This window comes from Azotobacter vinelandii CA (genome assembly GCF_000380335.1).
Classification (GTDB): domain Bacteria; phylum Pseudomonadota; class Gammaproteobacteria; order Pseudomonadales; family Pseudomonadaceae; genus Azotobacter; species Azotobacter vinelandii.
In genome coordinates this window covers 2826408-3728934 of record NC_021149.1, presented here as the reverse complement: position 1 = coordinate 3728934, position 902527 = coordinate 2826408, and the positions used below count along the sequence as shown (strand labels likewise).

The following is a 902527-nucleotide window of genomic DNA, read 5'->3' as shown; positions in this document are numbered from 1 at the left end:
TGCCAGCCTGCGCTTTCATCAGCAGGTCCGACGCGCCGCGGATGATGCGTTGCTCTGCGAGGGGCGGGTTCTGGTGGCCTGTGTACGCGCCGATAGTTTGAAACCCCGGGCCATTCCCGAAGCGCTGCGGGTCGCCTTGGCGAACCCGGGTCTACCTTCAGCAGGAGAGTAAGCGTGGAAGCCAACGCCGTTGACCATATGTCCATGTGGAGCCTGATCAGCAACGCCAGCCTGGTGGTGCAACTGGTCATGCTCGTCCTGGTGGCCGCCTCGGTCACTTCGTGGATCATGATTTTCCAGCGCGGCAACATGCTGCGTGCCGCCAGGAGATCCCTGGACAGCTTCGAGGAACGCTTCTGGTCGGGTATCGACCTGGCCAAGCTCTATCGCCAGGCGGGCAGCGAGCCGGATCCGGACTCCGGACTGGAGCGGATCTTTCGTGCCGGCTTCAAGGAGTTCTCCCGCCTCTGCCAGCAGTCCGGGGTCGTGCCGGATGCGGTCATGGATGGGGTTGCCCGTTCCATGCGGGTGGCGATTTCCCGCGAGGAGGAAAAGCTCGAGCAGAGCCTGCCGTTCCTCGCCACCGTGGGCTCCACCAGCCCCTATATCGGCCTGTTCGGTACCGTGTGGGGGATCATGAACTCCTTCCGCGGCTTGGCCCAGGTGCAGCAGGCGACGCTCTCCACCGTGGCGCCGGGGATCGCCGAGGCGCTGATCGCCACCGCCATCGGCCTGTTCGCCGCGATTCCGGCGGTGATCGCCTACAACCGCTTCTCCGCGCGCGGCGAACTGCTGATCGCCCGCTACTACACCTTCGCCGACGAGTTCCAGGCAATCCTGCATCGCAAGGTGCACACTTCGGACGCATGAGGCCCCAGCTGATGGCGAGAATCCGCAACAGGCGCAAGCCGGTCGCCGAGATGAACGTGGTGCCCTACATCGATGTGATGCTGGTGCTGCTGGTGATCTTCATGGTGACCGCCCCGATGCTCAACCAGGGCGTCAAGGTCGATCTGCCCAAGGTGTCCAGCGATGTGCTGCCGCAGGACAACAACGCGCGGGTACTGACCATCTCCGTCAAGGCCGACAAAAGCTACTACTGGAACATGGGCAGCGAGGTGGACACCGAAACCGTTCAGGATACCGCCCTGAAACTGGACGAGTTGGTCGATTCGGTGAGCAAGATCATTGCCCAGGCCCGCAGCCAGGGTAAGCAGGTGCAGGTCTTCGTGCGCGGTGACAAGTCCGTCGACTACGGGGCGGTCATGGCCCTGATGGGAGGGCTGCAAGGGGCCGACGTAGGCAATGTCGGGCTGATCACCGAGGCTCCCTGATGCAACGGCGCGAGCGCTCTCCCTCGGAAAGTTATTTCTGGCCGGCCGTGCTGGCGGTCGGTCTGCACCTGCTCGTCTTCGCCATGCTGTTCGTCAGCTTCTCCATGGCGCCGGAAATGCCGCCGGCCAGACCGATCATCCAGGCCACGCTCTACCAGATGAAGTCGCAAAGCCAGGCGACTACCCAGACCAACCAGAAAATCGCCGGAGAGGCGAAGAAGACCGCTGCTCGCCAATATGAGGTCGAGCAGATGGAGCAGAAGAAGAACGAACAGCAGGTGGCCATGGCCAAGGCGGCGGAACAAAGGAAAGCCGAGGAGGCTCGAAGGGCGGAAGCGGATAAGCGGGCCGCCGAAGAGGCGTCCAGGCAGAAGGCCAGCGAAGAGGCGAAGAAGGCTGCCGAAGAAACGGCCAGGCAGAAGGCGGCCGAAGAGGCGAAGAAGGCAGTCGAGGCTGCCGCCAAGCAGAAGACCGCTGAAGACGCGAAGAAGGCCGCCGAGGAAGTCGCCAAGCAGAAGGCCGCCGAAGACGCGAAGAAAAAGGTCGCCGCGGAGGCGGCCAAGCAGAAGGCTGCCGAAGAGGCGAAGAAAAAGTCCACCGAGGAGGCAGCGAGGCAGAAGGCCGCCGAGGAAGCGAAGAAAAAGGCCGCCGAGGAAGCGGCCAAGCAGAAGGCTGCCGAAGAGGCGAAGAAGAAAGCTGCCGAGGCAGCGGCCAAGCAGAAGGCCGCCGAAGACGCGAAGAAGGCCGCCCAGGAGGCTGCCAAGCAGAAGGCTGCCGAGGAAGCGAAGAAAAAGGCCGCCGAGGAAGTGGCCAAGCAGAAGGCCGCCGAAGAGGCGAAGAAGAAAGCTGCCGAGGAGGCGGCCAAGCAGAAAGCGGCCGAAGAGGCGAAGAAGAAGGCCGCTGAAGACGCGAAGAAAAAGGCCGCCGAGGAGGCCAAGAAGAAAGCCGCCGCCGAAGCCGCGCGCAAGGCCGCCGAAGACAAGAAGGCCCAGGCTCTGGCCGAGCTGCTGTCCGACAACACGGAGCGGCAGCAGGCGCTGGCCGAGAGCCGGGGCAATCAGGTCGCCGGCAGCTTCGATGACCTGATCGTCAGTCTGGTCAGCCAGCAATGGCGCAGGCCGCCATCGGCCCGCAATGGAATGAGCGTGGAGGTGCTGATCCAGATGTTGCCGGATGGCACCATAACCAGCGCTCGGGTAACCCGTTCCAGTGGGGATGCGCCTTTCGACAACTCAGCCGTCGCCGCGGTACGCAACGTGGGCAGAATCCCTGAGTTGCAGCAATTGGATCGCGCCACTTTCGATCGGAACTATCGACAGCGGCGCATGATTTTCAAACCTGAGGATTTGGATCTGTGAATACCCTGATTCGTCTCGCCCTGTTCGGATTGGCCTTGTTGGCCGGCATTGCCCAGGCGGCCGATCCGTTGGTGGTGACCAGCGGTACCGCGCGTGCCACGCCTATCGCCGTGGTGCCCTTCGGTTGGCAGGGCGGTAGCGTGATGAGCGACGACATGGCCGAGATCGTCGGCAACGACCTGCGCAATTCGGGTGTCTTCGAGCCGATTCCCCGGCAGAACATGATCAGCCAGCCGACCGGCCCGGGCGAGATCATCTATCGCGACTGGAATGCATTGGGTGCCCAGTATGTGCTGGTCGGCAACATAGTTCCTGCCGGCGGGCGCCTGCAGGTGCAGTATGCGCTGATGAACGTGGCCACCGAGCAGCAGGTGCTGGCCGGCTCCGTCAGCGGCAGTGGCGACCAGGTACGCGACATGGCCCACTATATCGCCGACCAGGCGTTCGAGAAGCTCACCGGCATCAAGGGAGCCTTTTCCACCCGACTGCTCTATGTCACCGCCGAGCGCATGGGCGGCGGCACCCGCTATACCTTGCAACGAGCCGACTACGACGGTGCTCGGGCCGTGATCCTGTTGCAATCCCGCGAGCCGATCCTGTCGCCGCGCTTTGCGCCCGATGGCCGACGCATCGCCTATGTTTCCTTCGAGCAGAAGCGTCCGCGCATCTTCATTCAGCATATCGATACCGGTCGCCGCGAACAGATCACCAATTTCGAAGGACTCAACGGTGCGCCGGCCTTCTCGCCGGATGGTTCCCGCCTGGCCTTCGTGCTGTCCAAGGACGGCAATCCGGAAATCTACGTGATGAACCTGGCCAGCCGGCAGTTGCAGCGGGTCACCAACCACTTCGGCATAGATACCGAGCCTTTCTGGGGCGCCGATGGCCAGACGCTCTATTTCACCTCCGACCGGGCCGGCAAGCCGCAGATCTATCGGCAGACCATCGGTGGAGGGGCGGAGCGGGTGAGCTTCGTGGGTAACTACAATGCCAACCCGAAACTGTCGGCCGACGAGAAGACCCTGGTGATGATCCACCGGCAGGATGGCTACACCAACTTCAAGGTGGCGGCCCAGGACCTCCAACGTGGTACTCTGCGGGTATTGTCGGACACCAGTCTGGACGAGTCGCCCACTGTCGCGCCCAATGGCACCATGCTAATCTACGCCACCCGTCATCAGGGAAGGGGAGTCTTGATGCTCGCCTCGATCAACGGCAGGGTCAGGCTCCCGCTTCCTACCGCGCAAGGCGAGGTTCGCGAGCCGTCTTGGTCTCCCTACCTGAAGTGATAGCAAATTCCAAACCAACAACCTTACACAACACCTGAGCTTCCTTTAGGAGTTCCATCATGCAAATGCTGAAATTCGGTAAATTCGCTGCACTGGCTCTGGCCATGGCGGTTGCCGTTGGCTGTTCTTCCAAGGGCGGCGACGCTTCCGGGGAAGGCGCTGACGCCAATGGCGGCGTTGATCCGAATGCAGGCTACGGCGCCAATACCTCTGGCTACGGTTCCGGTTCCGGTTCTTCTTACGATAGTGGCATGGGTAGCGACGAAGCTGCGCTGCGCGCAATCACCACGTTCTACTTCGAATACGACAGTTCCGATCTGAAGCCGGAAGCCATGCGCGCCCTGGATGTGCATGCTCGCGATCTGAAGGGTAATGGTGCCCGCGTCGTGCTGGAAGGCCATACCGACGAGCGTGGCACCCGAGAGTACAACATGGCTCTGGGTGAGCGCCGCGCCAAGGCCGTCCAGCGCTATCTGGTACTGCAGGGCGTCTCTCCGGCCCAGTTGGAACTGGTTTCCTACGGTGAGGAGCGTCCCGTCGCCGGTGGTGCCGACGAGCAGTCCTGGGCTCAGAACCGTCGCGTCGAACTGCGCAAGTAATTCGCCATGAACCAGTACCGCCGCATCATCTCCCTGTTGGCGCTCGGCCTGCCGCTTGCGGCTTGGGCCGGGGTTCCCGTTGTGGATAATTCCGCCGGTTACGGTTATGCCAGTAACGGTTACCCACAGAAGATACAGGATGCGAGCGGTGCGTATGCCGGGGGGGCGATGACTACACCGACCTCGGCACAGGGCGAGCTGTTCCTGCAATTGCAGCAGTTGCAGGACGAAGTGTCGCGTCTGCGCGGCATGGTCGAGGAGCAGCAGTACGAGATCCGCCAGTTGAAGCAGGAAAGCCTGGATCGCTACAAGGAACTCGACGGCCGTTTGTCAGGGGGGGCAGGCTCTCCTTCCCCGCAGCAGGCTCCTGCTGGCGCTGTCGGGGCTGCCAGCGCAGCCTCTGTTCCGCCTGCGGCCGGCCAAGTTCCGGCGAGCAGTGGGCCGGCCGATCCGGAAAAGGAAAAGCTGTATTACGACGCAGCTTTCGACCTGATCAAGACCAAGGATTTCGAGAAGGCCAGCCAGGCGTTCACGGCCTTCCTGCACAAATATCCCAACAGTCAGTATGCTGGCAATGCGCAGTATTGGTTGGGTGAAGTGAATCTGGCCAAGGGCGATCTACAGGGAGCCGGCCAGGCTTTCGCACGGGTCAGCCAGAACTATCCGAAGCATTCCAAGGTGCCCGACTCTCTGTACAAGCTGGCGGACGTCGAACGCCGCCTGGGCAATACGGAGAAGGCGAAATCAGCCTTGCAGCAGGTCATCGCCCAGTATCCCGGCACTTCGGCAGCCCAGTTGGCTCAGCGCGATCTGCAGACCATGCGCTGAGTTCCTCCGCGAGACCCGCGCTTGGCGCGGTTTTTTTCGTTAGAATTCACACCCTGTTTCCCGCAACGGAGGCGGATGGCCTGTTTCGCCGTCACGCCCGTGGCTCATATGCAAGAAACCCTGCGAATTACCGAAATCTTCCACTCGTTGCAGGGGGAGACGCGTACTGCCGGCTTGCCGACGGTATTCGTGCGCCTCACTGGCTGTCCCCTGCGCTGTGGCTATTGCGACACGGCCTACGCTTTCAGTGGCGGGGCGGTCCTACCCCTGTCCGTGATTCTCGAACGCGTGGCCAGCTATGGCCCACGCTATGTATGCGTCACCGGCGGTGAACCCTTGGCTCAGCCGAATAGCATCGAACTTCTGCGTCTGCTGTGCGATGCCGGTTATGAAGTCTCCCTGGAGACCAGTGGGGCCTTCGACATTTCAGCTGTGGACTGCCGAGTGAGTCGGGTGCTCGATCTGAAAACCCCGGACTCGGGAGAGGTCGCCCGCAATCGCTATGCGAACATGACCCTGCTGACGCGCAACGACCAGATGAAATTCGTGCTGTGCTCCCGCCAGGACTATGAGTGGGCAGTTTCCAAGCTGATCGAATATCGACTGGACGAGCGTGTCGGGGAGGTACTGTTCTCGCCCAGTCACGGCCAACTGGAAGGACGGGAACTGGCGGACTGGATCGTCGCCGACAACCTGCCGGTTCGCCTGCAGCTGCAGTTGCACAAGATCCTCTGGAACGATGCCCGGGGGCGCTGAGCGATCCGTTTCGTCAGCCGATTTTTGCCGGTCCTGCAAGTCCTAGCGAGGCGATACGAATGAACGAGAAAAAAGCGGTCATCCTGCTGTCCGGCGGTCTCGATTCCGCTACCGTGGCTGCTCTGGCCAAGACCGAGGGCTATGCCTGCTACAGCATGAGCTTCGATTATGGCCAGCGTCACCGAGCCGAGTTGAGGGCCGCCGAACGGGTGGCCCGGCAACTCGGTATGGTGGAGCACAAGGTGATCGGGCTGGATCTGGGCGGAATCGGCGGGTCGGCACTGACCGATCCTGCCATTGCGGTACCGGAATCCCCTTGCGAGGGCATCCCGGTCACCTATGTGCCGGCGCGCAATACGGTGTTTCTCGCGCTGGCGCTGGGCTGGGCCGAGGTGTTGGGTGCACGAGACATCTTCATTGGCGTCAACGCGGTGGACTACTCCGGCTATCCGGATTGCCGCCCTGCATTCATCGAGGCGTTCGAGCGGATGGCCAATCTGGCGACCAAGGCTGGGGTGGAAGGGCAGGGCTTCCGTATCCGGGCTCCTTTGCAGAACCTTGGCAAAGACGAAATCATTCGCGCCGGTTTGCGCCATGGAGTCGATTATGGATTGACTGTGTCCTGCTATCAGGCCGACGAGGAGGGGCGTGCCTGTGGCCGATGCGATTCCTGTCGCTTGCGGGCGGCTGGCTTTGCTACAGCAGGCGTTACCGATCCCACGCGCTATGGGTGAGCTTTATCGGATTTAGGTGTTGAAATTCTGAGATAAATCAGTATCATGCGTTCCGCGTTGGGTCGTTAGCTCAGTCGGTAGAGCAGTTGGCTTTTAACCAATTGGTCGTAGGTTCGAATCCTACACGACCCACCATTTCTATTCGGCATGGTTATACGTGATCGGATTGGGAAGAGGGCTCACCGGCCAGTTTTCCAGTCTTGCAGCCGTCTGGGGCCGAACATTAGGCCCACCTTTGGAATGATGTCAATATGAAACAGCGTACCTATCTGGCTGTCCAGATGGGATTTTCCTGTTTCTATCGCCCCAGGGCCAGGCATCAGGCGTGCGAATTCCTCCCCGACGCAGCAGGGCTGCAGGGGATCTGATCCCTCCAGGAGCGCGCAGCCAGAGGCCCGGTATTCCACTTCGGGCCAGCCGGAGCCACCGTCCCCCCACTGCCTCGATGAGTTCGAAGCCGATATTCCCCGGCGGCTGTTTGCCGCCTGCTGGGCGGTAGGGGCTATGGAGAGGCTTTCGCCGTGAGCCGCGACGTTTGGCCGCGCCCAGGGACGGCTTTCCCGAGAGTGCTGGTACCGGGTCGATTGCTCATCAGGGTGAAGATCACGCTGGGCTCGAAGAGCTCCGCCGGGGGCGAGGGGACCATCTCTCCCGCCGGCGCGGCGAGAAGCCGCAGCGTCAGCTCGCACGGTGCCCCGCCGACACCTTCCACCTGCAGGACGATCCGCTGCTCGCGCTGTTCGAGGAGACGCGGCGCGCTCGCCCGGTCTCGCGGCGGGGCGCCGCTGGCATCCTCGCAGCGCACGAACGGCGCGGCGTTCCGTTGCAGACTACGCTCGTGCAGGACCTCGCGCATGTGGTCATAGTCCACCTCGATATAGCCCATCGTGGTGGCGATGTTCGAGTGGTTCAGCAGGCTCTTGGTCAGGTGGATGTTCCGCTCCGGCTGCCGCATGAGGTCGGAGGCCAGGGTGTGCCTGAAGCGGTGGGGCGTCATGCGCACGCCGATCTTCTCGATCAGCTTGCGGTACATCGCCTCGACTTGGTCGGTATTCATCTCCGAGCGCCGGTAGTGCCGGCTGAAGCGGTTGACATTGAATAGCTGGTCCGTCGGCACGAAGCCGGCACGCTTCGCCTCGTCCAGGAGCTCCCTGATATGCGGCGCCAGGCCCTCGACGATCGGCACCTGGTACTCCCGGTGGGTCTTTTCCGTATCGCCGCGGATCAGGATCAGTTGCCTGTCCCAGTCTACGTCCTGCACGCGCAGGCAGAGCAGGGCATTCAGGCGGATGCCCGTGTAGTAGAACATCTCGAAGGTGGCCAGCCAGAACCAGGCGGGGGTGATTTTGCTGCGCCTGCCGGTACAGCGCTCTTCGTCCACCAGGCTGTCGAGCCAGCGCCTGGCGCGATGGATCGCATCGCTGGCGACCGTCTTGCTCGCCCGCTTGGGTGGGCGAACGGCGGTTTTCTTGAACGGGTTGGGCTGCTGGGGGAGCAGGCCATACTCGATGGCATATCCCCAGATAGTCCTGAGGTGGGTGGAGTAGGTGTTCCAGCTACGTTTCGCCAGGCCCTTCGCGAGAACCTTGCTGCGCCAGGACAGGATGCTCCGCCGATCGATCGTCTGCACGTCGATCGTCGTGCCGAAGTGCCGGGTGAGCGCTTTCGTCGCCGCCCGATAGATCGTCTTGCTGGCGGGTCGCAGCTCGTGGTCGTCAATATACGCCTGGGCGAGTTCCTGGGGCGTCATTCCACTGCCTCCCCGGTCGCCAGCGACAGGCTGGGATTGTCGAACGGCACCTCGTTGAAGACGGTTCGCGGATCTCTCAGGAGGTAGCCGCGCAGTTGCGTCGATCTGCGCGGCCCGACGACCGTGCATGTCCAGATGTTCAAGCTCTTCGGCGTCTTGCGGTGCAGTTTCTGTTTCTCGAAGGCGCGTTGCACGAGCTGCCAGGCCTCGCTGTCCCGCGTCCTGGCTTGCTGTTCCAGTTCCGGGTGTTCCCTGACGTAGCGCTTGAAGATTTCCGGGGTGACCAGCATCGCCGTGCCGTCAACCGTATGAACCAGGGCCTTCGCGTCGTTGATGATCATGCGGCGGGATGTGATTCCTGCTTTCAGCCAGGCAATGAATCCCTGTCCCAGCGTGTCGCTACTGGTAGACATCGTGGTCGTGTATTCAGGTGCGGGAGACCCGACGGGGGTCTCGGAAGGATCTTGAGCCTGCTCCAGCGTGATCGCGGGAGGGGCCGCCGTGGGGCCGGGGCGAGTGTTTAACTCCTCTAGTGGCATAGTGATATTACTGTAAAGCGACAATAGCTCGTCCACCTCGGCGGTGCCGATCCTCGAGGCCTCGGCCGGCGCCGGCTGCACGGCCTTGCGGGGGGGCGGAGCCAGGGATTCGGGCGGGCAGGGCTGCTGCGCGCCGGCGGCGATGGGCTCATCCGGAACCGGGCAGACCGTTTCGGCCGCAGGGGCGGCGGCGCCCTCGTCCTGCTCCAGCGTGAGACTTCCGGCATAGGCATCGGGCCGGTCTTTCGGGTCTGGCCAGACCAGCGCCGGGGCGATCTTCAGCAGGGTGAAGGTATTCCGCCAGCCACGGCCGTTGTCGATCGTCGCCCGCCAGATCGCCTTGTCCTGGGCGTTGGTCTGGATGATTGCCTGGTCCTGCAGCATGTTGAAGAACGGGGCGTTCGAGCCGGGTACGCCCTCGATCCCCTGGGCCAGCAAATGTGCTCGCAACTGGTCGGACGCCGGCTTGCTCACCAGCCACAAGGCATCCTGGGCCAGCCAGCCATCGGCAGGGCCATCGGGCTGGTTCAGCTTGAACTTCTCCCGCACCAGGTAGCGCAGGCCTTCGGCCAGTTGACGCTGCAACGACTGCTTGGGCGCCGCCAGGGCCCGCTCGGGATTGCCGCCCAACGCTTGCGCGACGGAAGCCTGGTCGGCCTTGACCACGATCTCGCCGAGGATGCCGGCGTGCTCGTACTGCCCGGCCAGGGCGTAGATCAGCAGTCTCCAGGGCTCGGGAAAGCCACTGAGCCAGTCCAGGATGTTCCGGTCGAGGATCTGCGCGTAGAGCAGCGCCGAGGCCGCGCCGTGGAGTGGGTACTCGCGGCCTTTCACGTAGCGGAAGCGGTAGGGCCGGGTAATGGGGCCATGCCAGGGATGCCAGGCCGTACCGCCCTGCAGCTCGACCTGCACGTCGACGGCGACCTTGCCGAGGTCGTGCAGCAGTGCACCGTAGGCGGCGGCCGCGGACCAGGCCTCGGCCTGGGCGGACTGGGATTCCGGCGGCGCGCCGATCGGCAGGAGGTAGGTCTGCCGGATCTTCAGGGCATAGGCCACGATCTCCAGGCCGTGGTCCAGCAGACCGCCGAGATGGGCGTGGTGATGGTTCTCCGAGGCGGGGAGCAACTGGACCAGCTCGGCGAAGCGCTCCAGCGGCTGGCGGTAGAGTGCGTCGAACTGCTGGCGGGACAGCGAAGCGCGGCGCCCGATGTTCTCCAGCAGGTGCTGGCGGCGCGGGGTGTCGAAGAGGACGGCGGCGCGGGCCGGCGAGTGGAAGCCCTGCGAAGGCGCTTCTGACGTGGGTTCGGCCGACTTCCGGCCGAGCCAGGTGAGGAGGGACATGGGGCGCTCCATGGCGTGGTCATGGAGCGGGCTTTTCCTCGATCCGGCCAGGTGCCATCAAGGGAAAAGGCTAAGCCCGGGACGGGGGATTTCTGTATCAAAGTGCCATCATTTTGGCCGGGTGAAAATCCAGGCCTAGCCAGGGTGGATTTTCCATGGCTTTCGGGGCGGACGTCGGTGGATGCTGGTGGTGTGACCATTCGGAGGAGCGCACCACCATGAATCACGACGAAGTTCTTCAGAACCGTGCCGAGTTCCGTTCGGACGAGGTTCGGGAAGCCGATGGGCAATGCTGTGGCAACCACCTGATCTTCGCGCTCAGGGATCGGCACCATGATTTTTCCCTGGGCATCACCACCGTCCTGCAATGCCTTCGGTTCGCCGAGGAGCAGGGGGCAATACCCGAGCTGCCGGATGAGTGGTGGATTGCTGTGCGCGGTCGATATTGCCTATGAAGATCGTGCGCGCCCCTGCGGAGGAAGCATGAAACACAACGAACACGTCATGACCTGGCTGCGCTCGCTCCGGGACGAGGCCGTCGATCCTGCCTGCAGCATCGCCCGCATGATCGATGTCATGGCGATCCTGGCCCGGTATTCGTTCGGCAGAGGGACGGTCTGATGGCGGCATCGAATTCGAATCTGAAAAGCATGCTCATCCCGGTCGGGCTGGTGGCTTTCCTGGCGGGAGGCGCCGTCATCCTGCATGCCCATGGACGAGAAACGGCTCGAAAAAGATATCGCGGTTCGTCAAGCACTGGATCGACAACATCGACGGAGTGAATTTTCTGGACCACGATCGACGCCGTGTTCGCCCTGATGCGTAGCGACGGCCTGGACTGGGTGCCGGCCTGGGCGGAGGATGCGGTACGAGAGTGCATGGCACGGCCGGAGACCCTGGCGGCGCTTCAGGGACAGATCGAGTCCGCGCGCCAGGCCGGCATCACGGCCACGCTCACCAGCCTCCTGACCGACAACCGCACCGGAAAAACCGTGAAACTCGAAGGCGTCAGCGGTCCGGAGGCGCTGGATTCGGCGGTGGATTGGTTGGCCAGGGAGCATCGTACAGCACCGTAAGTCTCAGCAACTACATCGGCAAAGGCGCGGCATGATGTGCAGAGCTGCTGGGCACGACGACCAGTGCCGTGCATGCCCATGCTGCCAAGTTGGGCATCCAGAGAAAACATCCTGCAGGCCGGCGTGGAGAGGCCGGCGGACATTCGCGCTGGACACGGGAGCAGGATCAGGTCCTGGCACAGCTATACGCCGTAAGCAGTCTAGAAGACTTGGCTGTCACCCTTGATCGATCGCTATCAGCAGTAAAGAGCCGAGCGCGCAAACTCAAGTTGTCGCAATCTTTTCCCTAGCCTACAACGCCGGCCCAAGCCTTTGGTGCAGGTCAGGGAAAAGCTGCTGCGCGAACCATACCGGCAGAGTGGGAAAAATCTCCCTCGCTTTGGGCGTAGGGCTGTCGACCAGCCCCAGCTCGACGAGCTTCCTGAGCTGGTCGGTCGCCGTCCGCTCGCCAAGGCCGGTGAAAACCTTGAAGTCGGCTCGGCTCACCTTGCCTTGGGTGAGTAGGACATGCAGCGCACGGGCGACCTCCAGCTTGACTCCCGCTGAGCTGATCCGAGGTTCCCAAGCGAAAATCTTCTCCAAGCGTTCGCGCATCTGGCCGACTCGCATCGCGGCCTCGATGTAGCGCATCTGGTCGAGGCAGGTGTCCAGCATGAAACCTACGAACTCGAACAGGCCGGCCTGGGTGAGCTGGCCTCGTCCATCCAGATCGCCCCGGCGTGGCTGGTCAGCATTGGCGAGTCGGGCGTAATACTGCTCCTGCCGGCGGGCCAGGCCGCGGGAGAGCGACCATAGCGGCGAAGAGAGATTCAACTTGTGCAACTGAAGGTGTGTCAGGAGGCGCACCACGCGGCCGTTGCCATCGGCGAAGGGGTGAACCCATGCCAAGCGGTGGTGGTACGCCATGGCCGCCAGAAGGCGTGTACGAGCGTCTGGCGGGCTGCCATAGACCTGCTGCATCCGGTTGAGCATCGGCGTGACCGCCGCCCAGGACGGAGCCGCATGCTGGCCGACCATCACGTCCCGCTCGGCGGCATCGCGCAGTTGGCCGGGGGCAAGGTGACCACCATCGGCAAGGCGTAGCTGCTCCTCGGTGGCCGACTCGAACAGCCGGCGGTGTATTCGAGCCACGAAACTGGGGGAGAAAAACTCGCTCCACGGCACTGTGCTGTACCGCAAGATGGCGCGCTCGAATGCTTCCTGCGCGCCGATGTGCGCCACCGCCAGTTCCGTCAGCTCTTTGCGGCTGCGTTTCGGCACACGGGGCGCCAGGCTGACCGGCTCGGTAAATTGCCCTTCGATCAGATTGCTGTAGAAGCTGCTGGTCACCCGCAGCAGGCCACCCACGCAGGCAGTGGTCTCAGGCGGGAGCATCCCCGCCAGCTTGCCGGCCTGGTAGGGAAGCTGTTCGGCCATACTCAGGATCTCGGACGGGAAATCGGACGGCAGCAGCGGCTCAAGCCAATGTGTCCCGGTCACCAACTGCGCGGGCATTGCGCCTCCTTTTGCGGATATTTTTTCAAAAATTTATATCTATAAAATCCATGTAATTTAATCACTTATCTACGTATGGTGGGGCTTTAAATATCTGTTTTATGCGGGAATTTTTGCCGAAATTTTGGCCCTCTCGTTGGAGGAGATGCCGTCCAGGCAAGACAGACGGCTCCTGGCCGTCGCAGCGGGGGTCTGTTCACCTCCCACACCTTTTACGCCTGCCATGCCAAGGCCTGAACGAAGTTCCCGCGTATTCCCCTTCCGGGCGAACCGGCAGTACCGGCGTGATGGCGGACTCGATTTCCTGGCAGGAGAAAAACTCGTAGGCGAGGCCCACCAGTTCGTCTGCATCGGCGGACAGCGGGACACTGTCCCCGTCGAGAATGGGCGCGTCGGAGAAGATGCCTCCTCCGCTCAGGTGCGGGGCCTCGCGGCATATCCAGCCGTGCTCGACCTTCGATTGCCCTTCGGCCTCCCAGCGAATCCGCAGGGTGAATGTCCCTTCGGGAAGCACGAAAGCCGCATCGAGCGTGCCGTGGGCGAAGTCGCGGCAGGGGTCTCCCTCCGCACGGGCTCGCAGAATGCGCGCATTGAGCTCGACGTTCGGGTTCCCATAGAAGTTCGCGTTGGTGACAGCCTGGGCAAGCCGATCAACCGCGATGCCGATGGTCATGGAGTCCTCCCTCTGTCCAGCAAATAGCTCCCAGCCTATTCCCGTTTTCCTGCTGCAGCATTTTTCCTACCGATGTTCACTGCCACAGATTTCCTGACTCGGTAGCTCACCATGACCATCCCTCGCCTTTCATCCCTGATCCTCGCCTGCTCGTTCGTTCGTTCGTTCGTTCGTTCGTTCCGTTCCTGGTCCAGGCCGAAACCTGGGTCGTCACCGACAGCCAGCACCTGATGATCTGACGGCCCGCCGTCCGTATCCGAACTAGAACTACCTGGTGGCCTGTCGCAAGGTCGGCCGGAAAGCCATGGACGGCTTCCTGGTCGAAACGCCGCAGCCGCTGCGCGAATTCACCGTGGTCACCCGCTGGGCCGTCGCAGCCAGCCATACCGCCACGCATCGCCTGCGCTACATCGTCCTCGACGAGGAATTTGACGCCCTGCTGTGCTTTCGGGAGTTCGACACTCCCGTGCTGGAGCTGAGCAACGAGCGATTCATTCCGCATGTGCTCGTGTCTGTCGACTCTGAACGGCATTGGATAGAAGAGCGCTGTGACAGCAGTTTTCGATAGATGGAAACATCCCCAGCAGCATAGGGAAGACCATCTGTGCCCTTACCTCAGGCATTACCCGGTATATACTTGTTAAGTACCTGTCGCCAAGGGGATGTCCATGTCTACCAACAAAGCCATTTTCACGATGAAACTGGAGCTCGAACTGCGGGACTCCTTCATGGCTGCGGCCGCTGCCGCCGACCGGCCTGCTTCTCAAGTCGTGCGTGAACTGATGCGCGACTACATTGAGCGCCAACGGCAGGCCGATGAGTACCGAGAGTATCTGAGCCACAAGGTCCAGCGAGCGCGGGCACAGCGGGATGCCGGTGAATTCGCCACGAATGCAGACGTTGAAGCGCAGGCCGCGGCACGTCGTGAAACGCTGCTCAAACAGGCTAAAGAGGCTGGTGTGTGAAGGTTCTATGGGTGCAAGCAGCTCAGCAGGACCGGGCGGATATTGTCGAATACATCGCCATCGAAAACCCAAGGGCCGCCCTGAAAATGGACGATCTGTTTAGCGAAGCTGCCGCCCGGTTGGCTGATTTCCCGAAGATAGGCAAGATCGGACTGATCCCCGGTACCCGTGAGCTATTGCCCCATGAAAGCTATCGGCTGGTATACGAACTGGATGAGGTAGGAGAAACGGTGTGGATCATGGCAGTGGTTCACACGGCCCGACAGTGGCCTCCCGCCTTGCCACATCCTGATAGATAGCCCGTAATCCCTGGCGCGGTCCGTGGCGGTAATCGCAGCAGTGATCATTGGCGAGGCCAGCAACGACATCACGAAGGAGAGCTGGTCAATAGAAGCGGCTGTGGCAGCGGCGACCTTGGGCCAGCCCTTTGCTCGCCCCAGGGTTCGCGTAGGCGAACCCTGGGGCCTTTCCCCGAGTTCACGAGGCCCTTTCGGGTAGGGCTTTTACCCTTGTGGGCCATTCCATTGCCCCTTCCAGCCCATTTCCCTTTGGGCCATTTGTTCCGGGGGCGGGTGGTGATCTTGCCCAGCCTCAGTGGACACCCCGTTAAGCGATACACTGCAACGAGGTGATCCATGGCAAGGCAAGCAAGCCCGATGAAACCAACCCGTATCCGCCACTCCCAAGCCTACAAGGACGAAGCGCTGACCTTGGCCGAACGGATTGGCGTCAGCAAAGCGGCCGAACAGCTTGGGCTGCACCCCTCCCAGCTCTATGGCTGGCGGAGCAGGAAACAGCAGGCCCAGACCAGCAGCGAGCGCGAGCAGTTGTTGGCCGACGAAAACGCCCGCCTCAAACGGCTGTTGGCCGAACAGTCCGAGGAGTTGGCCATCGTAAAAAAGCCGCCGCGTACTTTGCCAAGAGCCTCAAGTGAAGTACGCCTTCATGCAAGCCCATACTCGGCAGTTTCCACTGAAGGTCATGTGCCGTGTGCTGGGCATTGCCCGCAGCGGCTACTACGCCTGGTGTTCGCGCACGCTCTCGAAGCGCCGCCAGCAACAGACCCAACTGGACCGCCTGGTAGCTCAGGCCTACCACGAGCGGAAGGGGCGCAGCGGGGCTCCGCGGTTATGCCTCGACCTGAAGGCCTCGGGCCTGCCCTGTTAGCGCCGATGTAAAACTGACCCACCCCAGCGAAGTAAAATTGACCCACCTGGGCTAACGTCGCGGCCTTTTCGAGGCCGCCCATGTTGACCCAGGAGCAAGCAGTGGAGATCAGAGTATTAGCCCGTCAAGGGCACAGCATTCGGCAGATCGCCAAGATGCTGGGCGTGTCCCGCAACACCGTCCGGCGCTACCTCAAGGAGCCCACCGTCCCGCGCTACTCGCCGCGAGACCCCAGGCCCACCAAGCTCGACCCCTTCCATGACTATCTGCGCGAGCGGGTGAAGCAGGCGCATCCGCTCTGGCTGCCGGCCACCGTGCTGCTGCGCGAGATCCGCGAGCAAGGCTACCAGGGCGGCGCTTCCCAGTTGCGCGCCTGGCTGGCCAGACTCAAGCTGAGCAGGCCGGACGATGGCCCGGCGGTGCGCTTCGAGACCGAGCCCGGCCAGCAGATGCAGGCTGACTTCGTGGTTTTCCGCCGCGCCAAATCACCGTTGTCGGCCTTCGTCGCCACCCTGGGCTACAGCCGGATGACTTACGTCCATTTCGTGCCGGACGAGTCGTTCGACTCGGTGCATGACGCGTTGCTGCTGGCCTTCGACTACTTCGGCGGTGTCCCGCAGCACGTGCTGTTCGACAACATGAAGACCGTCGTGCTGGAACGCGATGCCTATGGCGACGGCAGCCACCGCTTCCACCCCGGGCTGCTTCAACTGGCTGACGATCTGGGCTTCCACATCCGCCTGTGCCGCCCCTACCGGGCGCGTACCAAGGGCAAGGTCGAGCGCTTTAACCGCTACCTGCGCGAGAGCTTCTACAACCCGTTGCACAGCCGGGTGAAGGCCGCCGGTCTGCTGGTGGATTGCGGCACAGCCAATCGGCTGGTCGGCGACTGGCTGGCCGAGGTCGCCAACGTGCGCGTGCATGCCACGCTCGGTGAACGCCCGATCGATCGCTGGCGTCACGAGCAAGGCCAACTGACACCCCTGCCGCAGGCTCTGCGGCGGGCCTGGGGGCCGTTGCTGGGGGAGCGGCCAGGGCCCGTACCGCATGAGTCGTTGCAGCACCCGCTGTCGGTCTACGAGTCGATCCGGGAGGCCTGCGCATGAACCTGCAACACGCGCGCATCGCCGAACTGTGCCAGGCGCTCAAGCTCGAGCGCATCGTTGATCACTACCCACTGTTGGCCCAGCAGGCGGTCAAGGACGACCTGAGCTTCGGCGACTTCCTGGAGCAACTGCTGCGGCACGAGCACGGCTTTCGCCAGCAGCGCAGCCGCGAGTTGCTGACGCGGATGGCCTGCTTCCCGGCGATCAAGACGCTTGAGGAGTACGACTTCAGCTTCAGCCCCGGTGTGCCCAAGGCCCTGCTGCATGAGCTGGCGGGCTTGGCCTTCGTCGAGCGCACCGAAAACATCGTGCTGATCGGCCCCTCGGGCGTCGGCAAGACGCACCTGGCCATCGCCCTCGGCTACCGGGCAGCACAGAGCGGCCTCAAGACCCGCTTCATCACGGCGGCCGACCTGATGCTGCAACTGGGCGCGGCCCAGCGGCAGGGCCGGCTGAAGACCTACCTCAACCGCGCCATCCTGGCCCCCCGACTGCTAGTGATCGATGAGATCGGCTACCTGCCGTTCGGTCGCGAGGAGGCCAACCTGTTCTTCCAGGTCGTCGCCAAACGCTACGAGAAGGGTTCGATGATCCTGACCTCGAACCTGCCGTTCAGCCAGTGGGCCGAGGCCTTCAGCGGCGACGCCACGCTGACGGCGGCCATGCTGGATCGGCTGCTGCACCATGCCCATATCCTCACCCTGACCGGAGAAAGCTACCGACTCAAGGACAAACGCAAGGCGGGCGTCATCCGCCAGAACCGTAACCCCGAGTGATCCAGGTGGGTCATTATTACTTCGGCAAATAAGGGCCAAGGTGGGTCAGTTTTCAGTCGGCGTTGACACCCTGCAATCGCAAGACCGTGGCTGCTTCGATGCGACGCCAGGGACTGCGGGCCAGGGCTGCCAGGAAGTTCAAGGCCACCACGAATTCCAGGCACTCACTACCGGTGGCGGACAACCTGCTCCGGCAGGACTTCACGGCAGCGGCGCCCAACCGGAAGTGGGTGGGCGACATGACTTACCTGCGTACGGAAGAAGGCTGGTTGTATCTGGCCGTGATCATCGACCTGTACTCGCGCAGGGTGATCGGCTGGGCCATGAACGAGCGCATGACGGCCGAGCTGGCCTGCGATGCCCTGCGCATGGCCCTGTGGCGGCGCAAGCAGCCTCAAGGCGTGATCGTGCATACGGATCGAGGCAGCCAGTACTGTTCGGCGGCCTATCGGGAACTGCTTCGTGCCCATCGGCTGCGCGGCAGCATGAGCGCGAAGGGCAATTGCTACGACAACGCCTGTGCCGAAAGCTTCTTTCACAGTCTGAAGGTCGAGTGCATCCATGGGGAACGCTTCGGTACGCATGCCCAGATGCGTCAAACCGTGTTCGAATACATCGAAACCGACTACAACCGCCAGCGTCGTCATAGCACACTGGGATACATCAGTCCGGAAGCCTTCGAGGCCCGGATGCGTGCTTAAACCTGTGTCCACGAGGGCTGGGCAAGATCATAGTGTTTGATCCTGTAATACTAACCTGCTGAGTCAGGCAGCAAGCGGCCAATAGCAGCCGCTAGTGATAGGCTGTAGGGCACCTCTAAAAACCAGCCCGGCCGCTGGGTAAGATCATCCGCCTGTTGATCACCCGGAGCCTACTGATGTTCAGTCTTTTTGCCGACCAGGAGCGTGAAGCCAAGCTGGACAGCTTGGGCGACCCACTGGCCCTACTGAACAAGCATGTGGACTTTGCATCCTTGGCCGCCGAGATCGACCACTGGGCTCCCAGGCCCAGTAGGGCCAAGGGCGGCCGGCCGCCTTATCCAACGGAGCAGATGACGCGACTGCTGGTACTCCAGCAACTGTTCAACCTGTCCGACGAGCAGATGGAGTTTCAACTGCTCGACCGTATGAGTTTCCAGCGTTTTGCCGGGTTGAAAAACTCCGGCCGAGTGCCGGACCGCAACACGATTTGGGTCTTTCGCGAGCGCCTGGTACAGGCCAACGTCGAGCATCGGATCTTTGCCGAGGTGCAGCGTCAGTTGCAGGCACACGGCTTCCGGGCTCGCGAAGGGCAGATCATCGATGCCAGCATCGTTCGCGCGCCCATCCAGCACAACACGGCCGATGAGCAGGCCGTGGTGAAGGAGCAGGCTGTGCCGGTCGAATGGTCGCCCGCCAAGCGCCGGCAAAAGGATGTCGAGGCGCGCTGGACGAAGAAGCACGGCAAGTCGTACTTCGGCTACAAGCTGTCGGTCAGCGTGGATCGCCGGCACAAGCTGATCCGCTGCGTGAAGGTGAGCGATGCCAGCGAGGCCGACACCCTGCATCTGGTGGATGTGCTCGACCGGGGCAACAGCAGCCGGGACTTCTGGGCGGATCGCGGGTATCACGACAGACCCCGGGAGCGCTGGCTCCAACTGATCGGCTGGAGGCCATCTATCCAGCGCAAGGGCCAGGCCGGCAAGCCGATCGGTGAACGGGACAAGGCACGAAACAAACGCATAGCCAGTCCCCGAGCCCGGGTCGAACATGTCTTTGCCAGCCTGGCCCAGATGGGCGGCAAGATGGTCCGAAGCATTGGCTTGGTCCGGGCGGAGTTCGGTTTGGTGGTCAAATCGGCGGTCTACAACCTCAAGCGGATGTCGAGACTACTGGAAATGGCCTGAGTCAGGTCGCTGGTTGCATACCGCGACCGGCAGCAGGAACTTCTGCGAGACATCAACCCGGTCAACGGATGCCAAGCGCTGGGTTCGTCACTGCTCGACCCAGCTCAGGTGGGTGTTTTTAGAGGTGCCCTGTAGTCAGCTAAAAAATTGAGTCAGAATATGTTTACGAAATTGAAGATGACTAACTCAGTGCTAAATGGAGTTTTGCTGTGACCATTACGTACAAATATGTGATTGAGGCTCTAGTTGATGACTTCAGGTCGATGCATGAGGAGAGCCAGAGGCCCGACGTAAAGCTTAATTTCGACGGTGATCCTAAGCATTTAGCCCTGGTAACTCCCGAACCTGCAATGGAATTTTCGTACCGTTTTTCAGATAGTGAAATTATGAATCACCGCGATTTATTTTATTGCCTGATCATCGCAAGTCATGAGTTAGCCCACTGGACTAATGCTCACACCAAACACTCGGACAAGGACGATCTGGACAGCAAGGCTATTGAGACATGGGCTGATTTCTTTGGAACAAGGCTTCTGTTCACTGGAATAACATACGGCGCTAGACTTCAAGAGATAATCCTTAAGCTACGTACTCCGGTATTCGACATAAGCGCACAGCATGCGCTACTAGAAGCCTATGGTAATGCACTTAGATGCGTGTATGAAAATGTCTTCAAGCGTGCAGACGCCTCTTCTAAATATCCTTCCCCGAACGAAAGGGTGCGGATTTGCGGCGCAGGAGTCACATCGTTCTTCTATAGACTTTTTGGTAAAATGCATCAAGGGATGAGCATTTTTTCCTTAAAAAAAACAATTTTAGAGCCTTTTGGTGACTTGGATTTTTTCAAGGATGATATTGGTTGGGAGGAGGTTTCCGAGATTTCGCGGCGCACTATCGATATTCACCTCAAGCTCAAACAGGGTCGCCCTCTGATTACCCCTGGAATCCGCCAGGAATATAACCAGCTAATCGGGACGCACTATCTTGGTCACGAAGAAAATGCCATTCACCGCGAGAGGCTTCAAGATGCTATTCGGCAGTGGGGAATAGAAGTTTAGGGATGATGAATCGCATCGAATCTCCTTGACGCTTCCAGGATTTTTCTTGTGGCTGTCTCTGGCCTATTGTCAAAGGCTGGCTGAGTCGACGGCAACAGGTCACGATAGGCCGCTATTGACCCGATTCTGCCGATGAGCCCTACCGGGCTCAGTGCTCGGCTGGGCACTCAGGCGTATCCACGAAAACCAGGCGCAATTACGTAAACCATACTGCCGATACCCTACAGAACTATAATTTGCTTATGGAGCTGCTGTTCCTGCACGTCTTTTTTGAAAGCATCAAAAAGCAGCTCGTCTTTGATCAGTTGATCAATTCTCATCCTTCCCGCTACTAGATCATATACAAGCCAATAGTAGGAGACTAGTAAGTCATGGATTTCTGGTGAAATTGTATGGCCTCGTACGAAGTCAGTGCCGATTGCCACATTCATTTGAGCTGCATAAATTTTATTGGTTAAATTATGAAAATCATTTCCCAAGTCGAAGTAGACAAGTGGTACCTCATACCGCCTAGAAACGATATCGGACTGGTATAGGTACATGAGGCCATCGTGACTAACCTTTACTTGAATCCCGGCGGACACACCTGAGTTGTTACCGCGCACCAGTTGTAATAGTTCTTGGGTAGTATTTTCCTTATGAATCCAAATAATATCTCTTTGAGGGTTGGTTGCGTTATACTTTTGAGGGTGGTGCCTCTGTGTAGAATTGAGTCCAGTACCTATTGCCTTGAAGTCGTCTAGCGCTTGGTGCGGCCTTCGACCTTTGCGCGCAACCATGCCCCATTTTCGGTTTGCGAATATGTTGCGATTGCACTCCTGCACGATAACAGCTTCGGCAATCTTGCCAAGCACCCGCATTACAGATACGTGAGGATCAGCGGTCACCACAACTCGAAATTGCAATAGTTCCGTGGAATCTATATCAACAAGCCCCAACTCATTAGTGAGGATGTTTAGCAGGTCGTAGCCGTGCGCATGAGCCACCAAATTAGTGTTACGCTGCCCATTTTGCCACGAAGACAGAGCCTGCTCCTCCGCGTAACTCCCATTCGGTAATTTTGCGACAACGACCAATTGTGTTTGCGGTGTAAGTGGGTTTCCAAAGCGATCAATCAGCGTTGTCTTTTGCATGCAATAAAACTTTCCTTTTTATGCGCAATTTACTAAATTGATGCGTAAACGCTTAAAGTAAGCTGTCGAGCCGTGAATGACTGCTCAACCATTTTGGTGGCTTTGCGCTAAATACGCAATTACTAATCTTTTAAAAAGTAATGTCATGCTGCTGTATATCGGCAGTCCGGGTGACGGAAAAACGATTTCACCAACTCCGGCAACTTCTGGATTCTGCGCAGCGCGCCCAGGGCCAACCTCTTCATTTCCTCCCGGTTCTGCACAAGACGCCTGAAGACACTGCGCTTGACGTGCCCCCAGACCTGCTCGTCCGGTTCAGCTGTGGCGAGTACGGCGGCAGATGGAAGAGTTTCAGGCGCCCCGCCTGCTCCTCGACGAACGCCCTGACCAGCCGGGCCTTGTGCACCGGATGGCCATCGACGATCACGAAGACCGGCTGCTCGGCACCGATCAGCAGGCGCTTGAGAAACTCGCGGAACACGCTGGCCGTCACCGTCCCGTCGTGCAGCATGAAGCGGAACTCACCGCGCGTCCCGACCGCCGACAGCATGTTCACCGAGAAGCGTCGGCCGGTCACCTCGACCACCGGCGTTTCCCCCTGCAGTGCCCAGGTCGTGCCGGCATGGTAGTCGGAGCGCAGGCCCGACTCGTCTGCGAAGTAGATCCTTGCCCCCGCTGCACGGGCCTCGGCCCGAATCGCCGGGTAGGTCTCGCTTTCCCACTGGCGCACCAGCGCCGCATCCTGCTGCCAGGCGCGATACAAGGGTTTTTGCGCGGTGAAGCCGAGCAGCTTCATGATCCGGCTCACGGCGGACAGCGACAGCGTCTTGCCGAACTGACGGCGGATCAGTTCGGCAATCAGCGACAGGGTCCACAGGCCGAATTCGAAGCGGTATTGCAGCGGCGAGTGGTCCCGAACGGCCTGTGCCAGCCATCGCATTTCCTCGGCACTGATCCTGGGCGGACGTCCGGGAACCGGCTTGGCGAGCAGGGCGTTCTGTCCGCCATTGGCAAAGTCGGACAGCCAGCGAAAGACGCTGCGGATATTGACGCCGAAGGCGGCCGCCACGCTTTGGACGGTTTGCCCCTCGCGAACGGCCTTGATCGCCTGTTGACGCATGACCTGGAGGGAGTGGTGGTCGATTGCCCGACCATCGGAGTTTCGTTTGCATTTCATCGGGGTATTGTCTCTCAATATGACAATACTTTCGATAGGCTTAGTAAGCCAGTCTGATTTCTGGATGCCGTGACCGTCCGTTCTGGGGCGAATTGCCAGAGCCGGCCGTCCGCTTTGGGTCGACTCCGGCCTGTCCGGCAGAGGTCGATCCAAAGAAAGCCGCATACGGCCGTCCCGTTGGTAGTGGTGGCCTTCCAGCCCATTTCCCTTTTGAGTCGTTTACTCCCGCTGTAAGCCGTACAGGACGGTCTGCCCCTGCTGGCTTTGCGGATGCTTTCTGCCAAAATTGCGCCGCTGCTTGCATTTTGATAAGGCGCAAGAAATTGCGTCATTAAAGAGATTTTGAAAGATGCCATCCATTACTGTCCGAAACGTGCCTGATGAAGTACATCGCGCCATCCGTGTGCAGGCCGCTCAGCATGGCCGTAGCATCGAGGCCGAAATGCGCGACATCTTGGAAACTGCCGTGAGGCCGCAGGGCCGGGTCAAGCTGGGTTCGCTGCTGTCCGAAATCGGCCGCAAGGTCAAGCTGACCGAGGAAGCGTTCGCCATCTTCGAGAGTGCGCGCGACAGAACCCTAGCCCTTTGAATGATCCTGCTGATGCGAACGTGATTTCCGAGCCGCTGCGCCCATCGCCCAAGGCTTGCGTCAGTGAGTGGATCGACGCGCAGCCGCTGGAAACGCTCTACTTGTTCGTGTATTACAGATGCTTCTCGCCGATCCGGGTTCCACCGTTAGCCAGGGTGATCGTCATTTTAGTGACCTTTACCACCAAGGCCTTGGTGTGATTCCAGTCCAGATTGTCTTCTTTTGCTGCCACCGGGGTTCCTTCGAGTTCGATGCTGATACGCCGGCCTTTCTGTAGGGCAGATGAGAAGGTTCTGGCTTGCTCGGGGGGAATGTCGATGAAGCTCAGGTCTTCCGCATTTTCAAAGGTAGCGGCATAACTATTACCGAATGGGATATAGCTTCCTTTTCCGAAGCCAGTGGGAAATGCCTTGCGTTCGAAGTCATACTCCCCAAGGTTTCCAGTAATTTGAAAAGAAACCAGATTGTTCGCTTTTGCTTGATTGAGTTTTTCCTCGAGGACAGGTTTTATTTGCTCGAAAAGATCATGACGAGTAAATTCATCTCTCGCGGTTCGGTAGTCGACAGAAATCATTTCGGCAAGTTTGGTGTCTGGTGTCCTTATATCGGCGCGGGATTCATAATAATAGAATACATTGTTATCGTTGATCTGGGTTCCGCCTGCGATTGCACCTGTCGACAGGCTCAGCAAAACCATTCCAGCGAGTTTTTTCATTTATATTTTCCTTGGTCCTAAAAGGGCATGGTGGTCCAGAAACGGTCCAGCCGATATTTAACTGACTTTCGAGCGCCGGCTTCAGTGGCAAATTGCCGCTATGCAATGCTTCCCTGTGACGCTGCATTGCCCGTCTGGCCTCTTGCTGCTATCGTTACATGTAGCAAATATGCCGCAAGCAAGGGGAGGTCATATGCAGACCGTGCGTGAGCGGGTCAGGAAGCGGCGCGAGGCGCTGCGGGCTGCTGGGTTGCGCCCGGTGCAAATCTGGGTGCCGGACACCCGTGCTCCCGGCTTTGCGGAAGAGGCGAGGCGGCAGTGCCTTCTCGTACAGAATGATCCGCAAGAGAAAGAAAGTCTGGAGTGGCTGGAAAGCGCGGCTGACACAGAGGGGTGGGAATGAATCGAGGTGCCGTGGTGGTGGTCGCCTTGCAGGGCGCCTACGGAAAGCCTCGCCCGGCGTTGGTCATCCAGTCCGATCTGTTCTCGGCGTTGCCTTCCGTGACCATTCTTCCTATCACGAGCGATTTGCGGGAGGCGCCGCTTTATCGCATCGACATCGAGGCCGCGCCGAGAACCGGGTTGCACAAGCCATCACAGATCATGGTGGACAAGCCGCAAACGATCCCCCGCGAGAAAGTGGGCGAGGTGATCGGCTCGGTCAACGCAGAAACCATGCTGGCCGTGAGTCGGTCGCTAACCGTGTTTCTCGGTATTGCTTGAGGCGAAATGACAAAGAAACCTAAGCCGACTCCAGTCTTCCAGAGCGAGGCGGAAGAGCGGACCTTCTGGGAGGAGCACGATTCGACGGATTACGTCGACTGGAGCCATGCCGAGCGCGTGGTCATGCCCAATTTGAAGCCGACTGATGCCTTGTCAGTAGACAAAAATCGGCGTATATGATGGCGCTTTGATATTGCTGAAGTTCGTTTGAGAGGGCAGTGGAGGGACACTTATGAGCATCAAGGACAAAGATTCAAACGTATTCGTCTCCTTGGGCCTTGTTCTGGTCGATATCTACGCGGCCATTCCGCCTCGGAACGCCTCCAGTCTGTGGGGGCGTCTGCTTAAGGTCGCGATCGTACTTGGCCTGCTTTTTTGTTTGAAAGATTTGATCAAGGGCTTGTTGGTGCTGGCGGCGATTGGCGCTTTGGCTTACTTCTCGCCCTCGCGGTCATCAAAAGATATTGACGCGCCGTATGGTCGAGATGTATTTGGCCACCGTCTCGACCAATGGGGGCATCGAGACGATGGTCCGTAATAAAGGTTGATGGAGGTTTAGTCTCCTTTCTTTCCTTTGTTGAAGCCGCTTTTAGCTCCGCTGTACGTGTCGTTTACAACTCCAAAACCTTTAGTCCCGGCATTTTGAGCGGCTTTAGTTCCGTCTGACAGTCCTTCCAATACCTTGCCTGCCTGGATGCCGGCCCAGCCCAGCGCCCCAACCCAGAACATAGGAAGGATAATGAACATCGCGCCTATCACGTAGTTGAGCAGAATGCTCTGTGATTCGTTTTGCATGCCTATAAGCGGGTCGAAGGTCAAGCTCTGCAATCCCGAACCATATAGAGCATCGAGAATCGTGCTATCGACCCAGCGAGCCAGTTCGAACCAGAAGTCGACGAACATGATCGCGAAATAGATCACGCTCATCGTCATGGCCACTTGCAGTTGGTAGGCGCCGATGAGCAGCACCATGGGCAGGCAGATGACCATCGCCATCTTCAGGAACGCCAACACCATGGGCAGCCCTTGCCGAACGATGTCCACACCAGGGAAGTATTCGGTGGCGCCGGTGATGATACCGATGGTGCCGAGCGTTCTGGTCAGGGCATGCGAGATCGTTTGTCCCTCACCAGCCCGTCCGCCGTAATCCGAATAAACTGCTCCAGCGAGTTGCCGATTGGGCGAGACGAGTTCCCGAATCACCGCATCGGTGACTTCCTCCTGAGACAGCCAGTTCGCCCAGCCCTGGAACCGGGTCAGTAGATCCGGGGCGACCTGGGCCTGCAGGCGGGCCCGCAGGCCTTTCCCGCTGTCGGACCACCACTGCTTGCACGTCGGATAGCCGCCGCCTCCGGTGACCTGGGGCAGCCCGACGTCGCGCTTGGCGTCGTAGGGCCAGGCCGCCCTGGGTGTCTTGGAATAGTCGGTGTCGTAGTAGCCGGCGGTGTCCAGGAAGAAGCGGCTGCCGATCCAGTTCAGGTCCTGCAGGGCCTTCGCATCGTTGGCCATTGCGCCGAGGTCCGGCTGCCGCATGAAGAGCCTGGCCCGAGAGGGGCCGAAGCAGTCGTGGCTGAAGTCGGCCACTTCCTGGGCGAGCAGGGGGTTGGCGATCCGCGTCGCGTCGACCTCCATGCGCATCTGGCGAAGGTCCGTCCCGCAGGGGATCGCCGCTACCGCGCCGCTGGTGATGCCCTTGGACAGCGCGTGCATGAAGGCCCACCAGATCGGCACCTGGGCGCTCTTGCCGGCCAGGCTGCTGAAGGTCGTGCTCCAGCCGGTGTCGGCCGGCGCCGGCACGGTGGTCTGGCATTGCTGGGCGCGCTCCTGGTCGAACTGGAGGGTGTCGAGGCCGACGTGGACGGCCGGTATACCGGCGAGGGAGACGACCATGTAGCCGACATAGAGGTGCGTCTCGATCCGGGCGAGCGAGAGGACGCCCTTGTTGCCCTCGTCGGCGCCTTCCTGGCGGACCTTCAGCCATTCGCGGGCGACGATGACGATGAACGGCACGGCGAACAGGCCGGTGTCGGAAATCAGGTTCCAGATCCCGTTGTTGACCAGCCAGCCGACCAGCGTCAGGTAATACTCCAGGTAGTCGTTGGTGTAGAGCGTGACGGTCATAGAACCTCCATCCAGTTCACCGGCGCCTTGATGAGTTCGACGATCGCGGCCAGCAGCACGATCAGGCCCTCGATGCGGCGCAGGCGGTTGCGTGCGGGGCCGGGCTCGGGAAGGGGCAAGCGCCGCCTGAGCCCGATCCAGGCGGTGGCGATGCCGGCGTACAGGCAGAGCCTCCAGGCCAGCAGGCCCAGGTAGTTGTCGGCCCGCCAGGTCAGCCACTGCTCGACGCCGCCGAAGAGCTGGATGGCGAGGCTGCCGAGCAGCACGCCGGCGATCACCAGGCCGACCGTGAGAACCAGGGCGACGGCCAGCTCCCGGAGCAAATTGGGTTTTTTGCGGGGTTGCAGATCCATGGCGGATCACTCCTTGGCGGACGACTTCTGCAGTTGCTGCAGACGGTCGGTTTCAGGGGCGGCCGGCAGGACGGAACGGGAGTTCTCGGTCCGGCTCTGGCCGCGTTCGACGATCGCCAGCGGCGAGTTCTTGGAGAGTTCGCGGCGCAGGTCCAGCTCCATCTTCAGGTTGTCGATCTCCTTCTGCAGGACCGCGGTCTGCTGCCCCACCGCGCTCACGGCCAGCGCGTTCGCGGCCACGTTCGGCTCGCGTGCGCCGGAGTTCAGCAGGCGCGTCAGCAACAACGCTTGGCCGAGGACCTCGGACAAGGCGACTTCCGAGGCCAGGCGCTGGGCGAGTACCTTCTGGTCGCGTTCGTCGCGCAGGGCGGCGATCACCCCGCGGGTGACGGGCAGCGAGTCGCTGCTGGCCTGGCGCAGCTTCTCGTCGGTGATTTCGGTACCCGGCTTGAGAAGCTCTTCGATCGCCTTGATCTTCTCGTCGTAGGTTTCCTGGATGAGCAGCGTCAGGCCCACCCCCGGCGTCGATTCGCTGGCACAGCCCTCGCAGGTCCTGATCTGCTGCTCGCCGAGCACGCGGTTGCCGAACGCGGCGGCTTCCGCCGGCGACTCCCAGTAGCCGCAGACCAGTCCGTTGGCGCAGCTATCCGCCGGAATGCTCGAGGTGTTGGTGGGCGAGCGCCGGTTGAGCTGGTTGTAGCCGGCCCTGGTCACGTCGCCGACCACGCGGATCGGCTGCTGGCCGGCACCGCCGGCCTGGGTGCCGCCGACCCAGGTGACGCCGCCGCTGCCGGGCGCGCTCTCGGACTTGTCCACCACCTCGACCGCGTCGGCGCTGGTGGACAGGGCCTGGCCCATCTTCTGGGCCTGGGCGACGGTTCCCCAGCCCATCTGGTTGCCGGCGATGTCGGCCATGCGCTCGACGAGCGAGCGGCAGGCCCCCTTGGAGCGGTCGTAGTCCAGGCGCGCCTGCAGGATGCCGTTGGTGAGCAGGTTGTACAGGGCCGGGTTGGAACGCTGCAGGGCCAGCGCGGGCAGGGAGGAGACCGCTCCGGTGACGTTCTGGATCACCGTGCTCATGATGGTCTGGAAACCGTTGGTCGCGCCGTTGAGCTGGTTCTCCAGGGTGTTGCTCAGGCTCATGTTTCCGCAGATGAGGTTGTTCTGCCAGCCCATCCCCACGGTGATGCTTTCCATCTGCCCGGCGCTGCCCATCGTCACGGCACTCCCGCCGCCGATGTTGTAGAGCACGTCGTCGCCGATGACGCTGCCCTGGGCTTCGACCTTGATGGGATCGACCGCCAGGGCCGTCGCGCCGCTCAGGCTGAGCGCGAGGCCCGCCAGGCCCGCTGCTTGGGTGATGCGTTTCATGTACTGCTCCCGTCACCGAGGATCATTGGACGTCCGTGCTACCCAGAAAGCGCTGGCCGCGCCGCTGGCAGCAGGCGTAGGGGCGCCAGAGCGCCCAGGCATAGGCCCCGTCCGCGGCCTGGGCGTGGCTGCCGCCGTTGGGGAACACCGCGCAGCTCTGGCTGAGGCGCGGGGTCAGCTCCTGCCATTTCCCGGTGCGGGCATTGCCCTCGAGCAACTCGCCGGCGGGCCAATAGCCGTCCTGGGGATGGGCCAGCATCGGCAGGTAGACGTGCGGTTGCCCCTGGCGCGTGGTGATGTCGCCGGCACGCTGGGCGAAGACCGCCCCGGCCTTGTGGTCGTCGGTCTGGTGCAGGAAGCCGCTACGGGGATAGACGCTGCCCCACAGGTCGCCGGAGAGCGTGCCGCCCACCTCGCGCATCCCGGGGACCAGCGCCTCCGGGTAGACCGACTCGGGAACGCCATGGCGCCAGGCGAGGCTGTCCAGTGTGCTCAGCAGGTACGGGACGAGCGGGCTGGTCGCGCCCCGGCAGGCGTAGCCGGAGGCACTGGCGAAGCGGCTGAAGACCGCGCCGCCCGGATGGCCGATGACGTCGGCCTCCTTGAACTTGGCGAGGTTGTTCTCGTTGCCGTGGTTCGTGGTCCCGTCGTTGCCCGCTTGGGCTGCGACGTTCGGGGCGCCCAGGGCGCTGACCTCGCTCCAGGGGTTGTCGCCGGTGTTGGCGTAGGCGGACACCACGGCGTCGGGAATGTAGTGGCGCACCTTCGTCGAAGTGCGCACCCGGCAGCCGGCCGAGCAGTACAGCCAGTAGCAGATGCCGACCACCTTGTATTCCAGGCAGTCGGGCGACAGCGTCGAGGCGACGATGGCGGCGGTATCGAGCGCGACCGAGGTGCCGACCGGCAGGGTCGTGGCGATCGCCAGGGCCAGGGGACGCAGCGGTGAGCGTTTCATCGCGTCCTCCGGGCTTCGATCAGCCGCAGGGCCGCCGCGACGTCGGGCTGGCCGTAGACGACGTACCGGCGGTCGACGACCACAGCGGGGATCTTCGCCACCCCGACGCTCCAAGCGTCGGTGAGATCCTGCTGGGCCTTGGCCAGCTCCTGCTGCAGGCGCTGGCCTTGCGGGGAGTTCATGACGCGCTGCGCCGCACGGGCGGCCTGCTCGGGGTCGTCGGGGAGCGATCGGGAGAGAAGGTCCTCGAGGCGCTGCTGCTCATCCAACTGGATGAGGCGGACGCCGGCGGGGAGGGTAACGGGATGGGCCCGGTCGGTCACGACCCAGGTTTCGGCCTGGGCGCTGGCGATGGCCGCCATGGCCACGAAAACGCAGAAACCGGCGGTCTTGCGGCGTGGGGAGATTGCGGGAGGTCTGGGCATGATGCTGCACCTGGTGGTTGGTCAGGCACAGCAAATCGGAATGGCGTGCAGGACGCAGCAGGAAAACCTAAACGCGACGGGTTGGTATTTTTTCGGGCGGGTGGGGCGTCGCAGGGAAGAGGCGGGGAGTCGGGCTTGCAATCACGGAAATGGTGGTGGAGCGTCACTGTGTCGGAAAGCGTGACGTTGGTGTTTCCACGGAGGTGACAGTCGGGGGATCAGTCCGCTTTGGGCCGAATCACGCTTGGTCGTGACCGGAAGCAGTCGACCCGGAGCGATCATTCGGTAATGCCTTAATTACCCCTGTCCCCTTATTTACCTGCCATGCTGGCTTCCGCCTCACGCAGGAAGCCGATGATCTGTTCTTCGGAAAAGCGCTTCTTCACGTCCAATCTCCTTCAGATGGGGAGTTGGATTCCGAACTGCTGTGCTACTTAAACTGTGGGCGCCGCACTTTCAGAGTGATGTAAAGCCGCTTCAGAGAGTGGGAGTATTGTAGCGTAGGATGGAGTGCACAAAGGTGAGTCAGTGACTTGGAAAGGCATCAGAATAGGTCGAGTCCCTGATGTGGCTGAGGTAGCGGCAGAGCATGACCGAGATACAATCACCATGGGTCTATGAGCAGACGTGGAAGATGCGCTGGGAGAAGCTCGAGGAGTTGGATGGCGGCGGCCAAGGCGAAGCGTATCGCGCGCGACGCAAGTCCGACGGGAAGATCGGATTCCTCAAGATCATCAAATCGAAGAATGTTGCTGAGCGCCGGGCTCGCTTCTTCCGCGAGGCGACCGCCTATGACAGCTTCGGCGTTGACGGTATTCCTAAGCTCATAGAGAGCAACGCACATCGACACGCAGACGGCACTGTCGCTCCTTTCATCGTGACCGAATTCATCGCGGGAACCACGCTGCGGTCGTGGCGCGAATCGCAAGCGTCAGTGTTGATTGAAACGGCCGTGACGATCACATCGCGCCTGCTCGATATCCTTCAGGCCTGCCATGCGCAGGGGTGCGTCCATCGCGACGTAAAGCCCGACAACATCATCCTCGAAGGTGGCGTTTCGGAGCGCGTCTGGTTGCTCGATTTCGGGATCAGCCATCACGATCTTGCTGATATCGACTTCCAGACCGAGCATTGGCAGGAGGTCGGCAACCGGTTTTTACGGCTTCCGGAATTGTCGGCCGGCAGCCTATCGAAACAAGATCCTAGGTCGGACATCTGCTTTGCTGCAGGCATCCTCTTCTATCTACTCACCGGCGACCATCCCGATGTGCTTGAAGATGGCGAGGGCCGATTGCCACACCAGCGAACGAGCGCGCTGGCAAAGATCCAGCACGCCGCTTCGTCCCGGTTAACGCGGGTCCTTGCTCTCTTCGATGAGGCTTTTGCCACTCGCATGGTCAACCGCTTCGCCAGCGTGCAGGCGATGCGCGAACGAATGGACAGGATTATGCAAGATCAACCACCCAGTTCATCGGCGGACGAGAACTTGGCTGTGATTCGCGAACTACTCGACACCGACGCTAACCGCCGCCTGAGGGCAACGATCGCGAAGCTCAGCGACGCGCTAAGGATGGTGCAGCAGGTCTTCAATCAGGTGCAAAAATCCATCGGCGGCAATCTGTCGATCAGTCAGACCAACTGGGATGTTTCCGGCGAAAGGGGTCAAAACACGTTGTTCTGGTCACGCCAGGGATCGACCGATCGCATCTTATCGGTCACCTGTGAGTCCGTGCCCGCTGGCGAGGAGCTTCTCCTGCGTATGTCGGGCGAGACCGTGTATCGCACCGACCTTGCTCAGCCGGACTTTGGTGATGATTTTCAGGACGCGGTCCGGACTTGGCTGGCCGCCCGGCTCCTCGCCGTTCTCAGCGACCCCAATGCTCTTCCATCCGAGGCGGACATCTTCCAAGAGATTAGACCCTTCGGATCGCTTGAGGCAGCAGCAGTCGAAGCCGGCCGGCGTAATTGCTCGATTCTGGCCTTCGTCTATGATCCGACCCAGCCGGAACGCGGCAAGCTGCGATGGGCACTCGATTACTTCCTGCGGAACCGGCGCACGCGCGACATCATGAACGGAGCCTTCGTCACCGTGCTTGTGCCCCTCGCGGCCATCGCGGCTGTCTCCGAGATCCTGAAGCAGCAATCGATGGAGCAATCCCGTTGGGTCGTACTAAACCAGCAGCTTCGCCCGCTGGAGCAGCAGGTCATCTGCGCCAATGCGCAGGAGGCGGAGCGGATCGTCAGCGTGCTGGCTGAACGCTACGCGGCTGGCTTGGGATCGTTGGCATGATCTATCGATCAGAGACGGGCTCTTCAGCGCTGCCTTGATGAGCTTCGCGACGTGCTAGACGGTGGGGCGGTCGACAAACTGGCACCGGACCGGCAAGGATCGGGGCGCGGCTATGTGGGGGCGTGCTTCACGGCCTGTCGAAATGCGGCTCCCTCCAGAACGAGGTGACTCTAGCGTCCTTACGGAGGCCTGGCATCCTGTTCGAACAGGGCTCGCTGCGGCTGACCGCCGATGTGACGGCGGTTTTGGACGAAGGTCTCGACAAGGACAACCCCTATCACGAACTGAGTCAATTGGTCGAAGCCACCAAGAACAAGCCAAGCTACCCATCGGCGGTCTCGATCTGCGCGTTCGTGCTAAGCACGAGAGCACGAAGTGCGGAGCCCGCACGGTGCTGCTGCCACCTCGAGGGAGATTGCAGGAGTTCGTCTGTCAGATGATCGTGCCGTGTTGCGCGAGCAGATGACCGCCAGGACGTTCCCGCTGCGCATCGTGATCAACGATGATGTCGCTCTCGACATCACCATTGATCCGACCAAGTCACCTTATAGTTCAGGCAGCTTCCCGTTTATGAAATGAAGAAGCGCACTGAATGAGTAGGCCATGATGCTTCCTTGGTTTCCGGTACGCCTGCTGCAGGGCCAGCAGGCCAGATCAGGGATTCCCGCCATTCGCACCCGGCGGTTCGGAACCAACCGACGCCTGCCGATCGAGCCAGTCCATGGCCGACAGCAGGGTCGCCTCGTCGGCTGGTCCTTCCAGCGTCAGGGAGCGCCCGCTGCGGTTGTCGGTGATCTCCACGCTCGGGGTGGCCTGGATGCCGCGCTTTTTCGCCTCGATCCGCTGCTGCTCGACCAGCAGGGCGATGCCCGGATCGGTGTCCGCGCACAGCTCCAGGACATCGGGTTTGACGTTGGGCACGTCCAACGGGCCGGTGAAGCCGAGTCCGTTGCTGCCGGTCCTCGCGAGGACCTGGTCGATGGCCGTCCAGAAGGCCTCCCGGCCGCCATGGACGCCGGCGCACTGGACCAGCCGGGCTTCGTGAACGGCAGCCTGGCCATGCCCCGGCAGGGGAACGTGATGCCACTGCAGGTTCACCTGCGGATGCCGGCCTACCCAGCGCTTCAGGTCTGGCGTGTAGGTCTTGCAGTACGGGCATTCCAGGTCCGCGTATTCGGTGATCGTCCAGCGGGCGTCGGGCTCGCCCAGAGGCCACGGGCCTGTTTCGGAGCGCGTTGCCTCCTGGTGGAGGTAGGCGAGGATCGCCACCGTCCCCAGCAGCGCTACGACCAGGAGCAGGGGCACCAGGCAGTCCTCGACCCAGTTCCATTGGGGGCCCTTGACCCCGGTGTGCCGTTTCGAAAGCCTCTCTCCCTTCATTTGGGCGTTCCCGGTACTGCCAGAAGGGGGATGAGTGCCTGTCTGCGCAGGGCTTCCATCAACGCAGCCTCGGCCGTGTCCGGTTGGGGATGCTGTTGCAGCCATTCGTCCAGGGCGGCCTTGATCTGGGGGCCGATATCGCGGCGGTCGACCGCGCGCTCCTGGATCTGCTGCAGTTGCTCGATCAGGGCGGGGGCGCAGACCGCGAGGGTCTGCAAGGCGTCCTGGCCGGGTTGTTTCAGCAACTGGATCAGGCTTTCGATCAGGTTCTGGGTCAGGGAATTGAGTGCTCTCATGCCGGGCGCTCCGGTGCCGTCGATAGTGTGTGGAGGGGATGGGTCAGGAGGTGATGCCGCGTTTGCGGTCCAGGTCGGCGGCGACTTCCAGGGCGGCGCCGAGTTCGTCGCAGCCCTTGGCCATCATGATGTCGTAGCGCTGCTTTTTTTCTTCCGGCTCGGTCATCGCGAGCGCCAGGTACAGGCTGGGCGGAACCACCCGGAACAGCAGTTCGAGGCGCTTGGCGAGCACGACGCCTTCGGTGAACTTGCCGTTCTCCTTGCGGGCCGAGAGCATCATCGCCTTCTGCGCCGGCGTCAGTTCGCGGAACCTGGCGATCTTCTCCACCTCGTCCGGCGGCATGTTCAGGCAGATCCACCACTCGATCATGTTCAGCAGGGCGGAGGCCTCCGGGGGGACGTCGTCCACGTTCTGGGTGGCCATCCAGAACCAGGCGCCGAGCTTGCGCCACATCTTGGTGATCTTGACCGCGTAGGGAGAGAGCAGCGGCACCTTGAGCTGGATGTGGCCTTCGTCGGTGAAGAAGATCAGCGGCCGCCCCTTGAACTGGTCGCGCTCGGCGATGTTGTTCACCGTGTTGAGCAGCGAGATGTAGGCGATGGCCATCTGCGCTTCGTAGCCTTCGCGGGCGTAGGTCGCCAGGTCGACGATGGTGAGGTCCGCCTCGGGCCAGGGGCTGCCCGGCCGGTTGAACATTTCGCCTTCGGCGCCCATGCAGAACATGGACATGGCCTCGGCCATTTCCATCAGGCGATTGCGCCGGGGTTCAAGTATTTTCTCGTCGGCCGCCATGCGGCGCAGAGCATCGCGCACATCCTCCGGGAGGACGGTCTTTCCCTGCTCGGAGCAGGTCTTGGCCGCGTCCAGGATGCACTGGCGCAGGGCGCTGCGGTCGGCGCGCGTCAGTCGCGCGTCCTCTTTCGCCTCCCCGCCGGTGACCATCAGGCGGGCGGTGATTTCCATCTCGCCGAGGATGTCCCGCTGCTCGTCCTCGGTGTCGGCCAGGTGATCGTCGGAGGCCTCCATGTCCAGGACCTTCGTCTTGCCGGGGGCTTCGATGAGCTTGATCGCATCGGCGAAGGGCGCCAGGTTGACGCCCGAACCGGGAGCGAGACGCGCGCGGTTCACGCTGAGCCCCAGGTTTTTCGCGAACTCGCCCAGCAGGCCGAAGCTGTTGCCCGCCTCGACGATGAACAGGCGAGGCCGGTAGATCGCGATGACCTGGCTGAGGATGTTGGTCGCCGAAGCCGATTTGCCCGAGCCGGTCGGACCGAAGATGAACAGGTGGGCATTCATCTGGCGATCGAGGCGGTTCAGCGGGTCGAAGGTGACCGGCGCGCCACCGCGGTTGAACAGGGTGACACCGGGGTGGCCGGTGCCCGTCGAGCGTCCCCAGATCGGTGCCAGATTCGCGATGTGCTGGACGAACATGAACTGGACGTACCAGTCCAGGGCATGCCGCTCGTTGGGGTCGAAGTTGCAGGGCAGCCAGCGCAGGTAACTGTTCAGCGGGGCGACCTCGTCCTGCGGCTGGACCGGCGACATGCCGGCACCGAGCAGGGCGTTGCTGAGCTGGGTGGTCCGTTCGTCGAGCTGCCTGTGGTCTGTCCCCCGCAGATAGAAGGCGAGGTTCCCCCGATAGAGCTTGTGCTTGCGGCCGAGCAGTGTGCGGACGTGCTCCACATCGTCGCGCGTGTGGATCGAGGCCTGCGTATCGCCCACCGCTTTCTTCGAGAGCTGTTCCAGGTGGCCTTCCAGCAGGTCCTGGGGCGTGGCGACCATCGTGAGGCAGAGCACGGTGTCTTCCGGCAGGCGGTCGAACAGGGCGTTGTAGGCATCGCTCTTGCGGGTCTCGCCGGTCAGGTGGCCGGTCTTCGGCGCATCGCGCAGCCGGTCGACGACCACCACGCGATGCGGCATCGCATCGAAATACCAGAGCCCTTTGGGCGTGCTGGACTGCGGTTCCCGGTAGAAGAGGTTCTGGGCGAAGTCGGTGCCGCTGGCCAGCGGCAAGTCGTCTTCGGAGAGTCCCTCCGGGGCTTGGCAGACCAGTTCGAGGAAGCGGCGGATGTCGGCATCCGTCGCGCCCAGGTGGTCGGGGCGGGGATTGAACCAGTGGACGAGCCAGGTGCGCACGGCCTGGCCATCCATGCGTCTGGCGACCACGCCGGCGTTGGCCAGGGCACCGACCAGGCGATCGCAGATCACCGCGAGATAGGGGGCGGGCGCCTGGCCACGCACGACCATGTCCGATACCTGGACGCGGCGGTAGACCACCAGGCGGACCCGGCGCTGCTGGCCGCGCCAGGGCAACTGGCTGACGGCCGTGTCTTCGAACAATCCGCCGGGCTTGGCGATCGCCTCCAGATGCCGCTTGAACAACGCCAGGTAGACCTCGGTGAAGTCGCTCCCCGCGGCCCTGGGCTGGATGTAGTTGCGCAGGGACTGCAGGTAATCGTCGAAGTTGGTTTCGTCCTGGGCATACATCTGTACCACCCACGGCGAGCTGTCGAGTTCATCGAAACTGTCCTGCAGGGCGTTTTCCAGGGCGTCCCGAACCATCCGCAGCCAGGCCGGGTCGCGCCCTTCGGTGCCGATCGGCGTCAGTTCGAAGAAGGCTGCCCACGAATGGCCGTCCTCGAGGAGCATCGCCTGCTCGTCCGGCAGGTATTCCACCCAGGGCAACAGGTCGACGAAGGAGGGCGCCACCTCGTAGAGCCTGGCGACGTCCGCCTGGGTCGCCGGGCGTTTGCCGGGATCTCGCCAGTCCGTCGGATCGGGGATGCCGAGGCGGGTCAGCCGTTCGAGATGGCGCTCGGTGGCGGCTTCGATCCTCTCGATGTCGGGAGCCTCATGAGCCTCATGAGCCTCATGACTCTCTTGAGCGACGTCGGCGATCTGGACCTCGGGCTCGACTTTCTCCGCCATCCGGGCGCGGCCGCGGAATCGTTCGAAGAGGCCCATCAGTAGTCCTCCGTCCGCTCGCCGGGCATGGCGTACTGCACCCGCTGGTAGAGCGGGAATACGGTCGTGTAGCCCGGTACCGGCACCGGATCGGAGCCGGCCAGGTGCGGGAACACGTACATGACCAGGTCGGGATTGGGCAGACGCTTGAACTGGCTGTGGATCTCGTTCTCGGCTGTCCGGGTGAAGGCCGCATTGTCGTTGCGGGCTGCCGCTTGCCGTGGCTCCAGCGGCCGGCGCAGGGCCTGGCGGGCGTCGAGCAGCATCCGGCCGCTCGCGCTGCCGGCACTGCCGGTGGTCCCTTGTTGCCAGACGTCCAGCATGTCGGTGGCGCCGTGGGGCAGCAATTTGTCCTTGTTGGTGGAGCAACCGCCGATGCCGAGCAAGGCCAGCGTCAGCCAGGCACCTGCCAGGAAGCGGCGCTCAGTCGAGGTGTGCAGATACATGGGAGGCTCCCGCGTTGAAATCGACCTTGCAGCCCTTGAGTTCGTAGTCGATGGCCAACTGCTGCGTGAGGTGGACGGCGACCTTCGCTCTGGGCTGCACGTAGACGGCGGCGAAGGCCTCGCCGTACAACTTGCCCATCCAGGCGCGGATATCGCTCACGCCGCCGGACAGGATGGAGCCGATGGCCGAATTGCCGGAGGAGCCGGTCGTACCGAACGAGGCGCCGTTGCTGCTGAACACGGTCGAGCTGCTGTTCTCGTCGGCATCGAGCAGCTTGGCCATGCCGGCGCCGGCGGCGGTGATCAGTGACTGGGTGGTCAGGTACTCCTTGGCGTTCGAACGGCGTTCTCCGCTGATGCAGGGGATGCCGTAAGAATCGCTGATCCAGCCCAGGCCACCCTGGATGGATTGCGGGTCGCCGCTGCTGGCCTGGTTGTCGTTCTGGCTGTCGTTCGCCTCTTCGGCCGGGGCCGGAAACGTCCGTACCGTGCCGTCGTCGAAGACGAAGGTCAGGCTGCGGATCTGCCCGCGCACGCACGACAGCGTCCAGTCTCCGGAGGCGGTGCCGGTGGCCACGGCGCCGGCGACGTGGGGCAGCTCGATGCCGTTGGCGGCGAGGTTGTCCGCACCGATCAGGACCTTGAAGGGATACGGGTCGTTGACCGTGCCGTCGACCGGTACCCGGCCGATCAGCGCCGACAGGGCGACCGAGCCCAGGAGGGTGGAGTTCTGGGGCAGGGTGTAGGTCTTGCGAACCTGCTTGCGGGCGTCTTGCGGGGAGATCTCCCCGCCCACGCTGCGGGCGCTGGTGTCGAGGATGTTCTGGCCACGGTCGAGACCCTGGCCGAAGCTCGACGGGAAGCTGAAGCCGCTCGCCGTCTGGCTCGATCCGGCCGCGAGCGGCTGGCCATTGGCGTCCAGGGCGGTGGCGTCCTGCGGTTCGATCCAGACGAGATCCGGCTTCGCGGCGGGCTGGAACGCCTGGCCATCGCCCGGCTGAACCCCGAAGCCGACCGGCAGGTCGCTGCCGGCCGTGCCGCCGAGGTCGGCGCCTTGGCGCGTCAGGGTGTCCAACTGCTTTTGCAGGTTGTCGAGCACGCCCTGGCTTTGCTCGCGGGCTTGCTGCTGGGCGGCGCCCAGGCGTTGCTCGACGGTCTGATCGATGTTCTTCAGGCGGGTCATCAACTCGTCGTTCTGCTGTTTCAACTCGTTGTTCTGCTGCAGGGCCTGGGTGATCTGATCCTTCAGTTGCCGGCTTTCGGCCACGACGGTGCGCAGGGTATCGCCGGGGGTATCGCCGTCGACCCCCAGCGCTTCGGCTTGGCCGGCGCCGATCTTCGGGGTCGCTTCGCCCGACGCCGGGTCGTCGTTGCGTTTAGTGGCCGAGATCGCGATGACGACCGCGAGGATCACGAAGGGCGCCGCCAGCCACTTCAGCAGCGGATTACTGCTCAGCGTCGCCATGCCGGCCTCCTCGGGGATCTATCTGGCCGACGGCAGCCGGCAGCAGGGACTCGGCCAGGCTCTTGCCCCGGGTGACCAGGTAGAGCGTCGTCGTGTCGGTCGCGTTGCCGCGACCGTCGAGGTACGGGTGCTGGAAGGTCGCCGCGACGAAGTCGCCCATCAGCTCGCGAGGGTCCAGCGAAACCGGCTGTGCGCCGGCGTTGCGCAGTTTCACCGCCGTCACCCGGAAACCATCCAGCCGCCATGCCCCGAGAACGGTGGCTTCGACTGGCAGAACCGGCAGCAGGGTGCTCAGGTCCAGGCGCCGCTCGACGCGCGCCTGGGCTATTCCCTCGACCGGCTCCACGGTACGCAGTGGCGCATACAGCATCTGCGCCGCATAGCGGGTCAGAACCACCGGAATGGGCGTTTCCCGTTTGGGGGTGGCCGGCGCCTCTTGCTCCTGGTCGTCCTGCTCCGGTGACGTGTCCTGAGCCGCCGTGTTGCGGGATGCCGTGCTGCGGGATCTGGCAACGGTCTGCTGGCCGTAACGGGAAGGGGTGTTGTCGCCGGCGACGATTTTCACCGGCTCCAGGCCGGGCTGGTCGGCCTGGGCCGGCGTGGCGGCGATGTCCACCAGCATGATCTCGCCGTTGGCGACGTTCTGCAGTTGCAGCCGCGTGGGGAGGATCGCCTCCTGGGCCAGGAGGTAGAGGGCTCCGCCGGTGCTCTGGACGCGCAGTTTTCCGACCAGGTCGGGCGGCATGCCGACCCGGACGTTCTGGTCGACGAACACGATCCGCTCCTGGCCAACGAGCAGGGGGACGGCGAGGGGGAGGCGCTCCCAGCGCTGGATTTCCACCGCCTGGGCGGTCAGGGCGAACAGGGTGAGCAGGGCGCCTCCCCAGCGGCCTGGCTGTTTCATGGACGGCCTCCCGTGACGGCCGTATCCAGCTCGATCTCGATGCGCTGCGGGTTTCCGCCGTAGCAGTCCCACTGCAGGCCGAACGGGTTTTGCTCGGGATCGACATCGGCACGAACGATATGCAGCGGGTAGCGCGCGAGCGCGCGCTTCACGCGCTCGCCGCCGTAATGCTCGTCGGCGGCCATGTCGAGGTTGACCGTCCAGTCGTTGATGCTGTGCACGAGGGTGCGTTGTTCGCCCGCGTCGCCGATGCCCCGGCCGGGAATCTCGAATACGCCGCGTTCACGCTTGCGCAACTCCCCGGCGTTGCGCCGCAGTTCGTAGTCCTTCTGCAGGTAGGCCTTGCAGGCGGGGGTGAGGTAGGCATCCAGTCGATGGATGTTGTCCTGGTAGTCGACCTCGCCATCTTTCGGCCAGCGGTTCATCTGCTGGAAGATGTAGAGGGCGAAACTGTAGACGCTCTCCGGTGGAACCTCCCACCACTTGCGCGTGCTGCCCGAGCGCAGGTCCGGCGGGACGTGGATGGTCAGCTCCTGCGGGGCTTTCCACCAGCCGTAGGCGAGCGCCAGGCTCAGGAGGGTCATGAGCCCCAGGGCCAGGCGCAGGCTGAGAATGTGCGCCTGCTGGGCGTCGACCCGTTTCCGATAGCTCATGTGCGCTCCGTGCGACGACAGCTCCAGGCGCCGGAGCGCACGATGAGCCGGTGGCTGTTCAGGGCGGGCAGGCGCTGGGCGAGGGTGAGCTGGACCTGCCGGTAGAACCAGGTGTCCGGCCGGCCGCGCTTCATCCGGCGCAGGATGCGGCTGGCCACCGCCAGGCCGAAGACGCCGCCCAGCAGCCCGCCGGCCAGGACCAGGGCCAGGTTGCCGGCGAGGATCGCCACCGGCACGCCGAGGGCGAGCCCGGCACCCGCGCTGGCGACGAGGGTGGCCCACATCTCGTCGGCGGTGAGCCCACCGATCACCACGGGTTGGTTGTTCAGACGGATCGGCAGGAAGCGTAGCGTCCCGTCCGCGAGCAGGCTGTCATGCTCTTCGACCATGTCCGTGTCCCATCAGAGAATGTTGGTGGCCCGGGTTGCCAGGAAGATGCCGACCCCGATGATGCAGACGCCGACGGCCGCGGTCGCGCCGAGGTCGCGCCACTTCTTCTTGCCTTCGTGGATCTCGTGGTAGACCCCGTAGGCATGGGCCGCGACGCCCAGGAACATGGCCGCGAGCAACAGCAGCGCAAGCAGCATCGCCCCGTCGTAGCCGTAGTTCTGCAGCGTCTGGATGATGTTCGTCCCTTCGCCGCGAGACGGGGCCTGGGCTTGTGGCAGGGCCGCGAACGTCAACTGGGGAACAGCCAGGGCAACCGCGATAGCGATGTGGCGAAGGGTTTTCGTTTTCTTGGGCATGACGATGCTCCGGTTGGGTCAACTGAGGACGAAGGCGGTCAGGATCATGCAGAGCACCACGGCCCGGATGGCCGATGCCGCTGCGATGTTCCGGTCGAGGTTCTTGGTCGCCCAGCCCTTGTAGGCGCTGTAGATGGCCCAGCCGGCCCACAGGTAGGCGAGGGTGAGGGCGAAACCCACGAACAGGGTGGTGGTCGCGCTGGAGGTGAAGCCGCTGGCGGCCTGGAAGGCCGTGGATTGGGCGGAACTCATGCTCATGGCATCCGGCCTCCGTTGAGCGTGTAGCTGCCCGAGAGATCGGCCGGGTCCCTGGGCTGGGCACGGCTGGGGGTGAGATAGTCCTGGAGGCCCTGGCGGATACGCTGGATGTCGGTGGCCAGGCGCCGGTAGTCGAAGAAGTAGCGCTGGCCTGGCTCGTCGGCGATCCGGGCGCTGCGCCTGGCCGACTCCTCCAGGGCATTCAACTGGCGGATCATGACCTCGATGTGGGCCTGCTCGGACGCACTCGCGGCGTTCGCCTGGGGTGCGACCAGCACGCAGCCGGCGATGGCGAGCAGGCCGTGGCGGGCCAGTCGACAGGGAGAGGCAAGGAGGAGCGGATAGCGATTCACGGCTGGGCTCTGGCAAGTCGTTCATGCCAGCTTGCCGGCACCGGTCGACAGCCCGCAGCAAGAAATGCGTACTGGGCCTGCGCGGATTTTTTTCGGGCCGTCAGGCCGGCCGTGCACGCTTGAAAAACAGCAGGTAGCCGATCGGCTCAAACTATCCATGATGGTCCATGGCTAGGCTTGCGTCATAAATGGACTGCGTACATCCATGTGTTTACTTTCTGCTTGTCCTGGCCTAATGTACATCCTTCGTACACCTGCAACCGGAGCTTGCCATGTACACAACGAGGGTCTTCAAAAACGGCAACTCGCAAGCCGTCCGCATTCCTGCCGATCTGGCCTACGAACGCACAGACATGGAACTGGAGATCGAGCGCGAGGGCGATGAAATCCGTATTCGTCCAGCGCGTCGATCACTTGCCGGCGTGCTGAAGAAGTTCGCTCAATTCTCCTCGGACGTCATGGCTGCAGATAGAGGGGATCACGAGCAAACGGAGCGGGATGCCCTGTAATGCCGCGCTACATGCTCGACACCAATATGTGTATCTACTTGATGAAAAATCAGCCGGAGGAGGTCGTTCGACGTTTCGCGCAATGCTATGTCGGTGACGTGGTGATATCGGCCATCACGTATGCCGAGTTGGATTATGGCGTGGCCACATCGGCCAATCCGGAGCGGGAGCGCATCAACTTGGCCAGTCTTATCGAAGACATTCCTGTCGCACCGTTCGATGCCGCTGCCGGAATGGCTTATGGCCCAATCAGGTTGGCGACGCGCGACAGCAAGAAGGATCATCTCGACAAGTTGATCGCTGCGCATGCGGTGGCCCTGAATGTCATCCTGGTCACCAACAATGTGAGGGATTTCAAAAAGTATCCGGGTGTATCGATCGAAAACTGGCTGGAAGCTCAAGCCGAGTGATTCCACTGGAATCACCCCTTCGGAATGTCCACGCTGACATCGGTTGGGTAGGGTTTTCGGGTTGTCGTCTGCATGACTGCAAACGATAACTAAAGCAGTGGTTAATAACGGCCTCTAGAATGGCCTGTGTCGCCAGGGGCCGGGATCACCCGCTGCCTCGGCGCGCATCCAGCCGGTCTTGTGTCGCTCGGCACCCGACAAGCCATCCAGGAACAAGGCTGCAGAAGCGGCCACGCGCTCTGGCGTGAACAAGGGCCTGATGCGCTGCTTGACGTCCCGCAGCGACAAGGCCCATAGCTCCAGAGTGGTTTCGATGGAAGCATGAGTCATCTGAGATCTCCCTTGCCAGAAGGAAGATCATCAGGACAGATAAACTACAGATAGGCAACTGTAGTGCTAAATCACTATAACTTCGAGGGCCGGACAACCACCCGGCCCCTTCCCACAACCTATTATGTCGAAACTCAGGTACTCATCTGCTTGAGCATCGCCTAGGGTCTGTTAACTCTATTTACTAGAATGCAGCAAAACAGTGTTGAGACCGAGTGCCATGCAACTGACCGCCGAGCAATTCAAACAAATCGAAGGCTTGTTGCCGCGCCAACGCGGCAATGTACGCCTGGGCAACCTGCAAGTACTCAACGCCATCCTGTATGTGGCAGCCAACGGCTGCAAATGGCGCGCGCTGCCCGAACGCTATGGCAACTGGCACACCGTCTACACCCGCATGATGCGCTGGAGCAAAGCCGGCGTGCTCGATCGTGTTTTCGAACAGTTGCAGCGCCAGCGACTTATGCAGATACGCATCGAGGCCATCAGCCTCGACTCCAGTATCGTGAAGGTGCATCCGGATGGTACGGGCGCGCGAAAAAAAACGGTCCTCAAGCCCTCGGTCGCAGCCGCGGCGGCTGGAGCACCAAACTGCATCTGGTTGCCGCGGATGATCGCAATGTCGTGACCTGGAGCCTGACGGCGGGGCAGGCTGGCGATGCCCCCGAAGGCAGGCGCTTGATTCAGGCGTTGGGACCTCACCACGGGCTCGTGGCTCTGTTGATGGACAGTGCATACCAAGACAATGCCACGCGCGAGCTGGCTTGCGGCCTGGGTTTCGTGCCGGTGGTGCCACCCAACCCCCGGCGGCGCCAGCCGTGGGAGTATGACAAACCGCTCTATCGCCGACGCAACGGTATCGAGCGGCTGTTTCGACGACTCAAGGCCTGGCGCCGCGTGTTCACGCGCTACGACAAGCTTGACCTCATGTACGCCGCCTTCGTCACTGTGGCTCTTATCGCTGAGGCCCTACGGTAGTGTTAACAGGCCCTAACAGTACCCACACTGTACCAATGACAGTTGAGGAGCTTCAGATGCCCCGCATAACCCTGGCGCAACAGGTGGCCGACTCGGTGGAACGGCAGATACACGAAGGCGTACTGAAGGTCGGCGATCGCCTGCCATCCCTACGCGAATACATGCGCCTGCACGGGCATTCGAAGAACACCGTGATCACCGCCTATGAACTGCTGGCGTCCAAAGGCCTGGTGGAGGCCAGGCACGGACAGGGGTTCTTCGTTCGGGCTGCGCCCGTAAACACGGCGGAGCCGGATGAGGCGCTGCCTTATGCCCGGGCCATGGACACCATCTGGATGATGCGTCAGCAGTTCGTTCGCGAACCGGGCCAGGCGCCCCTGGGGGAAGGCTTTCCTCCGGTTTCCTGGCTGCAGGACATGCGCCTGGATAGGTTCACCAAGCAGGTGATGCGCAGCGGGGCGGGGTCACTGTTCCGCTACGGCAATCGCTTGGGTAATCCGGCCCTGCGGCAGAGTCTGGTACGCAAGCTGGCCAGCTACGCCATCAGCACGACGCCGAGGCAGATCGTCACCACCCACGGCGCCAACCATGCTCTGGACCTGATCATCCGCCGCTTCGTCGCCCCAGGTGACTCGGTACTGGTGGAGAATCCCGGCTACTATCCGCTGTTCGGAAAGCTCCAGCTGCAGGGCGCGCGCATGCTCAGCGTGCCACGCCTGCCGGACGGGCCGGACATGGTGGCCCTGGAGGCGCTGCTGCGCACGGAACGGCCGCGATTGTTCTTTATCCAGTCCATCGGACACAACCCGACCGGCTCCGATATCTCACCGGCAAAGGCCCACCAGCTCCTGCAGCTGGCCGAGCGGCATGACCTGATCCTGGTGGAGGACGACGCTCTGGCGGACTTCAAACCCAGTTCGTCCCTCAAGGTGTCCGCCCTAGATCAACTACGCCGCTCGCTGTACATCGGTAGCTTCTCCAAGTCCGTGTCCGCGGCATTGCGTGTTGGCTACATCGCGGGCAGCAAAGAGATGATCGACGAGTTGGCTGACCTGAAGATGCTGCTGCACACCAGCAGTTCCGAACTGTGCGAGCGAACGGTAGATGTGATCCTTAGTGAGGGACACTTCCTGCGCCATCTGACGCGGCTGCAGGACAGGGTGCGCGAAGCGACCCTGCACGGGCTGAACGTGCTGGATGAGCTGGGTGTCGAGGTGTTCTGCCGTCCGGAGCAGAGCCTTTACCTATGGGCCCGATTCCCGGGAGTCTGGGACTCGTCTCTGTTCACCCAGGAAGTTCAAGCCCAAGGGCTCACGTTGGCCCCTGGCGCGATCTTCAAGACCGATCAGAAAGCACCAACACCTTGGACCAGATTGAATGTTGCCTATGTCGGGGAGCCGTTGTTCGCGCAGTGTATTCGTAGCTATGGGGCACTGGCTGGCAGCACCGTTAGTCAGCTTTCCGGCGCTATTTAGGGCACCGCTGGAATGCGCTGCCGACGCCTTAGCACTACAGTTGCGTTTTTGCAGCTTATCTGTCCTGATGATCTTCCTTCTGGCGAGGAGATTTCAGATGACTCACGCTTCCATCGAAACCACTCTGGAGCTATGGGTCTCGTCGCTGCGGGACGTCAAGCAGCGCATCAGACCCCTGTTCACTCAGGAGCGCGTAGCCGCTTCTGCAGCCTTGTTTCTGGATGGCCTGTTGGGTGCCGAGCCACGCAAGACCGGTTGGATGCGTGCCGAGGCGGCGGGCGATCCCGGCCCCTGGCGACAACAGGCCATTCTGGGGCGCGGCCGCTGGGCGGCCGATGCCTTGCGCGATCTGGTTCGCGACTATGTGCTCGAGCAATTGGCCGACGACGAAGCTGTTCTGGTTCTGGACGAGACGGGCTTTCTCAAGCAAGGCCATACCTCTTGTGGCGTTGCTCGCCAGTACACCGGCTCGGCCGGCAAGATCACCAATTGCCAGATCGGTGTCTTTGCCGCTTATGTCTCGCGCCACGGACAGGCCTTCATCGACCGAGCGCTGTATCTCCCCAGGGACTGGACGGCAGACCCCGAACGCCTGGCAGCCGCCCATGTGCCGAAGGGCATCGGATTCTCGACCAAACCCCGGCTGGCTCAGGACATGATCGAGCGGGCCATCGCAGCGAATACGCCGTTCGCCTGGGTGGCCGCCGACAGCGTCTATGGAGTGGGTCATCTCGAGACCGCCCTGCGACGTGCCGGGAAGGGCTACGTGTTGGGTGTCAAGGGCACCCATGCGGTCAAGGCCTGGATTGACCGGCCCTGGCTCTCCGGCACGGCCGAACAGGCGGCTCGGGCGTTACCATCTTCGGCCTGGAGGCGCTGCTCGGCAGGCGAAGGCACTCAGGGGCCACGCCTGCACGAGTGGGCCTATCTGGAGCTGGCGGACCTGGAGGCCAGTGACTATGCCCCCTCCGCAACGGGCGTCTGGACACGGGGCCTGCTGATCCGTCGCCGTCTGGTTGACGGAGAACTGGCCTATTTCACCACCTGGGCACCGGCTGGAACCTCTCTGAAGAGGCTGGCCTGGGTGGAGGGCCATCGCTGGTCGATCGAGAGCGCCTTCGAAACGGCCAAGGGCGAGTTGGGCCTGGATCACAACGAGACCCGCTCCTGGCATGGCTGGCATCGCCATGTCTCGCTGGTCATGCTGGCCTTTGCCTTGTTGGCCCGGGTGCGCCATCAGGCCAACGCCCCGGCTCCCCCAAAAACCATCCAGCGGCTGATAGCCCTGACATATCCGGGTTGATCCGCTGGTCCATGCGGGAAATCCGGCGAATGGCTACCCGACTGGCACAACGGCAAATCGCACCGGATCACATCATGGCTTGGTCGCTCTGGCGCAGGAGACATCAGCACAGGGCCCAACAAGCACACATGAGAAGAAAAATACAACTGTAGTGCTAGAGCATTTTTACCTTATCCCAATTCATATCCGGCGGCCTCGAAGTAGTGCCTGCAGTCCTGCGCCGAGAACTGCGCAATCGCCTCGCCAATGCTCTGCCACAGCTGCGGCACGGTCCGCGCCGCCGCCTTTCTCAGCAGTGCCTTGAGCTTGGAGAAGGCCATCTCGATCGGGTTCAGGTCGGGGCTATAGGGTGGCAAGTAGCGCAGTGTGGCTCCTGCGCCTTCGATGGCCTGGCGTACCCCCACCACCTTGTGGGCCGGCAGGTTGTCCATCACCACGATATCGCCGGGCGTCAGCTCGGGTACCAGAACCTGCCCGACATAGGCCAGGAAGACCGGGCCGTTCATGGCGCCATCGAGCACCAGCGGCGCGCTCAGGCCATCCACCCGCAGGCCGGCGGTAAAGGTCGTGGTTTTCCAGTGGCCGTGGGGGATCGCGGCCCGGCAGCGCTCGCCGCGAGGGGCCCAGCCCCGCAGGCGGGCCAGGTTCGTCGAGGCGGCGGTTTCGTCGACGAAGATCAGCTTGCGCCAATCGAAACCGGACTGCTCCTCGATCCATCCCTGTCGGGCTGCCTGGACGTCCGGCCGTTGCTGCTCGGCTGCATGCGCCGTCTTTTTTTGTTTGACGATGACTCCAGCCCGGCATTTCGCTGGACTACGCCTAAGCCCGCTACAGCAGGTTTATCAAGGAATTAGGCGCGTCCATCATATGCCGGTGCTTTCCGAAACTTGACCCGGCTTCCGGTCGCGTGGCTCCCATGTGGCTCTTGGAAACCGAGGTTTCTGAGGAGTCATCATGGCAAGAATCAAACTCACCAAGTCCGCCGTCGATGCCGCCAAGCCCCAGGCGCGGGCCGTCGAACTCCGGGACACTGTGGTGCCCGGCTTCCTCTGCAAGATCACCCCGGCTGGCCGCAAGGTGTTCATGCTCCAGTACCGCACGAACGCCGGCGAGCGCCGCAAGCCCGCCCTGGGCCAGTACGGGGAACTGACCGTCGAGCAGGCCCGCGTCATGGCGCAGGAGTGGTTAGCCGAGGTTCGCCGGGGCGGCGACCCGAGTGCGGCCAAGGTCGCCGCCCGCAAGGCGCCGACCATGAAGGAGTATTGCACCACCTTCATGGAGGACTACTCCAAGCAGCGCAACAAGCCCAGCACGCAGCGCGGCTATCGGGGCGTCATCGACCGCAACATCATTCCCATCCTGGGCCGGATGAAGGTGCAGGACGTGAAGCGCCCGGACGTGGCCGCGCTGATGAAGAAGCTGGCCCACAAGCCGGCCGAGGCGAACCGCACCTTCGGCGTACTGCGCAAGATGTTCAACCTGGCCGAAGTATGGGGGCTGCGTCCTGACGGCACGAATCCTTGCCGGCACGTCCCGATGTTTCCGCCCGGCAAGGAAACCCGGCTCATCGTGGACGATGAACTGGTGCGGATCTTCCGTCACCTGGAGCACATGGAAGCCGAGGGACTGGAGAACTACGTCATCCCGCTGGCGATCCGCCTGCAATTCGAGTTTGCCGCCCGTCGCTCCGAAATCTGCCCGCTCGAATGGGACTGGGTTGATCTGGAAAAGCGCCGTGTCGTCTGGCCCGACAGCAAGACGGGCGGCATTTCCAAGCCCATGAGCGAGGAAGCCTATCGGTTGCTGTCCAGGGCGCCGCGCCGGGAAGGCTGCCCCTACGTCCTGCCGTCGCCCAACGACCCGACCCGGCACCTGACCTTTGGCGAGCACTATGGTGGCTGGAAGCGCGTGCTCCGTGCCGCCGGCGTGCCGCACGTCGGTACGCACGGCATCCGCCACCGCTCGACCACCGACATCGCCAATTCGGGCGTGCCCACCAAGGTCGGCATGGCGCTGACGGGGCACAAGACCGTGGCGATGTTCATGCACTACGTCCACACCGAGGACAAGCCGGTGCGCGATGCGGCCGAACTGGTGGCGAGTCGGCGGCAGGCCATCACGGGCGGATCGCCGCGCCCCGCTGCGGCCACGGCATGACCCCGCTGCCGCTTGCGGTGGCCCGGTCAATTCGCCAGATGGTGTCTGGCGAATCCTGGGCCACAGCCACTGCCTGCCCGAATTGTCGTGACAGCGTTGCGACAATTCGGGCATGGGTCGGCCGTTTTCTTACCTTGACTCCCATTCGTCTATAAACGAAAATGACCACGTACCAAATCGAGCACTACCTGACGGCCGACGGGCAGAAGGATCTTTACATCGAATGGCTGGGCCACCTGCGGGATGGCAAGGCCAAGGTGGCGATCATCCGGCGCGTGGCCCGCATCGAGCAAGGCAACTTCGGCGATCACAAGTTCTGTCGTGATGGCGTGTGGGAGCTGCGCATCGACATGGGGCCGGGCTACCGGGTCTATTACGCCCTGTCGGGGCAACGGCTGGTGTTGCTGTTGTGCGGTGGCGACAAGCGCACGCAGGACACCGACATCGACCGCGCGGTGGACTACTGGCAGGACTGGCAACGGAGAACCGACGAATGAGAAGCAGAACCCATGACGAAGCGATGGCCGAGCTGTACCGCAGCGATCCGGCGCTCGCGCTCGACGTTATCAACGGCATCCTCGAAGACGGCGACCAGGCCGAACTGCTGACTGTGCTGCGCCAGCTAGCGCAGGCGTTCGGCGGCGTGCAGGCGGTGGCCGAGCAGGCACACCTGAACCCGACGCAGCTCTACCGCACGCTTTCGCCGAAGGGCAACCCGGCCTTGAACAGCCTGACCGCCATCCTCAAGGCAATGGGCCTGCGGCTGGCAGTACAACCGCTATCCACTTCGGGGCCTCCTGCTCACGTCGCCTGACTGAACATTGGACATGCCCGAGTGAAATCAATCCCTGCGCCAGGACTGGAGGAAATCCGGAAGCGGAAAATAGCTCTCATGGGGGCCATAGAGAAGGGCCGTACACACAAGTGGATTCTCCGGTTGTGGAGTCAGTTCATCAGAGCCCGGGATCTGTATCGTTGCGTGTGCTGTGATTCGAGCGAAAGAATTCAGGCTCACCACGTCATCCGGAAGACGCTCTATCCGCTAGGAGCCTTTGAGACTGGCAACGGCGTCACTCTGTGCCACGAATGCCACTGTCGGGTGCATGCTGAGTTCAATGGCAGGCCCGACTTGTCTCTTCCCCTTGGCGCCGAGCAAGGGGACGATCAGGACGAATGGGCATTCCTCTTCGGGCTTCTCCGGGATGATGCTGTTAGGCGCGGCCTTGATGAGGATGAGTTCTACCATCTTGGCGACCATGTTCTTGAGTTCTCCATGCGTTATCAAGGTTACGAAGATCTCTATGAAATGGCTATGCGAGGTGAGATGAGTCGCATTCGATTTGCTCATGAGATCTGGAGGCCCATGCCACAAGCCTGGTACACGAACCTCGTCTCCGAGCTTGTCCGGTTGAACCTGTAAAGGTCGGACGACAGGGAGTGTGAGCAGTAGCAGGCTCAACTACAGTTTGTTAAGATCATGAAATCATGAAACATGGGGCGGAATTGATGTCTGCTGGTACTTCCAACAAAGTGGCCGATCGAGGCAGCAATGATGCCGAGTCCAAGGATGTTTCCCTTCAGGTCATGGTGCCTGCGCATATCAAGCGGGAGGTGAGTTTGAAGGCAGCACAAGAGGGAACGACACAGAGAACCATCATTCTGAGCGCTCTGAAAGCCGTCGGATTCATGGTGAAGGATGAAGAACTCTGCGACAAACGGAAGATGCGCTGATGGCAACTACCAGCAAACCCGCTGATGATTCGCTCAAGTTGCCATTCCGGCCGCGTGCGCGGCTGTTGCAGCTCCTGGGTGATCAACTCATCGGCACGCCCCGCTTGGCGGTCTTCGAACTTGTCAAGAATGCATACGATGCGGATGCTGAAACCGTCACTGTGACACTCAAGGGACTTCGCACAGCGAGCCCAACCATCGTCGTAGAAGACGATGGCGATGGCATGGCGCTTTCCACCATCAGGGATATCTGGCTCGTACCTGCGCATGATCATCGTGAACTGCAGCGCAAGGCATTGAAGAGAACCCGCTTGAATCGCCTGCCCCTCGGAGAAAAGGGGCTGGGTCGCTTTGCCGTGCATAAGCTGGGCGATCGCATTGAGCTGGTCACGCGAGCAAAGGGCCAGCCGGAGTGTGTTGTCCATATCGACTGGTCCGCACTTATCGAGAAGCAGTTCCTCTCCGAAGCTGTCGTCAACGTACAGACCAGATCTCCTGAGGTTTTTAAGGGAGCGAAGACCGGGACCAAGCTGACCATCAGCGAGTTGCGTGAAGCGACATGGACCAGAGGTGAAGTGCGGCGCCTGCTTCGACAGATCACATCCATCGCATCACCTTTCACTGACCGTTCGGATCGCTTTGAAACCGAATTGAAAGTCCCCGAGCACCCGGATTGGGTTGCGGGGGTACCGGATGTCGATGTGCTGCTCAAACGTGCGCCCTGGTACTTCCGATTTTCGTTTGAAGACGGGCAACTTGAGTGGTCATATGAGTTCAGAGGCGTTACCGGCATCAAGCTGGCACCCAGGAAGATTCCGGACAGGACGGGGGCATTGCTTATCGCGCAGGAGCGCGATACCGATGTTTACGGAACGGACCAAGGTACCAAGTCGGCAAAACCAAAAAGGATCACGGCTGACGCTTCCCTCTCCAATGGCATCGGGATGGTGAAGGGTGAGTTCTATGTCTTCGATCGCGATCACGACATCCTGACCAAGTTGGGAGACAGTCAACTTGTCCAGAATTTTCTTGATGAAAGTGGCGGTGTTCGCGTCTACAGAGACAGTATCCGTGTCTACAACTATGGAGAGCCCGGCGACGACTGGCTTGGGCTGGACCTTCGTCGCGTCAACACGCCCACGCGAAATATCAGCCGGAACATCGTGGTAGGTGCAATTGATCTTTCGCTTGAGAAAAGTCATCAACTCACCGAAAAGACGAATCGCGAGGGTTTTGTTGAAAACGATGCGTATCGGCGGCTCAGACAGATCGTTCTTGGCGCACTCGCGATCCTTGAGGTCGAGCGCAAGATAGACAAGGACAATATCCGCGCGTTGACCGGCAAAGGCCACGATCCCGAAGCAGCAAACATTGCCCAGCCTCTTCAGGCTTTGCGAGATGCTGCCAAAAAGCACCGTCTCTCCAAAGAGCTTGATCCGCTGATCAACAAGGCGGAGAAAAACTACAACGAGATGCGTGACACGATGCTTCGAGCTGGACTATCCGGCATGGGGCTGGCCATCGTTTTCCATGAAATCGAACAAGGTGTTCGCGTCCTTCATGACGCCATAGAGGGAGGGCGGAGCCGTGAAGCTGTACAGGTGCAGGCGCGAGAACTGGTCCGTATCCTTGATGGATTCAGTGAACTGTTGCGCAAGGGTGAGCAACGCCCAAACAGCATCAAGCATCTGATCAAGCGCGCGCGGGATATCAACCGTGTCAGGTTCCGTAATCATGAAGTCAAATTAGTGTGTCCGGCTTTGGAAGACGATGTTCCGGACATCGAAATGAACTTCGCTTTCGGCCTGCTCCTTGGGGCTTTGAACAATCTTCTCGATAACGCCTTCTACTGGCTGCAAGTGCGCTGGCCTGATGGCCAGGGAAAATCCCCTCGAAAGCTGTACATCAATGTCGAAAAGGATTTTGCCGAGGGACCCGCGATCATCGTTGCTGACAACGGGCCGGGGTTCCAGGATGATCCTGAGCGCTTGAGGCGTCCCTTCTTCAGTCGCCGACCCGATGGCATGGGAGTTGGTCTCTATTACACCAACATGGTCATGGAGCTGAATGGCGGCCGCCTAGCCTTCCCCGATGCTGACGAGGCCAATGTCCCGGAGGGTTTTGATGGGGCAGTGCTCGCACTTGTATTTGGGAAAGGGGGAAAGAATTGATCTTCTCGGCACCGCGTTTCGTCGTCGTGGACGACAGGGACCATCATCTTCTGGCCATCACCAGAACGTTCCAGCTTCTTGGCACTCCGTGCATGGGTATAAGGTACGACCCGGCAGAAGAGTTGAAACAGGATCATTTCAAAGGGGTCCGATGCCTGTTCATGGATCTTCATCTTGTTGATGGCCAAGCAAGCACTGACCAGCGGCGGCACTATGGCCTGATTGCATCAATTCTGGAAGACAACATCAGCAGGAATGGCGGCCCCTTCATTCTCGTTGTATGGACGGAGCATGAGCACCTCAGTGCAGAACTTCGGGATTATCTCGATCAGAACATAGACGCCGAGAAGCCCCATGCTAGGCCACTTGCCGTTCTCAGTCTTGCAAAAGAGAAGTTCATCAATGTCGGGGATGGAAGCATTGCCGATCCGGAAGAGTTGAAGCAGGCAGTTCATGATGCGGTTGTCGCGAATCCGCAGATTGCAGCACTTCTTGGATGGGAAGCGGATGTGCTGCTGGCTGCAGGAGACACACTCGCTGAACTGCTTAAGCTTGTCCCTGCTGCGGAGCGAGTCAGTGCTTCCTTCCCTGGTGCGCTCGATACCATTCTCAGTCGTCTTGCGCGTGAGGCAGTCGGACGCCCCAATGTCGAGGTCAATCATCGTACTGCCATCACAACCGCGCTGGCTCCCATTCTGGCCGACCGGGTGCTGAACCAGGAGGTGTCTGCGGAAACCGCAGAACTCTGGAAAAAAGCTGTCACACGACACAACGACGATTCGCTCAAGGACGCATCAAACCAGGAAGCCGGATGTGTCAATCGGATGCTGCATGTGGCAGTTCCGGGCTCAGAAACCATCCTGGCGACAGACTGGGGCGCTGTTGTCGAATTGAGCGAAGACATTTGGAATTCGGACGATCAATTGCGTCAAGTGTTCGATGGCACTCGTCTTGAACTTCTTGAAGAAGAGTTCAAGATAAAGGCCGCCGACCATGAAAGATGTAGACCCTATCTGGTGAGAGTTGGTGCTGCTTGTGATTATGCTCAGAAGCGGCGAGGCCCTCTGACCTATCTTCTAGGACTTGAAATTCCCGCAGATCTGAAGCGTAGTGCATCAGCACCGGCGGCGGAGTGGAAGTCTCCGGCCCTTGTGCTGGACGGAACGCAATCTCCGTTCCGCTTGCACGTGAATGTACGATTCTCCTTGAGCCGGCCTGCGGGTGCCTGCGAAGCGTGGAAGATCAGATACCGTCTTCGCGAGCAATTGCTGATGCTTCTTCTTTCGCACTCTAATGGATACACATCCCGACCGGGGATCGTGCAGTTGCCTTCTAAATGATAGCGCTGCCCATGGACATTCTCGCGCCAGATCAACGATCCAGATTGATGTCTCGCATCAGGGGTAAGGATACGAAGCCGGAAGTATCGGTCCGACGCGCCGCGCATGCTCTCGGTTTTCGCTTCCGATTGCATCGTCGCGACCTCCCTGGAAGCCCTGACTTGGTTTTTCCATCTCGACGCAAGGTCATCTTTGTTCATGGATGTTACTGGCATCGACATCCGGGCTGCCGATACGCCTACACGCCGAAATCGAATGTGGCGTTCTGGCAGTCGAAGTTCGCTGCCAACGTCACCAGGGATCGACTGGCCATCAGCACACTGGAATCTCTCGGATGGAGCGTCCTTGTGATCTGGGAGTGTAAAACCCAAGACGCAGAAGCCTTACGTGTTCGGCTGGTCGAGTTCTTGAAGGGTGATGAAGCATCGGAGGAGAACAGCCATGGAAAGCAATGAGAAATTGGCGAAGTGTAAGCTCGAAAGGCTGGCATCCGGAGCGATTCCGAAGGTACTCGAATTATGCTCGGGTTGCGGTGGGCTGTCGCTAGGTTTGAAAACTGCAGGCTTTGAGCTTGCAGCTCATGTAGAGAGCAACGATGAGGCCAATGCCACATACGCACTGAATTTCGCTCCGGAAAATCCTGCGCAGACGAAGCAGTGGGCTATCTCCCGTGACATGGTGGCTCAATCAATGAGTGATCTCATCACGGATTTCGGATTGGCCGGAGGCCCGCGCGAAGCTTTCGATGTCCTGGCTGCAGGGCTGCCATGTCAGGCATTTGCCCGTATAGGAAGATCCAAGCTTCGATCAGTGACGGGAGATGAGGATGCATTCAAGAACGATCCACGCGCATCCCTTTATCGCCGCTTTCTGGAAATTGTGGACGAAACTCGTCCTCTGGCCATTCTCGTTGAGAATGTTCCGGATATCATGAATTTTGGCGGCCACAATGTACCTGAGGAAATCGCAGAAGGGCTCAGGGTTCGTGGCTATGTTACTCGCTACACCCTGCTTAATGCAGCGTTCTATGGTGTGCCTCAACTTAGGGAAAGACTCTTTCTTGTTGCTGTTGACGCCACTCTTGATGTGATTCCGCAGTTCCCTTCGCCTACCCACTTCATGGAGTTACCGCGTGGCTATGAAAGTAGCCGTGCTGTAGCTCTCAAACACGTCAAGGATGTGGGTTCGCACTTCTCGCCCATCCCTTCCCCTGCAGGCGGGCTGCCTTCTTCGATAGGTACCGAATCGGCATTGGCTGACCTTCCCTTCATTTCTGACCATCTGAGGGATACGGCGATCATCAGGAAGCGGAAGGTTGCAGACAAGCTGCCGTATCGTGAAGGCATTACACCTTCCACGTATGCTCACCTGATGCGCGACTGGCCCGGATTTTCTGCTTCCGAAAATGTGAGCGGCAATGTCGTGCGCATTACCACGCGTGACTTTCCGATTTTTGGTCGCATGCCCCGTGGAGCAGACTATCCTGTTGCACTCCGCATTGCACAGCAACTCTTGGAAGAAAAACTACAGCGGGAAAATTTTCCGCCACGGCCAGGAACTATTCGTTACAAGGCTCTGGAGAAGGCGACGATTCCTCCTTACGACGCAAGCAAGTTTCCCAACAAGTGGTGGAAGCTTGATCCGGACGCTCCCTCTCGAACCCTGACGGCCCACCTTGGCAAGGACACGTATTCGCACATCCACTATGACGGACGCCAGAAGCGCATGATATCTGTCCGCGAAGCAGCACGACTTCAGTCATTTCCCGATGGATTCGAGTTTGCTGGAGCCATGAATGCGTCTTTCCGTCAAATTGGCAATGCGGTTCCTCCGATGCTTGCACTCGCCGTCAGCAAGGCACTTATGGAGACTATTGAGCAGGCGATTGCAGGACGGGATTCTGCCAATCGTCGAGTAGCCTGATTTCGCTCTGGTCGTGCCGCTGGCGCCACCGCGAAACATAGACGTGCAACTGTAGTACCCCATCGTGCCAAAGCTGCGTCCTGGCGTGCCGCCGTCAGGTTCGCGGGCTGCGCCCCGCGCTTCGTTCCGAATCGCGGCCTCCGGCGCTGACCCCTAACGCCTTCGGCCCGGCTCGTTGAGCTTGGCCTGCGCGCTCCGCTTGCTCAAGGCGGGCATTTGCAGTGGGCGGGTGTGGGCGGTCTTGCTGTCCCTTTCACCGTATCACGGCGTTCTCGCCGTGCAAGGACTGCGCGTGCTCGCACGCTTGCGGCCGTGGCCGGCTGCGCTCCTGTGACGGCTTGCGCTGCGCCGTGAGGCGCCGGTTCTGGGCAATTCCGCCCGAGCAACCGGAGCACGATCATGTCGCAACTGCCCCTCTCTCTCGATACGCCGCTGATGGTGCGCGATGGCCGTGGCCGTTACCGGCCGGCCGACGCCGACCAGATTTTGGAAGCTGCGCGCCAGGTCATCGAACAGAAGATGCAGCGCGGCGAGGCATTCGCTTCGCCGTCGGCGGTGAAGGACTACCTGCGCGCCAAGCTGGCCGGCTTCGAGCACGAAGTCTTCGCGGTACTGTTCCTCGATACGCGCCATCGCCTGATCGACTACGTGGAGATGTTCCACGGCACGATCGACGCCGCCGAGGTACATCCGCGCGAGGTGGTCAAACAGGCGCTGCGGGTCAACGCGGCGGCGGTCATCGTCAGCCACAACCATCCGAGCGGGAACCCGGAGCCGAGCGGCGCCGACCGGGCACTGACCCAGCAGCTCAAGCAAGTGCTGGCGCTGGTGGATGTGCGCGTGTTGGATCACGTCATCGTCGCAGGCGCTGTTGCTACGTCGTTCGCAGAGCGCGGTCTGCTCTGACTTCGGGGGCTTCGGCCCCCTTTTTGCTGCGATCGTCTGGCGCTCTTGCAAGGCCCGTCGAACCGGCTGCGCCGGCCCGGTTGCATTTCAGTCGTCACAGCCGGTCGTTCGGCACCGAAGATCCTCCGTTCCCGGCGACGGTCTATGCTCGCCTGATCGAGAACGAGGACGGCACGCACGACCTGATCTGGTCGCGCAGCAAGCCCAAGGCGGCCTGACGGCCGCCTGCGGCGGGTGGCTCAGCATCGTCACGCACGTGCCTACGGCGTGTCGCGTTCCTTCAACACCGCCTCAAGCTCCTGGCGCACCTGCGCCAGAAGCTGATCGGCCTTGCGCGTGCTGTCGCCGGCATAGGCCAGCGTCAGCAACGTGAGCGGATGCACCTCCATCACTTCGCACAGCTCGGCCAGCTTGCTGATGGTCGGGCTTTTCAGATCGCGTTCCAGCGTACTCATATAGGTGCGGCTGGACACGTCGGAGAACGCTTCCTGGCTCAAGCCACGCGCCTTCCTGACTGTCTTCAACGCCTGCGCCAATGAGTACCTCGCAGCCACCTATGGTTTCCTCGCAAAAACCAAGATGACAGCACATTGCGCCCTATAGGACTACAATCTATAGTGTTCATTTGGTATTGTTGGCCGCATCCGTGTCTTTACGGAAATCCGTATCCACGGATAGCCTCAAATCCAGGGAACCGTATCCGTGCCTTTGCAGACTCCCGCCGATGCGTGTTCGTGCCTTTACGCTTCTGCGAATGCGTGGGCTTGCGCCTTCGTGCCTGTACGCGAAGGCGCCGATGCGCTTTGGCGGCTCCGTGCATCCGAGGGGGAATGGCAGCCATGAACCCACTCATCACCGACGAGCAACGCGCGCGGCTGCTCGCCAATGGCGTGGCGCGCGCCGTCGGCCATTCCATCGACCCGCTGCCCGTGGTGCGCCTGTTCACCCCCGACGCGCATGTGACTTGGCTGCTGGTGTCGCTCGATCCCGCCGACGGCGACACCTGTTGGGGATTGATCGACCTCGGCATCGGGATGCCCGACCTGGGCACGGTGCAGCTATCGGCCTTGGCATCCATCGTCGGGCCGCGCAAGCAGCCAGTGATGCGGGATCGCTATTTCGAGCCGGCGCGCCCGCTGTCGGAGTATGTCCGGCTGGCGCAGGCCAACGGCTCGATCACGGACTGACCGGAACCTGTCGGCGGGACGGACGCATTGTGACTATTTCCGTCTCGTTCCAGACCGAGCCGGTCTGAACCCGCACTCTTGCGCCGAAGCAGCGTCACCCTGCTGCAAACAGTCATGGTCTTTGGCGCGGGCTGCGGCACGGTATCCGATGCTGTCCGTCGATGTCCGGCGGTGCAGCCGTCGCATTCAGACGATTTTCGCAATGCACCGGAGCCAATTCGTCTTGACATCCGCAGTTACAGCTTACCCCGATAACGATGGCGCTTTGATGGTGAGACGATAGCTCCCGCACGCGAAAACCGTGGCGACGTTCCTGCTGACCGTCAGGAGGCATCGTCATGGCCGAGCCGAGCGTTGAACACTGGTATCCGACCGCCGCGTATCTCTACGTCCTGCACCTGGACGGCACGGCGCTGGCCTGGGAATACCTGCGCCGAAATCCCGACTATCGCCGCGACTGGCTACGCCGTCGCCGCCGGCCGGACGCGGCGCAGGCGTGGGGCCTGCGCCTGCTGGAAGACCCGGCCCTGGATGCGCGCGACGCGCATCCGGCCTGGTTCCCCGATCACGACGCCGTGGTGCAGCTCTACCCGGACGCCGACCCGCCGCCCGAAGCCTACGCCTTCGAGTTCTGGCGCGTGCCTGGCCGCAAGCAACTGATCCACGACGGCAAGCGCCTGGTGCTGGTGTCGCGCTGGCCCGGCTGCTGCCTGCGGCTCGCCCTCGGGCCGGGCCTGGAAGACGGCATGGCCTACCTCTACGCCGTCCGTGCCTGCGCCACGCCCTGCGCACGTTATCGCGCGCTCGCGGCCGAACTGGATGCACTGGCCGCCGCCACGGATGCCGCGACCGTGGCGCCGCCTGTGGCAACAGCCCGTTCCCGGCCCACACCCGCCGCGCTGTTGGAACTGCATACGCTCCAGGCGCTCGACGCGGCCCTGGCAGGCGCGTCCTTGCGCGAAGTCGCCGAAGGGCTGTTCGGCGCGGATGCCGTCGCGGCCGACTGGCACAAGGACAGCGCCTTGCGTGCCCGCGTGCGGCGGCTGGTGCGCCGTGGCGAGGCGCTGATGCGCGGCGGCTATCGCAGTCTGGCGCAGCTTCCGCCAGTTGCATCGCAGTAAGGGGGACGAATCGCAGCTCCTGCAATTCGTCCCTTAGCAAGAAGCCTAGCTTTCTTGAAAGTGCCTCTATCCGGCCGCGTGGTGTGGCCGGGCTTGATGGAGGTACATCCCATGCGACCCGCTCCCTTGCGACCTGCCGCCGCCGCTGTCGCTGCGCCCGCGCAGCCCCAACGCTACCTGACCAACGACGAAGCCGCCGAATACCTGGGCCTGTCACCGCGCACGCTGGAGAAACAGCGCGTGATCGGTGGCGGCCCGAAGTTCCGCAAGTTCGGCCGCCGCGTCATGTACGCGGTGAGCGACCTCGATGCCTGGGCCGACCAGCGCAGCTACGAGGCCACGTCCGACCCGGAATACGCCGAGCGTCACGCGGGCGACTACCGTGATGGCCGCTGATCGTCGGCTCGCCGGTGGCCATCGTCATGTCCAGCCCATCGCTGCCGTCGGGGCAGCGATCGCAGCAGCGGGAACAGCTCGACCTGTTCCGCGCGCTGCCGGGCGACGGCATGGCACCGCGCGACAGCCAGGACTTGATGGCCTTTCCGTTTTTCTCGCTGGCGAAGTCGCGGCGCACGGCGCCGATCGACTTCCGCAGCGGGAACATCACCATCCGCGTGGAAGGCACGGCCGAGCACGGCATCGCCACGATATGGGATGCCGACGTTCTGATTTGGGCGGCCTCGCAGATCGTGGAAGCGCGCGACGCAGGCATTCGCCCGTCGCGCTGGATACACGCCACCCCCTACGAAATCCTGCGCTTCATCGGGCGCGGCACGTCCCTCAACGACTACCAGCGCCTGAAAGCCGCGCTCGACCGGCTGCAATCGACCAGCGTGGCGACTTCCATCCGCGAAACCACCGGGCGACGCCTGCACCGCTTTTCGTGGGTGAACGAATGGCGCGAGCTGGCCGACGCCAGCGGCACGCCGTTGGGCATCGAGCTGATCCTGCCGGACTGGTTCTATGCCGGCGTGCTCGACGCCGCCCTGGTGCTGACCATCGACCCGGCCTATTTCCGCTTGAAAGGCGGCATCGAACGCTGGCTGTACCGCTTGGTGCGCAAGCACGGCGGGCGGCAGGAACACGGCTGGCAATTCGACTTCCGGCACCTGTACCGCAAGTCCGGCAGCGCGGCGCGCTTCTCGGACTTCGCCTACGACCTGCGCGTGCTGGTCGCGCGTCAGTCGCTGCCCGGCTACGTCCTGGGCATCGAGCCGATGCCGGGCGAAAGGCTGGAACTGCTGACCTTCCGGCCCGTGCCGTCCACGGCACGGGGATAACTGCGGGAAAAGGTGTGGACGGCCTCGTGCTATCAGGAGTACCGGGTATCGTGCTATCGGGAGTACGCCTATCGTGCTATCAGGAGTACGAAAACGCCGCAAAGCCAGTAACGGCGCGGGTTTGTGCCCCCTCTAACTTACCTAACTATAAATCTCTAACTTTTGGTAGAAGCGCGCCGTTTCGGTGGACAACCACAAAACGGCACGGCCAGGCCGGCTTTCCAGCAGGGAGGGCCGCGCCATGATCTTCGCGTTTGTCAACCAGAAAGGCGGCGTCGGCAAGACCACGCTCGCTACCCACATCGCCGGCGAGCTGGCGATGCGCGGTCTGCACGTCATCCTGCTGGATGCCGACCCGCAGGGTTCATCGCTGGACTGGACGCAGCGCAGAAGCCAGCAGGGATTGCCCCGGCTGTTCAGCGCCGTGGGCCTCGCCCGCGAAACGCTGCATCAGGAAGCGCCGGAGCTGGCTCGCCGCGCCGATCACGTCATCATCGACGGCCCGCCGCGCATCGCTGCCCTGGCGCGTTCCGCGCTGCTGGCGGCCGAGCGCGTGCTGATTCCCGTGCAGCCCAGCCCCTACGACCTTTGGGCTAGCGCCGAGATGGTGGCGCTGATCCGCGAGGCACAGGTGTTCCGGCCTGCGCTGCGCGCGGCCTTCGTCATCAATCGGCGTGTCAGTACCACCATCATCGGCAGAGAAGCACGGCAATCGCTGGCCGAACAGCCGCTGCCGGCGCTGCGCAGCGAAGTACGCCAGCGCATCGTCTTCGCCGACAGCGTGGCCGCTGGCCGGCTCGCCCGCGAGACGGCGCCCGACAGCGCCGCCGCACGCGAGATCGCCGTGCTCACCGATGAACTGCTGCGGTGGCCGACATGAGCCAGCGCAACGGCAAGCGCATCGCCATCGGCGCGCGTCCTCCTGCGAATCCGCAAGCCGAGGCGTGGATTCGCCAGGGCGACGCCGATGCGCTCAATAAAGGCGACCTCTACACGGCTCGCCTCACGCTCGATATTACGCCCGCCATGCGGGCGCGCATCAAGGTGTCGGCCTTCACGCGAGGCATGACCGTGGCCGACCTGCTGCGCGGCCTGCTGGAGCGGGAGTTTCCGCCGGAGAGCACACCATGACCGCATCCGCTTTGCCTGCCGCGAACGCGGCACCGGCTACGCCGTTGCCTGCGCTTTCGACACTCGCGGGGCAGGCCTGCAACGTGCCGCTGACGCGCGTTTCGCTGGCATACCTCGAACACCGCTTCAAGCTCTACCTGCGCTTCGGCGAACCTGCGCGCACGCTGCGGCTCGACCACTGGCGGCGCTGCGCGGTATTCCTGCCGGGCGCGATGTTCTGCCGCATCCGCTGGCAGGCCAACGACTACGGCACCGTGCGCTGGCAGCTCATGGTAATGCAGGCCGGCACGCCGCTGGACGCCGTGCAGCGCATCCCCGGCGTGCGGCCAGGCGCACGCCTGCTGCTGCACGCCGAAGGCGAGAACGCGGTGCGTGCCGTGCTGGAACGCATCGACGGCATCGAGGCGCAGGGCATCGCCGCCATCGACGTGTCGCCCGCGTACTGGCGCACGCTGGGCAACCGTCTGGCGGCCCGCCTGGCGCTGCCCGAATACACCGCCGAGCGGCACGCCGCCTGGCTGGCCGGGAGGGCGCTGCCATGACCGCTGATTCCACCACCGCACGCACACCCGAAATCGCGCCGCGTCCTCGCTCGCGCCCGCGCGCTCGCATCGTGCTGGCGGGCTTCGCCGCCGTCGGCCTCGCTGCGCTGGCCTGGGCGGCTTTCGTGCAGCCGCTGCCGCGCCTGATCTACAACCCGTCCGACAGCGTTCCGGTCGGCTGGTATCGCGTGCAGCCGCTTGACCATCAGGCCGCCTCGCTGCCACGTCGGCTGGAAGTGGGCAGCATCGTCCTGACCCGATTGCCCGCCGACGCTGGCGTGCTTGCTGCGCAGCGCGGCTACCTGCCGACACACGTTCCGCTGCTCAAACGTGTGGGCGCGATCGCGCCGCAACACGTCTGCATCGTCGCCCGTCAGGTTCGCATCGACGGCGTGCCTGCCGCCGCCGCGCTGCCTGCCGACCGGCTGGGCCGGCCGCTGCCATCCTTGCAGCTTTGCCGCCACCTCGAACCGGCCGAGCTGTTCCTGTTGAGCATGACCAATCCGGCATCATTCGACAGCCGTTATTTCGGCCCGGTCAGCGCATCCGCCGTGATCGGCGTCGCGCATCCGGTCTGGCTGGAGACGCGCCCATGATGACCGCCGATTCGCTGCACGTTGCCGTGCCTCTCATCGTGCCATCGGGCATGCTGTTCCGGCTGCTGCCGCCGTGTCGTCGCGCGTGCAGCGCGGGCGCATCCGCGCCGCATTTCGCGCAACATCCGGCGCAGCCGTCCAACGTGCAGGCGTCTTGCCTCGAACGCGCCCGGCCTACGGCCATTGGCGCGTTCGCCGGCGGGCTGGCTGCAAGCAGCACAGCGCCGCCGGGCCGCCGACGCCCAGAGCGACAGCGAAGGGCAAAGGCGGAAGGCAAGACAAAAGGACGCGGCACCGGGCCGTGTCGAAAGCCTGTCTGCACATGGGGGTTGCGCGGCACGGAGCGGCTTTGCCGCCGTGCCGCGTTCGGCGCGAGGGTCGCGCCAATGCAGGCATGTCCGCGTGCTTTGCACGACAGGACACGCCAGAGCTTGCCGGGAGAACGGCGATGACCGGCCGCCGCGACGACGATTTCCGTGTGCGCCCCAGCGCCCCGAAGAACCGGGGCAAGGGCCAGGGGCAGAGCTTTGTTTCCAAGGTGCTCAAGCAGGCCGGCAAAGCCAGCAGCGGCAAGTCCACGGTGCGCCGCCCAGCGTCGGCGCGTGGCACCGGCCAGCGTCCCGGCTCGCGCGTGGGGCGCGGCCACACGGCGGCGCGCTTCGCGGGCGCGAAGCTGACGCCCATGTCGTGGCGCGTGACCATCAAGACGCTGCTGGTCAATCACCAGCGGGCCAGCCCGCAGTCGCTCGCCAAGCACCTGCGCTACGTCGAGCGCGACGGCGCGGGCCGCGATGGCGAACCGGGCCGGGCCTACGGGCCACAGGCCGACGAAGCCAACCTGGACGCCTTCAAGGAACGCTGCGCCGACGACCGGCACCATTTCCGCTTCATAGTCTCGCCCGAGGACGGGGCCGAGCTGGACGACCTGCGGACTTATACCCGGCATCTGTTGAACCGCATGGAAGCCGACCTGGCCACGCGGCTCGATTGGGTGGCGGTCGATCACTGGAACACCGACAACCCGCACACCCACCTGATCGTGCGCGGACGCGACGACACCGGCAAAGACCTCATCATCGCCGGCGACTACATCGCCCACGGCTTCCGTCACCGGGCCGCCGAACTGGCGACCGAATGGCTGGGGCCGCGCACCGAATTGGAGATTCAGCAGACCTTGGGGCGCGAGGTAGAGCAGGAGCGGTGGACGAGCCTGGATCGCACCTTGCAGCGCGAGGCCGGTGACGATGGCCGAGTGCGGATCGAACGCTTCAATGAGCCGAGCTTGCAAAGCCAGCGCCTGCTGCTGATCGGCCGCCTGCAGCGCTTGCAGCGCCTGGGCCTGACCGACGAGACGCAGCCGGGCTCCTGGGCCATCCATACCGATGCCGAGAAGACCTTGCGCGCCCTGGGCGAGCGTGGCGACATCATCCGCACCATGCAGCGGGCCATGAGCGGCCAGCCGCGCGAGCTAGCGGTATTCGAGCCGGGCGACGATGGCCGCAGCATCATCGGTCGCGTGGCCGCGAAGGGGCTGGCTGACGAACTGCACGACCGGGGCTACCTGGTCATCGACGGCACCGACGGAAAGGCCCACTACGTCGCGCTCAATGCTCGCGACGAGTTGGCGAACTATCCTACCGGTGCCGTGGTGGAGGTGAAGGGCTCGGCCGACGTGCGCGCGGCCGACAAGAACATCGCCGCGCTGGCGAGCGATGGCCTGTACCGCGCCGATCATCACCTGGCCATCGAACAGGGCCGGGGCACGCCCGGACGCGACCCGAAGGAGGTTGTCGCCGCCCACGTCCGCAGGCTGGAAGCCCTACGCCGGGCCGGCATCGTGGAACGAGTGGCCGAAGGGCTATGGAAGGTGCCGGACGACCTGGCCGAGCGTGGCCGCCAGTACGACGCGCAGCGCCTGGGCGGTGTGGCGGTGGAACTGAAATCCCATCTACCTATCGAGCGGCAGGCCCGCGTGATCGGGGCCACCTGGCTCGACCAGCAACTGATCGGCGGCGGCCGGGGGCTGGGCGACCTGGGCTTTGGCGGAGATGCCAAGCAGGCCATGCAGCAGCGCGCCGACTTCCTGGCCGAACAAGGACTGGCCGAGCGACGCGGGCAGCGCGTCATCCTTGCACGCAACCTGCTGGGCACGCTGCGTAATAGGGAACTGGTACAGGCCGCCAAGGACATTGCGGCGGAAACCGGCCTGGAGCATCGCCCTGTCACAGACGGCCAGCGCGTGGCCGGCATCTACCGGCGTTCCGTCATGCTCGCCAGCGGACGCTACGCGATGCTTGATGACGGCATGGGATTCAGCTTGGTGCCGTGGCGGCCGGTGATCGAACAGCGGCTGGGGCAGCAGATCGCCGCGACGGTGCGCGGCGGCGGGGTGTCGTGGGAGATTGGAAGGCAGCGCGGGCCAACCATCGGATAGCCGTTCTGCCGATGCTTCAGGCCAAATCCTGCGCAACCCGTTCGGCCAGGAAATCGAGCAGCACCCTGACCCTCGCCGGCACATGGCGGCCAGGGCCGACGAAGACCGCATGGATGTCCTCCACGGCGCCAGCATCGTAATTTTCCAGCAAGGCCAGCAGCCTGCCAGCGGCGAGATCGGCCCCGACGTGGTAACGCGCCAGCCGAGCCACACCGACCCCGGCCAGCGCCATCTGGCGCATGCTCTCGCCGTCGCCCAGCCGCAGGTCGCCCGACGGTGCGATGGCGATCCGCGCGCCGTCACCGTCGATGAAGGGCCAGGCATCGACATGCCGGGCGTAGTTGAAGCCCAGGCGCCGATGCTGGCGCAGGTCTTCGGGTCGTTCGGGGGTGTTTGCGCGCCGCAGGTAGTCGGGCGAAGCCACCACCACCAGGCCGCTGGCGCCAATTCGCCGTTGGGTCAGCCGCGAATCCGGCAGCGGCCCGGTGCGGATCGCCACGTCGCTGCGGTCGTCCAGAAGATCGACCACGATGTCGCTCAGCGTCACGTCTACCTGAACGTCCGGGTAGCAGCCCAGAAACTCCGGCAAACGCGGCAACAGGTAGTGGACGCCGAAGGCCACGTGGCTGTTGATCCGCACGCGTCCGCGCGGCGATCCCGCCTGCGCCGCTTCGTGCTCGGCGCAGCCGATGTCGTCGAGGATGCGCAGGCAGCGTTCATGGAACGCGCCGCCTTCGGGCGTGAGTTGCAGCTTGCGCGTGGTGCGATGCAGCAGCTTCGTGCCCAGGCGTGTTTCCAACCGATGGATGAGCTTGCTGACGGCCGAAGCCGTCATGCCCAGCGGCTCGGCCGCGGCGGTGAAGCCTTCGGCGGCTACCACCGCGATGAACACTTCCATCTCGAAGGCACGATTGATGTTCTGGCGCGACATTCAAAGAATCCATTTCAATGGTGAATTGAACTAGAGCATCTATTTCATCATAGTCGTTCCATCTACGCTCGGAAAGGTCGATCAATCAGACCTATTCGGAGCGTTCCATGCAGGCTGCTTCCACCCAGCGCGGCACCTTGCCCGCCTTGTTGTCCATGATGGTCGGAGGCTTCGCCATCGGCACAACCGAGTACGCGAGCGTCGGGGTGCTGCCGCAGATCGCCGATGACTTCGGGGTCAACCTGGCGCGCGCCGGGCTGGTCGTCAGCGGCTATGCGCTGGGCGTCAGCTTCGGATCGCCGATCCTCGCCGCCCTGACGGGAAGCCTGTCGCGCAAGACGTTGATGCTGGCGGTGATGGCCTTGTTCGTCCTCGCCAATGCGGCCGCTGCGGTGAGCGCAAGCTACGAATTCCTCATCGGCGCGCGCGTCGTCTCCGCCTTGCCACACGGCATCTTCTTCGGCGTCGGTGCTGCGATCGCCGCGAGCCTGGTGGGGGAAGACCGCCGAGCCTCGGCGGTGGCGATCGTGTTCGGTGGCTTGACCATCGCGGTCGCGGCAGGTGTGCCGATTGCGACCGTCATCGGCCAGCGCCTGGGCTGGCCGATGGCCTACTGGTTCGTCGCGGCCATCGGTCTGGTGTCACTGGTGGCGATGGCGGCCACCTTGCCCCGCAGGATCGACATCGCGCCGGCCGGCAGTCTCATCGAGCAGGTCAAGGTGCTGGGCAGCGGGCGCCTGCTGATCGCGTTCGGCATGAACTTCTGTGCCTGGGGCGGCACCTTCGTCGCCTTCGCCTATCTGCCCAGCATCCTGGCCGACATCACCGGCTTCGGCCCGAACGGCGTGGCGTGGATGCTGGCCCTCTACGGTGTCTCGGTGATCGTCGGCAATTTCCTCGGCGGGCGGGTGTCCGACAAGAAGGTCGTGCCCGCGCTGGCGCTGATGCTCAGCGCGCAGGCGGCGGTGTTGTTGATCTTCACCTTCACGGCCCTGTCGATGCTCGGCTCGATCCTGACGCTCGGTGTGCTGGGCGCGCTGATGTTCTGCAACGTGCCGGGCCTGGCGCTCTACGTCGTGCAGCTTGCCCAGCGCCATCGGCCGGGCAACGTGGACATCGCCTCGACCATCAATGTGTCGGCCGCTAATGCCGGCATCGCGCTCGGCGCCTTCATCGGCGGGCTGGTGGCGGATTCCCGGCTGGGGCTGGGGGCGACGCCTTGGGTTGGTGCGGTCATGGTCGGCATTGGCCTGCTGCTGACGATGTGGAGCGGCTGGCTCGACCGCAGAGAGCCAAGTGCAAGTTCAGTGCTCTCGAACGCTGTTCGAGAGCACTGAACTATGGAGGCGGCATGGGCCACGTCTCGTTATCGACTGCGCTGACCTCTGGGGCTCGTGGTCTTGCTCTTGGTGGCCGGAAACACCCTCGCGCTCAGGAAGTCCACCAGCGCCCGCACCTTCGGCGAGGGGTGCTTGCTCGCCGGCCAAAGCACGTGGAAGACGCCGGCGCGCTCCACATGGTCAGCGAGGATGGGTTGAAGCCGGCCGTCGGCCAACGGCTCGCGGATGGCGAAGTCCGGCAAATAGGCGATCCCCAGTCCTTGCAGCGCAAAGCACACGCGCGTCTCGATGTTGTTGCAGATCATCGAGGTGGGCAATTGCAGTTCGGGTGCGCCAGGTTCCTGTCGCAGCGCCCAGGTTTCCAGTTTGCCGCTGTTGGGGAAGCGGTAGTGCAGGCAGGTGTGCAACAGAAGATCGGCAGGTACTTGGGGTGTCCCCCGCAAATCCAGGTAGCCAGGCGAAGCGACCAGCACCGAGCGGAAGGTGCCCAACCTGCGCGCCGTGAGGCGAGAGTCGGTCGGCTCGCCCGTGCGTACCACCGCGTCGAAACCTTCCTCGATCACATCGACCATCCGGTCGGTGAAGTCCAGGTCCAACTCGATCTCGGGGTATTCGCGCATGAACTCGCCGAGGACCGGCAGCACCAGCGAGCTGACCAGCGGCAGGCTCACCCGCAGGCGCCCGCGCGGCGCTGCGGTGGCTTGCGACAACTCCAGTTCCGCCGCCTCGATCTCGGCCAGGATGCGGCGGCTGCGTTCCAGGAACAGCGTGCCCTCAGCGGTCAGCGTGACACTGCGCGTGCTGCGGTGGAACAGGCGCACCCCCAGCTTCTCCTCCAGGCGCGCCACGCTCTTGCCGACGGCCGAGGCGGACACACCCAGCAGCCGGCCGGCGGCGACGAAGCTGCGCGTCTCGGCCACCTGCACGAACACCACGAAGCCGTTCAGGCTGTCCATTCCACACCTCTATTGCGGACACATAGATCCGCACAAACAGGAACTGTAGCCTACTTTTTCTTTAATCGCAGGATTTCTATCGTCAAGGCTTCACCCATTGAGGCGAGCGAGTTGCCATGACGAATCCTCCACTTTTCCTGCGCCAAGGCGTTCCGCCGGCGCACCTCGGTACGCGCATTCACAGCACCGTTCAGCAAGCGCTCGACGACCAGCGGCTGGTCGGTGCCGTCATCCTCGTGGCGCGCGACGGCGAACTGATCCATCAGCAGGCCGCCGGCTTCGCCGACCGCGAAAGCGCGCGGCCGATGACCTTGGAGGCGGTGTTTCGGCTGGCCTCGGTGAGCAAGCCCATCGTCTCCACTGCGGCCCTGGCGCTGGTGGCGCAAGGCCGGCTCGACCTGGATGCGGGCATCGAGCACTGGCTGCCGGAATTCCAGCCCCGGCTGGCCGACCGCCGCTCGGCACGCATCACGGTGCGACAACTGCTCAGCCATACGGCCGGCCTCGGCTACCGCTTCTTCGAGGCCGACACAGCCGGCCCCTATGCACGGGCCGGCGTGTCGGACGGCATGGATGCGTCCGGCATCAGCCTGGAGGAGAACCTGCGCCGCCTCGCCAGCGTGCCGTTGTTGTACGAACCGGGCACGGCCTGGGGCTATTCATTGGCCACGGACGTGCTGGGCGCGCTGATCGCGCGCGCCCACGGCACGCCGCTGCACGAGGCTGTGCGCCAACTCGTGACCGGCCCGCTGGGCATGGTCGATACGGGCTTCGTCGCGCGCGATCCCCAGCGCGTGGCGACCGCCTATGTGAACGACGCGCCGCAGCCGCATCGGCTGGCCGAGGGTGAGACGGTCTCGGCCTTCGAGGGCGCCGTGGGCATCACCTACAGCCCATCCCGCATCTTCGATCCGCAGGCATTTCCTTCGGGCGGTGCAGGCATGGCGGGGACGGCGCAAGACCTGCTGCGCCTGCTGGAAGCCTTGCGCCAGGGCTGCGGTGCGTTCCTGCCCAACGAATGGATCGCGGAGATGGCGCGGGATCAAACGGACGGCCGGGAACTGCCCGATGCGCCGGGCTTCGGCTTCGGACTGGGATTCTCGGTCTTGCGCGACCCGGTGCTGGCCGCTTCCCCCGAATCGGCGGGCACCTGGCGCTGGGGCGGTGCCTACGGCCACTCGTGGTTCGTGGATCGAGCGCAGGGCCTGAGCGTCGTGGCCTTCACCAACACGCTGTACGAAGGCATGTCCGGCCGCTTCGTCACCGACCTGCGCGATGCCGTCTATGGCGCGCTGGAGGTGCGCTGATGACGATCCCATCTGCATCGATGAGCGCCGTTGCCGATGACCGCCTGCCGCTGGTGTCACTGCTGGCACTGGCGATGGCGGCCTTCATCACCATCCTGACCGAAGCGCTGCCGGCCGGTCTGCTGCCGCAGATGGCACAGGGCCTGATGGTGTCCGAGGCCTGGGTCGGCCAGACCGTCACCATCTATGCCATCGGTTCGCTGGTGGCGGCGATTCCGCTGACCGCCGCGACGCAGGGCGTGCGCCGCCGCCCGCTGCTGCTGGCGGCCATCGCCGGTTTCGTCGTCGCCAATACCGTTACGACGTTCTCCGGCAGCTATGTCCTGACGATGGTGGCGCGCTTCCTGGCGGGTGTGTCGGCCGGGCTGCTGTGGGCGCTGCTGGCGGGCTATGCCGCGCGCATGGTGCCCGAGCACAAGAAGGGCCGCGCCATCGCCATTGCGATGGTCGGCACGCCGCTGGCGCTGTCGCTGGGCGTGCCGGCCGGCACCTTCCTCGGCAACCTGGTCGGCTGGCGGACGTGCTTCGGCATCATGAGCGCGTTGGCGCTGGTGCTCATGGTGTGGGTGCGCGTCCAGGTGCCGGACTTCGCCGGGCAGGCAGCGGGCAAGCGGCTGCCGCTGGGCCGTGTTTTCACCATCGCCGGCGTGCGCCCGGTGCTGTTCGTGGTGCTGGCGTTCGTGCTGGCGCACAACATCCTCTACACCTACATCGCACCGTTCCTGGCGGCGGCGGGCATGGCCGAGCGGACGGACCTGGTGCTGCTGGTGTTCGGCGTCACCGCGCTGCTGGGCATCTGGATCGTCGGCGTGCTGATCGACCGCCATCTGCGTGCGCTGACGCTCGCCAGCACCGTCGTGTTCGGCCTGTCCGCGCTGGCGCTGGGCGTGGCGGGCGATGCGCCTGCCGTGGTCTATGCGGCGGTGGCCGCCTGGGGACTCGCCTTTGGTGGTGCGGCGACGCTGTTCCAGACGGCGCTGGCCAAGACGGCGGGCGAAGCGGCGGACGTCGCCCAGTCCATGCTGGTCACCGCCTGGAACACGGCGATTGCCGGGGGTGGCATCGTCGGCGGCGTGCTGCTCGAACGGCTGGGCGTCGGCGCGTTCGCACCGGCCTTGCTGGTGTTGCTGGCGGCGACGCTGGTGGTGGTGTGGGCGGCTAGGCGGCATGGCTTTCCCGCTCCGGCGGGTGCGGCCGGGTCATGCCCGGCAACCACGCCCGATCGACGGACAGAAGTGCAACCATGAACGGCGCGCGCGCACTGTTCTTCATCGCACTGGGGCTGTTCGGCCTGTATGCCGTCGAGTTCGGCGTGGTCGGCATCCTGCCGGCCATCGTCCAGCGTCACGGCATCAGCGTGGCCCAGGCCGGCTGGCTGGTCGCGCTGTTCGCCGGTGTGGTCGCGGCGTGCGGGCCGGCCATGGTGTTGTGGCTGTCGCGCTTCGACCGGCGCAAGGTGCTGGCCGGTTCGTTGCTGGTCTTCAGCCTGTGCAGCCTGCTGTCGGCCTGGGCGCCCAGCTTCGGGGTGCTGATGGCGTTGCGCGTGCCGTCGGCCCTGCTGCACCCGGTGTTCTTCTCGGTGGCCTTCGCCGCGGCCGTGTCGCTGTACCCGGCGGAACGTGCCGCGCACGCCACCTCGATGGCATTCCTTGGCACCACGCTGGGGCTGGTGCTGGGTGTGCCATTGGCGACCTGGATCGAGGCCAGGGTGTCCTACGAGGCGGCGTTCTACTTCTGCGCGGCGGTGAGCCTGGCCGCTGCCGCCGGGCTGTGGATCATGCTGCCCTCCAGGCCCGAGGCGCAGGCGGCCGCACAGAGTCGTCCACTCGCCGTCCTGCGTAGACCCACCGTCTGGCTGTCGATCGCGACGGCGGTGTGCGTGTTCGCCGCGATGTTCTCCGTCTACAGCTATGCCGCCGAATACCTGGCGCGGCAGGCGCGCATGGACGGAGAGGCGATCAGCGTGCTGCTGGCGGTCTTCGGCGTGGGCGGCGTGCTGGGCAACCTGCTGGCCGGGCGTGCGCTGGGACGCCGGCTCGCCTGGACTGTGCTGGGCTATCCCGTGGCGCTGGCGGCCGCCTACGGCGTGCTGCTGGTGTTCGCTTCGCCTTCTTTCGCGGCCATGCTGCCGGTCTGTCTGCTATGGGGCGCGGCGCACACCAGCGGTTTGATCGTGAGCCAGATGTGGATGACCTCGGCGGCGCCGGACGCACCCGAGTTCGCCACCAGCCTCTATGTCTCTGCGGCCAACCTCGGCGTGGTGCTGGGGGCGGCGGCCAGCGGCGGCTTCATCGAAGCAATAGGGATGCAGGGAACGGTTTGGAGTGGCTGGTTGTTTGCGGCGTTGGCGATGGCTGCCGTGCTGGCCAGAAAGCCCTGGCGGGCAAGCGAGGCCGCCGTACCCCGACTGGCGCATAGCGCCACCACATCACGGGGAACGAGGGAGGGATGACGCTTGGAGCTTCGTCACCTGCGCTGCTTCCTGGCCGTGGCCGAAGAACTGCACTTTGCCCGTGCTGCCGAGCGACTGCACATCGAACAGTCGCCGCTGTCGCGCGCCATCAAGGAACTGGAAGAAGAACTGGGCGTGGTGCTGTTCGCCCGCACCACGCGCAGCACGCGACTGACCCGCGCGGGCAAGCTGCTCTTCGACCATGTGCCGCGCGTCTTCGCCGCCTTGCAGCAAGCCCGCGATAGCGTGAAGGCGGCGGCCAATGGCTTCCACGGCCAGTTGCGCATCGCGCTGTCCGACGGCATCACGCCTTCGCGCTTGCCGGCCTTGCTGGCGCTGTGCCGGCAGGAAGAACCCGAAGTGGAAATCCGTCTGTTCGAGGTGCCGCTGTCGCAGCAGATCAAAGGGCTGAATGATGACCTGTACGACGTGGGTTTCGCCCGCGCCGATGAAGCCGGTGATGGCATCGTGGCTGTGCCTGTCTGGAGCGACCCGCTGATGGTAGCCGTGCCGTCGCGGCATCCCTTGCTGGCGCACAAGCGTATCCCGCTGGAAGATGTGCTGCGTTATCCGCTGGTGCTGTGCGACCCAGTGGCATGTGAAGGCCATGCACGGCAGGTGGATCGTGTGCTGCGCCGCGTGGACATGGAGCCGCTGGTGGCCGAACGGGTGACGTCCTGCGACCTGATGATGGCGCTGGTTTCGGCCGGCTTCGCTCTGGGGTTGACGGGTGCCGCGCACATCGCGGCCAGCCGCGAGCAGGGCGTGGTGGCTCGGCCGCTGGCTGCTCGATCGCCACTGCTCACAACCTATCTGCTGCGCCTGGATGCCGAGCCATCGGAAACACTGGCCCGCTTCATCGAGCGCGTGCAGGCCATCGACTCGCCCGAAGCCGACAAGCCGATGCCGGACGACGATCCCGATTCCCTGGAGGAACCCGAACCATGAAGAAGGCCATTGCGTTCGTGCTGGTTGCGGTGCTGACAGGCTGCGGCCCGAAGGATGCGCCAGAGAAGAAAGACGTGCCGAGCGTTGAAGAACTGGCATCCGATCCCGCGCGCCTCAAAGAGCTGCGCCAACAGTGCAAGACGGAACGCCCCAGGCTGGGCGACGTGTTTTGCAATCGAGTCGCCGAAGCCACGCGCAAGCGATTCTATGGCGACGGCAATACGCCTTACACGCCACCGGAGGAACCACCCAAGTTCTGAATCCAGCGCGATAGCCGGTGTTGGAAGACGCAATGCTTCTCTATGAAATTACGGCAATGGTCGCCGTTCATACCGAACGGGCAATGTGCTCGCGCAGCCACTGATGCGCAGCATCGCGGTGCACCCGCTCGGACCAGAGCATGAGCATCTCGAAGCCGGGGACTTCCAGGGGCGGTTCGACCACTTGCAGCGCCGCGTTGCCGCTCACCAGCCGCGACGGCACCATCGCCACCAGATCGGTGCTTGCCAGAACTGCGCTCAGAAACAGGAAATGCGGCACCGACAGCGCGACCCGGCGCGCCAGGCCCCGTTCGGCCAGCGCCGTATCCGTCACCCCATGGAAGCCGCCGCCGTCGGGTGAGACGATGGCATGGTCGAGCCGGCAGAACTGCGCCAGCGTGGGTCGGCGTTTCAATCGAGGGTGTCCTGCGCGGCCGGCGAGCATGTAGCGCTCCGTGAACAGCGTGCGGCGGCGCAGGTCCTGCGGCGCTTCGGCGCCGATCATGAAGGCCAGATCGATATCGCCTTGTTCCGCTTTCCTCGCAACGTGCGCAGGAGCGGTTTGCACGACAGCCAGACGTGTCGCCGGCGCCGCCGCACGTATCGCCGCCAGGGCGGGCAGCAGGATCGTGAACTCTCCATAGTCGAAGGCTGCTACGCGCCAAGTGTGGTTGGCCTGGGCAGGGTCGAAGACATCGGACGGCGCGACCGCCTGGTCCAGCGCGGCCAATGCCTGCCGCAGCGGCTCGCGCAGTTCGTCGGCGCGGGCGGTGGGCCGCATGCCCCGGGGACCGGGCAGCAGCAGCGGATCGCCGAAGAAGTCCCGGAGCCGGGCGAGCTGCACGCTCACCGTGGGCTGCGCCAGATGCAGGCGCTCGGCCGCGCGGGTCACGTTGTGCTCGACCAGCAGGGCGTCGAGCGTGACCAGCAGGTTCAGGTCGAGGCGTCTCAATGAATTGCTCATGGCAATACCAGTAATACTGGAAATTCATTTCTACTATATCTAGTGAAAGCCTATCGTGCCTCCATGATTGACGAGGCACCTGCCATGAACATTCTTCTTGTCCACGCCCACCCGGAGCGTACATCCGTCACCCATCAACTCGCCGGAATCTCGTCCGAGGTACTCAAGGGCCAGGGGCACGAGGTCGTGCAGTCCGACCTGTACGCCATGGGATGGAAGGCGGTGTTCGACGAACAGGACTTTCCCAGCCGCGCCAATCGGGATCGCCTGTCCTTCATCGAGGAATCAGGCCATGCGTTTGCCAACGGCGGCCAGACCGCCGACGTGGAGGAAGAACAACGCAAGCTGCTGGCCGCCGATGCGGTGATCCTGCATTTCCCGCTGTGGTGGTTCAGCATGCCGGCGATCATGAAGGGCTGGGTGGACCGGGTATGGGCCTACGGCCTGGCCTATGGCTACCGGGGTGCCGGCAACGCCCATCGCTACGGCGAAGGCGGCTTCGCCGGCAAGCGCGCGCTGCTCGCCGTCGCCGTTGGCGGGCCGGAGATCGACTATTCTCCGCGCGGCATCAATGGGCCGTTGGAGCAGCTGCTGTTTCCGATTACGCACGGCACGCTGTTCTTCCCAGGTATGCAGGTGCTGCCCACCTTCGCGGTCTACGGGGCTGCCGGCCTGGACGACCGAGGCATGGCCGAGGCCAGCGCGGCATGGCGCGGCCGGCTGGACAGGCTGTTCGAGGATGCACCCATCGCCTTTCGTCCCCAGAACGGCGGTGACTACCCGGACCGCCATGTGCTGGCCGATCATGTCGCGCCGGGTCGGACGGGCTTGGCGGCACATATCGCCGAAGCGGGGGAAAGCCGCCGCGTCCGTCCGGGGGACTGAGTTAAAGACGCTCGTGCTGGAGGAAGGGATGGATGCCTCGCCCTCGTCAAACCGGATTGCTCGTCGCCTCGAATGCCGCCATCGCCGTTTCGACGATACCGAGCAATGCCTGCCGCCCGGCGCCATCCTGAGCCTGGAAGGAGATGCCCTGAATGATGGTGGCGAAGTAAGTCGCCAGGCGTTCGGTATCGGTGCCGGCCGCCAGTTCGCCGTCGCCGACGCCGCGCTCCAGGCGCTGGCGAATCAACCTTGTGGTGCTGCGCCTCAGTTCGCACATGTGCTCGCGCAAGGGCGCGTTCTGCGCTTGGCAGTTGAACAGACCCAGGCTGACCATGCAGCCGCCGGAGGACGGGCTGGCCAGGGCGACCTCCAGGCTCGCCAGCAGCATCCGCTCGATGGCCTCGCGCACGCCTGGCGTCTCGGCCAGCACCTTCATGCTGCCGCCCCCCACCGTAGCGAGGTACAAATCGACCGACTCCCGGTACAGGGCGTCCTTGGAACCGAAGGCGGCGTAGAAGCTGGGCGGATTGAGGCCCATGGCGACCATCAGTTCGGTGAGTGAGGCCGCCTCGTAGCCTTTGGCCCAGAACACGTCCATCGCGCGCGCAAGCGCGGCGTCACGATCGAAGCTGCGGGGACGTCCGCGAGCCATGCTGCCTCCTTTTGTGTATCGGCGATGCAGCCATTCTTGACGGTGATTGCCTCTGTGCAAATAATGTAATCCATTTTACAGAAATTGAGCAAGCCCATGCCTGACTACCTTGACCCCCGCATCGAGACCGTCCGTGACTACTTCCGCAAGGTCGATGCGAAGGACCCTTCGCTGCTCGATCTGTTCACCGAGGATGTCGAGTTCTTCTTCCCCAAGTTCGGCGTGGCGCGCGGCAAGGCCGCATTGACACGGTTTGCCGAGCGCATCGCCAAGGATGCGGCGAAGCTGACCCATGACATCGACGGCCTGGTCTTCACCGTGGATGGCGACCGCATCGCCGTGGAAGGCCGGGAATGGGGCGTGACGGCAGATGGCAGATCGTGGCCGGACGGCGAGATTTCCCAGGGGCGCTTCGCCAATGTGTTCGAGTTCGAGGGGGCGCTGATCAAGCGGACTTTCATCTACGTCGATCCCGACGTGACCAGTGAAGATCGCCGGCGCGTGGCGCTGTACCGGGGAGTAGCACCTGCTGCGACGCTGCGCGAGATTGCCTTGCGCTATTTCGAACGGGTGGCCGCGTTCTGGGAGGCGCCGGACGAGCCGCAGACGCTGGCGGCCATCCTTGAATTGTTCGCCGAGGACGTGGATTGGGATGTCCCTGGCGACCTCTCCGCCGTGCCGTGGATCGGCCCGCGCCGCGACCGCGAGGCGGTGGGCGCGTTCTACCGCGAACTCGCCGCGCAGCTCGCGCCGGAGCGGTTCGAGGTGCAGCGCATCCTGGCCGACGACGAGCAAGCGGTGGCGCTGGGCGAACTGGCCTCGCGGGTCAGGGCCACCGGCCGGCTGATCGAGACGCCGTTCGCCTTCGTTCTATCGGTTCGTGATGGCAGGATCGTGCGCTATCGCATGCTGGAAGACAGCCATGCCGTGGCAGTCGCGGCGTCGGGACAAGGCGCCTAGCCGATAACTACAGCCTCGCCCGGCCGCAGCCTGCGCCGTCTTCGCGCCGCCCTCGATATGGGCATCGCCCCAAGCCTTCAACGCGTGGATGACGGGGGCCAGCGTCTGGCCGTAGTCCGTCATCATCCGTTCTTCTCGCCGGACATCCGCGTCGTCGAACTCGATGCCGATCGGCGCTCCGGGCGTCCCTTCCCGAACCTGGCGTGGAATACGCCGCACAAGGACAGCGACCACTACCTGGACTCGGTGCTGGGATTGCGCGGCGACGCGCAGGGCGTGGTCTGGGTGCTGGACATGGGCACGCGCGGCGGCATCACCCCCAAGCTCGTCGGCTGGAACACCCGCACGGAGAAGTTGGAGCGCATCTACCACATCCCCGCACCGGCTTCGCGGCCGGAATCGCAACTCAACGATTTCGCCATCGACCCAGTGCACGGCGCGTTCTACATCGCCGACGAGGGCATCGGCCCCGGCGGCGACGGCAGCCAGGCCGCACTGGTGGCCGTGGACGCGCGCACGGGTGCCTCGCGCCGGCTGCTGGAAGGCCACGCCAGCGTGCTGCCCGAAGATGTACCGATCAGCGTCGATGGCCGTGAGCTGCGCGTACCGGGCAGTGATGGGAAGCCGGCACGCCTGCGCGTCGGCGCCGACGGGATCGCGCTCGACAAGGACGCCACGTGGCTCTACTTCGGACCGCTCAACGGCGGCTGGCTCTACCGTGTACGCACCGCGGACCTGCTCGACACGTCGCTGGATGCCGGCACGCTGGGTCAGCGCGTGGAACGCCATGCGCGCAAGCCCAACAACGGCGGGCTGTCGATCGACGATGCAGGCAACCTGTACCTGACCGGAGTCGAACATCGCGCGGTCGGCGTGATCGGAGCGGACGATCGCCAGTACCGGCGGCTGGCCACACATCCTGACTTGATCTGGCCCGACGGTGTCAGCTTCTCGCCGGACGGGTGGATGTACGTGTCGGCCGCGCAGCTCTCGGAAGTTCCTGTGTTCAACGAGGGCAAGGCCTTGCAAAGACCGCCTTACTACATATTTCGGTTCCGGCCCATAGCGCCGGGACGGCTGGGAAATTGACGGAATGGGCCGCGCTGACAATATCCCTTCGGCTATCCGCCACGGTGCGGCCTCCTTCCTGCGGGAGATTCTTCGGCAAGGCCCCCTGGCGATCACGAAACTACTTGCTGCGCTTGACCATCGCCAGGATGGTCTCCATCAACTCGTCCCGCGCCTGTTCCTCATTGATGTCGCCGGCCACCGCCGCCTGCGACAGCGCATCGGCCGCACCGAGCATCGCCCACAGGCTCGCCAGCGATACGCCCTGCGGGCCTGCAAAGGGCGCGAGGATGGTCTGGCACTTTTCGATGAAGGCTTGCTGGTACTGCCGCTTCACTGCCGCCAGCTCCGGCGAACCGCCGAGCGCAGCCAACACACCCGGAATCTCGCGCCCCTGGGTCAGCACGCATTCGATGTAGCTGGCGGCGATGACGTGCGCCTTGTCTTTCAACGTCGGCTTGCTGGCGGCGATGGCGGCGTCGATCAATGCCGTCTGGCGTACGTCGAAATCCTGATAGAGCGCCGCCAACAACCCGTTGCGCGTGCCGAAGTGGTCATAGACCACCGGCTTGGTGACGCCTGCCGCATCGGCGAGCCGCCCCAAGGTCAGCGCGTCCGCGCCCTCATCGCGGATCAAGGTCCAGGAGACATCCAGCAACTGACGCAGGCGCTCGTCCCTGGGCAGGCGACGGCGTGGTGAATCCTGGGCGGCATCAGGGGTTCTGGTTTGGCTTGACATCGCTATATACCAATAGTAACTTACCACCCGTAAGTTACTTTCAGTATATAGGGGGCGCTTCCAAGACGCAATCGGAAAGCGCCCGCAGCGAGTCCATGACCATGACGACCACTACGCTATCGACTGCACAACCCGCCGGCCGCAAGGCATGGTTCGGCCTTTTCACCGTTCTTGCCCTCGTCCTGCTGGTGGCGATGGACGGCTCGGTGCTGTACCTCGCCATGCCGCGCGTCACCTCCTCGATCCTGCCGACGGCAGACCAGGCGCTCTGGATTCTCGACATTTACGGCTTCGTCGTGGGGTCGCTGCTGATCACCTTCGGCAGCGTCGGGGATCGCTACGGGCGATTGAGGCTGATGATGGCCGGCGCCATCATTTTTGGACTGGGGTCGCTGGGCGTGGCGTACTCGACCACGCCCGAAGCCATGATCGCGTTTCGTGCGCTGATGGGCTTGGGCGGTGCCACGCTGCTGCCCTCGGGGCTGGCCATCGTCAGCGCTTTGTTTCCCGATCCGCGCCAACGGGCGCAGGCCATCGGCATCTTCGCGGCGACGTTCGCGGCGGGCTTTGCCATCGGGCCAGTGATCGGCGGGCTGCTGCTGCAACGCTTCGATTGGGGTGTGGTGTTCCTGATCAACGTGCCGGTGGTGCTGGCCTTCCTGCTGGCTGCGCCAATTCTGCTGCGCGAAGTGCGCGCGGCCCGCTATGGCCGCATCGACCTTCCGAGCCTGTTGCTGTCCTTCGCCGGCATCCTGCTGTTCACCTATTCGATCAAAAGCGCGGCAGCAGTGGGATTCACGGCACCGCAGGTCGTGATGGGCATCGTCGGCATCGCCGCGCTGGCGCTGTTTATCCGCCGGCAGACGAAGATCGCGTTCCCGCTATTGGATCTGAGCCTGTTCAAAGACCGCATCTTCTCGATCGCCATCCTGACCGGCCTACTGTCGCTGGTGGTCTGGTCGGCCGCAGGGTACTTGTCGGGCATCTACCTGCAATCTGTGCTGGGCTTCGAGGTGTTCACCGCGGCGCTGCTGACCCTGCCGGGTGCCGTGGTGCTCACCGCCACCTGTGTCGGCACGAGCCGTATCGTCGAGCGCATCGGCCGCAAGGCCGCGCTGGTCGCCACGCATCTGTTGATCAGCGCGGGCGTGTTCCTGCTGCTGTTCACGACGACCGAGGCTGGCGCGATCGCATTTGTGGCCTCGACGGTGATTGCCGGGATCGGGTACGGCCTGTCCTTTAGTTTGGTGGCCGAGATCGCAGTGTCGGCGGTGCCGCCCGAGCGCGCAGGCGCAGCCGGCTCCATCGCGGAAACCAGCAACGAGATCGGCAATGCCTTGGGTATCACCCTGTTGGGATCGCTGGCGGCGCTGGTCTTCCGGCTGTCGGGCCCAGGCGTGGCCGGCACCTTGAATGAAACCCTCGACCACGCGGAGGTAGCGGCAGAGGCCGTGATGCAGGCCAAGGAGGCGTTCCTGTCGGGGCTGCACCTGGCCGTTGGCGTGGGTGGACTGCTCACGCTCCTGGTCGGAGTCGTGGCCTGGCTCTGGTTGCCGCGCAAGCTACCGGAATAAGGAATCGGCGATGGAGCTTCGACATCTGCGCTGCTTCCTGGCCGTCGCCGAAGAACTGCACTTTGCCCGCGCGGCCGAAAAGCTGCACATCGAACAGTCGCCGCTGTCGCGGGCCATCAAGGAGCTGGAGGAAGAACTGGGCGTGGTGCTGTTCGCTCGCACTACACGCAGCACGCGGCTGACCCGTGCCGGCAAGTTGTTCCTCGATCATGTGCCGCGCGTTTTCGCCGCCTTGCAGCAGGCGCGCGACAGCGTGAAGGCGGCCGCCAACGGCTTCCACGGCCAGTTGCGCATTGCCTTGTCCGACGGCATTACGCCGTCACGCCTGCCCACCTTGCTTGCGTTGTGCCGACAAGAGGAGCCAGAAGTCGAAATCCGCTTCTTCGAGGTGCCGTTGTCGCAACAGATCAAGGGGCTGCACGACGATTTGTATGACGTAGGCTTTGCCCGTGCCGACGAAGCTGGCGATGGAATCGTCGCCTTGCCCGTCTGGAACGATCCATTGATGGTGGCGGTGCCGGCACGGCACCCCTTGCTGGCCCACAAGCGCATCCCGCTGGAAGAACTGCTGCGCTACCCGCTGGTGCTCTGCGATCCGCAGGCGTGCGAAGGCCATGCACGGCAGGTCGATCGCGTGCTGCGCCGCGTGGACATGGAACCGCTGGTGGCCGAGCGGGTGGCATCCTGCGACCTGATGATGGCGCTGGTTTCCGCTGGCTTCGCCCTGGGCCTGACAGGTTGCGCACACATCTTGGCAAGCCGAGAACCTGGTGTGGTGGCACGACCACTGACGGGCCGCTCGCCGATGCTCACGACCTATCTGCTGCGTCCGGATGCCGAACCATCGGAAACGCTGGCTCGCTTCATCGAGCGCGTGCAGGCCATCGACTCGCCCGAGGCCGCCAGGCCGGCGCCAGGCGATGAACCCGATGTCCCGGAGGAATCCGAACCATGAAGAAGACCATCCCATTCCTGCTGGCTGCTGTGGTGCTAACGGCGTGCGGCCCCACTGACACGCCAGAGAAGACGGACGTGCCCAGCGTTGAAGAACTGGCATCCGATCCCGTGCGGCTGAAAGAACTGCGCCAGCAATGCAAGACGGATCGCCTAAAGCTGGGCGACGTGCTTTGCAATCGAGTCGCCGAAGCCACGCGCAAGCGGTTCTATGGCGACGGCAATACGCCCTACACGCCGCCGGAGAATCCGCCGAAGTTCTGACCGTAGGCGCTCCGCCACGAAAACTTCGTTTTCTCGCTCGATACGCCGCAATGCGCCTTCGCTTGCGGCGTTTTTCTTTGGCGCGATGCACCGCTAACTCTTTCCAATTACTCGACCTTTCTCCCGATAACGGTCTTTGACCGGCGCCGACCCGGCACTGATCCTCACTTCATGCGGCACGTCCTTGTGCCGCGCGTGAACGAGGAATCAGCGCAGGGGAAATCGGAGGCCAGTCATGCAAGGTCAGGGCGTGTTGTTCGGGCAGATCGCCGCCGTCTTCGGCATCGTGATCGCCGGTGTGTGGGGTGCCACACAATGGATAGCCGCCGCCCTGGGCTATCAACTACGCCTGGGCTCGCCCTGGTTCGATTTCTTCGGTACGCCGGTCTATCACCCCTGGCGGCTGTTCGAGTGGTGGTTCTTCTTCGATGCCTATGCGCCGCAGGTCTTCGACATCGGCGGGGCCATCGCGGGAGGCAGCGGCCTGCTGGCCGTGGTGGTGGCCATCGCCATGTCGGTGTGGCGCTCGCGGCAGGCCAAGCTGGTCACGACCTATGGTTCGGCGCGCTGGGCCGAAGCGGATGACATTCGCAAAGCCGGGCTGACGCAGCCGGCCGGCGTCTTCCTCGGCAAGTACCGCAACGAGTATCTGCGCCATGAAGGCCCGGAACACGTTCTGACCTTCGCGCCCACGCGCTCGGGCAAAGGCGTCGGCCTGGTCGTTCCCACGCTGCTGTCCTGGCCCGCATCCGCTGTCATCCACGACATCAAGGGCGAGAACTGGCAGATCACCGCAGGCTGGCGCTCGCGCTTCTCGCACTGCCTGCTGTTCAACCCCACGGATGCGAAGTCGGCGGCCTACAACCCGCTGTTGGAGGTTCGGCGCGGCGCGCATGAAGTGCGCGACGTGCAGAACATCGCCGACATCCTGGTCGATCCCGAAGGCGCGCTGGAGAAGCGCAACCACTGGGAGAAGACTTCGCACGCGCTGCTGGTCGGGGCCATCCTGCACGTGCTGTACGCGGGCGAGGACAAGACGCTGCGCGGGGTCGCCAACTTCCTGTCCGACCCGGCCAGCCCGTTCGAGCTGACCTTGCACCGGATGATGACGACCAAGCACCTGGGCGATACACCGCACCCGGTTGTCGCGTCCGCCGCGCGCGAAGTGCTCAACAAGTCGGACAACGAACGATCCGGCGTATTGAGCACCGCCATGTCGTTCCTCGGCCTCTACCGCGACCCCACGGTGGCCGAAGTCACGTCGCGCTGTGACTGGCGCATCGCCGACTTGATCGCATCCAAGCATCCCGTCTCGCTGTATCTCGTAGTGCCGCCTTCGGACATTTCGCGGACGAAACCGCTCATTCGCTTGATCCTCAACCAGATCGGCCGGCGGCTCACCGAATCTTTCGACGGCAGCGACGGCATCGAGCGCCGCCACAAGCTGCTGCTGATGCTCGACGAGTTTCCGGCGCTGGGTAGGCTCGATTTCTTCGAGACGGCGCTGGCCTTCATGGCCGGCTACGGCATCCGCAGTTTCCTCATCGCACAGAGCCTGAACCAGATCGACAAGGCTTACGGGCAGAACCATTCGATTCTGGACAACTGCCATGTGCGCGTGACGTTCGCCACCAACGACGAGCGCACTGCCAAGCGCATTTCCGAAACCTTGGGCACCGCGACCGAGTTGCGCGCACAGCGCAACTACGCGGGCCACCGGCTCGCGCCGTGGCTGGGGCACCTGATGGTGTCGCGCCAGGAGACGGCCCGCCCGCTGCTGACGCCCGGCGAAGTGATGCAGCTTCCGACCGACGAGGCCGTGGTGATGGTGTCCAGCGTGGCACCGATCAGGGCCACGAAGCTGCGCTACTACACCGACGCGAATTTCAAGTGCCGCGTATTGCAGCCGCCCGCACTTGCGGCCGGGCAGTACGCCGATGCGCCGTCTGCGCGCCCTGACGACTGGAGCGGCCTGGCAATCCCCGCTGTACCGGCCGCGCCGGTCAGTGCAGCCGCCGATGGCCTGGGCACCGCTGATGACGGCGGCCCGCGCCGCCAGCCGGAGCTAACCGAAGTCACCGAATACAACCCCGAACCCCTGACCGCAGGCAACGACCTGGGGCTGCTCGATGACGACGACGACCTGCCGCTGCCGCTTCCCGGCCAGCTCGACCCGGCCATGCAGCGCACGGCCCGGCTGGCATCGCTGAATCCCAACGACGGAATCGACTTATGAGCCAATACCGCCTCAACCTGTTCATCCAGCCCGAGCACGCCAAGCGCCTCGAAGAACTGGCCGCCAAGAAAGGCGTCTCGAAGTCCAGCATCGTTGCAGCCGCCCTGGTGTCCTGGCTATCGCCGGATGCCGGCGACCAGCGCGAGGCCGCCATCGCCAAGCGGTTGGATCGCCTGTCGCGGCAGGCCGAGCGCCTGGAGCGCAACCAGAACATCGAAATCGAAACGCTGGCGCTGTTCATCCGCTACTTCCTGACCGTCAGCACGCCGATTCCCGAGGCGCATCAGGACGCGGCCCGCGCACAGGGCAAGGCACGCTTCGAGCAGTTCGTTGAACAGTTGGGCCGCCACCTGCTGCGCGGTCGCAGCCTGGTGCGCGACGTGGTGGAAGAACTGCACCCTGACCCGGTGCGAATGGAGGACGCGGCGGCGCTGGCCGAGGCGCGGGAGCGTGCGTCATGAGCGCCGTACCGAAGTCATCCACCACCGCCGCTCTGGATCGCCGCATTCAGATGCTGCGCACGGCAATGGGGCCGCTGATCGCCGCCGCGCTGGAAGACCCGGACGTGGTGGAAATCATGCTCAACCCCGACCGCACCTTGTGGGTGGATCGGCTGTCGTCAGGCCGCGCGCCGCTGGGCGTCGAGCTGCCCGAAGCCGATGGTGAACGCATCATCCGTCTTGTCGCGGCCCACGTCGGCGCGGAAGTGCATCGCGGCCAGCCGCTGCTGACTGCCGAGCTGCCGGAGACGGGCGAACGCTTCGAGGGCATCTTGCCGCCGGCTGCACCGGGGCCGGCGTTCGCGCTGCGCAAGCGCGCCGTGAACATCATCGGCCTGGACCGCTATGTGGCCGACGGCATCCTGACCGCCGGCCAGGCGGACTTCCTGCGCCGCGCCGTGCGCGAGCGGCAGAACGTCCTGATCGCAGGCGGCACCAGCACCGGCAAGACCACGCTCGCCAACGCCTTGCTGGCCGAAATCGCCGCCACCGGCGACCGCGTGCTGGTGCTCGAAGACACCATCGAACTGCAATGCGCGGCCCGCGACCACGTTCCGCTGCGCACGCGCGCCGGCGTCGTGTCGATGCAGGAACTGGTGCGCGCCACGATGCGCCTGCGGCCGGATCGGGTGATCGTCGGCGAGGTGCGCGGCGGCGAAGCCCTGGACTTGGTGAAGGTGTGGGGCACCGGCCATCCAGGTGGCATCGCCACCATCCACGCCGGCTCCGCGCTGGGCGCGCTGCTGCGGCTGGAGCAACTGATCCTCGAAGTCGTGGTGAACCCGCCGCGTGCGCTGATCGCCGAGGCGGTCAACGTGGTGATCCACATCGCCGGGCGTGGCCGCAAGCGCCACGTCGAGAGCATTGCCCGCGTCGTCGGCTTCGACGCCGCCGGCTACCAACTGGCGGACGCGCTGGAAACGCCGTTTCCCGCGCTGCCGCCGGTTTCCCTCGCAGCCACCGCCGCTGCGCCTTTTCCGTCCCCCGACTCACTTGGAGAACTGCCATGACGCAGATGCACGTTCCTGCTTTCCGTACTTCCGTAAATCCGGTGCCCATCCTTGCACGGCTGCGGCACCTGGCCCGGCCTGCCCATCGGGGCCTGATGCTGGCCGCCATCATGTTGATGACGGCCGGCACGGCGCAGGCCGCCGGTTCCTCGATGCCCTGGGAAGGGCCGCTGCAATCCATCCTGGAGTCGATCCAGGGGCCGGTTGCACGCATCGTCGCCGTCATCATCATCATTGCCACGGGCCTGGCGCTCGCCTTCGGCGACACCAGCGGCGGCTTTCGCAAGCTGATCCAGATCGTCTTCGGCCTGTCCATCGCGTTCGCCGCGTCGTCGTTCTTCCTGTCCTTCTTCAGCTTCTCCGGCGGGGCGGTCGTATGAGTGCGGCCAACGAAGGCGCGCCAGGCTTCGCGCCCGGTTTCGAGATTCCGCTGCATCGCTCGCTGACCGAGCCGATCCTGCTGGGCGGTGCGCCGCGCACCGTGGCGATCGCCAACGGCACGCTGGCCGCCGCCGTCGGGCTGGGCCTGCAACTGTGGATTCCCGGCGTCGTGCTCTGGATCGTCGGCCATTCGCTGGCCGTGTGGGGCGCGCGTGTCGATCCGCAGTTCATGCAGGTCTTCGCCCGACACATCAAGCACCGCCCGCTGCTGGACGTGTGAGGGGACGCCGCCATGCTGAACCTTGCCGAATACCGCCAGCGGCCCGCGCTGCTGGCCGACTGGCTGCCCTGGGCCGGGCTGGTCGCGCCGGGTGTCGTCTTGAACAAGGATGGCAGTTTCCAGCGCACGGCGCGCTTTCGCGGGCCTGATCTGGACAGCGCCACGCAAGGCGAGCTGATCGCCACGTCGGCGCGGCTCAACAACGCGCTGCGCCGCCTGGGTTCGGGCTGGGCATTGTTCATCGAGGCCGAGCGCCGGCCGGCGGCGGACTATCCGCACTCCGACTTTCCTGAACCGCTTTCCTGGCTGGTCGATGAAGAACGCCGCGCGGCCTTCGAGGAATCGGGGCATCACTTCGAGAGCGCCTATCACCTGACGCTCGCGTACCTGCCGCCGGAGGAATCGCGCGCCCGCGCGGCCAAGCTGCTCTACGAGAACTCCCCCGGCGACGGCGTGGACTGGCGTGGCCGGCTCGATACCTTCGTGGCGGAAACCGATCGCGTGTTCGACCTGCTCGACGGCGTGATGCCGGAAATCGCCTGGCTCGATGATGCCGGCACGCTAACCGGCCTGCACGCGACGGTTTCGACGCGGCGCTGCCGGCTGGGCGTTCCCGAAGTTCCGTTCCATATCGACGCGCTGCTGGCCGACTGCGCCCTGGTCGGTGGCCTTGCGCCGATGCTGGGCGACCAACACCTGCGCGTGGTGTCGGTGCGAGGCTTTCCGACTTCGACGTGGCCCGGGATTCTGGACGACCTCAACCGCCTGGGCTTTGGCTACCGCTGGAGCACGCGCTTTCTCTGCATGGACAAGGCGGAAGCAGAAAAAGAACTTGGCCGCCTGCGCCGCCAGTGGTTTGCGAAACGGAAGAACGTCGTCGCGCTGCTACGCGAAACGATCTTCCAGCAGGAAAGCCCGCTGGTCGATACCGACGCCAGCAACAAGGCGGCCGACGCCGATGCCGCCTTGCAGGAGCTGGGCGGCGATCAGGTGGCCTTCGGCTACCTCACCGCCACGGTGACGGTGCTCGATGCCGACCCGGCCGCGGCGGACGAGAAGCTGCGCATGGTGGAGCGCGTCATCCAGGGCCGGGGTTTCGTGACCATTCCGGAAACCCTCAATGCCGTCGATGCGTGGCTGTCGTCCATTCCCGGCAATGCCTATGCGAACGTGCGCCAGCCCATCGTTTCGACGCTGAATCTGGCGCACATGATGCCGCTGTCGGCGGTATGGGCTGGGCCGGAGAAGAACGACCACCTCGACGGCCCGCCGCTGATCGTCACCCGCACCGATGGCGCGACGCCTTTTCGCTTGGTCACTCACATCGGCGACGTAGGCCACACACTAGTCGCCGGGCCGACCGGCATGGGCAAGTCGGTACTGCTTGCCATCCTGGCGATGCAGTTCCGGCGCTATCCCGGCTCGCGCATCTTCGCTTTCGACATGGGCCGCTCCATGCGGGCGACTGTGTTGGGCTTGGGCGGCGAGCACTACGACCTCGGCGCCGATGGTGGCATCGCGTTCCAGCCCTTGGCCCGTATCGAGCAGGAAGGCTATCGCACCTGGGCGGCCGAATGGGTGGAAGGCCGCCTGCTGCATGAAGGCGTGACCGTCGGCCCGGACGAGAAGGCGACCATCTGGTCGGCGCTGGGCAGCCTCGCGGGTGCCCCGGTGGAACAGCGCACGCTGACCGGGCTTTCAGTGCTGCTGCAATCGAACGCGCTGCGCCAGGCGCTGTCGCCGTATGTGCTCGGCGGCGCGCACGGGAAGCTGCTGGACGCCGACCGCGACCGGCTCGGCAGCGGCGACGTGCAGGGCTTCGAGATGGAAGAACTGATGCACAGCCCTGCCGCCGTGCAAGCGGTGCTGCGCTATCTGTTCGCCCGCTTCGACGAGCGTTTCGACGGTGCGCCCACGCTGCTGATCCTCGATGAAGCCTGGCTGTTTCTCGATGAGCCGTCCTTTGCCGCCCGCATCCGGCAATGGCTCAAGACACTGCGCAAGAAGAACGTGTCGGTCATCTTCGCCACACAGAGTCTGGCGGACATTAAGGATTCGACCATCGCGCCGGCCATCATCGAAAGCTGCGCCAGCCGGATTTTCTTGCCTAACCCGCAGGCCACCGAGCCGCAGATTCGCACGATCTACGAGGGCTTCGGCCTCAACAGCCGGCAAATCGAAATCGTCGCCACCGCGCAGCCCAAGCAGGACTACTACTACCAATCGCGCCTGGGAAACCGCCTGTTCGACCTCGACCTGGGGCCGGCCGCGCTCGCCTTCGCGGGCGCATCCACACCGCAAGACCAACGCGACATCGACCGCGTGCTGACGCAGGCCGGCGCCCCCGGCTTCGCCGGCGCGTGGCTGCGCCATCGCGGCCTCGATTGGGCCGCCGATCTGCTGCCGGCCTCGCCGGCGGCGGCTTCTTTCCTCGCTTCTCAACCGCTGGAGGTTTCGCCATGAAGACCCGTGTGCTTTCCGTTTCGCTCGCCGCCGCGCTGGCCAGCTCGCTGATGCTCGCCCAGCCCGCGGCGGCCATCACTGTGTTCGACCCCTCGAACTTCGTGCAGAACACGCTGACCGCCGTTCGCACGCTGGAGCAGATCAACAACCAGATCAACCAGCTCCAGAACGAGGCGCAGATGCTGATGAACCAAGCGCGCAACCTGGCGCATCTGGACTTCAACATCGTCAACCGCCTGCGCTCGACACTCGCCACCACCGAACGCCTGATCGCCGAGGCGCAGGGGCTGGCCTTTGATGTGACGAACATGGATCGGGAGTTCGCGCGCCTGTATCCCGAGCAATACGCCGCCACCGTCAGCGGCGACCGCATGGCCCAGGACGCCCGCGAACGCTGGCGGAACAGCTTGAACGGCCTGCATACCGCCATGCGGATGCAGGCGCAGGTGTCGCAGAACCTGACCCAAGACGAAAGCGCGCTGGCCGATCTGGTCAGCCAGAGCCAGTCCGCGACCGGCGCGCTGCAAGCGATGCAGGCGACGAACCAGCTCCTTGCCTTGCAGGCCAAGCAGTCCATCCAGGCGCAGCAACTCCAGATCACGCAAGACCGTGCGGCCTCGCTGGAACTGGCGCGACAGGCGGCGGCCACCGAGCGCGCCCGCGAAGTCCGGCGGCGCTTCCTCGGCACCGGCACACCGTACACGCCGCAGCGCGTGGACTTCTACGGCAACTGACGGGAGACAGCCATGCGATGCGTCCTCGCCCTGTCGGCTTCGCTGCTGGCCCTGCTGCTGACCGCGTGCGGCCAGCAGCAGGCCGAAGACCTGGCCGACACCTTGACCACCGATCCCGTGCGGCTCAAGGCACTGCGCGCGCAATGCGCGGCCGACCGGCAAGCCGTGGGCGAGGACGCCTGCCGCGCCGCAGCCGAAGCGTTCCGGCGGCGCTTCTTCGCCGGCCATACCGGGCCGGACGAGTACCGGACGCTGGCAGACCTGCCGCCGATTCCCCCCAGCTTCGATGAGCCAGCCGTGGAGGACGCGCCATGAACGACGTGACCATCATCGATCGCTTCCTCGACACGTTCTCGCGCTACATCGACTCGGGCTTCGGTCTGTTGCAGGGCGAAGTGGCGTTCCTGACCGCCACGCTCATCGTCATCGACATGACGATCGCCGGCCTGTACTGGGCCATGAGCCACGCGACCGGCCAGGGCGAAGACGTGATCGCCAAGCTGCTGCGCAAGGTGCTCTACGTCGGCGCCTTCGCCTACATCATCGGCAACTTCAACTGGCTGGCCGGCATCGTATTCCGCTCGTTCGCCGGCCTGGGCCTGACGGCCACCGGCTCGGCCATCACGATGGAGAACTTCCTGCAACCGGGACGGCTGGCGAAAACCGGCATCGACGCGGGTGCGCCGATTCTGGAGCAGATCGGCGACATGGCCGGGTTCCCCGAAGTGTTCACGAACATCGACCCGATCGTGGTGATGTTCCTCGCGTGGCTGGTCGTCACCCTCTGCTTCTTCGTGCTGGCGGTGCAGCTTTTCATCACGCTGATCGAGTTCAAGCTGACCACGCTCGCCGGCTTCGTGCTGGTGCCGTTCGCGCTCTGGAACAAGACGAGCTTCCTGGCGGAAAAGGTGCTCGGCAACGTGGTGTCGTCTGGCGTCAAGGTACTGGTGCTGGCCGTCATCGTCGGCATCGGTTCGGGCCTGTTCGCCGAGTTCCAGACCGTGCCGGATGAACCGTCCATCGACCATGCCCTGGTCGTGATGCTGGCTTCGCTCTCGCTGCTGGCCTTGGGCATCTTCGGGCCGGGTATCGCCACGGGCCTCGTGTCGGGTGCACCGCAGCTTGGCGCGGGCGCGATGGCCGGCGCCGCTGTCGGCGCTGTCGGCACGGGCGTTGCCATTGGCGCCGCCGCAACTGGCGTGGGCGGTGCGGTCATGGCCGGGGCGCGCATGGCGCCGGCGGCCGCCAAGCTGGCCGGCAGCGGCGCACGCGCCGCCACGTCGGCGGCCAGCAGCGCCAAGTCGGCATTCCAGGCCGGTTCCGCCGCTGCGGGCGACGGGGCCAAGGGGGCGACTGCCGGCCTCGGCAATGTCGCCAAGACCGGCGTACAGGCGGCAGGCCGCCGTGCCGCGTCCGGAGCTTCCGCTGCCGGGCAGAAGATGGCCGGTTCCTTCCGTGCCGGCTGGAACGGCGCGGATGCCGGCGCCGCCGGCTCCGGCCAGGCCGCCGCAGGCGAAGGTGCAAACAGCGCCGCCAGCGCACCGAAGCAGGAACAACCCGCCTGGGCCAAGCGGATGCACCGCCGCCAGCAAATCACCCATGCCGCGACTACTACCGCCCACACGCTGCGCGGTGGCGACGGCGGCGGCTCGGGGCAAGGCCCGAGCCTGCGCTCCGATGAATGACGCGATACCTGACCCTCAAGGAGAACACCCATGCGATTCAAACGCCCGCAGGTGCGCTATGCCGATACGCCGCAGCCTGCCACCCCGTACCAATCCGCCGCGCAGGTGTGGGACGACCGTATCGGTTCGGCCCGCGTCCAGGCGAAGAACTGGCGATTCATGGCCTTCGGCTGCCTCACGCTCGCGCTGCTGATGGCCGGCGGCCTGGTGTGGCGCTCGGCGCAGTCCATCGTCACGCCCTACGTCATCGAGGTCGATCAGGCCGGGCAGGTGCGCGCTGTCGGCGAAGCTGCCACGCCGTACCGACCCGCCGATGCGCAGATCGCCTACCACTTGGGCCGCTTCATCGGCCTGGTGCGCTCGCTGTCCATCGACCCCATCGTGGTGCGCCAGAACTGGCTCGACGCCTACGACTACACCACCGACCGCGGCGCGGCCGTGCTCAACGACTACGCGAGCAAGAACGATCCGTTCGCCCGTGTCGGCCGCGAGTCGGTGACGGTGCAGATCATCAGCGTTACGCGCGCCAGCGATGCCTCGTTCAACGTCCGTTGGACGGAACAGCGGTTCGTCAACGGCGCACCCGCTGGCACCGAACGCTGGAACGCCGTGCTTTCCACCATCGTGCAAACCCCGCGCACCGAACAGCGCCTGCGTAAGAACCCGCTGGGGATCTACGTCAACGGCTTGTCGTGGAGCCGCGAACTGGATTCTTCCGAAGGAGCCAAGCCATGAACCTGCCTCTCCGCTTTTACGCTTTGCCGTCGATCCTGCTTGCCCTTGCGGGCTGCGCGTCGCAGGGCAAGCCGCCGCCGTCTGTTTCGCTCGATGAGCCGGTGCAGGCGCAGCCGCTGCCCGAACCGCCCAAGCCGGTGGAAGTCGTCGCCGTGCCCGAGCCGCTGGCGCTGCCGGCGCAGTTGAAGCCGCTGCCGGAGGTGGACGAGGCCACACCCGTACCGGAGCCGGCCGACGAGAAGGTGCGTGTCTCGCGCGCCAACGCCGAGGCGCGCATCGCGCCGACCCGAGAGGGCTACGTCAATGCGATTCAGGTGTGGCCCTTCACCGATGGCGCGCTCTATCAGGTCTATGCGTCCGTGGGCCGCGTGACCGTGATCGCGCTCCAACCAGGTGAGGAACTGGTGACGGTGGCCGCAGGCGATACCGTGCGCTGGATCGTCGGCGACACATCCAGCGGCAGCGGCGATGCGCTGCGCGTGAACGTGCTGGTCAAGCCCATCCGCTCGGGCCTGAAAACCAATCTGGTCATCACCACCAGCCGCCGGACGTACCTGCTGGAGCTGACCTCAACGGAAAGGGCGTGGATGGCGTCGGTGTCCTGGGACTACCCGAAAGACCGGATGCTGGCCTTGCTGCGCCAGGCGCAGGCGGCCAGCGCCGCCGCGCCGGTCGATACCGGCCTGTCGCTGGAGAATATCCGCTTCCGCTACGCGGTGTCAGGCAGTAATCCGCCGTGGAAACCGCTGCGCGCCTTCGATGACGGCGAGAAGGTCTATATCCAGTTCCCGCCGGGTATCGCCCAAGGCGAGCTGCCACCGCTGTTCGTCATCGGCGCGCAGGGCGACGGGCAACTGGTGAACTACCGTTTCCGCTCGCCGTACTACATCGTGGATCGGCTGTTCGGCGCGGCCGAACTGCGCCTGGGCGGTGATGGTGGCGACGTGGTTCGGATCGAGCGCACGGATGGCGTCGTATCAAGGAGTGGGAGGAACTGACGATGAGCCAGGACGACACCCCCGACCTCGCCACGCCACAGGCGGGCAAGGTCGCGCCCGAGGCGGTGGCGCTGCGCGCGCAACCGCGCCCGGTCACGCGCCTAAACCGGCGCACGCTGGCCATCCTCGCCGGCACCCTGTCGGTCGCCGTGCTCGGCGCGCTGATGTGGTCGCTGCAACCGCAGCAGCGCGGTGCTGGCGAGCAGACCGAGCTTTACAACGTCGATCGCGTCTCGAAACCGGAAGGGCTGGATGCGCTGCCGGCGGACTACTCGAAGCTGCCGCCGGCTTTGGCGCCCACGGTGCCGGAGCTGGGGCCGCCGCTGCCGGGCGATCTCGGCCCGGCCATCGTGAAGTCGCAGCAGCCGGTGACGGCCGGCTACGCGGCTCCCGGCCACGACCCCAACGACGCGTTGCGCAAGGAAGCCGACGCGGCGGCGGCATCGTCGGTGTTCTTCCGCTCGGGCTCGCAGCAGGCCGCGCCGGTGGCACAGACGCAAGTGGCAGCCGCGCCGGGCTTCGCCGCCAATGCGGCCTTCGACCCGATGGCCGCCGGGCCGGCCTCGACGGCGGCTCAGCCCGCCGACCCGACGGCCGTGCAGAACAGGCAAGACCAGAAGGAAGCGTTCCAGCAAGCCGGAACCACGGAAACCCGTAATTCCGGCAGCCTGACCCTGCCGGCTTCGCCGTATCAGGTCATGGCCGGGACGGTGATCGCCGGGGCGCTGGTGACGGGTATCAAGTCGGACTTGCCGGGCGACGTGATCGCCACGGTGACGGAGCCGGTCTATGACACAGCCAGCGGACGCTTCATCCTCATCCCGCAGGGTTCGCGCATCCTCGGCCGCTACAACAGCCAGGTCAGCTACGGGCAGAGCCGCGTTCAAGTCGTCTGGAACCGGATCATCCTGCCCGACACGTCCTCGCTCACGCTCGACAACCTGGCCGGCACCGACCCGGCAGGCTATGCCGGCCTGGAGGATGGCGTTGATTGGCATTGGGATCGCATCTTCGCCGGTGCGGTGTTGACCACGCTGCTGGGCGTCGGTGCCGAGCTGGCCGCGCCGGAGAACCGCCAGAACGGTGATCGCGTCATCATCGCCGGGCGCGACGCGCGCAGGACAGCATCAATCAGGTCGGCCAGGAGATGACCCAGCGCAACCTCAACATCCAACCCACCTTGACCGAGCGACCGGGCCTGCCGGTTCGCATCATCGTCAATCGGGATCTGGTGCTGCGGCCGTACCAGCCGCTGTTCTTCAATCGGGGGACATCACGATGAGCACGACCAAGAAGCTGCGGCTGGGGCCGCTGCCCAAGACCGAGAGCATCAAGCTGACCTTTGCGTGCCCGGCCAGCCTGAAAGCCGACCTCGACCGCTACGCCGCGCTGCACGCGCAGGCATATGGCGAGACTGTCGGTGCCGTGACGCTGATCCCGCACATGCTGGAGGCGTTCATGGCTGGGGATCGGGGATTCAGGAAGGGAGGCGCGAGCAAGCCCGCACCGCCGAAGCCGGGCTGACAACGCACGAACGCATTGCCGACGGCCCGAACGCGCAGCCCAACGCTGCGCGTTCTCTGTTCTGGAGCGCCGAACCGATTGGGCTACGATGGTCGAGCAAGCCTGCCGTCTGCTGGCAATCGCCCCCGACGCAGTACGCTCCGGCTTTCTACCGCGACGCTCTTATGTGGCTCCTAGCCCACAAAGCCGCAGCCCCGCAAAGCGGCCCGAAGTAGAGCTAAACCCCTGTCCTGTATAAGCTTTTGAGCCCCCAACGATTTTCACCGGGGGCTTGACACAGGCACTTTTTTGAACGTCATGGCGTGCCGGTCGAGAAACGTCCACACCGTCGCCAGGCTGACACGGACGCCACGCTCCCGTTCGAGGGTCGCGGCGAGTTCGGCCAGCGTCAGGTCGGGGGTCTGCTCGAGCAGGCCGAGCAGATAGTCCGCATGGGGATCGAGCCGCAAGCCCCGGGGCTTGCCCTGTCGGCGGGCGACGAGTTCCCCGCCTTCCCGGAAGCGCCGCACCCAGACGATCGCTGTTGCCGTCCCGACGTCGAATCGCTCGGCGGCCTGCCGAGCCGATAGCCCACCCATGGCCGCGTCGACGACGCGCCGGCGAAGGTCAATGAAATGGACTCCCCCCTCCTACGGCGTCAATGCACCAGACTGAAGTTGCTGGAAACAGCAGTCACCAGAGGAGAGCGTCCCCATGAAACTCAAGCGGATAGGCGTCGATTTGGCAAAGCAGGTGTTCCAGATTCATGGCGTCGACAGCCACGAGCAGGCGGTCTGTCGCAAACAGCTCAAACGCTCGCAAATGCTGGACTTCTTTCGTCAACTCGAACCCTGCACGGTGGCGATGGAGGCCTGCGGCAGCTCCCATTACTGGGCGCGCGAGCTGAGAGTCCAGGGACATGAGGTGCGACTGATCGCACCGCAGTTCGTCAAACCCTACGTCAAGAGCGGCAAGAACGACGCCAATGACGCCGAAGCGATCTGCGAGGCGGCCAGTCGACCGAACATGCGTTACGTCGAGGTGAAGAGCGCCGAGCAGCAGGCCGGCCAGGCCCTGCACCGGATCAGGAGCCGCCTGATCCGGGCGCGGACGGCGCTGGTCAACGAGATTCGCGGGTTGCTGGGCGAGTTTGGCCTGGTCGAGAGCCGGCACGGCGTGGCGGCTACCCGCCGACTGGCACAGGCGGCCTTGGCGGATGCCGAGAACGGCCTGCCGGGCCAGATGCGCGGGTTACTGGTGGAGTTGCAAGGCGAATTGGTCGAGCATGAAGCGCGCTTGTCTCGTCTCGACGAAACGATCCAGCGCCAGGCTCGCGAGGACGAGCGGGTGGAACGCCTGATGCTGGTCGAGGGCATCGGTCCGATCACGGCCACCGCCCTGGTGTCGGCCGTGGGCGATGCTCGCCAGTTCCGCAGCGCCCGGCAGTTCGCTGCCTGGCTGGGGTTGGTTCCTCGCCAACACTCCAGCGGCGGCAAGGAGCAGCTGGGCCCGATCAACAAGCGAGGCGATACTTACTTGCGCACGCTGCTGGTTCACGGAGCCCGAGCGGTGCTCAGGCACTGCCAGGACAAGGCGGATCGACGCAGCCAGTGGCTCCAGCGCTTGCTGTGTCGACGCAACCCGAACATCGCCACGGTCGCTTTGGCGAACAAGAATGCCCGGATCGTCTGGGCGATCCTCAGTCGGGGAGATTGCTATCAACCTGGCTGAAAATAAAATCGCAGGCTGCACAGCCTGCAAAATGTTGAGCAGTAACCAGTAGATCCACCCCGATTGCACAGTGACATGCAGCGATGACGAACCGGTCGAACCGGCATGTGTAAAGCCTGCACAGTGCGTCGGCCCCCTGCAAGCAAGGCCGCTAGATCAATCAGGCACACATGAGCGGATTTTCATCATGGCTCGGGGCAGCCAATGCCTCATCGGAAGCCGGATATACGCAAGCAGTCGTACCTACGTTCGTCGGCAGGGCAAATCACTGGCAAACCGGGGGGAGTCCATATATGCACTGTATGCCCGAGCCATTCTGGTCTCCTTGTCCGAGCGGGAGAGGAGAACCGAAATGACCAGGAAGAGCAACCCCTGTATGTCGAATTCGTATTTTCTAAAAATGCTCTAGATTGCGCCGCAACCGGAGAACTTCAGGAGGCGCCATGCTGGTTCGGCTTTTCAGAGCGCGGTTACTACCGATAGCTGTGTCGATGGCATCCATGGCCACGATTTCGGCCGACGCAGGAACGGGCGGTGGCGCGGATCACCCTGACATTCGATTACCCGTCATTCGCCAGGAGAACACCATGCAGATCGGCATCGAGATAGAGGGAACCACAATCACCGCGACGCTCGAGGATAGCGAGACCGCCAGGGACTTCGCCTCTTTGCTGCCGCTTTCGCTGACGCTTGAAGACTATGCCTCCACCGAGAAGATCAGCGATCTGCCGAGGCGTTTGTCGACCAGCGGCGCTCCCGACGGTATTACCCCCAAAGTGGGCGATCTGGCCTATTACGCCCCTTGGGGAAACCTGGCCATCTTCCACAAGAACTTTCGCTACTCCAGCGGCCTGGTGAAGTTGGGCACGCTCGACTTGGGCATCGAACTCTTGCGCCGCCCAGGCCCCTGCAAGGTAACGATCCGTAGACTCGAGCGCTGACCCTGGTGTCCGAGGCTGCCCCGATTCAATTCAGGGGCGCATGATTCGCCTCGGCTTGGCGGCCGCGGGACGCCATTGCACCTGGCGCCGCCTCACGGGACGCTGCGCCAACATGATCGGGGAGCGCTGGCGAAAAGGCAGAGGCAGCGGCGCCGGCATCGCTGCCGGCGGGCATGTCGATCAGGTGCTCTTTCCAAGGCCCCTCATTGCGCGTACTGGTCGTTGCCGACCTGCTCCAGCCATTCGACGTTCTTGCCATCGACGGCCTCCTGAAGGGCGATATGGCGCATGCCGTTGGTATCGGTCGCGCCATGCCAGTGCTTCACGCCGGGAGCGATCCGAACCACGTCACCGGGATGGATTTCCTGCTTCTCCTTGCCCCATTCCTGCACCCAACCCTTGCCCGAGGTGACGATCAGCGTCTGTCCGCGTGGGTGGGTATGCCAGGCGGTGCGGGCACCCGGTGCGAAGGTGACGTGGGCGCCACTGACCTGGCTGTACTCCGTGGGGGTGAACAGCATGTCGGCCGTGACCGAGCCTGAAAAGTAGTCGGTTGGGCCGGCCATGCTGGCTTAGGCGCCATTGGCTATCACCTTGATGCCATCGGTATCGGCCAGTGCTGCGCCGGTACAGAGCAGGGCGAGAAGCAGTGTGGCTTGAAACGGGCGCTTCATGGTCATCGGTTTCCTTGCGTGTCGTGGCGATATGAAAGAGCGGGGCTGCGCATCACGCGCCGGCAAAGTGAGTCTTGGATAGGGGGAGGCTGCGCACGCGCTGCCCAGTGAGCGCCGCGACCGCGTTGATCACGGCCGGCGGCACGCCTGGAAGTCCGGGCTCGCCAACGCCGCCCATGGGGGTGCCGCTTTCGACGATGCGCACATGCACACGGGGCATCCGGCCGGGCGGCAGGATGGCGTAGGCGCCGAAGTTGCGCACACGGGGCATGCCGTTCTCGTACACGGCTTCCTCCAGCAGGGTGGACGAAAGCCCCAGTGCCACGGCGGACCTCACCTGGGCCTCGACGATGGCGGGATTGACGATGCTGCCGGGGTCGAAGGCCACCCAGACATCGTGGACCACTACCGATCCGTTCTCGATGGACACCTCGGCGATGGTGGCCACCTCGCTGCCGAACGGCGACGCCATGGCTACGCCCCGCGCTCGCTTGCTGCCATCGCTGGCGCTGAAGGGGCCGCGTTTCCAGCCACCCGAAAGCTCGGCGACCGCCTGCAGCAGCGCCTTGTGCCGCGGTTTGTCCGCCAGCAGGCGCAGGCGCAACTCGTACGGGTCCTGCTTGCCGGCATCGGCCACTTCATCGAAGAAGGACTCGTAGAGGAAGTCGTTCATCGAATGTCCGACCGAACGCCAGAAACCGATGGTGGGAGGGTGTTCCAGGTAAACCTGGGCGACCCGCCGGTCGGGGATGGCGTAGGGTTTCTCGGCGATGCCCTCGACCGCCGAGTCGTTGGCCTTGTCCGGCTGGCGGCCGAACCAGCGCTCGGTCGGACTCTCGCCGACGGCCTCGGCGTACAGCGCTTGCGGCAGGCCGTTCTCGTCGATTCCGGCGCGGAGGCGCGCCAGGCCCATCGGCCGCAGCGCATCGCGAAGGAACTCCTCTTCGCGGCTCCAGATCAGTTTCACCGGGCGTCCGACGGCCTTGGCCAACTGGATGGCCTGGGGGAAGGGGTTCGCCGTGCCGTAGAGGAAGTGCCGGCCGAAGAAACCGCCCAGTGGCGAGGAGTGGACGATGACCTTGTCGGGGGCGATGCCCGCGGCCCTGGCTGCGGCCTGCTGGAACATTTCCTGGGCCTGGTTGGGTAGCCATAGCTCGAGGGTCCCGTCTGTGTTCCAGCGGGCCAGTGCCGAAGGCGGTTCCAACTGGCCGTGGACCAGATAAGGGGCGTCATAGGTCGCCTCGATGACCTGGCTGGCGCTCTCCAACGCCTTGGCGGCGTCGCCGATGCTCTCGGCGGAAATCCCGGGACCGGGAGCGGCGGCAAGCGTGGCGCGCATGCCGGCGGAGGAGAAATTGGCGGGCATGGCGTGCGGGGTTCCCGGTGCGGCTTCCTTCCAGTCGACCTTGAGCGACTCCACGGCGCGCCGGGCCTGCCACCAGCGCCGAGCCACCACAGCGACCGCGCCGGGTAGGCGATGGATCGAATGCACGCCCGGCATCGCCCTGACTTCGGACTCATTGGCGATGGCCTCGGGCTCGCCACCCATGCGCGGTGCGTGCTGGACAGCCGCCAGGAGCATGCCTTCGACTTCGGCGTCGATGTTGTATTTCACCTTGCCGGTGGACTTGTCGTGGGCATCCAGGCGTGGCACGGACTTGCCGATCCAGCGGAAGTCCTTCCTGGCGCGCAGGGGTACCTGTTCAGGGGGCTGCAGCGCAGCGGCGAGGGCGGCCAGTTCGCTGTAGCTCAGGGTTCGGCCGGAGGCCGTGTGTACCACGACGCCGGGCTGTGTGGTCAGGCTCGCCAGCGGCACTTTCAGTCTGGTGGCGGCGGCCTGCAGCAGCATGTGGCGGGTGGAGGCTCCGAGGCGACGCATCACTTCGAAGCTGGAACGTACCGAGAAGCTGCCGCCCGTGAAGCGGGCGCCATTCACCAGCAGGTAGTCGGCTCCCGGCGGGGCGCATTCGACGGAAAAACGATCCGGCGCGATATCGAGTTTTTCGCCGACGATCTGGGCGAAGGCGGTGTAGATGCCTTGGCCGCCTTCGACGAAGGGGCTGCGCAGCAGCGCCGTACCGTCGGGACGGATTTCCAGGAAGGCCGGGACACGGGTACCGGGCTTGATTTCGGCGGCCTGGCTCTGCGCGGCTCTCACGACCTTGCCGGGCAGCAGGGCGCCCAGTACCAGTGCGCTCAACGAGGCCCCCACGAACCGGCGGCGGGACAGATTGAAGGGCTTGCCGTCCGTGGGCAGGGTGTCGGGAATCTGGGGCATGTGCATCGGCATCATTTCCTCAGCCCTTGGCCAGTTGTTGCATTGCATCGGCGATGGCGTTGTAGGTTCCGCAGCGGCAGAGATTAATCATGGCCGCGGCGATTTCGGCTTCGCTGGGTTTGGCGTTCTGTTTCAGCAGAGCGGTGGCGGTCAGAACCTGGCCGGATTGGCAGTAACCGCACTGGGGGACCTGGTGCTCGATCCAGGCCTCGACCACTCGCTTGCCCACCGGGTCCTCTTCAATGGACTCGATGGTTGTGATGGCTTGGTTGGCAACAGCGCTGACCGGCATCACGCAGGAGCGGATGGGATGCCCGTCCGCCAGCACGGTACAGGCCCCGCATTGCGCGGCGCCACAGCCATACTTGGTGCCTGTCAGACCCAGCTCCTCACGGATGACCCAGAGCAGCGGGGTATCGGCGGCAGCATCCACCTGGCGTTTGGTTCCATTGATCGTCAGTTCCATGGGTCTTCTCCTCGGATGGCTTAGCTATCGCTGGCCTCGTGCCAGACATCATGGTGTTCGTAATCGGGGCTGAGCGCTGTGTCGGGGACGGGCGGCTCGGCATCGGTGGTCATTCCGGGCCCGGGGGCCGGTGACCGACGGGCGAGGCTGCCTGGCCAGTTGGAAGGGCATCGGCGATGCAGCGGCGACCGTAGGTTTCGGATCGTTCCCGCTGCCCTGAAGGCCTGGTCCACTTGAACGCAGCGAGTATTAGCCCAGACGAAATGCCGGCTCAGGTAGACGGAAAGATTGCATGGACCTATGCGTGCGATTGATTAATGGAGGCGGAACGGCTTCAGGACGGTGAGGCCGGTACCGATGCACGCGGTTGCCGCACACGGCTGAAGTCGCGTCCGCCAACGGCGCAGCAGGAGAAGTGGGGATGCCATAGCCCGCGTGCAGAGCTCGAGGCCTGGGCGATTGGGGGGCCGAGCGGCGCCCCGCGCAGAGTGTTTCGGAGGGCATGAGCGGCCTGCCGCTGGGGCTGCGCTGGGGCGAGGGGCTGGAGCCAGTCGAAGGATTTATCAATAGGGTTCATGGGCTTATCCGCTCTCCACGCCTTATGAGGTGGGAGGCGCAGTGCTGGCGTCTTCGCCGATTGCTCAGTGTTTCGCGGCGGTTGTCCGGCAACAAGCCTATTCATTGAGCCAACGTTCATCGAGGTCGTTTGGTATGCAGCATCTGGACTTGCAGGTTATCGAGCAGGCGTTGGCGTGGTCGCGCGCAGGTGAGGAAGTGTGGCTGTGCACGGTGCTGGCCACGTTCGGTTCCTCGCCCCGCGAGCCCGGCTCCCTGCTGGCGGCGCGTCGCGATGGTGCGCATATCGGCTCGCTGTCCGGTGGTTGCGTGGAGGAGGACTTTCTCGAGAGGCTGCAGGATGGGGCGTTCGAGTGCACCGTCACGGCTCTGCGCTACGGTGATCCCTCGGGGCCGCAGGGTTCGCGGATCGCACTGCCGTGTGGCGGGATTCTCCAGGTGCTGATCGAGCGGTTGCCTGCGGACAGCACCACCTGGCGTCACCTGGAGAGCCTGCGGGCAACGCTGCAGGGGCAGCGTCATCTGCTGCGCTGTGCCGATCTGCGCAACGGCGAGCTGCGGTTGCACGAGGACGATGGCCTGGGACCGCGCGTGGTCGAGTCGGCGGATGGACATTCGGTCGGGATACGCGTCGGACCGGCCGCGCGGTTGATCATCGCGGGTATCTCGCCGGTGTCCGTGGTCTGCGCGCAGTTCGCACTGGCCCTGGGTTTCGAGGTCATTGTCTGCGATCCGCGCGAAGAGGCTCATGCCGGCTTCGACGTGCCCGGTATCGAGGTGCGCCAGGAACTGCCTTCGCTGTTCATCGCCGCCGATGGCTGCCACACGGCCACCGCCGTGGTAGCGCTGACCCACGACCCGCGAATCGATGATCTGGCGATGATCGAGGCCGTGCGCACGCCCGCGTTCTACATCGGTGTCATGGGCTCTCAACGTACCTCGGCGGCACGTGCCGAGCGCCTGCGTCGCTCCGGTGGCCTGAGCGAGGCAGAGATCGCCCGTCTGCGGATGCCCATCGGTCTGGCGCTGGGTAGCAAGACGCCGGCGGAAATCGCTCTGGCCGTCATGGCCGACGTCGTCCGTGTCTATCGCGGCAGGCCGCGCGATGCGCTCTGAGCCATCGCTCGACGATGATGAACGGGGCCGGATCATCGACGCGCAGGGACGGCGGCTGGGTAACCTGCGCGTGAGCCTGACCGGCGCTTGCAACTACGCCTGCGTCTACTGCGTGCCGGATGGCAAGCGCCTGCATGCCGATCGGAAAGCGTTGTCTTCGCCCAAGCTGCTCCTGGCCATCGAAATACCTCAAGGTCGTCAACGACCTGCGCACCTTGCGCATCACCGGTGGCGAACCCCTGATCAGTCCGTTGTTCGACGGCTTCATGGCCGAACTGGGGCGCTTGGGCTTCGCGGATGTCTCCCTGACCACTAATGGCCAGTTGCTGTCGCGCAAGCTCCCGGTGCTGCTGGCGGCTGGCATCGAACGCATCAACGTTTCGCTTGATACCCTGGACGCCGGGGCTTTACGCCGCATCGCCCGTGGCGGCGATCTGGCCGAGGTGCTGGAGGGTATCGATCAGGCCCTCGCGGCCGGTGTGCGGGTGAAGATCAACATGGTGCCCCTACGCGGGCACAATCGCGAGCAGGTCTTGCCGCTGCTCGAATACTGCCTGGCACGCGGTATGGAGCTGCGTTTCATCGAGTTGATGCGCATGGGGCACCTGGCCCTGGACCCTGTATCCTTCCAGCGCCAGTTCGTCGGAATGGCGGAAATCCTCGCGATCGTTTCCGAGCGCCACGGATTCGAGCATGTGCCCAGCGCTCCGGACACCACGGCACAACGCTTCGCGATACCGGGGCGCGGCTACTTCGGTGTCATCGCCAACGAGAGTGCGCCGTTCTGCAGCCAGTGCAGCCGCGCGCGGCTGAGCTCCACCGGATGGCTGCATGGCTGCCTGTCTTCCAGTCGGAATCACTACCTGGGGGACGTGCTCGAGCTGCCTCGCGACGGGGCGCTGGCGCGTATTCGCGAGCTGTCCGCGCGAGCGCTGGCGGACAAGCAGGCCGAGCGCTTCTCCGGCGATGCGATGAGCATGAAGCTGATCGGTGGTTGAGCCGCACCCCGTGTCGACATCGCGCGGCCGGCGCCAGCCCGGCGTGGCCTTGGTCTACGGCTCGTAGCGGAGGGCCGAAATCAGCAGGGACATGGCCCCCGACGGTTGCCGCCGGCTGGGGTAGTAGAGATGGTATCCCGACCAGTAGGGGCACCAGTCTTCCAGCACGGACACCAGATGGCCGGTGCGGATGTAGGGCAGCGCCATGTCTTCCGGCACGTACGCCACGCCGAGACCCTCCATCGCGGCGTCAAGGCAGTCATAGATGCTGTTGTAGGTGAGCTGGCCATTCACGCGGACGTTGAGCTGTCGTCCGGCCTTCTCGAACTCCCAGGCCCAGAGTCCTCCGTAGGTGGGCAGGCGCAGGTTGACGCAGTTGTGCTGCATGAGGTCATCCGGCTTCCCGGGGAGGGGATGATTGGCGAAGTATCCTTTGGTGGCCACCACGGCGAACCGGATGTCTGGGCCGATGCGTACCGCGATCATGTCCTGCGCGACGATCTCGCCCAGGCGAACGCCGGCATCGAACCGCTCGGCGGCAAGATCGACCAGGCCATTGTCGGCGAACAGTTCGACTTGGATGCCCGGATACTTCGGCAGGAATTTCTTCAGTCTGGCTGCCAGCACGCTACGGATCGCGTGATCCGAGGCGGTGACGCGTATCGTCCCCATGGGGCTGTCGCGCAGCGCCGACAAGGCGGACATCTCGGCATCGATCTCCTCCAGCTGCGGAGCGACCGACTGCAGCAGCCTTTCGCCAATTTCGGTGGGCGAGACCGTGCGTGAGTTGCGCGCCAGCAGACGAGCGCCGAGCTTCGTCTCCAGCGCCCGCACGGCATGGCTGACGGCCGATTGCGACAGGCCGAGGTGCGCAGCCGCCCGGGTAAAGCTCTTTTCGCGAGCCACGGCAACGAACGCCACCAGTCCGCCGAAGGATTCGCGCAGGATATTGTCTCTCATGCTCGGTCTGTCTTCTTCATACGAGCGGCGTAACCCTATCAATCATCGCCGTTCTTCGCCCAGCGCGCTTCATGCCAGGCTGGCATGCGGCTTTGGGCTCAGGCCCGTGCCGGTTTCCTGATGCGGGTGCCGTTGCCGATGACAAGAGCGGAAAGGACCAGCAGGATCGCGCCGCCCACCAGGGGAGCGGAAGCATTGGCACGGTCCAGGAGCTGGCCGCCCAGTGCGCCGCCCATCATGATCGCCAACTGGATCGAGGCGACCAGCAGTCCACCGCCGCTTTCCGGCTCGTCATCGATTTCCTTGGCCAGCCAGGTGGACCAGCACACCGGTATGGCAGCGTTCAGCGCTCCCCAGCCGACCATCATGGCCGCCACCGCCCAGAAGAGATGCCCGGCCTCCATTATTGCCAGGGTGACGACGGCGAGGGCCAGGGGGAGGTAGCGCAGGAGCGGGTAGAGGCGCTGCCGATGGAGCATGGCGCTGGCGAAGTGGGTTCCCGCGAATCCGGCCATGCCAAGGCCGAGCAGCAGGAGCGGCAACTGGCTCGGGCTCACGCCCGTTTCGGCCTCCAGGAAGGGGCGGAAATAGGTGAAGGCGCCGAACGCACCCGCGAACGTCAGCATGGTCGAGATCATGCCCAGGGCGACATGCCTGCGTTTGAGTAGCTCGAACAGGCGCATCGTCGGAATGGTCGCCTGCGGCGGCATCGCGGGAAGGCTCCTGGCCTGCCACAGCAGGTTGACGATCACCAGCGGAACGAGAGCGCCGAACACCACTCGCCATCCGAGGAGTCCTCCCACGTAGGCCCCGATCGGAGCGGCGAACGTCGTGGCGATGGCATTGCCCATGTAGATGGTGCCAAGCGCCTTCGGTACACGCTCGGCAGGCACCAGCCGGATGACGGTCGCCGTGGCCAGCGACCAGAAACCGCCGATCGCCAGTCCCAGCAGGGCGCGGGCCGTCATCAGCAGGGAAAAGTCGGGCGCCAGGGCGATCATGATCAGCGACAGCAGCATCAGCAGGGTCATGCCCATCAGGACGTGCCGGCGATCGAAGCGCCCGGCGACAGGTGCGATGAACAGGCTGGACAGCACCGCGAAGAGGCCGGACACCGAGATGGCCTGTCCCGCCAGGCCCTGGGTGGCCTGCAGGTCTTCGGCGATCGGTGTCAGCAGGCTGACCGGCATGAATTCGGAGGCGATCAGCAGTGCCACGCAAAGCGCCATGGAACCCACGGCGCTGCCTATCTGCCGTTGGGCAGATACGGATTCGAGAGTTGAAGTCGTCATCGGTCTACTCTGGCAATACGCAACCCGGCACCGCCTCGCGGAAGAGGGGCGCAACGTGGTCGAGGTCGGATGAAGGTGCGGCCGGGCGTGCATGTCGCGAGCGGGATGGTTCGCTTGCCGCCGCTGTTGGAGCCCCATGATAGGGATGCCGGACTATTCGAAAAACACAAAACTCTGAATAGCGCTATGAACCCGGCTGATTAATCCTGTCGCCTGTGCGGCATGGCTCGTCCACGAATGGGGCCTCCACCGCTGAAGGCCGTCCCGGGGCGGAAGCGTGCCTTCCTCGGGCGAGGCTATTTCCTGTAGCGCAGCGCCTCGATCAGGATCTGCATGGCTCGTGAGATTTCATGCTGGTTGGAGTAGTAGAGGTGATAGCCGGGAAACTTGCGCCACCAGCTTTTCATCACGGGCAGCAAGCGTCCCGATTCGAGATGCGGACGGGCCAGATCTTCAGGAACGTAGGCCAGTCCGAACCCCGACAACGCGGCGTTCAGGATCTGGTAGATACCGTTGAACACCAACTGGCCCTCCACCCGCACATTCGACTCGCTCTGGCTCTTCTTGAGTTCCCAGGCGTACAGGTTGCCCCGTGTCGGGAGCCGCAGATTGATGCACTCGTGGTTCGCCAGGTCCTGGGGTTTGTCGGGCATCGCGCGTGAAGCGAAATACGACGGCGCGCCGACGATGGCGAATTGCAGGTCGGGCGCGATGCGCACGGCCGAGCTGTCCCTGGTCAACCCATCGCCCAGGCGAACGCCGAAGTCGTACCGGCCCTGGACGATATCGGTGAGGGCGTAGTCGGAATTCAGCTCCACCTTGATCTTCGGGTAGGCGGGCAGGATCTCGGAGAGCTTCGGCCACAGCAGGGTGTCGATGGCATGTTCGGTGGCGGTGATGCGGATCGTGCCGGCCGCTGTTTCGCTCAGCTCGGCGACATGCCGCAGCTCCGACTCGATGTCCTTGAGCCGGGGGGCGACCACGCGCAACAGCCGTTCGCCGGCCTCCGTGACCGATACGCTGCGCGTGGTCCGCGTCAGCAGTCGCACCCCGAGACGGGCTTCCAGCCCACGGATCGTATGGCTGAGCATCGACTGGGAGATGCCGAGCTGGGCGGCTGCGCGGGTGAAGCTGCGTTCCCGTGCAACGGCTATCAAGGCGAGCAACTCGCTGTAGTGTTCCCGAGGCATCGATTCGTTCCAGGCATGGACGGCGAAATTGTACCAACCGGATACGCCCCGTTCCTCTTTCGGCGGCCAGGCGCGATGGCGCCCGCAGGCCGCCTGGTTATCAACCGTGACAGGAACTCAACGATGAAGTCGGGATTCTCGGCTGGGCCGCGTGGGTGGCACACAAAGACTGTCCCCGGCGGCTGACGGCACCTGCCGGGGTCGAAGGTGGCTACGAGGGCCTCGGTATGCGGTGGAACCGCCGTCGACGGCCAAGGCCTGGCCGGTGACGAAGGTGGAGCCGGGGCTGCACAGCCACAGCACCGCATCGGCGATTTCTTCCGGGCGTCCCAGGCGTGCCATCGGCAGTTCGCGCAGCAGGTCATCCATGACCAGCATGCCTCTGTCCAGCATGTTCGACACCATGGGCGTGTCGATCGTACCGGGACATACGGCGTTCACGCGGATGCCGCGCGCGGCATATTCGGGGGCGGCGCTGCGGGTCAGGGACCACGCCGTGCTTGGAGCCATGGTAGGCGGCAAGCAGTCCGCGGCCGACCAGTCCGCCAATCGACGAACAGTTGACGATCGCACCGCTGCCCTGATGCCGCGTCTGCACCAGTTCGTGTTTCATGCAGGCCCGGACGCCGCGCAGGTTGACGGCGGTGACACGGTCGAAATCCGCCAGCGGCTGATCGGCGATCTCGCTGGCGGGAACCTGTATGCCCGCATTGTTGAGAGCGGTGTCCAGTCGGCCGAAGGTCGAAACGGCCTGTCCGACCAGCGCCTCTACCTGTGCCTCGTCGGAAACGTCGCAGGCCACGCCGATAACGTCGCCACCAGCGTCCTCGAGGGATTCCGTCGCGTGCTGCAGGGCTGCCTCGTTCACATCCGACAGCACGACAGAGGCCCCGGCGGCGGCAAAGGCGCGGGTCGTGGCCAGTCCCATGCCCGAGGCGGCGCCGGTGACCAGTGCCACCTGTCCCTTGAAGTCATAGGTGATGCCCATGGGCCTTCTCTCGATCAACCCGCCAGGGTGGCGGAGTCGATCACGAAGCGGTACTTGATGTCGCCCCTGAGCATCCGTTCGTAGGCCTCGTTGATCTGCTCGGCCCTGATCAGCTCGATGTCCGCGACGATGCCGTGCTCGGCGCAGAAGTCGAGCATTTCCTGAGTTTCCGGGATGCCGCCGATCATCGAGCCGGCGATCGAGCGGCGCTTGAAGATCAGGTTGAACACGTCGGGGGAAGGGTGGGGCGAGGCCGGCGCGCCCACCAGCGTCAGGGTGCCGTCCCGCTTCAACAGGCTCAGGAAGGCATCGAGGTCGTGCGGCGCGGCAACGGTATTCAGGATCAGGTCGAAGCTCTTCGCATGGGCCGCCATTTCCCCGGGATTGCGCGATACCACGACCTCGTCGGCGCCGAGTGCCTTGGCGTCCTCGCGTTTGGACGCGGAGGTGGTGAACGCCACCACGTGCGCGCCCATCGCATGGGCGAGCTTGATGCCCATGTGGCCCAGGCCGCCGATGCCGACGATGCCGACCTTCTTGCCCGGGCCGGCCTGCCAGTGACGCAGCGGCGAGTAGGTCGTGATGCCCGCACACAGCAGCGGCGCCACGGCGGCGAGCTGATCTTCGGGGTGCCGGATGCGCAGCACGTAACCTTCGTGCACGACGATCCGCTGCGAGTAGCCGCCCAGCGTCCAGCCCGGCTCGTCCGGCGTCGGGAAGTTGTAGGTGCCGACCATGCCATCGCAGTAGTTTTCCAGGCCGGCGTCGCATTCTTCGCAGTGCCTGCAACTGTCGACGATGCAGCCGATGCCCACCAGGTCGCCCGCACGGAAGTCCGACACATGCGCACCGACGGCCGACACGCGGCCGACGATCTCATGGCCCGGAACGCAGGGGAACCGGGTGCCGGCCCACTCGGCGCGCACCTGATGCAGGTCGGAATGGCAGATACCGCAATAGGTGATGTCGATCTGGACATCATGCGGCCCCGGGGGGCGGCGGGTGATCTCCAGCGGTTCGAGGGGCTTGTCGCCGGCATAGGCTCCGTATGCTTTTACAACCATGGAAGGCTCCTTTCATCAACGTGCCGTGCGCTCGATATGACGCGCGGGCGAGATGGCCAATGTAGGCCGATACGGGCCGATCGAATAAGTCACCAGGGTCGCACGCACCTATGCAGCAGATTGATCAATCCGGGTTCGTCGTTCGCCTTCGGGCGCCCGGCAGGTACGGGTGGCGGGGTAATCCGCGTCGAGCGAAAAGGCCACGTTCAATGGCATGGCCTTTTTATCGAGCGACCGTGGCAACACGGATAGTCGGGCTACTTCAGGTTGTTACGGAAGAAGGCGGTCAGTTTGTCGAACGGGATCAGACTGACGCGATCATAAAGATCCACATGGCCGGCGCTTGGGGTCACCAGCAGTTCTGCAGCCATTACAGTGAGTGCGTTCAATAGAACGCCAAACAATAGAATCAACTTCCTCATTATTGGAACTTCCTTCTGTGACCGATGAGGTCGATTCTCCACTTTGGAGGCGACGATCGAATCGAGCCTGGCCAGTCACTCTATGTCGCGTCAGGTTGCCCGGTAGGCTGGAAAGACCACACGCACCTATGCACCAGATTGATCAATTCGTTTCGCAGGTCTGCCATTCATTCCACCAGTGGTCTGGATCAGCAGTTTGCGTGAGCGGATCGAAGAGGAGAAATCCTACTGAGAGGGCTATCTGCGCTGCAGGAGATTGCCATGGCTGATCCTTGTGCCATGCCAATCACTCCGTGCGGGCAGTGACTCTCGCTGCTGGGCCGGAAAAGCGTCGACCTGATCGGCATGCTGTCTGGCGACTGCACCCCGAGCTGGAAATTTCAGGTCGCTACGGTATTTCGGAGAACCTTGACGCTCGATCTTTCCGGGTTTTGCAGGCTTTTTTCGACGCCGCCACATTGACGAGGGCAAGGAGTATCGGTTCACCGTCTCGTGGGTGAACTCTCCGAGTGGTAAGCGGTGGGCCTTGAAGTTGAAACCACTGCTCCTCGACCGATGATTCTCCGAGCAGTGTTGGAATGTGGTGCACACAGGCGCCGGCAATTCAGATGGCGTGTATAGCCGGAGAATGTTGCGCGACTGAGGCTCTTTGAGTGCCCAATACTTATTCTCTGAACATATTCGCTTATAAATACTTCAATACGTAGTTTTTGCGGGGTTTCCTTGACATCGCCGTGATCGGCTCTGAGGGGGCAACCCGTAATTTAGCCAACGAGAACAACATATGCAGGAGTCGTTCATTACCCCGGGAGCAGCGTGCTTCTGGTGCATTGAAGCCGCGCATCGGCAGGTTCGTGGCGTTACCGGTGTCGAGGTGGGTTATGTCAGTGCTCGATCACCGGTTCCGGTATGAGGGGAGCCTTGGGCGACTGCGCGCTCGTCCCGCATAGCAGACTGGTCGTCGGAAGTAAGGTGACGTCGTGGGAAGGGCAGCCCAATCAAGTCGCTGGTGCCGCCGGGAGAGCAGGGAGGAAGTATCAGGCCATTGCGGGATCGGTGATGGTGGACAACCCGGGCGCTGTCCACCTCATACATTAGTTGCCGTTGTAAGCGAAGGCTTCGGCGGTCTCGGGAGTCCAGCCATACGGACGCGGACGGTTGCCGTGGCACCACCTTGTCGCCTTCGGCGAAGACGTAGTTCGGCGAGCGGTATTTCTTCAGTTCGCCGCTGTCGGTGCGTACCAGGTAGATACGCTCGCTGGCACCCAGGGCCTTCTGGCCTGAACCGCCGAACAGCGCGCCGAAGCCTGCGCCGATCACCGCACCGATCGGACCGCCGACGGAGCCGGCCATCATGCCGCTCATGCCACCCGTGGCCTGGCCCGAAGTCTCACTCGTCACTTCCCGGACGATTTCGGCGGCGTTGACGGTGCCGACGGTGAGCATGCCGATGGTCAGGGCCAGCATTCCGAATTTGTTCATGGTGGTTCCCCCAGAGCGAGACGAGCGGTCGTTACCAGTCGATTCAATCGGGACGGGATGTGGCGCTGTTATCGCCGCTGTTCCGTCTTCCTTGGTATGGAAGCTACCGATTTCGTTGACATGGATCAATAAAAAAATCGCTTTCTTATGCTTAAGGAGGGGCCGGGCTGGCAAGGCTGCTTCTTCGGCTGCGCGCTTTGCCGGGAGCGGGCAAATGCCTGTCGCTTTGCCGGAGGAGGGTGGTCACCTCCCTCCTTGCCTTCAGGCCATGCCTACGCCATGGAGCCGAAAGCGCTGCCTATTCTCAGGGCGATTCTTCCATCCTATCGGTCGATAAAGCGTTGCCGGAACCACAGGTCAAGCATGTATTTCTCGGCGTAGAGCGGATCTCTGATGCCATATCCGTGCCGTCCGGGGTGCTGCAGATACGAGGGGTCGGTGATCCTTGCCTTCTCGCTGGCGATCACCGTGCCGTTACGCCGTAGCTCATAGTTCAGGTTGATGCTCGGCCAGTCGATTTCACGCATCACACGCATGTCGTAACCCTGACTCCTCCACCAGGGCTCGTGACGTCCGGCCAAGTCGATGTCGGTCACCTCGACATGCAGGCTCAGGCCTGGAGCCAGATAGCGCTCGCCCAGGTATTCGAAGCTGGTGCGCAGTTCGTTCAGCACTCGTTCGTCGGCACCACGGTGGCGGCCGCTCAGGGTGGCGTCACGGAAGTTCTCGGGCTGTGTGAACTCGACCGTGACACGAGGCTCTGCCGCGATCGGCCTTGACCCGCCGACGGCCAGATCGAGCGTCGTCAGCGCGGCGAACAGGATGGAGCGCATCACCTGTCTCCTAGCGGCTCTTGATCCGGAGATTCCTCCAGAAGGTCCTGGCTGCCTGAATGACCTGAACGAGGAACACTGCTCTCATCAGGATAGGAGTTGAGAGTCGCACCATCGGCGACATTGTTCTAGCCCATGGCTCACGCCAAAAATCGGAGTGCGCGCCTGGTTCGATGAGCCGTGTCCGTATGCTCGGCCCCGCAGCTCGAGAGCGGTGCGGGGTGCCGGCGGGCCTGGGGGGAGGGCGCACAGGCGTTTCGTTGGCGACTCGTCCGGCTCGCTCTTCGAGCGCCGGCCGGGGCCCCATAACCGGGCAGGCTCGCAGCAGGGCGGCCTCGAGCCGGAAATGCCGGTCATGGAGGGGGCGAGACGGTTGATCCATCTCAACTTCAGTCATCGACGGAGAATTACAGTTCACTGTATCGATCGCCCTATTTTCGAGGAGATTTCTTTTGTCCGCCGTTACCGCAGCCCCGGTTGCCAACCCCCGATTCACCAGAGGACAGGCCATCGGCGCCATTCTGGCCGTCGCGGCCGCCGTCGGCATCGAGCTTCTGCCGCTGCAAGGCAGCTTGCCCGCCGCCGGCCAGCACATGCTGGCCATACTGGCTTTCGCCGTGATCATCTGGATTTCGGAGGCGATGGATTACACCGTCAGCTCCATCCTGATCGCAGCCCTGATCATTTTCCTGGTGGGCAGCGCCCCCTCGGTGGCCAATCCCGATGTGCCATACGGTACCCAGGGGGGACTCAAACTGGCGCTGGCGGGTTTTTCCAATTCGGGCCTGGCGCTCGTCGCCGCCGCTTTGTTCATCGCTGCCGCCATGACGGTGACGGGGCTCGACCAGCGTATTGCGCTATTCACCATGTCCCATATCGGGGCGGGTGGCAGAAGGGTGCTGATCGTTTCCATCATCGTCACTATCCTGCTCAGCTTCGTGGTACCCAGTGCCACCGCCCGCACGGCCTGCGTGGTCCCCATCATGCTGGGCGGTATCGCTTCTCTGAAACTGGATCGCAAGGGGCCGCTCGCCGCTTCGATCATGATCACCATCGCCCAGGCGACCAGCATCTGGAACATCGGCATCATGACCTCCGCCGCCCAGAACCTGTTGTCGCGGGGGTTCGTGGAAAAGCAGTTCGGCGCCGACCAGGCGCTGGCCTGGGTCGATTGGCTGATCGCCGGCGCGCCCTGGGCGGTCATCATGTCGGTCATCCTTTATTTCGTGGTGCGCAAGGTGTTGCCGCCAGAAATCGAGGAAATCCCCGGTGGCAAGCAGGCCATGGCCGAATCCTATAGGGCGCTGGGTTCCATGACGGCTCCCGAAAAGCGCCTGCTGGCGATCTCGCTCGTTCTCCTCGGACTCTGGGCGACGGAGAACAAGCTTCATTCGCTCGACACCGCCTCTACCACCATCGCCGGTGTCGCTCTGATGCTGCTTCCCGGTATCGGCGTGATGACCTGGAAACAGGCGCAGAAGCTGATTCCCTGGGGAACGGTGATCGTCTTCGCCGTTGGCATCAGCCTGGGCACCGCGCTGCTCGATACCAAGGCGGCACAGTGGCTTTCCAGTTCCGTGGTACAGGCTTTCCAGCTTGATACGCTGTCGCCCTTCGCCATTTTCGCCCTGCTGTCGGCTTTCCTGATTCTGATCCACCTGGGCTTTGCCAGTGCCACCGCGTTGACCGCCGCCCTGATGCCGATCCTGATCAATGTGCTGGCCAGCGTGCCGGATCTGAACGCACCGGGCATCGCCATGCTGTTGGCCTTCACTGTCAGCTTCGGTTTCATCCTGCCCGTGAACGCACCGCAGAACATGGTCTGTCTGGGTACGGAAACCTTCACTACGCGACAGTTCACCATGGTTGGCCTCTGGCTCACGGTGGCCGGCTATGCGCTGCTGCTCCTCTTCGCCCTCACCTGGTGGCCCCTGCTGGGGCTGATCTGAAGGCGCCGGCCGATGCGGGCGTCGGCCGTGTCATGGACCCTTCGGGGCAGCCAGGCGCGAGCCGGTGGTTTGGGGACTGAGCCAGGTCCGGGTGTCGGTCCGAAAATGGAGTGATCGGTTGGGCGGATTCCTGTGCTTCCTTCTGCTATTGTTCCTGGCAGTGGGCTTTGCGGTTGTTCATAACCTTGCCGCGCCGTTCATGGTGCGCTTCGTGGAGGACAGTATGGCTCGGGCTCGTCGTCGAACGAATCGTGCTTCCAAGCAGGTAGTCGAGCTGGCAATGGCTGTGCCGCTTGTCGTCGCGCAGCGCATGGCACGCATGGCCATGGCGGGGACGGCTCCGACCGCCAGGGACCGACGCGAGTTCCAACTGATGGGAGCGGAAAAGCTGGCCGCCTTCGGTGAGTCCTGGATGGCCATGTACCTGCAGATGTTCCATGCCAATCAGGAGCTGGTCTTCTCGCTGATGAGGACGTGGAACCCGATGCTGGTCGGCAAGGATGCATGGTTCAAGTCGGCGCAGGCGGTTCAGTCCGCCATGCTGGATGTGCTGGGCAAGGGGGTGGCTCCGCTGCATAGGCGGGCGGTGGGCAATGCCAAGCGCTTGAGCCGCTCCAGCCCTGGGCGATGATGGCGGTGGCTTCGGCTGGCCGTGGGTAACTTTTGCAGAGTTCTCGCGGTCCTCCGGAAACCTCTTCCGAACGATATACGTCTTTTCACTCGATCTTCCCCGCCGCGCTCCGCTCTCTGTTGCCGAGCCGCAGAATGATATACTCGCTTTCCGCGCCCGTGCCTGCAGGTCCCAGCGAATATGACCCACATTTCCGAACGCTTCCTCATCCAGGCCCATCTCGATGCCAAGCAGATCAGGCCGCTGAGCGCCGAGGAAGAAGCCCATTACCGTCGCGAGATCGCCGCTGAGTTGCGCAGGCAGAACGCCGTACTGGTCGCCCACTATTATTGCGACCCGGTGTTGCAGGCACTGGCTGAGGAAACCGGCGGTTGCGTCGCCGACTCCCTGGAGATGGCCCGCTTCGGCAGCCAGCATCCGGCCCGGACGCTGCTCGTCGCCGGTGTGCGCTTCATGGGCGAGACAGCGAAAATCCTCAATCCGGAAAAGCGCGTGCTGATGCCGACCCTGGAGGCGACCTGCTCGCTGGATCTGGGATGTCCGGTGGAGGAGTTCTCCGCCTTCTGCGACCAGCATCCCGAGCGCACGGTGGTGGTCTATGCCAATACTTCGGCGGCGGTCAAGGCACGGGCCGACTGGGTGGTCACATCCAGTTGCGCCCTGGAGATCGTGGAAAGCCTCATGGACAATGGCGAGAAGCTCATCTGGGCTCCGGATCGCCATCTCGGTCGCTACGTTCAGCGCGAAACTGGTGCCGACATGCTGCTCTGGGACGGCGCCTGTATCGTTCACGAGGAGTTCAAGGCCAGGCAGTTGCTCGACATGAAACAGCTTTATCCCGACGCTGCCGTGCTGGTCCATCCGGAGTCCCCGGAGGCGGTGATCGAACTGGCCGATGCGGTGGGCTCGACCAGCCAGTTGATCAAGGCGGCACAAACGCTGCCCAATTCGACCCTCATCGTGGCCACCGATCGCGGCATCTTCTACAAGATGCAACAGCTTTGCCCGGACAAGCACTTCGTGGAAGCACCCACGGCGGGGAATGGCGCAACCTGCCGTAGCTGCGCGCATTGCCCCTGGATGGCGATGAATACCCTGGAGCGTACCTTGGCGACGCTACGCGGTGGCATCAACGAAATTTTCGTCGATCCTGCTCTGATCCTGCGGGCAGTCAAGCCACTTGCGCGCATGCTTGACTTCACCCAGGCAGCTCGCCTGAGGCTCGCCGGCAATGCCTGATGGGAGGATTGCCCTCTGAGAAGTAGAGGTCCGGCCAGACCTTGCGGGGCTTTTTCAGGGATCAGCGCAGCATTTCCTCGATCATCTTCTTTTCTTCTTTCAGTTCCTGCTGCCGGGCATCCATGCGTGCGGCCAACTGGAAGTTGCTGCTGGCGCGACGCTTGGCAAAATTCAATTGTTCGATGGCCTGGTCATAATTGCCGACCAGAGCAAAGTACTCGGCGCGGGCCTGGTGTACCCCGATGATGTCGCCGGACAGGCCGCGAACTTCCGCGGCCATGTACCAGACATCCGGGTCCTGAGGGCGATTGGCGAGCAACTCGTTGAGTATTTTCTCCGCTGCTGCCGGCTGGTTCTGCTTGAGCAGCAGGTCTGCCTGGGCCTGGCGCAACGGGTAGTTGTCCTGATACAGGGCGAGCAGGCGCTTGATCCGAGCTTCGGCTTCCGCAAGGCGGTTGGCGGTGATGTCCAGGGCAGCCGCGGCAAGATTGTAGTCGATGTCGTTGGGCGACTTGTTGAGCAGGGGCTGCAGCGTTTCCCGGGCTTCGTTGAGCTGGCCGCTCTTGGTCAGGGCCAGCACCAGTCCGTAGCGTGCGGACGTGGATGCGGGTTGTTCGTCGAGCATGGCGCGGAAACGCTTCACGGCCATGCCGGGGGTCTGCTCGTAGATGAGTTGCACACGGGCGCGCATCAACTGGTAGCGGTGGTTGTCCTGACGGCCGCCCGGGCGATATTGCTCTGCGCGGTTACGGGTATCGGCGATGCGCGATTCGGTGACCGGGTGGGTCAGAAGGAACTCCGGCGGTTTGGCGTCGTAGCGGTACTGACGCATCAGGCGCTCGAACATGCTCGGCATGGCGCGCGGGTCATAACCAGCCCTTTCCAGATTGAGCAGGCCGATGCGGTCGGCTTCCTGTTCGTTCTGGCGGGAAAAGCGCCGCATTTCCTGCATTGCCGCCGCCTGGCTGGAGGCAATTGCCGCCATGCCGGCGTCTCCGGCACCTGCAGCGGCAGCGATGATGCCGGCAAGCATGGTGGCCATCATGGGAAGCTGGAGGCGTTGCTGGGCTTCGAGCCCACGCGCGAAATGGCGCTGCGAGAGGTGCGCCAGTTCGTGGGCCAGCACCGCGGCGTATTCGGCTTCGGTCTCTGCGTAGAGAAAAAGGCCGCCGTTCACGCCGATGATGCCGCCGGGGGCGGCAAAGGCGTTCAGTTGCGGGCTGTCGAGCAGGACGAACTCCAGGCGACGGTCCTGTACCTGGCTGGTTTCGCTCAGGCGATAGACACTGGTTTCCACATAGTCTTTCAGTTGTGCATCGGACAGGTGGGGAACCTGTCCGCGTAGCAGGCTGAGCCAGGCTCGGCCAAGCTGATGCTCCTGAGTGGGGGATACGATGGCCGAGCTGGCGTCCCCCAATGACGGCAGATCATTGGCTGCGCCAGGGAGTGCGAGCAGGCATGCGAGAGCGAGGAGGCCGGGGTGCAGGAAATTCATGCGGCAGGTTCTGACGTTCAAAGGCATTGCTGTATCCATTCAAGTCTAGGCGCCTCGGTGTCGGCAGGCACGCCCGGCAGGCGACTGGTCACTTCTCTACCGGCTTGGTTATCCTTGGGACCTTTTCTGGAGAGTCCTATGACTGATGCCGAGTGGCAGGCCGATACCTGCGATGCCGAACTGGATGCCAGTGGCCTGAGTTGTCCGCTGCCTTTGCTCAAGGCCAAGCTGGAGTTGAACCGTCTGCCTTCCGGAGCGGTGCTCAAGGTGACCGCGACGGATCCTGGTTCGCAACGGGACTTTCATGCCTTCGCCAGGTTGGCCGGTCATCGCCTGCTCCATGAGGAGATCGAAGGAGATCGTTTCCGCTATTGGCTACGCAAGGCCTGACGCAGGCTCGTTGGCCGCCGGGCTCAGCGGGACTGCTGCAGAGCCCTGGCTGCGGCCAGCACGGCGTCGACGTGGCCTGGGACCTTCACGCCACGCCACTCCTGGCGCAATACGCCATCCTCGTCGATCAGGAAAGTGCTGCGATCGATCCCCAGATATTCCTTGCCATAGAGTTTTTTCAGCTTGATCACATCGAACAGCCGGCAAAGCTGTTCTTCCTTGTCGGAGATCAGCTCGAACGGGAAGGCCTGCTTGCTCTTGAAGTTCTCGTGGGATTTCAAGCCGTCCCGGGAAACACCGAAGACCAGGGTGTTGGCCGCCTGGAACTCGTCGTGGCGATCACGGAAGCCCTGGCCTTCGGTGGTACAGCCCGGCGTGCTGTCCTTCGGATAGAAGTACAGGACCACCTGCCGGCCTCTGAGTGCGGCAAGCGAAACCGTCTGGCCGCCGGTGGCCTGGGCTTGGAAGTCGGGAACGGGCTGCTCGAGGACGACGGGCATGGAGACTCCTTAGGGATTCTGGGGGCGCCAGGGCTCGATCAGGGCATCGAGGTTCAGGGCATCGGCGAAGTCGAGGAACTGGTCACGCAGCCAACTGATCTGGGTGCCGGCCGGCAAGGTGACGGTCAGGGTTGCGTTGAGCATGGTGCCACCGGTTTGCGGTGCCTGGTAGGTATCGCAGGTGAGGTTTTCCAGTTCGACGCGGTGGTCGATGAAGAACTGGCAGAGCTCGGCGAGAATATCCGGCCGGTAGGCTGCGCTGACATAGGCAACGTAAGGCAATGCCTGCGGGCGATTGTCCAGGGGCTGGCTGCGGGTCAGGTTGTAGGTGAAGTCGTGCCGCTTGGCCAGCGCCGGCAGGCTGGCCTCCATGCGTGCCAGCCCGTCCCAACTGCCGGCCACCTGTACGACCAGGGCGCAAATTTCGCCATGGCGGGTCAGGCGGGTGCTGACAACCGAGCAGCGGCTTTCCTGGCTAGCACGGCACAGCACGTTGGTCAGCTCCATGGGGGCGCTGCCGAGAACGCTGATGACGAGGAACTGTTCGCGAACGGGAGGGGTGGACATGCAGCTTTCCTAAACGATGAGCCGTCGTCGCAAGAGGCGCCGAACAAAGCCGGAAGGGTAACGAAAAGCAGCGTCGAGGGGAATGCTTGGGCTTTGTGGTCAACTTGTACAAGCCAGAGGGCGACAGTACCATTACGACTCATTTTTCCGGCAGGAGTGGTTGCATGATTGCGGGCAGCATGGTGGCTCTGGTCACCCCCATGGATGCGCAGGGCGGTCTGGATTGGGACGGCCTGGGCAAGCTCGTGGACTTCCACCTGCAAGAAGGTACCAACGCCATCGTCGCGGTCGGTACCACGGGCGAGTCCGCGACCTTGGACGTCGCCGAGCATGTCGAAGTCATCCGTCGTGTGGTCGATCAGGTTAATGGCAGGATTCCGGTGATCGCCGGTACCGGTGCCAACTGTACGCGCGAGGCGATCGAACTGACGGCGAACGCCAAGAGCGTCGGTGCCGATGCCTGCCTGCTGGTGACTCCCTACTATAACAAGCCGACCCAGGAAGGCCTGTTCCAGCACTTCCGCGCCATTGCCGAGGCCGTGGCGATTCCGCAAATCCTCTATAACGTGCCTGGGCGCACGGTCTGCGACATGTTGCCGGAAACCGTCGAGCGCCTTTCTAGAGTGCCGAACATCATCGGCATCAAGGAGGCGACCGGTAACCTGGAGCGTGGTCGGGAGGTCTTGGCGCGCGTATCCAAGGACTTCCTGGTGTATTCGGGCGACGATCCCACCGCTGTCGAACTCATCCTGATGGGCGGCAAGGGCAATATTTCGGTGACTGCCAACGTCGTTCCGCGCGCCATGAGTGATCTGTGCGCTGCGGCCATGCGTGGCGAGGCGGCCATCGCTCGGGCTATGAACGAGCGTCTGATGCCGTTGCACAAGGCGTTGTTCCTCGAGTCCAATCCGATTCCCGTGAAGTGGGCGTTGTACGAGATGGGCTTGATTCCCGAGGGTATTCGTCTGCCCCTGACCCCGTTGAGCCCCGCTTGCCACGAGCCGTTGCGTCAGGCTCTCCGCCAGATCGGTGCGCTGGCTTGATCATCGGGAAGCATTGTGCATGAAGCGACTGGCCGGGCTCTCCGCCCTTGCCGCGATCCTTTCGAGTGCCAGCGGCTGTGGCTGGCTGTGGGGAGAGCATGGGTATTTCCGTGACCGCGGCAGCGATTATCTCGAGGCACGGCAGACCGCTCCGATGCGCTTGCCAGCGGATGTCGAGGTCAAGCGCATCGATCCGCTACTGCCGGTGCCTTTGAATGTCGCCGATTTGCAACACGGCTCTGACTTCGAGGTGCCGCGCCCCCAGGCGTTGCAGAGCGGGCAGGAGGTCAACGAGTTCAGCCTGCAGCAGAGTGGTGACTCTCGCTGGCTCGTGGCTCAGCGTGCGCCAGCGGAGGTCTGGCCGATGCTCCGGCAGTTTTTCGAGGATAACGGCTTCAGCCTCTCCGAGGAGCGCCTTTCCGCCGGTGAGTTCATCACCGCCTGGCAACCGCTCGACGCACTGTCCGTACCTTTGGCGCGCCGCCTGGGCGGTCGTGTCTCCGGGCAGACGGGCGGGGGCGAGGTCCGGGTGCATGTGCGTGTCGAACCCGGTGTTCAGCGCAACTCCAGCGAGATTTTCGTGAGCAGTGCGTTGCGTCCGTCCGGTAGCGGCTCCGGCGATGGAGCGGCCGGTCGTGCCGATGCCGGTCTGGATGCAGCGTTGCTCGACGAGATGAATGCCAGTCTGACGCGTAGCGCCGAGCGTGGCGGTTCGGTTTCCCTGCTGGCCGCCCGCGACTTCGATGCGCCGAGCCGTGTCACCCTTTCGCAAGATGGCAATGGCAACCCCTTCCTGAACCTGGATGCCGATTTCGACCGGGCCTGGTCGAGCATCGGTCGTGCCCTGGAAATGGGCAATGTACGGGTCGAGGACATCAACCGCAGCCTCGGGGTGTATTACATCAACCTCGCCGAAAAGGCCGACAGGAATGAGAAACCGGGGCTTCTCGGGCGCCTGTTTGGCGGGAAGGAGGACCCGAAGGAAGTGGAGGCTCGCGCCGAACGCTATCAGGTACGCCTGACCCGGATTGCGGAGGGCATCCAGGTCACGGTGGAAAAGGACATGAATACCTTCGCTCCGGAAGGGGTGGCGCGCCGGGTGCTGAACATGCTTCAGGAACATCTGGGTTAATGCTGCACGGCCTGGGTCGCATTCTGCGACCGTTTCGGCCATGGCACGAATCGATGATGGGCGAAACCTTTCCGGTTTCGCCTATTTTGTTTGATAAAGGCGAAAAGACGCGATGACTACACCTACCAGCCTCAGCCTGAAGAAAATCTATTCGGGCAAAGTCCGCGACCTCTATGAAGTCGACGCCAAGCGCATGCTGATGGTGGCCAGCGATCGGCTGTCGGCTTTCGATGTGATTCTCGCCGAGCCGATTCCGGACAAGGGCAAGATTCTCACTGCCATCTCCAATTTCTGGTTCGGCAAGCTGGCCGGCATAGTGCCGAACCATTTCACCGGAGATCGGGTCGAGGATGTGGTTCCAGCCGCCGAGTTGCCCTTGGTCGAAGGACGGGCGGTGGTCGTGAAGCGCCTCAAGCCTGTGGCGGTGGAAGCCATTGTGCGTGGCTATATTGCCGGTTCCGGTTGGAAGGAATATCAGAAGGGCGGTATTGTTTGCGGCATTCCGTTGCCGGCCGGGTTGAGGGAAGCCGCCAAGCTGCCGCAACCGATCTTCACACCCTCTACCAAGGCGGCACTGGGCGTTCATGATGAAAACATCACATATGCACGCTGCGAAGGGATCATCGGCAAGGAGCTGGCGGCAAAAGTACGCGATGCCTCCATTGCCCTGTACAGTACCGCCGTCGAATACGCTGCCACTCGGGGCATCATCATCGCCGATACCAAGTTCGAATTCGGTCTTGATGAGAATGGTACCCTGACGCTCATGGACGAAGTGCTGACTCCGGATTCCAGCCGTTTCTGGCCAGCCGATAGCTATATGGAAGGACGGAATCCGCCAAGTTTCGATAAACAGTTCGTGCGTGACTGGCTGGAGTCCACCGGTTGGAACAAGCAGCCGCCGGCACCGTCGCTGCCGCTCGAAGTCGCACAGAAGACGGCCGATAAATACCGTGAGGCACTGACCCGCCTGGCCTGCTGAGAAGTCGGGCCGTCGCTTTGCCGCAGTACTTGCCGGAGTTGGCCAATTACCTGAATGCACACAAAAAAATCCATGCGGGGGGGTTCGCCAAAGGCATTCGAGCTGGTATCATGCGCGCCGCCCAGGGGAGATGCCGGAGTGGTCGAACGGGACGGATTCGAAATCCGTTGTATCCGCAAGGGTACCTAGGGTTCGAATCCCTATCTCCCCGCCATATCCAGAGCCTTGCAGTTCTCGAGCTGCAAGGCTTTTTCATGCGATCAATTCTTTCGCCTTGTCTCGTGACGTTCGCACGACGATATACGTCGACCGATACCATTATGCCGACAGGCCTTGGTCCGAACAGTCAGCCGATCTTTTCACACTGTCGATGACAGGCCATCCGATGGCCTTCGGAAGGTCTCTTCTGCTTACTCGCTGACTTGACGGACATCAAGCACGGCCCAGACTTCAAGTCCTTTCTTGCGTACGGCCTTCTCCGCTTCGAGTTTCGCTTCCAGGGTGCTGAGCGAACGAGACTTGTATTCGAACCGGAATGCCGGGCCACCAGTCAGTTTGCGTACACTCAACTCCACCAGAATGTAGCTGAATGGGTGTTTGCGCTTCTCGGGAGCGGGCTTTGCTGGGGCAAGGCCCAATGCCTCGCGCATTTCGGCTTCGGTGATTTGTTGTGAGCTCAATGGGCTTACCTGTCAATTTTGAACATTGAACAAGGAAAAGTTGCCATATGAATTTAAATGCGCATCCTGATCCATCGGATGGAGCGTAAATCCATATTCATGAGGCAACGAACCTTCGACAGCGCACTTTCTCGTTATTCTAGACCGCTGTCAGGAAAGGAGCCCTTTCATCGTATGCCAGCCTGGCTGGATTTTATCAATCTGCTTCTTGCCAGACCGGGCAGTTATCGAAGAGGCTTCCATATTGTATACGAATCATGGCTGTCGGGTAGTTACCACAAGTCTCCTCTGCTTTCCAAGTAAAAATGTGCCACGGAAATGATGGCAGGCAATTGAGCGGGACAGGCTCAAGCGGTTTCCATCATTATTGTATAACCCCATCGAGGATGGCGGGGGAGTGGAGCGCTGGAAGTCCTGCATCGATGACCATTATAGAAAGCTTTTCAACCAGGATGACCAGCGACTGGTTGGAAGCTCCGAAGCGCGGGTTTCCATCGGCTCTCTGTCAATTTATCCTGGCCGGTCGGTCAGTCGGGCAAGAATGGTTGTGCGAACCAATGAAGGCCCCGTCTGTTAGCCATACTCTTGCATCAGAGTCCTGGCTTGCGCCACACGCTGGCGAGCCAGGGTTGTTGCTCGCATGGAAGATCGCTGGGGCGATAGTAGTGTTCGAGTTCGACGAAGCCGGCCGCGTTCAGATAACGTCGCCAGGCGTCGAGGTCGTGATAGCTGCCATAGCGGTTCCCATTCCAGCCCTCTTCGTTGTGCCCGCGTGGATTGGAGCTGAACAGCACGCCGCCAGGCTTGAGGGCTGCATACAGCTTGCCTAGCACCTGGGAGAGTTCCTGGGTGGGGACATGGAACAGCGAGGCGTTGGCGAAGATGCCGTCGAAACGTCCAGTCGGCAGATCGAGTCGCAGGAAGTCCTGCTGCCAGACCTCGCAGCCCGAGTCGGTGCGGGCCATTTCAGCGAAGCGGGGACAGCCGTCCAGGCCGATCGGCTGATGGCCGAGAGCTCGGAAGGCCTTGAGATCGCGCCCTGGACCGCAACCGAAGTCGAGAATAATGAAAGGCGATGGCCCTTCGATGTGGCGCAGCAGAGCGTCGATGTTCTGGCGGACATCGTGATCGCGGGTACCTTCGCGGAAGGCTTCGGCGGATGCAGTGTAGTGTTGCAGCGTGGTTGCGGTGATCTGCCGGAGGTCGTTCGCATCGAGTGCCGGTGATACTTCTTCGGATGGGATCATTTGCGTATCCACTTGCCGTTCAGTTGGATGTACTGGCCTTTCGAGGTCTTCTCCAGAGCCTTCTGTCCGGCGATGGCTTCCACATCGCCTTGTTTGATGCCGTTTTCCCGTGCAAGGCGCTGGTATTCGGTGCGTCGTGCCTGGTTGATCAGACGGGCGATTTCTTCGGCCTGATCGCCTGGACTGACCACACCCAGGTAGCCGTTGGGCATCTCGCCCAGTTGGCCGCGAGCCTTGGCGCCGGAGAGGGCTCCCATGGCTTCGTTGAGACTCATTGCCAGGGCTGGCAAGGCAAGGCCCAGCACGATCAGCAGGGTTGTCATGCGCGCGCGGATCTTCATGGGATCTCCTCAGAACAGGCCGCTGTCCTTGTCGATGATATCGTCCAGGGCCTCGTCCACCCTGACATAGACTTCGTGCTGGATCTTCACGTTGAGGTTGATGTTGATCGGCTCGTCGGGGACGGCCAGTTGCACTGTGGGCGTGCAGGCAGCGGCCAGCAGGCCAAGCAGCGGGACGGCGAACAGATGGCGCAGGCGCATGGGGTTCTCCAATCAGGGGGCGTCGGGGCTTTTTCGCAGTCGCTGCTGCACGCGTTGCCGAATCCTTTCGCTGACGCGGTCGGAGAGCTGCAGGCTGGTCAGCAAGGCCGGAATATCCTCTTCCAGGTTGATGTTGAAGTGGATGGGCCGGCCTTTTTCCAAGGCGGGATTGCGCCCTTCGAGACGCAGTCCCATGCGCAGCTTGCCCTGCTCATCATAACCGAGGTCGCTCGATAGCCGGCTGAAGTGGAAGTTTTCCAGTGCGTCGGCCACCAGTTTCATGGCTGGATTGCTGCGGGCGAAGGTGCGGATTCTTTCGGAGCGGAACTGCAGTATGCCGGGGCCGCGATTGTCCAGTCGACCTTGCTCGATACGCACGCCGGCCGGTCCGACGAGTAGCGGCAGGCGTCCATCCAGGGTCCCTCGGCCAGCCAGTCCTTCGGCCGGGTAGAGGCGGAACAGCTCACCGAGCTGCAGCCCTTCGAGCCGAAGCGGAAGGCTTGCCGAGCCTGTCGACAGATCCCGGCTCGACGGGGGCAGCCAGGCGCGCCCGTCCAGCAGGGCGAGTTCGGCCTGCTGCCAGGCGAGTCGACCGCGCAGTGGCTGCGCCAGGCTTGCCGAATACTGGCCTCGCAGACGCAGTGGGCCGAGCGGGAGACCGGGGTTGAGATGTGTCACCTCCAACTCGGTCAGTTGCAATTCCAGATGCGATCCGCGCAGTCGTGCCTGAATTCGCCCGCTCAGACCGTCCAGTTCGCTGCGCTCGTAGATTCCCGAGAGGCCCTGCGATTGCAGCTTCAACTCGGCCTGCCGTGGCTTACCGGGACTCAGGTACAGGTGGGCGCTGCCTTGCAGGCGCCCCTTGTCCAACTCGAGCCGTGCGGGCCAGTCGCTCAAGGTCGCCGCCAGCGGGTTGCCGGCCTGCAGGAGGATTTCCGTCAGCCGGGCTTCCATGGCCAATGCACCGCCTGAGCTACGCCGTAGCTGCAGGTTCATGCCCAGTCCCCGCTCGCCCTGCAGCATGCCGCCGAGCTGCTGGTGCCCGTCTCCGCCATCGAGACGACCTTGCCAGCGCCAGCCCTGGGCATGCAGGCGGGGATGCTGCAGATTCGCTGTCTGCAGGTGCAGCGGGCCTCCCAGTTGCGAAACGCGCAGCCCTTCGCCGACAGGTTCGGCTGTGAGGTGCAGGCCAGCCAGTTGACCCTGCAATTCTTCCAGGAGCAACTCGGCCAGTGCCAGCCGCCCGAGACTGAAACGCGATCCTTCACCCAGCGCCAATCGCAGGCGTTCGTGGTCGAGCTGACCGGCCATTCGCAGGCGAACTTTCAATCGCTCCAGGCGGTTGCCGGAAAACTGCAGGCGAGGTGCGTCGATCTCGAGCGTGCCGCCCTTCAGTTCGACGCGCCAGTCGGGCAACTGAGGGGCGATATTCAGCTCGCCTTGCAACAGCGCCCGCAGCGGACCTTGGCTGTGCAACCGCAGGCTCAGGGGGAGGTGCGGCGCTTTGCTCGAGGTATTGATGGGGTGGGGGGCGATCTGCAACTGCAGTGCTTCTGGCCGCAGGGGCTCGGGGACGCCCTCCAGCCAGGCGCCCTGTGGTCGAGTCAGGTGGAGATCGGCATGCAACTGGCGGGGTAGCCACTTTCCTGCACTACCGACCAGATTCAGGTCCAGGTCGCCTTTCAGCAGGCCTATCCCCGGTGCCGGCCAGGCTTCGGGCAGGCTGGCGCGGAGGTGGGCTTCTCCCTGTGCCATCTTGCGCAATCTGGATAGCTCCAGTGGACCCCGTGGCCACTGGAGCCGCCAGTCGGCTTCGAGTCCTACGGCCTGAAGGGCGGGACTGGCATCCGTTCGCCAGGGTTCCAGCCACTGTCCGAGCCAGTCCCGCAGCCAAGGGGCCTCGGGCAGGCCCGGCATGGCCAGTTCTCCCCGCCAAGTCTGTTCCGTGTCGTCGCTGCTCAAGATGCCCGATAGCCGGATGCGAGCCTGCCCGTTGAGCAGTATGCGTGCCTGCATCACCAGTTCCTGAAAGCCGGCCCGGCCGTCCAGGTTTGCATCCAGGCTCAGTTGCCGTCCTTCGTGCTGCAGTCGAAGGTCCAGACTGGCCGGCAGCAGGCGGGGGCCGGCATGCTGTGCCTGCAACGAGCCTTGCAGGAGGCAGCGGCCATTGGCGCAGGGAAGCCTGGCAGTGAAGGTATCGATCGCCAGATGTCGGGGAAGGGCGGCCAGGCTGTGCGGATCGGGCGAGCCGGCCGAGGACGGGGCTGCTCCGATGCTCGGGGCTTGCCAGGCCACGTCCAGTCGAGCAATGCGCAATTGTGGCAAGTGCCAGCCCTGGCCATCGTGCGTCGGCCAGTCGAGCCGCGAGTGCTCTGCGATGATTTGCAGACGGCCGCCGCTGGCCTGCCGCTGTTCCAGTTTCAGATATCGCAGGACTGGACCGCTGGAGGTGAAGCGCAGGCCCTGCCAGGAAAGTTGCTCGATGCCTCGGGCATGCAGAAATTGCTGCCAGCGATGATTGCCGTAGGCCAGGGTGACGATCAGGATAGCGCCGACCAGAACTATCCGCCTGGCGTTGCGCCATTTCGGATGGTGAGCCGCCACCGTGAGGTCCTTTGCACGAGCCCGGTTCCCGCGCAAGGGCGAGGCCGTGGGAACGGGATCAAGTCGCGGTTTTGTGTTTGATTGATGAAAAATGACAGCAAGATCAGTCCCAGAATGCGCCGGATTACCTTGCCGTCGGCTTCATGATGCATCTAAATAGATGAAAATCAAGAAGTTTTTTCTGGCCAAAAAAACACCAGTTCAAGCCGAGACCAGAAATCATCGACTCTTGGAAAGGTCGGAAGACTGTTGTCCACCGTGTTATCCACAGCTTCTGTGGATTTCCTTGTCGAGGCAGTGGAACCTCTTCGTCGCACTTTGGCAAGTCTTTACTCCTCGGGAAAAAGGAGTACAGTGCGCGCCTTCTCAAAATGAGCCCGCTGTTCGCTATGAGAATTCGTACCCAGTCCTCTTTGCCTGCCACTTCACAGACACGCCTGCCGGTAAAGGTGGCTTCCTGGTTGCTGGATAGCCCTGCCATCGGCAAGACCCACAGCGCCAAGCGTTTTGCCGGACATCTGCTCAAGCAGGCCGCGCGCCAAGGAGTGGTGGCGGCGCAGAGCCGCCTTGGTCAACTGCTCTGCCGCGACTGTCGAACCCCTCGCGATCGCCGCTTCGGTCTTGAACTGTTGCGTCAGGCTGCACGGGCTGGCGATATCCAGGCTCAGTTGGAACTCGGTCGCCACTGCTGCGAGGCGGGGCCGCTGGAACTGCAACAGGGCCGCTACTGGCTGGAGCAGGCGGCAGCCCAGGGCTCGGGCGAAGCGCTGCGACTGCTCGGCTGCCTTGCCGCGCATTCCTGAGGATCGGCAGTCGTTTCAGCGAAGCCAGAGCGTTGCCAGCCCGGCAAGCAGGCCGCTGGCCATTACTGGCAGGCTGAGCAGGGCCAGGCGGCTCCCGCCGATCACGGCGATCAGCCCACCCTTGACCAGGCTGTTGCTCATGGCGGCGAGAAAGATGCCTCGCACTGCCACCTCGCTATCCAACTCGCCCAGTGCATTGCGCGCCAGTGACAGGGTGATCGCATCGACGTCCGTCATTCCGGCCAGAAGCGCCACGAGATAGACCCCGGTATCGCCCAGCCAGTGGCGGCCAGCCTCCACCAGGAAGAGGATCAGTACCAGCAGGGCGGCAAAGCGCAGCGCCGGGCCCAGTTCGAAGGGGTTCTGCAGCGGCGGTTCGCTCTCGGCGGCTGGCTCCTGCCCGGAGCCGCGATAATGGAGGAGAGCGCCTCCGGCGTAGACCAGGGTGGCGACACCCATCGGCCAGAGCAGACTGGCCAGCAAGCCGGGGTTGATCAGCCCGACCTCCAGCAACACCCGCGGAAACATCAGCGCCGAGGTGGCCAGGAGAGCGCAGGCGAGCAGACGGTGCATTCGTAGCGTTCGCTGCAGACGGGACAGGGTAAGGGTCATCGCGGTGGAGGACACTATCCCGCCGAGCAGGGCTGTCAGCAGCAACCCATGGCGAGTGCCGACCAGGCGTATGGCCATATAGGCGGCAAAGCCGATGGCTGCTATCAGTACCACCATCCACCAGGTCTCGTAGGGATTGAATGCCTCCCAGGGACCATAGCCCCGGTTCGGCAGTACCGGCAGCAATACCACGGAAATGAACAGCAGCTTCAGCATGCCGGAGAGCTCCTGCGCCGTCAGTCGGCGCAGCGCGGCGTGCAAGGCTTCCTTGAGGCTTAGCAGCAGGGCCACCACCACTGCGCCGGCAGCGGCCAGCGCCTGGTGATCCGCGATCAATGCCAGACTGCCGAGCAGGAAGGTCAGCAGCATGGCGATCTCGCTGGTCATGCCCTGATCGCCGGTGTTGCGCAGGTCGCCGAGATAGCCGGCCACTACCAGCAGTCCGAATACCAGCAGCAGGGCGATCCAGGCCGCCAGGCCCAACTGCTGGCCGAGCAGCGCCGACAGGCCACCGAGTAGTCCGCTCAGTCCGAAGGTGCGGATACCGGCGACCAGGCGTGCATCATCGGTTTCGCGCGCGCTCCAGCCGCGTTCGGTGCCGATCAGCAGGCCGATGCCCAGGGCGATGGTCAGATCGAGAAGAAGCTCGGGATTGCTCGGCATGGCGATACCACGGAAGGGAGGGGGGCTGGACGTTCCTGCGCTTCGAAATGCAGCTGCGGGCGGAGCGCCCGCAGCCGAATCAGCGTAGGGCCAGATGGCGGTTGAGCAGGGCGCGCAGGGCTGCCGGCTTGACCGGTTTGCCCAGATAGTCGAGGCCGGTGGCGTGGATCTTGGCCACGGTTTCGGGACGTGCATCGGCGCTGATGACCACGCCCGGCAAAGGCTTGCCGAGGCGGGTGCGCAGCCAGGCCATCAGGTCGGTGCCGGTTTCGCCCTGATCGAGGTGATAATCCACCAGCGCCACCTGCGGACGCAGTTCGCCTTCCAGCAGTTGTTCGCATTCCAGGCGGTTACGTGCCGTCCATACCTGGCAACCCCAGCGTGAGAGCAGGCTGTGCATGGCCGTGAGGATGCTGTCCTCGTTGTCCACGCAGAGCACCTGGGCACCGGTCAGCGCATGGGTGTTGAGCGGCTGCGTACCGTCGGACTTGGCACTGACGACCGGCGCGACGGTGCGGGCCAGCGGGACGGTGACGCTGAAGACGCTGCCCTTGCCGAGCCAGGAGCGTACCTCCAGGCGGTGGTTCAGCACGCGGCAGAGACCGTCGGCGATCGCCAGGCCGAGGCCGAGCCCCTTTTCCGCACGGGTCTGGTGGCTGTCCAGGCGCTTGAATTCCTCGAAGATCTCCTGGCGCTTGTCTTCCGGAATGCCCGGGCCACGGTCCCAGACCTCCAGGCGCAGTTGATCGCCCTGGCGGCGCACACCCAGCAGCACATGGCCCTTGGCATAGCGGAAGGCGTTGGTGAGGAAGTTCTGCAGTACCCGGCGCAACAGTTTCATGTCGCTGTTGATGCGCAGTTTGCTGCTGCGCAGGTGGAAGTCGATGCCCTGTTCCCGGGCCAAGGCCTTGAACTCGGCGCCGAGGGTGTCGAACAGATCGGCGATCGGGAAATTGGTGCGCTCCGGCGTGATGCGGCCGCTTTCCAGGCGAGAGATATCCAGCAGATCGGTGATCAGGTCCTCGGCCGAGCGCAACGAGCAGTCCAGATGCTGCACCAGTCTCTGCGCCTCCGGCGGCAAGGGCGGTTCCTGATGGGCAAGGGACGCGGCGAACAGGCGCGCGGCATTGAGCGGCTGCATCAGGTCATGGCTGACCGCGGCGAGGAAGCGGGTTTTCGACTGGTTGGCCGATTCGGCGTGGGCCTTGGCCTCGACCAGCGCCTGGTTCAGCTTGGAAAGTTCCCGGGTCCGCTCGATCACTCGCTGCTCGAGGCCTTCGTTGGCCTCCTTGAGGGCGCGCTCGGCCTCACGGAACTCGGTGATATCGGTGAAGCTGGTGACGAAGCCACCGCCGGGCATGGGATTGCCGATCAGTTCGATGACCCGGCCGTTGGGGAACAGACGCTCGAAGGTGTGCGGAGTGCCGAGGCGCATCCAGTACAGCCGCTTGCTGACGTGTTCTTCGACATCGCCCAGGCCGAGCAGGCCACGTTCGGCGTTGTAGCGGATCAGGTCGGCAATCGGCCGGCCGACGTAGATCAGGCCCTCCGGGTAGTTGAACAGCTCCAGGTAACGGCGGTTCCAGGCCACCAGGCGCAGAGAGCCGTCGATCACGCTGATGCCCTGGGTGATGTTCTCGATGGCACCCTGCAACAGGGCGCGGTTGAACTGCAGTACTTCGGAGGCCTCGTCGACGATGCGCACGACATCCTCGACCTGCATCTCCCGTCCCTCGATGGCGGCCTTGACCACCGCCCGGGTCGAAGAGGCGCCGAGTACCCCGGCGAGCAGTCGCTCGGTGTGATCGATCCACTCGCTGGTCGCCGCCTGGTTGGGGTTGAACTCCTTGCCCTGGCGCTGGGCGAAGCGTTCGAAGCGCCGGCGCGCATGCTCTTCGCCGACGAAGCGTGCGGCGAGTTCAAGCAGGTCCTGTATCTGGACCGCGAGCAGGGAGCGGCCGCCGGAGCGGCGATTGATTTCCTGACCGACGAAGCGGCTGGCCTGCCAGTGCTCGGAAACACGGGTGCGCGAGAGCATCGACACGGCGGCGAAGACCGCCCAGTTGCCGGCCAGCGAGATCAGCATTCCCAGGGTGATCGAGGTGATCGGCAGACCCAGCGGGCGGCTGGCCAGCCACTCGAGGCCAGGGAACTGGCCAAGCGGCCAGCCCACGCGCTGGGCGATCAGCGGCAGCACCAGGGTGTAGCTCCACAGCAACGCGCCGACGGCGAGTCCGGCGAACACGCCGCGACGGTTGGCCTGCTTCCAGTAGAGCGCGCCGAGCATGGCAGGAGTCAGTTGGGATATCGCGGCGAAGGCGAGCTGACCGATGGTCGCCAGGCTGGTGGTCGGACCGAGCAGGCGATAGATGACATAGGCCATCAGCAGGATACCGATGATGCTGACCCGGCGTACGCTCAGCATCCAGTGGCGGAAGGCTTCGAAGGGCCGCTCGGCGTTTTTCCGGCGCAGCAGCCAGGGCAGCATGATGTCGTTGGAAACCATGGTGGAGAGCGCCACGCTGGCGACGATGACCATGCCGGTGGCGGCCGAGGCGCCGCCGATGAAGGCCAACAGTGCCAGTACGGGGCTGTGTTCGGCCAGGGGCAGGCTGATCACGAAGGTATCGGGAATGATTCCGGCCGGCAGGCGCAGTTGGCCGGCCAAGGCGATCGGCACCACGAACAGGGCCGCGAGGAATAGATATAGTGGAAACACCCAGCGTGCCAGACGCAGGTCCTGCGGTTCGATGTTCTCCACCACCGTGACATGGAATTGCCGTGGCAGACAGACTATCGCCATCATGGCCACGCCGGTCTGCACCAGCAATGCCGGCCAGTTCGTGTCCTTGCTCCAGAACTCCGCCAGTTGTGGAGCCGTCCTGGCCTCTTCGAGCAGATGGTCGAAGCCGTCATACAGACCATAGGTGATATAGGCGCCCACGGCGAGGAAGGCGAGCAGCTTGACCAGCGACTCGAAGGCGATGGCCAGCATCATGCCGCGGTGATGTTCGGTGACGTCGAGGGTGCGCGTGCCGAACAGGATGGTGAACAGGGCCAGGCAGAGGGTCACCACCATCGCGGTGTCCTGCGCGCGCGTGCCGGTGCTGTCCGGACCCGCGCCGATCAGCAGGTTGACGCCGAGCACTATGCCCTTCAGTTGCAGGGCAATATAAGGAAGCACGCCGACCAGGCAGATGAGGGTGACCACCACTGCCAGTGGCTGCGACTTGCCGTAGCGCGCGGCGATGAAGTCGGCGATGGAGGTGATGTTCTCCTGTTTGCTGATCATCACCATCTTTTGCAGCATCCAGGGGGCGAAGAGCAGCAGCAGGATCGGACCCAGGTAGATCGGCAGGAAGTCCCAGAGCTGTTCGGTAGCCTGGCCGACCGCGCCGAAGAACGTCCAACTGGTGCAGTAGACGGCCAGCGAGAGACTGTAGACCCAGGCGCGCATGCGTGGCGGCAAGGGCGCGCTACGGCGGTCTCCATAGAAGGCGATGGCGAAGAGTGTGGCCATGTAGGCCAGGGCGGCCAGGGCGATCACTCCGATGGACAGCGACATGTTGGCTCCAAACAAAACGGTAGCTCCCTGGACGGCTTGACTACACCAAGTGTTGGCTTGCCGAGCGTTTTCAGCAATGGTGAAAAATCATCCGGGAGTCGAGAGTCTTGCAGCAAAATACCCCGTGAACCGCGATTTGCGACCAAGGTAGCAAGCGACCTGCTGTCGCTTGCGGGGATCTGTCGCACCCCTTGGGTTTGCGCCTGCCAAGGCTTCTACATGGGCATTTTCGCGGCTTTCATGAGACTGCGCCGCCTGTGATTCATTTCAGGCGTTCGATGGAGCGAGCCCTTGTCCGATGGCTGTTCGCATGCGGTGCCGGGGGGGCGTTTCAGCCGCTCTTCCCGATCCGACCGTCAACTGCGTTCGATAACCTTTGCAAGTGCTCGCCATTGCTCGCGATCCTCCAGACGATCGGTCTGCAGAGGGGCGGAAATGTCATGGGGCGAGGGGCGGGCGACGCCTGGTGGGGATGGGGCTTCCTGGCCGTTCTTGACGGCGCCCTGTGGATGGGCCGGCGCACGGCTGGCGCCAGCCAACGGGGATCAGAGCCCCTGGGGGATTTCCTCCCCGCCCAGGGCCTCGAACAGGGCCGGCAGGTATTCGGCGAAGGTCAGCATCATCAGGGTGAAGCTGGCATCCATCTGGGCCAGGGCGTCATCGCCGCCATCCTGGGCGGCCTGTTCCTGCAACAGGTCCTCGAAACGCAGCCGCTTGATCGCCAGCTTGTCGTCGATCACGAAGGTCAGCTTGTCCTGCCAGGCGAGCGCCAGTTGAGTGACCTGCTTGCCGGTGCTCAGGTGCAACTGGATCTCTTCGCCGGTCAGGTCCTGGCGCTTGCAGCGAACCACGCCGCCGTCCTCGTGGGTATCGCGCAGTTCGCATTCGTCGAGCAGGTGGAAGTCCGCCGCGGCTTGCTGGGCCTTGACCCAGCCGGTGAGGGTGGCGCTGGGCGCGACCTTCACGCCCAGCGGGCGCACCGGCAGCGAGCCGATGGCCTCGCGCAGGGTGGAGAGCAGATCCTCGGCCTTCTTGGCGCTGGCGGTGTCGACCAGGATCAACCCTTGTCTGGGCATGATCGCCGCGAAAGTGCTGGAGCGGCGTATGAAGGCCCGCGGCAGGAAAGTCTGGACGATGTCCTCCTTGATGCGCTCGCGCTCCTTCTTGTAGACCTTGCGCATTTGTTCGGCCTCGATTTCCTCGACCTTCTCCTGAAGGGCGTCGCGCACCACGCTGCCAGGCAGGATGCGTTCTTCCTTGCGTGCCGCGATCAGCAGGAACTCCTGGCTGGCATGGACCAGGGGTGCATCCTCGCCCTTGCCGAACGGGGCGGCGAAGCCGTAGGTGGCCAGTTCCTGGCTGGCGCAGGGGCGGGCCGGTTTGGCTGCCAGCGTCGCCTCCAGTGTTTCGGCGTTGAAGGGGACATCCTGGGTGAGGCGATAGACGAGCAGGTTGCGGAACCACATGGGGCTGGCGATCTCCATTGCGCAAAACGAGCATTATTCTCTTCCTGATCCTGGGGGCCAACCCTAACCCTTTGGAACATCTGAAAATTTTTTCAGCGAAGACTTGCCAAGGCGAAATCGCCTCTCTAGAATGCGCCCCACTTCGAGAGCGAACGGGTGGTTAGCTCAGCCGGGAGAGCATCTGCCTTACAAGCAGAGGGTCGGCGGTTCGATCCCGTCACCACCCACCATCTTGGAGTCAAGCGCAGCGGTAGTTCAGTCGGTTAGAATACCGGCCTGTCACGCCGGGGGTCGCGGGTTCGAGTCCCGTCCGCTGCGCCATACGTAGGGTTGCCGAGCTGGACAGGGCAGGCAACCGGGGAGAAAGCGGCTTAGGCCGCTTTTTTCGTTTGCATATCGCCTGTCGGACGTGTCGTCGAACGGCTCCTGGCCTCCTTCCAGCTTTCCCTTGAAACCTGAACTTATTCACTGTCACCGGGCTCCTATCTCCGTAGCCAGTGGTCGCGACCGCCTGCTAAGCTCTCGCCTTCACTGATAGCCCTAGGGCGAACGAACAAGGAAACAGCATGAGACAACATCGGTTGGCCGCTGCGATGGCCTTGGTGGGTCTGGTTCTTTCGGGTTGCGATTCGCAAACCAACGCGGAACTCAAGACTCCCGCACAGAAGGCCTCCTACGGTATCGGCCTGAACATGGGTAAGAGTCTGGCCCAGGAGGGCATGGATGATCTGGACTCGAAAGCCGTGGCCCAGGGTATCGAGGATGCCATTGGCAAGAAGGAACAGCGCCTGAGCGACGAGGAACTGATCGAGGCTTTCGCCGCCCTGCAGAAGCGTGCCGAAGAGCGAATGGCGGCCCTTGGCGAGGAGAATGCCAAGGCCGGCAAGAAGTTCCTTGAGGAAAACGCCAAGCGCACCGGCGTGGTCACCACGGCATCCGGTCTGCAATATGAGGTGTTGAAAAAGGCCGATGGCGCCCAACCCAAGCCGAGCGATGTGGTGACCGTACATTATGAAGGCCGCCTGACCGATGGTTCGGTGTTCGATAGCTCCATCGAGCGGGGAAGCCCCATCGATCTGCCGGTCAGCGGGGTCATCCCCGGTTGGGTCGAGGGTCTGCAACTGATGCATGTCGGCGAGAAGTTCAAGCTGTACATTCCCAGTGATCTGGCCTACGGCGAGCAAAGCCCGAGCCCCTCCATCCCTGCCAATTCGGTGCTGGTCTTCGAACTGGAACTACTGGGGATCAAGGATCAGCCGGCCGAGCAGCCCGGCGGTTCCGCTCCTGATGTGGAGCAGGGCGAAGCCCAAGGCCAGTAAGGCCGGATCTTCCAGAAAACGCCCCACTCCGCGTGGGGCGTTTTCATTTGTGTGGATTGCTTCCGAGGTACGAAGTCATGTCCCCCCAGTTATTTGTCGCCCTTTCTTGAGACCACTTCAATCTATTGACTGTGGGCCTCAGGGTTTTGGTCCGGGTGTATTTTTACGAATCGCCGACACAAGGAACTGTTTCGGGCCGAGCGGTCATGGGCTTTGCCCGATGGCATGGTTATCTTCGGATTTCATCGATAAACCGGAAAACCGCACACAGCGGAGGACGATCATGAAAGCACCCTGGTTTTTCTTTCGATTTCTTCGCCTTGCCCGATCCCTGCTGGCTAATGGCCGGCTGAGGGAGCTCTTGCTGGATGTGGCGCGCAAGAAGGAGCGCCGAGGGCTGTGGCTGGGCGGTTTCCGGGAGGAGCTGCGCTTGCTGCAATTGCTCTGCCTGGCCTGGTGGCGTGGAGAATACCGGCAGGTCAGCCAGCAGGCGTTGCTCGCATCGATCGCCGGGCTGCTGTATTTCCTGTCTCCGCTGGATGCGCTTCCCGACTGGTTCCTGGGGCTGGGATACCTTGACGATATCGCTGTGCTGGCCTGGGTGGTGCGTAGTTGGCGCGGTGAGCTGGATGCCTTTCGTGCCTGGCTGGCTGCCCAGTCGCCACAGAGCTTGGCCGATCTGGAGCGCCTGCCGGCGCCGGAAGGGCGCTGAAGTCTGAACGCCCGTTGTCTGCAGGAAGTGACGGAGTGTGGGATGGGAGCTTTGGTGGCAGGTACGCTGTCGACATATGGATAGGACCGATGCACGAGAAAAGAAGTACGAACGTTCAAATGATCATGCGCGATGGGCAAGTGGAATATGCGGTGCTGCCCTGGGCGGACTACCAGGCCCTGCTACGAGCGGCAGGGTGGGAGGGTGGTGAGGTATCGGAGGCACCTGGGCGTCCCATGGCGGCTCCGAGTCTTGCGGAACTGGCCACCCTGCGCGAAGCTCAAAACATGTCGCAGGAGCAGTTGGCCAGGGCCGTGGGCATCAGTCCGTCCTATCTGGACATGATCGAGACGGGCGAGCGACAGCCGGATTCCGCGATCCAGCGTGCCTTGGCACGAGCCTTGGGCATTGTGGAGTGGGAGGTGGACTCTTGACCATTCGCATCAGTCGCCAGCATTGGCAGGCGTTGCTGGGCGAACTGGACGATGCGCGCCAAAGTCGGCACTTGTTGACCTATCGTGCGTTGATCGAGCGCCTGCAACTGCCGCCGCCAGCCATGCAGACGCTGACCGCCGCGCTGGAGCACCTGGCGGTCCTGGATGCGCGCGCCGAGCGACCATTGCGCAGCTCGCTGGTCATCAGCCAGGGGGCCAGTCGCCTGCCGCGGCCTGGTTTCTTCGATTGCGTGGCGCGGCTCGGGCGCTTTTCCGGGGCGCCCGATGGCGTCGCGGCGGCATCCTGGCATGCCGCGGAAGTGGTGCGGGTCTTCGAATTCAGTTATGAGGAACAGTAGGGGGATAGGTCGTGTTCGCGACCTCCTCGATCCTGTACGAGCGCGTAAGCATAAGAAAGGGGCCATACGGCCCCTTCTTCTTTCCTTGTTATCCCTGGCGGATCAGTGCTTGGCCACCGAGGCTCTCAGGCTCAAGTAATCGAGCAGGATACGCCCCGTTTCCGCCAGATAGGCATCGTCCTCGGGTTTCTTGTTCTTGTCGTCCGCCAACGGCAGGGTATTTTCGTCCTCTTCCTTCAGCTTGGTCAGGAGCTCTTCGCCCTTGGCCTTGCGCCGCTCGTTTTCGATAGCCAGCTGTTTGGACTCGATGGAGCTGTGCTGGGCGCGCCGCTTGCTCTCGTTGAGGCTGACAGTGGTTTCCTGCATCAACTGCCGGCTCAGATCGAGGCGGTTGCGGGTAAAGACGAAGTCGGGGTCCTGGGCCGTGCGCTGGTCATGACGGGCCTTGAGCTCGTTGAGGAGCGGTCTGAACGGGTCGATTTCCGGGCGAATCGCCGGGCGGATGCTGTCCCAGGGCATGGCTTCCGGTAGGGCGCTCTCGCCGATTTCCTGCGTGTCGACCTCATCGGGATAGCTGATGTCCGGAATCACGCCCTGATGCTGGGTGCTCTGTCCGGAAACCCGGTAGAACTTCGCCAGGGTCAGCTTCAGTTCGCCATGGTTGAGCGGCTGAATGGTCTGTACGGTCCCCTTGCCGAAGGTCTGGCCACCAATGATCAGGGCCCGGTGGTAGTCCTGCATGGCGCCGGCGAAGATTTCCGAAGCCGAGGCGGAGAGACGGTTGACCAGTACCGCCATCGGGCCGGTGTAATAAGTGCCGCCATTCTCGTCGGCGAGCACGTCGACCCGACCGTCGTTGTTGCGCACCAGCACGGTGGGCCCCTGGTCGATGAACAGACCGGTCAGTTCGGTGGCTTCCTGCAGCGAGCCGCCGCCGTTGTTGCGCAGATCGATGACCACGCCATCGACCTTCTCGGCCTTCAATTCGCTGAGCAGGCGCTTCACGTCGCGGGTAGTGCTCTTGTAGTCGGGGTCGCCGGCGCGGAATGCCTTGAAGTCCAGATAGAAGGCCGGGATTTCGATCACGCCGAGCTTGTAGGTGCGGCCTTCGTGGGGAAGTTCGAGTACGGACTTCTTGGCGGCCTGTTCTTCCAGCTTGACCGCTTCGCGGGTGATTGCGACCACCTTGCTGGTTTCGTCGTTGGGCGCGTTGCCGGCCGGAATAATTTCCAGGCGTACCACCGAGCCCTTCGGTCCGCGGATCAGCTTGACCACCTCGTCCAGGCGCCAGCCGATCACGTCGACCATTTCGCCGTTAGCCTGGGCGACGCCGACGATCTTGTCCGCGGGCGCGAGCTGCTTGCTCTTCTCCGCCGGGCCGGCGGGAACCAGACGGACCACCTTGACGTGCTCGTTGTCGCTTTGCAGAACGGCGCCGATGCCTTCCAGCGACAGACTCATGTTGATGTCGAAGTTTTCCGCGTTGTCCGGCGACAGATAATTGGTGTGCGGGTCGTAGGTCTGCGCGAAGGCGTTGATGTAGGTCTGGAAGATGTCTTCGCCGCGGGTCTGGTCCAGGCGCGCCAACTGGTTGCGGTAGCGCTTGATGAGCAGCTCCTGGATGGCCTTCGGCTCCTTGCCGGCGATCTTCATGCGCAGCACCTCGTCCTTCAGGCGCTTGCGCCAGAGGTCGTCGAGGGCGGCCTTGTCCGGTGCCCAGGGTGCCTTCTCGCGATCGACCAGCAGGCTCTCGTCGCGTTCGAAGTCGAAGCTGTCCACGCCTTTCTCGAGCAGGCCCAGGGTGAAGTCCAGACGCTCGGCCAGACGGGTCAGGTGGCGCTTGTAGATGGTGAAACCGGGTTGCAGATCGCCGCTTTTCAGAAAGTCGTCGAACTGGGTGCGCCAGCGGTCGAATTCGGCGATGTCTGCCGCGGTGAAGTAGCTGCGGGCCGGATCGAGCAACTTGAGGTAGCTCTCGTAGATCTTTTCCGAGCGCGCATCGTTGAGTGGTGGTTTGCTGTAATGATGGCGCTTGAGGAGCTCCACCACGTTCAGGCTGGCGATCACCTGGTCACGGTCCGGCTGCAGGGTGTCCCAGTTGCCGGCGTCGGCCGTCTGGGCCAGCAGCGAAGCACTGAGGCCGAGGGTGAAGGCGAAGAGGGTGCTGGGGAGAAGGCGCTTCATGTCATTCGACTAGTGGGGGAGTGATAACGCATATTAGGCCGTCAAGCAGGGTACCGGGTTCCTTTCTTGATGGAAGGAAACGGATCTGACGGTGAAATGGCTCAGGAACCTACTATGGAGGTAGCATGAAGGCATTGCAAGGCATCGAAGGCAGCGTGGAGTGGGTCGAGCGTCCTGCGCCTTCCTGTGACGTGGGACAAATCAGGATTCGTGTGGCGGCGGCCGGCCTGAATCGGGCCGATCTGTTGCAGCGTGCCGGGCTCTATCCGCCGCCGCCCGGCGCCAGCGACGTGCTCGGGCTGGAGTGCGCCGGCGTGATCAGCGAGGTCGGGGCGGGCAGTCACTGGCAGGTCGGCGACCGGGTCTGCGCCTTGCTGGCCGGTGGCGGCATGGCCGAGGAGGTGGTGGTCGACGGGCGACATGCCCTGCCGGCTCCGGAGGGTTTGTCGCTGGTCGAGGCGGCGGTGTTGCCGGAGGTCTACGCCACGGCCTGGCTCAACCTGTTCAAGCTGGGCGCCCTCAAGTCGGGCGAGAAGGCGCTGATCCACGCCGGGGCCAGCGGAGTCGGTTCGGCGGGCATCCAGCTGTGCAAGGCCTTCGGCAATCCCTGCTGGGTCAGTGTCGGTTCCGCAGAGCGCTTGGCCTACTGCGAATCGCTGGGGGCACAGGGTGGAGTGCTGCGCACCCAGGATCTCGAAGGGCTGCGCGATTTCGCGCCTTTCGACGTGATTCTCGACCCGATCGGCGCGCGTTACGCTGCACTGGATCTGGACCTGCTGGCCCGCGACGGCCGCTGGGTGATCATCGGCCTGATGGGCGGACGCGAAGCGCAATTGGATCTGGCCAAGCTGCTGGGCAAGCGGGTGCAGTTGATCGGCTCGACCCTGCGCAACCGGGACGACGCCTTCAAGGGCGAACTGATCGACGAACTGCGCCGGCATGTCTGGCCGCTGTTCGCCGAGGGGCGCCTCGAGCCACGTCTGGAGCACAGCTTCGCCGCCAAGGATGTCGACACGGCGTTCGAGACGCTGGCCAGCAATAACGTGTCCGGCAAGGTGGCGCTGGTGATCGACGACAACCTGGTTTGATCCGGGGATGGCCGGCCCTGTCGGGGTCGGCCGCCGGTCTCGCCCTCGGCCGTCCTGGCCGGGTCGGCCTCAGGGCAGTAGCGGACTCGAATAGAAGGCGGTCAGGACCTTCACCAGATGCGTGAGGTCATGGCTGCCGGCCAGTTCGCGGATGGAATGCATGGCGAAGGTCGGCAGGCCGATATCGACGGTGCGCATGCCGAGCCGGCTGGCGGTGATGGGGCCGATGGTCGAGCCGCAACCCATGTCGCTGCGCACCACGAAGCTCTGTACCGGCACCTCGACGTCGAAACACAGATGGCGGAAGAAACCGGCGGTCTCGCTGTTGGTCGCGTAGCGCTGGTTGCTGTTGACCTTGATCACCGGACCGGCGTTGAGCTTGGGGCCGTGGTTGGCGTCGTGGCGGTCGGCATAGTTGGGGTGCACGCCGTGGGCGTTGTCCGCGGAAACCAGCAGCGATTGCTGCATGATCCGCACGAAGGCGTCGCCATCCGGCAGCAGGCGGCCGAGCACCTGTTCGAGGAAGGGGCCGTCGGCGCCGCAGGTGGAGCAGGAGCCGATTTCCTCGTGGTCGGTGCAGACCAGCACGCAGCTTTCCCTGTCGCCGGCGGCGAGCAGGGCCTGCAGGCCGGCATGGCAGGACAGCAGGTTGTCGAGACGGGCACCGGCGATGAAGTCCTGGTTCAGGCCGATCAGCGCGGCGCTCTGGGTGTCGTAGAAACAGAGTTCGAAATCCAGCACCACATCGGCGTTGATTTCGTGCTCGCGCTGCAGTTGCTCGGCCAGCAGGGCACGAAAGTCGCCGCGCTCGTCGCCGGCGACCTGCGCGAGGATGGGCGGCAGTTCGTTCTGCGCGTTGATCGCCCAGCCCTGGTTGGCTTCGCGGTTGAGGTGGATCGCCAGGTTGGGAATGACGGCGATCGGCTGCTTGAAGTCGATCAGTTGGCTCTCGACGCGTCCGGCGCGGCGGAAGGTGACCCGTCCGGCCAGCGACAGGTCGCGGTCGAACCAGGGGGCGAGCAGGGCGCCGCCATAGACTTCCACGCCGAGTTGCCAGAAGCCCTGGCGATTCAGCTCGGGCTGTGGCTTGACGCGCAGACAGGGGCTGTCGGTGTGGGCGCCGACCAGCCGCAGGCCGCCCTCGAGCGGTGAGCGCCGGCCGAGCTGGATGGCGATGAGCGAGGAGTCGTTGCGGGTGACGTAATAGCGTCCGCCGGACTGGGTCGGCCAGGGTTCGCGTTCGTCGAGGCGCTGGTAGCCGGCCGATTCGAGACGCTGGGCCAGGCTGGCGCAGGCGTGGAAGGGGGTGGGGGAGGCCTTGAGGAAGTCGATCAGGCCCTGATTGAGTTCTGTACGCATAGTGGACTCCGGACAGCGTTGCAGCGGAGTGTATCGAAAAGGACGGCAGGCTGCAGTCGAGTGTCCGGCGCGGCGGATTCAGAACGGCGCGGGGCTCTCGAAGCGCAGGCGCTCGCCGCTTCGCGGGTGGCCGAGGACCAGCAGGCTGGCGTGCAGGCACAGGCGTTCGGCGGCGGCCAGGGCTTCGCCGTGGGCATAGAGACGGTCGCCCAGCAATGGGTGGCCGATGGCGAGCATGTGTACGCGCAGTTGGTGGGAGCGGCCGGTGATCGGGGTCAGTTCGATGCGGCTGAAACGGCCGCAGCGTTCCAGCACCCGCCAGAAGGTCAGGGCGTGGCGGCCCTGTTGCTGATCGACCACATGGCGTGGCTTGGTCGGTGGGTCATAGCGCAGCGGCAGCTCGATGCGTCCGCTGTCGGCTTCGGGTTCGCCCCAGCAAAGCGCGGTGTAGGCCTTCTCGGTTTCCCGGTCGTGGAACTGGCGGGACAGCTCGCGGTGGCTGTCGGCGTCGCGGGCCAGCACGATCAGGCCGGAGGTTTCCCAGTCGAGGCGATGCACGATGCGTGCTTCAGGATAGCCGTTCTCCTGCAGGCGGGTGACCAGGCAGTCCCGGTTGTCTTCGGCGCGGCCCGGCACCGAGAGCAGCAGGGTGGGTTTGTTGACTACCAGCAGGGCGTCGTCCCGATGGACGATTTCGATGTTCGACAGGGGCATGGAGATGTCCGGAAACGACGACGGCGACCGTCAGGCTTCGCGAAAGCGCTTGCGCTTCCACTCGGCCTGCCGGGCCGCCGTCGCTGCGGGGGCGAATCGCTCAGCGATCCGGCAGGGTGACGTTGAGCTCCAGGATCGAGCAGTTGCCCTGGTCTTCGAGGACCACCTGCACCTGGTCGTTATCGATGTTGACGTACTTGCGGATCACCTCGATCAGCTCCTTCTGCAGGTCCGGCAGATAGTCCGGGGCGCTGCGCTGGCCGCGCTCGTGGGCGACGATGATCTGCAGCCGCTCTTTCGCGATGGACGCCGAACTCTGTTTCTTGCGTTCGCGAAAGAAGTCGAAAAGGTTCATTCGCGGCCTCCGAACAAGCGTTGCAGGAATCCCTTCTTGTGCACATCGAGGAAGCGGTGCGGCGTCTCCTTGCCCAGCAGGCGCTCCACGGCGTCGCTGTAGGCCTGTCCGGCGTCGCTCTGTTCGTCGAGGATCACCGGGATGCCCTGGTTGGAGGCCTTGAGGACCGACTGGGATTCGGGAATGACCCCGAGCAGGCGGATGGCGAGGATCTCCTCGACGTCTTCCACGCCGAGCATCTCGCCCTTGTTCACGCGGTCGGGGCTGTAGCGGGTCAGCAGCAGGTGTTCCTTGATCGGCTCCTCGCCGTTCTCGGCGCGGCGCGATTTGCTGGCGAGCAGGCCGAGCATGCGGTCGGAGTCGCGTACCGAGGACACCTCGGGATTGGTCACCACGACCGCCTCGTCGGCGAAGTACATGGCCAGGTGCGCACCCTTTTCGATCCCCGCCGGCGAGTCGCAGATAATGTACTCGAAGGATTCGCGCAACTCGTCCATCACCCGGCCCACGCCCTCGGCGCTCAGGGCGTCCTTGTCGCGGGTCTGGCTGGCCGCCAGCACGTAGAGGTTTTCCAGGCGCTTGTCCTTGATCAGGGCCTGGCCGAGCGTGGCGTCGCCCTGGATGACGTTGACGAAGTCGTACACGACCCGGCGTTCGCAGCCCATGATCAGGTCGAGGTTGCGCAGACCTACGTCGAAATCGACGACGACGGTCTTGTGCCCGCGCAGGGCGAGGCCGGTACCGATGGCGGCGCTGGTAGTGGTTTTGCCGACGCCACCCTTGCCGGAAGTGACTACGAGGATCTTGGCCAAGGTTATTCACCCCAAGTGAAGAAGAATGGGAGCGTTGAGCCGTGCGGGTGGCTTTGGAGTCCAGTCCGTTAAAGCCCCTGAAAACGCGCGAGTATCCGTTAAAGACGTGTGATGTTCAACACATCGCCTGCCAGGTGGATGTGCACGGCCTCGCCCCAGTTCGGATCGCGCCGGAGGTCTTCGGCCACCTTGTAGCGGCCGGCGATGGAGATCAGCTCGGCGGCCAGCATGCGGCAGAAGATCCGGGCCTGGCTGTTGCCTTTGATACCGGCCAGGGCCCGGCCCCGCATCGGGGCGTACACATGGATGTTGCCATCGGCGAGCAGTTCCGCGCCGGCGCTGACCGGGGCCAGGACCAGCAGGTCGCCCCCCGGCGCGTAGATCTGCTGGCCGCCGCGTACCGGAACGCTGACCACCCGCGTCGGACGTACCGCCGGTTCGGCCGGCTTCTCGGGCTTTCTGGCCGGGGTCGGCGTGGCGGCCGTGGTGCTGGGCGCGATCGGCCGCTCCCGTGCGCTGGAGGGCGGCAGGACCGGCAGATCGAGCGCCTGGGCGGCGGCGATGTGTTCGGCCAGGCTGGCGCGGATCGCCAGGGTGCGCAGACCGTGGCGCCGGCAGATCGCCAGCAGGGCGCGCAGGTCGAGCCCTTGCGCGCCGGGCTGGAGCTTGTCCAGAGCGAGGACCAGCGGCGTGTTCTGGAAGAAGTTGGGGGCCTGCGCCACCTTTTCGCTCAGTTGGTGGTCGAGACGGGCCAGGTCGTTGTATGCCAGTTCCAGCACGGTGATGGCGAGCATGCTGCCCTTGAGCTGGAACACGGGGGCTGGGTCGAGGAGGTCGGCTTGGCTCATGATCTGCCCATTGCAATGAATGGCGGTCTTATAACGGGAAACGCCGCGTCAGGCTAGCCGGGTGGGGGAAAACCATTCCATGGGCCGACGATGCGCCGTCTGGCGCGTCCGCGGCGGGTTGCCGCAGGGGCTGGCGACGCGCGGAGAGCGATCCGCACGGTTCCCGCCGCGTCGCGCTCGTGACCGGCGTTTTCCCGCTAGAATGCCGGCTTTTGCCGTTTCCGGGGCAGTCAATGGATCGTCCGCACTTTCGTGCCCATTTTCTCCATCCGCGTTTCTGGGGGCTCTGGCTGGCGCTGGGGCTGTTCTGGCTGGTCGCTCAATTGCCTTATGCCTGGCTGCTGCGGCTCGGCCGCTGGCTGGGCGCGTTGACCTATCGCCTGGCCGGTTCGCGCCGGCGCATCGCCCGGCGCAATCTGGAGCTGTGTTTTCCCGAGTTGTCCGCCGACGAGCGCGAACGCCTGCTCAGGGAGAACTTCGCCTCGATGGGCATCGCCTTCTTCGAGATGGCCATCAGTTGGTGGTGGCCACGCCGGCGCCTGGCCCGGCTGGCGCACGTCGAGGGGCTCGAACACCTGCAGCGGGCCCAGGCCGAGGGCCGGGGCGTCATCCTCATGGCCCTGCATTTCACCACCCTGGAGATCGGCGCCGCCCTGCTCGGCCAGCGGCAGACCATCGACGGCATGTACCGGGAACACGACAACCCGGTCTTCGATTACGTCCAGCGATGTGGTCGCGAACGGCACAACGCCGATGCCACGGCCATCGAGCGCGAGGATATCCGCGCCATGCTCAAGGTGCTGCGCGCCGGACGCGCCATCTGGTACGCGCCGGACCAGGACTATGGGCGCAAGCAGAGCATCTTCGTGCCGTTGTTCGGCATCCCGGCGGCGACCGTGACGGCGACGACCAAGTTCGCCCGCCTGGGCAAGGCGCTGGTGATGCCCTTCATCCAGACCCGCCTGGCCGATGGTTCCGGCTACCGGCTGGCGGTCCACCCGCCGCTGGAGGATTTTCCCGGGGAGAGCGAGGAGGCCGACTGCCTGCGCATCAACCGCTGGGTCGAGCAGGCGGTGCGCCGGCAGCCCGAGCAATACCTGTGGGCGCACCGGCGCTTCAAGAGCCGCCCGGACGGCGAACCGGGCCTCTACTGACGAGGGGCGGTCGCTATTCCTCGATCTGCAGCTGGCGGGCCCGGGTGTAGACGTAGCGGATCTTGTTGTATTCGAACGGCGAGTTGAGCTGACCGTAGCGGAAGGGGATGCTGTCGCGCTTGTCGACGGCCTTCAGCGCGGAGATTTCCGGGTGGGCGTCGCTGGCCGTGGCGACGTTCAGGTAGTCGATTCGGTTGGCGGCCAGGAAATCCGTCAGTTGGCCGACCGCGTCGCGCAGGTTGGACGGCCCGAGGACCGGCAACATCAGGTAGGGGCCCGCGGGCACGCCGTAGACGCCGAGGGTCTGGCCGAAGTCCTCGCCCTGCCGGGGCAGGCCCATGCGGCTGGCCGGGTCCCACAGGCCGGCGACGCCCAGGGTGGTGTTGAGCAGCAGACGGGCGCCGGTATCGAGGGCGCGTCGGCCGCGCAGTTGCAGCAGGCTGTTGAGCAGGCCGGGGATTTCGGCGAGGTTGGCGAAGAAATTGCGCACGCCGCTGCGCACGACGCCCGGGGTGACGGCGCGATAGCCGCGCACCGCGGGCAGCAGCACCCATTCGTCGAGGCGGTAGTTGAAGTGATAGACCCGCCGGTTCCAGCGCTCCCAGGGATCGCGGACGTCGAGGATGGCGAGGCTGGCGCGCTCGAATTCGTGCTGTTCGTGGCCGCTGTTGAACTGCAGGCGCTCCAGCGGACGCTTGAAACCGTCTGCATCGGCCGCCGGTTCGGCGGCCTGGGCCAGACTGCCGAGAAGCAGCGCGGCGACGAGGAGCCAGGGCCGTTCAACCACGGAAGAACTCCAGCATGGCCTGGCTGTTGACCCGGTAATTGAGGTTGCCGCAGTGCCCGCCGAACGGGTAGAGCGTCAGGCGTTCGCCGAGGGTGCGGCGCAGGAAGGCGAGATCGCCGGGGCCGAGGATGAGATCGTCGGCGTTGTGCATCGCGGCGATCTTGCGGCTGCCGGCCAGGTATTCCCGCAGGGCCTGGAGGCCGATCTGCCCGACCAGTTGGGACAGGCTGCCGCCGTTGTGGCGTCGGCGCCACTGGGGGATCAACTGCTCGTTCAGGTAGCAGCCGAAATTGCACTGCAGGGCGCGGATGAAGAAGGGGGCGAGCGGGGTGTCCTCCTCGACCGGATAGTCCGGCGGGGTGATCAGCCCGCGACGGTTGATGAGGTCCGAGGTGTAGGCGATGTCGGCGGCGGCGAAACGGAACACCGAACCGATCAGCATGGCCATTTCCTCGTCCGTCAGGCGCTCCTTCGACTGCTGCAGGTCGTACAGCAGGGCTTCGTTGAGATCGATGTGGCCACGCTGCTGGAAGTAGCGGGTCAGCTTGCCGAGGATCAACTCGTAGAAGGTCAGGTTGCCGGTGATGCCCGGCACGTCGGTCTGCACCAGGCGGTCGAGGTTGCGGATCGAGTCGTAGGGGTTGACCGGCGGATTGAGCAGCAGCACGCGTTTGAAAGCGAAGCGCCGGCGGGTCTCGTCCAGTTGGCTGACGAAGGCCGCGTGGAGGGCGCCGAGGCTGTAGCCGATCAGGTGGTAGGCGGTGACCGGCAGGTCCGCCTGCTGCGCCTGCACCGCTTCCATGACCCGGTACAGGTCGTCGGCATCCTCGCGGCTGAGGCCGGGCGTGGCCGTGCGCGAGGCGGCGGCCATGAAGTCGTAGCTGGTCGGCGAGGACAGTTGCACCACATGGAAGCCGGCGCCGTAGAACAGCCGCTTCAGGTATTCGGTGTGGCTGCTGGCGTAGTGCGCGCCGGTGCCGGAGATAATGAAGATCAGCGGCGCGGCATGCGCCTGGCGGGCCAGGCGGTAGCGCAGGTCGCGCACCTGGCGCAGGCTGTCGGGTAGCGCGAACGGACGGGCGGGATGCAGCGACAGGCTGTAGTCGCGCTGATCGATCTCGCTGTCGGGCGGCAGGTCGGGGCGCAGTTCCGGCGGCGTGGTGGCGATGGTCGCCTCGAAGGGGTTGTGCAACGGAAAGCCGTAGCTCGCCGGATCGATGTCGGCCGCCGGCAGGCGACTGCAGAGCAGCAGGCCGCCGAGCAGAACGGCGATGGATGGCAGGCGGGGCATGCGGGATCCAACCTCTTGGGTGAGCGGGCCATAGGAGTGCTTGTAATGCAGGTACGGCCCCGATGGAACCCCCTTCGTACCGGGTACGGCACTTGCTTCCGGGGCATTGCTGGTTATGCTGGCGGGCATTTGCCCTCGGAGATCCCCCATGTCCTCGCGCCTGCCTTTGATGCTCCTGCTGCTGTTCCTGCCGCTCTGGCTGGCGGCCAGCTACGGGGTGCGCTTCGCCCTGATGGAGGACGGCCAGTGGGTCGGTCTGTGCGTCGAGCAGGCCCAGCGCTGGGAATGCCAGTTGCGCTCCGGTCTGGGGCTGATGATCCATTTCCGCCTGCTGGCCTGGGGCGCCCTGGCGGTGGCGGTGGCCGGTTTCCTGCTGCCCGGACGCGCCGGCTGGCGGCTGGCGCTCGCCGGACTGTGCCTGGGGGTTCCGGCCCTGGTGCTCTATACCGCCAGCCTGGCGGTATTCGCCGTGGTCATCGCCGGACTACGCCTGGTTCGCCGCTGAGGCGGTCTGCGCGGCCGAGGTCGTCGCGGCGCTCCCGCGCAGCAGCAGGCTGCGGCCGAGGGCGACCGCCAGCAGCAGGCTGACCAGGGCCCAGCCGAGCGCCTGCCGGTTGAGCAGCGTTTCCTGATACAACTGCGGGAGGATGCCGGCCCCGATCAGCGCCAGCAACAGGGCGATCTCCCGGCGCGGGCCGGGCACCGGGCGGCAGCCGTAGAGCAGCGCGGGCAGCAGCAGGGCGGCGCTGGGAAAGCTGCGGTAGCGGGCATCGAACACCAGTGCCAGCATCATCACCGCTCCGGCGAAACCGGCGGCGGCCAGCCACCAGCCGCCGCGCGCGTCCAGCCAGGCGAACAGCCGGGCCCGGAAGCCCTCGCGGGCCGACAGCAGCAGTACGCCGTGGAGCAGCACCACCAGGTTCAAGCCGATCAGCAGGGCGGCCCACAGCCACTCGCCGGGATAGCGGCTGGTGACCCGCGCCAGTTCGCCCCACAAGCCGATGCAGGCGCCGCCGAGCGCGGCCAGTGGCGGCAGCAGCAGAGCCGCGGCGGTGGAGGCCGGCCGGCCGGCGACGAGCAGCGCAGCGGCCATGATCAGCCCGCCGACGCCCAGCCAGATCGGCCAGTGCGGCAGGTTGGAGACCGGGCCGGCGAGGATGCGCTTGTCCTCGCGGTCGGCGTCCAGCAGTCCCCAGTAGCCGCCCATCGCACCTTCGCTCTGGCGCTTCCAGGGCTGGTCGAACGCCTCGATCAGGTTGTAGCGCCAGCCGTGCTGCTCGGCCATGGCGACGAAGCCGCGGATGAACAGGGCCTGGTTGACCCGGCTGGGCAGGGCGGTTTCCCGCTGGCGGCCCTCGCTGGGCCAGCCGGTCTCGCCGATCAGGATATCCTTGGGCGCGAAGCGCTGGCCGAATTCCTGGCGGACGCGGGCGACCTGGGCGAGCGCCTTGTCGATTCCGCTCGGGTCGTCTTCCCAGTAGGGCAGCAGGTGGATGGTCAGGAAGTCCACCGCCGGGGCGACTTCCGGGTGCTTCAGCCAGAACTCCCAGACGTCGGCGTAGGTGACCGGCTGCGGGATACTGCGCTTCACCCGTTCGATCTGCGTGGCCAGGTAAGTGGCGGTGACTTCCTTGCGCAGCAGGGTCTCGTTGCCGACGATCGCCGCCTCGACGATATCCGGGTTGGCCCTGGCCGCCTCGATCAACAGCGCGATTTCGGCCTCGGTCTCCAGCGGATCGGGGTTCACCCAGGCGCCCAGCATCAGCTTCAGGCCGTGCTTGCGGGCCAGGGCGGGAAGAGCCTCCATGCCGGTCATGGAGTAGGTGCGCACGCACTGGAAGCGTTCGGCGAGCAGCGCCAGATCGGCGTCCATGCGCGCCTCGCGCAGCACGAACGGCTTGTCGAAGGGCGACTGGTCCTTGTCGAACGGACTGTAGGACACGCACTGCAACTTGTGCGTGGGACCGACCACGTCGGTCAGCACGACCGGCTGGCCGATGCTGTACCAGAGGCCGCTCAGGGCCAGCAGGGCGAAAAGGGTGGCGAACAGATAGGGCAGTAGCGGAAAGCGCGGGGTGGCGGGCATGGTTCGAGATCATCTGACGGCCGAGCCGCCATCTTAACCGCTTCCGCCCGCGCGCCGCACGGTCTCAGGCATGGCGGTGCCGCCAGCTGTGCTGCGAGGCTTCGGCCGGCTCGCCGCGGGCCCTGTCCAGGCGCTGCCAGATCCTTTCGTGCACGTAGAAGCCCAGCGCATTGCACAGGGGCTCGATCACCGCCACCAGTCCACCCGTCGCGACGCTGCCGGTCAGCGCGTAGGCGACGCCGAAGGCGATGCAGAAGTGCATCAGCGTGAAGGTCAGGGTCTTGAGCATGGCACACCTCGCAGGGGGCTTTCCTCGGTGGGTTCAAGATAACGACCGGATGGATAGTGCGGAAATGATCGCTTTGCATGGTTTCGATAGGTGTCGTCAATCCCTGGCGCGACCCCCCGGCCGGTGGCGGCCGCCGGCCTCCGTCGAATGGCCCGTACGACTCTGGAAGCGGGCGCCGGGAAGTCTTTCCAGGCCGGTTTTCGGGCTGGGTGGCGACTGGCTAAGACTAAGGTCGTCTGTTGTCCGTTCGCGGGCGATCTAGAGTGTGCCTACCCCGCAATCCCGTGTGAGGACAATAAGAGAAATGAACGACGACGGTATCTACAAGCGGATCGAACAGAATCCGCGTTTCCGAGAGCTGGTGGCAAGGCGCGAGCGGTTCGCCTGGCTGCTTTCCGCCATCATACTGGGCCTGTACTTCGCCTACATCCTGATCATCGCTTTCGTGCCGCAAGTCCTGGGTACCAAGCTCAGTCCGGACTCCGTGATTACCCTGGGCATGCCCGTCGGTGTCGGCCTGATCCTTCTCGCCTTCGGACTCACCGGTATCTACACCTGGCGCGCCAACGGCGAGTTCGATCGCCTGAATCAGGAACTGCTCGACGAGGTGCAGAAATGATGAAGCGTTTTCTGACCGCTGCCGCCCTGCTGGCAGCTTCCCCGATGCTGCTGGCGGGCGAAGCCCTGACCGGCGAAGTGCAGAAACAGGCGACCAACTGGACCGCGATCATCATGTTCGTGGTGTTCATCATCGGCACCATGGGCATCACCAAGTGGGCCGCCAAGCGCAACACCTCCACCGCCGACTACTACACCGCCGGCGGTAGCATCACCGGCTTCCAGAACGGCCTGGCGATCGCCGGCGACTACATGTCCGCCGCGTCCTTCCTGGGGATTTCCGCCCTGGTGTTCACCTCCGGCTACGATGGCCTGATCTACTCGATCGGCTTCCTGGTCGGCTGGCCGGTGATCCTCTTCCTGATGGCCGAACGCCTGCGCAACCTCGGGAAGTTCACCTTCTCCGACGTGGCCTCGTATCGCCTCGGGCAGACGCCGATCCGCATCCTGTCGGCCTTCGGCTCGCTGATCGTGGTGGCCTTCTACCTGATCGCCCAGATGGTCGGCGCCGGCAAGCTGATCCAGTTGCTGTTCGGCCTCGACTACCTGGTCGCCGTGGTCCTGGTTGGCGTGCTGATGGTCTGCTACGTGCTGTTCGGCGGCATGCTGGCCACCACTTGGGTGCAGATCATCAAGGCGTGCCTGCTGCTCTCCGGCGCTTCCTTCATGGCCATCATGGTGATGAAGCACGTCGGCTTCGACTTCGGCACCCTGTTCACCGAGGCCGTGAAGATCCATGCCAAGGGCGATGCCATCATGAGCCCCGGCGGTCTGGTTTCCGACCCGATCTCCGCGATCTCCCTGGGCCTGGCCCTGATGTTCGGCACCGCCGGCCTGCCGCACATCCTGATGCGCTTCTTCACCGTGAGTGACGCCAAGGAAGCCCGCAAGAGCGTGTTCTACGCCACCGGCTTCATCGGCTACTTCTACATCCTGACCTTCATCATCGGCTTCGGCGCCATCCTGCTGGTCGGTACCGATGCGTCCTTCAAGGATGCCAGCGGCGCCATCATCGGCGGCACCAACATGGTGGCCATCCACCTGGCCAACGCCGTCGGCGGCAACCTGTTCCTCGGCTTCATCTCCGCCGTGGCCTTCGCCACCATCCTGGCGGTGGTCGCCGGCCTGACCCTCGCTGGCGCATCGGCCGTGTCCCACGACCTGTACGCCTGCGTGATCAAGCAGGGCAAGGCCAAGGAAGAGGAAGAGATGCGCGTGACCAAGATCACCACCCTCTCCCTCGGTGTGGTGGCGATCCTGCTCGGCATCATCTTCGAGAAGCAGAACATCGCCTTCATGGTGGGCCTGGCCTTCTCCGTCGCCGCGAGCTGCAACTTCCCGGTCCTGTTCCTCTCCATGTACTGGAAGGACCTGACCACTCGCGGCGCGCTGATCGGTGGTGCCCTGGGCCTGGGAACCGCGCTGGTGCTGACCATCCTCAGCCCGACCGTGTGGGTCGACGTGCTGCACAACAAAGCGGCGATCTTCCCCTACTCCTACCCGGCACTGTTCTCCATGATCGTGGCCTTCGTAGGTGTCTGGTTCTTCTCGATCACCGACAAGTCGAAGTCTGCCGCAGCGGAGCGCGAGCGCTTCCTGCCGCAGTTCGTTCGTTCGCAGACCGGCCTGGGAGCCAGTGGCGCAGTCGCCCACTGATCCTCTCCGGCAACATGAGAAAGGCAGCCTTCGGGCTGCCTTTTTCATTTCCGGAACAGGGCCGGACGGACCCGTGGTGCTAAGGTAGTCGTGACAACGGGCCATCCGGGCGAAGCGGTGGGGGAGGGAGAAGGATGGAGGCGGGCCTGCTCCTGCTGCTGATCGCGCTCAACGGCGTGTTCGCGATGGCGGAGATCGCCGTGGTTTCCTCGCGCAAGGCCCGCCTGCAGAGGCTGGCCGACGAGCGGCGGCACGGCGCGCTGGTCGCCCTGGCGCTACAAGATGATCCTTCGCGCTTTCTATCCACCATCCAGGTCGGCATCACTACCGTGGGCGTTCTCAGCGGCGCACTCGGCGAAACCCTGCTGGCCCGGCCGCTGACGCAGCGGATCGCCGAACTGCCGGCGCTAGCGCCCTATGCCGAGGCCATCGCCCTGATCCTCACCGTGGCGGCGATCACCTATCTGTCCGTGGTGGTCGGCGAACTGCTGCCCAAACGCCTGGCCCTGCTCGCGCCGGAAACCATCGCCAGCGCGCTCGCACCGGCGATGCGACGCCTGGCGCAGATTGCCGCGCCGCTGGTATGGCTGCTGTCGTATTCCTGCAATCTGTTGCTGCGCCTGATCGGCATCGGACGTCGCGACGAACCGCCGATCACCGACGAGGAGATCCAGGTGCTGATGGAGCAGGGGGCCGAGGCCGGGGTTTTCCACGAGAGCGAGCAAGCGTTCGTGGCCAATGTCCTGCACCTGGACGAGCAGCCGGTCGGCGCGATCATGTCGCCCCGCCAGCAGGTCTACGCCATCGATCTGGACGATCCGCGGGAGGAGCAGCTCAGGCGGCTCGCCGAGAGCCCCTATACCCGTGTCCTGGTATGCCGGGGCGGCCTGCATCGGCTGGTCGGTGTGCTGCATCGCGGCGATCTGCTCAAGCCGGCCCTGCAAGGGCAGCCGATCGATCTGCAGCGGAGCGCCCGGCCGCCGTTCTATGTGGAGGAAAGCGCGAGCAGTACCGGCCTGCTGGAGGATTTCCGCAGGACGCGCAACGAGTTCGCGGTGGTCGTCGACGAATTCGACGACCTGCAAGGCATCGTCACCCTCAGGGACGTGCTCACCGCGATCGTCGGCGAGATTCCCGATGCACTGCACGACGGCGAGCCGGCGATCGTGCGCCGCGAGGACGGTTCCTGGCTGGTCGACGGTGGCATGGGTATCGAGCAGTTGAAAACCGCGCTGGACATCGACGCGGCGTTTCCGGGCGAGGCGGACAACGCCTATCGCACGCTCGCCGGTCTGGTCATGCATTGCCTGCAGCGCGTGCCGAGCGTTTCCGATCACTTCGAACTCGACGGCTGGCGCTTCGAGGTGGTCGACATGGACCGGACGCGCATCGACAAGGTGCTGGTGATGCGCCCGAGCGCGCCGCCGGCCTGAGCGGGAGGCTCGCATGTCGTACCGGTTGGCTGCGGGCGCGCTGCTGGTGATGCACCTGCTGTTCATTTTCTTCGTGCTGTTCGGCGGCCTGCTGTCGCTGCGCCGGCGCGTCCTGGCCGTGCTGCATCTGCCGGCGCTGGCCTGGGGCGCGGCGACCGAGTTCTTCGGCTTGCCCTGTCCGCTGACCGATTGGGAGAACGCCCTGCTGCGGGCGGCCGGGGAGTCCGGCTACGGCGGCGGTTTCATCGAGCACTATCTGCTGCCGCTGATCTACCCGGCCGGACTGACGCCCGGCATTCAGCTCTGGCTGGGTGTCCTGGTGCTGCTGGCCAATGCGCCGGTCTACCTCTGGCTGCTATGGCGACGGCGCTGAGCGGTCGCTCAATCCAGCCATTCCTTCGGCACGTCCCGCTTCGCCACCAACTGGCACTGCTGGCTGTCCGGCTCGAAGAGGATCAGTGCCTCGCCGCGCTCCAGCGCCTGCCGGACGCGCAGCACGCGGCTCTCCAGCGGGGTTTCTTCGCCGTTGTCGGTGCCTTCGCGGGTCACGAAGTCCTCGATCAGCCGGGTGAGGGTTTCGGCCTCCAGCAAGTGGTGGGGAATGAGCATGGGGATTCTCCGGGCAGGGCGGGCGGGGCGCCCGCCTCAATTGTCTACCAGCGTCCGGGTCGACAGATAGCGCTCCACGGTGGCATGCAGCAACTGCTTGTCCACCGGCTTGCCGAGAAAATCGTTCATGCCCACTTCGAGCCCGTATTCCCGGTGCTCGTCGAGCGTATGCGCGGTGAGGGCGATGATCGGCACCGCCGGCCACTTGCGCAGGCGCTCCAGCAGGCGGATCTGCAGGGTGGCCTCGAAGCCGTCCATTTCCGGCATCTCGCAATCCATCAGGATCATCTGGATCGAACTGGGCGCGCGGTGGTATTCGGCTACCGCCTCGGCGCCGTTACCCGCCAGGCGCACGTTGTAGCCGCGCTTTTTCAGCAGTTCCTGGACCACCAACTGGTTCACCGGATTGTCCTCGGCGATGAGGATGCAGGGTATGTGGCTCTCGCCCGCGTGGTCTTCGATCGGCACCAGCGCATGGCTGGGCTCCATGTGCAGCTCCACCAGCTTCTTGCGCAGCGCCGCGACGCCGACCGGCTGGGGCAGGCCGAGCATGTGCAGGCTGCTGCGGCTGGCCGGCAACTGCCGGCACTGCTCCGGCGGGCAGATCAGCAGCAGCCGCTGGCCGGGCGCCAGGTGCGGATAGAGGGCGTCCAGCCAGTACTCGACGCTGCCCGGCCAGGGCGCGATCAGCAGCAGCAGCGGCGGCTCGTCGAAGCTGGCCAGTTGTTCGGGCAGTTTCTCCGGAATCCGGCAGCGCTCGGTATTCATGCCCCAGCGGCCGAGCAGGCGGCCGATGGCGTCCAGCGCGAAACCGTCCAGCGAGGCGAGCAGCGCGGTGCGCCCGGCCAGCAACTGGAACAGTTCGTCGCGCATCTCGCCGCCGCGCTGCAGGGGGAGATTGAACGTGAAGCGGCTGCCTAGACCCGGAGTGCTCTGCACCTCGATGTGGCCGCCCATCATTTCCACCAGTTCCTTGCTGATCGCCAGGCCCAGGCCGCTGCCGCCGTAGCGGCGGGTGGTGCTGGAATCGCCCTGGCTGAAGGATTCGAAGAGCCGCGCCTGGGCTTCCTGGCGGATGCCGATGCCGCTGTCGCTGACGCCGAAATACAGGTGCTCGGAGCCATCGCTCTTGCGCCGGCGGCTGACGTCGAGGCGTACCTGCCCCTCGGAGGTGAATTTCAGGGCGTTGCTCAACAGGTTGGTCAGCACCTGCTTGAGGCGGGTCGGGTCGCCCTGGATATGGCGCGGCACGCCCTCGTCGAGGCTCATGTGCAGACGCAGGCGTTTTTCCATGGCCTGGGCGGTGAACAGGTTGAGGGTGTCGGAGAGCATCTCCTCGAGATCGAACTCGATGTGTTCCAGGCTGAGCTTGCCGGATTCGATGCGCGCGTAGTCGAGGATGTCGTTGATCACTGCCATCAGGGTGCTTCCGGAGCTGGCGATGGTATCGACGTAGAAGCGCTGGCTGTGGTCCAGGCGGGTTTCCTTGAGCAATTGCAGCATGCCCAGCACGCCGTTGAGCGGGGTGCGGATCTCGTGGCTCATCTTGGCCAGGAAGCGGCTCTTGGCCTGGTTCTGCAGGAGCGCCTCCTCGGCGGCCCGATGCGAGTACAGCCCTTCCCGGCGCAACTGCTGGAAGCGGTCGGCCAGGCCGACGGCGAGGATCAGCAGGTTGCTGGCGATGCCTATCTTGGCCAGCATCGTCGCATGCTCGCCGAGCAGGTCCAGGCCCAGCTCGGCGAAGGCCTGGCCGCCCAGCGAAACCAGCAGCAGCGCCCAGGCGGTGAGGTGGTAGGCGCCGGCGCGCAGGTTTTTGCGCCACACGTGGGCGCCGCAACTGGGCAACAGCAGGGCGCCGATCAGGGTGGCGAAGTGGGCGAGGGTGGTCCAGGCCGACAGGCCGATCAGCGGGGCGGCGAGCAGCACGGCGCCGAGGCCCAGCATCCACAGGCGCAGGATGCGGTCGAGCAGGGGAAAGTACTGCGGGATGTTCAGGAAGTGCCGGGTGAGCTGGGTCGCGGTCAGCCAGAAGCTGAAGATCAGCAGCAGTACGGTGATGTGCTGCAGGCCGGGCGGCCACTGGAACAGATAGCCGTCGAAGCCGAGGGCGAGCAGGATGGAGTTGAGGCTGTAGACCAGATACCAGCCCTGGCTGGGTTCGCGCAGGAACAGGAAGAGGAACAACTGGCAGCAGAACAGGGCCAGCAATACGCCGTAGAAGACGCCGTTCAGGCCTTCCTGGCGCTCGTGAGCGGCCAGGCTGGCTCCGCTGGTGCCGAAGTACAGCGGTATGGTGATGGCGCTGCTGCTTTTCACCCGCACCAGAAGGGTGCTGGTGCCCGGCGGCAGTTCCAGGGGAAACCAGAGGTTGCGGATCGGTACCGGGCGCATCCCGGGGGGCCGGGTATCGCCGCTCTCCTGCTGCAGTTGCCGGCCGTCCGGGGTCAGTACGGTCAGCCGGACATCGTCGAGCAGCGGATAGTTGACCTCGAGAAAGCCGCCCAGGGACTGGTCGCGGGCGTTCTGCAGGTCGACCCGGAACCACCAGGCCGAGCGGCTCTGGCCGAGGTTGGCCTGGTCGCCCTCGACCGGCCGGAAAGCCGACTCGGGCATCGCCAGCACCTGGGCGGCGTCGAGGTCGGCGTCGCGGTCTTCGACGTAGAGGGTGTACGGTCCGAGGGACAGACGGACTTCCCGGTCGGCCAGTACGGCTGGCTGGACGGCCAGGGCCGACGCGCTACACGACAGTAGCAGCAACAGCGTCCAGACAATGCGCACCATACCCATTCCTCCGCCCGGGCGTGTCATCGATCGTTTCCCCGCTTGCGTTGTCGCCGGAAATGGGACAAGGCCGGACCGCGTTCGGCAAGGCGCGGCTTGCAGGCAACGGCTATTATCTTGCCAAGGCCGCCACGCCGCATGGCCTATCCCGGCCGGCCCTCATGCCCGGCGCAACCCGGACGGTCCCGTCGCAACGGGGGAAACGATCGATGACACGTCCTCTGACCTTGTCATCTCGTTGTCGTACCGGTCGCCTTGCCGCCTGCCGGCGGACCGGGTCATTTTCTGGACAAAGACGACAACGCGGCTCCACCTGTTCCCTTCCCGATCCGGCCCGAAGCATGGGCCGGGAAGGGCCATCGGGCACGGGGCCGCGTTGTCCGTCGCTCCCTGGGAATGACCAAACCGCTCTTCTCATACGATCCACGGGGAGATGTGGATGCAACAAGCCTGCCGGGAGTGGGTGCTGCTTATCCTGTGACGGACAGGAGCCCTGCGACACAGAAAACCTCGATGACGAGCCTGGCTGGCACGAGTTTCCCGGTTGGGAATTCCGTCTCAGGATGAGACTTTGCCCGGATGCGGCGAGCGCTTCAAGCATCCGGTTCGTGCTTGAGCAGGCTGTCCACGGCGGGAACCCGCGTTTCGCTTTCCATCTGGGCCGCATGTTCGAGCTGGCGGCTGAAGCGTTTCAGGGAGCCGCTCTGCGGTTTGGCATCGCTGGCGAACACCGGCGGGCTGAGCAGATAGGCGCCGATCAGGCGGCTCAGCGCGGCCAGCCCGTCGATATGGGTACGCTCGTAGCCATGGGTGGCGTCGCAGCCGAAAGCCAGCAGGGCGGTGCGGATGTCGTGGCCAGCGGTCACCGCCGACTGGGCGTCGCTGTGGTAGTAGCGGAACAGGTCGCGGCGTACGGGGATCGCGTGATGTTCCGCCAGGCGCAGCAGGTGGCGCGTCAGATGGTAGTCGTAGGGGCCGCCGGAGTCCTGCATGGCGACGGTCGCCGCCCGTTCGCAGGACTGCTGGCCGGGAGCGACCGGCGCGATGTCGATGCCGACGAATTCGCTGACGTCCCAGGGCAGTGCCGCCGCCGCGCCGGAGCCGGTTTCCTCGGTGATGGTGAACAGCGGATGGCAGTCGATCGGCGGCTCCTGGCCACTGTCGAGCACGCTCTTCAGCGCGGCGAGCAGGGCGGCGGCACCGGCCTTGTCGTCCAGGTGGCGGGCGCTGATGTGGCCGCTCTCGGTGAACTCCGGCAGCGGATCGAAGGCGACGAAATCGCCTACCGCCACCCCCAGGGCCTGGGTTTCGGCCAGGCTGGCGGTCATGGCGTCGAGGCGCAGCTCGACATGGTCCCAACTGATCGGCATCTGGTCGACCTGGGTGTTGAAGGTATGTCCCGAGGCCAGTAGCGGCAGCACGCTGCCGCGCAGCACGCCGCGGTCGCTGAACAGGCTGACCCGGCTGCCCTCGGCGAAGCGGCTCGACCAGCAGCCCACCGGCGCCAGACCGATGCGGCCGTTGGCGTGGATCTCGCGGACGATGGCGCCGATGGTGTCGAGGTGTACCGCGAGCGCCCGGTCCGGACTGTAGCGGCGTCCCTTGAGGGTTCCGCGGATGGTGCCGCGGCGGGTCAGTTCGAAGGGAATGCCGAGTTCCTCCAGTTGTTCGGCGACATAGCGCACGATGGTGTCGGTGAAGCCGGTCGGGCTGGGGATGGCGAGCATTTCCAGCAGCACGCGCTGCAGGTAGTCGAGATCGGGTTCTGGGAGTGGGCTGGACATGGGGACTCCAAGGGCATGTTCGCGCATGGCGGACGTTTGTTGCATGCAAGTCGCCCGGATACCGCCCGGTGTCGGAAGGTGCGAATCGCCGATGGATCCGTCCTGCTCCACGCCACCGGAGTCCGGCAGGGACTGGCGGCGTGCGGCGCCGGGCGCGGCGGGGCGTCAGGAGGGCGATTTGCTGAGCGGGAACAGCAGATCGACGAAGCGCTCGGCGGTGGGCTGCGGCTCGTGGTTGGCCAGGCCGGCCCGCTCGTTGGCCTCGATGATCACGTAGTCCGGGCGGTCGACCGCCTCCACCAGCAGATCGAGGCCGACCACCGGGATATCCAGGGCGCGGGCGGCGAGCACGGCGGCTTCCATCAGCGCCGGGTGCAGCCGGGCGGTCACGTCCTCCAGGCAGCCGCCGGTGTGCAGGTTGGCGGTGCGCCGTACCGCCAGGCGCCGGCCCTCGGGCAGCACGCTGTCGTAGTCGTGGCCGGCCTGGCGCAGGACGCGCTCGGTCTCGGCATCCAGCGGAATGCGGCTTTCGCCGCCGCTGGCGGCCTGGCGGCGCCGGCTCTGGGCCTCGATCAGCGCGCGGATGCTGGTGCGGCCGTCGCCGATCACCTCGGCGGGATGGCGCAGCGCGGCGGCGACCACCTCGAAGCCGATCACCAGGATGCGCAGGTCCTGCCCGCGATGGAAACTTTCCAGCAGCACCCGGCTGTCGAAGCGGCGGGCCGTCTCTATGGCATGCTCGACCTCCTCGAGCGTACCCAGGTCGACGGCCACGCCCTGACCCTGCTCGCCGTTCACCGGCTTGACCACCAGGCGCCAGTGCTCGGCGAGAAAGGCCGCGTTTTCCTCGCGGCTGCCGGCCAGGCGCTGGGCCGGCATGCGCAGCCCGGCGCGGCTCAGCCAGCGGTGGGTCAATTGCTTGTCCTGGCAGAGGGTCATGCTCACCGCGCTGGTCAGGTCGGACAGCGACTCGCGGCAGCGGATCCGCCGCCCGCCGTGGATCAGGGTGAACAGGCCGGCTTCGGCGTCGTCCACCTGCGCCTCGATGCCGCGGCGGTTGGCCTCGTCGACGATGATCCGCGCATAGGGGTTGAGTTCGGCGGCCGGGCCGGGACCGAGGAACAATGGCTGGTTGATGCTGTTCTTGCGTTTGACCGCGAAGGTCGGCAGTGGGCGGAAACCGAGCTTGGCGTAGAGATTCTTCGCCTGGTGGTTGTCGTGCAGCACCGACAGGTCGAGATAGGCCAGTCCGCGGGACATGAAGTGTTCGATCAGATGGCGCATCAGGGCTTCGCCGACCCCCGGCCGCGTGCAGGCCGGGTCCACGGCCAGGCACCAGAGGCTGCTGCCGTGCTCGGGATCGCCGTAGGCCTCGACGTGGTTGAGGCCCATGGCGCCGCCGACCAGCGCCTTGCTGTCGCTGTCCTCGGCCAGCCAGTAGACCGGGCCGCCGTCCTCGCGCGGGGTCAGCCGTCCGGGGTCCACCTGCAGCATGCCGCGGGTCTGGTAGAGGCGGTTGAGTCCGTCCCAGTCCGCCTGGCTCTGTACCCGGCGAATGGTGAAGCCGCGGAAGGTGCGCCGCGCCGGGCGATAGTCGGAAAACCACAGGCGCAAGGTGTCCGAGGGGTCGAGGAACAGTTGCTGCGGCGCTTGGGCCAGTACCTGGTGCGGCGCGGCCACGTAGAGCGCTATGTCGCGTTCGCCGGGCCGCTCCCCGAGCAGGTCGTCGGCCAGGCTGGCCGGATCGGGGTAGGTATGCCCGACCAGCAGGCGGCCCCAGCCGCAGTGCAGGGCCACCGGCAGGTGCCGTTCGCTCTGGCCTTCCTCGGCCAGCAATGCCTGCAGGCGCTCGTAGGAAGGGGTTTGGCCGCGCAGCAGGCGCTGGCCGTAGGCAGAAGTTTTCATGGCTAGAGTCCCTGTTCGTTGAGCCAGAGGTTGAGGGCCGCCAGTTGCCAGAGCTTGGAGCCGCGCAGCGGCGTCAACTGTCCCTGCGGATCGCTCAGCAGCCGGTCGACTTCGCCCGGATCGAACAGGCCGCGGTCCTGGCTGGGATCGAGCAGGAGTTCGCGCACCCAGTCCAGGGTCGCGCCCTGCAGGTGCTTGAGACCGGGCACCGGAAAGTAGCCCTTGGGCCGGTCGATGACCGCCGCCGGGATGACCAGGCGGGCGGCCTCCTTGAGCACGTGCTTGCCGCCGCCCGGCAGCTTGAAACGCGGCGGGATGCGCGCCGACAGCTCGACCAGGCGGTAGTCCAGGAACGGCGTGCGCGCCTCCAGGCCCCAGGCCATGGTCATGTTGTCGACCCGCTTGACCGGGTCCTCGACCAGCATCACGGTGCTGTCCAGGCGCAGCGCCTTGTCCACCGGGTCCTGCGCGCCGGGCCGGGCGAAATGTTCGCGCACGAAGGCTCCGGCGTGATCCTCGCCATGCCACTTCGGCTGCACGGTGGCCAGGTATTCGGCATGCGTGCGGTCGAAGAAGGCGGCGCGATAGGCGGCGTAGGGATCGCTGGCGCCTTCCAGCGCCGGATACCAGTGGTAACCGGCGAACAACTCGTCGGCGCCCTGGCCGCTCTGCACCACTTTGCAGTGCCGGGCGACCTCGCGCGAGAGCAGGTAGAAGGCGATGCAGTCGTGACTGACCATCGGCTCGCTCATGGCGCGGAAGGCTGCCGGCAACTGCTCGATGATCTCCCGCTCGTCGATGCGCAACTGGTGGTGACGGGTGGCGTAGTGGCGGGCGATCAGGTCGGAATACCGGAACTCGTCGCCGCGTTCGCCGCCGGCATCCTGAAAGCCGATGGAGAAGGTCGGCAGATTCTCCACGCCGGCCTCGCGCAGCAGCCCGACCAGCAGGCTGGAGTCGACTCCGCCGGAGAGCAGTACGCCGACGTCCACTGCCGCCCGCTGGCGGATCGCCACTGCCGCGCGCAGGCTCTCGAGCAGGGTGTCGCGCCATTCCGTCAGCCCGAAGCCGCGCTCGTCGTCCCGCGGGCCGTAGTCCAGTCGCCACCAGGTGCGCTGTTCGCGCTCGCCGTCGGCACCGACGCGCAGCCAGGTCGCCGGCGGCAGCTTCTCCACTTCGGCGAGCAGGGTGCGTGGCGCCGGCACCACGGCGTGAAAGTTCAGGTAATGGTCGAGCGCCACCGGATCGAGGGCCGCGCCGATGTCGCCGCCGGCCAGCAGGGCCGGCAGGCTCGAGGCGAAGCGCAGGCGGTGGCCGTTGCGCGTCAGGTACAGCGGCTTGACGCCGAGCCGGTCGCGGGCGAGGAACAGCCGCTGGCGGTCGCGCTCCCAGATGGCGAAGGCGAACATGCCGTTGAGCCTGGGCAACAGCGCCTCGCCCCAGGCGTGATAGCCCTTGAGCAGCACTTCGGTGTCGCCGTCGGAGAAGAACCGGTAGCCGAGGCTTTGCAACTCGTCGCGCAGTTCCGGGTAGTTGTAGATGGCGCCGTTGAACACCAGGTCGAGGCCGAGGTCGCTGTCGACCATCGGCTGACCCGAGGCCTCGGCCAGGTCCATGATTTTCAGCCGGCGATGGCCCAGGGCGATCGGCCCCCGGGCGTGCACGCCCCAGGCGTCGGGCCCGCGAGAGGTTAGCTGATGGGTGATACGCTCGACCGCCGCGAGGTCGGCCGGACGCTTGTCGAAACGCAGTTCTCCAGATATGCCGCACATGGGTCCTTACCGGTTTTGCCGTTGGGGAATCTGTCCGCGCCCCTTCGGGGCGAAGTCATTGCCGACGGATCGAAGAATCCGCGGGCTAGTTGCAGACTTTTACACCAAAACAAGAAAATGCTTTGATGTCAAAGATTGGTTACCCATGTTTACGACGCAATGACTGCAGAAAAAGTTTTATATCAAAGTGATATTTCGATCTTCGAAGTACCGTTGTTCCAGGCTATGCGGCGTCTGCAGCAGGCCGGGGAGGTGCACGCCAAGCGGGTGGCGCGCTACGGTGGGCTGACCCCGATGCAACTGCTGATCCTGCGGGCGCTGGCCGACGAGGCGCGGCTGACGGCGAGCGCGCTGAGCCGGCGGGTCAGCCTCACCGCGGCGACCCTGTCCGTCCTGCTCGACCGGCTGGAGGAGCGCGGCCTGCTGCAGCGCCAGCGCGACGAACGGGACCGCCGCCGGCAGTGGCTGGTGCTCGCCGAGGCCGGCCGCGCCCTGCTCGAGGAGGCGCCGCCGCTGCTGCCGCCGGAGTTCCGTCTGCGCTTCGCCGCACTGCCGGAGTGGGAGCGGCATGCGTTGACGGCGGCGTTGTTGCGGGTGGCGGAGTTGTGTGGTGGAGAGTAGGAGGGGGCTTTGGCCGTGGGCCGAGGAAAGCGCTGCGTCTTCATATCGAAAACGAGGCCCGTACCCGGCGCTCTACATCGCGACCAAGGCCGCTCCCACCGGTGCGAAGCAGTCTCCCTCACTTCCCCCGGATCAACCTCCGCAACCCGAACCGGTTGGGATGGCAGGCCTCCGCCACCGCCCTCGGCACCGGCAGCGGCTCGTCGTCCAGCCAGGCGGCCAGCAGTTCCCCGGCCAGCGGTGCGCTGAGCAGGCCGCGCGAGCCGTGGCCGCTGCTGACGTACAGGCCTTCCAGCCAGGGACAGGGACGCTGCGGCACCTGCCGGGCGTCCTTGCCGAGCACGGCGTAGGCTTCGGCGAAGGCTGCGGCGTCGGCCAGGGGGCCGACGATCGGCAGGTAGTCCGGGCTGGTGCAGCGAAAGCCCGCGCGTCCGTCGAGAGCCGCCGGATCGAGGCGCTCGAGTTGCAGCCGCCCGGCTAGGTCGGCGGAGATCTCCCGCAACAGTTGCAGGTTCTCCGCATGTTCCTCGACGGTCAGCGCCAGTTCGCTGGCCTCGAAACGGAAGCTGGCGCCCAAGGTGTGTTCGCCGTCGCGCGGCGGGGCGACGTAGCCCTCGGCGCAGAGCACGGTCTTCAGGTGGCTGCTGGCGGCGGTCGCCGGCAGGCGGCTGATCTGCCCGCGGATGCGCTTGAGCGGCAGTCCGGCGGTCTCGGGGAAGCGGGCGATGTCCGCCGCGCCGCAGAGCACCGCGACCGGCGCCCGGGCAAGCGATCGGTCGCCGCTCCGGGCGCACCATTGGCCGTTCTCGCGGCGCAACTCCAGGACTTCCCGGTGGCTCAGCAGGCGGATGTTCGGATGGTCGGCGAGCTGTGCGCAGAGCGCCGGCGGATGCACCCAGCCGGCCTCGGGGTAGAACAGCCCGCCGCTGTCCAGGGCGACCCCGGCCAGGGCCTCGGCTTGCGCGCGGCTCAGGTTGTGCAGCAGGTCGCCGGGGAAGGCCGCCGCCAGTTCGGCCTGGCGCGCCGCTTCCCTGGCGTCGAAGGCCAGTTGCAGCACGCCGCAGGGAGACCAGTCATGACCCGCTTCGAGGCGCTGCAGCAGCCGGCGGGTGAAGCCGAAGCCGGCGACGATCAGTCGCGAGAGCGCCGTGCCGTGGGCCGACAGCTTGAGGTAGAGCACGCCCTGCGGGTTGCCCGAGGTTTCCTCGGCGACCCCGTCGCGGCGCTCCAGCAGGGTCACCCGCCAGCCGCGCCGGGCGAGGCTCGCCGCCGCGGCGCAGCCGGCCAGGCCGGCGCCGATCACCAGCGCCTCGCGGGTGCCGGCGGGACGCGGCGGGCGGGCGAACCAGGGTTTGGCGGCATCCGGCACGGCTCCTTCGAAACGTCCGGCGAGCATCTCGCGCTTCTGGCCGAACCCCTTGACCCGCTGCATGGCGAAGCCCGCTCCGAGCAGCCCGCGGCGCACCAGGCCGGCGCTGGTGAAGGTGGCCAGGCTGGCGCCGGGAGCGGACAGCCGGGCCAGTTCGGCGAACAGTTCGGGCGTCCACATCTGCGGGTTCTTCGCCGGCGCGAAGCCGTCGAGGAACCAAGCGTCGATGCGCGCGTCCAGTTCCGGCAGACGCTCCAGCACGTCGCCGACCAGCAGGGTCAGCACCACCCGGCCGCCGGCGAAGACCAGGCGCTGGAAGCCCGGGTGTACGGCGACGTACTGCTCCAGCAGGGCCTCGGCCCAAGGCGCCAGCTCCGGCCAGAGGGCCAGGGCCCGCTGCAGGTCGGCGCGGGTCAGGGGGTATTTCTCGACGCTGACGAAGTGCAAGCGGGCGTCGGCCGGGGCCGTGCGCTCGAACAGTTGCCAGGCGCAGAGGAAGTTCAGCCCGGTGCCGAAGCCGGTTTCGCCGATGCTCAACCGCCCGCCGGCCGGCAGAGCGGCGAAGCGCAGCGGCAGTCCGTTGTGGCCGAGGAACACGTAGCGGGTCTCCTCCAGCCCCGAGGCACGGGAGAAATACACGTCGCCGAAACCGCGCGACAGCGGCTGGCCTTGCTCGTCCCAGTCGAGCTGGGCGTGGGGATGGTCGGTCATCGGATAGGACGGCTGGCGGAATGAGGGCGACATTCTAGCCGCCGTGTCGGGCGGCGTCAGGCCAGCGCCCCGGCCTGTTCCTGGCGATGGGCCGGCGGCGCCCAGACCTGCACGAAACGGGGGCGGAACAGGTAGCCCTGGACCAGACCGATGCCCAGCCGGCGGGCCAGTTGCAGGTGCTCGGCGGTTTCCACGCCCTCCAGGACCACCGCCTTGCCGCTCTGCCGGGCGAAGTCGAGGAGGCTGTGCAGCAGGGGCCGGTCGTGCGGGCCGGACAGGCGGTTCAGCCAGTCCCGGGCCAGCTTCAGGTAATCGACCCGGGCCAGCACGTCCAGGGATACCAGGCTGTCGCGGGCGCCGATATCGTCCAGGGCCATCGGGATGCCGGCGCTGCCGAAGCGGCCGAGCATGGCGATACTCACCTGGGCATCGGAAATCGAGCTGTTCTCGATGATCTCCACCACCGCGCGGGGATGCCCGGCGAGCAGTTCCACCAGGGGATGGCAAGCTTCGTCGAGGAAGGTGGCGAAGGCATCCTGGTCGATGTTGAGGAACAGCAGGCCACTCTCCGGCGCCTGGAGGATCTGCAACTTCTTGATCTTCAGCTCCAGCTGGAACAGGCTCAGCGGACTGTCGTGCAAGGCGCAGAAGACCCGCTCGGGCGGCAGGTTGCGGCCGTCGGCGCCGCGGAACCGGGCCAGGGCCTCGTGACCGATGATGTTACCGCTGGCGACCTCGACGATCGGCTGGTATTCCACGCCCAGTCCCTGGCCCTCGAGCAGGGCCAGCAAGAGGGCTGGCGACAGAGTGGGCATATGCGCTCCGATGCATTTGAGATTGTTTCTCAATAATACCCCTGCATTCCCTGCCGGGGGAATCTTCGCCGCGTTTCGCGAAGCTCTGTTCCGGGCTTTCGCCGGGCGCCGTGGAGGTCCCGCCGGGTTTGTTGTCCAATGATTTCCCGAGAGGCTACGCATGTTCGAATCCGCCGAGATCGGCCACCAGATCGACAAGGAAAGTTACGAAGCGGCCGTGCCGGCGCTGCGCGAGGCACTGCTCGAGGCCCAGTACGAACTCCGCCAGCAGGCACGTTTCCCGGTGTTGGTGCTGATCAGCGGTATCGAGGGCGCCGGCAAGGGCGAGACGGTCAAGCTGCTCAACGAGTGGATGGACCCGCGGCTGATCGAAGTCAGCACGTTCGACCAGCAGACCGACGAGGAACTGGCGCGCCCACCGGTCTGGCGCTACTGGCGTCAGTTGCCGCCGAAGGGGCGGATCGGCATCTTCTTCGGCAACTGGTACAGCCAGATGTTGCAGGCGCGGGTGCACGAGCGGATCGACGATGCCCGCCTCGACCAGGCCATCGACGGCGCCGAGCGCCTGGAGCGGATGCTCAGCGACGAAGGTGCGCTGATCTTCAAGTTCTGGTTCCACCTTTCCAAGAAGCGCATGAAGGAGCGCCTGGCGCTTCTCAAGGACGATCCCCTGCACAGTTGGCGGCTGAGTCCGCTGGACTGGCAGCAGTCGAAGACCTACGGCAAGTTCGTGCGCTACGGCGAGCGGGTGCTGCGGCGCAGCAGCCGGGACTTCGCGCCCTGGTACGTGATCGAGGGCTCCGATGCCAATTACCGCAGCCTGAGCGTCGGGCGCATTCTCCTCGACGGCCTGCAGGCGGCCCTCGGGCACCGGGGCCGGCCGGCCCACCGCCCGCACGCGGCGCCGCTGGTGTCCAGCGTGGACAACCGTGCCCTGCTGGACTCCCTGGACATGACCCAGGCCCTCGCCAAGCCGGATTACCAGCGCCTGCTGATCGCCGAGCAGGCGCGCCTGGCCCTGCTGATGCGCGACAAACGCATACGCCGGCATGCCCTGGTGGCGGTGTTCGAGGGCAACGACGCGGCCGGCAAGGGCAGCTCTATCCGCCGTGTCGCCGCCGCCCTGGACCCGCGCCAGTACCGGATAGCGCAGATCGCCGCGCCGACCGAGGAGGAGCGCGCCCAGCCCTACCTCTGGCGTTTCTGGCGGCATATTCCGCCGCGCGGCAAGTTCACCATCTTCGACCGCTCCTGGTACGGACGTGTGCTGGTGGAGCGGGTCGAGCGCCTGTGCAGCGAGGCCGACTGGCTGCGCGCCTACGGCGAAATCAACGATTTCGAGGAGCAGTTGAACGATGCCGGGGTGGTGCTGGTCAAGTTCTGGCTGGCCATCGACCGGGAGACCCAACTGGTGCGCTTCAAGGAGCGCGAAGCGACACCCTTCAAGCGCTTCAAGATCACCGAGGAAGACTGGCGCAACCGCGACAAGTGGGAGGACTACAGCGACGCGGTGGGCGACATGGTCGACCGCACCAGCAGCGAGATCGCCCCCTGGACCCTGGTCGAGGCCAACGACAAGCGCTTCGCCCGGGTGAAGATCCTGCGCACCCTCAACGACGCGCTGGAGAAGGCCTTGCGCGGCTGAGGCGCCGCCTTTTCCAGCGCCGTCCATCCGATATCCGTCCCCCCGTTCGCGTGCCGACGAACGGCCAGCCCGTCTACCTGCGATCGAGGCCGCTGGGCTGGCTCCGGCCTGCCAGTGGGACGTTCGTCCGGCAACTATGCTTACGCGGGTTGACTGACGCTGGACATGGCAAGGCGATATCGCCCCGCCAATGACTTGCCCACACGAGGTCGACGGACTGCCAGTCCGTGTCCGGGAGGATTTCCGGGAAGGGCCGGTGGGCTTGCCGCATCGCCCTGGCCAAGACCGCTCAGTCCGCACGGCTGGTACCCCCCTCAACAGTCGGATGGATGCGAGAGGTGGCTAGCCATGCCAACCCGTCAGGTTCTGTTCGGGCTCGCCCTGCTCGGTGCCGCTGGCACCGCTTGGGCGGATGATTCCAGATTCTCCGTCGCTGCCGGTCGCAGCGCTCCGGTCGCCTCCGGTTCCGGCGCGGCCGTTCCGCCGGCGGCCAATCCCGTCATGGCCGCCGGAATGGGAATGGCCGTGGCGAACGGCAGCGGGCAGGGTGCCGGCCGCCTGGTCGCCGAACCCGGACTGCGCGGACTGACCCTGCAGCCGACTTTCGCCTACCGGCTCAACGATGCGCTTTCCATCGGTATCGGCGCGCGCCTCGTCCAGGGCGCTGTGATCCGTCCCGGCGGCGCTCCGGCCGATGCGCCTCCGGCCTACCTGGATAGCGACACCGGCGCTGGCCTCAATCTGGGCCTGCTGTACCGGGTGAGCGACAGCACCTGGCTGGGGCTGGCCTACGCCAGCGGCTACGAACTGAATCTCGACGAGCGTGCCGGCGTCGCCGATCCCGTGGCGAACGTCGCCCGCGGACGTCCGGAAACCAACCGGACGATCGCCGAGGCGCGGGCGCCGGACAGCGTCACCGCGAGCATTTCCCACCGGCTGGACAGTGGCTGGATGCTGTCGGCCAGCCTCGGCTGGATGGGCTGGAGCGCCCTGCAACGGTCCGAGGGCGAGGCGCCGAGCCCGGCTGCCGCGAGCGTCGGTGGCGCACACCAGTACCGCGACACCTGGCGCCTCGCCCTGGGCGCGGAACAGCAACTCGGCGAGCATCTGCACTGGAGCATGGGGCTGAGCTACGACTCGTCGCCCTTGCCCGGCGACCAGCGCAATCTGGACGACCCGTTGCCGGAAAACCTGCGCCTGGCCGCCGGGCTGAGCTACCGGATGGATCAGGGGGTGGAGTTGCAGCTCGGCTACAGCCTGATCTGGCTGGGCGAAGCGGAGTCGCGGCAGAACGGCCGGACGCGCAACGACGGCATCCTGTCCGCCGAGCCGCCCAGCAGTACCCTGCACGTCATCGGCGGGGGCATGGTCTGGCGTTTCTGAAGCGCGGCCGGGACCGGCCGCCGGCGGCGCCTTCCGGCCACCGCGGCGAGACCGGCGCGGGCCGCCCGCGCCGGATCGGCAGCCCCTTTCGGCTCGCGATCAATACACCGCCGGCACGAAGATTTCCTTCGCCTGGGGGTTGCGCGCATAGTCCGGGTGGTAGACCCGTTCGGGCAGGATGATGGCCGGGCGCTCGATCTCGCTGTAAGGCACCTGGCCGAGCAGGTGGTGGATGCAGTTCAGACGCGCCCTTTTCTTGTCCACCGCCTCGACGATCCACCAGGGCGCCTCGGGGATGTGGGAGCGTTCCAGCATGACCTCCTTGGCGCGGGTGTAATGTTCCCAGCGGCGGCGCGACTCCAGGTCCATCGGACTCAGCTTCCACTGCTTGAGCGGATCGTGGATGCGCATCAGGAAGCGTTTCTGCTGCTCGTCGTCGGTGATCGAGAACCAGTATTTGACGAGGATGATGCCGGAGCGGACCAGCATTCTTTCGAATTCCGTGACGCTGCGGAAGAACTCCTCGTATTCCTCGTCGTTGCAGAAGCCCATCACCCGTTCCACGCCGGCGCGGTTGTACCAACTGCGGTCGAACAGCACGATCTCGCCGCCGGCCGGCAGATGCGACACGTAGCGCTGGAAATACCACTGGGTGCGCTCGCGCTCGCTCGGCGCGGGCAGCGCGGCGACGCGGCAGACGCGCGGGTTCAGGCGCTGGGTGATGCGCTTGATGACCCCGCCCTTGCCGGCGGCGTCGCGTCCTTCGAACAGCACCACGAGCTTGAGTTTCTTGTGCTGGACCCAGTCCTGGAGCTTGACCAGCTCGGCCTGGAGTCGCAGCAGTTCCCTGAAGTAGAGGCGCCGGTCGAGGTCGCGGTTCTCGTCGGTGCCGGCGACCAGCGCGTCCAGGCGCTGGTCGTCGAGTTCCATTTCCAGCTCTTCGTCGAGGGCGTCGAGCATCTCGGCATGGAGTTGCCGGGACAGGTCATCGGTCGGATCTATTTTTGCGTCGGTCATGGGAAGTCTTCCCGGTAGGGCATGCAATGGCTATGGGACTGGCCTGCCGGTCCGGCGACGCTCCTCGGCGCCGGGAAAGCCATGGCGCCGGGAAGGGCCGTGCCGGCAGGGGAACGGGGTTCAAGGGCGCCCGGCGGTTCCGGCGGTCGGGCGGGCCGGTCGCGCGCCGTCGGGCACGACGCCCGGGCCGCTGAGTGTCGGCGGGGCCGACGGGACATGATTGGACATGGCTGCTCCATGTGCCGCGATGGCGAATAGGCTCGGCTGCCGGCGCCGGACCACGGGGGGCGCGTGGCTGGCTTCCGGGCGTGTTAGGGAGACGTGGGGTAGCCTATGACGGAGTAGTGACGAAATGATGATCTGCGCTGGGAGGAACCGTGCCCCGCGGCGGCTGGAGCGTCCACGGAGCGCGGTCGCCGGGACGGCCTTCAGTCGTGCCGGCCGGCTTCCAGCATGTCCTGCGGACGCACCCAGGCGTCGAACTCCTCGCCGCTGAGGTGGCCGAGGGCCAGGGCGGCCTCGCGCAGGGTGGTGCCTTCGGCGTAGGCCTTCTTGGCGATTTCCGCGGCCTTGTCGTAGCCGATGTGCGGGTTCAGCGCGGTCACCAGCATCAGGCTGCGCTCGAGGTGCTCGCTCATCCGTCGCGGGTCCGGCTCCAGCCCCTCGATGCAGTGCTCGCGGAAGTTGCGGCAACCGTCGGCGAGCAGACGCACGGATTGCAGCAGGTTGTGGATGATCACCGGCTTGTAGACGTTGAGCTGCAGGTGCCCCTGGCTGGCGGCGAAGGCGATGGTGCTGTCGTTGCCCATGACCTGGCAGGCGAGCATGGCCAGGGCCTCGCACTGGGTCGGGTTGACCTTGCCGGGCATGATCGAGCTACCCGGCTCGTTGGCCGGCAGGCGCACCTCGGCGAGGCCGGCGCGCGGACCGGAGCCGAGCAGGCGCAGGTCGTTGGCGATCTTGGTCAGCGCCACCGCCAGGGTCTTCAGGGCGCCCGAAAGGTGCACCAGCGGCTCGTGGCCGGCGAGGGCGGCGAACTTGTTCGGCGCCGAGACGAAGGGCAGGCCGGAGAGGGCGGCCAGTTCCGCGGCGATCGCCTCGGCGAAGCCGTGCGGCGCGTTCAGCCCGGTGCCGACCGCGGTCCCGCCCTGGGCCAGCTCGCAGACCGCCGGCAGCGCGGCGCGGATGGCCCGCTCGGCCAGGCCGAGCTGGGCGACGAAGGCCGAGAGTTCCTGGCCGAAGGTCACCGGCGTGGCGTCCATCAGGTGGGTGCGCCCGGTCTTGACCAGATGCGCATGGCGCTTCGCCTGGCTGTCGAGAGCCGCGGCCAGTTCCTCGACCGCCGGCAGCAATTCCCGCTGCACGGCCTGCACGGTGGCGATGTGCATGGCGGTGGGAAAGCAGTCGTTGGAACTCTGCCCGTGGTTGACGTGGTCGTTGGGGTGCACCGGGCTCTTGCCCCCGCGCGGGCCGCCGGCCAGCTCGTTGGCGCGCCCGGCGATCACTTCGTTGACGTTCATGTTGCTCTGGGTGCCGCTGCCGGTCTGCCAGACCACCAGCGGGAACTGCCCGTCGTGCTGGCCGGCGAGTACCTCGTCGGCGGCCTGCTCGATCAGCCGGGCGATTTCCGGCGGCAGCTCGCCGATGCGGTCGTTGACTCGGGCGGCGGCCTTCTTGATCAGCGCCAGGGCGTGCAGCACGGCGAGCGGCATGCGCTCCTGGCCGATGGCGAAGTTGATCAGCGAGCGCTGTGTCTGGGCACCCCAGTAGGCTTCGTCGGGAACCTCGATCGGCCCCAAGCTGTCGGTTTCGGTGCGACTCATGCGACAGGTCTCCACGAACGTTGAAGTCCAACGAAGTGTAGACGCCGCTGGGGCTTCCCTTGAGCCCCCACCGGCTTGGGCGCAGAATGGGCCGGCCGAAGAGGCCCGGCCGCACGTCCCGGCCGACGGGCCCGTCGGGGGCCTTCCCCCCTTTTTTGCCTTGTCTAGAAGGATGTCCGAATGTCCCGTTTTCGAGTGCTCTGCGCCGCCAGCCTGCTGCTCTGCGCCAGCGGCCAGGCACTGGCCGACGCCGCCAGCCATGCCGCCGCTGCGGAAAAGTTCCTCCAGGTGGTGCGCGCCGACAAACTGACCGTGCCCGTCTACGCCCAGGTACAGCAGATGTTCGCCCAGCGCTTCGCCGAGGCCAAGGCGCCGCAGAGCAAGCAGTCGCTGCTCGAGCGCTACCAGGCCCGGGCCAACACCGCGCTGGACAAGGCGGTCAGCTGGGACAGGCTCAAGCCCGATATGGTCAGGCTCTACACCTCCACCTTCAACGAAAGCGAGATGAAGGAACTGCTCGTGTTCTATCAATCGTCGCTGGGCCAGAAGGTTCTGCAGAGCATGCCGGCGCTCACCGCGCAATCGGCGCAGATGACCCAGGCGGCGCTGGAGAAGGCGGTACCGGAGGTGAACCGGTTGCTCGACGAAATGCAGAAGGAACTGGGAGGAACCAAGAAATGACCGCCAAGATCGAGCGCATCGAGAGCGCCCTGGCCGCCCTGGAGCCCACCCATCTGCAGGTGCTCGACGAAAGCCACATGCACAGTCGCGGCCTGGAGACCCACTACAAGGCGGTGATCGTCAGTCCGCAGTTCGCCGGCCTGGGCGAGGTGAAGCGCCACCAGAAGGTCTACGCCGTCCTCGGCGAACTGATGGGGCAGATGCACGCCCTGGCGCTGCACACCTATACCCCCGAGGAGTGGGTGCTGCGCGGTGGCGCACCGGATTCGCCGCTCTGCGCCGGCGGCAGCAAGCACGACCGCTGAGGAAGCGAGAGGCGGCAGTTTGCCGCAGTCCGCCCGGCCGCCTCCGCTGCGGTACACTCCAGCCTGCGCCGGCGCCCGCCGGCGCAGCCGTTTTCAGTCATCGACAGCTTTTTCGCCGGCTGCGGGCCATGCCCCGGTCCGGCTGGCTACGATCAAACCCATCCTCCGAAGCGCTACGGAGTTCGTATGAGTGAGCGCCTGCTCTATGTAATGGATCCCATGTGTTCCTGGTGCTGGGGCTTCGCCCCGGTGGTCAAGGAACTGGCCAGCCGGGCGGCGCGGGCAGGCGTGCGGCTGGACTGGGTGGTCGGCGGCCTGCGCCGGGAGACTTCGCCGCTCGGCGAGCCGACCCGCGCGCGCATTCTCGCCCACTGGCAGGCCGTGCACGCCGGCACCGGCCAGCCCTTCAACTTCGACGCGGGGCTGCCCGAGGGCATGGTCTACGACACCGAGCCGGCCTGCCGCGCGCTGGTGGTGGCGCGTCATCTCGCGCCGCGGCGGGTGGCGCATCTCGCGCGGCTGATCCAGCGGGCCTTCTACCTGGAAGGCCGCGACGTGACCCATGCCCGCGTCCTGCTGGAGCTGGCCGAAGCCGCCGGCTTCGCCCGCTGCTGCTTCGCCGAGGCTTTCGACAGCGCCGAGCAGCGGGAGGCCACCTGCGCCGATTTCGCCTGGGTCGAGCGGCTCGGCATCGCCGGTTTTCCGACCCTGCTGGCCGAGCGTAACGGCATGCTCGCCCTGCTGACCAACGGCCACCAGCCGCTGGAGCGTCTGGCGCCCCTGCTGGAGCGCTGGCTGGAGCGGGCCGCCCATGCCTGAAGCCACCGATCGCCTGGGCTGGGCGGAGATCCGCCGGCTCGCCCTGCGCCACCGCAAGGCCCTGATGCTGGCCAACCTGGTCGCCGTGCTAGCGGCCCTGACCAGCGTGCCGATTCCGCTGCTGTTGCCGCTTTTGGTCGACGAAGTGCTGCTCCGGCAAGGGGATGCGGCGTTGCGCCTGATGGATCGGGTGTTGCCCGCCGCCTGGCAGAGTGCGGTCGGCTACATCGGCCTGATGCTGCTGGCGACCCTGCTGCTGCGCAGTGCCTCGCTGCTGTTCGGCGTGCTGCAGGCCCGGTTGTTCGCCCGGCTGTCGAAGGATGTCGTCTATCGCCTGCGCATGCGCCTGATCGAGCGACTCAAGCGCATCTCCCTGGGCGAATACGAAAGCCTCGGCAGCGGCACCGTGACCGCCCACCTGGTCACCGACCTGGACACCCTGGACTCCTTCGTCGGCGACACCCTGAGCCGTTTCCTGGTCGCCGTCCTGACCCTGGCCGGTACTTCGGCGATCCTGATCTGGATGCACTGGCAACTGGCCCTGCTGATCCTCCTGTTCAACCCCTTGGTGATCTACGCCACCGTGCTGCTCGGCAAGCGTGTCAAGCACCTGAAGAAGCTGGAAAACGACAGCACCGCGCGCTTCACCCAGGCGCTCGGCGAAACCCTGGAGGCGATCCAGGAGGTGCGCGCCGGCAACCGCCAGGGCTTCTTCCTCGGCCGCCTCGGCCTGCGCGCCCGGGAAGTGCGCGACCGCGCCGTCGCCTCGCAGTGGAAGACCGATGCCTCGACCCGCGCCAGCGGCCTGCTGTTCCAGTTCGGCATCGACGTGTTCCGCGCCGCGGCGATGCTCACCGTGTTGTTCTCCGACCTGTCGATCGGCCAGATGCTCGCGGTGTTCAGCTACCTGTGGTTCATGATCGCCCCGGTGGAGCAACTGCTCGGCCTGCAATACGCCTTCTACGCCGCCGGCGGCGCCCTGGCGCGGATCAACGAGCTGCTCGCCCGCGCCGACGAGCCGCAGTACTCCGGCAGCGTCGATCCGTTCAAGGGACGCGCCACGGTCGGCATCGAGGTGCGCGATCTGCATTTCGCCTACCGCGACGAACCGGTGCTGGACGGTCTCGACCTGTCCATCGCGCCGGGCGAGAAGGTCGCCGTGGTCGGCGCCTCGGGCGGCGGCAAGAGCACCCTGGTGCAACTGCTGCTCGGCCTCTACAGCCCGCAGTCGGGGAGCATCCGGTTCGGTGGTTCGACCCTGGAGGAGATCGGCCTGGAGCGGGTGCGCGAGCACGTCGCGGTGGTCCTCCAGCAGCCGGCGCTGTTCAACGACACGGTGCGCGCCAACCTGACCCTGGGCCGCGAGCGCAGCGACGAGGACTGCTGGCAGGCGCTGGAGATCGCCCAACTGGCGGCGACCGTGCGCGCCCTGCCGCAGGGGCTGGACAGCGTGGTCGGCCGCTCCGGCGTACGCCTCTCCGGCGGCCAGCGGCAACGCCTGGCGATCGCCCGCATGGTGCTCGCCGACCCGCAGGTGGTGATCCTCGACGAAGCCACCTCGGCCCTCGATGCGGCCACCGAATACGCCCTGCACCAGGCGCTGGCGCGCTTCCTCCACGGCCGCACCACGCTGATCATCGCCCACCGCCTGTCGGCGGTGAAGCAGGCCGACCGGGTGCTGGTGTTCGACGACGGGCGCATCGCCGAGGAGGGCGACCACCACCAACTGATCGCCGGGGGCGGCCTGTACGCCAAGCTCTACGGGCATTTGCAGCACTGACCGTTGCGGTCTTGCCGTTGCGGGCAAAGGCGCTCCGCGCCGCCGGCCTGGAGGCCCGTCGCTCGGTCGAGCGTCATTCGCGAAGAAGAGAAAGTCCCATGGGCCTGTATCACTGTCATGTTTATTTCGAAAAGGAAGACAGTGTCGGGGCTGCGGCGTTCAGGGACAGAGTGATCGGGGATGGACTACATCGTCGATATATCGCCGCTCATATTCGAGCGCGTAGGGCTCATACGATGCCGATGTTCGAAATCGATATCGAGTCGGCCTCGGTGGATGCGGCGGTGGCGTGGCTGGATGCCAACAGGGGGGATTTTCCGTCCTGGTACATCCGGTGCAGGAGGACGAATACGAGGCGCATACGAAACGGGCGATATGGCTGGGCGATCGACTGGCGCTGGATTTGCGGAGGTCGTAGCGGGATAGGGCGGGCGCGACCCGCCGACGCCGGTGTGGCTCGGGGCAATCGCATGAAATACCCGCCCGATACCGGACTGGAAAGATTGTGTGTCGGGCGTTTCGGCGTTGCCTTCGGCTCCGCTGCATGGGCTGCTTGCCGAGTAGCCGGAAAGCCCCTGTTTCGGCCCCCCGGCCGAGTCACTTTTTCTTGTCTGGCCAAGAAAAAGTAACCAAAAAGAAGGCCACCCCCTCATCCGGCCCTGCGCTTCGCTCCGGGTTCCCTCCCTGCGTCGTCGCTCCAGGGGCACGGCCCAAAGGGCCATCCATGGCCCTCGGGCCTTTCGCCGCATCCCTGCGGCTCATCCCCTTGCGCGACGACTCCGCTCGGCCTCCTGAAGGGGGCATCTGGCGCTGCCCGACAGGTCGTGCCGCAAGAGCGAAAGCGCTTTCAGGCAACCCGGAGCCCGATTCCCGTCAGGAGACCGAGCGCAGGTGTCGCGTAGAGGGGCGAACCGCAGGGACGTGGCGACGACTGCAGGGATGCAGGAGGTAGAGCGACGCAGGATGCCAAAGCCGAGAGTCGTACGAGGGTCGAGTAGCCCCCGGCCATTACTGGCCAGGGTTCACACAATCTTTCCAGTCCGGTATCGAGCGAGCGCTTCACGCGATTGCCCCGCGCTGTGGCTCCAGGCCCGGTCCGGCGGGTTTCGCTCCCCGATCGCTACCAGCCGCAGGCTTCCGGCGGGCGGACGAACCATTCCCCCGGTGCACCCTCGTGGAGCGTCACCGGAGTCAGCCCCTGGAAGACGGAGCCGATGTCGGTGCGGTCGCCGCTGGCCAGGGTGCGGCCGTACAGTGCGCCGCCCGGCAGCGCCCGTCCGCCGAACAGGTGCCCGAGGGGCGAGGCGGTGGCGGTCGCGCAGGTCGCCGCGGGTACGTCCGGGTCTTCCACCAGTACCGTGCGGATCGCCTCGCTGCGCTTGCCGCGGCGGTTGGTGGTGCTGTAGGTGCAGCGGTAGCGGCCGGCGCGGCGGGTGTCGACCGTGCAGTCGACGCCGACCGCCAACTCGCCGTCCCGGGCATCGCCGGCGCGGGCGCCGGGGTCGACGAAGGACTCGCCGAGCGGCAGGCGCAGCGGATTGGCGCCCTCGATGGTCACCCGCGGGCTGTCGTCCGGCTCCATGCCGTTGCGCGGATGGCGGGCGAAGAAATACCAGAGGATGTCCGGATGGCTGGGGCCCGGGCGCAGCGCGTAGGGGCCTTCGCGTCCATGTTCGCCGCCGATCCAGTAGTGGCCGCGGTCGATATCGTTCTCGGCCGGGGTCTCCAGCGGCCCCTGGTAGTAGAGGGTTTCCACCAGCGAGCGGCTGGCGCTGTTGCCGTCGGCGGTGTGGATCTCGTGGCGGCAGCCGTAGTCGTCGTCGCCGAACACCGGGATGCAGCGCCTCTGCACCGCCAGGGTACCGGCCGGGGTGTCGAAGGGTGCCGAGCCGAACGCCTTGAGGTGCGCGTCGCGCAGACGGCGCCCGGCACCCGCTACCACGGTGCAGTCGTTGTCGTTCTGGATGACCAGCAGCGGGATGGGGTAGGGATCGTCGAGTTCGGCGCGCATGTCGGCGACCACCCGCTCGACGCCGTGCAGGCTGGCATTGCTCAGCGGGCAGGCGGCCGAGGACACCGCTCGCGCCTCCTCGCCGTAGGGCAGGCCGGCCACGCTGGCCGCCGCCGCCCAGTATTCGTTGTGGGCGATCGCCGCCACCACGCTCATCGCTCCGCCCGAAGACAGCCCGGCGATGTAGCGGCGCGCCGGATCGGTGCGGTAGCGGGCCTCCACCGCCTGGGCGATGCGCAGCAGATCCTCCGCTTCGCCGCGCCCTTCGTGGCGCTGTCCGTCGATCCAGAAGCCCCAGCAGTTGGGCGCGCGCAGTTCGTCGTAGCCGCTGACGGAGGGCGCGACCAGGATGAAGCCGTGGCGGTCCGCGGCGACGGTGAGGCCCCAGTCGCGCAGCACGTCGTCGTTGTCCATGAGGCAGCCGTGCAGCGCCATCACCAGGGGCGGCGTTTCGGAGCGCACGTCCGGCAGGTAGACCTTGTACTGGCGCTCGCGCGAGCCGGGATGGCCGGCGGCGGGCAGGCTGAACGATTCGAGGCTGCCGCCCCAGGCGAGCGGGGCCGGCAACAGAAGCAGAGGGAGGACAAACAGGCGGAAGATCCATGTCCGGGGCATCGCGGCATTTCCTTGTCGAAGCAGAACGGCATCGCTCCGCTGCAGGGTAGATCGCCCCCGCAGCGCTGGCCAGTCGGCTCCGAAAGGACCGGCGGAACGGCCCGGGGTTCCTTCAGCGCCCGTTTCTGCCGTCCCTGTCGTAGCGTTCACGCCGCTCCTGGCGGTCACGATCGCCATCGTCGCGGCGCTCGTAGCCTTCGTGCCGGCCGTTGTCCCAGTGGGAGTCGGAACGGTGGCGATGGTGGTCGTGATCGTCGTCCCACCAGTGTGCGCAGCCACCGAGCAGAGTGGTCAGGGCCAGCAGGGCGAGCAGGGGGTAGCGGTGTTTCATCGCGTATCTCCGGAAAACGAAAACCGCGCACATGGTCGCACGGGACGGGGCGTTTCGCCCACCGCCGGGCCGATCGTCGCCCAGTGGGCGGGCGGCGGCCATTCCTGGTCGATACTTCGTCCATTGTCCGCGCTGGAGGTGACGGCCTTGAATGCCTGCGACCCCTGCCGCCCAGCCGCATCATGGTCGAACCGGTCCGGAGGTGAGGGCTAGTGGCCTGTGCGGTCGGTCGGTCGATTCGCGTTCGGATGAGCGGGGCTCCGAGACGAGGTGCCGCGACGAGCCATGGCGGGGGCATGGCGAAGGGCGGCAACGCGGTATCGGGGCTTCGGGGGCCGGAAGCGACCGAGCGAACCTGCCGGGCGGGCCACTGACCCGTGGCCGGGCTCATGCTGCTGCTCGCCCTGCTCGGAGGGCCCGGCGCGAGCGATCCTCTGGCCGAGGCACAGGAACGCTTCCAGGCGCTGACCAGCTACCGGGTCACGGTGCGCCTGAACGCCGAGGGCAGCGAGCAGCATGTGCTGCGCTACTTCTACCGCAAACCCGGCTGGGTACGTATCGAGTTCATCCGGCCGCATCCGGGACTGGTGCTGATCTACAATCCCGCCAGCCGCCGGGTGCGAATCTGGCCGTTCGGCCTGGACCACCTGCCGAGGCTCAATCTGGCGCCGGACAACCCCTTGATCCGTGGCCCGCACGGTATCCGGGTCGATCAGTCGGATATCGGCGTGCTGCTGGACAGTCTTCGCGAGCGGCAGGCCCGTGGCACGCTGGCCGCACTCGGCAGCGGGGAGGTCGCGGCGAGGCCGGTCGCCGGCTTCGAGATTCGCGAAGAGGGTCTGGGGAAGCCGTCCGGCGCGCATCACTACCGGATCTGGCTGGCGCGCGACAGCCTGCTCCCGCTACGGGTCGAGCGCTTCGGAACCGGAGGTCGCCTGCTCGAGAGCGTCGACATGGCCGATCTGGAGATCGACACGCCCTTCCCCGAGCGCTTCTTTTCTCCCTGAGCCGAAACGAGCCATGGCCGCGGCCAACTGCTTCCACCTGACCACCCTCTGGCAGCTCGACGCGCCGCTCGTCGCGGTATGGGACGCCATCGTCGAGCCTGAGACCTGGCCTGGCTGGTGGCGGGGTGTCGAACAAGTCGTCACCCTGGAGCGGGGGCGCGAGGAGGGCGGTCTGGGGACCCGCCAGCGATTCGTCTGGAAAGGGGTCTTGCCCTACCGGTTGTCCTTCGTTTCCCGCGTGACCCGCCTCGAGCCGTTGCATCTGCTCGAAGGGCGGGTCGAGGGCCAGCTCGAGGGCGTCGGCCGCTGGCGCTTCGATGAAGATGCCGGCCGGACCTGGGTGTGTTTCGACTGGCGGGTGCGTACCACCCCCGCCTGGATGAACCTGCTGGCCCCACTGGCGCGGCCGCTGTTCCGCTGGAATCACCGACTGTTGATGCATGCCGGCGGCGTCGGCCTGGCCCGGCGACTCGGTACGCGCCTGGCCTTCCAGGCGACCTGGTCGTCCTGAGAGGTGTCATCGGGGCACGCGGGCCGTCAGTGGCGATCTTCCGTCCGGCGCTGCTGCTCCTCGTAGGCCCGATAGTCGGCGCCTTCCTCGGCGCCGGGAGGCTCGGGCGTCAGCCGGACCGCCAGGTCGCGGCTGTCCACCCGGATCACGCCGTGCACCGCGCCGGCCAACTGGAGGGCCCGATTGCGCCGCTGGTAATCGTCGACCAGGCCACTGAGGAACACCTCGCCGGCGCGGGTCTTGACGTGGATGTCCTGGCCACGGGTTTCCCTGGCCAGGGCGAGGGAGGATTTCACGCCGGCGGTGAGCCAGACATCGCGAACGGCGGCGCCGAGGCGCTGGGGAGCATGGTTGGACAATGGGGTTTTCATGGCGGCGAACCTCTGGAATGGAACCGGCGCGGGCGTATTCGCCCGGCAGGCCTTCGTTGATCGTCTCCAGCCTGTGAACCATCGGTGACAAGCGGAAATTATAGTGTTCGCCGCCGTCGGTGGCGGCTCCCGGCTCCGGACGGTATTCGCCACTTGCCCGGCGGCGGCTCTTCGCCTGTGCTGAAGTGTCAGTGCACGCTTCGCGAGGTAGCCTCATGAATGCCATACCGGAAAGCCCAGCCTTCAACCCCATCGGCACCGACGGCTTCGAGTTCGTCGAATTCACCGCGCCGGACGCCGAGGGCATCGCCCGGCTGCGCGGGCTGTTCGTCGCCATGGGTTTCACCGAGACCGCCCGACACCGTTCCAAGGAAGTCTTCCTGTTCCAGCAGAACGACATCAATTTCGTCCTCAACGGCAGTCCCGACGGGCCGGTGCGGGCTTTCGCCGAGGAACACGGACCGAGCGCCTGCGCCATGGCCTTCCGGGTCGGCAACGCCGTCCAGGCCGCCGACTACGCGCAGCGCCAGGGGGCGAGGCTCCTGGGCAGCCACGCCAATTTCGGCGAACTGAACATCCCCTGCATCGAAGGCATCGGCGGTTCGTTGCTCTACCTGGTGGATCGCTACGGCGAACGCAGCATCTACGATGTCGACTTCGACTTCATCGCGGGGCGCACGGCGCGGGACAACGCGGTCGGCCTGAGCGTCATCGACCATCTGACCCATAACGTCGCACGTGGGCAGATGGATGTCTGGGCCGGTTTCTACGAGCGCATCGCCGGCTTCCGCGAGACGCGCTACTTCGATATCGAGGGCAGGCATACGGGCCTTCTGTCCCGCGCCATGACCGCGCCCTGCGGGAAGATCCGCATCCCGATCAACGAGTCGGCCGACGACCATTCGCAGATCGCCGAATTCATCCGCGATTACCATGGCGAGGGCATCCAGCACATCGCCCTGGCCACCGACGACATCTACGCCACGGTGCGCGCGCTGCGCGCCAGGGACGTGGCCTTCATGCAGACCCCGGATACCTACTACGAGAAGGTCGATACCCGGGTTCCCGGCCATGGCGAGCTACTGGAGTCGCTGCGCGAGCTGAACATCCTGATCGACGGCCGTGTCGGCCGCGAAGGGCTGTTGCTGCAGATCTTCACCCGCCCGCTGATCGGCCCGATCTTCTTCGAGATCATTCAGCGCAAGGGCAACCAGGGCTTCGGCGAAGGCAACTTCCGGGCTCTGTTCGAATCCATCGAGGAGGACCAGATCCGCCGTGGAGTGTTGAAGGGCTAGGAAGGCGGGGTGGGAAACGGCCGCAGGCCTTTCCCGCCATGACCGCGCTTCGGGCAGCGTGATCAGCCCTCGCCGAGGCGGAGAGGCGCGCCGGTCGCGGTGCCGGCGGCCGGGGAGGCTGGTGTCGCCGGGCTCGCGGTGAGCGGTGCCTGCCACTGCTGCAACTGGCGGGCCCAGTCCTCCAGGGGGATTCGCGCGTCCTGATGCCAGATGCGCCGCCACAGCAGCCCGAGGTGTTCGAGGCGGCCGCGGTTCATCGGCAACTGCTCCGGTTCGGGGAGGAGTTGCCAGCGGCCGTCGCGTTTCGCGGCCAGGGCGAAGCGGAACGGATGGGCGCCGGTCATACCCAGGCGCAGGTCGGTGACCACCAGCTTGCCGTCGATCTCGTCGTAGCGCAGCCAGTCGTCGGCGAACCAGCGCAGCCGCGCCAGTTGCGGCGAGGCGCCCAGTCCGGCGATCAGGGCGGTGCCGCGCGGCAGGCGGACCAGTTCCGGCGGCCGGCGGTCGAACCAGCCGACCAGCGCCTCGTGGTAGTCCTCGCCGTCGCGCGCCAGTACCCGCCAGAGCAGGCTGTTGAAGGGCGTCGGCGTGCTGAACAGGGCTTCGGCGCGAATCCCCTGGCGCGCCAGTTCCGCCGCCACGCGGTTCTCGGCCATCTGCTTGCCGGCCAGGGTCAGGCCCAGGTAGAGGCTCGACAAGCCGAGCGCCCAGTACTGCCAGCGCAGGGCCCGGCCGCGCAGACGGTACAGGACGCCACCCAGCACCGCGCCGAGCAGCGGCAGGGTGTACAGCGGATCGACGATGAACACGCTCGACCAGGCCACCGGCGGCGTGTCCAGCGGCCAGAGCAACTGGGTGCCGTAGCTGGTCAGGCTGTCCAGCAGCACATGGGTGGCCAGTACCAGCCAGAGGGCGAGGAACAGGCGCCCGCCGCCGTATCCCGGATGCGGCCTGAAGCGCCGCAGCAGCCAGGCCAGCAGCAGCGAGAAGCCGGTGAGGACGAACAGGGAATGGCTGAAGCCGCGGTGGCGGGTCATGTTGGCGACCGCGTCGCCGTAGTCGATCAGTACGTCGAGGTCGGGCAGGGTGCCGAGCAGGGCGCCGTAGAGCAGCGCCTTGCGTCCCTGCCAGCGCCCGAGCAGCGCGCCTTGCACGCTGGCGCCGAGCACGGCCTGGGTGAGCGAATCCATTGGAGCGTCCCGTAGAGCGGATGAGCGATTACGGTAGCCGAGGGTGCCGGGCGAATGGAAATGCCCGGCGGCGGGGCATCCGCCCGGACCAGGCCATCGACCGTCCCGTCCGGGGTTCTGTCGCTGCGCTTTCAGGGCCGCTGGCGGTTGTACGCGGGCATGTCCATCCGGGCGGGATGAGCGGGCCGGATCGCAGGCGCATCTTGCGCCGATCGGGGGCGCCGGCCGGGGAAAGGCCGGCGGTCTTGCCGGGAGCGCTCTACTGGCGCGGCTCCAGATCGGCGTCGAAAACCGTCCGGCCGTCCTCCGCCGGCACGGGAGAGATCGCCAGGGGAAGGCCGCTGTTCGAGATCTCCGCCGCGCCGGCTTCCAGGCAGACCTCGTTGGTTTTCTGCCGGATGATCACCTCGACCGCTTCCTGCATGATCCGCAGGGCGATCGCCGGACTCTCGTAGGCGAGCCGCAGGCTGTGCTTTTCCTTCTGTTCGACGATCGGCGCGAGGGCCGGATGCGAGGAGTAGCCGATCTCGATTCCTTGCGGAAGCGGCAGATAATCCTCCCGCTCGGCGGGCCAGAGGAGCTTGCCGCAATAGAGATAGGTGTCCACCGCTTCTTCCTCGACTGCGCTGCTGTGCCAGGAGGCGAGCAGCAGGCCGCAGGCGATCAGGTTTTTGCTGAGCGTATTGATGATCCGGCCCTCCCGTGGGTCTGGTTCGCTGGATCGGTATCGACAGGTGGATGGCCCGTGGCTCGAAAGTGACTGTCGTGACCGTACGTTTCCCCGACCGGCGCGCTTCGGCGGTTACCTGCGGCGCGCCGGCCACTGCCATTCAACGGTACGTTCCGGCGGGCGAGGGCCGCCGGCCCGCCCGTTCAAGCGCCGCTGTCCTTCCCCGCTGCCGGTTCCGCCGCCGATGCGGGAGGCGGCGAGGCGGCCGGCTGCGACGCGGCGGCGGGCGTGGGCTCCTCCACCGTTTCATGGCCCAGGTTTTCCAGGGTCCTCTGCAGCCAGACGTTGTAGGCCGAGCGGATCTGGCCGAGCGCGGAGGCGTGTTCGCTGGCGTCGGCCTGGTACTGCCTGGCGATGCTGAGGCCGGCCTCCAGGTAGGAGGCCAGGATCTGCTGCGGGGTGCTGGCCCCCTGCATGGCTTCGGCGACCTGCTTGCCGCTGCCCAGGGTGGTCGTCAGGAAACGGATGTAGCAGTCGCTTTCCTTTTCCTGGGCGGCCAACTGGATCTCGGTCAGCTCCTGGTAGGCGGAGAACAGGACCGAGGGCTTCACCCAGGGCATGCCGGTGGGGCTCCAACCGCCGTACTGCATGGACTCCATGACCTGCCGGACGATCTGCAGGCTGTCGTTGACCGGTGTCATGGCCTCGAAGATGAGCCGTGCGTTGCGGCCGCTTTCGCTGGCGTAGTCGTTCCAGTGTTTGAGTGCCTCGGACAGCTTCGGATCGATCGTGGCGTTCGCGGTGTCGGCATCCATGGTCTTTCTTCCTATGTGCGGTGGGTTGGCTCAGGATCGGGGCTCGGCAAGGCGGGCGATCATCTTGTGGATGGCGCGCAGTTGAGGAGCGTTGCGGGTGAAGTAGTCCGGGGTCGGACTGTCCGGCGAAGAATAGCCCCAGAAGTCCCAGCAGCCGTCGGGATTCAGCGGCGAGGCGCTGGATGGCCGCACCTGGGGGTAGAGCATGATGAGATCGTTGGCTTCCGCCAGCCGGTTGTAGCCGGTCCGGGCGTAGTACTGGTCGCCGATGAAATGCGAGCCCTGCCGGCAGCCGTGGAACACCACATGCACGGGGCAACTCTTGCCGCTCCGGCAGGCCGTCGGGACGTAGGCATAGGCCGTGTCGTCCATGCTGGTGTAGGGCGAGTCGATGAATTCCTCCTGGTCGAAGGCGATCAGGCTGTCGTCCCGGTGACGGGCGGGCGACTTCAGGCCCGGGTAGATCTGCTCGAGTATGGCGCCGGCCTGCGAGAAGTCGCAGTCGTTGATGTAGGGCGAGCGGGTCAGCGCGCAGGCGGTATCCGTGTCGTCGTCGGTCAGGAAGGCATGGCCGGCGGCGATGCTCCTGTCGTAGCGGATGGAGGCCTCCGGGACGCCGACGGCCTTGAAGAACTCCCGGGTCTGGTTCACGACGGTGGTCGTGACGATCTCGTCCCGTGTGCCGCTGAAGATGTAGATACGGTCGTCCTCGAGATTCTTCAGGGGCGCGATCTGGCCGTATTCGGCCAGCGTGGCCGCATACCTGGCCAGGAGCGGCGTATTCGGACCGCTCCCGGCCGTCAGGGGATGCATGCAGGTGGTCGTGGCGTTCACCAGCAGGGAATTGCCCGCCCAGGACTTGGCGCAGAGGTAGGGACCGCCGGCGACTATGCCGGCGCCCACCATGATCTCGGAAAACGCCACGTAAAGCTGGGATGTCATGAAGGCGCCGGACGACAGTCCCGACACCGAGGTCTTGCGGATCTCCGCGCCACAGGCGGGCAGTTTGACGGTCTGGGCTTCGGCGCTGGCGACGCTGAGCAGCATCGCCACGGCAAGTCCTGTGCTGATACGAGTTCCCGGTATCCGTTTCATCGTTCCATGCGAGAAATTCCCGCCGTTCCGGGGCGGGGAGGGATGGCCTGGCCGCCTGGGCACTCCCGTGCTCGCTGCCTCCTTTCTGGCTGGGTGCTGTCTGGCATTGGGGTTGCCTTCGGCACAGTTCGGCGAAGGCCATTCGAGTATGGACAAAAGGTTCGGCAGCGCAAGGCTGGCAGGATAAGGCCACTCCGCGCGGGAGCGGACGATTCGCGCCGGCGCCGGCGCCGGCGCCGGCGCCGCCGCCGTGCGGTTCGGATTCGTTCGGCCGGGCAGGCCGCGGGCTTCTGCCGTTTTTCTGTCTTCCGCGGGCGATTGACGGAATAATGCCGACACTATCGCCGCTTTTTTCGACCGGACGCACCATGCTGGAAATCTCCGACACCCTCCATCTGCCTGACGATGAGATCGAACTGAATGCGATCCGCGCTCAGGGGGCCGGCGGGCAGAACGTCAACAAGGTGTCCAGCGCCGTGCATCTGCGCTTCGACATCCGTGCCTCGTCCCTGCCGGATTTCTACAAGGAGCGTCTCCTGGCCCTGCGCGATCAGCGCATCGGCGGCGAAGGCGTCGTCGTGATCAAGGCGCAGCGCTATCGCACCCGCGAGCAGAACCGCGCCGATGCCCTGGAACGCCTGGTCGCGTTGATCCGCAGCGTGGCCGGGGCGGAGAAGACGCGCCGACCGACCCGGCCGACCCGCGGCTCGAAACAGCGCCGGCTGGAGGGAAAGGCGCGGCGCGGGGCGATCAAGGCCGGGCGGGGGCGGGTGGATTACTGATTGTCGGCACGCCGGCTGCGGCGGCGGGATCGGACCTTCAGCAATCCGCGCCTGCGCAAGCGCAGGGGCGGATTTACCGGTACGGTCAGGCGATGGCGCGGATGTCCGTCCGGGGCTCCTCCAGCGCGCCGAGGAACTCGTCGCCCCAGCGGCGGATGTCGTTGAAGGCGACGATGTCGAACAGCTCGCGCAGCCGCGCCCGGGCCTCGCTCTTGGGCAGGTTCAGCGCCAGATGGCAGTTCTGCACTAGATCGGCGATGTCGTGGGGATTGGTCAGCAGGGCGCCCTTGAGTTCGGCGGCGGCGCCGGCGAATTCGGAGAGCACCAGCACGCCGCTGCCGTCCAGCAGGCCCTGGGTGGCGACGAACTCCTTGGCCACCAGGTTGAGGCCGTCGCGCAGCGGGGTGATCCACATGACGTCGGCCATGGCGTACCAGGCCACCACTTCCTCGAACGGCAGGCTGCGGAAGAAGAACTGCACCGGCGTCCAGCCGACCCGGGCGAAGCGACCGTTGATGCGTCCCACGGCCTGTTCGATCTGCCCCTGCAACTCGTCGTAGACGGTCATCTCCCGCGCCGCCGGGACGCAGATGGTGGCCAGGGTGATTCTGCCCTGCAACTCGGGGTTGTCCGCCAGCAGCCGCTCGAAGGCCTTGAGCTTTTCCAGCACGCCCTTGGTGTAATCCAGGCGCTCCACGGCGAGGACCAGGCGCACGCCGTTCAACTCGCGACGCAACTGTTCCATCTGATTCTGCACGGAAGGGCTGGCCAGGGCGTTGCGCACCCGGTCGAGGTCGAGCCCGACCGGATGGGCACCGAGGCGGACCTGGCGCATGCCGGTATCGATGGCGGTGGTCACGCGCTCCAGGCCGACCGCGCAGCCGTAGGTGACGAAGCGCGGCGCGCAGTTCTGCCGGCCGAGCACCTTCAGCGGGGCCACGCCGCGGGCGACGTCGACGAAATTCTCCACCTGGCGCGGGATGTGGAAGCCGATGTAGTCGCATTGCAGCAGGCTGCCGACGATCTGCCGGCGCCAGGGCACCACGTTGAACACATCCGCCGAGGGGAAGTGGGTGTGGTGGAAGAAGGCCAGCTTCAGGTCCGGGCGCAGTTCGCGCAGATAGGCCGGAACCATCCACAGGTTGTAGTCGTGCAGCCAGACGGTGGCGCCCTCGGCGGCCTCCAGGGCGGTGCGCTCGGCGAAGGCGCGGTTGACCCGCAGGAACACCTGCCAGTCGTCCTCGTTGAAGACGGCGCGCTCCCAGAAGGTGTGCAAGGTCGGCCAGAAGGCCTCCTTGGAGAAACGCTTGTAGAAGGTATCGATGTCTTCCTTGCAGAGCGGCACGCGGGCGGCGGTCAGGCGCGGGTAGCGCTCGGCGTCCACCGTGGTGTGGCTCTCGAAGAGGCCTTGGCCTTCCTCGTGCTCGGCCCAGGCGACCCAGGAGCCCTTGCGCCCGTCGGCGAAGAAGCTGAGCAGGGTGGGGATGATGCCGTTGGGCGAGCTTGGCCGGCGGCGCTGCACCTGGCCGTGCTCGCGGTATTCCTCGTAGGGCAGGCGGTGGTAGACGATCACCAGCTCGGCGTGTCCCGGCTCGGTCGCCTTGCGGGTTTCGGCGGCGAAGCCGTGCACGCCGAGGAAGCCGAAGTGGGCGAAGGCCTGGATGATGCCGCCGCAGCCCGGGCTGTCGGCGTGCAGGACGCGGGTGCAGTGGCGCGTATGTTCGAGCAGGCTTTCCTCCGCCTGCCCGACGCAGACGCCCTTGAGGCCGCAGGTGAGCATGCTGAGGTCGTTCAGGGTGTCGCCGGCGACCAGCACCTGCTCGGGATCGAGACCGAGGTGCTCGACCAGGCGCAGCAGGCTGCTGCCCTTGTTCACCCCGCGCGGCAGGAAGTCCAGATAGCGTCCGGCCGAGTACAGCAGGTCGCAGCCGAGGCGTTCGGCGATGACCTCGAGGGCCGGGTCGGCGGCGCGTTCCGGGGTGCAGAAGTAGGAGCAGCGGCGCGCCTGGGGCACGTCCTGGCGCTGCAGGTCGGGAAGGCCGGCGAGAGCGCCGGCGATCTGGCTTTCGCCGGGCCAGCGGGCGTCGATGTCGTGCTGCAGGGGCTGGATCGGCTGCAGGGTTTCGCCGTGATAGAGGCTGGCGCCGACGTCGGCGACGATGTAGTCCGGCTGCGGCAGGGTGGGATCGGCCAGCAGCGGCAGAACGGCCTCCAGGCTGCGGCCGGTGACATAGGCCAACTGGATGTCGGGGTGGGCGGTGATGGTCTGATAGAGACTCAGGCGATCCTGCGGATCGCCGGCGAGAAAGGTTCCATCGAGATCGGTGGCAAGTAGCATGCGCTGTCTTCTCTCCAGTAGTGGGGCAAGTTGACGCGCCGACCTGGGCCGACGAGTGGTGTTGTCCGGAGCCTCCATGGCGCCGGAGTCAGATACAGGTTTCCTCCCTGGTGGTGCCCGGCTCCGCCACGGCGGCGTCGGGGCTGGAGTCGGCCGCGCTTTCCGGGGCCTCGGGCATCAGTTCGAGCACGGTATGGCTGGTGCGCAGCATGGGGGTGAACTGGGCGTGCGGCTCGCTGAGCAGATCGCTCACCCGGTGCAGGCGATGGAGGGTGTAGAGCGCCAGCAGGCCGAGCACCGCCGCGCAGTAGAGCGGCAGTCCGCGCGGACCGAGCAGGTGCATGGCCAGGCCGGCGAGCAGCGGGCCGCAGGCCGAGCCCAGGCCATTGACCAGCAGCAGGCCGCTGCAGCCGGAGAGGATCTCGTCCGGGTGCAACTGATCGACCATCCGCGCCATGGCGATGGAATAGATGGAGAAGGCCAGCCCGCCCCAGAGGAAGAAGGCGCCGAGCAGCAAGCCGCCGGTGGGCAGCAGGCTGATGGCCAGTGCCGTCAGCGCGGCCAGGGTCACCACGCAGAGCATCACCTTCGCGCGGTCGTGGCTGTCCGAGTAGCGGCCGATGGGCCACTGCAGCACGGCGCCACCGAGAATGGTCGCCCCCATCAGCAATCCCACGCCGGCGGCGTCGAAGCCGCTGTGGCTGGCGTATACCGGCGCAAGGCCCCAGAAGGCGCCGAGGGCGAGACCGGACAGCCCGGCGGCGGTCACCGACAGCGGCGCGATTCGCGCCAGTTGGCGCAGCTCGGTGGGCGGCGTGTCGGGCAGGGTCGGCTGTGCCTGGCGGGTGAGGGTGATGGGCAAGAGCGCGGCGCAGATGAGGATGCCGGCGATGGCGAAGAGCAGGAATTCCAGCGGACTGGCGAGGTTCAAGAGCTGCTGGGCGAGGGCCAGGGCACCGAGGTTGACCGCCATGTAGACGGCGAACACCCGGCCGCGGCTGTCGCCGCTGACCCGGGCGTTGAGCCAGCTCTCGATGACCATGTAGAGGGTGACCAGGACGATGCCGTAGACCACGCGCAGCACCATCCACACCCAGGGGTTGACCAGAATCAGGTGGAGCAGCGCGACGATGGCGCCCGAGGCGGCGCAACAGGCGAAGGCGCGGATATGCCCGATGCGGCGGATCAGCGGTACCGTCAGCCAGGTGCCGAGCAGGTAGCCGACGAAATAGCCGGACATCAGCAGGCCGAGCAGCCCGGTGGAGTAGCCTTCGGCGACGCCACGCAGGGTCAGCAGGGTGTTGAGCAGTCCGTTGCCGAGCAGGAGCAGTGCGACCCCGCCGAGCAGCGAACCGATGGGGGCAATGTTGGTCCACATGGCGACCCACCCTAGGGAAGTTGCCGACGAATGGCAACCCAAAATTCCCTCAAGGGAGCCGCCTGCTAGTACTAACCTATTGTTTTATAATCATATATTTTAACCGACGAGCGGTCTGCCGGTTTTTGCGCCGACGCGCTGGCTCAGGCGCGGTCTTCCGCTCCTTTCGCCAACTCGTCGGTGCGCGCCGCCATGATGAAGTCGTTGCGGTGCAGGCCGCGGATCTTGTGGGTCCACCAGGTCACGGTGACCCTGCCCCATTCGGTGAGCAGCGCCGGATGGTGCCCTTCGGCCTCGGCGAGCGCGCCGACCGCGTCGGTGAAGGCCAGGGCTCGGGCGAAGTTCCTGAAGGCGAAGACCTTTTCCAGTTGCAGGATGCCGTCGCGGTTTTCCACCCGCCAGTCGGGGATCTGCCGGATCAGGTCGGCGAGTTCCTGTTCCGAGACTTTCGGCGCGTCGGCGCGGCAGGCTTCGCAATGGGCTTGGGAGAGGACGGTCATGAGGGGCTCCGGTTCTGCTGGTTGCGGGGTCGAGTCCGGGGGCGACGGTGGGAAACCGCTGCGCGGGTTTTCCACGCTGTGTCCGGGATCGGCGTTCAGGCCGCCTTCGGCGGAAACTTCGGCGGATGCAGGCCGAGACGCATGGCCTGGCGCACCAGCGCCATGATGTCCTGGCGGGCCAGTTCGAACAGGTGGCGCAGGTCCGGCAGCACGAAGTAGAGCGGCTGCAGGATGTCGATGCGATACGGCGTACGCATTGCCTCGAGCGGATCGAAGGGCTGGTGTTCCGGCGTCCCGGACAGGCAGTAGAGGGTTTCCTTCGGCGAGGAGAGGATGCCGCCGCCGTAGATGCGCCGGCCCGCCGGAGTGTCGACCAGGCCGAACTCCACGGTCATCCAGTACAGCCGCGCCAGGTAGACGCGCTCCTCCTTGCTGGCCGCCAGGCCCAACCGGCCGTAGGTGTGGGTGAAGGCGGCGAACCAGGGGTTGGTCAGCATCGGGCAGTGGCCGAACAGTTCGTGGAAGATGTCCGGCTCCTGCAGATAGTCCAGCTCCTCCGGCCGTCGGATGAAGGTCGCCACCGGAAACCGGCGGTCGGCGAGAAGCTCGAAGAAGGTCTGGAAAGGGATCAGCGCCGGTACCCGCGCCACCCGCCAGCCGGTGGCGGATTCGAGCACGCGATTGATCTCGTCGAGCTGCGGGATGCGTTCCCGCGGCAGGCCGAGCCGCCGGATACCGTCCAGGTATTCCGCACAGGCGCGTCCTTCGATGAGTGCCGACTGGCGTTCGATCAGTGTCCGCCAGACGGCATGCTCGGCCTCGCTGTAGTGGATGAAGCCCCGCTCGTCCGGTTGCCGGGCCACATAGGGCGTCGCGGTCATTTCGGTGCCTCCTGCGCGGCTGCGCGCGGTTTCCTTCTTATAGTTAAGGCATAGCGCGGATGAAGCGGCTCTGCACGTCACGGCGGAGCCGTGCCGGTCGCCCGGCTGTCCGGCATGCCGTCCCGAGCCCGAGCCGGGGACGGTGACTACCGGGAGTCGGGCGCTGTTCTTCGCCCATACACACCAGCAGGAGAATGGATATGTCCAGCGTCGGTTATCACGAACCCGTCGAAGCGCTTTCCGCCGAAACCCGCGACATGCACCGGGCCATCGTTTCGCTGATGGAGGAACTCGAAGCCATCGACTGGTACAACCAGCGGGTCGACGTCTGCCGGGACCCGGAACTCAGAAGCATCCTCGCGCACAACCGCGACGAGGAGAAGGAACACGCGGCCATGGTGCTGGAGTGGATCCGCCGCAGGGACCCCAAGTTCTCCGACGAATTCAAGACGTATCTCTTCAGCGAGGGGCCCATCGACCACGAGGATGGGGACTGAGCAATCCGCCCGGCTGTCTCCGCGCGTTCGACGGCAGCCGGGCGGATCGCCGCATTTCCGCATGCCGGGGCGGACGGGCCCCTACCTAGTAGTAGTTCGACCTCCAATTGGTTTCGGCCTGAGCCGCCGCCTTCTCCAGTTCCAGCAACCGTCGTTCGTAGGCCGCGCATTCGTTGGGCAGTTCTTCGGCGGTGTATTCGGGACGCGCGCTCCGGATTTCCCTGTAGATCTCCTCGGCCAGCCGTGGATCGCTGTGAGTGAGCATGTGCACGTTGATGGCCAGTTCACGGGCCTTGAGGTCGATTTCGTCCGGCGTGCAGGCGAGGCCGGGCAGGGCGGTCAGCAAGGCACTGGCGGCGGCGAGTCCGAGCAGGGCTTTCATGGGCTACCCCCTTTATTCGACGGTTTCCCGGTGGATTGCGAAAACGCCGGAAAAGTTCAGGAGGCTGCGCCGATCGGCGGCGAGACGGGCGTTATCGTTTCGCTCGAACTCGGCTGGAAAGGGCCTGTCACCTAAAGGAGAGGAGGCGAATGAGAAGGCTGTTTTCCGACATTGCACCACCGCCAGCTCGTGAGCCGGTAGCCAGCAGAGAAATCGAGGTGGATACGACCATGCCCAGACCTACTGAACACTCGCCACGATCCGATGGCCGCAAAGGTTTTCCGGCAGGCAATGTTTTCCAGGAGCCACCGGAGGGGGCGATCGACCCGGTGGCCGCTGAAACCGAACGGCAGGGCGAGAGCAAGGATCCGCTGGAAAGCTACACCCGGAGTGCCGCGGATGAACTGGAAAAGATCGCCGAGGGCGCGCGTGCGGCAGCCTGCGAACTCGAGGAGCAGGACGAGCAGGGGCTGTCGGACTATGTGCTGAATGCCGCCGATCGCATGTTCAGGTTCGCCGACCAGTTGCGTGGCAGGAGTGCCGAGCAACTGTTCCACGATGCCGATCGCCTGGCCAGGGACAACCCTGGGCTGTTTCTCGCCGGCAGCATCGCCCTCGGTTTCGGTCTGACCCGTTTCGCCCGCGCTTCCGGGCGCCGATCCCGGCACGCGGAGGCCGGGCCGCTCCAGTCCGCTCCTGTCCGTACCGCCGAGCGGGAGGAAGCCGTTACGGGGCCGGCCGGTGTTTCTGGCAGTCCGGATGTCGCCGGGACCAGGGTCACCACCACGCCGGACGACACCACCGGCAGGGCCGTCGCCAGCGGCCTGCCGCCCGTCGATCCCGGCCGCAGCGGCCCGGGCACGACCGGCACCATCCAGGGCGGCACCACGGGGCCGGCCTGCCAAAACGATAAAGGCCCGAACGGAGGAACGAAGCGATGAGCGAATCGACTGGCAACCGGAATTATCCGCCGAACCAGGCCAACTCCGACACGAGCCGGCCGGACCTGGCCCGAGCGGATGCGGTCCGGCCCGATGTGGCCCGACCGGATCCGCTCCGGGACGAGACGGCGCAAGCCGCGACGCCACGCCCCGAAGCGGTACGCACGGAAACGGAGCGGCCCAGCGCGACCATTCACCGGCACACCGCTCGCGCCGGAGGCGAAGAGGGCGGCAACAGCATCATGGGTTTGCTCGGCCAACTGGGGCGGGAGCTGCCCTCGCTGGTTACCAAGGAGCTGGCCCTGGCCAAGGTCGAGATCGGCGAGTCGATCAACGCCACCAAGGCCGGCGTCATGTCCCTGGCCAGTGGTGGCGGAGTGCTGCTGGCCGGTTTCATCATTCTTCTGCAGGCCTTCGTCTACGCCCTGGCTCAGGCGATGGATGCCTGGCTGGCGGCGGCGATCGTCGGCGTGATCGTGATGGTGATCGGCTATGTCATGGTCAAGGGCGGCAGGAAGAAGTTCGCGCCGTCCGCATTCAAGCCATCGCGCACGCTGCATGCCCTGCAGAAAGATAAAGCCGCCATCCGGGAGAATGCCCCATGAGTACGCAGAGCAGAATCGATCTCGAAGCGCAGAAGGGTCCGGAAACCCTGGAACAGGAAATCGACCGGCAGCGCGCGGAAATCAGCAATATCGTCCATGCCTTGGAAAACAGGCTGTCCCCCGGCGAGTTGCTGGACAGGGCCCTGGGGTACACCAAGGGACATGGCGGCGAGTTCATGTCCAACCTGACCAACACGGTGGCCGCCAATCCCTTGCCGACCGTGCTGACATCGATCGGATTGCTGTGGCTGATGACCAGCCAGAACCGGGCTCCGGCGAGCCAGGCCCATGTCGATGAGGCTTCGATGCCGCAGGGTGGGCCGTCCCTGACCGAAAAGGCCAGGCAGCGGGCCGCCGGCATTCGCGAGAAGGCCGAGCACCTGGGCGAGGGGGTGAGCGACACCCTGGGTTCGGCACGGCAGCATGTGAGCGAAAGCGTGGGGTCGGCCAGGCAGTACTTGAGCGACTCCGGCCACCATGCCGCCGAATCCCTGCGCCAACGGGCCCATCAGGCGCGGGGCGGCTTCGACACCTTGATGCATGAGCAGCCGCTGGTGCTGGGAGCGCTCGGCATCGCGGTGGGGGCGTTGATCGCCGGCGTGTTGCCGACCACCCGACAGGAGGACGAACTGCTCGGCCAGGCCAGCGATACCCTGACCGACAAGCTCAGGGTGAAGGCCGAAGAGGGCCGCGAAGCGGCCACCGAGCTGGGCGTGGAGATGGCCGACCGGCTGCGCGAGCGGGTCGCCACGTCGCAACCGGCCGGCGCGGAAAACCGGACCGGCCTGGGCGGGGCGCTCTAGGCAGGTCCTTTTCGCCGCGGCGGAACGCCTGTTAGACCTTGGTTCAATGCCTGGTCCGGCGAGCCGTCGGGTATAAGGAAGCGGTCCTGGATCAGGAGATTCGATCCAAGTGTTTTGTTTGCATTCCTAGTGGAATGATGGGCGGGCGACCTCGGGTCGCCCTCTTTTTTTGGGGGTGATGCACTTTTTCGCCCTTCCTTTCCTTGATTTTCCCCGCGCTTTCCCGTTCCTTTTTCGTTTCCGCCTGCGGCATCCGCGATACGTCGAATGCGTTTCAGATCGTTCGATGCGTCGCCGGGTTCGGGCATCATGTCGTTTTCCCATAACGATAAAGAAGCGAGAGATCCATGCAGCCAGCCCCCATCCGTTCCGCCCTGTTCGTTCCGGCAAGCCGCCCCGAGCGGATACCCAAGGCCCTGGCCAGCGGTGCCGATGTCGTCATCGTCGATCTCGAGGACGCCGTCGAGGAGGCTCTCAAGGCCGAGGCCCGCGCCGCTCTGGACGCCTTTCTGGGCGACAATCCCCAGGTCCGGCTGCTGGTGCGCATCAATGGTCCGATCCATCCCCAGCAGGCGGCGGATCTGGAGTTGTGCCGCCGTCAGCCGGGCGTTCTCGGCGTGGTGCTGCCCAAGGTGGAGAGCGCGGTGCAGGTCAGTCTGGCGGCGGCGGCCGGCAAGCCGGTGTGGCCGGCCGTCGAGAGCGCCGTGGGGTTGCATGCCCTGCCGGCGATCGCCCGGGTTCCGGGCGTCGAGCGCCTGACCTACGGCGGCCTCGATCTGGGCCTGGATCTGGGATTGGCCGCCGGCAGCGAGAGCGGCGAACGGATCATGGACCAGGTTCGCTATGCGCTGCTGCTGCAGTCGCGTACCGCCCGCCTGGCCGCGCCGCTGGAAACCATCTTCCCCGCCATCCAGGACCCGAGCGGTCTGGCGCGGCGCGCCCGGCAGGCCTGCGACATGGGCTTCGGCGGTCTGTTGTGCATCCACCCGGCCCAGGTCGCCGTGGTCCACGAGGCCTTCATGCCGGACGCCGAGGAGCTGGCCTGGGCCCGGCGGGTCATGACCGCCGCGGCCTCCGGCGAAGGGGTTTTCGTGGTCGATGGACAGATGATCGACGCCCCGGTCGTGGGGCGGGCCCGCCGCTTGCTGGCGCGGGCCGGACAGGCGCCGGCCTGAGTCGCCGGGGCGCGCCGACGGCGGCTGCGACGGGCCCTTTCGGATAAAGGGCAGGCCATGCTCTTGCCACCTGCGACACCTCACCGCATCGACGGCTTGCGGTGCGCTACCGGCCGACAGCGATGGCTCTACGGCGAGGGTTCGAGCACCCTCGCCAGCGTTCCGGGCATTGATTCCCGGGAACCGATTCGACTAAAGCAGCACGGTAGGTCCCCACCCTGCGTGGCACGATGAAAACACCCTGATTCTCGCCCATGTTCCACAAGAACGCCGGGCAACCATCCAATTACAAAAATTTGTGTGGCCATCGAGCAATGATGCGCAGGGGCCATACACGACATGTTTCAGGAGTCCCAATGTCCGCCCGCAATATTCTGGTGATCAACTGCGGTAGTTCATCAATCAAGTTCGCCCTGGTCAACGAAGCGCAGACGACCTTTCCCCTGCAGGGGCTGGCCGAGCGTCTCGGCAGTCCGGAAGCGGTCATCCACTGGCAGTTCGGCGATGTCAAGGAAACCCTCAGCCTGCCGGGCGCCGACCATCAGGTGGCGCTGGGCGAGATCCTGCCGCTGGCCCAGGAGGCCGCCGGTGGCCGGCTCAGCGGCATCGGCCACCGCGTGGTCCATGGCGGCGAGCATTTCACCGATGCCCGCCTGATCGACGAGTCGGTGATCGAAGGCATACGCACCAGCGCCCAGTTGGCACCGCTGCACAACCCGGCCCATCTGATCGGCATCGCCGCGACCATGTCGCTGTTCCCCGACCTGCCGCAGGTCAGCGTGTTCGATACCGCCTTCCACCAGACCATGCCGCCCCATGCCTACCGCTATGCCGTGCCGGAATTCCTGTACAAGGAACATGGCGTGCGCCGCTACGGCTTTCATGGCACCAGCCACCGCTACGTCAGCAAGCGGGCCGCCGAGATGGCCGGCCTGCCGGTGGAAGACAGCGCCTGGCTGTCGGCCCATCTGGGCAACGGCTGCTCCACCTGCGCCATCGTCAACGGCGAGAGCCGCGACACCAGCATGGGCCTGACTCCCCTGGAGGGCCTGGTGATGGGGACCCGCAGCGGCGACGTCGACCCCAACCTGCACAGCTATCTGGAGCGCACCCTGGGCTGGACCATCGAGCAGGTCGACCGCATGCTCAACAACGACAGCGGCCTGAAGGGGCTGTCCGGCCTGTCCAACGACATGCGCACCCTGTCCGAGGCCTGCCTGAGCGGCCACCCCGGCGCCGTCCTGGCCTTCGAGGTGTTCTGCTACCGCCTGGCCAAGTCGCTGGCCGGCATGGCCTGCGCCCTGCCCAGGCTGAACGGTCTGATCTTCACCGGCGGCATCGGCGAGAACTCGGCCGCCGTGCGCGAGCGCACCGTGGAGCACCTGAAGCTGTTCGGCTTCCAGCTCGATGCCGAAGCCAACGCCCGTTGCACCCGTGGCTTGGCCGGCGAGATCCAGGCGGCCGGCAGCCCGCGCGTCATAGTGGTGCCGACCAACGAGGAGCGCCAGATCGCCCTGGACACCCTCGCCCTGCTCGACGCCTGACCGAATACCTGTACAGGCGGGACGCGGCGCTGTAACGAAACCCGACGACCATCGCGGCGTCGGGTTTCGTCATCCTGACCTCCCGCCGGCATCACGTTTTCTACAGTCTGAGCAAGAGACCCATGCACACTCTATTTCTCGCCCCCACCGGCTATGCCGTCGGCCTCAACTCCATCAGCCTCGGCCTGATCCGCGCCCTCGAACAGGCCGGCCTGAAGGTCGGCTTCTTCAAGCCGATCGCACAACCCTTCCCCATCGATCAGGGCCGCGAGCGCTCCTGTCTGCTGGTCGAGCGCACCCTGGGCCGGAGCACGCCCGAGCCGATACTGCTGGATCAGGTGGAGCGCCATCTGGCCAGCGGCGAAACCGACCTGCTGCTGGAGGAAGTGGTCAGCCGCTATCAGCAGGCCGCCGCCGGCAAGGACGTGGTGATCGTCGAAGGCATGCTGCCGACCCGCGACAGCGACTACTCCGCGTACCTCAATCCCCTGCTGAGCAAGAGCCTGAACGCCGAAGTCATCCTGATCGCCGTCCAGGGCGGCGATGGCCTCAAGCAACTGGCCGAGCGTATCGAGATCCAGGCCCAGTTGTTCGGCGGCATCAAGAGTCCGAAGGTGCTCGGCGCGATCATCAACAAGATCGACAGCGGGGACGGCATCCCGGCTTTCGTCGAGCGTCTCAAGGAATATCTGCCGTCGCTCGGCAGCACCGACTTCCAGCTCTTCGGCGCCATTCCCTTCGCCGAGGAACTGAATGCCCTGCGCACCCGCGACGTGGCCGAACTGATCGGCGCCCAGGTGCTCAGCGCCGGCGAAGCCGACCGGCGCCGGGTGAGCAAGATCGTGCTGTGCGCCCGTGCCGTGCCCAGCACCGTGCCGCTGCTGCAGCCGGGCGTGCTGGTGGTGACCCCCGGCGATCGCGACGACGTCATCCTCGCCGCCAGTCTGGCCTCGCTCAACGGCGTGAAGCTGGCCGGCCTGCTGCTGTGCAGCGACTTCATGCCGGACCCGCGGATCATGGAGCTGTGCAAGGCGGCCCTGGACGGTGGCCTGCCGGTGATGAGCGTGACCACCGGCTCCTACGACACGGCCACCAACCTGTTCGCCCTGAACAAGGAAACGCCGGCGGACGATATCGAGCGCGCCACCCGCGTCACCGATTTCATCGCCGGGCATCTGCATCCGGAGTACCTGCGTTCGCGCTGCAGCCTGCCGCGCGAGCTGCTCCTGTCGCCACCGGCGTTTCGCTACCAGTTGGTCAAGAGCGCCCAGGAAGCTGACAAGCGCATCGTCCTGCCGGAAGGCACCGAGCCGCGAACCATCCGCGCCGCCGCCATCTGCCAAGAGCGCGGCATCGCCCGCTGCGTGCTGCTGGCCCGCCCGGAAGAGGTCCGGGCCGTGGCGCGCGAGCAGGGCATCACTCTGCCGGACGGCCTGGAAATCCTCGATCCGGAGAGCATCCGCGCGCAGTACATCGCGCCGATGGTGAAGATGCGCCAGAGCAAGGGCCTCACCCCCGAGATGGCCGACGAGCAGCTCAGGGACACCGTGGTGCTCGGCACCATGATGCTGGCGCTGGACGAGGTGGACGGCCTGGTTTCCGGCGCCGTGCACACCACCGCCAACACCATTCGCCCGGCCCTGCAACTGATCAAGACCGCGCCGGGCTACAACCTGGTGTCCTCGGTGTTCTTCATGCTGCTGCCGGACCAGGTGCTGGTCTATGGCGACTGCGCGGTGAACCCCAACCCGAGCGCCGCCGAACTGGCCGAGATCGCCCTGCAGAGCGCCGAGTCCGCGGTGGCCCTCGGCGTGCACCCGCGCGTGGCGATGATCAGCTATTCCACCGGCGATTCCGGCAGCGGCGCCGAAGTGGACAAGGTTCGCGAGGCCACCCGCATCGCCCAGGAGCGGGCGCCCGGCCTGCCGATCGACGGCCCGCTGCAGTACGACGCCGCCTCCGTGGCCAGCGTCGGCAAGCAGAAGGCGCCGAACAGCCCGGTCGCCGGCCAGGCCACCGTGTTCGTGTTCCCCGACCTGAACACCGGCAACACCACCTACAAGGCAGTGCAACGCAACGCCAACTGCATCAGTGTCGGCCCGATGCTGCAGGGGCTGGCCAAGCCGGTGAACGACCTGTCGCGCGGCGCCCTGGTCGACGACATCGTCTTCACCATCGCCCTCACCGCGCTTCAGGCGGCCAGCATCGACAAGCAGGAGAAGCAGAAGGCGCTGGAGCAGGGGCAGCCGGTCGGAGCCTGACGGGACGGGCGGAAGCGGGCCCGAGGAGCGCTCCGCCGATGCTGTCGGCGGGCACGCCGTGGCGGTCCGCTTCGTGGCCGATGAAGGCGCGGCCATTCCTTCCCGTCGCCGCGTCGGACAGCGCCCCGTATCTGGGACCTGCGCCGGGAGCCTCGCCTCATCGAGTGCCTGTCCGGCGAGGTGGCGCTCGCTGTGCGATCCGGGAAGAGGATCTGTCGTTTCGAGGAGATGTCGACCTTCGCCGTCGCTTCGCCGCGCGTTCGACGGAATCCGCCAGAAGAGGCTCAAGCCCGCGATTTCCGGGCATTCGGCGGGGAATGCCGGTCGTACCGGGTAGCTTGTTTTGGTCGAATTTCGTTAAGACCATTGTCGAATTTTTAAGCAACTGTCAAGAGGCTAAACATGTCAGGCAATAAAAATAATTTTGCCCAGGCGAGGAAAACCTACTCATGTGCGCCGCTTCCCTCTACCCGGTACGTCCTGAAGTAGTTGCCCGATCCTTTACCGACGAGGCCGCCTACAAGGCCATGTATCAGCAGTCGGTCATCAATCCCGATGGTTTCTGGCGCGAACAGGCCAGGCGTCTGGACTGGATCAAGCCATTCACCAAGGTCAAGCAGACCTCCTTCGACGACCACCATGTCGATATCAAGTGGTTCGCCGATGGCACCCTGAACGCCTCCTACAACTGCCTGGACCGTCACCTCGAAGCGCGCGGCGAGCAGGTGGCCATCATCTGGGAGGGCGACGATCCGTCCGCGCAGCGCCTGATCACCTACCGCGAGCTGCACGAGGAAGTCTGTCGGTTCGCCAACGCCCTGCGCGGTCAGGACGTGCATCGCGGCGACGTGGTGACCATCTACATGCCGATGATTCCGGAGGCCGTGGTGGCCATGCTGGCCTGCGCCCGCATCGGCGCGATCCATTCGGTGGTGTTCGGCGGCTTTTCTCCCGACGCGCTGGCCGGGCGCATCGCCGACTGCAGGTCGAAGGTGGTGATCACCGCCGACGAAGGCCTGCGCGGCGGCAAGAGGGTTCCGCTGAAGGCCAACGTCGACGAGGCGTTGACCAATCCGGACACCTACAGCGTCAACAAGGTGATCGTCTGCAAGCGCACCGGTGGCGATATCAAGTGGCACTCGCATCGCGACATCTGGTACGAGGACCTGCTGAAAGTGGCCGGCAGCATCTGCGCACCCAAGGAAATGGGTGCCGAGGAGCCGCTGTTCCTCCTTTATACCTCTGGCTCGACCGGCAAGCCGAAGGGCGTGGTGCACACCACGGGCGGCTATCTGCTGTATGCCTCGCTGACCCACGAGCGGGTGTTCGACTACCGTCCGGGCGAGGTCTACTGGTGCACCGCCGACGTGGGCTGGGTCACCGGCCACAGCTACATCGTCTACGGTCCGCTGGCCAACGGCGCCACCACGCTGCTGTTCGAGGGCATCCCCAGCTACCCGGACATGACCCGGATTTCCAAGATCATCGACAAGCACGGGGTGAACATCCTCTATACCGCGCCGACCGCCATCCGCGCCATGATGGCCCAGGGCCGGGCGCCGGTGGAGGGCGCCGACGGTTCCAGCCTGCGCCTGCTCGGCTCGGTGGGCGAGCCGATCAATCCGGAAGCCTGGCACTGGTACTACGAGAACATCGGCCGGGAGCGCTGCCCGATCGTCGACACCTGGTGGCAGACCGAAACCGGCGGCATCCTGATCACCCCGCTGCCGGGCGCCACCTCGCTCAAGCCGGGTTCGGCGAGCCGTCCTTTCTTCGGCGTACAGCCGGCGCTGGTCGACAACCTGGGCAACCTGATCGAAGGGGCGGGCGAAGGCAACCTGGTGATCATCGATTCGTGGCCGGGGCAGGCGCGCAGCCTGCATGGCGATCACGACCGCTTCGTCGACACCTACTTCAAGACCTTCAAGGGCATGTACTTCACCGGTGACGGCGCCCGCCGCGACGAGGACGGCTATTACTGGATCACCGGCCGCGTCGACGACGTGCTGAACGTTTCCGGTCACCGTATGGGCACCGCCGAGATCGAGAGCGCCATGGTCGCCCACCCGCAGGTCGCCGAGGCGGCGGTGGTCGGCGTTCCGCACGACGTCAAGGGGCAAGGCATCTATGTCTACGTCACCCTGAACGACGGGGTGTCGGCTTCCGAGGCGCTGCGCCAGGAACTGAAGGCCTGGATTCGCCGGGAGATCGGTCCGATCGCTACGCCGGACGTGATCCAGTGGGCGCCCGGCTTGCCGAAGACCCGCTCAGGCAAGATCATGCGTCGTATCCTGCGCAAGATCTCCGTTGGCGAATACGACGGGCTGGGCGACATCTCCACCCTGGCCGATCCGTCGGTGGTGCAGAGTCTGATCAACATCCATCGCGGCATGCAGGCCGCCTGCGCCTGAGCTTCCGCCCCCATGGCCGGCTCCGGCCGGCGACGATGCCCCGCCCGGCTCCCGCCGTGGCGGGGTTCGTGTTTCGCGAGGGCACACTCGTTGCAGCCTACTCCAAAACCTCGACAGCCCCTAGAATGCCCCTTGTCTTTGCCGGAGCCCGCGCTGCCGGCGAAGCTCGTTCAACATCCGGCATCCGGAAGCTTCGTCGTCCGCCATGACTGTCCATCGAATCGGTTTTCTGCTCTGGCCCGGGACCAGGCCCCTGACCCCGGCCCTGGCCGAGGAAGCCCTGCAACTCGCCACCCACCTGCAGCCGCAGGCGCGCTACGAGTGGAGCTTCCTGCACGCCGAGGCGCCGCCGGAGGGAGGATGGTGTCCGCCGGGTGGGAGCTGGGAGGGACGGCTGGGGGACTTCGACAAGCTGTTGCTGCTGGCCGACACGCCGACCGTCGGCGTGTCGCCGCCGCTGGCCGCCGCGCTCAGGCAACTGGGGCGCGAGGGCTGTCAGCTCGGCGGGCTGTCCGCCGGGGTCTATCCGCTGGCCCGGCTCGGGCTGCTCGACGGCTACCGGGCGGCGGTGCACTGGCGTTGGCAGGAGGATTTCGCCGAGCGCTTTCCGCGGGTGGTCGCCACCGGGCATCTGTTCGACTGGGACCGCGACCGGCTCACCGCCTGCGGCGGCCTGGCGATACTCGACCTGCTGCTGGCGGTGCTGGCCCAGGATTACGGTTCCGAACTGGCCTGCGCGGTCAGCGAGGAACTGGTGGTCGAGCGCATCCGCGAGGGGGGCGAGCGCCAGCGGGTGCCGCTGCAGAACCGACTCGGCTCCAGCCATCCGAAGCTGACCCAGGCGGTGCTGCTGATGGAGGCCAACATCGAAGAGCCTTTGACCACCGACGAGATCGCCCAGCACGTCTGCGTCTCGCGCCGCCAGTTGGAGCGCATCTTCAAGCAGTATCTGAATCGGGTTCCGAGCCAGTACTACCTGGAGCTGCGCCTGAACAAGGCCCGCCAGTTGCTGCTGCAGACCGGCAAGTCGATCATCCAGATCGGCCTGTCTTGCGGCTTTTCCTCCGGGCCGCACTTTTCCAGCGCCTATCGCGGCTTTTTCGGCGTCACTCCGCGCGAGGACCGCAATCAGCGCCGTGCCGGCGGCCGCTTCGAGCCGACCCCGCCGGTCGAGCCGTGATCGGGCGCGATGTGACCCGTGGCCGGGGAATTTTTCGCCGAGCCGCTTTTCCCGCAACGTGCAGCGTTTAAACTGCGCCTTCCCGATGCCTTCCGTGCCGTACGCCGGAAAGCGGGGAACCCTGCGGACGGGTGCTGCGGCCTGTCTTCGTCCGGCGTGGATACCTGCCGCGGGGGCGTTTCCAGAATCCTTCTTCGCTAGCCTATCGTGGCAGGAGTTTCCCGATGTCCGTTGAGCATGCTCAGGTGCAACGCGCTGATTTCGACCAGTTCATGGTCCCCAACTATGCCCCTGCCGCCTTTATTCCGGTGCGTGGCCAGGGCTCGCGAGTCTGGGATCAGAACGGTCGAGAGCTGATCGACTTCACCGGCGGGATCGCCGTGAACTCCCTCGGCCACTGCCATCCGCGGCTGGTGGCGGCGTTGACCGAACAGGCCGGGAAGCTCTGGCACGTATCGAACATCTTCACCAACGAGCCGACCCTGCGTCTGGCGAAGAAACTGGAGGAGGCCACCTTCGCCGACCGGGCGTTCTTCTGCAACTCCGGCGCCGAGGCCAACGAGGCGGCCTTCAAGCTGGCCCGGCGTGTCGCCCACGATCGCTTCGGTCCGCAGAAGTGCGAGATCATCTCCGCGCTGGACAGCTTCCATGGCCGCACCTTCTTCACGGTCAGCGTCACCGGTCAGCCCAAGTATTCCGATGGCTTCGGGCCGAAGCCCGAGGGTATCACCCATGTACCCTACAACGACCTGGCGGCCCTGGAAGCGGCAATTTCCGAGCGTACCTGTGCGGTGGTGCTGGAGCCGATCCAGGGCGAGAGCGGCATCCTGCCGGCCCAGCAGGCCTATCTGGAGGGCGCGCGCCGGCTGTGCGACCAGTATGACGCGCTGCTGATCCTCGACGAGGTGCAGACCGGTGTCGGGCGTACCGGCGAGCTGTTCGCCTACATGCACTACGGTGTAGTCCCGGACATCCTGTCCACCGCCAAGGGGCTGGGCGGCGGTTTCCCGATCGGCGCCATGCTCACCCGCAGCGACCTGGCCAAGCACTTCTCGGCCGGCGTGCACGGCACCACCTTCGGCGGCAATCCACTGGCCTGCGCGGTGGCCGAGGCGGTGATCGATGTGGTCAACACGCCGGAGGTGTTGCAGGGGATCAAGGCCAAGCATCAGCGCTTCAAGACCCGGCTCGAAGCGATCGGCCGGCAGTACGGTATCTTCAGCCAGGTGCGCGGCATGGGCATGCTGATCGGCAGCGTGCTGAGCGAGCCCTGGAAGGGCAAGGCCCGCGATGTGCTGGTCGCCGCCGAGCAGGAGGCCCTGATGGTGCTCCAGGCCGGTGCCGACGTGGTGCGTTTCGCGCCGAGCCTGGTGATCGAGGATGCCGACATCGACGAAGGACTGGAGCGTTTCGAGCGGGCCATCGTCCGGCTGGTGCGCGGCTGATCGACAAAGGCTGCGGGGTGGAGCCGGTCCGGCCCGCCCCCGAGGAGTGACGCCCCATGCTGGTGATGCGCCCCGCGCAAATGGCCGATCTGGCCGAGGTTCAGCGTCTGGCCGCGGACAGTCCGGTCGGCGTCACTTCGTTGCCCGACGACCGCGAGCGCTTGGCCGAGAAGATCGCCGTTTCCGAGTCGTCGTTCGCCGCGGAGGTCAGTTTCAACGGCGAGGAGCGTTACTTCTTCGTCCTCGAGGAGCCGGGCAGCGGACGCCTGCTCGGCTGTTCCGGGATCGTCGCCTCGGCCGGCTATTCCGAGGCCTTCTACAGTTTTCGCAACGAGACGTTCGTGCATGCCTCACGCGAGCTGAAGATCCACAACAAGATCCATGTGCTGTCGATCTGCCATGATCTGACCGGCAACAGCCTGTTGAGCAGTTTCCATGTCGAGCCGGCGCTGGTGCACACGCCCTGGGCCGAGCTTATCTCCCGCGGCCGCCTGCTGTTCATGGCCAGCCATCCCGAGCGTTTCGCCGATGCCGTGGTGGTGGAGATCCTCGGGCCGAGCGACGAGCAGGGCGACTCGCCGTTCTGGGACGCGGTCGGACGGCACTTCTTCGACATGCGCTACGCGGCGGCCGAGCGTCTGTCCAGCCTGCGCAGCCGTACCTTCCTCGCCGAGCTGATGCCGCATTATCCGATCTACGTGCCGCTGCTGCCGGATGCCGCCCAGGAGGCCATGGGGCAGGTCCATCCGCGTGCGCAGATCAGCTTCGACATCATGACCCGCGAGGGCTTCGAGACGGAGCACTACATCGACATCTTCGACGGCGGGCCGATCCTGCACGCGCGTACCTCCGGCGTCCGTTCGATCGCCCGGAGCGCCGTGGCGCCGGCGACCATCGGCGCCGGCAGTCGCTCCGGGCGGCTCTACCTGCTCGGCAACGGCGGCCTGCAGGATTTCCGCGCCAGCCTGGTCGAACTGGACTGGACGCCCGGTCAGCCGCTGCGGCTGAGCGCCGAGACGGCCGCGCTGCTGGGCGTCGGCGAGGGCGACAGCCTGCGTCTGGTGGCCTTGTGAACGGACGTGGCAGCATGACTCCCGTGGAGGAAACATGATCGTTCGTCCCGTGCGCAGTGCCGATCTGCCGGCCCTGGTCGACCTTGCCCGCAATGCCGGCGTCGGCACCGGCCTGACGTCGCTGCCGTTCAACGAGGAGCGCCTGGCGCAGCGTGTCGCCATGGCGGAGCGCAGTTTCCGCGGCGAGGCCGAGAAGGCCGATGCCGACTACCTCTTCGTGCTGGAAACCGATCGGGAGCGGATCGTCGGCATCTCCGGGCTGACCGCGGCAGTCGGGTTGCGCGAGCCCTGGTACAACTATCGGGTCGGGCTGACCGTCACCGCTTCGCGGGAGCTGGATCTGTACCGGGAAATTCCCACGCTGTTCCTCGCCAACGACCTGACCGGCAATTCCGAACTCCGCTCGCTGTTCCTCCAGGCCGATCATCGCGGCGGCCTGAATGGCCGCCTGCTGGCCAGATCGCGTCTGCTGTTTCTCGCCGAGTTCCGTTCGCTGTTCGCCGACAAGGTGATCGCCGAACTGCGCGGCGTGTCCGATGCCAGGGCCCGTTCGCCATTCTGGGAAAGCCTCGGCCGGCATTTCTTCCGCATGGAGTTCCGCCGGGCCGACTATCTCACCGGTGTCGGCAACCGTGCCTTCATCGCCCAGTTGATGCCGAAGTTTCCGCTCTACAGCTGCTTTCTTTCCGAGGAGGCGCGCGCCGCGATCGGCCGCGTGCACCCGCATGGCGAGCCGGCGCTGGCGATGCTGCGGGCGGAAGGATTCAGCTATCAGGGCTACGTCGACATCTTCGACGCCGGCCCGGTGGTCGAGTGCGAAACGGCGAAGATCCGGGCCGTGCGCGACAGCCAGACCCTGGTGCTGGCGATCGGCACGCCGGGGGAGGAGGCCGAGCCCTATCTGGTTCACAACCGTCAGCGCCAGGACTGCCGTATCACCGCAGCCCCGGCGCGCGTGGCGGCCGGCACCCTGGTGGTCGATCCGCTGACGGCCAGGCGCCTGCAGCTCTGCGCCGGTGCGCAGGTGCGTGCGGTGCCGCTCGTCGCCCGGCCGCACGGGGCTGGGCGATGAGCGGGCGGCGAGCCCCGCCGGGCACGGACGGGCAGGGCCTGCCCGATTCCCGCTGGCACGCGACAGAGCCGGGCCGCTCGGCGATCGGCGTCGTCCATCCTTTTCAAGTCGACCGAACCTGCCGCCTGGAGCGGCCTACCCCTGGAGCTGAACCATGACCGATGCCCTGCAACTCGTTCTCGAAAACGCCGACGGCACCCAGTTGGAAACCGTCTGCACCCGTTTCGCGGTGATCTGGCAGGGCCGTGAGCTCTGGGTGCAGCAAGCCGATGGCCAACTGCTGATCGGTGTGGATGTGGAGGAGGGCGATAGCGAGTACGCCAACCTGCTGTTGCGTCCGATGGCCACCAACCTGGTCAGCCTGCAACTGGAGATGGAGCCGGCCGGGAGCGATGAGGATGGCCATGTGCATGGTCCCGAATGCGAGCATTGAGCGAACTCCGGGACCTGTTCCCGCCAGCGGGCACGGGGCGCTGCAAAGGCTCCCGGCCGGCGTTCCCGGTGCGTACCGCTTGAGGGGCTGATCCGCAGCCGCCGTTGTCCGGGCGCGCCGATCCAGACGAGTGGCGTGTCGGCTTCCGGTGTCGGCCGGTTTGCTCCGATGGCCAGCCGGGGCACGCTCCTCGCGATCCCCGGCGGTTTGTCCCGTTCCTTCTCCTATCCCGGCGCAAGACGCCGGAGTCCGCGACGGAAGAAAGCTCTACCGCGGTCGCACGGGGCCGATATAATGCGTCCCTTTGCCAATCTCGCCGTGGCCGCAGTTTTCCCTGGACCCATTCATTTATGAAAAGCGCAGAAATCCGTGAAGCCTTCCTCCGCTTCTTCGAAGAGAAGGGGCACACCCGTGTGGCCTCCAGTTCGCTGATTCCGGCGAACGATCCGACCCTGTTGTTCACCAACGCCGGTATGAACCAGTTCAAGGACTGCTTCCTCGGCCTGGAAAAGCGCGCCTATACCCGTGCCACCACCAGCCAGAAATGCGTGCGTGCCGGCGGCAAGCACAACGATCTGGAAAATGTCGGCTACACCGCCCGCCATCACACTTTCTTCGAAATGCTGGGCAATTTCAGCTTCGGCGATTATTTCAAGCGCGATGCCATCACCTACGCCTGGGAATTCCTGACTTCGCCCAAGTGGCTGAAGCTGCCCGCCGAGAAGCTCTGGGTCACGGTCTACGCCAGCGACGACGAAGCCTACGACATCTGGACCCGGACCGTCGGCGTGCCGGCCGAGCGCATGGTGCGTATCGGCGACAACAAGGGGGCCCCCTACGCCTCGGACAACTTCTGGGCGATGGGCGACACCGGTCCCTGCGGTCCGTGCACCGAGATCTTCTACGACCACGGCCCGGAAATCTGGGGCGGCCCGCCCGGTTCCGCGGAGGAAGACGGCGACCGCTACATCGAGATCTGGAACAACGTGTTCATGCAGTTCAACCGCACCGCCGACGGTGTGCTGCATCCGCTGCCGGCGCCCTCCGTGGATACCGGCATGGGCCTCGAGCGGATCAGCGCCGTGCTGCAGCATGTGCACTCGAACTACGAGATCGACCTGTTCCAGAACCTGCTGGCCGCTTCCGCCCAGGCCATCGGCTGCGCCAACGACGGCGCGCCCTCGCTCAAGGTGGTGGCCGACCACATCCGTTCCTGCAGCTTCCTGATCGCCGATGGCGTGACGCCGTCCAACGAGGGCCGCGGCTACGTGCTGCGCCGCATCATCCGCCGCGCCTGCCGCCATGGCAACAAGCTGGGCGCCAGGGGCACCTTCTTCCACAAGATCGTCGGCGCCCTGGCCGCCGAGATGGGCGATGCCTATCCGGAGCTGAGGCAGCAGCGGGCGCAGATCGAGCGCGTGCTGAAGAACGAGGAAGAGCAGTTCGCCAAGACCCTGGAGCAGGGCCTGAAGATTCTCGAGCAGGATCTGGCCGGACTGGCGGCCAAAGTCATTCCCGGCGATGTGGTGTTCAAGCTCTACGACACCTATGGTTTTCCGGCCGACCTGACCGCCGACATCGCCCGCGAACGCGATCTGACCATCGACGAGGAAGGTTTCGAGCGCGAGATGCAGGCCCAGCGCGAGCGCGCCCGCTCCGCCAGCGCCTTCGGCCTGGATTACAACAGCCTGGTCAAGGTCGATGCCGATACGCTGTTCACCGGCTACGAGGAAACTTTCGGCCAGGGGCAGGTGGTCGCCCTGTTCAAGGGCGGTGCCACCGTCGAGCGGCTCGGCGAGGGCGAGGAGGGCGTGGTGGTCCTCGACCGCACCCCGTTCTATGCCGAATCCGGCGGCCAGGTCGGCGACTGCGGCTACCTGAGCGACGCCAGCGGCGTGCGCTTCGATGTACGCGACACCACCAAGGTCGGCGGCGCCCACCTGCATCATGGCGTGGTCGCCAAAGGCGGACTGCACGTCGGTCAGGCCCTGGAGGCCCAGGTCGATGGCTCGGTGCGTGGCGCCACCGCACTCAATCACTCGGCCACCCACCTGCTGCATGCCGCCCTGCGTCGGGTGCTCGGCGAGCACGTGCAGCAGAAGGGCTCGTTGGTCAACAGCCAGCGCCTGCGCTTCGACTTCAGCCACTTCGAGGCGTTGACCACGGAACAGATCAAGGCCCTGGAAGCCCTGGTCAATACCGAGATCCGCAAGAACACGGCGGTGGAAACCGAAGTCATCGATATCGACTCGGCGAAGAAGAAGGGGGCAATGGCCCTGTTCGGCGAGAAGTACGGCGACAACGTGCGCGTCTTGAGCATGGGCGATTTCTCCATCGAGCTGTGCGGTGGCATCCATGCCAGGCGTACTGGCGATATCGGTTTGTTCAAGATCGTCGGCGAGGGCGGTGTGGCCGCCGGTGTGCGGCGGATCGAGGCGGTGACCGGCGCCGGAGCGCTGGACTACCTGAACGCCGCCGAAGAGCAGCTCAAGGAAGTGGCCGGACTGCTCAAGGGGAGCCGCGATAACCTGCTGGACAAGCTGGCCGGCCTGCTGGAGCGCAATCGCCAGTTGGAGAAGGAGCTGGAGCAGCTCAAGGCCAAGGCCGCCAGCGCCGCCGGCGACGATCTGGCCGGCTCCGCTATCGAGGTGGCGGGGGTCAAGGTGCTGTCCGCCCGCCTCGACGGACTGGACGGCAAGGCTCTGCTGGCGCTGGTCGATCAGTTGAAGAACAAGCTGGGCAGCGCGGTGATCCTGCTGGGTGGCGAGTTCGATGGCAAGGTGGTGCTGGTCGCCGGTGTGACCCAGGACATGATCGGCAAGCTCAAGGCTGGCGACCTGATGAAGCAGGCGGCGGCCGTGGTCGGCGGCAAGGGCGGCGGTCGCCCGGATATGGCCCAGGGCGGGGGGAGCGAGGCGGGCAAGCTGGATGAGGCGCTGGCGCTGGTCCGGCCGTTCGTCGAGCGGGCCCTGTAGTGGCAGTCTCCCGATCCCGGGCAGCGCCGGCCCTGGCAGTCGGCGCGCTTGAAATGTTTAATGGCGCCCTTCACGGGCTTAGGTGGCTTTTCAAATGGCGTTGATCGTACAGAAATTCGGGGGCACTTCTGTAGGCTCCATCGAGCGGATCGAGCAGGTAGCCGAGAAGGTCAAGAAGTTCCGCGACAACGGTGACGACATCGTGGTCGTGGTTTCCGCCATGAGCGGCGAAACCAATCGCCTGATCGGTCTGGCCAAGCAGATCAGCGAGCAGCCCGTGCCGCGCGAGCTGGATGTGATGGTGTCGACCGGCGAACAGGTGACCATTGCCCTGCTGGCCATGGCGCTGATCAAGCGCGGCGTGCCGGCGGTGTCCTACACCGGCAACCAGGTTCGCATCCTTACCGACAGTTCCTTCACCAAGGCCCGTATCCTGCAGATCGATGACCGGAAACTGCGTACCGATCTCAAGGCCGGCCGTGTGGTGGTGGTCGCCGGTTTCCAGGGGGTCGACGAGCACGGCAACATCACCACGCTCGGGCGCGGCGGTTCCGATACCACCGGGGTGGCTCTGGCCGCGGCCCTGAAGGCCGACGAATGTCAGATCTATACCGATGTCGACGGCGTCTATACCAGCGATCCGCGGGTGGTGCCCAAGGCCCAGCGCCTGGACAAGATCACCTTCGAGGAAATGCTGGAAATGGCCAGCCTGGGCTCCAAGGTACTGCAGATCCGTTCGGTGGAGTTCGCGGGCAAATACAATGTCCCGCTGCGCGTGCTGCATAGCTTCCAGGAGGGGCCGGGCACCCTCATTACCATTGATGAAGAGGAATCCATGGAACAGCCGATCATTTCCGGCATCGCCTTCAATCGCGACGAAGCCAAGCTGACCATTCGCGGCGTGCCGGACAATCCCGGCGTGGCGTTCAAGATCCTCGGCCCGATCAGCGAAGCCAATATCGAAGTGGACATGATCGTGCAGAACATTGCGCACGACAACACTACCGATTTCACTTTCACCGTACATCGCAACGATTATCTGAACGCCATGCGCGTGCTGGAAAATACCGCGCGCGAAATCGGCGCACGCGAAGTCATTGGCGACACCGATATTGCCAAGGTTTCCATCGTCGGAGTCGGCATGCGCTCCCATGCCGGAGTTGCCAGCCGCATGTTCGGAGCTCTGGCCAAGGAGGGGATCAATATCCAGATGATTTCGACTTCGGAAATCAAGGTTTCCGTGGTCATCGAGGAAAAATATCTGGAACTGGCGGTTCGTTCCCTGCACACCGCTTTCGAACTGGATGCTCCCGCCCGCCAGGGCGAGTGAGCGAGTGATCGATGAGGGCGCGGCCATGCCGCGTCTTCATCGTTTTGCCAGGGGGCGGCGGGCTTTCCTTTCGCCAGCCCTGGTCAATACTTGGGTGTATATTCCTCGAGGCAGGCTGGGAATAGTGCCATTTTCATTTTTGCAGACTGTTGTCCTGTTGACTTCCCTAAAAGGAGAAAGGAATGCTGATTCTGACTCGTCGGGTCGGAGAGACCCTCATGGTGGGTGATGATGTGACAGTCACCGTGCTGGGCGTGAAAGGTAATCAGGTTCGCATCGGCGTCAATGCACCAAAAGAGGTCGCCGTGCACCGCGAAGAAATCTACCAGCGCATTCAGAAAGAAAAAGATCAAGAGCCAAGCCACTAATTTTTCTCAATTTTTGGCTTTGCAAACGGGGCAAAGGTGGGTATGATTCGCCCCGTGTTGCGGAGGGGTGGCCGAGAGGCCGAAGGCGCTCCCCTGCTAAGGGAGTACACCTCAAAAGGGTGTCGGGGGTTCGAATCCCCCCTCCTCCGCCATTCAAGCGTTATAGAGGCAGGTCGTCTCGCGGTATTCGGTTGATCGCTGATCGGTCGGATTACGGCTTGAACATAAGTTCGATGACACTATAATGCGCACGCTCGACGCACTCATAGCTCAGCTGGATAGAGTACCCGGCTACGAACCGGGCGGTCGGAGGTTCGAATCCTCCTGAGTGCGCCATTACATGAGCCATGCCGAGAGGCGGGTTCAAACCAGGGGTGATCTGGTCAACGAAGCACGCTATGCACTCATAGCTCAGCTGGATAGAGTACCCGGCTACGAACCGGGCGGTCGGAGGTTCGAATCCTCCTGAGTGCACCATACTGGAAGGGCCTGCAGCGATGCAGGCCTTTTTTCATTTCCGGCCCTTGATGTTGACGCAGCCATATTCGTCGAAGTCGATCTGTCGCGTGTTGCCGTCGCTGTCACGGTAATGGTAACTGGTTCGGCCGTTACGGCTGGAAATCCTGTCCGGTTTTCCGAAGGCACTTTCTACGTCCGAACGGGGCATGCCCGAGTGCACCTGCTTTTTGAGCATCGCTTCGCGGCGTTCCCGTCCCGTGATGCGATTGCCGCAGCCGTCGTCTTGCTGGCCGACTATGGTTGGCTCCCGAGTGTTGTTCTGTCGCACCGTGCGAGGCGTACGTTCTGCAGATGGGATTGCGAGGGGCGTTGGACTGCCGCCGGGAATAGGGTTGGAGGCATTCTGCAGTTGTTGCTGCTGCTCCGCCGGACAGCCGTGGTGAGTGAAGGTGATGTGCCCGCCTGGAGCTGCGCAACGATAGATGGGCGAAGCGGCGAGTTGCAGCGAAGAGCAGAGTAGGAGTGCGGTTGTCGAAGCCCGTATCGGCGATCCGTGCATGGGTGTCCTCCTTGGTGCGGGGGTTCCAGGCTAGCGCCTGCCGATGGAGGCGGATGTGTCTCAGGTCTCTCTGTCGGGACCATGCGGTGAGGAGTGAGCGTAGGTTCGCATCGCAAGCACTTGTTCTGACCGGCATTCTGGCGAGTGCAAAGCTGTCGGTCAGTGTTATCATTGCGTTCGTCAGTCCCGCCGGGGCTCGTGGAAATCCACCATGGACTTACCCAGTAGTCACTTCAAAACCGATCCGTGCAATCGTGCATTGACTGATTGATGCCCTTGGCGTGTTCCGCTGCTGGGGGCGGAGCTTGCCATGACCCAAGTTGAAGCCAAGAAACAGCAGGAAAGCCTGCAGGAGCGTCTCGCTCAAGTTGTGGAACTGCTGCACCGGCACAAGCTGGTCGAGTACCTGACGCGTCGTCAGGAGGGGGCGCACCATGATCTGGTCGAGAATCTGGTGCACCGGCAGAATCTCGCAGAGTTGCAGCGCAAGCTCGACGAGCTTCATCCCGCAGACATCGCTTATATCCTCGAAGCTCTTCCCCTCGGCGACCGCCTGAGTGTCTGGCAGTTGGTCAAGGCCGAGCGCGACGGCGACATTCTCCTCGAAGTATCGGACGCTGTCCGCGAATCCCTGATCGCCGATATGGACGATCACGAGCTGATTGCCGCTGCCAAGGAATTGGGGGCCGACGAGCTTGCGGATCTCGCCCACGAACTGCCGCGGGATGTGGTCCACGAACTGATGGAGTCCCTCGATGCCCAGCAGCGTGAGAGGGTACGTTCAGCGCTCTCCTATGAGGAGGATCGGGTTGGCGCATTGATGGATTTCGAGATGGTCACCATCCGCGAAGACGTCAGCCTGGAAGTGGTATTGCGCTATCTGCGGCGCTTGAAGGAGCTGCCCGGACACACCGACAAGCTGTTCGTGGTGAATTACGATGGCGTGCTGAAAGGCGTACTGCCGCTCAAGCGTCTGCTGGTCAGCGATCCGGAGCGGCAGGTTTCCGAAGTCATGGCACTCGATCCCGTGCGCTTCCATCCTGACGAGGATGCTTATGATGCCGCCCAGGCTTTCGAACGCTACGATCTGGTTTCCGCGCCCGTGGTGGAGCGGAATGGCAAGCTGATCGGCCGCTTGACCATCGATGCCATGGTCGATCTGATCCGCGAGGAAGGCGAGAGCGAAGTGCTGAACATGGCTGGCTTGCGCGAGGAGGAGGACATCTTCGCCTCCGTGTGGAAGTCGGTCGGCAACCGCTGGGCGTGGCTTGCGGTGAATCTGGTGACTGCTTTCGTGGCCTCGCGCGTGATCGGCTTGTTCGAGGATTCCATCGAGAAACTGGTGGCCTTGGCGGCGCTGATGCCGATCGTCGCGGGCATCGGTGGCAATTCCGGCAATCAGACGATCACCATGATCGTCCGTGCCATGGCGCTGGGGCAGATCAATACGGCAAACACGGCTCGCCTGCTGGTCAAGGAGCTTGGTGTGGCGCTGATCAACGGCTTGGTCTGGGGCGGAGTGATCGGTGTGGTGGCGGGCGTTCTTTACGGAAGTTGGTCACTGGCCGCGGTGATGACGGGCGCAATGACCCTGAATCTGTTGATGGCCGCTTTGATGGGGGTGCTGATTCCCATGACGTTGGCCAAGCTCGGGCGCGATCCGGCCATGGGGGCCAGTGTGATGATCACGGCCATGACGGACAGCGGCGGTTTCTTCATTTTCCTGGGGCTGGCCACCCTGTTCCTGCTTTGAACGGGCACTCATGACGGTACGGGAGGAGGGGGCGGCATACATCCCGGCTGTCTGAACCCGGATGGGCGGACAATTTCGGAGATGACAGGCTTCGCGGGCTGGATGACGATGGAGAGGTATCGAGTCCGCTAATCGAGACGTTATACGGCGGGCACGCACAACCTCTGCTCGAGAAACAGGCCTACGGGCATAGGCCTGTTCTCCGCATCGGCTTTCGGCGCTTCAGTCAAAATCTCTGGCTGAAGGCAGTGCATGTCGCTCATGCGGTTACTGCTCGGTGGTCGCGCCTTCGGTCGCGAGCTCGCTATCCTGCGCAATGAGGGCAACCAGGGCGTTCTGCTGGCGTCGGGTCAGTTGCCGGAAACGCTGCAACAGTTCCCGTTCGTGCAGGGAGAGCTCGGGGCTGTCCAGGCGCAGGCTCAGGTCGTCGCCCAGGGCGTCTTCCTGAAGCAGGCTTTGCTCCAGACGTGCAATGATTTCCGAGTTCATGCTGCGGTGATGGCTGCGTGCTACATCCGCGATGCGTTCACGCATGCCATCGGGTAGACGAACGACGAATTTGTCAGCTGTACGGCTAGAGTAGATTGCCTGTTTCATAGGTTGCATAGTTTCGACCGGTGAGTTGTTATAGAGTGCTGGCAATTAGCTTGCAAGGGTGTTCTCGGTATGACCTCGTCTTGCTGAAGTGGTTCACTCTTTTCAATATCTGAATCGATTAATCGCATGCAGTTGATTTGCATGCTCCACTGACGCCGGGATTTCCGGTGAGACGAGCCCAAGAATCGACTGCGCGGACACCCTGTTGTTCCGTTGTCGCTTCCTGTTTTTGTAGGCATGACAAAGGGCTCTTTCATGGCTAGAATGCCGCCCCATCGCCATTGGTCGGTCGACTGATCGGAAGCTTGGCGAGAGTATCCCCGCGTAGGCGGGGTGTGAAAATCGATGGCTTTTTCGGCAAGTCCCCTTAGTTCAATGGATAGAACAAGCCCCTCCTAAGGGCTAGATGCTGGTTCGACTCCAGCAGGGGGCGCCACCACCTCCCGGTCGCCTGCCGTGGCGCCTGTCCCGACAGATGATCCCGTTCGCATTCCTGACGATGCCGACTGCCGCGATGGCTGAATGGAGCCGGGCATTTCAGAAGATGCCGCTGCCTTCATTTAATACGCAGCTTCGATGGCAGGCATGTCGCGCTGCGGTCTTCGTCGTAGTGCCTCGTGCATTCCTGAGCCTGTGCAGCTGCAGGGGAGTGGTTTGACTTTCGACGCGGTTTGGACTGCTTGAACTTCCCGCTGGCGGCTGCGTACTGTGTGCGGAGCGCCGTGGAAAGGAGAGGCACGCCATGCTCAAGCCTCAGCAACTGCTTGCCGACCGTCTGGCCGGCGTCGAGGAGGTCGAATGCATCACTCCCGACCTCAATGGGGTGCCTCGTGGCAAGGTAATGACTCTCAGGGGCTTTCTAGAGGGGCAGCGCCTGCAACTGGCGCGCGGGGTTCTGCTTCAGTGCATCATGGGCGGCTATCCGCCAACCCGTTTTTATGGCGGTGACGATGGCGATCTGCTCCTCGTTCCCGACCTGCGGCAGCTCCATCTTATTCCCTGGTGCGAACGGCCCCGGGCTCTGGCGGTCTGCGATGCCGAAGAGTTGAAGGGTGAAGGCTCGCCATTGTCGACCCGCGCGCTGCTCAAGCGCATAGTGGCCGCTTATGCCCGCCAAGGCTGGCAGCCGGTGGTGGCCACCGAGCTGGAGTTCTTCGTCTTCGCCCCGCATGGTGATCCACAGATGCCGTTTCAGCCGCCGATTGGGCTCGATGGTAGGCGCGAAGCGGGTTTTTCGGCCTTCAGCATGTCTTCCAGCAACGGCTTGCGGCCCTTCTTCGACGATGTCTATCGCTGCATGGCGGCGCTCGGGCTGCCGCGTGACACATTCATGCACGAAATGGGGATCAGCCAGTTCGAGATCAATCTGCTGCATGGCGACCCCCTGCAACTGGCCGACCAGACTTTTCTGTTCAAGCATCTGCTCAGAGAGGTGGCGCTCCGGCACGGGCTGACGGTGGTCTGCATGGCCAAGCCACTGGCCGGGGTTCCCGGTAGTTCCATGCATGTCCATCAGAGCGTGGTGGAGCAGGAAAGCGGCAGGAACCTGTTCAGCGATGGGGACGGCGAACCGACTCCGGCCTTCCGTCATTTCATCGGCGGTCAGCAACGGGCGCTGGCCGATCTCACCCTGTTGTTCGCTCCGCATGTCAACTCTTTCCAGCGGCTGTACCACCCCTATGCTTCGCCGAACAACGCCTGCTGGTCTTACGACAATCGGGCGGCGGGGCTGCGCATTCCGGCCAGCCCGGCGGTCGCGCGGCGGGTCGAGAACCGGCTGCCGGGCGCGGATGCCAATCCTTATCTGGCCATTGCCGCCAGTCTGGCCGCCGGTCTGTTCGGAATGCTGCAGCAGGTGGAGCCGAGCGCGCCGCTGCAGGGCGAATTCCAGGTACCGGAAAGCCTGATCCTGCCGAGCAGCATGCCGGTCGCGCTGGCTCGGCTCGAGCATAGCCGGCTGGCGCGGGAGTTGTTCGGCGAGGAATTCATCGAGGGCTATATCGCCAGCAAGCGACTGGAGCTGATGGATTTTCTCGACGAGATCAGCCCTTGGGAGCGGCGCATTCTGGCAGGCCAGGTCTGACTCCCGGACGGCTCTTCGCTTTGCCGCGCAAGGGCGCTGCCGTCGATCAGCAGCGGTGAATGTCACACTGTGAAGAGCGGGAAATCAGGCGTACTGTAATGAGCGATACAGCATTTGCGCTTGGCCTTGTGGCATGATGCGGCTGCCCGGTGGCCTATCGGGCGCACGAGGGGGAGCTTGGCATGAGCCTGTCGATTTCCTTGCATTTGCTGGCTCACGCCCCGGCTCCCGGCCAGGTGAAGCCTCGCCTGATTCCCGCGTTGGGTGAAGATGGTGCGTGCGATCTGCAACGACTGCTGGTGGAGCGCGCCTTGCACCTGCCGGTGGATGGCTTCCAGGATCGCTTTCTCTGGCTCGACGAGGGGCCCGACGAGGCCTTGGGCGCCATGGCGGAGGCCTGTGGCTGGGCCGTCGTCGAACAGCCGGCAGGCGATCTGGGCGAGCGGATGCGCCGCATCGCCACCCTCGGCCTCTGCGCCACGGACGCGGTAATCCTGATCGGCAATGACAGCCCGGCGTTGGACGGCGACTACCTGCAGGCCGCCTGCGAGGCGTTGCGCGAGCGGGATGTGGTGCTCGGGCCGGCCGAGCATGGCGATTATGCCTTGCTGGGGTTGCGGCGGCTCGACCCGTCGCTGTTCGAAGCCATTCCCTGGGGCTGCGAGGACGTGCTGCCCATCACCTGCGAGCGCCTGCGCCGGCTTGGCTGGAAGCATTGCCTGCTGCCCCGCTTATGGGGTGTGGAGGGGCCCGAGGATCTGTTGCGTCTGTCCGAGGTGGGCATCCGCCTGAGCTGAAGACTGCGGGTGAACGGCTGCGTCCCATGGGTAAAGCTATCGAGCGGCTGACATCCTTTGTAGAATATGGGCACTCGTTCAGGCGTATCCGGGAATGGGCTGGATTTTCCGGCCGTTCGTCCCGGATCCAGGGTTGCCTTCCTGGCGCTTCGCTATCCATTCTGTCGGAGTTCCGCCGTCGCGAGCGCAGGATGCGCTTTCCTCGATTCGATACCGTGGCAGTCCCGATAACGGTGGCACTGCACGCCGTGGTTTGCGACGACGCTTCCTGAAGCCCTTTCCAGCTCAGATATCCGGCATATGTGGCGTGACATAAAAATCCTCCTGATCGACGATGACTGCGGCCGACGCAGGGACATGTCGGTCATCCTCGATTTCCTCGACGAGCAATACCTGGCCTGTGCCAGTGCGGACTGGCGGGGGCAGGCCGAGTCCTTGGGCTCCAGCCGGGAGCTGTTGTGCGTGCTGCTGGGGACGGTCGAGACGCAAGGCGGGACGCTCAGGCTGATCAGGGCGCTCCGCGACTGGGACGAAACGCTTCCCGTGCTGCTGCTCGGTCGGCATCCCTCGCCGGACTGGCCGAAGGAGGCACGGCGCCAGGTGCTGGCCAGCCTGGAGGCACCACCCTCCTACAACAAGCTGCTCGATTCCCTGCATCGGGCCCAAGTCTACCGCACGATACCCGTCCAGGAGCGTGGCCTGTCGCGCGAGCCCAACCTGTTTCGCAGTCTGGTCGGCACCAGTCGGGCGATCCAGCAGGTTCGCCAATTGCTGCAGCAGGTGGCCGATACCGATGCCTGCGTGTTGCTGCAGGGCGAATCAGGAACCGGCAAGGAGGTGGTGGCGCGTAACCTGCACTACCATTCCAGACGTCGTGATGCTCCCTTCGTGCCCTTCAACTGCAGCGCCATCGCCACCGAGTTGCTGGAGAGCGAGTTGTTCGGGCATGAGAAGGGGGCTTTCAGCGGTGCCCTCGGCAGTCATGCCGGGCGTCTCGAACTGGCCCATGGCGGTGTCCTGTTTCTCGAGGAAATCGATGCCATGCCGTTGCCGGGCCAGGCTCGCCTGTTGCGTGTATTGAAGGAGGGCCTCTTCGAGCGCCTGGGCAGCACGCGCTCCCAGAGCGTCGATGTACGGATCATCGCGGCGAGTCACAAGAATCTCGAGGCGATGGTCGAAGAGGGCAGCTTCCGTGAGGATCTTTACTATCGGCTCAGTGTCTTTCCCATCGAGGTGCCGGCTCTGCGCGAGCGTGTGGAAGATCTTCCGCTGCTGTTGATCGAACTGATCGCGCGGCTGGAGCACGACAAGCTGGGCTCGATCCGCTTCAACTCGGCGGCGATCATGTCTCTCTGCCGGCACGACTGGCCGGGCAATCTGCGCGAGTTGGCCAACTTGGTGGAGCGGATGTCGATCATGCATCCCTATGGCGTCATCGGTGTGCAGGAGTTGCCGAAGAAATACCGCCACATCGAGGGAGAAGACGAGCAGGGCGACGAGGGTGGGGGGTTCGAGGCCAGCATGCCGGACCCGGCCAGCCTCGCCCTGCTGCCGCCGGAGGGGCTGGATCTGAAGGATTATCTGGCCGCCCTCGAACAGGCGCTCATCCAGCAGGCGCTGGACGACTCCGCCGGTGTGGTGGCACGTGCCGCCGAGCGCCTGCGCATCCGCCGTACCACACTGGTGGAGAAGATGCGCAAGTACGGCATGAGCCGGCGCGAGGACGGCTACGATCAAACGGCCCCGGAGCGCGCCGCAGGCTCCGTTCATTGCCCGGCGGTTGCCCTGCCGGGAGCCGAGTGTTAAACCTCGCTGCGGCGACGACACCTACCTAAGGAGCACCGTATGGCTATCACTTCGCAGCCTTCGGCAGATGGACAAGAGTTGACCATTTTCATCCAGGGGCGCTTCGATTTCGGTGCCCACCAGGAATTCCGGGATGCCTACGAACGGGTGAACGTCACTCCGAAGCGTTATGTCGTCGACCTGCAGGGGGCGACCTATCTGGACAGCTCGGCGCTCGGAATGCTCCTGCTGCTGCGCGACCATGCCGGCGGCGAGCGGGCGCAGATCCGCCTGATCCACTGCAGTCCGGACGTGCGCAAGATCCTGTCGATCTCCAACTTCGAACAGCTTTTCCACATCGCCTAGGGTTTTCCCCGTGCAGTCGACCCTGTGCATCCTGATCGCCGAGGACAGTCCCGCGGACCGGATGCTGCTGGCGACCATCGTCGGTCGCCAGGGCTATCGTGTGCTGACTGCCGGCAACGGCCTCGAGGCGATCATGATGTTCGCCCGCGAGCGTCCGCACATGGTCCTGATGGACGCACTGATGCCGGTGATGGACGGTTTCGAGGCCGCCCGGCGGATCAAGCAGATGGCCGGCGAGGAACTGGTGCCGATCATCTTCCTCACCTCGCTGACCGAGAACGAGGCTCTGGTCCAGTGCCTGGAGGTCGGCGGCGACGACTTCATCGCCAAGCCTTACAACAGTGTGATCCTGGATGCCAAGATCAAGGCCATGGACCGCCTGCGCCGGCTGCAGGCCACGGTGCTGGAGCAGCGCGACCTGATCGCCCGGCACAACGAGCACCTGCTCAACGAGCAGCGGGTGGCCAAGGCGGTGTTCGACAAGGTGGCCCACTCCGGCTGCCTCAATGCTCCGAACATCCGCTATATGCAGTCGCCCTATGCGCTGTTCAACGGCGACCTGATGCTGGCGGCCTTCAAGCCTTCCGGCGGCATGCACGTGCTGCTCGGCGACTTCACCGGACACGGCCTGCCGGCGGCGATCGGTGCCATGCCCCTGGCCGAGGTCTTCTACGGCATGACCGCCAAGGGCTATTCGCTGGCGGAAATCCTTCGCGAGATGAATGCCAAGCTCAAGCGCATCCTGCCGGTGGGCGTGTTCTGCTGTGCCGTGATGCTCAATCTGAGTTTTCAGCGACGGGTGGTCGAGGTCTGGAACGGCGGTCTTCCCGATGGCTATCTCCGGCGCGGCAGCAGCGGCGAGCGGATTCCCCTGCGTTCCCGTCACCTGCCGCTGGGCATCCTCGATGCCTCGTGCTTCGACGATCGCTACGAGATCTACCCCATGGAAACGGGGGATCGCATCTTCCTGCTTTCCGATGGCGTGCTGGAGGCATGCAACCTGGCCGGCGACTGTTTCGGCGAAGGACGGCTGCTCGAAGTGTTCGCCCTCAACCGTCAGCCGGACCTGCTGTTCAGTGAAATCCAGCAGGCGCTCAGCGCCTTCCGTGGCGAGGCGCAGGACGACGTCAGCCTGATGGAGGTCCATCTGATGGAGGAGGGACAGTTGCCGCATTCGCCGCTGATCTTCTCGGACTCCGGGCAGAATGCCTCGCTGGACTGGTCGGTCAGCTTCGAATTCCGTGCCGAAACCCTCAAACGCTTCAATCCGCTGCCCTATCTGCTGCAACTGCTGCTCGAGGTGGAGGAGCTGCGCATACAGGGCAGCGTGCTTTACACGGTGCTCGCCGAGCTGTACTCCAATGCCCTGGAGCATGGGGTGATGGGCCTGGATTCGTCGCTCAAGCGCGATGCCCAGGGGTTCGCCGAATACTATCGGGAGCGCCGTACGCGACTGGCGAACCTGTGCGATGGCTATGTGCGGTTCCATCTGGATCTGCGGCCCGAGGGCAAGGGGGGGCGCCTGAGCATTCGCGTCGAGGACAGCGGTCCGGGTTTCGACGTGCAGCGGATGCTGGAGCGGCACGCGTTGGCCGAGCACTTGAGCGGGCGTGGCCTGAAACTGGTGCGCCAACTGGCCGACCGTTGCAGTTGGGCGCCCGACGGTCGCGGCGTGTGCGTGGAGTTTTCCTGGCCCGCTCGGCATAATCCCGCGGATCGCCCCTCGGCCCAGGAGTGACTTGGTGTGTCCGAACATCTCGATCCCAGCGTTCAGGCGCTTCTGCGGGAGGTCATGGAGGACGAGTATCCGCTTCTGCTGGATACTTTCCTGAGCGACTCCGAGGCCCGCCTGCATGCCCTGCGCCAGGCCCATGACGCCCGGGATGCCGAAGCCCTGCGTCGAGCCGCGCACAGCTTCAAGGGCAGTTGCAGCAACATGGGTGCGCCGCGGCTGACCGAACTGTGCCGGCTGCTCGAGCATCAGGCCCGCACCGGCGAACTGACTCCGGTGTCCGTCCTGCTGGCGCAGGCGGAACAGGAGTTCGCCATCATCCGTACCTTGATCGAGTCCGAACGACAGCGTCATCCGTGACGCCCCTGCTGGAGAGAAAAACATGGTCATGACGATGGATGCGGTGCTGCAGCGTGCGCGTCCGGTGCTCCCGGTATTGGTGATCGAAGACGCCGAACTGGCGGTGGATCTGGCGCGGGCGCTGCACGCAGGCGGCATCCAGGTACTCGAGGTGACGTTGCGCACCTCGCGCGCACTGGATGCGCTGGCGGCGATCCGGCAGGCGCTGCCGGACCTGCTGGTCGGTGCCGGCACCCTGATCCATAGCGAGCAGTTCCTCGAGGCCCGCGATGCCGGTGCGCAATTCGTCGTCAGTCCCGGCTGTACCCAGCGCCTGGCGGCGGCCGCCGACGATTGCCGGCTGCCCTACCTGCCGGGCGTGATGACGCCCTCGGAAGTCCTGCAGGCCCTGGAGTTCGGCTATCGCTCGCTGAAGCTGTTCCCGGCCAACGGCACCACCAGCGTGAAGATGCTGAAGAGTTTCAAGGAGCCGTTCAGCGGCATCCGCTTCTGTCCCACCGGCGGGGTGACGCCGGACAATCTGCTGAGCTTCCTCGGTCTGCCCAACGTCGCCTGCGTGGGGGGGACCTGGGTCGCGCCCGCCAGCCTGATCCGCGCCCGCGCCTGGGACCAGATCACCCAACTCGCCCGCGAGGCCTGCGAACAGGCGGCCAGTTTGGAGCACCATTCTTGAGTTGGCGGTGGCCCGCGCCTTTCGTCATCGACATCGAAGTGCTGCCGGCGCACATCGACGGTCTCGGCCACGTCAACAACGTGGTCTACGTCGGCTGGCTGGAGGATTGCGCCTGGCGCCATTCGCAGAGCCTGGGCCTCGGGCTGGACGAGTACCGGCGCCTGGACAGGGCGATGGCGGTCCTGCGTCACGAGATCGACTATCTGGCCAGCGCCCGCCTGGGCGAGCGCCTGCAGATGGGAACCTGGATCGTCGATGCGTATCGCGGCCTGAAGATGACCCGCCGGTTTCAACTGCTGCGTCCGGCCGACGGTGTCACCCTGCTGAGCGCGCAGACCACCTTCGCCTGCATCGAACTCTCCAGCGGCAGGCCCCGGCGGATGCCGGAGGCTTTCGTGGAGCGCTACGGCAAAGCGCTGATCGACGCCTAGCTTTGCCTCCTTCCGTTCATCCTTGCCGGAAACCTCTCCCATGCGAATCGCCCTGGCCCCCATGGAGGGATTGGTCGACGAACTGCTTCGTGACTTGCTGACCCGCGTCGGCGGTATCGACTGGTGCGTGACCGAATTCGTCCGGGTCTGCGACCGTCTGCTGCCGGTCGCCCAGTTCGAGAAACTGGCTCCGGAGCTGCGGCATGGCTGGCGGACCCGGGCCGGCACGCCGATGCATCTGCAACTGCTCGGTTCCGATCCGGCATGCCTGGCCGAGAACGCGGCGCTGGCGGCCGAATTGGGCGCGCCGGCGATCGATCTCAACTTCGGTTGCCCGGCGAAGACGGTCAACCGCTCGCGGGGCGGAGCGGTGCTGCTCGACGAGCCGGAACTGCTGCATGCCATCGTCCGCGAGGTGCGCCGGGCCGTGCCGGCGCATGTGCCGGTGACCGCCAAGATGCGCCTGGGGTACGCCCGGCCCGAGGGCGCCCTGGAGTGCGCCCGCGCGCTGGTCGAGGGCGGCGTCGCACATCTGGTGGTGCACGCACGGACCAAGGTCGAGGGCTACCGGCCGCCGGCCCATTGGGAATGGCTGGCGCGGGTGCGGGAGGCGGTTGCCGTGCCGGTCTATGCCAACGGCGAAATCTGGACGCCGGCGGATTGGCTGCGCTGCCGGGAAATCAGCGGGGTGGAGGATGTCATGCTCGGCCGCGGCCTGGTTTCGCGCCCCGATCTGGCCCGGCAGATCGCCATGGCGTGCGCCGGACGCACGCTCGAGCCGCAGGGCTGGGGTGAGGTACAGCCGCTGGTGCGCGAGTTCTGGCGGCGCGCCCGGCAGCGGATCGCGCCGCGCTACGCGCCTGGCCGGCTCAAGCAGTGGCTGGGCATGCTGGCGCGCAGTTATCCGGAGGCGGCCGCGCTGTTCGCCGAACTGCGCCGGGAGAACGACTGCGGGCGGCTGGATGCCCTGCTGGGCGTAGAGTTGCGCGGTATTTTCCCGGATCTGTGTCCGGCGCTCTGAAAGGCGACGCCGGTCCGCTGCGGATCGGCCGGCGAGGTCAGGTCGTCAGGCCCGCAGCCCGCATGATCAGGCGCAGCCCATAGGCGAGTATGCCCAGGCAGAGCACGCTGGCGGTCCAGATCGTCACTAGCCAGAGGAGCCGGCGCGGCCAGCGCGCATCGTGGTGGTGGCTTCGGGATTTCATCGGGGATCGCTCCTCGTTCTTCGGGCCGCTTTCCGAAATACCCAGTATGGCCGGATCGGACATCGGAGAGGGCTGCTGCGGGTCAGGCGCGGAAATCCTCTTGGCGTATTTCCGTGCCTGGCTGGTTTTCCTTCGAGGGGCCGGTTCCGAAAGGGCGTTTCGCCCCTTGAAATTCGCCGGACGGACTCCATCTGGGAGCCTGCGGGATGCCGGAGCCGGGTCCCGCGACAGAATGCTCGCTGATCTATCGGGAGACTGACGATGTCCGCTTTTTCCATGGCCCCTCTGTTCCGCCAATCCATCGGTTTCGACCGCTTCAACGACCTGTTCGAGTCCGCCCTGCGCAACGAGGCCGGCAGCACCTATCCGCCCTATAACATCGAGAAGCACGGCGACGAGCGCTATCGCATCGTGATCGCGGCGGCCGGCTTCCAGGAGTCCGATCTGGACGTGCAGGTCGAACGCGGCGTACTGAGCGTCAGCGGCGGCAAGCGCGAGAATCGATCCGAAGGTGTCACCTATCTGCATCAGGGTATCGCCCAGCGCGCCTTCAAGCTGTCGTTCCGTCTGGTCGACCATATCGAGGTCAAGGGCGCCGAGCTGCGCAACGGTCTGCTGAGCATCGAACTGGTGCGCATCGTGCCGGAGGAGGCCAGCCCCAAGCGCATTCCGATCGGCAGCGGCCGGCCGGCCCTGGAGAGCTGACCGCTATCCCGGAGAGAGGGGCGCCGCTGGCGCCCCTTTTTCGTCGTTCAGGAGGCAGGCGCCTCGCGCGCACCGTCGAGCAGCGCCATGAAGGCCCGCGCCGCGTTGGACAGGGTCCGCTCGGTGTGCAGGATGTAGCCGAGCTGGCGCGACAGGTGGATGCCGGGCAGCGTCAGGGATTTCACCTGATCGTCCAGCATGGTGCGTGGCAGCACGCTCCAGGCGATGCCGATGGACACCATCATCTTGATCGTCTCCAGATAGTTGGTGCTCATGGCGATGCCGGGCGCCAATCCCTCGCGTTCGAACAGGCGCCGGACGATGTGATGGGTGAAGGTATTGCCGCCGGGGAACACCGCCGGATGCCGGGCCACGTCGGCCAGGCTCACTTGGGCGTTGCGCGCCAGCGGGTGCTCGGGAGCGGCGACGAAATCCAGCGGATCGTCCCAGACCTTCACCGCCCGCACCGGCGGCGCCGTCTCCGGTGCCAGGGTGATCACCGCCAGCTCGGCGCGGCCGTGCAGGATCTCCTCGTAGGCCACTTCCGAATCGAGGAAGCGGATGTCCAGCGCCACCTGCGGATAGGCGCGGGTGAAGGCGCGCAGCAGTGGCGGCAGTCGGTGCAGGCCGATGTGGTGGCTGGTCGCCAGAGTCAGCCGACCGCTGACATCGCCGTTGAGGTTGTTCAGTGCCCGCCGGGTGTCCTCCAGCACGCTGAGTATCCGGTAAGCTCGCGGCAGCAGCGCCCGGCCGGCCTCGGTCAGCCTCACCTCGCGGCCGAGGCGGTCGAACAGGCGCACCTGAAGCTGCTGCTCCAGTGCGGCGATACGCTTGCTCACCGCTGGCTGGGTCAGGTGCAGGCGTTCGCCGGCTTCGGAGAAGCTGCCGGTTTCGGCGACCGCGATGAAGGCATTGAGGCTGGCGAGATCCATCCGAGAGGTTTCCAGGTAGGAGAGGGTGGTTCGAGTGGGTGCCTTTGCATTCCTTATGGGAATGCAGCGGATAAAAAATATGAATTTGAGTTATTCCCTGCAAGTCCCTAGCATCCCCCATCGCGCATGGGGGCGGTCGCCCCCGCAGAACAAAACTGATGAGGAAAGTCCGATGGCCGGCAAAACGCTCTACGACAAACTCTGGGACATGCATGAGGTGAAGCGGCGCGACGATGGCTCGTCGCTGATCTACATCGATCGCCAGATTCTCCACGAAGTGACCTCGCCGCAGGCCTTCGAGGGGCTGCGCCTGGCCGGGCGCAAGCCGTGGCGCGTGGATGCCAACATCGCCACCCCGGACCACAACGTGCCGACCACCCAGGATCGCCAGTCGGGGGTCGCCGCCATCGCCGACGAAACCTCGCGCATCCAGGTGCAGACCCTGGACGAGAACTGCGACGAGTTCGGCATCGTCGAGTTCAAGATGAACGACCCGCGCCAGGGCATCGTCCATGTGGTCGGCCCGGAGCAGGGCGCCACCCTGCCGGGCATGACCGTGGTCTGCGGCGACTCGCACACGTCCACCCATGGCGCCTTCGGCGCGCTGGCCCACGGCATCGGTACCTCCGAGGTGGAGCATGTGCTCGCCACCCAATGCCTGGTGGCCAAGAAGATGAAGAACATGCAGGTGCGCGTGGAGGGCGAACTGCCCCTGGGCGTCAGCGCCAAGGACATAGTGCTCGCCGTGATCGGCCGGATCGGCACCGCCGGCGGTACCGGCCACGCCCTGGAGTTCGCCGGCAGCGCCATCCGCGGCTTGTCCATGGAGGGCCGCATGACCCTCTGCAACATGGCCATCGAAGCCGGGGCCCGGGTCGGCATGGTGGCGGTGGACGAGAAGACCATCGACTACGTCAAGGGCCGCCCCTATGCACCGCAGGGCGCCGACTGGGACAAGGCGGTCGCCCAGTGGCGGGAACTGGTGTCCGATGCCGATGCCGGGTTCGACACCGTCGTCGAACTGAAGGCCGAAGAAATCAGGCCGCAGGTCACCTGGGGGACCTCGCCGGAGATGGTCCTGCCGGTCGACGAGCGCGTGCCGGACCCGGCTTCCGAGAGCGATCCGGTCAAGCGCGATTCCATCGTTCGCGCGCTGAAGTACATGGGCCTCGCGGCCAATCAGCCGATCGGCGAGATCAAGGTCGACCGCGTGTTCATCGGTTCCTGCACCAACTCGCGGATCGAGGATCTGCGCGCCGCCGCCGAGGTGGCCAAGGGCCGCAAGGTCGCCGCGAGCGTCAAGCAGGCGCTGGTGGTGCCGGGCTCCGGGCTGGTCAAGGAGCAGGCGGAGAAGGAGGGGCTGGACAGGATCTTCATCGAGGCCGGTTTCGAGTGGCGCGAGCCGGGTTGCTCCATGTGCCTGGCGATGAACCCGGACCGCCTGGAGAGCGGCGAGCACTGCGCCTCCACGTCCAACCGCAACTTCGAGGGCCGTCAGGGCGCCGGCGGGCGTACCCACCTGGTCAGTCCGGCCATGGCCGCCGCCGCCGCGGTCGCCGGCCGTTTCGTCGATGTACGCCAATTGCTCCAGGCCTGAGGAGACAACGGATGAAAGCCTTTACCCAGCACACCGGTCTGGTCGCTCCCCTTGATCGCGCCAATGTCGATACCGATCAGATCATTCCCAAGCAGTTCCTCAAATCGATCAAGCGCACCGGCTTCGGTCCCAATCTGTTCGACGAGTGGCGTTATCTGGACGTCGGCCAGCCGGGCCAGGACTGCTCGGCGCGTCCGCTGAACACCGGGTTCGTGCTGAACCTGCCGCGCTACCAGGGCGCCAGCGTACTGCTGGCCCGCGAGAACTTCGGCTGCGGCTCGAGCCGCGAGCACGCACCTTGGGCGCTGGATGAGTACGGTTTCCGCACGGTCATCGCGCCGAGCTTCGCCGACATCTTCTTCAACAACAGCTTCAAGAACGGCCTCCTGCCGATCATCCTGCCGGAAGCCGAGGTGGACGAACTGTTCAGGCAGTGCGAATCGACCGAGGGCTACCGACTGACCGTCGACCTGGCCGCGCAGACCGTGACCCGCCCGGACGGCAAGGCGCTGTCCTTCGAGATCGATCCGTTCCGCAAGCATTGCCTGCTCAACGGCCTGGACGACATCGGCCTGACCCTGCGGGATGCCGACGCCATCCGCGTGTTCGAGGAAAAGCACCGGCAGGCCAGCCCCTGGCTGTTCGGCGCGATCAAGTAAGCGGGAGTAGGGTGGAAAACCGCGCAGCGTTTTCCACCATGGTTTCCGGTGGATAAGGCCATGGGCCGTTATCCACCCTACGGTATAGAGGAAACGCAATGAGCAAGCAGATTCTGGTTCTTCCGGGCGACGGCATCGGCCCGGAAATCATGGCCGAGGCGGTTAAGGTCCTGCAGTTGGCCAACGAGAAGTACCAACTGGGCTTCGTACTGGGCTACGACGAACTGGGCGGGGCGGCCGTCGACAAGTACGGCGTGCCGCTGGCCGACGAGACCCTGGAGCGCGCGCGCGCCGCCGATGCCATCCTGCTCGGCGCCGTCGGCGGTCCGAAATGGGACGCCATCGACCCGGCCATCCGCCCGGAGCGCGGCCTGCTGAAAATCCGTTCGCAACTGGGCCTGTTCGGCAACCTGCGCCCGGCGCTGCTCTATCCGCAACTGGCCGAGGCCTCCACCCTCAGGCCCGAAGTGGTCGCCGGCCTGGACATCCTCATCGTCCGCGAACTGACCGGCGGCATCTACTTCGGCGCCCCGCGCGAGAGCCGGTTGCTTGCGAACGGCGAGCGCATGGCCTACGACACCCTGCCGTACAGCGAAAGCGAGATCCGCCGCATCGCCAAGGTCGGTTTCGACATGGCGCGCGTGCGCGGCAAGAAGCTGTGCTCGGTGGACAAGGCCAACGTACTGGCCTCCAGCCAACTGTGGCGTGCGGTGGTCGAGGAGGTCGCCAAGGACTATCCGGACGTCGTGCTGTCGCACATGTACGTCGACAACGCGGCCATGCAACTGGTGCGTGCGCCCAAGCAATTCGACGTGATCGTCACCGACAACATGTTCGGCGACATCCTGTCGGACGAGGCTTCCATGCTCACCGGCTCGATCGGCATGCTGCCGTCGGCTTCGCTGGACGCCGACAACAAGGGCATGTACGAGCCGTGCCACGGCAGCGCGCCGGACATCGCCGGCAAGGGTATCGCCAATCCGCTGGCCACCATCCTCTCGGTATCGATGATGCTGCGTTACAGCTTCGGCCAGGTCGAGGCGGCCAACGCCATCGAGCAGGCGGTCAGCAAGGTGCTGGACCAGGGGCTGCGCACCGGCGACATCTGGTCGGAGGGCTGCCGGAAGGTCGGCACGGCCGAGATGGGCGATGCGGTAGTCGCAGCGCTTGCCACGTTGTAAGCTTCCGGTTCGCCTTTAATGCGGGCCATTTCCATACAGGTGCAGTTGCAATGAAACGTGTAGGTCTGATCGGTTGGCGCGGCATGGTCGGTTCCGTGCTCATGCAGCGAATGCTGGAAGAGCGGGACTTCGACCTGATCGAGCCGGTGTTCTTCACCACCTCCAGCGTGGGCGGCCAGGGGCCGGCGATCGGCAAGGAAACCGTGCCGCTGAAGGATGCCTACAGCATCGAGGAGCTGAAGAGCCTCGACGCGATCATCACCTGCCAGGGCGGCGACTACACCAGCGAAGTCTTCCCCAAACTGCGCGAGGCCGGCTGGCAGGGCTACTGGATCGATGCGGCCTCCAGCCTGCGCATGGCCGACGATGCGGTCATAGTCCTGGACCCGGTCAACCGCCGGGTGATCGACCAGTCCCTGGACGCCGGGGTCAAGAACTACATCGGCGGCAACTGCACCGTCAGCCTGATGCTCATGGCCCTGGGTGGCCTCTACGAGGCCGGCCTGGTCGACTGGATGAGCGCCATGACCTATCAGGCCGCTTCCGGCGCCGGCGCGCAGAATATGCGCGAACTGATCCGTCAGATGGGCACGATCAATGCAGCGGTGGCCGCCGAACTGGCCGATCCGGCCAGCGCCATTCTCGAGATCGACCGCAAGGTCGCCGAAACTCAGCGCAGCGCCGAGTTCCCGGTGGATCATTTCGGCGTACCGCTGGCTGGCAGCCTGATCCCCTACATCGACAAGGAGCTGCCCAACGGCCAGAGCCGCGAGGAGTGGAAAGGGCAGGCCGAGACCAACAAGATCCTCGGTCGCATCAAGAACCCGATCCCGGTCGACGGCATCTGCGTGCGTGTCGGTGCCATGCGCTGCCATAGCCAGGCTCTGACCATCAAGCTGAACAAGGATGTGCCGATCGCCGACATCGAGGGGCTGATCAGCCAGCACAACCCCTGGGTGAAGCTGGTGCCGAACCACCGCGAGGCCAGCATGCAGGAGCTGAGCCCGGCGGCGATCACCGGCACCCTGACGGTCCCGGTCGGACGTCTGCGCAAGCTCAACATGGGCTCGCAGTACCTCGGCGCCTTCACCGTCGGCGATCAGTTGCTGTGGGGGGCGGCCGAGCCGCTGCGGCGCATGCTGCGTATCCTGCTGGAGCGTTGACAGCCTTCCTGTCTTCACGACGGACGCAGAGCGCCGCGGCACTACCGCGGCGCTCTGCATTATGGCGCCCCGATTGCCTTGCCACGGGCCGTCATCCGCCTGTTTTCCTTCCCGACCCACTCCCGGGCGTGCTTTCGTTTCAGGAGACTCCTCACTCATGAGTCCAGCCATCGATATAGCCATAGTGGGTGCCACCGGTACCGTGGGTGCAGCGATCGTCGAGATACTCGAAGAGCGCGATTTCCCGGTCGGCCAGTTGCACCTGCTGGCCAGTCCGGCCTCCGCAGGCAAGTCGGTGTCCTTCAAGGGGCGCAACCTGCGGGTCAAGAGCATCGAGGCGTTCGATTTCGCTCAGGTGCGCCTGGTCTTCTTCGCCGCCGGCCAGGCCGTGACCCGGCAATATGCCTCGCAGGCCCGGGCCGCCGGCTGCATGCTGGTCGACCTGAGCGGCGCTCTGCCGCTGCAACAGGCGCCGCGGGTGGTGGCGGAGGTCAATCCTCAGGTGCTGGAGAAACTCGAGGCTCCCTGCCAGGTGACCAGTCCCGCCTCCCAGGTGGTCGCCCTGGCCCTGGCGCTGGCTCCGTTGCGTCCACTCGTGCGGTGGCGGCATCTGGGGGTGACGGCTTGTCTGCCGGTGTCCAGCCTGGGCCGTGAAGGGGTGGCGGAATTGGCCAGGCAGACGACCGAATTGCTCAACGGGCGTCCGCCCGAGCCCCGCTTCTTCGATCGGCAGATCGCCTTCAATCTGCTGGGACGGGTCGGGGAGAGCGACACGGCGGGACACACCGGACTGGAAAGACGTCTGGTCGAGGAGTCGAGGCAGGTCCTGGACGCTCCCGAATTGAAGATTTCCGTTACCTGCCTGATGGCCCCGGTATTCTTCGGCGACAGCCTGAGTCTTGCCGTTCAGGCGTCGCAGGCGATCGATCCATCGGCCGTGCGGGCTGCCCTGGAGCGGGCGCCGGGTCTTGAACTGATCGAGCCGGATGATTGTCCGACGGTGATCGGCGACGCAGTCGGGCAGGATGTGGCTTACGTCGGTCGAGTACGCACTGGCGTGGACGATGCGTGCGAGCTCGATTTGTGGATTGCGTCAGATAACGTGCGGAAAGGTTCCGCACTCAATGCCGTGCAACTGGCCGAGTTATTGATAAAACAGGGTCGCTAAAAGATACTGGCCGGAATTCAAAGACCTATGACTGCGTGGCTCGACCGGGGGCGGCTGGCGTGCCGCCGGGGGCGACCAGAGTGTGCGGGTATCAAGTTTCAGATTTCTTTCTCCGCTCGAGAAATCACTCAAGGGATGCGTTATGGTTCGGGTTCGCAAACTGGCACTGGCAATCGCGGCGGCCTCGGTGCTGTCTTCGGGCATGGCCCATGCACTGGGCCTTGGAGAGGTGACCCTGCGTTCCGCGCTGAATCAGCCTCTGGTTGCTGAAATCGAACTGCTGGAGGCGCGCGATGTCGGCGCGGAAGAAATCGCCCCGGCCCTTGCTTCTCCCGATGCGTTCGATAAGGCGGGCGTCGATCGACAGCACTTTCTGAACGACCTGAAATTCACGCCAATAATCGGACCCAACGGCAAGCGTGTCATTCGGGTGACCTCCACCAAGCCGGTGCGCGAGCCTTATCTGAATTTCCTAGTGGAAGTGCTTTGGCCCAATGGCCGGTTGTTGCGCGAATATACGCTGCTGCTCGATCCGCCGCTGTATTCGTCGCAGACGGCCATGTCCGCCGCGCAGAAAACCTTGCCCGAACAGCGCTCCGGTGCCGTCCCGCGTGCTCCGGCGGCTGCCGCGGCGTCCCGGCCGAACGCTTCGCGTCAGGAGGCCACCGGCGCGGCAGTCAGGAAATACAGGACCGTCGCCAACGACACCTTGTGGAAGGTCGCCGAGCGCGTGAGGACCTCGGGCACCATCCATCAGACCATGCTGGCGATCCAGGATCTGAATCCGCAGGCCTTTCTCGATGGCAACATCAATCGTCTGGCGAGGGGGCAGGTTTTGCGCCTGCCCGACGAGACGCAGATCCGCCGCCGCTCGGCAAGCGAGGCGCTGGCCGAGGTCGCCGCGCAGAACGCGGCTTGGCGCGAGCATCGTGCCCGCCCGGCCGTCGCTTCCGCCCGGCAGTTGGATGCGACCCATCGTACCGAGGCCGGCGCCGCGCCGGCGCGCGTGGAGACCGGCGATAGCCTGCGCCTGGTCGCCGCCGACGGCGGCAAGGCGACTGCCGGTAGCGACCAGGGAGCGGATGGCAAGGCGGCTGCCGACAAGCTGGCAGTGGCCAAGGAAAATCTCGATGCGACCCAGCGCGAGAATGCCGAGCTGAAGAGCCGCATGAATGACCTGCAGAGCCAGTTGGACAAGTTGCAGCGCCTGATCGCTCTCAAGGACGAGCAACTGGCCAGGCTGCAGGCGAACCTGGCGCAATCGGACGAGGCTGGTGGAGGCGCTTCCGCCGATCTGGCCGCCGGCAATCCGGTGCAGGCGCAATCCGCTGTCGTCGACGCACCGGCAGCCGGCCAAGCGGAGTCCGCGAGCGACGTTCCCGCGCGGATGGCGGTTGCATCCTCCGACGTAGAGGCATCTGCGCCCGCTGCACCGCCAGCCGTCGTCCCTGAGCAGTCCGAAGCCGTCTCCGCCGTTCCTGTCCCACCCTCCGCTGTCGTCGCGCCTTCCGTGCCGCCAGTGGCCGAACCGGCCGCCGATACCCCGCAGCAGCCCGCACCGACCGAGCCGGCGGCTCCCCGGCCGCCGCAGTCGACTGTCGCGTCGGGGCCGACCGCTCTGGTCGACTCCATCCTGAGCAATCCGCTGCTGCTTCCGTCACTGGGCGGCGGTGCCGCCGCCGCGCTGCTGTTGGGCTTGCTGGTAGCCCGTCGACGTGCGGCGAAGAAGACCGACTTCCAGGATGAAGATGACGAGGGTGGCATGACTGATACTCGGCTGGATGCCGGCTTGTCGCGGCTGCCCGTCGAGCCCACCCTGTTGAACGGGTTCTCCGGGGCAGGGCCGAAGCGGGATGCAGTGAGTGAAGCCGAAGAGCATATTGCCTGCGGCCGCTTCAAGGAGGCTGCCGAGTCGCTGGAAGCTGCCTGCGCCGCCGAGCCAGGGCGCAGCGAGCTGCGCCTGAAGCTGATGGAGGTTCGTGCCGAGCTTGGCGATCGTGAGGGTTTCGCCCGTCAGGAGCGGGCGCTGCGCGAAACCGCTGGCGCCCAGTCACAGGTCGATCACCTGAAGATGAAGTATCCGGCCATGGCCGGTTTCGCCACCATCGCTCTGGCAGGTTCCGCCCTGGCAAGCGGACCGGAGTCGTCCGAAGGGGCGCAGGAGCGGCCTTCGCTGGCGGAAGAGTCCGAGCCGCCCCAACTTCTTGCAGCCGATATCGGCCTGAGGTTGGATGATCTGGAGGCCGAGCTGGAAAGGGATCTTCAGCATTCCGCCCAGGACGATGCTACATCGACTCCGGGCGACCTGACGCAGGACGAAGCGCCGCGGTTGGCGTCGCCTGTGGAGGAGCCTTTGATCGAGGATTTCTCCTTCGACCTGGACCTTCCCGATGAGGCCATCGATTTCGAATTGGACGAAGATCCGGAGGGTATCTCCTTGGCTCCCCTACCGCTGACCGGACCAGCAACCGGGGACAAGGCATTCCCCGCGCTCGACCCGGGCGCCCCCGAGCTTCCCGTCGCTGCATTGGACGAGACGCTTTCCCCGGAGGAGGCGTTTCTTCTCGAGGAGGGGCTGTTCGACGGCTTCGAGCTGCCCGTAGACGACGATTTTTCCATCGCCCCCACTCCGGAGGCTTCGGGATTCGAGCTGCCATCAAGCGATGGTGCATCGGAGGGCCAGGGGGTGTCGGGCCTCGTGGCCCAACTGGATGAGCTGGATGTCGAGCTCAAGCGACTGGCCGCCGGGCTGGGCGAGGGCGATACGCAGCCGGCGGCTCGTTCGCAAGGTGATCCGGTGGAGAGCGAGGACTTCGATTTCCTGGCCGATGCGGACGAAACCGCCACCAAGCTGGATCTGGCTCGCGCCTATATCGACATGGGCGATACCGAAGGCGCCCGCGATATCCTTGAGGAAGTATTGAACGAAGGGAATGAAGTTCAGCGGCAGGAAGCGCGTGAAATGTCCTCCCGCTTGACCTGATCGATGAGCGAAGAAAACGTATCGACCGCGGCAGCCGAAGTGGCTGCCGCTGGCTTTTGCAGGGTAGCCCTGGGACTCGAGTATCGGGGCGCCCGTTACCATGGTTTCCAGCGCCAGAACCCCAGGGTGGCCTCGATCCAGGCGGCGCTCGAGTCGGCCCTGTCCAGGGTCGCCGGCGGCGTTCCATTGAACGTGGTGTGTGCGGGACGCACCGACGCCCTGGTGCATGCCAGCGGTCAGGTGGTGCATTTCGATACCCCGATCGAGCGCAGCATGCATGCCTGGACCATGGGGGCCAACATGAACCTGCCCGCGGACATCAGTGTGGCCTGGGCCCGGGAAATGCCGGCGCATTTCCATGCGCGCTTCAGTGCGACGGCCCGGCGTTACCGTTATGTCATCTACAACGACCCGATCCGCCCGGCACACATGGCCGAGGAGGTCACCTGGAACCACCGGCCGCTCGATATCGAGCGTATGCGCCAGGCTGCCCGGCCGCTGGTCGGCTGCCATGATTTCAGTGCCTTTCGCGCCAGCCAGTGCCAGGCCAGGTCGCCGATCAAGACGGTTCACCATCTTCAACTGATCCGGCACGGTCGTTTGATCGTGCTGGACATTCGGGCCAATGCCTTTCTGCATCACATGGTGCGCAACATCGCCGGTGTGCTGATGACCATAGGGGCGGGCGAGCGTCCCGTCGAATGGGCGCGGGAAGTGCTGGAGGGCCGTCAGCGTCACAAGGGCGGGGTGACGGCGCATCCCTATGGCTTGTATCTGGTGCAGGTCGATTATCCGCAAGAGTTCGAGCTGCCGCAGCGCTACCTGGGACCGCACTTTCTGTCGGGTCTGCCGGATTGCCGGCTAGGTTGACCCCCATCGCCGGAGGACGATCAGGCTTGCAGCGGATGCTTCTTTTGTTACCATTTGGAGCCTTTTCCGGGGTGTAGACAAATTGGCAGCCGTTCGCAGCAAAATCTGTGGGATTACCCGGGTCGAGGATGCTCTCGTGGCCGCCGAAGCGGGCGTCGACGCCATCGGCCTGGTGTTCTATCCGAAAAGCCCGCGGGCCGTGACGTTGCGGCAGGCGAAAGCGATCGTCGCCGCCTTGCCTCCGTTCGTGACCGCGGTCGGGCTTTTCGTCAATGCCACTCGTGGCGAAGTCGGCGGAATTCTTGACGAATTGCCACTGGATCTTCTGCAATTTCATGGCGATGAAACGCCTGCCGATTGCGAGGGGCATGGTCGCCCCTACATCAAGGCATTAAGAGTCCGTCCTGGAGAGGACATAGCCGCCCGCTGCCTGGAGTACTGCAACGCCAGTGGCATTCTTCTGGATGCCTATGTTCCCGGAGTGCCGGGAGGAACCGGCGAATCCTTCGACTGGTCGCTGGTGCCGCGGGGCCTGCCCAAGCCGGTGATTCTGGCCGGTGGACTGAGCGTACGGAACGTGCGTGTCGCGATCGCCCGGGTCTCTCCCTATGCGGTGGACGTCAGTGGCGGTGTCGAGGCGGAGAAAGGCGTGAAGGATGCGGAGAAGGTTCGCGCCTTCATCCGCGAGGTGCGCAACGCCTGAAGGGCAGAGACTGTGCTGCTCGGGTTGCGTGGAGAAGATGGCGTGCGCTGCCATGTGACGGTGGACGATTCGGCACCGTCCATTAGCAAGCTGCCGCTGCCGCGAAACTGCCTTTCGCTGCATATCGGCTCTGCTTGCTGTTCATGACGGCACCATCCGGTGCTCGTCGCTCAGGTAACCGCTGGCTGGTGCGGCAGTGGCGTTCGGCCGGGCGGAAGATCGCCAGGCTCCGGACCCCACCGGCAGGCGGATATATTCGTGAATTTGCTCAAAACGGGCGTGGGGCCATGGGGCGCCGTGCGTCGGGTCCCAAAGCTGCGGAGAACATAAAGCATGAGCAACTGGTTGGTAGACAAGCTGATCCCCTCGATCATGCGTTCCGAGGTGCGGAAAAGCTCGGTGCCGGAAGGCCTCTGGCACAAGTGTCCGTCCTGTGACGCGGTGCTGTACAAGCCCGAGCTGGAAAAGACCCTGGAGGTCTGCCCCAAGTGTGATCACCACATGCGCATCGGTGCGCGCACCCGGCTGAACATCTTTCTCGATGCCGAGGGGCGTGAGGAAATCGGCGCGGAACTGGAGCCGGTGGACCGCTTGAAGTTCCGCGACAGCAAGAAGTACAAGGATCGCCTTGCCGCGGCGCAGAAGCAGACCGGTGAGAAGGACGCGCTGATTTCCATGAGCGGTACCCTGCAGGGCATGCCGGTGGTTGCCTGTGCCTTCGAGTTCTCCTTCATGGGCGGCTCCATGGGGGCCGTTGTCGGCGAGCGCTTCGTGCAGGCGGCCAATGTGGCCCTCGAGCGGCGTTGTCCCTTCATCTGCTTCGCGGCGTCCGGCGGGGCGCGCATGCAGGAGGCGCTGATCTCCCTTATGCAGATGGCCAAGACGTCGGCAGTCCTGGCGCGTCTGCGCGAAGAGGGTATCCCGTTCGTCTCGGTGCTGACCGATCCCGTCTATGGTGGCGTTTCCGCCAGTCTGGCCATGCTCGGCGATGTCATAGTCGCGGAGCCCCAGGCGCTGATCGGCTTCGCCGGTCCGCGGGTGATCGAGCAGACCGTGCGCGAGAAGCTGCCCGAGGGCTTCCAGCGCAGCGAGTTCCTGCTGGAGCATGGCGCCATCGACCTGATCGTTCCACGCCAGCAGTTGCGTCCGCGCCTGGCTCGTCTGCTCGCCCAATTGACGCACTGGCGCGACCACGCGGCCACGACTCCCGAGACGGAAGAGGACTCCGCGACCGAGATCGACATGGTCATGGATAATGTCACAGTATGATCGAACGTAGCCTTGCCGACTGGCTCGCCTATCTCGAGCGCTTGCACCCCGTGTCCATCGACATGGGGCTGGAGCGCTCGCGCGAGGTGGCGCGCCGGTTGGGCCTGGGGCGACCGGCGCCATGGGTGGTGACTGTCACCGGGACCAACGGCAAGGGTTCCACCTGTGCGTTTCTCGCTGCGCTGATGGGGGCACAGGGGCTCAGGGTCGGCGTCTACAGTTCTCCCCATCTGCTGCGTTACAACGAGCGCGTGCGGATCGATGGCAGCGAGGTCGACGACGCCGCCTTGTGCCAGGCCTTTGCCGTGGTGGAGGCGGCGCGCGGCGGGATCACCCTGACCTATTTCGAGATGGGCACCCTTGCCGCTTTCTGGTTGTTCGAGCGGGCCGGGCTGGACGCCGCCGTGCTGGAGGTAGGCCTGGGAGGGCGGCTGGATGCGGTCAATCTGGTCGATGCCGACGTGGCCGTGGTTACCAGCATCGCCCTGGATCATGCCGAGTGGCTGGGCGATACTCGCGACTCGGTGGCTTTCGAGAAGGCTGGAATCTTCCGTGCCGGCCGGCCGGTCGTTTGCGGCGATCCCGATCCGCCGATGCCTCTGCTGGAGCGGGCCGCTTCTCTGGACGCGCCGCTTTACAGACGGGGGCCGGATTATGAGCTGATTCCCGGCGAGGGCGCCTGGAGCTGGCGCGGTTGCGGTGCCACCGGCGAGCGGCTCGAACTGGAGGGGCTGCCACTGCTCGACTTGCCGGTCGAGAGCGCGGCGCTGGCGCTGCAGGTCCATGCCCTGTCCGGTCTGCCCTGGGAGGCCGGGTCCATTGCGCAGGCCCTGGGCGCCACGCGCCTGGGCGGCCGTCTCGAACGGCGCCGGATTCGCTGGCAGGGCCGGCGTCTGTCGTTCCTGCTGGACGTCGGGCACAATCCCCATGCCGCAGCCTATCTGGCCCGGCGCCTTGCCGCCCGTCCGCCCGCAGGGCGGCGTCTGGCGGTTTTCGGCCTGCTCACCGACAAGGATCTGTCCGGTGTGCTGGAGCCCCTGCTGCCACAGGTCCGGCATTGGGCGGTGGCTCCGTTGCCGACGCCGCGAAGCCTTCCGGCCGAGGGGTTGGCAGCCGCCCTGCGGGAGCGCGGGGCGTCGGTTGCGGTGTGCGTTGATGTCGCCGAGGCGCTGCAGGCGCAGTGCCAGCGGGCCGTCGAGGGTGATGAAATTCTGGTGTTCGGTTCTTTTTACTGTGTGGCCGAGGCGCTCGAGTGGTTGAGCCGGCAAGAGGAGAAAGGGGATGGCCTGGCTGGATAAGAGGCTCAAGCAGCGGATGATCGGTGCCTTGGTGATGCTGGCACTGGCGGTGATCTTCCTGCCGATGCTGTTCACCCGCGAGGACGAGGTGCGGCAGGTGGTGGTCGAGGCGCCACCCATGCCGGAGGCCCCGCCTGCGCCGAAAGTCGAGCTGGAGCCGGTTGCGGTTCCGGAGCCGGTGGTTCTGCCGGAGGAGCCGCAGTCCGTTCCGGTGGTAGCCGGCGCACCGGCGGCAGCCGTACCGAGCGTTCCCCCTGCTGCCCCGGCCGTTTCCGCCAAGGCGCCAGCCAAGCCCACGCCGCCGCCGGCCAAGCCTCAGGCTGCCGCTCCCACGCCGACTCCGCCGCCGACGCAGGCCAAGGCAGCCGAGGCAAGCCGCCTGGATGCCAACAGCCTGCCCGTCGCTTGGTCGATCCAATTGGCCAGCCTGTCCAATACCGCCAATGCCCAGGCCTTGCAGAAGACCCTGCGCGGTCAGGGCTACAACGCCTATATCCGCCATGTGGATGGGATGAACCGGATCTACGTCGGGCCGGTCGCCGAGCGGAGCGAAGCCAACCGTCTGCGCGACCAACTCAAGCGGCAGCACAATCTCAGCGGCTTCGTCGTGCGTTTCCAGCCCGAGCGCGGCTGAGTCCATCTCCGTCGGTCGGGCTGCGGGCGTCTGGGCCAGGCCGGCCGATGGGGTCAGGTTCTTACTCGAATGGAGGGGGCTCTGCTAGAATGCAGGGCCTTTTCCATTCATGGGTTGAGCCGTGGCATTCACCTGGGTCGATTGGGCGATCATCGCGATCGTCGCCGTTTCCAGCCTGATCAGCTTGACACGGGGTTTCGTCAAGGAAGCCCTGTCGCTGGTCACCTGGATCGTCGCCGGCGTCATTGCCTGGATGTTCGGTGGAGCGCTTTCGCAGCATCTGGTCAGCTACGTTGCCACCCCCTCGCTGCAGGTCATGGCCGCTTGTGCGATTCTTTTCGTGGCGACCTTGCTGGTCGGTGCGCTGGTCAACTTCCTCATCGGCGAACTGGTGCGCGTCACCGGCCTGTCCGGTACGGATCGCGTGCTCGGCATGGTTTTCGGTGCCGCCCGGGGCGGGCTGCTGGTGATATTGCTGGTCGGCCTGCTCAGCCTGGCGCCCGTGCAGCAGGATGCCTGGTGGCAAAACTCGGTCCTGCTGCCGCACTTCCTGATAGTCGCCGACTGGTCGAAAAATCTCATTCTGGGATTTTCCAGCCAATGGTTCGCCAGCGGGATAAGCGTGCCGCGCTGAGCCTCCGAGAGACAGAGGGGCCGGCCTCGGGCGGGCGCCCGGAATTAGCCTGAACTATTAGCAGGGGTTGCGTCACATGTGTGGCATCGTCGGTATTGTCGGTAAGTCCAACGTCAATCAAGCGCTGTACGACGCGCTTACCGTCCTTCAGCATCGGGGCCAGGACGCTGCCGGTATCGTCACCTGCCATGAGGGACGGCTGTTCCTGCGCAAGGACAACGGCCTGGTGCGCGATGTGTTCCAGCAGCGGCACATGCAGCGCCTGGTCGGTCACATGGGCATCGGTCACGTGCGCTATCCCACGGCCGGCAGTTCCAGTTCGGCCGAGGCCCAGCCGTTCTATGTCAACTCGCCCTACGGGATCACCCTGGCGCACAACGGCAACCTGACCAACGTCGACCAGTTGTCCCGGGAGATCTACGAGTCCGACCTGCGCCATGTGAATACCAGCTCCGATTCGGAAGTGCTGCTCAACGTCTTCGCCCATGAGCTGGCGGTGCGCGGCAAGCTGCAGCCGACGGAGGAGGACGTGTTCGCCGCGGTTTCCGGCGTGCATCGCCGCTGCCGGGGCGGCTATGCCGTGGTGGCGATGATCACCGGCTACGGCATCGTCGGGTTCCGCGATCCCAATGCGATCCGTCCCATCGTCTTCGGCCAGCGCCAGACCGACGAAGGGGTGGAGTACATGATCGCCTCGGAAAGCGTCGCCCTCGACGTGCTCGGCTTCAGCCTGATCCGCGATCTGGCGCCGGGCGAGGCGGTTTACATCACCGAGCACGGCAAGCTGTTCACCCGCCAGTGCGCGGAAAGCCCGAAGTATTCGCCGTGCATCTTCGAGCATGTCTACCTGGCGCGTTCCGACTCCTTCATGGACGGCGTGTCGATCTACAAGGCACGGCTGCGCATGGGCGAGAAGCTGGCCGAGAAGATCCGCCGCGAACGGCCCGAGCACGACATCGACGTGATCATCCCGATTCCCGACACCAGTCGCACTTCGGCCCTGGAACTGGCCAACCATCTGGGCGTGAAGTTCCGCGAGGGCTTCGTCAAGAACCGCTATATCGGCCGTACCTTCATCATGCCGGGACAGGCGGCGCGCAAGAAGTCGGTGCGCCAGAAGCTCAATGCCATCGATCTCGAGTTCCGCGGCAAGAACGTCATGCTGGTGGACGACTCCATCGTGCGCGGCACCACCTGCAAGCAGATCATCCAGATGGCCCGCGAGGCCGGCGCCAAGAAGGTCTATTTCTGCTCGGCGGCGCCGGCGGTGCGTTATCCCAATGTCTATGGTATCGACATGCCCAGCGCCCATGAGCTGATCGCGCATGGCCGCAGCACCGAGGAGGTGGCCGAACTGATCGGCGCCGACTGGCTGGTCTATCAGGACCTGTCCGACCTGATCGATGCGGTGGGCGGCGGCAAGGTGAAGATCGACAATTTCGACTGCGCCGTCTTCGATGGCAAGTACGTCACCGGCGATATCGACGAGGCTTACCTGGATCGCATCGAGAAAGCCCGCAACGATGCCAGCAAGGCCCGCAGCACCGCGGTCAGCGCCATCATCGACCTGTACAACAACTAGCGGCAGGCGAGAAGGTTCGAGATTCCGGGCGGTATCGCCGCCCTCATGCGAAGGAAGGAAAGGCTATGACGATCGAGTGGGATGCCGGGCGGCTGGACAGCGACCTGGAGGGTGCCGGCTTCGACACCCTGGCGGTGCGGGCCGGTCAGCGGCGCACTCCCGAGGGCGAGCACGGCGAGGCCCTATTCATGACCTCCAGCTACGTGTTCCGCAGCGCTGCCGATGCCGCCGCCCGCTTTGCCGGCGAGCAGCCCGGCAACGTCTACTCCCGCTACACCAATCCCACGGTGCGTACCTTCGAGGAGCGCATCGCCGCCCTCGAAGGGGCCGAGCAGGCGGTTGCCGCGGCCTCCGGCATGGGCGCCATCCTGGCGATGGTGATGAGCCTGTGCAGCGCCGGCGACCATGTGCTGGTGTCGCGCAGCGTATTCGGTTCGACCATCAGCCTGTTCGACAAGTATTTCAAGCGTTTCGGCATCGAGGTCGACTATCCGCCCCTGGCGGATCTGGAAGCCTGGGCCGCCGCCTGCAAGCCGAACACCCGGCTGTTCGTCGTCGAGTCTCCATCCAACCCCCTGGCCGAGTTGGTGGACATCGCCGCGCTGGCCGACATCGCCCATGCCCGTGGCGCCCTGCTGGCGGTGGACAACTGCTTCTGCACGCCGGCGTTGCAGAAGCCGTTGGCGCTCGGCGCCGATATCGTCATCCATTCGGCGACCAAGTACATCGACGGCCAGGGGCGTTGCCTCGGCGGCGTGGTGGCCGGCAGCGCCAAGCTGATGCAGGAGGTGGTCGGCTTCCTGCGTACCGCCGGCCCGACGCTCAGCCCCTTCAATGCCTGGCTGTTCCTCAAGGGGCTGGAAACCCTCCGGGTGCGCATGCAGGCGCACTGTGCCAGCGCCCAGGCGCTGGCCGAGTGGCTGGAGCAGCAGCCCCAGGTGGTCAGGGTCCATTACGCCGGTCTGTCCAGCCATCCGCAGCACGAGTTGGCCAGGCGCCAGCAGAGCGGCTTCGGCGCGGTGGTCAGTTTCGAGGTCCGGGGCGACAAGGCGGCCGCCTGGCGGGTCATCGACAATACCCGGATGATCTCCATCACCACCAACCTGGGCGATACCAAAACCACCATCGCCCATCCGGCCACCACTTCCCACGGACGCCTGACCCCGGAGGCGCGGGCGGCGGCCGGGATCAGTGACAGCCTGATCCGTGTGGCGGTCGGCCTGGAGGACATCGAAGACATCAAGGCCGATCTTGCCCGAGGGTTGTCCGCACTGTGATCGACCTGACCCTCGAGCCCGGCAAACCGCAGACCAACGGCAAGGTCGCCCTGGTTACCGGAGCCGTGCGCGGCATCGGGCTCGGCATCGTTGCCTGGCTGATCGCCGAGGGCTGGCAGGTGGTGCTTGCCGATATCGACCGCAAGCGTGGCTCCAAGGTGGCCAAGGCCCTGGGCAGCAATGCCTGGTTCGTCGGAATGGATGTCGCTCAGGAAAATCAGGTGGCGATGGGCGTGGCCGAGGTACTCGGCCAATTCGGCCGCCTCGATGCCCTGGTCTGCAATGCCGCGCTGGCCGATCCCTACAACAGCCCGCTGGCCGAGCTGAAGCTCGGCCACTGGAACCAGGTGCTGGGCGTGAATCTGACGGGACCGCTGCTGCTGGCCAAGCACTGCTCGGCCTACCTGCAGGCGCATCGTGGCGCCATGGTCAACATCGCCTCGACCCGCGCGCATCAGTCCGAGCCGAATTCCGAGGCCTACGCGGCCAGCAAGGGTGGGCTGCTGGGACTCACGCATGCGCTGGCGATCAGTCTCGGGCCCGATGTCCGGGTGAATGCCGTCAGTCCCGGCTGGATCGACTCGCGCAGCCCCGGCGAGCGTCAGCAGGCACCGCTTTCCGCCCGGAGTCATGCCCAGCATCCGGCCGGTCGCGTGGGAATGGTCGAGGATGTAGCCGCTTTGGTCGCCTGGCTGTTGTCGGACCGTGCCGGCTTCGTGACCGGCCAGGAATTCATCGTCGATGGCGGCATGACGCGCAAGATGATTTATCTGGATTGATGCGCCGTTTCGGTGCCGCCTCGGGTCATGTTGCATCATTGCGTTTTGCCAAGGCGTCTGCTGGAGCCGACTCGCCTCATTCCGGCATTTTCCGCTTCGCTTCATCGAAGAAAAAATCAGGCTGGCTGTTGACTTAGCTTCGATTCGTGGGTAAATTGCGCGCCACCTCGCAAGGCGATGGCTGATTAGCTCAGCTGGGAGAGCACCTGCATCACACGCAGGGGGTCGGCGGTTCGATCCCGTCATCAGCCACCAGAGGTTTCAAGCAAGAATGGACGAAAGTCCGACCGACGCGCAGCGGTAGTTCAGTCGGTTAGAATACCGGCCTGTCACGCCGGGGGTCGCGGGTTCGAGTCCCGTCCGCTGCGCCATATATGAAAGCCTCCAGGCAGCGATGCCTGGAGGCTTTTTCGTTGGACCGCATTTTAATTTTATGGTCATCCGATTCGTCTAGGCTTCTTTGGCATGGACTTTGTCTGTCGTCTTTCCAAATAACCAGTCGATCAGGGGCTTTTCCATGGATGACTATCAAGAGGAACTTCTCGAATTCCACGCTACCGAGCAGGATCCTGCGGAGCCGGCGGAAGACGCCACGGAAATGTGAGTGTGCTGTCAGCGGTTCTCTGCCGGAAGCTCCGCGACGGAGGGTGATGATACGCGCTGGGTGCTCAGCAGATGGCTGCCGGACCCCGGGCTTTCCCGGCTGAAAGCCGATGCTCCGCAGCAGTCCGTCAGGTCCTCGAGCGGCCACAGGCGGCCCCGGAGGAAGAGTGCTATCCCGTTCCGCATGCCGGCCGACTTCACCAGACTGGGTGAGCGGCATCCCTCTCGGCTGACCAGCACCTGCATGTCTTTTGTGTGAATTTCCTGAACCGTGACCGGTCCGGCGCCCCTTGCCGCACAGGCCTGTATCTGAGGTATGCCGAGCAGGTTGCCATCCGGGCCGAAGACCGGCGCGACGTTATGGAGCTGCCCTTTGCCCGTGTGCAGTACGCCGTTCTCCATATGCGGTTCGGGCAGGAGCAGAGAGCCGGCCAGCAGGGTGATGCGGTATTCCCTGGCCAGGGAACCGAACAACTGCTGATAGTCACGGGCCATTTCGTTCGCCTTCATGCGCAGCAGGGTTTCTCCCAGTCCGGGGAAACCCTCGCTCCGCAGCCAGGCCCGGGCCAGGTGGCGCGGATTGTCCAGAAGCAGCCATGCCTGCGCTTCGGGAAGGCTCCGGGCACCGTAAAGCTCGTTTCGCTCGCCGCCGAGCAGCAACCAGGTGCCGATCTGGTCGGGCAGGGCGACCACGCTGCGTTCGTTGAGCAGGCCCTTGTCCCGCGCCCCGTCCAGAATGGCGGCGAGCTTCAGGCGCAGATGGCCGGGGCTCCGGTAGTCGCTGGGAAACAGCTCGGGGCGCACGATCAGCAGGTTGGCCCTGGTTTCTACCATTCCCTCTTCGTGGATGAGCGTGCTGCGCAGGTCGGCCAGATAATGTCCGCCCGAGCGTGGCGCGCACCAACTCGCATAGAGGCCGAGAAGAACGACGAGGATCAGCAGGAGCGGAACGAGCTGAAATTTGCGCATGATCGGAAGCGGGACGGAAAAATCCGTTCAGCGTAGGGGGGGATGCCGGGAATGCCAAGCCATCGATCGATGTCTGTGGAGGCGGGAAGGCGATACCATGCCGAAAGGCCGTTTCTGGCTCTTCTTTCCTGCAGCCATCGGGCGCGGGCGTCGAGTCGAGCGACCGTCGATCGTGTCATGTGGCGCCTGGCTTCTGTTACCTGGATTTGGCGTATCTTGTGAGCCGGCGGGGATACCCTATCCGCGAGCCGGAAAACACGGTAAGGGACCTGAGTCGTGCGGAAAACACCGAAAAGGATCGAGGCCGTGCCGTTCTTCGGCGAATGGGGCGTCTATCGGGAAATGCGCTTGCCGGAGTTCGAGGCCGTATTCGAAAGAGGTGCCGGTCTGTCGGCTCTGGCCGATGGACTGGAAACTGGCGCCCCCCTGTACCGCAAGGATGGGGAGGAACTGGCCGGCCTGGGGTTGACGTTCGTAACCTGCCGTTCCGAGGGACTTCCGGCCATTTCGCAGCAGGGCACCGCTCGCTATGGGAAAAATCTCGCCGCTTGTGCTGCGGCCAAAGGCTCGACTGGCGAAAAGCGCCATCGCCCCCGCTCGAGGCGCCCGCAACAACCGTTCCGCGGGTGCGAGCCGCCCGGCGGCAGGCGCTGTGCGCTGCCGATAGGCGGGGCTTGGCGCCCCCGGCGCTTCGTCGCGAGCGAATCCGACCGCTGTTCGCGGCACCGGTCGGGCAGCCGCCTGTGCGACGCCGGTTGATCCCTGTGCTGGACATCCACTGGGCGCCTCGGGCGCCGCTTCAGCCCCTGGCGCTCGGCTGGCTGGCCACGGCCGGTATCGAGGTCGGCGTACTACGGCTCGATCTGGTCGATACGCTGATTTCCGGCAACAAGTGGTTCAAGCTGGCACCCCATCTGGCGGCGGCCGCGCGTCAAGGGGCAAGGGGCAAGGGGGCTGATCAGTCTGGGCGGTCCCCGTTCCAATCACCTGCATGCACTGGCGGCGGCCGGGCGGCGCTTCTCCTTCCCCACGGTGGGACTGCTGCGCGGCGAGCCCAGAGAAACGCCCACCGTGCGCGATCTGCAGGACTTCGGCATGCGCCTGCACTGGCTCGGCTACGGCGGGTATCGGGCGCGTCACCGGCAGGGGTTCTGGGATGCGTGGCGCGACCGTTATGCCGATCTGCACCCGGTGGCGGAGGGCGGTGGTGGCCTGACCGGCGCGCAGGGCTGCAGGGTTCTGCGGGAAATGCTGTTGCCCCAGTTGCGGTCGCTCGGCTGGAGCGATTACCACGGCTGGTGGCTGGCTGCCGGCACCGGGACCACACTGGCCGGCCTGGTCCTCGCCGAAGCCGGGGCGCGTCCGGTACACGGCGCCCTGGCTGTGCCGGCGAGCCACGGCGTGGCGCCACAGGTCCGGGCGATCCTCGCCGAAGCCGGCGTGGCCGATGCGGGCTACCGTCTGCTGGACGCCAGCCGTGGCGGGTTTGCCCGGCTCGATGCGGAGCTGGCGCACTTCATCCTCGCCAGCGAGCGGGAAGGGGGCATTCCCCTGGACCCCGTCTATACCGGTAAGGCCCTGCTGGCTCTGCGCGAGCAGGTCGCGCATGGCGGCATTCCCCGTGACAGCCGGCTGGTTTTCGTGCACACCGGCGGGCTGCAGGGGCGGCGGACGCTGGCCGGGCGTCTGCAGGAGTTGGGGCACGCGCGGCTGATGCCAATACGTCGAGACAGGTCTTAAAGCGGGGCCGGCCAACCGTCATCGACCAGGAATACCCGTTCCGCCTCGACCCATTCGCCAGCCCCGTCGGCCTCCAGCCGGACCAGCAGATGCGCCGGTGTGGCGGGGCCCAGTCCCGCAGACCAGGCCTGCAGGGTTTCCCGAGGCCAGAGATCCACCCCTTCGAAACGGGCCGGCGCCAGCCAGGCGTGATGGGGCAGGGGCTGCCAGCGGCCGGCGGGAGCGCCGGCGAGAAACTCCAGCCAGTCGCGTCGTCTCACCCAGCGTCCACGCAGGTGCGCCGGATTGGCGCCGGCCGGAGCCGGACAGCCATCCGGCCAGGGATAGAACAGATAGCCTCCGAGCCAGCAGGCGGCCTGCGGGGCGGCGAAGCCGAGCCGCTCCAGGATCGTCCGCGCCGCCGGGGCGTTCGACAGGGGCAACTGATGTCGTTCCAGCCGCTCCAGCTTGCGGTCGAGCCGGTCATGCTGGCCGGGGCCGATCCAGCGGGCCGGAAGCCGTTCGGAATTGCCTGCCGAGCCGAGGTAGAGCTTGACCGCCAGCTCCAGATGATGCGTCCCTTCGGCATCCTGCAGCAGCAGGTCCAACTCGCCCAGGGTATCGCTGCCATGCCGGATCGGCAGGTTGGCGGCGAGCAGGCGGACGCCCGGCGCCTGCTCCAGGGCGAACTGCCAGAGCCGCTCGTAGTAGATACCCAGGCGGCGCGTCGGATGCCGTGCCAGCCAGGCATCCAGCGGGGCGCTGCAGGCATCCAGGGTCCGCAGCCAGTCGGCCAGGCGGGCCGGCTCGCCTGCCCAGTGGCTCGCTGCCAGCGGATGGCGCTGCGGCCAGGCGGTGACGGCGAGCAACGGCGGCGACAGCAGGGCCCAGGCCAGGTCGCGTACCCGTGGCCGGCGCAGGCGCGCGGGGAGGTCGGCGAGGCCGCCGAAAGGCCCCGCCCGCCCCCCTCGGGGGGTGGTTTGCCGCGTTGTCCGGCTTTCCCGCATAATCGCCCCTCGCCTGTAATCGCCGCCCCCGCAGGAGCCCCATGGAGCACTTTCGCAATATTGGCATCATCGGTCGTCTGGGTAGTACCCAGGTGGTGGATACCATCCGCCGGCTGAAGAGGTTTCTTCTCGATCGACACCTGCACGTGATTCTTGACGAGGGGATTGCCGAACTTCTGCCCGGGCATGGCCTGCAGGTGTCCTCGCGCAAGCAGTTGGGCGAGGTCTGCGACATGGTCGTCGTCGTCGGCGGCGACGGCAGCATGCTCGGCGCGGCGCGCGCCCTGGCCCGCTACAAGGTGCCGGTGCTCGGCATCAACCGCGGCAGCCTGGGCTTTCTCACCGATATCCGTCCCGACGAACTGGAAACCCGGGTCGCCGAGGTGCTCGACGGCCAGTACACCGTGGAGAGCCGCTTCCTGCTCGAAACCCAGGTGCGCCGCAAGCTGGAGCCGATCGGCCAGGGCGACGCGCTGAACGATGTGGTGCTGCATCCGGGCAAGTCGACGCGGATGATCGAATTCGAGCTGTACATCGACGGACAGTTCGTCTGCAGCCAGAAGTCAGACGGACTGATCGTCTCCACACCGACCGGTTCCACCGCCTACGCCCTGTCGGCCGGCGGACCGATCATGCATCCCAAGCTGGACGCCATCGTCATCGTGCCCATGTATCCGCACACCCTGTCGAGCCGGCCGATCGTGGTCGCCGGCAACAGCGAGCTGAAGATCGTGGTATCGCCGAAGATGGATATCTATCCCCAGGTTTCCTGCGACGGGCAGAACCATTTCACCTGCTCGCCCGGCGATATCGTCACCATCAGCAAGAAGCCGCAGCGGTTGCAGTTGATCCATCCGCTGGACCACAACTATTACGAGGTATGCCGCACCAAGCTGGGCTGGGGCAGTCGTCTGGGTGGTGGAAGTTGATGCTGATCGATCCGTTGCGCAGTTACGATCTGATCGGCGACGTGCATGGCTGCGGCCATAGCCTGGAGATCCTGCTCGAACGCCTCGGCTACCGGCGCCAGGGGGGCGTGTGGCGCCATCCGTGGCGCATGGCGCTGTTCGTCGGCGATATCGTCGATCGCGGCCCGCGCATTCGCGAGGCCCTGCATCTGGTGCACGACATGGTCGAGGCCGGTCAGGCGTTGTGCGCCATGGGCAACCACGAATACAACCTGCTGGGCTGGTCCACCGAGGCGCCGCCGGAAAGCGGCCAGCGCTACGTGCGCGAGCACACGGTGCGCAACGAGCGGCTGATCCACGAAACCCTGACCCAGTTCGCCGATCATCCGGGCGACTGGCGGGCCTTTCTCGACTGGTTCTACGAGCTGCCACTGTTCATCGACGCCGGCCGCTTCCGCGTCGTGCATGCCTGCTGGGATTCCAGCCTGATCGAGCCGCTGCGCCGGGAGTACCCGGATGGCGTGATCGACGAGCCCTTCCTGAAGGCTTCCGCCGTGCCCGATACCTTCGCCCACCAGGTCTTCGAACGGTTGCTGCGCGGCATCAACATGCGCCTGCCCCATGGCATGACGCTGACCGGCCGGGACGGCCTCGCCCGCGAGACCTTCCGCAGCAAGTTCTGGGCGGACGCACCGCAGACCTACGCCGACATCGTCTTCCAGCCGGATGCCTTGCCCGAACCCGTCGCGCAGATGCCGATCTCCTCCGTTCACCGGGCCGAGTTGCCTTTCTACGATGCCGATCAGCCACCGCTGTTCGTCGGTCACTATTGGCGCCAGGGGCAACCGTCGTTGATTCGTTCCAATCTGGTGTGTCTCGACTACAGTGCGGTGATGTTCGGCAAGCTGGTGGCTTACCGGCTGGACCAGGAGACCCGGCTCGATCCGGACAAGTTCGCCTGGGTCGAGGTGGAGCGTCCGGAGGCTCCTCATGAATACGGCAATTGAGGTCTTGCGCCTGCCGCTGGGGACCGATCTCAGCGGCTTCGTCGGCCTGTTGCGGCGCCTGGGCGTGCCTCACCGGGTCAGCGAGGAGGGCGGCGAGCAGGTGCTCTGGGTGCCCGATCCCCGTCTGGCCCGGGAGGTGAGTCTGCTCTATGCGCGCTTTCCCGAAGGCGACCCGCAGGGGCTCGTCCCGGACGCGCCGCGCCGCGCCTCCGGTGTTTTCCGGCAATTGCGCCACAGCCCGCTGACCTCCCTGATGCTGCTGGCGACCCTGCTGGTGGCGGCTCTGACCCTGCTCGGGGAAAACCTCGCCACCGTCGGCTGGCTGACCTTCCAGGAGTTCCACGTCCAGGGCGACTACCTGTATTTCGTGCCGTTGTCCGAGACCCTGGCCGCCGGCCAGTGGTGGCGTCTGCTGACGCCGATGCTGATCCACTTCGGCTGGCTGCACCTGGCGATGAACGGGCTCTGGTACTGGGAGCTGGGACGGCGCGTCGAGGCCCGCCAGGGCGGTTCGACGCTGCTTCTCCTGACCCTGCTGTTCGGCCTGGCATCCAACGTCGCGCAGTATCTGTTCGGCGGTCCGGCGTTGTTCGGCGGACTGTCCGGCGTGCTCTACGGCCTGCTCGGCCACTGCTGGATCTTCCAGCGCTTCGCGCCCGGCGCCGCCTATCGCCTGCCGCCGGGCGTGGTGACGATGATGCTGGTCTGGCTGCTGGTCTGCCTGTCCGGCCTGGTCACCGCCCTGGGGCTGGGCGCCATCGCCAACGCCGCGCACGTCGCCGGGCTGGTCGCCGGCTGCCTGACCGGCGTCATCGGCGGCGCCTGGGCCCGCAGCCGGGATCAGGGATAGTCGAGCGGGTAGTCGACGAACAGCCAGATCTCGTTCAGGTCCTGGTTCAGGTCGCGGCTGGCCCGATAGATCGAGCCGTACAGGCTGATCGACAGGTCCTTGGCCACGCCTTCCGGCACCACGTACTGGATCTGGTTGTAGAACTCCCGCTCGCTCGCCGTGCCGTCCCGGCCGGTGTCGATCTTGCTGCCATGGACATAGGCGGTTCTCCAGGTCAGGCCCGGCATGCCCAGATCGGCGAAGTCCAGTTCGTAGCCGATCTGCCAGGAGCGTTCGTCCTTGCGGTTGAAGTCGGAATAGAAGGCGTTGGCCAGGTAATTGGCGTCGCCGCCGTCGCCGAAATCGAAGTCGTAGCCGTGGGTGACCGGCTGGCCGTCCTCGTCGAGATTCTCGAAGCCGCCGATCGAGCGCTGCCAGGCGAGGATGAAGGCATGAGGCCCCCGGCGATAGGTGCCCATCAGGCTCCAGATGCTGTTGTCCTCGCCCTTGCCGGTCCGGGTGTAGTCCCGGTCGTAGCGGGTCCGGTAGAAATCGAAGTCGAACTCCAGGGTGTTTTCTTCGGCGAGCGGCAATTGCCAGACGATATTGGCGTAACGCTTTCTGGCCACCTTCTCGATATCGGAAAAATACAGGGCAACGCTCAGCCGCTCGTTGAAGGCATAGCTGGCGCCGACGAGTTCGATCGAATCCAGTTCCCGTCCCGGAACGTCCCTGCCGCTGTGGTTGTTGTCGTTCTGCGCCGTGAAGCGCCCGGCGTGCAGGGTCAGGCCGTCGATCTCCTCGCTGCTGAGCAGCACGCCGCGGAAGGTCTGCGGCAGCAGGCGGGAGCTGTCGTAGGACAGCACCGGCAGGGCGGGGAGCTGATCGCCGTATTGCAGCAGCGTATTGGAAATCCGCAGTTTGAAGGCGATCCCGAGTTCGCCCAGATCCTCTTCGGTGTCGCCGTCGCTGTCGGTGGGAAAGTAGGCGATATCGCCGTCGTCGCGACTCTTGCCGGTGTCGAGCCGGACGGCGAGGAGGCCGAAGGCATCCAGGCCGACGCCGACGGGACCGCGGCTGAAACCGGAGTCGAAACTGGCGATGAACGCCTGGGCCCAGCGCGACTGGTCGCGCACGCCGTCCTGGTTGTCGCGGTACACGTATCCATTGCGCAGCATCAGGTGGGCACCGGCCTCTTCGGCGAATCCCCGCGCCTCGGCCTGCGGAGCGGCCATGGTCGGCTGGATGGATGCCGTTGACAGAGTCAGGGCCAGCGCGCGCCAGCCGCACGGTGTATATGTCGACATGAGGGCTCCGGATTACCTGCGGTCGTCGTGGCCGGGCGGCGGACAGCAGGAGCCGGGACGCCAGGACCCCATCCTTGTGCCAGGTATCGTGTCCGAAGTGCGACTTCGAATCGGACGCATTCAGCTTAATACATCCCCGGCAGGCTCCAGTTTCCAGGTGCTGCCGACGGCATCGTCCGACGGGTGGTACACGAGATCGAAGGACGGGATTCCGAGGACCTGCTTCGCATCGGCGATGCCCACCTTCCTGCAGGAAGCGGAAGACGTCGTTCGGCAACTGCGCTTCGATACCGGGCATACGGTCGGTGGTGGGAAATCGGCTCCCGTCCACTTGCGCGGTTCCTGTAACACCTTCACGCCCAGCGGCTTGCTGTGCGAGGCCTTCGCCGTACCGGGGAGTCGTGGTAGCGGTTGCAAACCGATCGATACATGCCGGACCAACCAGAATCCGAAGCCTTTCAGGCGGGGTTCTTCCAGAATGGTGTTTCCGGCACGTTGTACCGGGTATTGCACTGGGGGTATCTGGATCTTCGACTCTTGTGCCGGCGAAGACGTGGCCCTGGATTTGTAATAATAACTGTCTTTACGCCTCATCATCGCCAATGAATTTAACGAATAATAAATCTTATTGCCATGGCATGGACGCTTATTGAAAACACTCTGTACGCGCCTGCTTCAAATACGGCAGGTAATGCACCCGACTGACCAAAATACAGGAGTAGAATTTATGGACGCGAACAAATACGAGAATTCCATCGAGCAGTTCGAGGTCGAGCTGGATACCGAAGAGATCCGTTGGGAGGATATCGCTGACGAGGATCTCGAGGCTCGTATCAGCAAGGATCAGGCTTCGTCCGCCGGCTACTACTGCTAATACCGGTAAGATAGCCGACGCCTGTGCGGCGGTTATCCAGATGAGCATGATATGGCATCGTTATCCAGCAATTGCCCATATGTGCCATTGAAATAGTGGCGCCAATTTCTCCTTCTTCACTCCTTACTAATGGCGGGATAGACAAGCTACTCTGCACGACGTGGAGTCACGTTCACATTACACCTCGCTATTGCGCATGGCATTACTTGGGACGACGCACGTTCCATACCTTCGCCGAGGCATGGCTTCGTAAGCCCGGAGGCATGCAGCGCATCGGGCCGTAGTGGCTTCACTCCCAACAACTGGGGTCGATATTCTGTACGCCTATTGCTTGAAAATAGTGATACGGCTTTTTTCGCAATCATGCCAATTCAATGAGCCGACCAGACTGCCGGCAAAGTACCTCCACTGTGTTCGCCGCTTCAGCCACATTATCTGTGATAGTCGAATTGTCGTCCTTACCAAGGGTACGCATATCAATCAACTGTATACCTTTGTTGTCGTGGCGAATTTAATGAAAAGTAAATATTGTCGCCATGGCGTGGACACTTACTGTAGTCATCTTGTGGTCGCCTGTTTCAAGCGCAACAGGCAGCCTTCTAAATACAGGAGTAAGTCTTATGGATGCGAGTAAACACGAGAATTCCATCGAGCAGTTCGAGGTCGAACTGGATGTCGAAGAGATCCGTTGGGAGGATATCTCCGACGAAGAACTCGAGTCGCGCATCAGCAAAGAAACTGGCGGCAGCGCTGGCGGCTCCCAGTGCTAATACCGGTAAGGTAGCCGTCGTCCACGCGGCGGATACTATCCGGAAGACCGTACGGCAATATGGCCGCACGGTCTTCTACGTAGCCACGACAGTCTCATCATCGAATGGGCAATCATGGGTAGCAAGCTGAACAGCCGTCTCGACCAAGTCTGTGCATCGTCCATGCGATGGCTCGATCTGGAGGTCATCCAGGTACGTCAGGCGGTACTGACGGCACTGCGGACCCATACCTGCTCCGAAGCGCACCGGCGCCTGCTGGAGATCCTCCTGCTGGATGCCGTCGACAGGCTGCAAGTGTGTCACCTGGCCTTGCGTGTGCCACTTCTGGTGGCCGATGGCGTGCGGAACGGGATCGCCGACGCAACGCGGCAACTGACCGCGGCCCTGACGATTCTGGAGGCGGGAATCTACACGCTCGATCACATCATGGATCGAGAGGTCGAGGGCCCCGTCGCGGAGCTTCCTCCCGGACAGATCCTGCTCGGCGCCACCAGCATGATCTCGCATGTGCCGTACCAGATCCTGTCCCACCTCCGCGGCGCCGAGGCGTCTTCGGTCGCCATGCTCGCCCGGTTCTCCGACGGGCTCGCCCGGATCGCCGCCGGCCAGCTCGCCGATATCGCCGCCACTACCGGGCAGGCCGTCGCTCGTGAAGGCATCGAGGAGGTGGTGCGAATGAAGACGGGCGAGCGCCGTGCGCTCTATGCGGCTCTGGCGGCGCAGCACGCCGGAGCGACCCCGGAGCAGGTCGAGGCCTATGCCGCCTATGGGCGAGCCCTGGGTATCGCGCGGCAGCTCCGATCGGATCTGCAGGATCTGTTCGGGCCTCGCCCCAGTCGTGATCTGAGCAGCGGCACCGCGACCCTGCCGATTGCCTTGCTCCTTGAAAGGACAGACGGTTCCGCCCGGGAGGAGATACAGGATCTCCTTCGCCAAGCGATGCATAACACCAGCGTGCACGCGAGCATACGGGCGCATCTGCGGTCCTTCGGCGTTCTGCGCGATGTCGTCAAGATGATCGAGGCGAATTGTCGGCGTGCCTTGGCGCAGATCGAAGCGTTATGTCCCTCTCAACGGTCTGCGATGCATCTGCGCGAATTCGTGCTGCGGACATCGGTGCTGGCACCATGAAGAAACCATCGCCGGTTCGCGAAGTCACCATCGTCGGTGCCGGGCAGGCAGGGTTGGTCCTCGCCATCGGGCTGCGCGGGCTGGGGCACCGGGTCCGTTTGATCCTCGATCGCCCGGCCGCGGTTATCGCCGCTGGCCGGATTCTGTCGGGGCAGTGCGTTTTCGCTCCGGCCCTGGCGGCGGAGCGAGAGCTTGGCCTGGATCTCTGGAGCGCTGCGAGTCCGCGAATCGGCGCCATTCATGTCGCAAGCCGTTCGATGCCGCCGGATCGCGTCACGCGGCAGAGCTTCGTCGGGACGCTCCGGGCGCCAGCGGAATCGGTCGACCAACGCATCAAGTTTCCGGCCCTGATAGATGTGTTCATCCGAATGGGGGGCTGCCTCGAGATCATGGAGGCCGACATGGCCTGTCTCGAGCGCTATGCCCTGGAAAGCGAGTTGCTCGTCGTGGCGGTCGGCAAGGGAAGGTTGGCCTCGCTCTTTCCCGTTGATCCCATGCGATCGCCGTTCAGCGCACCGGCGCGGACTCTGGCGATGGTCTATTTGCGCGGAGCGATGCCGCCGCACCATGTGGGCTGTGTTTCTTCCACTGCCGTCGCCGGCGCAGGCACCGTGATGCACTTTCCGGCTCTCACCCATGGCGGACCCTGTGAAGTGCTTCTGTTCGAGGCAATGACGGGAGGTCCGTTGGACATCGGATGCAAAGGCCTCGCCGCGCGGGAGCTGCTCGCAGCCATGCGGATTGCCCTGGCGAAGTGCTTGCCCGAGGAAGGCGAGCGGATAGCGGATGCGTATGTCACGGACCCTGGCGCGAGCTTGTCCGGCAGTATCGTTCCGACGGTAAGACATGGCGTGGCTCGTCTTCCATCCGGTCGCGCCGTGCTGGGGCTTGGCGACGCGGTGGTGCTGAACGACCCGCTCGTCGGCCAGGGGGCGAACAACGCCATCCGAATGGCGATGGTCTGCCTTCGGGCCATCGCGGAACACGAGGGGCCTTTCGACGACGTCTGGCTGGCGGCATGCGCCTCGCGCGCCTGGCAGGAGGTCAGTGCCGCGACGATCTGGACGAACATGGCCCTTCGTCCCCCGTCGGTACAGGCCGCCGCCCTGATGCGGCGCGCGACGCTGGAACAAGCGATAGCGGATCGTGTGGCGCAGGGCTTCGAGGACCCGGCCTCACTGCTGCCTCTCTTGCTCGGGCTCGAACGGGCATGACCGCCTCGAAGAACGACGACGGACTCCTCCTGGGGGTGCCGATCAGGGATCCCGACGCCGAACTGCACTGGCGCCAGGACGGAGACCGACGCAAGGCTATCGTCAAGCAGCGCAGGCATCGCAAGTATTTCGCGCTTTCCGCTGCGTACGCCAAGATTTGGACGCTCTGCGACGGCCGCAGAAGCGTGTCGGACATTGCCGAGCAAGTCGTGCACCTCGGCGGTCCGCGGGATGTCCAAGTCATCGCCGACATCATCCGGCACATGGCCGCAACGGGAATGCTACGGCTGTCCACGGCGGCGCCAGTGACAGACCGGGTCGAACCCGAGAGAGGCATCGCCGCGACCTGTCGCCGCATCCTGACCTATCGAGTCGATATCGAAGGTGTCGATTCGTTTGCGGACTCGCTGTACCGACTCGTTGGCCGCCGGGCCTTCCATGGCCCCGCGAAGTTCCTCCTGGCAGGCATTCTGTTCGCCGGCCTTGCCGTTTTTCTCCATGCTTGGTCATCGGGACGGAGCATGGCGGTTCCCACCAATGCCTCGCTCTGGCTTCTGCCTCCCTTCGTCCTGACCTGCATGATTCTGCATGAGGCCGCCCATGCGCTGGCGGTGAAGCATTTCGGGCGGGAGGTGATCGCGATCGGGCTGGGCTGGTTCTGGGTCGGACCGTTTTTCTTCGTCGATACGTCCGACATGTGGTTGGCGGGACGGCGGGAGCGAATCCTGGTCAGTCTCGCCGGGCCGATCGCCGACCTCGTCATCGCTGGGCTGCTGGCGCTCGCCTCACTGCTTCTGCCGCCCCAACTGGCATCCCTGGTTCTCTTCGGCGCCGCCATCCGGTATTTGACCGTCCTCCTCTGCCTGACGCCCTTCCTCGAATACGACGGCTACTACGCGCTTTGCGATCTGTTGAATCGCCCCAACCTGCGCCGCGATGCCTTCTCCTGGCTATTCGACGAGTTCCGTCCAACGCTCGTGGCCCTGGCGACAGCGGCCACGCATCGACGCACGGAACTCTTCTATGCGCTTGGATCGCTGCTCTACCTCGTCTTCCTGGTCACGATGAACGCCTTCGCCAACCACGCCTTTTTCGCTTCGCTCTTTCGCGAAGACCGGCAGGCCTGGTTCGTCGGACCTCTGGTGTGGGTCATCACGCTCTCGCTGCTCGCCTTCTTCCTCGCAGGCTTGATGAGCGATCTGTCACAGTTGCGCCGCCCGGCTCGACGGGCGTACTGAAGGAGTCCGCATGTCCGTCATGTTCTCATCGTCTCCGCCCGCCGCAGCCGAGCCCGGCGCTTCGGAGGCGCTCATCGCCTTCCTCGACCTGGCATCGGCGATCGATGCGGTTCGGTCCGCAAAGGCATGCGGCTTCGAGATGTTACGCATGCAGGCCGGCGAGCACCTCTTGGATATAGGCTGCGGACCCGGTACGGATGCGCTGGCGCTGGCGAAGCAGGCCGCTCTCCTCGGTGGCCGGGTAACGGGCGTCGATTTGAATCCGGCGATGATCGCGGCGGCGAACAGGCGCGCCGCTGGCCTGCGCCTGCCGCTGGTCTTTCTGCAGGCGGATATCCACGCCTTGCCATTCGGCGATGCGCACTTCGATGCCGTGCGCATCGACCGTGTGCTGCACTTCCTGAGCGACCCACGAAAGGCGCTGATGGAGGCAATGCGCGTGACGGTACCGGGCGGTCGCATCGTCGTCACGGAACCGGATTGGAGCACACTCGAAGTCAGCGGCGGCCTGTCCGACCTGACCGCAACGGTTCTCCGCGCGGGCATTTCGCGGGATGGCGCTGCATGCATTGGCGCAAGACTGGATCGGCTCCTCATGGAATGTGGGCTGCAGCTCATGGCCCATCGGCAGACGCAACTGAGCCTCGGCGACTTTCGGAGCGCCGTCGTGCTTTTCGGGCTCGAGGGGGTGGCCAGAACTGCCGTACAGGCGGGGGCTCTCGGGCCGCGCGACGCGGCGCGCTGGCTGCGCTCGCTGCAGCAGGCGGGAGAACGGGACGAGTTGAACGTGACTCTCAAAGGCGCCATTGCGAGTGGCCTTCGGCTGGCCGGGTGAGACGGATGCCGCAGGGCGGGATAAGCGACCGGCCCGACGACAAGCGCACGGCTTCGAACACGGGGCCGAACCGGAAAATCCGTATGCCCGATCCGAAAAGGGAAACCATGACGTAAACAAGCATACGGACCTTGCCGGGACTCATCTCTTGCGCCCGTCGCAGCGACGATCCTCGAGCGGCTCTGCGCCGCCCGGAACGTTTTTCCGGCATCGAGAGCGAGGCCTCGGGTGTAGCATCGGGCCGGCGCCGAACCCGGTTCGCGACGCCACTGGAGTGTGTCCCGTGACCCGCCGGCAGGCGGGGGAGGAGAGGGGGACGCGATGCCCGGCCGAGGGCGATGATGGCCCCGGGCTGCGATCGATCGGCACACTTATCGCATATTGACAGCATGTTCGAAGCTGTTGCACATGCCTCGACGAATCCTTATGGTAGCGCTGTCATCGCCATTCCAATCCATCCCTTTCCTCGTATCGCCGCCGTGACCTCGTCGACCAAGCCCCGCCGCACACGCGCCACCCCGGTACAAGGCAAGCGCGTGACCCTCAAGGAAGTAGCCGATGCCGCCGGGGTCGGCGAAATCACCGCCTCGCGCGCGCTGCGCACGCCGGACATGGTTTCGCCACGCCTGCGCAAGCGCGTGCTGGCCGCCGTCGAACGGCTGGGTTATGTCGCCAACCGGGTCGCCAGCGGATTGGCTTCCGGTTCCAGCCGGGTGGTGCCGGTGCTGATCCCGACCCTCGCCCACACGGTCTACGTACCTTTCCTGCGCGGCGTGCACGATGAGCTCGACCGGCACGGCCATGAAGTGCTGCTGGCCACTACCGAATACGACCAGGACAGCGAGGCGCGGCTGGTCTCGACCCTGCTCGGCTGGTTTCCGGCCGGACTGCTGCTGGCCGGTGTGGATCACCTGCCGGCCACGCGTCTGCGCCTGCAACAGGCGGCCGCGGCGGGAATGCCGGTGGTGGAGTTCATGGACCTGGCCGAGGAGCCGATCGACATGAACGTCGGCTTCTCGCACCGCGCCGTGGGCGCCGCCGTCGCGGCGCATTTCGCCGAGCGCGGCTACCGCCACATCGCCTACGCCGGCACCCTGGCCGCGCGCGACCGGCGCAGCGCGCGGCGTGCCGAAGGCTTCCGCGTCGAACTCGCCGCGCGCGGCCTGCCCGACCATTACGAACTATGCAGCGAGGAACCGTTCTCGATCGGCCTGGGCGGAAGCCTGCTGGCGCAGTTGCTGGAGCGCTACCCGCAGGTGCAGGCGGTGTTCTTCGCCAACGACGATCTGGCCGCCGGCGCGCTGTTCGAGGCCCAACGGCGAGGCCTGCGGGTGCCGGAGGAGATCGCGCTGATGGGCTTCAACGACACCGAGATCGCCGCCGCGGTGCGGCCGGCGATCTCCTCCGTGGCGGTGGACCGCCATGGCATGGGCCGGCGCGCCGCCGCGCTGTTACTGGAGCGGCTGGCCGGCCGGGAACCGCCGCAGCGGGTGATCGACACCGGATTCGAAATAGTCGCGCGTGCCAGCACCGGCACCTTGCCGCAGACGCCATGAGCTTCCGTCCTCGCCTCGTTCCAGCAGCCTGCCGGCCGGCCACCGGGGCCTTGACGCTTCGGCGTGCGGCCATCGGCCGGCCCGTCGGCATCCGCGTCAGCGCTTTACATCCGTACCCGATCCTCGAACGGCCGCCCGGCCTCCACGGCGACCGATACCCGTACCGAGCGGTGCGCGCGCCCAGCGTCGGCGCCCGGCTCCATGCCTCTGATTTCCCCCAAGGAGACTTTCCATGTCCAACGAACTGCGTGTCGTCGCCATCATCCAGGCCGCTCCCGGCAAGGAGCGGGCCGTGGCCGAGGCCATCGCCGCCTGCGTGGCGCCCAGCCGCGCCGAACCGGGCTGTCGCGAATACGTTCCTCACCGCGACCTGCAGCAGCCGGGCCGCTTCGTCTTCGTCGAGCGCTGGAGCGACCGCGCCGCGCTGGCGGCGCACGAACAGACCGCGCATTTCCAGACCCTGGCCAAGGCGCTGACACCGCTGATCGAAGGTGAATTGCAGGTCCTGCTGCTGGAAGAACTGGCCTGACCCGCCCCCGTCCTTGCACATTTTCACTGCGTCGCACCCTCCACCCAGACTCGAGGAGCCCACGATGAACACACGCCGCCATTTCCTTGCCAGCGCCGCCGTCGCGCTGGCTGCCGCGCCCCTGCTGGCACAGTCCGCCACCGGTCCGGGCAGCGTTCTGCCCACGCAAGGCAGAATCGATCCGCGTCCTCTACCGGGCAACGCCCCCCGCGTTGGCGGACGCTACCGTCCCCCCATCCGCCTGGGTCTGGGCGGCGTGGCGATCGGCAACGGCTTCGCCCCGAGCAGCGACCAGCAGAGCGAGCAGACCCTGGAGGCTGCCTGGGCCGCCGGCGTGCGCTACTTCGACACCTCGCCCTGGTACGGCCTGGGCCTGAGCGAACGCCGCTTCGGTCATTTCCTGCACAATCGCGCGCCGGACGAATACGTACTCTCCACCAAGGTCGGGCGCGTGCTCAGCGCCACCCGCACCCCGCCGAAGACGATGTGGCACGCGCCTTCGCCGTTCGCCTACCGTTACGACTACTCGGCCGCCGGCGTGCGCCGCTCGGTGGAGGACAGCCTGCAGCGGCTAGGCGTTTCGCAGCTCGACATCGTGTTCGTGCACGACCTGGCGCCGAGCAACGGCGATATCGGCGAGCGCTGGCCGGAATACTTCGAGCAGGCCGCCAAGGGGGCTTTCCCGGAACTGACCAGACTGCGCGAGGAGGGCCTGATCAAGGCCTGGGGCATGGGCGTGAACGATCCGGAGCCGGCGCTGCGCTGCGTGGCCGAGGCCGACCCGGACATCTTCCTGCTGGCTTGCCAGTATTCGCTGCTGGATCACCAGCGCGCCCTGCACGAGACCTTCCCGAAGCTGGCCGAGCGCGGCATCTCGGTGGTGGTCGGCTCGCCGCTGCTGGCCGGCTACCTCGCCGGACGCGACCGCTACCTCTACGCCAGCAGCGTGCCGGACTGGGCACCGGCCAAGCGCACCAGCGTGCAGGCGGTGTGCGACCGCCACGGCGTGGACCTGCGCACCGCCGCGCTGCAGTTCGCCAACGCGCCGGAGGTGGTGTCGGCGATCATCCCCGGCGCGCGCACGCCCGAGCAGGTGCGCGCCAATGCCGAATCGTTGTCGGTGAAGATTCCGGCCGACTTCTGGGCCGAACTCAAGCGACTCGGGCTCATCGATGAACAGGCGCCGCTGCCTGCGGCCTGAACCGGCTCCGCCGGGCGCGTGCCTCGCTCCACGCCCCGGCGGTTCCCGCCCGCATCCGGGAGACCTGCCATGCGACTCTCCTCCTTGGCTTCAGTCGTTCCGGGGCGTGGCATGAGTCCGCTCGTCCGTTCCATCCCGCCCCGTACCCTGTCCGGCATTTCCGCCATCGATCCCCGGTACCGGGCGAAACACAGGAGGCAACCATCATGAAGGTAGGTTTCATCGGCCTGGGCCGCATGGGCTCCGGCATGGCCGCCAACCTGCTCAAGGCCGGCCACACCGTCACCGTCCACAACCGGACGCTGGAGAGGGCCGAGGCGCTGGTACGGGCCGGGGCCGGGCTGGCGACCGACGTGGCTCACGCCTGTCGTGACGCCGACGCCGTGTTCTCCATGCTGGCCAACGACGAAGCCGTGCGCGAAGTGGTATTCGGCGAGGGCGGCGTCCTCGCGGCATTGCCCGAGGGAGCCGTCCATGTCTCGTCGAGCACCATCGGCGTGGCCCTGGCCGGAGAGCTGCAGGCCGCGCACGGCGAAGCTGGCCAGGGCTACGTCTCGGCGCCGGTGTTCGGCCGCCCGGACGCGGCCGCGGCCGGCAAGCTGTTCGTGGTCGCCGCCGGCGCCGACGACGCCGTCGCCAAGGTCGCTCCGCTGCTCGAGGCGATCGGCCAGAAGACTTTCGGCGTTTCCGCGACACCACAGGCCGCCAATCTGGTCAAGCTCAGCGGCAACTTCCTGATCGCCTCGGTGATCGAATCCCTCGGCGAGGCGATGGCGCTGGCCGAAAAGGGCGGTATCGATCGCCACCAGTACCTGGACATCCTCACTTCCACGCTGTTCGGCGCACCGATCTACAAGACCTACGGCGCGCTGATCGCCGAGCGGAAATTCCAGCCGGCGGGGTTTGCCGCGTCGTTGGGCCAGAAGGACATCCGGCTGGTGCTGGCCGCCGCCGAGGCGCTGCAGGTGCCGTTGCCACTGGCCAGTCTGCTGCGCGACCGCTTCCTGTCGCTGCTGGCCCACGGCGGCGAGGAGTTGGACTGGTCGGCCATCGGCGATCTGCCCGGACGCGACGCCGGTCTGGATACCGTCACCTCCGCCGGCTCGCCCGGCTTCCTGTCCACTACTCGGGAGAATGCCGGATGAGTCCCCTCGACAGACGACGCTTCAACGCCCTGCTCGCCGGCCTCGCCGCCACTGGAGCCCTGCCGCCCGCGCGCGGGACGACCCCGGCCGAGCCGGAGACGCTGCTGCTCGAGCGCAACGACTGGATGCCGAACAATCCGCGCCTGCCGGTGCTGCTCTATCGCGGCGCCATCCCGGCGTCCGGCCACGATCCGGCGGCGGCCTTCGAGGCCGCCTTCGACCGCAACGGCTGGCCCTCGGCCTGGCGCAACGGCGTCTATTCCTTCCACCACTACCATTCCACCGCCCACGAGGTGCTCGGCTTCGCCCGTGGCAGCGCGCGGCTCCTGCTCGGCGGGCCGGGCGGGCGCGAAGTCGTGGTCGGCGCCGGCGATGTCGCCCTGCTGCCGGTCGGCACCGGCCATTGCCGCCTGGAAGCGAGCGCGGATTTCCTGGTCGTGGGCGCCTATCCGCCGGGCCAGGGTCCCGACCTGTGCCGGGAAGCGCCCACGGCGCGAATGCTCGCGCATATGGAGAGCCTGCCGTTTCCCGGAACCGACCCGGTCTCCGGCGCGGCCACGCCGCTGGCCAGCCACTGGAAGGCCGGATGAGGACACAGCCCCGGGCGGACGGCGCATGGCGAAGCGATCCGCCGCCGCTTGGCCGCGATGCGGGCTCCGCCTTGGCGGCACGCCATGGTTTCATCCCTGCGCTTCGAGTGCCTGCCGGTTCCGACGGGCTTCGCGTCGTTCGACGAAAGCCCGTACCAGCACGAAGAATACCGGGGTCAACAGCAGGCCGAAGAGCGTCACGCCGATCATCCCGGAGAACACTGCCACCCCCATGGCATGGCGCATCTCGGCGCCGGCCCCGGAGGACAGCACCAGCGGCACCACGCCCATGATGAAGGCGATGGAGGTCATCAGGATCGGCCGCAGGCGCAGGCGGCAGGCCTCCAGCACGGCGGCGATGCGGTCCAGGCCCTCCGCCTGCCGATCCTTGGCGAACTCGACGATGAGGATGGCGTTCTTGCAGGCCAGCCCCACCAGCACGATCAGGCCGATCTGGGTGAAGACGTTGTTGTCTCCGCCCGCGATCCTGACGCCGACGATGGCCGACAGCAGGGTCATGGGCACGATCAGGATCACCGCCAGCGGCAGGCCCCAGCTCTCGTACTGGGCGGCCAGGACCAGGAACGCCAGCAGCACGCAGAGCGGGAACACGAAGATGGCGGTGTTGCCGGCGAGGATCTGCTGGTAGGTCAGCTCGGTCCACTCGAAGGTCATGCCGCCCGGCAGTTCCTCGCGCAGCAGCCGCTCCATCGCCGCCTCGGCCTGGCCGGAGCTGTAGCCGGGGGCGGCGGCGCCGTTGATCTCGGCGGTGAGGAAGCCGTTGTAGTGCATCACTCGATCGGGACCGGCGCTGCCTTCGATCCTGACGAAGGTCGACAGCGGCACCATCTCGCCACGGTTGTTGCGCACCTTGAGCTGGCCGATCTGTGCCGGTTCCAGGCGAAACCGCTGCTCGGCCTGGACATTGACTTGATAGGTACGGCCGAAGCGGTTGAAGTCGTTGGCGTACAGCGATCCCAGATACACCTGCAGGGTGTCGAAAATGTCGCTGATGGCCACGCCGTGGGTCTTGGCCTTTTCCCGGTCGATGTCGGCGTCGACCTGCGGCACGTTCACCTGGTAGCTGGTGAACAGGCCGGCCAGCTCCGGCACCGTGCGGCTCTTGGCGATGACGTTCTGCACCTGCCGATACAGCTCCTCGTAGCCGAGGCCGCCACGGTCCTGGACCTGCACGCGGAAGCCGCCGATGGTGCCGAGGCCCTGCACCGGCGGCGGCGGGAAGATGGCGATGTAGGCGTCCTGGATCTCGGCGAACCGGCGGTTCAGCTCGGCGGCGATGGCATCCGCCGACAGCGACGGGTCCTGGCGTTCCTCGAAGGACTTGAGGGGGGTGAAGACGATGCCGCTGTTCGGGCTGTTGGTGAAGCCGTTGATCGACAGGCCGGGGAAGGCCACGGTGTCGGCTACCCCCGGATGCCGGCCGGCGATCTCCGACATGCGCTGGATCACCGCATCGGTGCGGTCGAGGGTGGCGGCGTCCGGCAACTGGGCGAAGGCGACCAGGTACTGCTTGTCCTGCGGCGGTACGAAGCCTGTCGGGGTGCTGGAGAAGCCCAGCCAGGTCAGGCCCATCAGCCCGCCGTAGACCAGCAGGGCGATGGCACTGCCGCGCAGCACGTGGCGCACGGTAGCGACATAGCCGTGGCTGGCGCGCTCGAACAGGCGGTTGAAGGGCCCGAACAGCCAGCCGCCGAGCAGCCTGTCGAGCACCCGGGAGAAACGGTCCTTGGGCGCGTGGTGGTCCTTGAGCAGCACGGCGGCCAGGGCCGGCGACAGGGTCAGCGAATTGAATGCCGAGATCACCGTGGAGATGGCGATGGTCAGGGCGAACTGCTGGTAGAACTGTCCGGTCAGGCCGGAGATGAACGCCGTCGGCACGAACACCGCGCAAAGCACCAGGGCCGTGGCGACGATGGGGCCGGTCACCTCCTGCATGGCCTGGCGGGTCGCCTCCAGGGGCGGCTTGCCGAGGGCGATGTTGCGCTCGACGTTCTCCACCACCACGATCGCGTCGTCCACCACGATGCCGATGGCCAGCACCAGGCCGAACAGCGACAGGGCGTTGAGCGAGAAGCCGAACAGGTGCATCACCGCGAAGGTACCGATCAGCGACACCGGTACCGCCGCCAGGGGAATGATCGAGGCGCGCCAGGTCTGCAGGAACAGGATCACCACCAGCACCACCAGGACGATCGCCTCGAACAGGGTGTGCACCACCGCCTCGATGGAGCCGCGCACGAACACGGTCGGGTCGTAGACGATGGAGTAGTCGACGCCCTGCGGAAAGCTCTGCTTCAGCTCGGCCATGCGCGCGCGCACCGCGTCGGAGATATCGATGGCGTTGGAGCCGGGGCGCTGGAAGACCGGCATGGCCACGGCCGGCCGGTTGTTCAGTTGCGAGCGCAGGGCGTACTGGCTGGAGCCCAGTTCGATGCGGGCGATGTCCTTCAGGCGGGTGATCTCACCGTCCTCACCTGCACGGACGATGATGTTTTCGAACTCCTCCTCGCTGACCAGGCGGCCCTGGGTGTTGATCGACAGCTGGAAGCCGGTGTCGCCCGGTGCCGGCGGTGCGCCGAGGGAGCCGGCGGCGACCTGGCGGTTCTGCTCGCGGATGGCGTCGACCACGTCCATGGCGGTGAGGCCGCGCGAGGCCACCCGGTGCGGATCGAGCCAGACGCGCAGGGAGTAGTTGCCGAGGCCGAACAGTTGCACGTCGCCCACGCCGTCGAGACGCGCCAGCTCGTCCTTGACGTTGAGCGTGGCGTAGTTGGACAGGTAGAGCATGTCGTAGCGTTCGTCCGGCGAGGTCAGGTGAACCACCATGGTCAGGTCCGGCGAGGCCTTGTCGACGGTCACGCCGAGGCGCTGCACTTCGGTGGGCAGGGTCGGCATGGTGCGGGTCACGCGGTTCTGCACCTGCACCTGGGCGTTGTCCAGATCGGTGCCGAGGGCGAAGGTGATGGTCAGGGTCAACTTGCCGTCGGAGGTGGCCTGGGACGACATGTAGAGCATTCCCTCGACGCCGACGATGGCCTGTTCCAGCGGCGAGGCGACCGTTTCACCGATCACCTTGGGGTTGGCGCCCGGGAAGTTGGCGCGCACCACCACGGTGGGCGGCACCACTTCCGGGTATTCGCTGATCGGCAACTGGAACAGTGCGATGGCGCCGCCGATCAGGGTCAGCAGCGAGAGCACGGCGGCGAAGATCGGCCGGTGGATGAAGAATTGCGAGAAGTTCATGGGCGCCCGTCCTCGACCGCGCTCGCGCGACTCGCCACGCGGGATGCGGCATCGCCTTCCAGCGCCCGACGCTGGCGGGCCAGGGCGGCAAGGGTATCGGCATCGGCCATGGGCACGTCCTGCGCTTCCACGGCGCTGCCGGGCAGGGCGCGCTGCAGGCCGTTGACCACGATCCGCTCGCCCTTGGCCAGGCCCTGGCGGACGATGCGCAGGCTCTCCAGCTTCGGTCCCAGCTCGACGCTGCGGTAACTCAGGGTGTTGTCCGCGCCGAGGACCAGGACGAATTTCTTGCCCAGGTCGGTGCCGATCGCGGTGTCCTGGATCAGGGTGGCGGCGTAGGTGTCGCTACCGACCAGCCGGATGCGTGCATACAGACCGGGCGTGAAGCGGCCATCGGCATTGTCGAGCACCGCGCGGCCGCGGATGGTGCCGGTGCGCGGATTGACCTGGTTGTCGAGAAAGTCCAGTCGGCCCAGGTACGGATGGCCATTCTCGCCGGTCAGGCCGAGGTACACCGGTGCGGCGGCGCGGGTATCGCCGCCGTTGCGCCGGGCCCGCTCGGCGTATTTGAGGAAGATGCGCTCGTCGGCATCGAAATAGGCGTAGACACGATCGGTGGATACCACCGTGGTCAGCAGGGCCTGGCCGGCGTTGACCAGGTTGCCGGCGGTGATCTCGGCGCGGCCGACGCGGCCGTCGATGGGCGAGACGACACGGGTGAAGCCGAGGTCCAGGCGGGCATTGTCCAACTGTGCCTGGATCGCGGCGAGCGCCGCGCGAGCCTCCTGGGCGGCGCTGGCCCGGGCATCGGCCAGTTCGGTGGAGATGGCCTTGCTGGCACGCAGGCGCTCGCCGCGCTGGGCCTCCTTGGCGGCGCGGGCAAGGCCGGTGCGGGCCTGCTGCAGTTCGGCCTCCAGGCGCTTGACCTCGGCCTCGAAGGGGCGCGGGTCGATCTGGAACAGCAGTTCGCCTTTCTTCACCAGGCCGCCTTCGACGAAGGCCACCCGGTCGATGTAGCCGGACACCCGCGGGCGGACCTCCACCGACTCCGGCGCCTCGAGGCGTCCCGAGAGTTCGTCCCATTCGTTGATCGGCTGTTCGATGACTTCCGCGACGCTGACCTTGACTGGCGGCGCCGACGGGGCGGTTTCCGGGGCTTTGCGGCAAGCGTTCAGGGTCAAAAGGGCGGTGATGGCCAGAGCGAGATGCCGGGGCCGGGATAGGAACGGTTCCATGTATGACTCCGCCGGTCGTATGTATGAGTGCGCGGAGTCTGGGATGCGTGTCCGGCGGCGACGAATCGAATGTCGCGAAGTTGATTATCAGTCGGAGTGATGGGGCGGGTCTGTCCGGACCAGACTGTCGGGATCGCCGCAGAACATCTGGATGCGCGAGCGCAGCCAGCGCTCGGCCGGGTCGTTGTCCTGGGCGCCGCGCCAGACCATGTGCAACTCGAAGGCGGGCGTCGCCAGGGGCAGCGCCTCGGCGCGCAGGCCGCCGACGGCGGTCAGGGCCGCGGCGGTGTAGTCGGGCACGCTGGCGACGATGTCGGTGCCGGCGAGCAGAGTGCCCAGGCCGTTGAACTGGGGAACGGCCAGCACCACGCGGCGCGTGCGGCCCAGTTTGGCCAGTTCGTCGTCGATGAAACCGCAGAGGTCGCCGGCGAAGGACACCAGCGCATGGGGCCGTGCGCAGTAGTCGTCCAGGCTCAGCGCGCCGGGGATGGCATCGGCCCGCAGCAGGCGCGGCATGCTCCGGCGCAGCACCCGGCGCTTGGCATTGGCCGGCAGCGCCTCGGTGTAGCCGACACCCACCGAGATTTCGCCCGAGGCCAGTAACTGCGGCATCAGCAGATAGTTGGCGCGGCGCACGACCAGGGTGATGTCCGGTGCCTCGGCGCGCAGGCGGCGCAACAGTGGCGGCAGCAGGGCGAACTCCACGTCGTCGGAGAGACCGAGGCGGAACACCGCCGTGCTGGTCGCCGGGGCGAAGTCGGCCGCCCGGCTGACGGCAGTGGAGATCGAGTCGAGGGCGGGGGAGAGCAGGGCGAAGATTTCCAGCGCCCGGGTAGTCGGCTCCATGTTGCGGCCGGTGCGGACGAAGAGCGGATCGTCGAACAGGTTGCGCAGGCGGGCCAGGGCCGCGCTGATCGCCGGTTGGCCGAGAAAGAGCTTCTCCGCCGTGCGGGTCACGCTGCGCTCGTGCATCAGCGTCTCGAAGACGATCAACAGGTTCAGATCGAGGCGGCGCAGATCGTTACGGTTCATTCGTTTCGTCCGTTGGCTGGGGCAAAGGTGCAGGCCGGGCCGCTACACGTCAAGGGCAGGGCCCGTCGGCACGGGAGGGCCGCGAATCAGCGGCGTGCATGTCGACTATCGAAGGGGGTTAGGTGGAGTTGCCTGGCCAGCCCGGCTAGAGTCGGGGAGGATGACTTCGAGATGAGGTAGGCGATGTCCCGCATGATCCGTTTCCACGCGTTCGGCGATGCCGACGTGCTGCGTCTGGAGGAGCTGCCGACCCCGCGGCCGGGACCGGGCGAAGTGCTGGTGCAGGTGGAGGCGCTGGGTCTTGGCTGGCAGGACGTGCTGTGGCGGCAGAACCTCGCGCCGGAACGGGCGCGACTGCCGGCCGGCCTGGGTTACGAACTGGCCGGGCGCGTGGCGGCGATGGGCGAGGATGTCGCCGATCTGGCGCCGGGCATGCCGGTCGCCAGTTTCCCGGCACACTCGCCGAACCGCTATCCGGCCTGTGGCGACCTGGTACTGATGCCGCGTGCCAGCCTGGCGGTCTATCCCGAGGTACTCTCGGCGCGAGAGGCGGCGGTGCACTACACACCTTACCTCTATGCCTACTTCGCCCTGGTCGGCCTGGCCCGGCTGCGCCCCGGCCAAAGGCTGCTGGTCACCGAGGCCGGACACTGCCTGGCGCCGCAGGCAGTGCAACTGGCCAAGGCCCTGGGGGCCGAAGTGATCGCCGCCACCAGTCAGCCCGCGAGCCGGGAATTCATCCGCCGGATGGGGGCCGACAAGGTCATCGTCACCGAGGAGCAGGATCTGGTGCTGGAAGTGCAGCGCCATACCCGCGGCGCGGGTGTCGAGGTGGTGCTGGACCAGTGCGGCGGGCCGCAGATGAAGCTGCTCGGCGATCTGGCCGCGCTGCGCGGCAAGCTGATTCTCTATGGGCTCAATGGCGGCAACGATGCGAGCTTCCCGGCCTGCGCGGCTTTCCAGAAGCATCTGCAGTTCTTCCGCCACTGCATCCTGGATTTCACCGGCCATTCCGAACTGGGCATAGAGCCCGACCGCGAGGCCGTCCGGGCGGCACTGCAGCGGATCGACGAACTGACCATGCAGGGATTGCTGCGCCCGCCCATCGACCGGGTGTTCGCCTTCGAGGATTTCGTCGCGGCGAACCGCTATCTGGAAAGCGATCCCGATCGTGGGCGTGTGGTGCTCGAGTTGCCGGCCGGCTGATGCGTGCCCGCCAGGGCACATCCTGTCGGCGCGGATGGCCGTGGCACGACGGGACTGTCACGCTTCTACCTGCGCTTCGGCTTCGAGGTCGTGAACAGCGGTCGCCGAGGAGGTCCGGGAAGAGGGGTGGGAAAATACTGGCGCAAGGAGCGCCATATCTGGTGTGCTTGCAAGGGACGCCGCTGACTGTCTATCGATATGCATCTGGATTTTTTCACGCTCTACATCGTCATTGTCCTCGTCTCTTTTGCGCTCTCCGCCATCTGGGCGGCGATCGCCTGGCGCCATCGATCGTTTTTCGCCGCACGCATCTGGTTCGCCGCCTGTTCGCTGACCGCGTCGGGCGGCGTGATTCTTCCTTTTCAGCACCTGAGCGCAGTACTGAACCGCCCCGGGAATCCCGGGCGGTTCGGTTAATGACGGTCGTCGTCTTCCGGCCGGAAAACATCATTACGCTGTCACACGCGGCTGACACCCTTGGCGCGCATTTCGCCAACACTGCGCTGTCATCCGGTCCGGGAGAAAACATGAACCTGCAGTCCAAGGCCTTAACGGCCAGCATTGCCCTCGCTCTGTGCACCCCTCAGTCACACGCCGCCGACTCCAACGCCGTCCCGACCAGCGCCGAGGGATGGTTCGCCGCCGGCCGTGCCGCGGTGGAAGCCTCCAAGCGCGTCGTCCCCAACCACTCGCGCGCCAAGAACGTGATCCTTTTCGTCGGCGACGGCATGGGTATCTCCACCATCACCGCCGCCCGCATCCTGGAAGGCCAGATGCGCAACGTCGACGGCGAGTTCAACCGCCTGAGTTTCGAGACACTCGACCACATGGGCACCTCGGTCACCGCCAGCGCCAACCAGCAGACCTCCGACTCGGCGCCGACCGCTACCGCCATGGTCACCGGCATCAAGACCAACGATGGGGCGATCTCGGTCGACCAGACCATCGACCGCAACGAGCCGAACGCCGAGGTCACCCGCGCCAAGAGCGTCGAGACCATCCTCGAACAGGCCGAGGAGCGCGGCATGGCCACCGGTATCGTCACCACGGCCCGTCTCACCCACGCCACCCCGGCGGTGAACTACGCCCATATCGGCAACCGGGACTGGGAAGCCGACAGCAACCTGCCGGCCGGCGCCACCGTTGCCGACATCGCTCGCCAGTTGCTCGAATTCCCTTATGGCGACGGTCTCGAAGTAGCGCTCGGCGGCGGTCGCAGCTACTTCATGCCCGGCACCGTGGCCGACCCGGAGTACCCGAGCCAGAAGGGGCGCCGCCAGGACGGCCGCGACCTGACCGCGGAGTGGCTCGCCAAGTATCCGCAGTCCGCCTATGTCTGGAACAAGGCCGACTTCGACGCGGTGAACCCGCAGCAAACCAGGCACCTGCTCGGCCTCTTCGAGCGTTCGCACATGCGCTACGAAGCCGACCGCAAGGACGACACCGCGGGCGAACCCTCGCTCGCCGAGATGACCGAAAAGGCGATCAAGCTCCTGCAGCAGAACAAGTCGGGCTTCTACCTGATGGTCGAAGCCGGTCGCATCGACCATGCCCACCACGCCGGCAACGCCTATCGCGCGCTGACCGATACCGTGGCGCTGTCCGAGGCAGTGGAAGTGGCGAAGAGGCTGACCAACGACCAGGATACCCTGATCGTCGTCACCGCCGACCACAGCCATACCTTCACCATTGCCGGCTACCCCTCGCGCGGCAACCCCATCCTGGGCAAGACCGCGATCGACGGCGTGCCCACCACCGACGCCCTCGGCCTGACCTACACGACCCTGTCCTACGCCAACGGCCCGGGCTGGACCGGTGGCCTCCAGCGCAAGGAGTTCAACCCGGAAAACGAAACCGCGGTGGAGGCTCCCTACCAGGGCACGGCGCTGCGTCCCGATCTCGCATCGGTGGACACGAGCGCGCCCGGCTATATGCAGGAGGCTACCGTGCCGATGGGCTCGGAAACCCACGGTGGCGAGGATGTGGCGATCTACGCCAACGGCCCGAGCGCCTATCTCTTCCGTGGCCCGCAGGAGCAGAACGTGATCTACCACGTGATGGCGGACGCCCTCGGCCTGGATAAGAAGCGCGAGCACGGCGGCAGGCGCGGCCAGGACAGCGGGCACGACCAGGACAAAAACCACGGGCACAACGGCGGCCCCGGCCCCCGCTGAGCACCGCGTCCGAACGGGACGGCCGGCGTCTTCGCGACGACGGCCGTCATCGAACCGGGAGGCACGGGTATCGAGCCTCCCTTCAGCCTTTTCCGAACGCCTCGAGTCTCGCCACACACATGAAACCGAAATCCGCCTTTTTCCTCCTGTTCGCCGGCTCGCTGCTGCTGCCGCTCGCGGGGCACGCGCATGAGCCCGGCGGCGAATCGCAGACCCCGAGCCTCACGGCCGATACGGCGGCCGCCAGCGTCTGCGCCGACGACTGCAATGTGCCGGCGCTGGACCTGACCGAACCGCTGCCCGAACTGGCCGCCAGCTACGTCACCAGCCGCGCCGTCGAAGCCGACAGCCACAGCCACGACCATCCGCCAGCGGGCGAAGCCGAGTGGCGCTTCTTCCGCGAAAACGACCGCGTCGACCTCGAAAACCTCGGGGCGCGCACCGGAGAGCGCTGGCAGCGCGACGGCCGGACGCAGTTCTTTTTCAAGGTCTTCCATGAAGACCGCCGCAGCATCGAATACCGCATGGACGATCTGAAAATGATCGACGCGGCGCTGTCCTGGCAGCAGCATACGCTGCTGATCGATCCGCAGGTGCTGCAAGGCCTGGCGTTGCAGGAGGCCGGCTGGCGCGACGGTTATCCCTACCGCCGCTACAGTGGCATGGCCGGCGGCGAAAAGCTGGACGTGCTGTGGCGGGTGGACCTCAAGTTGCCGGTGGTCCTGGAGCGCGAACGCGCCGGCTACCGCGAGCGCACGGTGTTGAAGGCGGTGCATCCGCTGGCGGACTCGCCCTGGCCCCGCCCGGACCAGTCCGGCTACGAAGTCATCGATTTCGCGGACATCGGCGACCGCGAGCGCGACCCCTTCGTGATGCGGATACAGGCGCAACTGCCCGGCGTCAGCGCGCATCGCCACTGACGGTAATCACGGCTCCCCCATGGTTGTCCCGGCCTGGAACAGGCCTGTCGCAGACGCCCGCCGCCCATAGAGGGCGGCAAGGGGCGGACTCCTGGCGTATTCGGCCCGCCAGGGCCGACTCACCTTCTTCCCCGTCCTGAAAGGGGAGGCTTGCCGCGCACCGGGTCGACCGGGCTTTCGCGGCCCGGCACTGGCGGCAGGCCAGTAATTGGGCTGCAATCCAGAAATCGCTAACGTGAACGCTGGCGCCATCGTCCGGGGACATCCGCTCGGGGCTTCGGGCTGCCGCGTGCCGGTCGTGCCGCCATACGAAAACGAGAACAGGAGTTCCTCCATGAGCGCATCCCCCATCGTTATCCTCGGCGCTGGTCTGATGGGCATCGGCATCGCCACCCACCTGGCCCGCCACGGCCATGCCGTCCTGCTGCGCGATCCGGCGGCGGAGCGGCTCGCCGAGGTTCCCGTCATGGCCGGGAGCATCCTCGCGGAACTGGCCGACGCCGGGCGCTTCGAGCGCGCGCAAACGGACGCGACCCTGGCGCGGCTCGCCGTCAGCCCGCGGCTCGCGGACGTGGCCGATGCGCGGCTGCTGATCGAGGCGATTCCCGAGCGGCTCGAGCTCAAGCGGGCGCTGTATGCCGAACTGGAGGCGCTGGTCGGTACCGGGACGGTCATCGCCAGCAACACCAGCGGCCTGCCGCCGGACGCCCTGGCCGAGGGCATGCGCCATCCCGAGCGGCTGCTGATCGCGCATTTCTGGAATCCGCCACACCTGATTCCGCTGGTGGAGATCGTCCCGGGCAGCGCCACCCGCGCCGAGCACCTCGAAGCTGTCCGCACGCTGCTGGCGGGGATGGAGCTGGAGGCCGTGGTGCTCGACAAGGCCATCCCCGGGTTCATCGGCAACCGCCTGCAGTTCGCCGTGCTGCGCGAGGCGCTGCACATCGTGCGGAGCGGCGCCGCCAGCGCGGAAACCGTCGACCGGGTGATGCGCGCTTCGCTCGGCCGTCGCTACGCCATGGTCGGTCCGCTGGAGGCGGCCGACATGGGCGGTCTGGACACTTTCCTGGATATCTCCCGCCACCTCATGCCGACCCTGGCCGACGACGAGAGCGTGCTGGCCCTTCTCGAGGCGAGGGTCGGCGAGGGCCATACCGGCCTGCGCAGCGGCGAGGGCTTCTACCGCTGGGACGAGGCCCGCCGCGCGCGGGTTCTGCAGCGGCGCGCCCACCAGTTGCGCCATGCCCTGAAGCCCTGAGCGGCAACGCCGGGGGACGCTCCGCTGCCGGGACTGGCGCGGCAGCGGCGAATGTGAGAAACCTGGCGTGGCCAATGGGGAAAGCGGCCGGTGCCGGCTGCCGAAGAACAACAACGACCGACAAGGAAAAACGTCATGGCAACCTGTGCCGAAGACCGTCGCTACATCGAAGAAGACAGTCGCTATGCCCGTTTCGCAATCAATTGTTCGAACTGGGCCGAGCGCTGGTTTCCCGATTCCTGGGTATTCGCCGTGCTGGCGGTGGTCGTCGTCGCGCTGGCGGCGCTGGCCATGGGCGCGCGCCCGGCCGAGACCGCCAAGGCCTTCGGCGACGGTTTCTGGAGCCTGATCCCGTTCACCATGCAGATGGCCTTCGTGGTCATCGGCGGCTACGTGGTCGCCAGCTCGCCGCCGGCCTCCCGGCTGATCGGCCTGCTCGCGGCCGTGCCGAACAACGGTCGCTCGGCGGTCTGCTGGGTGGCCCTGATCTCGATGCTCGCCTCGCTGCTGAACTGGGGCCTGAGCCTGGTGTTCGGCGGCTTGCTGGTGCGCGCGCTGGCGCGCCGCGAGGAGTTGCGCATGGACTACCGGGCGGCCGGCGCCGCCGCCTACCTGGGCCTGGGCGCGGTGTGGGCGCTCGGCCTGTCGTCCTCGGCGGCGCAGTTGCAGGCGAATCCGGGCAGCCTGCCGCCTTCGATCCTGTCGATCACCGGCGTCATTCCCTTCACCGAGACCATCTTCCTCTGGCAGTCCGGCGTACTGCTGGTGGCGCTCGTGCTGGTGTCGCTGCTGGTCGCCTATGTCACCGCGCCGGGCGCCGCCAGCGCGCGCACCGCGCAGGCCTGCGGGGTCGACCCGGGCTTCGCGCCGCCGCCACCGGCGCAGCGCACGCGCCCCGGCGAGTGGCTGGAATACAGCCCGCTGCTGATCATCCTGCTGGTTCTGCTCGCCGCCGGCTGGCTGGCCCAGGAGTTCGCCAGCAAGCCGGCCATCGAGGCGATTTCCGGGCTCAACACCTACAACCTGCTGTTCCTGATGCTCGGCGCGCTGCTTCACTGGCGGCCGCGCAGCTTCCTCGATGCCGTGGCGCGCGCGGTGCCGGCCACCGCCGGGGTGCTGATCCAGTTTCCGCTGTACGGTTCCATCGCCGCGATCATGACCAAGGTCGCCGGTGGCGACGGCCAGACCCTTACCCATCACATTTCCACGCTCTTCGTGCAGGTCGCCTCGCACGACACCTACGCTCTGCTGATGGGGGTGTATTCGGCCGTGCTCGGGTTCTTCATTCCGTCGGGGGGCGGCAAGTGGATCATCGAGGCGCCCTACGTGATGCAGGTCGCCAACGAACTGCGCTACCACCTGGGCTGGGCGGTGCAGATCTACAATGCCGCCGAGGCGCTGCCCAACCTGATCAACCCGTTCTACATGCTGCCTCTGCTGGGTGTGCTGGGACTGAAGGCGCGCGACGTGATCGGCTTTTCCTTCGTCCAACTGGTGGTGCATGCGCCGTTGGTGCTGGTACTTCTCTGGGCGTTGGGAACGACATTGGAATACCGACCGCCGCTTGTGCCCTGATCGGCGCAGAGGGCCATGTCGACTCCGCGAGTCGATGGCCCTGGGCGATGTCGGTGGGTGCGGGTTGGCGCGAGGCTTGTGCCGGCCCGACGGAGTTTGAACTGCATATGCGAGCGCCAGCCCTTGACCACTTGTCCGCCGACTCCGGGACGGACCAGGGCTACAAGCGGATCTCGGCAGCCAGGGACCCGCATCGCCGCTTTCGATGCGAACGTCTTCCTATGCCTCCGGTGTCGCGTCGGCTCCGGTGGCGGGGCGGAAGACTTTCTTGAACGCCAGCAGCAGATCCAGCGCCAGGGCCAGACCGATGGCGCCCGCAGCGACGGAGAACAGCAGCGTGTAGTGGCCGTGGCTGGCGGAGAACAGCGCCGAATAGGCATAACCGGCCAGCGCCTGGAAGCTCGCGAAGGACACCGTGGCACGGCTCCAGGTGGCGCTCTGCTGGTGATGTCCGGCAACCAACTGCCGCACGCGGGCCAGTGCCAGCGGCACTATGCCGGGCGGAAACGAACCTATCGCCAGCGCCGCGACGGCCAGCAGGCGCAGGTCGACGACCGTCACCAGCAGCGCGAGAGCACCGGCCTGGACCAGCAGCACCAGGCGAATCGCCGAGCGCGCGCCCCAGTGGTCGGCCAGGAACCCATACACCACCGGCCCGACGATGGCGCCCACCCCGTACAGCGTCCAGATCAGCGCGCCGCTGTGGCTGCCGGCGCCGAGGCCGCGGCTGACGTAGTCGACCAGGAACATCATCGGCGCCACCAGCCCGGCGGCCATCAGCGCATATTGGGCGAACAGCACGTAGACGCCCGTCGAGCCGCGCACGGCGGATGCGCCGGAGATGAGCGGCGCAGGCGGGCTTTCCCGAGGCCAGCCGAACCAACTGGTGGCCGTCAGCAGCAGCGCTATCCCGCCCAGACCCAGCCAGGCCTGCGACAGGCCGAAGGAGAGCAGGAGCGGCACCAGGCTGCCCGAGGCGGCGATGCCCAGGCCGACGCCGAGGAAGATCGCGCCGCTGGCCAGGCCGCGCCGGTTCGGCGCGACATGCGGCAGGATGGTACTTGCCACGAGCACCATGATCACCCCGCCGGCGATGCCGGACAGCAGCCGCCAGCCGAAAAACCAGGTCATGGACAGCGGTACGGCACAGGCGAAGAACGACAGGGCCACCAGCACCATCATGGCGCGCAGTGCTCCGGTGTCCGACCAGCGGGCGGCGAGCGGCCGTCCTCCCAGCGCTCCGATGAGGTAGCCGGCGAGATTGGCCGCTCCCAGGTAGATCACCGCCGATGGGGAGAACCAGTGCGCTTCGATCAGCGCGGACACCAGGGAGGTATAGGCGAAGCGGGCAAGACCGATGCCGACCAGGCTGGCACACAGGCCGGCCCAGATCGGCAGCCATGGCGAAGCGCGCTCGACTGCGAGGTCGGCGTGTTCGGTATTCATGATGACCCCTTGCGCCTGTCACGAAGCGCAGTCGATGGCGATGCGAGGGATCATAGAGGTACCGATCGATGAAATAATGCAGCGATTTTCATTGCTATGAATGCAAATTTGCATCATTGGAGAGAGCGTATGAACTGGGACGATGCGCGGATCTTTCTCGCTCTGTGCCGCGAGCAGACCCTGCGGGGGGCGGCCCGGACGCTGGGCGTCGACCAGGCCACCGTCGGGCGCCGCCTGGCCTCCCTGGAACGTGCCTTGGGTGCCACCCTGTTCCTGCGCACTTCCAGCGGCTACAGCTTGACGGCCGCCGGCGAAGTGGCGATGGCCGCGGCGCTGAACATGGAGGATTCGGCCGCCGAGCTGCAGCGGCAGATCCTCGGCATGGACGGCCGCATGAGCGGCGTGGTGCGGGTCACCACCACCGACTCGTTCGCCACCGACTTCGTGATCCCGGCGATCGCCCGTCTGCGCCAGGCGCAGCCCGGCATCGAGGTGCAACTGCAGGCCTCGACCCAGTTGCTCAATCTGAGCAAGCGCGAGGCGGACATCGCGGTGCGCACCCTCAAGCCGGAGAATCCCGAACTGATCGTGCGTCGCGTCGCGCGCTGGAGCAGTGCCATCTTCGCCTCGGCGGACTACGTGCGGGCCCATGGTGTGCCCGAGCCCGGCACGGCGTTCGCCGGGCATGACCTGGTGCTCTACCAGCCGTATCTGGACAGTGGCAAGGAAGTGACGCTGGCTTGCGAACCAATCACCCACGGACGCATCGCCATGACCTGCACCTCCGGCCTGCTGGTGCGCCGCGCGGTGGCCAATGGCCTGGGCGTTGGCGAGATCCCGCTACCGCTCGGCGAGGCCGACGGTTTGCTGCGTCTGTGGCCCGCGCGCGCATGTCCGCCCTACGACATCTGGCTGGTGACCCATAAGGATGTACGCCACACCGCCAGGGTCCGGGTGGTCATCGACGCCATCGCCGAGGCGTTCGCCGCCGTGTCGAGTTCGACTTCGTGAGAAGGGGGCGTCAACCGGATAACGCATCGGCGACAGAATCCATGCTCTGTACCGCGTCGATCGCACTGGCTGTCTGTTTTGCCGGGGTATCCTGCAGCATGCATGGCCTTGTCCAGCGATCGGCTACAGGCCGCCGAATTTCGTCCGCCAGTTGTAGAAGGTGGCATCGCTGATACCCCTCTTGCGACACACCGCGGACAGGGGCGTGGCCGGTTCGGTCTGCTTGAGCGCGAAGGATCTGTTCGTCGGCGCACTGGCTCTTCTTCTTCGCGGCATGACCCGCCGGTCCGGTCGGGTTCATCATGTCGGAATTTCCAGTTTCAAATGGCCCAGGGTTTGGGATCAGCCTCACTACCGGGTCGAGGCCGACGGCCAACCGCTCTGCTGTGATCGGCCGAGGTACCGCCGCTTGCCCTGCTACATCCTTGGCAGGTGGCATACCCCTGGAAGACGCCCAGCGGTCAAGCGCCGATGACCTGTTGGACTATAGTCCAAGTGCTTTGACTTCTCGGAGGATTGTTTCATGCCTCGACCTACAGCCGTACATGCCTTCGCCGGGCTGCTACTGGCCGGTGTCTTGTTCGATGTCCGGGCGGCGACCGTGGTTCCACTGAAGGGCCAAAGCCCGCAACAGATCCAGGCGGACGTCGCGGCCTGTCAGTCGCAGGCCGGCGCTCAAGCCGATTCGTCCAGTCAGAGCAATGACTCCCGGGGCGGTGGGCGCGTGCGCGGCGCGGCGAGCGGGGCCGTGGCCGGTTCAGTGGCTGCCGAGGCACGCGGTCGACAGCATGAGAATGTCTATGATCGGGCCGGCGACGAGCTCAAGGAGGAATACCGACAGGAGCAGGCACGCCAGGCAGCCGCCGCCGGTGCTGCGGTCGGTGCGTCCCGGCAGCGTCAGGAGCGCCGCCAGGAGCGGCGTACGGAGCGGGACAGCGAGCAAAGTAGCGCAAGCGTCGAACAAGCCTATAGCAACTGTATGAGCGCCCGGGGCTATTCAATCAGCCCCTGACTCCGCTCGACTGCCGCACAACTGCCTGCTACGCGGTACGCGAAGATCCCAGGGAGGGCTGGATGCCGCGCATGATCGACGTCAGGCCCTTTGCGTTCGCGAAAGCGTGCGAACCGCACCGCGACCTCGAGCTCCTCGATGTGTTGAGCGGATCGCCGTGCGCAACGGTTTCCGGCCGCGCTGCGGGCCGGTCCTGCGCGAACAGGCGAGTACGACGCCGTGTCCGGGATATTCGCGACAGGCTGGGCCTGCATCCGGGCGATCCGCTCGACCTCGACCACCTGCGACCTTGACCAGCCACAGGCTTGGCTCAACGCCCGGCCCGCTGTTCGGCGCTCTCGCGATAGGCCCGGTCCAGGCGCTCGCGCACCTGCCGGGCCCAGTCGTCCAGGGCCTGGTAAGTGTCGCTGGCGCTAGCCTTGACGGAGGGCGAGATCTCGTTGCCGCTGGCAGCGCTGACCGACTGGGCAAGGAGTTCCCCTGTTCTGGCGTTGCGGATTTCGGTCTCGAAAAAGATTCGTACCTGCTGGTCACGCACACCGGTGAGCTGCATGCCGGCACCGACGAGAAAGCCGATGGGAATGTACTCGGTGGGCTTCAGGTCGCGGGCGTTGCGGATCAGGCCGGTGATCGCCGGGCGCAGGCGCAGGCTGCGCGTATCGCCGGATTTCACCAACTGGTAGCCGCCGGCCTGCAGCTCGCGGCGGATAGCCTGGTCGAGATGGGCCAGGACCTTGGCGGTTTCCTCGCCGCGCTCGGCGATCAACTTCTGGGTGGCGGGGTCGACGTAGTAGCGGGCGGGTTCGAGGACGATCCGCTTGTCGTAGTCCTGGCGCAGCTTCAGGTCCGGCTTGACCCAGTATTCACTGTTGTCCCAGTACGGGTCCTTGACCAGCCTGCTGTAGTCGCCGAGAAAGCCCGAATGTCGGCTCTCGGAGGAGGGGACGTTGCTGCAGGCGGCGCCGGCGAGTGCCAAGGCGACGATCATGAGTCTCCAGAAGCACATGCTCGATTTTCCTTGGGAGCTTTGAGAAATCGAGTCTAGACCGTCCCCTGGCGGTGTCGGGCAATTCCGACAGGCTGTGTCCCTTAGCACAGTTATATATCGCATAGCCGACCCCAATGCCTGGCCGGGCATATCGGATTGCCCAGGTGCGGCGCAGCGCCTCCGGTCGCCACGTGTGAGCCTCGGCTAGCCGCACGGGGCATAGGCCTGCTGGACCCGAGCGATTGCCGGGGGGCGGTGCGGTACAGGCCGTCGTCGTCCTCTTCGGCTTCCGATCGGTGGCCCGGATGTCCGCCGCCCCCCTTGATCTTCATCGCGGTACCGGTGCGGGTCCGATACCCGCACGCCGGCAAGCCGAGCCTCTGGAACATCTCGACAGTGGTCTTGAAACACTGAGCGCCATCGAATTGTCACTTGCCAAAATGTGAAAAAAGTGTGAAAAAAACGTAAATAACTCGTGAAAATGACATCATTTTGACATTAAGACAAGCCGCAGGCGGGAAATGACGCTTGCCTCCCATGGCGGTTCTGATTCCGGGTTGCGTTGTTTGGCGTGGGGGTATCGATCCGTAGTGGATGCTTTCAATCGTGTTGGATGGAGGCTATCCGACTGGAAACGGTCGGTCCGTGCACTGTTTGCTCACCCGCTGATGGCTGGGGCGAATTTACGCCGGGCGCGGGAAAGGATCGCCGCATGCAAAGCCGAGGACGGAAAAGCTGTTCGAGTAGTCGACTTTTCCTTCTCCTCTTTCCCGGACAGCTTGCTGGCTGCACATATCGATAAAAACAGGAAGCGATAATATGGATTACAACGTCAAAGATTTCGGGGCGCTGGGCGATGGCGTCAGCGACGATACGGCCGCCATCCAGGCGGCGATCGATGCCGCCTACGCGGCCGGCGGCGGCACCGTCTACCTGCCGGCCGGCGAATACCGGGTCAGCGGTGGCGAGGAGCCTTCCGACGGTTGCCTGACCATCAAGAGCAACGTCTACATCGTCGGCGCGGGGATGGGCGAGACGGTGATCAAGCTGGTCGACGGCTGGGATCAGGACGTCACCGGCATCGTCCGCTCGGCCTATGGCGAGGAGACCAGCAACTTCGGCATGAGCGACCTGACCCTCGACGGCAACCGCGACAACACCAGCGGCAAGGTCGACGGCTGGTTCAACGGCTACATTCCCGGCGAGGACGGCGCCGACCGCGACGTGACCCTGGAGCGGGTGGAAATCCGTGAAATGTCCGGTTACGGTTTCGATCCGCACGAGCAGACCATCAACCTGACGATCCGCGACAGCGTGGCCCACGACAACGGCCTCGACGGCTTCGTCGCCGATTTCCAGATCGGCGGGGTGTTCGAGAACAACGTCTCGTACAACAACGACCGCCACGGCTTCAACATCGTCACCAGCACCAACGACTTCGTCCTGAGCAACAACGTCGCCTACGGCAACGGCGGCGCCGGCCTGGTGATCCAGCGCGGCTCCTACGACGTGGCTCACCCCTACGGCATCCTGATCGACGGCGGCGCCTACTACGACAACGGCCTGGAAGGCGTGCAGATCAAGATGGCCCACGACGTCACCCTGCAGAACGCCGAGATCTACGGCAACGGCCTCTATGGGGTGCGCGTCTACGGCGCCGAGGACGTGCAGATCCTCGACAACTACATCCACGACAATTCGCAGAGCGGTTCCTACGCGGAAATCCTCCTGCAGTCCTACGACGATACCGCCGGGGTGTCCGGCAATTTCTACACCACCACCGGCACCTGGATCGAAGGCAACACCATCGTCGGCTCGGCCAACTCCACCTACGGCATCCAGGAGCGCGCCGACGGCACCGACTACAGCAGCCTCTACGCCAACAGCGTCAGCAATGTGCAGAGTGGCTCGGTGCGCCTCTACGGCACCAACTCCGTCGTCTCCGACCTGCCCGGCACCGGCCAGCAGGCGACCCTCGAAGGCACGACCGGCAACGACACGCTGACCGGCAGCGACGCCCACGAGACGCTGCTCGGCCTGGACGGCGATGACCGCCTGAACGGCGGCGCCGGCAACGACATCCTCGACGGCGGGGCGGGGCGCGACAACCTGACCGGCGGCGCGGGCGCCGACCTGTTCCGCGTCTCCGCGCGCACCGACAGCTACCGCACCGACAGCGCCAGCTTCAACGACCTGATCACCGACTTCGACGCCGACGAGGACAGCATCGACCTGTCGGCGTTGGGCTTCACCGGGCTGGGCGACGGCTACAACGGCACCCTCGCCGTGGTGCTCAACAGCGCCGGGACCCGCACCTACCTGAAGAGCTATGAGGCGGATGCCGAGGGCCGGCGTTTCGAGATCGCCCTGGACGGCAACTTCGCCGGCCTGCTCGACGACGGCAACCTGATCTTCGAGCGTCCCGTCATCGAAGGGGACGCCGGCAACAACGCCCTGCTCGGCACCTCGGCCGCCGAGACGCTGCTCGGCCATGCCGGCAACGATACGCTGGACGGCGCCGGCGGCGACGACATCCTGGTCGGCGGTGCCGGGCGCGACACCCTCACCGGTGGGGCCGGGGCCGACCTGTTCCGCTTCGACGCGCTGTCCGACAGCCAGCGCAACTACACCACCGGCGACAACCAGGGCGACCGCATCGTCGACTTCAGCGTGGGCGAAGACAAGCTCGACGTGTCGGCGCTGGGCTTCACCGGGCTGGGCGACGGCTACAACGGCACCCTCGCCGTGGTGGTCAACAGCGCCGGCGACCGCACCTACGTGAAAAGCTACGAGAACGGCGCCGACGGCTACCGCTTCGAGTTTTCCCTCGACGGCAACTATCTGGAGCTGCTCGGCAACGAGGATTTCATCTTCGCCACGCCCAGCGGCCAGCAACTCCTCGAAGGCAGCGCCGGCAACGACAGCCTGCAGGGCACGGCCGCCGACGAAATCGTCCACGGTGGGGCAGGGCGCGACACCCTGAGCGGCGGGGCCGGGGCCGACGTGTTCCGCTTCAGCGAACTGACCGACAGCTACCGCACCGCGAGTACCAGCTTCGCCGATCTGATTACCGACTTCGATCTGGCCGACGACCGCATCGACCTGTCCGGGCTCGGTTTCAGCGGCCTGGGCGACGGCTACGACGGCACCTTGGCCGTGGTGGTCAACAGCACCGGCACCCGCACCTACCTGAAGAGCTACGAGGCCAACGCCGCCGGCGAACGCTTCGAGATCGCCCTGGACGGCGACCTGTCCGCGTTCACCGGGGCCAACCTGATCCTCGACGAGCGCGTCGTGCTGGAAGGCAGCGACGGCAACGACACGCTCGACGGCGGCAGTGCGGCCGAGGAATTGCTCGGCGGGGCCGGCAACGACAGCCTGGACGGCGGCGCCGGCAACGATATCCTCGACGGCGGCGCCGGGCGCGACACTCTCACCGGCGGCAGCGGCGCCGACGTGTTCCGCTACGACGACGCACTCGACAGCTTCCGCAACTACGGCACCGGCGTGACCGGCACCGACACCATCACCGACTTCACCCCCGGCGAGGATCTGATCGACCTGTCCGCGCTCGGCTACACCGGGCTGGGCGACGGTTACAACGGCACCCTTGCCGTGGTGCTCAACGGCGACGGCACCAGAACCTACCTGAAGGACCGCGAGAGCGACGCCGAAGGCAACCAGTTCGAGATCGCCCTGGGCGGCGATCTCGTCGACCGGCTTGATGCGGGCGACTTCATCTTTGCCGAGGCAGCCGCGACCACCGCGATCGAGGTGGTCGGCGGTACGCCGACCGAGGAGCAGTTGGTTGCTTGAAACACGCGGGGCACCTTCTGGCGGAGGTGCTTTGCAACATTGATCGGCACCTTTCTCCTGCAGGAGTTCAGGCTGGTCATAACCACCCCAAGTCCTGGCCGCGTCTACTTTATGCATGGCGCGAGCCGGACACTGGGGCTTAGTCAGCAGAAAAGCCTTCCTTCTACGGTCTGGTCGAAATCGTCAAGGCCAATGAGCAGGAGCCTATGCTGGGCTGCGCCGTATCTTTGAGTGCATGCCGATGGCCAGGGGGACTACGAGGCGCTTTTTCGTGCGGGCAGGTAGTTTTGCCGTCGACGATGCACAGTGATGGCTCGACAGACGGAGTGTGCTGCGTTGTGGACTGGTGGATGGCGAAGGACTTCGGGTCCGGCCCTCGTTCGGAGCGCGGCAGGCACCACAAGGCATCGAACGCATGACGGAGAGGGTGCTCCAGATGCCCGCGATTCTTTTCCATCGTCTCGAAAAGCCTATGCAGGGTCTTCTCGGGTGAGGCTCGCGTAGAGAGCGAAGAAATCCCGGATGGCCCGGCCGGGGCTGGCCGATTGTCCCGGACCGCCAGGACATGACCCGTTCCGCTCCGTGCAGGCGGATCGCCCAGGCAATGCTGGCCGGCTGCCCACCATATCGATCTCGACGATACCGCCTTCAAGGCTGGTAGCCCATTTCCTCACTCTTTAAATGGAATTTTTTTTCCATAAAAAACTATATGGAATTTATTTTCTCCGTTGTGTAGATTTGTCGCATCGCGCTTGCACCCGGTTGCAAAACGAGGCGAGCATAGCTTGCGTTGGGTGCGAATGGGCTTTCAGGCCCGGCGATGAGTGAATGGTTTTCAAGCTGTTCAACCAGATCCAGAGTCAGGATAAAAACAATGAAACTCGCACTATGTACCGATGTTCTGGCGAATTTGCCCTTCGCCGAAATGCTCGACAGGGTGAAAAGTTACGGCATACAGGGCGTGGAAATGACCGCGGGCGGCTGGTCTCCTTGTCCGCACGTCAGGACCGACGAGCTGTTGGCATCGCCGGAGAAGCTCGCCCGCTTCCGGGCGGAACTGGAACGGCGCGACATGGAAATCGTGGCGCTGAACTGCTCGGGCAATCCCCTGGCCCCCGGTGAGCTTGGCGAAAGACATACCGCCAGCAGTTACCGGACGGTGGAGCTGGCCGGCAGGCTGGGGGTGAAAAAGATCGTCATGATGAGCGGTCTGCCCGGCGGCGGACCGGACGACAAGATCCCCAACTGGATCACCTCCACCATTTCCTGGCCGGACTACATGCCGGGCGTTATCGACTACCAGTGGAACGAGGTCGCCATTCCCTGGTGGAAAAGATTCACCGAGCACGCGAAGCGGCATGGCGTGGAAAAAATCGCCATCGAGGAGTTTCCCAGCCAACTGGTCTACAACCCTTCCACCCTGTTGCGGTTGCGGGAGGCGGTCGACGACATCATCGGAATAAACCTCGATCCATCGCACTTGATCGCGATAGGCGCCGAGCCCATTGCGGCGGCGCGCAAACTGGAGGGCGTGGTTTTCCATGTGCATGGAAAGGATGCCCGCATCGAGAAAGGCCTCGCCGACATCGACGGCTTGCTGGAGTACCGGCCGGTGACGGAAACGAAGTCCCGCACCTGGAACTATGTCGCGGTGGGTTGTGGACGCGATTTGCAGTGGTGGAGGGAGTTTTTCTCCGTTCTGCGGATGACCGGATACGACGATTGGGTCTCGCTGGAAATGGAAGACCTGACCATGTCCGTGGAAGCCGGCATCACGACCTCCATCTCCGCCTTGATGCAGTCGCTGTCTCGCTAGTTCGCCGGGGGTAAGTGATGTTGAGCAAAGAAAGGTACAAAGCCGCCTACGTCTACTGGCTCTGCTGTATCGCCACCCTGGGCGGAGTGATGTTCGGCTTTTCGACCGGCGTCATTTCCGGCTCGGTCGAATTGATACAGCAATACTTCCATCTGAGCCCGGCCGAAACAGGCTGGATCGTTTCCAGCATTTTCGTCGGTTGTGTCCTGGGGGCGCTGGCCGCCGGGAAACTGGCCGACCGGATAGGCCGCAAGTCCACGCTGCTGCTCTCGACGCTGGCCTTTGCGATTTCGGCATACGGCACGACGTTCGCGGACTCCTTTGCCATCTTCTCGTCGGCAAGGATCGTCGCCGGTATAGGCATCGGTCTGGCGAGCACGGTCGTCCCCCTGTACATGGGGGAAATAGCGCCAAGGGATATTCGTGGCAAGGCGTCCGGCATCTGGGACCTGTCGCTACTGGGTTCGCAAACCCTGGTTTTCCTGGTGAACTTCCTGATCGGCAAGGGGATGACGGAAGCCTGGCTGGTCGAGGTCGGCTGGCGCTGGATGATGGGTGCGCAATTCGTTCCGGTGGCGTTGATGCTGGTTTGCACGCTGATACTCCCGGAATCGCCGACCTGGTGCATCGATACACGGCGCGTCGAGAGAGCGATCAAGGTTCTGTCGAAGATATATCCGGACCTGAACCATGAAGAAGCCCGGCAGTTCTTTTCCGCACGCGAGACTGCCGGCGGCAGTCTGGGCTTGGGGGTCATCCTGCGCACGCCGGTATTGCGTTATGGCCTCATCGTCGGCTGCGCCATCGGGGTACTCCAGCAATTCACCGGCGCGGCGATCGTCATGTATTACGCTCCGGTTATTCTGCAGACCGGCGACATGTCCAAGGACGCGCTGCTTTTTCAAACCATTTTCATCGGTCTGTTCACGGGTATCGCCTCCTTCGTCGGCATGACGCTGTTCGACCGTTTCGGACGCCGTCCGGTGATGAAGTTCGGCACCATTGGCTCGATCGTGGGGCTGTTGCTGATTTCATACAGCATGTACACCCATCATTCCGGTTACCTGTCCATTTTCGCCGCACTGTTTTTCATGGCGATGTTCGGTATCAGTTGGAGTGCTGGTTGCTGGGTACTGCTTTCGGAAATATTTCCGCCGCGGATAAGAAGTCATGCCACCGGACTGGCCGTCACGCTCATGTGGGCCTTCAACTTCCTGGTGACCCAGTTCTTCCCGATGATCAACGAAATCCCCGTATTGCAGGAGTCGTTCAACGGGGCCTTCACCATGTGGATATTCGTGGCGTTCAATCTGTTCTGCCTGTTTTTCCTGATTCGCTATCTGCCGGAAACCAGGGGCGTCGCCCTGGACGACATGGAAGCGTTGATCGAAAGCCATCGCCGCAAGTTATCCAGAAAAACCGGCGAAACTCGTACGAGTATCGCTGTTTCCGATATATGAAGAGGTGAACAACAATGATGAAGGCACTGCACGGTCTTTCCACCTATCACTGCAATGTGGTTACCGAGGCGCGAATCGCCGCGGAAACCGGCTACGATGGACTGGAGTTTCTTTTCAACAAGCTGTTGCGCTATCTCGATAACGGCGGCACCACCGCCGCGCTGAAACGACGGGTGGATGGCTTCGGACTGAAAACGCTTTGCGTGAACGCATTGGTCGGTATCGAGCGTTATCAGGGAAAGGAAAAGGAACAGATGCTGGCCGAAGCGACCCGGTTGACCCAGGCCGCCGCCGAGCTGGAATGCCCGACTGTTCAAATGCAGGCCGTACATAGCATCGATCACTTGCCGCAAGAGCAGATCGAAAACATCGTGGCTGAAAATATCGCCCGGATTGCCGACATCGGCTTGAAATACGGCGTGCGCTACCAGATCGAAATCATCGCCCACACCAGATTCAACACCTTGCCGCAGGCCCTGGAAGCGATCGAGCGTGTCGGCAGGCCCAATGTCGGCCTGGTCATCGATTTCTGGCATCTCTACGCGACGGGCGCCAGCACTCCCGCGGATGTGGCGGCGCTGGACCCCGCGCTGATCTACGGCGTGCATTTTGGCGACGGACGCAAACCCGGGCCGGGCGAGGCCTGGGATGAAAGCGTGTTGCGCGCCTATCTTCCGGGAGAAGGCGATATCGATATCCAGGCATGGACGGATGCCGTCAAGGCGACCGGCTTCGACGGCGTGTGGTCGCCGGAATTGTACAGCCCGCTCTGCTGGGAAATGGACCATGGGGAACTGGCGAAGAAAGTCATCGAAACCATGACCAAGTACACCGGCTAGAGAAACCATCCGTGAAAACCCGCCAGCGCCGAGACCAGGATCGATGACACTGACGAAAGAAGACCGACCTCAGAAAGCGACCGCAGGCGATGTGGCGATGCTGGCCGGGGTTTCCAAATGGACGGTTTCACGCGCCTTCACGCCTGGCGCTTCCATTTCGGCCAAGGCGCGCGAGCGCGTATTGGCGGCGGCCAGGACGCTCGGCTATCGGCCCAATCTGCTGGCGCGCAGTTTGTCCAAGAAGCGCACGCATATCATCGGCGTCGCGATAGACCAGATGAAAAACCCGCATTCGATGCGCTGGCTGGAAGTGGTGACCAGGCAGTTGCAGGCCAGAGGCTACATGGCGCTGCTGCTCAATATCGACGAGGGGGAGAATTACCGCGCGGTGATGGCCATGGCCGATCAGTTGCAGGTCGATGGGATTCTGTTCCTGGGCACCGTATTGACCGATGAGTTGATCGCCATCGCGCAAGAGATGTACTGCATTCCCTTGGTTCAGGTCGGCCGGAACAGCGACCACCCCAGCATACAGGCGATCAACCTCGACGGCAGAAGGGCCGGCCGCGAGATCGCCGAATTGTTGCTGGCACAGGGGCACCGGCGCTTCGGTTACATGAAGGGCCCGGATACGGCCACCAGCCATTCGTTCCGCATGGATGGCTATCGGGACGGTCTGACCGAGGCGGGCAAGGATATTGAACTATTGCTGGTCACGGGCCGTTATGAGCGGGATGTGGCCTATCGGATCATGTCCGAATATCTGCTCTCGACGCCGGTCGATGAATGGCCGGATGCCTTGTTCTGCGAGAACGACATTCTCGCCGTCGGCGTGCTCGATGCGCTTCATGAACGTAAAGGCGAAAGGAATATCGCCGTTGTCGGTTTCGACGATATCGATGAGGCCAGTACATCCCGTTTGCAACTGACCAGCTATAACCAGCGGACCGACCGGCTGATCACCGAGGCGCTGAATCGGCTCATCGACGGTCGAGCCATTGAAGAGGGCGACTGGCGCCATGGCGAATTGAAGATAAGGCGCTCGCACTTGAAGCAATGAAAACAACGGGAGAACAGAACTCGAACTCCGGCCTTGATAATAAAACCAATTCAGCCAATCCCGCCGAGAACCGGGCGGTATCGACTCGTTCTGCATTGGGGGAGCCCAAGGCGCTGTCAGTGAAGCCTTGACTTCGTGATAGGGAAAACTCCGCTTTTGGCGGAGCGGGTAGGTATTGCCTGGAGTTCGTGGCTGGCGGGTATTCAACCTGTCTGACGGCGGAATTCGCCGTGTTGAGGAAAATAAAAATGAATCGAAGAAAAGCGATCTTTTCACTCGGTACCCTTGCCGCGTCATGGGTAGCCGTACCCGGGTTGCTCGCGAAAGAGTTGCACAAGGTGCCGTCGGAAACCCGGATGAACGAGGATCACTTGCCGAAGCCGGCCGGGCGGCAAGGGTATCGGGTACTGACCGACGAAATCGCCAGAAAGAATCTGGCGGCGGTCTTCGACCGGCTCATTCCCGCGGACGAATGGGGCCCTTCGGCCAGCGAGGCCGGCTGCATCGAGTTCATCGACAATGAGCTGGCCGGCGATTACGGCTCCGGCGCGGCACTCTATTTATCGGGCCCCTTCGATCCCGATAACGAAAAGAAAATGATGGGCGGCCCGCAATTCATCTCTTCGCCGCGCGAACGTTATCTGACCGGTCTGAAAGCCCTGGAAACCTGGGCGCGAAATACCTGGAACAGTTCTTTTCACACATTGAGCGACTCACGGATCGATGAGTTCCTGACGAACATGGAAGCCGGAAAGATCGATCTCGGCAAAGAGATCGACAGCCGGGCCTTGTTCGAGCTAATGCTGCAGAACGCCAGGGAAGGCTATCTGGCCGATCCGATTCATGGCGGCAATAAAAACATGGCCGGGTGGAAAATGATCGGTTTTCCCGGAGCCCGCTATGACTACCGGCTTTATATCGAGCGGCGTAACGAAAATCTGAATCTGGTTCCCGTCAGCCTGATTCCTGGCGATTGATTCCCGGAGCAAAACAAATGTCGCAGACAAGAAAAAAAGCCGACGTCGTCATCGTTGGCCTGGGCTGGGCCGGTTCGCTGATGGCCGAGGAGCTGACGCGCGCCGGATTGAACGTCGTGGCGATCGAGCGGGGCGCCTGGCGGGATACTTCCACCGATTTTCCGCCCGCCGTGGATACGGATGAGCTGCGCTGGCATACCCGCCGGCAACTCCTGCAGCCGATGAGCGTGGAAACCATGACCTTCCGTAACCGCGACGGCCAGGATGCCGCGCCGGTGCGTAACTGGTCGGCGTTCCAGTTCGGCTGGAACGTGGGCGGCGCGGGGACTCACTGGGCGGGCATGTCGTGGCGTTTCTCGCCATGGGATTTCCAGGTGGCCACGCAAACCCGCGAGCGCTACGGCGCTGCCAGAATGGCCGGACTCCAGTTGCAGGACTGGGGCGTGACCTATGAAGACATGGAACCTTTCTACGATCGTTTCGAGCGCATTGCCGGCACCTCGGGCGCGGCGGGCAATCTCGCCGGCCGGATCAAGGCTGAGGGGAATGTCTTCGAAGGCGCGCGGGTGCGGGATTATCCGACGCCGCCGCTGAAAGACACCCACTGGATGAGCAAGTACCGCCAGACGACGGCTGGCATGGGCTACCACCCCTTCACCGTGCCGTCGGCCAATATTTCGCAGGCGTATGTGAATCCGCTGGACGTCGCCATGGGGCCGTGCACCTACTGCGGTTTCTGCGATTTCCACGGTTGTGGCAACTTCTCCAAATCCTCCCCCCAAGCCTGCATCCTGCCGGTCCTGATGCGCCGTCCCAATTTCACGCTGCTGACGGAAACCGAAGTGCTGCATGCCGTCAAGCACCGGGACGGCAAAACCGTGACAGGGGTGAAATTCATCACGAAAGAAGGCGTTGAAGGTTTCCAGCCGGCGGACATCGTCTGCATCACCGCCTACCAGATGGACAACGTGCGGCTGATGCTGCTGTCGCAGGTCGGTCAAGCCTATGACCCGGGCACCGGCCGCGGCACGGTCGGGCGCAACTACAACTACCAGACCTGTTCCACCGTCACGGGATTCTTCGATGGCGAGCACATGAATCCCTTCATCGGCACTGGCGCGCTCGCCGTGCAAATCGACGACTTCAACGGCGACAACTTCGATCACGGTCATCTCGGTTTCATCGGCGGCGCCGGCATCATGGGGTTCTCCACCAACGGTCGGCCGATCCAGAACATGAACACCCTGCGTCCGGGCACGAAGCGCTGGGGCAGCGCGTGGAAAGCGGGCTATGCCCGGGATTATCAGACTGCGAGCACGATTTTCTGTCAGGGCACCTCGATGCCGGTGCGCGAGGCTTACCTGGATCTGGACCCGGCCTACAAGGATCGCCACGGCCAGCCGCTGCTGCGCATGACCTTCGACTGGAACCGCAACGACATCGACATGGCGAACTACGTCACCGAGCGCGCCATCGACATCATGAAAGCCACGGGCGCCAAGGATCTGCTGGTCGACAACCAGACAGAGCGCAGTTGGAACCCCTACATGCAGCACAGCTCGCACACGATCGGCGGGGCGGTGATGGGGGCGGACCCGACCACCTCGGCTGTCAACCCCTGGCTGCAGAGCTGGGATGCGCACAACCTGTTCGTGGTCGGCGCATCCGCCTTTCCCAACAACGGCGGCTACAACCCGACGCTGACCGTCGGCGCGCTGGCGATCCGCGCCGCGCAGGCGATCCATCGAACCTACGTCCGCAATCCCGGGCCACTGGTGAGGGGCTGAGTCATGACGAACTGGAAACATATCGCCGGTGGCGTCGTGGCCCTGGCCGTGCTCGGCGCAGGCGGCTGGGCCTACGCCAAACTCAACACCGCGCGCTCGGCCGTGGCCGACGACCGTGTGGCGCTGGCCGATGTGAAGAACCCGGAGCCGGCCGCAATCGCCCGCGGCGAATACGTCATGCGCACGGGCGATTGCGTGGCCTGCCATACCGCTGGCAAAGGCCCGTTCGCGGGCGGCCATGAGATCGCCACGCCATTCGGCACTCTGCTGTCCTCGAACATCACCCCCGACCGCAGGACCGGCATCGGCGCCATGACCGAGCGGGAGTTCTTCGACGCCATGCGCCACGGACAGGGCTCCAAGGGGTTCCTTTACCCGGCGATGCCCTACACCGCCTATGCCAAGCTGACCGACCAGGACATGCACGACCTCTGGGCCTACATGGCCACGGTCGAACCGGTCGAAAACCCGGTGAACGAGAACGGCGGAATGCGCTTCCCGTTCAACGTCCGCCTGGCGATGGCCGGCTGGAACCTGCTGTTCTTCGACAATTCGGGCTTCGAAGAGACGGCCGGGCAATCCCCGCAATGGCAGCGCGGCAAATATCTGGTCGATGGCGGCACGCACTGCTCGGTCTGCCACAGCCCGCGCAACCTCCTGGGCGCGGAGGTCGCCAGCCGGTACTTGCAAGGCGGCAATCTCGGCTTCTGGTATGCCCCCGACCTGACCGGCAATCCCCATGCGGGCCAGGGTAAAACCCCGGCGGAAAGCCTGGTCGAATACCTCAAGACCGGCGGTAAAACCTCCCTGGCCTCCGGCCCGATGGCCGAAGCCGTGGAACATTCCTTCCAGTACCTGACCGATGCCGACCTGCGGGCCATTGCGGTCTACCTGAAAACACTGCCCGCCTCCGGCGTTACACGACCCGCGCCGCTTCCGGCCGAAAGTCCGGCGATGCAGCGAGGTGCGTTGCGCTATGAGGTGAACTGCTCGGCCTGCCATGGCGTCGCGGGTGAAGGGATGGGCAACGTGGCCCCCGCCTTCGCGGGAAACCCCGCGCTGCAATCCGACGATGCGACCAACCCGATCCATCTGATGCTGGTGGGTGGGCGCGCAGCGGCCACGCACGACAAGCCGACCGGCGCGGGCATGCCGTCCTTCGCCTGGAAGATGGACGACCGGCAGATCGCCGAAACGCTGGACTACATCCGCAACACCTGGGGCAACGCCGCCAGACCGGTGGACCCGGCCGAGGTCGCGCGTCTGCGTGAGCGGCTCGGCGCCGGGAAGAATCTGCCGGCGAACTGATCGGAACGATAAAAAGCTGGATAAGTTTTTCCGAATGCACAAGTTCCCATTCACCCTGGAGCCAGACGGCTTTTCCCGAAACCTCGAAGTCATGCCGGTGTTATATGCCTGACGCATCCCTCATCAAGTTGTCGCATCCGCCCTGACAACAATTTCCCAGGCTGGGCCGAGCGCCTCGGCGCATTTCCATTTGCCATATATAACCTCAAGAAACCTGTCTCTTCTGGTTTGTATCGGCAAAAGATCGTATGCGCGTCCCTCCACATGCCATCGACATGCTGCCGATGGCAGTCGGCGCGTTCGCCCTGCCATTTGCCAGTCATTCATCGTCAGGGAGTGCGAAGCTTTTCCACACAAAAGAAAGTGCATGGGTAAAACATTGAGAAGCCATGCCAGGCCCGGTGATCGACCTGCAACTTTTCGCCTCTCGGCGTGAGTCGGCTTTTCAATATATTCCGGACTTTCATCCGAACTCACTGCAACTTCATGGGGGAAACCCCGAGTACTCCTGAACACGCCTGGCCCATCTGAGCGGGATTTTCGCGAGCAAGGCCGGAAGCATTGCCCGATCGGCAACTTCTCATATCGCCTTTATCGGCGAATGGGCGGGCTTTTGCTTCATGGAAAACTATAAGAATTGGAGTGCACATGAAAAAAACAAAAAAAGCGCTGCTGTTGACCAGCATTTGTATCATGTTTCCCCTGTCCGCTCAGGCATGGAATTACAGCGGCTATTATCGCCTCGGCTTCGCCGGCTCGGCCGATGGCCACACGCAATCCTGCTTCAAGCTTCCCGGTGCAGGTTCCAAATACCGGCTCGGCAACGAGTGCGAGGAGTATTTCGAACCGGTCCTGCAGCATGATCTTCTCTCGTTCGATGACGGCTCGACGCTGGGCTTTTACACGATGGGGCAAGTTTTCAACGACTACGGACATAAGTTGAGGTTCAGCGACGATTGGGGCTACACCCGTCTGGCCCAGTGGTATGCCGAGTGGAAGAACATGCCGGCCCTCAATGGCGGCAACTTCTGGATCGGACGGCGCTGGTACAACCGGAACAATGTCCATATCTCCGACTTCTGGTACTGGAACCAGAGCGGCACCGGTTTCGCTTTCGACAAAGTGGGCATCGGCGGCGACCTCACGCTCAGTTATGTGTTTTCGCGCAAGGACAATCAGGACCAGGACCCCTACGTCAACCGTCATGACCTCACCCTCGAGGGCATCGCAACCAACCCCGGCGGCGAGTTGCAATGGGGTGTCAGCTACCTGCAGAAACCGGACAGCCGCGATGCCCACAGCGGCTGGTCGACGACCCTTCAGCACAAGCAGGAGGATGTTCTCGGCGGATTCAATACCCTGGCCGTGCAATACGGACAGGCTTCGGGTACCAACATAAGCTATACCGGAGACACCACCCAGGGAACTGGCAGCAAGACCTGGCGGCTGGTCGAAATCCTCGACTGGCAGACGAGTCCGCGTTTCAGCGGCCAGTTCGACGTCGTCTACCAGAGGGATATTCGCCCGGAAGGCGGCGGTCAGCACTGGCTGTCCATCGGCGCCCGCCCGGTCTATGGCCTCGGCCACCAGTTCAAGCTGGCCGTCGAGGTGGGGCACGACCGGGTGAGGGCCAGCGACGGCACCCGCACGCTGACCAAGATCACCATCGCTCCGACCTGGTCACCGAAGGGGCCGGGGTTCCTGGACCGCCCGGAAGTTCGCTTCTACTACACCTATGCCTTCTGGAACAAGGAGGCGCAGCGGGCTGCCAACCAGATGTCCCCCGGATCGGCGCTCTCCGATACCGGCGTCTTCGGCAGCGACCGCAACGGTGCGAACTTCGGCATCCAGTTCGAGCATTGGTGGGATTGAGCAGCCGTCTTGGAACTCAAGCGCAATGAGACGCCCACAGCGCCTGGCCATGGCGTTGATGATGGCCGGCAGCTTGCGCATGGTCGCGACCAGGACGACTTTCCCGCGCTTGCCGGCGGCCAGCAGGCTTGGGTAGTCATCGCGCAGCACCGGGTTGTGTCGCTCGGCACAGCGCGTTGCCATATACAGGATACGGCGCACCTCGGCCCGTTCGTCCCAGATGGTTCGTTGGCCGCGCATCTGGCCAGGGTCGTGGTTCAGCAGGGAGCGCCGACCAGGACAGCGATACGCCGGCGGTCGGGCCTGTCCCGTTCGGTCCGCTCGGCCAGCAACACCGCGACGCTGGCTGTGCCGATGCCGGGCACGCTGCGCAGGGCCTGGCCAGTTGGGTATGGTGGCGCTCGACCTGTATGGCGACTCCGATGTCGCTGTCGCCGAGCTTGAGGAAGTCGATGACTCTTTCGATGCTCGGCCGGGTTGCCGCATACGACAAGCGCAGGCACTCACGGGTACTCATCTGCACGAAACTGGCGCCTGCGCAGCACCAGGGGTGGCAGGAGATCCACAGCAACTGGGACACGATCTCGAGCATGCCGCCACGCTATGGGACTGAACATCTAGACCGGAGATCCCACCGGGCAGGCATTTGCCGCTTGATGTATGGCGTGTCCAGGCGGAAAGCCAAGGCGCTCCCCAAAAAAATCGGGCACGGCGGTCCGCCGCCCGGTTTCAAGGTCCAAAGCAGAAAATTACCGCATTGCCGTCTTTGGCCTGGCGACGACGGGGGTGTGCAACTACCTTGCACGGGGATAGCACCCGGTATGTTTTCAGGTACTGTTCTTCAGGAGGTCAATGCTTGGATCACCACCTCCGTCAAGGACTTCAGCTTGCCCTCAATCTGTTCACCGCCAGACCGTGGCGGTAGTAGCAAGAAAGTTGCTTTGAACCTGTCTGGGCTTGGCTTCGGCGGCCTGGACAACAGCTACGGTGACATCTTGGCCGCGCAGATATAAATAGCGCTGGCACCGCACCTATCTGAAGAGTTACGAGGCGGACGCCAACAGCCGGCGCTTCAAGGTCACCCTGGAGGGCAACCACGCCGACCGAGGCGCATTGGTTGCTTGAAACACGCAGGACACTTTCTGACGGAGGTGCTTTGCAGCATTGACTGCACCTTTCTCCTGTAGGAGTTTGGTCGCGCCTACTGATGCGGAGGATTGAGACGAGTGTCCAGAGCAAAACGCTCTTGCAGGACTAACTCGTACAATCCTTCCGCCAGCGAGGGATTCATCACGATGTTCCAACTGTGGCGGGATACGGTGGAGGGGATAAGGATAAAAGGATGTCGAGCCAGCAACTCGTCGCCGAACCGCTGCTGATCAAGGCTCGGTGTGCCTGGGATCAGCCAGTTGGGATTAGGCAGCTCTTTGGAGTCTACGCTGTAGACTTGGACAGGGTCGAGTATACGAGCAGCCGTGAGCACATGAGGCACCGAGTCCAGTGCCCGGAAGCCTTTATGCACGGCCACCTCGAGGATTGCCGTCGAAGGATCGGCAGAAGCATACACTGCCTTGGAACCTTTCGAGTTCCAACGGCCACCTCCTAATTCTGCCCCTATACCGCTGTTCCAACTGCCCGCATGTTCTCGTCTATCCAGACGCCAAAAGTAAACCTTACCGTTCCACGGGCTCGTCACCATCAGGAGTAGACCCCATACTGCATCCGGGTCAGAAAATCATCGACCAGTTCAAAGCCCACTTGAGTGGTGAGTAGATCGATAGGCGCGCGCCCTTCAAGCCCCATGGCCGGCGTCAGCATCCACTTCGCCGCCTCCTGGCGATCTCCAAAGACCTCTTCCGCCTTGCTCAGCACCTCGGCAAAGCACCAGGCACGACTGCTTTGCTCAGCCGACAGCGGCTCAGGGTGCTTGATGCGCCGCTGGAGCGTTCGCTCCGACATACCAATCACCTTGGCAAATGCCTGCCGATCCTTGAGCGGGCCGATATTCTGCAGGAGGGTAAGCACTGTCTCCGAGGGAAAACCCTTCTCGATCAACTCATGAAGTTCGTATGCCGAGCGGGCCTGCGGAAGCTCCTTGCCGAACAATAACTGCAGCGGCTTCGTTGGGTCCTGGCCCTGGCGAGGTCGGATTGCTTCGGGGATAGCCATGATCAGATTGCCTTCGTGTTATGCCATTTGGCAAAAGTATACCGCCAAATGACATAGGGGCGCTCAAGCCTCTCGCCGCATCCAATTCTGAACCGCTGAATCACCCCGGCTTTCCCGGAAGGTATCCAACTCGGCCCGGACAAGCTTGGAGCAAGCCCTATACGCCCGCCAAGGCAGATAGCGTTCGCGCGCGGGCAGTACGTATCGATCCGCTATACCGAGCACCTGGCCGAGGCGGGGATTGTGCCATCGGTGGGCCCCGCGTGGGCGACAGCTACGACAACGCTCTGGCCGAGACGATCAACGGGCTGTACAAGCCCGAGGTCATCCACCGGCGTTCGTGGCGCAGCCGCGAGCAGGTGGAATTGGCCGCGCTCGACTGGGTGCACTGGTACAACCACAAGCGACTGCTGGGCCGATCGGCAGGGCAATCGCATGAAATGCCCGCCCGATACTGGACTGGAAAGATTGTGTGCTTGGTCGTTCCGGTGTGGTCTTCGGCTCCGCTGCACCGGCTGCTTGCCGAGTGGCCGGACGGTCCCTGTTTCGGCCCCCCGGCCGAGTCACTTTCTCTTTGCTCGCGCGAAAGAGAAAGTAACCAAAGAGAAAGCGCGCCCGATCATTCGGCCCCGGCTGCGCCGGGGTTCCCTCGCTCCGGCGCCGCTCCGGGGGCACGTCGCGAAGGGACGTCCCTGTCCCTTCGCGACTCGCTCGGCGTCCTGCCTCGCGTCCCCCTCCGCGACACCTGTGCTCGGCCTCCTGAACGGGAGTCGGTTCCGAGCTGCCTGAAAGCGCTTTTGCTCTTCTTGTGGCACGGCCTGTCAGGCAACGCCGGATGCCCCCTTCAGGAGGCCGAGCGGAGTCGTCGCGCAAGGGGATGAGCCGCAGGGATGCGGCGAAAGGCCCGAGGGCCATGGATGGCCCTGCGGGACGTGCCCCTGGAGCGACGACGCAGGGAGGGAACCCGGAGCGAAGCGCAGGGCCGGATGAGGGGGTGGCCTTCTTTTGGGTTACTTTTTCTTGGCCAGATGTACAGACCGGAGACCTAGAGCATTTTTAGAAAATACGAATTCGACATACAGGGGTTGCTCTTCCTGGTCATTTCGGTTCTCCTCTCCCGCTCGGACAAGGAGACCAGAATGGCTCGGGCATACAGTGCGGACCTTCGCCGGCGCGTCGTCGAGGCGGCCATGGGCGGGCTGTCGGCTCGGCGGGCCGCCGAGCGATTCGACGTCGGCACGGCGACGGCGATCGTCTGGGTACGGCGCTTCCGGGAAGGCGGGGAACTCGTCGCCCGCCGACAGGGCAAGCCCCGGGGCTTGCGGCTCGATCCCCATGCGGACTACCTGCTCGGCCTGCTCGAGCAGACCCCCGACCTGACGCTGGCCGAACTCGCCGCGACCCTCGAACGGGAGCGTGGCGTCCGTGTCAGCCTGGCGACGGTGTGGACGTTTCTCGACCGGCACGCCATGACGTTCAAAAAAAGACGGCGCATGCAGCCGAGCAGCAACGGCCGGACGTCCAGGCAGCCCGACAGGGATGGATCGAGGAGCAGTCCGGTTTCGATTGGCGCAAGCTGATCTTCGTCGACGAAACCGCCGCTTCGACGAACCTGGCCCGCCTGCGGGGCTGGGCCCCTCGCGGCGAGCGCTGCCGGGCCGCGATCCCCCACGGCCACTGGAAAACCACGACCTTTACCGCCGGCCTGCGCGTGGACGGGCTAACTGCTCCGCTGGTGCTCGATGGCGCCATGAACGGCCCGGTCTTCCTGGCCTATGTCGGGCAGGTTCTGGTACCCGAACTGACGCCCGGCGATATCGTGGTGATGGACAACCTGCCGGCCCACAAGGTGGCGGGGGTACGCCAGGCCATCGAAGGCGCAGGAGCCACACTGCGCTACTTGCCACCCTATAGCCCCGACCTGAACCCGATCGAGATGGCCTTCTCCAAGCTCAAGGCACTGCTGAGAAAGGCGGCGGCGCGGACCGTGCCGGAGCTGTGGCAGAGCATTGGCGAGGCGATTGCGCAGTTCTCTGCACAGGACTGCAGGCACTACTTCGAGGCCGCCGGATATGAATCAGGATAAGGTAAAAATGCTCTAGGTGACAGGTGTGCGGGGACATGGTTGACACTTTCGGCAGTGACCTGCCGAGCCAACGACCATGCCCTGGAACATTCAAGACACCATGAACCTACGAGAAGAATTTGTCCTGCTGGCCCAGCAGGAAGGCAGCAACCGCCGTGAGTTGTGCCGACGCTTCGGGATCAGCCCGCAGACTGCGTACAAGTGGCTGGTCCGATATGAACAGCAAGGGCGTGCCGGCCTGGCCGACCTTTCCAGGCGCCCCAAGACCAGCCCACACCTGACATCGCCCAGTCTGGAAGCCCGGGTGGTGGAGCTGCGCCAGGCCCATCCGTGCTGGGGTGGACGTAAGCTGAGTCGGCGCTTGCAAGACCTGGGGCATCCAGCCTTGGCGCCAAGCACCATCACCTCTATCCTGCACCGTCACGGACTGATCGATCCCCTGGCCTCAGAAGCGGCCGTGCCCTGGAAACGCTTCGAGCACGCGGCACCCAACGATCTGTGGCAAATGGATTTCAAAGGGTATTTCCAGACATCCGAAGGCCCCTGTCATCCACTGACCGTGCTGGACGACCACTCGCGTTTCAACCTGGGCCTGCGGGCCTGCGCCTGTCAGCGCCATGGCACCGTGCAGGGTGAACTGATCGGCATCTTCGAGCGCTATGGCTTGCCGGTACGGATCAACACGGACAACGGCGCCCCTTGGGGTGCCTCGCGCCAACCGGGGCAATTGACCGAACTTGCCATCTGGCTGATCCGGTTGGGCATCCGCCTGAGCTTCAGCCGTCCTCGTCACCCGCAAACCAACGGCAAGGATGAACGCTTTCACCGCTCACTCAAGGCCGAAGTCCTCAATGGCCGCAGCTTCCACACCCTGCACCAGGCCCAGGAAGCCTTCGACAACTGGCGTGTGGTCTACAACCACCAGCGACCCCACGAAGCCCTTCGGATGGTCACGCCTGTCACACGCTACCGAGTCAGCCCACGGACTTATCCTGTACAACTGCCCACCATTGAATACGGGCCGGACGATACCGTGGTGACAGTGAAGGCGCTTGGGGCGATCAGGTTCAAAGGACGCAGCTACAAACTCTCCAATCCACTGCGCGACCAGCCGGTGGCCATCCGCCCGAGCGGCGATACCGACGGCTTATACGACGTGTACTTCGTCCATCACAAGCTGATGCAGATTGACCTGCGGGAGTTAGCCAAAACTGACGCATAATCCGTCAACCATGTCCCCGCACATGTGTCCACCATGTCTCCGGTCCGTACAGCCAGACAAGAAAAAGTGACTCGGCCGGAGGGCCGAAACAGGGACTGTCCGGCCCCTCGGCAAGCAGCCATGCCAAGGTTCACACAACCTTTCCAGTCCGGTATCAGGCAAGCGCTTCATGCGATTGCCCTGGGCCGATCGGGTACATCCCGCCAGCGGAAGCCGAAGCGGCGTACTATCGGCAACAGGCGGGTCTGGCCATGGGGTGGTCTGACCCAAACCCAATGGCCTCCAAGAAACCCGGGACGGTTCACATCTGGGCGAAGCGTCTTTTCAGTGGTAGGCACAACGCACAGAAGCGGCGGCGTAAGGGCGGGTGGTCAAGCGATATCGGGGATGGTGGCGGCTACTCCGACGATACCTACTTCATGTTCAATGACGTTGGCGGTGTCGTTGGTGGCGAAGATCACACTGCCTTGGCTGAGTTCGCTTCGCAGATCGCCGTTGAACAGGATCTCGAAGCTGCGCCCTCCGGCATCGGCGTCCAGTGATTTGAGCGAAGTTTGGTCGCCCGCTGCATTGACGCTGAGTTTCAGGGTGCCATCATGGCCATCGCCCAAACCGGTGAAACCCAGTATTGAAAGGTCTACCAAATCGCCGTCGGCGGCATTGAAGTCTGTGATCAGGTCGCGGTTGCGCACATCGGTGGTGTCGATCCGGTAGCTGTCACGCACGGCGGCGAAGAAGAACGTATCGGCGCCGCTGCCTCCGGTGAGCCGGTCGCCATCCCGCCCACCGTCAAGGCGGTCATCGCCTCCCGCGCCATCGAGGGTGTCGCGGCCCAACTCACCGAACAGGGTTTCCTGGCCCTCGTCTGTACCGGTCAAACTGTCGTCGAAACGATCGCGCGCTTCCAGGTTCCAGAAGTTGTCGTTCGTCAGGGTCGTACGGTAGTCGCCCTGCAGGGCCACCTGGAAATATTTCAGATCGACACCTGGAATGTAGGCGTGCTCGTAGCTTCGCAGGTAGGTACGGTCCAGTGCTTCGTTGTATATCAGGTCAACCTTGCCCCCATAGCCGAAGCCGATTCCATCGAGGCCCAGGGTTGTGAGGTCCAACATGTCATGAGCAGGATCGAAACCCACGATCAGGTCGTTATGCCCACCGGTACTGTCGTAGTAACTATCGCTCTCGGCGGTATAGCGAAAGGTATCGCTCTGGCTCCCCGCCACCAGCCGGTCGCGCCCGTCACCACCGATCAGCACGCTGACGCCATCACCTTCGCCTGCCGTGAGAACGTCGTTACCGGCATTTCCATAGAGAATGTTATTGCCATCGCTGCCGTTGATCGCATCGCTTTTGGCAGTGCCGTACCAGTCGGTTCGTTGGGTGATTGACGGCATCCTATCTCTCCCTTGATCGATGATTTATTGAGGGGCAAGGATATCAGCGCCCCGGTGCCTACGCTCACTACAGGCCAACACCAGGCCTCAGTCAAGCCTGCCACGCCACGCCACGCCAGTCCGGGAGGCGAGGGGCAAGATGTTGTTGGCTGAGCTTCTTTCGGCCCTGCGCTACAGTGCGGATGCGGGTGCCTGTATTCCGAAAGCCTTGGCGCCTGGGATGTCCGCTTGGAAGTATTCAGTGCGATGTCCTGCAGATAAACACGAATCCAGCCGCGGGAAATTTCAGTTCATTTACGATATTTATATCTGGCTGTCAGCGCCGAAGTAAAAATCCCCCCTGACGCCGAAGCAATTTTGACCCCTTGGGGAAAATGGGCAGCTTTTGAGCCGCCAGGATGTCGACTCGGGAGCAGTCAGTGGAAATCAAGGTTCTGGCCCGTCAGGGCTACGATCAAGGCGATTGCCCGGGAGCTTGGGCTTTCGCGTAATACGGTGCGCAAGTACCTGCGCGGCGAGGGCACGTCGCCACGCTACCTGGCGCGTGCCCTTCGGCCCTGCAGGCTCGACCCCTTCAAGAGGTATCTGCAGGCCTGGATCGAGGCGGCTCGGCCGCAGTGGATTCCGGCGACCGTGCTGCTGCGCGAGATTCAGGAGCAGGGCCATGCCGGTAGCATCAGCCAATTGAAGGCCTATCTGGCGTCTTTCAGGCAGCCACGGCAGGACTCGGTCGTGCGCTTCGAGACGCCACCGGGCAAGCAGATGCAAGTCGATTTCACCACCATCCGGCGGGGCTACCAGCCGCTCAAGGCTTTTGTCGTCATGCCGGGCTACAGCCGGGCGACCTTCGTGCGCTTTATCCGCGTGCGAAGACGGAGAGGCCTGGCTGGCAGGCCTGCGCGAAGCTTTCGCCTACTTCGGCGGTGTGCCCGAGGAAGCGCTGTTCGATAACGCCTGCGCGATCATCACGCAGCGAGACGCCTACAGCGAAGGGCTGCACCGCTGGCATCCCGCTCTGCAGGCACTGGCCGAAGCATGCGGCTTTCGACCCAAGGTCTGCCGGCCATACCGGGTCAAGATCAAGGGCAAGCGCTTCAACGGCTACCTCAGGGGCAGCTTCGTCACGCCGCTGACCGCGACCTTCACCCGGTAAAAGCAGGACCATTTCGTCACCCCCATCCAGCGTTCCTCCATTGGAGAGAATTCCTCGGTTCAAGCCTTGACTTTGCTGTTATTTAGTTCAATCTACCATCTGTATGGATGGTAAGGAGATGGTGATGAGCATTCACGAACTTCGGCCGAAGGCCGGAGACACAACCGAAAAGATCACGATCAACCTAGGGGTCGTCGACTTGGGACAGATCGACCTGCTGGTTCAGGAAGGCTTTTATTCGAATCGAACCGATCTTATTCGTACGGCGATCCGAAATCAGCTGGCGACTCATGCTGAAGTGATTCGGGAAACGGTCGCTCGCAAAACCTTCGTCCTCGGCCTGCAGCACTACACCCGCCGCGACCTGGAGGCCGTGCAGGCAGCCGGACAAAGGCTCCAGATCCAGGTGCTGGGACTTGCCAGCATTGCAACGGATGTACCTCCCGAACTCGCGCTGGCGACGATCGATTCGATCGTCGTGCTCGGTGCGCTCCATGCCAGTGCCGCGGTGAAGGCAGTGCTGGCGGACCGAATTCGGTGACCGCAAGAGCGGCCCAGGGAGATTTGACACCATGAACGCACGACGCAATTCCGACCTGCTCGAAGCCACACGCCTGACGCGCTCCGGCCAGCTTCTCGAAGCAACCGCCCTCATTCAACGTGCGCTGGGGGCGCCAAGGCCCGCGGCCAACGCCTCCCCGAAGAGCCGTGCAGGGGAAACGGTGATTGAAGGCTGCTTCCGCGTCATCGATAGCGGCCCGTTTGCCGCGGACAGCACGGCGCAGGACATCGACCGGGATGTGGCAGGCACCCAAGACGGGCCCGAGCCCGTTACCGAACCGTTCTTCCCGTCGTCGCGCTTCGGTGCGGCCCTGCGCGAGAAACTGTTCAAGTTCCGGGGGCCAGCGCCGGTCTTCGACCCGATCCTCCCCCAGCAAGCGCCCAAGGCGATACCCGAGGGAGCCCAGTTCATTACGGGCTCGTACACTAACCCTGCGGGTACCCGCAGCTACAAGCTGTATGTCCCGAGTGGCTATGATGGGCAGCCGTTGCCCCTGGTCGTCATGCTGCATGGGTGCACGCAAAGTCCGGACGATTTTGCCGCTGGCACCCGCATGAACGAATTCGCCGAGAAGGAGCCCTGCCTGGTGCTCTATCCGGCCCAGTCGACTGCGGCAAATTGTTCGAAATGCTGGAACTGGTTCAATCCGTCTGACCAGTGCGCCGACCAGGGCGAACCGTCGCTGATCGCCGGCATGACGCGCGACGTCGCGGCATGCTACAAGGTTGATCCCCGGCGTATCTACGTCGCCGGTCTATCGGCTGGTGGCGCAATGGCAACGACGATGGCGATGACCTATCCCGACCTTTATGCCGCCGCCGGCATCCATTCCGGGTTGCCCCACGCGGCCGCGCACGACCTGCCTTCCGCGTTCGCTGCGATGCAGCAGGGAGCCAAGTGTGCTGGACGCCAGACGACGAGTGTAGGAAACAACAGAGCGCCCGCACGTCCCGTCCCAATCATCGTCTTCCATGGAGACCAAGATACGACTGTTCATCCCGGCAATGGCGATCAGGTGATCGCCCAGTTTTCGCCGACCGCTTCCCATCCCGCCGCCCAGCCGAAAACTGGCGCGAATCCGAGTGCGAAGGTGGAACGAGGCCAGGTGCCGAACGGGCATGCCTACACCCGTACCGTCTATCGTCACCCGAGCGGCTCGCCGCACGTGGAGCAATGGACGATTCACGGTGCAGGTCACGCCTGGTCCGGGGGTAGCACCCACGGCTCCTATACCGATCCTCGGGGCCCGGATGCGACGAAGGAAATGCTGCGCTTCTTCCTGGCGCACCCCTTCCAATGAGGCTCCAGCATGGAACGCAGAGTCGTCAAGGCAAGCGGGTGGCCAGGCGGCTCATGCGCAAGCTGCTCAGGAAGCACGGCTGCGCACCTCTCGCTTCCATTGCGCGTTCGTATGGTAACGGCAGTGCATGAACAGGTTGGCGACCTGAGCGTGGACCGAAGCAAATCGTTGCAACTGGCGCGCCGACTTGAAGCGGCGCATCACTTTCTCGCGTACCCGGGTCGGCTGATGCGAATTCTCCGCCCGGTTGTTCAACCCTTTATGCTGGCGGTGTTCGATATTCACCCCATTTCCCTGTTCGCCGCCGCGTAACTCCCGAGCTTGTCGGTGATCAGTACTCGCGGAGCGCACCCAAGCCTTCGCGGCTTGGGAAAGGATGATGTGCGTCCCGATGCCAGAACGACTCGCCGTGTGAGCTCTTCATCCTCGCGAATCACGCTTTCGCTCGGCCGCACATCAACAACGTGACAGTGCCTCGGAAAGCGCCTGGGTTCTGAGGAGGTATCGGCGTAACCACTGCAGAATAGCAGCGAAGCTTGTAGCGATCCGGCGACAGTACTTCAGCTTGCTGAATAGGCACCCGGCAACATTGCACTCTGTAAAGTTTGCTACTTGGTCGGGATTTGGATTGCCCAATAATGTTGTGGGTGTGACACTGAGTCCCTCTGGCAGCTGCCGCCGTCATGTCGGAGTCATTATTGACTGACTTTGGCAAGAGGATTGACTCATGAGCCTCCTACATGCCTTCCTGACGGCTGAATTTCTCGGCACTTCAGCTTGGTTTTGGCTGGCCTTCTTTACCATAGTCGGCGCGCTACTAATCTTCGATCTCGGTGTACTGCACCGCAAGAACCGGGAAATCGGCGTCAAGGAAAGTCTGCTGCTTTCGGCTGGCTACATTACAGTGGGGTTGCTGTTTGGACTATGGGTCTGGCAGCAGAAGGGAAGCGCCTCGGGCATGGAGTACTTCACCGGATTCCTGATCGAGAAATTATTGTCCATGGACAATGTGTTTCTTATGGCGACGATCTTCGGCTTCTTCTCTACTCCGCGTAAGTATCAGTATGAAGTACTCTTCTGGGGAGTCCTCGGCGTGATCGTATTGCGTGCGATCATGATCAGCCTTGGTGCGGCCTTGATCGCCCATTTCAGCTGGGTACTGTATGTGTTTGGCCTTTTTCTTTTGCTGACAGGCTTGAAAATGCTTTTCTCTAGGGCGAAAGAAGTGCCAAATCTGGATGAAAACCTGTTGGTCAGGTATCTGAGGCGCCATCTGCGCATAACTGACCATCTGCATGGTGGACGTTTCTTTGTCCGACAGCCGAGCGCCAGCGGCAAATCGGTGGTCTGGGTAACGCCATTATTGCTAACCTTGATTTTGATCGAGTGTGCCGATCTAGTATTCGCGGTTGACAGCGTACCGGCAATCTTCGCGATCACTCAGGATACTTTTGTTGTTTACACGTCGAACATATTTGCGATCTTGGGCCTGCGCGCCCTGTATTTCGCTTTGGCAGCACTCATCCATCGTTTCGCCTACCTCAAGTATGCGCTGGCACTGGTGTTGGTCTTTATCGGCTGTAAGATTTTTTTGGTGGGCATCATTGGCAAGATCCCCGCAGTAATTTCGTTGAGTATTACATTCTCTCTGTTACTGGGCGGCGTTTTCTTCTCGCTGTGGAAAACTCGTGGCGTCCGTTAGGGCGGTCATAGTGCGGTGGACCGAGACGCCGAATAAAGCCATTCCAGATTTTTTTATTGATCTTCATCTTGACTCAGTTTCTGATAAATACCCAGGCTTACAATCAACATAACAGCAGCAATGAGCAGGAAGGTGGGATAGACCAGCATGGTGATATCTTTTTTACCAGCATCAAAAATAAAGACCAAGGCTTCCAAGCTTACAGCAATAGAGATGATGACAAGAAACTTCAATAATGTTCTTCTTTCTGTTGTATGGGATTTTAATTCGCCGCCTCTGATGACTTCTTCTTCAAGTATAAATTTGGATACGTCAAACACAGCCATTCCTATCACGATCAAGCCAATTGCATCAAGCAAAGCCGATACCAGCAAAACCCGCTCGTGTAGTGACACCCATACATCGTGTATGGCGACATACATTATGGCCAGGCTAATAAGAGTTAGCAGTAAACTAATGAGGCAATATAAGGCGCGCATTATAAACTGTGATAATTTTGTTATGTGGTTCATATTTATCCTTGATGTAAGGTTGCTGTCGCTGCCCACAGTTAAAGCTGCTGGCCAAGCCCGCGCTTTAGTAACAGAAACCACTGTATAGCATTTATCAGGATTTAGAACGGATAATCTTACTGTGTCCTCGTAATGTCCCAGCCCTAGGTGTGTAGTCCCCACCATGTAGTGGTGCATCATCCCTGAGTCGTCAAGAGGAGGATGCTCTATGGGAAGTGTTTTTCATGGCTGCGCCCGTACGACGCCGCGTGTTCGAGCCGAGCTCCAAGCGTCGAAAGAGAGCACCCGAGCCCTTGCCACCCGCTACGGGCTGAATCCGGAGACCGTGGCCAAGTGGAGGAAGCGGACCACGACAACCGATGCTCCGATGGGCCCAGGTGTCGAAGAGCACGGTGCTGACGCCGGCCGAGGAGGCCATCGTGGTGGCATTCTGTCAGAAGACGCTGCTGCCGCTCGATGACCTGCTGGGTTGCTTGAAGGATACGATCCCCCCACCTCAGCCGCAGCGCCATGGCATCTCCCGGCTGCCGACCGAAGAGGCTCCAACGCAGCGCAAACGGTTCAAGACCTACGAGATCGGCTACGTCCACATCGACAGCTGCGAGCTACGTCACGCCGATTTGCCCAAGAACCGCCAAGGCCCCAGCAGCCGCCTTCTGGGGCCGGACATCTTCGACCGCGTCTGCATCGCCCATGACATCGAGCACCGGCTGGCTAAGCCCTATTACCCGTGGACCAACGGCCAAGCCGAACGGATGAACCGCACGATCAAGGACGCCACGATCAAGACGTACCACTACGACGGCCTGCAAAGCCTGAAAGCTCATGTTCTGGCTTTCGTCACCGCCTATAACTTCGCAAAGCATCTCAAAGCCTTGCGCTGGCGAACACCTTACCAAGTCGTTTGCGAAGCCTGAACCAAAGACCCATCGATCTTCAAAATCGACCCGCACCACCTCATTCCGGGACCAAACAGCACGCAGACCCGGGGTGTGGTGCTGTGCAACCAGATTCGGACCGTGGACCTGGATGCGCGAGGCGCCAAACGCATCGAATCGGTGTCAATGTCGTGATTGACGATGCCCTGGCACGTGTCCAGGCGTTGTTTGAATAATAAAGCTCATGCCGATCAGATTCAGTGCGTTGGCATAGGCCTACATAGGGTCCATACCCGATCTTGTGCGTCAGTTGTAATGACTTCGTAACCTCAGGAATTCAGATCCATCCGGCTCACCGAAACTCCTTGTGGTTCAGGTTGTGCCGGGCCATGCGCAGGCCGAGGACGCGCCGGGTCAGGCCCAGGTGGGCGGCGGACTCGGTCATGTTGCCCTTGTGCCGCTTGAGCGCCTCGGCGATCAGTTCACACTCGGCCTGTCCCAGCCGGACGTCGAGAATGCCGCCGGCGGACGGGCTCTCGGAAACCGCCGGGGTCTGCAGCGAAGGCGGCAGATGGTGCGGTTCGATGACTGCACCCTCGCAGAGAAGGACCGCCCGCTCGATGACGTTCTCCAGCTCGCGCACGTTGCCCGGCCAGTGGTAGCACATCAGCATGCCCATTGCCGGTGTGGAAATGCGCTTCGCCGGGATGCCCATCCTGCTGGAGAGGCGCGCGACGAAATGCTCCGCCAGGATGGCGATGTCGGAGTCGCGTTCGCGCAGCGGCGGCACGCTGATGGGGAAGACGTTGAGCCGGTAGTAGAGGTCCCCGCGGAAGCGGCTCTGCTCGACCATCGCCCGCAGGTCGCGACTGGTGGCGGCGAGGATGCGCAGGTCGACCTGGTGGGTGACGTTGCCGCCGACCCGTTCGAAGCTCTTCTCCTGCAGCACCCGCAGCAGCTTGGCCTGCATGGCCGGGGACAGCTCGCCCACCTCGTCGAGGAAGATGGTGCCGCCGTCGGCCGCCTCGAAGCGCCCGCGCCGCGGGGTCGCCGCTCCGGTGAAGGCGCCGTACTCATGGCCGAACAGCTCGCTCTCGATGACGCTCTCCGGCAGGGCGGCGCAGTTGAACTTGACGAAGGGCCCTTCGGCATTGCTGCCGTTGTAGTGGATGGCACTGGCTACCAGTTCCTTGCCCACGCCGCTCTCGCCGAGGATCAGCACCGTGGCCCGCGAGCGGGCGACCTTCTCGATCAGCCTATGGACTTCCTGCAGCGGCCGCGAGCTGCCGATGATGCTGCTGGGCTTGAAACGGCTCTGCAAGGCTGAATGCAGACGGTGGTTCTCGTCCTCCAGGGCGACCTTGCGCACGTGCTCCTGCAGGTGCAGCTCCACCGCCTGGGCGGTGAGGGCGGCGAGAATGGCGAGAATCTCCGCGTCCAGCTCGAGCATCCGGCGGTTGGCGTAATGGCGCTCGGCGACGATGGTGCCCAGCACCTTGCGGTCGCGGCGGATCGGCACGCAGAGGAGGGACTGGTTGCCCGCTTCGCCGGGCAGTACCACCGTCCGCCCGCTGTCCACCGCTTGGGCGACGATATCCTCGCCGAGAGCGAGGTAGCCCGAGGCCTCCTCCTCCTCGCTCAGGCCGCAGCCCTGCTGGACGAAGATCCGCCCCGACTCCGGATCGCGCAGGGTCACCATGCCACGCGCCATCTTCAAATGGCGCTGCATCAGCTCCAGCAGCACCCGCAGGATGCCGGCCAGGTCGCTGCCCTCGCTGGGGATGCGCCCCAGTTCGCCGAGCAGCGGCAACAGATCGGTATGGCATTCGCCCATGTCCCATTCGCAGGGTTTGTTCCGCACTGGAGGCTCTTGAACGGAAAGTGCGTCTGCGCCAATTATTGACGTCTCGGGAGGTGGGCTCATAACGTCCCGCCCCATTGGTGCGATGCTATTTTTCTGATGGCACTCATAGCCGGTAACGCCTTTGGACATTCATTGGCCGCGGATAGGGCCGTATCCAAGAGGTACCAGCAAGTTCCATTCCTGGCGGTGAAAGTCCGCAAATTCCGCCGCAATCGCTCCACGCTGAGGTATCGGATATGGCCAAGCCGATGACGTGTCTCGCCTCAATGCTCAATTTGATTGGTCTATATGAGAACGCTCTTGACGAATTTCGTACCGAAAAGAGCAAAGCACCATTCGAAAAGCGGTCGCTTTCCCTGCTCAGGTCAGGCAGTTACTAATTGCAGTCGATATCCAGCCGGAATCCCGGATAGGTCACATAGGTCACCAAGAGGGAGACGGTTTCGTCGTTGGTTTCGAGAAATTTGAAATCAGTGTTCGTGGATGAACGTCTTAGCCGATCGATTCGGCCCTGGCTGAAGTGGCAACCTCTTCAGCCGTAGGCGGCCAGAATCACGCTGGACGGGGAGAAAAAAGCACCGGCCTCCTGCCCGGGGACAAAGCTCATGGTCTTGCAACTCTCGGTACTGATTACACAGACCACAGGGTGTCCGGATGGCAGGGTCAGGGTCACCTCGCTAGTCAGGGGGCCTTGCTGGATTTTGGTGACCTCACCCCACAAGACATTACTCGCGGTGAGTTTGAAAGAGCGTTCGGTAATGAGCATCACCGAGGAGGACTTGATCCAGGCGAAGATTTCCTTGCCGATAGCCAACTCCAGGTTCTCCACACTGGCCTTGGTGATGATCGCGGCGATCTTGTTCTTGGCATCCAGACGGATGTGCACCTCGTAGTCGACGCCATCGGCACGCAGGTCGGTAACGATACCGGCGAACTGGTTGCACGCACTGCTCTTCAGGCTCATGGAGTGCATGAGGTGCTGGAAGGACTGGATATCGCTGCCGGTTATCTCGTCCAGGCGCTCGGAGAGGCGGTCGAGGGCGCTCTGACATTCGATCTCCAGGAGCCGGTATATGGCCACGATGCGCCGGCCATAGTCGGTGAGTCGGGTACCGCCGCCCTGCCGACCGTTGGCGACTCGCACCACCAGGGGCTCGGCGGCGAGGTTATTCATGGTGTCGATGGCATCCCAGGCCGACTTGTAAGAGAGCGGCACGGTCTTGGCCGCTCGGTTGATCGAGCCCTCTCGTTCGATCGCCTCGAGCAGGCGGATACGAGTATCGGAAAAAGCCGTGCCGACTTCGGTATCCAGGGATAGACGAGCCAGGAAGCGGGAGAAAGTCATGATTTTTCGGTATTTATCTATATTTCTATATGATTTTATAGGTCATAAGACGCCCACATTTTTAATTGTCTGGTCGTGGCACGTCGTCGGGATCAGGTAAGTCAGGCGATAGCGAAGTATGCGGAAGCCAGCCAGCAGGATTTGCTGTAATCGCTTTCAGGCACCTTCAACCTGCCAAGCACAGAGTCGTTTTGGGCAGAGATCATGCCAATACCCTTTCAGCCTGTTCACTTGCCATGCAGCATTAGCGTTGCCGCCTGGAATGCCGACGAAGCGGAGAACTTCGATGCGGTCATGAGGCGTGCGGACGAAGCGCTCTATTCGGCCAAGTCGGCCGGCCGCGGCAGGGTGTCCCGCGCCGCGCCGCATCCGGCGCCGAATCCGTCGAAGACCTGCCACTGAACCGCTCCGGGATTCCCGAGGCGGTTCAGTCAATCCTGGCGAAAGGCAGGGTTTGTCAACCGATCCACGGACCATGCGATAGGCCTATACATGGTCCACATCCGGCGCGATGCGGAAGCACACAGCCTGGAGGAACCGTTTGCCGGCCCCATGGGACCCCCTCCTTAAGCATAAGAAGGCGATCGTTTTATTGATTCATGTCAGTGAAAGCGGTAGTTTTTGTCCCAAGAGAGACGAAACAACGGCGATAACGGCGCCACACCTCGTCTCGATTGAATCGACTGGTAACGACCGCTCGTCTCGCTCTGGGGGAACCGCCATGAAAAAATTCGGAATGCTGGCTCTGACCATCGGCATGCTCACCGTCGGCACTGTCAACGCCGCGGAAATCATCCGGGAAGTGACGAGCGAGACTTCGGGCCAGGCCACGGGCGGCATGAGCGGCATGATGGCCGGCTCCGTCGGCGGTCCGATCGGTGCGGTGATCGGCGCGGGCCTCGGCGCGCTGTTCGGCGGTTCCGGCCAGAAGGCCCTGGGTGCCAGCGAGCGCATCTACCTGGTGCGCACCGACAGCGGCGAACTGAAGGAATACCGCTCGCCGAACTACGTCTTCGCCGAAGGCGACAAGGTGGTGATCCACGGCAACCGCCCGCGTCCCTACGGCTGGACCCCGGAAACCGCCGAAGCCTTTGCCTACAACGGCCGCTGATTCCCGCGACAGCCGCCAAGTCGAAACATCGAACCCCCGCCATACCGGCGGGGGTTCTTTTTTTGGTGCGCCCAGCATGGGCGCACTCCTGCGGGGGCGAATCCCGCCGTAAGTTGATCACAGCGAACGAAGTGAAGCGTAACTGCGTGAGGGCGACCGAGCGTGGAGCGTAAGCTGCGAGCCGATGGACAAGAACCGGATGGAAGGCGCTGCCGAGCAGGGCGAGCGGACCAAGGGCCGCGAGGCTCTCGTGATCAAGGCGAAGTGGCGTAAATCCGGTGGTTGTGCAGCGAAGGAGGGCGTTCTTACTTGGGGATATCTCGCCTTGTACCTGAAAGGGCGACGGTGTCGAACCGGAGCGAGAAGTCAGCAGAGGCCGTAGTCGCTGCCGATACGGGGCGAAGGGCCGAACGAGTAGGAGAGCCGAAGGGCGTGTCGCTCGGAGGTGCAGTGCATCAGAAGCCCGGCGAGCCGGGGGTGTATCGCGGGAGGGCGAGGTGGAGCCGAGCCTGAAGCGGTGTGCGATGAAGCCCGGACGGCGCGAGACGGGACTGGAAGCTCAGGGCGAGACGGCCTGCTTGCGCAGGCGCTCGCGAGCGCGAACATGGCGTTGGCGTGGAAGCACGTCAGGGCCAATCGCGGCAGAACCGGGGAGGATGGACGGTCGATTGCCGACACGGCGGATTACCTGAAAAAACACTGGCCGCGGATTCGGGAAAGCCTGCTGGATGGCAACCACCGGCCTGCGCCGGTGCGCCGTGTGCAGATTCCGAAACCCGGTGGCGGTATGCGCGAACTGGGGATTCGACGGTAACGGATCGGCTGATCCAGCAAGCCCTGCTGCAAGTTCTGCAACCTCTCATCGATCCGATGTTCTCCGCACACAGTTACGGCTTCCGACCCATGGCGCTGAATCGAGCGATGCCCATCGCCTACTTCGAACGGCTCGGTGTGCCTCGACTCTCATGACCTCAACTACTCGAACCGCCCGGCGCGGACCCGCATACCGGCTGGTGTGGGAGGGGATCGGTCGGTTGTCCTGACCGCCCCCTATCCCGATTTGGCGCCGTGAATAATCTCGTTGCGCCCATATCCCTATCCCGATCGAGACGACCGGCTCTTCATCGACATGGAGCCTGGAGACAAAGCTGTTTTTCACACTTTCATTTGCTTTTTTTCACTTCTGGATTCGTATCTTTCCAGGCAAGAGATGGTTTCAAGACCGATATGGCTTTCTGGGAAATCGAATTTCCTCGAAGTTATAAGGAGTGTCGCGAGACCGCCCGGGCAATCGTTGCGGATGCTGGATGGAAAATATCTTTCCAAGCGCTCGGAGTTGGCGCAGCGATCATCGCCTGTGCCGGCAGAGTAACGGTCCGCCAGGGGAAAGAGCTTCGGCAAACCCTCGACGGTTTGTCGAGGCCGGCGCGATAGCCCGTATTCAGTCACTACTGCTTTCGCCATCGAGAGACGAGAAACGGAAAATCAGTGATGGGAGGTTCCCTGAAATGAATATCGAACAATCCCTGCGTGACCCGAATGTCGCCCTGCCCATCATCGACGGGCCAGAAGCCGGCGGTATGAGGACCTGGCCGATGGATTCGTTCGTCGTCGTCACGGCCCCGATCTGGGCGCCGCTCTGCGGAGGCCAGTACACGAGGTACCGCGTGCGCCGGCACAGCCGGCTCGGCTTGGTGTGGGCGAGCCAGGATCATCCCGAGTTGCAGGGGTGATGCGTGGCGGCTTGCCGGACGGGAATGCTTGGCGCTGTCCGTCCGGATAACGCTGACGACTCCTTTCTTCTTTCTTCCGGTCCGAAGCGCGTAGGGTGGAAAACCTGCGAAGCAGTTTTCCACCGGGGGTGCGACGTAGGCGAGGGCGGGGATGGGATTCGCTGGGCTGGACAAGCCGGCTTGTCCGCCCTACAAAAGGCCGCATCGCGCAGGGCGAGCCTGCCTGCCGTGGAGTCGCTGCCGCCGGCTCGCGAGAGCCGCCGGTCGCCGCGCATTTTTGGTTTTATCGAGAGGCAGTGGATTTGTGAGAAAGAAGAAGCCGTTGGACCCCGTTCGCCAGGCTCAGAAGAATCGTGCCTATCGGATCGGCTATCTGATCGCCCTGGCCGGTATCGCTTGCGGGTTCATGTTGCTGGAACTGAAGTCCGTGTGACGGATCTTGCCGCCGTGGCGGAGCGAATATTTTCCTGGCCGTGAAACCCCGCGCAGCAGATTTTCTGCGGAGGAGGGCTTGGCTGGTCACTGGGCCACGTCGCCCAGCGCGGCGTACAATCCCGCCCTGTCATCCCTCTCCAGCACGGGAAGGGGGCTGCAGCGACCGGCTCCTGCCGTTCACGCCGGCTGCCGCAGATTGCCGATGCACGCATCAACCGCGAGAGAAATATCCATGCCGACCTACGATTACCGTTGCGAAGCCAACGGTCAGGTGTATGAAGTCCAGCATCCGATGGCGCTGAGCCCGAAAAACTGGGGCGAACTGCGCGCCGCCTGCACGCTGGCGGAAGACCCGTCGATCCCGGACGACGCGCCGGTGACCAAACTGATGAGCGCCGCCGGCGTGGTCAACAGCCGGGTGCTGAAGAACCCGGAGCCCCCGGCCTGCGCCCGGGGAAACTGCGCCGGCAACTGCCGCTGAACGGACAGCCGCACCTCGTAGGGTGGAAGACTCGCGCAGCGATCTTCCACCGCAGCGTTCCGGATTGCTCGTTGTGGTGGGCGTTGCCGTGAGCCCCTTCGTGTAGACAAGGCTGCGCCATTGTCTACACGGCGTTGCAGCACCTGGGATGGCGGGCGGATGACAATGTCCCCTGCTTTCACCATCTGTGGCCATGCCTCCCATGTCCGGGTTGGGCTATGATGCGCGCCCCCACGCTTCGCTTGGAACATCAGGCCATCATGTCCGGCAATGCCCTTTATAACGACTTGTCCGGTTATTACGACCTGATGTGCGCCGATATCGACTACCAGGCGCAAAGCCACTGCGTTCACCGGCTGCAGCAACTGTTTGGCAATGGCGGACGCCGGCATCTCGATCTGGCCTGTGGAACCGGGCCGCATGTCCGCCATTTCATCGATGCCGGCTATGCGGGCAGTGGCCTCGACATCAACCAGCCGATGCTGGACCGCGCCGCCATGCGTTGTCCGGAGGCGCGATTCTCCCGCCAGGACATGTGCGCCTTCGCGGTGGACGAGCCGCAGGACCTGATCACCTGCTTTCTGTATTCCATCCATTACAGCGGCGGAATCGACAGGCTGAAGGCATGCATCGCCAGCGCGCACCGCGCACTGGCCGCCAACGGGCTGTTCTGCTTCAACGCGGTCGACAAGCAGCGGATCGACAACGCTTCATTCGTGACGCACAGCGCACGGCATGAGGACGGCCTGTTCCGCTTCAGTTCCGGCTGGAACTACCCCGGCCAGGGCGAGCGACAGTCGCTCAAACTGCGTATCGAACGCAGCGTGGCGGGCGAAACCCAGGTGTGGCACGATGAACACCCCATGGTCGCGGTGAGCTTCGACGAGTTGCAGACGCTGCTGCAACCGTACTTCGAGGTCCATGTGTTCGAACATGATTACGAAAAGCTCATTCCTTGGAACGGAACCTCGGGGAATGCTCTGTTCGCCTGTGTGAAGCGGTGAGGGCCTTCCAGGCTGCTTTGCTTCCGGCTACCTCGCCTCGTCATGAGCCCGGCGCTGCTGGGGCGGGCAAGCTTGCGCAATCCTCCGCAGCCCCCTGGTTCCGACGGGTGTAGGGTGGAAAACCGCGCAGCGTTTTCCACCAGAGCGCTCATTCCCCGTAAGCGCCACGCTCATGCGCTGGCTCGACGCACCAGTCCGTGCGGTAGATACCTGTCGCCACGGCCCGATGAAAGCTCGAATAGGGCCAGTCCACCACCCGCGCCACATGCCCGTGTTTCACCGGGTTGTAGTGCAGATAGTCGAAGTGACGCTGGTAGTCGAGGTCGTCGCGGATCAGGTGTTCCCAGTAGCGCCGTTGCCAGATGCCGCGTTCGCCACGGGCGGCCTGTGCGGCCGTGCGCGTTTCGTCATCCGGCAGGCGTCTGGAGAAGGCGAACTTGATGACCTTCCAGCGCAGGGCGAAGTCGCTGTCGCCCGGCGGTAGCGTCCACATGCAGTGCATGTGTTCCGGCAACACCACCCAGGCATCGATGTGGAAGGGATGACGCGCCTTGGTCGCCCGTACCGTGGCGCGCAGCAGGTCCACCTCCCGCACCAGTAGGTCGCTGCGCCGATCGCGCAGGTTCACCGTGAAAAAGTAGGTCGCCCCCGGCACGCGGGCGCGGCGGTAGTTGGACATGGGCTGCCTCCCTGAGCCTCGTGCCTGCCATGGCCATGCTCGGTGGACAAGCGGAGCGTTGTCCACCTTACGGAATCGATCTTGTGGGCTGTTGCCTGCCTGATTGGTGGACAAGGCTGCGCCGTTGTCCAGTCTACGTGGCCGCAACTCCGCGTAGGGTGGAAAACTCGCGAAGCGATTTTCCACCAAGGATGTCCGGGCTACTCGCTTCCGGCCTCCTTGCCCTGTCATGAGCTGGCGCTGGTGGGGTACCAAGGTGGACAAGCCTGCGGCGTTGTCCACCCTACGGAGCCCGATACAGGTCGATTTCGCGGATCAGCAGATCGTTTGTGCGATCACGCAGGTTGACGGTGAAGAAGTAGGTGGCACCGGGGACGCGGGCGCGACGGTAGTTGGACATGATTCCTCCGTGAACCTGTAGCCGTTGCCTGAGGGCCCGCCCGGTGGACAAGGCTGCGCCGTTGTCCACCCTACGCCAGCCGCAAGCCTGTGCGCAGTTTCGGGGCAAGTATGTATGGAGCTTCCTGTCGCCGCTCAAACGTCGCCCAGCGTAGGGTGGAAAACTCGCGAAGCGATTTTCCACCAAGGATGTCCGGGCTACTCGCTGATGGCTCCCACGCTCCCGCGCTCGTCGTTATACATAAGTTCCGGCGAGCGCATCGCGTGCTTCCAGTGCAATGACAAACTCCCGCAATCGCTGCAATCCGATCCACATGGCCTTGGGGCCGGGTGGGCCATCGTGTTTGCGCCCCAGATAGCCGCCCAGACCGGCCACCCACTCAACCATCTCGCCCAGTCGAGGTGGCACCGGCGGCGGTGGGCAGCGCTTGATCACGAGGTAGGCGGCCCGCCACTCCCGGGCTTCGAAAATCAACTCGCAATTCAGCTCCGGGCAGGCACGTCCGAGCATCAGGCTGTACAGCACTCGCCAGGCAACCACCAGGTAAAGCCCGATGCAAGGCAGTAGCCGCTCCTCGGTTTCCAGTTGCAGGCAATTGATCTGACAGCCGTTTTTCAGGACATGAAAGTAAATCTCGATATACCAGCGCACGGCATACCAGGCGACAATCGTAGAGGCCTGTTCCAGGCTGCCCACCGGCAAGCTGGTCAGCAACAGCCACTCCAGCGGCTCGACGCCCTCCGGAGGATTCTCTTCGCGGGCCAGCACGGCATTGACGGAGACTTCCGGCAAGTGGCGACCGATTCGAGCGGGGGGACGCAGCACGACAGTGGCCGAACGCAACGTGACCCGGGCCTGCCGGGCCGGGCGCTTCGGGCGTGCCCGGACCTCGACGGCGAGCTGCCCCAGACCCGGCGCCATGGCCAGCGATGCCCATAGCTTGTCGGCATCGCCCGTCAGCACGCGTCGATCCTGTGCCGCACGCACGATCCACTGCGCCCGCGTGGACGGTGCGACTTCCGCATACTCGGTGAACCATTCATACAGATCCCCTTCCGCATCGGCGAGGTTCACCAATTGCGTTTTGGGGATCTGCCCCTGCAACGCGCAGCTAGCCTGGTAACTGTCGATCCAGCGCCGGCTCTCCTTCTCGTCCACACCCTTGCCACGACGCGCCTTGCGCGGACTCGGTTCGTCGCGGCTCCACCACAAGGCCTCCACGACCCCAAGGCAGATGCGTTCTGGGGTAAAGGCCACGGTCGGATGCAACCGACGCGGGTATTTCTGCTGCTCCTTGAGCGTGCCCACGCCCTTGGGGCCCAGGCTCACCCACTTGTCGAGCTCGGTGGTGTCCTGTACCAGCAACACCACCGGGCAACACTCCATGCGCTGCAGCGTGGCATCCCGATGCGGTGTCAGCACCGTCTCGAATGTTGCCTTCTCGTGGTCGAAGAACCGATAGGCCGCCATCGTTTCCGCCCAGCCCCGGCAGGCCGCGGGAATGCTGCTCCCCGGGTGCGCTCCCAACCGCTCCAGGACCTTGGCTACCCGTACATTCAGGCGCTCATCGCCCAGGTCGGCGGTCTGCATTTCTTCCTCTGCCCAGTTCATCGTCATTCTCCACGAATCCCTTTTGGGTATAGACCTGTGGGGACTGGAGTTGTGTATAACGACGAGCGCGAGGGGGCGTGGGAGCAGGACGGGTGACCCTTTGCATCACGGGGCGAGGTGGGAGCGATCAAATAACTCGCGAAGCGATTTTCCACCGGGGATGTCCGGGCTACTTGCTGGCCTTCCTTCCGATGATCAGTCGGAGACTATCGCCGACTGGCGGCGGCTAGGGCCTGTTAACACTACCGTAGGGCCTCAGCGATAAGAGCCACAGTGACGAAGGCGGCGTACATGAGGTCAAGCTTGTCGTAGCGCGTGAACACGCGGCGCCAGGCCTTGAGTCGTCGAAACAGCCGCTCGATACCGTTGCGTCGGCGATAGAGCGGTTTGTCATACTCCCACGGCTGGCGCCGCCGGGGGTTGGGTGGCACCACCGGCACGAAACCCAGGCCGCAAGCCAGCTCGCGCGTGGCATTGTCTTGGTATGCACTGTCCATCAACAGAGCCACGAGCCCGTGGTGAGGTCCCAACGCCTGAATCAAGCGCCTGCCTTCGGGGGCATCGCCAGCCTGCCCCGCCGTCAGGCTCCAGGTCACGACATTGCGATCATCCGCGGCAACCAGATGCAGTTTGGTGCTCCAGCCGCCGCGGCTGCGACCGAGGGCTTGAGGACCGTTTTTTTTCGCGCGCCCGTACCATCCGGATGCACCTTCACGATACTGGAGTCGAGGCTGATGGCCTCGATGCGTATCTGCATAAGTCGCTGGCGCTGCAACTGTTCGAAAACACGATCGAGCACGCCGGCTTTGCTCCAGCGCATCATGCGGGTGTAGACGGTGTGCCAGTTGCCATAGCGTTCGGGCAGCGCGCGCCATTTGCAGCCGTTGGCTGCCACATACAGGATGGCGTTGAGTACTTGCAGGTTGCCCAGGCGTACATTGCCGCGTTGGCGCGGCAACAAGCCTTCGATTTGTTTGAATTGCTCGGCGGTCAGTTGCATGGCACTCGGTCTCAACACTGTTTTGCTGCATTCTAGTAAATAGAGTTAACAGACCCTAGTCGACATACAAGGGCGGGTGACGCTTTGCATCACGGGGCGGGATAGGAGCGATCAATATAATGGGAGCGATCAAACGCCGTACTGCGCATTGAAAAACTGGACCGTATTTTCGTACTTGAACTGGATGGCGGTCGGAAGCGCTTGCCATGACCCAAACACGTTGGCCATCGGCTCGTAGAACGCTTCGACTGTCAACGGCACAGGGCCGCAATAGCTGTTTCGATGGGTTACCGCCCAATTCACCACATTGCGACTGATGGATACGCCATTCTTTAGAGGGACATCCCACTTGACGATGACATCTTCGTTTTGCGCCGACCGTAGAGGAATGCTTTTTGCGATTTCGGCTGTTCTCTCATCGACGACTATGCCCAGCCACTGGGTAGTTTCTCCAAGCTCGTACGCGTCTACCAGTGCGGGGCCGGAAAAGAGGTTTGCTGCGAAGTTGAAGCTGAAGCGCCCTTGGGAGATTCCACCTCGGAGAGGAATGCAGTAGTGAAGAGCTTGAGTAAAGACTTCTGTCGTGAGAAGAATGAGCGCAAGCGCATCGTTTTGAGTGTTACCTTTCGAAAAAGCAATCATGGTGTCCGAGAAGATGAACGAGTGAACCTGATCTGTCAGAATCTCATTTGTGTCTGAGCGCTCAATTTCAAGGTGCAGCCGCTCGTTCCGAGCACGGCTTAGATCACAAAGTTTCTGCCATGCGCTTTCTGGATCGCGCTTGGTCAATGTACTCATTCCAAGCATATCGAAGTGAGCTACAAATCGATCGTCACCGTGGTTGGGCATGTTTTCAGGCTCTAACGTTAAAGGGAATGGGTGCTCTGTTAGAGCATATAAATGCGAATTATGGAATGGGCGACCACACTGAGTCCCTTTGTGGTGTCTCTACTAACTGCCATGTGACTCCAGTATTTACGTTCATTAAGAATGTAAACTTCATCGCAAGCCCCGACGTGAACAGCTGGTAATTCACTCTTCCATCATGCCGCTTATCGAGTGGATGGCTATTTCGAGGCATCTCCTGCCAGGCGATGTTGTCATCTTTTGTCTTAACAATTTGGTAGATGGCCCCCGAATATTTGTCGAGTTTGAAGGTCCCTCGTGCTGCGAGAGGTGACTGGAGGAATTCAAAGCGCACTTCGGGTGGCACAGTTGTCTTTTGATGATTTGGGGTTGCATTATCTGCCCTCGAGGTAGAGGCAATGCAACATGCAAAAAAGATGAAGGATCGTTTCATGTTTAGTCTTAACCACTATTTGACACCAAATGGTGTGAACAAACACACTACTTGGTGCATAACATTCCCTCGCGAATCCCCTGTAGGCTGCAGCTTTTGGCATGAAGCCGGTGTTTTTTTAGGGCGTTATGCACCATGAATGGCAAGCCAAAGTTTATTAGTCCTGCCTCAATCCCAACTCAACGCCCCCCCGGTTTGATACTCGATCACCCGCGTCTCAAAGAAGTTCTTCTCCTTCTTCAGATCCATGATCTCGCTCATCCACGGGAAGGGGTTGGTGGTGCCGGGGTATTGTTCCGGCAGGCCGAGCTGGCTCAGGCGGCGGTTGGCGATGAATTTGAGGTAGTCCTCCATCATCGTCGCGTTCATGCCGAGCACGCCGCGGGGCATGGTGTCGCGGGCGTATTCGATTTCCAGTTGGGTGCCCTGGAGGATCATCTGGGTCGCTTCGTCCTTCATCTCGGCGTCCCACAGGTGCGGGTTCTCGATCTTGATCTGGTTGATCATGTCGATGCCGAAGTTCAGGTGCATGGACTCGTCGCGCAGGATGTACTGGAACTGCTCGGCGGTGCCGGTCATCTTGTTGCGGCGGCCCATGGAGAGGATCTGGGTGAAGCCGCAGTAGAAGAAGATGCCTTCCAGCACGCAGTAGTAGGCGATCAGGTTGCGCAGCAGCTGGCGGTCGGTTTCCGGGGTGCCGGTGTCGAAGGTCGGGTCGGAGATCGAGCGGGTGTACTTGAGGCCCCAGGAGGCCTTCTTCGCGACGCTCGGGATCTCATGGTACATGTTGAAGATCTCGCCCTCGTCCATGCCGAGCGACTCGATGCAGTACTGGTAGGCGTGGGTGTGGATCGCTTCCTCGAAGGCCTGGCGCAGGATGTACTGGCGGCACTCGGGGTTGGTGATCAGGCGGTAGATGGCCAGCGCCAGGTTGTTGGCGACCAGCGAATCGGCGGTGGAGAAGAAGCCGAGGTTGCGCTTGATGATGCGCCGCTCGTCCTCGGTGAGGCCGTCGGCGCTCTTCCACAGGGCGATGTCGGCGTTCATGTTGATTTCCTGCGGCATCCAGTGGTTGGCGCAGCCGTCGAGGTATTTCTGCCAGGCCCAGTCGTACTTGAAGGGGACGAGCTGGTTGAGGTCGGCGCGGCAGTTGATCATGCGCTTCTCGTCGACGCGCACGCGCGCCGCTGCGCCTTCGAGGTCTTCCAGGCCTTCGCGGATGTCCAGTTCGTTGAGCGCGGCCTTGGCGCGGGCCACCGCGTCGGAGTCGTCGGCGGCGATGGCGCGGGCCTCGTGGGCGGCGGCGTCGCCGACGCTGTCCAGGCGCTCCAGGGTCATGGCGGCCTGCGGTTGCGCGGTGGTGGCGGGCTTGGCGGCGGCGCCTTCTTCGGGTTGATCGAATTCGTCCCAGCTGAGCATGGCGGGTTCTCCTGGTCGGGACCGGCGGGCCGGTCGGTGCGAGTCGGTCGGCCTCCCGCGGCGCGGGAGGCGCGGAATCTGTGGGGAAGGGGAGCACGCCCCTCTCCCTGGCCTTCTCCCCAGAGGGGAGAGGGGATGCAGTGCCGGCCTGCGGGTCAGCCGGTCACTGACAGGCTTCGCAGTCCGGGTTGTCGATGCTGCACGCTTGCGGCACCGGCGCCGGCTTGGGTTCGGCGGCGGACAGGCTCTCGTCGATCACCGAGGACACGGCGTTGAGCTTGCCGGTGTTGATGGTCGACTTCTCGGCGCTGGTGGCGGCCAGGGCGCGGAGGTAGTAGGTGGTCTTCAGGCCGCGGAACCAGGCCATGCGGTAGGTCACGTCGAGCTTCTTGCCCGAGGCGCCGGCGATGTACAGGTTCAGCGACTGGGCCTGGTCGATCCACTTCTGCCGGCGGCTGGCGGCCTCGACGATCCACTTGGTCTCCACCTCGAAGGCGGTTGCGTAGAGGGCCTTGAGGTCGGTTGGGATGCGCTCGATCTGCTGCACCGAGCCGTCGTAGTACTTGAGGTCGTTGACCATCACCCCGTCCCACAGCTCGCGCGCCTTGAGGTCGTGGACCAGGTAGGGATTGATCACGGTGAACTCGCCGGAGAGGTTCGACTTCACGTAGAGGTTCTGGTAGGTCGGCTCGATGGACTGCGACACGCCGACGATGTTGGAGATGGTCGCGGTCGGCGCGATGGCCATGATGTTGGAGTTGCGCATGCCCTTCTTCACACGCTCGCGCAGCGGTGCCCAGTCCAGGGTGCTGGAGCGGTCCACCTCGATGTACTTGGTGCCGCGCTGCTCGGCGAGGATGTCCAGCGAGTCCAGCGGCAGGATGCCCCTGGACCACAGCGAACCTTCGAAGCTGGAGTAGGCGCCGCGCTCCTCGGCCAGGTCGCAGGAGGCCTGGATCGCGTAGTAGCTGATGGCTTCCATCGAGCGGTCGGCGAAGGCGATGGCCGCCTCCGAGCCGTAGGCGATGTGCTGCAGGTACAGCGCGTCCTGGAAGCCCATGATGCCGAGGCCGACCGGGCGGTGGCGGAAGTTGGCGTTACGCGCGGTGTCGACGCTGTAGTAGTTGATGTCGATGACGTTGTCGAGCATGCGCACGGCGGTCTTCACGGTGCGCGATAGCTTCTCGGTGTCCAGCCTGCCGTCATTGATGTGGTTGACCAGGTTGATCGAGCCCAGGTTGCACACGGCGATCTCGGAGTCCGAGGTGTTGAGGGTGATCTCGGTGCAGAGGTTGGAGCTGTGCACCACGCCCACGTGCTGCTGCGGGCTGCGCAGATTGCACGGGTCCTTGAAGGTCAGCCAGGGGTGGCCGGTCTCGAACAGCATCGAGAGCATCTTGCGCCACAGGTCCTTGGCGGCGATGGTCTTGAACAGCTTGATCTTGCCGTACTGGGTCAGCGCCTCGTAGTACTCGTAGCGCTCCTCGAAGGCGCGCCCGGTGAGGTCGTGCAGGTCGCGCACGTCGGACGGCGAGAACAGGGTCCACTGGCCGTCCTCGAACACCCGCTTCATGAACAGGTCCGGAATCCAGTTGGCGGTGTTCATGTCGTGGGTGCGGCGGCGGTCGTCGCCGGTGTTCTTGCGCAGTTCGAGGAATTCCTCGATGTCCAGGTGCCAGGTTTCCAGGTAGGCGCAGACCGCGCCCTTGCGCTTGCCGCCGTTGTGGGCGAGGCCGCTGGTGGTCATGTAGGACTCGTCGCCCTCCACCTTGAGGTCGAACACGAAGGGCTTGACGGCGATCGGCTGGACGTCGCGGATGCGTGAGTAGACGCAGCCCTGCCAAGTGATCCAGTTGCGCTTGGCGATGGGCTGGCAACCCACCAACTGCGCCACTTCCGGCACGGCGGGGATGCGCAGGTCGTAGGCCTTGCAGACGCCCTCGAAGCGGATCGGCGAACCGTCCGCGCGCTGGCCGACATGGTCCTGGCGGCGTTCGCGGTACTGTCCGGCGGTCGGCACGCCGAGGCGCAGCAACTGATAGCGCAGGCCCTCGATCAGCGGGCGCGAGGTGTTGGTGAAGTAGATTTCCTTGCCGCGCGAAACCCCGCCGTCGCTTTCCAGCAGGCTCCGGATCAGCGCGAGGCTCTGCTGGCGCGGTAGATGGCTGAAGCGCCGGGCGATGCGCTTGCGGCCCTGCTCGTCGTAGAGGTCGGCATGCTCGAACGGCAGGGTAGCCGCGCCGGCGCCGGTGATACGGCCGGTAGTGGCATCGCGCCGCACGCCGCGACCGGAGGCCCAGTGGATCTGGCCATAAGTCTCGTCGCGGGCGGTTTCCCAGAAGTGGATGCCGCGCGCCGACAGGTAGGCGCGCACGAAGTCCATGTGCCCGTCGCGCTGCGGATGGCCGGAAACACCCCACTGCAGGCCGTTCTTGGACAAGTGGCCATCGCCGAGCAGGATGCCGTACAGGCGGGCGTCGTCTTCGTCGAATCCGGCCACGGGCACGACTTCGCTCGGAATCACCTGGGCCATGTAGTCGCCGCGCTCGAGTTCGCCGGCGTCGATCCATTCGGGGCTGCGCTTGCCGCTTTCCAATTGGCGCAGGGTACGTTCGCCGGACTGTTCCAGCGGCACGCCGCGGATCGCGTAGAAGGGGTGGCCAGCGGTCACCTCGATCGGCTCGACGGCATGCTTGACCCGGATGGCGAGCATGGCGTCGGTCTGGTTGTAGACGAACTTGTGGGTGACTTCGCGGTAGCGGCCGCTGATCCCCAGCACCAGGTCGCCCTGCTGCAGGTCGCGGATCGGCCGCGGGCCGTCGGCGGTATGCACCAGGGTTTCGGGGGCGAAGCACTGGTTCACGGCCACCGCGGTGTCGTTGACCACCTTGAGGAAGGGCACCACGCCCTGGCTCTTGCCGTTGGTGCCCTTGATGTAGGAGCCGAGCGCGCGCACCGGGGTCCAGTCGTTGCCCAGGCCGCCGGCGAACTTGGACAGCATGGCGTTGTCGTGGATGGCGTTGTAGATGCCCGAGAGGTCGTCCGGCACCGTGGTCAGATAGCAGGAGGAGAGTTGCGGGCGCAGGGTGCCGGCGTTGAACAGGGTCGGCGTGGAGGCCATGTAGTCGAAGGACGACAGCAGGTTGTAGAACTCGATGGCGCGCTCTTCCTTCTGCGGCTCCTCGATGGCCAGGCCCATGGCGACGCGCATGAAGAACACCTGTGGCAGCTCGAAGCGGATGCCGTCCTTGTGCAGGAAGTAGCGGTCGTAGAGGGTCTGCAGGCCGAGGTAGGTGAACTGCTGGTCGCGCTCGTGATCGAGGGCGGCGCCCAGCCGGACGAGGTCGAACTCGCGCAGTTTCGGGTCGAGCAGTTCGAACTCGATGCCCTTCTCGACGTACACCGGCAGGGCCCTGGCGTAGAGGTCGGCCATCTCGTGGTGGGTGGCGGACTCGGCGACGCCCAGGAAACCGAGGGCTTCGGCGCGCAGGGTGTCCATCAGCAGGCGCGCGGTGACGTAGGAGTAGTTCGGCTCGCGCTCGACCAGGGTGCGCGCGGTCATCACCAGGGCGGTGTTGACGTCCTTCTCGGCCACGCCGTCGTAGAGGTTCTTCAGGGTTTCCTTCTGGATCAGCGCGGCATCGACCTCGGCCAGGCCCTCGCAGGCCTCGCCGATGATGGTGTCCAGGCGGCCCATGTCCAGCGGCACGAGGACTCCGTCGGCGCGGGCGACGCGAATGCTCGGGTGCGGCTGGGCGACTTCCTGGACGGCGGCGGCGCGCTTGCGTTCCTGGGCGCGGGCCTCGCGATAGATCACGTAGTCGCGGGCGACCTTGTGCTCGCCGGCGCGCATCAGCGCCAGTTCCACCTGGTCCTGGATTTCCTCGATGTGGATGGTGCCGCCGGAGGGCATGCGGCGCCTGAAGGTGGTGGTGACCTGCTCGGTCAGGCGGGCGACGGTTTCATGGATGCGCGACGAGGCGGCGGCGGTGCCGCCTTCCACTGCGAGGAACGCCTTGGTGATGGCCACGGTGATCTTGTCGTCGGTGTAGGCGACGACGGTGCCGTTGCGCTTGATCACGCGCAACTGGCCGGGTGCGGTGGCGGCCAGGTCCGGGGTCGAGTCGGCGGTCCGCGGTGCGCCGGGCGACTGGGTTTCGCGAGTGGCGTCGGTATGCATGAAGGTCCTCCATTGTGAAAGGTTTTTGCTCGGACGGCTGACGCAGCGATCCGTCCGCCGGGAGTCCGGTGCGGAAACGGCGGATGGACGGCTGCGACAGACGTCCTCATGGTGCTGTCGAATGCGGTTCCGGCCTCTGGGCCCGAACCACAACATCTAGTGGTATGCGCCGTCGGCGGCACACCCGCGAATTCGGCGACTAGCCTGCGCCGAAAGCAATGCCAGCCGCATCGGCGGCTGGCTGAATATCGTCTTTCACTATGGGGAACCGGCTGGACCAGTCCGTGGACTGGAATCTGCAGAGGACTTGCGAAGAGGGCCGGCTCCCGATCTATATCCCTATATGTAGGGGTCTGGCTGAATGGGGATACAAGATAATGCGTGCATGGGGCTTATGCAAGGCGAGACGGCCTGGATAGGCTGTGGATAAAATGTGAGTCTTCTGTGGGTGGCGGGAGGATGCTTCGATGCAGGCCGCGGTCTGCCTGGCCTGCACCGCCTGTCGTCGACAGGAGAAAATCGATGCCCCGGGCGCGGATTTCCGCTCCGTACAGAGAAACACAATATCTTGTGTTTTCCGGCGTGGCGGGAAAGCATGGGCGCATCGGCCGTTCCGCCCCGTCCGGGGTTCAGGCGGGGATGGCGACCAGGGTCAGCAGGCGCCCGTTCTCGCAGGCGAACTGGCCTTCGAGCAGGCTGCCGGCCGGCCAGTCCGGACCGAGGCCTTGGAGCAGGCGCAGGCGGGCCGTTCCGGCGGGAGTCCAGTCGAGCAGTTCGGCATGCTCGAAATAGAAACGCTGGCGGACCAGCGGATAGAGCGCCTTGAACAGGCTCTCCTTGAGAGAGAAGGTCAGGCTGGTCAGCCAGGCCTGCGCCTCGGGCGTGCCGCTCAGGCGCCCGAGTTCGGCGGGGGTGAGGATGTGTTCGGCCAGGTGCCGGGCGCGTTCGGCCGGCAGCAGGAGTTCGGTGTCCAGCCCCAGGCCGGACCAGGCGTCGGCCCGTCCGACCAGGGCGGCGGCCCAGCCGTCGCCGTGGGTGATGGAGCCGACCACCCCGGCCGGCCACTGCGGCGCGCGGTCCTCGCCGACCGCCGGTACGCCGGGCGTGCCGGTCAGTCGCTGCAGGGCCTGGCGCGCGCAGAGGCGGCCGGCCAGGTATTCGGCCTGGCGCTTGGCCACGCCGCGCACCGGCGCGATGCCGCAGGCGGTGAAGTCGGCGGCCTGCAACAGGGCCGGGTCGAAGCGGGCGCTATGGAGCGCGGTGGCGGGCAGCGCCAGAGGCAGCGGCCAGTGCGCGCTCGGCTCGCTCAGGCAGGGGGGCAGGGGGCTCTGGAAAGTCATCGCGACATTCTGCCGTGGGCTGCTCCGGGCGGATAGGGGATTTCGCGGACCGCGACGCCGCGGCGCACTTGCCACCGCCCGGGCGCGTTCTTATTCGAAGACTTCCCGGAGGAAAGCCTGCATGTCGGCCCAAGAGCGTTCGTCGGCTTCCTTCTGGTAGCCGATGTCCAGGCCGTGGCCGGCGTGGGCGTCGGCATCGGGGTTGGTGAAACTGTGCTTGGCGCCGGGATAGCTGTTGAAGCGGTAGTCGGCGCCGGCTTGCTCCATCTCGTGCTTGAAGTCGGCGATGTCCCGGTCGCTGACGAAGCTGTCGGCCTCGCCGTGGGCGACCAGTATCCGCGCCTTGACGCTGCCGGGGGTGGCGGGGGTCTGGGCGGACAGGTTGCCGTGGAAGCTGACCACCCCGGCCAGCGGTACGCCCTGGCGGGCCATGTCCAGCACCACCTTGCCGCCGAAGCAGTAGCCGATCGCGGCGATCTTCCGGCCGTCGGTCCGCGGTTGGGCCTTGAGCAGCTCCAGGCTGGCGAGGAAACGGTTCTTGGCGTTCTCGGCATTGGCCGTGGCGGCCTGCATGAAGGCCTGGGCGTCGGCCGGGTGCTCGGTGTTCCTGCCCTGGCCGTACATGTCGATGGCCAGGGCGCTGTAGCCGAGGCCGGCGAGGTCGCGGGCGCGGCGCTTGGCGTAGTCGTTCAGTCCCCACCATTCGTGCACGACCATCACGCCGGGGCGCGGCCCCTCGATGGCATCGTCGTAGGCGTAGTAGCCCACCAGCGGCGTGCCGTCGGCGCTCCGGTAGGTCAGCTCGCGGGTCTGGATCTCCGCCAGACTGGCGTTGCTGAAGGCCAGCAGAAGCAGGCCGGGCAAGTAGTGACGCATGCCGATTTCTCCCTTTCGTCGGTTTTGCCGATGGTAGCCCAGGTCGCTGGCGGAATCTCGCCTCCCGGGCGGCGGATATCCGCCCGATCGGGCGTTTTCGGCCGAATGTGTTTTTTTAAATGATTGATTTAAAAGGATATATTTTTCATGGGTACGGAATGGCATATGCCTTGCTCCTCGACCGTACAGCCCCGCTCGCGGGGATTACAAGAATCTCCCCGGAGGAGGGAGGTACCCAGTCCGGTGGCGCCGGTTTCCATGGAGGGAGTTCAGGTGTCGCTCGCGAGGACCTTGCCAAAATGTCCAATCAACAACAACCGTTCTACAAGAGCCTGTACGTCCAGGTGCTGATGGCCATCGCCATCGGTATCGCGCTGGGTCATTTCTATCCGGAAACCGGGGCGGCGATGAAGCCGCTGGGTGACGGCTTCGTCAAGCTGATCAAGATGGCCATCGCCCCCATCATCTTCTGTACCGTGGTCAGCGGCATCGCCGGCATGCAGGACATGAAGGCGGTCGGCAAGACCGGCGGCATCGCGCTGCTGTATTTCGAGATCGTTTCCACCGTGGCCTTGATCATCGGCCTGGTGGTGATCAACCTGGTGCAGCCGGGCGTTGGCATGCATGTCGACGTCTCGGCCCTGGATGCCGGCAGCGTCGCGGCCTATGCCAAGGCCGGCGGCGAGCAGAGCACCATCGGCTTCCTGCTCAACGTGATCCCCGGCACCGTGGTCGGCGCCTTCGCCAACGGCGACATCCTGCAGGTGCTGTTCTTTTCGGTGATCTTCGCCTTCGCCCTGCAACGCATGGGCGACTACGGCCGTCCGGTGCTGGAGTTCATCGACCGCATCGCTCATGTGATGTTCGGCATCATCAACATGATCATGAAGGTCGCGCCCATCGGGGCCTTCGGCGCCATGGCCTTCACCATCGGCAAGTACGGCGTCGGCTCGCTGCTGCAACTGGGCCAACTGATGCTGTGCTTCTACATCACCTGCATACTCTTCGTCCTGGTGGTGCTGGGCGGCATCGCCCGTGCCAACGGCTTCAACATCCTGCGCTTCATCCGCTACATCCGCGAGGAACTGCTGATCGTGCTCGGCACCTCGTCTTCCGAGTCGGTGCTGCCGCGCATGCTGAACAAGATGGAGAAGCTCGGCTGCCACAAGTCGGTAGTCGGCCTGGTGATCCCGACCGGCTATTCCTTCAACCTCGACGGCACCTCGATCTACCTGACCATGGCTGCGGTGTTCATCGCTCAGGCCACCGATACGCCGATGGACCTGACCCAGCAATTGACCCTGCTGGCGGTGTTGCTGGTCGCCTCCAAGGGCGCGGCGGGCGTCACCGGCAGCGGCTTCATCGTGCTGGCGGCCACCCTGTCGGCGGTCGGCCATGTGCCGGTGGCCGGTCTGGCGCTGATTCTCGGCATCGACCGCTTCATGTCCGAGGCCCGCGCTCTGACCAACCTGGTCGGCAACGGCGTGGCCAGCGTGGTGGTGGCTCGCTGGTGCGGCCAACTGGACAGCGAGCGCATGCAGCGCGAACTGGCCGGTCAGGGCAAGGAGGCCGACGTCGAGGCAGTCGCCGAGCCGGTGCTGGTCACTGAAGACGCTGCTCGCCGCTGAACTCCAGCACGCTCCGGCAACGGCGACAGAGATACCGACGACCGCGCAGCACCAGCGAATGGCGCTGCGCGCTGAAGGGGAACTCGCCGTCCGGGCACTGGCAGCGGTACAGGTAGTGGGTCACCCGGCGGCGCTGCACGACGTAGTCGTGGCAGCGCTTGGCCGGTAGCCCGTAGACCTCCCGCATGATCCGCTGCCACTCCTCCCCATGGGGCCTGATGCCCATTCCGAACATTTGAAAGGCGACCAGATGCGCCACCTCGTGGGCCACCGTCTGGCGCAGGAAGTCCTCGCGGTTCTCCGCATACAGCTGGGCATTGAAACGCAGCAGGTTTTCCCGCGGATGGGCCACGCCCGCCTTCTGGCCGCGCAGCCGCAGGCTGACCTGCGGGCGCGCGAAGTCGCGTTCGAAGAACGCCTCGGCCTGGCGGAAGCAGGCGTCGACGCGGGCAAGAATGAATTCGGGCATGGGGCGCTACCTCCTGTGCGCACCATTATGCCGAAGCCGGGCACCCGGTTGCCCGGCGCTTCGTCCGTCGGTCCCTTGCCGCAGGGCATGCCGGTCCGGCCGGATGGGCTTTTCCAGGCCCGGAAACACCGAGGCCGCCTCATGGGCGGCCTCGCGATCGGGTGATGGCTGCGTTCAACTGATATAGGTCGGGCCCAGGCCGAAGCCCCAGAGGATCACCGAGATGCCGATCATCGCCACCAGTACCACCAGGCCGACGGCGAGCACCGAACTGGAGAACAGGAAACCTTCCTCGCGAGGAATGTTCATGAAGGTCGGCAGGCCGACGTAGAGCAGGTAGGCCGTGTAGCAGACCGCCAGGGTGCCGACGACCATGGCCAGCCAGAGGCTGGGGTAGAGCGCCGCCAGACCGCCGATGAACAGCGGCGTCGCGTTGTAGGCGGCGAACACGATGCACTGCGTCAGGCTCGGGCTGGCGTCGTAGGTGCGCGCCATCCAGTGGATGAAGCCGCCCATCACCGCCACCCCGGCGAGCATCGCCAGGTAGGTCATGAGGCTCATCTGCAGCGCGCTTCCCGCCGTCAGCCGGACCGGCTCGCCGCCGGCCACGTTCCAGCCGACCTGGGTCGTACCGATGAAGGCCGAGACGGCGGGAATCGCCGCCAGGAACAGGACATGGGTGAGATACATGTGGTGGACGCTTTCCTCTTCGCCACGGATTTCCTGCCATTCCCGGTCGGGATGGGCGAACAGCCCCCAGACGTGGTTGATCATGCCGACTCTCCTCTTTTTTGTGTGGGCCGCTCCTGGGCGCCTCCGTGCCTGCGACAGACCCCGATCCGGGCCCGCGGCCTTGCAACCGAAGTATAGGTGTCGCCCGGAGGCCACGCAGATCGTGGCTTTAGAGTGATTCGCTCTCTTTCGGCGGGAGGTGATAACGCGGCACTATTACAGTCCGACGACAAGGGGGAGGCGGCGCCCCTTGCGGACGATTTGCGCGTAAAATGCCCGGCTTTTCGTACCTTCCGGATCCACAGCACCATGGGCACCCTTTCGGTCAATCAGAACAAGCTGCAGAAGCGTCTGCGCCGCCTGGCCGGCGAGGCGGTCACCGATTTCAACATGATCGAGGAGGGCGACAAGGTGATGGTCTGCCTGTCCGGTGGCAAGGACAGCTACACCATGCTCGACGTGCTGCTCTACCTGCAGAAGGTGGCGCCGATCGGCTTCGAGATCGTCGCGGTGAACATGGACCAGAAGCAGCCGGGCTTTCCCGAGGAGGTGCTGCCGACCTACCTGAAGTCCATCGGCGTCGACTACCACATCATCGAGAAGGACACCTACTCGGTGGTCAAAGAGAAGATTCCCGAGGGCAAGACCACCTGCTCGCTGTGCTCGCGCCTGCGCCGCGGCACCCTCTATACCTTCGCCGACCGGATCGGTGCGACCAAGATGGCGCTCGGCCATCATCGCGACGACATTCTCGAAACCTTCTTCCTCAACCTGTTCTACGGCGGCACCCTGAAGGCCATGCCGCCCAAGCTGCTTTCCGACGACGGGCGCAACGTGGTGATCCGCCCGCTGGCCTACTGCAGCGAGACGGACATCGAAGCCTACGCGAAGCTGAAGGAATTCCCGATCATCCCCTGCAACCTCTGCGGTTCCCAGGAAAACCTGCAGCGCCAGGTGGTCAAGGAAATGCTGCGCGAGTGGGAGCGCCAGTCGCCGGGACGCACCGAGATCATGTTCCGCGCCCTGCAGAACGTGCACCCTTCGCAACTGGCCGACCGCAAGCTGTTCGACTTCGCCGGCCTGCGCATCGACGACAGCGCCGCGCCGCGCTTCGTCGATGCGGTGAACCTGTGAGCCCCTGGCCGAACGCCCGGCTTGAAAGCCGCCGGGCCACTGGAGTAAGGTTCGGAAATCCCACGGAGAACATCATGCCGCTCAGCCTCGCTTCCCTGTCCCTCGTCCATGCCGGTGCAGCCCGTACCGCGCCTGTTCGTGCGTGGCGGATCGCGGTTGCCGGCTATTACTTCGGGTATTGGTGGTTTAGCCACAGGCGCGCCTGATACCCCGTACAGGCGCCCCAGCAAGCAGGGTCGCCACCAGAGCAGTTTTCGCAAACCCCCGGTCGGCAACCCGACCGGGGGTTTTGTTTTTTCCAGCCGTAACAAGGCCTTAGTACAACGAGGAGCCACCGATGAGCACTTATTCCTATTACTGCGCTTACCGTCATGGCTGGCGATTTAGCCGCTTCGCCGCCGCCCCGACCCCTCTCGAACGAACAATCGACTAGTACCGCCGCGGACTGCCCGCGCCGGTCAAGGACTTCCAGAACATGAATGCATCCGTTTCCGCCCAGCTCGCCACCGCCGAGTCCATTCCCGCCCGCCGCAGCGCCCAGCCGCTGCCCAGGCCCTCGGTGCTGCGCCAGCGCCTGCCGCTGACTCCCGCGCTCACCGAGCGCATCCGGGCCGACCGCGCCGCCATCCGCGCGGTGCTCGACGGCCGGGACCCGCGCCTTCTGGTGGTGGTCGGCCCCTGCTCGCTGCACGACCCCGACTCCGCCCTGGATTACACCGCGCGCTTGGCCGAGCTGGCGCCGCAGGTCGACGACCGGTTGTTGCTGGTGATGCGCGCCTATGTCGAGAAGCCGCGCACCACCGTCGGCTGGAAGGGGCTGGTCTACGATCCGCACCTGGACGGCAGCGGCGACATGGCCGAGGGCCTGCGGCTGTCGCGCCGACTGATGCTGGACATTCTGGAACTGGGCCTGCCGCTGGCCAGCGAACTGCTGCAGCCGCTGGCGGCCAGCTACTTCGACGACCTGCTGGGCTGGGCCGCCATCGGCGCGCGCACCAGCGAGTCGCAGATCCACCGCGAGATGGTCAGCGGCCTGGATCTGCCGGTGGGCTTCAAGAACGGCACCGACGGCAGCCTGGGCATCGCCTGCGACGCCATGCGCTCGGCCGCCCATGCCCATCGGCATTTCGGCATCGACGAACTGGGCCATCCGGCCCTGCTGCAGACCCGCGGCAACCCGGATACCCATCTGGTGCTGCGCGGCGGCCACGGCGGACCGAACCACGACGCGGCCAGCGTCGCCGGCGCCCGTCAGGCCCTGGAGCGCCAGGGCATCGCCGCGCGGATCATGGTCGACTGCAGCCACGCCAACAGCGGCAAGGACCCGTTGCGCCAGCCGGCCGTGCTGGACGACGTGCTCGCGCAGCGCCTGGCCGGCGATACCAGCCTGCGCGGGGTGATGCTGGAAAGCCATCTGTTCGACGGCTGCCAGCCGCTGTCCGGCGAGCTGCGCTACGGTGTCTCGATCACCGACGGCTGTCTCGGCTGGAGCGCCACCGAACGGATGCTGCTGGACGCCGCCCGGCGCCTGCGCGCTTGAGTCGCAGCTGAGACGCACTTGCAAGACGGTATCTCCTGCAGGCAACCTCTGTCGCTGCTTTTCCGGACCGGACCTTCAGGATGCGCGACTACAGATGGATGCACGAATACTGTCTCAACCGTTTCGGCTCGGCGGCCGCGCTGGAGGCGCGGCTGCCGCAGCCGAAGAGTGCCGACGAGCTGCGCGCGATTCCCGATGATCGTTACCTTTCGCTGATCAGCCTGCGGGTGTTCCACGCCGGCCTCAAGCACAGCGTGGTGGATGCCAAGTGGCCGGCCTTCGAGGAGGCCTTCTTCGGCTTCGATCCGCACAAGGCGGTGCTGATGGACGCCGGGCATCTGGAACGGCTGATGCACGACGAGCGGCTGATCCGCCACCTGGCCAAGCTCAGGAGCGTGCCGCTCAACGCCCGCCTCGTGCTGGACGTGGCGCGGGAGAAGGGCGGCTTCGGCGCGCTGATCGCCGACTGGCCGGTCGAGGATATCGTCGGCCTGTGGAAATACCTGTCCAAGCACGGCAACCAGCTCGGCGGACTGTCGGCGCCGCGTCTGCTGCGCATGGCCGGCAAGGACACCTTCGTTCCCACCGAGGACGTGGTCGCCGCGCTCAAGGCCCAGGGCATCGTCGACAAGGCGCCGAACAGCCGGAAGGACCTGGCCGCGGTGCAGGCCGCCTTCAATCGCTGGCGGGCGGAAAGCGGCCGGCCGCTGTGCCAGTTGTCGGTGATGCTCGCCCACACAGTGAACCATTGATGACGGCGCGTCGGCCGGCGGGGCGGCGGGCGACCGAAGGCCTTTTCCCTCCGGCGCTTTCCGGTCTTCACTGAGTCCGCATCGTTCGCCACGGGCAGGTCCCAAGGAGGCTGCATGGATACCATCGAGCGGATCGCCAGGGGCCTGTCGCGGGCCGAGCGGATCCTCGTCATCAGCGGCGCCGGGCTTTCCGCCGACTCCGGCCTGCCCACCTATCGCGGCCTCGGCGGCCTCTACAACGGCCGCACGGCGGAGGGCCTGCCGATCGAGGCGGCGCTGTCCGCCGACATGCTGCGCCGCGATCCGGCGCTGTGCTGGAAATATCTCGCCGAACTGGGCCGGGCCTGCCTCGCGGCCCGCCCCAACGCCGGCCACGAGGCCATCGCCGAGCTGCAGCGGCGCAAGCCCGGCTGCTGGGTGCTGACCCAGAACATCGACGGCTACCACCGCGCCGCCGGCTCGCCGCCGGAACGGCTGATCGAGATCCATGGCGAGCTGGCGCCGCTGTATTGCCAGACCTGCGGCAGGCGCAGCGAGGAGCTGTCCGAGTACCTGGAGCGGCCGCTGCCGCCGCGCTGCGCGTACTGCGGCGGCGTGCTCCGCCCGCCGGTGGTGCTGTTCGGCGAGGAGCTTTCCGCCCACGGTTGCCGGACCCTCGCCGAACAGCTCACCCGGGGCTTCGACGCGGTGCTGGCGGTGGGGACCACGGCGAGCTTTCCCTATATCGTCGAGCCGGTCCTGCGTACCTGGCAGACCGGCGGTTTCACCGCGGAAATCAATCCGCAGCGGACCGATCTCAGCGACATCGTCGATATCCATGCGCCGGAACGGGCATCCCGGCTCCTGCCGGCCCTGCTGGAGCGCCTTTCCCGCGGCTGAGTTCGCGCCTTTGGCGGAGTGCGCGAGGCAGTCCGCGCGAGGCGTTCATGGCGGCAAAGGGTTTGCGACTGGTTGTCGCAGGAGCGACAAGGGTCGGCAGCCGCGAAAGGCTTTTCGAGCGCGTTCGGTGATCAGGCTGAAACCCGCGCCATATCTGGCTTTCAGTGCTTTTTAAGGCAATTCGCGCCTATGTCGGAAAGGCGACAGCGCCTGCACGGAGGACGGGCGAAAACGCTTCCTTTGTCACAATCCGCACAGAGACTATTTGTAAATCACTCTCATCGCAGGCATATTCGCCCGCCATTGGACTTTTGGATAAGCCTTTGCCCATGCTGAATCGTCTCGCAACCCTCGTGCCCCTGGCGCTCGCCGTCTTCCTGACCGGCTGCGCGGGGCAGGCTCTGCAGCAGGAATTCGCCGCTCCCGAGCGGGTATCCCTGATCCAGGAGCCCAGCCAAAAGGATCTGGCCGCGTTGAACGACGGCTACCGTCTGCCGGCACTGGCCGACAGCATTCTGGTCCGCGGTTTCGGCCTGCTCGGCACGCCCTACCGCTACGGTGGCAGCTCGGCAGTCACCGGTTTCGACTGCAGCGGCTTCATCGGCTACCTGTTCCGCGAAGAGGCGGGCATCAAGCTGCCGCGTTCGACCCGCGAGATGATCACCCTCGATGCGCCCCGCGTGGCCCGCAACGAGCTGCAGGCCGGCGACCTGATCTTCTTCAACAACCGTGGCCGTGGCCAGGTCAACCATGTCGGCGTCTACATCGGCAACGGTCGTTTCCTGCATTCCGCCAGCCGTCGCAGCGGCGGCGTGCGAGTGGACAGCCTGCAGAACTCGTACTGGAGTTCCAGCTACCTGCAGGCCAAGCGCGCCCTGGTGCTGGCGTCCGAAAGCAAGCAGGCGCAGGCCGGCCGTTCCCTGGTGTTGGCCGCACAGCACGACTGAGGTCTTCCCGTTCCGCAAAGGCCCGATCGCCCCGAGGCGATCGGGCCTTTGCGTTTTCGCGGGGCCGGATGGCGGCTTGCGCGAGGTGCCGCCCGTCGGCAGAGTAGAGCGACCCGACAACCGGACTGTCGCCCATGCCCGCCCAGGCCCGCCTTCTCGTCCCTATCCTGCTCGCCGTGCTGCTCGCGGCCTGTTCCGCCCGTTCTCCCTCGCCCAAGGCTCCGTCCGCTGGCGCTCCTCCCGCTTCGCCACAGGCGGAGGACGTGCTGGTTCGCGCCCTCGGGCTGGTCGGCACGCCCTATCGCTGGGGCGGCAATACCCCGGATTCCGGATTCGACTGCAGCGGTCTGATCGGTTATGTCTACCGCGAGGCGGCGGGCATCCGCCTGCCGCGCTCGACCCGCGAGATGCTCGCCATGGGGGCGCCCAGCGTGCATTCCGGGGCCCTGCGCAGCGGCGACCTGGTGTTCTTCGCCACCGGCGGCGGTGGCCGGGTCAGTCATGCCGGCATCTACGTGGGCGAGGGGCGCTTCGTGCACGCTCCCTCCAGCGGCGGCACCGTGCGGCTGGATCGTCTGTCCGACGACTACTGGCGCGCCCGCTACCTGGGCGCCAGGCGCGTGCTGCGCGCCATGCCCGTGGCGCGCCAGCCCTGACGCGGACCGTCAGGCCTGTGCGGCGAGCCAGTCGCGCAGCACCTGCTGGCCGCGCCGGCGCAGCGCTTCTCCCACCTCTTTCGCCTGCCGGCGGATGACCACCGGGTCGATTCCGCTGGCGGACAGTTCCGCCGCATGGCCGATCAGCCATTGTTCGATCCGCGCCGGATCGGCTTCGAGGTGGAATTGCAGGCCGAGCACGGCCGTGCCGAGCGCGAAGGCCTGGTTCGGGCAGATGTCGGTGCGGGCAAGGAGGGTGGCGCCCGGCGGCAGCTCGAACATGTCGCCATGCCAGTGCAGCACGGTGCCACCGTCGCCCAGCGCGGCCAGGCAGCCGGCGGCGCCCTCCGCGGTCAGCCGCAGGCCGCCGAAGCCGATTTCCTTGACGCCCATCGGCGCGACCCCGGCCCCCAGGGCGCGGGCGATCAACTGGGCGCCCAGGCAGATGCCGAGCAGCGGCTTGCCGCTGCGCAGGCGCCGGGCGAGCAGTTCCAGCTCCGCCTGCAGGAAGGGGTAGGTGGCTTCGTCGTAGGCACCGATGGGGGCGCCGAGGACCGCCAGGAGGTCGGGCGACTCCGCCTCCAGCGCGGCCAGTTCGCCGGCGGCGAGGATGCCGGGGTCGGCATAGCGGATCTGGTAGCCCAGTTCTTCGAGTACGGGGGCGAAGACGCCGAGGTCCTCGAAGGCGACGTGGCGGATGGCTAGGACGGTTTTCATTCCTGTACCGGTTCGGGTTGTGGGTGTAAGAAGGCACCCTATGCGATGGACTCGATGGCTGTCGAGGCGCCATTCATTTCCTTACAACAGGAGCCCGAGCATGCACGCCGCCATTTCCGATCTCGCCCGCCGCCTGCGCGACTGTGACCGGCTGGTGCTTTTCACCGGCGCCGGGGTGTCCGCCGAAAGCGGCATCCCGACCTTCCGCGACGCCCAGACCGGGCTCTGGGCGCGCTACAGCCCGGAGCAACTGGCCAGCCCCGAGGGATTTCGCGCCGATCCGCGCACCGTCTGGGCGTGGTACGCCTGGCGCCGCGAAAAATGCTTGGCCGCCGCGCCGAACCCGGCGCACCTGGCCATCGCCGAATTGCAGCGGCGGTTGCCCGGGGTCACGCTGATCACCCAGAACGTCGACGGCCTGCATCAGCGCGCCGGCAGCGAAGCGCCGCTGGAACTGCACGGCAACCTCCACCGGTTGAAGTGCTTTCGCTGCGGGGCCGACGGCGGCGACTGGCCGGAAACGCTCGATCCCCTGCCGCGCTGCGTCTGCGGCGGCCTGCTGCGCCCGGCGGTGGTCTGGTTCGGCGAGAGCCTGCCCGGCGAGGTGCTGGCCCGGGCGAGCGAGGCCGGCCTGCAGGCCGGGCTGTTCTTCAGCATCGGTACTTCCAGCCTGGTCTATCCGGCCGCCGATCTGCCGTTCCAGGCCAAGCGCCGCGGCGCCTTCGTGGTCGAGATCAACCCGCAGCCGACCCCGCTCAGCCGGCACGCCGACCTCTGCCTGCACGGTGCGGCCGGCGGTGTCCTGCCGCGCCTGCTAGCCGCGCTGGAATGATGAATGCCCTGCATCGAGCGCATGAGCGACGCTCAGGATGGATGATCCGTCGCATTGTGCCCGGAGGGCGTTTCCACTACCCTGCGCGCCTCGCTTCAGGTGCCCCAAGGGTGAAACAGGGAAGCCGGTGCGTGCCGCGACCATTCGCGGCGCAAGGCCGGCGCTGCCCCCGCAACGGTAGACGAGTCGCGAAACCGCAATAGCCACTGTGTTGCTCGGACACGGGAAGGCGCGGTTTCGGAAGCCGCCGCATGGCGCTTCGCTCGTGAGCCCGGAGACCGGCCTGTGGCGATCCATGGCGGTGCGGAGGGCGGCGCGGGTTGCCCGTCCGTTTTTCCGTCCGCTTTCGCAGCCTTCAGGCCGTGCGGGTGGCGCGGCGGAGAACGACCTTGATTCGCAAGCCCTGTTTCGGGCCGGCGGCGTCCGCGCTGCTGGGCCTTTTTCCTTTTTCCCCGCTCCTGGCGGCCGACGAACCCCTCGCCCTCGACGATCTGGTGGTGACCGCCGCACGCAGTGCCCAGAGCCTGCGCGACAGTCTCGCCGCAGTGAGCCTGATCGAGCGCGACGACATCGAGCGCAGCCAGGCGCAGTCGGTGCCGGAGCTGCTCAAGAAGGTGCCGGGGGTGTCCATCGCCAACAATGGCGGGCCGGGCAAGTCCACTTCCGTCTACCTGCGCGGCACCGAATCCGACCACGTGCTGGTGCTGATCGATGGCGTACGGGTCGGTTCGGTGACCAGCGGCACCGCCGCCTGGCAGGACCTGCCGGTGGAGATGATCGAGCGCATCGAGGTGGTCCGCGGGCCGCGCTCCAGCCTGTACGGCTCGGAGGCCATCGGCGGGGTGATCCAGATCTTTACCCGCAAGGGTGGCGACGGCGCGCCCAGGCCGTTCTTCTCCGCCGGCTACGGCACCCACGACAGCTACACCGGCAGCCTCGGCGTCTCCGGCGGCAACGCCCACGGCTGGTACAGCCTGGCGCTGAGCAGCGCGGACAGCGACGGCATCAACGTCAAGCGTCCCGGCGCCAGCGGCTACGAGAGCGACGCCGACGGCTACCGCAACCACTCCGCCTCGCTGCGCGCCGGCTGGCGCTTCGACAACGGTCTGGAGCTGGAGGGCAGCTTCCTGCGCGCCAAGTCGCACAACGATTACGATCAGGTGAACAGCCGGCGCACGTCCGGCTTCTCCGCCAATGCCGACGGCGAGCAGAACGTGGTCAGCGGTCGCGCCCGTTTCAGCCCGCTGGCGTTCTGGCAGGTCACCCTGCAGGCGGGGCGCAACGAGGACAAGTCCGACACCTACCAGGACGGCCACTTCTATTCGCGTTTCGACAGCCGCCGCGACAGCGCCAGTTGGCAGAACGACCTGACCCTGGCCGAAGGCCACATCCTCACCCTGGGCGTCGACTACCAGCGCGAGGAAGTCAACGGCAGCACCGACTACGACGAGGATTCGCGGGAAAACAACGGCGCCTTCATCCAGTATCTCGGCGAATACGGTCGCCACGACTGGCAGGTGTCCCTGCGCCGCGACAACAACGAGCAGTTCGGCCAGCACGAGACCGGCAACATCGCCTACGGCTACGCCCTGACCGACGCCCTGCGCGCCACCATCAGCTACGGCAGCGCCTTCAAGGCACCGACCTTCAACGAGCTGTACTATCCCTTCTACGGCATCGCCGACCTCGAAGAAGAGACCTCGCACAGCCTGGAGGTCGGCCTGTCCGGCTCGCACGCCTGGGGACACTGGTCGCTGAACGCCTATCGCACCAAGGTGAACGACCTGATCGTCTACGATTCTTCCATCCAGGGGCCGGCGAACCTCGACGAGGCGCGTATCCGCGGCCTCGAGCTGGAGGTCGGCAGCCGTACCTTCGGCTGGGACTGGAGCGCCAACTACAGCCTGCTGGAGCCGGAAAACAGCGGCTCGGGCACCAACGACGGCAACGAGCTGCCGCGCCGCGCCGCGCAGATGTTCAACCTGGAGCTGGACAGGCGCTTCGGCGATTTCGCCGTCGGCGCCACGTTGCACGCCGAGGGCCGGCGCTACGACGACGTGGCCAACGACGACGAACTGTCCGGCTATGCCACCGTGGATCTGCGCGGCGAATACCGCATCAGCCCGGAGTGGCGCCTGCAGGCGCGTGTCGCCAACCTGCTGGACGCCGATTACCAAACCGCCCTGGACTACAACCAGCCGGGGCAGGCGGTGTACCTTACCGTCCGCTATCAGGCGCTGTGAGGCGCCGCCGGCCGGCGGGCCGGAACCCTACAAGGAGAAAGCGCATGCTCAATCTGTCCTCCCGCAGCCAACTGATCGTCGGTGCGCTGCTGGCCCTGCTGATGGCCGTGACCCGTGGTCATCACTTCGCCACTCTCGATCTGCCGAGCGCCTCCTGGGCGGTGTTCTTCCTCGCCGGCGTCCTGCTGCGCCCGCGCTGGGCGTTCCCGGCGCTGTTCCTGGAAGCCTCGCTGCTCGACTTCGTCGCCATCGGCTGGATGGGCGCGAGCGACTGGTGCCTGTCGCCGGCCTACTGGCTGCTGGTGCCGGCCTACGGCTCGCTGTGGCTGGGCGGACGCCTCTATGCCCGCCTGCAACGCGACAGCCTGGTCGCGCTCGGCCTGGCGGTGGTCTTCGGCGCTTTCGTCTGCTACCTGTTCTCCGGCGGCGGTTTCTACTTCTTCTCCGGCCGCTACGCGGAGCCGACCTTCGCCGGCTTCGTGCAGCGCCTGATCGCCTACTACCCGCGCAACCTGGCCGGCCTGGCCCTCTACGTGGGCCTCGCCGCGCTGCTCTACGCGGGCTTCGCCACCCGCCTGAAGACGCTGCGGGTGCAGGACGCGCGCGGATGAGCGAGTCGCCGGAGCGGGACGCCCGCCACAAGGCACGCATGCAGCGCAAGAAAGCGGTGGTCGACGCAAGGATCGCCCGCGCCGGCGACGAGCACGGCCTCTTGCTGGTGCACACCGGCAACGGCAAGGGCAAGAGCAGCGCCGCCTTCGGCATGGCCGCCCGCGCTCTGGGGCACGGCATGCGGGTCGGCGTGGTGCAGTTCGTCAAGGGCGCCGCCAGCACTGGCGAGGAAGCCTTCTTCCGGCGTTTTCCCGAGCAGGTGTGCTACCACGTGATGGGCGAGGGCTTCACCTGGGAAATCCAGGACCGCCAGCGCGACATCGACAGGGCCCGCGAGGCCTGGAAGGTGGCCCGCGAACTGCTCGGCGATCCGTCGATCGGCCTGGTGCTGCTCGATGAACTGAACATCGCGCTGAAATACGGCTATCTGGAGCTGGAGCCGGTGCTCGCCGACATCCGCGCCCGGCCGTGGCACCAGCACGTGGTGGCGACCGGCCGTGGCGCGCCGCCCGGACTGATCGAGGCGGCCGACACCGTGACCGAGATGAGCCCGGTCAAGCACGCCTTCCAGGCCGGGGTGAAAGCGCAGAAGGGGATCGAGTTCTGATGCGGCGGGCAGAAGCGCGTGGCTCGCGTAGGCCGGGTAACGGCGCGGCCTTGCCCAGCCTGGGACCCGGGCTGGAAAACGCTGCGCGGTTTTCCACGGGCCGGCCGTCCAGCCTGCGGCCGTCGCCTCCATTCGCGGTCCCGCTCCCCGGGAGACGCCGATGAGCGAACGCTGCTGTCCGGCCCTGCTGATCGCCGCGCCGGCCTCCGGCCAGGGCAAGACCACGGTCACCGCCGCCCTGGCCCGTCAGCATGTCCGCCGGGGAAGGCGCGTGCGGGTGTTCAAGTGCGGCCCGGATTTTCTCGATCCGATGATTCTCGCCCGCGCCTGCGGCGCGCCGGTCCATCAGCTCGACCTGTGGATGGTCGGCGAGGTCGAGGCGCGGCGCCTGCTGTGGGAGGCGGCGGGGCAGGCCGAACTGATCCTGATCGAAGGGGTGATGGGTCTGTTCGACGGTGTGCCGTCCGCCGCCGACCTGGCGCGGCGCTTCGGCGTGCCGGTGCTGGCGGTGATCGACGCCGCGGCCATGGCCCGGACCTTCGCCGCCGTCGCCCATGGCCTCGCCAGTTTCCAGCCCGACTTGCCGTTCGCCGGGGTGCTGGCCAACCGGGTCGGCAGCGCCCGCCACGCCGAAATCCTGCGCGACAGCCTGCCGGCGCACCTGCCCTGGTACGGCGCGCTGCCGCGCGGCGCCGACATCGAGCTGCCGAGCCGCCACCTGGGACTGGTCCAGGCCGGCGAGCTGGCCGATCTCGACGCCCGCCTGGACGCCGCCGCCGAAGCCCTGGCCGCCAGCGCCGGCGGCGACTTGCCGGCGCCGCTGGCCTTCGCCGCGCCCGCACCGGCGGAGCCGGAGCCGCTGCTCGCCGGGGTACGCATCGGCGTGGCGCGGGACGCCGCCTTCGCCTTCCTCTACCAGGCCAACCTGGATCTGCTCGAACGATTCGGCGCCGAGCTGGCGTTCTTCTCGCCCCTGGCCGACAGCGTGCTGCCGGTGGTCGACAGCCTCTACCTGCCGGGCGGCTATCCCGAACTGCATCTGCAGCGGCTGTCCGGCAACGCGCCGCTGCGCGAGGCGATCCGCGCCCATCATGAGGCCGGCAAGCCGATCCTCGCCGAATGCGGCGGCATGCTCTACCTGCTCGACGCCCTGACCGATCTGGACGGCCGGCGCGCGGCCATGCTCGGCCTGCTGCCCGGCGAGGCCTGGATGCAGCCGAAACTGGCCGCCCTGGCACTGCAGGAAGTCGAGCTGGATGGCGAACGCCTGCGCGGGCACAGCTATCACCATTCCACGCTGGCCTGCGCGCTGACGCCCATCGCCCACGGCGAATGCCCCAACTACCGGCGCACCGCCGAGGCGGTCTACCGTCGCGGCCGGCTGACCGCCAGCTACATCCATTTCTACCTGCCTTCGGCGCCGCGAGCGGCCGCCGCGCTGCTGCGCCCCTGAGGCGGGCGAACCCATGGGAATCGCGATGAATCCACACGCCTTCAGCGACGCCGAGCGCGCCGCGGTCTACCGCGCCATCGCCGAACGCCGCGATATGCGCCACTTCAACGGCGGCAGCGTGGCGCCGGAGCTTCTGGCGCGCCTGCTGGGCGCCGCACACCGGGCACCCAGCGTCGGCCTGATGCAGCCCTGGCGCTTCATCCGCATCGCCGATCCGCAACTGCGCCGGCAGATCCAGGCGCTGGTGGAGGCCGAGCGGGTGCGTACCGCCGAGGCCCTCGGCGAGCGTTCCGACGAGTTCATGCGCCTGAAGGTCGAGGGCATCGGCGACTGTGCCGAGCTTTTGGTCGCCGCGCTGGCGGATGGTCGCGAAGCGCACGTCTTCGGCCGCCGCACCCTGCCGCAGATGGACCTGGCCTCGCTGTCCTGCGCCATCCAGAACCTCTGGCTGGCCGCCCGCGCCGAGGGCCTGGGCATGGGCTGGGTGTCGCTGTTCGAGCCGCGGGCGCTCGGCGAACTGCTCGGCCTGCCGGAAGGCGCCGAGCCGGTGGCGCTGCTCTGCCTCGGTCCGGTGGAGGGCTTCTACCCGCGGCCGATGCTGGTGGAGCAGGGCTGGGCCGAGGAGAGGCCGCTGGCCGAGATGCTCTTCGAGAACCGCTGGGGCGTGCGTCCGTGAGTCCGGGACTGAGCCTGCTCGCCGGCGTGGCGCTGGATGCGGCCCTCGGCGAGTCGAAACGTTTCCATCCGCTGGTCGGCTTCGGCCGGCTGGCCGACTGGCTGGAGAGCCGCTTCAACGCGGCGGGACGCGGCCGCCGCCTCGACGGCCTGCTCGCCTGGAGCCTGGCGGTGCTGCCGCCGACCCTGCTCGCCGGCCTGCTGGCGCGCTTGCCGCTGCTCGGCGAACTGCTGGCGATCCTCGTCCTCTATGCCGCGCTCGGCCTGCGCAGCCTGGGCGAACACGCCCGGCCGGTGCTGGAGGCGCTGCAGCGCGGCGATCTGCAGGCGGCGCGCCGTGGCGTGGGTCGGCTGGTCAGTCGCGACACCTCGGCGCTGGACGCCGGCGGCGTGGCCCGCGCCACCAGCGAGTCGCTGCTGGAGAACGGCAGCGATGCGGTGTTCGCCTCGCTGTTCTGGTTCGTCGTGGCCGGCGCGCCGGGAGTGGTGCTGCACCGGCTGGCCAATACCCTGGATGCCATGTGGGGCTACCGCACGCCGCGCTTCGAGCGCTTCGGCTGGGCCGCGGCGCGGATCGACGACATCCTCAACTATGTCCCGGCGCGCCTCGCCGCGCTGACCTACGCGCTGCTCGGCAAGACCCGGCTCGCCCTGGCCTGCTGGCGCCGCCAGGCGCCGCTGTGGGACAGCCCCAACGCCGGTCCGGTGATGGCCGCCGGCGCCGGCGCCCTGGGCGTCGAGCTGGGCGGCGCGGCGGTCTACCACGGCGTGCGGCACGAGCGCCCGACCCTCGGCGCCGGCGGCCCGGCCGATGCCGGGACCATAGTCGCGGCCTGGAGCCTGCTGCAGCGCGGCGTGCTGCTCTGGCTGGCGCTGGTGCTGCTGGGGGACTGGCTGCATGCTTGAGCACGGCGGCCGTCTGCGCGTCGCGGCGCGGTATTACGGCATTCCCCAGGGCGACTGGCTCGACCTGTCCACCGGCATCGCCCCCGAGCCCTGGCCCGTGCCGTCCATGTCGTCCGATGCCTGGGCGCGCCTGCCGGAAGAGGACGACGGCCTGGCCGAGGCCGCCTGCGCCTGCTACGGCGCCGCCCAGGCCTTGCCGGTGGCTGGCAGCCAAGCGGCGATCCAGGCGCTGCCGGCGCTGTTCGCGGCGGGAAGGGTTGGCGTGCTGGCGCCGAGCTACGCCGAGCACGCCCAGGCCTGGCGACGCGCCGGTCACCGGCTGCTCCATCTGGCCGCCGGAGACATCGAGGCGCGCCTCGACGAGCTCGACATGCTGGTGCTGGCCAACCCCAACAACCCCACCGGCGAGCGCTTCGAGCCGTCCCGGCTGCTCGACTGGCAGGCGCGGCTGGCCCGGCACGGCGGCTGCCTGCTGGTCGACGAGGCGTTCATGGACTGCACGCCCGAATACAGCCTGGCGGCCCACAGCCAACGGCCGGGGCTGGTCGTGCTGCGCTCGTTCGGCAAGTTCTTCGGCCTGGCCGGCGTTCGCCTGGGCTTCGTGCTGGCCGAGACGGGACTGCTGGCGCGGCTGCACGAGCGCCTCGGTCCCTGGACGGTCAGCGGGCCGGCGCGGGCGCTCGGCCTGCAGGCGCTGGGGCCGGCCGGCGGCGCGGCGCGCGAACGACGCGCCGGGCAATTGCGGGCGGCGGGAAAGCGGCTGGCGGCCTTGCTGGACGCGCACGGGTTGGCGCCGGCCGGCAGCACCGCGCTGTTCCAGTGGGTGCGGATGCCCGATGCGGCGCGGTTGCACGACTTTCTCGCCCGCCAGGGCATTCTGGTGCGCCTGTTTGAGACGCCCGCCAGCCTGCGCTTCGGCCTGCCGGCGGACGAGCGCGGCTGGCAACGGCTGGCGCAGGCGCTGGCCGACCCGGCACGACCCCGTGGGCGCGGACTCGTTCGCGAGCGGGCGGGGACGATCGCCGACGAATCCGCAAGCAGGGAGTTTCCATGACCACTCTGATGGTGCAGGGCACCACCTCCGATGCCGGCAAGAGCACCCTGGTGACCGCGCTGTGCCGCTGGCTGGCGCGCCAGGGCGTGGCGGTGGCGCCGTTCAAGCCGCAGAACATGGCGCTGAACAGCGCGGTCACCGCCGACGGCGGCGAGATCGGCCGCGCCCAGGCGGTGCAGGCCCAGGCTTGCGGCCTCGCCCCGCACACCGACATGAACCCGGTGCTGCTCAAGCCCGACAGCGACACCGGCGCCCAGGTGATCGTCCACGGCCGCGCCGTCGCCTGCATGGACGCCGCCGCCTACCACGACTACAAGCGCGTGGCCCGCGAGGCGGTGCTCGCCTCGCACCGGCGCCTCGCCGAGCGTTACCGGGTGGTGATGGTCGAGGGCGCCGGTTCGCCGGCGGAGATCAACCTGCGCGCCAACGACATCGCCAACATGGGCTTCGCCGAGGCGGTCGACTGCCCGGTGATCCTCGTCGCCGACATCGACAAGGGCGGGGTGTTCGCCCATCTGGTCGGCACCCTGGCGCTGCTCTCGGCAAGCGAACAGGCGCGGGTCGAGGGGTTCGTGATCAACCGTTTTCGTGGCGATATCGCGTTGCTCGAGCCCGGCCTCGACTGGCTGGAGACGCATACCGGCAAACCGGTGCTGGGTGTATTGCCCTATCTGCACGATCTGCACCTGGAGGCCGAGGATGCCATCGACGATCGCCAGCCGGCCAAGACCGGCGAGCGCTTGAAGGTGGCGGTGGCGGTGCCGCCGCGGATCAGCAACCACACCGACTTCGACCCGCTGCGCCTGCACCCGCAGGTGGATCTGGTCTTCGTCGGCCCCGGCCAGCGCATTCCGCCGGCCGACCTGATCGTGCTGCCCGGCTCGAAGAGCGTGCGCAGCGACCTGGCCTTCCTGCGCGAGCAGGGCTGGGAAGCGGCGATCCGCCGCCACCTGCGCTACGGCGGCAAGCTGCTCGGCATCTGCGGCGGGCTGCAGATGCTGGGCGGGCGGATCGCCGATCCCCTCGGCTTGGAGGGTGCTCCCGGCGAGAGCCGGGGGCTCGGCCTGCTGGATATCGACACCGTGCTGGAAGCCGAGAAGCAACTGCGCAATGTGCGCGGACGGCTGGCGCTGGAGGGCGCGCCGGTCTCGGGCTACGAGATCCACGCCGGCGTCAGCCGCGGCGCCGGTCTCGATCGGCCGGCGCTCGGGCTCGACGACGGGCGCTGCGACGGCGCGTTGAGCGAGGACGGCCAGGTGCTCGGCACCTATCTGCACGGTTTGTTCGAGTCGCCCGCCGCCTGCGACGCGCTGCTGCGCTGGGCCGGCCTGCGCGAGGTGGCCAGTCCCGACTACCACGCCCTGCGCGAGCGCGACATCGAGCGCCTGGCCGATCTGGTCGAGGCGCACCTGGACGGGGCGCGGTTGCGCGCGCTGTGCGGGTTGTCCGGATGAACCCGGTGCTGCGTAGGGTGGAAAGCCGCGCCGCATTTTCCACCGCGTCGCGCCCAATGGTGGGAAATGCCTGCGGCAGTTTCCCACCCTACGGCCCTGTGCGGGCTGCCTCCGTAGGGTGGAAAACCCGCGAAGCGGTTTTCCGCCGCCGGCACCGGCTGCCATTCGATGGAAAAGACCTGCGGCCATTTTCCACCCTACGCAAGACTCATCGAATCGAGAGACATCACGATGCATGAACTCATCCTCGGCGGCGCCCGCTCCGGCAAGAGCCGCCTGGCCGAGCGCCTGGCCACGGAGTCCGGCCTGGCGGTGACCTATGTCGCCACCGCGCGGGCGCTGGACGGCGAGATGGCCGCGCGCATCGCCCATCACCGCCAGCGGCGTCCGGCCGGCTGGGCGCTGATCGAAGAGCCGCTGGCGCTGGCCCGGGTGCTGCGCGAGCAGGCCAGGCCAGATCGCTGCCTGCTGGTCGACTGCCTGACCCTGTGGCTGACCAACCTGCTGCTGGCCGACGATCCGGCGGTTCTGGCGCGCGAGCGCGACGCGCTGCTCGAGTGCCTGCCGCGACTGCCCGGACGGATCATTCTGGTCGGCAACGAAACCGGCCTCGGCGTGGTGCCGCTGGGCGAACTGAGCCGGCGCTACGTGGACGAGGCCGGCTGGCTGCACCAGGCCCTGGCCGAACGTTGCGATCGGGTGCTGTTCTGCGTCGCCGGCCTGCCCATGACCCTCAAGGGAGATCCCCCATGAAGCATGACTGGTGGCTGAGCGCCGCCCGCCCGCTGGACCAGACCGCCTGCGCCCTGGCCGCCGAGCGCCAGCGGCGATTGACCAAGCCGCGCGGCTCGCTGGGCCGCCTGGAACGGCTGGCGATCCACCTGGCCGCCCTGCAAGGCCGCGAGCGCCCGGTCGTCGAGCGCCCGTGGATCGCCATCTTCGCCGGCGACCACGGCGTGGCGGAGGAGGGCGTATCGCCCTATCCGCAGGCGGTGACCGGACAGATGCTGCGCAATTTCGCCACCGGCGGCGCGGCGATCAGCGTGCTGGCCCGCCAACTGGGCGCCGAGCTGGAACTGATCGACCTCGGCACCGCCGAGCCCCTGGAGCCGCCGCCGGCCGGCGTGCGCCGCCGGCACCTGGGACCCGGCACGGCGAATTTCCTGCGCGGGCCGGCGATGAGCGTCCGCCAGGGACTCGACGCCCTCGCCGCCGGGCGCGACAGCGTGCGGCGCGCGCAGGCGGCCGGCGCGCACTTGTACATCGGCGGCGAGATGGGCATCGCCAACACCAGTTCGGCCAGCGCCCTGGCCAGCGCCTTGCTGGAGCAGCCGGCGGCGGCGCTGGTCGGGCCGGGCACCGGGCTGGACGCCGCCGGGCTGGCGCGCAAGGTCGCGGTCGTCGAGCGTGCCCTGGCGCTGCACGGCGCGCATGCCGGCGAGCCGCTGGAGATACTCCGGCGCCTGGGCGGCTTCGAGATCGCCGCGCTGGCCGGCGCCTACCTGGCCTGCGCCCAGGAAGGGCTGCCGGCGCTGGTGGACGGCTTCATCTGCAGCGTGGCGGCGCTGCTCGCGGTGCGCCTGAATCCCGCCTGCCGCGACTGGCTGCTGTTCGCCCACCGCGGCGCCGAGCCGGGCCACCGGCGGGTGCTCGAAGCCCTGGCCGCCGAGCCGTTGCTGGATCTGGGCCTGCGCCTGGGCGAGGGCAGCGGCGCGGCGCTGGCGGTGCCCTTGTTGCAGTCGGCTTGCCGGCTGCACGGCGAGATGGCCACCTTCGCCGAGGCGGCCGTGGCGGATGCCGGCCGATGACGCTGCATCTCGATCTGCTGCGCCATGGCGAAACCGAATGCGGCGGCGGCTTCCGCGGCAGCCTGGACGACGCGCTGACCGCCTCCGGCTGGGCGCAGATGCGGGCGGCGACCGCCGAGGCCGGGCCCTGGGATCTGCTGGTCAGCTCGCCCTTGCGCCGCTGCGCCGACTTCGCCGCCGAACTGGCCGCTGCACAGGGCCTGCCGCTGTATCGCGAAGCGGACCTGCGCGAACTGCACTTCGGCGCCTGGGAGGGCCGCAACGCCAGCGAGCTGATGCGCAGCGACGCCGAGGGGTTGGGGCGTTTCTGGGACGATCCCTATGCCTTCACCCCGCCGGACGGCGAGCCGCTGGCGGACTTCGAGGCACGGGTGCTGCGCGCCGTCGAACGGCTGCGCCGCGACTGCGCCGGTCGCCGCCTGCTGCTGGTCACCCATGGCGGGGTGATGCGCCTGCTGCTGGCCCGCGCCCGAGGTCTGCCGCGCCGTGCGCTGCCGCAGGTGACGGTGGCCCACGGCGCGCTGCATCGCCTGCGCCTGGACGGGCCGGACTGGCGGGAGCTGTGAAGATGCCGCTGCCACTGCCACTGCCACTGCCACTGCCACTGCCGCTGCTGATTGCCCTGCAGTTCCTCAGCCGCCTGCCGGTCCGTCTGCCCGGCATGCCGACGCCGCAGCAAGTGGGACGTTCGCTGCTCTGGTATCCGCCGGTCGGATTGTTGTTCGGCGCGTTGCTGCTGATCCTCTCCGCGCTGCTCGGCGATGCGCCGGGAGCGCTGCGCGCGGCACTGCTGCTGGCCGTCTGGGTCGGCCTGAGCGGAGCGCTGCACCTGGATGGCCTGGCCGACAGCGCCGACGCCTGGGTCGGCGGCCTGGGCGATCGCGAACGCAGTCTGGCGATCATGAAGGACCCGCGCAGCGGCCCGATCGCCGTGGTGGTGCTGGTCCTCGTGCTGCTGCTGAAGTTCGCCGCGCTGCTGGCGCTGCCGGACTCGGCGGCGGCGCTGCTGCTGGCGCCGCTGCTCGGGCGCGGCGCGCTGCTGGCGCTGTTTCTCTCCACCCCCTACGTGCGTCCCGGCGGTCTGGGCCAGGCGCTGGCCGAGCACCTGCCGCGGCACGCGGCCCGATGGGTGTTGCTGGGCACGATGGCTGCCTGCCCGCTGCTGTTCGGCGGGGTCGGGCTGCTCGCGCTGCTGCTGGCGGCAGCGCTGTTCCTCTACCTGCGCCGATGCCTGCTGGCGCGTCTCGGCGGCACCACCGGCGACACCGCCGGGGCGCTGCTCGAACTGGTGGAGTGCGCGGTGCTGGTCGGCTTGGCGCTATAGGCCGGCCGCATGCTCTACGCCGCCTCGCACGCGTCGGCGCAGTGCTGGCAAGTCTGGGCGCATTCCTGGCACTGGGGCAGGCGGTGGATCGCGCATTCCTCGGCGCAGTCGCTGCAGAGGCGGGCGCACAGATGGCACAGGATTGCCGCCCATTCGCTCTCCCGCGCCAGCAGCAGGGCGGTCAGGCGGCAGAGGTCGGCGCAGTCGCGGTTGAGTTCGATGCAGCGGCGCAGGGCCTGCGGGTCGCTGGCCCGCCGGCAGGCTTCGGCGCAGCTGTCGCAGGCCACCGCACAGGCGTTGCAGGCCTGGATGGCGGTCACCTGATCGACGATGGTCATGATGTTCCTCCTGGCGCACGCGAACGCCATGGCCTCCTCAGGCCGCCTGGCTGAAGTCGTCGATGCAGCAATGCCAGGCGTTGACGAACTCCTGCGGCTTGCCTTCCGGCCGGAACACGCGGCACCAGATCCGCGCCAGGCCCGGCAGGTCGTCGGCACCGGGCAGCGGCAGGGGCTGCGACTCCACCAGCAGCCAGGCGATGGCGGTGGCGTAGCGCAGGTTGACGGTCAGTTCCAGGTGCGGCGCGATCAGGAAGGCCTGCTGGCTGGCCAGGCCGCGGACATGGCTGGCCAGGTCGGGGTTGCGGGCCAGGTAGCGGTCCCAGAGCTGCAGGTGGCTGGCGGCGCCGATGCCGTAGAGGCCGTATCCCTGTCGCTGGTGCAGGGCCTCGCCCAGGGCCGACTGGGTTGCCGCCGTGCCCAGCAGCAGGGCTTCGGCCGCCGCGGAGGGACGGCCGAGATAGAGCAGGGTCGGGCGGATCACGTATTTGCTCAGTTCGCTGGCTGCAATGCCCATGGTGGACCTCGCACGAAAAGAGGCGAACGGCGAGCCTTCACTGGCCTGCTGGATCGAGGTGGTCGGCCGCTTTCGCTCGATGCTGCGTTGTCGCTCCGTTCCGCGGGTTGTCCCACCGCGCCGCAGCGACATCGAGCGCGTATCGACCATTCAGGACGCCGGACTCGGCTGCCCGGGCGAACCGGCCTTGAGGGGGCATCGCGGCCTTTCGCCACGCGCGCGACAAGGTATGTTCGTCGAAAGCGCCAGCCCGGGCGCGACGGCCCGAATACCGGTCGCACAAGCCATGACGCTCATGGCCTTATTGTTGGATTCATCGACTACCTCATGATCGACCCGGAGCGGGACACGAGGTTCACCGACGGCTGACGGATGGGTGGGCGTTTCTGCTCGGGACTGCTGCCCTGGCCCGCTCCAGCCGGCCCGGATCGCGCTGCGACGCAGCGCCGCCAGGCGTCCAGGAATTCCTCCGGCCGCCCTTCGGGATGGAACACGCGGCACCAGATCCGCGCCAGGCCCGGCAGGTCGTCGGCAGCGGGCAGCGGCAGGGGCTGCGACTCCACCAGCAGCCAGGCGATGGCGGTGGCGTAGCGCAGGTTGACGGTCAGTTCCAGGTGCGGCGCGATCAGGAAGGCGTGCTGGCTGGCCAGGCCGCGGACATGGCTGGCGAGGTCGGGGTTGCGGGCCAGGTAACGGTCCCAGAGCTGCAGGTGGCTGGCCTCGCGGATGCCGTAGAGGCCGTGCCCCTGGCGCTGGTGCAGGGCCTCGCCCAGGGCCGACTGGGCCGCCGCGATGCCCAGCAGCAGGGCTTCGGCGACGGAGGAGGAGCGACCCAGGTAGAGCAGGGTCGGGCGGATCACATGCTTGCTCAGTTCGCTGGCTGCAATGCCCATGGTGCGCCTCGCAAGGATAAGGTGTCCGGCGGGATGTTCGGCCCGGGTGTGCGCCTCGCCGGGAGCGGGGGACGGAGTCTGTGGCGCTCCGCTGTCCGCTCGAGTTGAAGTGTAGTGCGATCTTTGGCTTGTAAACCCCTGTTTTGAAATTATTTTCGTTTGGTCGCTCGCAGCCATATAGCGGCCGATGCTTAGGCCGGCCGCCGACAGGCCCCGCGGGGTGGCTTCAATCCCCCGTGGCGACCGGTCTGGAGCGGTCGGTCAGCCACTCGCTCCAGGAACCGGCATAGAGCGGCGCCAGCGGGTAGCCGGCGAGGCTCAGGGCGAACAGGTTGTGGCAGGCGGTGACGCCCGAGCCGCAATAGGCCACCAGTCGCTCGACCGGGCGCTCGCCGAGCAGGCCGGCGAAACGCGCGCGCAACTCGTCGGCCGGCAGGAAGCGGCCATCGGCACCGAGGTTGTCGGTGAAGGGCGCGCAGCGGGCGCCGGGGATGTGCCCGGCGACCGGGTCGAGGGGCTCCACCTCGCCGCGGAAGCGGGGCAGGGCGCGGGCATCGAGCAGGGTCAGGCGCGCATCGCCGAGACGCGCCAGCAGGTCCTGCGCATCCACCAGCAGGCTGGCATCGGGCTGGCCCCGGAAGGTGCCGGCCGCCGGCGCGGGCGGTTCGCCGCTCAACGGCAGGCCGGCGGCGCGCCAGGCGTTCAGGCCGCCGTCGAGGAGGAACACGCCGTCGCGCTTGCCGAGCCAGGCGAGCAGCCACCAGGCGCGGGCGGCGAAGGCGCCGGGGCCGTCGTCGTAGAGCACCACCTGGCTGTCGTTGTCGATGCCCCAGGCACGCAGGCGCTCGGTCAGCAGGACCGGATCGGGCAGCGGGTGGCGGCCGGTCACGCCCTTGTGCACCGGGCCGGAGAGATCGCGCTCGAGGTCGGCGAAACGGGCGCCGGGGATGTGCGCTTCGGCGTAGCTGCGCGCGCCGTAGGCCGGGTCTTCGAGGGCGAAGCGGCAGTCGAGGATGCGCAGGTCCGGCTGGTCGAGGCGCTCCGCCAGTCGGGCGGGGTCGAGCAATTGCGCGTGGGACATCGGGAACTCCTTGTCGTTCGGTGGGGACTGGCTGCGAGTCTGCGGTGCGCCGCGACAAACGCCAAGTCCGGTGCGCCATGCCGTTTGGCCGGGGGGCGGGGTGCTGGATATACTGCATGCCCTCCGGCGGCCCTGTGCCGCATTTCGCAGTACGGATGCTGCCGCGCCAGCGCCGCCCCGGCGCGACGCTACTGCCGCGGCCAGTCAACAAGGAGCCTTCGTGGCCATCGACATTCACTGGATCCGCGACGATGCCAGCCTCGCCAGCCATTGCGCGCGCTGGCGGCAGTTGCCTTTCGTCGCCCTCGATACCGAATTCGTGCGGGTCGACACCTTCTATCCGCAGACCGGCCTGGTGCAGGTCGGCGACGGCCGCAGCGCCTATCTGATCGATCCGCTGGACATCGGCGACTGGCGGCCGCTGGCCGCTTTGCTGGAAGACCCGGCGGTGGTCAAGGTGCTGCACGCCTGCAGCGAGGACCTGGAGGTGCTGCTGCGCCTGACCGGCAGCCTGCCGTTGCCGCTGTTCGATACCCAGTTGGCCGCCGCCTACCTGAACCTCGGCTTTTCCATGGGCTATTCCCGGTTGGTGCAGGCGGTGCTGGGCATCGAGCTGCCCAAGGGCGAGACCCGCTCCGACTGGCTGCAGCGTCCGCTGAGCGAGCTGCAGATACGCTATGCCGCCGAGGATGCCGTGCACCTGGCGGAACTCTACGTCGCGCTCGGCGCGCGACTGGCGGAGGACAAGCGCGCCTGGACCCTGGAGGACGGCGCCGAACTGGTCGCCAACCTGCGCCGCGAGGTGCTGCCTGAGGAGCTCTACCGCGAGGGCCGCCTGGCCTGGAAGCTGAGCCGCCAGCAACTGGCCGTACTGCGCGAGCTGTACGCCTGGCGCGAGCGCGAGGCGCGCCGGCGCGACCAGCCGCGCAACCGCATCCTGCGCGAGAACAGCCTGTGGCCGCTGGCGCGCTACCAGCCGACCGACCTGGTCGGCCTCGGCCGCATCGAAGACATGCACCCGCGCACCGTGCGCCAGGACGGCGAGACCCTGCTCCGCTTGATCCGGGAAAGCGGTGCGACGCCGCCGGAGTGCTGGCCCGAGCCCTTGCCCGAGCCGCTGCCGATGGAGGCCTCGGGGCTGCTCAAGAGGCTGCGCGCGGTCGGCCAGGCCGAGGCCGCGCACCTGCAGATCGCCCCGGAACTGGCGCTGCGCAAGAAGACCCTCGAAGCCCTGCTGAAAAGCGGCTTTCCCAACGGCCCCTACCGGTTGCCCGACACGCTGCGCGGCTGGCGTCGCGAGCGGATGGGCCAGACCCTGCTCGATTGCCTCGGCGGAGAACGACCATGAAATGCATCTGTTCCATCTACAAGAGTCCGCGGCGCCGGGAGATGTATCTCTACGTGGCGAAGAAAGACGCCCTGTCGCGGGTGCCCGAGGGTCTGCTGGCGGCCTTCGGTACGCCGCAGCACGCCTTCGACCTGGTGCTCATGCCCGAGCGCAGGCTGGCCCGCGAGGATATCCACAAGGTGCTGGAGAACCTCGAGAAGCAGGGTTATCACCTGCAGATGCCGCCGCCGGAGGAGGAGTACGTCGAGCACCTGCCGGACGAACTGCTGCGGATGAACGACCCGGTCTGAGCCGGGCGGCCCTTCCAGGCGGCCGACCGCTTCCGACTTCTTCCTCTTCCGCGCCGGGCGGCCGTCGGCGCGGCATTCACTCGTCCGGCGCGAAGCGCTCGCGGCTGTTGCTCAGGTGGCTCCACATGGCGGCTCGCGCCGCGTCCGGGTCCTGGTGGCGGATGGCCTTCAGGATGGCCTCGTGCTCCAGGTTGGCCAGATAGCCGTGGCGGGCCAGTTCCTTGCCGTTCCGCTCGCCGGAGTCGATCCGGTTGCGGGGGATCGGGGCGTCGCCCGGATGGCGCATGATCTCGCCGAAATAGGGATTGCCGGTGGCTTCGGCGATCAGCAGGTGGAAGCGCCGGTCCGCCTCCACGCAGCTCCGTGCGCCGGCCAGCGCGTCCTGATAGTCGTCCAGCGCCTGGCGCATCGCCGCCAGTTGCTCTTCCGTGCGGCGCCGGGCGGCCAGGGCGACCGCCTGGCTCTCCAGGCCCAGGCGCAGCTCCAGGATTTCGCGCATGCTCGACATCGTTTCGAGGTTCGGGCGCAGGGACGCGAAGCCCTGTCTGGTGCGCTGATCGGCCGCTCCATCGCCATGGAGAAGGCTGCCACGGGCGCGGCGGCCTTCTCCGGATCACGACCGCCTGCCGCGCCGCTCTTGGCCGCAGATCCGGCACTGGCTAGACTTCCAGCCCTTTTTCGGCACAGGTGGCGGTGGTTCCCATGGCGGCGAAAGTCGAACCCTTCTGGAAGCGCAAGACCCTCGACCGGCTCGATGCCGAAGAGTGGGAGTCGCTGTGCGACGGCTGCGGCCTGTGCTGCCTGCAGAAGCTCGAGGACGAAGAGGACGGCAGCGTCTACTACACGCGCATCGCCTGTCGCCTGCTCGACCTGGAGACCTGCCGCTGCCGCGACTACGCCAACCGTCGCCGCTCGGTTCCGGACTGCATCCAGCTCACCCCGGCCCAGGCCGGCGAATTCCAGTGGCTGCCGCCGACCTGCGCCTACCGCCTGCTCGCCGAGGGCGAGGACCTGCCGCTCTGGCACCCGCTGGTCTGCGGCGATCCCCAGGCGGTACACCGCGAGCGGATCTCCCGGGCCGGACGCATGCTCAGCGAGAGCGCGGTGGCCGAGGACGACTGGGAAGAGCATCTGATCTTCCGCGCCGGCTGAGCCTCGTACGGGCGGGCACGCGGGTTTCGTTCGTATACTTCCCCTGGCGCCCGGCCAGCCGGCACACTTGCCCCGTCCGTCCCGCCGAGGAGTCTTGCCCATGTCCGCCTGTCCGCGTCTGCCGCTCTGCGCCGTCCTGCTGATCGCGTCCGTTCCGTCCTGGGCGGCGAACAAGGTCGATCTGGACTACCACGTGCGTTTCCTGCCGGAGCGCGACCAGGCCGAGGTGCGCCTGACCCTGGAGCAGGGCAGCGCGGTCCGCAGCCTGCGCTTCGATCTGGGCGACCAAGGCCGCTACAGCGATTTCCAGGCCGACGGGCAGTGGCAGCAGGAGGAGCCCGGCAGCGGCGTCTGGCGGCCGGCGGAGGGCAAGAGCAGCCTGAGCTACCGGGTACGGGTCAACCATGCGCGCGCCTCCTCCGGGCGTTTCGATGCGCGGATGACCGGGAACTGGGCGCTGCTGCGCGGCGACGATCTGGTGCCCAGCGCCCATCTGGACCAGCAGGACGGCGTGGAACTGGTGGCGCGCCTGGAGTTCGAGCTGCCCGAGGGCTGGACGGGCGTCGAGACCGGCTGGCCGCGCATCGGCAGGAACCGTTTCCGCATCGACAACCCGGCGCGCCGCTTCGACCGGCCGACCGGCTGGCTGCTCGCCGGCCAGCTCGGCACCCGGCGGGCGATCCTGGGCGGCAGCGAGGTCAGTGTGGCGGCGCCGCTCGGCGAGGGCGTGCGGCGGATGGACATCCTGACCCTGCTGACCTTCGTCTGGGACGAATACCGGACGGTGTTCCTGCGCGCGCCCGGCAAGCTGCTGGTGGTCGGCGCCGGCAACCCGATGTGGCGTGGCGGCCTGTCGGCCCCCAACTCCCTGTACCTGCACGCCGATCGTCCGCTGGTCAGCGAGAACGGTACCAGTCCCTTGCTGCACGAACTGGTGCACGTGTTCGCCCGGATTCGCGACACCGATGCGAGCGACTGGATCAGCGAGGGGCTGGCCGAGTACTACGCCATCGAACTGCTGCGCCGCGCCGGCGGTCTCGCCGAGGATCGCTACGAGCGGATCTATCGGCAACTGGAGCACTGGAGCCGCGAGGTCGGCAGCCTGCGCGGCGAACGGATCAGCGGTCCGGTCACCGCCCGCGCCGTGCTCCTGCTGCGGGCGCTCGACGCGGAGATCCGCGCGCGCAGTGAGAACCGCCATTCGCTGGACGATGTGGTGCACGGGCTGATTCGCATGGAGCGGGTCAATACCGACGACTTCGTCGCGCTCAGCGAGAACCTCATGGGCGGCGAGTCGCGGGTGCTGGATACGCCTCTGCTGGCGCCCGGGGCCGGGCGGTGAAGCGCGGGGCCATGCGTCTCCCGGCCCGCCGCCGGTCGGGCCGTGGGCACTGATGGGGGAGCGATTCGTCTATCTCCAGAGGGCTCGGCGGGAGGCGACGACATGCATCTGCTGGATTTGCGGGGTATGGGGCCGGTCGAGGTCCTCAAGTGCGCGGTGAAGGACTTCATGGATGACGAAATGCCGACCTATGCCTCGGCGCTGGCCTTCCAGATGCTCTTTTCCCTGTTTCCCTTCCTGCTGTTCCTGATCGCCCTGATCGGTTTTCTCGACCTGCAGAAGTTCTTCGACTGGCTGCAGCAGCAGGCGGCCCTGTTGCTGCCGGCGCAGGCGATGGATACGGTCAACTCGGTCATCGCCCAGTTCCAGCAGGAGCGCGCCGGGCTGTTCTCGCTGGGCATAGTGGCCGCCCTGTGGACCGCCTCGGCCGGCGTGCGCTCGACCATGCAGGCGATGAACAAGGCCTACGACGTCGCGGAGAGCCGTCCGGCCTGGAAGCGCATTCCCCTCTCGGTGCTCTATACCGTCGGCATCGCCCTGATGCTGCTGAGCGCCGCCGGCCTGATGCTCATCGGACCCGAGGTGATGACCTGGCTGGCCGGCTGGGTGGGGCTGGAGCAACTGATCGTCACCCTCTGGACCTGGCTGCGCTGGCCGGTGGCGATACTGCTGCTGATCCTGGTGGTGGCCGTGATCTACTACGTGGCGCCGGATGTGGAGCAGCGCTTCCGTTTCATCACCCCGGGCTCGGTGCTGGCGGTGCTGGTCTGGATCGCGACCTCGCTCGGCTTCGGTTTCTACGTGGGCAACTTCGGCAACTACGACGCCACCTACGGTAGCGTCGGCGCGATCATCGTCATGCTGCTGTATTTCTTCATCTCCGCGGCGGTACTGCTGTTCGGCGCGGAGCTGAACGCGGTGATCGAGCATCGCCACCCCGAGGGCAAGGACCCCGGAGAGAAGAAGCTCTGAACCTCGGCCTTTTCGGGGACAATCTTTCAAGGTCTTGCCCGGAGGAACGAGGCCGATGGCTCTGCGATGGGAGCGAATTCGTGCGGATGTTTTTGCCTGGCGCAACCCCAATCGCAGATGAGTCCGCTCCTCGCCGGCAAGCCGCCGGAGCCCTTGCCAAGGCTGGCTCCGGGTCTCAGACCCGGCCGAGCACCCTGAGCAGGAAGGCGTATTCCAGCGCCACGTCCCTGAGTGCCTGATAGCGTCCGCTCATGCCGCCGTGGCCGGCGCCGAACTCGGTCTTCAGCAGCAGCAGGTTGGCGTCGGTCTTGCTGGCGCGCAGCCTGGCCACCCACTTCGCCGCCTCCCAGTACTGCACCCGGCTGTCGTGGTAGCTGGCCACCGCGAGGATCGCCGGGTAGGCCTGGGCGCGCACGTTCTCGTAGGGGGCGTAGGCGGCGATCCGGGCATGGACCTCGGGATCGCGCGGATCGCCCCACTCGTCGTACTCGGTGACGGTCAGCGGCAGCTCGGGGTTGTGCATGGTGTTCAGCACGTCGACGAAGGGCACCTCGGCGATCGCCGCGGCGAACAGCTCCGGACGCCGGTTGAGCACGGCGCCGATCAGCAGGCCGCCGGCGCTGCCGCCGCTGATCGCCAGCCGGTCGGCGCAGGTGACGCCCTCGGCGATCAGGTGCTCGGCCACGGCGATGAAGTCGCCGAAGGTGTTTTCCTTGTGTTCCAGCTTGCCGGCGCGGTACCAGGCCTCGCCCAGTTCGCCGCCGCCGCGCACATGGGCGATGGCGAAGACGAAGCCGCGCTCCAGGAGGCTCAGCCGGGCGTGGGAGAACCAGGGGTCGAGGCTCTCGCCATAGGCGCCGTAGCCATAGAGATAGAGCGGAGCGGGGCGCTTTTGCCCCTCGCCTCGGAGGATGTCGCGGCGGGCGACCAGGCTGACCGGGATGCGCGCGCCGTCGGCCGCCTCGGCCCAGAGCCGCAGGCTGAGATAGTCGTCGGCGTCGAACGGTCCTTCCACCGGGGTTTCCTTGAGCACTCGCTGGGCGCCGCTGGCCAGGTCCAACTGGCGGATCTGCGCCGGGCGGTTGAGCGCCTCGTAGCGCAGGCGGATCACCGGGCTGTCGAATTCCAGGATGTCCTGCACGTCCAGGCTGTAGGCGGCGTCCGGCAGTTCAACGCGGTAGGGCGTGGCCTCGGCCGGGTGCACCTCGACGATCGGCAGACCCTTCTCGCGCAGGCTGAGGACGAAGCCCGCGGCGTTCAGGCTGAGGTCCTCGATCATCCGCGCCGCGTCGTGAGCGATCCGCGGCCGCCAGTGCTCGCGCCCCGGCGCACCCTCGGGGGCCTGGTAGACGGCGAATTCGATGCCGTCCTGGTTGCTGCGGATCAGCCAGCCCCAGTCGCCGTCGATGCGCCCGTGGTCGGGGTAGTACTCGTGGCCCTCCTGGCGCGGCGCCAGGCAGACGAAGGCTTCCTGCGGGCGTTCGGCATCCAGCGTCCAGGCCTCGCAGGTGGTCTTGCTGCTGCTCAGGAGGAGCAACTGGCGCTCGGAGCTGGCGCGGTAGCAATGAATGAAGAAGCGTCCGTCCGGCTCGTTGAACACCAGCTCGGTCTCGTCGTCGCCGAGCCGGTAGCGGTACAGCCTGTGCGGGCGCTGGGTGTCGTCCAGTTCGGCGAAGAACAGCGTCCGGCTGTCGTTGGCCCAGGTCATGTTGCCGTCGCAGTCCTCGAAGGGCAGTTCGTGCAGCACGCCGCTGTCCAGCTCCCTGACGAACAGCCGGTAGATCTCGTCGCCGCTGCTATCCAGGCTGTAGGCCAGGCAACGGTGGTCGGGGCTGATCTCGAAGGCGCCGAGCGACAGGTAGCCGCCGTCGGCCAGGGCATTTGGGTCGAGCAGCAGTTCCTCGCGGCTGGTGTCGGTCCGTAGCGAGCCGTCCGCCGGGCGCGGGCAGCGGTAGTGGCGCGGGTATTCGTCGCCGGCTGTGGTGCGCTGGTAGTAGAGCCAGGGTCCCCAGGGTACCGGCAGGGACAGGTCGGTTTCGCGGATGCGGCCCTTGACCTCCTGGAACAGGCTCTCGCGCAGCGCGCCGACATCCGCGAGCTCGGCCTCCAGGTAGGCGTTCTCCGCTTCCAGATAGGCGAGCACCTGTGGGTCGTCGCGCTGCTCCAGCCAGCGGTAGGGATCGGCACAATGGCTCTCGATTCGGGCGATGGGGGGTTGCGGCATGGCGGCTCCTGGCGGCTGGCAGCCGACGGCGCGAATTCCGGCAGTGGCGCCGCGGCGGGGAAATATCGTTATGATAAGCACCCTTCCGCCAGTCTCACACCGCCATGATCGATAACGACTATCTGCTTGCCTGGACTGTCTACGGCATCGCCGCGCTGGGTTGCCTGCTGGTCTGGTTCCGCCTGACCCGCTGGATGTGGCGCGGGCTGTACGAGCCGTTGCGGGTGCTCATGGCGGTGCTGCTGCTGGCTCCGACCATCGTCGATCCGGGCGAGGGGCTGTTCGCGCCGGCCATCGCCGTCACCGCTCTCGACCTGCTGTTCGGCGTCGACAGCAACGCCTGGCGCGCGGTGGCCGATCTGGCGCTGTACGGGATGATCGGTATGGCCTTGTATCTGTCGCTGATCGGGGCGCGCTGGCTGTTGCTGCGCCGGCGGGGCGTGCTCGGCCCTGCGCCGGCGGACGCTGGCGAGGAGCCGGCGGTGCGCGAGCCGGTGAAGCGTGGCGAAGCCGGCGGGACGCAGGGCCTGCGCGCCGACCGGCGTTTCTGAAACCGGTCCGGGTCGTCTGCGAGGAACCCCCGCGATGTGCGAACTGCTCGGCATGAGCGCCAACGTTCCGACCGATATCGTCTTCAGCTTCACCGGCCTGATGCAGCGCGGCGGGCGCACCGGACCGCACCGCGACGGCTGGGGCATCGTCTTCTACGAGGGGCGCGGCGTGCGGCTGTTCCAGGACCCGGCGGCGAGCGCCGATTCCGAAGTGGCCCGGCTGGTGCAGCGTTATCCGATCAAGAGCGAACTGGTCATCGGCCACATCCGCCAGGCCAACGTCGGGCGCATCTGCCTGGCCAATACCCATCCCTTCGTGCGCGAACTCTGGGGCCACAACTGGTGCTTCGCCCATAACGGCCAACTGGCGGATTTCCAGCCGCCGACGGGGTTCTACCGGCCGGTGGGCGACACCGACAGCGAGCGGGCTTTCTGCGACCTGCTCAACCGGGTGCGGCAGGCCTTTCCCGAGCCGGTGGCGGAGCGGGAACTGTTGCCGGTCCTGGTGAAAGCCTGCGACGAGTATCGTGCCAAGGGTGTGTTCAACTGCCTGCTGGGCAACGGCGACTGGCTGTTCAGCTTCTGCACCACCAAGCTGGCGGAGATCACCCGCCGTTCGCCCTTCGGCCCGGCGCGGCTGAAGGACGCCGACCTGACCGTGGACTTTCAGGCCGAGACGACGCCGAACGACGTAGTGACGGTACTGGCCACCGAGCCCTTGACCGCCAACGAAACCTGGATCGCCCATCGGCCGGGCGAGTGGACGCTGTGGCGGCTGGGCGAGTGCATCGCCCGCGGCAGGGTTTAGGGCGTGTCATCAATTGTTTCCCCGGTTGCGTTGCTGCCGGAAATGGGGCCAGGCCGGGCCGCGTTCGGCAAGGCGCAGCCTGCAGGCAATGGTCATTCCCTTGCCAAAGGCTGCAACGCCGCCTGGCCCCATTTCCGGCGCAGCCTAGGCGGCCCCACCCGCAGGGACGGGCCTGTTTTGGCACAGTGCGGCGTTGCTCGTCGTTCGTTTGGAATGACCAAACTTCTCTCCTCGCGCCTTGCCCTGTGCCAAAACAGGCTCCGTCGCAACGCGGGAAACAATTGATGACACGCCCAAGGCATCACTTGGCCAGATAGCGCATGCCTTCCTCCAGCCCGCTCAGGGTCAGGGGATACATGCGCTGCCCGACCAGGTCGCGGACGATCCGTATCGAGCTGCCGTGGTTCCAGGCATGTTCGGGGGACGGGTTGATCCAGATGAGCTTGCGGTAGATCTCCGTGAAACGCTGCATCCAGGCCAGGCCGGGCTCCTCGTTCCAGTGCTCGACGCTGCCGCCGGGCTGGAGGATCTCGTAGGGGGACATGGAGGCGTCGCCGACGAACACCACCTTGTAGTCCGGCCCGTACTTGTGCAGCAGGTCGTGGGTCGCGATGCGCTCGGAATGGCGCCGGCGGTTGTCCTTCCACAGGCTCTCGTAGATGAAGTTGTGGAAGTAGTAGTGCTCCAGGTGCTTGAACTCGCTGTGGCAGGCGGCGAACAGTTCCTCGCAGACCTTCACGTGGGCATCCATCGAGCCGCCGATGTCCAGCAGCAGGAGCAGCTTCACGCTGTTGTGCCGTTCCGGGCGCAACTGGATGTTGAGCAGACCGGCGTCGCGCGCGGTGTGGGCGATGGTGGCGTCGAGGTCGAGTTCCTCGGCGGCGCCCTGGCGGGCGAAGCTGCGCAGGCGGCGCAGCGCCATCTTCAGGTTGCGCGTGCCGAGTTCGACCTGGTCGTCGAGGTTGCGGTATTCGCGTTTTTCCCAGACCTTGACCGCCTTGCCCCGGCGCTCGCCGGCCTCGCCGATGCGGATACCCTCGGGGTTATAGCCGCCCGAGCCGAAGGGGCTGGTGCCGCCGGTGCCGATCCATTTGTTGCCGCCGGCGTGCCGTTCCTGCTGTTCCGCCAGTCGCTTCCTGAAGGTTTCCAGCAGCTTCTCGAGGCCGCCCAGGGACTGGATCTGCGCCTTCTCCGCGTCGCTCAGCTGGCGCTCGAATTCCTTGCGCAGCCACTCCTCGGGGATCAGCGCCTCGAGCAGGTCGTCGAGGTTTTCCAGGCCCCGGAAGTAGGCGGCGAAGGCCCGGTCGAACTTGTCGAAGTGCCGTTCGTCCTTGACCAGGACGGTGCGGGCGAGGAAGTAGAATTCGTCCATGTCGGCGAACACCAGCCGCCGTTCGAGCGCCTCGATCAGGTCGAGCAGTTCGCGCAGCGAGACCGGTACCCTGGCCGCGCGCATTTCGTTGAACAGGTTGAGCAGCATGGCGGCAGCCTCGTCTATCTGTCTATCGAGCCGTCGGATCGTTTGCTCGCGGATGGCGCGGTGCTCAGCGGGTCCCGCGGCGTGCCATGAACGCCAGGCGCTCCAGCAGTTGCGTGTCCTGCTCGTTCTTCACCAGGGCGCCGGCCAGCGGCGGGATGGCCTTGGCCGGGTCGCGCTCGCGCAGCGCGGCGAGGTCGATGTCGTCGGCCAGCAGCAGCTTCAGCCAGTCGACCAGCTCGGAGGTGGAGGGCTTCTTCTTCAGTCCGGGAATCCCCCGCACGTCGAAGAACACATCCAGCGCCTCGGCCACCAGTTCGCCCTTGATGCCGGGAAAGTGCACGTCGACGATCTTCTGCAGCGTCTCGCGGTCGGGGAAGGCGATGTAGTGGAAGAAGCAGCGGCGCAGGAAGGCGTCGGGCAGTTCCTTCTCGTTGTTCGAGGTGATGACCACGATCGGTCGCTGGCGGGCCTTGACCGTTTCGCCGGTCTCGTAGACGAAGAACTCCATGCGGTCGAGTTCCTGCAGCAGGTCGTTGGGGAACTCGATGTCGGCCTTGTCGATCTCGTCGATCAGCAGGACCACCCGCTCCTCGGCCTCGAAGGCTTCCCACAGCTTGCCCTTGCGCAGGTAGTTGCGCACGTCGTGGACCTTGTCCACGCCCAGTTGCGAGTCGCGCAGGCGGCTCACCGCGTCGTATTCGTAGAGGCCCTGCTGGGCCTTGGTGGTGGATTTGATGTGCCAGGCGATCAGCCGGGTGTCGAGCGATTGGGCCAGTTGCTCGGCGAGCAGGGTCTTGCCGGTGCCCGGCTCGCCCTTGACCAGCAGGGGACGCTGCAGGGTGATGGCAGCGTTGACGGCGAGCCTGAGACTGTCGCTGGCCACGTAGGTGGAAGTGCCCTGGAACTTCATCGTGAATCCTCGCATGGGATGGCGCCGGTGCGCGTCGGTCCGTGGTGACCGAACCAGGAGCCGACTATAACCAAGTGCGGGCGTCGCTGCAGGCGTGATGGGGTCTGGACGGCGCCAGCACGGCGACTTAGGCTTGCCCATCTTTCTGGCACTCAACAGGGAAAGCGCCATGAGCCGCATCTATGCCGACAACGCACAGTCCATCGGCAATACGCCGCTGGTCAAGATCAACCGCCTGGCCCCGCAGGGCGTGACCATCCTGGCCAAGATCGAGGGACGCAACCCGTCCTATTCGGTCAAGTGCCGGATCGGCGCCAATCTGGTCTGGGACGCTGAGGCCAGTGGACGTCTGAAGCCTGGCATGACCCTGGTCGAGCCGACCTCGGGCAATACCGGCATCGGCCTGGCCTTCGTCGCCGCGGCGCGCGGCTACAGGCTGATCCTCACCATGCCGGCGTCGATGAGCCTGGAGCGGCGCAAGGTGCTCAAGGCGCTGGGTGCCGAGCTGGTGCTCACCGAGGCGGCCAAGGGCATGAAGGGCGCCATCGAGAAGGCGACCGAGATCGCCGCCGCCGATTCCGGGCTGTACTTCATGCCGCAGCAGTTCGACAACCCGGCCAACCCGGCGATCCACGAGAAGACCACCGGTCCGGAGATCTGGAACGACACCGATGGCGCCGTGGACGTGCTGGTCGCCGGAGTCGGAACCGGTGGCACCATCACCGGGGTGTCCCGCTACATCAAGCAGACCTGCGGCAAACCGCTGCTCTCGGTGGCCGTCGAGCCGGCCGGCTCGCCGGTGATCAGCCAGACCCTGGCCGGCGAGGAAGTCAAGCCGGCGCCGCACAAGATCCAGGGCATCGGCGCCGGTTTCGTGCCGAAGAACCTGGATCTGACCCTGGTCGACCGGGTCGAGCGGATCACCGACGACGAGGCCAAGGACATGGCCCTGCGCCTGATGCGCGAGGAGGGCATTCTCTGCGGGATCTCCAGCGGCGCGGCCATGGCTGCCGCCGTGCGGCTGGCCGAGCACGAGCCCGCGCTGCAGGGCAAGACCCTCGTGGTGATCCTGCCCGACTCCGGCGAGCGTTACCTGTCGAGCATGCTGTTCGAGGGGCTGTTCAGCGAGCAGGAACTGACCCAGTAAGGCGTGGCGGGGGCCGCTTTCGTCGTATGTCCCGGCGAAGCGGCGCGGTTCCGCCGGTGCCTTTTTGATACGGGTCAGACCGTAAGGACGAAACAGCGGCTATCCTGAAGACAAGGATGGCATGGGTTGCCCATGCAACGGCCGTCCGAAAGCCCCACTTGGTCGTAACCGGAGGACTGGTCATGAACGCTTGGCTCAATCGTTTGCTCACCGATCTTGCTACCTTGTTCGGTCTGGATGCCGCCGGGCGCATGCAGCCCATTCCCCTGGAAAGCGACGAACGTCGTCGTCTGGCCGAGGAGCGGGCACGCCGCCGCTGATCGCTGATCCGACAGGGCGCCTGCGGGCGCCCTGTTCCGTTTTTCCGTCCCGTCCGGGTTGTGGCAGACTTCTCCGCCGAGGAGAATTTATGTCGCGTCCCCGTTGTTCCCGTTGCGCCCGCCCGCTGGGCCATTGTCTGTGCGCGCTCGTCCCCCGCCTGTCCAGCCGCACCCGGGTGCTGATCCTGCAGCATCCCGGCGAGGCTTCGCACGCTCTGAACACCGCCCGTCTGGCTGCCCTGGCCCTGGACAATGGCGAGTTGCGGGTCGGCGAAACCTTCCCTGAACTGGAGGCGGAGCTGGCGCATGGTCCCCGGCGCAGCTGCCTGCTGTTTCCCGGCGCGGGAGCCATGCCGCTGGCCGAGCTGGCGCGCGACGGGGCGCCCCTGCAACTGGTCGTGCCGGACGGCACCTGGCGCAAGGCCCGCCGGCTGCTTCATCTCAATCCGCAATTGGCGGCTCTGCCGCGGGTCGCCCTGCCGGAGGGCCTGTCGTCGCGCTACCGGTTGCGCAAGGCGCCGATGGCGGGAGCACTGTCGACCATCGAAGCGATCGTCTGCGCCCTGAACCTTCTCGAGGGGGCCGGGCGCTTCGATGCCATGCTGCGGCCTTTCGAGGCGCTGATCGAGGGACAGATAGCGGCCATGGGAGAGACGGTCTATCGACGCAATCACGAGGGCGATCCGGCGGCCCCGATCAGTCGTTCCGCACCGGCCGGGTCTTCTGCCTGAGGATATAGATCGTGACCAGGGTGGCACTGGCCAGCATGAAGAGGCGTGCCGGCAACAACGGAATCAGATAGCAGGACAGCAGAATACTCGTCCACATCAGGCCGACCGCGTAGACCTTGCCCTTGAGAGGAATGCCTTCGCCATCCAGGTAATCGCGGATCCAGGGACCCAGGCGGGGATGGCCGATCAGCCAGAAGTAGAAGCGCCGCGAGCTGCGCATGAAGCAGGCGGCGGCCAGCAGCAGGAAGGGCGTGGTCGGCAGCAGCGGCAGGAAGATACCGATCACTCCCAGCGCCAGGCTGAGCAGGCCCGCCGCCTGCAGGGCATGGCGCACCAGGCGGGACTGGCTCTCGCGGACGATCCGCGTCATTCCGCTCCCTCTCAGTTGGGACGCGGTTTGAGCAGCGCCGGTTTTTCCTCGGGAGCGTGGCAGAGCAGGAACAGCGCGGTGAGCAGGTCCGGGATTTGCTGGATCATTTCGTCCACCAGCTTGCGGTCATGGGCGATTTCCGCGAAGTCCGGCTGATCCTCGAACAGGCCCGAGCCGATCATGATCGGCAGCAGCAGTTCGCTGACTTCTTCCTCGGCTTCCTCGAACCAGGCTTCCTCGCGCAGGAACACCCCTTCCATGAAACCGATGCACCAGCCGCGCAGGTCGGAGTCGTCGGGATCGTCGCCCAGGTCGAGTTCGCAAGGCAACTCGGGCTCCTCGTCGCTGGCCAACTGACGGGCGATATGAGCCTTGAGCAGGACTAGCGTGGATTCGACCTCTTCCTGCTCGAGGTCGCTGCGGTAGTGCGGCGGTTCGGCGAACAGGGCGTCGATCCATTCGTGCTCGGGCACGGGGTTCGGACAGATCGACAGTGCTGTCAGATAGCCGTGGGCGGCGACGTAGTCCAACGCCTCTTCATGCAGATCGTCGGCGTCGAGAAAGGCTTGCAGGCGGGACAATTGCTCGGCGAAGGACATGGCGCGACTACCTTGAGGGTTCGGGAGGCTGGATTTTAGCCCGGATAGCGCCCGGCGGCTTGCCGTTGCGCGGTTTTTTTCGTGGTCAGCCGCACGGGACGGGCATTCGGCTGATGTCCAAATGGGGGCGACGGCCGGGCAGTCACGTATAATACGGCGCTTCATGACGGCCCCGCCCGGAGCCGTGCGGTCGATTCAACCCGACGGGCCATCCGGCCTCGTTGCTCCGTCTGGAGTGTCCATGCTCGAACAGGCCCAGCGCATTCTCAAGGAAGTCTTCGGCTACGATGCGTTTCGTGGCAACCAGGCGGCGATCATCGAACGCGTCGCTCGTGGCGGCGATGCCCTGGTGCTGATGCCGACCGGTGGTGGCAAGTCGCTTTGCTACCAGGTGCCGGCACTGTTGCGCGAGGGGTTGGCGGTGGTGGTTTCGCCGCTGATCGCGCTGATGGAGGACCAGGTCGCCACCCTCGACGAACTGGGCGTGCCGGCGGTGGCGCTGAATTCCACGCTGAGCCTCGACGAGCAGCGCGAGATCGCCGAGCGGATCCGTCAGGGCGGGATCAAGCTGCTCTATCTGGCCCCGGAGCGTCTGGTGCAGCCGCGCATGCTGGCCTTCCTGCAGCGCCTGCCGATCGGCCTGTTCGCCATCGACGAGGCGCACTGCGTGTCCCAGTGGGGGCACGATTTCCGTCCCGAATACCTGCAACTCGGCCAACTCGCCGAACTCTTCCCGCAGGTGCCGCGCATCGCCCTGACCGCCACGGCGGACAAGCGCACGCGCGAGGAAATCGTCCAGCGCCTGCATCTGGAAAACGCCGAGCGCTTTCTTTCCAGTTTCGACCGGCCGAATATCTTCTACCGCATCGTCGCCAAGGATCAGCCGCGCAAGCAGTTGCTCGGCTTTCTCGCCGAGCGCCGCGGCGACGCCGGGATCGTCTACTGCATGTCGCGCAAGAAGGTGGAGGAACTGGCCGCCTTCCTCTCCGAGCAGGGTTTTCCGGCCCTGCCGTACCACGCCGGACTGTCCAACGAGCTGCGCACCCTGCATCAGAAGCGCTTCCTCAACGAGGAAGGGCTGATCATGGTGGCGACCATCGCCTTCGGCATGGGCATCGACAAGCCCAACGTGCGCTTCGTCGCCCATCTCGACCTGCCCAAATCGCTGGAGGCCTATTACCAGGAAACCGGCCGGGCCGGGCGCGACGGCCTGCCGGCGGATGCCTGGATGGCCTATGGCCTGCAGGACGTCATCTTCCTCAAGCAGATGCTCAACAATTCCGAAGGCGACGAGCGGCACAAGCGCATCGAGCAGCACAAGCTCGACGCCATGCTGGCGTTGTGCGAGGAAACCCGCTGCCGCCGCCAGGCGCTGCTGGCCTATTTCGACGAGGAACTGGCCAAGCCCTGCGGCCACTGCGACAACTGCGTCGACGGCGTGCAGACCTGGGATGCCACGGAGGCCGCCCGTCAGGCATTGTCGGCCATCTACCGCAGCGGCCAGCGCTATGGCGTCGGCCATCTGGTGGATATCCTGCTCGGCCGCGACAACGACAAGGTGCGCGGCCTGGGCCACCAGCATCTATCGGTGTTCGGTGTCGGCAAGGCGCATGGCGAGGGGGAATGGCGCACCTTGTTTCGCCAGTTGGTCGCCCGCGGACTGGCCGATGTGGATCTGGATGGCTATGGCGGCCTGCGTCTGAACCAGGGCTGCCGGGCGCTGCTGCGTGGCGAAGTGCGCCTGGAGCTGCGCCGCGACCTCAAGCCGCAGGCGCCACGGCCGACGGCCAGCGCCGCCAGCCAGTTGGTCCGGCACGACGAGCGCGAACAGTGGGAGGCGCTGCGTACACTGCGCCGCAGGCTGGCGGAAGAGCACTCGGTGCCGCCTTACGTGATCTTTCCCGATGCCACGCTGCTGGAAATGCTGCGCAGCCGGCCGCGCTCACTGTCCGAGATGGCGCGGGTCAATGGCGTCGGTGCACGCAAGCTGGAGCGCTATGGCGAGGCCTTCCTCGAGGTACTGAACAGGTCCGCCGGGGCGCCGAAACCGGTGACCGATCTGCGTCACGAATTGGTCAGTCTGGCGCGTGCCGGCATGACGCCGGCGCAGATCGCCCGTCAACTGGACTGCACCGAAAAAAATGTCTATAGCCTGCTGGCCGAGGCCATCGTTCGTCGCCAGCTCACGCTCGAACAGGCGCTCGACCTGCCCGAGGAACTGCTGGGCGAGATCCATGACGCCTTTCTCGACGGCGATGGCGAGCTGCCGCCGGTCGCGGCGCTGGCCGAGCAGTTCGGCGAACGGGTGCCGCAGGGCGTGCTGCATTGCGTGCGTGCGGCCCTGCAGACCGAACTCGATCCTTGATCGGCGACTCGTGAGCGGGCCGCTGTCGACATTCCCTGACTAAAAGTCGCGTGGCATATTATTCGACTTGCGGTTACGGTTAGCACACTAATAATTAGTCCAGGTACTAGTGCGAGCTTTCCCATGTCCTACTTGAATCAGCATCGTTTTGCGATGCAACTTGCCCAATTGTCGCGTGCCTGGCGTGCCGAACTGGACCGCCGGTTGTCCGGGATGGGCTTATCGCAGGCGCGCTGGCTGGTGTTGCTGCACCTTGCCCGTTTCGAAACGCGTGCCGGGAAATGGCCGACGCAGCGCGAGCTGGCCGAAAGCGTGGCCGTCGAGGGGCCGACCCTGGCTCGGTTGCTGGACACCCTGGAGGCGCAGGGACTGGTCAGTCGCCAGGCGGTGGCCGAGGACCGCCGGGCCAAGCGGATCGTGCTGAATCCGGTGGCGGTGCCGTTGATCGAACAGATCGAGGCGATTTCCTCCCAATTGCGCCAGGAACTCTTCGATGGGATCGACCCGGAAGAGCTGCGTCTCTGCCAGCAGGTGCATGCGCGGATTCTCGCCAATCTGGAGAAGCGCTGAAGTGCCTTGACCGGCTGCGGCGGTGTCCGGACAGCGGCGCTATCCTGATAGTTGAGCTGTCACGGTTTCCCGGAGGCGCCATGACCGCGACCAAGCCGGAAATCCTCATCACCTACTGCACCCAGTGCCAGTGGCTGCTGCGTGCCGCCTGGCTGGCCCAGGAGCTGCTCAGCACCTTCGGCGAGGATCTCGCCAAGGTCAGCCTGGAGCCCGGCAGCGGCGGAGTGTTTCGCATCACCTGCGATGGCGTGCAGATCTGGGAGCGCAAGGCCGATGGCGGCTTTCCCGAAGCCAAGGCGCTCAAGCAGCGAGTGCGCGATCTGATCGCGCCGGACCGCGATCTCGGCCACAGCGATCGTCCCCGGGGTTCCCGATAGCGACTGGGGCGTTGTCATCGAATCGACCCGGCCTCGTCACGGCCTCTTCATTCCCGGTGTGGAAGATCGGTTAAACCCCGCCGGAGATTGCCGATGAGTAGCGCCCACCTCTTTCAGCAGACCGACAAGCAATCTGTCCGCACCCTCTGGATTTCCGATGTGCACCTCGGTACGCGGGACTGCAAGGCCGAGTACCTGGCGAGTTTTCTCAAACGCTATCACGCCGATACCCTGTACCTGGTCGGCGACATCATCGACGGCTGGCGGTTGCGCAGTGGCATCTATTGGCCGCAGGCCCATACCAACGTCATCCGTCGCCTGCTGACCATGAGCAAGCGCGGCACCACGGTGATCTATGTCACTGGCAATCATGACGAGTTCCTGCGGCGCTATTCGGCGCTGATGCTGGGCAATATCCATCTGGTCGACGAGGCCGAGCACGTCACGGCCGATGGCCGGCGGTTGCTGGTGATCCACGGCGACCAGTTCGATGTGGTTACCCGCTGCCACAGGTGGCTGGCCTTCCTCGGCGACTCGGCCTACGGTTTCACCCTGATTCTCAATCGTTGGCTCAATCACTGGCGCGAGCGCTGGGGCTACGGTTACTGGTCGCTGTCGGCCTTTCTCAAGTACAAGGTGAAGACGGCGGTGAACTTCATCAGCGACTTCGAAGAGGCCATCTCCCGCGAGTGTCTGCGCCGTGGTTTCAATGGCGTGGTCTGCGGGCATATCCATCATGCGGAGATCCGCCGCATGGGGGAGGTGGAATATCTCAATTGCGGTGACTGGGTGGAGTCCTGCACGGCCCTGATCGAGCACTGGGATGGCACCATCGAGCTCTATCGTCTGGCCGAGGAGCAGGCGTTTCCGATGCGTCAGGGAGCCGAGCTGGCGAATGTCATCGAGACGGCCGCATGAGAGTCCTGATCGTCAGCGATGCCTGGTTGCCGCAAGTCAACGGTGTGGTCACCAGCCTGCAGTACCTGATCGGCGAGTTGCGCGAGTTGGGGCATGAAGTACGGCTGCTGTCACCGGGCGATTTTCGCTCCCGGCCCTGTCCTACCTATCCGGAGATCCCGCTGGTCTGGGATCTCTGGCGAGTGGGGCCGGCAATCCGGGCGTTTCGGCCGGATTGTGCACACTTGGCCACCGAAGGGCCTCTTGGCTGGGCGGCACGGCGCTGGCTGCTGAAACACGGGATGGCGTTTTCCACGGCCATCCACACGCGCTTCCCTGAGTATGTGCATACCCGTTGGCCATGGTTGCCGCTGAGCTGGGGCTATGCCTTGCTGCGCGCCTTTCATCGGCCGAGTCGTGCGGTGTTGGTGAGCACCGCGCGACTGCGCGATGAGTTCAGCCATTGGCGGCTGTCGCGGTTGGTCATCTGGCGCAAGGGGGTCGATACCCGTCTGTTTTCTCCCCAGCCGGAGCGGAATGTGGCGGCGGAGCGGCCGGTCTTTCTCTATGTCGGGCGGATCGCTCTGGAAAAGAATCTGGAGGCCTTCCTGGCCCTCGATCTGCCGGGCGAAAAGCGAGTGGTCGGCGACGGGCCGCAGCGTGCGGAACTGGAGGCGCGTTATCCCGAGGCCCGCTTCCTCGGCTACCGTCATGGTCGTGAGCTGGCCGCAGCCTATGCCGAGGCCAGCGTGCTGGTATTCCCTTCGCGTACCGACACCTACGGTCTGGTGATGCTGGAGGCGCTGGCCTGCGGCACACCGGTAGCGGCGTTTCCGGTGCCGGGTCCGTTGGATGTGGTGGAGGCGGATGTGAGCGGTGTGCTCGACGAGGACCTCGGCAGAGCCTGTCTGGCCGCGTTGGTGCTGGACCGCGAGCGGTGTGCCGAATTGGCCGGGCGGCAGTCCTGGCGCGCCTCGGCACTCGAATTCCTGGCTCACCAGGTACTGCTGGATGGCGAGCCATACCCCCTGGCGCAGGTATGCACGGGGTTCCAGCAGGCGGATGCCTTGGCCGACTAAGCGCGTGCTCGCGAGCCCGGCTCCCCATGCTACTGCGAGGTTGGAGCAGGGCGGGGAAAATCGGCCGCCCCGATAGGCCTTCAGGGAGGGCTCGTTACGGTGGCTGGCGTGCTTTGCATGAGGCTGCCACGTCCCCCACCCAGGCCATTCTGGCGGCGGGGTTCGTCGCTTTGCAGAGTCCGCTAGACGATCACTTTGTCCCTGAGCTTTTCCGCAGCCTGGCGCAAGGCCAGAATGACCCGCTCCTTGTCGAAATTCTGGATATCGTTGGTATCCAGATACATGGAGAAACCTGGCATCTCGTGTTCGATGAAGCTGGAAACGGCACCCAGGTCGCGCCGGAAATCGACGATTTGATAGATTTGTACCGGCCGGCTGAAGCCCTTCACCGTGATCTGGCCCTTGTCGCGGCACATGATCACATCCTTCACCAGGGAATAGGTTTCGTGGGAAACGAGAATCTCACCGGCCTCCGAGGCATTTTCCAGACGACTGGCTAGATTCACCTCGCGGCCGATGATGGTGTAGTCCATGCGGGTGTCGGCACCGAAGTTGCCGACCGTGCAATAGCCGGTGTTGATGCCCATGCGGATCTCCAGGGGCTTGGTGATGCCCTGGGCGCGCCACTGCTGGCGCAGCACCTTCATGTGCTTGCGCATGGCGATGGCCATGGATACCGCAGCGACCGCGTCGTTCTTCGCACCTTCGGTGGTGGGATCGCCGAAGAACACCATCACCGAGTCGCCAACGAACTTATCGATGGTGCCGCCATATTTCAGGGCGATCTTCGACATTTCGTTCAAATAATTATTGAGCAGGTCGGTCAGGGCCTCGGCTTCGAGCTCTTCCGACAGCTCGGTGAAACCCTTGATATCGGAGAAGAACACGGTGAGCTTCTTGCGCTGGGTTTCCAGGCATACGCTCTTTTTTCCGGTGAAGATCGATTCCCAGACCTGGGGCGACAGGTATTTGGCCAGGCTGCTGGCCAGTTGGGCGGACTTCTCCTGCTCCTGTTTGATCTCGGCGCGAATCTGAATCAGCCGTTGGCTCTGCCGATGGACGAAGCAGGCGGTGATACAGACGTACAGCATGGTGAGGGCAATACTCACCAAGGAGACGATATCGGTCGTGGGACCCAGGTAGGCGGGCGCCAGCAGCATGTTGGCCAGTAGTGCCGTGCTCAGGGCTACCAGCATGGCAAGTGTCAGATTGCGTGTGCCGCCTGTCATGAGGGCGCCGAAGCAAAGCGTCAACAGGAGCATCAGGCTGGGTACTATGGAGAAGCCCAGAAGCGCTGCTGCCGATCCGACATGGATCGCATCGAAGAACAGCAGAACCTGGTTGGTCTGTTGCGGATGGTCGAGTCGGTAACCCTGACTGAGGTGGTGGGCAAGAGGGGGATAGAGCAGGGCATAGGGGATCAGCCAGAGAATGTCGTAGCTGAAATACTGTACGTAGATGCCTGTGGCGATGCTTGCGGCAGCTGAGATGTAGGCCAGCATGCGCGAGTAGTATTGGCGCAGCGAGTAAGAAGGAAAGGTGGGCAGTCCGTCTGGGCAACTACTACTTACGTCTTTCATGAGGGGGAAGCCTTCCTTGCCGCTACTGCTGGAGCTTATGCTTATTATGGGTGCAGGAGCTTATGCTTTAGCCGTAATGGTTACAATCAGGCGTTGAAAGATAGCGTATGCGACTTTCAGGTATGATCGGACCGGGGTTTTCTGCTCACCGATGGTCGCCGCAGGCGCTCAGATGCCCATGTTGGCCAGGCTTTGCAGGATATTGCGCAGAGTCACGGCGAGCGCCGGGTGCTGGGCCTCGAAACGTTCCACGGCCAGGTTGAGGCCATCCACCAGGCTGTCGCTCGGTGCGCCACCCGCGTCACGGGCCAGCTGTAGTTCGATTTCTTGAATGAGGGAGGACATCCTGGCGCGCTCATCGGCGCTCATCGACGGATTCTGCGCCAGTTGATCGCGTAGCTCCTGTAAATGTCGCTGCAGATTTTCGGGCATGATAAATCTCCTTATGAAATTTCCTTGTAAAGAGAATAGTTCAGGCCGTTAGTGCCTGCTTGATCCTGATCAACGGGGGAAAGGTTTTGCCATTTTCGTCGATATGGAGCTGGCCAATTGGAGCTCCGGCCTCCGGGATGCATGGTTCTTTCCCCCCTGATCGGGCAGGATTTGCGTCGAGCCGGTTTCTTCCCAGTAGCCAGGCGGTGGGGCCTGGCTTCAGCGCAGCAAAAATAGTGGTGATATGTGACACATGGATGACTGACGTCGCTCCGGCGTCGGCTTGGTCGCTTCGGCGTTAGCCTGATTGCAAGAGCCTGTGACCGAGTATGACTTTGGTTTTATCCACAATCGCGGTTCTGCTGCTGCCTGAATGCATAGCAGACTATATACTCGGCCACCATATGAATAATTCTTCGCGGAGGAGGTACCTGCAATGCGTGTGATTGCCGCCGACCGGACCAAACGATTGGGCCGTTCACTAGTCTGTGCCGGGCTGGCCCTGTTGCCCGTAGTGGCAGCGGTTGCTGAGGAAGACCCTTGGGAAGGGGTCAATAGGGCAATATTCCGTTTCAACGACACCCTGGATACCTATTTTCTGAAGCCGGTTGCCAAAGGCTATCAGGCGATTACCCCGCAATTTCTCGAGGACGGCATTCATAACGTCTATCGCAACATCGGCGATGTTGGCAATCTGGCCAATGACCTGATGCAGGCCAAGTTCCACGATGCGAGTGTCGACAGCAGCAGGTTTCTGTTCAACAGCACCGTGGGCGTGCTGGGCTTTTTCGACGTAGCTACCAAGATGGGACTTGATCGTAATGACGAGGACTTCGGGCAGACCCTGGGCGCCTGGGGGGTCCCGAGTGGTCCCTATGTGGTATTGCCGTTTTTCGGGTCGAGCACGGTGCGTGATGGCGGTGGATTGCTCGTAGACGCTTATACGAAACCCTATCCATACATGGATGACGATGTCCGGAGCCGCAACATCATGTTCGGCATCGAGGTCGTGGATACGCGTGCCAGTCTGCTGTCGGCGGAAAAGCTCATCACTGGTGACAAATACATCTTCATTCGCAACGCCTACCTGCAGAATCGGGAATTCAAGGTGCAGGACGGCAAAGTGGAAGACGACTTCTGAGGCATCTGTCCCGGTGCCCTACATGCCAGTCTTTCTGACTGGCATTCCCCCTGTCGTGGTTCCTGCCTTCGGGTGCCGAGCAGAGTGCGGCGGTCGTGCCTTTATAGCGACACATCATGCATTTTGCGCTCGCAAATATGGTTACCAGCGCATGCTTGAATCACCAGGCAGATGGGAGTACCGTCTGCGCCGTGATGCGAACTCACCACTAGTGCTTTGGCCAGGGGCAGGCTGTATATCCTCTCCCTGCGCAGTCAGCCCGGATACCTCATGCACAATTCCAGTGCCAAGCTGCTGATAATCGATGACGACGAAGTCGTCCGTGCCAGCCTTGCGGCCTACCTGGAGGACAGCGGTTTCCAGGTGTTGCAGGCAGGTAACGCCCTGCTAGGGCTCGAGGTCTTCGAGAACGAGGAGCCTGACTTGGTCATTTGCGACCTGCGCATGCCGCAGATCGATGGCCTGGAGCTGATCCGGCGGATGAGCGAGCAGCAGGGCGAAACCCCTGTCATCGTCATGTCCGGTGCGGGAGTCATGAGCGATGTGGTCGAGGCGCTTCGCCTCGGTGCGGCCGACTACCTGATCAAGCCGCTGGAAGACCTTGCCGTGCTCGAGCATTCGGTTCGTCGGGCACTGGACCGAGCGCGTCTGCGTGTGGAGAACCGCCGCTATCGGGAAAAGCTGGAGGTCGCCAACCGGGAGTTGCAGGCCAGCCTGAGCCTGTTGCAAGAGGACCAGAATGCCGGGCGCCAAGTGCAGTTGAACATGCTGCCGGAAACGCCTTGGGAAGTGGATGGATTGTGTTTCGCCCACAAGATCATCCCCTCCCTCTACTTGTCGGGCGATTTCGTCGACTATTTTCGGATCGATGAGCGCCGCTTGGGCTTCTACTTGGCCGATGTTTCCGGCCATGGCGCTTCTTCCGCATTCGTCACCGTGCTACTCAAGTTCATGACCACGCGCCTGCTGTACGAGTTTCGGCGCAATGGCGCTTTTCCCGACTTCAAGCCCTCCGATGTGCTTGCCCACATCAACCGTGGCTTGATCAATTGCAAGCTGGGCAAGCATGTGACCATGCTTGGTGGCCTGATCGACTTGGCTGCCGATCGGCTAACCTACTGTGTAGGGGGGCATCTGCCGTTGCCAGTGTTTTATAGCGATGGCGAGGCTTCCTACCTGAAGGGGAGCGGCCTGCCGGTCGGCCTGTTTCAGGATGCCCACTACGAAAATTACGAGTTGCAGTTGCCAGCATCCTTCAGCCTGACCTTGGTATCGGATGGAGTACTGGATCTTTTGCCGGGGGAGACGCTCAAAGAGAGAGAGGCCGTTCTGCCGGACCGCGTAAGGGCTGCAGGAGGTACTCTGGATGGATTGCGCCAGGTATTGGGATTGGCCCAGCTGGGCGAAATGCCGGATGATATCGCCTTGCTGGTGTTGAACAGGAACCTTGCATGAGTATTGGGAAAATCCAGTTCGCCGAGCAAAGCGGCACCTTCGTCCTCAAGTTCGTCGGAGAAATCCGGCTGACCTTGTGTTCGGCTCTGGATGACACTATCGAGCGGATCTTCGCTGCCCTCAACTTCTCCGCTATTGTCATCGACCTGACCGAAACTCAGAGCATCGACAGTACTACCCTGGGGCTTCTGGCCAAGCTTTCGATTCTCTCCCGGCAAAAGGTCGGCATGTTGCCGACAGTGGTGACGACCCATCCGGACATCACCCGCCTGCTGCAGTCGATGGGCTTCGATCAGGTATTCAACATCGTCGATCGCCCGGTTCCCTGTCCCGAATGTCTTTCCGAACTACCTTCCCAGGACCAGTCGGAAGAGGTGGTCAAGGCCAAGGTGCTGGAAGCGCACCGCATCCTCATGGGGCTGAACGAGTCCAACCGGGAGGCTTTCCACGATCTGGTCAGCGCTCTCGAGCGCCAGTAACCGGATTCCGGGGGGCGGAGCGGTCCTCGGGACGCCCCGCCTCCTGCATCAGATCTTCTCGCTCAGCAGTGCCTCCAGCTTGATCTGGTCGCGGGCGAACAGGCGGATGCCCTCGGCCAGCTTTTCCGTAGCCATGGCATCTTCATTGAGCGCCCAACGGAAGGTTGGCTCATCCAGCGTCTGACGGGGTTCTCCGCTACTGCCGGGAGCCAGCTTGCGCTCCAGGGAACCCTGTTCTCCGGCCAGTTGCTGCAGCAGTTCGGGGCTGATGGTCAGGCGATCACAGCCGGCCAGTTGTTCGATCTGCCCCAGGTTGCGGAAGCTCGCGCCCATCACCACAGTGTCATAGCCATTGGCTTTGTAATAGTTGTAGATGCGCGTGACCGACTGTACGCCAGGGTCTTCCACGCTGGCGAAGTCGCGTCCCTCGGCCTTCTTGTACCAGTCGTAGATGCGTCCGACGAAAGGAGAAATCAGGAACACTCCCGCATCGGCACAGGCCGCGGCTTGGGCGAAAGAGAACAGCAAGGTCAGGTTGGTCTGGATACCGGCCTTCTCCAGGCGTTCCGCCGCGCGGATACCTTCCCAGGTGGCGGCGATCTTGATCAGTACGCGCTCGCGGGTGATGCCGGCCTGCTCGTAGAGGCCGATCAGGCGCTCGGCCCGACCGATGGTGGCTTGGCTGTCGAAGGACAGGCGAGCGTCCACCTCGGTGGAGATGCGCCCTGGAATGACCCCGAGAATTTCCTGGCCCACGGCGACGGCGAAGCGATCGCAGGCCAATCCTAGGTCGCCGCTGCAGCCTGTTATCGCATGCTCCAGAAGTCCGGCGTAGCGGGGTAGGCTGGCGGCCTTGAGCAGCAGCGAGGGGTTGGTGGTGGCATCGACCGGCTGCAGGCGGGCGATGGCATCCAGATCGCCGGTATCGGCGACTACCGTGGTGTGTTGCTTGAGTTGCTCCAGCTTGGATGTCATGAACTCTGTCCTTTTTGCGATTGCCTGACCTTACCCGAGCACCGGGGTGCACTCAACGGGCAACTCGGGGGCCTGTTCGGAAAACCGTGGAGCGGCCAGCGCTTCGATACCTGGCATGGCACAACGTTCCCTAAGCGACTCCTCAGCGTCCTTCGAGCAGCGTCACCGCTCGGTCGAACAACGCCAGAGGATCGTCGGCCTTGTGAATGTCCACCGACAGCAACTGGCGGAAGCGGCGTGCCCCGGGAAAGCCCTGTCCCAGGCCCAGCACGTGGCGAGTGATATGGTGCAGGGCGCCACCTTCGTTCAGATATTGCTGGATGTAGGGGCGAAGACGCTTCAGGGCCTCGTGCCGACTGAGCGCCGGCAGAGGGCTGTCGAACAGCTCGCGGTCGACCTGGGCGAGCAGATAGGGATTGTGATAGGCCTCGCGACCGATCATCACTCCGTCGAAGGAACGCAGGTGCAGGCGACATTCTTCCAGGGTTTTGATTCCGCCATTCAAGACGATTTCCAGATCGGGAAAGTCCTGCTTGAGCTGCGCGACTATCTCATAGCGCAGCGGCGGGATCTCGCGGTTCTCCTTGGGCGATAGCCCGGCGAGGATGGCGATGCGAGCGTGCACGATGAAGCTCCGGCAACCGGCTTCGCATACTTGACCGACGAAGTCGCGGAGTTCGCCATAAGAGTCCCGACCATCGATACCAATGCGATGTTTGACCGTGACCGGAATGGTCACCGCATCGCGCATCGCCTTCACGCAATCGGCCACCCGTGCCGGATCGCCCATCAGGCAGGCTCCGATCAGGTTGTTCTGCACTCGGTCGCTCGGACAGCCGACATTCAGGTTGATCTCATCGTAGCCGGCCTCCTCGGCCAGCCTCGCACAGGCGGCCAATTCGCCAGGAACACTGCCACCCAGTTGCAGGGCGAGGGGATGCTCCATCCGCTCATGGCGCAGAAAACGCCGGGCATCACCATGCAGCAGCGCGCCAGTGGTGACCATCTCGGTATAAAGGAGGGCATGGTACGACAACTGCCGGAGAAAGAAGCGGCAATGTCGATCGGTCCAGTCGAGCATCGGCGCCACGCAGAAGCGGCGGGACGGCTCGGGGCGCGTGGTTGCTTGGGTTGAGCTTGATTTCTCGAGCATTTCTTCCTGCGCGTTTCGGTCGTGTTTTGGGGTGTTTCCGGGTTTTTCGATGCTCAGTGGTACGATGTACCACCGCGCTAACCTCGCATATCACCGCTCATGGCAGCCATTCGAGCCCGAAAACTCAGAGACGGATCGGTGAGTTATACCGCTCAGACCCGCATCAAGAAAAATGGCGTTCAAGTTTATCAAGAGAGCCAGACCTTCGCCCGAAAGCAGGCGGCGCAGGCATGGGCGAAGCGGCGATAGACCGAGCTTGCCGAGCCGGGCGCGATAGAACGGGCGGGCCGCGGCGGTTCCATGCTCAGGGATATCATTGCCAGGTACCTCGATGAGGTCGAACGGATCGGCCCGCTCGGCAAAACGAAGCGGGCCACGCTGGAGGCCATCGGCGAAACCTGGATCGGTACGCCGACCGACCTCGAAATCACGAGTCAGGCACTGGTCCGGTATGCCCCCAGTGGCGAATGGGCGACGATGGCGGGCGCGTGCTCGGGCAGACGGTGGGCAATGATCTGGCCCACCTGGGGCGGTGCTGTCCGTGGCCAGGCCGGCGTGGGGATACGGAGATCGACCAGCACGCGATGGCCGGCGCCCGCAGGACGCTGAAGAAGCTCGGGGTGAACCTGAGAAGCGAGGAACGCGACCGACGGCCTGTGCTGGATGAGCTGGACAGGCTGCTGTGCCACTTCGAAGACATTCTGCGCCGCCGGCCCGTCGTCGGCCAACATGCTGAAGATCGTGGGATTCGCGCTTTTCAGCACGCGACGCCAGGACGAGATCACCCGCATCCGCTGGGCGGACGTCGACGAAAAGCGACGCGCCGTGCTGGTCCGCGACATGAAAAACCCTGGGCAGAAGATCGGCAACGACGTCTGGTGTCATCTGCCCGACGAGGCCTGGGCGATCCTGCAGAGCATGCCGCGGGAGCGGGAGGAGATCTTTCCCTACAACGGCAAGTCCATCGGCTCGGCTCGGCCTGGACGCGGGCGTGCCACCTGCTCGGGATCGAGGACCTGCATTTCCACGACCTGCGCCACAAATTCTCCCAACATTGCAAGCGCTGCTCAAAACAAAACCCTCTCTACGCAATGTATCAGCCTGAACGCATCGACTTAATGCGTTGCGCATAGCACCTCCCGTCCCGATGATCATTGCTTGCAGCAGGTTCTTGCGCGTCCGCCTGTGCGGCCGTGGCGCCCGCTGTCATCCATTTCTTCGTTCCGCAGACCCGGCTAGGGGATACCATGACAACAAGTATAAGAAGCACGACCAGTGCAGAGCACCTTGCCCATATCGACAGCACCATTGCCAAGTGCCGCTGGCGCCTCCTGCCGTTCCTCGCGCTGGCTATGATCGACCGTGCCAACGTGGGCTTCGCCAAGCCGCCCTGCAGGCCGACCTCAGTCTGGGCAACGCCGCCTTCGCTCTGGCGGGGATCTTCTTCATCGGCTACGCGTTGTTCGAGGTGCCGAGCAACCTCATGCTGCACCAGGTTGGCGCCCGGGTCTGGCTGAGCCGGATTATGATCACCTGGGGCTTCGTCTCGGCCGCCATGATGTTCAGCCGCGACGAGACCACCTTCTACGTCCTGCGCTTTCTGCTTGGTGTCGCCGAGGCGGGCTTCTCGCCGAGGGTGATCCTCTATCTGACCTACTGGTTCCCGGCGGCGCGCCGTGGCCAGGCGATCGGCATCTACTATTTCGGCCTGCCGTGCGCCCTGTTGCTAGGCAGTCCGCTGTCCGGCTGGCTGCTGGACATGCACGGCATGTTCGGTCTGACCAGCTGGCAGTGGATGTTCCTGGTCGAGGGGCTGGCCGCCGTGGTGGTGGGTTGCGTGGTGCTGTTCTACCTCGACAGCAAGCTGCACGAGGCGAAATGACTGACCGCTGATGAAAAGAGTGCGCTCAGCCATGAGTTGCAGGTCGAGGACCAGCACAAGCTCGACCACGGCCCGTGCAACCTGCGGGGACTGTTGAGCAACCGCCGCAACCGCCGCGTGCTGGGCTTCATACTGATCTACTTCAGCATCCAGATGAGCGTCTACGAGGGATCATCTACCTGCCGACCCGCATCGCCGAACTGCTCAGCACCACGGTCGGCCTTGAGGTCGGGCTGTTAGTCGCCATTCCCTGGCTGTGCGCGGCGGTGGTCATGTACTTGGTGACTCATTTCGCCGACCGGCACGCCGCCCACCTGCCTATGGCCATGTACATGCTGGACATGGCCTCGCTGGGTATCGCCGCCCCGGTGCTGCTGGCTTTCTGCTTCGCCGCCTCCGGGCTTCGTCACCATGCAACCGCTGTTCTGGACCCTGCCGACCGGCTACCTGGGCGGTGTGGCGGCGGCCGGCGGCATAGCCCTGATCGGCTCGCTGAGCACTTTCGCAATTGCCCCCGGCTCAACCATGGCCCCATTGAACGCCCGGAGCGGGCAGGCCATAGAGACCGTTACCTTGAAGAAAGTTGCCGGCAGGGAAGTCGGTGGGAAGTAAGAGCATCAGCTCCGGGCCGGCAGCGGCCCGGAGCTGATGCTCTTACTTCGAGCTGGCAAGTTCGACGGCAGGCTCTGCTACTTCGACTGACCTGCGGCTGCCGTGAAGCTTCCAGAGCAGGCCGACGCCCACCAGCCCGGTCAGCGATAGGCTGAGCATGCCGACCTGGAGACTGGCGAACCAGGCCTCCATATGGGCCTTGAGCATCGGCGCGAGGAAGCCGCCCAGGTTGCTGGGTCGCCGAGAAGATCGATCTCGGCGCCAGGCTGATGCCCTATCTTGGATCTCCTATGAGGTAGTGTTCGAGTCGAGTTTTCCGCTCGTAGGGAAGGGTTTGCGTGTGTCTCGGTATCTCTGCCAGGCGGAATGAGGAAAATCTCCTGCGTTCCGGATTGGACCTCTGCGCCAGCGCCAACCCTGCTGAAGGAAGGGTCGCACAAGTGCCCCTCCTGTTCCGCTTCCACCTCCTCGCGACGGACCTGGATCTCCTCGATGGAGATGGAGGCGCTATCGAGCCGCTGGGAACCGAGGTAGAAAAGATCCTCCTCGTTGGCTCATCACAGGGCAATCGTCTCGATCAAATCGTCCAGCGAGAAGGCGGCAGTATGTAGCCCGACATCGCCGGCCTTCGAGGTCACGGTGAGCCACAGACGATTGCGCCCTGAGCAGACCAGTTCCATGTGCTCTTCTGGGAGTCGGCAGTTGTTCGTGTCCCACGGGCGGATCTCACTGGTGAGCAATGTCCAAGCCTTCGGAAGCCGCATCCGTGCTTCGCTCAAGTACCTCGTCTCGCAGGCGTCGATCAGCATTTTGGTGCGCTGGCGCAAGATCCAGAGAGAGGCCCCGGCGAAGCACAGGTAGCAGGGGCCGTCCTCGATGAGGCGCGGGCGGGCCAGGTTCGTCGCGGCGGCGGTTTCGTCGACGAAGATCAGCTTGCGCCAGTCAAAACCGGGTTCGAACCACTCCTGTCGGGCTGCCTGAACGTCCGGCCGCTGCTGCTCGGCCGCCTGCGCGGTCTTTTTTTGAACGTCATGTCGTGCCGGTCGAGAAACGTCCATACCATCGCCAGGCTGACCCGAATACCGCGCTCCCGCTCGAGGGTTGCGGCGAGCTCGGCCAGCGTCAGGTCGGGGGGTTGCTCGAGCAGGCCGAGCAGATAGTCCGCATGGGGATCGAGCCGCAAGCCCCGGGGCTTGCCCTGTCGGCGGGCGACGAGTTCTCCACCTTCCCGAAAGCGCCGCACCCAGACGATCGCCGTCGCCGTGCCGACGTCGAATCGCTCGGCGGCCTGCCGAGCCGACAGCCCACCCATGGCCGCGTCGACGACGCGCTGGCGAAGATCCGTACTGTATGCCCGAGCCATTCCGATCCCCTTGTCCGAGCGGGAGAGGAGAACCGAAATGACCAGGAAGAGCAACCCCTGTATGTCGAATTCGTATTTTCTAAAAATGCTCTAGGGCCTGTTAACACTACTCTCCGCGAGCCGCGTTGCTGCGGCAAATGGCGCCAGGCGAGGCGCGGGACGCAGGGAATGGCATTCCCTTGCCAAGTCCCGCAACGACGCATGGCGCCATTTGCCGCGCAACCCGCAGGGACGGGCCCGTTTTTGCGCGGAGCGTCGTTACTCGTCGTTCGTTTGGAATGACCAAACTTCTCTCCTCGCGCCTAACCCCGCGCAAAAACAGGCTCCGTCGCGGCCGCGCGGAGTAGTGTTAACAGGCCCTAGTCGACCATTTTCTTCATGAGCTTGAAGAAATCAGGAAGACGCGAATTGCCACCAACCGGCAAGGGGCCAAACGCTTTGCACTCGCTACTGGCGTCCACAGCTTATCGGGTGAAGCGATTGCAGCAGTCACACTGGTTGGTCCATCGATCGACGTCGAATCTCGCATTGATGAACTGAGTGCATTACTTACTCAATATGTCGATGCTTGGTCAAAACGATCGGTATCCGCGCGGGAAGCGATTTGAGTCATATACCAAGGCCTTTTTAGAAGTTCTTCGCGCAATCTTGGGGAACGCGAGGATTGGCAGACAGGGAAGCAGGTAAATTGGCAGTCGCCAAACAAACCAACCCTGCCCCCTGCCGTCACAGTGAATCCTATTGATCCTGCCGCTTTCTGGCTTGGCTATGGCGTCGTAGCCGGCACTCACTCTACCGAAAATACCCTCACGCTCAGTCTCGAACCCAAGGCTTCCCAACTGCCACGCTGTGGTCGCTGCCAGCAGCTCAGCCCGCTGGTGCATGACCGGCGTATCCGCCTCATCCGGGACCGGGATCTGTTCGACCAGCGCGTCCGGTTGCGCCTGCCTGTCCGCCGCGTCGACTGCCTGTACTGCGGGTGTGTCACCGAGCACATCGACTGGCTGCTCCCGGCCAGCCGCCTGACCTGCCGACTGGGCGCCTGGATCGAGGCCCTGCTGCAGTTGCTGCCGATCAGCCATGTCAGCCGACTCACCGGACTGCATTGGCATATCCTCAAGAGGATTGACAAGCGCCGCTTGCAAGCTTCGGTCGGCGCCTTCGATCCCGACGACGTACGTCGCTTGGTGATGGACGAGTTCGCCCTGCACAAGGGGCATCGCCATGCCACAGTGATCATGGATGCTGAGTGAACGCGTGTCCTCCAGGTGGGGCAGGGCAACAGCCGCCAGGCCATACACCCATTCTTCGAGCGGTTCGGCGAGCGCTGACGGTAGATCGAGGCGGTGGCGATGGACGTGAACACCGCCTTCGACCTGGAGTTCAGGCGGCATTGCCCTCAGGCGGAGGTCGTGTACGATCTGTTTCATGTGGCGGCTCGCTACGGGCGGGAGGTGATCGAGCGCGTCCGGGGCGACCAAGCCAAATACCCTGCGCCATGAGAAGCCGGCCCGCCGGGTGGTCAAGCAGAGCCGCTGGCTGCTGCTGCGCAACCGGGACAACCTCAAGGAGGCGCAGAGAGAGTGGTTTAGTTCCCGTGCAGCGCTTTGCCCGTCTATGCCCGAAGCATCCTGGCCCGTGTCCGTTTCCCCATGCACACCAGCCTGCTCGGGGGGAGCACCGGATCAAGGTGATCAAGCGCATGGGCTATGGCTTCAGGGACACGGACTACTTCCTCCCGAAAATCAAGGCCGCCTTCTCCGGAAAAAGGCGATGAACCAAAAACTCGAGGTGTGGGGCGCAACTACGGCGTCGAGTTGGATGCAGAAGAAGACAGGTACTGCTCGTCGGAGACCTTCTCCAGCCAGTCCACCGATTTGCCATCCAGCGCTTCGGCGATCGCGATATGGCTCATGCCCACAGTGGGGCTGGCGCCGTGCCAGTGCTTGACGCCCGGCGGAATCCAGACCGTGTCGCCTGGACGGATTTCCTGGCGAGGGCCGTCCCAGGACTGGACCCAACCGACGCCCGCGGTGACGATTAGCGTTTGCCCCAGCGGATGCGTGTGCCAGGCGGTGCGCGCACCGGGCTCGAAGGTGACGGTGCCGCCGCCGATGCGAGCAGGCGCAGGGGCGCGGAACAGCGAATCGACGCGGACCGAGCCGGTGAAGTTGCTTTCCGGCCCGGCCGCGGATGGCTGCGAGCCCACGCGCGTGACGCTGATCGTGGGTGCTTCCTGGGCATATGCCGTTGAAGACAGGACCGTCATTGCGAGAGTCATTGCAGCAAGTGGCTTCATTGCGTTGCCTTCATTTCGTTTTTCTTCATGGAGCAGAGCCTTCCAAGGGATGTCGAGTGGCCACTGCCACGCGCTGGCTGGCGGCTTGAATGCGTTCCTTCCATCGGTGTATATGCACAGCGGTTGTCCATCGCGATCGAAGCTGCATGCATTGGAGGCTGACGCGCCATCTTCGTGCTCAGCGCTTCGGCGGCGCTTCCACGCCGGACAACTGCATGACCCCCGGAGGCAGTCGGTCGCCCTGGATCGGGACGGCGGCCACGGTGGCATTGAGTTCGCGCAGTTCCTCGCCGCTGAAGGTGATCGCGGCGGCGCCGAGGTTCTCCTTCAGGTGGGCGATCTTGGTCGTGCCCGGAATCGGCACGATCCACGGCTTCTGCGCCAGCAGCCAGGCCAGCGCGAGCTGGGCCGGCGTCGCGTTCTTGCGCTGCGCCCAGGTCTTGACCACCTCCACCAGCGCCATGTTCGCGCGCAGGTTGTCGGGGGCGAAGCGCGGCACGGCGACACGGAATTCACGGTCGCCATCGGGGACGAAGCGCGTCTCGGCCGTGATCGTGCCGCTGAGGAAACCCATGCCCATCGGGCTCCACGGCACAAAGCCGATGCCCAGTTCCTCGCACACCGGCAGTACCTCCGCTTCCGGCCCGCGCCAGAGCATGGAGTATTCGTTCTGGATCGCCGCCAGCGGATGTTCGGCATGGGCACGGCGGATGGTCTGGATGCCCGGCTCGGAAAGACCGTAGTTCAGCACCTTGCCCTCGGCGATCAGGTCCTTGATCGCCCCGGCCACGTCCTCGATCGGCACCTGCGGATCGACGCGGTGCTGGTACAGCAGGTCGATGCGGTCGGTGCGCAGGCGCTTGAGCATGCCCTCGACCACCTGCTTGATGTGTTCGGGCCGGCTGTCGCGGCCGCCGCGCGCCGCCGCGACCTTCGGGTCGAAGCTGAAGCCGTACTTGGTCTCGATGACCACCTGATCGCGCACGCCCTGCAAGGCTTCGCCGACGACTTCCTCGGACAGGTACGGGCCATAGGCTTCGGCGGTGTCGAACAGGGTCACGCCGGAATCGACGGCCGTGCGAATCAGGTTGATCGCGGTTTTCCGGTCGATGGTGCTGCCATAACGGTCGGAGACCGACCCCTCGACCGCGGCGGGCACCCACTGGCACCCCAGGCCGATGGAGGAAACCTCCAGCGCGCCCAGCTTGCGGCGCTGGCTGGTCGGCAAGATGCCGGTGGTGGTGGCGCTGCCGGTGCCGGCGGGTTGTGCCGGCGCGGCGGTATTGGCCGTGGAAGCCGACGGCGCGGTGCAGGCCGACAGCAGCCACGGCGCGACGCCGAGGATAGCCGCAGTCGCCAGCAACTGGCGGCGTTGCGGGTCGGCCGGCCCGTGGCCGTGGGGGTCGTGTTTGTCGTTCCGGGTCATGGGTCAGGTTCCTTGGTGTTTGGAGTGGAGGGGGCAGGCCCTGTCCATGGCCTCGATCAGTCGTGCCACGCGACGCTTTGCTCGATCGGGATGCGGCTCTCTCGATAGCCGGAGGCGGCCAGGGCGAGCAGGAAGGTTTGCGCATACATGCCGACATCGGCCGCGACGCGGACGTTGTCGCCTACCCCGGGATCGCACGACATCCTGGAACGCGGGAGAAGGAGAACACATCGCTGATCGCTCCCCGACATCAAAGGCCGGTCATCTTGAGAACGGCTTCCGGCAGGCGTTCGCCCTGGACCTGCACCTTGGAGACTTCGGCGGCGATCTCGGCAAGGTCCTCGGCGGACAGGTCGAGCGTGACCGCGCCCAGGTTTTCCTCCAGGCGATGTAGCTTGGTGGTGCCCGGAATCGGCACGATCCACGGCTTCTGCGCCAGCAGCCAGGCCAGCGCGACCTGGGCCGGCGTGGCATTTTTGTGCGTGGCCACGGCCTTGACGACCTCGACCAACGCCAGGTTGGCCTTGCGTGCCTCCGGCGAGAAGCGCGGGACGTAGTTGCGGAAATCGCTCGAGTCGAACTGCGTGCTTTCGTCGATCTTGCCGGTCAGGAAGCCGGCGCCCAACGGGCTGAACGGCACGAAGCCGATGCCCAGTTCTTCCAGCACCGGCAGCAGTTCCGCTTCCGGCCCGCGCCAGAACAGCGAGTATTCGCTCTGCACCGCCGTCACCGGCTGCACCGCATGGGCGCGGCGGATGGTCTGTACGCCCGCCTCGGACAGGCCGAAGTGCTTGACCTTGCCTTCGGCGATCAGGTCTTTCACCGCGCCGGCCACGTCCTCGATCGGCACGGCCGGATCGACGCGGTGCTGGTACAGCAGGTCGATCACGTCGGTGCGCAGGCGTCGCAGCATGTTCTCGACCACACGCTTGATGTGTTCCGGCCGGCTGTTGGTGCCGGCGCCGCGTGCGCTGGTATCGGGGTCGATGTCGAAGCCGAACTTGGTGGCGATCACCACCTGGTCGCGGATTGGTTGCAGGGCCTCGCCGACCAGTTCTTCATTGGCGAAGGGGCCATAGGCTTCGGCGGTGTCGAACAGGGTGATGCCGCGATCGTGCGCGTCGCGGATGAGCTTGATCATCTCCTGCTTGTCGGCGGCGGGGCCGTACACGGCGGTCATGCCCATGCAGCCCAGGCCGAGGGCGGAGACTTCCAGTTGGTTGCCGAGTTTGCGGGTTTTCATGGTGCTGCTCCATCGAGTAATTGAGGAATGGGGGTCTTAGTGCTGTTCCGGGAAATCCGTGCTTGCACTCAGCCGCTTCCAGTCTTCGATTTCCCGGAGCTGGGCCTGGAGTTCGTCGGTCACGATCTGGATCGCGTCGCTGCCCAGCAGGAGGCGGAACGGAAGGCGATCGCCCGTCACGGCTTCGATGACGGCCAGCGCCGCACGCGCCGGGTCGCCGGGCTGGGTGCCGTGGGTGTGGTCGTTCTCTTTGCGCCTCGGGCCGGCGGTGGCGGCGTAGTCGGCGATGTTCGCCTTGGCCTGTTGCAGCGACCTGCCGGCGAAATCGGTGCGGAAGGCGCCGGGATCGACGACCATCACCTTGATGCCGAGTGGCTCGACCTCTTTGCGCAGCGCATCGGACAAGCCTTCCAAGGCGAACTTGGTCGCCGAGTAGTAGGCCGAACCCGGCATCGCCAGCCGTCCGGCGATCGAGGAGACATTGACGATGGTGCCGGCGCGGCGAGCCCGCATGCCGGGAAGCACGGCCTTGATCGTGGACACCGCACCGAAGAAGTTGCTGGCGAACAGCGCCGCGACTTCTTGTTCGTCGGCTTCCTCGACGGCGGCGCGATACCCATGCCCGGCGTTGTTGACCAGCACATCCACGCCGCCGAAGCGCGTGTGCGCGAGTTCGACCGCCGCATCGACCTGGGCGCGATCCGTCACGTCCAGCGCGGCGGCAACTGCCGTGTCCGGGTAGGCGGCGACGATATCCTGCACCGTCGCGGCGTTGCGTGCCGTGACCACGGCGTTGAATCCCGCTTGCAATACGGCATGCGCGAGATGGCAGCCAAGTCCGCTCGAACATCCGGTAATCAACCATGTCGTCATTGAATTCATGCTCCGATATTCAGTTGGGTCAGCCGCCGACCTTGATGCCGCCCAGCCAATCGTTTACCTGGTTCATAGTTCGGCGTTCTTGATCGGCCTCCATCACGAAACCGTCGCGCAGCCGCGCCTTCGGTGCATGGCTGGCAAGCACCGAGCGGCTGTTACCGAGGCCGTAGCCGCCGTGGGTGACGAAGGGGATCAGGGTCTTGCCGGACAGGTCGTGCGCAGAGAGAAAGGCGCGGATCACCGGCGGCGCGGTCTCGCCCCAGATGGGGAAACCGAGGAACACCGTGTCGTAGTCCGCCATGTTGGAGACCTTGGCCTCCAAGGCACGCTCCCGGCCACTGTCGCGTTCCTGCCGCGCCAGTTCGACCGTCTCCAGGTAGTCCTCGGGGTAAGGCGTGGCGGGACGGATCTCGAACAGGTCGGTGCGCAGCGAGCGATGGATCAGGCCGGCGACCACCCGCGTATTTCCCGAGCGGGAAAAGTAAGCCACCAGTGTGCGCGACCCCGTTTGCCGCTGTTCGCCGCCGACACCGGATGCCGCGGCGAGGCGGCCCAGGGGCAATGTCGCAAGCGCGGCCATGATAGCTCGGCGAATGGGATTGGAAGGCGATGACATCGTGACCATTCCAGGCCTAGCGCCCCACACGCGCCTGCAGCGCTGCGGGATAGCGGTCGCCCTGAATCTTGACCTGCTCCAGGGCGTTGGCGATCTGGCGCAGGTCGCCATCGGACAGCACGACCGATGCGCCGCCGAGGTTTTCTTCCAAGCGGTGCAGCTTGGTGGTGCCGGGAATCGGCACGATCCACGGCTTCTGTGCCAGCAGCCAGGCCAGTGCGATCTGTGCGGGCGTCACGCCCTTGTCTTGGGCGATCTGACCGAGCAGGTCCACCAGCGCCTGGTTGGCCTGCAACGCTTCGGGCGAGAAGCGCGGCACGATGCTGCGGAAGTCGTCGCTGCCGAAGGTTGTGCCTTGCTTGATGGCGCCGGTCAGGAACCCCTTGCCCAACGGGCTGAACGGCACGAAGCCGATCCCGAGTGCTTCCAGCGTCGGCAGGATTTCCTGCTCAGGCTCGCGCCACCACAACGAGTATTCGCTTTGCAGGGCGGTGACGGGCTGCACCGCATGGGCGCGGCGGATGGTCTCGACGCCGGCCTCGGACAAGCCGAAGTGCTTGACCTTGCCCTCGGCGATCAGGTCCTTGACGGTGCCGGCCACGTCCTCAATCGGCACTTCGGGATCGACGCGATGCTGATACAGCAGGTCGATGCAGTCGGTGCGCAGGCGCTTGAGCGAGCCTTCGACGGCCCAGCGGATGTGCTCGGGCTGGCTGTTGAGGATCTGCTGCTTGTTGTCCTCGCCGAAGGTGAGGCCGAACTTGGTGGCGATCACCACCTGATCGCGCATCGGGGCGAGCGCTTCGCCGACCACTTCCTCGTTGAGATAGGGGCCATACACCTCGGCGGTGTCGAAGAAGGTCACGCCACGCTCGACCGCAGCGCGAATGAGGGCAATCGCCTCCGAGCGGTCGGTGGCCGGGCCATAGCCGTGGCTCAGGCCCATGCAACCCAGACCGAGCGACGAGACTTCGAGGTTGCTGTTTCCGAGTTTGCGCTTTTGCATGTGTTTTCACCTGTGGAGCAGCGCCATGGCATGGGGGCCTGGTATCTGCCTGATGGCAACGGAGCCGGCGGCAAGCCGGGTCGCCAAGTACATCGCCGCAACGGCAGCAAGGTGCGAACAAGTGAAGGACTTTGACGACATCGCGGGCTCGGTTGCGGAACCTTTTCTACCCAACAAGCAATGTAGCGATCACCTTCCGGTGCGACTAGGCGGTAGAATCGGCAAAGACTTGTGAGGTGTTTTTATAAATGCCGAGAGGAAGCTACAACGACTTGTTGGCCTTCATCGCCGTGGCGCGCGAACGCAGCTTCACGCGTGCGGCGGCGCAGCTCGGCGTGTCTCAGGCAGCGTTGAGCTACACCATCCGCACGATGGAGACCCGGATGGGGGTTCGGTTGCTGACCCGGACCACGCGCAGCGTTTCACCGACAGAAGCGGGCGAGCGGCTGCTGCAGAGCATCGTCCCGCACTTTCAGGAGATCGAGGCCGAGCTGATGGCCGTGGGAGAACTGCGGGACAAGCCGGCGGGCACCCTACGGATCACCGCGTCGGAGAACGCGGCAGAAACCGTCCTCTGGCCCCGACTTGCCAAGCTGCTTCCGAAGCATCCCTTGATCAACGTCGAGGTGACCGTCGAATCCCGGTTCGTCGATATCGTGGCGGAGCGGTACGACATGGGCATCCGCCTGGGCGACGAATTGGCTCGGGACATGACGGCCGTGCGCATCAGCCCCGACATGCGGGTGGCGATCGTCGGCTCACCGGGCTATTTGGCGAAGCATCCCGCGCCCAGGAAGCCGCAGGACCTGGCCGATCATGTGTGCATCAACCTGCGCTTGATGAGCCACGGCGATCTGTACGCCTGGGAACTCAAGAAGGGCAAGCAGCAGGTCAATGTGCGGGTCGAAGGGCGTCTGGTCTTCAACGGGACGCGGCCGATCCTGCATGCGGCCCTGGCCGGCTTCGGCCTCGGCTACTTGCCGGAGGACATGGCGCAGCCGTACATCGCCAAGGGCCGGCTGGAACGGGTGCTGGAGGACTGGTCTCCGGCTTTCCCCGGCTACCACCTCTACTACCCGAGCCGCCGGTATCCCTCACGCGCGATGGCCGTGCTGATCGAAGCGCTGCGCTATCCGGCCAAGAGGAGGTGAATCATGGCCCGCGAGTCGTTCAATGACATTCTTGCCTTCGTCCACGTCGTGCGCGAAGGCAGCTTTACCCGTGCCGCCGCATTGCTCGGGGTGACGCCATCCGCGTTGAGCCACGCCGTTCGGGCGCTTGAAGCCCGGCTCGGGGTGCGGTTGTTGACGCACACCACGCGCCGGCTTTCCACCACCGAGGAAGGCGAACGCCTGTTCGTCAATGTGCTGCCGCACTTCGAGGGGATCGACGCCGAACTGGCGGCGGTGGAAGAGTTGCGCGACAAGCCAGCCGGGACGATCCGCATCACTTCGGCCGAGCATGCCGCCAACAGCGTGCTGTGGCCCAAGCTGTCCAAGGTCCTTCACGAGTATCCCGACATCAACGTCGAAGTTTCGGTCGACTACGCGCTGTCGGACATTGTTTCCCAACGCTACGACGCCGGCGTCCGCCTGGGCAACCAGGTGGCCAAGGACATGATTGCGGTGCGTATCGGCCCGGACCTGCGCATCGCCGTGGTCGGCTCGCCTGGGTACTTCGCCCAGCGGCCGGTGCCTGCGACGCCACACGACCTGGCCGGACACAACTGCATCAACCTTCGGCTCCCGACCCATGGCGGGCTATTGCCCTGGGACTTCGCCAAGGACGGGCAGGAGGTCAAATTCCGGGTCGGTGGACAATGGACCTTCAACAACAGTTCGTCCATCGTCAAAGCCGCGCTGGCCGGCTACGGACTGGCCTTCGTTCCCGAGGACATGGTGCTGGAACACATCGACGCGGGGCGGTTGATCCGGGTGCTGGACGACTGGTGCGATCCCTATCCGGGATACCATCTCTACTATCCGAACCGGCGGCAATCCTCGCGTGCGCTGGGTGTCATCGTCGAGGCGTTGCGCCATCGGGATTGAGCGGAAACCCGAACGCAGATGCTGCAGGGGAGGGCTTCCAGCTCGCAACGATGCGTGCCGTATCCTTTGCCGGAGGCAGGCCGAATTCCCGTGCATATTCGCGGCTGAATTGCGTGGGGCTTTCGTAGCCCACTTCATGAGCGGCAGCGGTGACGCCATAGCCCGATGCCGTGAGCAGCGTGCGTGCTTGAAGCAGCCGAATCTGCTTTTGGTATTGCAGCGGGCTGAGCGCGGTCACGGCCTTGAAGTGGCGATGGAAGGCCGACACGCTCATGGCCACGGACTCGGCCAATCCCTCCACACGCAAAGGCTTTGCGTAGTCGCAGCGGATGATCTGGATGGCTTGGTTGATCTTTGCCAACGCGCTTCCAGGCGTGGCGATGTCTCTCAGCATCCAGCCCATCGGGCCTTGCAGTACCCGGTACAGGATCTCTCGCTCATAGGCGGGTGCGAGCGCGGGAATGTCGGTTGGGGTCTTCATCAAGCGCAGCATGCGCACCCAGGCATCCAGCAGTTCGGGCGTCACCGCCGCGACGGAGAAGCCTGTCTCCTGCCTGGATTGGCCGGCAATATTAGGCAAGTCCGACAGCAGGCTGACCAGCATCGGCGGCTCCAAGGTCAGGGCCACCGCAAGATAGGGCTCTCCGGCTGTGGACGGATGGACGGTGCCTGCCGCGGGCAGGCCGATGGACATGACGAAATAGGTGGCGGGGTCGTAGTGCAGCGTTTGCCCGCCCACGGTCATGGACTTGCTGCCTTGCAGAATCATGTTGACCATCGGGTCGTACACGGCCGCGAGTTGGTGTTCCGGGATTGCGCCCTGAACCATCGCCACGCGAGGGATGCCGGTCTCAGTGCGGCGATTTTGCGCATGGGCGGCCAAGGCCCGGAGTTCTCGCAGTTGTTCTTCCATGGTGTGATTTGACTTCGGCTGCTGGAAGGAACGCAAGCAAAAAGCAGAAATAGGCAGGATTGAGGCAGGAATGGATGCGCAGGAATTCGCACGATTGCCGACCATGTAGGCATTGCACGGATCGGAGTTACATCAATGCGCACCATCGTCGTTACAGGCGGCAGCCGGGGCATCAGCGCCAGTACCGCGTTGGAATGCGCCCGTCGCGGACTGGGCGTCATCCTGACTTACAAGAACAATCCCGAGGCGGCCAGGGAAGTCGTGCAACGCATCCAGGCCGAAGGCGGTAAAGCACTGGTGCTGCCGTTGGACGTCGGCAAGGTCGGCACCTTCACGGCATTCCAGGTCGCGGTGAAGCAGGCGCTCGACAGCGTGTGGGACGCCACTCATTTGGATGGCCTGGTGAATAACGCCGGCTATGGACTATTCGAGCCCATCGAGACGGTCTCCGAAGCCCAGTTCGACGGACTGATGAACGTCCATCTCAAAGGGCCTTTCTTCCTGACCCAGGCGCTGCTGCCGCTGTTGAAGGAGGGTTCCAGCGTCGTGAACCTGACCAGTGCGACAACGCGGGTGGCGACGGCCGGAGTCGCGCCCTACGCGGCGTTCAAGGGCGGGCTGGAGGTGTTGACTCGCTACATGGCCAAGGAATTCGGGGAGCGTCGCATCCGGGTCAATGCCGTGTCGCCAGGTGCCATCCGTACCGAGCTTGGCGGCGGCTTGAATGCCGAGTTCGAGGCGCTGTTGGCCGCGCAGACTGCCCTTGGCCGTATCGGCGAGCCGGAGGACGTCGCCCGCGTGATTGCCTCGCTGCTGACGGAGGACGGGGGTTGGATCAACGCCCAGACCATCGAGGTCGCGGGCGGCTACATCATCTGAAGCTGGAGAATGCCATGCTGGATCACGTCTTCCTTTCGGTGAGCGATCTTGATCGCTCCATCGCCTTCTACACCGCCGCGCTGACACCGCTGGGCATCGTCAATCGCCTGGACTACGACGGCAAGGACGGCCCGCCGGGACATCCCGACCTCAAGGGATTTGGCGCCAACGGCCGGATGTTCTTCTGGCTGCGCCAGGGAGCGGTCGATGCGTGCGCAGCGCATGTCGGCTTCGTCGCCGACAGCCAGGAGGCGGTCGATGCCGCCTATGTGGCGGCGATGGCGGCTGGCGCTACCGACAATGGAGCGCCAGGGGCGCGGTTGCACTACGACCCGGGCTATTATGCGGCCAATGTATTCGATCCAGACGGGTACAGCCTGGAGTTCGTCTACAAAAGCTGGCAGCACTGAACCATGAGCATCCTCGATCATGTCGAATTCGTGGTGCGTGACGCCGAGGTGTCCCGGCGATTTTATGAGCAGGCTCTAGCTCCGCTTGGATTCAGCCGGATCATCAGCGTCGGATCAGACCGGACACGCAGCGGCGGCACGCGGCATGGTTTCGGCAAGGAGGGCTATCCTCGCCTCTGGATACACGACAACGAGCTTCCCGGAACGGGAACGCACATCGCCTTTGCGGTGGAGGATCGCTCTCTCGTCGATGCTTTCCATCAGGCGGCATTGAACGCCGGTGGCAGTGACAACGGAGAGCCTGGCGTGCGGGCTCGCTATCACGAGCACTACTACGCGGCCTACGTGCTGGACCCTGATGGCATCAATGTAGAAGTGGTCTGCCAGAGGCCTGTCTAGGGGACAGAACTCAGTGGCCGGTTGGCGGCGCGATCTTCTGTAATGCCCCGTCCGGGTCGTACACGCGCAGTTGGGCCGCAGGCCGGGCCGAACTCCGATAGACCACCAGGTTGGTTCCGCCGGGGCGGGCCTGCGAGGGGAACAGAATGCCGTCCAGCCCCTCGGCAACCACATCGTCGGCCATGTACCAGGTCGGTGGTTCGACGGATTTGCCGAACCACTCGGCACGCCAGTCCACCGCGAAATCGGCCCACAGCGACGGCCATCGTTCCGGGTCGAACCCGGCGCTGAAATCGGCCACCCGCAACTCGCGCACAAAGAACGTGCAGATCGTACCCGGACGCAGCCAGGGGTTGTCCTGCTTGTACTCCGCCAGTGCGGTGGATTCGTCCAGCGCTAGGTAGAGCGCTTCCTGGCCGGGCCGGTTGAAACGACCCCCCTGGCGTGCCGCCCCCATGCCGGACAGCGGCATACTGGCATAGACGGGCGTGATGACGCGGTAGCAGGCCTCGTCCTTGTCCTCGCCCCGGGTGACGCTCGGGATCATCCAGCAGCACCGCCCGCAAGCGATTCCAGGTAGGCGATGACGTCATCGGTCCGTCCATCCTGAACCAGAGCCTCGGCCGTCTTGTAGCCGAAGGCACGCAGCGGTTCGTTGCGCAGCAGGAAAGCCGCACGCTTCTTGTCGCCGGTCATCTCGGTGGCCACCGCCAGCAAGCGCACCATGTCCTGCAGGTACTTCTGCAACTGCGGCGCCTGCGGGCGGGCCGTCGGCGTATTGCGATGCACGTGCGCACGCTCGGCCAGTTCCTGGACCTGGAAGCCGAAGAGCTCCCCGATCCGGGCCGGCGACAGGTAGGGTGTGTTCGGCTCGCGGAACTGCTCAACAAAGGGCTGTTGCAATACGGTGCTCATGGCGCATGACTCCATGCAGTTTGAATGCACTAATTTTGCACTTAAATCGCTCTCGGCGCAACTGGACACACCATCTGACCTGATCCGCGAGGATCGAAGGGGGGCAGGGCAGGGGGTGTGACAACGGAGCAATTGGCGTCCGGGCTCGTTATCGCGAGTACTACTGTGCGGCTTACGTGCTCCCGATGGCATCAATGTAGAAGCGGTCTGCCAGAGGCCCGTCTAAGCGGCTAGGATCGAAATGGAATCTTTACCGGCCCAGTCCCGACATCCGCACCCGTGCAAGACAGCGAGCCACGGTCGCTCATCACAAGACCGATTCATAAAACCAGCTCAAAAGTCCATGCGGATTGGTGGTCTTAATCAAAGTCCACTACCTCCGTAGCATGTCATTTCTCTAGAAGGCACGGCCAGACTCTCTGGCGCTTTGTCGCATGCAAAGCGTTTGGTCACGCTCGCCTCCAAGAACAGCCGGGTGGTAGCTCGAAGTCGTATCCGTGTCGCCAACGGCCCCTCTTTCTTTGCGCAGGAGTTCAGGCATGAATACGTTTGGTTATGCGGCATACAGCACCGATTCTCCGTTGGCTCCCTACACGTTCGAGCGGCGCGAACTGCGTCCCGACGATGTTGCCCTGGAGATTCTCTACTGCGGCGTGTGCCACTCCGACCTGCACACCGCCCGCAACGACTGGGGCATGAGCTACTACCCGATCGTGCCGGGCCACGAGATCGTCGGCCGGGTGATCGAGACCGGCACGCAGGTGACCGGCTTCAAGGCCGGCGACTATGTGGCGGTCGGCTGCATGGTCGATAGCTGCCGTGAATGCGACCAGTGCCGCAAGGGCGACGAGCAGCTCTGCCGCCAAGGCCCCATCTACACCTACAGCGGCCACGACCGCATCAGCGGCGAGCCGACCCAGGGCGGCTACGCCAAGCACCTGGTGGTGAGCGAGGCGTTCTGCCTGCACATGCCCGAGGGGCTGGATCTGGCCAAGGCCGCGCCGCTGCTGTGCGCCGGGATTACCACCTACTCGCCGCTGCGCACCTGGAATGTCGGCTCCGGCAGCCGGGTCGGCGTGATCGGCCTGGGTGGCCTGGGCCACATGGCGGTGAAGCTGGCCGTGGGCCTGGGCGCCGAAGTGACCGTGCTCAGCCGCAGCGCCGACAAGCGGGCCGATGCGTTGGCGCTGGGCGCCGCCCGCCTGCTGGTGTCTGCGGACGAAGGCGCAATGGCCGAGGCCGCGGGCAGCTTCGATCTGATCATCGACACGGTGCCCGCCAAGCATGACCTCGATCCCTATCTGCCGCTGCTGGACGTGGATGGCACCCTGGTCATCGTCGGCCAGCTCGGCCCGATGAGCGATTTCAGCACCGTCCCGTTGCTGTCCGGCCGCCGCCGCGTCGCCGGCTCACCGATCGGCGGCATCCGCGAGACGCAGGAACTGCTCGACTTCTGCGCGAAGAAGAACATCCTGCCGGACTGCGAAATGATCCGCATGGACCAGATCAACGAGGCCTTCGAGCGTATGGAGAAGGCCGACGTGCGCTACCGCTTCGTGATCGACATGGCCTCACTGTCCGCCGCAGCGGCTTGACCCGCACGCGACCCATGAAGGCTTCCGTCGCCATGACTGCACCTCGTCCGGCCTCCGTCCATGCCAGCGCCCCAGGCCAAACGGGCGCTGGCGACGCCGCGGGCGGACCTGGCAATGAACTGCGCCTGCTGCTCATCCTCAGCGCGTTGATGTCGTTCGCGTCGGTCTCCACGGACATGTACCTGCCGGCGCTGCCGACGATCAGCCGCGCCCTGCATACGACTTCGGCCAGCATCGAACTGACCTTCTCGGCTTTCCTGGTCGGGTTCAGCCTGGGCCAGTTGCTGTGGGGGCCCATCAGCGACCGCTACGGCCGCCGCCTGCCCATCGCTATCGGCCTGGTGTTGTTCACCATCGGCTCGGTGGGCTGCGCCCTGTCGACGACGGTGACGCAGATGATGGTCTGGCGCGTCGTGCAGGCGCTGGGCGCTTGCGTGGGGCCGGTGCTGTCGCGGGCCATGGTGCGCGATCTCTATGGCCGGGAGCAGTCGGCGCGGATGTTGTCGACGCTGATCCTGATCATGGGTGTCGCGCCCTTGGTCGGGCCGCTTCTCGGTGGGCAGGTACTCGCGTTCTGGTCCTGGCAGGGCATCTTCTGGACGTTGGCCGGTATCGGCGTGTTGACCCTGGCCTCGCTGGCGGCGTTGCCCGAAAGCCTGCCGCCAGCGCGTCGCTCGGCCACGCCGCTGCGGCACACGCTCGGCAGCTATTGGGAACTCCTGGGGGATGTCCGGCTGATGGGCTACGCGCTCTCCGGCGGCTTCTTCTACGGCGGGGCCTATGCCTTCATCGTCGGCACCCCGTTCGCGTACATCGACTACTACCACGTCTCGCCGCAGGCCTACGGCTGGCTGTTCGGCCTGAACATCGTCGGCATGATGGTGGCCAACTTCGTCAACCGCCGTCTGCTGGAGCGCTTCGGCAGCGAACGGCTGTTCCACATCGGCACCTGGATACTGGCGCTGACCGGCATCGTCTTGGCGATCAACGCCCGGTTCGGCTGGGGCGGATTGCCCGGCCTTGTCGTGCCGATCTTCTTCTACATGTCGATGAATGGCCTCATCGTGGCCAACTCGGTGGCCGGTGCGCTGTCCGCCTTTGCGCACAAGGCGGGATCGGCATCCTCGCTGCTGGGGGCGATGCACTACGGCAGCGGCATCCTCAGCGCGGCAATGCTGGGGTGGTTCTCCGATGGCACCCCCTGGACGATGGCCTGGATCATGGCGCTGGCCGGTATCGGCAGCCTGGCGACTTCCGCGATTTCCACCCGTATCCGCGCCGCACGCGGGCTCGCAACCGAAGCATCGGGGTGAGGACGCCTCGCTCTTGAACGGAGATACGACACCGATGAAACCCTTTCCCTCCCTGATTCCCGCCTTGTTGTTCGCCACCTCCTTGCAGGCGAACGCGCAGAGCGCGGTGCCGGATACCCCGGCCGCGCGTCAGGCCCGCGAGACCGCGCCGCAACTCTTCGCCTATACGCAGGATGTCCTGTTCGGCGACGTGTGGAAACGCAAGGAACTCGCACCGCGCGATCGCAGCCTGGTCACGCTGTCCTCCCTGCTGGCAAACGGCCAGGGTGCGCAGATGACCTCGCACATCAACCTGGCGCTGGACAACGGCGTGAAGCCCAGCGAGATCATCGGGCTCATCACCCATCTGGCCTTCTACACCGGCTGGCCGAACGGCATGAGCGCGGTCGGCGTGGCGAGGGACGTCTTCGCCAAGCGCGGGATTGATCCCAGCCAATACCGCTCCCCATCGGCGGAACTGCTGCCGGTCGATGACGCCGCCGAGGCCAAGCGTGCGGCGACGGTCAAGGCCAACGTCGAGCCGGTTGCACCGGCGCTGGCACGCTACACCGACGACGTGCTGTTCGCAGACCTCTGGCGACGGCCGGACCTGACGCCGCGCGATCGCAGCCTGATCACGGTGGCGGCGCTCATCGCCCGCGGCCAGCTCGACCAGGTTGCCTATCACCTGAACCGGGCCATGGACAGCGGCTTGACGCAGACGCAGGCCACCGAAGTCGTCACGCACCTGGCTTTCTATGCCGGTTGGCCGCGCGCCATGTCGGCCCTGCCGATCCTGCAATCGGTGTTCGCGGAGAGGAAATGACCATGAAGAGAAGCACGAGTACCTATCCACGATCGCTGAAGCGATTCCTGTCCGTCGCGGTTGGCGTTGCCGCGCTGGTCGCCGGGGTTGCCGCATCGGCGGCGGATGCTGGCAAGCCGACGCCGCTGGTCATCCAGGAACAGGGCAGCTTCGCGGCCGGCGGCCAGGTCGCCACCGCGCCGGGAACATTCGACCCGCGCAAGCCGATGGAATCCGCCGGCCAGACCTACCACGGCGACCATGCCTACGCCTTCTACCAGATCCCGGTGAAGGCGCGGAAGCTCCCGATCGTCATGTGGCACGGCGCCGGACAGTTCTCCAAGACCTGGGAGACCACGGCCGATGGCCGCGAGGGTTTCCAGAACATTTTTCTGCGCCGCCGCTTCGGCGTGTACCTGGTCGACCAGCCGCGCCGCGGCGATGCCGGGCGCAGCATGGTCGAGGCGACGTTGAAGCCGACGCCGGACGAGCAGCTCTGGTTCAACCAGTTCCGCGTCGGCCTGTGGCCGAACTACTTCGACGGCGTGCAGTTCGCCCGCGACCCGGAAACGCTCAACCAGTTCTTCCGCGCGATGACGCCGAACACCGGGCCGTTCGACATGAACGTGGTGTCCGATGGCGTCTCGGCGGTGTTCGACCGGATCGGCCCCGGCATCCTGTTCACCCACTCGCAAGGCGGCGGGCCGGGCTGGCTGACCGTCATCAAGAACGACAAGGTGAAGGCCGTCGTCTCGTTCGAGCCGGGCAGCAGCTTCGTCTTCCCGGAAGGCGAGGCGCCGGAGCCGATTCCGAGCGCCTTCGACACCGTGCAGGGCGCGACCGTCCCCCTGGCGCAGTTCATGGCCCTGACGCGGATTCCGATCCTGGTCTTCTACGGCGACAACATCCCCGACCAGCCGGTCGATCTGCCGGCCCAGGACAGTTGGCGGGCGCGGTTGAAGATGGCCCGGCTGTGGCGGGATACGGTCAATCGGCATGGCGGCGACGTGACCGTGGTGCATCTGCCGGAGATCGGTATCAAGGGCAACACGCACTTCCCCATGTCGGATTTGAACAACGTCCAGATCGCGGATCAGGTCTCGCGGTTCCTCGCGGAGAAGAAGCTGGATTGACCCCGTCTGCGCAGACGCTCGGCGTGGAGCAGACACTGATCTTGTTAGGAGTTCGAAATGAGCAATGAAGTCATCAATGAAAAAAGACGTGAGTTTCTCGGGGCCGCCGCGCTCGCCATTCCCGCGGCATTAATTGGAGTTCCTGCCATGACCACTACCACTACTGCACGTGCGGCCGATTACCGGAAGAACCCGTTCACCCTGGTGTACGACGGTGCGATCACCAAGAACGAGCCGGGCAAGGTCAATATCCACCCGGTCAACTACGACCTCAACGGGCTGAATATCGTTGCCAACGTTTACACGCCGGCAAACTACGATCCGAGCAAGAAGTATGCGGCGATCGTCGTCGCGCACCCCAACGGTGGAGTGAAGGAGCAGACCGCGGGCCTCTATGCCCAGCATCTGGCCGAACGGGGCCATATCACCATCGCGATGGATGCCGCCTATCAGGGCGGGAGCGGCGGCAAGCCTGCCAGCGTGGACAAACCACAATTCCGCACCGAGGACATCCACGGCGCGGCAGACTTCATCACCCGCTATCCGGGCGTCGATCCCGAGCGTCTGGGATTGTTCGGCATCTGCGGCGGCGGCGGGTATTCCTTGAACGCCGCCAAAGCCGACAAGCGTTTCAAGTCGATTGCGACATTGAGCATGTTCAACTCGGGTCGGGTCCGCCGCAACGGCTTCAAGGATTCGCAGTTGGACACCATCCAGCATCGCCTGCGGCAGGCTTCGGCCGCCCGCGCCCAGGAAAAGGCAGGCGGGGAGATCCTCTATGCCGGCGACGCCAACCTGACGGACGCGCAGATCGACGCGCTGCCGTTCGATCTGTACCGGGAGGGTTACCACTATTACTGGCGGACCCATGCGCACCCTGGCTCAACGTTCAAGTACACCATGAGCAGCTTGCTGGACCTGATGCGCTGGGATGCCACCGACCAGATCGAACTGATCGACGTTCCGCTGCTGATGCTGGCGGGCAGCAAGGCCGATACCTTGTACATGACCGAGGATGCCTTCCCCAAGGCCACCGGCACGAAGGACAAGGAACTGTTCCTCATCGAAGGCGCTACGCACATCCAGACTTACTGGGTGCCCGAGTACGTCGAAGTCGCGTTGAGCAAGCTGACTCCGTTCTACGCGCGGACGCTATAACCAATCGGTCGGAAGTACGCAACGCGACGGGTCTCGCGCATCAGGGCCGTCCAAGCCTACCTGCAATCCCCAGGAAACCAGGAAACAGATCCATGAACCCAATCGACAACCTGGCCGCGTGCCGGCCGCTGTTCGTGGCAATGCTTGCCATGGCGGCGCTGGCGAGCATGCTCGGTCCGAGCCTAGAGCATTTTTACCTTATCCCGATTCATATCCGGCGGCCTCGAAGTAGTGCCTGCAGTCCTGCGCTGAGAACTGCCCGATTGCTTCGCCAATGCTCTGCCACAGCTGCGGCACGGTCCGCGCCGCCGCTTTTCGCAGCAGCGCCTTGAGCTTGGAGAAGGCCATCTCGATCGGGTTCAGGTCGGGGCTATAGGGAGGCAGGTAGCGCAGTGTGGCTCCTGCGCCTTCGATGGCCTGGCGTACCCCCGCCACCTTGTGGGCCGGCAGGTTGTCCATCACCACGATATCGCCGGGCGTCAGCGGGTACCAGAACCTGCCCGACATAGGCCAGGAAGACCGGGCCGTTCATGGCGCCATCGAGCACCAGCGGCGCGCTCAGGCCATCCAGCCGCAGGCCGGCGGTAAAGGTCGTGGTTTTCCAGTGGCCGTGGGGGATCGCGGCCCGGCAGCGCTCGCCGCGAGGGGCCCAGCCCCGCAGGCGGGCCAGGTTCGTCGCGGCGGCGGTTTCGTCGACGAAGATCAGCTTGCGCCAATCGAAACCGGACTGCTCCTCGATCCATCCCTGTCGGGCGGCCTGGACGTCCGGCCGTTGCTGCTCGGCTGCATGCGCGGTCTTTTTTTGAACGTCATGGCGTGCCGGTCGAGAAACGTCCACACCGTCGCCAGGCTGACACGGACGCCACGCTCCCGTTCGAGGGTCGCGGCGAGTTCGGCCAGCGTCAGGTCGGGGGTTTGCTCGAGCAGGCCGAGCAGATAGTCCGCATGGGGATCGAGCCGCAAGCCCCGGGGCTTGCCCTGTCGGCGGGCGACGAGTTCTCCACCTTCCCGAAAGCGCCGCACCCAGACGATCGCCGTCGCCGTGCCGACGTCGAATCGCTCGGCGGCCTGCCGAGCCGACAGCCCGCCCATGGCCGCGTCGACGACGCGCCGGCGAAGGTCCGCACTGTATGCCCGAGCCATTCTGGTCTCCTTGTCCGAGCAGGAGAGGAGAACCGAAATGACCAGGAAGAGCAACCCCTGTATGTCGAATTCGTGTTTTCAAAAAATGCTCTAGCCGCCGCGCAGGCGCTGCACGACATCCGCCCCGCCGCAAGCCGCTGGTGCTCAAGGCGTGCGGCAGCTTCTTCGTCGGCGGCGAGCAGGCCGAGAAGACCGCGGTCGAGCTCGGCAGCCTTGGCCCGGACGACCGGATCACCACCGGCCAGATGTACGTCGAGTACATGGTGCCCGACGGTGTGGGCAAGGTGCCGGTGGTGATGGTCCACGGCGCTACACTCAGCGGCAAGACCTACGACACCACGCCCGACGGCCGCATGGGCTGGTACGAGTACTTCGTGCGCAAGCGCCATCCGGTCTACGTTGTCGACCAGATCGGGCGGGCGCGTTCGGGCTTCGACCAATCCGCATTCAACAATGTCCGCGCGGGGCGGCTGCCGAACCTGCTCCGGCTTGCCGATCGCTTCGGTGCGTGGACCAATTTCCGTATCGGGCCGGAGCCCGGCACACCGTTTGCGGACACGCGGTTCCCGGTCCAGGCGATGGACGAGCTGTCCAAGCAGAGTGTGCCCGATCTGCTCGGCACCTCGCGCGCGCAGGAGCAGGTCGCGACCGGCGACCTGGAGCAGTTCCAGCAGCATCCACGTTTCTAGTTCCAATAGTCCAGCACCGATGCACGCGGTGGTAGCGTGCCGCCGAGCAGGCGCTGCAAGGGACTGGGCGGTGGCGGGACAGCATGCCGGTGAAGTTGCGCTTCACCTGCTCGGGCGTGGCCTGCTGCAAGGCGCACAACAGGTGTAGAACCGGCACCCGATCCTCCTTGAACGCGACGTTCTGCGCGTAGATGGCCTCGATGTAGGTCATGCGATGGCGTTCGGGCAGTACCGGGAACGACATGCACTTGATCAGATTGAGCGGCAGGCTGCCTTCGCCACGCCATCTGTCCTGCTCGATGCGTCGAAGGTGGCTGGGAGTGGGCTCCGTTGCATACCAGCTCGATGCCAAGACTCTCGGCGATCAGTGCATGGGAGTGGCGCCTGGCATCCTGGTCGGGAAAGATGCTTTGCAGCATGAGTTCGGTGGCACCACTGTGTTCGATCATCTGGAGTAGCTGGCTGCGCAGCGTGTCGGGACTGCCTGCCAGTTGCATCCCGCTGTGCTGGTGTCAGGATGCGCTCGGCTTCCTCGATCGTCGGAACCGCGACCCGGCCGCCACGTTGCCCGAACTGCGCAAAGATGGCCCGTGTCGGCCATGTCATCCGGTGCGCCTCGGCATCCGTGTCCGCCGCAAACACGCACATTCCCAGCATCGCCTGCGGTGTCGGTGCGCCGTACTGCGTCGGCCTGAAAGACTTGCGGTAGTGCTGGAGCGCCGCGGCGGTGATGAAGCCCGCGAAGGAGTACCCAACCCCGAGAGCGGCGGCAAGGCCGACGCTGTTGCCCGAGGAGCCGAGGAGCCGAGGAGCCGAGGAGTCGAGGACCCACGGTTCCGGCCTTGCCTTGACGGTCGGCATCAGCCGGATTCTGGAGAACGGGTGTTCCGGGGGAAAATCGGCATGCAGGAACGCCAGAACTTCCTGGACCTGTTGATCGAAGTCGTCGACGTGCGGCGATCGCGCTTCAATGCCGTATCGATCAACGGCCCCGATGTCGCCCGCCCAAGCCCCATGTCGAAACGGCCGAGCGCGAGGACTTCCAACTGCAGGAAGAGTTCGGTGACCTTCAGCGACGAATAGTTGTTGAGCAGAATCGCGCCGGACCCGATCCGTATCCGTTGGGTCTGGCGTGCAACCAGGCCCATCAGCACTTCGGGCGCATGCGAGGCCACGGCGTCGATGCCATGGTGTTTGGCGAACCACATGCGATGGAAGCCGAGCGCCTCGGCATGCCCGACGGTAACGAGCGCATCCTCGACGGCTTCATAGGCCGTCCTGCCGGACGGCACCGTGATCTGCTCTACAAGGGATAACTTGACCATCGCTTACCCAGTGGGCTCCGTGTCGCGGCTCCATGTCGATGCTGGAAGCTGAGGCTGGAGGGGGCCGTGAACCGGCCGCAGGCCGTCCATCCCGATCCGCAGCAATCGAACCCAGGCCGATGTGTACTCGGCGGCATGGGCCGCCACGCCTTGCTCCTCGTCGCCGCTGGTTTCGCCATCGACCGAGCCGTCAGGTGCAGGCCTCGCCAGCGTTGCCAGGCAGATGACGAGTCGAACGATGTCTTCTCCCGTCACGCCTTCCCGCAACAGCCCGGCTTGGTGGTTTCGTTCCACGAGGGCATCGGCGACCCCGATGACCCGGTTGGAGCACTCGTCGAACTGTCGTTCGGTTATTCCTTCGGCAAATGAGGGCCAAGGTGGGTCAGTTTTCAATCGGCGTTGACACGGACGATCTTGCCGCCCATCTAGGGCTGGTTGGCGAACACATATTCCACCCGCGCCGGGGCTAACTATTCGGCAGTTGCGCGCCTTGTCCCGCTCGCCGATAAACTGACTGGCCTGGATATGCGGTCGCCAGCCCAGTTGTTTGAGCCAGCGTTCACGGCGTTTATTGTGATAGCTGCAGTTGGTCCAGAAGTCCCGACTGCTGTTTTCCTGATCCAGCACTCCCACGAGATACAGGGTACAGGCCTCGTTGGCGTCACCGACCTTCACTTTGAGGATCAGTTTGTGCCGACGATCCACGCTGACCGACAACTTGCAGCTGAAGTAGGATTTGCCGCGCCTCTTCGTTCAGCGCGCTTGGACGTCCTTTTGCCTGTGTTTGGTCGGTGTTCAGTGCCATAATGGTGGCATGCTCAATATTCTCCATCACAGGGAATTGTTATGGGGCAGATGTTTCATGGCTGCGTCACGACCACTCACTCTATCCGAACGGCAATACAGCGATCGAACGCTTCGATCCAAGCGCTGAGCAAACGCTATGGTGTGAATCCGAAGATAGTGATGGAGTGGAAAAGATAGTGAGGTTAATCTCCGATATAATGCATTGAATATTTTTCCTTGGTTGCGGTCGTGTCGGCGGCCAATCCGGAATCAGAATGGCAGTGGCAATGCGATTTTCAGCCAGAAAGCGCTACCTTCTGTTCGATTGCGAACACGGAAGTCTTTTTGCCACTTAGCACTGAAAAACCATCCATTTCCGTCATATTTAACTGATGGGCCGATACTGAAGGCTCTGGCCTTGTTGTCATGTACTTTTTTACCGTGAATATGATCGTCTGTGGTTTGCCAGTAAGCGTATCCACCAGCTCCCACAACCCAGCGTTTGGCAAATCCCCAACCAAAATCATAGTCAACGAGAAGCTCCTGGCCAGACTTATAATCCGTTTCAGAGTTTTCAAAGTTAAAGTTGTACATAATTTTCATATCGCCATTAAAGCCCTCTGGCTGCGCGTAAGTGATTGCCGCCAGCGGTTGCGCCACCCAGTAGTTACGCCCTACGTTGGCAAGTTTATCGCTGTCGTAGCGGCCAGTCGGAGCTGTGATATCAATGACATAGGCCGCATGAAGTTTTGATGAGTAATCATAACCCAAGCCGAAACCGAAAACCATGTCTCCAATTCCTTTATCTGAATCAGTCTGACCATTCATTCGGACATCTAAGCTCACGAAGGGCAAGACGACATGTCCTGCCACACGCCCACCTAGTAATTGCTTGTCTGAGACATAAACCAAGCGAGTGACAATAGCCTCTGCACGCAAGTCAAAGTCATCCGCGGCTTTGGAGCCGTCGTTATTGCGAAGACGGTTGGCTGTATAGTGCTGAGCGTAGTTAAGATTATAGAAGCCGGACTCCACTGGAACAGCTCCTAGCATGTGTTGCTCAAGTCCAAGAGGATAGCTTGTTCCCGCGCCCTCCATGGCTTGTAGCGTAGTAGTCTGAAGAGAAAGATTCAATATTGTGAACATGGGGAGTCCCATGCCATGCGGGAGTTTATGATGCATAGATCTATCTACCTATTATTTTTCTTGTTTGTAAAAAAATAAATCCAATATCACGGATTACATAGAGCAAGCAGCTTTTAACTCATGGTGGTTGTTAGGCATTGTTCTAAATCATGAGGCTGGCGCAATGCATAAAAAGTATTAGCCATCAGCCAATTGTCATGTCAGCCAGGTGTGCCGCGCTCACCGAAAGATCGCTTGAGCAGATTTGCCACCAGTCATTATTTGATATCAGTCAGGCTCGTGCTGTATTCTCTAAGTGGAGAACTACACACTGCATAAATAATGTACCACTCTCCTAAAGCATATGTGGCTATCATCAAGGGGATACAGAAAGTCCCTCTCGCTCACTATTTGAATGCTTTCTTTGCTTCACAGGTGCAGTTTCGCTCAAAAATATTGATAACATCAATGCAATTAAAGAGCCGCCTGAGGCGATCCATATTGCGATTTCCAGGCCATAGATATCCGCCAAGAAGCCCGCAACGATAGGCGTGACAAAACCGCCGAATAATTCACCTATGCCCATGATTAGCCCTAAAGCAGTGGCTACCTGAGAAGGGGATACAGTTTCAGCTGGAATAGTCGCCATAAATAGGGTAAAGCACCCCAAGCCGGTATATGTCAGGAACACCATTGGAAACATGACATCAGCATCGGCATATAGAATTACCATAGGGCAGGCAGTAGCGATCAAGGTGAACAGAATCATCATTGGTTTGCGGCCAAAATGATCGGAGGCTGCAGGAATCACGAACCCCCAAATCATCCAAGCGAAGCCTAAAGATCCCATAATCTCTCCCATGACTTCAGGTGTGAAGCCCCGACCCTGCATAAGGAAAGTTGGAGTAAAAGTAATTAGAGTGATAAACCAAGATATGTAAAAGCAGGAGATCAGTATACATAGTAAAATATTGCGTTTTTTGATCAGTGCTTTGATATTCTCCATGCCTCCTAAGTGAGGCTGATGGCTTGTGGCCATGGACTCATGTGTGTGTTGGTTTTTCACAAGTAGCATGATTAAAACAGAAATCAGCAGGCCAGGTATTACTGTAGCGTAAAAAGCAGAACGCCACCCATACTCAGTAGCGATCCAGATTAAAACTGGTGGGGCAAGCACCGTACCAATCAAGCCCGGAGCACAAGCATTTACCAGCCCCATATTCAGACCACGACGCTTAGGGGTAGAGGCTGCTGCCAATAGCGATTGGGAAATCGGTAATACCGGGCCTTCTGCTACGCCCATAAAAGCACGGAAAATCAGCAGGCTAATAAAGGTAGTCACCATGCCAGACAGTGCTGAGCATAAGGTAAAGGTAATTACTGAGATCACCAAGATAAACTTCTTGGATTCTTTCTTGTCAGCGACATGCCCCAGTGTCATGCCGGACAATGCCCACATCAAAGCCAATATCGATGACAGCATTCCGAGATGACTATTATTCAGGCCAAGATCTTTAGCGATAAAGGGAAATAAAAAAGATAAGGCCAGTCGGTCGAAAAATACAAACCCAAAGCACAAAAATAGAACTAGTAATAATCGATTTTCATAGGTGTTAGTTTTCATAAGTATGCCTTTTCGTTGTTTTTATCTGAGCAGAAAGCCCTGCCCAAGTTAAGGCAGGGCAACACCCGACAGATGTTCGAGCTATACCATCTCAAGTCTTTGATTGGCACAAGCATCCAGGCCAAGAATAAACTCTGCACAACGCTCAGCAATCATAATGGTCGGTGCATTGGTATTGCCGGATACTAAAGTTGGCATCACTGAGGCATCACATATGCGAACTCCATCCACACCTTTAACCTTCAACATTGGGTCAACCACTGCGTCTGTATCGCTCCCCATGCGGCAAGTGCCAGCGGGGTGATAGACGGTTTTTGCATAGTTACGTACGTAAGCTTCTAATTCAGTATCCAAAATGTCTTCATTGCGAGCTGGCAACAGCTCATGCTCAACCAATTTCGCCAATGCAGGTGCACGCAAGATTTTGCGAGCAAGCTTGACACCTCGCACCAAACTGTCGACATCCTCTTGTTCTTTTAGGGCCCCGCTTTCAAAAACCATCGAGTCTAATGGGTTAGGGCTGCGTAGTTTAGCAAAGCCACGAGACTTCGGACGTAGAAAACAGGGATTGATCGAGACTCCATGACCGTCAACTGGCTCACGATCCACGTCACCCACTAGGGTGGGGAGCACATGGAACTGGATATCCGGACGACCACAATTAGAAGAATCCACAAAGCCACCAGACTCAACCACATTGGAAGTCAATAACCCGGTTTTCCAGAGAGTCCATTGTATGCCATGCTTTAGAGCTCTCAGTCCCGTATCATTGCCAAGCAGGCTAATAGGGTCCTTGGTTCGACCATAAACAGATACTTCCAAGTGATCTTGATAGTTTTTACCGACTTGTGGGGCATCATGTAGAACGGGAATACCGTGCTCTTGTAAGTGATCTTTTGGACCAATGCCGGACAACATTAGTATCTTTGGTGTCGATAAAGCCCCAGCACTCAAAATGACTTCTTCACACACAGAAATTTGGCTAAGAGCACCTGTTTTCCTATCAATCAACTCTACTCCTGTACCAGGTGGAAAGCCTCAAGGGGCTGGAGAACCTCGATGCCATCGCCGCCGTGGACGGCGTCGACGGCGTGTTCATCGGCCCGGCGGACCTGTCGGCGGCCATGGGACACCGTGGCAACCCCGGCCACCCGGAGGTGCAGGCCGCCATCGAAGACGCCATTGCCCGCATCCGCGCGGCTGGCAAGGCCGCCGGCATCCTCAGCGCCGACGAGAAGCTGGCCCGCCGCTACCTGGCGCTGGGCTGCGCCTTCGTCGCCGTGGGCGTCGATACCAGTCTGCTGATGCGTTCGCTGAAGAGCCTCGCCGCCAACTTCAAGGGCGCCGCCCCGGTGGCGGCCGGTGGCAGCGTCTACTGATTTCCTTTCGAGAGATTCGCCATGCAACTGACCGATAGCACTCTGCTGCGCACCAGGGCCTTCATCGCTGGCCAATGGGTCGATGCCGACGACGGCGCCACCTTCGTAGTGACCGATCCGGCCGATCTGTCGCCGATCGGCACGGTCGCTTCCCTCGGCGCTGCCGAAACCGCCCGTGCCATCGCCGCCGCCGAGGCCGCCTTGCCGGCCTGGCGCGCGAAGACCGCCAAGGAGCGTTCGGTACTGCTACGCAAGTGGTTCGAACTGATAATGGCCAACCGGGAAGATCTCGCCCGCCTGCTCAGTCGGGAGCAGGGCAAGCCGCTGGCCGAGAGCCGCGGCGAGATCGCCTACGGCGCCAGCTTCATCGAATGGTTCGCCGAGGAAGCCAAGCGCACCTATGGCGACGTGATTCCACACGATAAGCAAGGCCGCCGTCTGGTGGTCATCAGGCAGCCGATCGGCGTGGTCGCCGCCATCACCCCGTGGAACTTTCCCAACGCGATGATCACCCGCAAGGCCGGCCCGGCGCTCGCCGCCGGATGCACCATCGTCATCAAACCAGCCTCGGAAACCCCGCTGTCGGCCCTCGCCCTGGCCGAGCTGGCGGTGCGCGCCGGCATCCCGGCCGGCGTGATCAATGTGGTGACCGGCGACCCCCGAGTGATCGGTGGCGAACTGACGCGCAACCCGGCGGTGCGCAAGCTGTCCTTCACCGGTTCCACCGGTATCGGCAAGCTGCTAATGGCGCAATGCGCCGACACCATGAAGAAAGTCAGCATGGAACTGGGCGGCAACGCGCCCTTCATCGTCTTCGACGACGCCGACCTGGATGCCGCCGTGGCCGGCGCCCTGGCCTCCAAGTACCGCAACAGCGGCCAGACCTGCGTGTGCACCAACCGCCTGCTGGTACAGGAGGGCGTGTACGACGCGTTTGCCCGTCGCCTGGTCGCTGCGGTCAAGGCGCTCAAGGTTGGCCCGGCGTGTGAGGAGGGCGCCCAATTGGGCCCGCTGATCAACGCCAAGGCGGTGCTCAAGGTGCAGGAACACATCGAGGACGCCCTGACCAAGGGCGCCAGGCTACTCGCTGGCGGCAAGCCGCACTCTTTGGGCGGCAGCTTCTTCGAACCGACCGTTCTCGGCGAGGCGACCCCGGAGATGCTGGTGGCGCGCGAGGAAACCTTCGGCCCGTTGGCGCCGATCTTCCGCTTCCGGAGCGAGGCCGAGGCTATCCAGATGGCCAACGACACCGAATTCGGCCTGGCCTCCTACCTGTACACCCGCGACCTGAGCCGCGCCTGGCGCGTGAGCGAGGCGCTGGAATACGGCATGGTCGGTGTCAACGAGGGCGTCATTTCCACCGAGATCGCTCCGTTCGGCGGCATCAAGGAGTCGGGTACTGGCCGCGAAGGTTCGAAATTCGGCATCGATGATTATGTCGAGCTGAAATACCTGTGCTTTGGTATCGATGCCTGACACAACCCGTTCCAGGCGTGCCGCGGTCAATGGGACGGGCATGCCCGGAGCGGGTGGCGTGGCCTTGTGGGAACTGACGGAGGCATCTTTACGAAGAAGAGGAGGCGTTGCGTTCGATTTCGTAACCGGCGAGTTTCTCCGAGGGTTTCCAAAAAAGCCTCTCGTGTTCTGCAGAACTGCTTGAAACGTTTATGGCTTGATCTTTTTCAGGTCGGCGAGCAGTTCGAAGAGTAGCTGCATCTTTTCCTCTCCATATTTCTCCTGGATCTTGCGGTAGTTGTTTTCCATCTCGTCGGCCATGGACACGAAGCACTGCTGCCCCTTTTCTGTAAGGGCGACGTACATGCGGCGCTGATCGTGGGCCGGCTTGCTGCGACGGACGATCCCGTCACGCTCCAGGCGGTTGAGAACCCCTGTCATGCTCGGCTTGAGAATGCAGGCCAGTTCCGCGAGCTGATAGCTTTCCATTTCTGTTGCCGGAGGATTCGGATTATCCGCCACTGCTGTTCCGTCAGACCATGTTGATTCAGCAAGGGGCGGAAGTAGCACATGACTGCTTCGCGGGCCTGAAGCAGTGAAAGAGTGAGCGAGGGTCTTGGGTTCGACATGGCTTTATGGCTTTTCGTGCTCGAATTTATGAATAGATTAACAATTTATTGCGCTGTGTCGATAGAGCTAGCAACGAGGAAGCCGGATCTGCTCGAAGGCTGTGTCGTGTCGTCGGCGCGAGGTCGACCGAAAGCGTTGCGCGCGAGGATACGGACTCATACGGCGAGATTATCCAGGCACCGGTTGCACGCCACCTTTTCCTTGGCTGCGAAGACTCATCGGCTTCCGTTGTGCGGGCCGCAAAGCATACCCGATCGTGAAATGAAGCGAATGCTCGCAACCGACGAGCCGATCCGATATCGGTCGTTGATGGTTCAGGTGGAAAACCGTGTGAGTCGGGATCGGCCTGCATCCAGCCGCCGGCTCGGACACCGGTTTCCATAACCTTCGTCGTTTGCATACCCCGGCAACCCGGTAGCCGTTCCCCCCGCTCCTAAGGAAACCCTGAAGAAGCCTTCCCGAATCTGGTGAAATACGCCGATCCCGTTGCCCGAGTTTCCCGATGAAACAGATGACCTTCACCGACGCCGAGTACGCCGGCAAGCGCAAGCAGACCCGCAAGGAGTTGTTCCTGATCGAGATGGATCAGGTGGTGCCGTGGAAGGGCTTGGTTGCCTTGATCGAGCCGCACTACCCCAAGGGTGAAGGCGGTCGTCCGGCGTATCCTTTGATGGCGATGCTGCGCGTACATCTGATGCAGAACTGGTTCGGCTACAGCGATCCGGCGATGGAGGAGGCGCTGTACGAGACCACGATCCTGCGCCAGTTTGCCGGGCTGAGCCTAGAGCGCATTCCCGACGAAACCACCATCCTCAACTTTCGGTGTCTGCTGGAGAAACACGAGTTGGCGGCTGGGATTCTGGCGGTGATCAATGGCTATCTGGGCGACCGGGGCCTGTCGCTGCGCCAGGGTACCATCGTCGATGCCACGCTGATTCATGCGCCGAGTTCGACCAAGAACCAGGACGGCAAGCGTGACCCGGAGATGCATCAAACCAAGAAAGGGAACCAGTATTACTTCGGCGCGAAAGCCCACATTGGTGCCGATGAGGACTCGGGCCTGGTGCACAGCGTCGTGGTCACGGCGGCCAATGTCGCGGACATCACCCAGGTCGACAAACTGCTGCACGGCGAGGAAAACGTGGTGTGCGCGGACGCCGGTTACACCGGAGTCGAAAAGCGCCCTGAACATGAAGGTCGCCAAGTCATCTGGCAGATCGCGGCCCGGCGCAGCAACTACAAGAAACATGGCAAGCGCAGTGCCTTGTACAAAGCGATCCGCAAGATCGAGAAAGCCAAGGCCCAGGTGCGGGCGAAGGTCGAGCATCCGTTCCGAGTGGTCAAGCGCCAGTTCGGATACACCAAGGTGCGCTTCCGTGGATTGGCCAAGAATGCCGCGCAAATGGTGACGCTGTTTGCCCTGTCGAATCTGTGGATGGCCCGCCGACATTTGCTGGCCAGCGCAGGAGAGGTGCGCCTGTAATGCGGAAAATGGCTGCTGCGAGGTGCTCGCGGTAGCGAAAAAGAGAGGGAAGCGTGACTGATCTGAGTGTTATAGATCGATTGGTCGCTTTCAAAATCGGCAGGCGCTGAAGTCAGCCAGAAATGCATGGCTACTTCAGACCATCCCTAAGGGCCTTCGCAAGGTTCGCCTCTCGCCACATCTTCGTGCGATGGGGCTCGTTTTCCGGCCGACATTGTCGGCATGTCCCTGCCAGCCTGCCAATGCTGAAGTACTGGCCGGGTGCGGATATGGAGTTGCCTCCATCCGGGTACCGGCGCTCTTGTCCATTGAATTCCACGGGCATCCTCTACGGTCGATTTCAGGGGGCGTCCGTCTTTCGCCGAGGTCGTTCGACGAAAAGTACAATAACGACTTTGGAAGTTGCATTGTTTGTGACTTGTTCCGGTACCCATAATATTTTCGAGCCTTGAAGTGGTTCTCTTGCGTTTCAATGCGCCCAGGCATGTGCCTGTGTGGGTTAGTGGATCAATCTGTATAAAAACAACTAACTAAGGTCTGTTCATGAAAAAGCTGAATCCTCTTCTCGAAAATCTGAATATCATTCTCCCGCAAATTGCCAGCAATGCCGTTCGAGCCGAAAAGGAGCGGATGGTTCCCGAAGAAAACATCTCGTTGCTCAAGAGTATCGGCATGCATCGCGCCTTTCAGCCAAAGGCTTACGGCGGAATGGAGATTTCTCTGCCGGAGTTTGCCGATTGCGTTGCCATGCTTGCTGGAGCCTGCGGTGGAACCGCCTGGGCTTTCAGTCTGTTGTGTACCCATAGCCACCAGTTGGCGATGTTCTCGAAACAATTGCAGGACGAGATTTGGGGCGAGAATCCGGACGCAACGGCCAGCAGCAGTATCGCGCCCTTCGGTCGTATCGAGGAAACCGAGGGTGGGGTTATTCTCAACGGGGAAATGGGCTGGAGCAGTGGTTGCGATCATGCCGAGTGGGCGATCGTCGGATTTCGCCGCAAGAACGCCGAAGGCGAACTGATCTATAGCTTTGGCGTGATACCGCGCCGTGACTACGAAATTCGTGATGACTGGTTTTCCGTCGGGATGCGGAGCAGTGGTTCCAAGACCTTGGTCATCAAGGACGCTTTTGTCCCCAATCATCGGATAGAGGCGGCCAAAGATATGATGGAGGGCCGCTCCAAAGGGTACGGCCTGTATCCGGACAGCAAGATTTTTTACACGCCCTATCGTCCTTATTTCGCCAGTGGGTTCGCCGCAATCAGTCTGGGTGTGGCCGAACGCATGCTGGCTGCTTTCCAGGAGAAGACCAAGAATCGTGTCCGCGCCTATACCGGTGCCAATGTCGGTACTGCCACGCCGGCATTGATGCGGTTGGCAGAGTCGACCCACCAAGTTGCCGCAGCGCGCGCCTTTCTCGAAAAAACTTGGCAAGAGCACGCCGAATATGGGGAACGCCATCAGTATCCGAGTCGTGAGACGCTCGCCTTCTGGCGAACCAATCAGGCTTATGCGGTGAAAATGTGCATTCAGGCGGTCGATCGCCTGTTCGGGGCCGCCGGTGCGACGAGTTGGTTCGAAGATAACGAAATGCAGCGCCTTTTCCGCGACTCGCACATGACCGGTGCTCATGCTTATACCGACTACGATGTTTGCGCCCAGATCCTAGGCAGGGAACTCATGGGTCTTGAGCCCGACCCGACCATGGTCTGAGTCTCCGAGCATTCGGCCCATCTGGAACCTGGGGTTGCATATGTCCCACCCGAAGTTTTGATGGTTCGGTCTTTTGCATGAATAACGGGATGCAGATTTCAATATCCTGCCATAGTGCCGATTCGGCACTATAGGAGATCGTATGAATACTATGAATGAGCAGGGGTTCGACTCGCGCGCCTTTCGCCGTGCCTTGGGTAATTTCGCTACCGGTATCACCGTAGTGTCGGCCGCAACCGACTCCGGAAGATTGGCTGGGGTAACGGCGAATAGTTTTAATTCGGTATCTCTTGATCCACCGTTAGTACTCTGGAGTATCGACAAGCGTTCTTCCAGTTTTTCGGTATTCGAAGAGGCCACGCACTTCGCTGTGAATATCCTCGCAGCAGATCAGATCGATCTTTCCAACCATTTTGCCCGACCTCAGGGCGATAAGTTTTCCAGTGTCGTCTACGAGCCGGGATTGAGCGGGGCGCCTCTTTTCTCCGATTGTTCCGCTCGCTTTCAATGTGAAAAGTATCAGATCGTCGAGGGCGGGGATCATTGGGTTCTGATTGGCAAGGTCGTCGCTTTCGATGATTTTGGCCGTGCTCCGCTGCTCTACCATCAAGGGGCTTACTCTTCCGTGCTGCCGCATCCGCAGCTCGACAAGGCAAAAGAAGAAACCGGCAGGACTGCCGCTTTCCATGAGCGCCTTGGCAATAATATTTATTATCTGATGAATCAGGCGGTGCGTTGTTACCAGTCCCGGTACCAGCCCAGACAGTTGTCCAGCGGTCTGCGGGTCAATGAGGCACGGATGTTAATGGTGCTGGAATACGAAGAGGCGATGGGGCTGACGGCGTTGCAACGCGAGGTCGCCATGCCCTTGCAAGAGGTCGAACAGGCATTGGAAACCCTCATGCGCAAGAAGCTGATAGTCGAAGCCGATTCCGGGTATGCCATTACCCAAGAGGGCGTTTCCCAGGCGGAAATCCTGTGGAAGATTGCATTGGATCAGCAGAATGAAGTGTTTTCCTGCTTTGCCGAAGAGCAGGTGAAGACCTTTAAAGACATGCTGAAATTTTTGACGAAGTTGGTTTGAGTAAACGAGGCGAAAGTACCTTTCTCAAAGCTTGATCGCAGGTCCGAAAACCCTACGCTCGATTGGCCGCTTTGCCCGAGAGTCAGGGCTTCCCTGATTCTCGGAGAGTGTCTGGCTCGATCTCTCCCCTGAATTGCTGGTGGCACCCGGCTCCCGGTGCGGATGATGCCGATCGGAGGCGGGTGGCTGTCGGCAATCATCCCTTCACCCATCAACGCCGCCGTGAAACTGCGCTCCTACAACAGCCGCATGTCCACCGGCCGGTCGATCACCTCAGCGGCGAGGAAGGTGTCGGCTACGTCCCGCTGGCACTGATGGAGGGCTGGCGGACCGCTTAACACTACAGTTGTATTTTTACTTTCATATGTGCTTGCTGGGCCCGGAGCTGGTGCCTCCTACGCCAGAGCGACCAAGCCATGATGTGAGTCGGCGCGATTTGTCGTTGTGCCAGCTGGATAGCCGTTCGCTGGATTTCCCGTATGGACCAGCGGATCAGTTCGGGTATATCAGGGCTATCAGCCGCCGGATGGTTTTTGGGGGAGTCAGGGGGTGCACCCTGGCCAACAGGGCAAAGGCCAGCACGATGCGGCGCATGTTTGAGGACGCACCATGAGCATCCTGATCGAGACCCTGGCCATGGCCGCCACTGTTGCCGCCGGCGCCCAGGCCGTCACGACCGGGCTGGGCGATGCCACCGACCGGCTGAGCACGGTCGTCGGGCGCTTGGCGACCGAGTCGCTGGATACCGCTGGCGCCGCGGCGATCGGCCGGAGCCGGCGTGCCTGTCCATGGCCGAGGCAGCCCAGATCGACGAGGAGCAGGGCAGCCTGATGCCCGACGGCGCCCCACGCAAACAGACTTTCACTCTGGAGTTCCGCCGCTATGGCGATGACTATGCGAACGACTGACGGGGACATCCTCGACACCCTTTGTCACCGCCACTACGGCCACCTCAACGGCACGCTCGAGGCCGTGCTGGAGGCCAATCCTGGCCTGGCAGACATCCCGCAGCCGTACTCGAGCGGCGTGCTGATCCTGCTGCCGGACCTGCAGGTAGCGAACGCTGAAACCGTCCGCCTGTGGTCGTGAGGAGGCCCCATGCAAGCTGATTTCGAACTGTTCGCCGACGGGCAGGACATCACCGCGTTGCTGCGCGACCGCTTGCTGGAACTGCGTATCGTCGATAAGGCCGGCCTGGAGTCGGACGAACTGGAGATCAGCCTGGACGACCGCGACGGCCGGATGGCGTTTCCGCCCAAGGGGGCGCGCTTGCGCGTGTCCCTGGGCTGGAAGGGGCGGTCGCTGTCGCCGATGGGCACGTACACGGTCGACGAGATCGAACTGTCCGGGCCGCCGGCGACGATGACGATCCGGGCCAAGCCTGCGGACATGCGCCAGGAGGCGCGCAGCACCCGCAGTGTGGCCTACGAGGACACCAGCCTGGCGGCCATCGTCGAGAAGGTGGCCGGGCGCAACGGCTGGACGCCGGCCTGCCGGGTCGAGGCGAGTGTGCCGCGCGCCGACCAGCAACGCGAGTCGGACCTGCACTTCATCACCCGGCTGGCCCGCCACCACGGGGCCTCGGCCACGGTGAAGGGAGGCACGCTGCTGGTGGTGCCGCGCGACGGCGGCAAGACGGCGAGCGGCAAGAGCCTGCCCGTGGTCACGCTGACCGCGCAGGACTTGAGCCGCTACAGCCTGACCTTCCCGGACCGGGCCAGCTTCGCCAAGGTGAAGACCAAGACGCACGACACCAAGACCGGCCAGCCGGTGGTGATCGAGCTGCCCAACCCGGACAGCACGGCGGCGCAGACCGGCGGCGAGCATGTCGGCCGGCACAGCTACCGACTCCAGAAGCGGCCAGAGCCGCCGCCCAGGCGTGACTCGATGGACTCAACCGGGCCACCGCCTCCGGCTCGCTGACATCGATAGGGCGGGCCGAAATCGCCGCCGAGACGACGGTGCGCCTGAGTAGCTTCAAGGCCGGTGCCGACGGCGACTACCTGGTGGAGTCTGTCACCCGGAACTACTCAGGCGGTGGTGGGGGGACAGCTACGAGATTTTCGCCAGCAACGCCGGCAAGGCCAAGGTCGGCAAGAGTAAGAGCAAGAAGAAAGACGGGCCACTCCAGGCCATCGATCTGCCCAGCGTGTGATGCGCCCTTATATAAGGGAGTCTTCGCGTCGCTCTGACTCTCGATCCGGCCAAATCCGGCGTGCCGGTATCGGCATATCCTGAAGGAGCTGCGAAGCGCAGGTGGAGAACGGAACACCTCGAAAAGCATCCCCCGGAGGTTCGTCGTGCGCCGGGGGTAACTGGTTTAATGCAGCCAGCCAGCGGCCTTGTCCTGGTGCTGTTTTCCTGCTCTGGTGAGAAACCGCAAGCACTGCTGCTCGCGGTCGTACCCCAGTAAGGTGCCAAGAATGAAATCCTGCTCCGGCGTCAGCTCGTGCAAGGGTTTGGTCACGATGGTGCGCACAGTCTCGACGCAAGGTCCGCGACCAAAGAACACATTGACTTTCGTCATGCCGACATCTTGCACGTAACAGTCGATGGACTCTTTTTCCAGCCTCTTTTGGAGTGCCATCGCCTCGTGCGGGGCCATGGTAAGCAGGAAAAGCTGACGCACTCCCTTGCGATATTCATAGATGTACTGGCCGAAGCAGGCCCCTACATGAGCTGAGCAAGCCATGCCGTGATCCGAGCGTTCGTTTGGGAGGACTGGTTGTCTTCGTCTAGGGCCAGCCCGACGAAGCGGCCATCGCGCACAGCGGTCGAACCGGTGAAATCGTAACCCTCGACATCCGTGAGCCCGACCACGTTGGCGCCTTTTTCTACCACGATATCGTATAGAGTGCCGATCGCGTCCACGAAGGAGCCGGGATAGTTTTCCTGATCGCCGGTGCCGAACAGTGCTATCGTTTTGCCATCCAAATCCGCTTCTTCGAGCAACTCGAGCTGCTCATCCCAGTCCGTCTGCAAATCGCCATCGCCATAAGTCGGGCAGCCCAGGATCAGCAGGGAACAGTCTTCGAAATCAGAAACTTGAGCCTTTTTGATATCCAGGGCACGGCCGTTGACCTTGCTGGCGATCCGTGAAGCGATCTTCTTGGTGCACCCGCCGTCGGACCCATAAACAATGGTTACGCTCATATTGCAACTCACTCGAGATCGGTTGGAATTCTGTAGCGGACCCAGGATGGGCCATCACCAGTTCCGCTGTGCCTGGACACCATATGATAAATAGAATTATTTGCAATAGCTTGTTGTTTCTGTCTCCGCGGAAGTCTGAGCCATGACAGAACGCCTTGCCAGGCCGCCACCCGGAACATTCCTGTTGAATGGGTCGCCAGTGCGCTCAATCTCTCTGCACAAGCCACCATACGGCGTCGCCGCCTGCCGAGCGATCAGGTACTTTGGTTGGTGCTGGGCATGGCCTTGTTCCGCGATGAGCCTGTGCATGAGGTGGCCAGATGCCTGAATATCTGTGCTCAAGGCCTGGCCTCCGATCAACTGCTGGCGCGCAGCGGCGTGACTGAAGCGCATAAGCGACTAGGAGCCGATCCAGTCGAATCCTTGTTCCGCCAGACAGGTAAACAATGGGGTGGCGAGCGATACGAAGGCGATGATTGGAACGGTTTGCAAGTGTTTGCGGTGGATGGCGCATTGCTGCGAACCCCTGATTCACCTGAGCTGCGAGAGCATTTTGGCTCTGGTAACACGGGGACCGAGCGCCAGACGCCTTTTCCAATGCTGCGTCTCGTTGCCCTGATGAATGTGCGTTCTCACGTGATCCTCGATGCCCAGCTCAGCCCCTATCGCGGCAGCGAGATGCGCTTGGCCGAAACCTTCCTCGGCCAGATCCCGGACAATTCGATCACGTTGTTCGACAAAGGCTTTTGGGGCGCTGATCTGCTGTCAAGCGTCGCCGAAGGTGGGAGCAGTCGTCACGGGTTGACGCCGGCTCGCAAGAATCTGGTCATAGAGGAAATCGAGCGTTGTGGCGAGCACGATCGCCGTGTTCGGATGAAGGTCTCGCCCCAGGCACGCAAACGAAACCCGAATCTGCCCACGCATTGGGATGTGCGTGAGGTCAGTTATGAAAGCCAAGGGCACGCCAGATCGCTGCTCACTTCAGTCCCCGTAGAAAGCTACAGCGCAGGCGCTGTCGCCGCGTTGTACCTGGAGCGCTGGGAGATTGAGTTGGGCTTCCGGGACATCAAAAGCTCGATGCAACAGAACGCAGTGACGCTGCGTAGCAAGAAGGTCGAGCTGATTTATCAGGAAGTCTGGGGGCTCTTGCTGGCTTACAACATCATTCGCCGCGAGGCCAGCCAAGCCGCTGTGGCCTTTGGGCGAGCGCCCTCGGACATACGCTTCAAACCCGCCTGTCAGTACATCGCCGTGCTATTGATCGTCATGGCGGCGGCCAATCCGGTATCGGCAACGGGTAGGAGGTTGGCTGAGCTGCGAGGAGGTATCGGGGGACTGTTTCTGGATCACCGTCCAAGGCCAGGAAGGCCAAGGACGGTGAAGATTTCCAAAACCCGATATCCAGTGGATCGTAAGGCCGCTCCGCTTAAGTGAACAGCATTAGCCACCCGTGCGCGGCTTTTTCCCTGTTTCCGAGCCCCGGCAACCGTCGGGGCTTTTTTATACCAGGAGGAAATCTTCCATGACGCTATCCGAGATCCACGCCACGGCCATCGCTCCGGCGCTCGCGCTGCTGCCTGCGTGCATGAACAGCCCCCAGGCCGAGGCCATGCTGTTGGCCATCGGCTTGTAGGAGTCCGCGTTCCGCCACTGCCACCAGATCGGCGGGCTTGCCCATGGCTACTGGATGTTCGAGCGTGCTCGGCGTGCTGGTGCATCCGCAGAGTCGTCCGCATGCCCTGACAGTCTGCAAGGCGCGTGGCGTCGAGGCGTCGGTCGGCGCCGTCCATGCCGCCCTGGAGCGCGACGACGTGCTGGCCGCCGGCATTGCCCGCCTGCTGCTGTGGACCGATCCGGCGCCGCTGCCGGCGGTGGGCGAGGTGGCCAGAAGCTGGGACCTGTATGTCCGGGCGTGGCGGCCCGGCAAGCCGCACCGGAACCGCTGGGATGCCTGCTATGCGCAGGCCATGGATGCATTGGTCGGGGAACTGTCGACATGAGCCTGCTGCCCGCCGCCACGGCGCTGCTGCCGACGATTTCGGGGCTGCTCGATCGCGTCATCCCCGACCCGCAAGACAAGGCCCAGGCGCAGGCGGAACTGCTCCGGCTGCAGCAGGACGGGGTATTCAGGGAGCTGGACGCGGCACTGCAGAGCGGACTGGCTCAGGCGAAGATCAACGAGATCGAGGCGCAGAGCCAGTCTGCGTTCAAGTCGGGCTGGCGGCCGCTGGCCGGCTATGTCTGCGTGGGCGGGCTGGCCTACGAGTTCCTGCTGCGCCCGTTGCTGCCCTGGGTGCTGACCGTGTCTGGCGTGCAGGGCGTGCCGCCGCTGCCGTCGCTCGACGATGTGCTCTTCGAGCTGCTGTTCGGGGTGCTCGGTCTCGGGACGCTGCGAACGCTGGAACGACGGCAGCGGATGACTGCGATCACGTCCAATACTCGGCAAGGAGGATGAACAACCAGGGGAATAGGAGGATTCGAGGCGGTGGCCTGGAGGGTGGGGAGCGGCGGGGAGCCTCGTCTTGTTTCGTGTCGGGAAGGGGAGTGGAAAGGATTCCCCGCTCTCGCTCGTCTTGTGGCAAGGCGGACTGACGGTCGTTCGAGTCGTCTTCAGGTTCGGGATGGGCCCGGCTCTGCAAGGTATGGGATATCAGCTTTATGAGCAGGAACATCACCAGGGCGGACAGGAACAGATAGACCAGAGCGACAATCGCGAGTATCAGGACTCTATTCATCGGGTATGCCTCCGAGCTGGCTTGGTGGGGGGCATTACGAGCAAGAGGGGCGGCTGATACTTCTCGTTGCGCTACTACGGACCAGCAAGGGTCTAGACACTCAGGACGGCCGCTCTAGCCGAAACCCTAGGGGAGGGAGGCGTCGGAATTCTTGACCTGAGCCAATGCCGCGCACGGTGCGCGATAAGACGCGACGGAAGGCACCGTGCAGGATGAATTACTGAAAATGGGTAATGGATGGCCGGTTACGCCGGCCGGGCGGGCACTCTGTCGCCACTGGCGTGCCTGCCAGTTAAGGTGAGGGGAATAGACCCTGGCTTGCAGATTACTCGAACCGAATGCGCGCTTTACCGAGGCCGTCAGGCCCGGATAGCCAACTTCTTCGTATGGCCAGCTAACGCTCTCGGCATGCCGATCTGCCGACGGCCTGTCGAATGGTATCAAATAGCCATTACAAAGTATGTCTATGTGGGGGCATCCGGCTTCGGAATGCTGCGAACACTGGAGTAGTGGCTGCGATCGCGCCGAAGCGAGCATGTTTAGTCGAAACATCAGGAATGGGACGAAAGTTCCAGTCTGGTCGGTTTTTCCTTTTAGATCAGTCGCTTGTCCGTCCTCTTTGAAGAGCACGGCGGGAGGTGCTGTCTCGCCGGTTGCCGAGACACCCCCTCCTTAAGCATAAGAAGGCAATTATTTTATTGACCTATGTCAATGAGATTGTTAGTTTTTGTTTCAGGGAAGACGGAACAAACGGCGATAACGGCGCCACGACCCGTCTCGATTCAATCGACTGGTAACGACCGCTCGTTTCGCTCTGGGGGAACCGCCATGAAAAAATTCGGAATTCTGGCTCTGGCCATCGGCATGCTCACCGTCGGCACCGTCAACGCCGCCGAAATCGTTCGGGAAGTGACGGACGAAACCTCCGGCCAGGCTGCGGGCAGCATGAACGGCATGATGGCCGGCGCTGTCGGCGGTCCGATCGGCGCGGTGCTCGGTGCGGGCTTTGGCGCACTGTTCGGCGGTTCCGGCCAGAAAGCCGTGGGTGCCAGCGAGCGCATCTACCTGGTGCGTACCGACAGCGGTGAACTCAAGGAATACCGTTCCCCGAACTACGTCTTCTCCGCAGGCGACAAGGTCGTGATCCACGGCAACCGCCCGCGCCCGTACGGCTGGACCCCCGAAACCGCCGAAGACTTCGCCTACAACAGCCACTGATCCCCACAGTGGCCGACACGTTGAAACACCGAGCCCCCGCCACACCGGCGGGGGCTCTTTTCTTATGCCCGAAATTCAGCGGTGGGAGCTGGAAAGACGTTCGCCGATGGCTTGCAGCATGACTGGCAGGAAGTCGCGGTGGGCGCCGAAGGGGTTGCGGATCCAGTTCAGCAGCGATTCGGGGGTGAAGACGTCGGCACCGCTGGGGATGGCTCGGAGCTGCGGTTCGCCCCTGTCGTCGAAGGTCAGCACCCAGCGTTTGTCGCGGATCAGCAGGGCGGCCATATTGTCGGAGATGCGCTGGTCGGCCTCGCGGTCCCATTCCGGCAGGGTGCCGCCGGCATCGCGCACGGCCTGACGGCAGCGGTCCAGGTAGTCGAAGGTGAAGTCGCGTGCTTCCTGGCTCAGGCTGGCCACGGGCGGGCGCTCGGGTTCGGGCGCGGCAGTGGTGGTGGGCAGCAGGTTCAGCGCCTCGGCCAGCCAGGCGCGAAAGGGTGCCACCCGCTCCGGGTGCGCGTGCAGCAGAGCGAGTTCCAGCCCGGCCCGGCTGATGACGTTGAGCGTCTGCCGGCCGACCGGCAGGGCGGCCTTGTGTTCGGGCCGCAGGTGGCGGGTGGCGACGTAGGAGTCGCGCAGGCCGACGGCGCTGGCCACGTCGGCGGCCACGAACCAGACCTCGGTGCCGACGGGCACGATGCGGAAGTGGCGGTCGTTGTAGGTCAGGCGCAGGGGCGCGGCGGTGCCGCCGGCCGGCAGAGTCGTGCGCGGCCGAACGGCCTCGCCCTGCTGCCAGTAGGCGGCGAGGGCGGCGAAGCATTCGCGCTGGTACTGCACCAGCCGCTCGCGGATCTCGGGTTTGACGCGGGAGGCATCCATGCCGAACAGCCAGCCGTTGAGGTAGTCGAGGGGGAGGCAGGTGGTTTCCTGATCGCCGCCGGCGGAAGGGGTGGTCATGATGGACATACCTTGTGAAAGGACGGGGTGGCGCTTGATGCGTTTGAGCTGGGCCTCCCACTGGAGGCCGATGGCTTCGCAGATGGGCTTCATGGCGACAAGGCGTTCGCCGGCCGGTCCGGTAATTACGGCCAGAGTTTGGCCGTGAAAATCGACTGTTCCGAGCTGGAGGTTTGTGTCCGACATGGTGAGTTTCCCGTTTTAGCTTGTCTGCCGCGCCCATCCGCCAAGATGGGTGAGCGGAACCGTGCGGGTTGGCGGACCGGAAACGGGAACCGGCGGGCCGTAAGGCCCCCACACACGGCCCGCCCATAACGGGTGCAGCCATGCCGCGGGCACAAAAAAACCGCTTTTTTACAGCGGTTTTGTGACCGCCCGTTTTATCCGGGCCGCCAAGCCCAGGCTGCCGATTTGGCGGCAGCGGGCGGAACATTAGCGGGGGAAGCTGGCTGGAGTCAACCGGGAGGCTGTGAGCGGTTCGGAGGGCTGCCGGGAGCGAGGCTACGTGGTGTATAAAGCCGACGAACGGCTGTCATGGTTGTGACGAGCGAAGGGGAGGCGTCATAGACGCTCTAAACCATGGGTGCTCTGTTTAGAGCATGCGTACTCTTAATCCGACCAATCATAATCTTACTGTGTCATAACCGTGGGTACCCCAGACCTCCGTACAGGTCCCGGCAATACTCAAGCATCAGGTAGACACCCAGTTGATGACGCAGCGTCGTGATCGACTCCGCCACATGCCGCTGCGCGCGCTGGCCGACCGCGGGGGCGGTAATCCGCGGGAAGCGCAGGTACCGTGCAGGCCATGAGGTTTTTTTTTCCTTGGCCATCCGGTCCGGACAGGGCCTCACGGCGCAGGCGCTGCCCGAGCAGAAAACCATAGGCGGCGATGCTCAGGCTGGCATGGTGGTGGAACCCCCGCCAACCACGCCCCTCGTAATGCCCCAGCCCCAAGTCCTGCTTGAGATCCTGGTAGTCGCGCTCGATACGCCAGCGCAGATGGGCGATGCGTACCAGTTCCGGCAGCGGCGTGTCCTCCACGAGCGTGGACAGCCAGTAGCGGGTCGGCTCGTCCTGCGCGGAGGGCCATTCGATCAGTAGCCACTGCTGCGGGTGCAGCCGCTGTTTTGCCGAAACGCTGCCGGCCAGGCGTACCCGTACTGCAGCGAAACGCCCGCTCAGCGGTTCGTTGGTTCCCTGGCGCCAGGTGAGTTCCGTAAAGACCTCCGGCGGCAGCGCCAAGGCCAGCTTCTTTACCGACAGCGGTCGATGCTCTGGCGAGCGCCGCGTGGCTACCGGCGGGCGCCCCTTGCCCGTCCAGGGCTTGGGCGGTAGCGGCTGCTGGCCGGGTGGCCATACCCGCACGGCCGAGGTGATCCCAACCACATAGGACAGCCCCATGGCCGTCAGGCCTTGGCGAAAGGCGCTGTCCACGCCGTAACCAGCATCGGCCACCACACAATGGCGCGACTCCCCGGCTTCGAGCAGCGCCTGCAACTGCGAAAGCGCTATCTGGGGCTTAGTGGCAAAGCGGACGTCCTCGGGCACGCCGGCTTTGCGGCGCCGCCCAGCATCTTCGGCCCAGTCCCGGGGCAGGTACAAGCGCCAGGCTACCGGCAGGCTGGCCTGTTCGCACGCCAGCGAAATACTGACCGCCACCTGGCAGTTGTCCTGTTTGCCCAGCACCCCGCAGTACTGGCGCGCCACGCCCACCGAGTGCCGCCCCTTCTTCGGGAAACCGGTGTCGTCCACAAGCCAGTAGCCGCCCGCGGACAGATCCATGGTCGGCAGGACCCAGCGGGCCACACGGCGCAGCAGTTCGGTATCCGACCAGTCGGCCTTGGCCACGAAATGATGCAACGCCTGGTGCCGGGCACTGGCATGCAAGGGGTCGAGGTGTGCCGCCATAGGTTCCACGCTCTTGCGCGCCAGGGGCAGCATCAGGCCGGAGCAATAGCCGCGCAGCCCGGCTTCCCGGTCGGCATGCCCAAGACCTGCCGCCAGATGCGCCAGGTACTCGTCGAATCTGATCATGGAGTCCATCGTCGATCTTCCTCAAAGTGCAGAAGATCTACTCACAGTAGCTCAATTTAATGACACAGTAAGAATAACAGCTCAGATTATATCGACACATGAAAGTAAAGAGAATTTATGTCACTGAACCTCGACGTTATTATAGACACCCCAGAACAATCGGTGGACATGAAGGCTGGTCTTGATACATTACAGGGAACATCTGATGCAATACGCACTATAGGCGAAACAGTTCTCTCCGAGAAAATTTCAGAGCGATTATCACACAAAGGAAAAGTTAGAACAACGCTAAAGAAAAGCTTCAAAGGATCCTACGGGCACACATTTAGCCTAGACATCCATGACGAAGAACTCAAGAGAAAGTTCAACTCAATTGGAAAGACAGTTTTCTCCGAACTAATCTCTTACTTTATCAGCGAGTCACTTTACAAGGAGAGCGAGCAATTATCAGCCAAGGCCCAAAAAATAGTAGACAACCTTGGCGACACAATTGAAGGCCTAGTCAAGCAACTGCGAAAATCGCCTCTCAACAACGTTCACGAAGTTTCTACAAAATTTAATTATGACGTTAAGCTAAGATTCAGAAAAAGCGCTAGCGAGCAAGTTGTAATCAGCCACTTTGACAAACACGCCGCAGAAGTTCTACAAGCAAAAGAGGACAAGCAAAAAATAGACATCATTGCCAGCATTGCCAGGCTTAACATCAACACTGGCAATGGGCGCTTGCTACTGAAAGATGCCGATGAGACGGTAGCTTTCGGATTCGGCGTTGGCTATCGCGATGTAAACATGGAGGCAAAAAATTATTTTCAGAAAACCTAAACTACAATAATGGAATGAGCAGTGAGAAGTGGAAATTCTTGAAGATATCAGTTAGCCCAATTAAACTGATGGACGGTCGAGTAATCAAATACATCGTCAAGGGATTCTACAATGATCAATAGATATGTAGCAGCGGCGGCGGCCATGTTCATCGTGGTCTTCACGTCGTACATTGCTCAATTCTATTTTCTACTAGATTACTCCTTTTCTGAAGACACCGCCGTATGGGGGCAGCTTGGCGATTATGTTGGCGGACTGTTAAATCCGATCCTTAGCTTCATCGCTCTCGTCTTGCTAATAAAGTCATTATCATTGCAAAACGAAGCCAATGAAGGCCTAAGGTCTGAACTGAAGAGAAATGAAAAATCCGAAAAGCTTCGTTCTTTTGAGGCGCTTTTTTTGGCATGATCAACTCCCAAAAAGAGCTTTTCGATGCTTTGAAGGTTGAGTTCGGTCAGCATGACACTGAATTTACAAAGTGCAGCATTGAAGCCGTCATGGAGATTGAGGATGAGATAGAAAGAGTCAGGGATACGAATGGCTCCAATGAGGATGTGCGTAAATTTTTAGAGAAAATTGACTCGAAGGAAAAAATATTTGGTCTCACTCGAAGCTTCTACATCATAGTAAAAATGATCTCTGACAAGCTGAGCGATAGCCATGGATTTGACTACGAGGATAGAAGATCGCACATCCTTACCCTAGTAAACTTCACAGATTTCTCCCTACTCCGACTAATAATGATCAGCTTGCAGTTCATGGAATACCATTCAACAGAATACTTACGAGAAAACAAGGATTTTAACGAAGTATTAAAAGAGGTTGGGATTGACTACAACCTTTACTAGTACGCAGCCTAGACAACGGAGTAGAAAGTAGGGTAGACAACGGCGCAGCCTTGTCTGCCGATGCCAATGGTGGGTAATTGCTCCGCGAGCTCCCACCCGGCTAGACATATTCATCAATAAGCACCACACTCAAAAATATTATTTAAAGTTTCAAAGAAATCAATCGGGTCAGTATGATCTCTTTCAGAATCAAAAAAACCATACGCATTAGAACCACCATAAGTTATCCCCCGCACAAACCGCCCAAACTCACCCCATGAATTACACCTCAAAGCATAGGAATCCCACCCCACAACAGATCTTTCAAACATATCATAACTTGCATATGTCTCGCGAGAAACATTATAAAACTTACCCAAAAAATCCTCGCACTCTTCCACTATTTCCCCAAAGTGATTCTGCAAATGATCGCTCTCCTCCAAATACATTTCATACAGTCTCTTTGCCAGAGGGGTAGTGCGTGCGCCGAGCATAAGCTCATCAAGCAGCTTAAATGGATTTATTATCGCAATTGTTATATAAAACCTAGCAACGCAACCATCCCAATCATCCGAAAGACTATTTCGATACAAAACAAGGAACCCATTTGACCCAAGTTGATTAGCCCTCTCAAGAGGCATGCCCTCCGCAACATTGAAAACCTTCATGATATCTTGATTTGCTCTTCTACTGCGTTGCCCCGAATGGTAAAGTACCAGAGAGCACGTTGAGAAAGACTCCTTGCTTAACGGAACTTCATTATCCGTAATGACCTCGGAAGGATTGTACAATTCAAGAATCAACTCTTGATGCCTTCTAGCCCTCAAACAAATCACCTTAACCCCATAAAAACCTATCAACTGCATTACCGCATGCGATAGCAGAACACCAAAGCTTTCGGAAATTATTATTATCGAGATCTCCCCAATATTCAGACCTGGCAAATGATTCCTAACTTCGAATATGTACACAAAAATCTCAGTTATCGCCTCGCGCTCTGTTTTACTACCAACCTTTAATTCAAATAAGAAAAAATTCCTTTCCTCATTATGAGCCAGTATATCTGGATAAAGCCTTTCCACCCCATTTAAAGAAATATTTGATGTATTCTCCCCGCCTATAATAGACATAATTTCTTCGCTCAGCTTTCTGTAGATCCAGAGAGCAGATTTCGCATACCTATCACGCAAAATCTTGATCATCGAAAACTCGTACGACTCAGTTCTGGCTGCTTTAATAAAGCCTTTTAAAGATCTCACACCTCTACTACTTATGTGCTCCGCAAGCTTCCCATCTCGCACCAGAGCGTAAATCTCTCGCTGCAATTCGTTTTCTTTCATTGGTTTTCCTACTCAGCATCCAAGAAGCGCAGCGCGCAGGGTAACCGACGGACCAGCTTTGTCTACCGATGCCACTGCGGGCAATCGCTCTACGAGCTACCCACCCTTGTATGTCGACTAGCCGCCGCCAGTCGGCGATAGTCTCCGACTGATCATCGGAAGGAGGGCCAGGAAGACGGATCCACCCTGAGGCCTCGAGCCTGCTCCGTAGATAGTTCTCCGGCTCTCCGCACTCGCTCGGTGAATCCGAACGGTATCTTGAGCCTGTATTGCGCAAGAGCTCGCATAAGCAAGGTTGGATCGAGTGCAGTGATGATCACCGTGACATCCGTGAGGAGAACAGCAAGTAGGGTAGACAACGGCGCAGCCTTGTCTACCGATGCAGGTGGTGGGCAATTGCTGCGCGAATTGCCCATCCTACGTTCGCGGGAGGCTGACAGGTAGGGCGCCACTGGTACAGTGATATTGTACGGTGTGCGCCAATGGCGTATATTGCTCGCATGATATTCATCGAAACCCCCATATTCACCAGATGCCTGCGCGAGTTGCTGGATGACGACAGCTATGCAGCCTTCCAGAAGACGCTGGCCGAGCGCCTCGATGCCGGCGATGTCATCGAGGGCACTGGAGGCATTCGGAAGGTGCGTGTCGCCTCGAAGGGGCATGGAAAACGGGGTGGCTCCCGGGTTATCTACTATCACTTCGTCTCGGAATCGCAGATCGCCCTGCTGCTGATCTATCCGAAGAACGAGAAGGATGACCTGACTGCCGACGAGCGCAAAGCGCTCAAACGCATCATCGAGACGTGGAGGTAACCATCATGAGTAAGTTTTTCGACGACCTCATGGAAAGCGTCGTGCAAATGGACGAAATCGTTCGCGGCGAACGCCAGCCGTCCCGCGAGTTCACCGTGGATGCCTTGCAGGTGAAGCAGATCCGCAAGGCCACCGGTCTTTCGCAGGCCAAGTTTGCCGCGATGATCGATGTGCAGGTGGGCACTCTGCGCAACTGGGAGCAAGGCCGCCGCGAGCCGACCGGCCCGGCCAAGGCTCTGCTGCGCGCCATCCACAATGACCCGGAGCACGTCATTCGAGCGCTGGCGGGCTAAGGGTCACAATCATGCTCTTGACCGAGCAAGTAGGGCAGACAACGGCGCAGCCTTGTTTACCAATGCCAATGGCGGGTAACCGCTACGCGAGTTACCCACCCTACGGCTGACCACCGCGCGGCTGCGCTGCCGGACCGAACGTCCGACAAGACGCGACTCCGACTTGCCCGATATTTTTTTGTCTATACGATAAGACCATGATTGTCTACGACGAAGCCAAGCGCGCAAGCAATCTGGCCAAGCACGGCCTCGATCTGGCCGACGCGGGGCTGGTGTACGACGCGCCGAACAAGATCACCCTGAGTTCGCCGCGTCGGGACGAGGAACGCCTGATGGATGTCGCGATGGTCGAGGTAATGGGTGTGGTTCTGGTACTGGTATACGTCGAGCGTGGCGAGGATATCCGCGCTATCTCGCTGCGCCGTGCCTCGAAACAGGAGAGGAAACGCTATGCAGCACTCCAGTAAGACTGACTGGCAGCGCGTCAAGGCCGAAGCAGCCGCCGACGAGCCGGTGGCGCGCGATGCCGACGATCTCTATGACCCGAACGACCCTACGGCCGTGGATGCCTTCTGGGATGCCGCCACCGTTCGCCGCCGCGGCGAGCGCGGCCCGCAGAAGGCGCCGACCAAGCAGCAGGTTTCCCTGCGCCTGTCTCCCGAGGTGCTGGCCTACTTCAAGGCCGGCGGCAGCGGCTGGCAGACCCGTCTCGACCAGGCGCTCAAGGAGTACGTACGGGAGCACAGCCACGACTAGTTGGCCGGGTGGCTTATCGCTTCGGCGCCATTTATATCAAGTTCATCGGCACGCACCGACAATACGATGCCATCGATGCCGATACCGTTGAAATGGAGTGAATGCCATGAACGTTCGTCCGATTCGTAACGATCAGGACTACCGCGCGGCGCTTAAGGCACTTTCGCCGCTTTTCGACAATGAGCCTGAGCCGGGCACCCCGGAAGGTGACCGCTTCGAGGTCATGCTGACGCTGGTGGAAGCCTACGAAGCCAAGCACTTCCCGGTGGATCTTCCCAACCCTGTCGATGCCATCAAATTCCGCATGGAGCAGTTGGGGCTGACCGCCAGCGATCTGAGTCCGGCAATCGGCCGCACCAACCGGGTCTATGAGGTGCTGAACGGCACCCGCTCGCTGACCTTGCCGATGATCTGGAAGCTGCACAGCCTGTTCGGTATCCCGGCAGAAAGCCTCATCAAGCCGACTCCCCGCGCCCGGGCATAACCTCCGGGCGCACAGGGTGGGCACTCGCTGCGCGAGCTGCCCACCCTACGACCTGCCCGCCTATCACGCCGCCCCCACCAACACCCGCCAAGCAAGTAGGGTGGACAACGGCGCAGCCTTGTCCGCCGATGCCAACGGTGGGTAATCGCTGCGCGAGTTACTTACCCTACGGCAAGCGGGGCCGAAGCCCTCACGCACGGCCCGCCCATGCCGTGTTCCCCAGCCTGGATAATTTCAAATACAAAGACAAATGGTGGGTTATCGATATCGGTGGTAACAACCTGCGCATGATTGCCTTCATCGAGTTCAGGGACAATCGCCTGTATGTCAAGCACATCGTGACCCATGCTGAGTACGACAAGCTCTGTCGCAAATATGCCAAGGAGTCTGACTGATGAATTTCGCCAACCTCAAAGACCAAGCCCGCTCCCTGTTCGCCGAGGCCCGCTTTCTGGTCGAAATCCGCAGCGGGCAGGAATACGAACAGGCCCTGGCTTTGATGGATGAGCTGATTGAAGTCGGGTAGGGACAGGCCATTGCTGGCCCATCCCCCCCCTAAGAACCGTACGTGAGAATTTCCCCTCATACGGCTCAAGCCTTTCAAAGCCCGCTTTCGCGAACCAGCTTCACCACCTTGAGACCATTGACGTGAATCTGGTTATGACAGTTCGGATGCACCATGACCAGGTTGGAGTTGATGTCCGGCCCGCCGTCTACCCGCCTGACCAGATGATGGACATGCCATCCGCTGATTTCGGTAATGGGTTGATTGCCCGGGCACCTACCACCCTGTTCCATCCAAAGCCGAATGAGCTTCTTCCGCCCTTGCAGCAATAGACCTGCTTTCGGCCTCCATCGAACGCTGGGAAGACGAGTCGCCCGAGTTCACCGAGTTCAACCGCAAGCTCGCCACCCTGGACAGTGGAGCTGCCGTACTACGCACCCTGATGGATCAATACCAATCGAAAACCGATGATTTCAAAAATGAAATCGGTGGCAAGAGCATGGTGTCCATGGTGCTGGGCGGGACTCGCAAGCTGTCCAAAGACCATATTCATGCGCTGTGCGATCGCTTTGATCTCAGCCCCGCCGTGTTTTTCGATCGACCGGCCCCGAAGGGCGCGACGGGAAAGCATGCCATGTCCGTGTAATGGTCATCGTGCCGTGTGGCAGCCGGTAGGGTAGACAACGGCGCAGCCTTGTCTACCGATGCAAACGGTGGTAATCGCTGCGCGAGTTCGCCTCGGAACTTCCCCAGGCTGCCGGCTTGGCGGCAGCGGGGGAAGGTAGCTCTGGCAGGAACAGGTTTCCGTCAGTTGTACCCTACGTCGCGCCGGGCGGAGGAAATGGTGACGGTGAATCCAGCCAGCACGTCGATGAAGGACATGAGGGTCATGAGGAAGAACGTCGTAGTCCCCGCCGCGCTATAGCCTATGAACTCCACCAGGAAGGCCACGAACAGCAGCATGGACAGGGCATGGTCTATGACCGAAGCATTGCCGGAGCGGGTGGACTTGACTACTTCGCCGCCCAAGGCGACCAGGGCCAGCGTCAACAGCAAGTCCGAAGTGGTGAAAAGCCATTGTGCGCCGGACAGCAAAGTCCCTTGAAACAGCACGCCATCGAGGTTGCCGGTGCCGGTCATCATGACCGCGTTGTAAGCCAGGAAAACGAACAACAGCAGGGGAATGCTTCTGATCAATTGCATGGGTATGTCTTCGTCGAGTGTAAGAGGGCGGCCACTATTCACCACCGGTCGCCGGTGTATCAAGAGAGCGAGCGCGTAGGGTAGACAACGATGCAGCCTTGTCTACCGATACAAACGATAGGTAATCGCTGTGCGAGTTACCCACCCTATGGCTACGTAGCTCTGCTCGATACCGCCGATCTGTGCCCCGAATTCGAATCGGCCTTCGCCAATCGTTGCACAAGCAACAGAGCCTTGCGAACCACCTGCTGACTTCCTATGATATTTGGCTAAATCTAGCCAAATCTATGGGGCATGATGGAAACCATCTCGCTGGCCGATGCCAAAAACAACCTATCCCGCCTTGTGGATGCCGCCAGCGATGGGCGAGAAATCATCATTGCCAAGCACGGTCGCCCTATGGCCCGTCTTGTGGCCGCTGGCAAGCCTGTCCGGCTGCGCTACGGCACCCTGAAAGGCCAGATTCGCGTAGCCGACGACTTTGATGCCGAACTGCCCGGCGAAGCCTTGGCCGGTTTCGAAGGCAAGGGTTCGGCATGAGGCTGTTAATCGACACCCATATCCTGCTCTGGATATTGATCGACGACCCCAGGCTGACCCCCAAAGCCCGTAAGCTACTGGGCAAGGCCAGCGAGATTTACATCAGCACCGCCTCCTTCTGGGAGATGGCCATCAAGCAGAATCTCGGCAAACTGGATCTTCAGCTCGAACAGGTCATTGAAGAATGCCAAAACCTGGGCATTCAGGAGTTACCCGTGAGCGCAGAACACATCCTTGCCTTACTGGGCCTTGAACCTCTGCACAAAGACCCTTTTGATCGGCTGTTGGTAGCCGTGGCCAAGGCCGAACCCATGAAGCTACTCACGGCGGACAGCAAGGTGGCGGCTTATACGGAGTTGGCGGTGTTGATTTAACGAGGGAAAAGGGATGCTCAAGAAATCGCCACTTCATGCCGTGCACCGGGCTCTTGGTGCCCGCTTCGTCTCTCACGGCGGCTGGGAAGTGCCGGTCAACTTTGGCTCGGTGACTGCGGAACATCATGCCGTTCGCCGTGATTGCGGCATGTTCGACGTATCCTGGCTGACCCATCTGGACATTCAAGGTCCTGACACTCGGAAGTTCTTGCTTCGCCTGCTTGCCAACGACATCGACCGACTCGATCGTCCCGGTAAATCGCTTTACACCACGATGCTCAATGATGACGGCGGGGTAATGGACGACCTGATCGTTCATCGTCTGGATTACGACCGTTATCGTCTGATCATCGATGCCGACCGGAGCGATCGGGATCTCGCCTGGATAAAAACCTGTCAGCACACCTGGAAGCTGGATGTCACCCTATCGCTGCTCGGCTCTGATTCGGAAACCTTTGCAACGATAGCCATCCAAGGCCCCTCTGCCCGATCGAAGGTGTGGGATGTATTGCCGGAAATCAGACCGACAACCATCGGCCTCACCGCGTATTCCAGCGCCCAGGTCGAATCGATCTTCGTTGCGACGACGGGTTATACCGGTGAAGACGGTTTCGAGATCACACTTCCAGCCAATCGAGCCGAGGCATTGTGGTATGCCTTGATGGCTGTGGGTGTAAAACCCTGCGGCTTTTGCGCGAGAGACACGCTACGTACGGAAGCGGGTTTGCGACTGTATGGACGGGACATGGACGAAATGCTTTCCCCCTTCGAGGCGGGCCTGGCCTGGTCGGTGGAAACGACATCGGAGCGAGATTTCATAGGCCGAAATGCCCTGTTCGCACGCGCACAGCGATGGCAGTTCCTTGGCCTGAAACTTGTCGACAAGGGGCTGCTGCGGGATCGGCAAACGGTATTTACGGAGCATGGTGAGGGAAAAATCACTAGCGCAACCTATTCCCCAACGCTGGAAGCCTATATTGCCTTGGTGCTCCTGCCGAGAGAGATTGCTATTGGCGATATCGTCCACGCAAGCCTGCGGGGCCATCCGCTTCCGGCACAGGTCACACCACCCCGCTTCGTTCGCCATGGAAAGGTGCTGCTAAGCAAGTAGGGTAGACAACGGCGCAGCCTTGTCTACCGATACAAACGGTGGGCAGTCACTGCGCGAGTTGTCCACCCTACCTCGCCGATCTCATGGCATACAAGCAGCGCAGGGATGCGGAACGCCGCCAGGCAATGGATGAGCTTGCGGCTCAGGCCCAGGAACTGGGGATGGGGTACGAATAGGGTGGGGCAACGCTCCGCTTGTGTACGCAGCAAGGAGTTGATGCGTCATAAATCCAGGCTATATTGATACGTCATTAGAACCTGACGCGATAATAAAAGGAGATTTGCGCATGATGGGTTTTCAAAAGGCGATGATGGCCGGGGCTGCCTGCTTGCTGATCGGCACACTGACCGCTTGCGGTGGCGGTGCGGGGCTGTCCGGCCCGTATGGCAAGACCGAGTCCGGCCAGTGGTTCACCATTCTCGATTTCAAATCCGGCGACCAAGTCGTGCTGACCATGATCGGCAGCGAGGATAAGATCAACGGCACCTACAAGCGCAGCGGCGACAATGTGGATGTGACGGCCGCCGGCGAGACTCGTACGCTGAAGATCGACAGCAAGGGATGCCTCGACGGCGGCGCGGGCAATTCCTTTTTCTCCGGCGTCATCTGCAAGAAGTGAGTGGGGAGTCCATGATTCCTTCCTTGGCACTGCGCGCCGGTCTTTGCGGCGCGGCCGTCGTGTTGCTGCCTGCCGCCACGCTGGCCGAGACGCTCGGCGAGCTGCCGCTGGAGCGCGGCTATTATGTCCGCAGCGACGAGACCTGCCGTACCGCGAGCAATGCCGGTACGGCCGTGTTGAGCCGCCAGGGGCTGCAATGGGTGACTTCCTATTGCATCTTCGACAAGATCGAGCGGATCGGCCCGGCCACCTTTCGCGTGAAGCAATCCTGCGGCGATACCTCCGGCACCGAGCCGGCGACCGCCACCTACGAAATCAAGAGCCGTACCGCGTTCTCCTTCAAGGACAGCAACGGTTGGGAACATGCCGCGCGCCTCTGTGCGCAGAAGGACATGCCCCAGCCGTGGCGAGGCTCGGATATCTCGGACCTGATCGACTGAGCCGGACCCGGCAGCGAGTAGAGGTGGAGGGCGATCCTGCGGTCGCGGCAAGCGAGCAGGAACGCTCTGAACCCCACCTTCGAATAAGTCAAGTGTGACGAATTTGGTACGCGACGTCGCGCGCTAGCCTGCAGGCTGCTATTGGCGCGGCTTCTAGTGCCCGTATGTCCAATCGAGCATCGGCGTCACACAGAAGCGGTGGGACGGCTCGGAGCACCTGGAGTTGCTGGGGGCGAGCTTGATTTATCGGGCATTTGGGAGCCCGGTCTTCTGCCGTTTTTGGCGCATTTTCGCCAATTCTGCTGCGCGTAACCGCTCTGCTACGTTCGAAACATCGTTGAGCACCAAGTCCGAGATGAGGGGGGATTACGCGCGGCCACGCACGGAGGCATCGGATATGGCATGCGAATGGGCATCGGCGTGCAAAGCCGACCAGTCTACGGGAGCCGTGCCTCCGACCGGAGGCAGATAGTCCGTTTGGACGATCGATCGGAATGAAAACGCTCCATGTCTCGTGGTGGGTCTGGGGGCTGGGTTCCTGGCCAGGCCATCGCCGTCAGGTCTGGTGACTCTGTCCGGCGCCATGAAACTCCGCTCTACCATCGCTCGGTGCACGGCTGTGTGAACTGCTGATCGGCTTCATTACTTCATGGATGGATAGTGGCTAATTGATGGCTTTTTAGTATAAAAATGCCATCATGAAAACCTGTCGTACTCAGGAGTCGTGAAGTGATCGATCTTTCACAGTGGAATCTCACTATACCCGTTGGGGCCATGATCATTCAGACCAGACAACTTCAAACATATGAGTCGAAGTGGTTTGTTCGCAACGCCGATGGGTCCATCACTTTCTATGCACCTTCTTCTGGCGCAGGTATCAGAAGCACTGCGAATAGTATTTACCCACGCTCCGAACTCAGGGAAACACTGCTCAACGGTGCCGATAAGGAGGCCAACTGGCACCTCGGCAGCGCCAAGATCCACCGTTTGAGTGCAACGCTCACGGTCGACTCCTTAGCAGCCAGCAAAAAGGCGATCATCGGCCAGTTTCATGGCACCAGCACGAAGCCGCCGTTCAAGTTGCAGATCAGTGGCGGCACAATCTATGTGCAATACCGACCGCAATATAACGGCGAGGAAAAGAAAGATCCCATTTTCGAAGGCTACAGGCTTGGCAACAGACTGGCCTATTCGGCGACTGTGACCCACGACGGGGAACTTACCGTCACGGTCAACGGCAAAGTCGGGAAATACCGGTTCGACGTGGCTTCGTACAGAAGCGACAGGTGGTATGCCAAAGCCGGCATGTACAGCCAGGAGGAGATAGGCGGAAGGGGGGCCGGAAAGGCCACCTTTCATGCGTTGAGCATGACACACAGCGATGGACTGGGCGCAGCGCCTGGCGCGCTGTGGCAAGCGGAAAGCGGGGTAGGCTATCGGTAAAGTTTGGGAGAGCCTGTCTCAAGGCCCGCGGGATGACTTGGGGCCACTCCCTGTACCGATCCGGCCGAGTTTCGGCTTATGGTGAGCGTTTGCCGTCGCCGGGTAGCCATCGATTGCCCGCAAGCCTGGACTTGACGTGCAATCGATGGCTTTAGGGCGAAGACGAATGCCCCTTCCATGGGGCGCTTTCGGAGCCTGGTATTCAGTGGGCTTCTTCGGCCTCGACGGGATTGCTGCCATACAATGACTTCACCAGCGGTCCGATAGTCAGTCCCTGCACCAGAATCGAGACCAGTACCACGATGTAGGTGAGGGTCAGCAGCAGGTCGCGCTCCGGGCCCAGGGGCAGCGCCAGGGCCAGTGCCACCGAAACCCCGCCACGCAGGCCACCCCAGGACAGGATGCGGACGGTTCCCGGAGCCACCTGGAGTTGCACGGACTTCAGTTGGCGGATCAGGATGATCCCGGGGCCGACGGTTAGCACCCGGGCTAACAGGACGGCTCCGCCAAGCAGGATCGCTGCGACCACATGTAGCCAGGTGAAAGGAAGCACCAGCAGTTCGAGGCCGATCAGGGCGAACAGCAGGGCGTTGAGAATTTCATCGATCAGGACCCAGAAGCCATCGACATAGCGGCGCGACTCCTCGGACATGGCATGATGGCGGCCATGGTTGCCGATGATCAGACCGGCGACCACCATCACGATCGGTGCCGAAACATGCAGTTTCGCCGCTAGCGATGCACCGCCGAAGACCAGGGCCAGTGTCAGCATGACCGATGGCTGGAATTCGTTGACCTTGGACAGCAACAGATAGACGACATAGCCCAGCAGCAGGCCGAAGACGATCCCGCCGATGGCCTCCTTGAGGAACAACAGGCTCACTTCGCCTATCGTCGGGGTGTGGCCGATCATGAGGACGCCCAGCAGGATGCTGAACATCACCACGGCGGTTCCGTCGTTGAACAGCGATTCGCCAACGATGGTGGTCTGCAGCGGTTTGGGAGCGCCGCTGCTTTTGAGAATGCCCATTACCGCGATGGGATCGGTCGGCGAGATGAGTGCGCCGAACAGCAGGCAGTAAATGAAACTGACCTGCCAGCCGAATAGGGCAAAGGTGTAATGGGCCAGGCCGGCAACCACGAATGTGGCGATCAGTACGCCGCCCGTGGCGAGAAAGGTGATCGGCCACTTGTAGCTGCGCAAATCGTCCAGATTGACGTGCAGGGCACCGGCGAACAGCAGCGCGGGCAGGAACCAGGTCATCAGAATGTCGGAGAAATCGATCCGGCGGATCATTTCCTGGATTTCCAGCTCGAGTACCGGATAACCCAGCGCCGACAGGCCATAAGCGAGCAGCGAGAGGAGAAGGGCCCCGATCATGACTCCGATTGCCGGAGGGAGACGGATCAGGCGGTAGTTGAGATAAGTGAAAAGCGTCGTCAGCGCGATGAACGCCGCCGCAAGGTCCAGCATTGAGCATCTCCTCTTAGATAGTTCGCTACAGATTATCTTATGTATTCATGATTTTCTCATATAAGGCCGTCGGGTAATCAGATAAAGGAATGGCCCGGAACGGGCAGGCAGGATCGCCGGAGGTTGGAAGCGGGTGACTGCGATCACGCCGAGAACGTAGTCGGAAAGTGGAAATAGCCAGGCGGATACCGGGATTGAATCCGGGGGGCCGGACGCTGGGGGAAGACAGGGACTATCGTCCAGTCGCGTATCGGGCGCGTGCTCGGGGAGGGTTTTTGGCCTCCGCTCATCTTGTTGCGGCGTGATCGGCCGGGGCTCGTTCGCATTGTCTTCCGGATCGGGACCGGTCTTGCCTTGCAGAACATGGGCTATCAGTTCCATGAGCAGATCCATCACCATGGCGGACAGGATCAGGTAGACCAGAATGGAAATCACGAGCATCAGGGGGCCATTCATCCGTGTGCCTCCAGGCCTGGTTTGATGGGGGAGTGGGCGAGCAAGGGCGGCGGTCAACGTCGTTGTGCTGCGCAGGTTCAGGCGCATAGGACAGGGCCGTCCGAGCCGGCACCCTACGGTACCCGAGGTACGGAATTTTTGACTTGAGCCAATATTCGACCGATGTGCGCAAGCGATGTGATTGAAGGCAATGCGCGGTAGAGGCCGGGCGAGAGTGGTGCGTGGGTGGGCGAGGCCATCATCGGTACCGAGCACTTCGCAGGCAGATACCGGATGGGATACGAAGCCGACATCATTATTTCCTACCGAAAACCGGTCGCTGTCGGCGTGCCGTTCGGCAGTTCCGGTCAGGAGGGGCCGGGTGGTAGCGACCGTGCCTGCATCGTGCGCACCGACGACGGCGAACCGGAGAAGCACCGCTTGCCGGGTCACGTCTTCGCTATCGGCGATCAGCCCGAGATCCAAGGCAATCGTCCGCGCTCGCTGGATTTGATGTCGTCCGGCTCGCTCCCGACGGGCAGGCCATGGCTGATCCCGCTCTTGCTGCGTGCTTGCCACACAACCTTGGTTAGGGCAGGATTTTTCGTGCTGTGAGTGCCTATCTGCCTGTTTCGACAGGCCAACATCACTATCACGGAGAGAATATGAATAATAAAGGTGCCGATGTTGCTGTTTACGTGCAGAAGTACAAAGGATTCGATATGGCTGTCGAGCCATACCGCGGGCTGGGACGGAAGTGGACCATCCGAGCCAGCGTGCGCCGGGACAAGGAAATGTTCACCTCCCGAAAAACCGATATCGATTGTTCCTGGGATTGCATCGAGGCGGCCTGCGAAGCCGGGTTCCGGCATTGCCGCGCGCTCATCGACAGGCTGGCCCGGCATTGACGGCAGGTATTTCCTGCCGCCGTCTCCCGCCATCGCGGCTTTGGCCCGGGGCATAGCTGCATAGCGATGACCAGCAGGGCCGGGGCGCTGGCGCCTTCCTGCCGTCCGGGGTCTGGTTCGATATCGCCAAAGCGGGCGATGACCGGGCCCCGTCACCACGAATGTGCACCTGCGAAGTTCCTGCCTTCAGTCCACGAGTGTCATGCGGAGATGGCTTGCTCCGGGCATTGCACCGGAATATGCGAAGTTCTCGATCCAGCATCCGCCCGCATTCCATTATTCCTGCTCGGAGCGGCCGGCATTACTCCCTTCGAACTGATCATTGGAACTTGGAAGGTTTGTCGCCGTCTAGGCGAGGAGTGGTTTTCGTCGATGGCGAATATGGATGAGGACGAATTCCAGAATCCACAAGACATGTATCGTTCATCGAGCGATATTATCTGGCGCCAATGAGATAAATATCGGTCACGATGGGTCGCACATCGCCGGTTCGAGTGGCTGCCTTGGTTGCCGATGCCGAACCTTTTCCTACCTGTTTCGATGGGATGGAACCGGAGTGGCATCCAGCCTGCCATTTCGAGGTCTTGAACCTTTTGGCGCAAACCAGGCAATGTGTTACGCGGCCAAGATTGTTTGCAGATGTTTCCGCCGGGGGTGGTGTCGCTCATTCTCTGGTCATAGAGTCCAGCAGGAGCATGCCGTTGGCTGGTTGCGCTTGCGATACGAAATTCGTTGACGAAAGCCAGGGTCGCCTTGGGTTTGGCTGGTTGCGTACGAATTCTCGGGAAGTACTGCTTCGAAGCCGGAGAATGTGTTGGCTCACCGGCTGGCATGGGTTGAGAATTGTGGATTGAGGCATAAGTCGTAGGTAACATCCTTGACGTGCATCAATTCATTAATCATTAATAGCGTCACCTGTCGGCAAGAATCATGGGGTTGCAGTGATATCGAGCTACCGTTCGATGGTCGAATCCCCATTGTTCTTCTTAATCGAGATGCACCCGTGTCGAACGCCTTTACCCGGAAAAGCCAATACCTGATTAAAACACTCACCTATGTTGGCTGGTCGCTGTTCTGGCTGTTGCTCTGGGATATCTTCATCACCGTGGATTACATGCTCCTGCTGAGTCCGCGCATGGATCTCCCCTCGATGCCACTGACACTACTCGGCTCGGCACTGGTGGTGTTGACCAGTTTTCGCAACTCCAGTGCCTACAACCGCTGGTGGGAGGCGCGAACCCTGTGGGGCACCATGACCAACAACTCGCGCAGCTTCGCGCGCCAGGTGCTCACCCTGATCGACGACGCCTATGGTATGAACCCGGTCAAGGCTGTGCTGCTGCGTCGCCACGTGGCCTACGTGAAGGCCCTCTCGGCGCACCTGAAGGGTGAGCCGAGCGGCGAGGATGTCCAGGCGCTGATCCCGGCCGAGGAATTCGACCGGCGCCACCACACCAACAACTTCCCCAACGACATCCTGAACGGTTCTGCGGCCCTGCTGGCCAAGGAGTACAAGGCCGGGCGGCTGGACAGCATGCGCCTGTCCCGCCTGGAGTCGACCATGGTGGTGCTGTCCGACTGTCAGGGCGGCATGGAGCGGATCGCCAATACGCCGCTGCCGTATCCCTACGTGTACTTCCCGCGGCTGTTCATCTCCCTGTTCTGCCTGATAATGCCGATCGGCCTGGTGGAAACCCTCGGCTGGTATACGCCGTTGGTCTCGACGGTGGCGGGCTTCATGCTGTTGGCCATCGAAAGGGTCGGCAGCGACCTGCAGAGTCCCTTCCGCAACAGCGAACACCGCATCCAGACCGAGGCCCTGTGCCAGAACATCGAGCGCAACCTGGAGTCGATGCTGCGCGATGCCACTGCGGAGCGCTCGCCCGAACTGGTTCCGGTGGGCGGCGAGCTGAAGCGCCTCTGACGGGCGGTTGCCGCGGCATGAAAAAACGGGCGGGATCTACCCCGCCCGTCGTGTTTCCAGGGGAATTTCCCGCCCGGACCATGCCATCCGGGCCGGGCGGGGGCTTCAGGCGCTCGCCTTGGGCTTGATGAACAGCCGCTCCCCGCGCTCCAGACCGACCAGAGTGTCGTGATCCTTGACCACTTCCGCCTCGATCAGCTCGTTCTGGCCATCGACCTTGAGGGTCACCCGGGTGATGGCGCCGAGCGGGCGGATGTCGCGCACTTCGGCGCCATGGTATTCGGCCACCGCCTCGCGGGACAGCAAAACCTCGTGAGGGCGGAACAGGATGTGCCCGCCCTCCAGGTGCAAGCGGTTGGAGTCGCCGAGGAAGTGGTAGACGAAATCGCTCGCCGGATGCTCGTAGACCTCGCCCGGTGCGCCGATCTGCTCGATCACCCCCTTGTTCATCACCACGATGCGGTCGGCCACCTCCATGGCTTCCTCCTGGTCGTGGGTGACGAACACCGAGGTCAGGTTGATCTCCTCGTGCAGGCGCGCCAGCCAGCGGCGCAGCTCCTTGCGCACCTTGGCATCCAGCGCCCCGAAGGGTTCGTCGAGCAGCAGGATCTTCGGCTCCACCGCCAGCGCCCGGGCCAGGGCGATGCGCTGGCGCTGGCCGCCGGACAACTGTTCGGGATAGCGGTCGGCCAGCCAGTCGAGTTGCACCATGGCCAGCAGCTCATGGACCTTGTCGGCGATGATCTGCTCGCTCGGCCGCTCGCGCCTGGGCTTCATGCGCAGGCCGAAGGCGACGTTGTCGAACACCGTCATGTGGCGGAACAGCGCATAGTGCTGGAACACGAAGCCGACGTTGCGATCGCGTACGTCATGGCCGGAAACGTCCTCGCCGTGGAAGGCGATGTTGCCGCTGTCCGGGGTTTCCAGGCCGGCGATGATCCGCAGCAGGGTGGTCTTGCCGCAGCCGGAGGGACCGAGCAGGGCGACCAGTTCGCCGCTGTGGATGTCCAGGTTGATGTCGTTGAGGGCCTGGAAGGCGCCGAAGTGTTTGCTGACGTTGCGGATTTCGATGGACATGGCTTACTCCTCGGCAGCATCGGACTTGAGGCGGGACAGACGGGCTTCGCTCCACTGCTTGAGCAGCAGGATGATCAGCGCCAGGACCAGCAGCAGGCTGGCGACGCTGAAGGCGGCGACGTGGTTGTACTCGTTGTAGAGAATCTCGACGTGCAGCGGCAGGGTGTTGGTGAAACCGCGGATGTGGCCGGAAACCACCGACACCGCACCGAATTCGCCGAGCGCGCGGGCGGTGCAGAGCACCACGCCGTAGATCAGGCCCCATTTGATGTTCGGCAGGGTGACGTGCCAGAACATCTGCCAGCCGTTGGCGCCGAGCAGGCGCGCGGCTTCCTCTTCCTGGGTGCCCTGTTCCTGCATCAGCGGGATCAGTTCGCGGGCGACGAAGGGCAGGGTGACGAAGATGGTCGCCAGGACGATGCCGGGCAGGGCGAAGATGATCTGGATGTCGTGCTCGCTCAGCCAGTCGCCGAACAGCCCCTGGGCGCCGAACAGCAGCACGTAGATCAGGCCGGCGATCACCGGCGAAACCGAGAACGGCAGATCGATCAGGGTCACCAGCAGGCTCTTGCCGGGAAACTCGTACTTGCTCACGCACCAGGCGGCGGCCAGGCCGAACACCAGGTTGAGCGGTACCGAGATGCCCACGGCGAGCAGGGTCAGCTCGAGGGCGGAGATGGCGTCCGGCTCCAGCAGGGCGTCGAAGAAGGTCCCGAAGCCGAGCTTGAGCGCCTCGCTCAGCACGACGTAGAGCGGCAGCAGCAGGAACACGGCGAACACCAGCCAGGCGGCGGCGATCAGCAGGCGGCGGCCGAGGACGTTGCCGCGGCGGGCGGCATTGGCGGAAGCGGCCGCGTTCAGGGTTATGGATGACATGGCGGCCTCCTCAGCGGATTGCGATGCGGCGCTGCAGCAGGTTGAGCGGCAACAGCAGGACGAAGGCCACCACCAGCATCAGCACGCCGATGCTGGTGGCGCCGGTGTAATCGTACTGGTCGAGCTTGACCATGATCAGCAGCGGCAGGATCTCGGTCTTGCCCGGCATGTTGCCGGCGATGAAGATCACCGAGCCGTACTCGCCGATGCCGCGCGCGAAGGCCAGCCCGAAACCGGTCAGCCAGGCCGGCAGCAGCGCCGGCAGCAGCACGTGCCGGAAGGCCTGCCAGGGGCTGGCGCCGAGGCAGGCGGCCGCCTCCTCGACTTCGCGCGGAATGTCCGCCAGCACCGGTTGCAGGGTGCGCACCACGAAGGGCAGGGTGATGAAGGTCAGCGCCAGGGCGATGCCCAGCGGGGTATAGGCGATCTTCAGGCCGAACTCGCCGGCGAGCTGGCCGACCGACCCGGCCGGCGCGTAGAGCGCGGTCAGGGCGATGCCGGCCACCGCGGTGGGCAGGGCGAACGGCAGGTCGATCATGGCATCGATGATCTTGCGGCCGGGGAACGGATAGCGCACCAGCACCCAGGCCAGCAGGGTGCCGATCACGCCGTTGAGCAGCGCGGCAACGAGGGCGGTGCCGAAGCTGAGCTTGAGCGCGGCCAGCACCCGTGGCGCGGAGATGACCTCCCAGAACTGCGCCCAGGTGAGCTGGGACGCGTGGACGAACATGGCACCCAGGGGAATCAGCACCAACAGACTGAGATACACCAAGGTGTAGCCCAGCGTCAGCCCGAAGCCGGGTATGACGGGGGATATGCGGAGGGACATGGACATCTCTCGAATGACTGACAAAGCATCGAGCCACAAGCCGGATACCTCCGGCTTGTGGCTGGGCCTGCCTGGTTATGGGTTCAGTGCGCCTTGTAGATCTGATCGAACACCCCGCCATCGTTGAAGAACTTCGGCTGGGCGGTTTTCCAGCCACCGAAATCCTTGTCGATGGTCACCAGCTTGAGGTTGGGGAACTGCTTGGCGAATTCGGTGGCGACCTTCTCGTTGCGCGGACGGTAGAAATTCTTCGCGGCGATGCGCTGGCCTTCCTCGCTGTACAGATAGTTCAGGTAGGCGGTGGCCAGTTCGCGGGTACCCTTGCGGTCGACGTTCTTGTCCACCACCGCCACCGGCGGTTCGGCGAGGATCGACAGCGAAGGCACGACGATCTCGAGGTTTTCCCCACCCTGTTCCTTCAGGGCCAGGAAGGCCTCGTTTTCCCAGGCCAGCAGGACGTCGCCGATTTTATTGTTGACGAAGGTGATGGTCGAGCCGCGCGCTCCGGTATCCAGCACCGGAACCTGCTTGAAGAGCTGTTCGACGTAGGCGCGGGCCTTGTCCTCGCTACCGTACTGCTGCTGTGCCCAGGCCCAGGCGGCGAGGAAGTTCCAGCGTGCGCCGCCGGAGGTCTTCGGATTCGGGGTGATCACTTCCACGCCCGGCTTGACCAGGTCGCCCCAGTCCTTGATGCCTTTCGGATTGCCCTTGCGCACCAGGAATACGATGGTCGAGGTGTAGGGTGTGCTGGCCTGCGGCAGGCGGCTCTGCCAGTCCTCGGGAATCAGCTTGCCGAGCTTGTGCAATTCATCTATATCGCCGGCCAGGGCCAGGGTCACCACGTCGGCCTTGAGTCCGTCGATCACCGCGCGCGCCTGCTTGCCCGAGCCGCCATGGGACTGCTGGATGGTCACGGGCTCATGGCCCTCGGCCTGCCAGTGCTTGTTGAAGGCGGCGTTGTATTCCCGGTACAACTCGCGGGTCGGGTCGTAGGACACGTTGAGCAGCAGGGTCTGCGCCTGGGCGGCAGCGCTCAGGCTCAGGCCGGCCAGGGCGGCGAGGGCGAAACGACGGATGGACATGGATACAGCTCCTGAAGGTATCGGGAATGTGTTTTCGTGGGGGGACGATCGGCGTTGGCATGCGCTGGTGCAGGTGGCTCGGGTCCTGTCTGCACAGAGGGGTTCGGTGCCCGGCTTGTTCTTCTTCATTCAGGTACCCTCCGGTTGTCCAGTCGGGTCGTTCACGCTGGGGAATCAGGGGGTCTTGTTGGTGTTCTGGGCCTGCAGGCGGAATTTTTCCTTGCGTTCGATCTGTACGACCTGGCCGTTGTGCACGGTGATCTCCACCGCGCCGAAACGCAGGCCCTTCAGGGCGCTGTGGATTTCGCGCAGGATGTTGGTTTCGTCCTGCCCTTCGAGGCTTCTGAGGGGGGCGCTCATGGCTGTGCTCTCCTTGGATGAGTAGGTTGCCGGGCTGATTGTTCGATAACGTGGGGCGGATATTAGGGGGCAAGCAATTATTCTTAAAAATACTATTTGGTGATTTTTATATATCGAATCATTATTTGTGGCTTGATCACTGATTGGAATTTTTTGAATAAATAAATAATTTTTTATTCTTTTTTAGAATTTAAGGCCTGGCCTAGACTGGTCTCCATTGCCACACGAGGAGGCCCGCAATGCCTAACCAGAGACTTCGCTACCTGATCCTGCCGGGTTGGCACGGTTCGCCCGAGGAGCATTGGCAGAGCCATTGGCAGCGCACGCTGCCGAACGCCGTGCGGGTCGAGCAGGCCGACTGGGACAATCCCGATCCGTTCAGTTGGATCGCCGCGCTCGAGCATGCGGTCGCCGCCGAACACACGCCGGCGATTCTCATCGCCCACAGCCTCGGTTGCGTCGCCGTGGCGCGCTGGGCCGCCCAGGCTCCGGCAGCCTCGCTGCGACGGGTGCGCGGGGCGTTGCTGGTGGCGCCGGCGGACGTCGAGCGCCCCGGTTGTCGCGAGCCCCTGCGATGTTTCGCCCCCATCGTCCGCGAACGCCTGCCGTTTCCCAGTCAACTGGTCGGCTCGGACAACGATCCGACCGCGACACCGGCCCGTGCCTTGGAACTGGCACGCGACTGGGGTTCGCAGCCGACCATCCTGCCGGGGGCCGGTCATATAAATGTCGATTCCGGGCACCAGCGCTGGGAACAGGGATTCGCCCACCTCTACCGCCTGCAGCAGCAGATCGAACGACTGGAGCGGCGCTGCGTATGAGGCGCCCCGGCGCCAGAGAGAGCCGGCGAATGCCGGGGCGCAGCCGTTTCCCACCCGACAATCGCCGATAGCCCCGGGCCTGACCGGCCCGACGGCCAGGTCAGGAGAATTCCATGACTCTTCATCTTCCAGCCGGCCAGCCGCTGCTGACTTTCCCCGATGCCGACAAGAGCCCGCTGAGCATTCGCGCCAAGGCGCTGGTATTCGTCGATCCCCGTTCGCGCAAGTTGCGCGACGAAGTGGAGCGCCTCGCGCCGACCGGCCTGCCAGTGTTGATCCGCGGCGAAAGCGGCACCGGCAAGGAGTTGCTGGCCCGGCAGATCCATCGCGAAAGCGGACGCGGCGGCCTGTTCGTCGCGGTCAACTGCGGCGCGCTCAGCCCGACCTGGGCCGAGGCCGAGCTGTTCGGCCACGCCGCCGGGGCTTATGCCGGTTCGGCCTGCAGCCGTGCCGGGTGGTTCGGCTCGGCCAACGGCGGCACTCTCTACCTGGACGAGATCGGCGACCTGCCGCTGGGCCTGCAGGGCAAGCTGCTTGCCGCCCTGGAGACCCGCGAGGTGCTGCGTGTCGGCACGCAGCAGCCGACGCCGGTGGACGTGCGCCTGGTGGCGGCCAGCAGCGTGGATCTGGCCCAGGCGGTGGCCGCCGGCAAGTTCAACGAGCGGCTCCACCGCTATCTCGATGAAGGGCGTCTGGAACTGCCGGCGCTGCGCGAGCGGCCGGGGGATATCCTGCCGCTCGCCGAATACTTTCTCGGGGTTTACGCCCAGCGCCTGGGGCTGCCCCTTCCACAGCTCGGCACGGCGGCCCAGTTCGCCCTGGAGCGCTATTCCTGGCCGGGCAACACCCGCGAACTGGAGAGCGTCATCCACTTCGCCCTGCTGGTCTGCAGCGACGACGAGATCCTCCCGGACCACCTCAATCTGCCGGGCGCCGGGGCGCCGTTGCACACGCCGCTGACCATCATCGAGGAACAACTGGCTCGGCTCGACGCCCATGAGCGAGCGCATCTGCGGGCCCTGCTGGCCCGGCCGGATATCTGACGGCTGCTTTGCGGCGGGAATCCCCGGCGTGCCGAAGGCGGCCGGGGATGGGGAGAGGAACTCAGCGGGCGGCCGTCTGCGGTTGCCAGATGGACACGTCGCGGGCGTCGACCTGCTTCGGCAGCAGCCCTTCGGCGAAAAAGGCGTCGGCGATCTTCTGCTGCTCGGCCAGGCTCTCCAGCTGTACCGGACGTACCCGGTAGCTGCGTCGGGCGTTGGCCTGTTCGACGATCGCCGGGTCCAGGTTGCCCCATAGCGGCGCGAGAATCCGTGCGGCTTCCCGGGGATTGGCGCGCAGCCAGTCGCCGGCCTTGACCAGCTCGGCGAACACCGCCTCCAGCACCTGCGGGTGCTCCTTGGCGAAGCGCTGGCTGGTCAGGTAGTAGCGCTGGTAGGCGGCCAGCTTCTCGCCGTCGGCCAGGGTGCGGGTCGGCAACTGGCGCTGGGCGCCGCTGAGGAAGGGTTCCCAGGTCACCCAGGCGTCCACCTTGGCATTCTCGAAAGCGGCGCGGCCGTCGGCCGGGGTCAGGTAGGCCGGCTCGATGTCGGAGAACTTCAGACCGGCCTCGGCCAGTGCGGCGAGCAGCAGGTAGTGGCTGCCGGCGGCCTTGGTCACCGCCACCCTTTTGCCCTTGAGATCGGCCAGACCGCGCAGCGGCGAGTCGGCGCGCACCAGGATCGCCTGGGCGGCCGGCGATGGCGCCTCCTGGGCGAAATAGGCGAGATGGGCGCCGGCGGCCTGGGCGAACACCGGCACGGTATCGGCGACATCGGCGGTCAGGTCCAGGTTGCCGACGTTGAGCGCCTCCAGCAGCGGCTGGCCACTGGTGAACTCGTGCCAACTGAGGCGGATACCCTGGGCGGACAAGGTCTTTTCCAGGGTGCCGCGGGCCTTCAGCAGGACGATCAGGGTGGAGGATTTCTGGTAGCCGATGCGCAGCTCGGTTTCCGCCTGGGCGGGCAGGGCGGCGCACAGCCCCAGGGCGAGGCCGAGACCGAGCAGAGCGCGGCGGCTGAGAGAGACGAACGGGGGCATGAAAGACCTCGTGGATAGGGTCCCGGCCACTGCGAGGGACCGGAACGACAGAGCTTGGTGAGAAATGCGGGAAGTCCGGTGGTCCGGTCGTTGCAAACTAGATTATCTAAAAATAGGCATGCCAATAATTTCATGGCATATGGATATGTCCAGCCGTGCCAGGGAAGAAAGGATGGTGTGGATAAGAGGTTTGATATTTCAGATATAAGAAAGTAAAAAATAATTCTTTTTAGGGATAAAGGATTTCTTTTAGATTGCACCCCCAGCCGACAGCGGATCACCGCACCGAGCCCGATCATGGGGCTCTTTTCCCACCAGCAACCTCCTCGCAGCGTTCGCCGGCCCGAGAGCCCCAGCCATGCATTCCGAGAATTTCGAACAGGCATTTGGAGCATCGAGCATGAACAAGTCTTACCTGGCCCTGGCGGTCGTCCTCGGCGGGGCTGCGCAGCAAGCGGGCGCTGCCGGGTTCTTCGAGGACAGCAAGGCCACCCTGGGGCTGCGTAACCTCTATTTCAACCAGGACAACCGCGACGGCGCCGCCGATCCGTCCAAGCAGGAGGAATGGGGCCAGGGCTTCATCCTCGACTACAAGTCCGGCTACACCCAGGGGCCGGTCGGTTTCGGCGTCGATGCCCTCGGCCTGTTGGGCATCCGCCTCGACTCCGGCAAGGGCACCCACTACAACCCGACCAGCGCCAACAACAGCGGCCAGTTGTTCCCCACCGAAAGCAACGGCCGCGCCGTGCACGAATACGGCAGCGTGGGGCTGACCGCCAAGGTGCGTTTCTCCAAGACCGAGGCGCGCCTGGGCACCTTCCTGCCCAAGCTGCCGGTGGTGACCCACAACGACGGCCGCCTGCTGCCGCAGACCTTCGAGGGCGCGCAGTTGAGCAGCAACGAGATCGACAACCTGACGCTGATCGGCGGCAAGTTCGAGCGCGCCAAGGGCCGCAGCTCGACCGACAGCGGCCCGCTGTCGATCGCCGGCGCCAACAACGCGCAGACCGGCAAGTTCAGCAACCAGTTCTACTTCGCCGGCGGCGACTACAAGGTCGGCAAGAACCTCCTGCTGCAGTACTACTACGGCAACCTGGAGGACTTCTACGTGCAGCACTTCCTCGGCCTGCAGCACGACTGGAAACTGCCGGTGGGTCTCCTGAAGACCGACCTGCGCTACTTCAACAGCGACTCCGACGGCAAGAACGCCAGCGTCTCCGGGCGTGCCGAAGGGTATCGCAGCAGCGGCTACTGGTCGGCCGGCGATTCGGAGCGGGGCGAAGTCGACAACCGCGCCTGGAGCGCCAAGTTCACCTACCTGCTGGACGCCCACGAGCTGAGCTTCGGCGTGCAGCGGCTGTCCGGCAACAGCGACTTCCCGGTGCTCAACCAGGGCGACGGCTACACCGCCTATCTGATCACCGACAGCCAGATCAACAAGTTCCTGCGCGCCGGCGAGCGTACCTGGCGGGCCAGCTATGCCTACGATTTCGCCAAGCTCGGCGTGCCGGGCCTGAAGGCCTCGGCGGTCTACCTGTACGGCGACAACATCGACACCGACGGCAGCGACGCCAGCGAGTGGGAACGCAACCTGCGCCTGGACTACGTCCTGCAGGGCGGCCTGTTCAAGGGCGTCGGTTTCTCCTACCGGCACGCCACGCTGCGCAGCGACGTGGCCTCGCAGCGCAGCATCGACGAGAACCGCCTGTACATCACCTACAGCCTGCCGCTGCTCTGAACGCGGCGCGCATGCTGCGGGCGTAAACCCGAATACCAAAAGGCTGGGTCATATCGACCTCTTGGCCGGCCCCCGAGGCCGGTTTTTTTTGCGCCCACCGTACCCCGCCTGCCGCCTCCGACCGCTTCGTAGAGCGGGGCGACCCGCCGATATGGGCGCGGATCTTTGCAGGCTGGCGGCGTTCAGTCGCCCAGCAAAGCTGCGCCAAGCGATCGCCATGGCGTCGGACTTTCGCCGCCCTCCTGGAGCGAATTCATTCGCGACCGGGCGCGCGGAACCTCGGTGCAGCCCCGGTCATGCCGATCTCCATCCCGATGTTGCGCCAAAGTACGAAATAAAATTCATTATTCAATGTTTTTCGGTATCCAAGAAAAACTTTTAAATTTATTCCAGTTTTTGACAGTGGTCGTGCAGTTTCATATCGGTCGTATTTCTTTGTGTCGACAGGAGCGGGTCTGGCGTTCGTTCGCCAGGGATTCCCGTTCGAGCCGTCGTATCGAGTTCCGACGGGCTGGTCGCCGAAGTGCGCATCTTTCCCCAGGTGCTACCGATGATGCGTGCCCAGTACCCCGGCTTGGAACTGAGCTTCCACAGCCTCACCACCGCCAAGCAGATCCAGGCGCTGCTCGACAGGAGCATCGACGTTGCCTTCCTTCGTCCACCGCTCGTCCACCCGCAACTGAGCGGCGAGGCGGTCGTGACCGAGCGGCTGGTCCTCCCGGCCGACCATCCGCTGGCGGCGCAGGAGCGCATCGCCCCATCCGAGTTGGCCGACGCCCGGTTCATCCACATCAATCGCCAACAGGCGGGCCAGACACTCCACGAGCGGATTCAGGACTGGCTGCAGCGGCACCAACTGGCCGGGCAGGTGTGCCAGGAGGTCCACAATGTGCTGACCCTGCTGAGCCTGGCCGGCATGGGCAACGGCTTGGCCCTGTTGCCGGATTACGCGGAACACCTGCGCTTTCGCAACGTCGTCACCCGCCGGCTCGCGGCGGACGAGCCGGAAATCGAATTGCTGATGGCCTGGCGCAGTGCCGACGGCTCGTCCGTCGGCCAGTTCTTCCGCAGCCTGGTGTGGGAGTGGGCGCAGGCCAACGCCCCGGCCGGCCGCCGTCAGTAGATACCGTTATTCCAGTCAGAATTCGCATGCCAGTGTGGGAGCGGCAGTCGGGTGGATGGTCGAAATATCTAAGTTCAGGACACTCTGAACAAGTCACTCTCTGACAAAACAGCCCCAGCAGTTACGCGGCTTCCAGGGGGTTCCATGATGAAAAAAGGGACTTGTTCGGAAGATCCTCAATGACTCAGTAAGAGTCACATTGACCGCCTCGGTGCCACTGGACAGACACTGATAGATAGCATTGGGAGGAAAAGCATTGTCCATACCACAGTTTTTTGCGCACTCCGGCGCCAACCCGGACAAAAGTGACTGGCAACCTTTAGCCGAACATTTGAAGTCGGTGGGCCATCTGGCTGCCGAAAAGGCCGGTATTTTCGGTGGCCAGCAACTGGCGGGGATTGCCGGTCTGCTGCATGACCTTGGCAAGTACACCGACGAGTTTCAGCGCAGGATCAGTGGCGATCTGATCCGAGTCGATCATGCCACGCGCGGGGCTATGCTGGCGGTCGAGCGCTATGGGGCGCTGGGGCGGCTTTTGGCCTACGGGATTGCCGGGCATCACTCCGGGCTGGCCAATGGCCGCGATCCGGGCGAGTGCAGCACGCTGGAGGAGCGGCTCAAGGGGCAGAGCCTTCCAGCGCTACTGGATCAGTGGCAGAACGAAATCCAGTTGCCTGCGATGTCAGAACTGGGGCCGCTGCCGATCAAACCGGTCAGGGAACGTCAGGTGTTTCAGCTGGCCTTTCTGGCCCGCATGCTGTTCTCCTGCCTGGTCGATGCCGACTTTCTCGATACCGAGGCTTATTACGACAGAATCGAGCAACGCCCGTCGCGCCGATCTGCACGACCTTCATTGCCGCACCTGCAGCAGGCACTGAATGTCCATCTGGCGGGCTTTCGCGCCGACTCGCCAGTCAACCGCATCCGTGCCGACATCCTCGGCCATGTGCGCCAGCAGGCAGTACAGGAGCCGGGACTGTTCTCGCTGACCGTGCCCACCGGTGGCGGCAAGACGCTGGCCTCGCTGGCCTTCGCGCTGGATCACGCCATCCGCCATGGCCTGCGTCGCATCATCTATGTGATTCCTTTCACCAGCATCGTCGAACAGAACGCCGCCGTGTTCCGCAAGGCGCTGGGCGAGTTCGGCGAGCAGGCGGTGCTGGAGCATCACAGCGCCTTCAGCGATAACCGCGCGCAAGATCGGCAGGCCCGCGACAAGCTGCGCTTGGCGATGGAGAACTGGGATGCACCGATCATCGTTACCACGGCCGTGCAGTTCTTCGAGAGTCTGTATGCCGACCGGCCCTCGCGTTGTCGCAAGCTGCACAACATCGCCGGCAGCGTGATCATCCTCGACGAGGCGCAGACTTTGCCGCTGCGCCTGTTGCGCCCCTGTGTGACCGCCATCGACGAGTTGGCGCTCAACTACCGCTGCAGCCCGGTGCTTTGTACCGCCACCCAGCCGGCGCTGCAGGCCCCGGAATTCCGGGGCGGGCTGCAGGGTGTGCGCGAGCTGGCTCCGCAGCCAGAGCAACTGTTCCAGCGACTGGTGCGGGTACAGGTCCGCCAAGTGGGTATTCTCAGCGATGCCGCACTGCAACGGCAGATGGCCGAGCGTGAGCAGGTGCTGTGCATCGTCAATAATCGCCGGCATGCCCGCGCCCTGTATGAGTCGATAGCCGGCAGTGACGGGGCGCGGCATCTGACCACCCTGATGTGCGCCCGCCACCGCAGTCAGGTGCTGGCCGAGGTGCGCCAGCGCCTGCACGATGGCCAGCCTTGCCGGCTGGTGGCCACCTCGCTGATCGAGGCGGGCGTGGATGTGGATTTCCCGACGGTGCTGCGCGCCGAAGCCGGACTGGATTCGATTGCCCAGGCGGCCGGGCGCTGCAACCGAGAGGGGCTGCGGGCTCTGGAGGCCAGTGAGGTGCTGGTGTTCCAGGCGGAAAATCCGGACTGGAAGGCTCCGCAAGACCTGCAGCAGTTCGCTCAGGCGGCGCGCGAGGTGCTGCGCAATACCACTGGTGATCCGTTGGCACCGGGAGTCATTACCCGTTACTTCCAGCATTTGTACTGGCAGAAGGGTGACAGGGAGCTGGATGCCAAGGACCTGCTGGCGCAGATCGAAAGCAAGCGGTTGGAAGGGATTCCATTCGAGATGCTGGCCCGCGAGTTCCGCATGATCGACAGCATGCAGTGCCCGGTCATCATTCCCTTCGATGACGAGGCGCAGGAGTCGCTGCGGGCGCTGGAGTTTGCCGACGGCTGCGGTGAGCTGGCGCGTCAGTTGCAGCCCTATATCGTGCAACTGCCCCGACAGGGCTACGACGCCTTGCTGAAGGCCGGAGCCATCCAGCCGGTGGCCCCGGAGCGTTATGCCGAGCAGTTCATGCAGTTGGTCAACCCTGACCTATATCATGCGCAGTACGGGTTGCACTGGGATAATCCGACGTTTATGGATGTTACTAACCTCGTTATATAAAAATCATTTGAAGGTTATTTTGGGGGCGCTATGATGATGCCACCCTCACTAGAGCTTCCTCTGATGTCTAAGCCGGATTTGCAGTCGAAATGGACATTCCTGTGCAGGCTGCAGAATGGTCGTTTGGACTTTGATCTGCGCGGAAGAGCTGTTCCGGTGTCTGGCGTGGTCATGCGCCTCGGTCTCGTAGCCATGTTTGTGCTGGGCGGGTATGCGGCTTTGGGGCGTATTGCGGGTTGAAACAAGTGGTTTTTTTAGAGTGTGCTGACCCCGGGAGACCGGGGTCTATCTCTAGCCGGGCTCAAGGAGAGAACTTTTGGCCTACGGGATTCGCTTGCTGGTCTGGGGGGAGCGTGCCTGTTTCACCCGGCCGGAAATGAAGGTGGAGCGCGTCTCCTACGATGTCATCACGCCCTCGGCAGCGCGGGGCATTCTCGAAGCTATCCACTGGAAGCCGGCGATCTGCTGGGTGGTGGATCGCATCCATGTGCTGAAGCCGATCCGCTTCGAGTCGATCCGCCGCAACGAGGTGGGCGGCAAGCTGTCGGCGGCCAGCGTCGGCAAGGCCATGAAGGCCGGTCGCACGGATGGATTGATTGCTCTGGCCGATGAGGATCGTCAGCAGCGCGCCGCTACCGTGTTGCGCGATGTGTCCTATGTGATCGAAGCGCACTTCGAGCTGACTGCCCGTGCTGATGCGAGCGACTCGGAAGGCAAACACCTGGACATCTTCAATCGCCGGGCGCGCAAGGGGCAGTATTTTCACGCCCCCTGCCTGGGCGTGCGGGAGTTTCCCGCCAGCTTCGAGCTGATCGAGCCTGACGACGTGCTGCCGGCGGTGCCTGCTGATCTGCGGGGCGAGCGCGAGCTGGGCTGGATGCTGCATGACATCGACTTTGCTAACGATATGACACCGCATTTCTTCCGCGCAGTCATGCGCGATGGCGTGATCGAGGTGCCGGCGCTGCGTAGCGAGGGGGTCAAGGCATGATCCTCTCGGCGCTCAATGACTATTACCAGCGGCTGCTGACACAGGATGTCGGTATCGCGTTGCCGGGGTATAGCCAAGAAAAGATCAGCTATGTGCTGGTGCTGTCGCCGGGAGGCGAACTGGTCGATGTGCAGGATATTCGGGTACAGGCTGGCAAGAAGCTGCAGCCCGGACTACTCAGTGTGCCACAGCCGGAAAAGCGTACCTCCGGGGTGAAGTCCAATTTTCTCTGGGACAAGACTAGCTATGTGCTGGGTGTCAGTGCCAAAGAGGGTGGGCGCATGGCTCAGGAGCATCAGGCATTCAAGGAGCTGCAATGCAGTTTTCTTGGCGACAGCTCCGATCCAGGCCTGCAGGCCCTGCTCAAGTTTCTCGCTCAGTGGACGCCCGAGCAGTTCCTGCCACCGCTGTTCAATGTGGAGATGCTCGACAGCAATCTGGTGTTCCGTCTCGATGGCCAGTTGCACTATCTGCACGACACGCCAGCGGCTCAGTCCATCTGGAGCCGGCTGCAGGCAGGGACTGACTGCAAGCAGGGCCTGTGTCTGGTCACGGGCGAGTATCAGCCGCTGGCGCGCCTGCATCCGGCGATCAAGGGGGTGAACGGGGCACAAAGCTCCGGAGCCTCCATCGTCTCGTTCAACCTTGAATCTTTCAGCTCCTACGGTAAGAGCCAGGGCGACAACGCCCCGGTGTCCGAGCGGGCGGCCTTCGCCTACACCACGGTACTCAACCACCTGCTGCGCCGCGATGACAGCAATCACCAGCGTCTGCAGATCGGCGATGCCAGCGTGGTGTTCTGGGCCGAGGCGGCCAGTGCGGCCCAGGCGGATGCGGCGGAAACCCTGTTCTGGGAAATGCTCGATCCGCCCGCCGACGATGCCTCCGAAACCGAACGCTTGCGGCAGGCACTGGAAGCGGTTGCCAGCGGGCTGGCGCTGCGCGAGCTGAACCCTGAGCTGGAGGATGACACCCGGCTGCATGTGCTGGGGTTGTCGCCCAATGCCTCGCGTCTGTCGATCCGCTTCTGGGAAAGTGGCAGCCTGCACAGCTTTGCCAAGCGACTGGCCGAGCATTTTCAGGATCTGGCGCTGCAGCCGCAGCCATGGAAGACCGAGCCGGCCATGTGGCGGCTGCTGCATGCCACAGCCCCCAGCCGCGATGGCAAGAGCAAGGCCGAGGATATTCCGCCGCAACTGGCCGGCGAACTGACCCGCGCCATCCTGACCGGCAGCCGTTACCCGCGCAGCCTGCTCAACACCATCATCATGCGCCTGCGTGCCGACGGCGATATCTCCGGCGTGCGGGTCGCACTGTGCAAGGCCGTTCTGGCGCGTGATCTGCGCCTCGGCGTCAAGGGCATCAACGAGGAAATCCCCATGAGTCTCGACAAGGAAGCCAGCAATCCCGGCTACCGGCTGGGTCGGCTGTTTGCGGTATTGGAGAGCGTGCAGCGTGGCGCGCTGGGCAAGCACGTCAATGCCACCATTCGAGACCGCTACTATGGTGCAGCCTCGGCCACGCCGGCCACGGTATTCCCGATGCTGCTGCGCAATACGCAGAATCATCTGGCCAAGCTGCGCAAGGAAAAACCTGGACTGGCGGTCACGCTGGAAAAGGAAATCGGCGAAATCATCGACGGCCTGCCACCGCAGTTTCCGCGCAGCCTGCGCCTGGAAGACCAGGGTCGTTTTGCCATCGGCTACTACCACCAGTCCCAGGTACGCTCTACCCACGGCAAGGACGAAGACGCCGACGTCACCGAATCCACCGAGCAAGGAACACAGGAATGAGCGCCATCGCCAACCGTTACGAATTTGTCTATCTGTTCGAAGTCACCAACGGCAACCCGAATGGCGATCCGGACGCCGGCAACCTGCCGCGCCTCGACCCGGAAACCAATCAGGGGCTGGTCACGGATGTCTGCCTCAAGCGCAAAATCCGTAACTATGTGGCACTGGAAAAGTCCGATGCCGAAGGCAAGCCCGAGCAGAGTTATGTCATCTACATGCAGGAAAAGGCTGTGCTGAACCAGCAGCATGAGCAAGCCTGGAAAGCATGCGAAATTCCGCCGGATGCCAAAAATGGCTACAAGAAGTTGCCTGCCGATACGGCCAAGGCCAAAAGCTTGACGGACTGGATGTGCAGTAACTTCTTTGATGTACGCGCCTTTGGCGCGGTGATGACGACGGGTGTCAACTGCGGTCAGGTACGCGGGCCGATCCAACTGGCCTTTGCCACCTCGATTGATCCAATCATCCCGCTGGAAGTCTCCATTACTCGTATGGCCGTGACCACCGAGAAGGAGGCAGAAGAGCAGAGCGGTGACAACCGCACCATGGGCCGCAAGCACATCATCCCCTATGGCCTGTACCGCGCCCACGGCTTCATCTCCGCCAAGCTGGCCGAGCGTACCGGCTTCTCCGAGGATGACCTTGCACTGTTGTGGCGGGCGCTGGAAAACATGTTCGAGCACGACCGCTCGGCCGCACGCGGTGAAATGGCGGCGCGCAAGCTGATCGTGTTCAAGCATGAGCATCCGATGGGCAATGCGCCGGCACACAAGTTGTTCGATCTGGTCAAGGTGGCGCGCACGGAGGGCGAGGCCGACACCCCGGCCCGCAGCTTTGCCGACTATCAGATCAGCATCGACCGTGACGGGCTGCCAGCCGGAGTCAGCGTGCAGGAATACCTGTAAGGTGGGGGCGGGCATGGACGACGATGACCTGATACCGCTGTCCGCTCTCCAGCACTACCTATACTGCCCGCGTCAGTGCGCGCTGATTCACGTCGAACAGCAGTGGGCGGAAAACCGGCAGACCGCCGAGGGCCGCCTGCTGCACCAGCGCGCCGATCAGCCGCAGACCGAGCAGCGTCATGGTGTGCGCACTGTCACTGCCATGCCGCTGGCCTGTCCGGAGCTGGGCATCAGCGGGATTGCCGATGTGGTCGAGTTTCATGGTGAGCAGCCTTTTCCGGTCGAGTACAAGCGCGGCCGGCCGAAGGCGCATCGCGCCGATGAGGTCCAACTGTGCGCTCAGGCGCTGTGTTTGGAGGCCATGCTGGGCCGGCCGGTACCCGAGGGCGCGCTGTTCTATGGCAAAACCCGCCGGCGCAAGGCGGTGGTATTCGATGTCACTCTGCGCAGCCTGACCCTCGACACCATCGCTGAGACCCGCAACCTGCTGAACGGGTGGCGTACTCCTATGGCGGAATACCAGCCCAGACGCTGCGATGCCTGCTCGCTGATCGAGTTGTGCCAGCCGCGCCTGCTGAGGCGTCAGCAGTCCGTCGGCCAGTGGCTGCGGCAACAGATCAAGGATTGAGCCATGCGCCGGCAACTCAACACCCTGTATGTCACCTCGGAAGGTGCCTGGCTGCGTAAGGATGGCGCAAACATCGTCATGGAAATCGCCGGTGAAATTCGCGGCCGGATTCCGGTACACATGCTGGAAAGCCTGGTCTGCATCGGCCGGGTGCTAGTTTCCCCACCTTTGCTGGGCTATTGCGCCGAGCAGGGCATCCGCATCAGTTACCTGACCCCCAATGGCAAATTCCTAGCCCGCGTCGAAGGGCCGGTATCCGGTAATGTGTTGCTGCGTCGCGAGCAGTACCGGCGCAGTGACGATCCGGCAGGCAGTGCCGCCATCGTCGCCAATCTGCTGGTCGGCAAGGTGTACAACCAGCGCGCCGTGATCGGCCGCGCCCTGCGTGATCATGGCGACAAGCTGGCAGAGGAGGCGCGGATTGCCCTGAACATCACCCACAAGCGGTTGATGCGGATTGCCGACCGCTTGTTGCTGGAGCAGGACGTGGATGTGCTGCGTGGGTTGGAAGGGGAGGCAGCCCAGGCCTATTTCGGCGTGTTCGATCACCTGATCCGTGTGCCGGATGCCTCCTTGCGCTTCAGTGGCCGCAGCCGCCGGCCACCGCTGGATGCGGTCAATGCCCTGCTGTCGTTTCTCTACACCCTGCTGACCCACGACTGCCGTTCGGCACTGGAAACGGTCGGCCTCGATCCGGCGGTCGGCTACCTGCACCGCGACCGGCCAGGCCGGCCGAGTCTGGCGCTGGATCTGGTCGAGGAGTTCCGTCCGGTACTGGCCGACCGGCTGGCGCTGTCGCTGCTCAACCGGAGGCAACTGTCCGCTGCCGACTTCCAGACGCTGGATAACGGTGCCGTGCTGCTGCGCGACGAAGCGCGCAAGCAGGTACTGACAGCGTATCAGGAGCGCAAACGCGAAGAGCTGCGGCATGCCTTTCTGGAAGAGCAGGCTCCGCTCGGTTTGTTCATGTTCATCCAGGCGCAACTGCTGGCCCGCCACCTGCGCGGCGATCTGGATGCCTACCCACCCTTCATCTGGAAGTGAGCCCCGACCATGATGGTTCTGGTGAGCTATGACGTGAGCACCGAAGGCGACGGTGCCCGCCGCCTGCGTCGCGTCGCCCGCGCTTGCCTCGACTATGGCCAGCGCGTCCAGTATTCGGTGTTCGAGATCGAGGTCGACCCGGCTCAGTGGGTGTTGCTCAAGAGCCGGCTGTGCGAATTGATCGACCCGGAAGTCGACAGCCTGCGCTTCTACTACCTGGGCCGGAACTGGCAGAACCGGGTCGAGCACGTCGGTGCCAAACCTGTACTCGACCTGAATGGCCCGCTGATCCTCTGAACCGCGAACCCCAAGCGACCGGCAAAACTCCGGCAGGTTCGCGCGCTACTTCACAACCCGGATTTCCTGCCTGTCTGCCCTGGCTTCGCCCTCGACTGGACAGAGAAAGGCCGCTGCATCCGCTGGTTCGCATAGAGTCGGCAATTCCACTTTGCAGATCAACAGGTTATACATACGGGGTCACGCCCCATGCGGGCGTGTGGATTGAAACTTGATCGCGGTCAGCGGGATGCGCCCCAGGGACGGTCACGCCCCATGCGGGCGTGTGGATTGAAACACGATATTGAGCGTCGAAGTGCTGGTCACGTTCGTGTCACGCCCCATGCGGGCGTGTGGATTGAAACAACACCATCCCGGGGCCGGGAACGCTGCGTAAGCGTCACGCCCCATGCGGGCGTGTGGATTGAAACCTCGGCGTACAGAACGCCCTGCCCTCGCCGGACAGTCACGCCCCATGCGGGCGTGTGGATTGAAACAGCGACTGGGCGATCCCTGCTCGCGACCAGCAGGAGTCACGCCCCATGCGGGCGTGTGGATTGAAACATCTCATTTCGTCTCGCAAGCCGAATCACTGGCGGGTCACGCCCCATGCGGGCGTGTGGATTGAAACAACAAGGGATACGTTTGGATCAACAATTAAAGCAACGTCACGCCCCATGCGGGCGTGTGGATTGAAACTTCACGTCTCTGCGCGTTCCGGCATGATGCGAATTGTCACGCCCCATGCGGGCGTGTGGATTGAAACCCTGTATGCCGCTGTGCACGCTTCGCACCGGCAGGTCACGCCCCATGCGGGCGTGTGGATTGAAACTTCCCATGGCTTTCAGGGACCCTATGGGTGGAGCGTCACGCCCCATGCGGGCGTGTGGATTGAAACAACGAAGCCCCGCAAGAGGCGGAAGCGCCCTCCGAGTCACGCCCCATGCGGGCGTGTGGATTGAAACGCCGCCATCGAGATCAAGCGCTCTGGGTGGGGCTATGTCACGCCCCATGCGGGCGTGTGGATTGAAACACGATCAGCGCACCGTCATCGACGTACGCAGTCAGTCACGCCCCATGCGGGCGTGTGGATTGAAACGGGCCATCAGCGATCCACTCCGCTTGAGAACTCCGGTCACGCCCCATGCGGGCGTGTGGATTGAAACTTTGCTCAGGGACTGAGCCGCATCGGCCAAGCGTAGGTCACGCCCCATGCGGGCGTGTGGATTGAAACAGGAAGGCCAGGCTAGCTCCGGCATAGGTCTGCACGTCACGCCCCATGCGGGCGTGTGGATTGAAACGGCAGCGGGTCTATCCCCTCGCTCTGCCCACCCTGGTCACGCCCCATGCGGGCGTGTGGATTGAAACACTGCCCTGTCCAACCGCCGGGCGCGCAAATACAAGTCACGCCCCATGCGGGCGTGTGGATTGAAACCGCCAGGCGCAACTCGGCCATGCGGGCCACGCTCTGGTCACGCCCCATGCGGGCGTGTGGATTGAAACATGCCGCGCACGGACTGGCGGCTGAATTTCGATTGTCACGCCCCTGTTAGCGCCGATGTAAAACTGACCCACCCCAGCGAAGTAAAATTGACCCACCTGGGCTAACGTCGCGGCCTTTTCGAGGCCGCCCATGTTGACCCAGGAGCAAGCAGTGGAGATCAGAGTATTAGCCCGTCAAGGGCACAGCATTCGGCAGATCGCCAAGATGCTGGGCGTGTCCCGCAACACCGTCCGGCGCTACCTCAAGGAGCCCACCGTCCCGCGCTACTCGCCGCGAGACCCCAGGCCCACCAAGCTCGACCCCTTCCATGACTATCTGCGCGAGCGGGTGAAGCAGGCGCATCCGCTCTGGCTGCCGGCCACCGTGCTGCTGCGCGAGATCCGCGAGCAAGGCTACCAGGGCGGCGCTTCCCAGTTGCGCGCCTGGCTGGCCAGACTCAAGCCGAGCAGGCCGGACGATGGCCCGGCGGTGCGCTTCGAGACCGAGCCCGGCCAGCAGATGCAGGCTGACTTCGTGGTTTTCCGCCGCGCCAAATCACCGTTGTCGGCCTTCGTCGCCACCCTGGGCTACAGCCGGATGACTTACGTCCATTTCGTGCCGGACGAGTCGTTCGACTCGGTGCATGACGCGTTGCTGCTGGCCTTCGACTACTTCGGCGGTGTCCCGCAGCACGTGCTGTTCGACAACATGAAGACCGTCGTGCTGGAACGCGATGCCTATGGCGACGGCAGCCACCGCTTCCACCCCGGGCTGCTTCAACTGGCTGACGATCTGGGCTTCCACATCCGCCTGTGCCGCCCCTACCGGGCGCGTACCAAGGGCAAGGTCGAGCGCTTTAACCGCTACCTGCGCGAGAGCTTCTACAACCCGTTGCACAGCCGGGTGAAGGCCGCCGGTCTGCTGGTGGATTGCGGCACAGCCAATCGGCTGGTCGGCGACTGGCTGGCCGAGGTCGCCAACGTGCGCGTGCATGCCACGCTCGGTGAACGCCCGATCGATCGCTGGCGTCACGAGCAAGGCCAACTGACACCCCTGCCGCAGGCTCTGCGGCGGGCCTGGGGGCCGTTGCTGGGGGAGCGGCCAGGGCCCGTACCGCATGAGTCGTTGCAGCACCCGCTGTCGGTCTACGAGTCGATCCGGGAGGCCTGCGCATGAACCTGCAACACGCGCGCATCGCCGAACTGTGCCAGGCGCTCAAGCTCGAGCGCATCGTTGATCACTACCCACTGTTGGCCCAGCAGGCGGTCAAGGACGACCTGAGCTTCGGCGACTTCCTGGAGCAACTGCTGCGGCACGAGCACGGCTTTCGCCAGCAGCGCAGCCGCGAGTTGCTGACGCGGATGGCCTGCTTCCCGGCGATCAAGACGCTTGAGGAGTACGACTTCAGCTTCAGCCCCGGTGTGCCCAAGGCCCTGCTGCATGAGCTGGCGGGCTTGGCCTTCGTCGAGCGCACCGAAAACATCGTGCTGATCGGCCCCTCGGGCGTCGGCAAGACGCACCTGGCCATCGCCCTCGGCTACCGGGCAGCACAGAGCGGCCTCAAGACCCGCTTCATCACGGCGGCCGACCTGATGCTGCAACTGGGCGCGGCCCAGCGGCAGGGCCGGCTGAAGACCTACCTCAACCGCGCCATCCTGGCCCCCCGACTGCTAGTGATCGATGAGATCGGCTACCTGCCGTTCGGTCGCGAGGAGGCCAACCTGTTCTTCCAGGTCGTCGCCAAACGCTACGAGAAGGGTTCGATGATCCTGACCTCGAACCTGCCGTTCAGCCAGTGGGCCGAGGCCTTCAGCGGCGACGCCACGCTGACGGCGGCCATGCTGGATCGGCTGCTGCACCATGCCCATATCCTCACCCTGACCGGAGAAAGCTACCGACTCAAGGACAAACGCAAGGCGGGCGTCATCCGCCAGAACCGTAACCCCGAGTGATCCAGGTGGGTCATTATTACTTCGGCAAATAAGGGCCAAGGTGGGTCAGTTTTCAGTCGGCGTTGACACCATGCGGGCGTGTGGATTGAAACATATATTTGGAGCTGCTGGGCTGGCATTTCTAATGTCACGCCCCATGCGGGCGTGTGGATTGAAACTGGCTAAACGTAACCGCCAGCTCGGCCAGTCTGGTCACGCCCCATGCGGGCGTGTGGATTGAAACGTGTTGTCGCGCAGGGTCAGGAAGGCAATGCCGGGTCACGCCCCATGCGGGCGTGTGGATTGAAACGCCGGTACGCGCACGCATCACCGCATGTGCACGCGCGTCACGCCCCATGCGGGCGTGTGGATTGAAACCTCTCGTTTCGTCGGGATCACCGCCCCAGAGCAGGTCACGCCCCATGCGGGCGTGTGGATTGAAACTCGCTGTAGCAAGGCCGGCCTGGGGATATGAAATCGTCACGCCCCATGCGGGCGTGTGGATTGAAACGGCATAGCCCGTACTGGTTGCATCCCAGTCGCGAGTCACGCCCCATGCGGGCGTGTGGATTGAAACGTCGGCGAACTCCTCCAGGTAGGTGGTCATCTGCTGGTCACGCCCCATGCGGGCGTGTGGATTGAAACTGGAGATGGGCCTCGACTGGAAGCCGATCAGCCTGTCACGCCCCATGCGGGCGTGTGGATTGAAACGTCCAGGCCTCAAACGCGGAGAAAGCCGCGTCGGTAGTCACGCCCCATGCGGGCGTGTGGATTGAAACGTCACGGTGAAGAAGGTCGCCGAGCGTCGCTTGCGTCACGCCCCATGCGGGCGTGTGGATTGAAACACCTACGCCTCGGCGAGCGAGAAAACCCGCTACAGTCACGCCCCATGCGGGCGTGTGGATTGAAACGCCCCGAGCGTGGGCAAGTTCATCAAGTGGTGCCAGTCACGCCCCATGCGGGCGTGTGGATTGAAACATGCCGACGATGGCCATGGCGATCAGGCCTCGCGGGTCACGCCCCATGCGGGCGTGTGGATTGAAACAACACATAGTTGCCGGTGATGGCTTCGTTGCCGAGTCACGCCCCATGCGGGCGTGTGGATTGAAACCATGCGTGGGCGGCCCAAGCCTACGTCGAAATTCGCGTCACGCCCCATGCGGGCGTGTGGATTGAAACAGCGATGACGAAATCTCGTGCATGGACTCTCACGCTCGTCACGCCCCATGCGGGCGTGTGGATTGAAACGCAGATCCAGCAAGGGAAGGCTGGCGTCAAGGCCGTCACGCCCCATGCGGGCGTGTGGATTGAAACAACCAGTTGTGCGGCAACACCGCTGTGGCTGATACGTCACGCCCCATGCGGGCGTGTGGATTGAAACAGTTCCAGCATTCGGAGAGTACGCGCAGTTGTGGCTGTCACGCCCCATGCGGGCGTGTGGATTGAAACTTTGTCGCCGCCGGAGGATTCAGGGCCATCAGCGGTCACGCCCCATGCGGGCGTGTGGATTGAAACGGCATGACCGAGCACTACGCTCGCGAGGAAGCCAGGTCACGCCCCATGCGGGCGTGTGGATTGAAACACGCCTGACGAGCTGGCCCGCACGCTCGCGAGGCGTCACGCCCCATGCGGGCGTGTGGATTGAAACTCGCCTGGGCGAGGCTCGTCTGCAGCGCCGCGTCCGTCACGCCCCATGCGGGCGTGTGGATTGAAACATGAACACGTCGCCGCCGGCGGCGATATACGCCTGTCACGCCCCATGCGGGCGTGTGGATTGAAACACCACCTGACCGGCGCCTGATGCCGGCCCTGCCCATGTCACGCCCCATGCGGGCGTGTGGATTGAAACTGCTGGAGCAGTGCCTGGCCGATGGCCCGCCAGTGTCACGCCCCATGCGGGCGTGTGGATTGAAACGGCCTGATGCGCCAAGCCACTCACAGCCATACCGATGTCACGCCCCATGCGGGCGTGTGGATTGAAACATCTTCCCGCCATCAAAGAATGCCGAGCACGTCAGTCACGCCCCATGCGGGCGTGTGGATTGAAACCCGCGCAGTACGCCGGCAACACCGGAGTCATTCACGGTCACGCCCCATGCGGGCGTGTGGATTGAAACAGGTAGTAGCGCCGCCGGAACAGGTCAGACCGTGACGGGGTAAACCTGGTAGGTCCAATGAGTGATGGGCGCAGCCCTCAGCTCGCTCAACAGATGAGGACCTCGTCAGCGGATTCCATCAGGGCCAGCAGGCTCGCCGGCCTGCACAACAGGCCGGATATAAGACTGCTCCTACCTGCACGCCAGCATGATTACCCATTGAGCTCCGGGAGGCGTCCATATAAGGGCCTAGCGCCGGTTCAGGCCCCGTGCCAGGCGGTCGCCGCCGTACTGCAGCAGGCAGACCAGGGCGACCAGCACGACGATCACGGTGATCATGGTCTGGCTGTCGAAGCGCTGGTAGCCGTAGCGGTAGGCCAGGTCGCCCAGGCCACCGGCACCGATGGCGCCGGCCATCGCCGAGGCGTTGATCAGGGTCACCAGGGTGATGGTGAAGCCGCCGACCAGCCCCGGGCGGGCCTCCGCCAGCAGCACGTGCCAGACGATGTGCCGGCGTTGGCAGCCCATCGCCTGGGCGGCCTCGATCAGGCCGGGGTCGACCTCGCGCAGGCTGACCTCGGCGATCCGCGCGAAGAACGGCGTGGCGGCGATGGTCAGCGGCACCACCGCGGCCCAGACGCCGTAGCTGGTGCCGACCAGCAGGCGGGTGAAGGGAATCAGCGCGACCATCAGGATCAGGAAGGGCACCGAGCGGAACAGGTTGACCAGCCAGCCGACCACCCGGTTCAGGTGCGGCGCCTCGAACAGGCCGCCGCGCGAGGTGGTGACCAGCAGCACCGCCAGCGGGATGCCGAGGACCAGGGCCAGAAAGGCCGAGGCCCCGACCATCAGCAGGGTGTCGAGCAGGGCCTGCCAGAGGCGCTCAAGCAGCGGCGACATAGCCCAGTACCTCCACGCTGTCGGCCAGTTCCAGCGCCTGCCGGCGCAGCGCTTCCGCGGCCAGGGGCGTGTCCGCCACGGCCAGCAGCAGTTGTCCCAGGGTGCGTCCCTGGATGCGTTCGACGCCGCCCTGCAGCAGGGTCACCCGGCCGCCGAGGTGCGCGCCGAGCCCGGCCAGGTCCGGCTCGCGGTCGCTCGCCCCGGTGTAGCGCAGCTCCAGCAGCAGGCGGTCGTTCGGCTGCCGGCGGCCGTTCTGCAACTGCCCCAGCAGGTCCTCGGGCAGTTTCTGCTGCAGCGGCGCCAGCAGCGTGCGGGTGGCCGGATGGCGGGGCGCGCCGAACACCTGCCAGATCGGCCCCTGTTCCACCAGTTCGCCGTGCTCCAGCACCGCCACGCGGTCGCAGATCTCGCGGATCACCTCCATTTCGTGGGTGATCAGCACTATGGTCAGCCGCAGCCGCCGGTTGATCTCGCGCAGCAGGGCGAGGATCGATTGGGTGGTTTCCGGGTCGAGCGCCGAGGTCGCCTCGTCGCAGAGCAGGATCTGCGGATCGTGGACCAGCGCGCGGGCGATGCCCACGCGCTGCTTCTGGCCGCCGGAAAGCTGCGCCGGGTAGGCGTCGCGCTTGCTTTCCAGGCCGACCAGGCGCAGCACTTCCTCGACCTTGCGCTGGCGCCGCTCGCGCGGCACTCCGGCGACCCGCAGGGGCAGCTCGACGTTCTCGCCGACGGTCTTCGCCGACAGCAGGTTGAAGTGCTGGAAGATCATGCCGATGCGCCGGCGCAGGGCGACCAGGCGCTCGCTGTCGTAGCTGCCGATGTCCTCGCCGTCGATCAGCACCTGGCCTTCGCTGGGCTGTTCCAGGCGGTTGATGGTGCGCAAGAGGGACGACTTGCCGGCGCCGCTGCGACCGATGATGCCGAAGATCTCGCCGCGGCGGACCGCCAGGTCGATGCCGCGCAGGGCCTGCACCGCGCCCTGGGCGCCCTCGTAGCGCTTGCCCAGACCGGAAAAGCGCAGGTGGACGCTCTGCGGCTCGACGCCGGCGCTGGCCCGCGCGGCGGAGGGCGCCGGGGCGTCCCGTTCCGGTGGGGCTTCGTCGAAGTAACGGAAGTCGGAGGTCAGGCTGTTCATGCTCATTTCTTCTCCCAGCCGGGCACGTAGAGGCCGCCCAGGCTCTGGTCGAGCGCGGCGCGCACCGCGCTCGAGTGCTGGTAGATGTCGATGAAGCGGCGCAGGCGCGGATCGTCCTTGCCCTGCGGGCGGGCGACGAACTGGATCACGTATTCCGGGTGGTCCAGGCCGTCGAACAGCAGCGCCGAGTGCGGATCGACGGCGTTGGACAGGCGGATGTAGAGGGGATAGCCCTGGGCCAGGTCGACGTCGTCCAGGGCGCGCACCAGTTGCACCGCCTCCAGTTCGATGATGTCGAGCTTCTTCGGATTGGCGGTGATGTCGTCCAGGGTGGCCTTGTAGCCGATGCCCGGCTTGAGGCTGATCAGCCCGGCCTTTTCCAGCAGCAGCAGGCCGCGTCCGCCGTTCACCGGATCGTTGGCGATGGCCACCTTGGCGCCCTCGGGCAGCTCGGCGAAGCTCTTGTACTTCTTCGAATAGAGGCCGACGTTGTTCAGCACGCCGGGGGCCACCGGCACCAGGTCGTAGCCGCCTTCCTTCCTGGCGTTCTCCAGGAACGGAATGTGCTGGAAGTAGTTGGCGTCGATGTCGCCGTGGGCCAGGGTGGTGTTCGGCGAGATCCAGTCGCTGAACTCGACCAGATCGACCTCGATGCCTTCCTTGGCGGCTTCGGCGACCGCCACTTCGAGAGGCGGGGCGAAGGCCGCGGTGGTGCCGATCTTCAGAGGGGCATCGCTGGCCATGCCCAGGGTGGAGAAGCCGAGCAGGGCGCCGCAGGCGAGGGTCTTGAGCCAGTGGCGGCGGGAGAGGGACGGGAACGACATGAAGGGTTTCCTTGTGCTGGGGAAGTCGGATCGGGATCGGGGTCAGGCGCGTCTGGCGCGCGCGTCGGTACGGCTCAGGTTGCGCCAGGCCGCGCCGGGATGGCTGGCGGGCAGGCGCGCTCCGGCGGCGAAGAGCTTCTCGCGCAGGCTGCCCTCGGCGTAGGCGGTCTTGTACAGGCCGCGGTCCTGCAGCTCGGGCACCACCAGGTCGATGAAATCGGCGTAGCTTTCCGGGGTCACCGTGCGGGTCAGGTTGAAGCCGTCCAGGTCGGTCCGCTCGACCCACTCGGCGATGGCGTCGGCGACCTGCTGCGGCGAGCCGACGATGGCCGGGTAGCGACCGCCCAGGGCGTGCTGTTCCAGCAGCTTGCGCTTGGTCCAGCCGCTGCCGGGGGCGGTGAAGGTCTTGGCCACCGACTCGATGGCGTTGGTCTTGCGGTAGCGGATCGGCTCGTCGAGGCCATAGGCATCCAGATCGATGCCGATCGAGCTGGACAGGTGCGCCAGGCCGGCTTCCGGGTTGGCGTGACGCAGGTATTCGGCGTACTTGTCGCGGGCCTCGGCCTCGCTCGGCGCGACGATCACGGTCAGCCCCATGAACAGCTTGACGGCATCCGCCGGCCGGCCGGCGGCGACTGCCTCGGCGCGTACCTGGAGAACCTGCTCGGCGACCGCCTGGGGCTGCTGGCCGTTGATGAACACACCCTCGGCGTGGCGCCCGGCGAAGCGCCGGCCGCGCTCCGAGGTGCCGGCCTGGAACAGCAGCGGCGTGCGTTGCGGCGAGGGTGTGCACAGGTGGTAGCCCTCGACCCGGTAGAACTCGCCGTGGTGCTCGACCTTGTGCACCCGCGCCGGGTCGGCGTAGCGGCGGCCGGCGCGGTCTTCGAGCACGGCGCCGTCCTCCCAACTGCCTTCCCAGAGCTTGTAGAGCACTTCCAGGTACTCGTCGGCCTGGTCGTAGCGGCGGTCGTGTTCCACCTGCCGCTCCAGGCCCAGGGCGCGCGCGGCGCTTTCCAGGTAGCCGGTGACGATGTTCCAGCCGACCCGCCCGCGGCTCAGGTGGTCGAGGGTCGACAGGCGCCGGGCGAGCAGGTAGGGCGGCTCGTAGCTGAGGCTGGCGGTGACGCCGAAGCCCAGGTGGCGGGTCGCCCCGGCCATCGCCGAGACCAGCATCAGCGGGTCGTTGACCGGCAACTGGATGGCCTCGCGCAGGGTCAGCTCGACCGACTGGCGGTAGACGTCGTAGACCCCGGCGATGTCGGCGATGAACAGCCCGTCGAACAGCCCGCGTTCGAGCAGGCGGGCCAGGTCGGTCCAGTATTCCAGGCTGTTGAACTCGGTCGAGCGGTCGCGCGGGTGGGTCCACAGGCCATGGTTGATGTGGCCCACGCAATTCATGTTGAAGGCGTTGAAGAGGATCTGCTTGCGGCTCATCAGATGGTCCCCCGGCGCGGCGGCAGGGCGTCGTTCAGGTAGTAGTTGCCCACCGCGTGATACTTCCAGCGCACCGGGTCGTGCAGGGTGTGGGTGCGGGCGTTGCGCCAGTGGCGGTCGAGGTTGTACTCGGCCAGGGTGGCGCGGCTGCCGCCCAGTTCGAGCAGGCGGTTGGCGGCGTCCAGGGCGACCTCGGTGGTGATTGCGCGGGCTTCGGCGACGGCGATCGAGGCGGCCGCCACGCTTTCCGCGTCGGGCGCGGCCTGGGCGCGGTCGACGAACTCGCCGGCGCGTTCGAGCAACGCCTCGGCGCCCTGCAGGCGGCTGCTCAGGCGGCCGAGGGTCTGCAGGGTCAGCGGGTCCTCGGCGGCGCTGCCCGCTCCCGAGTCGATCCAGGGACGGGCACGGCGGCCGACGAAGGCCAGGGTGTCTTCCCAGGCGGCGCGGGCGATGCCGGCGTCGATGGCGGCGTGCAGCAACTGGGCGAGCGGACCGACGGTGGTCGGCCGGGCGAAGGCGCTCTGGAAGGGCACCACGTCCTCGGCGGCGACCGGCACCTCGTTGAAGTTCACCGTGCCGCTGGCCGAGGTGCGCTGGCCGAAGCCGTCCCAGTCGTCGACGATCTCCAGCCCCGGCGCGCGGCGTTCGACGAAGGCCAGTTGCTGGACGCCGTCGTCGTCGATCGCCAGGGTCGGCACGCGCTGGGCGTAGAGCGCGCCGGTGGCGTAGAACTTGCGCCCCTGGATGCGGTAGCCGCCGCCTTCGCGGCGCAGCCGCGTGCTGCGCTCCTGGGCGGTGCGCGTGCCGATCTCGGCCAGCGCGTTGCCGAAGCGCGCCCCGGCCAGCACCTCGGCGTAGAGGCGGCGGCGCTGCTCGGGGCTGCCGTTCACCCGCAGCACTTCCAGGGCATAGAAATGGTTCTGCGGGATATGCCCGAGGGACGCGTCGGCACGGGCGATGCGGGCGATCACCTGGGCCAGGGTGACGCTGGACACCCCGGCGCCGCCATAGGCGCGCGGCACCGTGATGCCGCCGAGGCCGGCGCGCGAGAAGAGTTCCAGCTCGGCATGCGGCAGGCGCCGTTCGCGGTCGCGCACGGAGGCGTCGCGGACGAATTCCGCGGCCAGTTCGTCGGCGACCTGCAGGGCCTGGATGTCGTTTTCGATCAGTGCGGCCTGGCCGCGCGGAAAGCCTTGGGGGACGGACATGGCGACCTCAGATCCAGGAGTGGCGCGCCGGCCGGGCGCCGTTCAGGTGGTAGTTGCCGATCGCGTGGCATTTCCAGCGCACCGGATCGTGCAGGGTGTGGGTGCGGGCGTTGCGCCAGTGGCGGTCGAGGTCGAACTCGGCCAGGGTGGCGCGGCTGCCGGCCAGCTCCAGCAGCTTCTCGCCGGCCAGCACGGCGACCTCGGTGGTCAGCACCTTGGCCTCGGCCACGGCGATCGAGGCGCGGGCGGCGGAGTCGGCGTCGACGGGCACCGCGGCGACCTCGTCGAGCACCCGGCCGGCCCGGCGCAGCAGCGCCTCGGCGGCATGCAGGTCGATCTGCAGGCGGCCGACCTCGGCGATCACGTAGGGGTCGTCCGAGGCGCGCTCGACGTTGGCGTCGATCCACGGCCGGGCGCGCTGGCGCACGAAGGCGATGGCGTCGTCCAGCGCGGCGCGGGCGATGCCGGCGTCGATGGCGGCCTGGATCAGTTGCGAAGCGGCACCCTGGATGTTCGGTTTTTCCGCGAGGCGCCAGACTTCCACCAGGTTCTCCGCGGCCACCGGCACCCGGTCGAGCAGCACGCTGCCGCTGGCGGTGGTGCGCTGGCCGAAGCCCGACCAGTCGTTGAGGATGCGCAGCCCCGGCGTACCGCGCGGAATCAGCGCCATCACCAGGCGGCCTTCGTCGTCGATGGCCTTGGCGGTGATCCAGTGGGCGAACAGCGCGCCGGTGGAATAGAACTTCTCGCCGCTCAGGCGATAGCCGTCGCCGTCGCGTTCGAGGCGGGCCTGGACATCCAGGGTGTGGCGGGTGCCGCGCTCGGGGCCCGAGTTGGCGATGCGCTCGCCGCGCAGCACGGCCTTGTAGAAACGTTCTTTCTGCTCCTCGCTGGCGCTGCCTTCGAGCAGGCCGAGGATGCCGAACTGGTTCTGCGGGATCTGCCCGAGCGAAGGATCGGCGGTGGAGATCAGGCGGAACACCTCGGCGATGGTGACGAAGGACAGGCCCGGCCCGCCGTAGGCGCGGGGAATGCCGATACCGCCCAGGCCGCCGGCGCTGAACAGCTCGACCTCGTCCCACGGCAACTGGCGCAGCCGGTCGCGCTGCGCGGCGCCGGCCAGCGCCTGGCGCGCCACGGCGCGGGCCGCCTCGAGGGCTTCGCCGTCGCTGTGCAGCAGCCGGGCGGGGGTGAGAGGGGGAGGGCTGTCCAGATCGCTGGACGTAGCCTCGGGTGCCGGACGTTGGGCGTCCAGGGCTTTGGAAAGTGACGGACTGGTCATGCCTTACCTCGTCTTCAGGGGGGCGCCGTGCGGGGCCCCGGAAGAAGAGGCACTGGAGATCGGCGCGGGAAAGCGATGCTCCGGTGGTCCGGTTTTTATATCTTGATTCGGGAAATTGAAAAAATTAAATAGCGTTTTGGAATATATAAATAGATATCCGGCAGGAGCCGGGGCAAGGCTTCGGGACAGCCGTCTCATTGGCCGTTTCGGCTGCGTGGGCATCGACGCGCGCGGCGAACCGCCGTTCCGCCGTAGACGCATTTTTCATGTGGTTTTGACCGGAAGCTCACATGGGCCCGAGCAGACTGCGCCGGACCCTGCCGCATCGGACCCGATGGCGAGGCAAGGCGCACGTTTCCCCCACAATCTCGCAAAGGATGAATACCGATCATGCCCGGCCGACCTCGTCTGACTTCATGCTGTGCGGCTCTGGTCGCCGGCCTGCTCGGCGTTGGCGTTCTCGTCGGTGCGCGCGGAACGCCGCACCATTCGCCCGGCGCGGCCTATGCCGCCACGGGCCTGCCCGACCGTATCGTGCTCACCCCCGGCGCCGATCCGGCCCGCGAACTGGCGGTGGCCTACCGCACGGACAGCCGCCAGGCCGTCGCCGAGGTGCAACTGGCCCCCGCGCTGGACGGCCCCGACCCGGAGGCGCGCGCCCGCCCGCTGGGCGGCAGCAGCCGGCTGTTCGCCACGGAGAACGGCGACGCCTACTACCACCGGGTGCGCTTCACCGGCCTGCAACCGGATACCGCCTATCTCTACCGGGCGAAGGGCGCGGACGGCTGGAGCGAATGGCTGCAGTTCCATACCGCCGCCGCCGGTTTCAAACCCTTTCGCTTCATCTATCTGGGCGATGTCCAGGACGACATCCTCACCCTCGGCTCGCGCACCATCCGCCAGGCTTTCCTTTCCACCGCCAGCCCTGCCCTGGTGGTTCACGCGGGCGACATGGTTTCGCAGGACAAAACGTTGATCCACGACGACGAATGGGGCGAGTGGAACCAGGCGGGCGGCTTTTACTATGCGCAGGTGCCGCAGTTGCCCGCCATCGGCAACCACGAATACCTCAAGACGTGGAATCCGCTCGAGGGCAAGGGACGCCGGCGTAGCCCGCACTGGCCGCTGCAGTTCGTGCTGCCGGACAATGGCGCGCACGGCGTCGAAGGCACCAGCTATTACGTGGATTTCCAGGGCGTGCGCTTCATCGTCCTGGACGGCACGGCCGCCCTGCACCTAGGCGCGCTGGAGAGCCAGAAACAGTGGCTCGAGGCGAGTCTGCGGGACAGTTCGGCGCGCTGGAACGTGGTGATCGATCACCAGCCGATCTTCACCTGCGCCCGACCGAAGGACAGCGAAGTCCTCAAGGCGGCATGGAAACCGGTCCTCGAAAAATACAACGTCGATCTCGTGCTGCAGGGACACGACCATTGCTACAGCCGCCTCAGCGCCGAGGCGGGGCACGAGGCGGCGCTCGCCGCGCGGGCGGCCGGCGCCGTGCAGGGGCCGGTCTACCTGGTGTCCGTCGCCGGTTCGAAGATGTACCGGCTGAACGACAGGGCCCGCCGCCAGCCCGACCGGGTCGCCGAAGACACCCAGTTCTACGAGACCGTCGAAGTCGAGTCACAGCGCCTGGCCGTTCGCACCTATACGGCCAGCGGCCGGCTCTACGATGCCTTCGATCTGCTGCGCGACGCTCAGGGCGGCAAGCACCTGATCGAACCCGTCGCGAACCTGCCGGCCGAGCGCACCTGCGACGGCGAGCAGGGCCCCGATGGCCTGCCCTGTACGGCATTGGGCAACGCTCGCGGTTAGAAGGCCTTCGATGCGGGGCCAGGCCTCCGATACGTCCACCTTGTCCGGGCAGGCAGGGTGGACTGTGTCGCGATTGCATGCCGGGCGTCCGCTCGGGCGCTTCGACGGAAATGTCGATGCCTGCTTCGACGCTCAGGGTCAGTCTTCCATCTCCCGAGCATGCGTACCACGGAGCAGAACTCGCGCCGCCATTGCAGGTCATGGCCACCTCCCGGCGACACGTAATTCCAGGCATGGAGGCCATCGATGCGTCGAACCGGTCGGGAACGCGGGTTCATTTCGGAAAGACCATGCTGCCCCGCGGGCTATGCTCGATGGGGGTGCCATGGACCGATGTTCGGGATATCCGTCGCGGGCCGGTCCTGGCCGCATCCATGCCCATCCACCCGAGAGGAATCGCCATGGCTCGCCAATACAACCGACTGGACAAGGACAAGGCCGCAGTGCTGCTCGTGGACCATCAGGCCGGGCTGTTGTCGCTGGTGCGCGACTTCACGCCCGACGAATTCAAGAACAATGTGCTGGCGCTCGCCGCTATCGCCAAGTTCTTCAAGCTGCCGACCATTCTCACCACCAGTTTCGAGAGCGGCCCCAACGGCCCGCTGGTGCCCGAACTCAAGGCCCTGTTCCCGGATGCGCCGTACATCCCCCGGCCGGGCCAGATCAACGCCTGGGACAACGCCGACTTCGTCAACGCGGTCAAGGCCACCGGGCGCCGGCAACTGATCATCGCCGGAGTGGTGACCGACGTGTGCGTGGCCTTCCCGACCCTGTCGGCGCTGGAGGAGGGCTTCGAGGTGTTCGTGGTGACCGACGCTTCCGGCACCTTCAACCCGGTGGTGCGCGATACCGCGCTGAACCGCATGAGCCAGGCCGGCGCGCAATTGCTGAACTGGTTCGCCGTGGGCTGCGAACTGCACCGCGACTGGCGCAACGATATCGAGGGGTTCGGCGGGCTGCTCGGCGGTCACCTGCCGGCCTACGCCAACCTGATGCAGAGCTACGCCGCCAACAAGAGCTGATCCGGCCGGCTGCCGGTCCGGCGGGATCGCGCGGCGGGAAGGCGTCCGTATCCCGGCGGATACGGACGCCTTCGCTTCACGCGAAGGAGAAGGCCTCCCGGAAGCGCCGCAGGGCTGTTTCGGAATCGCCCGAGGCCCAGCCCTCCAGGCCGACGACGCCGCCGTAGCCCATCTCGCGCAGGGCCTTGGCGATGGCGGGATAGTTTATCTCGCCGGTGCCGGGCTCCATGCGGCCCGGAACGTCGGCGACCTGGATCTCGCCGATGGCGGGGCCGGCGCGGCGGATCAGTTCGATCAGGTTTCCCTCGCCGATCTGCGCGTGGTAAAGGTCCAGGTTCATCTTCAGGTACGGGCTGTCCAGTGCCTCGACCAGCGCCAGGGTGTCCGCGGCCCTGGCGAAGGGCGTGCCCGGATGGTCGACCGGGAGATTCAGGTTTTCCAGCAGGAACACCTTGCCGGCCGTTTCGCCCAGGCGGGCGATCTTCTCCAGGGTCTTGCAGGCCGTCAGCCACATGCGTCCGCTGACCGTCTCGACCGGCCTGACCGGCAGCCCCTTGCCGTCCAGCCCGGTGCCGTGCAGGTTCAGGCTCGGACAGTTCAGCCGCTCGGCGATGGCGATGGACTCGCGCGCGCTGTCGAGCAGCGCCCCGATCCCGTCGGGCTCGGTCAGGTTGCCCGAGATGTAGCCGGTCATGGACGTGAAGTCCGCGCCGGTGGCCACCAGGGCCGAGATGTCCTTTTGCGTCCAGTCCCAGATTTCGACGCTGAAGCCCAGCTCGCGGATGCGCTCGACGCGCTCCACGAAGGGCAGGTCCAGAAAGACCATTTCGGCGCTGATCGCCAGTTTGAAAGGCGTGCTGCTCATGTCGCGTTCCTCAGAGTTGGATGGCCTTGCCCTGTTCGACGGACTCGATGCAGGTACAGGCGATGGCCAGGGCCGCGCGGGCGTCCTCGCCGGTCGCCCGCGGGGTTTCGCCGCTGCGCAGGCAGTGGGCGAAGTGGTTCAACTCGGCGATGTAGGCGTCGCGCAGCAGGTCGGTGTCCATGCGCTGGGTGTCGGCCCGAATGCCGTCGCTGCCGTAGCTCAGCAGGTCGCTTTGGGCGATGCTGCCCATGCTCAGCATGCCGGCGCTGCCGAACACCTCGGCGCGCACGTCGTAGCCGTAGACCGCCTGGAAACTGGCCTCGGCGACGGCGATCGCGCCGTTGTCGTAGCGGATGCTGACCACGGCGGTATCCAGCAGCCCCCTGTCCTTGTATCGCGGGGCGATCAGGGCGTCGGCCATGACGTGGACTTCGGTCGCCCTGGCGCCCGGATTCAGGTAGTTCAGGGTGTCGAAATCGTGGATCAGGGTTTCCAGGAAGATGCCCCACTTGCGAAAGCCCGCCGGATTGCCGAAGGCCGGATCGCGGGTCAGCGAGCGCAGCGACTGCGGCGTGCCGATGCGGCCGGCCGCGACCGCTTCGTGGGCGGCGCGGAAGCTTTTGGCGAAACGGCGGTTGAAGCCGCACTGGAGGATCACGCCGGCTGCTTTCGCCGCGGCGATGGCCCGGTCGATCTCTTCCATGCTCCAGGACATGGGCTTCTCGCAGAAGATGCCCTTGCCGGCGCGGGCGGCGCCGACGACCAGTTCGCAGTGCAGGGCGGAGGGCGCGCCGATCAGCACGCCGTCGATGTCCGGATCGTCCAGCAATTGCTGCGGATCGCTGTAGACCTTCGCTACCTCCAGTTCCTGCGCCAGGCGGGCCGCCTGGCCCGGCGTCGGGTCGGCGATGGCCGCCAGGCAGGCGCCGGGAACGTGGAGGGCCGCGGTCCGGCCATGGAAGCTGCCCATGCGGCCGGCGCCGATGAGGCCGAGTCGGAGGGGTTTGGTCGCGTTCATTGGATGATTCCTTGTTCTTGTCGTTTCTCGAATCGCGGACGGAGCCGATGGCGCCGCCCTCGGATGCCTGGTAGCAATCCCTGCGCCAAAAACATAATTCATTGATATTCAAGTGATTTCATGAAAGGCTTGATCGATGAGTGTCCAGTCTGATGACATGTTCTGGAGTACATGTAAAAAATATGGACACCAACGAGGAAGCGCTCCATGCCGGTCACACGACTAGAAACGGCCTGCCCCCGGGAAGACCTCGACTACATCGCCTCCATCGGTTCGGTTGATCTGAGCGAGGGGCCTGTTCCCGAGGTCGAGCAGGCCTGGCGGGCCTGCCTGGACGGGCGGCACGAGCGGCCGGCCGGGGTCAGGCCGGTCATCTGGGACTCCTGGCGGCGCTGCGTGCGGGCCGGGCTCGAGCCCGACGGCTTCGAGTACCGTTTCGTCGACGCCGCCGTATTGGCCGAGAAGCTGAAAAGCAACCGCCTGCTGATCGAGACCGCCGCGGAAGTCATGCAGGGGCTGCTCGCTTACAACCCCAGGGGACACATAAACCTGACCGACGCCGAGGGCGTCACGCTGCACTTCTGCGGTCTGGACATCACCCCGGTGGGCAGCGTGCTCCTGGAATCGCTGCAGGGAACCAACTGCACCGGGCTGGCCATCGCGGAAAACCGCCTGGTGTACGTGCTGTCGGAGGAGAATTTCGGGACCTGGCTGCGCCAGCGCCGCATGCACTGCGCCGCCGCGCCGATCCGCGATCTCGGCGGACGCACCCTGGCGATCCTGACCCTCACGGCGGAACCCGGCCGGTTCCACTTTCACACCCTGGGGACCGTCCAGGCGGCGGCCGAGGCGGTTTCCCGGCAGATGGCCCTGCAAGCTTTGCTGGAAGAGCAGCGGACGCTGCTCGAAGTGCTCAACGAAGGTCTCGTCGTGCTCGACGAGCGGGGCTGCATCAAGGCCCTCAACCGCTATGCCCGGCAACTGTTCCGGGTGGAGCGCGACCTGCTCGGCGCGCCGTTCCACCGCCTGGGCCGCGGCGAACGGGTGGACAGCCTGCTGCTGCGGGCGGACGAGGGCCTGCACGACCTGGACATCACCCTCCAGCTCCATGACGGCACGCACCTGTCATGCCTGGCTTCCGTCTGCCCCACGGAGCGGGGCGGGCGGATCGTCTCCCTGCGGGAAAACCGGCGCATCCGCGAAATCACCCGGCGCATCATCGGCACCCAGGCCAGCTACACCTTCGAGACCATCCTGGGCGGCTCGCGGGCCATGCAGGACACCCTGCGGCTGGCGCGGATCGCCAGCCGGGGCGACTCGACCACCCTGATCCTGGGAGAAAGCGGCACCGGCAAGGAGCTGTTCGCCCAGGCCATCCACAACGCCAGCGAGCGTTGCGGCGGCCCCTTCGTGGCGGTCAACTGCGGGGCCATCCCGCGCGACCTGGTGCAGAGCGAACTGTTCGGCTACATCGAGGGCGCCTTCACCGGCTCGGCGCGAGGCGGTTCGGCCGGGAAGTTCGAGCTGGCCGACGGCGGCACCATCTTCCTGGACGAGATCGGCGACATGCCCTTCGACGCCCAGGCCAGCCTGCTGCGGGTCTTGCAGGAGGGCGAGGTCACCCGGGTCGGGGCGAAGCGCTCGCAGCCGGTGGATGTGCGCATCGTCGCGGCGACCAACCGCAACCTGAGCCGGGCCGTCGCCGACGGCAGCTTCCGGGAGGACCTCTATTACCGGCTCAACGTGCTCAGCCTCAGCGTCCCGCCGCTGCGGATGCGCCGGGAGGATATTCCGACCCTGGCGCAGCACTTCCTCGAACGCTGCGCCCGGTCGCTGCGCAAGCCCGTGCGGGGCATCGTCCGGGAGGCGCTGGACATCCTCATGGCCCATGCCTGGCCGGGCAATGTCCGCGAACTGGAAAACACCATCGAGCGGGCCGCCAACCTGGCCGGCGGCGAACTGATCGAGGCGGAGGACCTGCCCCTCGAACTTGCCCAGGTCGCACGCCGGGCGGCGGAGCCGGCGGTGCGCTGCGGGGCGGCCATGGACCTGGGCAGCCATGAAATGAACGCCATAGCCGCGGCCCTGCGGGAGTGCCGGGGCAACGTTCGCCTGGCCGCGAAGCGGCTCGGCGTCTCGCGGGGCGGGCTGTACAACAAGATGAACCGTTACGGCCTGAGCGCCGACGCCTTCCGCTCGGGACGGGGCTGACCGCTTGCCCCGCCCGAGGTGGCGGCGGAGGGCGTTGAAGGTCCCGGCGGACGGACGTTCCCGCATTCGCGCCGGGGACGACTCAGGGTTGCAGCGTTCGGGCGAAGGAGGAATCGATCACCGTGTCGACCTTGAAGGCCTTGGGCAGGGCGCCGGTTTCCCGCAGGAAGTCGGCGGTTTCCTGATAGTCGCGGGCGGCCTGGTCGTCCACCGGGCCCACGGTCATGTCGGCCTGGCCGATCCAGTGGCGGGATACCTCCGGGTCGAGGTTGGCCTTCTTCGCCCAGAGCTCGGCGTACTCGCTCTTGTGTGTCTCGACCCAGGCGCGCGCCTGCTTGAGGCGGCCGAGGAAATCGGCGATGGCGGCGCGCTTGGGCTCGACGGACGCGGCGTTGGCGGCGATGCTGGAAAGTCCCGGCATCAGGCCCTTGGAGGTGAGCAGCGGGCGCGCGCCGGAGAAGAGGATCTGCTGGGAAATGTACGGCTCCCACACCGGGAAGGCGTCGATGCTGCCCCGCGGCAGCGCGGCGGCGGCGTCGATCGGCATCAGTTTGACGAACTCGACGTAATCGCCGGGCAGGCCGGCCTTCTGCAGGGCACGCAGGGTCAGTTGCTGGCTCCAGGCGCCCGGCCAGTAGGCGACCTTCTTGCCCTTGAGATCCTCGATGCCCTTGGCCGGCGAGTCCTTGGGCACCAGCAGGGCGATGGTGTCCGGGTTCTGCCGGGAGATGCCGATCAGCTTGACCGGCGCACCCTTGGCGGCGAGGAAGATGAATCCCGAGTCGCCGAGAAAGCCGAGGTCCAGCGCCCCGGCGTCCAGTCCCTCGGCCAGCGGCGCGGCGGACTGGAAGTGCTTCCATTCGACCTGGTAGGGGGCGCCCTCCAGCGCGCCGGAGGCCTCCAGCGAGGCGCGCACGTTGTAGTAGTTCTGGTCGCCGATGCGCAGCACGGCGTCGGCGGCCTGGCTCAGGGGCGCGACCAGCAGCAGGCCGGCCAGGCCGTTGCGCAGAAAACGCGGAAACTTCATGGATATTCCTCTTCAGGGCTTGGCCGGCTGTCGGGCCAGGCTCGCCGGTTGTGCGGCCGGATCGATCCGGAAGCTGTGGTCGAAGGTCGGCGCCACGTCCAGGCGCTTGGGCAGCAGGGCATGGGCCTGGTAGAAATCGGCGGTCTCCTGCTGCTGGGCGATGGTCGCCTCGTCCAGCGTCTGCCAGCGCAGCTCGCGGCGGGCGAAGGACAGCCGGGCCGCGTCCTCGGGGAAGCCGATGATGCGTGCCAGGGTCTTGGCGTAGTCGTCGAGGTGCGCGTAGGCCCATCGCTGGGCGCCGCTCAGACGCTGCAGGTAATCCTGCAGGGCCTCGCGGCGGGCCGGGTCGGCCAGTGCCTTGTCGGTGGCGGCGAGGTAGCTGTTGCCGGCCCACAGGCCGCGGCCGTCGACCAGTACCCGGCCCTGGCCGCTGGTTTCCATCTGCGCGGTGTAGGGCTCCCAGGTCGACCAGACGTCCACCGCGCCGTTGGCCAGGGCGATCTTCGCGTCCACCGGGCCGAGAAAGCGGAATTCCACGTCCTGTTCGGTCAGGCCGGCCTTTTCCAGTGCCTTGAGGGCGACGAAGTGGCCGATCGAGCCGCGTCCGGTGGCGATGCGCTTGCCCTTGAGATCGGCGCCGCCGCGCAGCGGGCTGTCCTCGAGCACCAGCAGCGCGGTGCCGTAGGGGTTGGATTTGTTCACCGCGATGGCCTTGACCTGGGCGCCGGCGGCCAGGGCGAACAGCAGCGGCGCGTCGCCGATGATCCCGGCGTCCACCGCGCCGGCGTTGAGGGCTTCGGCCAGCGGCGCGGCGGCGGGGAACTCCGCCCACTGGATGACGTAGGGCAGATCCTTCAATGCATCGGCCGCTTCCAGTTGGGCGCGCATGTTGCCCTTCTGGTCGGCGATGCGCAGGGTCAGCGGCTCGGCGGCCTGGGCGCCGTGCAGGAACAGGGCCGCCAGTGCGGCGAACAGGATGGGGCGTTTCATGGGCGATCCTCGGTGAACAGACTGGAATCGGCGAGAGCCCGGACATCGACGGGCTTCGGCAGGATCTTCTCCTCGTGGAACAGGTCGGCCACCTTCTGCACGCTGTCGAGATCCGCGGCGCTGACCGGACGCAGGCCCTTCGAGCCGCGGCCGGCGATCAGGGCGGCGGTTTCCGGGGGCAGGTGGGTGAGTTCGGCGTAGACCCTGGCGTATTCCTGCGGATGGTCGATGGCCCACTGCCGGGCCTTGGCGAAGCGCCGTACCACGTCCGCGATCGCCGCGCGCTTGGCCGGATCGGCGAGGGACGACTCGGTGGCGGTGACGAACGACAGCGCCGTGGTCAGGCCCTCGCCGTTGCGCAGCAGGCGGGCGCCATTGCGCTCGGCGGTGCCCAGGTAGGGGTCGAAGACCGCCCAGGACTCGATCTGCCCGCTGTTGAAGGCCGCGCTGGCGTCGGTCGGCAGCACGAACTTGACGGTCACCTCGTCGCGCCGCAGGCCGGCTTCCTCCAGTGCCGCATAGAGCAGGTGCTGGGAGATGCTGCCCCGCGCCGAAGACACCACCACGCTGCGGCCCTTCAGGTCGGCCACGCGCCGCAGCGGCGAATCGGCCTGGACCAGCAGGCCGTTGGAACTGCCGAAGCCGATGTTGGTGGCGATGATCTTCAGGGGCACGCCGCCGGCCGCCGCGGCCAGCACCGGCAGGTCGCCGGCGTAGGAGGTATCGACCGCGCCGGCGCGCTGGGCTTCGAACAGCGGCGCGGCGCCCTGGAAGTTGGCCCAGCGGTAGGCATAGGGGGCATCCTCGAGCACGCCGGCGGCCTCGACCAGGGAGCGCAGGTTACGCACCTGGTCGCCGAGCACCAGGGTCACCTTGCCGAGGTCCACGGGCTCGGCGGCCTGCGCGGCATGGCCGAGGAGCAGCAGGGCCGCCATGGCCAGCGCCTGGCGGAAAGGCTTTTTCGATGGCATCGTTTCGCTTTCCCCGTTACAGCCGGAAGCCCGGATCGTCGCGCTCCAACTGGCGCAGGTAGGCGTCCCAGTGGGATTGCGGACGGCCCTGGGCGATGGCGAGGTCGAAACCCCGCGCGGCCTTTTCCGCCACTGCCTCGGAGGGGAAGCGCAGCGCCGCGCCGCCGGACTGCGCGGCCAGTTGGGCGGCGCAGGCGCGCTCCAGGAAGTAGAGGTTGTAGAAGGCTTCCTCGATGGTCCGGCCGCTGGTGAGCAGGCCGTGGTTGCGCAGGATCAGCGCATCGTGCTCGCCGATGTCGGCGATCAGCCGTTGCTGTTCGTCCAGGTCCAGGGCGATGCCCTCGTAGTCGTGGTAGGCCAGGCGCTTGTAGAAGCGCATGGCGTGCTGGGAAATCATCAGCAGGCCGTCCTGCTGCGCCGACACGCCGATGCCGGCCGTGGTGTGGGTGTGCAGCACCGCGTGGGTGTGTTCGCGGGCGCGGTGGATGGCGCTGTGGATGACGTAGCCGGCGCGGTTGATGCCGAGGCCCGTGGGGTCGTCGAGCAGGGTGCCGTCGATGTCCACCTTGACCAGGCTGGAAGCGGTGATTTCGTCGAAGGCCAGGCCATAGGGGTTGATCAGGAAGTGCCGGTCCGGCCCCGGCACCCGTATCGAGAAGTGGGTATAGATGTGGTCGGTCCAGCGCAGCCGGGCGGCCAGGCGATAGGCGGCGGCCAGCTTGACGCGGGCCTCCCACTCGGCGGCGCTGACGCGCCCCCTGACGGAGGCGATTCGGGTGATGGCGTTCATGCGGTGTTCTCCTACCGGGCCGCCTGCGCGGCCGGTGACTGCAGATAAGCGTTGAAAGAGGCGTCGAACAGGCTGGCGGCCGGATAGCCCTTGATCAGGCCGATCCGGCTGAAGAAATCCACGGTCTTCTGGGCCTCGGCGATGGCCGCCTCGTCCACCGGGCGCACCCGGATGGCGGCGCGGGCGAACCAGCGGCGCGCCACTTCGCGGTCGGCGCGGGTCAGTTCGGCCCAGGTGTCGGCGTAGCGTTCGCTGTTGGCCGGGTCGCTCAGTACCCAGTCGCGAGCCTGGCGCAGGCGGCGCAGGAAGTCGCCGAGCAGCTCGCGCTTGGCGGCGATGGCCTTGTCGGTGGCGACCACGAAGGTCTGCGCCGGGATCAGCTCCTCGGCGGTGGCCAGCACGCGGGCGCCCTGGAGCTCCTGCTGGGTGACATAGGGCTCCCAGGTGGCGATCACGTCCACCGAGCCGCCTTCCAGGGCATGCGAGGCATCCAGCGCGCCGAGGTAGCGCAGTTGCACCTGTTCGGGCGAAACCCCGGCCCGTTCCAGGGCGGTGAACAGCAATTGCTGGCTCCAGGAGCCTTTCCAGATCGCCGCGCTATGGCCGCGGATGTCTTCCAGGCGACGGATGGGCGAGTCCTTGCGCACCAGGATTGCGACCCCCTCGCGGTTCTGCTGGCTGATCCCGATCACCTTGATCGGCGCTCCCAGCGCGCCGAGGAACAGCGGCGGGGCGTCGCCCAGCAGGCCCACGTCCAGGCTGCCCACGTTGAGCGCCTCGGCCACCGGCGAGCCGGCGGTGAACTGCTTCCATTCCAGTTCGTAGGGCAGGTCGGCGAGCACCCCGGCGGCCTCCATGACCGTGCGCGCATTGAAACTCTGGTCGCCGACCACCAGGCTGGCGGCGAACGCCTGGACGCCGGCGAGCAGGGAACCGCCGAGCAGCGCGGCGCCGAGCAGGCGCTTGAAGCCTTTTCCAGTCATGTTCCGTTCCTCAGGTGTAGGCCCGCACCGGCGGGTACTGGCCGTTCAGGGCGTATTCGCCGACTTCCAGCAGCTTGTGGGCGAGCGGGTCGTGCAGGCTGTGGGTGCGCGTGTCGCGCCAGAAGCGGTCGAAGGCGTAGCGGTTGTGGGTGGCGCGCGCGCCCATCACCTCGAACACCCGGCTGGTGACATCGAGCGCGGTGCGCGCGGCGAGCACCTTGGCGCTGGCCACCTCGACGGCGGCCTCGCCGCGCAGTTCCGGGGTGAAGGCCTCGTCCGCGGCGAGCAACTCGTCGACCTTGAGCGCGGCGCGGTCGGCCAGGGCGATGGCGCCCTGCAGGGCGATCCACAGCTCGCCGAACTGGCTGACCAGCAGCGGGTCCCGATGGGCCTCGTCGACCCCCGCGTGCAGCCAGGCGCGGCCTTCGCGGTGCACGTAGGCGCGCGCCGCGCGCAGCGCGCCGAGGGCGTTGCCGAGGTAGAACTGGGTGAAGGCGGACTGGTTGACCGGGGTGCGGATCACCGCGGAGAAATCGCTGCCGTCCTCCAGGTCGTTGGCGATGACTTCGCCGGGTTCGGCGCGCACCTCGCTCAGGACGAAGCTGCCGCTGTCGCTGCGCTCCACGCCGAAATGGTCCCAATCCTCGGCGTAGTGCAGGCCGGGACGGTCGGAAGGGATCAGCGCCATCAGCCGCTGGCCGTCGTGGGCATGGCGCGCGCTGACGCTGAGCAGATCGGCGAAGGCCGCGCCGCTGCAGAAGCCCTTGCGGCCGTTGAGGCGGAAACCCTCGCCGTCCGGCGTGGCGAGGATGTCGTCGTCGCGCGGATTGACCACCCCGGCCAGCCACAGCCGGCGTTCGGCGATCTCCGCCAGAAGGCGGTCGCGGCGCGGCTGCGGCTCGCGGCGCAGGTTGACCAGGTTGAGCTGGTGGTAGCCATAGAGCATGCCGACCGAGCCGTCGCCGGCGGCCAGTTCGCGGATGGTGCGCACGATCAGCGACCAGCGCTGGCCGGCGCCGCCCAGCTCGCGGGGGATCGCCAGATTGGTCAGGCCGCTGTCCTTGAGGCGCCGCAACTGGGTGTCGGGACGTTCGCGGGTGCGGGTGCGGCGGGCGATGTCGCGGGCGAATTCCTCGCCGATCCCATGGGCCAGCGCCAGCCAGTCTTCGGGGGTGGATGGGCTGCCCATTCAGGCCTCCAGGGGGCCGAGGCCCAGGTGTTCGCGCAGGGTCGCGCCCTCGTAGGCGCGGCGGTAGAGGCCCAGGCGCTGCAGGTGCGGCACCACGCTCTCGGCGAATTCGGCGAAGGAGCCCGGCAGGTAGCCGGGGGAAATCACGAAGCCGTCGCAGCCGCCGGCGTTGAAGATCTCCGCCAGTTGCTCGGCGATCTGCACGCCGGTGCCCACCAGTTGCGGCACGCGCACGCTGCTGGCGAAGGTCTGCGCCAGTTCGCCGAGGCTCAGCGAGGCGCCCAGCGAGCGCAGTTTCTCGGCGACCGCCGGCGGCGTTTCGGGGTGCGCGGCGATGCTTTCCAGGCGGCTGTCCGGGGCGAAGGCGGAGAAGTCGAAGTTGAGCTGTGCCGACAGCGTCGCCAGGCCGATCTGCGGGTGCGCCAGGGCGTTGTGGCGGTCGCGCTTGGCGCGCGCCTCGGCCTCGCTGCCGCCGATGAAGGGCATCACCGCGGTGAGGATCTTGCACTGCTCCGCCGCGCGGCCCTGGGCGACCACCTGCTGGCGCACGTCGTCGCGGAAGGCGCGCATCGCCGGCAGGTTGCCGTGGATGCTGAAGATGGCCTCGGCCCAGCGCGCGCCGAAGCGCCGGCCGCGACCGCTGGAGCCGGCCTGGATCAGCACCGGGCGGCCCTGCGGGGTGCGCGGGATGTTCAGCGGCCCCTCGACGCGGAACCACTCGCCCCGGTGGGCGACGTCGCGCACCCCGGCCGGGTCGGCGAGGATGCCTTGCTCGCGGTCGAGCTTGAGCGCGCCCGGCGCCCAACTGCTCCACAGCTTCAGGGCGACCTCGACGAACTCGTCGGCGCGGTCGTAGCGCAGGTCGTGCTCCAGGTGGCGGTCCTTGCCGAACAGCCGGCCTTCGCTGTCGTTCATCGAGGTGACGATGTTCCAGGCGGCGCGCCCGCGCGACAGATGGTCGAGGGTGGCCAGCGAGCGGGCCACGTGGACCGGCTCGTAATAGGTGGTGGAGCGGGTGACGCCGAGGCCGAGCCGGCTGGTCTGGCCGACCAGGTAGGAGAGGATCGGCAGCGGGTCGAGGCGGGTGGCGTCCTGGGCGCCGTGGCGCAGCGCCAGCTCTCGGGAGCCGCCCAACTGGTCGCCGATGGCGAAGCGGTCGGCGAAGAACAGCAGGTCGAACAGACCTTCTTCCAGTACCTTCGCGCTGCGCGCGTAGTACTCGGGTTCGAGGAAGTTGCCCTGGGTTTCCGGGTGCCGCCAGGCGGCATGGCTGTGGACGACGGGGCCGGCGAGCAGGAAGCCGGCCAGGTGGATCTGGCGGCTCATCGGTCGGTCTCGCGGCGGGATCGGGGCAGTGGGCTCGCCGGGGCGAGCAGCGGATCGGTCATGAAGCGGTCTCCACGAAAGGGTGTGGAGCGCTCCGCTGGTGCGGTCGCGCCGGATGCTGCGGCGGGGAAGGGGTCAGGCGCGGCGGGCGCTGTTTCGCAGGTCGCGTTCGGCCGCCTTGGCGCGGATCAGCGGGATCAGCTCGCGGCCGTAGTCGACGGCGTCGTTGAGCGGGTCGAAGCCGCGGATCAGGATGTTGCGGATGCCCAGGTCGTAGTAGTCGATCAGGGCGTCGGCGACCTGTTCCGGGGTGCCGACCAGCGCGGTGGAGTTGTGGCCGCCGCCGACCAGCCCGGCGATACCGGTCCACAGGCGCTTGTCGACCCGCTCGCCCTGGGCCACGGTGGCGCGCAGGCGCTGGGCGCCGATGCTTTCCGGCTTGAGGGAGAGTTCCGGTCGGGCCACTTCGTGACGCGCGCGGGCGCGGCTCAGGATGACCTCGGCCTTGGCCCAGGCGGCGTCCTCGGTGGCGGCGACGATCGGCCGGAAGGACACGCTGAACTCGATGTCGCGGCCGTGCCCGGCCGCCTCGGCGCGCACGCGCTCGACCAGCTCGCGGGTCTGCTGCAGGGATTCGCCCCACAGCATGTAGACGTCGGCGTGCTTGCCGGCGACGCGGATGGCGGCGTCCGAGGCGCCGCTGAAATACACCGGCAGGTGCGGCTTCTGCTCGCTCTTGACCGCCGAGAAGGCCTGCTCGACCCGATAGAACTCGCCCTTGTGGTCGAACGGCTGTTCCGAGGTCCAGGTCTTCCTCAGCACCTCGAGGAACTCGTCGGTGCGCGCATAGCGCTGGTCGTGGTCGAGGAAGTCGCCGTCCTTGCGCTGCTCGCTGTCGCTGCCGCCGCTGATCACGTTCAGCGCCAGGCGGCCGTCGAGCAACTGGTCGAGGGTCGCCAGCTTGCGCGCGGCCAGGGTCGGCGCGACGAAGCCCGGCCGGTGCGCCAGCAGCAGGCCGATGCGGCTGGTGGACAGGCCGGCCAGGGCGGTGACCAGGAAGCCGTCGGGCTGATCGGACCAGTAGCCGACCAGGATGCGGTCGAAACCGGCGTTCTCGTGCGCCTGGGCGAAGTTGCGGATGTAGTTCTTGTCGAATACCGGCCCTACCGGGGCTATGGTTTCCGAGGAAAGTCGATGGCCGATCATGCCGAGAATCTGAACGCTCATGTGCCGGGCTCCTGCCTGTGTGAGGGTTGGAAAGGACAAGACCCGGTTCTTCTCTTATAAGAAAAGGATCTTGTCCGGCTGGTTGCTTAGAAGGCTACAGAGCATCATTAGATGATGGAAATTCATTTTTTGCATATTCTAATATGCTTGAAGTGAATGTGTTGCGGCGCCGGAGCGCCCGGCCCCGGGCTCCCACGCAGGAGCGTGGGAGCCATCAACGGCGAGGATGATCGTGCCCAGGCCCCTGCGCTCGTCGTTATACACAACTCCAGTCCCCACAGGTCTATACCCAAAAGGGATTCGTGGAGAATGACGATGAACTGGGCAGAGGAAGAAATGCAGACCGCCGACCTGGGCGATGAGCGCCTGAATGTACGGGTAGCCAAGGTCCTGGAGCGGTTGGGAGCGCACCCGGGGAGCAGCATTCCCGCGGCCTGCCGGGGCTGGGCGGAAACGATGGCGGCCTATCGGTTCTTCGACCACGAGAAGGCAACATTCGAGACGGTGCTGACACCGCATCGGGATGCCACGCTGCAGCGCATGGAGTGTTGCCCGGTGGTGTTGCTGGTACAGGACACCACCGAGCTCGACAAGTGGGTGAGCCTGGGCCCCAAGGGCGTGGGCACGCTCAAGGAGCAGCAGAAATACCCGCGTCGGTTGCATCCGACCGTGGCCTTTACCCCAGAACGCATCTGCCTTGGGGTCGTGGAGGCCTTGTGGTGGAGCCGCGACGAACCGAGTCCGCGCAAGGCGCGTCGTGGCAAGGGCGTGGACGAGAAGGAGAGCCGGCGCGGGATCGACAGTTACCAGGCTAGCTGCGCGTTGCAGGGGCAGATCCCCAAAACGCAATTGGTGAACCTCGCCGATGCGGAAGGGGATCTGTATGAATGGTTCACCGAGTATGCGGAAGTCGCACCGTCCACGCGGGCGCAGTGGATCGTGCGTGCGGCACAGGATCGACGCGTGCTGACGGGCGATGCCGACAAGCTATGGGCATCGCTGGCCATGGCGCCGGGTCTGGGGCAGCTCGCCGTCGAGGTCCGGGCACGCCCGAAGCGCCCGGCCCGGCAGGCCCGGGTCACGTTGCGTTCGGCCACTGTCGTGCTGCGTCCCCCCGCTCGAATCGGTCGCCACTTGCCGGAAGTCTCCGTCAATGCCGTGCTGGCCCGCGAAGAGAATCCTCCGGAGGGCGTCGAGCCGCTGGAGTGGCTGTTGCTGACCAGCTTGCCGGTGGGCAGCCTGGAACAGGCCTCTACGATTGTCGCCTGGTATGCCGTGCGCTGGTATATCGAGATTTACTTTCATGTCCTGAAAAACGGCTGTCAGATCAATTGCCTGCAACTGGAAACCGAGGAGCGGCTACTGCCTTGCATCGGGCTTTACCTGGTGGTTGCCTGGCGAGTGCTGTACAGCCTGATGCTCGGACGTGCCTGCCCGGAGCTGAATTGCGAGTTGATTTTCGAAGCCCGGGAGTGGCGGGCCGCCTACCTCGTGATCAAGCGCTGCCCACCGCTGCCGGTGCCACCTCGACTGGGCGAGATGGTTGAGTGGGTGGCCGGTCTGGGCGGCTATCTGGGGCGCAAACACGATGGCCCACCCGGCCCCAAGGCCATGTGGATCGGATTGCAGCGATTGCGGGAGTTTGTCATTGCACTGGAAGCACGCGATGCGCTCGCCGGAACTTATGTATAACGACGAGCGCGAGGGCGTGGGCACGTTGCATCTGCTCCTGCACCCCTAGCCGGCAAGCAGCCGGCCGAAAACCTTGAAAGGATCGGGTTTGCAAGGTGCTTTCCCCGGCCTTTGCGACAGGAGACAGAGGTTTCAGAACAGCGACAGCGGGTACTGGACGATCAGGCGTTGCTCGTTGAACTGGTTGTCGCTGCCGTAGTCGCGGCGCATGGTGGTGTTGCGCCAGCGCAGCGTCAGGTTCTTCGCTGCGCCGCTCTGCACCACGTAGGCCACTTCGCTCTCGCGGCCCCATTCCTCGCCGTCGTCGACGGCGCCGACGTGGATGTTCTTGCCGCTGATGTAGCGGGTCATGAAGGTCAGCCCCGGCATGCCCAGGGCGGCGAAGTTGTAGTCGTAGCGTAGCTGCCAGGAGCGTTCGCGGGCGTTGTCGTAGCTGGAGTTGTAGCTGTCGTTGGCCAAGGTGCCGCCGCTGGTGCCGTTGACCCGCAGCCACTTGCTGTCGCCGCTGATCCGCTGCAGGCCCAGGTAGAAGGTGTGCGCACCGGTCCGGAGCGAGAACAGCCCGGACAGCGCCTTGTTGTCCAGATGGCCTTCGAGCGCCTCGCCGTCGTCCTCGCCGTCGAAGTAGCCGATGTTGGCGCCCAGGGTCCAGTCGCCGCCCAGCGGCTGGCTGTGCTGGAGCTGGATGTAGCGCTGCTTGTAGATGTCCTTCAGGCGCGCGTACCAGACGCCGACCAGGGTGCGCTTGCCGTTGAAGCTGTATTCGAGGCCGCCGAAGTCGAAATCGTCGGAGGTGCGGTCGCTGGTGTAGGGACTGGTGCCGAACAGGGTCATCTCCTCCATGCTGCCGTCGTCGCGCGGGCTGTTGCCGGTGATGTGGCCGGCGTAGAGGGTGAGGTTCTCGATTTCCTTCGAGGTGAGCATGGAGCCGCGGAAGGTCTGCGGCAGCGAGCGGCCGTCGTCGGAGCGCAGGATCGGCAGTACCAGCGCCCATTCGCCGGCGCGCAGTTCGGTTTCCGAGAGCTTCAGCTTGCCGGCCACCGCCAGGCGGCCGAAGCGGTCGGCGGGCTTGCCGTCGTGGTCGAGCGGCAACAACTGGGTGCCGCCGGTGCCCTTGCCGCCGTCGAGCTTGACGGAGTAGAGGCCGAGCACGTCGAGGCCGAGGCCGAGTGGGCCCTCGGTGTAGCCGGACTTGAGGTCGAGGAGGAAGTTCTGGGTCCACTCCTCGGCCTTGCTGCGGGTGGCGTTGTCGCCCTTGAAGTCGCGGTTGATGAAGAAGTTGCGCAGGGTCAGGGTGCCCTTGGCGTCTTCGACGAAGCCTGCGGCCTGGGCGCCGCCGGCGGCGATGGCCAGGGCGAAGGCGAGGGTGGCGGAAGAATGCGACGGAAAGCCTGGAGGCGTGTTTTTCATTGTTGTTGTCATCGGCGAAGCTTCACTGGAAAAGGTGCAAAAGATCCCCTCCGCGATCGCGGATGCATCGGGCGAAGGGAAAGGCCCGTTTGTGCGCTGACGGGCCGGGATGATCAGGACATGAAAATTCATCCATCCGGTGGGACGGCGGACGGGCGAGAGCGCCGCCATGGGCGGCTGCCGGGCGGAATGTGCATGCTGTCTTCCTTGTTTATTGTTGTATGACGCGTGACAGTCGGCGGCGATGCGCGGAACTCAGGTGTGGCCGGGCCAGAGGGTTTCGGGGATGCATACCGCGCCGTCGAACAGCAGCCGTGCCGTGCGCAGCAGCCCGCAGCCGGCCGGTTCGCTGCCCCGTTTGCGCAACTCGACGGTGAACTCGCCGGTGGGGTGCTCGACGGACAGGCGTATGCGCTCGCGCTGCTCGACCCTGGCCAGGCCGTCGGCCACCGAGCCTTCGATCAGGCAGGCCGAGGCGACGCTGACCGCGCCGAACACGCCGATGGAGGTGTGGCAGCGATGCGGAATGAAGGTCCGGCTGCTGATGGCTCCGCCTTTTTGCGGCGGCGCGATCAGACACATCTTGGGAACCGTGCGCCGGATCACGTCGCCCAGGTTCATGCGCGGTCCGGCCTGCAGGCGGATCGATTCGAGCACGGCCTTGAGTGCGTCGTCGGCATCCAGCTCTTCGCTGCTCTCGTAGCCGCTACGCCCGACCCTGGCCGCCGGGACGAGGACCACGGGCATGCCGTTGTCGATGCAGGTCACCTCGACGCCGTCGAAGGCATCGCGGGCATTGCCCGTGGGCAGCAGCGCGCCGCAACTGGAGCCGGCGATATCCTCGAATTCGACAATGATCGGCGCGGCGCTGCCGGGCACGCCATCGATGCGCGCCTCGCCGGCGTATTGAACCCTCGCGCTCGGCGTGGGTACCTGGGCGATGGCGATCTGTCCGGTGTTTTCCATGAAGATGCGCACCGGGGTGGTATCGCCCCGGACGGGCACCAGGCCGCGCTCGATGGCGAAGGGGCCGACGCCGGCCAGGATGTTGCCGCAGTTCTGGCCGAAGTCCACGCGCGGCTCCTCGACCGCGACCTGGGCGAACAGATAGTCCACGTCGGCGTTCGCCCGCTCGGAAGGCTTGACGATGGCGACCTTGCTGGTCAGCGAGTTGGCGCCGCCGATACCGTCGATCTGCCGTTTGTCCGGCGAGCCCATGCAGGCCAGCAGGACCCGGTCGCGCAGGGCGGCATCAGCCGGCAGATCCCGGGCCAGGAAGAAGGCGCCCTTGGAGGTGCCGCCGCGAATCAACATGCAGGGAATGCGAGTCTGGCTCATATCGTGTTCCTGGTCTGGCCTGGTCCGGGAGCCCGCCCGTTGCCGGGCGGCGCCTCCCGTACCCAGGCGCTTCAGCGTTCCAGTTCGTCCGGACTGTCGACGTAGCGCAGGCCCTTTTCGGCCAGCCGGGCGCGCATGTCGTAGATGTCCAGGCCCAGTTCGCCTTCGGCCAGGCGCACGCGCTTCTGCTCTTCGACATCCGCCCGCTTGCGGCTGGCCTCGACGACCTGGGGCACTTCGCCGCGGCGGACCACTACCACGCCATCGTCGTCGGCGAGAATCACGTCCCCCGGGTTGACCAACTGTCCGGCGCAGACCACGGGAAGGTTCACCGAGCCGAGGGTTTCCTTGATGGTCCCCTGGGCATTGATCGCGCGCGACCAGACGAAGAAGCCCATCTCGCGCAGCGTGCGGGTATCCCGGACGCCGGCATCGATCACCAGCCCGCGTACGCCGCGGGCTTTGAGCGAGGTGGCGAGCAGATCGCCGAAATAACCGTCGCTGCAGGCCGAACTGGGTGCGACGACCAGGACGTCGCCCGGCCGGCACTGCTCCACCGCGACGTGGAACATCCAGTTGTCCCCCGGCGCCACCAGCACGGTGACCGCCGAGCCGCTGATCGCGACATCCTGCTGGATCGGGCGGACGGCCGGATCGAGCAGCCCCTTGCGGCCCTGCGCCTCGTGTACCGTGGCCACCCCGTAGAGCGTCAATTCGTCGATCAGGTCCGCCTCGGCGCGGGGGATGTTGCGCACGACGATGCCGGTCTTGCCGATCAGACTGCTCATGCCAGATTCTCCGTGACGCGCGGGAAGACGCTCTGATAGCCCTCGGCGTAGACGATGTTCTTGCTCGAGGCGATGCCGACGTTGCGCTTGGCCTGCACGCCCCGCTGCAGGGCCACGCGGGTGTAGTACTCCCAGAGGTGTTCCTGACCGGCCATGCACTGGATGGCCGCGTACTTCCTGTCCCATACCTCGGTGATGTCCAGCAGCACGTCCGGACACCATTCGCACTGCTCGGGCTGGTGCGGCTCGAAGCTGTAGACCGGCGGGGCGGCGACGATCTTCTCGCCCGGCTTGTAGCCTTCGGCCTGGGCGATGATGCGGGCTTCCTGGGTCAGGTGCATGGCCAGCGGGTGATCGTAGTTGTAAGGGTCCTTCGGCGAGTGGCTGAGTACGAACTCGGGCTGCACGCGACGCATGACGTCCGCCAGGCGGAACAGGCTGTCCTTGTCGGCGCGCATCGGATAGTCGCCGAGATCGAAGAACTCGACGCTGGCGCCCAGCAGGTCGGCTGCCGCCTGGGCTTCTTCCCGGCGCGCGGCCTTGACCTTCTCTTCCGTCATGCCGCCTTTGCGCCAGAGTTTGGCGGACTCGCCACGCTCGCCGAAGGACAGACAGACGATCTGCACGGCGTACCCCTGCAGGGCGTGCAGCGCGATGGCGCCGCCGGCCCGCCAGACGAAATCGGCGGAATGCGCGCTGACCACCAAGGCTGTTTTCTTGCTCGAATCGTTCATATCGGGCTCCTCGTGTTTTGAAAAAGGGTGGCATGCCCGAAACGCGCCGAATAATGCGTTCAATTGGATGAGGTATGCGTTTTACTTATGAGGCTTGCGAGCGCATAGTGCGCTTTCCTTCCCGCCCCGCGAGTGGAACGCTGCATGTCGTTCGCCGAATATCCCAACCTGATGCAGATTCGCGCCTTCGTGCGAGTGGCCGAGCTGGGCAGCGTGTCCAGGGCTTCCAGGGTGCTCTACCGGGCGCAATCGGTGGTCACCCGGGCGATCGCGGATCTCGAGAAACGTCTCGGCGTCGTGCTGTTCGAACGCCACGCCAACGGCATGCGGCTGACCGACCACGGCAGGCACGTCCTGCCCAGGGCGCAGCAGACGCTCGCCGAGATAGCGATGGTCCCCCAGGTGCTGGGAAACACCGCCGAGCCGCTCTATCTGCTGCACGCCGGCCGGCTGGAGCTGTTCGTGAAGCTCTGCGAGACCCGCCACATGCAAACCGTGGCCAACGCTTTCGGTCTGACCCAGCCGGCGGTGAGCGCGGCGCTCAAGGTCCTGGAGAGCGGCTGCGGGCATCTTCTGTTCGAGCGCACGCCCCACGGCCTGCAGCCGACCCGGAGCAGCGAAGAAATCCTGCTCCATATCCGCCGGGCGCTGAACGAGCTGCGCCATATCGATGCGGACATCGCCGCCCTGTGCGGCACGCTGCAGGGCAGGGTCAGCGTGGGGGCCCTGCCGCTCGGGCGAACCCGCATCCTGCCCGAGGCCATCGTCCGCCTGACCACAGCCCATCCGGGGGTGCGCGTGGCGACCATCGAAAGCCCCTTCGATCTGCTGGCCACCGAACTGCGCGCCGGCGACATCGACTTCGTGCTCGGCGCCCTGCGGCCTTCCGAATACGCCAGCGATCTGCACGGCGAGCGGCTGCTGAGCGAGGATCTGGTGGTGCTGGCGCGGCGGGACCATCCGCTGTTGCGCCGGGATATCGCGCCGAGCGATCTCGGCCGGGCCCGCTGGGTGCTGCCGCGAGCCGGCGCGCCCGCCCGGCAGCAGCTCGACGCCTGCCTCGCCGAACTCGGCGTCGGCGCTCCCCGGCCCATCGTGGAGACGGGGGATCTGGCGATCATCCGTGGCCTGCTCCTGCAGTCCGACATGATCGCCGCCGTTTCGGCGCATCAACTGGAATACGAAATCGCCGCCGGCGAGCTGTGGCCCTTGCCCCTGCAACTGCGTGGCACGAACCGCGCCATCGGCCTGATCTACCGCACCGGCTGCCGGCATTCGCCGCCGGCCGAGGCCCTGATGCGACAGGTGCGCGAAGTCGCCGGAGAGCTGGGGGCCTGAAGCCGGCGGCCCCCGCCGTAGCGGCGCGGGGAGTCCGTCCGGCCGTCGATCAGCGTTTGCCGGCCACCGAGTAGAGGACCTGCCGGTTGCGGGTCTTCTGGAACTCCTCGAGCGACTGGCCGCGCATGGCCGAATAGATGTGCAGGTTGGAGACGCCGACGACCGCGCCGAGCTTTTCCAGCACGAAGAAGCTCGCCCCGTACTGGATCAGGGCGCGCCAGTCGAGGCGGCGGAGCATGTCGCGCTCCTGCTCGCTGAGCCGGTGTTCTTCGAACAGGGTTTCCGGCTCTTCCTTGAAGCGCTCGCGGAAGGCGGGCGAGATCAGCCCGTGCAGGAACTTGTTCAGCCGGTAGCCCTTGGCGCTGCGCGCCAGGTCGAACGGGTAGGTGCCTTCGAGCCGGTCCGCTCCGGCCAGTTGATGGTCCATGTGCCGACGGTGGCGCTCATGCAGGTCCACCGGCACTTCGCGGTCCCGATTCTCCAGGATCAGGGTGGCGATCCCGGTCATCGACGGCAGGTAGTAATCCTGGTGCACCTTCTTCACCGTGGCGGACAGGGCGCCGCGCATGATCAGCCACATGATCACCTCGGCACCTTCCACGCCGCCGAGGGCTGCGTATTCGGCGACGGTCAGCTCGGTCAGGCGCACCGGATCGTTGACCAGCAGATCGACGAACTGGGCGTCCCATTGCGGGTCGTTGAAGCCGCACCGCTCGCCGTGGACCTGATGCGAGAGGCCGCCGGTCGACACGATCGCCACCTTCAGATCCTCGGGGTAGCTCTCGATGGCCCGGCGCAGTGCCTGGCCCAGCTTGTAGCAGCGGGCGGCGCTGGGAATCGGGAACTGCAGCACGCCGACCTGCAGCGGAACGATCTTCACCGGCCATCCGGAGCGGGCATCGGGCGGCAGGATCGCCGACATCGGCGAGAACAGCCCGTGGTCCAGGGGCTTGTCGCGGAAGAACGCCATGTCGAACTCGTCGGCCATCAGGCTTGCGCCGATGTGCCGGGCCAGCTCGGCATGGCCTTCGACGGCCGGCAGGGCGCGCGGGCCGCCCCCTTCGTCGGCGGGTTCGTAGCGCTCGTCCACGCCCAGGTTGAAGGCCGCGTAGTGATTGAAGAAGAACGAGGTCACATGGTCGTTGAAGATGTAGAACAGGACGTCCGGCCGCTTTTCCCGCAGCCATGCCGAGACCGGCTCGAAACTCTTGAAGATCGGCGCCCAGGCTTCGTCGTGTTGCTTGTCGTTGTCGACGGCGAAGCCGATGGTCGGTGTGTGGGAGACGGCGAGGCCGCCAATGATTCGTGCCATGAGGATTTCCTTTTTCGTGAATCGAAGGTGGTTGGATCGAGGGGGTCAGAGCGCCAGCGCGGTCCGCGGCAGGCGGCGGCTGGCGTAGCCGTTCAGCAGGATCGCCAGCGCCGCGATGAAGGCGGGGATCGCCAGGGCGCCGAAGATCAGGCCGAAGCCCAGGCCCAGACTCAGGATCAGGCCGCCGATCATGGCGCCGAAGATGGCGCCGAAGCGGCCGATGCCCAGCATCCAGCTCACCCCGGTGGCGCGGGATTCGGTGGGGTAATAGCCGGGGGCGAAGGCGTTGAGCCCGGTTTGCGCGCCGCTGATGCAGAACCCGGCGGCGAGCACGCCGACGGTCAGCAGTTCCGATTCCAGTCCCAGGACGCCGAGCAGCAGGATGAACGCGCCGCCCAGGGCATAGGCCGTCGCGATGACGCGGTTGGGGCTGTGGCGGTCCATGATCCAGCCGACCGCGATCGCCCCGACGGTCCCGCCGATCTGGAACAGGCCGGTGACGGTGGCCGCGCGCTCGATGGAGATGCCGCTCTCGCGGATCAGCGTCGGCAGCCAGCCCATCGTCAGGTAGATCACCAGCAGGCCCATGAAGTAGGTGACCCACAGGGCGAAGGTGCCCAGGCGGTATTGTTCCGAAAACAGCCGGCGTACCGGGGCCTTGTGCCGGACGGGTTGCTCGGCGGTGACGAAGCGGGTCGCCGGGCCGAATTGTCCGCCGAGCTTGTTGAGCAATTTCGCGATGCGCTCGGCCGGTGCGTTGTTCGCGACCAGAAAGCGTGCCGATTCCGGCAGGAATAGCCAGAGCAGCGGCAGCAGGGCGAGGGGCAGCAGTCCCCCGACCAGCAGCACGCCATGCCAGCCGTACTGGGGAATCACCCAGGCCGCGACGAAGCCGGCGCCGCCCGAGCCCAGGTTGAAGCCGGTGAACATGACCGTGATCAGCAGCGAACGGTAGCGCTCGGGCAGGTACTCGGAAAGCAGCGTCGTGGTGTTGGGCATGGCTGCGCCCAGGCCGACACCGGTCAGGAAGCGCAGGATCGCCAGTTCGTAGGGATTTCGCGCGAAGGCGGAGGCCAGGCTGAGTATGCCGAAGACCGTCACGGCGCCCAGCAGGACCTTCCTGCGTCCGAAACGGTCGGCGTAGGGGCCGGCCACCAGCGCGCCCAGCGCCAGGCCGACCATGGTGGCGCTCATGACCGGGCCGAAGGCCGCCTTGGACAATTGCCAGTCCTGCATCAGCGCCGGCGCGATGAAGCCCATCACGGCCACATCCATGCCGTCGAACAGGACGATGAAGAAGCACAGGGCCAGAATCAGCCACTGGCGTCGGCACAGGGGCTGGCCGTCTATCCAGTGTTTGACTTCTACGGGCGAGTCGGTGTGCATACGGCTACCTCACATTGTTGTTATCTGTCGGCACCCCGTCGCGAGGGGATGCGAGCCGCGGAAGTGGTGTACTTCACGTGGCTGGGAACGCTAAAGCGAATTGGCCCGCGCGTCGCTTGGGAAGTGCTTAAGCAGGTATCGATTTTTTTTATGAGGAGTTCGGAGAGGGGCGGCGGAAAAATTCAGGCGGGCATTCGGACAGGGGACTCGGCATCGGCAGCCGGTCGTCGGTTCGCCGTACCCATGAGGCGCTCGATGGAAGCGCTTTGGCTTCTGACGGAGACGTTTGCGTCGATTGCGGAAGATCCGCGTCGCGAAGCCGGCAGCCCTTGTTTCCGGACCGGCGCGAGGAGGACCGGTGGCGGGCGTGTCGGCGGGGGAGTGGGGAAAACGCCTCGGCCGGCCGCGAAAGGCGGCGGCGTCCGGGGCAAGGAGTGTGCGGGCCGCCGGGCTATCGCCCGGCGCTCACGCCGGGAGCGAGGGCCCGCCGGCGGGGGGCAGACCGGAAGTGGCCTCCGGCGTCCCGTTCCTGGCCGGAGGAGCCGGTGGCGGCGGCACCAGGCTGCCGGCGAGGATCATGGCCACGAGCACGGCGATGCAGCCCCACACCAGCAGGGACAGGCGCTTGGGGGCCTCGCCGGTCTTGCGATTGCGGAACAGCGACGGGGCGATCACGCCCACCACGGTGGCCAGCGCCAGCAGCAGCGCGAGCACGCTGAGAATCTCAGCCAGTAAGGGCATCTGCTTTCTCCCGGTTCGAAGGGTCGAGCGTCCGTCCGGCTCGCCAGGCGGACGGCGCGTTCCGGGGGGACTGTAGCCGATTTCATCGTTTCCCGTCCCCGCTGGCCGAACGAGCCGCCGTTCATCGCCAGGGCGAGCGGCTGTCGCTCTGCCCGTCGACGCTGCGCTGGAAGAAGTCGCGCAGGTGATCGACGAAAAAGGACACCTTGGCGGACAGGTTGAGGCGTTCGAGATAGACGGCGTAGATGTCCGCCGGCGGGGTTTCGTATTCCTCCAGCACTTCCTCCAGCCGCCCGCTGCGCAGGTATTTGGCGAGGTCCCATTCGGCCCGCATGAGGATACCGTGGCCGTCCAGCGCCCAGTTCAGCGCGACTTCCCCTTCGTTGGTGCTGAGGCTGCCGCGCACCTTGATCGATTCGCTCTGCTTGCCCCGGCTCAGCCGCCAGACACCGAAGGCCGCATCGTTCTGGCGCAGCACGATGCAGTTGTGACGCATCAGGTCCTTGGGAGTCTCCGGGCGTCCGCAGGCCTGCAGGTAGGCGGGAGCGGCGCACAGCAGGCGGCGGTTCGAGGCGATCCTGCGGGCGATCAGGCGCGAGTCCGGCAGCTCGCCGAAGCGGATGCCGACGTCGATCGCATCGTTCGGCAGGTTGATCGGGCGATCCGTCAGTTGCAGTTGCACCTCCACATCCGGGTAGCGCTTGACGAACGAGGAGATCGCCGGGCCGACGTAGGTGCGGCCGAAGCCGAGCGGGGCATTGACGCGCAGCAGGCCCTTGGGCGCGGCCCGGCTGCTCGACACCTGGCGTTCCATCTCCTCGATCTCGCCGAGGATGCGCTGGGCGTTGAGCAGATAGAGCTCGCCTTCGCCGGTGAGGCTGATGCTGCGCGTGGTCCTGTTGAGCAGGCGCACACCGAGGCGCCGTTCCAGTTGCGCCAGCCGCTTCGAGACCGCCGGCGGCGTCAGGTTCAGCTCGCGCGCGGTGGCCGCGAGGCTGCCCAGGCGCACCAGCAGGGTGAAGAAGGTCAGCTCGGAGACCGGATTCATAATTAACTTGAAGAAAATAATGAATTAACTTTCGGTCGATTATATCACTCCAGAAAACCAGTACCATTTCTCCGTCGGTTGCCTCGCATGACTTCGAGGCAATTCATCGACCGTTCGATTCCTCGCTGGCGAGAACAATCGGAACGGTCTTCCGATCCCCATAAAAATTCGACCTACAACAATAATTCGGAGGAGAAATGATCAAGCGACTTATAGGCAAGCTATATGTTCAAGTCTTGATCGGCGTAACTATCGGGATAGTGCTCGGTATTTATTCGCCGAACTTCGGTGCCGACCTGAAGCCGCTCGGCGACGCCTTCATCAAACTGATCAAGATGGTCTTCGCGCCCATCATCTTCGCCACCGTGGTGCTCGGCATCGCCAAGATGGAAAACATGAAGGAGCTCGGCCGGGTCGGTGCGCGCGCGCTGATCTACTTCGAGATCCTGTCGACCTTCGCGCTGGTCCTGGGCCTGGTGGTGGTCAACCTCGTCCAGCCCGGCCAGGGCATGAACGTCGATCCGGCCACGCTCGACACCAAGAGCATCGCCGCCTACACGGCCGGCGCGGCGAGCGGCTCGGGCGGCTTCACCGACTTCCTGCTGCACATCATTCCCGCCAGCGTCACCGACGCCTTCGCCAAGAACGAGATCCTGCAGATCCTGCTGTTCTCGACCCTGTTCGGCATCGCGCTGTCGCACATGGGGCCGCGCGCCAGGCCGGTGGTCGACGTGCTGGAGGCGTTCTCCCACGGCATGTTCCACATCGTCGGCATGATCATGCGCGTGGCGCCGCTCGCCGCCTGCGGGGCGATGGCCTTCACGGTCGGCAAGTACGGCCTGGGCTCGATCGTCTCGCTCGGCAAGCTGATGGGCACCATGTACCTGACCTGCTTCCTGTTCGTGACGATCGTCCTCGGCAGCATCGCCCGACTGTCCGGCTTCAGCCTGTGGAAATTCCTCAAGTACCTCAAGGACGAGCTGTTCACCGTGCTGGGCACCAGTTCCTCGGAGTCGGTGGTGCCGCAACTGATGAACAAGCTGGAGAACGTCGGCGTCTCCAAACCCGTGGTCGGGCTGGTGATCCCCTCCGGGCTGACCTTCAACCCCGATGGCCAGTGCATCTACTACACCATGGCCGCCGTCTTCATCGCCCAGGCGACCAACACGCCGCTGACGCTGACCGACCAACTGATCGTGCTCGGCGTGCTGCTGCTGACCTCGAAGGGGTCGGCCGGCGTCACCGGCTCCGGCTTCATCACCCTGGCCGCCACCCTGGCCTCGCTGGGCAACATTCCGGTCGCCGGCATGGTGCTGCTGCTCGGCGTCGACCGCTTCATGTCCGAGGCGCGCTCAATCACCAACACCATCGGCAACGCGGTCGGCACCATGGCGATCGCCAAGTGGGTGGGAGCGCTCGACAAGGAGCGGATGGACCAGGTGCTCGACGGGCGGGCGGACGCGCCGGAGGCGCTTCGGCCGGTAAAGGCGGAAAAACCGGAAGTTCAAGTCAAGTTCACCTGATGTAACGAGCCGAATATTCCGGGCCAATTGAAAACGGCCTCGGAAGTTGGGTACGCATCGACCTGCTGAGGATAAACAACGTGGATAAAGAATTAGCCGTACAGTCGCTCACCGATGTCATGGCCAAGTTCACCGCCTATATCGGCAAGCGTTTGCCGACCGACGTCAAGAGCAAGATGGAAAAGTTGCGCGCCGCGGAAACCAATCCGCTGGCCATCGCCATCTACGACTCGATGGCGGAAAACCAGGATGCCGCGGACAAGCTGGACCGGCCCAGTTGCCAGGACACCGGGGTCATCCAGTACTTCATCTCCGCCGGCGCCAGGTTCCCGCTCCTGGGCGAACTGGAAGACATCCTGCAGAACGCCACCCTGGAGGCGACCCGGAAGGGCCCGCTGCGGCACAACGCCGTGGAAACCTTCGAGGAGAAGAACACCGGCACCAACACCGGCTCGAAGATCCCCTGGCTGGACTGGGAAATCATTCCCGACGCGGACTATGCGCTGATCGACGTCTACATGGCCGGCGGCGGCTGCACGCTGCCCGGTTCGGCCAAGGTGCTGATGCCGGGGCAGGGCTACGAAGGCGTCACCGAGTTTGTTTTCGACGTGATCACCTCCCGCGGCGTGAACGCCTGTCCGCCGCTGTTGGTCGGGGTCGGCGTGTCGACCTCGGTGGAAACGGCGGCGCGCCTCTCCAAGCGGGCGATCCTGCGCCCGGTGGACTCCTGCCACCCCAACGAGAACGCCGCGAAGATGGAAAAGCTCCTCGAAGCGGGACTCAACGAGATCGGCATCGGTCCGCAGGGGCTGACCGGCAACAGCAGCGTGATGGGCGTCAACATCGAGTCCTCGGCGCGCCACCCTTCCACCATCGGCGTGGCGGTCTCCACCGGCTGCTGGGCCCACCGTCGCGGCAAGATCCGCATCAACGCCGACCTGTCCTACGACATCCTCTCCCATGAAGGAGTAGTACTGTGAAAAAGATCCTCACGACCCCGATCAAGGACGAAGATCTCGCGGCCCTGAACGTCGGCGACGTGGTCTACCTGACCGGCCGGCTGGTGACCTGCCGCGACGTGGCGCACCGCCGGCTGATCGAGCTGAAGCGGGAATTGCCGGTCGATCTGCGTGGCGGGGCGATCTTCCACGCCGGCCCGATCGTGCGCAAGAAGGACGACGGCAGCTTCGAGATGGTTTCCATCGGCCCGACCACCAGCATGCGCATGGAGAAGTTCGAGAAGCAGTTCATCGAAGAAACCGGCGTCAAACTGATCGTCGGCAAGGGTGGCATGGGGCCGGAAACCACCGCCGGCTGCCTGGAGAACAAGGCGGTCCATGCGGTCTTCCCCGGCGGCTGCGCGGTGCTCGCCGCGACCAAGGTAGAAGAGATCGAGCGGGCCGAATGGCAGGATCTCGGCATGCCGGAAACCCTGTGGGTGAACCGGGTCCGCGAGTTCGGCCCGCTGATCATCTCCATCGATACCAAGGGCAACAACCTGTTCGAGCAGAACAAGGCCCGCTTCAACGACAAGAAGGGCCCGGTGATCGAGAAGATCTGCAGCCAGGTCCGCTTCATCAAGTAACCGGCCGACGCCCGCCGCGGCAGGGACGCCGCCCGGACGCCGGCGCGCCGCCGACCACGGCCAGGCGGGCATCGTCCGCGTTCTCTCGCGCCTCGCGACACACCCACACAACAACAAGAAGGTGCTTCTCCATGAGCGAACGCCGGCGCGGCGGTTTGACGCTTTCCTGCCTGGGCCTTTTGCCCTTCGGCCAGGCCGGTGCCGCCGGCTTCATCGAGGACAGCAAGGCCACGCTGAGCCTCAAGAACTTCTACATCAACCAGGACGTCCGCAACCAGGACGCGCCGCGCTCCGAGGAGTGGGGCCAGGCGTTCTTCCTCGACTACAAGTCCGGCTTCACCGAGGGTCCGGTCGGCTTCGGCCTCGACGTGCTGGCCATGCACGCCATCCGCCTCGACGGCGGCGGCCGCTCCGGCAAGGCGGACATCGAACGCACCCCGGGCGGCATGTTCCCGCTGGAAAGCAACGGCAAGGGCAAGACCGACTTCGGCCGCGTTGGCGTGACCGGCAAACTGCGCTTCTCCAAGACCGAGGCGCGCCTCGGCACCCTGCTGCCGAAGATGCCGGTGCTGGTCTACAACGACGGCCGCCTGCTGCCGCAACTGTTCCATGGCGCGCAGATCACTTCCAACGAGATCGACAACCTGAGCCTGACCGCCGGCAAGATCGAACACTCGACCGAGCGTAACTCCGGCGACAGCCACGGCCTGTCCATCGGCGGCGCCAACAGCGGCAGCAGGGCGCAGTTCAGCAACGAGTTCTACTTCGCCGGCGCCGACTACAAGGCCACCAAGGACCTCCTGCTGCAGTACTACTACGGCAACCTGCGCGACTTCTACAAACAGCACTTCTTCGGCCTGGTGCACGACTGGAAGCTGCCGGTGGGTTCGCTGAAGACCGACCTGCGCTACTTCTACAGCGACTCCGACGGCAAGAACGAGAGCGCCTCCGGACGTGCCGAGGGCTATGTCAGCAGCGGCGCCGACGGCAGCAGCGGCGAGGTCGACAACAACCTGTGGAGTGCGATGTTCACCTACAGCCTGGCCGGTCACGCGCTGAGCCTCGGCTACCAGAAGGTCAGTGGCGACAGCGACTTCCCGCACATCAACCTGGGGAGCGGGCGCACCCTGCATCTGATCACCAACGGCCAGATCGGCAAGTTCGCCAGCGCCGGCGAGAACACCTGGGTGGCCGGCTACGCCTACGACTTCGCGGCGATCGGCGTGCCGGGGTTGAAGACCAAGCTGATCTACTTCAGCGGCGACGACATCGACGCCGCCGGCAGCGACAACAAGGAGTGGGAACGCAACTTCCGCATCGACTACGCGGTGCAGAGCGGCCCGCTCAAGGGCGTCGGCCTCGCCTGGCTCAATGCCGCGACCCGTGGCAACGATGGCCGCGACCTGGACGAGAATCGCCTGATGCTCACCTACAGTCTGCCGTTGCTTTGACGGTGGCAGGGGCTCTTCCAGGCTGTGACCGGCCGGGAGCGGCTCGGCCCGTTTTGCATGGCGCCGGAGGCGGCGAGTCGGGTTTGCCGGCGACTCGTCGACCCGCGCACCGAGCGGCGGCGATACGGCGTGCACGGTCTCGCCGGGGCCGTGGGCTCAGCGCAGCGAACTGCCGACCACCCATTCGGGCGTGGCGTTGTCCGGAGAGATGCGCACCCAGCCGTTGCGGGTTTCGTAGGCCTGCACGCGCTCGCCCTGCTTGAGTTTCCTGAGCACCTTGCCGCCGCTGGAGCCGGCGCTGCGCACGTTCAGCGTCGAAGCGGACACATAGCGTTCCCGCTCGTTCTGCCGGGTTTTCTGCGTGCCCGATTCGCTGGCGCCGTGGGTTTGTCCCTTCGCCGCCGCGCTGTTCGAGGCGAGCATTTCCGCGTGCGGGTGTCGAGGCTGGGCGGCCTGCAGGTCGACGGCCATCGCGGCGGCCACCAGAAGGGTCAGGAGAGAACTCGTTTGCATGCTATTTCCTCGGGTAGACAGATTGGGGGGCCGTCTGCGCTCCCGTTCCGGCGCGGGGCGGTCGCCGTGCACGGGGCGCGGCGACTTTCAGCCGGGCAGGTTCTGTCCGGCCTGCGCCGCCTCGATGTGCGGGCGGCCGAGCGTGGCCTGGGGTTCGGCGGCGGGAGCCGGCAGCATCGGCAGTCGGCTCAGTACGATCAGGGCCAGCGTGCCGAGAATGGCGGCGACGGTCAGGGCATAACGCAGCGGAGAGTTCACGACTTGCCTCCATCCGGCGCTTCGGCCGGGGTCATGGCGTGCATCGGCGGTCGGTTCGTCGGCCGTCGCCGATGGCCTCAGCGGATCGGACGCCGACAAGCTTAAAAAGCGCCCGTGTTGGCTGCGGTTAACCGGGCGTTAAGTTGGGTAAAGTTCGCCCGCCAGGCGATGACGCCCCCGATCGTGGCGGCGATACTCTGGGGCCTGCCGCATTGCCTGAACGTTGCCATGACGAACGTACTGCTGGTCGACGACGACCACGAACTGACCGCCCTGCTGACCGAATACCTGGCCCGCGAAGGCTTCGTCGCCACCGCCGTGCACGATGGCGAGCTGGGCGAGCTGGAGGCGCTGTCCGGACGCTATGCCATCGTGGTGCTGGACGTGATGCTGCCGCGCCTGTCCGGCATCGAGGTGCTGCGCCGCATCCGCAGCCACAGCCAGATCCCGGTGCTGCTGCTGACCGCTCGCGGCGACAATATCGACCGCATCGCCGGGCTGGACCTGGGCGCCGACGACTACGTGCCCAAGCCCAGCTCGCCGGGCGAACTGGTCGCCAGGCTGCGCGCCATCCTGCGTCGCACCGGTGTCCAGGCCCAGCCGGAGCAGGCCGCCGATGCGGTGCGCGCCGGCGCGCTGACGCTCTGGCCGGCGCGCCGCAAGGCCGAATGGCAGGGCGCGCCGCTGGAGCTGACCGGCACCGAGTTCCAGTTGCTGGAGGAACTGGCCCGCCACGTCGGGCAACTGGTCAGCAAGCAGGATCTGTCGATCAACGCCCTGGGCCGGCCGCTGACCCGCTTCGACCGGCGCATCGACGTGCACATCAGCAGCATCCGCCAGAAACTCGGTCAGCGCGGCGATGGCGAGCCCTGGATACAGAGCGTGCGTGGCCAGGGTTACCAATTGGTGAGCGAATGAAGCCCAGTCGCCTGTTCCTCAAGCTGTTCCTCGCCTTCTGGGGCGCGACCAGTCTGTCCTTCTTCATCGCCGTCGGTCTCATGCGTCTGAACGACGACCATCGGGACCCCTCCACGGAAAGGCGCGCGGAGGAGTCCTTTCCCGGGGCCATGGCGTCGGCTATCCGCGAGGAGGGCGCGGCGCTTCCTCCTCCGCGCGACTGCGGGCCGTTTCCCGGTTGCGGGCATGCCGTCGGGCCGCCGCCGGGACCGGGGCTGGGCGCTCCCCCCGGCCCCGGTGGTGAGCACCGCGGCGCGGCCCCGGACCCCAGGCGTCCACCCGGCGCCGAGGGCCCGCCGCCCGTTCCGATCACGCCCCTGGTCATCGGCACCCTGGTCAGCCTGCTGTTCAGCACCTTTCTCGCCTGGTACCTGTCGCGTCCGCTGCTGCACCTCGGCCGGGCCCTGCGCTCCGTGGCCGAGGGCCACCTGGATACCCGGGTGAAGCCGCTGATGGGCCGGCGACGCGACGAGATCGTCGATCTGGCCGGCGATTTCGACCGCATGGTCCTGCAGTTGCAGCAACTGATGGATGCCCGGCAGCGCCTGCTGCACGACATTTCCCACGAGCTGCGTTCGCCGCTGACCCGCCTGCAGGCCGCCATCGGCCTGCTGCGCCAGCGCCCCGAGCAGGGCGCCAGCATGCTCGAGCGCATCCAGCGCGAATCCGAGCGGCTCGACGGGCTGATCGAGGAGTTGCTCACCCTGGCCCGGCTGGAAGCCGGCTCGGACAACATCGCCCGCGAACGGGTCGACCTGATCGAGCTGCTCGGCGCCATCGCCGAGGACGCCGGCTTCGAGGCCGAAACCAAGGGCTGTACGCTGAATTTCCGGGCCGAGGGCCAATTCGTCAGCCTGGTCAGCGGCGAAATGCTCTATCGGGCCTTCGAGAACGTCGTGCGCAACGCGGTGAAGTTCACCGATCCCGGCAGCGCGGTCACGCTCGAGGCCCATATCGAGGACGAAGGCCGGCGCCTGCACATCCGCGTCCGGGACCGTGGGCCGGGCGTTGCGCCGCAAATGCTGGAAGCCATCTTCGAGCCCTTCAAGCGTGCCGAGAGCGACACGCCGGTGGTCGGTTTCGGCCTGGGCCTGGCCATCGCCCGGCGGGCGGTGGAAATGCACGGCGGCAGCATCCGGGCGAGCCTGGGCGAGGGCGGCGGACTGGTGGTGGATATCCGCTTGCCGAAACTGTAGGAGTGGCTTGTCCAGCCGAAACCGCCGTAGGCGCGGATTCGTCCGCGACCTCTAACCGGCCACGCCGAAGCCGCCTGTCACCCTCCCGTCGCGAACGGATTCGCTCCTACGAACGCGGCGATTCTCGAGGGGCGGGTGGATGGCCGGAACCATCCACCATGGTCACCAACTGCTGCCCAGCCCGAGCAGCTCCAGCGCCTGCTGGCGCAGCTCGACCAGGTGCGGATCGTCGCGGTGGCGCGGGTAGGGGCGTTCGACCTTGAGTTCGGCGAGGATGCGCGCCGGGCGGTTGCTGAACACCAGCACCCGTTCGCAGAGCAGCAGGGCCTCTTCCACGTCGTGGGTGACCAGCAGCGAGCTGTAGCGCTGCTGCTGCCACAGGCGGATCAGTTCGCCCTGCATGGCGATGCGGGTCAGCGAGTCGAGCTTGCCCAGCGGCTCGTCGAGCAGCAGCAGGCGCGGCTCGTTGACCAGCGCGCGGGCCAGCGCGGCGCGCTGGGCCATGCCGCCGGAAAGCTGGCGCGGATAGGCGTCGCGGAATTCGCTGAGGCCGACCTTGGCCAGCGCCGCGTCGACCCGTTCGCGCTGGGTCTTGATCAGGCCGCGGGCCTGCAGGCCGAGGGCGACGTTGTCCCACACCGTGCGCCAGGGGTAGAGGGTCGGGTCCTGGAACACCAGGATGCGCGACGGATCGGGCGTGCCGACCGGCTGGCCGTCGACCAGGATCTGTCCCGACAACGGCGCTTCCAGCCCGGCGACCAGGCGCAACAGGGTCGACTTGCCGCAGCCCGAGGGACCGAGCAGGGCGACGCTTTCGCCCGGCTGCAGGGTCAGATCGACCTGGTTCAGCACCGGCAGGCTGGTCTTGCCCAGGTCGAAGGCGTGGCTGAGGTTCTTCACTTCCAGCTGCAGGCCGTTGGCCTGGGCATGGGCCTGTGGATGGACGGGGCTCACCATTTCACGGCTCCCTTCTGCCAGGACAGGACACGGTCGCGGACCAGGAACAGCGCGGTGATCAGCCCCGAGCAGAGCAGCGCCATCACCAGCAGCGCGGCGTACATGTTGGCGTAGGCCGCCCAGCCCTGGGCCCACTGCAGGTACCAGCCGAGGCCGGCCTTGACGCCCATCATCTCGGCCACCACCAGCACCGAGAAAGACGCGCCGAAGCCCATGAACAGGCCGACGAAGACATGCGGCAGGGCCGCCGGGATGGCCACCCGGAAGATCAGGAAGCGTTCGCTGGCGCCCAGGGTGCGCGCCACGTCGTAGTAGGCGCGGTCGACGCTGGCCACCCCCGACCAGGTCAGCACCGTGACCGGGAACCAGGTCGCCAGGGCGATCAGGAACACGCTGGCGCCCCAACTGCTGGGGAAGATGAAGAAGCAGATCGGCAGCAGCGCGGTGGACGGCACCGGACCGAGGATGCGCAGCACCGGGTGCAGCCAGTAGCCGATGCGCTGCGACCAGCCGATCGACACCCCGGCGAGGAAACCGCACAGCGAGCCCAGCAGCACGCCGTTGAACAGCAGCCAGAAGGAATGCAGCAGGCTCTCGGCGAGGCGCGGCCAATCCTCGGCGTAGACCTCCAGCAGCGCCTGCGGCGGAGCGAAGAAGGGCACCGGCAGCATCGCCAGCTTGGCGGTCGCCAGTTGCCAGAGGCCGAGCAGCAGCGGCAGGGCGACCAGCCACTGGCCGGCCGGGCGCAGACGGTCGGCGAGGCGCGCGACGGGGCCGGGGAGCAGGGCGATCAGCGCCAGCAGCCCGGCGATGGCCAGCGAGAGGTTGGCCAGTTCGCGGGTGTAGGGCCAGTCGCGGATGGCGTTGGGCGCCTCGCTGCTGTAGAGGGCGAAGGCCAGCCAGCCGGCCGCCGCCGCCAGGCCGGTCTTCCACACGGCGAAGGGGCGGGCGCTGGTCCGCTCCGGCAGGTCAACCGAATACGTCGGCATGGATGCTCTCCGCGAATTTCCGGGGATCGGTGCTGGCGCGCAGCACTTCCACGGCCTTCAGGTCGCGGGCGTAGACGGCGATCTCGTCGACGAAGGCCTTGCCCACCGAGTAGTGCGCGTGGGTGTGCTCGTTGAGGATGGCGTTGATTTCCTCGGAATTGGTGTTGACCGCGAACTTGAGGAAGTCCTGGGCCACGGTTTCCGGGTGCTGCGCCGCCCAGGCGTGGGCCTGCAGGATGGCGTGGGTGACGGCGGCGGCGACCGGCCGCTCCTTACGCACCAGGTTGCCGCCGACGCCGACCACGCAGCAGCTCAGGTTGGCGTACTCCTCGACCAGGTTGTTGGACAGCTCGCGCTTGCCCGGCTGGTTGCGCAGGCGGTACATCATCGGGTCGGAGCCGCTGGCCGCCTGGACCTCGCCCTTCTCCAGGGCGGTGCCGAGCAGGTCGATCGGATAGACCCGCCAGGTCACGTCGCGGACCGGGTCGACGCCGTGGCGCTTGAGCATCAGCGAGAAGAAGTTCTTGTCCGGGCTGGCCATGTCGGTGACGCCGATGGTCTTGCCCTTGAGTTCCTCGAAACTGCGCGGGCCGCCTTCCTGGGCGATCAGGCGCAGGCAGCCGCCGTGAGTGCCGGCGGTCAGCTTGACGTCGAAGCCCTGTTCCAGCGCCTTCAGCCAGCGCAGCGCCATGCCGGTGGCGGCATCCGCCTTGCCGGTGGCTAGGGATTCGAGCAGCACCTCGGTGGAATTGCCGAAGTTGACGAACTCGACCTCCAGGTTGTGGTTGCGGAAGAAGCCCTGGCTGTCGGCCACCGCCACCGGGGCCAGGCAGATGGCGTTGAGGTTGGTCGCCAGCTTGAGCTTGCGCGGCGCCGGCAGTGCCCAGCTCTTGGCGTCGCGCAGGAAATTCTGTGCGTCGTCGCCATGGGCGCCATGGGCGGCATGGGCGGCATGGGCGTGCGGATCGGCGGCCCAGGCGAAGCGGCCGACGGCGGCGGCCGCGGCGGCGGTGCCGGCCAGGCCGAGCAGGCGACGGCGGGAGAGGTTGGAGTCGAAGGTCATGCGGGTCGCTTCCGTGAGGGTCGAATGGGGGCGGTGAAATACTTCCGGGCTTCCTCTCGCCATGGGGAAGAGGGGGAGAGGGGCTGTCGGCCCGTTTCCCCCTTCCCCGGCCGAGCCTAGAGTCCCAGGGCTGCCTGGCCGGCCTTGACCAGCACGACGTCGCTCTGCGGCGTGTGGATGCGCCCGCACAGCACGTCGCGGTAGTGCCGCTCCAGGGAGTTGTTCTTGCTCAGGCCGTGGTTGCCGGAGGCCTGCAGGGCCAGCTCCACGACGCGGATGGCGTTGTCGGTGACCAGATGCTTGAGCTGGCCGCTGGCTCCGATCGGCAGGCGCCGGTCGACGGCGGCGTCCAGCAGGCTGCGGTTGACCAGCAGCAGGCTGTCGATTTCGCCGACCAGTTGCTGCAGGCGCGGCAGGCTGGCGAGCGGCGCGCCGAGCGCGCTCGGCGTGCGCTGCTTCAGCCAGTCGACCAGCCAGTCGCGGGCGGCGCGGGCGACGCCGTCGTAGAGAGCGCCGAGCAGCGCGCCCATCCACAACAGACCCTCGGGATCGAGTTCGGTCTCGGTGCTCTTGCGGCTGGCCGGCGCCACGTTGACTGCGTGCTCCAGCGGCACCAGCACGTCGTCGAAATCGATGCGGTGGCTGCAGGTGGCGCGCATGCCCAGATGGTCCCAGTCCTCGACGATACGGATACCGGGGCTGTCCTTGCGGATCAGCCAGACGCCGACCAACGGGTCGGCGTCGTCGCTGCGGGCGAACACGTTGCACCAGGTCAGCCCGTGGCTGCCGGTGGAGTAGAGCTTGCTGCCGCTGATCCGCCAGCCCTCCGGCGTGCGCCGGGCGACGGTGGCCGGCAGGCCGCCGCGCGAGGGCGAGCCGAGCGCCGGCTCGACGCGCAGCGCGTTGATCAGCGCGCCGTCCTCGACGGCTTCGCGCACCACCCGCTGGCGCAGCGCTTCCGGCCATTGCGGGTTGTCCTGCAGGCGGTTGTGGTGCAGGTACTGCATCGCCAGGATCAGCGCGGTGGACGGATCGCCCTTGGCCACCGCGCCGATGGCCTCGACGGCCTCGGCCAGCCCGCCGCCCAGGCCGCCCTGGGAGAGGGGAATGGTCAGGGCCAGCAGGCCCTCCTGATGCAGGCGCTGGAAGTTTTCCCGGGGAAACTCGCCGCTGCGGTCGTAGTGGGCGGCGCGCCCGGCGAATTCCTCGCCGAGGCGGTTCAGCAGCGCGGAAAAGGCCGGGCTGCCGGGGCGGACAGGCGAGCCGGAAGCTGCCTGGGAAGCGTTGCGAAGTGGAGTGATGCTCATCGGAATGCACCTGGGGCGACTGTCACGATGCCGAGTCGTCCGGTGGTCCGGTTGGCCAGCCATCTGTAGCGCCGGTTCATGGGCCTGCAGGAAGTGGTGGCCTAATACTGCATGCATAAAAGAGCAATCTGAAATTCGATTTTCTTATAAATTAATATTCCTGAGTTTTAAATTTCATAATCAATAATTTGCTTTATTTGCATTTTATGGGTGGTTTTCATGCGTGCCGCGCGGGGTCGGAGGGGTAGGGTGGATGGCCGAAGCCATCCACCTTCGTTCGGCTTCGCCATCGGTCCGCTGCTGTCAGGGCGGCGCCCGGATCGGGGTGAATGCGCTTGCATCATGGGGAGGCAATAGATTGCCTGTTTCGGACGAGTGAGACGCTAAAATAGGTATTTAAATACCTTTTTTGTGCTTGGAGAGGGCATAAATAGGCACTATGATGCCTGTCTGGATCGGTTCACACGGGGAAGGCGATAGTCGTATGCCGGACATGCCATGGAAACGATAACCCTGCAGGTTTACCTGGACGGCCAATGGCACGATGCGATGCGGGTGAGCTTCGATGCTCCCGAAGACGGGTTGCGCAGTCGTTGCAGCGCTCGCTACGAGGCCGACTATCTCGTCGCCCACCTCGACGAACTGGGCACGCCGAAGGCAGCGGCCGTGAGCGCAGTTTTTTCCCTCGGCTGGGAAGACTATCGCGGCATCGCTCCGGCCTTCCTGCACGACATCGTTCCCGCCGGCGCCGCGCGCCGGCACATCCTGGCACGGATGGCCGTGCCGCTCGGCGCACCGGAGGAGTTCTTCCTGCTGCAGCACTGCACCATGGCGCCCGTCGGTAACCTGCGCGTCAAGGAGTCCGTCGCCGCCCCGCGCGAGCCGGTCGGCTTCCCTCGCGAGGAGGTGATCCGCCGCGATATCCGTTTTCTCGACCATGCCTACGAGCGCGGTGCAGCCATCGGCGGCGCCACCGGGGCCGGCGGCGAGGCGCCCAAGCTGCTGCTCGCCGAAGACGCCGCCGGCAACCTCCATCCGGACGCCGGCCTGCCCGATGCCGAGGTGTGCCGGCACTGGTTCGTCAAGTTCCCGTGCAATTCGGGGACGGAAACCGACCGGGTCATCCTGCGCAGCGAATACTGCTATTACCGCGCGCTGAACCGGCTGGGAATCGAGACGATCTCCGCCGAAGGGCTGGCCTACGAGGAAGCGGAAAAGCCCAGCCTGTGGATGCGGCGCTTCGACCGCCGGATCGGCCCGAACGGCGTCGAGCGCATCGCCGTCGAGTCCGCCTATTCCCTGTGCGGCGTGACCCGGCCGGGCAGCCGCATGGAGCATGTCGAGGTCGTCGCCCGCCTGGCGGAAACCTGGGACGCCGCCGGGCAGGCTGCGGAAATTCCCGCCATGGTCGCCGAGTATCTGCGCCGCGACCTGCTCAACCAGATCCTCGGCAACACCGACAACCACGGGCGTAACCTTTCCATCCTGCGCACGCGCGAGCGCATCGACCTGGCGCCGATCTACGACCTCGCACCGATGGCGATGGACCCCGAAGGCGTGGTGCGCACGACTCGCTGGCCCGAGGGCATCGAGCGGTTCGACGGCACCGACTGGCGGGCCGCCTGCAACGCCCTGTCGCGCTGGAGCGACCCCGAACTCCTGTTCGAGCGCTTGCGCGACGACGCCCGCCAACTGCTGGCGCTGCCGGACCTGCTGGCCGAACTGAGCCTGCCCGAACAGACCTGGAAGGCACCGACCATCCCGCTGGGCCGCCTGGAGGTCACCTTGCGCCTCTGGGGACTGCTGTGAAAAAGCCGGAAGAAGACCGCGGCGCGGTACTCGACGAAATCCGCCGGCAACTGGCCGACGGCACCCTGAGCTTCGGCGCCGCCATCCGCCAACTGCGCCTGCGCGTCACCGGCCTGAACCAGACCGACTTCGCCCGCATGTGCAAACTCTCCCTGCGCACCCTGCGCCAACTCGAACAGGACGCGGGAAACCCCACGGTGGCGACGCTGGACAGCGTGTTCAGGTTGTTCGGGATGAGGGTGGGGGTTGTGGGGGTGAGGAGGAGAGGGGATGGGGAGATGAAGTGAGAGGGAGCTATGGTCGGCTACCGACCCGGAGCAGCCAGCCAATTCTCTGGGATTTCAGCGGCAGGTTCCGGAGTCGAGCACTCACAGGTGATCCCCCATAGACGCCTCCTCAGCCAGAGCTGACAATGGACTACTGTCTACAACAGCGCGGTAATCAGAAAGTAAGATGTTATTCTTCTGTTGGTAGTAAACAATAGCCCCATTTATTATGCGGCAGTAGTACTGCTCGCGATACAAAACTGGAGAAGAAAAATTCAAAATAATTTCTAACGTATCTGGGTTTTTGGACGTTTTACTGGAAGCAAAAACCTCTAAAATCCCGATCACCGCGAAGCACCATTAAACTCAGAGGCAATGCCACTGGCAGCATCGCTCACAATAACAGGTGTAATCAATTGCAAGCATTGGTACTTCGGACCAGTTGCATTCCAAAACAAAATCACGTTGTCCGGTGTTACCGGTAGCTTTGGCTTGGCATGAGACAAAAGTCTCAGGAGCTTAGCGCGATCAATCCTAAGCAAACTCTTTGCCACTTTATTATCAGCATCTAGTGCATCCATTATGGGCTGACTAATCACTCCCTTAAGCCTCATTCTTAATATGTTTGGCAGCATCCCATTCCAATTCTGCGACTTGTAATGCCGATAGGCGAGCTCTTCAAAAACCTTTCCCATGTTCCATTCAGACGTCTCAAGAGTAGCAACAATTCCATTCAATATTCTGCTGAGATCATCATGGTCACTCCAATTCTCTTTGGCTTTGTACCTCAAATCATGCTCGACTTCGTGCCATCCTTCTGAAAGAATGCTACGCAATTGAACTTCGAAAGTTGCATCGAGTGGCTCGTTGCCTCTAATCCTAGAAAAATTATCAGCAGATTCACTAGGGAGACGAAATACTAAGTTATAACGCGTTACGGAAAACTGATCTCGTTCCGGTCGATCAATAGTCGAAGCACTACTATCAATCTGAAATCTGGATTTAAGGATTGATTTAACGATTGGGATATCATCTGGAAAATAAAGTGCGACCCTAATACCAATGGAGTCTTGAATCAATTTACCACCAATCGAATACTTTCCAGGCTCCCGTGCAAGCTTCGATTTGAGAGATGACTCATCTTTTCCTCGGGCAAAGACGCGGAAAAGAATACCGACAGCAGACAATAAGTCTTCAATCTCACGCCGCATTTCAGCTGCAATGTATTCATATTTGCTTCTCATTGCGTCCTTCCCAAAATATGACGAATTTCCGGAAGTCGATCAAAATTTAGCTCGACAAATGCAGCGCTATTGGGCTGAAGCAGAAGACCTTTTTTCTTTAGCTGGTGAATGGTTCTGTATATTTCATCAGGTCGAAATCCGCCGTATCCACTGCAAATCCCTGATATTGGACGATGTTTGTGCATGAGCTTCTCGCGTCCAACGGGCCAGAATTTTTCAAGAACATGCCTTTCAAGCAAAAGCTCCTGGGTTGGCAATGTAGAAAAATCAATGCTTTCAGAGCCCCCTAGTGCATTTCTGAGGAACCCACTGTCACCTATTTCACCGAGAACATATATCGGTCCTGCGGGTATCCCGTTTGCATTGTTTCTACCATAAAATTTGCAGTTCAGAAATGTAACGCCAGACATCTTTTCAAGCAAAAATTCGCAACTCCTGAATATGCAATCGTTGAACTGAAAATTTTCTATTTCTTCCAAGCCAAAATTTACCGAATCAAACTCAAGACTTTCGGCCTCATCTGATTGAAGAGGAAAGTCTATGGCACCGATTAGTCGTGCCGTAAAGTCGGTTTTATACGAAATTGCTGTGAAGTCTAGCGATTGGCGAATGCGCTCAAGAAGTTCTCGCCGCTCGGGCATCGGTCGTGGGCGATAAGAGATTACGGCCGGCTCAAGAAAGCGTATATCGTCGTTCAACCACTCATTGTCTTTTAGGATATTTGCGGCTACAAAATACCCCAAGACGAATTCATTAATAAATCCTATTTTGTTCTCTTCCTTGCTACTTCGGTCTAGAAGAGCGTGACTGGCAATTTTATTGGCAATGAATTCCTTGTCTGGGCGTTCTGAAGATGGATAAAGTGCTAAGGCATCTTCGATCTCTTGAATGCAATTTCTTAGTATCAGGTCAACAATGTAGTCTCTCTGCTCTGAAGTGTACCCGCCTGCAATCATATCGGCGGCAACGCTAGTAAGAATCGACTTTTGTTTGTCGACACTCATTTGTAAATCTTGTCTTACCCTCTCGCGCTCAAGAAGAAAGTTGAAATAGCGCTCCACCAATTCTTGAGGCGACTCGATCACCGCTTCGAATTTGTCCTCTGGAATACATCGTAAGTAAGACAGGAGGACCGGGTTGGCAAGACTGTTTTTTATATCCAATGATGTGGCCTGAATGGCCTTGAATCGCTTCTCTGGCAGCCAGTCGACAAGGGAGGGCTCACCAATACGAATCCTTATTAGGTCAAATTCGTCTGAATGTGTGGCCGCCCAATTATGAAACGCATCGCCTTCAAATAAAACTGTGCGGCGTGTAGTAAGAATGATTTTGGCGTTGCCCGTCAGAAACTGCCCTATGGTTTCCAGCATTGGCTCCTGGTTCTCGAAGTCGTCGTCTTCATCAGACTTTCGCAGTAACTCATCGAATCCGTCGAGAATAGCAATCACCCGTCCATTTGTGATTTCACTTTGAACGAGTCGGGAGCTTAGGGTCGGAAATTTTCGATCAATTTCATCAAGAAGTACGTAGCGAAAGATCGGGGCTTTTCTGTTTCGTGATAACTCGGAGAAAAGTGGCAAATGATTTTTCTCCTGTATTAGTTGGTGAACTATTTCGTAGGCGGTGCACGTCTTCCCAAACCCCGCGGCAGCCTCAATTAGGAAGAGAATTGGGCGAGTAGTATTTAATCGAGCGACGACTTCGGCAGCCGGAGACTTGCTTCCATCCTTCCCATTCACGCTATATGGCGCATTGATATACTCGTAGCGAGCATCATCGGCAAATGGTTTTACAATGCTATTAGTAAATTGCTCATAGTCTTTCTCAAGCCTATCGAGGATTGAGGCAACAGAAAAAAAACCTTTGAAAAGTTCGGTCTCTGTCTGCTTTGGAGAAAGGAATTTTCTCACAGTGCATGCGTAGCCACTGGCCGAAAAATCATCGAAAGGCTTCTTTGTGCCGGCACTTTCGCTCAACGGGACAATGTCGGCGTTGTCGAAGTACCCCGTTTTAAGGGTGAAGACAATTACCTCTTCAGCTTCGTACACTTTTGCAGTTTCGAATCCGTACCGTCGGTATATCTCTTCTAATCCGCGCTTGAGTTGATTATCCATATTCCATTTCCCTACAGATGATGCCTATTATGCATTAATACTTCTGACTAATCATCGCTATCAAGTAAGGATGCTGGCGGTATTCAGAGACTGCTTCCCGGCCGATTACCGGCGTAGCTCACCACAGTGCTCAATGAATGCTGCACACGTAAGCCGTCGGGCAGCGCTCGGAGTGGAGCCGACATTTAACCGGATGCTATGCCGGATGAGCGACCGTCCGCTTTTGGCCGAACTCCGCTTATCACGCGACTTACAGGCATGCTGGTCATCTGAGCAGCTTTCTCATTTCTGCTCTGTACACACTCAGCCCGAAAGTACTTCCCGGAACACGTCTGGACGCTGGGCGGCGATATGCAGCAGTGAGCGCGCAGCGCCAGATGGCGAGCGGCGACCTTGTTCCCACTCCTGTAGGGTGCGCACCGACACTCCCAGCAACTCAGCGAATTTCGGCTGCGACAGCCCAGTTTTGCTGCGCGCCTCGGCGGCCTCGGTCAATTCCACGCGATGCACGGCGCCGTGGCGTCCTGCCTTGACATCGACAATGGCGGCCAACAACTCCTCGCCGATGTTGCGCTTGGCGTCTCGCTCAAGCAGTTCTTTCTCAGTCAGGGGCATGATTCATCTCCTTGGCGATCTTGCGCAGGATATGCGCCGGAATGTTGTCGGTAGCACCCTTGCCGTAAATCAACAAGGCCACCAGGGCTCCGCTGGCCAACTGCGCAGTGTAGATGACGCGCACGGAACCGCTCTTGCCGCGTCCTTCCATCCCCCAGCGCACCTTGCGGCAACCACCAGTGCCGGGAATGACAGCGCCGGCCTCGGGGTTGCTGGCGAGGAAAGTCATGAAGGCACCACGCTCATCCTCCGTCCAGTAATCGGGCCAGAGCTTGGTGAACAGCGGGGATTCGATGATAGTCAATATGAGCAGAGCATACGTCAATGACGTATTTGAGACAATCAATAGCTCAGCCGCCTAGTTTTCGGCAACTTTTACCATCTCCCACCTTTCCATCCTATACCGTTTCCTCTGGGTCGACTTCTGCCGAGCATGACGTGCCTGAGTCTGAGTCGCCCCAAACCTGCCGGTCATGTTAGGTAACAAGCGGCCAAAGCAGCCAGTCAATGAAGCAGTAGCCTGCGACTGAGATCAATCACAGGTCAATGCGGCTGAGATAACTCAAAAGCCTGCTCAAGGAGCACCAAAGCGGGCGAGCGCAGCATCGATAAATCGTCGGAGTTTGGCTGTTTTCTGACGATTGGCCGTGTAGAGCAAATGCATTTGTCGGCTCGGTGCTTCGTAATCAGCTAACAGTCGAACTAACTCGCCGCTGCGCAACGCGGGCTCAAGAAAGTCCTCGGGTCCAAGGACAATCCCGAACCCGTCCAGCGCTGCCGACAGCAGTGCTTTGCTCTCGTTGACCTGCAATCGACCGACGACTTGTACCCGTTCAACTGCGGAGCCTTTGCAGAATACCCATTCGCGGTCGGCCGGCCGGGACCAATAGGCATACCCCAGACACTCATGGTTCTTCAGATCACCCGGTATTTGCGGTACTCCGCGGTCGGTCAGATAGCTCGGTGCCGCACAGGCTACCAATCGATAAGGCGCCAACGGCTTGGCGGTCAAACTGGACGCGGCCAATGGGCCAATCCTGAAAGTCACTTCATAACCCTCCTCCACCAGATCGACGAAGCGATCGGTCAAATGCAGATCGATTTCGACCTCCGGGTGTTGGCGCAAAAACTCCGTCACAAAGGGCATGAGGCTATAGGAGCCGAACGTTACGGGAGCGCTGATTTTCAGTTTGCCGCGCGGGGTGTCATTCATGATCTGCGCAAGGGAGTCGGCAGCCTGAGCCTCGCTCAAAATGTGCTTACAGCGTTCGTAGTAAGCGCTGCCCAACTCAGTCAGGCTCTGACGTCGGGTGGTACGGTTCAGTAGCCGCGCGCCTAGCCGCCGCTCAAGCGCGGCAACATGCTTGGCCACCATCTGCGGCGACAGGCCCAATCGCTCGGCGGCGCTGGCATAGGAGCCGGATTCCGCCGCCATCACAAACGCCCCCATGCTCGTCAGGCGATCCATTATTCAACACTCCTGGTAACGAGACTAAGTATCCGATGATTATTTATCTGTCCTTGGTTGGCAATCATCATGGTTTCTTCTTACCAACCAGCGGAGCAAGGACATGCGTATCGGCATTATTGGGGCAGGCTTCATCGGACGTGCAGTGGCGCAATTGGTCATCGCGGCGGGACACGAGGCGATGCTCAGCAATTCACGTGGGCCACAGACCATGAGCAGCGTGCTCAGTGGCATTCCTGGCAGTCAGGTCGGCACTGTCGAGGACGCAGCACAATTTGGTGAAGTTGTACTCGTGGCAATTCCTCTTGGGCATTACCGAAGCGTGCCGGCCAAGTGGCTGGAGGGCAAAACCGTGCTGGATGCCAACAATTACTACCCGAAACGCGACGGTCATATTGCCGCTCTCGACCGATTCGAAACCACCACCAGCCGCCTGCTCGCCGAGCATCTGCCCCACTCCAGCGTGGTCAAGGTATTCAATGCAATCCTTGCCCAGGACCTGGTGCAGGACTCGCGCCCGAAAGCGGCGCCCGACCGACGCGCACTGCCGATCGCTGCGGATGATCCGGCGGCGAAAGCGCTGGTGATCAAGTTGCTGGACGAAATTGGATTCGACGCGGTAGATGCGGGCAGCCTTGATGAAAGCTGGCGATTCGAACGGGCTAAACCCGCCTACTGCATACCGCTGGATAAAGAGGGACTGAAGGTTGCCTTGGCTGCGGCCCATCGGCAGGTTGAATTGCCCGAGGGATCGTGGCGCCGCTGAATAGCCCATAACCCACTGGATCGAGAGAAGACTTGGAGCTGGCTGAGAACAATATCAACTTTGGGTCGCTCTGTGCCAGTGATGTCCGGCTCAGTCCGACCCTTAGCGGCCATCCGTACTAAAATCACCCCTCGTTGGATCAATCGAACTTCGCCAAGTTCAGCGCCGGCAACGGACCGCCTGGAAACTGGACCAGCCGGCCACCGACTGCCAGCGCGCCAAGATCGATGCCGAAGAACCCCAACCGTTCGATGAGGCCGCCCACTTCGGACTTGGCGCGAGCGTCATCGCCGGAATAGAACAGCACGCGCTGGCCGCCTTCGGCCTGCGGATCGCCGGACAGCAAGTGCGGCTGCAGGTGGTTGAATGCCTTCACCACGCGGGCACCAGGCACCAGGTCGGTGAACACCTCGCTGGAGACGCGTCCACCCAGGTCGGTGGGCTGGAACAGCGGGGCCTCGATCGGGTTGTTCGCGTCGATCACGATGCGGCCATTCCAGTCTGGCAAGCCTGCCAGCGCCGCTGGCAGCTTGGACCAGTTCACCGCGACCAGCACGATGTCCTGCGCCGCGACTTCTTCCCGCGTACCCGCGCGGATCGACGGGCCGAGTTCCCGCACCAGCGGTTCCAGCGATTCGGGGCCGCGGCGATTGGCGATCACTGCCGGGATGTCGTGCCTGGCCATGGCGCGGGCGAATGCCGATCCGATGTTGCCTGCCCCCAGGATGCCGATGCTGCTCATGGTCGTGTCCTCTGCGTCAGGTCAAGGGATCAGGAGGTGAAGCCGCCATCGGCCACCACGTCGGCGCCGGTCACGAACGAGGCACCCGGGCTTGCAAGGAAGGCGACCACGCTGGCGATCTCCGCCGGCTGGCCGTAACGGCCGACGGCCATGCCAGGCCCCACCAGCTTGGCCACTTCGCCATCGGCGGGATTCATGTCGGTGTCGGTCGGTCCGGGATGCACGGTGTTCACCGTGATGCCGCGCGGGCCCAGGTCGCGCGCCAGACTGCGGTTGAAGCCGGTCACCGCACCCTTGGTGAGCGTGTACAGCGACGCGCCCGGGAAGGACGCGTAGCGCGTCATCGAACTGCCGATGTGGACGATGCGGCCGCCTTCGCGCATGTGGCGTACGGCTTCCTGGGTGGCGACGAACACGCCGGTGACGTTGACTGCAATCATGCGCTGATAATCGTCGAAGCTGATCTGCTCGATCGGACCACCACCGACGGCGATGCCGGCGTTGTTGACCAGGATATCGAGGCCACCATAGGTCTCGACGACCTGGGCGATGGCGGCGCGCACGGCCTCCGGATTGCCGGAGTCAGCCAGGATCGGCTGCGCGGTACCGCCAGCGGCCTCGATGGCGCTGGCCGTCTCTTCGGCCAGCTGTTGCGAGCCGAAGTAGGTGAAGGCGACCTTGGCGCCATCGGCGGCCAGGCGCTTGGCAACTGCAGCGCCGATGGAGCGCGAGCCGCCGGTGACCAGCGCGACCTTGCCGGTCAGGGGAAGGGAGGTGCTGTTGGCTTGGGTGTTCATGGTGATGCTCCAGTGCGTGAGAGGGATGGGGACTGCGTGGTGCGAACAATGCGCCCCACACTTCCCTCTCAGTAGCCGGTAATGGTTAGAATCAGTTTCAAGTCTGATTTGAAGGTCTGCTCTCTTGGAAACCCTGGCCAATCTGGAGTCCTTCGTCCGCAGCGCCGAGTCGGGTAGCTTCTCTGCCGCGGCCCGCCAGTTGGGGCTGACGCCGGCCGCGGTCAGCCGCAACGTGGCGTTGCTGGAGAAGAACCTGGGCACGCGCCTGTTCCATCGCAGCACGCGCAAACTCACCCTCACCGAGTCGGGCGAACGCTTTCTGTTGGGTGTCCGTGGGCATCTGGATGGCCTGCAGGCAGCCATCTCGGAGGTGGCCAGCGATCGGGGCGAACCCGCGGGCGTGCTGAAGGTCAGCGTGGCCTTGGCGTTCGGCATGGAATACCTGCTGCCCCTGCTGCCCGATTTCCTGCAGCGTTACCCGCACGTCCGCATCGACTGGCAGTTCGACAACCGCCAGGTGGACCTGATCGCCGAAGGATTCGATGCAGCCATCGGCGGCGGCTTCGAACTGGCGCAGGGCATGGTGGCACGCACGTTGGCGCCGGCGCACATCATTGCCGTGGCCTCCCCCACCTACATGAAGGGCCGGCGCAACCCCTTCAGCCCCGAGGAACTGGCCGAACTGGATGGCATCGTCATGCGCCCGGCCCGCACTGGCCGCATCCGCCAGTGGACCCTGCGTAATGCCTCGGGTGCTGTTCAAGCGGCCGAACTCAGGCAATCGTTTGTCTTCAACGATCCCGCCGCGATGACACGCGCGGCCGTGCTTGGCCTGGGCGTGACGATGACCGCCGTGCCCGACGCGCTGCCGTATCTCGATCGCGGCGAACTGGTGCGTCTGGTCCCCCAGTGGTACGCGGATGCCGGTCCGATCTCCCTGTACTACGCCAGCCGCACACTGCTGCCTGCGAAGACTCGCGTATTCGTAGACTACGTGCTGGAAACGTTCCGGACGCGGAGGCTTGCCGAGCGCTTTGCTGGGAGTATCGGGTGAGATTTCGAGGTGCACAATGACGGCTTCTGGTCGACTGCTGCCCCCACCACGCTTTCCAACATGCTAGGTAGCTACCACACAGGCTAGAAAACCGCACAGCGTTTTCCCCCAATCCGCACCCCTCTCGCAATACCCGGTGGAAAAGACCTGCGGTCGTTTTCCACCCTACAGGAGCATCACCCTCCGCGAATGACTCCACCCCCGTTCAGACGCCACCCACCGCCGGCGGTGAGGCCAGGTGGCGGGCTACCAGGTTGCCGAACAGTTCGATGGCGCCGTGCAGGTTGCCGACGAAGCGCGGTTGCAGCAGCCAGAGGTCGACCGTCGGCTTGAAGTCGGCGAGGGTGACGACTTCCAACTGCTCGCGGTAGCGGCTGGCCAGCAGCAGCGGCTCGGGGACCAGGCCGAGGCCGAGGTTTTTCGCCACCAGGCCGAGTTGCAGTTCGCTGCCGAAGGTTTCCAGGTTGATCCGCAGTTTCAGGCCCTGTTCGGCCAGGGCGTGCTGCAGGCCGGCGCGGAAGCCGCAGCCGTCCGGGTTGAGCACCCAGCCGCGCTCGCAGCAGTCGGCGAGCCTGCCGCCGCGTTTGTTCCCGCTGCCGCGGGCGGCCACCACCAGAAGTCGCAGGCGTCCGAGGGAGGTGGCGGCGATGCCCTCGGGAAAGCTCTTGCTGGTGGGAAACAGCGCCGCCACGGCGTCCAGTTCGAGGTTTTCCAGGCGCTCCAGCAGGGTGCTGCCCCAGCCGCCGGAGACCTGGGTCTGCAGTTCGGGATAGGTGTTCTTCAACTGTTCCAGGGTGTCGAGCAGCACCACGTCGCCGATGGTCTGCGGCACGCCCAGGCGCAGGGTGCCGCTGGGCGGGGCGTCGCGGGCGACGATCTCGCGCAGCGCGTCCATGCTGCGCAGCACCTCGCGGCACTGTTCGTAGACCCGCAGGCCCATGGCCGTGGGCTTGAGGGGCTTGGTGTTGCGGTCGAGCAGCAGGCTGCCGAGGTCTTCCTCGAAATTCTGCACGCGGCGGGTGATCGCCGACTGGGTCAGTTGCAGGCTGTCGGCGGCCAGGCTCAGCGACTGGCAGCGGACGACGGCGACGAAGGCTTCGATGTCATCTGTTTTCATGCGTTGCTAGCATATTAGCTTATGAATAAAGTGCATTTTGATAATGATAGGGCGCTTGGTAACGTGACGCCATCTTGTCACACAATGGATAAGCGACGATGAGTGAATCCCCCCTGCGCCTGGACCGTCTGCGCGATTTCGTCAGCGCCCTGGGCGAACTGCTCGACCGTCACCCCGACGAGGAGAGCGTACTGCGCGAAGGCCGGTCGCTACTGGGCGAACTGGTCCGCCACGACGACTGGCTGCCGGAGGAGTTCGCCCAGCCCGATCCGGAACGTTACCAGCAGTACCTGCTGCATGCCGACTCCCGCCAGCGCTTTTCGGTGGTCAGCTTCGTCTGGGGGCCGGGGCAGACCACGCCGGTGCACGATCACCGGGTCTGGGGCCTGATCGGCATGCTGCGCGGCGCCGAGGACGCGCAGAGTTTCGAACTGGGCGCCGAGGGTCTGCGTCCGATCGGCGATCCGGTGCGCCTCTCGCCCGGCCAGGTCGAGGCGGTGTCGCCGCGGATCGGCGACATCCACCGGGTGTTCAACGCCAGTCCCGACCAGCCGTCGATCAGCATCCATGTCTATGGCGCCAACATCGGTGCCGTGCGGCGCGCCGTCTATCTGCCGGACGGCAGCGAGAAGCCGTTCATTTCCGGCTATTCCAACCAATTCCTGCCCAATATCTGGGACCAGTCCAAAGAGAGTGCCCGCCCATGAGCCGCATCGCCATCCGCTCCTTCGCCGACATCCGCGCCGCCCTGCTGGCGCGCGAGGAAGTGGCCCTGCTGGACGTGCGCGAAGAGGCCCCGTTCGCCGAGGGCCACCCGCTGTTCGCCGCCAACATCCCGCTGTCGCGCCTGGACATCGAAGTCTATGCGCGGGTGCCGCGGCGTACCGCGCCGGTCACCGTCTACGACGACGGCGAGGGCCTGGCCGAGCGGGCCGCCGAGCGCCTGCTGGCGCTGGGCTACAGCGATGTCGCCCTGCTGGAGGGTGGACTCGCCGGCTGGCGCGCCGCCGGCGGCGAGCTGTTCATCGACGTCAACGTGCCGAGCAAGTCCTTCGGCGAACTGGTCGAGGCCGAGCGCCACACCCCGTCGCTGGCCGCCGAAGAGGTCAAGGCGCTGCTCGACGAAAAGGCCGATGTGGTAGTGCTGGATGCCCGGCGTTTCGACGAATACCAGACCATGAGCATCCCCGGCGGCACCAGCGTGCCCGGCGCCGAGCTGGTGCTGCGCGTGCGCGAGCTGGCGCCGAACCCCCGGACCCGGGTGATCGTCAACTGCGCCGGACGCACCCGCAGCATCATCGGCACCCAGTCGCTGGTCAACGCCGGAATTCCCAACCCGGTGGCGGCGCTGCGCAACGGCACCATCGGCTGGACCCTGGCCGGCCAGCGGCTCGAACAAGGCCAGAGCCGCAGATTTCCCGAAGTCTCCGCCGAGAACCGCGCCATCGCCGCGCAGTCCGCCCGCGCGGTGGCCGACAAGGCCGGCGTCGGTCGCGCCGCTCTGGCCGACCTGGCGCGCTGGCGGGAGGAGGCCGGCCGCACCACCTACCTGTTCGACGTGCGCACCCCGGAGGAGTACGAGGCCGGCCACCTGCCGGGCGCGCGCTCCACGCCGGGCGGCCAACTGGTCCAGGAAACCGATCATTTCGCCAGCGTGCGCGGCGCGCGCATCGTGCTGGCCGACGACGACGGCGTGCGCGCCAACATGAGCGCTTCCTGGCTGGCGCAGATGGGTTGGGAGGTGCACGTACTGGACGGCCTGGACGCCGCGGACTTCACCGAACGGGGCGGCTGGTCGGCGCCGGTGCCGCCGGCGCCGCAGGCCGAGGAGATCGCGCCCGAGACCCTGCAGGCCTGGCTGGCCGAGGGCGACACCCTGGTGCTGGACTTCACCACCAGCGCCAACTACGTCAAGCGACATATCCCCGGCGCCTGGTGGGCGCTGCGCGCGCAACTGCCGCAGGCCCTGGAGAAGCTGCCGCCGGCCGCTCGCTACGTGGTCACCTGCGGCAGCAGCCTGCTGGCGCGCTACGCGGTGGACGAACTGCACGCGCTGAGCGGCAAGCCGGTGTTCGTCCTGGCCGGCGGCAGCGCGACCTGGATCGCCGCCGGCCTGCCGCTGGAGGAGGGCGAGACCGCCCTGGCGGTGCCGCGCAGCGACCGTTACCGGCGTCCCTACGAGGGCACCGACAATCCGCGCGAAGCCATGCAGGCTTATCTGGACTGGGAGTTCGGTCTGGTCGAGCAACTGGGCCGCGACGGTACCCACGGCTTCTTCGTGATCTGAGCGGCTGTGAAAAAACTCCCGCCTACTGCGACCGCCTCCGAACGCCCGCTGCCGCGTTGCGCTACGAACGCTTGGAGACGGTCTCGCGACGGCGTTCGATTTTTTCACAAACCTCTGACGGATCGCCTGGGCTCGTGCCGCGCGGGGGACTGTATCGAAAGCGTAAAGAATCAGCGCTCGACGGGTAGCTATGTTTTGATGGGCGTTTCGCACGAAGCCCAGAGAGGTGAAACATGCTGTACATCCGTCACATCGCGCTGCTGGCCTGCCTGGCCTCGCCCCTGGCGATGGCCGCCGAGGAGGAGCATGCCGGTCATCCGCCTGGCGGGCACGGGCACATGGAGCCGCCGGCCGCCGCCTTCACCGCCTGCGAGGGCAAGAAGGCGGGCGATACGGCATCCTTCAGCGGCCCCGGCGGCCGGAGCATGACCGGTACCTGCCGTGACCTGAACGGCAAGCTCGCGGCGATGCCCGAGCATGGCGGACGCAAGGGCCCGCCGCCATCGGCTGCGGGTTCCGCCAAGGCCTGCGAAGGCAAGAAGGCCGGCGACACCGGTTCCTTCTCCGCCCCGGACGGCAAGACCCGCTCCGGCGTCTGCCGCGACATGAACGGCAAGCTGATGCTCGTTCCCGAGCCCATGGGCGAGCGGATCGAGAAAGACTGATCCCTCGTCCCGGCCGTCTCCCCTTGGGAGACGGCTGCGGGGCTTTCGCCTGCGTCCGGGCGGGTACCCGTGCACCGGAAAGAGCAGTCATTAACTTAGGCTTAAAAGTTATTTAAATAAAAATTCATATTCCATTAAAGTGCGCCTGTCGCGTACTTGTCGGTCAACCGCCGAGCCGCATGAAGAGAAATGGATGCGCCATTCGTGTCCACGCCAGCTTTTTCCTTCGGGCCATGCCCGATCATGCGTTTTGGAGATCCCCATGTCAGCGGTTGAATCCTTGTTGTCTGCTCCTGCCCAGTCGTTCGAAGTCCGTCCCCTCGGTGGGGTGCTGGGTGCCGAAATCCTCGGCTTGGACCTGTCCCTTCCGGTCAATTCGGCGGATTTCGCCCGTATTCACCAAGCCTTCCTGGACCACCGGGTGCTGGTGTTTCGCGAGCAGCGCATCACCCCCGAGCAACAGATCGCTTTCAGCCGCCGCTTCGGCGAACTGCAGATCCATGTCCTCAAGCAGTTCCTGCTCGCCGGCCATCCGGAAATCTTCATCATTTCCAACATCGTCGAGAACGGCAGGCCGATCGGCCTGGGCGACGCCGGCAAACTCTGGCATTCGGACCTCTCCTACAAGGAAATTCCGAGCATGGGCGCCATGCTGTATGCGCGGATTCTGCCGGAAGAGGGTGGCGATACCCTGTTCGCCGACCAGCAGCTCGCCTACGAAAGCCTGCCGGAGGCGTTGCGCAAGGCCGTCGAGGGACGCCGGGCGGTGCATTCCTACACCGCGCACTACGAGGACGAAGTCTTCAAGGGCATCCGCCGGCCGACGCTGACCACGGCGCAACTGGAAGAGGTGAAGGAGGTCGTCCATCCGGTGGTGCGCACCCACCCGGAAACCGGACGCAAGGGCCTGTTCGTCAACGAGAACTTCACCACCCGCATCCTCGATATTCCCGAGGACGAGAGCCGCCGGCTGCTCGCGGAACTCTACGCCCATAGCATCCGCCCGGAGTTCACCTATCGCCACCGCTGGCAGGAGAACGACCTGCTGTTCTGGGACAACCGCGCGCTGATCCATCTGGCCACCGGCTGCCCGAACCACCTGCCGCGCCGGATGCACCGTACCACCATCCAGGGCGACGCACCGTTCTGAGCCGTGCGCGGGCACGCGTGCGCCGACCGGCCGCGCGTGTCCGCGCCTTCCCGGTCGCATCGCCGGCCGAACGACTTTCGGCGACCCATTTCACGCATCTTCCATGGAGCTTCCCATGTTTCCAGGCAAACGCATTCCCGCGATTCGCCGTCTGGCCGGCGCCATCGCTCTGGGGCTCGGTCTCGCCGGCAGTCTGCTGACCCCGGCGGCGGCCCACGCCGAAGGCCAGGTCCGCATCGCCGAACAGTTCGGTATCGTCTATCTGCTGCTCAACGTGGTGCGCGACCAGCAACTGATCGAGAAACACGGCAAGGAGCAGGGCCTCGACATCAAGGTCGACTGGACCCAACTGTCCGGCGGGGCGGCGGTCAACGACGCGCTGTTGGCCGGGACCATCGACATCGCCGGGGCCGGCATCGGCCCGCTGTTGACCGTCTGGGACCGCACCCACGGCCGGCAGAACGTCAAGGGCGTGGCCTCGCTGGGCAACTTCCCGTACTACCTGCTGAGCAACAACCCCAAGGTCAAGACCATCGCCGACTTCGGCGACAAGGACCGCATCGCCGTGCCGGCGGTGGGCGTCTCCATCCAGTCGCGCTTTTTGCAGTACGCCGCCGCCAAGCAGTGGGGCGACAAGTATTACAACCGGCTGGACAAGTACACGGTCGCGCTGCCGCACCCGGAGGCCACCTCGGCCCTGACCAGCGGCAGCACCGAGCTGACCGGGCACTTCTCCAACCCGCCGTTCCAGAACCAGGCGCTGGAAAGCCCCAACGTGCACGTGGTGCTCGACACCTACGAGCTGCTCGGGCCGAACTCGCCGACCGTGCTGTACGCCACCGAGAAATTCCGCAAGGAAAATCCGAAGACCTACCGGGCCTTCGTCGACGCGCTGGCCGAGGCGGCCGATTTCGCGCAGAAGGACAAAGGCGCCGCGGCGGAGACCTACATCCGCGTGACCGGGGCGAAGATCGGCAAGGACGCGCTGCTGAAGATCATCGACAACGACAAGTTCGAGTTCAGCGTGACGCCGAAGAACACCTATCCGCTGGCCGAGTTCCTGCACCGGGTCGGCGCGCTGAAGAACAAGCCGGCCTCCTGGCAGGACTACTTCTTCCCCGATCCCAGGCTGGCCGAGGGGAGTTGAGACGATGAACGCCTTTCTCCAGGATTCCGTACCCGGCGTGGCGACGGCCTTCCGGCCGCTGCTGCAGGTCGAGGGCGTCAGCCTCGAATACCGCACCGCGGAGCGGGTGGTGCGCGCCACCCACGAAGTCAGCTTCGAAGTCGATCCGGGCGACCGCTTCGTCCTGCTCGGCCCCTCCGGCTGCGGCAAGTCGACCCTGCTCAAGGCGGTGGCCGGCTTCATCCGTCCGCGCGACGGCGCGATCCGCCTGGACGGCCGGGAAGTCCGCGAGCCGGGGCCCGACCGCATCGCCGTGTTCCAGGAGTTCGACCAGTTGCCGCCATGGAAGACGGTCAAGCAGAACGTGATGTTCCCGTTGCTGGCCACGCGCACCCTGAACCGCCGCGAGGCCGAGGAGCGCGCCCTGCATTACCTGGCCAAGGTCGGCCTGGCCAACTTCGCCGACGCCTATCCGCACACCCTCTCCGGCGGCATGAAGGCGCGCGTGGCTATCGCCCGCGCCCTGGCCATGCAGCCGAAGATCCTGCTGATGGACGAGCCCTTCGCCGCGCTGGACGCGCTGACCCGGCGGCGGATGCAGGAAGAACTGCTCGAACTGTGGCAGGAGGTGAAGTTCACCCTGCTGTTCGTCACCCATTCGATCGAGGAAGCGCTGGTCGTCGGCAACCGCATCCTGCTGCTCTCGCCGCATCCGGGACGGGTCCGCGCCGAAGTCGCCAGCCACGCCTTCGACCTGCAGAGCAGCGGCAGCGCCGATTTCCAGCACGCCGCCCGGCGCATCCACCGGCTGCTGTTCGAGGAAGGGGAAACCCCCGCCGCCGTGCATGCCGCGTAGGCACCGGCCTGCTGGCGATAGCCGGGTAGGGTGGGCAACTCGCGCAGCGATTGCCCACCATGGCCATGCCGCTGGTGGGAAAGGCCTGCGGCCGTTTCCCACCCTGTGCGGTCGGCCCCCGCACCTTCCCGTTTTTACCCACGACTCTACGGAAAACACACCATGAGCCAGACCCCGCCGCTGCGACCGGAATACGAAATCGCCCTGCAACCTTTGACCGATCTGCCGCTCGAGCGCGAGCTGTCGCTGGCGCAGCGCCTGTGGCAGCAGGCCTGGCTGCGCAAGTCGCTGATCCTCATGACGCTGGCGCTGCTCTGGGAAGTGGCTGCCCGCCTGCAGGGCAACGACCTGCTGTTGCCGAGCTTCCTGCAGGTCGCCCGCGCCCTGGTCGAGGACCTGGCCAGCGGCGAGTTGCTGGAGAAGGTGGCGATCTCCCTGTCGGTGCTGGTCAAGGGCTATCTGATCGGCATCCTGCTGGCCTTCGTCCTGACCAGCCTGGCGGTTTCCAGTCAGCTCGGCCGCGACCTGCTGTCGACCCTGACGGCGATGTTCAACCCGCTGCCGGCCATCGCCCTGCTGCCGGTGGCGCTGCTCTGGTTCGGCCTGGGCGAGGGCAGCCTGATCTTCGTGCTGGTGCATTCGGTGCTCTGGTCGCTGGCGCTGAACACCTACGCCGGCTTTCTCGGCGTCCCGGAAACCCAGCGCATGGTCGGGCGCAACTACGGCCTGCGCGGGCTGCGCTTCGTCGCCCTGATCCTGGTGCCCGCCGCGCTGCCGTCGATTCTCTCCGGCCTGAAGATCGGCTGGGCCTTCGCCTGGCGCACCCTGGTCGCCGCCGAATTGGTGTTCGGCGCCTCGTCCGGGCAGGGCGGGCTCGGCTGGTACATCTTCCAGAACCGCAACGAGCTGTACACCGACAAGGTGTTCGCCGGGCTCGCGGTGGTGATCCTCATCGGCCTGCTGGTGGAAAGCCTGGTCTTCGCCCTGCTGGAACGCTACACCGTCAGGCGCTGGGGCATGCAGCGCTGATGCAGGCCGTGTGAAAACCACTGCGCTCGGCCGGGCTGCGTTGAAATCGAGCCGAGACACGGCGTCTCGGACTGCTCGTAAACTCCGCGTCTTCGCTTGATTTCGCCTTGCCTGACCTTCGCTCGCTACGTTTTCACACAGCCTGGAAACCTTCCGTTTTTCCCTTTCATGTAGTCGCAACGAGAGATTTGCAGATGGGCAACATCGTCTTCATCACCGGCGCCACCTCCGGTTTCGGCCGCGCCGCGGCGCGCCGCTTCGCCGCCGCGGGCTGGTCCCTGGTTCTCAGCGGTCGTCGTCTGGAACGCTTGCAGGCGTTGCAGGAAGAACTCCAGGGCAAGGTGCCGGTGCACATCGCCGCGCTCGACGTGCGCGACGCCGAGGCCGTGCGCCAGGTGGTCGCGGCGCTGCCCGAGGGCTTCCGCCAGGTCCGGGCGCTGATCAACAACGCCGGCCTGGCCCTGGCCCCGCAGCCGGCGCAGCAGGTGGCGCTGGAGGATTGGCACACCATGATCGACACCAACGTCACCGGCCTGGTCAACGTCACCCACGCGCTGCTGCCGACCCTGATCGCCAGCGGCCAGGGCGCCAGCATCGTCAACCTCGGCTCGGTCGCCGGCCACTGGCCCTATCCGGGCGGCCACGTCTACGGCGCGACCAAGGCCTTCGTCGAGCAGTTCGGCTACAACCTGCGCTGCGACCTGCTGGGTACCGGCGTGCGGGTCACCGACATCGCGCCGGGCATGGCCGAGACCGAATTCACCCTGGTGCGCACCAAGGGCGACCAGGCCGCGTCCGACCGGCTGTATCGCGGGACGACGCCGCTGACCGCCGAGGACATCGCCGAGCAGATCTTCTACGTGGCGAGCCTGCCGGCGCACATCAACATCAATCGCCTGGAGGTCATGCCGACCCGCCAGGCCTGGCAGCCGTTCGCCGTGGACCGCGACTGAATCCCCCATCCGCCATCCCGCGCGCGTAACGCGCGGGCGCTCACCGAGATTTCCCATGCAGAAGAAAACCCATTTCCGTCCCGCCCGACTGGCTGCCGGCGTGCTCGCCGGGCTTCTGGGCAGCGTCTCCCTGCTGGCCCGGGCCGAGGGCGAGATCAGCATCGCCCAGCAGTTCGGCATCGGCTATCTGCTGCTCGATGTGGTCCGCGACCAGAAGCTGATCGAGAAGCACGGCAAGGAGCAGGGCATCGACATCCAGGTGGAGTGGCGCAGCATCTCCGGCGCCACCGCGATGAACGAGGCGCTGCTGGCCGGCGCCCTCGACGTGGTGTCGGCCGGCGTGCCGCCGATGCTGACCATGTGGGACCGCACCCGCGGCCGGCAGAACGTCAAGGCCATCGCCGCGCTGGGTTCGCTGCCCAACTACCTGCTGAGCAACAATCCGGCGGTGAAGTCGCTGGACGACCTGGGCGAGAAGGACCGCATCGCGGTGCCCGCCGCCGGTGTCGGTTTCCAGTCGCGCACCCTGCAGATCGAGGCGGCCAAGCGTTACGGCAAGGAGCGCTTCAAGCGCTTCGACGACATCAGCGTCAGCCTGCCGCATCCCGACGCCACCGCGGCGCTGACTTCGGGCGGCTCGGAGGTCACCGCGCATTTCTCCAGCGCGCCTTTCTACTACCAGGCCCTGGAGAGCCCGAAAGTGCGCAAGCTGATCAGCTCCTACGACATCCTCGGCGGGCCGGCGACCTTCAACGTGCTCTACACCACCGAGAAGTTCCACAAGGACAATCCCAAGACCTACCGCGCCTTCTACGCCGCCCTGGCCGAGGCCGAACGCATCGTCAAGGCCGACAAGCCCGCCGCGGCGCAGACCTATATCCGCGTGGAGAACTCCAAGCTGGCGCCGGAGCTGGTAGAGAAGATCGTCGAGGATGAGGAAAACGACTTCACCATAGTGCCGCAGCGCACCTTCATCTACGCCGAGAAGCTCCACGAACTGGGCGTGCTGAAGAACAAGGCGGCCTCCTGGAAGGACTATTTCTTCGAGGAAGCCCACGACGCCGAGGGGAGCTGAGGCTCCCCCGGCGGCTCCTTCACGGCCGGGGCGGCGGATCGGCGCCCTGCAGGATCAGGCCGACTTCCTCGTCGCTCAATTCGTACTGGTAGAAGCGTCGGTAGAAGTCGCGGGTTTCCGCGGCCATGTCCACGTCGGCGAAGCGCTGCGGATGCAGTTGGCGGGCCGCCCAGAGCACCTGCAGGGCGGTTTCCGCCGCGCGCGTGCACCAGGCGTTGATGCCCTTGGGATTGAGCAGCACCCGGCCGTCGCGCACCGCCGGCAGGGACTGCCAGCGCGGGTCGGCGAGAATGGCCCGGCGGGTGCTTTCCTCCAGGACGACGATGAACTGCGGCTGCCAGACCAGCAGTTGTTCCAGGGAAACCTGCGCGTCAGCCGGCAGGCCGGCGCGGGCGGCCACGTTGATGCCGCCGGCCCGCTCGATCCAGGCGTCGACCATGGAGTCCTGCCCTTCGGTGCTCAGCGGCGACAGGCCGGCGTAGTACAGGCGCGGCTTCTCCGCGTCGTCCAGGCCGGACAGCCCGGCGCTCACCCGTTGCAGGACGTTCCGGTAGTAGTCGACGAAGGCTTCCGCCCGCGCCCGCTGCGCCGGGCCCAGCGCCTGGCCGAGCAGGCGGGCGGCGCCGATCATGTCCTCGGGCGAGTCGTAGCCCAGGTAGAGCACGGCCATCCCGAGGCGCTCCAGGCGCGTGCCGAGCGCCTGGTGGGTGGTCCACAGGGTGACCAGATCGGGCTTGCCGGCCAGCAACTGTTCCAGGTGCACGCCGGCCGGCCGGACGAATGGCGTCGGCAGGCGGCCGATTTCCGGCATCAGGCGCAGCAGCCAGGGGTTGCCCTGCACTTCCGGGGTGATGGCGGACAACTGCGCCCGGCCGCCGAGGGCGAGGATCAGCGAGGCCATGGAAATCCCCGGCGTGCCGACCCGCTCGACCCGCGCCGGCAGGTGCAGGACGTGGCCGGCCTGGTCGGTCAGGCTGCGCTGTTCCTGCGTCCAGGCCGGCGCCGCGCCCTGCAGCGCCAGCCCCACCAGCAGCAGCCAGCCGATGGGGCGCAGCCGTTCGCCGCGCATCAGAAGGCCACCGTGCTGGACAGCGAGACGGTGCGCGGCGCGCCCAGGTAGAGGATGCCGGAGCGGGTCGTCCAGTAGTCCTTGTCGGTCAGGTTGGAGACGCTCAGGCGCCAGGTGGTGTCCTTGTCCCGGATGCGGGCGCGGTAGCGCAGGCCGGCGTCCCACAGGGTGACCGAGTGGACGTAGAGCGTGTTGGAGGCGTCCCAGGGCACTTCCTCGGTGTAGGTGACGCCGCCGGTCAGGGTCAGCCCGGAATGGCTGGTGGAGCCGGGCAGGTCGTATTCGGCGTACAGCTTGGCCATGCTTTCCGGCACGCCCTGCGGGGTCTTGCCCTCGTTGGCGGAGGCGCGGTCGATGCGCGCATCCAGCTTGGTGTAGCCGCCGGTCAGGGTCAGCCGCTCGGTCAGGCGGCCGGTGGCGGAGAATTCCCAGCCCTTGTGAATGGCCTTGCCATCCTGGGTGGCCACGTTGGTGGCGGTGTCGACGTTCTGGTTGGCGTCCTCGATGTGGAACCAGGCCAGGCTCAGGTCCATGTTGCCGAGCGTGGCTTTCAGGCCGACTTCCTTCTGCTTGCTGACGTAGGGCGAGAAGACCTCGCCGGCGTTGGCCTGGGTCGCGCCGGCCACCATGCCCTGCTGCAGGGATTCCACGTAGGAGGCGTAGGCGGTGACCGCCGGGATGGGCTTGAAGGCGATGGAGTAGGCCGGGGAGAACTCCTGTTCGTCGTAGCGGGTGGTGGTTTCGACGCCGGTGGCGCTGCGTGAGGTGGAGCGGTCGTCCACCCGCGCGCGGGTGCCGCCGATCATGATCGTCCATTTGTCGCCGATGGATATCCGCTCGGCGAAGATCAGCGTGGTGTAGTGGGTTTCCTGGGAGGTGCTGGTGCCCCTGGGCGGTTCCGTCCAGGCCGGATAGCCGGTGTTGCCGTGCAGGTTGCCCGGATAGACGGTGGCGTAGGTGGTGCCGCGATAGCCGGTGTCGGCCGAGTCGTAGGAGTCGCGGGTCAGGCCGACGGTGAACAGGTGCTGCAGCGGGCCGGTGCTGAAGTTGGCGTCGAGGAACAGGTTGTACTGCTTGACGAGGGTGTCGAACTCTTCCTGCGAGTCGACCCGCCAGCGGTAGTCCAGGTCCTTGTTCACGAAGCTCAGGCGGTTGAGGAAATAGGAACGTTCGATGCGGCTGTAGCGGGCCTTGGCGCGCAGGCTGAAGACGTCGTTCAGGCGGGTTTCCAGGCCTATCCCGAAGCGGTTGGTGGCGTCCATGGCCCCGGTGTAGGGCGCGCCCCAGTTCTTCGCCATGTTCGGGGCGCTGGGGATGCCGATGGCGGCGCTGGTCATGAACAGCGCCTGGGCGTGCTCCAGGTCGCGGCGGGAACGGCTGGCGTCCAGCATCAGCAGGGTGTCGGGAGACACCTGCCAGTCCAGCGCCCCGGAATACAGGTGGCGCTCCTGGCTCTGGTCGTCGATGCCGTTGGTGTCGCCTTCGTCGGACTGCAGCAGGTTCAGCCGGTAGCGCAGGTCGTCGGTCAGCGAGCCGCCCAGATCCAGATGGCCGTAGACCTGCTGGTCGTAGGTGCCGAGGGTGAATTCCCGCAGGGTCCGTTTCGTGGGGCGCTTCAGCGTGTAGTTGATTATCCCGGCCGGCGAGGTGATGCCGTACAGGAAGCCGTTGGCGCCGTTCAGCACCTCGATGCGTTCCTTGTCTTCCATCGGCTGGTACACGTCGAAGTTGCGCATGCCGTCCACCGCCATGTTGTACGTCCAGGTCGAAGCGGTGAAGCCGCGCAGCGTGAAGTAGGGGGTGATCTGGCTGGCGCCGGTGTTGCTGTAGACCGTCGGTACGTACTTGAGCGCCTCGGTGGTGTTGGTCGCCTGGGTGTTGCGGATCAGTTCCCCGGACACCGTGTTGATGGAAAACGGTGTGTCCTGCAGTTTGCCGTTGCCCAGCGGGCCGAGCTGGATGCTCTCCACCCGGTAGCCCAGCTCGGCGCTGCCGTCCGCGAGCTGATCGTCGACGATCCGGGTTTCGCCGAGCTCCAGAGGATCGGAAGCGGCTTCTTCGGCCATGCTGTTGCATGAGGTGCCCAGCAGCAATCCCAGGTAGGCGACGACAGCCTGTCGATAGAGAGACATTCTTGCTCCTTGTAAACGCAATTTATTGCGCCATGGGGCAAGGGGTGTGCCAGTCCGCGAAAGTCGTTTTCCGCGTACTTCGCCGAACGATAGCGGTCGAATGTTCCGGGAAGTACTCGAATACTGCTGCGAAATCGATGGAGTGTGTTCGGAAGTGTCAGCGGGGAACAGGTGGTTGTACTTTCGTGTCGCGATTCGGCGAGCGATCCGTAGGCCTGTCGATCACCCGGATTGGAAACCGCAGGTAGCACATGGGACGGTATTTCCTTCGCCGGGGGCGGCGCTGCCGGGCCGGCGCGGAAGTAGCGTGTCGCATGGAAATTTTCATGGATATCGCTTCCCAGGGCTTTCCCTGAAATTTCTGATTTCGTTCAGGAAAGCCGCTAGAAGCGGCGATCCGTCATCCGCCCGGAATATGCAGCTCAAATCGATATGGGCGTTCTCGGGGAGATGGGCGAGGGGACGATAGACGACGCCGGGAAACGCCAGAACGGATGTGGTTTCGGATACGAGACAGATGCCGAACCCACTGGCAACCAGGCTGATGGCCGTGACGACATCCTCCACCTCCTGGGAGACTTGCGGTGTGAATCCGGCCTGTTGGCAAAGCCCTACCGTCTTGTCGATGAAACTGGGGCGGCTACCCGTTGGGAATAATATGAAAGGGTGGTCGGCGAGCGACTGCAAGGATACTTCGGACGCCTTGGACAAGGGGTCGTTTTTGTTTATCGCCAGAAGTAGCGACTCGTTGGTCACCAGTTCGGAAGCTATACCGGGTGTCGGTGTGAGCAATCGGTTGAATCCCAGACTGATGCGCCGCTGGAGCAGGGCTTCGATCTGCTCGTTCTTGTTCATGGTATGCAATACGACCTTGACATCCGGATAGTTCTTTCTGAAAGCCAGGAGCAGCTTGGGGATGGTGTCGAGTATCCCGGAACCGAAGGTCGCTATATCGAGTCTTCCGAGCTTGCCCCGTCCTGCCAGTTGAGTGCGCTCGGTCGCCTGTTCGATTAGGGAGTGAATATTGCGCGCCTCTTCGAGAAACAACTCGCCGGTCGAGGTGAGTTCAACTCCTCGTGGCGTACGGATGAAGAGTCGTACGCCCAACTCGTCTTCCAATTGCTGGATCTGGCGCGTCAGGGGCGGTTGCGATATATGCAAGCGAACTGCGGCCCGCCCGATGTTTTTTTCTTCGGCGACGGCTATGAAGTACTTGAGATGACGTAGATCCATGTGGCGTTACCCGGGGCGCGTTGTGATCGAATCCGGCGGCCGATGCGTGCGATGACGGCGCATTCCTGAAGAGCGGAACGCAGGCTGCGATGTCCTTTTTCCGAACTGTGTCGGAGTCGCAATCTCCGATTGCCTCGACCTTCCGATCGACTGCCGGGCGAGTTTACGCAAAGAGCCCGATACTTTCCAGGTATCGGGATCGCTGTCCAATGGTATTGGACAGCGAGGATGGGGTGGCAATAAGTTGGTGATAATTTCAGGGCGATCGATCCGGGCGAATGGATATCTTTTGCCATCGGTTTCTTGCCGGCCCTGTTCGAAGCACCATGGCCAGTCTTCGGTTTTCTTCGCATGGCTTAGCCATGAAGGCGGAAGGCGCCGCGTTAAATAAAGCCGATTATAAAAATAAAATCAGGTATGGATGTGTCATGATATTTTCCAGAATAAGAATAAGTTTGCTCTTCGGTTTTATCTGTACATACCCGGTCATGACGTTGGCCACGGAAAATGGCGCGGACTCCTATCCTTCGGGGGCGGAAGGCGTATTGGCGGGCGCCTTGCCGCCCCCTGGATTCTACGGCCAGACGTTCTATGTGAATTATCATGCGTCGCGCTTCGTCGACAAGCACGGGGATTCGATGATTCCCGGCTTCGGGCTGAATCTGAATGGCGTGGTGGAGCGTCTCATATATATGACGGAAACGACCGTCATGAATGGACAACTGGGTTTTTACGTCGCTCAGCCATTCTTCGATCTGCGGATCGCCCAGGGCGGCCAGCGCGGCGACAGGAAGGGGATCAGCGACACGCTGGCCGCGGTCATGGTGGGCTGGCACAACGGCGAACATCATTGGGCCGCGGCCATCGAAGGCGTTTTCCCGACCGGTGAATACGATCGCGACCGCATGGTCAACCTGGGCAAGAATTATTACACCTTGCGGCCAATAGTCGTCTACAGCTATTCCCAGCCGGACGGCTGGGATCTGTCCACCAAGTTGTCCTACAGTTTCAACACTGAAAATCAGGATACCGATTATCTTTCCGGACAATATTTCGCCGGCGATTTCAGCCTGGGTTACCGATTCGCGCCGGGCTGGATTCTGGCCCTGCAGGGTTATGCCTTCAAACAACTGACTTCGGACGAGTCACACGGCCATAAAGTCGGCTTTCGCGGGCAATCCCTGGCATTGGGGCCAGGTATCCAATACCAGGGCAAGGGATGGTCGCTGGAGGGCAAATATACGACCGAAACGGCCGTGGAAAACCGCCCGCAAGGGAATTACACCTGGCTGAAGCTCACTCTGGCCTTCTGAGTTTTCTTATGGCCGAGCGGAGAGAGGTTCGCCGTTCAATGCCGAATGTTCGGACATGAGTCAATCCGGCCACTTTCAAAAGGATTCGCGAACGATGAACGAAGCCTGCGACTTGTCCTTGCGGCGGCTGAATACCATCACCTTGCCCCTGGCCATGCGCGCCATGCGGGCGGCGCTGGACGAGGCCGGCGGGCTTTCCGTGCGCGTCAGCGTCGCCATCGTCGACGCGGCGGGCGGGCTGATCCATCTGGCGCACATGGACGGCGCGCCCCTGCAGTGCCGCGACATCGCCGTGAACAAGGCCCTGACGGCCGTGGGTTTCGCCGTTTCCACCGGGAGCTGGGAAATCCGCCTGAAGGAGATGTCCGACGCCGTGCGCCAGGGTCTGCCGTTCCAGCCGCGCATGGCCCTGTTCGGCGGCGGGGAGCCCATGTTGTACGAGGGGGTGGCGGTGGGGGCGATCGGCGTTTCCGGCGCCTCCGAGCAGGACGACATCCGCTGCGCGCTGGCGGCAGTACAAGCCATCCGCGACGCGCTGGAGGCCGCGGCGGGCGAGGGCGGCTGAGCCGCGCCGGCCGGTCGTTCGGCGAATGGCGCGCAGACGGGCGAATGACGTAAGTTGACGGCCGCCTGTCCCGGCGCCTTTGCCGGGGCCATGACGATAAAACCGGCCAAGAGCCGGGCAGGGGGTCGCCACCCGCATGCCTTGCCCGATGGCTCGCGAGCCGGTCGGGAGAGATGAATATGGCAGTACAACGGCTGATCGAGCGTTTCAACCTGCGTTCGAGGCTGCGTTTCGACATCGACGCCGGGCAGATCTGGCTGGACGAGAGCCGCATGCTCCTGTTCCACGCCAAGGCCGTCGGCGCCCTGCGCCGCGAGCTGTTCGACTCGCTCGGCGCCAAGCGGGCCCAGGGCTTGCTGTTCCGCATGGGCTTCGCCGCCGGCCAGCAGGATGCCGACCTGGCTTCCAAGCTGCTGGGCGAGGGCGACAACTACGACGTGTTCCAGATCGGCCCCGAACTGCACGCCTTCGAAGGGCTGGTCAAGACGGTGCTCATGGATGCGCACATCGACTGGGAGCAGGGCTGTTTCTTCGGCGAGGCGAAGTGCGAGAACTCCTGGGAGGCCGAATCCCATCTCCAGCAATTCGGCATAGGCGAAGACACCGCCTGCTGGACCCTGGCCGGCTACGCCTCCGGTTACGTCACCCGTTTCTTCCGGCGCTTCATCGTCTTCCGCGAAACCCAGTGCACCTGCCGGGGCGATCCCCATTGCGTCCTGGTCGGCAAGCCGGTCGAGGCCTGGGGCGACGACGCCTATCTGGAATATTGCCGCCCGCAGGACCTGGAGCCCTCGCTCCGGGAACTGCAGCGAGAGCTGTGGCAACTGCGCGGCGGCCAGCGCGAACAGCACGCCCCCGGCCGGCTGGTCGGCGCCTCGCCGGGGTTTCGCACGGCCTTCGATCTGCTCGGCAAGGCGGCCAGGACGCCGATCACGGTGCTGCTGCTGGGCGAAACCGGCGTCGGCAAGGAGGTCTTCGCCCGCTGGCTGCACGAGAACAGCGAGCGCGCCGAGCAACCGTTCGTGGCGGTCAATTGCGCAGCCATCCCCAACGACCTGATCGAGTCGGAACTCTTCGGCGTGCAGAAAGGCGCCTTCACCGGCGCGCAGCAGTCGCGTCCCGGCCGCTTCGAGCGCGCCGATGGCGGCACCCTGTTCCTCGACGAGCTGGGCGATCTCTCGTCCTCCGCCCAAGTGAAGCTGCTGCGCGTGCTGCAGACCGGCGAAGTCGAGCGGCTGGGCGACGACAAGGCGCGCAAGGTCGATGTGCGTCTGGTGGCGGCGACCAACGTCGACCTGCAACGGGCGATGGCCGAGGGGCGTTTTCGCGCCGACCTGTACTACCGGCTGGCCACCTATCCGGTGACCATTCCGCCGCTGCGCGAGCGCAAGTCGGACATCCCGCTGCTGGTCGCGGCGCTGCTGGAGAAGTACGCGCCCATCTACCACAAGAAGCTGCCGGGCCTGACCGACCGCGCCATGCAGGCATTGATGGCCCACCGATGGCCGGGCAACGTGCGCGAGCTGGAAAACCTGATCGAACGGGCCGTGCTGCTGGTGCCCTCGGGGACGCGGATCGAGGTCGAGCACCTGTTCGCCGGCTGCCTGCCGGCGCCGCCCTGCGGTGCCGCCGTCGACCGCCAGGGCCTGGTGGGCAATGCCGACGAGGCCCGTCGCGAACTGCTCTACGACAGCCTGCTCGACGACGGCTTCGACCTGCAGGCGCACGAAGCCCGCCTGCTCGAGCTGGCGGTGCGCCGCGCCAAGGGCAACCTGACTCACGCCGCGCGCCTGCTCGGCATCACCCGCCGGCAACTGGCCTATCGCCTGAAGCAGGCCAGCGGCGAAAACCGGCCGAGCCCGGAGCGGACCTGACGAAAGCGAACGACGGCCGGCGGGCGCTCGTCCCGCCGGACCGACGATCCTATCTGTTATCCTTCGCGACAGATTTTGCTGTCTTTTTCTCTGCTTTCTTTCTTGGATTGTCTACGAACGAATAGTGTCAGGTTGGAATGACTGCCCCGTGTCTCCATCACCAATGCTGGCAAAGCGGAGAAAATAGTACGAAAACCGGAGTTGGAAAAATTCCTTTCGGGAGGTTTGTTTTCTCCATTACAATCGAGCGGTTTTTTCTTCTGATTCTGATGCCTATTATGACAAACAAAATCATGGATGTGCCACGGATATTGCGAGTGCCTAGTATCTCAACACACTTCAATCTGCGGATATAGGCTGCGTAGCTTGACCCTCGCATCCTGGGTGGTGAACTGCCAGTTGATCTTGGCATCGAGCTGGTTGCGGCATTGCTGCCATGCGGCGACCTCCTTGCGCATCCGCTCGAGGGAGTCGATGCGCCTGTCCAGGCACTGGCCGGCGAGTACGTTGATCTCGATTTCGGCCATGTTCAGCCAACTGCCATGCTTGGGGGTGTAGACGAACTCGAAGCGATCTCTCAGGGCCTTGGCCTGCTCGGGCATAAAGGTCTCGTACAACGAGGCGGCACTGTGGGTGTTGAGGTTGTCCATCACCAGCGTGATGCGCTCGGCCCCGGACCAGGCTTGGGCGATGTCCTGCAGGAACAGCGCCCAGTCCTGCCTTTTCTTGTACTCGGTGACCTTGGCGATGCGCCGCCCGGCCAGCGGCTCACAGGCTACGAAGACGTTGCAGGTGCCAGCGCGCTCGTACTCGTATCGCGCCCGGGATGCCCCGGTACCGCCTCGAGGGGCTCGCGCACCTGGCGGATCAGTTGCCGCGGCGTTTCGTCCATGCAGACCACCGGATGGCCTTCGTCATAGGGTCGACTGTAGACATCCAGCACCTGCTCCATGGCCGCCACGAATTCCCCGCTGGCCTTCGGCGGGATCACCCAGCCAACCTTGCGCCACGGCTTGAGTTCGTTTTTTTTAGGGCACGTCGCACCGTCTCCGACGACAGCGAGTCTACATATTCCAACTCCACCGCACGCTCGGCCAGCAGTTTGAGCGTCCAGCGCGCATGACCTTCGGGAGCAGGTCCGCAGCTCAGGGCGATCAGGCGTGCCTCGAGTTCGCCGTCGATCTTGCGGGCGTATTCGCGCCGGGGTTTCTTTCTCACCAGCACCGACTCCAGACCTTCCTGCACGCAACGCCGCTTGAGGTTGTCGATCTTGCGTTGGCTCACGCCCAGCATCTGGGCGATCTGTGCACTGGTCTTGCGCGGCCCCTGGTCTTGCGAGCGGTCGCAGGCCAGCAGGATCAGGGCGTTGATGACTTGGCTTGCCGCGGTCCTGCCTTTGCTTGTCAGCTCTTGCAACCGCGCTCTTTCTTGAGGACTGAGGATGATTCTGTAATGTTCCATGCCGACATTATGCATGACGCAGATTTAGCTGTGTCATAACACTAGTATGGTTGTGCAGCGTAAGCAAATGCTTGGGGAAAAGCATATCGCGCCGCTTGCTCAGTATGTAGATAGTTTACGGGCGAAGCATCCAGATTGGGAGTTTCAGGATTTCGACCCGCTTGATGGTGGGATAGGTGCGGATATGCTCTTCCTGCTTGAAAAGCCTGGTCCAATGACTTCCTCAACCGGAAAGCGTAAGGGGTCGGGATTTATCTCACGGAACAATGATGATCCAACCGCAGAGGCACTGTTCAACTTTATGGTGCAAGCGGAAATACCTCGCAAGCGAACCGTGCTTTGGAATGTCATTCCGGGATGGAATAAAACCATCAAGACGACCCGTGAAGAAGTGCGTCGAGGGATTGATGAGTTGATGGACCTGCTGCCGTTACTACCTAAAGTCCAAACTGTAGTATTGGTGGGTGGTAAAGCGAAAATGGCACTTCCATTGATTCAGGTGATAGGTTTGCACGTCTTTACGTCCGCCCATCCGAGCCCCAAGGTTCGCAGCGTCTACCCTGATTTATGGAGGGCGATACCAGAGCAATGGAGGCAGGCGAGTCAAGTATAGTGCTTGGGGTCATCGTCTAAGTAGGTATGAATAAAAACTAAGTAATCTCCGGTAGGTCCGGAGACTTATTTTTTTATTGATCTGTCAACTGGCAGTGTTAGCAACTGAGCCTCGGCTAGTCACATCCGAACTTTGCTCAGTTTTGGCAATTTCAAATAGTACTTGAACCAGTTTTCTAGGAGAAACATTATCCCAACGAATATAAGAGTCAGATGTGCCGGGTCGCTCTTCTTCTCCAAGAACCTTCCGGCATATCTGCTGATGATCGCAAGATGCCATTACAGAAACTTGCTCATTAGGTTGCTCCCAAAAATATGTCAGACCTCTAAGATTGCTTTTTTCGATTTTCTTCTTTTCATCGTTTTTATTTTGACAAGAAATATTTACAAGCATGATATTTCCTTTTTGATTTAAGTGCTCGGTCATCTTATGGGTTGCTAGCGTGCCAAAAAGGTATTCTTGCTTTTTGGTGTTTTCAATAATTTTCGATTGTCTTCAATTGGCTTGTTGGATATACCTGAATGAGCTAAAGCCATTTTATGGCCCAGATGCGTTTTGCCGATGCGAAGAGTGGGCCGGTAAACGCCAACATATCTGGTGTGAGAGCAAATGAGGTAGGTGGAGCTATAGGTCGGATTATTGGCGTTGATTGAGTTATTCTACTCCGAGGCTGAGAATGATTGTAAGCCGTACCAGCTAGAAATCCTGCCGCGTATCAACTTTTTTAAAAAAATGGTTATTTTTTCAATAGTCTGAAACGATTTTGGATGGGTCGGCTGACTGCGGTTGAACGGAGAACGGTTTGAGTAGGTATAGCTCCGTTTTCCCAAAAACGACTTGCGAATTAAGTAGCAGGAGGCGATCTCAAGTTTCGCTCTAATTTGCGTGCTTTCCTTCATTACAGGAGCGCGCCCTGTATTAGCCAGCAAAGACCGTCACGCCACTCATAAATTTGACAAGACGAACACTTAGATTTTTTCCCTGTCCGCCATCCGCCATCCGCCATCCGCCATCCGCCATCCGCCATCCGCCATCCGCCATCCGCCTGCGTCGCCGTGTTGCCGCGTCCTGTCGTCGCATTTGTGCGCCGCACCATGACGTTTTTGTCAGGCCAGCGGGCGACCCGACGAAAACGTCAGGCCGGGCCTTTCCGCCGATGCCTGAAAATTTCAATAAATTCCTTTTGAATCAATCGATTATGAGATGTGGCACCGTCCCTGCAATGTCACTGGCGTAGTTCGCAAGACCCGTCTGCCGGAGCCGTTCCAGGGCGCCGCGCGGACGTCACGACCACACAAGGCCAGATAACGGAGACAACAAATGGCGTTGACAGGTGTGTTGCGGCCGGGCCATGCCCAGGTTCGCGTGCTGAATCTCGAAGAAAGCATCCGTTTCTATCGCGACGTGCTGGGCCTGGTGGAGACCGGGCGCGATGCCCAGGGACGGGTGTACTTCAAATGCTGGGACGAGCGTGACCACCACAGCTACGTGATCCGCGAGGCGGACAGCGCGGGGCTCGACTTCCTCGGCTTCAAGGTGCTGGATAAGGCCACCCTCGAACGACTGGAGGCCGACCTGCGCGCCTACGGTCTGCAGACCACCCGCCTGCCGGCCGGGGACCTGCTGGAAACCGGCGAGCGGGTGCGTTTCGAGTTGCCGTCGGGGCACCTGATCGAGCTGTATGCGGAGAAGACCATCGTCGGCAACGGGGTCGGCCTCATCAACCCGGCACCCTGGGACGGCGCGCGCGAACACGGCATAGCGCCGGTGCGCCTGGATCATGCGCTGCTCTACGGGCCGAACATCGCCGAGGTGCAGAAAATCTTCACCGAGGTGCTGGGCTTCTACCTGGTCGAGCGCGTGCTGACTCCCGATGGCCAGGACAATGCGGCGATCTGGCTGTCCTGCTCGCACAAGGTCCACGACATCGCCTTCGCCGAATACCCGGAGAAGGGCAAGCTGCACCACTGCTCGTTCCTGCTCGACACTTGGGAGCAGGTGCTGCGCGCCGGGGACATCATGTCGATGAACCAGGTCGCCGTGGACATCGGCCCGACCCGCCACGGCGTCACCCGCGGCTGCACCATCTACGCCTGGGACCCCTCCGGCAACCGCTTCGAAACCTTCATGGGCGGCTACCAGCCGTATCCCGACTACGAGCCCCTGACCTGGACCTTCGACAATTTCGGCCAGGGCCTCGATTTCCCGCAGCGCAAGCTGCACGAAACCTTCCTCAGCGTCGTGACCTGAGGAGGCCGGCCATGGCTTCTTCCGAGCCGACAGAGGAGATGGTGCCGGCCGCGCTCGACACCCGCCGGCGCTTCGTGCGGGTGACCGGAGAGCGAGGTAACGGCTTCGTCGAGTTCGACTTCGCCATCGGTGAGCCGGAACTGTGCGTCGAGATGATCCTCGGCCGCGAGGCCTTCGCCGAGTTCTGCGCGGCCAACCGGGTGGAGCTGCTGCCAGCCGCCGGTCCGGCCGCGCAGGGCGAGGTGAGCGACTGGGACTGGCGCCTCTCCGATGCCACGCGAACCCGCTTCAAGCAACAGCCATAACGAAAACAACGACAAGAAAGGCGCCGCGCCCAGGGCAAGGCGCCAGCAGGAGACGTTCATGCAAATCGACCTTCGCACGGTCAGTATCCAGCCGTTGCGCAACACCTTCGACCATCTGGTCCGCCGTTTCGGCGACAAGCCGGCCTCGCGCTACCAGGAAGGCAGTTATGATATCCAGGCCGCCGAGAACCTGCACTACCGCCCGACCTGGGACCCGGAGCAGGAACTCTACGACACCGGCATCACCCGGATCGTCATGCAGGACTGGTACGCCCTGAAGGACCCGCGCCAGTTCTACTACAGCACCTACACCCTGACCCGCGCCCGCCAGCAAGACAGCGCCGAGGCCAGCTTCGCCTTCGTCGAGAGCCGTGGCCTGGCCGAGGCGCTGTCCGACGAGCTGCGCCGGACCGCCCTTGATCTGCTGGTGCCGCTGCGCCATGCCGCCTGGGGCGCCAACCAGAACAACACCTTCATCTGCGGCTACGGCTACGGCACCGCTTTCACCCAGCCGTGCATCTACCAAGCGATGGATAACCTGGGCATCGCCCAGTACCTGTCCCGCCTCGGCCTGCTGCTCGGCGGCACGGAGGCGCTGGAGGCCGGCAAGGCCGCCTGGACGAGCGGCGACGCCTGGCAGCCGCTGCGCCGCTACGTGGAGGATTGCCTGGTGCTGCGCGACCCGTTCGAGCTGTTCGTCGCACAGAACGTCGCCCTCGACGGGCTGCTCTATCCGCTGGTCTACGAGGCGCTGGTCGACGACCACCTGGCCGGTCGCGGCGGCTCGGCGGTGGCCATGCTCACCCAGTTCATGAGCGACTGGTTCGCGGAAACCGGCAAGTGGGTGGACGCCGTGCTCAAGGTCGCCGCCGCCGAGTCGGAGCACAACCGCGCGCAACTGCAAACCTGGATCGGCGCCTGGAGCGAGCGCGCCGCCGCGGCGCTGCTGCCGGTGGTCGGGCAGGTGCCCGGCGCCGAGGCCGACGAACTGGTCGGCGAACGGGTGGCGGCCTTCAAGGCGCGCCTCGAAAAAACCGGCATCGCGCTCTGAGAGGTTTCCATGTCCACCGTATTCATCGCCCTGCAAGCCAACGAAGAAACCCGCCCGATCATCGAGGCGATCGCGTCCGACAATCCCCTCGCCCTGGTCCATCGCGAGCCGGCGATGGTCAAGATCGACGCGCCCAACCGCCTGGTCATCCGCAAGGAGAGCATCGAGGAGCGGATCGGTCGCCGCTACGACCTGCAGGAACTGCAGATCAACCTGATCACGCTTTCCGGCAACGTCGACGAAGACGACGACAGCCTGACCCTGACCTGGAACGACTGAGGACCCCGCCATGGACATGAAATCCGCCAACAGGAAGCTGAGCCTCAAGGACAAATACCGGCTGTTCACCCGCGATCTGGGCTGGGAGCCCAGCTATCGCACCAGGGAAGAAATCTTTCCCTACGTGCAGTACGAGGGCATCAAGGTCCACGACTGGGACAAGTGGGAAGACCCCTTCCGCCTGACCATGGATGCCTACTGGAAATACCAGGCCGAGAAGGAGCGCAAGTTCTACGCGATCATCGACGCCCACGCGCAGAACAACGGCCACCTGCACATCACCGACGCGCGCTACCTGTCGGCGCTGAAGATCTTCCTGCAGGCGATCAGCCCCGGCGAGTTCTGCGCGCACAAAGGCTTCGCCCGCGTCGGCCGCGAGTTCCCCGGCGTCGGCACCCAGGTGGCCTGCCAGATGCAGGCGATCGACGAGATCCGCCACGCGCAGACGCAGATCCACGCGCTGTCCAACTACAACAGGTTCTACAACGGCTTCCACGCCTTCGCCGAGCAGCGCGACCGCATCTGGTACACCTCGGTGGCCCGCTCGTTCTTCGACGACGCCATGAGCGCCGGACCGTTCGAGTTCATGATCGCCATCGGCTTCAGCTTCGAATACGTGCTGACCAACCTGCTGTTCGTGCCCTTCATGTCCGGCGCCGCCTACAACGGCGACATGGCCACCGTGACCTTCGGCTTCTCGGCGCAGTCCGACGAGGCGCGGCACATGACCCTGGGCCTGGAGTGCATCAAGTTCATGCTCGAGCAGGACCCGGACAACCTGCCGATCGTCCAGCGCTGGATCGACAAGTGGTTCTGGCGCGGCTTCCGCGTGCTCGGGCTGGTCAGCACCATGATGGATTACATGCTGCCCAAGCGCGTGATGTCCTGGCGCGAGGCCTGGAACATCTACGGCGTGGAGAACGGCGGCGCGCTGTTCAAGGACCTGGCGCGCTACGGCATCCGCCCGCCCAAGGGTTGGAACGACGCCGAGGAAGCCGTGGACCACATGTCCCACCAGCTCATGCTGGGCCTCTACCAGTGGAGCTTCGGCACCGCCTTCCACGCCTGGATTCCCTCCGACGAGGACATGGACTGGCTGGCGAAGAAATACCCGGAAACCTTCGACCGCTACTACCGTCCGCGCTGGATGCACATCAGGAAGCTCGCCGCCGCCGGCACGCCGTTCAAGAACTACGGCCTGGCCAAGCTGTGCCAGTGCTGCCAGTTGCCGGTGGTGTTCACCGAGCCGGGCGACCCGACCCTGAGCTGCCACCGCGAGCGGGTTCACCAGGGCGAGAAGTACCACTTCTGCTCCGACCACTGCCAGGCGCTGTTCGAGAACGAGCCGGAGAAATACGTACAGGCCTGGCTGCCGATGCCGCAGTTGTTCCAGGACCTGCAGGGCGACCTGACGGCCTGGATGGACTGGGTGTTCCTGCGCGACGGCGAGGACAACGGCGACTACGCCGACTCCCTGGACCGCCGGAACTTCGAAGCCTGGCGCGCCATGGCCACCTCCAACCAGTAAGTGCCGGGCAGCAGTGGGGCGTCGCGTAGTCAGTCGGTAGGGTGGAAAACCGCGTAGCGTTTTCCACCACCCGCTGCCCGCCACGGCGGATGGCTTCGGCCATCCACCCTACGGCCGCGGGAGCGGATTCATCCGCGACCGGACGATTCGCCGGCGTCGCGAACGGGCCCGCTCCCGCAGGCGCCCATCGCTGCCACGCGCAACACAACAAGAAGGAGCACGAACATGCCCGTAACCGCACGCAAGACTTACCTCGGCGTACCCCGCGACCGCGTCGAGAATTTCCACGGCAAGCAACTGGTCTACGTCAGTTGGGACCATCACCTGCTGTTCGCCGCGCCCTTCCTGCTCTGCCTGTCGCCGCAGACTCCCTTTGGCGATCTGGTCCAGAAGGCGCTGTTGCCGCTGCTGCAGGCCGATCCCGACGCCGCCGCCATCGACTGGCGCCAGGTCGAATGGCTCAAGGACAACCGCCCCTGGACCCCGGACTTCGGGCGCAGCCTGGCCGACAACGGCATTGGCCACAAGGACCAGTTGCGCCTGCGTACCCCCGGCCTCGACAGCCTGTACCGAGTGCACTAGGGAGGACAGGGCATGAGCTACCAACTGACCATCGAACCGCTCGGCCAGACCGTCGATATCGCGGAGGGCCAGAGCATCCTCGACGCTGCGCTGCGCGCCGGCATCTACCTGCCGCACGCCTGCGGCCATGGCCTGTGCGCCACCTGCAAGGTGCAGGTGCTGGACGGCGAGGTCGAGCACGGCGAGGCTTCCAGCTTCGCCCTGATGGACTTCGAACGCGAGGAGGGCAAGTGCCTGGCCTGCTGCGCCAGCGCACAGGGCGATGTCGTCATCGAGGCCGAGATCGAGGAGGACCCGGACGCCGAGAACCTGCCGGTGCGCGACTATCCCGCCAGCGTCAGCCGCATCGAGCGCCTGACGCCGACCATCAAGGCCGTCTGGCTGAGGCTCGACGCCCCCGAGGGCATGTGCTTCCAAGCCGGCCAGTACGTCAACCTGGCATTGCCCGAGGGCATCGGCAGCCGCGCCTTCTCCATCGCCAGCGCGCCGCAGGCGGGCGGCGAGATCGAGCTGAACATCCGCATCGTCCCCGGCGGACGCGGCACCGGCTACGTCCACGAACGGCTCGCGGTCGGCGACCGCCTGAGCGTCAGCGGTCCCTACGGACGCTTCTTCGTGAAAAAGTCCGCCGACCTGCCGGTAATCTTCATGGCCGGCGGCTCCGGGCTGTCCAGCCCGCGCGCGATGATCCTCGACCTGCTGGCCGAAGGTTTCGCCAAACCGATCACCCTGGTCTACGGCCAGCGCAACCGCGAGGAACTCTACTACCACGACGAATTCCTCGCCCTGGAGCAACGGCACGCCAACTTCCGCTACGTCCCGGCGCTCTCCCACGAGCCGGAAGGCAGCGACTGGCGGGGTTTCCGCGGCTTCGTCCACGAGGCGGCCAGGGAATGCTTCGGCAACGACTTCCGCGGCCACAAGGCCTACCTGTGCGGCCCGCCGCTGATGATCGACTCCTGCATCGACACCCTGATGCAGGGCCGCCTGTTCGAGCGTGACATCTACACCGAGAAATTCATCTCGGCGGCCGATGCCCAGCAGGTGAGGAGTCCGTTGTTCAAGGCGATCTGAGAGCTTGTTCACGATCGCGCGGGCCGCCGGTGGGCGGCCCGTGTTTTTTCGAAGCCCGCGAATCCGACGGTGAAACGCCGGGACGCCATGCCACCGAGAGAGCATTTCCCTTTTCAATGATTCAATGAATGTTGTATCTTCGAACCATGAACGAAGATCAAGCTGTTTCCGCCCTGAGCGCCCTGGCCCACACCCAGCGGCTGCGTGTATTCCGCGCCCTGGTCGTCGCCGGCCCGGAAGGACTGACGCCCAGCGTCCTGGCCGACCGGCTCGGCGTGGCCCGCAACACCCTGTCCTTCCATCTGAAGGAGCTGGCCCATGCCGGCCTTGTCACGGTCGAACAGCAAGGCCGCAATCTGATCTACCGCGCCGAGTACGGCCACATGAACGGCCTGATCGGTTACCTGACCGAGCATTGCTGCGAAGGCGGCGTCTGCGAGGTTTCCGCTTCCCCTTACTGCGACTGCTGACGCCATGGCCGACACCACCTACAACGCACTGTTCATCTGCACGGGCAATTCGGCCCGTTCCATCCTCGCCGAAGGCATCTTCAACGGGTTGGGCAAAGGCCGCTTTCGCGCCTGGTCGGCCGGCAGCCACCCAAAGGGCGAAGTACACCCGCTGGCGCTCGCCACGCTGGAACGGCTGCACCTGCCGACCACCGGCTACCGCAGCAAGAGCTGGGATGAGTTCACAAGGCCCGACGCGCCGGTGTTCGATTTCATCTTCAGCGTCTGCGACAACGCCGCCGGCGAAGTCTGCCCGATTTGGCCGGGCAAGCCGGTATCGGCCCACTGGGGCGTGCCCGATCCGGCCGCCGTCGAGGGCACCGAGGAACAGCGACGCAAGGCATTCCACGATGCGGCCATCGCGCTGCGCCGGCGCATCGAACTGTTCCTGTCGCTGCCGCTCGAGCGGCTCGATGCCCTGTCGTTGCAGCGCGAGCTGCGTAGCATCGGCCAGCAGTGAGGAGGTCGCTCGATGTCCATGCAGAACGAAGCCAGTGCCACGCCTCTACCTTCCATGAGCATCTTCGAACGCTACCTGACCGTCTGGGTATTGCTGTGCATCGTCGCTGGCATCGGTCTGGGCCGGTTCGCGCCGGGCCTCTTCCAGGCTATCGGCCGCATGGAAGTCGCACAGGTCAACCTGCCGGTCGGCCTGCTGATCTGGATCATGGTGATCCCGATGCTGCTGAAGGTGGATTTCGGCGCACTGGGGCAGGTGCGCCAGCACTGGCGCGGCATCGGCGTGACGCTGTTCGTCAACTGGGCGGTCAAGCCGTTCTCGATGGCACTGCTGGCCTGGTTGTTCGTTCGCCATGTTTTCGTCGCCTGGCTGCCGACCGACCAGCTCGACAGCTATGTGGCCGGCCTGATCCTGCTGGCCGCTGCGCCCTGCACGGCAATGGTGTTCGTCTGGAGCCGGCTGACCGGCGGCGATCCGCTCTTCACGCTGTCGCAGGTGGCCCTGAACGACACCATCATGGTGTTCGCCTTCGCGCCGATCGTCGGCCTGCTGCTGGGCCTGTCGTCGATCAGCGTGCCGTGGGCCACTCTGCTGATCTCGGTGCTGCTCTACATCGTCATCCCCGTGGTCATCGCGCAGCTCTGGCGCCGCGCGTTGCTGCGCCGGGGCCCGACCGCATTCGACGCCGCGTTGGCGCGCATCGGCCCGTTGTCCATCGCCGCGCTGCTGCTGACGCTGGTGCTGCTGTTCGCCTTCCAGGGCCAGGCCATCCTGCGACAGCCGCTGGTGATTGCCATGCTGGCCGTGCCCATCCTGATCCAGGTGTTCTTCAATGCCGGGCTGGCCTACTGGCTCAACCGCCAGGTGGGTGAGCGGCACGACATCGCCTGCCCTTCGGCGCTGATCGGTGCGAGCAACTTCTTCGAACTGGCCGTGGCTGCGGCCATCGGCCTGTTCGGCTTCCATTCCGGCGCGGCGCTGGCCACCGTGGTCGGCGTGCTGATCGAGGTGCCGGTGATGCTGCTGGTCGTACGCCTGGTCAACCGCTCGCGCGGCTGGTACGAGTGCCGCGCAACCACTCCATAACCCCAGGATCGCCCCATGAGCACCATCACGATCTACCACAACCCCGACTGCGGCACCTCGCGCAACGTGCTCGGCCTGATCCGCAACAGCGGCGAGGAACCGACGATCATCGAGTACCTGAAAACGCCGCCCGACCGCGAAACGCTGGTTGCGCTGATCCGGGCGATGGGGATTTCGCCGCGCGCCCTGCTGCGCGAAAAGGGCACGCCCTATGCGGAGCTGGGCCTGGACGATTCGAAATGGAGCGACGGGCAACTGGTCGACTTCATGCTCCAGCATCCCATCCTCATCGAGCGGCCCATAGTCGTCACGCCGCTGGGTACGCGCTTGTGCCGGCCTTCGGAAACCGTGCTGGACATCTTGCCCCGGCTACAGCGCGGCGCTTTCGACAAGGAAGATGGCGAGCCGGTGGTGGATGCGCAGGGTCGTCGTGTCTGAATCGCGTTTCGATCGCCGAATAGTGGCCCGCGGGTTGCGGAAACACTGATCGAGGGCCTTTTCCCCGCGCTCGAAGGCGTTCGGCCGCTCGGGCCTTTATCGCGTTGCCTGGTCATGGCGAGCCTTTGCTCAGGCATGTGCTTCCCGACTCAACACCTCGGACACCCACTGGTTGATGCTCTGGTTGGCCAGTTGGGCCTTGACCGCCACGCTGGCGTGCAGTTCCGGGGTGAGGCGCAGGCTGAGCTTGCCGGAGTAGGGCTTTTGCGCCGGGCGGTTCAGCCGGGCACAGGTTTCCAGGTAGTCGTCCAGCGCCTCGGCGAAGGCGCTGCGCAGTTCCTTGACGGTCTCGCCGTGAAAGCCGACCACATCGCGGATACCGGCGATATGGCCGACGAACAGGCCGTCTTCGTCGCTGTACTCGATGCGGGCGGCGTAGCCCTTGCAGGTCATGGTGTTCATGGTGTGACTCCGGCGCGCTCGGGAAAGGCGCGTCCCGTCGGGCGCGGGCGCTACCCGGATTGTCCGGAGGCCATTTCTCTACCGCAACCGCTCCAGCTCCGCGGCCCGTTCGGTGGTTTCCCGCAGCACGCATTCGTTGGCGGCGACCCTGGCCAGGCTGCCGCCGTCCGGGTCGGCGTAGAAGTCACAGTTGGCGTCGCGGTATTGCAGCCACAGGCGCTGGGTCCGTTGCAGCCGCTGGCGGCGTTCGGGCGTCAGGTTCTGCCCGAGCGTCCGGTAGGCCGCGTTGAGGCGGCGGTCCTGGGTGGCCAGTTCGGTGCCGATGCAGTCGATCATCCCGGCGGTGACGCCGCCGGCCTTGTCCATGCAGGCGGCGTAGGCGGGGTTGTAGGTGGGCTCCTGGGCCTGCGCCAGGGTGGCGATGGCCAGCAGGGCGAGGGCGGGCGGTAGGGATTTCATGGAGTTTCCTCGTTCGTCGCGTGTCGGCGGCGTGGCTCCTGGCCGGCATATCCGGGCCGGAATGGCAGCCGCTGCTGCCGCTGCCGCGTGGCCGAACGGCTTGGCGTCAGCCCAGGCGCGCCACCTGTTCCGCGATCACCACATGGATGATCGCCCGCAGGCAACGCATCTCGCCAGCGAAAGTCGCCGCCAGTTCCGGGCGACGGGCGATCAGCGCGGCATTTTCCCGCTCGACCTGCGCATGGAGCGCCCGTGCCTCGTCGGCGATCCTGCTCCTCAGGCGATCCATCAGGCGCGTGGCCGTGGCCGGCTTGATCCGCATGGTCTCGCCTGCCTCCAGCAGGCAGCGGCGGTCGACCTCGGCGATACGCGCGCGGCCTTCCAGCGGCCAGGCCAGGGTCGTGGCGGCCGGCCAGCGGCCATTGTCGAAAGCCGACGTGTCGTACACGGCGGTGCAGATCAGGTCGTAGAAAGGCGCCGGTCGGATGCCGCCATGGGACACCAGGAAGCCGAGGTTCTTCAGGTGCGCATCGGTGTTGCCGACCAGCAGGTTGAACACCAGCCACTGGAACAGCGCCGTGCGTGCCACTGCGGGGCTGCGGCAGGCGCCGGCCAGTTCGGTCAGCCGGGCCACGCTACCTTCGAGATATTTGTAGGCTGCGCTCAAGCCCAGCATCTGGCAGGCGTCGATGCTGTGTAGGCGGCGCCAGCCCCCGGTTTCCTGCTGGCGGTCGAAACGCTCGATCAGGTACACCGGCTGGGGCACGTAGCGGCGCTCCACACGCGGCACCGCGAGACCGAGGCGCCGGGCCAGCGCCATCGTGAACCATTCGTTGACGACCGAGTGCGCGTAGGAGTCGTGCGGATGGTCGGGCTTGAGGATATGCGTCGAAGGCATCCGCCCGGACGGCTCGAACAGTTCGCCATCCTGCAGCACCACCGCCAGCTTGTGCTGGGCACCGGCCAGCGACATGCGTTTGGGCGCGCCCTCGACCAGCGGGACGCCCGGCATGGCGGCGATGCGCGCGCTCAGGTCGGCATTGCTCAGCGGCCGCAGGCCGCCTTCCCGTTGTTCGCCGTCCGCTGGGAGCAGGGTCAGCGAGCCGGCGGATTCGGCGCCGTAGTGGCCGAGCAGGCCGAACGCATCGCTGCCATCCACTCTGGCGGTGCCGGCCAGCAGCAACCGTTGGCCTTCCTCGGGCAGCAGGTTGTCGAAGTACCACTGCACCGGCCGTCGCGAACCGCCATCCCGGTGTTCTCCGGCTTGCAGGGGCAGGCCGGGGCACAGGGCGAAGTTGTCGGCTGCTTCCAGCCATGCTGGCGCGTACTGGAAGGACCAGACGCCGTCGCGGTCGCGTAGGGTGCCGACCGGCTGGCGGTCGATCCAGGCCAGCAGCCTGCGCTCCATCAGCGATCCTCCGGCCCGGCCGCTTTCGGTCGGCGGGCGGCCTTGGCGCTCTGCCGGCGGGCGTGTAGTTGCCGCGCTGCCGCCAACTGGCCCGCCACCTCGTCGGGAACGTCGAGGATCACTCGCACGCCCAGCCCTTCCAGCACCTGGAACAGCTTGCCCCATTGCAGGGTTTCGCCGCCGCTCTCGACCTTGCCCATGAAGGACTCGCTGACCCCGATGCTGCCGGCCGCATCGTCCTGGCGAATGGACTGGGCCTTGCGGCTGGCCCGCACCACGGGGCCGATGTCGTCGGCGGAATCAAGCTCGATGCGCATGATGGAATCCTTGTGTTCGAAAGGATTTCGGCAAATGCGCTGGCAGTTCACGGGAAATCCTTGTGATCGAAAGGATTTCACGGCGGGCGTGGCAAGACAAGGGAAAATCCATGCGAGCACACGGATTTAGTCCATTCACTCATGAGGACTGAAAGGGCGTTCGGGAACCAGCGCCTTGGGCGCTGCTCGACCGCCGTGCCGGCACGGGCTGGCCGGTGTGCGCTCGCCGCCCGTTGTGGTTCGTGCGGGCGCAGGCCATCGGGCGGCCGGTCTTGCCCGCTGTGGGCCTGCCTGCATATTCATACCTTTCAGGTATCTGTTGTGAAGAAACAAAGTATTGGATGGTATTGAAAGCCCTTCCCTATGCTCACTCCCAAGGGTCGCCCCGGCGACCGGAAACGGAACGACAACGCGGAGTGAGCATGCGCAAGATCGAGAACTTCATTGCCGGCGAGTACGTCGCCGCCGCCAGCGGCAGGCGTTTCGACAAGCGTTCGCCGCTCGACAACCGGGTGATCGCCTCGATCGCCGAGGCCGGGCGCGCCGAGGTGGATGCGGCGGTCGGGGCCGCGCGCGGCGCGCTCGCCGGCGACTGGGGCAGGCTGAGTACCGAACAGCGCGTCGAGCTGCTGTACGGCGTGGCCAACGAGATCACCCGCCGCTTCGATGATTTCGTCGAGGCGGAGATGGCCGACACCGGCCAGCCGGCGCACGTGATGAAGCAGGTGTTCATCCCGCGCGGCGCGGCCAACTTCAAGGTGTTCGCCGACGTGGTGAAGAACGTCGCCAGCGAATCCTTCCAGACGGCCACCCCGGACGGGCGCGGCGCGCTCAATTACGCGCTGCGCGTGCCCAAGGGGGTGATCGGGGTGATCTGCCCGTGGAACGCGCCCTTCATGCTGATGACCTGGAAGGTCGGCCCGGCGCTGGCCTGCGGCAACGCGGTGGTGGTCAAGCCGTCCGAGGAGTCGCCGCAGACCGCCGCGCTGCTCGGCGAGGTGATGAACGCGGTGGGCATTCCCAAGGGCGTCTACAACGTGGTGCAGGGGTTCGGCCCGGATTCGGCGGGCGAATTCGTCACCCAGCACCCGGGCGTCGACGCCATCACCTTCACCGGCGAAACGCGCACCGGCGCGGCGATCATGAAGGCCGCCTCGGAAGGCATGCGCGACGTATCCTTCGAGCTGGGCGGCAAGAACGCCGGCATCGTCTTCGCCGATTGCGACTTCGAGGCGGCGGTGGAGGGCATCTTCCGCTCCGCTTTCCTCAATTCCGGGCAGGTGTGCCTGGGCACCGAACGGGTGTACGTCGAGCGGCCGATCTTCGAGCGCTTCGTGCAGGCGCTCAAGGTCAAAGCGGAAAGCGTCCGCTTCGGCCGCCCGGACGATCACGACGCCAATTATGGTCCGCTGATCAGCCAGGAGCACCGCCAGAAGGTGCTGTCCTACTACCGCAAGGCGCTGGAAGAGGGCGCCACGCTGGTCACCGGCGGCGGCGTGCCGGAGATGCCGGGCGAACTGGCCGAGGGCGCCTGGGTGCAGCCGACCATCTGGACCGGCCTGCCGGAAAGCGCCGCGGTGGTGCGCGAGGAGATCTTCGGACCCTGCTGCCACATCCGCCCGTTCGACGCCGAGGACGAGGTGGTGCAACTCGCCAACGCCACCGACTACGGCCTGTCCACCACGCTCTGGACCAACGACCTGGCCCGCGCCCACCGCCTGGCGGCGCGCGTCGAGGTGGGCATCACCTGGATCAACAGTTGGTTCCTGCGCGACCTGCGCACCGCCTTCGGCGGCGCCAAGCAGTCCGGCATCGGCCGCGAGGGCGGCGTGCATTCGCTGGAGTTCTACACCGAGACGCGCAACGTCTGCGTGAAGCTCTGAGCCTGACAGCCCTCTCCCCAACCCTCTCCCGCGAGCGGGAGAGGGGGTATCCCGCCGAAACCTTGTGAGAACGAACATGGACAATGACAAGATCGAACGATATGGCGACGAGCTGTTCGAGGCTTTCGTCGCCCGCCGGAGTGTGCCGCCGCTATTGGGCCGCGAGCCGGAGATGAGCATCGCCGACGCCTACCGCATCCAGCAGCGTTACGTCGCGCGCCGCCTGGAAAGCGGGGAACGGGTGGTCGGCAAGAAGATCGGCGTGACCAGCAAGGCGGTGCAGGAGCTGCTCGGCGTCTACCAGCCGGACTTCGGCATCCTCACCTCCGGCATGCTCTGCCAGGAGGGCGACAGCATCGACCTCGGCGCCCTGATCCAGCCGAAGGCCGAGGCGGAGCTGGCCTTCGTGCTCAAGCACGACCTCCGGGGGCCGGGCGTCACCGCGATGGATGTGATCCATGCCACCGACTACGTGTCGCCCTGCTTCGAGATCGTCGATTCTCGCATCGACGGCTGGCGGATCAAGATCCAGGACACCGTGGCGGACAACGCCTCCTGCGGGGTGTACGTGCTGGGCAGCGCCAAGGGCGACCCGCGCCGGCTCGACCTGAGCCTGGCCGGCATGCTGCTGGAGAAGAACGGCGAGCTGTTCTCCACCGGCGTCGGCGCCGCGGTGCAGGGCTCGCCGGCCAACGCGGTGGCCTGGCTGGCCAACACCCTGGGCGAACTGGGCATTCCCTTCGAGGCCGGCGAGGTGATCCTTTCCGGCTCGCAATCGGCGCTGGTGCCGGTCGCCGACGGCGACGAACTGGTCTGCACGGTCGGCGGCCTCGGCCGTTGCCGGGTGAAATTCTCCGGGAGGAGCGCGGTATGAGCGACGAACTGACCCTGTCCCGCGAGGACGTGGTGCGCCTGTGCGAGCGCGTCGAAGGGGCGCAGAGCCGCGCCCAGGCGATTCCCAAACTGACCGACGAATACCCGCGGATGACCGTCGCCGACGGTTATGCCGTGCAGAACGAACTGCGCCGGCGCTTCGTCGCCCAGGGCCAGCGGCTGGTCGGCTGGAAGGCCGGGCTGACCTCGAAGGCGAAGATGCGGCAGATGGGCGTCGACGTGCCTTCCATCGGCTTTCTCACCGACCGCATGGCGTGTCCGGAAAGTTCGGCGATTTCCGTGTCCGGGCTGATCCACCCGCGCGTCGAGTGCGAGGTGGCCTTCGTGACGCGGGAAACCCTGCGCGGGCCGGGTTGCACCGCGCAGGACGTGCTGGCCGCCACCGACCATGTGCTGCCGGCGGCGGAAATCATCGATTCGCGCTTCGCCGGCTTCAAGTTCGACCTGCCCAGCGTGATCGCCGACAACTCTTCCTCGGCGCGCTTCGTCGGCGGCGGTCGCGCCCGCTACGTCGAGGATCTCGACCTGCGCACCCTCGGCGTGGTGCTGGAGAAGAACGGCGAGATCCTCGGCCTGGGCGCCAGCGCCGCGGTGCTCGGCCATCCCGCCGAGGCCGTGGCGATGCTGGTGAACATCCTCGCCGGGCTGGGCGAAAGCCTGCCGGCCGGCAGCTTCGTGATGAGCGGCGGGATCACCGAGGCCATCCCGGTCGGACCGGGCGACAGCGTGGTCGCGCGGTTCCAGGAGCTGGGCTCGGTCTCGATGCGTTTCACGGAATGACAAAACTCAGGAAAACAGCCATGCCCATCATCGAAATGCACATGCTCGAAGGCCGCACCGACGAGCAGAAGCGCCGCGTCGCCGCCGCGGTGACCAAGGCCGTCAGCGAAGCCCTGGATTGCGGCGCGGAAACCGTGCGCATCCTGATCACCGAACACCGCGAGGAAGAGTTCTACGTCGCCGGGCTGAACAAGGCGCAGCGCGCCGAACTGCGGGAGCGCCAGTCATGAAGAAGATCCGTTGCGCCTTGATCGGCTCGGGCAACATCGGCACCGACCTGATCTACAAGATCCGCCGCAGCGCGCTGCTGGAGCCGGTGTGGATGGTCGGCATCGACCCCGCCTCCGAGGGGCTGGCGCGCGCCCGCGAGCTGGGTCTGAAGACCACCGCCGAGGGTGTCGACGGCCTGCTCCCGCATGTGCAGGAGGACGACATCCAGATCGCCTTCGACGCCACCAGCGCCTACGTGCACGCCGAGAACAGCCGCAAGCTCAACGCCCTGGGCGTGCTGGTGATCGACCTGACCCCGGCAGCCATCGGCCCGTTGTGCGTGCCGCCGGTGAACCTGCGCGAGCACGCCGCCAGACTGGAAATGAACGTCAATATGATTTCCTGCGCCGGGCAGGCGACCATTCCGGTCGTCCACGCGGTGTCGCGCATCCAGAGCGTGGCCTATGCCGAGATCGTCGCCAGCCTGGCGTCGAAATCCATCGGGCCGGGCACCCGCGCCAACCTCGACGAGTTCACCTACACCACCTCCGGCGCGCTGGAGAAGGTTGGCGGCGCGCGCCGGGGCAAGGCGCTGGCGATCATCAATCCGGCCGAGCCGCCGATGATCATGCGCAACACCATCTCCTGCCTGACCGACGCGGAACCGGACCAGGAACGCCTCAGCGCCTCGATCCTGCAGATGGTCGGCGAGGTGCAGAAGTACGTGCCGGGCTACCGGCTGGTCAACGGGCCGCTCTACGACGGCAACGGGGTGTCGGTGTTCATGGAAGTGGCCGGCCTCGGCGACTACCTGCCGACCTACGCCGGCAACCTCGACATCATGACCGCGGCGGCGACCCGCACCGCCGAGATGTTCGCCGAGGAAATCCTCGCCGGAAAAATCCGCCTGCCCACCCCGGAGGTCGCATGATGAGCCAGTCCGACAGCCTGAAAGGCCGCAAGGTCGTTTTCCATGACATGTGCCTGCGCGACGGCATGCACGCCAAGCGCGAGCAGATCGGCGTCGAGCAGATGATCGCGGTCGCCACCGCCCTCGACGCCGCCGGCGTGCCCTACATCCAGGTCACCCATGGCGCCGGCCTCGGCGGCAACTCGCTGCAGCACGGCTTTGCCCCGCACAGCAACGAGGAATACATCGGCGCGGTGGCCGCGAAGATGAAACAGGCCAAGGTTTCGGTGCTGCTGATTCCGGGGCTCGGCACCATGAAGGAGCTGCAGTCGGCCTTCGACTGCGGCGCGCGCAGCGTGCACGTCGCCACCCACTGCACTGAGGCGGACACCTCGCCGCAGCACATCGCCTTCGCCCGCAAGCTGGGCATGGACACCTCCGGCTTCCTGATGATGTCACACCTCAACGACCCGGCCGGCATCGCCCGGCAGGGCAAGCTGATGGAGTCCTACGGCGCGCAGACCGTCTACGTCACCGACTCGGCCGGCTACATGTTGCCTGAGGACGTGAAGGCGCGCGTCGGCGCGCTGCGCGAGGTGCTGGCGCCGGAAACCGGGATCGGTTTCCACGGCCACCACAACCTGGGCATGGGCATCGCCAACTCCATCGCCGCCATCGAGGCCGGCGCCAGCCGCATCGACGGTTCGGTGGCGGGCCTCGGCGCCGGCGCCGGCAACACGCCGCTGGAGGTGTTCGCCGCGGTGTGCGAGCGCATGGGCATCGACACCGGCGTCGATCTGTTCAGGCTGATGGACGTGGCCGAGGACATCATCGTGCCGATGATGGAGCATGTGGTGCGCGTCGACCGCGAGTCGCTGACCCTGGGCTACGCCGGCGTCTACTCGACCTTCCTGCTGCATTCCAAACGCGCCGCCGAGCGCTTCGGCGTGCCGGCGCGCGACATCCTGGTCGAGCTGGGCCGCAAGAAGATGATCGGCGGCCAGGAGGACATGATCCTCGACACCGCGATGAGCATGGCCAAGGCGCGCGGGCTGCTGAAGAGCGCCTGAGAAACCCCGCGCCGGCGAGGGCGCGGTGAGCGAATCCGCTCGCGATCGGGGCAGTTCCGCAGGGTGGAAAACCGCGCAGCGTTTTCCACCAGGGCTGGATGGCTTCGGCCATTCACCCTGCTGCCGGGATCGTCCGCGCGGTCTCGTCGGGCCGGGTGCGGCGAATGGAAGGAGGCACGCCGATGAAGCACGAGGTGCTGATCGAGGACAGCGGCGAGCGTTATGCCTGCGACGAGGACGAGACGGTGCTCGCCGGTATGGCCCGCCTGGGCCGCAAGGGTATTCCGCTCGGTTGCCGGGGCGGCGGCTGCGGGGTCTGCAAGGTGCGGGTCACCGGCGGCGTCTACCGGCAGTCGCGGCCGATGAGCCGCCAGCACGTCAGCGCCGCCGAGCAGGCTCACGGCACGGTGCTGGCCTGCTGCATCCTGGCGCAGGGCGACCTGAGCCTGAAGGTGGTAGGCAAGCTGCACAAGGCGCTGTGCCGAAGTCGGGCGGTCACGCCTGGCGACGGGCCCAGACCTGCGGGTTGACGATGTCCCGCGGGGTGCCGCCGAGCAGGGCGCGTTCGAGGTTGTCGATGGCCCGCTCGGCCATGGCCCGGCGGGTTTCGTGGGTCGCCGAGCCGATGTGCGGCAGGGTGACCGCGTTGGGCAGGGCGAACAGCGGCGAGTCCTTGAGGGGTTCCTTTTCATAGACGTCCAGTCCGGCGGCCTGGATGCGCCTGTCCCGCAGGGCTTCGATCAGGGCCGCTTCGTCGAGCACCGGACCGCGGGCGATGTTGATCAGGATCGCCGAGGGTTTCATCAGCGCCAGTTCGCGGCGGCCGATCAGGTGGCGGGTGCGTTCGCTCAGGGGGACCACCACGCAGACGAAATCCGCCTCGCCGAGCAGTTCGTCGAGGCTGCGGTAGCCGGCGCCGAGTTCCGCTTCCAGTTCGGGCTTGCGGCCGTTGCCGTGGTAGATCACCGGCATGCCGAAGCCGAAGCGTCCGCGCCGGGCGATGGCCGCGCCGATCTTGCCGAGGCCGAGGATGCCGAGGGTCTTGCCGTGCACGTCGCCGCCGAACAGCGCCGGGCCGACCGCTGCCTGCCAGTGGCCGGCCTTGACCCAGGCGTCGAGTTCGGCGACGCGGCGGGCGGCGCTCATCAGCAGGGCGAAGCCCAGATCCGCGGTGGTTTCGGTGAGCACGTCCGGGGTATTGGTGAGGAGGATGTCACGCTCGTCGAGGTAGGTCAGGTCGTAGTTGTCATAGCCCACCGAGATGCTGGCGATCGCTTCCAGTCGCCGGGCCGGCTCCAACTGGGCGCGGCCGAAGGGCCGGCCCACGCCGAGCAGGCCGTGGGCCTCGGGCAGCGCCGCGGCGTACTGGGCGGCGATGTCGCCGTCCGGGTCGAGGAGGCTGACGTTGAAGTGCTGCCGCAGGCGCGCCTGATGCTCGGGAGCGAGGCGGCTGAAGACGAAGACGTTCTTTTTCATGGGCTTCCGTTGTGGGCAGGAACGGGGGCTGCATGGGGTGGACGAGGCTTCCCTCGTCCACCGGGGCGGGCGACCGCGCTCAGCGTCCGCCGTAGACCTGGTCGAACACGCCGCCGTCGTTGAAGTGGGTCTTCTGGATGGTCGGCCAGTCGCCGAAGGTCTTCACCACGTCGAGCAATTCGACCTTGGGGAAGCGGTCGGAGAATTCGGCGAGGATCTTCGGATTGCGCGGGCGCAGGTAGTTGTTGGCGGCGATGCGCTGGCCCTCGTCGGACCATAGGTATTTCAGGTAGGCCTCGGCCTCCTTGCGGGTGCCCTTCTTGTCGACCACCTTGTCGACCACCGCCACCGGCGGTTCGGCCTGGGCGGAGATGCTGGGATAGACCACCTCGAAGCCGCCGCGGCCGAATTCGCGGGCGATCATTTCCGCCTCGTTCTCGAAGGTCACCAGCACGTCGCCGATCTGGTTCTGCATGAAGGTAGTGGTAGCGGCGCGACCGCCGGTGTCGAGCACCGGCGCCTGCTTGAACAGCTTGCCGACGAAGTCGCGCGCGGCCTTGTCGTCGCCACCGTTCTTCAGTGCGTAGCTCCAGGCCGACAGGTAGGTGTAGCGGCCGTTGCCCGAGGTCTTGGGATTGGGCACCACCACCTGCACGCCCTCCTTGAGCAGGTCGGGCCAGTCCTTGAGCTGTTTCGGGTTGCCTTTGCGGACGATGAACACGGTCGCCGAGGTGAAGGGGGCGCTGTTGTCCGGCAGGCGCTCGGCCCAGTTCTGCGGAATCAGCTTGCCGTGGTCGTACAGGGCATTGATGTCGGTGGCCATGTTCATGGTGATGACGTCGGCCGGCAGGCCGTCGATCACCGCGCGCGCCTGCTTGCTGGAGCCGCCGTGGGACATCTGGATCTGTACCGGTGGGTTGCCCTCGGCCTGCCAGTGTTTCTGGAAGGCCGGGTTGTACTCCTTGTAGAAGTCGCGCATCACGTCGTAGGAGACGTTCAGTAACGGGGCCGCCTGGCTGGCGACGGAGGCCAGGGCCACGCCGGCCGCCAGCAGGGAAGAGGTCAGCAATCGCTTCATGAAGACGATCCAAGCAATAGTAGTACGGATGAGAGATGTAAGAACTATAGAATAAGCTTTTTATTCCATAAAAGAATATTTGGTTACTTGAATATTCCGCTGTCGGCGTTGTCCTTTTATGTCTATCGGTAATTAACAAATCAAAATTTATTCTTTTTATTTTCTAGTCGTCCTGCGCATAGTGGCCGGCAGTTCAGGACCACACTGCAGGAGCAGACCATGAGCATCCGTCTCGGCGACATCGCGCCCGACTTCGAACAGGATTCCAGCACCGGCCGTATCCGCTTCCACGAATGGCTGGGCGACGGCTGGGGAATCCTCTTCTCCCATCCGGCCGATTTCACCCCGGTGTGCACCACCGAGCTGGGCTTCACCGCCAAGCTCAAGGACGAGTTCGCCAAGCGCAACGTCAAGGCCATCGCCCTGTCGGTGGACCCGGTGGACTCCCACCTGAAATGGATCGGCGACATCGAGGAGACCCAGGGCGTCCAGGTCGGCTTTCCGATCATCGCCGATGCCGACCGCAAGGTATCCGACCTCTACGATCTGATCCATCCGAACGCCAACGATACCCTGACCGTGCGTTCGCTGTTCATCATCGACCCGAACAAGAAGGTGCGGCTGATCATCACCTATCCGGCGAGCACCGGGCGCAACTTCCACGAGATCCTGCGGGTGATCGACTCGCTGCAACTGACCGACAACTACAAGGTCGCCACCCCGGCCAACTGGAAGGAAGGCGACGAAGTGGTGATCGTGCCCTCGCTGCAGGACCCGGAAGAGCTCAAGCAGCGCTTCCCGAAAGGTTTCCGCGCGGTGAAGCCCTACCTGCGCCTGACTCCGCAGCCGAACCGATAAGGAGATCGCCATGCACGTCGTTCTGCTTTCCGGCAGCCCCTCGCAACGCTCGCGCGGCGAACTGCTGCTGGAGTACGCCCGCACCTATTTGGAGAGCCGCGGGATCGCAGTGTCGCTGATCCGGGTACGCGATTTCGTCGCCGAGGAACTGCTCCATGCCCGTTTCGACAGCGCCGCGGTGCGCGATCTGCAGGCCACGGTGGGGCTGGCCGACGGCCTGATCGTCGCGACGCCGGTGTACAAGGCGTCCTTCTCCGGCGCCCTGAAGGTGCTGCTCGACTTGCTGCCCGAGCGGGTGCTGACCGACAAGGTGGTGCTGCCGCTGGTCACCGGCGGCAGCCCGGCTCACCTGCTGGCGGTGGATTACGCCCTCAAGCCGGTGCTTTCGGCGCTCAAGGCCCAGGAAGTGCTGACCGGCGTGTTCGCCGTGGATGCGCACATCGCCTATCCCGAAGGCGATCAGCCGGCCCGCTTCGACGATGAATTGCTTCTGCGGGTCGACGAGTCCCTCGAGGATCTGGTCGCCGCCCTGATCCGCCGGAGCGGAACTCCGGATGCCCAGCTTTCCGACGACCGGCCGGAACCCATCCGCCGGAGTCTCTGATCTTCCAGGCCGCTCACGCCGAGCGCGCCCCTGCCTTACTGGCCCGTCAACGGGCGAGCAGGTTACACCCAGTCAATGCGAAGGAGAGGCCGCCCATGCGCGCCATCGTCTCGCGTCGAAGCCTGGTTGCCCTGTTCGCGGCAACCGTTTCCTTCGGCGCCATCACCCAGGCTCAGGCCGAGACCCTGCGGATCGGCTATCAGAAATACGGCACCCTGGTGCTGCTCAAGGCCAAGGGCTCGCTCGAGAAGCGCCTGGCGGAGCAGGGCGTGGAGGTGCAGTGGACCGAGTTCCCCGGCGGCCCGCAACTGCTGGAGGGCCTGAACGTCGGCTCCATCGATTTCGGCGTGACCGGCGAGACGCCGCCGGTGTTCGCCCAGGCCGCCGGCGCCGATTTGCGCTATGTCGCCTACGAGCCGCCGGCCCCGCTGGGCGAGGCGATCCTGGTGCCCAAGGATTCGCCGATCAAGAGCGTCGCTGAGCTCAAGGGCAAGAAGGTCGCCCTGAACAAGGGCTCCAACGTCCATTACCTGCTGGTTCGCGCCCTGGAGGAGGCGGGCCTGGGTATCCAGGACATCACGCCCGTGTACCTGCCGCCGGCCGACGGCCGCGCCGCCTTCGAGAGCGGCCGGGTGGATGCCTGGGTGATCTGGGACCCCTTCCAGGCCGCTGCCGAGAAGCAACTCGCGGCACGCACCCTGCGCAACGGCCAGGGGATCGTCGACAACCATCAGTTCTATCTGGCCACGGGCGCCTACGTCGGCAAGCACCCGCAGGTGATCGAGGCGCTGATCGAGGAAGTTCGCGGCATCGGCGAGGATTCCAAGGCCGATCCGCAGAAAGTCACCCGGCAGGTCGCTCCGCTGATCGGTCTTCCCCCGGAAATCACCCACGAAGCGGTGGTGCGCCAGGGCTATGGCGCGCAGCCGCTCAGCCCGGAGGTGGTCGCGGCGCAGCAGAAGATCGCCGACACCTTCGCCGAACTGAAGCTGATTCCCAAGCGCCTGAGCATCAAGGAGGTGGTGTGGACCCCTCCGGCCAAGGTGGTTCGTCAGTAGTCCGGCTGTCCTCGTCCGCGCAGTTCCAAGCCCCCGATCGAAAGGAGACCACTCCATGAGTCTGAATGTTTTCTGGTTCCTGCCCACCCACGGCGACGGCCACTACCTGGGCACCGCCGAGGGCGCCCGCGCCGTCGACCACGCCTACTTGCAGCAGATCGCCCAGGCCGCCGACCGACTCGGCTTCGGCGGCGTGCTGATTCCGACCGGGCGTTCCTGCGAGGATTCCTGGCTGGTCGCCGCCTCGCTGATCCCGGTCACCCGGCGTTTGAAATTCCTCGTCGCCCTGCGTCCAGGGATCATTTCGCCGACCGTGGCGGCACGCCAGGCGGCGACGCTCGACCGGCTGTCCGGCGGTCGCGCGTTGTTCAACCTGGTGACCGGTGGCGACCCGGAAGAACTGGCCGGCGAAGGCCTGCACCTGTCCCATGCCGAGCGCTACGAGGCGGCCACCGAGTTCACCCGCATCTGGCGGGGCGTGCTGTCCGGCGAAACCGTCGACCTGCAGGGCAAGCACATCCAGGTCGAGGGTGCCAGGCTGCTCTTCCCGCCGCTGCAGCAGCCCCATCCACCACTGTATTTCGGCGGCTCCTCGGAGGCCGCCCACGAACTGGCCGCCGAACAGGTCGACCTCTACCTGACCTGGGGCGAGCCGCCGGCCGCGGTGGCCGAGAAGATCGCCGACGTGCGCGCCCGCGCCGCCCGCCATGGCCGCACGGTGCGTTTCGGCATCCGCCTGCACGTGATCGTTCGCGAAACCACCGAGGAGGCCTGGGAGGCCGCCGACCGGCTGATCGGCCACCTGGACGACGAAACCATCGCCAAGGCCCAGGCCTCGCTGGCGCGTTTCGACTCGGTCGGCCAGCAGCGCATGGCCGCCCTGCATGGTGGCAGCAAGGAGAATCTGGAGGTGTCGCCGAACCTCTGGGCCGGCGTCGGCCTGGTGCGCGGCGGGGCCGGCACCGCACTGGTCGGCGACGGTCCGACCGTGGCGGCGCGGATGAAGGAGTATGCCGCGCTCGGCATCGACACCTTCGTACTCTCCGGTTATCCGCACCTGGAAGAATCCTACCGGGTCGCCGAACTGCTCTTCCCGCACCTGGATCTGGCCCGGCCGGCCGGAGTGGAAGGTCGCGGCCAGGTCAGTCCGTTCGGCGAGGTGCTGGCCAACGACATCCTGCCCAAGGCCGCGGCGCAGAGTTGAACCGTCTCCCCGACCCGGCCCGTTCCCGTCGGGGGCGGGCCGGGAGGCAGTTTCCGAGTTCAGGCAAGACGAGAAGAGGTTTCCATCCATGACCACACGCAACATCGACAAACTGGCCCTGCGCCTGTCGCCCTGGGTGCTGCCGCTGGCGTTGCTCGGGTTCTGGCAGGGGGCGGTGGCCAGCGGACTGCTCTCCACCCGCATCCTGCCGGCGCCGAGCGCGGTGCTGGAAGCCGGCTGGGCGCTGCTCTCCAGCGGCGAGATCTGGACGCACCTGGCCATCAGCGGCTGGCGCGCCGGCATCGGCTTCGCCATCGGCGGCGGCCTGGGCCTGCTGCTCGGCTTCATCACCGGCCTGTCGAAGTGGGGCGAGCGCCTGCTGGACAGTTCGGTGCAGATGGTGCGCAACGTGCCGCACCTGGCGCTGATTCCGCTGGTGATCCTCTGGTTCGGCATCGACGAGTCGGCGAAGATCTTCCTGGTCGCCCTCGGCACCCTGTTCCCCATTTACCTGAACACCTACCACGGCATCCGCAACGTCGATGCCGGCCTGGTGGAGATGGCGCGCAGCTACGGGCTGTCCGGATTCTCTCTGTTCCGTCAGGTGATCCTGCCCGGTGCGCTGCCGTCGATCTTGGTCGGCGTGCGCTTCGCCCTCGGTTTCATGTGGCTGACGCTGATCGTCGCGGAAACCATTTCCGCCAGTTCCGGCATCGGTTACCTGGCGATGAACGCCCGCGAGTTCCTGCAGACCGACGTGGTGGTACTAGCGATCCTGCTCTACGCCGTGCTCGGCAAGCTGGCCGACGTGGCGGCGCGTACCCTGGAGCGCCTGTGGCTGCGCTGGCATCCGGCCTATCAGGTCAAGGCGGGTGCCCAATGAGCGCCCTGCACAATCTGAAGAACGGCATTCCGCTGGGGATCGAAGGCATCCACAAGTCTTTCGGCGAACGGCAGGTGCTGAAGGCGATCGATCTGCATATTCCGGCCGGGCAGTTCGTCGCCGTGGTCGGTCGCAGCGGCTGCGGCAAGAGCACGCTGCTGCGCCTGCTGGCGGGGCTGGATGCGCCCAGCGGCGGCGCGCTGCTGGCCGGCCAGGTACCCCTGGCGCAGGCGCGCGAGGATACCCGGCTGATGTTCCAGGATGCGCGCCTGCTGCCCTGGAAGCGGGTGATCGACAATGTCGGTCTCGGTCTGTCCGGCGACTGGCGTCCCCGTGCCGAGGAGGCTCTGGCCGAGGTAGGACTGGCCGAGCGCGCCGGGGAGTGGCCGGCGGCGCTCTCCGGCGGCCAGAAGCAGCGCGTGGCGCTGGCCCGGGCATTGATCCACCGTCCGCGCCTGCTGCTGCTCGACGAGCCACTGGGGGCGCTGGATGCGCTGACCCGCATCGAAATGCAGCAACTGATCGAACGGCTCTGGCAGCAGCATGGCTTCACCGTGCTGCTGGTCACCCACGACGTCAGCGAGGCGGTCGCCGTCGCCGACCGGGTGATCCTGATCGAGGAGGGGCGCATCGGCCTGGATCTGCCGGTCGACCTGCCGCGCCTGCGCAGCCGTGGGTCTGCTCGTCTCGCCGCGCTGGAGGCGGAAGTCCTCGAGCGGGTGCTCGCGCCGGCGGCCGCCCCGCCGAACGAGAGCGAGCCCCGCTCGGAGCGTAGCGCGGGAGGCGCTGCGTCCTGAACGGTGTGTCCGGTAAGTAATTGTTCTAGTGGCAAAAAAAATCGAGAAATCTGTTGACAGGGTCAGGGATGGCCCCTAATATGCGCCCCGTCCTTGAGACGGGGCTATAGCTCAGCTGGGAGAGCGCTTGCATGGCATGCAAGAGGTCGACGGTTCGATCCCGTCTAGCTCCACCAATTTCACGCAAGAGCGGTTGAATTTCGCTCTTGTCATCGAAGGTTCCGTCCCCTTCGTCTAGTGGCCTAGGACACCGCCCTTTCACGGCGGTAACAGGGGTTCGAGTCCCCTAGGGGACGCCAGTTTTCAACAGTGGCGACGGAGTCGTTGCTGTCGGTATCGGAATATGCCGGATTCGGGGCTATAGCTCAGCTGGGAGAGCGCTTGCATGGCATGCAAGAGGTCGACGGTTCGATCCCGTCTAGCTCCACCAATTTCACGCAAGAGCGGTTGAGTTTCGCTCTTGTCATCGAAGGTTCCGTCCCCTTCGTCTAGTGGCCTAGGACACCGCCCTTTCACGGCGGTAACAGGGGTTCGAGTCCCCTAGGGGACGCCAGTTCTACCCTCCAATGGGTTAAAAGGGTCGCTCGCATGGGTGACCCTTTTTGTTTGCTGCCCATATTCTTTCGCCAGGCGCTTCTGCTCGGATCCTGCCGCGTGGCATAGGTTGGCCACTCGGCAGGGGGCGAGGGCGGCGGTGCCCGCTATGCGATCGACGACCGCTTACTTGATGACTCCGCAGGCCACCCGGGCTCCGCCACCGCCCAGCGGGGCAGGGCTGTCGGCATGATTGTCGCCGCCGGCATGCACCATCAGGGCTCGTCCCTTGATCGCTTCCAGGTCCTTCAGTCGCGGGGCCAGTACCGGCTGCGTGGCCTTGCCGTTGGCGTCCACGTAGAGGGCCGGCAGATCGCCCAGATGGCCTTCTCCCCAGGGCTGGCCGTGCCTGGTGGCGTTCTGCGGGTCCCAGTGGCCGCCTGCGGCGCCTGCGGCGACCTTCTGGCCTTCCTTCTCCGTGGTGCCGCAGTCGCCCGAGGCATGAATGTGGAAGCCATGGATGCCGGGCTGCAGGCCGGAGAGGTTGGGGGTGAAGACCAGGCCGTATTCGCTCTGCTCGATGCTGACGGTGCCGAGCGCTGCGCCTATGCCGTCGGCGCCCACCGCGTTGAGGGCGACGCTGAGCGGCGCGGCCTGCAGGGGTAGTGCGCAACTGGCGATCATTGCTGCAATCAGCCGTTTTTTCATGGGCATCTCCTTGTTGTACATGCAGAAGGGGGCGTTCTCGTTCCCCGGTTCGGGCAGGATGGCCAGGCTGGCGTTGGCCTGCTGGCGCTGTGGTTATGCTGGACCCCGGCGGATCGGACGGTCAATGGTGGCGAGCAGGCAGGATGGATGATGAGCGACATGGCGAGCATATCTCCCGTGCAGGTCATTGCGGTGACCAGTGGCAAGGGCGGGGTGGGCAAGACTGTGGTGGCGGTGAACCTGGCACTGGCGCTGGCCGGGCTGGGGCGGCGGGTGATGCTGCTCGACGGCGATCTGGCGATGGCCAATATTGACGTGATGCTCGGTCTCGGCGCTGAACGCACCCTGGCCGATGTCCTTGCCGGAAACTGCGGGCTGGATGACGTAGTGCTGCAGGGGCCGGGCGGCGTCCGTGTCGTGCCCGCCGCTTCCGGGGCGCGCGGCATGGTGCGGCTCTCGGCCCAGCAGCAGGCCGGTCTGGTGCATATCTTCGACCGGCACGCCGACCAGCTCGACGTGCTGCTGGTGGATACCGCCAGCGGCATCGACGATGCGACGATCGGCCTCGTGCGGGCGGCCAGGGAGGTGCTCGTGGTGCTGTGCGACGAGCCGACCTCGATCGCCGACGCCTACGCGCTGATCCGCTTGCTCAACAGCGACTATGGGGTGAGTCGTTTCCGGATTCTCGCCAACATGGTGGTGGGGCCGCGCGAAGGCCGAGAGCTGTTCGCCAAGCTGCTCCGGCTGACCGAGCAGTCGCTCGCCGCCACCCTGCAGTACGTCGGTGCCGTACCCTGGGACGACAGCCTGCGCAGGGCCGTGCAGCGACAGGCGGCGGTCTGCGAGGCCTTTCCCCGCTCGAAGAGCGCGACGGCCTTCCGGGCGATCGCGGAGAGGGTCGATGGCTGGCCGCTGCCCGCCAATCCGCGGGGAAACGTGGAGTTCTTCGTCGAGCATCTGATCCGTGCGGCGCAGGCGAAATCGGCCTGAGACGTCATTCGCCCGGCGCCGTGTCCGCGGCCTGGCGGTCTCGGGCGGATTCGCCGGGATGGTGCGCCGACCGGGTGAAAATAGCCTCTCCAGCCGGCGAGGCCGACATGTATAATGCGGGCCCGCCCGGATCGGCGCATGCCGCGCCCAGGCCGGTACTGCCGTGTTGAGGTCGATGGTAAGCCTATTGTGACCAGTCCCTTTCTCGAAGCCATGGCGCTCGCTTGCGAGCGGGACTGGCGCGTGCTGTTCGAGCGGCTCGACCTGGCGCTGGCTCCCGGCGACATGTTGCAGGTGGTGGGTCCCAACGGCAGCGGCAAGACCAGCCTGCTGCGCCTGCTGGCCGGCCTGATGCAGCCCACGGCCGGCGAGGTGCGCCTGCGGGGGCGAGGCCTGCGCGGCCAGCGCGCCGAGCTGGCGCGCAATCTGCTCTGGATCGGCCATGCCCCCGGTATCAAGGGACTGCTGAGCGCCGAAGAGAATCTCGCCTGGCTTTGCGCCCTGCACCGTCCGCTCGGCCGCGAGGCGATCTGGGCGGCGCTGGCGGCGGTCGGCCTGCGCGGTTTCGAGGACGTGCCCTGCCATAGCCTGTCGGCCGGCCAGCAGCGCCGCGTGGCGCTGGCCCGCCTGCATCTGGAGGCGCCGCCGCTGTGGATTCTCGACGAGCCCTTCACCGCGCTCGACCGGCAGGGGGTGGCCCAACTGGAGCGGCATCTCCGTGCCCACTGCGAGCGCGGCGGCATGGTGGTGCTGACCACCCATCACAGCCTGGAGGTCCGGCCCGCGACCTACCGCGAACTTGACCTGGAGCGGCACGCCGCATGAGCAGTGTGTTTACCCTGCTGCTCGCCCGCGAGTCGCGGCTGCTGTTCCGCCGGCCGGCCGAACTGGTCAATCCGCTGGTGTTCTTCGCCATCGTCATCGCCCTGTTCCCGCTCGCCGTGGGGCCCGAGTCGCAGCTCCTGCAGACGCTCTCGCCAGGCTTGATCTGGGTGGCGGCGCTGCTCGCCGTGCTGCTCTCGCTGGACGGCCTGTTCCGCAGCGATTTCGAGGACGGATCGCTGGAGCAATGGGTGGTCGCGCCGCATCCGCTGCCGCTGCTGGTGCTGGCCAAGGTGCTGGCGCACTGGTTGTTCTCCGGATTGGCGCTGGTGCTGCTGGCGCCGCTGCTGGCCCTGATGCTAGGGCTTCCGGCGCGCTGCCTGCCGGTGCTGCTGCTCTCGCTGCTGCTCGGCACTCCGGTACTGAGCCTGCTCGGCGCCGTCGGCGCGGCGCTGATCGTGGGCCTCAAGCGCGGTGGCCTGCTGCTGCCGTTGCTGATCCTGCCGCTGTACATCCCCGTGCTGATTCTCGGCAGCGGGGCCCTGCAGGCAGCGTTGCAGGGATTGCCGGCGACCGGCCATCTGCTCTGGCTGGCCAGCCTGGCCGTGCTGGCTGCGACCCTGCTGCCCTTCGCGATCGCCTCCGCCCTGGCCATCAGCGTCGGCGAGTGAAAGGCTCGTCCGGGGAGCGCGATTGCGAAACGACCGAAACGGGCCGGCCGCGACCGGCCGCGTGACAATGTGAGTGGTCTCGATGAATTGGACGTGGTTTCACAAGCTGGGCTCGCCCAAGTGGTTCTATGAAATCAGCGGCCGCTGGCTGCCCTGGTTCGCCGTGGCCGCCGTGCTGCTGCTCGGCGTCGGCCTGGTCTGGGGACTGGCCTTCGCGCCGCCGGACTATCAGCAGGGCAACAGCTTCCGCATCATTTATATCCATGTGCCGGTGGCCTTCCTCGCCCAGTCCTGTTACGTGCTGCTGGCGGTGGCCGGAGCGATCGGGCTGGTCTGGCGCATGAAGCTGGCCGACATCGCCCTGCAGTGCGCCGCGCCGATCGGTGCCTGGATGACCTTCGTCGCCCTGGTCACCGGCGCCATCTGGGGCAAGCCGACCTGGGGCACCTGGTGGGTCTGGGATGCCCGGCTGACCTCGATGCTGATCCTGCTGTTCCTCTACTTCGGCATCATCGCCCTCGGCCAGGCGATCGCCAACCGCGACAGCGCGGCCAAGGCCTGCGCGGTGCTGGCGATCGTCGGGGTGGTCAACATCCCGATCATCAAGTACTCGGTCGAGTGGTGGAATTCCCTGCACCAGCCGGCCACCTTCACCCTGACCGAGAAGCCGGCGATGCCCATGGAAATGTGGCTGCCGATGCTGGTCATGGTGCTCGGCATCTACTGTTTCTTCGCTGCCGTGCTGCTGTTGCGCATGCGCCTCGAGGTACTCAGGCGCGAGGCGCGCAGCAACTGGGCCAAATCCGAGATCAAGGCTCTCCTGGGGGCGCCATGAGTTTTTCCTCGTTCGCCGAATTCGTCGCCATGGGCAACCATGGCCTCTACGTGTGGTCGGCCTATGGCATCGGCCTGGCGGTGCTGGTCATCAATGTCGCCGGGCCGCTGCTGGCGCGCCGGCGCTACCTGCGGGAAGAGGCGCGTCGTCTGCGCCGGGAGGAGTCGAAATGAACCCTGTGCGCAAGAGGCGGCTGTTCATCGTGCTGGCGATCCTCGCCGGCGTGGGCGCCGCCGTGGCACTGGCCCTGTCCGCCCTGCAGCAGAACATCAACCTGTTCTACACCCCCAGCCAGATCGCCGCGGGCGAGGCGCCCGAAGGTGCGCGGATTCGCGCCGGCGGGCTGGTCGAGAAGGGCTCGCTGCAACGCGACGCGACTTCGCTGGCGGCGACCTTCCGGGTCACCGACGGCGTGGCGACGGTGACCGTCCGTTACCAGGGCATCCTCCCCGACCTGTTCCGCGAGGGGCAGGGGATAGTCGCGCTGGGCCGGGTCGACGCCGGAGGCATGCTGCAGGCCGACGAGGTGCTGGCCAAGCACGACGAGAACTACATGCCGCCGGAGGTCAGCCAGGCGCTGGAGAAGAGCGGCATGCTCAAGCACTACGAGAACGGCAAGCCGGGAGGCGCGCAATGATTCCCGAACTCGGCCACCTGGGGATGATCCTCGCCCTGTGCCTGGCGCTGGTGCAGGGCACCTTGCCGCTGATCGGCGCCTGGCGTGGCGACCGCCTGTGGATGGGCCTGGCCGTGCCGGCCGCCTGGGGGCAGTTCGCTTTCCTGTCGTTCGCCTTCGTCTGTCTGACCCAGGCTTTCCTGGTCGACGACTTCTCGGTCGCCTACGTGGCCGGCAACTCCAACAGCGCCTTGCCCTGGTACTACAAGCTGAGCGCCGTGTGGGGCGCCCACGAAGGATCGCTGCTGCTCTGGGCGCTGATCCTCTCCGGCTGGACCTTCGCGGTGTCGGTCTTTTCCCGGCAACTGCCCGAGGAGATGCTGGCCCGCGTGCTGGGCGTGATGGGGCTGATCAGCGTCGGCTTCCTGCTGTTTCTGATCGTCACCTCCAACCCCTTCGCCCGCCTGTTGCCGCAGACGCCGGTCGATGGCCGCGACCTCAACCCGCTGTTGCAGGACTTCGGCCTGATCGTCCATCCGCCGATGCTCTACATGGGTTACGTCGGCTTCTCAGTGGCCTTCGCCTTCGCCATCGCCGCGCTGCTCGGCGGGCGCCTCGATGCCGCCTGGGCGCGCTGGTCGCGGCCCTGGACGCTGGTCGCCTGGGCCTTTCTCGGTATCGGCATCGTGCTCGGCTCCTGGTGGGCCTATTACGAGCTGGGCTGGGGCGGCTGGTGGTTCTGGGACCCGGTGGAGAACGCTTCCTTCATGCCCTGGCTGCTGGGCACCGCACTGTTGCACTCGCTGGCGGTGACGGAGAAGCGCGGGGTGTTCAAGAGCTGGACGGTGCTTCTGGCCATCGCCGCCTTCTCGCTGAGCCTGCTCGGCACCTTCCTGGTGCGTTCCGGGGTGCTGACTTCGGTGCATGCCTTCGCCAACGATCCGGAGCGCGGCGTGTTCATCCTGATCTTCCTGCTGGTGGTGGTCGGCAGTTCGCTGACCCTGTTCGCCATCCGCGCGCCGGTGGTCAGGAGCCAGGTGGGCTTCGCCCTCCGCTCGCGGGAAACCCTGCTGCTGGTGAACAACCTGCTGCTGGTGGTGGCGACCTCGACCATCCTGCTCGGCACGCTCTATCCGCTACTGCTGGATGCGCTGTCCGGCGCCAAGCTGTCGGTCGGGCCGCCGTACTTCAATGCGCTGTTCCTGCCGCTGATGGGGCTGCTGATGCTGACGCTGGCGGTCGGCGTGCTGGTGCGCTGGAAGGACACGCCGCTGCGCTGGCTGTCCGGCATGCTCGCGCCGGTACTGCTGGCCAGCGTGGCGCTGGCCCTGCTGGCCGCCTTCGTGCTCGGCGATTTCGCCTGGGCGGTGCTGGCGACCGCTTTCCTGGCGGCCTGGGTGGTTCTCGCCGGGGCGCGCGACCTGCTCGACAAGACCCGCCACAAGGGACTGCTCAAGGGCCTGCACGCGCTTTCGCCGAGCTACTGGGGCATGCAACTGTCCCACCTGGGGATCGCCGTCTGCGCCCTGGGCATCGTCCTGAGCAGCCAGGAAAGCGCCGAGCGCGACCTGCGCATGGCGCCGGGCGATGCCGTGGAACTGGGCGGCTACCGCTTCGTCTTCGAGGGCACCCGCCACCATGAGGGGCCCAACTTCGTCGCCGACCGGGCCAGCGTCCGCGTCTTCGACGGCGACGACGAGGTGGCCGTGCTGCACCCGGAGAAGCGTCTCTATACCGTGCAGCGGATGCCGATGACCGAGGCCGGCATCGACGCAGGTTTCACCCGCGACTTCTACGTCGCCCTGGGCGAGCCGCTGGAAAACGGCGCCTGGGCGGTCCGCCTGCATATCAAGCCGTTCGTCCGCTGGATCTGGCTGGGGGGCCTGATGATGGCTTTCGGCGCGGCGCTGGCGGCCTGCGACCGGCGTTATCGGGTCAAGGTCAGGGCCCGCGTGCGCGAGGCTCTGGGCCTGGCCGGACAAGGAGCCTGAAGATGAAACGAGCGATTTTCCTGCTGCCGCTGGCGCTCTTCCTGGGCGTCGCGGCCTTTCTCTACCGTGGCCTGTTCCTCGATCCCGCCGAACTGCCCTCGGCGCTGATCGGCAAACCCTTCCCGGCGTTCTCCCTGCCGGCCGTGCAGGAGCCGGAGCGCACTCTCACGGTCGAGGACCTCAAGGGCAAGCCGGCGCTGGTCAACGTCTGGGCGACCTGGTGCGTGTCGTGCAAGGTCGAGCACCCGGTGCTCAACGAGCTGGCCGGGCGCGGCGTGAACATCGTCGGCGTCAACTACAAGGACGACAACGCCAGTGCGCTGAAGTGGCTGAAGGAGTTCCACGATCCCTACCGGCTCAACATCCGCGACGAGCAGGGCAGCCTGGGGCTCGACCTCGGCGTCTACGGCGCGCCGGAAACCTTCCTCGTCGACAGGCACGGCATCATCCGCCACAAGTTCGTCGGGGTGATCGACGAGCGGGTCTGGCGCGAGCAACTGGCCGCGCGTTACCAGGAGCTGCTGGACGAATGAAAACCGCGATCCGCGCCCTGTCGCTGGGGCTCGTGCTGAGCACGACGGCGCATGCCGCCATCGATACCTACGAATTCAAGAGCGATGCCGAGCGCGAACGCTACCGCGGCCTGATCGAGGAGCTGCGCTGCCCCAAGTGCCAGAACCAGAACATCGCCGATTCCGACGCACCCATCGCCATGGACCTGCGCCGCGAGATCTATCGCATGCTCGGCGAAGGACAGAGCGACGAGCAGATCGTCGACTACCTGGTGGCCCGCTACGGTGACTTCGTCCGCTACAAGCCACCGCTCGACGGGCGGACCCTGCTGCTCTGGTATGGCCCGGCGGGGCTTCTGGCGCTCGGTTTCGGCGTGCTGGCGACGATCCTCGTCCGGCGCCGGCGCAATACCGCCGGCCCGGCGGCGACCTCCCTATCCCCGGACGAGCGCGAGCGTCTCGCCACCCTGCTGGACAAAAAAGACCCATGATCGATTTCTGGATCGCCGCCGGCCTGCTGCTGCTGCTGGCCCTGGCCTTTCTGCTGCTCCCCGTGCTGCGCACTCGTCGCGCCCAGGCCGAGGAGGACCGTACCGCGCTCAATGTGGCGCTCTACGAAGAGCGTCTGGCCGAGCTGGACGCCCAACGCGCGGCCGGCACCCTGAGCGCCGGGCAACTGGAGGCCGGCCGCGCCGAGGCGGCCCGCGAGCTGCTGGCCGACACCGAAGCCGGCGAGGCGCCGCGCCGCTCCTCCTTGGGCAGGGCGGTGCCGCTGGCGGTGGCGCTGCTGGTGCCGCTGCTCGGCTACGGCCTCTACCTGCACTGGGGCGCCAGCGACAAACTCGAACTGGCCCGCCGGTTCGCCGAACAGCCGAAGAGCATCGAAGAGATGACCGCGCGCCTGGAGCAGGCGGTCAAGGTCCAGCCGGATTCCGCCGAGGGCTGGTATTTCCTGGGGCGCACCTACATGGCCGAGGAGCGTCCGGCCGACGCCGTAGCGGCCTTCGAGCAGGCCGCCCGGCTGGCCCAGCGGCCGCCGGAGATCCTCGGCCAGTGGGCCCAGGCGCTGTATTTCGCCGAGGGCAAGCGCTGGAGCCCGCGGATGCAGGCGCTGACCGACGAGGCGCTGGCCGGCGAGCCGGCCGAGGTCACCAGCCTCGGCCTGCTCGGCATCGTCGCCTTCGAGGAGCGCCGCTTCGCCGATGCCGCCGGTTACTGGGAGCGCCTGGTGGAAATCCTGCCCGAGGGCGATCCGTCGCGGGCGGCCATCGCCGGCGGCATCGCCCGGGCGCGCGAGCAGGCCGGCGCGTCGCAGGGCGCGGCGCCGGCCGCCGCCCAGGTGGAGCTGAAGGTCAGCGTCGCCCTGGCGCCGGAGCTGGCCGGCAAGGTGCGGCCGGACGACAGCGTGTTCGTCTTCGCCCGCGCCGTTTCCGGTCCGCCGATGCCGCTGGCGGTCGAGCGTCTGCGCGTGGCCGATCTGCCGGCGCAGGTCGCCCTGAGCGATGCCGATGCGATGATGCCCCAGCTCAAGCTGTCCAACTTCGCCGAGGTGCAACTGGTGGCCCGGATCTCGCGGGCCGGCGATCCCACTGCGGGCGACTGGGTCGGCCAGCTCGAGCGGGTGAGCGCCAGGGCATCGGGCGAATACGTCCTGACCATCGATCGAGCCGACGCGCCCCGGGGGCGCCCTGGAGAGGACCGATGAAGATCCGTTTCCCGTTCCCGGCCGGAGCCGCCGGGGCGTTGCGCCGCCTGCGTCCCTTCGGCGTGCTCGGCCTGGGTCTGCTGCTGGCCGCCTGCGCCCACCAGGACTACCAACCCCCCGCCGCCGAGCGCCCGGCGCCGCCGCGGCCTTCCGTGCAGACGCCGCCGGCGAAGCAGCCGAGCCAGACGATCAAGGCCCTGCCTTCCGCGCCCAAGGCCGCCGGTGCGCAGCGCAGCCGAAGCGGCAACCATCCGCGCTACGCGCCGCCGCCGGATGCCGATGCCTACTGGGACAACGGCCTCGGGGTGTACGTGGTGAAAGGACAGCGGCTGTACTACCGGGAACGGCTGTACTACCGCTGGAACGACGGCTGGTACAGCTCCGGGCGGCCGGACGGCCCCTGGGAGTCGGTCGAGGGGCCGGGCGTGCCGCCGGGCCTGCGCAACCTCTATTCGCCGCGTTGAGCCGGCGGCGTCAGCCGTGCAGTCTTTTCCCCCTCGGCCCGCGGGATGGGTTCCGGGACGCGAGGGAACAGGGCATCGCCGCAGCGGCTGCGGAAGGCGGCGTCCGGTTCGTGCTGCTCCTTCCGGCAGTTCGGGCACGTCCGCTGCAGGCGTTCCGGCCGCATCGCGCTGGCCAGTTCGGCGGTGAAGATGCCGGTGGGCACGGCGATCACCGAGTAGCCGGTGATCATCACCAGGGTCGCCAGGCCCTGGCCCAGCGGGGTCTTCGGCGTCATGTCGCCGTAGCCGACGGTGGTCAGGGTCACACGGCCCAGTAGATACTGGCGGGAATGCTGCTGAATCCATGTCGCGGTCCTTCGATCACGTACAGCAGGGTGCCGAAGATGATGACCAGGGTGCTCACGCTCAGCAGGAACACGATGATCTTCTGCCGGCTGCCGCGCAGCGCGACGAGCAGGAAATTCGCCTGGCTCAGGTAGGGCTTCAGCACGCGGAACACCCGCAGCATGCGCACGATGCGGATGATCAGCAGGTACTGGGCCGGCGGGAACAGCAGGGCGAGGAATGCCGGCAGTACGGCCAAGAGGTCGATGGTTCCGTAGAAGCTGAAGATGTAGCGCGATGGCTGCGGATGGACGAGGATGCGCAGCAGGTATTCGCTGGCGAAGAGCGCCGTGAGGCCCCATTCCAGGGCATGGAACAGATCGCCGTAACGCGCGAAGCCTTGCAGGCTGTCGAGCATCACCACCACCAGACTGGTGAGGATGGCCACCAGCAGCGCGATATCGAAATACCGGCCGGCCACTGTGTCGCTGAAGAAGACGACGATGTAGAGGCGTTCGCGCCAGCTCTTCTGGTCCATGTGTCCCCCGATCCTGTGCCGGTGGCCGGTTGGCGTACATCCTGCTTTCCTTATGCGAAGGATCGCTGATACCGATATTCCGAAACCCGCAATCATAATCCGCTCGCGGAGGCGAGCGACCCGGCCCGGTTCCGAGGAGCGGTTCGCCGCGGGCAGGGCGGAGTGAAACCAGATATGTCCGACACCGAACTGATCGATCCCTTCGGGCGCCGCATCACCTACCTGCGTCTGTCGGTGACCGACCGCTGCGATTTCCGCTGCACCTACTGCATGAGCGAGAACATGGTGTTCGTGCCGCGCGAGCAGATCCTCAGCCTGGAGGAGCTCTACGACGTGGCGGACGCCTTCATCGACCTCGGCGTCAAACGCATCCGCATCACCGGCGGCGAGCCGCTGGTACGCAGGGGGCTGCTCGGCCTGCTGGAACGCCTGGGTGCGCGCACGGAGCTGGAGGACCTGGCCATGACCACCAACGGCTCGCAACTGCCGTTCATGGCCGGCGACCTGCGCGCTGCCGGGGTCCGGCGCCTCAACATCAGCCTCGATTCGCTGCGTCCCGAGCGTTTCGCCGCCTTCACCCGGCGCGACAGGCTCGACCGGGTTCTGGCCGGCATCGAGGCGGCGCGTGCCGCCGGATTCGCGCGGATCAAGCTGAACAGCGTGGTGCAGAGGGGCCGCAACGACGACGAGGTGCTCGATCTGGTCGAGTTCGCCGTGGCGCGCGGTCTCGATATCAGTTTCATCGAGGAGATGCCGCTCGGCGGCATCTCCAGCCACAGGCGCAGCGAAACCCTCTGCTCCAGCGACGAGGTGCGCCGGCGTATCGAGGAGCGCTTCGAGCTGGTGCGCAGCAGCCACGTCAGCGGCGGTCCCTCGCGTTACTGGCAGGTGGTCGGCAGCCGGACCCAGGTCGGCTTCATCTCACCGCACAGCCATAACTTCTGCGCCGCCTGCAACCGTGTGCGGGTCACCGCCGAGGGCAAGCTGGTGCTCTGTCTCGGCCATGAAGGGGCGCTCGACCTGAAGAGCCTGATGCGCGCCCATCCCGGCGATTCGGCACGGCTGCGCCAGGCCTTGGTCGATGCCTTGCGGCTCAAGCCCGAACGCCATCATTTCGAGGCGGACGCCCAGGTCCAGGTGGTGCGTTTCATGAGCATGACCGGCGGCTGAGCGAAGCGGGTGCATGTCCGTTTCGCCCGCACCGTACCGGTGCCTCCGGCCCGGATGGGGCCCTGTGCTAGACTTCGCGCCCTGCACGCGGTCGAAGAGCCCCAAACCCGATCATGACCTTTCCGGTTCCCGACAGCCCCTTCTCCACGTCACCTCGCACCGATCACGGCCTGCCCGGGACCCGTCATGCGCCTTAAGAGCATCAAGCTGGCCGGTTTCAAGTCTTTCGTCGATCCCACCACGGTGAGCTTCCCGAGCAACATGGCGGCGGTGGTGGGTCCCAACGGCTGCGGCAAGTCCAACATCATCGACGCCGTTCGCTGGGTGATGGGCGAGAGTTCGGCGAAGAATCTCCGTGGCGAGTCGATGACCGACGTCATCTTCAACGGCTCGAACAGCCGCAAGCCGGTGACCCAGGCCTCCATCGAGCTGATCTTCGACAATGCCGACGGCACGCTCACCGGCGAATACGCCGGCTACGCGGAAATCTCCATCCGCCGCCGGGTGACCCGCGACGGGCAGAACAGCTACTTCCTCAACGGAGTGAAGTGCCGGCGCCGCGATATCACCGACATCTTCCTCGGCACCGGCCTGGGGCCGCGTAGCTACTCGATCATCGAGCAGGGCATGATTTCCCGGCTGATCGAGGCCCGTCCCGAGGATCTGCGCAATTTCATCGAGGAAGCCGCCGGCATCTCCAAGTACAAGGAGCGCCGCCGCGAGACCGAGAACCGCATCCGCCGCACCCAGGAGAACCTGGCGCGCCTCTCCGACCTGCGCGAGGAACTGGAGCGCCAGCTCGAACGCCTGCAGCGCCAGGCCCAGGCCGCCGAAAAGTATCAGGAGTGCAAGGCCGAGGAGCGCCGCCTCAAGGCCCAGCTCGCCGCCCTGCGCTGGCGGGCGCTGAACGAGCAGGTCGGCCAGCGCGAGCAGGTCATCGGCGACCAGGAGGTCGCCCTCGAAGCGCTGATCGCTGAACAGCGCAACGCCGATGCCGGCATCGAGCGCCTGCGCGACGAGCACCACGACCTCGCCGAGCGCTTCCACCAGGTGCAGGGCCGCTTCTATTCGCTGGGCGCCGACATCGGCCGGGTCGAACAGAGCATCCAACACGGCCAGCAGCGTCTGCGCCAGTTGCAGAACGACCTGCAGGAAGCGGAGAAGAATCGCCAGGAAACCGCCGCCCACCTCGATCAGGACCGCCTTGCGCTGGCCGAGGTCGACGAGGAACTGGCCCGGCTCGAGCCCGAGCGGGAAGTCGCCGCGGCCGCCGCCGAGGAGAGCGCCGCCCGTCTGGAGGAGGCGGAGTCCGCCATGCACGCCTGGCAGGAACAGTGGGACGCTTTCAACCAGCACTCCGCGCAGGCGCGGCGCAGCGCCGAGGTGCAGCAGGCGCATATCCAGCAACTGGAGCAGAGCCTCGGGCGGCTGCTGGAGCGCGAGCGCCGCCTCGGCGACGAGCGTGCCCGACTGGAAGCCGATCCGCAGGAGTCCGGCATCGCCGAACTGGCCGAGCGGCTGGCCCTCGGCGAACTGACCCAGGAAGAGCTGGGCGCCGCCGAGGCCGCCCTGAGCGAAACGCTCGAACGGCTGCGCGGCGAGCTGCAGCAGGCGACCCGGGAGCAACGGCAGGCGCAGGACGAACTGCAGCGCCTGAACGGCCGGATCGCTTCCCTGGAGGCGCTGCAGCAGGCGGCGCTGGACCCCGGTCAGGGCGTCGCCGAGTGGCTGCGCGAGCAGCATCTGGAGGCGCGCCCGCGACTGGCCGAGGGGCTCAGGGTGGAGCCCGGCTGGGAGCTGGCGGTGGAAACCGTACTCGGCGCCGATCTGCAGGCACCGCTCGTGGAGGATTTCGCCGCTCTTGCGCTGGATGCCTTCGCCCAGGGCGAACTGCGCCTGCTCGGTGCGGCGCCGGGCGCCACGCGGCTGGCCGGCAGTCTGCTCGACAAGGTCGAGAGCGGCATCGACCTGGCGCCCTGGCTGGGGCGCGTCATGGCGGTCGAGAGCCTCGCCGAAGCGCTGGAGCGGCGCTCCGCGCTGGGAGAGGGCGAGAGCCTGATCAGCCGCGACGGCTATTGGGTCGGCCGGCATTTCCTGCGCGTGCGCCGGGCCGGCGACGCCGATTCCGGCCTGCTCGCCCGCGCCCAGGAGCTGGAGCGCCTGCAGGCTGGACGCGACGAACTGGAGGCGCGTCTGGCCGAACTGGAGACGCGCCTGTCCGCGCTGGACGAGGCGCGCCGCCGGCAGGAGGAGGGCCGCGAGGAACTGCGCCGGCGTTTGCAGGAGGAAACCCGCCAGCAGGGCGAGCTGAAGGCCAGGCTCTCGGCCCTCCAGGCGCGGGCCGAGCAGATGCTGCTGCGTCGTCGCCGCTTCGACGAGGAACTGGCCGAACTGGACGAGCAGCGTGCCCTGGAGGTCGAGCGCCTGGGCGAATGCCGCCTGCAACTGCAGGATGCGCTGGACGCCATGGCCGTCGACAACGAGCGCCGCGAGCAACTGCTGGCCGGACGCGACGCCCTGCGCGAGAGCCTGGAGCGCTTGCGCCGGGAGGCCGGCGCGCACAAGGAGCGGGCCCACCAGTTGGCCGTGCGGCTCGGCTCGCTGCAGGCCCGGCGCGACTCCACCCGGCAGTCCCTGGAGCGTCTCGAACGGCAGTTCGAGCGCACCCGGGAACGCCGCGAGCAGCTCAGCCTCGATCTGGAGGAGGGCGCGGCGCCGCTGGAGGAACTGCGCATGAAGCTCGAGGAACTGCTCGAGCGGCGCCTGGCCGTCGAGGAGGAACTGCGCCAGGCCGGGCTGTCCCTGGAGGATGCCGAGCGCGGGCTGCGCGAGGTGGAGAAGCGCCGTGGCCAGGCCGAGCAGCAGGCCCAGTCGCTGCGCGGTCAGTTGGAACAGCAGCGCCTCGACTGGCAGGCTCTCAGCGTACGGCGCAAGGCCTTGCAGGACCGGTTGCAGGAGGAGGGCCAGGCTCTGCACGAGGTGCTCGGCACGCTTCCCGCCGAGGCTCGCGAAGTCGACTGGGAAACGGAGCTCGAGCGCGTCGCCTTGCGCATCCAGCGTCTCGGTGCGATCAACCTGGCGGCCATCGACGAATATCGCCAGCAATCCGAGCGCAAGCGCTATCTGGATGCGCAGAACGCCGACCTGGCGGAGGCCCTGGAAACCCTGGAAAACGTCATCCGCAAGATCGACCGGGAAACCCGCAACCGTTTCAAGGATACCTTCGAGCGGATCAACGCCGGCCTGCAGGCCCTGTTCCCGAAAGTTTTCGGTGGAGGCCATGCCTATCTGGAACTTACCGGCGAGGATCTACTCGATACCGGTGTGGCCATCATGGCGCGCCCGCCGGGCAAGAAGAACAGCACCATCCATCTGCTGTCCGGCGGCGAGAAGGCGTTGACCGCGCTGGCCCTGGTATTCGCCATCTTCCAGCTCAATCCGGCGCCGTTCTGCATGCTCGACGAGGTGGACGCGCCGCTGGACGATGCCAACGTCGGACGTTACGCCAGGCTGGTCAAGGAAATGTCGGAAAAGGTCCAGTTCATCTACATCACCCACAACAAGATCGCTATGGAGATGGCCGATCAGTTGATGGGGGTGACCATGCACGAGCCGGGCTGCTCGCGCCTGGTGGCGGTGGACGTGGAGGAGGCGGTGGCGCTGGCGGATGCCTGAGGCCGCGGCCGGTGGCGGGATACTCCCGCTCACCGGAATGGGCTGGCCGGCGGTACAATCCGCGAAAAGGGCATGTTAGCTTAATGGGAATTTTCGTATGCATGGAAAACGTTGCGGGAACATGTAGTTGCCGTGTTTATGAGAGGGCCGGACGCCTTTTTTGTATGGGATGGGAAGCCTTTTTTTCAAATCAGTTCAGGGGTTGTGGATTTCATGGAAATCGGTCTGCGTGAGTGGCTGATCGTCATCGGCATCGTCGTCATCGGCGGCATCCTGTTCGACGGATGGCGGCGCATGCGGGGCAGCAAGGGCAAGCTCAAGTTCAAGCTCGAGCGCAAAATCGCCGATGCGCCCGAAGCGGTCAGCGAAAACAGCGAATTGCTGGGGCCCTCGCGGTCGGTCGATTTCCCGCAAGGAGCCGGCTTCGAGCCGGACGAGGAGAACCTGCCCTCGCTGAGCGTTCGCGGGCCGAGCCGGCGGCGCCTCGACGACGAACTGGACGACCTCGGGCTGGAACTCGACGAGCCGGTCCATACTGCCGTTGCCGAGCCCGTCTCCAGGCTGCGCGCGGCGGAGCCGAAGTTCGAGTCGCGCCGGATCGAGCAGCCCGAGCACAGCGAGCCGCGGGAGCTGCCGCCGATCGAGGAATACCTGGTCATCATCGTGGTATCGCGGGACGGGGCGGGGTTCAAGGGGCCGGCGCTGCTGCAGAGCATCCTCGAAAGCGGCCTGCGTTTCGGCGAGAAGGACATCTTCCATCGCCACGAGAGCCTGGCCGGCAACGGCGAGGTGCTGTTCTCCATGGCCAACGCCCTCAAGCCCGGCACCTTCGACCTCGACGACATCGACCACTTCTCCACCCGGGCGGTCAGTTTCTTCCTGGTCCTGCCCGGCCCGCGCCATCCGAAGCAGGCCTTCGAGCTCATGGTGGCCGCCGCCCGCAAGCTGGCCCAGGAGCTGAACGGCGAGCTGAAGGACGACCAGCGCAGCGTGATGACCGCACAGACCATCGAGCACTATCGCCAGCGGATCGCCGATTTCGAGCGCCGCCAACTGACCCACAAGCGCTGAGCCCGGGCATTCCGCCGGCTTCGGGAAGCGGCGCCCAGGTGGCGAGGTTTCCCCGGGCCGCGAGACCGCCTTCGGCGGCTTTCAGTGCCCCCCTCGAGCAGCTACGGCTGCTCTTTTCGTTTTCCGGAAACCATCGCCATGACCGACGCCCAGACCGCCGCCGAACGCATCGCCCGGCTGCGCAGCGAGATCGACGAACACAACTACCGCTATTATGTGCTCGATGCGCCGAGCGTGCCGGACGCCGAGTACGATCGTCTGTTCAACGAGCTCAAGGCCCTTGAGGCCGAACATCCCGAACTGGTCACCCCGGAGTCGCCGACCCAGCGCGTCGGTGGCGAGGCGCTGGCGGCCTTCGGCCAGGTGCGCCACGAGCTGCCCATGCTCAGCCTGGGCAATGCCTTCGCCGAGGAGGATCTGCTCGATTTCGACCGTAACGTGTGCAAGGGCCTGGACCGCGGCATCGAGGTGGTGGAGTACAGTTGCGAGCCCAAGCTGGACGGCCTGGCCGTCAGCCTGCTCTACGAGGACGGCCAACTGGTGCGCGGCGCCACCCGCGGCGACGGCAGCACCGGCGAGGACATCACCGCCAATGTGCGTACCGTGCGCAACATTCCGCTCAGGCTGCACGGCCAGGGCTGGCCGGCCGTGCTGGAGGTGCGCGGCGAAATCTACATGCCGCGCGCCGGCTTCGAGGCGCTCAACGCCCGTGCCATCGAGAACGGCGGCAAGACCTTCGCCAACCCGCGCAACGCCGCCGCCGGCAGCCTGCGCCAGCTCGACCCGAAGATCACCGCCGGCCGGCCGCTGGAGTTCTGCGGCTACGGGATCGGTCGCTTCGAGGGGGCCGAGGTGCCGCAAACCCATACCAGCCTCCTCGAGACCCTGAGGCGCTGGGGCCTGCCGATCAGTCGCGAACTGCAACTGGCGCGAAGCGTTCAGGATTGCCTGGCCTACTACCGTGCCATCGGCGAGCGCCGCCAGGGCCTGGCCTACGACATCGATGGCGTGGTGTTCAAGGTCAATCGCCTGGACTGGCAGCGCGAGCTGGGTTTCCGCGCCCGTACCCCGCATTGGGCCATCGCTTACAAGTTCCCGGCCCAGGAGGAACTCACCGAACTGCTCGGCGTCGAGTTCCAGGTCGGCCGGACCGGCGCCATCACCCCGGTGGCGCGCCTGAAACCGGTGCAGGTGGCCGGTGTCACCGTGTCCAACGCCAGCCTGCACAACATGGACGAGGTGGCGCGCCTCGGCGTGATGATCGGCGACACGGTGATCGTTCGCCGCGCCGGCGACGTGATTCCGCAGATCATGCAGGTGGTCGGCGAGCGCCGGCCGGCCGATGCCCGTCCGGTCGAGGTGCCGCGGCAGTGTCCGGTGTGCGGCTCGGCGGTGGAGCGCACCCAGTTGGTCAAGCGCGGCAAGGGCAGGGCCTCGCTCAGCGAAGGAGCGATCTACCGCTGTGTCGGTCGCCTGGCCTGCCAGGCCCAGCTCAAGCAGGCGATCGTCCACTTCGTCTCGCGACGCGCCATGGACATCGACGGCCTCGGCGAGCGGATCGTCGAGCAACTGGTGGACACCGGCCTGGTGAAGTCGCCGGCCGATCTCTACATCCTGACCTTCGAACAACTGGTGGTGCTGGACGGCTTCGCCGAGGTCTCCAGCAACAATCTGCTGGCGGCCATCGCCGCCAGCCGCCGGCCGAGCCTGGCGCGCTTCATCTACGCGCTGGGCATTCCCGATGTCGGCGAGGAGACCGCCAAGCGGCTGGCCCGCGCGCTCGGCTCGCTCACGCGCATCGAGAAGGCCCTGCCCGAGGTGCTCATCTGGCTGCCGGACGTCGGCCTGGAAGTCGCCCACGAGATCCACAGCTTCTTCCGGGACGAGCACAACCTCACGGTGATCGGGCAGTTGCTGGCGCGTGGCGTCGAACTGCAGGAGGAAGGCGAATTGCACGCGGAGTTCGCCGCCTGCGCCAGCCTGGGCGAACTGCTCGACAAACTGGACATTCCGGGGATCGCCGCCACCGGCGCGAAAAAGCTCGCCGAGGCGGCGGGCAGCCTGGAGGCGGTGATCGGCCTCAGCCAGGACTGGCTGACCCTGAACACGACCAAAGGGCTGTCGGAAAAGGCCAGGCAGGCGCTGCGCGAGTTCTTCGCCGTCCCCGCCAACGTCGAGCACGCCCGTGCCATCGAGGGGCAATTGCGCGAATTCGGCATGCACTGGGAAAGCGAGCGCCGCTGCGCCGAGGGCCTGCCCCTGGCCGGGCAGACCTGGGTGCTGACCGGCACCCTGGAGTCCATGAGCCGCGAGCAGGGCAAGGCGAGGCTGGAAAGCCTCGGCGCCAAGGTGGCCGGCTCGGTCTCGGCGAAGACCGCTTGCGTGGTCGCCGGTCCCGGAGCCGGCTCGAAGCTGGCCAAGGCCGGCGAACTGGGGGTGAAGGTGCTCGACGAGGAGGCTTTCCTCGCGCTGCTGCGGCAGTTGGAGAGCTGAGCGCTTTCGGAGGCGGGGAGGAGGCCGCGTAGCGTCCTCCGCCAGGTGGGAAAGGCCTGCGGCCGTTTCCCACCCTACGGAGTCGCTCGGAGCTGGCTGGAAAACCGCGTAGCGTTTTCCACGGGGTGGCCGTCCACGGGGTGGCCATCCGCCATGGACGTGCCGACGCTGGGCGAGGTCAGCCCGCGACCATCACACGGATCGCCTCCAGGCGCAGAGCCGCCTTGTCGAGCATGGCCAGGCCATCTTCGCGCTGCCGGCGCAGGGCTTCCAGTTCGCTGTCGCGCACACTCGGGTTGACCGCCCGGAGCGCGGTCAGGCGGGCCAACTCCTCGTCGAGGCTGGCCGCGAGGCGCTGCCTGGCCTCGGCGACGCGCTCGGCATGGCGCGGCGCGACCTTGGCTTCGGCGGCGTTGATCTGCTTGGCCAGCACGTCGCGCTGGGCCTGCACGAACTTGTTGGCGCTGCCGCGCGGCACGCTTTCCAACTGGTCGTTGAGGGTGTCGAAGGCGACCTTCGGCGCCAGGTCGTTGCCGTTGGCGTCGAGCAGGCAGCGCAGCGCCAGCGGTGGCAGGAAGCGGCCGAGCTGCAGGGCGCGCGGCGCCACCACTTCGCTGACGTAGAGCAGTTCGAGCAGCACGGTGCCGGGCTTGAGCGCCTTGTTCTTGATCAGCGCCACTGCGGTGTTGCCCATCGAGCCGGACAGCACCAGATCCATGCCGCCCTGCACCATGGGATGCTCCCAGGTGAGGAACTGCATGTCCTCACGGGCCAGCGCCTGGGCGCGGTCGTAGGTGACGGTCACCGCCTCGTCGCTGCCCAGTGGGAAGCTGGCGTCGAGCATCTTTTCGCTGGGGCGCAGGATCAGCGCGTTCTCCGAATGGTCCTCGCTGTCGATGCCGAAGGCGTTGAACAGCTCTTCCATATAGATCGGCAGGGCGTACCGGTCGTCCTGTTCGTCGATGGCCTCGACCAGCGCATCGCCTTCGCCGCCGCCGCGGGAGTTGAGTTCCAGCAGGCGGTCGCGGCCGGCGTGCAGTTCGCTCTCCAGGCGTTCGCGTTCGGCGCGGGCGGTATCCAGCAGTTCCTGCCATTGGTCGTCGTCGCCACCTTCCAGCAGCGGCAGCAGGCGCGGGCCGAACCGGTGCTGCAGGGCATTGCCGGTGGGGCAGGTGGCGAGGAAGGCGTTCAGCGCCTGGTGATACCAGTGGAACAGGCGTTCCTGGGCGCTGTTCTCCAGATAGGGCACGTGCAACTGGATGACGTGTTTCTGGCCGATGCGATCGAGGCGGCCGATGCGCTGTTCGAGCAGGTCCGGATGGGCCGGCAGGTCGAACATCACCAGATGGTGGGCGAACTGGAAGTTGCGGCCCTCGCTGCCGATTTCCGAGCAGATCAGCACCTGGGCGCCGAACTCCTCGTCGGCGAACCAGGCCGCCGCGCGGTCGCGTTCGAGGATGCTCATGCCCTCGTGGAACACCGTGGCCGGGATGCCGGAGCGCACCCGCAGGGCGTCTTCCAGGTCCTGCGCGGTCTCGGCGTGGGCGCAGATCACCAGCACCTTGACCTTCTTGAGCATCTTCAGGGTGTCGATCAGCCATTCGACGCGCGGGTCGAAGCGCCACCAGCGGTTCTCTTCGCTGTCGTCCTCCTGGCGGGCCTGGAAGCTGACCTCCGGATACAGGTCGGCATGCTCGCCGATCGGCAGCTCCAGATACTCGGCCGGGCTCGGTAGCGGGTAGGGGTGCAACTGGCGCTCGGGGAAGCCCTGCACCGCGGCGCGGGTGTTGCGGAACAGCACCCGGCCGGTGCCGTGGCGGTCGAGCAGTTCGCGGGTCAGGCGCGCGCCGGCCTGGATGTCGCCATCGCTGAGCGCGGCGAGCAACGCTTCGCCCTCGGCGCCGAGAAAGCCGCGGATGACCGCGTGGGCGCGCTCGGAGAGGCGGCCTTCGTCGAGCAGTTCCTGCACCGCCTCGGCGACCGGACGGTAGTTGGCGCTTTCGGCGCGGAAGGCTTCGAGGTCGTGGAAGCGGTCGGGGTCGAGCAGGCGCAGGCGGGCGAAGTGGCTCTCCTGGCCGAGCTGTTCGGGAGTGGCGGTGAGCAGCAGCACGCCGGGGATGACCTGGGCGAGCTGCTCGACCAGCGTGTATTCGGCGCTCGGCTGCTCGGGGTGCCAGACCAGATGATGCGCCTCGTCCACTACCAGGAGATCCCAGCCGGCGGCGAAGGCGGCGTCCTGGGCGTGCTCGGCGACGGTCAGCCACTCCAGGGAGACCAGCGCCAGTTGGGTGTCCTCGAAGGGATTGCTGGCATCGCTCTCGGTGAAGCGTTCGGCGTCGTACAGCGCCACTTCCAGATTGAAGCGCCGGCGCATCTCCACCAGCCACTGGTGCTGGAGGTTTTCCGGCACCAGGATCAGCACCCGGCCGGCGCGGCCGGAAAGCAACTGGCGATGGATGATGAGGCCGGCCTCGATGGTCTTGCCCAGGCCCACCTCGTCGGCCAGCAGCACGCGCGGATTGACGCGGTCGGCGACCTCGCGGGCGATGTGCAACTGGTGGGCGATCGGCTGGGCGCGGGCGCCGGCCAGACCCCAGAGCGGGGACTGCAGCAGGCTGCTGCGGTGTTCCAGGGTGTGATAGCGCAGGCCGAACCAGGGCAACGGGTCGATCTGCCCGGCGAACAGGCGGTCGCTGGCCAGGCGGAACTGAATGAAGTTGGACAACTGGGTTTCCGGCAGGCTGCACCCCTGGTTCTGGGCGTCGAGGCCGTGGTAGATGAGCAGGCCGCCCTGGTCCTCGACCTCGCGGACGATCATCTTCCAGCCGTCGAAGTGGGTGATCTCGTCGCCGGGGGCGAAGCGCACGCGGGTCAGGGGCGCGTTGCGCTGGGCATATTGGCGGGTTTCGCCGGTGGCCGGATAGAGCACTGTGAGCAACCGGCCATCCGCGGTGAGAATGGTTCCGAGCCCGAGTTCCGCCTCGCTGTCGCTGATCCAGCGCTGCCCCGGTTGATATTGCTGCACCATGCCTGTCTCCGCTGTAAAAAGGCCGGCTATGGTAACGGAATGCCCTGGGTAGATCGACGTCGACTGCCGGCGCATTTATATGAGAAAGCGTAGTCCTCCACCGGTGTAGGATGAACGCCCTGCGATCCGCTGTCTTCGCCATGCCATTGTTCGACGCCCCGTTCGATCTGCCCGACGCCGAGCTGCGCTACCTGCCCGCTTGGCTGGACGGCGCCACAGCCGACCGCTGGCTCGCCCGCCTGCTGGCGGAAACGCCCTGGGAACGGCCGCAGGTGCGGCTGTACGGACGCCTTCATCCTGTGCCGCGCCAGGTCGCCTGGTATGGCGATGCCGCCTATCGCTATTCCGGGTTGACCCATCCGCCGCAGCCCTGGACACCGCTCCTGGCGGAGATCCGCGCGGCCCTGGAGGCGCTCGTCGGCCGGCCGTTGAACGGCGTGCTGCTCAACCATTACCGCGACGGCCGGGATTCCATGGGCTGGCACAGCGATGACGAGGCCGAGCTGGGGCGTGATCCGCTGATCGTTTCGCTCAGCCTGGGCGGCACCCGGCGCTTCGACTTGCGCCGCGTCGGACAGACGCGCATCGAGCGTTCGCTGCTGCTCGAACACGGTTCCGTGCTGGTCATGGCCGGCGCGACGCAGCATCATTGGCAGCATCAGGTGGCGAAGACGCGCAAGCCCTGCGCGCCGCGCCTGAATCTGACCTTCCGCCAGGTGCATCCGCAGCCATGAGTTCCGACGATAACCTGATCGATTTCAGCAGCGAGCGCAGCAAGCGCATCCACGACCTGCACGAAAAGCGCCTGAACGATGTGCGCCAGGCTTTCGCACAGGCCCTGCCGCTACCGCCGGGGAAAAAGAAGAAGCCCGCCGGCAAGCCGAAGAAGAAGCGCTGATCCGGCGCGGCCCCAGGCGTTCGATCCTCACTCCCAGGCGGTGGCCCCGGCGATGTGCCGGCCGGCGATATAGCCGAAGGTCACCGCCGGGCCGAGGTTGATGCCGCCGGCCGGGTAGTGGCCGCCCATGATGCTGGCCATGTCGGTGCCGGCGGCGTACAGGCCGTCGATCGGTCGGCCGGCGCCGTCCAGCACTTGGGCGTGGGCGTTGGTCCGCAGGCCGGCGAAGGTGCCGAAGCAGCCCGGTTGCACCTTCACCGCGTAGAAGGGCGCGTGCTCGATGGGCGCGACGCAGGGGTTGGGCTGGTGGCCGGGGTCGCCCTGCTTGCGGTTGTAGGGAGTCGAACCGCGGCCGAAGGCCGGGTCCTCGCCGTTGCGCGCGTGGCGGTTGTATTCGGCGACCGTTTCGGCCAGACCCGCCGGGTCGATGCCGCAGGCTCGTGCCAGTTCGTCGAGGGTGGCGCCGCTCTTCAGGTAGCCGTTGCGCACCCAGGGGCCGACCGGTAGCGGTGTCGGCCGCGAGATGCCGAGGCCGTAGCGGCGCTGGAAGCGGTGGTCGCAGATCAGCCAGGAGGCGACTTCCTGTTCCGGCGGTACCGCGGCGACCATCGCCGCCACGTAGTCGTAGTAGCCGTGGGCCTCGTTGACGAAGCGCCTGCCGTCGGCCAGCACGCCGATGATGCCGGGCTTGCCACGCTCGATGATGTGCGGGAAGTGACCGGCGCTGCCGTCCTTGTAGCGCACCAGCGACACCGGCGCCCAGGCCACCGGCGACACCAGGTCGGTCGCCACCTGTCCGCCGGCCGATTCACCCAGGCGCAGGCCGTCGCCCGAGGCGCCCGGCGGCGGCAGGGCCAGATGCTCATGGCCGGTCGGTGTGCGCGGGAACATCGCCTTGCGCCGCCCGATATCGTTGGGGAAGCCGCCGGCGGCCAGTACCACCGCCTTGCGCGCGCGGATCTCGATCTCACCGCCGGCGGTCTCCACCAGCGCGCCGCGTACCGCGCCATCCTCGATTATCAGGCGCCTGGCCGGCGATGATTCGCAGAGCCGTACGCCGAGCGCCTCGGCCGACTTGGCCAGCCGCGCCACCAGCGCTACGCCGTTGACCAGTTGCATCGCGCGGCCGTGGCGAGCCAGGTCGATCAGATGGCGGCCGAAGCGCCGGGCGGCGTGGAGGAAAGCGGGCGCCGAGCGGGTCATGTTCATGAACGCGGCGAGGTCCTTGCCGGCCATGATCGGCATGCCCATGAACGAGGTCTCGCGCATGGTCTTGCGCAGGCGGTGGATCAGCGCGCCGAGCTCGCGGCCGTCGCAGGGCGCGGCGATCACCGAGCGCCCGCCGGTGCCGGCGCCGGGGCTGTCGCCGTGGATGTCGGCGATCAGGTTGCCGTCGGAAAACTGCAGGGCGGTGTGCCGCTCGAAGAATTCGACCATGTGCGGCCCTGCTTCGAGAAAGGCGTCGATGCGCGCGGCGTCGTAGCGCTCGCCCAGTTCGTGCTTCAGGTAGGTGCGCGGCAGCTCCGGGTCCTCGACGATGCCGGCGCGGCGTGCCAGGGGGTTGCACGGCACCCACATCCAGCCACCCGACCAGGCGGTGGCGCCGCCGAACACCGGGTCCTTCTCCACCAGTATCACCTCCTGCCCGTGCCAGGCGGCGGTCACCGCGGCCGACAGGCCCGCGGCCCCCGAGCCGACAACCAGTACATCGCATTCGAGCGGGTGGGTCAGAGGACTTGCAGGCATGGCATTTCTCCAGACAGGAACGACGGGGCGACGCAGGGTGGTCGCACGTCCGTTTTTTGTTTTTGGAACTTGGTTCCGATAATAGGGGTGGAACTGTCGTTCGCCAAGCCCGGAGAATGGCCGGAAGGAGAGGGGGCGGTCGTCCGTTGCGGGTGACAGCCAGCGGCCACGGTTCCCGGCGGTCAGCCGGCTCTTTTAGAATCGCGGTATTTTCCGCGTGGGTGTTGAACATGGCTGGCAGTCAAATCGAACGAGCGCTGAGTCTTCTGGAAAGCCTGACCGCCGACCCCGGCGGGATTCCCCTGCAGAGCCTGGCCGATCAGTTGCGCATCCCCAAGAGCGCCACGCATCGCATGCTCGCCGACCTGATCCGCCTCGGCTACGTGCGCCAGGACCCGCACACCAGCCGTTACCGGTTGTCCACCAAGCTGGTGGCGCTGGGCTTTCGCTACCTGGCCAACAGCGGCGCGGACGTGGTCCAGCCGATCCTCGACCGTCTGGCCGAGGAAACCGGCGAACTGGTGCGGCTGGGCGTGATCGACGGCGAGCGCCTGACCTGGATCGCCAAGTCCCAGGGCGCTCGCGGCGGGTTGCGCTACGACCCGGACATGGGCCGCGATGCACCGCTGTCTTCCACCGCTTCCGGGCATGCCTGGCTGGCCAGCATGAGCGACGAGGAGGCCCTGCTCCGGGTCGATCGGCAGACGCCGGTCGAGCCGGGCGAACTGGGTCCCAACGCTCCGCGCGACAGCGTCGAGTTGCTCGAACGATTGCGCCTGGCCCGCGAGCACGGTTACGCCTGGGTGGTGGAAAGTTCGGCCGTCGGTACCGCGGCCATGGCCGCCGTGGTCCGCGATCCGCGCAGCCGCCGGCCCATCGGTGTGCTCAGCCTCGCCGGTCCCAGCGCGCGTCTCGGCGAGGCGCGCATGCACCAGTTGGCGCCGCTGCTGCTGGCGGCCGGTGAAGAGCTGTCCGAGGCCAGCCAGGCTTCCGAGCTGTTCCCCTGATACCTGCTCTCCGTTTTCCGGCGGCCAAGGGCCGCTCGCGCCGTCGACTCGGGGCCCGCCTCTTGCCCTGCCGCCGCTAGAGCATTTTTAGAAAATACGAATTCGACATACAGGGGTTGCTCTTCCTGGTCATTTCGGTTCTCCTCTCCCGCTCGGACAAGGAGACCAGAATGGCTCGGGCATACAGTGCGTATATGGACTCCCCCCGGTTTGCCAGTGATTTGCCCTGCCGACGAACGTAGGTACGACTGCTTGCGTATATCCGGCTTCCGATGAGGCATTGGCTGCCCCGAGCCATGATGAAAATCCGCTCATGTGTGCCTGATTGATCTAGCGGCCTTGCTTGCAGGGGGCCGACGCACTGTGCAGGCTTTACACATGCCGGTTCGACCGGTTCGTCATCGCTGCATGTCACTGTGCAATCGGGGTGGATCTACTGGTTACTGCTCAACATTTTGCAGGCTGTGCAGCCTGCGATTTTATTTTCAGCCAGGTTGATAGCAATCTCCCCGACTGAGGATCGCCCAGACGATCCGGGCATTCTTGTTCGCCAAAGCGACCGTGGCGATGTTCGGGTTGCGTCGACACAGCAAGCGCTGGAGCCACTGGCTGCGTCGATCCGCCTTGTCCTGGCAGTGCCTGAGCACCGCTCGGGCTCCGTGAACCAGCAGCGTGCGCAAGTAAGTATCGCCTCGCTTGTTGATCGGGCCCAGCTGCTCCTTGCCGCCGCTGGAGTGTTGGCGAGGAACCAACCCCAGCCAGGCAGCGAACTGCCGGGCGCTGCGGAACTGGCGAGCATCGCCCACGGCCGACACCAGGGCGGTGGCCGTGATCGGACCGATGCCCTCGACCAGCATCAGGCGTTCCACCCGCTCGTCCTCGCGAGCCTGGCGCTGGATCGTTTCGTCGAGACGAGACAAGCGCGCTTCATGCTCGACCAATTCGCCTTGCAACTCCACCAGTAACCCGCGCATCTGGCCCGGCAGGCCGTTCTCGGCATCCGCCAAGGCCGCCTGTGCCAGTCGGCGGGTAGCCGCCACGCCGTGCCGGCTCTCGACCAGGCCAAACTCGCCCAGCAACCCGCGAATCTCGTTGACCAGCGCCGTCCGCGCCCGGATCAGGCGGCTCCTGATCCGGTGCAGGGCCTGGCCGGCCTGCTGCTCGGCGCTCTTCACCTCGACGTAACGCATGTTCGGTCGACTGGCCGCCTCGCAGATCGCTTCGGCGTCATTGGCGTCGTTCTTGCCGCTCTTGACGTAGGGTTTGACGAACTGCGGTGCGATCAGTCGCACCTCATGTCCCAGGACTCTCAGCTCGCGCGCCCAGTAATGGGAGCTGCCGCAGGCCTCCATCGCCACCGTGCAGGGTTCGAGTTGACGAAAGAAGTCCAGCATTTGCGAGCGTTTGAGCTGTTTGCGACAGACCGCCTGCTCGTGGCTGTCGACGCCATGAATCTGGAACACCTGCTTTGCCAAATCGACGCCTATCCGCTTGAGTTTCATGGGGACGCTCTCCTCTGGTGACTGCTGTTTCCAGCAACTTCAGTCTGGTGCATTGACGCCGTAGGAGGGGGGAGTCCATTTCATTGACCTTCGCCGGCGCGTCGTCGACGCGGCCATGGGTGGGCTGTCGGCTCGGCAGGCCGCCGAGCGATTCGACGTCGGGACGGCAACAGCGATCGTCTGGGTGCGGCGCTTCCGGGAAGGCGGGGAACTCGTCGCCCGCCGACAGGGCAAGCCCCGGGGCTTGCGGCTCGATCCCCATGCGGACTACCTGCTCGGCCTGCTCGAGCAGACCCCCGACCTGACGCTGGCCGAACTCGCCGCGACCCTCGAACGGGAGCGTGGCGTCCGTGTCAGCCTGGCGACGGTGTGGACGTTTCTCGACCGGCACGCCATGACGTTCAAAAAAAGACCGCGCAGGCGGCCGAGCAGCAACGGCCGGACGTCCAGGCAGCCCGACAGGGATGGATCGAGGAGCAGTCCGGTTTCGATTGGCGCAAGCTGATCTTCGTCGACGAAACCGCCGCTTCGACGAACCTGGCCCGCCTGCGGGGCTGGGCCCCTCGCGGCGAGCGCTGCCGGGCCGCGATCCCCCACGGCCACTGGAAAACCACGACCTTTACCGCCGGCCTGCGGCTGGATGGCCTGAGCGCGCCGCTGGTGCTCGATGGCGCCATGAACGGCCCGGTCTTCCTGGCCTATGTCGGGCAGGTTCTGGTACCCGAGCTGACGCCCGGCGATATCGTGGTGATGGACAACCTGCCGGCCCACAAGGTGGCGGGGGTACGCCAGGCCATCGAAGGCGCAGGAGCCACACTGCGCTACCTGCCACCCTATAGCCCCGACCTGAACCCGATCGAGATGGCCTTCTCCAAGCTCAAGGCACTGCTGAGAAAGGCGGCGGCGCGGACCGTGCCGGAGCTGTGGCAGAGCATTGGCGAGGCGATTGCGCAGTTCTCTGCACAGGACTGCAGGCACTACTTCGAGGCAGCCGGATATGAATCGGGATAAGGTAAAAATGCTCTAGTGAGCGTGCGCTGAGCGCACGGCTTCGTGCATTCTGTCTTGTGTAAAAATAGAACTTAGTTCTATTTTGTCTGCGCTTGCGGATTCCCGCCCAACCCCGGGGACCCGCTTTCCACTCATAACAACAAGAGGACGCAGCCTTGACCGAGCCGCTTCGTGTCGCCCTGATCGGCGCCGGCGCCATGGGCCGCCAGCATCACCAGCATCTCCGCGATCTGCCCGAGGGCCGGCTCTGTGCCGTGGCCGACCCCGGCCCGCAGGCCGAGGCCTTCGCCGCCGAATGCGCGGTCGCGCATTTCGCCGATCACCGGCGGATGCTCGACGCGATCCGCCCGCAGGCGGTGATCGTCGCCAACCCCAATAACCTGCACGTCGGCACCGCGCTGGATTGCATTGCCGCCGGCGTGCCGGTGCTGCTGGAGAAGCCGGTCGGCGTGCACCTGGACGAGGTACGCGAACTGGTCGCCGCTTCGGCGAAGGCCGGTGTGCCGGTGCTGGTCGGCCATCACCGCCGGCACAACCCCCTGATCGTCCGTGCCCGCGAACTGATCCGCAGCGGCGGCCTCGGCCGGCTGACCACGGTCACCGCGCTGTGGCAGTTGCAGAAGCCGGACAGCTATTTCGACGTCCCCTGGCGCCGCGAGCCGGGCGCCGGGATGCTGCTGACCAACCTGATCCACGACCTCGACCTGCTGCGCCACCTGTGCGGCGAGGTCGACGAGGTCCAGGCGATCACCGGCAACGGTGTGCGCGGCCTGGTCAACGAGGACAGCGCGGCGGTGCTGCTGCGCTTCGCCAACGGCGCCCTCGGCACCCTGACCGGTTCGGACGCCGTGGCCGCCCCCTGGAGCTGGGAGCTGGATTCCGGCGAGAACCCGGTCTATCCGCGCCAGGCCGAGCAGAGCTGCTACCTGCTGGCCGGCACCCGTGGTGCGCTGAGCATTCCGCAGCTCAAGCGCTGGCACTACGCCGAACCCGGCGCCGGCTGGCACCAACCCCTGTTGCAGAGCCTGGAATCCTGCCGGGCGGGCGAGGCCCTGCGCCTGCAACTGCAGCATTTCGTCAGGGTGGCCCGCGGCGAAGAGGCGCCGCTGGTCGACGCCGCCGATGCCGGCAACACCCTGGCGCTGGTCGAGGCCATCCGCGAGGCGGCCGGAAGCGGCCGCGCCTGCTCGCCCCAGGTCATTTCCACCTTCTGAAGAGATCCGCCATGAGCGAACGCATTCTGTCCCTGGCCGCCCTGACCGTGCTCGAACTGTCCCCGCCCGACATGGTGGAGGTGGCCGCCCGTGCCGGCTACAGCCATGTCGGCCTGCGCCTGGTGCCGGCCACCGCCGAGGAACACCATTTCCCCCTGGTCGCCGATGCCGGGTTGCGCCGGCAGACCCTGGCGCGCCTGCGCGATACCGGAATCGGGGTGTTCGACGTGGAAATCCTGCGCTTGAAGCCGGATACCCGCGTCGCCGATTTCGAAGTGATTCTCGCCGCCGGCGCCGAGCTGGGCGCAAGCGCGGTGCTGGTGGCCGGCAACGATCCCGACGAGGCGCGGCAGACCGACAACTTCGCCGCCCTGTGCGATCTGGCGGCCGGTTTCGGCCTCGATCCGCACCTGGAGTTCATGCCTTGGACCGACGCCCGCGACCTGACCCAGGCCATGCGCATCGTCGACAACGCCGGACGCGCCAACGGCTGCGTGCTGGTCGACGCCTTCCATTTCGACCGCTCCGCTTCGCACCTGGAGGATCTGGCCCGGCTCGACCCGGCACGCATCCATTACGCGCAGTTGTGCGACGTGGCCGGGCCGCGCCCGGACGACATGGACGAGATCCTGCGCCAGGCGCGCAACGAGCGGCGCTTCCCCGGCGACGGCGATTGCGATCTGCCCGGCCTGTTGCGCGCCTTGCCGGCGAACCTGCCGCTCAGCCTGGAAATCCCCACCCGGCAGTTGCTCGAGCGGGGTGTCGGAGCCCTCGAACGCGCCCGGACCGCCATCGACAAGGCCCGCGTCCTGCTGGCGCAGCTCTGAAGGACCGCCCCCGCCGCAAAGGCGGGGGCACGGCCCCGAGCCGCAGGAGCATTGCCACGATCGTCCTGCAACGGCTTGCGCAGCCGTTCGCTTCATATGAGAAAGTTTCTTTCATATATGTCTATCGCCGAAAGGCATAATCCGTCGAGTCGTGTCATTTTCGTGTAATTGGCTTTTCCTGAACTATTTCGCCTCGATAATGGCCAATCAGTGGCGAAGTTGTGTATGGATAGTATGTCGATGAAGATTTCATCACTCCGGAGATGCTTGAAATAAATCCATGCGGATATCGCGGATTTGTTCCCGGAAACTTCGAACAGGCTGGAGGCCGCGCCAGCCGCGACTTCCCGCCGCACCTGAATTGATCCATGTCAGCTCTTTTCCATGCCGTTTGCCAACTATCGAGCGATATTGACTCCGATCAATTTTTCCAGACGTTGTTACAGTTACCTTGAGTCCATCGAAGAGAGCAACGGTGAAGAGTGCCAGCCATGTTGGTCGATGAAGTGGTAGTGGCGGGGACGGCAGTCGCGGGATTGATATTCGTTTTCACCGGTGGGATCGGTTATTTCATCTGGAAGGACGCACGGAAATACAAATAACGAAGTCCTTCGGATTCCAGAGCACGCAAGGCACTTTCGGGCGACGTTAGTCGCCCTTTTTTTTTGTTCGATTTTTCCTCTTTCCGCCAGTGGGGCAGGCGTGTCGGCGATCCTGTCCCTGGGCGCCGTCCGCGCGCTCGCCGGTTCGCCGGCCGCGGGAAGGGCGCCGTGGCGATTCAGCGATGGCGTTCGATCCGCGCCGGCGTGCGGCGCATCAGGATCTCCCCGTGGCGGATCGATACCAGCGCGTGGCCCTGGCTGCGCAACATCTCGTAGTCGTTGGCCGCCGAGAGGATCAGCAGGTTGGCCGGCCGCCCGACTTCCAGGCCGTAGCGCTCGCCCAGGTGCAGGGCCTTGGCGCTGTGCTCGGTGATCAGATCGAGGGCGCGTTGCAGGTCGGCGTAGCCGAGCATGTGGCAGATGTGCAGGCCGGCTTCGAGGATGCGCAGGATGTTGCCGTTGCCCAGTGGATACCAGGGATCGACGATGGAGTCCTGGCCGAAGCAGACGTTCAGCCCGGCGCGGTCCAGTTCGGCGACCCGGGTCAGGCCGCGGCGCTTGGGAAAGGTGTCGAAGCGCCCCTGCAGGTGGATGCTCTCGGTGGGACAGGAGACGAAGTTGATCCGCGACAGCTTCAGCAGGCGGAACAGCTTGGAGCAGTAGGCGTTGTCCCATGAGCCCATGGCCGTGGTGTGACTGGCGGTGACCCGCTCGCCCATGTCGCGCACCCGTGCCTCCTCGGCGAGCACCTCGAGAAATCGCGACTGTGGATCGTCGGTTTCGTCGCAGTGCACGTCGACCAGGCAGCCGGTGCGCTCGGCCAGGTCCATGAGGAATTTGATCGAGCCGACGCCCTGCTCGCGGGTGTTCTCGAAATGCGGGATGCCGCCGACCACGTCGGCGCCCAGGGCGATGGCCTCGGTCATCAGCTCGCGGCCGCCCTGGTAGGACTCGATGCCTTCCTGGGGAAAGGCGACGATCTGCAGGTCGATCAGGTGACGGGTTTCCTCGCGCACCTCGAGCATCGCCTTGAGCGCGGCCAGCGTCGGGTCGGTGACGTCGACGTGGGTGCGCACGTGCTGGATGCCGTGCTCGACCAGCATGTCGATGGCCTTCTTCGCCCGGGTCTTGATGTCCTCGTGGGTGACCAGCGCCTTGCGCTCGGCCCAGCGCTCGATGCCTTCGAACAGGGTGCCGCTCATGTTCCAGGCCGGCTCGCCGGCGGTGAGGGTGGCGTCCAGGTGGATGTGCGGTTCGACGAAGGGCGGTACCACCAGGTTGCCGGCGGCGTCCAACTCGTCGCCGCCGGCCTCGGCGGGCGCCGGTTGCGCGGCTATGGCGGCGATGCGCGCGCCGTCCAGTTCGATGCGCTGGAGGCCTTCGCGGCCGCGCAGGCGGGCGTTGACGATCTTCATGGCGTATTTCCTTCTGCTGTGCGGGGCCCCGCCGCTGCGGCGGGCCGGGTCATTCAAGCAGGTGGCAGCGCATCTGGCGAGGGGATGGGGCGCGGCCCCGCGCGGGCGGCGGGGCCGGGGCGCTCAGCCGATGCTGATCGTTGGCAGGCGGGTCAATTCGACGCTCTGCTGGCGGCGCGGGGCGAGGATTTCCGCCTCGCCGTCGACCACCAGTTCGTCGCGCTGGTTGTAGACGCGGGTGGCGATGCGCACGCGGAACTTCGGCAGTTTCTCGAGGATTTCCAGACGCACGGTGAGAGTGTCGCCGAGCTTCACCGCACGGGTGAACTGCATGGTCTGGCCCAGGTAGATGGTGCCCGGGCCGGGCATGGTGCAGGCCACCGCGGCGCTGATCAGCGCGCCGCTGAACATGCCGTGGGCGATGCGCTCCTTGTACGGGCTGCGGGCGGCGAACTCGGGGTCCAGGTGTACCGGGTTGTGGTCGCCGGAGAGGGCGGCGAACAGTTGGATGTCCTTTTCCTCCACGGTCTTGCTATAGCTGGCCTTCTGGCCGACTTCGAGATCGCCATAGGGGACGTTGGTAACCTGGCTCATGCAGTTTCCTTGGAATTCATCTATAGGAGGAAAGGAGTCCCCATCGGGGCGATGGGCGCGGGAAGATTCGGATCGGTTGCACAAAGCCCGCATTGTAGTGCCGGGCGCCGGGGTTTTCACGGAAAGAGCACCGATTCGTACGCGACTCGGCCCGGTACGCAGGAAATGCCCGTCCGGCGGGCGAGAGGCACGGTTTGCGGGCCTTCCGGGGGAGCGGCCGTGCCTGTTACCCTCGGCCCGCCTGTCTGCCAGCGGACAATAAGAACTCAACCTGCGCCAAAGTACGGAGTAGTAGCTGCATGATCGAGAATTTCTGGAAGGACAAGTATTCCGCCGGCCCGGTCGGCGAAATCGATCCCGATCCGTACCCCAACATTCCCGCCGTGCTGAAAGCCTCCTGCCAGCGCTTCGCCGATCGGCCGGCCTTCAGCAACCTCGGCCGGACCCTGAGCTACGGCGAGCTATACGAACTGTCCGGCACCTTCGCCGCCTTCCTGCAGGGACTGGAGGGCGTGCAGGAGGGCGACCGCATCGCCGTGCAACTGCCCAACCTCCTGCAGTATCCGGTGGCGGTGTTCGGTGCCCTGCGCGCCGGGCTGGTCGTGGTCAATACCAATCCGCTGTACACCGCCCGGGAGATGCTGCACCAGTTCAACGATTCCGGGGCCAAGGTGCTCGTCTGCCTGGCCAACAAGGCGCATCTGGTCGAGGAGGTCCTGCCGCGGACCGGCATCCGCCATGTGCTGGTCACCGAGGTCGGCGACCTGCTGCCGCCGTTCAGGCGCGTGCTGGTCAACGCCGTGGTGCGCCACCTCAAGCGCATGGTGCCGGCTTACCACCTGCCGCAGGCGCTGAAGTTCACCGAGGCCTTGAGCCGGGGCCGCGAACGGACGCTGCGCGAGGTCGCGGCGGCGCCCGACGATATCGCCGTGCTGCAGTACACCGGCGGCACTACCGGCACGCCCAAGGGAGCCATGCTCACCCAGCGCAATCTGGTGGCCAACATGCTGCAATGCCGGGCGCTGGTCGCCGGCGTCCTGGGCGAGGGCTGCGAGACCCTGGTCGCACCGCTGCCGCTCTACCACATCTACGCCTTCACCCTGCACTGCATGGCGATGATGCTGATCGGCAACCACAACCTGTTGATCACCGATCCGCGCGACCTGCCGGGCATGGTCCGCGTGTTGAGGAAGTGGAGGTTCAGCGGCTTCGTCGGCCTCAACACCCTGTTCGCCGCGCTGTGTCACGACGAGGGTTTCCGCTGCCTGGACTTCTCCGCGCTGAAGCTGACCCTGTCCGGCGGCATGGCTCTGCAGCAGGCCACCGCCGAGTGCTGGAAAGGCCTCACCGGCTGCGAGGTCCTCGAAGGCTATGGCCTCACCGAGGCCAGCCCGGTGGTTTCCGGCAACCCCTATGGCCACATCCGCCCCGGCACCATCGGCATGCCGCTGGCCTCGACCCTGTGCAAGGTGGTCGACGAACAGGGCAGGGAAGTGCCGTCCGGCAGCAGCGGCGAACTCTGGGTGAAGGGGCCGCAGGTGATGAAGGGCTACTGGCAGAACCCCGGGGCCACCGCCGAAGTGCTCGATGCCGACGGCTGGCTGCGCACCGGCGACATCGCGGTGATCGAACCCGACGGCTACCTGCGCATCGTCGACCGCAAGAAGGACATGATTCTGGTGTCCGGTTTCAACGTCTATCCGAACGAGCTGGAAGAAGTGCTCGCCGCCCTGCCGGGAGTGCTGCAGTGCGCCGCCATCGGCGTGCCCGACGAGCGCACCGGCGAGGCGATCAAGCTCTTCGTGGTGCCCAGGCCCGGTTCGGGCCTGACCGAGGAGCGGGTGCTGCGCCACATGCACGACAACCTCACCGGCTACAAGCGGCCGAAACACGTCGAATTCCGCGACCGCCTGCCGACCAGCAACGTCGGCAAGATCCTGCGCCGCGAACTGCGCGACGGCGCGCCGGGGCAGGCGGCCGGCGTGGAGCATGCCGGCTCCTGAGGCGCGCGTCGTCCGCTATCGGTTCAGGTCGTCCTCCAGATTGATGCCTGTCCTGAGGAAGGTACCCGAAGGCAGCAACTGGCTGATGAAGCGGTTCCAGCGGGTGATGCCGGCGGCGCCGACGTACACCACGTCCTGGGGCTCGACGTGGAAATGCGCGGCCAGCACCAGGGCGGCCGGCGACTCGGCGTCCAACTGGAAGACTTGGGCGGTTTCCCGTTCGAGATCGCCCACCCCGCGTATCACGTAGACGGCCTGCGGATCGGAGGTTTCCTGGCGCAGGCCCCTGACCAGGCCGATCACTTCGGTCAGGGTCATGCTGCGGCTTCTGAAGGACAGCGGGCCGGGCGAGATGACCTCGCCCAGGACGAAGATCCGCCGGCTGTCGTTGCTGGGCAGGTGCAACTGGTCGCCGTCCTTCAGGTAGATGCGGTCGAGTTCCGCGCCGCCGCGGTTCAGGGTGTCGAGGTCGAGACGGTATTCCCGGCCGTTGCGCTTGAGGATCAGCCTGGCGATGTCGGCTCCCGCGGCCACGCCGGCCTGGCCGATGGCTTCCGGCAGCGACAGGGGGATGGTGGTCAGGGGTTGCGGGCCGGTCTTGCCGAAGGCTCCGGTGAGAATCACCCGGCGGCCGCCGAAACGGTTCACGCCGACATCCACCTGCGGATTCTCGATATAGCGGGCCAGGCGCCCGGCGATGTCGTTGCGCAATTGCTCGATGGTCAGGCCGGCGGCCTGGATCTCGCCGATATAGGGGTAGAACAGGCGGCCGTCGGGGCGCACTGGGCGGCCGCTGGCTTCGGACGACTGCTGCACGCCGGCCGGGTTGGTCAGTTCCGGATGATCCCAGACGGTGATATTGAGCACGTCGCCGACGCCGATCAGATAGGGGCCGGGGGTGTAGCCGGTCAGCTCGGGCGGCAGTTTCTCGACGACGCGGGTGGCTTCCTGGGTCGCCACCAGTCGGGTGGTGATGGGCACCAGCTCGAAGCGCGGGCTTTCCGGCGGGCCCTTGCCGCGGAGTTCGGAGGTGTCGAGGTAGGGGCCGGGGGAGAACATGCAGCCCTGGAGGAGGGCGGCTACCAGAGCGAGGATGCGTGTACGGCGCGCTGCCGCGCTGCCGCTGTGCGGGACGGACAAGGCGAATCCCTCCATGGGCCTTTGGGGCGCTGGAATGACGATCCGTTTTCAGGCGATCGACGGGGAGCCGGAAGCGTTTACCGATGGCCAGGGCGCTAATGGGGATTCCCGCTGCCGGAGGGGGCGGGGTTCCCGTGGCTGACGGCGTGGGCCGGAGGGCTGGGGGCTGGTGCTAGTGTCTCGTCAGCGCTGGTCCGGCCGGGCTTGCTCGGCGACGGGAGCGGAGGGAATGCTTTCATGCTTCAGGCTCCATCTCGGGAAAAGGAGAGCCCTTCACACAACATGGGCTATCAAAGGCTAGGTTGTGTCGCTGCCGGCAGCCAAGCGGCGGGACGATTTTCTCCTGGCGGCCGGACAGGCGTGCGCCTGCGAAGTGGCCGATCCGGCAGCCGGACCATCCGGAGCGGCGCCATGTCGGCTCCGAGGTGTGCGTGATGGTCGGTCGCGGCGACAGCGCAGGACATGGCTCGGTAGGCCATCGATCCCCGCTACATGTGCAGACTTTTCCTGAGGGAGTTTCTCAGGGCGAGCAGTTCGGGAAAGACGGAGAACAGGATGCGTTTGACTTTCCGGCGTTCGATTTTCGTCCTTGCGAACAGCATCACCAGTCTGCCCCTCACGTGCAGGGGGAGTCTGCCCGCGTAGGTCAGCTTGCAGGTTTCCAGGGCGCGGAGGAGGTTGAGCTGGACGAACTGGTTCAAGGCCGCTCCTGCTTCGCTGTTTTCCGGGGGCAGCTTGATCTTCAGGAGTTCCTGCGCGACGACGAGATAGCCGTTTATATGCCTTTTCTGCTTCTTCTGCGTCATGATCGACTCGGGTCGGACACGCCGGTTGTAAAGCCTGTCCGGAATGCAGGCGATCCTGGCATGTTCCTTTTCGAGGAGAAGTCTGGTCGTGAACAGATTGTCCTCGTGGACTATCTCCGGATAGAACCTCAGGCCTTCGAATTCCTTTCTCCGGTACATGTAGAGATAGGGCATCATCAGATAGCTCTTGAGCCGGATCGACTGAATGAAGAAGGTATGTGCCGGAATGTAGGCGCCGTGCAGGTCTGGGACTCTTTCGCCTCTGAAGTTTTCTCTCAGGCTCTCGTCCACTCCATCGAAGAAGACAGTCGATGCAAAGAAGACCATGTCCACCTGCTGGCGCCCGAGAATTTCCACGCAGGTGGATATGGCCTGTCTTTCCAGAAAGTCATCGCTGTCGACGAACAGAATGTATTCGCCTGTGGCCAATTCGAGGCCGGTGTTTCTGGCGATCGATACGCCCTGGTTTTTTGTGCTCCTGACCAGCAGGTTGCCGTGCCTGGCACGGAATGCCTCGAGTATTTCCAGGCTGGTATCCGTGGAGCCGTCATCGACGGCGATGATCTCCAGGTTGTCGTAGTCCTGGTTGACGGCCGAATCCAGGCATTGCGCAAGATAAGGTGCCACGTTGTAGACGGGAATGATGACGCTGACCTTTTCCGGAGCCATGGTGGTTTCCTTGTGCCAAGAATGAAGTGGGATATCAGGGTGCGCCTGCCTGGTTGATTCAGGCATTGAAGAACGGCACCGGTATCGACGGCGGCAGGCTGACAACATGAACTTCACGAGGGCACTTCCAAATACTCGCCTCCGAGCGTGCCCGGAACAGGCCGCGCAGGCTTTCGGTGCCATGATCGGAACGAAGGGTTTTGGAAGTTCCCTTACAGGGATATCCATGGAGGCGGACAGGATAATGCATTGGAAAGCCGTAAATGAAATCAGGCTCGGATGTTTTGCCGAGACGATCTTTGCTTTTCCATGGCCAATCAACTTCGAGAGTCGTGGAGGTCTATCTGGGAGTTTTCAGGATCTCCATGGATTGCAATGTTCTAATAAGCTTTCTGGTGATTTTCTTCATGATGGGCTGTTCGACGGGAGGCTTGCGCTCGGGGCGTGCGGCAAGCAGGGCAAGCCCATGTGGGTAGTGTCGGTATAGCATGTTCGTGGCCTGTTGGAGTTCCTCCCTGTATTCGGAAAGCTCTTCAAGGTTGTTGATGTTGTAATTCCCCCATCTCAGTTGGGTTCTGTACATTTCGGTAATATTTTCCAGCGCACCGGCGCCCAGCTCGGAAAATCTGCTGACGGCGACGGCATAGGCTCTATAGGTCTCCACATATGCCTTGGGGCGACCAGTGATCGACGTGGCGCTGGTTCGGTTGTGGGTATAGTCGTGAAGAATATCTTTCATGAGGTAAATCGTGGACGCCCGTGAAAAGCAGCCTATGTTCAGCAGCAGGTCTTCATTGAGATTCTGTCGCCAGGGAAAGTCCATTTCCTTGAACGGTAGGATGATTTCCCTTCGATAGAGCTTGTTCCACAGCATTCCGGTTCCGAATTCGAAGCGGCAAAACCTGCCAAATACATCTGTACTTATTTCGGTGTTCTCAACGAAACTGATTTTCGTGCCCAGGCGTTCTCCAGACTCGGCTACGCGATATGAGCCACACACGACTATATCGGACAGGTGCTCGCTGGCCACCTCATGCATCGAACCGAACATGTCGGGATGAGCCACGTCATCGGCGTCGAGAAAGCCTATCCATGCCCCGCGGGCATGTTGCAAGCCTTGCAGGCGTGCATTATGGGCACCCTGATTCACAGTCTGGCGAAAATAAACGAGATTGAGGCTTTTTTCCTTCGAGCGGATAATTTGCGATGATTTATCCGTGGACGCATCATCCACTACGATGACCTCGATATTTTCGAGCGACTGGCTGGCCAGACTGTCGAGCGTGCGCTCGATATGGCGTTCGGCATTGTAGACGGGCACTATGACCGAGACGGCTATCGCGTTCTTCACTGCGTTGCTCCATGCTCAGGCTATATCGGGGTGGAAGTTTTCTCGCAGCTTCTTGGCAGGATGCTTATCGACGTCGCGCCGGTCCATCCTTTCGGAAATCGCTTGGCGGCTGTATGAAACACATTTGCCAGGGCACTCGTGTGTTGTGCCCGGTTTTGGCGATTGCCATGTTCAGGATACCTGTTTGTCCACCCGTACAGTTCCCAAAGCGGTTTTTTCGATCTCGTTGAAATAGCTCTTGACTCGCTTGAAGGATACGTCGTTGTTGCACGTCGGAATTCCAAGTCGCCCGAAGGTGTTTATCTTGACTTTGTTCAGGGCCTGGCGTGCAAGGCTGTGCGAAGTCAGGGTGTTTTGGTTTTCCAGACCATGCTCATGGTTGATGGTGAGAATTTCGCGCATGGCCTCCGGGCAGGACAGGACAGGGGTTTTGGAGCGGGCGATTATCTCGCTTATCCATAGGTCGTCGCATTTCGGACAGACTGTCAGGTAATCCTGGTTTTTCCGGAATTCTTCCTTTATATGATTTTTTTTGAGGATTGCCCCGCCCACCCCCGTGATCAGGTAGTCGCTGTCGAGTTCGACTTCCTTTTTGGCTATGGGCCAGAGCATGTAGGTCTTGTGGTGGCCGAACAGGTTTCGCTTCCTGATGCGAATGCGCGAGGCCACGATCTTTTCTTCATTGTGCTCCCGGAATTTGCTGATCAGCAGGCTGAGCCAGTTTTCCCTGTATATCGCGTCGTCGTCGGCATAGACGATGATCTGATCGTCGGTTGCCGCATCCAGGGCAGGGAACAGCTTTCTGTAGGGACCGGTATTCGCCGTCCATCTGAACTCTATGATGTTTCTCAACTTGTTCAGGTCCCTGACCCATCTCGGCTCCCTGTCTATTCCCTGGTCTATCAGGTATGCCTCCTTGGAAACCCAGATGACGATCTTGGGGGGGAGGATCGACTGGTTCAGCAGCGACCATGCGGTTTGTGAACACAAATCCAACCGATTGTAAGTGGTTGTGATGTTTACGGTAATGTTGCTCATCTGTTCTGTCGCTCTTTTCCGGTCAATATGTTTGTGGCGGCTGGATCGGTCTCGGCCTGGCGGGCGAGGGTTTCGGCCAGGAGAAAAGAGCGGTCCGCCGAACGAGGGCAGGGCAGATCGAGTCGTCTCCATGTCGCCTCGTCCGTGATTCGCGGGAGAGTTTTGTCGAGGCCGGGTCGACTCGCAGCGGCCATTACGGCAGGACAGGCCCCGTCAGGGGTTTTCGCCGTTCGGCCTGGCATCCTGTGGAACCACCAGGTGCATCCAGGCGGAACGGGCTGACAACTGGCCGGATGTTCCTGCAGGGGCCGGCCGAGGATTTCCCTGCTCGGCCGGTAGCCGCTGACGGTGCGTTGCAGCAACTCGCGGATGCGCGGGAAATCGTCGGCTTCGAGCGCCCCGGCCAAGGCTTCGAGGCGCGGCTTCAGCTCCCGCCAGGGCAGGTGCTCCTCGTGGGCGCGCATGATCCGGCTGTGGCTGGTCGGCGTCGCGCCGTCGCCGATCAGCAGTTCCTCGTAGAGCTTCTCGCCGGGACGCAGGCCGACGAAGCGGATCTCGATGTCGCCGTCCGGGCTGGTCTTGGTGCGCAGCGACAGGCCGGACAGGCGCACCATCTTCTCCGCCAGGTCGAGGATCTTCACCGGCTCGCCCATGTCCAGCACGAAGACGTCGCCGCCTTCGCCCATGGCGCCGGCCTGGATCACCAGTTGCGCCGCCTCGGGGATGGTCATGAAGTAGCGGGTGATCTCCGGGTGGGTGACGGTGATCGGCCCGCCGTTGCGGATCTGTTCGCGGAACAGCGGGATCACCGAGCCGGACGAACCCAGCACGTTGCCGAAGCGGACCATGGTGAAACGGGTGCGGTTGGGTTGCGGCGACAGGCCGGGCTCATCGAACAGCTCCACCTCGCGCTCCCCGGAGAAGGCCTGCAGCACCATCTCGGCCAGGCGCTTGCTGCCGCCCATCACATTGGTGGGGCGTACCGCCTTGTCGGTCGAGATCAGCACGAAGCTGCGTACTCCGGCGCGTATCGCTGCCTGGGCGGCGCGCAGGGTGCCGAAGGTGTTGTTGAGCACGCCTTCGCCGATGTTCACTTCGACCAGCGGCACGTGCTTGTAGGCCGCGGCGTGGTAGAGCGTGTCGACCCGCCAGTGGCGCAGCGTGTCGAGCAGGCGGCTGCCGTGGCGGACCGAGCCGAGGACGGGGACCAGGCGCAGGCCCGGGGCTTCCCGGTGGATTCTCCGTTCCAGTTCGCCGTGGATGCTGTACAGGTTGTACTCCGAGTGCTCGAAGAGGATCAGCGTGGCCGGTCCGTTGGCGAGGATTTGCCGGCACAGTTCCGCGCCGATCGAGCCGCCGGCACCGGTCACCATCACCACCTGGCCGCGGATGCAGCGTTCCTGCAATTCGGGCCGCAGGGGCAGCGCATCGCGGCCGAGCAGGTCGGCGATGTCCACTTCCTGCAGGTCGTTCACCGTGAGGCGGCCGCAGGCCAGCTTGGCGATGCTGGGCATCGAGCGCACCGGCAGCGGGTGGGCCTGCAGCATCTCGAGGATCCTGCGCCGGCGGCTGCGGCTGGCCGAGGGGATCGCCAGGACGATCTCCGTGGCGCCGGTTTCCCCGAGCATCCGCTCCAGCCGGTCGGGGGCGTAGACCGGCAGGCCGGCGATCGTGCGGCCGGCCAGGTGCGCATCGTCGTCGATGAAGGCCACCGGACGCAGCGCGTGGCCCATGAGCAGGGCGTGGGCGAGCTGGTTGCCGGCCGAGCCCGCGCCGTAGATGGCCACCCGTGGCGGGCCGTTCTCCGGGCGCCGGAAGGACAGCTCGCGCAGGTTGAACCAGTCGCCGGTGAAATACTGGCGCATGGCGATGCGCAGGCCGCCGATCGACAGCAGGCTCAGCCCCCAGTAGTTGAAGATCACCGAGCGCGGGATCGGCGGACTCGTCTTGCCGTGGAGGAGGATGACCAGGGCCAGCAGCAGCGCCGACAGGGTGACCGCCCGGGCGATGCTCAGCAAAGCCTCGTTGCCCAGGTAACGCATGACCGCCCGGTACATGCCCAGGCGCACGAAGATCGGCAGGGCGACGGCCGGGGCGGCGGTGAACAGCCAGGCGTGGTCGCCGAGGGGTTCGATCGGGGTCATGTCTTCGAGGCGGATGTAGAACGCCAGCCAGAGCGCCAGCCAGACGAGCAGGAGGTCGACGCCGACCTGGATGAGCCGCTTCTGGGCATGGGAAAGGTCCAGCAGGCGCTGGCGGATGGGTTGCGAAGATTCCTTGTGTGGCGATTTCATCGGACGATGAACCTCCTCTGCGACATGGCATCCGCCGTCGAGGTCGGAATGCGGAGGTGGTATTCGGTCCCTGAGTGCGTGAAACCGTCCTGGATGGGCGAAAACGGCGACGATCATGGTGGGTGGGCGAAAGCCTCCGGATGGCTGGCGCCGAAAGAGCGCCGGAAGGTATCGGCATGGGGGCGATATCGCGCTCCGGCCGTCCCGCGCAGCGATGGCTGCGGGGCGGACGCCCGGGCGCGTACGACGAACGCCGGTGTCGGGAAAACGGGGAAGATCATCGGCAAGGTCTCCGGAGGTGGGAACGAAGGGGCGCCGGCCGCTTCAGTGCGCCGCCTCGTCCATCACCGCGCCCAGCGCGGCGCAGGTGCGCTCGATCTCGCGGACGCCCAGGGTGGGGTGGACGAGGAACATCAGGCTGGTCTCGCCCAGCTCGCGGGCCACCGGCAGGCGCTCGGCGGGACGCCAGGGCGTGCCCTCGAAGGCCCGTTCCAGGTACAGCTCGGCGCAACTGCCCGAGAAGCAGGGCACGCCGCGCGCGGCGATCGCCTCGAGGATGCGTTCGCGGCTCCAGCCGCTCTTCAGACGGGAAGGCTCGACGAACAGGTAGCATTTGTAGGCGGCGTGTTCGATGTCCGCCGGCGGGCGCGGCACGCGCAGCCCCGGCAGATGCCGCGCGCAGCGCCAGATGCGCCCGGCGTTGGCCAGCCGCCTGGCGTGCCAGTCGGGCAGCCGGCGCAACTGGATGCGCCCGAGCGCCGCCTGCATTTCGGTCATCCGCGCGTTGCCGCCGAAGCTCTCGTGCAGCCAGCGAAATCCCGGCGGATGGCGGCGCGCATGGACCGCCTCCCAGCTCTTGCCGTGGTCCTTGAGCGACCACATCCGCGACCACAGCGCCCGGTCGTCGGTGGTGAGCATGCCGCCCTCGCCGCCGGTGCTGACGATCTTGTCCTGGCAGAACGACCAGGCACCGACATGCCCGATGCCGCCGACCGAGCGACCCCGGTAGCGCGCGCCATGGGCCTGGGCGCAGTCCTCGATCACCTTGAGGCCGCGCGCTTCGGCCAGTGCCATGATCGGCTCCATGTCGCAGGGCCAGCCGGCCAGGTGCACGCAGAGCAACGCCCGGGTACGCGGCGTCAGCACCGCGCGGATGGTCTCGGCGGTGACGTTCTGCGAGTCGCGGTCGATGTCGGCGAACACCGGCGTGGCGCCGGCGTTGACGATGCAGGCGGCCGAGGCGAAGAAGCTGCGCGGCGTCACCACCACCTCGTCGCCGGGGCCGATCCCCAGGGCCCTGAGCGCCAGATCCAGGGCCACGCTGCCGTTGGCCAGGGCGATGGCGTGGGTGCAGCCGCTCCAGGCGGCGAACTCCTCCTCGAAGGCGTGGCACTCCTGGCCGGTCCAGTAGTTGACCCGATTGGAGAGGAGCACCCGGCGCACGGCGTCGGCTTCTTCCTCGGTGAAACAGGGCCAGGGGGGGAAGGGGCTGTCCAGCATCCGGGTAAGCCTCCGGGACATTGACGGTGGTGGTTCGATGGGTACGTTGGCGTGTCGCGCGGGTGGGGCGCCGTGACGGCTCCGTGGCGGAGCGTTGTTGCGGAATCCTCGGACTATCTTTCTGCGAACGCTTCATGGGGGCGTGGCGAGCGTTCGTCTGTCGTCGGGAGCGAGTTCGTGTCGCTACCCACGCCTTCCGGTGGCAGGAGCGAATTCATCCGCGATGTTCCGGCTCGGTCGCCCCGGCCGGTTCGGAGCGGCCGGGCCCGGGATGGCGGTCCTGTGAAACGCCTGTCGGGTACCGGACTGGAAAGATTGTGTGTCTGGGCGTTCCGGCATTGTCTTCAGATCCAGTGCATCGGCTGCTTGTCGAGGGGCCGGATAGTCCCTGTTTCGGGCCCCCGCCCGAGTCACTTTCTCTTTGCTCGCGCGAAAGAGAAAGTAACCAAAGAGAAAGCGCGCCCGATCATTCGGCCCCGGCTGCGCCGGGGTTCCCTCGCTCCGGCGCCGCTCCGGGGGCACGTCGCGAAGGGACATCCCTGTCCCTTCGCGACTCGCTCGGCGTCCTGCCTCGCGTCCCCCTCCGCGACACCTGCGCTCGGCCTCCTGAACGGGAGTCGGTTCCGAGCTGCCTGAAAGCGCTTTTGCTCTTCTTGTGGCACGGCCTGTCAGGCCGCGCCGGATGCCCCCTTCAGGAGGCCGAGCGGAGTCGTCGCGCAAGGGGATGAGCCGCAGGGATGCGGCGAAAGGCCCGAGGGCCATGGATGGCCTTTCGGGACGTGCCCCTGGAGCGACGACGCAGGGAGGGAACCCGGAGCGAAGCGCAGGGCCGGATGAGGGGGTGGCCTTCTTTTGGGTTACTTTTTCTTGGCCAGACAAGAAAAAGTGACTCGGCCGGGGGGCCGAAACAGGGACTGTCCGGCCCCTCGGCAAGCAGCCATGCCAAGGCTCACACAATCTTTCCAGTCCAGTTTCACCGGCCCCGTCGCCCTCAGCGGTTCAGACAGAGCGGCCGGGCCGGGACGCCGATCACCGTGGTGCCGTCCGGCACGTCGCTCACCACCGCCGCTCCGGCGCCGACCATCACCCGCCGGCCGAGGCGCAGCGACTGGCGCACGCTGGCGCCGATGCCGATCCAGCTCAGATCGCCGACCTGCACGCCGCCGGCCAGGTGTGCGCCGGGGCTGACGTGCACCGCCTCGCCCAGCCGGCAATCGTGATCGACGCTGCAGCCGGTGTTGAGAATGGTGCCCGGACCGATCCGGGCGTCGACGTTCAGCACCGCGCCGGCGAACACCACCGAGCCTTCGCCGAGCCGGGCATAGGTGCTGACCGTGGCCGCCGGATGGACCAGGGTCGCCAACCGCGCCCCGGCGTCGCGCAGGCGGCGCAGCCGGTCCTGGCGGATGCGGTTGTCGCCGATCGCCACCAGCACCCCGTCGAAACCGGAGAGGGCGTCGAACAGCATCGCGCCATTGCCGATCACCACCCAGGGACCGTTGTGCTGGCGCTTGGGCCAGGCATCGTCGAAGAACACCAGCGAGCGCCAGCCGCAGCGTTCGGCGGTATCCGCCACCACCTTGCCGTGACCGCTGGCACCGAGGATGGCCAGTCTTCTCATGGTTCGCTCCCGGTGAAACGGGCCATGGTCGCCTCGCCCTCGGCACTGATGCCCTCGCGCGCCAGCACCCGCTTCAGGGTCAGCAGGAGAATGCGCAGGTCGAGACGAAACGTGCGGTGTTCCACGTACCAGACATCCAGGCGGAATTTCTCTTCCCAGCTTAGAGCGTTGCGGCCGTTGACCTGGGCCCAGCCGGTGATGCCGGGTCGGACCGCGTGGCGGCGGGCCTGTTCCGGGCTGTAGAGCGGCAGGTAGTCCATCAGCAGCGGGCGCGGGCCGACCAGGCTCATGTCGCCCTTGAGCACGTTCCACAGCTCCGGCAGCTCGTCCAGGCTGCTGGCGCGCAGGAAGCGGCCGAACGGCGTCAGGCGTTCGGCATCGGGCAGCGGCGCGCCCCGTTCGTCCCGCGCCTCGCGCATGCTGCGGAACTTGAGCAGCTCGAACGGCCGGCCGTACAGGCCGGGGCGCATCTGGCGGAACAGCACCGGTGTGCCGATCCGCCGGCGCACCAGCCAGGCCAGCGCCAGCAGCAGCGGGGCGAGCAGCAGCAGGGCGACGGCGGCGACGAAAAGATCGAAGGAGCGTTTGAGCATCAGAGACCCATCTCCTGCAGCAGGCGGGCGTTGATCCGCTGCACATCATATTTCTCCTCGGCCAGTTGCCGCGAGCGGGCGCCCATGCGCACGGCCAGCGCCGGTTCCTCGACGAAGCGCTGCATGGCCCGGGCCAACTCGTCCACCGCCTTCACCGGCACGCGAAAGCCGTTGTCGCCGTCCACCACCGTCTCGCGGCAGCCGGGGGCGTCGGTGGTGATCACCGCGCGGCCCATGGCCATGGCTTCCAGTACCGTGCGCGGCGTGCCTTCGCGGTAGGAGGGCAGGACGTACACGCTGCAGGCGGCGATCGCCGGGCGCACGTCGTCCAGGCGGCCGAGGTAGTGCAGCGTGCCGTCGGCCAGCCAGCCGTCCAGTTCCGCCTGGCCGATGGCGTCGGGGTTGTCGTCGATCCAGCCGACCAGGCTGAACAGCGCCGCCGGGCAGCGGTTCTTCACCTGGCGCGCCGCCGCAGCGTATTCGCGCACGCCCTTGTCGCCCAGCAACCGGGCGATCAGCAGGAAGTGCGGTCGCGCCGGTACGGGCGCGACGGGGTATTCGAGCAGGTCCACGCCGGAACCGTTGATGACGCAGGAGGGCGTCGCCGGGCCGAGGATGCCCTGGCCGCGGAACAGGGCCTGGTCGTCCGGGTTCTGGAAGAACACCTTGTGGGTTCGCCGCAGCGCCAGCGCGTAGAGGCGCGGCAGCAGGGCGTGCAGCAGGCCGCGGGCGCCGCCGTCCCCCGCCTCGCCGAGGAAGGCGTAGCCCAGCCCGGTGATCAGCGCGAAGCGTCGCGGCACCCCGGCCCAGGCGGCGGCCAGCGAACCGTAGATCACCGGCTTGGCGGTGTAGCCGAGGACATGGGTCGGGCGGATGCGCCGCTTCAGCCGCCACAGGTGCAGCAGGGTGGCGCAGTCCTGCAGCGGATTCATGCCGGTGCGCCGCAGGGGAATGTCGTGCACCCGCAGACCGCGTGCCTCCAGGCGCTGGCGCAGGAGGCAGCCGGGCGCCAGGTGCGGCGCCGCCACGTGCACCTCCAGGCCGCGGGCGAGCAGGGCTTCGAGCAGCGGGCCGCGAAACGACAGGAGCGAGTCGGGGAAGCCGGCGACGAGCAGGAAGATCATGGTTCGCGCCTCTGTCCGGGCTGGATGCCGTAGCGCTGTTGGATCCGCATGACCGGCGTCGGCGACGGGCTGGCCGGGCGTACCTGCCGGCGCAGCGTGCCGAGCGCCGAGAGGAACAGGAGGATCAGCATGGGGGTGAACATCCATTTCTGGCGCAGGGCGATCCCCAGGTTGGCCGTGGTCATGGCCAGCATCGGCCAGGCGACCAGGGCGTAGCTCCAGAGGAACAGGCGATTCTCCGCGTAGCGCCGGCCGGGCGGGCGGCGCAGCATGGCGTGTCCGCCCATGACGAACAGGTAGAGCAGGATCAGGTTATCGAGGGCGGCGGCCATGGCGAAGATGCTGAACGCCTCGAACGGCAGCGGGCGGAACAGGTAGGTGAACAGTTGCATCGGCAGGCTCATGGAGGAGATATCCACCGCGCCGCCGCCCTTCATGTTGTGCTCCTGGCGGCCTTCCACGTAGTCCATCAGAGCGCCGGTATCGGTACCCTTCACCCCGGCGTACTCCAGCCCGAAGGGCACCAGGGCGGCGGCCGTGGCGATGGCGACGCCGCCCAGCAGCACCCGCCGGGCCAGGGAGGTGTCCGGGTGCAGCAGCAGGGACAGGCTCAGGCCCATGACCAGCATGCCGGCCATGTGCGGGCGGACCAGCAACAGGATGGCGACGGCGATCCCGACCAGCGGGGTGCGCCGCTGCAGATCCAGCGCCGCCCACAGGGCGAGGCCGGTGGCGAGGAAGGACGGGGCGTCCTTGCCGATGCCCGAGGTCCAGAAACTCACCGAGGGCAGGAACACGATGAGAGTGGCCAGGCTGCGGTAGAAGCGCCTCTTGCCGTGGGTGACGGTGCGCAGGCTGGCGTCGAAGGCCAGCAGGCCGAGACTGCCGAACAGGTTGTAGACCAGGAAGGTGCCGAGCAGGGACAGTCCCAGGTGCTCGATCAGCAGGCGGGTCAGGTAGACGATGCCGTAGGTGCCGACCTGGAACTCGCTCTCGGCGTGGTTCACCGCCATGCGGTAGTAACCGATGGCGTCGCCGCCGTAGGTCAGGGTGTACCAGGCATAGACCAGGCAGAACAGCGTGTGCCAGGCGTAGAGCGCCAGGCCGCGACCGCTGCCGGTGCGAAAATGGCGGCCGGCCCAGACGACCAGGAGCATGCCGGCGAGAAACACCAGGATGGCATCGACGAGCTGCCAGGTGGAGGAAACCAGGGGCATGGGTCGTCTCCCGTCAATTGACCAGGGCCTTGCCGGCGCTCGGCAGTGCCGCGCCCAGGGCTTCCAGCAGCACCGGGAACTGGCGCTGCAGCGAGTAGCGGTTCTCCACGGCCTGGCGCCCGGCCCGGCCCAGCCGTTCCCGTTCGGAGGCCGAACTGAGCAGTCGGGACAGGGCGTCGTGCCAGGCGTCGGCGGAGTCGGCCAGCAGGCCCGCCCCGCCGTGCTCCACGATCTCCCGGTTGGCGCCGGTCGGCGAGGCCACCAGCGGCACGCCGCAGGCCATGTACTGGATCAGCTTGTAGCCGCACTTGCCGCGTTCCCAGGGGCCGTCGGGCAGCGGCATGATGCCGATGTCCATGCGCCGGATCAGCGCCGCCTCGCGCTCTTCGCTCCAGGGTTCGAGCTGTACCTCGATGCCGGGCAGGCCGGCGCGGATTTCCGGCGTCGCGCCCACCAGCAGCAGGCGTGCGCCATGGCCGCGGCAGGCCTGCTGCAGGGGCGCGCGGATGTCGAGCAGGTACTTCTGGGTGGAGGGCGAGCCGATCCAGCCGATCACCGGGTGCGCGGCCGGCGCCGTTATGCGCGGCCGGTAGCGGCCGAGGTCGACCACGGTGGGAATGAGCGTCACCCGGGCCGCGCCGGCGGCACGGGCGCGCTCGGCCAGATAGCGGTTGCCGGCGATCACGCCGCTGGCGCCGCGCATGACGGCGTCGATCTTGTCGCCCAGCAGCCGGCGCACCAGGGGGCTGCGCGCCAGGTCGTAGTTGTGGAACACCGCATCGTCGTAGTCGACGATCCAGGGCGTGCCCAACTGGCGTTCGATCCAGGCGGGCAGGTAGGGGAAGAGTTCCTTCTCGATCCACAGCAGGTCATGGTCGGCGGCCCTGGCGAGCGCCGCCAGGCGGCTCAGATAGAGCGCGGCGGTCCGTCCCGGCGGGCGCCGGCCGTGCCGGTAGAGGCCTTCCAGCCAGGCTTCGTCGAACAGGCTCTGCACCCGGACCTCGTGGCCGGCGGCCCGCAGGTGGGGCAGGTACTGCAGGGTGCGCAGCCGGCTGCTGGCGCCCGTGCGCGGATAGCGGGTGAGCAGGAGGATCTTCATCGCGGCTCTCCGTGTGGGGGATTGGCGCGCAGGGGGAGCACCGTTGCGGACGCCCGCAGGGGCGCCAGGGCCGCCGCATAGGTGTCGACGCAGGCTTCCAGGGAAAAGTGGCGGATACCGATGGCCCGGCAGCGCACGCGCCAGGCGTCGCGCCGCGTCAACACCTGGTCGCGGAACCAGCGGGCCGCCCGCTCCAGCTCGGCGTCCGCCAGCCCGGCGAGCAGCAGGCCGCCGTCGGCGGCGATGGCGTCGGTGTCGCCGATGCCGGGACTGGCCAGCACCGGCAGGCCGCAGAGCAGATACTCGCCGAGCTTGATCGGCGCCACGCCGCGCATGGAAAAGCTGCCGCGGCGCAGCGCCAGGCCCAGGTCGGCGCAGGCCAGGTAGGCGGGCACCGCCTCGCCCGGCACGCTCAGGCAGGACACCGCCGGCGCCAGCCTGGCGAAGCGCTCCGGGCGCAGCAACTCCGGCGTGCCGCTCAGGACGAGCAGGCGGGCGTCGGCGCGCAGCCGGCGGACGAATCCGAACAGGCGGAGCATTTCCTCCGCGCAGTATTGCGGGCCGAGCGAGCCGGCGTAGACCAGAAGCGGCGCATCGGCGGCCACTCCCAGGCGCTCGCGCATGCGCCGGCGCGAGGCCTCGTCGCCCGGACCGAAGCGTTCGGTGTCGCGACCGTTGCCGACCACCTGGAACTTGCCGGGCGCGGTGCCCGGTCCGCCCCGCGCGAGGAGGATCTCCACCGCCTGGTGCGAACGGGTCAGCACCCGATCGGCCCGGCGCACCGCCCGGGCCTCGACCTCGCGCAGCAGGCGCTGGACCGGATCGCTCGGCGACTGGCCGGCGAATTCGACGCGCTCGTCCAGGGGCAGGCCGTCGGCGTCGAAGATCATCGGCAAGCCGTGCCCGCGCAGCGCCAGCAGGCTGGCCAGGGCCGGCAGCGTGCTGCGCGGCATCAGCGCGTCGATGCGCTGCTCGGCGATCATCCGGCGGATCGGCCGGACGCCTTCGAGCACGCTCAGCAGGCCGCCGAGGGCGCGCGGCCGGCGCCGCACCGGCTGCGCCCGGTAGGCGAGCCCGGCGCGCCGGCAGGCCTGGCGGCGGCACTCGATGAGCGACTCGTCGGCCCAGGTGAACTGCAGGACGTGGAACTGCAGTCCCGCCCCGGACAGCCGCTGGAAGATCGGCAGGAACAGGCTTTCCAGGTAGGTGACCTGCGGGCCGTCCCAGGTGACGAAGAGGATGTTCATGAGGCGATGCGCTGCGCGGCGAGACGCCGGTAGAGCCAGTCGACTTCGCGGACGTAGCGTTCCGCGCCGAAGTTGGTGCTGGCCAGGAGCTGTCCGACCCGGCCCATGGCCCGGCGCCGGAGCGGGTCGCGGCGCAGCTCCAGGATGGCTTCGGCGAGCGCCTGCGGCCGGGCGGGCGGCACCAGCAGGCCGCTCTTGCCCTCGTCGACCACGTCGGGGATGCCGCCCACCCGGGTCGCCACCACCGGCAGGCCGGCCTGCATCGCCTCGACCAGCACCAGGCCGAAGGCCTCCATGGCCGAAGCCAGGGCGAAGACGTCCATGAGCGCGTAGCAAGGCTGCGGATCGGCCTGGTAGCCGGCGAAGCGCACCTGGGCGGCGACCCCGAGGCGGCCGGCCAGTTCGCGCAGCATGCCTTCGTCCGGCCCGCGACCGACGATCAGCAGGCGCGCCTCCGGGCAGGCCGGAAGCAGCGCGGCCAGCGCGCGGAGCAGGTCGCTGACGCGCTTGTGGCGGTCCAGCAGCCGGCCGACGGTGCCGATCACGAAGTGCTCCGGGGCCAGCCCGAAGCGCTCGCGCAGCGCGTTCACCTGCCGCTCGTCGGGCGGCGCCGGCTCGGCCACGCCGTTGTTGATCAGGGTGACCTTGCTGCGCGGCAGGTGCAGGCGCTCGAGCAGGTAGCGCTCGACGGCGGGGGACACCGCCACCATCTGGTGGCTCAGCGTGCCGAGCAGACGGAAGAGCAAGTGAGCGCGCCAGTGGCGGCCGACCGGGTCGGAGGTTTCTTCGCCGATGATCACCGGCACCCCGGAGAGCCGTCCGAGAATCGTGGCCATGGACACGCCCTCGAACACCGCGCCGTGGATGATGTGCGGACGGTACTCGCGCACCACGCGCAGGGCCCGCCGGTACGGCTCGCGGTCCAGCACGCCGCGGAACACCCCGACCGCGTGCAGCGGACAGCCGGCCTCGGCGAAGCGCGCCGGCAGGGCGCCCACGGCCTTGGTGCAGACCAGCGACTGCTGGTAGCGCGAGCCGTCGAGCCGGCGGGCCAGGGTCAGGCGGCGCTGTTCGACGCCGCCGGAGCCGATGGTCTCAAGACAGTGCAGAATCCGAATCTTTTCCATGCTCGCCTTTGGCCTTTCGCGGGGTGAATCGTCGGTACAGGGTTTCCAGCCGGGCCTTGTAGCGGGCTGGTTCGAAACGTCCCTCGACGGCGCCGCGGGCCCGTTCGCCCATGCTTTCCAGCCGTCGCGGGCCGAGCCGCCAGGCCGCTTCGAGGACATCGGCGAGGGCGGCCGGCGTCGCTTCCGGCAGCAGCCAGCCGGTGACGCCGGACTCGACGATCTCCGGCGCGCCGCCCACCGCCGTGGCGACGACCGGAAGGCCGCAGCCCATGGCCTCGACCAGCGCCAGGCCGAAGCCTTCGGAGCGCGAGGGCTGGACATAGAGGTGGCAGCGGCGCACGTACGCCTCGGGATGCGCCCGGTAGCCCGGCAGATGCACGCGCCTGTCCAGTCCCCGGGCGCGGACCATGGCTTCCAGGCGCTGCCGCTCGCGGCCCTCGCCGATCAGCCAGAGTTCCACGGGAATCCCGCGGGCCAGCAGCAGGGCGGCGGCCTCGACCAGCGCCAGGGGGTTCTTGACCGCTTCGAGACGGCCGACGAAGGCGATGCGCAGCCCGTCCTCCGGCGCTGCCTGCCGGTCGTGCCGGTCCGGCAGCTTGACCGGGTTGTAGATGCGGATCGCCTTGTCCGGCGGCACTTCGCCGCTGTCGACCAGCCAGCCGGTCACCGCGTCGGAGATGCCGACGACGCAGTGGGCGCTGCGGTAGAGCTGGCGGAACACCCGGCGGGCCCGCGCGCTGTGCGTCGGGATGCCGATCTCCTCGGCGATCCGCACCGGCACCCCGGCCAGCCGGGCGGCGATCAGACCGTGGAAGTTAGCCTCGGCGCCGTGGGCGTGCAGCACCGTCGGGCGCAGCCGGCGGAGCAGGCGGACGAGCGCGAGGATCGCGGCCGGACTGGGGATCGCCGTCGGCTGGTGCAGGCAGCGGACCGGAGCGCCGAGGCTCTGCAGGCGGCGTTCGGCATTGCCGCCGCCGCCGATGGCGCAGAACAGATGCCGTATGTCGCCGGCGGGCTGCTCGGCCAGCAGTTCCATGCGCCGTTCCACGCCGCCGAAGTCCAGCGAGGCGAGCAGGTGGACGACCGATCGGGGCGAGGCGCTCATGGCCGGACCATGTCCTTGAGCGCGCTTTTCCAGCCGGCGAAGGTCCGGTAGCCGCCCGCCAGCCAGAAGCGCAGCAGTTCCGGGGAACGGCGCCAGCGCGGGCGCGCGACGATCGCCAGGCGTCGTTCGAACGCCGGAATCCTGGCCCGCAGGCGGGCCAGCGCCGGTTCCAGGCGCCGGTCGGCGCCCAGCGCCGCGAGGCGCGCCCGGCTCGTTTCGAGCCGTTCGAGGTACAGGTTCGCGTGGACGATCTGGGTCGCCCAGCCCTCGCGGGCGTCCTGCAGGCCATGGCTGGCCAGCACCCGCAGCCGGGACGGCCGGCCGGTGGCGCTGGAGACGCTGTGCGAGGCGTTGTTGCCGTGCCGGCGGTAGAACTGCAGCGGACGCTCGACGATCAGGCGCAGGTCGAGGAAGTCGGCGAGCTTGTTGATCCAGATGTCGTGCGGGATGTGGTGATGGCCGACCACCTCGGGAATCGGCAGGGCGATCCCGAGCCAGGCGCTGCGGATCGCCGTGCAGCAGCCGGTGATGAAATAGGTGTCGGCGAAGCCCAGGGCGCGGGTGTTGCCCAGTTTGCTGCGGCCGGTGGGCTCCAGGTTCTCCGTGGTGATTATCTGGTCGTTGAGCACGACCATCTTTTCGGGATGGGCGAGGAACGCCTGCTCGACGATCTCCAGCCGCTCGTCGAACCAGACGTCGTCCTGGTCGCTGAGGAACAGGAGGTCGCCCCGGCACAGGGACAGCGCCTTCTCGAAGTTCCTGACGTAGCCCAGGTTTCTCTGGTTGCGCTGGAGGCGCACGGGAAAGGGCGCCTGTCGCTGGAAGTTCTCCAGGATGTCGAGGGTCGCGTCGGTCGAGCCGTCGTCGCAGACCACCAGTTCGTCGGGCCGGCGGGTCTGGCGGACGAAGCTGTCCAGTTGTTCCCGGAGGTAGCGGCCGCCATTGTAGGTGGCCATGGCGATGGAGATGTTCATGGCGGTTCCTCGGCGAGGACAATCGAATGAAGCTGCGAATGGGTCGGGAGCGGACTGGCGAGAGTCGTCGCAATCTCTCCAGTCCCATACCGGGGGCGCCTCATGCCAGCCCTGGCCCCGGCTCGCCCTCGGACGCGGGAAGCCCGGACGGATTCCGCTCATTTGGGGCCGGGCCGCAGGGCGGGATCGAGCTTGCGCAGGTGCTGGCGGAGGTAGATGCGCAGAGGGCCGCTGTTCCTCCGGTGCAGTGTGTTCAGCCAGAGATCCCCCAGGGAAAACTCGCCCCGCAGTTCCCTGGCGTGGGAGAGCAGGAGCCGGCGGGATCTGGCGTCGTAGAGGTCCCGGTTACGCTCGCACAGCTCTTCGAGGGCGACATCCAGGGCGATGCTCCGGGAGACGCGCTGCGCCTCCGCCTCGTGGTCGTGGTGCATGACGTAGAGCGGCGTCCGCGCCCGGTGGAAGCGTCCGCCGTAGCCGCTGCAGAGGCGTAGCCAGGTATCCCAGTCCTGCAGGCGCCTGACGCCTTCCCGGAAGCCGCCGATGTCCTGCAGGCGCCCGGTCCGGGTCAGCACCTGGTTGGTCGCCAGGTTCTTGAGCAGCAACTGGCGCAGCGTGAAGGTCTGCGCTTGCAGCGGGTAGTAGGCCCGGAGCCGCTGGCCGGGCCGCTGGCTCCAGAAGTTGCTGCAAACGAAGGCGTAGCCGTCGTCCCAGGCGTCGAGCAGGGTCTCGAGCCGGTCGGGGGTGAATTCGTCGTCGTCGTCCAGCCCGGTGATGAACTCGCCCCGCGCGGCGAAGATCCCCAGGTTGCGCGCGCTGCAGGCGCCACGCGGGGCGGGGTTGCGCAGGTAGCGTATCTTCCGCTCGCTGCGCGCCAGCCGCGAGATCCGCTCGAAGGTTCCGTCCGTGGAGGCGTCGTCGCAGACCAGTATTTCGTGGTTGGCGTAGGTCTGGCCGAGTACCGAGCGCAGGGCGCGTTCGAGCTTTTCGAGCCGGTTGCGGGTGGGGATGTAGACGCTGACCAGCGGAGCCGGGCGCATGTCGCGTGCCTCGTCGGGGGAGTTCGCCGCTCAGCGGCCGATCGAGTGATAGACGATGCCTTTTTGCTGCATGCGCGTCGGCTCGAACAGGTTGCGGCCGTCGAAGATCAGCGGCTGGCGGAGCTGCTGCTTGATGAACTCGAAGTCCGGGGCCTTGAAGGCCTGCCAGTCGGTGACGATCACCAGGGCGTCGGCATCCTTCAGCGCCGCTTCCTTGGTGCCGCAGAGGGTCAGGTCGGTGCGGTTGCCGTACAGGCGCTGGGCTTCCACCATGGCTTCCGGGTCGTAGGCCTGCACCCGCGCCCCGGCTCTCCACAGCGCCTCCATCAGGGTGCGGCTGGGCGCTTCGCGCATGTCGTCGGTCCTGGGCTTGAAGCTCAGCCCCCAGATCGCGAAGGTCTTGCTCTGCAGGGTGCCTTCGAAGTGCTGGCTGATCTTCTTGTACAGGCTGGTCTTCTGTTCCCTGTTGCGCTGGGCCACCGCTTTCAGCAGCTTGGCGTCGAAGTCGATGTTCTCGGCGGTGCGGATCAGCGCCTGCACGTCCTTGGGGAAACAGGAGCCGCCGTAGCCGGCGCCGGCGTAGATGAAGTCGTAGCCGATGCGCGGGTCGGAGCCGATGCCGCGGCGGACCATCTCGATATCGGCACCGAGTATTTCCGCCAGGCTGGCGATTTCGTTCATGAAGCTGATCTTGGTCGCCAGCATGCAGTTGGCGGCGTACTTGGTCAGCTCGGCGCTGTGCGTGTCCATGACAATGATCTTTTCGTGGTTGCGGTTGAAGGGCGCGTACAGCTCGCGCATCACTTCCTCGGCATCGCGGCTGCCGGTGCCGATGACGATGCGGTCGGGGCGCATGCAGTCGGCGACGGCCGAACCTTCCTTGAGGAATTCGGGGTTGGAGACCACCTCGAAGGTCAGGTCGTCGCGTCCCCGGCGGACGAGGGTCTCGGCGACGCGGGCGGCGACCCGCTCGGCGGTGCCCACCGGGACGGTGGACTTGTCGACGATGACCTGGTGGCGTTCCATGTGCTCGGCGATGGTTTCCGCCACGGCCAGCACGTAGCGCAGGTCGGCGGAGCCGTCCTCGTCGGCGGGCGTACCCACGGCGATGAACTGCACCTCGCCGCGCTTCACGCCTTCGGCGGCGTCGCTGGTGAAGTTGAGGCGGCCGGCGGCGTGGTTTTCCCTGACCAGCGTCTCCAGCCCCGGCTCGTAGAGGGGAATATGGCCCTGGCGCAGGCGTTCGATCTTCTCTTCGTCGATATCGACGCACAGTACGTCGTGGCCGACTTCCGCCAGGACGGCGCTTTGCACCAGTCCGACGTAACCTATTCCGAATACGGTGACTTTCATGGTTGATCCTCGGCTTTTTCGGCTTCAGGTTTACGGCAGATCGAGAGTTTTCCGGATGGCCAGGCCGGCGGCGGTTTCTCGGGCCAGCCGAACTTGCTGCCCAGGATCAGATCCCATTCGGGCGGCAGGAAGCGGTAGGCGCCGGCGGCGGGGGTGATGGTCAGTTCGCCGACATAGATCTTTCCGTCGTGCCGGTAGCAGTCCACCCGCAGGTAACCGAAGGGGGCCGACAGCCTTTTCGCGATGTCGAGCATTTCCGGCAGTTCCGCTGGGCTGGCCGATAGTCGCGGGTCGTCGCTGGGGTCCTTCTGGGTCCGACTGAAGGGGGCGATCGACCAGTCTTCGAGAAACAGGTTTTGCGTCAGTTTTTTTTCGAAACGGCCCTGCATGACCTGTATGAACACGTAGGGCCGGTTGCCGGGCCCGCCGTTGAAGATGTTGAACTTGTAGTCGTCCGGAGGCTTGCCGTTGCAGAGCAGGGCCTTCTCGAAAATGATCTTCGGCTGGATGTCGCTGTAATGTTTTTCCCGGGCCTGCCGGGAAAAATCCTTTCTCAGCCAGTCGTTGGCGATGCGGGCCAGGACTTCCGGGTCCTCATGGGATTTGTCGGTGACGATCCGGGTCTGCCGCGAGCTGTGGTTGGCCTTCATCACGAAGCTGTCGGGCAGGCCTTCCAGGGTTTGCGTCGTCACCCGGTCGCAGACCAGATAGCAGGGCACCAGATATTCGGCGCCGATCGTTCTCTCTATGTATTCCCTGGCGCGGACCTTGTCCGCCAGGAGGGAGAACACCGGCGCGGGATAGCGCATCCGGTGGAATATCTTTTCGGAAAAGCGCCGGGGTTTCCTGAAGTTGCAGAATCTTTTGTGCAGCAGGAAATAGCGTCGTTGATAGAAGAGCGGTTCGGGCAATGTCCGATCCAGCAGCTTCTGGATCTTCCTGTAAAGGGCGGAAACCTTGAGAGGGAGCATTATTCCTGACCGACTGATGATGGTGGAAAGAAGGGCGTTGCTCCATGTGGCGTCTTGTTCCATCGGGAAATTTGTCTAACCCGGCTTCTGCGGCCGTCTTTTCAGGGCACTCGGCATCGATTGGTTGAGTTTCTTGAGGCTGCTGCGCAGGAGCCAGCGCGGGTTCCTGAAAAGGGCTCGCCAGGGGCCGGCCTGATAGATCCTGTTGTTGCCGACGCAGAACACCGGCTTGCCCGTCGCCCTGGCGATATCGAGCGCCTGGTCGGGGTCGCCCTCCAGGAAAAGGTCCAGCCCGGCCTCTGCCCGGTAATAGGCGGCCTTGCCGGGACCGCATGGGGCGGCGAAGCCGTCCTCGTGTTCCGCCGGGCCGAGCAGGATCAGCCGCTCGCAGCGGATGCCGTGTTTTTCCAGCCAGGCTTCGGTTTCCTGGCGGTACGCCTCCGGCCGGCCGCTGACGATGGAGTGGACCCTGCCGGAGGGCAGGATCAGCGGCCTGGCGTTGCGCAGGCAATCCAGGTAGCGCTCGCGGTCCCGGCTCTGCTCCGGCGTCGGGCTCACGCACAGCACGCCGTCGATGTCGATGCAGGTGCGGACCAGGATGCCGTGGTGGTAGATGTTCCATTCGAAGAGGCGCGGCCAGCCCAGGTGCCTGAAATGGAGATCGACCTCGGCGGGCGCCATCGAGGACGAGTAGACGGCCATGCGGATCACCTTGCCGGCGAACGCCTCGGGCAGCCGTTCGACGGCCGCGCGCATGGATTTGCCCGAGGCGATGCTGTCGTCCACCAGCAATACGGTCCGCGCGTCCCAGGCCCGGGCCAGGGGCTTGCCGGGGCTGCGCGTGCCACCGTTGGCGGGGCTTTCGTTGCGGCAGAACGATTCCAGGTCGAGGCAGCCCAGGTTCAGGTACAGGGCGATCATGTAGGCGGGGATCATGCCGCTGCGCGGAATGCCCACCACCAGGTCGATCCGCCTGTCGTGCAGCCGGTGCAGGTTGCTGCGGATGTCGTCGCTGAGTTCGGCGTAGGAAATGAAATTCATGGGGATCGCTCGCCCTGCATCGAATGCGTCTTGCCGGTCGCGGCCGGTTCCGCCTGCGGCGCGGGGGGCGCGCGGCGGACCCGGGGATGGCTTGCGCCGTGCAGCAGGCGGCCGCCGGCGAGTTCGTAGATGCAGTCGCAATCGCTCAGGGTCGAGGTGCGGTGGGCGATGATCAGTACGGTCAGCTCCGGCCCGAGGTCGCGGATGGCCTCCATCACGGCGCTTTCGGTGACGCTGTCCAGGGCGCTGGTGGCTTCGTCGAAGATCAGCACGTCGGCCCGCTTGTAGAGCGCCCGGGCGATGCCGATGCGCTGGCGCTGGCCGCCGGACAGGCGCACGCCGCGTTCGCCGATCCGGGTGTCGTACTGTTCCGCCAGACCCTCGATGAACTCGGCGATGTGCGCCTTGCGCGCGGCCTCGCGCAGGCGCTCCCGGTCCAGGTGGCGCCGCTCGACGCCGAAGGCGATGTTCTCGGCGATCGAGGCGTCGGCCAGGTAGATGCTCTGCGGCACGTGGGCGATGTGCGCCTGCCAGTCGCGCCGATTGGCCGGGGTCAGGGCGACGCCGTCGATGAGGATGTCGCCGCCGACCGGCTCCAGCAGGCCCATGAGCAGGTCCAGGGTGGTGCTCTTGCCGCTGCCGGTCTTGCCGACGAAGCCGACGCGGCTGCCCTTGGCGATTTCCAGGTTCAGGTGGTGGAGCACTTCCGGCCCGTCGCTGGCGTAGCGGAAGCCGATGTCGCGCAGCTCGATGCTCCGTTCGAAGGCCATCGGCCGCGCCGGGAGGGGGTTCCGGTACTCGGGCGGAATCGGCTGTTCGAGCAGTTCCAGGACGTCTTCGATGTTGCCCCGGTTGCCCATGATGGTCGACCAGCCGTGGTAGATCTGCTGCATCTGCGGCAGCAGGCGCTGCGCGCCGATGGCCAGGGCGCCGAGCACCGGCAGGGCGGCGCTCAGGCCGCCTTCGCGGCGGCTCAGCGTGTAGGCCAGCACGGCGATGGAAAGCATGCCGATGGCTTCGATCAGGTAGCGCGGCGCCGTGCCGAGAAAGGAGTTGACGACCTGCGCCTTGCGCAGGTCGGCGTCGACCTTGCGGAAGCGTTTGACGTAAAGCTCCTGGGTGCCGTCGATCAGGATGTCGCGGATGCCGCCGAGTCCTTCCTGGATGGCCTGGACCCGCACGTTGTGCGCCTGGGCGATGATCCGGCCGTTCTGGCGCAGCTTGCGCCGGGTGCCCAGGCTGATCAGCAGGTACAGCAGGCTGAACAGGACGCCGGCGGCGCAGGCGACCAGCGGATCGATCAGGACCAGGGCGACGAAGATCGCCGAGGTCATCAGGATGGCGATCAGGGTGTTGAGCAGCGGCATCAGCAGGCCGCTGACCACGCTCTGGACCTTGCCCATGCCGGCGATGATCTGGCTGGTGTTGCGCGCCACGTGGTAGCGGTAGGGCTGCAGCAGGGTGCGCCGGTAGACCTCGACGCCCAGATCGTAGCCGATGCCGTAGCTGGTCTTGTTGCCGGCCCAGATCAGTAGCATGCGGACGCAGGCGGCGAGTACCGCCGTCACGCCGAACAGCGCCGTGGCGGGCAGGAGGATGTTCTCGTTCCGCCAGCCGAACAGGTTGAACAGTTGCTGCAGCAACGGATAGTCGAGCGCCTTCTGCGGATTGGCCAGGAGCGTGAGCAGGGGGATGATGGCGCCGAAGGTCGCCAGCTCGGCCACGATACCCGCCAGCATGAGCAGGATCAGGGCGAGCACCTGCACGCGCCGGCGTCTGGACAGATGGGCATGGAGGCTGCCGAGGATGCGGCTCAGCGAAGGAGTGGTATCGCGCATGGGCAAGGGCTCGTTCGGATGGTCGGTGGCTGATGGAAAGGATCGGGAGAGTCGTGTGGAATGCCCGCCTGATATCGGACTGGAAAAGTTGTGTGCCTGGTCCGTTTCGGCGTGGTCTCCAGATCCGGTGCATCGGCTGCTTGCCGAGGGGCCGGACACTCCCTGTTTCGGCCCCCCGGCCGAGTCACTTTCTCTTTGCTCGCGCGAAAGAGAAAGTAACCAAAGAGAAAGCGCGCCCGATCATTCGGCCCCGGCTGCGCCGGGGTTCCCTCGCTCCGGTGCCGCTCCGGGGGCACGTCGCGAAGGGACGTCCCTGTCCCTTCGCGACTCGCTCGGCGTCCTGCCTCGCGTCCCCCTCCGCGACACCTGCGCTCGGCCTCCTGAACGGGAGTCGGTTCCGAGCTGCCTGAAGGCACTTTTGCCCTTCTTGCGGCACGGCCTGCCAGGCCGCGCCGGATGCCCCCTTCAGGAGGCCGAGCGGAATCGTCGTGGAAGGGGTCGAGCGGCAAGGATGCCGCGAGAGCCGCGATGGGCCATGGATGGCCCTTCGCGGCGGGCCCCTGGAACGGCGATGTAGGGAGGGAACCCGGAGCGAAGCGCAGGGCCGGATGAGGGGGTGGCCTTCTTTTGGGTTACTTTTTCTTGGCCAGACAAGAAAAAGTGACTCGGCCGGGGGGCCGAAACAGAAGGTATCCGGCCACTCGGCAAACAGCTATGCCGAGGCTCACACAACTTTCACCGTTGCGCAGCGAATTGCGCCGGCGCGGACGACGAAGACACCGACGTCGGGTTCCGGGCGATGTACCAGGGCATCGCCTGGGCGATGCCGGTCCGCAGGTCGTATTGCGGGAGGTAGCCCAGCAGGCGCCGCGCCTTGCCGATGTCCGCCAGGGAATGGCGTACGTCTCCCGGACGGAAATCTCGATGGAGCGGCGCCCGGCCGTAGCGCACGCCGTTTTTCGCCAGGCTCTGGCGCAACGCCTGGAACAACTGCTGGAGCGTGCTGCGTTCGCCGACGGCGATGTTGTAGACCTGATTGCGCGCGCGGGCTTCGGCGCAGGCGGCGAGCAGGTTGGCCTGCACGGCGTTGTCGACGTGGCAGAAGTCGCGGCTGGTGCTGCCATCGCCGTCGATGAACACCTCCTCGTCGCGCAGCATTGCCGCGATCCATTTCGGGATCACCGCGGCATAGGCGCCCTCCGGGTCCTGGTGCTTGCCGAAGACGTTGAAGTAACGCAGACCGATGCTGTGCAGCCCGTAGTTGCGGGCGAAAGCGTCGGCGTACAGTTCGTTGACGTACTTGCTCACCGCATAGGGGGAGAGCGGCCGACCGACGATGTCCTCGATCTTCGGCAGACCGGGGTGGTCGCCGTAGGCGGCGCTGCTGGCGGCGTAGGTGAAGCTCTTGACCCCGGCATCGCGGGCGGCCACCAGGATGTTGAGGAAGCCGTCGACATTGCTGGCGTTGGTGGCGATGGGGTCTTCCAGCGAGCGCGGCACCGAGCCGAGGGCCGCCTGGTGGAGGACGTGCTCGACCGGCCGGGGCCGGCAGCCCGGCACGACCGCCGCGAAGGTCATCGCCTGGCGGCAGTCGTGCAACTCGCGGATATCGCCGCGGATGAGCTGGAACCTGGCCCAGCGCGGCGCGGAAGTCCTTTGGCGGACCTCTTCCAGATTGTGCGGGTGGCCAGTGGAGAAGTTGTCCAGGCCCACCACCCACTGGTCGAGTCCGAGCAGGGTTTCCAGCAGGTTTGAGCCGATGAACCCGGCCACCCCGGTGATCAGCCAGGTGGCGGGCGTTTGCGGCAGGTCGTGGAGCAGGCGTTGGTAGCGTGTCATAGGCGCAGATCCGCTTCGTCGGGCTTGAGCAGGTACTTGAGGTCGTAGAGGACGTGGCCGGGCTTGCCGAAACGGCGGATGCCCGGTGCGCCCATGCTGCGGAACTGGTGGTGGGCGACGGCGAGGATGATGCCGTCGTAGGCGCTGGCCGGCGGTGAGTCCAGCGGCCTGATGTCGTAGGCCCGCCGGGCTTCCTCGGCGTCGACCCAGGGGTCGTAGACATCGACCGAGATGTTGTACTGGCGCAGTTCCTGGATGATGTCGACGACGCGCGTGTTGCGCAGGTCCGGGCAGTTTTCCTTGAAGGTCAGGCCCATGACCAGGGCGCGGGCGCCGTCGATCTGGATGCGCCGCCTGAGCATGGCCTTGATCAGTTGAGAGACCACGTAGCCGCCCATGCCGTCGTTCAGGCGCCGGCCGGCGAGGATGATTTCCGGGTGGTAGCCGATGGCCTCGGCCTTGTGGGTCAGGTAGTAGGGATCGACGCCGATGCAGTGGCCGCCGACCAGGCCGGGGCGGAACGGCAGGAAGTTCCATTTGGTGCCGGCCGCCTGCAGCACCGCTTCGGTGTCGATGCCCATGCGGTTGAAGATCACCGCCAGTTCGTTGACCAGGGCGATGTTGAGGTCGCGCTGGGTGTTCTCGATCACCTTGGCCGCCTCGGCGATGCGGATGCTGTCCGCCTTGTAGGTGCCGGCGGCGATGATTTCCCGGTACAGCGCGTCGACCAGTTCGGCCACCTCGGGGGTGGAGCCGGAGGTGATCTTGCGGATGCCGGTGATACGGTGCTCGCGGTCGCCGGGGTTGATCCGTTCCGGGCTGTAGCCGGCGTAGAAGTCGCGGTTGAACGCCAGGCCGGAAACCCGTTCGAGCACGGGAACGCAGCCTTCCTCGGTGGCGCCGGGATAGACGGTGGACTCGTAGACGACGATGTCGCCGCGCTTCAGCACCTGGCCGATGGTTTCCGAGGCGCGGATCAGGGGAAGCAAGTCGGGTTTCTTGTGCGAGTCGATCGGCGTCGGCACCGTGACGATGTAGAAGTTGCAGTCGGCCAGGCTGGCGATATCGGCGCTGTAGCGGAGCTGGCGCGCTTCCCGCAGTTCGTGGTCGTCGACTTCCAGGGTCCGGTCGTGCCCGGCCTCGAGGGCAGCGATGCGCGCATGGTCGATGTCGAAGCCGACGACCGGCCGGCGCTTGCCGAATTCGACCGCGAGCGGCAGGCCGACGTAACCGAGTCCGATGATGGCGAGTTTCAGGTCTTCCAGAGTATGCATGGCGATGCCCGTAACGATCGGCTGGGTGGAAGGGACTCCCGGTCCGGCAACGGCTCAGGCGTTGTCCGACTTGTACTCGTAGTGGTGGTAGGCGGCGTGGCCGTAGCCGTAGGTGGCGGCGCGCTTTTCCAGGCCATTGAGGATGGCGCCCTTGATTTCGATGCCGCTCTGCGCGAAGCGCCTGACGGTCATCTCGATTTCGTGGGCGGAGCTCACGCCGAAGCGGGTCACGATCAGCGTGGTGGCCGCTTGCCGGCCGACGATGGCGGCGTCGGTGACGGCCAGCAGCGGCGGGGTGTCGAGGATGACCAGGTCGTGGCTCGCGCTGGCCTGTTCGAGGGTGGCCGCGAACTCGGGGCGCATCAGCAGCTCCGAGGGATTCGGCGGGAGCTGGCCCCGTGGCAGCAGGAACAGGCCTTCGAGCGGGGTCGGGTGGAGCGCGTCGGCGAGCGTGCAGTGCCCGCCGAGCAGCTCCGCCAGCCCCGGGCTCGCCGGCATGCCGAGCAGCTTGTGCAGGTGGCCCTTGCGCATGTCCACGTCGATCAGCAGCACGCGCTTGCCGGCCTGGGCGACGACGGCGGCCAGGTTGGCGCAGATGAAGCTCTTGCCCGCCTGCGGGCCGGGACCGGAAATCACCAGGCGGTTGTCCTGGGCGCCCAGCGTGATGAAGTGCAGGCTGGTCCGCAGGCTGCGCAGGGCTTCCACCGCCGGATCGTTCGGGTGGCCGAGAGCGAGCAGCGGCGAGATGGCGGGATCGCCGGCCGGCAGGCGGCGGCGGATTTTGGCATGGACCTGGTGGGCGCTGAAGGGTACCGCCGCGTACACCGGCAGGCCCAGTTGTTCGATGGCTTCCGGGGTTTCCAGGCCCGGATCGAGCAAGCGGCGCAGCAGCACGAAGCCGATCGCCAGCAGCGCTCCGGCCAGGGTGGCGAGCACCTGGATGAGGCTCTTGTTCGGGGCGACCGGGCCGCCGTCGATGACCGCCGGATCGACGATGCGCACGTTGCCGATGGTGCCGGCGCGGACCAGATCCAGTTCCTGGGCCTTGTTCAGCAATTGGGTGTAGATAGTGGTGCCGACCTGCACGTCGCGCGACAGGCGCAGGAGTTCCTGCTGAGTTTCCGGCAAGCTCTGCACCCTTCTGGCGATTTCGTTCTTGCGCTGGGTCAGGCCCTGGATCTGTAGCAGCAGGGTCTTGTAGGCCGGGTGCTCGGGGGTGAAGCGGCGGTCGAGTTCGGCCTGCTGCATCCTCAGTTCCGAGATCCGCGTTTCCAGGTCGACGGCCTGGCTGAGCACGGTGCCGGTTTCCATGGCGATATCGACGGAGCCGTGTCGCTTGCGGTAGTCGTTCAGGGCGCCTTCGGCCTGGTCCAGTTCGCGTCGCACTTCCGGCAACTGGCTGCGGACGAACTCCAGGCTGCCGTTGGCCTCGGCGGACATGCGTTCGATATTCTGGCGGACGAACAGGCGGCCGATCTCGTCCACCACTCGGCTGGCGTGCTCGGGGTCGGGGTGTTCCATGGCCACGGTGATCAGGCCGGTGTCGGTGCCCAGTTCGGTGAGCTGCAAGGCGTTCCGGTAACTGCGCACGGTGCTCGAACGGCTCGCCTTCTTCAGGGTGAAGCGGGTACCCGGCCGGGCCTGCAGTTCGCGGATCTGCAGGCGGATGCCGTTCCGTTCGATGGCTTCGCCGACCCGTCCCCGCAGCAGCGGCTCGCCCTCGCTTTCCTGCAGGGTGAAGGCGCCGTCTTCCCCGGCGATGAGCAGGAAAGCCTTGCCGATCCGGCTCGGCTCGACCTCGAAGCGCAGGATGTCGATCTTCTCGCCCCCCCAGGCGTATTCCTGCAGACCGAGCAAGGGCGGCGCGGGCTCCGGGCCCCGGTGGCGGCGGGCGAGGTAGTCGCCGAGCAGCGGAAAGCGCTGGGGCGTGGCCCGGACGTCGAGGTGCAGGTTGTCGACCGCCTGGCCGATCAGGCTGCGCGAGCGGATCAGTTCGATTTCCGTCCTGGCGCTGGAGGCCTGGGTGAAGTCCCCCATCTCCAGTCCCGGAACGGTGCCGCTTTTCTTCTCGATCTGAACCAGGGCGCTGGTGCGGTGGATCGGTGTGGCGAACAGGCCGTAGAGGGTGCCGCCCAGGAAGAACAGGAGGGTCAGGCCGAGGATCGGCCACTTGTGGTCGAGCAGGGCGCCGAGCAACTTGCGCAGGTCGATGCCGGCTTCCTCGCGGTCTTGCCGGCTGGATATGGAAGTGGGGTGCATGGGGAGGTTCCCTGGAGGAGGCGCTCCGGCAGTCAATGGCTCAGGCGCACGGTCCATGCCTCGACGGCCGTGCGAATCTGTCGGTAGGCCTGTTCGAAGGCCGTCCGATCCCGGCGGAAGGGGTCCTGGATTTCCGCTTCGTCCTGCCATTTGCCCAGCAGGAAGGTCTTGCCGCGCGCCTCGGGGGCGATCCGGTAGATGCTGTCGAGGTGTTGGCGCTCCATGACCAGCACCAGATCGGCCTGTTGCAGCATGCTGCGCTCCAGTTGGCAGGCCCGGTGTGTGGGTGGACGGTGCCGGTGTTCGAGCAGTACCGCGCGGGCGGTGGGTTCCATCGGCAGGCCGACCCGTGCCGCCAGACCGGCGGAATCGATTCTCACGGTTCGCTTGTCGTGGGATAGCGCTTCGCTCATCAATGCCTGGGCACTGGGACTTCGACATATGTTGCCGATGCAGACGATCAATATCCGTTCGAGCACTTTGTATGCTTCCGGAGTTGGGGCGGCAGAGTATGGAAAGATCGGTGTCGACAATTGCAGATGCTTCAGTTGAAGTCCGTGGCGGACTTTCCATTGTCAGTCATCGAAACTTTCCGGGACGAGCGAGACGATGTTTTCGTGGTTTCGCGATATGTATGCTGGCGTTCTTTCCCGTTCGGGTACGCTACCGCCCCAGGATTTGGCGTCGGCCTCCTGAAGACGAGCAAACAGCCATTCCGGGACGCGCGAACCGCCTGTACACCGCCTCGTACGGGCTGGCGTCCGGTCTTTCGGTCATGTTCATCGCCGGAATGCTTGCTCGGCACTCGATCCACCGTGCGAACAACAGCAGGGTACTTCGTGGATTTCCATGTTTTTATATTTATATATTTATGGCTTCGCTATGGTCATTCCCGTTCGATTGCTGCTAGCGAGTTAATGTTACTTTGCCGAACCGCAACGAAGTAATCCATGCAGAAGTGGCAAAGTGTAGTTCAGGGTTTTTTACAGGATTGTCATGTTCATCCGTCAACCGATAGGCGGTCGCTTTTCGGAGATAAGATGAAGTTTCCCGTTGTTACGCTGCCGTCCGCTCAAGTCGCCGGTTGGTTTTCCATGGTTATTTAAATTAAGTGCACTTTCGTCGGCGAAAAGCTTTGTCCGCTTCGGCCGTGAACGAAACGTTTTACTGACATCTTGAACGAGGTCGCCGACGACTGGCGTCAGCGCGATGAGCGGGTGATGCCGATACGGGCGGTGGAGCGTGCAGGAGGCCGGTTCAAGCCGCGGCGGGTCCGTGAATGTGCCGGCGTGCGCTGCGGATCAGGCGTGCGCCCAGCAGGAGGGCGGCGCAGCTCAGGCCGATCACCATGCCCTGCCAGAGCCCGCGCGGGCCGCTGGACTCATCGAGCCATCCGCCCAGGCCGAGGCCGTAACCGATCGGCAGGCCGACTCCCCAGTAGGCGAGCAGGGTGATCGACATGATCGCGCGGGTGTCCTGGTAACCGCGCAGGGCGCCGGCGGCGGTCACCTGGATGGCGTCGGAGAACTGGAAGAGCGCGGAATAGAGGAGCAGGCTGCTGGCGATGGCGATCACCGCCGGGTCGCTGCTGTAGATGTGGGGAATCCGCTCGCGCAGCAGCAGCATGAGGCCGGCGGCGAGGGTGGCGAAGCCGAGCGCTGCGATTATCCCCGTGCCGGCGCTGAAGCGGGCGTCGCGGGGACTGCCGCGGCCCAGGGCATGGCCGACGCGAACGGTGACCGCCATGCCCAGGGAGTAGGGGACCATGAACACCAGGCCGGAGAAATTCAGGGCGATCTGGTGCCCGGCGACCACCTGGGCGCCCAGGCCACCGATCAGCAGGGCGATCACCGAGAAGATGCTCGCTTCGGCGAACACCGCCACGCCGATCGGCAGGCCGACGGCCAGCAGGCGGCGCAGTTCCGGCCAGCAGGGACGATCGAAGCGCTCGAACAGCCGGCTGGGCCGGTAGTGGGGGGCATGCCTCACCCAGAACAGCATGGCCAGCAGCATGAAGACCATCACCAGGGCGGTCGCCCAGCCGCAGCCGACTCCGCCCATGGCCGGCAGGCCGAGCTTGCCGTGGATGAAAACGTAGTTGGCCGGGATGTTCAGCAGCAGTCCGGCGATGCCGATCAGCATGCTCGGCCGGGTATGCCCGAGTCCGTCGCTGAAGCAGCGCAGCACGTAGTACAGGGCCACGGCCGGTATGCCGCAGGCGACCGCGCGCAGATAGCCCATGGTCGGTTCGATCAGGCTGGCTTCGACCCGCATTAGGTGCAGGGCCGGCTCGACGTTCCACAACAGCAGCGCGGCGGCGCTGCCGGCCGCCAGGGCCAGCCAGAGCGCCTGGCGGACCAGCGGGCCGATTTCCGGCTGCCGGCCGGCGCCGCGCAGGTGCGCCACCCTGGGCGTGGTGGCCAGCAGGATGCCGGTGCTCAGCAGATAGGCGGGTACCCAGAACGAGTTGCCGAGGGCGACCGCGGCGAGGGCTTCGGGCCCGACCCGGCCGGCCATCAGGGTATCGACGAAACCCATGGCGATCTGCGCCAGTTGCGCGACGACGATCGGCAGGGCGAGGTCGGCGAGCGCGCGCAGTTCACGGCGCAACCGCCGCAGGCGCGGTTCGGGTGGCATGTAGGTATCGCCGGGCGGAACGGAGGGGCGGGTAGTCTAAGTCCTGCGGATTGCCTGTCAAACACCGCATGGCGGCATTCGGCTGTTCGATGCGACTCACGCCGGAGCCCGGAGGGACTCTAGAATGGATACCCCTGAAAGGAGTCCGCCATGCGTATCCTCGCCGACGAAAACATTCCTCTGGTCCACGCCTTCTTTTCCGCCTTCGGCGAGATCCGCCAACTGCCCGGTCGCGCCATCGTATCCGGTTCGCTGGGGGATGCCGACGTGCTGCTGGTGCGCTCGGTGACCCGGGTCGATGCCGCTCTGCTGGAAGGCAGCCGGGTTCGCTTCGTCGGCACTTGCACCATAGGCACGGATCATCTGGATCTGGACTATCTGCGCCGACGCGGGATCGCCTGGGCCAGTGCACCGGGCTGCAACGCCCGCGGCGTGGTCGATTACGTGCTGGGCAGCCTGTTGAGCCTGGCCGAGCGGCAGGGTGTCGACCTCGCCTCCCGCTGCTATGGGGTGGTCGGGGCCGGTCAGGTCGGCGGGCGGCTGGTCGAGGTGCTGCGCGGGCTCGGCTGGCGCGTGCTGGTCTGCGATCCGCCGCGCCAGGCGCTGGAGCGGGGCGATTTCGTCGATCTGCCCACCCTGTTGCGCGAGTGCGACGTGCTGAGCGTGCATACGCCGCTGACCCACGAAGGCGCGCATCCGACCCGGCACCTGTTCGGTCGCGAGCAATTGGCGCGGCTGCGGCCGGGTACCTGGCTGATCAACGCCAGTCGCGGCGCGGTGGTGGACAACCGGGCGCTGCGCGAGGCGCTCGCCGGCCGTACCGACCTGCAGGCGGTACTGGACGTCTGGGAGGGCGAGCCGCTGGTGGATGTCGCCCTGGCCGGGCTCTGTCATATCGCCACGCCGCATATCGCCGGCTATAGCCTGGATGGCAAGCTGCGCGGTACGGCGCAGGTCTATCGGGCCTTCTGCGAACAACAGGGCGTGCCGCCCGGCGTGCTGCTGGACGAACTGCTACCACCGCCCTGGCTGGGCGAATTGGGACTCGACGGCAGAGCCGATCCGGCCTGGGCGCTGGCGACCCTGTGCCGGGCCGTATACGACCCGCGCCGGGACGATGCCGATTTCCGCCGGTCCCTGGAAGGCGACGAGCAGGCCAGGCGCAGCGCTTTCGACGCCCTGCGCAAGCACTATCCGCCGCGCCGGGAGATCGACGGCCTGCGCGTGCGGCTGAGCGGCGAGGCGCCGCGCCTGCGGCAACTGGTGCGGGCGCTGGGGGCCGAGCCGGTCTAGTCCGACCTGTGGCCGTCGACGGGAGCTTGGCGCGGAGCCGCTGCCCAAGTCTTGTCGAGAAGCCGGCAGGCCTTCTGGATCATGCCCTCGGTAATGGGAATTTCCCGCCCTTGTTCATCGATGACGGCTCCGCCGCTGGGCTGGCGGGAACGCAGGAGGGCGGTAAGGCGCTGGGGACTGTGTTTGCACGGACACATGATGATCGGCTTCCCTCGGCTGATGGGCTGCGCTCTGCAGTCTAGTCGCCCGGGACGGTGCGGGGAGGGGCTGGTCGGCCTGTCGTGCATACAGGCGGATGAGTCGCGGAGGGAGGATGGAGGAGCGATGGGGCATCGTCGCGGTTTCGCCCGGTCCCCGGATCGCCGGCAGGTGCTCCAGGGACCGCTCCGGTCAGCGGTACTCGCAGAGGTAGGCGGTATCCGTGGCGACTTTCAACTGGAACTTGCTGTTGGCGGGAACGGTGAACTGGCTGCCGGCTTCGAAGGTTTCCCACTGCTCGCTGCCCGGCAGCTTCACGGTCAGGGCGCCGGCGATCACGTGCATGATTTCCAGCTGGCTGGTGCCGAATTCGTATTCGCCCGACGCCATCACGCCAATGGTGGCCGGCCCCTGGCTGGTGCCGAAGGCGATGGATTTGACGGTACCGTCGAAGTATTCGTTGACCTTGAACATGCTGAGTCCTCGGGAAGGCTGAAAAAAGGCCCGCAAGTATGCATAAGGCATTCTACCGCGTCATCCGTTTTGAGCGTCGGGCATGGCCGTCAGCGGCAGCAGGCGGGCGGTGTTGCGCGCATCCTCCAGCGCCCGATGCTGTTGTCCCTGAAAGCTCATGCCGGCGAGTTGCAGGGCAGTCCGCAGACCGACCGGGCGCTTCAACTGGCGAGTATCGGCGAAACGCTGTTTCAGGTTGACGTGGGAAAGGGGGATCAGGCTGCTGGCAAGGCCGTGGCGGCGCCATTCCTGCTCCAGTTGCCGGCGATCGTAGTCGCCCCAACTGGTCCAGCCCGCCAGGCGTGGACGATAGGGAGCGAGCCAGTGCTCGAACTGCTCCCAGACCATGGGCAGCGGGGTGGCGGAGTCGATGTCGGACTGGGCTATGTGGGTGAGTTCCTGGCAGAAGAGGGTCAGGAGAGGACGACGCAAGGGACGCACGAAGCGCTTGAAGTGATCCAGTTCGTGACCGTTCCTATTCACCAGGCTGGCGCCGATTTCGATGATTTCCATGTCCGCCACCGGCCAGCCACCTTCGTCCGTCGTGGCTTCCAGATCGATCACCAACCACTTGTCCATGGGCAGCTCCAGGGCTCCGTGCAGGGGGATGCCAGACTCGCTGGCGGACAGTGGTATCAGTGTAAACCCTCTCCGGGTCCATACCCGCCGATGGGATGTGGTCGGGAGCTGGGTGTCGCGAAGGCGCTCAGCCGCGGAAGATGAAATACACCGCGCCCAGCAGGCAGAGTCCGGCCCACAGGTAGTCGAGCTTGAGGGGCTGGTGCATGAACAGCACGCTGAAGGGAACGAAGACCATCAGGGTGATCACTTCCTGCATGATCTTCAACTGGCCCACGTTGAGTTCGGTGTAGCCGATGCGGTTGGCCGGAACCATGATCAGGTATTCGAACAGTGCGATTCCCCAACTGAGGAGGGCGGCAACGGCCCAGGGCTTGCTGTTGAGGGTGCGAAGGTGGCCGTACCAAGCGAAGGTCATGAAGATGTTCGAAAGGCTGAGCAGCAGTGCGGTTTGCACCCAGATTGGCATGGAATATGGCTCCGGACTGGCGTGGGCGGGCGACCGATCGGTGGTGGGGAGGAGGCGCGGGGCGGGGGATGGCTTAGCGGCTCGTCGAGTTCGGCACTAAGATACTCGACCTTCCCTGGAGGTTGTTCGTCTTGCGAGGTCCGCTCATGAAGTGTCGCGCGGGTTGTGGTGCCTGCTGCATTGCTCCTTCCATCAGTTCGCCGCTCCCGGGCATGCCGTTCGGCAAGCCGGCAGGCGAGCATTGCCTGCATCTGTCCGTGGAGAGTTTGTGCGCCTTGTTCGACAAGCCCGGGCGGCCGGCGGTCTGTTCGGCCTTCGGGGCGGATGCGGCTGTCTGCGGCGACAGTCGGGAGGAGGCGTTGCGGCTGCTCGCCTGGCTGGAACAGGAAACGCGTTGAGACGAGGTCTCGGCAGCGATATGTGTCCGTACGGAGCGAGCCGATACGCGAATGGACGACCAATAAAAAAGGCTGCGTGAAAACGCAGCCTTTTTCCGTCGGACGGAAAACGCTATCAGCGTTTTTCCACCGAGATATAGTCGCGCTTCTCGTAGCCGGTGTACAGCTGGCGCGGACGGCCGATCTTGTACGGGCCGGAGAGCATTTCCTTCCAGTGCGAGATCCAGCCCACGGTACGAGCCAGGGCGAAGATCACGGTGAACATGCTGGTCGGAATGCCGATCGCCTTGAGAATGATACCGGAGTAGAAGTCGACGTTCGGGTAGAGATTGCGCTCCTTGAAGTAAGGATCGTTGCGCGCGATTTCTTCCAGCTTCATGGCCAGTTCCAACTGGGGATCGTTGATGCCCAGTTCGGACAGCACTTCGTCGCAGGTCTGCTTCATGACCTTGGCGCGCGGGTCGAAGTTCTTGTAGACGCGATGGCCGAAGCCCATCAGCTTGAACGGATCGTTCTTGTCCTTGGCCTTGGCCACGAACTTCTCGATGTTGGAAACATCGCCGATCTCGTCGAGCATGGTCAGCACGGCTTCGTTGGCGCCGCCGTGTGCCGGACCCCAGAGGGCCGCGATGCCGGCAGCGATACAGGCGAACGGGTTGGCGCCCGAGGAGCCGGCCAGACGCACGGTGGAGGTCGAGGCGTTCTGCTCGTGATCGGCGTGCAGGACGAAGATGCGGTCCATGGCCTTCGCCAGAACCGGGCTGATCGGCTTCACTTCGCACGGGGTGTTGAACATCATGTGCAGGAAGTTTTCCGCGTAGTCCAGATCGTTGCGCGGATACATCAGCGGCTGGCCGAGGGAGTATTTGTAGACCATGGCGGCCAGGGTCGGCATCTTGGCTACCAGACGGATCGCGGAAATCTCGCGATGCTGCGGGTCATTGATATCCAGCGAATCGTGATAGAAGGCGGAAAGGGCACCGACGACACCGCACATCACGGCCATCGGGTGGGCATCGCGACGGAATCCATTGAGGAAGTTCTTCAACTGCTCATGAACCATAGTGTGGTTCTTGATATTGTTGACGAACTTGGCTTTCTGATCGGCATTAGGCAGTTCGCCGTTCAGCAGCAGATAACAAGTTTCTAGATAGTCGGATTTTTCCGCGAGTTGTTCGATCGGATAACCGCGGTGCAGCAGGATGCCCTTGTCGCCATCGATATAGGTAATCTTCGATTCGCAGGAAGCAGTGGACATAAAGCCAGGATCGAAGGTGAAATGGCCCGTTGAGGTCAGACCGCGTACATCAATCACATCAGGACCGACAGTACCGGTCAACATGGGCAGTTCAACGGGAGCGTTGCCCTCGATGATCAACTGCGCTTTTTTGTCAGCCATGAGTGGCCTCCTTTTTGAGCTTTCTGCTAGGTATCGTCGGCGAACCCCACGCGGAGTCGCCTCTATCTATAGAGTGTCACTATAGGGGTGACGAGTCTGAAAGCAATCTGCACCAAAGTAGTAGTGGGGCGTTCGTTTCAGAATGGTTTGCACGCAAAAAAGAAGCTATTTACGTGATTAATAGCCTTAGTGCAATCACTACTTTGTTGAGGGTGCTTGCGTTGTCATTAGTACCCTAACTGTCTATACTCGGCAACCGACCGCCAGGGGCTTTGGAGCCGCGTATTCTGGAGGTTGCCGCTCTCTGGGTGGTGGGTACCTGACCAGTGCACATCCCAACAACTTCGCCCTGCTCGCCAGGGCTCTCACAGTGAATGAAAGCCGTGAAAAGCCAACGACCTGTAAACCTAGACCTTAGGACAATCAAACTTCCTGTCACTGCTTACACGTCCATTCTTCACCGTATCTCTGGTGTCATCCTCTTCTTGGGAATTGTCGTGCTGCTGTCCTGGCTCGACAAGTCTCTGTCGTCGGAGGAAGGCTTCGAGCAGGTGAAGGGGTATCTGGCCAGCCCGCTGGTCAAGCTGGTGGCGTGGGGCCTGGTGTCCGCATTGCTGTACCACCTGGTGGCCGGCGTGCGCCATCTGATCATGGATACGGGCATCGGTGAAACGCTGGAAGGCGGCACCAAGGGCTCGAAAATCGTTATCGGCGTTTCGGTAGCGCTGATCCTGCTGTCGGGGGTTTGGATATGGTAACCAATGTCACGAATTTCTCGCGCTCGGGCCTCTACGACTGGATGGCCCAGCGTGTCTCCGCGGTCATTCTCGCGGCATACACCCTCTTCCTGCTGGGTTACCTGTTCTTCAGCTCGGATCTGAGCTACGCCGAATGGCATGGTCTGTTCTCCAGCACCGGTATGCGGATCTTCAGTCTGCTGGCTCTCGTCGCCCTGAGCGTACACGCCTGGGTCGGCATGTGGACCATCTCGACCGACTACCTGACTCCGATGGCGCTGGGCAAGCTGGCGACCGTCGTGCGTTTCCTTTTCCAGGCCGCGTGTGGCATCGCCATGTTCGCGTTTTTCGTCTGGGGTGTGCAGATTCTTTGGGGTATCTGATCCATGGCTAACATTCGTACGCTTTCCTTCGACGCAATCATCGTCGGCGGCGGTGGTGCTGGCATGCGTGCTGCTCTGCAACTGGCTCAGGGCGGCCACAAGACTGCAGTGGTCACCAAGGTGTTTCCGACTCGCTCGCACACTGTCTCCGCGCAGGGCGGCATCACCTGCGCCATCGCTTCGGCGGACCCGAACGACGATTGGCGCTGGCACATGTACGACACCGTCAAGGGTTCGGACTACATCGGTGACCAGGACGCCATCGAGTACATGTGTTCGGTTGGCCCGGAAGCCGTCTTCGAGCTCGAGCACATGGGGCTGCCGTTCTCCCGTACCGAAACCGGCCGGATCTATCAGCGTCCGTTCGGTGGTCAGTCCAAAGGGCCGGATAACCCGACCCAGGCAGCTCGTACCTGTGCCGCTGCCGACCGTACCGGTCACGCGCTGCTGCACACCCTGTACCAGGGTAACCTGAAGGCTGGTACCTCGTTCCTCAACGAGTGGTATGCCGTCGATCTGGTGAAGAACCAGGACGGTGCTGTGGTTGGTGTCATCGCTCTCTGCATCGAAACCGGCGAAACCGTTTACATCCGCTGCAAGGCTGTGGTCCTGGCCACGGGTGGTGCCGGGCGTATCTACGCTTCGACCACCAACGCGCTGATCAACACCGGTGACGGCGTAGGCATGGCTCTGCGTGCCGGTGTTCCGGTTCAGGACATCGAGATGTGGCAGTTCCACCCGACCGGTATTGCTGGTGCCGGTGTACTGGTGACCGAAGGCTGCCGCGGCGAAGGCGGCTACCTGATCAATGCCCATGGCGAGCGTTTCATGGAGCGTTATGCGCCGAACGCGAAGGATCTCGCCGGTCGCGACGTGGTGGCTCGTTCGATGGTCAAGGAAGTGATCGCCGGCAATGGCGTCGGTCCGAACAAGGACCACGTGCTGCTGAAGCTCGACCACCTTGGCGAGGAAGTCCTGCACAGCCGCCTGCCCGGCATCTGCGAGCTGTCCAAGACTTTTGCCCATGTTGACCCTGTGGTTGCGCCGATCCCGGTCATCCCGACCTGCCACTACATGATGGGTGGTGTGGCCACCAACATCCATGGCCAGGCCATCACCCAGGATGCCAACGGCAACGACAAGATCATCGAAGGCCTGTTCGCCGTGGGCGAAGTGGCCTGCGTATCTGTCCATGGCGCCAACCGTCTGGGCGGCAACTCGCTGCTTGACCTGGTGGTGTTCGGTCGCGCTGCTGGCCTGCACCTGGAGAAAGCCCTCAAGGAAGGTATCGATACCCGCGGAGCCAGCGAGTCCGACATCGAGAGCTCCCTCAAGCGTCTGGCTGGCGTGAACGAACGTACCAGTGGCGAGGAAGTCGCTCCGCTCAAGCAGGAACTGCAGCAGTGCATGCAGAACTACTTCGGCGTATTCCGCACCGGCGAATACATGCAGAAGGGCATCGCCCAACTGGCCGAGCTGCGTGGTCGTATTGCCGAAGTCAAGATCAACGACAAGAGCCAGGCGTTCAACACCGCTCGCGTCGAGGCTCTCGAACTGCAGAACCTGCTCGAAGTGGCCGAGGCCACCGCGATCGCCGCGGAAACCCGCAAGGAATCCCGTGGCGCCCACGCCCGCGAGGACTTCGAAGGCCGCGACGACGAGAACTGGCTGTGCCACACCCTGTACTTCCCGGGTGAGAAGCGCGTGGCTCAGCGTGCCGTCAACTTCGCGCCGAAGACCGTTCCGGCGTTTGAACCCAAAGTACGTACTTATTAAGGGTTATCGATATGTCGCTGCCCAAGACATTGCAAGTTAGCGTTTATCGCTACAACCCGGAGCAGGACTCTGCTCCCTACATGCAGAATCTGAACATTGACATCGACGGCAAGGATCTCATGGTCCTCGACGTCCTGGCCCTGATCAAGGAGCGTGACGGCAGCTTTTCCTACCGTCGCTCCTGCCGCGAAGGCGTGTGCGGTTCCGACGGCATGAACCTGAACGGCAAGAATGGCCTGGCCTGCATCACTCCGCTGTCCAGCGTAGTGAAGGAGGGCAAACTGATCATTCGCCCGCTGCCCGGACTGCCGATCATCCGCGACCTGGTCGTGGACATGAGCACCTTCTACAAGCAGTACGAGAAGGTGCAGCCCTACCTGCAAAACAATACTCCCGCCCCGGCCATCGAGCGTCTGCAAAGCCCGGAAGAGCGCGAGAAGCTGGACGGTCTCTACGAGTGCATCCTGTGCGCTTGCTGTTCGACCTCCTGTCCGTCCTTCTGGTGGAACCCGGACAAGTTCCTCGGTCCCGCCGCACTGCTGCAGGCCTATCGTTTCCTGGCCGACAGTCGCGACACCAAGACCCAGGAACGTCTGGCTGCCATGGATGACCCGTTCAGCGTATTCCGTTGCCGCGGCATCATGAACTGCGTGTATGTCTGCCCGAAAGGCCTGAACCCGACCAAGGCCATCGGTCACGTGCGCGACATGTTGCTGCGTAGCGGTACCTAAGCGGTTCCTGGCGATAGCGCGTATCTGCGGCGTCGGAAGCGATTCCGGCGTCGTAGCCAAAGATGGATCCGCAGCTCATGAAGCCGCGCTCCTATGAAGAATTTGACTAGCAGGGGCATCCGGGCAACGCTCGGACTATCTGTGGGATCCGTAGTGGCTTTACCAAAGTCGCTGCTCCATGACTTTGGAACGACCATGTGCGGCTCGCGCCGATGGTATCCCCTCAAGAGGGTGACCAAGCATGCAAGATAGCGTTATGCAGCGCATGTGGAACAGTGCCCACCTTTCCGGTGGAAATGCTGCTTATGTGGAAGAGCTCTATGAGCTTTACCTGCACGACCCCAACGCTGTGCCCGAAGAGTGGCGCACCTATTTCGAGAAGCTGCCCGCCGAAGCCGGTACCTCCACCGATGTTCCGCACGCTCCCGTCCGCGACCAGTTCGTTCTGCTGGCCAAGAACCAGCGGCGTGCACAGCCGGTCGCAACCTCCAGCGTAAGCACCGAACACGAGAAGAAGCAGGTCGAAGTCCTGCGTCTGATCCAGGCTTACCGCACGCGCGGCCATCAGGCCTCGCAACTGGATCCGCTCGGTCTGTGGCAGCGCACTGCGCCTTCCGACCTGTCGATCACCCATTACGGGCTGACCAACGCCGATCTGGATACCCCCTTCCGTACCGGAGAGCTCTACATCGGTAAGGAAGAGGCGACCCTACGCGAAATCCTGCAGGCATTGCAGGAGACATATTGCCGCACTATCGGCGCCGAATTCACCCATATCGTCGATTCCGAGCAGCGCAACTGGTTCGCCCAGCGCCTGGAAAGCGTACGCGGTCGTCCGGTGTACTCCAAGGAGGCGAAAAGCCACCTGCTCGAGCGCCTGAGCGCTGCCGAAGGCCTGGAAAAATACCTGGGCACCAAATATCCGGGCACCAAGCGCTTCGGTTTGGAAGGCGGCGAGAGCCTGGTGCCGGTCGTCGACGAGATCATCCAGCGCTCAGGCTCCTACGGCACCAAGGAAGTCGTCATCGGCATGGCTCACCGCGGCCGTCTGAACCTGCTGGTCAACGCGCTGGGCAAGAATCCACGCGACCTGTTCGACGAGTTCGAAGGCAAGCATCTGGTCGAACTGGGCTCCGGTGACGTGAAGTACCACCAGGGCTTCTCCTCCAACGTGATGACCTCGGGTGGCGAAGTGCACCTGGCCATGGCGTTCAACCCCTCGCACCTGGAAATCGTCTCCCCGGTGGTCGAGGGCTCCGTGCGTGCCCGCCAGGACCGTCGCGTCGACGCTACCGGCGAGAAGGTGGTACCGATCTCCATCCACGGCGACTCGGCCTTTGCCGGTCAGGGCGTGGTGATGGAAACCTTCCAGATGTCGCAGATCCGCGGCTACAAGACGGGCGGTACCATTCACATCGTGGTCAACAACCAGGTCGGCTTCACCACCAGTAACCCGGTCGACACCCGTTCGACCGAGTACTGCACCGATCCGGCGAAGATGATTCAGGCGCCGGTACTGCACGTCAACGGCGACGATCCGGAAGCCGTGCTGTTCGTGACCCAACTGGCCGTCGACTATCGCATGCAGTTCAAGCGCGACGTAGTCATCGATCTGGTCTGCTACCGCCGTCGCGGTCACAACGAGGCCGACGAGCCGAGCGGCACCCAGCCGCTGATGTACCAGAAGATCGCCAAGCAGCCCACCACCCGCGAGCTGTATGCCGACGCGCTGGTCAAGGAGGGCAGCCTGAGCCAGGAAGAAGTCCAGGCCAAGGTCGACGAATACCGTACCGCGCTGGATAACGGTCAGCACGTGCTCAAGAGCCTGGTCAAGGAGCCGAACACCGAGCTGTTCGTCGACTGGACCCCCTATCTGGGCCATGCCTGGACCGCTCGTCACGACACCAGCTTCGAGCTGAAGACCCTGCAGGAACTGAACGCCAAGCTGCTGCAGATCCCGGAAGGTTTCGTGGTCCAGCGCCAGGTTGCCAAGATCCTCGAGGATCGCGGCCGCATGGGCGTCGGCGCCATGCCGATCAACTGGGGCTGCGCCGAGACCCTGGCCTACGCCACTCTGCTGAAGGAAGGCCATCCGGTACGCATCACCGGTCAGGACGTCGGCCGTGGCACCTTCTCGCACCGCCATGCCGCGCTGCACAACCAGAAGGATGCCAGCCGCTACATCCCGCTGCAGAACCTCTACGAGGGACAGCCGAAGTTCGAGCTGTATGATTCCTTCCTCTCGGAAGAGGCCGTGCTGGCCTTCGAATACGGCTATGCCACCACCACGCCGAACGCGCTGGTGATCTGGGAAGCCCAGTTCGGCGACTTCGCCAACGGTGCCCAGGTGGTGATCGACCAGTTCATCAGCAGCGGCGAGACCAAGTGGGGACGCCTGTGCGGCCTGACCATGCTGCTGCCGCACGGCTACGAGGGCCAGGGTCCGGAGCACTCTTCCGCACGTCTGGAGCGCTACCTGCAACTGTGCGCCGAGCAGAACATCCAGGTCTGCGTGCCGACCACCCCGGCGCAGGTCTACCACATGCTGCGTCGCCAGGTGATCCGCCCGCTGCGCAAGCCGCTGGTGGCCTTGACGCCGAAGTCGCTGCTGCGTCACAAATCGGCGATCTCCACCCTGGAAGATCTGGCTCTCGGCTCCTTCCATCCGGTCCTGCCGGAGGTCGATAGCCTCGATCCGAAGAAGGTCGAGCGTCTGGTCCTGTGCAGCGGCAAGGTCTACTACGACCTGCTGGACAAGCGCCATGCCGAAGGTCGCGAGGACATCGCCATCGTCCGTATCGAGCAGCTCTATCCGTTCCCGGAAGAGGAACTGGCCGAGGTCATGGCGCCGTACACCAACCTCAAGCATGTGGTCTGGTGTCAGGAAGAGCCGATGAACCAGGGCGCCTGGTACTGCAGTCAGCATCACATGCGTCGCGTCGCCAGCGCGCACAAGAAGGAGCTGTTCCTCCAGTATGCTGGTCGCGAGGCGTCGGCCGCTCCGGCTTGCGGTTACGCGTCGATGCATGCCGAGCAGCAGGAAAAACTGCTGCAGGACGCTTTCACTGTTTAACGCCTTCTCGCAGAAGCAACGAATCAATAGGAACTCTAGATAATGGCTATCGATATCAAAGCCCCGACTTTCCCGGAATCGATCGCGGACGGCACCGTCGCCACCTGGCACAAAAAGCCCGGCGAAGCCGTCAAGCGTGACGAGCTGATCGTCGACATCGAAACCGACAAGGTCGTGATGGAAGTGCTTGCTGAAGCGGACGGCGTGATCGCCGAGATCGTCAAGAACGAAGGCGACACCGTGCTCAGCGGCGAACTGCTCGGCAAGCTGACCGAAGGTGGTGCGGCCACCGCCGCTCCGGCTGCTGCCCCGGCTCCGGCTGCCGCCGCTCCGGCCGCTGCCGAAGCGCCGATCCTGTCCCCGGCCGCCCGCAAGATCGCCGAGGAAAACGCCATCGCTGCCGACAGCATCACCGGTACCGGCAAGGGCGGTCGCGTGACCAAGGAAGACGCGGTCGCCGCCGCGGAAGCCAAGAAGTCCGCTCCTGCCGGCCAGCCGGCGCCCGCCGCCACCGCCGCTCCGCTGTTCGCGGCCGGCGATCGCGTCGAGAAGCGCGTGCCGATGACCCGCCTGCGCGCCAAGGTCGCCGAGCGCCTGGTCGAGGCCCAGTCCTCCATGGCCATGCTGACGACCTTCAACGAAGTCAACATGAAGCCGGTCATGGAGCTGCGCGCCAAGTACAAGGATCTGTTCGAGAAGACCCACAACGGCGTGCGCCTGGGCTTCATGTCCTTCTTCGTCAAGGCCGCTGTCGAAGCCCTGAAGCGCCAGCCGGGCGTCAACGCCTCCATCGACGGTAACGACATCGTCTACCACGGCTACCAGGACATCGGCGTGGCCGTTTCCAGCGATCGTGGTCTGGTGGTGCCGGTGCTGCGCAACGCCGAGTTCATGAGCCTGGCCGAGATCGAAGGTGGCATCAACGAGTTCGGCAAGAAGGCCAAGGCCGGCAAGCTGACCATCGAGGAAATGACCGGCGGCACCTTCACCATCTCCAACGGTGGCGTGTTCGGTTCCCTGCTCTCGACTCCGATCGTCAACCCGCCGCAGACCGCCATCCTCGGCATGCACAAGATCCAGGAGCGTCCGATGGCCGTCAATGGTCAGGTCGTCATCCTGCCGATGATGTATCTTGCCCTGTCCTACGATCACCGTTTGATCGATGGCAAGGAGGCCGTTACCTTCCTGGTGACCATGAAGGATCTCCTGGAAGACCCGGCTCGCCTGCTGCTGGACGTCTGATCTGAGATCGCAAGCTGCCCGCACAGGCTTTTCCAGGAAAGCCCGTGCCGGCGGCTTTACGCCGTTTTAAAGAAGAGGATTCGCTATGAGCCAGAAGTTCGACGTGATTGTGATTGGTGCAGGCCCCGGCGGCTACGTGGCTGCCATCAAGTCTGCCCAGCTTGGCCTCAAGACCGCCCTGATCGAGAAGTACAAGGGCAAGGAAGGCAAGACCGCGCTTGGCGGTACCTGCCTGAACGTGGGCTGCATTCCCTCCAAGGCGCTGCTGGACAGCTCCTACAAGTTCCACGAGGCACACGAGAGCTTCAAGCTCCACGGCATCAGCACCGGCGAAGTCGCCATCGACGTGCCGACCATGATCGCCCGCAAGGACCAGATCGTCAGAAACCTCACCGGCGGGGTCGCCTCGCTGATCAAGGCCAATGGCGTCACCCTGTTCGAAGGTCATGGCAAGCTGCTGGCCGGCAAGAAGGTCGAAGTCACCGCTGCCGACGGCAGCAGCCAGGTACTCGACACCGAGAACGTCATCCTCGCTTCCGGTTCCAAGCCGGTGGAAATTCCGCCGGCTCCGGTCGATCAGGATGTCATCGTCGACTCCACCGGCGCCCTGGACTTCCAGAACGTTCCGGGCAAACTCGGCGTGATCGGCGCCGGCGTGATCGGCCTGGAGCTGGGTTCGGTCTGGGCTCGCCTGGGTGCCGAGGTCACCGTGCTCGAGGCCATGGACAAGTTCCTGCCGGCCGTCGATGAACAGGTCGCCAAGGAAGCCCAGAAGATTCTCACCAAGCAAGGCCTGAAGATCCTGCTGGGTGCCCGCGTCACCGGCACCGAGGTCAAGAACAAGCAGGTCACCGTCAAGTTCGTCGATGCCGAAGGCGAGAAGTCGCAGGCCTTCGACAAGCTGATCGTCGCGGTCGGCCGCCGCCCGGTGACTACCGACCTGCTGGCCGCCGACAGCGGCGTGACCCTGGACGAGCGTGGCTTCATCTATGTCGACGACTACTGCGCCACCAGCGTGCCGGGCGTCTATGCCATCGGTGACGTGGTCCGCGGTGCCATGCTGGCCCACAAGGCCTCGGAAGAAGGTGTGGTGGTCGCCGAGCGCATCGCCGGTCACAAGGCCCAGATGAACTATGACCTGATCCCGGCCGTCATCTACACCCACCCGGAAATCGCCGGCGTGGGCAAGACCGAGCAGGCTCTGAAGGCCGAAGGCGTGGCCATCAACGTCGGCGTCTTCCCCTTCGCTGCCAGCGGCCGCGCCATGGCCGCCAACGATACCGCAGGCTTCGTCAAGGTCATCGCCGATGCCAAGACCGACCGCGTGCTGGGCGTCCATGTGATCGGCCCGAGCGCCGCCGAACTGGTCCAGCAGGGCGCTATCGCCATGGAGTTCGGCACCAGCGCCGAAGACCTGGGCATGATGGTTTTTGCCCACCCGGCGCTGTCCGAAGCGCTGCACGAGGCCGCCCTGGCGGTCAGCGGCCACGCGATTCACGTTGCCAACCGCAAGAAGTAAGCGAGCAACAAGGCAATACCCGGCGGCAGACAATCCGCTGTAGCTCCTCGCAGCTACAGCGGAGCGTCTGCCGCGCTGCTTTCGCTGGTATGGTATGGTCGTGGTGTCGGCATGGTCCGGCACCATGCCGCGCAAGGACAGCCATAAAAACCAGAACGGTACCCAGACATGAATCTCCATGAATATCAGGGCAAGCAGCTTTTCGCCGAATATGGTTTACCCGTGTCCCGAGGCGTTGCCATCGATACCCCGGAGGCCGCGGCGGAGGCCTGCGACAGGATTGGCGGCGACTGCTGGGTCGCGAAGGTCCAGGTGCATGCCGGCGGTCGTGGCAAGGCCGGTGGCGTCAAGCTGGTCAAGAGCCGGGAGGAGGCGAAGGTCTTCGCCGTCAACTGGCTGGGCAAGCGACTGGTGACCTACCAGACCGACGCTTCGGGGCAGCCGGTCGGCAAGATCCTGGTCGAGGCCTGCACCGAGATCGAGCGGGAGCTTTACCTGGGAGCGGTGGTCGATCGCTCGAGCCGCCGCATCGTCTTCATGGCCTCGACCGAGGGCGGGGTGAACATCGAGCAGGTCGCCCATGAAACGCCCGAGAAGATCCTCAAGGCCAGCATCGACCCCCTGGTCGGCGCCCAGCCGTTCCAGGCCCGCGACCTGGCCTTCCGGCTGGGTCTCGAAGGCGATCAGCTCAAGCAGTTCACCCATATCTTCATCGGTCTGGCCAAGCTGTTCCAGGAGCACGATCTGGCCCTGGTGGAGGTGAATCCGCTGGTGGTCCAGAAGGACGGCAATCTGCTCTGCCTGGACGCCAAGATCAATCTCGATACCAACGCCCTGTTCCGCCAACCCAGACTGCGCGCCATGCACGACCCTTCCCAGGACGATCCCCGCGAAGTGCATGCGGCGAAGTGGGAGCTGAACTACGTGGCCCTCGAGGGCAACATCGGCTGCATGGTCAACGGCGCCGGACTGGCCATGGGCACCATGGACATCGTCAATCTCCATGGGGGCCGGCCGGCCAACTTCCTCGACGTCGGCGGCGGCGCGACCAAGGAGCGGGTGACCGAGGCCTTCAAGATCATTCTCTCCGATGCCAAGGTAAAAGCCGTGCTGGTCAACATCTTCGGCGGCATCGTGCGCTGCGACATGATCGCCGAAGGCATCATCGGCGCGGTCCGGGAGGTAGGCGTCAAGGTTCCGGTGGTGGTCCGCCTGGAGGGCAACAACGCGGAACTGGGCGCCGAGATGCTGGCCCGGAGCGGCCTGAACATCATTCCGGCCAGCACCCTGACCGATGCGGCGGTGCAGGTGGTCAAGGCAGCGGAGGACAACCCATGAGTATTTTGGTCAACAAGGACACCAAGGTCATCTGCCAGGGATTCACCGGTAGCCAGGGGACCTTCCACAGCGAACAGGCCATTGCCTATGGCACCCGGATGGTCGGAGGCGTGACGCCGGGCAAGGGAGGACTCGTCCATCTCGACCTGCCGGTATTCGACACGGTCCGCGAGGCCGTGGAGGCCACCGGCGCCGACGCCTCGGTCATCTACGTACCCGCGCCCTTCTGCAAGGATTCCATTCTCGAGGCGGCTTTCGCCGGTGTCCGGCTGATCGTCTGCATCACCGAGGGCGTACCGACCCTCGACATGCTGCAGGTCAAGCTCAAGTGCGACGAGCTGGGCGTGCGCCTGATCGGCCCCAACTGTCCGGGCGTGATCACTCCCGGCGAGTGCAAGATCGGCATCCAGCCGGGCAATATCCACATGCCGGGCAGGGTCGGCATCGTTTCCCGGTCGGGCACCCTGACTTACGAGGCGGTGAAGCAGACCACCGACGCGGGCTTCGGCCAGTCCACCTGCGTGGGTATCGGTGGCGACCCGATTCCGGGGTCCAGTTTCATCGATATCCTCGGTCTGTTCCAGGACGATCCGCAGACCGAAGCCATCGTGATGATCGGCGAAATCGGCGGCAGTGCCGAGGAGGAGGCGGCGGCCTACATCAAGGCCAAGGTCGACAAGCCGGTGGTTTCCTACATCGCCGGCGTCACCGCGCCCTCGGGCAAGCGCATGGGGCATGCCGGTGCGATCATCTCCGGCGGCAAGGGCACTGCGGACGAGAAGTTCGCCGCCCTGCAGGATGCCGGCGTGCAGACCGTGCGTTCCCTGGCGGATATCGGCAAGGCCCTGGCCGAACTGACCGGCTGGGAGAGGAAGCAGTCCTGAGCCCGGCGATTTCCCGACAAGGAAATGCCGGCCGCTCCTTCGACTGGCATTTTCTCGTCGTCTGGGTAAAGTGACGGGCTTCTCGCGTTGCCGTGGCCAGGAGTACCGATGTTCAGCGCCGAAAGCTATCTGCCTCATCTGCTCGCCATCATCTGGTTCGTGCTCTGCTGGGCAGGCTATACCCGCTATGCCATCTGGAAGGGGCGCGACACACCCTGCCTGGCCAGCATCATGCACCTCTATCGGGAGGACTGGATGCGCCGCCTGCTGCAGCGCGACAGCCGCATCGCCGACGCCAGCGTGATCGGCAGCCTGGAGCGCAGCGCCTCCTTCTTCGCTTCCAGCACCCTGATCATTCTCGCCGGCATTCTCACCTTGCTGGGTTCGTCCGAACGGGCGATTTCCCTGCTGGCCGAGCTGCCCCTCGTTCAGGTGACCACCCGCGAGCTGTCGGAAATCAAGCTGCTTTGCCTGTGCGTGGTGTTCGTCTATGCCTTCTTCACCTTCAGTTGGTGCATGCGCCAGTACAATTTCGCCGCAGTGCTGGTCGGCGCCGCGCCGATGGTAGGAGAGCGGCACGTCACCGAGCAGGAGCGCGAGGCTTTCGCCGAGCGCGTCGCACGGGTGATCTCGCTGGCCGCCAACCAGTTCAACTTCGGTCTGCGCGCCTATTATTTCGGCCTGGCCATGCTGGCCTGGTTCATCAACCCCTGGGTGTTCATGCTGGTCACGGCCGGCGTAGTCATAGTGCTCTACCACCGGGAGTTCCATTCCGAGGTGCTGGAGGTCATGGTCTATACGCCGACCCCGCCCCTGGTGCCCCTGAGGGAAGAGAAGTAGCCTTTCTGTCTGCGCTGGATGTCCCGATGAAGCGATTGCTGACCAATCCCTATCTGCTGCTCACCCTGGCATCGCTGTTCTGGTCGGGAAACATGGTCATGGGCCGTGGCTTGCGTGGCGACCTGCCGCCGGTGGGGCTGGCCTTCTGGCGCTGGACCATCGCCTTCCTGCTGGTGCTGCCGCTCGCCCTGCCGCATCTGCGCAAGCAATGGCCGGCTCTGCGCGCGGGCTGGCGGCCCTTGCTCCTGCTCGGCGTGCTGGGCGTCGGCTGTTACAACACCTTTTCCTACATCGCCCTGCAGTACACCACGGCGACCAGCGCCATCCTGCTCAACTCCTTCATTCCCGTGGCGACCATCGCCCTGGCTTTCCTGCTCTTCGGCAAGCGTCTCAGCCGCCAGGAGGCCCTTGGCGTGATCGTTTCGCTGGCCGGAGCGCTGACCCTGGTGGTCCAGGGCAGCCTCGACAGGCTCCTGGCCCTCAGCCTGAACGTCGGCGATCTGTGGATGCTCGCGGCGGTGCTGTCCTGGGGACTCTACACCGTGGGCCTGCAGTGGCGCCCGCAGGGCGTGCACCCGATGCTGCTCCTGGCGGCGTGCATCGCGGTCGGCCTGGTGGCCCAGGTTCCGGCCTACGCCTGGGAGGTCGCTGAGGGACGTTCGATCGTGCTCAATGTCCAGTCCGTCGGCGGCATCCTCTACGCGGGCGTGGTGGCGGCCTTCCTGGGGTTTCTCTGCTACAACGCCGGCGTCGCCGCCATCGGGCCGGCGCGGGGCTCGCTGTTCATCCACCTGATGCCGGTGTTCGGCACCATTCTCTCGGCGCTGCTGCTGGGCGAGCGGCCGCATCTTTATCACCTGGCCGGCATCGCCCTGGTCTTCGCCGGAATCGCGCTGACCATGCGCCGTCCGGCCGTGCCCGGCGGCGTGCCGCTGCCGGCCGGCGAATCGCGGCCCTGACCGGATTCCGGCTTCAGGGCCGGACGCTTTCCTCGCGTGGCAGCGACAGGTCGAGGAGGATCGCCGTCAGGCCGCCGCTGGTGATCGCCTAATCGAACAGGTTGCGCACGAGTTCGGGCATCTGCTGCAAGAGTTGCGGCTGTGCGGCGACGCCGAGGCCGATGCCGAGGGAGGCGGCGACGATCAGTGTGTCGCGACGGTCCAGGGTGGTTCGGGCGAGGATGCGGATGCCGGCCGCGGCGACGCTGCCGAACATGATCAGGGTGGCACCGCCCAGCACCGGCTTGGGGATCTGCTGCAGCAGCGCGCCGAGTGCCGGGATCAGGCCGAAGGCGGCGAGGATGATGCCGATGTAGAGGCCGACATGGCGGCTGGCCACGCCGGTCATCTGGATCACGCCGTTGTTCTGCGCGAAGGTGGTGTTGGGAAAGGCACCGAGGCTGGCGGCGATCAGGCAACTGATGCCATCGCCGAGCACACCGCCTTTGAGTCTGTCCAGATAGGGCGGACCGGAGATCGGCTGGCGCGACAGCAGGCAGTTCGCGGTGAGGTCGCCGACCGTCTCGATAGTGCTGATCAGATAGACCAGCGCCACCGGCACGAAAGCCGCCCAGGCGAAATCGAAACCGTAGCGGAAGGGCTGCGGTACGCTGAGCGCCGGCAGTTCCGGCAAGGCCTGGGGGACCAGCCGGCCGGACAGCCAGGCCACCAGGCTGCCGAAGGCCAGGGCGACGACGATCGCCGAAAGGCGCAGCAGGGGCCGGCGGGAGCGGTTGAGCAGGACGATGGTCAGCAGCACCAGCGCACCCAGCGCGAGATTGCCCGGGGCACCGAAATCCGCGGCGCCGAAGCCGCCGCCGATATCGGTGATGCCGACCTTGATCAGGCTGGTGCCGATCAGGGTGATGACGATGCCGGTGGTCAGCGGGCTGATCACCCGACGCAACTGGCCGATGAAGCGACTGAGAACGATCTGCACGAAGGCACCGAGAAAGCACACACCGAAAATCAGCGCGAGAATCTCTTCGGGGCCGCCGCCGCGGCTCTTGGCCAGCAGGCCGGCGGCGAGCACCGCGCCGAGGAAGGTGAAGCTGGTGCCCTGCAGGCAGATCATCCCGGCACCGATGCCCAGCGGCCGCCAGGCCTGGAGAAAGGTGCCGACACCGGAAACCAGCAACGCCATGCTGATCAGATAGGGCAACTGCTCGCCCAGACCGAGCACCGTGCCGATCACCAGTGGCGGGGTGATGATGCCGACGAAGCTGGCGAGGATGTGCTGCAGTGCGGCGAAGAGGGAGGGGAGCGGGGCAGGGCGGTCGTCCAGACCGTAGATCAGTTCGGCGGGGGATTGCTCGTGCATGGTGGCATCGACCTCGGACGGAAAGGGACGCATCGAGATGGGCACGGAAACGACAATGCCCGCATCCTGCGATGCGGGCATTGTCGTCGGCGACCGTCCGGACCGCCAGCCTGCTAGGGCGGACGGGTCAGTCTTCCAGCGGCCCCATGGCGGTGGTGTTGAAGCCACCGTCGACATAGAGGATTTCGCCGCTGATGCCCGAGGCCAGGTCGGAACAGAGGAAGGCGCCGGCGTTGCCGACTTCCTCGATGGTCACGTTGCGGCGCAGGGGCGTCTGGCGCTCGTTGGCGGCCAGCATCTTGCGGAAGCTGGCGATGCCGGAGGCGGCCAGGGTGCGGATCGGGCCGGCGGAGATGCAGTTGACGCGGGTGCCCTCCGGGCCGAGGCTGGCGGCCAGGTAGCGCACGCCGGCCTCCAGGCTGGCCTTGGCCATGCCCATCACGTTGTAGTTGGGCATGGTGCGCTCGGCACCCAGGTAGGACAGGGTCAGCAGGCTGCCGTTGCGGCCTTTCATCAGCTCGCGGCCGGCCTTGGCCAGGGCGACGAAGCTGTAGGCGCTGATGTCGTGGGCGATCTTGAAGCCGTCGCGGCTGGTGACCTCGGTGAAGTCGCCGTTGAGCTGGTCGCCGGGCGCGAAGCCGACCGAGTGGACGATGCAGTCCAGGCCGTCCCACTTCTTGCCCAGTTCCTCGAAAACCCTGGCGATGTCCTCGTCGCTGGCCACGTCGCAGGGGAAGCACAGCTCGGGGCTGGAGCCCCAGCCGGCGGCGAACTCCTCGACCCGACCCTTGAGCTTGTCGTTCTGATAGGTGAAGGCCAGTTCGGCACCTTCGCGGTGCATCGCGGCGGCGATACCGGAGGCGATGGACAGTTTGCTGGCGACGCCGACGATCAGTACGCGCTTACCGGCGAGAAATCCCATGGATCAGTTCCTCTTCTAGTTAATCGGCGCTGCCGGGAGCCAGGAAGGCGGCTTCCAGCAACTGCCGTGTATAAGTATGTCGCGGAGCGGCGAAGATATCCCGCGCCGCCCCCTGTTCGACCACCTGTCCCTGCCTGACCACCATCAACTGGTGGCTGAGCGCCTTGACCACCGCCAGGTCGTGGCTGATGAACAGGTAGGTCAGGTCGTACTTGCGCTGCAGCGAGCGCAGCAGCTCGACGACCTGGCGCTGTACCGTGCGGTCGAGCGCGGAAGTGGGCTCGTCCAGCAGGATCAGCGCCGGCTTCAGCACCAGCGCCCGGGCGATGGCGATCCGCTGCCGCTGTCCGCCGGAAAACTCGTGCGGGTAGCGGTGGCGGGTTTCCGGGTCCAGGCCGACCTCGCGCAGCGCCTCGACGATCGCCTGCTCCTGTTCGGCCAGCGTGCCGAGGCGGTGGATGCGCAGGCCCTCGCCGACGATCTGGCCCACCGACATGCGCGGGCTGAGGCTGCCGAAGGGATCCTGGAAGACCACCTGCATCTCCCGTCGCAGGGGGCGGATCTCGCCTTGCGACAGACCGTCCAGCGTCTGGCCGCGGAAGCGGATCGAGCCCTGGCTGGCGAGCAGGCGCAGGATCGCCAGGCCGAGGGTGGACTTGCCGGAACCGCTTTCCCCGACGATGCCCAGGGTCTGCCCGCGGCGCAGGCTGAAGCCGATGCCGTCCACCGCCTTGACGTGATCGACGGTACGGCGCAGCAGGCCCTTCTTGATCGGGAACCAGACGCGCAGGTCCTCGACCTCCAGCAGCGGCTCGCCGACCGGGTTGTCCGCCGGCGCCCCGCTGGGTTCGGCACCGAGCAATTCCTGAGTATAGGGATGCTTCGGCGCGTGGAAGATTTCCTCGCAGCCGGCCTGTTCGACGATGCGCCCGCCGCGCATGACACAGATCCGATGGGCGGTGCGCCGCACCAGGTTGAGGTCGTGGGTGATCAGCAGCAAGGCCATGCCCAGGCGGGCCTGCAGGTCCTTGAGCAGCTCGAGGATCTTCAACTGCACGGTGACGTCCAGCGCCGTGGTCGGCTCGTCGGCGATCAGCAGTTCGGGTTCGTTGGCCAGCGCCATGGCGATCATCACCCGTTGCCGCTGGCCGCCGGAAAGCTCGTGGGGATAAGCCTTGAGGCGCTTGTGCGGCTCGGGAATGCCGACCAGTTCGAGCAGCTCCAGGGTGCGCGCGGTGGCTGCCGCGCCGCGCAGGCCCTTGTGTAGGGCGAGAACCTCGTTGATCTGCTTCTCGATGCTGTGCAGCGGGTTCAGCGAGGTCATCGGCTCCTGGAAGACCATGGCGATGCGGTTGCCGCGGATGCCGCGCAGCCTGCGCTCGTCGAGCTGGAGCAGGTCCTGGCCGGCATAGCGGATGCTGCCGGACGGATGGCGGGCGAGCGGATAGGGCAGCAGACGCAGGATCGAGTGAGCAGTGACCGACTTGCCCGAACCGCTTTCGCCGACTAGGGCCAGGGTCTCGCCCCGCCGGATGTCGAAGCTGACGCCTTCCACCACGCGCTCCAGGCGATCGCCGCCGACGAACTCGACCGCGAGGTCGCGGATCTCGATGAGGTTCTGCGAATCGTTCATTTCACTTCCTCGGGTCGAAGGCATCGCGCGCCGCCTCGCCGATGAACACCAGCAGGCTGAGCATCAGCGCCAGCACCACGAAGGCGGTGATCCCCAGCCAGGGCGACTGCAGGTTGGCCTTGCCCTGGGCGACCAGTTCGCCGAGGGACGGCGCGCCGGGCGGCAGGCCGAAGCCGAGGAAGTCCAGGGCGGTGAGGGTGCCGATGGCGCCGGTGAGGATGAAGGGCATGAAGGTCATGGTCGAGACCATGGCGTTGGGCAGGATGTGCCGGTACATGATGGCGCCGTTGCTCATGCCCAGGGCACGGGCCGCGCGTACGTACTCCAGGTTGCGGCCGCGCAGGAACTCGGCGCGCACCACGTCGACCAGGCTCATCCAGGAGAACAGCAGCATGATGCCCAGCAGCCACCAGAAGTTGGGCTGGACGAAGCTGGCCAGGATGATCAGCAGGTAGAGCACCGGCAGGCCGGACCAGATCTCCAGGAAACGCTGGCCGAGCAGATCGACCCAGCCGCCGTGGAAGCCCTGCAAGGCGCCGACGACGACGCCGACGAGCGAACTGAGCAGGGTCAGGGTGATGGCGAACAGCACCGAGATGCGGAAGCCGTAGATGACCCGGGCGAGCACGTCGCGGCCCTGGTCGTCGGTACCCAGCCAGTTGACCTGCGACGGTGGCGCCGGTGTCGGGACGGTCAGTTCGTAGTTGATGCTCGAATAGCTGAAAGGGATCGGCGGCCAGAGCATCCAGCCATCCTTCTCTTCGATCAGGTCCCGGATGTAGGGGGTCTTGTAGTTGGTGGTCAGCGGGAACTCGCCGCCGAAGGTGGTCTCCGGATAGCGCTTGAACACCGGGAAATACCAGTCGCCGTCGTAGCGCACCAGCAGCGGCTTGTCGTTGGCGATCAGTTCGGCGCCGAGGCTTGCGGCGAACAGCGCGAGGAACAGCCAGAGCGACCACCAGCCGCGCCGGTGCGCCTTGAAGAGTTCCAGCCGGCGCCGGTTGAGGGGAGTCAGTTTCATGCTCAGCTCTCCCGGCTTTCGAAGTCGATGCGTGGATCGACCAGGGTGTAGGTGAGATCGCCGATCAGTTTCACGACCAGTCCCAGCAGGGTGAAGATGAAGAGGGTGCCGAACACCACCGGATAGTCGCGGTTGATCGCCGCCTCGAAGCTCAAGAGGCCCAGGCCGTCGAGGGAGAAGATCACCTCGATCAGCAGCGAGCCGGTGAAGAACAGGCCGATGAAGGCCGAGGGGAAGCCGGCGATGACGATCAGCATGGCGTTGCGGAACACGTGCCCGTAGAGCACGCGGTTCTTCGACAGGCCCTTGGCGCGCGCGGTGACCACGTACTGCTTGTTGATCTCGTCGAGGAAGCTGTTCTTGGTCAGCAGGGTGAGGGTGGCGAAGTTGCCGATCACCAGGGCGGTCACCGGCAGGGTCAGGTGCCAGAAGTAGTCGAGGATCTTGCCGCCCAAGCTGAGTTCGTCGAAGTTGTTCGAGGTCAGCCCGCGCAGCGGGAACCAGTCGAAATAGCTGCCGCCGGCGAACAGTACGATGAGCAGGATGGCGAACAGGAAGGCCGGGATCGCATAGCCGACGATGATCGCCGAACTGGTCCAGACGTCGAAGGCGCTGCCGTGGCGCACCGCCTTGGCGATCCCCAGGGGAATGGACACCAGGTACATGATCAGGGTGCTCCACAGCCCCAGGGAGATCGACACCGGCATCTTCTCGAGGATCAGGTCGGTGACCCTGGCGTCGCGGAAGAAGCTCTCGCCGAAGTCCAGCTTCAGGTAGTTGGTCAGCATCAGCCAGAAACGCTCGTGGGCCGGCTTGTCGAAGCCGTACATGCGCTCGATCTCGGCGATCAGATCGGGGTCCAGGCCCTGGGCGCCGCGGTAGCGGGAGCTGCCCCCGGAAACTTCGCCGCCGCCGCCGGAAATGCGGCCGGTGGCGCCGCCGGATGCGGCCTCGAAGCCTTCCAGTCTGGCGATGGTCTGCTCCACCGGGCCGCCGGGAGCGGCCTGGATGATGACGAAGTTGAGCAGCAGGATGCCGAACAGGGTCGGTACGATCAGCAGCAGGCGGCGCAGGATGTAGGCCAGCATCTATCGACCTTCCTCCTTGTGCGCCACCGCTTCGTCCCGGGGCTGCGGCTTGTCGCTGTCCTGCCACCAGGTCATCAGGCCGTAGTCGTACAGCGGCGTCTTCTGCGGCTGGCCGAACCTGTTCCAGTAGGCGATGCGCCAAGTGTTCACATGGTAGTTGGGCACCACGTAGAAGCCCCACTGCAGGGCACGGTCGAGGGCGCGGGCGTGGGCGACCAGGCCTTTCCGCGAGTCGGCGCGGATCAGCCCGTCGACCAGCCGGTCGACGGCCGGGTCGCGCAGGCCGATGAAGTTGCGGCTGCCGGGGTTGTCGGCGCTGCTGGAGTGCCAGAACTCGCGCTGCTCGTTGCCCGGCGAGTTGGACTGCGGCCAGGTGGCGCTGGTCATGTCGAAGTCGCGGTTGCGCATGCGGTTGATGTACTGGGGAACGTCGACGCGGCGGATCTGCATGTCGATGCCGAGTTCGCCGAGGTTGCGCTTGTAGGGCAGCAGGATGCGTTCCAGGTTGGTCTGGTGGAGCATGAATTCGAAGGCCAGCGGCTTGCCGTCGGGGCCGACCATGCGGTCGTTCTCGATGCGGTAGCCGGCTTCCTGGAGCAACTGGTAGGCACGGCGCTTCTGGTCGCGGATGATGCCGTCGCCGTTGGTCACCGGCGGCCGGTAGACCTCGCTGAACACCTCCGGCGGCAACTGTTCGCGCAAGGGTTCGAGAATCTTCAGCTCTTCCTTGTCGGGCAACTGGTGGGCGGCCATTTCCGAGTTCTCGAAGTAGCTGCTGGTGCGCTTGTAGGAACTGAAGAACAGTTGCTTGTTCGACCATTCGAAGTCGAACAGCAGGCCGAGCGCCTCGCGCACGCGGCGGTCCTGGAAGAGGGGCCGGCGGATGTTGAAGGCGAAGGCCTGCATGCCGACCGGGTTGTGGTTGGGGACGGCCTTCTTGATCATCCGGCCGTCATTGAGGGCGGCGGATTCGTAGCCGGTGGCCCAATCCTTGGCGGAGTATTCGAGGTTGAGGTCGAACTGCCCGCCCTTGAAGGCTTCCAGGGCGACCGACATGTCGCGGTAGTAGTCGACGACGATGGCGTCGAAGTTGTACTGGCCGCGGGAGACCGGCAGGTCCTTGGCCCACCAGTCCGCGACCCGCTCGTAGCGGATGGAGCGACCGGACTCCAGCTTGGCGACACGGTACGGCCCGCTGCCGAGCGGCGCTTCCAGGCTGGTCTTGGCGAAGTCGCGGCTTTCCCACCAGTGCTTGGGCAGGATCTGCAACTGGCCGAGGATCAGCGGCAGCTCGCGGTTGTCGCGGTGCTTGAAGTCGAAGCGTACCTTCAGCGGCTCCTCGACCACCACCTGGGCGACGTCCGCGTAGTAGTGGCGGTACATCGGGTCGCCGTGCTCGATCAGGGTCTCGAAGGTGAATTTCACATCCTCGGCGGTGATCGGCCGGCCGTCGTGGAAGCGCGCCTTGGGATTGATGTAGAAGCGCACGAAGCCGTTGTCCGGGGCCTTCTCGATCTTCTCGGCGATGAGGCCGTATTCGGTGAAGGGCTCGTCCTGCGCATGATAGGTCAGGCTGTCGTAGACCATGCCGATGCGGCGTTCCACGTTGCCCTTGGGAATGAAGGGGTTGAGGCTGTCGAAGCCACCGTAGTCGGCCAGGCGCAGCGTGCCTCCCTTCGGTGCGTCCGGATTGACGTACTCGAAGTGCCGGTAGTCGGCCGGGTACTTGGGCGGCTCGTCGTACAGGGTGATGGCGTGCTGCGGGTCTGCCTGGACCAGGCCGGCGAAACCGAGCAACAACAGGCCGGCGCCGTGGAGCAGGGTGCGCAGGGAATGGGTCATCGGTCGTTCTCCTTGGTCTTCAGCCACCAGGCGCGCAGGCCCAGCGTGTAGGGGGGCGTGGCGACGAAGGCGAACCGGTTGCGGTACGCCAGGCGGTGATGATTGATGTACCAGTTGGGGATGCTGTAGTGCTGCCAGAGCAGGACGCGATCCAGGGCGCGGACGGCGGCGACCTGCTGTTCCCGGGTCTGTGCCGCCAGCAGGCTCTCCAGCAGGCCGTCGACCACCGGGTTGGCGATGCCCGCGTAGTTCTTGCCGCCCTTCACGCCAATCTGGCTGGAGTGGAAGTAGAACCACTGCTCGAGGCCGGGGCTGAGGGTCTGCGGCAGGGTCAGCAGGATCATGTCGTAGTCGAAATGGTCCAGCCGCTGCTTGTACTGGGCGCGATCCACGGTACGCAACTGCGCCTCGATGCCGATGCCGGCGAGGTTTTCGCTGTAGGGCTGGAGAATGCGCTCCAGGCTGGGATTGACCAGCAGGATCTCGAAGCGCAGCGGCTGGCCGCGGGCATCGACCAGTCGCTGGCCGGAGAGCTTCCAGCCGGCCGCGCCGAGCAGGGCCAGGGCGCGGCGCAGGGTTTCGCGCGGGATGCCGTGGCCGTCGGTCTTCGGCATCGGGAAAGGCTCGCGGAACAGGCGCTCGGGCAATTGCTGGCGATACCTGGAAAGTAGCAGCCACTCTTCCCCCTCCGGCTTGCCGGCGGCGGAAAACTCGCTGTTCGGGTAGTAGCTCTCGGCGCGCCGGTAGGCGCCGTAGAACAGGGCGCGATTGGTCCATTCGAAATCGAACATCAGCCCCAGGGCCTCGCGCACCCTGGCATCGGCGAAGGTGCTGCGGCGGGTGTTCATGAACAGCGCCTGGGTCTGGGTCGGAATCCGGTGCGGGATCTCGGCGTGGATCACCTGGCCCGCCTGTACGGCCGGAAAATGGTAGCCCCCGGCCCAGTTCTTCGCCTGGTGCTCGATATAGAAGTCGAACTGCCCGGCCTTGAACGCCTCGAAGGCGACGCCGCTGTCGCGGTAGAAGTCCACATCCACCCGGTCGAAGTTGTACTTGCCGCGGTTGATCGGCAGCTTGGCGCCCCACCAGTTCTTCACCCGCTCGAACACCAGGCGGCGCCCCGGCTGCACCTGAACGATGCGGTAGGGGCCGCTGCCCAGGGGCGGCTCGAAGGTGGTGGCCTTGAAGTCGCGGTTCTTCCAGTAGTGCTGGGGGAGCACCGGCAACTCGCCGAGGCGCAGGATCAGCAGCGGATTGCCCGAGCGCTTGAAGACGAAGCGGATGCGCTGGCGGCCGAGGACGTCGACCCGCTGCACCTCGCGCAGCTCGGCGCGGTACTGGGGATGGCCCTCCTGGCTGAGCAGGCGGTAGGAGAAGGCCACGTCCTGGGCCGTGATCGGCTTGCCGTCATGGAAGCGGGCCGCCTGGCGCAGGTTGAACACCACCCAACTGCGGCTTTCGTTGTATTCGACGGATTCGGCGATCAGGCCATAGCTGGAGGCGGGCTCGTCCCCGGAGGGATCGTAGACCCCGGAGCCGGCCATCAGCGGCTCGTTCAGCTCGTTGATGCCGTACTGCAGGAAGTCGGCCGTTGCCGACGGGCTGGTTCCCTTGAAGCTGTAGGGGTTCAGCGTATCGAAGGTGCCGAGGGCCATCAGGCGCAGCGTGCCCCCCTTGGGGGCCTCGGGGTTGACCCAGTCGAGATGCTGGAAACCGACGGGATACTTGAGCACGCCGAACTGGGCGTAGCCATGGCTTTCGGTGATGCGCGCGATCGCCGGCCCGCTCGCGAGCAGACTGAGCAACAGCAGACAGAGGGGACGCATCGGTAGGAGGGTCCGATCCATGGCGACTTCTGGACATTCGGGCCGCTACAGTAACAGCTTGTCAGCCTTGGAAAAAGCTCGCGCTCCCGGCCCCTCCTCGTGTCGGACGGGGGCGGGAGACGGCGAACTTCCGCGGAACTCGAGATCGGACATCGCCGGCCGCTGTCAGTTCGCCAGGAAGAGGGTCAGGGTCTGCCCCGGGCGGATGGTCCGGCCGCTCAGGGAATTCCAGCGCTGCAATGTCTTGGTGTCCACCTGGAAGCGCTGGGCGATGCGGTGGAGCGAATCCCCCTTGCGCACCTTGTAGTAGGTCACCGCCTTGCGCTTCTTGCCGGCGACGGACGTCCGCCGCGGCGGCCGCTCTTCCTCCAGGGCCAGCAGCCGTGCGGCGCTGGGCGGCGTGGTGGCCTGCTGCAGGCTGAAGGTCCGATGCAGTTCCGGCCTTCTCGGGCGGACGCCGCCGTGGCTGGCGGCCAGGCGCTGTTTCCGCCATTCGGCCAGTTGCTCGGGCGTGCGTCCCAGGCTGAGCTGCAGCCGTTCGGCGCTTTCGGTCGGCACCAGCAGGTACTGGGGCCCGTCCAGGGTGATGCCGCGCTTGTAGGCCGGGTTCAGCCGCAACAGTTCGCCCTTGTCTATGCCGGCCATCTCGGCGAGGCGCGACAGCTCCATGCTGCCGCCGATCTCCACCCGATCGAAATAGGGCTCGTTGGCGATCGGGCTCAGGCTGATGCCATAGGCTTCGGGAGTCATGATCACCTGGGACAGGGCCAGCAGCTTGGGCACGTAGTCCTGGGTTTCCTTGGGCAGCGGCAGGTTCCAGTAGTCGGTGGGCAGGCCGAGCCGGCGGTTGCGCTCGATGGCCCGGCTGACCGTGCCCTCGCCGGCGTTGTAGGAGGCCAGGGCGAGCAGCCAGTCGCCGTTGAACATGTCGTGAAGCTTGGAGAGGTACTCGATCGCCGCCTGGGTGGAGGCGGTGATGTCGCGGCGGCCGTCGTACCACTGGGTCTGGTGCAGGTTGTAGTCGCGACCGGTGGAGGGAATGAACTGCCAGAGGCCCACCGCATGGGCGCGGGAATAGGCGAGCGGGTTGTAGGCGCTCTCGATGACCGGCAGCAGGGCCAGCTCCAGCGGCATGCCACGTTCTTCCAGGCGCTCGACGATGTAATGCATGTAGAGGGCGCCGCGCTCGCTGACCTTGTCGATGTGCAACGGGTTGCTGACGAACCACAGGCGCTGGCGCTCGATGCGCGGGTTGACGTCTATCTCGTCCTGCAGCGAGAAACCTTCGCGCATGCGTACCCAGATGTCCTGAGGCTGCGCGCTGGCGGCCTGTTCCAGCCACAGTGTTTCGCGCTTGGGCTTCGCGACCAGGCGCGAATATTCGTCATCGGGTCGCTGATTGGTACTTTGGCAGCCTGCCAGTGCGGTGGCCAGGAGGGCGACGAGGAGCGGGCTACGCCTCGCCAGAACACCTGGGACAACGCCTCCTAAAAGTGACTTTGACATGGGCGAGTGGACAGTCCGGGCAAAAAAGTGGGCCGATTCTAGGAAGCGTCCCGAAGCAGGGTCAACCCGTCGGGAGTCCGTAAACTGTTGGTAGTTGTCTAGAAATTGTCCTTCCATGCCCGCAACTCCGTGAAAACTTGATCTGGGTCAAGCATTGGCTGGCCACAGCGGCGGGCCACTCTTTCTTTAACGGATGTTTCGCCGGTACGCAGGAAGGGGTTGGTTTCCCGTTCCAGGGCCAGTTCCGACGGCAGGCTGCCGCTTCCTGCGTTTCGCCAAGCGGTCACCTCGGCCAGGCGCCGGGCGATGGCGGGATTGTCCGGTTCCACCGCCTGGGCGAAACGCAGGTTGCTCAGGGTGTATTCGTGGCTGCAGTAGACCAGGGTCGCCTCGGGCAACCCGGCCAGCCGCTCCAGCGATCGGCGCATCTGGCCCGGCGTGCCTTCGAAGAGACGCCCGCAGCCGGCGGCGAACAGGGTGTCGCCACAGAACAGCCAGGGTTGTGCGGCGGCGTGGAAATAGGCGATGTGGCTGCGGGTGTGGCCGGGCACTTCGAGAATCCTGAAGGCGTAGCCGAGGACCTCGACGCTTTCGCCGTCGTGCAGCGTCAGATCCCGCGCCGGGATGCGCTCGTCGTCGGGGCCCAGCACCCGGGCCCCGGTCGTTCGCTTGAGGATTTCCGCGCCGCCGATGTGGTCGGCGTGATGGTGGGTGATGAGGATATCGGCGAGCTGCCAGCCGGGATTCGCCTCCAGCCAGGCGAGCACCGGCGTCGCATCGCCGGGGTCGACCACGGCGATGCGCCGGGTGGTGGGATCTTGCAGCAGCCAGATGTAGTTGTCCTGGAAGGCGGGGAGAGCATCTATCCGTACCATGCCGTCTTCGCGGGCGCCCCGGCATCGCGGTCTTGCCGGGCGGTTCCGCATTCTCCTGTCGGGTCTGTCCATCGGGGTTGAAGGGATCGCGGCACCGGGGTGTGTTGACGCTGGCGACCGCTAAACTTAAAAGGATTCGTTCCATCTTAGACCGAGCGTTCGCACGCAGGGAGTTTTCATGACCGACCGACCCTTCGCCAACGCCGATCCCCGCTGGCTGTCACTGGTGCGTGACGCCCGGGAATGGTTCGCCACGCCCCTGGGGCAGCAGATGCTGCAGGAGGAGCGACGCCTGCTCAAGGAGGAGTTGGCGCGCTTCTTCGGCGGTTACCTGGTGCATTACGGTCCGCCGGGCGACTTCGAGGGGACGGCGCAGATCCGTTGCTGCGTGCGCCTGGGCGCGCCCCTGCCGGGAGTGCAGATCGTCTGCGAGGAGCAGGCCTGGCCGCTGGCCGAACATGCCGCCGACGTGGTGGTGCTGCAGCACGCCCTGGACTTCAGCCTGTCGCCCCACGCGCTGCTGCGCGAGGCGGCGCGCAGTGTCCGCCCCGGCGGCCATCTCCTGGTGGTCGGCATCAATCCGCGCAGCCTCTGGGGCCTGCGCCGCCTTTTCGCCAGCGATGCGCTGCGCCAGGCCCGCTGCATCGGTTCCAGCCGGGTCGGCGACTGGCTGTCGTTGCTCGGTTTCGCGCTGGAGAAACGTCGCTTCGGATGCTATCGTCCGCCGCTTTCATCCCGCGCCTGGCAATCCCGCACCGCGCGCCTGGAGTCCTGGGGCGAGTCCTGGCAGATGCCGGGCGGCGGTTTCTACCTGCTGGTGGTGCGCAAGCTGGTGGTCGGCCTGCGGCCATTGCCGCAGACTCGCCGGGAGCCCATCGGCAAGCTGCTGCCGCTGCCGGTGGTCAAGGTCAGTGGGCGCGCGTCGTCGAAACATGAGGCTTGAGTGAGCGACAAGGTCGAGATCTATACCGATGGAGCCTGCAAGGGCAACCCCGGTCCCGGGGGCTGGGGCGCGCTGCTGGTCTGCCAGGGCGTCGAGCGCGAGCTCTGGGGCGGCGAGGCGGAAACCACCAACAACCGCATGGAGCTGACCGCGGCCATCCGCGCGCTGGCCGAACTCAAGCGGCCTTGCGAGGTGCACCTGACCACCGACTCCGAATACGTGATGCGCGGAATCCTGGAGTGGCTGCCGAACTGGAAGAAGCGCGGCTGGAAGACCGCCGCGCGCCAGCCGGTGAAGAACGCCGATCTCTGGCAGCAGCTCGACGAGCAGGTCGGCCGCCATCGGGTCACCTGGGGCTGGGTGCGCGGGCATACCGGCCATCCCGGCAACGAACGCGCCGATCTGCTGGCCAACCGCGGCGTCGCCGCCGCCCGCGCGCAGAAGAAACACGGCGTCTAGGAGGAGAGCGACAGAACATGCGCAGCGTCGTACTGGATACCGAAACCACCGGCATGCCGGTGACCGAAGGCCACCGGATCATCGAGATCGGCTGTGTCGAGCTGCAGGGGCGGCGTCTCACCGGGCGGCATTTCCACGTCTATCTGCAGCCGGACCGCACGGTGGACGAGGGCGCCGTCGCGGTGCACGGCATCACCGACGATTTCCTCGCCGACAAGCCGCGGTTCGCCGACATCGCCGAGGAGTTCTTCGAGTTCATCAAGGGCGCCCAACTGATCATCCACAACGCGGCGTTCGATATCGGCTTCATCGAGGACGAGTTCTCCCGGCTGGGACAGACCGAGCGCGCCGACGTCAATGCCCATTGCACGGTGCTCGACACCCTGCTGATGGCCCGCGAGCGCCACCCCGGCCAGCGCAACAGCCTCGACGCCCTGTGCAAGCGCTACGACGTCGACAACTCCAACCGCGACCTGCACGGCGCGCTGCTCGACGCCGAGATCCTCGCCGACGTCTGGCTGGCCATGACCGGTGGGCAGACGCACCTGTCGCTGTCCGGCGAGGGGAGCGAGAACGGGGGCCGCGCCCAGGCTTCGGCGATCCGCCGGCTGTCGCCGGAGCGTCAGCGCACCCGGGTGATCCGCGCCGGCGAGCAGGAGCTGGCCGCGCATGCCGAGCGGCTGGCGGCGATCGAGAAGGCCGCCGGCGCTCCGCCGCTGTGGCTGCAGATGGAGCAGGCGCAGCAGCAGTAGCCGGAAGGCCGTCGCCCTGGCTTATCCTGAGGCAAATCCTCCTCGGGACATGGTTCGTGTACAAAGACCTCGATTTTCCGATTCTCATCGTCCATCGCGACATCAAGGCCGACAGCGTCGCCGGCGAGCGCGTGCGGGCGATCGCCCGGGAACTGGAGCAGAACGGCTTCAGTATCCTTTCCAGCGCCAGTTCCAGCGAAGGGCGCATCGTCGCTTCGACCCACCACGGCCTGGCCTGCGTCCTGGTCGCCGCCGAGGGGGCAGGGGAAAACCCGCGCCTGCTGCAGGACATGTTCGAGCTGATCCGCCTCGCCCGTGCCCGTGCTCCGCAATTGCCGATCTTCGCCCTCGGCGAGCGGATCACCATCGAGAACGCTCCGGCCGAGGCGATGGCCAACCTCCACCAGTTGCGCGGCATCCTCTATCTGTTCGAGGACACCGTGCCCTTCCTGGCCCGCCAGGTCGCCCGCGCCGCCCGCGGCTACCTGGCCGGGCTGCTGCCGCCTTTTTTCAGCGCACTGGTCGAGCACACCCTGCAGTCCAACTACTCCTGGCACACGCCCGGTCACGGCGGCGGCGTGGCCTACCGCAAGAGCCCGGTGGGCCAGGCGTTCCACCAGTTCTTCGGCGAGAACACCCTGCGCTCCGATCTCTCGGTGTCGGTGCCGGAACTCGGCTCGCTGCTCGACCACACCGGCCCGCTGGCCGCGGCGGAACTCAGGGCGGCCCGCAATTTTGGCGCCGATCACACCTTTTTCGTGATCAATGGCACTTCGACCGCCAACAAGATCGTCTGGCATTCCATGGTCGCCCGCGACGACCTGGTGCTGGTCGACCGCAACTGCCACAAGTCGATCGTCCATGCCATCGTCATGACCGGAGCGATTCCCCTCTATCTGGTGCCGGAGCGCAACGAGCTGGGCATCATCGGGCCGATTCCGCTCAGCGAATTCAGCCGCGAATCGATCGCCGCGAAGATCGCCGCCAACCCCCTGGCTCGCGGCCGCGAGCCGCGGGTGAAGCTCGCCGTGGTGACCAACTCCACCTACGACGGCCTCTGCTACAACGCCGAGCTGATCAAGCGGACCCTGGGCGATAGCGTCGAGGTGCTGCACTTCGACGAGGCCTGGTTCGCCTACGCCGCCTTCCATGAGTTCTATGCCGGGCGCTACGGCATGGGCACCACGCGCTCGCCGGACGCTCCGCTGGTGTTCAGCACCCACTCCACCCACAAGCTGCTGGCGGCCTTCAGCCAGGCCTCGATGATCCACGTGCAGGACGGTGGACGCCGGCAACTGGACCGCGACCGCTTCAACGAAGCCTTCATGATGCACATCTCCACGTCCCCGCAGTACGGCATCCTCGCTTCGCTGGATGTCGCCTCGGCGATGATGGAGGGGCCGGCCGGCCGTTCGCTGATCCAGGAGACCTTCGACGAGGCGCTCAGTTTCCGTCATGCCCTGGCCAACCTGCGCCAGGGCCTGGCGGCGGACGACTGGTGGTTCGATATCTGGCAGCCGCCGCTCGGCGCGACCGGAGGGCAGGGGAACGCCGCCGACTGGCTGTTGACCCCGGCGGCCGACTGGCATGGTTTCGATGCCTTGCCGGAGGATTACGTGCTGCTCGATCCGATCAAGGTCACCCTGGTGACACCGGGGCTGGGGGGCGCCGGGCAGGGCATTCCGGCGGCGGTGGTCGGCCGCTTCCTGTGGGAGCGTGGCCTGGTGGTGGAAAAGACCGGCCTGTATTCCTTCCTGGTGCTGTTCTCCATGGGTATCACCAAGGGCAAGTGGAGCACCCTGCTGACCGAGTTGCTGGAGTTCAAGCGTTGCTACGACGCCAACCTGCCGCTGGAGCAGGTGCTGCCGTCCATCGCCGGGGCCGGCGGCGCCTGCTATGCCGGCATGGGGCTGCGCGATTTGTGCGACCAGTTGCACGACTTCAACCGGCAAAGCGCCCGGGCCAAGGCGCTCAAGCACTTGTACAGCCTGTTGCCGGAGATCGCCCTCAAGCCGGCGGATGCCTACGACAAGCTGGTGCGCGGCGAGGTCGAGGCGGTGCCCATCGAGCATCTCGAGGGACGCATCGCGGCGGTGATGCTGGTACCCTATCCACCGGGCATTCCCTTGATCATGCCGGGCGAGCGCTTCACCCGGACCACCAGGGCGATCGTCGAGTACCTGCATTCCACCCGCGCCTTCGATGCGCGCTTTCCGGGATTCGGCCTGGACGTACACGGCCTGCAGCATGAGGAGGGCCCGCAAGGGCGGGTCTACACGGTCGACTGTCTGTGCTGATCCATTGATCAACGCGGATGGGCCTGGCGCAGGCTTTTGCGCCAAGTTTGCGCCCCTGGCATCGACGATGCGCTTCGATAATCCACATCCATATATACGTATACAGCCATCATCCGAAATATTCCGAGACTTCACGGCGGCCAGACGACTGTCGGTCTGTCGATCGCCGTTTCGAATATCCCGGTCTCGCGGCCCTTCATGGAGGGCGCGGGGTTCATTGCACAACTGTTTCCCGGCTTTTCGAAAAAATGCTTGAAAAACAAGCGCGATGGCATTTCGATATTTTTCCGTCGGGAAACTCCGCGCGTTGTTCGAGCAGATTTCCATGGCAACTTTTCGATTTTCGAGATGGTTTTACAGGATTGTCTTAGTTGTTCTGTCGATAGATATGCGTGGCAATCTCTGTTTCGGTCGGTGGCTAGCCGGATATCGCGCTTCGATTTGTTGGCATTGTAATCCTCATGAAGGATGGCGATGAGCTTTTTTCAGTTATATTTTGCACTGCATAAATTTGCTTTTTGCTATTGAAAGGGGCCGTATTAACGAAGATTGCATACTTTTCATAGTTGCGGGTGGATTGTATGAGAGCGCGTTCGCTGGCATGTTCATCGTGCCAAAGCAAATCTAAAGGATTCTTTTTTGGCGGTGTTATTTTTTTGTTAAAATTTTTCAAATCAATAGCTTGTGTTTTTATTCGGGAAAAATTCCCGTCCGGCTGTGGTCTATCACGGAGATTCCCATTTTCGAGACGGTCTGGCCTCCTGAGTTGCCTGTTGGCGATGATCGCTTGTGTGCTTGATGGTTTTATCGTGATTGCCGTTTCGCTCGCTGTTTTTTGTGCTGCGTAAAAGGTGTTTTTCCTGTCTTGTGACGCTAGTGCAGTATCGATGCCATATTGCCCTCATGGATTTGTGCAAATTCGATTTGGATTCGGGATTCACTTTCCCAGTGACATCGGAATGAATTATCGGCAATTCCGAGTACGCTTTGTTTCGCCGGTAGTGTGAAAACCAAGCATGTCGATATCGCATGTCCGATGGGGGCGAGGTCATTTCCCCGGACAAGAGGCGAAGACCCTCTTCGCGGTCCGTTCGTCGATCCTCGGGCGATATCAATTGAATGGCATTTCCCGCTTTCCAGCGGTAGTCGGGGCCATGCCAGTCGAACGCGAGCAGTGTGTGTAGCGGCTCGAACAAGGAACAAAAGCTTGCGCCGAAAGCGCATCTTTTTGAGAGCAGGATGATCAAATGGCTAGTCATATTGCGATAACACCCGCCGGGTATCTCGACTCCAGGATTGCGATTGCCGCCTGCCGTGCCGGAGAAATCGGCATCCTCGACCTGGGTTGTCACAACGCTCCGCAAACCACCAGGGCGGCCATCGATGGCCTGGCCGCCAATGCCGGGCCGAATGCCCAGTGGGGTATCCGCTGGGATACCCTCGGCTCCGCCGGGCGCGGCCTCGAGCAACTGGCCGAATTCATTCCGCAGCGCGTGCCGATCCTGGTGCTCGCCGGTCTCAGGCCGGACGATCTGGTGTTCACCGGGATGCAGCCCAAGGAGCTGGCCGCGCTGAAGAAGAAGATCAAGCGCCTGGCTCGCAAGATCTTCGTCGAGGTCTGGGATTTGCCCTCGGCGCTGGCCGCCGAGGCTTCCGGCTGCGACGGGCTGATCCTCAAGGGACACGAGTCCGGCGGCTGGGTCAGCTGCCATTCGAGCTTCATCCTGCTCCAGGAACTGCACGGCCGGGTCAACGTCCCCTACTGGGTACAGGGCGGCATGGGGGCCCATGCCGCCGCCGCCGCGGTGCTCGCCGGCGCCTCCGGCGCGGTGCTCTGCGAGCAGCTCTGGCTGGCCGACGAAAGCCCCTTCGTCGGCACCCCGCAGGCCCGCGCCTGGGCGGCCCTGGATGGCAGCGAAAGCGTGCTAGTCGGTCCCGAACAACGCTCCTTCCGCCTGTTCGGCCGAGCCGCCCGCGAGCGGCTCGAGGCGCTCGAACAGGCGGTGATCAGGAGCGAGGACTGGGAAGCCCTGCTGCTCGAATCGCTCGCCCGGGCGGACGGCCCGTTGCTGCCGATGGGCGAGGACATCGCTCTGGCCGCCGCCCTGGCGCGCCGCCACGGTACCGTCGGGCGCATCCTCGCCGCGCTTTCCCGCAGCACCGAACAGGCCTTGCGCGCCGCCCGCGCACAGCATGCGCTGGGCCCGGACTCGCCGCTGGCGCGACTGCACGGCACCCGCTATCCGATCGTCCAGGGCCCAATGACCAGGGTCAGCGACGTGGAGGGTTTCGCCAAGGCGGTGGCCGATGGCGGCGGGCTGCCGTTCATCGCCCTGTCGGTGATGCGCCAGGAGCAGGTGCAGGGCCTGCTGGCCAAGACCGCCGAACTGCTCGGCGACAAGCCCTGGGGGGTCGGCATCCTCGGTTTCATGCCGCTGGAACTGCGCCAGGCCCAGCTCGAAGTGGTCCGCCAGATCAAGCCGCGCTTCGCGCTGATCGCCGGCGGACGTCCCGGCCAAGCCCGCGAGCTGGAAGCCATCGGCATCAGCACCTACCTGCATGTGCCTTCGCCCGGACTGCTCAAGGGCTTCGTCAAGGACGGCGCCCGCAAGTTCATCTTCGAGGGCGGCGAGTGCGGCGGCCATACCGGCCCGCTGAGCAGCTTCATCCTCTGGGAATCGGCCATCGAGACCTTGACCTCGATCGAGATCGACGATCCCGCGTCGGTTCAGCTCCTGTTCGCCGGCGGCATCCACGACGAACTGTCGGCGGCGATGGTGTCCGCCCTGGCCGCGCCGCTGGTCGAGCGCGGCATGAAGATCGGCGTGATCATGGGCACCGCCTATCTGTTCACCCACGAAATCGTCGACAGCGGCGCGATCCTGCCGGAGTTCCAGTCCCAGGCCATCGCCTGCAAGGAAACCACCCTGCTGCAATCCGGCAAGGGCATGTACACCCGCTGCGCGGTGACGCCTTTCTGCGACGAGTTCAACCGCACCCGGCGCGACATGCTGCTGGCCCTGGAGAGCCCGGAGAAGGTGCTCAAGGTGCTGGAGCTGTTCAACATCGGCCGTTTGCGCATGGCCTCCAAGGGCGTCAGCCAGAACCCGGACCGCTCGGCAGGCGCTTCCCGATACGTGCGGATTCCCATCGAGGACCAGCGCCGCGAGGGCATGTACATGCTCGGCGAGGTCGCCCGCCTGCGCTCCCGCGTGCTGAGCATCGCGGAATTGCACGACGCGGTGTCGGAGGGCAGCGGCGGGGTGCTGGCCCAGGCCGAGCAGCGTCTGCCGCGCAAGCGCGCGGCCAGGCGCGTGGCCGCGGAGAGCGACATCGCCATCGTCGGCATGGCCAGCCTGCTGCCCGGCGCCAGCGATCTGCGCACCTACTGGCAGAACATCATCCACCGGGTCAACGCGATCCGCGAGGTGAGCGCGGAGCGCTGGCGCCCCGAGGACTTCTTCGACCCCCGGCGCGGTACGCCGGACAAGTCCTACTCGAAGTGGGGCGGCTTCATGGACGACATCCAGTTCGATCCGTCGCTCTACGGCATCCCGCCGGCCAGCCTGAAATCGATCGAGCCGGTGCAGTTGCTCGCCCTCGACGTGGTGCGCCAGGCGCTGGCCGACGCCGGTTTCGACCGCCGTTCGTTCGCCAGGGAGCGCACCGCGACCATCTTCGCCGCCGGCGGGATGAACGAGCTGGGCTGCGACTATATCTTCCGTGGTCTGCTTTCCCGTTACCTGCCGCGGATTGACGGGTTGCCCGAGGAGGCCGCCAGGCAACTGACGGAGGCGCTCTACGAGCACGACCTGCCCAAGTGGACCGAGGACTCCTTCCCCGGCATCCTGGAGAACGTCATCGCCGGTCGGATCGCCAACCGTTTCGACCTGCGCGGCACCAACTTCATCGTCGACGCGGCCTGCGCCTCGTCGCTGGCGGCCCTCGACGCGGGCATCCGCCAGTTGCGCAGCCACGACGCCGACGTCGCCGTGGTCGGTTCGGTGGACGCCACCAACAATCCGGTCGGCTTCCTCTGCTTCGCCCAGACCCACGCCCTGTCGCCGCGCGGCCGCAGCCGGCCGTTCGACGACAGCGCCGACGGCATCGCCCTGGGCGAGGGCGTGGTGGCCCTGGTGCTCAAGCGCCTGGGCGACGCCGAGCGCGACGGCGACCGCATCTACGCGGTGCTCAAGGGCATCGGCGCCTCCAGCGACGGCCGCAACCGCAGCCTCACCGCGCCCCATCCGCAGGGACAGGTCACCGCCTTGCAGCGCGCCTACGAGGATGCCGCGGTCGATCCGACCAGCATCGGCCTGATCGAGGCCCATGGTACCGGCACCGCGCTCGGCGACAAGTCGGAGATCGAGTCGCTCAACCTCGCCTTCGGCAAGACCGGCATGGCCGCCCAGTCCTGCGCCGTGGGCTCGGTCAAGTCGATGATCGGCCACACCAAGGTCAGCGCCGGCCTGGCGGCGCTGGCGAAGACCGCGCTGGCGCTCAAGCAGCGCGTGCTGCCACCGACCATCGGCGTCGATACGCCGAACTCGAAGATCGACTTCGGCCGTTCGCCGTTCTACATCAACACCGAAACCCGGCCCTGGCTGAACGCCACGAACCATCCGCGCCGCGCCGGGGTCAGCGCCTTCGGCTTCGGCGGCACCAACTTCCACGTGGTGATGGAAGAGTACGGCGGCGCCTACCGCGACAGCGACATCGTCGACCTGCATCCGCGCGATGCCGAGCCCTTCGTCTTCCGTGGCCAGGATCGTGCCCAGGTGCGCGAACGGGTGCAGCGCCTGCTCGATGCCCTGGAGCACCCCGAGCAGCTCGATGTCGCCCAACTCGCCTACTCGCTGCACCTGGAGCAGGCGACGGCCGGCGACAGCGACTGCCGGCTGGCCCTGCTCGCCGCTTCCGGTGGCGATCTCAAGGGCAAGCTGGAGCTGGCCCTGAAGGCATTGCAGGGGCGGGCAAGCGAAGCGAAGTACCCGCAGGGGGTGTTCTTCCGCGAAGGGCCGGCGACCGGCGGCGTCTGCTTCCTGTTCCCCGGCCAGGGATCGCAACGGATCGGCATGCTGGCCGACCTGACCAGTTCCCTGCCCGAACTGCACGATCTGTTCGAGCGTGCCGACAGACTGCTCGCCGAGCGCCTGGAGCAGCCCCTGTCGCGTTACATCTATCCGCTGCCGGTGTTCAGCGACGAGGAGCGTGCCCGCCAGCAGAGCGCGCTGAACGCGACCCAGGTCGCCCAGCCGGCGCTCGGGGTGGTCGACAGCGCCGCGCTCCGGGTGCTCGGCGACTACGGGCTGAAGCCGGATTTCGTCGCCGGGCACAGCTATGGCGAGTACGTCGCCCTGCATGCCGCCGGGGTGATCGGCCTGGACGACTTCATCCATCTGTCGGAGGTCCGTGGCCGTCTCGCCGCCGAGGCCGGGCGGAGCAATCCGGGGGCCATGGCGGCGATCGACGCCGACGAGGTCCGCGTCCGCGCGCTGATCGAGCAGCACGGACTGAACGTCAGCCTGGCCAACCTGAATGCCGCCGACCAGACCATAGTCGCCGGCTCGCCGGAGGCCATCGAGGTCGCGGCCAGGGTGCTGGGCAAGGAGTCGCTGCGCGTCAAGGTGCTGCCGGTCAGCGCCGCCTTCCACTCGCCGGCGATGGCCGGCGCGCGCGAGGGCCTGGCCGCCGAGCTGGCGAAGATCGAGTTCGCCCCGGCCCGGCTGCCGGTGTTCAGCAATACCAGCGGTGATGCCTATCCGGCGGAGCCCGAAGCCATGCGCGCCCTGCTGGTCGAGCACATGACCGAGCCGGTGCACTTCGTCAAGGAGATCGAGCGGTTATACGAGGCCGGTGCGCGGGTGTTCATCGAGTCCGGTCCGGGCCTGGTGCTGACCGGCCTGGTCGACCGCATCCTCGCCGAGCGTCCGCACAGCGCGCTGGGCATCGAGGCACCCGGACGCGGCGGCTGGGTGCAACTCGCCCATCTGCTCGGCCAGGCGTTCGTGCTCGGCCTGCCGCTGGACTTCGGCCGCTGGTTCAGGGGGCGCGGCTACGAGGCGCTGGCGGTCGCGGAGGTGTTCGCCCGGGCCAAGGCCAGGGCCGTACCCGGCCCGCTGATCTGGCGGGTCAACGGTGCCCGCGCGCTGCCCTGGAACGCGCCGGCCAGGGCACGCCCGGCGCTCGCCCAGGCTTTCGCGGCCACTGCGTCGAAGGCGCCGGCCGCGGTGCCCGGCTCGCAGCCGGCGGCGCCGAAACCCCAGGCACAGCCGCTCGCGGGCGCCTCGACCGTCGCCCACGTCAGTTTCGCCCGACCGGCGGCAACTCCGGTCAACGTAAACCGCCACGCGCCACAACGGAGGTTCAGCATGGCAAACGACAACACGCTGCGTACGGGAGAGCTCCCGGCAGCGATGGAGACCCCATCGCTGTTGAACGTCGCACATGTTCAGGAAGTCATCGCGCAATTCATCGCGCTACAACGCGACCAGCAGGAAACGCTGCGCCGCTTCCTCGATTTCCAGAGCAGCCTCGCCGGGGCCGAGCTGGCGGGCGGCGGCGAGTCGCGTCCCAACCTGCAGGTGGTCTCCCAGGCCGGGCTGGCGCCGGCGCCGGTACTGCCGGCCCAGGTGCTGTCGCTGCACGCCGCCGGCCTGCCGGTCGGCCGCGAATCCCAGGCCGCCACCACCATCGAGGGTTCGGCCCAGCGCAGCGAGGAGCGCGCCGAGGCGCCCAGGCTGTCGGTCGCCGCATCCGCTCCGGCGGCCAAGGCCGCGCCCGCCGACCTGGCTTCCAGCGAGGCGTTCAAGGCCGACCTGCTGCAGGCGGTCGCCGAGCGCACCGGCTATCCGGAAGAGATGCTCGATCTGGACGCGCACATGGAGGCCGATCTGGGCATCGACTCGATCAAGCGCATCGAGGTCCTGAGCCAGCTCAAGGATCGCCATAACCTGATGCACGGGCGCGACGAGGAGGCGGTGTTCGAGGAGCTCGCCGGCTTCAAGACTCTCGGCGAGATCATCGCCTGGTACGACCGGCTCCACGACTCCCTGGCCGCGGGAGAAGGAGAGCAAGCCGCAAAAAAAGCACTGACTCCGCCGTCGGCATCGCTGGCTGAGACGGCGGAGTCCGCAATCGAAATCGCGCCGGAACAGGTCGTGCGCTGCTACATCCCCAGGCCCGTCGCCGTGCCGTTGGGCGAGGTCGGCGGAGCGCACCCCTCGGCCGGCCTGCCGGTCCTGCTGGTGGGGGACGACTCGGAACTGGCCAGCGCCTTCCGCGTCGCCTTCGGTCAGGCCGGGCACCAGGTGAAGCAGATCGTTCCCGGCAAGGAAAACCGCACGCTGGGCGGTGGTCGCTTCGAATTCGACCCCGGCTCGCTGGAGTCGCTGCAGGCCCTGCGCGAACTGCTCGGCGAGGCGCGGATCGGCACCCTCGTCAATCTGCTCGGCGTGCCGGGCGGGGAAGGGGCGGCCATTATCCCGGCCAAGGTCCTGTTTCTGCTGTGCAAGGTCTTCGACCAGGATCTCAAGGATGCCGCCCGCGTCGGAGCCGGCTGGCTGCTCAACGTCACCGCGCTGGACGGCCGCTTCGGCCTCGGGCGTTCGCGCGAGCTGCCCTTCGAGTCGGCCGGCACCCTGGGCGTCGCCAAGTCGGCGGCGCGGGAGTGGGGCGACGAGGTGCACGTCAAGTGCATCGACCTGGCGCCGGCCCTCAAGGTCGGCGAGCGGGTCGAGCGGGTGCTGGGCGAATGGGCCGCGCAGGCGCCCGCGCTGGAAGTCGGTCACGACGCCGAAGGGCGCTTCGAGCTGGAACTGGGGCCGCAGCCGGCCGACGTCGAGGCGCGGCCGCCGGTCCTGGAGGAGGACGCCGTGGTGCTGGTCACCGGCGGCGCCGGCGGCATCACCGCGGAAATCGCCGCCGCCCTGGGCCGCGAGTACCGTCCGCAACTGGTGCTGGTGGGGCGCAGTCCGCTGCCGGAGGAGGAGGCCGAGGATACCCGCGCCATCGCCGACCCGGCACGCCTCAAGCAGGTGCTGATCGGCAAGCTGCGCGGCGAGGGCGGGGCGAAGCTGAAGCCGGCCGAGGTGGACCGGGTCTTCAAGCGTCTGCTCAAGGACCGCGAGATCCGCGACAACCTCGCGCGCCTGGAGGCGACCGGCGCCAGGGTCGAGTATCACGCCGTGGATGTGCGCGACGGCGAGGCCTTCGGCCGGCTGATCGACGGGATCTATGCGCGCTGGGGACGTATCGACGGCGTGCTGCACGGCGCCGGCGTCATCGACGACAAGCTGATCCGCGACAAGACCCTGGAGTCCTTCTCCGCGGTGTACGACACCAAGGTCGCCGGCGCCCGGGTGCTCGCCGCCCGCTTGCGTCCGCAGGGCCTGAAGTTCGTGCTGTTCTTCTCCTCCATCGCCGGGCGTTTCGGCAATGCCGGACAGAGCGACTACGGCGCGGCCAACGAGGTGCTCAACAAGCTGGCCGACAGCCTCGGCCATATCTGGCCCGGCGTGCAGGCGCTGGCCATCGACTGGGGCCCCTGGAAGTCCGGCATGGTGGGGGAGCAGATGCTCAGGTTCTACGCGGAACGCAATATCCACCCGATCCCACTGGAGGTCGGCACCCGTCATTGTCTGGAGCAGATTCGGCGGGGCGATGGCGGCGCATCGGAACTGGTGATCACCGCGAGTCTCGAGCAGATCGTCGAACAGATGCAATCGCGCAACAGGCGCGAATCGGGGCGCCAATCCTAGGAACGGCCCACGGTTGAGGTTTTTCCCGCGCCGGTGCGCGCGGGATCGCTGTAGAGGCAACCGCTCATCAAGGAGGAAACATCATGAGCAGTCCCCACAACGCAGTTCTCACCGGCTTCACACCCGTGCAACTGGCCAAACCCGTTCCCCAGGCGCTGACCCTGGAGCTGTCCGCCTATGCCTTCGCCCGCGCCTACTGCATCAAGAACGGCGTCGGGACGGACGACGAGGCGGGCTTCGCCAAGGTCTACCAGTCGGTCAAGGAGAAGTTCGACAAGTACGCCCTGTCGTCCGCGCAGATCAAGCGGCGTCAACTGATCTTCTTTCCGAAGGTCTCCGACATCCATTTCGCCAACGGTCACGTCGATATCGCGGCGCCCGAGCATGCCTACCTGAAGCTGTACGACATGGCCACCGACCCGCGCGGCTCCGACCTCAAGGTCCGCCACGAAAGCTACGCCAAGGTCGTCGACCAGGGGCTGGAGCGGATGTTTCAGGACAGTGCCGAAGCCCCCGACGATCTGATCCACGTGACCTGCTCGGGCTACCTGTCGCCGAGTCCGGTCGAGCGCATGGCGGCCGATCGCGGCTGGTTCGAGACCACGGTGACCCACAGCTATCACATGGGCTGCTACGGCGCCTTCCCGGCGATCAAGATGGCCCACGGCATGCTTTCCTCGTCGCGCTTCGGCGTCACCCCGGTCAAGCACCGGGTGGATATCGTGCATACCGAGCTGCTCTCGGCGCACAACAACATCGTCGATGCGCGGGCGGAAAACATCATCACCATGACCCTGTTCGCCGACGGCCTGATCAAGTACTCGGTGCTCTCCGAGGAGGAACTGCACCGCCAGGGCGGACACGGCCTCCGGGTCCTGGCGATGAACGAGCACCTGCTGCCCGACTCGGCCGACGAGATGACCTGGGTGCCGGGCTCGCACCAGTTCCTGATGACCCTCACGCCCATGGTGCCGGTGGTCATCAAGCGCCATGTCCGCGACTTCGTGGTGAAGCTGCTCGAACGCGCCGGCATCGACTACGAGCGGGAGAGGCTCGAACTGACCTTCGCCATCCATCCCGGCGGACCGAAGATCGTCGAGCACATCCAGGAGGATCTGGGGCTCAGCGACGAGCAGGTGGCGATCAGCAAGAGCGTCTTCCTGGAGAACGGCAACATGTCCTCCGCCACGATTCCCCACATCCTCAAGCAGGTCCTCGAGGAGGTGGACGTGGGCACGCGCGTCCTGTGCCTGGGGTTCGGTCCCGGACTGACTGTCACCGGAATGGTGCTGGAGAAAATATGAACGACATGGCCCACCCCAACAGCGCGGTCCTGGCCGATTTCATCCCGGTCCAACTGGCCAAGCCGGTGCCCCAGCGCATCACCCTCGAACTGACCGCCTATGGTTTCGCCAGGGCCCACTGCCTGAGCAACGGCATCACCGACGAGGAGGGCTTCGTCCAGGTCTACAAGACGGTGAAGGAGAAATTCGACAAGTACGCCGTGTCGCCCGCGCAGATCAAGCAGCGGCAACTGGTCTATTTCCCGAAGCTGACCGACATCCGCTTCGGCGACGGCAACTTCGACATCGCCGACCCGGAGCCGGACCAGGCCCACCTCAGGCTGTTCGACATCAAGAAGGACCCGCGCGGAGCCGATCTGAAGACCCGTCACGAGAGTTACGCCAAGGTCGTCGGCAAGGGGCTGGAGCAGATGTTCGAAGGCACCCTCGAGGCGCCCGACGATCTGATCCACGTGACCTGTTCGGGTTATCTGGCGCCGAGTCCGGCCGAGCGCATGGTGGCCGACCGCGGCTGGTTCGAGACCACGGTGACCCACAGCTACAACATGGGCTGCTACGGCGCCTTTCCGGCGATCAAGATGGCCCACGGCATGCTCGCCTCGGCGCAGTGGGGGGCCACTCCGCCGAAGACCCGGGTGGACATCGCGCATACCGAGCTGATGTCCGCGCACAACAATATCGCCGAGTCGCGGGTGGACAACATCATTTCGGCGACCCTGTTCTCCGACGGGCTGATCAAGTACTCGGTCTACCCCGAGGACGAACTGCGCCGCCAGGGGCTGCGCGGCCTGCGCATCCTGGCGATGAGCGAGCACCTGCTGCCGGACTCGGCCGACACCATGACCGGGGTGCCGGGCTCGCACCAGTTCGTCATGACCCTCTCACCCCTGGTGCCGGCGATCATCAAGCGCCATGTGCGGGCCTTCGCGGTGGACCTGCTGCGGCGCGCCGGCATGGACTTCGAGCGCGACAAGGACGCCCTGAGCTTCGCCATCCACCCCGGCGGACCGAAGATCGTCGACCACGTCCAGGAGGAACTCGGCCTGGCCGAGGACCAGGTGGCGATCAGCAAGAGCGTATTCCTGGAGAACGGCAACATGTCCTCTTCCACGATTCCGCACATCCTCAAGGCGTATCTGGAAGAGGCCACCGTCGGCACCCGTATCGCATGTCTCGGCTTCGGGCCGGGGCTGACCGCGGCCGGACTGGTTCTGGAGAAGATATGAGCAGCGCAAGCCTTTCCCATCTGGTATTCGATACCAACAGCGAAATGCCCCTGATCGCCCGCGTCTACGAGGTGGAGTCCGCCGAGGAATTGCGTGGCGAGGAACCGGTCGGGGAAACCGTGGCGGTGGTTGCCGCCGTGGAGCGCGAAGCCGGGTCGACGCGCGACCGGGAAGCCGTCCGCCCGGCCACGCAGGCACAGTGCGCCGAGTCCGGTCCCGCCGCCGAGCCGCTGGAGGAGGGCGCTCTGCCCTTCGTCGGCGAGGTGCTGGCCTATGTCCCCGGCGAGGCGCTGACGATCCGGCGCCGCCTGCACCTGGACGAGGACCTGTTCCTCGCCGACCACGCCTTCGTCCATGCCCCCGGGGTCAAGCCGCTGTCCGCCTGCATGCCGGTGCTGCCGCTGACCATGAGCCTGGAGGTGATGGCCGAGGTGGCGGCCTGCCTGGTTCCCGGCCTGGGGCTGATCGGCTTCGAGGAGGTCAAGGCGAGCCGCTGGATCGAGGTCTCCGACCGCGACAGCGAGATGCTGGAGGTCAGCGCCCGGGTGCAGGAGGTCGATGCCGACGCCTGCCTCTGGCGGATCGCCGTGGCGATCCGCGGCGAGGGGCAGGAGCAGCCCTCGACCACCGCCAGCGTGTTGTTCTCCACGGCCTACCGGGTCGATCTCGACCTGGCCTTCGGCGCCTTCAGCAATCCCTATCGCCTGCCGCTGAGCGGCGAGGATGTCTACCGGGAACGCCACATGTTCCACGGGCCGTGCTTCCACTGCCTGACCGGCGAGATCATCCTCGCCGACGAAGGCGGGGTTACGGACCTGCTGACCCGGCCGCCGACCGGGCTGTTCCGCTCGATCGAGCGGCCCCAGTTGCTGATCGATCCGGCCTTGCTCGACGGCATCGGTCAGTTCCTCGGCGTGTGGGCCATGCAGCATGACCGCTATGTGCTGCCGATCGGTTTCGGCAAGCTCGAACTGTATCGCTCGACGCCGCCGGCCGGCACCCGGGTGCCGATCCGCATCGAGATCGTCCGCGACGAGGCCATGACCCTGTACGCCAACGTGGAGATCCAGGACGGTTCCGGCGGGGTCTGGCTGCGCGTCCGCGAGTGGGGCGGCATCAAGTTCCGCCATCCGGCCCGGGGGCTCGATTTCCGCCGCCAGCCGACCCGCCACCTGCTGAGCCGTCCCCTCGAACTGCCGTCGCTGGCCAGGGGCGTGAAGGCTTTCCAGATCGCCAAGGCCGATACCCAGGGGTTCGATCCGCTGCTGCTCGCTCGTCACTACCTGCATTCGGACGAGATGCCGGCCTTCACCGCCAAGGCCGCCGTCCCGCCGCGCCAGCAGCAATGGCAGCTCGGCCGGGTGGTGGTGAAGGACGCGGTGCGCGCCTGGCTCGCCGAACGCAGCGAGCAGGCGGACATGCTGCACCCGGCGGCCTTCGCCATCGACAGCGCGGCGGCCGGCCAGCCGCTGGTGGCGGCGCTGGAGGGGCATGCGCGGACGCCGAGGATCAGCATCGCGCACTGCGAGGACCGGGCGGTGGCGCTGGCCGCGGAATTGCCGGTGGGTATCGACATCGAGCAGATCCGTCCGCGCGCCGCCGGTTTCCTGGAAAGCTTCAGCACGGCCGGCGAGCGCGAACTGCTGGACGAACTGGTGGCGGAGGGCGCGGCGCGGGACGAGTGGATCACCCGCCTGTGGTCCGCCAAGGAGGCCGCCGGCAAGTTGCTGGGCAGCGGCCTGGATGGGGCTTTGCAGCGCTTCGAGGCGATCGCCGTCGATGGTGCCGGCAACTTCATCATCCAGGTCCGCGACGGCGACCGGCTGATCGGCGTGCACAGCGTGCGCGACGGGAATTTCGTCATCGCCTACGCGACGACCGAAACCGCCGGCGCATCCGGCCGCTGACCGGCGCGGCGTCCGGGCCCGCGGCCCGGACGCACCCGGATTTCGCCGGCCACCGGGGATTTCAGGCATTGGACGCATCAGGAAACCCGACATGAATACCATCACTTCGATAGGCATGGCCCCGCTCGTCGAGCTGCGCCGGGCCACCAAGCACTACCAGATCGGCGAAAAGCCGGTGATCGCCCTCAAGGGCATCGACATCAGCATCCAGGAGCGCGAGTTCGTCGCTATCTGGGGACCCTCGGGGTCCGGCAAGTCGACCCTGTGCAACCTCATCGGCATGCTCGACTCGCCCACCTCGGGCAGCGTGCTGATCGACGGCCGGGAGGTCGACGACCTGTCGGACAACGCCCGCAGCGAGCTGCGCAACCGGACCATCGGCTTCGTCTTCCAGAACTTCAACCTGATACCGGTGCTCTCGGCGCTGGAGAACGTCATGCTGCCGCTGCAGATCGCCGGCGCTTCCTCCGTCGTCGCCCGGGAGCGGGCGCTGGAGCGGCTGACCGAGGTGGGCCTCGAGAAGCACGTCGCCCACCGTCCGGCCAAGCTTTCCGGCGGCCAGCAGCAGCGGGTCGCCATCGCCCGGGCGCTGGTCACCGACCCGGCCCTGGTGATCGCCGACGAACCCACCGCCAACCTCGACTCCGGCAACGCCCGACGGATCATCGAGCTGATGCTCGACATCAACGCCAGCCACGGCACCGCCTTCGTCTTCTCGACCCATGACCAGCGCCTGCTGGAGAGCGTCAAGCGCCGGGTCCTGATGCAGGACGGCGAGATCGGCAGCGACAGCCAGCCGGCGCGTCCGGGAGCGCAGACCCGCATCGCAGGGAGCCGCCCATGATCACCTGGTTCAAGCTCGCCACCCGCAACCTGTTCCGCAACGGCCGCCGCTCGCTGTTCACCGTGATGGCGATCGGCCTAGGTTTCGCCGCGGTCAACGCCCTGGGCGGTTTCACCGCCTACATCTTCACCAGCCTGGAGGACTCCTACATCCACATCCAGGGCAATGGTCACATGTCGATCTTCAAGAAGGGCTTTCTCGACGAGGGCAAGCTCGACCCGACGCGCTACCTGCTCAACGAGCAGGAGGTCGCCACGATCGACGAAGTGCTGGCCGCCCACCCGGAAATCCTCGTCTCGACGCCCGAGCTGAACATTTCCGGCCTGGTCAGCAACGGCGAGGTGTCGACCATCTTCCTCGCCAGCGGCCGGGTGTCGTCCAAGGTCGATGTCATCCGCAGCCGTTCGCGGACCAAGGTGGGCAACATGCAGTTGTTCGACGGCCAGCCGATGACCGACGAGCAGTCCAACGGCGTGGGCATGAGCCAGGGGCTGGCCGACCAGCTCAGGTTCAAGCAGGGCGACACCGTGGTGGTCATGGCGCCGACCGTGAGCGGGCAGATCAACGCCCTCGACGGCCAGATGCTGCAGACCTTCAACTCGCCGGTCGAGGCGCTGGAGGACAAGCTGATGCTGGTCAACCTGGAGTTCGCCCAGAACCTCTACGACACCACCAGCGTCGACCGGATCAACGTCCTGCTCGGTGACGGCATGCTCACCGAGCCGATGCGCGCGACCCTGCGGAACGAGCTGGCCGCCCGTGGCCTGGAGGTGGAAATCAAGACCTGGAACGAGCTTTCGACCTTCTACACCAAGGTCAAGAACATGTTCGACGTGATCTTCCTGTTCGCCTTCCTGATCGTCTTCACCATCGTGGTGATGAGCGTGATCAACACCGTGGGCATGGCGATCATGGAGCGCACCCGGGAGATCGGCACGCTGCGCGCCCTGGGCGTGAAGCGGCGCGGGATCGTCGGGCTGTTCGCCCTGGAAAGCATGCTGCTCGGGCTGATCGGCTCGCTGGTCGGGGTGCTGCTGACCCTCGCCGTGTGGTCGAGCATCGCCACCCTGGAGCCGACCTGGATTCCGCCGCAGATCACCCGGCGCATCCCGCTGGAGGTCTACCTGGTGCCCCGGGAAATGCTCTGGAGCCTGCTGGCGCTGATGGTGCTGTCCCTGCTCGCGGCGAGCCTGCCGGCGCGCAAGGCGGCGCGGATGGAGATCGTCGGCGCGCTGGGACACGTATGAGCCGCTGGAACAGATTTTCGAACCGACGGAGATTTGAGAGATGAACGGACTTTCCCGCATTTCCGCATTCGGTCTGGCACTGCTGATCAGTACCCTGGCCGTCGCGCAGAACGCCGAGCCGACCGCGAAGGCAGTCCAGGAGGAGCGAGGCTTCTTCAGCCGGCTGTTCGGCGGCGGCGATAGCAAGCCCGCCGAGCGCGCCGAGACTTCCCGGCCAGCGGCCGAGTCGAGCAGCCCGGCGGCCGTCCCGGCCGCCAGCCAGTCCTCCGGGCCGAGCGCGCCGGCGCGCGCCGAGCCAGAGGCCAAGGCGGTTCCACAGGTGGCCAAGGCCAGCGTGCCGGTGTCGCTCGCCGGCTCCGCCGGGGACCCTTACCAGATCCTCAAGCGGGCGGACGAGTCGCGCGGCAACCTGCAGGGCATCGCCTGGAACGTGGAGATCGAAGCCAACGAGAGGGGCCGCACCGACACCATGCTCTACGACATCAAGGCGCGCGGTTTCAACATTTCGGGCATCAACATCGCGCCACCGAAGTCCAAGGGGCAGAAGCTGCTCATGCTCGACAGCAACATGTGGTTCCACAAGCCGGGCCTGAGCAAGCCGATCCCCATCTCGCTGCGCCAGAAGCTGATGGGCCAGGCCTCCTACGGCGACGTCGCCTCGACCAACTACGCCGAGGACTACGATGCGACCCTGCTGCCCGACGAAACCGTGGAGGGCGTGGACTGCTACGTCTTCGACCTGAAGGCGCGCAACTCCAAGACCACCTACGACCGGATCGTCTACTGGGTGGACAAGGAGCGCCTGGTGGGGGTGAAGGCGGACTACTACACGCTGTCGGGCAAGCGCTTCAAGTCGGCGAACATGCAGTACGGCAGCACGGTGAGTATCAATGGCGAAGCCCGTCCCTTCATTTCCGAGATCGCCATCTACGAGGAATTGATGAGCGGCGACGTCACCACCCTGAGCATGAGCAAGCCGAAGCTCGCGCCACTGCCGGACTTCATCTTCAATATCAACCTGTTCATGAAGTGAGCCCGCCGGTATGGAGCGCTCCGGCATGCGGGGATGGTCACGGACGACGAGCCCGGCATTGCCTCCGCGATACGGAGCGTTCCATACTTGCCCACTTGGGCTCGATGCCCCAGGGATATTCAACGAAGTATGGACGAATTCGGATATGGCACGGATGGCAGAGATGGCAAGGATGGCGCATCGTTTGGGACTGGCATTGCCTCTGGCGGGCATGGCGATCCAGGCGGGAATGGCGGGTGCGGACGAGCTTCCCGAGCTGGGCGGGGAGCAGCCGAGCCTGGCCGATGAGCTGGCGAGCGGTTTCTATTCGCGTGTCAACCTCATGGCCTACACCCTGGTCCAGGAAACGGAGGAGTCGACCCTCAACCCCGACAACGCCGCCGAGATACCGCGCTACCAGTGGGTGCTCAACCCGCGGGCGGACCTGAACCTCAGCTTCCGCAACTGGGAGTTCGCCCTCAAGCCGCGCGCCGAGGCGATCTGGGAGAAATGGGAGGACGGCCCGCGCGACGGCGACGACCAGGACAGTTCGGAGCTGTTCCTCACCGAAGGCTGGGTGCGCTACCGGCCCTTCGACGAACTGACCCTGTCCTACGGGCGGGAGAACCTGCAGTGGGGACCGTCGGTGATCCTTTCGCTGTCCAACCCCTTCACCCGCGACAACGGCCGCAACAACCCGCGCGTCGAGGTGCCCGGCCTGGATTACTACCGGGCGATCTGGATCCCCAACGAAACCTGGACGCTCTCGACGATCTACAACTACGGTCCGGGACGTTCCGACGACGTCGAAAGCTACATGTCGGGACAGCCCACGCTGGGCGGCGGCCAGGTGGCGGAGGACGAGTTCGAGAAGATCTACGCGGTCAAGCTCGACTACACCGGCTCCTCGGGCTATGCCTCGATCATCCACTCCTACCGGGAGAGCGACCAGCACCAGACCGGCTTCTTCGCCGGCTGGAACGCCTCGGACGCCCTGCTGCTGTACACCGAGGGCAACATCAAGCACGAGGGCAAGACCGGCTACCAGTTCGGCGCTTCCTACACCCTGGAGATCGGCCCGACCGTCAACGTCGAGTACCTGCGCGACAACAACGGCTGCGACGACGGGCCGATGATCGGCTGCTACCTGGACGGCAAGATCAACACCCGGAGCGTTCTCTACCGGCAGAGCTACGCGATGATCCAGGTCACCGACAACACCTCGATCCCGGATCTCGAATACAACATCCGCTACCTGAGGAACCTCGACGACGAGTCCCAGCGTTTCACCGGCATTCTCGAATACGACGTGACCGATCACGTCCAGGCCTATTTCACTGGAAACATTTTCACCGGCGGCGACGACGACGAGTTCGGGACGTTGCTGCGCTATTCGGTGTTCACCGGCGTTAGCTACACCTTCTGAGCGTTCACTGAACGAGGAAGGACGCGGCAGGACCCGCGTCCTTTCCCATGGACCGGAGGCAGCATGAACAAGCCGACTTTCGCATTCGTCACCATTGGTAGTGGTTCTTATCTTGGCTCCACCGTTCGCGACCTGACCCTCGCCAATATCCTCCACCGACGCGGCTACAAGGTGGTGGTCTACTGGATGATGGAGTGGAATCCCGAACTGGCCGATCCCGGTATCGAGCACCGGCTGCTCTGTCACGGCACGCGCTACCAGTTCCGACGACCCTCGGCGTTCATGGATCAGGTGGTCGGTTCAGCCGCCTTCCTGCTCCCGCTGCGCTTGCGGGTGCAGGTCACCCAGGGCATCAACGGCTTCGTCGACCGCATGCTCACCCACCTCATCCGCTCGCTGCATGCGACGCCGGATTCCGACGCCGGCCTGGTCCGGCGCCTGCGCCATTTCATCGCCAGGGACGAAGTCAGTCACCTGATGATGAGTTTCGCCTCCCTCGGTACGCTCGCCCTGGCGGCCAAGCGCCAGGGCGGGCTCGATTTCGACTACGTGCTGACCTTCCAGGGCGACGAGCAGTTCGCCGACTACGCGCGGCGGAGCGACCTGTTCGAGGCCTACCGCAAGCGCCTCAACGAGGCCGTCGCCGGCTCGCGCTGGCCGGCCCTGCTAGTCAGCAGCGACTACCTCGAACGGATCGCCGACGAGCTGGAAGTGCCGCGGGAACGCATGAGCGTCCTCTACAACGGCATCGAGCTGTCCCCGCCATCGGCCAGGCCGCCACGCGCGCGGCTCAGGCAACTCTTCCCGGGACTGCGCGAGGACCTCCCCATCGTCACCTACTTCGGCCGCCAGGAAGCCGAGAAGGGGATCGACCTGCTGCTCTACGCCGCCCGCCTGCTGAAGGCGCGTGGCGTCGAGCTGCAACTGGTGGTCTGCGGCGCCACCGCCAAGGGCGAATCCTGCAAGAGGGTCGTCGCCGATCTCGCCGCCCACCTCGGCCTGCCGATCCATCAGGCGGGAGCCGTATCCGGGGAGATCCGCGACACCCTGCTCGCCCACAGCCACTGCGTGGTCTATCCCTCGGTGAACCGCGAGGCTTTCGGCCTGGTGGTGGCCGAGGCGATGGGCCATGGCACGCCGGTGCTGGTGCCCGACTACGGCGGCATCACCGAAGTGATGCGCGACGGCGAGCGAGCCGGCGGCCTGACCTTCAAGGCCTGGGACAGCGGCGATCTGGCCCGGCAACTGGAGGTACTGCTGGCGAATGCGTCGCTCCACCGCGAACTGGCGGGAAATGCCCGCCCGCTGGCGGAGCGCTTCACGGCCGAGCGCATGACCGACCGCGTTCTGCAACATCTGGGCGTCATAGACCGGCAGGGGCATTCGCCGGCGGACGGCGGCATGTCCAGGGTGGCATGAAGGGCCGGGCGGCGCTGCCCGGTGCTCGATCCATTACAGGGAGAGTTTTTCCATGAGCCAGGTTTCCAGTCCCAACATCATGTTCGTCTTTCCCGGACAGGGCTCGCAGTACGTGGGCATGGGCAGCGACATCCATCGCCGTTTTTCCTGCGTGCGCGACCTGTACGAGCGAGCGAGCCAGGCAATGGGCTTCGACGTGGCGGAACTGTCCTTCCAGGGGCCGGAAGAGCGGCTCAATGGCACCGAGTTCACCCAGATCGCGCTGCTCACCCATTCCATCGCCTGCCTGGCGGCATTCCGCGAACTCACCGGCGAGGCCTGGACGCCGAATGTGCTGGCCGGGCACAGCCTGGGCGAATACTCCGCGCTGGTGGCCGCCGGCGTCCTGGCCTTCGAGGACGCGCTGCGGCTGATCCGCATGCGCGGCCGGCTGATGTCGGAGTTCGGGCGCGGGCGGATGGCCGCCTTCCGCCTCGATCTCGACTCGATCAGGCCGCTCGCCGAGGCGCGCTACTGCGGCATCGGCGGCTGCAACCTGCCCGACCAGACCGTGGTCTGCGGTTTCGAGCGCGATCTGGAGGCGCTCATGGAGGACGTGGCCGCGCGTTTCGGCCGCTCCAGGGCTGGGCGCTACCTGAAGACCGAAGGGGCCTTCCACACCTACCTGATGATCGGCGCCGCGGAGCGCTACCGTCCGCATCTCGACGCCGCCGCCCTGGCGGCTCCGCGGGCGAGGGTCCTCTCCAACTACACCGGCGACTATCACGCCGACGATCCCGAGCAGATGCGCGCCGCCCTGTTCTTCCAGATGTTCCATCCGGTCAAGTGGATGGGGGGTCTGCGCCGGGCGATCGACGACGGAGTGAACCTGGTCGTCGAATTCGGCGGTGGCATCGGCCGCGACCAGCCGGGCCGCGTGCATGCTCCGGAGAGCCGCAAGCCCAACCTGGAGGGCATCATGCGCAAGGCCTATGCCGCCTCCGGCCGCCGCGGCCTGTACCTGCCGGCCATCAACCGGGCGACCCTGGAGCGGGCGGCGCGTACCCTGGAGCTGCTGCGCAGCGCCTCGCCGATGGAGCCGGTATGGGTGGACGAGCGGCATTTCTCCCTGCACCTGCCCCTGCACCAGGGCACCGTCGACGAGGACAGCCTGGGATTGGGCAGGCTGGTCCAGGAACTGGGGCTCAGGCGGGTCGTGGAAACCGAGATCGAGGAGGACGACGACAGCCTGCTGACCCTCAAGACCTATTGCGACGAGGGGATAGCGAGCGCCGAGCCCTATCTCGAAGTCGTGGTCGGCGGGGAAACCGGCGCCTTCCTGCACTATCGCGGCGACGCCATCCGCCATGAGCTGGCCGCCCTGCACGCACGCCTGGAGCGCCCGGCCCCGGCCATCCGGGCCGCCGTCGGCGGAGGCCTCGCCGGATGAGCGTGCGATGGCTGTGCCTCTGCTGCGCCCTGGCGGTCTTGCCGGCCGCCAGCGCCGCATCCGGCGATCCGCTGAGCGGACTGTGGATGATCCGCGACCAGCGGACCGGCGAGCCGCGCGCGCTGGTCCGCATCGACCGGCAGGGCGACGAGTACCGGGGCACCATCGAGAAGGGCCTGCGCGGGCCGAACGCCGAATCGCCCTACTGCGACAACTGCGAGGGCGAACGTCGCGGCAAGCCGCTGCTCGGCATGACCATCCTCAGCGGTGTGAAGCGGCGGGGCGAGGTCTACGAAGACGGGGAAATCCTCGACCCGGACAGCGGCAAGGTATACGACTGCCGCCTGAGCCTGCGGGAAGGCGGGCGGCAACTGCAGGTGCGCGGCTTCATCGGTACTCCCCTGATCGGCGAGACGCGCACCTGGTACCGGGTCGAGCGGCCCTGAAGTCCGCCACTGTCCTGGCGTCAGAAATAGGGATTGGACGGTCGTTTCAGGCCATAGCGATCGCGCAGCGTCGTGCCTTCGTAGTGGGTGCGGAACAGCCCGCGCTTCTGCAGCAGCGGGACGACCTCTTCGACGAAGGTCTCCAGCAGGGCCGGCAGGATGGGCGGCATCAGGTTGAAGCCGTCCGCGGCGCCTTCTTCGAACCAGGTCTGGATGGTGTCGGCGATCCGCTCCGGGCTGCCGGCCAGGGTGAAATGGCCGCGGGCGCCGGCCAACCGGTGCAGCAGCTCGCGCAGCGTCGGCCGCTGTTGCCGGACCAGATCGGTGATGACCACGGCACGGCTTTGCGCCGCCTGCACCCCGTGCGGATCGGGAAAGTCGTCGACGCTGAGCGGCCGGTCCAGCGGCAGATGGCTGAAGTCGTGGCCGCCGAAACGATTCGACAGGCGGGCCAGTCCGGTTTCCACGGCCGTCAGCTCGTTCAGCTCTCGCCACAGGGCATCGGCCTCGCGGTCGCTGGCGGCGATGACCGGGCTGATTCCCGGCAGGATGGCGATGTCTTCCTTGCGCCGGCCGGCGGCGACCGTCTGCTCCTTGAGGCTTCGGTAGAAGGCTTGCGCGGAGGCAAGATCCGGCTGCGCGGTGAATACCGCCTCGGCGTAGCGGGCGGCGAAACGCTGGCCCCCGGCGGAAGAGCCGGCCTGGAACAGCACCGGGTAGCCCTGGGGCGAGCGCGGCACGTTCAGCGGGCCTTTGACGCGGAAGTGGGCGCCCTGGTGATCGATGGCGCGGATGAGCGAGGGTTCGAGGAACAGGCCGCTGGCTGGATCGTCGACGATGGCGTTGTCGGACCAACTGTTCCAGAGGCCGGTGACCACTTCGAGGAATTCGAAGGCTCGTGCATAGCGTTCGGCGTGCGGCGGCTGCTGTTCGAAGCCGAAGTTCGCTTCCGCGCCCTGTGTCCACGAAGTGACGATGTTCCAGCCGATGCGGCCATTGGAAATATGGTCCAGGGAAGCGAACTGACGGGCCAGGTTGAAGGGTTCGGTGTAGGTGGTCGAGGCCGTGGCGACCAGACCGATGTTCGAGGTCGCGCCGGCCAGGGCCGCTACCAGGGTGATGGGTTCGAGTCCGCCGGTCGCCACATGGCGGATGCTGCCATCCATCGACAGGGCGTCGGCCAGGAACAGCGAGTCGAGCAGCCCCTTCTCCGCAACGCTCGCCAGATGCTTGTAGTAGTCGAGGTCGGTCAGCCGTTGCCGTGTACCGAGCGGATGGCGCCAGGAGGCTTCGTGATGGCCGCGACCGTGAACGAAAAGATTCAGGTGCAAATGTCTGCTCATTGCGGATTTCCTTGTCGTGTTCAGGCGCTCTCGGTGACGCCGAGCGTGATGAGTAGCCGTTGTCGATAACCCACCAGGCGCGGGTCGTCGGAATGTCGCGGGTGGTCGAGGTCGAGTCTGAAGTCGTCGGCGATCCTGCCGTTGCCGAGCACCAGGACGCGGCTGGCCAGTGCCAGCGCCTCGTCGACGTCGTGGGTGACGAGGATCACCGTGGGACGCAGGCGGCCGACCAGCGCGCGCAGCAAGGCGTGCATCTTCAGCCGGGTCAGGGCGTCCAGCGCGCCGAAGGGTTCGTCGGCGAGCAGCAGTTGCGGTCTGCGCACCAGCGAGCGGGCCAGGGCGACCCGCTGCTGCTCGCCGCCGGAAAGCTGGCCGGGCCAGGCGCTTTCGCGCCCGGCCAGCCCCACGCTGGCCAGCGCCTGGCGGCCCGCCTGGGCCGGATCGGGGCCGTCCAGCCCCAGGGTGATGTTGTCGAGCACGCTTTCCCAGGGCAGCAGGCGCGAATCCTGGAACAGCACCGAACGCGCGGTCGGGACACGGATGAGCCCCTCGCCCTCGACTTCCTCGTCCAGCCCGGCGAGCGCGCGCAGCAGGGTGCTCTTGCCGGAACCGCTCATGCCGAGCAGGGCGACGAACTCCCCGGCGGCGATGTGCAGCGAGATTTCGTTCAGCACCCTGCGGCCCTGGAAGGCGCGGGTCACACGTTCCAGCACGACCGAGCCCTCGGCGGCGTCGGTGGCGAGTCCACTGTCGGACACGGAAGGCATGGTCATGAGCCGATCACCTTCCGATAGCGCAGTGTCGAGCGTTCGATAGCCCTGACCGCCGCGTCCGATGCCAGGCCGAGAACCATGTAGATCACCAGGCCGACGACGATGATTTCGGTCTGCCCGTAATCGCGGGCGCGGTTCATCAGGTAGCCGATGCCCTGGGTGGTGTTGATCTGTTCCAGCACCACCAGCGAAGCCCAGCAACTGGTGACCGACAGGCGCAGCCCGGTGAAGAAGCCGGGCAGGGCGCCGGGCAGGACGATCCGGCGAATGAACACCGCCTTGCCCAGCCCCAGCGTGCGGGCCAGTTCCACATGGCGGATGTCGATGCCTTTGATCGCCGCGTGGGTGTTGATGTAGACGGGCACGAACACGCTGCCGGCGATCAGGGCGATCTTCATTGTCTCGCCGATACCGAGCCAGAGGATCGCCAGCGGAATCAGCGCCAGCGTGGGGATGGCCCGCTTGATCTGCACCAGCGAGTCGATCGAGGCTTCTCCGATGCGCGTCAGGCCGGAGGCCAGCGCCAGCAGCACGGCGGCGGCCACGCCGATGCCCAGGCCCCACCAGGCGCGCCAGGCCGAGGCCAGCCAGTGCGGCAGCAGGGTCCCGTTGGCCAGCATGTCGTACCCGGTTATCAGCGCGGTGGAGGGGGCGGCCAGCAGTTTCGGCGAAAGCAGGCCGGTCTGCGCTGCCAGTTCCCACAGGGCCAGCAGGACGAGCGGTCCCAGCAGCCGGCCCAGCGGCGTGAGCCGCCGCGGCACCAGCCGCGTGCCGCCCGGACGGGACGAAGCCTGGGCGGTGCGCGGTGTGGAGGAGGTTATCCGCCCGCCCAGCGTCGATCCTTCAGCGGACATCGGCGGTTTCCTCGGCTTTCAGGCTGCGGGCGATCACCGGGTCGAAGCGCAGATCGAATTCGTCGCGCGCATCCAGCCGGGAGGGGATGTCTCCCACTTCATGAAGCAGATCGATATCGGCCTGCTGCCCGGCGATCAGATCCTCGAGCGCGGGAAAGCGAACCTTGCCCTGAGCGGCGATGATGCGCAGCGCCTCCTGCGGGCTCAGGCCGTGCCGGTCGACGTAGAAGGCCTTGGCCCAGTCTTCCGGATGCGCCTCGGCCCACTGGTTGGCCGCGATCCAGTGCTTGACCAGCGAGACGATGGCAGCGGCCTTGGCTTCGTCTTTCAGCGACTTGGCGCTGGCGTAGAGAAACGTCAGCTCCCTGGGCAATACCGCGTGTTCGCCGAACGGGATGTGCCGCTCCTGTCGGTCGGGTCCTTCGCCGATATAGCGGGAGAAGTGCGGCTCGGTGAGTGCGGCGACGTCGACCTGTCCAGTGCGCAGCGCATCGACGAAATCGTCCACGCGCAATGGAACCAGCGTGACATCCTTTCTGCCCAGCCCGCCCTCGCGCAGCGCCTTGAGGACGAACGGTTGGCGGGCGGTGCCTTCGGCGTAGGCGATTTTCGTGCCTTTCAGCGCCTTGAGCGAGGTCACCTTCGCGCCGGGGCTGACGGCCAGTCCGTAGGCCGGCTCGCTGCTTTGCGCGGCGGCGACGATGGGCAGGTCCTCGCCCGCCACCTGGGCCTGGATCGGCGGCGTGCTGCCGACCGTGGCGATGTCCAGGGCGCCGGCCCGGAAGGCTTCCAGAATCGCCGGCCCGCCCCTGAAGTTGGCGTATTCGATTTCGAACCCGAGTTTCTCCTCATGGCCCGAGGCTTTCAGCAGCGTCTGCACCTTCTCGTTCTGGTCGCCGAAGACCAACCGCGTACCTTCGGGGATGCTTTCCGGCAGCCGGGACGCATCCACGTCCGCGGCGTGGGCGAACAGGGGCGTGAAACACAACAGGACAAGCGCGCTGCGCAAAACGGAAGGAAGCAGAGCCTTTCTTGTATGGGCGGATCGATGATTGTTCATGGGCATGGCTTCGCAAGAGGAAGTAATTAGCGGATGGGGATTCGGGAAATCGCGGACCCGCATCGTCGACAGCCACAGGGCATCGTGAACGCACGAAGTCCGGCCGCGAAAAGGCGTGGTCTCGTGCGATGTCCGAGTCCGGGATAGCTAGAGCATTTTTTGAAAACACGAATTCGACAAGCAGGGGTTGCTCTTCCTGGTCATTTCGGTTCTCCTCTCCCGCTCGGACAAGGGGATCGGAATGGCTCGGGCATACAGTGCGGATCTTCGCCGGCGCGTCGTCGACGCGGCCATGGGTGGGCTGTCGGCTCGGCAGGCCGCCGAGCGATTCGACGTCGGGACGGCAACAGCGATCGTCTGGGTACGGCGCTTCCGGGAAGGCGGGGAACTCGTCGCCCGCCGACAGGGCAAGCCCCGGGGCTTGCGGCTCGATCCCCATGCGGACTACCTGCTCGGCCTGCTCGAGCAGACCCCCGACCTGACGCTGGCCGAACTCGCCGCGACCCTCGAACGGGAGCGTGGCGTCCGTGTCAGCCTGGCGACGGTGTGGACGTTTCTCGACCGGCACGCCATGACGTTCAAAAAAAGACCGCGCATGCAGCCGAGCAGCAACGGCCGGACGTCCAGGCCGCCCGACAGGGATGGATCGAGGAGCAGTCCGGTTTCGATTGGCGCAAGCTGATCTTCGTCGACGAAACCGCCGCCGCGACGAACCTGGCCCGCCTGCGGGGCTGGGCCCCTCGCGGCGAGCGCTGCCGGGCCGCGATCCCCCACGGCCACTGGAAAACCACGACCTTTACCGCCGGCCTGCGGCTGGATGGCCTGAGCGCGCCGCTGGTGCTCGATGGCGCCATGAACGGCCCGGTCTTCCTGGCCTATGTCGGGCAGGTTCTGGTACCCGCTGACGCCCGGCGATATCGTGGTGATGGACAACCTGCCGGCCCACAAGGTGGCGGGGGTACGCCAGGCCATCGAAGGCGCAGGAGCCACACTGCGCTACTTGCCACCCTATAGCCCCGACCTGAACCCGATCGAGATGGCCTTCTCCAAGCTCAAGGCACTGCTGAGAAAGGCGGCGGCGCGGACCGTGCCGCAGCTGTGGCAGAGCATTGGCGAGGCGATTGCGCAGTTCTCTGCACAGGACTGCAGGCACTACTTCGAGGCCGCCGGATATGAATCGGGATAAGGTAAAAATGCTCTAGCTGGCAAGCAAAGGGTTGCGGTCGGGGCGAGGACTGCCCCGTTCCGGCCGGACCCACCGGCGGCTATCGGCCTCAAGGGAGGCGGCGTGCGCTCTCCGCGTCCGGGCGGGTCCGCTGGCCCGGGCGCTGGTCGCCCGACCGCAGGTGGGCGAGGCGGATGGAAAAGCCTGCACACAAGTCGACATGTGCATCCACATCTCCTGTCGAAAACGGTCTTTCGAACATGTTCAGGAGTTGATCCTTGGCAGGGTACGGCTCCGTTGGTTCGCCATGCGGACGAACCAGCTTCAGACATTCGAGAACCATGGGGGCAAGCGAGCGTCTGTCCGGGGAGAGTAAATTGGCTAATTACCGCAAGAGAAATTATAAAAAATAATATTATTATTTGTTTTAGTTATTTTCGACGTACGGGATCGGGTCTGCTTCCGCCGGTCCCGTGCCGGGGCGCGTTGCTCGCCATGGGGGTCAGGTCAGCGCCGGTCCCTTGAGTTCGACGAGCGTACCTTCCGGGTCGGTGATGTAGAGGGAAGGGCCGCTGCCTTCGGCGCCGTAGCGCGATTCCACGGCAGCGGCCTCGATACCGTGCTCGGCCAGGCGCCGGCGGATCCGTGTCTCGTCGAACGGCTCGATGCGCAGACAGAAATGGTCGAGGTTGCGTCCTTCCCTGCCGGGCGCGGCGCCGCCGGCGCTGCCCAGCCTGCCGGTGACGGGAACCAGGTCGATCAGGGCGCTTCCGGCGCGCAACTGGACCAGGCCGAGTTCGTCCTGGCGGCGTTCGACGCTGCAACCCAGGACTTCGCAGTAGAAGCGCAGCATCTTCTCCAGGTCGACGACGCGCAGCACCAGGTGGTCGATTCCGAGAATGCGGAACATGACGGACTCCGGAACGATGGCCGATCTCGTCGACAGTATCGACGGCCCGGCGCGGCTGTCCAGGCACGGCGGGGATGGCGGGTCGTGGCGCTTCAGCGCATGCGCGACGGCCGGCTCCTGGCCGGTTGCATGGCTCGCGCGCGCAATTGTCCGCAGCCGCCGTCGATGTCCTGGCCCGCCGAATTGCGCACCTTGGTCAGCACGCCGCGTCCGTGCAGGTAGCGCACCAGCCCGACGATCCGTTCGCCGTCGGGGCGCCGGTAATCGTCGGCTTCCAGGCTGTTGTAGGGGATCAGGTTCATCACCGCGTACTTGCCCCTGAGCAGGCGCAGGATGCCGTCCATTTCCTCCAGGCTGTCGTTGATGCCTTCGAGCAGTGTCCACTGGTACTGGATCGGGTAGCCGGTCCGTCGTGCGTAGGCCTCGGCCAGTTCGACCAGTTCCTGCGGATCGAGGCGCGGGGCGTGCGGCAGCAGCCGCCGGCGCAGGCCGGCGTCGCTGCTGTGCAGGGACAGGGCCAGCGCCGGCTTGACCCGCCCTTGCGGCAGGCGCTCGAAGACCCGCGGATCGCCCACCGTGGAGAACACCAGGTTCTTGTGGCCGATGCCGCCGGCGGTGCCGAGCAGATCGATGGCTTCCAGTACATTGTCGAGGTTGTGCGCCGGCTCGCCCATGCCCATGAACACTACTTTCTTCACCGGGCGGAAGCGGCGGGCCAGCGCCACCTGGGCGACGATCTCGGCGCTGCCGAGCTGGCGCAGCAGGCCGCTCCTGCCGGTCATGCAGAACACGCAGCCCACGGCGCAGCCGACCTGGCTCGACACGCAGAGTCCGTCGCGCGGCAGCAGCACGCTCTCGACCATCTGCCCGTCGCCCAGCTCGACCAGCAGGCGCGCCGAGCCGTCGGCCGCCGGGTGCTCGGAGCGCAGCCGCGCGAGGCCGGCGACCGTCGCGTGCAGTTCGGGCATGGCCTCGCGCACGCCGAGCGGCAGGAAGTCCCGGGCCTGCTGCTGGCGTGTGCCGGTATCCAGCGGCCAGCCGTGCAGCCAGGCACGGTCGATCCGTCCGATATGCGGGGATTTGGCGCCGAGGTCGGCGAGGCGCTGGTGGAAGTCGGCGATTTTCATGGGGCGCGGATGCTACCACCTGGCGCCGCCGAGCGGCAGCCGGAGCGACAGGGAGGAGAGCACGGGTTATGTTCTTCGAGATGCATTGCAGCCGCGGGGGCGGAAAAGGGCACGACTGTCCGTTTCCCGCGGTCGAAAGGAGCGGGTAGCGGAAAATCCTCTTCCCGGTCGCCAATCCGCGGAGTCATGACCATGAGCGACGGTATGAGCAGCACTCCCCAGGTCACCTCGGCCCCGAGCTTCCGTGCCGCCCTGCTGGCCCAGGCCGAAGCCAGCCCGGCGGTCACCACCGGCCTGGCGCTTTCCCTGCTGGCCGTGCTGGCGCTGCTCGTCAGCAGCCTGTACAACGCCTTCACCGACACCCAGCCGGACAACCTGCGCCATGCGCTGTACGGCGGCGGGGCCGGTTTCGCCGCTACCGCTCTCGGCGCCCTGGCGGCCGTCGCCCTGCGGCGGATCAGCGTGCGCATCCAGGACATCATGCTCGGCTTCGGCGCCGGCATGATGCTCGCCGCCAGTTCCTTCTCGCTGATCCTGCCCGGCCTGGAGGCAGCCAGGACGATCACCGGTAGCGGCCCGCAGGCCGCCGCCTGCGTGGTCTTCGGACTGATGCTGGGGGTACTGCTGATGCTCGGGCTCGACCGTTTCACCCCGCATTCGCATGCCACCACCGGCCCCTGCGGGCCGGACAGCGAGCGCATCGGCCGGATCTGGCTGTTCGTGCTGGCCATCACCCTGCACAACCTGCCGGAGGGCATGGCCATCGGCGTCGGCTTCGCCGGCGGCGACCTCGGCGTGGGCATTCCGCTGGCCAGCGCCATCGCCATCCAGGACATCCCGGAAGGCCTGGCCGTGGCCATGGCCCTGCGCGCCATCGGGATGCCCATGAGCGGTTCGCTGCTGATGGCCATGGCCAGCGGCCTCATGGAGCCGCTCGGCGCGCTGGTCGGCGTCGGCATCTCCAGCGGCTTCGCCCTGGCCTATCCGATAGGCATGGGCCTGGCCGCCGGCGCCATGGTCTTCGTGGTCTCCCACGAGATCATTCCGGAGAGCCATCGCAACGGCCACCAGACACCGGCGACGCTGGGCCTGATGGCCGGTTTCGCGGTGATGATGTTTCTCGACACGGCGCTCGGCTGAAATCGCCTGCCGGGACGGGCGGCAGCACGGCTTTCTTTCCTCTTCCCTTGGCGAGAGGGCGCCGATTCGCCGGCCGGCAGCTTCGATCCTGCTGACCGGGCGGACGGCCTTGGTTAAGATCCCGCAATCAACCCGTTGATCGCCAAAAGGATCGCCATGACTGCCCAAGCTGCCGTGAAAACCGTCATCTTCTACGAAAAACCCGGCTGTGGCGGAAACCGCCGCCAGAAGACCCTGCTCCAGGAGCACGGTATCGAGCTGCAGGTCAGGGACCTGCTGAGCACGCCTTGGACGCGCGAGCGCCTGGAGCCTTTCTTCGCCGGACTGGAGAAGGACGCCATGGTCAATGCCGCCGCGCCGAAGATCAAATCCGGCGAGGTGGACGTCGCCGCCCTGAGCCGGGACGAACTGATCGAGAAGATGCTCGCCGAGCCGCTGCTGATCAAGCGCCCGCTGCTGGAGGTGGGCGAGACCCGTATCTGCGGTTTCGACATCCCGCGCCTGAACGCGCTGCTGGAGGTGGGCATGCCGGTACCCGAGACCATCAACAGTTGCCTCAAGACGGACAAGTGCTCCTCGCACTGATCGCGAATTCCGCGGAGCGGGTTTATAGCCCCGCTTTCGGGAGTGCCCGGCCCCGGGGCCGGGCGCGTTCGGAGGCGCGCTGTCAGGCCAGATTGTCGAGCGCCAGTTCTTCGAGCCGTTCCTCCAGCATTCCGGCCAGCGCTTCCACGATCAGTTCGTGATCGTCGCGCTGCGGCAGCCCCGACACCGCGACGGTCCCGATGCAGCCGGTTCCGCGCAGCAGGATCGGGAAACAGCCGCCGTGCGCAGCGTAGTCGCGAAGTTCCAGCCCGGCCTGCTCGATCAGACTCGTGCCGTCCTTTTGTAACTGCAGGCCGACGGCGTACGAACTGCGCCGCATGAGCGTGACCACATTCTTCTTGCGCCGGGCCCAGTCGAGGTTGTTCGGCGCCGTGCCCGGCATGGCGCTGAGGAACAGCGGGTTTCCATTGACCTGAATTTCGATGGTGATGGCCAGATTCCGTTGCTCGGCGAGGGCGCGCAGGCGCGAGCCGAGGACCCAGGCGCTATGGGCATCGAAGCTGCGGAACTGGAGACGGGCTTCCTGCAGGGCGATGCGTTCGAGGTCTTTGTCCAGATTCATGGATAATTTTTTCCATTATTTTTATGGATAGAAATTATTTTCCATTTAGCCATAAGCCGTGCCCCAAAGCAAAGCCCTTCGGTCAATGCCTGTCCGGGGAACCCCGCTTGCCATGTCCGCCTTACCGTTCGGGCGCTTCCCCATGGCGTCGTCTCGCCCGTCCCGCTATAAAGCGCGGCATGCTGCCGACCAAACGCCCCCTTCGCCCCGCCGAACTCTACGAATACCCCGAGCATCTCCGGGAACGGATCGCGTCCATGCCGAAAGCGCCCGGCGTCTATCTGTTCTATGGCGATAGCGACAGCCTGCCGCTCTATATCGGCAAGAGCGTGGACATTCGCGCCCGCCTGCTCGCCCACCTGCGCACGCCCGAGGAGGCCCGCCTGCTGCGCCAGACGCGCCGCATCGAGCATATCCGCACGGCCGGCGAGATCGGTGCCCTGCTGTTGGAGTCGCGCCTGATCAAGGAGCTGCAGCCGCTCTACAACAAGCGTCTGCGCTGCCAGCGCCGGCTGTATTCGATCCGCCTGGCGGACGGCAGGCCCGAGGTCGTCGAGGCCGTTCCGCCCGACCGGGAACAAGCCCTGTACGGCCTGTTCAGGAGCCGGCGCGTGGCCGGCGAGCGGCTCCTGGAGATGGCCGACCGGCATCGGCTGTGCCTCGGCCTGCTGGGGCTCGAACGGCATGAACCGGGCCGCGCCTGTTTCCGCACGCAGATCGGCAGATGCGCCGGGGCCTGCGCCGGCCGCGAAAGCCATGAGGCGCACGCCGCCCGGCTGCTCGCCGCACTGACCGAGTGGCAACTCTTCTGCTGGCCGTACCCGGGGCCGGTCGCCCTGCACGAGCATGGCGAAGGGCTGCGCGACTACCATGTGGTCGACCGCTGGCATTTTCTCGGCACCTACGCCAGCCTGAAGGCGGCCCGCAAGGCTCCCGCCGGGCCGCTCCCGCGTTTCGATGCCGACAGCTACCAGATCCTGCTGCGCCCGATCCTGCAGGGCGGGGCCGGGGTCGTTCCGCTGCTCTGAAGCCCTTCAGGGCACATCTAAAAACTACCTGCGTGGTCATCGCTGCGTTAAAAACAGGCTCAAAATGCTCATTTACAGCGCGTAAACTCCGCTTTTCGCCTGTTTTTGCCTTGCGCTGACTGCCTCGCCTACGTTTTTAGAGGTGCCCTTCAGGTACGTATGACGACCCGGTCACGTCCCGCGCGCTTGGCGGCATAAAGCGCCTCGTCGGCCATTTCGAGCAGCGCGCCGGCATCCAGTCCGGGCCCCGGAATCGCCGTCGCGCCACCGATGCTGAGCGTCACCCGCGGCGCCGTGCTGGAGGCCGGGTGCGGGATGCGCAGGGCCTCGACGGCCTCGCGCATGCGTTCCCCGACATGCAGGGCGGCGCCGGCGTCGATGTCGGGCAGGACACAGGCGAACTCCTCTCCGCCGAAGCGGGCCACCAGGCCGGGACCGCGCAGGCGTGCGTCGGCGACGGCGCGCGCGATCTGCCGCAGGCAACGATCGCCGTTCAGGTGGCCCAGGGCGTCGTTGTAGGCCTTGAAGTGATCGACATCCATCATCAGCACGGCCAGCGGACGCCGGAGTCTTTCCTGGTGCCGCCACTGGCGTTCCAGGAAGGCGTCGAAGGCGCGCCAGTTGGCGATGCCGGTCAGGCCGTCGCACTGCGCCATCCGTTCCAGAAGCTCGTGCTGGCGCGCCAGCCTGAGGTGGTTGCGCACGCGGGCGCGCAGTACCGGAGCGTTGAAGGGCTTGACGATGTAATCGATCGCACCGATTTCCAGGCCCTCCGCTTCGTCGTCGGGGTCCGACAGCGAGGTCAGGAAAATCACCGGGATGGGCGCGGTCAGCGCGCTGGCTTTCAAGCGCCGGCAGACCTCGAAGCCGCCGATGCCGGGCATCCGGACATCGAGCAGGATCAGGTCGGGCAGCGCCTCGGCGGCCAGCCTCAGCGCGCTCGTCCCGTCGCTGGCGGCGATGACCTCGCATTCGGCTTCCAGCACCCCGGCGACGAAGGCCAGGTTGACGGGCAGGTCGTCCACGATCAGCACCGTCTGGCGCGTGGCGGGTCCGCAGGAAGGATCGACGATATCGCTCATCGTTCGGCGTCCGCGGGCCGGGGCGGGGGAAAGGTGGCGCGCAGCGCCCGCAGGCCCTCGCCGGTGGCGCGCTCGATGCGCGCCGCGACGTGGCGGGTCGCCCGCATGTCATGGGCCTGCGCGGCGCGGCGCAGTTCGAGGCCGAGCGCGAGGAGGGCGAGCAGACCGAAACTGCCGGCGGTGCTGACCAGATCGTGGGCTTCCTGCCGCAAGGCATCGACATGGCCGGCCCAGGCCGCTTCGCCGATCCGCAGGCAGCGGGCCCGGCAGTCTTCCTCGAACATCGCCAGCAGGGCCTCGAAACGCGCCGGAGCGAGGCGTTGCCGCAACTCCCGCAGCGGGGCGGGAGTGAATATCTCCATGGGCGGCGCATCGTCCGTTTCCGCGGCGGTGGGAGCCGGGATGTTCCGCTCGGAACCGGCCTCCACGGCCTCGCGGGAAATCCAGTGCAGCAGGATGTCCCACAAGGCGCCCTCATCGATCGGCTTGGCGATGTGCGCATTCATGCCGGCCTGCACGGTGGCCGCGATGTCCTCCCGGGTGGCGTTGGCGGTCATGGCGAGAATGGGCAACCCGGCGAAACGGGGCTCAGTGCGCAGCAGGCGGGTAGCGGTCAGTCCATCCATGACCGGCATCTGCATGTCCATCAGCACCGCGGCATAGCGGCCGTCCGGCGCAGCGCGCAGGGTATCGAGCGCGGCCTGGCCGTCGTCGACCGCATCGACCAGCAGCCCGCCGGACTCCAGCAGTCCGGTCGCCACGGTCCGGTTCAGGGCATTGTCGTCGACCAGCAGTACCCGACGTCCGTGCAGCGCGCGGGCGTCCTGTCCGGGCGCGCAGGACGGGGCGGCCGGAGCCGGGCCGTCCGGCCCCGCGTTCTCCTCGGGCCGGACCATAGACAGCGGCGCCGGTTCGCTCAGCGCCGAACGGCCGAGGCGCGCGCTGAACCAGAAGGTACTGCCGGCGCCCGGCGTGCTGCTGGCGCCGGTGCTGCCATCCATGGATTCGGCCAGGCGCCGGCAGATCGCCAGACCGAGCCCGGTGCCGCCGAAACGGCGGGTGATGGAGGCATCGGCCTGGCGAAAGGCCTGGAACAGGTTGGCGACCTGCTGCGCATCCATGCCGATGCCGGTGTCGCGTACGCTGCCGGTCAGCAGCCAGTATTCCGTGCCGTCGGGGCGGACCTCGATCTCCAGCGCGATCTCTCCCCGCTGGGTGAACTTGATGGCGTTGTCCAGGTAGTTGAGCAGGATCTGGCTGATCCGCATCGGGTCACCCACCAGCATCCGGGGCGCGCCGTCGGCCACCCGTACGTGCAGCGGCAGCCCCTTGTCCGCCGCCTTGTCGGCCAGCATGCCGACGACATCGGCCAACAGGTGCTCCAGCTCGAAGTCGGTCTTCTCCAGAACCAGCTTGCCGCTGTCGATCTTGGACAGGTCGAGGATGTCGTTGATGATCGACAGCAGGTGCCGGCCCGCGCGCAGGATGGTTTCGATACGCATGCGCTGCGGTGGCGACAGCTCGGACTTCAGCGCGAGTTGCGTCATGCCGAGCATCGCATTCAAGGGCGTGCGGATCTCGTGGCTCATCAGCGCCAGGAAAGCGGTCTTCTCCCTGGCGATCTGCTCGGACAGCAGGCGCGCCTGCTCGCTCTTCGCCACTTCGATCGAAAGCCGGTCGGCCCGTTGCATGGAGTCCTTGAACACCTGCAGCGCCTGGGCCATGGTGCCGACCTCGTCGCGCCGTCCGGTGCCGGGGATGGCATCGTCGTAACGACGGTCGGTCAGGCGCTCCATGATCCGCGTCAGCGCGGCGATCGGCCGCGAGATCTGGGTGATGCTCAGGTAGCCGGACAGCGCCAGCACCAGCAGCAGGCCGCCGACGACGGCGATGGCCGCCGCGACTATGGTGCGGTTGGTGGTCCGGTTCAGTTCGACCGAGGCATGGCCGAACTCGGCGATCGAGGCGCCGCGCAAAGCTTCCATGTCCGCCTGCAGCGCCCGCAGGGCCGGCTCGAAGCCTTCGTGGATGATCCGCAGCGCCCGGTCGCCCCGCCAGCGCGCCGCCGCCTCGACGATGGCGCGCGCATGCTCGAACACGGCGGGCGCTTGCGCCGCGATGGCGTCCAGGGCTGCGGCCCGCCCGGGGATCAAGGGCCGTATCCGCGCGAGAGTGGCGTCGAACTCCTTCTGCAAGCCGCTCACGACGCCGTTCACGGCGCGCATCTTGTGCTCTTCCTGTTCGGTCAGCACGGCGTAGACCAGTTTGCTGGAGTCGCTCAGCAACAGCGCCGCATCGCTGAGCAGCAGGGCACTTTGCGCCTGCCGTTCGATCAGGCCGCGATAACCGCGGTCGACACTGCGCATGTTGGCCATTGAGTAGATCGAGATGGCCAGCGCGATGCTGCCGAGCAGGCCGACCAGCAGCAGGATCTTGGTGGTCAGGCGCAGGTTGGCGAAGGGCGTCAGGACCGACATCAGGGTTCTCCGGAAAGCGCCCGCAGCAGCGCTTCGGCCGCCCGGACGTCGTCGAGTTCGCCTTCGAGATGGCGGCTCACCACGCTGTAGATGGCGGTCTTGACGGCGGGCAGGTTGGCGTTGCCCATGGCGATCGAACCCATCATGGTGCGTCTCATGTTGGCGCCGCGCATGTCGTCGATGGCCCGCTGGCCGCAGGCGTCGAAGCCGTCCTTGGGCACGTCGACGCGTGCCGGGATGGCGCCGGAGCGGCGATTGACCGCGGCCTGGAAGTCGGGGTCCATCAGGGTGTCGAGCAGAATCCGCCGGGCCGCCTGGCTGCCCGGCCCGTTCTTCAACAGCACGTACTGATCGCTGTTGAACAGCACCACGCCCTGGGTGTCGGGAAACCGGAAACACTGGAAGTCCCTGCCCGGCTGCATGCCGTGCAGGGCGAATTCCCCGTCGACCCAGGTGCCCTGCACCTGCAGCAGGGCCTCGCCCTTGCGCACCAGGTCCGTGGCCTGGTCCCAGCGGCGCCGGCGAAAACCCGGATCGACGAAGCGCGACAGCACCCGCATCCGCTCGAAGATGCGGATCGCCAGCGGCAGGGGCAGCGCCTCGGCATCGAGTTCCACGAAGGCGCGCCGATAGAATTCGGCGCCGCCGGTCGACACCGCGACCGATTCGAACAGCAAGGTGTGTTCCCAGGCTTCCCGCCCGACCGCCAGCGGGAGCATGCCGGCGGTCCTGGCGCGTTCGAGCAGCAGGACCAGGTCGTCCCAGGTATCCGGGGCGGGCGGCGAGCCGAGTTTCTCCAGCAGGCGCTGATTCATCCACAGCCAGTTGGTCGAGTGCGTGTTGATCGGCGCGGCGTACCAGTGCCCCTGGTATTTCGAGAGCGCCTGGATGCCGAAGGGCACGACCTCGTCCCATTCGTTGCGCGCCGCCGCTTCGTCGAGCGACTCCAGGTGGCCGGCCCTGGCCCATTCCTGGATGTCGAAGCCGATCATCTGCGAAGCACTGGGCGGCCGGCCGCCGGCGACGCGCTTGCGCAACTCGTTGATATAGCGGGCGGTGCCGCTGCCGGCGACGGCCTGCTCGCGCCACTCCAGGCCCTGGGCGCGGATTCGCTCGCGCAGCACCTCGATGCTGGCCCGCTCGCCGCTGGAAACCCACCAGTGCATGATGTCCAGCCGCTCGGCGGCGTTCGCGGGCAGCGACGAGAGTCCATAGAAAAGTCCTCCGAGCGCTATGTACGCGGCAGCCAAGCGGTGGGAAGGTTTGCGCCTGGGTATTTTCACAGGATTCTTCCGAAATCCGGATTGAAAGGCGGTGGTCGGGAAATGGGGCTGGTCCTGGACGGACGGGCCTGCCCCGGCTTTCCGTTATGGCGTCATGCTATTGGCTGTGGTGGTTCATGGCCAGATGGCGGTTGGTACGGGGAAGCCGTCGTCATCGGTCGGGCATCGTTGCCGGCGAGGGACGTATTCTCCGGCGTTCGTGATCGTTCCGATCGCGAATGGATTTGTTCCTGCAGGGGAGCGGTGCCTGAGGGATGGGCGCTTGGGGTGGGGGCGGATTTATCCGCGACCCGTGCAACACCGATACCCCGCCCGCTCAGGTCGCGGATGAACTCGTTCCTGCAGGAGGAGCGGTCAGCGGACAAGCCCGCGGCGTTGTCCACCGAGGCCGTGGCACTTCGTGGCCAGACAGCGGGAGGTATGGGTACGGGCCGTCATGGTCGGTCGGGCATTGCGGTCGGCAGCGGGTTCCGGTTGCCCGGTCTTTCGAAGACGTCAATGGACTTCAGTCCGGCTCCACTTCGTGCCAGCAATCCTTGAGCGGACCTATGTCGGCCTTCAGGCACCAGGGGTGCCGGTCGAGCCATTCCCTGACGAGTTCCCGGTCGGCCTCGGTCATGCTGCCCCTGTCCGACAGGCAGAGCAGGCCGTCGCATGCGCCGCTCTCGGGCGAGCCTCCGCCCGCAAAGCTCCACTTGTGCGCCTCGACGAAATCGATCCACAGGTCGAGAAGGGTATCCAGATCGATCTGCGTGCGCTCGTATTGCAGGGTTACCCGGAAGTAGAACTCCTGAAATTCGCTCAAGCGCAGTTTCTTGCGAAGCCTGCGCTTGCGCGGTTTGAGCATCTCGGCAGGGGACAGGGTTTTCATGTTCAGCAGTCCTTTGGATATACGGATGACACGCCATCGTTGGTCGAGCATCGTCGTCAGTGAGGGGGGCTGCGAAGTTCGTGCTCGTATTTCGGTCGCGAATGGATTCGCTCCTACAGGAGGCAGTGCTGCTTGGCGTAGGGTGGATGGCCGAAGCCATCCACCGCGCCGGACAAGCCTGCGGCGTCGTCCACCTTACGGGGTTGTCGCCTCATATCCCAAGTTCGGCATCAGCCACCGCTCGCTCTCCTCGACGCTCTGTCCCTTGCGTTGCGAGTAGCTTTCCACCTGATCCCGGTCGATCTTGCCGACGGCGAAGTATTTCGCCTCGGGGTGGGCGAAGTACCAGCCGCTGACGGCGGCGGCGGGGAACATGGCGTAGTGTTCGGTGAGGGTCACGCCGCTAGTGCCCTGCGGGTCGAGCAGGCGGAACAGGGTGCCTTTTTCCGTGTGGTCGGGGCAGGCCGGGTAACCGGGGGCGGGGCGGATGCCCTTGTATTGCTCCTTGATCAGTTCCTCGTTGGAAAGCCGCTCGTTCGGCGCATAGCCCCAGTATTCCTTGCGCACCCGTTCGTGCAGCCATTCGGCGCAGGCTTCGGCAAGGCGGTCGGCCAGGGCCTTGACCATGATCGAACTGTAGTCGTCGCCCTGGTCCTGGTAGGCCTTGGCCAGTTCCTCGGCGCCGATGCCGGCGGTGACGATGAAGCCGCCCACATAGTCGGTGACGCCCGAGTCCTTCGGCGCGACGAAGTCCGCCAGGGACTGGTTGGGCTTGCCGTCGGGCTTGGCGGCCTGCTGGCGCAGGTGGTGCAGGGTGGCCAGCGGTCGGCCGTCGTCGCCGTAGACTTCCAGGTCGTCGTCGCGCACCTGGTTGGCCGGCCAGAAGCCGAAGACGGCCTTGGCACGGATGAGCTTTTCGTCGATCAGCTTCTTCAGCATCCCCTGGGCGTCCTTGAACAGCGCGCTGGCGGCTTCGCCGACCACTGCGTCCTCGAGGATGCGCGGGTACTTGCCGGCCAGGTCCCAGGACATGAAGAAGGGCGTCCAGTCGATGTAGCCGGCGAGCACCGCGAGGTCGATGTCCTCCAGCACCTTGACGCCGGTGAAGGCGGGCTGCGGCGGCCGGTAGCCGGTCCAGTCGAGCTGCGGCTTGTTGGCCACGGCCTGGGCGTAGCTCAGGCGCTCGGCGCGGGCGCCGCGGTTGGCGGTGCGTTCGCGCACTTCGGCGTAGTCGGTGCGGATCTTCGCCACGTAGTCGGGCTTCAGCTCCTTCGACAGCAGCGAGGTGGCCACGCCCACCGCGCGCGAGGCGTCGGTGACGTAGACCACCGCGTCGTTGGCGTACTGCGGCTCGATCTTCACCGCGGTGTGCGCCTTGGAGGTGGTGGCGCCGCCGATCATCAGCGGCAGGGCGAAGCCCTGGCGCTGCATTTCTCGGGCGACGTGGACCATCTCGTCGAGCGACGGGGTGATCAGGCCGGAGAGGCCGATGATGTCGCACTTTTCCTCGCGGGCGGTCTGCAGGATCTTCTCAGCCGGCACCATCACGCCGAGGTCGACCACGTCGTAGCCGTTGCAGCCGAGCACCACGCCGACGATGTTCTTGCCGATGTCGTGCACGTCGCCCTTCACCGTGGCCATGAGGATCTTGCCCTTGGCTTCCGGCTTGTCGCCCTTCTCGGCCTCGATGAAGGGGATCAGGTGGGCCACCGCCTGTTTCATCACCCGCGCGGACTTGACTACCTGGGGCAGGAACATCTTGCCGGCGCCGAACAGGTCGCCGACCACGTTCATGCCGCTCATCAACGGGCCTTCGATGACCTCGATGGGCCGCGCGCACTGCCGGCGGCATTCCTCGGTGTCCTCGACGATCCAGGTGGTGATGCCCTTGACCAGCGCGTGCTCCAGGCGCTTGCCCACCGGATAGCCGCGCCACTCCTCGGTTTCGGCCTCCTTGACCGTGCCGTCGCCCTTGTACCGGTCGGCGATGGCCAGCAGCGCCTCGGTGGCGCCGGGGTGGCGGTTGAGCACCACGTCCTCGACCTTGTCGCGCAGCTCCTCGGGGATCTCGTCGTAGATCTCCAGTTGCCCGGCATTGACGATGCCCATGGTCAGGCCGTTGCGGATGGCGTGGTAGAGGAACACCGAGTGGATCGCCTCGCGCACCGGGTTGTTGCCGCGGAACGAGAAGGACACGTTGGACACACCGCCGGACGACAAGGCGTAGGGCAGGTTGTCGCGGATGTAGGCGCAGGCCTCGATGAAGTCCACCGCGTAGTTGTTGTGTTCTTCGATGCCGGTGGCGACGGCGAAGATGTTCGGGTCGAAGATGATGTCTTCCGGCGGGAAGCCCACCTCGTCGACCAGGATGTCGTAGGAGCGCTGGCAGATTTCCCGCTTGCGCGCGGCGGTGTCGGCCTGGCCTGCTTCGTCGAAGGCCATCACCACCACGGCGGCGCCGTAGCGCTTGCACAGGTGGGCGTGGTGCTTGAAGGGCTCGACGCCTTCCTTCATGGAGATCGAGTTGACGATGCCCTTGCCCTGGATGCACTTGAGGCCCGCCTCGATCACCTCCCACTTGGAGGAGTCGATCATGATCGGCACGCGGGAGATGTCCGGCTCGGAGGCGATCAGGTTGAGGAAGGTGACCATCGCCGCCTTCGAATCCAGCATGCCCTCGTCCATGTTGATGTCGATCACCTGGGCGCCGGCTTCTACCTGCTGGCGCGCCACGTCCAGCGCCTCGGCGTAGTTCTCCTCGCGGATCAGCCGGGCGAAGCGGGCGGAGCCGGTGATGTTGGTGCGCTCGCCGACGTTCACGAACAGCGAGTCGCGGTCGATGGTGAAGGGCTCCAGGCCCGACAGGCGGCAGGCGCGCGGGATCTCGGGGATGGCGCGCGGTGGGTATTTGGCCACCGCCTCGGCGATGGCCCGGATGTGCGCCGGGGTGGTGCCGCAGCAGCCGCCGACGATGTTGAGAAAGCCCGCGGCGGCGAATTCCTCGATCACCTCGGCCATCTGCGCGGGCGTCTCGTCGTATTCGCCGAAGGCGTTGGGCAGGCCGGCGTTGGGGTGGGCGGAGACGTGGGTGTCGGCCTTGGTCGCCAACTCTTCCAGATAGGGGCGCAGGTCCTTGGCGCCGAGGGCGCAGTTCAGGCCCACGGAAATGGGCTCGGCGTGGCGCACCGAGTTCCAGAAGGCCTCGGTGGTCTGCCCGGACAGGGTGCGGCCGGAGGCGTCGGTGATGGTGCCGGAGATCATGATCGGCAGTGAAACGCCGTCCTCCTCGAACACCTGCTGCACGGCGTAGATCGCCGCCTTGGCATTCAGGGTGTCGAAGATGGTCTCGATGAGGATCAGGTCGGCGCCGCCCTCGATCAGGCCACGGGTGGCCTCGGTGTAGTTGTCCACCAGTTCGTCGAAGGTGACGTTGCGATAGCCGGGGTTGTTGACGTCCGGGGAGATCGAGCAGGTGCGGCTGGTCGGGCCGATCACCCCGGCGACGAAGCGCGGCCTGGCCGGGTTCTCGGCGCTCTTGGCGTCGGCCACCTGGCGGGCCAGGCGCGCGCCTTCCACGTTCAGTTCGTAGACCAGCTCTTCCATGCCGTAGTCGGCCTGGGACACCCGGGTGGCGTTGAAGGTGTTGGTTTCGAGGATATCGGCGCCGGCGTCCAGGTAGGCCTGCTCGATGGCCTGGATCACGTCCGGGCGGGTCAACAGCAGCAGGTCGTTGTTGCCTTTGACGTCCTGCGGCCAGTCGGCGAAGCGTGTACCGCGATAGTCGGACTCCTCCAGTTTGTAGCTCTGGATCATGGTGCCCATGCCGCCGTCGAGGATCAGGATGCGTTCCTTGAGGGCTTGCTGGAGGGCCTGGAGGCGGGCGGCGCGGTCGGACATGAAGGAAATACCTGGGTAAAGCCGGGGGAAAGGGTGCAGATAATAGCAAAGCTGCACGGCTTTCGAGGTGGGGCCGCTTTTGCATGAGGCACGTTCATGTTGCACGGCGGCAGCTTCGCTGTCGCCGCCTGGCATGGAGGCTCTCCCGGAAAATGTTATATAGTTTCATCCTCGTGCGCAGAGAATGATTTCAATGAGCGACCGGGAGGGCGGAGCCATGGCGAACACTGTCCGTTTGCTGCCGTCGCTGTTTCTGAGCCTGTCGCTGAGCGGCATCGCGCCTGCGGGAGCCGAGATACCGGTGCTGTCCGGAGTCGCCGTCCGCTGTACGCGCAGCGCCACGCTGCTGCATTGCGACGACGGTCGTGGCGGCCACTACGGCATGGCACGGCGGGGAAACGATCTGTTTCTGCGTGGCTACGACGCCGCCAGCGGCCTTTTCTGGGCGCAGACCAGCACGCGCTTCGGGCGCGTCCAGTTCTTCAGCGGCGTGAGCAGCGATGGCAACCTGTGGATCGGCATGAGCCGCCAGCTCGGCTGGAACGTCATCAGCCGCTTTTCCACCTCCGCCGGCGATCGCGGGCGGGTATCCTGCAACCGCCTGAAGGGATGCGACTAGATGCGCTCCGCGACGGCGTGGCGCTGCTCCGGCAGCGCGCGCCGCCCGCTCCCTGCCGGCGGTTTCAGGCGTCCTGGCTTTCTTTCATCTTCGCCAGGAGCGTGCCCTGCGGCGGTCTGGCCTGGAAGTGCTGGAACAGGCCGTCGAAGATGGCGTTCGCCACCTTCCGCTGGTGGCGCGGGTCGACCAGTTTGCGACAGTCGACGGTGTTGGACATGAAGCCGGTTTCCACCAGTACCGACGGAATGTCCGGCGACTTGAGCACCGCGAAACCGGCCTGCTCGACGCGCTTCTGGTGAGCGCCGGCAACGCCTTGCAGGCTGTCGAGAATGTTCTTGCCGAGGTCGAGACTGGTGGTGATGGTCGCCGTCATGGACATGTCCAGGATGACGCCGGCGAGCATCGGGTCCCTGTCTTTCAGGGAAAGTGAGCGCTGCGCACCGAGCAGGTCGACGCGATTTTCCCGTTCGGCGAGCCAGCGCGCCATGGTGGATGTGGCGCCTCCCTGCGACAGGGCGAAGACCGATGCGCCGGACGCGGTACGACGCGGGGCGGCATCGGCATGTATGGAGATGAACATGTCGGCGTTGTAGCGGCGGGCCACCTCGACACGTTTGCGCAGCGGTATGAAAACGTCTTCGTTGCGTACCAGGCGGGCCTTGAAGCCGCTCCGGCCATCGACCTTTTTCGCCAGCAGGCGGGCGATGGCCAGTGCTACCGCTTTTTCCTGCTCGCCCTTGGGGCCCACCGCGCCGGGGTCCTTGCCGCCATGACCGGCGTCGATCACCACGACGATGTTTCGTTGTCCGTCGCCGATGGCCGCCGGGCGCGCGATGACTGCGGCCTGGACCGGCGGCGTGCGCAGCTGGAAGTCCAGCACCAGCCGATGTCCTCTCCCTTCGCCAGGCGCCAGCAGGAAACTGTTCACCAGGACCGGCTCGTTCAAGTCGAACACCAGCCGTGTACCGGCGCCCTGCAGGCCGCTGCGCAGCGAGCGGATCGGTCCTTGGGCGAGCGGCAGTCCGGCGAGGCTGGTGTTCAGGCGGGTGTCGTCCAGGTCGACGATCAGCCGCCGTGGCGCGGCCAGTTCGAAGGTCCGGTGCTCGACGGGGCCGCTGAGATCCAGCACCACGCGCAGCTTGCCCGAACTGCGCCAGCTACGGATGCCGACGAGTTGCCGGGCCGGGTGAGCGGTGGCGGGAAAGGGGAGGGCGAGACCGGCGAGCAAGAGTTTCAGTAAACGGCGTCTGTGCATATGGCGAGTCCACAGAGTGTTGCTTTGCCTGTTCATAGGGCGATGCTTTTGTTATGTTATAACACATACTTTGTGGGGAATCCCCACTAGAACCGAAGGCTGCCGGCAGTCGCATGATGCTCGAGCCCTGAGCCTTGCCAGACCCAACGAGACCAGTACAGCCATGAGTATCCCGCTGCCCGATGTCGCCCTGACGGAGCTGTCCGCTACCCGTGCCCCCCTGGACTGGGTGGGCATGGACGGCATCGATGTGCCGATCCTGCTGGACGAGCCGGAGTTCGCGTATCCCGTCCATGCGCGGGCGGAGGTTCAGGTCGATCTGCCCGACCCCGCCATCAAGGGCATTCACATGTCCCGCCTGTACCGGCTTCTGGACGGCTTCGCCGGGCGCGACAGGCTGAATCCCGCGTCGCTGGCGGTGCTGCTGCGGGAAATGGTGTTCAGCCACGCGGACTGCAATTCGACCCGGGCCCGCTTGACGCTGGCGTTTTCCCTGCTGTGCCGGCGTCCGGCCTTGCTGACCCAAGGCCTGAGCGGCTGGAAATCCTATCCCGTCCGGCTGGAGGCCGTCTGGGAGGCGGGCCGGCTGTCGCTGGATGCCACGCTACAGATCGGCTATTCGTCCACCTGTCCCTGTTCCGCTGCCTTGACTCGACAGCTCATCGAGCAGGCATTCGTCGAGCGGTTCAGTGCCGCTGGGCAGGTCGAGCCTGCGGCGGTTGCCGCCTGGCTGCAGCGCAATGCGACCCTGGCGACGCCTCACAGCCAACGCAGCGTGGCGGAGGTGCGTGTGCGCATTCCCGAGGGCGCCACCCGCCTTGGCCTGCTCGCGCTGATCGAGCGGATCGAAACCTGCCTGGGGACTCCCGTGCAGACAGCGGTCAAGCGCGCCGACGAGCAGGCCTTCGCCCGTCTGAACGGCCAGAACCTGATGTATGTCGAGGATGCCGCGCGCAAGATCCGCCAGGCCGTCGCGGAGGGATTTTCGCAGTTCAGCGTGAGCGTTCGGCATGTCGAGAGCCTGCATCCGCACGATGCGGTGGCGAGCAGTTCGAGTTGAGCGGTCCCTTGCCTGGCCGTGCCGCCGTTTCCATCCCGGTCGTTCCCGCCATATTCCGGGCAGCAGGGCGCGCCGCGTGGCGGCCTCCCGGCGCCATGCCGGCCGCCGTGCTGTTCCGTTCGATCCCGGCGGCACGGCCCCGTGTCGTCGCTACCCCGAAGCGCCATCCACTCCCCAAGGAGCCCCAGCATGATCCGCAAGAATCCTTCCGGCCATCTGCCGGTGATCGCCGAATCGGCCTATGTCGACAAGACCGCGATCGTCTGTGGCAAGGTCCTGATCCAGGACAACGTATTCGTCGGTCCCTACGCGGTGATCCGTGCCGACGAGGTCGATGACAACGGTGAGATGGAGGCGATAGTCATCGGTGCCAATTCCAATATCCAGGACGGCGTGGTGATCCACTCCAAATCCGGTGCGGCCGTCATCATCGGCGAGTACAGCTCGATCGCCCATCGCTCCATCGTGCATGGCCCCTGTGTGGTCGGGGATCGGGTGTTCATCGGTTTCAACAGCGTGCTGTTCAACTGCCGCATCGGCGACGGAAGCGTGGTGCGGCACAACTCGGTGGTCGATGGTCGCGACCTGCCGGACAACTTCTACGTACCGCCTACCGAGCATATCGGCCCGCATACCGACCTCGACCGCTATCCGCCAGTCAGCGCTTCCGCCTCGGAATTCTCCGAGGACGTCGCGCGCACCAACATCGACCTGGTAAGTGGCTACAAGGCTTTGCAGAACGAGTTCTGAAAGGTCCCCGTTGACAACGCTCGCCGCGAGTTCGACGGGCGGTCCGTCGGTCGCCCGTGGCCGCACCGGGAAGAAGTTTCAATTCCGGATTGCATGGAACATCCGATGATTCGTATCTCTCTCCCCCGACGGGACCGTATGCAAATATGCGCGATCGCTCTCCGTTTCATTCCTTACGATCTGGATGTCATCGAGCAGCGTATGCGCGAACTGACCGACAAGGGCTGTGAGTTCATCGAGACGATCAGGAGGCGGGGCGAGGACTACAGGCTGCGCCCGAGCGATGGGATGCGCCGGTGCCCGCCGATATTGCACCGGGTGCTGTTCGGCTCGCTGGAGCGCTGCATCGGCATCCTCATCGAGCACGGCGGCGGTGCGTTTTCGTTGGCGCTACCGCAGGCCGTGGCGCTGAACATCGGCGAGGCGCGAACGCCCGGCCTCGCGGGCGAGGCCATCTTGTGCTGATTCGCAAGCTGTTCAAGTTCGAGAGTGCCCACATCGTGCGCCATTGCACGACGCGGCGCTGTTCCCGGTCGTTGCACGGCCATTCCTACCGGGTGGAGGTGCTGATCGAGGCGGATGCCCTGGATCGTGGCCAGATGGTCTACGACTTCGCCCTGCTCAAGGGAGCGGTCGCCGATTTCATCGATGCCTTCGACCATGCGGTGGTTTTCTGGAGCGGCGACGACCCGGCCTACATCGAACAGTGCAAGCGCTTCTCCGAACGCTGGGTGATGCTGCCGGTATCGCCCAGCGCGGAACAGCTCTCGCGGGTGTTTTTCCGCCTGATCGATGCGGTGCTGGCGAACACGGAAATGGTCAACGGAGAGTCGGGCGTGCGGCTGTACTCGGTGATCGTGCATGAAACCGACACAGGCTATGCCCAGTGTTTTCGCGAGGATGCCGGCAATCCGAGAATGGGCATCATCAGGCTCGAAGAGATCGGTTTTTCCGCGAGGGTCGAGGAAGACTGGGCAAATCCCCGGATGTTCGCCGAATTGCTGGCCAGGGAGCCGTTCGTCAATCGTTCGCCGGGCTCCTGACGGCAGTGCTTCGACAGGAGCGGGTTAGGGTGTGTCATCGCTCCGCCCATCGATTTCCCTGGCGGCCCGTTCGAACCAGGACAGCACGGCGCGCAGGTGCTCGGCGCCATAGGCTGCGGCGAAGCGCCGGGTCTCGTGTTCGTCGGGGTTGCCGAGTATCGCCAGGCGTTTCCGGATGAATTCCTCGGTCAGCGGGATGCCGCATTCGACGGTGATGCAGTGACGCCAGGCGGCATAGCTGTCGGGGATCGCTGGGGTGTTTTTCATGGCGGCTCCGGTTGCATGTACGGGAACGAGGCCGGCGCGCCGGCCCGCGCAAGCTAACGAATGGCCTGGCGAGCAGCGGGGGTACCGGCGCTGACTGAATCCAGCGTCGGTTGGTGGAGAGGGCCCGTGGGAAGGCTTTCCCGGCGTCTGATTCGTTATAGAGTAACGTCGTGATTTTTCAATCGTGCGGTAGTCCGGGGCCCGATCCTTCCTGTCTTCCGTCCGCGTCGATCCGCTCGCTCGCCGTCGTCCTTTCCTGACGCCATGGCGTGAATCGGCCCACGCCGGGCAAGCCTATCGAACGCTCGCCCCGGCGAATGCCGACAAACCGCGACGCCTGCCGCCGGTGCCTGATCCGGGGCCCCGGCCGGGGGCCGTCCGCGGAGAGGCTGGGCGGCCAGCGGCTCCCGGATTGGGGAAACGGTGGTGTTTCCCCGCATTCGGGGTTTCGGTGGGGCAGAAAAATTTCTGCAAAATCAAAATGATATAGATGCACTCAAGACTGGCGCGGGCTGTGCAAGGGGCGAGCCGGTGCGCGTTTACGCGTTTCGGCAATGGGCACGGTTTGTAGAACGGGAGTCAGTCGTCGTGGCGATCAGGAAAGTCTTGCTTGTCGAGGACGAGCCGGTCCTGGCGGAAAACCTCAGGGTTTATCTCGAAACGCGCTGCTGCGAGGTATGCGTCGCCCACGACGGGGCCGGCGCTCTCGCCCTGGCGGCGAGTTTCGGGCCGGACATTCTGGTGCTCGACTACCGCCTGCCGGACATGGACGCCTTCCAGTTGCTCGATACCCTGCACGGCCGCTACCTCGGCGAACGGGTGCTGATGACCGGCCATCCGGGCGGGGCGATCTGCGACGAGGCGGCGCGCCGCGGCATCGTCAACATCCTGCTCAAGCCCTTTCCGCTGGCGGATCTGGGCCGGGTGGTGTGCAAGCCGCAGGTGGCGCGTCGGCTGGGTGGCGAGTAGCGGCGCCGGGCGATGGAAGTCGAATGAGGAGCGTCTTGAAAATGGACAATCTTTCTCCGGAACATGCGGCCGACGGGGCGCCGCGGGATGAGGGCCGTTTCGCGGCGGAGCTGCTGTGCGAGGCCCGCGAGCGCGCGGCGCGCGACGGTGGGCGGGCGCTGGAGGCGCTGGAGACGCTGGCCGGGCTGGCGCCGGAGGCGTTCGTCCGCCGTCTGGGGGCGACCCTGCATTATCCGGTGCTGGTCGGCGAGACCCTGTTCGCCTGCCGTCCGGCATTCGAGCGGCTGGCGCTGGCCCAGGCGCTCAAGCGCGAATTCGCCGTGGTGCGCCTGGACGAGCGCGAGGTCGGGGTGTTCGCCGATCCCTTCGACGACGACCGCCTGGCCTGGATCGACGCCTGCCTGGAGGGCGCGCCGCTGTATCTGGTGCATCCGGCCGACCTGGCCGGCTACCTGGCGCGCCACGAGGAGGCCTTCCAGGCCGTCGAGTCGCTGGGCGCCGACGCCGCCGGGACGGTCGAGGCCGAGGCGGTGGAGAATCTGTCGCTGGCGCGGATCAGCGAGGACTCCAGCGTGGTGGTCAAGCTGGTCAACTCGACCCTCTACGACGCGCTGAAGTTGCACGCCAGCGACATCCACCTGGGCATGACCGGCAACGGCCTGGTGATCAAGTACCGCATCGACGGGGTGCTCAACTCCATCGGCCGGGTGCAGGGCAGCGAGACCGCCGACCAGGTGATCTCGCGGATCAAGGTGATGGCCGAGCTGGACATCGGCGAGAAGCGGGTGCCCCAGGACGGTCGCTTCAAGGTGGGTATCCACGGCCGGCAGATCGACTTCCGGGTGTCGATCATGCCGAGCATCTTCGGCGAGGACGCGGTACTGCGGGTGCTCGACAAGCAGGACCTGGCCGACCGCGTCAGCGGCGTCAGCCTGGAGGCGCTGGGCTTCGAGGAAGCGACCCTGCGCAATCTGCGCCGGCTGGCCGCCGAACCCTACGGCATGGTGCTGGTGACCGGCCCCACCGGCAGCGGCAAGACCACCACCCTGTACGCGATGATCACCGAGATCAATCACGGGGTGGACAAGATCATCACCATCGAGGACCCGGTGGAATACCAGTTGCCGGGGGTGCTGCAGATCCCGGTCAACGAGAAGAAGGGCCTGACCTTCGCCCGCGGCCTGCGCTCGATCCTGCGCCACGACCCGGACAAGATCATGGTCGGTGAGATCCGCGACCCGGAAACCGCGCAGATCGCCGTGCAGTCGGCGCTCACCGGCCACCTGGTGTTCACCACCATCCACGCCAACAACGTGTTCGACGTGATCGGCCGCTTCGTGCAGATGGAGGTCGATCCCTACAGCTTCGTCTCCGCGCTCAACGCGGTGCTCGCCCAGCGCCTGGTGCGCCTGGTCTGCCCGGACTGCGCCGCGCCGGTCGAGCCGGGCGAGGAGGAACTGCTGACTTCCGGGCTGGACCCGGCCGGAGTCGGCGATTTCGGTTTCGTCCACGGCAGCGGCTGCGGGCGCTGCCGTGGCTCGGGCTATCGCGGGCGCAAGGCGATCGCCGAGTTGCTGCTGCTCGACGACGAGATCCGCCAGATGATCGTCGAACGCCAGCCGATCACCCGGGTCAAGGAACTGGCCCGCCGCCGTGGTCTGCGCCTGCTGCGCGATTCGGCGCTGGAACTGGTGCGCAGCGGGCGAACCAGCCTGGAGGAGATCAACCGTGTCACTTTCGCGGGCTGAACGGCGCATCGCCGTGCTCGGCGCCACGCGCCTGGCGCTGTTTCGCCGGCGGCGCGGCGGGCTGGAACTGCTCGGCGGCGCCGAGTACGGCCAGGCCGAGGGACCGGCCTGGAGCGGGGCGGCAGAAGCGCTGGAGCGTCTGCTCGGCGAGCAGGAATGCGGGCGCGGCAGCCTGAGCCTGGTGCTGTCGAGCCGCTTCGTGCGTTTCGCGCTGATTCCCTGGAGCGAAGCGCTTGGCGCACCGGAGGAGCTCGAAGCCTACGCGCGCTTCCGTTTCCAGGAGATCTACGGCGCGCTCGCCGACGACTGGCTGCTGCGTCTGTCACCGGCACCGGCCGGCCAGCCGCGGTTGGCGGCGGCCATCGAACGGGGACTGCTGGAGCGCCTGCGACTCGCCTTGCAGGACGCCGGGCTGCGCCTGCGCTCGGTGCAGCCTTACCTGATGGCGGCCTTCAATCGCTTCGCCGGACAACTGCCGGCGGACGACTTTCTCTTCGTGCTCGCCGAGCCGGGGCGCAGCAGCCTGCTGTTGGCCAGGGCGGGCGAGTGGCTCTGCATGCGTTCACTGAGCGGCAGCGCGGACGATGCGGCGCTGCTCGCGCTGGTCGAGCGGGAATGCGAACTGCAGGGACTGCGGGACACCGCGCGCTATCTGCATGCGCCGGGCCGCACGGCGCCGCCGCCGGCCGGTCTGCAGGCCCTGGAGCTGCCGTGCGCGTCGCCGGATACCTTGCAGGCCATGGCCATGACGGTGAGCTGAGATGCGCCTCCTCGAACTCGATTTCCAGCGCCGCTCCGTCGCCAGCCCGCTCGGCTGGGCGCTGCTGGCCGCCGGGCTGCTGCTGGCCGGCGCGCTCTGGGCGCTGCAACAGCGCGTCGATGCGGAGCGGGCACGGGCCGCGCAGGAGCTGGCCCGGCTGCAGCCGGAGCGGCACGACGAACTCCGCCAGGCGCCGCTGTCGAAGGCCGACGCCCTGGCCCAGCAGGCCAGCCTGGCGGAAATGCGCCGGGTCTCGGCGGCGCTGAACCTGCCGTGGAACGGGCTGTTCGCCACCCTGGAAGGCTTGCCGCTCAAGGATGTCGCCCTGCTTTCCCTGGCCCCGGACGCGCGCAAGCGGCTGCTGCGGATCAGCGCCGAGGCACGCGACCTGGAGGCCATGCTGGCGTTCCACCAGCGCCTGGAGGACAGCGACGGGCTGAGCGATGTGTCGCTGCTCGACCATGAGGTGCTGGTCCAGGTGGCGGAGCGGCCGATCCGTTTCAACCTGCTGGCGACCTGGGAGGTGCCGGATGGGCGTCCATAGGCTGATCCTTCGCGAGCGGCTGCGCCGGCTGGGCTGGCCGGGCGCCGCCGGCGCCGCGCTGCTGGCGCTGGCTGCGGCTCACGGGCTGCTGGTCCTGTGGCCGGCCTGGCAGGAGCGCGAGGCACTGGCCGGGCGTATCGTCGAGACCCGCGAGCGCCAGGCGCGCATCGCGCAGGGGATGGAGGCGCCGCCCCTGGGGCCCGGCCAGCAACTGGTCGACTTCCACCGCCAACTGCCGGCGCAGCCGGCGGCGACTGCCGCCATCGATCGCATCTACGCAGTGGCGCGGGCGGAGAAGCTGTCGCTGGCCCGTGGCGAATATTCCCTCGGCATCGACCCGAAAACCCGTCTGGCGCGCTATCGCATCCTCCTGCCGGTGCGCGCCGGTTATCCGCAGTTGCGCCGCTTCCTGCACAGCGTGATGGCCGAGGTGCCGGCGCTGGTGCTGGAGGATGTCGAGTTCAAGCGCAAGGAAATCCATGAAACCGAACTCGATGGCCGCATCCGCATGACGCTCTATCTGTCGAGGTGGTGATGGAAAGGCGACGACTGCTGGGCTGGCTGGCGTTTCTCGGTGGCGCGGGACTGCTGGCGCTGTTGCCCGAGTTCTTCCCGCAGGAGGAAGAACTCCTGGCGCTGGAGGCGCGTCCCGGCGGGGCGGTCGCCAAGCCCGAGACGCGCTCCGGGGAAGTCCGTCCCGAAGCGCACGGGGTACGCGGCGGGCCGGCGAGCGGGACGCCGGTGCCGCAGGCGGATCTGTTCGCCGCACGCAGTTGGCGCGCGTCACGTCCGGCGTCCGGGAGCGCATCACCGTCGGCGCTCGTGGCGAGGCCGCCGGCCGCGCCGGTGGCGCCGCCGTTGCCCTTCGAATTCGTCGGGAGGCTGGACGACAGTGTTCGCCTCAGGGTCTTTCTGCTGCAGGGGGATCGCCTGCACACGGTGGAGGCCGGCGAGGTGATCGACGGCACCTACCGGCTGGAGAGAATCGCCGACGACGAACTGACCCTCGTCTACCTGCCGCTGAACCAGACCCAGTCGCTGTCCGTGGGAGACAATCCATGACCATCGCAATGCGCAAGGCCGCAGCTGCCTTCTGGTTGCCCGTGCTGCTGGGCGGCGTGCTGCTGTCCGGCTGCGCCGGGCAGCCCGCCAAGGAAGGCATCGCCCTGATCGACCAGGGCCGCTATGAGGAAGGGCTGGTGCAACTGGCCGAGGCCGCGCATCGGGCGCCGGACGACACCGGCGTGCAGATCGCCCTGGCCACCCAGCGCGCGCTGGCGGTCTCCAGGTTGCTGGGCCAGGCCGAAAAGGCGCGCGTCGCGCGCGACAACGAGGCCGCACAGGTCGCCTTCCAGCGAGTGCTGGCCATCGAGCCGGGCAATGCCCGGGCCGCCGAAGGCATGCGCCAGATCGTTCAGTTGCGCAACGTCGCCGAGCATTACCGCCAGGCCGGGCTGGCCCTGAGCCGCGGCGACCTCGCCGGGGCCGAGCGGCTGGTGCGCTCGATCCTCGCCCTGGAGCCGCAGCACGAGGGCGCGCTGGCCCTGCAGGCGGGCATCGAGGGCACCCGCGCGCAGACCGCCGTCGCCTATCCGCAGCTGCGCTCCAGGCTGCAGCAGCCGGTGAGCCTGGAGTTCCGCGAGGCCAACCTGAAGCTGGTGTTCGAGGTGCTGGCGCAGACCGCGGGAATGAACTTCATCTTCGACCAGGATGTGAGCCCGGACCTCAAGGCGACCATCTACGTGCGCCAGGTGCCCATCGAGGAGGCGGTGGACCTGCTGCTGCAGCAGGGCCAGTTGAAGCACAAGGTGGTCAACGAAAACACCGTGCTGATCTATCCGAACACCCCGCAGAAGCTCAAGGACTACCAGGAACTGGTGCTGAAGACCTTCTACCTGACCAACATCGACGCCAATACCGCGCTGAACATGGTCAAGACCCTGCTCAAGACCCGCGACGTGTTCGTCGACGAGCGCCTCAACACCCTGACCATGCGCGACACACCGGACGCGGTGCACCTGGCCGAGCGGCTGTTCCTGGCCCAGGACCAGGCCAATCCCGAGGTGGTGCTGGAACTGGAGGTGATGGAGGTGTCGCGCAAGCGCATCCTCGACCTCGGCCTGCAGTGGCCGAACACCTTCGGCATCCTCGCCGAGGATGGCACCAGCGCGGTGAGCATTCTCGGCCAGTTGCGCGGCATCGATTCCGACCGCATCAACTTCTCGCCGTCGCCGACGCTGAAAATCAACGCCAACGACAGCGACGTCAACACCCTCGCCAGCCCGGTGCTGCGGGTGAGCAACCGCGAGCAGGCGCGCATCCACATCGGCGAACGGGTGCCGGTGGTCAGCGCCACCTCGACGCCCTCGACCCAGGGGCCGGTGATCACCGAGAACATCACCTACCTGGACGTGGGCCTGAAACTGGAAGTCGAGCCGACCATCCACCTGAACGACGAGGTGGCCATCAAGGTGGGGCTGGAAGTGAGCAACGCCACCCAGTTGACGCGCACGGAGGCGGGGACCATCCCGATCCAGGTCGATACCCGCAACGCGGTCACCACCCTGCGCCTGCGCAACGGCGAAACCCAGGTGCTGGCCGGCCTGATGCGCAACGATCAGGGCAAGTCGGGCGACCGCATCCCCGGACTGGGCGATATCCCCGGCATCGGCCGGCTGTTCGGCAGCAACAAGGACACCCTGAGCAAGTCCGAGCTGGTGCTCTCGATCACCCCGCGCATCGTGCGCAACCTGCCGTACCAGAATCCCTACGACATGGAATTCGAGTCCGGCACCGAGAGCAGTCTGCGCCTGCGTCCGGCCGCACTGCCGCGCAAGGCCGGGGCCGCTCTGCGCGGTCAGGCTTCCGAGCCGCTGGCCGCCGCCGGGCTGGAGCGGCCATGAACGACTGGCCGCGGCGCGCGCGCGGCTTCTCGCTGCTGGAGCTGGTGGTCGCCCTGGCGATCCTCGGGCTGCTGGTCGGCATGGCCGCGCCGCTGACCGAAACGGTGATCCGCCGTGGCAAGGAGCAGGAATTGAAGAACGCGCTGTACCGTATCCGCGATGCGATCGACGCCTACAAGGAGGCGGCCGACGCCGGCTTCATCGAGAAGTCCGCCCTCGGCAGCGGCTATCCGCCCTCGCTCGAGGTGCTGGTGGAGGGGGTGCGCGACCAGCGCAACCCCTCGGGCAGCAAGCTGTATTTCCTGCGGCGGATTCCCCGCGATCCCTTCGCCGAGCCGGGCATGAAGGCGCCGGAAAGCTGGGGGCTGCGCAGCTACGACAGCTCCGCGGAGAACCCCCAGGAGGGCGAGGACGTCTACGACGTTCATTCCCTGTCCGGAGGGCGCGGGCTCAACGGCATTCCGTACCGGGAGTGGTGAGCATGAAACGACGGAGCGGATTCACCCTGATCGAACTGCTGGTGGTCATGGCGATCATCGCCAGCCTGCTGACCATCGCCGTGCCGCGCTATTTCTCCAGTCTCGAACAGTCGCGGGAAACCACCCTCAGGCAGAGCCTGGCGGTGATGCGCGATGCCCTGGACCAGTACTACGGCGACACCGGGAGCTATCCGGAGAACCTGGAGACGCTGGTGGAGCAGCGCTACCTGCGTGCCCTGCCGGTGGACCCGATCACCGAGCGCAGCGATCAGTGGCTGCTGTTGCCGCCGGCGGAGGGCATTCCCGGCGGCGTCGCCGACATCAGGAGCGGCGCGGACGGGCGGGCCAGGGACGGCAGCCTGTATGCCGAGTGGTGATCCGGTGCGCGGCCAGCGGGGCTTCACCTACCTGGGCGTGCTGTTCCTCGTCGCGCTGATGGGCGGCGCGCTGGCCGCGGCCGGCCAGCTCTGGTCGACCGCCAGCCGGCGCGACAAGGAGCGCGATCTGCTGTGGATCGGCGACCAGTACGCCAAGGCGCTACGCAGCTACTACCGCAGCGCGTCGGGCGTCGCCCAGTATCCGCAGAGCCTCGAGGAGCTGCTGGAGGACCGCCGGCAGATCAAGCGGCAGCGCCATCTGCGCCGGCTCTACGCCGACCCCGTCACCGGCAGCCGCGAGTGGGGGCTGATCCGCTCGACCGACGGGCGCATCGCCGGCGTCTACAGCCTGTCCGAACGGCGTCCGTTGAAGAGCGCGAACTTTCCGCCGGAATGGGAGCATTTCGAGGGAATGACCCGCTATGCCGACTGGCAATTCGTCGCCGATCCGTCCTTTCGCCAGGAGTAGGGCGCGAAAAGCAGGACGCCCCGGCATAGCGGGGCGTCTGCATGGCGAGTGGGGTGGGCTCAGCCCTGCCAGCGCTTGAACACCAGGGTGGCATTGGTGCCGCCGAAGCCGAAGCTGTTGCTCATCACGGTGTTCAGGACGACGTTCTCGCGGGTCTGGCGGACGATCGGCAGGTCGGCCACTTCCGGGTCCAGTTCCTCGATGTTGGCCGAGCCGGCGATGAAGTCGCCTTCCATCATCAGCAGGCTGTAGATCGCTTCCTGCACGCCGGCGGCGCCCAGCGAGTGGCCGGACAGGCTCTTGGTCGAGCTGATCGCCGGGGCCTTGTCGCCGAACACGTTGCGCACGGCCTTGGCTTCGGCCAGGTCGCCGACCGGGGTCGAGGTGCCGTGGGTGTTCAGGTAGTCGATCGGGCCGTCGACCGTGGCCAGCGCCAGTTGCATGCAACGCACCGCGCCTTCGCCGCTCGGGGCGACCATGTCGTAGCCGTCGGAGGTGGCGCCGTAGCCGACGATTTCGGCGTAGATCTTCGCGCCGCGCTTGAGGGCGTGCTCCAGTTCCTCGACCACCACCATGCCGCCGCCGCCGGCGATGACGAAGCCGTCGCGCTTGGCGTCATAGGCGCGCGAGGCTTTCTCCGGGGTGGCGTTGTACTGGGTGGAGAGGGCGCCCATGGCGTCGAACAGGAAGCTCTGGCTCCAGTGCTCCTCTTCGCCGCCGCCGGCGAAGACCATGTCCTGCTTGCCCATCAGGATCTGCTCCATGGCGCTGCCGATGCAGTGGGCGCTGGTGGCGCAGGCCGAGGAGATCGAGTAGTTCACGCCCTTGATCTTGAAGGGCGTGGCCAGGCAGGCGGAGACGGTGCTGCCCATGGTGCGCGGCACGCGATAGGGACCGACGCGCTTGACGCCCTTGTCGCGCAGGATGTCCATGGCTTCCATCTGGTTGAAGGTGGAAGCGCCGCCGCTGCCCGCGATCAGGCCGACACGCGGATCGGAGATCTGTTCGGCGGTCAGGCCGGCGTCCTTGATCGCCTGTTCCATGGACAGGTAGGCGAAGGCGGCGGCGTCACCCATGAAGCGGTAGACCTTGCGGTCGATCAGCGCTTCCAGGTCCAGGTCGACGGAACCGGATACCTGGCTGCGCAGGCCCATTTCGGCATAGGAGGGGTTGTAGCGAATCCCTGGCCGGCCGGCACGCAGATTGGCGGATACGGTGTCCTTGTCATTGCCCAGGCAGGATACGATGCCGAGGCCAGTGATCACGACGCGACGCATGTGGGTGTCCTTCAGAAGCTGTCGGTAGAGGTGAACAGGCCGACGCGCAGGCCTTCGGCGCTGTAGATCTCGCGGCCATCGACGCTGACCGTGCCGTCGGCGATGCCGAGGATCAGCGAGCGGCTGATGGTGCGCTTGATGTGGATGTTGTAGGTGAGTTTCTTCGCCGTCGGCAGCACCTGGCCGAAGAATTTGACTTCGCCCGAGCCCAGCGCCCGGCCGCGGCCCGGATTGCCCTGCCAGCCCAGGTAGAAGCCGACCAGTTGCCACATGGCGTCGAGGCCGAGGCAGCCGGGCATGACCGGATCTCCTTCGAAGTGGCAGGCGAAGAACCACAGGTCGGGATTGATGTCCAGTTCGGCGACCATTTCGCCCTTGCCGTACTTGCCGCCGACATCGCTGATATGCGTGATGCGATCGACCATCAACATATTGGGGGCGGGCAGTTGCGCATTACCCGGACCGAACAGCTCGCCGCGAGCGCAGCGCAGCAGGTCTTCCCGGGTATAGGCGTGTTGTTTGGTCATGCAGATTCCTCAATGGTCCGTTCGTGAAGGCGGACGAAACGTCTGGTGGCCGCAGGCAACGGGGGTACGATTTCGGCAGCCTAGTCATAGACTGTTGCCTGGCGTTGAAAGTCACAATGCCGAGCACGGTCACCCCTGCCATGGCGTCGTGGTTGGCAGTACTAAGGCATGGAGGCGGAGTGACGGAGGTCGGCCGTAATTGCCTAGTCTACCACTTGTTGAGGAGAGGAAGAGCCGTCGACGGCCCTGGGGGAGTTCGCCTGCGTTTCGAAATGCTTACGCCGGTGCCGCCGCCCGCGCAAGGGCTGGCCGATGATCGGTCGCGACGACCCCGTCCTGTCCGTATAATGCCGCTCCATTGCCGTACTGGAGGAACGAGATGATTGCAAGACAACCCATCGCGGTGCTCGGCGGCGGCAGCTTCGGCACGGCGCTTGCCAATCTGTTGGCGGAGAACGGGCACGTCGTGCGGCTGTGGATGCGCGATCCGGAGCAGGCCGAGGCGATCCGCACCCGGCGGGAGAATCCGCGCTACCTGAAGGGGGTCCGGGTGCTGCCCGGCATCGAGCCGGTCACCGATCTCGCCGCGACGGTATCGGCCAGCGAGCTGATCTTCGTCGTGCTGCCTTCCAGCGCCCTGCGCCAGGTGCTGCAGCCGGTGTCCGCGCTGCTGGACGGGAAGATGCTGGTCAGCACCACCAAGGGGATCGAGGCGCAGAGCTTCAAGCTGATGAGCCAGATCATCGAGGAGATCGCGCCTCGAGCGCGCATCGGCGTGCTTTCCGGGCCGAACCTGGCGCGGGAGATCGCCGAGCACGCGCTGACCGCCTCGGTCATCGCCAGCGAGGACGAGGCGCTGTGCCAGGCGGTGCAGGCCGTGTTGCACGGGCGCACCTTCCGCGTCTACGCCAGCGGCGACCGCTTCGGCGTCGAACTCGGCGGGGCGCTGAAGAACGTCTACGCGATCATGGCCGGCATGGCCGCTTCGCTGGGCATGGGCGAGAACACCAAGAGCATGCTGATCACCCGCGCCCTCGCCGAGATGACACGCTTCGCCGCGCGGCTCGGCGCCAATCCCATGACCTTCCTCGGCCTGGCCGGGGTCGGCGACCTGATCGTCACCTGCACCTCGCCGAAGAGCCGCAACTATCAGGTGGGTCATGCCCTCGGCCAGGGGCTCGCCCTGGAGGAGGCGGTGGCGCGCCTCGGCGAGGTGGCCGAAGGGGTCAACACCCTGCGCGTGCTCAAGGCCAAGGCCGAGGAGCTCGGCGTCTACATGCCGCTGGTCGCCGGTCTGCACGCCATCCTCTTCGAGGGGCGCACCCTGGCTCAGGTCATCGAGGCGCTGATGACCGGCGAGCCGAAGACGGACGTGGATTTCATTTCCACCAGCGGCTTCTGAGCTTCGGCTGCGAGGAGACATCCATGAAACTCTGGCTGCTGCGACATGGCGAGGCCGAGCCGCACGCCCGCACCGACGCCGAGCGCGAGCTGACCCGGCACGGCCGCAAGGAGGCTCGCCAGGCCGCCCTGCACCTGATCGGCCGGCCATTGCCGACGATGCTCTGCAGCCCCTATGCGCGCGCCCGGCAGACCGCCGGGCTGGTGAAGGATCTGCTCGACGGCGCGCCGCGCCTGCGGGTGGTCGACTGGCTGACGCCGGACGTCGATCCGCGCCAGGTCCTCGACCGGCTGGCCGAATGCGGCGAGGCGGAGCTCCTGCTGGTCGGTCACCAGCCCCTCGTCGGCGCGCTGGCCGGCCTGCTGATCCATGGCCACCTGCAGGACCCGGTGCCGATGCAGACCGCCAGCCTGGCCGAACTGGAGGGCGAACTGCCGCTGGCCGGCGCCATGTACCTGCGCGCGCTCCACCATCCGGGCCACGGGCGCCATTAGGGCCTGTTGACGTTTGGGCGTGAGCCGCGTTGCCGCGTCAAATGCCGCCAGGCCGGGCCGCGTTCGGCAAGGCGCGGGTCGCCGGCAATGGTCATTCCCTTGCCAAGACCCGCAACGCCGCATGGCGGCATTTGACGCGCAGCCTGGGCGGCCCCACCCGCAGGGACGGGGCCCGTTTGGCGCAGCACAGCGTCGCTCGTCGTTCATTTGGAATGACCAAACTTCTCTCCTCGTTCCTTGTTCTGCGCCAAACGGGCCTCCGTCGCGGCCTACGCCCAAACGTCAACAGGCCCTAGGTAGGCGCGGGAGCGACGATCGCGAGGGCGCCCGCCTGTCGCGTTTCCATGCTTCGTCCGTTTCCGCCCCGCCGAACGAGGGGGGGGGAATCGGCGTGCCTGACCCGAAGTTGACACATGCGGCCGCTAGGCTGGCGATTTTCGCATGAGCCCCGACGTTCCGGTCGCCGACCGGATTTGGCGGACCCTGGCGATGGGCTCGGGAATCGCGCCATGACCAAGGGGATGAGCCAGTCGGGTTCCAGAAGCATCCTTCTCGCTGGGAGGCGAGCACCTTGGGCGCGGAAATCCCGGAGCGGTTCAACCTGAGCGGATGGTTTTCCCTGGCTGGCCTCGCCGCGATCGCGGCGGTCGCCATCTCGCTGGCCATTTTCGCCGGCCGTTGCCTGCTGATCGAGGACGCCCGGCGCGACGGTCTGCTCATGGCCCAGGCGATCCGCTCGGTCGCCGCGCTGGAGCAGCGCCGTGTCGGAGCGGAGGGTGCCGCCTCCGCGGGATTCCTCGAACCTCTGGCCGGCCTGCCCGGCGTACAGCGGGTCAGCCTGTACGGCCCCGAGCGGATCGTCCGCTGGTCGAGCGAGCCGCGTCTGGTCGGCAGCGGAGCCGCCGATCCGGATCTCGAAGAGGCTTTCGAAGGTGGCGAGACCATCACCACCGGCCGTTTCGGCACGGGCCTGCTTTTCCGGGTCGTGCACTACATCCCGCTCAAGGACGAGGCATCTCTGCTGGAGGTCCGCAAGGCGCCGATCGACTCGATCGCCCGCTTGCGGGAAAGCCACCTGGGCTCCTGGCTGGCCATGGTGCTCGGCGGCCTGCCGATCCAGCTCGGGCTGTTCTGGATGCTCCGGCGGCTCGCGGGGCGACGGTCGCGGGCGGACGCCGGCGAGGCGATGGCGGCCCTGGGCGAGATGTCCGCCGCCGTGGCCCACAGCCTGCGCAACCCGCTCGCCGCCATTCGTTCCAGCGCGGAGCTGGCGTTGGACGTGGAGGACTCGCCGGCGCGCAGGAATATCGAGGACATCGTCGGCCAGGTCGACCGCCTGTCCAAATACGTCAACGAACTGTTGATCGTTTCCCGTCCGCTCTGCGGCGAACGCGAGGCGGTGGACCCGGTCGCCCTGCTGGACGACGTGCTACAGGCCTTCGAGCGGCAACTGCGCGCCGCCGACATCCGCGTCGACTGGCCGGCGCAAGCGGTGCCGGCGGTGCTCAGTCACCGGCTGCTGCTCGTCCAGGCGCTCAACAGCGTGATCGCCAATGCCATCGAGGCCATGCCGCGGGGCGGTTCGCTGCGCATCCGCGTCGCGGTCGATGCACTGGAGCGGCGCCTGCGCCTGACCGTCGGCGACAGCGGCGACGGCATGACGCCGGAACAGATGGCGATGGCCTTCAAGGCCTTCCACACCACCAAGCGCGGCGGGCTGGGCGTGGGGCTAGTGCTGGTGAAGCGGATCATGGAGCGTTTCGGTGGTGCCATCCGGCTGGACAGCCGGGAAAGGCAGGGGACCGACGTGTGTCTGGTCTTCAGGATTGCAGAGGAGAGATGACCGGGTGGAGCACAGCATTCTGATCGTCGAGGATGATGCGACGCTGGCGGGCAACATTCGCACCTATCTGGAGCGCAGGCGCTACGAGGCGCGGGTCTGCGCTTCGGCCGAGGAGGCCCTGGCCGTGCTGGAGGAGCAACGGCCCGATGTGCTGCTGACCGACCATTCGCTGCCGGGAATGAGCGGGCTGGAGCTGGTCGCCCGGGTGCGCGCCAGCGACCCGCGGATCAAGCCGATCGTGATGACCGGCTACGGCAACGTGGAAGACGCGGTGGCGGCGATGAAGGCCGGTTCCTACCACTACCTGACCAAGCCGGTGGTACTGGCCGAACTCAAGCTGCTGATCGACAAGGCGCTCGAAGCCCAACGGCTGGAGCACGCGCTGTCCTTCTACCAGGCGCGCGAGGCCAGGGCGGCCGGGCTCGAGGCGCTGATCGGCGACTCGCCGGTGATGCACGCACTGAAGACGAAGGTGCGCCAGTTGCTGGAGGCGGAACGCCGGATGACCGACGCCGACCTGCCGGTGGTGCTGATCGAGGGCGAGACCGGTACCGGCAAGGAGCTGGTCGCCCGTGCCCTGCATTTCGACGGCGCCCGGCGCCACGGCCCCTTCGTCGAAGTCAACTGCGCCTCGATCCCGGCGCATCTCCTGGAGGCGGAGCTGTTCGGCCACGAGCGGGGCGCCTTCACCGATGCCAAGGAGCGGCGGGTCGGCCTGGTCGAGGCGGCGGACGGCGGTACCCTGTTCCTCGACGAGATCGGCGAGATCGAGCTGTCGCTGCAGGCCAAGTTGCTCAAGCTGCTGGAGGACCGCAGCATCCGTCGGCTGGGGGCGGTCAAGGCGCGCAAGGTGGACCTGCGCATCGTCGCTGCCACCAACTGCAACCTGGAGCGGATGGTGCGGCAGGGCAAGTTCCGCCGCGACCTGTTCTTCCGCCTGCGCATCATCGAACTCAAGGTGCCGCCGCTGCGCGAGCGCGGCGAGGACGTGATCGCCCTGGCCGAGCACTACCTGGCCCTGCACGGCAGGCGCTACGGCAAGCCGGAATTGGCCTTCAGCGCCCGGGCGCGGGCGCTGCTGAAGAATTACGACTGGCCGGGCAACGTGCGCGAGTTGCGCAACATGCTGGAACAGACCGCGCTGCTGGCGACGGGCAGGCTGGTCGAGCCGGCGCAACTGGCGCTCTGCCCGGAGCTGATGGAGAGAGGCGAGCCATGCCCGGCGCCGTTGCGGGAGCCGGGGGCGGCACTGGCGGGAGAGGGGCTCAAGCTGCCGGAGCTGGAGCGCGATCTAGTGCTGCGCATGCTGGACAGGACCGACTGGAACGTGACCAAGTCGGCGCGCCTGCTGGGTCTGACGCGGGACATGCTGCGCTACCGCATCGAGAAGCTCGGGCTGTCGCGACCGGACCGGCGGCACTGATGCCGACGCTACTCCAGCTCGGCCGTCGCCGCTGCCTCCTCGGCTTCGGCGGGCTGGCGGAAGCTGCGCTGCTGCAGGGCCAGGGTCAGGCCGAGGCCGCAGAAGGAAGCCAGCGCGCAGACCAGAAAGATCGGGCGAAAGCCATGGCTGCCGATGAGCAGGCCGATCAGCGGCCCGGCGACGCCCAGGGCCAGATCGAGAAACAGCGAATAGGCGCCGATCGCCGCACCACGGTTCGAGGCCGGCGCGCTCTTCACCGCTTCCACGCCCAGGGCCGGAAACACCAGCGAGAAGCCGAATCCGCTCAGTCCCGCGCCGAGCATCGCCAGCAGCGGGCCGGGCGCCGCCCAGATCAGCAGCAGGCCGCAGGCCTCGACCAGCAGCGAGGCGATGCCCACCCGGTAGCCGCCGAGCCGGTCGATCGCCTGGGCGAACAGCAGGCGGGCGGCGATGAAGCTTAGGCCGAAGGCGGTCATCGCGTATTCCGCCCAGGCCCAGCCGCGGCTGCCGTAGTAGAGGGTGATGAAGGCGGCGATGGTGCCGTAGCCGAGGGTGCCGAGGGCCATGGCCAGGCCGTGCGGAGAGACCCGCCCGAGCACCTCCAGGAAGCCCAGGCGCTCGCCGGCGACCACTGGCACGCCGGCCTTGCGCCAGGCCATGGCGAGCCCGAAGAGGGCGATCAGCAGTACGCTGGCGCCCATGCCGGGCAGGCCGAAGCGTTCCACCAGCCAGACACCGAAGGGCGCTCCCAGACCGATCGCGCCATAGCTGGCGATGCCGTTCCAGGAAATCACCCGGGCGGTACCGGCGATGCCGACCTGGCCGATTCCCCAGGCGATCGCCGAGGAGCCGAGCACGCTATGGGCCATGCCCAGCACCAGGCGGCTGAGCACCAGGATGAGCAGGCTGAGCGCCGGCAGGGCCAGCCAGAGCGTGGCCAGCAGCATCAGCAGGCCGCCCAGGGCGCAACCGGCCAGTCCGTAGACGACGCCCTGCCTGGGACCCGCGCTGTCGATCACCCGGCAGGAAAAGGGACGCACCAGCAGCGTGACCAGATACTGCAGGCCGATCACCAGGCCGGCGACCAGGGTGCTGAAGCCCAGTTCGTGGTGGATCAGCCCGGGCATGACCGCCATGGGGATGCCGATGCTCATGAAGCCGAGAAAGGAGAAGCAGACGATGGAGAGGATCTGCAGGGTTTCGCTCCGTACGGGGGCTGTGGCGTGCGTGCGGGACATGACAGGTTCCGGTCAGGGGAGGTACGTCATCAGATAACTATTTTCGCGAGGGTGCAACCCGCACATGATGCGCTCCCGGGGGCGGCGCCGGAAGCGGCGACGCTGCGTTGCAGAGGGAAATCCTGTGCGCCCGTCGCTCGACGGGCGGGAGCCGGGCTTCAGTCGCGGTAGAACACCTGCACCAGGTGATAGCCGAACTGCGACTTCACCGGGCCATGGATCTCGCGCAGGGCCTTCCGGAAGATCACCTGGTCGATCGGGCGCACCAACTGCCCCGGACGGATCTCGCCGAGATCGCCGCCACGCTTGCCGGAGGGGCAGAGCGAATGGCGGCGCGCAAGCCGGGCGAAGTCCTCGCCGCCGGCCAGGCGTTGCTTCAGCCGCGCGGCCTCGGCTTCGCTGGCGAGCAGAATGTGACGTGCCATCGCCTTGGCCATGGAAGGATTCCTCGACTTGGAAGTATGCGCATTGTGCCAGATCGCAAGGGGACTGGAGTGCTTTGGAGCGGTTCGGCAACTGATTGATTTACAAGGGGTTACTATTCGGCTGGCGCATCTACACGGAGATTCGTTCGACGCTGTGGGCCTGGCCGGCCGGAACGGTTCGGACCTTTGCCCGTCCACCGGTGCGCCTCCCCGGCGAAATTCGACGGCGCGCCCGACGCGCTCCCGGAGGTGCCGCAGCCGGGCGATGTGGCTCGCCGAGAAGCGCGACGCGATGCTTCCGGTTTAGTGCTCCATCACGGATAAATCCGCTCCTTGCCGGCAAGCGGCAAATACCTTGAAAGTATCTTTTGTCAAGCGGTTTCTTGCATCCGCTGATGGGCTGGAAAGCCCGGCAAGGACGTGAAGCCTGTGTGATACAGCCGAACGTCCAATCGCCTGTATGGCATGCACCAAGAACCAAATGAGAAGCGGCTCAGTGGCCGGCATCTACCAGCGTAGCGTCATGCTCGCCTGTGGGCGCCACGTGATGCTCGATGACAGCATAGGGTTCAGTTTGGTGCCGTGGAAGCCGGTCGTAGAAGAGCGGCTTGGGAGAGTGCTTACAGCGAACGTGAACGGTAGCAGCGCTCCTTGGGTCATCGGGCGACATCAATCCAGGGCCATGGACTGGATTATTCTGACCGTGCGTACCGGCTCGGTGGTTGCCCGACATGCCTGCTAAATGCAACGCTGAATGTGCTTGTCGAACCGTAGCCCACACGCTCAGCGACCTCGGAAACTGCCAGACCGTTGTCGCGAAGCAGATCCTTTGCGATCTCCATGCGCCACGCGAGCAGATACTCCATCGGCGCCACCCCTACCATGCGTGTGAAACGCTCATAGAACGCGGAACGGGAAAGGGCCGAAATCTTCGCCAACTGGTCAACGGTCCAAGGATGATCGATACGAGCATGCATTTGCTTCAGCGCACGCGCCATTCGCTCATCCCCCAAGCCTCGCAACAACCCCGGAGGGGCGTTTCCGGCCGCCGCCGAGCGCATTGCTTCCACGAGCAGCAATTCCACCAACCGGGACAGCATGAACTCGCTGCCCGGCTTTTGGCCAGTGGATTCTTCGCTCACCATCTGCACCAACTGCGACAAGCGAACCGAATTCTGCACGTGAACCACTTTGGGCAACAGGGAAACCAGCAGCCCGGGATCAGAACAATCGAACAGGAATGAACCTCCCAGCGACCGCATGTCTGGGGAGCCTTCTTGTTCGCCATAGCGCAGCTCGCTACCGCGAACAACTTTATTGGGGTCCAAATAGACCGGAGGCACTGGCGCGAAGCTCGATATGGTGAAGGCCGGTGTTGTGGGCAGCAGGATGAAATCACCCGCGCTGATGGTGATTTGCTCATGCCTGTCAACCGTCAATAGGCAGCTTCCTTTCAATACGATGCAGAAACTGGGCAGGCCAAATTCGGAATAGCGCACAGCCCAGTTTCCTTTGCCGCTAATGATGTTGGCAAAAGCCGCACGTGGGTGCAGAAGTCGAACTACCTCGGAAAGTGGGTCGCTCATGTATGGACGATCACTAAATAAACATGGATGATATATCATCGATCATCCTGAAGTGATCGTCTATCGTTCGCTCCGAATCGACTCGCACATCGGAGCTATAAATGAAAACTGTACTGATCACTGGCTGTTCTTCCGGCTATGGCCTGGAAACCGCTCGCTACTTCCTCGCGCAGGGCTGGAACGTAATTGCCACGATGCGCACACCGCGGGAGGAACTGCTCCCCGCGTCCAAGAACCTGCGTGTCTTGGCGCTGGATGTGACCCAACCTGACAGCATCGCGCGTGCCTTGGACACCGCTGGCCCCATCGACGTGCTGGTGAACAACGCCGGGGTCGGCTTGTTTGGTGCGTTTGAGGTCACGCCCATGTCCACCGTGCGCGACCTCTTCGAGACCAACACGTTTGGCGTCATGGCCATGTGTCAAGCGATCATCCCGCAGTTCCGGGCGCGTCGAGCCGGCACCATCGTAAACGTTACTTCGAGCGCCACGTTGGCCCCGTTCCCGTTGGTTGCTTGCTACACGGCCAGTAAGACGGCCATCGAAGGGTTTAGCGCTTCATTGGAACTCGAACTCAAGGACTTCGACGTGCGAGTCAAAGTTGTGGAGCCTGGCTACGGTCCTACGACCAGCTTCACCTCCAATTCCCAGCAACGCATGCAGGGCCTGATTCCCGAAGCCTACGAACCGTTCGCCCACAGCGTGTTCGCCGGGTTCACCGAGGTCACTGCTGTGACCAAGGAAGCCGACGTGGCCGAAACCGTATGGAAGGCCGCTAACGACGTTTCCGGTCAACTCCACTTCCCGGCGGGTGCAGACGCTCTGGCACTCGTGTAGTTGGCGCAATCGGAAACGGAAGAGAAGAGCGCGCCTGCCCCTCATGCGGGACTACCAGACCCGGCGAGTCCCGTGGCCATGGCCCGAAGCAGGTAGCGGAGACGCGGGCCGAAATCGAGCGCCACGTGCGCCCATTCCGGCACTTCCTCGTAGAGCCGGGCGAGCGTTGGTGTCGGATGGGATACCTGCCAGAAGCCCGCTGCCAACATAAGGGTCGTGGCTAGCAGGTTTTGGATCTGTTCGGTGGTCATCCGGCTGGCCTGAACCAGCGCGACAACGATGTTGTCGTGGATGGCGAAGGCGTTGGTTTTGTAACGGCGTGCCCGTTCCATCTCCACGTCGCCTTCCAAACTCAGGGTTACATGGGTCAGAAGATCGCAGAAAACCGGAAGGGAGATGATGGTTTCAGCGACGACCTCGGCCACTTCAACTGGCTCCAACCCTTCCCGAGTGCCAAGCGTGCTTTTGATCGCGTCGCGCCATCGCCCCCAGCCGCGTTCGGCCAATTCGAGAAGTAGTTCTTCCTTGTTGGCGTAGTAGCGCCGGACGCCCGTCCGATGCAGGCCCGCACGCTCGGTAACGGCCGCCACGGTCACGAACCGCACGCCGCCGAGTTCTAGCGCAAGGGACTCGGCTGCGTCGAGCAAATCCTCGGAACGTTGCTGCTTGTCTTCGGGGGAACGGGCTCTCTCTTTCATTCCTCAATTTTAACGCATCTCGGTGTGCGTTACATCGGGGCTTTGCTATGCTCCACTTAACGCATCATTAGGTGCGTAAAGCTGGGGCACGTTCCCTAAGGCCGTATTGCAAAGGAAATTCCTATGAAGGCTGTCCAAGCCGCCCAGTTCGGAGACCCAACCGTCCTCGTTGTTACGGAGTTACCTGATCCAACACCGGGCCCGGGTGAAATCGCAATCGATGTCACCCATGCTGTGGTCGGGCTTGTCGATGTCTTCTTCCGCCGAAGACTATTCAAAGACGTGCCAAGCATGGCCCAGCCGCCCTTCGTCCCTGGCCTCGAAGTAGCAGGTACGGTGCGTGCACTCGGCGAGGGCGTAGTCGGGTTCACGGTCGGCGAAAAGGTCGTATCGATGTCGGCCGGTGCCGGCACCGGCGGCTATGCCTCCATGTACATCGCCCCCGTGCATGGCGTCGTGTCGATCGAAGGCTCCGGCATCGACCCGGCACTCGCTGTCGCGGTCATACCAAACGCGGCGATGGCGCATGTCGCCCTGACTCAAGTTGCACACCTGGCGCAAGGCGAGAGTGTCCTCGTTCATGATGCACTTGGCGGCTTTGCCGCTGCATTCCCAGGCATTGCCAAACAAATCGGTGCATCGCGAGTGGTCGGTACGGTGCGCACGGACAAGCTGAGTGTCGCGGCGAAAACGAAGCTGCCGTATGACCGGATCGTCGATTCCGATGCATTGCTAGGAACTCTTGGCGACGAGAGGTTCGACGTAGTCATCGACCCAGTTGGTGGTGCTGTCCGCAGCCATAGCTTCGCGCTGATGAAGCCAGGCAGCCGGCTCATCGTCGCTGGCAATGCCAGCGGTGACTGGGGGCACCAAGTGAAGACCAACGACCTGTGGCTGGGCAGTGCCACCGTGTCCGGCTTCAATGCTGGCGCCTATCTTCCGTCTCATCCGCAGGTGCTGCGTCCCGCGCTTGAAGCAGCGCTGAAGGCTGTCGCTTCTGGGCTCGGCCAAACCGAAATCGACGTACTCCCATTCAGTGACGCTGCTATTGCGCACCAGCGAATGGAGAGTCGCGCTCTCAATGGTCGCATCGTCCTTACTCCCTGATAGTGACCGAGGAAAAATAGACATGACAACGAAGAAAAAGCCTGTCGTCCTGATTACGGGCGCGTCCTCCGGTATGGGCAAGGATTTCGCCTTGAGGCTGCTTTCGGCTGGGTATGCCGTATATGGAGCAGCTCGCCGTATTGACCGGATGCGGGACATCGAAGGCGGTGGTGGTGTCGCGCTGGAGGTGGACGTTACCGAAGATGCCACGATGACGGCCGCAGTCGATCGAATAATTCGAGAACAAGGGCAGATCGACGTGCTGATTAATTGTGCGGGCTATGGACAGATGGGAGCGTTGGAGGACGTGCCTGTTGAGGTGGCTCGCCGCCAACTGGAGGTAAATCTCATTGGAGTAGCCCGACTCACACAACTCTGTCTCCCACACATGCGCGCGAGGCAATTCGGAAAGATCATCAATATCTCCTCGATAGGGGGGAAATGCGCGTTCCCTCTGGCCGGCTGGTATCACGCATCGAAATTCGCTCTGGAGGGGTACTCGGACTCACTCAGGATGGAGGTCCGGCCTTTCGGCGTGGACGTAATCGTGATCGAGCCGGGAGGAACGGACAGCGAGTGGTTTCCGGTGGCGATGGCAGAGCTCGAAAAGCACTCCAAGGATGGCGCCTATTCCAGACTGGTGGAAGCCATGCAGAAGTCTCCCTCGATGAAGAGGAAGATGCCTCCGCCGGGAGTTATCACGGATCTTGTCGTCAAGGCGCTTAACGCTAAAGCGCCTCGCCCCCGCTATCACGGAGCATCGGGATCAGGAGTGATCCTGTTCCTTCGGCATATCCTGTCTGATCGCATGTATGACCGTCTCGTAATGTCGCAGTTTAGGTAGATCGCAAACTAGCTAAGTGCGAACATGGAACTTCGGCATCTTCGCTGCTTCCAGGCCGTGGCCGAAGAACTTCACTTCGCCCGTGCTGCCGAGCGGCTGCATATCGAGCAATCGCCGCTGTCACGCGCTATCAAGGAACTGGAAGAAGACCTCGGCACGCGCCTGTTCATCCGCACCACGCGCAGCACCCGCCTGTCGCGCGCCGGGCAGATGTTCCTGGAGCACGTCCCGCGCATCTTCACCGCCTTGCAACAGGCCCGCGAGAGCGTCAAGGCCGTCGCGGCCGGCTACGACGGCCAACTGCGCGTGGCACTGTCCGATGGCATCACGCCGCCGCGCCTGAGCACCTTCCTGATGCAGTGCCGCGAGGAAGACCCCGAAGTCGATATCCATCTGGTCGAAGTGCCGCTGTCGCAACAACAGATCAAGGGGCTGCACGACGACCTGTACGACGTGGGTTTCGCGCAGTCCGATGAAGTCGGCGACGGCCTGCTGGCCGAACTGGCCTGGAGCGATCCGCTGGTGGTGGCCGTTCCAGTACGGCATCCCCTACTGACCCACAAGCGCATCCCGCTGGAGGAAGTGCTGCGCTATCCGCTGGTGATGTGTGACCCGCACATCTGCGATGGGCTACTGCCGCCAAATCGCGCGCGTCCTTCGCGCCGTGGACATTGAGCCCCCTGGTGGCCGAGGAAGTCGCCTCGCTCGACCTGATGCTGACCTGGTATCGGCCGGCTATGCCCTGGCGCTGGTCGGGGCGTCCCAGGTCGCCGCCTGCCGTACCTCCGACGTGACTAGCCGCCCGCTGGCTGGGCTGTCGCCCCGGTTGAATACCTATCTGCCGCGGCCTGATGCCGCCCCGACCGAGCCACTGGCCCGGTTCATCGCGCGCCCCGTTGCCGCGCCATCTTCCCCGCGCTCCTGACGCCTCTTTCAGCCGTTGGACGCCATGCAGCCCTGGCGCTGTGTGGCGTGCTGTCGCGTAGCCGGCACGCGACCGCGCCAGCATGCATGCGGCCTGTCGCCGTTGGACGGCACGGTGCCGCGATCCTGCGCGTGCCGCGCCAATCCCATGTGCAGACCGGCTTTGCGCACACCGGGGTGCCGCGTCCTTTTATCTCGCCTTCCGCGCCTTTCCCCCTCGGCGGCACGCGCTTTGGGCCTTTGTCGTCTGCGTGCAAGCCACCCGCTGGACATGGCGAACGACCGGCCGAGTACATGACATGGTGCCTGTGCTTTCCCACTCCAGCCGCCTTGTTTTATGCACGGCCACGTGCGTAAAACAAGGTGGAACCTGCGCGGTTTGGAGGCACGCGCGATGCCGCGTCGGATGCAGTCGCGCTGCACGCGCACGTCATGACGATGGCGTGGGTCGGCGCACTCGCATGGCTGGCGGACGACCATGCCTGTGCTGCTACCGCTTCGCCTTCGGTGACCCAGCCGCACCAGCAGTTCGGCATTCTGTGCGTCGGCCTGGGCGAGCTTGCCGGCCAGTTCCGCTGCGTGTCCGCGCGCTTGTGCGGCGTCGGCCTGGGCCATGTCCAGCTCCTGCCGTAGTGCATCGGCTTGGCTGGCCCTGGCGGTCTGCATGGCCAGTTCGGCGCGCAGGGCGACGAGCGCTTCGGCTGCCTGTTGGGCGGCCTGCTGGTGCACTTGTTCGGCGTTCGCCGCTGCCGCCTTGATCTGTTCCAGTTCCTGAGACTGCGCATCGCACAGGGTCGCCGCCCCAGCGAATCTCGGCCAGCCAGTCCTGCGCCAAGGAGCGCGCCTGTTCGACGGTCAACTCCCCGAACAGGCCCAGCGCGGGCTTGCGGCGTTCGCCCGCGTTGGTGCGGTACTGGAGCATGAACACCTTGCGCCCGGTCGGTGTGATCTTGCAGAGGAAACCGGGCACCTGGGTATCCCGCAACTCGACGGCCTGCGCCTGGGGTTGCGCGGCGTCCACGACGGACTTGGTGAGCTTGAGCCTGGCCATGACGACTCCTTGGGAACGGCCCGGTTTCCAAGTGCCAAGCAAGAGCCCAGCGAGCGGAAAGCGGTGCCAGTCAAAGTAAGCACCGGCTCCATGCTGAACTCGCTCATCCCTGCTGAAAACTCGCTGGGGTGGGTCTCAGCACAGACCAGACAGGGCCGGGGTTGAAGTCATCATGAAATTGAAAGGGGCGGGTTTCAATGCACCCAGACCTCGACCCGGCGGTTCTTGAGCCGGCCTTCCTCGCTGCCGTTGTCCGCCACCGGCAGGGCGTCGCCGAGTCCGATGATCTCACGGAAGGTCGCGCCGCCCCTGGCCAGTTCGCGGCGCACCGCCAGCGCTCGCAACTTCGACAGCAGGGTGCTGCGCTCCGGGTCCTGCTTGGGATCGCCGAAGCCGACCAGCGCCAGCGAATTCTCCAGCTTACCGTGCTCGCGCAGGTAGGCGAGTACGCGCTCGACATCGCGGAGCGCCTTGTTGTCGAGCAGGGCGCTGCCTTCCTGGAAGCGGAAGTTCACCGACAGGCGCCGCGCGTGGCGGGCCAGTTGCTGGTAGGCCGGCGGCATGTCGGCGTGGGGGGCGATGCGCACCGCCTGCACTTTCTGCGCGACGAAGCCGTTCCGCTCGACCAGTTCCTGCCCGCGCGGGCTCTGGGCGAATTCGATCAGGGCACGGCTCCAGGTGTCGGGTTGCCGCGGCCGCTCATAGAGGAACAGGCGGCGCGACAGGGGGTAGTCCTCGGTGGCGACCAGCGCGGGCTCGGGCGGCATCGGCCGGGATTCGCCGGCGGAGATCGCCAGGGCCCTGGCCTCGCGCACGTAGGGCAGGCCGATGAAGCCGATGCCGGCAGGGTCCCGGCTGACCGAGGCGGACAACTCGGCGCTCGATTCGAAGCGCCGGGCGTCGGCATCGAGCGTCTTGCCCCAGGGCTCGAGCACCAGTTCGTGGAAGGTGTCGAAGGTGCCCGAGCGGGCGTCGCGGGCGTACAGCCGAATGGGGCCGCCGCGTCCGCCGAGCTTTTCCCAGGTCTTCACTTCGCCGGCGAACACCCGGGCCACCTGTTCGAGGCCGAGGACGCGCAGCGGGTTGTCCGGGTGGAGGATGACCGCCAGGCCGTCGATGGCGATCACCTGTTCGGCTTGCGGACCGCGCATGTCGCCCAGGGCCGCCAGCGCGGCGGCCTCGCTGTCCTTGATCGGCCGCGAGGAGGCGGCGATGTCGGCGCTGCCATCGCGCAGGGCGGCGAAGCCGGTGCCGGAACCATGGGCGCTGATCCGTGCCTGCAGGAGCCGGCCCTGGGCATCCAGGCCCAGCACGCGCCGTTCGTTCGGCGATTCGCCATCCTCGATGCGCACTTCGCGCAGGCCTTGCTGCTCGAACAGGCCGGCCACCAGGGCCGGGACGAGTTCGGCGCCGATGGTGTTGGAGCCCTGGATGCGCAGCACGGGAGCCTGCCCGGCAGGTACCGGCTGTGCCGCCGCCATGCCCCACGGCAGGCAACAGAGCAGGACGAGCAGCGGGGAGAGGAGCGGGATTCGCGAAAGGCGGGCAGGCGGAGGCAGGGCACGCAACATGGGGTGGGCACCTCCTTGCTACTTCCGGTGGGCGGATCGCGCGAGAATAAGTCCGTTCGGTTGCACTTGTATGACGATTGGCGGACGACGCGGGCCGGCATGCCCGGCTGCGAGGCCGTTCGCGGCCGCGGTCGTCAGTCGAGCTCCAGCCAGACCGGCGCGTGGTCGGAGGGCTTGTCCATGGCGCGCAGTTCGTAGTCCACGTCGGCCGCGCGCAGGCGCGGGCGCAGGGCGCGGGAGGTCAGGATCAGGTCGATGCGCAGGCCGCGCCGGGGATCGTCCTCGAAACCGCGGCTGCGGTAGTCGAACCAACTGAAGCGGTCGCAGGCCTGCGGGTGCAATTCGCGGAAGCTGTCCTGCAGGCCCCAGTCCTTGAGCCGGGCCATCCATTCGCGTTCTTCCGGCAGGAAGCTGCATTTGCCGGTGCGCAGCCAGCGCCTGGCGTTCTCCGCGCCGATGCCGATGTCGCTGTCCTCGGGGGCGATGTTGAAGTCGCCCATCAGCGCCAGGGGCTGGCCTGGATCGAAGCGGCTTTCCAGCAGGGCCTGCAGGTCGGCATAGAAGCGTGTCTTGGCGGGAAACTTCAGCGGATGGGCACGGCTTTCGCCCTGCGGGAAATAGCCGTTCATCACGGTGACCGGCTGCCCGGCGGCATCGGCGTAGACGCCCCAGATGAAGCGCTTCTGCGAGTCCTCGCCGTCGTCGGGAAAGCCCTTTTGCACCTCCAGCGGCGGCTGCCGGGAGAGCAGGGCGACCCCGTAGTGGCCCTTCTGCCCGTGGTAGTGCACGTGGTAGCCCAGTTCCCCGATCTGCTCGAGCGGGAATTGCTCGTCGGCGACCTTGGTCTCCTGCAGGCCGATCACATCCGGCCGATGCTTGTCGATGAGCGCCGAGAGCTGATGCGGACGGGCGCGCAGGCCGTTGATATTGAAGGAGACGATCTTCATGGGGGCTGCCGGTTCGAAGCGGGGGGAGCCATGCTAGCCGATCGATGCCGCGGCAGGCCAGCCGCCTGGCGGCCGGCGGGGGCCGGTGCTAACGTGCACGGAAGTGGAAACGAACCGCTGCCAGGAGGCCCTGCCCATGACCGCGCCTGCCGAAGTCCGCCTCATCGACGGGGGCTATCTGCGCGAGTCCTGCTCGCTGCTTTACCAGGCCTATCGCCATACGCCGACTTTCGCCTACCTCTTCGAGTCCGACCGCCCCGGCTACGAACAGCGGGTGCGGGCCACCGTGCGCGAACTGCTCGGCCGGCATTTCGCCGACGATCTGCCGGCGCTCGGCCTGCTGCTCGGCGAGCGGCTGATCGGCGTGGCGCTGATCTCCCCGCCGCAACGCCGTCTGGAAATCACCGAAAGCTGGAGCTGGCGGATGCGCATGCTGCTCACCGCCGGCTTCCGTTGTACCCGCCGCTACCTGGATTATCACGAGGCGGTGATCGCCTGCCTGCCACCGGGTGCCTACCACATCCTGCCCCTGATCGGCGTGCGCCCGGAGTTCCAGGGCCGGCACTACGGCGAGCAACTGCTCGGAGCCCTGCACCGCTGGTGCGCCGGGGACAGCAACTCCCGCGGCATAGTGCTCGACACCGGCGACCCGCACTATCTGGATTTCCTGCATCGCCAGGGCTACCAGGAGGTCGGCCAGGTCGAACTGGGCCCGGTGCGCGAGCACATCCTGATCCATCCCAATCCGCAGCCGCTGAGGGAAGCGGGCATCTGACCGTCATGCGCATCGTGTAAACCTTCGGTAAGCGCGGTCGGAGCATTCGGACAGTCGTGCTAGCATTCGCGGCCATGAGAGCTTCAATCCATACAGGGACGTTCCTGGGGCTTCTGTTCTGGGGCTCCGCAGTGTTCGCCCAGGCCAAACTGGAAGTGCGGGTCGAGCCGGCCGAAGCCAGCTTGAAAGAGAACATCGAAGGCTATATCGGCGACCTCGGCGAACGCGACGAGCAAACCCTGCGCCGCCTCGCCCCGGCCCTCGAGGAACAGGCCCGCAGCGCTGCCGAGGCGCTGGGCTTCTACCATGCGAGGATTTCCAGCGAAGTCCGTCCCGGTGCTTCGCCGACCCTCGTCCTGCGGGTGGTTCCCGGCGAACCGGTGCGCCTGCGCCGCGTGGAGATCCGCGTCGAGGGACCGGCGGCGCGGCTCGAAGCCTTCCGCGTGCCGCAAAGCTCCCGCCTCAGGCCCGGCGCCCAGCTCAACCATGGGCGCTACGAGAGCGTCAAGAGCAGCATCAAGAGCCAGGCGTCGCGCCTGGGGTTCTTTTCCGGCCACTTCACCCGCCAGCACCTGTTCATCGATCCGGTCGCCAATGTCGCCGATATCGAACTGGTCTACGCCAGTGGGCCGCGCTACCGGCTGGGAGATGTGACCTTCCAGGGCGAGACGCCGTTCGACGAGGCGTTCATGCGGCGCGTGGTGCCTTTCCAGGCCGGTGACCCCTACGATTCCGGGCAGATCGCCAAGCTGCAGGACAATCTCCAGACGCTCGGTTATTTCGAAGGTGTGCGGGTCGACGCCGATCCCGCCGGCGTCAGCGGCGAGATGGTACCGGTGCTGGTCCATCTGCAGATGCGCAAGCCGCGCAGCTTCGGCATCGGCGTCGGCTTCTCCACCGACGTCGGCCCGCGCGGCCGGGCCAACTGGACGCGCCACTGGGCCAACCCCCAGGGGCACAGCTACGGCGTGGAGATGGAGCTGTCGCAGCCGAAACAGAACGTCGGCCTCTGGTACGACATCCCGCTCGATCCGCCGATGACCGACAAGCTGCGCTTCGTCGGCGGCTACCAGTACGAGGAACTGGCCGATACCGATACCCTCAGCCGTCTGCTCAAGGTCGGCCCGGAGTGGCACCGGCGGCTGGACAATGGCTGGCAGCAGATCTTCTCGCTGAAATGGCAGCGCGAAGAGTTCCGCTACGGCGACGACAACGGCCTGAGCAACCTGCTGTTGCCGGGCGTGGCCTATTCCTACCTGGAGAGCGACCATCCCCTCGACCCGAGCCGCGGCTACCGCCTGCAGGTGGAGATGGCCGCGGCCAGCGAGGCCCTGCTGTCGGACGCCAACCTGATCTACAGCTCGGTCATGCTCAAGGGCCTGACCACCCTGGCGGGGCGGCACCGTCTGCTCGGTCGGCTGCAGTTCGGCGGCAACTTCACCGATGAGTACACCACGGTACCGCCATCGCTGCGTTTCTTCGCCGGCGGCGATCAGAGCGTGCGCGGCTACGAGTATCAGACGCTGTCGCCGACCAACTCCGATGGCGACCACATCGGCGGTCGTTACATGATCGCCGGCAGCCTGGAATACCAGTACGAACTACGCGACAAGTGGCGGGTCGCCACCTTCGTCGACCAGGGCAACGCCTTCAACTCCAAGAGTTCGCCCAGTCTCAAGACCAGTGCGGGCTTCGGCGTGCGCTGGGTGTCGCCGGTCGGCCCGCTGCGGGTCGACCTGGCCCACGGGATCGACGACGGCAGCTTCCGTCTGCACTTCTCCATGGGACCGGAACTATGAGAAGCCTGAGACTGGCACTGTACGGCCTGCTGGCGGGACTGGCACTGCTGCTGGCCGCGCTGGCCCTGCTGCTCGGCACGGGCGCCGGCAGCCGCTGGCTGCTGGCGCGGGTGCCGGGACTGCAGGTGGAAGCGTTTTCCGGGCGTCTCGCCGGTACCTGGCGGGCCGAACGGCTGGACTGGCGGCTGGACGGGCGGAGCGTGGCGCTGAACGCCGTCGAATTCGCCTGGCGCCCGAGTTGCCTGCTGGGGCTGAGCCTGTGCGTGGACCGCCTGGCCGCCGGACAGGTGAGCCTGGAACTGCCGCCGGGCGAGGAGACGACGGCGGGCGACGGCCCGCTGCGGCTGCCGGAACTGAAGCTGCCGCTGCGAGTCCGCCTCGGCGAGGCGCGGGTCGGCCGGCTGCTGCTGAACGGTGGCGAACAGGCGCAGGACCTGCGGCTCGCCGCGCAGTGGGACGCCGAGGGCATCCGCATCGATGCGCTCGAAGCCCGCCGCGACGACCTGGGCGTGAACCTGCAGGGCCGCCTCGTCCCCACGGGGGCCTGGCCGCTGAGCGCCGGCGGCGATCTGCGCCTGCCGGCGCCGGAGGGCCAGTCCTGGACGCTGGGCCTGCAGGTGGAGGGCGATCTGCAGGGCAGCCTGCATTTGCAGGCCGATAGCCAGGGCTATCTGAGCGGCCGGCTGAGCGGCGAACTGCAGCCGCTCGCCGAGCGGCTCCCGGCCAGCCTGAAGTTGAGCGCCGAAGGCCTCCAGGCGATCGCCGGACTGCCGGACACCCTGCGTCTGGAGCGGATCGAGCTCGGTATCGATGGCGACCTGCACGACGGCTACGTGGTACAGGGCGACGCCAGCCTGCCGGGCGAGGGCGGCGCCGTGGCGCTGGCCCTGCGCGGCCGGGTGACGGCCGAGGGCGCGGAGCTTTCCAGACTTCGCCTGGACGCCGGCGGCCAGCAGCGCGTCGATCTGTCCGGCCGTCTGGCCTGGAGCCAGGGGCTGGCCGGCGAGTTGCGCGTCGCCTGGCGGGACTTCCCCTGGCGGCGGCTCTACCCGGCCATCGAGGAGCCGGCGGTGAAGCTCAAGCGCTTCGATGGCGAACTGTCCTACCGGGACGGTGGCTACCTCGGCAATTTCGCGGCCAACTTCGAAGGGCCGGCCGGTCCCTTCAGCCTGACCAGCCCGCTGAGCGGCGACCTCGCCCAACTGCATCTGCCGCAGCTCAAGCTGGTCGCCGGCCAGGGCCGGGCAGAGGGCTCGCTCGGCCTGGGTTTCGCCGACGGCGTCGACTGGAACGCCGATCTGCGCCTGAGCGGATTCGATCCCGCCTACTGGCTGGCCGAGCTGAACGGCCGTCTCGGCGGGCCGCTGAAGAGCCGGGGCCGGTTCCGCGACGGCCGCCTGCAACTGGACGCCAGTATCGATCTTTCCGGGCAGTTGCGCGGCCAGCGGACGCGCTTGCTGCTCGAGGCGAAGGGCGAGGACGCCGCCTGGGAGCTGGCCAGGCTCGACCTGGCGCTCGGCGCCAACCGCATCCAGGGCAGCGGGCGGCTCGACGAGCGCCTGCGCGGCCGTCTGGAACTGGCCATGCCGCAACTGGGCCAGCTCTGGCCGGGCCTGCAGGGTAGCGCCGAGGGCCGTCTCGACCTTGCCGGCAGCCTGAAGTCGCCGCAGGGCGAGCTGGCGCTGAACGCCCGCCGGCTGCGCCTGGGCGACCAGCGCTTGGACAAGCTGACCCTGGCTGGCAGCCTCGACGCCGCCCAGCGCGGTCGCCTGAGCCTGGACGCCGAAGGCATCCAGGCGGGGACGACCAGCCTGGGCCGGCTGCAGGCGCAGGGGCAGGGCGATCGGCGCGCGCAGAACCTGAGCCTGGAGCTTTCCGGCCCGCAACTGGAACTGGCGCTGGCCCTCGACGGCCGCCTGGAGGAGCTGGCCAAGGGCTGGAACTGGCGCGGCCGGCTGAGCCGCGGCCAGTTGCGCAGCGGCGCCCAGGACTGGCGCCTGCAGGCGCCGGCGCGTCTCGAACGCCTGGCCGACGGCCGGCTGAACCTGGGTGCGCATTGCTGGCGTTCCGGCGCGGCGAGCCTCTGCGGCGAGGAGCAGCGCCTGTTGCCGGAGCCCCGGCTGAACTACCGGCTGCGCGACTTCCCCCTGGACAGCCTGGCCGCCTTCCTGCCCGAGGATTTCGCCTGGCAGGGCAGCCTGAACGGCGAGTTGCAGCTCGACCTGCCGGCCGCCGGGCCGCGCGGGCAGATCCGCCTGGACGCCGGCAACGGCGTGCTGCGCCTGCGTAAGCAGGGCCGCTGGCAGGATTTCCCCTACCGCGAACTGCTCCTCGACAGCCGTCTGCAGCCACGGCGCGTCGATGTCCGCCTGGCCTTCGCCGGGCCGCAACTGGGCGAACTGGAGGTCCGCGCGCAGATCGATCCGCGCGGCAAGGACAAGCCGATTTCCGGTCAGTTCGCCCTGAACGGGCTGAAGCTGGGAGTGCTGCAACCTTTCGCCGATCCGGTCGAGGAACTGGAGGGCACGCTGGACGGCAGTGGCAGGCTGCGCGGCAGCCTGTTGCAGCCGCAGGTCGAGGGTCGCCTGGATCTGCGCGGCGGACTGGTCGCCGGCAGCGAGTTGCCGATCCGCATCGAGGATCTCGCGCTGCAGGCGCAGATCGCCGGCGACAGTCTGCGCTTGAGCGGCGGCTGGCGCAGCGGCGGGCAGGGGCGCGGCAGTCTCGACGGCACGCTCGACTGGGGCCGGGCGCTGGAGCTGGATTTGCGCATCCGCGGCAATCGTCTGCCGGTGAGCGTGCAACCCTATGCCGAACTGGAGGTGGAGCCGGACCTGCAGGTGCGCCTGGCCGGCGCCGCGGACGAGCGGCAACTGGCCCTGAGCGGCACGCTGGGCGTGCCGCGCGGGGCGATCACCCTGCGCGAACTGCCGGCTTCCACCGTCCGGGTTTCCGGGGACGCGGTGGTGGCCGGCCGCGAGGTCAAGCCGCGCCAGCAACTGGCCATGCGCATGGATGTCCAGGTCGAGGTCGGTCGGGACAAGCTGACCTTCAGCGGTTTCGGCCTGAGCGCCGACCTGGCCGGACACCTGCACATCGGCGACAACCTCGACACCCGCGGCGGGCTGAGCCTGAACAACGGCCGCTACCGCGCCTACGGCCAGCGCCTGGACATCCGCCGGGCGCGCCTGCTGTTCATCGGTCCGATCGACCAGCCCTACCTGGACATCGAGGCGATCCGCAAGGTCGACGACGTGGTGGCCGGCCTGCGGGTCGGCGGCAACGTCCTGGAACCGCGTACCGATGTGTTCAGCGAGCCGGCGATGAGTCAGGAGCAGGCTCTCTCCTACCTGCTGCTGGGCCGTGCGCCGGGCAGCGGCGACAGTGGCGACAGCAATCTGCTGGCCAGCGCCGCGCTCGGTCTCGGCCTGGCCGGCAGTTCCTCGCTCACCGGCGGCCTGGCGGAAAGTCTCGGCATCGAGCAGTTCGAGCTGGGCACCCAGGGCAGCGGCACGGACACCAGCGTGGTGGCCAGCGGCAAGCTGTCCGAGCGGCTAAGTCTGGTCTATGGGGTCGGCGTGTTCGAGCCGATGAACAGCATCGCCCTGCGCTATCAGTTGACCCGCCGCCTGTATCTGGAAGCGGCCAGCGGCCTGGCCAGCTCGCTGGACATCTTCTACAAGCGGGATTTCTGATCCCTTTGGCTCGGGAGCGGACCGGAGCAATCGCATGAAGCGGCGCGAGGGGCGGAGTCGGACTGGCGCTTCAGGCAATTGCTCTGAATCGCGGGCCGGTATCGTGCGTGCCGGTCCGCTTCGTGCTTCCATGGTCGGCCCGTTCCGCCGCACAACAACCAAGGAGCCTTTCGATGGAGTCCATCCACACGCTGGTCGACGCACTCAACGGCATCGTCTGGGGGCCGCCGATGCTGGTGCTGATCCTCGGCACCGGTCTGTTCCTGCTGCTGAGGCTCGGTTTCATGCCCTGGCGGCGGCTGGCGACCGGCTTCGCCCTGCTCTGGCAGGGGCGGGTCGCGGGAGCGGGCGCCACCGGCGAGATCAGCCCGTTCCAGGCACTGATGACCTGTCTGGCGGCCACCGTCGGCACCGGTAACATCGCCGGGGTGGCCACCGCGATCTTCCTCGGCGGCCCCGGTGCGCTGTTCTGGATGTGGTGCACCGCGCTGGTCGGCATGGCCACCAAGTACTGCGAGGTGGTGTTGGCCGTGCACTACCGCGAGCGCGACGAGCGTGGCGAGCACGTCGGCGGTCCGATGTTCGCCATCAGGAACGGCCTGGGGCCGAAGTGGGCCTGGCTGGGCGGCGCCTTCGCCCTGTTCGGCGGGCTGGCCGGCTTCGGCATCGGCAACATGGTGCAGGTCAACAGCATGGCCCACGCCCTGGAGGACAGCTTCGGCGTGCCGATGTGGAGCACCGGCCTGGCGACCATGCTGGTCACCGCGCTGGTGATCCTCGGCGGCATCAGGCGCATCGGCAAGGTGGCCGAGGCCCTGGTGCCCTTCATGTGCCTGGCCTACGTGATCGCCGCCCTGGTGGTGCTGGTGGCGAACGCCGAGGCGATTCCGGCCACCTTCGCTTTGATCTTCGGGCATGCCTTCAGCCCGGCGGCGGCCAGCGGCGGCTTCGCCGGCGCGGCGGTGATGGCGGCGATCCGCTACGGCGTGGCTCGCGGCATCTTCTCCAACGAGGCCGGGCTGGGTACCGCCGGCATCGCCCAGGCCGCCGGCACCACCACCAGTTCGGTGCGCTCGGGGCTGATCGGCATGCTCGGCACCTTCATCGATACCATCGTGGTCTGCAGCATGACCGGCCTGGCGATCCTCAGCTCCGGTGTCTGGACCGGCGGCAAGAGCGGTGCGGCGCTCTCCGCGGCGGCCTTCGAGTCGGCGATGCCGGGCTTCGGTGCGGCGCTGCTCAGTCTGGCCCTGGTGGTTTTCGCCTACACTACGGTGCTCGGCTGGAGTTTCTACGGCGAGAAATGCTGGGAGTTCCTCTGCGGCACCCGGGCGATCCTGCCGTTCCGGGTGGTCTGGGTCGCGGCGATTCCCTTCGGCGCCATCGCCCAACTGGATTTCGCCTGGCTGGTGGCCGACACCCTCAACGGCCTGATGGCGATCCCCAACCTGATCGCGTTGCTGCTGTTGAGTCCGGTAGTGCTCGGACTGACCCGGGAATACTTCGCCGGGCGATGAGCCGGCGTCACTCGCTGCGGCGAATCTCCAGAATGCGGTCGCGTCCGCCTTCCGCCAGGAGATAGGTGTCCGTGCCGGTCGGCAGGAGGACCTGGGGAGCCCGCAGATGGGTGAGCACGGTTTCCAGCCGGCCTTGCGGATTCAGCAGGAGCAGTCGGGCCCGATGGGTGGCGTCCTCGCTGATCCAGAGTCCGCGTGCGTCGCATCTCAGGAAGCTGGGCTCGTTCAGCCGTTCGAGATGGATGGGGTCGGCGCCGTCGTCGGAAAGTCGTCTGACGATTCCCTTGGCCTTTTCCGTGTAGAACTTGCTGCCGTCCGGACAGATGGCGATGGATTCGGCCTCTTCGAGGTCGCTGCGCAGGACCCTGGTTTCCCCCGTGCTGGCGTCGTATCGAAGGAGCCGGCCATCCTGCTTGCGGTCCTCGATGGCGTACAGGTAGTGGCCGTCGGCTTCGAGCCCTTGCACGTTGGTACCCTCGAACAGGGCGTGGACCCGGCCCTGGAACAGCCAGTTGACCGGATGGGTCCCACCTTCCTGGCTGTAGGCGATTCCTCCCTGGAAATGCACCAGCCCGTCGGGTTTGTGCAGGCCGGAAACCAGTACCTCGCGTTTGCCCGCGACGTCGATCTTCAGGATTCTGCCCTGGCCGTCCTTGAGCTCCTCGGCCGCCAGCAGATTGCCTTGCCCGTCCTGGAGCAGGGCGCTGGCCCGGGTAACTTGCGAGTGGGCGATTTCGTATTCCCAGCGGGCGGCCGCACTGACTGGATAGAAATGCTGCCAGGCCATGAAGCCGAGCAGCACGAGCAGGAGTGTCGGGATCGCCGCCAGAAGTAACGTGGCGGGTCGCGTCAGGCGGGTTCCGCACCTGGGTATCACGAGGAAACGATTGGGCATGAATGTCAGTTCTGTGTATGTGGCGAAGCGCTCGTTCGAAGGCATCCTATCCGGCGGCGGCAGGGGGCGATATCGGACGGGTTTTCGGCAATTGTGTCATTTTGCTTCCTCGTGGGCGAAGGAATGCGCCGCGCGGCGCGGGGGCAGGCGCCATGCGGGCCTGCGACCTTCTGTCCCAGGCCGGCCGCCGTCAGCGGAGGACGACGCGAAACAATGTAAAAGAGCCGTAAAAACCCTTTGCTTGACCGGGGTGACTACTTATCGTTCAGCCTCCCTTGATAGTGGTTGTCCGTCATGTCCGAGCCGAACCTGAATCCTTCTCCTCCTGCTTATCGCCGCCGCTGGTTGTACTGGACGCTGGCGTTGCTCGCCGTCGGTGCTTCCGTCGCCTGGTGGCAGTGGCCGGCCTTGTCCGCTCTCTGGACCCAGTCCTCTCCGGCGGCAGGCGGACCCGAGGCGGGGGCTCCGGCGATGGGGCGCAGGCCTGGCAGGCCGGGAGCTCCCGGCGGTCCGGCGGGCGCGGGCAGCCCCTTCGGCGGGTCGGTGCCGGTGCGCGTCGGCGAGGTGCGCCTGGGCGACTTCCCGGTCGACCTCAAGGCGCTCGGTACGGTCACCGCCTACAACACGGTGAACGTGCGTTCGCGGGTCGACGGCGAACTGATCAAGGTGCTGTTCCGCGAGGGCCAGCAGGTCAAGGCCGGCGACCTGCTGGCGGTGATCGACCCACGCCTTTACCAGGCGGCGCTGAAGCAGGCCGAGGGCACCCTGCAGCAGAACCGTGCGCAACTGCGCAACGCCGAGATCGATCTGGCCCGCTACAAGACCCTGTACGCCGAGGACTCCGTCGCCAAGCAGACTCTCGACACCCAGGAAGCGCTGGTCGCCCAGTACCAGGGCACGGTCCGTTCCAACCTGGCGGCGGTCGAGGAGGCCAAGGTCAACCTGGAGTACACCCAGGTGCGCTCGCCCATCGCCGGGCGTCTCGGTCTGCGCCAGGTGGACGTCGGCAACCTGGTCACCAGCGGCGACACCACGCCGCTGGTGACCATCACCCAGACCCTGCCGATCTCGGTCAGCTTCACTTTGCCCGAGGGCGAGCTGCCGCAGGTCCTCGAGCAGGTGCAGGCCGACCAGCACCTGGCCGTGGAGGCCTGGGACCGCAGCGAGCGCAACCGCCTGGCGGTGGGCGAACTGGAGAGCCTGGACAACCAGATCGACCTGACCACCGGCACCGTGCGCCTCAAGGCGCGCTTCGAGAACGCCGAGCAGCGCCTGTTTCCCAACCAGTTCGTCAACGTCCGGCTGCGCGTGACCACCCGCGAGCAGTCCATGCTGGTGCCGGCGGCGGCGCTGCAGTTCGGCTCCAAAGGCACCTTCGTCTACGTGGTCGGCGACGACAGCAAGGTGCAGTTGCGCTACGTGACGGCCGGTCCCGGCGACGGCACCACGACGCTGATCGAGCAGGGGCTGAGCGCCGGCGAGCGGCTGGTGCTGGAGGGCACCGATCGCCTGCGCGACGGTGCCAGGGTCGAAGTGATCGACGACAACCGCCCTGCCGTCGGCGAGGCGTCCGGAGCCGCGCCGGCCGGCCGGCGCCAGGTAGCGAAGCCTGACGCATGAATATTTCGCGCCCCTTCATTCTCCGCCCGGTCGCCACGACGCTGATCATGGTGGCGATCTTCCTCTGCGGGCTGATCGCCTACCGCCTGCTGCCGGTTTCCGCGCTGCCCGAGGTGGACTATCCGACCATCCGCGTGCTGACGCTCTATCCCGGCGCCAGTCCGGAAGTGATGACCAGCGCGGTGACCGCCCCGCTGGAGCGCCAGTTCGGCCAGATGCCGGGCCTGAATCAGATGACCTCGACCAGTTCCGGCGGCGCCTCGGTGATCACCTTGCGCTTCAGCCTGGACGTGAACCTGGAGGTCGCCGAGCAGTCGGTGCAGGCGGCGATCAACGCGGCCAGCAATCTGTTGCCCGACGACCTGCCGACGCCGCCGGTATACAACAAGGTCAATCCGGCCGACACACCGGTGATGACCCTGGCGGTCACCTCGGCGACCATGCCGCTGCCGGAGATCAACGATCTGGTCGATACCCGCATGGCGCAGAAGCTGGCGCAGATCAGCGGGGTCGGCATGGTCAGCCTGGCCGGCGGCCAGCGCCCGGCGGTGCGCATCAAGGTCGATCCGCAGGCGCTGGCCAACTACGGCCTGAACCTGTCCGACGTGCGCTCGTTGATCACCGCCTCCAACGTCAACCAGCCCAAGGGTAACTTCGACGGTCCGACCCGGGTGTCCCAGCTCGACGCCAACGACCAGCTCAAGTCCGCCGACGAATACCGCAACCTGATCCTCGCCCACCTGAACGGCGCCACCCTGCGCCTGAAGGATGTGGCGCAGATCGCCGACGGCGCCGAGAACGAGCGCCTGGCCGCCTGGGCCAACCGCAACGCGGCGGTGCTGGTGAACATCCAGCGCCAGCCGGGGGCCAACGTCATCGAAGTGGTCGAGCGTGTCCAGGCGCTGCTGCCGCAGATCACCGCGACCCTGCCGGCCAGCCTCGAGGTGATTCCCCTCACCGACCGCACCCAGACCATCCGCGCCGCGGTGCGCGACGTGCAGTTCGAGCTGCTGCTGGCGGTGGGGCTGGTGGTGCTGGTGACCTTCGTCTTCCTGCGCCGGCTGTCGGCCACGGTGATCCCCTCGATCGCCGTCCCCTTGTCCTTGATCGGCACCTTCGGGGTCATGTACCTGGCCGGCTTCTCGATCAACAACCTGACGCTGATGGCGCTGACAGTGGCCGCCGGTTTCGTGGTGGACGACGCCATTGTCATGCTGGAGAACATCGCCCGCCACCTGGAAGAAGGCGCGACGCCGCTGGAGGCCGCGCTCAAGGGGGCGCAGCAGATCGGCTTCACGCTGATCTCGCTGACCTTCTCGCTGATCGCCGTGCTGATCCCATTGTTGTTCATGGCCGATGTGGTCGGCCGGCTGTTCCGCGAATTCGCCATCACCCTCTCGGTGTCGATCCTGATTTCCCTGCTGGTCTCGTTGACCCTGACACCGATGATGTGCGCGTTGTTCCTCAAGCAGGAAGGACCGCCGGAGCATCAGGGCCGTTTCTACCGCGCCAGCGGCGTCTGGATCGAGGTTTTGATCGCCCGCTACGACGCCGCCCTGCATTGGGTGCTGCGCCACCAGGTGCTGACCCTGCTGATCGCCGTGGCTACTCTAGGCCTCACCGTGGTGCTCTACCTGGCGGTGCCCAAGGGCTTCTTCCCGGTCCAGGACACCGGGGTGATCCAGGGCATTTCCGAGGCGCCGCAGAGCATTTCCTTCCGCGCCATGAGCGAACGCCAGCAGCGCCTGGCCGAGGTCATCCTGCAGGACCCGGCGGTGGCCAGCCTGTCTTCCTACATCGGCGTGGACGGCGACAACGTCACCCTGAACAGCGGGCGCCTGCTGATCAACCTCAAGCCGCATGCCGAGCGCGAGGTCACCGCCAGCCAGGTGATCGAGCGGCTGCGCCCGCGACTGGCCGCGGTGCCGGACATCCAACTGTTCCTCCAGCCGGTGCAGGATCTGACCATCGAGGACCGGATCAGCCGCACCCAGTTCCAGTTCAGCCTGGAGTCGCCGGACGGTGCCTTGCTGGAGGAGTGGACGCCGAAGCTGGTCGAGGCGCTGAGCGTGCTGCCGGAGCTGACCGACGTGGCCAGCGATCTGCAGAGCCGCAGCCTGCAGGTCTACCTGAGCATCGACCGCGACACCGCCTCGCGCCTCGGCGTGACCGTCGCCGACATCGACGATGCACTCTACGACGCCTTCGGCCAGCGGCAGATCTCCACTATCTATACCCAGGCCAGCCAGTACCGGGTGGTGCTGGAGAGCCGGGCCGCCGATACCCTCGGTCCGGCGGCGCTGGACGAGGTGCACGTGGCCAGCGCCGAGGGCGGCCAGGTGCGCCTGTCGTCCCTGGCGCGCATCGAGGAGCGGGCGGCGTCGCTGCTGATCAACCACATCGGCCAGTTCCCGGCGGTGACCCTGTCGTTCAACCTGGCGCCGGGCGTCTCCCTCGGCCAGGCGGTGGCGGCGATCGAGCGGGTGCAGCAGGAGATCGGCCTGCCGGGCGGCATCGAGAGCCGCTTCCAGGGCGCCGCCGAGGCCTTCCGCGCCTCGCTGTCGAGCACCCTGCTGCTGATCCTCGCGGCGGTGGTCACCATGTACATCGTGCTCGGCGTGCTCTACGAGAGCTACATCCACCCGATCACCATCCTTTCCACGCTGCCCTCGGCCGCGGTGGGCGCCCTGCTGGCGCTGCTGTTTTCCGGCAACGACCTGGGGCTGATCGCGATCATCGGCATCATCCTCCTGATCGGCATCGTCAAGAAGAACGCGATCATGATGATCGACTTCGCGCTGGAGGCCGAGCGTCACCAGGGCATGGACCCGCAGGCGGCGATCCATCGCGCGGCACTGTTGCGTTTCCGGCCGATCCTGATGACCACCCTGGCCGCGCTGTTCGGCGCCATCCCGCTGATGTTCGCCTCGGGCTCGGGCGCCGAACTGCGCCAGCCGCTGGGCCTGGTGCTGGTCGGCGGCCTGCTGCTCAGCCAGCTCCTGACGCTGTTCACCACGCCGGTGATCTACCTCGCCTTCGACCGCCTGTCGCGGCGCTTCGCGGGCCGCAGCGCGGCGGGGGTGGCGGCATGAGATTCGAGCCGTTTCATGCGGGAGCGGATGCATCCGCGCTTCCCGTCGCGCCTGCCGCGAATGAATTCGCGTCTACGGGGTGGCCGGCATGAACCTTTCCGCTCCCTTCATCCTGCGTCCGGTGGCGACCCTGCTGCTGAGCGTGGCGATCCTGCTGGTCGGCGCGCTGAGCTTCGGTCTGCTGCCGGTGTCGCCGCTGCCGAAGATGGACTTCCCGGCGATCACCGTGGAGGCCAGCCTGGCCGGGGCCAGTCCGCAGATCATGGCTTCCAGCGTGGCGACGCCCCTGGAGCGGGCCCTCGGCGGCATCGCCGGGATCAGCGAAATGACCAGCCGCAGCAGCCAGGGCAGCACGCGGATCAACATCCTCTTCGACATCGGCCGCGATATCGACGCCGCCGCCCGCGAGGTGCAGGCGGCGATCAACGCGGCGCGCACCCTGTTGCCCAGCGGCATGCGCAGCATGCCCACCTACCGCAAGATCAATCCCTCCCAGGCGCCGATCATGGTGCTCTCGCTGACCTCGCCGGTGCTCGACAAGGGCCAGCTCTACGACGTCGCCTCGAGCATAGTGGCGCAGAAGCTTTCGCAGGTGAGCGGGGTGGGCCAGGTTCAGGTCGGCGGCAGCTCGCTGCCGGCGGTGCGGATCGAACTGGAGCCGCGCCTGCTCGACCAGTACAACATCGCCCTCGACGAGGTGCGCCAGGCGATCGCCGCGGCCAACGTGCGGCGGCCCAAGGGCGCGGTGGAGGACGGCGAGCGCCACTGGCAGGTGCAGGCCAGCGACCAACTGGAGCGCGCCGCCGACTACCGGCCGCTGGTGATTCGCTACCAGAACGACGGGCCGGTGCGCCTGAGCGATGTGGCCAGGGTCCACGACGGCCTGGAGGACCGCTACAACAGCGGCTTCTACAACGACGAGGACGCGGTGCTGGTGATCGTCTACCGACAGGCCGACGCCAACATCCTCGAAACCATCACCGAGATCCGCGACCGGCTGCCGATGCTGCGCGCGGTGATCCCGGCCAGCGTCGAGCTGGAAGTGGCGATGGACCGCTCGCCGGTGATCCGCGCCACCCTGCACGAGGCCGAGCGTACCCTGCTGATCGCCGTGGCCCTGGTGATCCTGGTGGTGCTGGCCTTCCTCGGCCACTGGCGCGCCGCGCTGATCCCCGCGCTGGCGGTGCCGGTGTCGCTGGTCGGCAGCTTCGCGGTGATGTACCTGTGGGGCTTCTCCCTGAACAACCTGTCGCTGATGGCGCTGATCATCGCCACCGGCCTGGTGGTGGACGACGCCATCGTGGTGCTGGAGAACATCGCCCGGCACATCGAGGAGGGCGAGAAGCCGCTGGCGGCGGCGCTCAAGGGCTCGCGCGAGGTGGGCTTCACCCTGCTGTCGATGAACCTGTCGCTGGTGGTGGTGTTCCTCTCCATCCTGTTCATGGGCGGTATCATCGAGCGGCTGTTCCGTGAGTTCTCCATCACCCTGGCGGTGGCCATCCTGATTTCCCTGCTGGTCTCGCTGACCCTGACGCCGATGCTCTGCGCGCGCTGGCTGAAGTCCGGGCAGGAGGCCCGCGCGCCCGGTCGCCTGGGACGCTTCGCCGGCCGCCTGCAGGCGCGGGTGCTGGCCGGCTACGCGCGCAGCCTGGACTGGGCGCTGCGCCATTCGACGCTGATGCTGGTCGGCCTGCTGGCGACCATGGCCCTGAACGTCTACCTCTATGTCGAGGTGCCCAAGACCTTCATGCCGCAGCAGGATGCCGGCCAGTTGTCGGGCTTCGTGCGCGGCGACGACGGACTGTCCTTCCAGGTCATGCAGCCGAAGCTGGAGGAGTTCCGCAAGGCGCTGCTGGCCGATCCGGCGGTGCAGAGCGTGGCCGGTTTCAGCGGCGGCTCGGGCGGGGTCAGCAATGCCATGCTGATGATCCGCCTGAAGCCGATCGCCGAGCGCGGTCTGTCCGCCCAGCAGGTGATCGACCGCCTGCGCAAGAACATGCCCAAGGTGCCGGGCGGGCAGATGTACCTGATGGCCGACCAGGACCTGCAGTTCGGCGGACGCCAGGGGCGCACTTCGGAAAACGAATTCGTGCTGCTGTCCAGCGATCTCGACCTGCTCAACGTCTGGCTGCCCAAGGTGCGCGAGGCTCTGGCCGCCCTGCCGCAGCTCACCGACATCGAGGCCAAGCAGGGCGACGGTGCCCAGCAGATCCGCCTGGTGGTGGATCGCGAGAGCGCCAAGCGCCTGGGCGTGGACATGGACATGATCACTGCGGTGCTGAACAACGCCTTCAGCCAGCGGCAGATCTCCACCATCTATAACGATCTGAACCAGTACAAGGTGGTGATGGAGATCGATCCGAAGTACGCCCAGTCTCCTCAGGCGCTGGACATGGTCCAGGTGATCACCGACGACGGGCTGCGCGTGCCGCTGTCGGCCTTCGCCCGCTGGGAGCTCGGCCTGGAGGAAGACCGGGTGCAGCATCAGGGCCAGTTCGCCGCGGAGAACATCAGTTATTCGGTCGCGCCCGGCTACAGCGCGCTGGAGGCCAACCAGGCGATCGAGCAGGCGGTGGCGCGGGTCGGTCTGCCCACCGAGGTGCAGGGGATACTCGGCGGCACCAGCGGCGCCCTGCAGCAGGCGCAGAAGGCGCAGCCGCTGATGATCCTCGGTGCCCTGATGGTGGTGTACATAGTGCTCGGCATCCTTTACGAGAGCTACGTCCACCCGCTGACCATCCTCTCCACGCTGCCTTCGGCGGGCGTCGGCGCGTTGCTGGCGATCGAGCTGGTCGGCGACGAATTCAGCCTGATCTCGCTGCTCGGCCTGTTCCTGCTGATCGGCGTGGTGAAGAAAAACGCCATCCTGATGATCGACCTGGCGCTGCACCTGGAACGCCAGGAGCGGCTGAGTCCCGAGGAGTCGATCCGGCGCGCCTGCCTGCTGCGCTTCCGGCCGATCCTGATGACCACTTTGTCGGCCATCCTCGGTGCCGTGCCGTTGCTGCTGGATACCGCCGAAGGCGCGGAGATGCGCCGGCCGCTGGGGATCGCCATCGTCGGCGGTCTGGTGCTCAGCCAGTTGCTCACCCTCTACAGCACGCCGGCGGTCTACCTGTTCTTCGACCGTCTGCGTCACCGCTTCAACCGCTGGCGCGGCGTGCGCAGCGATGCCGCTCTGGATACCTCGTTATGACCGCATCCGTTTTATCTTTCCGTCCCAACCGACTGGCCTGGTCGATGACGCTTGCCCTGGGCCTGGCCCTCGGTGGCTGCACCCTCGGGCCGGACTACCAGCGACCGCAATTGTCCGCCCCGGACAGCTTCAGGGAGGGCGAGGGCTGGAAGCTGGCCACGCCGGCCGACGAGGCCGAACGCGGTCCCTGGTGGGAAATGTACGGCGATCCCATCCTCGACGATCTGATGCGCCGGCTGGATGAGTCCAACCAGACCGTCGCCCAGTCGATCGCCCAGTACCTGCAGGCGAAGGCGACGGTACGCACGGCGAAGGCGGACTTCTTCCCGACCGGGCGGGTCACCGTCGACGAAACCCGCTCGGCGACGGCCAGCGGCAGCGGCGGTACCTCGCGCCTGCCCGACGGCTCGACGGTGAGCTCCGGCGGCGGTGGCGGGACCATTTCCAACAGCTACAACGCGGTCAGCAACATCAGTTGGGAACTGGACTTCTGGGGCAAGATGCGCCGCCAGTTGGAGTCGGATCGCGCCGGCCTGCAGGCCAGCGCCGCCGATCTCGCCGCGGTGCGCCTCAGCCAGCAGTCGACCCTGGCCCAGAGCTACCTGCAACTGCGCGTGCTGGATGGCCAGCGGCGCCTGCTCAAGGCCACGGTGGAGGCCTACGCACGCACCTTGCGGCTGACCGAGAACCAGTATCGCGCCGGCATGGTCACCAAGGCCGATGTGACCCAGGCGCAGACCCAACTGAAGAGCACCGAGGCCCAGGCCATCGACCTCGATTACCAGCGCGCGCAACTGGAGCATGCCATCGCCGTGCTGATCGGCGTGCCGCCGTCCGAGCTCGAGCTGGCCGAGCTGGACAGCCTGCCGGACCTGCCGGAAATCCCCACGCTGCTGCCGTCGCAACTGATCGAGCGCCGCCCCGACGTGGCCGCGGCCGAGCGCGAGGTGATGTCCGCCAACGCGCTGATCGGCGTGGCCAAGGCGGCGCGTTTCCCGACCTTCAGCCTGAGCGCGGCGGGCGGTTATCGTGCCACCCATACAGACTACTGGTTCGAGAAGGACAACCGCTTCTGGAACATCAGCCCGGAAATGGCCCTGACCCTGTTCGACGGCGGCCTGCTGCGTGCCCAGGTGGACCAGGCGCGGGCCACCCACCAGCAGGCGGTGGCGACCTACCGGCAGACGGTGCTGGACAGCTTCCGCGAGGTGGAGGACTACCTGGTGCAACTGAGCGTGCTGGAGCGCGAGACCCGGGCCCAGCAGGAGGCGGTGGAGGCGGCCCAGGAGTCCCGCCGGCTGATGGAGAACCAGTACAAGGCCGGTACCGTCGACTACTCCAGCGTGGTCGATGTGCAGACCGCGGCCTTGTCCAACGAGCGCACCGTCCTGACCCTCCTGAGCAACCGGCTGACCGCCAGCGTGCAACTGATCGCCGCTCTCGGCGGTGGCTGGGACAGCGCCGAGCTGGACAATCTCGAGAAGCTGGACGAGCGGCTGGAACAGGCGCGGCTGGAAGATCCGCAAGAGGATTGACGGCAACGGCCGAGGCGGGGGCGCTTGCGGTTAGAATGCCGTCCCGCTTCCAGGAGCAGCCCCATGCCGCTTCGCCTTTTCCTCCTCGTGCTGCTGGCGCTCGGCGTCGTGGCGCGGGCCGAAGAATTGTCGTACCGCCGCGACATCCAGCCGATCTTCACCGCCAAATGCGTGGCTTGCCATGCCTGCTACGACTCGCCCTGCCAGCTCAACCTGGGCAGCGGCGAAGGGGCACAGCGCGGCGCCCACAAGTTGCCGGTGTACGACGGGCTGCGCACCGAGGCCCAGGAAACCACCCGGCTGTTCCTCGATGCCGAAGGTGAGGCGGCCTGGCGGCGCAAGGGCTTTCATTCGGTGCTCGACGGCGGCGGCCAGGCGGCGCTGATGGCGCGCATGCTGGAGCTCGGTCGCGGCCGTCCGCTGGTGCACAACGCCCCTTTGCCGAAGGATCTGGAGATCGGCATCGAACGGCGCAACAGTTGTCCGCTGCCCGGCGAATTCGAGGCCTTCGCCCGCGCCAATCCTCTGGCCGGCATGCCTTTCGCCGTCACCGGCCTGACCGACGGCGAGTACGCGACCCTGAGGAAATGGCTGGAACAGGGGGCTCCGATCGACGCGGCGCCGCTCGAACCGTCGCCGGCCGAGGTGGCGCAGATCGCCGCCTGGGAACGGCTGCTGAACGCGCGTGATCCGCGTTCCCGGCTGGTCGCCCGCTGGCTGTACGAGCACCTGTTCCTCGCCCACCTGCATTTCGAGGGTGGCGCGCCGGGGCACTTCTTCCAACTGGTGCGTTCGCGCACGCCTTCCGGCCAGCCGGTCGAGCCGATCGCCACGCGGCGCCCCAACGACGACCCCGGCGGCGATTTCCATTACCGGCTGCGACCGGTTGCCGACGTGATCGTGCACAAGACGCACATCACCTATCCGCTCGGCCCGCGCAAGCTCGCCCGGGTGCGCGAGCTGTTCTTCTCCGGCGACTGGCAGGTGGCGGAACTGCCCGGCCACGGTGCCCAGCACCGCGCCAATCCGTTCGAGACCTTCGCGGCGATTCCGGCGCAGGCGCGCTACCGCTTCATGCTGGACAATGCCGAATACTTCGTGCGTACCTTCATCCGTGGCCCGGTATGCCGCGGGCAGATCGCCACGGACGTGATCCGCGACCACTTCTGGACGTTGTTCCAGGCTCCCGAGCGGGATCTCTATCTCACCGACGCGCAGTATCGCGAGGCGACGACGCCGCTGCTCGTGCTGCCCGGCCAGATCGACGATATCGCCGGCCTTTGGGGCCTCTGGAGCGCCTACACGGATCGCCTCAAGCGCTACGAGAACCTGCGCCGCCAGGCTTACGCCGAGCATCCGGCCGCATGGTCGGATTTGTGGAGCGGCAACGACAACGCCTTGCTGACCATCTTCCGCCAGCACGACAGCGCCTCGGTACGCAAGGGACTGGTCGGAGCCGTGCCGCAGACCCTGTGGCTGCTGGATTTCCCGCTGTTCGAGCGCACCTACTACCAGTTGGTGGTGAATTTCGACGTATTCGGCAACGTTTCCCATCAATTGCAGACGCGCCTGTACTTCGACCTGATCCGCAACGGCGCCGAGCAGAACTTCCTGCGCCTGCTGCCGTCCGGCACGCGCCAGGCGATCCTCGACAGTTGGTACGAGAACAGTGGCCAGCTCAAGCTCTGGCTCGCCTATACCGAGGTCGACAGCGAGACGCCCTCGGTGCTGGATCTGCCGCAACGCGAACCGGTCCGCGCTTTCGCCGGACGCCTGCTGGAACGGCACGTAGCGATCAATGCCCGTCCCGATCCGTTCAACCGCTGCCGCTCGGCGCATTGCCACCGGCCTGGCGTGGCGCGGGAGTTGCAGTATGCCGAACAGGTCCTCAGCCGTCTGGTCAGCCGGCCCGCGGCCGGCCTGCCGGTGGTGCTCGCCCTGCCGGAGGCCAGCCTGCTGCGCATCGAATACGGCGAAGGAAAACGGGAGGTCTACAGCCTGCTGCGCAACCGAGCGCACAGCAACGTGGCATTCATTTTCGGCGAGCGTCTGCGCTACCAGCCGACGCTGGATACACTGACGCTCTATCCGGGCGTGCTGAGCAGCTACCCCAACTTCCTCTTCAATGTCCGTGCCGAGGAAGTGCCGGATTTCGTCGCGGCGCTGGAGCAGGCGAGGGCAGGAGCGAGCTTCGTGGCCGTCGTCGAGCGCTGGGGCGTGCGCCGCAGCCATCCGGAGTTCTGGCGCTATTTCAACGATCTTTCGGCCTGGATGCGGGAAACCGAACCGCTGGAGGCCGGGGTGCTGGACATGAACCGCTACCAGAACCTGTGAGCCGGTGCGTCTGTCGCGGGACTTCGGGATTATTCCGACAAGCATACTAGGACTTTATCCCAAGGGGGGCTTGGCGTACACTCGGGAGCATATTCGCGAGGAGCTGCCATGAGCGCCATCACCATAACCGACGCCGCACACGACTATCTGGCCGAATTGCTGGCCAAGCAGAACGGCACCGACATCGGTATCCGTATCTTCATCACCCAGCCCGGTACGCCCGCCGCCGAGACCTGTCTCGCCTACTGCAAGCCGCACGAGCGGCATCCGGACGACATCGCCCAGGCGCTGAAGAGCTTCACCCTGTGGATCGATGCCGTCAGCGAACCCTTTCTCGAGGACGCCATCGTCGACTACGCCAACGATCGCATGGGCGGGCAACTGACCATCAAGGCACCGAACGCCAAGGTGCCGATGATCGACGAGGACAGTCCGCTGGGCGAACGGATCAACTACTACCTGCAGACCGAGATCAATCCGGGTCTGGCCAGCCATGGCGGCCAGGTGAGCCTGGTGGACATCGTCGAGGAGGGAATCGCCGTGCTGCGTTTCGGTGGCGGTTGCCAGGGATGCGGCATGGTCGACATGACGTTGAAGGACGGCGTGGAGAAGACCCTGCTCGAGCGCATCCCCGACCTCAAGGGCGTGCGCGACGCCACCGATCACAGCAACCGGGAAAACGCCTACTACTGATCGATACCGGGACAGGGCGGGAATGAAGAAGGCGGCCATGGCCGCCTTTCGTTCACCAGCCGTTTCGCTGCGATCCGGCGAATTTGGCTTGTTTTTTGCTTTTACTTTTTGCAAAAGAAGCCTTGCCGGGGCAAGGCTTCATCTGTTCGGATTGGATCAGTCCGGCATGTTCCAAGGGGCGAGGGCGAAGCCCTGAAGGGTCAATTCCTGGCGGGTTTGCTGAATGACGCTGGCGAGTTTCTTCGGGTCCGAGTAGGTCGAGCAGGGAATGCGCTTGTGCCCCAGTGTCCGCGTACTGGTGCGGTCCACGACGGTCAAGTTCAGTTCACTGTTGATTTCCTGGGTCCAGGCGATGCATTGCAGGGGTTTGAAGGCGCGGTTGGCGATCAGCAGGGCTTCGTTGAAACGGAGCGAATTGGTCATGGGGCGATCCCTCTTTGAGTACCATGATTGAGGCCGTCTGGCGCGGCCATCGGTCTTTCACTTTTTCAGGCACGGCGCTATCACGTGAACGTGACACTTGTCTGAAACCTGCCTGGGCCAACGGATTCCTTCCGTCGCCCTGAATCTCATATGGGACGAAGTATAGGTCGGTGTCTCTGGTTTGATACAGATTTTTCCGACGGATGTCAGTCCAGCCTGTCCACCTGGCGATAAAGCAGCAGAAGTTTGCGGGTAATGGTGTTCCGGATACCGTTTCGCTCGAAGCTGGACCAGTGGCTGAGCTTGCCGATCCGCAGACGCTGGAGATAGGGCAGTCGCTGGCCGGATTCGCGCAGATCCCCCTTGATCAATATGGGCCGGAATGTGTCGCCTGTCGCCGAGCTTCTTCCGGCCGCCGATGACCTGTGCCAGCGCCCGCTTGAGGGGCATGTTCTCCGGTATCGATTCGCCTTCCTTGGTCGGACTTCATACATTGAAGTTTGCGGCGGTGCCCTTTCCTCTCTGCTAGCATGCCGGCGCTCGCCGAGGGTGGGAATCGTGTTTTCGTTCCCCGCGTGCGTGCGACTTCGTCGGCTGTGTCCGCTCCTCTCGGCGGGGTTGCGGGCCGCCGGGTCATTTCTGCAGTTCGGATGGGGAATCGATGGAGCTTTGGCTCGCCGCGCAGGCGTTCATCTTGGGGGTTGTCGAGGGACTGACGGAGTTTCTGCCGATATCCAGCACCGGGCACCAGATCATCATCGCCGACCTGATCGGTTTCGGCGGCGACAGGGCCAAGGCGTTCAACATCATCATCCAGCTCGGGGCGATCCTGGCCGTGGTCTGGGAGTTCCGCGAGAAGGTGTTCGGCGTGATCCTTGGCCTGCCGCGCGAACCCCAGGCGCAGCGTTTCACCGTCAACCTGCTGATCGCCTTCCTGCCGGCGGTGGTCCTCGGCGTGGCGTTCGCCGATCTGATCGAACACTGGCTGTTCAATCCGATCACGGTGGCCAGCGCATTGGTCGTCGGCGGTCTGGTCATGCTCTGGGCCGAGAGGCGCCAACATGTCATCGAGGTGCACGCGGTGGACGAAATGAACTGGAGGCACGCCCTCAAGATCGGCTGCGCCCAGTGCCTGGCGATGATTCCCGGCACCTCGCGCTCGGGCTCGACCATCATCGGCGGCCTGCTGTTCGGTCTGTCGCGCAAGGCGGCGACCGAGTTCTCCTTCTTCCTCGCCATGCCGACCATGGTCGGCGCCGCTGCCTATTCCGGCTACAAGCATCGCGCACTCTTCGAAAACGGCGGCGACCTGCCGGTCTTCGCCCTGGGCTTCGTCGTTTCCTTCATCTTCGCCATGCTCGCCGTGCGCGGGCTGCTCAGGTTCATCGCCAGCCACAGCTATGCGCTGTTCGCCTGGTATCGCATCGGTTTCGGTTTGCTGATTCTCCTCACCTGGCAGCTCGGCGTGGTCGACTGGAGCACGGCGCAGGGCTGAGCCTTCTGGCGCGCGGGGCGCAAGCTCCGCACGCTGCGGCGCTTGCGCCCTGTGCTCTCAGATCGCCACGCCCTGGCTGCGCAGGTAGTCGTCGTAGCTGCCGCTGAAGTCGGTCACGCCGCTGGCGGAGAGTTCGATGATGCGGGTGGCCAGCGAGCTGACGAACTCGCGGTCGTGGCTGACGAAGATCAGCGTGCCGGGGTAGTTCTCCAAGGCCAGGTTGAGCGCTTCGATGGACTCCATGTCGAGGTGGTTGGTCGGCTCGTCCATCACCAGCACGTTGGGTTTGGCGAGGATCAGCTTGCCGAACAGCATGCGCCCCTGTTCGCCGCCGGAAATCACTTTCACCGACTTCTTGATCTCGTCGTTGGAGAACAGCATGCGCCCGAGGGTACCGCGCACCAGCTGCTCGCCGCCCTGGGTCCACTGGGCCATCCAGTCGAACAGGGTCAGATCCTGCTCGAAGTCGTCGGCGTGGTCCTGGGCGAAGTAGCCGATTTCGGCGCTCTCGGCCCACTTCACCTCGCCGGACTGCGGCGGCATCTCGCCGACCATCGTGCGCAGCAGGGTGGTCTTGCCGATACCGTTGGGGCCGATGATGGCGACCCGCTCGCCGGCTTCGACCTGCAGCGACAGGTCTTTGAACAGCGTCATGCCGTCGAAGCCCTGGCCGACCTTCTCCAGGGTCAGCGCCTGGCGGTGCAGCTTCTTGTTCTGTTCGAAGCGGATGAAGGGGCTGACCCGGCTCGACGGCTTGACCTCTTCCAACTGGATCTTGTCGATCTGCCGGGCGCGGCTGGTGGCTTGCTTGGCCTTGGAGGCGTTGGCCGAGAAGCGGCTGACGAAGGTCTGCAGCTCGGCGATCTGCGCCTTCTTCTTGGCGTTGTCGGCGAGCAGGCGCTCGCGGGCCTGGGTCGCCACGGTCATGTACTCGTCGTAGTTGCCGGGAAACAGGCGCAACTCGCCGTAGTCCAGGTCGGCCATGTGGGTGCAGACGCTGTTCAGGAAGTGACGGTCGTGGGAGATGATGATCATGGTGGAGTTGCGCGCGGTGAGCACGCTTTCCAGCCAGCGGATGGTGTTGATGTCCAGGTGGTTGGTCGGCTCGTCGAGCAGCAGCACGTCCGGGTCGGAGAACAGCGCCTGGGCCAGCAGCACGCGCAGTTTCCAGCCGGGCGCCACGGCGCTCATCGAGCCGAAGTGCTGGTCCAGCGGAATGCCCACCCCGAGCAGCAGCTCGCCGGCGCGGGATTCGGCGGTATAGCCGTCCAGCTCGGCGAACTGCACCTCGAGATCGGCGACCTTCATGCCGTCCTCTTCGCTCATCTCCGGCAGCGCGTAGATACGGTCGCGTTCGGCCTTCACGTTCCACAGTTCCTCGTGGCCCATGATCACGGTATCGATCACGGAAAAATCCTCGTAGGCGAACTGATCCTGGCGCAGCTTGCCGAGGCGCACGTTGGGCTCAAGCATCACCTGGCCGGCGGAGGGCTCCAGATCGCCGCCGAGGATTTTCATGAAAGTGGACTTTCCGCAGCCGTTGGCGCCGATCAGACCGTAGCGGTTACCGTTGTTGAACTTGACGGAGACGTTCTCGAACAGCGGCTTGGCGCCGAATTGCATGGTGATGTTTGCTGTGGAGATCAAAGGGCTTTCCTATCAATAAATTACAAGCCACTGAATCACGCTGATACCGATTTGATACCAATTTCGAGCTTTGCGGTCTCACTCCAGTCGGAGCTTGAGTTGATCAGCGGGCGTATTGGAGAACAGCATCTGGACGTTGTTGCCTAACTGCTGGTTATAAAGCGGACTCATGCCAGCCATCAGGCCCATGGTCGCGTAGGTATGACGGGCAGTTGCGGCCGATCCCGAATGCCGAAAACGCGCAAGGCCTGTTTGAAGTGCTTGTCGGTGATGCTCGATTCCTTGGATGGAGTCGGCATCGCGCGCAGGTGGAAAAACGTCGGGCGAATCCTTGTAGTCGGAGACACTGCCTTTCTTCTGGGCAGCGATCTTACCAGCTTCGCCCAGGGCATGCAGGGCTCGGTCATTCAGTGGGACATTGCCGATCTGGCGCGTTTACCGGTCGCGCCTTGTCCTTCCTGTTGCCGGTCGAGGCCGGAACCCGGTGTCGGAAAACCCATCCGGGGCATGTCATATGAAATCCGCTCCGGTGGCATTAATAGTTTTCGTTGTCCTGCCGGCCGATCATCGCATAGCCGCCATCGACACGGCGCGGGAACGCGCCGTGACCTTGGCCCGCACTTCCTTCATCCCAGGCTGCATCGACGAAAGCGGCGCAGATCCCGGCGATCCGCATGGCGCGTTCCCGTGCCTTGCCGGTGTCGCTCGATGCCCGAGCGAGCGTTTGCGCCATGCGGCTGGTGGAGGGAAATGGGGACAGCCGCTCGAAACGGGATCGAGCCCGGTGCTTTCCGGGTAGCCATCCACTGGCGGCTGGGAGGAGAAGGAATGGCCGGTTACGCCGGCTAGTCGGGCATTGTATCGCCGCTGGCATGCCTACCAGTAGGATAGGGCTGATGACCCCTGGACTTGCAGATTACTCGAACAGGCTGCGCGCCTTGCCGGGTACCGTGAACCCCGGTATGGCCATCTCTTGGCAATGGCCGGCTGACGCCGCCTGCATGCCGATCTGCCGACGGTGTCCCCATTATATGCAAGTGATAACTATTATCAACTGATGGCCAACAATATCTCGCGCCGGCTACCGTAAACCGAATCCTCTTTCGTCACCGCTCGCTGGACGTCCTGGATCTCGACCGATCCTTGGCCAGGGGCGCACCACTGGTGATGACTTGCCCCGTATGTCGCTTCTGGATGGCTCTGGCTTTCGCTTTCCAGTAGGCATCGCCTTTGGGTTTGAAACGGCGAGGCCTCAGGGCGAGGTGGATCGCCATTGCCACGACGGCGAGAGCGGCGATCGCTGCGGCGCTAATCCAGAAATTATTCATGAAGATCCTTGGTAATCAGATGGAAATGTGTTGCTGCGGCCCCGCCGGACCATTGCCGGCAGGCCACTTCCGACGAGGCGACGCGTAGAAGTGGCAAGCCCTCGGCATGGCCAGGTTCGCGCGGCAGAGCGGCGGAGCATGCCGGGACGGCACCGTCAGGCCCGAAGCTGCCTGCAGTCGGGTTCGGGTCGGCGGCCCACGGGCGGGGACGGATGGTGCATGGCCGGGACGCCAAGGATACGACGCTCGAAGAGCGTAGGCGAGCCGATCCCGTGCGGCCTGAACGGCCCGGAGAAAAATTCCTTGCGGTGGTCGCGGCGCGGAAACGGTGTCCTGCCGGCTCATTCCGTCTCGATCGTTCCCTGCGGCCGGATCAGCTCGTTTCCTTCCTCGCGCACATTCCCCACGGCCAGTCCGACCGGATACCACTCGAACGCCGCCGACGGCATGCCCCGGTGAAGGGCGATTTCCTCTGCCTGGGCCGGTGTCCGTCGCGGGTCGATCCAGGCGCGGGCCATATCCGCTCCCAGGACCAGCGGCTGGCGGTCGTGGATCTCGCCCATCCGCCCCTCGCTGGGCCGGGTGATCAGGGCGAAGCCATCCCCTTCGCGCAGTACGGCGCCCTCGCGTGGAAAGCGGCCGATGGCCGGGAAGAACAGCGGTTCGCCGCTCTTCAGGTGAAGGAAGAAGGGCTGTTTTCGCCCCTTGCCGGCCGCATCCGGCCGCCATTCGTACCAGCCGTCGGCCGGTACCAGGGCGCGCCCGGACTTCCAGGCCTCCCGCCAGAAGCGGCTGCTCGCCAGCGTTTCCACCCGGGCGTTGATCGCCGGCGTTCGCGCTCGCGGCCCCTGGGCCCAGGCTGGCGCGTATCCCCAGGGAACAGGCTCCATGCGCAGCCCGTCGGCGTCCGCGTGGATCAGCAGCACCCGTGTGTGCGGGGCCACGTTGTAACGGGCGATCGGCACGGGGTCGATGCCGGACGCCAAGGGTGTTTCGCTGCGTAGCGCCTGCAGGTAATCGATCGCCGTCCGGTACTGAACGAATCTGCCGCACATAGCCGGCCTCCGTTGCATGTTCTTTCTGCTTCGAAGTATTGCCAGCGTCCGCGGGGGTGGCCAGGAAGCCTGTCGGTGAGGCCGCATCCGGCATGAGCCATCGCGCAGCTCTGTCTCCTCGAGTATCCGGGGGTTGGTTGTTCGCCGCCGGATGGGGTAGTTTGGGCCTGCCTTTCGGTGGGTTTTATCCAGATCCGCCGTTTCTTCGGCAGGCCCTACCCGGGTAGCCGGATACTCAAAAGGAGATACAGGATGTCTAACGCCCCTGTCACCCTCATGGTGGCGCGCCGTGTGGCTCGCGGTCGCTACCGGGCTTTCAGCGTCTGGCTCGAGGATGGCCGCCGTCTGGCCGCCGGCTTCGATGGCTTTCTCGGGTCCGGCGTATTGGCGCCGCCGCCCGGCGACGATGAATACCAGATCGTCTTCCGCTTTCGCGACCAATCCACTCTGTCCGCCTGGGAACATTCCGCTTCGCGGCACGCCTGGCTGGCCCGTGGCCGGGGTCTTTTCGAGGCGCCCCACGAGCACCGCGCCATCGGGCTGGGAAGCTGGTTCCAGGACGCCGTGGGCAACGGTCCGCCGCGCTGGAAGCAGGCCATGGCCATCTGGCTGGCGTTCTTCCCCGTTTCCCTGGTGTTCCAGTGGCTGTTCGGCGATACCCTGGGCACCTTGCCGCTCTTCCCGCGGATATTGCTCAGCACCCTGATGATGACGCCACTGATGGTCTTCCTGTTCATCCCGCTCGTCACGCGTCTGCTGGCTCCCTGGCTCAATGGCCGGCCCGCCATGCAAGGGCGCCTCGAGCGATTGCCGCATCCGGGCCGCGCATAGCGGGCGAGCCGGCGCTCGGGCGCCGGCTCGATGTTCTTCACCCGTCTTCCGCGAAAGACCTTTCGGGTGCGGCGACAGCGCCGGGCCTCCGGTGAGCCGTCGCCGGGACTTCGAGGTATGGTCGGCCGTGGCTGGCAGTCTGTATCGGCTCCATTTCCCCGGTCTTGAGCCGTCCAATCGACTAAACAGGCCATCCATGGAGGGCTTGTTTGACCCTCTCGCGTCGAGCCGAGATGGCTACAGTGGGGCCTCCCTCGTCACTGATCGATACGCCTGTGTCCAGGTCCGCCGCTTCGCTTTGCATGCCGTCGGATGCCGATGTCCGCTTGGCAGCGCATTCGGATGACCTCTTTCCCGGGACGCGACGATTCAAGGCCTGACGCGGCTTCCCGTGGCGGGGGCTGTCCTGCTCCTTGACTGACGGCAGTCGTTTCCGCAGTCACGGTTGAGGCGGACCGATCCTGAAATCAGGAGCGCGGGCGTTGTCCATGCCATACGCGTTCGAATCCAGGCAACCCCCGACACGCCGGCATGGCTGGAAATCGCATTCGCGAACGTGCAGCCCTTGCCAGCGAGTTTGCGAAAACGGGGAGCGCAAGCATTTTGTACGCGATGACATGGCGCGATTTCATTCGGCTGCAGCCTGTCTTGAGTGGTGGTGCCTGACATGCGGAAAAACAAGAAAAACAACGCTTTGGGCAAGCGCTGGTCGGGAATGTCGCTGCTGCTGGCTGTCTGGGGTCTGATTTGTCTATTCGGCGGTTCGCTGCCGCCGGTAAAGTATTTTCTGACGCTGCACCAGATGGTGGAAACCGCTTCCATCGTGGTGAGCGTGCTGATCTTCGCCGTTGGCTGGCACACTTTCAGGATGCATGGGAACCGCGTCATCCTGATGGTCTCCTGCACCTTTCTGGGTGTGGCGATTTCCGACTTTTCGCACATGTTGTCCTACTCGGGGATGCCCGATTTTCTCGGTCCGAACTCCCCGGAGAAGGCGATCGGTTTCTGGCTGCTGGCACGTTGTCTGACGGCGCTGGGCGTCCTGATCATCGCCTGCCTGCCCTGGCGGCTGGAGGTTTCCGGCCGCTCCGCCGCGATCGACCCGGACAGATGGAGAGTCCTTCTTGTCACCCTGTGCGCCATGGTATCGATCCATCTGGTCCTGCTTCTGTTTCCGGAGATACTTCCGAGGACTTATCAGGAGGGCGTCGGCCTGACGGAGTTCAAGCGGGGAGTCGAGTTCTCCATCATCGCCATCCATGCCGCCAGCATAGTCTTGCTGTCGGTACGAAGACGCAGGGATATGGGGCTCGAGAAAGGCCTGCTGATCTGCTCCCTGCTGGTCATGATGATGGGGGAGTTCTTTTTCACGATATATAGCGATGTCACGGATGCCTATAACATCTTCGGCCATATCTACAAGATAATTGCCTACTTGGTCTTGTACAGGGCTATCTTTGTCGAATCCATTCTCGCCCCTTACAAGTTTCTTGAGGATTCGAGGCAGCATGTCGAAGTTCTCATGGGGGCGTTGCCGGATATCATTCTCGAGGCTCGCCTCGATGGCCTGCTCCTCAGTGCCCACGTTCCGACGGATGGAAAGCTGTTCGGAGAGAAGAAGCCGAAGGCCGGGGATTATCTTCAGGATCGGCTCCCCTCCCAGGCCATGGACTGTCTGACCGGGGCGATGCGGGCGGCGGAGAGCGGGGGACAGGGCACGGGGCTGCGGTTCCGGACCGGCAAGGGGGCGGAGGAGCTGGTTTTCGATGTTTCGGCTTCGTTGCTCGCGCAGAGGTCCGATAGGAGCAGTCATTTCGTCATCCTGATCCGGGACGTGACGGAACAGGCCAGGAATCAGTCCAAGATCGAGCAGATGGCGCACTTCGATGCGCTCACCGGGCTTCCGAACCGAACGCTGTTCAATACCTGCTTCGATGTCGAGGCCACGCGCTGCGAGAAGCAACGGCAGCCTCTGGCGTTGATCTTCATGGACCTCGACAACTTCAAGAACGTCAACGATTCGCTGGGTCATAAGGTCGGCGATGCCCTGCTGGTCGAACTCGCCGCCCGCCTGGAAAAGGTCCTGCGCCCGAGGGACATGGTGTCCCGCCAGGGAGGCGACGAGTTCATGTTCCTGCTTCCCGAGGCGGACGTGCGCACGGCCGAACAAATGACCGAGTGCATCAAGAGGTCCGTCGAAGTGCCCATTCAAGTGGGGCAATATACGCTGCACGTTTCCGCGTCGATGGGCATCTGCATGTTTCCCCAGGATGGGCGGGATCTCGAAACCCTGTCCAGCCATGCCGACATCGCCATGTATCGGGCCAAGCAGGAGCGCCGCAGCCACTATGCGTTCTTCTCGGAGGAAATGCAGGCGTGCGCGGCCAGATCCCTGCTGCTGGAGGGAGCGCTGCGCGAAGCGGTCCAATGGGGGCAACTGGATGTCTATTACCAGCCGCAGTTCGACATAACGGGAAGAAAGCTGGAAGGCGCCGAGGCTCTGGTGAGGTGGCGCCATCCCGAACTGGGGTTCATCAGTCCCGCCGAGTTCATCCCCATCGCCGAGATCACCGGTCAGATCATCAAGATAGGCGATCTGGTCCTGCGCAGGGCCACGCAGCAGATGAGGCATTGGCTGGATGCGGGTTTGCCCGGGGACATGAGCATCGCGGTCAACATCTCCATGGCGCAGTTCCGCGATACGGCCCTGCTGGAAAAGATCGACACGGCGCTCGCCGAAAGCCAGTTGCCGCCATGGGCGCTCGAACTGGAGCTGACCGAAAGCGTGGCGATGGACGATCCCGAGCAGGTCGTCGACATCGTGCGCAGCCTGCGCTCCCGGGGCGTGAAGCTTTCCATCGACGACTTCGGCACCGGCTATTCGTCGCTCAGCTATCTGAAGAAGCTGCGGGTACACAAGCTGAAAATCGACCGTTCCTTCATCCAGGCCATTTCGTCCGCTGGTAGCGACCGGAGCATCGTCCAGGCCATCATCGGCCTGGCCAAGGATCTGGACATGCAGACCATCGCCGAGGGCATCGAGACCGAAGAACAGCGCCAGTTGCTGGAAGCGCTGGGCTGCGATTCGGGGCAGGGCTACCTGTTCTGCAAGCCGTTGCCGGCCTCGGAGTTCCTGCCTGCGCTGCTCGAGTTCTCCACAAGCCCCTGGTGACATCCCGTCCGCTCGTCGCGGAACTACTGGATGCTCGATGCCAGTTCGAAGATCGGCATGTACATCAGGACCACGATCACCCCGATGATCAGGCCGATGAAGGTCATCAGCAGCGGCTCGAACAGCCGCACGAACCAGTCGATCCAGCGTCCGGTCTCCTCGTCGTAGAAGTCCGCGGTGCGTTCCATCATGACGCCGAGATTGCCGGCCTGCTCGCCGGCACGCAGCATGCGCAGGGAAACTGGTGTCGCCAGGCGGTTCTCTTCCAGCGAGCGGGACAGGGCGTGGCCCTCGCGGATGAGTTCGGCGGCCCGGTCCAGGCGGGTGCGCGAGCCCGGGCCGAGCAGGCCGCGGACCATGCCCAGGGCGGTGAGGATGGGGATACCGCCCTGCAGCAGGATGCCCAGGGAGCGGTAGAAGCGCGCCATCTCGTAGATGAACAGGCGCTCGCGGATGGTCGGAACCTTCTCTACCTGCCGGCCGAGGGCCCTGCGAACCCGCTCCTGGCGCAGCAGGAGGGCAAGGAGGACCAGGCTCGGCAGCAGGCTGCCGAGCAGCGCCTCCTGATGGGTATGGATGAACTGCCCGACGCTCAGCAGCACCCGGGACAGCCATGGCAGGTTGGAGCCCAGCCCCTCGAAGACCAGACTGAAGCGCGGCACCACGTAGCCGATCAGAAACAGCAGTACCCCGTTGCCGACCACCAGCAGCAGGAGCGGATAGACCGAGGCGCTGACGATCTTCTGGCGCACTTCGTCCATGCGCGTGCGGTAGGCGACATAGCGGCCCAGGGCATCGCCGACCGCGCCGGTCTTCTCGCTGGACTGCACCAGCGCCACGTAGAGGGGCGGAAAGACCGCGGGGAATTCGCCCAGCGCCTGAGAGAGGGACTTGCCCTCGTAGAGCAGGCGCACCAGATCGGCGAGGATCTTGCGCGCCTGGGCGTCGGACTCCTTCTCGGCAAGGCTTTCGAGGGCGTCGATCAGCGCCAGGCCGGCGTTCAGCAGGGTGGTCAGTTCCTGGCTGAACAACACCAGCGGGAAGGCCTCGCGGCGCCGCCAGCGGAGCGGCGACCAACGCCTTTCGGCGCGCAGGCTGAGCACCTTCAGGCCCTGGTGTTCGGCGAGGCGCCGGGCGTCGTCCGGGCCCGCTGCCTCGAGGACCAGCGATACCACTTCCGCGGCGTTGCGCATGCCTTTGATCTGAAAGCGCATGTCCGGGTCCCGTCACTGCCAACTGGTGATTTCCGCGTTCTCGCCTTCGCCGCCGGGCTGACCGTCCTTGCCGAAGGTCAGCAGGTCGTAGTCACCGTTTTCACCCGGCGAGCGGTAGACGTAGGCGCGGCCCCAGGGGTCCAGCGGCACGCCTTTTTGCAGATAGGGGCCGGACCAGCGCGGTTCGTCGCTGGGCGCCGCAGCCAGGGCATTGAGGCCCTGCTCGGTGCTGGGGTAGTGGCCGGTTTCCACACGGTAGATGTCCAGCGCCTTGCTCAGACCCTCGATCTGCGCGCGGGCGACCTTGGTTTCCGAGCGACCGAGCTGGTTGAAGTATTTGGGGCCGACGATGCCGGCCAGCAGGCCGAGCACGACCAGCACGACCAGCAGTTCCAGCAGAGTGAAGCCCGGACTGCGGCGAGCCTGGGCGAGGGTATGCATCCGTTTCCGTTTCATCTGGCTGACCTCGGGTTCCGCTGACGGAAGGAGCCATGCCGTGACAGCGCCCGGTACCGGGCGCTTCCGCACCGAGGGTCTCGGGCACTGCCGCCGGCAGGCGATAAACGCCGGAGCGCGCCGTGGGGTCAGCAATCTTCAGGCCAGGCGCCAGGAGCCGTATTTCGCGGGCGCGCGCTTCGGCCCAGCGGGGAATTGGGGGTTTTCACCCACCTTTCCCCGCTGTGGGCGCACTCCACGGCATCTTCGGGCCGCGGTGAGGCCCACTGCGCCGGAAGCGAGCGCGCTCTTTCGAGCGCTGCACGATTCTTGCTCGGCTGCCGAAGGCGCATGCCATCGGGAGAGGGATGCATGGGACGGGTGACTGCGATCGTGTTCGGCATGGGCGCCGTGCTGGCGTCGGCGATGCCGGCATATGGCGATATCTACAGGGAGGTGGCGGCGGACGGCAGCATCGTCCTCACCAATGTCCATCGCCGGGAGCGCAAGAGCGTGCGCCTGCGCCGCGAGCCACCGCCCGTGTCCGCGGCCGCCGCACCGAAGCGCGATACGCTGGCCGCTGCGCTGCCCTATGCCGCGCTGGTGGCCGCCGCGGCTGCCGAGCACGGCTTGCCCGAAGCGCTGTTGCATGCGCTGATCCGCGCCGAGTCCAACTACGATCCGCGTGCCGTTTCGCCGAAGGGGGCGGCCGGTCTGATGCAGTTGATGCCGGATACCGCCCGCGAACTGGGGGTGGTCGATGTCTGGGACCCGGCCGCCAATATCCATGGCGGCGCCCGCTACCTGAAGCGCCTGCTGGATATGTTCGATCAGGATCTCGGCCTGGCCGTGGCCGCCTACAATGCCGGTCCCGGGGCGGTCATCGGTAGCGGCGGCGCCATCCCGCCCTTCGCCGAAACCCGGCGCTACGTGCCGAAGGTGCTCGAACACTACCGCCGCCTGCAAAGCGGCGGCTGATCAGTCGCCGCGGTACTCGCAGCCGCTGGTGCAGGTTTCGTGGATGCGCACCCGGGAAAGCTCGGGCAGCAGAGGTTTGAGCTGTCGCCAGATCCATTTGGCGAGAATCTCGCTGGTCGGGTTCTCCAGACCTTCGATCTCGTTCAGGTAGTGATGGTCCAGCCGTTCGTAGATCGGCTTGAAGATCTCCTTGATCTCGGAAAAGTCGCGAATCCAGCCGGTGTGGGGATCGACCTCGCCCTCGATATAGATGGCCACGCGGAAGGAGTGGCCGTGCAGCCGGCCACATTTGTGTCCGGCCGGAACCCGGGGGAGGCGGTGAGCCGCTTCGAATACGAATTCTTTGAATAATTCCACTGAACAGTGCCTTGATGGGTGAGTTGGACGCTTCCCGCTTCGGGCGCGTCCCGCAGGCGCGCGGGGTGGATTTTAACCCCTGAGCCGGCTTATGGTTCCACCGGGAACGACCGGAAGTCGCCGTTCAGCCTGTATTAAGGCACTGGCCCCAGACTGGTCGAAGAGGGGCCTCGGGGGACGGCGGTTCCTGCCAGCCTCTCTGTCCACCACGTTTTTCGAGGGATTCTTCCATGCTTGCTTTCATCGTCCCGTCCGCAGGATGCGCCTTCGGCCAATGATGCGCGCGTGTGCCCGCTTCGGAGCCTGGGGGGCAGCCCTGCTCGCCGCCTTCTGCCTGTTGAGCGCGGATGCGCGGGACCTGGATCAGGACCAGGCCCTGCGTCTGCGTCAGGAGGGCGTCATCCTGCCGCTCGAACAACTGGTCCGCAGTGCCCTGGACCGTTACCCGGGCGCCAGTCTGCTCGAGGCCGAACTGGAGGAAGAGCACGGCGCCTACGTTTATGAGGTGGAACTGCTCACGACCGGCGGGGTCGTGCGCGAGTTGGAACTGGATGCCCGCGACGGCCGCATCCTAAAGGACGAGGAAGACGACTGATGCGTCTGCTGTTGGTGGAAGACTCGGTCAGCCTGGCCGATGAGCTGGTGGCCAGCCTGCAGCGCCAGGGCTATGCCGTCGATTGGTTGGCCGATGGGCGCGATGCCGCCCGCCAGGGGGCCTGCGAGCCTTACGATCTGATGATTCTCGATCTGGGACTGCCCGGTAAGCCGGGGCTGGAGGTGTTGCGCGAGTGGCGCGCCCAGGGACTGGCCACACCGGTACTGGTGCTCACCGCCCGCGCTTCCTGGGCGGAACGCATCGAGGGGCTGAAGGCGGGGGCCGACGACTATCTGTGCAAGCCCTTCCATCCCGAGGAACTGCAACTGCGCATCCAGGCGCTGCTGCGCCGGGCCCACGGGCTGGCCAATCAGCCTCAGTTGGAAGCGGGGGGACTGCAGCTCGATGAAGCCCGTCAGGTGGTTCGCTGCGGTACGGAGGATATCGAGCTCACCGCCGCCGAGTTCCGCCTGCTGCGCTACCTGATGCTGCACCCGGGCCAGTTGCTCTCCAAGGGGCAACTCGCCGAGCATCTCTACGACGGCGAAACCGAGCGCGACTCCAACGTCATCGAGGTGCACATCAACCGCCTGCGCGGCAAGCTCGGCCGGACAGTGATCGAAACCCGCCGAGGCCAGGGCTACCGCTTCGCCGGTGTGCATTGAGATCGATCCAGCGCCGGCTGGGGCTGGGGCTGATCGGTGTCCTGCTGGGCGCCGGGCTTCTGCTGGCGCAAAGCACGCTCTGGATGCTCGATGCGGGGCTGCGCCGCTACCTGCAGGACGATCTGCGCGAGCAGGCGGAAGCCCTGCTGACCGGTCTGGTCCGTGGACAGCAGGGCATCCAGCTGGATGAGCCGCGCCTGCCGGGCGTCTACCAGCGTCCCTATTCCGGCCATTATTTCCGTATCGACCTGGCTGACGAGAGCTGGCGTTCGCGCTCCCTCTGGGACCATGCCCTGGCGGTTTCGCCCGGCACGGGCCTGCAGGACGGGCTGGTCGACGGTCCGAACGGGCAGCGTCTGCTTCTCTACCGTGCCGACTACCGGCGTTTCGGCCAGGACATTTCGATCAGCGTGGCTTCCGACTATACGCCGATCCTGCAGGCCTACCGGCGCGTGCAGGGGCTCGGTTGCCTGCTGGGGCTGGGCGTGCTGGTTCTGGTGGTGCTGCTGCAGCGACTCACGGTGCGCCGGGCCCTGAAACCGCTCGAAGAGGTACGCCGCCAGGTCGAGCAGTTGCAGCAGGGGCTTCGCCAGCAACTGGACAGCGGGGTTCCCGTCGAGCTGGAGCCATTGGTGGCACAGATCAACCACCTGCTGCGCCAGACCGAGAACACGCTGCAGCGGTCGCGGCATGCGGTCGGCAATCTCGGCCACGCCCTGAAGACGCCGCTGGCCGTGCTGACCAGTCTGGCCGCACGGGACGAACTGGCTGCCTGCCCGGAACTGCAGGCGTCGCTGCAGGAGCAACTGGCGCAGATCGAGCAGCGCCTGGCCCGGGAACTGGGGCGTGCGCGGCTGGCCGGCGAGGCGTTGCCGGCCAGCCACTTCGATTGCGCGGCGGAACTGCCCGGACTGTTCGCCACCCTGGCGATGGTCCACAACCGGGGGCTGGCGCTCGATTGGCAGGCGCCGCCAGGCGTGCGCCTGCCGTGGGACCGGGAAGATATGCTGGAGCTGCTCGGCAACCTGCTGGACAACGCCTGCAAGTGGGCGCGGACGCAGGTGAAACTGGAAATCGCCGGTGTGCCGGGCGGCTGGTCGATCCTGGTCGACGACGACGGTCCGGGAATGGCCGCCGAATTCCGTGCCGAGGCCATGAACCGCGGCATCCGTCTGGACGAGCAGGTCGCCGGGCACGGACTGGGCCTGGCCATAGTGCGCGATATCCTCGAGGCCTGGCAGGGCAGGCTGGCGCTGCAGGACTCGCCGCTGGGGGGATTGCGGGTGACGATCGAGTTGCCGGCGCGCAGGGAAGCGTGAACGGGAGGGGGAAAGGAGTTCCGCTGAGGTGTGCCGACACGGCGGAGCGCAGTCGCTCCGCCGTGTCGGTGATCCGGCTTCAGCCGACCAGCAGGCCGCTCTGCTGCACCAGCTCCAGCAGGGGTTGCGGGTAGACGCCGAGGCCGAAGGCCAGCAGGGCGATGAGCAGCAGCATGATGCCGCCGCTGCCCAGGTTCCAGCGGAGCGGAGCGTCGCGACGCTGCAACTTCGGCTCGACCAGGTACAGGGTGACCGTCACCCGCAGGTAGTAGTAGACGCCGATGGCGCTACCGATGACCAGCGCCGCGAGCAGCCACCAGAGCCCGGACTCGACGCCCGCGGCGATCACGTAGAACTTGCCGATGAAGCCGGCCGTCAGCGGGATGCCGGCCAGCGACAGCATCATGGTGGTGAGCACGGCGGTCAGGTACGGACGGCGCCAGAACAGGCCGCGGTACTCGTACAGGGCGTCGGCGTCGCGGCCGCTGTAGGGCGTGGACATCAGGGTGATCACCCCGAAGGCGCCGAGGCTGGTCAGCACGTAGGACGCCAGGTAGACGCCGATCGCCTCCACGGCCATGCCCTCGCTGGCGATCAGCGCCACCAGCAGGTAGCCGAAATGGGCGATGGACGAGTAGCCGAGCAGACGCTTGAGGTTGCTCTGCAGCAGCGCCAGCAGGTTGCCGAGCAGGATCGAGGCGACGGCGATCAGGCTCAGCAGGTCGTTCAGCCAGCCGCCGGACGTCGCCGGAGAGATCTGGTACAGGCGCAGCAGCACGGCGAACACCGCGACCTTGCTGGCGGTCGCCAGGAAGGCCGAGACCGGTGCCGGCGCGCCTTCGTAGACGTCCGGCGTCCACAGGTGGAAGGGCACCAGCGACAGCTTGAAGGCCAGGCCGATCAGCATCAGGCCGATGCCGACATGTATCAGGCTGCCCTGCACGCCGTCCGGCGCCAGGGCGTTGCCCAGGCTGGCGAAGCTCAGGCTGCCGGATTCGGCGTAGAGCAGGGCCATGCCGAACAGCAGGAAGGCCGAGCCCGCGGCCGAGAGCACCATGTACTTGATGCCGGCTTCCAGCGAACGCCGGTTGAAGAAGGCATAGGCGACCATGCCGTAGACCGGTACCGAAAGCAGTTCCAGGCCGATGAACAGCCCGGCCAGGTGCTGGGCCCCGACCAGCACCAGCGCCCCGGCCGTGGCGAGCAGGATCAGCAGGTACATTTCCTCGCGGTTGCCGGGATAGCCCGGCGTGCCGCTCTTGTCGCCCATGTAGGCATGGATCAGGGTCACGCAGGCCAGGGTGGCGACCAGGATCAGCGCCGTGTAGAACGCGGCGAAGCTGTCCATCTGCAGCAGCGGGGTGACCGCCAGCGGCGCGACCTTGGCCGCCGGAATGACCGACAGCAGGGCGAGGTTGAGACCGGACACCGAAAGGATGAAGGTCAGCGAGTGGTTGCGCTTCCAGGCGATGCCGAGCATCACCGCCACGATGGTGGCGGAGGTGATGAGCAGCGGCAGCAGGGCGATGAGTTGTTGCGTCGTGATTTGCATGGCTCTACTTACCGGGCCGAAACGAGTTGGGTGAGGGCGGTGCTCAGCCACTGCTGCACGCCTTGCATGCTGGCGGCGGAAGTGTCGAGAACCGGCTGCGGGTAGACGCCGAGGAGGATCAGCAATCCTGCCAGGCCGAGCACCATGCTCAGTTCGCGGGTGTTCAGACCGAGCAGGGCGCCTTCCGCCCTGGCCGGGCCGAAGTAGGCGCGGTGGATCATGATCAGCGAGTAGACCGAGCCGAGCACCAAGCCGGTGGAGGCCAGCACGGTGATCCACGGCGCCTGCGGGAAGGTGCCGATCAGGACCAGGAATTCGCCGACGAAGTTGCCGGTGCCCGGCAGGCCGAGCGCGGCGGCGGCGAAGAACAGGCTGACCGCCGGCAGCCAGGGCATGCGTCCCCAGATGCCGCCCATCTCGCGCATGTCGCGGGTGTGCAGGCGTTCGTAGAGCTGGCCGCAGAGGATGAACAGCGCGGCGGCGGAGAGGCCGTGGGCGATCATCTGCACCACGGCGCCCTGCAGGGCGATCTGGCTGCCGGAGTAGATGGCGATCAGGATGAAGCCCATGTGCGACACGCTGGAATAGGCCACCAGGCGCTTGATGTCGGTCTGCGCGAAGGACACCAGGGCGCCGTAGACGATGGCGAACACGCCGAGGCCCATGGCGATCGGCGCGAATTCGGCCGAGGCGTTGGGGAACAGCGGCAGGGCGAAGCGCAGCAGGCCGTAGGCGGCGGTCTTCAGCAGGATGCCGGCGAGGTCCACGGAACCGGCGGTCGGCGCCTGGGCATGGGCGTCGGGCAGCCAGGAGTGGACCGGGATCACCGGGAACTTCACCGCGAAGGAGATGAAGAAGCCGAGCATCAGCAGGAACTCGGTGCCCGGCTCCAACTGGGTCTTCAGCAGATCGGCGTAGTTGAAGGTGAGTACGCCGGTCTGGCTGTAGTGGACGAACACCAGGCCGAGGATGGCCACCAGCATGACCAGGCCGCTGGCCTGGGTGAAGATGAAGAACTTGGTGGCGGCGGTGATCCGGGTGCTGCCCGTACTGCCGCTATGACCCCAGAGCGCGATGAGGAAGTACATCGGCACCAGCATCATTTCCCAGAAGAAGAAGAACAGGAACAGGTCGACGGCCAGGAAGACGCCGACCACGCCACCGAGAATCCACATCAGGTTGAGGTGGAAGAAACCGACCTTCTGCTGGATTTCCTTCCAGGAGCAGAGGACCGAAAGCACGCCGAGCAGGCCGGTGAGAACCACCATCAGTATCGACAGGCCATCGAGGGCCAGGTGTACTTCGATACCGAAACGCTCGATCCAGCTCAGCCGGAACTCGGAGGTCCAGAGGGGGGCGGCTCCCGGTGCGGGGGCCAGGGTATAGTCCCCGGTGGCCCACAGCCAGAGGCCGAGAACCAGCAGCAGGGACATGGTCAGCAGCGCGATCCAGCGCGGCAGGGTGGTGCCGAAGCGCTCACCTTGCCAGCACAGCAGGCCGCCGATGAAGGGGATCAGGATCAGCCAGGGCAGAATCATGACGGGCTCAATTCCTTTCGCAAAATGTCAGGCCAACAGCACGATGCCGAGCAGCAGCACGGCACCGCCGACGATGGAGCCGGCATACCAGCGCAACTGGCCGGTCTCGCTGCGACTCAAAACCCCGTGACCGTCGCGCGCCAGGCGCGGAATCACGCTGATGCCACGGTCGATGGGGTCGCGACCGAGCAGGCGGCAGAGCTGCAGGTAGGGAGTGACGAACAGGCGGTCGTAGAGCCAGTCGAAGCCCCAGGCGGCATACCACAGGGGGATCAACTGGCGCGCCGGCTCGCTCCGGGCGATGCCGTCGAGCAGTTGCCGGTCGCCCAGATAGAGGCGCGCGGCGAAGGCGATACCGGCCAGCGCGACGACGGCGGAGATGACTTCCAGCACGTGCTTGGCCCCGCCACCGGCATGGCCGGCGCTTTCCGGCAGCACGCCGTGCAGCGGCGGCACTATCCAGGCGCCGATGAAGGTGGACAGGACGATCAGCACCACGAGCGGCAGGTTGTGGGCGATGCCGTGTCCTTCATGCACCTCGCCCTTGGCCTCGCCATGGAAGGCGATGAAGATCAGCCGGAAGGTGTACAGGGAGGTCAGGAAGGCACCGGCCAGACCGGCGAAGAGCAGCAGGACGCGACCGCTGGCGTAGGCTTCCCAGAGGATTTCGTCCTTGGAGTAGAAGCCCGCGGTCAGCAGCGGCAGGGCGGCCAGCGCCGCGCCGCCGACCAGGAAGCTGGCGTAGGCCAGCGGCAGCTTCTTGCGCAGGCCGCCCATCTTGAAGATGTTCTGTTCGTGGTGGCAGGCGAGGATCACCGAGCCGGAAGCGAGGAACAGCAGGGCCTTGAAGAAAGCGTGGGTCATCAGGTGGAAGATCGCCGCGTCCCAGGCACCGACGCCCAGGGCGAGGAACATGTAGCCGATCTGGCTCATGGTCGAGTAGGCGAGGACACGCTTGATGTCGGTCTGCACCAGGGCGGCGAAGCCGGCCAGCAGCAGGGTCAGGCCGCCGACGATGCCGACCAGGTCGAGGATCTCCGGGGTCAGCAGGTAGAGGCCATGGGTCCGGGCGATCAGATAGACGCCGGCGGTCACCATGGTCGCCGCGTGGATCAGCGCCGAAACCGGGGTCGGGCCGGCCATGGCGTCGGCCAGCCAGGTCTGCAGTGGCAGTTGGGCGGACTTGCCGACCGCGCCGCCGAGCAGCATCAGGGTGGCGATCCACAGCCAGTTGTCGCCTTCCGCGTATTTCTGCGCAGCCAGGCCGACCAGCTCCTGGATGTTCAGGGTGCCGAGATTGAAGAACAGGATGAACAGGCCGATGGCCATGAACACGTCGCCGATGCGGGTGACGATGAAGGCCTTGAGCGCCGCGTTGCCGTTCTTGCGTTCGTGGTAGTAGAAGCCGATCAGCAGGTAGGAGCACAGCCCCACGCCTTCCCAGCCGAAGTAGAGGAACAGCAGGTTGTCGCCCAGCACCAGGAACAGCATGCTGGCGATGAACAGGTTGGTATAGGCGAAGAAGCGCGAGTAGCCCTCTTCACCGCGCATGTACCAACTGGCGAACAGGTGGATCAGGAAGCCCACGCCGGTGACCACGCCGAGCATGGTGACCGAAAGGCCGTCCAGGTAGAGGGTGAAGCTCGGCGCGAAGCCGTCCACGCTCATCCACTGCCACAGCGTCTGGGTGAAGACGCCGCCTTCCGGCGGAGCGCTGTGGAACTGCCAGATGACGTTGGCGGCGGTCAGGGCCGAGAGGCCTACGGAGCCGACGCCGATCAGCGCCGACAGGTTTTCGGAAAGGCGTCCGCGGGAGAAGGCCAGCAGCAGCCAGCCGATCAGCGGAAACAGACAGGTAAGGAATAGTAGGTTCATCCGCGCATCTCGCTGGCAGCGTCGATATCGAGGGTATGGAAGCGGCGATGCAACTGCAGCAGGATCGCCAGGCCGATGCTGGCCTCGGCGGCTGCCAGGGTGATCACCAGAATGAACATGATCTGCCCGTCGGCCTGCGCCCAGCGGCTGCCGGCGACCACGAAGGCCAGGGCGGCCGCGTTCATCATGACTTCCAGACTCATCAGTACGAACAGGATGTTGCGCCGTACCATCAGGCCGATCAGGCCGAGGCTGAACAGCACGCCGGACAGCGCCAGGCCGTGCTCCATGGGAATTGCATTCATCGGGTCACTCCTTGGCTTCGCGGCGGCCGAGGTGATAGGCGGCGACCAGCGCGGCGAGCAGCAGCATGGACGCCAGCTCCACGGCCAGCAGGTAGGGGCCGTACAGGGCGGTGCCCACGGCTTTGGCATCCACCGTCTGCTGGCCGACCAGGGCGCCGTCCGAGGTGCCGAACAGCACGTACAGCAGCTGTACCAGCAGCAGGACGGAGAGCAGCGTCGGTCCGGCCCAGATGCCCGGTTTCAGCCATTGCCGTTCCTGTTCGGCGACGGCCGGGCCGAGGTTGAGCATCATCACCACGAAGACGAAGAGCACCATGATGGCGCCGGCGTAGACGATGATTTCCAGCACGCCGGCGAAGGGAGCGCCGAGGCTGAAGAAACACATGGCTACCGCCAGCAGGGAAACGATCAGATAGAGCAGGGCATGCACGGGGTTGGTGTGGGTGATCACCCGCAGGGTGGACGCCACGGCGAACCCGGCACTGAGGTAGAACGCGAATTCCATCTTTCCTGGGTCCTTAAGGCAGCAGGCCTTTCACGTTGATCGGCTCGGCTTCGTTCTGCGCGGCGCCTTTCGGCTTGCCGGCGATCGCCATGCCCGCCACGCGGTAGAAGTTGTAGTCCGGGTATTTGCCGGGGCCGGAGATCAGCAGGTCCTGCTTCTCGTAGACCAGTTCCTGGCGCTTGTACTCGGACATCTCGAAGTCCGGGGTGAGTTGGATCGCCGTGGTCGGGCAGGCCTCCTCGCAAAGGCCGCAGAAGATGCAGCGCGAGAAGTTGATGCGGAAGAATTCCGGATACCAGCGGCCGTCTTCCTTCTCGGCCTTCTGCAGGGAAATGCAGCCGACCGGGCAGGCCACCGCGCAGAGGTTGCAGGCCACGCAGCGCTCCTCGCCGTCGGGGTCGCGGGTCAGAACGATGCGGCCGCGATAGCGCGGGGGCAGGTAGACGGGTTCTTCCGGATACTGCAGGGTGTCGCGCTTGCGGAAGGCGTGGGAGAACACCATCACCAGGCTGCGCAACTGGGTGAAGGTGCCGTACAGCACTTCTCCGATGTATTTGAACATGACGTGTCTTCTCCTTACTGGGCCGCCAGCACGAACGCGCCGGTCACCAGCAGGTTGAGCAGGGTCAGGGGCAGGCAGAACTTCCAACTGAAAGCCATCACCTGGTCATAGCGCGGGCGCGGCAGGGAAGCGCGCAGCAGGATGAACAGCATGATGAAGAAGGCCGTCTTCAGGGCGAACCAGATGAAGGACAGTTGCGGCAGGATGCCGAACGGGCCGTGCCAGCCACCGAAGAACAGGGTCACCAGCAGTGCCGAAATCAGCACGATGCCGATGTACTCGCCGACGAAGAACATGCCCCATTTCATGCCCGCGTATTCGATATGGTAGCCATCGGCCAGTTCCTGTTCGGCCTCCGGCTGGTCGAAGGGGTGGCGGTGGGTCACCGCGACGCCGGCGATGAAGAAGGTGCAGAAGCCGAGGAACTGCGGAATGATGAACCAGGTGTGCTGCGCCTGGTATTCGACGATGTCGCGCATGTTGAAGGAGCCGGTCTGGGCGACTATGCCCATCAGCGCCAGGGCCATGAACACCTCGTAGGAGATGGTCTGGGCCGAGGCGCGCAGGCTGCCGAGCAGGGCGAACTTGTTGTTGCTCGACCAGCCGGCGAAGAGCACCGCGTAGACCGCGAGGCCGGCCATGGCGAAGAAGAACAGCAGGCCGATGTTGAGATCGGCCACGCCCCAGGTCGGCGTCACCGGGACCACCGCGAAGGCCATCAGCAGGGCGCTCATCGCGACGATCGGCGCCAGGGTGAAGATCAGCCTGTCGGCGAACGGCGGCGTCCAGTCCTCCTTGAAGAACATTTTCAGCATGTCCGCGCCGAGCTGGAACATGCCGAACGGGCCGACCCGGTTGGGACCGTAGCGATCCTGCCAGAGGCCGAGCAGACGGCGCTCGATGAAGCTGAGCAGGGCGCCGCAGACCACCACCACCAGCAGGATGACGATGGCCTTGAGGATGGCGACGACGATCTCGATGAGTTCGGGGGTGATCCAGCTCATTGCGCAGCCTCCTGCAGATCGCTGGCCAGACGGCCGAAGAGTGCGGCGGGAATGCCCGGCAGGCCGGCGGGCAGGGCCACCAGGCCGGTACCCAGGTTTTCGTCCAGACGCAACGGCAGGCGCAGTTCCACGCCCTCGATGCGCAGGCCGAGCAGGGCGCCTTCGTTGACCCCGAGGCGTTCGGCCTCGGCCTTGGCCAGGGCCACGTAGGGCTGCGGGATGCGTTCCTGGATGGGCTCGGCGCGCGCGGTGGTCTCCTCGCTGCCGAACAGGTGATGGATGGGCACCACCTGCCAGTGGCCTTGGGGCGGGTCGAACGCCCGCGGCGGCTCGCTGAACCATGCCAGACGGTCACCCTGGGCCTCGATCAGGCGGATGCCCGGATCGCCGGCGCGCAGGTGGCCGCCCACTTCGTCCTGGAACTTGTTCCAGGCCTGCGGGGAGTTCCAGCCCGGCGACCAGGCGAAGGGAATCTGCTGGCGATTCTCGTTGCTGCCGGCGTAGCCCTCCATGGAGAAGGCGAAGGGGCTGTCCTGGTCCTGCGGCACACGCGGTTCGTGCACGCTGATGTTGGCGCGCATGGCGGTGCGGCCGCTGTAGCGATGCGGCTCGCGGGCCAGCTTCAGGCCCTTGATGCGGAACGCGGCGTTCGGGGCGGCGTCGCGGATGCCGGCCAGTTGCGGACGGGCATCGGCGCAGGCCTCGGTGACGTGATCGAGCTGGGTCCAGTCGACGGAGCGGCCCTGCAGGGTGCTGTGCAGGGCGTGCAGCCAGCGCCAGCCTTCGCGCACCAGGTTGCCAGCATCGTAGTAGCTGGGATCGAAGACCTGGAAGAAGCGCTGGGCGCGGCCTTCCTGACTGACCAGGGTGCCGTCGGCCTCGGCGAAGCTGGCCGCCGGCAGCAGCAGGTGGGCCTGCGCCGCGGTGGCGGTACGCTGGTGATCGGCGACGATCACCGCCTTCGCGGCGGCCAGGGCGGCATTCACCCGGGCCGGCTCGATGCGGCGATAGAGATCGTTCTCCAGGATCACCACGGCATCGGCCTCGCCGCTGGCGAGCCGTTCCAGGGCGGCGTCCAGCGGGGCCCCGCCGAACAGGGTCAGGCCCAGGCTGTTGGCTTCCGGCACGACCAGGCTGATGGCGGCGTTCTTCTGCCGCTTGTGCAGGGCCTTGGCGATGTTCGCCGCGGCTTCCAGGAGGGCCCTGGAGCCAAGCGAGGTACCGGAGACCAGCAGCGGACGCTTGGCGGCCAGCAGGGCGTCGGCGATGCGCTGGGCCAGGGCGGCGGCTTCGGGATCGAGGCCTTCAACCGCCGGCGCCTCGGCGTCGATGGCGTGGGCCACGGCGAAACCGAGACGGGCCAGATCGTCGGGTGCGGCATGCACGCATTCGGCCGCCACGTCATCCAGGCGGGTCGCGGACAGGCTGGCGATGAACAGCGGGCTCAACTCGTGCTGGGCGATGTTGCGCACGGCGGCGTTCAGCCAGGGCTGGACCTTGAGGGCGGCGGCCATTTCCTCGGACTTGACCTTGACCGACTGGCGCAGGGCCAGGGCGATGCGCGCGGCGGTCTGGGTCAGGTCCTCGCCGAGCACGAACACGGCGTCGTGGCTTTCGATCTCGCGCAGCGAGGGAACCGGCAGCGGGCTTTCCTGCATGATGCGCAGCGCCAGTTGCAGCAGTTCCTGCTCACCGGCCGCGACACCGCTGTAGAAGTTGCCGGGACCGACCAGTTCGTGCAGGGCGAAGTTGCTCTCCAGGCTGGCGCGCGGCGAACCGATGCCGATCACGCGGCGGTCCTTCAGCAGGGCCACGGCCCGGTCGAGGGCGGTGTCGATGCCGAGCTTGTCGTTGCCCAGCAGCGGCTGGCGCGGACGATCCGTGCGGTTGACGTAGCCATAGCCGAAACGGCCGCGGTCGCAGAGGAAGTAGTGGTTCACCGAGCCGTTGTAGCGGTTCTCGATGCGGCGCAGCTCGCCGTAGCGTTCGCCGGGGCTGATGTTGCAGCCGACCGAACAGCCATGGCAGATGCTGGGGGCGAACTGCATGTCCCACTTGCGGTTGTAGCGCTCGGAATGGGTCTTGTCGGTGAACACCCCGGTCGGGCAGACCTCGGTGAGGTTGCCGGAGAACTCGCTTTCCAGCACGCCGTCCTCGGCGCGGCCGAAGTAGACGTTGTCATGGGCGCCGTAGACGCCCAGGTCGGTGCCGCCGGCATAGTCCTGGTAGTAGCGCACGCAGCGGTAGCAGGCGATGCAGCGGTTCATCTCGTGGGCGATGAAGGGGCCTAGCTCCTGGTTCTGGTGGGTGCGCTTGGTGAAGCGGTAACGGCGCCTGGCGTGGCCGGTCATCACCGTCATGTCCTGCAGGTGGCAGTGACCGCCTTCCTCGCACACCGGACAGTCGTGCGGGTGGTTGGTCATCAGCCACTCGACGACGCTCTCGCGAAACTGCTTCGCTTCCTCGTCCTCGATGGAGATCCAGGTGTTGTCGGTGGCGGGGGTCATGCAGGACATGACGAGGCGACCGCGTTTGTCGTTCTCGTCGTTGTACTGCTTGACCGCGCATTGTCGGCAGGCGCCGACGCTGCCTAGCGCCGGGTGCCAGCAGAAGTAGGGAATGTCGAGTCCGAGGGACAGGCAGGCCTGGAGCAGGTTGTCCGCGCCATCGACTTCGAACGTCTTGCCGTCTACGTGGATAGTGGCCATGGTTCAGTTTTCTTCAATACCCGCCGCAGCAGGTGTGGCTAATGGAATCCGGTGCTGGCGCTGCGCGTGGCAGCGACCGACGCGGGTCGGGACGGAAGAGTCCACGGGGCAGGAGGGGCCCCGGCTCCGTCCGACCTGCGTTTCGAGCAAATTCAAATCTGTGGAGCGGCGATGCTCTGGCGTGTTTCCACGGGGCTTCCCCGAACGCCGGCCTCGAACTCCTGACGGAAGTACTTGAGGGCGCTGCCCAGCGGCTCGACGGCGCCCGGTGCGTGGGCGCAGAAGGTCTTGCCCGGGCCGAGGAATCTGACCAGTTGCTCCAGGGTCTCCAGGTCGCCGGGCTGGCCTTCGCCGCGCTCCAGGGCGCTCAACAGCTTGACGCTCCACGGCAGGCCGTCGCGGCACGGGGTGCACCAGCCGCAGGATTCGCGGGCGAAGAACTCCTCCAGATTGCGCAGCAGCGAGACCATGTTGATACTGTCGTCCACCGCCAGAGCCAGGCCGGTGCCCATGCGGGTGCCGACCTTGCCTATGCCGCCGGCATACATCTGTGCGTCCAGGTGCTCGGGGAGCAGGAAGCCGGTGCCGGCTCCGCCCGATTGCCAGCACTTGAGCCGGTAACCGTCGCGCATGCCGCCGGCATAGTCCTCGAACAGCTCGCGAGCGGTGATGCCGAAGGGCAGTTCCCAGAGGCCGGGGTTCTTCACCTTGCCGGAGAAGCCCATCAGCTTGGTGCCCATGTCCTCGCTGCCGGGCCGGGCCAGGGATTTGTACCAGTCGACGCCGTTGCCGACGATCGCCGGCACGTTGCTCAGGGTTTCGACGTTGTTCACGCAGGTCGGCTTGCCCCAGACGCCGACGGCGGCCGGGAAGGGCGGCTTGGAGCGCGGGTTGGCGCGGCGCCCTTCGAGGGAGTTGATCAGCGCGGTTTCTTCGCCGCAGATGTAGCGGCCGGCGCCGGTGTGCACGAACAGCTCGAAGTCGAAGCCGCTGCCGAGGATGTTCTTGCCGAGCAGGCCGGCGGCCTTGGCTTCGGCAATGGCGCGGTTGAGGTTGCGGGCGGCATCGATGTATTCGCCGCGCAGGAAGATGTAACCGCGATAGGCCTTCAGCGCCCGGGCGCTGATCAGCATGCCCTCGATCAACTGGTGCGGCAACTGCTCCATGAGCAGTCGGTCTTTCCAGGTGTTCGGCTCCATTTCGTCCGCGTTGCACAGCAGGTAGCGGATGTCGATGGAGTCATCGGCGGGCATCAGGCCCCATTTGATGCCGGTGGCGAAGCCGGCGCCGCCACGTCCCTTGAGGCCGGAGTCCTTGACGATGGCGACGATGTCGGCGGGCGACAGTTCGGCGAGCGCCTTGCGCGCCGCGGCATAGCCGTTCTTCTGCTGGTATTCGTCGAGCCAGACCGGTTCGGCGTCTTCGCGCAGGCGCCAGGTCAGGGGATGGGTTTCCGCCGTGCGGGGAGTGCGGTTGGCGGGACCGATGGAGGTAAGAGTCATGGGTAGGCCTCCAGCAGTTGTTCTATTCCTTCGGGCGTCAGGTTGCCGAAGGTGTCGTCGTCGATCATCACGGCCGGGGCCTTGTCGCAGTTGCCCAGGCAGCACACCGGCAACAGGGTGAAGCGGCCGTCGCGGGTGGTCTGGCCGGGAACGATGCCGAGTTTCTGGCGGAGGGCGGCGAGTACGGTTTCATGGCCACCGATGAAGCAGGTCATGCTGTCGCACACGCGGATCACGTGGCGTCCCACCGGAACACGAAAGATCTGGCTATAGAAGGTGGCCACGCCCTCGACGTCGCTGGCCGGGATGCCGAGAATCTCGCCGATGGCCGGGATGGCGCCGTCCGGCACCCAGCCGCGTTGCTTCTGGACGATCTTCAGCGCCTCGATGGAGGCGGCGCGCGGGTCCTCGTAGTGATGCGTCTCGTGCTCGATGGCCGAGCGCTCGGTTTCGCTGAGGACGAAACGGTCGGTCTGAATAATTGAATTCATGTCAGCGGTCCACGTCGGCCATAACGAAGTCGATGCTGCCCAGGTAGGCGATCAGGTCGGCCACCATGCTGCCGCGGATCACCGAAGGGATCTGCTGCAGGTGGGCGTAGCTCGGGGTACGGATGCGCGTGCGGTAGCTCATGGTGCTGCCATCGCTGGTCAGGTAGTAGCTGTTGATGCCCTTGGTCGCCTCGATCATCTGGAAGGATTCGTTGGCCGGCATCACCGGACCCCAGGACACCTGCAGGAAGTGGGTGATCAGGGTCTCGATGTGCTGCAGCGTGCGCTCCTTCGGTGGCGGCGTGGTCAACGGATGGTCGGCCTTGTAGGGGCCTTCCGGCATGTTCCTCCGGCACTGCTCGATGATCCGCAGGCTCTGGCGCATCTCGCCCAGCTTGACCATGCAGCGGTCGTAGGCGTCGCCGTTGTGCGCCAGCGGGACTTCGAATTCGAAGTTCTCGTAGCCGGAATAGGGGCGCGCCTTGCGCAGGTCGAAGTCGAGACCGGTGGCCCGCAGGCCGGCGCCGGTGACGCCCCATTCCAGTGCCTGCCGGGTGTCGTACCTGGCCACGTCCATGGTGCGGCCGCGCAGGATGCTGTTCTGCAGTGCCGCCTTCTCGTACTCGTCGAGACGCTTGGGCATCCACTCGACGAACTCCTTGACCAGGGCGTCCCAGCCGCGCGGCAGGTCGTGGGCGACCCCGCCGATGCGGTACCAGGCCGGATGCAGGCGGAAGCCGGTGATGGCCTCGACCACCTTGTAGGCGCGCTGGCGGTCGGTGAAGGTGAAGAACACCGGCGTCATGGCGCCGACGTCCTGGATATAGGTACCGAGGTAGAGGAGGTGGTTCAGGATGCGGAAGAACTCCGCCATCATGACGCGGATCACGTCGACCCGCTGCGGCACCTTGATGCCGGCCAGCTTCTCGACGGCCAGCACGTAGGGCAGATTGTTCATCACCCCGCCGAGGTAGTCGATGCGATCGGTGTAGGGAATGAAGCTGTGCCAGCTCTGCCGCTCGGCCATCTTCTCGGCGCCGCGGTGGTGATAGCCGATCTCCGGCACGCAGTCGACGATTTCCTCGCCGTCCAGTTGCAGAATGATACGGAAGGCGCCGTGGGCGGACGGGTGGTTGGGGCCGAGGTTGAGGAACATGAAGTCCTCGTGCTCGCCGCCGCGCTTCATGCCCCACTCCTCGGGCTTGAAGCGCAGGGCTTCCTGCTCCAGATCCTGCTTGGCCGCCGACAGGCTGTAAGGGTCGAATTCGGTGGCGCGGGCCGGATAATCCTTGCGCAGCGGATGGCCTTCCCAGGTCGGCGGCATCAGGATGCGGGTCAGGTGCGGGTGGCCTTCGATGTGGATCCCGTACATGTCCCAGATTTCGCGCTCGTACCAGTTGGCGTTCGGCCAGATGCCGGTGGCGCTGGGTAGCTTGAGGTCGCCCTCCTTCAGGGCGACCTTGATCATCACGTCGCTGTTCCGTTCGATCGACAGCAAATGATAGAAGACGCTGAAGTCGGCCTCCGGCAGGCCGCGGCGTTGGGTACGCAGCCGCTCGTCGACGCCATGCAGGTCATACAGCATGACGTAGGGGCGCGGCAGGTTGCGCAGGAAGCGCAGGACTTCGATGAGTTTTTCCCGTGCTACCCAGAGCACGGGCATGTCCGTGCAGGTGCTTTGTACGGTGAAGGTTTCGGCACCAAAACGGGAGTTGAGTTCGGCGACCACGTCTTGGTCGTCGGCCTTGTACGGCGGAATGGACAGAACGCTGTCTGCAGTCATGGTCTCGGTCGCTTTTGGTCAACGGACAGAATGAGCCTGGGCCTGCCGCGCGGATGGGCGCGCGGGGAAAGCCGGCTCAGACTTCGTCGGGGCTGCGCAGGTTGGTGACCTGGATGCGCTGTTCGCGGCGCAGTTCCCGTTGCGAGGGCATCTCGGCTCGATAGATGCCCTGGTCGCCGACGACCCAGGAAAGAGGCCGGCGCTCCTGACCGATCGACTCCTGCAGCAGCATCAGGCCTTGCAGAAAGGCTTCGGGGCGCGGGGGACAGCCTGGAATGTAGACGTCTATGGGGAGGAACTTGTCGACACCCTGGACGACTGAGTAAATGTCGTACATGCCGCCGGAGTTGGCGCAGGAGCCCATGGAGATCACCCACTTCGGTTCGAGCATCTGCTCGTAGAGGCGCTGGATGATCGGCGCCATCTTGATGAAGCAGGTCCCGGCGATGACCATGAAATCGGCCTGCCGCGGCGAGGCGCGAATGACTTCGGCGCCGAAGCGGGCGATGTCGTGGGGGGCGGTGAACGCGGTGGTCATTTCCACGTAGCAGCAGGAGAGGCCGAAGTTGTAAGGCCACAGGGAATTCTTGCGCCCCCAGTTGACCGCACCGCTCAGCACGTCTTCCAGCTTGCCCATGAATATGTTGCGGTGAACCTGACCCTCGCTGGGGTCCGTTACGGTTTCCCGCTCTCCGATCGGATACTGCTCGTAGGAAGCATCCGGGTCGATCCTGGTGAGTTTGTATTGCATTGCCAAAGCCTCATTGTTTCAGCTTCGCCTGCCGATTACGGCGGCCTTCCGGAGCCCAGTCGAGGGCACCGATCCGCCAGAGATAGACAAGACCCGCCAACAGAATTGCTATGAAAATCATTGCTTCGATGAGCCCGGCCCAGCCGCTTTCGCGAACCGATACCGCCCATGCGAAGAGAAATAGGGCTTCGACGTCGAAGATCACGAAGAGCATCGCGACCAGATAGAATTTGGCCGAAAGGCGCAGGCGCGCACCGCCGGTGGGAACGATGCCGGATTCGAAGGGTTCGTTCTTGCTGCGTCCGACGGCCTTGCTGCCGAGCAGGCGGGAAACACCGAGCATGAAGGCGCACAGGCCGGCGACGCCTAACAGGAAAACTGCGAATCCCCAGTTGTGGGAGAGCGTGGCAACTGCTTCAGACATGCCGGAACTCCTTGATCAAGGAACGGCTTAAAGGATGGATGGCTGCGTCAAAATGTAGCAGCCGCTTGGGGCGGTCACTCTATGCTCGCGCAGCATCGAAAATATTGTTCTGGATCAATTTTCTGCTACAAAAGGGCTCGCCGCGCACTTTCTCGGTGTTGTACCGATCACAATGCGCGGAGGCCGGGAGTCTTGTGATATTGGTTTGCCAGGTGATTGAAAGAGCCGGATGCACCTCGAAGAGAAGGCATTTTTCACGGGAACCAATGTCTTTCATTTCACGATAGCTCATCTGCCGAAAAAGCAAATTTCACCGTCCCGATCCAGACGGCTGGCGATCGGTGCGTTTGCCATGACCCCGAAGCGGAGCTTGGATGGCGCTATTGATCATGACCGGCCCGGGCCGGTCATGCGGCTGTGAAGTCGGGAGTCACAGTACCCGGCGCCAGCCTTCCCGGGTGATGACCACCGTCGAGGAGCGCGGCCGCTTGCCCGGACCATCCGGCCAGGTGCTGAGCAGGTTGTCCGGGGTCGAGCCTTCGCCGGGATGCTGGATGTTGACGAACAGCGTGCGGAAATCCGGCGTGGCGGTGATGCCGGTGACCTCGCAGCCGACGGGTCCGACCAGGAAGCGCTTCAGCTCGCCGCTGTCCGGGTTGGCCACCAGCATCTGGTTGTTGCCGAAGGGGCCGTCGCTGTGCTGGCTGCCGCTCATGTCGGTCTGGATCCACAGGAGTCCCTGGGGATCGAACCAGAGCCCGTCCGGACTGGCGAGGATGTTGTCGGCGCCGAGCGGCTGGTTGTCCGGGCCGCGGCTGTCGCCCTCGGGACCTGCCAGGAGGAAGAGGTCCCAGTTGAAGCGGGTGCCGGTGTGCTCCGGGCTTTCCTCCCGCCAGCGGATGATGTGCCCGTAGGCGTTGTCGGGTCGCGGGTTGGCCGCGTCGGCTTCGGTCCGGTTCGTGTTGTTGGTGAGGGTGAAATAGACTTCGCCGCTTCGCGGATGCACGGCGCCCCATTCCGGACGGTCCATCTTGGTCGCGCCCACGGCGTCGGCAGCCGTGCGGGTATTGATCAGAACCTCGCCCTGGTCGGCGAAGCCGATGCCCTTGGCGGCGCAGGCCGCCTGGAAAGTCGCGTCCTGGATGTCGAGGGGCAGCCAGTCGCCTGTGCCGTCCGCGTTGAAGCGGGCGACGTAGAGGGTGCCTTCGTCGAGCAGGCGGCTGTTATCGGGACGGCCCGGACGGAACTTGTCGCGGCTGACGTACTTGTAGATGTATTCGTTGCGCGAATCGTCGCCCGAATAGCAGACCAGCCGCTTGCCGGGGCCGGTGGGTGCGAAGATCACCCCTTCATGGGCGAAGCGGCCCAGGGCCGTGTGCTTGACCGGCACGGATTGGGGATCGAAAGGATCGATCTCGACGATCCAGCCGAAATGATTGGGTTCGTTGCGGTAGTCGCCGCTGGCCGTTTCGGCCTTGCGGGTGGCGTCGAATCGCTGGAATTCGTCCCCTTCCAGGGTGTTCCAGCCGAAGCGCCCGGTCTTGCCGATGCCGTAGCGTTGTAGTTCGCGCGGCAGTTCGCTGTCCTGGGTTGCGAAATAGTTCGCCCAGTTTTCCTCGCAGGTCAGATAGGTGCCCCAGGGGGTGAAGCCATTGGAGCAGTTGTTCTGGGTGCCGCGGGTGGCGCTGCCGTCGCGGCTGTAGCGGGTGCGCAGCAGGGCGTGGCCGCGTGCCGGACCGCGGATTTCCATCGGCGTGGCGGCGGTTATGCGACGACCGAACTTCGAGTCGCCGACCACTTCCCAGCCGTTGCGTGGAGAGCGCCGGATCTCCACTACCGAAACGCCGTGGGCATTGATTTCCTTGCGCACTTCTTCGGGGATCGTGCGCTTGCCGTCGACCAGGGTCGGGCCGTTGGGGTGCAGCAGCGGCGCATCGATGTATTCGTGGTTGACCACCAGCAGACCGTGTTCGCTGTTATGTCCTTTGCCGTTCCGGGCATCGATGGGGAAGTAGTGCATGCCGTCGTGGTGCATGCCGGTCTGCTCGGCTTGTTCCTGGGCCGTGTTGCTGCCGTCTTCGCGATAGGCCGGATAGCTGCCACAGATCGGCGTGCCCCAGGGAATGAAGGTCTTGGCCTGATACCCCTCGGGTACGCTGATGGTGTCAGCGCGCGTCACGGCCACCGCTTCGAACGCCAGGCGACTGGGCCGCTTGAGCAGACCGCGGGCTTCGCCGGCGTTGCCGGTTCGCGGTACTGTCACGCCAAGGAAGGCCAGCATGCCCATGGCCATACCACCGGCGATCACCTGGCGGCGGCCGATGCCTTGGATCAGATCGTCGATATGCGGATTGTTCGAGTGATTGCTGGGTATTTCGTCGCCATCGCCGGACAGGGCGGTGTCTTTATCGGTCCTCACGGGGTAGCTCCGTCTAGGGGGAGGGAACGGAGACAAACCTAAAGGGTAGGTACGACAGGAGAGTGACAGCGAGGGGAGCGGCGAAACGAGAACATCCCCCGGCAAAGCCGGGGGATGTCGAGGGTCACGCTGGGTGCGAACGGGTTCCGATCAATGGAACTGGTTCATGGTGTTGTCTTTGCCGCCGGCTTTCAGAGCGGCTTCGCCAGCGAAGTATTCCTTGTGGTTGTCGCCGATGTCGGAGCCGGCCATGTTCTGGTGCTTGACGCAAGCGATACTCTGACGGATTTCCTGACGCTGAACGCCCTTCACGTAGGCCAGCATGCCTTCCTCGGCGAAGTAGCCCTTGGCCAGGTTGTCGGTGGACAGCGCGGCAGTGTGGTAGGTCGGCAGGGTGATCAGGTGGTGGAAAATACCGGCCTGGGCCGCGGCGTCGCGCTGGAAGGTGCGGATGCGGGCATCAGCTTCCAGGGCCAGCTCGGTCTCGTCGTACTCCACGCTCATCAGTTTGGCGCGGTCGTACTTGGCGACGTCCTTGCCTTCGGCGGCCCAAGTATCGAACACTTGCTGACGGAAGTTCAGGGTCCAGTTGAACGACGGGCTGTTGTTGTACACCAGCTTGGCGTTCGGGATGGCTTCGCGGATGCGGTCGACCATGCCCTTGATCTGGCCGATGTGCGGCTTCTCGGTTTCGATCCACAGCAGGTCGGCGCCATTCTGCAGGGAAGTGATGCAGTCCAAGACGCAGCGGTCTTCGCCGGTACCCTTGCGGAACTGGAACAGACCGCTGGCCAGGCGCTTCGGACGCAGCAGCTTGCCGTTGCGGTTCAGTACCACGTCGCCGTTCTTCATCTCGGCCGGGCTGATCTCTTCGCAGTCCAGGAAGGCGTTGTACTTGTCGCCCAGGTCGCCTTCCTGACGGGTCACGGCGATCTGCTTGGTCAGGCCGGCACCCAGGGAGTCGGTACGGGCGACGATCACGCCATCGTCCACGCCCAGCTCGAGGAAGGCATAGCGAACGGCATTGATCTTGGCGAGGAAGTCCTCGTGCGGAACGGTCACCTTGCCGTCCTGGTGGCCGCACTGCTTCTCGTCGGAAACCTGGTTTTCGATCTGGATGCAGCAGGCACCGGCTTCGATCATCTTCCTGGCCAGCAGGTAGGTGGCCTCGGCGTTACCAAAGCCGGCGTCGATGTCGGCGATGATCGGCACGACGTGGGTTTCGAAGCCGTCGATCTGCTTCAGGATTTCCTGCTCCTTGGCTTTGTCGCCGGCGTTGCGGGCATCGTCAAGGGCGCTGAACAGCAGGTCCAGTTCGCGGGCATCGGCCTGGCGCAGGAAGGTGTACAGCTCTTCGATCAGCGAGGAGACCGCGGTCTTCTCGTGCATGGACTGGTCGGGCAGCGGGCCGAAGTCGGAGCGCAGGGCTGCCACCATCCAGCCGGACAGGTACAGGTACTTCTTGTCGGTGGTCTTCAGGTGCTTCTTGATGGAGATCAGCTTCTGCTGGCCGATGAAACCGTGCCAGCAGCCCAGGGACTGTGTGTAGACGGACGAATCGGCGTCGTACTCGGCCATGTCCTTGCGCATGATGGCCGCAGTGTACTTGGCGACGTCCAGACCGGTCTTGAAACGGTTCTGGATGCGCATGCGGGCGGCGTATTCCGGGTTGATGGCGCTCCAGGCGCTGCCGTTCTTCTCTTTGAGGGCAGCAAGGGCCTTGATCTCGTTTTGATATGCAGACATGGTCGATCCTTCAAAGTTGGAAATGGTTGAGCGATTCCCACCTGAACCTGCATGTAGTCGATGATCGATACGGACAACACGCGGTAAAAACGTCGAACCTTGTGGGCAGTACAGGCACAGAGCCTAGCTCGGCTGGTTGGCTGGAGCTGGCTCCGGAGACCCTTGCCAGGGCCCCTGGTTAGCGGGAGCGAGGCAATCATGCCTAGGCAGGCATCCGTCGTCAACGAATTTGTAGTGAAATTTTTCGAGCACTACACGAAGGTATGAGAAGAGCGCTTCATTCCAGGATCTCGACCCGCAGGCGCGTGGACAGTTCTTCGCGAGTGGATGCGGAGTAGCGGCGCAGCAATGCCTGCTGGTCGTTGCCGCGGCTTTCGCTGCTGTTGCCGAGGTCGATCCATTCTCCTAGACGGCCGCTGACCTGGGTATCCAGTTGCTGGACGTCGATCGCGCCGGGCAGGGAAGGGTCCAACTGCTCATTGCTGCTGCTCAGAGCGATATGCACGATATCGCCGGAGATCCTCGCGGTAACGTAGACGCCGCGGGTGATATCGCGGTAGTAGGTCTCGCGGTACAGCTGTCCGTAGGGGCCGATCCGGGTGTCATGCAGCGGTACGCTCCGGCCGGTCTGGATCAGTGCCGGATAGCCTTCGGTGGCCTGGATCCGTTGCAGGGCGTCGCCCTGTCGGTCGGTGCCGTGGCTCAGGATGCGCAGCCGGTTCCCGTCCTGGATCTGGCCATTCCGGATCTCCACGCCGCCGCTGTCGACCGAGCCGCCGGCGCTGTAGCCGTACTGCGTGCCGCTGCGTGCCGCACTGCTGTCGACGGTGATCAGCAGGCGCCTGGGCGGGATGTCCAACTGCTCGAGCAGGGCGCGCAGTTCCTGCACCTGCGCTGCCGGGGCGTTGACGATGAGCTGGTTGCCATGGGCATGGATTCGCCCCTCATCGCCGATCAGCGCGTGCGCCACGGGCAGCATTTCGTCGGCCATCCGGTGATTCAGCTGGATGATTTCGGTGGCAGCCAGTGCGCAGGACGAGGCCAGCGTCAGCAACACGATGAACAGTCTGCAGGTCTTCATGGGGAACTCGGCGGGAAATCGATATGCCGACATTCTAGGAGCATGGGACGGAGGACGTCTGCCGAAGTGTCCGCAGGTCTGGCGCCCTGCGTGGCCCCCGTGGAGGAGGGCCATGCAGGGCGTTCGGCTGTGAAGACGGTCGCTCAGTCGGCCTGGCGCACCATCTCTACATGAGGAATGCCGGCATCCAGGTATTCACCGCTGATTACTACGAATCCCAAGCGTTCGTAGAAGCGCGTGGCCTGCACCTGGGCGCTCAGGAGCTGGCGGCGAAACCCGCGCCTCTCGGCCTCGGCGATCGCCATGCGCATCAAGGCGGCGCCGATCCTCAGGCTGCGCCAGTCCTTGAGGACCGCGACACGGCCGATGTGGCCATCACGCAGCAGGCGTGCCGTACCAACGGCGAATTCACCCGCGAAGGCGAGGAAGTGGACGGCTTCTTGATCCTCGCTATCCCACTCCAGTTCGGGGGGCACTGCCTGTTCGGCGATGAAGACGCTGTCGCGGATTCGCCGGATGTCCTCATTGTCCTTCTGCCAGTCGGCGATCCGCACCTGGATTTCAGTCATCGGCGAATTCCAGGCTGCCTTGCACGAGCAACTGCCAGAGGAGCTGACGGCCGTCCTCGTCCGCCACCCAGGAGGCCAGGTTGTCCGCATGCAGGGCATCGGCGCTGCAGATCAGCTTGAGCAGCTCGCGCAGGCGACCGGGGAGCTGGCGGCTCTGGCCGCTGGCGAACAGCAGCAGGTCCTGGCCGACCTCGGACCAGGCCAGGCGGGCGCTGGGATTGCGGATCAGTACGCCACCCTCCTGCAGGTTGGTCAGGAAATCCTGCTCCTGCATTTCCGCGCCGGCGACCAGTTCGGGATAGCGCGGTTCGGTCATGAACTGGCCGAACCAGGTGAGCAGCAGGCGCTCGTCGCCCATGTGCTCCTGAATCAGGCCTTTGAGGCGTTCCAGTGCATCGCGCTGGATCTGGTGCGGGTCCTCGCAGGGACCTATGCCCGGATCGCCGTAGCGCTCCTCGTCGGGCAGAAACTGGGCGAGGAAATCGGTGAAATGGGTGAGCACTTCAGCGGCGCTGGGGGCACGGAAGCCCACCGAATAGGTCATGCACTCGTCGACCGCGGTACCGAAGTGGGCCAGACGGGGTGGCAGATAAAGCATGTCGCCTGGCTCCAGCACCCAATCCTCGCCGTTCTGGAATTCGGCGAGGATGCGCAGGTCGGCATGTTTCAGCAGCGGGCTATCGCTGTCGCACATCTGGCCGATCCGCCAGCGCCGCTTGCCGTATCCCTGCAGCAGGAACACGTCATAGTTGTCGTAGTGTGGCCCTACGCCACCCCCTGGCGCGGCATAGCTGATCATCACATCGTCGATGCGCCAACTGGGCAGAAAGCGGAAGTTTTCCAGCAGTTCGGCGACCTCGGGAACGAACTGGTCGACTGCCTGGACCAGCAGGGTCCAGTCGCGCTCGGGCAGGTTCCGGTAGGTTTCCTCGTCGAACGGGCCACGGCGCAGTTCCCAGGGGTGGTTGCCGTGCTCGATGATCAGGCGCGACTCGACTTCTTCCTCGAGCGACAGGCCGGCCAGTTCGTCCGGCGAGATGGGGCTTTCGAAGCCGGGGACGGCCTGGCGGATCAGCAGGGGCCTCTTCTGCCAGTAGTCGCGCAGGAACTCGCGTGCGCTGATGCCCCCCAGGAATTGAAGTGGAATGTCGGAAGTCATGGGTAACCCCTTGCTCTACAGGGAGAGCTGAAAATAAAAACGCCCGGCGCTGCCGGGCGTGGAGATGACGAGACGAAATCAGATGCGCTTGGCCTGGGCGACCGCATTGCCGATATAGGCGGAAGGGGTCAGCTTGTGCAGCTCGGCCCTGGCGCCTGCGGGAATGTCCAGGGTATCGATGAAGGTCTTGAGCGCTTCGGGGCTGATCCCTTTGCCGCGAGTCAGTTCCTTGAGCTTTTCGTAGGGATTGGCGACGCCATAGCGGCGCATCACGGTCTGGATCGGTTCCGCCAGCACTTCCCAGCAGGCATCCAGATCTTCGGCGAGACGCTGGGCGTTCAGCTCCAGCTTGCCGATTCCCTTGAGGGTGGCTTCGTAGGCGATGAGGCTGTGGGCGAGGCCGACGCCGAGGTTGCGCAACACGGTGGAGTCGGTCAGGTCTCGCTGCCAGCGGGAGATCGGCAGCTTGCTGGCCAGGTGCTGGAGAATCGCATTGGCAATGCCGAGGTTGCCCTCGGAGTTCTCGAAGTCGATCGGGTTGACCTTGTGCGGCATGGTCGAGGAGCCGATTTCGCCGGCCACTGTCTTCTGCTTGAAGTAGCCGAGGGCAATGTAGCCCCACACGTCGCGGTCGAAGTCGATCAGGATGGTGTTGAAGCGAGCGATGCCGTCGAACAGCTCGGCGATGTAGTCGTGCGGCTCGATCTGTGTGGTGTAGGGGTTCCAGCTCAGGCCCAGCTCCCCCTCGACGAACTCGCGGGCGTTGGCCTCCCAGTCGACATCCGGGTAGGCCGACAGGTGGGCGTTGTAGTTGCCCACGGCGCCGTTGATCTTGCCCAGCAGCGGCACGGACTCGATCTGCGCGATCTGGCGTTCGAGGCGATAGACCACATTGGCCAGTTCCTTGCCCATGGTGGTCGGCGAAGCCGGCTGACCGTGGGTACGCGACAGCATCGGCACCCCGGCGAACTGCACGGCCAGGGCGCGGATGGCTTCGGCCAGTCGACGCATCAGCGGCAGCAGCACGCTATCGCGGCCTTCGCGCAGCATCAGGGCGTGGGACAGGTTGTTGATGTCCTCGCTGGTGCAGGCGAAATGAATGAATTCGCTCACCTCGGCCAGTTCCGGCAGCTTGCCGGCCTGTTCCTTGAGCAGATACTCGATGGCCTTGACGTCATGGTTGGTGGTGCGTTCGATCTCCTTGACGCGCTCGGCGTGCTCCAGCCGGAAATTTTCGGCCAGCTCGTCCAGCAGGGCGGTGGCTTCGGCTGAAAAGGGGGCTACCTCGGGGATGCCGTTGTGGGCAGCCAGGCGTTGCAGCCAGCGGACCTCCACCATGACCCGGAAGCGGATGAGTCCGAATTCGCTGAAGATCGGGCGCAGGGCACTGGTTTTGCCGGCGTAGCGGCCATCGACGGGGGACACCGCGGTGAGCGAGGAGAGCTGCATGGGGGAGGTCTCGGACAGTCGGGCTACAAAAAGGGCTGCAATGATACACGAAGGCGAAGGGGCGACCGAGCACAATCTTCCTTCGGCCGACCGGCTTCTCAGTTGCGCCGTATCAACGGATAGAGCTCGTCGAGCAGTTTGCGGCGGCTGAACACCAGTTGCCAGCGGTGCCCGCCGAGCTGGCGCCACAGGCGCGCCGAGCGGATGCCGGCGAGCAGGAGCGCGCGGATCCTGGCGGCGTTGGCCGGATTCTGCAGGTGGCGCATCTCGCCGTGTACCTGGATGCGCTGGCGGAAGGTGCTCAGTGTGTCCTCGTACAGGGAGGCGAAGGCGGCGACCACGCTCTCGTGAGTCAGGCCCAGGTGTTGAACCTGCAACTGGATCTGGTCCAGGCGCCGCCCCATGAGTTGCAGCATGTCGTCGCGCTTGTCCAGTTGTCGCTCCAGGGTGACCAGCGCCAGCGAGTAGCGTAATGGCTCGCGCTGCAGACTTTGCGGGTTGCGTTCGAGTGCACTGGCCAGGGCTCGGTAGCCATCGAGCAGGTTGAGGTCATCGCCTCCGTAGACTTCGAGCGTGTCCTTGGGGTTACGCACCAGTAGACTGCCGAGCATGCAGGCGAGATGGGCCTCGCCAGCCAATCCCGTCTTGGCGATCCTGTCGACCAGGTAGGCCGACTCGAATATGGCGCCAAGGGCGATCAATTGTTCCTGTCTGGGCGTCATGGCTGCTCGTCCTCGCGTTTCCATGGCTCGGCAGTCTCGATGACACCGCCACCCAGGCAGACATCTCCATCGTAGAGCACCACGGATTGACCGGGGGTCACGGCACGCTGGGGCTCGTCGAACAGGACCCGGAAGCCTTGGTCGGTCTTTTCCAGGGTACAGGTCTGGTCACCCTGCCGATAACGAACCTTGGCGGCCAGACGCCGTGGGAGCGGGAAGTCGGGCGGATTCACCCAGAACATCTCCGAGGTGTGCAGGGCCCGGGAGAACAGCCAGGGGTGCTGGTTGCCCTGGCCGACGATCAGCACGTTGCGGGTCAGGTCCTTGGCCAGCACATACCAGGGATCTTCGGTAGCATTTTTCATTCCGCCGATGCCAAGCCCCTGACGCTGGCCGATCGTATGGTACATCAGGCCATGGTGCTGGCCGATGACCTTGCCTTCGGTGGTTTCGATGGGGCCGGGCCGGGCAGGCAAGTATTGCTTGAGAAAGTCGCCGAAGCGGCGCTCGCCGATGAAGCAGATCCCGGTGGAGTCCTTTTTTCTGGCCGTGGCCAGGCCGTGCAGTTCGGCGATGGCGCGCACGGCCGGTTTCTCCAGCTCTCCGACCGGGAACAGGGATTTGGCGAGTTGTTCGCTGGCTACGGCATGCAGGAAGTAGCTCTGGTCCTTGTTGGGATCGAGCCCCTTGAGCAGTTCGGTTCTATCCTCGGCATCGCGCCGTCGTACATAGTGTCCGGTCGCTATCATGTCGGCACCGAGCGACAGGGCATAATCGAGGAAAGCCTTGAACTTGATCTCGCGGTTGCACAGGATGTCCGGATTCGGCGTGCGCCCGGCCTTGTACTCGGCGAGAAAGTGTTCGAATACGTTGTCCCAGTATTCGGCGGCGAAGTTGGCGGTATGCAGCCTCATGCCGATCCTGTCGCAGACGGCCTGTGCATCGGCAAGGTCCTCCTTGGCGGTACAATATTCGGTGCCGTCGTCCTCTTCCCAGTTCTTCATGAACAGACCCTCCACCTGATACCCCTGTTGCAGGAGCAGGAGGGCGGAAACGGAAGAGTCCACGCCGCCGGACATGCCGACGATCACGCGGGTATGGGCGGGATCATGCATAGGAAGAGTCGGGTCCTGAAAAGGAAAGGATTCTATCAGGGGCGCGGGCTTGGCTGCGAAGGTTCGGACTGTTCAACGAACGAGGCTCAGCGGGAAGCGCTCTCCGCTCAGGTAGTCGTCGATGCAGCGCAGTACCAGCGGGCTGCGCAGGCATGCCTGCCGCTCGAGCAATTGCTCGCGGCTCAGCCAGCGGGGACCTATGATGCCCTCGTCGAGCTGGTGGTCGGCGACTGGCTGCAAGGCGCGCGCAGCGAAGCAGATGCGCTGATAGGTCACGCCATTGTGGGCTCTGTAGAGGTAGATACCGATCACGGCCGTGAGCTCCACCTGCCAGCCGGTTTCCTCCAGGGTTTCGCGCAGGGCGGCCTCGGTCAGGCTCTCGTTGGGTTCGAGATGTCCCGCAGGTTGATTGAGGACACGGCGCCCATCCTGCAGCTCTTCTACCAGAAGAAAGAGACCGTTGTTCTCCACGATAGTGGCGACGGTGATATGTGCCTGCCAATCCATGAATGCGTCCGGATGAGCGCTGATGGGAGCGGCATTATACGCGCTGGTGACTTTGGGGGTACACGATGCGGCCTTTATTGTCGGCTGAGGTTGGAAACTGTCATGGTTGAAACGAAACCTCGACGTGGACCTAATGTCAGTCAGTTAAGCTGACTGGAATTTTTCGTTCTGGGATAACTTATCCGAACGAGGTTTCACTACGCGCGGATAGTGCCGCTCACGCCGGAGCGGCAGCATGCAGTAGCGAGCCTGCGACCGGTGTTCCATCGGTCACGGCGGGATCGTGCCCGGAATGGCGCAAGGTTCCGGCGATCGCAATGTATTGTTGTCGTGCCTGGGCAGACGGACCAGCCGGTCATCGGGTCCCAGGCTCCCCATGGAGCAGTGGCGATTTGGCGCGCATCAGCCAGTGACGCTCGACATCTCGTCCCGGCCAATCGAATAGGAAGGCGGCCGAGTAGCAAGCGCGCTTGAAAAGGGTCAGTGAGTGTTCGCAGACGACGTCGGCCAGTCCCCGAGCGTAACTGAGCTCGCCGACGGCATGGTTGCCGAAGCGGGCTGCACGGATCGGATGGCTGTAGGTATCCATCAGGTCGACCCGCGCATCTGAGGCCAGGCTCCGGCTCTACTGGTTACGTCCGCCGGAAAAGGCTTCGCGGTTTTCCGCAGTGTCCGGCATCGACCAGACCACGCCATCGGCGGCGAAAATGCGCAGTCCGCGAAAGCGAGCCGAAGCCGGCGGCTTCACGGCCAACCACGCACGGGCCAACTGCTCGAACAGCGCGGCCATCGGGGCCTCGTTCAGACGCTGTCGAGTAGTCTGTACGGCTGCACTGGGTGCAGGCGTCAGGCCGCTGTTGCACGACCAGCCGGATGGGCTCGCTCTTGAATAGGGCCATCCCGACGACCAGCCAGGTGATGTGCTCGGCCGGCAGGCGCCGACGGCGCAAGGAAACCGTGCCGATCAGTATCGGTGCCTCTTCGATCCGGCAGGGGCGATCAACAGGGCGAAGTGCTCGAACGAGGCGGGATCGAGTTCGGCGGTCTGCCGGAGTGCTTGCTGAAGCGGCATAAAAAAACAGGCCCATGGATTTCCATGAGCCTGTTTCTATCGTTTCACCCCTGCCGGGCCAATGCCTCGACTGATTGGTATTAGGCGCGGCCAGGGTTTTGTAGCCATGGAGGCGAGATGTAGCCTCCGCGCGCTTGGTGCAGCGTCTTATGCAAGAGGTGCCAGAGCCGCGTTGAAAGTAGCGCTCGGGCGCATGGCCTTGCTGGTCAGGTCGGTATTCGGATGGTAGTAGCCAGCGATATCCACAGGCTTGCCTTGGGCTGCAGCCAACTCGCCGACGATCTTGGTCTCGTTGTCGGTCAGAGCCTTGGCAATGCCGGTGAACTGGGCTTGCAGTTCCTTGTCCTCGGTTTGCGCTGCCAATGCCTGGGCCCAGTAGAGTGCCAAGTAGAAGTGGCTACCGCGGTTATCGATCTCGCCAACCTTACGTGCCGGCGATTTGTTGTTATCGAGAATCTTGCCGGTAGCCTGGTCCAGGGTGCTGGCCAGGACAAGCGCTTTCGGGTTCTTGTAGGCGTTGCCCAAGTGCTCCAGGGATGCGGCAAGAGCGAGGAACTCGCCGAGCGAATCCCAACGCAGGTAACCTTCCTCGAGGAACTGCTGGACATGCTTGGGAGCCGAGCCGCCCGCGCCGGTTTCGAACAGACCGCCGCCGCTCATCAGCGGGACGATCGACAACATTTTGGCGCTGGTACCCAGTTCCATGATCGGGAACAGGTCGGTCAGGTAGTCGCGCAGGACGTTGCCGGTGACGGAAATGGTGTCCTTGCCTTCGCGGATGCGGGCCAGCGAGAAGCGGGTTGCCTCGACCGGCGACAAGATGCGGATGTCGAGACCGCTGGTATCGTAGTCCTTCAGGTAACGCTCGACCTTGGCAATAACCTGGGCATCATGGGCACGCGCCGGGTCCAGCCAGAACACCGCCGGGGTATTGGTGGCGCGGGCGCGGTTGACGGCCAGCTTGACCCAGTCCTGGATCGGGGCGTCTTTCGCCTGGCACATGCGCCAGATGTCGCCGGCCTCGACGCTTTGCTCCAGCAAGAGCTTGCCGCTTTCATCGGTCACACGGACCACGCCGTCTGCAGGAATCTGGAAGGTCTTGTCGTGGGAGCCGTATTCCTCGGCTTTCTGAGCCATCAAACCGACGTTGGGCACGCTGCCCATGGTGGTGGGGTCGAAGGCGCCGTGCTGCTTGCAGTCCTCGATGACCACCTGGTACACGCCGGCATAGCAACGGTCGGGGATGACCGCCTTGGTGTCATGCAGCTTGCCGTCGGGGCCCCACATCTTGCCGGAGTCGCGGATCATCGCCGGCATCGAGGCGTCGACGATGACGTCGCTCGGCACATGCAGGTTGGTGATGCCCTTGTCGGAGTTCACCATCGCCAATTGCGGGCGCTGGGCGTAAACCGCCTGGATGTCGGCCTCGATTTCCTTCTGCTTTGCTTCGGGAAGAGTCTTGATCCGGGCGTAGAGATCACCGATGCCATTGTTGACGTCGAAGCCGATCTGCTTCAGCACCTCTGCGTGCTTGGTGAGGGCGTCCTTGTAGAACTCGGAGACGATCTGGCCGAACATGATGGGGTCGGACACCTTCATCATGGTCGCCTTCAGGTGCACGGACAGCAGTACTCCCTGCTTCTTCGCATCCTCGATTTCAGCGGCGATGAAGTTGCGCAAGGCGTTCTTGCTCATTACCGAAGAGTCGATGATCTCGCCAGCCTGAACAGAGGTCTTTGCCTTCAGAACAGTGCTGCTGCCGTCTTTGGCGATCAGCTCGATTTTCACACTGCCGGGGGCGCCAATCAGAGCGGCCTTCTCGCTGCCGTAGAAATCACCGTTGTCCATGTGGGCGACATGGGACTTGGAGTCCGCACTCCAGGCGCCCATCTTGTGAGGGTGCTTTCTGGCGTAGTTCTTGACGGACAGGGGCGCGCGGCGGTCGGAGTTGCCTTCGCGCAGGACGGGGTTCACGGCGCTGCCCTTGATCTTGTCGTAGCGGGCCTTGACGTCCTTCTCGGTGTCGGTCTTGGGCTCTTCAGGGTAGTCCGGGAGCTTGTAGCCCTGCTGCTGCAGTTCCTTGATGGCGGCCTTGAGTTGCGGGACGGAGGCGCTGATGTTCGGCAGCTTGATGATGTTGGCGTCCGGCGTGGTGGCCAGTTTTCCCAGTTCGGCCAAATCGTCGGAGATTTTCTGGGTATCGGTCAGGTATTCGGGGAAGGTTGCGATGAGGCGGCCTGCAAGGGAGATATCGCGGGTTTCAACGGCGATACCTGAAGATCCGGTGAACGCTTTGATGATGGGAAGCAGAGAGTAAGTCGCCAGTGCGGGTGCTTCATCAGTGAGCGTATAGATAATCTTCGGTGTGGACATTTTTTACGTTAACCCCTCTGTATTGCTACATTTGCAAGTGCACAAACTCTTGATGCTCGCAGGGTAGGCGAAGTCGCCTAAAGGCATCAATGAGCGTAAAGTCGAGGTTCCTGGGGGGAGATGTCCCGGATCCCTTGGGTCGAAATTTTCCAAGGGCGGTGGTTGCCAGGTTCAAGTCTGCATGCTGCTTGGGTTTAGAGTGGCTCATTCCAGATTGGCTCTGGATCCAATGTCCTTTCAGTTGCGCCGAGTATATCAGTGCGACATATCTTTTGCATTCGCAGGATTTCGAGGCTGTGTGGCGCGCTGGCCGAGCGCCTGCGTTGACGACGAGCGGCAAAGTCGGGGCGTGAGGCCGGTCTTTCCGGTCTCACGGGGAAGGTAGACACCTGCCATGGGGGAGGTGGGTGGTAGGACGGGCTGGTAACAGTCGAGCCGCACCGTTGGAAGAGGCGATCTACCTGCAGATGAAGGCGGATGCGCTCAATGCGGGCTGCCCGGCCAGTGCTGATCCATGACCAGTGCTGTGCGAAGCGAGCCCGCCTTGTAGTGGCGCATTGCTCTCGGGCTATAGCGTACCGGCAATGTCCGTAAGGGACGAGGGTTGTGCCAGGCCGAGCTTGGCCGAATTCTCGATCGGCGCTGGGCAGGGATGGATATTGATTGCATGGAGGCCTTTCGGGCCCTGCAGCAGCTCGAAAGTTACTGCCTGACCGGCCTTCAAGGTCTTGTAGCCATCCATCTGAATTGCCGAGTAGTGGGCGAACAAGTCTTCGTCGCGGCCATCTGCCACGATGAATCCGTATCCCTTGGCGTTGTTGAACCATTTGACCTTGCCGCTTAGCATGCCGACATCCCTCTGCAAAGACTCCGTCACTGGAGTATCATCCGCCTCGGCCCCTTACCACGTTCGACCCGATAGCCGGAACATGATAGGACCCCTGAACACCCTTTTGGGTACCCATTGTTTTTATCATTGTTTAGCCGATAGTCAAGGCGGGGCTGTGCTTGGCTGCCCAAGCGTGCTACTAAATCCTCCCAGTATCCGTATTCGTTCAACCGGAAGCTTGTCCAGCATGTTCGCAAGCACTGAGATTCGACTAACATTCTGTCAGGACCGTCCGGAGCCGCGTGAGGACGACTCTTATGGGGTGGTCGTGCAGGAGTCCAAGCCTGCGCTGAAGGTACCGCCCATGTATAAGGTGGTAATGTTCAACGACGACTACACACCGATGGATTTCGTGGTCGAAGTGCTGGAGAAATTTTTCAACCTTAACCGCGAGTTGGCAACGAAGGTCATGCTGACTGTCCATACAGAGGGGCGGGCAGTGTGCGGAATGTTTACTCGTGACGTTGCAGAAACCAAGGCCATGCAGGTCAACCAGTATGCAAGGGAATGCCAGCATCCGCTGCTCTGTGAGATCGAGAAGGACGGTTAACGCCGACCGCTTGGGTATGAGGTGAAGCTATGTTGAACCGTGAGCTCGAAGTCACTCTCAATCTTGCCTTCAAGGAGGCTCGTGCAAAACGTCATGAGTTCATGACGGTGGAGCACCTCCTGCTGGCGCTTCTGGACAACGAAGCCGCGGCTGCCGTACTGCGGGCCTGCGGTGCGAATATCGACAAGCTCCGGCATGACTTGCAGGAGTTCATCGACTCCACGACTCCTCTGATTCCACAGCACGATGAAGAGCGTGAGACCCAGCCTACCCTCGGCTTCCAGAGGGTGCTGCAGCGCGCGGTCTTTCATGTGCAGAGTTCTGGTAAGCGGGAAGTGACCGGAGCCAACGTGCTCGTGGCCATCTTCAGCGAACAGGAAAGCCAGGCCGTCTTTCTGCTCAAGCAGCAGAGTGTGGCTCGTATAGACGTGGTGAACTACATTGCTCATGGCATTTCCAAAGTGCCGGGTCATGGCGATCATCCTGATGGCGAGCATGAGATGCAGGACGAAGAGGGTGGAGACGCTTCGGCTTCCGGTCATCCCCTGGAGGCCTATGCGAGCAATCTGAACGAACTGGCTCGTCAGGGGCGGATCGATCCGCTGGTCGGGCGTGAGTTCGAGGTCGAGCGGGTCGCGCAGATCCTGGCCCGGCGGCGCAAGAACAATCCTCTGCTGGTGGGCGAGGCCGGGGTCGGCAAAACGGCCATCGCCGAAGGATTGGCGAAACGCATCGTCGACAATCAGGTTCCGGATCTTCTGACGCACAGCGTCGTGTACTCCCTCGACCTCGGGGCATTGCTCGCCGGTACCAAATATCGCGGTGACTTCGAGAAGCGCTTCAAGGCATTGCTCAATGAGTTGCGCAAGAAGCCGCATGCCATCCTGTTCATCGACGAGATCCACACCATCATAGGCGCCGGTGCCGCCTCCGGCGGTGTGATGGATGCCTCGAACCTGCTCAAGCCGCTTCTCTCGTCCGGAGAGATCCGCTGCATCGGTTCGACCACCTTCCAGGAGTTCCGCGGCATCTTCGAGAAGGATCGGGCCTTGGCGCGTCGTTTCCAGAAGGTCGATGTGATCGAGCCTTCGGTCGAGGATACCGTGGGTATCCTTCGCGGGCTCAAGCCGCGTTTCGAGCAGCACCATGGCATCGAGTACAGCGATGAGGCGCTGCGGGCCGCAGCGGAGCTGTCCTTTCGCTATATCAACGATCGCCACATGCCTGACAAAGCCATCGATGTTATCGACGAGGCAGGTGCCTTCCAGCGTCTCCAGCCGGAGGACCGGCGTGCCAAGCTTATCGATGTGGCTCAGGTCGAGGATATCGTTGCCAAGATCGCTCGTATTCCGCCCAAACATGTTTCCACTTCCGACAAGGAACTGCTGCGTAATCTCGAGCGCGATCTCAAGTTGACCGTATTCGGTCAGGATGCCGCTATCGATTCGCTCGCCACGGCAATCAAGTTGTCGCGGGCTGGCTTGAAGTCACCGGACAAGCCGGTCGGTTCCTTCCTCTTCGCCGGTCCCACCGGGGTGGGCAAGACCGAGGCGGCCCGGCAGTTGGCCAAGGCGCTGGGTGTGGAGCTGGTGCGTTTCGACATGTCCGAGTACATGGAGCGGCACACGGTTTCGCGGCTGATCGGCGCGCCTCCGGGATACGTCGGGTTCGATCAGGGGGGGCTGCTGACCGAGGCGATTACCAAGCAGCCGCATTGCGTGCTGTTGCTGGATGAAATCGAGAAGGCGCACCCCGAGGTGTTCAATCTGCTATTGCAGGTCATGGACCATGGCACGCTGACCGACAACAACGGGCGCAAGGCTGATTTCCGCAGTGTCATCATCATCATGACCACCAATGCCGGGGCGGAAACCGCGGCCCGTGCCTCGATCGGCTTTACTCTGCAGGATCATTCTTCCGATGCTATGGAGGTGATCAAGAAGAGCTTCACTCCCGAGTTCCGCAACCGTTTGGATACCATTATCCAGTTCGGTCGCCTGAGTCACGAGGTGATCAAGAATATCGTCGACAAGTTCCTTACCGAACTTCAGGCGCAACTGGAAGACAAGCACGTACAGCTGGATGTTTCCGAGCGGGCTCGTGGTTGGCTCGCCGAGCATGGATATGATGCTCAGATGGGCGCGCGGCCGATGGCTCGCCTGATTCAGGACAGGATCAAGCGTCCCCTGGCCGAGGAAATTCTCTTCGGTGAGTTGGCCGAGCATGGGGGAGTGGTGCATATCGATCTGGAGGGTGAGGAGCTTTCCTTCGACTTCGAGACGGCAGCCGAAGTGGCTTGAGTGCAATGGCGGCGAAAGCCTCCCTTCTGAAACGAAGACGCCCGGCTATGCCGGGCGTCTTCGTTTTATTGGATTCCGCCTCAGCGGGCGCGATAAGTGATGCGGCCCTTGCTCAGGTCGTAAGGGGTCAGTTCGACACGCACCTTGTCCCCGGTGAGGATACGGATGTAATTCTTGCGCATCTTGCCGGAAATATGCGCGGTAACGACGTGCCCATTTTCCAACTCCACGCGGAACATGGTGTTGGGCAGGGTGTCGACGACAGTGCCTTCCATTTCGAAGCTGTCTTCTTTCGACATTCAATAAAGCCCTCGGTATGCAGTGAATGGCCCAACGTAGTTGGCACGCCGAGCAAAACGGCGTGCATTGTGCCTGAAAATGGTCGTTGGCGCCAAGAGTTCTCAGGTCAAAGTGACCCAGCGATGATTTACCAGCAATTCAATTGGACGGTATTGGGTCTTGTAATTCATCTTGCGGCAATTCTTGATCCAATAACCCAGATACACCGCCTGTAGACCCAGGCGCGCGGCTTCGCCAATTTGCCAGAGAATCGCATAGCGACCGAGACTGCGTCGTTCTTCGTCAGGATCGTAGAAGGTATAGACCGCTGACAGGCCGTTGGGGAGTACATCGGTTACTGCCACGGCCAGTAGACGCCCGGAAAGGCGAAATTCGTAGAAGCGGGAGAAAGGCAGGTCGCGTACCAGGAAGGTGCAGAACTGGTCCCGGTTGGGGGGATACATGTCGCCATCGGCATGACGCTGTTCGATATAGCGTGCATAGAGTTTGTAATATTCCTCGGTGAAGCTGGGTCGTACGGCTCGCACCGCAAGGTCCGCATTGCGTTTCAGGATGCGCCGCTGCTGGCGGTTCAAGGCAAAACCCCTGGCGGGGATGCGAGCCGGGATGCAGGCGTTGCAGCCTTGGCAGTGGGGGCGATAAAGGTGGTCGCCGCTGCGCCGGAATCCCAGATCCGAGAGTTCCGCATAGACGTGCATGTCCATGGGCTGGCTGGGATCGAGGAACAGGGTCGTCGCCTGCTCGTCGGGCAGGTAGCTACAGGCGTGCGGTTGCGTGGCGTAGAACTTGAGACGAGCCAGCTCGGTCATGGTCAACCCCCGGAAAGCCCATGGCGTGCCGCAATCGTTCGCGGCACTCATCAAGTGTATGACACGCTGCGGACCTCTACTAGGCGATCCAGTCGGCCGTGCTCGGCAGATCCAGATGGTGCATCAGATAATCGGAGAATTCGGTACGGGGTATGCTGCGGGCGCCAAGGCTTTGCAGGTGCTGAGTCGGCATCTGGCAATCGATCAGCACGAAGCCCCACCGCTCAAGCCGTTCCACCAGTGTCGCAAAGCCTACCTTGGATGCATTGTCGGCATGGCTGAACATGGACTCGCCAAAGAACAACTGGCCGATCGCCAGGCCATAGAGACCTCCGACGAGAACACCGTTCTGCCAGACTTCGACCGAATGGGCGATGCCGCGGTGGTGAAGCTCCTGATAGGCCTTCCTCATTTCCGGGGTTATCCAGGTGCCGTCGGCGTAATCGCGCGGGCCGGCGCAGGCCTGGATCACGGCCGCGAAGTCCCGGTCGAAGGAAACCTGGAAGCGCTCCTGGCGGAGAACCTTGCGCAGGCTGCGGGAGACGTGCAACTCCCGAGGAAACAGAACGGTGCGCGGATCCGGCGACCACCAGAGAATGGGCTGCCCCGCCTGGTACCAGGGAAAGCAGCCATGCCGGTAGGCTTGGATCAGGCGTTCGGCGGAGAGATCACCCCCGACGGCCAGCAGGCCATTGGGTTGGTGCAAGGCTCTCTCCAGGGGAGGGAAGCTCAGGCTGTCGCGTTGCAGACAGGTCAGCATGTTGACGCCGCAGTGTGAATGGGAGAGGGCGGGCCTGAGCCCGCCGAGCGATCAGTCGTCCAGATAACGCTCGGCATCCAGGGCGGCCATGCAGCCGACGCCTGCCGAGGTGATGGCCTGGCGGTAGACATGATCGGCCACATCGCCGGCGGCGAAGACGCCTTCGATACTGGTGGCGGTGGCGTCGCCCGAACTGCCGCCCTTGATCGTCAGGTAGCCGTTGTGCATGTCGAGCTGGCCCTCGAATAGCTCGGTATTGGGCTTGTGGCCGATCGCAATGAAGACTCCGGTCAGCGACAGCGTTTCGGTGGCGCCGCTCAGCGTGTCCTTCAAGCGTACGCCAGTCACGCCGGAGGCGTCGCCCAGCACCTCGTCCAGGGTCTGGTTCCAGTGCAGACGGATATTGCCATTGCGGGCCTTCTCGAGGAGCTTGTCCTGCAGGATCTTCTCGGCGCGCAACTTGTCGCGGCGATGGATCAGGTGTACCTCCTTGGCGATGTTCGACAGGTACAGGGCTTCTTCCACGGCAGTATTGCCGCCGCCGACCACGCCGACCACCTGATTGCGATAGAAGAAGCCATCGCAGGTGGCGCAGGCGGATACGCCCTTGCCGGAAAAGGCTTCTTCGGAGGGCAGGCCAAGATACTGGGCCGAGGCTCCGGTGGCGATGATCAGGGCTTCGCAGGTGTAGGTCGCGCTGTCGCCGATCAGGGTGAAGGGGCGTTGCTGCAACTTGGCGGTATGGATATGGTCGTAGACGATCTCGGTATCGAAGCGCTCGGCGTGTTTCTGCATGCGCTCCATCAGGGCGGGACCGGTCAGGCCCTCGACGTCGCCGGGCCAGTTGTCCACTTCGGTAGTGGTGGTCAGTTGGCCGCCGGGCTGGATGCCGGTGATCAGCAGGGGCTTCAGATTGGCGCGTGCAGCATAGACGGCGGCAGTGTATCCGGCCGGGCCGGAGCCGAGGATGATCAGCCGCGAATGCTTGACATCGTTCATAAAAAGTCCCCGTAAGCCTTTGTCACAAAAGAAAATGCGTGCTCCAATGAAGCAGCATGGCGGTGATTGTCGGCTATGCTACACCGAAGCATGAGGGCTCGGCAAAAAGGGGAGGCGACTCTCCGCATGGCATCGGATAGGCAAAACCGTACAATAGGAAATCCGCAAAGGGGCGGCCTTAGCATTTCCTTGCCGGACGTTGTCCGGCGTATCGGCGGCCGCCGGATCGAGAACGCTGCGAAGCAGGATCGGGCGGAAAAATGAAATCCGGCTTGAGACTGGAATTCATTCTTCGTAAATGTAAATAAGGACTCCGGGTCTGGCTGCAACACCGCACGAGTGGGCCTGCGGATCAACTGAGGCTCCAGCCGTCGCTGACGTACTCTTGGCTCTCGACCGACACGTAACCTGGATGGAACGCGCCGTTGGCGCAGGAAAAGAAGCGTTTTGAAGAACTCCTCCTCTACAAAAGTACGGCTTCCGGCCTGGCAGCAGCAGGTGAGCTCCCGCCTCAAGGAGGGTGCCCTGATCGCCCTGAGCGCGCTGAGCCTGTATCTCTGGATGGCATTACTGACCTACGATCCTTCCGATCCCGGATGGACTCACAGCAGCAGTGTGGCCCAGGTGCAGAATGCCGCCGGCCGGACAGGGGCATGGTTTGCCGACATCCTGTTCATGGCGCTTGGCTATTTCGCCTACCTGTTCCCCCTGCTGCTGGTGATCAAGACGGCGCAGGCGTTCAGGGCGCGCCATGAGCCGTGGCCCTGGAGCGGCTGGTTGCTCTCCTGGCGCCTGATCGGGCTGGCGATCCTGGTCCCGGCGGGAGCTGCGCTCGCGTATATTCATTTCCATTCCGCCCCCGGCTTGCCGGCCTCGGCCGGTGGGGCCCTTGGCGAGGTTCTGGGCAAGCTCGCCCTGGATGCGCTCAACGTGCAGGGCAGTACACTGATATTTCTGGCGTTGTTCCTTTTCGGACTGACGGTGTTCGCCGATCTGTCCTGGTTCAAGGTCATGGATCTGACCGGCAAGATCGTCCTCGACCTGTTCGAACTGGTGCAGGGTGCCGCCGGGCGCTGGTGGGGCGCGCTGGTCGAGCGCAAGCGACTGGTCGCCCAACTGCGCGAAGCCGACAGGCCGGTCAGAGCCCGTGCGCCCGGCAGGGCGAAGGGCGAGCCTTCCCACCTTGACGATCCGTTCATCGAAGAGGAGTCGCTGGCCGGGATGTTCGCCGAACCGATCGTGGCCAAGCCTGCTGCTCAGCGTCGTAACGCGACCGTCGTAGACGTTCCGGCCCGATTCCAGCGGCCGCCGGAATCCGCCTCGTCGCGCAAACCGCGCATCGAGCCCGCGAACACGGCGAAGCCGCGCGCGGCGCCCGGAATCCTCCCCCCCAAGCCTCGTAGCGAGCCGAGGATCGAGACCAGGCTGCCTGTCGAGCCCGAAGTCGCTCCACCCAGGCCGTCCGTCGAGCCCGAGCCAGCCGTGCCACAGCCGCCTCGCATCGAGCCGGGCCCCGTCACGTCCAGGCTCCTGCCTCGCCCCGAGCCCGACCCGGTTCCGGCCTGGTCCGGGGAGTTCGGCGAACTCGACGATCTGTCTCTGGATTTCCAGGAAGGCGATGCCTTCGAGGCGACGCCGCCAGCCGATTCCCCGCGTTTCGACGCGCACGGACGGTCGTTCGTCGCGCCCGTCGAGTCCCGGCCGGGCGGTGCGCCGGAGCCGGCTGTCACGATCAGTCCCGCGGTCGAGCCGGAGCGGCGTCCGCCGCCGGCCATCACGCCGCTCTCGGAGACCCTGGCCATGGAGCCCCGGCCACAACCCGTGCCCGTCTCCGCGTTTCGGGAAAGGCCCGCATCCGTCTATGCGGCCCTGGAGGGAACCCTGCCGCCGCTCTCTTTGCTGGACGATCCCGAGGAGAAGTCGCAGACCTACTCGACCGAGTCGCTCGAGATGCTGTCGCGCCTGCTCGAGATCAAGCTCAAGGAGTTCGGCGTCGAGGTGATCGTCGAGTCCGTGCATCCGGGGCCGGTGATCACCCGCTTCGAGATCCAGCCGGCGCCAGGCGTCAAGGTCAGCCGGATTTCCAACCTGGCCAAGGACCTGGCCCGTTCCATGGCGATGATCAGCGTGCGCGTGGTCGAGGTCATTCCCGGCAAGACCACGGTCGGTATCGAGGTGCCCAACGAGGACCGGCAGATCGTGCGCCTTTCCGAGGTGCTGACCTCGGTCGAGTACGAGGAGGCCAAGTCGCCGGTCACCCTGGCGCTCGGCCACGACATCGGCGGCAAGCCGGTCATCGCCGACCTGGCGAAGATGCCCCACCTGCTGGTGGCCGGCACCACCGGCTCCGGCAAGTCGGTGGGGGTCAACGCCATGATCCTGTCGGTCCTCTTCAAGTCGACGCCCCAGGAGGCGCGGCTGATCATGATCGACCCGAAGATGCTCGAACTGTCGATCTACGAGGGGATTCCGCACCTGCTCTGCCCGGTCGTGACCGACATGAAGGAAGCGGCCAACGCCCTGCGCTGGAGCGTCGCCGAGATGGAGCGGCGCTACAAGCTGATGGCCGCCATGGGCGTGCGCAACCTGGCCGGCTTCAACCGCAAGGTGAAGGACGCCGAGGAAGCCGGCACGCCGCTCTACGACCCGCTGTATCGGCGCGAAAGCATGGAGGACGAGCCACCGCTGCTCGAACCCCTGCCGACCATCGTGGTGGTGGTCGACGAGTTCGCCGACATGATGATGATCGTCGGCAAGAAGGTCGAGGAACTGATCGCGCGCATCGCCCAGAAGGCCCGCGCCGCCGGCATCCACCTGATCCTGGCGACCCAGCGCCCCTCGGTCGACGTGATCACCGGCCTGATCAAGGCCAACATCCCGACGCGCATGGCCTTCCAGGTATCCAGCAAGATCGACTCGCGCACCATCCTCGACCAGGGCGGTGCCGAACAATTGCTCGGCCACGGCGACATGCTCTACCTGCCGCCCGGCACCGGCCTGCCGATCCGCGTGCACGGCGCCTTCGTCTCCGACGACGAAGTGCACCGCGTCGTCGAGGCCTGGAAGCAGCGCGGCGCACCGGACTACATCGAGGACATCCTCTCCAGCGCCGAGGAAGGCGGTGGTGGCAGCTTCGAGGGGGGCGGCGAAGGCGGCGAGGGCAGCGAGGAAGACCCGCTCTACGACGAGGCGGTACGCTTCGTGACGGAAAGCCGCCGCGCCTCTATCTCCGCAGTGCAGCGCAAGCTGAAAATCGGCTATAACCGCGCGGCACGGATGATCGAGGCCATGGAGATGGCGGGTGTGGTGTCCTCGATGAACACCAACGGTTCGCGGGAAGTGATCGCTCCCGCGCCGGTTCGCGACTGATCTCCCTACGCTTTTGAGGATTGTCATGCGCCTTTTCCGTGTGCTGTTGCTGTCCGCTGTCGCTTTCGCCCTGTCTCCGGCGCAGGCCGACGAGCGTTCGATCCAGCGCCTGACCCAACTGCTCGACCGGGCACAGACCCTGACTGCGCGTTTTTCCCAGCTCTCGCTCGACGGCTCCGGCACGCAGTTGCAGGAAACCTCCGGCGAGATGGCGCTGAAACGCCCGGGACTGTTCCGCTGGCATACCGATGCGCCGCAGGAGCAGCTTCTGGTCTCCAATGGCAAGACGGTCTGGCTCTACGATCCCGATCTGGAGCAGGTGACCGTCCGCAGCCTCGACCAGCGCCTGACCCACACCCCGGCGCTGCTACTTTCCGGCGACTTGTCGAAGATCGGCGAGAACTTCGAGATCACCCACAAGGAGGCCGGCGGCGTGGTGGATTTCATCCTCAAGCCGAAGTCCAAGGACACCTTGTTCGACAACCTGCGCCTGTCCTTCCGCGATGGGGTGGTCAACGACATGCAATTGATCGATGGTGTCGGCCAGCGCACCAACATCCTGTTCTTCGGGGTGAAGATGAATCAGTCGCTCGATGCCGCCCAGTTCGATTTCAAGGTGCCGGAAGGCACTGACGTCATTCAGGAGTGATTCGGCGGAGCCCATGGACCTGTTTCGCGCCGACCCTTTCGCCCAGCCCCTGGCCGCGCGCCTGCGCCCGGCCAGCCTGGACGAGTACGTCGGCCAGGAGCACCTGCTGGCCCGCGGCAAGCCGCTGCGCGAGGCGCTGGAGCAGGGGGCCCTGCACTCGATGATCTTCTGGGGGCCGCCCGGCGTCGGCAAGACCACCCTGGCGCGGCTGCTGGCGAAGGTCACCGATGCGCACTTCGAGACGATCTCCGCGGTGCTGGCCGGGGTCAAGGAGATTCGTCAGGCGGTCGAGATCGCACGTCAGCAGGCGGCCCAGCATGGACGGCGGACGATTCTTTTCGTCGACGAGGTGCACCGTTTCAACAAGTCCCAGCAGGATGCCTTTCTGCCCTACGTGGAAGACGGCACCCTGATCTTCATCGGCGCCACCACCGAAAATCCTTCCTTCGAACTGAACAACGCGCTGCTCTCGCGGGCCCGCGTCTACGTGCTGAAGAGCCTCGATGAAGCGGCCCTGCGTCGGCTGGCCGAACGCGCCCTGGGCGAGGAGCGCGGCTTGGGCGGACGCCACCTGAGCCTGCCGGAAGACAGCCTGCGGATGCTGCTGGCGGCCGCCGACGGCGACGGGCGGCGCCTGCTCAATCTGCTGGAGAACGCCGCCGACCTGGTCGAGGACGACCAGGCGATCGGCACCGAACTGCTCGGCAACCTGCTCGGCGACAGCCGCCGGCGCTTCGACAAGGGCGGCGAGGCCTTCTACGACCAGATCTCCGCGTTGCACAAGTCGGTGCGCGGCTCGAGTCCGGATGCGGCGCTCTACTGGTTCGCGCGAATGCTCGACGGCGGCTGCGATCCGCTGTATCTCGCCCGTCGCGTGGTGCGCATGGCCAGCGAGGACATCGGCAATGCCGATCCGCGGGCGCTGCCCCTGTGCCTGGCCGCCTGGGATGTGCAGGAGCGCCTGGGCAGCCCCGAGGGCGAGCTGGCGCTGGCCCAGGCTATCGTCTATCTGGCCTGCGCGCCGAAGAGCAATGCCGTCTACACCGCCTTCAAGGCAGCGCGCCGCGATGCCGAGCAGCAGGGCTCGCTGGAAGTACCGCTGCATCTGCGCAATGCGCCGACCAAATTGATGAAGAAACTCGGCTACGGCGAGGAGTATCGCTACGCCCACGACGAGCCGGAAGCCTATGCCGCTGGCGAGGACTACTTTCCGGAAGACTTCGAGCCGCGCCACTACTATCAGCCGGTGCCGCGCGGCCTGGAGACGAAGATCCGCGATAAGCTGCAGCATCTGGCCGAGCTCGACCGCGCCAGTGCCTGGCGGAGGAGAAAGCCATGATCGGCGTGACCCTGGCAGTGGCGGTGGGGGGCGCACTCGGTTGTCTGTTGCGTTTCGCCACCAGCAACTGGATATCCGCGCACTGGCCGCAACATTTCTATGCCGCCACCCTGGCGGTCAACATTGCCGGCTGCCTGCTGATCGGCTATCTCTATGGCCAGTTCCTGCTGCGTCCCGAAGTGCCGCTGGCGTTGCGGGCCGGGCTGATCGCCGGTTTTCTCGGTGGCCTGACTACCTTTTCATCCTTTTCCCTCGACACGCTGCGCCTGTTGGAAAGCGGCCAGGCTCCGCTGGCTTTCAGCTACCTGGCGTTCAGTGTGCTGGGCGGCCTGCTCGCCACCTGGGCCGGCCTGATACTCACCAAGCTCTGATCGATAGACGAGAACATTCCATGCTCGACTCCAAACTGGTTCGTACCCAACTGCAGGAGATTGTGGGCCGCCTGGCAACCCGTGGCTTCCAACTGGACGTGGCGCGTTTCGAGAGCCTCGAAGCCCAGCGCAAGGCCGTGCAAACCCGCACCGAACAGCTGCAGGCCGAGCGCAACGCCCGCTCCAAAACCATCGGCCAGGCCAAGTCGCGCGGCGAGGACATCGCGCCGCTGCTGGCCGAGGTCGACCGCATGGGCAGCGATCTGGAGGCCGGCAAGCGCGAGCTGGACGCCATCCAGGCCGAGCTGGACGCCTTGATGCTGAGCATTCCCAACCTGCCTCACGAGTCGGTGCCGGTCGGCGCCGACGAAGAGGACAACGTGGAGGTGCGCCGCTGGGGAGTCCCGCGTACCTTCGATTTCGCGATCAAGGATCACGTCGCCCTCGGCGAGCGCCATGGCTGGCTGGACTTCGAGACCGCCGCCAAGCTCTCCGGCGCCCGCTTCGCCCTGATGCGCGGCCCCATCGCCCGGCTGCACCGGGCGCTGGCGCAGTTCATGCTCGACCTGCACACCGGCGAACACGGCTACGAGGAAGCCTACACCCCTTATCTGGTACAGGCGCCGGCCCTGCAGGGCACCGGTCAGTTGCCCAAGTTTGAGGAGGATCTGTTCAAGATCAGCCGCGAGGGCGAGGCCGATTTCTACCTGATCCCCACCGCCGAGGTATCGCTGACCAACATCGTGGCCGGCGAGATCCTCGACGCCAGGCAACTGCCGCTGAAGTTCGTCGCCCATACCCCGTGCTTTCGCAGCGAGGCCGGCGCCTCCGGCCGCGACACCCGCGGCATGATCCGCCAGCACCAGTTCGACAAGGTGGAAATGGTGCGGATCGTCGATCCGGCCAAGTCCTACGAGGCGCTGGAGGAACTGACCGCCAATGCCGAGAAGGTATTGCAGCGGCTCGAATTGCCGTACCGCGTGCTGGCCCTGTGCACCGGCGACATGGGCTTTAGCGCGACCAAGACCTACGATCTGGAAGTTTGGGTGCCGAGCCAGGACAAGTACCGGGAAATCTCCTCCTGCTCCAACTGCGGCGATTTCCAGGCGCGGCGCATGCAGGCGCGCTGGCGCAACCCGGAAACCGGCAAGCCGGAGCTGGTGCATACTCTCAATGGTTCCGGCTTGGCGGTCGGCCGCACTCTGGTGGCGGTGCTGGAAAACTACCAGCAGGCCGACGGCTCGATCCGCGTGCCCGAGGTGCTCAAGCCCTACATGGGGGGTATCGAGGTCATCGGCTAGAGCGAGCCGGGCGATGCCGAACGCGGGGTGGCCAGGGCCACCCCGCTTTGTTTTCATCCATCGGGAATCGATCCATGGATTACCTTCCGCTGTTCCACAACCTCAAGGGCCGTCGCGTACTGCTGGTCGGCGGCGGCGAGATCGCCTTGCGCAAGGCCCGGTTGCTCGCCGACGCCGGTGCCGTGCTGCGGGTCGTGGCGCCGCAGATCGAGGCGGCGCTCGCCGAGCAGGTGCGGGAGGGCGGTGGAGACTGCCTGCCGCGAGGCTATGCGCAGGGGGATCTGGACGGCTGTGTGCTGGCCATCGCCGCTACCGACGATCCGCTGTTGAACGCCCGGGTTTCCCGCGATGCCCATGAGCATGGCGTGCCGGTCAACGTGGTGGATTCACCGGAGTTGTGCAGCGTGATCTTCCCGGCCATCGTCGACCGCTCGCCTCTGCTCGTCGCGGTGTCCAGCGGCGGCGACGCGCCGGTGCTGGCGCGGTTGATGCGGGCACGGATCGAGACCTGGATTCCGGCCGGCTACGGCCGACTGGCCGGGCTGGCGAGGAGGTTCCGCGCGCAGGTCAAGCGCCTGCTGCCCGACGTGCGGCAGCGCCGGGTGTTCTGGGAGGAAGTGTTCCAGGGGCCGATCGCCGAGCGGCTGCTGTCCGGGCAGGAGACGGAGGCCGAACGGCTGCTCGAAGCCAAGCTTGCCGGAGCGGCGCCCAAGGCGCTCGGCGAGGTCTATCTGGTCGGCGCCGGGCCGGGCGATCCGGACCTGCTGACCTTCCGCGCCCTGCGCCTGATGCAGCAGGCCGACGTGGTGCTCTACGATCGCCTGGTGGCCCCGGCGATCGTAGAGTTGTGCCGGCGCGATGCCGAGCGCATCTATGTCGGCAAGCGCCGCGCCGAACACGCTCTGCCTCAGGAACAGATCAACCGGCTGCTGGTGCGGCTGGCGGGCGAGGGCAAGCGGGTGCTGCGCCTGAAGGGTGGCGATCCCTTCATCTTCGGTCGGGGCGGCGAGGAGATCGAGGAGCTGGCCGCCCATGGCATTCCCTTCCAGGTGGTGCCGGGGATCACCGCGGCGAGCGGCTGCGCCGCCTATGCCGGCATTCCGCTGACCCACCGCGATCACGCCCAGTCGGTGCGCTTCGTCACCGGTCATCTGAAGGACGGCAGCTTCGATCTGCCCTGGGCCGATCTGGTGGCGCCGGCCCAGACCCTGGTGGTCTACATGGGGCTGGTCGGCCTGCCGGTGATCTGCCAGCGGCTGATCGAGCACGGCCGGGCGGCGGCGACCCCGGTGGCGCTGATCCAGCAGGGCACCACCCCGCAGCAGCGGGTGATCGTTTCCACTCTGGCCGAGTTGCCGGCGCGGGTGGAACGGGAGCAGGTCTCGGCGCCGACCCTGTTGATCGTCGGCGAGGTGGTGCGGTTGCGCGACAAGCTGGCCTGGTTCGAGGGCCGGCAGAGCGCCGATTAAGCCTCGTCGCCGAGGCTCCGCCGCTCACTTCGAGCGGTCGCGGGCATCCCACTGGCGCTGCGCCTCGGCGAGGGCTTGCGCGCGCGGCGTACCGAGGGCGCGTAGGGCCAGGGCCATGGTGCCCAGCACGGCCAGGCGGCCGTAGTCGTCTTCGCTTTCGCCGCGCCAGAAGGCCTGCAACTGCGCCGGATCGAGCCGCTCGGGCTTGACGTGGCGCTGTTCGGCCATGGCCGGCCATTCCTCGTCCCAGTTCTCGCCGTCGGCGGTGCCGAACAGGTGGCTGACGGCATCGGGATTGATCTCGATCTCGCCGCCGTCGCCCTTGATCACCACGGCGCTATCGCCGAGCAGACGGCTGCCCTCGCGGTGGATGGCTTGGTAGCCGGGGTGGAAGATGCTCTGCAGGCTGCAGCGCGCGCCCAGGGGGTTGAGCATGCGCGCCAGGGAGTGGATCGGCGAGCGCAGGCCGAGGGTGTTGCGCAGCTCGATCATCCGCTGCAGAGACGGCATCCAGGCGCCGAGGGGAATGAACGCCAGGTTGCGTCCCCGCAGCGCCTGCTCGACTTCGTTCCAGTCCCGGCACAGGGGGATGTCCAGCGGGCCGAGCAACTGCTCGCTGTAGAGGCGTCCGGCGGTATGCGCGCCACCGCCGTGCATGAGGATGCGCACGCCGCTCTGCGCCAGGCATTTCACCGCCAGCAGATACCAGGGTAGGTGGCGCTTCTTGCCGGCATAGCTCGGCCAGTCCAGATCCACGCTAAGGCCCGCCGGGACCCGCAGGCGGGCGCGCACGGCTTCGCTGAAGCCGGCCAGTTCCTCGGCGCTTTCCTCCTTGTGGCGCAGCAGCATCAGGAAGGCGCCGAGCTGGATTTCTTCGGCCCTGCCGTCGAGCAGCATGCCCATGGCTTCGCGGGCTTCCTCGCGGGTCAGGCTGCGCGCGCCGCGCTTGCCCTTGCCGAGGATGCGCACGAACTGGGCGAAGGGATGTTCTTCGGGAGTAATGGTCGTCATAGGCAATTCGTCGGTTTCGGCAGGCCGGCCAGCTTGGCGGCCAGTTTGGCGGGGGAGCCCTTGAACAGACGGTTCAGGTGCGGGCTGTTGCCCTTCTCCGGACCGAGTTTCAGGGCGACGTACTTGACCAGCGGGCGGGTCGCTGGCGACAGCTGGAACTGTGCATGGAACTCGCGCAGCAGGCGGAGGATCTCCCAGTGCTCGACGCTCAACTCCAGCTCCTCCCGGCGGGCCAGGGCCTCGGCGACTTCCTCGGACCAGTCCCGCAGGTCGCTCAGGTAGCCGTCCTCGTCCAGCGCCAGGTCACGGCCGGCGACGTTCAGCGTGCTCATAGCCAGCCGTTGACCTTGTCGTAGCGGGTGCACAGCTCGACGAAGCCGGGGTAGTCCACTACCCGTACGCGCTCCGGCGCCATGAGGTTGCGCGCTTCCAGGTCTTCCGCGAGGGCGTGCAGGGCGACGGAGTCGGGCAGGTGCTCCAGCAACTGGAGCGGCGCGCTGCCGGGTTGCAGCGCATGGCAGGCGTCGCCGCAGAGCAGCAGACCGTCGCGGACGCCGAGCAGGCGCAGGGTGCTGTCCAGCGGAGTGCCGAAGGGCGATCGGGAAAGCAGGTGCAGGGTCGTCATCAGAGGGTGATCACCAGGTCGTAACGGTCGAAGAGATCGGCCAGCTCCGGCCCTTCCAGCGGCGTGGCCGACAGGGCCAGGGGCTGGCCGTCCAGGCCGCGCAGGCGCAGGCTCTGGCGGCAGACGTAGAGATCCTCCACGCCGAACAGCGGCAGGGCCTGCAGGTTGGCGGCGAGATCCTTCTGCTCGACGGCGGCGGGTCGCTGGCCGGGTAGCAACTGGAACACGCCGTCGTCGAGGAACAGCAGGCCGACGGGCAGTTCGAAGGCACCGCCGGCCAGGGCGATGTCCAGCGCTTCGCGGGCGCTCAGGCCGCCCCAGGGGGCATGGCGGCTGACGATCAGCATCGATTTGGTCATCTCAGTCGCCTCCGAAGCAGACCAGACGGTCGGCCGACTGGGCGGCCTCATGCAACTGGCCGAGGCCGGACAGCTCCCAGGGTGGCGTCGGCACGACCGCCACGCGGCCATAGCGTTGCGCCTCCCGGCTATCCAGCACGCCGCGGCGCAGGGCGGCGGCGACGCACACCACCGCATCCAGTGCGTGCCGTTCGACGAAGGCGCGCCACTGGGCCGGCAGGTCGGACTCATCCTGGGGCGTGACGATGCTGTCGGCGGCGTTGTACACGCCGTCCCGGTAGAAGAACAGCCGATTGATCTCGTGGCCGCCAGCGAGCACGGCCTCGGCGAAACGCAGCGCCCGGCGCGAGGACGGCGCATGGGGCGGGGAGAACAGGGCGATGGCGAATTTCATGGGCGGGCGGCCGCGGGGAATGGGAAGGGGGAAATGATACGCCAGAAAAGCGAAAGCCCGCATTGCGCGGGCTTTCGTGAGGCCGGTCGGCGATCAGTCGTCGCTGCCCATGATGCCGAGGATCTGCAGCAGGCTGACGAACAGGTTGTAGATCGACACGTACAGGCCGATCGTCGCCATGATGTAGTTGCGCTCCCCGCCATGGATGATGGCGCTGGTCTGGAACAGGATGCAGGCCGAGGAGAACAGCACGAAGCCGGCGCTGATCGCCAGTTGCAGGCCGCTGATCTCGAAGAACAGGCCGGCCAGGCTGGCGCCGAGCAGGACGAAGAAGCCGACGGTGATGAAGCCGCTGAGGAAGCTCATGTCCTTGCGGGTGGTCAGCACGTAGGCGGACAGGCCACCGAACACCAAGGCGGTCATGGCGAAGGCCGAGGACACCACTTCGCCGCCGTTGGGCATGCCGATGTAGTGGTTGAGGATCGGGCCCAGGGTGTAGCCCATGAAGCCGGTCAGGGCGAACGTCGAGAGCAGGCCCCAGGCCGAGTCGCGCAGCTTCACGGTGAGGAAGAACAGGCCGTAGAAGCCAATCAGGACCACGAAGATGTTCGGGTAGGGCAGGCGCATCTGCTGCGCCACGTAGGCCACCAGGCCGCTGAAGCCGAGGGTCAGGGCCAGCAGACCGTAGGTGTTGCGCAGGACGCGGCTGACTTCCAGTTGCTCCGCCTGGGCGGATTGAAGTGCATAACTGTTGGGTTCGTGCATGGCACAGCTCCTTGATATGAGGTTCCGTGGAGATGAGCGGATCATAGCAAAGGACAGGGCCACGCCTACCATCAGAGTTTGACAGTGTGTTTCGCGCGCAGCGGTTTACCGCCGCCCGGGAGCACGGAGGCCGGGCGGCCGCTCATTGCGGCTCCTGCTCTTCCTCCGCATGGGACAATTTCCCGTCGTTGGGCGGGGTGTATTTGATTTCCTCGGGCGGCTCGTATTCCGGCATCTGCGGAAAATCTCCCGGATGGTTCCAGACCACCGGGTCGGGCTGGGGAATATCGGATCGCTGGCTCATGGATCAGTCCTCGCTTCGTGTGCGGAGGGGAATAAAAGCCACAGCATGGATTCCGCACCAGTTGACCTCCTAGCTTAGATACAGCTTACTGTAGCGGGTTTTCTGTAAGTCCAACGCCTTGGATCATAGCCCGGTGCGCGATGCAAACTGCCCCGGTTCTCTTTCGTCTGGTTCCTAGAGCATTTTTACCTTATCCCGATTCATATCCGGCTGCCTCGAAGTAGTGCCTGCAGTCCTGTGCAGAGAACTGCGCAATCGCCTCGCCAATGCTCTGCCACAGCTGCGGCACGGTCCGCGCCGCCGCCTTTCTCAGCAGTGCCTTGAGCTTGGAGAAGGCCATCTCGATCGGGTTCAGGTCGGGGCTATAGGGTGGCAAGTAGCGCAGTGTGGCTCCTGCGCCTTCGATGGCCTGGCGTACCCCCACCACCTTGTGGGCCGGCAGGTTGTCCATCACCACGATATCGCCGGGCGTCAGCTCGGGTACCAGAACCTGCCCGACATAGGCCAGGAAGACCGGGCCGTTCATGGCGCCATCGAGCACCAGCGGCGCGCTCAGGCCATCCAGCCGCAGGCCGGCGGTAAAGGTCGTGGTTTTCCAGTGGCCGTGGGGGATCGCGGCCCGGCAGTGCTCGCCGCGAGGGGCCCAGCCCCGCAGGCGGGCCAGGTTCGTCGAAGCGGCGGTTTCGTCGACGAAGATCAGCTTGCGCCAATCGAAACCGGACTGCTCCTCGATCCATCCCTGTCGGGCTGCCTGGACGTCCGGCCGTTGCTGCTCGGCTGCATGCGCCGTCTTTTTTGAGGGGCTGCTTCAGCAAGCTGTCACCTTCGCAACGCTGGGCGGATTTTGCTCTTTTCGTTTTCGAATAAAGGAAGGCCATTTAAAAACAATGAGGTGCATGTAGTGCACACAAGGCCGGATAGTTGTGCAGCTTCCCGATGCTTCCCTCTAGAATGGCCCTGTCCGGACTGAGCGGAAAATAACCAGAAACTTGCAATGCCGACATCGCCCGCAGCGAACTTCTGGAGGCAGAGGCCGATCTGCGCCTGGCCGAAATCAACCTGGAGCGCAGCGTGCTGCGCGCCCCGCGCGCTGGGCAGATCACCAACCTGCAGTTGGCCGAAGGCAACTACGCCATCGTCGGTACGCCAGTCATGGCCCTAGTCGTCAAGGCTTCCTTTTATGTGCAGGCCTATTTCGAGGAAACCAAGTTGCCGCGTATCCATGTCGGCGCGCCGGCCAGGGTCTGGCTGATGGGCGGCGGCGAGCCGCTGGAGGGGACGGTTGAAAGCATCAGCAGCGGCATTACCGACCGCAATGCCGCTCCGGACCAGCAGTTGCTGGCAGATGTCGAGCCGACCTTCAACTGGGTCCGCCTGGCCCAGCGCATCCCGGTGCGCATCCGGCTGAAGGCGCTGCCCGGGAGCCTCCAGCTCAGCGCCGGGATGACTTCCAGCGTGCAAATCCAGGAATGGCTATTAATCCGGCAATACGAAAGCACAAATGATGCTCATGCCAGAAGCGGCATAGGTGTTTGGTCGGAAAGTAATGGCTTGGATCGTCTTTGAAGTGCTGCGGGTCCTTATGCCACTGTTCCAGGATAAAGCCAACCGGCGTACGCCCTCTCAGCGCTCGTAACGGCTCGCTTTACCTGGCCCACCTATCTCTGAGAGGTTTGCAATATAGGAGGCGGGCATGGCACGCTACGCAGGAGCCTTGTATTTAGAACAAGATTTATGAGTGAGATAAAGCTCGATCGAATGGATACACGAATAATCTCTTCCCTGAAGGCGGATGGACGGATAAGCCATCAACAGCTTTCGGCTCAAGTGGGGCTGTCCCCGTCGCAATGCTTGCGCAGAGTTAAAAGACTTGAGGAGGCAGGGGTTATTCGGGGGTATGCAGCCATCATTGATGAGAGCAAGCTCGGTAACGATGTATCGGCTTGGGTTATTGTTACTTTGCGCAAGGATAAGCCTGGAGCTAGAGGGCGGGTTGCGTTGTTGCTACAAAATAGGCCCTGGGTGCGGTTGGCTACAGGGGTTACTGGTGATGTAGATTTCATGGTTCGTGTGGTGGCGCCGAGGATGGCGGACTTTACCAAAATCATAGTGGATGAACTGAATTGTCATCCCGATGTTAGCAGTACGCAGTCATTTATTTGTCTGGATGATGTAGTGGTGGAGTGATTGCTTTATTGGTTTGGGGTGGCGAAGGGAGCTATGGAATAGGTATTGGAGGCTGCCCAATGCCCATGATTTATATTGGCTTACATAGGGCGTGCATTAAAGTGCTTCGTTCAAAGCGTTAATGAGCTGTTGGATCTCTTCTGGGCTGGAGTAGTGAGCGAAAGACAGGCGCAGCACCCCCTCAGCAGAATTTACCCCCAGCGCCTCGAGTAGACGAACTGCATAGAAGTGACCTGCACCCGCGATAATTCCTTTCTTTGCCAACCGCTCAGAGATTTCTCGTGGAGTGGCGCTCAGTGTTTGAATGGATACCGTCGCCGAGCGCTTTATTGCTTCAATCGGGCCGAGGAGGCGAACTCGTGAATCGCCGCCACAGAACTCAAGCAGTGTTGGAAGTAGAGAGGCTTCTGCTTCTCTAAACAGTGTCCTCACATTTTCAGCGCGATGTTTACTGTCTGCACTAGGGAAGTGATACTCATGGACCTTGTCGAAGTAAGCCGTGACTCCGCTAGCCGCAGCTACTTGAGCATGGTCAGGACCGGCTGGAACAAACCATTTGGCCAGATACGCTTCGTTGAAATAGTGAGCTTGATTGCCTAGAAAGTCCATCAAGGGGCGTCGGATTACCATTGCGCCGAGATGGGGACCAAATGTTTTGTACAGTGAGAAAAGGTAGATATCGGCACCTAGTTGAGAGACATCGGGCAGCCCATGACCGGCATAGGAAACTCCGTCAACCACAGCGAGTGCACCAGCCGCGTGGACGATCTCGCAGATTTTACGAACTGGGTTGATTTCACCCAGGATGTTCGAGCAGTGAGTGAATGCCACTACCTTTGTACGCGTCGACAGCAGGGCTTGAAGTGCTTCGGTATTCAGCGAACCCGTCGAAGGATTGACCTGCCACTCTTTGATCACAATGCCTCGCTTGGCGAGGCGACGCCATACACCGTTGTTTGCTTCGTGGTCTTGGTTCGTGACAATGATTTCATCCCCTGGTTGGAGACGGTTACCGAATGCCTCTGCGAGCACATAAGTATTCTGGGATGTAGAGGGTCCAAGATGGACTTCTTCTGCAGATACCCCCAAGTAACTGGCAATCTCTACGTGTGAATGGTCCATCTCTTCCCCAGCCCTACGCGAAGCTGGATGAGCACCGTAGGGTTGGATCTTCATTTGCCGATAGTATCGGTTAAGATGATCGATCACTTGTTGGCAGGTGTAGGAGCCGCCGGCATTATCGAAAAAGCCCTGCCCATCGAGAGAGGGTTCTGCAAAGGCGGGGAATTGGCTACGTACAAAAGACAAGTCCAAGGTAGGCATTGCTAAGACTCCCATAAAAGAACATTGAATCGACAAGGCATATCCTACATTTCCTCTAGCGCAATTTGAGTGCAAAAACAGGTGACTATCGCGCGGACTCACAGGAATCCTGCATCAGGTTTATGGTTTATGAGCCTGATTCGTCATGAGTCGGTTTGATATATTGCTTATCGTGGCCTGGCATAGATGCAGAAGTATCCGGAGCTTGGTTGGCGCGACAGACCTCGGGCCAAGCCACGGGCGGCATGAGCGGCATGATGGCCGGCTCCGTCGGCGGTCCGATCGGTGCGGTGATCGGCGCGGGCCTCGGTGCGCTGTTCGGCGGTTCCGGCCAGAAGGCCCTGGGCGCCAGCGAGCGCATCTACCTGGTACGCACCGACAGCGGCGAACTGAAGGAGTACCGCTCGCCGAACTGCGTCTTCGCCGAAGGCGACAAGGTGGTGATCCACGGCAACCGCCCGCGTCCCTACGGTTGGACCCCGGAAACCGCCGAAGCCTTCGCCTACAACGGCCGCTGATTCCCGCGACAGCCGCCAGGTCGAAATACTGAGCCCCCGCCATATAACCGGCGGGGGTTCTTTTGTGTGTGCGCCAGGCATGGCGCGTAGCGCCGTGACTGGCGCTGGTCAGCCTACGGCAGGAGGGGACGCCGCAAGGCGGCTTGCTCTCGCCGTTGCTGTCGAGCATCCTGCTCGATGAGCTTGACCGTGAGGCGGCACTGTGGGTGTTGAGGTTGTCCATCACCAGCGTGATGCGCTCGGCCCCGGACCAGGCTTCGGCGATGTCCTGCAGGAACAGCGTCCAGTCCTGCCTTTTCTTGTACTCGGCGACCTTGGCGAGGCGCCGGCCGGCCAGCGGCTCGCAGGCCACGAAGACGTTGCAGGTGCCGGCGCGCTCGTACTCGTAGTCTTCGCGCTCGGGATGCCCCGCTACCGCCTCGAGGGCTCGCGCACCTGGCGGATCAGTTGCCGCGGCGTTTCGTCCATGCAGACCATGGGATGGGCCGGGTCATGGGGGCGGCTGTAGACATCGAGCACCTGCTCCATGGCCGCCACGAACTCTCCACTGGCCTTCGGCGGGATCGCCCAGCCTACCTTGCGCCAGGGCTTGAGTTCGTTTTTTTAGGGCGCGCCGTTGTCGATCTTGCGCTGGCTCACGCCCAGCTCACTGGTCTTGCGCGGCCCTTGGTCTTGCGAGCGGTCGCAGGCCAGCAGGATCAGGGCGTTGACGACTTGGCTTGTCAGCCCTTGCAACCGCGCTCTTTCTTGAGGGCTGAGGATGATTCTGTAATGTTCCATGCCGGCATTATGCATGACGCAGATTTATCTGTGTCATTACACGTACTGCGCCGCCGCGTAGCCGGAGGCCCAAGCCCACTGGAAGTTGAAACCGCCGAGGTGACCGCTGACATCCAGCACTTCGCCGATGAAGTACAGCCCGGGTGATTTCAGCGACTCCATGGTCTTGGAGGACACCTCGCGGGTGTCGACGCCACCCAGGGTGACTTCCGCGGTGCGGTAGCCTTCGGTGCCCGCTGGCACCAGTTGCCAGTCGCTCAGGCGTTCGGCAATGACCTTGAGTTCGCCCGGCGTGTACTGCTTCATCGGTTTCGAGGTGAGCCAGTGCTCGGCCAGCAGGCCGGCCATCTTCTTGGTGAACAGGTCGGCCAGCAGCGTCTTCAGCTCGCTGTTGGGACGCTCTCGCTGTTGTTCGGCAAGCCAGGCCGGCAGATCGATCCTGGGTAGCAGGTCGATGCTGATGGCCTCGCCGGGCTGCCAGTAGGAGGAAATCTGCAGGATCGCCGGACCACTGAGGCCCCGGTGGGTGAACAAGATGTTCTCGACGAAGCTCTGGCCGTTACAAGTGATCCGGCAGTCTTCCACCGAGGTGCCGGATAGCTCGCTGCACAGCGCCTTCAACTGTGGGTCGGTGATGGTGAACGGCACCAGGCCGGCGCGAGTCGGCAGCAGGTTGTGGCCGAACTGGCGGGCGATCTGGTAACCGATGCCGGTGGCGCCGAGGGTGGGGATGGACAGGCCGCCGGTGGCGATGACCAGCGATTCGCAATGGGTCGGGCCGATGCTGGTCTGCAGCTGGTAGCCACCGTCGACGCGCGTGATCTCGCCCACCGAGGTGCTCAGGCGCAGGTCGACGCCGGCTTGCTCGCATTCGTCCAGCAGCAGGTCGAGGATGTCGCTGGATTTGTTATCGCAGAACAGTTGGCCGAGCTTCTTCTCGTGGTAAGGCACGCCGTGCCTGGCCACCAGGGCGATGAAGTCCCACTGCGTGAAGCGCGCCAGCGCAGACTTGCAGAAGTGTGGGTTGTGCGAGAGAAAGTTGGCCGGTTCGCAATACAGATTGGTGAAGTTGCAACGCCCGCCGCCGGACATGAGGATCTTCTTGCCGGCCTTGTTGGCGTGGTCGAGCAGCAGCACTCGGCGACCGCGTGCGGCAGCGCTCATGGCGCACATCAGTCCGGCGGCACCGGCGCCGATGATGATGACCTGGGATGTGAGCACGGCGGTTTCCTCGAGTGCGGGGTGTTTGGCTGGCGGCGTGGGGCGGCGCATGTTACCCGAAGCACATGGCCGGAATCTGTTCCTGATCTGCCACGCGTCGACTCTGCTGCATTGAAAGTTGCCTGCAGCCAACGCCCGTCGGGATACCCCCAGGGCTCATTTGGCCGGATAATGCCGATCAAGTCGTTTTTTATCGTGGTAATTCCGCATGGAAATTAAGGTTAATTTTCTCGATAACCTTCGGCTAGAAGCCAGGTTCGATGATTTCACGGTGATCGCCGACCAGCCGATCCGCTACAAAGGCGATGGCTCCGCACCGGGTCCGTTCGATTACTTCCTGGCTTCATCGGCTTTGTGCGCGGCTTACTTCGTAAAGTTGTACTGCCAGACGCGCGATATCCCCACCGATAATATCCGCCTGTCGCAGAACAACATTGTCGATCCGGAGAATCGCTACAAGCAGATCCTCAAGATCCAGGTGGAGTTGCCGGCGGATATCTCGGAGAAGGATCGCCTGGGCATCCTGCGTTCCATCGACCGCTGCACGGTGAAGAAGGTCGTGCAGACCGGGCCTGACTTCGTGATCGAGGAAGTGGAAAACCTCGATGCCGATGCCCAGGCGTTGTTAATGCTCAACCCCGACGCCGACGCGAGCACCTACATCCTGGGCAAGGATCTGCCGCTGGAGCAGACCATCGCCAACATGTCGGAAATCCTCGCCGGCCTGGGCATGAAGATCGAGATCGCGTCGTGGCGCAACATAGTGCCCAACGTGTGGTCGCTGCATATCCGCGATGCGCAATCGCCGACGTGCTTCACCAACGGCAAGGGTGCGACCAAGGAAAGCGCGCTGGCATCGGCTCTGGGCGAATTCATCGAGCGCCTGAACTGCAATTTCTTCTACAACGACCAGTTCTGGGGAGAAGACATCGCCAATGCGGCGTTCGTGCACTACCCGGATGAGCGCTGGTTCAAGCCTGGCCGCAAGGATGCGCTGCCGGCTGAAATCCTCGACGCGTACTGCCTGGAAATCTACAACCCCGACGACGAGTTGCGTGGTTCGCACCTGTACGACACCAACTCCGGCAATGTGGAGCGCGGCATCTGTTCGCTGCCGTTCGTGCGCCAGTCCGACGGCGAGGTGGTGTACTTCCCGTCCAACCTGATCGAGAACCTGTACCTCAGCAATGGCATGAGTGCCGGCAATATGCTGGCCGAAGCGCAGGTGCAGTGCCTGTCGGAAATCTTCGAGCGCGCGGTGAAGCGTGAAATCCTCGAAGGTGAACTCGCCCTGCCCGATGTGCCGCACGAGGTGCTGGCGAAGTACCCGGGCATCCTGGCCGGTATCCAGGGCCTGGAAGAACAGGGCTTCCCGGTGCTGGTCAAGGATGCGTCGCTGGGCGGCGAGTTCCCGGTGATGTGCGTGACCTTGATGAACCCGCGTACCGGCGGCGTGTTCGCCTCGTTCGGCGCGCACCCGAACTTCGAGGTGGCACTGGAGCGCAGCCTGACGGAGTTGCTGCAGGGCCGCAGCTTCGAAGGCCTGAACGACCTGCCGGCGCCGACCTTCGAAAGCCACGCCTTGACCGAGCCGAACAACTTCGTCGAACACTTCATCGACTCCAGCGGCGTGGTGTCGTGGCGCTTCTTCAGCGCCAAGGCCGACTTCGAATTCGTCGAGTGGGACTTCTCCGGCCAGGGGGAAGATTCCAATGCCGAGGAAGCCGCCACCCTGTTCGGCATTCTCGAAGACATGGGCAAGGAAGTGTACATGGCGGTGTACGAGCACCTGGGGGCCACGGCGTGCCGCATCCTGGTGCCAGGGTATTCGGAGATCTATCCGGTAGAGGATCTGATCTGGGATAACACCAACAAGGCGTTGTCGTTCCGCGAGGACATCCTGAACCTGCACCGCCTGGACGATGCCCGCCTCAAGGCACTGCTCAAGCGTCTGGAAAACTGCGAGGTGGATGACTACACCGACATCACCACCCTGATCGGTATCGAGTTCGACGACAACACGGTCTGGGGCCAGTTGACCCTCCTCGAACTGAAACTGCTGATCAGCCTCGCCCTGCGTCGCTTCGAAGACGCGAAGGAACTGGTGGAAGCCTTCCTGCAGTACAACGACAACACGGTCGAGCGGGGGCTGTTCTACCAGACCCTGAACGTAGTGCTGGAAGTGGTGCTGGACGAAGAGCTGGAGCTGGCCGACTACGAGGTCAACTTCCGCCGGATGTTCGGCAACGAGCGGATGGACGCGGCGCTGGGGTCGGTGGATGGCAGCGTGCGCTTCTACGGTCTGACGCCGACCAGCATGAAGCTGGAAGGGCTCGACAGGCACCTGCGCCTGATCGACAGCTACAAGAAGCTGCACGGGGCGCGGGCCAGAGTGGCGGCTTTATCCCAATAAGCAGGGCTGACAAGAAGGGCGCCACAGGTGCCTTTCTTGTTTTTGGTGACTCGTGCAATCACCCTGATTCACCTGCAGAGCGTCAATCCTCACACTTGGTCGGCAGAACGTTCAGCGACTCATACCCCAAAGTCGATTGCGCCGGTGCCGCAGCGAACCAGCCCGGCCATGAGCTCCGATGTCGGGAGGCGACCTCTACGCAGGGCGTTAGCCGGTCGGTCAGTATCTGGCAAGTCGCACAAGGTGTGGCGGCTGCCGATCTCAAGCCGCACCGGCTGAAAACCTTCAAGATCAGTAACGACCCGCACTTTGCAGACAAAGTGGTCGATGTCGTCGGGCTGTACTTGAATCCGCCCGACAACGCCCTGGTGCTGTCTGTTGACGAATGCTGCCGCTCAAGCCCGGGCAGGTTGAGCGGCGGACGCAGGCTACAAGCGTCACGGGACGGCCAGCCTGTATGCCGCCTTTGGCATCCTGACGGGCAAGGTCAGCCAGGGCGTTTCTCGAGTTCCTGCGACAGATCGACCGCAGTATCCCGCCCACGCTGGGCCTGCATGTGATTCCGGACAATAGCTCGACTCACAAGTCCGTACCGGTCGCGTTTGTTATCTATAACTCATGGATAGAGGCGGCGGCCGGCGGGTTCCGCCGATCGACGGCCAGACACAGAACTTTTTCCACGCATCCGCCATCGGAATCAGCATGGCCGGCCAATGCCGATCGCGCCAGTCGCCTGCTTCCGATGGTTGTCCAGCAGAGGAACGTGCCCGATGTCCGACACCAGCCAGCCCGGCGTGCATTGCGAGAACCGTCGTCCGACCCTGGAGGAAGCGCTGCGTCTACCGCGGATCGCCATCGAGAACACCGAACCGGTTGTCGACAACGGACGCTTCGCCGTCAAGGCGATCGCCGGCCTGCCGGTGACGGTGGCCAGCACCGTCTTCACCGACGGCCACGACCAACTCGGCGCCGCCCTCTACTGGCGCGCCGACGGCGAGAGCGGCTGGCACCGCCTGCGCATGAAGTTCGTCGGCAACGACCGCTGGCAGGTCGAGTTCACGCCGCTGCGCGTCGCCCGGCATCTGTTCGTGGTCGAGGCCTGGTGGGATCTCTACGAAACCTACCGGCACGAGTTGCAGAAGAAGCATGCCGCCGGGGTGCCGGTCTCCCTGGAGCTGCAGGAGGGCCGCCTGCATCTGCAGCGGGCCGCCGAACACGCCCGGGGCGAGGTGCGCGCCACGCTGGAGGATCTCCTGCGGCGTCTGGAGCAGGCCCCGCACACCGAGGCCGTGGAGTTGCTGCTGAGCGGCGAGGCCTCCGCCGCCATGAGCGCCGCCGACCCGTATCCGCATCGCACCTACAGCAATGCCTTCCCCCTGGACGTGGAGCGCGAACGGGCCCTGTTCGCTAGTTGGTACGAACTCTTCCCCCGCTCGCAGACCGACAGCCCGCATCGCCACGGCACCTTCAAGGATGTCATCGCCCGCCTGCCGGCGATCCACGACATGGGTTTCGATGTCCTCTACTTCCCGCCGATCCATCCGATCGGCCGGCGCTTTCGCAAGGGCCGCAACAACAGCCTGGAGGCCGGGCCGGACGATCCCGGCAGCCCCTATGCCATCGGCGGCGAGGAGGGCGGCCACGAGGCCATCCATCCGCAACTGGGCTCGCGCGAGGATTTCCGCGAACTGGTCGCCGCCGCCGGCGAGTACGATCTGGAGATCGCCCTGGACTTCGCCGTGCAGTGCTCCCAGGACCACCCCTGGCTGAAGCAGCATCCCGGCTGGTTCTCCTGGCGCCCGGACGGCAGCATCCGCTACGCCGAGAATCCGCCGAAGAAATACCAGGACATCGTCAACGTCGACTTCTATGCCAAGGACGCCATCCCCGACCTCTGGATGGCGCTGCGCGACGTGGTGCTCGGCTGGGTCGCCGAGGGGGTGAAGATCTTCCGCGTCGACAACCCACACACCAAGCCGTTGCCGTTCTGGGAGTGGCTGATCGGCGACGTGCGCGGCCGGCACCCGGAAGTGATCTTTCTCGCCGAGGCCTTCACCCGCCCGGCGATGATGCTGCGCCTGGGCAAGCTCGGCTTCTCGCAGAGCTACACCTATTTCACCTGGCGCAATGCCAAGGAAGAACTGACCGCCTACTTCGCCGAGCTGAACGAGGCGCCGGCCAGACACTGCGTGCGACCGAACTTCTTCGTCAACACGCCGGACATCAACCCCTTCTTCCTGCAGCACTCCGGGCGCGCCGGCTTCCTGATCCGCGCCGCGCTGGCGACCATGGGCTCCGGGCTGTGGGGCATGTACTCGGGGTTCGAGCTGTGCGAGGCGGCGGCGCTGCCCGGCAGGGAGGAATACCTCGACTCGGAGAAGTACGAGATCCGCCCGCGCGACTACCGGGCGCCCGGCAACATCGTCGCCGAGATCGCCCAGCTCAACCGCATCCGCCGCTACAACCCGGCGCTGCAGACCCATCTCGGCTTCGAGCCGTACAACATCTGGAACGACAACACCCTGCTGTTCGGCAAGCGTACGCCGGACCTCTCCAACTTCGTCCTGGTCGCCATCAACCTCGATCCCTGGCACGCCCAGGAGGCCCATTTCGAGCTGCCGCTCTGGGAGTTCGGCCTGCCCGACCACGCTGACATGCACGGCGAGGATCTGATGAACGGCCATCGCTGGACCTGGCACGGTAAGAAGCAGTGGACGCGCCTCGACCCCGACTATCTGCCCTTCGGTATCTGGAAGCTGACCCCACCGGAGTAAACCGCTGGCATCCAGGAGCAGAGAACAATGGATCAATCGCTCAAGTCCGTCGCCTTTCTCGAGGACCCGTTCTGGTACAAGGACGCGGTGATCTACCAGGTGCACGTCAAGTCGTTCTTCGACTCGAACAACGACGGCATCGGTGATTTCCCGGGGCTGATCGCCAAGCTGGACTACATCGCCGACCTGGGGGTCAACACCATCTGGCTGCTGCCGTTCTACCCTTCGCCGCGTCGCGACGACGGCTACGACATCGCCGAATACCGCGGCGTGCATCCAGACTACGGCAGCCTCGCCGACGTGCGACGCCTCATCGCCGAGGCGCACCGGCGCGGCCTGCGGTTGATCACCGAACTGGTGATCAACCACACCTCCGACCAGCATCCCTGGTTCCAGCGGGCGCGGCAGGCCAGGAAGGGCTCGGCGGCGCGCAACTTCTACGTCTGGTCGGATAGCGACGACAAGTACCGGGACACCCGGATCATCTTCCTCGATACCGAGAAGTCCAACTGGACCTGGGACCCGGTGGCCGGCCAGTACTTCTGGCACCGCTTCTATTCGCACCAGCCGGATCTCAACTTCGACAACCCGCAGGTGATGAAGGCGGTGCTCGGCATCATGCGCTACTGGCTCGATCTGGGCGTCGACGGTCTGCGCCTGGACGCCATTCCCTACCTGATCGAGCGCGACGGCACCAATAACGAGAACCTGCCCGAGACCCACCAGGTGCTCAAGCGCATCCGCGCCGAGCTGGATGCCCGCTATCCGGACCGCATGCTGCTGGCCGAGGCCAACCAGTGGCCGGAGGACACTCAGCTCTACTTCGGCGGCGCCCCGGAGGGGAAGGGCGACGAATGCCACATGGCCTTCCACTTCCCGCTGATGCCGCGCATGTACATGGCCATCGCCCAGGAAGACCGCTTCCCGATGACCGACATCCTGCGCCAGACCCCGGACATCCCGTCCGACTGCCAGTGGGCGATCTTCCTGCGCAACCACGACGAACTGACCCTGGAGATGGTCACCGACCGCGAGCGCGACTACCTGTGGAACTTCTACGCCGCCGACCGCCGCGCGCGGATCAACCTGGGGATACGCCGGCGCCTGGCGCCGCTGCTGGAGCGCGACCGGCGGCGCATCGAACTGCTCAACAGCCTGCTGCTGTCGATGCCAGGTACGCCGGTGATCTACTACGGCGACGAGATCGGCATGGGCGACAACATCTACCTGGGCGACCGCGACGGGGTGCGCACGCCCATGCAGTGGAGCACCGACCGCAACGGCGGCTTTTCCCGCGCCGATCCGGCCGGACTGGTGCTGCCGCCGATCATGGACCCGCTGTACGGCTTCCAGAGCGTCAACGTCGAAGCCCAGCAGCGCGACAGCTACTCGCTGCTCAACTGGACCCGGCGCATGCTCGCCGTACGCAAGCAGCAGAAGGCCTTCGGCCGCGGCTCGCTGCGGCTGCTGGCGCCGGCCAACCGGCGCATCTTCGCCTACCTGCGCGAATACCATGGCGCGGACGGCAGCAGCGAGACCATCCTCTGCGTGGCCAACGTCTCGCGCTCGGCCCAGGCGGTGGAACTGGAACTGCCCCAGTTCGCCGACATGGTGCCGGTGGAGATGACCGGCGGCAGCGCCTTCCCGCCGATCGGCCAGTTGCCCTACCTGCTGACCCTGCCGCCCTACGGCTTCTGCTGGTTCCTGCTGGCGCCCGCGTCGCAGATGCCCAGTTGGCACATCAAGCCCACCGAAGGCATGCCGGAATTCCAGACCCTGGTGCTGCGGCGTCTCGACGATCTGCTGGTGGACCCCAACCGGCGCATCCTGGAGAAGGAGGTGTTGCCGGCCTACCTGCCCAAGCGTCGTTGGTTCGCCGGCAAGGGCGCGCCCTCGGGCAACGTGCACATCGCCTATACGGTGACCTTCGGCAATCTGCCGCGCCCCGTGCTGCTCAGCGAGATCGAGGTCGGCGGCGAGGGCGGCCCGCAGCGCTACCAGTTGCCGCTGGGTTTTCTCCCCGAGGAGGAGTTCGGCAGCGCCTTGCCCCAGCAACTGGCCATGACCCGGGTGCGCCGTGGCCGGCGGGTGGGCCTGTTGACCGATGCCTTCACCCTGGAGGGCTTCGTCCGCGCGACGGTCCAGGCGCTGCGCGAGCGCCGCGTGCTGGCCTTCGAGCAGGGCGAGCTGCGCTTTCTGCCCACCGCGCAACTGGACAAGGTCGAGCTGCCGGCCGACGCCGAGGTGCGCTACATCTCCGCCGAGCAATCCAACAGCTCGGCGGTGCTTGGCAACGCCCTGGTGCTCAAGCTGATCCGCCGGGTGTCCGTCGGCGTGCATCCCGAACTGGAGATGGGCCTGCACCTCACCGGATACGGCTTCGCCAACATCGCCAGCGTGCTCGGCGAGGTGTGTCGGGTCGATGCCCAGGGCGGCTGCACCGTGCTGATGATCCTGCAGCGCTACCTGGAGAACCAGGGCGACGCCTGGGAGTGGACGCAGAACACCCTCGACCGGGCCATCCGCGACGAACTGGCCGGCGGCGAGTCGACCCTGGAGAGCCAGTACAGCGCGCTGCACGAGCTGGAGAGCTTTTCCCGCCAGCTCGGCCAGCGCCTCGGCGAGATGCACATGGCCCTGGCCGCGCCCACCGAGGACCCGGATTTCGCTCGCGAAACCGCCGGTCCCGAGCAAGCGGCGCAGTGGACCGAGAGCATCGGCGCGCAACTGGGGCGGGCCCTGGAAATCCTCGCCCAGCGCCAGGCGACGCTGGCCGAGGAGGAACGGGCCGCCGTCGAGCAGTTGCTGCTGCAGCGTGATGCCCTGCTGGAGAAAGTCGGCGAACTGGCCGGGGCCTGCGTCGGCAGCCTGCGCATCCGCGTGCATGGCGATCTGCACCTCGGCCAGGTGCTGGTGGTGCAGGGCGACGCCTATCTGATCGACTTCGAGGGCGAGCCGTCGCGGCCGCTCGCCGCGCGCCGCGCCAAGCACAGCCCTTACAAGGACGTCAGCGGCGTGCTGCGCTCGATCGGCTACGCCGCCGACATGGCCATGCGCAACGCGCAGAGTGTCGACAGCTCCGAGGCGGCCGACCAGGCCCGTCGGCGCATCGCCTCGCTGTACCAGGCGAACGCCCGCCAGGCCTTCCTCGCCGCCTACCGCCAGGCGGCGGCCGAGATCGGCCATGCCTGGGCCGTGCCGGACGGCGAGGAGGCCGCGCTGGCGCTGTTCAGCCTGGAAAAGACCGCCTACGAAATCGCCTACGAGGCCGAAAACCGCCCCGCCTGGCTGGCCGTACCGCTGCGGGGCCTGGCGAATCTGGCGCAACAGCTACTGGATGGAGAGGCGCAATGAGCCCATCGCAGACCCAGCCCGACAACGACGACTCCCTGCTGCCCGGCGAAGCGGACATCGATGCCCTGGTGCGCGGCGAGCACGGTGATCCTTTCGCGATACTCGGCCCCCACGACGATGGCACGCTGGTGCGCGTCTACCTGCCGAATGCCCTGGCCGTGGAGCTGCTCGCCCGCGACTCCGGTGAGAAGCTCGCCGACATGCGGGCCAGCCGCGTGCCGGGCCTGTTCGTCTGCCGCCTCGCCGAGGCGCGCGCCTATCTGCTGCGCATCCGCTGGGCCTCGGGCGAGCAACTGAGCGAGGACCCCTACAGCTTCGGCCCCCTGCTGGGCGAGACGGACCTCTACCTGTTCACCGAAGGCAATCACCGCGACCTCGGTCGCTGCCTGGGCGCCCAGTGCCTGAACGTGGACGGGGTGGAGGGGGTGCGCTTCGCCGTGTGGGCGCCGAACGCCCGGCGCGTCTCGGTGGTCGGTCCCTTCAATGGCTGGGACGGTCGCCGCCATTCGATGCGCCTGCGCTATCCGGCCGGGATCTGGGAACTCTTCATTCCGCGCCTGAGGCCGGGCGAGTCCTACCAGTACGAACTGCTCGGTTCCCACGGCATCCTGCCGCTGAAGGCCGACCCCGTGGCGCTGGCGACCGAAAGTCCGCCGAATACCGCCTCGGTGGTCGCCGCGCCGCTGCAGCACGACTGGCAGGACCGGGAGTGGATGAGTCAGCGCGCCGCCCGCCAGGCGGCGGACGCGCCGCTGGCGATCTACGAACTGCACGTCGGTTCCTGGCGGCGCGACCAGGACGGCCGGCTGCTCGGCTGGCAGCGGCTGATCGAGCGGCTGATCCCCTACGTGCAAGAGATGGGCTACACCCATGTGGAACTGCTGCCGATCATGGAGCACCCGTTCGGCGGTTCCTGGGGCTACCAGCCGCTGTCGCAGTTCGCCCCCAGCGCCCGCTACGGCCGGCGCGAGGACCTCGCCGCCTTCGTCGACGCCTGCCATCAGGCCGGCATCGGCGTGATTCTCGACTGGGTGCCGGCGCACTTTCCCACCGACAGCCATGGCCTCGGCCGTTTCGATGGCACCGCTCTTTACGAGTACGAGCACCCCTTCGAGGGCTTTCACCAGGACTGGGACACCTTCATCTATAACCTCGGGCGCACCGAGGTGCACGGCTTCATGATCGCTTCGGCGCTGTACTGGCTGCGCGAGTTCCACGTCGATGGACTGCGCGTCGACGCGGTGGCTTCGATGCTTTACCGCGACTATTCGCGCAAGGAGGGCGAGTGGATTCCCAACCGTCACGGCGGGCGCGAGAACCTCGAGGCCATCGACTTCCTGCGCCACCTCAACGACGTGGTCAAGATCGAGGCGCCCGGCGCGCTGGTGATCGCCGAGGAATCCACCGCCTGGCCGGGGGTCAGCAGGCCGACCGCCGAGGGCGGGCTGGGCTTCGACTACAAGTGGAACATGGGCTGGATGCACGACACCCTGAAGTACATGGCCGAGGACCCGATCCACCGCGCCTATCACCACGATCGCATGACCTTCGGCCTGATCTACGCCTTCTCCGAGCGCTTCATCCTGCCCATCTCCCACGACGAGGTGGTGCACGGCAAGCGCTCGCTGATCGACAAGATGCCTGGCGATCGCTGGCAGAAGTTCGCCAACCTGCGCGCCTACTTGAGTTTCATGTGGAGCATGCCGGGCAAGAAGCTCCTGTTCATGGGCTGCGAGTTCGGCCAGTGGCGCGAGTGGAGCCACGACCACGAACTCGACTGGTACCTGCTCAACTACGACGACCACCAGGGGGTGCAGCAACTGGTCAAGGACCTCAACCGGCTGTATCGCCGGGAGCCGGCGCTGCACGAGCAGGACTGCGTGCCGGAAGGCTTCCAGTGGCTGATCGGCGACGACCGCCACAACAGCGTGTTCTCCTGGTTGCGCCGGGACCGCGGGGGCCGGCCGCTGCTGGTGATCGCCAACTTCACGCCGGTGGTGCGCCATGGCTACCGGATCGGCGTGCCCAGCGGCGGCGACTGGCAGGAGGCCCTCAACAGCGATGCCGAATGCTACGGCGGCTCCAACCTCGGCAACGCCGGCGGCGTCGTCGCCGACGAACTGGCCAGCCACGGCCAGCCCTTCAGCCTCAACCTCAAGCTGCCGCCGCTGGGAGTGTTGATCCTGCGGCCGCTCTGAACGCCGCTCCGGGCGCGCCCTGCCGGAGCCGGCTCGCTGGCGCCGCCCTGCCGATCGTGAGCAGGCTCGCTCCTGCGGTTCGCGGAGGAACGCCGCAGCGGACCTGCCCGCCGACCGCGAGCGAGGCGATTGGTCCGGGGAGAGGAACTCCTCCCTAAAGTTCGACGCCGATCGGCCGATATACCGGGAACATGCAGCCCGAACGGCCGACCCCGCCCCCTTGACGGGGTGGCGGCGATGGGGCTGGCCGTCGAAAAGGAGATCCCCATGGGCAGTCCCAAGATCCGCGTGTTGTGCGTCGACGATTCGGCGCTGATACGCGACCTCCTGAGCGAAATCATCAACGCGCAACCGGACATGGAAGTGGTGGCCGTCGCCGCCGATCCCCTGGTCGCCCGCGACCTGATCAAGCAGCACAACCCGGACGTACTGACCCTAGACGTCGAAATGCCGCGCATGGACGGTCTCGATTTCCTCGAACGGCTGATGCGTCTGCGGCCCATGCCGGTGCTGATGGTCTCCTCGCTGACCCAGGCCGGCTCGGAAATCACCCTGCGCGCCCTGGAACTGGGCGCCCTGGACTTCATCGCCAAGCCGCAGATGGGCATTCGCCACGGCATGCTCGACTACAGCGAACTGATCGCCGAGAAGATCCGCGCCGCCGCCCGTTCGCGTCCGCGCCAGGCGCCTCCGGCCAGCGCTCCGCGACCCAAGGCGCTGCAGGCGCCGATCCTCTCCAGCGAGAAGCTGGTGATCATCGGCGCCTCCACCGGCGGCACCGAGGCGATCCGCGCCGTGCTCGAACCGTTGCCGGCCAACAGCCCGGCCATCCTCATCGCCCAGCACATGCCGGGCGGCTTCACCCGCTCGTTCGCCGAGCGGCTGGACCGCCTGTGCAACATCGCCGTCAAGGAAGCCGAGGACGGCGAGCGCATTCTGCCCGGACACGCCTACATAGCGCCGGGAACCGCCCACCTCAAGCTGGCGCGCAGCGGTGCCAACTACATCGCGCGGCTGGACGAAGGCGCGCCGGTCAACCGCCACCGTCCGTCGGTGGATGTGCTGTTCCGCTCCGCAGCGGAGAACGCCGGACGCAATGCCATCGGCGTGCTGCTCACCGGCATGGGCAAGGACGGCGCGCGCGGGCTCCTGGAGATGCGCCAGGCCGGCGCTTTCACCTTCGCCCAGGACGAGGCCAGTTGTGTCGTGTTCGGCATGCCGCGAGAAGGCATCGCCCTCGGCGGAGCCTGCGAGGTGGTATCGCTCGAACACATGGCCGAGCGGATTCTCAAGCAGGTGGCCGCCTCCGGGCGGGCGCAGCGGGTCTGAGCCCGCAGCCAGAGCCCTCCGGGGCAGATGGCGGTGCGCTGGCGCAGAAGTTCGGCGGTCGCTGCGGGAAAAGGCACGGGGTGGGGTGTCAGTGCCGCTGTCGAGGGTAGTGGGGAGACGATGCCCACCGGGGCGGATTCGGCCGGAACGGGTTCCGGTCATGGCTCTTCAAGCTGGTGCGCAGGCGCGCCGGCCGGGCCGCGGGAGCGATTTCCGCGGCCAACGAGAGGTGTCGCGCGAAAGCGAAATTTCGAGAAGGCTGTCGCCCCCTGGATGGGGGAGCGGGTCCGATTGCAAAGGCTGTACTGGCAGCCGATGGAGAAAGTTCAATGGTGGGTTTTTTGCTTAATCTGAGCATCAGGACGGTGGTCACCGCCACCCTGGGCTGTTTCGCCTTGCTGCTGGTCATCGTCGCCGGCCTGGGCTATGGGGGGACCAGGCTGGGCGATCAGGCACTCGCCGACCGGACACGGACAGCGACCCGGATCGACCTGTTGCGTCAGGCCGATGGCTTGCGCCTGAGAGCCTTCTCGCGACTGGAAGCCTTCGGCAAGATGAGTCTTGCCCATCAGGTCCCTCTCGCGGAGCGGCAGCAGCAACAGGCCGATATCCAGGAGCGGATCGCTCAGGCCAACAACATTCTGGCGGACGTCCAGGCCATGCCGCCGTTCGCCAAGGAGGACGGACGCAAGCTGCTGGATAAGGCGGCAGCGAGTCTGGCCGAGTCGCTCGATTCTCTCGATCAACAGTTGCAGGCTTGGGCGAAGCTCGACACCGAAACCTTCGACCGCTTCGAAGACGACATGATGTTCAAGCGTGGCCCGCAGATCGCCAAGGATTTGGCGGACACCATGATCTACCTGGAGGCCCATGGTCATGCTCAGATGTCCGAGTACCACGCCAGCCTCATCACCTTCGCCATCATCGGCGGCGCCTCCCTGGCCGTCGCCTTGTTCCTGATGCTGGCCCTGCGGATGATGCTGATGGGCTTCGTGGTCCGTCCGGTGCACGAGGCGGTGGAGCACGTGCAGCGCCTGGCCCGCGCCGACCTGTCGCAGTCGATCCCGGTGACCTCGCGTAACGAGATCGGCCGGTTGCTCGGCGCGCTGCGCGAGATGCAGGAAAGCCTGGTGCGAATCGTCACCAGCGTGCGCGCCGGCAGCGGCTCGATCCTGGTCGGCGCGCAACAGATCGCCAGCGGCAACGCCGACCTGTCCTCGCGCACCGAACAGCAGGCCGCCTCGCTGGAGGAAACCGCGGCGAGCATGGAAGAGCTGACCGCGACGGTGAAGCAGAACGCCGACAACGCCCGCCAGGCCAGCGCGCTGGCCAACGACGCCTCGGGCACCGCCGGACAGGGCCGCGAGGTGGTCGGCCGGGTGGTGGAGACGATGCGCGAGATCAGCGACAGCTCGGCGCAGATCGCCAAGATCGTCGGAGTCATCGACTCGATCGCCTTCCAGACCAACATCCTGGCGCTGAACGCCTCGGTGGAGGCGGCGCGCGCCGGCGAGCAGGGTCGCGGCTTCGCGGTGGTGGCCGGCGAGGTGCGCAACCTGGCCGGCCGTTCGGCGGAGGCGGCGCGGGAGATCAAGGCGCTGATCGAGGCCTCCAGCAAGCGGGTCGGCGACGGCTCGCAACTGGTCGAGCAGGCCGGACGGACCATGGAAGAGGTGGTGAAGGCGGTGCACCGGGTGACCGACATCATCGACGAGATCTCGGCAGCTTCGCACGAACAGAGCGAGGGGATCGCCCAGGTGAACACGGCGGTCGCGCAGATGGACGAGGTGACCCAGCAGAACGCGGCGCTGGTGCAGGAGGCGTCGGCGGCCTCGGCCTCGCTGGCCGGGCAGGCGCGGCACCTGGAGGAGGCGGTGGCGGTGTTCCGCCTGGGCGCGGAGCAGCGGCGTTCGGCGGAGCAGAAGCACGGCGAGTCGCTGTCGGCGACCCGGTCGCCGACGCAGGCCCGTCCGGCGGCACGGCCGAAGGCGCTGTCGGAAAAGGCGCATGCCCAGCCGGCCACGGCCGTCGCCGAGGAGCAGTGGGAGGAGTTCTGACCGGGATCGCTCGCTGACGAATGAAGGCGGAGCGGATTCCGCCGAGGGGCGTCGGCGAGCGAATGCCTGGCAGGAGAGTCGCCCGGCCTCATGGCTGGGCGGAGGTGTTTTTACCCGCTCGGGTATTAGGGGAAAAGTTGTATGCGGGATTTTTTGCGTGGCTTGAGTATCAAGGCGATCGTCACTACCACCCTGGTCTGTTTCGCCCTGTTGATCGGTACCGTCGCCACACTGGGTTACATCAGCACCGACAAGGCCAGTCGAGCGTTCGAAGAGCGGGCGCAGACCGCCAAACGCTTCAATCTGGTGCTGCAGAGCGACCTGTTTCGGCTGAAGTCCTTCACGCGCCTGGTGATGGGCGGCAAGCTCGCCGCCGGTGCTCAGGTCAGCGATTCGGTTCGGGAGCAGTATCGGGCGGCGACCCAGAAGTGGATCGACGGTGGGCGCGGGACGCTGGCGGAGCTGGAGGCCATGCCGCCGTTCGCCGAGGAGAAGGGGCGCGAGCTGTTCGCCTTGGCGATCGCCAGCCTGAAGGAGTCGCTGGCCGGAAGCGAATCGATGCTCGAGGCCTGGGGTACGGGGGACCGCGCAGCCTTCGACAGGCTCGAAGTGGACATGACGGAGAGGCTCGCGCCGAAGACCTTCAAGGCCGTGGCGGATATCACGGCCTATCTGTCCGTCGAGGATGATCGCCAACAGGCCGAACATCATGACGACATCCTGCTTTCTTCCATCCTCGGTGGTATCTCCCTGGTCGTCGCCCTGTTCCTGATGCTGGCCCTGCGGGCGATGCTGATGGGCTTCGTAGTCCGTCCGGTGAACGAAGCGATGGAGCACGTGCAGCGCCTGGCCCGCGCCGACCTGTCGCAGCCGATCCCGATCACCTCCAACAATGAAATCGGCCAGTTGCTGCGCACCCTGTGCGAAATGCGCCTGAGCTTGGCGCGGATCGTCACCAGCGTGCGCACCGGCAGCGGCTCGATCCTGGTCGGCGCGCAACAGATCGCCAGCGGCAACGCCGACCTGTCCTCGCGCACCGAACAGCAGGCTGCCTCGCTGGAGGAAACCGCGGCGAGCATGGAAGAGCTGACCGCGACGGTGAAGCAGAACGCCGACAACGCCCGCCAGGCCAGCGCGCTGGCCAACGACGCCTCGGGCACCGCCGGTCAGGGCCGCGAGGTGGTCGGCCGGGTGGTGGAGACGATGCGCGAGATCAGCGACAGCTCGGCGCAGATCGCCAAGATCGTCGGGGTCATCGACTCGATCGCCTTCCAGACCAACATCCTGGCCTTGAACGCCTCGGTGGAGGCGGCGCGCGCCGGCGAGCAGGGCCGCGGCTTCGCCGTGGTGGCCGGCGAGGTGCGCAACCTGGCCGGGCGTTCGGCGGAGGCGGCGCGGGAGATCAAGGCGCTGATCGAGTCCTCCGGCAAGCGGGTCGGCGACGGCTCGCAACTGGTCGAGCAGGCCGGGCGAACCATGGAGGAGGTGGTGAGGGCGGTGCAGCGGGTGACCGACATCATCGACGAGATCTCGGCGGCCTCGCACGAACAGAGCGAGGGGATCGCCCAGGTGAACACGGCGGTCGCGCAGATGGACGAGGTGACCCAGCAGAACGCCGCGCTGGTGCAGGAGGCGTCGGCAGCCTCGGCCTCGCTGGCCGAACAGGCGCGACACCTGGAGGAGGCGGTGGCGGTGTTCCGCCTGGGCGCGGAGCAGTCGCATGCGTCGCCGCAGGAAACCCGGGCGCCGCGCACCGCCGTGCCCCGGCTGGCACAGGCCGGCCCGGAGCAGGGACGCCAGCCGGCCGGCGCGAAGGAAAGCGCCGTCCCGGCCCTGGCCACTGCCGAAGGACAGTGGAATGAGTTTTGACCGGGGAGATCGCCCGGCGGATCGATAACAACGAGGGGCGCGTACCGCGCCCCGTTTGCATGCCACGGCGGGTTTCGACAACGTGCCCGCCCTTGATTGCGAGGGGGACCATAACAATGGCCGACAAAAACATGAGCATTCTGGTGGTGGACGACTTTCCGACCATGCGCCGGATCGTCCGCAGCCTGCTCAAGGAGCTGGGCTTCAACAACGTGGATGAGGCCGAGGACGGCCAGGACGCGCTGAACAAGCTGCGTGGGGGGAGCTTCGAGTTCGTCGTCTCGGACTGGAACATGCCCAATCTCGATGGCCTGGAGATGCTCAAGCAGATCCGCTCCGACGACGGGCTCAAGCACCTGCCGGTGCTGATGGTGACCGCCGAGGCGAAGAAGGAAAACATCATCGCCGCGGCGCAGGCAGGGGCCAATGGCTATGTGGTCAAGCCTTTCACCGCCGCGACCCTGGAGGAAAAGCTGAACAAGATCTTCGAAAAACTGGGCAAGTGAACTCAGGGGAGGAGGCAGGTCCATGAGCGCCAACGAGCTGAACGGGGGTGGCACCGCCAACCCCGAGGATTTGATCCAGCGTATCGGCCAGCTTACCCGGATGTTGCGCGACAGCATGCGCGAGCTGGGTCTGGACAAGGAAATCGAAAAGGCGGCCCAGGCGATCCCGGATGCGCGCGATCGTCTCGGCTACATCGCCGCGATGACCGAGCAGGCCGCCGACCGGGCACTCAACGCCGTCGACCGCGCCCAGCCGATCCAGGACGAACTGGCCGAGGGCGCGAAGGCGCTGGACGAGCGCTGGCAGGCCTGGTTTGCCGATCCGATGGAGCTGGAACAGGCCAAGGCATTGGTCACCGACACCCGTGCCTATCTGGCCGCCGTGCCGCAACTGACCCAGGCGACCCAGGGGCAGTTGCTGGAAATCCTGATGGCCCAGGATTTTCAGGACCTGACCGGCCAGGTGATCAAGAAGATGATGGAGGTGATCCAGGCGATCGAGCACCAGTTGCTCCAAGTGCTGATCGACAGCGTGCCCGACGGCGACGAACAGACGGTTCTGAAACGTCTGGCCGAGGCCGAGTGGGAACCGGTCGACGACCACAAGAAATTGCTCAACGGACCGCAGATCAAGCCCACTCCGGGCGATGCGGTGGCCAGCCAGGATCAGGTCGACGATCTGCTCGAACAGCTCGGTTTCTGACCTGGGAGTAGATACCGTCTTGCCGCTCACCGAGCGACAGCATGTAGGGTGGACGGCCGGAGCCATCCATCCACCGTGGCTTGGGATTTATCCGCGACCGACCCGCCCACGGGGCGCCGATGCCGACTTGCCGCGCCTTCGGCGCGGGTCGCGAATGAATCCGCTTCTACAAGGGGGAACGGCGAACCTTCACCGTTGCAGCCGCAGCCGGGTGTGGAGCGAGCTTGCTCGCGATCGCTTTTGTCCTGCCGCATCGCCAGCGAGCCGGTTCCTGCCGTCCAGGCACTCGTGGGCGTGCGGCGGGCGTTTCTCCCGGCCTTCGCCAATCGCCGCATAAACATGGAATTCGTCACGCTGTTCGGATGATGGCCCCTGGACATGTCCCGGCAGAATGGCCGCCGTTCATCTGCACGAGTCGCCGGCGGCGCACTGGTGGGTCATGGCTGACGAGAGCAGCGATCAGGAAAAGACCGAAGCGGCGAGTCCGCGACGCCTGGAGAAGGCCCGGGAAGAGGGGCAGGTCGCCCGTTCGCGCGAGTTGACCACCTTCCTGCTGCTGCTGGCCGGCATCGCCGCCCTGTGGAGCATGGGCGGGCTGCTCCACGAGCGGCTGGCCGAGGTCATGGAGCAGGCCCTGCTGTTCGAGCGGGCCCAGGCCTTCGATAGCGCCCGCATGCTGGCGCGTTTCTGGGAGCTGGGCGAGGGCACGCTGTTCACGTTGCTGCCGCTGTTTCTGCTGATGGCGGTGGTGGCTCTGGTCGCGCCGTCGCTGCTCGGCGGTCTGCTGGTTTCGGCCAAGGCGCTGCAGCCGCAACTGGCCCGGCTCAACCCGCTCAAGGGCCTCAAGCGGGTCTTCTCGACCCAGGCGCTGGCCGAACTCGGCAAGGCCGTCGCCAAGAGCATCCTGGTCGGCTGGATCGCGGTGTTTTTCCTGCGCAAATACATCGACGAACTGATGGCGCTGTCCGGCATGCCGATCCGCGAGGCCCTGGCCGATGCCATGCGGCTGATGGCCCTGGCCAGCGCGATGATCGTGCTGGGGCTGATCCTGGTGGTGGCCCTGGACGTGCCCTACCAGTTGTGGAGCCACGCCAGGAAATTGCGCATGAGCAAGGAGGAACTGCGCCAGGAGCACAAGGAGTCGGAGGGCGATCCCCACGTCAAGGGACGCATCCGTTCGCAGCAGCAGGCCATGGCGCGCTCGCGGATGATGAGCAAGGTGCCGACGGCCGACGTGATCGTCACCAACCCTACCCACTACGCCGTCGCGCTCAGCTACCGGGACGGGCAGATGGGCGCGCCGCGGGTGGTCGCCAAGGGCGCCGATGCGCTGGCCGCGCGCATCCGCGAGCTGGGTGGCGAGCATGCCGTGCCGTTGCTGGAGGCCGCGCCCCTGGCGCGGGCGCTCTATTACCACGTCGATCTCGACCGGGAAATCCCGGTGGAGTTGTATACCGCCGTGGCCGAGGTGCTGGCCTGGGCCTACCGCCTGCGGCAGGTGCGCGAGGAGGGCGGCGAGATGCCGGAAACCCCGCGCGACCTGCCGGTGCCGGAGGGCATGGACGAGCGCGGCCAATCCGAGGAATCGCAGACCCGATGAAAGCTTTGACCAATCTACTGGGCTCCGGCTCCTGGCAGGCGCGGCCGGACTTCAAGCTGCTGGCCGGGCCGGTGCTGATCATCCTCATCCTGTCGATGATGATCCTGCCCCTGCCGCCATTCGTCCTCGACCTGTTCTTCACCTTCAACATCGCCCTGGCGATCATGGTCCTGCTGGTGAGCATGCTCACCGAGAAACCCCTGGACTTCGCCGCCTTCCCGGCGATCCTGCTGTTCACCACCCTGCTGCGCCTGTCGCTGAACGTCGCTTCCACCCGTGTGGTGCTGATGGAGGGCCACACGGGCACCGGCGCCGCCGGCAAGGTGATCGAGGCCTTCGGCGAGTTCCTGGTCGGCGGCAACTTCGCCGTGGGCCTGGCGGTGTTCCTGATCCTGGTGATCATCAACTTCATGGTCATCACCAAGGGCGCCGGACGCATCGCCGAAGTGGGCGCGCGCTTCACCCTCGACTCCATGCCCGGCAAGCAGATGGCCATCGACGCCGACCTGAACGCCGGCCTGATCGGCGAGGCGGAAGCCCGCCAGCGGCGCCGCGAGGTGGCCCAGGAGGCCGAGTTCTACGGCTCGATGGACGGCGCCAGCAAGTTCGTCCGCGGCGACGCCATGGCCGGCATGGTGATCATGGCGGTGAACATCCTCGGCGGCCTGCTGATCGGCATGCTGCAGCACGACATGGCTTTCGCCGACGCCGCCCACACCTACGTCATGCTGACTATCGGCGACGGTCTGGTGGCGCAGATTCCGGCGCTGGTCATCTCCATCGCCGCCGGTGTCACCGTCTCGCGGGTGAATACCGAGCAGGACGTCGGCCAGCAGATGCTCGGCCAGTTGTTCAGCCGGCCGCAGGTGCTGATCCTGGCCGCCGCTGTGATCGGCCTGCTCGGCCTGGTGCCTGGGATGCCCAACTTCGTCTTCCTGCTGTTCACCGCGCTGCTCGCCGGCCTCGGCTGGTGGCTGAGCCGGCGCGAGCAGGAGCGCCTGGTCGAGCAGGTGGTCAACGAGGCGCCGCCGGCCAGCAGGATGGAGGCCCCGGAGGCCAGTTGGGACGACGTGCAACTGGTCGACACCCTGGGCCTGGAGGTCGGCCACCGGCTGATCCCGCTGGTCGACAACCGCCAGCAGGGCGAATTGCTCGCGCGGATCAAGAGCGTGCGCAAGAAGTTCGCCCAGGACATCGGTTTCCTGCCGCCGGTGGTGCACATCCGCGACAACCTGGAGCTGGGCCCGAACACCTACGTGATCACCCTCAAGGGCGTGGAGATCGGCCGTGGCGAGATCCATCCCGGCAAGTGGCTGGCGATCGATCCCGGCCAGGTCAGCGGGCGTCTCGAAGGGGTCGCCACCACCGACCCGGCCTTCAACCTGCCGGCGATCTGGATCGATGCGAACCTGCGCGAGCACGGGCAGATCTACGGCTACACGGTGGTCGACGCCGGCACGGTCACCGCCACCCACCTCAACCACCTGCTGCACCGGCATGCCGCCGACCTGCTCGGACGCGGCGAGGTGCAGCGGCTGCTCGACAAGCTCGGCGACGAGAACAAGGCCTTGGTCGAGGAGGTGGTGCCCAAGCTGATCCCGCCCAACACCCTGCAGCGCATCCTGCAGAACCTGCTGGAGGAGGAGGTGTCGATCCGCGACATGCGCAGCATCCTCGATGCCTTGGCCGAGCACGCCGCCGCCCAGCCGAACGATGTCCAGGAACTGACCGCCATGGTGCGCGTGGCGCTGGGCCGGGCCATCACCCAGCAGTGGTTCGGCAGCCGCAGCGAGCTGCACGTCATCGGCCTCGACCTGCAACTGGAGCAGGTGCTGCTGCAGGCGGTGAACAACGGCGCCCTGGAGCCGGGTCTGGCCGACAGCCTGATGCAACAGACCGAAACCGCCCTGGCCCGCCAGGAGGCCAACGGCGAGCCGCCGGTGCTGGTGGTGCCGCACCGGCTGCGCGCGCTGCTCTCGCGCTTCCTGCGCCGGCGCCTGCGCCATCTGGTGGTGATGTCCATGGTGGAGCTGCCTGACGACCGCTCCCTGCGCGTGACCAGCCTGATCGGAGGGAAATGATCCATGAGCGTCAGACGTTTCGTCGCGCCCAACAGCCGCGAGGCCATGCGCCAGGTGCGCGAGGTTCTGGGCGAGGACGCCTTGATCCTGTCCAATCGTCCCGTCGCCGAAGGCGTGGAAATCCTCGCCCTGGCCGAGGAGGAGCAACAGGCGGCCCAGGCCGCCGCCGCGTCCCCCGCCGTGCCGGCGCGGCCGGCCGCTGCCGGGGAGGCGCACCGGGAGTCCGCTGCCGCGCCGGTCGGGCGGATGCCGGTCCCGCCCGTGCCGACGGCCGTCCCCCTCGATTTCGCTGCCCTCGGCCAGCGCCTGCTCGGCGAGATGCAGGACATGCGCGCCCTGCTCGACCGGCAGATACCGGTCCCGGCGACTGGCGGCGGCTGCCGTGGCCAACTGCGCCAGCGCCTGCTCGGCGCCGGCTTCGGCCCCTGCCTGGGCGACGAGATCCTCGCCGGCCTGCCGGCCGAACTGGCCGCCGGCCCGGCCTCGGCGCCGGCCCTGCAGGCCTGGCTGGAGCGTCAGTTGGAAGCACGCCTGCCGCTGCTCGAAGACGAGGCCGCGCTGCTCGATGCCGGCGGGGTGATCGCCCTGGTCGGCCCCACCGGCGTGGGCAAGACCACCACCGCCGCCAAGCTCGCGGCGCGCTACGTGATGCGCCACGGCGCCAGCCAGGTTGCCCTGATCAGCACCGACAGCTTCCGTATCGGTGCCCATGAGCAACTGCGCATCTATGCCCGCCTGCTCGGCGTCGAGGTGCACACGCTGGCCGCCGTCGCGCCGCTCGAACCCCTGCTCGCCGGACTGGCCGACAAACGTCTGGTGATCATCGACACCGTCGGCATGAGCCAGCGCGACCGCCGCCTGCTCACCCAGATCAATCAGCTCGGCGCCGCCGGCCGCCCGGTGCGGCTGATGCTGCTGCTCAACGCCGCCTGCCACGGTGACACCTTGGAGGAGGTGGTCGGCACCTACCAGCGCGCCGCCCTGGCCGCCGGCGCCCGGTTGCGTGACTGCATCGTCAGCAAGTGCGACGAGGCCGCGCGGCTCGGCCCGGTACTGGACATCCTCATGCGCCACGGTCTGCGCCTGAACTATCTGACCAGCGGCCAGCAGGTGCCGGAAGACCTGCAGGTTGCCGAGGCCCGGCCGCTGCTGCGACAGGCGCTGGCGGCCAGCCAGTCGTCGCCGTTCGTGCCCGAGGAGGCGCTGGACGGCGGCGGACGGCGTCTCGACAGTTGGGCCCGCGGTCTGTTCGGTCGTGGCCGCAGCCTGGCCGCCGCGTTCGAAGGGCTGCGCCGCGAGCTGGATGGCTTCGCCTTGCTGGAGCGCGCCTGGCGCCTGGCCGCCCTGCCGGCCGGCGTACAGGGGGAGCGGCTGGCCCGGCTGCTGGAAGAGGAGGACGAGGCCGCCGACACGGGCGTGCGGCAACTGCTCTGGGGCAGCGGCAAGCCGGTGCCGGGCGCCACCTGGAACATGCCGCTGCTGACGCTGGACCCGGCGGGGCGACTGCAACTCCGTCCCTGGCTGGCCCACCTGTTGCCGACCGGACACGAGCAGCGTCTGGACTGGGCCTTCGAGCGGCTCGAAGCGCGTCGCCACCTGCTGGCGGTGGCTCCGGAGGGCGGCTTCCTGCGAGCCCTGACGCACCTGCGCAGTCCCTGGATCGGCGCGGCGCGTTCCGTCAATCGCGTCGAGTTCCAGGGCGAACGTCACGCCCTGGCGCGCCTGGGCGAGGTCGCCGAGAACCATGGCAGCCTGCAACTGCGCCATCGTGGCCGACCGCTGTGGCTGGAACTACGGTATCTGCCGGTCGCCTTGCGCGTCGCCGGCGAACGTGCTGGGGAGTGGGCACCCTGGCCGCTACAAGCCTGGTTCGGCACCCTGCGCGATGCTGACAGCGGCCGCTCGCTCGGTCAGCGCCACTGGCTGGCCTGGTCGCCCGAGACGGAGCGCCTGGCGCTCGCCGAGCAGGCCGACGGGGTGCGTCTGCTGCTGGCTGGCGAGGATCTGCCGGCGCTGACCTTGCGTGCCTGGCAGGCGCTCGGCGAGCTTCAGGCTCCCCCGCGGACGGAACTGCGGCTGTTCCTCGCCGCCGCCCTGGCCGCCGGCGCCAGCCGCCTGGATCAGTCCGCCGAGGATTGGGCGATGGACCTGCGCGCCAGGCTGGCCGGCCTGGGCGGCGGGCGACGTCCGCGCGGTCCCGCCCAGCAGCTCGATTCCTTGTTGCATCTTTTGGCCGCCGGCGACGCCTTCCGCCAGCTCGGCGACGAGATCGGCCACTGATGGCTGGCCCGGAAGATCAGGATGGCTTCGGTCCGCTCGATCAGGCCGCCGGCCTGCGCCGCTGGGCGGCGCGGCATGGCGCGGACGCCGAGTCCGTCGTCGCCGCGCCATCGGTCGCCGCGCCATCCTCGGACATCGCCGGGACGCCGCGCCCGACCCTGATGGTGGTCGGTCTGCCGTCCGGCTCCCGGCGCCTGGAGCGGGTGCGCCAGGCCCTGCGGCGCTGGCGGGCCAACGGCCATGCCTGGGTCGGTGATCCGGCCCGCTGGCAATTGGTCGCCCTGGCGGAGGACAGTCCGCACCTGCACACCCTGGCCTGCCAGCAGCCGCGCTGGGGCCTGTGGGTCGAGGGCGATCCGGACGGCTTCCGGCGCGCCTACCGGTGCCTGCGCCGCCTGCGCGAGGGTGGCGGACCGATCCGCCTGCTGGTCGTGCATCCGGGCTTCGTCTCGCACGCGGGGCTGCTCGACAACCTGCGCCAGGCCGCGAGCGCTTTTCTCGGGATCGAGCTGCTGCTGTTGACCGAGCGGCCGGCAGGGCCGAGGGGATGAGGTCGGGCCGCCGCGCCGGGACCTTCATGTCCGCCGGACTTCTGCTCGGCCTCTCGCTGGCCCCGCCGGCAAGCGCCGTGGGTGGGCAGGGCGCGCCGGGAAGCTGGCAGGCGCACGTTCCCGGCCCGCGCCTCGCGGTGCCGGGCCGGGAGCGCGCCTCCGTCCCCCTGCAGCCGCCGGATCTTGCCCGTGAGCGGCGTCTGGCCGAGGTGCGCTGGCGCTTCGCGCTGGCGCCCTCGGCACAGGTGAGGGCCTGGCTCTGTCATCCGCAGCGCTGCATCGAACTGCCCCGCAACCGGGGGCGCAGCGCCGCGCTGGCCGGGCTGGACGCCGGCCAGCCGCTGTGGTTCCGCTTTCGCCTGGCGCCCCGTGCCGAACCGCAGCCGGTCGGGGCAATCGAGTTGATCGTCGAGTACCGCTGAAGAGCCCAAAGCCCGGAATAGCCGGTTTCCCCGATGACTGTTCGGTGCTTTCAGGTTTCTGCCGCAAGGTGAGAATGCTGGCATAAGGCCTTCATCCGGTCAGGATCGGTCCCGGCGAAACCAGGCAGGGCAGGCCGTTTTTTCGTCATGCTCCAGGTCAGTGGAATGTATACGGCACAGGGCAAAATCAGACAGCGGGACCTGCTCGAGGAATATCTACCTCTGGTGCGACGGCAGGCCTTGAATCTGCAGACCAGGTTGCCGGCCAGCGTCGAGCTGGACGACCTGATCCAGGCCGGTACCATCGGTCTGCTCGACGCCCTGTCACGCTACGATGCCGCCCAGGGCGCCAGTTTCGCCACCTTCGCCAGCCAGCGCGTGCGCGGCGCCATGCTCGACGAATTGCGCAGCCGCGACTGGGTGCCGCGCAGCGTGCGACGCAACGCCCGCGCCCTGGAGGATACCCTGCGCCAGCTCGAGCAGCGCCTCGGCCGGCCCGCCGAAGAGCGCGAGATCGCCACGTCCATGGGGCTGGACCTCGCCGAATACCGGCAGTTGCTGCTGGACAGCAACGGCAGCCAACTGGTGGCCATCGACGACCTGGGCGAGGACGAGGTGGACGCGATGAGCGTCGGACACTACGCCTCGCCTTTCGTCGAGCTTGCCGAAGGGCGCGATCTGGAGCGCTTGGTCAAGGCCATCGAGGCGCTGCCCGAGCGGGAGAAACTGGTGCTCGGCCTGTACTACCAGGAAGATCTCAACCTCAAGGAAATCGGTGCCGTGCTGGGCGTCAGCGAATCCCGCGTCTGTCAGTTGCACAGCCAGGCGGTCGCCCGTTTGCGCAACGGCCTGGCGGAGTAGCGGACCGAGGCGCCCGGCGCTTTCCCGTCCATTGGCAGTCTTATCGCATCGATTGTCTTCTGCGGATTCAGAGCATTTTCATGAAATGCCCGATCACCGGACTTTCAGCTCCCTCTTCCCCGGTCCCTTTCCCTGGCATGGGAGAGAGGAGACGAGCAGCTCCCTCTCCCCGTGGGGGAGAGGGTTGGGGAGAGGGGCGGCAGACTGGCTGCCAACTTCCCTCTCCCCTGGCCCCTCTCCCAAGCATGGGAGAGGGGAGACAAGCAGCTCCCTCTCCCCTTGGGGAGAGGGTTGGGGAGAGGGGAGGCGGGCACATCGGCCAACGTCCCTAATCCGGCAATGAACGAAGGAAACAGATCTTGGAACAGGCCAGCGATACCTACTCGCGCATCGAGCATCCGGACAAATGTCGCGACCTGCTGGAGCAGCTCTGCGAACAGGGCGGCGCCCGGCTGATCGGCCTGTCGCCGGACACGCCTTCCCTGGCGGTGGTACTCATGGAGGTGGTGCCCGGCGAACGGCTGGTCATCGACCTGACCGCACTACCGGCCGTGGCGCCGCTGCTCGAGTCCGGCGGGTACGACAGCCGTCTCGCCGGACGGGTCGCCAGCACCTTGCTGCGCAGTGCACCGCTGGGCGGCTGGCAGCGCCTGTCCGTGCCGGGACGCGTCCAGTTGGCCTGTCCCTGGCCGGAATGGCTGGAGATCCTGCACCGCCGCAGCGCCTTCCGCGCCGAGTTGCCGACGCGCTTGACGGTGCCGGTCGAAGTTTTGCCGGCCGGGGGAATGCGGCCGTTCGCCGGTCGCTTGCTCGACCTGTCGCAGGGCGGCTGCCGGATCGAGCTGCCGGCCGGTTCCGCCAGCGAATTGCAGGCCGGACAGGTCGTCGAACAGGTCGTCCTGCGCTTTCCCAACGGCCAGCAAATCGGACTGCGGGGGGAAATCCGCCATCGCCAGCTCAACCCCGACTGGAAGGCGGCCCGTTTCGGCTTCGCCTTCGACAGGCCCTCCGCCGATCTGGAGCGCCGGCTGTGGTTCTACGTGCGCGAGATCGAACGGGAAAGCGCCCGTGGCGCGTTCGGCGGTGACTCCGCGCTGGCGCCTTCGCCGTTGTTCCAGGCCGGCCGGGTGGCGCAGGCCGGCGACCCGTCGCATAGCCATGGCCGCGACTACGCCACGCCCATGGCTCGTCGCCTGGCGCGGGTCGCGCTCTATCTGAGCGGGCTGGCCGTGGACCTGCAACATGGCAACGAAATCGAGTCGGCCCGGTTGTCCTGGCACAGCGACTATCTGCTGGGATTGCTCGACGAAGAGCGTCAGGACCTGCTGTTCGCCGCACATTGCCTGGTGGACGACCCGCCACTGATCCAGCATTGCATCGCGGTGGCGGTGCGTCTCGCCGACCTGGCGCGCAGCCGTGACCTGCCCAACGAACTGGTCAAGGCGATCTGCGCCTGCGCCCTGGTCCACGACCTGGGCAAGGCGCTGCTGCCGCCGGAACTGATGCGCAGCGAATCCCTCGATCATCGGCAGCGTGAAATCTTCGGGCGGCATGTGGCGCTGCTGTGCGAGCGGCTAGGCCGCTGCAAGTGGCTGGCCGAGCCGGTGGTTCGTGGCATCGTCGAGCAGATCAACGAGCGACTCGACGGCAGCGGCTACCCGCTTGGCCTGCAGGGCGATCAGCTCGGCGAACTGGCGCGGATGGCCTCCGTGGTCGATGTGATCGACGCCATGGGGCGGCCGCGGCCGGATCGACCGGAGCAAGCGATCAGTGGCGTCTACCGTCAGTTGATCGGCCGCGAGGCGCAGCTCGACCGGCGCTGGCTTCAACACTATATCCAGCGGTTCGGCCTGATTCCGGTCGGCTCGCTGGTACGCTTCGCCGAGGGCGACCTGGCCTGGGTGGAGCGTCTCGACAGCAAGGGAGAGATCGCCCAGGTGCGCTTGGCCAATCAGTCCAGCATGCGCGGCGCGACCCTCAGTACCCCGGTGTCCGGCGAAGAACTGGCCGCCCTGGGGCCCATCGAAGGCATTGTCATTCCGGGTTCCTGAGCCGGATGGGCGGGGCTCAGGCCGTTTCCCGCAGCAGGATGCCGCGCAACCGTTCGAGATTCTCGGCGATGCGCAGCACCTCCTCGCTGGGGATCTGCCGGATCACCTCGCCGCTCTCCCGGTCGACGATCTCCGTGACCACCCGCTGCCCCGGCTCGCTCAGATGGAATTCTACGCCGTAGCTGCTCAGCACCTCGTTGATCCGCTTGAGCGGCTCGACCAGCTCCTCGCGGGCGACCAGCCCCGGCTGTGCGCCCTCGGCCTGTGCCGCAGCGCTCCCAGGGGCCGGCGGCAACTCGTCCAGCGCGTTTTCCAGGCGCTGGCGCGGGGTCAGGTTGGTCAGAGGCGAATTGGAAAGGGTGCCGGCATCGTTCAGCGGCGAGCTCATGGTCGTTCTCCTTGGATGGCTGATTCCAAGAGCCTTATCGGATGGGGGGGTGGAAACTTGAGGGGGCCGTCGCCCTGACGGCAGCCCGTTTCCGCGACTTGTTGAGGAGTGGAAAATGACCGAACGACGCTCGTCGACTCGGTATTACCGGGCCCCGCTTTTCCAATCTCGAGGCCGGCAAGATCAACGCCTTCGGTCTCGACGCCCTGGTGGCGATTGCGGTGGCGGCCGGACTGTCGGTCGGGCTGTCGATCGGTGGGCGGGTGGCTTAGTCATCCGAATCCCGGCGGGTTTTAACGAAGTGAAGGCGTATGTCAAGCAGCAGGTGCTCGAACACCTGAAAGCAGGAGGGCTGCTCCAATGAGCAATCTACTGAATCATCGAGGCTATTACGGTTCCGTCGAAGTCAGTCCCGCGGATAATTGCCTGTTCGGCAAATTGCTGTTCATTCGTGCGCTGGTCAGCTACGAGGGCGAAACGGTGGCGGAGTTGACGGCGGCATTCCGGGCGGCGGTGGACGGGTATCTGGCCGATTGCGAGGCGCTGGGACGAACCCCGGAGATACCCTGCAAGGGGTCTTTCAATGTGCGAGTGGGCCACGAACTGCACATGGCCGCCAGCTTGGCGGCGAGTCGCCAGAACATCACGCTGAACGATCTGACCCGGCGGGCGCTGAGCGAATACATCGCCCATCACACCTGATCGTGTCTCCACGGGTAGCGAGCCTGCTCGCAATGCTTCTGGTGCCGGCCCGGTCGCGGGATCGTCCGCCAGCTTCGGCCATCCGCCTTATCGAAATGCGCGGAAACCCGCCTATAAGGCTGATTATCGGTTTCGATAAAATATCTTGCGGCTCTTATCGAAACCAATAAAATGTTCCGGGCACAACAAGGACTCCATCCGATGAAGGCTGTTGAATTCCTCGCCGACTCCCTTGACCGCCTGCGTGAATTTCCGGCCGATGCCCGTCGAGAGGCTGGTTTCCAGCTGGACAATATCCAGAACGGTATTGAGCCGGCCGACTGGAAGCCCATGAAGACTGTGGGTGCCGGCGTGCGTGAGATCCGTATCCGTGAGGCCTCGGGAGCGTTCCGTGTGATCTATCTGGCCACCCTGCCGGATGCTGTCTATGTGCTGCACTGTTTCCAGAAAAGGACCCAGGCCACGCGAAGGCCGATATCGATCTGGCGGCAGCCCGTCTCCGCGACCTGCTGAGGAGCAGAAAATGACTGAACGACAACGCTTTGCCAGCGTTTGGGATGCCATCGAGGACACCCCGGCCGAGGCCGAGAACATGAAGTTGCGCGCCGCCCTGATGCGTGCCATCACCGAGCAGGCGGCCGCCTGGCCGGGCACCGACAGCGATAAGGCCCGCCGGCTCGGCATTACCGGACCCCGCTTTTCCAATCTCAAGGCCGGCAAGATCAACGCCTTCAGTCTCGACGCCCTGGTGGCGATCGCGGTAGCGGCCGGACTGTCGGTCGCGCTGTCGATCGGTGGGCGGGCGGCTTAGTCATCCGAATCCCGGCGGGTTCCACCCGCCCTACGTTTTGCGCGAACGTCCGGCCATGGCGTGTAGGGCGGGTGAAACCCGCTTTATCCATGAGTCTGGCGCCCAAGGCGCTCAATGCAGGCCTTCGATTGTCGCCAGGACGCTCTGACTTCGGTCATCACCCATCGCGTGCGCATGCTCCTGCCGCTGCTTCAGCGCACGCGCCTAGGGCGATGTAGTCGGCTTTCATGCTCAGATTGCAACCGGTGGACTCGAAGCCCTGTAGCAGCGTCGCGATCCGGGCGAGCAGGGTGTCCAGTTCGTCGATCAGGTGTTGATGGTCGGTGGGGTTCATGTTCCGGTTATGTACCCTCGGCCAGCGCCATAAGTGCTCCGGGGCGGTGACGACTTGTCCAATATCTTTTCCTGACGTTGATGCGATGCTGGATTGACCAGGCGAACGAGAAGAGGCCGACATCGCTCTACAGCAGGCTCATTATCCTTCTCCGAAGGGACTTTCCAAGGCCCCTTATCGGACGGGGAAACCAAATCTTGAACGAATACCGGATCAGCTGCTGCCAGCTTGGCCAAGGCGTTGAGATAGTAGTGGTCGGATTTTCGGCAAGAATCGCAGGTGGCGGCTCCATTCATTCGGACAAGCCCATTCTCCTGCCTGTTTTCGCGCATATGACTTCATGACTGGCAAGGCACTATCGACGGTGTTTCGAGGTGGCACCAAGGGATATGCATGAAGGTCACAGTTTTCGGCATCGGCTATGTCGGGCTGGTGCAGGCTGCCGTTCTGGCGGAGGTCGGCCACGATGTCGTCTGCGTGGATATCGATTCCAATAAGGTCGAGAACCTCAGGCAGGGGATCGTCCCGATCTACGAGCCAGGCCTTGAGCCGCTCGTCCGGCAGAATCACGAGGCCGGCCGTTTGAGTTTCACCACCGATGCGGCGAGCGCTGTCCTGCATGGAGAGGTCCAGTTCATCGCGGTCGGTACTCCGCCGGACGAGGATGGTTCCGCCGACCTGCAGTATGTGCTCGGTGTGGCCGAGACCATTGCCCGGCACATGGATGGCCATTGCATCCTTGTCGACAAATCCACGGTACCGGTAGGCACTGCCGACAAGGTGCGCGAGCGTGTCGCCGCCGTACTCGCCCTGCGTGGGCGCGGAGATCTCGGCTTCGACGTGGTTTCCAATCCGGAATTCCTCAAGGAAGGCTCGGCCGTCGCCGATTGCATGCGTCCGGATCGTATCGTCATCGGTACCGACAATCGGGACAGCGAGGAAGTAATGCGTGAACTGTACGCACCCTTCAATCGCAACCATGAAAAGGTCATCGTCATGGATGTGCGCAGCGCCGAACTGACCAAATATGCCGCCAATTGCATGCTGGCAACCAAAATCAGCTTCATGAACGAAATGGCCAACCTGGCCGAGGCGCTGGGGGCCGACATCGAGATGGTCCGCCAGGGCATCGGGTCCGATCCGCGCATCGGTTATCACTTCATCTATGCCGGCGCCGGTTATGGCGGCTCCTGTTTTCCCAAGGATATTCAGGCTCTGATACGCACCGCCGACGGTATCGACTTCGACGCTAAGCTGCTCAAGGCCGTCAAGGCACGTAACGAGCGACAGAAGACCGTATTGTTCCGCAAGATCGACCGGCATTTCGCCGGGGATCTTGTCGGCAGGACTTTCGCTCTGTGGGGCCTCAGTTTCAAACCGAACACCAACGACATGCGCGAAGCGCCCAGCAGGGTACTGATGGAGGCTCTTTGGCAGGCCGGCGCCAGGGTGCAGGCCTATGACCCGGAGGCCATGGACGAAGCCCAGCGTCTTTACGGCAACCGTGACGACCTGATCCTCTGCGGCACCAAGGAGGCCGCGCTCAGGGGGGCCGAGGCCTTGGTTATTGTCACCGAGTGGCGGGCTTTCAAGGCGCCGGATTTCGACTTTATCAAGCAACAACTCAGGCAGCCGGTGATTTTCGATGGGCGGAATCTGTTCGAGCCGAAAAGAATGGAGCGCAAGGGAATTGTTTATCGCTCTATCGGACGTTGAAGTGGGAGCACTTCTCGTGGCGCTTGCGCAAATCCCCTGAAGCTTTTGTGTGGCTGCAATAAAACTGACTCTTCCGCTCGGAGTACCTTCAATGCCTATTTGCCAATTATAGCTATTACGTGATGAGAGGCCTGGCTGGCCATGAGTATGGTTTGGGTCGCGAGGTCATTGATTAGGGCGCGAAGTTGTGAAGCTCTCCTTTCTGTATGGGGTTCATGTGATTGTTAAAGGAAAGGCTCGATGAAAGCAGTGATTCTGGCCGGTGGCCTGGGTACCCGTATTTCAGAAGAAACGTATTTGCGCCCAAAACCTATGATCGAAATCGGTGGCAAGCCAATTCTGTGGCACATTATGAAGATGTACTCTGCGCATGATGTGAATGAGTTTGTAATTTGCTGTGGTTATAAGGGATATATCATCAAGGAGTATTTCGCCAACTATTTTCTACATATGTCCGATGTTACCTTCGATATGGCGGATAACTACATGGAGGTGCATGAGCGAAAAGCGGAGCCTTGGCGGGTAACGCTAGTGGATACTGGTGAGAACACAATGACCGGTGGACGCTTAAAACGTGTGGGTAAATATCTTGAGAACGATGAGGCCTTCTGTTTTACCTATGGCGATGGTGTAGCGGACGTGAATATTGCAGCCGCAATTTCTTTCCATAAAGCACATGGCAGGCTCGCGACGGTAACGGCCGTGCAACCACCTGGTCGTTATGGCGCGTTGCAACTGGATGGCAAGCGCGTTGCGGGCTTTACAGAAAAGCCCCGCGGCGATGGTGGCCTGATCAATGGAGGCTTTTTTGTGCTTTCGCCCAAAGTCCTCTCTTTGATTGCCGATGACTCCAGCGCCTGGGAGGACATACCACTGATGCATTTAGCCGAGCAGGGAGAACTGATGGCCTTCGAGCACAGCGGCTTTTGGCAGCCTATGGACACTCTACGCGAGAAGAATCTGCTGGAGGCCATGTGGGCATCAGGTGGAGCGCCATGGAAACAATGGTGACATCCGTGCGCCATGCCGCCAGTGTCAACTTTTGGCAAGGGAAGCGGGTTCTGCTGACCGGCCACACCGGCTTTAAGGGCGGTTGGCTGGCATTGTGGCTGCAGAGGCTGGGAGCGGTGGTAACGGGAATCGCTTTGCCCCCCCAGACTAGGCCAAACCTGTTCGAGTTGGCCCGAGTTGCCGATGGTATGCACAGTCATTTCGCCGATATTCGCGATGCAGCAAAACTTATGGAAATAGTGCAAGCCGCGCAGCCAGAAGTGGTGTTCCATCTAGCGGCCCAACCGCTGGTACGTGCAAGCTACCGCGAGCCGGTAGCCACCTTTGCCTCTAATGTGATGGGCACGGTACATGTGCTGGATTCCATGCGTGGCTTGGATAGCGTGCGTGTGGCGGTGATGGTGACCACCGACAAGGTGTACCGCAATCTGGAACATCCCTATCCCTATCGTGAAGACGATGTCTTGGGTGGCCACGATCCCTACAGTGCCAGCAAGGCGGCGAGTGAAATCGTCATTGCCAGTTACCGCGATGCCTTTTTGGCGCAGCAGGGGGTGGCGATTGCCTCTGCCCGGGCGGGAAATGTAATTGGTGGCGGCGACTGGTCGGAAGACCGCTTGATTCCCGATGCGCTGCGAGCCTGGCAGTCCGGTCAGTTGCTGGAGGTCCGCCGGCCCGAGGCCATCCGTCCCTGGCAGCATGTGCTGGAGCCGCTCAGTGGTTATCTAGTACTGGCAGAAATGCTCTGGCATGAACCTGCGCGGGCTGGCGCTTACAATTTCGGCCCGTTCACCCATGAGGCGGCCACCGTGCGGAAGGTCATTGAGATGGCCCGCGAGGCTTACGGCCAGGGTGATGTGCGTTACGGCTATGGAGCCGGATGTCCGCATGAAGCGGGTTGGCTGGCGCTGGAGACCAGTAAGACGCGAGTGGCATTAGGCGTGGTGCCATGCTGGTCACTGGCCGAAAGTGTGAGTCGCACCATTGCTTGGCATCGAGCACAGCACGGAGGGGCCGATGCGCGGGGCTTGTGCGAAGCCGAAATAAAGGCACATGAGACGCGAGTATGAACCGTTTCACAGTTACTGACTTGCCGCTGGCCGGATTGAAACTGGTGGAGCGTCGACGCTTCGGGGATAGCCGCGGTTTTCTGGCCCGTCTGTTCTGCGCGGAGGAGTTGGCTGCTACCGGCTGGCTACAGCCCATCGCTCAGATCAATCACACCTTCACGACCTGGCGCGGCACGGTGCGAGGCATGCACTTTCAGCGTCCACCTCATGCCGAGGCAAAGTTGGTGACCTGCCTGCAGGGAGAGGTTTGGGATGTAGCGGTGGATTTGCGCGCCGGCTCGCCCACCTTTTTGCATTGGCACGCCGAGCGGCTTTCGGCGGATAACGCTCGGGCGCTGCTTATTCCCGAAGGTTTTGCCCATGGCTTCCAGACGCTGACCAATGGGGCGGCGTTGCTGTATTGCCATTCAGCGGCCTATGCGCCTGGCGCCGAGGGAGGGCTGCATCCGCAAGATGAGCGCTTGGGCATCGCCTGGCCTTTGGAGATCAGAGAACTGTCGGTACGAGATGCGATGCATCCGATGGTCGAGGGTGCATTTGAAGGAGTAGCACTTTGAAGTGTCGTCATTGTAGCCGCGACTTGCGCTTGCTTTTCTTGGACTTGGGCTGTGCGCCACCATCCAATGCCTACCTGAGTGAGTCGGGTCTGCGTGGGCCAGAGATGTACTTCCCGTTGCGTCTGCTGGTCTGCGAGTCCTGTTGGCTGGTGCAGACAGAAGACTATGCCGGGCGTGAGGCTCTATTTAGCGAGGATTACGCCTACTTCAGTTCGTTTTCCTCGTCCTGGTTGGCACATGCGGAGCGTTATGCGCGCGCGATGATCCACCGTTTTGGCTTAAATGCCTCCAATCGTGTGGTTGAAATTGCTGCCAACGATGGCTATCTGCTCCAGTACGTACAGGCTGCTGGAATTCCTTGCTATGGAGTCGAACCGACTGCGAGTACCGCCCACGCTGCGCGGGCCAAAGGCATCGATATTGTCGAGCGTTTCTTCGGGGTGGCGTTGGCGGCGGAGCTGGCGCAGGCCGGTCATCAGGCTGATCTGATAGTGGCCAATAATGTGTTGGCCCATGTACCGGACATTAATGACTTCGTCGCAGGTTTTGCCTACTTGTTGAAGCCTGCTGGCGTAGCAACCTTCGAATTCCCCCATCTGTTGCGCATGAGGCAGCAAAGTCAGTTTGATACAGCGTACCACGAGCATTATTCCTATCTATCACTGACTGCTGTGCAATCTATCTTCGCCGCTAATGGTCTGGCTGTGTTCGATGTAGAAGAACTGCCGACTCATGGTGGCAGCCTGCGGGTATTTGCCCAGCGTAGCGATACCTGCATACATGCTGTGTCGCCTGCTGTTGCCGTGTTACTGGGCTGTGAAGTGGCGGTGGGCATGACCAGTGCCTCTTTTTACGGTGGCTTCCAAGCCGAGGCCGAACGGATCAGGGACGATTTGCTGGCGTTTTTGCTAGATGCCAAGCGCCAGGGCCTGAGGGTGGGGGCTTACGGCGCCGCAGCCAAGGGCAACACACTACTCAACTTCGCCGGTGTGCGTCCTGATTTGCTGCCTTATGTAGTCGACAGGAACCCGGCCAAGCAAGGCAAGTTCATGCCAGGTAGTCGGATTCCAATAGTGGCCGAGACGCACTTGTCGACTGATCGGCCCGATGTGGTATTGATCCTGCCTTGGAACCTGAAGAGTGAGGTGGTAGCCCAACTGGCTTACATCCGCGAATGGGGAGGATATTTTGCGACGGCTGTCCCGGCTTTGGAAGTGTTTGCATGATCGATATCCATCCCACCGCTCATGTGTCTTGCTTGGCCGACATCGAAGACTCGATACGTGGGAGTCGCATCGCATTGGGGGCACACTCCGTGATCGATAGTTTCGTCAAGGTCAAACCCGCCGGGGGGCGTGGCGATCTGATCATCGGCGAGCATGTCGTCGTCAATGCGGGGTGTGTGTTCTATACGGGGCACGGTATTCGAATTGGCAACCATGTAGCGATCGCTGCAAATTGCACCTTTGCTCCAGTGAATCATGCGTATCGCGACAAGAGGCAACTCATTCGCGAGCAGGGATTCCTGCCCAGCAGGGGAGGAGTCGTAGTGGAGGATGATGTCTGGATCGGTGCCAACTGTGTATTGCTCGATGGTGCGGTTTTGCGTCGCGGTTGCGTGGTGGCTGCAGGCAGTATTGTCCGTGGCGAGTTGGCTGAGTACACGGTGTACGCGGGGCAGCCGCTGGCTCCGATTGGAAAACGTGAATGAGCCGATTCACAGTATTGGGAGCGTCCGGTTATATAGGTAGCCGTTTGGTGACGCGTCTGCGAGCCGATGGCCATGAGGTGTGGGCGCCCGAGCGTGGAGAGCGTGGTCTTCTAAGCCGTCCGCTGGGGCATGTGCTTTATTGCGTAGGCCTGACAGGCAACTTTCGTACACGCCCCTTTGATACCGTACAGGCGCATGTGGGGTTACTGGCCGAATTTTTGCGACATGCAAAATTCCACACATTACTTTACCTGTCGTCCACCCGCGTCTATCAAGGGGCGGAACGTACCGATGAGGATGCGCCTCTGGTCGTCCGGCCTAGCGTTCCTTCCTACCTGTATAACCTTTCCAAGCTGATGGGAGAATCGCTGTGTCACAGCAGTGGTCGCACAGGCGTGCGGGTTGCCCGCCTCTCGAATGTGGTTGGGCCGGGAATGGACCCGGCCAGCGGTAATCTTGTTGCAACGCTGTTACATGATGCGCTCGCTGGTCATGTGGTTCTGCAAAGTGCCCCCGAAAGCACGAAAGACTACATCCATATTGAAGACGTACTGGACCTGCTGCCACGCATTGGAGTAGAGGGACAAGCCGCCACATATAACGTCGCCAGTGGTGAACAAACGAGCCATGCGCAATGGCTACAGTGGTTGGTAAGAATTACGGGTTGTCGTTATGTGATACAGGCTGGAGCACCACTACAGTCGTTTTTACCCATCGATGTGAGGCGATTACAAACGGAGTTTGATTTTTCAGCTCGGCCGGTATTGGACTGGTCTATTTCATCGTCGTAAGTTCAAATAAAATACGAAGGTTTATATGAGTCCTATTGAGCAATTCAAGCAGGAGCGCCGCGAGAGAGTAGACTCCTATGGTGGCGATGATGGGTTTGCTGATCTATCGTGTCAATGGTTGCAGGCTTCCATGCAGCGCAAGTACGTCTACAACTTCGACTGGCTGGGGCGACCTATCATCCAATACCCACAGGATATGGTAGCTATTCAGGAGCTGGTGTGGCGTGTCCGCCCGGATCTCATCATTGAAACTGGCATTGCACACGGCGGCTCACTGGTTCTGAGTGCTTCATTGCTGGCCATGCTGGATATGTGTGATGCAATCGACACGGGTTGCATCATGAATCCACGGGCATCGTCGCGAAAAGTACTTGGTATCGATATTGATATTCGTGCCCACAATCGTGTTGCCATCGAGAGGCACCCGATGGCGAGTCGTATTGAAATGATTCAGGGGTCATCAATCGATGCTGGCGTAATAGAAAAAGTCCATGGAATTGCAGCGAATTACAAGCGAATCATGGTTTTTCTGGACTCCATGCATACACATGACCATGTATTGGCCGAGTTGCAGGCTTATGCTCCGTTGGTGTCGCCTGGGAGCTACTGTGTAGTTTTCGACACGTTTGTGGAGGATATGCCGCCTTCATTTTTCGCCGACCGGCCATGGAATGTCGGTAATAATCCAAAAACGGCAGTCCAGCAGTGGTTAGCTGATCAATCAAAGTTTTCCGTAGATTTTGAGATGGAGCGCAAGCTACAGGTAACGGTTGCTCCATACGGTTTTTTGCGTCGTCTCGATGCCGATTTGGAACCATAAAATGTGCGTGGCTGATTTAACGTCCGATAAAAGAAAATTTGAAGAGTTTGAGCAGGATGGCTACATCATTCTGCGTGACTTTTGGCAGAGCTCCGAGCTCGGCGAGTTACAAGGTCAGCTTGATGAGCTTGGGAAGCTAGTGGTGGGTGATGGTTTTACATCAAAAGCTAGAAATAGCTATGAGCTTACATTAGAGAGTCAGTCGCTATTGTATGACCGTTTGAGGTATCTTCCGGCGCTTGCGCTGATGTCTGGAAGTGCAGCTATCCGGCAGATGTGTCGGAGTTTGGGGTTGGTCCATCCTTCACTTATGGGCTGCTGCAATATGCGCTTGGATAAGCCACATGACACCAAGCACCTGTTCGATTGGCACCAGGATACGGTATACCTCTTGGGCTCTGTCAATGCTGTTACAGTTTGGGTGCCTTTGCAGGATGTGAATTTACAATGTGGAACTATTCAAGTGATTCCAGGCAGTCACCGCCGCGGTCTGCTGCCGTTTAAGCGAATCAGTGAAAAACCGATAGAGCCTTATATACCATTTTTGCAGCGTGATATCAGTCTTGCGTCGACTGTGACCGACACGCCAGTCACTATTAATGCTAAGCGTGGGGACTTGGTGGTTTTTAAACAAATGTTGTTGCATCGTAGTACCCCTAACCTTGGTGATCAGATCCGTTGGTCTGCGCAGCTTCGCATTACTGATCTGGCAGACTTGGAATATCGTCGGCAACGGTTTCCGACAGGAGATCGTACCAATATTTTCTATGTGGACTATCCAGGCCATGACTCGGCAACGCGCCGTGCGCAAGAGTTGGGAGAGGTGAGCGAATGACTCAGGTAAACGATCCTTCACGTTACAGGCAGGCTGGGCGAAGCAATCTTGCCGAGGTTGATTACCGCGCCGCACTTGAGGGTTTTTATGGGCGGGCCACTGGAAGCAATGTCGAAAAGCTGGAGAATTTTGCTTGCTATGTGCCTCGGCAGTCACTATCGCGCTTCATTTGTTTAAGTGAAATTTTCAAGCTGGTTCTGCATGTGCAGGGCGATGTGATGGAGTGTGGGGTTAACTGGGGAGGCGGACTTATGACATTCGCCCAGCTTAGTGCAATTTTGGAGCCTGTTAATTTGCAACGCCGTATCGTCGGGTTTGATACGTTTGCAGGATTTACCAGCGTGGCGCCAGAAGATGAGCACAGTGTGATTAAAACTGCAGAGCGCCGAACAGGAGGATATCTGGCCGATAGCCTTGCGGATTTGCAGGAAGCGGTGAGGCTGTACGATGCCAATCGCTTCATCGGGCATATCGAAAAGGTTGAGTTAGTGAAGGGCGATGTTACGCAAACTGTACCTGCATATCTGGCGCGAGAGCCACAAACGGTCGTTTCTCTACTACATCTCGATCTGGATCTCTATGAGCCCACTTGCGTATGTCTGGAGAATTTTTTACCTCGTATGCCCAAAGGGGCTGTGATCGTATTCGATGAGCTGAACAATCGCACATGGCCTGGAGAAACGCGCGCGGTACTGGAGAGGATCGGGCTAAACAACTTACGCATTCAGCGTTTCACTTATGAGCCGCACGTAAGTTACACCATACTGGAGTAGTGCCTTGGCTAGCATCTCAAACCGTTCGTGGCTGTGGTATATCCTCACTGGTTAATTGCGACGGCGGTACTTTGCGCTCGCATTGGCGTCTGTCATCCCGTTCGCCATTTGATTGGCACCGAAGTCATACGATTAATGCTGTATGGATTGGGCAAGTATCAAATTCACTTTGACAGTGCCGCTCTTGCTGCAGAATGAAGCTGCTGCGAACAGGTTATGCCGCCTCGTCGGTTTTTCCAGTCGCAGCGAATTATACTCTGAGGGCTCATTATAATTCGGACTTTCGAGATTAAATCTTTCGGAAATTCGGTCGGATAGTAATTGTCCTGATTTCTCAGAGGGTAGAGAGTCCATCGATCAAGCGCTTGTGATTCGCATTTTTTATGTTGTTAATTGAATCTTTTTTTCAGGATATCTTGCATTTTTTTTATCTGTGTCATGAGTTCGTTCGTATTGAGAGTGCTCTTTGCAAGCGTTGTGAAATCATCTTCGTAAAGCTTGTAAAGGTCACGCCTTGGTAGCTCTTCGCCTTTCCCTGAGAGTCTTTCTTCATAGCTTTCTTGGCGTTTTTCGAAATATCTTCTGTAGTATTTTGCACTGCCGGCATATGCCAGTTTTCCATGCCAAAGGAGATGGCTTATTATTACATGATCACACGAGATGACTTTTCTGAAGTCGAAGTCATTCAGTGCCTCTCTTCTGAACAATGAGTGAAAAACTGTACAGTTTGTCAGTCTGGCTACGGATTTCATATAGCGCTCGACCGGAGAGTCTCCGTTAAAGTCATATAGTGCGCCTGCTGTCGGGCCGGTTGTTTTGTCGTTGAAGACAGCATAAGGCATGCCGCAAGCCATTGATATGGATTTGTCCTTATCCAGTGCTTCGGTTGTCAACTGTAGGTAGTCGGTTGACAAATAGTCATGCGCTCCGAGCCACAAGAAATACTGAGACTCTGTATTTTCGAAAACAAATTTGAAATTTTCGAATGAACCAAGATTCTTGTCTTGTTGAGAGATTTTGAATCGATCGTCACTTCCAACTGTGTCTTGTATTATTTCAAGTGTTCGGTCGGTTGAGTGATTGTCGGAAATAAGGAAGCCGACGCCGTCCATGCTCTGACTTTTCAAAGATTCGATGGTTTTTTCGATATATTTTTCTTCGTTGTAGACGGGGATGCCGACGAAGACCTTTGGTTGGGGCTCTCTGATTGCTAATAATGCTGGTGCTTGATTTTTATATTCGGGTTTACATGATTCTTTTGTTGGCGAGTCAATGTATTTTGCTTGATCTTTAAAGTCTGGCTTGGTTTCGATCAGGTTGTTCGTGCTTAGGTAGACGAGCGCAGTCTCCGGGTTGATTTGCTCTAGCAGAGCGTAGCTCAGATCTTGGATTCCATAGACCGTATGTAACACAAATGCTAATTTTAGCCGCTGATTATCCTTCAGTTCGGCCATGCGGCTGGCATTGGGGATGAAGAGAGCATCGGCACTGGTTAATTGAGTGGCTTGCTGCGTATACAAGCCACTGCGTGTAGGTAAGTGGCTATAGTGCTGCAAGTTGTTCAAACGGTAGAAGCTAAAGCCGTGCCGTGACAGCCAGTAGCTAACCAAGGTTAGTTCTGGCTGCCTTTTGTGCGTTGGTAAGAAGTTGACTCGAGCCTGGATTAGCAAAGTAGCAGCCAGGGATTTTGCCCCGTGTTCGAGAATTTTTAGGCTGTCGTTCAGGTTGTCGAGCAGCAGCCAGTCGATGCTTTCCAATCCTTCGATATCATCGAGCTGCAAGGTGCTGATTGGCAGTCTGGCGATGACTCGTGTGGCCTGCTGGTTGCCGGATAGTTGCTCATCGGCGGGTAATGGTTCCAGCGTAGCGCTCATGGCCGGATCAAGGCAGACATGAAGCGTCGCATCCTGGCCATCGCCCAGAACTACATGGGGATAATGATGCAGTTCACCTTGTTGCTGCAGTTGCTGGGCGTTCTTGACCTTGCTACTTGGGTCGAAAGCGATGGTGGCGAAAGCCCCAAGTTTTTGCAGGTTGGTGAAGCCCGGTGTGCTTGCAAGTATCGAGCCGTTATCCACAGTGACGATCTTACCCTCGAGAGCGAATCTGAAGACTTCGGCTTCCTCCAAGGTCGTTTTTTCGGTCGCTGGATGTAGCAGATGCATGGGGTGTTTGTCGTCCGCGAAGCGGGCCTCACCCTGTTTGCCGATGGTCAGCGCGGCGGGTTCCTTGCCTTCGCAATAGCGCTGCCAGATGGCCCGCATGGCGATGGTGAAGTGGCGGGCAAATCGGGGGGCGTCGCATACGGGAGAGTTCTTGAGTTGTTGGCGTAGTCCCTGGCGAATGGTGGCAAGAGTGTCGAGATCGCTCGCCAAGCCGACTGCCAGTGATCTGTAGTGCTCCCAACCGTCGGCCACCAGTTCGGCGAGACCGGCATTGACCAAGTGAGTCGCCGAGTGGCGGCCGGCAAAGCTGGGGCCGGGGTAGGTGATGACCGGCACACCCATCAGCAGGGCTTCGCAGGTGGTCAGTCCCCCGGAGTAGGGCCAGGGATCGAGGGCGATATCCACCTGGTTGTAGGTGTTGAGCAGGTGGAGGTGTGGCGACTGGCCTTCGAATTTCAGGCGCGTACGTTCTATGCCTCGGGTCTCGAAGGCTTGGCTGATGCGCTCGATGAACGCCTGGTTCTCGTACTGGCCACCCTTGAGCATCAGTCGGCTTGCCGGTATCTGGGCCATGATGGAGGCCCAGTGCTCGATCACGATCTCGTTGACCTTGGATGGGTTGTTGAAGCATCCGAAGGTCACATAGCCGTTGGTCAATGCCGGGAGCGGGCCGACATGCGGTTGCATGGGGCGCGGTTGGTAGCAAATGTAATCGTCCGGGAGGCGGATCAGTTTTTCCACGTATTGGTGATCCACCCCAGGCGGCGTTTCCACCGAGTCGGAGATCAGATAGTCGATGGCCTTCAGCCCGGTGGTGTTATTGAGCCCGCCTACCCACTTGATTTGCAGCGGTGCAGGTTCTTGGGCCATGGTGGGGAGCCGTGATCCCTCCGAATGGCCGCAAAGATCGATCAGGATGTCGATCTTGTCGTCGCGGATCTGTTTGGCCAGATCCATATCGTCCAGGTGCATGACCGCTTGCCAGTCATCGCAGCGCTGGCGGATGCGTTGCGTCAGGTCGTCCTGTTCTGAACTAGTGGTATAGGCAATCAGCTCGAACTCGTTACGAGGAAGATGCTCAAGGGCGGAAGTTATCATTTGGCCTACCGGATGGACGCGAAATCCGGCGGACAGGAGGCCGATTTTCAAACGCTTGTCCGGCGAGCGGTCTTCCGCCTGTGCGCGTGGCGGGTGAGGGGGGCTAAAGCGTTCGTCCCATTGGGTTATCGTCTTGACCAGAAACTCTTGGGAGTGCCGGGGATTGTAGTGAATGGCGAACAGGTAACCGGAAAAGGTTTTATGCTGAGTCGGATCACGCTCCAACAGTTGCAGGAAAGTTTTTTCCGCCTCGTCGAATCTAGTTAGCATCCTGTAGCTATCGGCCAGATTGGACAAGTTCAGTAGGTCATCCGGGTAGCGCCTCCGTATTTCCTCCTGTACTTGCAAGGTTTCCGTATGTCGATGCAGCTTGTTCAATGCGAAGGCTTTGAGCGACAGGCACTGGTTTTCGTTGGCTCCTTTCTCTTCGGCAATGGCTATCTGTTCCAGGGCCGCTTGGTATTGTCCGGTATCGATCCTCATCTTGGCGAGCACCAATCTTGCCTTGGCGAAACTTGGTAAGACTTCCAGAGCCTGGCCGAGATAGTGGTCAGCTTTTTGGATATTTCCTTGTTTCAGATAGGCAATTCCCAAGTTGTGCAGCGTATCTGGATCTTCGGGATCGATGCCATCGGCCCTATGCAGTACCTCTATTGCCTGTTGCGGTCGACGGCTTTCCAGTAGAGCCAGTCCCCATACCTTCCAGGCCAGTGGCGAGTCTGGATAGCGCTCGGTCAGCACAGCCGCGAGTTCCGCGGCCTCCGGATAATTGCGCTTCTGTACCAATTGCATCAGGTGACTGGCTTCTCTGGACGGAAGTGCCCTGTCATGCCGATGTTGGGAATGCGCGTTGGCCTTAATGCAGGAGGAGGCCTTGGCTGATTTCTTGGGGCGGCTCATGGTGGGAAAACTTCGCTTTAAGTGAAGAGGAGGCTGAAGACGGTCCGAATCTTAAGGTAGCGGCTTATAAGGGCTTCAAAAGAAAAAGGCGAAGGAGACATTGCTCCTCCGCCTTTCAATAGCGAGGCATGCCTGGCTGTATATCAGCCCAGCAGCGACAGTACCGATTGCGGAACCTGGTTGGCTTGGGCCAAGACGGAAGTGCCAGCTTGTTGCAGGATCTGCGCCTTGGTCATGTTGGCCACTTCCACCGCGTAGTCGGCATCTTCGATGCGCGAACGGGCGGCGGACAGGTTGGTGGTGGTGGTGGACAGGTTGTTGATGGCCGAGTCGAAACGGTTTTGGATGGCACCCAGGTCAGAGCGAAGGGCGTCGACACTCGCCAGGGCGGCATCGAGAGCAGCCAGCGGGTCTTCGGTGACATCACCTTTGCTCGTGGTACTGGTGGTCAGGCGGCCGTTGCTGCCTACATAGACGGTGGCGCCTTCTTCCAGTGCATAGTCACCGGCAGTGTCGCTATTGTCGACGACGGTCACTTCGCCGGTATCCGCATTGACTGCGAAAGTGGTCGTGTAAGAGCCGACAGTGGTCAACTGACCGTCTTCATCGACATAGACCTGAGTGCCCGTGCTGCTCTGGGCACCAGTGTTGTCGAAGTCAATGGTCGCACTGGTGATGCCGTTGTGCATCTCGATGCTGGCAACAGTGGATGCGGATGCGGCCAGTACATCACTGGAGGTCGCGGTGTCCGTGTAGCTCAGGCCTGCTGTAGTGCCTGCACCAGTATAGGTGACGCCGCCTACAGTGAGGCTTCTAGCGGAGGTATCGGTACCGGCGGCACCGGCACCAACGGTGGCAAACAGATCCTCCAGGGTAGCTTGGGTCGCACCGCTGGTGGCGTTGTTGGTCAACTCGCCAGTAGCAGTGACATAAGCGGCTTGGCCGTCGAGGGTAAGCTTGCCGCTGGCATCCACCGCGAAGGTGGCCACGTTGCCATCAGCAAATTCATAGGTACCGGTGATACTGCTGCCGGTGGGCGGGATAAGTTCGTCTGCCAGATCCCCGTACGCCGCGGCATTGGTGGCATTGGCCGTATAGGTGAAGCTGCCGCTCGCGGTATTGAAAGTATATTCCACTGCGGTGGAGGCACCAGAACCGACGGTAACGACATCGCCATCCTTCATTTCGCCGAGCATGCGCTCCAGGGAGGCCTCGTCGAAGGTCGTCGTGAGGACATAGTTGCCCGTCGTCGAGTTCTTGACCGCACCAGCGCCTTCCAGGCTGGTTACGGTAGCGGTGCTGTTCTGGGTGGCACCGCTGCCATCGACGTTGAAGCCGTCCAGGCCCAGGGTCTTGGCATTGATCTGCTTGAGGCTGATGCCGATGGACTGGCCGTCGTTGGCACCGACCTGGATGTTCAGGTTGGTATCCTTCGACAGTACCTTGACGCCGTTGAACTCGGTTTCCTGGGAGATACGATCGATCTCGTCCAGGCGCTGGGCGATTTCGTTCTGGATCGAGGTCAGGTCTTCGGAGGAGTTGGTGCCGTTCTGAGCCTGTACGGTCAGTTCGCGGATGCGCTGTAGGTTGTCGTTGATCTGGTCCAGCGCGCCTTCGGTGGTCTGCGCGACGGAAATACCGTCGTTGGCGTTGCGCTGGGCTTGAGTCAGGCCGGTGATCTGCGAGCTCATGCGGTTGGCGATGGCCTGGCCGGCGGCGTCGTCCTTGGCGCTGTTGATGCGCATGCCGGAAGACAGGCGCTCCATGGCGGTGGTCAGGGCGCTCTGCGAGGAACTCAGGTTCTTCTGAGCGATCAGCGACGTGATGTTGGTATTGATGACGGGCATGTTGCGTTCCTTCTCCAAAGGTTGAGCGCCAGTGGCGAGCGCTGCTGCGCGCTGGCTTCGCGGGCTGGCGACAACGGCGCCGTTGGCCGTTATCCCGACTATCGGCGGCGGGCGTGGGAGCTTTAGGGGGCGGAGAGAGTTTTTTGCTGCAAGTGCGCAGTGCCGGGGCGTCGCCGACAGGGAAGAAGCATTTCCGGGGTTCCGGGACAGGCCCGGCCCGTGGGGGCGGATTTGTCCGCGCCAGGACGGCTCCGGGCAGTCCGTGGGCTTGTCCACCAGGGTGGATGGCTTCGGCCATCCACCCTACGATTTCCGGCCCTGGTCAAGCGGCGTGTGTCGGGATTCCGTCATAGCCTCCCGCCCGCCGGGCTTCCTCCAGGTCGTAGGCATTTTGCAACGCCAGCCAGTAACCTTCGCTGGTACCGAAGAAACGCGACAGGCGCAGGTCGGTATCCGCCGTGATCGAGCGGGAGCCGCGTACGATCTCACCGATTCGGTTCGCGGGAACTCCGATCGCTACGGCAACCGCATTCTTGGTCAGCCCCAGCGGCTCGATGAAGTCCTCCATCAGTATTTCGCCCGGATGAATGTTCAGCAGCAACTCGCCGGTTGCCTCGACCATCAGGTCTTCACGCGCCATGTTTCACCTCGCTCAGTGGTAATCCACTATCTCAACGTCGTGCGCATCGCCATCGACCCAACGGAAGCAGATCCGCCATTGTTCGTTGATGCGAATACTGTGCTGCCCTTCGCGGTCCCCATGCAGGGCTTCCAGCCGATTTCCCGGCGGTATCCGCAGGTCATCGAGGGACTTGGCGGCATCGAGTTGGCGAAGCTTGCGCAGGGCGACCCGCTGCATGTCTTGCGGCAGCTTTCGAGCCTGCAACCCGCTTGCTACCACTTCCGTCTGCTTGTCCTTGCAGCTCTTGATCATCGTATTGGCCTGCTCACGTTCGCATAGAATATGACGCATTGCGTAATATTACGCAAGGCGTCATGGCCAGGGCAATCGCATGAAGCGCTTGCCTGATATCGGACTGGAAAGATTGTGTGAGCCTTGGCATGGCTGTTTGCCGAGTGCTCCGACACTCCCTGTTTCGGCCCCCGGCCGAGTCACTTTTTCTTGTCTGGCTGTACAGACCGGAGACATGGTGGACACAGTCTCGGGGATCTGGAGTTGCGTATGCTCGAACTGCTGGCCGAGCAGCAGGAGCGGCTGGGGATCGAGTGCCGGAGCCGGACGATTCCGGGGATCTTCGCCGAACTGATCCGTCATGCCCATGCTTCCAGCGGCGAGCGGGTGGTGGTGCTCTGGTGGACGAGTACGACAAGCCTGTCCTGGATAACCCGGGACGTCCCGAGGTGGCGCGGGAGATCCGGGATGCGCTGCGCAACCTATATTCGGTGATCAAGGACAGCGATGCGCACATTCGTTTCGCCATGCTCACCGGGGTGTCGAAGTTCAGCAAGGTGAGCCTGTTCTCGGGGTTGAACAATCTCAACGATATCACCGTGGATATGCGTTATTCGGCGATCTGTGGCTATACCGATGCCGATGTGGACAGCGTGTTCGCCGCCGAACTGCCGGGCCTGGATCGAGAAGAGATCCGCCGGTGGTACAACGGCTACAACTGGACCGGCGATCCGGTATACAACCCGTTCGACCTGCTGTTGTTGTTCCAGAAACGGGAATTCCGGCCGTTCTGGTTCGAGACGGGCACGCCGACCTTCCTGGTGGATCTGCTCACCGCTCGGCATACCTTCACGCCCGATCTGGAGCGTCTGGTGGCACTGGAAAGCCTGCTTTCCAGCTTCGATGTCGATCACATTCCCACCGAGGCGTTGATGTTCCAGGCGGGCTACCTGACCATCGACTCGGTGCGGCGTCTACCGGGGCTGATGCAGATGACCTTGCGTTACCCCAACCAGGAGGTGCGCAGCAGTCTCAATGGCGCCTTGTTGCAGGTGCTGACCCATGATCCGGTGCGTTACGGCATCCATGTGCCGCGACTGTACGATTTGCTGCTGGCGAACGACTTTCCGGCGATGCAGGCCTTGTTCACGGCCTTTTTCGCCAGCATTCCCCACGACTGGTATCGCAACAATCCCATTGCCCGGTACGAGGGCTACTATGCCAGCGTGTTCTACAGCCATTTCGCGGCGCTGGGGCTGGATATTCGCCTGGAAGACACTGCCAATCACGGGCGGATCGATATGGCGGTGCTGTTCAATGGCCATGTCTATTTGTTCGAGTTCAAGGTGGTGGAGCTGGTACCGGAGGGCAAGGCGCTGGAACAGCTCGAAAGGCGCGGCTATGCGGACAAGTATCGCGACCGGGGCGAGCCGATTCATCTGGTCGGCGTGGAGTTCAGCAAGGAGGCGCGCAGCGTGGTGGGGTTCGAAACGCGGAGCATGTGTCCGTAAGCGGGTCTGTTCAGAAAGCTGCTCTGTGGCCGATAGGTGTTCAATCGAGCCTGTTCGTTCCGGAGTTCCACATGAATCCCTCCACACTCATTGGCATGCTCGCCAGCGTCGCTTTGCTGGCCGTCACCTTGGTCTATTCCGCCGAAGACCCGGCTCTGTTCGTCGATCTGCCGAGCCTGGGCATCGTCGTGGTCGGCACTTTCGCAGCGACCTTCATCAGTTATCCGTTGGGCGAAGTGCTGCGGATATTCACGCTGATCGCCACGGTGATGCGCAACGAACGGCTGTATACCGAGGACGATATCGAGGAGTTGGTGAAGATCTCCCGCTTGTGGGCGGGTGGCGATCTGCGCGCGGTGGAGCGGGAACTGGCCCAGGTCAGGAATCCTTTCCTGCGTACCGGGGTGCAACTGGTGATCGACATGACGCCGGAGGATGACATCCTCGAATTGCTGCAGTGGCGGATTTCCCGTCTGCGCGCCAAGGAGCACGCCGAGGCGCAGTTGTTCCGGGTGATGGCCGGTTATGCGCCGGCATTCGGCATGCTCGGCACGCTGGTGGGGCTGGTGAATCTGATGTTCCTGCTGGGGGATGGCGATGTGACGGCTATCGGTCGGCAGATGGCTGTGGCGCTGATGACCACCCTGTATGGCGTGCTGCTCGCCAACCTCGTATTCAAGCCGGTGGCGGTGAAGCTGGAGCGGCGTACCGAGCAGCGGGTGGTGCTGATGAACATGGTGCTGCAGGGGATTTCCATGATGTGCAACAAGCGTAATCCGGGGCTGATGCGGGAAACGCTGAATTCGTTCGTCGCGCAGTACCAGGATGAGATTCGTGATGACGGTAGCGAATCGCGCGATCTCGAGTCGGGTGAGGGGGATGCCCGGCAATGACCGAGCCATTGGAGGGGGCATCCTCGGTTTCCGCCGGCTCGGCGCGCAAAGCACTGCTGGAGCGTCAACGTCAACTGGAGCGAGAACTGGCCCGGGCGCGGCAGGCGACGCGCGTGGTCAAGCGCCAGGCTGCCAATTCGGCCCACGAGCCGGATACGTCCGAAGGCGAGACGGAGGGTTGGCTGGTGACCTATCTGGATATGATGACCCTGCTGTTGGTGTTGCTGGTGGTGATGCTGGCCTTCGCCGGTAGGGGGCAGGGGAACGAAGAGCGATCGCTCAGCCCGCTGTCCGAGGGGGTTCTGCCGGCTGGCAGCGGTCTGCTCGAGCAGGCGGGCCGGTCTTTGCGCGACGAGAAGGATGTGGACTCCACGGGTGATCCTCTTCAAGGATTACCGGTGGATCAGTTGGGCAAGGATATCGAGGTGATCGTGAAGGAAGGCACGGTGAGCTTTCGTATCAGTAGCGAGATCCTCTTCAGTTCCGCACAGGCCGACCTGAGCCTGGACGGTTTACGTGTATTGCAGCAGTTGGTCCCGGTACTCAATAGCAGTCGGCATGACATCGTGGTGGTGGGGCATACCGATTCGCTGCCGATCCGCAGTACGCGCTTTCCTTCCAATTGGGAACTTTCCGGGGCCAGGGCCGGCAGCGTGGTGCGTTACCTGGAAGCGAATGGCGTTGCACGCCAGCGCATGCGCGCGGTAGGCCTTGCCGATACTCGACCGCTACTCGAAAACTCCAGCCCTGAGGGAAGGGCCGGTAACCGGCGGGTGGAATTGATTCTGGAAACGCCACAGGCGAAGGGGCAGTTAAAGGATTAGAAAGGAAAAGGAATTGGCATTCCGAAAAGAATTTCAATTAAGTGTTGACGTTCCGTTTTCAGGTCCTATAATGCGCCCCACTTTCCGCCCAGCAGGGCAAGCCCTTGAAAATCAAAGGGTTGGCCGTGAGGCAGGGCAGGAAAGGGTCAGCGAAGCGGATGCGAAACACGTATCGAAACGCTTGACAGGTTCACGGGCTGCGGTAGAATGCGCGGCCTCGGACGGGGAAGCCCGGTCGAAACGCTCTTTAACAAAGTGGAATCAAGCAATTCGTGTGGGCGCTTGTGGCAAGCCTGGCATCGCAAGACAGTCAGCAAGTCCAAGCGACTCGTGAATTCATGAGTTATGGCGATTGCTGAGCCAAGTTTGGGATCTTAGGGTCCGAACGAATTGAAACTGAAGAGTTTGATCATGGCTCAGATTGAACGCTGGCGGCAGGCCTAACACATGCAAGTCGAGCGGCAGCGGGACCTTCGGGTTGCCGGCGAGCGGCGGACGGGTGAGTAATGCCTAGGAATCTGCCTGTTAGTGGGGGATAACGCGGGGAAACTCGCGCTAATACCGCATACGTCCTACGGGAGAAAGTGGGGGACCCTCGGGCCTCACGCTAACAGATGAGCCTAGGTCGGATTAGCTAGTTGGTGGGGTAAAGGCCCACCAAGGCGACGATCCGTAACTGGTCTGAGAGGATGATCAGTCACACTGGAACTGAGACACGGTCCAGACTCCTACGGGAGGCAGCAGTGGGGAATATTGGACAATGGGCGAAAGCCTGATCCAGCCATGCCGCGTGTGTGAAGAAGGTCTTCGGATTGTAAAGCACTTTAAGTTGGGAGGAAGGGCGCTCGGTGAATACCCAAGCGTCTTGACGTTACCGACAGAATAAGCACCGGCTAACTTCGTGCCAGCAGCCGCGGTAATACGAAGGGTGCAAGCGTTAATCGGAATTACTGGGCGTAAAGCGCGCGTAGGTGGTTCGGCAAGTTGGATGTGAAAGCCCCGGGCTCAACCTGGGAACCGCATCCAAAACTACTGGGCTAGAGTACGGTAGAGGGTGGTGGAATTTCCTGTGTAGCGGTGAAATGCGTAGATATAGGAAGGAACACCAGTGGCGAAGGCGACCACCTGGACCGATACTGACACTGAGGTGCGAAAGCGTGGGGAGCAAACAGGATTAGATACCCTGGTAGTCCACGCCGTAAACGATGTCGACTAGCCGTTGGGCTCCTTGAGAGCTTAGTGGCGCAGCTAACGCATTAAGTCGACCGCCTGGGGAGTACGGCCGCAAGGTTAAAACTCAAATGAATTGACGGGGGCCCGCACAAGCGGTGGAGCATGTGGTTTAATTCGAAGCAACGCGAAGAACCTTACCTGGCCTTGACATCCTGCGAACTTTCAAGAGATTGATGGGTGCCTTCGGGAGCGCAGAGACAGGTGCTGCATGGCTGTCGTCAGCTCGTGTCGTGAGATGTTGGGTTAAGTCCCGTAACGAGCGCAACCCTTGTCCTTAGTTACCAGCGATTCGGTCGGGCACTCTAAGGAGACTGCCGGTGACAAACCGGAGGAAGGTGGGGATGACGTCAAGTCATCATGGCCCTTACGGCCAGGGCTACACACGTGCTACAATGGTCGGTACAAAGGGTTGCCAAGTCGCGAGGCGGAGCTAATCCCAGAAAACCGATCGTAGTCCGGATCGCAGTCTGCAACTCGACTGCGTGAAGTCGGAATCGCTAGTAATCGCGAATCAGAATGTCGCGGTGAATACGTTCCCGGGCCTTGTACACACCGCCCGTCACACCATGGGAGTGGGTTGCTCCAGAAGTAGCTAGTCTAACCCTCGGGAGGACGGTTACCACGGAGTGATTCATGACTGGGGTGAAGTCGTAACAAGGTAGCCGTAGGGGAACCTGCGGCTGGATCACCTCCTTAATCGAAGATCCGGCTTATCATAAGCACCCACACGAATTGCTTGATTCCCTGGCAAACAGCGATTGGGTCTAGACCCGAGAGTGAGACGATTGGGTCTGTAGCTCAGTTGGTTAGAGCGCACCCCTGATAAGGGTGAGGTCGGCAGTTCGAATCTGCCCAGACCCACCAATTGTCAAGGGTCGTGGCCGGTGTCGACCTCGCGCAAGGCAAGAGGGGCCATAGCTCAGCTGGGAGAGCGCCTGCTTTGCACGCAGGAGGTCAGGAGTTCGATCCTCCTTGGCTCCACCACCCACCACCATCGCTGAAAGCTTAGAAATGAGCATTTCCCATAGGGCGAATGCTGATTTCTGGTCTTTGCGCCAGAACCGTTCTTTAACAATTCGGGTATGTGATAGAAGTACGACGCGTCGATTGTTTCACTGCGATCGGCGTGGTCAAGGCAAATGTGCGAGTTCAAGCGCAAATGTTCGGCAAATGTCGTCTTCACACCAGCCAGGCACGGCCGCGAGGCCACAGATTGCTTGGGGTTATATGGTCAAGTGAAGAAGCGCATACGGTGGATGCCTTGGCAGTCAGAGGCGATGAAAGACGTGGTAGCCTGCGATAAGCGTCGGGGAGGCGGCAAACGGCCCGTGATCCGGCGATCTCTGAATGGGGAAACCCACCCGGCACAAGCCGGGTATCTTGTCCTGAATCCATAGGGGCAAGAGGCGAACCAGGGGAACTGAAACATCTAAGTACCCTGAGGAACAGAAATCAACCGAGATTCCCTTAGTAGTGGCGAGCGAACGGGGAGCAGCCCTTAAGTTGGCTTGGGATTAGTGGAAGGCTCTGGAAAGTGCCGCCGTAGCGGGTGATAGCCCCGTACACGAAAGTCCCTGGTCAATGAAATCGAGTAGGACGGCGCACGTGAAACGTTGTCTGAACATGGGGGGACCATCCTCCAAGGCTAAATACTCCTGACTGACCGATAGTGAACCAGTACCGTGAGGGAAAGGCGAAAAGAACCCCGGAGAGGGGAGTGAAATAGAACCTGAAACCGTATGCGTACAAGCAGTGGGAGCCCACTTCGTTGGGTGACTGCGTACCTTTTGTATAATGGGTCAGCGACTTATATTCAGTGGCAAGCTTAACCGTATAGGGGAGGCGTAGCGAAAGCGAGTCTTAATAGGGCGCCAAGTCGCTGGGTATAGACCCGAAACCGGGCGATCTATCCATGAGCAGGTTGAAGGTTAGGTAACACTGACTGGAGGACCGAACCGACTCCCGTTGAAAAGGTAGCGGATGACTTGTGGATCGGAGTGAAAGGCTAATCAAGCTCGGAGATAGCTGGTTCTCCTCGAAAGCTATTTAGGTAGCGCCTCGTGTATCACTGCCGGGGGTAGAGCACTGTTTCGGCTAGGGGGTCATCCCGACTTACCAAACCGATGCAAACTCCGAATACCGGCAAGTGCCAGCACGGGAGACACACGGCGGGTGCTAACGTCCGTCGTGAAAAGGGAAACAACCCAGACCGTCAGCTAAGGTCCCAAAGTCCTGGTTAAGTGGGAAACGATGTGGGAAGGCTTAGACAGCTAGGAGGTTGGCTTAGAAGCAGCCACCCTTTAAAGAAAGCGTAATAGCTCACTAGTCGAGTCGGCCTGCGCGGAAGATGTAACGGGGCTCAAACCAGGCACCGAAGCTACGGGTGCATCGCAAGATGCGCGGTAGAGGAGCGTTCTGTACGCCTGTGAAGGTGAGTCGAGAGGCTTGCTGGAGGTATCAGAAGTGCGAATGCTGACATGAGTAACGACAATGGGTGTGAAAAACATCCACGCCGAAAGACCAAGGGTTCCTGCGCAACGTTAATCGACGCAGGGTGAGTCGGCCCCTAAGGCGAGGCTGAAAAGCGTAGTCGATGGGAAACGGGTTAATATTCCCGTACTTCTGGTTGCTGCGATGGGGGGACGGAGAAGGCTAGGCCAGCTTGGCGTTGGTTGTCCAAGTTTAAGGCGGTAGGCCGATCACTCAGGCAAATCCGGGTGGTCAAGGTCGAGAACCGATGACGAGCCTTCCTTTACGAAGGCGAAGTGGTTGATGCCCTGCTTCCAAGAAAAGCCTCTAAGCTTCAGGTAACCAGGAACCGTACCCCAAACCGACACAGGTGGTCGGGTAGAGAATACCAAGGCGCTTGAGAGAACTCGGGTGAAGGAACTAGGCAAAATGGCACCGTAACTTCGGGAGAAGGTGCGCCGGTGAGGGTCAAGGATTTACTCCGTAAGCCCATGCCGGTCGAAGATACCAGGCCGCTGCGACTGTTTATTAAAAACACAGCACTCTGCAAACACGAAAGTGGACGTATAGGGTGTGACGCCTGCCCGGTGCCGGAAGGTTAATTGATGGGGTTAGCGCAAGCGAAGCTCTTGATCGAAGCCCCGGTAAACGGCGGCCGTAACTATAACGGTCCTAAGGTAGCGAAATTCCTTGTCGGGTAAGTTCCGACCTGCACGAATGGCGTAACGATGGCGGCGCTGTCTCCACCCGAGACTCAGTGAAATTGAAATCGCTGTGAAGATGCAGTGTATCCGCGGCTAGACGGAAAGACCCCGTGAACCTTTACTGTAGCTTTGCACTGGACTTTGAGCCTGCTTGTGTAGGATAGGTGGGAGGCTTTGAAGTGGGGACGCCAGTTCCCATGGAGCCATCCTTGAAATACCACCCTGGCATGCTTGAGGTTCTAACTCCGGTCCGTCATCCGGATCGAGGACAGTGTATGGTGGGCAGTTTGACTGGGGCGGTCTCCTCCCAAAGCGTAACGGAGGAGTACGAAGGTGCGCTCAGCGTGGTCGGAAATCACGCGCAGAGTATAAAGGCAAAAGCGCGCTTGACTGCGAGACAGACACGTCGAGCAGGTACGAAAGTAGGTCTTAGTGATCCGGTGGTTCTGTATGGAAGGGCCATCGCTCAACGGATAAAAGGTACTCCGGGGATAACAGGCTGATACCGCCCAAGAGTTCATATCGACGGCGGTGTTTGGCACCTCGATGTCGGCTCATCACATCCTGGGGCTGAAGCCGGTCCCAAGGGTATGGCTGTTCGCCATTTAAAGTGGTACGCGAGCTGGGTTTAGAACGTCGTGAGACAGTTCGGTCCCTATCTGCCGTGGACGTTTGAGATTTGAGAGGGGCTGACCTTAGTACGAGAGGACCGGGTTGGACGAACCTCTGGTGTTCCGGTTGTCACGCCAGTGGCACTGCCGGGTAGCTACGTTCGGAAGAGATAACCGCTGAAAGCATCTAAGCGGGAAACTCGCCTCGAGATGAGATCTCACTGGAGCCTCGAGCTCCCTGAAGGGCCGTCGCAGACTACGACGTTGATAGGTGGGGTGTGTAAGCGTTGTGAGGCGTTGAGCTAACCCATACTAATGGCCCGTGAGGCTTGACCATATAACGCCCAAACAATCTGTTGCCAGCCCCAGCGGGGCGGCACGGAGAGGGCGCAGCCGACAGGCCGAAGATTTGGCTGGACCGCACGCTGCCGGAAACAGGCTACCGCTATCACCTACCCGATTGGCTGTCGTGTCATCGACACGGCGGCAACCGAATTGCTTGACGATCATAGAGCGTTGGAACCACCTGATCCCATCCCGAACTCAGCAGTGAAACGACGCATCGCCGATGGTAGTGTGGGGTTTCCCCATGTGAGAGTAGGTCATCGTCAAGCGCCTTTTGCGAACCCCCGGACCGAGCCATCGGTCCGGGGGTTTTTGCTTGGGGCCTGGATCTTTACGAACCTGTCCTGCTCGATGACCTTTCACCCAAAGCCGTGTGCTGAATCGCATTATTCGAAGAGAGCTGTTGTTATGGTTATACGGTTCATGTCGGATCTTGGCTTTGTAGAAAAAACCAGCAAACGAAGACAAGCAGATTCATACTGGTTTTGCTGATGAAGATTCATGGGAGTTTGGCACTGGAGGTGCGATAGATCCATGCTCAATGCTATGTCTCTTGCTTTGGTACGTAATGAATTGTTCGCTACCATTGAGGGGGCCGAGCAGAGGCTTGAGCAGTTTATTGTCGAGCGCGAGAACAGCACCCTCCTTCAACAAATCGTTTTGGATTTACAGCAGGTACGTGGCACCCTTAGCCTGATCGAATTAGTCGGGGCCGAGTTGCTGGCCTTCGAGATACTTCAGCAAGCGATCGATATCCCCTTGGGTATCAGCCAGAATCAAAATGGCCGTCTGGCCGCCTTGAGCAATGCCCTGTATGTGTTGCGGAGATACCTTGAGAGCGTTGATTTCCAGCATCAAGGTCTGCCGGAAATGCTGCTGCCTGCAGTCGATGAACTGCGCCAGGCTGCAGGCTTGCTGCCCTTGCCAGAGAGCCAATTCTTCAGTGTCAGCCTTGATGTGTCCTTTCCTGCCCACCGTTCCTCCACAGGCCAGGGGCCAGGAATTCGGACTGATGAAGTGGCACGCTTGCGGCATATGTATCAGATTGGCCTGCTTGGCTTCATTCGTGAGCACAGCTTATCCGTTAGCCTGGATCTCATGTCTCGCGCAATGTCGCGCTTAGATAGACTTTTCGTCAATCATCCTCAAGGCCGACTGTTCTGGATCTGCGCTGCTGCTCTCGAAGCCCAACTGGATGGCCGGCTCTTGCCTCGCAAGTCGCGGAAATATCTGTTTGCCCGCGTCGAGCGCCAGCTCAAGCAAGCTCTGGCCTGTTCCTATTATGAAGTTTCTCAAAGTCTACTACGGGAGCTTCTTTACCTTGTGGCTCTAACGGAGAGCTGCGGTCCGCGGGTCACCGAGTTACGCCGGGTATTTGGTCTCGAAAAGTTACCGTTTACCGATCAATTCTTGGAAAAAGAGTTCAGGCGCCTAAAAGGTCCTGGCAGGACGGTCATGCGTTCCCTGTCTTCTGCCATTCGCGAGGAGTTGGCTGGCATCGAAGACACCATGGATCTCATCGAGCGTGGCTGCGGGCAGGAGGATCACCTGATTGGACTGCAGGTCTCACTGTGTAAGTTGGCAAAAACGCTCACGATGGTTGGCCTGGTTTCGGTGGGCAATCTCTTGCAGGAGTTGTTGCCGACCTCGCCGAGCCAGTCGCTCGATTCGCAATTTCTTGCGCGCCTGGCGGAGGCTCTACTGCATGTGGAGGGGGTAGTTGCCGGTCTTGAGCACAGTGAGTATTCCCAACTGCAGGACCAAGAGTCGAATTGCTTCGTCAGACACCAATTAACCGAGGCGCGGATCGTTGTTCTGGGTGAGGCAAAGGCCACCCTTGTACTTGCCAAGCGAGCGATCGCCGCCTACTTGGATTTCCAAGGAGAAAGGCTGCATTTGGCCAATGTGCCGGTCAGTCTCGATGCGGTTCGTGGCGGGCTCTGGTTTCTCGGGCTGGAGCATGCGGCATCGCTGACCGGTGCTTGCGCCGATTGCATCCGTTCCCAGATGCTGGACTCCCAGCAAATACCTGCCGAGCCCACGCTTGAAACCCTGGCCGATGCTTTGACCTGCTTGGAGTACTACTTGGAGGGTGGTACCCCTGATAGTCAACTTCATATCCTTGATCTGGCCACTGAGGCGCTGCGTGCTCTGACCTTGCCTGCCGTTGCCTAACTTGCATCGTCGTTTCGTTTTCACGATTATCGAGGGATTGCGCAAGCCCGTGTAGCAGTCCTGTCATAAACTGCATGTTGGTCCCTCTAGTACTGGATGGTTTACAAGCCGGCTTTCAAGGGACAGGTAAGAGGATCCCTTCAAATGATGAGCCCGCATTGGAACCTTGCAATGAATATCGAGCCTTCATCGGAAGGCTTGGCGCTAGCGCACTGCCGCCAGCATTTCCTGCTGGGCCCGCGAGGGCCGCTGTTTCCCTATCGGCTCCTGCAGGCGCAGGGCTTGCCGGTGCTCGTCGAGCACATGCTCGGGAGTTTCGACGGTGGGCCTGTCCGTCTGCTCGAGTTGGAAAGCCCTGTCGAGGTAGAAGGGTGCTCCTGGCGGACTTTGCGGCAGCTCATGCTTGAAAGCGATGCCAAGACTTTCCAATTGCTCGGCTATGCCACGCAGATCGGCACTTGGGCTCGCCAGCATCGCTTCTGTGGCAGCTGCGGAGCGCCGATGATGCTGTTGCCGGGAGAGCGGGCGATGCACTGTGCCCAGTGTGAAGAACAATACTATCCACGTTTGTCGCCAAGCATGATCGTACTGGTCACTCGTGATGACGAGGTTCTTCTGGCCCGTTCGCCACGTTTCGCCGCTGGCGTTTACAGCACGCTCGCAGGTTTCGTCGAGCCGGGCGAGAGCGTGGAGCAATGCGTGATGCGTGAGGTGCGGGAGGAGGTTGGCGTCGAGGTTCGGCATTTGAGGTACATCGCCAGCCAATCCTGGCCTTTTCCTCATTCGCTGATGCTCGGATTCCATGCCGAATATGCCGGTGGCGAAATAGTCCTCCAGCCCGAAGAAATCGAAGACGCTCGTTGGTTCAGTCTGGCTGATCTTCCTCCATTGCCTTCGAAGTATTCGATCGCCCGCTATTTGATCGAGCTCTACAGGGCGCGACGCCTCGGATTCGAAGAACCTCTTCTGCCGAGTTGAACCGGACTGCCGGCTCGCTGGTTTCGACGGCAGCCGGCAGTGGGAAGGAAAACAGGTCGGCTCGCGGGGTTGCCGGACTCAGAGCGGGAACAGTTCGCTCAGTTTCATCGCCAGCTTCACATCGCCTTCCGCGCGCAACTTGCCGAACATGAAGGCCTGCATGCCGCCGATCTCGCCGCTGGTAATGCCTTTGAAGGTCTTGCTGTCCATGACCAGAGTGACGTTGGGCTCCTCGGCATCGCCATGGTGGACTTCGCAAGTGCCGTCCTTGACCACCAGATAGTGATTGTCGGCATCCTTGATGGTGAACTGGAACACGATATCCAGGCCGGAAGCGGCACTGGGATCAAATCTGGATTTCATGGTTTCGATGATGTCGGCAACAGAAGTCATATATTGCTCCTTTTCGAGGGGAGAAGTGTGCAGGGTAAAGCTTCGAAATTCACAGATAAGTGATGAGTTCCGGTGCCTGCATCGTTTCCAGGTGCGCACGGCTGTTGAAGGAAGCCAAAGTCACCTCGTTACCGTCGAATCTTAACTGGCTGAAGGATGTATTGGCGATCTGCCAGGCGAGTTCGAAGGCTTTGGGGGCGGACAAGCCAACGACCAGATGCAGCAGGGCGATGATAGGACCGCCGGACGTGAATACGGCAATGCGTGCCTGCGGTGCCGCATCGGCCAGCAGGCGATCGAGGCCGCCCTGGACTCGTGTACGGAAGCCATCCCAACTCTCCAATGTTTCTTTTTTGTGCCTGCCGGAGATCCACTGCTCGATGACCTGGCCGAACAGTCGCTGGAAGTTGCTCGGCTGAGTAGCGGCCTGCTGCAGGGCTTGCTGCATGTCCTGATGGATTGGAAACAGGTCAGGAAGATGGGCTCGGATCACGGCATCGATATTGATCTCGTCGAAGGCCGGATCGGTTTCGATGGCGGGAATCTTCATGCCGGCGAGTCGAAGTTGTTCCAGCGTCGCGCTGGCGGTGTGCTGTTGGCGCCTGAGCGAGCCGCTGATACAGCGGTCGAAGCCGACTCCCTGGCGTCCAAGATGGGCGCCAAGCATTTCGGCCTGACGTTTGCCCAGGGGCGAGAGTACATCGTAATCCTGAGTGCCGAACGAGGCCTGGCCATGTCGGATCAAATAAATGCTGCCCACGTCCATATCCTTGTAGTTATTGTTATTTTTCCGAGGTTAGGAGGGGCCGTGGAAGGCTGTCAATGTTTGCTCCTGCGTCGTCCATGGAACTCTGCTTCCTCCTGTTGCGCTGGTCGGGGCATAGCCCTCTCGGTATGCTTGAGCGCTTCGACAACGCCTGAAGCCGGGCGTTTTGTTTGTGTCTTGAAAAGGGGATGGCTGTGGAGTTTTTTCTCGATTATGCCGGTTTTCTGGCCCAGACCGTGACAGTGGTGGTGGCCGTTCTGGTGATATTGGTCGCCATCGCGGTCTTGCGCAGCAGAAGCCGTCATCGGGGCGAAGGGCATCTCGAGGTGCACAGGCTCAATGATTTCTATAAGTCCCTGCGGGAAAGTCTAGAGCAGATAGTGCTGGACAAGGACCGCCTCAAGACCCGGCGCAAGGCGGAGGCCAAGGCCGAGAAACGGGAGCGGAAGGAGGGCAAGACGAAGCCCAGGCTTTTCGTGTTGGACTTCGATGGCGACATCCGGGCTTCCGCTACCGACAAGCTGCGTCATGAAGTGACGGCCGTGCTGAGCATGGCCAAGCCCGAAGACGAAGTCGTGTTGCGCCTGGAGAGCGGGGGCGGGTTGGTGCACAGCTATGGCCTGGCCGCTTCGCAATTGGTCCGTATCCGCCAGGCTGGTGTACCCCTGACCGTATGCGTCGACAAGGTGGCCGCCAGCGGCGGTTACATGATGGCTTGCATCGGTGATCGGATTCTTTCCGCGCCTTTCGCCATCCTCGGCTCCATCGGTGTGGTGGCGCAGTTGCCCAATGTGCATCGGTTGCTGAAAAGGCATGACATCGACTTCGAAGTGCTCACCGCCGGCGAGTACAAGCGCACTTTGACGGTATTTGGTGAGAACACCGAGAAAGGCCGGGAAAAGTTCCAGGAGGACCTGGAAACCACCCATGAGCTGTTCAAGAACTTCGTTGCCCGCTACCGGCCGCAATTGACCATCGATGAGATCGCCACCGGCGAGATCTGGCTCGGGCAGAGTGCGCTGGAGAAGCAACTGGTCGATGAGTTGATGACCAGCGACGAATACCTGGCGGCGAAGGCCGGCAGTGCGGAGCTGTTCCAACTGCATTACGCCGAAAGAAAGAGTCTGCAGGAGCGTTTCGGCTTGGGGGCTGCCCTGGCCGTGGACCGTGTGCTTCTGAACTGGTGGGAGCGCTTGAGTCGAAGTCGCTATCAGTGATCGAGAAGAAGCCCCGCCGAGCGGGGCTTCTTTCGTGCGCCCAGCATGGGCGCACTCTTGGAGGTGCAGTCCTCCCGTGAGCTGGCCACAGCGAACGAAGCGAAGCGCAACTGCGTAAGGGTGACCGAGCGTGGGGAGGAAGCGTGGAGCGAAACTGCGAGCCGATGGACAAGAACCGGATATGAGGCGCTGCCGAGCAGGGCGAGTGGGCGAGAAACCGCGAAGCTCTCGTGGCCAAGGTGAGGTGGCGTAAATCCTGCGGTTGTGCAGTGAAGGAGTGCGTTCTTACCTGGGGAGATCTCGCCTTATGCCTGAAAGAGCGACGGTGAATAGCCGGAGCGAAGAGTCAGCAGAGGCCGTAGTAGCCGTGAGGCGAAGGGCCGAACGAGAAGGAGCGTCAACGTCTTGTCGATGAGTCGTGCCATGCATCAGATGCCCGTGGAAACGGGGCGGGTCATGCAGTGTCGGGGTGAAGCCCCGTCACAGCCGTCCAGCGATGAAGCACACCTCCCGCGTCAAGGATCGGAGGACGCAGGGCGACGCCTGCTGGAGCAGGTTGTCGCAAAGGAGAACATGCAGCGCGCCTGGAAGCGCGTGAAGGCGAACAAGGGAGCCGCTGGGGTGGATGGGCTGGACATAGACCAGACCGAATCCCATCTCAGGCAGGTATGGCCGAGTATCCGACAGCAGCTGCTGATGGGAACCTACCAGCCATTATCGGTACGGCGCGTGTGCATACCGAAGCCAGACGGGAGTGAGCGTGAGCTGGGCATCCCCAGCGTGACCGACCGTCTGATCCAGCAGGCCCTGCTACAAGTGCTGCAACCGCTGATCGATCCCTCGTTCAGCGAGCACAGCCACGGGTTCCGGCCTGGTCGCCGGGCCTGGGACGCGGTTTTGTCTGCCCAGCGGTACGCTCAGGAAGGCTACTGCATCGTGGTGGACGTCGACCTGTCCCGGTTCTTCGACCGGGTCAACCACGACATCCTGATCGACCGACTGAGGAGGCAGGTGAACGACACCGGAGTGATCCGGCTGGTTCGGGCCTATCTGAATGCGGGGATCATGGATGGCGGTGTGGTGGTCGAACGATTGGAAGGCACGCCGCAAGGTGGGCCGCTGTCGCCACTGCTGGCCAACGTGCTGCTCGATGCGGTGGACAAGGAGCTTGAGCGCAGGGGACATCGCTTTGCCCGTTATGCCGACGACTGCAACGTCTACGTTCGCAGCCAGAAGGCGGGCGAGCGCGTGATGGCCCTGCTCAAACGCTGCTACGACAAGCTACGCCTGAAGATCAACGAATCGAAAAGCGCAGTGGCGGGCGTGTTTGGGCGCAGCTTCCTCGGCTACTGCTTGTGGCAAAACCGCGATGGCGAGGTGCGCCGTGGCGTATCGAAGAAAGCGCTGGAGGCGTTCAAGCAACGGATCAGGTAGTGTACTCGCCGCAATGGCGGGCGCAGCCTCGCCGAGGTGATCGAAAAGCTCCGCCGCTACCTGCCGGGATGGAAAGGCTACTTTAGCCTGGCGCAGATACCGCGAGTCTGGCGAAGATTGGACGAGTGGATACGGCGCAGGTTGCGTGCCCTCCAGCTCAAGCAGTGGCGGCGTGGTAAAACGATCTACCGAGAGCTGCTTCGTCTTGGTGCCAAGCAGGGTGTGGCGCAATCGGTGGCAGCGTTGAGCCGCCGTTGGTGGCATAACAGCCTGTCTGCTGGACATAATGTGTTGACGATTGCCTACTTTGATCGTCTGGGCTTACCACGCCTCTCCTGACCTCGACTTCTCGAACCGCCCGGTGCGGACCCGCATGCCGGGTGGTGTGGGAGGGGCGCGGCTCTGGCCGCCCCCTATCCCGATTTTCAGTGGGGCGAATCTCAGCCCTGGCGGCGGCGGAACAGCGGAGGCTGATCGGCGGCGGCCTGATAGCAGACCGAGAAGTCCTGCAAGCTCTGCAGGGCGTCATGGGGATCGCGGTCCGCGCGGATGGCGAAAGCATCGAAACCGCAGCGCTGCATGAAGAACAACTGATCGCGCAGCACGTCGCCGACGGCGCGGATCTCGCCCTGGTAGCCATAACGCTCGCGCAGCAGGCGGGCGCTCGAATAATGGCGGCCGTCGACGAAGCTGGGGAAGTTCAAGGCGATGACCTTGAAATGACCGAGGTCGCCGGCGATTTCCTCCACTTCCTCGTCGCTGTCCAGCCATATGCCCAGGCCACCGTCGCGGACCTTCAGGGCATGGGCGTGTTCGCGCCATAGCACCAGGGGGACGATCAGGTCGTCGGCGTTGGACAGGCCCTCGAGCGTGGCGTCCTTGTCCAGCAGATGCCAGGTTTCGTCGATCACCTGGCCGTTTTTAATGATTCGCTGCATAAACGCGCTCCTTGAACGGTTCGATGCCGATGCGGCGGAAGGTATCGATGAAACGCTCGTCCTCGACGCGCTTTTCCACATAGACGGTGATGATCTTCTCGATCACTTCGGCCATATCCTCCTGAGCGAAGGACGGACCGAGAATCTGCCCCAGGCTGGCGTCGCGGCCGGCGCTGCCACCGAGGGACACCTGATAGAACTCCGCGCCTTTCTTGTCGACGCCGAGGATGCCGATGTGGCCGATATGGTGGTGGCCACAGGCGTTCATGCAGCCGGAAATGTTCAGGTCGAGTTCGCCGATGTCGAACAGATAGTCGAGATCCTCGAAGCGACGCTGGATGGCTTCGGCGATCGGGATCGACTTGGCATTGGCCAGGGAGCAGTAGTCACCGCCCGGGCAGCAGATGATGTCGGTCAGCAGGCCGACATTGGGAGTGGCGAAACCCAGCTCGCGCAGTTCGCCCCACAGGTCGAACAGGCGGGCCTGCTCGACGTCGGCGAGGATGACGTTCTGCTGGTGGGAGTTGCGCACTTCGCCGAAGCTGTAGCGCTCGGCCAGATCGGCGAGGGCATCCAGCTGCTTGTCGGTGATGTCGCCGGGGGCGATGCCGGTGGGTTTCAGCGACAGGGTCACGGCGGCATAGCCCGGCTTCTTGTGAGCGAACACGTTGCGCGCGCGCCAGCGGGCGAAACCCGGGTGCTCGGCATCGAGACGGGCGAGGGCGGCCTCCTGGTCTTCGAGGAGCCGATAGGCCGGATCGACGAAGCAGCGGCTGACGCGCTCGACCTCCGCCTCGGTGAGGGTGCTCGGGCCGTCCTTGAGGTGGGCCCATTCGGCGTTGACCCGTTCGGCGAACACCTCGGGCGTCAGTGCCTTGACCAGGATCTTGATGCGCGCCTTGAACTTGTTGTCGCGGCGGCCATAGCGGTTGTAGACCCGCAGCACCGCATCCAGGTAGGTGAGCAGGTGCTGCCAGGGCAGGAATTCGTTGATGAAGGTGCCGACGATCGGCGTCCGGCCCAGGCCGCCGCCCACGGAGACGCGGAAGCCCAGTTCGCCTGCACCGTTGTGCACGGCCTCCAGGCCGATGTCGTGCACTTCGATGGCTGCACGGTCGCCCACGGCGCCGTTGACGGCGATCTTGAACTTGCGCGGCAGGAAGGCGAATTCCGGATGGAAGGTGGACCACTGGCGGATGATCTCGCACCAGGGACGCGGGTCCACCAACTCGTCATGCGCTACCCCGGCGAACTGGTCGGTCGTGGTGTTGCGGATGCAGTTGCCGCTGGTCTGGATGGCATGCATCTGCACCGTCGCCAGTTCGGCGAGGATGTCCGGGACATCCTCCAGCTCCGGCCAGTTGAATTGCACGTTCTGCCGGGTACTGATATGGGCATAGCCCTTGTCGTAGTCGCGGGCGATCCGGGCCAGCTTGCGCAGTTGCGGGGAGGAGAGCAGTCCGTAGGGCACGGCCACACGCAGCATGGGAGCGTAGCGCTGGATGTACAGGCCGTTCTGCAGGCGCAGCGGACGGAATTCCTCTTCGCTCAGCTCGCCGGCCAGGTAGCGACGGGTCTGGTCGCGGAACTGGCGGACCCGGTCCTCGATGATGTGTTGATCGTACTGGTCGTATACGTACATGAAGTGTCCTGTCGGTCAGGCTGCTTACGGCTTTTTTTGCGCGCGCGGCCGCGCACCGCTATTTCGGAGAAGCGGATTACGATATCAGCTCAGAGTTATACGTAAAAGTAATGTTTTTCTATAAAAGTAGAGTTTTTTGTTATTGTAAGTTGTACGGACGTGCTCTGGGGCGAGTCCGGGCCGAAGCGGCTTCCGGCCGAGACGAAAATGGGCCGTTCAGGACTGGGCCAGATGCAGGATCAGCCTGACCACCCCGATCAGGACCAGCACGAACAGGATGGTGGAGCCTATACCGAGCAGGATGAAATGGCTCGGCTTGCCCCTGGAAAAGTCCCGTGCCCGGTTCTCGCCGCTCTGTACGCCGAGGGCGGCGGCCAGCACGCTGCGCAGCATCTGCCGGAGCGTCAGGGGTTTGTCGTCGTCGTGCTTGTCGTCCACGGGCTCCGGCCTCAAAGCAGTGGGCGCCGGTAGCCGCCCGGCATGCCCTTCTTCGACAGCACGTACTGCCAGAGCTGGATGTTCCGGGCGCGGAAGGCGCCGGCACAGGACAGCAGGTAGTAGCGCCACATGCGCTGGAATCTTTCGCCCAGTTCGGCGGCGAAGCGCGGCCAGGCCGCCTCGAAGTTGGCATGCCAGGCCATCAGGGTCCTGTCGTAGTCGGCACCGAAGTTGTGCAGATCCTCGAGCACGAAAAGACTATCCAGCGCGTCGCCGATCTGCCCGAGGGAGGGCAGGTCGCCATTGGGGAAGATGTAGCGGTCGATCCAGGGGTCGGGAGTCGAGTGGCGTCGGTTCTTGCCGATGGTATGCAGGAGCAGCAGGCCATCGTCGGCCAGGCAGCGCGCGGCGACTTCGAAGAAGCACCGGTGGTTCTTGCGCCCCACGTGTTCGAACATGCCGACGCTGACGATGCGGTCGAAGCGCCCCTGGATTTCGCGATAGTCCTGCAGGCGGAATTCCACGGGCAGCCTGGCGTAACGTTCCCGGGCCAGGGCCTGCTGTTCCCGGGAGATGGTCACCCCGACGCACTGTACGCCGTAGCGTTCCGCGGCATAGCCCATGAAGCTGCCCCAGCCGCAGCCGATGTCGAGCACCCGCATGCCCCGTTCCAGGCCGAGCTTGCGGCAGATCAGCTCGAGCTTGGCCTCCTGGGCTCCGGCCAGATCGCCGGCATCTTTCCAGTAGCCGCAGGTGTAGGTCATGCGCGGATCGAGCATGGCCGCGTAGAAATCGTTGCCGAGATCGTAGTGGGTCTCGCCGACCTTCCAGGCACGTCGGCGATTCTGCCGGTTGAGCAGGCGCGAGCGCAGGGTGTGGAAGATCAGTCGTGCCGGCTTCACCTGGCGGTCGATGTCGGCGCGCAGCAGGCGGAAGAAGAACTCGTCCAGCCGTTCCGCCTCCCAGGCGCCTTCCATGTAGGCTTCGCCCAGTCCCAGGTTGCCCTGGGCGAAGACCCGCTCGGGCACGCCGCCGGCCTTGAGCTGCATGTCCCAGGGACGATTGCCGCCAATGCGGATGTCGGCCTGTTGCAGCAGCTCGACCGTCAGGCGGTGCAGCCCGGAGTCCCGGGAGAGGTAGTCGGACCCTGCGTCGAATGTGAATTCTCTGCTCATGCTTATCCCATCCTTGCCTGGCTCTGGCGGAGCAGTTCCGAGTGGTATCTCGAAATCGAAAGCTGCCGGTTGCCGACCGAGGCAATTCATCCACGCAAAGTCAGATTAGGCAGGGACTGGCAGGACGGCCAATAATCCGTAGCAAAGACTCTGGAAAGCCGCCAGCGAGACGGCCTTGCCCCAGCGCTGTCCGCCGCGTAAGGTGGCGCCCCTGCCGGCCTC

General features: G+C 64.7%; 814 protein-coding genes, 16 tRNA genes, 3 rRNA genes, 41 pseudogenes, 2 CRISPR repeat arrays and 1 riboswitch (1 of these 877 running past the window's edge). Of the genes and pseudogenes, 524 read left to right on the top strand and 350 right to left on the bottom strand.

Annotation, left to right across the window (positions count from 1 at the left end; translation table 11 throughout):
• From ybgC to AVCA_RS16650, 10 genes are all read left to right on the top strand, one after another.
• Positions 1–172, top strand: the 3' portion of a protein-coding gene (ybgC, locus tag AVCA_RS16695) for a tol-pal system-associated acyl-CoA thioesterase (protein ID WP_012702190.1). The gene continues 275 nt to the left of window position 1, outside the view; the window shows 172 of its 447 coding nt (coding positions 276–447); the start codon falls outside the window, past its left edge; the stop codon is at positions 170–172.
• A gap of 2 nt (positions 173–174) precedes the next feature.
• Positions 175–870 carry a protein TolQ gene (tolQ, locus tag AVCA_RS16690; RefSeq protein ID WP_012702189.1) on the top strand — a complete coding sequence of 232 codons (696 nt, stop codon included), beginning with the start codon at positions 175–177 and terminating at the stop codon, positions 868–870.
• 11 nt (positions 871–881) lie between these two features.
• Positions 882–1334: a protein TolR gene (gene tolR / locus AVCA_RS16685; protein WP_012702188.1), complete on the top strand. Its 453-nt coding sequence runs from the start codon at positions 882–884 to the stop codon at positions 1332–1334.
• A complete protein-coding gene (gene tolA / locus AVCA_RS16680) occupies positions 1334–2692 on the top strand; it encodes a cell envelope integrity protein TolA (RefSeq protein ID WP_012702187.1) in 1359 nt (452 codons plus the stop codon). Before tolR ends, tolA begins: the two co-directional genes overlap by 1 nt.
• Positions 2689–3981, top strand: coding sequence for a Tol-Pal system beta propeller repeat protein TolB (gene tolB, locus AVCA_RS16675; protein ID WP_012702186.1), 1293 nt, complete (start codon positions 2689–2691; stop codon positions 3979–3981). Before tolA ends, tolB begins: the two co-directional genes overlap by 4 nt.
• Before the next feature lie 59 nt (positions 3982–4040).
• Complete coding sequence (gene pal, locus AVCA_RS16670) at positions 4041–4580, top strand: peptidoglycan-associated lipoprotein Pal (protein ID WP_012702185.1); 540 nt, start codon at positions 4041–4043, stop codon at positions 4578–4580.
• A 6-nt stretch (positions 4581–4586) separates the two neighbouring features.
• Positions 4587–5408 (top strand): tol-pal system protein YbgF, encoded by an 822-nt coding sequence (gene ybgF, locus AVCA_RS16665; RefSeq protein WP_012702184.1) that lies wholly within the window; start codon positions 4587–4589, stop codon positions 5406–5408.
• A gap of 108 nt (positions 5409–5516) precedes the next feature.
• Positions 5517–6164 (top strand): 7-carboxy-7-deazaguanine synthase QueE, encoded by a 648-nt coding sequence (queE, locus tag AVCA_RS16660; RefSeq protein WP_085930876.1) that lies wholly within the window; start codon positions 5517–5519, stop codon positions 6162–6164.
• A gap of 59 nt (positions 6165–6223) precedes the next feature.
• Complete coding sequence (gene queC / locus AVCA_RS16655) at positions 6224–6898, top strand: 7-cyano-7-deazaguanine synthase QueC (protein ID WP_012702182.1); 675 nt, start codon at positions 6224–6226, stop codon at positions 6896–6898.
• Between the two features lie 59 nt (positions 6899–6957).
• Positions 6958–7033 (top strand) — tRNA-Lys (locus tag AVCA_RS16650).
• A 367-nt stretch (positions 7034–7400) separates the two neighbouring features.
• On the opposite strand, the gene AVCA_RS16645 is transcribed toward AVCA_RS16650, so the two are convergent.
• A complete protein-coding gene (locus AVCA_RS16645) occupies positions 7401–8648 on the bottom strand; it encodes a site-specific integrase (protein ID WP_012702181.1) in 1248 nt (415 codons plus the stop codon).
• Complete coding sequence (mobH, locus tag AVCA_RS16640) at positions 8645–10540, bottom strand: MobH family relaxase (RefSeq protein ID WP_012702180.1); 1896 nt, start codon at positions 10538–10540, stop codon at positions 8645–8647. The genes AVCA_RS16645 and mobH overlap by 4 nt, the downstream gene beginning before the upstream one ends.
• 206 nt (positions 10541–10746) lie before the next feature.
• On the opposite strand from mobH, the gene AVCA_RS16635 reads away from it, so the two are divergent.
• The 3 genes from AVCA_RS16635 to AVCA_RS16630 all read left to right on the top strand — a co-directional run bounded on the left by AVCA_RS16635 (position 10747) and on the right by AVCA_RS16630 (position 11604).
• A complete protein-coding gene (locus tag AVCA_RS16635; RefSeq protein ID WP_012702179.1) occupies positions 10747–10983 on the top strand; it encodes a hypothetical protein in 237 nt (78 codons plus the stop codon).
• A gap of 28 nt (positions 10984–11011) precedes the next feature.
• Positions 11012–11149: a hypothetical protein gene (locus AVCA_RS26515; RefSeq protein WP_012702178.1), complete on the top strand. Its 138-nt coding sequence runs from the start codon at positions 11012–11014 to the stop codon at positions 11147–11149.
• A gap of 185 nt (positions 11150–11334) precedes the next feature.
• Complete coding sequence (locus AVCA_RS16630; RefSeq protein ID WP_012702177.1) at positions 11335–11604, top strand: DsbA family protein; 270 nt, start codon at positions 11335–11337, stop codon at positions 11602–11604.
• Positions 11605–11895: 291 nt separating this feature from the next.
• Here the strand turns inward: AVCA_RS16630 and AVCA_RS16625 are convergent, their stop codons facing one another.
• Positions 11896–13098: a Fic family protein gene (locus tag AVCA_RS16625; RefSeq protein WP_236616221.1), complete on the bottom strand. Its 1203-nt coding sequence runs from the start codon at positions 13096–13098 to the stop codon at positions 11896–11898.
• A gap of 196 nt (positions 13099–13294) precedes the next feature.
• Positions 13295–13771 (bottom strand): hypothetical protein, encoded by a 477-nt coding sequence (locus AVCA_RS16620; RefSeq protein WP_012702174.1) that lies wholly within the window; start codon positions 13769–13771, stop codon positions 13295–13297.
• A 274-nt stretch (positions 13772–14045) separates the two neighbouring features.
• Here AVCA_RS16620 and AVCA_RS16615 point away from each other — a divergent pair, with 274 nt between their 5' ends.
• The 9 genes and pseudogenes from AVCA_RS16615 (at position 14046) to AVCA_RS16575 (ending at position 20728) form a co-directional block, all read left to right on the top strand.
• Positions 14046–14339, top strand: coding sequence for a DUF6012 family protein (locus AVCA_RS16615; RefSeq protein ID WP_012702173.1), 294 nt, complete (start codon positions 14046–14048; stop codon positions 14337–14339).
• 100 nt (positions 14340–14439) lie between these two features.
• A complete protein-coding gene (locus AVCA_RS16610) occupies positions 14440–14736 on the top strand; it encodes an antitoxin of toxin-antitoxin stability system (protein WP_201765937.1) in 297 nt (98 codons plus the stop codon).
• Positions 14733–15035 (top strand): type II toxin-antitoxin system RelE/ParE family toxin, encoded by a 303-nt coding sequence (locus tag AVCA_RS16605; RefSeq protein WP_041807348.1) that lies wholly within the window; start codon positions 14733–14735, stop codon positions 15033–15035. Before AVCA_RS16610 ends, AVCA_RS16605 begins: the two co-directional genes overlap by 4 nt.
• Positions 15036–15371: 336 nt before the next feature.
• A pseudogene (locus AVCA_RS25315) lies at positions 15372–15900 on the top strand (IS3-like element ISAzvi9 family transposase); the annotation flags it as partial.
• An 83-nt stretch (positions 15901–15983) separates the two neighbouring features.
• Positions 15984–17009: an IS21 family transposase gene (gene istA, locus AVCA_RS16595; protein WP_012702170.1), complete on the top strand. Its 1026-nt coding sequence runs from the start codon at positions 15984–15986 to the stop codon at positions 17007–17009.
• Complete coding sequence (gene istB / locus AVCA_RS16590) at positions 17006–17785, top strand: IS21-like element helper ATPase IstB (protein ID WP_012699613.1); 780 nt, start codon at positions 17006–17008, stop codon at positions 17783–17785. The genes istA (AVCA_RS16595) and istB (AVCA_RS16590) overlap by 4 nt, the downstream gene beginning before the upstream one ends.
• A gap of 74 nt (positions 17786–17859) precedes the next feature.
• A pseudogene (locus AVCA_RS16585) lies at positions 17860–18486 on the top strand (IS3-like element ISAzvi9 family transposase); the annotation flags it as partial.
• 155 nt (positions 18487–18641) lie between these two features.
• Positions 18642–19670: an IS5 family transposase gene (locus AVCA_RS16580; RefSeq protein ID WP_407919052.1), complete on the top strand. Its 1029-nt coding sequence runs from the start codon at positions 18642–18644 to the stop codon at positions 19668–19670.
• A 209-nt stretch (positions 19671–19879) separates the two neighbouring features.
• The gene (locus AVCA_RS16575) at positions 19880–20728 is read left to right on the top strand and encodes a hypothetical protein (RefSeq protein ID WP_236616217.1); all 849 of its coding nucleotides are present in this window, start codon (positions 19880–19882) and stop codon (positions 20726–20728) included.
• Between the two features lie 221 nt (positions 20729–20949).
• Here the strand turns inward: AVCA_RS16575 and AVCA_RS25310 are convergent, their stop codons facing one another.
• Together AVCA_RS25310 and AVCA_RS16570 are read right to left on the bottom strand one after the other, a co-directional pair.
• Positions 20950–21861 carry a hypothetical protein gene (locus AVCA_RS25310; protein WP_236616215.1) on the bottom strand — a complete coding sequence of 304 codons (912 nt, stop codon included), beginning with the start codon at positions 21859–21861 and terminating at the stop codon, positions 20950–20952.
• A gap of 143 nt (positions 21862–22004) precedes the next feature.
• Positions 22005–23038, bottom strand: a pseudogene (locus tag AVCA_RS16570) (IS630 family transposase).
• A gap of 349 nt (positions 23039–23387) precedes the next feature.
• Between AVCA_RS16570 and AVCA_RS16565 the strand changes: the two are divergent.
• Positions 23388–23627: a FitA-like ribbon-helix-helix domain-containing protein gene (locus AVCA_RS16565; RefSeq protein ID WP_175556057.1), complete on the top strand. Its 240-nt coding sequence runs from the start codon at positions 23388–23390 to the stop codon at positions 23625–23627.
• Positions 23628–23739: 112 nt separating this feature from the next.
• On the opposite strand, the gene AVCA_RS16560 is transcribed toward AVCA_RS16565, so the two are convergent.
• Positions 23740–24342: a DUF4852 domain-containing protein gene (locus AVCA_RS16560; RefSeq protein WP_012702164.1), complete on the bottom strand. Its 603-nt coding sequence runs from the start codon at positions 24340–24342 to the stop codon at positions 23740–23742.
• Positions 24343–24535: 193 nt separating this feature from the next.
• Here AVCA_RS16560 and AVCA_RS16555 point away from each other — a divergent pair, with 193 nt between their 5' ends.
• The 4 genes from AVCA_RS16555 to AVCA_RS16545 are packed head-to-tail and all read left to right on the top strand — an operon-like array spanning position 24536 to position 25603.
• Positions 24536–24745, top strand: coding sequence for an antitoxin MazE family protein (locus tag AVCA_RS16555; protein WP_041807346.1), 210 nt, complete (start codon positions 24536–24538; stop codon positions 24743–24745).
• The gene (locus AVCA_RS16550) at positions 24742–25065 is read left to right on the top strand and encodes a type II toxin-antitoxin system PemK/MazF family toxin (protein WP_012702163.1); all 324 of its coding nucleotides are present in this window, start codon (positions 24742–24744) and stop codon (positions 25063–25065) included. Before AVCA_RS16555 ends, AVCA_RS16550 begins: the two co-directional genes overlap by 4 nt.
• Before the next feature lie 6 nt (positions 25066–25071).
• The gene (locus AVCA_RS25300) at positions 25072–25245 is read left to right on the top strand and encodes a CopG family antitoxin (RefSeq protein WP_081434905.1); all 174 of its coding nucleotides are present in this window, start codon (positions 25072–25074) and stop codon (positions 25243–25245) included.
• Positions 25246–25297: 52 nt separating this feature from the next.
• Positions 25298–25603 carry a hypothetical protein gene (locus AVCA_RS16545; RefSeq protein WP_041807344.1) on the top strand — a complete coding sequence of 102 codons (306 nt, stop codon included), beginning with the start codon at positions 25298–25300 and terminating at the stop codon, positions 25601–25603.
• A gap of 17 nt (positions 25604–25620) precedes the next feature.
• Here the strand turns inward: AVCA_RS16545 and AVCA_RS16540 are convergent, their stop codons facing one another.
• From AVCA_RS16540 to AVCA_RS16520, 5 genes are read right to left on the bottom strand one after another with little or no spacing between them, the layout of a single operon-like run.
• Positions 25621–27186 (bottom strand): conjugal transfer protein TraG N-terminal domain-containing protein, encoded by a 1566-nt coding sequence (locus AVCA_RS16540; protein WP_012702162.1) that lies wholly within the window; start codon positions 27184–27186, stop codon positions 25621–25623.
• Entirely contained in the window at positions 27183–27539 is a 357-nt protein-coding gene (locus AVCA_RS16535; protein WP_012702161.1) for a hypothetical protein, read from the bottom strand. The genes AVCA_RS16540 and AVCA_RS16535 overlap by 4 nt, the downstream gene beginning before the upstream one ends.
• Positions 27540–27545: 6 nt before the next feature.
• On the bottom strand, positions 27546–28910 hold the full coding sequence (locus AVCA_RS16530) for an integrating conjugative element protein (RefSeq protein WP_012702160.1): 1365 nt from the start codon (positions 28908–28910) through the stop codon (positions 27546–27548).
• Between the two features lie 22 nt (positions 28911–28932).
• A complete protein-coding gene (locus tag AVCA_RS16525; protein ID WP_012702159.1) occupies positions 28933–29865 on the bottom strand; it encodes a TIGR03756 family integrating conjugative element protein in 933 nt (310 codons plus the stop codon).
• Positions 29862–30227: a TIGR03757 family integrating conjugative element protein gene (locus tag AVCA_RS16520; RefSeq protein WP_012702158.1), complete on the bottom strand. Its 366-nt coding sequence runs from the start codon at positions 30225–30227 to the stop codon at positions 29862–29864. The genes AVCA_RS16525 and AVCA_RS16520 overlap by 4 nt, the downstream gene beginning before the upstream one ends.
• A gap of 652 nt (positions 30228–30879) precedes the next feature.
• Between AVCA_RS16520 and AVCA_RS16510 the strand changes: the two genes are divergently transcribed.
• Together AVCA_RS16510 and AVCA_RS27065 are read left to right on the top strand one after the other, a co-directional pair.
• Entirely contained in the window at positions 30880–32580 is a 1701-nt protein-coding gene (locus AVCA_RS16510) for a serine/threonine protein kinase (RefSeq protein ID WP_012702156.1), read from the top strand.
• Positions 32581–33027: 447 nt separating this feature from the next.
• A complete protein-coding gene (locus AVCA_RS27065) occupies positions 33028–33159 on the top strand; it encodes a hypothetical protein (protein ID WP_012702155.1) in 132 nt (43 codons plus the stop codon).
• A 75-nt stretch (positions 33160–33234) separates the two neighbouring features.
• On the opposite strand, the gene AVCA_RS16505 is transcribed toward AVCA_RS27065, so the two are convergent.
• Genes AVCA_RS16505 through AVCA_RS16455 form a run of 11 tightly spaced genes read right to left on the bottom strand, consistent with a single transcriptional unit; the run spans position 33235 to position 42007 of the window.
• The gene (locus tag AVCA_RS16505) at positions 33235–33960 is read right to left on the bottom strand and encodes a DsbA family protein (RefSeq protein WP_012702154.1); all 726 of its coding nucleotides are present in this window, start codon (positions 33958–33960) and stop codon (positions 33235–33237) included.
• Positions 33957–34256: a hypothetical protein gene (locus tag AVCA_RS16500; RefSeq protein WP_012702153.1), complete on the bottom strand. Its 300-nt coding sequence runs from the start codon at positions 34254–34256 to the stop codon at positions 33957–33959. The genes AVCA_RS16505 and AVCA_RS16500 overlap by 4 nt, the downstream gene beginning before the upstream one ends.
• 43 nt (positions 34257–34299) lie before the next feature.
• Entirely contained in the window at positions 34300–37221 is a 2922-nt protein-coding gene (locus AVCA_RS16495) for a conjugative transfer ATPase (protein WP_012702152.1), read from the bottom strand.
• Positions 37221–37667, bottom strand: coding sequence for a TIGR03751 family conjugal transfer lipoprotein (locus AVCA_RS16490; protein ID WP_012702151.1), 447 nt, complete (start codon positions 37665–37667; stop codon positions 37221–37223). The genes AVCA_RS16495 and AVCA_RS16490 overlap by 1 nt, the downstream gene beginning before the upstream one ends.
• Positions 37645–39132 (bottom strand): TIGR03752 family integrating conjugative element protein, encoded by a 1488-nt coding sequence (locus AVCA_RS16485; RefSeq protein ID WP_012702150.1) that lies wholly within the window; start codon positions 39130–39132, stop codon positions 37645–37647. Before AVCA_RS16485 ends, AVCA_RS16490 begins: the two co-directional genes overlap by 23 nt.
• Positions 39113–40036 carry a TIGR03749 family integrating conjugative element protein gene (locus AVCA_RS16480; RefSeq protein ID WP_012702149.1) on the bottom strand — a complete coding sequence of 308 codons (924 nt, stop codon included), beginning with the start codon at positions 40034–40036 and terminating at the stop codon, positions 39113–39115. The genes AVCA_RS16485 and AVCA_RS16480 overlap by 20 nt, the downstream gene beginning before the upstream one ends.
• A complete protein-coding gene (locus tag AVCA_RS16475; RefSeq protein ID WP_012702148.1) occupies positions 40033–40689 on the bottom strand; it encodes a PFL_4703 family integrating conjugative element protein in 657 nt (218 codons plus the stop codon). The genes AVCA_RS16480 and AVCA_RS16475 overlap by 4 nt, the downstream gene beginning before the upstream one ends.
• The gene (locus tag AVCA_RS16470; RefSeq protein ID WP_012702147.1) at positions 40686–41078 is read right to left on the bottom strand and encodes a TIGR03750 family conjugal transfer protein; all 393 of its coding nucleotides are present in this window, start codon (positions 41076–41078) and stop codon (positions 40686–40688) included. Before AVCA_RS16470 ends, AVCA_RS16475 begins: the two co-directional genes overlap by 4 nt.
• Positions 41079–41090: 12 nt before the next feature.
• On the bottom strand, positions 41091–41435 hold the full coding sequence (locus AVCA_RS16465) for a TIGR03745 family integrating conjugative element membrane protein (protein WP_012702146.1): 345 nt from the start codon (positions 41433–41435) through the stop codon (positions 41091–41093).
• 18 nt (positions 41436–41453) lie between these two features.
• Positions 41454–41693, bottom strand: coding sequence for a TIGR03758 family integrating conjugative element protein (locus AVCA_RS16460; RefSeq protein WP_012702145.1), 240 nt, complete (start codon positions 41691–41693; stop codon positions 41454–41456).
• Entirely contained in the window at positions 41690–42007 is a 318-nt protein-coding gene (locus AVCA_RS16455) for an integrative conjugative element protein, RAQPRD family (protein ID WP_236616398.1), read from the bottom strand. The genes AVCA_RS16460 and AVCA_RS16455 overlap by 4 nt, the downstream gene beginning before the upstream one ends.
• A 311-nt stretch (positions 42008–42318) precedes the next feature.
• On the opposite strand from AVCA_RS16455, the gene AVCA_RS16450 reads away from it, so the two are divergent.
• Together AVCA_RS16450 and AVCA_RS16445 are read left to right on the top strand one after the other, a co-directional pair.
• Positions 42319–42555, top strand: coding sequence for an antitoxin (locus AVCA_RS16450; protein WP_012702143.1), 237 nt, complete (start codon positions 42319–42321; stop codon positions 42553–42555).
• Positions 42555–42965 carry a type II toxin-antitoxin system VapC family toxin gene (locus AVCA_RS16445; protein WP_012702142.1) on the top strand — a complete coding sequence of 137 codons (411 nt, stop codon included), beginning with the start codon at positions 42555–42557 and terminating at the stop codon, positions 42963–42965. Before AVCA_RS16450 ends, AVCA_RS16445 begins: the two co-directional genes overlap by 1 nt.
• A 123-nt stretch (positions 42966–43088) precedes the next feature.
• On the opposite strand, the pseudogene AVCA_RS16440 reads toward AVCA_RS16445, so the two are convergent.
• Positions 43089–43295: pseudogene (locus AVCA_RS16440) on the bottom strand (IS701 family transposase); the annotation flags it as partial.
• Positions 43296–43515: 220 nt separating this feature from the next.
• On the opposite strand from AVCA_RS16440, the gene AVCA_RS25780 reads away from it, so the two are divergent.
• From AVCA_RS25780 to AVCA_RS16420, 3 genes are all read left to right on the top strand, one after another.
• Positions 43516–44273 (top strand): IS5 family transposase gene (locus tag AVCA_RS25780; RefSeq protein ID WP_144061657.1). Its coding sequence is split into 2 segments (ribosomal slippage): positions 43516–43831 and positions 43831–44273, totalling 759 coding nucleotides; the frame shifts between segments, so codons are not numbered across the junction.
• Positions 44274–44329: 56 nt separating this feature from the next.
• Positions 44330–45748 carry an aminotransferase-like domain-containing protein gene (locus AVCA_RS16425; RefSeq protein ID WP_012702141.1) on the top strand — a complete coding sequence of 473 codons (1419 nt, stop codon included), beginning with the start codon at positions 44330–44332 and terminating at the stop codon, positions 45746–45748.
• A 97-nt stretch (positions 45749–45845) separates the two neighbouring features.
• Positions 45846–47051, top strand: a complete 1206-nt coding sequence (locus tag AVCA_RS16420) for an IS701-like element ISAzvi10 family transposase (protein ID WP_012702140.1) — start codon at positions 45846–45848, stop codon at positions 47049–47051.
• A gap of 170 nt (positions 47052–47221) precedes the next feature.
• Here the strand turns inward: AVCA_RS16420 and AVCA_RS25295 are convergent.
• Positions 47222–47821 (bottom strand): annotated as a pseudogene (locus AVCA_RS25295) (IS630 family transposase); the annotation flags it as partial.
• A gap of 184 nt (positions 47822–48005) precedes the next feature.
• Here AVCA_RS25295 and AVCA_RS16410 point away from each other — a divergent pair.
• The 3 genes from AVCA_RS16410 (at position 48006) to AVCA_RS16400 (ending at position 50022) form a co-directional block, all read left to right on the top strand.
• The gene (locus AVCA_RS16410) at positions 48006–49208 is read left to right on the top strand and encodes a tyrosine-type recombinase/integrase (RefSeq protein ID WP_012702138.1); all 1203 of its coding nucleotides are present in this window, start codon (positions 48006–48008) and stop codon (positions 49206–49208) included.
• A gap of 161 nt (positions 49209–49369) precedes the next feature.
• A complete protein-coding gene (locus tag AVCA_RS16405) occupies positions 49370–49705 on the top strand; it encodes a type II toxin-antitoxin system RelE/ParE family toxin (protein WP_012702137.1) in 336 nt (111 codons plus the stop codon).
• Positions 49702–50022, top strand: a complete 321-nt coding sequence (locus tag AVCA_RS16400; RefSeq protein ID WP_012702136.1) for a helix-turn-helix domain-containing transcriptional regulator — start codon at positions 49702–49704, stop codon at positions 50020–50022. Before AVCA_RS16405 ends, AVCA_RS16400 begins: the two co-directional genes overlap by 4 nt.
• A gap of 228 nt (positions 50023–50250) precedes the next feature.
• On the opposite strand, the gene AVCA_RS26510 is transcribed toward AVCA_RS16400, so the two are convergent.
• Positions 50251–50667: a hypothetical protein gene (locus AVCA_RS26510; protein WP_175556031.1), complete on the bottom strand. Its 417-nt coding sequence runs from the start codon at positions 50665–50667 to the stop codon at positions 50251–50253.
• A 26-nt stretch (positions 50668–50693) separates the two neighbouring features.
• On the opposite strand from AVCA_RS26510, the gene AVCA_RS16390 reads away from it, so the two are divergent.
• The 7 genes and pseudogenes from AVCA_RS16390 to AVCA_RS27155 form a co-directional block, all read left to right on the top strand.
• Entirely contained in the window at positions 50694–50939 is a 246-nt protein-coding gene (locus tag AVCA_RS16390; protein ID WP_012702135.1) for a hypothetical protein, read from the top strand.
• On the top strand, positions 50939–53110 hold the full coding sequence (locus tag AVCA_RS16385; RefSeq protein WP_012702134.1) for an ATP-binding protein: 2172 nt from the start codon (positions 50939–50941) through the stop codon (positions 53108–53110). Before AVCA_RS16390 ends, AVCA_RS16385 begins: the two co-directional genes overlap by 1 nt.
• The gene (locus AVCA_RS25290) at positions 53107–54450 is read left to right on the top strand and encodes a hypothetical protein (RefSeq protein ID WP_012702133.1); all 1344 of its coding nucleotides are present in this window, start codon (positions 53107–53109) and stop codon (positions 54448–54450) included. The genes AVCA_RS16385 and AVCA_RS25290 overlap by 4 nt, the downstream gene beginning before the upstream one ends.
• Positions 54451–54461: 11 nt before the next feature.
• Complete coding sequence (locus AVCA_RS25285; RefSeq protein ID WP_072432898.1) at positions 54462–54905, top strand: very short patch repair endonuclease; 444 nt, start codon at positions 54462–54464, stop codon at positions 54903–54905.
• Positions 54892–56373, top strand: coding sequence for a DNA cytosine methyltransferase (locus AVCA_RS25280; RefSeq protein ID WP_236616213.1), 1482 nt, complete (start codon positions 54892–54894; stop codon positions 56371–56373). The genes AVCA_RS25285 and AVCA_RS25280 overlap by 14 nt, the downstream gene beginning before the upstream one ends.
• 399 nt (positions 56374–56772) lie before the next feature.
• A complete protein-coding gene (gene radC / locus AVCA_RS16370; RefSeq protein ID WP_012702130.1) occupies positions 56773–57279 on the top strand; it encodes a RadC family protein in 507 nt (168 codons plus the stop codon).
• 116 nt (positions 57280–57395) lie between these two features.
• Positions 57396–57497, top strand: a pseudogene (locus tag AVCA_RS27155) (DUF736 family protein); the annotation flags it as partial.
• 42 nt (positions 57498–57539) lie between these two features.
• On the opposite strand, the gene AVCA_RS16365 reads toward AVCA_RS27155, so the two are convergent.
• A complete protein-coding gene (locus AVCA_RS16365; protein ID WP_072432897.1) occupies positions 57540–57833 on the bottom strand; it encodes a helix-turn-helix domain-containing protein in 294 nt (97 codons plus the stop codon).
• Between the two features lie 285 nt (positions 57834–58118).
• Here AVCA_RS16365 and AVCA_RS16360 point away from each other — a divergent pair, with 285 nt between their 5' ends.
• The 9 genes from AVCA_RS16360 to AVCA_RS16320 all read left to right on the top strand — a co-directional run bounded on the left by AVCA_RS16360 (position 58119) and on the right by AVCA_RS16320 (position 65570).
• Positions 58119–58466, top strand: a complete 348-nt coding sequence (locus AVCA_RS16360) for a DUF2958 domain-containing protein (RefSeq protein ID WP_041807337.1) — start codon at positions 58119–58121, stop codon at positions 58464–58466.
• A 338-nt stretch (positions 58467–58804) separates the two neighbouring features.
• A complete protein-coding gene (locus AVCA_RS16355) occupies positions 58805–59587 on the top strand; it encodes a DUF2285 domain-containing protein (RefSeq protein WP_012702126.1) in 783 nt (260 codons plus the stop codon).
• Between the two features lie 111 nt (positions 59588–59698).
• Positions 59699–59983, top strand: a complete 285-nt coding sequence (locus tag AVCA_RS16350; protein ID WP_041807335.1) for a helix-turn-helix transcriptional regulator — start codon at positions 59699–59701, stop codon at positions 59981–59983.
• 26 nt (positions 59984–60009) lie between these two features.
• Positions 60010–60867 (top strand): replication initiator protein A, encoded by an 858-nt coding sequence (locus AVCA_RS16345; RefSeq protein ID WP_187149014.1) that lies wholly within the window; start codon positions 60010–60012, stop codon positions 60865–60867.
• A 241-nt stretch (positions 60868–61108) separates the two neighbouring features.
• Positions 61109–61747 carry a ParA family partition ATPase gene (gene parA, locus AVCA_RS16340; protein WP_012702123.1) on the top strand — a complete coding sequence of 213 codons (639 nt, stop codon included), beginning with the start codon at positions 61109–61111 and terminating at the stop codon, positions 61745–61747.
• On the top strand, positions 61744–61998 hold the full coding sequence (locus AVCA_RS16335; RefSeq protein ID WP_012702122.1) for a hypothetical protein: 255 nt from the start codon (positions 61744–61746) through the stop codon (positions 61996–61998). The genes parA and AVCA_RS16335 overlap by 4 nt, the downstream gene beginning before the upstream one ends.
• A complete protein-coding gene (locus AVCA_RS16330; RefSeq protein ID WP_041807331.1) occupies positions 61995–62540 on the top strand; it encodes a DUF2840 domain-containing protein in 546 nt (181 codons plus the stop codon). The genes AVCA_RS16335 and AVCA_RS16330 overlap by 4 nt, the downstream gene beginning before the upstream one ends.
• Positions 62537–63136, top strand: coding sequence for a S26 family signal peptidase (locus tag AVCA_RS16325; protein WP_041807329.1), 600 nt, complete (start codon positions 62537–62539; stop codon positions 63134–63136). The genes AVCA_RS16330 and AVCA_RS16325 overlap by 4 nt, the downstream gene beginning before the upstream one ends.
• A 448-nt stretch (positions 63137–63584) precedes the next feature.
• A complete protein-coding gene (locus AVCA_RS16320; protein WP_012702119.1) occupies positions 63585–65570 on the top strand; it encodes a relaxase/mobilization nuclease domain-containing protein in 1986 nt (661 codons plus the stop codon).
• 16 nt (positions 65571–65586) lie between these two features.
• Here AVCA_RS16320 and AVCA_RS16315 read toward each other — a convergent pair whose 3' ends face one another.
• Positions 65587–66501 carry a LysR family transcriptional regulator gene (locus tag AVCA_RS16315; RefSeq protein WP_012702118.1) on the bottom strand — a complete coding sequence of 305 codons (915 nt, stop codon included), beginning with the start codon at positions 66499–66501 and terminating at the stop codon, positions 65587–65589.
• A 107-nt stretch (positions 66502–66608) separates the two neighbouring features.
• Here AVCA_RS16315 and AVCA_RS16310 point away from each other — a divergent pair, with 107 nt between their 5' ends.
• The gene (locus AVCA_RS16310; protein WP_236616212.1) at positions 66609–67838 is read left to right on the top strand and encodes an MFS transporter; all 1230 of its coding nucleotides are present in this window, start codon (positions 66609–66611) and stop codon (positions 67836–67838) included.
• A 29-nt stretch (positions 67839–67867) separates the two neighbouring features.
• Here the strand turns inward: AVCA_RS16310 and AVCA_RS16305 are convergent, their stop codons facing one another.
• The gene (locus AVCA_RS16305) at positions 67868–68797 is read right to left on the bottom strand and encodes a LysR family transcriptional regulator (RefSeq protein WP_012702115.1); all 930 of its coding nucleotides are present in this window, start codon (positions 68795–68797) and stop codon (positions 67868–67870) included.
• A 116-nt stretch (positions 68798–68913) separates the two neighbouring features.
• Here AVCA_RS16305 and AVCA_RS16300 point away from each other — a divergent pair, with 116 nt between their 5' ends.
• Genes AVCA_RS16300 through AVCA_RS16280 form a run of 5 tightly spaced genes read left to right on the top strand, consistent with a single transcriptional unit; the run spans position 68914 to position 73764 of the window.
• Entirely contained in the window at positions 68914–70104 is a 1191-nt protein-coding gene (locus tag AVCA_RS16300; RefSeq protein ID WP_012702114.1) for a serine hydrolase domain-containing protein, read from the top strand.
• A 20-nt stretch (positions 70105–70124) separates the two neighbouring features.
• Positions 70125–71351, top strand: a complete 1227-nt coding sequence (locus tag AVCA_RS16295) for an MFS transporter (RefSeq protein WP_012702113.1) — start codon at positions 70125–70127, stop codon at positions 71349–71351.
• A complete protein-coding gene (locus tag AVCA_RS16290; protein WP_012702112.1) occupies positions 71348–72556 on the top strand; it encodes an MFS transporter in 1209 nt (402 codons plus the stop codon). The genes AVCA_RS16295 and AVCA_RS16290 overlap by 4 nt, the downstream gene beginning before the upstream one ends.
• Positions 72557–72559: 3 nt before the next feature.
• A complete protein-coding gene (locus AVCA_RS16285; RefSeq protein WP_012702111.1) occupies positions 72560–73504 on the top strand; it encodes a LysR family transcriptional regulator in 945 nt (314 codons plus the stop codon).
• The gene (locus AVCA_RS16280) at positions 73501–73764 is read left to right on the top strand and encodes an EexN family lipoprotein (RefSeq protein WP_012702110.1); all 264 of its coding nucleotides are present in this window, start codon (positions 73501–73503) and stop codon (positions 73762–73764) included. The genes AVCA_RS16285 and AVCA_RS16280 overlap by 4 nt, the downstream gene beginning before the upstream one ends.
• Before the next feature lie 67 nt (positions 73765–73831).
• Here the strand turns inward: AVCA_RS16280 and AVCA_RS16275 are convergent, their stop codons facing one another.
• Complete coding sequence (locus tag AVCA_RS16275; protein ID WP_012702109.1) at positions 73832–74728, bottom strand: LysR family transcriptional regulator; 897 nt, start codon at positions 74726–74728, stop codon at positions 73832–73834.
• A gap of 84 nt (positions 74729–74812) precedes the next feature.
• Between AVCA_RS16275 and AVCA_RS16270 the strand changes: the two genes are divergently transcribed.
• Positions 74813–75613: an NAD(P)H-dependent oxidoreductase gene (locus AVCA_RS16270; RefSeq protein WP_012702108.1), complete on the top strand. Its 801-nt coding sequence runs from the start codon at positions 74813–74815 to the stop codon at positions 75611–75613.
• Between the two features lie 46 nt (positions 75614–75659).
• Here the strand turns inward: AVCA_RS16270 and AVCA_RS16265 are convergent, their stop codons facing one another.
• Positions 75660–76265, bottom strand: a complete 606-nt coding sequence (locus tag AVCA_RS16265; RefSeq protein ID WP_236616201.1) for a TetR/AcrR family transcriptional regulator — start codon at positions 76263–76265, stop codon at positions 75660–75662.
• An 84-nt stretch (positions 76266–76349) separates the two neighbouring features.
• Here AVCA_RS16265 and AVCA_RS16260 point away from each other — a divergent pair, with 84 nt between their 5' ends.
• Positions 76350–77225: a nuclear transport factor 2 family protein gene (locus AVCA_RS16260; RefSeq protein WP_236616199.1), complete on the top strand. Its 876-nt coding sequence runs from the start codon at positions 76350–76352 to the stop codon at positions 77223–77225.
• A gap of 57 nt (positions 77226–77282) precedes the next feature.
• Positions 77283–78314, top strand: a complete 1032-nt coding sequence (locus AVCA_RS16255; protein ID WP_012702105.1) for an SMP-30/gluconolactonase/LRE family protein — start codon at positions 77283–77285, stop codon at positions 78312–78314.
• Positions 78315–78414: 100 nt separating this feature from the next.
• Here the strand turns inward: AVCA_RS16255 and AVCA_RS16250 are convergent, their stop codons facing one another.
• Entirely contained in the window at positions 78415–79032 is a 618-nt protein-coding gene (locus AVCA_RS16250; RefSeq protein ID WP_012702104.1) for a TetR/AcrR family transcriptional regulator, read from the bottom strand.
• A 95-nt stretch (positions 79033–79127) separates the two neighbouring features.
• Between AVCA_RS16250 and AVCA_RS16245 the strand changes: the two genes are divergently transcribed.
• The 16 genes and pseudogenes from AVCA_RS16245 (at position 79128) to AVCA_RS16170 (ending at position 94370) form a co-directional block, all read left to right on the top strand.
• The gene (locus AVCA_RS16245; protein WP_012702103.1) at positions 79128–80606 is read left to right on the top strand and encodes an MFS transporter; all 1479 of its coding nucleotides are present in this window, start codon (positions 79128–79130) and stop codon (positions 80604–80606) included.
• A gap of 10 nt (positions 80607–80616) precedes the next feature.
• On the top strand, positions 80617–81561 hold the full coding sequence (locus tag AVCA_RS16240; protein WP_012702102.1) for a LysR family transcriptional regulator: 945 nt from the start codon (positions 80617–80619) through the stop codon (positions 81559–81561).
• Complete coding sequence (locus AVCA_RS16235) at positions 81558–81824, top strand: EexN family lipoprotein (protein ID WP_012702101.1); 267 nt, start codon at positions 81558–81560, stop codon at positions 81822–81824. The genes AVCA_RS16240 and AVCA_RS16235 overlap by 4 nt, the downstream gene beginning before the upstream one ends.
• A gap of 235 nt (positions 81825–82059) precedes the next feature.
• Positions 82060–84060, top strand: coding sequence for a conjugal transfer protein TraG (locus AVCA_RS16230; RefSeq protein ID WP_012702100.1), 2001 nt, complete (start codon positions 82060–82062; stop codon positions 84058–84060).
• Positions 84057–84521 (top strand): CopG family transcriptional regulator, encoded by a 465-nt coding sequence (locus tag AVCA_RS16225; protein ID WP_012702099.1) that lies wholly within the window; start codon positions 84057–84059, stop codon positions 84519–84521. The genes AVCA_RS16230 and AVCA_RS16225 overlap by 4 nt, the downstream gene beginning before the upstream one ends.
• A complete protein-coding gene (gene trbB / locus AVCA_RS16220; protein ID WP_012702098.1) occupies positions 84518–85570 on the top strand; it encodes a P-type conjugative transfer ATPase TrbB in 1053 nt (350 codons plus the stop codon). Before AVCA_RS16225 ends, trbB begins: the two co-directional genes overlap by 4 nt.
• On the top strand, positions 85567–85950 hold the full coding sequence (locus AVCA_RS16215; protein ID WP_041807327.1) for a TrbC/VirB2 family type IV secretion system protein: 384 nt from the start codon (positions 85567–85569) through the stop codon (positions 85948–85950). Before trbB ends, AVCA_RS16215 begins: the two co-directional genes overlap by 4 nt.
• Positions 85947–86231 (top strand): VirB3 family type IV secretion system protein, encoded by a 285-nt coding sequence (locus AVCA_RS16210; RefSeq protein WP_012702096.1) that lies wholly within the window; start codon positions 85947–85949, stop codon positions 86229–86231. The genes AVCA_RS16215 and AVCA_RS16210 overlap by 4 nt, the downstream gene beginning before the upstream one ends.
• Before the next feature lie 12 nt (positions 86232–86243).
• Positions 86244–88694 carry a conjugal transfer protein TrbE gene (trbE, locus tag AVCA_RS16205; RefSeq protein WP_012702095.1) on the top strand — a complete coding sequence of 817 codons (2451 nt, stop codon included), beginning with the start codon at positions 86244–86246 and terminating at the stop codon, positions 88692–88694.
• Positions 88691–89428 (top strand): P-type conjugative transfer protein TrbJ, encoded by a 738-nt coding sequence (trbJ, locus tag AVCA_RS16200; protein ID WP_012702094.1) that lies wholly within the window; start codon positions 88691–88693, stop codon positions 89426–89428. Before trbE ends, trbJ begins: the two co-directional genes overlap by 4 nt.
• A gap of 12 nt (positions 89429–89440) precedes the next feature.
• Positions 89441–89743: a hypothetical protein gene (locus AVCA_RS16195; RefSeq protein WP_012702093.1), complete on the top strand. Its 303-nt coding sequence runs from the start codon at positions 89441–89443 to the stop codon at positions 89741–89743.
• Complete coding sequence (trbL, locus tag AVCA_RS16190) at positions 89740–91113, top strand: P-type conjugative transfer protein TrbL (protein ID WP_012702092.1); 1374 nt, start codon at positions 89740–89742, stop codon at positions 91111–91113. The genes AVCA_RS16195 and trbL overlap by 4 nt, the downstream gene beginning before the upstream one ends.
• A gap of 30 nt (positions 91114–91143) precedes the next feature.
• A complete protein-coding gene (gene trbF / locus AVCA_RS16185; RefSeq protein WP_012702091.1) occupies positions 91144–91848 on the top strand; it encodes a conjugal transfer protein TrbF in 705 nt (234 codons plus the stop codon).
• Positions 91845–92846 (top strand): P-type conjugative transfer protein TrbG, encoded by a 1002-nt coding sequence (gene trbG, locus AVCA_RS16180; protein ID WP_175556047.1) that lies wholly within the window; start codon positions 91845–91847, stop codon positions 92844–92846. The genes trbF and trbG overlap by 4 nt, the downstream gene beginning before the upstream one ends.
• Before the next feature lie 2 nt (positions 92847–92848).
• Positions 92849–94128, top strand: a pseudogene (locus AVCA_RS27060) (TraB/TrbI/VirB10 family type IV secretion system protein).
• Positions 94125–94370, top strand: coding sequence for a DUF2274 domain-containing protein (locus tag AVCA_RS16170; protein WP_012702089.1), 246 nt, complete (start codon positions 94125–94127; stop codon positions 94368–94370). The pseudogene AVCA_RS27060 and the gene AVCA_RS16170 overlap by 4 nt, the downstream one beginning before the upstream one ends.
• Positions 94371–94630: 260 nt before the next feature.
• Here the strand turns inward: AVCA_RS16170 and AVCA_RS16165 are convergent, their stop codons facing one another.
• Entirely contained in the window at positions 94631–94948 is a 318-nt protein-coding gene (locus AVCA_RS16165; RefSeq protein ID WP_012702088.1) for a helix-turn-helix domain-containing protein, read from the bottom strand.
• Between the two features lie 115 nt (positions 94949–95063).
• On the opposite strand from AVCA_RS16165, the gene AVCA_RS16160 reads away from it, so the two are divergent.
• Together AVCA_RS16160 and AVCA_RS16155 are read left to right on the top strand one after the other, a co-directional pair.
• Positions 95064–96080, top strand: coding sequence for an IS110-like element ISAzvi2 family transposase (locus AVCA_RS16160; protein ID WP_012700000.1), 1017 nt, complete (start codon positions 95064–95066; stop codon positions 96078–96080).
• A 443-nt stretch (positions 96081–96523) separates the two neighbouring features.
• Positions 96524–97021 (top strand): cyclophilin-like fold protein, encoded by a 498-nt coding sequence (locus AVCA_RS16155; RefSeq protein WP_012702087.1) that lies wholly within the window; start codon positions 96524–96526, stop codon positions 97019–97021.
• A gap of 203 nt (positions 97022–97224) precedes the next feature.
• Here the strand turns inward: AVCA_RS16155 and AVCA_RS16150 are convergent, their stop codons facing one another.
• The 3 genes from AVCA_RS16150 to AVCA_RS16140 all read right to left on the bottom strand — a co-directional run bounded on the left by AVCA_RS16150 (position 97225) and on the right by AVCA_RS16140 (position 100439).
• Positions 97225–97587 carry a (R)-mandelonitrile lyase gene (locus tag AVCA_RS16150; RefSeq protein ID WP_050764389.1) on the bottom strand — a complete coding sequence of 121 codons (363 nt, stop codon included), beginning with the start codon at positions 97585–97587 and terminating at the stop codon, positions 97225–97227.
• A 160-nt stretch (positions 97588–97747) separates the two neighbouring features.
• Complete coding sequence (locus AVCA_RS16145; RefSeq protein ID WP_012702084.1) at positions 97748–99988, bottom strand: xanthine dehydrogenase family protein molybdopterin-binding subunit; 2241 nt, start codon at positions 99986–99988, stop codon at positions 97748–97750.
• Positions 99989–99992: 4 nt separating this feature from the next.
• Complete coding sequence (locus tag AVCA_RS16140) at positions 99993–100439, bottom strand: (2Fe-2S)-binding protein (RefSeq protein WP_012702083.1); 447 nt, start codon at positions 100437–100439, stop codon at positions 99993–99995.
• 711 nt (positions 100440–101150) lie between these two features.
• Here AVCA_RS16140 and AVCA_RS16135 point away from each other — a divergent pair.
• Both AVCA_RS16135 and AVCA_RS16130 read left to right on the top strand, forming a co-directional pair.
• On the top strand, positions 101151–102131 hold the full coding sequence (locus AVCA_RS16135; RefSeq protein WP_012702082.1) for an XdhC family protein: 981 nt from the start codon (positions 101151–101153) through the stop codon (positions 102129–102131).
• Positions 102121–103129, top strand: a pseudogene (locus AVCA_RS16130) (GTP 3',8-cyclase MoaA). The gene AVCA_RS16135 and the pseudogene AVCA_RS16130 overlap by 11 nt, the downstream one beginning before the upstream one ends.
• Positions 103130–103183: 54 nt before the next feature.
• On the opposite strand, the gene AVCA_RS16125 reads toward AVCA_RS16130, so the two are convergent.
• The 6 genes and pseudogenes from AVCA_RS16125 to AVCA_RS26505 form a co-directional block, all read right to left on the bottom strand.
• A complete protein-coding gene (locus AVCA_RS16125; protein ID WP_012702080.1) occupies positions 103184–104089 on the bottom strand; it encodes a LysR family transcriptional regulator in 906 nt (301 codons plus the stop codon).
• A gap of 98 nt (positions 104090–104187) precedes the next feature.
• Positions 104188–105381, bottom strand: a complete 1194-nt coding sequence (locus AVCA_RS16120; RefSeq protein ID WP_236616198.1) for an MFS transporter — start codon at positions 105379–105381, stop codon at positions 104188–104190.
• Between the two features lie 296 nt (positions 105382–105677).
• A complete protein-coding gene (locus AVCA_RS16115; protein ID WP_012702078.1) occupies positions 105678–106571 on the bottom strand; it encodes a LysR family transcriptional regulator in 894 nt (297 codons plus the stop codon).
• 117 nt (positions 106572–106688) lie between these two features.
• Positions 106689–107499: pseudogene (locus AVCA_RS27290) on the bottom strand (SDR family NAD(P)-dependent oxidoreductase).
• Positions 107500–107573: 74 nt separating this feature from the next.
• On the bottom strand, positions 107574–108623 hold the full coding sequence (locus tag AVCA_RS16105) for an NAD(P)-dependent alcohol dehydrogenase (protein ID WP_012702076.1): 1050 nt from the start codon (positions 108621–108623) through the stop codon (positions 107574–107576).
• Positions 108624–108880: 257 nt separating this feature from the next.
• Complete coding sequence (locus AVCA_RS26505; protein ID WP_156483618.1) at positions 108881–109045, bottom strand: hypothetical protein; 165 nt, start codon at positions 109043–109045, stop codon at positions 108881–108883.
• Positions 109046–109829: 784 nt separating this feature from the next.
• On the opposite strand from AVCA_RS26505, the gene AVCA_RS27285 reads away from it, so the two are divergent.
• Positions 109830–109958 (top strand): peptide-methionine (S)-S-oxide reductase, encoded by a 129-nt coding sequence (locus AVCA_RS27285; RefSeq protein ID WP_081434900.1) that lies wholly within the window; start codon positions 109830–109832, stop codon positions 109956–109958.
• Here the strand turns inward: AVCA_RS27285 and AVCA_RS26880 are convergent.
• Both AVCA_RS26880 and AVCA_RS16095 read right to left on the bottom strand, forming a co-directional pair.
• Positions 109925–110527: a hypothetical protein gene (locus AVCA_RS26880; protein WP_012702074.1), complete on the bottom strand. Its 603-nt coding sequence runs from the start codon at positions 110525–110527 to the stop codon at positions 109925–109927. The genes AVCA_RS27285 and AVCA_RS26880 overlap by 34 nt on opposite strands.
• 323 nt (positions 110528–110850) lie before the next feature.
• Positions 110851–111360, bottom strand: coding sequence for a DUF3016 domain-containing protein (locus AVCA_RS16095; RefSeq protein ID WP_012702073.1), 510 nt, complete (start codon positions 111358–111360; stop codon positions 110851–110853).
• A 452-nt stretch (positions 111361–111812) separates the two neighbouring features.
• On the opposite strand from AVCA_RS16095, the gene AVCA_RS16090 reads away from it, so the two are divergent.
• From AVCA_RS16090 to nadA, 3 genes are all read left to right on the top strand, one after another.
• Complete coding sequence (locus tag AVCA_RS16090) at positions 111813–113309, top strand: DASS family sodium-coupled anion symporter (protein ID WP_367888946.1); 1497 nt, start codon at positions 111813–111815, stop codon at positions 113307–113309.
• A gap of 118 nt (positions 113310–113427) precedes the next feature.
• Positions 113428–113940: a polyhydroxyalkanoate granule-associated phasin gene (locus tag AVCA_RS26875; protein WP_231876213.1), complete on the top strand. Its 513-nt coding sequence runs from the start codon at positions 113428–113430 to the stop codon at positions 113938–113940.
• A 180-nt stretch (positions 113941–114120) separates the two neighbouring features.
• Positions 114121–115179, top strand: a complete 1059-nt coding sequence (gene nadA, locus AVCA_RS16080) for a quinolinate synthase NadA (RefSeq protein WP_012702068.1) — start codon at positions 114121–114123, stop codon at positions 115177–115179.
• Between the two features lie 61 nt (positions 115180–115240).
• Here the strand turns inward: nadA and AVCA_RS16075 are convergent, their stop codons facing one another.
• Positions 115241–116674: a M48 family metalloprotease gene (locus AVCA_RS16075; protein WP_041807324.1), complete on the bottom strand. Its 1434-nt coding sequence runs from the start codon at positions 116672–116674 to the stop codon at positions 115241–115243.
• Positions 116675–116812: 138 nt separating this feature from the next.
• On the opposite strand from AVCA_RS16075, the gene AVCA_RS16070 reads away from it, so the two are divergent.
• Positions 116813–117064: a sulfurtransferase TusA family protein gene (locus tag AVCA_RS16070; RefSeq protein WP_012702066.1), complete on the top strand. Its 252-nt coding sequence runs from the start codon at positions 116813–116815 to the stop codon at positions 117062–117064.
• A gap of 23 nt (positions 117065–117087) precedes the next feature.
• Here the strand turns inward: AVCA_RS16070 and AVCA_RS16065 are convergent, their stop codons facing one another.
• Both AVCA_RS16065 and AVCA_RS16060 read right to left on the bottom strand, forming a co-directional pair.
• Positions 117088–117564: a peroxiredoxin gene (locus tag AVCA_RS16065; RefSeq protein WP_012702065.1), complete on the bottom strand. Its 477-nt coding sequence runs from the start codon at positions 117562–117564 to the stop codon at positions 117088–117090.
• Positions 117565–117573: 9 nt separating this feature from the next.
• Positions 117574–118131 carry a glycine cleavage system transcriptional repressor gene (locus AVCA_RS16060; RefSeq protein ID WP_041807322.1) on the bottom strand — a complete coding sequence of 186 codons (558 nt, stop codon included), beginning with the start codon at positions 118129–118131 and terminating at the stop codon, positions 117574–117576.
• 164 nt (positions 118132–118295) lie between these two features.
• Between AVCA_RS16060 and dapA the strand changes: the two genes are divergently transcribed.
• The 4 genes from dapA (at position 118296) to AVCA_RS16040 (ending at position 121502) form a co-directional block, all read left to right on the top strand.
• Positions 118296–119174: a 4-hydroxy-tetrahydrodipicolinate synthase gene (dapA, locus tag AVCA_RS16055; protein ID WP_041807320.1), complete on the top strand. Its 879-nt coding sequence runs from the start codon at positions 118296–118298 to the stop codon at positions 119172–119174.
• Between the two features lie 19 nt (positions 119175–119193).
• The gene (gene bamC / locus AVCA_RS16050) at positions 119194–120306 is read left to right on the top strand and encodes an outer membrane protein assembly factor BamC (protein ID WP_012702062.1); all 1113 of its coding nucleotides are present in this window, start codon (positions 119194–119196) and stop codon (positions 120304–120306) included.
• Positions 120307–120418: 112 nt separating this feature from the next.
• The gene (locus AVCA_RS16045; RefSeq protein ID WP_012702061.1) at positions 120419–121288 is read left to right on the top strand and encodes a phosphoribosylaminoimidazolesuccinocarboxamide synthase; all 870 of its coding nucleotides are present in this window, start codon (positions 120419–120421) and stop codon (positions 121286–121288) included.
• A 124-nt stretch (positions 121289–121412) separates the two neighbouring features.
• Positions 121413–121502, top strand: a tRNA-Ser gene (locus tag AVCA_RS16040).
• 196 nt (positions 121503–121698) lie between these two features.
• On the opposite strand, the gene AVCA_RS16035 is transcribed toward AVCA_RS16040, so the two are convergent.
• The 5 genes from AVCA_RS16035 to AVCA_RS16015 all read right to left on the bottom strand — a co-directional run bounded on the left by AVCA_RS16035 (position 121699) and on the right by AVCA_RS16015 (position 126361).
• Entirely contained in the window at positions 121699–121968 is a 270-nt protein-coding gene (locus tag AVCA_RS16035; RefSeq protein WP_231876212.1) for a hypothetical protein, read from the bottom strand.
• Positions 121969–122558: 590 nt separating this feature from the next.
• Positions 122559–123215 (bottom strand): class I SAM-dependent DNA methyltransferase, encoded by a 657-nt coding sequence (locus tag AVCA_RS16030; protein ID WP_012702059.1) that lies wholly within the window; start codon positions 123213–123215, stop codon positions 122559–122561.
• A complete protein-coding gene (locus AVCA_RS16025; RefSeq protein ID WP_012702058.1) occupies positions 123212–123556 on the bottom strand; it encodes a YdbL family probable chaperone protein in 345 nt (114 codons plus the stop codon). Before AVCA_RS16025 ends, AVCA_RS16030 begins: the two co-directional genes overlap by 4 nt.
• A 9-nt stretch (positions 123557–123565) precedes the next feature.
• Entirely contained in the window at positions 123566–123757 is a 192-nt protein-coding gene (locus tag AVCA_RS16020; protein ID WP_012702057.1) for a YnbE family lipoprotein, read from the bottom strand.
• Positions 123758–123769: 12 nt separating this feature from the next.
• Positions 123770–126361 (bottom strand): intermembrane phospholipid transport YdbH family protein, encoded by a 2592-nt coding sequence (locus tag AVCA_RS16015; protein WP_012702056.1) that lies wholly within the window; start codon positions 126359–126361, stop codon positions 123770–123772.
• Positions 126362–126810: 449 nt separating this feature from the next.
• Between AVCA_RS16015 and AVCA_RS25255 the strand changes: the two genes are divergently transcribed.
• Positions 126811–127164 (top strand): tetratricopeptide repeat protein, encoded by a 354-nt coding sequence (locus AVCA_RS25255; RefSeq protein ID WP_012702054.1) that lies wholly within the window; start codon positions 126811–126813, stop codon positions 127162–127164.
• A 15-nt stretch (positions 127165–127179) separates the two neighbouring features.
• Here AVCA_RS25255 and AVCA_RS16005 read toward each other — a convergent pair whose 3' ends face one another.
• The 3 genes from AVCA_RS16005 to rdgC form a co-directional block, all read right to left on the bottom strand.
• Positions 127180–128439, bottom strand: a complete 1260-nt coding sequence (locus AVCA_RS16005; protein WP_012702053.1) for an MgtC/SapB family protein — start codon at positions 128437–128439, stop codon at positions 127180–127182.
• 79 nt (positions 128440–128518) lie between these two features.
• A complete protein-coding gene (locus tag AVCA_RS16000) occupies positions 128519–132004 on the bottom strand; it encodes a hybrid sensor histidine kinase/response regulator (RefSeq protein WP_012702052.1) in 3486 nt (1161 codons plus the stop codon).
• 545 nt (positions 132005–132549) lie between these two features.
• On the bottom strand, positions 132550–133470 hold the full coding sequence (gene rdgC / locus AVCA_RS15995) for a recombination-associated protein RdgC (protein WP_041807584.1): 921 nt from the start codon (positions 133468–133470) through the stop codon (positions 132550–132552).
• A 154-nt stretch (positions 133471–133624) separates the two neighbouring features.
• Here rdgC and AVCA_RS15990 point away from each other — a divergent pair.
• From AVCA_RS15990 to AVCA_RS15965, 6 genes are all read left to right on the top strand, one after another.
• Positions 133625–133700: transfer RNA gene (locus AVCA_RS15990), tRNA-Val, on the top strand.
• Between the two features lie 14 nt (positions 133701–133714).
• Positions 133715–133791 (top strand) — tRNA-Asp (locus AVCA_RS15985).
• A gap of 245 nt (positions 133792–134036) precedes the next feature.
• Positions 134037–134789: an FKBP-type peptidyl-prolyl cis-trans isomerase gene (locus tag AVCA_RS15980; protein WP_041807315.1), complete on the top strand. Its 753-nt coding sequence runs from the start codon at positions 134037–134039 to the stop codon at positions 134787–134789.
• A gap of 283 nt (positions 134790–135072) precedes the next feature.
• Entirely contained in the window at positions 135073–135501 is a 429-nt protein-coding gene (locus tag AVCA_RS15975; protein ID WP_175555879.1) for a YkvA family protein, read from the top strand.
• An 89-nt stretch (positions 135502–135590) separates the two neighbouring features.
• Complete coding sequence (locus AVCA_RS26870; RefSeq protein WP_236616197.1) at positions 135591–135935, top strand: helix-turn-helix domain-containing protein; 345 nt, start codon at positions 135591–135593, stop codon at positions 135933–135935.
• Complete coding sequence (locus AVCA_RS15965) at positions 135932–136294, top strand: hypothetical protein (protein WP_012702047.1); 363 nt, start codon at positions 135932–135934, stop codon at positions 136292–136294. The genes AVCA_RS26870 and AVCA_RS15965 overlap by 4 nt, the downstream gene beginning before the upstream one ends.
• A gap of 102 nt (positions 136295–136396) precedes the next feature.
• Here AVCA_RS15965 and AVCA_RS15960 read toward each other — a convergent pair whose 3' ends face one another.
• Positions 136397–138478, bottom strand: coding sequence for a carboxy terminal-processing peptidase (locus tag AVCA_RS15960; RefSeq protein ID WP_012702046.1), 2082 nt, complete (start codon positions 138476–138478; stop codon positions 136397–136399).
• Between the two features lie 125 nt (positions 138479–138603).
• Between AVCA_RS15960 and AVCA_RS15955 the strand changes: the two genes are divergently transcribed.
• The gene (locus AVCA_RS15955; RefSeq protein ID WP_012702045.1) at positions 138604–139566 is read left to right on the top strand and encodes a zinc-binding dehydrogenase; all 963 of its coding nucleotides are present in this window, start codon (positions 138604–138606) and stop codon (positions 139564–139566) included.
• A gap of 69 nt (positions 139567–139635) precedes the next feature.
• Here the strand turns inward: AVCA_RS15955 and AVCA_RS15950 are convergent, their stop codons facing one another.
• The 5 genes from AVCA_RS15950 to minC form a co-directional block, all read right to left on the bottom strand.
• Positions 139636–140925 (bottom strand): M18 family aminopeptidase, encoded by a 1290-nt coding sequence (locus tag AVCA_RS15950; RefSeq protein WP_012702044.1) that lies wholly within the window; start codon positions 140923–140925, stop codon positions 139636–139638.
• Positions 140926–141003: 78 nt separating this feature from the next.
• Complete coding sequence (locus tag AVCA_RS15945) at positions 141004–141639, bottom strand: RluA family pseudouridine synthase (RefSeq protein ID WP_012702043.1); 636 nt, start codon at positions 141637–141639, stop codon at positions 141004–141006.
• Between the two features lie 100 nt (positions 141640–141739).
• On the bottom strand, positions 141740–141994 hold the full coding sequence (gene minE, locus AVCA_RS15940) for a cell division topological specificity factor MinE (RefSeq protein WP_012702042.1): 255 nt from the start codon (positions 141992–141994) through the stop codon (positions 141740–141742).
• On the bottom strand, positions 141991–142806 hold the full coding sequence (minD, locus tag AVCA_RS15935) for a septum site-determining protein MinD (protein ID WP_012702041.1): 816 nt from the start codon (positions 142804–142806) through the stop codon (positions 141991–141993). The genes minE and minD overlap by 4 nt, the downstream gene beginning before the upstream one ends.
• 98 nt (positions 142807–142904) lie before the next feature.
• Complete coding sequence (minC, locus tag AVCA_RS15930) at positions 142905–143654, bottom strand: septum site-determining protein MinC (protein WP_041807314.1); 750 nt, start codon at positions 143652–143654, stop codon at positions 142905–142907.
• 233 nt (positions 143655–143887) lie between these two features.
• On the opposite strand from minC, the gene AVCA_RS15925 reads away from it, so the two are divergent.
• Positions 143888–144808, top strand: a complete 921-nt coding sequence (locus tag AVCA_RS15925; protein WP_012702039.1) for a lipid A biosynthesis lauroyl acyltransferase — start codon at positions 143888–143890, stop codon at positions 144806–144808.
• 13 nt (positions 144809–144821) lie between these two features.
• Here the strand turns inward: AVCA_RS15925 and AVCA_RS15920 are convergent, their stop codons facing one another.
• Both AVCA_RS15920 and AVCA_RS15915 read right to left on the bottom strand, forming a co-directional pair.
• The gene (locus AVCA_RS15920; RefSeq protein WP_012702038.1) at positions 144822–145595 is read right to left on the bottom strand and encodes an MlaA family lipoprotein; all 774 of its coding nucleotides are present in this window, start codon (positions 145593–145595) and stop codon (positions 144822–144824) included.
• On the bottom strand, positions 145588–146886 hold the full coding sequence (locus AVCA_RS15915; protein ID WP_012702037.1) for an alpha/beta hydrolase family protein: 1299 nt from the start codon (positions 146884–146886) through the stop codon (positions 145588–145590). The genes AVCA_RS15920 and AVCA_RS15915 overlap by 8 nt, the downstream gene beginning before the upstream one ends.
• 148 nt (positions 146887–147034) lie before the next feature.
• Between AVCA_RS15915 and AVCA_RS15910 the strand changes: the two genes are divergently transcribed.
• The gene (locus tag AVCA_RS15910; protein WP_012702036.1) at positions 147035–147391 is read left to right on the top strand and encodes a hypothetical protein; all 357 of its coding nucleotides are present in this window, start codon (positions 147035–147037) and stop codon (positions 147389–147391) included.
• On the opposite strand, the gene AVCA_RS15905 is transcribed toward AVCA_RS15910, so the two are convergent.
• A complete protein-coding gene (locus tag AVCA_RS15905) occupies positions 147371–148972 on the bottom strand; it encodes a glycoside hydrolase family 17 protein (RefSeq protein ID WP_012702035.1) in 1602 nt (533 codons plus the stop codon). The genes AVCA_RS15910 and AVCA_RS15905 overlap by 21 nt on opposite strands.
• A 64-nt stretch (positions 148973–149036) precedes the next feature.
• Entirely contained in the window at positions 149037–149261 is a 225-nt protein-coding gene (locus AVCA_RS15900) for a DUF2061 domain-containing protein (RefSeq protein WP_012702034.1), read from the bottom strand.
• Between the two features lie 304 nt (positions 149262–149565).
• On the opposite strand from AVCA_RS15900, the gene AVCA_RS15895 reads away from it, so the two are divergent.
• The 4 genes from AVCA_RS15895 (at position 149566) to AVCA_RS15880 (ending at position 153341) form a co-directional block, all read left to right on the top strand.
• On the top strand, positions 149566–149880 hold the full coding sequence (locus AVCA_RS15895; protein ID WP_012702033.1) for a DUF485 domain-containing protein: 315 nt from the start codon (positions 149566–149568) through the stop codon (positions 149878–149880).
• Entirely contained in the window at positions 149877–151535 is a 1659-nt protein-coding gene (locus AVCA_RS15890; RefSeq protein ID WP_012702032.1) for a cation acetate symporter, read from the top strand. The genes AVCA_RS15895 and AVCA_RS15890 overlap by 4 nt, the downstream gene beginning before the upstream one ends.
• A gap of 134 nt (positions 151536–151669) precedes the next feature.
• Positions 151670–152968 (top strand): hemolysin family protein, encoded by a 1299-nt coding sequence (locus tag AVCA_RS15885; RefSeq protein WP_012702031.1) that lies wholly within the window; start codon positions 151670–151672, stop codon positions 152966–152968.
• Between the two features lie 13 nt (positions 152969–152981).
• Positions 152982–153341: a DUF2784 domain-containing protein gene (locus AVCA_RS15880; RefSeq protein WP_012702030.1), complete on the top strand. Its 360-nt coding sequence runs from the start codon at positions 152982–152984 to the stop codon at positions 153339–153341.
• Between the two features lie 8 nt (positions 153342–153349).
• Here AVCA_RS15880 and AVCA_RS15875 read toward each other — a convergent pair whose 3' ends face one another.
• The 5 genes from AVCA_RS15875 to AVCA_RS15855 all read right to left on the bottom strand — a co-directional run bounded on the left by AVCA_RS15875 (position 153350) and on the right by AVCA_RS15855 (position 161819).
• Positions 153350–153577 (bottom strand): YheU family protein, encoded by a 228-nt coding sequence (locus tag AVCA_RS15875; RefSeq protein ID WP_012702029.1) that lies wholly within the window; start codon positions 153575–153577, stop codon positions 153350–153352.
• A gap of 36 nt (positions 153578–153613) precedes the next feature.
• Positions 153614–156358: a hybrid sensor histidine kinase/response regulator gene (locus tag AVCA_RS15870; RefSeq protein ID WP_012702028.1), complete on the bottom strand. Its 2745-nt coding sequence runs from the start codon at positions 156356–156358 to the stop codon at positions 153614–153616.
• 593 nt (positions 156359–156951) lie between these two features.
• Positions 156952–158142: an osmoprotectant NAGGN system M42 family peptidase gene (locus tag AVCA_RS15865; protein ID WP_175555872.1), complete on the bottom strand. Its 1191-nt coding sequence runs from the start codon at positions 158140–158142 to the stop codon at positions 156952–156954.
• Between the two features lie 165 nt (positions 158143–158307).
• On the bottom strand, positions 158308–160047 hold the full coding sequence (gene ngg / locus AVCA_RS15860) for an N-acetylglutaminylglutamine synthetase (RefSeq protein ID WP_012702026.1): 1740 nt from the start codon (positions 160045–160047) through the stop codon (positions 158308–158310).
• A 2-nt stretch (positions 160048–160049) separates the two neighbouring features.
• On the bottom strand, positions 160050–161819 hold the full coding sequence (locus AVCA_RS15855) for an N-acetylglutaminylglutamine amidotransferase (RefSeq protein WP_012702025.1): 1770 nt from the start codon (positions 161817–161819) through the stop codon (positions 160050–160052).
• Between the two features lie 159 nt (positions 161820–161978).
• Between AVCA_RS15855 and AVCA_RS15850 the strand changes: the two genes are divergently transcribed.
• Positions 161979–162440, top strand: a complete 462-nt coding sequence (locus tag AVCA_RS15850; protein ID WP_012702024.1) for a MarR family winged helix-turn-helix transcriptional regulator — start codon at positions 161979–161981, stop codon at positions 162438–162440.
• A gap of 118 nt (positions 162441–162558) precedes the next feature.
• Here the strand turns inward: AVCA_RS15850 and mnmC are convergent, their stop codons facing one another.
• Together mnmC and AVCA_RS15840 are read right to left on the bottom strand one after the other, a co-directional pair.
• A complete protein-coding gene (gene mnmC / locus AVCA_RS15845; RefSeq protein WP_012702023.1) occupies positions 162559–164520 on the bottom strand; it encodes a bifunctional tRNA (5-methylaminomethyl-2-thiouridine)(34)-methyltransferase MnmC2/FAD-dependent 5-carboxymethylaminomethyl-2-thiouridine(34) oxidoreductase MnmC1 in 1962 nt (653 codons plus the stop codon).
• A gap of 56 nt (positions 164521–164576) precedes the next feature.
• Positions 164577–165335, bottom strand: a complete 759-nt coding sequence (locus AVCA_RS15840) for an EAL domain-containing protein (protein ID WP_231876210.1) — start codon at positions 165333–165335, stop codon at positions 164577–164579.
• 160 nt (positions 165336–165495) lie between these two features.
• Here AVCA_RS15840 and pap point away from each other — a divergent pair, with 160 nt between their 5' ends.
• Both pap and AVCA_RS15830 read left to right on the top strand, forming a co-directional pair.
• Positions 165496–166980, top strand: coding sequence for a polyphosphate:AMP phosphotransferase (gene pap / locus AVCA_RS15835; protein WP_012702021.1), 1485 nt, complete (start codon positions 165496–165498; stop codon positions 166978–166980).
• A 348-nt stretch (positions 166981–167328) separates the two neighbouring features.
• A complete protein-coding gene (locus tag AVCA_RS15830) occupies positions 167329–168363 on the top strand; it encodes an OmpP1/FadL family transporter (protein WP_012702019.1) in 1035 nt (344 codons plus the stop codon).
• Between the two features lie 99 nt (positions 168364–168462).
• Here AVCA_RS15830 and ppk2 read toward each other — a convergent pair whose 3' ends face one another.
• Positions 168463–169380, bottom strand: coding sequence for a polyphosphate kinase 2 (gene ppk2, locus AVCA_RS15825; protein ID WP_012702018.1), 918 nt, complete (start codon positions 169378–169380; stop codon positions 168463–168465).
• Positions 169381–169808: 428 nt separating this feature from the next.
• The gene (locus AVCA_RS15820) at positions 169809–171203 is read right to left on the bottom strand and encodes a class II fumarate hydratase (RefSeq protein WP_012702017.1); all 1395 of its coding nucleotides are present in this window, start codon (positions 171201–171203) and stop codon (positions 169809–169811) included.
• A gap of 180 nt (positions 171204–171383) precedes the next feature.
• On the opposite strand from AVCA_RS15820, the gene AVCA_RS15815 reads away from it, so the two are divergent.
• The 5 genes and pseudogenes from AVCA_RS15815 to AVCA_RS27280 all read left to right on the top strand — a co-directional run bounded on the left by AVCA_RS15815 (position 171384) and on the right by AVCA_RS27280 (position 175206).
• The gene (locus tag AVCA_RS15815; protein WP_012702016.1) at positions 171384–171884 is read left to right on the top strand and encodes a DUF2059 domain-containing protein; all 501 of its coding nucleotides are present in this window, start codon (positions 171384–171386) and stop codon (positions 171882–171884) included.
• Positions 171881–172189, top strand: a complete 309-nt coding sequence (locus AVCA_RS15810) for a BolA family protein (protein WP_012702015.1) — start codon at positions 171881–171883, stop codon at positions 172187–172189. The genes AVCA_RS15815 and AVCA_RS15810 overlap by 4 nt, the downstream gene beginning before the upstream one ends.
• Positions 172190–172375: 186 nt before the next feature.
• The gene (locus tag AVCA_RS15805) at positions 172376–173008 is read left to right on the top strand and encodes a DsbA family protein (protein WP_041807313.1); all 633 of its coding nucleotides are present in this window, start codon (positions 172376–172378) and stop codon (positions 173006–173008) included.
• Complete coding sequence (locus tag AVCA_RS15800) at positions 173001–174788, top strand: ABC transporter ATP-binding protein (protein ID WP_012702013.1); 1788 nt, start codon at positions 173001–173003, stop codon at positions 174786–174788. The genes AVCA_RS15805 and AVCA_RS15800 overlap by 8 nt, the downstream gene beginning before the upstream one ends.
• Positions 174789–174886: 98 nt before the next feature.
• Positions 174887–175206, top strand: a pseudogene (locus AVCA_RS27280) (DOPA 4,5-dioxygenase family protein).
• 702 nt (positions 175207–175908) lie between these two features.
• Here AVCA_RS27280 and AVCA_RS15795 read toward each other — a convergent pair.
• Positions 175909–177414, bottom strand: a complete 1506-nt coding sequence (locus AVCA_RS15795) for an extracellular catalytic domain type 1 short-chain-length polyhydroxyalkanoate depolymerase (RefSeq protein WP_012702010.1) — start codon at positions 177412–177414, stop codon at positions 175909–175911.
• Positions 177415–177526: 112 nt separating this feature from the next.
• On the bottom strand, positions 177527–177745 hold the full coding sequence (locus AVCA_RS15790) for a hypothetical protein (RefSeq protein ID WP_012702009.1): 219 nt from the start codon (positions 177743–177745) through the stop codon (positions 177527–177529).
• Between the two features lie 389 nt (positions 177746–178134).
• On the opposite strand from AVCA_RS15790, the gene AVCA_RS15785 reads away from it, so the two are divergent.
• Entirely contained in the window at positions 178135–178752 is a 618-nt protein-coding gene (locus AVCA_RS15785; RefSeq protein ID WP_012702007.1) for a hypothetical protein, read from the top strand.
• Between the two features lie 13 nt (positions 178753–178765).
• Positions 178766–179263, top strand: coding sequence for an SRPBCC family protein (locus tag AVCA_RS15780; protein WP_012702006.1), 498 nt, complete (start codon positions 178766–178768; stop codon positions 179261–179263).
• A gap of 26 nt (positions 179264–179289) precedes the next feature.
• On the opposite strand, the gene AVCA_RS15775 is transcribed toward AVCA_RS15780, so the two are convergent.
• Positions 179290–179634, bottom strand: coding sequence for a BON domain-containing protein (locus AVCA_RS15775; protein ID WP_012702005.1), 345 nt, complete (start codon positions 179632–179634; stop codon positions 179290–179292).
• A 215-nt stretch (positions 179635–179849) separates the two neighbouring features.
• Between AVCA_RS15775 and hppD the strand changes: the two genes are divergently transcribed.
• On the top strand, positions 179850–180929 hold the full coding sequence (gene hppD, locus AVCA_RS15770) for a 4-hydroxyphenylpyruvate dioxygenase (protein WP_012702004.1): 1080 nt from the start codon (positions 179850–179852) through the stop codon (positions 180927–180929).
• 62 nt (positions 180930–180991) lie between these two features.
• Here hppD and AVCA_RS15765 read toward each other — a convergent pair whose 3' ends face one another.
• The 4 genes from AVCA_RS15765 to AVCA_RS15750 form a co-directional block, all read right to left on the bottom strand.
• A complete protein-coding gene (locus tag AVCA_RS15765) occupies positions 180992–182119 on the bottom strand; it encodes a metal-dependent hydrolase (RefSeq protein ID WP_012702003.1) in 1128 nt (375 codons plus the stop codon).
• Positions 182120–182378: 259 nt separating this feature from the next.
• Positions 182379–182726, bottom strand: a complete 348-nt coding sequence (locus AVCA_RS15760; RefSeq protein WP_012702002.1) for a hypothetical protein — start codon at positions 182724–182726, stop codon at positions 182379–182381.
• Between the two features lie 266 nt (positions 182727–182992).
• Positions 182993–183604: a hypothetical protein gene (locus tag AVCA_RS15755; protein WP_012702001.1), complete on the bottom strand. Its 612-nt coding sequence runs from the start codon at positions 183602–183604 to the stop codon at positions 182993–182995.
• Between the two features lie 30 nt (positions 183605–183634).
• Positions 183635–184651, bottom strand: a complete 1017-nt coding sequence (locus tag AVCA_RS15750) for an extracellular catalytic domain type 2 short-chain-length polyhydroxyalkanoate depolymerase (RefSeq protein WP_012702000.1) — start codon at positions 184649–184651, stop codon at positions 183635–183637.
• A 416-nt stretch (positions 184652–185067) separates the two neighbouring features.
• Here AVCA_RS15750 and arfB point away from each other — a divergent pair, with 416 nt between their 5' ends.
• Entirely contained in the window at positions 185068–185481 is a 414-nt protein-coding gene (gene arfB, locus AVCA_RS15745) for an alternative ribosome rescue aminoacyl-tRNA hydrolase ArfB (RefSeq protein WP_012701998.1), read from the top strand.
• A gap of 85 nt (positions 185482–185566) precedes the next feature.
• Here arfB and ggpS read toward each other — a convergent pair whose 3' ends face one another.
• The 4 genes from ggpS to phhA form a co-directional block, all read right to left on the bottom strand.
• Positions 185567–187819 carry a glucosylglycerol-phosphate synthase gene (ggpS, locus tag AVCA_RS15740; RefSeq protein WP_012701997.1) on the bottom strand — a complete coding sequence of 751 codons (2253 nt, stop codon included), beginning with the start codon at positions 187817–187819 and terminating at the stop codon, positions 185567–185569.
• 88 nt (positions 187820–187907) lie between these two features.
• Entirely contained in the window at positions 187908–189197 is a 1290-nt protein-coding gene (locus AVCA_RS15735; RefSeq protein WP_012701996.1) for an MFS transporter, read from the bottom strand.
• A 143-nt stretch (positions 189198–189340) separates the two neighbouring features.
• Positions 189341–189697, bottom strand: a complete 357-nt coding sequence (locus AVCA_RS15730; RefSeq protein ID WP_012701995.1) for a 4a-hydroxytetrahydrobiopterin dehydratase — start codon at positions 189695–189697, stop codon at positions 189341–189343.
• 95 nt (positions 189698–189792) lie between these two features.
• The gene (gene phhA, locus AVCA_RS15725) at positions 189793–190578 is read right to left on the bottom strand and encodes a phenylalanine 4-monooxygenase (RefSeq protein WP_012701994.1); all 786 of its coding nucleotides are present in this window, start codon (positions 190576–190578) and stop codon (positions 189793–189795) included.
• 200 nt (positions 190579–190778) lie between these two features.
• On the opposite strand from phhA, the gene AVCA_RS15720 reads away from it, so the two are divergent.
• Positions 190779–191075, top strand: coding sequence for an encapsulin-associated ferritin-like protein (locus AVCA_RS15720; RefSeq protein ID WP_012701993.1), 297 nt, complete (start codon positions 190779–190781; stop codon positions 191073–191075).
• 85 nt (positions 191076–191160) lie between these two features.
• Here AVCA_RS15720 and AVCA_RS15715 read toward each other — a convergent pair whose 3' ends face one another.
• Entirely contained in the window at positions 191161–191457 is a 297-nt protein-coding gene (locus AVCA_RS15715) for a hypothetical protein (protein ID WP_012701992.1), read from the bottom strand.
• A 230-nt stretch (positions 191458–191687) separates the two neighbouring features.
• On the opposite strand from AVCA_RS15715, the gene AVCA_RS15710 reads away from it, so the two are divergent.
• From AVCA_RS15710 to AVCA_RS15625, 18 genes are all read left to right on the top strand, one after another.
• Positions 191688–192398 carry a hypothetical protein gene (locus AVCA_RS15710; RefSeq protein ID WP_407919054.1) on the top strand — a complete coding sequence of 237 codons (711 nt, stop codon included), beginning with the start codon at positions 191688–191690 and terminating at the stop codon, positions 192396–192398.
• A 242-nt stretch (positions 192399–192640) separates the two neighbouring features.
• The gene (locus tag AVCA_RS27135; protein WP_012701989.1) at positions 192641–193003 is read left to right on the top strand and encodes a phage holin family protein; all 363 of its coding nucleotides are present in this window, start codon (positions 192641–192643) and stop codon (positions 193001–193003) included.
• Positions 193000–193806: a DUF3618 domain-containing protein gene (locus AVCA_RS15700; RefSeq protein WP_012701988.1), complete on the top strand. Its 807-nt coding sequence runs from the start codon at positions 193000–193002 to the stop codon at positions 193804–193806. Before AVCA_RS27135 ends, AVCA_RS15700 begins: the two co-directional genes overlap by 4 nt.
• A 347-nt stretch (positions 193807–194153) precedes the next feature.
• Entirely contained in the window at positions 194154–194981 is an 828-nt protein-coding gene (locus AVCA_RS15695) for an HpcH/HpaI aldolase/citrate lyase family protein (protein ID WP_012701986.1), read from the top strand.
• Between the two features lie 356 nt (positions 194982–195337).
• Positions 195338–196525, top strand: coding sequence for an acetate kinase (locus tag AVCA_RS15690; protein WP_012701985.1), 1188 nt, complete (start codon positions 195338–195340; stop codon positions 196523–196525).
• A 122-nt stretch (positions 196526–196647) separates the two neighbouring features.
• Positions 196648–198786 (top strand): phosphate acetyltransferase, encoded by a 2139-nt coding sequence (gene pta / locus AVCA_RS15685; RefSeq protein WP_012701984.1) that lies wholly within the window; start codon positions 196648–196650, stop codon positions 198784–198786.
• A gap of 449 nt (positions 198787–199235) precedes the next feature.
• Positions 199236–201197 carry an acetate--CoA ligase gene (gene acs / locus AVCA_RS15680; protein ID WP_012701982.1) on the top strand — a complete coding sequence of 654 codons (1962 nt, stop codon included), beginning with the start codon at positions 199236–199238 and terminating at the stop codon, positions 201195–201197.
• A gap of 205 nt (positions 201198–201402) precedes the next feature.
• Positions 201403–202377 carry a GlxA family transcriptional regulator gene (locus AVCA_RS15675; protein ID WP_012701980.1) on the top strand — a complete coding sequence of 325 codons (975 nt, stop codon included), beginning with the start codon at positions 201403–201405 and terminating at the stop codon, positions 202375–202377.
• 224 nt (positions 202378–202601) lie between these two features.
• Positions 202602–203822: an aspartate aminotransferase family protein gene (locus tag AVCA_RS15670; protein ID WP_012701979.1), complete on the top strand. Its 1221-nt coding sequence runs from the start codon at positions 202602–202604 to the stop codon at positions 203820–203822.
• Between the two features lie 56 nt (positions 203823–203878).
• Entirely contained in the window at positions 203879–204895 is a 1017-nt protein-coding gene (gene aruF / locus AVCA_RS15665; RefSeq protein ID WP_012701978.1) for an arginine/ornithine succinyltransferase subunit alpha, read from the top strand.
• 34 nt (positions 204896–204929) lie between these two features.
• On the top strand, positions 204930–205967 hold the full coding sequence (astA, locus tag AVCA_RS15660) for an arginine N-succinyltransferase (RefSeq protein ID WP_012701977.1): 1038 nt from the start codon (positions 204930–204932) through the stop codon (positions 205965–205967).
• Between the two features lie 154 nt (positions 205968–206121).
• Complete coding sequence (locus AVCA_RS15655) at positions 206122–206400, top strand: hypothetical protein (RefSeq protein ID WP_012701976.1); 279 nt, start codon at positions 206122–206124, stop codon at positions 206398–206400.
• A 350-nt stretch (positions 206401–206750) separates the two neighbouring features.
• Positions 206751–209375, top strand: coding sequence for an alanine--tRNA ligase (alaS, locus tag AVCA_RS15650; protein WP_012701975.1), 2625 nt, complete (start codon positions 206751–206753; stop codon positions 209373–209375).
• Between the two features lie 94 nt (positions 209376–209469).
• Positions 209470–210705, top strand: a complete 1236-nt coding sequence (locus AVCA_RS15645; protein ID WP_012701974.1) for an aspartate kinase — start codon at positions 209470–209472, stop codon at positions 210703–210705.
• A 182-nt stretch (positions 210706–210887) separates the two neighbouring features.
• Positions 210888–211073 (top strand): carbon storage regulator CsrA, encoded by a 186-nt coding sequence (csrA, locus tag AVCA_RS15640; RefSeq protein ID WP_003283978.1) that lies wholly within the window; start codon positions 210888–210890, stop codon positions 211071–211073.
• 61 nt (positions 211074–211134) lie between these two features.
• Positions 211135–211225 (top strand) — tRNA-Ser (locus tag AVCA_RS15635).
• 107 nt (positions 211226–211332) lie between these two features.
• A tRNA-Arg gene (locus tag AVCA_RS15630) sits at positions 211333–211409 on the top strand.
• A 64-nt stretch (positions 211410–211473) separates the two neighbouring features.
• Positions 211474–211550, top strand: a tRNA-Arg gene (locus AVCA_RS15625).
• Positions 211551–211584: 34 nt separating this feature from the next.
• Here AVCA_RS15625 and AVCA_RS25225 read toward each other — a convergent pair.
• The gene (locus AVCA_RS25225; RefSeq protein ID WP_072432481.1) at positions 211585–212091 is read right to left on the bottom strand and encodes a DUF4124 domain-containing protein; all 507 of its coding nucleotides are present in this window, start codon (positions 212089–212091) and stop codon (positions 211585–211587) included.
• Positions 212092–212401: 310 nt separating this feature from the next.
• Between AVCA_RS25225 and mgtE the strand changes: the two genes are divergently transcribed.
• A complete protein-coding gene (gene mgtE / locus AVCA_RS15615) occupies positions 212402–213844 on the top strand; it encodes a magnesium transporter (RefSeq protein WP_012701971.1) in 1443 nt (480 codons plus the stop codon).
• Positions 213845–214111: 267 nt separating this feature from the next.
• Here mgtE and AVCA_RS15610 read toward each other — a convergent pair whose 3' ends face one another.
• Positions 214112–214450 (bottom strand): Arc family DNA-binding protein, encoded by a 339-nt coding sequence (locus AVCA_RS15610; protein ID WP_041807311.1) that lies wholly within the window; start codon positions 214448–214450, stop codon positions 214112–214114.
• A 352-nt stretch (positions 214451–214802) separates the two neighbouring features.
• On the opposite strand from AVCA_RS15610, the gene AVCA_RS15605 reads away from it, so the two are divergent.
• From AVCA_RS15605 to AVCA_RS15560, 10 genes are all read left to right on the top strand, one after another.
• Positions 214803–214877, top strand: a tRNA-Arg gene (locus AVCA_RS15605).
• Between the two features lie 306 nt (positions 214878–215183).
• A complete protein-coding gene (locus AVCA_RS15600; RefSeq protein ID WP_012701969.1) occupies positions 215184–216524 on the top strand; it encodes a glutamine synthetase family protein in 1341 nt (446 codons plus the stop codon).
• A 182-nt stretch (positions 216525–216706) separates the two neighbouring features.
• The gene (locus tag AVCA_RS15595) at positions 216707–217321 is read left to right on the top strand and encodes a TIGR04282 family arsenosugar biosynthesis glycosyltransferase (RefSeq protein WP_012701968.1); all 615 of its coding nucleotides are present in this window, start codon (positions 216707–216709) and stop codon (positions 217319–217321) included.
• Between the two features lie 300 nt (positions 217322–217621).
• Positions 217622–219127 carry a sigma-54-dependent transcriptional regulator gene (locus AVCA_RS15590; RefSeq protein ID WP_012701967.1) on the top strand — a complete coding sequence of 502 codons (1506 nt, stop codon included), beginning with the start codon at positions 217622–217624 and terminating at the stop codon, positions 219125–219127.
• A gap of 39 nt (positions 219128–219166) precedes the next feature.
• Positions 219167–219472, top strand: a complete 306-nt coding sequence (locus AVCA_RS15585) for an STAS domain-containing protein (RefSeq protein WP_012701966.1) — start codon at positions 219167–219169, stop codon at positions 219470–219472.
• A 10-nt stretch (positions 219473–219482) separates the two neighbouring features.
• Complete coding sequence (locus AVCA_RS15580) at positions 219483–221210, top strand: fused response regulator/phosphatase (RefSeq protein ID WP_012701965.1); 1728 nt, start codon at positions 219483–219485, stop codon at positions 221208–221210.
• Positions 221211–221264: 54 nt separating this feature from the next.
• Complete coding sequence (locus tag AVCA_RS15575) at positions 221265–221564, top strand: Hpt domain-containing protein (RefSeq protein ID WP_194290193.1); 300 nt, start codon at positions 221265–221267, stop codon at positions 221562–221564.
• A 22-nt stretch (positions 221565–221586) separates the two neighbouring features.
• Positions 221587–222237 (top strand): bifunctional 4-hydroxy-2-oxoglutarate aldolase/2-dehydro-3-deoxy-phosphogluconate aldolase, encoded by a 651-nt coding sequence (locus AVCA_RS15570; RefSeq protein WP_012701963.1) that lies wholly within the window; start codon positions 221587–221589, stop codon positions 222235–222237.
• Positions 222234–222668: an acyl-CoA thioesterase gene (locus AVCA_RS15565; RefSeq protein WP_175555873.1), complete on the top strand. Its 435-nt coding sequence runs from the start codon at positions 222234–222236 to the stop codon at positions 222666–222668. The genes AVCA_RS15570 and AVCA_RS15565 overlap by 4 nt, the downstream gene beginning before the upstream one ends.
• Positions 222669–222708: 40 nt before the next feature.
• Entirely contained in the window at positions 222709–223689 is a 981-nt protein-coding gene (locus AVCA_RS15560) for a tRNA dihydrouridine synthase (protein WP_012701961.1), read from the top strand.
• Positions 223690–223726: 37 nt separating this feature from the next.
• Here the strand turns inward: AVCA_RS15560 and AVCA_RS15555 are convergent, their stop codons facing one another.
• Positions 223727–223873, bottom strand: coding sequence for a DUF2474 domain-containing protein (locus AVCA_RS15555; RefSeq protein ID WP_231876230.1), 147 nt, complete (start codon positions 223871–223873; stop codon positions 223727–223729).
• 261 nt (positions 223874–224134) lie between these two features.
• Between AVCA_RS15555 and AVCA_RS15550 the strand changes: the two genes are divergently transcribed.
• Entirely contained in the window at positions 224135–224578 is a 444-nt protein-coding gene (locus AVCA_RS15550; protein WP_012701959.1) for an Hsp20 family protein, read from the top strand.
• 47 nt (positions 224579–224625) lie between these two features.
• Here AVCA_RS15550 and AVCA_RS15545 read toward each other — a convergent pair whose 3' ends face one another.
• On the bottom strand, positions 224626–225510 hold the full coding sequence (locus AVCA_RS15545) for a LysR family transcriptional regulator (RefSeq protein WP_012701958.1): 885 nt from the start codon (positions 225508–225510) through the stop codon (positions 224626–224628).
• A gap of 172 nt (positions 225511–225682) precedes the next feature.
• On the opposite strand from AVCA_RS15545, the gene leuC reads away from it, so the two are divergent.
• From leuC to AVCA_RS15460, 17 genes are all read left to right on the top strand, one after another.
• Entirely contained in the window at positions 225683–227107 is a 1425-nt protein-coding gene (leuC, locus tag AVCA_RS15540; RefSeq protein ID WP_012701957.1) for a 3-isopropylmalate dehydratase large subunit, read from the top strand.
• Positions 227108–227118: 11 nt separating this feature from the next.
• Complete coding sequence (gene leuD, locus AVCA_RS15535) at positions 227119–227766, top strand: 3-isopropylmalate dehydratase small subunit (RefSeq protein ID WP_012701956.1); 648 nt, start codon at positions 227119–227121, stop codon at positions 227764–227766.
• A 98-nt stretch (positions 227767–227864) separates the two neighbouring features.
• Entirely contained in the window at positions 227865–228947 is a 1083-nt protein-coding gene (gene leuB / locus AVCA_RS15530; protein WP_012701955.1) for a 3-isopropylmalate dehydrogenase, read from the top strand.
• A 50-nt stretch (positions 228948–228997) separates the two neighbouring features.
• Positions 228998–230110, top strand: coding sequence for an aspartate-semialdehyde dehydrogenase (gene asd, locus AVCA_RS15525; protein WP_041807310.1), 1113 nt, complete (start codon positions 228998–229000; stop codon positions 230108–230110).
• A 157-nt stretch (positions 230111–230267) separates the two neighbouring features.
• Complete coding sequence (locus AVCA_RS15520) at positions 230268–231278, top strand: aspartate-semialdehyde dehydrogenase (protein ID WP_012701953.1); 1011 nt, start codon at positions 230268–230270, stop codon at positions 231276–231278.
• A gap of 142 nt (positions 231279–231420) precedes the next feature.
• Positions 231421–234261 carry a FimV/HubP family polar landmark protein gene (locus tag AVCA_RS15515; protein ID WP_012701952.1) on the top strand — a complete coding sequence of 947 codons (2841 nt, stop codon included), beginning with the start codon at positions 231421–231423 and terminating at the stop codon, positions 234259–234261.
• Between the two features lie 3 nt (positions 234262–234264).
• Positions 234265–235131 carry a tRNA pseudouridine(38-40) synthase TruA gene (gene truA, locus AVCA_RS15510; protein ID WP_012701951.1) on the top strand — a complete coding sequence of 289 codons (867 nt, stop codon included), beginning with the start codon at positions 234265–234267 and terminating at the stop codon, positions 235129–235131.
• Positions 235132–235213: 82 nt separating this feature from the next.
• The gene (locus AVCA_RS15505; protein WP_012701950.1) at positions 235214–235834 is read left to right on the top strand and encodes a phosphoribosylanthranilate isomerase; all 621 of its coding nucleotides are present in this window, start codon (positions 235214–235216) and stop codon (positions 235832–235834) included.
• A 333-nt stretch (positions 235835–236167) separates the two neighbouring features.
• Positions 236168–237103: an acetyl-CoA carboxylase, carboxyltransferase subunit beta gene (gene accD, locus AVCA_RS15500; protein WP_012701948.1), complete on the top strand. Its 936-nt coding sequence runs from the start codon at positions 236168–236170 to the stop codon at positions 237101–237103.
• Positions 237100–238401 carry a bifunctional tetrahydrofolate synthase/dihydrofolate synthase gene (gene folC, locus AVCA_RS15495; protein WP_012701947.1) on the top strand — a complete coding sequence of 434 codons (1302 nt, stop codon included), beginning with the start codon at positions 237100–237102 and terminating at the stop codon, positions 238399–238401. Before accD ends, folC begins: the two co-directional genes overlap by 4 nt.
• The gene (locus AVCA_RS15490) at positions 238385–239035 is read left to right on the top strand and encodes an SPOR domain-containing protein (RefSeq protein WP_175555874.1); all 651 of its coding nucleotides are present in this window, start codon (positions 238385–238387) and stop codon (positions 239033–239035) included. The genes folC and AVCA_RS15490 overlap by 17 nt, the downstream gene beginning before the upstream one ends.
• A gap of 121 nt (positions 239036–239156) precedes the next feature.
• Positions 239157–239669 carry a CvpA family protein gene (locus AVCA_RS15485; protein WP_012701945.1) on the top strand — a complete coding sequence of 171 codons (513 nt, stop codon included), beginning with the start codon at positions 239157–239159 and terminating at the stop codon, positions 239667–239669.
• Positions 239670–239745: 76 nt separating this feature from the next.
• The gene (purF, locus tag AVCA_RS15480; RefSeq protein ID WP_012701944.1) at positions 239746–241251 is read left to right on the top strand and encodes an amidophosphoribosyltransferase; all 1506 of its coding nucleotides are present in this window, start codon (positions 239746–239748) and stop codon (positions 241249–241251) included.
• 65 nt (positions 241252–241316) lie between these two features.
• A complete protein-coding gene (locus AVCA_RS15475) occupies positions 241317–242528 on the top strand; it encodes an O-succinylhomoserine sulfhydrylase (RefSeq protein ID WP_012701943.1) in 1212 nt (403 codons plus the stop codon).
• A complete protein-coding gene (locus tag AVCA_RS15470; protein WP_012701942.1) occupies positions 242525–243307 on the top strand; it encodes an SDR family oxidoreductase in 783 nt (260 codons plus the stop codon). The genes AVCA_RS15475 and AVCA_RS15470 overlap by 4 nt, the downstream gene beginning before the upstream one ends.
• A 179-nt stretch (positions 243308–243486) precedes the next feature.
• Positions 243487–243562 (top strand) — tRNA-Val (locus AVCA_RS15465).
• Between the two features lie 39 nt (positions 243563–243601).
• Positions 243602–243678, top strand: a tRNA-Asp gene (locus AVCA_RS15460).
• A gap of 241 nt (positions 243679–243919) precedes the next feature.
• On the opposite strand, the gene AVCA_RS15455 is transcribed toward AVCA_RS15460, so the two are convergent.
• Positions 243920–244879, bottom strand: coding sequence for a carbon-nitrogen hydrolase family protein (locus AVCA_RS15455; protein ID WP_012701939.1), 960 nt, complete (start codon positions 244877–244879; stop codon positions 243920–243922).
• 276 nt (positions 244880–245155) lie between these two features.
• Between AVCA_RS15455 and AVCA_RS26495 the strand changes: the two genes are divergently transcribed.
• Both AVCA_RS26495 and AVCA_RS15445 read left to right on the top strand, forming a co-directional pair.
• The gene (locus tag AVCA_RS26495) at positions 245156–245638 is read left to right on the top strand and encodes a hypothetical protein (RefSeq protein ID WP_175555875.1); all 483 of its coding nucleotides are present in this window, start codon (positions 245156–245158) and stop codon (positions 245636–245638) included.
• Positions 245638–246619: pseudogene (locus AVCA_RS15445) on the top strand (1-aminocyclopropane-1-carboxylate deaminase/D-cysteine desulfhydrase). Before AVCA_RS26495 ends, AVCA_RS15445 begins: the two are co-directional and overlap by 1 nt.
• Here the strand turns inward: AVCA_RS15445 and AVCA_RS15440 are convergent.
• Positions 246616–247605, bottom strand: a complete 990-nt coding sequence (locus AVCA_RS15440; RefSeq protein WP_012701938.1) for a DUF1853 family protein — start codon at positions 247603–247605, stop codon at positions 246616–246618. The pseudogene AVCA_RS15445 and the gene AVCA_RS15440 sit on opposite strands and share 4 nt — an antisense overlap.
• A 41-nt stretch (positions 247606–247646) precedes the next feature.
• Between AVCA_RS15440 and AVCA_RS15435 the strand changes: the two genes are divergently transcribed.
• From AVCA_RS15435 to AVCA_RS15425, 3 genes are read left to right on the top strand one after another with little or no spacing between them, the layout of a single operon-like run.
• Positions 247647–248534 carry an NAD(+) kinase gene (locus AVCA_RS15435; protein WP_012701937.1) on the top strand — a complete coding sequence of 296 codons (888 nt, stop codon included), beginning with the start codon at positions 247647–247649 and terminating at the stop codon, positions 248532–248534.
• A gap of 2 nt (positions 248535–248536) precedes the next feature.
• Positions 248537–249520, top strand: coding sequence for a metallophosphoesterase (locus tag AVCA_RS15430; RefSeq protein WP_175555880.1), 984 nt, complete (start codon positions 248537–248539; stop codon positions 249518–249520).
• The gene (locus tag AVCA_RS15425) at positions 249504–250370 is read left to right on the top strand and encodes a rhomboid family intramembrane serine protease (protein ID WP_175555876.1); all 867 of its coding nucleotides are present in this window, start codon (positions 249504–249506) and stop codon (positions 250368–250370) included. The genes AVCA_RS15430 and AVCA_RS15425 overlap by 17 nt, the downstream gene beginning before the upstream one ends.
• Here AVCA_RS15425 and AVCA_RS15420 read toward each other — a convergent pair.
• Together AVCA_RS15420 and AVCA_RS15415 are read right to left on the bottom strand one after the other, a co-directional pair.
• Entirely contained in the window at positions 250361–251656 is a 1296-nt protein-coding gene (locus AVCA_RS15420) for an OprD family outer membrane porin (protein ID WP_012701934.1), read from the bottom strand. The genes AVCA_RS15425 and AVCA_RS15420 overlap by 10 nt on opposite strands.
• Before the next feature lie 120 nt (positions 251657–251776).
• Positions 251777–252169, bottom strand: a complete 393-nt coding sequence (locus AVCA_RS15415) for a hypothetical protein (RefSeq protein ID WP_012701933.1) — start codon at positions 252167–252169, stop codon at positions 251777–251779.
• Positions 252170–252383: 214 nt separating this feature from the next.
• On the opposite strand from AVCA_RS15415, the gene AVCA_RS26490 reads away from it, so the two are divergent.
• From AVCA_RS26490 to AVCA_RS15365, 11 genes are all read left to right on the top strand, one after another.
• Positions 252384–252530: a hypothetical protein gene (locus AVCA_RS26490; RefSeq protein WP_012701932.1), complete on the top strand. Its 147-nt coding sequence runs from the start codon at positions 252384–252386 to the stop codon at positions 252528–252530.
• Positions 252531–253150: 620 nt separating this feature from the next.
• Entirely contained in the window at positions 253151–253300 is a 150-nt protein-coding gene (locus AVCA_RS26485; protein WP_012701930.1) for a hypothetical protein, read from the top strand.
• Between the two features lie 114 nt (positions 253301–253414).
• Positions 253415–254431, top strand: a complete 1017-nt coding sequence (locus AVCA_RS15410) for a polyprenyl synthetase family protein (protein WP_236616195.1) — start codon at positions 253415–253417, stop codon at positions 254429–254431.
• The gene (locus tag AVCA_RS15405; protein WP_012701928.1) at positions 254428–255645 is read left to right on the top strand and encodes a styrene monooxygenase/indole monooxygenase family protein; all 1218 of its coding nucleotides are present in this window, start codon (positions 254428–254430) and stop codon (positions 255643–255645) included. Before AVCA_RS15410 ends, AVCA_RS15405 begins: the two co-directional genes overlap by 4 nt.
• On the top strand, positions 255642–256883 hold the full coding sequence (locus AVCA_RS26860) for a PqqD family protein (RefSeq protein WP_231876232.1): 1242 nt from the start codon (positions 255642–255644) through the stop codon (positions 256881–256883). The genes AVCA_RS15405 and AVCA_RS26860 overlap by 4 nt, the downstream gene beginning before the upstream one ends.
• Before the next feature lie 10 nt (positions 256884–256893).
• A complete protein-coding gene (locus AVCA_RS25215; protein ID WP_081434899.1) occupies positions 256894–257718 on the top strand; it encodes a methyltransferase domain-containing protein in 825 nt (274 codons plus the stop codon).
• A 479-nt stretch (positions 257719–258197) separates the two neighbouring features.
• A complete protein-coding gene (locus AVCA_RS15385; protein ID WP_231876233.1) occupies positions 258198–259274 on the top strand; it encodes a LacI family DNA-binding transcriptional regulator in 1077 nt (358 codons plus the stop codon).
• A gap of 232 nt (positions 259275–259506) precedes the next feature.
• Complete coding sequence (locus AVCA_RS15380; protein ID WP_012701921.1) at positions 259507–259803, top strand: putative quinol monooxygenase; 297 nt, start codon at positions 259507–259509, stop codon at positions 259801–259803.
• 64 nt (positions 259804–259867) lie between these two features.
• On the top strand, positions 259868–261004 hold the full coding sequence (locus AVCA_RS15375) for an aldo/keto reductase (protein ID WP_012701920.1): 1137 nt from the start codon (positions 259868–259870) through the stop codon (positions 261002–261004).
• The gene (locus tag AVCA_RS15370) at positions 261001–262149 is read left to right on the top strand and encodes an NAD(P)-dependent oxidoreductase (protein WP_330218076.1); all 1149 of its coding nucleotides are present in this window, start codon (positions 261001–261003) and stop codon (positions 262147–262149) included. Before AVCA_RS15375 ends, AVCA_RS15370 begins: the two co-directional genes overlap by 4 nt.
• Positions 262146–262739, top strand: coding sequence for a cupin (locus AVCA_RS15365; protein ID WP_012701918.1), 594 nt, complete (start codon positions 262146–262148; stop codon positions 262737–262739). Before AVCA_RS15370 ends, AVCA_RS15365 begins: the two co-directional genes overlap by 4 nt.
• A gap of 90 nt (positions 262740–262829) precedes the next feature.
• Here AVCA_RS15365 and AVCA_RS15360 read toward each other — a convergent pair whose 3' ends face one another.
• The 3 genes from AVCA_RS15360 to AVCA_RS15350 form a co-directional block, all read right to left on the bottom strand.
• Positions 262830–266003 (bottom strand): efflux RND transporter permease subunit, encoded by a 3174-nt coding sequence (locus AVCA_RS15360; protein WP_012701917.1) that lies wholly within the window; start codon positions 266001–266003, stop codon positions 262830–262832.
• Positions 266000–267238: an efflux RND transporter periplasmic adaptor subunit gene (locus AVCA_RS15355; protein WP_012701916.1), complete on the bottom strand. Its 1239-nt coding sequence runs from the start codon at positions 267236–267238 to the stop codon at positions 266000–266002. Before AVCA_RS15355 ends, AVCA_RS15360 begins: the two co-directional genes overlap by 4 nt.
• 87 nt (positions 267239–267325) lie before the next feature.
• A complete protein-coding gene (locus tag AVCA_RS15350) occupies positions 267326–268270 on the bottom strand; it encodes a LysR family transcriptional regulator (protein ID WP_012701915.1) in 945 nt (314 codons plus the stop codon).
• A 183-nt stretch (positions 268271–268453) separates the two neighbouring features.
• Here AVCA_RS15350 and AVCA_RS15345 point away from each other — a divergent pair, with 183 nt between their 5' ends.
• The 6 genes from AVCA_RS15345 (at position 268454) to AVCA_RS15320 (ending at position 275403) form a co-directional block, all read left to right on the top strand.
• The gene (locus AVCA_RS15345; RefSeq protein ID WP_012701914.1) at positions 268454–269476 is read left to right on the top strand and encodes a zinc-dependent alcohol dehydrogenase family protein; all 1023 of its coding nucleotides are present in this window, start codon (positions 268454–268456) and stop codon (positions 269474–269476) included.
• A gap of 198 nt (positions 269477–269674) precedes the next feature.
• Positions 269675–269893 carry a hypothetical protein gene (locus AVCA_RS15340; protein WP_012701913.1) on the top strand — a complete coding sequence of 73 codons (219 nt, stop codon included), beginning with the start codon at positions 269675–269677 and terminating at the stop codon, positions 269891–269893.
• Between the two features lie 110 nt (positions 269894–270003).
• A complete protein-coding gene (locus AVCA_RS15335) occupies positions 270004–271650 on the top strand; it encodes an alkaline phosphatase (RefSeq protein ID WP_012701912.1) in 1647 nt (548 codons plus the stop codon).
• 119 nt (positions 271651–271769) lie between these two features.
• Positions 271770–272570 (top strand): hypothetical protein, encoded by an 801-nt coding sequence (locus AVCA_RS15330; RefSeq protein WP_012701911.1) that lies wholly within the window; start codon positions 271770–271772, stop codon positions 272568–272570.
• A gap of 334 nt (positions 272571–272904) precedes the next feature.
• Positions 272905–273828 carry a 3-hydroxyacyl-CoA dehydrogenase family protein gene (locus AVCA_RS15325; RefSeq protein WP_041807306.1) on the top strand — a complete coding sequence of 308 codons (924 nt, stop codon included), beginning with the start codon at positions 272905–272907 and terminating at the stop codon, positions 273826–273828.
• Between the two features lie 135 nt (positions 273829–273963).
• Positions 273964–275403 carry a short-chain fatty acid transporter gene (locus AVCA_RS15320; protein WP_085930855.1) on the top strand — a complete coding sequence of 480 codons (1440 nt, stop codon included), beginning with the start codon at positions 273964–273966 and terminating at the stop codon, positions 275401–275403.
• Positions 275404–275622: 219 nt separating this feature from the next.
• Here the strand turns inward: AVCA_RS15320 and AVCA_RS15315 are convergent, their stop codons facing one another.
• Positions 275623–276849 carry a YbfB/YjiJ family MFS transporter gene (locus tag AVCA_RS15315; RefSeq protein WP_012701907.1) on the bottom strand — a complete coding sequence of 409 codons (1227 nt, stop codon included), beginning with the start codon at positions 276847–276849 and terminating at the stop codon, positions 275623–275625.
• Positions 276850–276978: 129 nt separating this feature from the next.
• Here AVCA_RS15315 and AVCA_RS15310 point away from each other — a divergent pair, with 129 nt between their 5' ends.
• On the top strand, positions 276979–277860 hold the full coding sequence (locus AVCA_RS15310; RefSeq protein ID WP_012701905.1) for a LysR family transcriptional regulator: 882 nt from the start codon (positions 276979–276981) through the stop codon (positions 277858–277860).
• Positions 277861–277986: 126 nt separating this feature from the next.
• On the opposite strand, the pseudogene AVCA_RS25210 reads toward AVCA_RS15310, so the two are convergent.
• Positions 277987–278161: pseudogene (locus tag AVCA_RS25210) on the bottom strand (transposase); the annotation flags it as partial.
• A 222-nt stretch (positions 278162–278383) separates the two neighbouring features.
• Here AVCA_RS25210 and AVCA_RS15300 point away from each other — a divergent pair.
• Positions 278384–278872, top strand: coding sequence for a YMGG-like glycine zipper-containing protein (locus AVCA_RS15300; protein WP_231876234.1), 489 nt, complete (start codon positions 278384–278386; stop codon positions 278870–278872).
• Between the two features lie 62 nt (positions 278873–278934).
• Positions 278935–279165 (top strand): hypothetical protein, encoded by a 231-nt coding sequence (locus AVCA_RS26120; protein ID WP_139239901.1) that lies wholly within the window; start codon positions 278935–278937, stop codon positions 279163–279165.
• A 17-nt stretch (positions 279166–279182) separates the two neighbouring features.
• On the opposite strand, the gene AVCA_RS15295 is transcribed toward AVCA_RS26120, so the two are convergent.
• Entirely contained in the window at positions 279183–279878 is a 696-nt protein-coding gene (locus tag AVCA_RS15295; protein ID WP_175555878.1) for a DUF3313 domain-containing protein, read from the bottom strand.
• Positions 279879–280679: 801 nt separating this feature from the next.
• Between AVCA_RS15295 and AVCA_RS15290 the strand changes: the two genes are divergently transcribed.
• The 10 genes from AVCA_RS15290 (at position 280680) to AVCA_RS26115 (ending at position 295808) form a co-directional block, all read left to right on the top strand.
• Positions 280680–283676, top strand: coding sequence for a M10 family metallopeptidase C-terminal domain-containing protein (locus tag AVCA_RS15290; protein WP_012701901.1), 2997 nt, complete (start codon positions 280680–280682; stop codon positions 283674–283676).
• An 820-nt stretch (positions 283677–284496) separates the two neighbouring features.
• Positions 284497–285492 carry a sugar phosphate isomerase/epimerase family protein gene (locus AVCA_RS15285; RefSeq protein WP_236616194.1) on the top strand — a complete coding sequence of 332 codons (996 nt, stop codon included), beginning with the start codon at positions 284497–284499 and terminating at the stop codon, positions 285490–285492.
• A 17-nt stretch (positions 285493–285509) separates the two neighbouring features.
• Positions 285510–286952, top strand: coding sequence for a sugar porter family MFS transporter (locus tag AVCA_RS15280; RefSeq protein WP_012701899.1), 1443 nt, complete (start codon positions 285510–285512; stop codon positions 286950–286952).
• Positions 286953–286966: 14 nt separating this feature from the next.
• Positions 286967–287791 carry a sugar phosphate isomerase/epimerase family protein gene (locus AVCA_RS15275; protein ID WP_012701898.1) on the top strand — a complete coding sequence of 275 codons (825 nt, stop codon included), beginning with the start codon at positions 286967–286969 and terminating at the stop codon, positions 287789–287791.
• A 43-nt stretch (positions 287792–287834) separates the two neighbouring features.
• Complete coding sequence (locus tag AVCA_RS15270) at positions 287835–288851, top strand: LacI family DNA-binding transcriptional regulator (RefSeq protein ID WP_231876398.1); 1017 nt, start codon at positions 287835–287837, stop codon at positions 288849–288851.
• A 248-nt stretch (positions 288852–289099) separates the two neighbouring features.
• Positions 289100–289828, top strand: coding sequence for a gluconate 2-dehydrogenase subunit 3 family protein (locus AVCA_RS15265; protein WP_050764388.1), 729 nt, complete (start codon positions 289100–289102; stop codon positions 289826–289828).
• A 17-nt stretch (positions 289829–289845) separates the two neighbouring features.
• Positions 289846–291615 carry a GMC family oxidoreductase gene (locus tag AVCA_RS15260; protein WP_041807303.1) on the top strand — a complete coding sequence of 590 codons (1770 nt, stop codon included), beginning with the start codon at positions 289846–289848 and terminating at the stop codon, positions 291613–291615.
• 3 nt (positions 291616–291618) lie between these two features.
• Entirely contained in the window at positions 291619–292923 is a 1305-nt protein-coding gene (locus tag AVCA_RS15255; RefSeq protein WP_012701894.1) for a cytochrome c, read from the top strand.
• Positions 292924–293571: 648 nt separating this feature from the next.
• Positions 293572–294795, top strand: a complete 1224-nt coding sequence (locus tag AVCA_RS15250; protein ID WP_012701891.1) for a maltoporin — start codon at positions 293572–293574, stop codon at positions 294793–294795.
• Between the two features lie 452 nt (positions 294796–295247).
• Positions 295248–295808, top strand: coding sequence for a hypothetical protein (locus tag AVCA_RS26115; protein ID WP_144061663.1), 561 nt, complete (start codon positions 295248–295250; stop codon positions 295806–295808).
• Positions 295809–295996: 188 nt separating this feature from the next.
• Here the strand turns inward: AVCA_RS26115 and AVCA_RS25200 are convergent, their stop codons facing one another.
• Positions 295997–296494: an RES family NAD+ phosphorylase gene (locus AVCA_RS25200; protein WP_072432485.1), complete on the bottom strand. Its 498-nt coding sequence runs from the start codon at positions 296492–296494 to the stop codon at positions 295997–295999.
• Positions 296494–296964: a type II RES/Xre toxin-antitoxin system antitoxin gene (parS, locus tag AVCA_RS15240; protein ID WP_012701888.1), complete on the bottom strand. Its 471-nt coding sequence runs from the start codon at positions 296962–296964 to the stop codon at positions 296494–296496. Before parS ends, AVCA_RS25200 begins: the two co-directional genes overlap by 1 nt.
• Positions 296965–297082: 118 nt before the next feature.
• On the opposite strand from parS, the pseudogene AVCA_RS25195 reads away from it, so the two are divergent.
• The 3 genes and pseudogenes from AVCA_RS25195 to AVCA_RS15225 all read left to right on the top strand — a co-directional run.
• Positions 297083–297377 (top strand): annotated as a pseudogene (locus AVCA_RS25195) (integrase core domain-containing protein); the annotation flags it as partial.
• Positions 297378–298103: 726 nt separating this feature from the next.
• Positions 298104–299050 (top strand): IS630 family transposase gene (locus tag AVCA_RS15230; RefSeq protein ID WP_407919053.1). Its coding sequence is split into 2 segments (ribosomal slippage): positions 298104–298449 and positions 298449–299050, totalling 948 coding nucleotides; the frame shifts between segments, so codons are not numbered across the junction.
• Between the two features lie 76 nt (positions 299051–299126).
• Positions 299127–300272 carry an IS481-like element ISAzvi11 family transposase gene (locus AVCA_RS15225; RefSeq protein WP_012699574.1) on the top strand — a complete coding sequence of 382 codons (1146 nt, stop codon included), beginning with the start codon at positions 299127–299129 and terminating at the stop codon, positions 300270–300272.
• Between the two features lie 371 nt (positions 300273–300643).
• Here AVCA_RS15225 and AVCA_RS15220 read toward each other — a convergent pair whose 3' ends face one another.
• Entirely contained in the window at positions 300644–301666 is a 1023-nt protein-coding gene (locus tag AVCA_RS15220; RefSeq protein ID WP_012701886.1) for a calcium-binding protein, read from the bottom strand.
• A 398-nt stretch (positions 301667–302064) separates the two neighbouring features.
• Here AVCA_RS15220 and istA (AVCA_RS25180) point away from each other — a divergent pair.
• From istA (AVCA_RS25180) to AVCA_RS15200, 3 genes and pseudogenes are all read left to right on the top strand, one after another.
• Positions 302065–302807: pseudogene (gene istA / locus AVCA_RS25180) on the top strand (IS21 family transposase); the annotation flags it as partial.
• Between the two features lie 136 nt (positions 302808–302943).
• Positions 302944–303360: a CopG family transcriptional regulator gene (locus AVCA_RS15205; protein ID WP_041807298.1), complete on the top strand. Its 417-nt coding sequence runs from the start codon at positions 302944–302946 to the stop codon at positions 303358–303360.
• Positions 303361–303391: 31 nt separating this feature from the next.
• Positions 303392–304681 carry an extracellular catalytic domain type 1 short-chain-length polyhydroxyalkanoate depolymerase gene (locus AVCA_RS15200; protein ID WP_012701883.1) on the top strand — a complete coding sequence of 430 codons (1290 nt, stop codon included), beginning with the start codon at positions 303392–303394 and terminating at the stop codon, positions 304679–304681.
• A 66-nt stretch (positions 304682–304747) separates the two neighbouring features.
• Here the strand turns inward: AVCA_RS15200 and AVCA_RS25175 are convergent.
• A pseudogene (locus tag AVCA_RS25175) lies at positions 304748–305034 on the bottom strand (DDE-type integrase/transposase/recombinase); the annotation flags it as partial.
• Between the two features lie 374 nt (positions 305035–305408).
• On the opposite strand from AVCA_RS25175, the gene AVCA_RS15190 reads away from it, so the two are divergent.
• Positions 305409–306383, top strand: a complete 975-nt coding sequence (locus tag AVCA_RS15190) for a TerC/Alx family metal homeostasis membrane protein (protein WP_012701882.1) — start codon at positions 305409–305411, stop codon at positions 306381–306383.
• A gap of 53 nt (positions 306384–306436) precedes the next feature.
• On the opposite strand, the gene AVCA_RS26850 is transcribed toward AVCA_RS15190, so the two are convergent.
• A complete protein-coding gene (locus tag AVCA_RS26850; RefSeq protein WP_231876408.1) occupies positions 306437–307075 on the bottom strand; it encodes a hypothetical protein in 639 nt (212 codons plus the stop codon).
• Between the two features lie 28 nt (positions 307076–307103).
• Here AVCA_RS26850 and AVCA_RS25170 point away from each other — a divergent pair.
• A pseudogene (locus AVCA_RS25170) lies at positions 307104–307968 on the top strand (integrase core domain-containing protein).
• A gap of 157 nt (positions 307969–308125) precedes the next feature.
• Here the strand turns inward: AVCA_RS25170 and vnfA2 are convergent.
• Positions 308126–309634, bottom strand: a complete 1509-nt coding sequence (gene vnfA2, locus AVCA_RS15175; protein WP_231876407.1) for a vanadium-dependent nitrogenase transcriptional regulator VnfA2 — start codon at positions 309632–309634, stop codon at positions 308126–308128.
• 535 nt (positions 309635–310169) lie between these two features.
• Positions 310170–310982 carry a TOBE domain-containing protein gene (locus AVCA_RS15170; RefSeq protein WP_012701878.1) on the bottom strand — a complete coding sequence of 271 codons (813 nt, stop codon included), beginning with the start codon at positions 310980–310982 and terminating at the stop codon, positions 310170–310172.
• Between the two features lie 204 nt (positions 310983–311186).
• On the opposite strand from AVCA_RS15170, the gene AVCA_RS15165 reads away from it, so the two are divergent.
• From AVCA_RS15165 to AVCA_RS15145, 6 genes and pseudogenes are all read left to right on the top strand, one after another.
• Complete coding sequence (locus AVCA_RS15165) at positions 311187–311384, top strand: diguanylate cyclase domain-containing protein (RefSeq protein ID WP_012701877.1); 198 nt, start codon at positions 311187–311189, stop codon at positions 311382–311384.
• A 319-nt stretch (positions 311385–311703) separates the two neighbouring features.
• Positions 311704–312093, top strand: coding sequence for a hypothetical protein (locus AVCA_RS15160; protein ID WP_012701876.1), 390 nt, complete (start codon positions 311704–311706; stop codon positions 312091–312093).
• Positions 312094–312525: 432 nt separating this feature from the next.
• A pseudogene (locus tag AVCA_RS27335) lies at positions 312526–312996 on the top strand (group II intron reverse transcriptase/maturase); the annotation flags it as partial.
• A gap of 605 nt (positions 312997–313601) precedes the next feature.
• On the top strand, positions 313602–313826 hold the full coding sequence (locus tag AVCA_RS15155) for a hypothetical protein (RefSeq protein WP_041807295.1): 225 nt from the start codon (positions 313602–313604) through the stop codon (positions 313824–313826).
• Positions 313827–314493: 667 nt separating this feature from the next.
• A complete protein-coding gene (locus AVCA_RS15150) occupies positions 314494–314742 on the top strand; it encodes an FmdB family zinc ribbon protein (RefSeq protein ID WP_012701874.1) in 249 nt (82 codons plus the stop codon).
• A gap of 260 nt (positions 314743–315002) precedes the next feature.
• A complete protein-coding gene (locus AVCA_RS15145; RefSeq protein WP_175556028.1) occupies positions 315003–315746 on the top strand; it encodes a class I SAM-dependent DNA methyltransferase in 744 nt (247 codons plus the stop codon).
• Between the two features lie 148 nt (positions 315747–315894).
• Here AVCA_RS15145 and AVCA_RS15140 read toward each other — a convergent pair whose 3' ends face one another.
• The 9 genes and pseudogenes from AVCA_RS15140 to AVCA_RS15100 form a co-directional block, all read right to left on the bottom strand.
• A complete protein-coding gene (locus AVCA_RS15140) occupies positions 315895–316425 on the bottom strand; it encodes an REP-associated tyrosine transposase (protein WP_012701872.1) in 531 nt (176 codons plus the stop codon).
• Between the two features lie 292 nt (positions 316426–316717).
• A pseudogene (locus AVCA_RS26600) lies at positions 316718–316825 on the bottom strand (REP-associated tyrosine transposase); the annotation flags it as partial.
• 234 nt (positions 316826–317059) lie between these two features.
• Positions 317060–318442 (bottom strand): IS4-like element ISAzvi7 family transposase, encoded by a 1383-nt coding sequence (locus tag AVCA_RS15135; RefSeq protein ID WP_012701870.1) that lies wholly within the window; start codon positions 318440–318442, stop codon positions 317060–317062.
• A gap of 236 nt (positions 318443–318678) precedes the next feature.
• A protein-coding gene (locus AVCA_RS25775) for an IS5 family transposase (protein WP_144061657.1) occupies positions 318679–319436 on the bottom strand; the annotation gives its coding sequence in 2 pieces (ribosomal slippage) (positions 318679–319121 and positions 319121–319436; 759 coding nt in all).
• A 129-nt stretch (positions 319437–319565) separates the two neighbouring features.
• Positions 319566–320285, bottom strand: a complete 720-nt coding sequence (locus tag AVCA_RS15120) for a hypothetical protein (RefSeq protein WP_012701869.1) — start codon at positions 320283–320285, stop codon at positions 319566–319568.
• 619 nt (positions 320286–320904) lie between these two features.
• A complete protein-coding gene (locus AVCA_RS15115; RefSeq protein WP_012701868.1) occupies positions 320905–322155 on the bottom strand; it encodes a ribonucleotide-diphosphate reductase subunit beta in 1251 nt (416 codons plus the stop codon).
• 163 nt (positions 322156–322318) lie between these two features.
• A complete protein-coding gene (locus tag AVCA_RS27130) occupies positions 322319–326335 on the bottom strand; it encodes a ribonucleoside-diphosphate reductase subunit alpha (protein ID WP_012701867.1) in 4017 nt (1338 codons plus the stop codon).
• A gap of 629 nt (positions 326336–326964) precedes the next feature.
• Positions 326965–327675, bottom strand: a complete 711-nt coding sequence (locus AVCA_RS15105) for a 4'-phosphopantetheinyl transferase family protein (RefSeq protein ID WP_012701866.1) — start codon at positions 327673–327675, stop codon at positions 326965–326967.
• A gap of 90 nt (positions 327676–327765) precedes the next feature.
• Positions 327766–328551 carry a dienelactone hydrolase family protein gene (locus AVCA_RS15100; protein ID WP_012701865.1) on the bottom strand — a complete coding sequence of 262 codons (786 nt, stop codon included), beginning with the start codon at positions 328549–328551 and terminating at the stop codon, positions 327766–327768.
• A gap of 299 nt (positions 328552–328850) precedes the next feature.
• Here AVCA_RS15100 and AVCA_RS15095 point away from each other — a divergent pair, with 299 nt between their 5' ends.
• Positions 328851–330179, top strand: coding sequence for a dicarboxylate/amino acid:cation symporter (locus tag AVCA_RS15095; protein ID WP_012701864.1), 1329 nt, complete (start codon positions 328851–328853; stop codon positions 330177–330179).
• Here the strand turns inward: AVCA_RS15095 and AVCA_RS15090 are convergent.
• A complete protein-coding gene (locus tag AVCA_RS15090) occupies positions 330154–330648 on the bottom strand; it encodes a SprT family zinc-dependent metalloprotease (RefSeq protein ID WP_012701863.1) in 495 nt (164 codons plus the stop codon). The genes AVCA_RS15095 and AVCA_RS15090 overlap by 26 nt on opposite strands.
• Positions 330649–330822: 174 nt before the next feature.
• Positions 330823–331422: a Yip1 family protein gene (locus tag AVCA_RS15085; RefSeq protein ID WP_012701862.1), complete on the bottom strand. Its 600-nt coding sequence runs from the start codon at positions 331420–331422 to the stop codon at positions 330823–330825.
• A 267-nt stretch (positions 331423–331689) separates the two neighbouring features.
• Between AVCA_RS15085 and ttcA the strand changes: the two genes are divergently transcribed.
• The 6 genes from ttcA to AVCA_RS15055 all read left to right on the top strand — a co-directional run bounded on the left by ttcA (position 331690) and on the right by AVCA_RS15055 (position 337288).
• The gene (ttcA, locus tag AVCA_RS15080) at positions 331690–332514 is read left to right on the top strand and encodes a tRNA 2-thiocytidine(32) synthetase TtcA (protein WP_012701861.1); all 825 of its coding nucleotides are present in this window, start codon (positions 331690–331692) and stop codon (positions 332512–332514) included.
• 475 nt (positions 332515–332989) lie between these two features.
• On the top strand, positions 332990–334054 hold the full coding sequence (locus tag AVCA_RS15075) for a 3-deoxy-7-phosphoheptulonate synthase (RefSeq protein ID WP_012701859.1): 1065 nt from the start codon (positions 332990–332992) through the stop codon (positions 334052–334054).
• Positions 334055–334134: 80 nt separating this feature from the next.
• Entirely contained in the window at positions 334135–334806 is a 672-nt protein-coding gene (locus tag AVCA_RS15070; protein WP_012701858.1) for a DNA-3-methyladenine glycosylase I, read from the top strand.
• 114 nt (positions 334807–334920) lie between these two features.
• Positions 334921–335685, top strand: a complete 765-nt coding sequence (locus AVCA_RS15065; RefSeq protein ID WP_012701857.1) for an NAD-dependent deacylase — start codon at positions 334921–334923, stop codon at positions 335683–335685.
• Between the two features lie 329 nt (positions 335686–336014).
• Positions 336015–336632 carry a C40 family peptidase gene (locus AVCA_RS15060; protein ID WP_012701856.1) on the top strand — a complete coding sequence of 206 codons (618 nt, stop codon included), beginning with the start codon at positions 336015–336017 and terminating at the stop codon, positions 336630–336632.
• A gap of 134 nt (positions 336633–336766) precedes the next feature.
• Complete coding sequence (locus AVCA_RS15055) at positions 336767–337288, top strand: C40 family peptidase (RefSeq protein ID WP_012701855.1); 522 nt, start codon at positions 336767–336769, stop codon at positions 337286–337288.
• A gap of 9 nt (positions 337289–337297) precedes the next feature.
• Here AVCA_RS15055 and AVCA_RS15050 read toward each other — a convergent pair whose 3' ends face one another.
• On the bottom strand, positions 337298–338005 hold the full coding sequence (locus AVCA_RS15050) for a glutamine amidotransferase (protein ID WP_012701854.1): 708 nt from the start codon (positions 338003–338005) through the stop codon (positions 337298–337300).
• Between the two features lie 100 nt (positions 338006–338105).
• Between AVCA_RS15050 and AVCA_RS15045 the strand changes: the two genes are divergently transcribed.
• From AVCA_RS15045 to AVCA_RS14985, 13 genes are all read left to right on the top strand, one after another.
• Entirely contained in the window at positions 338106–338837 is a 732-nt protein-coding gene (locus AVCA_RS15045) for an SIR2 family NAD-dependent protein deacylase (protein WP_012701853.1), read from the top strand.
• 80 nt (positions 338838–338917) lie between these two features.
• A riboswitch (cobalamin riboswitch) is annotated at positions 338918–339138 on the top strand.
• Between the two features lie 88 nt (positions 339139–339226).
• Complete coding sequence (gene btuB / locus AVCA_RS15040) at positions 339227–341080, top strand: TonB-dependent vitamin B12 receptor (RefSeq protein ID WP_015589518.1); 1854 nt, start codon at positions 339227–339229, stop codon at positions 341078–341080.
• A gap of 44 nt (positions 341081–341124) precedes the next feature.
• A complete protein-coding gene (locus AVCA_RS15035) occupies positions 341125–341691 on the top strand; it encodes a hypothetical protein (RefSeq protein ID WP_041807292.1) in 567 nt (188 codons plus the stop codon).
• Complete coding sequence (cobO, locus tag AVCA_RS15030) at positions 341688–342299, top strand: cob(I)yrinic acid a,c-diamide adenosyltransferase (RefSeq protein WP_041807290.1); 612 nt, start codon at positions 341688–341690, stop codon at positions 342297–342299. Before AVCA_RS15035 ends, cobO begins: the two co-directional genes overlap by 4 nt.
• A 160-nt stretch (positions 342300–342459) precedes the next feature.
• Entirely contained in the window at positions 342460–343752 is a 1293-nt protein-coding gene (locus AVCA_RS15025; protein ID WP_012701851.1) for a cobyrinate a,c-diamide synthase, read from the top strand.
• 25 nt (positions 343753–343777) lie between these two features.
• Positions 343778–344428 carry a 5,6-dimethylbenzimidazole synthase gene (gene bluB / locus AVCA_RS15020; RefSeq protein WP_012701850.1) on the top strand — a complete coding sequence of 217 codons (651 nt, stop codon included), beginning with the start codon at positions 343778–343780 and terminating at the stop codon, positions 344426–344428.
• Entirely contained in the window at positions 344425–345333 is a 909-nt protein-coding gene (cbiB, locus tag AVCA_RS15015; protein ID WP_012701849.1) for an adenosylcobinamide-phosphate synthase CbiB, read from the top strand. The genes bluB and cbiB overlap by 4 nt, the downstream gene beginning before the upstream one ends.
• Complete coding sequence (cobD, locus tag AVCA_RS15010) at positions 345326–346387, top strand: threonine-phosphate decarboxylase CobD (protein ID WP_012701848.1); 1062 nt, start codon at positions 345326–345328, stop codon at positions 346385–346387. The genes cbiB and cobD overlap by 8 nt, the downstream gene beginning before the upstream one ends.
• Positions 346384–347841: a cobyric acid synthase gene (locus AVCA_RS15005; RefSeq protein ID WP_012701847.1), complete on the top strand. Its 1458-nt coding sequence runs from the start codon at positions 346384–346386 to the stop codon at positions 347839–347841. The genes cobD and AVCA_RS15005 overlap by 4 nt, the downstream gene beginning before the upstream one ends.
• Positions 347842–348072: 231 nt before the next feature.
• A complete protein-coding gene (cobU, locus tag AVCA_RS15000) occupies positions 348073–348594 on the top strand; it encodes a bifunctional adenosylcobinamide kinase/adenosylcobinamide-phosphate guanylyltransferase (protein ID WP_012701845.1) in 522 nt (173 codons plus the stop codon).
• Entirely contained in the window at positions 348591–349649 is a 1059-nt protein-coding gene (gene cobT, locus AVCA_RS14995; protein ID WP_012701844.1) for a nicotinate-nucleotide--dimethylbenzimidazole phosphoribosyltransferase, read from the top strand. Before cobU ends, cobT begins: the two co-directional genes overlap by 4 nt.
• On the top strand, positions 349646–350215 hold the full coding sequence (cobC, locus tag AVCA_RS14990; RefSeq protein WP_012701843.1) for an alpha-ribazole phosphatase family protein: 570 nt from the start codon (positions 349646–349648) through the stop codon (positions 350213–350215). Before cobT ends, cobC begins: the two co-directional genes overlap by 4 nt.
• A 2-nt stretch (positions 350216–350217) precedes the next feature.
• Complete coding sequence (locus AVCA_RS14985) at positions 350218–350973, top strand: adenosylcobinamide-GDP ribazoletransferase (RefSeq protein WP_012701842.1); 756 nt, start codon at positions 350218–350220, stop codon at positions 350971–350973.
• Between the two features lie 14 nt (positions 350974–350987).
• Here AVCA_RS14985 and AVCA_RS14980 read toward each other — a convergent pair whose 3' ends face one another.
• Positions 350988–351311 (bottom strand): four-helix bundle copper-binding protein, encoded by a 324-nt coding sequence (locus tag AVCA_RS14980; protein ID WP_012701841.1) that lies wholly within the window; start codon positions 351309–351311, stop codon positions 350988–350990.
• Positions 351312–351348: 37 nt separating this feature from the next.
• The gene (locus AVCA_RS14975; protein WP_012701840.1) at positions 351349–351828 is read right to left on the bottom strand and encodes a hypothetical protein; all 480 of its coding nucleotides are present in this window, start codon (positions 351826–351828) and stop codon (positions 351349–351351) included.
• Between AVCA_RS14975 and AVCA_RS26105 the strand changes: the two genes are divergently transcribed.
• Complete coding sequence (locus AVCA_RS26105; protein WP_139239932.1) at positions 351827–352159, top strand: hypothetical protein; 333 nt, start codon at positions 351827–351829, stop codon at positions 352157–352159. The genes AVCA_RS14975 and AVCA_RS26105 overlap by 2 nt on opposite strands.
• 103 nt (positions 352160–352262) lie before the next feature.
• On the opposite strand, the pseudogene AVCA_RS14970 reads toward AVCA_RS26105, so the two are convergent.
• Positions 352263–352721: pseudogene (locus AVCA_RS14970) on the bottom strand (hypothetical protein); the annotation flags it as partial.
• Between the two features lie 226 nt (positions 352722–352947).
• Positions 352948–353802 (bottom strand): sulfurtransferase, encoded by an 855-nt coding sequence (locus AVCA_RS14965; RefSeq protein WP_012701838.1) that lies wholly within the window; start codon positions 353800–353802, stop codon positions 352948–352950.
• 220 nt (positions 353803–354022) lie between these two features.
• Between AVCA_RS14965 and rnd the strand changes: the two genes are divergently transcribed.
• Both rnd and AVCA_RS14955 read left to right on the top strand, forming a co-directional pair.
• Entirely contained in the window at positions 354023–355150 is a 1128-nt protein-coding gene (gene rnd / locus AVCA_RS14960; RefSeq protein ID WP_012701837.1) for a ribonuclease D, read from the top strand.
• A complete protein-coding gene (locus AVCA_RS14955; RefSeq protein ID WP_012701836.1) occupies positions 355147–355440 on the top strand; it encodes a YcgL domain-containing protein in 294 nt (97 codons plus the stop codon). The genes rnd and AVCA_RS14955 overlap by 4 nt, the downstream gene beginning before the upstream one ends.
• Before the next feature lie 76 nt (positions 355441–355516).
• Here the strand turns inward: AVCA_RS14955 and AVCA_RS14950 are convergent.
• Positions 355517–355969 (bottom strand): annotated as a pseudogene (locus tag AVCA_RS14950) (FadR/GntR family transcriptional regulator); the annotation flags it as partial.
• Positions 355970–356142: 173 nt separating this feature from the next.
• Here AVCA_RS14950 and AVCA_RS14945 point away from each other — a divergent pair.
• From AVCA_RS14945 to AVCA_RS14935, 3 genes are all read left to right on the top strand, one after another.
• Positions 356143–356592, top strand: a complete 450-nt coding sequence (locus tag AVCA_RS14945) for a YcgN family cysteine cluster protein (RefSeq protein WP_012701834.1) — start codon at positions 356143–356145, stop codon at positions 356590–356592.
• 100 nt (positions 356593–356692) lie between these two features.
• Positions 356693–357934, top strand: coding sequence for a M61 metallopeptidase family protein (locus tag AVCA_RS14940; RefSeq protein WP_012701833.1), 1242 nt, complete (start codon positions 356693–356695; stop codon positions 357932–357934).
• Positions 357935–358060: 126 nt separating this feature from the next.
• Positions 358061–358906, top strand: coding sequence for a YihY/virulence factor BrkB family protein (locus AVCA_RS14935; RefSeq protein ID WP_373860953.1), 846 nt, complete (start codon positions 358061–358063; stop codon positions 358904–358906).
• A gap of 175 nt (positions 358907–359081) precedes the next feature.
• Here AVCA_RS14935 and AVCA_RS14930 read toward each other — a convergent pair whose 3' ends face one another.
• Positions 359082–361130: a S9 family peptidase gene (locus tag AVCA_RS14930; protein ID WP_012701831.1), complete on the bottom strand. Its 2049-nt coding sequence runs from the start codon at positions 361128–361130 to the stop codon at positions 359082–359084.
• A 104-nt stretch (positions 361131–361234) separates the two neighbouring features.
• Here AVCA_RS14930 and AVCA_RS14925 point away from each other — a divergent pair, with 104 nt between their 5' ends.
• Together AVCA_RS14925 and AVCA_RS14920 are read left to right on the top strand one after the other, a co-directional pair.
• A complete protein-coding gene (locus AVCA_RS14925) occupies positions 361235–361681 on the top strand; it encodes a hypothetical protein (RefSeq protein ID WP_012701830.1) in 447 nt (148 codons plus the stop codon).
• 34 nt (positions 361682–361715) lie between these two features.
• Complete coding sequence (locus AVCA_RS14920; RefSeq protein WP_012701829.1) at positions 361716–362489, top strand: class II glutamine amidotransferase; 774 nt, start codon at positions 361716–361718, stop codon at positions 362487–362489.
• A gap of 301 nt (positions 362490–362790) precedes the next feature.
• Here the strand turns inward: AVCA_RS14920 and AVCA_RS14915 are convergent, their stop codons facing one another.
• Both AVCA_RS14915 and AVCA_RS14910 read right to left on the bottom strand, forming a co-directional pair.
• On the bottom strand, positions 362791–363969 hold the full coding sequence (locus AVCA_RS14915) for a vWA domain-containing protein (protein ID WP_012701828.1): 1179 nt from the start codon (positions 363967–363969) through the stop codon (positions 362791–362793).
• Positions 363970–364033: 64 nt separating this feature from the next.
• Complete coding sequence (locus AVCA_RS14910; RefSeq protein ID WP_012701827.1) at positions 364034–364879, bottom strand: AAA family ATPase; 846 nt, start codon at positions 364877–364879, stop codon at positions 364034–364036.
• A 169-nt stretch (positions 364880–365048) separates the two neighbouring features.
• On the opposite strand from AVCA_RS14910, the gene cysK reads away from it, so the two are divergent.
• The 3 genes from cysK (at position 365049) to AVCA_RS14900 (ending at position 367077) form a co-directional block, all read left to right on the top strand.
• The gene (gene cysK, locus AVCA_RS14905) at positions 365049–366026 is read left to right on the top strand and encodes a cysteine synthase A (protein ID WP_012701826.1); all 978 of its coding nucleotides are present in this window, start codon (positions 365049–365051) and stop codon (positions 366024–366026) included.
• A 182-nt stretch (positions 366027–366208) separates the two neighbouring features.
• The gene (locus AVCA_RS26480; RefSeq protein ID WP_012701825.1) at positions 366209–366346 is read left to right on the top strand and encodes a PA1414 family protein; all 138 of its coding nucleotides are present in this window, start codon (positions 366209–366211) and stop codon (positions 366344–366346) included.
• Between the two features lie 89 nt (positions 366347–366435).
• Complete coding sequence (locus AVCA_RS14900) at positions 366436–367077, top strand: tRNA-uridine aminocarboxypropyltransferase (protein WP_012701824.1); 642 nt, start codon at positions 366436–366438, stop codon at positions 367075–367077.
• Here AVCA_RS14900 and AVCA_RS14895 read toward each other — a convergent pair.
• A complete protein-coding gene (locus tag AVCA_RS14895) occupies positions 367043–367447 on the bottom strand; it encodes a YbaN family protein (RefSeq protein WP_012701823.1) in 405 nt (134 codons plus the stop codon). The two genes, AVCA_RS14900 and AVCA_RS14895, sit on opposite strands and share 35 nt — an antisense overlap.
• 11 nt (positions 367448–367458) lie before the next feature.
• A complete protein-coding gene (locus tag AVCA_RS14890) occupies positions 367459–368046 on the bottom strand; it encodes a UPF0149 family protein (RefSeq protein WP_012701822.1) in 588 nt (195 codons plus the stop codon).
• A 241-nt stretch (positions 368047–368287) separates the two neighbouring features.
• Here AVCA_RS14890 and recQ point away from each other — a divergent pair, with 241 nt between their 5' ends.
• The 5 genes from recQ (at position 368288) to AVCA_RS14865 (ending at position 373334) form a co-directional block, all read left to right on the top strand.
• Positions 368288–370411, top strand: coding sequence for a DNA helicase RecQ (gene recQ, locus AVCA_RS14885; protein WP_012701821.1), 2124 nt, complete (start codon positions 368288–368290; stop codon positions 370409–370411).
• A 123-nt stretch (positions 370412–370534) separates the two neighbouring features.
• Positions 370535–370981, top strand: a complete 447-nt coding sequence (locus tag AVCA_RS14880) for a MarR family transcriptional regulator (RefSeq protein WP_012701820.1) — start codon at positions 370535–370537, stop codon at positions 370979–370981.
• A gap of 80 nt (positions 370982–371061) precedes the next feature.
• Positions 371062–371358, top strand: coding sequence for an Rdx family protein (locus tag AVCA_RS14875; RefSeq protein WP_012701819.1), 297 nt, complete (start codon positions 371062–371064; stop codon positions 371356–371358).
• A gap of 93 nt (positions 371359–371451) precedes the next feature.
• The gene (locus AVCA_RS14870) at positions 371452–372276 is read left to right on the top strand and encodes a UDP-2,3-diacylglucosamine diphosphatase (protein WP_012701818.1); all 825 of its coding nucleotides are present in this window, start codon (positions 371452–371454) and stop codon (positions 372274–372276) included.
• Positions 372273–373334, top strand: a complete 1062-nt coding sequence (locus AVCA_RS14865) for a glycosyltransferase family 4 protein (RefSeq protein WP_012701817.1) — start codon at positions 372273–372275, stop codon at positions 373332–373334. The genes AVCA_RS14870 and AVCA_RS14865 overlap by 4 nt, the downstream gene beginning before the upstream one ends.
• A gap of 182 nt (positions 373335–373516) precedes the next feature.
• Here AVCA_RS14865 and AVCA_RS14860 read toward each other — a convergent pair whose 3' ends face one another.
• On the bottom strand, positions 373517–374914 hold the full coding sequence (locus AVCA_RS14860) for an adenylate/guanylate cyclase domain-containing protein (protein WP_012701816.1): 1398 nt from the start codon (positions 374912–374914) through the stop codon (positions 373517–373519).
• A gap of 168 nt (positions 374915–375082) precedes the next feature.
• The gene (locus AVCA_RS14855) at positions 375083–375346 is read right to left on the bottom strand and encodes a DUF4404 family protein (protein ID WP_012701815.1); all 264 of its coding nucleotides are present in this window, start codon (positions 375344–375346) and stop codon (positions 375083–375085) included.
• 436 nt (positions 375347–375782) lie between these two features.
• Here AVCA_RS14855 and AVCA_RS14850 point away from each other — a divergent pair, with 436 nt between their 5' ends.
• The 3 genes from AVCA_RS14850 (at position 375783) to rssC (ending at position 378421) form a co-directional block, all read left to right on the top strand.
• Positions 375783–376487, top strand: a complete 705-nt coding sequence (locus AVCA_RS14850; protein WP_012701814.1) for an MlaA family lipoprotein — start codon at positions 375783–375785, stop codon at positions 376485–376487.
• A 270-nt stretch (positions 376488–376757) separates the two neighbouring features.
• Positions 376758–377942 carry a two-component system response regulator RssB gene (gene rssB, locus AVCA_RS14845; RefSeq protein ID WP_012701813.1) on the top strand — a complete coding sequence of 395 codons (1185 nt, stop codon included), beginning with the start codon at positions 376758–376760 and terminating at the stop codon, positions 377940–377942.
• Entirely contained in the window at positions 377939–378421 is a 483-nt protein-coding gene (rssC, locus tag AVCA_RS14840) for an anti-sigma factor antagonist RssC (RefSeq protein ID WP_012701812.1), read from the top strand. The genes rssB and rssC overlap by 4 nt, the downstream gene beginning before the upstream one ends.
• 48 nt (positions 378422–378469) lie before the next feature.
• Here rssC and tal read toward each other — a convergent pair whose 3' ends face one another.
• Both tal and dusA read right to left on the bottom strand, forming a co-directional pair.
• Positions 378470–379396 (bottom strand): transaldolase, encoded by a 927-nt coding sequence (gene tal / locus AVCA_RS14835; protein ID WP_012701811.1) that lies wholly within the window; start codon positions 379394–379396, stop codon positions 378470–378472.
• A 142-nt stretch (positions 379397–379538) separates the two neighbouring features.
• Positions 379539–380549, bottom strand: a complete 1011-nt coding sequence (dusA, locus tag AVCA_RS14830) for a tRNA dihydrouridine(20/20a) synthase DusA (protein WP_012701810.1) — start codon at positions 380547–380549, stop codon at positions 379539–379541.
• Positions 380550–380648: 99 nt separating this feature from the next.
• On the opposite strand from dusA, the pseudogene AVCA_RS26825 reads away from it, so the two are divergent.
• The 3 genes and pseudogenes from AVCA_RS26825 to AVCA_RS27270 all read left to right on the top strand — a co-directional run.
• Positions 380649–381592: pseudogene (locus AVCA_RS26825) on the top strand (site-specific integrase); the annotation flags it as partial.
• Between the two features lie 204 nt (positions 381593–381796).
• A pseudogene (locus AVCA_RS27275) lies at positions 381797–382356 on the top strand (MFS transporter); the annotation flags it as partial.
• A 486-nt stretch (positions 382357–382842) separates the two neighbouring features.
• Positions 382843–383043, top strand: coding sequence for a hypothetical protein (locus AVCA_RS27270; RefSeq protein ID WP_012701805.1), 201 nt, complete (start codon positions 382843–382845; stop codon positions 383041–383043).
• Between the two features lie 928 nt (positions 383044–383971).
• Here the strand turns inward: AVCA_RS27270 and AVCA_RS14805 are convergent.
• On the bottom strand, positions 383972–384460 hold the full coding sequence (locus AVCA_RS14805; RefSeq protein ID WP_144061732.1) for an IS630 transposase-related protein: 489 nt from the start codon (positions 384458–384460) through the stop codon (positions 383972–383974).
• Between the two features lie 677 nt (positions 384461–385137).
• Here AVCA_RS14805 and AVCA_RS14800 point away from each other — a divergent pair.
• A pseudogene (locus AVCA_RS14800) lies at positions 385138–386183 on the top strand (ISL3 family transposase).
• Between the two features lie 27 nt (positions 386184–386210).
• On the opposite strand, the gene AVCA_RS14795 reads toward AVCA_RS14800, so the two are convergent.
• The 7 genes from AVCA_RS14795 to AVCA_RS14765 form a co-directional block, all read right to left on the bottom strand.
• Positions 386211–386705 (bottom strand): (R)-mandelonitrile lyase, encoded by a 495-nt coding sequence (locus tag AVCA_RS14795; RefSeq protein WP_012701799.1) that lies wholly within the window; start codon positions 386703–386705, stop codon positions 386211–386213.
• A 178-nt stretch (positions 386706–386883) separates the two neighbouring features.
• Positions 386884–388131 (bottom strand): aldo/keto reductase, encoded by a 1248-nt coding sequence (locus tag AVCA_RS14790; RefSeq protein WP_012701798.1) that lies wholly within the window; start codon positions 388129–388131, stop codon positions 386884–386886.
• Between the two features lie 56 nt (positions 388132–388187).
• Positions 388188–388334: a hypothetical protein gene (locus tag AVCA_RS26465; protein WP_156483698.1), complete on the bottom strand. Its 147-nt coding sequence runs from the start codon at positions 388332–388334 to the stop codon at positions 388188–388190.
• Between the two features lie 47 nt (positions 388335–388381).
• Positions 388382–389374, bottom strand: coding sequence for an aldo/keto reductase (locus tag AVCA_RS14780; RefSeq protein WP_012701796.1), 993 nt, complete (start codon positions 389372–389374; stop codon positions 388382–388384).
• A gap of 36 nt (positions 389375–389410) precedes the next feature.
• Positions 389411–390256, bottom strand: a complete 846-nt coding sequence (locus AVCA_RS14775) for an oxidoreductase (protein ID WP_236616193.1) — start codon at positions 390254–390256, stop codon at positions 389411–389413.
• 19 nt (positions 390257–390275) lie between these two features.
• Entirely contained in the window at positions 390276–390869 is a 594-nt protein-coding gene (locus tag AVCA_RS14770; protein ID WP_012701794.1) for a flavodoxin, read from the bottom strand.
• A 16-nt stretch (positions 390870–390885) separates the two neighbouring features.
• Positions 390886–391875 (bottom strand): aldo/keto reductase, encoded by a 990-nt coding sequence (locus AVCA_RS14765; RefSeq protein ID WP_012701793.1) that lies wholly within the window; start codon positions 391873–391875, stop codon positions 390886–390888.
• A 248-nt stretch (positions 391876–392123) separates the two neighbouring features.
• Between AVCA_RS14765 and AVCA_RS14760 the strand changes: the two genes are divergently transcribed.
• The gene (locus AVCA_RS14760; RefSeq protein ID WP_012701791.1) at positions 392124–393026 is read left to right on the top strand and encodes a LysR family transcriptional regulator; all 903 of its coding nucleotides are present in this window, start codon (positions 392124–392126) and stop codon (positions 393024–393026) included.
• Between the two features lie 3 nt (positions 393027–393029).
• Positions 393030–393923 (top strand): LysR family transcriptional regulator, encoded by an 894-nt coding sequence (locus AVCA_RS14755; protein WP_012701790.1) that lies wholly within the window; start codon positions 393030–393032, stop codon positions 393921–393923.
• Here AVCA_RS14755 and AVCA_RS14750 read toward each other — a convergent pair.
• Entirely contained in the window at positions 393892–394836 is a 945-nt protein-coding gene (locus AVCA_RS14750) for an AraC family transcriptional regulator (RefSeq protein ID WP_231876386.1), read from the bottom strand. The two genes, AVCA_RS14755 and AVCA_RS14750, sit on opposite strands and share 32 nt — an antisense overlap.
• 135 nt (positions 394837–394971) lie before the next feature.
• Between AVCA_RS14750 and AVCA_RS14745 the strand changes: the two genes are divergently transcribed.
• From AVCA_RS14745 to AVCA_RS14735, 3 genes are read left to right on the top strand one after another with little or no spacing between them, the layout of a single operon-like run.
• Entirely contained in the window at positions 394972–395715 is a 744-nt protein-coding gene (locus tag AVCA_RS14745; RefSeq protein ID WP_012701787.1) for an SDR family NAD(P)-dependent oxidoreductase, read from the top strand.
• 14 nt (positions 395716–395729) lie between these two features.
• Positions 395730–396125 carry a VOC family protein gene (locus tag AVCA_RS14740; RefSeq protein WP_012701786.1) on the top strand — a complete coding sequence of 132 codons (396 nt, stop codon included), beginning with the start codon at positions 395730–395732 and terminating at the stop codon, positions 396123–396125.
• 3 nt (positions 396126–396128) lie between these two features.
• Positions 396129–396524 (top strand): VOC family protein, encoded by a 396-nt coding sequence (locus AVCA_RS14735; protein WP_012701785.1) that lies wholly within the window; start codon positions 396129–396131, stop codon positions 396522–396524.
• A 10-nt stretch (positions 396525–396534) separates the two neighbouring features.
• Here the strand turns inward: AVCA_RS14735 and AVCA_RS14730 are convergent, their stop codons facing one another.
• Positions 396535–397071: an RES family NAD+ phosphorylase gene (locus tag AVCA_RS14730; RefSeq protein WP_012701784.1), complete on the bottom strand. Its 537-nt coding sequence runs from the start codon at positions 397069–397071 to the stop codon at positions 396535–396537.
• A complete protein-coding gene (locus AVCA_RS14725) occupies positions 397068–397439 on the bottom strand; it encodes an antitoxin Xre/MbcA/ParS toxin-binding domain-containing protein (protein WP_041807285.1) in 372 nt (123 codons plus the stop codon). The genes AVCA_RS14730 and AVCA_RS14725 overlap by 4 nt, the downstream gene beginning before the upstream one ends.
• 539 nt (positions 397440–397978) lie before the next feature.
• On the opposite strand from AVCA_RS14725, the gene AVCA_RS14720 reads away from it, so the two are divergent.
• The 5 genes from AVCA_RS14720 to AVCA_RS14700 all read left to right on the top strand — a co-directional run bounded on the left by AVCA_RS14720 (position 397979) and on the right by AVCA_RS14700 (position 403422).
• Positions 397979–399034 carry an NAD(P)-dependent alcohol dehydrogenase gene (locus AVCA_RS14720; RefSeq protein WP_012701782.1) on the top strand — a complete coding sequence of 352 codons (1056 nt, stop codon included), beginning with the start codon at positions 397979–397981 and terminating at the stop codon, positions 399032–399034.
• A 14-nt stretch (positions 399035–399048) separates the two neighbouring features.
• Positions 399049–400347, top strand: a complete 1299-nt coding sequence (locus AVCA_RS14715) for a Bcr/CflA family multidrug efflux MFS transporter (protein ID WP_231876385.1) — start codon at positions 399049–399051, stop codon at positions 400345–400347.
• A 34-nt stretch (positions 400348–400381) separates the two neighbouring features.
• Positions 400382–401152 (top strand): carboxymuconolactone decarboxylase family protein, encoded by a 771-nt coding sequence (locus AVCA_RS14710; protein WP_012701779.1) that lies wholly within the window; start codon positions 400382–400384, stop codon positions 401150–401152.
• Positions 401149–402264 carry an alpha/beta hydrolase gene (locus AVCA_RS14705; RefSeq protein WP_012701778.1) on the top strand — a complete coding sequence of 372 codons (1116 nt, stop codon included), beginning with the start codon at positions 401149–401151 and terminating at the stop codon, positions 402262–402264. Before AVCA_RS14710 ends, AVCA_RS14705 begins: the two co-directional genes overlap by 4 nt.
• Before the next feature lie 147 nt (positions 402265–402411).
• The gene (locus AVCA_RS14700) at positions 402412–403422 is read left to right on the top strand and encodes an alpha/beta hydrolase (RefSeq protein ID WP_201765949.1); all 1011 of its coding nucleotides are present in this window, start codon (positions 402412–402414) and stop codon (positions 403420–403422) included.
• 198 nt (positions 403423–403620) lie between these two features.
• On the opposite strand, the pseudogene AVCA_RS25125 reads toward AVCA_RS14700, so the two are convergent.
• Positions 403621–404565 (bottom strand): annotated as a pseudogene (locus AVCA_RS25125) (IS630 family transposase).
• A gap of 140 nt (positions 404566–404705) precedes the next feature.
• Between AVCA_RS25125 and AVCA_RS14685 the strand changes: the two are divergent.
• Positions 404706–405254, top strand: a complete 549-nt coding sequence (locus AVCA_RS14685) for an alpha/beta hydrolase family protein (protein ID WP_012701774.1) — start codon at positions 404706–404708, stop codon at positions 405252–405254.
• Between the two features lie 860 nt (positions 405255–406114).
• Here AVCA_RS14685 and AVCA_RS14680 read toward each other — a convergent pair.
• From AVCA_RS14680 to AVCA_RS25105, 5 genes are all read right to left on the bottom strand, one after another.
• A complete protein-coding gene (locus tag AVCA_RS14680; RefSeq protein WP_041807283.1) occupies positions 406115–406579 on the bottom strand; it encodes an LLM class flavin-dependent oxidoreductase in 465 nt (154 codons plus the stop codon).
• A gap of 3 nt (positions 406580–406582) precedes the next feature.
• On the bottom strand, positions 406583–407284 hold the full coding sequence (locus tag AVCA_RS25120; protein ID WP_231876366.1) for a hypothetical protein: 702 nt from the start codon (positions 407282–407284) through the stop codon (positions 406583–406585).
• A gap of 351 nt (positions 407285–407635) precedes the next feature.
• Positions 407636–408511: a SphA family protein gene (locus tag AVCA_RS25115; RefSeq protein WP_231876365.1), complete on the bottom strand. Its 876-nt coding sequence runs from the start codon at positions 408509–408511 to the stop codon at positions 407636–407638.
• A gap of 355 nt (positions 408512–408866) precedes the next feature.
• Positions 408867–410114 (bottom strand): MFS transporter, encoded by a 1248-nt coding sequence (locus AVCA_RS25110; protein WP_012701768.1) that lies wholly within the window; start codon positions 410112–410114, stop codon positions 408867–408869.
• An 81-nt stretch (positions 410115–410195) separates the two neighbouring features.
• A complete protein-coding gene (locus tag AVCA_RS25105; RefSeq protein ID WP_081434896.1) occupies positions 410196–411125 on the bottom strand; it encodes a GMC family oxidoreductase in 930 nt (309 codons plus the stop codon).
• A gap of 5 nt (positions 411126–411130) precedes the next feature.
• Here AVCA_RS25105 and AVCA_RS14670 point away from each other — a divergent pair.
• Together AVCA_RS14670 and AVCA_RS14665 are read left to right on the top strand one after the other, a co-directional pair.
• Positions 411131–411493 (top strand): annotated as a pseudogene (locus tag AVCA_RS14670) (aldolase/citrate lyase family protein); the annotation flags it as partial.
• 21 nt (positions 411494–411514) lie between these two features.
• The gene (locus AVCA_RS14665; RefSeq protein ID WP_012701767.1) at positions 411515–412969 is read left to right on the top strand and encodes an NAD-dependent succinate-semialdehyde dehydrogenase; all 1455 of its coding nucleotides are present in this window, start codon (positions 411515–411517) and stop codon (positions 412967–412969) included.
• 189 nt (positions 412970–413158) lie between these two features.
• On the opposite strand, the pseudogene hpaR reads toward AVCA_RS14665, so the two are convergent.
• A pseudogene (gene hpaR, locus AVCA_RS14660) lies at positions 413159–413577 on the bottom strand (homoprotocatechuate degradation operon regulator HpaR).
• 503 nt (positions 413578–414080) lie between these two features.
• Between hpaR and AVCA_RS14655 the strand changes: the two are divergent.
• The 6 genes from AVCA_RS14655 (at position 414081) to AVCA_RS14630 (ending at position 419781) form a co-directional block, all read left to right on the top strand.
• Positions 414081–415061 (top strand): IS5 family transposase, encoded by a 981-nt coding sequence (locus AVCA_RS14655; protein WP_012701764.1) that lies wholly within the window; start codon positions 414081–414083, stop codon positions 415059–415061.
• A gap of 543 nt (positions 415062–415604) precedes the next feature.
• Positions 415605–416774: a p-hydroxyphenylacetate 3-hydroxylase oxygenase component gene (locus AVCA_RS14650; protein ID WP_012701763.1), complete on the top strand. Its 1170-nt coding sequence runs from the start codon at positions 415605–415607 to the stop codon at positions 416772–416774.
• Positions 416775–416916: 142 nt separating this feature from the next.
• Entirely contained in the window at positions 416917–417858 is a 942-nt protein-coding gene (locus AVCA_RS14645) for a p-hydroxyphenylacetate 3-hydroxylase reductase component (RefSeq protein WP_012701762.1), read from the top strand.
• Between the two features lie 609 nt (positions 417859–418467).
• The gene (locus AVCA_RS14640) at positions 418468–418689 is read left to right on the top strand and encodes a hypothetical protein (protein ID WP_012701761.1); all 222 of its coding nucleotides are present in this window, start codon (positions 418468–418470) and stop codon (positions 418687–418689) included.
• Between the two features lie 51 nt (positions 418690–418740).
• Positions 418741–418947 carry a tail protein X gene (locus tag AVCA_RS14635; RefSeq protein WP_175556006.1) on the top strand — a complete coding sequence of 69 codons (207 nt, stop codon included), beginning with the start codon at positions 418741–418743 and terminating at the stop codon, positions 418945–418947.
• Between the two features lie 9 nt (positions 418948–418956).
• Positions 418957–419781 carry a contractile injection system protein, VgrG/Pvc8 family gene (locus AVCA_RS14630; protein WP_012701759.1) on the top strand — a complete coding sequence of 275 codons (825 nt, stop codon included), beginning with the start codon at positions 418957–418959 and terminating at the stop codon, positions 419779–419781.
• A 397-nt stretch (positions 419782–420178) separates the two neighbouring features.
• Here AVCA_RS14630 and AVCA_RS14625 read toward each other — a convergent pair whose 3' ends face one another.
• Complete coding sequence (locus tag AVCA_RS14625; protein WP_041807279.1) at positions 420179–420550, bottom strand: DUF2023 family protein; 372 nt, start codon at positions 420548–420550, stop codon at positions 420179–420181.
• A complete protein-coding gene (gene fldA, locus AVCA_RS14620; RefSeq protein ID WP_012701757.1) occupies positions 420529–421011 on the bottom strand; it encodes a flavodoxin FldA in 483 nt (160 codons plus the stop codon). Before fldA ends, AVCA_RS14625 begins: the two co-directional genes overlap by 22 nt.
• Positions 421012–421146: 135 nt before the next feature.
• Here fldA and AVCA_RS14615 point away from each other — a divergent pair, with 135 nt between their 5' ends.
• The 4 genes from AVCA_RS14615 to AVCA_RS14595 all read left to right on the top strand — a co-directional run bounded on the left by AVCA_RS14615 (position 421147) and on the right by AVCA_RS14595 (position 424964).
• The gene (locus AVCA_RS14615; protein ID WP_081434895.1) at positions 421147–422445 is read left to right on the top strand and encodes an IS4-like element ISAzvi6 family transposase; all 1299 of its coding nucleotides are present in this window, start codon (positions 421147–421149) and stop codon (positions 422443–422445) included.
• Positions 422446–422687: 242 nt separating this feature from the next.
• On the top strand, positions 422688–423011 hold the full coding sequence (locus AVCA_RS14610; RefSeq protein WP_236616192.1) for a hypothetical protein: 324 nt from the start codon (positions 422688–422690) through the stop codon (positions 423009–423011).
• Positions 423008–423466, top strand: a complete 459-nt coding sequence (locus AVCA_RS14605; protein WP_012701753.1) for a holin family protein — start codon at positions 423008–423010, stop codon at positions 423464–423466. Before AVCA_RS14610 ends, AVCA_RS14605 begins: the two co-directional genes overlap by 4 nt.
• A gap of 1108 nt (positions 423467–424574) precedes the next feature.
• Positions 424575–424964 carry a hypothetical protein gene (locus AVCA_RS14595; RefSeq protein WP_012701751.1) on the top strand — a complete coding sequence of 130 codons (390 nt, stop codon included), beginning with the start codon at positions 424575–424577 and terminating at the stop codon, positions 424962–424964.
• 75 nt (positions 424965–425039) lie between these two features.
• On the opposite strand, the gene AVCA_RS26090 is transcribed toward AVCA_RS14595, so the two are convergent.
• Both AVCA_RS26090 and AVCA_RS14585 read right to left on the bottom strand, forming a co-directional pair.
• Entirely contained in the window at positions 425040–426104 is a 1065-nt protein-coding gene (locus AVCA_RS26090; RefSeq protein ID WP_072432955.1) for a phage antirepressor N-terminal domain-containing protein, read from the bottom strand.
• Positions 426105–426602: 498 nt separating this feature from the next.
• Positions 426603–427964, bottom strand: coding sequence for an IS701-like element ISAzvi8 family transposase (locus tag AVCA_RS14585; protein ID WP_012701750.1), 1362 nt, complete (start codon positions 427962–427964; stop codon positions 426603–426605).
• A 108-nt stretch (positions 427965–428072) separates the two neighbouring features.
• Here AVCA_RS14585 and AVCA_RS25095 point away from each other — a divergent pair, with 108 nt between their 5' ends.
• The 3 genes from AVCA_RS25095 (at position 428073) to AVCA_RS14580 (ending at position 429625) form a co-directional block, all read left to right on the top strand.
• On the top strand, positions 428073–428777 hold the full coding sequence (locus tag AVCA_RS25095) for a hypothetical protein (protein ID WP_012701749.1): 705 nt from the start codon (positions 428073–428075) through the stop codon (positions 428775–428777).
• Between the two features lie 111 nt (positions 428778–428888).
• Positions 428889–429185 carry a hypothetical protein gene (locus AVCA_RS26460; protein WP_175555999.1) on the top strand — a complete coding sequence of 99 codons (297 nt, stop codon included), beginning with the start codon at positions 428889–428891 and terminating at the stop codon, positions 429183–429185.
• Positions 429182–429625, top strand: a complete 444-nt coding sequence (locus AVCA_RS14580; RefSeq protein WP_041807276.1) for a hypothetical protein — start codon at positions 429182–429184, stop codon at positions 429623–429625. The genes AVCA_RS26460 and AVCA_RS14580 overlap by 4 nt, the downstream gene beginning before the upstream one ends.
• 113 nt (positions 429626–429738) lie before the next feature.
• On the opposite strand, the gene AVCA_RS25090 is transcribed toward AVCA_RS14580, so the two are convergent.
• Complete coding sequence (locus AVCA_RS25090; RefSeq protein ID WP_236616189.1) at positions 429739–430944, bottom strand: hypothetical protein; 1206 nt, start codon at positions 430942–430944, stop codon at positions 429739–429741.
• Between the two features lie 500 nt (positions 430945–431444).
• Between AVCA_RS25090 and AVCA_RS14575 the strand changes: the two genes are divergently transcribed.
• The 8 genes and pseudogenes from AVCA_RS14575 (at position 431445) to AVCA_RS27055 (ending at position 433818) form a co-directional block, all read left to right on the top strand.
• The gene (locus AVCA_RS14575; RefSeq protein ID WP_012701744.1) at positions 431445–431759 is read left to right on the top strand and encodes a type II toxin-antitoxin system RelE/ParE family toxin; all 315 of its coding nucleotides are present in this window, start codon (positions 431445–431447) and stop codon (positions 431757–431759) included.
• A 5-nt stretch (positions 431760–431764) separates the two neighbouring features.
• Positions 431765–432052 (top strand): NadS family protein, encoded by a 288-nt coding sequence (gene nadS, locus AVCA_RS14570; RefSeq protein WP_012701743.1) that lies wholly within the window; start codon positions 431765–431767, stop codon positions 432050–432052.
• 197 nt (positions 432053–432249) lie between these two features.
• A complete protein-coding gene (locus tag AVCA_RS14565; RefSeq protein WP_012701742.1) occupies positions 432250–432519 on the top strand; it encodes a BrnT family toxin in 270 nt (89 codons plus the stop codon).
• Positions 432503–432808 (top strand): BrnA antitoxin family protein, encoded by a 306-nt coding sequence (locus tag AVCA_RS14560; RefSeq protein WP_012701741.1) that lies wholly within the window; start codon positions 432503–432505, stop codon positions 432806–432808. The genes AVCA_RS14565 and AVCA_RS14560 overlap by 17 nt, the downstream gene beginning before the upstream one ends.
• Positions 432790–432909, top strand: a pseudogene (locus AVCA_RS25770) (type II toxin-antitoxin system HigB family toxin); the annotation flags it as partial. The gene AVCA_RS14560 and the pseudogene AVCA_RS25770, both read left to right, overlap by 19 nt.
• A 5-nt stretch (positions 432910–432914) precedes the next feature.
• Positions 432915–433292 carry a helix-turn-helix domain-containing protein gene (locus tag AVCA_RS14550; protein ID WP_012701739.1) on the top strand — a complete coding sequence of 126 codons (378 nt, stop codon included), beginning with the start codon at positions 432915–432917 and terminating at the stop codon, positions 433290–433292.
• A gap of 137 nt (positions 433293–433429) precedes the next feature.
• Complete coding sequence (locus AVCA_RS14545; protein WP_236616187.1) at positions 433430–433687, top strand: type II toxin-antitoxin system HigB family toxin; 258 nt, start codon at positions 433430–433432, stop codon at positions 433685–433687.
• The gene (locus AVCA_RS27055) at positions 433687–433818 is read left to right on the top strand and encodes a hypothetical protein (RefSeq protein WP_012701737.1); all 132 of its coding nucleotides are present in this window, start codon (positions 433687–433689) and stop codon (positions 433816–433818) included. Before AVCA_RS14545 ends, AVCA_RS27055 begins: the two co-directional genes overlap by 1 nt.
• 74 nt (positions 433819–433892) lie before the next feature.
• Here the strand turns inward: AVCA_RS27055 and AVCA_RS25085 are convergent, their stop codons facing one another.
• Positions 433893–434090, bottom strand: a complete 198-nt coding sequence (locus tag AVCA_RS25085) for an HNH endonuclease signature motif containing protein (RefSeq protein ID WP_012701736.1) — start codon at positions 434088–434090, stop codon at positions 433893–433895.
• Positions 434091–434239: 149 nt separating this feature from the next.
• Here AVCA_RS25085 and AVCA_RS14540 point away from each other — a divergent pair, with 149 nt between their 5' ends.
• On the top strand, positions 434240–434443 hold the full coding sequence (locus AVCA_RS14540; RefSeq protein ID WP_012701735.1) for a hypothetical protein: 204 nt from the start codon (positions 434240–434242) through the stop codon (positions 434441–434443).
• Positions 434444–434604: 161 nt separating this feature from the next.
• On the opposite strand, the gene AVCA_RS14535 is transcribed toward AVCA_RS14540, so the two are convergent.
• The gene (locus AVCA_RS14535; RefSeq protein WP_012701734.1) at positions 434605–435000 is read right to left on the bottom strand and encodes a hypothetical protein; all 396 of its coding nucleotides are present in this window, start codon (positions 434998–435000) and stop codon (positions 434605–434607) included.
• Between the two features lie 294 nt (positions 435001–435294).
• Between AVCA_RS14535 and AVCA_RS14530 the strand changes: the two genes are divergently transcribed.
• The 7 genes and pseudogenes from AVCA_RS14530 (at position 435295) to AVCA_RS14505 (ending at position 439527) form a co-directional block, all read left to right on the top strand.
• On the top strand, positions 435295–435540 hold the full coding sequence (locus AVCA_RS14530) for a type II toxin-antitoxin system Phd/YefM family antitoxin (RefSeq protein ID WP_012701733.1): 246 nt from the start codon (positions 435295–435297) through the stop codon (positions 435538–435540).
• Positions 435537–435914: a type II toxin-antitoxin system VapC family toxin gene (locus tag AVCA_RS14525; protein WP_012701732.1), complete on the top strand. Its 378-nt coding sequence runs from the start codon at positions 435537–435539 to the stop codon at positions 435912–435914. Before AVCA_RS14530 ends, AVCA_RS14525 begins: the two co-directional genes overlap by 4 nt.
• 13 nt (positions 435915–435927) lie before the next feature.
• Positions 435928–437025: a glycine cleavage system aminomethyltransferase GcvT gene (gcvT, locus tag AVCA_RS14520; RefSeq protein ID WP_012701731.1), complete on the top strand. Its 1098-nt coding sequence runs from the start codon at positions 435928–435930 to the stop codon at positions 437023–437025.
• Between the two features lie 74 nt (positions 437026–437099).
• A pseudogene (locus AVCA_RS26805) lies at positions 437100–437201 on the top strand (DNA-binding protein); the annotation flags it as partial.
• Between the two features lie 110 nt (positions 437202–437311).
• Entirely contained in the window at positions 437312–437644 is a 333-nt protein-coding gene (locus tag AVCA_RS14515; RefSeq protein ID WP_012701730.1) for a hypothetical protein, read from the top strand.
• Between the two features lie 23 nt (positions 437645–437667).
• On the top strand, positions 437668–438084 hold the full coding sequence (locus AVCA_RS14510) for a hypothetical protein (protein WP_236616185.1): 417 nt from the start codon (positions 437668–437670) through the stop codon (positions 438082–438084).
• Between the two features lie 729 nt (positions 438085–438813).
• Positions 438814–439527, top strand: a complete 714-nt coding sequence (locus AVCA_RS14505) for a polysaccharide lyase family 7 protein (RefSeq protein ID WP_012701728.1) — start codon at positions 438814–438816, stop codon at positions 439525–439527.
• A gap of 202 nt (positions 439528–439729) precedes the next feature.
• On the opposite strand, the gene AVCA_RS14500 is transcribed toward AVCA_RS14505, so the two are convergent.
• Positions 439730–441001, bottom strand: coding sequence for a cation:proton antiporter (locus AVCA_RS14500; protein ID WP_012701727.1), 1272 nt, complete (start codon positions 440999–441001; stop codon positions 439730–439732).
• 45 nt (positions 441002–441046) lie between these two features.
• Positions 441047–441457 carry a hypothetical protein gene (locus AVCA_RS14495; protein WP_012701726.1) on the bottom strand — a complete coding sequence of 137 codons (411 nt, stop codon included), beginning with the start codon at positions 441455–441457 and terminating at the stop codon, positions 441047–441049.
• Between the two features lie 225 nt (positions 441458–441682).
• On the opposite strand from AVCA_RS14495, the gene AVCA_RS14490 reads away from it, so the two are divergent.
• The 3 genes from AVCA_RS14490 to AVCA_RS14480 all read left to right on the top strand — a co-directional run bounded on the left by AVCA_RS14490 (position 441683) and on the right by AVCA_RS14480 (position 444268).
• The gene (locus tag AVCA_RS14490; protein ID WP_012701725.1) at positions 441683–442051 is read left to right on the top strand and encodes a hypothetical protein; all 369 of its coding nucleotides are present in this window, start codon (positions 441683–441685) and stop codon (positions 442049–442051) included.
• Between the two features lie 50 nt (positions 442052–442101).
• On the top strand, positions 442102–442344 hold the full coding sequence (locus AVCA_RS14485; protein ID WP_012701724.1) for a DUF6566 family protein: 243 nt from the start codon (positions 442102–442104) through the stop codon (positions 442342–442344).
• Between the two features lie 1003 nt (positions 442345–443347).
• The gene (locus AVCA_RS14480; RefSeq protein ID WP_012701723.1) at positions 443348–444268 is read left to right on the top strand and encodes a bestrophin family protein; all 921 of its coding nucleotides are present in this window, start codon (positions 443348–443350) and stop codon (positions 444266–444268) included.
• Positions 444269–444373: 105 nt separating this feature from the next.
• Here the strand turns inward: AVCA_RS14480 and AVCA_RS14475 are convergent, their stop codons facing one another.
• From AVCA_RS14475 to oscA, 5 genes are all read right to left on the bottom strand, one after another.
• The gene (locus tag AVCA_RS14475; RefSeq protein ID WP_012701722.1) at positions 444374–445345 is read right to left on the bottom strand and encodes a sulfate/molybdate ABC transporter ATP-binding protein; all 972 of its coding nucleotides are present in this window, start codon (positions 445343–445345) and stop codon (positions 444374–444376) included.
• Between the two features lie 3 nt (positions 445346–445348).
• On the bottom strand, positions 445349–446221 hold the full coding sequence (gene cysW, locus AVCA_RS14470) for a sulfate ABC transporter permease subunit CysW (protein ID WP_012701721.1): 873 nt from the start codon (positions 446219–446221) through the stop codon (positions 445349–445351).
• A gap of 10 nt (positions 446222–446231) precedes the next feature.
• Entirely contained in the window at positions 446232–447050 is an 819-nt protein-coding gene (gene cysT / locus AVCA_RS14465; protein ID WP_012701720.1) for a sulfate ABC transporter permease subunit CysT, read from the bottom strand.
• Between the two features lie 83 nt (positions 447051–447133).
• Positions 447134–448132: a sulfate ABC transporter substrate-binding protein gene (locus AVCA_RS14460; RefSeq protein WP_012701719.1), complete on the bottom strand. Its 999-nt coding sequence runs from the start codon at positions 448130–448132 to the stop codon at positions 447134–447136.
• Between the two features lie 174 nt (positions 448133–448306).
• A complete protein-coding gene (gene oscA / locus AVCA_RS14455) occupies positions 448307–448492 on the bottom strand; it encodes a sulfur starvation response protein OscA (protein WP_012701718.1) in 186 nt (61 codons plus the stop codon).
• 239 nt (positions 448493–448731) lie between these two features.
• On the opposite strand from oscA, the gene AVCA_RS14450 reads away from it, so the two are divergent.
• Positions 448732–449313: an RBBP9/YdeN family alpha/beta hydrolase gene (locus AVCA_RS14450; protein WP_012701717.1), complete on the top strand. Its 582-nt coding sequence runs from the start codon at positions 448732–448734 to the stop codon at positions 449311–449313.
• A 113-nt stretch (positions 449314–449426) separates the two neighbouring features.
• Entirely contained in the window at positions 449427–450356 is a 930-nt protein-coding gene (locus tag AVCA_RS14445; protein ID WP_012701716.1) for a sigma 54-interacting transcriptional regulator, read from the top strand.
• A 61-nt stretch (positions 450357–450417) separates the two neighbouring features.
• On the opposite strand, the gene AVCA_RS14440 is transcribed toward AVCA_RS14445, so the two are convergent.
• On the bottom strand, positions 450418–451392 hold the full coding sequence (locus AVCA_RS14440) for an aliphatic sulfonate ABC transporter substrate-binding protein (RefSeq protein ID WP_012701715.1): 975 nt from the start codon (positions 451390–451392) through the stop codon (positions 450418–450420).
• A gap of 400 nt (positions 451393–451792) precedes the next feature.
• On the opposite strand from AVCA_RS14440, the gene AVCA_RS14435 reads away from it, so the two are divergent.
• The 11 genes from AVCA_RS14435 (at position 451793) to istB (AVCA_RS14385) (ending at position 465807) form a co-directional block, all read left to right on the top strand.
• Positions 451793–453130: an OprD family porin gene (locus tag AVCA_RS14435; protein WP_012701714.1), complete on the top strand. Its 1338-nt coding sequence runs from the start codon at positions 451793–451795 to the stop codon at positions 453128–453130.
• Between the two features lie 523 nt (positions 453131–453653).
• Positions 453654–454253, top strand: coding sequence for a LysR family substrate-binding domain-containing protein (locus tag AVCA_RS14430; protein ID WP_269078161.1), 600 nt, complete (start codon positions 453654–453656; stop codon positions 454251–454253).
• A gap of 256 nt (positions 454254–454509) precedes the next feature.
• Positions 454510–456735 (top strand): CRISPR-associated endonuclease Cas3'', encoded by a 2226-nt coding sequence (locus AVCA_RS14425; protein ID WP_081434893.1) that lies wholly within the window; start codon positions 454510–454512, stop codon positions 456733–456735.
• A gap of 316 nt (positions 456736–457051) precedes the next feature.
• Positions 457052–457726: a type I-C CRISPR-associated protein Cas5c gene (gene cas5c, locus AVCA_RS14420; protein WP_012701709.1), complete on the top strand. Its 675-nt coding sequence runs from the start codon at positions 457052–457054 to the stop codon at positions 457724–457726.
• The gene (gene cas8c / locus AVCA_RS14415; RefSeq protein ID WP_012701708.1) at positions 457723–459519 is read left to right on the top strand and encodes a type I-C CRISPR-associated protein Cas8c/Csd1; all 1797 of its coding nucleotides are present in this window, start codon (positions 457723–457725) and stop codon (positions 459517–459519) included. Before cas5c ends, cas8c begins: the two co-directional genes overlap by 4 nt.
• Positions 459516–460424 (top strand): type I-C CRISPR-associated protein Cas7/Csd2, encoded by a 909-nt coding sequence (gene cas7c, locus AVCA_RS14410; protein WP_012701707.1) that lies wholly within the window; start codon positions 459516–459518, stop codon positions 460422–460424. Before cas8c ends, cas7c begins: the two co-directional genes overlap by 4 nt.
• A 13-nt stretch (positions 460425–460437) precedes the next feature.
• Positions 460438–461052, top strand: coding sequence for a CRISPR-associated protein Cas4 (cas4, locus tag AVCA_RS14405; protein WP_041807270.1), 615 nt, complete (start codon positions 460438–460440; stop codon positions 461050–461052).
• Between the two features lie 3 nt (positions 461053–461055).
• On the top strand, positions 461056–462096 hold the full coding sequence (gene cas1c / locus AVCA_RS14400; protein WP_012701705.1) for a type I-C CRISPR-associated endonuclease Cas1c: 1041 nt from the start codon (positions 461056–461058) through the stop codon (positions 462094–462096).
• A gap of 9 nt (positions 462097–462105) precedes the next feature.
• On the top strand, positions 462106–462393 hold the full coding sequence (gene cas2, locus AVCA_RS14395; RefSeq protein WP_012701704.1) for a CRISPR-associated endonuclease Cas2: 288 nt from the start codon (positions 462106–462108) through the stop codon (positions 462391–462393).
• Between the two features lie 179 nt (positions 462394–462572).
• Positions 462573–463875: a CRISPR direct-repeat array (repeat unit 32 nt; unit sequence GTCACGCCCCATGCGGGCGTGTGGATTGAAAC).
• Positions 463876–464005: 130 nt separating this feature from the next.
• A complete protein-coding gene (gene istA / locus AVCA_RS14390) occupies positions 464006–465031 on the top strand; it encodes an IS21 family transposase (protein ID WP_012701703.1) in 1026 nt (341 codons plus the stop codon).
• On the top strand, positions 465028–465807 hold the full coding sequence (gene istB, locus AVCA_RS14385; RefSeq protein WP_012699613.1) for an IS21-like element helper ATPase IstB: 780 nt from the start codon (positions 465028–465030) through the stop codon (positions 465805–465807). The genes istA (AVCA_RS14390) and istB (AVCA_RS14385) overlap by 4 nt, the downstream gene beginning before the upstream one ends.
• A 126-nt stretch (positions 465808–465933) precedes the next feature.
• Positions 465934–467903: direct repeats of the CRISPR family, unit length 32 nt; unit sequence GTCACGCCCCATGCGGGCGTGTGGATTGAAAC.
• A 228-nt stretch (positions 467904–468131) separates the two neighbouring features.
• Here the strand turns inward: istB (AVCA_RS14385) and AVCA_RS14380 are convergent.
• Genes AVCA_RS14380 through AVCA_RS14355 form a run of 6 tightly spaced genes read right to left on the bottom strand, consistent with a single transcriptional unit; the run spans position 468132 to position 474665 of the window.
• Entirely contained in the window at positions 468132–468782 is a 651-nt protein-coding gene (locus tag AVCA_RS14380) for a methionine ABC transporter permease (protein WP_012701701.1), read from the bottom strand.
• Complete coding sequence (locus tag AVCA_RS14375) at positions 468766–469923, bottom strand: methionine ABC transporter ATP-binding protein (RefSeq protein ID WP_012701700.1); 1158 nt, start codon at positions 469921–469923, stop codon at positions 468766–468768. Before AVCA_RS14375 ends, AVCA_RS14380 begins: the two co-directional genes overlap by 17 nt.
• Positions 469920–470741, bottom strand: coding sequence for a MetQ/NlpA family ABC transporter substrate-binding protein (locus AVCA_RS14370; RefSeq protein WP_012701699.1), 822 nt, complete (start codon positions 470739–470741; stop codon positions 469920–469922). The genes AVCA_RS14375 and AVCA_RS14370 overlap by 4 nt, the downstream gene beginning before the upstream one ends.
• A 42-nt stretch (positions 470742–470783) precedes the next feature.
• Positions 470784–472175, bottom strand: coding sequence for an LLM class flavin-dependent oxidoreductase (locus tag AVCA_RS14365; protein ID WP_012701698.1), 1392 nt, complete (start codon positions 472173–472175; stop codon positions 470784–470786).
• Positions 472175–473383: an SfnB family sulfur acquisition oxidoreductase gene (locus AVCA_RS14360; protein ID WP_012701697.1), complete on the bottom strand. Its 1209-nt coding sequence runs from the start codon at positions 473381–473383 to the stop codon at positions 472175–472177. The genes AVCA_RS14365 and AVCA_RS14360 overlap by 1 nt, the downstream gene beginning before the upstream one ends.
• A gap of 7 nt (positions 473384–473390) precedes the next feature.
• Positions 473391–474665: an SfnB family sulfur acquisition oxidoreductase gene (locus AVCA_RS14355; protein ID WP_012701696.1), complete on the bottom strand. Its 1275-nt coding sequence runs from the start codon at positions 474663–474665 to the stop codon at positions 473391–473393.
• A gap of 390 nt (positions 474666–475055) precedes the next feature.
• Here AVCA_RS14355 and AVCA_RS14350 point away from each other — a divergent pair, with 390 nt between their 5' ends.
• Positions 475056–476480, top strand: coding sequence for a purple acid phosphatase family protein (locus tag AVCA_RS14350; RefSeq protein WP_236616183.1), 1425 nt, complete (start codon positions 475056–475058; stop codon positions 476478–476480).
• Positions 476481–476881: 401 nt separating this feature from the next.
• Positions 476882–477502: an isochorismate family cysteine hydrolase YcaC gene (gene ycaC / locus AVCA_RS14345; RefSeq protein ID WP_085930854.1), complete on the top strand. Its 621-nt coding sequence runs from the start codon at positions 476882–476884 to the stop codon at positions 477500–477502.
• 76 nt (positions 477503–477578) lie between these two features.
• Here the strand turns inward: ycaC and AVCA_RS14340 are convergent, their stop codons facing one another.
• The gene (locus AVCA_RS14340; RefSeq protein WP_012701691.1) at positions 477579–478367 is read right to left on the bottom strand and encodes a TIM barrel protein; all 789 of its coding nucleotides are present in this window, start codon (positions 478365–478367) and stop codon (positions 477579–477581) included.
• Between the two features lie 10 nt (positions 478368–478377).
• Entirely contained in the window at positions 478378–479385 is a 1008-nt protein-coding gene (locus AVCA_RS14335; RefSeq protein ID WP_012701690.1) for a Gfo/Idh/MocA family oxidoreductase, read from the bottom strand.
• Between the two features lie 207 nt (positions 479386–479592).
• Between AVCA_RS14335 and AVCA_RS14330 the strand changes: the two genes are divergently transcribed.
• Positions 479593–481596 (top strand): sigma-54-dependent Fis family transcriptional regulator, encoded by a 2004-nt coding sequence (locus AVCA_RS14330; RefSeq protein WP_012701689.1) that lies wholly within the window; start codon positions 479593–479595, stop codon positions 481594–481596.
• Between the two features lie 82 nt (positions 481597–481678).
• Here AVCA_RS14330 and AVCA_RS14325 read toward each other — a convergent pair whose 3' ends face one another.
• The 8 genes from AVCA_RS14325 to AVCA_RS14290 all read right to left on the bottom strand — a co-directional run bounded on the left by AVCA_RS14325 (position 481679) and on the right by AVCA_RS14290 (position 490099).
• Positions 481679–482623, bottom strand: coding sequence for an ABC transporter substrate-binding protein (locus AVCA_RS14325; protein WP_012701688.1), 945 nt, complete (start codon positions 482621–482623; stop codon positions 481679–481681).
• A gap of 12 nt (positions 482624–482635) precedes the next feature.
• On the bottom strand, positions 482636–483613 hold the full coding sequence (locus AVCA_RS14320; RefSeq protein WP_012701687.1) for an ABC transporter substrate-binding protein: 978 nt from the start codon (positions 483611–483613) through the stop codon (positions 482636–482638).
• Positions 483610–484584: an ABC transporter substrate-binding protein gene (locus AVCA_RS14315; RefSeq protein WP_012701686.1), complete on the bottom strand. Its 975-nt coding sequence runs from the start codon at positions 484582–484584 to the stop codon at positions 483610–483612. The genes AVCA_RS14320 and AVCA_RS14315 overlap by 4 nt, the downstream gene beginning before the upstream one ends.
• A 16-nt stretch (positions 484585–484600) precedes the next feature.
• Positions 484601–485374: a class II aldolase/adducin family protein gene (locus AVCA_RS14310; RefSeq protein ID WP_012701685.1), complete on the bottom strand. Its 774-nt coding sequence runs from the start codon at positions 485372–485374 to the stop codon at positions 484601–484603.
• 11 nt (positions 485375–485385) lie between these two features.
• Positions 485386–486357: an ABC transporter substrate-binding protein gene (locus AVCA_RS14305; protein WP_012701684.1), complete on the bottom strand. Its 972-nt coding sequence runs from the start codon at positions 486355–486357 to the stop codon at positions 485386–485388.
• A 10-nt stretch (positions 486358–486367) separates the two neighbouring features.
• Positions 486368–487546, bottom strand: a complete 1179-nt coding sequence (locus AVCA_RS14300) for an acyl-CoA dehydrogenase family protein (RefSeq protein WP_012701683.1) — start codon at positions 487544–487546, stop codon at positions 486368–486370.
• Entirely contained in the window at positions 487547–488872 is a 1326-nt protein-coding gene (locus AVCA_RS14295; protein ID WP_012701682.1) for an LLM class flavin-dependent oxidoreductase, read from the bottom strand.
• Between the two features lie 135 nt (positions 488873–489007).
• Positions 489008–490099 (bottom strand): LLM class flavin-dependent oxidoreductase, encoded by a 1092-nt coding sequence (locus AVCA_RS14290; RefSeq protein ID WP_012701681.1) that lies wholly within the window; start codon positions 490097–490099, stop codon positions 489008–489010.
• A 309-nt stretch (positions 490100–490408) separates the two neighbouring features.
• On the opposite strand from AVCA_RS14290, the gene AVCA_RS14285 reads away from it, so the two are divergent.
• On the top strand, positions 490409–491791 hold the full coding sequence (locus AVCA_RS14285; protein WP_012701680.1) for an IS4-like element ISAzvi7 family transposase: 1383 nt from the start codon (positions 490409–490411) through the stop codon (positions 491789–491791).
• A gap of 132 nt (positions 491792–491923) precedes the next feature.
• Here the strand turns inward: AVCA_RS14285 and AVCA_RS14280 are convergent, their stop codons facing one another.
• The 4 genes from AVCA_RS14280 to galB form a co-directional block, all read right to left on the bottom strand.
• Positions 491924–493213 carry an OprD family porin gene (locus tag AVCA_RS14280; RefSeq protein WP_012701679.1) on the bottom strand — a complete coding sequence of 430 codons (1290 nt, stop codon included), beginning with the start codon at positions 493211–493213 and terminating at the stop codon, positions 491924–491926.
• A gap of 243 nt (positions 493214–493456) precedes the next feature.
• Complete coding sequence (locus tag AVCA_RS14275) at positions 493457–494539, bottom strand: 4-oxalomesaconate tautomerase (protein ID WP_012701678.1); 1083 nt, start codon at positions 494537–494539, stop codon at positions 493457–493459.
• A 71-nt stretch (positions 494540–494610) separates the two neighbouring features.
• Positions 494611–495327, bottom strand: coding sequence for a 4-carboxy-4-hydroxy-2-oxoadipate aldolase/oxaloacetate decarboxylase (locus AVCA_RS14270; RefSeq protein ID WP_012701677.1), 717 nt, complete (start codon positions 495325–495327; stop codon positions 494611–494613).
• Positions 495324–496061 (bottom strand): 4-oxalmesaconate hydratase, encoded by a 738-nt coding sequence (galB, locus tag AVCA_RS14265; RefSeq protein WP_012701676.1) that lies wholly within the window; start codon positions 496059–496061, stop codon positions 495324–495326. Before galB ends, AVCA_RS14270 begins: the two co-directional genes overlap by 4 nt.
• Before the next feature lie 144 nt (positions 496062–496205).
• Between galB and AVCA_RS14260 the strand changes: the two genes are divergently transcribed.
• A complete protein-coding gene (locus AVCA_RS14260) occupies positions 496206–497399 on the top strand; it encodes a LysR family transcriptional regulator (RefSeq protein WP_012701675.1) in 1194 nt (397 codons plus the stop codon).
• A 49-nt stretch (positions 497400–497448) separates the two neighbouring features.
• Here the strand turns inward: AVCA_RS14260 and AVCA_RS14255 are convergent, their stop codons facing one another.
• From AVCA_RS14255 to AVCA_RS14240, 4 genes are all read right to left on the bottom strand, one after another.
• Positions 497449–498711 (bottom strand): gallate dioxygenase, encoded by a 1263-nt coding sequence (locus tag AVCA_RS14255; RefSeq protein WP_012701674.1) that lies wholly within the window; start codon positions 498709–498711, stop codon positions 497449–497451.
• Between the two features lie 45 nt (positions 498712–498756).
• Positions 498757–500097 (bottom strand): MFS transporter, encoded by a 1341-nt coding sequence (locus AVCA_RS14250; protein ID WP_012701673.1) that lies wholly within the window; start codon positions 500095–500097, stop codon positions 498757–498759.
• A gap of 465 nt (positions 500098–500562) precedes the next feature.
• Positions 500563–500838: a hypothetical protein gene (locus tag AVCA_RS14245; RefSeq protein ID WP_012701672.1), complete on the bottom strand. Its 276-nt coding sequence runs from the start codon at positions 500836–500838 to the stop codon at positions 500563–500565.
• A gap of 121 nt (positions 500839–500959) precedes the next feature.
• Positions 500960–501886 (bottom strand): LysR substrate-binding domain-containing protein, encoded by a 927-nt coding sequence (locus AVCA_RS14240; RefSeq protein WP_012701671.1) that lies wholly within the window; start codon positions 501884–501886, stop codon positions 500960–500962.
• A 197-nt stretch (positions 501887–502083) separates the two neighbouring features.
• Here AVCA_RS14240 and AVCA_RS14235 point away from each other — a divergent pair, with 197 nt between their 5' ends.
• From AVCA_RS14235 to AVCA_RS14220, 4 genes are all read left to right on the top strand, one after another.
• Positions 502084–503409, top strand: coding sequence for a dicarboxylate/amino acid:cation symporter (locus AVCA_RS14235; RefSeq protein ID WP_012701670.1), 1326 nt, complete (start codon positions 502084–502086; stop codon positions 503407–503409).
• Positions 503410–503489: 80 nt separating this feature from the next.
• Positions 503490–504389, top strand: a complete 900-nt coding sequence (gene ttdA / locus AVCA_RS14230; RefSeq protein ID WP_072432899.1) for a L(+)-tartrate dehydratase subunit alpha — start codon at positions 503490–503492, stop codon at positions 504387–504389.
• Positions 504386–504994 (top strand): L(+)-tartrate dehydratase subunit beta, encoded by a 609-nt coding sequence (gene ttdB / locus AVCA_RS14225; protein ID WP_012701668.1) that lies wholly within the window; start codon positions 504386–504388, stop codon positions 504992–504994. Before ttdA ends, ttdB begins: the two co-directional genes overlap by 4 nt.
• A 131-nt stretch (positions 504995–505125) precedes the next feature.
• Positions 505126–506445 carry an OprD family porin gene (locus AVCA_RS14220; protein WP_012701667.1) on the top strand — a complete coding sequence of 440 codons (1320 nt, stop codon included), beginning with the start codon at positions 505126–505128 and terminating at the stop codon, positions 506443–506445.
• A gap of 156 nt (positions 506446–506601) precedes the next feature.
• Here the strand turns inward: AVCA_RS14220 and AVCA_RS14215 are convergent, their stop codons facing one another.
• Positions 506602–506958 (bottom strand): SH3 domain-containing protein, encoded by a 357-nt coding sequence (locus AVCA_RS14215; protein ID WP_231876418.1) that lies wholly within the window; start codon positions 506956–506958, stop codon positions 506602–506604.
• 87 nt (positions 506959–507045) lie between these two features.
• Positions 507046–507216, bottom strand: a complete 171-nt coding sequence (locus AVCA_RS26455; protein ID WP_012701665.1) for a hypothetical protein — start codon at positions 507214–507216, stop codon at positions 507046–507048.
• Positions 507217–507444: 228 nt separating this feature from the next.
• On the opposite strand from AVCA_RS26455, the gene AVCA_RS14210 reads away from it, so the two are divergent.
• Together AVCA_RS14210 and AVCA_RS14205 are read left to right on the top strand one after the other, a co-directional pair.
• Positions 507445–508134 (top strand): response regulator, encoded by a 690-nt coding sequence (locus AVCA_RS14210; RefSeq protein ID WP_041807266.1) that lies wholly within the window; start codon positions 507445–507447, stop codon positions 508132–508134.
• On the top strand, positions 508131–509369 hold the full coding sequence (locus AVCA_RS14205; protein WP_012701663.1) for a HAMP domain-containing sensor histidine kinase: 1239 nt from the start codon (positions 508131–508133) through the stop codon (positions 509367–509369). The genes AVCA_RS14210 and AVCA_RS14205 overlap by 4 nt, the downstream gene beginning before the upstream one ends.
• 162 nt (positions 509370–509531) lie before the next feature.
• Here the strand turns inward: AVCA_RS14205 and AVCA_RS14200 are convergent, their stop codons facing one another.
• From AVCA_RS14200 to AVCA_RS14185, 4 genes are all read right to left on the bottom strand, one after another.
• Positions 509532–510326 (bottom strand): ABC transporter ATP-binding protein, encoded by a 795-nt coding sequence (locus AVCA_RS14200; RefSeq protein WP_012701662.1) that lies wholly within the window; start codon positions 510324–510326, stop codon positions 509532–509534.
• Positions 510320–511315 carry an ABC transporter permease gene (locus AVCA_RS14195; RefSeq protein ID WP_012701661.1) on the bottom strand — a complete coding sequence of 332 codons (996 nt, stop codon included), beginning with the start codon at positions 511313–511315 and terminating at the stop codon, positions 510320–510322. The genes AVCA_RS14200 and AVCA_RS14195 overlap by 7 nt, the downstream gene beginning before the upstream one ends.
• The gene (locus tag AVCA_RS14190; protein ID WP_012701660.1) at positions 511296–512378 is read right to left on the bottom strand and encodes an ABC transporter substrate-binding protein; all 1083 of its coding nucleotides are present in this window, start codon (positions 512376–512378) and stop codon (positions 511296–511298) included. Before AVCA_RS14190 ends, AVCA_RS14195 begins: the two co-directional genes overlap by 20 nt.
• 116 nt (positions 512379–512494) lie before the next feature.
• Positions 512495–513685, bottom strand: coding sequence for an acyl-CoA dehydrogenase family protein (locus tag AVCA_RS14185; protein WP_012701659.1), 1191 nt, complete (start codon positions 513683–513685; stop codon positions 512495–512497).
• 498 nt (positions 513686–514183) lie between these two features.
• Here AVCA_RS14185 and AVCA_RS14180 point away from each other — a divergent pair, with 498 nt between their 5' ends.
• Together AVCA_RS14180 and AVCA_RS14175 are read left to right on the top strand one after the other, a co-directional pair.
• Positions 514184–515494, top strand: a complete 1311-nt coding sequence (locus AVCA_RS14180; RefSeq protein WP_012701657.1) for a type II toxin-antitoxin system HipA family toxin — start codon at positions 514184–514186, stop codon at positions 515492–515494.
• Positions 515491–515781, top strand: coding sequence for a helix-turn-helix domain-containing protein (locus AVCA_RS14175; protein ID WP_012701656.1), 291 nt, complete (start codon positions 515491–515493; stop codon positions 515779–515781). The genes AVCA_RS14180 and AVCA_RS14175 overlap by 4 nt, the downstream gene beginning before the upstream one ends.
• 81 nt (positions 515782–515862) lie before the next feature.
• On the opposite strand, the gene AVCA_RS26085 is transcribed toward AVCA_RS14175, so the two are convergent.
• From AVCA_RS26085 to AVCA_RS14160, 6 genes are all read right to left on the bottom strand, one after another.
• On the bottom strand, positions 515863–516108 hold the full coding sequence (locus tag AVCA_RS26085; protein ID WP_139239963.1) for a hypothetical protein: 246 nt from the start codon (positions 516106–516108) through the stop codon (positions 515863–515865).
• Complete coding sequence (locus tag AVCA_RS25075) at positions 516105–517004, bottom strand: hypothetical protein (RefSeq protein ID WP_081434892.1); 900 nt, start codon at positions 517002–517004, stop codon at positions 516105–516107. Before AVCA_RS25075 ends, AVCA_RS26085 begins: the two co-directional genes overlap by 4 nt.
• Positions 517001–519118: an NACHT domain-containing protein gene (locus AVCA_RS25070; protein ID WP_012701655.1), complete on the bottom strand. Its 2118-nt coding sequence runs from the start codon at positions 519116–519118 to the stop codon at positions 517001–517003. Before AVCA_RS25070 ends, AVCA_RS25075 begins: the two co-directional genes overlap by 4 nt.
• 303 nt (positions 519119–519421) lie before the next feature.
• Positions 519422–519733 carry a helix-turn-helix domain-containing protein gene (locus AVCA_RS25065; protein WP_012701654.1) on the bottom strand — a complete coding sequence of 104 codons (312 nt, stop codon included), beginning with the start codon at positions 519731–519733 and terminating at the stop codon, positions 519422–519424.
• Positions 519720–520037, bottom strand: coding sequence for a hypothetical protein (locus tag AVCA_RS14165; RefSeq protein ID WP_012701653.1), 318 nt, complete (start codon positions 520035–520037; stop codon positions 519720–519722). Before AVCA_RS14165 ends, AVCA_RS25065 begins: the two co-directional genes overlap by 14 nt.
• Before the next feature lie 270 nt (positions 520038–520307).
• Complete coding sequence (locus AVCA_RS14160; protein WP_012701652.1) at positions 520308–521201, bottom strand: LysR family transcriptional regulator; 894 nt, start codon at positions 521199–521201, stop codon at positions 520308–520310.
• Between the two features lie 103 nt (positions 521202–521304).
• Between AVCA_RS14160 and AVCA_RS14155 the strand changes: the two genes are divergently transcribed.
• Positions 521305–521967, top strand: a complete 663-nt coding sequence (locus AVCA_RS14155) for an NADPH-dependent F420 reductase (protein WP_012701651.1) — start codon at positions 521305–521307, stop codon at positions 521965–521967.
• Between the two features lie 139 nt (positions 521968–522106).
• On the opposite strand, the gene AVCA_RS14150 is transcribed toward AVCA_RS14155, so the two are convergent.
• Together AVCA_RS14150 and AVCA_RS14145 are read right to left on the bottom strand one after the other, a co-directional pair.
• Positions 522107–522709, bottom strand: coding sequence for an NADPH-dependent F420 reductase (locus tag AVCA_RS14150; protein WP_012701650.1), 603 nt, complete (start codon positions 522707–522709; stop codon positions 522107–522109).
• Positions 522710–522738: 29 nt separating this feature from the next.
• Positions 522739–523506: a 3-oxoacyl-ACP reductase family protein gene (locus tag AVCA_RS14145; RefSeq protein ID WP_012701649.1), complete on the bottom strand. Its 768-nt coding sequence runs from the start codon at positions 523504–523506 to the stop codon at positions 522739–522741.
• A gap of 124 nt (positions 523507–523630) precedes the next feature.
• On the opposite strand from AVCA_RS14145, the gene AVCA_RS14140 reads away from it, so the two are divergent.
• Positions 523631–524560, top strand: coding sequence for a LysR family transcriptional regulator (locus tag AVCA_RS14140; protein WP_012701648.1), 930 nt, complete (start codon positions 523631–523633; stop codon positions 524558–524560).
• A 205-nt stretch (positions 524561–524765) separates the two neighbouring features.
• Here AVCA_RS14140 and AVCA_RS14135 read toward each other — a convergent pair whose 3' ends face one another.
• Complete coding sequence (locus AVCA_RS14135) at positions 524766–525677, bottom strand: LysR family transcriptional regulator (RefSeq protein ID WP_012701647.1); 912 nt, start codon at positions 525675–525677, stop codon at positions 524766–524768.
• Between the two features lie 98 nt (positions 525678–525775).
• On the opposite strand from AVCA_RS14135, the gene AVCA_RS14130 reads away from it, so the two are divergent.
• From AVCA_RS14130 to AVCA_RS14090, 9 genes are all read left to right on the top strand, one after another.
• Entirely contained in the window at positions 525776–526384 is a 609-nt protein-coding gene (locus AVCA_RS14130) for a cysteine dioxygenase family protein (protein ID WP_012701646.1), read from the top strand.
• On the top strand, positions 526381–527964 hold the full coding sequence (locus AVCA_RS14125) for a rhodanese-related sulfurtransferase (protein WP_012701645.1): 1584 nt from the start codon (positions 526381–526383) through the stop codon (positions 527962–527964). Before AVCA_RS14130 ends, AVCA_RS14125 begins: the two co-directional genes overlap by 4 nt.
• Positions 527965–528197: 233 nt before the next feature.
• Positions 528198–528629, top strand: a complete 432-nt coding sequence (locus AVCA_RS14120) for a hypothetical protein (protein ID WP_012701643.1) — start codon at positions 528198–528200, stop codon at positions 528627–528629.
• 262 nt (positions 528630–528891) lie between these two features.
• The gene (locus AVCA_RS14115) at positions 528892–529779 is read left to right on the top strand and encodes a TauD/TfdA dioxygenase family protein (protein ID WP_041807264.1); all 888 of its coding nucleotides are present in this window, start codon (positions 528892–528894) and stop codon (positions 529777–529779) included.
• A gap of 115 nt (positions 529780–529894) precedes the next feature.
• Positions 529895–530926 (top strand): ABC transporter substrate-binding protein, encoded by a 1032-nt coding sequence (locus AVCA_RS14110; protein WP_012701641.1) that lies wholly within the window; start codon positions 529895–529897, stop codon positions 530924–530926.
• Between the two features lie 4 nt (positions 530927–530930).
• Positions 530931–531761 carry an ABC transporter ATP-binding protein gene (locus tag AVCA_RS14105; RefSeq protein WP_012701640.1) on the top strand — a complete coding sequence of 277 codons (831 nt, stop codon included), beginning with the start codon at positions 530931–530933 and terminating at the stop codon, positions 531759–531761.
• 162 nt (positions 531762–531923) lie between these two features.
• Positions 531924–532790, top strand: a complete 867-nt coding sequence (locus tag AVCA_RS14100) for an ABC transporter permease (RefSeq protein WP_012701639.1) — start codon at positions 531924–531926, stop codon at positions 532788–532790.
• A 194-nt stretch (positions 532791–532984) separates the two neighbouring features.
• The gene (locus AVCA_RS14095) at positions 532985–533743 is read left to right on the top strand and encodes an SDR family NAD(P)-dependent oxidoreductase (RefSeq protein WP_012701638.1); all 759 of its coding nucleotides are present in this window, start codon (positions 532985–532987) and stop codon (positions 533741–533743) included.
• Between the two features lie 55 nt (positions 533744–533798).
• Complete coding sequence (locus AVCA_RS14090) at positions 533799–534818, top strand: ABC transporter substrate-binding protein (protein ID WP_012701637.1); 1020 nt, start codon at positions 533799–533801, stop codon at positions 534816–534818.
• Between the two features lie 19 nt (positions 534819–534837).
• Here the strand turns inward: AVCA_RS14090 and AVCA_RS14085 are convergent, their stop codons facing one another.
• From AVCA_RS14085 to AVCA_RS14075, 3 genes are all read right to left on the bottom strand, one after another.
• The gene (locus AVCA_RS14085; protein ID WP_012701636.1) at positions 534838–535887 is read right to left on the bottom strand and encodes an ABC transporter substrate-binding protein; all 1050 of its coding nucleotides are present in this window, start codon (positions 535885–535887) and stop codon (positions 534838–534840) included.
• Positions 535887–538019, bottom strand: coding sequence for a TonB-dependent siderophore receptor (locus tag AVCA_RS14080; RefSeq protein WP_012701635.1), 2133 nt, complete (start codon positions 538017–538019; stop codon positions 535887–535889). The genes AVCA_RS14085 and AVCA_RS14080 overlap by 1 nt, the downstream gene beginning before the upstream one ends.
• Before the next feature lie 324 nt (positions 538020–538343).
• Positions 538344–539252 (bottom strand): LysR family transcriptional regulator, encoded by a 909-nt coding sequence (locus tag AVCA_RS14075; protein WP_012701634.1) that lies wholly within the window; start codon positions 539250–539252, stop codon positions 538344–538346.
• A gap of 278 nt (positions 539253–539530) precedes the next feature.
• Between AVCA_RS14075 and AVCA_RS14070 the strand changes: the two genes are divergently transcribed.
• The 3 genes from AVCA_RS14070 to AVCA_RS14060 all read left to right on the top strand — a co-directional run bounded on the left by AVCA_RS14070 (position 539531) and on the right by AVCA_RS14060 (position 543004).
• Positions 539531–540565, top strand: coding sequence for a SphA family protein (locus AVCA_RS14070; RefSeq protein ID WP_236616181.1), 1035 nt, complete (start codon positions 539531–539533; stop codon positions 540563–540565).
• Between the two features lie 94 nt (positions 540566–540659).
• On the top strand, positions 540660–541130 hold the full coding sequence (locus AVCA_RS14065) for a GlcG/HbpS family heme-binding protein (protein WP_041807261.1): 471 nt from the start codon (positions 540660–540662) through the stop codon (positions 541128–541130).
• A gap of 179 nt (positions 541131–541309) precedes the next feature.
• Positions 541310–543004: a sigma-54-dependent Fis family transcriptional regulator gene (locus AVCA_RS14060; protein ID WP_012701630.1), complete on the top strand. Its 1695-nt coding sequence runs from the start codon at positions 541310–541312 to the stop codon at positions 543002–543004.
• Between the two features lie 329 nt (positions 543005–543333).
• Here AVCA_RS14060 and AVCA_RS26080 read toward each other — a convergent pair.
• A pseudogene (locus tag AVCA_RS26080) lies at positions 543334–544465 on the bottom strand (IS630 family transposase).
• A gap of 46 nt (positions 544466–544511) precedes the next feature.
• Between AVCA_RS26080 and AVCA_RS25060 the strand changes: the two are divergent.
• Entirely contained in the window at positions 544512–545078 is a 567-nt protein-coding gene (locus AVCA_RS25060; protein ID WP_012701629.1) for a uracil-DNA glycosylase, read from the top strand.
• An 84-nt stretch (positions 545079–545162) separates the two neighbouring features.
• Here AVCA_RS25060 and AVCA_RS26075 read toward each other — a convergent pair whose 3' ends face one another.
• The gene (locus tag AVCA_RS26075; protein WP_139239936.1) at positions 545163–545504 is read right to left on the bottom strand and encodes a hypothetical protein; all 342 of its coding nucleotides are present in this window, start codon (positions 545502–545504) and stop codon (positions 545163–545165) included.
• 894 nt (positions 545505–546398) lie between these two features.
• On the opposite strand from AVCA_RS26075, the gene AVCA_RS14045 reads away from it, so the two are divergent.
• From AVCA_RS14045 to arsC, 11 genes are all read left to right on the top strand, one after another.
• A complete protein-coding gene (locus AVCA_RS14045; RefSeq protein WP_012701628.1) occupies positions 546399–547328 on the top strand; it encodes a catechol 2,3-dioxygenase in 930 nt (309 codons plus the stop codon).
• A gap of 11 nt (positions 547329–547339) precedes the next feature.
• Positions 547340–547633 (top strand): phenol hydroxylase subunit, encoded by a 294-nt coding sequence (locus AVCA_RS14040; RefSeq protein ID WP_236616179.1) that lies wholly within the window; start codon positions 547340–547342, stop codon positions 547631–547633.
• Positions 547634–547691: 58 nt separating this feature from the next.
• Positions 547692–548684, top strand: a complete 993-nt coding sequence (locus tag AVCA_RS14035) for an aromatic/alkene monooxygenase hydroxylase subunit beta (RefSeq protein WP_012701626.1) — start codon at positions 547692–547694, stop codon at positions 548682–548684.
• A 9-nt stretch (positions 548685–548693) separates the two neighbouring features.
• Positions 548694–548963 (top strand): MmoB/DmpM family protein, encoded by a 270-nt coding sequence (locus tag AVCA_RS14030; protein ID WP_012701625.1) that lies wholly within the window; start codon positions 548694–548696, stop codon positions 548961–548963.
• A 10-nt stretch (positions 548964–548973) separates the two neighbouring features.
• Positions 548974–550491 carry a YHS domain-containing protein gene (locus AVCA_RS14025; RefSeq protein ID WP_012701624.1) on the top strand — a complete coding sequence of 506 codons (1518 nt, stop codon included), beginning with the start codon at positions 548974–548976 and terminating at the stop codon, positions 550489–550491.
• Between the two features lie 225 nt (positions 550492–550716).
• Entirely contained in the window at positions 550717–551073 is a 357-nt protein-coding gene (locus AVCA_RS14020) for a phenol hydroxylase subunit P4 (RefSeq protein WP_012701623.1), read from the top strand.
• 12 nt (positions 551074–551085) lie between these two features.
• Entirely contained in the window at positions 551086–552147 is a 1062-nt protein-coding gene (locus AVCA_RS14015) for an NADH:ubiquinone reductase (Na(+)-transporting) subunit F (protein ID WP_012701622.1), read from the top strand.
• Between the two features lie 146 nt (positions 552148–552293).
• Positions 552294–552617, top strand: coding sequence for an ArsR/SmtB family transcription factor (locus AVCA_RS14010; RefSeq protein ID WP_238529410.1), 324 nt, complete (start codon positions 552294–552296; stop codon positions 552615–552617).
• A 4-nt stretch (positions 552618–552621) separates the two neighbouring features.
• Complete coding sequence (locus AVCA_RS14005; protein WP_012701620.1) at positions 552622–553116, top strand: arsenate reductase ArsC; 495 nt, start codon at positions 552622–552624, stop codon at positions 553114–553116.
• A gap of 54 nt (positions 553117–553170) precedes the next feature.
• Positions 553171–554202, top strand: coding sequence for an ACR3 family arsenite efflux transporter (gene arsB, locus AVCA_RS14000; RefSeq protein WP_437438507.1), 1032 nt, complete (start codon positions 553171–553173; stop codon positions 554200–554202).
• A gap of 15 nt (positions 554203–554217) precedes the next feature.
• Positions 554218–554640: an arsenate reductase (glutaredoxin) gene (gene arsC, locus AVCA_RS13995; RefSeq protein WP_012701618.1), complete on the top strand. Its 423-nt coding sequence runs from the start codon at positions 554218–554220 to the stop codon at positions 554638–554640.
• 129 nt (positions 554641–554769) lie between these two features.
• Here the strand turns inward: arsC and AVCA_RS13990 are convergent, their stop codons facing one another.
• The 4 genes from AVCA_RS13990 to AVCA_RS13975 form a co-directional block, all read right to left on the bottom strand.
• The gene (locus AVCA_RS13990) at positions 554770–555102 is read right to left on the bottom strand and encodes a type II toxin-antitoxin system HicB family antitoxin (protein WP_012701617.1); all 333 of its coding nucleotides are present in this window, start codon (positions 555100–555102) and stop codon (positions 554770–554772) included.
• A 78-nt stretch (positions 555103–555180) separates the two neighbouring features.
• On the bottom strand, positions 555181–555561 hold the full coding sequence (locus AVCA_RS13985; RefSeq protein ID WP_012701616.1) for a lysozyme inhibitor LprI family protein: 381 nt from the start codon (positions 555559–555561) through the stop codon (positions 555181–555183).
• Between the two features lie 106 nt (positions 555562–555667).
• Positions 555668–556969, bottom strand: coding sequence for a HipA domain-containing protein (locus tag AVCA_RS13980; protein ID WP_012701615.1), 1302 nt, complete (start codon positions 556967–556969; stop codon positions 555668–555670).
• Positions 556969–557286: a helix-turn-helix domain-containing protein gene (locus AVCA_RS13975; RefSeq protein WP_050764415.1), complete on the bottom strand. Its 318-nt coding sequence runs from the start codon at positions 557284–557286 to the stop codon at positions 556969–556971. Before AVCA_RS13975 ends, AVCA_RS13980 begins: the two co-directional genes overlap by 1 nt.
• A gap of 422 nt (positions 557287–557708) precedes the next feature.
• Between AVCA_RS13975 and AVCA_RS13970 the strand changes: the two genes are divergently transcribed.
• The 7 genes from AVCA_RS13970 to AVCA_RS13940 all read left to right on the top strand — a co-directional run bounded on the left by AVCA_RS13970 (position 557709) and on the right by AVCA_RS13940 (position 563563).
• Entirely contained in the window at positions 557709–559169 is a 1461-nt protein-coding gene (locus tag AVCA_RS13970) for a 2-hydroxymuconic semialdehyde dehydrogenase (RefSeq protein WP_012701613.1), read from the top strand.
• 76 nt (positions 559170–559245) lie between these two features.
• Entirely contained in the window at positions 559246–560043 is a 798-nt protein-coding gene (gene dmpE, locus AVCA_RS13965) for a 2-oxopent-4-enoate hydratase (RefSeq protein ID WP_012701612.1), read from the top strand.
• Positions 560040–560843: a 2-oxo-3-hexenedioate decarboxylase gene (dmpH, locus tag AVCA_RS13960; protein WP_012701611.1), complete on the top strand. Its 804-nt coding sequence runs from the start codon at positions 560040–560042 to the stop codon at positions 560841–560843. The genes dmpE and dmpH overlap by 4 nt, the downstream gene beginning before the upstream one ends.
• Positions 560844–560863: 20 nt before the next feature.
• Positions 560864–561073: a tautomerase family protein gene (locus AVCA_RS13955; RefSeq protein ID WP_012701610.1), complete on the top strand. Its 210-nt coding sequence runs from the start codon at positions 560864–560866 to the stop codon at positions 561071–561073.
• Positions 561070–561984 (top strand): acetaldehyde dehydrogenase (acetylating), encoded by a 915-nt coding sequence (locus AVCA_RS13950; RefSeq protein WP_012701609.1) that lies wholly within the window; start codon positions 561070–561072, stop codon positions 561982–561984. Before AVCA_RS13955 ends, AVCA_RS13950 begins: the two co-directional genes overlap by 4 nt.
• Positions 561981–563033, top strand: coding sequence for a 4-hydroxy-2-oxovalerate aldolase (gene dmpG, locus AVCA_RS13945; protein WP_012701608.1), 1053 nt, complete (start codon positions 561981–561983; stop codon positions 563031–563033). Before AVCA_RS13950 ends, dmpG begins: the two co-directional genes overlap by 4 nt.
• Before the next feature lie 182 nt (positions 563034–563215).
• Positions 563216–563563, top strand: a complete 348-nt coding sequence (locus tag AVCA_RS13940) for a 2Fe-2S iron-sulfur cluster binding domain-containing protein (protein ID WP_236616177.1) — start codon at positions 563216–563218, stop codon at positions 563561–563563.
• On the opposite strand, the gene AVCA_RS13935 is transcribed toward AVCA_RS13940, so the two are convergent.
• On the bottom strand, positions 563529–564509 hold the full coding sequence (locus AVCA_RS13935) for a 2-hydroxyacid dehydrogenase (RefSeq protein WP_012701606.1): 981 nt from the start codon (positions 564507–564509) through the stop codon (positions 563529–563531). The genes AVCA_RS13940 and AVCA_RS13935 overlap by 35 nt on opposite strands.
• A gap of 79 nt (positions 564510–564588) precedes the next feature.
• The gene (locus AVCA_RS13930; protein ID WP_012701605.1) at positions 564589–565587 is read right to left on the bottom strand and encodes a sulfate ABC transporter substrate-binding protein; all 999 of its coding nucleotides are present in this window, start codon (positions 565585–565587) and stop codon (positions 564589–564591) included.
• A gap of 219 nt (positions 565588–565806) precedes the next feature.
• Between AVCA_RS13930 and AVCA_RS13925 the strand changes: the two genes are divergently transcribed.
• From AVCA_RS13925 to AVCA_RS13880, 10 genes are all read left to right on the top strand, one after another.
• Positions 565807–566445: a peroxiredoxin gene (locus AVCA_RS13925; protein ID WP_012701604.1), complete on the top strand. Its 639-nt coding sequence runs from the start codon at positions 565807–565809 to the stop codon at positions 566443–566445.
• 10 nt (positions 566446–566455) lie between these two features.
• Complete coding sequence (ssuE, locus tag AVCA_RS13920) at positions 566456–567049, top strand: NADPH-dependent FMN reductase (protein WP_012701603.1); 594 nt, start codon at positions 566456–566458, stop codon at positions 567047–567049.
• A gap of 95 nt (positions 567050–567144) precedes the next feature.
• Positions 567145–568107 carry a sulfonate ABC transporter substrate-binding protein gene (locus AVCA_RS13915; RefSeq protein WP_012701602.1) on the top strand — a complete coding sequence of 321 codons (963 nt, stop codon included), beginning with the start codon at positions 567145–567147 and terminating at the stop codon, positions 568105–568107.
• Positions 568108–568162: 55 nt separating this feature from the next.
• Complete coding sequence (ssuD, locus tag AVCA_RS13910) at positions 568163–569311, top strand: FMNH2-dependent alkanesulfonate monooxygenase (RefSeq protein ID WP_012701601.1); 1149 nt, start codon at positions 568163–568165, stop codon at positions 569309–569311.
• An 88-nt stretch (positions 569312–569399) separates the two neighbouring features.
• Entirely contained in the window at positions 569400–570194 is a 795-nt protein-coding gene (ssuC, locus tag AVCA_RS13905) for an aliphatic sulfonate ABC transporter permease SsuC (RefSeq protein WP_012701600.1), read from the top strand.
• On the top strand, positions 570191–570991 hold the full coding sequence (ssuB, locus tag AVCA_RS13900) for an aliphatic sulfonates ABC transporter ATP-binding protein (protein WP_012701599.1): 801 nt from the start codon (positions 570191–570193) through the stop codon (positions 570989–570991). Before ssuC ends, ssuB begins: the two co-directional genes overlap by 4 nt.
• Positions 570992–571091: 100 nt before the next feature.
• A tRNA-Ala gene (locus AVCA_RS13895) sits at positions 571092–571167 on the top strand.
• Between the two features lie 47 nt (positions 571168–571214).
• A tRNA-Glu gene (locus AVCA_RS13890) sits at positions 571215–571290 on the top strand.
• 55 nt (positions 571291–571345) lie between these two features.
• Positions 571346–571421 (top strand) — tRNA-Ala (locus AVCA_RS13885).
• Positions 571422–571468: 47 nt separating this feature from the next.
• A tRNA-Glu gene (locus AVCA_RS13880) sits at positions 571469–571544 on the top strand.
• 167 nt (positions 571545–571711) lie between these two features.
• On the opposite strand, the gene sodC is transcribed toward AVCA_RS13880, so the two are convergent.
• Complete coding sequence (sodC, locus tag AVCA_RS13875) at positions 571712–572233, bottom strand: superoxide dismutase family protein (RefSeq protein WP_041807570.1); 522 nt, start codon at positions 572231–572233, stop codon at positions 571712–571714.
• 159 nt (positions 572234–572392) lie between these two features.
• On the opposite strand from sodC, the gene AVCA_RS13870 reads away from it, so the two are divergent.
• The 11 genes from AVCA_RS13870 (at position 572393) to AVCA_RS13820 (ending at position 580839) form a co-directional block, all read left to right on the top strand.
• On the top strand, positions 572393–573223 hold the full coding sequence (locus AVCA_RS13870; protein ID WP_061290954.1) for a MinD/ParA family protein: 831 nt from the start codon (positions 572393–572395) through the stop codon (positions 573221–573223).
• Positions 573224–573361: 138 nt separating this feature from the next.
• A complete protein-coding gene (gene ccmA / locus AVCA_RS13865) occupies positions 573362–574048 on the top strand; it encodes a cytochrome c biogenesis heme-transporting ATPase CcmA (RefSeq protein WP_085930853.1) in 687 nt (228 codons plus the stop codon).
• Positions 574045–574716, top strand: coding sequence for a heme exporter protein CcmB (gene ccmB / locus AVCA_RS13860; RefSeq protein WP_012701595.1), 672 nt, complete (start codon positions 574045–574047; stop codon positions 574714–574716). The genes ccmA and ccmB overlap by 4 nt, the downstream gene beginning before the upstream one ends.
• An 82-nt stretch (positions 574717–574798) precedes the next feature.
• Positions 574799–575551, top strand: a complete 753-nt coding sequence (locus tag AVCA_RS13855; protein ID WP_012701594.1) for a heme ABC transporter permease — start codon at positions 574799–574801, stop codon at positions 575549–575551.
• Positions 575548–575724 carry a heme exporter protein CcmD gene (gene ccmD, locus AVCA_RS13850; protein WP_012701593.1) on the top strand — a complete coding sequence of 59 codons (177 nt, stop codon included), beginning with the start codon at positions 575548–575550 and terminating at the stop codon, positions 575722–575724. The genes AVCA_RS13855 and ccmD overlap by 4 nt, the downstream gene beginning before the upstream one ends.
• On the top strand, positions 575721–576188 hold the full coding sequence (gene ccmE / locus AVCA_RS13845) for a cytochrome c maturation protein CcmE (RefSeq protein ID WP_012701592.1): 468 nt from the start codon (positions 575721–575723) through the stop codon (positions 576186–576188). The genes ccmD and ccmE overlap by 4 nt, the downstream gene beginning before the upstream one ends.
• Complete coding sequence (locus AVCA_RS13840) at positions 576185–578158, top strand: heme lyase CcmF/NrfE family subunit (RefSeq protein WP_012701591.1); 1974 nt, start codon at positions 576185–576187, stop codon at positions 578156–578158. The genes ccmE and AVCA_RS13840 overlap by 4 nt, the downstream gene beginning before the upstream one ends.
• 2 nt (positions 578159–578160) lie before the next feature.
• Complete coding sequence (locus tag AVCA_RS13835; protein ID WP_012701590.1) at positions 578161–578691, top strand: DsbE family thiol:disulfide interchange protein; 531 nt, start codon at positions 578161–578163, stop codon at positions 578689–578691.
• Positions 578688–579161, top strand: coding sequence for a cytochrome c-type biogenesis protein (locus AVCA_RS13830; protein ID WP_012701589.1), 474 nt, complete (start codon positions 578688–578690; stop codon positions 579159–579161). Before AVCA_RS13835 ends, AVCA_RS13830 begins: the two co-directional genes overlap by 4 nt.
• A complete protein-coding gene (ccmI, locus tag AVCA_RS13825; RefSeq protein WP_012701588.1) occupies positions 579158–580375 on the top strand; it encodes a c-type cytochrome biogenesis protein CcmI in 1218 nt (405 codons plus the stop codon). The genes AVCA_RS13830 and ccmI overlap by 4 nt, the downstream gene beginning before the upstream one ends.
• Positions 580372–580839 carry a hypothetical protein gene (locus AVCA_RS13820; protein ID WP_012701587.1) on the top strand — a complete coding sequence of 156 codons (468 nt, stop codon included), beginning with the start codon at positions 580372–580374 and terminating at the stop codon, positions 580837–580839. Before ccmI ends, AVCA_RS13820 begins: the two co-directional genes overlap by 4 nt.
• Here AVCA_RS13820 and AVCA_RS26450 read toward each other — a convergent pair.
• Positions 580824–581701 (bottom strand): annotated as a pseudogene (locus tag AVCA_RS26450) (ion transporter). The gene AVCA_RS13820 and the pseudogene AVCA_RS26450 sit on opposite strands and share 16 nt — an antisense overlap.
• Before the next feature lie 174 nt (positions 581702–581875).
• Between AVCA_RS26450 and moaA the strand changes: the two are divergent.
• The 4 genes from moaA to ligA all read left to right on the top strand — a co-directional run bounded on the left by moaA (position 581876) and on the right by ligA (position 590110).
• Positions 581876–582871: a GTP 3',8-cyclase MoaA gene (gene moaA, locus AVCA_RS13810; RefSeq protein ID WP_012701584.1), complete on the top strand. Its 996-nt coding sequence runs from the start codon at positions 581876–581878 to the stop codon at positions 582869–582871.
• A 186-nt stretch (positions 582872–583057) separates the two neighbouring features.
• Entirely contained in the window at positions 583058–586546 is a 3489-nt protein-coding gene (gene smc / locus AVCA_RS13805) for a chromosome segregation protein SMC (RefSeq protein ID WP_012701583.1), read from the top strand.
• Between the two features lie 213 nt (positions 586547–586759).
• Positions 586760–587617: a cell division protein ZipA gene (zipA, locus tag AVCA_RS13800; protein ID WP_012701581.1), complete on the top strand. Its 858-nt coding sequence runs from the start codon at positions 586760–586762 to the stop codon at positions 587615–587617.
• A gap of 138 nt (positions 587618–587755) precedes the next feature.
• Positions 587756–590110: an NAD-dependent DNA ligase LigA gene (gene ligA / locus AVCA_RS13795; RefSeq protein ID WP_012701580.1), complete on the top strand. Its 2355-nt coding sequence runs from the start codon at positions 587756–587758 to the stop codon at positions 590108–590110.
• A gap of 178 nt (positions 590111–590288) precedes the next feature.
• On the opposite strand, the gene rapA is transcribed toward ligA, so the two are convergent.
• Positions 590289–593138: an RNA polymerase-associated protein RapA gene (gene rapA / locus AVCA_RS13790; protein ID WP_012701579.1), complete on the bottom strand. Its 2850-nt coding sequence runs from the start codon at positions 593136–593138 to the stop codon at positions 590289–590291.
• A 140-nt stretch (positions 593139–593278) separates the two neighbouring features.
• Between rapA and AVCA_RS13785 the strand changes: the two genes are divergently transcribed.
• The gene (locus tag AVCA_RS13785; protein WP_012701578.1) at positions 593279–593872 is read left to right on the top strand and encodes an alpha-ketoglutarate-dependent dioxygenase AlkB family protein; all 594 of its coding nucleotides are present in this window, start codon (positions 593279–593281) and stop codon (positions 593870–593872) included.
• The gene (locus AVCA_RS26445; protein ID WP_012701577.1) at positions 593869–594036 is read left to right on the top strand and encodes a hypothetical protein; all 168 of its coding nucleotides are present in this window, start codon (positions 593869–593871) and stop codon (positions 594034–594036) included. Before AVCA_RS13785 ends, AVCA_RS26445 begins: the two co-directional genes overlap by 4 nt.
• Before the next feature lie 27 nt (positions 594037–594063).
• Here the strand turns inward: AVCA_RS26445 and AVCA_RS13780 are convergent, their stop codons facing one another.
• Positions 594064–595782 carry an FAD-dependent oxidoreductase gene (locus tag AVCA_RS13780; RefSeq protein WP_012701576.1) on the bottom strand — a complete coding sequence of 573 codons (1719 nt, stop codon included), beginning with the start codon at positions 595780–595782 and terminating at the stop codon, positions 594064–594066.
• Positions 595783–596012: 230 nt separating this feature from the next.
• On the opposite strand from AVCA_RS13780, the gene AVCA_RS13775 reads away from it, so the two are divergent.
• Positions 596013–596789 (top strand): IclR family transcriptional regulator, encoded by a 777-nt coding sequence (locus tag AVCA_RS13775; RefSeq protein ID WP_012701575.1) that lies wholly within the window; start codon positions 596013–596015, stop codon positions 596787–596789.
• A 485-nt stretch (positions 596790–597274) separates the two neighbouring features.
• Here the strand turns inward: AVCA_RS13775 and AVCA_RS13770 are convergent, their stop codons facing one another.
• Positions 597275–598291, bottom strand: a complete 1017-nt coding sequence (locus AVCA_RS13770; RefSeq protein ID WP_012699615.1) for an IS110-like element ISAzvi2 family transposase — start codon at positions 598289–598291, stop codon at positions 597275–597277.
• 115 nt (positions 598292–598406) lie between these two features.
• Here AVCA_RS13770 and AVCA_RS13765 point away from each other — a divergent pair.
• The 4 genes from AVCA_RS13765 to ccoM all read left to right on the top strand — a co-directional run bounded on the left by AVCA_RS13765 (position 598407) and on the right by ccoM (position 601945).
• A protein-coding gene (locus tag AVCA_RS13765; protein ID WP_236616176.1) for an IS630 family transposase occupies positions 598407–599302 on the top strand; the annotation gives its coding sequence in 2 pieces (ribosomal slippage) (positions 598407–598701 and positions 598701–599302; 897 coding nt in all).
• A gap of 155 nt (positions 599303–599457) precedes the next feature.
• The gene (locus AVCA_RS13760; RefSeq protein ID WP_012701573.1) at positions 599458–600516 is read left to right on the top strand and encodes a Gfo/Idh/MocA family protein; all 1059 of its coding nucleotides are present in this window, start codon (positions 599458–599460) and stop codon (positions 600514–600516) included.
• 11 nt (positions 600517–600527) lie between these two features.
• On the top strand, positions 600528–601343 hold the full coding sequence (locus AVCA_RS13755; protein WP_012701572.1) for a sugar phosphate isomerase/epimerase family protein: 816 nt from the start codon (positions 600528–600530) through the stop codon (positions 601341–601343).
• Positions 601344–601834: 491 nt separating this feature from the next.
• Positions 601835–601945, top strand: a complete 111-nt coding sequence (ccoM, locus tag AVCA_RS26800) for a cytochrome c oxidase subunit CcoM (RefSeq protein WP_012701570.1) — start codon at positions 601835–601837, stop codon at positions 601943–601945.
• Between the two features lie 176 nt (positions 601946–602121).
• On the opposite strand, the gene codA is transcribed toward ccoM, so the two are convergent.
• A complete protein-coding gene (codA, locus tag AVCA_RS13745) occupies positions 602122–603360 on the bottom strand; it encodes a cytosine deaminase (protein ID WP_012701569.1) in 1239 nt (412 codons plus the stop codon).
• Between the two features lie 123 nt (positions 603361–603483).
• Entirely contained in the window at positions 603484–603954 is a 471-nt protein-coding gene (locus AVCA_RS13740) for a MaoC family dehydratase (RefSeq protein ID WP_012701568.1), read from the bottom strand.
• 299 nt (positions 603955–604253) lie between these two features.
• Here AVCA_RS13740 and AVCA_RS13735 point away from each other — a divergent pair, with 299 nt between their 5' ends.
• Positions 604254–605957 carry a long-chain fatty acid--CoA ligase gene (locus tag AVCA_RS13735; RefSeq protein ID WP_012701566.1) on the top strand — a complete coding sequence of 568 codons (1704 nt, stop codon included), beginning with the start codon at positions 604254–604256 and terminating at the stop codon, positions 605955–605957.
• A 15-nt stretch (positions 605958–605972) separates the two neighbouring features.
• On the opposite strand, the gene AVCA_RS13730 is transcribed toward AVCA_RS13735, so the two are convergent.
• From AVCA_RS13730 to AVCA_RS13610, 25 genes are all read right to left on the bottom strand, one after another.
• Positions 605973–607112, bottom strand: a complete 1140-nt coding sequence (locus AVCA_RS13730; RefSeq protein WP_012701565.1) for a polysaccharide biosynthesis/export family protein — start codon at positions 607110–607112, stop codon at positions 605973–605975.
• A 473-nt stretch (positions 607113–607585) separates the two neighbouring features.
• Complete coding sequence (locus tag AVCA_RS13725; protein ID WP_236616173.1) at positions 607586–608638, bottom strand: glycosyltransferase family 2 protein; 1053 nt, start codon at positions 608636–608638, stop codon at positions 607586–607588.
• Positions 608639–608912: 274 nt separating this feature from the next.
• On the bottom strand, positions 608913–609923 hold the full coding sequence (locus AVCA_RS13720) for a glycosyltransferase family 2 protein (protein WP_012701563.1): 1011 nt from the start codon (positions 609921–609923) through the stop codon (positions 608913–608915).
• Positions 609924–610094: 171 nt separating this feature from the next.
• On the bottom strand, positions 610095–610961 hold the full coding sequence (locus AVCA_RS13715; protein WP_072432895.1) for a glycosyltransferase: 867 nt from the start codon (positions 610959–610961) through the stop codon (positions 610095–610097).
• Positions 610958–613255, bottom strand: a complete 2298-nt coding sequence (locus AVCA_RS13710; RefSeq protein ID WP_012701561.1) for a polysaccharide biosynthesis protein — start codon at positions 613253–613255, stop codon at positions 610958–610960. Before AVCA_RS13710 ends, AVCA_RS13715 begins: the two co-directional genes overlap by 4 nt.
• Before the next feature lie 324 nt (positions 613256–613579).
• On the bottom strand, positions 613580–614755 hold the full coding sequence (locus tag AVCA_RS13705) for a DegT/DnrJ/EryC1/StrS family aminotransferase (protein WP_012701560.1): 1176 nt from the start codon (positions 614753–614755) through the stop codon (positions 613580–613582).
• A gap of 991 nt (positions 614756–615746) precedes the next feature.
• Positions 615747–616376: an acetyltransferase gene (locus AVCA_RS13700; RefSeq protein WP_012701559.1), complete on the bottom strand. Its 630-nt coding sequence runs from the start codon at positions 616374–616376 to the stop codon at positions 615747–615749.
• Entirely contained in the window at positions 616373–616969 is a 597-nt protein-coding gene (locus AVCA_RS13695) for a sugar transferase (protein WP_012701558.1), read from the bottom strand. Before AVCA_RS13695 ends, AVCA_RS13700 begins: the two co-directional genes overlap by 4 nt.
• On the bottom strand, positions 616969–618093 hold the full coding sequence (locus AVCA_RS13690; RefSeq protein ID WP_012701557.1) for a glycosyltransferase family 4 protein: 1125 nt from the start codon (positions 618091–618093) through the stop codon (positions 616969–616971). Before AVCA_RS13690 ends, AVCA_RS13695 begins: the two co-directional genes overlap by 1 nt.
• The gene (locus AVCA_RS13685) at positions 618090–619310 is read right to left on the bottom strand and encodes a hypothetical protein (RefSeq protein WP_012701556.1); all 1221 of its coding nucleotides are present in this window, start codon (positions 619308–619310) and stop codon (positions 618090–618092) included. The genes AVCA_RS13690 and AVCA_RS13685 overlap by 4 nt, the downstream gene beginning before the upstream one ends.
• Positions 619311–619323: 13 nt before the next feature.
• Positions 619324–620409 carry a glycosyltransferase family 4 protein gene (locus tag AVCA_RS13680; RefSeq protein WP_012701555.1) on the bottom strand — a complete coding sequence of 362 codons (1086 nt, stop codon included), beginning with the start codon at positions 620407–620409 and terminating at the stop codon, positions 619324–619326.
• Positions 620406–621656: a glycosyltransferase family 4 protein gene (locus tag AVCA_RS13675; protein WP_012701554.1), complete on the bottom strand. Its 1251-nt coding sequence runs from the start codon at positions 621654–621656 to the stop codon at positions 620406–620408. The genes AVCA_RS13680 and AVCA_RS13675 overlap by 4 nt, the downstream gene beginning before the upstream one ends.
• Positions 621653–622783 carry a glycosyltransferase gene (locus tag AVCA_RS13670; RefSeq protein WP_236616171.1) on the bottom strand — a complete coding sequence of 377 codons (1131 nt, stop codon included), beginning with the start codon at positions 622781–622783 and terminating at the stop codon, positions 621653–621655. Before AVCA_RS13670 ends, AVCA_RS13675 begins: the two co-directional genes overlap by 4 nt.
• A complete protein-coding gene (locus AVCA_RS13665; protein ID WP_012701552.1) occupies positions 622752–623888 on the bottom strand; it encodes a glycosyltransferase in 1137 nt (378 codons plus the stop codon). Before AVCA_RS13665 ends, AVCA_RS13670 begins: the two co-directional genes overlap by 32 nt.
• Entirely contained in the window at positions 623885–624862 is a 978-nt protein-coding gene (locus AVCA_RS13660; protein WP_012701551.1) for a glycosyltransferase family 2 protein, read from the bottom strand. Before AVCA_RS13660 ends, AVCA_RS13665 begins: the two co-directional genes overlap by 4 nt.
• Positions 624863–625020: 158 nt before the next feature.
• Positions 625021–625899 (bottom strand): glycosyltransferase family 2 protein, encoded by an 879-nt coding sequence (locus AVCA_RS13655; RefSeq protein WP_012701550.1) that lies wholly within the window; start codon positions 625897–625899, stop codon positions 625021–625023.
• A gap of 30 nt (positions 625900–625929) precedes the next feature.
• Complete coding sequence (locus tag AVCA_RS13650; RefSeq protein WP_012701549.1) at positions 625930–627252, bottom strand: UDP-glucose dehydrogenase family protein; 1323 nt, start codon at positions 627250–627252, stop codon at positions 625930–625932.
• Positions 627249–628223 (bottom strand): ATP-grasp fold amidoligase family protein, encoded by a 975-nt coding sequence (locus AVCA_RS13645; RefSeq protein WP_231876428.1) that lies wholly within the window; start codon positions 628221–628223, stop codon positions 627249–627251. Before AVCA_RS13645 ends, AVCA_RS13650 begins: the two co-directional genes overlap by 4 nt.
• A gap of 75 nt (positions 628224–628298) precedes the next feature.
• Positions 628299–629264, bottom strand: coding sequence for a phosphoribosyltransferase family protein (locus tag AVCA_RS13640; RefSeq protein ID WP_012701547.1), 966 nt, complete (start codon positions 629262–629264; stop codon positions 628299–628301).
• Positions 629261–631102 (bottom strand): ABC transporter ATP-binding protein, encoded by a 1842-nt coding sequence (locus tag AVCA_RS13635; protein ID WP_012701546.1) that lies wholly within the window; start codon positions 631100–631102, stop codon positions 629261–629263. Before AVCA_RS13635 ends, AVCA_RS13640 begins: the two co-directional genes overlap by 4 nt.
• A gap of 735 nt (positions 631103–631837) precedes the next feature.
• Positions 631838–632941 (bottom strand): NAD-dependent epimerase/dehydratase family protein, encoded by a 1104-nt coding sequence (locus AVCA_RS13630; RefSeq protein ID WP_012701545.1) that lies wholly within the window; start codon positions 632939–632941, stop codon positions 631838–631840.
• Entirely contained in the window at positions 632938–634215 is a 1278-nt protein-coding gene (gene tviB, locus AVCA_RS13625) for a Vi polysaccharide biosynthesis UDP-N-acetylglucosamine C-6 dehydrogenase TviB (RefSeq protein WP_012701544.1), read from the bottom strand. Before tviB ends, AVCA_RS13630 begins: the two co-directional genes overlap by 4 nt.
• Before the next feature lie 54 nt (positions 634216–634269).
• Complete coding sequence (locus AVCA_RS13620) at positions 634270–636474, bottom strand: polysaccharide biosynthesis tyrosine autokinase (RefSeq protein WP_012701543.1); 2205 nt, start codon at positions 636472–636474, stop codon at positions 634270–634272.
• 32 nt (positions 636475–636506) lie between these two features.
• On the bottom strand, positions 636507–636953 hold the full coding sequence (locus tag AVCA_RS13615; protein WP_012701542.1) for a low molecular weight protein-tyrosine-phosphatase: 447 nt from the start codon (positions 636951–636953) through the stop codon (positions 636507–636509).
• Between the two features lie 778 nt (positions 636954–637731).
• Positions 637732–639111: an MATE family efflux transporter gene (locus AVCA_RS13610; RefSeq protein ID WP_012701541.1), complete on the bottom strand. Its 1380-nt coding sequence runs from the start codon at positions 639109–639111 to the stop codon at positions 637732–637734.
• Positions 639112–639261: 150 nt separating this feature from the next.
• Between AVCA_RS13610 and pdxB the strand changes: the two genes are divergently transcribed.
• Positions 639262–640404 carry a 4-phosphoerythronate dehydrogenase PdxB gene (gene pdxB / locus AVCA_RS13605; protein ID WP_012701540.1) on the top strand — a complete coding sequence of 381 codons (1143 nt, stop codon included), beginning with the start codon at positions 639262–639264 and terminating at the stop codon, positions 640402–640404.
• On the opposite strand, the gene AVCA_RS26795 is transcribed toward pdxB, so the two are convergent.
• From AVCA_RS26795 to AVCA_RS13585, 4 genes are all read right to left on the bottom strand, one after another.
• Positions 640401–640601, bottom strand: coding sequence for a PA1571 family protein (locus AVCA_RS26795; protein ID WP_041807254.1), 201 nt, complete (start codon positions 640599–640601; stop codon positions 640401–640403). The genes pdxB and AVCA_RS26795 overlap by 4 nt on opposite strands.
• Before the next feature lie 193 nt (positions 640602–640794).
• Entirely contained in the window at positions 640795–641076 is a 282-nt protein-coding gene (gene ppnP / locus AVCA_RS13595; RefSeq protein ID WP_012701539.1) for a pyrimidine/purine nucleoside phosphorylase, read from the bottom strand.
• Between the two features lie 60 nt (positions 641077–641136).
• Positions 641137–641694 (bottom strand): 3'-5' exonuclease, encoded by a 558-nt coding sequence (locus tag AVCA_RS13590; RefSeq protein WP_012701538.1) that lies wholly within the window; start codon positions 641692–641694, stop codon positions 641137–641139.
• Between the two features lie 127 nt (positions 641695–641821).
• Positions 641822–642163 carry a DMT family protein gene (locus tag AVCA_RS13585; protein WP_012701537.1) on the bottom strand — a complete coding sequence of 114 codons (342 nt, stop codon included), beginning with the start codon at positions 642161–642163 and terminating at the stop codon, positions 641822–641824.
• A gap of 146 nt (positions 642164–642309) precedes the next feature.
• Here AVCA_RS13585 and AVCA_RS13580 point away from each other — a divergent pair, with 146 nt between their 5' ends.
• Positions 642310–642561 carry a YkgJ family cysteine cluster protein gene (locus tag AVCA_RS13580; protein WP_012701536.1) on the top strand — a complete coding sequence of 84 codons (252 nt, stop codon included), beginning with the start codon at positions 642310–642312 and terminating at the stop codon, positions 642559–642561.
• A gap of 115 nt (positions 642562–642676) precedes the next feature.
• Here AVCA_RS13580 and gltA read toward each other — a convergent pair whose 3' ends face one another.
• Positions 642677–643960: a citrate synthase gene (gltA, locus tag AVCA_RS13575; protein ID WP_012701535.1), complete on the bottom strand. Its 1284-nt coding sequence runs from the start codon at positions 643958–643960 to the stop codon at positions 642677–642679.
• Between the two features lie 374 nt (positions 643961–644334).
• Between gltA and sdhC the strand changes: the two genes are divergently transcribed.
• From sdhC to AVCA_RS13520, 11 genes are all read left to right on the top strand, one after another.
• Complete coding sequence (gene sdhC, locus AVCA_RS25025; protein WP_175555944.1) at positions 644335–644718, top strand: succinate dehydrogenase, cytochrome b556 subunit; 384 nt, start codon at positions 644335–644337, stop codon at positions 644716–644718.
• Complete coding sequence (sdhD, locus tag AVCA_RS13565; protein ID WP_012701533.1) at positions 644712–645080, top strand: succinate dehydrogenase, hydrophobic membrane anchor protein; 369 nt, start codon at positions 644712–644714, stop codon at positions 645078–645080. The genes sdhC and sdhD overlap by 7 nt, the downstream gene beginning before the upstream one ends.
• A 3-nt stretch (positions 645081–645083) precedes the next feature.
• A complete protein-coding gene (gene sdhA, locus AVCA_RS13560; RefSeq protein WP_041807252.1) occupies positions 645084–646856 on the top strand; it encodes a succinate dehydrogenase flavoprotein subunit in 1773 nt (590 codons plus the stop codon).
• 11 nt (positions 646857–646867) lie between these two features.
• Entirely contained in the window at positions 646868–647587 is a 720-nt protein-coding gene (locus AVCA_RS13555) for a succinate dehydrogenase iron-sulfur subunit (protein WP_041807250.1), read from the top strand.
• A gap of 241 nt (positions 647588–647828) precedes the next feature.
• On the top strand, positions 647829–650660 hold the full coding sequence (locus AVCA_RS13550) for a 2-oxoglutarate dehydrogenase E1 component (RefSeq protein ID WP_012701530.1): 2832 nt from the start codon (positions 647829–647831) through the stop codon (positions 650658–650660).
• Positions 650661–650702: 42 nt separating this feature from the next.
• A complete protein-coding gene (gene sucB, locus AVCA_RS13545; protein WP_012701529.1) occupies positions 650703–651902 on the top strand; it encodes a dihydrolipoyllysine-residue succinyltransferase in 1200 nt (399 codons plus the stop codon).
• Positions 651903–651987: 85 nt separating this feature from the next.
• Positions 651988–653421, top strand: a complete 1434-nt coding sequence (gene lpdA / locus AVCA_RS13540) for a dihydrolipoyl dehydrogenase (RefSeq protein WP_012701528.1) — start codon at positions 651988–651990, stop codon at positions 653419–653421.
• 168 nt (positions 653422–653589) lie between these two features.
• A complete protein-coding gene (sucC, locus tag AVCA_RS13535) occupies positions 653590–654759 on the top strand; it encodes an ADP-forming succinate--CoA ligase subunit beta (RefSeq protein WP_012701527.1) in 1170 nt (389 codons plus the stop codon).
• Positions 654756–655643 carry a succinate--CoA ligase subunit alpha gene (gene sucD / locus AVCA_RS13530; RefSeq protein ID WP_012701526.1) on the top strand — a complete coding sequence of 296 codons (888 nt, stop codon included), beginning with the start codon at positions 654756–654758 and terminating at the stop codon, positions 655641–655643. Before sucC ends, sucD begins: the two co-directional genes overlap by 4 nt.
• Before the next feature lie 108 nt (positions 655644–655751).
• Positions 655752–656483, top strand: a complete 732-nt coding sequence (locus tag AVCA_RS13525) for a DUF599 domain-containing protein (RefSeq protein WP_012701525.1) — start codon at positions 655752–655754, stop codon at positions 656481–656483.
• A gap of 26 nt (positions 656484–656509) precedes the next feature.
• Entirely contained in the window at positions 656510–657442 is a 933-nt protein-coding gene (locus tag AVCA_RS13520; RefSeq protein ID WP_012701524.1) for a DMT family transporter, read from the top strand.
• A 91-nt stretch (positions 657443–657533) separates the two neighbouring features.
• Here AVCA_RS13520 and AVCA_RS13515 read toward each other — a convergent pair.
• The 9 genes and pseudogenes from AVCA_RS13515 to gloB all read right to left on the bottom strand — a co-directional run.
• Positions 657534–658802: pseudogene (locus AVCA_RS13515) on the bottom strand (uracil-xanthine permease family protein); the annotation flags it as partial.
• 127 nt (positions 658803–658929) lie between these two features.
• Positions 658930–659724 (bottom strand): enoyl-ACP reductase FabI, encoded by a 795-nt coding sequence (fabI, locus tag AVCA_RS13510; protein ID WP_012701522.1) that lies wholly within the window; start codon positions 659722–659724, stop codon positions 658930–658932.
• A 19-nt stretch (positions 659725–659743) separates the two neighbouring features.
• Positions 659744–661357, bottom strand: coding sequence for an ABC transporter ATP-binding protein (locus tag AVCA_RS13505; protein WP_012701521.1), 1614 nt, complete (start codon positions 661355–661357; stop codon positions 659744–659746).
• Position 661358: 1 nt separating this feature from the next.
• A complete protein-coding gene (locus tag AVCA_RS13500) occupies positions 661359–662378 on the bottom strand; it encodes an ABC transporter permease (RefSeq protein ID WP_012701520.1) in 1020 nt (339 codons plus the stop codon).
• 2 nt (positions 662379–662380) lie between these two features.
• The gene (locus AVCA_RS13495) at positions 662381–663466 is read right to left on the bottom strand and encodes a microcin C ABC transporter permease YejB (RefSeq protein WP_012701519.1); all 1086 of its coding nucleotides are present in this window, start codon (positions 663464–663466) and stop codon (positions 662381–662383) included.
• Positions 663467–665308, bottom strand: coding sequence for an extracellular solute-binding protein (locus AVCA_RS13490; RefSeq protein ID WP_012701518.1), 1842 nt, complete (start codon positions 665306–665308; stop codon positions 663467–663469).
• Positions 665305–667134, bottom strand: coding sequence for an extracellular solute-binding protein (locus AVCA_RS13485; RefSeq protein WP_012701517.1), 1830 nt, complete (start codon positions 667132–667134; stop codon positions 665305–665307). The genes AVCA_RS13490 and AVCA_RS13485 overlap by 4 nt, the downstream gene beginning before the upstream one ends.
• 165 nt (positions 667135–667299) lie before the next feature.
• A complete protein-coding gene (locus AVCA_RS13480) occupies positions 667300–668640 on the bottom strand; it encodes a transglycosylase SLT domain-containing protein (protein ID WP_012701516.1) in 1341 nt (446 codons plus the stop codon).
• Positions 668641–668738: 98 nt separating this feature from the next.
• Positions 668739–669515, bottom strand: coding sequence for a hydroxyacylglutathione hydrolase (gloB, locus tag AVCA_RS13475; protein ID WP_012701515.1), 777 nt, complete (start codon positions 669513–669515; stop codon positions 668739–668741).
• Positions 669516–669693: 178 nt separating this feature from the next.
• On the opposite strand from gloB, the gene AVCA_RS13470 reads away from it, so the two are divergent.
• From AVCA_RS13470 to AVCA_RS13400, 15 genes are all read left to right on the top strand, one after another.
• A complete protein-coding gene (locus AVCA_RS13470) occupies positions 669694–670458 on the top strand; it encodes a class I SAM-dependent methyltransferase (RefSeq protein ID WP_012701514.1) in 765 nt (254 codons plus the stop codon).
• Positions 670459–670917, top strand: a complete 459-nt coding sequence (gene rnhA, locus AVCA_RS13465) for a ribonuclease HI (protein WP_012701513.1) — start codon at positions 670459–670461, stop codon at positions 670915–670917. It begins immediately after the preceding gene.
• 17 nt (positions 670918–670934) lie between these two features.
• Entirely contained in the window at positions 670935–671669 is a 735-nt protein-coding gene (gene dnaQ, locus AVCA_RS13460; RefSeq protein ID WP_012701512.1) for a DNA polymerase III subunit epsilon, read from the top strand.
• Positions 671670–671725: 56 nt separating this feature from the next.
• On the top strand, positions 671726–673966 hold the full coding sequence (locus AVCA_RS13455; RefSeq protein ID WP_012701511.1) for an Orn/Lys/Arg family decarboxylase: 2241 nt from the start codon (positions 671726–671728) through the stop codon (positions 673964–673966).
• Between the two features lie 1247 nt (positions 673967–675213).
• Complete coding sequence (locus AVCA_RS13450; protein ID WP_012701509.1) at positions 675214–682725, top strand: type I polyketide synthase; 7512 nt, start codon at positions 675214–675216, stop codon at positions 682723–682725.
• A gap of 83 nt (positions 682726–682808) precedes the next feature.
• Positions 682809–684029 carry a type III polyketide synthase gene (locus AVCA_RS13445; protein WP_012701508.1) on the top strand — a complete coding sequence of 407 codons (1221 nt, stop codon included), beginning with the start codon at positions 682809–682811 and terminating at the stop codon, positions 684027–684029.
• Positions 684026–685255: a 3-oxoacyl-[acyl-carrier-protein] synthase III C-terminal domain-containing protein gene (locus AVCA_RS13440; RefSeq protein WP_012701507.1), complete on the top strand. Its 1230-nt coding sequence runs from the start codon at positions 684026–684028 to the stop codon at positions 685253–685255. Before AVCA_RS13445 ends, AVCA_RS13440 begins: the two co-directional genes overlap by 4 nt.
• Complete coding sequence (locus AVCA_RS13435; protein WP_012701506.1) at positions 685252–687162, top strand: 4'-phosphopantetheinyl transferase superfamily protein; 1911 nt, start codon at positions 685252–685254, stop codon at positions 687160–687162. The genes AVCA_RS13440 and AVCA_RS13435 overlap by 4 nt, the downstream gene beginning before the upstream one ends.
• Before the next feature lie 91 nt (positions 687163–687253).
• Positions 687254–688006, top strand: a complete 753-nt coding sequence (locus AVCA_RS13430) for an ABC transporter ATP-binding protein (protein ID WP_012701505.1) — start codon at positions 687254–687256, stop codon at positions 688004–688006.
• Positions 688003–689253, top strand: coding sequence for an ABC transporter permease (locus tag AVCA_RS13425; protein ID WP_012701504.1), 1251 nt, complete (start codon positions 688003–688005; stop codon positions 689251–689253). The genes AVCA_RS13430 and AVCA_RS13425 overlap by 4 nt, the downstream gene beginning before the upstream one ends.
• Positions 689254–689293: 40 nt before the next feature.
• A complete protein-coding gene (locus tag AVCA_RS13420) occupies positions 689294–690286 on the top strand; it encodes an outer membrane lipoprotein-sorting protein (RefSeq protein WP_012701503.1) in 993 nt (330 codons plus the stop codon).
• 172 nt (positions 690287–690458) lie between these two features.
• Entirely contained in the window at positions 690459–691691 is a 1233-nt protein-coding gene (locus AVCA_RS13415; RefSeq protein WP_012701501.1) for a hypothetical protein, read from the top strand.
• A gap of 63 nt (positions 691692–691754) precedes the next feature.
• Entirely contained in the window at positions 691755–693110 is a 1356-nt protein-coding gene (locus tag AVCA_RS13410; RefSeq protein ID WP_012701500.1) for a glycosyltransferase family 4 protein, read from the top strand.
• A 52-nt stretch (positions 693111–693162) separates the two neighbouring features.
• Complete coding sequence (locus AVCA_RS13405; protein ID WP_012701499.1) at positions 693163–694539, top strand: ACP S-malonyltransferase; 1377 nt, start codon at positions 693163–693165, stop codon at positions 694537–694539.
• Positions 694536–694985, top strand: coding sequence for a DUF2147 domain-containing protein (locus AVCA_RS13400; RefSeq protein ID WP_012701498.1), 450 nt, complete (start codon positions 694536–694538; stop codon positions 694983–694985). The genes AVCA_RS13405 and AVCA_RS13400 overlap by 4 nt, the downstream gene beginning before the upstream one ends.
• Before the next feature lie 20 nt (positions 694986–695005).
• On the opposite strand, the gene AVCA_RS13395 is transcribed toward AVCA_RS13400, so the two are convergent.
• The 4 genes from AVCA_RS13395 to AVCA_RS13380 are packed head-to-tail and all read right to left on the bottom strand — an operon-like array spanning position 695006 to position 699015.
• On the bottom strand, positions 695006–696328 hold the full coding sequence (locus AVCA_RS13395) for an LLM class flavin-dependent oxidoreductase (protein WP_041807247.1): 1323 nt from the start codon (positions 696326–696328) through the stop codon (positions 695006–695008).
• 20 nt (positions 696329–696348) lie between these two features.
• Positions 696349–697101, bottom strand: a complete 753-nt coding sequence (locus AVCA_RS13390; RefSeq protein WP_012701495.1) for an ABC transporter ATP-binding protein — start codon at positions 697099–697101, stop codon at positions 696349–696351.
• Positions 697098–697955, bottom strand: a complete 858-nt coding sequence (locus AVCA_RS13385) for an ABC transporter permease (RefSeq protein ID WP_012701494.1) — start codon at positions 697953–697955, stop codon at positions 697098–697100. The genes AVCA_RS13390 and AVCA_RS13385 overlap by 4 nt, the downstream gene beginning before the upstream one ends.
• On the bottom strand, positions 697945–699015 hold the full coding sequence (locus tag AVCA_RS13380; RefSeq protein ID WP_012701493.1) for an ABC transporter substrate-binding protein: 1071 nt from the start codon (positions 699013–699015) through the stop codon (positions 697945–697947). Before AVCA_RS13380 ends, AVCA_RS13385 begins: the two co-directional genes overlap by 11 nt.
• 241 nt (positions 699016–699256) lie before the next feature.
• On the opposite strand from AVCA_RS13380, the pseudogene AVCA_RS25015 reads away from it, so the two are divergent.
• Positions 699257–700201, top strand: a pseudogene (locus tag AVCA_RS25015) (IS630 family transposase).
• 481 nt (positions 700202–700682) lie between these two features.
• Here AVCA_RS25015 and AVCA_RS13365 read toward each other — a convergent pair.
• Positions 700683–701090: a VOC family protein gene (locus AVCA_RS13365; protein WP_012701492.1), complete on the bottom strand. Its 408-nt coding sequence runs from the start codon at positions 701088–701090 to the stop codon at positions 700683–700685.
• A gap of 92 nt (positions 701091–701182) precedes the next feature.
• Positions 701183–702217, bottom strand: coding sequence for an RNA methyltransferase (locus AVCA_RS13360; protein ID WP_012701491.1), 1035 nt, complete (start codon positions 702215–702217; stop codon positions 701183–701185).
• Positions 702218–702421: 204 nt separating this feature from the next.
• Between AVCA_RS13360 and AVCA_RS13355 the strand changes: the two genes are divergently transcribed.
• Both AVCA_RS13355 and AVCA_RS13350 read left to right on the top strand, forming a co-directional pair.
• On the top strand, positions 702422–703357 hold the full coding sequence (locus AVCA_RS13355) for a ZIP family metal transporter (protein WP_041807566.1): 936 nt from the start codon (positions 702422–702424) through the stop codon (positions 703355–703357).
• 156 nt (positions 703358–703513) lie between these two features.
• Positions 703514–703942, top strand: coding sequence for an ArsC/Spx/MgsR family protein (locus tag AVCA_RS13350; protein WP_012701489.1), 429 nt, complete (start codon positions 703514–703516; stop codon positions 703940–703942).
• Between the two features lie 82 nt (positions 703943–704024).
• On the opposite strand, the gene AVCA_RS13345 is transcribed toward AVCA_RS13350, so the two are convergent.
• Complete coding sequence (locus tag AVCA_RS13345) at positions 704025–704525, bottom strand: heme-degrading domain-containing protein (protein ID WP_012701488.1); 501 nt, start codon at positions 704523–704525, stop codon at positions 704025–704027.
• A gap of 179 nt (positions 704526–704704) precedes the next feature.
• Here AVCA_RS13345 and cho point away from each other — a divergent pair, with 179 nt between their 5' ends.
• Entirely contained in the window at positions 704705–705553 is an 849-nt protein-coding gene (cho, locus tag AVCA_RS13340; protein ID WP_012701487.1) for an excinuclease Cho, read from the top strand.
• A gap of 149 nt (positions 705554–705702) precedes the next feature.
• Here the strand turns inward: cho and AVCA_RS13335 are convergent, their stop codons facing one another.
• The 5 genes from AVCA_RS13335 to metH all read right to left on the bottom strand — a co-directional run bounded on the left by AVCA_RS13335 (position 705703) and on the right by metH (position 715163).
• Positions 705703–706635, bottom strand: a complete 933-nt coding sequence (locus tag AVCA_RS13335) for a diguanylate cyclase (protein ID WP_012701486.1) — start codon at positions 706633–706635, stop codon at positions 705703–705705.
• Positions 706632–709112: an ATP-binding protein gene (locus AVCA_RS13330; protein ID WP_012701485.1), complete on the bottom strand. Its 2481-nt coding sequence runs from the start codon at positions 709110–709112 to the stop codon at positions 706632–706634. The genes AVCA_RS13335 and AVCA_RS13330 overlap by 4 nt, the downstream gene beginning before the upstream one ends.
• Positions 709112–710278, bottom strand: coding sequence for an ABC transporter substrate-binding protein (locus tag AVCA_RS13325; protein WP_012701484.1), 1167 nt, complete (start codon positions 710276–710278; stop codon positions 709112–709114). The genes AVCA_RS13330 and AVCA_RS13325 overlap by 1 nt, the downstream gene beginning before the upstream one ends.
• A 622-nt stretch (positions 710279–710900) precedes the next feature.
• Positions 710901–711266, bottom strand: coding sequence for a YggL 50S ribosome-binding family protein (locus AVCA_RS13320; protein ID WP_236616166.1), 366 nt, complete (start codon positions 711264–711266; stop codon positions 710901–710903).
• A gap of 195 nt (positions 711267–711461) precedes the next feature.
• Complete coding sequence (metH, locus tag AVCA_RS13315; protein ID WP_041807243.1) at positions 711462–715163, bottom strand: methionine synthase; 3702 nt, start codon at positions 715161–715163, stop codon at positions 711462–711464.
• A 217-nt stretch (positions 715164–715380) separates the two neighbouring features.
• On the opposite strand from metH, the gene AVCA_RS13310 reads away from it, so the two are divergent.
• Positions 715381–715782: a hypothetical protein gene (locus AVCA_RS13310; protein ID WP_231876200.1), complete on the top strand. Its 402-nt coding sequence runs from the start codon at positions 715381–715383 to the stop codon at positions 715780–715782.
• Positions 715783–715846: 64 nt separating this feature from the next.
• Here the strand turns inward: AVCA_RS13310 and AVCA_RS13305 are convergent, their stop codons facing one another.
• Positions 715847–717037, bottom strand: a complete 1191-nt coding sequence (locus tag AVCA_RS13305) for an N-acetylmuramoyl-L-alanine amidase (protein WP_012701478.1) — start codon at positions 717035–717037, stop codon at positions 715847–715849.
• 163 nt (positions 717038–717200) lie between these two features.
• Between AVCA_RS13305 and folE2 the strand changes: the two genes are divergently transcribed.
• The 4 genes from folE2 to AVCA_RS13285 all read left to right on the top strand — a co-directional run bounded on the left by folE2 (position 717201) and on the right by AVCA_RS13285 (position 719890).
• On the top strand, positions 717201–718097 hold the full coding sequence (folE2, locus tag AVCA_RS13300) for a GTP cyclohydrolase FolE2 (protein WP_012701477.1): 897 nt from the start codon (positions 717201–717203) through the stop codon (positions 718095–718097).
• A 189-nt stretch (positions 718098–718286) separates the two neighbouring features.
• Positions 718287–718847 (top strand): gamma carbonic anhydrase family protein, encoded by a 561-nt coding sequence (locus AVCA_RS13295; RefSeq protein ID WP_012701476.1) that lies wholly within the window; start codon positions 718287–718289, stop codon positions 718845–718847.
• Between the two features lie 105 nt (positions 718848–718952).
• On the top strand, positions 718953–719312 hold the full coding sequence (locus AVCA_RS13290; RefSeq protein ID WP_236616164.1) for a hypothetical protein: 360 nt from the start codon (positions 718953–718955) through the stop codon (positions 719310–719312).
• Positions 719306–719890: a 6-pyruvoyl trahydropterin synthase family protein gene (locus tag AVCA_RS13285; protein ID WP_012701474.1), complete on the top strand. Its 585-nt coding sequence runs from the start codon at positions 719306–719308 to the stop codon at positions 719888–719890. Before AVCA_RS13290 ends, AVCA_RS13285 begins: the two co-directional genes overlap by 7 nt.
• 24 nt (positions 719891–719914) lie before the next feature.
• On the opposite strand, the gene AVCA_RS13280 is transcribed toward AVCA_RS13285, so the two are convergent.
• On the bottom strand, positions 719915–720157 hold the full coding sequence (locus AVCA_RS13280) for a hypothetical protein (protein ID WP_012701473.1): 243 nt from the start codon (positions 720155–720157) through the stop codon (positions 719915–719917).
• A gap of 588 nt (positions 720158–720745) precedes the next feature.
• Between AVCA_RS13280 and AVCA_RS13275 the strand changes: the two genes are divergently transcribed.
• From AVCA_RS13275 to AVCA_RS13230, 10 genes are read left to right on the top strand one after another with little or no spacing between them, the layout of a single operon-like run.
• Positions 720746–721126, top strand: coding sequence for a response regulator (locus tag AVCA_RS13275; protein ID WP_012701472.1), 381 nt, complete (start codon positions 720746–720748; stop codon positions 721124–721126).
• Between the two features lie 41 nt (positions 721127–721167).
• Complete coding sequence (locus AVCA_RS13270; protein ID WP_012701471.1) at positions 721168–722874, top strand: GspE/PulE family protein; 1707 nt, start codon at positions 721168–721170, stop codon at positions 722872–722874.
• Positions 722855–723634: a hypothetical protein gene (locus tag AVCA_RS13265; protein WP_236616163.1), complete on the top strand. Its 780-nt coding sequence runs from the start codon at positions 722855–722857 to the stop codon at positions 723632–723634. The genes AVCA_RS13270 and AVCA_RS13265 overlap by 20 nt, the downstream gene beginning before the upstream one ends.
• Position 723635: 1 nt before the next feature.
• Positions 723636–724178, top strand: coding sequence for a hypothetical protein (locus AVCA_RS13260; protein WP_012701469.1), 543 nt, complete (start codon positions 723636–723638; stop codon positions 724176–724178).
• On the top strand, positions 724165–724713 hold the full coding sequence (locus tag AVCA_RS13255; protein ID WP_012701468.1) for a GspMb/PilO family protein: 549 nt from the start codon (positions 724165–724167) through the stop codon (positions 724711–724713). The genes AVCA_RS13260 and AVCA_RS13255 overlap by 14 nt, the downstream gene beginning before the upstream one ends.
• The gene (locus AVCA_RS13250) at positions 724713–725240 is read left to right on the top strand and encodes a hypothetical protein (protein WP_012701467.1); all 528 of its coding nucleotides are present in this window, start codon (positions 724713–724715) and stop codon (positions 725238–725240) included. The genes AVCA_RS13255 and AVCA_RS13250 overlap by 1 nt, the downstream gene beginning before the upstream one ends.
• Positions 725237–727081, top strand: coding sequence for a secretin N-terminal domain-containing protein (locus tag AVCA_RS13245; protein WP_012701466.1), 1845 nt, complete (start codon positions 725237–725239; stop codon positions 727079–727081). The genes AVCA_RS13250 and AVCA_RS13245 overlap by 4 nt, the downstream gene beginning before the upstream one ends.
• Positions 727078–727560, top strand: coding sequence for a type II secretion system protein (locus AVCA_RS13240; protein ID WP_012701465.1), 483 nt, complete (start codon positions 727078–727080; stop codon positions 727558–727560). The genes AVCA_RS13245 and AVCA_RS13240 overlap by 4 nt, the downstream gene beginning before the upstream one ends.
• Before the next feature lie 2 nt (positions 727561–727562).
• A complete protein-coding gene (locus tag AVCA_RS13235; RefSeq protein ID WP_012701464.1) occupies positions 727563–727937 on the top strand; it encodes a type II secretion system protein in 375 nt (124 codons plus the stop codon).
• Entirely contained in the window at positions 727924–728406 is a 483-nt protein-coding gene (locus AVCA_RS13230; protein WP_012701463.1) for a hypothetical protein, read from the top strand. The genes AVCA_RS13235 and AVCA_RS13230 overlap by 14 nt, the downstream gene beginning before the upstream one ends.
• Positions 728407–728465: 59 nt before the next feature.
• Here AVCA_RS13230 and fabB read toward each other — a convergent pair whose 3' ends face one another.
• Both fabB and fabA read right to left on the bottom strand, forming a co-directional pair.
• Complete coding sequence (gene fabB, locus AVCA_RS13225; RefSeq protein ID WP_012701462.1) at positions 728466–729683, bottom strand: beta-ketoacyl-ACP synthase I; 1218 nt, start codon at positions 729681–729683, stop codon at positions 728466–728468.
• 11 nt (positions 729684–729694) lie between these two features.
• Positions 729695–730210, bottom strand: coding sequence for a 3-hydroxyacyl-[acyl-carrier-protein] dehydratase FabA (gene fabA, locus AVCA_RS13220; protein WP_012701461.1), 516 nt, complete (start codon positions 730208–730210; stop codon positions 729695–729697).
• Between the two features lie 379 nt (positions 730211–730589).
• Between fabA and AVCA_RS13215 the strand changes: the two genes are divergently transcribed.
• The 4 genes from AVCA_RS13215 (at position 730590) to AVCA_RS13200 (ending at position 735372) form a co-directional block, all read left to right on the top strand.
• Entirely contained in the window at positions 730590–731612 is a 1023-nt protein-coding gene (locus tag AVCA_RS13215) for an NAD(P)H-dependent glycerol-3-phosphate dehydrogenase (protein ID WP_012701459.1), read from the top strand.
• Between the two features lie 23 nt (positions 731613–731635).
• Positions 731636–732106: a phosphohistidine phosphatase SixA gene (gene sixA, locus AVCA_RS13210; protein WP_012701458.1), complete on the top strand. Its 471-nt coding sequence runs from the start codon at positions 731636–731638 to the stop codon at positions 732104–732106.
• Positions 732107–732677: 571 nt separating this feature from the next.
• Entirely contained in the window at positions 732678–733949 is a 1272-nt protein-coding gene (locus AVCA_RS13205; RefSeq protein ID WP_012701457.1) for a sensor histidine kinase, read from the top strand.
• Positions 733950–733953: 4 nt separating this feature from the next.
• Positions 733954–735372 (top strand): sigma-54-dependent transcriptional regulator, encoded by a 1419-nt coding sequence (locus AVCA_RS13200; protein ID WP_012701456.1) that lies wholly within the window; start codon positions 733954–733956, stop codon positions 735370–735372.
• An 8-nt stretch (positions 735373–735380) separates the two neighbouring features.
• Here AVCA_RS13200 and AVCA_RS13195 read toward each other — a convergent pair whose 3' ends face one another.
• Together AVCA_RS13195 and AVCA_RS13190 are read right to left on the bottom strand one after the other, a co-directional pair.
• Positions 735381–736610 carry an MFS transporter gene (locus tag AVCA_RS13195; RefSeq protein WP_012701455.1) on the bottom strand — a complete coding sequence of 410 codons (1230 nt, stop codon included), beginning with the start codon at positions 736608–736610 and terminating at the stop codon, positions 735381–735383.
• Positions 736611–736768: 158 nt separating this feature from the next.
• Positions 736769–737047 (bottom strand): peptidylprolyl isomerase, encoded by a 279-nt coding sequence (locus tag AVCA_RS13190; protein ID WP_012701454.1) that lies wholly within the window; start codon positions 737045–737047, stop codon positions 736769–736771.
• A 448-nt stretch (positions 737048–737495) separates the two neighbouring features.
• On the opposite strand from AVCA_RS13190, the gene AVCA_RS24995 reads away from it, so the two are divergent.
• Complete coding sequence (locus AVCA_RS24995; RefSeq protein WP_081434889.1) at positions 737496–737777, top strand: DUF3363 domain-containing protein; 282 nt, start codon at positions 737496–737498, stop codon at positions 737775–737777.
• On the opposite strand, the gene AVCA_RS13185 is transcribed toward AVCA_RS24995, so the two are convergent.
• A complete protein-coding gene (locus tag AVCA_RS13185) occupies positions 737728–738621 on the bottom strand; it encodes an AraC family transcriptional regulator (protein WP_236616159.1) in 894 nt (297 codons plus the stop codon). The genes AVCA_RS24995 and AVCA_RS13185 overlap by 50 nt on opposite strands.
• Before the next feature lie 101 nt (positions 738622–738722).
• Between AVCA_RS13185 and AVCA_RS13180 the strand changes: the two genes are divergently transcribed.
• A complete protein-coding gene (locus AVCA_RS13180; protein WP_012701452.1) occupies positions 738723–739457 on the top strand; it encodes an SDR family oxidoreductase in 735 nt (244 codons plus the stop codon).
• A 41-nt stretch (positions 739458–739498) separates the two neighbouring features.
• On the opposite strand, the gene AVCA_RS13175 is transcribed toward AVCA_RS13180, so the two are convergent.
• Entirely contained in the window at positions 739499–740155 is a 657-nt protein-coding gene (locus AVCA_RS13175; RefSeq protein WP_072432529.1) for a TetR/AcrR family transcriptional regulator, read from the bottom strand.
• A gap of 123 nt (positions 740156–740278) precedes the next feature.
• On the opposite strand from AVCA_RS13175, the gene AVCA_RS13170 reads away from it, so the two are divergent.
• The 4 genes and pseudogenes from AVCA_RS13170 to AVCA_RS13155 all read left to right on the top strand — a co-directional run bounded on the left by AVCA_RS13170 (position 740279) and on the right by AVCA_RS13155 (position 743663).
• Positions 740279–741262, top strand: coding sequence for a quinone oxidoreductase family protein (locus AVCA_RS13170; protein ID WP_072432530.1), 984 nt, complete (start codon positions 740279–740281; stop codon positions 741260–741262).
• A gap of 22 nt (positions 741263–741284) precedes the next feature.
• The gene (locus AVCA_RS13165; RefSeq protein WP_041807241.1) at positions 741285–742106 is read left to right on the top strand and encodes an oxidoreductase; all 822 of its coding nucleotides are present in this window, start codon (positions 741285–741287) and stop codon (positions 742104–742106) included.
• A 24-nt stretch (positions 742107–742130) separates the two neighbouring features.
• Positions 742131–743031, top strand: a pseudogene (locus tag AVCA_RS13160) (LysR family transcriptional regulator).
• 431 nt (positions 743032–743462) lie between these two features.
• Entirely contained in the window at positions 743463–743663 is a 201-nt protein-coding gene (locus AVCA_RS13155) for a hypothetical protein (protein WP_012701448.1), read from the top strand.
• A 157-nt stretch (positions 743664–743820) separates the two neighbouring features.
• Here the strand turns inward: AVCA_RS13155 and AVCA_RS24990 are convergent.
• The 3 genes and pseudogenes from AVCA_RS24990 to xthA form a co-directional block, all read right to left on the bottom strand.
• Positions 743821–744081 (bottom strand): annotated as a pseudogene (locus AVCA_RS24990) (Arm DNA-binding domain-containing protein); the annotation flags it as partial.
• Positions 744082–744275: 194 nt separating this feature from the next.
• Positions 744276–745652 carry a substrate-binding domain-containing protein gene (locus AVCA_RS13150; protein WP_231876208.1) on the bottom strand — a complete coding sequence of 459 codons (1377 nt, stop codon included), beginning with the start codon at positions 745650–745652 and terminating at the stop codon, positions 744276–744278.
• 134 nt (positions 745653–745786) lie between these two features.
• Positions 745787–746599 carry an exodeoxyribonuclease III gene (xthA, locus tag AVCA_RS13145; protein ID WP_012701446.1) on the bottom strand — a complete coding sequence of 271 codons (813 nt, stop codon included), beginning with the start codon at positions 746597–746599 and terminating at the stop codon, positions 745787–745789.
• Between the two features lie 136 nt (positions 746600–746735).
• On the opposite strand from xthA, the gene AVCA_RS13140 reads away from it, so the two are divergent.
• From AVCA_RS13140 to AVCA_RS13125, 4 genes are all read left to right on the top strand, one after another.
• Entirely contained in the window at positions 746736–747374 is a 639-nt protein-coding gene (locus AVCA_RS13140; protein ID WP_373860942.1) for a GNAT family N-acetyltransferase, read from the top strand.
• Between the two features lie 74 nt (positions 747375–747448).
• Positions 747449–749173 (top strand): autotransporter assembly complex protein TamA, encoded by a 1725-nt coding sequence (locus tag AVCA_RS13135; RefSeq protein WP_041807239.1) that lies wholly within the window; start codon positions 747449–747451, stop codon positions 749171–749173.
• Positions 749170–752868 carry a translocation/assembly module TamB domain-containing protein gene (locus AVCA_RS13130; RefSeq protein ID WP_012701443.1) on the top strand — a complete coding sequence of 1233 codons (3699 nt, stop codon included), beginning with the start codon at positions 749170–749172 and terminating at the stop codon, positions 752866–752868. Before AVCA_RS13135 ends, AVCA_RS13130 begins: the two co-directional genes overlap by 4 nt.
• 173 nt (positions 752869–753041) lie before the next feature.
• A complete protein-coding gene (locus tag AVCA_RS13125) occupies positions 753042–754385 on the top strand; it encodes an alanine/glycine:cation symporter family protein (protein ID WP_012701442.1) in 1344 nt (447 codons plus the stop codon).
• Between the two features lie 7 nt (positions 754386–754392).
• On the opposite strand, the gene AVCA_RS13120 is transcribed toward AVCA_RS13125, so the two are convergent.
• Entirely contained in the window at positions 754393–755280 is an 888-nt protein-coding gene (locus AVCA_RS13120) for a hypothetical protein (protein ID WP_236616156.1), read from the bottom strand.
• A 294-nt stretch (positions 755281–755574) separates the two neighbouring features.
• Between AVCA_RS13120 and AVCA_RS13115 the strand changes: the two genes are divergently transcribed.
• The 6 genes from AVCA_RS13115 (at position 755575) to nfuA (ending at position 767750) form a co-directional block, all read left to right on the top strand.
• A complete protein-coding gene (locus AVCA_RS13115) occupies positions 755575–756900 on the top strand; it encodes an MdtA/MuxA family multidrug efflux RND transporter periplasmic adaptor subunit (RefSeq protein ID WP_012701440.1) in 1326 nt (441 codons plus the stop codon).
• Positions 756897–759992, top strand: a complete 3096-nt coding sequence (locus AVCA_RS13110; protein WP_012701439.1) for an MdtB/MuxB family multidrug efflux RND transporter permease subunit — start codon at positions 756897–756899, stop codon at positions 759990–759992. Before AVCA_RS13115 ends, AVCA_RS13110 begins: the two co-directional genes overlap by 4 nt.
• Positions 759993–760080: 88 nt before the next feature.
• Complete coding sequence (locus tag AVCA_RS13105) at positions 760081–763188, top strand: efflux RND transporter permease subunit (RefSeq protein ID WP_012701437.1); 3108 nt, start codon at positions 760081–760083, stop codon at positions 763186–763188.
• Positions 763185–764723, top strand: a complete 1539-nt coding sequence (locus AVCA_RS13100) for an efflux transporter outer membrane subunit (RefSeq protein ID WP_012701436.1) — start codon at positions 763185–763187, stop codon at positions 764721–764723. Before AVCA_RS13105 ends, AVCA_RS13100 begins: the two co-directional genes overlap by 4 nt.
• Before the next feature lie 63 nt (positions 764724–764786).
• Positions 764787–767057, top strand: coding sequence for a fatty acid cis/trans isomerase (locus AVCA_RS13095; protein ID WP_012701435.1), 2271 nt, complete (start codon positions 764787–764789; stop codon positions 767055–767057).
• 108 nt (positions 767058–767165) lie between these two features.
• Positions 767166–767750, top strand: coding sequence for a Fe-S biogenesis protein NfuA (gene nfuA, locus AVCA_RS13090; RefSeq protein ID WP_012701434.1), 585 nt, complete (start codon positions 767166–767168; stop codon positions 767748–767750).
• Positions 767751–767906: 156 nt separating this feature from the next.
• Here nfuA and AVCA_RS13085 read toward each other — a convergent pair whose 3' ends face one another.
• Both AVCA_RS13085 and AVCA_RS26440 read right to left on the bottom strand, forming a co-directional pair.
• Positions 767907–768173 carry a hypothetical protein gene (locus tag AVCA_RS13085; protein ID WP_012701433.1) on the bottom strand — a complete coding sequence of 89 codons (267 nt, stop codon included), beginning with the start codon at positions 768171–768173 and terminating at the stop codon, positions 767907–767909.
• Positions 768174–768379: 206 nt separating this feature from the next.
• Positions 768380–768544 (bottom strand): hypothetical protein, encoded by a 165-nt coding sequence (locus tag AVCA_RS26440; RefSeq protein WP_012701432.1) that lies wholly within the window; start codon positions 768542–768544, stop codon positions 768380–768382.
• Positions 768545–768834: 290 nt separating this feature from the next.
• Between AVCA_RS26440 and AVCA_RS13080 the strand changes: the two genes are divergently transcribed.
• Positions 768835–769668, top strand: coding sequence for an undecaprenyl-diphosphate phosphatase (locus AVCA_RS13080; protein WP_012701431.1), 834 nt, complete (start codon positions 768835–768837; stop codon positions 769666–769668).
• A 57-nt stretch (positions 769669–769725) separates the two neighbouring features.
• Here AVCA_RS13080 and AVCA_RS13075 read toward each other — a convergent pair whose 3' ends face one another.
• The 4 genes from AVCA_RS13075 to AVCA_RS13065 all read right to left on the bottom strand — a co-directional run bounded on the left by AVCA_RS13075 (position 769726) and on the right by AVCA_RS13065 (position 773698).
• Positions 769726–771315, bottom strand: a complete 1590-nt coding sequence (locus AVCA_RS13075; protein ID WP_041807237.1) for an ABC-F family ATPase — start codon at positions 771313–771315, stop codon at positions 769726–769728.
• Positions 771316–771850: 535 nt separating this feature from the next.
• Positions 771851–772048, bottom strand: a complete 198-nt coding sequence (locus AVCA_RS26065; RefSeq protein WP_139239912.1) for a hypothetical protein — start codon at positions 772046–772048, stop codon at positions 771851–771853.
• A 373-nt stretch (positions 772049–772421) separates the two neighbouring features.
• Entirely contained in the window at positions 772422–772643 is a 222-nt protein-coding gene (locus tag AVCA_RS26060) for a hypothetical protein (protein WP_041807235.1), read from the bottom strand.
• 341 nt (positions 772644–772984) lie between these two features.
• Complete coding sequence (locus AVCA_RS13065; RefSeq protein WP_012701425.1) at positions 772985–773698, bottom strand: SOS response-associated peptidase family protein; 714 nt, start codon at positions 773696–773698, stop codon at positions 772985–772987.
• A 252-nt stretch (positions 773699–773950) separates the two neighbouring features.
• Here AVCA_RS13065 and AVCA_RS13060 point away from each other — a divergent pair, with 252 nt between their 5' ends.
• Together AVCA_RS13060 and AVCA_RS13055 are read left to right on the top strand one after the other, a co-directional pair.
• On the top strand, positions 773951–774529 hold the full coding sequence (locus AVCA_RS13060) for an antibiotic biosynthesis monooxygenase (protein ID WP_175555909.1): 579 nt from the start codon (positions 773951–773953) through the stop codon (positions 774527–774529).
• A gap of 667 nt (positions 774530–775196) precedes the next feature.
• Entirely contained in the window at positions 775197–777701 is a 2505-nt protein-coding gene (locus tag AVCA_RS13055; RefSeq protein ID WP_012701423.1) for a bifunctional diguanylate cyclase/phosphodiesterase, read from the top strand.
• Positions 777702–777724: 23 nt separating this feature from the next.
• On the opposite strand, the gene AVCA_RS13050 is transcribed toward AVCA_RS13055, so the two are convergent.
• Positions 777725–778915, bottom strand: a complete 1191-nt coding sequence (locus AVCA_RS13050; RefSeq protein ID WP_012701422.1) for a type II secretion system F family protein — start codon at positions 778913–778915, stop codon at positions 777725–777727.
• A 12-nt stretch (positions 778916–778927) separates the two neighbouring features.
• Positions 778928–779356, bottom strand: coding sequence for a type II secretion system major pseudopilin GspG (gspG, locus tag AVCA_RS13045; protein ID WP_012701421.1), 429 nt, complete (start codon positions 779354–779356; stop codon positions 778928–778930).
• A 366-nt stretch (positions 779357–779722) separates the two neighbouring features.
• On the opposite strand from gspG, the gene AVCA_RS13040 reads away from it, so the two are divergent.
• A complete protein-coding gene (locus tag AVCA_RS13040; RefSeq protein ID WP_012701420.1) occupies positions 779723–780328 on the top strand; it encodes a lytic transglycosylase domain-containing protein in 606 nt (201 codons plus the stop codon).
• Here the strand turns inward: AVCA_RS13040 and queD are convergent, their stop codons facing one another.
• Entirely contained in the window at positions 780329–780685 is a 357-nt protein-coding gene (gene queD / locus AVCA_RS13035) for a 6-carboxytetrahydropterin synthase QueD (RefSeq protein WP_012701419.1), read from the bottom strand. It lies immediately after the preceding gene.
• A 274-nt stretch (positions 780686–780959) separates the two neighbouring features.
• Between queD and AVCA_RS13030 the strand changes: the two genes are divergently transcribed.
• Genes AVCA_RS13030 through AVCA_RS13020 form a run of 3 tightly spaced genes read left to right on the top strand, consistent with a single transcriptional unit; the run spans position 780960 to position 783264 of the window.
• Complete coding sequence (locus AVCA_RS13030; protein ID WP_012701418.1) at positions 780960–781280, top strand: PepSY domain-containing protein; 321 nt, start codon at positions 780960–780962, stop codon at positions 781278–781280.
• On the top strand, positions 781280–781945 hold the full coding sequence (locus AVCA_RS13025; protein WP_012701417.1) for a response regulator transcription factor: 666 nt from the start codon (positions 781280–781282) through the stop codon (positions 781943–781945). The genes AVCA_RS13030 and AVCA_RS13025 overlap by 1 nt, the downstream gene beginning before the upstream one ends.
• Positions 781942–783264: a sensor histidine kinase gene (locus AVCA_RS13020; RefSeq protein ID WP_012701416.1), complete on the top strand. Its 1323-nt coding sequence runs from the start codon at positions 781942–781944 to the stop codon at positions 783262–783264. Before AVCA_RS13025 ends, AVCA_RS13020 begins: the two co-directional genes overlap by 4 nt.
• 79 nt (positions 783265–783343) lie before the next feature.
• On the opposite strand, the gene nuoN is transcribed toward AVCA_RS13020, so the two are convergent.
• The 13 genes from nuoN to AVCA_RS12955 form a co-directional block, all read right to left on the bottom strand.
• Entirely contained in the window at positions 783344–784816 is a 1473-nt protein-coding gene (gene nuoN / locus AVCA_RS13015) for an NADH-quinone oxidoreductase subunit NuoN (RefSeq protein ID WP_012701415.1), read from the bottom strand.
• A gap of 8 nt (positions 784817–784824) precedes the next feature.
• Positions 784825–786354 (bottom strand): NADH-quinone oxidoreductase subunit M, encoded by a 1530-nt coding sequence (nuoM, locus tag AVCA_RS13010; RefSeq protein ID WP_012701414.1) that lies wholly within the window; start codon positions 786352–786354, stop codon positions 784825–784827.
• A gap of 27 nt (positions 786355–786381) precedes the next feature.
• A complete protein-coding gene (gene nuoL, locus AVCA_RS13005; RefSeq protein ID WP_012701413.1) occupies positions 786382–788229 on the bottom strand; it encodes an NADH-quinone oxidoreductase subunit L in 1848 nt (615 codons plus the stop codon).
• Positions 788226–788534 (bottom strand): NADH-quinone oxidoreductase subunit NuoK, encoded by a 309-nt coding sequence (gene nuoK, locus AVCA_RS13000; RefSeq protein WP_012701412.1) that lies wholly within the window; start codon positions 788532–788534, stop codon positions 788226–788228. The genes nuoL and nuoK overlap by 4 nt, the downstream gene beginning before the upstream one ends.
• Before the next feature lie 4 nt (positions 788535–788538).
• Positions 788539–789039 carry an NADH-quinone oxidoreductase subunit J gene (gene nuoJ / locus AVCA_RS12995; RefSeq protein ID WP_012701411.1) on the bottom strand — a complete coding sequence of 167 codons (501 nt, stop codon included), beginning with the start codon at positions 789037–789039 and terminating at the stop codon, positions 788539–788541.
• Positions 789040–789052: 13 nt separating this feature from the next.
• Complete coding sequence (nuoI, locus tag AVCA_RS12990; RefSeq protein WP_012701410.1) at positions 789053–789601, bottom strand: NADH-quinone oxidoreductase subunit NuoI; 549 nt, start codon at positions 789599–789601, stop codon at positions 789053–789055.
• A gap of 14 nt (positions 789602–789615) precedes the next feature.
• Positions 789616–790605 carry an NADH-quinone oxidoreductase subunit NuoH gene (gene nuoH, locus AVCA_RS12985; protein WP_012701409.1) on the bottom strand — a complete coding sequence of 330 codons (990 nt, stop codon included), beginning with the start codon at positions 790603–790605 and terminating at the stop codon, positions 789616–789618.
• Positions 790602–793313 carry an NADH-quinone oxidoreductase subunit NuoG gene (gene nuoG / locus AVCA_RS12980; RefSeq protein WP_012701408.1) on the bottom strand — a complete coding sequence of 904 codons (2712 nt, stop codon included), beginning with the start codon at positions 793311–793313 and terminating at the stop codon, positions 790602–790604. Before nuoG ends, nuoH begins: the two co-directional genes overlap by 4 nt.
• A gap of 152 nt (positions 793314–793465) precedes the next feature.
• Positions 793466–794815, bottom strand: a complete 1350-nt coding sequence (nuoF, locus tag AVCA_RS12975) for an NADH-quinone oxidoreductase subunit NuoF (protein WP_012701407.1) — start codon at positions 794813–794815, stop codon at positions 793466–793468.
• Positions 794812–795306, bottom strand: a complete 495-nt coding sequence (gene nuoE, locus AVCA_RS12970) for an NADH-quinone oxidoreductase subunit NuoE (protein WP_012701406.1) — start codon at positions 795304–795306, stop codon at positions 794812–794814. The genes nuoF and nuoE overlap by 4 nt, the downstream gene beginning before the upstream one ends.
• A gap of 1 nt (position 795307) precedes the next feature.
• Positions 795308–797089, bottom strand: a complete 1782-nt coding sequence (gene nuoC, locus AVCA_RS12965) for an NADH-quinone oxidoreductase subunit C/D (RefSeq protein WP_012701405.1) — start codon at positions 797087–797089, stop codon at positions 795308–795310.
• A gap of 76 nt (positions 797090–797165) precedes the next feature.
• Entirely contained in the window at positions 797166–797840 is a 675-nt protein-coding gene (locus tag AVCA_RS12960) for a NuoB/complex I 20 kDa subunit family protein (RefSeq protein WP_012701404.1), read from the bottom strand.
• Positions 797841–797850: 10 nt separating this feature from the next.
• Entirely contained in the window at positions 797851–798264 is a 414-nt protein-coding gene (locus tag AVCA_RS12955) for an NADH-quinone oxidoreductase subunit A (RefSeq protein WP_012701403.1), read from the bottom strand.
• Positions 798265–798493: 229 nt separating this feature from the next.
• Between AVCA_RS12955 and AVCA_RS26055 the strand changes: the two genes are divergently transcribed.
• Positions 798494–798685, top strand: coding sequence for a hypothetical protein (locus AVCA_RS26055; protein ID WP_072432532.1), 192 nt, complete (start codon positions 798494–798496; stop codon positions 798683–798685).
• Between the two features lie 9 nt (positions 798686–798694).
• Here AVCA_RS26055 and AVCA_RS12950 read toward each other — a convergent pair whose 3' ends face one another.
• The 14 genes and pseudogenes from AVCA_RS12950 to cspD form a co-directional block, all read right to left on the bottom strand.
• Positions 798695–800683 (bottom strand): PhoX family protein, encoded by a 1989-nt coding sequence (locus AVCA_RS12950; protein WP_012701402.1) that lies wholly within the window; start codon positions 800681–800683, stop codon positions 798695–798697.
• A gap of 150 nt (positions 800684–800833) precedes the next feature.
• Complete coding sequence (locus AVCA_RS12945; RefSeq protein ID WP_012701401.1) at positions 800834–802429, bottom strand: isocitrate lyase; 1596 nt, start codon at positions 802427–802429, stop codon at positions 800834–800836.
• Between the two features lie 277 nt (positions 802430–802706).
• Positions 802707–803510 carry a secretin N-terminal domain-containing protein gene (locus AVCA_RS12940; protein ID WP_373860941.1) on the bottom strand — a complete coding sequence of 268 codons (804 nt, stop codon included), beginning with the start codon at positions 803508–803510 and terminating at the stop codon, positions 802707–802709.
• A 143-nt stretch (positions 803511–803653) separates the two neighbouring features.
• Positions 803654–804079, bottom strand: coding sequence for a GNAT family N-acetyltransferase (locus AVCA_RS12935; protein WP_012701399.1), 426 nt, complete (start codon positions 804077–804079; stop codon positions 803654–803656).
• Complete coding sequence (locus AVCA_RS12930; protein ID WP_012701398.1) at positions 804072–805238, bottom strand: ribosomal protein uL16 3-hydroxylase; 1167 nt, start codon at positions 805236–805238, stop codon at positions 804072–804074. Before AVCA_RS12930 ends, AVCA_RS12935 begins: the two co-directional genes overlap by 8 nt.
• Positions 805239–805316: 78 nt before the next feature.
• Positions 805317–806687, bottom strand: a complete 1371-nt coding sequence (purB, locus tag AVCA_RS12925; protein ID WP_041807232.1) for an adenylosuccinate lyase — start codon at positions 806685–806687, stop codon at positions 805317–805319.
• Between the two features lie 98 nt (positions 806688–806785).
• Positions 806786–807409 carry a high frequency lysogenization protein HflD gene (gene hflD, locus AVCA_RS12920; protein WP_012701396.1) on the bottom strand — a complete coding sequence of 208 codons (624 nt, stop codon included), beginning with the start codon at positions 807407–807409 and terminating at the stop codon, positions 806786–806788.
• A complete protein-coding gene (gene mnmA, locus AVCA_RS12915) occupies positions 807406–808524 on the bottom strand; it encodes a tRNA 2-thiouridine(34) synthase MnmA (protein ID WP_012701395.1) in 1119 nt (372 codons plus the stop codon). The genes hflD and mnmA overlap by 4 nt, the downstream gene beginning before the upstream one ends.
• A gap of 72 nt (positions 808525–808596) precedes the next feature.
• On the bottom strand, positions 808597–809031 hold the full coding sequence (locus tag AVCA_RS12910) for an NUDIX hydrolase (RefSeq protein ID WP_012701394.1): 435 nt from the start codon (positions 809029–809031) through the stop codon (positions 808597–808599).
• 355 nt (positions 809032–809386) lie between these two features.
• Positions 809387–809620 carry a hypothetical protein gene (locus tag AVCA_RS12905; protein ID WP_041807230.1) on the bottom strand — a complete coding sequence of 78 codons (234 nt, stop codon included), beginning with the start codon at positions 809618–809620 and terminating at the stop codon, positions 809387–809389.
• 36 nt (positions 809621–809656) lie between these two features.
• Positions 809657–809821, bottom strand: a complete 165-nt coding sequence (locus AVCA_RS26790) for a hypothetical protein (protein ID WP_012701392.1) — start codon at positions 809819–809821, stop codon at positions 809657–809659.
• A 73-nt stretch (positions 809822–809894) separates the two neighbouring features.
• Positions 809895–810119: pseudogene (locus AVCA_RS27265) on the bottom strand (transposase domain-containing protein); the annotation flags it as partial.
• Between the two features lie 131 nt (positions 810120–810250).
• Positions 810251–812476, bottom strand: coding sequence for an NADP-dependent isocitrate dehydrogenase (locus tag AVCA_RS12895; RefSeq protein WP_012701390.1), 2226 nt, complete (start codon positions 812474–812476; stop codon positions 810251–810253).
• A gap of 568 nt (positions 812477–813044) precedes the next feature.
• The gene (cspD, locus tag AVCA_RS12890; RefSeq protein WP_012701388.1) at positions 813045–813323 is read right to left on the bottom strand and encodes a cold shock domain-containing protein CspD; all 279 of its coding nucleotides are present in this window, start codon (positions 813321–813323) and stop codon (positions 813045–813047) included.
• Between the two features lie 229 nt (positions 813324–813552).
• Here cspD and clpS point away from each other — a divergent pair, with 229 nt between their 5' ends.
• Both clpS and clpA read left to right on the top strand, forming a co-directional pair.
• Positions 813553–813915: an ATP-dependent Clp protease adapter ClpS gene (gene clpS, locus AVCA_RS12885; protein ID WP_012701387.1), complete on the top strand. Its 363-nt coding sequence runs from the start codon at positions 813553–813555 to the stop codon at positions 813913–813915.
• Positions 813916–813944: 29 nt separating this feature from the next.
• Positions 813945–816215 carry an ATP-dependent Clp protease ATP-binding subunit ClpA gene (clpA, locus tag AVCA_RS12880; RefSeq protein ID WP_012701386.1) on the top strand — a complete coding sequence of 757 codons (2271 nt, stop codon included), beginning with the start codon at positions 813945–813947 and terminating at the stop codon, positions 816213–816215.
• Positions 816216–816295: 80 nt separating this feature from the next.
• Here clpA and infA read toward each other — a convergent pair whose 3' ends face one another.
• From infA to trxB, 4 genes are all read right to left on the bottom strand, one after another.
• Positions 816296–816514: a translation initiation factor IF-1 gene (gene infA, locus AVCA_RS12875; protein WP_002553999.1), complete on the bottom strand. Its 219-nt coding sequence runs from the start codon at positions 816512–816514 to the stop codon at positions 816296–816298.
• A 102-nt stretch (positions 816515–816616) separates the two neighbouring features.
• The gene (locus AVCA_RS12870) at positions 816617–817324 is read right to left on the bottom strand and encodes an arginyltransferase (protein ID WP_041807228.1); all 708 of its coding nucleotides are present in this window, start codon (positions 817322–817324) and stop codon (positions 816617–816619) included.
• A gap of 79 nt (positions 817325–817403) precedes the next feature.
• Complete coding sequence (aat, locus tag AVCA_RS12865) at positions 817404–818084, bottom strand: leucyl/phenylalanyl-tRNA--protein transferase (protein WP_012701384.1); 681 nt, start codon at positions 818082–818084, stop codon at positions 817404–817406.
• Between the two features lie 51 nt (positions 818085–818135).
• Positions 818136–819083: a thioredoxin-disulfide reductase gene (gene trxB, locus AVCA_RS12860; RefSeq protein WP_012701383.1), complete on the bottom strand. Its 948-nt coding sequence runs from the start codon at positions 819081–819083 to the stop codon at positions 818136–818138.
• A 447-nt stretch (positions 819084–819530) separates the two neighbouring features.
• Here trxB and AVCA_RS12855 point away from each other — a divergent pair, with 447 nt between their 5' ends.
• The 6 genes from AVCA_RS12855 (at position 819531) to cysG (ending at position 827581) form a co-directional block, all read left to right on the top strand.
• Positions 819531–822452 carry a DNA translocase FtsK gene (locus tag AVCA_RS12855; protein ID WP_012701382.1) on the top strand — a complete coding sequence of 974 codons (2922 nt, stop codon included), beginning with the start codon at positions 819531–819533 and terminating at the stop codon, positions 822450–822452.
• 25 nt (positions 822453–822477) lie between these two features.
• The gene (gene lolA, locus AVCA_RS12850) at positions 822478–823101 is read left to right on the top strand and encodes an outer membrane lipoprotein periplasmic chaperone LolA (RefSeq protein ID WP_012701381.1); all 624 of its coding nucleotides are present in this window, start codon (positions 822478–822480) and stop codon (positions 823099–823101) included.
• Between the two features lie 13 nt (positions 823102–823114).
• On the top strand, positions 823115–824440 hold the full coding sequence (locus AVCA_RS12845; RefSeq protein WP_012701380.1) for a replication-associated recombination protein A: 1326 nt from the start codon (positions 823115–823117) through the stop codon (positions 824438–824440).
• A complete protein-coding gene (crcB, locus tag AVCA_RS12840; RefSeq protein ID WP_012701379.1) occupies positions 824437–824811 on the top strand; it encodes a fluoride efflux transporter CrcB in 375 nt (124 codons plus the stop codon). The genes AVCA_RS12845 and crcB overlap by 4 nt, the downstream gene beginning before the upstream one ends.
• A gap of 20 nt (positions 824812–824831) precedes the next feature.
• Positions 824832–826112, top strand: coding sequence for a serine--tRNA ligase (gene serS / locus AVCA_RS12835; protein WP_012701378.1), 1281 nt, complete (start codon positions 824832–824834; stop codon positions 826110–826112).
• A gap of 74 nt (positions 826113–826186) precedes the next feature.
• Complete coding sequence (cysG, locus tag AVCA_RS12830) at positions 826187–827581, top strand: siroheme synthase CysG (RefSeq protein WP_012701377.1); 1395 nt, start codon at positions 826187–826189, stop codon at positions 827579–827581.
• A 24-nt stretch (positions 827582–827605) separates the two neighbouring features.
• On the opposite strand, the gene AVCA_RS12825 is transcribed toward cysG, so the two are convergent.
• From AVCA_RS12825 to AVCA_RS26430, 8 genes and pseudogenes are all read right to left on the bottom strand, one after another.
• Positions 827606–828592 carry a glycosyl transferase family protein gene (locus AVCA_RS12825; protein WP_012701376.1) on the bottom strand — a complete coding sequence of 329 codons (987 nt, stop codon included), beginning with the start codon at positions 828590–828592 and terminating at the stop codon, positions 827606–827608.
• A complete protein-coding gene (locus AVCA_RS12820) occupies positions 828589–828924 on the bottom strand; it encodes a TusE/DsrC/DsvC family sulfur relay protein (protein ID WP_012701375.1) in 336 nt (111 codons plus the stop codon). The genes AVCA_RS12825 and AVCA_RS12820 overlap by 4 nt, the downstream gene beginning before the upstream one ends.
• Positions 828921–829217: a sulfurtransferase complex subunit TusB gene (tusB, locus tag AVCA_RS12815; RefSeq protein WP_012701374.1), complete on the bottom strand. Its 297-nt coding sequence runs from the start codon at positions 829215–829217 to the stop codon at positions 828921–828923. Before tusB ends, AVCA_RS12820 begins: the two co-directional genes overlap by 4 nt.
• Positions 829217–829576 (bottom strand): sulfurtransferase complex subunit TusC, encoded by a 360-nt coding sequence (gene tusC / locus AVCA_RS12810; protein WP_012701373.1) that lies wholly within the window; start codon positions 829574–829576, stop codon positions 829217–829219. The genes tusB and tusC overlap by 1 nt, the downstream gene beginning before the upstream one ends.
• 1 nt (position 829577) lies before the next feature.
• Positions 829578–829970: a sulfurtransferase complex subunit TusD gene (tusD, locus tag AVCA_RS12805; protein ID WP_012701372.1), complete on the bottom strand. Its 393-nt coding sequence runs from the start codon at positions 829968–829970 to the stop codon at positions 829578–829580.
• Positions 829971–830063: 93 nt separating this feature from the next.
• Positions 830064–830735, bottom strand: coding sequence for a Bax inhibitor-1/YccA family protein (locus tag AVCA_RS12800; protein WP_012701371.1), 672 nt, complete (start codon positions 830733–830735; stop codon positions 830064–830066).
• A gap of 142 nt (positions 830736–830877) precedes the next feature.
• A complete protein-coding gene (locus AVCA_RS26435) occupies positions 830878–831039 on the bottom strand; it encodes a hypothetical protein (RefSeq protein WP_012701370.1) in 162 nt (53 codons plus the stop codon).
• Between the two features lie 190 nt (positions 831040–831229).
• Positions 831230–831835 (bottom strand): annotated as a pseudogene (locus tag AVCA_RS26430) (IS630 family transposase); the annotation flags it as partial.
• Between the two features lie 197 nt (positions 831836–832032).
• On the opposite strand from AVCA_RS26430, the pseudogene AVCA_RS12790 reads away from it, so the two are divergent.
• Positions 832033–832509: pseudogene (locus tag AVCA_RS12790) on the top strand (HlyD family efflux transporter periplasmic adaptor subunit); the annotation flags it as partial.
• 264 nt (positions 832510–832773) lie between these two features.
• Complete coding sequence (locus AVCA_RS24980) at positions 832774–833226, top strand: Lrp/AsnC family transcriptional regulator (RefSeq protein WP_072432847.1); 453 nt, start codon at positions 832774–832776, stop codon at positions 833224–833226.
• 96 nt (positions 833227–833322) lie between these two features.
• On the opposite strand, the gene AVCA_RS24975 is transcribed toward AVCA_RS24980, so the two are convergent.
• On the bottom strand, positions 833323–834549 hold the full coding sequence (locus tag AVCA_RS24975) for an aminotransferase class V-fold PLP-dependent enzyme (RefSeq protein WP_236616154.1): 1227 nt from the start codon (positions 834547–834549) through the stop codon (positions 833323–833325).
• 245 nt (positions 834550–834794) lie between these two features.
• On the opposite strand from AVCA_RS24975, the gene AVCA_RS12785 reads away from it, so the two are divergent.
• Positions 834795–835067: a hypothetical protein gene (locus tag AVCA_RS12785; RefSeq protein ID WP_012701366.1), complete on the top strand. Its 273-nt coding sequence runs from the start codon at positions 834795–834797 to the stop codon at positions 835065–835067.
• A 190-nt stretch (positions 835068–835257) separates the two neighbouring features.
• On the opposite strand, the pseudogene AVCA_RS26785 reads toward AVCA_RS12785, so the two are convergent.
• The 3 genes and pseudogenes from AVCA_RS26785 to AVCA_RS12765 form a co-directional block, all read right to left on the bottom strand.
• A pseudogene (locus tag AVCA_RS26785) lies at positions 835258–835673 on the bottom strand (transposase); the annotation flags it as partial.
• A complete protein-coding gene (locus AVCA_RS27260; RefSeq protein ID WP_187149012.1) occupies positions 835671–835847 on the bottom strand; it encodes a hypothetical protein in 177 nt (58 codons plus the stop codon). The pseudogene AVCA_RS26785 and the gene AVCA_RS27260, both read right to left, overlap by 3 nt.
• Before the next feature lie 36 nt (positions 835848–835883).
• Complete coding sequence (locus tag AVCA_RS12765; protein WP_012701363.1) at positions 835884–837119, bottom strand: BaiN/RdsA family NAD(P)/FAD-dependent oxidoreductase; 1236 nt, start codon at positions 837117–837119, stop codon at positions 835884–835886.
• A 157-nt stretch (positions 837120–837276) separates the two neighbouring features.
• Between AVCA_RS12765 and AVCA_RS12760 the strand changes: the two genes are divergently transcribed.
• The 17 genes and pseudogenes from AVCA_RS12760 (at position 837277) to AVCA_RS12685 (ending at position 864117) form a co-directional block, all read left to right on the top strand.
• Entirely contained in the window at positions 837277–839481 is a 2205-nt protein-coding gene (locus AVCA_RS12760; RefSeq protein WP_012701362.1) for an OsmC domain/YcaO domain-containing protein, read from the top strand.
• A 218-nt stretch (positions 839482–839699) separates the two neighbouring features.
• Positions 839700–840187 (top strand): annotated as a pseudogene (locus AVCA_RS24965) (transposase); the annotation flags it as partial.
• A 64-nt stretch (positions 840188–840251) separates the two neighbouring features.
• Positions 840252–842255 (top strand): alpha-1,4-glucan--maltose-1-phosphate maltosyltransferase, encoded by a 2004-nt coding sequence (locus tag AVCA_RS12755; protein ID WP_012701361.1) that lies wholly within the window; start codon positions 840252–840254, stop codon positions 842253–842255.
• Between the two features lie 27 nt (positions 842256–842282).
• A complete protein-coding gene (gene treS, locus AVCA_RS12750; protein ID WP_012701360.1) occupies positions 842283–845609 on the top strand; it encodes a maltose alpha-D-glucosyltransferase in 3327 nt (1108 codons plus the stop codon).
• Entirely contained in the window at positions 845606–847807 is a 2202-nt protein-coding gene (gene glgB / locus AVCA_RS12745) for a 1,4-alpha-glucan branching protein GlgB (RefSeq protein ID WP_012701359.1), read from the top strand. Before treS ends, glgB begins: the two co-directional genes overlap by 4 nt.
• 267 nt (positions 847808–848074) lie before the next feature.
• On the top strand, positions 848075–849136 hold the full coding sequence (locus AVCA_RS12740; RefSeq protein ID WP_012701358.1) for a protein-glutamate methylesterase/protein-glutamine glutaminase: 1062 nt from the start codon (positions 848075–848077) through the stop codon (positions 849134–849136).
• A gap of 332 nt (positions 849137–849468) precedes the next feature.
• Positions 849469–851193, top strand: coding sequence for a methyl-accepting chemotaxis protein (locus tag AVCA_RS12735; protein ID WP_413783305.1), 1725 nt, complete (start codon positions 849469–849471; stop codon positions 851191–851193).
• Between the two features lie 141 nt (positions 851194–851334).
• A complete protein-coding gene (locus AVCA_RS12730) occupies positions 851335–853062 on the top strand; it encodes a methyl-accepting chemotaxis protein (protein WP_012701356.1) in 1728 nt (575 codons plus the stop codon).
• A gap of 116 nt (positions 853063–853178) precedes the next feature.
• Positions 853179–853568 (top strand): chemotaxis response regulator CheY, encoded by a 390-nt coding sequence (gene cheY / locus AVCA_RS12725; RefSeq protein ID WP_041807223.1) that lies wholly within the window; start codon positions 853179–853181, stop codon positions 853566–853568.
• A 22-nt stretch (positions 853569–853590) separates the two neighbouring features.
• A complete protein-coding gene (cheZ, locus tag AVCA_RS12720; RefSeq protein WP_012701354.1) occupies positions 853591–854271 on the top strand; it encodes a protein phosphatase CheZ in 681 nt (226 codons plus the stop codon).
• A 391-nt stretch (positions 854272–854662) separates the two neighbouring features.
• Positions 854663–855871: a flagellar biosynthesis protein FlhB gene (gene flhB, locus AVCA_RS12715; RefSeq protein ID WP_012701352.1), complete on the top strand. Its 1209-nt coding sequence runs from the start codon at positions 854663–854665 to the stop codon at positions 855869–855871.
• Positions 855868–857952, top strand: coding sequence for a flagellar biosynthesis protein FlhA (gene flhA, locus AVCA_RS12710; protein ID WP_012701351.1), 2085 nt, complete (start codon positions 855868–855870; stop codon positions 857950–857952). Before flhB ends, flhA begins: the two co-directional genes overlap by 4 nt.
• A gap of 3 nt (positions 857953–857955) precedes the next feature.
• On the top strand, positions 857956–860232 hold the full coding sequence (gene flhF, locus AVCA_RS12705; protein WP_012701350.1) for a flagellar biosynthesis protein FlhF: 2277 nt from the start codon (positions 857956–857958) through the stop codon (positions 860230–860232).
• Positions 860232–860783, top strand: a complete 552-nt coding sequence (locus AVCA_RS12700; RefSeq protein ID WP_012701349.1) for a hypothetical protein — start codon at positions 860232–860234, stop codon at positions 860781–860783. Before flhF ends, AVCA_RS12700 begins: the two co-directional genes overlap by 1 nt.
• A gap of 26 nt (positions 860784–860809) precedes the next feature.
• A complete protein-coding gene (locus AVCA_RS12695; protein WP_012701348.1) occupies positions 860810–861205 on the top strand; it encodes a flagellar protein FlhE in 396 nt (131 codons plus the stop codon).
• A gap of 165 nt (positions 861206–861370) precedes the next feature.
• Positions 861371–862066 (top strand): RNA polymerase sigma factor FliA, encoded by a 696-nt coding sequence (locus AVCA_RS12690; RefSeq protein ID WP_012701347.1) that lies wholly within the window; start codon positions 861371–861373, stop codon positions 862064–862066.
• Between the two features lie 359 nt (positions 862067–862425).
• A complete protein-coding gene (locus tag AVCA_RS12685; RefSeq protein WP_012701346.1) occupies positions 862426–864117 on the top strand; it encodes an HD domain-containing phosphohydrolase in 1692 nt (563 codons plus the stop codon).
• Positions 864118–864133: 16 nt separating this feature from the next.
• On the opposite strand, the gene AVCA_RS12680 is transcribed toward AVCA_RS12685, so the two are convergent.
• Positions 864134–864505, bottom strand: a complete 372-nt coding sequence (locus tag AVCA_RS12680; RefSeq protein WP_012701345.1) for a flagellar protein FlaG — start codon at positions 864503–864505, stop codon at positions 864134–864136.
• Between the two features lie 140 nt (positions 864506–864645).
• Between AVCA_RS12680 and AVCA_RS24960 the strand changes: the two are divergent.
• The 4 genes and pseudogenes from AVCA_RS24960 to AVCA_RS12665 all read left to right on the top strand — a co-directional run.
• A pseudogene (locus tag AVCA_RS24960) lies at positions 864646–864777 on the top strand (XRE family transcriptional regulator); the annotation flags it as partial.
• A gap of 88 nt (positions 864778–864865) precedes the next feature.
• Positions 864866–865207, top strand: coding sequence for a type II toxin-antitoxin system HicB family antitoxin (locus AVCA_RS12675; RefSeq protein ID WP_012701344.1), 342 nt, complete (start codon positions 864866–864868; stop codon positions 865205–865207).
• Between the two features lie 201 nt (positions 865208–865408).
• Positions 865409–865720: a type II toxin-antitoxin system RelE/ParE family toxin gene (locus AVCA_RS12670; RefSeq protein ID WP_012701343.1), complete on the top strand. Its 312-nt coding sequence runs from the start codon at positions 865409–865411 to the stop codon at positions 865718–865720.
• Between the two features lie 10 nt (positions 865721–865730).
• Positions 865731–866018: a helix-turn-helix domain-containing protein gene (locus AVCA_RS12665; RefSeq protein WP_012701342.1), complete on the top strand. Its 288-nt coding sequence runs from the start codon at positions 865731–865733 to the stop codon at positions 866016–866018.
• A gap of 157 nt (positions 866019–866175) precedes the next feature.
• Here AVCA_RS12665 and AVCA_RS26420 read toward each other — a convergent pair whose 3' ends face one another.
• Positions 866176–866352, bottom strand: coding sequence for a hypothetical protein (locus tag AVCA_RS26420; RefSeq protein ID WP_012701341.1), 177 nt, complete (start codon positions 866350–866352; stop codon positions 866176–866178).
• A 393-nt stretch (positions 866353–866745) separates the two neighbouring features.
• On the opposite strand from AVCA_RS26420, the gene AVCA_RS12660 reads away from it, so the two are divergent.
• The 10 genes from AVCA_RS12660 to AVCA_RS24945 all read left to right on the top strand — a co-directional run bounded on the left by AVCA_RS12660 (position 866746) and on the right by AVCA_RS24945 (position 875636).
• Complete coding sequence (locus AVCA_RS12660) at positions 866746–868068, top strand: UDP-glucose dehydrogenase family protein (protein WP_012701339.1); 1323 nt, start codon at positions 866746–866748, stop codon at positions 868066–868068.
• A 240-nt stretch (positions 868069–868308) separates the two neighbouring features.
• A complete protein-coding gene (gene rfbF / locus AVCA_RS12655) occupies positions 868309–869079 on the top strand; it encodes a glucose-1-phosphate cytidylyltransferase (RefSeq protein ID WP_012701338.1) in 771 nt (256 codons plus the stop codon).
• Positions 869073–870149 (top strand): CDP-glucose 4,6-dehydratase, encoded by a 1077-nt coding sequence (rfbG, locus tag AVCA_RS12650; protein WP_012701337.1) that lies wholly within the window; start codon positions 869073–869075, stop codon positions 870147–870149. The genes rfbF and rfbG overlap by 7 nt, the downstream gene beginning before the upstream one ends.
• Entirely contained in the window at positions 870146–870706 is a 561-nt protein-coding gene (locus AVCA_RS12645) for a dTDP-4-dehydrorhamnose 3,5-epimerase family protein (protein WP_012701336.1), read from the top strand. Before rfbG ends, AVCA_RS12645 begins: the two co-directional genes overlap by 4 nt.
• Entirely contained in the window at positions 870703–871932 is a 1230-nt protein-coding gene (locus tag AVCA_RS12640) for a class I SAM-dependent methyltransferase (RefSeq protein WP_072432748.1), read from the top strand. Before AVCA_RS12645 ends, AVCA_RS12640 begins: the two co-directional genes overlap by 4 nt.
• On the top strand, positions 871929–872417 hold the full coding sequence (locus AVCA_RS12635) for an acyltransferase (protein WP_041807221.1): 489 nt from the start codon (positions 871929–871931) through the stop codon (positions 872415–872417). The genes AVCA_RS12640 and AVCA_RS12635 overlap by 4 nt, the downstream gene beginning before the upstream one ends.
• Positions 872414–873208, top strand: a complete 795-nt coding sequence (locus AVCA_RS24955) for an NAD-dependent epimerase/dehydratase family protein (RefSeq protein WP_072432747.1) — start codon at positions 872414–872416, stop codon at positions 873206–873208. The genes AVCA_RS12635 and AVCA_RS24955 overlap by 4 nt, the downstream gene beginning before the upstream one ends.
• Before the next feature lie 25 nt (positions 873209–873233).
• A complete protein-coding gene (locus AVCA_RS12630; protein ID WP_041807220.1) occupies positions 873234–874028 on the top strand; it encodes a cephalosporin hydroxylase family protein in 795 nt (264 codons plus the stop codon).
• Position 874029: 1 nt separating this feature from the next.
• The gene (locus tag AVCA_RS24950) at positions 874030–874863 is read left to right on the top strand and encodes a phytanoyl-CoA dioxygenase family protein (RefSeq protein WP_072432746.1); all 834 of its coding nucleotides are present in this window, start codon (positions 874030–874032) and stop codon (positions 874861–874863) included.
• Positions 874860–875636, top strand: a complete 777-nt coding sequence (locus AVCA_RS24945; protein ID WP_072432745.1) for a TylF/MycF/NovP-related O-methyltransferase — start codon at positions 874860–874862, stop codon at positions 875634–875636. The genes AVCA_RS24950 and AVCA_RS24945 overlap by 4 nt, the downstream gene beginning before the upstream one ends.
• Before the next feature lie 389 nt (positions 875637–876025).
• On the opposite strand, the gene AVCA_RS12625 is transcribed toward AVCA_RS24945, so the two are convergent.
• The 4 genes from AVCA_RS12625 to AVCA_RS12610 form a co-directional block, all read right to left on the bottom strand.
• Positions 876026–879799, bottom strand: a complete 3774-nt coding sequence (locus tag AVCA_RS12625) for an O-linked N-acetylglucosamine transferase family protein (protein WP_231876337.1) — start codon at positions 879797–879799, stop codon at positions 876026–876028.
• Positions 879800–879942: 143 nt separating this feature from the next.
• Entirely contained in the window at positions 879943–881646 is a 1704-nt protein-coding gene (locus AVCA_RS12620; RefSeq protein ID WP_012701330.1) for a flagellin N-terminal helical domain-containing protein, read from the bottom strand.
• A 322-nt stretch (positions 881647–881968) separates the two neighbouring features.
• Complete coding sequence (locus tag AVCA_RS12615) at positions 881969–882286, bottom strand: HigA family addiction module antitoxin (RefSeq protein ID WP_373878240.1); 318 nt, start codon at positions 882284–882286, stop codon at positions 881969–881971.
• A gap of 12 nt (positions 882287–882298) precedes the next feature.
• Entirely contained in the window at positions 882299–882580 is a 282-nt protein-coding gene (locus AVCA_RS12610; protein WP_012701328.1) for a type II toxin-antitoxin system RelE/ParE family toxin, read from the bottom strand.
• A gap of 249 nt (positions 882581–882829) precedes the next feature.
• Here AVCA_RS12610 and AVCA_RS26780 point away from each other — a divergent pair, with 249 nt between their 5' ends.
• The 11 genes from AVCA_RS26780 to nudC all read left to right on the top strand — a co-directional run bounded on the left by AVCA_RS26780 (position 882830) and on the right by nudC (position 894302).
• Positions 882830–883054, top strand: coding sequence for a hypothetical protein (locus AVCA_RS26780; protein ID WP_236616150.1), 225 nt, complete (start codon positions 882830–882832; stop codon positions 883052–883054).
• Positions 883009–884070, top strand: a complete 1062-nt coding sequence (locus AVCA_RS12605) for a PD-(D/E)XK nuclease domain-containing protein (protein ID WP_236616148.1) — start codon at positions 883009–883011, stop codon at positions 884068–884070. The genes AVCA_RS26780 and AVCA_RS12605 overlap by 46 nt, the downstream gene beginning before the upstream one ends.
• 71 nt (positions 884071–884141) lie before the next feature.
• Positions 884142–884963 carry a motility protein A gene (locus AVCA_RS12600; protein WP_012701326.1) on the top strand — a complete coding sequence of 274 codons (822 nt, stop codon included), beginning with the start codon at positions 884142–884144 and terminating at the stop codon, positions 884961–884963.
• On the top strand, positions 884960–885787 hold the full coding sequence (locus AVCA_RS12595; RefSeq protein WP_012701325.1) for an OmpA/MotB family protein: 828 nt from the start codon (positions 884960–884962) through the stop codon (positions 885785–885787). The genes AVCA_RS12600 and AVCA_RS12595 overlap by 4 nt, the downstream gene beginning before the upstream one ends.
• Positions 885788–886180: 393 nt before the next feature.
• Positions 886181–887716 (top strand): 16S ribosomal RNA (locus AVCA_RS12590).
• 91 nt (positions 887717–887807) lie between these two features.
• Positions 887808–887884 (top strand) — tRNA-Ile (locus tag AVCA_RS12585).
• A gap of 44 nt (positions 887885–887928) precedes the next feature.
• Positions 887929–888004 (top strand) — tRNA-Ala (locus tag AVCA_RS12580).
• 245 nt (positions 888005–888249) lie between these two features.
• Positions 888250–891141 (top strand): 23S ribosomal RNA (locus tag AVCA_RS12575).
• A gap of 161 nt (positions 891142–891302) precedes the next feature.
• A 5S ribosomal RNA gene (gene rrf / locus AVCA_RS12570) occupies positions 891303–891418 on the top strand.
• Together the 16S, 23S and 5S rRNA genes with 2 tRNA genes alongside form the textbook arrangement of a ribosomal RNA operon.
• Positions 891419–891683: 265 nt before the next feature.
• Entirely contained in the window at positions 891684–893324 is a 1641-nt protein-coding gene (locus tag AVCA_RS12565) for a ferrous iron transporter B (RefSeq protein WP_197471115.1), read from the top strand.
• A 147-nt stretch (positions 893325–893471) separates the two neighbouring features.
• Entirely contained in the window at positions 893472–894302 is an 831-nt protein-coding gene (nudC, locus tag AVCA_RS12560) for an NAD(+) diphosphatase (RefSeq protein WP_041807561.1), read from the top strand.
• 78 nt (positions 894303–894380) lie between these two features.
• Here the strand turns inward: nudC and AVCA_RS12555 are convergent, their stop codons facing one another.
• Together AVCA_RS12555 and AVCA_RS12550 are read right to left on the bottom strand one after the other, a co-directional pair.
• Positions 894381–894695, bottom strand: a complete 315-nt coding sequence (locus tag AVCA_RS12555; protein WP_012701320.1) for an SCP2 sterol-binding domain-containing protein — start codon at positions 894693–894695, stop codon at positions 894381–894383.
• 49 nt (positions 894696–894744) lie between these two features.
• Positions 894745–895455, bottom strand: a complete 711-nt coding sequence (locus AVCA_RS12550) for a histidine phosphatase family protein (protein WP_041807559.1) — start codon at positions 895453–895455, stop codon at positions 894745–894747.
• Between the two features lie 200 nt (positions 895456–895655).
• Between AVCA_RS12550 and sohB the strand changes: the two genes are divergently transcribed.
• Together sohB and ltrA are read left to right on the top strand one after the other, a co-directional pair.
• Positions 895656–896678, top strand: coding sequence for a protease SohB (sohB, locus tag AVCA_RS12545; protein ID WP_175556027.1), 1023 nt, complete (start codon positions 895656–895658; stop codon positions 896676–896678).
• Positions 896679–897083: 405 nt separating this feature from the next.
• Positions 897084–898451: pseudogene (gene ltrA / locus AVCA_RS26415) on the top strand (group II intron reverse transcriptase/maturase).
• 101 nt (positions 898452–898552) lie between these two features.
• Here the strand turns inward: ltrA and AVCA_RS12535 are convergent.
• From AVCA_RS12535 to cfa, 4 genes are all read right to left on the bottom strand, one after another.
• Positions 898553–899050 carry a DUF934 domain-containing protein gene (locus AVCA_RS12535; RefSeq protein WP_012701315.1) on the bottom strand — a complete coding sequence of 166 codons (498 nt, stop codon included), beginning with the start codon at positions 899048–899050 and terminating at the stop codon, positions 898553–898555.
• Entirely contained in the window at positions 899034–900692 is a 1659-nt protein-coding gene (locus AVCA_RS12530; RefSeq protein ID WP_012701314.1) for a nitrite/sulfite reductase, read from the bottom strand. Before AVCA_RS12530 ends, AVCA_RS12535 begins: the two co-directional genes overlap by 17 nt.
• Before the next feature lie 216 nt (positions 900693–900908).
• Positions 900909–901085, bottom strand: coding sequence for a DUF2970 domain-containing protein (locus tag AVCA_RS12525; RefSeq protein ID WP_175556026.1), 177 nt, complete (start codon positions 901083–901085; stop codon positions 900909–900911).
• A gap of 56 nt (positions 901086–901141) precedes the next feature.
• Positions 901142–902305 carry a cyclopropane fatty acyl phospholipid synthase gene (cfa, locus tag AVCA_RS12520; RefSeq protein WP_012701311.1) on the bottom strand — a complete coding sequence of 388 codons (1164 nt, stop codon included), beginning with the start codon at positions 902303–902305 and terminating at the stop codon, positions 901142–901144.
• Positions 902306–902527: the final 222 nt, after the last annotated feature.

Excerpts from the sequence above, each read along its gene's own strand:
- tolR (WP_012702188.1), top strand. The coding sequence starts at position 882 with ATGGCGAGAATCCGCAACAGGCGCAAGCCGGTCGCCGAGATGAACGTG.
- tolA (WP_012702187.1), top strand. The coding sequence starts at position 1,334 with ATGCAACGGCGCGAGCGCTCTCCCTCGGAAAGTTATTTCTGGCCGGCC.
- pal (WP_012702185.1), top strand. The coding sequence starts at position 4,041 with ATGCAAATGCTGAAATTCGGTAAATTCGCTGCACTGGCTCTGGCCATG.
- ybgF (WP_012702184.1), top strand. The coding sequence starts at position 4,587 with ATGAACCAGTACCGCCGCATCATCTCCCTGTTGGCGCTCGGCCTGCCG.
- queE (WP_085930876.1), top strand. The coding sequence starts at position 5,517 with ATGCAAGAAACCCTGCGAATTACCGAAATCTTCCACTCGTTGCAGGGG.
- queC (WP_012702182.1), top strand. The coding sequence starts at position 6,224 with ATGAACGAGAAAAAAGCGGTCATCCTGCTGTCCGGCGGTCTCGATTCC.
- AVCA_RS16645 (WP_012702181.1), bottom strand. The coding sequence starts at position 8,648 with ATGACGCCCCAGGAACTCGCCCAGGCGTATATTGACGACCACGAGCTG.
- mobH (WP_012702180.1), bottom strand. The coding sequence starts at position 10,540 with ATGGAGCGCCCCATGTCCCTCCTCACCTGGCTCGGCCGGAAGTCGGCC.
- AVCA_RS16635 (WP_012702179.1), top strand. The coding sequence starts at position 10,747 with ATGAATCACGACGAAGTTCTTCAGAACCGTGCCGAGTTCCGTTCGGAC.
- AVCA_RS26515 (WP_012702178.1), top strand. The coding sequence starts at position 11,012 with ATGAAACACAACGAACACGTCATGACCTGGCTGCGCTCGCTCCGGGAC.
- AVCA_RS16625 (WP_236616221.1), bottom strand. The coding sequence starts at position 13,098 with ATGCCCGCGCAGTTGGTGACCGGGACACATTGGCTTGAGCCGCTGCTG.
- AVCA_RS16620 (WP_012702174.1), bottom strand. The coding sequence starts at position 13,771 with ATGACCATCGGCATCGCGGTTGATCGGCTTGCCCAGGCTGTCACCAAC.
- AVCA_RS16610 (WP_201765937.1), top strand. The coding sequence starts at position 14,440 with ATGTCTACCAACAAAGCCATTTTCACGATGAAACTGGAGCTCGAACTG.
- istA (WP_012702170.1), top strand. The coding sequence starts at position 15,984 with ATGTTGACCCAGGAGCAAGCAGTGGAGATCAGAGTATTAGCCCGTCAA.
- istB (WP_012699613.1), top strand. The coding sequence starts at position 17,006 with ATGAACCTGCAACACGCGCGCATCGCCGAACTGTGCCAGGCGCTCAAG.
- AVCA_RS25310 (WP_236616215.1), bottom strand. The coding sequence starts at position 21,861 with ATGCAAAAGACAACGCTGATTGATCGCTTTGGAAACCCACTTACACCG.
- AVCA_RS16565 (WP_175556057.1), top strand. The coding sequence starts at position 23,388 with ATGCCATCCATTACTGTCCGAAACGTGCCTGATGAAGTACATCGCGCC.
- AVCA_RS16560 (WP_012702164.1), bottom strand. The coding sequence starts at position 24,342 with ATGAAAAAACTCGCTGGAATGGTTTTGCTGAGCCTGTCGACAGGTGCA.
- AVCA_RS16555 (WP_041807346.1), top strand. The coding sequence starts at position 24,536 with ATGCAGACCGTGCGTGAGCGGGTCAGGAAGCGGCGCGAGGCGCTGCGG.
- AVCA_RS16550 (WP_012702163.1), top strand. The coding sequence starts at position 24,742 with ATGAATCGAGGTGCCGTGGTGGTGGTCGCCTTGCAGGGCGCCTACGGA.
- AVCA_RS25300 (WP_081434905.1), top strand. The coding sequence starts at position 25,072 with ATGACAAAGAAACCTAAGCCGACTCCAGTCTTCCAGAGCGAGGCGGAA.
- AVCA_RS16545 (WP_041807344.1), top strand. The coding sequence starts at position 25,298 with ATGAGCATCAAGGACAAAGATTCAAACGTATTCGTCTCCTTGGGCCTT.
- AVCA_RS16540 (WP_012702162.1), bottom strand. The coding sequence starts at position 27,186 with ATGACCGTCACGCTCTACACCAACGACTACCTGGAGTATTACCTGACG.
- AVCA_RS16535 (WP_012702161.1), bottom strand. The coding sequence starts at position 27,539 with ATGGATCTGCAACCCCGCAAAAAACCCAATTTGCTCCGGGAGCTGGCC.
- AVCA_RS16530 (WP_012702160.1), bottom strand. The coding sequence starts at position 28,910 with ATGAAACGCATCACCCAAGCAGCGGGCCTGGCGGGCCTCGCGCTCAGC.
- AVCA_RS16525 (WP_012702159.1), bottom strand. The coding sequence starts at position 29,865 with ATGAAACGCTCACCGCTGCGTCCCCTGGCCCTGGCGATCGCCACGACC.
- AVCA_RS16520 (WP_012702158.1), bottom strand. The coding sequence starts at position 30,227 with ATGGCGGCCATCGCCAGCGCCCAGGCCGAAACCTGGGTCGTGACCGAC.
- AVCA_RS16510 (WP_012702156.1), top strand. The coding sequence starts at position 30,880 with ATGACCGAGATACAATCACCATGGGTCTATGAGCAGACGTGGAAGATG.
- AVCA_RS16505 (WP_012702154.1), bottom strand. The coding sequence starts at position 33,960 with ATGAAGGGAGAGAGGCTTTCGAAACGGCACACCGGGGTCAAGGGCCCC.
- AVCA_RS16500 (WP_012702153.1), bottom strand. The coding sequence starts at position 34,256 with ATGAGAGCACTCAATTCCCTGACCCAGAACCTGATCGAAAGCCTGATC.
- AVCA_RS16495 (WP_012702152.1), bottom strand. The coding sequence starts at position 37,221 with ATGGGCCTCTTCGAACGATTCCGCGGCCGCGCCCGGATGGCGGAGAAA.
- AVCA_RS16490 (WP_012702151.1), bottom strand. The coding sequence starts at position 37,667 with ATGTATCTGCACACCTCGACTGAGCGCCGCTTCCTGGCAGGTGCCTGG.
- AVCA_RS16485 (WP_012702150.1), bottom strand. The coding sequence starts at position 39,132 with ATGGCGACGCTGAGCAGTAATCCGCTGCTGAAGTGGCTGGCGGCGCCC.
- AVCA_RS16480 (WP_012702149.1), bottom strand. The coding sequence starts at position 40,036 with ATGAAACAGCCAGGCCGCTGGGGAGGCGCCCTGCTCACCCTGTTCGCC.
- AVCA_RS16475 (WP_012702148.1), bottom strand. The coding sequence starts at position 40,689 with ATGAGCTATCGGAAACGGGTCGACGCCCAGCAGGCGCACATTCTCAGC.
- AVCA_RS16470 (WP_012702147.1), bottom strand. The coding sequence starts at position 41,078 with ATGGTCGAAGAGCATGACAGCCTGCTCGCGGACGGGACGCTACGCTTC.
- AVCA_RS16465 (WP_012702146.1), bottom strand. The coding sequence starts at position 41,435 with ATGCCCAAGAAAACGAAAACCCTTCGCCACATCGCTATCGCGGTTGCC.
- AVCA_RS16460 (WP_012702145.1), bottom strand. The coding sequence starts at position 41,693 with ATGAGCATGAGTTCCGCCCAATCCACGGCCTTCCAGGCCGCCAGCGGC.
- AVCA_RS16450 (WP_012702143.1), top strand. The coding sequence starts at position 42,319 with ATGTACACAACGAGGGTCTTCAAAAACGGCAACTCGCAAGCCGTCCGC.
- AVCA_RS16445 (WP_012702142.1), top strand. The coding sequence starts at position 42,555 with ATGCCGCGCTACATGCTCGACACCAATATGTGTATCTACTTGATGAAA.
- AVCA_RS16425 (WP_012702141.1), top strand. The coding sequence starts at position 44,330 with ATGCCCCGCATAACCCTGGCGCAACAGGTGGCCGACTCGGTGGAACGG.
- AVCA_RS16420 (WP_012702140.1), top strand. The coding sequence starts at position 45,846 with ATGACTCACGCTTCCATCGAAACCACTCTGGAGCTATGGGTCTCGTCG.
- AVCA_RS16410 (WP_012702138.1), top strand. The coding sequence starts at position 48,006 with ATGGCAAGAATCAAACTCACCAAGTCCGCCGTCGATGCCGCCAAGCCC.
- AVCA_RS16405 (WP_012702137.1), top strand. The coding sequence starts at position 49,370 with ATGACCACGTACCAAATCGAGCACTACCTGACGGCCGACGGGCAGAAG.
- AVCA_RS16400 (WP_012702136.1), top strand. The coding sequence starts at position 49,702 with ATGAGAAGCAGAACCCATGACGAAGCGATGGCCGAGCTGTACCGCAGC.
- AVCA_RS16390 (WP_012702135.1), top strand. The coding sequence starts at position 50,694 with ATGAAACATGGGGCGGAATTGATGTCTGCTGGTACTTCCAACAAAGTG.
- AVCA_RS16385 (WP_012702134.1), top strand. The coding sequence starts at position 50,939 with ATGGCAACTACCAGCAAACCCGCTGATGATTCGCTCAAGTTGCCATTC.
- AVCA_RS25285 (WP_072432898.1), top strand. The coding sequence starts at position 54,462 with ATGGACATTCTCGCGCCAGATCAACGATCCAGATTGATGTCTCGCATC.
- AVCA_RS25280 (WP_236616213.1), top strand. The coding sequence starts at position 54,892 with ATGGAAAGCAATGAGAAATTGGCGAAGTGTAAGCTCGAAAGGCTGGCA.
- radC (WP_012702130.1), top strand. The coding sequence starts at position 56,773 with ATGTCGCAACTGCCCCTCTCTCTCGATACGCCGCTGATGGTGCGCGAT.
- AVCA_RS16360 (WP_041807337.1), top strand. The coding sequence starts at position 58,119 with ATGAACCCACTCATCACCGACGAGCAACGCGCGCGGCTGCTCGCCAAT.
- AVCA_RS16355 (WP_012702126.1), top strand. The coding sequence starts at position 58,805 with ATGGCCGAGCCGAGCGTTGAACACTGGTATCCGACCGCCGCGTATCTC.
- AVCA_RS16350 (WP_041807335.1), top strand. The coding sequence starts at position 59,699 with ATGCGACCCGCTCCCTTGCGACCTGCCGCCGCCGCTGTCGCTGCGCCC.
- AVCA_RS16345 (WP_187149014.1), top strand. The coding sequence starts at position 60,010 with ATGTCCAGCCCATCGCTGCCGTCGGGGCAGCGATCGCAGCAGCGGGAA.
- parA (WP_012702123.1), top strand. The coding sequence starts at position 61,109 with ATGATCTTCGCGTTTGTCAACCAGAAAGGCGGCGTCGGCAAGACCACG.
- AVCA_RS16335 (WP_012702122.1), top strand. The coding sequence starts at position 61,744 with ATGAGCCAGCGCAACGGCAAGCGCATCGCCATCGGCGCGCGTCCTCCT.
- AVCA_RS16330 (WP_041807331.1), top strand. The coding sequence starts at position 61,995 with ATGACCGCATCCGCTTTGCCTGCCGCGAACGCGGCACCGGCTACGCCG.
- AVCA_RS16325 (WP_041807329.1), top strand. The coding sequence starts at position 62,537 with ATGACCGCTGATTCCACCACCGCACGCACACCCGAAATCGCGCCGCGT.
- AVCA_RS16320 (WP_012702119.1), top strand. The coding sequence starts at position 63,585 with ATGACCGGCCGCCGCGACGACGATTTCCGTGTGCGCCCCAGCGCCCCG.
- AVCA_RS16315 (WP_012702118.1), bottom strand. The coding sequence starts at position 66,501 with ATGTCGCGCCAGAACATCAATCGTGCCTTCGAGATGGAAGTGTTCATC.
- AVCA_RS16310 (WP_236616212.1), top strand. The coding sequence starts at position 66,609 with ATGCAGGCTGCTTCCACCCAGCGCGGCACCTTGCCCGCCTTGTTGTCC.
- AVCA_RS16305 (WP_012702115.1), bottom strand. The coding sequence starts at position 68,797 with ATGGACAGCCTGAACGGCTTCGTGGTGTTCGTGCAGGTGGCCGAGACG.
- AVCA_RS16300 (WP_012702114.1), top strand. The coding sequence starts at position 68,914 with ATGACGAATCCTCCACTTTTCCTGCGCCAAGGCGTTCCGCCGGCGCAC.
- AVCA_RS16295 (WP_012702113.1), top strand. The coding sequence starts at position 70,125 with ATGAGCGCCGTTGCCGATGACCGCCTGCCGCTGGTGTCACTGCTGGCA.
- AVCA_RS16290 (WP_012702112.1), top strand. The coding sequence starts at position 71,348 with ATGAACGGCGCGCGCGCACTGTTCTTCATCGCACTGGGGCTGTTCGGC.
- AVCA_RS16280 (WP_012702110.1), top strand. The coding sequence starts at position 73,501 with ATGAAGAAGGCCATTGCGTTCGTGCTGGTTGCGGTGCTGACAGGCTGC.
- AVCA_RS16275 (WP_012702109.1), bottom strand. The coding sequence starts at position 74,728 with ATGAGCAATTCATTGAGACGCCTCGACCTGAACCTGCTGGTCACGCTC.
- AVCA_RS16270 (WP_012702108.1), top strand. The coding sequence starts at position 74,813 with ATGAACATTCTTCTTGTCCACGCCCACCCGGAGCGTACATCCGTCACC.
- AVCA_RS16265 (WP_236616201.1), bottom strand. The coding sequence starts at position 76,265 with ATGGCTCGCGGACGTCCCCGCAGCTTCGATCGTGACGCCGCGCTTGCG.
- AVCA_RS16255 (WP_012702105.1), top strand. The coding sequence starts at position 77,283 with ATGGGCATCGCCCCAAGCCTTCAACGCGTGGATGACGGGGGCCAGCGT.
- AVCA_RS16250 (WP_012702104.1), bottom strand. The coding sequence starts at position 79,032 with ATGTCAAGCCAAACCAGAACCCCTGATGCCGCCCAGGATTCACCACGC.
- AVCA_RS16245 (WP_012702103.1), top strand. The coding sequence starts at position 79,128 with ATGACCATGACGACCACTACGCTATCGACTGCACAACCCGCCGGCCGC.
- AVCA_RS16240 (WP_012702102.1), top strand. The coding sequence starts at position 80,617 with ATGGAGCTTCGACATCTGCGCTGCTTCCTGGCCGTCGCCGAAGAACTG.
- AVCA_RS16235 (WP_012702101.1), top strand. The coding sequence starts at position 81,558 with ATGAAGAAGACCATCCCATTCCTGCTGGCTGCTGTGGTGCTAACGGCG.
- AVCA_RS16230 (WP_012702100.1), top strand. The coding sequence starts at position 82,060 with ATGCAAGGTCAGGGCGTGTTGTTCGGGCAGATCGCCGCCGTCTTCGGC.
- AVCA_RS16225 (WP_012702099.1), top strand. The coding sequence starts at position 84,057 with ATGAGCCAATACCGCCTCAACCTGTTCATCCAGCCCGAGCACGCCAAG.
- trbB (WP_012702098.1), top strand. The coding sequence starts at position 84,518 with ATGAGCGCCGTACCGAAGTCATCCACCACCGCCGCTCTGGATCGCCGC.
- AVCA_RS16215 (WP_041807327.1), top strand. The coding sequence starts at position 85,567 with ATGACGCAGATGCACGTTCCTGCTTTCCGTACTTCCGTAAATCCGGTG.
- AVCA_RS16210 (WP_012702096.1), top strand. The coding sequence starts at position 85,947 with ATGAGTGCGGCCAACGAAGGCGCGCCAGGCTTCGCGCCCGGTTTCGAG.
- trbE (WP_012702095.1), top strand. The coding sequence starts at position 86,244 with ATGCTGAACCTTGCCGAATACCGCCAGCGGCCCGCGCTGCTGGCCGAC.
- trbJ (WP_012702094.1), top strand. The coding sequence starts at position 88,691 with ATGAAGACCCGTGTGCTTTCCGTTTCGCTCGCCGCCGCGCTGGCCAGC.
- AVCA_RS16195 (WP_012702093.1), top strand. The coding sequence starts at position 89,441 with ATGCGATGCGTCCTCGCCCTGTCGGCTTCGCTGCTGGCCCTGCTGCTG.
- trbL (WP_012702092.1), top strand. The coding sequence starts at position 89,740 with ATGAACGACGTGACCATCATCGATCGCTTCCTCGACACGTTCTCGCGC.
- trbF (WP_012702091.1), top strand. The coding sequence starts at position 91,144 with ATGCGATTCAAACGCCCGCAGGTGCGCTATGCCGATACGCCGCAGCCT.
- trbG (WP_175556047.1), top strand. The coding sequence starts at position 91,845 with ATGAACCTGCCTCTCCGCTTTTACGCTTTGCCGTCGATCCTGCTTGCC.
- AVCA_RS16170 (WP_012702089.1), top strand. The coding sequence starts at position 94,125 with ATGAGCACGACCAAGAAGCTGCGGCTGGGGCCGCTGCCCAAGACCGAG.
- AVCA_RS16165 (WP_012702088.1), bottom strand. The coding sequence starts at position 94,948 with ATGGGTGGGCTATCGGCTCGGCAGGCCGCCGAGCGATTCGACGTCGGG.
- AVCA_RS16160 (WP_012700000.1), top strand. The coding sequence starts at position 95,064 with ATGAAACTCAAGCGGATAGGCGTCGATTTGGCAAAGCAGGTGTTCCAG.
- AVCA_RS16155 (WP_012702087.1), top strand. The coding sequence starts at position 96,524 with ATGCTGGTTCGGCTTTTCAGAGCGCGGTTACTACCGATAGCTGTGTCG.
- AVCA_RS16150 (WP_050764389.1), bottom strand. The coding sequence starts at position 97,587 with ATGGCCGGCCCAACCGACTACTTTTCAGGCTCGGTCACGGCCGACATG.
- AVCA_RS16145 (WP_012702084.1), bottom strand. The coding sequence starts at position 99,988 with ATGATGCCGATGCACATGCCCCAGATTCCCGACACCCTGCCCACGGAC.
- AVCA_RS16140 (WP_012702083.1), bottom strand. The coding sequence starts at position 100,439 with ATGGAACTGACGATCAATGGAACCAAACGCCAGGTGGATGCTGCCGCC.
- AVCA_RS16135 (WP_012702082.1), top strand. The coding sequence starts at position 101,151 with ATGCAGCATCTGGACTTGCAGGTTATCGAGCAGGCGTTGGCGTGGTCG.
- AVCA_RS16125 (WP_012702080.1), bottom strand. The coding sequence starts at position 104,089 with ATGAGAGACAATATCCTGCGCGAATCCTTCGGCGGACTGGTGGCGTTC.
- AVCA_RS16120 (WP_236616198.1), bottom strand. The coding sequence starts at position 105,381 with ATGACGACTTCAACTCTCGAATCCGTATCTGCCCAACGGCAGATAGGC.
- AVCA_RS16115 (WP_012702078.1), bottom strand. The coding sequence starts at position 106,571 with ATGCCTCGGGAACACTACAGCGAGTTGCTCGCCTTGATAGCCGTTGCA.
- AVCA_RS16105 (WP_012702076.1), bottom strand. The coding sequence starts at position 108,623 with ATGGTTGTAAAAGCATACGGAGCCTATGCCGGCGACAAGCCCCTCGAA.
- AVCA_RS26505 (WP_156483618.1), bottom strand. The coding sequence starts at position 109,045 with ATGAGGAAGTTGATTCTATTGTTTGGCGTTCTATTGAACGCACTCACT.
- AVCA_RS27285 (WP_081434900.1), top strand. The coding sequence starts at position 109,830 with ATGCAGGAGTCGTTCATTACCCCGGGAGCAGCGTGCTTCTGGTGCATT.
- AVCA_RS26880 (WP_012702074.1), bottom strand. The coding sequence starts at position 110,527 with ATGAACAAATTCGGAATGCTGGCCCTGACCATCGGCATGCTCACCGTC.
- AVCA_RS16095 (WP_012702073.1), bottom strand. The coding sequence starts at position 111,360 with ATGCGCTCCATCCTGTTCGCCGCGCTGACGACGCTCGATCTGGCCGTC.
- nadA (WP_012702068.1), top strand. The coding sequence starts at position 114,121 with ATGACCCACATTTCCGAACGCTTCCTCATCCAGGCCCATCTCGATGCC.
- AVCA_RS16075 (WP_041807324.1), bottom strand. The coding sequence starts at position 116,674 with ATGAATTTCCTGCACCCCGGCCTCCTCGCTCTCGCATGCCTGCTCGCA.
- AVCA_RS16070 (WP_012702066.1), top strand. The coding sequence starts at position 116,813 with ATGACTGATGCCGAGTGGCAGGCCGATACCTGCGATGCCGAACTGGAT.
- AVCA_RS16065 (WP_012702065.1), bottom strand. The coding sequence starts at position 117,564 with ATGCCCGTCGTCCTCGAGCAGCCCGTTCCCGACTTCCAAGCCCAGGCC.
- AVCA_RS16060 (WP_041807322.1), bottom strand. The coding sequence starts at position 118,131 with ATGTCCACCCCTCCCGTTCGCGAACAGTTCCTCGTCATCAGCGTTCTC.
- dapA (WP_041807320.1), top strand. The coding sequence starts at position 118,296 with ATGATTGCGGGCAGCATGGTGGCTCTGGTCACCCCCATGGATGCGCAG.
- bamC (WP_012702062.1), top strand. The coding sequence starts at position 119,194 with ATGAAGCGACTGGCCGGGCTCTCCGCCCTTGCCGCGATCCTTTCGAGT.
- AVCA_RS16045 (WP_012702061.1), top strand. The coding sequence starts at position 120,419 with ATGACTACACCTACCAGCCTCAGCCTGAAGAAAATCTATTCGGGCAAA.
- AVCA_RS16030 (WP_012702059.1), bottom strand. The coding sequence starts at position 123,215 with ATGATCCCATCCGAAGAAGTATCACCGGCACTCGATGCGAACGACCTC.
- AVCA_RS16025 (WP_012702058.1), bottom strand. The coding sequence starts at position 123,556 with ATGAAGATCCGCGCGCGCATGACAACCCTGCTGATCGTGCTGGGCCTT.
- AVCA_RS16020 (WP_012702057.1), bottom strand. The coding sequence starts at position 123,757 with ATGCGCCTGCGCCATCTGTTCGCCGTCCCGCTGCTTGGCCTGCTGGCC.
- AVCA_RS16005 (WP_012702053.1), bottom strand. The coding sequence starts at position 128,439 with ATGCCGAGCAATCCCGAGCTTCTTCTCGATCTGACCATCGCCCTGGGC.
- AVCA_RS16000 (WP_012702052.1), bottom strand. The coding sequence starts at position 132,004 with ATGTCGCTGTCCATCGGAGTGATCGCCCTGGCCGCCCTGGCCTACATG.
- rdgC (WP_041807584.1), bottom strand. The coding sequence starts at position 133,470 with ATGTGGTTCCGCAACCTGCTCGTCTATCGCCTCACCCAGGATGTCCCC.
- AVCA_RS15980 (WP_041807315.1), top strand. The coding sequence starts at position 134,037 with ATGAGACAACATCGGTTGGCCGCTGCGATGGCCTTGGTGGGTCTGGTT.
- AVCA_RS15975 (WP_175555879.1), top strand. The coding sequence starts at position 135,073 with ATGAAAGCACCCTGGTTTTTCTTTCGATTTCTTCGCCTTGCCCGATCC.
- AVCA_RS26870 (WP_236616197.1), top strand. The coding sequence starts at position 135,591 with ATGCACGAGAAAAGAAGTACGAACGTTCAAATGATCATGCGCGATGGG.
- AVCA_RS15960 (WP_012702046.1), bottom strand. The coding sequence starts at position 138,478 with ATGAAGCGCCTTCTCCCCAGCACCCTCTTCGCCTTCACCCTCGGCCTC.
- AVCA_RS15955 (WP_012702045.1), top strand. The coding sequence starts at position 138,604 with ATGAAGGCATTGCAAGGCATCGAAGGCAGCGTGGAGTGGGTCGAGCGT.
- AVCA_RS15950 (WP_012702044.1), bottom strand. The coding sequence starts at position 140,925 with ATGCGTACAGAACTCAATCAGGGCCTGATCGACTTCCTCAAGGCCTCC.
- AVCA_RS15945 (WP_012702043.1), bottom strand. The coding sequence starts at position 141,639 with ATGCCCCTGTCGAACATCGAAATCGTCCATCGGGACGACGCCCTGCTG.
- minE (WP_012702042.1), bottom strand. The coding sequence starts at position 141,994 with ATGAACCTTTTCGACTTCTTTCGCGAACGCAAGAAACAGAGTTCGGCG.
- minC (WP_041807314.1), bottom strand. The coding sequence starts at position 143,654 with ATGAGCCAAGCCGACCTCCTCGACCCAGCCCCCGTGTTCCAGCTCAAG.
- AVCA_RS15925 (WP_012702039.1), top strand. The coding sequence starts at position 143,888 with ATGGATCGTCCGCACTTTCGTGCCCATTTTCTCCATCCGCGTTTCTGG.
- AVCA_RS15915 (WP_012702037.1), bottom strand. The coding sequence starts at position 146,886 with ATGCCCCGCCTGCCATCCATCGCCGTTCTGCTCGGCGGCCTGCTGCTC.
- AVCA_RS15910 (WP_012702036.1), top strand. The coding sequence starts at position 147,035 with ATGTCCTCGCGCCTGCCTTTGATGCTCCTGCTGCTGTTCCTGCCGCTC.
- AVCA_RS15905 (WP_012702035.1), bottom strand. The coding sequence starts at position 148,972 with ATGCCCGCCACCCCGCGCTTTCCGCTACTGCCCTATCTGTTCGCCACC.
- AVCA_RS15900 (WP_012702034.1), bottom strand. The coding sequence starts at position 149,261 with ATGCTCAAGACCCTGACCTTCACGCTGATGCACTTCTGCATCGCCTTC.
- AVCA_RS15895 (WP_012702033.1), top strand. The coding sequence starts at position 149,566 with ATGAACGACGACGGTATCTACAAGCGGATCGAACAGAATCCGCGTTTC.
- AVCA_RS15890 (WP_012702032.1), top strand. The coding sequence starts at position 149,877 with ATGATGAAGCGTTTTCTGACCGCTGCCGCCCTGCTGGCAGCTTCCCCG.
- AVCA_RS15885 (WP_012702031.1), top strand. The coding sequence starts at position 151,670 with ATGGAGGCGGGCCTGCTCCTGCTGCTGATCGCGCTCAACGGCGTGTTC.
- AVCA_RS15880 (WP_012702030.1), top strand. The coding sequence starts at position 152,982 with ATGTCGTACCGGTTGGCTGCGGGCGCGCTGCTGGTGATGCACCTGCTG.
- AVCA_RS15875 (WP_012702029.1), bottom strand. The coding sequence starts at position 153,577 with ATGCTCATTCCCCACCACTTGCTGGAGGCCGAAACCCTCACCCGGCTG.
- AVCA_RS15870 (WP_012702028.1), bottom strand. The coding sequence starts at position 156,358 with ATGGTGCGCATTGTCTGGACGCTGTTGCTGCTACTGTCGTGTAGCGCG.
- AVCA_RS15865 (WP_175555872.1), bottom strand. The coding sequence starts at position 158,142 with ATGTCCAGCCCACTCCCAGAACCCGATCTCGACTACCTGCAGCGCGTG.
- ngg (WP_012702026.1), bottom strand. The coding sequence starts at position 160,047 with ATGAAAACTTCTGCCTACGGCCAGCGCCTGCTGCGCGGCCAAACCCCT.
- AVCA_RS15855 (WP_012702025.1), bottom strand. The coding sequence starts at position 161,819 with ATGTGCGGCATATCTGGAGAACTGCGTTTCGACAAGCGTCCGGCCGAC.
- AVCA_RS15850 (WP_012702024.1), top strand. The coding sequence starts at position 161,979 with ATGACTGCAGAAAAAGTTTTATATCAAAGTGATATTTCGATCTTCGAA.
- mnmC (WP_012702023.1), bottom strand. The coding sequence starts at position 164,520 with ATGACCGACCATCCCCACGCCCAGCTCGACTGGGACGAGCAAGGCCAG.
- AVCA_RS15840 (WP_231876210.1), bottom strand. The coding sequence starts at position 165,335 with ATGCCCACTCTGTCGCCAGCCCTCTTGCTGGCCCTGCTCGAGGGCCAG.
- pap (WP_012702021.1), top strand. The coding sequence starts at position 165,496 with ATGTTCGAATCCGCCGAGATCGGCCACCAGATCGACAAGGAAAGTTAC.
- AVCA_RS15830 (WP_012702019.1), top strand. The coding sequence starts at position 167,329 with ATGCCAACCCGTCAGGTTCTGTTCGGGCTCGCCCTGCTCGGTGCCGCT.
- ppk2 (WP_012702018.1), bottom strand. The coding sequence starts at position 169,380 with ATGACCGACGCAAAAATAGATCCGACCGATGACCTGTCCCGGCAACTC.
- AVCA_RS15820 (WP_012702017.1), bottom strand. The coding sequence starts at position 171,203 with ATGAGTCGCACCGAAACCGACAGCTTGGGGCCGATCGAGGTTCCCGAC.
- AVCA_RS15815 (WP_012702016.1), top strand. The coding sequence starts at position 171,384 with ATGTCCCGTTTTCGAGTGCTCTGCGCCGCCAGCCTGCTGCTCTGCGCC.
- AVCA_RS15810 (WP_012702015.1), top strand. The coding sequence starts at position 171,881 with ATGACCGCCAAGATCGAGCGCATCGAGAGCGCCCTGGCCGCCCTGGAG.
- AVCA_RS15805 (WP_041807313.1), top strand. The coding sequence starts at position 172,376 with ATGAGTGAGCGCCTGCTCTATGTAATGGATCCCATGTGTTCCTGGTGC.
- AVCA_RS15800 (WP_012702013.1), top strand. The coding sequence starts at position 173,001 with ATGCCTGAAGCCACCGATCGCCTGGGCTGGGCGGAGATCCGCCGGCTC.
- AVCA_RS15795 (WP_012702010.1), bottom strand. The coding sequence starts at position 177,414 with ATGCCCCGGACATGGATCTTCCGCCTGTTTGTCCTCCCTCTGCTTCTG.
- AVCA_RS15790 (WP_012702009.1), bottom strand. The coding sequence starts at position 177,745 with ATGAAACACCGCTACCCCCTGCTCGCCCTGCTGGCCCTGACCACTCTG.
- AVCA_RS15785 (WP_012702007.1), top strand. The coding sequence starts at position 178,135 with ATGCTGCTGCTCGCCCTGCTCGGAGGGCCCGGCGCGAGCGATCCTCTG.
- AVCA_RS15780 (WP_012702006.1), top strand. The coding sequence starts at position 178,766 with ATGGCCGCGGCCAACTGCTTCCACCTGACCACCCTCTGGCAGCTCGAC.
- AVCA_RS15775 (WP_012702005.1), bottom strand. The coding sequence starts at position 179,634 with ATGAAAACCCCATTGTCCAACCATGCTCCCCAGCGCCTCGGCGCCGCC.
- hppD (WP_012702004.1), top strand. The coding sequence starts at position 179,850 with ATGAATGCCATACCGGAAAGCCCAGCCTTCAACCCCATCGGCACCGAC.
- AVCA_RS15765 (WP_012702003.1), bottom strand. The coding sequence starts at position 182,119 with ATGGATTCGCTCACCCAGGCCGTGCTCGGCGCCAGCGTGCAAGGCGCG.
- AVCA_RS15755 (WP_012702001.1), bottom strand. The coding sequence starts at position 183,604 with ATGGATGCCGACACCGCGAACGCCACGATCGATCCGAAGCTGTCCGAG.
- AVCA_RS15750 (WP_012702000.1), bottom strand. The coding sequence starts at position 184,651 with ATGCTGCTCAGCGTCGCCAGCGCCGAAGCCCAGACCGTCAAACTGCCC.
- arfB (WP_012701998.1), top strand. The coding sequence starts at position 185,068 with ATGCTGGAAATCTCCGACACCCTCCATCTGCCTGACGATGAGATCGAA.
- ggpS (WP_012701997.1), bottom strand. The coding sequence starts at position 187,819 with ATGCTACTTGCCACCGATCTCGATGGAACCTTTCTCGCCGGCGATCCG.
- AVCA_RS15735 (WP_012701996.1), bottom strand. The coding sequence starts at position 189,197 with ATGTGGACCAACATTGCCCCCATCGGTTCGCTGCTCGGCGGGGTCGCA.
- AVCA_RS15730 (WP_012701995.1), bottom strand. The coding sequence starts at position 189,697 with ATGACCGTCCTCTCCCAAGCCCATTGCGAAGCCTGCCGCGCCGACGCG.
- phhA (WP_012701994.1), bottom strand. The coding sequence starts at position 190,578 with ATGACCGCGACGCCCTATGTGGCCCGGCAACCGGACGAGCGGGGCTTC.
- AVCA_RS15720 (WP_012701993.1), top strand. The coding sequence starts at position 190,779 with ATGTCCAGCGTCGGTTATCACGAACCCGTCGAAGCGCTTTCCGCCGAA.
- AVCA_RS15715 (WP_012701992.1), bottom strand. The coding sequence starts at position 191,457 with ATGAAAGCCCTGCTCGGACTCGCCGCCGCCAGTGCCTTGCTGACCGCC.
- AVCA_RS15710 (WP_407919054.1), top strand. The coding sequence starts at position 191,688 with ATGCCCAGACCTACTGAACACTCGCCACGATCCGATGGCCGCAAAGGT.
- AVCA_RS27135 (WP_012701989.1), top strand. The coding sequence starts at position 192,641 with ATGGGTTTGCTCGGCCAACTGGGGCGGGAGCTGCCCTCGCTGGTTACC.
- AVCA_RS15700 (WP_012701988.1), top strand. The coding sequence starts at position 193,000 with ATGAGTACGCAGAGCAGAATCGATCTCGAAGCGCAGAAGGGTCCGGAA.
- AVCA_RS15695 (WP_012701986.1), top strand. The coding sequence starts at position 194,154 with ATGCAGCCAGCCCCCATCCGTTCCGCCCTGTTCGTTCCGGCAAGCCGC.
- AVCA_RS15690 (WP_012701985.1), top strand. The coding sequence starts at position 195,338 with ATGTCCGCCCGCAATATTCTGGTGATCAACTGCGGTAGTTCATCAATC.
- pta (WP_012701984.1), top strand. The coding sequence starts at position 196,648 with ATGCACACTCTATTTCTCGCCCCCACCGGCTATGCCGTCGGCCTCAAC.
- acs (WP_012701982.1), top strand. The coding sequence starts at position 199,236 with ATGTGCGCCGCTTCCCTCTACCCGGTACGTCCTGAAGTAGTTGCCCGA.
- AVCA_RS15675 (WP_012701980.1), top strand. The coding sequence starts at position 201,403 with ATGACTGTCCATCGAATCGGTTTTCTGCTCTGGCCCGGGACCAGGCCC.
- AVCA_RS15670 (WP_012701979.1), top strand. The coding sequence starts at position 202,602 with ATGTCCGTTGAGCATGCTCAGGTGCAACGCGCTGATTTCGACCAGTTC.
- aruF (WP_012701978.1), top strand. The coding sequence starts at position 203,879 with ATGCTGGTGATGCGCCCCGCGCAAATGGCCGATCTGGCCGAGGTTCAG.
- astA (WP_012701977.1), top strand. The coding sequence starts at position 204,930 with ATGATCGTTCGTCCCGTGCGCAGTGCCGATCTGCCGGCCCTGGTCGAC.
- AVCA_RS15655 (WP_012701976.1), top strand. The coding sequence starts at position 206,122 with ATGACCGATGCCCTGCAACTCGTTCTCGAAAACGCCGACGGCACCCAG.
- alaS (WP_012701975.1), top strand. The coding sequence starts at position 206,751 with ATGAAAAGCGCAGAAATCCGTGAAGCCTTCCTCCGCTTCTTCGAAGAG.
- AVCA_RS15645 (WP_012701974.1), top strand. The coding sequence starts at position 209,470 with ATGGCGTTGATCGTACAGAAATTCGGGGGCACTTCTGTAGGCTCCATC.
- csrA (WP_003283978.1), top strand. The coding sequence starts at position 210,888 with ATGCTGATTCTGACTCGTCGGGTCGGAGAGACCCTCATGGTGGGTGAT.
- AVCA_RS25225 (WP_072432481.1), bottom strand. The coding sequence starts at position 212,091 with ATGCACGGATCGCCGATACGGGCTTCGACAACCGCACTCCTACTCTGC.
- mgtE (WP_012701971.1), top strand. The coding sequence starts at position 212,402 with ATGACCCAAGTTGAAGCCAAGAAACAGCAGGAAAGCCTGCAGGAGCGT.
- AVCA_RS15610 (WP_041807311.1), bottom strand. The coding sequence starts at position 214,450 with ATGCAACCTATGAAACAGGCAATCTACTCTAGCCGTACAGCTGACAAA.
- AVCA_RS15600 (WP_012701969.1), top strand. The coding sequence starts at position 215,184 with ATGCTCAAGCCTCAGCAACTGCTTGCCGACCGTCTGGCCGGCGTCGAG.
- AVCA_RS15595 (WP_012701968.1), top strand. The coding sequence starts at position 216,707 with ATGAGCCTGTCGATTTCCTTGCATTTGCTGGCTCACGCCCCGGCTCCC.
- AVCA_RS15590 (WP_012701967.1), top strand. The coding sequence starts at position 217,622 with ATGTGGCGTGACATAAAAATCCTCCTGATCGACGATGACTGCGGCCGA.
- AVCA_RS15585 (WP_012701966.1), top strand. The coding sequence starts at position 219,167 with ATGGCTATCACTTCGCAGCCTTCGGCAGATGGACAAGAGTTGACCATT.
- AVCA_RS15575 (WP_194290193.1), top strand. The coding sequence starts at position 221,265 with ATGGAGGACGAGTATCCGCTTCTGCTGGATACTTTCCTGAGCGACTCC.
- AVCA_RS15570 (WP_012701963.1), top strand. The coding sequence starts at position 221,587 with ATGGTCATGACGATGGATGCGGTGCTGCAGCGTGCGCGTCCGGTGCTC.
- AVCA_RS15560 (WP_012701961.1), top strand. The coding sequence starts at position 222,709 with ATGCGAATCGCCCTGGCCCCCATGGAGGGATTGGTCGACGAACTGCTT.
- AVCA_RS15555 (WP_231876230.1), bottom strand. The coding sequence starts at position 223,873 with ATGAAATCCCGAAGCCACCACCACGATGCGCGCTGGCCGCGCCGGCTC.
- AVCA_RS15550 (WP_012701959.1), top strand. The coding sequence starts at position 224,135 with ATGTCCGCTTTTTCCATGGCCCCTCTGTTCCGCCAATCCATCGGTTTC.
- AVCA_RS15545 (WP_012701958.1), bottom strand. The coding sequence starts at position 225,510 with ATGGATCTCGCCAGCCTCAATGCCTTCATCGCGGTCGCCGAAACCGGC.
- leuC (WP_012701957.1), top strand. The coding sequence starts at position 225,683 with ATGGCCGGCAAAACGCTCTACGACAAACTCTGGGACATGCATGAGGTG.
- leuD (WP_012701956.1), top strand. The coding sequence starts at position 227,119 with ATGAAAGCCTTTACCCAGCACACCGGTCTGGTCGCTCCCCTTGATCGC.
- leuB (WP_012701955.1), top strand. The coding sequence starts at position 227,865 with ATGAGCAAGCAGATTCTGGTTCTTCCGGGCGACGGCATCGGCCCGGAA.
- asd (WP_041807310.1), top strand. The coding sequence starts at position 228,998 with ATGAAACGTGTAGGTCTGATCGGTTGGCGCGGCATGGTCGGTTCCGTG.
- AVCA_RS15520 (WP_012701953.1), top strand. The coding sequence starts at position 230,268 with ATGAGTCCAGCCATCGATATAGCCATAGTGGGTGCCACCGGTACCGTG.
- AVCA_RS15515 (WP_012701952.1), top strand. The coding sequence starts at position 231,421 with ATGGTTCGGGTTCGCAAACTGGCACTGGCAATCGCGGCGGCCTCGGTG.
- truA (WP_012701951.1), top strand. The coding sequence starts at position 234,265 with ATGAGCGAAGAAAACGTATCGACCGCGGCAGCCGAAGTGGCTGCCGCT.
- accD (WP_012701948.1), top strand. The coding sequence starts at position 236,168 with ATGAGCAACTGGTTGGTAGACAAGCTGATCCCCTCGATCATGCGTTCC.
- folC (WP_012701947.1), top strand. The coding sequence starts at position 237,100 with ATGATCGAACGTAGCCTTGCCGACTGGCTCGCCTATCTCGAGCGCTTG.
- AVCA_RS15490 (WP_175555874.1), top strand. The coding sequence starts at position 238,385 with ATGGCCTGGCTGGATAAGAGGCTCAAGCAGCGGATGATCGGTGCCTTG.
- purF (WP_012701944.1), top strand. The coding sequence starts at position 239,746 with ATGTGTGGCATCGTCGGTATTGTCGGTAAGTCCAACGTCAATCAAGCG.
- AVCA_RS15475 (WP_012701943.1), top strand. The coding sequence starts at position 241,317 with ATGACGATCGAGTGGGATGCCGGGCGGCTGGACAGCGACCTGGAGGGT.
- AVCA_RS15455 (WP_012701939.1), bottom strand. The coding sequence starts at position 244,879 with ATGCGCAAATTTCAGCTCGTTCCGCTCCTGCTGATCCTCGTCGTTCTT.
- AVCA_RS15440 (WP_012701938.1), bottom strand. The coding sequence starts at position 247,605 with ATGCGGGAAAGCCGGACAACGCGGCAAACCACCCCCCGAGGGGGGCGG.
- AVCA_RS15435 (WP_012701937.1), top strand. The coding sequence starts at position 247,647 with ATGGAGCACTTTCGCAATATTGGCATCATCGGTCGTCTGGGTAGTACC.
- AVCA_RS15425 (WP_175555876.1), top strand. The coding sequence starts at position 249,504 with ATGAATACGGCAATTGAGGTCTTGCGCCTGCCGCTGGGGACCGATCTC.
- AVCA_RS15420 (WP_012701934.1), bottom strand. The coding sequence starts at position 251,656 with ATGTCGACATATACACCGTGCGGCTGGCGCGCGCTGGCCCTGACTCTG.
- AVCA_RS26490 (WP_012701932.1), top strand. The coding sequence starts at position 252,384 with ATGGACGCGAACAAATACGAGAATTCCATCGAGCAGTTCGAGGTCGAG.
- AVCA_RS26485 (WP_012701930.1), top strand. The coding sequence starts at position 253,151 with ATGGATGCGAGTAAACACGAGAATTCCATCGAGCAGTTCGAGGTCGAA.
- AVCA_RS15410 (WP_236616195.1), top strand. The coding sequence starts at position 253,415 with ATGGGTAGCAAGCTGAACAGCCGTCTCGACCAAGTCTGTGCATCGTCC.
- AVCA_RS15405 (WP_012701928.1), top strand. The coding sequence starts at position 254,428 with ATGAAGAAACCATCGCCGGTTCGCGAAGTCACCATCGTCGGTGCCGGG.
- AVCA_RS26860 (WP_231876232.1), top strand. The coding sequence starts at position 255,642 with ATGACCGCCTCGAAGAACGACGACGGACTCCTCCTGGGGGTGCCGATC.
- AVCA_RS25215 (WP_081434899.1), top strand. The coding sequence starts at position 256,894 with ATGTCCGTCATGTTCTCATCGTCTCCGCCCGCCGCAGCCGAGCCCGGC.
- AVCA_RS15380 (WP_012701921.1), top strand. The coding sequence starts at position 259,507 with ATGTCCAACGAACTGCGTGTCGTCGCCATCATCCAGGCCGCTCCCGGC.
- AVCA_RS15375 (WP_012701920.1), top strand. The coding sequence starts at position 259,868 with ATGAACACACGCCGCCATTTCCTTGCCAGCGCCGCCGTCGCGCTGGCT.
- AVCA_RS15365 (WP_012701918.1), top strand. The coding sequence starts at position 262,146 with ATGAGTCCCCTCGACAGACGACGCTTCAACGCCCTGCTCGCCGGCCTC.
- AVCA_RS15360 (WP_012701917.1), bottom strand. The coding sequence starts at position 266,003 with ATGAACTTCTCGCAATTCTTCATCCACCGGCCGATCTTCGCCGCCGTG.
- AVCA_RS15355 (WP_012701916.1), bottom strand. The coding sequence starts at position 267,238 with ATGGAACCGTTCCTATCCCGGCCCCGGCATCTCGCTCTGGCCATCACC.
- AVCA_RS15350 (WP_012701915.1), bottom strand. The coding sequence starts at position 268,270 with ATGAACCGTAACGATCTGCGCCGCCTCGATCTGAACCTGTTGATCGTC.
- AVCA_RS15345 (WP_012701914.1), top strand. The coding sequence starts at position 268,454 with ATGTCCCGCATGATCCGTTTCCACGCGTTCGGCGATGCCGACGTGCTG.
- AVCA_RS15340 (WP_012701913.1), top strand. The coding sequence starts at position 269,675 with ATGCATCTGGATTTTTTCACGCTCTACATCGTCATTGTCCTCGTCTCT.
- AVCA_RS15335 (WP_012701912.1), top strand. The coding sequence starts at position 270,004 with ATGAACCTGCAGTCCAAGGCCTTAACGGCCAGCATTGCCCTCGCTCTG.
- AVCA_RS15330 (WP_012701911.1), top strand. The coding sequence starts at position 271,770 with ATGAAACCGAAATCCGCCTTTTTCCTCCTGTTCGCCGGCTCGCTGCTG.
- AVCA_RS15325 (WP_041807306.1), top strand. The coding sequence starts at position 272,905 with ATGAGCGCATCCCCCATCGTTATCCTCGGCGCTGGTCTGATGGGCATC.
- AVCA_RS15320 (WP_085930855.1), top strand. The coding sequence starts at position 273,964 with ATGGCAACCTGTGCCGAAGACCGTCGCTACATCGAAGAAGACAGTCGC.
- AVCA_RS15315 (WP_012701907.1), bottom strand. The coding sequence starts at position 276,849 with ATGAATACCGAACACGCCGACCTCGCAGTCGAGCGCGCTTCGCCATGG.
- AVCA_RS15310 (WP_012701905.1), top strand. The coding sequence starts at position 276,979 with ATGAACTGGGACGATGCGCGGATCTTTCTCGCTCTGTGCCGCGAGCAG.
- AVCA_RS15300 (WP_231876234.1), top strand. The coding sequence starts at position 278,384 with ATGCCTCGACCTACAGCCGTACATGCCTTCGCCGGGCTGCTACTGGCC.
- AVCA_RS26120 (WP_139239901.1), top strand. The coding sequence starts at position 278,935 with ATGCCGCGCATGATCGACGTCAGGCCCTTTGCGTTCGCGAAAGCGTGC.
- AVCA_RS15295 (WP_175555878.1), bottom strand. The coding sequence starts at position 279,878 with ATGTGCTTCTGGAGACTCATGATCGTCGCCTTGGCACTCGCCGGCGCC.
- AVCA_RS15290 (WP_012701901.1), top strand. The coding sequence starts at position 280,680 with ATGGATTACAACGTCAAAGATTTCGGGGCGCTGGGCGATGGCGTCAGC.
- AVCA_RS15285 (WP_236616194.1), top strand. The coding sequence starts at position 284,497 with ATGAGTGAATGGTTTTCAAGCTGTTCAACCAGATCCAGAGTCAGGATA.
- AVCA_RS15280 (WP_012701899.1), top strand. The coding sequence starts at position 285,510 with ATGTTGAGCAAAGAAAGGTACAAAGCCGCCTACGTCTACTGGCTCTGC.
- AVCA_RS15275 (WP_012701898.1), top strand. The coding sequence starts at position 286,967 with ATGATGAAGGCACTGCACGGTCTTTCCACCTATCACTGCAATGTGGTT.
- AVCA_RS15270 (WP_231876398.1), top strand. The coding sequence starts at position 287,835 with ATGACACTGACGAAAGAAGACCGACCTCAGAAAGCGACCGCAGGCGAT.
- AVCA_RS15265 (WP_050764388.1), top strand. The coding sequence starts at position 289,100 with ATGAATCGAAGAAAAGCGATCTTTTCACTCGGTACCCTTGCCGCGTCA.
- AVCA_RS15260 (WP_041807303.1), top strand. The coding sequence starts at position 289,846 with ATGTCGCAGACAAGAAAAAAAGCCGACGTCGTCATCGTTGGCCTGGGC.
- AVCA_RS15255 (WP_012701894.1), top strand. The coding sequence starts at position 291,619 with ATGACGAACTGGAAACATATCGCCGGTGGCGTCGTGGCCCTGGCCGTG.
- AVCA_RS15250 (WP_012701891.1), top strand. The coding sequence starts at position 293,572 with ATGAAAAAAACAAAAAAAGCGCTGCTGTTGACCAGCATTTGTATCATG.
- AVCA_RS26115 (WP_144061663.1), top strand. The coding sequence starts at position 295,248 with ATGACTCTTTCGATGCTCGGCCGGGTTGCCGCATACGACAAGCGCAGG.
- AVCA_RS25200 (WP_072432485.1), bottom strand. The coding sequence starts at position 296,494 with ATGGTGACGAGCCCGTGGAACGGTAAGGTTTACTTTTGGCGTCTGGAT.
- parS (WP_012701888.1), bottom strand. The coding sequence starts at position 296,964 with ATGGCTATCCCCGAAGCAATCCGACCTCGCCAGGGCCAGGACCCAACG.
- AVCA_RS15225 (WP_012699574.1), top strand. The coding sequence starts at position 299,127 with ATGCCCTGGAACATTCAAGACACCATGAACCTACGAGAAGAATTTGTC.
- AVCA_RS15220 (WP_012701886.1), bottom strand. The coding sequence starts at position 301,666 with ATGCCGTCAATCACCCAACGAACCGACTGGTACGGCACTGCCAAAAGC.
- AVCA_RS15205 (WP_041807298.1), top strand. The coding sequence starts at position 302,944 with ATGAGCATTCACGAACTTCGGCCGAAGGCCGGAGACACAACCGAAAAG.
- AVCA_RS15200 (WP_012701883.1), top strand. The coding sequence starts at position 303,392 with ATGAACGCACGACGCAATTCCGACCTGCTCGAAGCCACACGCCTGACG.
- AVCA_RS15190 (WP_012701882.1), top strand. The coding sequence starts at position 305,409 with ATGAGCCTCCTACATGCCTTCCTGACGGCTGAATTTCTCGGCACTTCA.
- AVCA_RS26850 (WP_231876408.1), bottom strand. The coding sequence starts at position 307,075 with ATGATGCACCACTACATGGTGGGGACTACACACCTAGGGCTGGGACAT.
- AVCA_RS15170 (WP_012701878.1), bottom strand. The coding sequence starts at position 310,982 with ATGACTTTCTCCCGCTTCCTGGCTCGTCTATCCCTGGATACCGAAGTC.
- AVCA_RS15165 (WP_012701877.1), top strand. The coding sequence starts at position 311,187 with ATGCCAATACCCTTTCAGCCTGTTCACTTGCCATGCAGCATTAGCGTT.
- AVCA_RS15160 (WP_012701876.1), top strand. The coding sequence starts at position 311,704 with ATGAAAAAATTCGGAATGCTGGCTCTGACCATCGGCATGCTCACCGTC.
- AVCA_RS15155 (WP_041807295.1), top strand. The coding sequence starts at position 313,602 with ATGAATATCGAACAATCCCTGCGTGACCCGAATGTCGCCCTGCCCATC.
- AVCA_RS15150 (WP_012701874.1), top strand. The coding sequence starts at position 314,494 with ATGCCGACCTACGATTACCGTTGCGAAGCCAACGGTCAGGTGTATGAA.
- AVCA_RS15145 (WP_175556028.1), top strand. The coding sequence starts at position 315,003 with ATGTCCGGCAATGCCCTTTATAACGACTTGTCCGGTTATTACGACCTG.
- AVCA_RS15140 (WP_012701872.1), bottom strand. The coding sequence starts at position 316,425 with ATGTCCAACTACCGCCGCGCCCGCGTGCCGGGGGCGACCTACTTTTTC.
- AVCA_RS15135 (WP_012701870.1), bottom strand. The coding sequence starts at position 318,442 with ATGACGATGAACTGGGCAGAGGAAGAAATGCAGACCGCCGACCTGGGC.
- AVCA_RS15120 (WP_012701869.1), bottom strand. The coding sequence starts at position 320,285 with ATGCCCAACCACGGTGACGATCGATTTGTAGCTCACTTCGATATGCTT.
- AVCA_RS15115 (WP_012701868.1), bottom strand. The coding sequence starts at position 322,155 with ATGCTCAGCTGGGACGAATTCGATCAACCCGAAGAAGGCGCCGCCGCC.
- AVCA_RS27130 (WP_012701867.1), bottom strand. The coding sequence starts at position 326,335 with ATGCATACCGACGCCACTCGCGAAACCCAGTCGCCCGGCGCACCGCGG.
- AVCA_RS15105 (WP_012701866.1), bottom strand. The coding sequence starts at position 327,675 with ATGACTTTCCAGAGCCCCCTGCCCCCCTGCCTGAGCGAGCCGAGCGCG.
- AVCA_RS15100 (WP_012701865.1), bottom strand. The coding sequence starts at position 328,551 with ATGCGTCACTACTTGCCCGGCCTGCTTCTGCTGGCCTTCAGCAACGCC.
- AVCA_RS15095 (WP_012701864.1), top strand. The coding sequence starts at position 328,851 with ATGTCCAATCAACAACAACCGTTCTACAAGAGCCTGTACGTCCAGGTG.
- AVCA_RS15090 (WP_012701863.1), bottom strand. The coding sequence starts at position 330,648 with ATGCCCGAATTCATTCTTGCCCGCGTCGACGCCTGCTTCCGCCAGGCC.
- AVCA_RS15085 (WP_012701862.1), bottom strand. The coding sequence starts at position 331,422 with ATGATCAACCACGTCTGGGGGCTGTTCGCCCATCCCGACCGGGAATGG.
- ttcA (WP_012701861.1), top strand. The coding sequence starts at position 331,690 with ATGGGCACCCTTTCGGTCAATCAGAACAAGCTGCAGAAGCGTCTGCGC.
- AVCA_RS15075 (WP_012701859.1), top strand. The coding sequence starts at position 332,990 with ATGAATGCATCCGTTTCCGCCCAGCTCGCCACCGCCGAGTCCATTCCC.
- AVCA_RS15070 (WP_012701858.1), top strand. The coding sequence starts at position 334,135 with ATGCGCGACTACAGATGGATGCACGAATACTGTCTCAACCGTTTCGGC.
- AVCA_RS15065 (WP_012701857.1), top strand. The coding sequence starts at position 334,921 with ATGGATACCATCGAGCGGATCGCCAGGGGCCTGTCGCGGGCCGAGCGG.
- AVCA_RS15060 (WP_012701856.1), top strand. The coding sequence starts at position 336,015 with ATGCTGAATCGTCTCGCAACCCTCGTGCCCCTGGCGCTCGCCGTCTTC.
- AVCA_RS15055 (WP_012701855.1), top strand. The coding sequence starts at position 336,767 with ATGCCCGCCCAGGCCCGCCTTCTCGTCCCTATCCTGCTCGCCGTGCTG.
- AVCA_RS15050 (WP_012701854.1), bottom strand. The coding sequence starts at position 338,005 with ATGAAAACCGTCCTAGCCATCCGCCACGTCGCCTTCGAGGACCTCGGC.
- AVCA_RS15045 (WP_012701853.1), top strand. The coding sequence starts at position 338,106 with ATGCACGCCGCCATTTCCGATCTCGCCCGCCGCCTGCGCGACTGTGAC.
- AVCA_RS15035 (WP_041807292.1), top strand. The coding sequence starts at position 341,125 with ATGCTCAATCTGTCCTCCCGCAGCCAACTGATCGTCGGTGCGCTGCTG.
- cobO (WP_041807290.1), top strand. The coding sequence starts at position 341,688 with ATGAGCGAGTCGCCGGAGCGGGACGCCCGCCACAAGGCACGCATGCAG.
- AVCA_RS15025 (WP_012701851.1), top strand. The coding sequence starts at position 342,460 with ATGAGCGAACGCTGCTGTCCGGCCCTGCTGATCGCCGCGCCGGCCTCC.
- bluB (WP_012701850.1), top strand. The coding sequence starts at position 343,778 with ATGAATCCACACGCCTTCAGCGACGCCGAGCGCGCCGCGGTCTACCGC.
- cobD (WP_012701848.1), top strand. The coding sequence starts at position 345,326 with ATGCTTGAGCACGGCGGCCGTCTGCGCGTCGCGGCGCGGTATTACGGC.
- AVCA_RS15005 (WP_012701847.1), top strand. The coding sequence starts at position 346,384 with ATGACCACTCTGATGGTGCAGGGCACCACCTCCGATGCCGGCAAGAGC.
- cobU (WP_012701845.1), top strand. The coding sequence starts at position 348,073 with ATGCATGAACTCATCCTCGGCGGCGCCCGCTCCGGCAAGAGCCGCCTG.
- cobT (WP_012701844.1), top strand. The coding sequence starts at position 348,591 with ATGAAGCATGACTGGTGGCTGAGCGCCGCCCGCCCGCTGGACCAGACC.
- cobC (WP_012701843.1), top strand. The coding sequence starts at position 349,646 with ATGACGCTGCATCTCGATCTGCTGCGCCATGGCGAAACCGAATGCGGC.
- AVCA_RS14985 (WP_012701842.1), top strand. The coding sequence starts at position 350,218 with ATGCCGCTGCCACTGCCACTGCCACTGCCACTGCCACTGCCGCTGCTG.
- AVCA_RS14980 (WP_012701841.1), bottom strand. The coding sequence starts at position 351,311 with ATGACCATCGTCGATCAGGTGACCGCCATCCAGGCCTGCAACGCCTGT.
- AVCA_RS26105 (WP_139239932.1), top strand. The coding sequence starts at position 351,827 with ATGGTGGACCTCGCACGAAAAGAGGCGAACGGCGAGCCTTCACTGGCC.
- AVCA_RS14975 (WP_012701840.1), bottom strand. The coding sequence starts at position 351,828 with ATGGGCATTGCAGCCAGCGAACTGAGCAAATACGTGATCCGCCCGACC.
- AVCA_RS14965 (WP_012701838.1), bottom strand. The coding sequence starts at position 353,802 with ATGTCCCACGCGCAATTGCTCGACCCCGCCCGACTGGCGGAGCGCCTC.
- AVCA_RS14955 (WP_012701836.1), top strand. The coding sequence starts at position 355,147 with ATGAAATGCATCTGTTCCATCTACAAGAGTCCGCGGCGCCGGGAGATG.
- AVCA_RS14945 (WP_012701834.1), top strand. The coding sequence starts at position 356,143 with ATGGCGGCGAAAGTCGAACCCTTCTGGAAGCGCAAGACCCTCGACCGG.
- AVCA_RS14940 (WP_012701833.1), top strand. The coding sequence starts at position 356,693 with ATGTCCGCCTGTCCGCGTCTGCCGCTCTGCGCCGTCCTGCTGATCGCG.
- AVCA_RS14935 (WP_373860953.1), top strand. The coding sequence starts at position 358,061 with ATGGGGCCGGTCGAGGTCCTCAAGTGCGCGGTGAAGGACTTCATGGAT.
- AVCA_RS14930 (WP_012701831.1), bottom strand. The coding sequence starts at position 361,130 with ATGCCGCAACCCCCCATCGCCCGAATCGAGAGCCATTGTGCCGATCCC.
- AVCA_RS14925 (WP_012701830.1), top strand. The coding sequence starts at position 361,235 with ATGATCGATAACGACTATCTGCTTGCCTGGACTGTCTACGGCATCGCC.
- AVCA_RS14920 (WP_012701829.1), top strand. The coding sequence starts at position 361,716 with ATGTGCGAACTGCTCGGCATGAGCGCCAACGTTCCGACCGATATCGTC.
- AVCA_RS14915 (WP_012701828.1), bottom strand. The coding sequence starts at position 363,969 with ATGCTGCTCAACCTGTTCAACGAAATGCGCGCGGCCAGGGTACCGGTC.
- AVCA_RS14910 (WP_012701827.1), bottom strand. The coding sequence starts at position 364,879 with ATGAAGTTCCAGGGCACTTCCACCTACGTGGCCAGCGACAGTCTCAGG.
- cysK (WP_012701826.1), top strand. The coding sequence starts at position 365,049 with ATGAGCCGCATCTATGCCGACAACGCACAGTCCATCGGCAATACGCCG.
- AVCA_RS26480 (WP_012701825.1), top strand. The coding sequence starts at position 366,209 with ATGAACGCTTGGCTCAATCGTTTGCTCACCGATCTTGCTACCTTGTTC.
- AVCA_RS14900 (WP_012701824.1), top strand. The coding sequence starts at position 366,436 with ATGTCGCGTCCCCGTTGTTCCCGTTGCGCCCGCCCGCTGGGCCATTGT.
- AVCA_RS14895 (WP_012701823.1), bottom strand. The coding sequence starts at position 367,447 with ATGACGCGGATCGTCCGCGAGAGCCAGTCCCGCCTGGTGCGCCATGCC.
- AVCA_RS14890 (WP_012701822.1), bottom strand. The coding sequence starts at position 368,046 with ATGTCCTTCGCCGAGCAATTGTCCCGCCTGCAAGCCTTTCTCGACGCC.
- recQ (WP_012701821.1), top strand. The coding sequence starts at position 368,288 with ATGCTCGAACAGGCCCAGCGCATTCTCAAGGAAGTCTTCGGCTACGAT.
- AVCA_RS14880 (WP_012701820.1), top strand. The coding sequence starts at position 370,535 with ATGTCCTACTTGAATCAGCATCGTTTTGCGATGCAACTTGCCCAATTG.
- AVCA_RS14875 (WP_012701819.1), top strand. The coding sequence starts at position 371,062 with ATGACCGCGACCAAGCCGGAAATCCTCATCACCTACTGCACCCAGTGC.
- AVCA_RS14870 (WP_012701818.1), top strand. The coding sequence starts at position 371,452 with ATGAGTAGCGCCCACCTCTTTCAGCAGACCGACAAGCAATCTGTCCGC.
- AVCA_RS14865 (WP_012701817.1), top strand. The coding sequence starts at position 372,273 with ATGAGAGTCCTGATCGTCAGCGATGCCTGGTTGCCGCAAGTCAACGGT.
- AVCA_RS14860 (WP_012701816.1), bottom strand. The coding sequence starts at position 374,914 with ATGAAAGACGTAAGTAGTAGTTGCCCAGACGGACTGCCCACCTTTCCT.
- AVCA_RS14855 (WP_012701815.1), bottom strand. The coding sequence starts at position 375,346 with ATGCCCGAAAATCTGCAGCGACATTTACAGGAGCTACGCGATCAACTG.
- AVCA_RS14850 (WP_012701814.1), top strand. The coding sequence starts at position 375,783 with ATGCGTGTGATTGCCGCCGACCGGACCAAACGATTGGGCCGTTCACTA.
- rssB (WP_012701813.1), top strand. The coding sequence starts at position 376,758 with ATGCACAATTCCAGTGCCAAGCTGCTGATAATCGATGACGACGAAGTC.
- rssC (WP_012701812.1), top strand. The coding sequence starts at position 377,939 with ATGAGTATTGGGAAAATCCAGTTCGCCGAGCAAAGCGGCACCTTCGTC.
- tal (WP_012701811.1), bottom strand. The coding sequence starts at position 379,396 with ATGACATCCAAGCTGGAGCAACTCAAGCAACACACCACGGTAGTCGCC.
- dusA (WP_012701810.1), bottom strand. The coding sequence starts at position 380,549 with ATGCTCGAGAAATCAAGCTCAACCCAAGCAACCACGCGCCCCGAGCCG.
- AVCA_RS27270 (WP_012701805.1), top strand. The coding sequence starts at position 382,843 with ATGCAACCGCTGTTCTGGACCCTGCCGACCGGCTACCTGGGCGGTGTG.
- AVCA_RS14795 (WP_012701799.1), bottom strand. The coding sequence starts at position 386,705 with ATGAAGCCACTTGCTGCAATGACTCTCGCAATGACGGTCCTGTCTTCA.
- AVCA_RS14790 (WP_012701798.1), bottom strand. The coding sequence starts at position 388,131 with ATGACCCGGAACGACAAACACGACCCCCACGGCCACGGGCCGGCCGAC.
- AVCA_RS26465 (WP_156483698.1), bottom strand. The coding sequence starts at position 388,334 with ATGTCGTGCGATCCCGGGGTAGGCGACAACGTCCGCGTCGCGGCCGAT.
- AVCA_RS14780 (WP_012701796.1), bottom strand. The coding sequence starts at position 389,374 with ATGAAAACCCGCAAACTCGGCAACCAACTGGAAGTCTCCGCCCTCGGC.
- AVCA_RS14775 (WP_236616193.1), bottom strand. The coding sequence starts at position 390,256 with ATGAATTCAATGACGACATGGTTGATTACCGGATGTTCGAGCGGACTT.
- AVCA_RS14770 (WP_012701794.1), bottom strand. The coding sequence starts at position 390,869 with ATGTCATCGCCTTCCAATCCCATTCGCCGAGCTATCATGGCCGCGCTT.
- AVCA_RS14765 (WP_012701793.1), bottom strand. The coding sequence starts at position 391,875 with ATGCAAAAGCGCAAACTCGGAAACAGCAACCTCGAAGTCTCGTCGCTC.
- AVCA_RS14760 (WP_012701791.1), top strand. The coding sequence starts at position 392,124 with ATGCCGAGAGGAAGCTACAACGACTTGTTGGCCTTCATCGCCGTGGCG.
- AVCA_RS14755 (WP_012701790.1), top strand. The coding sequence starts at position 393,030 with ATGGCCCGCGAGTCGTTCAATGACATTCTTGCCTTCGTCCACGTCGTG.
- AVCA_RS14750 (WP_231876386.1), bottom strand. The coding sequence starts at position 394,836 with ATGGAAGAACAACTGCGAGAACTCCGGGCCTTGGCCGCCCATGCGCAA.
- AVCA_RS14745 (WP_012701787.1), top strand. The coding sequence starts at position 394,972 with ATGCGCACCATCGTCGTTACAGGCGGCAGCCGGGGCATCAGCGCCAGT.
- AVCA_RS14740 (WP_012701786.1), top strand. The coding sequence starts at position 395,730 with ATGCTGGATCACGTCTTCCTTTCGGTGAGCGATCTTGATCGCTCCATC.
- AVCA_RS14735 (WP_012701785.1), top strand. The coding sequence starts at position 396,129 with ATGAGCATCCTCGATCATGTCGAATTCGTGGTGCGTGACGCCGAGGTG.
- AVCA_RS14730 (WP_012701784.1), bottom strand. The coding sequence starts at position 397,071 with ATGATCCCGAGCGTCACCCGGGGCGAGGACAAGGACGAGGCCTGCTAC.
- AVCA_RS14725 (WP_041807285.1), bottom strand. The coding sequence starts at position 397,439 with ATGAGCACCGTATTGCAACAGCCCTTTGTTGAGCAGTTCCGCGAGCCG.
- AVCA_RS14720 (WP_012701782.1), top strand. The coding sequence starts at position 397,979 with ATGAATACGTTTGGTTATGCGGCATACAGCACCGATTCTCCGTTGGCT.
- AVCA_RS14715 (WP_231876385.1), top strand. The coding sequence starts at position 399,049 with ATGAAGGCTTCCGTCGCCATGACTGCACCTCGTCCGGCCTCCGTCCAT.
- AVCA_RS14710 (WP_012701779.1), top strand. The coding sequence starts at position 400,382 with ATGAAACCCTTTCCCTCCCTGATTCCCGCCTTGTTGTTCGCCACCTCC.
- AVCA_RS14705 (WP_012701778.1), top strand. The coding sequence starts at position 401,149 with ATGACCATGAAGAGAAGCACGAGTACCTATCCACGATCGCTGAAGCGA.
- AVCA_RS14700 (WP_201765949.1), top strand. The coding sequence starts at position 402,412 with ATGACCACTACCACTACTGCACGTGCGGCCGATTACCGGAAGAACCCG.
- AVCA_RS14680 (WP_041807283.1), bottom strand. The coding sequence starts at position 406,579 with ATGGTCAAGTTATCCCTTGTAGAGCAGATCACGGTGCCGTCCGGCAGG.
- AVCA_RS25115 (WP_231876365.1), bottom strand. The coding sequence starts at position 408,511 with ATGTTCACAATATTGAATCTTTCTCTTCAGACTACTACGCTACAAGCC.
- AVCA_RS25110 (WP_012701768.1), bottom strand. The coding sequence starts at position 410,114 with ATGAAAACTAACACCTATGAAAATCGATTATTACTAGTTCTATTTTTG.
- AVCA_RS14665 (WP_012701767.1), top strand. The coding sequence starts at position 411,515 with ATGCAACTGACCGATAGCACTCTGCTGCGCACCAGGGCCTTCATCGCT.
- AVCA_RS14655 (WP_012701764.1), top strand. The coding sequence starts at position 414,081 with ATGAAACAGATGACCTTCACCGACGCCGAGTACGCCGGCAAGCGCAAG.
- AVCA_RS14650 (WP_012701763.1), top strand. The coding sequence starts at position 415,605 with ATGAAAAAGCTGAATCCTCTTCTCGAAAATCTGAATATCATTCTCCCG.
- AVCA_RS14645 (WP_012701762.1), top strand. The coding sequence starts at position 416,917 with ATGAATACTATGAATGAGCAGGGGTTCGACTCGCGCGCCTTTCGCCGT.
- AVCA_RS14640 (WP_012701761.1), top strand. The coding sequence starts at position 418,468 with ATGAGCATCCTGATCGAGACCCTGGCCATGGCCGCCACTGTTGCCGCC.
- AVCA_RS14635 (WP_175556006.1), top strand. The coding sequence starts at position 418,741 with ATGGCGATGACTATGCGAACGACTGACGGGGACATCCTCGACACCCTT.
- AVCA_RS14630 (WP_012701759.1), top strand. The coding sequence starts at position 418,957 with ATGCAAGCTGATTTCGAACTGTTCGCCGACGGGCAGGACATCACCGCG.
- AVCA_RS14625 (WP_041807279.1), bottom strand. The coding sequence starts at position 420,550 with ATGGCTTGCTCAGCTCATGTAGGGGCCTGCTTCGGCCAGTACATCTAT.
- fldA (WP_012701757.1), bottom strand. The coding sequence starts at position 421,011 with ATGAGCGTAACCATTGTTTATGGGTCCGACGGCGGGTGCACCAAGAAG.
- AVCA_RS14610 (WP_236616192.1), top strand. The coding sequence starts at position 422,688 with ATGGCTACTGGATGTTCGAGCGTGCTCGGCGTGCTGGTGCATCCGCAG.
- AVCA_RS14605 (WP_012701753.1), top strand. The coding sequence starts at position 423,008 with ATGAGCCTGCTGCCCGCCGCCACGGCGCTGCTGCCGACGATTTCGGGG.
- AVCA_RS14595 (WP_012701751.1), top strand. The coding sequence starts at position 424,575 with ATGAAAAAATTCGGAATTCTGGCTCTGGCCATCGGCATGCTCACCGTC.
- AVCA_RS26090 (WP_072432955.1), bottom strand. The coding sequence starts at position 426,104 with ATGTCGGACACAAACCTCCAGCTCGGAACAGTCGATTTTCACGGCCAA.
- AVCA_RS14585 (WP_012701750.1), bottom strand. The coding sequence starts at position 427,964 with ATGGACTCCATGATCAGATTCGACGAGTACCTGGCGCATCTGGCGGCA.
- AVCA_RS25095 (WP_012701749.1), top strand. The coding sequence starts at position 428,073 with ATGTCACTGAACCTCGACGTTATTATAGACACCCCAGAACAATCGGTG.
- AVCA_RS26460 (WP_175555999.1), top strand. The coding sequence starts at position 428,889 with ATGATCAATAGATATGTAGCAGCGGCGGCGGCCATGTTCATCGTGGTC.
- AVCA_RS14580 (WP_041807276.1), top strand. The coding sequence starts at position 429,182 with ATGATCAACTCCCAAAAAGAGCTTTTCGATGCTTTGAAGGTTGAGTTC.
- AVCA_RS25090 (WP_236616189.1), bottom strand. The coding sequence starts at position 430,944 with ATGAAAGAAAACGAATTGCAGCGAGAGATTTACGCTCTGGTGCGAGAT.
- AVCA_RS14575 (WP_012701744.1), top strand. The coding sequence starts at position 431,445 with ATGATATTCATCGAAACCCCCATATTCACCAGATGCCTGCGCGAGTTG.
- nadS (WP_012701743.1), top strand. The coding sequence starts at position 431,765 with ATGAGTAAGTTTTTCGACGACCTCATGGAAAGCGTCGTGCAAATGGAC.
- AVCA_RS14565 (WP_012701742.1), top strand. The coding sequence starts at position 432,250 with ATGATTGTCTACGACGAAGCCAAGCGCGCAAGCAATCTGGCCAAGCAC.
- AVCA_RS14560 (WP_012701741.1), top strand. The coding sequence starts at position 432,503 with ATGCAGCACTCCAGTAAGACTGACTGGCAGCGCGTCAAGGCCGAAGCA.
- AVCA_RS14550 (WP_012701739.1), top strand. The coding sequence starts at position 432,915 with ATGAACGTTCGTCCGATTCGTAACGATCAGGACTACCGCGCGGCGCTT.
- AVCA_RS27055 (WP_012701737.1), top strand. The coding sequence starts at position 433,687 with ATGAATTTCGCCAACCTCAAAGACCAAGCCCGCTCCCTGTTCGCCGAG.
- AVCA_RS25085 (WP_012701736.1), bottom strand. The coding sequence starts at position 434,090 with ATGGAACAGGGTGGTAGGTGCCCGGGCAATCAACCCATTACCGAAATC.
- AVCA_RS14540 (WP_012701735.1), top strand. The coding sequence starts at position 434,240 with ATGGATCAATACCAATCGAAAACCGATGATTTCAAAAATGAAATCGGT.
- AVCA_RS14535 (WP_012701734.1), bottom strand. The coding sequence starts at position 435,000 with ATGCAATTGATCAGAAGCATTCCCCTGCTGTTGTTCGTTTTCCTGGCT.
- AVCA_RS14530 (WP_012701733.1), top strand. The coding sequence starts at position 435,295 with ATGATGGAAACCATCTCGCTGGCCGATGCCAAAAACAACCTATCCCGC.
- AVCA_RS14525 (WP_012701732.1), top strand. The coding sequence starts at position 435,537 with ATGAGGCTGTTAATCGACACCCATATCCTGCTCTGGATATTGATCGAC.
- gcvT (WP_012701731.1), top strand. The coding sequence starts at position 435,928 with ATGCTCAAGAAATCGCCACTTCATGCCGTGCACCGGGCTCTTGGTGCC.
- AVCA_RS14515 (WP_012701730.1), top strand. The coding sequence starts at position 437,312 with ATGATGGGTTTTCAAAAGGCGATGATGGCCGGGGCTGCCTGCTTGCTG.
- AVCA_RS14500 (WP_012701727.1), bottom strand. The coding sequence starts at position 441,001 with ATGCTGGACCTTGCGGCGGCGTTCATCGCGCTGACGACGCTTTTCACT.
- AVCA_RS14495 (WP_012701726.1), bottom strand. The coding sequence starts at position 441,457 with ATGAATGGCCCCCTGATGCTCGTGATTTCCATTCTGGTCTACCTGATC.
- AVCA_RS14485 (WP_012701724.1), top strand. The coding sequence starts at position 442,102 with ATGAATAATAAAGGTGCCGATGTTGCTGTTTACGTGCAGAAGTACAAA.
- AVCA_RS14475 (WP_012701722.1), bottom strand. The coding sequence starts at position 445,345 with ATGTCCATCGAAATCCGCAACGTCAGCAAACACTTCGGCGCCTTCCAG.
- cysW (WP_012701721.1), bottom strand. The coding sequence starts at position 446,221 with ATGTCATCCATAACCCTGAACGCGGCCGCTTCCGCCAATGCCGCCCGC.
- cysT (WP_012701720.1), bottom strand. The coding sequence starts at position 447,050 with ATGTCCCTCCGCATATCCCCCGTCATACCCGGCTTCGGGCTGACGCTG.
- AVCA_RS14460 (WP_012701719.1), bottom strand. The coding sequence starts at position 448,132 with ATGTCCATCCGTCGTTTCGCCCTCGCCGCCCTGGCCGGCCTGAGCCTG.
- oscA (WP_012701718.1), bottom strand. The coding sequence starts at position 448,492 with ATGAGCGCCCCCCTCAGAAGCCTCGAAGGGCAGGACGAAACCAACATC.
- AVCA_RS14450 (WP_012701717.1), top strand. The coding sequence starts at position 448,732 with ATGCCTAACCAGAGACTTCGCTACCTGATCCTGCCGGGTTGGCACGGT.
- AVCA_RS14445 (WP_012701716.1), top strand. The coding sequence starts at position 449,427 with ATGACTCTTCATCTTCCAGCCGGCCAGCCGCTGCTGACTTTCCCCGAT.
- AVCA_RS14440 (WP_012701715.1), bottom strand. The coding sequence starts at position 451,392 with ATGCCCCCGTTCGTCTCTCTCAGCCGCCGCGCTCTGCTCGGTCTCGGC.
- AVCA_RS14435 (WP_012701714.1), top strand. The coding sequence starts at position 451,793 with ATGAACAAGTCTTACCTGGCCCTGGCGGTCGTCCTCGGCGGGGCTGCG.
- cas8c (WP_012701708.1), top strand. The coding sequence starts at position 457,723 with ATGATCCTCTCGGCGCTCAATGACTATTACCAGCGGCTGCTGACACAG.
- cas7c (WP_012701707.1), top strand. The coding sequence starts at position 459,516 with ATGAGCGCCATCGCCAACCGTTACGAATTTGTCTATCTGTTCGAAGTC.
- cas4 (WP_041807270.1), top strand. The coding sequence starts at position 460,438 with ATGGACGACGATGACCTGATACCGCTGTCCGCTCTCCAGCACTACCTA.
- cas1c (WP_012701705.1), top strand. The coding sequence starts at position 461,056 with ATGCGCCGGCAACTCAACACCCTGTATGTCACCTCGGAAGGTGCCTGG.
- cas2 (WP_012701704.1), top strand. The coding sequence starts at position 462,106 with ATGATGGTTCTGGTGAGCTATGACGTGAGCACCGAAGGCGACGGTGCC.
- istA (WP_012701703.1), top strand. The coding sequence starts at position 464,006 with ATGTTGACCCAGGAGCAAGCAGTGGAGATCAGAGTATTAGCCCGTCAA.
- istB (WP_012699613.1), top strand. The coding sequence starts at position 465,028 with ATGAACCTGCAACACGCGCGCATCGCCGAACTGTGCCAGGCGCTCAAG.
- AVCA_RS14380 (WP_012701701.1), bottom strand. The coding sequence starts at position 468,782 with ATGTCGCCGCTGCTTGAGCGCCTCTGGCAGGCCCTGCTCGACACCCTG.
- AVCA_RS14375 (WP_012701700.1), bottom strand. The coding sequence starts at position 469,923 with ATGAGCATGAACAGCCTGACCTCCGACTTCCGTTACTTCGACGAAGCC.
- AVCA_RS14370 (WP_012701699.1), bottom strand. The coding sequence starts at position 470,741 with ATGTCGTTCCCGTCCCTCTCCCGCCGCCACTGGCTCAAGACCCTCGCC.
- AVCA_RS14365 (WP_012701698.1), bottom strand. The coding sequence starts at position 472,175 with ATGAGCCGCAAGCAGATCCTCTTCAACGCCTTCAACATGAATTGCGTG.
- AVCA_RS14360 (WP_012701697.1), bottom strand. The coding sequence starts at position 473,383 with ATGTCCGTCCCCCAAGGCTTTCCGCGCGGCCAGGCCGCACTGATCGAA.
- AVCA_RS14355 (WP_012701696.1), bottom strand. The coding sequence starts at position 474,665 with ATGACCAGTCCGTCACTTTCCAAAGCCCTGGACGCCCAACGTCCGGCA.
- AVCA_RS14350 (WP_236616183.1), top strand. The coding sequence starts at position 475,056 with ATGCCCGGCCGACCTCGTCTGACTTCATGCTGTGCGGCTCTGGTCGCC.
- ycaC (WP_085930854.1), top strand. The coding sequence starts at position 476,882 with ATGGCTCGCCAATACAACCGACTGGACAAGGACAAGGCCGCAGTGCTG.
- AVCA_RS14340 (WP_012701691.1), bottom strand. The coding sequence starts at position 478,367 with ATGAGCAGCACGCCTTTCAAACTGGCGATCAGCGCCGAAATGGTCTTT.
- AVCA_RS14335 (WP_012701690.1), bottom strand. The coding sequence starts at position 479,385 with ATGAACGCGACCAAACCCCTCCGACTCGGCCTCATCGGCGCCGGCCGC.
- AVCA_RS14330 (WP_012701689.1), top strand. The coding sequence starts at position 479,593 with ATGCCGGTCACACGACTAGAAACGGCCTGCCCCCGGGAAGACCTCGAC.
- AVCA_RS14325 (WP_012701688.1), bottom strand. The coding sequence starts at position 482,623 with ATGAAGTTTCCGCGTTTTCTGCGCAACGGCCTGGCCGGCCTGCTGCTG.
- AVCA_RS14320 (WP_012701687.1), bottom strand. The coding sequence starts at position 483,613 with ATGAAACGCCCCATCCTGTTCGCCGCACTGGCGGCCCTGTTCCTGCAC.
- AVCA_RS14315 (WP_012701686.1), bottom strand. The coding sequence starts at position 484,584 with ATGCCATCGAAAAAGCCTTTCCGCCAGGCGCTGGCCATGGCGGCCCTG.
- AVCA_RS14310 (WP_012701685.1), bottom strand. The coding sequence starts at position 485,374 with ATGAACGCCATCACCCGAATCGCCTCCGTCAGGGGGCGCGTCAGCGCC.
- AVCA_RS14305 (WP_012701684.1), bottom strand. The coding sequence starts at position 486,357 with ATGACTGGAAAAGGCTTCAAGCGCCTGCTCGGCGCCGCGCTGCTCGGC.
- AVCA_RS14300 (WP_012701683.1), bottom strand. The coding sequence starts at position 487,546 with ATGGGCAGCCCATCCACCCCCGAAGACTGGCTGGCGCTGGCCCATGGG.
- AVCA_RS14295 (WP_012701682.1), bottom strand. The coding sequence starts at position 488,872 with ATGAGCCGCCAGATCCACCTGGCCGGCTTCCTGCTCGCCGGCCCCGTC.
- AVCA_RS14290 (WP_012701681.1), bottom strand. The coding sequence starts at position 490,099 with ATGAGCGTTCAGATTCTCGGCATGATCGGCCATCGACTTTCCTCGGAA.
- AVCA_RS14285 (WP_012701680.1), top strand. The coding sequence starts at position 490,409 with ATGACGATGAACTGGGCAGAGGAAGAAATGCAGACCGCCGACCTGGGC.
- AVCA_RS14280 (WP_012701679.1), bottom strand. The coding sequence starts at position 493,213 with ATGACAACAACAATGAAAAACACGCCTCCAGGCTTTCCGTCGCATTCT.
- AVCA_RS14275 (WP_012701678.1), bottom strand. The coding sequence starts at position 494,539 with ATGAGCCAGACTCGCATTCCCTGCATGTTGATTCGCGGCGGCACCTCC.
- AVCA_RS14270 (WP_012701677.1), bottom strand. The coding sequence starts at position 495,327 with ATGAGCAGTCTGATCGGCAAGACCGGCATCGTCGTGCGCAACATCCCC.
- galB (WP_012701676.1), bottom strand. The coding sequence starts at position 496,061 with ATGAACGATTCGAGCAAGAAAACAGCCTTGGTGGTCAGCGCGCATTCC.
- AVCA_RS14260 (WP_012701675.1), top strand. The coding sequence starts at position 496,206 with ATGTCGTTCGCCGAATATCCCAACCTGATGCAGATTCGCGCCTTCGTG.
- AVCA_RS14255 (WP_012701674.1), bottom strand. The coding sequence starts at position 498,711 with ATGGCACGAATCATTGGCGGCCTCGCCGTCTCCCACACACCGACCATC.
- AVCA_RS14250 (WP_012701673.1), bottom strand. The coding sequence starts at position 500,097 with ATGCACACCGACTCGCCCGTAGAAGTCAAACACTGGATAGACGGCCAG.
- AVCA_RS14245 (WP_012701672.1), bottom strand. The coding sequence starts at position 500,838 with ATGCCCTTACTGGCTGAGATTCTCAGCGTGCTCGCGCTGCTGCTGGCG.
- AVCA_RS14240 (WP_012701671.1), bottom strand. The coding sequence starts at position 501,886 with ATGAATCCGGTCTCCGAGCTGACCTTCTTCACCCTGCTGGTGCGCCTG.
- AVCA_RS14235 (WP_012701670.1), top strand. The coding sequence starts at position 502,084 with ATGATCAAGCGACTTATAGGCAAGCTATATGTTCAAGTCTTGATCGGC.
- AVCA_RS14220 (WP_012701667.1), top strand. The coding sequence starts at position 505,126 with ATGAGCGAACGCCGGCGCGGCGGTTTGACGCTTTCCTGCCTGGGCCTT.
- AVCA_RS14215 (WP_231876418.1), bottom strand. The coding sequence starts at position 506,958 with ATGCAAACGAGTTCTCTCCTGACCCTTCTGGTGGCCGCCGCGATGGCC.
- AVCA_RS14210 (WP_041807266.1), top strand. The coding sequence starts at position 507,445 with ATGACGAACGTACTGCTGGTCGACGACGACCACGAACTGACCGCCCTG.
- AVCA_RS14205 (WP_012701663.1), top strand. The coding sequence starts at position 508,131 with ATGAAGCCCAGTCGCCTGTTCCTCAAGCTGTTCCTCGCCTTCTGGGGC.
- AVCA_RS14200 (WP_012701662.1), bottom strand. The coding sequence starts at position 510,326 with ATGGTGAGCCCCGTCCATCCACAGGCCCATGCCCAGGCCAACGGCCTG.
- AVCA_RS14195 (WP_012701661.1), bottom strand. The coding sequence starts at position 511,315 with ATGCCGACGTATTCGGTTGACCTGCCGGAGCGGACCAGCGCCCGCCCC.
- AVCA_RS14190 (WP_012701660.1), bottom strand. The coding sequence starts at position 512,378 with ATGACCTTCGACTCCAACCTCTCCCGCCGTCGCCTGCTCGGCCTGGCC.
- AVCA_RS14185 (WP_012701659.1), bottom strand. The coding sequence starts at position 513,685 with ATGAGCATCACTCCACTTCGCAACGCTTCCCAGGCAGCTTCCGGCTCG.
- AVCA_RS14180 (WP_012701657.1), top strand. The coding sequence starts at position 514,184 with ATGGAAACGATAACCCTGCAGGTTTACCTGGACGGCCAATGGCACGAT.
- AVCA_RS25075 (WP_081434892.1), bottom strand. The coding sequence starts at position 517,004 with ATGAGAAGCAAATATGAATACATTGCAGCTGAAATGCGGCGTGAGATT.
- AVCA_RS25070 (WP_012701655.1), bottom strand. The coding sequence starts at position 519,118 with ATGGATAATCAACTCAAGCGCGGATTAGAAGAGATATACCGACGGTAC.
- AVCA_RS25065 (WP_012701654.1), bottom strand. The coding sequence starts at position 519,733 with ATGCCCCTGACTGAGAAAGAACTGCTTGAGCGAGACGCCAAGCGCAAC.
- AVCA_RS14160 (WP_012701652.1), bottom strand. The coding sequence starts at position 521,201 with ATGGATCGCCTGACGAGCATGGGGGCGTTTGTGATGGCGGCGGAATCC.
- AVCA_RS14155 (WP_012701651.1), top strand. The coding sequence starts at position 521,305 with ATGCGTATCGGCATTATTGGGGCAGGCTTCATCGGACGTGCAGTGGCG.
- AVCA_RS14150 (WP_012701650.1), bottom strand. The coding sequence starts at position 522,709 with ATGAGCAGCATCGGCATCCTGGGGGCAGGCAACATCGGATCGGCATTC.
- AVCA_RS14145 (WP_012701649.1), bottom strand. The coding sequence starts at position 523,506 with ATGAACACCCAAGCCAACAGCACCTCCCTTCCCCTGACCGGCAAGGTC.
- AVCA_RS14135 (WP_012701647.1), bottom strand. The coding sequence starts at position 525,677 with ATGAAAACAGATGACATCGAAGCCTTCGTCGCCGTCGTCCGCTGCCAG.
- AVCA_RS14130 (WP_012701646.1), top strand. The coding sequence starts at position 525,776 with ATGAGTGAATCCCCCCTGCGCCTGGACCGTCTGCGCGATTTCGTCAGC.
- AVCA_RS14125 (WP_012701645.1), top strand. The coding sequence starts at position 526,381 with ATGAGCCGCATCGCCATCCGCTCCTTCGCCGACATCCGCGCCGCCCTG.
- AVCA_RS14120 (WP_012701643.1), top strand. The coding sequence starts at position 528,198 with ATGCTGTACATCCGTCACATCGCGCTGCTGGCCTGCCTGGCCTCGCCC.
- AVCA_RS14115 (WP_041807264.1), top strand. The coding sequence starts at position 528,892 with ATGTCAGCGGTTGAATCCTTGTTGTCTGCTCCTGCCCAGTCGTTCGAA.
- AVCA_RS14110 (WP_012701641.1), top strand. The coding sequence starts at position 529,895 with ATGTTTCCAGGCAAACGCATTCCCGCGATTCGCCGTCTGGCCGGCGCC.
- AVCA_RS14105 (WP_012701640.1), top strand. The coding sequence starts at position 530,931 with ATGAACGCCTTTCTCCAGGATTCCGTACCCGGCGTGGCGACGGCCTTC.
- AVCA_RS14100 (WP_012701639.1), top strand. The coding sequence starts at position 531,924 with ATGAGCCAGACCCCGCCGCTGCGACCGGAATACGAAATCGCCCTGCAA.
- AVCA_RS14095 (WP_012701638.1), top strand. The coding sequence starts at position 532,985 with ATGGGCAACATCGTCTTCATCACCGGCGCCACCTCCGGTTTCGGCCGC.
- AVCA_RS14090 (WP_012701637.1), top strand. The coding sequence starts at position 533,799 with ATGCAGAAGAAAACCCATTTCCGTCCCGCCCGACTGGCTGCCGGCGTG.
- AVCA_RS14085 (WP_012701636.1), bottom strand. The coding sequence starts at position 535,887 with ATGCGCGGCGAACGGCTGCGCCCCATCGGCTGGCTGCTGCTGGTGGGG.
- AVCA_RS14080 (WP_012701635.1), bottom strand. The coding sequence starts at position 538,019 with ATGTCTCTCTATCGACAGGCTGTCGTCGCCTACCTGGGATTGCTGCTG.
- AVCA_RS14075 (WP_012701634.1), bottom strand. The coding sequence starts at position 539,252 with ATGGATCTACGTCATCTCAAGTACTTCATAGCCGTCGCCGAAGAAAAA.
- AVCA_RS14070 (WP_236616181.1), top strand. The coding sequence starts at position 539,531 with ATGGATATCTTTTGCCATCGGTTTCTTGCCGGCCCTGTTCGAAGCACC.
- AVCA_RS14065 (WP_041807261.1), top strand. The coding sequence starts at position 540,660 with ATGAACGAAGCCTGCGACTTGTCCTTGCGGCGGCTGAATACCATCACC.
- AVCA_RS14060 (WP_012701630.1), top strand. The coding sequence starts at position 541,310 with ATGGCAGTACAACGGCTGATCGAGCGTTTCAACCTGCGTTCGAGGCTG.
- AVCA_RS25060 (WP_012701629.1), top strand. The coding sequence starts at position 544,512 with ATGGTTGTGCAGCGTAAGCAAATGCTTGGGGAAAAGCATATCGCGCCG.
- AVCA_RS26075 (WP_139239936.1), bottom strand. The coding sequence starts at position 545,504 with ATGACCGAGCACTTAAATCAAAAAGGAAATATCATGCTTGTAAATATT.
- AVCA_RS14045 (WP_012701628.1), top strand. The coding sequence starts at position 546,399 with ATGGCGTTGACAGGTGTGTTGCGGCCGGGCCATGCCCAGGTTCGCGTG.
- AVCA_RS14040 (WP_236616179.1), top strand. The coding sequence starts at position 547,340 with ATGGCTTCTTCCGAGCCGACAGAGGAGATGGTGCCGGCCGCGCTCGAC.
- AVCA_RS14035 (WP_012701626.1), top strand. The coding sequence starts at position 547,692 with ATGCAAATCGACCTTCGCACGGTCAGTATCCAGCCGTTGCGCAACACC.
- AVCA_RS14030 (WP_012701625.1), top strand. The coding sequence starts at position 548,694 with ATGTCCACCGTATTCATCGCCCTGCAAGCCAACGAAGAAACCCGCCCG.
- AVCA_RS14025 (WP_012701624.1), top strand. The coding sequence starts at position 548,974 with ATGGACATGAAATCCGCCAACAGGAAGCTGAGCCTCAAGGACAAATAC.
- AVCA_RS14020 (WP_012701623.1), top strand. The coding sequence starts at position 550,717 with ATGCCCGTAACCGCACGCAAGACTTACCTCGGCGTACCCCGCGACCGC.
- AVCA_RS14015 (WP_012701622.1), top strand. The coding sequence starts at position 551,086 with ATGAGCTACCAACTGACCATCGAACCGCTCGGCCAGACCGTCGATATC.
- AVCA_RS14010 (WP_238529410.1), top strand. The coding sequence starts at position 552,294 with ATGAACGAAGATCAAGCTGTTTCCGCCCTGAGCGCCCTGGCCCACACC.
- AVCA_RS14005 (WP_012701620.1), top strand. The coding sequence starts at position 552,622 with ATGGCCGACACCACCTACAACGCACTGTTCATCTGCACGGGCAATTCG.
- arsB (WP_437438507.1), top strand. The coding sequence starts at position 553,171 with ATGAGCATCTTCGAACGCTACCTGACCGTCTGGGTATTGCTGTGCATC.
- arsC (WP_012701618.1), top strand. The coding sequence starts at position 554,218 with ATGAGCACCATCACGATCTACCACAACCCCGACTGCGGCACCTCGCGC.
- AVCA_RS13990 (WP_012701617.1), bottom strand. The coding sequence starts at position 555,102 with ATGAACACCATGACCTGCAAGGGCTACGCCGCCCGCATCGAGTACAGC.
- AVCA_RS13985 (WP_012701616.1), bottom strand. The coding sequence starts at position 555,561 with ATGAAATCCCTACCGCCCGCCCTCGCCCTGCTGGCCATCGCCACCCTG.
- AVCA_RS13980 (WP_012701615.1), bottom strand. The coding sequence starts at position 556,969 with ATGGAGCGCAGGCTGCTGGCCTGGATCGACCGCCAGCCGGTCGGCACC.
- AVCA_RS13975 (WP_050764415.1), bottom strand. The coding sequence starts at position 557,286 with ATGCGCATCGAGCTTGATTCCGCCGACGACATCGGCCCCGTGGTGCGG.
- AVCA_RS13970 (WP_012701613.1), top strand. The coding sequence starts at position 557,709 with ATGCGCAAGATCGAGAACTTCATTGCCGGCGAGTACGTCGCCGCCGCC.
- dmpE (WP_012701612.1), top strand. The coding sequence starts at position 559,246 with ATGGACAATGACAAGATCGAACGATATGGCGACGAGCTGTTCGAGGCT.
- dmpH (WP_012701611.1), top strand. The coding sequence starts at position 560,040 with ATGAGCGACGAACTGACCCTGTCCCGCGAGGACGTGGTGCGCCTGTGC.
- AVCA_RS13955 (WP_012701610.1), top strand. The coding sequence starts at position 560,864 with ATGCCCATCATCGAAATGCACATGCTCGAAGGCCGCACCGACGAGCAG.
- AVCA_RS13950 (WP_012701609.1), top strand. The coding sequence starts at position 561,070 with ATGAAGAAGATCCGTTGCGCCTTGATCGGCTCGGGCAACATCGGCACC.
- dmpG (WP_012701608.1), top strand. The coding sequence starts at position 561,981 with ATGATGAGCCAGTCCGACAGCCTGAAAGGCCGCAAGGTCGTTTTCCAT.
- AVCA_RS13940 (WP_236616177.1), top strand. The coding sequence starts at position 563,216 with ATGAAGCACGAGGTGCTGATCGAGGACAGCGGCGAGCGTTATGCCTGC.
- AVCA_RS13935 (WP_012701606.1), bottom strand. The coding sequence starts at position 564,509 with ATGAAAAAGAACGTCTTCGTCTTCAGCCGCCTCGCTCCCGAGCATCAG.
- AVCA_RS13930 (WP_012701605.1), bottom strand. The coding sequence starts at position 565,587 with ATGAAGCGATTGCTGACCTCTTCCCTGCTGGCGGCCGGCGTGGCCCTG.
- AVCA_RS13925 (WP_012701604.1), top strand. The coding sequence starts at position 565,807 with ATGAGCATCCGTCTCGGCGACATCGCGCCCGACTTCGAACAGGATTCC.
- ssuE (WP_012701603.1), top strand. The coding sequence starts at position 566,456 with ATGCACGTCGTTCTGCTTTCCGGCAGCCCCTCGCAACGCTCGCGCGGC.
- AVCA_RS13915 (WP_012701602.1), top strand. The coding sequence starts at position 567,145 with ATGCGCGCCATCGTCTCGCGTCGAAGCCTGGTTGCCCTGTTCGCGGCA.
- ssuD (WP_012701601.1), top strand. The coding sequence starts at position 568,163 with ATGAGTCTGAATGTTTTCTGGTTCCTGCCCACCCACGGCGACGGCCAC.
- ssuC (WP_012701600.1), top strand. The coding sequence starts at position 569,400 with ATGACCACACGCAACATCGACAAACTGGCCCTGCGCCTGTCGCCCTGG.
- ssuB (WP_012701599.1), top strand. The coding sequence starts at position 570,191 with ATGAGCGCCCTGCACAATCTGAAGAACGGCATTCCGCTGGGGATCGAA.
- sodC (WP_041807570.1), bottom strand. The coding sequence starts at position 572,233 with ATGAAAAAACGGCTGATTGCAGCAATGATCGCCAGTTGCGCACTACCC.
- AVCA_RS13870 (WP_061290954.1), top strand. The coding sequence starts at position 572,393 with ATGGCGAGCATATCTCCCGTGCAGGTCATTGCGGTGACCAGTGGCAAG.
- ccmA (WP_085930853.1), top strand. The coding sequence starts at position 573,362 with ATGCCGCGCCCAGGCCGGTACTGCCGTGTTGAGGTCGATGGTAAGCCT.
- ccmB (WP_012701595.1), top strand. The coding sequence starts at position 574,045 with ATGAGCAGTGTGTTTACCCTGCTGCTCGCCCGCGAGTCGCGGCTGCTG.
- AVCA_RS13855 (WP_012701594.1), top strand. The coding sequence starts at position 574,799 with ATGAATTGGACGTGGTTTCACAAGCTGGGCTCGCCCAAGTGGTTCTAT.
- ccmD (WP_012701593.1), top strand. The coding sequence starts at position 575,548 with ATGAGTTTTTCCTCGTTCGCCGAATTCGTCGCCATGGGCAACCATGGC.
- ccmE (WP_012701592.1), top strand. The coding sequence starts at position 575,721 with ATGAACCCTGTGCGCAAGAGGCGGCTGTTCATCGTGCTGGCGATCCTC.
- AVCA_RS13840 (WP_012701591.1), top strand. The coding sequence starts at position 576,185 with ATGATTCCCGAACTCGGCCACCTGGGGATGATCCTCGCCCTGTGCCTG.
- AVCA_RS13835 (WP_012701590.1), top strand. The coding sequence starts at position 578,161 with ATGAAACGAGCGATTTTCCTGCTGCCGCTGGCGCTCTTCCTGGGCGTC.
- AVCA_RS13830 (WP_012701589.1), top strand. The coding sequence starts at position 578,688 with ATGAAAACCGCGATCCGCGCCCTGTCGCTGGGGCTCGTGCTGAGCACG.
- ccmI (WP_012701588.1), top strand. The coding sequence starts at position 579,158 with ATGATCGATTTCTGGATCGCCGCCGGCCTGCTGCTGCTGCTGGCCCTG.
- AVCA_RS13820 (WP_012701587.1), top strand. The coding sequence starts at position 580,372 with ATGAAGATCCGTTTCCCGTTCCCGGCCGGAGCCGCCGGGGCGTTGCGC.
- moaA (WP_012701584.1), top strand. The coding sequence starts at position 581,876 with ATGTCCGACACCGAACTGATCGATCCCTTCGGGCGCCGCATCACCTAC.
- smc (WP_012701583.1), top strand. The coding sequence starts at position 583,058 with ATGCGCCTTAAGAGCATCAAGCTGGCCGGTTTCAAGTCTTTCGTCGAT.
- zipA (WP_012701581.1), top strand. The coding sequence starts at position 586,760 with ATGGAAATCGGTCTGCGTGAGTGGCTGATCGTCATCGGCATCGTCGTC.
- ligA (WP_012701580.1), top strand. The coding sequence starts at position 587,756 with ATGACCGACGCCCAGACCGCCGCCGAACGCATCGCCCGGCTGCGCAGC.
- rapA (WP_012701579.1), bottom strand. The coding sequence starts at position 593,138 with ATGGTGCAGCAATATCAACCGGGGCAGCGCTGGATCAGCGACAGCGAG.
- AVCA_RS13785 (WP_012701578.1), top strand. The coding sequence starts at position 593,279 with ATGCCATTGTTCGACGCCCCGTTCGATCTGCCCGACGCCGAGCTGCGC.
- AVCA_RS26445 (WP_012701577.1), top strand. The coding sequence starts at position 593,869 with ATGAGTTCCGACGATAACCTGATCGATTTCAGCAGCGAGCGCAGCAAG.
- AVCA_RS13780 (WP_012701576.1), bottom strand. The coding sequence starts at position 595,782 with ATGCCTGCAAGTCCTCTGACCCACCCGCTCGAATGCGATGTACTGGTT.
- AVCA_RS13775 (WP_012701575.1), top strand. The coding sequence starts at position 596,013 with ATGGCTGGCAGTCAAATCGAACGAGCGCTGAGTCTTCTGGAAAGCCTG.
- AVCA_RS13770 (WP_012699615.1), bottom strand. The coding sequence starts at position 598,291 with ATGAAACTCAAGCGGATAGGCGTCGATTTGGCAAAGCAGGTGTTCCAG.
- AVCA_RS13755 (WP_012701572.1), top strand. The coding sequence starts at position 600,528 with ATGAGCGAACGCATTCTGTCCCTGGCCGCCCTGACCGTGCTCGAACTG.
- ccoM (WP_012701570.1), top strand. The coding sequence starts at position 601,835 with ATGTTGGTCGATGAAGTGGTAGTGGCGGGGACGGCAGTCGCGGGATTG.
- codA (WP_012701569.1), bottom strand. The coding sequence starts at position 603,360 with ATGAAGATCGTCAACGCCCGCCTGCGCGGCCGCGAAGGCCTCCAGCGC.
- AVCA_RS13740 (WP_012701568.1), bottom strand. The coding sequence starts at position 603,954 with ATGAGCCAGGTTACCAACGTCCCCTATGGCGATCTCGAAGTCGGCCAG.
- AVCA_RS13735 (WP_012701566.1), top strand. The coding sequence starts at position 604,254 with ATGATCGAGAATTTCTGGAAGGACAAGTATTCCGCCGGCCCGGTCGGC.
- AVCA_RS13730 (WP_012701565.1), bottom strand. The coding sequence starts at position 607,112 with ATGGAGGGATTCGCCTTGTCCGTCCCGCACAGCGGCAGCGCGGCAGCG.
- AVCA_RS13725 (WP_236616173.1), bottom strand. The coding sequence starts at position 608,638 with ATGCCTGAATCAACCAGGCAGGCGCACCCTGATATCCCACTTCATTCT.
- AVCA_RS13715 (WP_072432895.1), bottom strand. The coding sequence starts at position 610,961 with ATGAGCAACATTACCGTAAACATCACAACCACTTACAATCGGTTGGAT.
- AVCA_RS13710 (WP_012701561.1), bottom strand. The coding sequence starts at position 613,255 with ATGAAATCGCCACACAAGGAATCTTCGCAACCCATCCGCCAGCGCCTG.
- AVCA_RS13705 (WP_012701560.1), bottom strand. The coding sequence starts at position 614,755 with ATGCTGGACAGCCCCTTCCCCCCCTGGCCCTGTTTCACCGAGGAAGAA.
- AVCA_RS13700 (WP_012701559.1), bottom strand. The coding sequence starts at position 616,376 with ATGAGAAGACTGGCCATCCTCGGTGCCAGCGGTCACGGCAAGGTGGTG.
- AVCA_RS13695 (WP_012701558.1), bottom strand. The coding sequence starts at position 616,969 with ATGCTCAAACGCTCCTTCGATCTTTTCGTCGCCGCCGTCGCCCTGCTG.
- AVCA_RS13690 (WP_012701557.1), bottom strand. The coding sequence starts at position 618,093 with ATGATCTTCCTGCTCGTCGCCGGCTTCCCCGACTCGCTCCTGTCGTTT.
- AVCA_RS13685 (WP_012701556.1), bottom strand. The coding sequence starts at position 619,310 with ATGCCCCTGGTTTCCTCCACCTGGCAGCTCGTCGATGCCATCCTGGTG.
- AVCA_RS13680 (WP_012701555.1), bottom strand. The coding sequence starts at position 620,409 with ATGAAGATCCTCCTGCTCACCCGCTATCCGCGCACGGGCGCCAGCAGC.
- AVCA_RS13675 (WP_012701554.1), bottom strand. The coding sequence starts at position 621,656 with ATGAACATCCTCTTCGTCACCTGGGACGGCCCGCAGGTCACCTACCTG.
- AVCA_RS13670 (WP_236616171.1), bottom strand. The coding sequence starts at position 622,783 with ATGGAAAAGATTCGGATTCTGCACTGTCTTGAGACCATCGGCTCCGGC.
- AVCA_RS13665 (WP_012701552.1), bottom strand. The coding sequence starts at position 623,888 with ATGAGCGCCTCGCCCCGATCGGTCGTCCACCTGCTCGCCTCGCTGGAC.
- AVCA_RS13660 (WP_012701551.1), bottom strand. The coding sequence starts at position 624,862 with ATGAACATCTCCATCGCCATGGCCACCTACAATGGCGGCCGCTACCTC.
- AVCA_RS13655 (WP_012701550.1), bottom strand. The coding sequence starts at position 625,899 with ATGCGCCCGGCTCCGCTGGTCAGCGTCTACATCCCCACCCGCAACCGG.
- AVCA_RS13650 (WP_012701549.1), bottom strand. The coding sequence starts at position 627,252 with ATGAAAGTCACCGTATTCGGAATAGGTTACGTCGGACTGGTGCAAAGC.
- AVCA_RS13645 (WP_231876428.1), bottom strand. The coding sequence starts at position 628,223 with ATGCTCCCTCTCAAGGTTTCCGCCCTTTACAGGAAGATCCAGAAGCTG.
- AVCA_RS13640 (WP_012701547.1), bottom strand. The coding sequence starts at position 629,264 with ATGAATTTCATTTCCTACGCCGAACTCAGCGACGACATCCGCAGCAAC.
- AVCA_RS13635 (WP_012701546.1), bottom strand. The coding sequence starts at position 631,102 with ATGCGCGATACCACTCCTTCGCTGAGCCGCATCCTCGGCAGCCTCCAT.
- AVCA_RS13630 (WP_012701545.1), bottom strand. The coding sequence starts at position 632,941 with ATGACACGCTACCAACGCCTGCTCCACGACCTGCCGCAAACGCCCGCC.
- tviB (WP_012701544.1), bottom strand. The coding sequence starts at position 634,215 with ATGCATACTCTGGAAGACCTGAAACTCGCCATCATCGGACTCGGTTAC.
- AVCA_RS13620 (WP_012701543.1), bottom strand. The coding sequence starts at position 636,474 with ATGCACCCCACTTCCATATCCAGCCGGCAAGACCGCGAGGAAGCCGGC.
- AVCA_RS13610 (WP_012701541.1), bottom strand. The coding sequence starts at position 639,111 with ATGCCACCCGAACCGCGCCTGCGGCGGTTGCGCCGTGAACTGCGCGCG.
- pdxB (WP_012701540.1), top strand. The coding sequence starts at position 639,262 with ATGCGTATCCTCGCCGACGAAAACATTCCTCTGGTCCACGCCTTCTTT.
- AVCA_RS26795 (WP_041807254.1), bottom strand. The coding sequence starts at position 640,601 with ATGTGTCCGTGCAAACACAGTCCCCAGCGCCTTACCGCCCTCCTGCGT.
- ppnP (WP_012701539.1), bottom strand. The coding sequence starts at position 641,076 with ATGTTCAAGGTCAACGAATACTTCGACGGTACCGTCAAATCCATCGCC.
- AVCA_RS13590 (WP_012701538.1), bottom strand. The coding sequence starts at position 641,694 with ATGGACAAGTGGTTGGTGATCGATCTGGAAGCCACGACGGACGAAGGT.
- AVCA_RS13585 (WP_012701537.1), bottom strand. The coding sequence starts at position 642,163 with ATGCCAATCTGGGTGCAAACCGCACTGCTGCTCAGCCTTTCGAACATC.
- AVCA_RS13580 (WP_012701536.1), top strand. The coding sequence starts at position 642,310 with ATGAAGTGTCGCGCGGGTTGTGGTGCCTGCTGCATTGCTCCTTCCATC.
- gltA (WP_012701535.1), bottom strand. The coding sequence starts at position 643,960 with ATGGCTGACAAAAAAGCGCAGTTGATCATCGAGGGCAACGCTCCCGTT.
- sdhC (WP_175555944.1), top strand. The coding sequence starts at position 644,335 with ATGAAAGCCGTGAAAAGCCAACGACCTGTAAACCTAGACCTTAGGACA.
- sdhD (WP_012701533.1), top strand. The coding sequence starts at position 644,712 with ATGGTAACCAATGTCACGAATTTCTCGCGCTCGGGCCTCTACGACTGG.
- sdhA (WP_041807252.1), top strand. The coding sequence starts at position 645,084 with ATGGCTAACATTCGTACGCTTTCCTTCGACGCAATCATCGTCGGCGGC.
- AVCA_RS13555 (WP_041807250.1), top strand. The coding sequence starts at position 646,868 with ATGTCGCTGCCCAAGACATTGCAAGTTAGCGTTTATCGCTACAACCCG.
- AVCA_RS13550 (WP_012701530.1), top strand. The coding sequence starts at position 647,829 with ATGCAAGATAGCGTTATGCAGCGCATGTGGAACAGTGCCCACCTTTCC.
- sucB (WP_012701529.1), top strand. The coding sequence starts at position 650,703 with ATGGCTATCGATATCAAAGCCCCGACTTTCCCGGAATCGATCGCGGAC.
- lpdA (WP_012701528.1), top strand. The coding sequence starts at position 651,988 with ATGAGCCAGAAGTTCGACGTGATTGTGATTGGTGCAGGCCCCGGCGGC.
- sucC (WP_012701527.1), top strand. The coding sequence starts at position 653,590 with ATGAATCTCCATGAATATCAGGGCAAGCAGCTTTTCGCCGAATATGGT.
- sucD (WP_012701526.1), top strand. The coding sequence starts at position 654,756 with ATGAGTATTTTGGTCAACAAGGACACCAAGGTCATCTGCCAGGGATTC.
- AVCA_RS13525 (WP_012701525.1), top strand. The coding sequence starts at position 655,752 with ATGTTCAGCGCCGAAAGCTATCTGCCTCATCTGCTCGCCATCATCTGG.
- AVCA_RS13520 (WP_012701524.1), top strand. The coding sequence starts at position 656,510 with ATGAAGCGATTGCTGACCAATCCCTATCTGCTGCTCACCCTGGCATCG.
- fabI (WP_012701522.1), bottom strand. The coding sequence starts at position 659,724 with ATGGGATTTCTCGCCGGTAAGCGCGTACTGATCGTCGGCGTCGCCAGC.
- AVCA_RS13505 (WP_012701521.1), bottom strand. The coding sequence starts at position 661,357 with ATGAACGATTCGCAGAACCTCATCGAGATCCGCGACCTCGCGGTCGAG.
- AVCA_RS13500 (WP_012701520.1), bottom strand. The coding sequence starts at position 662,378 with ATGAAACTGACTCCCCTCAACCGGCGCCGGCTGGAACTCTTCAAGGCG.
- AVCA_RS13495 (WP_012701519.1), bottom strand. The coding sequence starts at position 663,466 with ATGCTGGCCTACATCCTGCGCCGCCTGCTGCTGATCGTACCGACCCTG.
- AVCA_RS13490 (WP_012701518.1), bottom strand. The coding sequence starts at position 665,308 with ATGACCCATTCCCTGCGCACCCTGCTCCACGGCGCCGGCCTGTTGTTG.
- AVCA_RS13485 (WP_012701517.1), bottom strand. The coding sequence starts at position 667,134 with ATGCGTCCCCTCTGTCTGCTGTTGCTCAGTCTGCTCGCGAGCGGGCCG.
- AVCA_RS13480 (WP_012701516.1), bottom strand. The coding sequence starts at position 668,640 with ATGTCAAAGTCACTTTTAGGAGGCGTTGTCCCAGGTGTTCTGGCGAGG.
- gloB (WP_012701515.1), bottom strand. The coding sequence starts at position 669,515 with ATGGTACGGATAGATGCTCTCCCCGCCTTCCAGGACAACTACATCTGG.
- AVCA_RS13470 (WP_012701514.1), top strand. The coding sequence starts at position 669,694 with ATGACCGACCGACCCTTCGCCAACGCCGATCCCCGCTGGCTGTCACTG.
- dnaQ (WP_012701512.1), top strand. The coding sequence starts at position 670,935 with ATGCGCAGCGTCGTACTGGATACCGAAACCACCGGCATGCCGGTGACC.
- AVCA_RS13450 (WP_012701509.1), top strand. The coding sequence starts at position 675,214 with ATGGCTAGTCATATTGCGATAACACCCGCCGGGTATCTCGACTCCAGG.
- AVCA_RS13445 (WP_012701508.1), top strand. The coding sequence starts at position 682,809 with ATGAGCAGTCCCCACAACGCAGTTCTCACCGGCTTCACACCCGTGCAA.
- AVCA_RS13440 (WP_012701507.1), top strand. The coding sequence starts at position 684,026 with ATGAACGACATGGCCCACCCCAACAGCGCGGTCCTGGCCGATTTCATC.
- AVCA_RS13435 (WP_012701506.1), top strand. The coding sequence starts at position 685,252 with ATGAGCAGCGCAAGCCTTTCCCATCTGGTATTCGATACCAACAGCGAA.
- AVCA_RS13430 (WP_012701505.1), top strand. The coding sequence starts at position 687,254 with ATGAATACCATCACTTCGATAGGCATGGCCCCGCTCGTCGAGCTGCGC.
- AVCA_RS13425 (WP_012701504.1), top strand. The coding sequence starts at position 688,003 with ATGATCACCTGGTTCAAGCTCGCCACCCGCAACCTGTTCCGCAACGGC.
- AVCA_RS13420 (WP_012701503.1), top strand. The coding sequence starts at position 689,294 with ATGAACGGACTTTCCCGCATTTCCGCATTCGGTCTGGCACTGCTGATC.
- AVCA_RS13415 (WP_012701501.1), top strand. The coding sequence starts at position 690,459 with ATGGCGCATCGTTTGGGACTGGCATTGCCTCTGGCGGGCATGGCGATC.
- AVCA_RS13410 (WP_012701500.1), top strand. The coding sequence starts at position 691,755 with ATGAACAAGCCGACTTTCGCATTCGTCACCATTGGTAGTGGTTCTTAT.
- AVCA_RS13405 (WP_012701499.1), top strand. The coding sequence starts at position 693,163 with ATGAGCCAGGTTTCCAGTCCCAACATCATGTTCGTCTTTCCCGGACAG.
- AVCA_RS13400 (WP_012701498.1), top strand. The coding sequence starts at position 694,536 with ATGAGCGTGCGATGGCTGTGCCTCTGCTGCGCCCTGGCGGTCTTGCCG.
- AVCA_RS13395 (WP_041807247.1), bottom strand. The coding sequence starts at position 696,328 with ATGAGCAGACATTTGCACCTGAATCTTTTCGTTCACGGTCGCGGCCAT.
- AVCA_RS13390 (WP_012701495.1), bottom strand. The coding sequence starts at position 697,101 with ATGACCATGCCTTCCGTGTCCGACAGTGGACTCGCCACCGACGCCGCC.
- AVCA_RS13385 (WP_012701494.1), bottom strand. The coding sequence starts at position 697,955 with ATGTCCGCTGAAGGATCGACGCTGGGCGGGCGGATAACCTCCTCCACA.
- AVCA_RS13380 (WP_012701493.1), bottom strand. The coding sequence starts at position 699,015 with ATGAACAATCATCGATCCGCCCATACAAGAAAGGCTCTGCTTCCTTCC.
- AVCA_RS13365 (WP_012701492.1), bottom strand. The coding sequence starts at position 701,090 with ATGTTCCGCATTCTCGGAATCGACCACCTGGTGCTGCGCGTCGTCGAC.
- AVCA_RS13360 (WP_012701491.1), bottom strand. The coding sequence starts at position 702,217 with ATGAAAATCGCCGACTTCCACCAGCGCCTCGCCGACCTCGGCGCCAAA.
- AVCA_RS13355 (WP_041807566.1), top strand. The coding sequence starts at position 702,422 with ATGAGCAGCACTCCCCAGGTCACCTCGGCCCCGAGCTTCCGTGCCGCC.
- AVCA_RS13350 (WP_012701489.1), top strand. The coding sequence starts at position 703,514 with ATGACTGCCCAAGCTGCCGTGAAAACCGTCATCTTCTACGAAAAACCC.
- AVCA_RS13345 (WP_012701488.1), bottom strand. The coding sequence starts at position 704,525 with ATGAATCTGGACAAAGACCTCGAACGCATCGCCCTGCAGGAAGCCCGT.
- cho (WP_012701487.1), top strand. The coding sequence starts at position 704,705 with ATGCTGCCGACCAAACGCCCCCTTCGCCCCGCCGAACTCTACGAATAC.
- AVCA_RS13335 (WP_012701486.1), bottom strand. The coding sequence starts at position 706,635 with ATGAGCGATATCGTCGATCCTTCCTGCGGACCCGCCACGCGCCAGACG.
- AVCA_RS13330 (WP_012701485.1), bottom strand. The coding sequence starts at position 709,112 with ATGTCGGTCCTGACGCCCTTCGCCAACCTGCGCCTGACCACCAAGATC.
- AVCA_RS13325 (WP_012701484.1), bottom strand. The coding sequence starts at position 710,278 with ATGCACTGGTGGGTTTCCAGCGGCGAGCGGGCCAGCATCGAGGTGCTG.
- AVCA_RS13320 (WP_236616166.1), bottom strand. The coding sequence starts at position 711,266 with ATGAAAACCCTGTCCCCTGCCGAGATGCTCAAACCGCGCAAGCGCAGG.
- metH (WP_041807243.1), bottom strand. The coding sequence starts at position 715,163 with ATGTCCGACCGCGCCGCCCGCCTCCAGGCCCTCCAGCAAGCCCTCAAG.
- AVCA_RS13310 (WP_231876200.1), top strand. The coding sequence starts at position 715,381 with ATGGCGAACACTGTCCGTTTGCTGCCGTCGCTGTTTCTGAGCCTGTCG.
- AVCA_RS13305 (WP_012701478.1), bottom strand. The coding sequence starts at position 717,037 with ATGCACAGACGCCGTTTACTGAAACTCTTGCTCGCCGGTCTCGCCCTC.
- folE2 (WP_012701477.1), top strand. The coding sequence starts at position 717,201 with ATGAGTATCCCGCTGCCCGATGTCGCCCTGACGGAGCTGTCCGCTACC.
- AVCA_RS13295 (WP_012701476.1), top strand. The coding sequence starts at position 718,287 with ATGATCCGCAAGAATCCTTCCGGCCATCTGCCGGTGATCGCCGAATCG.
- AVCA_RS13290 (WP_236616164.1), top strand. The coding sequence starts at position 718,953 with ATGATTCGTATCTCTCTCCCCCGACGGGACCGTATGCAAATATGCGCG.
- AVCA_RS13280 (WP_012701473.1), bottom strand. The coding sequence starts at position 720,157 with ATGAAAAACACCCCAGCGATCCCCGACAGCTATGCCGCCTGGCGTCAC.
- AVCA_RS13270 (WP_012701471.1), top strand. The coding sequence starts at position 721,168 with ATGGACAATCTTTCTCCGGAACATGCGGCCGACGGGGCGCCGCGGGAT.
- AVCA_RS13260 (WP_012701469.1), top strand. The coding sequence starts at position 723,636 with ATGCGCCTCCTCGAACTCGATTTCCAGCGCCGCTCCGTCGCCAGCCCG.
- AVCA_RS13255 (WP_012701468.1), top strand. The coding sequence starts at position 724,165 with ATGGGCGTCCATAGGCTGATCCTTCGCGAGCGGCTGCGCCGGCTGGGC.
- AVCA_RS13250 (WP_012701467.1), top strand. The coding sequence starts at position 724,713 with ATGGAAAGGCGACGACTGCTGGGCTGGCTGGCGTTTCTCGGTGGCGCG.
- AVCA_RS13245 (WP_012701466.1), top strand. The coding sequence starts at position 725,237 with ATGACCATCGCAATGCGCAAGGCCGCAGCTGCCTTCTGGTTGCCCGTG.
- AVCA_RS13240 (WP_012701465.1), top strand. The coding sequence starts at position 727,078 with ATGAACGACTGGCCGCGGCGCGCGCGCGGCTTCTCGCTGCTGGAGCTG.
- AVCA_RS13235 (WP_012701464.1), top strand. The coding sequence starts at position 727,563 with ATGAAACGACGGAGCGGATTCACCCTGATCGAACTGCTGGTGGTCATG.
- AVCA_RS13230 (WP_012701463.1), top strand. The coding sequence starts at position 727,924 with ATGCCGAGTGGTGATCCGGTGCGCGGCCAGCGGGGCTTCACCTACCTG.
- fabB (WP_012701462.1), bottom strand. The coding sequence starts at position 729,683 with ATGCGTCGCGTCGTGATCACTGGCCTCGGCATCGTATCCTGCCTGGGC.
- fabA (WP_012701461.1), bottom strand. The coding sequence starts at position 730,210 with ATGACCAAACAACACGCCTATACCCGGGAAGACCTGCTGCGCTGCGCT.
- AVCA_RS13215 (WP_012701459.1), top strand. The coding sequence starts at position 730,590 with ATGATTGCAAGACAACCCATCGCGGTGCTCGGCGGCGGCAGCTTCGGC.
- sixA (WP_012701458.1), top strand. The coding sequence starts at position 731,636 with ATGAAACTCTGGCTGCTGCGACATGGCGAGGCCGAGCCGCACGCCCGC.
- AVCA_RS13195 (WP_012701455.1), bottom strand. The coding sequence starts at position 736,610 with ATGTCCCGCACGCACGCCACAGCCCCCGTACGGAGCGAAACCCTGCAG.
- AVCA_RS13190 (WP_012701454.1), bottom strand. The coding sequence starts at position 737,047 with ATGGCCAAGGCGATGGCACGTCACATTCTGCTCGCCAGCGAAGCCGAG.
- AVCA_RS24995 (WP_081434889.1), top strand. The coding sequence starts at position 737,496 with ATGGCATGCACCAAGAACCAAATGAGAAGCGGCTCAGTGGCCGGCATC.
- AVCA_RS13185 (WP_236616159.1), bottom strand. The coding sequence starts at position 738,621 with ATGAGCGACCCACTTTCCGAGGTAGTTCGACTTCTGCACCCACGTGCG.
- AVCA_RS13180 (WP_012701452.1), top strand. The coding sequence starts at position 738,723 with ATGAAAACTGTACTGATCACTGGCTGTTCTTCCGGCTATGGCCTGGAA.
- AVCA_RS13175 (WP_072432529.1), bottom strand. The coding sequence starts at position 740,155 with ATGAAAGAGAGAGCCCGTTCCCCCGAAGACAAGCAGCAACGTTCCGAG.
- AVCA_RS13170 (WP_072432530.1), top strand. The coding sequence starts at position 740,279 with ATGAAGGCTGTCCAAGCCGCCCAGTTCGGAGACCCAACCGTCCTCGTT.
- AVCA_RS13165 (WP_041807241.1), top strand. The coding sequence starts at position 741,285 with ATGACAACGAAGAAAAAGCCTGTCGTCCTGATTACGGGCGCGTCCTCC.
- AVCA_RS13155 (WP_012701448.1), top strand. The coding sequence starts at position 743,463 with ATGACGATGGCGTGGGTCGGCGCACTCGCATGGCTGGCGGACGACCAT.
- AVCA_RS13150 (WP_231876208.1), bottom strand. The coding sequence starts at position 745,652 with ATGTTGCGTGCCCTGCCTCCGCCTGCCCGCCTTTCGCGAATCCCGCTC.
- xthA (WP_012701446.1), bottom strand. The coding sequence starts at position 746,599 with ATGAAGATCGTCTCCTTCAATATCAACGGCCTGCGCGCCCGTCCGCAT.
- AVCA_RS13140 (WP_373860942.1), top strand. The coding sequence starts at position 746,736 with ATGACCGCGCCTGCCGAAGTCCGCCTCATCGACGGGGGCTATCTGCGC.
- AVCA_RS13135 (WP_041807239.1), top strand. The coding sequence starts at position 747,449 with ATGAGAGCTTCAATCCATACAGGGACGTTCCTGGGGCTTCTGTTCTGG.
- AVCA_RS13130 (WP_012701443.1), top strand. The coding sequence starts at position 749,170 with ATGAGAAGCCTGAGACTGGCACTGTACGGCCTGCTGGCGGGACTGGCA.
- AVCA_RS13125 (WP_012701442.1), top strand. The coding sequence starts at position 753,042 with ATGGAGTCCATCCACACGCTGGTCGACGCACTCAACGGCATCGTCTGG.
- AVCA_RS13120 (WP_236616156.1), bottom strand. The coding sequence starts at position 755,280 with ATGCCCAATCGTTTCCTCGTGATACCCAGGTGCGGAACCCGCCTGACG.
- AVCA_RS13115 (WP_012701440.1), top strand. The coding sequence starts at position 755,575 with ATGTCCGAGCCGAACCTGAATCCTTCTCCTCCTGCTTATCGCCGCCGC.
- AVCA_RS13110 (WP_012701439.1), top strand. The coding sequence starts at position 756,897 with ATGAATATTTCGCGCCCCTTCATTCTCCGCCCGGTCGCCACGACGCTG.
- AVCA_RS13105 (WP_012701437.1), top strand. The coding sequence starts at position 760,081 with ATGAACCTTTCCGCTCCCTTCATCCTGCGTCCGGTGGCGACCCTGCTG.
- AVCA_RS13100 (WP_012701436.1), top strand. The coding sequence starts at position 763,185 with ATGACCGCATCCGTTTTATCTTTCCGTCCCAACCGACTGGCCTGGTCG.
- AVCA_RS13095 (WP_012701435.1), top strand. The coding sequence starts at position 764,787 with ATGCCGCTTCGCCTTTTCCTCCTCGTGCTGCTGGCGCTCGGCGTCGTG.
- nfuA (WP_012701434.1), top strand. The coding sequence starts at position 767,166 with ATGAGCGCCATCACCATAACCGACGCCGCACACGACTATCTGGCCGAA.
- AVCA_RS13085 (WP_012701433.1), bottom strand. The coding sequence starts at position 768,173 with ATGACCAATTCGCTCCGTTTCAACGAAGCCCTGCTGATCGCCAACCGC.
- AVCA_RS13080 (WP_012701431.1), top strand. The coding sequence starts at position 768,835 with ATGGAGCTTTGGCTCGCCGCGCAGGCGTTCATCTTGGGGGTTGTCGAG.
- AVCA_RS26065 (WP_139239912.1), bottom strand. The coding sequence starts at position 772,048 with ATGGCGCAAACGCTCGCTCGGGCATCGAGCGACACCGGCAAGGCACGG.
- AVCA_RS26060 (WP_041807235.1), bottom strand. The coding sequence starts at position 772,643 with ATGAATAATTTCTGGATTAGCGCCGCAGCGATCGCCGCTCTCGCCGTC.
- AVCA_RS13065 (WP_012701425.1), bottom strand. The coding sequence starts at position 773,698 with ATGTGCGGCAGATTCGTTCAGTACCGGACGGCGATCGATTACCTGCAG.
- AVCA_RS13060 (WP_175555909.1), top strand. The coding sequence starts at position 773,951 with ATGTCTAACGCCCCTGTCACCCTCATGGTGGCGCGCCGTGTGGCTCGC.
- AVCA_RS13055 (WP_012701423.1), top strand. The coding sequence starts at position 775,197 with ATGCGGAAAAACAAGAAAAACAACGCTTTGGGCAAGCGCTGGTCGGGA.
- AVCA_RS13050 (WP_012701422.1), bottom strand. The coding sequence starts at position 778,915 with ATGCGCTTTCAGATCAAAGGCATGCGCAACGCCGCGGAAGTGGTATCG.
- gspG (WP_012701421.1), bottom strand. The coding sequence starts at position 779,356 with ATGCATACCCTCGCCCAGGCTCGCCGCAGTCCGGGCTTCACTCTGCTG.
- AVCA_RS13040 (WP_012701420.1), top strand. The coding sequence starts at position 779,723 with ATGGGACGGGTGACTGCGATCGTGTTCGGCATGGGCGCCGTGCTGGCG.
- AVCA_RS13030 (WP_012701418.1), top strand. The coding sequence starts at position 780,960 with ATGATGCGCGCGTGTGCCCGCTTCGGAGCCTGGGGGGCAGCCCTGCTC.
- AVCA_RS13025 (WP_012701417.1), top strand. The coding sequence starts at position 781,280 with ATGCGTCTGCTGTTGGTGGAAGACTCGGTCAGCCTGGCCGATGAGCTG.
- nuoN (WP_012701415.1), bottom strand. The coding sequence starts at position 784,816 with ATGCAAATCACGACGCAACAACTCATCGCCCTGCTGCCGCTGCTCATC.
- nuoM (WP_012701414.1), bottom strand. The coding sequence starts at position 786,354 with ATGATTCTGCCCTGGCTGATCCTGATCCCCTTCATCGGCGGCCTGCTG.
- nuoL (WP_012701413.1), bottom strand. The coding sequence starts at position 788,229 with ATGAACCTACTATTCCTTACCTGTCTGTTTCCGCTGATCGGCTGGCTG.
- nuoK (WP_012701412.1), bottom strand. The coding sequence starts at position 788,534 with ATGAATGCAATTCCCATGGAGCACGGCCTGGCGCTGTCCGGCGTGCTG.
- nuoJ (WP_012701411.1), bottom strand. The coding sequence starts at position 789,039 with ATGGAATTCGCGTTCTACCTCAGTGCCGGGTTCGCCGTGGCGTCCACC.
- nuoI (WP_012701410.1), bottom strand. The coding sequence starts at position 789,601 with ATGTTCAAATACATCGGAGAAGTGCTGTACGGCACCTTCACCCAGTTG.
- nuoH (WP_012701409.1), bottom strand. The coding sequence starts at position 790,605 with ATGAGCTGGATCACCCCCGAACTCATCGAGATCGTCGTCGCCATCCTC.
- nuoG (WP_012701408.1), bottom strand. The coding sequence starts at position 793,313 with ATGGCCACTATCCACGTAGACGGCAAGACGTTCGAAGTCGATGGCGCG.
- nuoF (WP_012701407.1), bottom strand. The coding sequence starts at position 794,815 with ATGACTCTTACCTCCATCGGTCCCGCCAACCGCACTCCCCGCACGGCG.
- nuoE (WP_012701406.1), bottom strand. The coding sequence starts at position 795,306 with ATGAATTCAATTATTCAGACCGACCGTTTCGTCCTCAGCGAAACCGAG.
- nuoC (WP_012701405.1), bottom strand. The coding sequence starts at position 797,089 with ATGACTGCAGACAGCGTTCTGTCCATTCCGCCGTACAAGGCCGACGAC.
- AVCA_RS12960 (WP_012701404.1), bottom strand. The coding sequence starts at position 797,840 with ATGCAATACAAACTCACCAGGATCGACCCGGATGCTTCCTACGAGCAG.
- AVCA_RS12955 (WP_012701403.1), bottom strand. The coding sequence starts at position 798,264 with ATGTCTGAAGCAGTTGCCACGCTCTCCCACAACTGGGGATTCGCAGTT.
- AVCA_RS26055 (WP_072432532.1), top strand. The coding sequence starts at position 798,494 with ATGCACCTCGAAGAGAAGGCATTTTTCACGGGAACCAATGTCTTTCAT.
- AVCA_RS12945 (WP_012701401.1), bottom strand. The coding sequence starts at position 802,429 with ATGTCTGCATATCAAAACGAGATCAAGGCCCTTGCTGCCCTCAAAGAG.
- AVCA_RS12940 (WP_373860941.1), bottom strand. The coding sequence starts at position 803,510 with ATGAAGACCTGCAGACTGTTCATCGTGTTGCTGACGCTGGCCTCGTCC.
- AVCA_RS12935 (WP_012701399.1), bottom strand. The coding sequence starts at position 804,079 with ATGACTGAAATCCAGGTGCGGATCGCCGACTGGCAGAAGGACAATGAG.
- AVCA_RS12930 (WP_012701398.1), bottom strand. The coding sequence starts at position 805,238 with ATGACTTCCGACATTCCACTTCAATTCCTGGGGGGCATCAGCGCACGC.
- purB (WP_041807232.1), bottom strand. The coding sequence starts at position 806,687 with ATGCAGCTCTCCTCGCTCACCGCGGTGTCCCCCGTCGATGGCCGCTAC.
- hflD (WP_012701396.1), bottom strand. The coding sequence starts at position 807,409 with ATGACGCCCAGACAGGAACAATTGATCGCCCTTGGCGCCATATTCGAG.
- mnmA (WP_012701395.1), bottom strand. The coding sequence starts at position 808,524 with ATGCATGATCCCGCCCATACCCGCGTGATCGTCGGCATGTCCGGCGGC.
- AVCA_RS12910 (WP_012701394.1), bottom strand. The coding sequence starts at position 809,031 with ATGGATTGGCAGGCACATATCACCGTCGCCACTATCGTGGAGAACAAC.
- AVCA_RS12905 (WP_041807230.1), bottom strand. The coding sequence starts at position 809,620 with ATGGATACCTACAGCCATCCGATCCGTGCAGCCCGCTTCGGCAACCAT.
- AVCA_RS26790 (WP_012701392.1), bottom strand. The coding sequence starts at position 809,821 with ATGGCCGCGCTGTTCGAGCAGTTGGCCCGTGCGTGGTTGGCCGTGAAG.
- AVCA_RS12895 (WP_012701390.1), bottom strand. The coding sequence starts at position 812,476 with ATGTCCACACCGAAGATTATCTATACGCTCACTGATGAAGCACCCGCA.
- cspD (WP_012701388.1), bottom strand. The coding sequence starts at position 813,323 with ATGCTAAGCGGCAAGGTCAAATGGTTCAACAACGCCAAGGGATACGGA.
- clpS (WP_012701387.1), top strand. The coding sequence starts at position 813,553 with ATGTTCGCAAGCACTGAGATTCGACTAACATTCTGTCAGGACCGTCCG.
- clpA (WP_012701386.1), top strand. The coding sequence starts at position 813,945 with ATGTTGAACCGTGAGCTCGAAGTCACTCTCAATCTTGCCTTCAAGGAG.
- infA (WP_002553999.1), bottom strand. The coding sequence starts at position 816,514 with ATGTCGAAAGAAGACAGCTTCGAAATGGAAGGCACTGTCGTCGACACC.
- AVCA_RS12870 (WP_041807228.1), bottom strand. The coding sequence starts at position 817,324 with ATGACCGAGCTGGCTCGTCTCAAGTTCTACGCCACGCAACCGCACGCC.
- aat (WP_012701384.1), bottom strand. The coding sequence starts at position 818,084 with ATGCTGACCTGTCTGCAACGCGACAGCCTGAGCTTCCCTCCCCTGGAG.
- trxB (WP_012701383.1), bottom strand. The coding sequence starts at position 819,083 with ATGAACGATGTCAAGCATTCGCGGCTGATCATCCTCGGCTCCGGCCCG.
- lolA (WP_012701381.1), top strand. The coding sequence starts at position 822,478 with ATGCGCCTTTTCCGTGTGCTGTTGCTGTCCGCTGTCGCTTTCGCCCTG.
- AVCA_RS12845 (WP_012701380.1), top strand. The coding sequence starts at position 823,115 with ATGGACCTGTTTCGCGCCGACCCTTTCGCCCAGCCCCTGGCCGCGCGC.
- crcB (WP_012701379.1), top strand. The coding sequence starts at position 824,437 with ATGATCGGCGTGACCCTGGCAGTGGCGGTGGGGGGCGCACTCGGTTGT.
- serS (WP_012701378.1), top strand. The coding sequence starts at position 824,832 with ATGCTCGACTCCAAACTGGTTCGTACCCAACTGCAGGAGATTGTGGGC.
- cysG (WP_012701377.1), top strand. The coding sequence starts at position 826,187 with ATGGATTACCTTCCGCTGTTCCACAACCTCAAGGGCCGTCGCGTACTG.
- AVCA_RS12825 (WP_012701376.1), bottom strand. The coding sequence starts at position 828,592 with ATGACGACCATTACTCCCGAAGAACATCCCTTCGCCCAGTTCGTGCGC.
- AVCA_RS12820 (WP_012701375.1), bottom strand. The coding sequence starts at position 828,924 with ATGAGCACGCTGAACGTCGCCGGCCGTGACCTGGCGCTGGACGAGGAC.
- tusB (WP_012701374.1), bottom strand. The coding sequence starts at position 829,217 with ATGACGACCCTGCACCTGCTTTCCCGATCGCCCTTCGGCACTCCGCTG.
- tusC (WP_012701373.1), bottom strand. The coding sequence starts at position 829,576 with ATGACCAAATCGATGCTGATCGTCAGCCGCCATGCCCCCTGGGGCGGC.
- tusD (WP_012701372.1), bottom strand. The coding sequence starts at position 829,970 with ATGAAATTCGCCATCGCCCTGTTCTCCCCGCCCCATGCGCCGTCCTCG.
- AVCA_RS12800 (WP_012701371.1), bottom strand. The coding sequence starts at position 830,735 with ATGCACGAACCCAACAGTTATGCACTTCAATCCGCCCAGGCGGAGCAA.
- AVCA_RS26435 (WP_012701370.1), bottom strand. The coding sequence starts at position 831,039 with ATGAGCCAGCGATCCGATATTCCCCAGCCCGACCCGGTGGTCTGGAAC.
- AVCA_RS24980 (WP_072432847.1), top strand. The coding sequence starts at position 832,774 with ATGAGTGAGATAAAGCTCGATCGAATGGATACACGAATAATCTCTTCC.
- AVCA_RS24975 (WP_236616154.1), bottom strand. The coding sequence starts at position 834,549 with ATGCCTACCTTGGACTTGTCTTTTGTACGTAGCCAATTCCCCGCCTTT.
- AVCA_RS12785 (WP_012701366.1), top strand. The coding sequence starts at position 834,795 with ATGAGCGGCATGATGGCCGGCTCCGTCGGCGGTCCGATCGGTGCGGTG.
- AVCA_RS27260 (WP_187149012.1), bottom strand. The coding sequence starts at position 835,847 with ATGGAACATTACAGAATCATCCTCAGCCCTCAAGAAAGAGCGCGGTTG.
- AVCA_RS12765 (WP_012701363.1), bottom strand. The coding sequence starts at position 837,119 with ATGCGCCGCCCCACGCCGCCAGCCAAACACCCCGCACTCGAGGAAACC.
- AVCA_RS12760 (WP_012701362.1), top strand. The coding sequence starts at position 837,277 with ATGGAAATTAAGGTTAATTTTCTCGATAACCTTCGGCTAGAAGCCAGG.
- AVCA_RS12755 (WP_012701361.1), top strand. The coding sequence starts at position 840,252 with ATGTCCGACACCAGCCAGCCCGGCGTGCATTGCGAGAACCGTCGTCCG.
- treS (WP_012701360.1), top strand. The coding sequence starts at position 842,283 with ATGGATCAATCGCTCAAGTCCGTCGCCTTTCTCGAGGACCCGTTCTGG.
- glgB (WP_012701359.1), top strand. The coding sequence starts at position 845,606 with ATGAGCCCATCGCAGACCCAGCCCGACAACGACGACTCCCTGCTGCCC.
- AVCA_RS12740 (WP_012701358.1), top strand. The coding sequence starts at position 848,075 with ATGGGCAGTCCCAAGATCCGCGTGTTGTGCGTCGACGATTCGGCGCTG.
- AVCA_RS12730 (WP_012701356.1), top strand. The coding sequence starts at position 851,335 with ATGCGGGATTTTTTGCGTGGCTTGAGTATCAAGGCGATCGTCACTACC.
- cheY (WP_041807223.1), top strand. The coding sequence starts at position 853,179 with ATGGCCGACAAAAACATGAGCATTCTGGTGGTGGACGACTTTCCGACC.
- cheZ (WP_012701354.1), top strand. The coding sequence starts at position 853,591 with ATGAGCGCCAACGAGCTGAACGGGGGTGGCACCGCCAACCCCGAGGAT.
- flhB (WP_012701352.1), top strand. The coding sequence starts at position 854,663 with ATGGCCGCCGTTCATCTGCACGAGTCGCCGGCGGCGCACTGGTGGGTC.
- flhA (WP_012701351.1), top strand. The coding sequence starts at position 855,868 with ATGAAAGCTTTGACCAATCTACTGGGCTCCGGCTCCTGGCAGGCGCGG.
- flhF (WP_012701350.1), top strand. The coding sequence starts at position 857,956 with ATGAGCGTCAGACGTTTCGTCGCGCCCAACAGCCGCGAGGCCATGCGC.
- AVCA_RS12700 (WP_012701349.1), top strand. The coding sequence starts at position 860,232 with ATGGCTGGCCCGGAAGATCAGGATGGCTTCGGTCCGCTCGATCAGGCC.
- AVCA_RS12695 (WP_012701348.1), top strand. The coding sequence starts at position 860,810 with ATGTCCGCCGGACTTCTGCTCGGCCTCTCGCTGGCCCCGCCGGCAAGC.
- AVCA_RS12690 (WP_012701347.1), top strand. The coding sequence starts at position 861,371 with ATGTATACGGCACAGGGCAAAATCAGACAGCGGGACCTGCTCGAGGAA.
- AVCA_RS12680 (WP_012701345.1), bottom strand. The coding sequence starts at position 864,505 with ATGAGCTCGCCGCTGAACGATGCCGGCACCCTTTCCAATTCGCCTCTG.
- AVCA_RS12675 (WP_012701344.1), top strand. The coding sequence starts at position 864,866 with ATGAGCAATCTACTGAATCATCGAGGCTATTACGGTTCCGTCGAAGTC.
- AVCA_RS12670 (WP_012701343.1), top strand. The coding sequence starts at position 865,409 with ATGAAGGCTGTTGAATTCCTCGCCGACTCCCTTGACCGCCTGCGTGAA.
- AVCA_RS12665 (WP_012701342.1), top strand. The coding sequence starts at position 865,731 with ATGACTGAACGACAACGCTTTGCCAGCGTTTGGGATGCCATCGAGGAC.
- AVCA_RS26420 (WP_012701341.1), bottom strand. The coding sequence starts at position 866,352 with ATGAACCCCACCGACCATCAACACCTGATCGACGAACTGGACACCCTG.
- AVCA_RS12660 (WP_012701339.1), top strand. The coding sequence starts at position 866,746 with ATGAAGGTCACAGTTTTCGGCATCGGCTATGTCGGGCTGGTGCAGGCT.
- rfbF (WP_012701338.1), top strand. The coding sequence starts at position 868,309 with ATGAAAGCAGTGATTCTGGCCGGTGGCCTGGGTACCCGTATTTCAGAA.
- rfbG (WP_012701337.1), top strand. The coding sequence starts at position 869,073 with ATGGTGACATCCGTGCGCCATGCCGCCAGTGTCAACTTTTGGCAAGGG.
- AVCA_RS12645 (WP_012701336.1), top strand. The coding sequence starts at position 870,146 with ATGAACCGTTTCACAGTTACTGACTTGCCGCTGGCCGGATTGAAACTG.
- AVCA_RS12635 (WP_041807221.1), top strand. The coding sequence starts at position 871,929 with ATGATCGATATCCATCCCACCGCTCATGTGTCTTGCTTGGCCGACATC.
- AVCA_RS24955 (WP_072432747.1), top strand. The coding sequence starts at position 872,414 with ATGAGCCGATTCACAGTATTGGGAGCGTCCGGTTATATAGGTAGCCGT.
- AVCA_RS12630 (WP_041807220.1), top strand. The coding sequence starts at position 873,234 with ATGAGTCCTATTGAGCAATTCAAGCAGGAGCGCCGCGAGAGAGTAGAC.
- AVCA_RS24950 (WP_072432746.1), top strand. The coding sequence starts at position 874,030 with ATGTGCGTGGCTGATTTAACGTCCGATAAAAGAAAATTTGAAGAGTTT.
- AVCA_RS24945 (WP_072432745.1), top strand. The coding sequence starts at position 874,860 with ATGACTCAGGTAAACGATCCTTCACGTTACAGGCAGGCTGGGCGAAGC.
- AVCA_RS12625 (WP_231876337.1), bottom strand. The coding sequence starts at position 879,799 with ATGAGCCGCCCCAAGAAATCAGCCAAGGCCTCCTCCTGCATTAAGGCC.
- AVCA_RS12620 (WP_012701330.1), bottom strand. The coding sequence starts at position 881,646 with ATGCCCGTCATCAATACCAACATCACGTCGCTGATCGCTCAGAAGAAC.
- AVCA_RS12615 (WP_373878240.1), bottom strand. The coding sequence starts at position 882,286 with ATGGCGCGTGAAGACCTGATGGTCGAGGCAACCGGCGAGTTGCTGCTG.
- AVCA_RS12610 (WP_012701328.1), bottom strand. The coding sequence starts at position 882,580 with ATGATCAAGAGCTGCAAGGACAAGCAGACGGAAGTGGTAGCAAGCGGG.
- AVCA_RS26780 (WP_236616150.1), top strand. The coding sequence starts at position 882,830 with ATGCTCGAACTGCTGGCCGAGCAGCAGGAGCGGCTGGGGATCGAGTGC.
- AVCA_RS12600 (WP_012701326.1), top strand. The coding sequence starts at position 884,142 with ATGAATCCCTCCACACTCATTGGCATGCTCGCCAGCGTCGCTTTGCTG.
- AVCA_RS12595 (WP_012701325.1), top strand. The coding sequence starts at position 884,960 with ATGACCGAGCCATTGGAGGGGGCATCCTCGGTTTCCGCCGGCTCGGCG.
- AVCA_RS12565 (WP_197471115.1), top strand. The coding sequence starts at position 891,684 with ATGCTCAATGCTATGTCTCTTGCTTTGGTACGTAATGAATTGTTCGCT.
- nudC (WP_041807561.1), top strand. The coding sequence starts at position 893,472 with ATGAGCCCGCATTGGAACCTTGCAATGAATATCGAGCCTTCATCGGAA.
- AVCA_RS12555 (WP_012701320.1), bottom strand. The coding sequence starts at position 894,695 with ATGACTTCTGTTGCCGACATCATCGAAACCATGAAATCCAGATTTGAT.
- AVCA_RS12535 (WP_012701315.1), bottom strand. The coding sequence starts at position 899,050 with ATGCAGCGAATCATTAAAAACGGCCAGGTGATCGACGAAACCTGGCAT.
- AVCA_RS12530 (WP_012701314.1), bottom strand. The coding sequence starts at position 900,692 with ATGTACGTATACGACCAGTACGATCAACACATCATCGAGGACCGGGTC.
- AVCA_RS12525 (WP_175556026.1), bottom strand. The coding sequence starts at position 901,085 with ATGCTGCGCAGCGTGCTGGCCGCCGCCCTCGGCGTACAGAGCGGCGAG.
- cfa (WP_012701311.1), bottom strand. The coding sequence starts at position 902,305 with ATGAGCAGAGAATTCACATTCGACGCAGGGTCCGACTACCTCTCCCGG.